This is a genomic window from Acaryochloris sp. CCMEE 5410, from assembly GCF_000238775.2.
Taxonomy (GTDB): Bacteria; Cyanobacteriota; Cyanobacteriia; order Thermosynechococcales; family Thermosynechococcaceae; genus Acaryochloris.
Genome location: NZ_AFEJ02000001.1, coordinates 2,938,769 through 3,861,514 on the forward strand (window position 1 = coordinate 2,938,769; position 922,746 = coordinate 3,861,514).

Below are 922,746 nucleotides of genomic sequence, written 5' to 3' on the forward strand. Positions count from 1 at the left end.
CGATCGGGAATATGTTGTTGGGCTGCAATTTGGCGGATGCGTAGCGGCTCCCCTTGCGGGTAGTGATCCACCAGTGACAGCAATGCCAGCACCGCATATTCACATTTACATGACAATTCCACAGGGCAAGCCCCCCTGAGGCAACAACAGCCTTGGACCTAGTATACTCCGGTTCTCCATCGGAGTTTAGGGATTATCCTGCCTAGCCTTCTGAGTGCTCCTTTCAGCCAGACCTTACCCCAATTCAATCCCCATCCAGCGATACAGCCACAAAATTCCCTGCTGATATCCCGTCCAAATATGAACCCCTGACATCATGCACAGCAATGCTCCCAGCACGAGAAACGGGCCAAAAGGAATCACTTGAAACTTGCCCAGTTTGCCAAATACCCGGCCTCCTATCCCCACCACTGACCCTACCAAACAGGCGAGAAACAGAGTCAGTAAAACATATCGCCACCCTAACCAAGCCCCAATCATCGCCATTAGTTTGCTATCGCCACCGCCCATGGCAACACGGCCAAACGCTAGGCTCGCCAGAAAGCCGATTACATCAATCAGCCAGATCCCCGCAATCACCCCCAAAGCACCAAAGGTAAAACCTTGGGCTGCCCCCGTTAGGCCATTTTGATGCCAGCCCACTAGGGTCTGAAAGGTGATGCCCGAAATTACCCCCAATTGGGTTAAGGGGTTGGGCAATAACATCACATCTAAGTCAATCAGAGCAAGGGCAATCAGGACGCTGGCAAATAGCCAATAGCCCAAGGTTTGCAGTTGATAACCAAATAGCAGAAAAATCCCCAGAAACATACAGGCCGTAGCCGCTTCAACCAAGGGATACCGACTGGCAATCGGGGTCTTACAATAGCGACATTTGCCTTGGAGCCACAGCCAACCTAGCACAGGGACATTGTCATAGGGTTTTAGGGGGGTGTGACATTTGGGACAACGAGAGGGGGGATGAAGAAGAGATAAGCCTTCGGGTAGCCGATAAATCACGACGTTCAAGAAGCTACCCACTGAAGCCCCCAGGCTTACCACCAGTCCATAGATAAAGATTTCTGCCCAACTCATAGCTTTGTACGCATAGATATCCAGATCGCCGAGGGGATCAGGGCTATCTTTTGAGTGCTTCTCCTGAATGTTTGAAGGGAGATAACCTCTACTAGTGAAGGGCCACTCCTATAGGCAGGATACCCACTCTCTAATTGAGTTCGATATCTTCAGGTTGGGAGGACTCGTCGTTCTCCATATCCTCGACAGAAATAAAACATTCATGGGGGAGCAATATCGGATGCTCAGAGAAAATGAGTTGCCCACGCCCAGTGTTTCGATCCATCGCCACCCCAGTCGGAGATTGTGCGTCCACATGAATTTGGCAATAGGCTTGATAGGTTGCGCGAGCAGAGGCCAACATCACATCTGGGGAGGGTAATTGCACAGACTCAGAATGCCGATTCGGGTCAGGGGGATTATGAACGTATGTCACTCGAATATCCCTGTTTTACTAGGTTTAATTACCTGTAATTTGTAGCAAGAAACCCCTATTTCAGCAAGAGCAAAGCCTATATTTATCGACAAAAATTTGTACTTATTCTCAATTTTTTAGACCCATAAACAGCAAAAACGATGACAATTTTTGCGAAAAAATCTCTTGCATTAGCCTGACCATAACCCCGCCGCCAGATATTCATATCCGCAGCGCTCACTGATTTTAAGGGCAATAAAACGAAATTATTCTAAAATGCGATGGACATATTATGGTTGTTTCCGTCTGCATAGACAAAAGAATGGCCAATCATGGGGACACCTAGGGATTCGGCTTTATCCCTAATCGCGATCGCACGCTTTACCTAAGTTAGTGAAGTTGTGCATACTGACCTCTACACCTTGGATTTAACTCAACCATGAGCGAACGACCCACTCGACCGACCCGACCCAACCCATCTAAGCTGGCTAAGCGCAAGCCGAAGAAAGCTCAGTCCCGGACTTTGCTGTTGACGTTAGGTGGTGCGGCATTGCTGGTCGTGGGCGGGGCGCTTGCCTTCTTTTTTCTCCGAGGGAATGACGATAAAGCGGGGCCGTTACCCCTAGGGGCCAAAGTGGTGCCTAGAGACGTCATGCTCAGCGTCACCCTCAACACTGAGGGCGGTAAATGGCAACAAGTCGCCCAGTTCGGGACCACCGATACTCAGAAAACGTTGCAAGACCAGCTCCAGCAGCTAGAGAAAGACGTATTGGAACCCAATGGCCTGTCCTATAAAGCCAATATCCAACCCTGGGCAACCAATCAACTGACCATGGCGCTCTTGCCTCCCACGGTGGACTCCGTTGAGGAGCAAAGCCAGCAGGCCACAATTTGGGTGGTGCCCATCCGCGATCAAGGCCAGTTCGAAAAAGTATTTCAAAACAAGCTCACGTCGGCTAATTCAGCAGATACGCGCACCTATAAAAACACGGAGGTGTACGAATTTGAAGCAGATGATGGCAATCGCTATGGCTTTGCCACTTTAGATAATCGCTGGTTAGTATTTACCGCTGCCGATGCTCCTATTAATGCCGTCATTGATACCTATAAAGGGAAGCCAGCCTTAGCCGATGTGCCCCGGTATCAAGAAGCCCTCAAAGAGATCGAAAACGACGCTGCGATCGCAAAGGTCTATATTAATGTCCCCATCGCCGCCGCTCAGATGAGTCGTGTGCCCTTATCTCCAGCCAGCCAAGAACGTATTCAGAGTGTTCAGGGCATTGGCTCCACCCTGATGGTGGTTAAGGATGGCATCCAATTTAAGGCGATCTCCTGGCTCAAGCCCGATGCCAAGGACACCCTAAAGGCCAAAAATGAGGCCAAAGATATTGCCAAGCATTTACCCGACGATACGTTATTGATGACCTCGGGGGGGAATTTCCAGCAAGTCTGGCGGGACTATGCCCAGGGAAACTTAGCCAAGCTGGTGTTTCCCCTGAATCCTAAAGCTTGGAATGATGACCTCAGCAAACGAACGGGCATTGACTTTAATAACCAGTTTGTCAGCTGGATGGATGGAGAATTCTCTAGTGCCATCATTCCTGCCCAAACTGACGATAAAAAAGGGGTCGGGATCGTCTTCTTAGCCAAAGCCAAAGACCGGACCACCGCCAACCAGGCCTTTCGGGACCTAGATAATGCCATGCGCGAGCGCTTTGATTTTCTCGTGACTGAATCCAAAGTGGGGAATAAAACCGTTACGAACTGGAAGGTTCCCCCTGGACTCCCCATTGCCAGCCATGGCTGGTTGGATAATGACGTGGCCTTTTTTACCCTGGGAGCACCGATTGCCAACCGCTTACTGCCAGCTCCGAAGAAAAATTTAACCCAAGCAGAGAGTTTTCAGGGGGCCACCACTTCAGATTTAGATCCGAATAACGGCCATTTCTATATTGATATGCCGCGTATGTTGGGGTTGCTCGATACCAATCCCCTGCTGCCCAAACTGACGCCCGACACCACAAAATTTATGAAAGGGATCGAAACGATTGGTGTAACGACCGCTATCAACAATGAGTGGAGTACGCGCTACGACATTCATGTCAAACTAAAGAAAGAATCATAGTCGCGCAGGTGCGGCAAACCCACAAGCTTAAGATTGGAGGTTCCCCGATGGCTGCGAAGTTAGATGATGCGACCATTCGTGAACGGGCACAGACGCTCACGGGTTGGACAACAGATGGTCAATCCCTGAAGATTACCCGCAAGTTCAAAGATTTTTTGGCAGCTATGGCTTTTGTAAATAGCTTGGTAGATCCTGCCGAGGCTGCTGGCCATCACCCTGATATTTACATCAGCTACAACCGGGTCGATATTACCCTCACCACCCATGATGCGGGGGGCTTGACGGAGATGGATTTCCGCATGGCCCAAACCATTTCTAATCTGTAGGTCTGGCCCCGAACAGACCACCCATGAGCAACGGCACCCTACCGAATCGATCTGATGTGTGGTTGCAATCTTTGGGCTGGCAGCCTACCCCTGAGCAGGAGCAGCAGTTTGAACGGCTATTTCAGCAAATCGTCCAGGCCAATCAGCAGCTTAATTTAACCCGAATTACGGATCCGCCAGACTTCTGGGAAAAACATTTGTGGGATTCTCTCGTCGGTATTGCGCCTTGGCTACTGACAGAATCTCCTCCGCAAGGGCAGGTTGGCTTCTCGGTAGACAACAGCCGCCCCTTGAAGGTGATTGATATTGGGACGGGAGGTGGGTTTCCAGGGCTACCCATCGCCATTATTAAACCCACCTGGTCCATCACCCTCCTCGACGCCACCCAAAAGAAGCTGACTTTTTTGCAACAGGTGACGGCAGAGCTGGGCTTAGAGAATGTGGGGATGTGTTGCGATCGCGCCGAAAATCTAGGCCAACAGTCTCCCTATCGAGAATCCTTTGATCTCGCCGTTATTCGGGCCGTAGGTCCAGCTTCTGTCTGTGCTGAATACGCCCTCCCTCTATTGGCATTGCAGGGCTATGCTGTCCTGTATCGCGGCCAATGGACCACAGAAGAGCAGGAGGGCTTAATGACAGCCCTCTCAAAACTGGGAGGCGAACTAGTTACCGTATCACCTGTAAAAATGCCCCATTCTCAAGGCATTCGCCACTGTATCTATCTGCGTAAGATTAAGACCACAGATCCTAAATTCCCTCGGCGTGTGGGTGTACCTGCCCGAAAGCCCCTGTAATTTCACACCTATTCATGGCTGGTTTATACACCTAAAAATTCAGGTTATCGATAGGCTTCTAAGCCGCCAATCCAGGTAACGAGAGCCCGGCGGGTGCCTTCAGTCATAGCGGTGACGCGATGTAGGGTATAGCTAGGAAAAATAACCAGGGTGCCCCGAGAACGAGGCATCAGCACAGGCTTTTGAGTGGCATGAAGTTCCAGCCCACCGCCCACATAGGTCTCTGGATCGGAAAGCTGCACAGAGACAGACAACTTTCGCAAACCACTGCGCCGAGACCCAATATCCTGATGCCAGGTGTAATGTCCGCCGGGTTCATATTCCGTAAGCTGAATGGAGCTTTCAAATCCATCCAGCCGAAACTGCCAGTTCTCAGCATTCACCTGAGCAACGTGATGCATAATCTTCTCGTAGATCCAAACGCTGTCAGGGTGGTCGTTTAACCGCAACCACCGCAGGGTGCTATCTCGGGTGGCTTTATGAACAGATTTACCCCCCACTTCTCCGGTCATAGCTTTGACTTGGGAGAAATAGGTTTCAATGGTGTCGCATTCGCGATCGCTAAAGCAATGCTCTAGGGCGACGTATTTGCTGATGGTGGCTTGGTTGGGATTGTCGGAAACAAATTGAATTTTGGTCTCCACCTGCCGATCCATCAGCTGAATGTTATAGACCTGTTGGTTGATGACTTTATATTCAACGTTTGATTGGGCGAGGTCTGGCATAAGAACTTAGACAAGGAGAAATCGGCTGTTGATTGAAATTCTACCTGCATTCCCCGCTTTAGCCTTGAGAGTGCAGCCTTTCTTCAGCTTGCATCAAAGAACGGGTAACGATTGCTAAAAAGAGAATCGATGGCTCTTTTGCACGCGCCCTCTATGGGGTGCGATCTCACCCCGTATCTTTCCCTCACCCCCTACCCCTGAAGCACAGACAAATATGACTGCTCACCATACTCCAACAACTTTAGATCCTGGGTAACCAGCGTCCCATTCAAGATACGAGCTGTAGCTGCCAAGATCCGATCCGCTGGATCACCATGAATTCGTCCTGGTAATCGGGAGCTTTCAATCGCGATTTCTGGTGTTAAAGGCAATAATCTAAGTCCAGGGGCAGCCAAAGCCTCCCGCACCCAGTCCAGACACCCTTTCGATAATCGCAACCGTCCCTTCGACTCCAACATGCCAACTTCCCAAACTGAGATAGCACATACCCCTAACTGCGCCGATTGACTAGCTTGCTCAATGGCAGATAGCCCCTCAGTGGATAAACGTTCCACATTCCCATTGAGTAACCAAATCCAAATATGAGTATCCAATACCAGTAAGTCTTGGGTCACTCAGCATCAGCCTCCCAAACCTCATCCACAGGTGAGATAATATCGCCCGTTACCTGCACCGTGTCCTTCATATAGCCCACAATTGAGGTTTTGCAATCATCATCAACGGGCACTAACTTAGCCACGGGTTGTCCATGTTTGGTAATCACAATTTCTTCATGGGTCTGTTGCACTTGATCCATCAGCTTCAAACATCGGGCTTTGAATTGCCCAGCTCCGATCTGTTGCATATTCAAGCCTTTGCAAAACAGCTTACTCTAGTATAAACACAACCATGGTCATACTAAATAGGTCATATTTAAACTTACATCAATATGTCGCTATTAAAATAAATTCAAACACAAGGTACTGCATGAACTTGAATATCAACATTTAGTGTCTTCCGAAGAACCGTAAATATTGCATTTAAGCTATCCATCGTTGGATTCCCCTTGGCTGAAAGCATCCGATAAAGACTCTTGATGGGCTTATTGGCTTCAATGGCAAGTTGTTCAAAACCAACCGTTGCATTAACCAAATCCCTAAGTATCAATCGAGCCATATCTGGCTCACCATTGAGCAGCAAGTATGCAGCCTCATCCAGTAAAGCAGTTGCAAACTCCGGCTCCGATTGTACTCGGGCATAAATCGTTTCTTTAAAATCTTTGGTTAGTGCCATGGTGATGACTTCTAGCGATTTACCACTCGGTTATAAATCTGCTCATTCACCTTCGCCGATTGCCACAAATCCACCATCGGCTCTGGATAATCCTTTCCCACCGTCAAGCCAAACATCTCCTGCTCCAATGCCGTTAACTGCCAAGGCGTCTGCACCTGTCCCCCCGGTACATTCTGCAACTCCGGTAACCAATGGCGTACATAATCCCCTTGCGGGTCACAGTCCTTCGCCTGTTTAACAATATTGAAAAACCGAAAACCACGGGCATCATTCCCCACTCCCGCCGCATAATTCCAATTGCCCCAATTGCTACAGACATCGTAATCAATCAGGCAAGATTCAAACCATTCCGCCCCCATCTGCCAATTCAGACCCAAATTCTTGGTTAAAAAGCTGGCCACATTCTGCCGTCCCCGATTCGACATAAACCCCGTCGCCGCTAACTCCCGCATATTGGCATCAATCAGCGGAAACCCCGTCTGGCCCGTTTGCCATTTCTCAAAGGTTTCGCGGTTGTCCTGCCAGGGCAATGCCAGCCCCTGCAACCCCGACAACCGAAAGACCCGCTTGCCATGCTTGGCACAAATAAACCGAAAATAATCCCGCCAGATCAGCTCAAAAATCAGCCAGTACGTAGAGTTATTCTTCACCCGCTCCTGCTCATAGGCTTTCACCTGCTGGTGAATATAGCGCGGCGATACACAGCCCAAGGCAAACCACGGCGAAAACTTGGTGGAATTATTCGGCTGCAGCATCCCATTGCGGGTTTCCTTATACTGCTTGAGGCAATCCTGCTCCCAGATATAGTCTTGCAATCGCGCCAGTGCGGCCGTTTCTCCCCCAGAAAACTGCATCATTGCCCTGGGGTCTAGCTTAGGAGACGATAATCCCCAGTCCTCCAGTTGGGGCAACTCGCCTGGGTCAATATCTGGCAGTGCCGATAAAGACTGGGGAGCGGGAAAGGGGGCTTTAGGTTTGGCAGATTTCTCCACCTGCTTGCGGAACTGGGTGAATACTTCCGGCAGCTCTCGAATCGGGAAAGGCAGTTGTTCTGGGTGAAAGAGGGTACTGCTCCAAAATCGTAGGCACTCAATGCCTAGATCCGCTAAAGCGGTGCGCAGACGAGTCTCGACGTTTATCTCTTCAGCGGTGACTTCTCGGTTAAAATATACCACTTCTACATTCAAGGCTTGGGCCAACTCCGGTACAACCGTTTCGGGATAGCCCTGGCGCAGGATCAGATCGCTCTGCTTGCCCCGCAGAGATTGACGCAAATCTGCCACACTCTCCAATAAAAACTGGGCTCTAAACGGTCCCGTTTTGGGAAAGCCAAAGGGAGTTAGGCCGAACTGACGGGGGTCAAAGCAGTAGCAAGGAATCACATCCGCATTGGAACGCACCGCTTGATGGAGCGGTGCATGGTCATGGAGCCGCAAGTCATTGCGAAACCAAATGAGGACTCGCACCCTTATCCCCCTAGAGGCGTTACACCACTAACGGGTTGAGCAAAGCTCGTGGCTCTCTGGAGGGCGATTAAAGCTCGGTTATAGTTCAAAATGGCGGAAATCAAGTTGCCCTTGGCTTGGGTTAGGGAGTTTTCAGCACTGGTCACATCTAACTGAGTACCAATCCCAGCACTAGATCGCAACCGCGCCAAGGCTAGACTTTCTTCTGCCAGCTGGACACTGCTTTGGGCCGTATTGATATTGCGTAAATTCGATTGCAGATCGGCATAGGCTTGCTCCACCTCAAACCGCAGATCATTTTTGGTATCGGCAAATTGAGTTTCTGCGATCGCAATATTCTCTTCCTGCTGCGCCGCATTGGACTTCGCTGCTCCGCCATCAAAAAAGTTGATGGAGACCTGCAGCCCCACTGAGTAGCCAAAGGCACCAGACACATCATCATCCAGCTCATCCACTACTTCCGCGCTAGCAAAAGCCTGCAGTTGGGGTTTATTGGCCGCTAGGGCAACACGGCGCTGCTGCTGAGCCAAACGGCGTTGACTGAGAAGTTGCGCCAGCTCTACCCGATTTTGAAGAGCCAACACAATACTGTCTTCTAAGTTCAACAGCCAGCCACCCGCAATATTAACCTGATCTGCCGCCGACAGGTTGACCGTTTCCTTGATATTGAGCCGCTGGGCCAGTTGCCGTTGGGCAATTTTCTGGAGGTTTTCGGCCTGGGTGGCATTTTGGATCGTATCCGCTAGCTGAACTTCCGCCTGCAGCACATCAAACTTGGTGCCAATCCCAGCCTGCTCCCGTACCCTGGCCACCTCTAGGCTGGCCTCCGCATTGCGGACGGCATCTTTCGAAACGGTAATCAGGGCTGAGGACTGCTGCAGATTGTAGTAGTCATTCGCCACATCTAACCGCAATTGCTCAAGCTGTCGCTTTAGCTCTAACTCAGAAATTTTGACCTGGGCCTTGGCGGCCTCAATTTGCCCGGACCGGAACCCTGACGTGTAGATATTGTAGGTAGCCGAGATCGTCCCCTGAATACGATTCGAAATCCCCCCTTGGTTCCCTTGGCTAATCGGTACCGCTGCAATGGGCTGCAACGGGGTTACATTCGTAATGGCAAAGGAGGTTGCACTGGTATTGGCCCGCAATTGCAGCTGCTGAATTTGCTGATCAAAAATTTGTTGTTGACTCTGGTTTTGATCCTGCTGTAACCGCAACTGTAGTTGCTGAATATCGATAGACAGTTCTTGCTGGGATTGAAACTGTTGGGTTTGCAAACTGAGCAACGTTCGCTGCTGGGCTTGGAGTTGTGCCGCTGCATCTACCTGAATCGGCGTTTGGTTGAGAAGAAAATTAGCGGAATCCGTCCGGGTCAAAGCCGACTGCACACTCAGGGTGGGCCAATTAGCTGCTTTCGCCTGGGATAAAAAACTCTGGTTTTGCTGCAGCTGCAACTCCGTAACTTGTAGGGTCAGATTATTGCGCAGAGCCAGCTCATAGGCCTGCTGGAGGGTGAGGGGCTGATCGAGGTTAATCTCTACATCTGAGGCTTGCGTGGGTACACTCAACAAGGAGGAGTCTCGGTTCAGCTTAGATTCTGGTGCAGTTGCCTCAGGGGTCTGCCCTAAAGACGGCTGTATCCCAAGGCCAATCAGGGCTATTCCTAAACCCGCCGCCAGATAAAGTCGGATCACCATATTGTTGGACCTATCAATTCTCTGCTCATACGCTATGGGGATCGGCTTAATTCCACCTTAAAACCACTTAGAGTCGCAAATCTCAGTGTAAACCATTGTCTGTGATCGCCTCTGTTACATAGAGATGGCATACAGAGATTAGTAAGGTTCTAGGTCGCCGCTAGTCCCCAAGGCGCAGCGTCCAAGGGTTGAGACATTGCTTCTTCTGCAATCCATGCTGTCTGCCAAGGACCACCGCCCACTTCTAGACCACAGAGGTGACTATGAGCTTTAAGGAGCAGGGTGGTTCCTTGCTGATGATAGCGTTTTAAAGTGAGGGTGACACAGCCATGCATGGTGTCCTTACAGATAAAAATCAGGCCGTTCTGAGTGGGGGCACGGAGGGGAGTGCCGTTGCGATCGCAACTCGCCCAAATTTCCACCGCATATTCCGAATTCCTGGCCGTCATCGTCCACTCCCCCCAAGGCGTTACCGACCAAGAGATCTCAGAATTCCAGGGGGCAAACTCATAAAACTGCCCCTGATGATGAATGCCAATCAAACCCACAGATTCCATCCACCACAATACCCCTCGACGTCCAGCTGCCGCCGTTAACGCTAAATTCGGCTGATTTTCAAAACAATTGCAATTAATCCAAAACCATTTCTGGGGAAAGGCTCCTCCCCAATTTTTCTCAGCATAGGCAGGGGCATTTTCAAAAACAAATCGCTGGCCTTGCCAGTCCACCCACCCCGTCGCCCATCCATGGGCCATCATCACCTGCCATCCAGGTTCAAAAATGGGCAAAAACGATAGCAGTCCTGCGGTGGCTCGTTGCGTCTTCCCCGCCTCTCCCCAAGCATAAATCGGTTGAATTCGATAAGCCCAATGAGCGGTTTGCCCCGTTCCCGGATCTTGCAGATGGCCTTGATGCCAAGTATGGGTTCCCTGATATCCCTGGATGATTTGCCGATCAAACTCATCAGGCGCTAGCCACTGGGGTTGTAAGCCTGGAATTCCACAACTCCAATGGCCCAGGCCTAATGGCCCCATGCCTGCAGGAGCCCCCCAAGACCAAAACTGACGAACATCTGCAAAGGTTCGGCAAAAATAAGTATCTTCAGGACCTAAAATCTGGGCAGCCCCACCGCTATGGGGTTGCCCCCCGATGGGATCTTCAATGGAATACATAAAAGCGAAGGTCTGATCCAGCTCTGGCAAGGTGACCCGGTAATACCAGCCTTCAAAAAATCGCCGCTGACTACCATCCCAGTGATAACCACTGTGAGGCGTAATCAGGGTGGAGGGCAGCGTATCCATAACCCAGTTCTGCAGAACCATTCCTGGATCTACATGGCTCTGAGGCTTTTCGTCCATAACATCTCTTCTTTCATCATAGGATCTGGCCGGGAAGAAGAGCGGATACGACGCCATACAAAAAGTTAGCCTCAGGAGGGCTCACGAGGAGCCAGGGAGCAGAACCCCTGAGGCAAATGCTATCCTAACAAGGCCAGCCAGTCAGCCACCTGAGTGGATTTACGGAAACTATTTTTTCTCAGAGAACCAATATTTGTAAGGTGCGCAGCCATTGATGCCCCATCAGATATTCGAGCTCTCCTGAACCAGACACGATGCCTGCGAAAAAATGGCTCAGCCCTTGGGAAAGACTGAGCCATTTTGATGTCTTCTCCTTGAATACAGGACGCTACGACGGCGGCATAGCCATATTAGTAGAGGCGGCATCCAGGATCGTGAATAAGAGTCCTAGGGCTTAGGAACAGATGGCATCGGTACCGTTGGAGCAATATTAGACTCCGAAGGAGGCGTTGTTGGCGCATCCGGCGCGGCAGGGGTGGTCGGTACTGATGGCTGGGGAACAGACGGTAACGGCACGGTTGGTGCAACAGCAGGATCCGATGTTGCTCCAGCCGGAGCAGGCGATGCACCGGTTGATGCATCTGCTTTCACACAGTTGAGGGTACGCAAGGTGGCTGCTGCCGCATAATTACGCTGAGCCGATTGGTTGGGCGTAAAGGCCAAACCCTTTTCATTCAAGGGAGAGGCCACACCACAATAGCTGGACATTTCGGTAATCACAGTAGATGCCCAGTGACCACTGGTATCGGTGAAATTGAGAGCCGGTTGCTTCTCAGCCAGTTGAGTCTCTAGTCCTCCCAAAGATTTGGCATACAGGGCCGCTTTCTTGAGCACTGCCATCATTTCTGCTCGAGTGACTTTACGAGTGGGCTGAAAGGTCCCATCTGGATAGCCTTTAACGATATCGTTTTGCTGGGCAAAGGCAATCTTAGCTGCACTCCAACGACTGGCCGCCACATCTGGGTAGGGATTACCGCTGGCTTGGCTGGGAACCGTAAAGTTAACACCAGGGATATTCTTCAGAGACTCTAGAATCATGGAGACCAATTGCTCACGGGTCAAAGACTCCAACGGACGGAAGGTATTATCTTCAAACCCAGCAATAAACTTAAGAGCAACGGCTTGACTAATATCTTTGAGATAAATGTCATTTTCGACATCTGGAAACGGTACTGCGCTAATCCCTTTAGAGAGATAAACATGACCTAACGTTTTCTTCTTAAAGCTTCGTTTCGTCAGTCGCCATTCAGGATTCAAAATAATTTTGGCAAATCCAGGCGTTTTACCATTAGTGCGACCCAATTCAATAACCTGATCCCCCCCTGCCTTGGAGTCAGGAATACCCATCAAAACCATATCTGTATCCGTTTTCTGAATTTGGACGAGATAACGTCCGCCCAAATCTTCGCCGTCCACGCGAATTGAGTAGCCATTTTGATCCACACTGCGGCCACACAAACCAGTGAAGTCAAAGTTCAGTAAGAGAGGGTCGACGACAACCGGATTACTGCCACTTTCACTCCAGCATTCTTTTTCCGAGGAAATTTGTTCCAGGATCAAGAGTTGGTGAATATTGCCATTGCCGATCGGGGCTGCTACCAACACAAACTTAGACTGATCGATTTCTCTTTCACTAAAGGTCGCGGCTCGGGCTGCTGGCATAGTGGCCCCTACTGCAAACGTGGCAGAGGCCGCAAAAGCGAGGAGTTGAACAATGGGGCGTAAGGATAATTTCATGGGTTTGGCTCTACAACGGGTTGGTGAATTCTGTTGAGCGATATGGATCAGCCTTTGTGACGATATGCATCATCTGGCTTGTTCCGGGGGTTCGTTTTAAGTCGAGAGTGTATCACGCCAAACCGTTTATTTTTCTTTATCCTCCCAAAATATAACTAATTTTTAAGCCCTGATTTTGGTAGTGAAGGTGGCCTATACCAACGCCACAAACGATGAGGACTCACCCCCAAGGTATACAGCCCCAACAACGCCCAATTCCGCAAGGTACAGCGGAGAATGCCTTCCTGTTCCCAACGCCGAGGCGAGACTAAAACGCGATCGCAGACAAACTGAATCGGAATTTGCTTCTGTTTAAGCTGCCGCATGAGCGCCACGTCTTCCATGATCGGGATATTGGGAAAGCCGCCCACCTGATCAAACGTGGCCCGATCGACAAATATGGCTTGGTCGCCATAGGGAATGCGCGTTAAACGCGATCGCACCGAGGCGACGCGGCTAACCCACTTCAGGCCCGCTCTAGGACTATCAATGCCCAGATCAAAGGCCCCGGCAGCAGCTTGCTCCATCGTCAACTTGATTTGCAGTAGTGCCGTTGACGGCAGTCTGGTATCCGCATGTAAAAACAACAGGGTGGGCGCTTGGGCCAGTTTAGCCCCGGCATTCATCTGAGATCCGCGTCCCACCGGAGCAGTGATTCCTTGGATGTCAGGGGGCAGATATTTCAGCGTTGAACCCTCTGGATCACCGTCCACCACAAGGACTTCATAAACCATATCCCCGGCAATGGCCTGGAGATGGTCAACCAAGCGCAAAATATTCGCCCCTTCATACAGCACAGGAATAACAATGGAAAGTTCAGGGTGCATCGTGGCCCAAGAGGTCAAGATGTTGCTGCAGAAAAGTCATACTTTCGGTTTGGGCACCCGCCTGGGATAGTCGTTGGTGGAAGTGACGTAAATCGTCTAATGTATCGACATCATACCAAGTCGGTAGTTGGTGCACAGAACAGGATTGGAGGCGCTGCAGAGTTTGCTCGAACACCGTCTCTGTACTCCAGGGCATATCGGCAAAAACCCCAGGTGTAAAGGTCTCAGGTGTAAATCCGAGGGTATAGTACCCACCATCATCACTTGGACCAATCACGACTTGCTGCTGCTCTAGAGCCTTCAGTCCATGTTGCAAATAGGCCAGGGGCAAATCAGGACTATCGCTACCTGTAATTAAAGCACCGCCATATCCCTTCTCAAAACAGGTGGTAAAGGCATGGGCCATGCGATCACCCAAATCATCTCCTTGCTGGGGCAGGTAGGTATATTGAGGACCTAACCAATCCTGCACCGCAGTTTCTGCTGCCGCCGGAGCATAGAAAATTAGGTGGTCTATCCCCAATTGTTGGGTGGTGAAGAGTAAATCTCTAGCAAAGCAGCCGTAGAGCGCCGCAGCTGCTTCAAACCCAATACTTCGTCCTAATCGAGATTTAACCGTGCCAGGGATAGGGTTTTTGACAAAGAGCAGGAGGCAAAAGGGCGTATTGGAGGACCTATCCTGGTCGTTCATAAAAACGATGGCAAACCGAACGTCCCTATCATATCGGCTCTAAGCCGCTTTCAGATTCAGAGAACGGGCGCGACGATGTCCCAAGGCATAGCATAGACGGCGCTCTAGGGTGCGATGGGTGCAGCGCACCACCCGGTTCTGATCGGCATTGGCAAAGAACCAATCACAACGCCATAAATAACGCTGACAAGTTAACACCCACTGTTGCCCCTCAAATTCAAATTGAGCCATGAAATGAGCTTGGTGTTTCGATTGCTCACTCAGACGAATTTTTAACCCTAAGCCTTTTTGCAGTCTGGCACTCATCGCTCGATCCAGTTCTTGCTGAAATGCAGCCCGCAAGAATACTAACCGCCGCCGATACCGAATTGCCATACGGAGCTTGCGCTGTTGATAGCGCTGGCGTTGGTTGCAATAGGCTTGATCCACTTGGGTTGCCACAAAAGCTTGCGTAGGCGTGGTTAGACCGATGGACATTGCTTGCGTCTCCAGAGGGGCTAAATTAGTACAAATGTACTTTATCTGTATTTTTTGCCTCTGTCAATCCCTAAACAAGTGCAGGGTGGATTGGAACAACATGTAACCAATACACCATATGTAGCTAATCTATTTAGTTTAAATACTACATGTAGTGCTTTGAGTTCATCGCAATCAAAAAAGAGGCTCTGCAAGCAGAGCCTCTTAAGGTAGTCAATGATTAATGCAGGATGTGAAATCACCCAAACTTGATAGTGGGTGATGCAGCGTTATGCGATCGCAGCCATCTTCACATCATTGGTATTTAGAATTTCTTGAAGCTCATCCGAATCCATCGTTTCATTCTCAACTAGACGGCGAGTAATTTCATCAAGAATTGCACGGTTGCCCACCAACACATCTTTGGCACGCCGGTAGGCTTGATCCACTAGGTTACGAACCTCATCATCAATCGTGGCGGCTGTCTCTTCTGAGAAGTCTCGCTCGCTCATGATGTCGCGTCCCATGAAAGGATTGCCTTGCTGACGACCTAAAGCCACAGGACCTAAACGATCGCTCATGCCATATCGCGTAATCATGTCTCGCGCCGTGCGAGCAACCACTTGAAGATCGCTAGAAGCTCCTACAGTAACTTCTTCTTCACCATAAACAATTTCCTCAGCAATTCGACCGCCAAGTGCAACAGCCATTTCGTTTTGCATACGACTTCGGCTTTTGAGCATTTGATCTTCACTAGGGGTAAACCACGTCAATCCCTCAGCTCGTCCTCGAGGAATGATGCTGATTTTCTGAACTGGGTCGTAGTCTGGCATCAACGCACCCACAAGAGCATGGCCTGCTTCATGATAGGCAACTAAACGCTTACGGTGCTCGCTCATCACACGATCTTTCTTCTCAGGACCAGCCAAGACACGGTCAACGGCATCGTTGATTTCATCCATAGAAATCTCAGTCAGATTTCGACGAGCCGCTAGAATCGCAGCTTCATTTAAGAGGTTAGACAAGTCAGCACCGGTAAATCCAGGGGTCCGACGAGCCATTTTCTCTAAGTCAACATCCTTAGAAAGGGTTTTGCCGCGAGCATGGACATTAAGAATTTCACGACGTCCTTTGTAATCGGGGCGATCCACCACCACTTGGCGGTCAAAACGACCGGGACGCATAAGGGCTGCATCCAGTACATCAGGACGGTTAGTCGCTGCAATAATAATGATGCCAGTGTTACCTTCAAAGCCATCCATTTCTGTTAGGAGCTGGTTGAGGGTCTGTTCCCGCTCATCATTACCGCCACCTAAACCAGCACCCCGCTGACGGCCAACGGCATCGATTTCATCGATAAAGACGATACAAGGAGCGTTGGTTTTAGCTTGCTCAAACAAGTCTCTGACTCGAGATGCACCCACACCCACAAACATTTCCACAAACTCTGAACCAGAGATGGAGAAAAAGGGCACACCAGCTTCTCCAGCCACAGCCTTCGCTAAAAGGGTTTTACCGGTTCCAGGAGGACCCACCAGCAGTACGCCCTTAGGAATCTTGGCACCGACTGCGGTAAAGCGGTCTGCATTCTTTAGAAAGTCAACGACTTCTGTCAGCTCTAATTTGGCCTGCTCAATACCCGCCACATCATTAAAAGTGACTTGGGTTTGAGGCTCCATCTGCACACGAGCCTTGGACTTACCAAAGTTCATGGCTTGGTTACCCGGTCCAGACTGCGCCCGACGGAACAAAAAGAATAGTCCCACGAGTAAAAGGACAGGGACCAAAAATGTACTCAATGCCTTAAACCAAACCCCTTCTTCTCTTTGAGGAAGGACAGCAATATCAACATCTTGCTTCGTCAAGATATCGATAAAGTCTGGATCTGGGGGCAAGTTAACGGTAATCGTGCCCTCGCCAGATTTCACTTCAGCCATCGTTCGGTCGGCGCTGATGCGAATTTTTTCAACGTTGTTATTTTCAACTTCTTCGATCAGCTTGCTGTAACGCCAAGTTGGGTTATCAGCAGGCTGGCGCTCTAGCAAAGCTGTCCCTAATGCCAAGACAACAATGGCTAACAGCGCATACAATCCTGCATTTCTCCACCGCTTATTCACGGACTTTAATCCTCCAGGTTCAGAATGGGGCGATGCGATCGCTACATTAACTAATGTTAACCCATTCTTTCAGAGGTGGGGCTAGCTGCTGGTAATTACGCTGTTTTCTGGATTCACCAAACGTAAGAGCTTCTGCTTAATTTGGGTATCGTAGACGCTCCACTTCAGCTTGGCGTAATCCGAGTTCTCATTCAGCCCCGACAAAAAGCCCATAGGAATTTCAAATCCACCCGCCAGGGAGCGGCCACCCCCAAAAAATCGGCCCTGGGTATCTTGACCAAAGGCTTCTTTAATAAATTCATCAGGGTCTAGGGTTAGCTTCGTGGTGCGCAAGGACCCGACCACCAATTCCAGATCTTCATCTTCATCATGGACAATGCCATACACCACTGCCGTATGCACATTGTCTTCAGTCACTAAAAAATCTGCCGCTTGAGGGATGGCATCGCGGTTGTCATAGCGGAGAAAACCGACACCAGCAATCGTCACATTGTTGTAGACGCTGCGATTTTTGAGAGCGCTCTCAATCACATCCATGACCTGCTTCGACCGAGAAGATTGCAGCACCGTATTCAGGAGCTGACTATCGTAGAAGCGGCTTAAGTAGGCCGCTGCCAGAAAATCTTCTTCTTGGGCTTGCTTGAGAAAGTTGGTGTCAGAACGCAGGCCATGCATGAGCGCCGTTGCACAATTCACATGTTCACTGACATTGCTATCAAACTCTAGTAAACCAGCCTGGAGATACTGGGTCAGGATCGTCGCTGTCGCCCGAGTATTGGGCCGTACATCCGTAAATTCAGCTTCTACCCCTTCTTGCAAACTGTGGTGATCGATAACGACGGTGATCGGAATATCCGCCGCCTGTAAAATCGGTAGTAATTGGCTGGTCGTGCCCTGATTATCAATCAAGACACAGCCCTGATAAGCTGATAAATCTTTTCCTTTGGTTTTTGGAGACTGACAAGCCCATCGTTGCACGGGCAGATTGGTCAGTTTCACTAGGGCAATATTCTCTTGATGGCTCAGGGTGCCAGCGTAGAGAATTTCGCATTGAATATCATACTGCTCTGCAATCAGCTTGTAGGCCCAAGCGGAAGACAAGGCATCTGGATCAGGAAAGTCTTGCAAAATCACAAGTTGCGAATCGCCGCGATGACTTTCGAGTACCTTAGCAAAAGCGTCAGCACGTTGTTCCTGGGCTCGCCCATTCAGACTCGTAAGATTACTAGAAGATCGAGCACCCAGTTTTTCAGACGAGTTGAGATTGGCTGAACGAGTCTCTGATTTAGGGTCAACTGACTTCAAAGAAGTTGAAACCATAGTAAAAACCTAATGTTAGGTAGGAGTAATATTCAGATGGAACATAGACACGGACAGAACCGCTTAATTTAAGGCAAAGCAGATTCTGAAGATTATCACGAATCGCTGGGATTGGGATCGGTGCTAGCTATCCTGCAGGCGCTTACTCCACTGATTCCCTTATGCTTATTTTCTTCGATCCTAATTGAAAATACCAGCCCCTTAATGTGAGGATACCCCTAAAGTTATGGGGAAGAATACTCGCCTTTATGCGTTTAAGGCAGAGTAACAAGCCACAAATTACATACCAATGACATATTTACGCCATTCTTGATGAACCCCATTGCGTAGATGCTTGGTGACCTCAAAATACAGGCTACTGTAAGGACGACGCGGCGTTTGCTTCAGGATCATCCGGGCTTCTTTAGGCGTCCGATTGCCTTTTTTGACGTTACAGCGGACACAGGCCGTCACCATATTTTCCCAGGTATCTCCCCCTCCTCGTGATCGGGGCATCACATGATCTAGGGTTAAATCATCACCAGCATGTCCGCAATATTGACATGTATGGCTATCGCGATGTAGTAGGTTTCGGCGAGTTAAGGGAATTTCTTTGTAAGGCACCCGCACATATTGGCGCAATCGAATGACCGTCGGCAAGGGAAAGTCTCGATACACAAACTTACCGTTGTGTTCTACTTGCTCAGCTTTTTCTTTGAGGACTAAAACAACCGCTCGACGCCAACTGGTGATATTGAGCGGCTCATAGGAGGCATTCAGAACGAGAACTTTGCCCATGAATCCTTGCCCAGGCAGATCTGATACAGATAGTAGCACATACCCCATGAAACCTATGATTGGGCAATACTTAGGCCCATTTACTGAGGGCTGACGGTAAATACCCCCCAAACGTTACGGTTGTCCCAACGACAGTCTAGAGTGGCGCTGCTTATAGTGATGAATGTATGAATTCAGCAAACCAAGTCCTGGAAATCGTCAGGGGGTAACCCTAACGATTTGCGACTGACGGCTCCCCCTGGTGCTGCCCTACTGCAAAGTCATTTGATGACCGCTTGGTAATCCCCACAGCACTAAAACCGTCTACACCAGGTTCGGTAAATACGCCTTCAAGATCTGGCTAGGAAAGCCAAGTATAGAGGTAAGTTAACCCTCCCACGGCGCTTGCTATTAGTACAAATGAACTAATAGCTCGTCTATGGGTGTTCTAGAACCCGGTCAGTGACCTGTTTGCTTAACAGACAATTTTTTAGAAGGAGCCTGTAAAAACCTATGGCAAAAGTTGTTGGAATAGATTTAGGAACCACTAACTCTTGCGTAGCAGTGATGGAAGGGGGCAAACCCACGGTCATTGCCAACGCAGAAGGATTCCGGACAACCCCCTCCGTTGTCGCTTATGCCAAGAATGGTGATCGCCTGGTCGGTCAAATTGCCAAGCGCCAATCGGTCATGAACCCTGAGAATACGTTCTACTCAGTGAAGCGATTCATTGGCCGCCGTCAAGACGAAGTCACCCATGAAACGACTGAAGTCTCCTATCAAGTCCTCACTGAAGGAGGCAGCATTAAAGTGGACTGCCCTGCAGCAGGCAAGAAGTTTGCCCCTGAAGAGATTTCAGCTCAGGTCCTCCGCAAATTAGTCGATGATGCCAGTAAATATCTCGGCGAAAAAGTCACTCAGGCGGTGATTACCGTTCCCGCCTATTTCAACGATTCCCAGCGCCAAGCCACAAAGGATGCCGGCAAGATTGCCGGTGTGGAAGTCCTGCGGATTATTAACGAGCCCACCGCTGCTTCTCTCGCCTACGGTTTAGATAAAAAAAGCAACGAAACCATTTTGGTATTTGACCTTGGGGGAGGAACCTTCGACGTCTCCGTACTTGAAGTGGGTGACGGGGTGTTTGAAGTACTCTCCACTTCAGGTGATACCCACTTGGGCGGGGATGACTTCGACAAACAGATTGTGGATTACTTGGCAGCCGAGTTCCAGAAAGCCGAAGGCATTGATCTACGCAAAGATAAGCAAGCCCTACAGCGTCTGACTGAAGCGGCAGAAAAAGCGAAAATTGAGCTTTCCAATGTCACCCAAGCGGATGTCAACCTTCCCTTTATCACAGCGACTCAAGATGGTCCTAAGCATTTAGACACCACCCTTACTCGCGCTAAGTTTGAAGAGCTCTGTTCTGATTTGATCGACCGCTGTCGGATTCCCGTTGAGAATGCCGTCCGTGATGCCAAAATCGATAAGAGCGCTCTTGATGAAGTGGTGATGGTTGGGGGTTCCACCCGCATTCCCGCGATTTTAGAAGTCGTTAAGAAAGTCCTTGGTAAAGAACCCAACCAATCTGTTAACCCGGATGAAGTGGTTGCCGTCGGTGCTGCCATTCAAGGGGGTGTGCTGGCCGGTGAAGTTAAAGATATTCTCTTACTAGACGTCACACCACTGTCCTTGGGAGTTGAAACTCTCGGTGGCGTCATGACCAAGCTGATTCCCAGAAACACCACGATTCCCACCAAGAAATCAGAAGTGTTCTCAACGGCGGTGGATGGCCAAACCAATGTGGAGATTCATGTACTCCAGGGTGAGCGGGAAATGTCCACAGACAACAAGAGTCTGGGAACCTTCCGCTTAGACGGGATTCCTCCCGCCCCTCGAGGCGTGCCTCAAATTGAAGTCACCTTCGATATTGATGCCAACGGTATTCTCAATGTCACCGCTAAAGAAAAAGGCACTGGCAAAGAACAATCCATTAGCATTACGGGGGCTTCCACCCTGTCCGATGCCGAAGTCGACAAGATGGTTCAAGATGCAGAGCAAAATGCCTCTGTAGACAAAGAACGTCGCGAGAAAATCGAGACCAAGAACCAGGCCGATACGCTGGTGTACCAATCCGAGAAGCAATTGTCTGAATTAGGCGATAAGGTTTCCAGTGAGGATAAAGAGAAGGCTGAAGGGCTAATCAAAGATCTTAAAGAAGCCATCTCCAGTGAAAACCATGAGCAAATGCAGTCTCTAACCACTGAGTTGCAGCAAGCCCTATACAGCATCAGCACACAGCTCTATCAGCAAGGTGATGCTGCAGCGGCAGGAGCACCCGAAGGGGCTGCACCGGATGAGCCTAGTGACACTACTGGTGGCGACGATGATGTCATCGATGCTGATTTCACTGAAACGAAATAGAGTTCGCGATCTATCGGTTCGCTAGAGTCGATAGATCCGTCTTAAGACTTAGGTTTCTATTACTCCTTCTAAACTCTGCTCTTAATCAAAGAGCAGAGTTTTTTTCATGAGTGAAATCTGAGGCCTTCTGCAGACGTAATCCAGAGACAAATTATATTGCGACTGATTCAGCTCATTCGCTAGTTATGCAAATGCTAGCAATAAGGTCTCCGCTGGCAATTGCGCGACATCAAGGGCCAGGTCAGTAGCGATGGGTTATGAAATTCACTACAGTTGCGCGATCGCAATCACCGCATCCAACCCATGGATGGCTTCCAATAAAACATAGATAGCTTTTACATCCCATAGAGGCAATGCACAAAACCAGGCGCATTCTCAGCCGCAAGGTGGGCAGGGAAGACGTCGGCGTTTCGCCTAACCAAGCTGTCTATTGATGATGTGGAGCAGGTTGAATGTTAGGGGCAGTTGCCTTCATACCGATTACCGAAATAGCAGCTGTTATTCTCAGCATATTTATCGGGTTGCGAACCCGCCCCAACGCTTATCCAGTAGCAGGAGCCCTGGCCCTGGGTATTGTGTCTGGCCTGGGCCTTCTCTCGTTCTTGCTTCAGATCGGCTTTTTGCTAGGACGACCTGAGTGGCTACCCTTTGTGGAACTGGCTGTTTTACTGCCTTTAGTGGGACTGCAATGGCGACGATGGCCCATCATCAGGGATATTCCCCACCGCATCATGATGATAGGTCGAGAGGCTCCAGTCACACTGACAGTCTTGGCCGTTGCCCTACTCTACCTGTTGCTTCAAGCCGTGCTCCTACCACCGAGTAGTTGGGATGCCCTGACCTACCACTTACCGAGAGTCCTACTCTGGGAGCAAAATCGCAGCCTGTTCCTCCGAGATTTCATCATTACGCCCCAAGCCGCCTTCCCAGTGGGGTCAGATATTCTCTCGCACTTATTCTTACGATTCGGGACGGACTATGGGTTGGGGCTATTTAGTTGGCTATCGTATCTGACGATATTGCTGGCTACCTATGGACTCGCACGTCCGCGAGTGAATCGCCACATCGCTTTAACCACAGCCCTTATCATCGCTTCACTCCCCGAAGTGGTCTATCAGGCCACGGGCACCAAAAATGACATTATCCTAGCGGCAGTGGCGATTGCCTGTGTAGTTTGGGCGGATCGCTGGTTGCAGTCTCCTTCCTTTGAAGCACTGTTGGGGTTGGGCTTGACTCTCTGTTTTGGCGTAGCGGTAAAAACAACCTTCGTTCTATTTGCCTTTTTCTTTGGGCTGACTTGGCTGAGTTTAGTGGTTCAGCAAGGACGGTTGGGCTTGCTGGTGCAGTCATCCATGCGACATTGGCGCTGGATTGGGGTCAGCTTAGTCCCGGCTGTAATTCTGTCCCAGGCCTGGTTGTTTTGGGATAACTATCGCCAGTTTGGTGGATTTCTGGGACCTGCTAAGTTTGCGATCGCAAACCGCAACAATGATGGTTTAGTCGGCGGCATTGCCAACTTGATTCGCTATAGCTTCCAAAGTATTCACCTACTTCAGCCTGTGGATATCCTGTGGAAAAAGGGGATGGGTTGGTCCCTGACAGATGGCTTACAAAATCTCTACAACACAATTTTTGAACCGATCTTAGGGATGGCGGGCCGCAGTCAATTAGCCTTATCCACGCCTTTTGTTATCCTCTGGGATATGAAAGAAGATACATCCTGGTTTGGGCCATTGGGAATTTTGCTGGTGGTCCCAGCGGTGGTTTGGTGTGCTGTTAAAGGCCAACGACTCCCTAGAATCATGGCATTTGTGTCCATCGCCTTGGTATTGGCCCTCTGCTATGCCATGGGCTGGTCACCCTGGAAAAGTCGGTTCTTTATTTTGGTGGCGGCAACGAGTGGCCTGTGTGTAGCCATGCTGTTACAGCGACTTCAACCAAGACCCTGGATGCTCAATGGTTTACGGATGCTGAGTTTGGTGATCCTTTGCTATGCCTGTGCATTTAATTTCGCCAAACCGCTCTGGTATATGCCCTCGCCTCAGCCCTTAGACAATATTTGGGTCTTGAGTGACTGGACCCGCAACCGTTTGATTTATGAGCAAGCTAATGGGGGAGATCGAGTAGAACAGATTGGACAACATATTCTACCAGGGCAAAAAGTGGCTGTTGTGGGCTATGACCATTACTTTCCGATGATGTTTCATAATCCAGGACGTGAGTTTGTTTTACTCCCGGCGGACAAGACCCCTAATAAGCAATACGATTTGGCGACAATCGAATCCCGCTTAGCAGAGGCAGATTATTTGTTGTGTTTGGAACAAGCGTGCGATCTCAACAACTTAGATCTCCAACTCAATTTACTCTGGCAAACTGCCCCTCACTTCCGTTTTACGCAACTATACGAAATTACCTCTCCTGCCCGGCTTAACCAGAGGTAAAGCCCTATCAGCCCATTGCCATATCTTTTCTGGTGCTGTCAGGAATGGCCATCGCAAAGCCCCGTCCAGCCACCAACTTTACTCCAGTCTTGATCCATCCTCTTAAAGCAAGCCATGGATTCTAGACAGAGGCCAATGATTGCACCATTCTTGATGCAATCATTGGCCTCTGTCTAGAATCCTGGTACGAGTCTTGGTGAGGTTTTTCTTCAATCCAAGGCTTTAGTCGGCAATCAATCTAATCGTCAGAAATTCAGTGGTTCCCAACGACTACGGGCTTGGGAACCATCACCTCGACGCGCCATCGCCAGTAGAAAGTCACTGGTTCCAATCAGCAAGGTGTAAATTAAATCCACAGTGAAGTCTTCTTCATCGACCGCACTAGGGGGTAAACGGGTCGCATTGGAGTCATCAAACACATCAAACCGATAAACCGGTCCCGACAGCGATCGACCTGATTCACTTTGAGCCTCTCTCAAACTGATATTCGTGGATTCAAGCTTTTGAAAGGAAAGGATATGGAGTGATGCTTTATTCCCAACAGATTCCAGTGTCCGATACATCCGTAGAGTCGCTAAAATTCTGCTGGTATACTCCTGAAAATCAATATCCTTGGTGGCCGCGATGGAAAAGCGTCCTTCCAAAGCATTAAAGGTATAGTCCGCATATTCATAGATGGGATAACGGACAGTTGTGCGGCTGCTATTTTCTGCAATCACCCGTGGCCCTCGCAGACCGTCCCAGGAAACACTGCCATCTGTGGCACCATTTTCTTGATCAGTGAGTGGGCAAACGGTTCCAGTGCCTTGCGGACTACTAGATTGATCCCCAAAGAAAGTTCGTTCAGTATCGGGAGCAACTGCTGGCCAGAACGTACTCAAGGCGGCACAGAGCTTTGCATCTTCGGGAAACGGACTTCCCAATCCATAGGCAGAGAGATGAGTCGCTCCTCCAGGAATGCGATCACCGCTCGTATCCCAGCCTGGAGCAAATACTCCGGCAGCAGCATCAGGGAGCGCTGCATGGCGTGCTGTCGTGGGTACAACGGGCTTAGGCTGGAGTAAATTGATATCTTGGAGTGCCGTCACAATCGCTGTAACCGTATTATCATCTTCACGAAATTCAGCATTAGCCAAGGTGATATTGGGGGCCGATCGCTCATCCGACAACGGAATAGGTCCAGCTCGCCAAAAATCCCAGTACCCTCCCAGAACAAGCTGACGGAGCCAAGGAGGTTGAGCCGATAATGTGCTTTGGTCTTGAATCTCACTCCACCATTCATAGACTTCCCGTTGGTCTACCGCTGGAAAGAAGTCCGGAGCCGCGATTAGAGAGTAAGCAGGTATAGAATCCAAGGAATCCAGTGCAGGCACAGTAGCCTTGATCCAGCCATCCCCCGTAAAGTCAGCAATATTGAGGGCTCGATATCCCCCTTGCGTGGCCTTGCCAACTACATCTGGACGATTGCCAAAGTAGACGGTTCTGCCATTGTCTACCTCAAATCGGACATGAGCATATTCCGGCCAGGGACGGACAGGAGGCCCTTCAGGTTCATTAAAACTGAGGGTCGGAGAAAAAGCATCATAAAAAGCACCCTGCATGGGAGGAGACTGAAACGTCAGCGGTGCATTGTTAAAGCTAGCCCGTGCCACCAGCGGCTGAGGTTGTGGACTGAGAAGACAAGCCCCTCCTTGAAAAATAGCCAATCCTTCTATGAGCCCTTGTGCGTTGATAAAAGGCGATTGCTGCCTCTCAGCAGCACTAAATCCTGACGGGAAACCAGCATCTTCCATACGTTGATGCAATCGCTCCAACTTTTTATTCTCATGGTGGATGGAAAAGTCAATATCAATGGTTTCATCCTTCAGGCATTCATCGCCATTGAAGAGTTTATGAACAGGTACCCAAAAGTCCCGAGTCTCGTCTCCAGGACGGGCCCGCGCTGGACCGAAGCGGCTTTCTTGAGCCCGAGAACGAACGGCGATCCAAGTACTGTAATAGCAAGGTAAAACTCGGATCATATTTTGGCTATCCCTCTCCCGAAATGGGATATAACCCCGGAGTTCTCCATCATAAATAGCGTTGGCTGTTCCGACTCGAGCCGTTCCTGTACGGGAATGGCATAAATCTGCATAACGCTGATGGGGGGTTTCAGGTGCGGGGCGATACTCTGAGGCAAAAACAGCGACAGCCAGCTCTATGGTGCCAATATCAGTTGCTAAAAGTTCGGCTGCATGTTGACGGACGTCGGCCAGACTACGATTAGTCGTGACATAAATGTAGTTAGCAATGGTGTCGAGTTCCTCCAGCGTGGGAAACTCAGTAATAGCCTGGCTCAAAGCGCCTAACGGGGTGGACTGACCTGGTACCCGGCTGACGTTTGGTGAAGCAAAGGCATGATACAGCAAGCTCGCCGCTGGATTTCCAGGCTCAATGCCTTTGGCCCGATTGGCAACAAAGTCTTCAAACCCTGGAATAGTTTTGTCGACATCGACTGCCTCGTTTAATGCACTGGCAAGGGCACTCTCACTCATGTGCTTGATGCTGAGACCATGCTTGAGCATGAGCGTCTGCCACCCTGCATCGGCAAGGCGATCGCAGATTCGTTTCACATCTGTAATTAATGCCATCGTTTTGATCTCTCCTTAATGGGAAAATGGGACGAATGGGGAAAGATTGAATATTTAATTTCAGAGCACAACTAGGCTGAACCCCTTAACTTGTAGAAGTGCGTGATATTTCAGAAAAATGACTCTGGTTGCTAGCGTTAATAAACCAGCTTTTAGAATGTTGCTCGATGGAGCTAAAGCAGGGACCAATCGTTCCAATCAGATAGTTTTGAATCAGCCCTAAGTGCACACAAACAAGGTCTAAACTATCCTTCATAATTTGTGAGAGTGAATTAACAGGCCTCACATATAGTAGAGATTAAAAAGCACCTGAAATGCGTAAATTCTGATTAATCTGGCCTATAAATTGTCCACAACTTATCAAGCTAAAGTCTTAGGCAGAAATATCTCATAAATTCTTTTATTAGAAAATAATTCAAGCACAAAAAATTCTCCACCTTAAACGAATACACTTTACTCTTGTGCAAGCTATCAGTCTGTTGAGCAGTATTTATGCAACTCAGTTTAGATAAAGGCTTCTATGTTCAGAACTACGCCCACAGCTTTTAGGCAGAAAGTAACGTAAACACTCTAAAAACCTCAACAATGAGTCTACCTTCCCGAAAATCCATAAGGCTTAATAAAATTTATAAACATTAATATCAATAGAGAAAGGATGAGATTTATTTTAGGTTGCACTGATTATACTGATTAAAAATCCATAGACATAAAAAATTCACAGCTCTAGCACAACCATTTCTAACAATGCTATTCACTTCTTAAAGTGTCTATATTTTCTTGTTGAAACTAAGCTTACTCAACTTGACTTTATGCCTTTACTTTCTCTGTCTAGAACAGCAAATTATTCCTATTCATTAGCAATAGGGATGACCATCTTATGCAGTTGTAAGTTCATCTCGCCTCCCGTGCCTTCAGCAGCAGAACAGAGTCGTCTGACTGGACAGCAGGCCACGCAAGATTTTTGGCTTGACGATGAAGTTCGCCCATTACCTGGGAAGCTTGATCAAATTCCCATGTTCAATAGCAATAGTCCGGAATGGATTAAGCAACCTGGCATTCTACTCTCAACCTTTCCTTCATCAGGCAAAGCTACTCCTGAAGCTCATCTCAACTTCGGCTTTAAGAACAACTTCACGTTATTTAGTCATCATTTTTCGCACACTCCCATTGATCTAAAAACGCTCTATTTAGGCATCATCGTTCATAACCCCAATACAGAAACGGTCACGTTAGCACTCAATACGGCTGCTAGTTACCAACTCGCTGAAGCCCCTTTCGACAAGAAGCCCTCCATTGCAGAAAATCCTGAGGGAACAGTTTTCTCCGGCCCCGGAGTCCGAACGGTGGATCAGATCCTTCGACAACTCAAGACCAATCAGCAACCTCAAAATCAAGCTGATTTCCCCAAAGTCCTGATCATTCCACCAGGGGAGTATCGTCTTCTATTGAACCACCCAATTCCTGTGAAGGGTCTTGAGAAGCCTATCAATGGACGATCCACCTTCATGCAACTCCACAGCAATCAAACCGTGAATCTTGCTGAACTTGCGATGTATGCGCCAACTACAAAATCGGGAGATGAACGAAAGCCGACCCTTGAAGAGTGGAAAAAACTACTGCTGACCGGAGGGCTTGCAGGTCCAAGGGACAAAAGGCCAACGCCACCAGGTCAGGGAGGCGTTTTAATATACAGTCGAGTATCTGGAGTGCAGGCAGGTTCCAACTGGCAAGCCCTATTGACGGATCCAGGATCAAAACACTTATCTATTCCTGCTTCAGGCAAAGGCATTTCCTATGGAATTAGCACCTTGAGAGCCGGTCGTTTAGGTACAGCACAGACTCAGGCTGCTAAACTCCTAGCCCGATACACTGATACAGCTTACGAAGCTCATGGGAATTATTGTGTGTACTACGATTTATCTTTGCCATTACATAACCCCACGTCTAGCCCCAAACAGGTGACACTGACCCTTGCAACGCCCATCAAGGTAGACAAACTCAATCCAAAAGGATTGCAGTTTACAATCCCGCCTCGCACACACCCCTATTTCCGAGGAACAGTTAGGTTGAGAATATCTGAGGACGATGGCGCTATCACGACTCAGTACGTTCATCTATGGCAAAGAACGGGAGAGCTGACCAAGCCAATGAGTACCCTAACTATCCCTCCAAAGACCACTAAAACGGTTTCAGTTGATTTCCTCTATCCACCTGACTCAACACCTCCACAAATCCTGAGGATTGCAACATCACCTGTTAAATAAGACCGCATAAAAAGTGCAAGGGGTATGCGCTTTCTGCGAATTGCTAGCTGCAAACCCTCGTGTTTCGGCCACGGCAATTCAAACTATAGGATGTAAAGGCTATGACGGATTTGCGATCGCACAACTGACCCACGAATATTCAGACCAATGAACGAGATAGAAGCCTTTGCCTTTGCTTTGAATCAGTTAGATCCAGAGTCCTATTCCTTCGACTTAGAGATTGACCAGCTACTAGACACAACAGACTCAAAGATATATCCAGATCTATATCGGCCTATTTTTGACTACTTTGTTCAACATGCAACGTCATCAGTGGGTGGACCAGGCGCATTAGTCCATCACATCGAAACGTATTATCCCAACTATCTAGATACTCTCAAATACGATTTGGCCCAACGACCGTCTTGTACTACCGCCTTATTAGCCAATCGTATCCTTAACTCTAAGATCTCAGCACAAGAACGAAGCGAGTGGCTTGGACTCCTATCAGCAATCTGCAGCAATCCATTTGCAGCCCCTGAAATTCGAGCTGATGCAGAAGAGTATCTAGAGTATCAGCGACAAAAAGACTAGTTGTCACCTGACAACAAGACGCTATACGCTGGAGCCATAGAGCGTTGTTATGGCAAGACGATCACATCCCAAACCGGAGATTGAAGCAGCTCCACAATACGCTGAGCAAAATCAGTGGCGGATTGAAGTGGGTGGGTCCCATGCTTGGGGGAAAATGTACTGCCCCTACAACGATAAAGACTGTAGATGCGGCACTGCCAGTATTTGGAGTACTCCCAAAAACCCAGGGAATCATACTAAACAGATCCAGCGCATTGTTGATAACGGTAGTCGGCACAACCCATTGAGTAAACCTAGTCATGCAGAGGAATAAGTCATGAATGCATATGACTTTACGCTGAAATTTGCACTGCAGCCCCCAAATGCTGAAACCAAAACTGTTCAACTCGATCCCAATCATTATGTTGAGCAACTTTACGAAAGTGGTTGTGATGATGCCTTAGTCGGTGTCGGTAAACAAGGATTGATTTCACTCAACTTTAATCGTGAAGCACAATCTGCCTACGCTGCCATTGCGAGTGCAATCTCAGATGTCAAACAAGCCATCCCTACCGCAAAACTCATCGAAGCAAGCCCTGATTTTGTGGGACTTACAGATGTGGCTAAGGTTTTAGGCTGCACTCGACAAAATATGCGGAATCTCATTATCAATGGTGTCCCCCAGTCTCCACCTCCGATCTATGAGGGAACGCCTTCACTGTGGCACTTAGCAGACCTATTATTTTGGTTACAGACGGATAAAACCTATGAGATTGATGATGTTTTACTGGAAACAGCCCAAATGACGATGAAATTGAATGCTGCTAAGAGTTGGCAAAAAGTCGGGGCAGAGCTGCAAGAAGATATCAAGTATTTAGTGGCTTAGGCGATGGGCAGATATTGATCTTCCACAGCATCAACGGACTATTGCCAGCCCTTTTGGTCTGTCTTTAATTTTTACTTTTAGGCGTTCATCTCATAATAAATGGTTGCAAATCAAATGATACCTGTTGCTCTAACGATTGCAGGTTCCGATAGCGGTGGCGGAGCAGGAATTCAAGCCGATCTACGCACCTTTGCCTTTCATAAAGTTCACGGTACCAGCGCTCTGACCTGTGTGACAGCCCAAAATACCGTGGGCGTCAATCGGGTCGATGCCTTACCTCCAGCAGCAGTGGTGGCTCAAATCGATGCGGTTGCCTCCGACATCGGTGTGCAAGCGGCCAAAACGGGGATGCTGCTCAATGCAGAGATTATGGAAGCGGTGGCTACGGAACTTCAGCGACAGCAGATTCACCAGCTAGTCGTCGATCCGGTGATGGTATCACGGGCTGGGGTCGTGCTGATTGATGGGGTTGCGATCGCAACCCTCAAAACTCACCTACTCCCCCAAGCCTTAATCCTCACCCCCAATCGCTATGAAGCCCAAATCCTCAGTGGGCTAGAGATTCAAACCCTTACAGATATGCAGAATGCTGCCCGCAAAATCTTCGATTTGGGACCTAAAAATGTCTTAGTCAAAGGCGGAGGCATGAGCGATACGCTTTTAGGTATCGATGTTTGGTTTGATGGCCAACAGATGGAGACCCTAAAGACAGAAACCGTTGCTACGAGGAATACCCACGGCACGGGCTGTACGTTATCGGCTGCGATCGCAGCCAATCTCGCCCTAGGCAAACCACCTTTAGTTGCTGCCAGAGCCGCAAAAACCTACGTCACTCAAGCCTTGAAATATGCCTTAGATATTGGTCAAGGCCAGGGACCCGTAGGTCATTGGTTTCCACTGGCATCAAAAGCACCGGAAACCTTAGACTTTTCTCGCCTCTGGAATTAATACTTATACGTATCATGTATCTCTTAGCTGTTCCATTCCATATATCTTTGCTATAAATTCTGCAAGAGTAAAGATTGAAATTATGAAGCCAAGAAAATTGAAATATAGTTTGGCGTTGGGGTATAAACTGTTTGAAGCTTAAAATTTTGTTTAGTATATGTATCTATCAAAATACTTTGTAACGCATAAGCTGCCTCTCTCTCAGTTTTAGCATAATATCGAATTTGGCTGTTTGACGCTTCATATTTTTTAGGTTTTATTTGAATATCAGATTTAATATCAGCTGTCATTAAGGCTTTTTTTATCTCAGCAGCAACGGATTTTTGACTAGGCTTATTTTGATTGTAAAAAATGACGATTTTATAATCATTTATAATACTAGATAGTGCATTCAGCTGTGATTCTCTTACATCAGGGTTTAGAATAGGTGTATTAGATTCTAGAGTCGTTTGTATCTCTGAATTTACAGTCTCTGCAATCTTTGTAGATGATTCATTTCTTATAATTTGCTCTTTAGACTTTTGTGATTGGCTTTGAGGATTCTCTTCACTTATCTTTGAAATTATAGAGTTTGACTCTTGTAGCCTTTGTTTTAGATCGTCAATTTGCTTGGCAGCTTCTACAAGTTTTGCGTCAGTTTCTTTGAGTTGTTTTTTCCATTTAAACCCAGCTACACTACCTTCCTCAAATCCAGCCTTAATAAGTCTTTCATTCAAAAACTTAGGAGCTATTAACAATGCAATAAATAGAGTAGATAGAGATGCATCTCTCAAAAGCTTGAAAAAGCTTTGGCCAATTTCTATAACCTCTTTAGGTTGGTTTTTTTTAGATTCAATTTGGGTGTCTTGAGTTGACCTATTTATTGCTGTTTTCATATTTAATTTTTTCTGGAGTTTGCAGGGATAAATTCATATCAACGTTTTAATGGAATCAGAGAATAATAATCGCAGTTTTTTAAAGTGCATTATTTTGTAGCTATCAAGATTTCACATAACGATTCTGCTAAAGTTTACAATTCTTTATTCCATTTGAACTCTGAACGATATTGGTAGTCCACTAGCTGTAAAAAAATGTGGTTTCATCCATCACAACCTTCAATGCTGGCGTTAACTTGCTATAGCTGAAGTAAGCAATTATATCGAGGCAATGATCAAAATTTTAGAAGAATGCCCTAGACATAGGTCAAGGGCAAGATCCCATCGGCCATTGGTTTCCCCTGGTCTCTAAAGCACCAGAAGCCTTAGACTTTTCTCGCCTCTGGAACTAGAGGCCGGTTACACTGCAACAGTCGCCAGATACACTAAACCTGATAGCTTCTGTTCACCGCAAAACGTTTGCTAGTCAGCCGTCCAAACTATGCCGCTTCAACTTCAAGCTTTGCTGCTAGCCATCACTACGATTTACCAAATCATTGCTTGCCTAATCGAAAACCGAACCTCACCGCCAGGGCAGCGCATTGATATCGGTGGCTATGCTCTGCACCTTCAGACAATGGGTACGGGCCAGCAAACTATTGTGTTAGACCACAGCTTAGGGGGCCTGGAAGGTTATCTGTTATTAAACAAACTGGCCCCTTTAGGCCGAGTCTATATCTATGATCGAGCGGGATATGGATGGAGCGATCATAGCCCTCATCCTAGAACCAGCGACCAAGTGATTAAGGAGCTAGACCTGCTATTAACCCAGGCCAAGGTGGAACTGCCCTATCTCTTAGTTGGAGATTCATTTGGCAGCTACAACATGCGGCTCTATGCCCATCGTTATCCTGAAAAAGTGTCGGGATTAGTGCTAACTGATGGTCTTCATGAGCGAGCCATGCTGAAAATGCCATTTCAGCTCAAGGCCCTGAAGCTTTTCTTTATCTCCGGTTTTTTGATGTCCATTGTGGGGTCAGCCTTTGGCGTTATTCGTTTGTTGCGGCTTTGCCAAGTGTTTAAGCTAGTGAAGCCAGCGTTGAGAAAGTATCCTCCAACTGAGCTAACGCCTGTCACCCATTCCTTTTGTCGTCCCAAACATTGGATTACCATGTGTCGAGAGTTGTGGAATTTAGACCAGAGTGGACGCCAGCTCCGAGTAGCGGAGAACTTAGGCACTTTACCCCTCGCCAGTATCAAGTCCCAGTCATTTTTCAAACCGTCGCTGCTAACGAGGTTAACGCCGCTGCGGAGTGCCAACCGTTTACGAGACAAAATCCATATCGATTTGATGCAGCTTTCATCTGTTAGCAAACAGCTCTCCGCCAGCCATAGCAGTCATTTTGTATGGGTAGATGAGCCAGAGGTAATGGTAGAAGCAGTGAAGTGGGTGCTGGCAAATCAGTCTAAAAATTCAAAGGAGCAGGATGACTGAACTTGCCCCTTGGCGATCGGCTTTGAGTCGAGCCTTACATCGGAATCGGTCGTTGGTTTATGCCCGCTATGCCCAGTTAGCGACGGTACAAGGAAATCGCCCCGCCAATCGAACGGTGGTATTTCGCGGTTTTTTAGACGGCAGCAATACGCTGAAGTTTGTGACGGATCGGCGCAGCAAAAAGGTCGAGCAAATTGCGGAGAATCCTTGGGGGGCGTTGTGTTGGTATTTTCCCAAAACCCGTGAGCAGTTTCGTATCTCTGGGGAATTGATGGTGGTGACGGCAACAGAGGAGGATGCAGATCTTCTGCGTTTGCGTGAGACAGCTTGGTTAGCATTATCAGAAGGAGCGCGATCGCAATTTGCATGGCCTCATCCAGGACAACTTAAAAGCGAGTCTGAAGGAGCATCACAGGAATCGATTACCTGCTCGACCCCTTTGGAAGCGTTTTGCTTGCTATTATTGGCCCCCCAAGAAGTCGATCATCTAGAACTCAAAGGACAACCTCATCAGCGGTGTGGTTATACCTTAGAAGCCAACGATACTTGGAAACAACAAGCGCTGAATCCTTAAGCGGATACTGCAGCATGTCTCAAGACTTCCAATACCTGTATAGGGTCACAGCCATAGATTCCAGCTCCCCAGGCTGCGTTTTGTTCGACCACTGCCCAACTGCGATCGCAAATCACACCCACATCAACCACAGCTGCTTGGGGCAGGTCAATCGTCTCATCCGCTAAAATCTCGCTAACAAATTCAACCAGAGCTGCTTCTTCCTCAGGAGAATGGGCAAAGTGATTATCCCGCTGCAACACTCCCTCGCGGAGGTACACCGAGAAAGTTTTCAACGTCCGATTCAGAATAAAACAGCGAAATTCCTTTTCCCACTGCACAATCTCAGAGATCAAAACAGGGGTTTCATCAGGGTATCCATTCGGTAGTTCAGGCCCTATATACACCCGTGCAGGGAAACTTTTATCATTTGGTGGTTTGATAAAAGCAGCCGTCTCGATTTGCCTAGCCTGCTCCAAAGTGCTCAAACGAATCGAACGCTGGCGATATGGCTCCGGTAGTTTTGGCAACCAGTCGATGGGTGGCTCTAGCAGACGGCGTTGAAATTGCTCAGCCAGAAGTGGCGCCATCAAAGCCTCCAAATAGAACACAGGCTCTTCAACTTCCAGCAGATGCGCAGGTACATCCCAACGAGTAATTCGCTCCACATCCCAACCCAGTTCAATCGCAGCACGCCATAAAGCTTGGGCATCGTCTGTATAGCGGGGTGTCAGCAGGAGTGTTGGCATTGGAGTAACTATTCAACTCGTTCGAGGCTGGGTGGTTTCTGTCATCCTATTCCAACCCAAGCTGATGCAGGAAGTATCCCCTGACGAACATGCTATGAACCCAGGCAGACTCATTCATAAGTCGTTCGGCATTGCTTTGATCAGCTGTTAAGGCAGACTCAAAAACTGCTCGTACTATGGTTCAGCAAGCATAAACCATTTTTTCCCAGGGGACGACAGTGACTAATGGATGCAGAGATATCTTGATAATGTTATTCGAAGGCAGGGTCTACAACATTAAGCTAACTCTAAGAGGCTCGCAACGGACATATCACCAGATAGCTTTTTTGCTCCAAAATACTCCAGATCTATTCTGTTGAAATTATCTCAGCAGGATCGCGAAAAGACTCTTATGCAATCAACATTATCAAATAAATAAGCCAAGACAAGTTAACTACGGTTAAATAAAAAATAAATATTAATCTTTATTAAAAATCTTCCTATCTTGCGCATTTTTTCTCGATTTTCTCGATATCAATACATCTAGAATTTTCAATAAATATTTTAGTAAGGATCTTCAATAAGATCTTAATTCTTGCCTTAAAATCTCATGAAATTATTCGCTTTAAACTCAAGGTAGCCAAAATGGGTAATAAAAATAATAATCAAGAGCTTATTGACTTTTTAAATAGCCATGAAAATTTATCTATTAGAGATTTATTAGTAGTTTTAGTAAATATAAGGATTTCCGTAATTATAACTATTGCATCAATAATGACAGGATGCTCATTAGCTATATATGATTTCTCTGCAAAAAGACAAATAAATTCTCTTGGCCTACCTTTAAAACAGCCATTTAATATGGCTATTAAAAGCCTCAATCTTGAAAATATGCAATCGGATGAAACTGATGGAAAATCCATTCCAAATATAGAAAACCAGATCGTACTAAAAGATGTATATTTAGTTGAAGATGATAATAAAACTGGTCTATCTAAAGATGAAATAAGACTATATATTCAAAAAACAATTGATCCAGGATTGTTTAAAGATTCAAAAATAATAGGAAAAATACTAGCAAGAAAAGTAGATAAAGTTACAAAACCTTGGCATTTCAGTAAGCTAAGCTTTGAAGAGCCTGCATATGCACAAGAGAGATTTAGATGGTATGGAAGAGAAAAAAATCGGAACTTTTATGAAAAAAGAATAAATCTCAAAACAATCAGAAGATATTATCATGACTGTTGGATATTGGAGTATAAAATTGATCGCAGTGGTCGATCTATTCAAAGTAGTTTCAACTGGATTAGAAAAGGCCATTCATTTTTTGGACACTGCTTCTAGAATAAGTCTTTCAAAAGGGTAATATATCAGAATTAATTTATTTTTAAAACAGAGTATGAGCCCAAGATTTTGACATTTCAAGACTTCTCATAATACTAAGACTTATCACAGATTCCCAAGGCTTTTGAATTACTTCTGGTAAACGTAAACTAGATCTAGTCACTGTGTTAATCGGCGCGTAATTTCTTGCTATACCGCTGGGTTGTCCACAATTCATTGTCCCAAAACTCTTCAACCGTGAGTTGATAATCCGTCCCTCGCTTGATGGCCCAATGGTAGTGTCGAACAGGTTTGCTACTGTCATCAAACCCAATATGCACACAACGCCCCACCAACTTCCACTCACAACAAGCCACAAAATATTCCCTGGCATGTTTTGACGTGGGCTCTGGCAATGATTCATTAAACAGCTGATTGAAAGTGCGAACAAATTTCGTTGCCCGTTGTTCAATTAACGGGTCTACTTGCCAAAGGTACTCCGGTTCTTCAGATATATGGGCACTACCAGCTACTGCAAAGGCATACAGCACTACTGATTCACGACAAGCAGCTAGTACAACCGGGTCTTTTGACAGAGCAGCAATAGCCACTAAAGAATAGTCGTCGGAATCGATGGCAATATGAAATGTTTCAGCCGTTAAATTAGCAATTGTCCAAGCTGGGAAGGTTTGCTTCATGGCGATGGACAATGCATCTTTACCTGTAGGCAATAAATAGCGTTGGTCCGCTGGAGTTCCAAATATAAGTGACCCAGTCACCTGTTTTAGACGTTGGAAACTCTTTACATCAGAAACTTCCGCTTCCCTTTCCTGTGGGACATTTTGCAGTGTTCGGACCAATTGAAAATACCGAGTCAGCTCTGGTGATTCTGTATAGTACCCCTCAACTGGAACATTGCCTGGTGCAAGAGACAATACCGAGGCCACCTCTTCTGCACACTGGAGTAACTCAGTACGCTCATGGCATTTCATCGCCTCGCGGTAGAGTTCATCTAAACCCAGGACAAAGACTCGGTTAGTGACAATTCGTTGTTCTGGCATCAGCTCACGGTAGGGTTGCGGACTGTGCTGACGGAACACTCAACTCTGAGTTTTCAATCAACAAGCAGCGTATTCTCTTATTTTCCCCATCCTGATCAGGTGATCGGACATCTTTAGTCCTATTAGGCGGGTATAGTTCCTCTAGCAGTATCAACAAGTTTCCAGAGAGCAGGATCTGACGAATCGCTAGATCATGAGTAAAGATAGAAAGAGTCAACTCACACCGCTCCCAACCAAGGAAAACGATAGTGGCCGAACAGATAGACATCCTGGCGAGTTACGTCCCAGATATTGTCGTGCGTCGGTTACTCCAAGATCCGACCCCCATCGCTAAACCCCAAATTGATCGGTTTCCCGCCGCCGTTATTTTTATCGATATCTCGGGATTTACCATCCTTACTGAAACCCTGGTGAAATCTGGACCGGATGGTTTAGAAACCCTGACCGCTATTTTGAACGCCTATTTTGGCCAGATCGTAGATTTGATTTTGAAGTATGGCGGTGACGTCCTCAAATTTGCGGGAGACGCACTTCTAGCAGTTTGGCCCGTCCAGGAAGCTGACGAGACTCTCCAAGCGCAAACTCTCCAAGCCTGCCAATGCGCCCTCGTTATTCAACAGTTTTCCCAGTCCTATACTGCGACGAGTGATGTTTCCCTCGCTCTACGGATTGGCATTGGGGCAGGCGATGTTGCGATCGCACATGTGGGCGGTGTCTATAAACGTTGGGAACACGCGATCACAGGTGCCCCCTTAGGGCAAATTCGCTTAACCCAAAGTTTGGCCCAACCCGGACAAGTCATCCTCTCTGCTGAAGTCATTACCTTAATTCAGTATCAGTGTATTGGCACTACTATCGACAGCGATTGTTGGCATCTGACTGCGTTATCAAAAGTAGACCCACCCCCAAAGATCAGTCCTAAAGAACTGCCGATTGATTTAGCAGCAGGTCTCAAAGCCTACATTCCCGGCGCCATTCTAGATCGACTAGAAGCCGGTCAACGGGAATGGTTAGCAGAATACCGACTGCTGACCTTACTCTTTATTAATCTGCCCGACTTCAACGCCAAAACGCCCCTAGAGCAAGCTCAGCGCATTATGCAGGCACTCCAAAGTAGCCTCTATCGGTTTGAGGGCAGCATCAACAAAATTAGTGTCGATGACAAAGGAGCCACCCTGGTCGCTGCCTTAGGCATGCCTCCTTTTGCCCATGAAGATGACGCCGACCGAGGGGTGCGAGCCGCCCTAGAGATGCAGACCAAATTGAAGGGTTTGGGCTGGCGCTGTAGTATCGGCATCACCACGGGCAACGTCTTCTGCGGCATCGTTGGCAGTACCCGTCGTCGGGAATACACCGTGATTGGCGACATCGTCAATTTAGCCGCCCGGTTGATGCAAGCGGCTCAAGACAATATTCTGTGCGACCCCACCACCTATCGGGCTGCCCGCCGTCGTCTTGCCTTTACCGCTTTACCCCCTTTAAGCCTCAAAGGCATTGAACAGCCCATCGTCGTTTATCAACCCTTGGGGGCTCTCAAGCAGCAGCAGCATGCCACACGCACCCTGGTGGGTTGTCAACGCGAACGTCAGCACTTGCTAGAGTTAGCCCAGATTTTGCAGTTTGACCAACAGGGGGGCACCGCTATCCTGGAGGGAGAAGCTGGCATTGGTAAGTCTCAGGTTGTTCTCAACTTCCTAGAATGGTGCCAAACCCAAGATCTACCGTTTATCGTCGGTGCTGGTGATGCCATTGAGAAATTCACCCCTTATTTTGCGTGGCGGCCCATCTTCACCCAAATTCTCCAGCTTGAGCAATTGCTGAATGCTGCGGATCGACGCCAACGCATTCTAGATCTGCTAGGTGCTCGGGAAGATCTGATTGCCCTCACACCACTTCTAAATTTCATTTCTGGTCTCGATTTCCCAGAAACCCCGATCACCCAGCAAATGCAAGGCCAAGTTCGTGCCGACAATACCCGCAATATATTGCTATATTTACTGCAAACAGGACTGGATCAAGATTCCCACATTATCATTCTCGAAGATGCCCACTGGCTAGATTCGGCTTCGTGGGCTTTGGCTTTGGCCGTTCATCAACAGGCATTGCCAATTCTCTGTGTCATTGCCACCCGCCCCTTGGCCGAACCCTGGCCGGAAGACTATACCCAACTCTTAGAGTCGGAGCAAACCAAGTATCTGCGACTTCGAGGCCTAACTCACCGCGAAACTCAGCAGTTTGTCAGTCAGCAGCTAGAAGTCGCTCACTTACCTCAGCCTGTCTCAGACTTTGTCTATGCCAAAGCCGAAGGCCATCCCCTCTTTAGTGAAGAATTGGCCTATAGTCTGCGAGATAATGGCTTTATCCACATCGAGCAGGAACAGTGTCAACTTACAGTTCCCGATCAACACCTAGAAGATCTGGATCTACCGAACACCCTGCAAGGATTGATCACCAGCCGAATTGATCGCCTCCTCCCCCCTCAACAGCTGATGCTCAAAGTGGCCAGCGTCATTGGTCGTAATTTTCGCGGCGACCTACTGGAAGCCATTTATCCCCTAGCTGCCGATAAGGACCACTTGCCCGAACATCTGGACAGTTTGCAGCGATTAGAGCTCATTGTCCTCGATACGCCCCCTCCCAACTTGGGATATCTCTTTCGCCACATCATGACCCAAGAAGTGGCCTATCATCTGCTGGTGTTTTCTCAACGGCGGGAATTACATCGTGCGATCGCAACTTGGTATGAACAAAACTACACCCATGATTTAGCCACCGTTTATGCTCTCCTGGCCTACCATTGGCAGCAAGCCGAAACCACAGACAAGGCTACCTACTACCTAGAGCAAGCCGGGGAGCAAGCCTTCCAAGGGGGCGCCTACCAAGAAGCCGTCGCTTTCTTCTCCCAAGTCCTGGCATTACATACCCCCAAGGCCCATGTCTCGCGCCTGCAGTTGGCCCGATGGCATCGCCAATTAGGAGAGGCCCATTACGGTCTAGGCCAATTGCAAGAGAGTCAACACCAGCTGCTCCAAGCCATCACCATCCTCGGTCATCCGATTCCGCAGAATGAACAGATTCTGGGGATTAAACTGGCTTTCCAGGGGGTGAAGCAGCTCTGGCACCGCTTACAGCCCCGCCGCCGCATTACCTCTTCTCCCACTCGCCAAGCCCATATTTTGGAGCTAACCCGATCTCAAATTTGCCTAGGGGAAGTCTGCTACTACACCAACGCCAAAACTCTCGGCACCTATGCCACCCTCGTCGGTCTCAACCTGGCAGAAACGGTCCCGCCGTCTTCTGAACTATCCCGCATCTACGCCAATATGTGCTTTGCCACAGGCGTTTATCAAGTCCATTTTTTAGCCCGCCAGTATGGAGAATTAGCAGAGCAAATCATCCAAAAAATAAAAGTGCAGTTACCCTGCATTAGCTGGATTTGCCTGGTTGTGGGAGTCTATAAAAGCGGCGTGGGCCAGTGGCTCCCCGCTCGGAACACTATTCAACGCTCCATTGACGCCTGTCGCCAACTGCAAGATTGGCATGTCCTCGCCCAAGCTGTAGCAGGCATTGCCCTAATCGATCATTTTCAGGGTCGTTTCCAAGATGCGATCTCATTGTGGGAAGAAACCCAGGAGTTAGGAGCCCAGCATGACGATATTCAGTCCTATGCCTGGGGACTGATGGGACAGGCAGAAGAATGGGCCTGTCTCGGAAACTGGGCTACCGCCACCACCTGCGTTGAGGAAGTCCAAGCCATCTTCGCCGAACAACCGGGCCTGATCGCCGACCAAATTCGGTTTTCAGGTATTGCCAGTCGCGTCTATCTCCACAACCGAGATTTACACCAAGCCCAGCAGGTGATCGAAACAGCCATTCAGCTGCTCCGAGACTCCGATCCCATTGCCGTCCATACCCACGAAGGCTATGTCGGCATTGCTGAAAGCTGTATGGAGCTATGGATTCATGATTTGCAAGATGCCAAGCAGGTGCGTCAAGCCTGCCAATCACTCCAGAAATTTGCCCAGTCTTTTCCCATTGCTCAACCGCGAGCCTTGCTTTGGCAAGGGGTATGGTTCTGGCATCAGGGCAAAACCACCCAAGCCCAAAAGCAATGGCACCAAGCTCTGCAGCTCGCGACAGCCTTGGCCATGCCCTACGAACAAGCCCGCATTCACCAACAATGGGGACAGTGTCTCGACCCTCAAGATCCGGGACATCGACAGCATCTGGATCAGGCCCAACAGTTGCGAGAGCAGCTGGGCCAATCTCCTGTGAGTGATACGGCTCATGCGATCGCATAGCCCCTATTCCTGATCAAATACCATCCGGTAATAGGCTCCCTCTGGGGAGTGGCCTGAGGAGACAATCCGCCATCCTTGGGATACATAGAATGCGATCGCAGCCGTATTCCGCTGCACACATTTCAAAGATACGGGTCTACCCACCTGGGTCAGACAACGGTGTAATAAAGCACTGCCGATGCCCCTGCGGGTGAAATGCGGATCAACAAACAGATGGTAGACAAAATTGTCCGGTTCCCACCAGGAAATGTAGCCCACAGGTCGGTCTCCCACCGCTGCCACCCAAATCACTTTATCCTCAGTCGCCTGATCAAAGTCTTCTAACTGGTATCCCTGGGGAGACTCCCAGGTAAAGGCAACGGTTCGAGAAGCCAGGTAAATTTCCCGAAGATACCGCAGATCACCCAACTGATAGGGACGCGTATCAAAGTTCATCTAGATGCTGACTGACCATCGACCCTTCACAAACCACATACAGCCTAGATGCGAAAGTCATGATGTCACCCATGGGCCGCTACGATCTTCACAACATCATAGATCTCCGGCAGTTCCAATCTTTACGATTTAAGCCCAACCTCGTAGTCGGTACATCGAGAATCCAATCCATTCCTTGAGTGCTTTGGTGGTGTAGTTTAATGCCTCAACATCTGGCAGTAGCCGCAAAACAAATCCCAAAAAACCAGCATTCTCATTCACTTCCGTCACCTGATAATCCGTGGGAGCCGCAATCACGGACAGCCCTTGTTTTTCAAAGATCGCCATCGACCGGGGCATATGAAAAGCAGAGGTCACCAGCAATAATGGGCCATCAATATCATTTTGCTCCAGCACTCGCTTTACATTGGTGGCATTTTCAAACGTATTCAGGGAATCAGGCTCAAGCAATAGGGCAGATTCCGGCACCCCCATAATCTTCAACAACTCCGCCATATCCAACGCTTCTGCCTGGCCGCCTCCTTTCCAATAAATCCGCCCCCCAGCCAAGACCACTTTCGGGGCTTTGCCCTCTCGATACAGCTTGGCCGCGTACAACACCCGATCGCCCGCTTCAGACACTTCCACCCAGGGTCGGGGAGGATGGGCCGAACGCGTACATCCCCCCAGCACCACAATTGCTTCTGCAGTGGCATCCTGTTTTAACGGCGGATACTGATGTTCTAAGGAATATAGCAAGCCATCTCCTACCCAACCATTCGCGGAAAAGAAGAGGACACCTAAGGCCAGTCCAACCGAAGTAGCAGCGACTTTGGGGCGTTTCCAAAAGGTTGCGATCGCAACCAATAACAGCACCGTACTCAACCCCACTGGATAGATCAGTTGAGGGATCAACTTAGATAGAAATAGAAACATACACCTCTAACTCAAACCATCATCAGCGTCTCATACCCTTCCAACTCGACGGATCTCTGAACGTAAACCCAGCATCCTTCAAGTCTTTCCCAGTATTACGCTTTTGAATTAGAAATTGAGAAAGATACCCTCTCAGTTATGCAGACATCGGCGTTATTGAGATATCCCTGACAGACTAGGAGCTGGATTGACCTTGGTCGATGCTGGAGGAGTACTCATCGTCTTACCTGGGAAAAAGCGACGATAATACACACCTGGATCAAACACTCTGGGCTCTGACTTCTGTACCTGAGTTTTGGGTGGCGCAGTATCTGCCTTCTTGGTGCTCTGGCTAGCTTGGGAAGAACCCGGTGATGGTGCAGGAGGAGCCGTTTCTTTAGGACTCAATGTCTTGGGCTGACTAGTCGGTCTTTTAGTAGAAGTTGGTGCCTTAGGACTAGATGGCTTTTGTACCTTTTTGGTAGGAGACTTGGCCTTTACAGTCGCAGGCGAAATGGTCTTAGGTTGCGTTGGTTGTGAAGCTGAAGGAACCGTTTTTGGCGCAGTCTGTGACCGAGGCTGTTCTTGCTGCCACCGACTTCGTAGGGACGAAAAGATTGAGTCTTGCTGGCCCGACTGAGGTGCAGCGGGCTTGGACTCGACTGGCTGCTTAGGTTCCTTAGGAGATTGCGACACCTTCTGAGTAGATTGAGCGGTTGTGCTGGGAGAAACGGGTTGCTTCTGTTCGGCTTTCAGAGGTGCAGACGGTGTCGCAGGAGAAACCTTATTTTGGCTAAGGGACTTCGGCGCAACTGTTGTTTGTTTGGGAGCAGTTTTTGCCGGGGCGGGGTTAATCTTCTCGGCAGGAGACATCAGCTGCTTCTGCTGCTGCCATTTATCTCGCAAAGATGAAAACACTGAATCTGTTGACTTCGGTTGAGTGGACTGAGCTGTAGCTGGTTTAGACTCAGCAGGTTTAGCTTTTACGGGCGCTTTAGCCGCAGATTTCACCGACTTCTGGCTTGAACCTGGAGCAGTAGGTTTCTTCTGTATAGCTGGTGTTGAAGACGGACTCGGAGGCTTAGATGTAGTACTGGTCGTACTAGATGGCTTGGGAGAAGCAGGCTTCACGGGTGCTGGCTGAGCCTTCTCTGCAGGAGACATCAGTTGCTTCTGCTGCTGCCATTTACCTCGCAAAGATGAAAATATAGAGTCTGTTTGCTTCGGTTTAGATGGCTGAGGAGCGACTGGCTTGGGTTCCACGACCTTATCTTTTAAGGGGGCCTTGGCTGTCGGTTGGACAACTGATGGTTTAGATGTTGTACTTTGGGGCGCGGGTTTCTTAGGCTCGGACTTCACAGGTGAAGACGACTTCGTAGGAGAGACCTTATTGGGGCTGGAAGGAGTTGGCACAGCCCCGGTTGTCGGTGCTGTTGTAGGCGCTTTCTGAGGAGCAGACTTCACAGAAGACTGAGCTTTGTCACTAGGAGACATCATCTGTTTCTGTTGCTGCCATCGATCTCGAAAAGTAGATAAAGCCGAAGGTTGAGACTTCTCCTGAGACTCTACAGAAGGTTGAGGCTTCTCTTTCTGGGTCAGATTTTCATTCTTTGGACTGGTTGTCGACTTGGCCGTTGATGACTTAGCTGGGGTTGGTGCCTTTTCTGGTGTTGTGCTGGGCTTGACTGACCTAGGAGGAGTTACAGATTTAGAGGAAGAACTCGATGAACTCGGTTTTTGAACCTCTGATGCAGCATTTTGTTGCAGCTGTTTTAACCGGTCCCGGAACCCAGAAAACACAGAATTATTCTGATCTCCAGGCTTTTGAGCTGGAGATTTGGGTTGGAGCTGTAGTTTCTCTGAACTGCTAGCGGGAGGTTTAGAACTCGGTTCAGCTGTCTTGGGCTTTACAGCAGATGATTTTGGCTGCTGGGTAGGTTTGGGCTGGGCAGCAGGCAACTTGGGTGGAGTTGCAGTTTGAGGCTTAGCAGGTGTTTTTTGAGCTGGAGGAGAGGCCGAATTCTTGTCTATACCAGCTTTCCCTTGAGTCGTTGAGCGAGGCTGCACAGGTTTAGGGGATGGAGTAGGCCGCTGACTAGACGGCGAATTGAATTTAGGAGTCGGCTTGGGCTCTACTGATGACTTGGGAGCGGCAGGTTTAGGTGTTGACCCAGATTCTTCTTGTTTAGGCTTGATGGGGCTGGGGGCTGGCTTCGACTCTATCCTTTGGGGAGGCGCCTTTTTTTCAGCAGTTGATGTTGAGGGTTTAGCAGGTTCCTGAGCAGGTCGAACCTGTTGCCAAAACTTACTAAAGGTCGTTTGCAGAGGCGACTCTTCATCCTTCTGAGGAGCTTTAGGTTGCTCAGGTTGGTTCGAAGGTGCGACTTCTTTATTTTTGTTAGGTTCCGACACTGGCGTTTTTGCTGCTGGTGCTGGAGACACTTTAGACGCTTCTGGTTTGGGAACTACAGTTTTAGCAGTTGATGTTTTAGCAGTTGATTTAGAAGCATCATCTACCTTCGACGGTACAGGTTTCTCTAGGGATTTCGGCGCTGTTTTCTCGCTACTAGAAGGCTTGTCAGCAGGCTTCGGTTGAGACTGCTTTGGAGTAGAGGGTGGTGCAGCTTTCTGAGTCGGCTCTGGTGGTAAAGGCGGCTTCTCAATTTTGGTAGCAGAGGCCGGTGGCTTCGTCGAAGCAGGTAAAGATGATTTATCAGGAATTGTTTCTTTCGTTTTAGCCGGAGCAGCTTGTTTCCCAGGTGCATTGGTAGAGGGTGTTGAGGCCCTTCCCTTGTCTGGAGTTTGCTCGGCAGGCTTCTGATCCTTCTGAGCTGGAGCCGTTGATTTCGCTGGTTTATCGGGCTGCTTCCGAATCTCTGGTGACTTTGTCTCCGTTGGCTTAGGTGGTGGAGCAACTGATTTCGTCGGAGCAGGCTTCGGTGCAGGTGCGGTCGGTGCTTTCGGCTTTGGCGTTGCAACAGGCTGCTTCAACACTGGTGCTGGAACAGGTTCAGCTTTGGGTGTCTCTGCTGGCTCAGGGGCTTCAGGAGCAGGGGTGACAACTGGAGCCGGGCTGGGTTGTGCTGGTTTAACAGGAGGTTGAGGCCGCTTGTAGTTTTTATCAACTATCCCACCTGCATCTAGAGCCGATAAATCACCTCTAATAATCTGAGAGAGCGTATCGTTACCATTTTCTTTGAGCTCAACAATTCGAATGGTGTCATTAAAGGCATTGTCTATTTTGCGACCTTGCCGATCTGTTAACTGCATCTGTACCCAGTTCTTACCCGCTTTTAGACCTTGAACATAAAGCGGTTGCCATTCGTCAATTCGAAATTGAGAACCATTGACAGAGACTTGAGCTTGCCAATTTTCTGCATTAGGCCCTGCTTCAGATACATTGCTCAAGAAAAAATCAATCAGTACCGTATCTGTTCCAAAGACGCCTTGCGGTTGTCCATAAGTAAGTAACGGCTTATCGGCAGATGGATTATTCTCTTCAGTCTTGGTAAACACATGAAACGTTGTTTGGGCAAAAGCACCAGAATTCTTGAAGCTTTCCGACCAAGGACGAGTAGCCACGGCCCGAATCGTATGAGTTCCTGGTGCCAAGTCCTTAAAAACGATAGGTTGGGACAGATCATAAACCTCTTGAGCAGGCTGATTATCCAAGAGCACACTGAGGTGAGGTCCCAGACCTAACTTTGCATCTTTAAATATAGGTAAATCTTTGACATCGAAACGCACCGAAACTGAATCATCTTTAAGTAGCTGATCATCAGCAGGGCTCAGAATCTTTACCTGAGGCTGATACCGATCCATCTTTAATCGCAACTTTTGAATCGTTTCAGGAGGTGAAACTTCAACAATATCGGTGACTTGTGAGAATTGGCGGGACGGTGCTGACAAAGCAGGGGGCGTAATGGATAAGCTGATCCCCGCAACTAAGCATATAAGCGTGAAACTACCCAGCCACCCGACTATTGTCTGCCGACATCGCATACTAAATACCTAAAAATACTTATTTATAGTGATTGTGAAAATCTTTCTCTAGGGGAACTATACCGGAAAAGCCTCGCACTATTTGATGAAATATGAAGCTTGCCCCCTGTCAACGATTCATGAGAATCCATAAACAAAATCATAAGAATTTCTTATGGTTCATTCTTGGTAAATTCCAAGGATAGATATCTTTTGGGTCCATGTATCGACTTCTTTCAATGGCGTGCATTGGCCAGCGAAAAAGCTCAGAAAACACCTAAAACATTAGAATTCAGAGTTCTGAGAAGGCTGCAGTACGACCCACCAATCAAAGATTTTCCAGCAAATAAGGGTGAATAAGTAAATATTTATTACGCATTTTGAATATTTATAACCATATAAGTCTTTTTACTCATCTTTGATCATGCGATCCCTGCCAATTCTAGGCACCTTAATTATTGTTAATTACCGGAAAAAGTACGGTCAGGCTTCTATAATTCACTATTGAGAACTCCATTCCAGATGGCTTTCTACTGCTGCTTCAGCACTCTGTCATTTAAAGAGATTTGTCTGTTGCTAGCGAAATGTAAACCTAAGGTGGCGGTTTTATTAAAAAGCTTTGAAGTCTTTATGCTTTAAGCGATTTTGCTGATTTATATGTATTTTTTGCATAGCATCAGCACCATTCTCTTAGGAATGACACTGCTATCTGGTGAGGATGCTCATTCCTTGCTTGTCCAAAGAGAGGAGAGTCTCAATGACAACTAGCCCAGGTGGGCCAGAGACGAAAGGCAGAACAGCTGAAGTTGACATCAATCCCGTCAAAGCTTCCTTGGAAGTTGCGGGTAAACCAGGTCACTTTAACAAGAGTCTGTCGAAGGGACCCCAAACCACCACTTGGATTTGGAACCTTCATGCTCTAGCTCATGATTTTGATACACAAACTAACGACCTGGAAGAAATTTCCCGCAAAATCTTTAGTGCCCATTTCGGACACTTAGCAATTGTTTTTGTGTGGATCAGCGGGATGATCTTCCATGCTGCTCGTTTTTCTAACTACTACGCTTGGTTGGCCGATCCACTCGGCAATAAGCCCAGTGCTCACGTAGTTTGGCCCATTGTTGGCCAAGATATTTTAAATGCAGATGTAGGTAACGGATTCCACGGAATCCAGATTACCTCTGGCCTTTTTCATATATTGCGTGGAGCTGGAATGACAGCTCCTATTGAACTTTACTCCACTTCTATTGGTGCCTTAGTAGCAGCTGCAGTAACCATGTATGCCGGTTACTTCCACTACCACAAGAAGGCTCCAAAGTTGGAGTGGTTCCAAAACGCTGAAGCAACGATTGGTGGTCATCTCATCAACTTGCTTGGCTTGGGTAACTTAGCGTGGACCGGTCACTTGATCCACGTTTCTTTGCCTATTAACAAAATGCTGGATTCTGGCATGGCTCCAGAAGATATTCCAATTCCACATGAATATCTTTTGGATAAAGCCTTTATGGCCGATTTATATCCGAGTTTTGCTCAAGGGCTAGCGCCTTATTTCACACTGAATTGGGGTGTTTACTCTGATTTCCTAACCTTCAAAGGTGGACTAGATCCACAGACTGGTGGGTTATGGATGACAGATATTGCGCACCACCACTTGGCTCTAGCTGTGATGTACATCATTGCTGGTCACATGTACCGGACAAACTGGGGCATTGGCCATCACATGAGAGAAATCATGGATGCCCATAAAGGACCGTTCACTGGTGAAGGTCATAAGGGTCTCTATGATGTCTTAACCACTTCTTGGCATGCTCAGCTCGCCATTAACCTTGCTTGTTGGGGTTCTTTCAGCATTGTTTGTGCCCATCACATGTATGCAATGCCACCCTATCCATATCTGGCAACAGATTATGCAACTCAGCTGAATCTGTTCGTTCACCATATGTGGTTAGGTGGTTTCTACATTGTGGGTGGTGCAGCTCACGCTGCTATCTTCATGGTTCGAGACTATGATCCCGCCATGAACCAGAACAATGTTCTCGATCGGATGCTTCGTCATAGAGACACCATCATTGCTCATCTGAACTGGGTTTGTTTGTTCCTAGGATTCCATTCCTTCGACCTATATATCCACAATGATGAAATGCGGTCTTTGGGACGTCCTCAGGACATGTTCTCTGATACTGCGATTCAGCTTCAGCCTATCTTTGCCCAGTGGGTTCAGAACCTGCAAGCAAACGTAGCTGGAACGATTCGGGCTCCCCTTGCTGAAGGTGCAACTAGCTTAGCTTGGGGTGGTGATCCATTGTTTGTCGGTGGCAAAGTTGCCATGCAACATGTTTCCTTGGGAACAGCCGACTTCATGATCCACCATATTCACGCATTCCAGATTCACGTTACTGTCCTCATCCTGCTTAAAGGTGTTCTTTATGCCCGTAGCTCTCGTCTAATTCCAGACAAAGCTAACTTGGGCTTCAGATTCCCTTGCGATGGACCTGGTCGGGGTGGTACTTGCCAATCTTCAGGTTGGGACCATGTGTTCTTAGGTCTGTTCTGGATGTACAACTGTATTTCGATTGTTAACTTCCACTTTTTCTGGAAAATGCAATCGGATGTCTGGGGTTCCGCCAACGCAAGCGGTGGAATAAATTATCTGACAGCAGGTAATTGGGCACAGTCTTCAATCACCATTAACGGTTGGTTGCGAGATTTCTTATGGGCCCAATCCGTGCAGGTGATTAACTCCTATGGTTCTGCCCTATCTGCCTACGGAATTCTATTCCTAGGTGCCCACTTTATCTGGGCTTTCAGCCTGATGTTCTTGTTCAGTGGTCGTGGCTATTGGCAAGAGCTGATTGAGTCTATTGTTTGGGCTCACAGCAAACTAAAGATTGCTCCAGCTATCCAACCTCGCGCCATGAGTATTACTCAAGGTCGTGCAGTTGGGCTTGGCCATTACCTCTTAGGTGGAATTGTGACCTCTTGGTCATTCTATCTAGCTCGAATTCTCGCATTAGGATAGGCAAGGAGGACTCTGAAAACTTATGGCTACTAAATTTCCAAGTTTTAGCCAAGACCTTGCCCAAGATCCAACCACTCGTCGGATCTGGTACGGAATCGCCACAGTTCATGACTTTGAGACTCATGACGGAATGACGGAGGAAAATCTTTATCAAAAGATTTTCGCAACTCACTTCGGCCATCTCTCAATTATTTTCCTCTGGACTGCAGGCCTGCTTTTCCACGTCGCCTGGCAAGGCAACTTTGAACAGTGGATCCAAGATCCACTCACCGTTCGTCCCATCGCCCACGCGATTTGGGACCCTCATCTGGGTGATGCTGCAACTCAGGCATTCACTCAAGCTGGTGCTTCTGGCCCAGTTGATCTTTGTTACTCCGGCGTATATCAGTGGTGGTACACCATCGGTATGCGTACCAATGGAGATCTCTATAGTGGCTCCATCTTCTTGATGGTTGTCGCTGCAGTCATGCTGTTTGCAGGTTGGCTTCACCTACAACCCAAATTTCGACCCAGCCTAGCCTGGTTTAGAGATGCTGAATCCCAAATGAACCACCACTTAGCGGTTCTTTTTGGTGCTAGCTCTTTGGGTTGGACAGGTCACTTGATTCACGTTGCCATCCCCGAAGCTCGGGGTCAGCATGTGGGTTGGGATAACTTCCTGTCAACCATGCCTCACCCTGCTGGTTTAGCACCTTTCTTCACGGGTCGTTGGGCAGTTTATGCTCAAAACCCTGATACTGCTGGCCATATCTTTGGTACTAGCGAAGGGGCAGGAACCGCCATTCTGACCTTCATGGGTGGCTTCCATCCTCAAACTGAAGCCTTGTGGTTAACAGATATTGCTCACCATCATTTGGCAATTGCTGTTCTCTACATCGTCGCAGGCCACATGTACCGCACTCAGTTTGGTATTGGCCACAGCATGAAAGAAATCATGGATGCTCATAGAGATCCATGGTACGGAGCTACATTGCAAGGTCTGTATGACACTTATAACGAGTCTTTACACTTCCAACTCGCCTTCCACTTGGCTGCGTTAGGGGTAATCACTGAGGTTGTTGCTCAGCACATGTACTCGTTACCGTCTTATGCGTTTATCTCGCAGGACTATGTGACTCAGGCTGCGCTCTATACCCATCACCAGTACATCGGTGGCTTCCTAGCTCTGGGTGCTTATGCTCACGGCGGCATCTTCTTCGTTCGGGATTATGATCCTGAGCGCAACAAAGGAAATGCGCTTTCCAGATTGCTTGAGCACAAAGAAGCCATTATCTCCCACTTGTCTTGGGTGTCAATGTTCTTGGGCTTCCATACCCTAGACTTGTATGTCCATAACGATGTTGTGGTTGCTTTTGGCACACCTGAAAAGCAAATTCTACCTGAGCCAATTTTCGCTGAGTGGGTACAAGCAGCTCACGGCAAATTACTCTTAGGTCTCGACAGTTTATTGTCTAATCCTCAAAGTATTGCTTCTACTGCCTGGCCTAATTACGGTGATGTTTGGCTACCTGGTTGGCTGGATGCAGTCAATGGTGCAAATACTCCATTCTTGAATATTGGCCCCGGAGACTTCTTAGTCCACCATGGTATTGCTTTCAGTATCCACGTCACGGTCTTGATTTGTGTTAAAGGCTGCTTAGATGCTCGTGGTTCTAAGCTTATGCCCGACAAGAAAGACTTTGGCTACAGCTTCCCTTGTGATGGTCCTGGTAGAGGCGGTACTTGCGATATTTCCGCTTGGGACTCCTTCTACTTGGCTACATTCTGGATGCTCAACACCATTGGTTGGGTCACCTTCTACTTCAACTGGAAACAGTTAAGTGTTTGGTCTGGCAACTTAGCTCAGTTCAATAATGACTCAACGTACCTTATGGGATGGCTGAGAGATTATCTCTGGGGTTATTCAGCTCAATTGATTAATGGTTATACACCTTTCGGTGTAAATAGCCTGTCAGTTTGGGCCTGGATCTTCCTCTTAGGTCACCTCTGCTGGGCGACTGGCTTCTTGTTCTTGATCTCCTGGAGAGGTTATTGGCAAGAGCTGATTGAGACTCTCGTTTGGGCTCACCAGCGTACTCCCCTCGCCAATTTGGTGATGTGGAAAGACAAGCCTGTTGCTCTATCTATCGTTCAAGGTCGCTTAGTTGGCTTAGTTCACTTTGCGGTCGGCTACTTTGTTACCTACGGTGCTTTTGTGATTGGTGCGACAGCTCCACTCGGTTAAAGACCGGCTAGCATATAGCGACGATAAATAGATTAATCCCCCCTCAACATAGTGTTGAGGGGGGATTTCGATTGAAGGGAAAATGCTTATGGATTCATGACAGGCCAGTTGAAGGCTACTGCTTGAATTGTGAATAGCAACTGACGCAAACTACAATTCTTGATAGACCAGCAAGCTATCAGATCTACCAATCCCATAGCATTAAAAATGCTAAGTGGATTGAGTTGAATCTTCTGATACACCAAAACTAGCAAGGGCTAGCCCAGCGATTAGAAAGTCGAGAGCTGCTGAACCCAATAACCCAACAATGGATTGCAAGGCTGAATATTTTTCGGTGTAAATATAGAGGCCGATGTTGGCGACGCCAAATAGGAACCAAGTCAGCCAACTAACCCCTTGGGTTGATCGATCTTTGAAGATGGTGGCCAGCTGAATAATCGTAGCAGCGGGAATAATAACGGCGGGTAGCCATCCGGCTAATTTAATTAAGGTGGGTGACATAACGGTTATCCCTGGCTTTGCGGATCGGTTAATGGGGCATAGCCAAACGTAACATTAAACTTCTTACACCAAATCGCAACCGACCGATACTTGGCAAGATCTGCATCTGCAGGGATCTCATACTGTTGCACCCCCTGAATCTCTTTAAGTTTACTAACCACCTTATAGTCGTCTGGCTCATAAGTTTCTGGCTTTGCATCCTGGTGTAACAAGACAAATAAATCAGGGCCTTGATCGGTTTGAAAGGCTTGATCTAATTCTAGGAAAGTCTTACCCTCACTGAAGATTAAGGTAGCGCTTCCCTGGGTATTGTAGTTACCTGAGACAAAAGCGCCTTGAGTCAGGATATTGCTGTTTTCGGCTTGGCTCACAGCAGGCTGTGGAGATCCTTGGCCTGTAGGAGTCTCAGAATCTGGGCTACCTGAACATGACATCAGCAGTAAACCGACCCAGAATACCTGACCCAAGTATTTCAAGTTCATCACCGACTTCCCTTCAAAATTGTTTTGTGCCCATAATCCCATAAGGGGTAGAGAAAACACAGACCTTAAGCCGTAGCTTCAGTAAGACATATTACTCATCAAAGGATTGAGATCCATTGTTTTTGCTCTCTGCAGCCCGAGGGATGGGGACGTCATTTGACTCATACGGCTTGGACACGACAGATAGTTTCGGTTTACTCCGGGTCGGTTGCCGACGACGGGCTGTATTTTCTTCACTGGTATTTTCGGCAATCACCTCATACAGTAACGCCAATTTATCGGGATCTTTGCCTTTGCGAAGCACTCTTCCTAAGCGCTGTACATATTCTCGGGTGGAGCCGGTTCCTGACAAGACAATGGCAATACTCGCTTCTGGCACATCAACGCCTTCATTCAGAACTCGCGAGGCCACTAAGGTGGGATACTCACCAGAGCGAAACCGCTGCAAAATATCATGGCGCTCTTTGACGGGTGTTTTATGGGTAATAGCTGGGATTAGAAAATCTTGGGAAATGCGATAGACGGTGGCGTTGTCGTCGGTAAAAATTAGGGTCTGTTCAGGGTGGTGTTGAGCTAAGAGATCGGCAAGGATGCGAAGTTTGCCTTCCGTACCGAATGCGATCGCACGGGCCTGACGATGGGCTAACATGGCTCTTCGTCCTGCTTTGGAGCGAGCACTTTCACGCACAAACTGCTGCCAACCCTTTAAGCTTCCCAGAAAAATACGGGCAGATTGGAGAAACTGGTTACGGGTTTGAATCAGCTCGTCATATCGCTCTCGCTCTTGGGCTGAGAGCTTGACCTGGATTTGGACTGTTTTATGTTTAGCTAAGGCGACGCCAGACAGCTCTTCAGCCGTTCGGCGATAAACAGTCGGACCAATCAGATTGTCTAACTCTTCATGCTTACCGTCACTTCGCTCTGGCGTTGCGGTTAATCCCAACCGATAGGGAGCAATGGCATATTCAGCAATCACCCGATTAAAGCTGCTGGGTAAATGGTGGCATTCGTCGAACACCAGTAGACCATAGCGATTGCCCAGGTTTTCGGCCTGGATAGCGGCACTGTCGTAAGTGGAAATCAGGATTGGGGTGCGATCTCGAGACCCACCGCCTAGCAACCCAATCTCCGCATCAGGGAAAGCAGCCACCAAATGGGCATACCACTGGTGCATTAAATCCAGCGTTGGGACGGCGATTAACGTACTGCGTTGGGTCGCCTGAATCACCAATTGAGCCAAATAGGTTTTACCGGCGGCAGTCGGCAAAACCACAACCCCTCGACGGTTCTGCTGCCAAGCCTCTAGCGCCTCTTGCTGATGAAGATAGGGCTCCATTTGCAAACTGGGAGTCAGCTCTAAAGCTTCATAGGATTTGGCCTGATCCACCAAACGCGGATCAGTGATTTGCGTTGCTGTTAGGAGGGAGCGGTATGCGATCGCAGGCACCCGAAATCGCTCTACCCGATCATCCCAGGTGGCATAGTCCAGCCAATCTTTTCCCTTGGGCGGAGGGTGCAAAATCAGCGTGCCGCGATCGTAGGTTAAGGTAGGCTTGCGCGCCATTGAAAAAAGCCCAAGTGTGCTGTCGGTTGAGTGCCCTTCTTCCAACTTACCAGGAGAGTATCGGCAACAGCGAGCATCCTTGGTTCGCAGAGGTTACAATCAGTGAGCAGCGGCACTTAGCAATGAATCCTTTGGTGACCTACTTCTGAGAAACGTTATGACAACTAGCTCACAATCTACTTTCACAGCGGATCAGACCTCCACTTGGCTCCGAGGTTTAATGACCATTGCTTGGTCTGACGGCAAATTTGATCCTCAGGAACAGTCCCTGATTGAAGAAGTGGTGGCGAATGAGCTAACCCCTGACCTAGATAACGATTCCTTTAAACCCATCTCCCCAGAAGAGCTGGCCGATGGCTTAGGTGACAATCCCAAAGTAGCCGAAAACTTTTTGCGGACTGCGGTGATGGTGGCGTTGGCTGATGGGGTCTATTCTAGTTCCGAAGATCAAGTCCTAGAGACCTTTGCCAAGGCGCTGCGAGTACAACTAACTGCCGTTGACTCTCTCCGACTCACTCTAGACGGAGAAGCCTTAGATGGTGCACCGAAACCCACTGAAAAACAGCCTCGCGATCCCCTAAAACCCGTTCGCCAGTGGCTGGATGGATTGGATATTCAAGACCCTGAAGTCGCCCGATTCTTGTGCAAAATGATTCCCTCCCAATGTCCGTTTGAGCGGGATATCACCTTATTTGGCAAAAAGGTCGTGCATATTCCTCCCATGTGTAAGCTCAACCCCCTCTATGAGCAGCTTGTCGGCCTTCGATTTAAGGCCCTGTCCTATCTTGCCGATGAATGTAAAGAGGATGTCTCCTCCTACATCTAACGGTTGGTAAAACTTGTAAACCTGTTGATCGACTGCATCTGAGAGCGCGTATAGTGAAAAACGCGTACCCCTTAGGAGATCTGAGATGAAGGTCAAAGCAGCGGTGGCCCAAGCAGCCGGACAGCCCCTCAGCATTGAGACCGTGGATTTAGAAGGCCCTCAAGCTGGGGAAGTCCTAGTAGAGATAAAGGCGACGGGGGTTTGCCATACCGATGCTTATACCTTGTCGGGTGCGGATCCAGAAGGATTGTTCCCTGCCATCCTGGGGCATGAAGGCGCAGGTGTGGTCGTTGAGGTGGGGCCTGAGGTTAAATCCCTTAAGCCTGGCGATCATGTGATTCCGCTCTATGTACCCGAGTGCCGAACCTGTGAATATTGCTTGAGTGGCAAAACCAACTTATGTCAGGCGATTCGCTCTACCCAGGGCAAAGGGGTGATGCCCAATGGCTCTAGCCGCTTTTCTTTGGGCAATGATTCGTTATTTCACTATATGGGTACCTCCACTTTTGCCAACTACACCGTGGTACCTGAAATTTCACTCGCCAAAATTCGCAAAGATGCTCCCTTTGATAAGGTCTGTTTGATTGGCTGTGGAGTCACTACAGGCATCGGAGCTGTGATCAATACAGCCAAAGTAGAGCCGGGGGCCAATGTGGTCGTCTTTGGCTTAGGGGGTATTGGTCTCAACGTAATTCAAGCGGCCCGCTTAGTGGGAGCCAATATGATTGTTGGGGTTGATCTCAATCCCGCCAAGCGGCCTCTAGCCGAGAAATTGGGCATGACTCACTTCGTAAACCCCAAAGAGGTAGAAGGAGATTTAGTCCCCTATTTGGTCGATCTAACCAAAGGCGGTGCTGATTATAGCTTTGAGTGTATTGGCAATGTCGAGGTGATGCGCCAAGCCCTAGAATGCTGCCACAAAGGCTGGGGGGAAAGCATCATTATTGGGGTTGCTGGTGCGGGCCAAGAAATTAGTACCCGCCCCTTCCAGTTAGTCACCGGACGAGTTTGGAAAGGTACAGCATTTGGTGGGGCTAAGGGACGCACGGATGTGCCTAAGATTGTCGATTGGTATATGGATGGCAAGATCGATATCGATTCTTTAGTCACCCACACCATGCCCCTAGAAAAAATCAACGATGCCTTTGACTTAATGCATAAAGGCGAATCTATTCGGAGCGTCATCAATTTCTAAGGTGCTGTTGAGCATTGGAATCTTCTGTTTATAAAGCATGACTTGATTAAAGCTGCTGATACATCGCTCTTAGCGGAGGTAATAGGGGATGAGGCTGCACTTAAGGATGTACCCTCAGTGAACAGTAAGGTGGCTGACGGTGCTGTTCACTTAGGATGACGGACATTCCATGCATAATCACATTAAATGTGAATGCAGCCTCAGCGTCGACAGCGGCAATCGATTAACAAAATTCTTTTCGCTCTTCAGTCACGATACCAGCTTCACGACAGTTGGTTTTCTCTATCAATCTTGAGAGGGCGTAAGCACAGAATCGGGGATGTATGGCTCAAAGAAAAACGGGTCAAGGACAATAGATCCTGTACCCGAATCAAAAACTTGTCATGAGCCTAACATCGCAATTGCCAACCGTACTAGAGCATCACGAATTTCTAGAACAGGTCGAAGCACTCAAAGAATCACCCAGCCTGAGTCAGATGGTTTATATCGTTCTGCAAATGGGTTTGTATTTGGCTCGATGGCTTCTGGAGGATGAACTCTCACGGCGAGCAAAACAGTATTTGAATGGCCTAGGTGTAGCACCTGCGGAACCCGCTTGCACTCGAAGGGATGGGAATCTCGTCAGATGCAGACACTGGTGGGAAATATTTACTGAAAGCGACGGGTGGGTCGTTGTCCAAAAGGGTGTCCAGGTAGTCTATCAGCTCCTCTGGACCAATCCATTGGGATTACCTCTTACCAGCACAGCAGTAAAGAACTGGTGCGTCTAGGCTGCTTGTTAAGTCTATTTATGCCCTATGAACTGGCCAGTTGGATGCTGAGTCAGTGGAGTGGTTTATCCGTCAGTTCATCAAGCTTGTGGAATTGGGTGCAAGTCATGGGCAACAAAGCTTATCAGGAGCTAGAGGCTCAACTCAAAGCTCAAGCATCAGGTGAACAGGCTCCTAGTGAAGCGATTTCAGAGGTGTTGTCTGCTCTGCCTTTGGCCATTGCTGCTGACGGTGTGATGGTGCCCTTTCGCCCCACTCCGAAAACCCCCAAGGGAAAAATCCAGTGGCGAGAAGTTAAAGTCGCTATCTTAGCCCGCCTGGGAACACGGCTCACCCGAGCTAAAAGAGTGTCCCCCAACTACTGCGTCGAAGACTGGTAGCAGTATTGGGCGATATCGACCAGTTCATCCCCTTACTGCAACTCGAAGCCCGCAAACAAGACTTTGAATCGGCCCCAAGCGTCATCTGGTTGAGTGATGGGGGGCGAGGCTTCTGGCGAGTCTACCGCACCTTGTTCTCTCACTGTGCTGTGGCAGTTCTCGATTTTTTCATGCAGCAGGCCATCTTGCACGAGCAACAAAAGTGATGTTTGGGGATGTTCGCTCTGCTCAAGCCCAAGCCTGGTTTCGGCGCTGGCGACACCAATTGCGACATGGGCAACACCTATTAGTATTGCGGTCCTTGACGATGTTGATTCACTCACAATTGTTTACGGGCAAATCTTTTACGACGTTGCTCCAGGTACAGGCTTATTTCCAGCGCCATCTGCGACACATCCAATATCGCCACTTTGAACAACTACAGATACCGCTGGGGTCAGGAATGGTCGAAAGTGCTTGTAAGTGGCTGATTCAACAGCGCTTTAAGGGGGTTGGTATGCGCTGGAGTGAGGATGGTTTCAATCATCTACTCATGCTGCGGCTTGCCTGGGTCAATCAACGGTTTGACTCCCTATTCCCAGGGGTAACCATTCCGAAGTCTAAGGCATCCCCGATCCATTAGCTACGCCCATCTTGAGATAGAGATAGGAAACTTTTGACAACTTTTACTTCAGATTAGAAGTCTTATGTATAGCCAACCAAGCCCTTGTTTCTCAGGAATTTCTCAAGTATAGGCTTACGAAATCTGGGGTAAAAATGGTTGAAGTAGAGTGAAAGACTTGGGTTACGAGGGAAGTGGAGAGATAGAAATTTTGATCTTATTAAATTGAAAAAAAGTTCCAAGAGTTCGTATATCCGGAATCATTATCTCTTCAAAAATAACTCTTGAGCATGCTACAGGAAAACAATCAGAACAGTTGTCAGATGAAAGCATATTTCTCTAAATTTATATCAGAAGATAATAAGAATATTTTATTGTCAGATGTTTTATATATTTGCAAATTAAATAATTTGCATAAAATTTACTTCAAGACAAGATAAATATATGTTTTTTGATTAGATAAACTCCTGAAAGCTTGAGTAAATCCTGTCAAAGCCTGACATTCTTTGACAGCAATAGTTTATGTGCAAGTGAAAGAATCGTGCTGAATTAAACAGCCATTGCCTCATATCCAATATGTCAATTATCAGGATGGAAGGGTGAGCCAGCATTCAAAGCTGGTCAACCAAGTATAAAACGAGTCTGTCGAAATAAGCTTATCTCGGCCAAATGGATAGCCTAAAACAAGATAGAAGGTAGGAAGGAGCTTTATTCTTTCATAGGCGGTAACTTCCGTGTAAAAGCCTTTCCTTTACTATCTCAACTCAACCTCAGATTAACTCCATTATTTCATTCCATCTCAATTCATATTTTGAACCTATAGCGATAATTTACAAGCCATGCTCAATGCATCCGCTCAACTTAAAGTCATAAAAGAGGGGAATGATATCAATCTTGTATTTAGACTTACAGAGGCCCCATTCAGTATTGGTAAAGATGCTAAGAATTCACTGGTTCTTTGGGGAGATACTATCCTCCCGTACCATGCCAGAATCATTTGGCACGTCGACCATTATGAAATTTACAAATCATCTTCGAGTGTAAAACTATTAATTAACGGTCATTCTTCACTTTCAAATCCTCAAAAATTACAGATTGGAGATGAAATTCAGATTGGCAATAACAGAATACTATTTGATGATGTACCGTCCACTTCTCTGATTGAACCAGAAGCAATTTTACCCGGTACGGTTGTTAACCAGACGACCTGCGATCGCATTCTCCAAGTCACCACACCCCAAGGAACCAAAAACTTTCCCCTCAGAAAAGAAACCATCACCGTTGGTCGCCATTCGAACTGCGATATTTTTATTGACTGTCCAGTCATCGCTCCACTCCATGCCCATTTAAAGTGGGGCAAGGATGAGACCTATACTATTACGACGCTAGACCAGACGAACAAGCTCTTTTTTGCCGGGCAATCCATACAAGAAAAAGTCTTAAAAAATGGTGATTGCTTTTCGATCAGTAATCAGGTCATCCTTTCCTTTCACCAAGTACTGCCCGAAACGGAAGCTATCGAGAAATTTGAAACTCTAGAACTGCGAGATCTCAAACAGTTGACCTTTGGACGAGATCCAGAGAATACTCACGTGCTTGATCACCCTGTTGTGTCACGGTTTCACACTCAAATTATTTCCCAAGACGGCTCCTGGTTTGTGGAAGACCTGCATTCTTCCAATGGCACATTTGTGGATGGCCAACAAATTCGGAGTCAACAACCGCTACACCCCGGTAGCACGATCCGCATTGGCCCCTATCAATTTGTCTTTAACTTTGATGAAATCCTGGTTCAGCAGAATGAGTCCGGCAACCTTAGACTGGATGCCGTTCATCTAACGAAAGTAGCGGGTAAGCACAAAAATAACGTTCTTTTGAACGATATATCCCTATCCATCCTGCCCCAAGAGTTTGTTGCCATTGTGGGGGTGAGTGGTGCGGGTAAATCGACCCTAATGGACGCCTTAAATGGTCTGCGACCGGCCACCAGTGGCTCAGTGCTCGTCAATGAACAAGACCTCTATAAAAACTTCAATCTTTACCGCACAGAATTGGGCTACGTTCCCCAAGATGACATTATTCACCGGGAATTAACGGTCAATCAAGCCTTAGATTATGCGGCCCGTTTGCGTCTGCCGGCTGATGTGAATCGAGCCGAACGCAAGCAACAAATTCAGTCGGTCATTACAGACTTAGAACTGATCGGGAAAGAAAAGTTACGGGTGCGGTCCTTAAGCGGTGGCCAGCGCAAAAGAGTGTCAATGGGCGTGGAGTTGCTCACAAAGCCCAGCTTATTCTTTCTGGATGAAGCAACATCAGGACTGGATCCGGGTACGGAAACATCCATGATGAAACTGCTCCGACGTCTAGCCGATCAAGGCCGCACCATTCTATTAATTACCCATGCCACCAAAAACGTCATGTTCTGCGACTTAGTGGTTTTTCTGGCGAAAGGGGGGCGTATTGCCTATCTGGGACCACCTGCAGATGCACTATCCTACTTTGGGGTTCAAGACTTTGATGAAATCTATGCCAAGGTCGAAAACGAACAAACACCCGAAGCATGGGAACATCACTTCCGCCAGTCAAAGCACTACCAAAAATACATCAGAAAACGACAGGCTGGACTCCCTGCCATGGCCAAAACACCCAAAACATTGAAGGCCAAACCATCAAAACCTAAGTCCAACCATATTTCAGCTTGGCGACAGTTTTCGATTTTGTTACAGCGAAATCTGACGATTCTACGGCAAGATCGGGCCAGTTTAATCTTGATGCTGGCCTTATCTCCCCTTTTAGGGCTGCTTGACTTTGTGATGTGGAAACGCACCATGTTTGACACCACAGAGGGAGAGCCTGGCCAAGTCTTTACGCTCCTGTTTGTCACGGTGTTGACGGCTGTCATGGTGGGTAGCTTAGCCATGATGCGGGAAATCGTCAAAGAACGAGAAATATACCGACGCGAGCGGATGATTGGGTTGCAAATTTTGCCCTATGTTTTCTCAAAAGTGTGGCTCAGTATTTTAATTGCCCTCTATCAAGCGGCCATTTTCCTGCTGACCAAAATGATCGCTGTCAGTATCCCCGTTGATGGGAACAGCTTTGTGCAGATGTTTTTCACGCTGTTCTTGGCCACGTTGGGGGGCATGATCATGGGTTTATTTGTATCAGCACTGGCTCCAAATCAAAGCGTCGCGCCCTTACTGACGATTTTATTTCTACTCCCTCAAATCACCTTCTCTGGGGCAATTATGCCCCTAGAAGCGCTAGGAGCACCGGGTCAGGTTTTAAGTCAAATTACACTAACGCGCTGGTCTTACGAAAGCTTGATTTCTTTATCAGGTGTTGGTCAAGATATCGCTGATGATCCCTGTTGGCAACTGTCTGAAGCGGAACGCCAAGACTTAAGTGACTCGAACAAAGAGCAGTGTAAATGTCTTGGTCCAGCCATGTTTGAAAGTTGTACCTTTCCAGCATTACGGCGAGAATATGATCCGGCGGTTGACCAACCGCAACCCGCCAAGCCCGTTGATCCAGGCTCTCCCCCCAAGTTGACGGCAGAAAACCAACTGACCTATGACGATTTAATTCAGGATTACAACAAGAAAGTTGATACGTACCGCCAGGACTTAGATGATTGGCAAGATCAGTTTAGCGACTGGCGGAAGAAACGCGGCACCGCTATTTCTTCTGCAGAGCTACTAGTGGGCCGCTTCCATGAAGAAGTGGGATCCGCCTTTGCCATTGATGTTGGCAAACATTGGCTCAAGCTAGGCGGAATTATGGTGGGGATGCTGAGCTTTATCCTCGTGATCCTGAAACAGCAAGATGTCATCTAATCGCTGAAGGAATAGTCATCCTAGCTGCCATTTGGGTGGTGGTATCAAGCGATCACTATTCACCCGTAATGGATAACTCATCCACCCAGATTCTGGGACAGATGCCACCGGGGGTAAGCTCTGCCTCAGATTCAACATAGATAATTGATTTGAGCAGATCTCGAAAATCACCGGCAACGGTGGCAGATTCGATACTGATTTTCTCCCCTTTATTGACGAGCCAACCATCAAAAGGCAAAGAGAAAGACCCCTGCAGCGCTTTCACCCCAGCATGAAGGGCTTGAACATCATCAATAAAGATGACATTTTCGGCGGTCTCTAAGCTGTAGGTTTGCTCAGGCGTGCTAGCAGCAAATACATGATAGAAATGAGGGCCTACGGTAACCTTGGCCCCGAGATTGGCATGACCCGTGGGTTGAGCATCAAGACGCTTAGCCGTTCCTGAACTATGAAGGAAATGAGTGAGGACTCCTTTATCAATAATTGGAATGCGTCGTGTAGGGGTTCCTTCATCATCGAAAGTGGTTTTGCCCACATTGTCAGCATGAAGGGCATCATCGGCAACGGAAAGTAGGGGGGATGCAATTTCCGTTCCTAGAGACTCAACCGTAGATAGGCTGCGATTATCAAGTACGCTTCGGGCATTGAATAGGTTAGAGAAGGCACCTAACAAACTCAGAAACGCTTCGGCAGATAGGACCACGCGATATTTGCCAGAGGTAACCGGCTGGTAGTTAAGGTGGCTGATAGTTTTCTCTGCCGTCTCTTGCAAGCACCCCTCAATGTCGAGCTGATCTAGACCTTGGCTAACTCGATATGCGCCAGCACTACGGGGACGTTTACCTTCCTGCTCTGTCACGCTGTAGAGATACACCGAACTCGATGACCGAGCTTCTTGGCGCATGGCCCCTTCGCTGTTGAGGTAGAACCGCTGGGCATCCCGTTGGGCGAGGCCATTATAAGGAACGCCTGAAATGGCATCATGGGCGTCCATTAACTTCGCTTCGGTCTGCACCAAGTTATCAATCAGGGTGGCAATCTCCGCCTGGGGCACCAGTTCAGATTGAGTGGTTTCTAATGTAGCAGTGGCTTCTGGACTAAAGTCCGGCACATGCTCTTTGGCCCCAAAAGCACTGGCTTCCTGAGCCGTTTTAAGGGCGAGTTCTAAGCCCAACTCATCGACTTCGCTGGTGGTGGTGACGCCGACGGTATTGGCTTCATTCCAGACACGGACCATCACGCTAGAGCGCTTGGAGGCTTTCACCTGTTTGGGTTCACCTTGATCGACTTGGACGCTGGCTTCATCGACGGTAGACCCACAGACATCAAACTTTTGAATGCCTAAGGCTTGGGCTTTTTCTTTTGCGATCGCAGCGATGGTAGCAACATCAGACACGCTAACGGGTTCTCCTATTTTTTAGGTGTATTCTCTGGAATTTATAGGTGTAATATCTTGAGGCGGTGCCGATTTAACGACCACCCACGGTAATCTCGTCCACCTTGATATGGGGTTGTCCCACTGTGACGTAGATACTGCCACTAATGGATCCACAGAAGCCTGCCGCTAGGCCCAAATCTTGGGACGACATGGAAATTCGCTTCATAATCTCCTTGGCTTCCCCAATTAACGTTGCACCCTTGAGGGGTTTGGTGATTTTGCCATTCTCAATCAGATAGGCTTCATCCACACCAAAGTTAAATTCGCCTGTCGGGCCAACACTGCCGCCCCCCATCTTCTTGCAATAGATGCCCTTTTCTACCGAGTTAAATAAATCATCATTGGTGAAATTACCGGGGGCAATATAGGTATTGCGCATCCGACTCGCGGCAGCATGGGTATAGCTTTGGCGACGACCACTCCCTGTTCGAGGGTGCCCGGTGCGGATACAGCCGGCTCGGTCAGATAGGAAATTCTTAAGGATGCCGTTTTCAATCAAGAGGGTGCGCTGCACGGGCATGCCTTCGTCGTCCATATCAATGGAGCCAAAGGCATTGGGAGATAATCCTTCATCCCAAGCCGTTAGATTCTCATGGGCAATTTTTTGACCTTTCATGTCTGAGAACGGACTGGTCTGGCGCTCAATCTGAGTCGTTTCTAATAGATGACCACAGGCTTCATGGAAAATCACGCCGCCAAACTCATTGGCCATAATGATCGGATAATTACCAGATTCCACATAGTCCGCATGAAGCATTTGTCCGGCGGATTCTGAGACTTCTGCAGAATCGTCGGCATACTGCCAGGAGCGCAGGAAATTAGGATTATTCGTAGCACCGACTCGCTTGTTGATGGAGGCGCGATCGCTGCCTTCTGCACAGAGCAAGCTGTAGCCGACGGATTGAGTCAAACGGATATCGCGAGCAAACACCCCATCGCTAGCTGCCACTAAAACTTCCTGCCAATCGCGGAAGTAGGTAGCGCGACGAGACTGTACATGAGCGGCATCTTTATCCAGTTGGGCATTGGCGGTTAGCAAAATATCGCCCATTTCTTGCATAGAGCTACAGCTAGCAAGCCAAGATTCTTTGCCATTCACTGAGGCGTAGTCTCGCAGCAGCTCCAGGTTAATTTCAGGGATAAAAGCTTGAGGTCCCGGTAGATTCAATCCCAGAATCGAGAGGGCTTTTTCTAAGGCTGCTTTCAGCCCCTTAAAGCTCATGTCATTGGTGCTGACATAGCAATCCCCTTTGCCCAAGAATACGCGTACACCCGCGCCCGCAACCAGTCGGGGAGAGATGCTGGTGATGGCATCTTCTTCGGCGAGGCAACTGATGTAGTTAACCCGCTCTAGGAAAAATTCGACAAAATCGGCTCCAGCTGCTCGGCCTAATCCCAATAGCGTCGACAAGGGCGAACGCCAAGTATCATCAAAGCGATCGCGCGTTGCAGAATACTCTAGGGTCGGCAGTTCTTGGGAAAGCAGCGCTATTGGAGACATAAATGGAGTGATCCAAATTGATTGCAGATGAACAAAAAGGAATCAGCAAATCTGATAGGAAGGGCTGATGTAGTTAAGTGTAACAAAATCAGCTAATGCCTTCAGACTCCACTCCAATCCTTGGAGATTTATGCTCCTAACTCAAAAATTATTCGTTGAATCAGACTGAGTTGGAACAAAGATAAAATCTGTCCATGCCAACAAAAAACACCAAAATTTTGTAAACTCTGCTGATTTACCCCATAACAGTGCGAGCAGAGGTATTGATTGTTATGGAAGCAAAATTTCTACGATTGTTTCGGCAAGGATATATGTGGTATTGATAGGTCACGACTGATTCAGTCTGCATTAGCCTTGGATTTCCCCCATAACCCAAAGTATTTGGGAATACACAGTTTTTTTATCTGTACATTTATCTAACTTTATTTCTTTTTTATAGTCATGGAGAATAACTCATCCAAGCGGGAACTGCTCGTTAGAAACAATTTTTCTCCTTCAAATGAAAAATTAATTAAGAGTGGCTATGTAGATCAAGCACGCTTGCGAGAAGCGATTTATGAAAGTCGGCGGAAGGGACGTTCGCTGCTAGCGATCCTGCAGAAGATGACGGGGAAACCTTTACCCCCCCGACTTCTCCGGCAAATCAAGCGTCAGCAGCTATTCGAGTTAAAAATTCTCTATGGACTGGATTGTCTCGATCCTGAGCTGACCCAGGTTGACTTTGACGAAATTGACCGTTTGATTCGCACGGTCATTCCTCTCGACTACTGTCGTCGCTACCAGATTTTGCCCCTCGCTCTCAATGCCGACGTCGATCCACCGGTTGTCCGTGTGGGCATGGTCAATCCGGACCACCTCAGTGCCATTGATGATGTTGACTATTTGCTGCGCTCCAATGGGATGACCTTCCAGCGGGTTGTTCTAGATTTGGATACTTTCCAAATGCTGATCGCCAAGTTCTTGGACGCTCAAGCCAAGCGTCAGGCCACCATCCAAGCAAACCTGCCCGTTGAATACGGCCTAGAAGATGATCTCGATCGCCTCGGAGGCATTGAAGATCTCTCCACCAATGATGCAGATATCAATCTGGATGAAGCATTACTCGATGAAAATGCAGCGCCAGTCATTTCTCTAGTGAATAAAATATTGGCAAAAGCATTACAAAACGGCATTTCTGATATTCATATTGAGCCGCAGGAAGACAATTTGCGCGTTCGTTTTCGCAAAGATGGCTTATTGCATAATGCGTTTCAGCCCCTACCTCGGCGCATTGCCCCTGCCCTCGTCTCCCGTTTCAAAATCATCGCCAACTTAGATATCGCCGAACGGCGTTTACCTCAAGATGGTCGGATTCTCCGGCTATTTCAGGGCCGCAAAGTTGACTTTCGTGTCAGTACCTTGCCGAGTCGCTATGGCGAAAAGGTCGTTTTGCGGATCTTAGACAATTCTTCCATGCAGCTCGGCCTCAACCATCTGATTGATGACCCTGCCAGCCTTGAGATTGTCCGAGAAATGGTGGATCGCCCCTTTGGATTGATTTTGGTGACCGGCCCTACGGGTTCTGGTAAAACGACGACTCTTTACTCCGCCCTGACGGAGCGCAATACCCCTGAAGTCAATATCAGCACTGTTGAGGATCCCATTGAATATACCCTACAGGGGATTACCCAGGTACAGGTCCTGCGGGAAAAAGGCATGGACTTTGCCTCCATTCTGCGGGCCTTTCTGCGACAAGACCCGGATGTCCTACTCGTGGGTGAGACGCGGGACAAGGAAACGGCTAAAACGGCCATTGAGGCCGCGTTAACGGGACACTTGGTGTTAACGACCCTACATACCAACGACGCAGCCAGCGCCATTGTGCGTTTGGCGGAGATGGATGTTGAACCGTTTATGGTTTCAGCGTCCTTATTGGGTGTGGTGGCTCAACGACTCGTCCGCCGCCTCTGTCCAGACTGTCGGATTCCCTATCGTCCGTCCCCAGAAAAGCTGGCTCAGTTTGGGTTAATGGCTTCGGCCAAAACAGAAATCACCTTTTACAAGGCTAATACCTCTACGTCTGACGATATTTTGGCAACGGCAAATACAGAGGATGCCTGTCCCACCTGTTCCGGTATCGGCTATTCCGGGCGATGCGGGGTCTATGAAGTTATGCAGGTGACCGAAAAGTTAAAGGGACTGATTACCGAAGGTGCGCCAACAGAGCATATCAAGGAAGTGGCTGTCGAAGAAGGGATGCAAACCTTGTTGGCTTATAGTTTGAAGCTGGTTGAGCAAGGCGCTACATCCTTAGAAGAAGTAGAACGGGTGACCTTCTCCGATAGCGGCTTGAAAACGGAGCTTAAGGCAAAGCGAAAAACAGCCCTCAACTGTCATGTTTGCAATGCAGGGCTCTTACCGGAATGGTTGGATTGTCCCTACTGCCTAACGCCCAGGTTTGCCGAGCATCATCCAGCCAATCAACTCTAAAGGGTGTTGTCCCAAAAGAGATCGGGCTATGGCAAGCTGTGAACTGTGAGCTTGCCCCGTTTGCTATTCCTAACTGAACGTTTTCCCCCAGATATGGGCGGCGTATCCCGCAGCGCGGGGCGGATTGTCACATCCCTACACAGCCTGGGCATTGATGTAGATGTGGTGACCTGGAGCCGGTATCTGCAGCCGGGGGAGATGAGTACTGAGCAGGGCAGTTCAGGCCGAGTTTATCGGCTGGGGTTATATCGCCATTGGGATGCAACGATGCCCCATACTTTAAATATTTTAGATGGGCTGCACCAAGCATCTCCCTTTAAGGCCGTTTGGGGGCATTATTTATTTCCTGCCGGTTTTTTAGGGGTGTGGTTTGGCCGACAACATCACATACCAACACTGGTAAGTGCACGGGGAAACGATATCGATCGAGAACTATTTCCCCCTGGAGACTTTGCCCGCTTGCAGTGGACACTCACCCATGCCTCAACCCTCACGGCAGTCAGTCACGATATGGCCCGTAAAATGCAGATGGTTGGGGACCGCACCCCTATCACTGTTCTTCCCAATACCCTCGATTGTGAGATTTTTCATCCTCTCCCACCCAATGACCTGCAAGACCTACGCCACAATTTAGGTATTGCCGATCAAGAAGTCGTGTTGGGATTTTCAGGAGAGCTGCGAGAAAAGAAAGGTCAGGGATTTTTATTACAAGCCCTCGCTCAGCTCCGAGCCCAGCGTCCAGCCTGTCTGTTGATTATCGGCGAGCTGCGTTCTGCGGCTCAGTCATTGCTGCAAACGTTTGCGATTGACCATCCTGATCATGCGGCTCGGGTGATTGTCACTGGCCCGTTGTCAGACCCTGAGGTGATCGTTCAGCACTTAAATCTCTGTGATATCTATCTGCAGCCGTCTTTGTGGGAAGGTATGCCCAATGCACTGCTAGAAGCCATGGCCTGTGAACGTTGCTGTATTGCCAGTGATGCGGGCGGCATCCCAGAGGTGCTGGAGTCAGGACAAACGGGATGGGTCATACCGAGATCGCAACTGCATCACTTAGGCGATGCCATTCTAGACTGTCTTTCTCTCTCGGTGGAGGAACGACACCAGATGGGACAACGTGCCCGACAATTTGTCCAAACCCACCATGCCCCTGCCCAAGAGAAAGCGCAGCTCCAAAAATTGCTAGAGCATTTAATCAATGGATGACGTTTGCAGAAGGTCTTGATAGCAAGCAATCAGCCGATCCGTGGCCTGTTGCCAGGTGAACTGTTGCGTGATCTGCAATCGCGCATTCTGAGACAACTGCATACGTAGCTCTGGATCAGCTCTGAGTCGAAGCACCCCATCTTTAATCGCTTTGGCAGAGCCGGGACGAACCGACAAAAAATGGGTGTCCGGCATCCCTAATTCACGAACCACTGGCAGATCACTAGTAATGACAGGCGTGCCAGATGCCATCCCCTCTAGCACTTTCAAGGGACAACAGCCTTGGGTACAGTTGCGATCATTGGGTTTTAATGGGGCGAGAATCACATCTGCGGTATGCATTTGGTGGCAGAGATCGGTCTGGGACAGCGGTTCCAGAATATTCAGTTGCTTGTCTACACCTAATTTAGTAGCCAGTTTAGTTAGCGATCTCACTTGGTTAGGTTTTGCGGGACCCACAATCGTCAGAGTGGCGGGGAAGTCCCGACAGTAAAGTCCCAACGCTTCAACGGCTAAATCCACCCCTTGCCAAGCGGATAAGGTTCCAAAGTACAGCAAATGCAAGCTTTCAGGATCTGGCTGCGGAGCTTGGTGCGGAAAGAAGTCGAGATTAACGCCATTGGCAATCACCTGAATTTTGGTTGGAGAGACACCCCGCTGAATTAAATAGTCGCGAGTCACCTTGCTAACGGTGAGCACTACATCGGCTTGCTCTAAACATAAATCTTCCTGAGCGATCAGCTTATGCATCAGTTCTCGATCATCTGCCACTCGCGGATAGCGGTATTTCAGCTCAATGGACGGTAAGCCATTCACCTCCAGAATCAAAGTTTGGCAATACTTTGACTTTTGTTGTGCAATCGGGAATCCTTCATACATCGACCGTACATGGATGACATCAAACCATTGGCCTGCCAACCATTGTTCAAGCCGCTGGCGAAATGTAATTACCCGGTCAATTAAGGTCTTACCACTGGTGGGAAGAGCAGTATGCATCACGCCTGGCCATCGCTCTACGGTCGGAGATATCTCCAGCGTAGGGGCAACACTGACGAACTGGACTGAACCACACCATTGAGCAAGGGCTTGGGTAAAGGCAGCAATATGAATCGCAGCACCTTTAGGGGCGGGAACCATATCGAAACAAACGTAAGCCAACTTGGGCATAACTGAGGAATTAGGGATAAATGCAGCTATATCTTATGCTAGGGCTTGATTAGGAGCCATCCAGTCTGGGGGAAGGTGTTATATGTCTCTCAATCTTGCAAGATTTAGGCTAAAGCCGAAGTACAAACACATTGGTTTTGCGAGCGAGATCCAGACTGACTTAGCGAAATTGGAGGATCGAGTTCAACAAGCACAAGCTCGACATCGTCTTTACAACTACATTACCCGTTTTGCTTGGATCGGATTAATTGGCTCGTTTGTGATCGGGGTGTTTGGCTCGGTACTACTGGAGCAGCCATTGTCACCATTATTTTGGCTATTTCTTTTCTCTTTGGGGGTGCTGTTGGTTCTAGGGATGTTGAAATTATTCGAACGTCCTTGGTTGATCCCTCAAGAACGGTATGTGCTCCCTGTGGGATTAATCAAAAAAGTTATCCGTGATATGGAGCTAGAACCTTCGCTCCATTTGTCCCTCAATTGCTCTCCTGTCAACGCAAAGCGTAAACGAATTGACACGATACCCGATCCGAAGCGAGACAGGTGGAAAATCGACCGTTATGCAGATCCTTGGTTATTGCTAGAAGGTCAGTTTTTGGATCAAACCGACTTCACCTTGACGTTGACAGAACTCTACATTGAAAAATATGGCTGGAAACGGAGTCGTAGTGGCAAGACCAAACACAAACGTAAGAGCAAGCCTAAAGGGTTATCCCTCACTTTAACGTTACGGTTTCAACGCAAGAAGTATGGTGCGGTTACAGTCTTAAAAGACTCCCTGAAAGAGGCCCTAAAACTCACCCCGACCGCGCGAGTCAAACGGATAAAAGTCAGCGATCGCACCCTATCTCTCACGGTGAAGGTGCCTCCCTATCCGCCTCCAAAACGTTTTGAGGTTGATCGAAACGTTGATGTTAAACAAGTTGAAGAGTTGATCACACAGATGTTTTTGAGTCTGTACCATGTGCTCAATTTGGCCCAAAAGTTATCAAAAGTGACATTATGAGAAGCTCTTCTCTGAAAGCCGTTTTGCTGATGAATGTCTGACTTATTGACGGGAAATAAGCTCACAATGTTGAGAATGCCTTGACTATAGCGTTGAGCGAATCTGATCGACCGCCTGTTGGAATGGTTTGAAGTCAATTGCTTTGCCAATGGCTTCAGCCTGGGCCAACGATGCTTCTAGACCATCTAAGTCGCCTAGCTGTTGTTGGGCAGAAACAATAAACATTAACAAGTTACGACCTTGACTATATTGATCACCAATTTGCTGAAAAATGGTTTGAGCAGACTGATAGTAATCCATCGCTTGTGCTGGACGATCCTGTAAACTTCCTAACCCCAGTAACGTATTGGCTTCCCCCAGCCGAGCACCCACCTCGCGATATATCCTCAAGGCTTGGTCATAGCGATCTAAGGCCTCTTGACGTTGATCCAGAAATTGGAGGACATCACCCAGGGCTTTTAACGTATTGGCTTCCCCCAGCCGAGCACCCACCTCGCGATATATCCTCAAGGCTTGGTCATAGCGATCTAAGGCCTCTTGACTTTGCTTGAGAAATTGGAGGACATCGCCAATCGCTTTTAACGTATTGGCTTCCCCCAGCCGATCACCCACCTCGCGATATATCCTCAAGGCTTGGTCATAGCGATCTAAGGCCTCTTGACGTTGATCCAGAAATTGGAGGACATCACCCAGGGCTTTTAACGTATTGGCTTCCCCAGCCGAGCACCCACCTCGCGATATATCCTCAAGGCTTGGTCATAGCGATCTAAGGCCTCTTGACGTTGATCCAGAAATTGGAGGACATCACCCAGGGCTTTTAACGTATTGGCTTCCCCCAGCCGAGCACCCACCTCGCGATATATCCTCAAGGCTTGGTCATAGCGATCTAAGGCCTCTTGACGTTGATCCAGAAATTGGAGGACATCACCCAGGGCTTTTAACGTATTGGCTTCCCCCAGCCGAGCACCCACCTCGCGATATATCCTCAAGGCTTGGTCATAGCGATCTAAGGCCTCTTGACTTTGCTGAGAAATTGGAGGACATCGCCAATCGCTTTTAACGTATTGGCTTCCCCCAGCCGATCACCCACCTCGCGATATATCCTCAAGGCTTGGTCATAGCGATCTAAGGCCTCTTGACGTTGATCCAGAAATTGGAGGACATCACCCAGGGCTTTTAACGTATTGGCTTCCCCCAGCCGAGCACCCACCTCGCGATATATCCTCAAGGCTTGGTCATAGCGATCTAAGGCCTCTTGACGTTGATCCAGAAATTGGAGGACATCACCCAGGGCTTTTAACGTATTGGCTTCCCCCAGCCGAGCACCCACCTCGCGATATATCCTCAAGGCTTGGTCATAGCGATCTAAGGCCTCTTGACGTTGATCCAGAAATTGGAGGACATCACCCAGGGCTTTTAACGTATTGGCTTCCCCAGCCGAGCACCCACCTCGCGATATATCCTCAAGGCTTGGTCATAGCGATCTAAGGCCTCTTGACTTTGCTTGAGAAATTGGAGGACATCGCCAATCGCTTTTAACGTATTGGCTTCCCCCAGCCGATCACCCACCTCGCGATATATCCTCAAGGCTTGGTCATAGCGATCTAAGGCCTCTTGACTTTGCTTGAGAAATTGGAGGACATCGCCAATCGCTTTTAACGTATTGGCTTCCCCCAGCCGATCACCCACCTCGCGATATATCCTCAAGGCTTGGTCATAGCGATCTAAGGCCTCTTGACTTTGCTTGAGAAATTGGAGGACATCGCCAATCGCTTTTAACGTATTGGCTTCCCCCAGCCGAGCACCCACCTCGCGATATATCCTCAAGGCTTGGTCATAGCGATCTAAGGCCTCTTGACTTTGCTTGAGAAATTGGAGGACATCGCCAATCGCTTTTAACGTATTGGCTTCCCCCAGCCGATCACCCACCTCGCGATATATCCTCAAGGCTTGGTCATAGCGATCTAAGGCCTCTTGACGTTGATCCAGAAATTGGAGGACATCACCCAGGGCTTTAACGTATTGGCTTCCCCCAGCCGAGCACCCACCTCGCGATATATCCTCAAGGCTTGGTCATAGCGATCTAAGGCCTCTTGACTTTGCTTGAGAAATTGGAGGACATCGCCAATCGCTTTTAACGTATTGGCTTCCCCCAGCCGATCACCCACCTCGCGATATATCCTCAAGGCTTGGTCATAGCGATCTAAGGCCTCTTGACGTTGATCCAGAAATTGGAGGACATCACCCAGGGCTTTTAACGTATTGGCTTCCCCCAGCCGAGCACCCACCTCGCGATACAGACGCAACGCTTCGTCATAGCGCTCTAAAGCCGCTTGGCGTTGGTCAAGAAATTGGAGGACATCACCCAGGGCTTTTAACGTATTGGCTTCCCCCAGCCGAGCACCCACCTCGCGATACAGACGCAACGCTTCGTCATAGCGCTCTAAAGCCGCTTGGCGTTGGTCAAGAAATTGGAGGACATCACCCAGGGCTTTTAACGTATTGGCTTCCCCCAGCCGATCACCCACCTCGCGATACAGACGCAACGCTTCGTCATAGCAAACATTTGCCTCGTGAGCATTGTCTTTGAGTTCAAAATAGAGATTCCCTAGCTGTTCTAAACTGGTCGCCAATTCTGCAGGCAAATCCAGATTGTCCAATAATTGCACAGCTCGTTTATAGACCTGGATAGCAAACTCACGATTTTGTCTGCTTTGACTTCGCTTCGTATAAACTTGCCCCAATTGAGTATACAGATCTGCTAATTGGGCTGGATCTTTATCGGCCTGCTGCTCCAGCGCTTCAATCAGACCCATCAACGCTTCGATAGAAGGATCTAACCCCCTAGTTGCCGCTTTTTCCGTCGTCTTGGAAGCTGTAAATGGTAAGAGAGCCACATCACTGGGGTCAACGCCAAACCAAAAAACGCCACTGCGCCAGCTCCAGAAATCTGGCGATTGCTCTGCTAATAAACGCACCACCTTGCGATTGACCCAGAGCACAACCGGAAACCGAAATTGCCGCAAAGCTTCTCGGGTCCATTGTAAGTACCCTAAAAATCGAGCTTGCTGAGACTCTGGCATCGCCAACATTGACGGCAGTAAATCCCCAATCCCCAGCACCGTGACCACCGCAGGCTGATGCTCCTGTAAAACAGGCTGTTGAGCGACCAACTGCTCTAATCCTGTCCGCAAACTGGGGTCTTGACGGTTAATAAACAACCGATAGGCATGGACTCCCTGCTCCCGCAGCGATTGCTCGTAGTCCTCAATAACGGCAGTTTGCAAGTTACGGTTTTCTGTCACGGCAATCAGTAATCCCAATTGCCCCTGATTCGCCTCTAGGGCAACTAGCAGCCGCAGGTATTGGCGCTGTTCTTCCGCAGAGCGCTCAATGGTGGGCATCCTCAGCACTCCCAGAGTCCATCGTCGGCAGCAATTGCTCTAGCTGGAGATGTTTTTTGACAATCGGATGCACATCGTACCAGACCTGATTGTTGCGATATTCCAAGATATATAACCCGTGCAACAGTAGGGCAAAATCTTCATCATCCACTTCTTCTGGCTTAGCATCTTCATAGGTTGTGACTAAAATCTCAGACCGCCGCTTGCCCAAAGACAGAGAAAATTCATTCCGAAGTTCCCGCACAGCCAGTTCCAGCACCTGATCATCAATCTTCATCTCAGTTCGTTCTGGCTCCAGCCGCAGTAGCAGCGAACATTGACTGCAACATTCCCGAGCAATCCGCACCATTTCCCGCAATACTCCTCCACTCAGCAACACAATCTGCCGAGCGGTTTGTGGCGACATGACTTCCGCCCAGTGCTCACCAAAGCGACGTTCTAATACTTTGAGGAAAATATCCACCTTGCGCTGATCCGGCTGCTGCTGGCGGTGACGATCGGCCTTAGTAAAAAATTTAGCAACTCCCATTTGCAAAATCGGACGACCACAAGCCGACTGCAAAATCGTGCGGAGTTCAATATCTCTGACCACGGCTATCGGAATAGTAAACACCATCCGCATTTGGGGCTGAAAAAGCGCCAGGATATTGTTCTTGTAAATTTCTTCTACTAATTTCCAATCCAATTTATCCAAATCATCAATAATCACTAACAGGGGACGGATTGTATGATGCTGGATCAGAGCAGCGATTTCTTCTATTTTGGCTACGAGTTCAGAAATACGCCGTTCATAAGTACGTTTGATTTCTTCCCTAAAGGTGGATTCTGTTTGTAGCTTAGCGGTCAAGATCTTCAGAACATCGCCACCAATCCCAATCTGGGATTTGAGATCCTTGGTTTCCGTCGTTGAGTGAGTAGTAATAAACCAATTTAAAATTTCTTCTTGAGTGGTCGTAGGAATATCCACCTCGGAGTCCCTCGCCTTACTCAAAAGCTGTAAAGCAATAGCATAGAGAATATTGACATGGTCCACCGCCGACATCTCTACCATGTCCGAGATGGAAAAGCGGACGACAAAATAGCGGGGTTCTCGCTCTGGATCACTCATCAAGCGGCCAAACTGGGCGAGTAGCGTTGACTTCCCACACCCCCGATGTCCTGCAAAGATAATCTTGCCATCCTCGGGTGCATCGTCCACAGCCTGCTCTAGCCGCACCAATGCATCCCGACCGTAATCGACGCGAAACGCCTCGACTTCCTCGTCAGACAACAAGGGAAATAAATCTAAATCCCGATAAGCCTGCCGAAAGGTTGCGAGAAGGGGGTGACTCATAGGTAATGGATCGTGCTGGCCTTCATCATACCCAACCTCAGCAATTCAAATGCAAAAAATGCTAACCAATACACGGTTCACGCCGTTCAATGCCCATTCCCTGACATTCTGATATGAATTCATTTCTCCAGTGGCGAAATCATAATCATGGTTTATCTTAGGTGAGGCCGCCTATTCAACCTCCTGGTGCCAACGGTGCAAATTCAACTCGTTTGGACTGATCCAACTTCTGGTAAAACCTATCAGCCCCATTTGCAGCCTCCGGTTGCTTTGGGACAAAGCTTTAATCTGATGCCTGCCACCCATCAAGGGCAAGCAGTGAGTCGAATTGTGCTCCATGATGACGCAGTACAGGCATTTCATGCTTTGTTGGAAGTGCGACAGAGTAGCGTTTGGTTATGCAGCCAGGCAGACAGCCAAATTAACGGGGTCACTGTTACTGAGGGAGTTTTAACCCATGGTGACCGAATTCAGATCGGTCCCTTTGAACTCACATTCACGCTTGTCCCAAAGCCAACCACCACCGAGGAACCCCTCCAAGATCAAGCATCGGCCATCAGTGGAGACTCTCGTTCTACCTCACTTTTGGGTATGGCCCAGATCCCTACAGAGCGCCCCGCACAAACAGCACAGGCGAATCGTTCTTCTGGGGAATGGGTTTGCGATCGCAAAGTCGGTTTCTTGTTCAAACGAACGTGCGATCGCACCACAGCATTGGGATGTCCTTACTGTCGTGATGGTCAAAGCAAACTCGACCAAGACCCTTACTGGTTAGACTATGATCTCTATCCTGGTTATGGCATCTATCGCCCCGGCAGTTGGGGCTATGAATACTATCGCGATCGCGCTTACTACTGCTACAACCGCGAGTCCCGAAACGTTGACTTTACAGAAGCGGATGCCGCCAGCTTTGAAGAGGAATTGGATACAGATTACGAGATGAATTTTGGGGCCAGTTAATGGCCACTTGGCTGATTTATGCCTTAGGCGGAGGCTGGGGACATCTCAATCGGGCCATTGCCTTAGGCCGACAAGCCGCCCCTCAGCATCACGTTCGCATCCTCACTAATTCTCCCTATGCCCCTTGGGTTGAGACTCAACTGCATCGAATAGATCTCAGTGCATCTGGTTTACAGAATCTATCACTCCAGATTTTACCCGTTGCTTCTGCTGCAGAAACGCGACATCAGGTACAAGCTATCGTCCAAAACCAAAACTATGATTGCCTGATCGTCGATACTTTTCCCCGTGGCCTTGGCGGCGAGCTAGTGGATTGCTTTCCTCAAATGTCTACTGTTCCCAAAGTTCTTATTCATCGAGATATCGATCCAGCTTATGTGAAAGCCAAGCAGGTGGGGCGATTTGCTGAGCACTACTACAAGACAATTCTCGTTCCAGGTGAAGGGGATACTCTACCCTTTGCAAATTTTCCCCAGGCTGTGCAAACCCTACCCTGGCTGATGTTCAATTCGCAGGAGCTGCCTTCGGTCATCCCAAAAGGTCAGCCCACGATCTTGGTAGTCGCCGCAGGTCATCTGCCAGAAATGGCCTTTTGGGGCCAGTTCATGATGGCGTTATCCACCACATTTCCCAACGTTAACTGCCGCTGCCTGGCCTATACTTGCCCTCCCCAGTGCCCACCCAACCTGTGGATTCAAGTATGGCCAGGGATGCTGATATTGAACCAGGCTGATGTCGTCATCGGTGGGGCAGGCTACAATACCGTGTTTGAATGTCAGGCATTGGGCAAACCATTGATTGCCTTTGCCTGGCCCCGGCAATATGATCGACAACAGTACCGCGGCCAGCGGTGGGCCAAACTCGTGAAAACGTCTCAGGAAGCTATAGATGCGGTACAAGCGCTCTTGCAATCTCCCCGGAATCCTAACCCGATCCAGCCTTATAGGAATGGAATTGGGGATGCGATCGCAATCATAGACAAGACATACTCAGCCCCATAGAGCCACAGGCAGCTCAATCCAAAGTTTCAGCCTCAACGTTTTGTGAGCAAGGCCCTATTGCTTCCAACCAAATATTGTTGATCTTGCGCTTCCGCAACAGCGAATCCTGAGCACTGAATTCCAGTCTATCTTCCAAGATCTTGATAGCGCGTCACAGCATAACCAGAGGGGTTAATTAAGATCTTTTGAGGTTTTAACCGTTGACGAATGATGGGTAAAGCGCAGGGCTACAGTACTAGTAAGCCATTCCTAAAGACCCATGTATTTGCCATCTCCATCGCAACACAAATATCGCCAGCTTTTAGGGGTGCTAATTGCCAATTATTTAGTCACGCCCTTTTTACAGGGTGGACTAGGCAGTCTCATCTCGGCCTTGCTACTGCTGTACGTGATGGTTGTGATTGTTAAAAGCTTTTCGCTCCCCCCGAAACTGTTTTGGGCATATGTCTTTATTGCGGTCTTAGCGTTCTCTCTGCAATTAGGCCCCAGAGTGGGATGGACTTCAACTGCAACCTTACCGTTTTCTCTGCTTGCTCAATCCATTTATGTCCTCTATTTGGGGGTAGCCGCGTTGTTAATTATGCGGGAAATTATTACAGTCACCACCATCACTATGGATACGATTAGGGGAGGCATTTGCGCCTACTTTCTGCTTGCTTTTATCTGGGCATTATTCTATGGCATGGTTGCAACCCTCAATCCCCATGCTTTTTCGGCAACTTTAATCCAGCCCGGTTCCTATTTACAACCCATTCACTTTAGCGTTACGACATTAACAACCCTCGGGTTTGGCGATATTGTCCCCGTGAGTACGTTAGCCATTGTGCTCACGGATACAGAAGCTATCATTGGTCAGCTCTACCCTACAGTATTCATCGCCATTCTGGTGGGTGGGTACTTGTCTCAGAAAGTAGATCAACCCTGACGTCTCCCTTACTGATTGAATCATCTTTATTGCGATATCTGTATACGGTTTGTAATGCTATAGAAATCCCGTAAAGTAATAGCTATAAGCTTTATCACATCAGCCTTATGGGTTCAACCAGCGGAATAATCCTATCAACATGGAACGAAACACATGAAGACGGATGAACGTACGCCCAAGGATATAGGAGATCTGGCTAATACTGACACTCCTTCTCAATTGGAACTAGATATTCAAGTTCCTGGAGATAAGCAGCCCCCCCACTCCAGACCTTCAGTATTTAGTAAAAAGTCTCCCTGGCCCATTGCCATTCTCGTCATGTTGGTGATTGCAGGGCTGTTCGGATGGCGGCTCTACAACAACAGTCAGTCTCCGACCGTATCGGAACCTGAAACTGCGTCTACAGCCAAATTACCCGTGCGGGCAGTGCGGGCTCAACTTGCACCGATTCGCCGTTGGGTCACCAGTCCGGATGGCGATGTGAGAGCAGAACGATACAAACAACTGATTTTTGAATCCAGTGGGGAAGTCACCCAGCTCGCCAAAATCAATGGCCGCTTCCTGCGAGAAGGCGATCGCGTGGGTAAAGGTCAATTGCTGGCAACCCTTGATGATCGCAAATATCAATCCGATATTCGAGCCGCTGCCGCCGATCGCGAAGTTGCCAAGCGTACAGAAGAGCAGGCGGTGGCCAGCTTACGTCAGACAGAAGCCAATCTCAGGCAAGCCAAAGCTGACCTAGAACTCGCAAAAACAGAAGCCAAACGACGACAAACCCTATACAAACAAGGGGTGATTCCCGCAACGGAACGGGATACCTACAATAACCGCGTTATTCAGGCCCAAGTTGGGGTCAAGGTAGCCCAAGAGAATGTCAAAACGGCTCAAGATCAAATTGCCGTATCCAAGGCAGGAGTGGTCTCCAACCAAGCGCGATTATTAAACACGGTGATTGCCAGGGAAGATACGCAGCTCGTGTCTCCCATCAATGGCATTGTCGCCTATATGAATATTCGGGAAGGAGAATATTGGAGTCCTTCCAGAGTGCAATCCGCCACCAGTTATCAATCGGCCATCGAATCCGTGCCCATTGTGGTGGTTGACCCCAATAGTTTCGAGGTTGCCTTTGAACTTCCTGCCTCAGAAGGGAGTTTGCTGCGCCCCAATCAACCCGCCTATATTGCCTTAGATGACGATATTAGCCAAGCCTTCGTCCAAGGGCTCAATCAAAGCAATCTCGTCAGCGTGGCTAAAGCCCGAGGCAAGGTGTTTTCCGTCACTCCAGCGGTCACCCCTGGGGGTAGAGCCGTCCAAGTGCGGGTTCGGATCACAGAAGGGCGAGAGAACTTACGCCTGGGTGCCCGTGTACAAACCTGGATTGCCGCTCAATCCAGAAGCCAAGCCATTACGTTGCCCTTTGGGTCCGTTATCACCCGCGATCGTAAATCCTATGTATTTGTTGTCGACGAGGAAACAGGCCGAGTGGAGCAGCGTCCTGTGGTTTTAGATATTGAAGGGTTAGATCGGATCTCGATTGCTCAGGGACTACAGCCCGGTGAATTGGTGGTCACCGAAGGCAGTAATCGACTGGTCAATGATTCTCCCGTCGATGTTGTCGATATTGAAGATCCGGCCTAAGTCAGCAGATTGCATTACCGCCCTACACCGCAAGGATAGAACCCATGCAAACAGAGGATCGGCCAACCACCCTGGACGTTCGGGATGACCCCATGCATGGAGCCTCCGAGTTAGAGAACGCTTCTCCACTGGCTCAGTTTTTCTTTACCCGTCAGGTATTTGGGATTCTGCTGTGTTTTTTGCTGGTAATGGGTGGCTTGATGGGGTATGTCTCCATGGTCAAAGAATCCGACCCCGACATCAAAATTGCCCGAGCCAATATCACCACTGCTTGGCCCGGCACCGATGCCGAGACCATTGAAAACCGAGTCACGGACAAACTAGAAAAGGAAATTAAGTCCCTACAAGGCTTGAAGGATGTTAAAAGTGCCACCTTCAATTCCTATTCCATTATCGATGTTGAGTTTCGAGCGGAAGCCCCGGTGGCCTCATCGATTCAAGAGCTGCGGGGCAAAGTCGATGATGCAGCGCCAGAACTTCCCGCTGAGTCCGAAGGGCGCGAACAGTCTGATTTTGTCCAAGTGTCTCAACAAGATGCGCCGGTTTTAACGATTGGTCTATTTGGCCCTAACCTAGATGCTGCCACCTTAAGTCAAACCGCAGAAGATCTCAAAGACATCTTAGAGTCGGTCAAAAACCTGCGAGAAGTCAATCTATCGGGTAATCGGGATGAGGTTATTCATGTCCAGCTGATTCCCAGCCGTCTGACCAGCTTAGGTATTTCCTCTACACAGGTGCGAAACGCCATTCAAGGGGGCAATCAAGATGCGTCTTGGGATCGGGTTCGAGATGATGCCATTGGGGCTCAGGTTCGAATGTTCGGACGATTTCGCAGCATTCAGGATCTAAAATCTCTGCCCGTGGCTCGACTAACGGACAACCGAATTGTCCGCTTAGAAGAAGTGGCGGATGTGCGGCGAGATTTAGAACGGGAGACCAATCGAGCCTTTCTCAGTTGGGAAAATCAGCCGTTCCAATCCACCATTACCTTAGACATCGTTAAGGTTGCCGGTAGTGACACCATTCAAGTGATTACTGATGCCCTACAAACCCTAGACGAAGCCAGCCAAAACCCCAAGGTTTGGCCAGCCGGGATGGAATATCGGATTCTCAACAACGATGCGATCACCATTAATGATGAACTCGCCAATTTGCTCAGTAATGTCGGTCAAGCCTCCTTTTTTGTTTTTATTATTCTTCTGGTGGCCCTAACCTGGCGAGAAGCGTTGATTGCCGGATTAGCCATTCCCCTCACCTTTATTGGTGCCATCTTCTTCCTCTGGTTAGGGGGACAAACCCTCAACTCCATGGTGTTAATTGGCATGATCCTGGCCCTCGGGTTGCTGGTGGATGTGTTTATTCTCATGTTGGAAGGCATGCACGACGGCATTTTTGTCGAGGGGTTGGGATTTGGGGAATCGGCGTTGCGGACCGTTAAAGCCTATGCTGGACCCGCCTTTGCAGGCCAGCTCACCACCATCTTGGCCCTCGCCCCCTTGATGGCGATTTCCGGCACCATGGGCAAATTTATTCGCCTGATTCCCATTAGCGCCATTACCTGTTTGGTGATCAGCTATTTCCTGTCCCTACTGGTGGTGATTCCCCTATCCAAGTTTTTGCTAGGGAATGTCAAAGGTGGATCGAACAAAACCTTGGTGGATCGGATGACTGAAGTGGCCTCAGCCCGCTTCGCAGACTGGAGTCTGGCCATGACCGTTCCTAATAAAGCCGTGGCTCGGCTCTGGTCCTTGGGGGCGGTCGGGCTCTTTGTGTTTGCCTGTGTCTTGTTTACCTCCTTGCCATCCAATCTATTCCCCCAAAATGACGGCACTAAGCTCAGTCTGAATGTAGAACTAGCCCCCAGTACAACTCTCGAAAGCTCCCAAACCGTCGCCGATCAAATGGGAGACTTGCTGCTGGCCTATCGCGATCCAGAGGGTCAGCCCGTCTTCAAAAGTGTGGTCAAGCTAGTGGGCAAACGCAGCAGTTTAGTCTCTTCCGGGGAATTGAAGCCCGGCAATGCCGACTATTTTGTGGGCTTCTCCGTCATCTTTGTCGAGTCCAACCAACGGCAACGTCAGTCTTTTGAATATGCGCGGGAGTTGCGATCTCAACTCCAAACCCAAATCCTCCGCAACTATCCTGGCTCCACCCTAGCCGTCCAATATGAGCGAGCCGGCGGGGGCGAAGACCCGATTCAAGTGGCCATTAGTGGCGAAGACATGCAGGTACTGAGAGAAATTTCAGTGCAAGTGCAGCAGGTCTTGCGGGAGATTCCAGGAACGATGGATGTGCGAGATGACCTGGGCAACTTGCGAGAAGACTACAAACTGATTCCGAAGCGAGAAGCCCTGGACTTCTATGGTCTGAGCCAAAGCGAGCTGGCCTCTCAAGGCCGCTATTTAATGATTGATAACGATATTGGTGACTTTCCGGTTGGCAGTGGGGAAGAAGATCTAGAGATCCATATGAGTACGCTTTGGCCCTCCCGCCAGGGAGAAGTCGGTGGCCCTTCCCGCCAAGACGAATTTCAGACCATTCGGTTTGTCACCGCTGACGGCAAAACCATTCCGGCTGAAGCAGTGTTAGAACCCGCCCCTGGAGCCGTGCCTTTATCCATTACCCATCGCAAGAGCCAACGCACAGTCACGGTTTTAGCCAAAAACATTCCGGGCATTGGGGTCTACGATGCCGATATTTTGGCCAAGCTAACGCCGAAACTCCAGGAAATGCAAAAAACCTGGCCCCAAGGCTATCAATATAGTTTCGGCGGCGATGCCGAGACTAGCGGTGAAACCTTTGGATCCGCAGGTCAGATGTTGGTGGTCGCCATCTTCTTGGTCTTTGCTGTGTTAGTGCTGCAATTTGGCTCTTATTCTCAGCCCTTGATTATTATTCTCACGATTCCGTTTGCCTTAACCGGAACCTTTATTGGCTTTTATTTCCTTAATTTACCCTTCTCGTTTCCAGCCGCCATTGGCGTCATTTCCTTAACGGGGATTGTGGTCAATGATGCCATTGTGATGGTAGAGACCATGAATGAACGACGTAAACAGGGGTTAGAGGTCCGCCAAGCTGCAGCCTTAGGAGCGAGCGATCGCCTTCGTCCCATTTTGACTACCTCTATTACCACAGTAATTGGGCTACTCCCTTTGGCCTTTAGTGAAGCAGAATGGTTCCCCCTCTGTATGGCCATCATCTTTGGTCTGATCGCCGCCACGTTGATTGCCCTATTAGTGGTGCCAGGACTCTACTTACAGCTCACCCCCAATAAGGTGCGAGTAGAACATTAAGGATTCAATCGTAGTCAAGACAGCACATCACCTAGCCCAGTCCTAAAGCAGGTAAGAAAATTCGGGGATCAAATAGCACTTTTGGAGGCTTCACCATGTGCATCACTTCCCAAAACGTTTGACTGACGTAAGAACGACTTAAAGAAGCCCGAACGACTAAATCAAGGTATTGATGCATCAGGCGAGTTTGCCAATTGGTTGTGGATCCTACCGTAGTACACCATCGCAAGTCCTCACTCGTGGCCAGCAGCCATGGTACTGCTAACATTTTGGCCAACTGTTTATGAAATTTTGAGGGAAAACCTTGCAACGAGGTTTTTTGCTTTTGAACCATTAGACTCAAACATTGGTCCAACGTTTGAGCACCCAATGCTGCTACCGTCATCCCCTGAGCATAAACTGGATTAAAAGCACACACCGCATCTCCTATCGCGACTAGATGGCCTGGGAAACGCTGCAAGTCTTCATAATGTTGCCAGCAGTTGTCAGTCCGTCGGTAGCTATAAATGGGGCTTAAGGGTTGAGCTTGTTGGATGGCATTATAGATTTCATGACTCCGAAGACTTTGGGCAAAGTGGAGGAAGTCTGTTTCATCGATGGGGGGATAGTCATGGCCCACGCCCGCAAGGGTCACAACCCACCGATTTTCTTCAACGGGATACAGCACAGCACTTCGACGATGATCGGGGGGTTTCGTGTGAATGAGCATCACCTTCCAAGGGGCTTCCCAACCCTCAGGGATCTGATACCAACGACTGCTATACCCTAAAAAGGAGTTGATCATCGTTTGAGTCGGTGCAGCATATCCTAACTGAGTTAACCATTTCGGTAAGGCAGAATTCCGTCCACTCGCATCGACCACTAGGTCTGCCTTCAGGGTGTCGAGTCCCTGCTCAGTTTGAATTTGAACACCCGTAACTATGGTGTTTTGGGCATTCATCACCAGACCAATCGCTTGAGTCGAGGTTAGAAATTTTAGATGGTCATATTGCTCTAGTCGTCGATGAATCAGCCACTCAAGTAATATACGGCTACAAGGATGAGTATTCAGATCAGAAGACGTCTGATAAGACCAACCCCAGATGCTAAACCACCGTAAATCATAAGTCCAGTTGACCTGAGGAGCTCCTGCGGCTTCTAGTTCTGCTTCCAAGCCTGGAAACAGTTGTTCTAAAATGCGTTGACCTTGAGTAAGCAGAATATGAACATGATGGGATTGGGGTACGCCTGATCGAGGTCTGGGCTGATCAGGGATACGATCGCGTTCCAATACCGTGACTCGGCCAAAGTGGTTCAGCAACACCCGAGCAGCCAACAGCCCGGCCATACTGCCACCAATCACCACAGCATGTTGTTCTGAGAGGGATGTGGAAGCAACCATGAATCGTGTTTAATCCACTGCTACAAACCCTGAATGGAATCAGCATAGCACTGGAATTTCTTGGCGTAGGCTAGATATTAGCCCCCTGAGATTTTAACCCTTCATGGACAAGCAACGTTGGCAAACCTTAATGCATAACTTGGCAGGTCAGCCCTCTCTGGACACCTATCAGCAGTTAGTTTGCGCCTATAGTGAGCCCCACCGTTACTATCACACAGCCACTCATATAGATGCTTGCTTAGTTCATTTGGATCGGGTGAAAGCATTAGCCCAAGCCCCTGCCATCTTAGAAATGGCCCTCTGGTTTCACGATGCCGTTTATCAAACCCAGTCCAACCACAACGAGCAAGATAGCGCCGACTGGGCCGTCCATTTTTTACAGAACGCAGGGGCCGCAGTGAACGTAAGCCATCAAGTTCATCATTTGATTATGGCCACTGCAACTCATACAACCCATGACCATCCAGATACTGCATGGATGGTCGATATTGATTTGGCGATCCTCGGCCAAAATACCCAGACGTTTGCCGATTTTGAAACTCAGATTCGCAAAGAATATGCCTGGGTGCCAATTGCCGAATACTGTCAGCGACGGAGTCAGATATTCGAAACTTTTGTGCAACGCCCCCATCTTTATCAAACCGCTTATTTTCAAGAACGGTATGAGGCCATGGCCCGTTCCAATCTTCAAACCGCTATCCGGCGTCTACAAGCTGGGGCACTGGTCTGTTAGCAGGATCTAGCTATAATGCTTCCGACGCAACCTAATGTAGATCAATGGAATGCCCATATTGTCTAAGCGAGAAGATCCTAAAGCGCGGCTTTGATAGCCTGCAAGATGGGACATTAGTCCAGCGATATCAGTGTAAGGATTGCAATCGGCGTTTCAACGAACGCACGGGTACCCCAATGGCTCGCTTACGCACCGCTAGTTCAGTAGTGAGCTATGCCATCAAAGCTCGCACCGAAGGGATGGGTATTCGTGCTGCAGGTCGAACTTTCGGTAAATCTCATACCACCATTATGCGTTGGGAAAAACGCCTAGCAGACCAAGCACAGAACTGGTCACCTCCCGCACCAGCAGCCTCTGATGTGACGGTAGAAGGGATGAAGTTTACACGCGTGTAGGCAAAATCTTCCCCCCAGCCAATCCCAGGGCTGGACCATCCATTTCCTTGAACGCGAAAGCCGCTATTGGTTGACAGCACAAGCTGGCCTCAAGGATGCACAACTTTTTGCAAATGGCGTTTACTCAGCTTGGGAGTGGGTCAAAGCCTGTGATGGGATTCGATGGTTTACCGATGGTGAGAGGCGTTATGGACAAGAACTTTGGAAGCTCGCCAATGTCTATCTCAATGGTGAGGAGTGTCATCCTGACTATGGGCATCGCAAGGTTTGGCGAGAGGGGTTAGAAGTCGCGATGAAAGTTAAAGGGTCTCAGGGGAATCGGCGAGTAGAGTGGGTGAAAGCAGAGCATCCCTTTACCGCTATCAGTCTAGGGTCTGAGGTCCATGCCAATCATAATGAGGCTCACAATGCTGCCTTGAGGAGACGATGTAGTGCTTATCGAAGACGGCAGAATCTCTACGCTAAGAAGCGGTCGGGGTTACAGCGAGTGCTAGATGTACAACGCCTGATTCATAACTGGGTTAGACCCCATTGGGGGCTCAGTAAGCAGACCACACCAGCAATGGAGATGGGATTTTGTTCTCGTCCGTTGAGCACACTAGAACTCCTCACCAATAAAGGGTTTAGGTATGTGCCCTGTTAGTAGACCAGTGCCCAAGCTGGCATTCTGCCCAACAATGGGGATAATAAATAAATTCAAGCAGAGGACGTCTGTGTGACCATTCACCTACATTGCGATAGTTCAGACGCTTGGCTGCAAACGGTTCTGGCAGACTTTGATACCTTCCTGCTCGATCATGCCGCCAATGAGAAAAAAGCCTCTGGGGTCGCCCTCAATCTTGCTGCCCACTATCCCGACAAGCCAGACTTAGTGGCGGCCATGATTGACTTAGCCATTGAGGAGTTGAGCCATTATCGCGATGTCTTCAAATTAATCCGAGAGCGCCACTTAACTATTCCTCCCGATGCCAAAGACCCCTACGTTAATCAACTACGAGGTCTGATTCGTAAAGGCTCCGAAAACTACTTTCTCGATCGCCTCCTAGTCGCCGGAATTATTGAGGCTCGGGGCCTAGAACGCTTCACTAAAATTTCTCTAGCTTTGCCGAGTGGACCGTTACAAGGCTTTTACCAAGCCATTGCCCATTCAGAAGCCAGACATGCAAACTTATTTTTCAAACTCGCAGAACAATATTGTCCAAATGCAGCCCTACAGGCTCGTCTAGATGAACTCTTAGCGACTGAAATGAAGATTTTGAATCAATTACCCCATCGGGCCATGCTGCATTAGAGGTTGACGCGCATCCACCCAATCACTTCGCCATCTGGATTGAGATGCCTGATTTATCGACTCTTGACTAGATAATGCCACTACCCCGCTAGATCGTCTCCACAGGTATTTTTTTGAACCATTCGTCCCACGGCTCTTTGACGAATCACTAGTGCACTGGCCACATCTCTCGGCATTGAAGCCTCACGGTTAGGGAAATCATGACAACGTCTACCAGTTGCTTTTTGACTGCATGCTTACAAGCTGGACATTCCTGGCTAGTGCAGCGTCAAGCTAAAAAATTAGGGTGGACGATTTTCAGGATGCTTTCTTTATAAGGCTTACCAGAGGTGCTTACCCTAAAATTAAGTCTTGACGATGCACTAGTAGGGGTTTAGGATACATCGGAGTAGACAGCAGTGCTAAAGCTGTAATGCTCTTATAGTATGGGCTTCAGACTATAAATCGCGCACTTTTAAAGCCGCCAAAATCGATGTAATCTTTTCTCGGTATAGGTTTCAAAGAAATAACTTTTTCATTATTGATCTTTTCAGCAGCTAAAAGCCTTTGTGACAGGTGCTTATAAGCTTTTAGCATGCATCTAAACTGCGTTTAGGGAGATGGCAACGAGCACTCGCACTTGCTGGTGAAAGTGATACATCATTTGCTGCCGCCGTAACACCGCCAAGCTCTGCAATTCTCAGAAACAAGCGGAGCCACAGAATCTCCATTATAAAAAATATCCAAATTATGATTTCGCAAAAAGCCTATTTATCATTCTTTTACGAACAATTATGATGCGGACAAGGTTTCTCACGGATTGAAAGGAGGCATCGCAATGAAAACGATTGGTTATTCGGATGCAGGGCTAATTTCAGCGAAAAATTCTCTTGTCGAATTTAGGGTAGATGCGCCTTAGCTCGGTCCCACTGATCGATTTGTGTAAAAAAGCACTATGGACGAAATCATAACCAATTGGAGACTTAAACATGAAAGCAATGCTCATAAAATCGTACGGCGAAGATGCGACGTTTGAACCTGCAGAAATCGAAAAACCTCAAGTCAAAGCGGGACATGTCCTCGTGAAGATCGCGGCGTCAAGCGTGAACACGGTCGATATGATGATCCGTACGATGGGAAAGGAGCTGCCACTTTCGCCCGATACGCCCGCGATTCTGGGCATGGACTTCGCTGGGACGGTCGAGGCTGTTGGCGAGAATGTATCAACCTATTCTATTGGCGACGAAGTATACGGCTGTGCGGGTGGGCTGGCAGACTTACCAGGCACGCTGGCTGACTATATGGTGGCGGATGCCAACCTGATTGCCCATAAACCCAAAAACTTGTCGATGCGTGAAGCGGCTGCTTTGCCGCTGGTTGCCATTACTGCTTACGAAGGGCTAACCCGTGCGGGCATCAAGCAAGGTCAAAAAGTTCTCGTGCATGGAGGTTCTGGTGGCGTCGGCCATGTTGCTCTGCAACTAGCGAAACACTTTGGTGCCGACGTCTATTCCACAGGAGGTGGTGACAAACAGTTGGCCCTAATCGAACAACTGGGTGCAACCGGCATCAACTACAAGACGGAATCGGTTGAACAGTACGTTGCCAAACACACGAATGGGAACGGTTTTGATTTGGTATTCGATTCTGTTGGGGGCGCCAACATGCTTAATTCATTTGAAGCAGCAGCACTGAATGGTCAAGTGGCATCAACCGTTTCGCTGTGTGAGCTGGATTTGACGTTGGCTCACTTCAAAGGGTTATCACTGCATGTTGTGTTCATGCTCATTCCGATGCTGCACAACTACAAACGAGAACAACACGGGGAAATCCTTCGGAGCATAGCTCAGATTGTCGAGTCAGGCGGGTTAAAGCCCGTACTTGATGAGAAACGATATGCGCTCGAACAAGCAGGACAGGCCCATGCTCGTTTGGAAAGCCGACAAGCAATGGGCAAAGTTGTCATTGAAAACTAACGGGGGAAACTACTGACACAACTGAATTCTCGCCAATTTATTGAAAAAACAGGAGATACAGAATGAACTACGACAATTTCACTACTCTCAACGTTAAAACTGAAAATGCGATCGCTTGGGTCACCTTCGACTATCCCCCGGTGAATGTTCAAGGTCTGCCCATGCTGGCCGATCTAAATAGCCTTGCGATATTGCTGGAACGAGATCGCGAAGTCAAAGTCGTTGTTTTTCAGTCAGCCCATCCAGAAATCTGGGTTTGCCACTACGACACAAACCTATTAAAAGATATGTCGACGGAAGCCGTCTCCCGCGAAGAAGCTAAGTTGCTGGATCTACAATCTGTTTGTGAACGCATCAGCAAGTTACCCCAAGCCACCATTGCCAAACTCGAAGGCTTCGCACGCGGTGGCGGTCATGAATTTGCACTCGCTTGTGATATGCGTTTCGCAGCACGGGGGAAATTTAAGTTTATGCAGATGGAAGTCGGCATGGGTATCTTGCCCTGCGGTGGTGGTGCATCCCGTATGGCGCGTCAGGTCGGTCTGGGTCGGGCATTGGAAATTATCCTCAGTGCCCGTGACTTTGATGCGGACGAAGCCGAAGCCTACGGCACAATCAACAAAGCACTCGAACCAGATGAAATAGGCCCCTATGTTGACCAGCTAGCCAAGCGTATTGCTAAATTCCCAGCAGAGTCCATCAATGCCTGTAAGCAGGCGGTTTATGAGTCCATTGACAAGCCAATTGATGAAGCCCTCAAGGCAGAAGCTTACTGGCTCTATCAAGCAACCAGCAAGACCCCTGCCATTAAGCGTTTTACCATTGCTGATGAGAAAGGCATGGAGCATGACATGGAAAACCAGCGCAACTGGAATGATTTGGTTATGCAAGTTCAGGAAATAAACTAGTGAGCACTGAGCAAAATAAACAAATTGTCGACAAGTTTTTTGAGAAATTTTCTGCGGCAGATGTTGCAGGTGCCCTGGAATTGCTTGATGATGCGGCCATTTGGCGAGCGATGGGGCGTGAAGGCGGCTTGCCCATGTCTGGTGAAATGGACAAGCCAATGATCGGTGAGTTGATTGAAAATGTTAAGTCAGCCTTTCCGGACGGAATGCGGTTAACGCCAACCGGTTGGACTGCCGAAGGCGATCGCGTCGCGCTCGAAATGGAGTCTTATGCCGTGAAGAGTAATGGAATTGTTTATAACAATTTCCATCACTTTCTAGTGGCTCTCTCCAACGGCAAAATTACTTCTCTTCGAGAGTATCTAGATACTCTTCATGTGAAGCAAGTATTTATTGACAACTAACCGTATTAGGGTAATCATAAACCGCTCTAATCTTGAAAGCCATGTTTTTTCTCGAAGAGCCACTTGACTGTAGTCATCGAACAGAGAGGCTTTCAGACAGTTTTCTAAAACTACAGGTTTCTATCTGAGAGCGGTTTATCCCTGATCACCAAAGCACTTGTGAAGGGAGTCTACCATGCTCAAATCTATCGAAAAAAACCAGTTCAAACCGATTAATCGGGGATACAATTCCGTATTTCATTCTAATCGATTAAGCCTTGGCCTGGTAGTGCCTATCGAGACTTATGGAATGGGGGCTGTGCCAACAATGAAAGATCATATTGAACGGGTGCAGCTGGTGGAAAAACTTGGGTTCTCTGCGGTCTGGTTACGGGACGTTCCTTTTAACGTACCCTCATTTGGAGATGCTGGTCAGACTTACGATCCGTTTGTTTATTTAGGCTTACTAGCTGGTCAGACTGAAAAAATTGCCCTGGGGGTTGCTAGCGTTATCTTACCGTTGAGACATCCCGCTCATGTTGCTAAAGCTGCTGCCACTGCCGATGTGCTATCTGGAGGGAGGGTGATTCTTGGGGTGGCTTCAGGCGATCGCCCTGAGGAATATCCCGCTCTTAATTTATCCTATAGCGATCGCGGTAAACGGTTTCGCGAGAGTTTTGAGTATATCCAGCGCATGAGCGAGAATACACCAGTTTTCGAGAATAGTTATGGCAAGCCTTACGGTGGCATGGATATGTTACCCAAACCAGCATCTGGGAAACTACCACTGTTAATTACAGGAGGCAGCCAACAAGAGACTAACTGGATCGCCCAAAATGGAGACGGTTGGATGCTCTTTCCCCGCAATACGGCAATGCAAGCCCAAATAATTGCTGATTGGCGATCGCAAATCACCGCAGCAGGGAGACTCAATCAACCTGTGATGGAACCGCTGTATGTAGATCTGGTAGAAGATCCCGATACTCCTCCTTTACCAATTCATCTAGGGCTAAGGTTGGGAGTTAAACACCTGAAAAGTTATCTCAAGTCCCGCCAGGCAATCGGCATTAATCACGTCGCCCTCAACCTGCGCTTTAACAAGGCCGATGTGACCACAACTCTAAAAAAACTGGCAGATGATATATTGCCAGACTTTAGTAATTGGAAATAATTGACGCGGCTAAAACCATGTCAAAAACAATTTTGATTACAGGGACTTATACCAAATCCGACTCATTAACTCCCGAAATATCTTATCTGTCAAGCTGGCCACCAATGGTAGTGAGTGAGAGCTTTAATGTCTGATTGCATGGTCATTAAAGTTCGACAGCGCTGCTCGAGCACATCTTCCAACTCATCCAGGGTCTCAAAGCATCGATTGGCCAGTGGTTCGTCCGCTAGCCGCCACAACCGTTCAGCGGGCTGTAGCTCTGGAGAATAGGGGGGTAAAACCTTCAGATGAATGCCAGGTGGCACCACCCGATTCTTACAGGTATGCCATCCGGCTCCATCGAGAACGAGAAGAATCTGTTTGTGCTTTCCCGCTCCAACTTGCTGAGCAAAGCTTTGTAGGGCTTGATTAAACCATTCTCCATTGACCCGAGGCAGAATGAACCATTCGGTATTGCCAGTTGCGGGATGAACGAATCCGTATAGATAGGTCCATTCATAGCGATGGTCCACCTCAGCAATTGGACGCTGACCCACAGGCGCCCAAATCTTTCGAATAATGGGTTTAAGGCCTAAACGATGTTCATCAAAAGACCAAACTTCGACCTGAGCATTAGGGTAGCGTCGCTCCAATTCTGCTTTGTACTCAGGCAGTTTTTTAAAAGCGGCTTGGGCCTCTGGTTCACCTTTACGGTGGTGAGGACGTGGGCATTGCAGGGACTGCTCCAATCGCTTGAGATAGTCCCAACCTCGTTGGGGCCAAACCTTATCGACTCCTGTCATCTGAGCAATGACCTGGGCTACTTTAGGTCCGTTCCATAGACCACCGTCGGCGGGTGGGGTTTGTAGACGAGTCAACAATTGTGCACATTGGTCTTGAGTCAGAAGACTGCGAGATTGATGAGGTCGCTTATCTTTGCGTCGGTTGCGTAACCCATGGGCGCCATTGTGGTTATACTCCCTGACGATTTCTCGAGCGTAATCGTAGTTGAGACCGACCACTTGGGCTGCTTGAGTTAGCGTTGTTTGCTCACTGACGAGCCATAGTAGATGCCAGCGGCGCGATTCTACTGGGTCTTGGCTGGCTCGATAATGAGACTTCAGCTCCTCGGGCGAAAAATGAGGTTCGAGATATAGTTTTCTTGGCATTCTCTAATTATGTATTATATCGGAGTTATATAAATCGGATTTGGTATTAGGTATTCTACCTGTTTAAATATTTGCGCCATAACTGTTAAACTTTATGCCTTTACCCAAGAAAAACTATTTCTCTTCTCTTGTAGCTCGGGATCCCCATGAACCTTATCGCGCTGCTACTCAACTAGAACTACTTTTTGATTTAGTAGTAGTAATTGCGATCGCAACTTCAGCCCATGGATTGACTCATGAGTTAAGTGAAGGTCATTTTGTGATGGGGATTATCAAATTTCTCCTAGCCTTTTTTATTTTGTGGTGGCCTTGGAATTTATTTACCTGGTTTGCCAGTGGCTTTGATAACGATGATGCTGCTTATCGTATCAATGTGATGGTGATGATGATTGGCATTATGTTGGTGGCAGCCAGTATTCCTACTATTTTTCAAGGTGGAGAAATCGTCTATGGATTTATTGGCTATCTGATTTTGCGAAGTGCCGCTGCTGTTTTATGGCTAAGAATTAAAGACAAGAGTCCTCAACTAAAAGTTACGGTGCAAAGGAATGTCATAGGACAAATAATAATTCAGAGTTTTTGGGCATACATCGTCTTTATGACAGAGCCTTGGAGCATGATATTTTTTATTTTAGTAGCAATTGCTATTGCTGCAGAACTCTTTCTGGGAGCGTGTCACTTCTTTGAGAGGAAAATGATAATTGATCTTAGATGATCCCTCTTATTGACTATGACACCAGAAGAAGAACAAGAATTCAATGCTTGCGTCACACGCATTTCAGAACTGCTGTATCAAGACTCCCAATCCCAGTCTCTGCCCATGAAGACTTTGGCAGAGATTGAATGCACCGTTCGGACTCAACTGCAAACTCATGTGTCGCCTCAAATGGGTCTTTTTTATCGACCAAGTTAGCCCGCCAGATGTCGGAGAATATCGACGGACCTTAAAAAGCATTCTGGGCAAACTCAACCTCACTCGGACCCAAGCAACAGCCCTCAAGGTCAAGCCCAACAGTCAGTTAAGCCCCTACTTAGAGATGTGCGCCCTGCGTATTAGTGCCAATGTTTCCTATGCCCATGCATCAGAGGATCTAGCAGTTTAACGGGTATCACAGTCAGCTCCAAAACGCAGCAGCGTCTCGTTCATCGTCAAACCTTCAGTCCACCCTCTTTGACGCAAGGAGTCACTCAGCTCAGCTTAGATGGGGGCAATATTCGGTTGATTACTCCAAAAGGGGAACCCTGCCACTGGCGTGGTTATAAAGCAGTTCGCATCAATGGCGATAGGGTTGGCTTGGCCTACTATCAAGACCATACTTCCCTCTGCCTGGCGGTGAACCGCTTCAGATTTGCTGCAAGGGTTTACTGTCTTGGGGATGGTCATGTTGGGATTTGGAAGCTTTACCGACAGATGAGACTGCCAACTCAACAGGAGCAGATCCTAGACTGGTTCCACTTGATGGAGAATTTACATAAAGTCGGTGGGTCACTCAAACGGCTGCAGCAAGCTGAAACCTTTTTGTGGAGAGGGAAGATTGATGAGGCCATCGATTTGTTCTGTGGTTTGAGCAAACCTCAGGCTAAACGGTTCTGTCAGTATTTGCGAGACCACCGAGAGCGGATTCCCAACTATGGTTACTATCAAGCTGAGGGAATACCCATTGGCTCTGGTGCCGTTGAGTCGCTTGTTAAGCAAATTGACCGAAGGACAAAGATTTCAGGTGCGCAATGGCAAGAAAAACATATCCCCAAAGTCCTAGCTCATCGCTGTGCCTATCTCAATCGACAACTTGACTCTATTTTTCTCCTGAAAAAGTGACACGCTCCCACTCTTTCTTCCATGGTATGCAGGACAAGCAAAAAATACTCCCTGGCATCGTCACCATGTTATTGAACGTTTTGGTTTACTGAATATTATTGTTTTAGGAGAGATTTTACTGAGTAGCGTTCATGCTATTGAAACATCCACTAGTAGTAGCTTTAATTTTTCTCTGATGATTCTAGCAATCAGCAGTGCAGCGATCTCTTTCACTATGTGGTGGCTTTATTTTTGTGAAGAAGAGCATTTAGAAAGTATAGAAAATAAACGTACTTTTGTTTGGGCATATGGTCATTTCATCGTTTTTGCCTCTGGAGCAGCCACTGGGGCGGGCTTAAGCTTAATGGCAGAACTTATGAGCGCGACACATCATGAAGGAAAACATCTTTCACCAGAAACTGCAGCTTGGGCAGTTACAATTCCTCTAGCTTTATACGTAATCGGTTTATGGTTAGTACGAGATCGCTATCAATTAAATAATTTTAATGGCTCCTGCTTACTCTTTTTTGCTTTATTGATTTGCTTAAGTGCATTGTTACCCTATCAGCCAATTTTTTCATTAGTCTTATTAATTGCTTGTCTATTCTTTAGGTTAAACGTTGCTAATAATTCTGAAGCGAAACTAAAAATCCAAGAATAACCCTAAACCATAGAAAGTGAAAAAAAGTTGGTGTAACTTTCAGGATTAAGTGGGGTTAGTCGAAAATTATGTTGTACTGAATATGCGCTTTAATAAAGCTGATAGTGAGACAACGTTAAAACGTCTGGAGAATAACATACTGTTAACCCTCACTAAATAAAAGATACAAGGCTATCTGAACAAAGAGCATGTCACCTTTGCAAGCTAGTATTTATACTCATCTCAGAAATCTTTGCTGGCCTTGCTTTCAGACACCAAATTTTTAATTCTCAACTTTGTACATCTGCAAAGGTGACATGCTCCCTATCTGAACATCAATCATCCTCCCGTTCTAGTTCCATATGCTGCGAGAAATACATCCACGGCTTCACGACATTGGGTCTTAAGTGCAGATTTTTCAGGTGGTTTCTTGCCGATCTGAGTTTGTAGCAAATCCACCCCCAGCATTAAACCAATGAGTTGTTCTGCGGCGCGACGTGGATTCTCAACCTCAAGCAGCTCCGCTTTCGCCTGACTCGCAACGTACTCGGTTAAATGCTGGATGGCGCGAGCGGGTCCAGCCTGATAAAACGCCTCGCCCACTTCCGGATGTGCAATCGCTTCAGCCGTAGCCAGGCGGTTCCAATAAGTCTGGTCTGGAGATAGAACGAACGACAGAAATACATCTCCGAAGCGGATCAGATCGTCTTCAGGGTCATTGGTTGGAATCAGCAGTTTTTTGAAAACAACACTTCCCTGTTCAGCATGTTGATTGATCACAGCCTCGAACAGCCCCGCTTTTGATTTGAAATGGCTGTAGACCGTCGGTTTCGTGGTTTGTGCTTCTGTGGCGACCTTTTCCAAGCTCGTTTGTGAGTATCCCATCGCGAGAAAAAGTTCAGTTGCAACGTCGAGAATCCGCTGCCTTGTAGAGCGGGCTTTCTGAGTACGGAGTGGAAATTTTGTAGTGTCATTCATACCAAAATTTTACATGTTGCACTTGACTTTACTAAACGGCATAGTAAAGTCAAGTTGAGACGAAGACTTTATCACATGGAGTCCAACTACCCACTGGGTTATTCAATCTCTTACCTGGAGAATCCTATGCTGACTGGTATGAATCGTAGCCTGACTAAAGAACACGACTGGACCCCACTTCGCGTTGAGGGGGACCTTCCTAGAGACCTTAGCGGCACGCTGTATCGCTGTGGGCCATTGTCTCGTGAGTCCCAAGGGGCTTTTATTCCCGACATTATTCAGGGCAATGGAGGCCTCGCAGGGGTGAGGTTTGCCAACGGCACCGTCTCTGGCGCGGCTAAGATCCTGCAAACTCGCGAGATGCTTGAAGAAGAAACTGCGGGAAAAGCGCTGTATAGTCCTGCAGCTTCAAAAGTTGCCAATTTCATGAGTGGCCTGCAGGGCAAGCTTAAGAATGTCGCTAACACACACGTTATTCCACAGAATGGAGAATTGTGGGCTCTCTACGAATTGAGTCGCCCAGTCAGAGTTGATCCGGACACTCTAGATGTCCGTGAAGAGACCACACTCAATGGCGTGATTGCGAACACGTTCTCTGCTCATCCTCATCGGGTGGAGGTTCGGAAGGCGCTCTACAATTTTGGGGTGGTTAATGGGCGAGAACCACGAGTTGACCTATTCGAGCTGCCCGACCGGGGTTTACCTCGCAAGCTTGGCGAGGTTCCACTGAGTTACAGCACCTTTGTGCATGACTTTATGGCTACGCCGAACTATCTAGTTCTATTCATCTCTCCCATTCGTCTAGACGGTTTGCGGTTACGCCTCGGTCTTGGAGACTTCAAAGATCTCGCTCATTGGGAGCCTGAAAGAGGTAGTGAGGTCATCGTCATTCCGATCGATACACCAGAGAAGGTGACGCGCTTTAAGGTCTCTCCCTTCCATGTATTCCACTTTGCCAACGGGTTCGAGAGCGATCAGATGATCTATATTGATTTCTGTTACTACGACAATTTCTGGATGGAGTTCGAGGCGGCTGTAGGCGCAGAAACTGCATCTCCAGGAGGCCCACTGACGCGGGCTAGGATTGATGTGGCACGCGAAACCTTCGACCTAGAGCACCTTACCGATCTCAAATCCGAGTTTCCGATTGTTCATCCCAGAATTGGAGGAGATGAACATAACGTGGTGTTTTCCGTCACCCAAACTCCTGACAACGGTGCTTTACGCCATAGCATTGTCCGTTACGAGGCAAGTGGAGAAACATCCACGTTGATGGAGCTTGGCCATATAGCATCGGAAGCGGTATTCGCACCTCGCTCAGACCACGAAACCGAGGGATGGCTACTCCCCCTTGTCTATGACCCCAAGGCTGATCAAAGCTACATCAGTGTCATCGAGACTAAATCGATGACGGAACAGGCTCGGTGTTGGTTCGACCACCATATTCCCCTCACCTTCCACGGCAGTTGGGTGGCGGCATAAAGATGGTGGGGGCACTGACAAGCGAGAGACTTAGACCTTCTGAATGTATTCATCTTGAAGCCCTAATAGATAAGGAGCTTGTACTAACAGACTCAGATCCTGTTTAGAGAACAGTTGTACACGCCAAAATTAAATGTCAGTTCTCCCAGAATACTTTTAGGACTTCCCAGCATTAGGTGTCGTTCCCTACATGCCTCAAGCACCAAATCTACAAATATTATTGATGACATGCTTGGAGAAATCAAAATGCTCAACATCAAGAACATCAAAATATTTCTCATCCTTGCGCTTGCCTTCGTTGTCACCATCCTGGGTAACACGATGGTTGCATCCCAAAGCATTGATCCAAACCCCAAGGCTGCATCTGCCACCGAGATCATCTTGAAGTCTGACGTTCCGTGGGGGCCGCTCAACCCCGCCCGTGGCGACCAAAGCCCGAAGGCGGGTCAGCTTTGGGGCGACCGCACTGGCTCAGGGCCGTCCGGATTTCTTGTTGAGTTTGTGGACGGCTTCTCGTCGCCCCCTCATATTCACAATGTCACCTATAAGGGCATGGTTATTCAGGGCCTCCTTCACAATGATGATCCGGATGCGAATAAAATGTGGTTGCCAGCAGGCTCTTTCTGGACACAACCCGCCGGAGAAGTGCACGTTACCGCTGCCGACGATAGTAATAACCTGGCATATATAGAGATTGAGGAAGGCCCCTATCTTGTCCGCCCACCGGAAGCGGCGTTTGATAATGGTGAACGGCCTGTTAACGTCGATAAATCGAATCTGGTTTGGCTAAATGCATCGAATATTACCTGGGTCGATCAGCCTGCAATGCCAGCTTCGATTAATGGAGCCAAGGTCGCCTTTCTCTGGGGTAATCCCCAGGATGACCAGTTAAACGGCACTCTGGTCAAGCTACCCTCTGGATTTACGGGAGAAATACAGAGCCACAGCTCAACCTTCCGTGCGGTTGTGATTCAGGGTCAACCCAACCTCTACTCGGGTCAGACCAACACCCTGGAGCCAGGCAGCTATTTTGGCTCGCAAGGCAAGACGATGCATAAAGTCTCGTGTGAAACCAAAGAGGAGTGCGTCATCTACGTGCGCGCTCAAGGCAAATATAACGTCGTTTCGTCATAGCCCAAGCAGTAACACGACCTGACCTTTACTCGAAATAGGTTGAGCGCTGCGCAGTTCTTTCGGTAGGTGGCAGCCAATCCTGCTTGTGATGGCGAAAGCAGAAACGGTATCGTGCGGTGGTCTACGATCCTTCTCTGCGCTCCTGCCCCCTCATGATCTCTCAGGCCATCAGCCGCTATTTAGACCACTATGCCGAACCTATTGCTCGTATGATTCAAGCCGAGTGGCTCTCAACCCTTGACCAGATCTATCAATCTGTTCTTGTCCTTCCCCTTTTTGATGAAGCCCTCAACTGCCTAGAGAGCATCTTGCCCAACAGCACTCACCATACTCTGGTGATTGCTGTGGTCAATGCTTCAGAGGATGCAAATAGAGCGGCAATCCAGCGAACCCAGACGTTTCTCACCCAATTTCAACCTCACCCCCAGCTCCCCTTTACGGTGGTGGACCAACCCTCGGGGAATACCTTGCTGCTCGTCGATTGCTGCACCTCTCCTCGACAACTGCCTCCTAAACAGGGGGTGGGGCTAGCCCGCAAAATTGGCGGTGATATTGCCCTGGCCTGTATTGCCGCCCAGACCATCCAAACCCCTTGGATTTACTGTAGCGATGGTGATGTGCAGTTACCGGAAGATTACTTTGCCACCCCCAACTTTGGCCCAGACGTGGCGGTCGCCATTTATCCTTTCCGCCACCATCCCCACCATCCCGATATTCTGGAATATGAAATTTCTCTGCGATATTACGTTTTAGGATTAGCTCAAGCCGGTTCGCACTATGCTTTTCAAACCATTGGTAGTTTGTTAAAAATCAATGCGGAGCACTATGCCAAAGTCCGAGGTTTCCCCAAACGGCAAGCGGCGGAAGACTTCTACATGCTCAATAAACTGGCCAAAACAGGACAGGTAATCCGCTTAAAACAACCAACGGTCGTCCTGTCTTCCCGGTTATCCCATCGGGTTCCTTTTGGCACAGGAGCGGCAATGGTTAAATTGTCCCAAGATCCAGGTCTTCACCTTTATCACCCTCAAATTTTTGGAGAACTACAGCGTTGGCTGGCCTTAGACCAATGCTTATGGCAAGGGCTGCGCCCCCATGCATTCCCTGACGTCATGATGAGTTTCCAAGCTTGGTGGCAGCAACAACATCTAGCGCCTTCGCTCTTAGAAACCTTGCTGCATCTCAAAGTGGATCAAGCCCTCCAACAAGCTTTCCAGCAATGTCAGGATTTTCCGCATTTTCAGTTTTACCTAAGGGTTTGGTTTGATGCCTTTCGAACGCTCAAATTTGTGCATTATCAAAGAGATAACTATTGGCCTTCTCTACCGATTCCAGAAGCGATCACTTTGTTCAAGGGTTCCAACCTATGCAACTTCTCTCAGAGGCCACCACACTCATTGCCCGTAAGCCACCAGGAGCTACAGCCGTCTTCTCTAAAAATTCTCGATATTATGCAAGAATTATGCACGCTAGAATTACAATTGCCAACTTATGTAGGTCCGACTCAAAGTCTCACCCCATAAGCAGGCAAATCTCACTGATACCAACACCTATCTAATCAATAGCTGTTGCTGAAATTGATTCAAAACCTACCGATTCTTCATCAGTCAGTGTGATATAAATTCAAACCAAGTTGTCTCTCAGACACACACAAGTCTGCGAAATGCTAGCAACAAAATACAGACACTCACCCATCATATCTATGCCTAGTGAGTTGCTTAGTACCACTCAAATGATCCTGTCAAAGGAATTAACCGCGTAAACCAATATGTGCAAGTGATTAGGTCTGTTAAATACTAAAGGGGGATTTCAATAATGAAAGATCAGGAATATACACTTAGCATTCTCAAGATGGTCATCAATAATGATTTAGAGAATCATCATGTAGAAACTAGCCAAGATTTAGAACATCTGGAATCCAAGCGAGATCAGTTAGTTTGGGAGATCGCGACTAAAATCTATACCTACAGCGGCCATAAAGTTGAGCTATCCATGGTTCGTGATTTGGTTACGATTCATCTGAAACGGAAAAGACGCCAGTTTTCTACCGCTAAACTTCTAGAAAGACAAGAACGGCAACCTCAACCTAAACCCCCCATCCGTTCTAATGTAGACTCTGTGAGATGGATATTCCTGAAGACTTGCTCCATCATTTGCAACTATACAGATGTCAATGCCCATCGAGTCAGTATGGCGAGTCGAATTGCAGATTTCGCTGATGAGAAGGAATTGACTCAGATTTTGCGAGATCTAGAAGAAGTTTTTGAGATTAAATTCCCCCATCAAGCCACAACCCAGATTAAAACCGTTAAACATCTGGTAGACGTCATTGGCTACCAAATCAAACTTCATTCTGACTATCAACCGGCTGCTAACTATGAATCAGCTATAGCCATATAAAACAACTGCATTCTATAAAACAATGCAGAAATTACATCAAAGTCATGCAAAAAACGGGTTTAGGGCGATAGATCCGTCCCCCTAATAGGGCATAACTAGGATCAGATGTCTTTCTGCCAAGGAAACATCACCACAATTTCAGAAAGCCCCACGACTAGAGTTGCGGGGCTTTTTATCTTAGTATTAACGCTTTGAAACAGGCTGCGAGGCACCAGAAGGCTGAGACAGTTGGTGCTGGGCCAGCCAGTATCCCACCAAAATTCCCAGCACGCTACATACTAGATCTAGCGCATCTAAGGAGCGGGTCGGAGCAAAAAACTGAGCTCCTTCTTCGGCTAAGGTCCATCCACTAAAAGCGAGTACCCATAGGGGTAAACGATAACGGCCTAATCGTAGGGTAAAGGGATGTAATAAACGATGGCCTAGATAGGCAGCCAAGCCATAGAGAATGACATGCCCCAACTTGTCATAGTAGGGAATGACAGCCAGTTGAGACGGTAAATTTCCGGTATAGGCTAAAACCAATATCCAGCCAAATAAGGCGGCATAGAGAAAGGCTAGCCACTTTAATCGTGAGTGCGATCGCAGTTTCGAGGACATCAGCAAGCGGAAGTGGATTTAGAGGAGACTCCAATCTAGCCTCCGCTCCTATTCAATGCCCAATATGGGATAAAGTGCAGCCAACTTAAACGTCGTAAACGCGGCACTCTTCTGCATTAGGGTTATCATCACAAAAGTCTTCAAACTGAGAAGGCTGCTCTTGTACTTTCTTGTGAGAATATTCAGCTTGGAGCTCTTCGACGATATCCCAGGCAACTGCACAGGCTTTGGAAGTCGCGCCTTCGCTCGCACACGTTTCACGAGCTTGGCTTAAAGCATCTTCCATACGGGTTTCCATGGCTACAGATTGCTCAAGGGTCGGTGCAGCTGTCTCTAAAGTAAGGGGCATTGTTAATCACATTCCTATCATTGTGGTCAGAGTTGAGTCTTAATGAAGTAAAACCATCACTCTGAAGACTTCTCCTCTAACCTAGCTAGGGCATCCTTCCACCGACAGCGGTAGAAACCCGTAACTCCTCGATCGGTTTATTCGGCAAACACAAACTTAACTCAGTAATAGTACCGACCGAATTTGCTCTAGCGCATTGTTAACACTTGCTCAATCATTCCCTGGGCTTGTGATGCATATCCGCCACCAAACAAATTGAAGTGATTCAGGATGTGATACAGATTGTAGAGAGTTTTACGCTGTTGATAGCCTTCGGCTAGGGGCCAAGTCGCTTGATATCCCCGATAAAATGCCGACGGAAATCCCCCAAAAAGCTCAGTCATGGCAAGATCGACTTCTCGATCGCCATAGTAGGTTGCAGGGTCTAGAATAATCGGTTCTCCGGCCTGACTAAAGGCTGCATTGCCTGACCACAGATCGCCGTGAACTAAAGAGGACGCGACAGGGTGAGTCAATAGTGCAGGGATTTTATCCACAAGCACATCCCCCTGGCGAAAATGCCCGCCATGCCGTTGAGCCAGCTGGAGCTGATAGCCAATGCGATGCTCGGCAAAAAATTCTCCCCAATTCTCAGTCCAAGGATTGCGCTGAGGGGTATCGCCAATCGTGTTGTTTTGGTGCCAGCCAAAACCTTGATCATGAGCCTGGCGATGCATCGCGGCCAGTTGTTGCCCCATCGCAAACCACGCTTGGGAATCGCCATGGCCTAAGGGAATCCATTCCAGGATGATATAGCTTTGTCCTTCGGCAGCGCCCCATCCTATCAGCTTCGGCACCCGAATACTGCGGGACGCCTGCATGTCTTTGAGACCCTCTGCTTCTGCTTCAAACATCGCCACTTTGCTGGCCTGATTGAGTTTGACGAAATAGTGTTCCTGACCGTCACTCACCTGATAGGCCTGATTGATACTGCCACCGCCTACAGAATTGCGAGTTGCGATCGCAAAATCTTTCCCTTGTATTTGACTAATCTGGCGCTGAATCTCAGTCCATACAGACATATCCACCTCCTAAGCCCTGACAGAAAAAAGACAACCTCAGTGAGGTTGTCTTTTCGAAGAAGCTAATGAATCAATACCTGACAATCGGCGCAATTAGTCATCGTAAATCCGACACTCAGCAGCATCAGGATTATCATCACAATATTGCTCAAGGGAGTTTTTATCTTCGTTATTGCTTTTACGCTGATGGGATGCTTCGGCTTGCAGCTCTTCCACTGCATCCCAGGCTGCTGCACACTCACCAGAAGTGGCACCGCTAGTATCACAAGTTTCTCGGGCTTGCTCTAGCTCTTTTTCAATTTTTTCTTGAATGTTGGACATAGGTCAATTTTCAACCACTCTTATCTATGTGTTTATCTGAGCAAACGACAGCATTTTGATACTGCTGTTAAATCATCCAAAGGCGTTTCTGGTTCATGCATTTAGTGTAACCATATCTCACAGTAATTGACTGGCTAGAGAAATAGGGTGCCCTTTAACACTGTTTTAGGAATGTCTTAGCAAAGCGCTAGATAAGTTTTTCAGAAGCAAAAACTAGTCATTAATCGAACGATTGTAAATAGGATTACACAATTTTTCATGAAGCTGTAGCACAGCCTACAACCGATTTATAGCAAGCATAGATATACTTCATGGGTATCGAAGCTAACGGAGTCTGACATGATGACTATCTGCGACAATACCAACCAAACAGAACTGCTGCGATTCTGGGTGCAAGAACTGACTCACTTATCTCCCCATGAAGTAGACGAAGTGGTAACGGCCCTCAGTCAAGAGAAGGCTACTCTCAATCCTGCTGCATAAGGTTGGATCATCCCATATTATGCCCTTCAATATACCGATGGTTTGAGCCTCTCATCCATCGGTTAATTTTTTCTCAAATCCCCATTCCCGTGGTGGTTTAACTCTGTTAGACTGCTGAAGTCATACAATCGGTCTTTCTCGTTGGTTGCTGCGGGTCAATCCTATCGATTACTATTTGTCTCTACTCCTCTAGGACCTTTAGGATCTGGGGTTGGGGGAGGAGTCGAACTAACGCTCCTGAATATGCTGGATGCCTTAACCCAGCAGGGCCACCACATCCAGGTAGTTGCACCTCAGCAATCTCAGTTGCCCCAAACTGAGGTGATCACCGTAGCCGGAACACCCCAGATTCCAGCCCAAACCCAAACTCGACAGACCCCGATTCATCTTCCTGAAAACTCAGTTCTCGCCAATATGTGGCTGCAGGTTTTGGCCCTGCAATCTGAGTTTGACCTGATTATCAACTTTGCCTATGATTGGCTGCCCCTCTACTTAACGCCCTTCTTAGACACACCTGTTGCCCATCTGATCAGCATGGGGTCGCTTTCAGACGCCATGGATCAAATCATTGGTCAAATGGCAGAGCAGTTCCCCCATACGATTGGTGTCCATACTCAAGCCCAGGCCAATACCTTTCCCTTTGCCCAGCACTGCTATCCCGTCGGTAATGGCTTTAATTTAGACCTTTACCAATTTACCCCTGAGCCAGAGGACTACTTATGCTGGCTGGGGCGGATTGCCCCCGAGAAAGCCTTGGAAGATGCGGTCGCTGCGGTCGATCAAACGGGGCAAGCTCTCAAAATTATGGGCCATATTCAAGATCAGACCTATTTTGATCAAATTCAGGCTCAGTTTCCCAACGCCAACATCGACTATCTAGGGTTTCTGGAGACCACGGCTATGCAAGAGGTCTTACGCCATAGCCGGGGGTTGCTCGTGACGCCTCGCTGGGTGGAAGCCTTTGGCAATGTTGTGATTGAAGCCCTAGCCTGCGGTGTTCCTGTAATTGCTTACCATCGGGGCGGTCCCGCAGAAATTATCCAGCCAGGAAAAACAGGCTGGCTCGTCGAGCCCGATAGCATCGATGGCCTAGTGGAGGCCATTCACAAGCTGCCCGAGATCGACCGACAGACCTGTCGCCAGCAGGCTGAGCAGGAGTATTCTCTGACGGCCTTTGCCCAGCGCCTGGAGCAATGGTTTGCTAAAATCCTGTCTCAACCCAGTACATAAAACCATGCAAGCCTGTCAGCTCCCTCCTTTTTTGCAACCGGGTGATGATCTTTGGGTAACAATGCCCAGCGGCACCCTCCGAGAGCGGCAGAATTTTGATCAAGGGGTTGTGGTGTTGCGATCGCACCCCTACTCCATCCACCTATCCCCGAACATCACCGCTCAGTGGGGCTATCTTGCTGGCACCGATACTCAGCGCAGACAAGCCCTGATCGAGGGGCTCAAAGGCGACTATTCCGGCATCTTTTGTGGACGAGGCGGTTATGGCGGCGCTCGACTTTTAGAAGACTGGCAATGGCCTCCTACCTCTGCCAAATGGCTGGTGGGGTTTTCCGATGTGACGACTCTTCTCTGGGGACTCGCTACTCAGGGAATCGCTAGTGTTCATGGTCCGGTGATGACCACCTTGGCCCATGAACCCGACTGGTCCCAGCAGCGACTGTTTGATTGGCTCGCCGGTCGTCCCATACCCGCCCTCACAGGCAAAGGGTGGGGTCAGGGCAAAGCAACCGGTATCTTATTACCCGGCAATTTAACGGTGGCAACCCATATCTTAGGAACGTCTCTCTGCCCCAACCTAGACCAGGTGATCTTAGCCCTAGAAGATGTGGGAGAAGCCCCTTATCGGCTGGATCGGATGCTAACCCAATGGCGTATGACTGGGGTATTTAAGCAGGTAAAAGGTATTGCCCTCGGGCGCTTTAGTGATTGTGAAGCCCCTACCGGGATTCCTAGCTTAACGGTGGAAGAAGTTCTCCGCGATCGCTTGGAGGATTTAGGTATCCCCATTGTGTCGGGGTTACCCTTTGGCCATGGCGCTCCCAACGCAGCTTTACCCGTGGGTGTCCCTGCCCATTTAGATGGCGATCAGGGGACATTAAGCGTTGAGGCTCCTTAGGGATCAGCTCTCAAATCTGTACGCTATCGTAAAAAGTAGAGACCATCAGGACCCTAGGCATGAACGAGCTGAGGCAGGTACTAGAATTAGCAACCGAAGAAGAATTACAAGACCTGACGGATTTGTTGTTTCGACGCCGATATAATCCCCTCGATTACCTGCGAGAACCCACCCCGGATCAGGTCCAAGCGTCCAGTCGCCAAAAGTGGCTAGAAACCATCGAGAACCGTTTCCGCTTTGTAGCCGCCGACGGGTTTACAGTCCTGAAAGGGCAAACAGAAACCTTAAGCTATCGCCAAGTCCTGGTTCAAGTCAGCCGCCATTTGAAGATTAAGTATTCCCCGACCCTATCCACCACCGATTTAGAAGCTGAGATCTATTTGCATTTGATCAAGGAAGCTTGGCAAAAGTTACCGGAGAATCAGCAAGAGCAACTGCAACAGCGGATCCAAAAGGCCTTGGCTGAGGCTCCTGGGATGCCCTTGCCCGTCAATTGCCAAATGGATCCCCGACGATGGCTGCTGGAAGGAAGCAGCGCTTTAGCCGTATCATCAGTGTTGCGCCCCTTGCTGTTAAAGCATTTGGCGCGGCAATTTGCGGCTCAGATGGCAGTGTATCAAGTGGCTCGACAAGCAGCCCCCCAAATCGAAGGACAAATCGCTGTGCAAGCAGCACGACGCGGTATGGCTTGGAATGCGGCTCGATATGGCGTGATGCGTGGGGCGTTGACCGTAGTGAGTTCAGCCCTGTGGATTGGCTTGTTTGCAGACCTGGGTTGGCGTGCGATCTCAACCAACTACGGGCGCGTCATTCCGGTAATCTTTACTCTGGCCCAAATTCGTCTGATTCGGGGGGACGCATCTTGGCAGTCTGTTTGAGTATGATTCGAAATGTCCACTGATCCCCATTCTTGGTTTGCTCCCTCTCACTTCATCATGTTGGCCTTACTGGGCGGCTTTGGGTTAACCCATAGCGGCTTGGCCTCCCTGCGAATGACCGCAGAGAAAAAATTAGGGGCGCGACTGTATCGCGTAATTTTTGCCCTAGCGAGTATCACTGCAGCCGTGATTGTGATCGGCTATTTTCTCAAGCATCGTTACGATGGGGTGCTGCTCTGGCAACTACAGGGCACCCCCGGTTTAAAGAGCTTCGTTTGGGCCTTGTCAGCCATTTCCTTTATTTTTCTCTATCCCGCTACGTTTAACCTGCTGGAAATTGCGGCCATCCAAAAGCCCCAGGTGCATCTCTACGAAACGGGTATTATTCGCATCTGTCGCCATCCCCAAATGGTAGGCCAGGTGATTTGGTGTATTGCCCATTTACTTTGGGTGGGCACATCCTTTACCCTGGCCACCTGTTTGGGACTGATTGGTTATCACTTGTTTGGGGTTTGGCATGGTGATCAGCGTTTGGCTAAACGCTATGGAGAGGCCTTTGCAGCGGTCAAAGAGCGCACCTCCATTGTTCCCTTTCTAGCTATTGCCCAGGGCAAACAAACCTTCCAGTTGAAAGAGTTTTTGAAGCCTGCCTATGTCGGGGTGGCTGGCTTTGTTTGGCTATTTTGGATTGCCCATCCCTTAATGATGCGTGCAGCATTCAACGTTCGCTGGTAGCATGATCCCAGCGTATAAAATCTCTTGTTTAAAACACCGTTGAGCATGCTGCCTGCGACTAATACCCAGACTTTTAACCCAGACGTTTTACAATCTGAGACGCCCGTTCTAGTTAGCTTTTGGGCACCTTGGTGTGGGGTCTGTCGTTGGGTGGAGCCGATGCTGATCCAGGTACAAGCAGATTACGGTTCGGCACTCAAAATTGTTACCGTCAATGCCGACGAAAATTTTCCCATTGCCAGCCAATATCGGCTCACGAATATTCCGAGTTTGCTGCTATTCCACCAGGGTCGCTTGATCCATCGCATGGACCACTTTTGCGATGGCCGAAGGCCGGCCTTCGGCCATCGCACCGAAGCATTGCACTTACTAGAGAAAGCCCTCGGCAAGATTGTTCCATCCCTAATGTCTGCCGGGTAACCTAACTTTACATACCTTAGTGCTCACAACCAAAATTTTTCAGAGTATCCCAAATAGTCTTTGGGACTCGTATTCGATGGGTTAATCTTAAGATTTCCAAGTCGAAAAAGGGCCTGACAATATGTAACAATGTAAAATGTTTTACAAACTGTAAAGTTTCTTATCGAAAACAGCGTCAACGATGGATTCGTTATATCAATTTGCTTGGCTTATCCCTGTATTGCCACTTGGCGGTGCATTTCTCGTCGGTTTGGGGTTAATTTCCTATAACAAACAAACCAACGCTCTCCGTCAACTCAATGCGGCCTTTATTGTGTCCCTGATGGGAGCGGCAATGGTCCTCTCCTTCTCCATCTTGTGGAGTCAGATTCAAGGTCACGATCCCTATCTGATGACCTTTGAATGGGCCTCAGCAGGAGCGTTTCACCTGACGATGGGCTATACCATCGATCACCTGACCTCTCTGATGCTAGTGGTGGTCACCACGGTTGCCTTCCTGGTGATGATTTATACCGATGGGTATATGGCCCATGACCCCGGTTATGTAAGGTTTTATGCATATTTAAGTCTATTTAGCTTCTCCATGTTGGGGCTCGTCGTTAGCCCCAACTTGGTGCAAATTTATATTTTTTGGGAATTGGTAGGGATGTGTTCCTACCTGCTGGTGGGATTCTGGTATGACCGCAAGCCTGCTGCCAATGCCTGCCAAAAAGCATTTGTAACGAACCGAGTCGGTGACTTTGGGTTACTGCTCGGCATTTTGGGCCTATATTGGGCCACCAATAGTTTTGAATTCGACATTATGGGAGAGCGATTGCAATCCCTCGTGTCGACCGGTGAACTCAGCGGAGTTGTGGCTGCCATCTTCGCCATCTTGGTGTTTATGGGACCCATGGCCAAGTCAGCCCAGTTCCCCCTCCATGTCTGGCTACCGGAAGCCATGGAAGGTCCGACCCCCATTTCTGCCCTAATTCACGCGGCAACGATGGTGGCTGCTGGTGTTTTCCTCGTGGCTCGGATGTTTCCCGTGTTCTCGGGCATCCCCACCGCCATGCAGTTTATTGCCTGGACGGGCGCGATTACCGCCTTCTTAGGCGCAACGATTGCAGTCACACAAAACGATATTAAGAAGGGTCTGGCCTACTCCACCATTTCCCAATTGGGCTATATGGTAATGGCCATGGGCATCGGAGCCTATTCTGCAGGTCTATTTCACCTGATGACCCATGCCTACTTTAAGGCCATGCTGTTTCTCGGCTCTGGCTCTGTCATCCACGGCATGGAAGCCGTCGTCGGACATAATCCAGCCCTGGCCCAAGATATGCGTCTGATGGGTGGCTTGCGCAAGTACATGCCCTATACCGGCATTACCTTTTTAATCGGTTGCTTAGCGATCTGCGGTATTCCACCTTTTGCAGGTTTTTGGTCCAAGGATGAGATTCTCAGTTCCGCCTTTGAAGCCAATCCAGCCTTGTGGTTGGTAGGCTGGCTGACTGCAGGCCTGACAGCCTTCTATATGTTCCGGATGTATTTTTCCACCTTTGAAGGGGACTTCCGAGGCAATATCAATGCCCTGCGGGAGCAGATTGATGGCAAATCTCCTGCCCTCAACTTCGGCCCTGGCGCGATGGATCCTCGAGAGTTGACCATGGTAGCTGAGCAAGAGGCTCATCATCATGACGATCATCACCATGCGGATGAACCCCATGAATCTCCAATTACCATGACCTTGCCGTTAATGGTGTTGGCACTGCCCTCCATTGCTATCGGTCTATTGGGCATGCCGTTTAACAATCGGTTTGAAGCTTTTATCTACGCTCCTGGCGAAGCCAATGCAGCTCTAGAAGCAGCGGCTGAGTTTGAATGGTCTGAGTTTCTGCTGATGGCCGGAAATTCCGTCGGTATTGCCCTAATCGGGATTACCCTGGCGTCTTTGATGTACCGAACTCGAAAAGTGGATCCGGCTGCGATCGCAAATCGCTTCCCCTCCTTGTATGAGTTCTCCCTCAACAAGTGGTTTATTGATGACCTCTATGAGCGCACCATCATCAAGGGCTGTCGACGGATTGCTCGTCAGGTTCTAGAGGTTGACTTCAAAGTCGTCGATGGCATCGTTAACTTCGCTGGATTCCTCGCAGTATTAACTGGCGAAGGGCTTAAGTACTTGGAAAGTGGCCGTATCCAGTTCTACCTGTTCATCATCTTTATGGCAGTCTTGGGGATCTCGATTGCCACGGTCATCTAACGTCTTTTCATTTTTTCCTCGTCGTTGCTCAATCCGTTGAATAGAGATAGCGGTTCATGAATCCAGATACATTTCCTTGGCTGTCAACTCTGATTTTCTTCCCAATTGTGGCCACCGTCGCCCTGCCCTTTATTCCAGACCCAAAAGGTAAAGGTGATCCCATTCGCTGGTATGCACTGGTGATTGGCCTGATTGATTTTGTCTTATTGATCTACGCCTTTTACACCCAGTACGACTTTGCGGAGTCAGGGCTGCAAATGGTGGAACACTACGACTGGCTCCCCCAATTAGGGGTGCAATGGTCTGTAGGGGCCGATGGCTTATCCATGCCCTTGATCTTGCTCACAGGATTTATCACTTCTTTGGCGATCCTGGCCTCTTGGCCCGTTACCTATAAGCCCAGACTTTTCTATTTCTTGATCTTGGCCATGTACGGTGGTCAGATTGCAGTGTTCGCCGTTCAAGATCTGCTGGTCTTTTTCTTGGTCTGGGAATTGGAATTAGTGCCCGTGTATCTGTTGCTCTCGATTTGGGGCGGCTACAAACGGCTTTATGCAGCGACGAAATTTATTCTCTATACCGCCATCAGCTCTCTATTTATCTTGGTAGCAGCTCTGGCGATGGCCTTCTTTGGCCCCGATCTCACCTTTGACCTGCAGTCCCTGGCAGCAAAAGATTATCCGTTAACCTTCCAACTGCTGTGTTACACAGGCTTTTTGGTGGCCTTTGCGGTCAAATTACCCATCGTGCCTCTGCATACCTGGTTACCGGATGCCCACGGCGAAGCCACAGCTCCAGTCCATATGCTGTTGGCCGGAATTCTTTTGAAGATGGGGGGCTATGCTCTAATTCGCATGAATGTAGAGCTGCTTCCTGACGCCCATGCCTATTTTGCCCCTGCACTGATTATTCTGGGTGTCGTCAATATTATTTACGCGGCCCTCACCTCCTTTGCCCAGCGCAATCTCAAACGCAAAATCGCCTATTCTTCTATTTCCCATATGGGATTTGTTCTCATTGGGATTGCCTCCTTTACGGACCTGGGGATGAGTGGTGCCGTTTTACAAATGGTCTCTCATGGCCTGATTGGCGCTAGTCTTTTCTTCTTAGTGGGAGCGACTTACGATCGCACCCACACTTTGATTCTGGAAGAGATGGGAGGCGTGGCCCAGAACATGCCTAAAATCTTTGCCATGTTCACCACCTGTTCCATGGCTTCTTTGGCACTACCCGGAATGAGCGGTTTTGTCGCGGAACTCATGGTGTTTGTGGGTCTAGCCACCAGCGATGCCTATAGCCTCACCTTCCGCGTGCCGGTGGTGATTTTGGCAGGTATTGGCGTGATTCTGACGCCGATTTATCTGCTGTCCATGCTGCGGGAAATCTTCTACGGACCAGAGAACAAGGAACTCACGTCCCACGAGAAGCTAGTCGATGCCGAACCTCGGGAGATCTTCGTGATTGCCTGTTTGCTCGTTCCCATTATTGGTATTGGTCTTTATCCCAAAATCATTACCCAGATTTACGATGCTAAGACGACTCAGTTAGTCGCCTATATCCGGCCCTCTGTTCCGTCCATTGCGATGCGAGAAGCCGCGACAGTCGCTTCTGTATCCGACGTTGAGCTAGACAGCCCTTACCAGGCTCCTGCGATCAAGTAGGTCTCTGACCAAATCACACCTAAAATTAATTGATTTAATAGGTACAATATCCCCCACATTGGAATTCAGTGTGGGGGATTTATCGTCACTATCCACTCTGGAGAATCAGACAAAAACCTGTCAACGTATTATTTGATACTGAATGACCTCTGGATCAGACTGCGGCTCATAATCAGCCAGATATCCAACGCCTTTCAGTTGATGAACAATACTCCACACCAAGTTGTGGACATCATCTTGATCAAGACCAGTCTTACCTAGGTCAGGGCTGATACGTAAACAATCACACAGCAAGGCAATGAGGTAGTTAGACTCACAGGGTAGGTCGCGCTGGTGGCAATCGCAGCAGAAAAGGCACGCTACCACGTCATACCAATAATGCATCAGGGAAACGTCGAGCAGAATCGTGATCAATACGCGCACTATAGGGTTCCAGCCTACTGTTTCAGCGAGAGCGATAATCGCATCGGAGATTACATCCTCCGTTGTTTCATCCTGAAATTTTGGATCTGAAAGGATCTTGAGAATCTGCGGTTGAAGCTGCAAATACTTTAATCTCTAGCGATTCACAATTATTTTGGAGGCTAACTTCCAGTAAATCAACCCTTACATCCAATCATTTAGGCCAGGGAAGAGCCACGGTAGCCAAAATACCTGATAATTGCCAGTGTCTCTGATCTTTTGCAATACGCTATGGCTGCTAAGACAAAAAAACAGTCCTCGAAAACAGTTGAGCCACAAACTGCGATCCTGCGACAACATGCCGAGCAACAGTTTGCAGCCGAACTTGAAGAACTTCGCAAAGCGGACACGCGTCAACGTCCCGCAAACTGGCAGCTTTCTCCTTGGGCCGTCTCCACCTATTTATTAGGTGGTACCTTAGAAAACGGCTTTGAAGTCTCCGCTAAATATATTGGCAATCGGCGACTGATGGAAATCGCCATTGCCACCCTGACCACGGATCGCGCCTTACTACTGTATGGAGTTCCGGGGACAGCCAAGTCTTGGGTATCGGAACATTTAGCTGCTGCGATCGCAGGAGATTCCACCCTACTGATCCAAGGCACCGCTGGTACCAGCGAAGACGCCATCCGATATGGCTGGAACTACGCCAAGCTCTTAGCAGAAGGTCCCTCCCTAGATGCGATCGTACCGAGTCCACTCATGCAGTCCATGGGCCAGGGCAAAATCACCCGTATTGAAGAATTGACAAGAATTCCTGCAGACGTTCAAGACACCTTAATTACTGTCCTATCCGAGAAAACGTTGCCCATTCCCGAACTCGGGGAAGAAATTCAAGCCACCCAAGGCTTTAATGTGATTGCCACCGCTAACAACCGAGACAAAGGAGTTAATGACCTGTCTAGCGCCCTCAAACGTCGCTTTAACACCGTCGTTCTGCCCTTACCCGATGATGCTGACTCTGAAGTCAAAATTGTCCAAGAGCGGGTGAAAAGCTTAAAGACAGCCCTTGATCTGCCAGTCGAAGCACCAGCCCTCGCCGAAATTCGGCGGGTCGTCACTATTTTTCGGGAATTACGGAGCGGCAAGACAGAAGACGGTAAAACCAAACTCAAATCTCCCAGCGGAACCCTCAGCACGGCAGAGGCCATTTCCGTCGTCAATAGTGGTTTATCCTTGGCTGCTCATTTTGGGGATGGCTCCCTCCAGGCCCATGATCTCGTGTCTAGCTTGGTAGGAGCCGTCGTCAAAGATCCCGTTCAAGATCAAGTGGTTTGGAAAGAATATCTAGAAACTGTGGTGAAGGAACGAGACAACTGGAGCGACTTGTACCGAGCCAGCCGCGAAATTCTTTAGGATTCAGGTTGGCATTGAGGACAAAAATGGGTGGAACGACCGACGAGTTTGACTCGCTCAATGGTTTGACCACAAGTTCGACAGGGCTGACCGTGACGTCCATAGACCCAGGCCATACCACCATAATTCCCATTCACCCCTTTGAGATCTCGAAAATCACTGAAAGTGGTCCCACCTGCACCAATACTGGTCGATAAAACCTCAACAATTGCTGTTCGCAGCCGCTGCACCTGTTCTGTCTGCAGCTGATGGCACGCTGTCGTCGGACGAATCCCACTCATAAACAAGGCTTCATCCGCATAGATATTGCCGACCCCTGCCACCAAAGCCTGATTTAACAGGGCACTTTTAATGGAACGCTTGCGACCCTGTAACGATTCCCCAAAATAGTCTACAGAAAACTCTTCAGAGAATGGCTCAGGCCCCAGCTTCTGCAGACCACTAATTACTCGCTTTGGATCTTCCGTCGGAGCCACCCACCATATTTGGCCAAAGGTCCGCTGATCCACAAATCGAAGTTCGCGGTTATTCGCAAAAAATAGACGCACCCGAGTATGCTTTTGGACGGGCTCATCTTGAGCTACCCAGAGCAATTGTCCTGTCATACGCAGGTGAACACCCAGCCAACTCGGCGGCTTCTGAGCAGCTAAAGATAACTGACTCAGTAAATATTTTCCACGTCGCATCCACGACAGAAAGGTTGCATCTTGTAACCCTTGAATAAATGCTTGTGGAGATTGAGGATGAGCAATCGTTCGTGGGTAGAGAACCTCGCCACCCACAATTTGCATCCCAACAGTCACCTTTTCTAAGCCCAGGCGAACTGTTTCTACTTCAGGTAGCTCAGGCATTAAAACAGACTGTTGGGACGAAGAGTAGACACGAAGGTAAGTTAGTCTTCTGCCTTAGGCGCTGCAGCAGGCTTAGCAGCAGGTTTCTTACCCCCTTTGGGTGCCTCAACTTCTTCAAGTTCGTGAACCCCGAAGTTATTGGTGTTGATACCAGCAGCAGTACCACTGATCCCGTTGTAATTACAGGTATCAAAACGAACAATTACAGGATATTTAATACCGCTTTGATCAACGGAGGCAACGGTACCGATTTCACGAAACCAGTAAGACTCCGGGCGGAGAATTCTAACCTTAGAACCGCGTTGAACCATGAATCTTTTACCTTAATTGAAATTGCAAACGAAGCATTGATCTCAGACTACTATGGTCTTGGTGCAGTCCTATGCCAAAATCTATAAAATTTTATAACTGTTATCAAAATTGATAACTTTATCGTTCATCTAGTGACATTTTGGGATCCATATCAACGATAAACGGGCAGCGTAAAGTGGAAAGAGCTGCCGTGATTAGGTGCAGAATCCACCCAAATCTCACCGTAGTGGTTGCCCACAATCCGTTTGCAGTGGGCTAACCCCATGCCATATCCTGACTCATCTTGATCCCGATCTAGGCGATACTGGTTATCAAAAATATATTGCTGCTTTTCCTGAGGGATCCCTAGGCCATTATCGCAAATACTGACTTGCACCTTTTGCGTCGTACGATGCAGAACCAAGAGCTTAATTTCTCCACCCTCTGGCGTATACTTCATCGCATTATCCAGCAAGTTGAGAATCACCTGCTGCACTTGATCGGCATCCGCATGCACATTGGGGATATCGGGTGGGATATCACTTTTCAAAGTTTGTGATTTAGCTTTAAGAGCATTCTGGACCCTCAAAGCAATTTCTTGGCAAAGTCCACCCAAATCTAGCTGCTTAGGATGAGTTTTTAGATCGGGTTCACTCCCTTGAGAAGCTTCCAGCAAATTGGTGATCATGCGCTCAATAATTTGGGTTTGGGCATGAGCATGTTTCGTTAAGCGTTGCAGCAGAGCTGAAGATAAATTTCGAATGACCTCATTGTCCTCATCCCATTGTCCCGCTAAAGTCTCTAACGCAATGGTCGCCGCCGTTAATGGATTGCGAAGATCATGGGCCAACATGGTAATCATGCGATCCTTGAATTTGAGCTGATCCTGCAAGGCTTCGTTCTCTTGTCGCAGGCGAAACATTTGATCCGACAGCTGCATCAGTTGCGCGGCGTCAGCAAAGGATGTTGTATCCTCCTCTAAGCTCATTTGATCATCCAACAGGTCATTCGCTGAGAGGGCATGCTGCCAATAAGGCCAGGACTCTTCCAACTGAGAGACCAAGTTGCTGCCTGCCAAAATATGTCGTGGCTCGGGCCGAATTTTAACTAACGCTGGCGTCGCCACCAGTTTGTAGTATTCCACCAGATAGGGCTGTTCAGAGACTTCAACTACATGCAGATCAAAGTCACAGTCTGGTTTTAAGGTATCTAAATATTTCGATATTTGGAGAATCTGTTCTTTAGCCGTTGTGCGTTTATCCACAAACAACAGCAGCTGTAGTGAAGCATCCGACTTAACTACAGATTGTAGATGGTCAGTGGGGGTCTCGGAAGATGATCTCATTCCGGTGGTCAGATCAGAACAGAATAGGCATGGGAGTTAGTCAGAAGATACCAATGAGTAACTCACACATACTGATTTAACTTCATATTAGTTGACAATGCCCCATAGAGGATCAGGCTAACTATAGATATCGAGCCATGAAATCCCAATTGCCCTTTACAATGACCCCATCCGCCCATTCTAGCGCCGAGTACAAGGATTTGTGGCATCAGGGTGTCGCTGTTGATAAGTCTGTAACCATCGACATCCTTGCTGCAAGAGTTGCGGGAGAGTGCCGGTTTGCCAGATCCGAATGGCATCGTCTTTACCCACTGTCATCAAAGACTGACCATCCGCTGCAAATTGCAGACTATACACTGCACCTTGATGTCCCATCAATTCTGCTAACTGTTGCCCTTTAGACGTCCAAATTTTAACAATCCCGTCTTGGCCAGATGTTGCCAGTCGTTGTCCATCCGCACTGAGCACCAGGCGTAGAATATCATTAGGATGACTCTGAAACTCTTGCTGCAACTGGCCCTTAGTCGACCAAAATTTAACAGAGCCATCTTTGCCCACCGTCACCATCTGCTGGCCATCCGGGGTAAAGCGGACATCACTAAGCCACCCTTGCTGAGCATCAAATTGCTGTAGTTTTTTACCAGAGGGTGTCCAGACTTTGATTTGTCCCTCTTTGCCCGCTGTCACAAGTTGCTTACCATCAGGGCTAAATCGGATTGCCCACAGGGGCTGGGTAGAGGCCTCAAATTGTTGATGATCTTTGGTCTTAAAATCCCATAGGTGGACGGTCCCATCATTGGCCGCCGCCGCTAACATCTCACCCTTGGGACCATAGCTCAGGGAATACACGCCTTCTTTATCAACGAGATGGTCTTCTAGCTTACGGCCCTGTAAATTCCACATGCGGACATAGCCATCTTCACCCGCTGTCGCTAATTGCTTTTGATCGGGACTGAAGACGACATCGTTCCCTTTATTGTGGGCTTGTTGTTCCCACAGCAGGGTTCCATCTTTTTGCCATAGCCGCAACATGCCATCTTTCCCCGTTGTCGCCACGGTGTCTTCCTGGGGATGCAGAGCAATACTCCAAATACTTTTATGTTGGCCTGCCCATTGACGCTGACCCGCTAGGTTCCATAGGTGGAGACTGCCATCTCTACCTGTGGTCAACAGACTTTGACCATCTGGACTAAAGCTAGCGCTACTCACCAAACCAGAATGTCCTTTCAGCTCCGCCAGTTTTCTGCCGGCAAAGTCCCAAATTCGAATCGTGCTGTCTTCCCCCAGGGTCACTAATTTTTGGCCCGTGGGGCTGGCATCAATCAAATACAAAGACGTTTGACTGCCTCGCCATACATTTAAAGGCTGAGTACTCGATGCACTCCAAAGACGAATCAGGCCATCCGTACCCACCATGGCAAATCGTTGATTCTGCTGGCTTGAGGAAGAGGTCCTAGGGACTATATCCGGGAGAAAGCTCACACTATTGAGCTTGAGGTTAGGATTAATGCGGCTTTTCCATTCCCTCAGTTTTTGTCCCGATAGTTCCCAAACCTGCATCGTACCGTCTGTCCCGACGGTAATCACGGTCTGCCCATCGGGATTGAAACTCAAACTACTGACGGAGCCATTGTTGGCCGTGAACTGCGCCAGCAGCTGCCCCGTTTGATTCCAAAGATACACCTGGCCATCAGTAGATGCCGTGGCAAATTGATCTTGATTCGGGCTAAACCGAATGCTTCTGAGTTTGCCAATCTTCTGTTGCGCCGTTGACTGGAGATCACCTTCAGTATTCCAGAACTGGAGTTGTCCCATCGGAGTGAGGGTCAAGACCTGACCATTTTGGAGGAACGCTGCAAACCGAATGCCTTCAGGATTGGCTTGAAACCCTTGCAGCTGTTCACCGGTTAGAGACCAGATTCGGACATAGCCATCTTTTCCGGCGGTGATTAACTGCTCACCCTCCGGGCTAAAGGATCCACTATAAATCCGTCCCTTATGCCCCTGCCAAGTATTGGTTTCATAAATATTGTCCAGAATGCTCTGTAGGACAAACAGGGGTTTGACGGTGGGATAGTCCTGCAACTGACGTTTGGCAGGCACCAAGTCTTGTAGTTTTTGGCCTAGCTCAATGGCAGATTGCAACGCTTGCAGCTGGTTAGTGGGAAACTGGCGGAGGGTCAGCACCCCTTCCTGTTCTAAAGCAAGGCTCTGCTGGGATTCTTGTAGGTCTCGACCTGTGCGAATGCCGACTGCTATGGCTAGCACGGAAATTCCAGAGACTAAGGCTAAGGCTGCGATCGCAACTCGTACGATGCGACGGGCCTTACCATGGGCCTCCGTCAAAATATGGTTGGCTTCTTCAACTGCTTTTTTGGATTGACGCTCAGTGGCGAGGCTAACTTCAACCTCTTGCTTATCGGCATCCTGGCTCGCACTTAAAAATTGATAGTCCTGATCGCTCAGACTTTTCGCATTTGACCAAGCTAGTGCTTCCCTTAACGCTTGTCCCCGGAGCAACCGCGAGGTATCTTGTCCCCCTGTTTTCAACCAAGATTGCATGACATCGGCATAGGGTCGCAATTGCCCTAACTGCCGTTCAACCCAGGCCAAATCAAAAATTTTGGCATAAATGCGATTGTGAATATGGAGCTGTCCCTGTCGCTGAATCACCAATCCTGACAACAGGAGTTCCATTTGTTCCGAACTGTTATCCGTAGGGATGCCTCCTTGCCAATCGGGTTGGTCGAGCAGCTTCTGATAGCTGCCGAGCAGTCGGCCTGCCCGCTTTTCGTTTTGCAGCAGGCGATTGCGGATCGTTCTCAGATGCTCTGGTTCATCTTGGGCTTCCCAACTGTGGAGAATTTTCGCTTGCACCAGCTCCGTAACCGTTTGCGCTTCTTCTCCAGGCAGGATGGTGGGTCCGGTGGCTAAGAACTTACATAGCTTCTGAGTCAAAAAAGGTTGACCATTAGTCCACTCTAAAACCGCTTTCACCAGCCGTTCTGGGTATTCGGAGACTTCATTCAATCCCAAGGTAAGGGGGCGGATTTCTGAGGTTTGAAAGCCGCGTAGATGAATGGCTCGACCGATATTAAAGGGGGTGCGCTGTTGGTCTTGAATCAGTTGCGAAGGGGTGGCGACGCCGAATAAGGCAAAGGTGAGACGCTTAAAGTCATCCCGATCTACCCGGCTGTTGTAATGGGCCCGCAGCAGGGCAAAGAAATCATCGGCAGAAAAGCTAAGGCTGAGCAGACTATCGACTTCATCAATAAAGATCACCATGTTCTGGGGGACATGGGCAAACAGCACCTGCTCGATAAAGTCTGTAAGACGTTGAGCGGGGGATAACAGGGTGCGATCGCGCCACCAAGACCGCAACTGAAATTTGTCTCCCAGCTTAAATTCGCTGACCAAGGCCCCAATTAGACTGGCGTACCATTGCTCAGCAGTAATATTCTGGCTACCAATTTTGGTGACATCAATGGATGCACAGGCAAACCCTTCTACGGTTAACCGCTTCATGGTGTGGACCCGCAAGCTGGACTTACCCATTTGGCGCGCCGTGAGCACATAGCAGAACTCACCCGCTTTTAGGGCTTGATACAAGTCGCGATCTGCTTGGCGAACCACATAGGTGCGAGCATCGACCGGTAAGCTACCCCCAACCTGATAGGGATTAATGGGGGAAGTGTCTGGCGTCCAGCCTGTAACAGAGGTATCCATAGGCAAACCATAACCAGCAATGGGCCGTCCCTAGAAGACAAGCCAATAGTCCCAAAATATCACCCTGATTTGCTGGCCCCTTTGTCAGCGGCCACCGTTGCAAAATATTGACGATACAGATCGCAGCGGGGTTGCGCCCCATTACCGACCAACCGAATCAGTCCTAAGCTATGTAGCTTAAACAGCATAGACGGTTCTAGGGAAATCGCTTGTTCAGACGTGACGACAGAGATAAAGGCTTCAGCCAATTGAGCATGTTGTTGTAAATTCCACCAATGGCCGCGTAAGTGATCGCGGAATAGTCCTGCTTCAGTCGGTGCCTTTTCGAGCAGTTGTTCTACACTCATATCCCCCTTGGCCACGTGATACAAAGCCAGCCGAATCAGATAGGGATGACCACCGATCAGGGTTTGAAGCTGGGAAATTTGGGCTTCATCCCAATCGAGGTTGTGCAGTTCCGCCAGTTGGCTAATCTGGGCCAAAGAAAATTCGGGTAAGTCAATGGGCAAGCCGACATTAAAGGGGGACTGATTGGTATTGAGGGGGATATAGACCTCCGTAGCATGGACCACAATCAACCGTAGCCTTTGCCAGATCTCTTGGTTTTTGGCTTCTTCATGCCAGGCTCGCAACAGGCCAAAGAAGTCGCTAGCAATTTCAGGATATTCAAAGACTCGATCAACTTCATCTAGGGCTAGCGTCAGTGGACCATCTAACTCCGGCAGAATATATTCTTCAAAATAAGCGGTGCAATTATATTTACTGCCAAAAATATCGTCCCAGGTCTCAGAAATCCGATTGGGTAAGCGCAATCGGCGGCTGACGCTCGCACAGAGCCACTGCAACAGCTTATCTAGATCCGTAAACACCTTGCCATCTGCTAATTGCAGGTTCAACGACACCGTGTTCAACCCTTGGCTAGAGGCCTCATGCAGAATGCGGGCCATCAGCGAGGTTTTGCCCATTTGCCGAGGCGCTTTGATCCGAATTAGGGAACCCGGTTGCACCACCGTTTCCGCACAGCGCAGTTCTATCGGTGGCCGCTCAATATAAAATGCGGACGCTATATTAACCTGCCCTTCCGGTAATTCTGGCTCCGCAACGGGCAAAGGCGGTGCATCCGATCCCTGTTTAGGTGGCGGTACGGTCGGGAACGATCCAGAACTGCCTTGATCCGCCGTTTTGGTTAAAGAGTCACTGGCATCTAAGGCGGATAAAATATCTTGGACGAGGTTCGGGGTATCACTGGCAGACCGCCAAATGCGCTGCTGCAAGCGATGGAGATAACCTCGGAGTTCATAATTCAAGGAGCCATCCATGGGCAAATCCACCCGAATGGGCACAATTTGCGGTCGCTGCTCTGCTCGACTCTGATGGAGTGCTTTGACGGCTCGCACTTCCTGCAGCATCAGCTCGCTATGGGCTGAGGCCCGCGACAACAGCAAGATATAAAAGTCACAGGCTTTGAGAGCATGGTCAATATGTTGCGCCCAATTCTCCTTCAGTTCCAAGCTTTGGGTGGACATAAAGGGCTGATAGCCCGCTTCTTTAATCGCTTCAAATAGGTCCTTGGCCACCTGCAACTCTGGTTCCCGGTTCAATGCACTGATAAAGACCTGGCTGGTCACCTTTGCCAACGGCTGGGTTGCACTCTCAGGATCAGCAGGGGGAGCACCCGACCCCAAGGAGTTCCTGGAAAAATCAGCCGGACGAGCCACTTGAGGGGTGGTTTGGTAGCTGCGTTTTGGGGTGGGATCCGGTTCATCGGCCCACAGGTTTTGCACGGGCGATCGCAACATCCTACCGACTTTTTTAAACCATCCTGACGAGGGTTGCCCTTGCAGCTCCTTGAGCACGTCTTCTGCCGATTGATACCGATATTGGAAGTGGTAGCGGACCATTTGTTGCAGCACATCCCCTAATGCTGGGCTGACAGGCACATCTTCCTGCCAGTCAATTTCGCCCTGGGCCGTTTGGGTAAATTGGGTTGGGTTTTTGCCAATAAAAGCCTCGATGCCAATCATCCCTAATGCATAGAGATCGCTATTGGCTCGGGGGCGACCTTGGGCCTGTTCAGGAGCCATATAGCCTGGGGTGCCAATGGCAATCGTTCCTCCCACGGGTAAGGGCTGATGGGGATCGCTGCTTAGTTCTTTGCGCAGCTGCTTGACGGCCCCAAAGTCGATGAGGACGAGCCGACCATCTTGCTGCCGACGAATAATATTTTCGGGTTTGATATCCCGGTGAATGACGTTGAACTGGTTAATAAAGGCCAGGATGGACAAGATGTCCTGCAACAGTTGGGTGACCTGTTCTTCTGACCATCGACAGCCCTGGGGTAATTCTTTACGCAGGAGGTCACCAGGGATATACTCCTGAACCAGATAAAACTCTTGCTTCTCTTCGAAGTAGGCTAATAAACGCGGAATCTGATCGTGACTTCCCAGTTTCTCTAGCATGACGGCTTCCCGCTCAAACAGAGACCGGGCTTTTGGCAGAAAATCAGGATCCCGTTTTGCGGGCTTCAGATGTTTGACCACACACTGAGGACGCTCAGGTCGGTGAACATCCACGGCCAAATAAGTCTGACCAAAACTACCACCACCAAGGGTTTCCTGAACTTGATATCGTCCACCGAGGGTTCGACCGAGCATAATCTCTAATGCTTGTGTGAGGAGTTGACTGTCTCTACGCAGCGACTAACGCGATTAGACCTATTGTCTCGCGTTGGGTGGGCAAAGAGGAGGTGGGATGGTTGGCAAATACCAAAACCCAACCGTATCCTAACTGCTTGTGGATACGGTTGTAGTGATTTTGATGTTGTTACTGTTTGATAAAACTCATAGGGGTGCGCAGGCACCCTCTGGCCAAGGCTTTACTGACGTCTCAATAGGGGTCGCACGGTTTTGATGCGACGCAAGGGTCGCTTTCTAGCCGGGGAACGTCGGAGGTTGAGACGGAGGCGCTTAGACTTGATCCGCCGCTGATTCTTGCGCAAGCGCTTTCCTAGGGACTTGATTTGGCGACGATTCGATTTGATTTGTTTACGCAGCAGCTTGCGGCGAGCTCTGGGCTTGACTCGCTTCACCCGTCGAGAACCCGACTTCAGCCGAACCCGCTTCTTTTGGGAAGCCTTACTTTTCTGGAGTCTCGTTCTACGAATCAAGCCTTTGGGGGCCTTGGAAGGGGGCTTAACAGCTGGAGTCGGCCCTAAGGCCTTGGGGCCTGGTGTTTTTTCGGGAATGACGGGTAATCCTTTCTCTACGGGTTCGTCTAGATCAGGGTCCGGGACTGCGTCAAAATCATTCTCTGGGGGAAAGCCTCCCTCATTGCTGGAGGCCCCAATCCCGATCAAGGGGCCTTCAGAGCCAATATTGATATTGATATTAATGGCGGGACCACTAGAGCCTTGCGTCTCTTCTTCAGCCAGCGCTGTGTCAGCATCATCTGCATCAGCAAATTCATCCTCTGCAAGGGCTTCAGCGGTGGCGCAGGGGGCAGTCACTTCTCCCCCTTCCTCTACTTGAGCCGCTTCACTCGTAGGTTCAACTTCAGGCTGCTCACTTTCGCTAGCCGTTGGCAGACAATCCTCCGTCAGGGATGTTTCGGTTAACTCAGTGGGTTCTGTCTCTAGGGAAATGGCAGCGTCTTCGGTTGGATTGGGATTGATCTCTGAGGCGAGACTAGCGAGAGGCGTGATCCCGACCACCAAGCACGCCAAGAGAAAGACCTGCAGTTTTTGAGGGGCACGGTGGATTGCAGCAGTTTGTTTCAGCATCATTAAAGTTCCTTGTATTCGTCAGCGTTGGGAAGAATTAGCTTGTACTGTTCTCTTAGGGCCAACCTGGTTGGTTTATGCACGCTGCTGAATATTGAGATCCATGCAACCTCGAACTGCACTGCTGGCAATCTTTTCCACTTTTCTGCAATTTGAGACGGATCATGTCCACACCTGGGCCAGTGATCCAAAGCTGCGGCGCAGTATGCAGATCCACCTCGAGCAATCCCAGCAGGCGAATCTATCGGCAAAGTTTTGGTCCCTGCACTGGCATAAGCGATGGCGTGCAGACGCTGACCTGCAGAAGGTTGCGGCAGGCCACTTATCGGCTTATTTACAGGAAGCCTGTTATTGGACAGCCCAGAAAACATCGACGCGATTTAGCAACAGCCGCTATGGGGTAAGCGACTATTTTCAAATTGCGATGGCGCAGGTGGAGAAGATCCTCAAAGGATTCAACTCCGATCAGGGCTTTAATCTGCAAAATTATGCCAGCGCCACCTTTGCCAGCCTGATGCGGGAGACCCTACGGCAACGCCGCGAAATTGATATTTGCAGTGATTGGGCATTGCTGCGGAAGCTGAGCCAGAAGCGACTGGTCGAAGCCTTGAAAAATAATGGTCTACCGCAAGAAAACATTGATCGTTACGTTTTAGCCTGGACGAGCTTTAAGGCGATTTATGTGCCGCAACAGGCAACGGGGACGCAGAAACTGGAGAAACCCGCAGATGAGGTTTGGAGTGCGATCGCAACCCAATACAACCAGGAACGCACCACTCAACTACCCCCCAACACGGCTGCCATCACCGCTGAAGAACTGGAAACGATTCTGATGACCTGTGCTAAAGCCGCCAGAGCCTACCTTTATCCTGCTCAAATTTCCATCAATACGCCTAGGCCAGGACAAGATGCGGGGGAATTCCTTGATCAGTTACCCAATACCGAGCAAGCGTCTTTACTAGAGGAAATGATTGCCACAGAAGACGTGCAAGCCCGGCAAGCTCAGCATCAACAAATCGGTGAAGTCTTAGCCGCCGCCATTCAGGCTCTGGATCCACCTTCTCAATCCCTCTTGCAGCTCTATTACTCCCAAGCCTATACCCAACAGCAAATTGCCGAGAAATTAGAGATGAAGCAGTACACCATCTCGCGACGATTAACCAAACTCCGCAAAACGCTGTTGACGGCTTTAGCCACCTGGAGCCAAGCAACCCTGCATATTTCACCCGACTCGGACGTACTCAAAGCCATGAGTTCTTCCCTGGAAGAATGGCTGACGGGACACTACGGTGAGCCCCCCACTGCCCCTGCACTAGAGTGATGATCATGACGTCTGATTTAGCCTTATTTGATGCCACCTATTTAGAAATTGATCCGAACCTTCAGGCTCAGGCTTGGCAACAAAACGACGGCCCTAGTCGCTGGCAAGCCTATTTGAATCAGCTCTGTTTGGACACGGTGATTCCCTGGCTACGGGAAGATCATGATCTGCAAGCGATACCTGCGCTGAAACCTCCCTCATTGCAAAGTATTTGGGCCGTGGTGACGGGGACACCGATTCAGGTAGGGGCACAAAAGATAGTCCTGATTCCCACGGAAACGATTGATTTAGATGAACTGCGGGTTCCCCAAGAATGGGTCGATATTCCCAACTGGATTGCCGATTATTATGTGGTGGCTCAGGTGAATCCTGATGAAGGCTGGGTAAGGATCGGTGGGTTTACCAAACACTCACAGCTGAAGGAACAGGGGGCGTATGATTGGTGCGATCGCACCTACACTCTCAACGATACGGATCTCACGTCGGACCTGAATGTGCTCTGGCTCACCCAGCAATTCAATCCCCAAGAGACGACCCAAGCAGTGGTCAATCCCTTACTGACACTCTCCAAAGCCCAAGCCGATCAACTGATTCAACGACTCGGCAATGCAGACCTCGTTACCCCTCGCTTGGCTATTCCTTTTGAACAATGGGGCAGCTTAATAGCCCACGGTGGTTGGCGACAGCGGTTAGCGGCACAACGACGCGGTATCACTGCCCAGCCTTCAGTCGGGCAATGGTTGCAAACGGGGATAACCAATCTGGCCCAACAGATGGACTGGCAATCGATTACATTACAACCCCAACTCTCTACTGCCCGAGGTGATCAATCCTCAACACCAATTGCAGCGATTTCACGACAGTTACAGATTGATGGTCAGCCCTATGAGTTGAATATCTATGCAGTGGAAACTGAGTCAACGTGGCGGTTTGAACTGCGACCGGTGACTCCTGGTGCCATGATTCCAGCAGGGTTTGTACTGCGATTGCTAACGGAAGACCTTGACTCTTTTGAGGGGAATGAGGATCAAGCCTCTGAGCCTGTGGATCTGCTCTATATTGATGTCGCTCTGGAGTCTGGGGAAGGTATAGTCTGGACAATTGAACCGCAGCCAGACCAATACGATCAAGAAATTCTACGTTTTTAGGCTACTGAGTTTGCGCCTTCCACTTTAGCGCTTGCATATACTGGCGAAGATCTTGCTACTGGAAGTTTTGTATGGCACTGAATGTTATCGAGACGCTCCATCAACTTATTAGACGCCAGAAAACTGAAAGAGATATTGGCGAATTCGATGTTGAACTTGTCTCACTTGGTCCTTGGGCAAGCGAGATAGACTATGTCACCAATGAGCAAGAGCTACATCTGATCTTTGAATCACTTCAAGCAGAGCTATGTTCGGTACTGGGTCAGCCTATTTATAGTGGTTTAAGGTCTGCACAAGAGACAGATCTTAGCCCTCAAAAATACTTTTTTGAATACCAGAGCGCGCTGCGCTTTGTGTGGTGGGAACATGGCAATCTGGAAGTCTTGCTGATGATCACTGGACATGATGCAGATACCTTACAACTGCTGCGCATCGCTATATCCAGCATTTCTTTATCTAAGTCTCTTGATTGAGAAATTTGCGTTATTAGTCCAGTCTAAGGCCAAATATTACGTTGAGGTTTTGAATTTAAAATATAAGATAATATTGTCATATATTTAGGTATGACAGATGAAAGAAAAAGTCACTATCACCCTGGATACAGAACTGATTGCGTTCGTAGACGACCGGGCGCAAGGTAACCGTAGTGATTATTTCAATTCTTTAGTGCAGCAGCATCGCCAGGCAGTGTTCAAGCAACAAATGATTCAAGCGTTGCAAGAGGATGCGAAAGATGCAAACTTTCAGGCTGACATCGTTGCTTGGGATGGTGTTGTTGGGGATGGGTTAGATGCCGAAGGGTAAGTTGTCTTATCAACGCGGGGAAATTCGTTGGGTTCAGCTTGATCCGACCATCGGTGCTGAAGCCAGGAAAACTCGCTCTTGTCTGATTGTCCAGAATGACACGATGAATCAGTATGGTCAGTTGACGGTGATTATTCCCTTTCGACCAGGGTTTAAGCAGGCGCCCTATGCCGTCAATGTAAAGGCATCTGCTACTAATGGCTTGGACCAGGATCGGTTTCTAGATGTAGGCCAGATTCGTGCATTGGATGGCCGCAGAATTCTGGAGTGCCAAGGAAGGCTAGAAGAAAAATATTGGCAACCTATCCACACAGCCCTCAATATTGTGCTGGGATTTGATCAATAGCTCGACAGATTGATTCTCAGTTTTTAACCCTGTCTATCACTTTAAGCATGTGCTAGTTACCACCTTTTCATCCACATTTCCCCAATTAGTGAATCATTTGTTTACTTCCACAAATCTTATCTAGCACGAACTTTGAAAGAACGAATCTAGGCAAACACTATGAACGCACTATCTATAAACATCAATTGATATGGGATGGTCAATAATGCCAACTTTCAAGTTCTGTCCGAATATCTTCTCTATGAGCATCTGATTCATATTGATCTGCAACTCTGCGAAGCATAGACGCTGTCCTTGGATAGACATCCTCAAGTGCAGATGCATTATGCCTATACTGCTCTGCTAGCTGTCTTTCCTGACAACCACCCTCATCGATTGTCTTAATCCAAGCACCACGCTTATTAAAGAGACCTACTTCAATCCCTTGTTCAAGTTCTTTACTCTTAAGCTGTTCAACGATTTTTCGAACAGCAATATCAGGCCAGATCTCATCTAAACCTTTTGGGGCATATGCTAAAACTTGACCTATATTAATATCTCCAACTTTACCCCTGCCACTTTCATGGCAAGCATTTCTTGCTTTAATGATCCAATCTTCTAATTGATAAAAGTCAAGCTTTCCTTCTTCTGTACTACCAGGAATTTGATGCCATAGCTTTAGTATTTTGTAGCTAGCTATATACCTTGTTTCATCTTTATAATTATCAACCACTTCTTCTCGTCCATCCTCGGGACGATAGATGAATTTGACAAGTGCAGCAAAGAAATCAGGATTGGTAGAGATCTCCTGATATAGAAGCTTAGGCTGTCTATTACAGTGGCGAAGCATGTCAAAGTAAATAACTTCTAGTTCAGCAATTTTGTTTAGATCAACAAAATCTGATGCATCCAAAGAAACAAAAACTTTCTCAATATAGTAATTAGTTATCGCTATATCTGGCTGGGGAAATTCAGAGTTTGGATTCAAACACGCTATTTTCTCAAGAATCTTGATAAGAGTATTAGGATGTATTTGAGCATGGCCAGCTTCCTGATCCAAAGATATTCCAGCAAGATTTAGGGCTGCGTAAGGACGATCAATATTGAGCAGTGCATGAATTGCAGTTTCACAATCTTTTATGCTTACCCAATGTGTAGGCACCTTTTTCCAATAAAGTGCTTTCAGCTCTTCACTAAATTGAGATATGATATCCCAGGCTTCACTCTCAAAAGGGAATTGGGATAAAAGTATAAACAGCTGTTCATTAGAAAAATTATCTAATCTCAATTGGTTTATTATATCTATTGCCCAATCCATACCTAATATCTCAAGTCGCTTTCCGAAAAAACCTTCTATACAATAATTTAGCTTGCTTTTTCCCTCATTTAATACATTTTTTATGATGACCAAATCATCTTCATTAAGTTGACTATTTTTAGCAAAAGCTTCACCTAGCAAATGAGGTTTAGGAGCATTAATAGCAATATCCAATACGGCCTTAAGTCCATGTTCAGAATAAACTTTTTTAGCAGTTTCATACTGCAATTGTTGAGCCTCAGAAGATCTTGATTGCCAGTCCAAATCTAAGTATTTTATAGGATAGGGATTATAATCAAAGACATAAGCATATTTATAGGATATGCTTTGAGGCTCAAACCTATGATGAACTAAATCAATAGCATTTATTACTTCTGTGGATAGTCTCGGCTTTAAATCATTAAACTTCTTCTGCCTACTAACTATATTTCGTAAGTTAATCCATATTTCTACAAGTTCAGAATCTTGAATTTCGGAAGTGTCAATTGAATGTAAGAATTCAACGATTTTGTTGACAATATTAGGTGGCTGTAATTCAAGGAGTTTGACTATATCACGCAATCTTCGACCATCAGATTCTACACAGCCCAGCATTGTCTTCACTAAATCATCAATATTGCACCAATATTGATTCCAATTAACCTCTTGGTTTTGCTCACCCCAATCTTTCCATCGAGGTTTATAAGTTGGATGTGATATTTCACCTGTATTCCTTGGCATTAGGTTGCAAAGTAAACGCCAAGTAACATCCGGCTCAACTGACAACAGAGTGTTAAGAACACGTAAGCGTTTATCAAAAGGAGCTGAAGTCTGGGGATTCCAACATTTAAAAATTTCGCACAGGCTATTGAAAGGTCTATTAGTTATATTACCGCCAGGATCAAGAATAGATAACCTAACTAGAATAATGCTGACTCTTGCAAGGTAAATTGGTTCCCAAGCAAGTGTTTCTAGTGCCCAAAGTAAGTATATATGCTGAGAGTTTCCCAACAAATTCACTTGAAATAAATCTAGTGATATTGGCTTTTCTTTTTCTAGATCTTGTTCTATGAATTCTAGAAATTCTTCTGGTGCTGCTTCTGCCAACTTGGGCAACAAGCTTGAGAGAGACATCAGTCGTTGATGACTGGATTCTATGTTGAGTAGCTTACGTACAATACGACTCACTCTACGTTGTGGAGTCACTGCATCTTGTAGCCCTGAAGGTAAACCTAGAGCCGATAAGATCATCATTGTTTCAGCTATACCTTGCCGAATAAAAGATGAATGAGGTAGCTCTTTACCACTTAAACTGTCACTAAACGGTTGCTCTAAGGAGAGTTCTTTTTGTGAGTCTAAAGTTCCTAAGACTGAACATACTAAATTTTCAAATCGATCTAGATCGTCACTCACTATAAAATGTGATAGGTAGTGCCAGAGAATTTCATGTGATACTATCTGCCATACATCTCCAGTTTTCTGAATAGGGGAATCAGAAGTATTGAGCCAGCGGGCCAGATCATTGATAACATCTCCATAAGGCTTGTTAGCAAGACTTTCTACAGCCCTACGATCAGCTTCTTTTGTTTCATCCCAAGCCCCGATAATCAAGGCAGGAAGAAACTGACGTGCTTCTTCAGCTTTTGCCCATTGAGGAGTATGCGTTTCAGAGTTCGATGAAATTAGACGGCGTAATAACAATACACTTCGCTTAGATTCCTTGGATAGGACGCTAGCTCGTTCCCGTGAGAAATTCATATTCATCAAATTATTGATGAAGCCTTCTCTAGACAAACGTGAGAGTTTAATAGTGTCTTGATTGGGGCTTCCCTCTCTTCCTATAGGAATTAGGACATGATGGTTCTGAGGTATGGATGTAATTGAGCTAAATATAGGGATAAGAATTAGCGACTGCTGAGAACTATTAAAGTTTCTCCATAATGAGTCCTTCTTCACAAGAACGCACCGAGATAGATATTGAACTCGATCCTGTTCTGATAACTCATATATTATTGCTGCGAAAAAAGCTAAAGCTTCCTCATAGGAGTCTCCTTGGATAGTCAGTTTTGATGGTGAGTTATTTAGCCAGTCTCTAACATTCTCTGATTGCTGTTCTCGTCCTAATAAATGTAATGAAGGGGTTAGTCTTGGAGCAGTTGTTTTACTCCATTCATCCCACCAACTACTCAAATCTTGAAAATTTTCTGACCATTTGCCAAGTATTTGGGCTAGCCAAGCATGAACTGCTGGAGCAAGCTCAAGCCATTGCTCCAAATCATCCGCATCATATGCCCTGACCTCAGCCCAAATACCTTCAGAATTTTTCTTCTGAACCCATCTCTCTTTGCCTGCCCATCGCCGTGGAGTGACGAATACAAAGGTTATTTCAGGAGGAGATAATCCTAAAGAATCATCGCATCGTTTCTTATAATCAGCATCCGCTTTTGTTTTAATTCTTGTATTTACACCTAGCTCCCATACAGAACAGCCGCTGGGAACGAAAGCATTACCTTCTTCAGTTTCAATGACTCCATCCCATCCTCCCATCTGTACACTCTCACCAGCTGGAAACCCAACTCTCTGAAGATGTGTGACAGTAGCATGTACTAAAAGCCGTAGTAAATGAGGCAATCTTTCTTGGCTTTCCCTGCTATTTGCCCATGAATTTAAATCAGCGGCATTGATCCATTTAGTCGGAATCATAGTGTTTTATTCTAACTATTTTTTGTTTATAATGAGATTTCAATCTCATTCAATAAATATTCCCTAAACACTATAGGAAGAAACAAAAAAGGCTGTTTTATGATTTGCGATAACCTTGAGAAATATAAGTACTTTCTTAGTTGTTTTACCTGAAAGATTCCAATCCGAACTGCCACCAAAGATAACAGTATTCCTTTGAGCAACATAGAGAACTACATTACCCCGTCAGGCTTCGCCAAATAGTCTGATTTAACTAACTTGCGGCAACCCTAACTGCCAAGGCAATGGCAATTGCTTCAAACTCAACCCTTCCTCAAAAATCTGCTGAATCGGGTACATCTGACCATCCGTCGTCATAAACTGATGTTCCGCCGTTGCTTGAATCGTCGAGCCATCCGTCAAGGTATATTCAAACACCTCTTGCTGACCCCGATGATGCCACTGGGCAATCGGTTGCGTATATAGATGCCCTCGCTCATTAATCGAAAAGACCTGACACTCAATCTGCTCCTGCACCACCTGACCAATGGGCAGCCAACCATACTCCAACGTCAATACAGGCGTGTCATAACTCAGGCAATATTCCGCAAATAACAGCATTTGGTCAAAGAGATTTTCAGAGACCTTCTTATCGACCCCTTTTTCGGCAGCGCCATCGATAAAGATTTCGCGGTGCTTCTCCATCTCCGCCATCTTCTTCTTACCCATGGCCCGCCGCAGCAAATCAGCTTGTCCCAAGGAATAGCCCGCCATATCCTGAGCAATCTTCATGATTTGCTCTTGATAGACCATAATGCCGTAGGTTTCTTCCAGAATCGGCTTAATCAGATCATGGGGATAGTCAATACTTTCGCGACCATGCTTACGGTTAATAAACTTGGGAATCAGCCCTGCATCCAACGGACCCGGTCGATAGAGGGCCAGAATCGAAGAAATATCCTCAATATTGGAGGGCTTTAGGTCTTTGACCACCTGCCGCATCCCCGAGGACTCTAGCTGGAACACCCCTTCTAGTTCCCCTCGCGCTAGGAGCTGGAAGGCTTCTGGATCATCCATCGGCACCCGATCCACATCCAGATCGAGCTGGCGGTTTTGCTTCAGCAAATCCGTGGTCTTTTGGATCATCGTCAGGTTCTTTAGACCCAAAAAGTCCATTTTCAGCAGGCCCAGGGATTCCAGATCCTCCATAAAATATTGGGTAATCACCGCCCCATCGTTATTGCGCTGCAGGGGCACAATCTGGTCCAAGGGTTCCGAGGCAATCACCACCCCCGCTGCATGGACCCCAAAGGTTTTGTTGGTGCCCTCAATTCGAATCGCCATATCTAGCCAGCGACGCACAATTGGGTCTTTATCGTATTTTTCCTTAAATTCTGGGGCGGGCGTCTCATCGGAGATCATCACCTTCAGCTTCGTGGGTTTACCCCGAGCCACCGGAATCAACTTCGCCATCCGATCTGCTTCCCCATAGGGAATATCCAGCACCCGCGCCACATCCTTGAGCACCGCCTTGGAGGTCATGCGGTTAAAGGTAATAATCTGGGCCACCCGATCTTCGCCATATTTGCGGGTCACATAGTCAATCATGGCGTCCCGCTTTTCGATACAGAAGTCCGTATCAATATCAGGCATAGACTTCCGTTCTGGATTGAGGAACCGCTCAAACAGCAGACCGTGATGCACCGGGTCAATATTGGTAATCCCTAAAGCATAGGCAACCAGAGAACCTGCCGCACTGCCCCGCCCCGGTCCCACGGGAATATTGTTGTCGCGGGCATATTTGATGTAATCCCACACCACTAAGAAATAGGTGGAAAAGCCCATCTGTTGGAGCATTTCCAGCTCATATTCCAGACGTTCTTTATAGGTATCCGTGACTTCGGATCGTTCTTTGCAGTTGCAGCGCTCCAGCAGGCCATCCCAGGTCACTTCCTCTAGATAGGTTTCTGCCGTATAGCCCTCTGGTACTTCGTAGTCAGGACTTTGGGGGTCCCGGAAGATATCGTAGGTTTCGATCTTGTCTGCAACTTCCAGAGTGGTTGCGATCGCATCCGAAATCACATCATCCGTTAGATGGTCCCGAAACATCAGGGCCATCTCATCAGCGGTTTTCAGGTACTCCGTACCGCTGTAGCGCAGTCGCTTGTCTTCCGTAATCAGCTTGCCTGTCTGGATACAGAGCAGGGCATCATGGGACTCCACGTCATAGCAAGAAATAAAGTGGGAGTCATTGGTGGCAATCACCTTAATATCTAGTTCCTGGGCGATCCGCACCAATTCCACATTCACGACCCGATCTTCCTGGGAGCCGTGGTCTTGAATTTCTAAGTAATAGTCATCGCCAAATAGGTCCTTGTACCACTTGGCAATCCGCCGGGCGATATCCGGCTTTTCCTTCATAATCGCCTGGGGAATCTCCCCTCCTAAGCAGGCACTAGTGACAATCAGACCTTCATGGTGCTCTTCTAGCAGGTCTTTATTAATGCAGGGTCGAGAAAAAATACCGCGCCCTTGGACCCCATGCAGGCTGGAGATAGTCGTTAATTTAACGAGGTTTTGGTAGCCCTTCTTGTTCTTCGCCAAAACCACCTGGTGATAGCGAGGCCGACGCTCCTGCTTAGTGATATCGCCATTGATCACGTACATCTCGTTGCCGACGATGGGCTTAATCCCTTGCTTTTTGCAGGTCTTAATTAAGCCAATGGCCCCATACATCACCCCGTGATCCGTCAAGGCAATGGCAGGCATATTCAGTTCCACGGCGCGGGCCACCAAATCTGGGAGCTGACTGGCTCCATCCAAGAGACTATAGTCGCTGTGAATATGCAAACCCACAAAAGACATTGGCCACATCCTTGCTAAACCTGGCTATAGGGTAACGGATTGCGATCGCAACGACTACCGCCCCAACATTATTTGTGATGGCTGACTGTATAAGGATTTCCCGACTGTCTGCAGTAGCGGTCTCGGAGTTGGGTAAAATAGAATTTATACAAATGAATTAAGATTGCACTTTTACAAAAGCTAATCCATAGGGGACAAGCCTCTGTTAAGATTTGTTTAAACTGTCTTCTCCGTACCCCGATGTAGCATGAATTTGAAAGCTACAGTCTCACCGACCGATCTCGAACTGCCCGTTTGGCTACAGGAATGTATGCTGGAGGTCGATGGTGCTGAAGACAAGGATGGCATTGCCGAACAAACCCTGATCTGTCGCGCCTTTAACTTTGGGTATCAACTCCATGAAGGCCAACGTCGGGCCTCGGGCGAACCCTACATTGCCCACCCCGTATCCGTTGCCGAGCTGCTTCGCGACTTAGGCGGTAGCGCGGCCATGATCGCCGCTGGCTTCCTCCATGATGTCGTCGAAGATACAGACGTCACCCCCGAAACCATCGAAGCGGAATTTGGCTTAGAAGTTCGCCAGCTAGTAGAAGGCGTCACCAAACTTTCTAAATTTAATTTCTCTACCAAAACCGAGCGGGAAGCCGAAAACTTTCGCCGCATGTTCTTGGCCATGGCCCAAGACATCCGGGTGATTGTGGTTAAACTCGCCGATCGCCTCCACAATATGCGGACCTTAGAGCATCTGCCCCCGGCCAAACAGCGACGCATTGCCCAAGAGACACGAGATGTCTTTGCCCCCCTAGCCAATCGCCTGGGAATTTGGCGATTCAAGTGGGAATTGGAAGATCTCGCCTTTAAGTATCTAGAGCCCGACACCTATCGCAAAATGCAGCAGCTCGTTGCTGATAAGCGGACCGACCGGGAAGAACATATTGAGCAAGCGATCACTATTCTGCATGATCGCCTGGAACCCATTTGTTCGAATCACCTGGAAATTTCTGGCCGCCCTAAACATCTGTTCAGCATTAGCCAGAAAATGGAGCGGCAACAGAAGGAATTTCATGAAATTTATGATGTCGCCGCCGTTCGGGTGATCGTTAAAACCAACGAAGAATGTTACCGCGCTTTAGCGGTGGTCCATGACTGTTTTCGTCCCATCCCCGGACGATTCAAAGATTATATTGGCTTGCCTAAATCTAACCGCTACCAATCTCTCCATACCGTCGTCATTGGCTTAGGGGGGCGGCCTCTGGAAGTGCAAATCCGCACCGAAGCCATGCACCATATCGCCGAGTATGGAATTGCCGCCCACTGGAAATATAAAGAGTCTTCCAACCAGCCGGGGAAAACCGCTTGGAGCCCAGACGACGAAAAATTTACTTGGCTGCGTCAACTCCTAGAGTGGCAAAGCGATCTCAAAGACGCTCAAGAATACCTAGACAACGTTAAAGACAATTTATTTGACAGCGAAGTCTATGTGTTTACCCCCAAAGGTGATCTAATCGATCTCACCCAAGGGGCCACCCCCGTCGATTTCGCCTACCGCATTCATACAGAAGTCGGAAACCACTGCTTTGGAGCACGGGTCAATGGCCGCATGGTCACCCTCGACACGCCCCTGGATAATGGCGACATTGTCGAAATTATGACCCAGAACAGTGCTCATCCCAGTTTGGATTGGCTCAATTTTGCTGCTAGTAATGCAGCTCGCAACCGGATTCGACAATGGTATAAACGCTCCCACCGAGAAGAAAATATCCTGCGTGGCCGCGAGATGCTGGAAAAAGCCTTGGGCAAAAAAGGCTTTGATGCCTTATTGAAATCAGAGCCCATGCAAATTGTTGCCAATCGATGCAACTACCAAACCCCGGAGGATCTCTTGGCCGCCTTGGGCTACGGTGAAGTCACCCTCAATTCCGTCGCTAACCGGCTGCGAGAAACCATTCGGAGTCAGCAAGCTGAAGCCGAACCTGCGACCTCAGACCTAACAGACGTTAATTTACCCACCCAAGCCAGCCCCAGGCCCCTCCCCAGCTCCGGAGATTCCCCAATTACCGGGGTTGAAGGATTGGTCTACCATATGGCAGGGTGCTGTCATCCCGTGCCGGGTGAACCGATTATTGGGGCGGTCACCCTCAGTAACCGGGGAATTTCCATTCACCGCCAAGGCTGTAAGAATATCGGCAATATCCCAGGCGATCGGCTGATTCCCGTCAGTTGGAACCCGACCCACCCCTCTCAACAAAGTCGCCGCTATACCTACCCCATTGAAGTTCAAATTGAAGTCATCGATCGGGTCGGCATTCTCAAAGATATTTTGACCCGTTTAACCGACAGTAAAGTCAATGTCCATAATGCCCAAGTCAAAACCTTCCCAGGGCAAACTGCGGTGATCAATCTGGGTTTAGACATCGAACATTGCAATCAATTAGACCAAATTTGCGCACAAATTCGAAAAATGAGTGATGTTCTCAAACTAAGGCGTCTCAGCCAGGTTGAAGACTGAAATACAGCCATGGACGCTTCCATAATCAATGGGGTGGCGAAATCAGCAGTGCCATGGGTTATGATGGAGCGAAAATCGTTAATTTTTACTAAACCTTTGCTGAGTCACCTCACAAGGATTTTAGTAAGCATTAGTACTTAGCAAGACTATGCTAACCTACTGGAAACGTGGGTATAGCCTGTTGGAAATCGCTAAGGAATATGGACCTGCACTCAGGTTCTATGGTCGGGGGGTTTATAAAAATGCAATTTATCACTCCTAATTTCGAGAAAATCTAAATGATTGGACAACCAGAATTCGTTGAAAACCCTGAGAATCGTTGCCCCGTTATTTTATTGGTGGATACTTCTAGCTCCATGAGCGGTGCGCCCATGGATGCGTTGAATAGTGGCCTAGATGCCTTCAAAGAAGCGGTCATTCAGGATGAACAAGCCGCCTTACGGGTGGACGTGGCAATTGTCAGTTTTGGACCAGTAGAACTCGTCCAAGATTTTGTCACCATTGACCAATTTGTACCACTGCAGCTAGAGGCCCACGGCCTGACGCCCATGGGTGAAGCCCTCAGTTATGCCTTGGATTTGCTAGAAACGCGCAAAGCCACCTATCGCAACAATGGCATTCAATATTATCGGCCTTGGGTTTTCTTGATTACGGATGGTGCCCCCAATCCTGATTCCCCTTGGCAGCAAGCTGCTGAACGCCTCAAGAATGCTGAAGCTCAGCGGAAGTTGTCCTTTTTCGCCGTGGGTGTCCAGGGTGCCGATATGGCCATCTTGAACCAAATCACCCCTCCTGAGCGTCCCCCTCTTATGCTGAACGGGTTAGATTTTCGGTCCATGTTCCTCTGGTTGAGTGACTCGATGGTGCGCGTGTCTAGCAGCACCGTCGGCGGAGATATGGTTGCTTTACCCCCCGTCGGTTGGGGACAAATCGCCACTTAGACATTAGAGACGGAGACTTGTGAGGGGGCTGCAAACATTGATGTTTGTTGCCTCTCCAGCTTCCGCATCCTACCTATCGTTATTTTTCGCCCCCAAAAGGAGAGGTTGTGGCCTGGAGAGCAATCGTTCATTCTGCAATTGGAACTCGTCATCAACAGAAGCAATTGCCTTGCCAAGATTATGGCAATTATCTGGTGCAAGCAGATACCATCATTGGTGCCGTTTCTGATGGTGCCGGCAGTGCCAAATTCTCAGATGTTGGGTCTAAGCTCGCCGTTAAAACAGCGTTGGCCATCCTGGAGAGCAGACAAGAAAACTGGTCAGCGGTTGACTTAGAAACCATTCATGCCGAGGCCCCCAGCCTCTTCACTGAGATGGTTGAAGCGGTGGTTACGGCTTTGCGATCGCAAGCCGAGAGTGGTGAGTATCCTTTACGAGAGCTAGGATGTACATTATTAGGTTTTATTTCAACCCCCCATTGGCTAGCCTGCATGCAGATTGGCGATGGCTTTATTGTCACCCAAGCTCAGCAAACAGAACCCGAACCCTCTGAAACAGAACCCGTACCGTCCTTTGACCTGCTATTTGAGCCGGTTAAAGGCGAATACATTAACGAAACAGTGTTTGTCACTAGCGATAATGCAGTAGAGCATATGCAAATTGCTGTGCGTGCGGATCATCATCCTTTCGTCTGTGCAGCCACGGATGGCCTTGAGAAGGTTGCCATTCGGTTCCAGGATTGGCAAGCCTTCCCGCCTTTTTTCAAGCCCTTTTTAGAATGTTTACGCTCCATTTCCGATCCTGAGGAACGCCAAGCCTATTTAGAAACCTTCTTAGAATCAGATCGGTTAAACGCCAAGACGGACGACGACAAAACCTTGCTGCTTTGTCTATTTAGGCCAGAGGCTGACGAATGACCGTTCTCAAATGCCAAGTTTCGGGTCGCACACTATCCCTGACGAAGCAGATCGCCAGTAGTGGGGAGGGTACGGTTTGGAAAACTAGCTATCGGGGTTTTCTCGCCAAGCTCTATCACGAACGCACCCCCGAGCGGTTTCAAAAATTACGGGTGATGATTGCCCATCCCCCTCAAGATCCGACCCTAGGGCAAAATCATATTTCCTTGGCTTGGCCCAAGGATTTGCTGGAAAACCAGCAGGGCCAGCCCATGGGATTTTTAATGCCGGAAGTGGGGGAAAGCGTCAAGTTATCTACGATCTACAACCCCCGGCTTCGCAGTCGCAAAGCGCCTCGGTTTAACTGGTATTACCTTCATACCGCAGCCCTCAATATTGCCTCTAGCATGAATGCGGTGCATAAAGAAGGGTACGTGGTTGGGGATGTCAAACCGCAAAATATCTTGGTGAATAACCAAGCCCTAATTTCGATTATTGATACGGACTCGTTTCAGGTCCAAGATCCCCACACTCGGGAAGTATTCCGATGTTTAGTGGGCTCAGAAGGATTTACCCCCTCCGAATTATTAGGCAAGGATTTAGCCTCCGTTGACCAGACCGAACTCCATGATCGGTTCCGGTTAGGGGTGATTGTTTTTCTCCTCCTTTTCGGCGATCAGCCCTTCAAAGGGAAGTGGATTGGCCGGGGAGAGTCCCCCCAACCCACCACTCTGATTGAAAAAGGATTCTGGCCCTACGCCCCTCAAAGCTTGATTCGTCCGGGTCCCAACACCATACCTCTGTCAATTTTGCACCCACAGCTACAGTCCTGTTTCCATCAGTGCTTTACCCAGGGCCATGGCCAACCCCATTTGCGCCCCGCTGCCAATCAATGGATGACCGCTTTACAGAAAGCCATTGAGAACCTCAAGACTTGTAATTTGGAGTCCAATCACCATTACAGTCAAAGCTATGGCCATTGTTACTGGTGCGATCGCAACTCTCGCTTAGGGGTAGATATCTTCAGTCCTAACCCGGTGATTCCCAAGCCTGCTCCCAAACGTCGCCAGCAAAAGAAAAAGAGTCCTTGGGCCACCCAACCCCCAAGCCAAGCCAACCCAGCCCTAGCAGCGGCCTATGCCCAACGGATGCAGCAGCTTCAGAATATGCAAATTCCGAATTCTGGCATCACCCGCTCTATTCTACAAATGCCTTTAGTCCAGCGGACGAGTTGGCCCCCCTCCATTTCCAATTCAGTCCTAGGGCTGATTTTATGTGGCTTTAGTTTTTTGGGATTAGGGTTACTCCTAGCCCCGGAACTGAATCCTCAAACCTTTAGCTATTGGTCCAAATCCCTGGAACGCGCCGTCGATCAGTGGCTCGTGTCGAAGCTCGGCACAACCTTGACAGGGCCCCCTGTTGCTCAACTCCCCCCTCCCGGCCAAGCAACTACTGGTCAAAGCATTGCTGCCCCGGTAAACGGCCAGAAAGGCCACTGGGACACCATCACAACCTTATCTATTAGTCCCGATAGCGGCACCCTCGTTAGCGGTAGTCGAGACTTTACCCTCAAAATCTGGGATTTAAAGACGGGGAAATTGCTCAATACCTTATCTGAACATTATGAGCCCGTGGTCTCTAGCCATATTATTGACGATGGCCAGTCCCTGATTAGCAGCAGCATTAGCGGTAAAGTCTTGCAGTGGGACTTATCCACTGCCACCTTACGCCGCAGCTTTGTCAATTACACCGCCATGCGTCCTGAAGGTGGCATTCGGGCCACCGTTATTGATCCGAAAAAGCGGGTTATGGCCAGCAGTGCTTGGGGCGGCTCAATTCTACTCTATAACCTCACAACGGATAAAGTCACCCGCATTCCCTCGCAATTAATGGCCTCTGAACAAACGATGGTGCTGAGTCCAGATGCGAAAAGTCTGGTGACCAGCAACAGCGACGGCCAAATTCAACAGTGGAATGTTCAGACGGGTAAATTAGTCAGACGCTTGCCCAATACCCAGGGGTGGCAGTCTTCTGAACTCACCAGTGCCATCGCCTTAAGTCCCCAAGGCAATACTCTAATTACGGGGAGTTGGGGCGGGAATCTTGGGTTATGGAATTTTCAAACCGGTAAGCTGATTAAAAACTTTAAGGCCCATGAGAAACGGGTAGCTTCGTTGGCCGTGAGTACCGACAACAAATTTCTAATCAGCGGTGGCGAGGATCAGACCATCAAGATTTGGAGCCTCAAAACCGGCCAGCTCATCCAAACCCTGACGGCTCACCAAGGCAGTATTTCGACCTTAGCCATTAGTCCCGATAACCGCTGGTTGGTGAGTGGGAGCAGCGATCGCAGTATCAAAGTCTGGAATTTAAAGACCGGAAAGCTTTTACGTACCCTGCTCAACTCCTAGCCCGGAAGGTATCTGACAACTATCTGCCCTGGAGGTAATTGACAATGCCTTGGGCAATGGCTTCTGCCAACCGTTGGCGATGGGCTGCTGTTCGTAATTTTGCTGCATCAGTGCTGCCCGTTACGAACCCAAGTTCTACGAGAGCAGCAGGCATGGAGGATTTTCTTAAAACATAAAAGCGGGCTTGGCGAATGCCGCGATCGCCCACGGGAACGGTCCGACGAATGCTGGTATGAATGGCACGGGCCAAACGATATCCCGTCACATAGTAGTAGGTTTCTAAGCCGTTGACTTCAGGACGGCTCAAGCTAATAGCATTGGCGTGAATACTAACAAACACGTCGGCGCGGGCCCCTTCGGCTTTAGCCACTCGCGGCGGTAAGTCAACTTCGAGATCGCCTGTCCGTGTCAACACCGCATTAATGCCCCGCTTTCGTAGGAGGTTATGGACTTGCGTCGACACATCCAAGACGACTCGTTTCTCCTGGAGACCCCCAATCCCCACGGCACCTGGATCTGCGCCCCCATGGCCCGGATCAATGACGACGACTTTTGCCCCAGATTTAACGGGTTTAGAAACGATAGGTCCCGGTGAAGAAATAGAAGGCTTAGGGATTTTGGGGGGCGGCACTCGCACGGCAATGGTTCGCCGAGACGACTTTTTAGCATCCTTGAGGGGGAAAAATTTAGGCAGTTGCACGTACCAGCGGTTCGGGGCAATCCCCCGAACCAGCACTCGCCGAGGGCTGAGGGTATATTTTTTGCTCAGCTCAACCACGACGCGCGTGGTCTTGCGATTATGCTGAGCAACCCGCACCTCTCGAACATATTTGCTAATTTTGCGACGGGCCTTGAGTTTACGGAAGGTGGTGTTGGGGAGGTCAATCACCAGCCGGGTCGGGTTCATGACGACTTTCGCCCGCGGCTTTGTCGCTGAGTCCGTAATCAGGTCAATGCGACTTTGCTTCGAATTAAACTTCCAGTAGGTGAGTTGTCCCGCTGATGCACTGTCCGCCCAGCAGCATAGACTTAAAGCGAGGGGCAATACCCAACTGGCTTTTTTGATCTGGCGATTCCACAGTCGTCTCTGAGCAGGCAAATCTTTAATCTCGAGTAGGTGGGGGAGATAGATCCCTCTTGACTGGTCGGAGGGCGATCAAGTTTCCGGGACAGATATTTTGCTCCGGGAAAGATGATGCGTATCGCCCGCCATCATCATGGATCATTGCTAAAGACGCAAGTCTTATGGATCAATTGCGCTGATGAGATGGGCTAAAACCTTTGACTAGCAAGCATTGATACCCAATTGAGTGTTTTCTAGTTGCTTTGCGTTTCTTAAATGTTTCCCTCCTGGTTGCTAGGCGTCCCCCGCCCCTTGGGGAAGGCGAATCGGTGCGAGGGGATAGTGATACCACTGGCGTTGAAAGCGTTCTGCAATCAAGGGACGCAGAATAAATTTAGGGGGCGTTCCGGCCTGGACATCAATCCGGAGACCGGAATAGGGGCGATGTTTATGGGCCCCCTGTCCATGGCGACCCATAAAGAGTTGAGATCGCGCCACGCATCGCTCGGATCCACCATCCACCGACTCCCACAAGTCAGGGCCTTCGGGGCGTTGTCGCCGTAGACTAAATCCACTGCCGCCACACACCACACAATTGATATGGGAATCGGCATGGCCCGTATCGCCCGTTTTCAAAACCTCTAAACAATGGGCATGGCCATTGAGGATCAAATCCACCAGGGGACGACCAGCCGTTTGCTCTCCCACGGCCTGCTGGACCTGATCTAAAACCTGGCGCAAATGACGGCGGATGGCCAGGGTTTGGCCCTGATACCATTTACTGGCCTCGGTGACATAGGGGGGGTGATGAAAAAATAAAATGCGTCCTCTCACCTCGGGGGTGGACCAGGACTCAATTAACCGCTGTTTTAGCCACACCAATTGTTCGATATCTAAGCGAAGGTCAGGGTCATCCGCCAATTGCTTATCAATATCTAAAATTTGCTCGTCTAATTGCTCAACTTTAGTGTAGGTATCGCTGTCATCATCCTCTGAGCGAGACTCATACTGGCGCAACGCTGCTGCCAATGCCCGACTTCTAGCATTGATCAGGGCTTGGCGATCGGCTTTGAGTTGTCGTCGTCGCAATCGGCCCGTTTTATCTTTAGGAATGGGTAATGGGGTATTTAAGGTATTCGAGTCCAGGGCAAAGAAATCAATCCCACCCTGACGAAACTGATAGTAACGGTTGGGTAACCGCGTAAACACCCCAGGTTGATAGCGTAAGCAACGCTGGCCATGGAAATCAGCGGTGTAATGGGCCTCGATATGCTGGCGGAGTTCAGTCGTTGTCAACCGCTGGAGATAATCTAAAAACGCTTGGGCATAGGCATCCCCTTTATTGGACCCGTGCCAGCCTAGATCGAGGTCGAGCTGGCGCTGAAACAGGTTACGGATCGGTAAAGTGGCCTGCGCAATCAGCCCCACACACCAGGGCAAATCATAGTAATCATGGTTGCCCGGTACGGCAAACAGAGGCACCTTAAAGATCATTTGATCGTAGGTAATGTGTTGGGGCCGTTCCCCCTTAACCAGCCACTCTCGATACGGGCGAATAAAATTATCAAAGTATTGCTCCTTCGACCCCACCAGGTACACCACATCCCCCGTATGGAGCACAAAGCTGCTGCCCTGCCCATGGGCTAAGAGTTGCTCCATCACGCGCCGCTGAGGACTATCGCCACGATATTGTCCGGTGCCACTATCCCCAATCACCAAAAAGGAAAAATCGGGACTATCCGACGAAGCATCATCCACCACTAATCGGGTTTGATCAATCCTTCTAGTCTGTAGAACGGGATGCTGCCAGCACACCCGCTCCTGCATTTTGGCAATCTTGACGGCGACGGCAGGATCCGCAATTAACTTCATGGAGAGCCTAATCTTCAGCAGAAAGTACAGCGCTATCTGCTTTGCTGAATAACCCAAGCAGCGGCCCCAGAATTGCGCCAAATACAAATCCACCGGCATGAGCCCAATAGGCAATCCCGCCCGCTTCCATACCGACGGTGACAGGAGCATCTAAGCTGGCAACACCGTAAAAGGCTTGCTGCAAAAACCAAAATCCCAGGTAGAGGATCGCAGGAATTCTAAAGGTAGTCAGATAGATGCCCAAGGGGACTAGGGTTAGGATTCTGACTTGGGGAAAGCGGAAGATATAAGCCCCCATTACCCCTGCGATCGCACCGCTGGCTCCTAAGGATGGCACCACCGACAGGGGATTGAAAAACCATTGGGTCAGAACCGCCAAAGCCCCGCAGGCTAAGTAAAAGAGCAAAAAACGGCCCCGCCCTAGCTGCTCTTCCACATTATTGCCAAAGATCCACAGGTAGAGCATATTGCCCGCCACATGCAAAAAACCCCCATGAAGAAATTGGGAGGTGATTAAGGTGCCCCACTCTCCGGCATCCACCGCAGAGAAACCGCCAAAACTTGCGGTCAGTTCGATGGGGACCACCGCCCAGCGCTGCATAAAAAGGCTGAGCTGTCCCGGAGACAAGCTCAACTCATAGCCAAATATCAATACATTGAGAACAATCAGGCCATAGGTCACATAGGGCGTGATTTGAGTTGGATTTTCATCGCGAAGAGGAACCACTTGTACAACCTCGCTGGAGGGACTACTATGCAGCTTAGTTTATTTATCCCGTGAACGGGTGTTATCCCTGAGTCTTAGCGGGTTCAATGCGTAGATTGATAAAGAACACAACCAAGGAAATAAGATAAAGTCCCACAACAACCGCAAATCCGGCGACTGGCGGCGTACAGTCAGCGCCCTGCTTAAAACCGTAGCAATTTCGGGGACTCGCGAGCAAAACCAAACACTGGCAAGTCAGGCCCACCCACAGCCATAGCTCGCGATACCGAAGCTGACCATGAGGATGCTTAATCGCGCGGAAGATCAGGTACAAGAGGCCCACACCATATACAGGCAGTACCAGCATAAAGAATGCGATCGCAACCGGAATGGTAAAGGCCAGCAGATTATGGATGATAAAACTGCCAATTGCATATAGCCCAAACCAAAGGGCAAACGTCTTGATAGAGATGGTTGAAGACATCCTTCATCTCCCACGGTGGCAATGGTGGCAAGCTGCCCAACTGGATCAACAGCAGGCATAGCTCAATCATAGAAGCGGCTTAAGGAGATGCCAACTGTATCTCTACAGGACGAATCACCCATCGGGAAGATGAGCTACCAACCGTGTTCGCCTCAACCGTTCCCTCCACCCTGACGGTCTGCTGATCAAACTGGTCGGCTTCTTCAGGAGAGCGCAAAGATTGCTTATGGGTCGGAGGATAAAGGGAGACAGAGGTTCCATCTTTCAAGACTATCGTGGCTCGGATATGGGGAATAGGCGGTTGCTCAGGATTCCAGATGCCTGCGCTCGTGATATCTGGTATTTGTTTTTGGGCAACGTAGCGCCCTTGCAAGGTCACCGTTTGGCCCCCATATTGTTGCAGCGTTTTTTGATCCTGAATGAGAGGCATATGGTTAAAGGCTGGGTCATTTCCAACGATGGATTGTTGAGGCAGCTCACAAGCCATCAATGGATATCCTGACAGAGTTAACCCCAAAATTCCTAAGCTATACCCTACGACTTGTCCCAGTTGCGGCATTGGATTAGATGACCTAATTGTCTTTCAGTTTAAAAATGCCCACCGACGATCCACCCATTTCTTTCTAGAGAAAAATAGCAATGTTGAACGTTGCGGCAACTTGAGGGTTGCTGTTCTTCTTACATCATTTTTGTCTTTAATCAACACCTCAAAACGCTCAGGATACTTTAAATCAAAAAAAGCAGGCCATAGTCAGCCATCTTTGGATATCTGACCTGCGATTAAAATTGCTACATTGATTTTTCAGCAACCTTTCTAGACTCCAAACCCTTTAAAAATCCTATTAAGAAAGAAAGATATTTTCATACCTAAAAATCAATTAAAGTCTAAATTCTTTTAATTTCATAGACTACTTTCGGCAAAATATTTTTCTCTATGATGTGTTTATTTGAGTCAAGGGCAATCTAGGGCATGGCCCATAATGCCCTAGCAATCAGATAGAAAGCGACCGCATGACCCTCTGAGAATCCAATGCAATATTTCGATCAGTTACTAGTTCTCTATACACAAACTATTTGATATGAAAGCAATGATTTTGGCGGCTGGTAAAGGTACCCGCGTTCGCCCAATAACGTTCACCATTCCTAAGCCCATGATTCCGATCATGCAGAAACCTGTAATGGAGTTTCTAGTCGATCTACTTCGGCAACATAGTTTTGATGAAATCATGGTGAACGTGAGTCATTTAGCAGATGAAATCGAAAACTATTTTAGAGATGGCCAAGGGTTTGGCGTAGATATTGCTTACTCCTTTGAAGGGCGCATTGAAGACGGCATGCTGATCGGAGATGCCGTTGGCTCCGCAGGCGGGATGAAGCGGATTCAGGACTTTTCGCCATTTTTTGACGATACCTTTATTGTGCTCTGTGGCGATGCTCTGATTGATCTGGATTTAACAGCTGCCGTGGAATGGCATCGGCAAAAAGGCTCCATGGCCACCATCATTATGAAAACCGTCGATCCAAATGATGTTTCTAGCTATGGGGTTGTCGTCACGGATGAAGAAGGCCGAATCAAATCTTTCCAGGAAAAACCTACAGTTGATGAGGCCCTTAGCAACACCATCAACACAGGTATTTATATTTTTGAGCCTGAGATTTTAGATTTGATTCCATCTGGAGAAGAGTTTGATATTGGGGGGGATCTTTTTCCCAAACTGGTATCAATGAATTTACCTTTTTATGGCGTTGCCATGGATTTCCAATGGGTGGATATTGGCAAGGTTCCCGATTATTGGCATGCCATTCGTAGCGTATTGAAAGGCGAGGTCAAGAATGTAGCAATTCCAGGTCGTGAAGTAGCACCGGGTATCTATACTGGCCTGAACGTTGATGTCAACTGGGATAAGGTCGATATTCAAGGTCCGGTGTACATTGGCGGCATGACTCGTATTGATGACGGAGTAAAAATTATTGGCCCAACCATGATTGGACCGAACTGTCATATTTGTAAGGGCGCAACGGTAGACAACAGCGTGATCTTCGAGTACTCTCGCCTGGGTCCTGAAGCAAATCTAGTCGATAAGTTGGTGTTTGGACGCTACTGCGTGGATAAAACAGGTGTATCTTTGGATGTTCGCACAGCCGCTTTGGATTGGCTGATTACGGATGTTCGCCAAGATGCTCATGTGCCCGCACCTGTGATGATCTAAGTCCACCCTTCGAGTACATCAAGTTGCAAAACTGGATAGACCCACAAGCAAGAGGTATGGATTGAACCATCCATAAAGATTTCTTGACTCCATCAATCAGAAAGAACCATATTCCATACCTTGTACTTTTATTTTCAACCGCCACAAGGCCCAAAGTCTTGAAAACAGATTTTGGGCCTTTTTTAGCTATTTACTTTTTTGGCTATTTAGTAGTTACACATCTGAGGGATTACACATAGCTCACGTAGGACGCATCGAGGTCTAGAGCTTCCACCGTTGTATTTTCAACAATGGCAATCAAATCATTGCCACGATAGATACCAGCACCAGAGACATCGCCCTCAGTGGCTACGCCCAAGCTGTACTTGGAAGCATTCCCGCTGAGCTGAATCATATCTTCAGCCGCATTAAAGTCAGTCAAGATAGCATATCCATCATAGAAAGGAGAGTCATACGCAGAACCACTGGCATCACCTAAGACAAACAGGTCATTACCGATTCCACCGGTGAAGGTGTCATACCCTTGTAAATCAATTAGGGTATCGTTCCCTGTTCCACCGACTAAGCGGTTAGAGCCAGTACCACCAATCAAGATGTCATCTCCCCCACGCCCTTCTAGGAAACCTTCACCCACACGGGAAAGAGTGTCATTGGCTGAGCCGCCCGTCAAACCACTTTCAACAGAGGTTGAATCTTGGTAAACCCGAATATAGTCAATATCAAAGCTGCTAGGGAACGCAGTGGTGTCATCGGGAGATCCGGGCCAGTTTCCACCCACAGCCAAGTTCGCCAACATATACATAGGCTGGTCAGGAACGTTCTCGGTGGTATTGAACACTTCCATGCCATCGATGTACCAAGTCAATTCACCGGGCTGCCAGTCCACGGCAAAAGTGTGCATGCCATCGGCAAAGTCAATGCCACTGAACCAGCTGCCTTCCATGCCGTGGTTACCGGGCTGACTAGGATCTTGATAGTGAACGGTGGTGTAGGCCGTGCTGGTGTCGTCGCCTAAGATTTCCATGATGTCAATTTCAGGGGGCCACTCACCGGATTCAGGTAGCATCCAGAACGCAGGCCATAGTCCTTGTCCAGTGGGAGATTGACCACTAATTTCAAAGTAGCCATAGGTGAAAGACAGGCTGTCATGGCCGGAAATCATGCCCGAGGTATAGTCAAAGGTCTTGCCGGAGTCAAACCAAGTTTCTCCTTCGACGGTTTCTTCTTTGGCAATGATGGACATGACACCGTTATTGAATTCGAAGTTGCCGCCATCGGTGTAGTATTGCAGTTCGTTGTTGAAGGAGTTGGTGCGGCTGCCGTAGTAGTACTCGGTGTCCCACTTGGTTCGATCTAGCTCGGTGCCATTAAATTCATCACTAAAGACCATGCTCCAGTTGGCTTTGGAGTTAGGATGAATGCCGGTATCGAGATCATCATCAACGGTGACGCCATCCCCAAAGTTCTTTTCCCAACCTTGGCCTTTGATGCTGTGGCCTCGCTGCCAGTTTTCAGGCTTGGGCTTGTCTAATCCTGGGGGAGTGGAGCCATTGCCTAGGCCTAAGCCTAAGCCCTTCCCTTTGCCAGGAAATAGGGTGGTTGGTGTGGAGTTTGAGGTATCGATGCCTGTATCGCTGGATGAGGAGACTGGATTAGAGGTCAAGCCCAAGTTTCCTTGGTTCGAGGTGAGGTCTAAAGCATCGGGTTGTCCCATGCCGAGTTTAGCTTGACCTTTGTTTCCTTTAGTTGTGGACTTAGGCATGATGGCACTCCTGTGTGTTAGTAAAATTGATGAACGGTGAAGCCCGTGATCATACATCTGAGCTGATGGCTGGTCTGGACCTAAAAATTAATGTTTTTGGCAAAGAGTCAAAGTGGTTGTCAAATGTGTACCAATAGTCTTTTGAAAACTGTCGTTATGATGATTGATGTAAACTTCATGCTCAATGAATGAGCATTTAATATCTGACTTAATTCATCTAGCTAGTGTGCAAAAGAGTTATTAGTTTTTAACTTGAACTTAAATACAGATTAATCTTTGCAGCCAGCTTTAATGTCAAGAAAAAACTTAATAAGAAAAACTTATAATCCGAAAATGCTCTCAACACCAGCATTTCAGAAGTTCAATTTTTAATCGCTTCATTGCTCAAGAGTTAAGGACATCTTGTTAGCCATAAAATTGAGCATCATTTTCAGCTATATTTTTCCTGAATCTACTTAACAGACTATCCACCTGACATATATTTTTAATCTTTAAAATATCGATTTTTCTAGTCCTGCAAAACGACAAGATGTCTTTCAAACAAAGATTACAGGCAAAGACAGCCTCTATTTATCTGCAGATTACTATCAATGCCATATGCACACAGAAAAACAGCCAAAAAAATACCTCAATACTATAAGTATTGAGGTCAAACCAGGTACACAAGATAGATATAGGCTTTATTATTATTTTAATTCAAACAGGTAGGCTTATAAGCATATAGAAACAGACTTATTCATGCAACTATAGAGGATAGAAATACACAACATAAATCTTCCAATAAATCACATAAGTTGGGATCAAAATAGAGCCATTTTTGCCTAATATACTAAATATATCGCTTGAATATATACACTATATTTCTTCCATGTATCGATTATGAGATAGCAATGTTCAATGTCATGTCTTTGTAAAAGCTTCTTATGTATAAGAAATGTAGAACAAGTATTTTTCACTACATTTGAGTTGTTCTTTCCTCGGGCTAACGACGGGCATACGACATCATAACTGCTTCGATCCACTACGTATGACCCACATTTATTCGTCAGGGTCCGATAACACTCGATATTCCTCGAAAACCTGTGCTACTCTTTTTATAGTACATATGCACTATAAAAATGCTCATTTGCTCAGTTCATGCTGTCTCTTGGGCAGATTCTCTGTGTCTGCCTTGTCTATCTGTCCCCGTCTCTGCCGGATTCCCTTCCCCAGCTGATGACCATTTACAGAACAATTTGAATCTGCAAGAAGCGCTCATTCCTCGCCCTGCTGCGACGTTTTTGATGCGTGTCAAAGGAAATTCGATGGAAGGCTGTGGAATCTTCTCGGGGGATTTATTGATTGTGGATCGCTCCCTGACCCCCGTCGATGGAGCAGTGGTGATTGCTGTCTTAAACGGCGAGTTTACGGTGAAGCAACTGCGATTATCGCAAAAAACAATTTTATTAGCTGCAGCCAATGCAGACTATACCCCCATCGTCGTTAAAGCTGGGATGGAATTTCAGGTGTGGGGTGTGGTCACCTATGTGGTGCATGGGTTGCAGGTTTGAAACAACGTCTAATCGGGCTGTGTGACTGCAACTCTTTCTATGCCTCCTGTGAAATGGCGCTCAATCCCCGCTTGCAACATAAGCCGGTTGTGATCGCTTCCAATAATGATGGGGTCGTTGTGACCGGCAATGCTGCAGCGAAAGCCTTAGGTTTAGGCATGGGGGTGCCGCTGTTCAAGGTCCAAGATCTGATTAAAAAACATGACGTACGAGTCTTTAGCTCCAACTACGCGTTGTATGGTGACCTCTCCCAACGGGTGATGGCGGTCTTGGAGCAGCATACCCCTGAACAAGAAATCTACTCCATTGATGAGTGCTTTATCCGGATGCCGGAATTTGCTGAAGCGACGACCTACGCTCGCAACATTAAAGAGACGGTGAAACAATGGACGGGGATTCCGGTCTCAATGGGGGTGGCCACGTCCAAAACGTTAGCGAAGATTGCCAACCACGTTGCTAAAAAGCAGAAGCAGTATGATGGCGTCTTTGATCTATCCACGGCCCGCAATGCAGAAGGGATTCTGGCCACCTTTCCTGTGAAAGAGATTTGGGGCATCGGACGCCAATACAATAAGTGGCTGCTCAGCCAGGGGATTGAAACGGCGAAGGAACTGCGAGATGCCAATGAAGGGATGATCCGTCAGAAAATGGGGGTGGTTGGTGTGCGGATGATTCATGAGCTGCGAGGAATTTCTTGTCTGCCCCTGGAGTTGGTCGCCAAGCCCAAAAAAGAAATTTGTGTGTCTCGCTCCTTCGGTCAGCCTGTAACAGAATTGACGGATTTGCAAGATGCGATCGCAGCCTATGCATCAAGAGCGGCAGAGAAGCTGCGCCAGGAACAGCAAGTGGCAGAGGCCATGATCGTATTCGCCCGCACCAGCCCTTTTAAGTCAGGATATTTTCGCCAATCCGCAACGGTACAGTTCCCTATTGCCACCAGCTATACGCCCGCCATCGTCGAAGCAGCCCGCAAAGCCATGGCGCGAATTTATGAACCGGGCCGGGAATTTCAGAAGGCAGGTGTGCTGATGGTGGGTCTCTGTTCTGAAACGACTATCCAAGGGCATCTCTGGGAGAAAGATGAGGGTTGGGAGAAACGAAAACGCCTGATGTTGATTATGGATGAAGTAAATCATCGGTTTGGCCGAGGCACGATCGGCATTGCAGCTTCGGGGGCGAAGCAGACCTGGAAAATGCAGTCAAAGTGGCGATCGCCCAGGTATACGACCTGTTGGGCAGAGTTGCCTGTGGTGAGTTGTTGAGAGGGCTAATGAAGATCAGGTCATTTAGCAGCCATCATTCAAGTATGTCTTACTACTCATCATTGTTTATCTGCTAACACTGTTGCTTTCTTGAAAAAAATGGGAATTCTTGTGTAAGTTCTGTCACATGAAAAACTTTATGGCACTCATTAATTGTCCTGAATGCAACCAGAAAATTAGTGAACATGCCCGCAATTGTCCAAGTTGTGGATTTCTAATTAAATCTAATAATTCAAAACAACTTCTCAATTCAGTTGTTATGGTTGTGACATTTCTTGGGTTGTTAATATTTGGCCTATATTCATACAAATATATATTTGAGACAATTGACGATCATACTGAAACTACTCAGAATCAGAAAAGAACACAAGCGTCTCAATCAACTCCTCACCAAGAAATTCACATCTACCAAAAAGCTCTCGATAAAAACCCAAATGATCACGAAGCTTTGTTGAAGTTGTCTCGACTCTATAGCGAATTAACTGAGTTTGATAAAGCCTTACCGCTGATGGAAAAACTGGTTAACAAGCAGCCAGATAATACCCATTTACTCGCTGATTTAGCGGGACTGTATGCCTTAAATGGATACAGAGCTAAAGAAGAAGCGGTCTATGACAGAATACTGAAGCTTGATCCGAAGAGTATTTTGGCATTAGCTAGCAAGGCCAGCCTTAGAAAAGAGGAAGGAGATATCGAAGCAGCGAAAAACTTGTTTGCCAGAGCCGAGAAATTGGCACCTACGGATGAAATAAAACAGAAAATAAAAGAGATGAACGTGATTCAAAAAAAGAATTAATATGGCGTTGCTCAATGGCGAGATTACTCATACAGGGATAGGTGCTTTACCAAAATTTAGATAGTGAATTAATAGTTGCATTGAATGTTTGAGCATGCCCACCGACTTTGAACAACATAAAGTCTTGCGATGGAGCTGTGCCAAGTAATGTCGAAAACGAGTAATTTCTCATTAGACTTCTTGCATAATTCAATTAACGATATGGTAGAGGACTTAAAAATCGAGTCAGATCGCGACATTTTTTGCGTAAGTAGCACATCATGAAACGAATATTGCAAGAGTTCTATTGTTGTGACCAATAATTCTCATATTTTTTATCTATTGAGCTTGTCTTAAAGTGTTGCTACAAAGTTTGTAGCAACACTTTAAGACGGATACTTCTGTCGATTTTAGATGTAAGTCATGCTTCATGGTTACCTCTACAAGCACAATCTAACCCACCCCATTGATAAAACAACGTACACTCATTGGTAACACGCATTTGCGTTTGGCCATTAACTCTCCGTGATCAATGACTCAAAGCTCAGGGTTCTTTAATCAACGCTATGTAAACAACTTTGTGCCCTTGCCCGGTAAAGGGGAGCCTGCTGTCGGACGTCTTGCGCCAGACTTTGAGCTGCCTCGGGTAGGAGGAGCCCCGGTCAAACTATCCGACTATCGCGGACAGCAGCCCGTCTTTCTCGCCTTTACCCGCATCTTTACCGAAAAACTCTTTTGCCCCTTTTGCTATCCCCATATTCAAGACTTAAAACAGCGCTACTCCGAGATTGTGGAGCGAGGGGCAGAGCTACTGATGATTTCCAGTACGGATCAAGTGCAAAGTGAGCAAATCGTCTCTGACTTAGACCTGCCTTATCCCTTTTTATACGATCCGAAATGTGAAAGCTTCCGCAACTATGGGGCAGGACAAGCCCTTGGTGCCCCGCTTCCTGCGCAATATATTGTGGATGTAGACGGCACCATCCGCTTTCGGCATATGTTTTCTTTTGTCGATCACAATGCAGGAATTGATGAAGTATTCGCCATTCTGGAAAGTTTACAGTAGACACCTGGCTTTCTCACACACGCTAACGAGAGGCTAAATCAGGCTGCATGGGCCAGTGCAAGCTGGAAGTATATTTTCAGATGGGTTGAATCCAGTGTGCTGTGATGCTTCAGTCCAATGCATTGTTATTCAGCAATTGGTACAAGACGAGTACGGTCAACTGTTCCACTCCATGATTGAGTAAACAGTATGTCCATTCGGACAGGCTAGTCGATGACCACCCGATGCAACTAAACCTTCACCAAACACCCATTTATGTTTGGTCATATGTTCAGGTGTATATGGCTTAGAACAACCTGGACAGCACACATCTCGATAGTTGCCGCCATATACCAACGGTTGGCTCATTGACCAATACAGATCACGCACTGAGTTATCCCATTCGACAATTGTATTTCCATTGCAATCATTCATTTGGAGCCATTTCAGCACATCTTGGCAGTCAAGATATTCTTTGTACATTCCACTCTCTTGCGACCAGTTGTGAGCATATTTAGCGTCTCTCTCGATGCGTTTTTGGAAAACGGCAATCATATCCGTCATGGAGAAAAGGAACGTTCCTGGAAACATTGGGAAATCCCAGTCTGTGTAACAGGGCAAATTGGATGGCATTGTGTATTTGAGAAAGGCCATTTTGCCCCCAGTCGGATAACGTTCTGATGGTATGACTTGCAGTCACATTAATCTATATTGAACTCCAGAGATTGAACCGATAGTGGTCATGGCTGGATCATAAAAAAATGATTGTGAGAAATCCAAATTCTAAATGGTTGAATATTCCTAACCATTAAATGATCAGCCAAGCCACCAAGCCCCAAAAAGGCACAAATCGAAGCCACCGTTTCTGAGGATTCGATTCTACTGCACCTAGCAGCACAATCTGAAAGAACGTAAAGAAGACAAAGTCCACACAGAAGGCAGCGGAGACCCGGTTTGTCGTTACCTGAGTCCCGAAATAGTTAAGTCGCTCTGCCACAGTGCCAAATTCTGGTCCGACAAACCCAAACCAGAACAGTGCCATCCCACTCACCAAAAGCCCTGTCCAACCAAAAACCCGAGTCAAGAGCCCTTTCGAAGGCGAGGGCACTTCTGCGGGAATTGGCATGGCAGCTCTCATGGCCATATACGGAATCATAAAAGCATTCGTCAGAAAGAGCGCCATACTCCAAATCGGCACTTTGGGTAACTTTTGGCTACGCACATCAGCCAGCAATAGAGGCAAGAAAATAAAGATCCAAGCAATGGCAAAGTTAAAAAAGGCTTGGTCTACCGGATGGACCAAGGGAGCTTCCAGGTAGTGAATGCCTAGCATGTTAGCTAAGGGCAAGATAAAGAAGAAGTTGAGGGACTCATTCAGCACTTCCTGCCAGGTTTCCGCTTGAATCGCCCATACGGGCTCTCCGGGCATTAACTGTCCTGGTGGAGAGAGAAACAGGATATAAATATAGGCTCCTGCTAAAAGCCAGAGCAGTCTGGAGATCCACGGCTGAGACGAATCTGGCGGGCTGGCTGAAGACTGAAGTGATGTTTCCCCAGACTCAGCGGGTTTCAGTAGCAGCCGCACTAAGGGGGCAATCAAGCGCAGAATCAAAAATGCGCCTTTCCCAGGCTTGATCACAGGTTCAACCAAATCCCGGGCAAAGATCAGTTTTCCAGTTTTCTCAGACAGTCGACAAAAGCTAACCCCTCGGCCATTGGGCAGGGGAATACCACCCAGCTCGACATGCCAGAGAATGCCCACCGCAAGCGCGTCACCTTCCGTGATATCGTCCACCACAAACAACAAGTCTGCAGGCATTCCTTTACAAGATTCGGTGAATAGCTCCTCCACCGCTGCTTTTCCTTGAAAAGGGGTCGGAAAATTTAGGTCTTGATAACAACAGTCTGGATCAACATATTCCAGAGCTTTGGCAACATTGCGCTCATTAATGGCCTCATACATGGCCTGAATGAGGAGATGGGCTGGGAGGGGCATGGGGTTCAGGACATAGAGGAGAACATCGGTCATCTGGACAGTTGAGCAGTAGACACATTGGCAACACAGACAACCTTCTGATACTGATGCCTACCCAAACGCTCGCCCAAGAGCGACCGACAGCTTCATTTTACTCAAGGTTAGCGGGTCCCCTCATGCTTCATACCCTCCCTCTCAGATTTCTTGAGGAACTCGTATGTCTGGGAAGGGAAACGACGAATATCGGGCAGCAATCAATTTGCCTTCTGAGTTAAAACTGATGAAGATTGCATCACAGTCCAGAAGCACGTTATAGGGGTCAACTAGATAGAGCTTTTTGGAAATACCAACTTTCTTTTCCTCCTGATTCGGCCTCCAATTCTCTTCACTGGGTAATCGGAAAGACGTACCCGCATAATTTTGTGTAACGGCAGCTCTCACTTCTGGGAGGGTCATATCTGGATGCAGAGAAAAGTAAAAGCTCACAAAAGGCCTAATCGGTGACCAGAAGAAGAAGGCAACTAGGACTGCCAGGGGCTGAATCAGAAAAAGATAACGCCACCTTTGCCATCTAAAGGCAAGCACTGTCGTCACAGAGAAGAGAAGTGAAGTTAACCATAGTAAGAACCAAAACCCGAGAGCAATTGAATCACTCACGAGGTATATCAAGCAGCTGTAACAGATGGAGATGAGCAAAAGCCAGGTAAAAAAAATTGGTGTCATCTTCGAACTCATCTCTTCAGGCTCTGATAGAGTGCCATACAAATGCTATGAAACTATCGTGCGATCGCAGCTTGTATATGCATCAGGATCAGCGTCTGATGACCTTTCACTCAGCTTTTTGCTAACCGCTAATTTTTATAAAAGAGACTGAGCAAGCTGCTCACGGGTGGGAATATCAGCAGGCAGAAACGTCCTTAAATCGTTCTTAGTAGGCTTGGCTAAAGCAGCCAAACGGCTACATTGCATGGCAACACAACGATCAAAAAGGTTCCTAACAAATCGGCCATTGCCCAATTCGCCGATTTGGGTTTCATATTGTCCAATTAAATGGCGCATGGACTTCAAGGTTTGCTCAGAGAGAAGATAGCCATGCTGTTCACAAATCACTTTAAAAATATCAGCTAACTCAGATGGGGCATAATCTTCAAAATGGATCACTCTAGAAAACCTGGACTTTAAACCAGGGTTGGAGTCAATAAAACGAGACATCTCTTCTTTATAGCCTGCAACCACCACCACCAAGTTGTTTCTGTGGTCTTCCATCATCTTGAGGAGTGTATTGATTGCCTCTTGTCCAAAGGCATCTCCACGGCCATCTGCAACCAGTGCATAGGCCTCATCAATAAACAGCACCCCTCCTAGCGCTGATTCGATCACTTGGGTGGTTTTAGGCGCTGTTTGGCCCACATATTCAGCGACTAAACGACTTCGATCGACTTCGACAAAATGTCCTTTTGACACCACACCCAAATGTTTATAAATCTTTCCTAGCAGCCTCGCGACCGTGGTTTTGCCCGTTCCAGGATTGCCCGTGAATACTAGATGTCTTGTGATTCCAGGAGACTTGATACCCACTTTCGCCTGCATCTGAGATACCTTGGCGATGTTGACTAACTCTTGCACTGTAGATTTAACCGTATTTAAACCAGTTAGGGCATAAAGCTCATTGAGAGCGTGTTGCAATTCCTCTTGATTACTAATTTTTTTCGTCTGATCAGGCGAAGTCTCAGCATGCTTGCTTTTTTGATTGAGTGGATTGCGATTTGTGCACTTGGGTGGTTTAGGGACTAAAGATTTTCTCCGAATTCTCTCCAAAGTCCGAACGGTTTCTTGATCCTTAGACCATTGGTATTCCAGTAAGTCTTTCAGACCAGGATTCCAACCTTTCCGAAATCCCAAGCGTCTGGCAAGTTCTTCCAATTCATCCTGCTCAAGTGCAAACTCTTGCTGCAATTGTCCATAAACCCAGCCTTCGGAAAGACATAAGTGGAGTTTTTGACGAATAAGAACAGAAAGATATTGATCGACATCTTGACGCATTGGAACGAATTTCCCATAAATTGGATATTTCATCACTTGGGAGATGGCTGATTAATCCCAAATTCATGAAAAAGATAATTAGTCTATGCTGAACGATAGATAACACCCGAGAAATTGAGATCAGAGATTGACCAAAGAAATAGCATAATTGCTCTATAAACTCTCAATAGACCTTATCGAAAATAGCTGAAAGCCTTACTGGGAAAGCGTTTTATTTTTGGAGAAAAATCGGCCTCAAAGACTTACGACATAGACGTTTGAAGTTATTCTCACCCATTTTATTTCCGATAAGGTCTAATATTTGAATCAATCAAAGAATTCAAGCTGATTTTTTCAAATTGGATGTAATTACTATGCTATTCACCCTCAGAAGGCTGTTTTCACCCTTGAGGTAGCAGCCCAATGCCAACAAGATAAAATCGTAAAGCGAATATTCTGGCCCACGAAATAGACGTTAGGTGTTCGCCATTTCTAACCCATTGATTTACATATTCAATCTCTTTCTTAATGGCCTGAGCCTAGAGTTCATTTCTAGATTGCCCAATACGAGATGGAAGCGTATCAGTGTAATTTTTCAGGATTATCGAATGGATGGAGTCGCAAAATTTTAGGTCGTACAAATCTACGGCGACGGATTCTGCATCATGACCTTGACATTGTTATCTACTTTATCTCCAGCGCCACTGAAGATCACATCCAAGGCCATTGGATCTTCAAGAACTGTCGCCCTGAGGAATAATGCTGTCCAAGTTCCAATCGTTTTGATCGCCAACGATTGAGGAATATCTTGCACCTTAGGATCCTGGATAATAGCTGGAACCACAGCAGGCGTATTGCCTGGGTTATTAGGTGCATTGCTATTCGTGAGGCCAAAATGGTTGGCTCCCGTGATAGATATCAGCATCTTCGTCGGACTCCCCAACTGCTGATAGGTTTCTTTCGTTTTCTCAGGAAACGATCGCCCATCTTTTTCACCAAAGATTAAAGCTGTGGGTATCGTGTCGTTATTAATGGGGGGAACAGGGCCACCTGTATAGGGTTTAAGGTGAGTGCCATAGAAAACAGCAGCAACCAATGCTTCTGGCTGCTTGAATTCACCATAAAGGCATTTGGGAATGGAACATCCTCCCTGAACAGCGTTTAATCCTGCAGCCCCTCCTAAAGAATGGCCTAGCAGTACCAATTGGTCTGGGTTGATGACCTCTGCCACAGGAGAGACAGCCGGATCTTTGATGAAATTCCAGACCTCATTAATTAGTTTCAACTCAGGGTAATACCCTGTCGTGGTTGGCGCAGGAGGTGGTAAAGGCCAAAGTCTTAAGTTATTAGGAATGACAACTACAAAGCCATAGCTCGCAACCACTTTGGCATATTCGGAGTAGTGAGATTTGTCTACATTAGCTCCCTGCAGCATCAGCGCCACCGGAAAAGGCTTGGCAACCGGATTAGATTTGGCACTTCGAGGAACAAAAATATCTGCGGCATCTCCACTAGACGTAATCACCGTCTCTAACTTCTGAATCTCAGAGAAGAGGGGGGCAGGTAAGGAGGAAATTTCCAGCAACCTATCTTGCTTAGAACTCTCTATCCAAATATCAGCTCTGATGTCATCTTTACTCTTATTTCCGCCAGGATTTTCTCTATTCATTGTTGCCATTACATGGCTAGTATCATTGCTTTCAAAAGTGAATTTATGCCTATAAAACGACCCATCACTTTTACTACCAAAGTTAAATTTTTCAATAATCTTTGTATTGGCATAAATATTGTCCTGAGTGACATTAGAAGCATCAAACTGTTTAGAATAGGCTTTCTGATGACAGAAGCCTACTGCGAAAAGTGTTGATAAACCTATGGCTATGGTTCCAGGCTGAATGGCAGTTAACATGATATTTTTATGCACAACAAGATGCTTCAATCAAGTGAATTAAATAATTGATATAGAAATAAAAATCACAAAAATGATGATTCACTTTCTTTCAATATTGCATTTTATGGCAAGAGAAGAAAGAAGACTGGATTGCCATAGACTTAATCAAGAAAGACTAGGGCATCTGTTGCCTAAAACAAGATCATTCCCCTTTGCCTTGCCCTTGTTTATGGGACGATAGCTTTAGGGCTGAGGATATCCAGTTTGGAGTTACAACAATGAGTCAATTCGATGTTGTTAATAAAGAGTTTTATGCGATTTACGAGCGAGACAGTGGTAAACCCCTGGTTCGCCGGATCAAAGCAGAAGATCACGATAATGCATGGGATGTGGCTGAGACTTTGGGGCAAAATCTTGTGGATGTTGTTGATATCCCCCCAACAGGTGATGTCGAATTTGCGGAGGACGATATTGCCCCTAAAACCTGGCAAATGGATCGGCAGGAATTAAGCGTTGAGTGGAACGAACGGATTGCTAAAAAGATTGATGGAGAATAGTTGGCGAAAAGAAATTTCTTTTTAATCCACCTTTAAACTTCGTTGATAAGTGGGCAAAAAAAGGCTCCCCGATCACACGATTGTGAGGGGAGCGGTAACTACTCATTCCTGGATTATAGGAGGAATTGAGGAAGGAGAGACAGTCTGATGAAGACTGCTCAGAGTTTTGTGTCCACAATTTATTAATCCAACAGCATAGCGAGGCAGACAAAAGCCCCTCATAGGAAAGATACTGTTTTCTAGCGAACCTCATTGGATACGGTTACTCAAAGATTGGAGTTCCTCTCGACATTCTCAGAGCCCTCAGTGTCATTCACTCCTAAGCTGAGATCGCAATTACTGACTCAGCTTGATGTTGACGAGATTTTCTATGAATGAGCAGAAAAATACAGGGCACAAAATACAAAGCAAGAATCGTGGCCCCCAATAAGCCCCCCGCAATCGTAATCGCTAACGGTGGCCAAAATCCCGTCTCATCAATCATCAGGGGCACTAAGCCCACGATGGTCGTTAACGTCGTCGCCACCACATGTCGAGCAGAGGACAATACTACCCGCTCAATCGCCCGTCGCGATCCCTGACAGGCCCGTTCATCCTCTCGCAGGGCCGCTAACACCACAATCGAATCATTGATCGCTAAACCAATTAAGCCCAACATACCCAAAATCGCGGTGAAGCCAAAGATAGACTGAAATGCCCATAGGGCAAAGGCTCCTAAACCAATACTGAGCAGGGCAATCAGAGCAATTAGCCCTGCTAGCAAAAATGAATTAAAAGACAAAACCAGGGTCGCGGTCATCAAAATCACCAATAAGCCGACGGTGGCTAATAAATTCCCCACCGCACTGCCGCGGGCATCCGCTTCACCGCCATAGGTCATGGAATAGCCCGGTGGCAGTTGAAACTCACTTTGATCCAGTCGAGTCTGGAACTGCTTGAGCACCGTATCGGGTAGGGCTCCTGCTTGCAAATAACCTTCCACCGTATTGAATCGCTGACCATCCCGGCGGGTAATGGTGGCAAGGTTGGGCACTAGATTTATGTCTGCGATCGCACTCAACGGTACCTGCCCATCTTGACTCCCCAGCAACTCTAGAGACGTCACTGAAGATAAATTCGCCCGATCCGTATCGGACAGGCGCACCCGCACGGGCAAATCTTCCGTGGATTCTAAAAGTGAACCGCCTGTATTGCCATCCAAATAGGCATTAAGCTGACGGGCAATGGCTTCATTACTCAAGCCCACTCGTCGAGCCTGGGTTTCATCCACATTTAAGGCCAGCTTCGGCAAGGCTTCATTAATCACCGCCCGCGTTTGCACCACCTCGGGTTCCTGGGCCAAGAGGGTACGGAGTTCATTACCCAACTGCCGCAGGGTCTCCATATCAGGACCAAACACTTCAATCTCAATAGGCGCGCCAAAGGGGGGACCTTGTTCCAACTGTTTGACCAAAATTTGAGCTTGAGGAAAAGCGGCATCCAGTTCAACTTGTAAGGACTGAATGGTCTGGCTCAGATTTTTAGTGGAGGCCAACTGGACGATGCCCTGGGCAAAATCCGGGACATTGGTACGGATGCTATTGATGTTGTAGAAAAAGCGCGGCGCACTTTCGCCAATAAACCACTGAACTTCCGCCACTTCAGCATGGGCTACCATCCGGTCCCGCAGGTCACGCACGGTTTCCGTAGTTTGGGTAATGGTGGACGAGGTGGGCATTTCCACCTGAATTTGGATCTGGTCCCGATTAGTCGGTGGGAAAAACTGCTGGGGTAGGGAGGCAAATTGACTAAAGCCCACCACAGGCAACAGCAAGGATAGGCCAATCCCCAGAATCGGCTTGGCTAAGGTGAGCCGCAGCAGATGTCGAAAGCCCCTGGACAAGGCTGGACTGGAAACGCCTTTGCGCAACCAGCGAGGCCCTTTCGTTGCAGGCTGACCAACGCCAATAATTGCGGTTAGAGCTGCAATGATAGTCAGGGAAACAGCTAGAGAACTTAAGAGAGCCAGGATAACCGTTAAACCAATCGTGCCGATAAATTCTCCAGTGCCGCCTTTGGACGTGGCAATGGGGACAAAGGCAAACACGGTGGTCAGGGTCGAGGCCAGCAGTGGAATGCCCAGATGTTGAACGGTTTCTTGAACTGCTATAGTCCCCCGTAACCCCTCCCGCAATCGATGCTGGACTTCATCCACAACGATAATGGCGTTATCAATCAGCAATCCCAGGGCAATAATCAAGCCCGTAATCGACATCTGATGGAGGGGAATCCCCAGTCCCTGCATCCAGCCAAACACCGCCAATGTCACTAGGGGTAAGGCCGTGCCCACAATCAGAGCCGCCCGCCAACCCAGCATCACCACGGAAATACCAATTACCAAGACCGAACTCACCACCAGATTGGTAATCACGCCGTTCAGCCGCTGGCGAACATACTGGCTCTGTTCTTGGATTACCTCGACGCTCATGCCGTCCGATAGATTGGCCTGAAAGTCTTGGATCTGCTGACGAGCAAGCTGCGCCCACTGATCGACTCGCTCTTGAGATTCCACCGTAGCGGAGAGGGTAATGCCTGGCTTGCCGTTGATCAGGGTAAGGCTATCGAGGGGGGTGCGGATGCCTTTGGTGACCTGGGCAATATCCTGCAGTTGGGTCACTTGCCCTGCATCGCCCAATTGAATGGGAATCGTCTTAATGCGAGCCAGGGTTTCCAGTTGAGTATCCACTTCCAGCAAAAACTCATCTGCCTCACCCCGTAAGGTCCCCGCTGAAACCTTGGCATCACTCGCCTGCAACTGCCGTGCCACCTCAGCCGGAGTTAACCCCAAATTGGCCAGCTCAGCCTGATTAATCTCCACCAGAATTTCTTCCTGGGGGTCACCAAACACCTCTATCTTGTCAGTCCCTGGAATGCCGCGCAGTCGGTCTTCCAGCCCTGCCGCCACCCGCGTCAAAATCGTGTAGTTGGGGTCACCCTCCAAATCCCAGGTCAAAGCCACAATCAAGGCCGAAGCTTTGAGGTCACTCTGGTCAAACTCTGGCTTTAGGCTATCGGGGGGAAGGTCTGGAATCGTATCTTCCACCTTGCTGCGTACCTGAGCCCAGATCGGATTGACATCTGGAACCGCATCACTCAGTTCCACCACCACCACGGACACCCCCAAACTGGAGGTGGAATCAATTTCTTCAATCTCCTCAATTTCCTGTAGCTCTGTCTCAATCCGTTCTGAGACTAACGACTCTACCCGTTCGGCGCTGGCTCCTGGCCAGAAGGTGGTTACCGTGGCAAATCGAGGCGTAATTTCTGGGTCTTCCAACCGAGGCAAGGTCAGAAAAGAGGACAAGCCCCAAACTACAATCAGGGCAATCGATAGAATCAGTAACTGGCGGTTGCGGTAGAACAGGTTCAACATGGTGGCCCCGGTATCGTTTCGGTATCGCGCTAGTTTTTGGCGTTGGCAACTGTGACCAATTGGCCAGGAGCCAGACGGTGGGTGCCTTTAGCAATCACTTGCTCTTGAGGATTGAGCATGCCGCGAACATAGATGAGATCGCCCGCCGTATGCAGCACTTCTAGATCGCGCCGAGCCACACTAAACACCTGATCTTGGTCCGTTGACTTCAACACATAGGCCGACCATAGGCCCCGTTCTCCCGCAATCACCGCCGTTGAGGGCAGCCAAAATCCCGGCTGAGTTTGCCGTTGAGCCAACACCAGCTTGGCCGTTTGTCCCATCGATACCGCAGCATCCTTGGGTAACGTCAACACTGCCATCACCGTTCGACTTTGGTTATCCACCTCCGGCAGCAGGGTTTTCACCTGCCCCTGATAGCGCTGATTGCCTACTTGCACTGGGTAGGTCTGACCGGGCTGCATCCGACTCGCCATCGTCTGGGGAATGCCAATTCGGGCCTCGATCTTCGAGGTTTCCACCAGCCGCAAAATTGGTTGGCCTCCGTTTAAGACCACCCCTTCATCCATAAGGCGCTGCGCCACCTGTCCCGTAAAGGGCGCTCGCAACACACTTTTAGAGCGCTGAATATCTAAGGCTTTTAGACGGGCATCAATTTCGGCCAGCTGGGCGGACTGGGACTCCACCTGTTCCACCCGCGTTCCCGCCAAGAGTTCTTCTAACCGCTTCCGGGCTTGGTCCTGGCGTTTTTTCAAGGCTTGGGCGGCAAAATATCGTTCTTCAAACGACTCACGGGAAATAGCCCCTTGCTCATACAGGTCTTGACGACGCTTACTCTGCTTCTCAGCAAGCAACCGCTGTTGGCCTAAATCCTCCACTGCCGCCCGCGCAGCGCCGATCTCTTCCGTTCTCGGTCCCGTCTTTAGCTCTCGGAACTGGGCTTGGGCCTGAGCTTTTTGGGCCAAAAGCTGCTGACGCTGGGCAGCAAAGCTGCGTGTATCTAAACGAGCCAGGAGCATCCCTTGCTGCACCCAATCCCCTTCATCCACAGCAATTTCGATCAAGGTTCCGGTTAGTTCAAACCCCAGTTCACTGGTGCGGTTGGCTTGCACTTCCCCGGCATAGGTGCGCTGAATGTCATAGGAGGTTGAAGGCTGCAGGGACAGGGTGGTGACGGGCAAGATGGCTTGTTTGGGAGCGGGGCCAGTCTGAGACGTCCCCCACGTTTTGATACCAAAAGTGACTGCTCCAACAGCCAACACGGCTAAACCCAGCATCCGTAGGGATTTACAAGCAGGCAGTTTAAAGGCCGGTTTAGGCAACAGAGGAGTAGATTGAGCCATCGTTTATATCCAACTTGTTGATATAAAACTTGTTGAGTATTACTTCGATAGCTTATACTCAACTTGTTGGATATGTCAACGCCACCTCATCATCAATTCATGACCCTTTCCCACACGATTCTGACAGTTCTATCTGAGGCTCCCCACAGCGGCTATGACCTCAGTAAACGCTTTGAGGAATCGGTGAGCTGTTTTTGGAAAGCCAGTCAGCAGCAGATTTATCGAGAGTTATCCAAGATCGAAACCCAAGGCTGGGTAACCCATGAGCTGGTTCCCCAACAGGGCAAGCCCGATAAAAAGGTCTACCAAATTACCGAGATGGGTAAACAAGAGCTACTGGACTGGTATGCAGAGCCTTCCACGCCGACCCCTATCCGAGAAGATTTATTAGTAAAGGTTTTAGCAGGCCCTTACGTTCCCCGTCCACTTTTGATTCAGCAGGTCAAAGCTCGTCAAGCGCTGCATCAGCAACAGTTGGAACGCTATCTAGAAAAGGAAGCCTGTTTTCAACAGTTAGAAACTGTAGAGCCAGCGATGCAATTCCGGTATTTGACTCTCAGACGAGGCATTCGATACGAGCAAGAATGGATTGATTGGTGCCAAGAAGTGATTGATACCTTACAGTCAGATATCAACTTGAGCGGATTACTCAAACGGCGTTAAAGATGGAGGACGGTTCCAGAAAGCATCAATAATGATGACAATCGCTGTTGGAAAACCGCCCAAAATAATCACCATAGCGAAAAATAGAAACATGGCAAACGGTAAACCATCAGCCCCCTCGATACCTGCGACCTCATAAAAGAAACGCTGACCCTCCAGATATCGAACAGTCTTACCATTCTGCTCAATGGTAAAAATCGCTTCATAAAAGGGGTAATGATCATTCTCAACTTGGCCCCCTCTAATACTCAAAAATGCATGTTGTTGGCCGGACGCAGTTCTACCAATCAAAATTGTTCCCCGTAGGTATTGATTGGTGTAACCCTCAGTAGGAGTGGCAATAATCGGAGATTGCATCATCGCACCATACAAATCCAGACCTTCTGGTAATGCTTGATCAAACGATGAAGGTAGCTTTCCCGCAGTCTGTAAATGGCGTAGCAGGCGCTCATCAAGGCTATCGTAGTACGGATCATAATAAGGGTCCTGCTCAGATTTATTGAGGATTTCTGAGATCGTCTGAGATGTGTCCAAGACAAACTTGCACTCTGCAGGCACATCGCATGTGGATGTGTCGACTGGAACCAAATGTTCCACTTTTGTAATCGTTTTGGCAGCTTCGAGTAAACCTGGACGCTCCAACAGAAAGCCCCAATATTCATAGGTCATCCACAGAGAACCCACAAAGCTTAAAGGCACAACACCCAGAAAATAGCACAGCGCAATACGAACGGGCTTACTAATAGAGCTGAATAGTGGTTCTTTCATCTGTCTTTCTCGTTAATAGCACACGCATAACAATGAGCCTGTCATCCCTTCGCATCGACTTAATCTCTTCTGAATCCTCTTTGAAGAAGGAAAGCATCATTAGACCTTATCGGAAATAGCTGAAAGCCTTACTGGGAAAGCGTTTTATTTTTGGAGAAAAATCGGCCTCAAAGACTTACGACATAGACGTTTGAAGTTATTCTCACCCATTTTATTTCCGATAAGGTCTATTGCCTAATTCAAGGGTGTTTTCGAGTTGGTTCTTGCGTCGAGCACCACATCTTTATCAAGGCAACAACGGATCTTCATTCAAGCGTCGATCAACGATTTCTTGATCGACGCCAGTACTGAATACCCTTGCTGATAGCCAAGATTATTACAAAGATAATTCCAAAGACCACCATCAGCAGAATGAAATAGACAATAGGCAACACAGTTTCGTCGAAATCCAAAGAGAAAAATCGCTGGCCGTCTAAATATTGAACCGTTTGGCTACGCGGCTCTATCTTGAACATTGCTTCATAGTACGGATAGTAGTCTTCAGCAATCTGGCTCCCTGAGATACTAAGGAAGGCACGTTTTTCTCCAGAGGCTGTTTCACCAATTAAAATAACCCCCCCTAAGTACTTGTTGCTGAACCCAGGCGAAGGCATAGCAATGATAGGAGACTGCATTAGAGGTGTATGCAAATCTGCAATTCCTTGCAAATTTTGGTCAAAGGAAGAGGGCAGCTTCCCCATAGCTTGTAGATAAAGTAGAAGACGTTCTTCTTCCCTATGGGGCTGTGGATCGTAGTGAGCCGCGATAGTTTGAGATGTATCAACGATAAACTTACATTGTTCGCGCCTATCGCAATCTGATGTCTTGACTGGAATCAATCGATCCAACTTGACAATGGTCTTGGCTGCATCGAGTACGGCAGGACGCTCAAACAAATACCCTAAAGTTTCATAGCTCAACCACAGTGAGCCTAAACAGGCCAGAAGAAACGTTCCCAGGAAGTAAAATGGGGCAACCTTAACCCTATTTTTCTTGGATTTGAAGAACTGTTTAGTCATGAATTTTACATTGCACTAGTCTGAGTAAACGTGCCAAGGCCATCTGTAAAAAGGCTATGCAGTAGTCATACATCCCTTGCATGTGCCTAAGCAGTGACACGGATAAAACGTAAATGTGATCTGGTGATGCCCAAACGATGGATGTAGAGCGGACGTTTAGGTGATAGTAGTTCTTTCATCTGTCTTGCTCATCAATAGCAAACGCAATTAAGAGTGAACGTTTCATCGCCCAGTCCCCACCCAGAATTTTCCCTATATCTCATTGGGGATAAAGAGTCATGGCTCAAATCAAGGCTAATTTCAAGTTGATATATCAGTCGAATCATCCAACTCTTGAGGCCAAGAGACCCGGCAAAGGACTATTTAAAGGGCAATGATGTCGATCTTCCATGCTGCATATCCTCACAAATAGCTAGGATGATGGCAGGAAAACTGCCAAAAACCAGGAGTATAAAAGTGAAATAGAACACCGTCATCCCTATTTCGTCAAAATCTGCATCAAAGCGAAAACTCTGACCCTCCAGATATTGAACTAATTCATCTTTCGCCCCTATCTTGAAAATCGCTTGATAGTAAGGTACGCCTCTATCCGTAACGGGGTAACTGTAAGCACTGATAAAGGCTCGTTGCTCTCCACTGGAGGTTTCACCTATCAAGAGAATCCCCTGCAGATACCGATTGGTTGCTCCTTCATCCAGAGTGTCGACCATCGAAGACTGCATCATCGGCGTATATAAATCTGCAATCCCTTGCAAATCACGATCAAAGAAGACCGGTAGCTTTCCTATATGGTGCAAATGCCGCAGGAGGCGTTCCTTCAGACTGCCATCTTGTAGATCGTGATAAGCGGCAATCGTCTGAGTGGGATCAACAGTAAATTTACAGTTTTCTAGCTGATCGCAATCTACTGTTGTGACTGGAACTAATCGATCAACTTTGGTAATGGTCTTCGCCGCATCGAGTAGATCTGGATGCTTAATTAAAACGTTCCAGCCTAGGTATGACAGAATCGTCACCCCCACGAAGTAAGCCAGGACAATCTTCTTCTTACCCATAACTTTGAAAAACTTGTTGGTCATGAGTTGTACATCACACTGGCCTGATGCAGAGCGGAGCAACGAGGCCAGGTCCATGATTGAAAACGACTATTCAGTAGTCATACATTGATTGAATGATTCCATGCAGTGATATGGATAAACCGCCACTGTGATTGGTCAGCATTCTCTCAGTGATATCCATCACTAGGTGACAATTTAAGCGAATGGGTATGGTTACCAGGGATGGACACTCAACATCCATGATTACAGTACGAAAAGTGAATAGCGAACACCTAGACGACTGCCAATCAAAAATGGTTACTGCCCAGGCTGAAGCACTGGTCTAACAGGATTGTCAGCAAAAATACTTTTGAGTGCATCCAGTACAGGGATATCTTGCTTTCTCAAAGTTGAAATATAACCGCGAATGCGGCAGAACTGCTGGGCACCTGCCAAGGAGCGAAAACATCCCGATATCTTCTGCTTCAACTTCATCATGCGGATATCGCGCTCAGCCTGATTGTCAGGGTTGTTTTACGTTACTCCTAGAAAAAATAGGATGGTTCTACTGACCAACAGTAGAGAGACCGATGAGCCATCTAATCGATACTTTGAAGCAAGTCCCGGATTTCCGCAGTGCCCATGGCCGTATTCATCCGTTATGGCTGCTGTTGCTATTGATGGTGATGGGCATGCTTGCTGGATATCAAGGGTACCGTCCGTTAGAAACCTTTGTGAGCGATTATCGCCAGCCTTTAAGTGAGCTATTGGGGCTTGAGAGCCTCGAAGTTCCGTCTCACTGTACCTTTCGTCGAGTGATGAAGGGTCTTGACTTCCAAGCGTTGAGCCACCAATTTGAAGCATGGATGCTCTCGAAAGCCCAGACTCACTCTCCCGATAATTATGCAGCCTCCATTGATGGCAAACGGATTCGTCAGGGGCTGACAGATGCCAAGGGGAAGCAGCGTTTTGTAGGGTTGGTGAGTTTATTTGCGGTGGAAGCAGGCATCACCCTCAAGCTCGAAGCCCTCACTCAGGAGGATAATAGCGAAATCAAAGTCGTCCAGGCTTTGTTGGAAACCCTTCAACTCGATGGCTTGCTGATTACCATGGATGCCTTACACGCCCAAAAAACACTTGAGAAGATTGTGGCCTCGGGTAACGACTATCTTGTGGCGGTCAAATCCAATCAGGGAAGACTTTACGACCACCTCCAGACTTACTTTGAGTGTCTTAAACCCATGGCTGAGCACATCCACTCCGCCCAAAGTAGAGGACGAGATGAACATCGGTGTATACAGGTTTATGAGCCTGTCGGCATAGCCTTACAGGAATGGGAGGCAATTCGCTCTGTGCTTTGTGTCCAACGATGGGGCACAAAGCAAAGGAAAGGAGTATCACAATACGGCCTATTACATCAGTTCAGCTGCCACCTCACCCCAGCATTGGCAATCTCTGGTCCGAGAACATTGGGGCATTGAAAATCGGTTGCATTGGCCGAAGGATGTTGTTTTTGGCGAAGATGATTATCGACTCGAAGATGAACAAGCACTGCTCAATTGGTCAGTGCTTAGAACTATTGGGATTAATATCCTGCGGCTAAACGACTATCAATCCCTCAAAACCGCGATGACTAAGCTTGCTAATCGGGTCGATATTATTTTTTCGCTGCTAACTTAAAACAGCCCTGGCCTGATTGTTATCAAAAGGCACCTGAAAATCATACATAAACGCCAAGACAGCAGCTTGGTGCTTTCGAAGTCGGTCGAGCAAGTTTTTGGGTGTACTCTGCTTCTGCTTGCCTCGTTTCTTGGGTGCATTTTCATCGACGGTTGGCATTGGATTATGCTTGAATCCATCGGCTAACACTTGGCGATACCGCTGCTCAAACGCCTCGACTTGTCTCGCATCGAGAACGCTTAAGTGTTCAGCTTTTGCCCGCTCTACCTCAGCTTTGATATCTAGCAGCAGTGAGATCATCTCCTCAGCCCAAGGTTGTTTGTAGCGTTCAACAATAAATCGGAGTTCGCGCAAATGATGGGCATTGCATAAGCTATGCGTACAACCATAGCGGGCATAGCTCTTCCAACCATCATGAATACTCGTGCCCGTAAAGTTTGGCAGAATATCCATTTCGTCCATCGCTGCTGTGCCGCGTTTGGCATGGACAAAGTAGTAGGTTAATCCACTCGTACAAGCGACATGCAGCCACCACAACTTGCTGTTGACTCGCAACCCCGTCTCGTCAAAATGTCCCACAGCTGCTTGCTCAATAGCGTCTTTGATCTGGGCTTCAATCGGTTCTAATTGCTGGGCACAGGTTGTACGGGTGTTGCACAGGGTTCCTTCAGAAACCTGACAACCCAAGAGGTCTTTAAGCAGTTCACGGGTGCGCTCAAACGGCAACAGTTGAGCCTCCATCAAATACACCATCAAGCCTTTGAGATTACTGCCATACTGAACCACATTGGTGACATCGCTGGGGAATTTACCCCGGTTCAAGGTTTGACAGTGCTCACAATATTTGACTTCTGCTTGATGCTCGATGACCTGTAATGACAAGGAGGGCAGCTCATGAACCTGGCGCAGTTCATACTCAAGGACGGCGACCTCTGTTAACGAGGCACCACAGCCTTGACATTGAGTGACTGGATGTAACACTACGGCATCGACGGTTTCACGCCATTCCAAGGTACTACCGGGATGGCCTTTTTGACCCCCACTTTTACGCTTACTCTTACCCCGTAGACTTTTGGTCCGCTTCCCAAAGCCATCGCTTGAGGGTGGTTTACTACTGTTCCGACTATCTTTGCCAAGATGCTCTTCTAGTCGCTCTATCCGTTTAATAAGAAGGGTGACCAGCTCAACAACTGCATCCTCTCCTTGATGGTAGATTGCTCGAATATCAGATTCACTAATTTTCTGGTCAGAGACTTTCTTGTTCAACGAATGAGTACGGATTGACTGCTGGTGTGCTTAAAACATAGTCTCAGATAGAGTTATACCTTCATTCTCAACACAATGATTTAAGCCTGGGCAGTAACCAAAAATGTTGTAGGAAATGAACAACATCTAAATGCTGATTTTCTAACGCATAATCTATTGCCGTCTTCTGTTCCGCATCTTCATGTTTTGGATCTGCACCAGATTCCAGCAAAAGTTTTACAACAGAGAGCGATCCAGATTTAGCAGCTTCCAGTAAAGCAGTTGTCTTGTTATGAGTCATCGCATTGACATCCGCACCAAAACTGATTAACGTCGCAACAATTTCGGGCTGCTTCGTTCGCATAATAGGGGTCATATCGTCATAGTCATCCGCTAAATTAGGATCAGCTCCAGACTCCAGTAAAGCAAGAGTCACTGGTAGTCGAAACCCTTCAAATCGCTTAATAACGGCAAGGTTTAATAGTGTTGATCCACACTGACAAAAATCATTGATGGGGATATCTGCCATTAAGAGTTTTTTGACTCCATCAACATCCCCCTCAAACACCACATCATAAGCAGTTTCCATCACAGGATTGATATGTTCATCTCTATACTTCTGTCGAATCCCTTTCTGCAAGAAATACGCTGCATCACCTAATAATTCTGGTTGCGTCATGGGAAGTAAGAGGTCGTAAATATCCTGATGCCCCGACAAGGCAGCATAAATAATGGGCGGTTCTCCCAATACAGTTTGATTGACATTCGCCCCAGCACTGACCAAGAGCCGAACAAGATCTAAATATCCATTATCAGCCGCAATAAATAATGGAGGATCAACCTCACGATGGATTGGCAGCGAAGGATTCGCACCAGCATTTAGCAGAGTAGAAACAATTTCATAATGATTGGCATATACTGCAGCAGTAAGTGCCGTTTCTTCCCCTACCGTAAGGTTTATATCTGCACCATACTTGATCAATATCTTTAATATTTTTAGCCTTCCAGCTTGAGAGGCATGCTGCGCAGCACTGGCCAATTTCAAATCGCTCCATTGGTTATCAGCCAATATAATCTTGAACTGATCTAGATGATTATTTTGAATGGCATCTGTTAATTTAAGCCACTCATAATTGATGCTTTCGTACATGGCAAATCATTATGTTTTTAGCCAGCTAACTTTTTGAATACCCCATAGCCTGACAAACAATAATTATGAGGCCGCTTAATAAGCCAGACCATTCCCCTTGGAGATCAAACCCTGAAGAATCGATCGCAAAGCTATCTCTGTAGAGGTATCAGTAATTTCCCCCTCTGCATTGATCTTTGCCGATATTGCTGAAATACAGAGAATTGATTCCTCTTGGATATCCGCCATCATCACCCGTAAGGTCTGCACCAAAGATGCATTGGCTTTCTCTCCACCATCTGGTGATGGAGAAGCACTGATCACTGCGGTAGGTTTATTCATAAACTCACCTGAAGACACAATCCAATCCAGGGCATTTTTCAAGGTTCCCGGCACGCCATGAGCATATTCGGGCGTGCAAAACAGGACGCCATCTGCAGCTTGTAATTGTGTACGCCACCCCTCTACAGCCACCAGATCGCCAGCACCTTCCAACTCAGGATTAAAGTGTGGCAGTCGAGCAATACCGTTATAGATTTCGATCGTGATACCTGGAGGCGCTAATCCAACAATGGCTTGGACTAAACGTGTGTTTGAGGATTGCGATCGCAAACTCCCTGAAATTGCCAATATCGTTTTCATAACGGTTGCAGCTTCTGGAGCAGATGACTCCCCTCCAACTTAATACACACCAATCGTTTTAATCGTCAGGCGAAACTCCCCCGGACTAAACCGAGGATTCAACGCCCCATCATATTCAAACTTACTCAACATAATCTGCATCGCTCGAATTTGATGTGACTCAATTAAAGGGGCATCATTCACCGTTTTGGCCCGAAATACAGGGGTCAACTGATTAAAGGGAATCCGAACCGTGATCCATTGTTGGGCCACCGTATCAAACGAATAGGCATAGGCAATACTGTCCCACCGATCTTGATCACGCAGCAAAAACTTATAGCGTTGACCATCCCCTTTCACCTGCAACTCAATTCCTTGGTGGGCCGATAGATTGAGGGGCGGATCGAAATTGCGCGTCCGTACCGAGGCAAACCCACCCGAATTCGCCGTCGAGACCTTGCCCGTAAATAGAGCAACGCCTGACTCTTGACGCAAGCCACTATTGCTTACCCCTCCCATCACCACATCATCGACCGCTCCCCAGAGCTGGCTAATATCATTGGCCTGGCTAAAGTCAAAGATGAGATTGGCTTGCACAGGGGGTGGAGCAGGGGGCGTAAATCCAGGCATCATTTTTTGAAACCAGTTGAGAACAGGAATTTCTTCAAAGTAGGACAGGGTTTGCAGAAAACGGCCTGCATCCCAGGATTGGCGGGTCGGTTCAGCCATAGAATTGCTACTCAGCCAAAGAGAGGTCCGCCTTAATTGTAAGCATGAACTCCCCTTAGCCTTCTATTTGAGTCACCAATTTTTTCCCTGCCCATTCCGACAAAATTGGCCCTAATAGGCAAGTGACGACAATATAGGCAATCACCGCATTAAAGATATTGTCATCAACTAAGTTGGCTTCTTTGCCAAATAACGTAATCACCAAAACTAGGGCTGCACGGGGAATCGTCAAGCTGAACAGAGTCAACACTTCCATCGGTTCATAGTTAAACCAGCGACCAACCATCCAGGCCGACAGCCATTTAGAGGCGACAGCGCCCCCCACAATCACCCCAGCAATGCCTAAACTACCGGGTGCAGACACAAACACGGTCGGATTAGCCAACACGCCCACCGACACCATAAACGCTGGAATAAAGAGACTATTACCAACAAAATCAATCCGGTTCATCAGATCGCTCTCCATGGGAATCGAACGATTCAAGGCCAAACCGGCAATAAAAGCCCCCACAATCGAATCCACCCCTAATCCCTGAGTGGCAGAGGCAATCACAAATAATGTGGCCACCACAAAAATAAACTGTAGTCCCAAGGGGACCTCTGCTTTGGGATTAAAAAACCAGCGCCCTAGTTGCGGAACGCCCCAAAAACAGAGGGTCGTTAACAGCGGTAAGCCCACCAGTAATTTTAGCCATAGGACTAACCCGATTTGCCCCTCGGCCATCGCCTGGATCAAGGCAAAGCCGACTAACGTGAGCATTGCCGTCAGTACCGTTCCTCCCACCGCCACCCCAATGGATTCTCGCTGGGCCAACCCTAATCGGGTCATACTCGGATAGGCCAACAGGGTATGAGGTGAATACAAAATTCCCAGCAATGCAGAGGCCAACCCACTCGATCCAGCCACTGCGATGATGCCCATACTGATCATCACCTGACCGGACACGACGCCCACTGCGAAAGGCAGGCCAAAGGTGAGCAACCCAAAAATAAGCGCTCGTACCCCCAACCGCTGTAAGTCGCTCAGATCCATTTGCAGACCTGCCAGCAACATAATATAGAGCAGACCCACTTTTTCTAAAAAAATCAGTTGGGTATCTCGGGTAATAATGCCTAGGCCATTACTGCCTAACAAACAGCCTAAAAGGATGAGCACCACCAAAGCCGGCAGCTTTAAAGGCTTGGCAATCAGAGGTGCCAGCAGCAAAATGACCAGCAGCACACTAAAGGCATAGACCGGATCTTGTAAAGGTAGAATCAACGTCGCCATGGACATGCAAGCAATCTTCCTGAACAGGGTTTAAATTATTCTGAACTTCTTAACCTACCCGAATTCTTTTGGGTTAAATCAGCCCGTTCGTTCTACGTTGTCGCCAATTTTACCGAGTTTTGGTAGGCAGGGAGTTTGGGCTTAAATCCCAGAATTTATGCCAATCTGTCGAACTGTGATCAGTGACATGCTAAGGCTGGGTTGTGCAGTGTATCTTGGATGAAGTGATGACAAGGTTTGGAGATCTATGATTACCTGCACCAACTGCGGCCACGCTAACCCAGAAGGGGCCATTACTTGTGAAGCTTGCTATGTAGAGCTACCCAAAATGACGTCTTGCCCCAGTTGCCATGCTCAGGTACCCGAAGACGCCGTTTTTTGCTCCCAATGTGGCGCCTCATTACAGCCAGGGGTTGCAGCCCCCGGTCTAGATATGGCGACTGCCCCCACTCAAGTCAATGCAGGTAAAGGTATTCCCGCCACCGATGTGGTCAACTTTGAGACCCCATCCGGAATCCCTGCCACTGATGTCGTGGTGCCCTTACCCGATCCTCCCGCCATGGCGCCTCCTGACCCAGTCGAAATGACAGAATTTCCAGATATGGACTTGGGATACGCCCCCACAGAAGTGACCCCTCCGGGCAGCCTTCCCCCTCCTTTGGCCGTCGAAATGAGTGAGCAACCTACGGAGAATGTGATACCACCGTCCTCTCTACCTACTCCACCAGAACTCGATTTTGAAGAGCCGACTCCACCCATGCCGCCTGCTGCATCCCAACCACCCATGCCGCCAGTATCGGAGCCGCCCATGCCGCCTGCTGCATCCCAACCCCCGATGCCGCCCATGGAATTTACTCCTCCTTCTCCTGCACCAGAGGCCCCTCCGACTCCTCCAGAACCAGTTGTTTCTGCCGCACCACAGCCCACCACCACTCCGATTCCTGAACAGCCCAAACCCATGCCTGTCGGTGCCACGCAACTGCAATTACCCGTGGCACGACTGCTGCATGAACGGTCTAACTCGAATCTAGATTTACCGACCAATCTCAACTTGGTCCATATTGGCAAGCCCAATGATCGGATCCCTCCTGACATTGATGTATCGGGCTTTCCCGATAGTGATGTGGTGTCCAGAGTCCATGCCGATATCCGGGTTGAACCGGACGGCTATTACATCGAAGACACGGGCAGCGCCAACGGTACCTACGTCAATAATCAGCCGTTACGCCCTGGCGATCGCTATCGGTTACGGGCGGGCGATCGCATTTCCCTGGGCAAAGAAGATAAGGTCAGTTTTATCTTCCATCCCGGCTAAATGTCAACGCATCATATCAAGACAAAATATGCCCCCAACTCAACTGGGGGCATATTTTGTGCGGGTCTGAATCGCCAACAAGAGCACCCCAAACGTACAGGCACCCGCTAAATAGAGGGGATAGCCATAGCTGGCCAGGTTGGACTGACGAATCAATACACCAGCAATGACGGGGCCAATACCATTAGAAATGCTGAGATACGAGGAATTTAGGCCCATCGCCATCCCCTGCTGCTGAGCATTCACATTCAAGGAAATCAGGGTATTGATAATGGGTTGAACCAGGGAGTTAAAGACGGAAAAGAAGATGGTAATCAAGACAAAATAGGTCACATTGGGCCAGATGGGCATCGCCAAGAAGGCCACACTCCGAATCAGTAAGGCCACAAATAAGATCAACAGCAAATTAAATCTTTTGGTCAGGTTAGGCACCCCGAAGGTCTGCATTAACACCCCGAGTACCCCGTAAACGATAAATATCAGGGCCAAAGACTGGGGGGTTTGGTTAAGGACGTTGAGGAAATAGGGCTGAAATGCATAAGTGAAAATTGTAAAGGTCGTACCAACCAAAAAGTTGATCAACAAGAGAATGCCGACTTTGGGAATCGTCAATCCTGTGACTAATTTGGCCAACCCTAACTCAAATCGCCGCGGTTGCGATCGCTCTTCTAAGGTTTCCGGTAAGAAGAAGTAGGTCACCCCTAATGCTATCCCAGCGATCCAGGCAGATACTAAAAAACTAGCCCCCAGGGAAATCTCTTGGGCACCCAAACTAATAAGGGGGCCGAGGACAAAGCCGACGCCAAAGGCAGCCCCAAACAGACTAAAGCCCCGCGCCCGATTCTCAGCATCCGTGACATCTGCAATCACGGCCTGAATGACGGAATTGTTGCCTCCGGTAATCCCGTCTAAAAACCGGGCCAAGAATAACACCCAAGCCGCCGTTGCCAGACCTGCCATTAGGTTGGCAAACATTGTCCCCGCCAAACTCACCAGTAATAAAGGTCGTCGCCCCCAACGGTCCGAGAACTGTCCAATCACAGGGGTGGCGATAAATTGAGCAATCGAAAATATCGAAAACAGGAAGCTGGTCTCAAAATCATTGAGGCCAAACTGCCGACCGTAGGGATACAGGGTTGGCAGCAGAACCGTAAAACTAAGGGAGTTGACTAAGGCAATGGCAGAGACGATCCAAACTTCACGCTTCATGCCTAGCGGCGCCGCTCTTGCAGTTTGCGGTAGACGTCCTTGATATCGACATCATGATGGGCCAGGGCCACGAGACTGTGGTAAATCAGATCGGCCACTTCTCCCGCAATTTCATCAGCGTTGTCGTCCTTACAGGCCATCACCACTTCTGCGGATTCTTCGCCAATCTTTTTGAGAATTTTGTTGTCACCCGCAGCAAATAGCTTACAGGTATAGGAGTCCGGAGAGGGATTGTGTTTGCGATCGCAAATCACCTCAAACACCTGAGACAAAGTATCGGCAGGGGGAGCCGCAATCTGCCCTTCAATCTGATGGAAACAGCTACGCTCTCCTGTATGGCAGGCAATATCGCCAATTTGCTCCACCCCCACCAGCAAGGCATCACTGTCACAGTCGTACCGTAAGGACTTCACCTCTTGCACATGACCCGAGGTTTCGCCCTTGGGCCACAACTCCTGCCGCGACCGGCTCCAAAACCAAGTCCGGCCCGTATCCATGGTCTTCTGCAAAGATTCACGATTCATCCAGGCCATCATCAACACCGTGCCATCTAAATAGTCTTGAACGATGGCTGGTACTAACCCTTGAGCGTCATACCGAATTTTGTCTACTGGAATTGCAGAAGAAGACATCAATGTGAGCAGCAGAAAACGACTCTTTAGATTATCACCTGGGACTGAACGATACGGATATATTAATTGAGATTGGCTTTTTTGATAAGAAATACTAATGTTTACTTTTGCAAAACCCTCCACATTTAATTTAAAAATGTTATATTTGATACAGAAATTAAATCGTTCATCCCTTAACTCGCCTTTAACTCTGTTCTTAGTAGTCAAGGGACGGAAGTAGAGCCTTCGCTCGAAGGAACGCGCCTCAAATCTATACCCATCATTATGATCGGAGGCGAATCATGAAACTTACTTATCGCGGTGTTAGCTACGACTACAATCCCCCTGCAGTAGACATGACTTCTAGTGAAGAAGTCGGTCAATATCGTGGATTGGAGTGGAGATTTAGAAACGCTCAAAAACCCCCGGTGATGCAACCCAGTCTTAACTTGGTTTACCGAGGCGTTGCCTATGAAACAGGCACCCCAGAGCCAGAAGTTGCACCCACCTATACCCCAGCACCCACCACACCTGTGGCTGCTCCTGCTGTCTTGACCGTTCAAAATATGGCTCGGTCACTCATGACATCCCACCACCGCTGGATCAAAAACCGTCAGCAAGCCCTGCTCAGCCGCTCTGCCGCTGAAGTTGGCTTAAGTGCGGATGCGGCCCATTACTGGAATCATATTCAAGGTAAGGTCCATCCCAGCTTTCGCGGTAGCTATGATCGCTCCCATGCAGCCCTGAGCTAAGCTCCAAAGCTTGTCCCGTTAGGGATCCATTTTTACAACAATCACTTATCTCTTCACCTCCTCTAGGGAGGTGATTTTTTTTGACCATTTTGTGCGACACTACCCGATCAAAATGGAGCATGGCATAATTAATTCTCACCCATAAAAAAATGACCGCTTTTCCCCTTAGAGCAGTTAAAACTTCTTCGTATTACTGTGTTCCCGATATGTAATCTTCTATTGCAATAATTGCGTTACCATCGTGTCTTCAGCTCCAAAGCCCCAACTGTTTATCCCAGCAACTTCCTGCCTATCTCATCAAGCCCTAACCGAGGGTGGCTTTTGGACTCCATCTGTGTCGATGGCACGGTTTTCCCCTTATCCTCCCCAAGGATACTACCGGACCTTAGTCGGGCAAGCGTTATGGACATTGGGACGAGAAAAGGCTTGTTCTATCGCCTTTGACGATGTCACCCTATCGCGCCAACATGCCCTAATTTTTACGACCCCTTTGCAAGAGTATTACTTATCAGACCTGGGCAGCTTGAACGGCTCTTTTATCAATGAGCAACGGGTGCTTCACCCCACCTGCCTACAGCATGGCGATCAGGTGAAATTAGGGCGGCTGAGCATGGAATTTCAGTTGGCCTCAGGATTGGAACCATTCCAACCGCATCGCAACCAAAAGCTCGTCCTCATGATCCAGCCGTCTGCCACCCAAGGCAAACTCTGGCAAGAGCTGCTGATCTATCAGGGCGTAACCGTCATCTGGGAAAAGCTATCCACTAGCGAAGAGCTGAAAACCTGTTTAGACAACTATGCCCTAAATGAAAGTCGATTACCGGATCTCTTACTCATTGAGGCTGAGACCCTAGACCCCAATCCCTATGAGTTCTGTCGCTGGAGCCATGAAGCCTATCCATCGGTGAAAGTAGTTCTCACCTGTCGAGGACGCACTGAGGTTCTGCCCTCTGAATTGCGATGGGCCAAAGAGCAAGGGGCCACGGATTTACTCCCAGCTTTTCGAGAAGACAATATGCTGACTCGGGTGGTGGATATGGTGGCCCAAGTCAACATTGTTCTCAAGCTTCTCGGTAGCCAAGAACTTGAACAACAGACTGTAGCGACAGACTTTTTCTCGCTCCTCAAGGATCTCTAAACACCGCAAATGACTAGAGTAAAGGCTGTACACGACTGACAATATCTTCCGGCGGTAAGACCCCTTCAATCCGTTCCACGGGTTGACCATCCTTGAATAACACGAGGGTCGGCAAGGCATGGATATGGTATTCCGTTGCCAGCTCTGGGTAACGCTCGGTATCAATTTTGACCACTTGGACCTTATCTTTCAACAAGGTGCTGACCTGCTCCAGGATGGGGACCAACATCCGACAAGGCCCACACCAAATTGCATAGAAATCGACTAGGACGGGTTTATCAGATCCAGCTAAAAGTTCGGCAAAATTTTTGTATTGCTTTTTTGTGGCCATAGGGAGAGTCTAGATAGGAATCTTTTCAATCCTAGACCCAGAATTTCGTCATCGGCAGGGATGTCGTTATTCATTTCAGGTTTAGGTGTAACCCTAAGATTTAGAGTTGCATCAGACCTCACATCTCCCCCCTTCAGTTCAAATTGAGCTGGGGATTTTCCATCAATTCGCTGAAATCATTGAGATCAACACAGCGCTGCTGATCTAGCTGTTGCAAGTAGCGCTTTTCTTGGTAATAGAGCCGTTTAATTTCATCCAGCTCTTGCAGACAATAGGATTCTTCCTCTAGTAAACTCTGGGCTTGCTCCGATTCATCCATCAACATCTGTTGCAGATAAGTGTTGAGGATTTGCCGCTGACCCAGTTCTTTTTTCGCGGATTTCATCGCCGATTCCCACATTTGCAGCAGATGCCGACAGCGCTTCTCACATGCAATCCGCTCTAGACTGGCTGCTGCTGCTCGAATGGAGAGGTTGGGGCGGAGGATATCCAGTTCTGTTTTTTCGTTCAGCTGAATCAGGTGGTAAACCTGCTGCATTTCCTGCGAATACTCGGTACAAAGATCCTGGACCACAGCGATTAGATCAAAGGCAGGGGTGTCCAGTTCAGGATGTAAGGGCTCTAACTTGGCCTGATCATCTTCAATGGCTAAAATTTGCCGCCATAGAAACCGATGGTGGGAAAAACTGAATTCTATATCCCGCTGTTTCATGGCGTTGTGAATATCTTGCCGAAACTGGGGTCGATGCAGATAAATACGAAGGATTTGGGCTTCCGCTGCTTCCCGGAGGGTGTAGTCAGCCGGGCGCTGCCATTTTTGCGATCGTCCATGCCAGCGCTGACCGCGCACTTGCTGACGCAGGGCTTCTTCCAGCTGCAGGGCCAGGCGAGAATCCCCCTGGCTAAGGAGACCCGCACAGCGATGGGTATAGTGGGTGCGCAGGGTGGCGTTGGGCAACTTGCCTAAAATAGCCGCAATGGCTTCCGTGGCTGCTTGGAACTGTTCAGCCTGCTGCAAATCCCGATCTTGCAAAGCCCGGTGAATTTGCCAGTCTAGCCACAGGGGGGACTCATCGAGCAAATCTAAATAGTCTTCTGCCGTATAGTCCTGGAGATATTCATCGGCATCTTTGCCATTGGGCAGATTCAGAACTCGGAGCTGAACTTCCCCTCGATAGGCCTGGTCTTCGACTTCAGAAATCGCTCGCTCTGCGGCTTTACCCCCAGCAGCATCCGCATCAAAATTAAGGATGACCTGTTTGGATTCGGTATAGCGCAACAGCTGCCGCATTTGGTCCAAGCTCAGGGCCGTGCCCATGGAGGCAACGGCGTTGGTGATGCCCACGGAATGGAGGGCAATCACGTCAAAATAACCTTCAACCACCACCGCCCGGTCGGCCTTGACGATGGTTTGACGGGCTTTATCTAGGCCGAATAAGAGCTTGCCCTTGTTAAACAGTTCCGTCTCTGGGGAGTTGAGGTACTTGGGTTCCTCTCCCGTCAGAGTACGGCTGCCAAATCCCACCACCCGACTCTGGGCATCATGGATCGGTATCATTAAGCGATCGCGAAACCGATCGTAAAATCCATCTCCAGACTTGCGGGGCAAAATCAATCCTGCCTGCTGGACTAAGTCAGGCGTAAACCCTTTCTCCTGCACCAACACATCATGGAGGGTACTCCAGCCCCCCGGAGCATAGCCCAGCTGAAAGGTTTGAATGGTTTCATTACTGAGTCCCCGCTGGTTACGAGCATAGCGGAGGGCATTGTGGCCCTGGGGCTGGCGGAGGGCATGTTCGTAATACCGACTTGCGATCGCCAAAATTTCATAGAGCTGCTCCCGCAGAGACAGCTTGCGGGCTAGCTTTTTCTCTTCATCCTTGGCCAGGGTCTGGATAGGGACTTGGCTGCGCTGGGCCAAATCGAGAACAACTTCTGCAAAGGACCGCTGGCCAATTTCCATTAAAAACTTAATGGCATTACCGCCTGCCCCACAGCCAAAGCAGTAATAGAACTGCTTCTCAGGACTGACGCTAAAGCTGGGGGTTTTCTCGTCGTGAAACGGGCAGCAGCCCACCAAATTCCGCCCCTGCTTACGCAAGCTGACATGCTCGGAAACCACATCGACAATGTCGGTGGCTTGGCGAACCTGCTCAATCGTATCGGGGTGGAGGCGGGGCGTAGTCATCCAGGTTGAGAGGGCAATTTGACACCCATTCCGTGGGAGAAGCGGGAGGCTAAGGCAGTGAGGATTTTAAAAGCTGAACACCAATAGGGACGATATCTCTACCGCAGGATCAACAGGGATCAACACGACAGGCTGATAGAGATTTCAATAGTGCAAGCATACTACTTTATGGTTCCCTATTTGATCGTTTCGGTTTAGATTTTAGCAGTTTAATTTCGATGAGCTGAGGATCATTGCAAAGGTTTATTGGCAGATGGGTGTCGAAGAGGGCCAGAAATCCCCGTAGCAAGACTGTTTTCATTTCGCCAGTTAATTTTCACATCCTGAAACCTCGTGAGTAGCACAAGGATCTATTGATTGATAGACACTCCAGATTTTCTCTCAGAGGTTGACCTTGCTCCTCTTAAGACACTCGGCAATCATCACGACTCATCAGTGGATTGCAAGTATGGATCCCTATATATTGCTACAGCAGGAACCAAAGGAAGCTTGATTTATCCTACACAATGTTCTGGTTTGTTTTGACCCTTTCTATCTAGATCTATTCAGAAGAAAAACAAGATTATTATTTATTGAATGAATAATTTAGTAGATTGAATGAGTTAGTAAAATTAATGAATTTTTGTAAGAATCTGCATAATTTAGCTCAATTGATCAGAAGTTATTATGTGCCTAACCCTCAAAATCTTTAAGGATAGTTATCTATTACAGACGATCTGTTTTTTAGCGTGTATATTTGAATGAGATACAGCTCATCACGTCTAGATACTCATCTCTTGTGGTAGCTAACTAGCCTTGTATTGAAAGCTTAATGAACCATCGAGTCTTGAGGCGAAACGACTCAAGAACGTTAAGCCCATTGACCCACTAAAGCGATATAAACCTCTTACAATATTCGTCTCATGATGTGTTATCACTCAATTGATGCTGCGAACTAACTTAGATTTTTGAGTCCTCTACCATACCGTTAGCTGACGGATATCAGACGTCTAATCTAAAGATTCTCCACTTTTTAGATAGCCCAGACAATTAGCTATTCTGAACATCCATAAAATAAAGGTTTCTTCGTGAAGCACAATAGTGTCTTCAGCAAGATTTCAGCACTTGTGCTGGATATTTATATCGCTTTAATTAGCCTCTTTATTAAATATTTAAAACAGGTATCAGGCTTATGATTATCATTGTTTCAAATCGTCGGGTGAACGAGGATCAAACCGATCACCGCTTGTTTGGAGAACGGGCGAATGTGAATGGTCTCGATGAAATTCGTTTAGCAACCGCTGACTACGATGAACCCTCACAACGGTGGCATCTGTCCCTCGTTCCCGAAGGCGATCTAGAGGATGAAGACAGCCGCCCTAGCCACCAATTATTTCAGCGCGTTATGGCCGGGATTCAGACCGGTCAGCATCAGAAAAACTGGGTGTTTTATATTCACGGATTTAATCAATCCATGTTAGACAATCTCAATGCTTGTCGTGAAATCCAAACCCTCTATGACGTGGATGTCATTACCTTTGCATGGCCCTCGAATCCAGGAGGGTTTGTACTTGGGGAATATCAGCGCGCGCGACAAGCCGCTAGAGCATCCAGTAATGCCCTCGATCGCACCTTAGAACTGCTCGGGCGCTACCTAGCTAGCCGTTCCCTGGTAGAGATGCGGAACTGCCAGATTAGCCTAAATCTCCTCGTGCATAGCTTAGGCAATTATTTATTTGAGGATTTTGTCCGGGATCCGGTCTTTAGTGATGAAACTCGCATCTTCGACAACATTATCTTTCACCAAGCAGATGCCGATAATCGCAACCATGCTCAATGGGTTGATCGGGTTGAGCATGGTCGCCGTATCTACATCACCCTCCATGAGGATGATTCGACCCTCAAAGCGTCCGATATTATCAATCCGGGCCGTTTGGGCAATACCCTGGCCGGTTTAAATGCCCAACGAGCGATCTATCTCGACTTTACGAATGGTGAGAATGTCGGTCGGTCCCATAACTTTTTTGATGGCCAGATTGAGAATGCCACCATCCAAACAATTTTTATCCGTCTGCTCAATGGTCAGCGGGGAGAAACCGTTGCTGGCTTAAGCTTCGATCCCACCCTGAATGCTTTTCGGCTATAACCCCATGATGTCGGTTTAGCCTCAGTGGGCTCATGACTCTGAACATTGCTGTGTGAGACCTGCATCGTTTTTGTCTTCTAGAGGAGGAATATATGTCTCGTAAACCATGGCACCAGCTCAAAACCCCCCTAGCCCTGATTAAGCTACTCCAATTCCGGAATCGACTGCGGGAAAATAATCTGCATGATACGGCTGCGATCGCACCCACAGATCACCTCCCCAAACCCAAGCCCAGTCCCGATGGTCGCCATTTTCGTGCCCGGACCGATGATGGTAGCTTTAACGACCTAGACCATCCTGAGATGGGAATGGCTGGCACTCGGTTTGGTCGGAATGTGCCCTTACAGGATGCCTATCCCGATGAGAAGGCCCTCTTGACGCCCAATCCGCGGGAGATTAGCCGTAAGGTGATGACCCGGGATGAGTTTATTCCCGCCACGATTTTGAATGTGCTGGCTGCCGCCTGGATCCAGTTTGAAAATCACGATTGGTTTTCCCATGGCGACAATCAAACCAAACAGAAATTTCAGCTGCCCTTGGCGGATGATGATGACTGGCCTGCAGAGCATCATCCCTTAGAAGTGGGTAAAACCGCCATTGATGAGACCCGCAAAGGGGATGAAAGCAGTGGTCCTCCCACCTTTATTAACACTGTCACCCACTGGTGGGATGGGTCTCAAATCTACGGTAGTGACAGCGAAACCGTTGCCAAACTCCGCTCCCATAAAGATGGCAAACTCACCATGGGAGACGATGGCCTATTGCCATTAGATGATGGCGGCGTGGATTCCACCGGCTTTAACGATAATTGGTGGGTGGGGCTGTCCTTACTGCATACATTATTTGCCAAAGAGCATAATTTTATTTGCGATCGCCTCAAAGCGGAGTATCCATCCTGGTCCGATGATCAACTGTTTGACCAAGCCCGCCTGATCAATGCTGCCTTAACCGCAAAAATCCACACGGCAGAATGGACCCCCGCTATTTTGCCCCTACCTGCCACCGATATCGCCCTCAACGTCAACTGGGCGGGCTTCCTCGGGGAAGATTTTAGATATCTCTTTGGACATATCGGCGAAGGTGAACTGCTGAGCGGCATCCCAGGCTCCTCGACAGACCACCATACGGCTCCTTACTACCTAACGGAAGAATTTGTGTCCGTGTATCGGATGCATCCCTTAATTCCAGATGACTACCAATACTATGACCTGCAGGGAAAACTGCTGCAGGAGAACGACTTTATGGCCTCTTCCGGCAAGCGGACCCGAGCCTTGGTGGAGGAGGTGGGGATGGACAATCTGTTCTACTCTTTGGGCATTACCCATCCAGGGGCCGTAACCCTCCATAACTTCCCTCGGTTTTTGCAGCTTCACAAGCGGGATAACGGTGAAGTCTTCGATCTAGCCGCCGTCGATATCCTCCGAGATCGCGAACGGGGAGTGCCTCGGTATAACCGCTTCCGAGAGTTAATCGGACGTAGCCGGGTTAAAAGTTTTGAGGAAATTACCAGCAATCCTGTCTGGGCCAAGGAACTACGGGAGGTCTATAACAACGACATCAACGCGGTTGATCTGATGGTGGGCATGTTTGCCGAAGATCTACCTGACGGCTTTGGCTTTAGCGACACCGCCTTTCGCGTCTTTATCCTGATGGCTTCTCGCCGTCTGAAAAGCGATCGCTTCCTAAGTAAAGACTACCGAGCTGAAATTTATACCCCCTTCGGCTTGGAATGGATCTATCGCAACAATTTCATTACCCTCCTCAAGCGTCACTACCCCAAACTGGCTCCTGCCCTAGTCGGCGTCAGCAATGGCTTTGCCCCTTGGCGCAATCTTAGTCATTAGGGCCTGTTCGATGAAACACCAAACCGAAATCCAACAATACTGGCCAGCGGCCCAGGACTTTGAGCCGTTGCCCACAGACTATCCCACGTGGTCAGCACAACAGAAGCAAGCCTTTCTCTGGGATGAACGCATCCTCCAATCTATCTATGACCAAAATCCACCCATTCCTCGGATCAATATTGTCGGGTTAATCTTGACCCCGCTCATGATCAAAATGGATCGCCTGGAAGATGAAGCCCCCACCCGTTGGCGCAAAGCCATCCACCCCCACGGCGCCGTGGCCAAAATCAAGTTTGTCCCAGCGGGCGACAGTCCCTATACCGGACTATTTAAAGGCGCAGACTACGGATTGCTGAGGGCTTCTCTCACGGGCGATCCGGAAGATCGGGGATTTGCCCCTGGTCTAGCGATTAAATTGCTGGCAGATGGCCAACCTTCCGGTAACTTTTCTGCCCTCGTGTCCTTATCCGGTCAAGGCCAAAACTATAATTTCCTGGCCCACCGGTTCTCCAATATTGTGCCTGTGGCTCAAGAATTTGGTCCCCAATTCACGAACCTGATTTTTCGCCGGGTCACCAAACACCCTACCCGTATTGACCTTCAACACTTAGGTTCTGCTACCCAGCAGGGTCAGGCCGAAGCACAGCCCCATACCCCCACCCAAGTCTTTCTAGTCCCCAATCCAGACCTGCAGTTTGCCGAAAGTCCCCATGACTTTCGAGCAGATCTGGCCCACATTCCCCCAGGTACCCAGTTGTTTTCTATCTATGCAACAGATGCGGTCGATCCAGACGGGGAAACGATGACGGCTGGCCATCAACCTCAAGCCCAACTAATCGGACATTTGGAGACCACCTCCGAGTTTGTGGCTTCCTTCTACGGCGATAGTCAGCTCTTCTTTCGGCATCAGCGCTTCCGTAACCAGTAGTTCGTCACTCTGCCACAAGGAAATCCTATGACCTCAGACATTATCTTTCAGCCCTTAGAGTGGCGCAATCTAACGGTTAAAAATCGCATTTTTCGGTCCAGCATCTCAGGGCGTTGGGATAACTACGATGGTTCGGGCACCCAAGCCCGGATCAATTGGGAAGAGCAGTTTGCCCAGGGTGGCGTCGGTGCCATTATCTCGTCCTATACCCCCATTCATATTGAAGGGCGGATTGTACCAAATGCCGCCATGATTGACTCGGACGACCGCATTCCCTTCTGGAGAAAGGTCGGCGAGACGGTTCATCAGCACGACTGCAAGTTTATCCTCCAGCTCAGTCATTCGGGACGTCAGCGCGATATTGATGGGGTCGAAAATACGGTTCCCGATTCCTTTAAGCCCACACCTGCCCTGAGTGCAACGACCCTCTCAGAACAGATTCATGGGTTTCGCTGTCGCCAAATGACCCGGACAGAAATCAAGGAGACGGTGCAACGGTTTGCGGATGGGGCTCGGCGGGCTCGGGAGGCCGGGCTAGATGGCGTGGAGTTACATAGCTCCCATGGCTATCTGATTACCCAATTCCTCAGTTCTGGCATCAATATTCGCAATGATGACTATGGGGGGTCCCTCGAAAATCGCTATCGGTTCCTGCAAGAAATTGTCCAGGCCATTCGCCAAACCGTCGGTGACGATTTTCATCTTCAGGCCAAGATTAGTGCCGTGGACTATAACAATGTCTTGCCCTGGGAACGGAGGGGCAACACCTTGTCTGAGTCGATTCAAGTCTGTCAATGGCTGGAGCGGGATAGCGTGGATGCTCTCCATATTTCTCGGGGCAGCACCTTTCCCCATCCCCTATTACCCGCAGGTCCGTTTCCCTTTAAGATTGCCACCTCCACTTACGACACGATGATTTCTAGTGCCCCGTGGCGGACCCTTCTCAATTACTTTCTGTTTCGCAGTCCCTTACTTCAGCCCTTCTTTAAATGCATTTGGAATCGCTTGGAGCGGCATTGGCAGGCTCCGGTTAAAGGCGATCGTCTCTCGTCAGATTCTCTGTCCCAATTGATGCAAGAGCATATCTCGGCCCATGAGTTCCAAGCCCTATTGGCTCGCTACCAAGGCACGGTTATGGAAGATGCCCAGGCCATTAAGGAACAGGTCAATATTCCCGTCATTTGTACCGGCGGCTTCCAGCAGGCCTCTTTTATTCGGCAAGCGATTGAGCAGGGTTTCTGTGATGGTGTCACCCTTGCCCGCCCCCTGGTCGCCAATAAGGATCTGGCCCACCAGTTGCAGGCAGGAAACGATATTCCCGAGCGCCCTTGTACCTATTGCAATCAATGTTTAGGAAGTTATCTGGAATATCCCTTGGGCTGCTACGAACGCCGTCGATATTACCAGCGCTCTATCACTGGCGCAGATCAAACGGAGCAGGATAAAGCAGCGCGCGAAGCCCATGACGCCATGATTCAAGATGCTATGCGGGTGTATAGCCCACCGCCCTTTAGCCCGTCCAAGCCAACGGCATAACCTCGGATGCAAATTGCAAGCGTGATATCCCAATGAGCAGTACACCCTTTTTCCCAAAAGTCTGTCGTAACTTCAAGCGGTTAGCCCTAGGGCTGGTTAGCCTAGTTTTAGTGATCGTTTTATGTCTGGCATGGCCCCTGTTGACGGCGCGGTCCCCTCAATACACGGACATTACCGACCATTTTAAATATGGCTCGATTGGCGGTGCCTCCACCATGGGAATTCCCTATTGGATTTGGCAAGTGATGCCGGTGATGTTCCCGGAGTACCTACCCACGGAGGACTACGTCACCCCTGGAACTGGCTATACCCAGCTCGGCTTTATTCAAGAACCGGGGCAAGATCTGCCCATTGGGTTTGCCAAGGATACCCAATTAGGGTTGGAAGTGGTGACCAACAATTGTGCCCTTTGCCATGTGGGTAGTGTTCGCAACACCTCTGATGGCCTACCCCAAGCCATTCCGACGATGCCGTCTAACACTGTTAATTTGTCGGCCTATTTTCGCTTTATCACCGGCGTTGCCAATGATCCTCGGTTTAATGCTCGGGAAATGATGCCCTATATCAAGGATTTGGGAGCCGATCTGAATCCCTTGCAGTCTCTGCTCTATCGCTATATTGCTATTCCCCAAACTCGGGCCTTGCTCAGTATCCAAGCCGAAAAGCTCAGTTTTTTATCGGATCAGCCCCAGTACGGACCGGGGCGAGTAGACACCTTTACCCCCTATAAAACCCGTACCTTTAATATCAATCTAGACGACCTCCCTCCTGAAGAAATTGAGGGAGCGGCCAGCGACTTCCCTAGTGTTTGGCAGCAGCGCCCCCGGGAGGGTATGCAGCTCCATTGGGATGGTGATAATACCTCTGTAGCAGAACGGAATAAGAGTGCTGCCTTAGCCCTGGTCTCCCCCACCAATATTAATTTGGATGCCATTACCCGAGTGGCTGACTGGTTGTTGGATCTCCCGGCCCCGCCTTATCCCTATCCGGTAAATGAAGAGCTGGCTGCCCAGGGGCAATCTATCTTTGCCAACACCTGTGCCAGCTGCCATGCTTTTGACGGTCCAAGGGTAGGGACCGTGACACCCATTGCAGAAATTGGCACCGATCCAGGCCGCTTAAATTCTTATACCTATGAATTTGCCTCGAATCAGTACACGCTGTTTGCTGGGATTACCTATAAAGGCGAAGATCAGCGGTTTACCCACTTCCGCAAAACCCACGGCTATGCCAACCATCCCCTCGACGGATTGTGGTTGCGATCGCCTTATCTCCACAACGGCTCAGTCCCGACCCTAGAGGATCTGCTCGATCCTCCCGAACAGCGCCCAGCTAAGTTTTATCGGGGCAATGATGTCTATGATCCAGACAAAGTGGGGTTTGTGGCGGACGTCGCTACAGCTAACGGCAGCAAATTTTTCGAATATGATACGTCGCTGCCGGGGAATGGCAAGGAAGGCCATCTCTATGGAACCACTCTATCTCAGTCAGACAAAACAGCTCTGATCGAGTATTTAAAGACCCTTTAAGGTCCGTATCATACCTATCTATTTTTACCTACCTGAAGTTGGAGCCAGTCAAGTGAGCACACAAAATCCCTATGCAAAATGGTTTGGCTACGTCGTTTGGCTGGGCATCGCCGTCAATCTTCTATTTATTATTCCTACCTGCTTTTTCCCGGAATGGCTGCTCTCTCTCCTCAGGATGACTATCCCTATCCCAATTATTTGGGTGCGAGCAGCAGGGTTATTGCTCTTGGAAATTAGCATTCTATATATTCCGGGAGCGCTGGATCCGTATCGATATCGAGCGACGGCATGGATGTCAGTTCTGGTCACTCGGGGTGGTGGAGCCTCGTTTTTCCTAATTGCCGTGTTGTTTTTTGGTCAAGAACTGGGTTTTCTGTCTATTGCCATTGTGGATCTGATTTTTGGGGTCACAGAGGGCATTTTGCTGTATTTGGCGATGCAAGACAAAGCGGCTCTTGCAAACCAATCCTATTCTGAGTCGGTCTAGTTGGCCGACAAACGGGGCCAAATTGGGGCCTTAAAAGCCGAGTTCAAGCAGATTAGCAAGAGGGTCGAATGCCCGATCGTTGCTGACGTTATCAAGGAATGAAGACTATGGGTGCGCTAACCTCAAATCTGGGCAAAAAGATCGCCACCACCTTACTGATTCTGGGCCTGCTCGTGGGCACGGTGGTCTATATTGGCTGGTACAATCTGCTGCGCGAAGTGGACACCTATATCGAATCGCCAGCCGAACATTTTAAGTATGGATCAATCGGGACAGAGAATGACCAAGGTGTTCCTTACTGGATTTGGATGGTGCTCCCCCGCCTCTTTCCGGAATATTTACCCGGACCCAATGGCTATACCTCCTTAGGCTTCACCTGGGAACCCGGTCAGGAAACCCCGGTAGGTGTCTCTAAAAAGACGATTGGCTTTCCTCGCCAAGGGATTACCTGTGCCGTCTGCCATTCAGCAACCTATCGCAAAGTACCGGAGGACAATCCCATCATTGTGCCAGCTGGCCCCTCGGTAAAATTTAATTCCTTGGGCTATGTGCGTTTTCTTCAAGCTTGTGCCCAAGATCCCAGATTTACAGCGGACTACATTCTGCCTGAGATTGAATATAACCATTCCTTATCAGCTTTTGAGAAGTTACTCTACCGATTTCTGATTATTCCCACGACCCGCAAGGAAATGCTGGAGCAGGGCGAATCCTTTGCCTGGAGCAATTCTCGACCCAATTGGGGACCGGGGCGTATCGATCCCTTTAACCCCGTGAAATTTAATATGCTAGACATCCCTATAGATGACACCATTGGCAACTCCGATATGATGTCGCTTTGGAATCAAAAGCAACATCAAGGATTTGCTCTGCACTGGGATGGTTTGGAAACCTCCCTCACAGAAACGGTGAATACCGGTGCCCTGGGAGATGGAGCCACTCGTAAATCCATCAATATTGAAGGGCTACAACGGGTCGAAAAATATATCACGGAGCTGGATCCACCCAAATTTCCCTTTGCCATTGATCAAGCTGCCGCCGATAAGGGCAAAAAGGTATTTGACCAGCACTGCGCCACTTGCCATGCCTTTGGCGGTGAGCGCACGGGCACCGTTATCTCCCAGCAGGAAGTCGGCACCGATCGCCACCGACTGGACATGTGGACCCAAGAAGCAGCGGATAAATACAACGCCTTTGCGGAAGGGTACGACTACGACTTTGATCAGTTACGAAAAACCGATGGCTATCTCTCCGTGAGTCTAGATGGGTTGTGGTTACGAGCTCCCTATCTGCACAATGGGTCAGTACCTAGCCTGCAAGATTTACTCAAAACCTCAGATGCCCGGACGCCAGTGTTTTATCGAGGCTACGATGTCTATGACCCCGACGCCGTTGGCTTTATTTCGCAAGGTGCGGAAGCTGAAAAGGTTGGATTTAAGTACGACACGTCCTTAGTAGCAAATAGTAATCAGGGTCATTTGTACGGAACCAATTTACCTGAAAAAGATAAGGCGACATTAATTGAATATCTCAAAACCCTGTAAGTGATGAAAAGAGTTCATGCTGATGCTTGCTTGGCTTAACTGACTAGCACATGAAGTCCCTCTGCTGAAGTAGTTTGGCACCAACGTTGGGGACACGCTTACATCGTGTCGACTCAAAACAAACCCTGCAATATTTCCTGATGCAAGTTAGTCGCTTTGGCAGAGGCGAGACAAGCGCAGAGCAATGTGCAGCCATAGTAATAGTGACTGAGGGCCGTTACTGCTTCAGCATCATCATAGGCCAGGGTTGGAAATCGATATTGTTTAGACCCCAGAAACGGATGCTGTTCTTGATCTGGCTGAGAGATCTCGGCCACAAGTTTGCTTTTTCCGAGAATCGCCTGGATGGGCGATAACTGGGCGATCTGGTCCAGTCGGCTCACTTCACCTTTAAAGTGCTGCTGACAAGCTTGAGAAAATCGGTCTGGATATTGGAGAACATAGTCAAAAAATAAAGCTCGGACCTGATCAATCGTCTCAAGTTGCTGATTGGTTTGGTGCAGATCGGGTTGATGCCAAACATGAACGAGGGCATCGGCAAAATCAAAGTGCTGACCCGCTTTGAGATTTTTTTTCTGGGTTGGATTGAGATTGCATTTGAAGCAGTGGGCTAAAACTAAGTCATGGTTGAACTGATAGCCCATCTCAAACACACGACTAATTCGACGAGCAGGATCAAATCGGTAATAGTAGTCTGAGCAAAAGGCACTGATGGTGAGCGCCGATTCCAATGGATGCTGGTCTAAAATGTCGCGAGCGAGAGGGGGACTATCTGCATGGGTCTGATAGAGATAGATGATACGGGTTGCGATCGCACCTCCCGCTTCCACCTGGGCCAACGCCCTGTCATTCTGCTCTTGCAAGTAACCCATCAGTTTGGCTTTGAACCTCTGTAAAAAAGCCTCACCTTGCTCAGATCGGAGCATCTGAGCCACAAACAAAAACACCTCATACCAATCCGAATTAAACAGATGATGGTCGCGAAACAGAAGGGCAAAGGCTGACTCAGCATCCGCTTCAATCTCGTCTAAGAGCGCTAACGCCACAAAATACTCATGAAAAGACAGATGGGAGAATCGATAATGGTTCCAAGAATCTTGGGTAATCAGTCCGTAGCTTGCCTCCAGCTCTCGGAAAAACCCAGTCGGCGATAAGCCACCGTGATCTTGTAGATCAATTCCAGCCCGACGGATAAAATCTCTAGACGCTGGAAAAACCTTGCCCTCATCGGTAAATGCTGTTCTAGCAATAGCCTTGAAGAGGGACAATTTCTCTTGATAGGTTTTGCTGGGGATGACTGCCACCTCTGGCAAAATATGGCTATGGTTCAAATCTCCCAGGATATGCTCAAAAGCCATTTCATAGATTTGATGGCGCTGCTGGGGGTGTTCTCGGGCGGTTTCAAAAGCAATACAGAGCAGGGTGAGCAGTAAAGGCGTACTGGCTAAATCAAACTCATGTCTAAAGTTGGCTTCGTGGGTGGTTAGCCATGTGATAAAAGATTCAGCTTGAGTCGGGTTATCGTGAAACCAGTTCCGAGAAAATATTCGAATCTGATGATCGGTAAATTGCTGAATCGTGGCTTGGGTGAACTGTTCATAGACCTGACGACTGGCTGCGGTCCGGCAAGTGATCACCACTCGATTTTGATAGAACAGGTCAAATTCTTTTAAAGCCAAGGCTTGAGCTTGAGAAAGGGGAATTTCATCTTCGCCATCTAACAACAGCAAAACGGAACCCTGATCAAAGAGCCGCCGGAGCAAAGCCGGATCCAGCCCACAGGTTTGCTGATACATTTCACTGATGCAGGCAAAGAGGCTCTGCTGTTTCAACAATTGAGCAATATCTCGCAGGGCGACAAAAATGGGCACCCATTGCGGCAGCAAATATCCCTGTATACATTGCAGAGCCAAGTACTTTAAAAACGTCGTTTTTCCTGATCCGGGCAGCCCTAAGAGATGGAGGTGGGGATATTTTGCAACTGCCTCTTCCCCGGTCAGCGACTCGGACAAGGGGATACTACTCTGCCCCTGACCTCCGGCTAAAGGATAAACATTATTTCCCTGTGACACCCGCACTTGGGTATAGATGGCGTCTACGGGCCGCGCCTTAACCATACCTAGGATGCGTAATGTTCCACATCGCTGCTCAATATAACGCTGCAATTGTTGTCGCGCTTTGTGTATATCTGATCCTTTCGCAACGCTGTGGGGGACAGGAGTAACCCCTTCCGCAATCTCCTGCCAAGGAATCTCCAAAAAATCACAGATCTCTTCAAACTTCTGAGACCAGATTTTTTCCCCTCGCAGAAACTTACCCACCACAGACCGATCAGTTCCTAAGATTTGAGCTAATTCCTGCCGAGTCAGTCCACGCTGTTTAAAGGTCTGCTGAGCTTGTACTAAGCCTTTTTCAGAAGTTTGCAAAGAGGGTTTCCCCCGATTGGATGGTGCCATGATGATATTTTAGGCTTGACTTGTGGATATTATGATGATTTTATGAGTATATTCAGATCAAAAGTTCGGTTAAAAGCTCATTATTTAAGCATTTACAAGGCTTAATGCTGATTTTTTGCTGAGATATAGCGGTTGACTTCTATCTTACTGAATCCAGGGTCGTACTGGCCCTTTTGGTACTGGCCCTTTTGGTACTGGCCCTTTTGATAGTTGAGCGTTGCCAAGAGCTAATTTCCCATAACAGCCCAGAGCGGTTCTTGCCGCACAGTCCACACTACTTTCCTGAAACATCGACTAATGAGGCAGTCATCGATGAGACCCATTGCAAAATTTTGGCGATCTACCTCCAAGAGCAGAGGTGCCTTGCTGCTGCTTAGCGCTGCACAGGTGATCAGCGCTACTCTAACGGTGCAAGCCTTCCCTACAACTGGCACGCGAGTGTCCAGCAGGGCAGATCCACAAAATGTCCACATTGCCCAAGTCACTCCTCTGATAGGGCGATGGAAACTACAGTTCAGTGCTGGGGGCATCGTCCATGAGAGCACATTGCTCATGCGGGGATACTCAGGCTGGATGCGGACTCGATTCTTTAATCTCGCCACTAGAAAAACCAATACCGTTGTGCAGAGGATGCGGGTGCGTCCATCAGCAAATGGGTTACTGATTGTGGGATATAACCCTGTTTACGCAGGGACAACCATTAGGCATCCCAGTTATTTACCGGATGCACTCGTGTTTCGAATTAGCCCAGATGGTTCGACGCTTGCCTTCACCTGCGACACTGCTGGACGCGGTCAGTGTTCTCCCATCACGGTCAAGGCATTGAATTCGAGGTAAGCGTTCATGTTTGTAATGATCGGTCTTTCGATTGCGATTGGCATCAGTTGCGGGGTTGGGGTGATCGGGCTGATTTGGCTTCACCGAGGGAACCAGGGGGTCAATAGTTTCTTACCCGCAGAACATTTGATTGGTTCCTATGGAGTCGTAGACATTCCGTTTGCAGATCGCCACCCTGGTAAGGTCCGAGTCAATATCGGCGATTCCGTCCTCAATCTTCGGGCGTTTGCCTATACATCAGAGCAGTTTGAACTGGGTGATGGGGCGTTTGTTGTCGCTGTTGAAGATAACTGTGTTTTCGTCGTTTCCAGGGATAGTTTACAGAGCTTGGCCCCAATAGATTGCAATGGAGATGACATTGACCCTCTTCTAAGAGACCTTATTTAGTCTGCTCCACACAATTTCCCCATCAAATTTAGCGTTGTTCGATACAGGCAATGAGAGGTATTTTGCGATGACTCAGAAACTCATTCATACCCGCAAATTAGAGACCAGCTTGGCTCAGTTAGTGGAACCGACACCTTCTCCCTGGACCATCGAGCGTCCACTCAAAGACGCCTTGCCCCCAATTCTATGGGGTTTAGGATTACCTCTGACTGTCGCTGTTTTGGGTAGTTTAGTTAGCATCTGGTTTCTAAAGTCTTTTCTGGTCATTTGTAAACCCAACGAGGTCGTGATTCTGGCAGGCCGCAAATGGCAGACGCAGGGAGGACAGCGCCTAGGCTATCGAGTGCTCACGGGGGGACGGGCGATTCGGATCCCGATTGTAGAAACGGTCAAACGGATGGATGTGACAACGATGGCAGTCCCCGTAGAAGTCCATAATGCTTACTCTAAGGGCGGTATTCCTCTCCATATTCAGGCGATCGCCAATATCAAAATTTCCAGCGATTCACGGGTGGTGGGTAATGCGATTGAACGGTTCCTTGGCCACAAGCGGACCGAAATTATTCGAGTCGCCCAAGAAACTTTGGCTGGATATTTGCGGGGGGTGGTGGCAACCCTGACCCCCGAACAGGTGAACGAAGATCGGCTTCAGTTTGCTGAGCGAATCGCCTCAGATGTGAGCCGAGAGCTGCGAACCCTAGGACTTCATCTCGATATTCTCAAAATCCAGAGCGTAGCAGATGATGTGGACTATCTCAGCTCCATCGGACGGCAGCGAATTGCCATGATTCTACGGGATGCCGAGGTGGCTGAGTCCAATGCCCTCTCCATGGCAGAGCAAATAGAGGCTGAGTGCCAAGAACAGGCAGAAGTAGCTCAGACTCAGGATCGCACCGTAATTCTAGAGCAAGAAAACCAACTCCGCAAAATCAAAGCCAAGCTAGAGCGACAGGCTCGTTCGGAAGAAGAAATTACTGTGGCCGCCACCCATGAGCGACGGGCTAAAGTAGAGCAAATTTTACAGAAACTGCGCGCTGAAGTAGAGCGGCTGCGGTTACAGGCTGATCAGATCTTGCCAGCCCAAGCCCAACAGCAGGCAGCAGAACTCCGACGGCACGGAGACGCTGCAATTCTGGCGGAAAATGCCCAGGCGGCGGCACAGGTCAACGACATGTTGGCGGCGGTGTGGCAAGAAATTGGCACCGACGCCTCGCAAGTGTTCTTGATCCAGCAAATTGAAACCGTGTTGCGGGAAGCAGTCCAGATCCCTGAGCGGCTCCATTTGCATCAGGTCAACGTAGTGGACAACGGCGATGGGGAGGCCGTTGCTAGCTTACTAAAGGTTTACCCCCAGGTGGTGCGCCAGTTTCTAGATAGTCTTCACCACACCTTGGGGATTGATGTTGTGGGCACCTTGACGCAAGCCCATGAGCCAACGTCTTTTCCCCAACAGTCCTTGACTCACCATTTATCTGAAAAAGGAGCGTAATCGTGGAACTGATCACTTTACTACTCGGCCTCAGTGGACTTAGCCTCGTGGCTGGGTGGAGTGTAACGAAGAACTTCTACTGCATTTGCCAACCCAGTGAAGTGCTGATCTTTGCGGGGCCACGCACGCGGCTAACCAACGGCCAAACGATGGGCTATCGCCTGGTGAAAGGGGGCAGTAGTTTGCAGATGCCGCTGTTAGAGCAAACCTTTCGCATGGACTTAACTAATATGATTATTGATCTCCAGGTGACGGGAGCCTATTCCAAAGGTGGTATTCCGCTGACGGTCACGGGAGTTGCCAATATTAAAATTGCAGGCACCGAACCGACTATTCATAATGCCATTGAGCGCCTCTTAGGTAAAAAACGGGCAGAGGTGGAACAGCTTGCCAAAGAAACCTTGGAAGGGAATTTACGAGGTGTTTTAGCGAGTTTGACCCCTGAACAAGCCAATTCCGATCAGATTGCCTTTGCTAAAAGCCTCCTGGAGGAAGCCGAAGCGGATCTAGAAAAGTTGGGGCTGCTCCTCGATAGTTTACAGATCCAAACCATTTCCGACGAGGTGAGCTACTTAGACTCTTTGGGGCGTCAACAACAGGCCGAGTTGATCCGGGATGCCCGCATTGCAGAAGCGAAGGCAAAAGCCGAGTCGCAGATTCAAGATTCTGCCAATCTGCGTCGTACCGCTCTCCGCCAACTTCGACGGGATGAGGAAATTGCGAAGGCTGATGCGGATAAGCGGGTTAGAGATGCGTTAACTCGGCGAGTGGCCGCCATTGAGGAGGTGGAATCTGTGGTGGGGGTGCAGGTGGCTCGCGTCCAGGCCGAGGCCGCAGTAGAAACAGAGCGGATTCGTCAGGTGGAACAGCAGCTCCAGGCGGATGTGATTGCCCCAGCAGAAGCAGACTGTCAGGCTGCGATCGCAACCGCCAAAGGCAAAGCCGCCCAGATTATCGAAGAGGGCAAAGCTCAAGCTACTGGTACGCGCCAGTTGGGTCAATCCTGGCAAGCGGCGGGCGCAGCAGCGCAGGACATTTTCATGTTTCAGCAGCTTCATATTTTGACCAAGCTGATGGCGGCAAGCGTCCCGGATGTGAGTGTTCAGAATGTTACGGTGATTGATGCCCAACGAGGAGCCACTGCCACCAAACTGGCTGCTTTTCTAGAACAATTCCAGCAGGCCACGGGCATGGACATGCAACAGGTGCTAGGGAAATTGACGTCCCCAGAGACCTCTACAGAACCGTCATGGCCCAAGGTTGAGCCGGGATCTGATCTCTTGGAGGCCGCCTCATGAGTAATCAGATCGTACGTGATGGTCTCCGACCGGGCTACGTCCTACAGACAGTAAGCAACGGCCATCGCTACCAAATCCAACAAAAACTCAGTGACAAAGCAGGTCGACAAACCTATTTGGCACAAGATTCTGAGCAAAACGAGCAGGTGATCATCAAAATACTCAACTTTGACGATGCTCTGACCTGGGACCATTTCAAATTATTTGAACGGGAAGCCAAAACCTTACAAAATCTCTCTCATCCAGCTATCCCAAAATACCGAGACTATCTTGACCTGGATTCAGGGGATTTTAAAGGGTTTGCACTAGTCCAAACCTATATCAAAGCCCAATCATTGGAGTCTTATCTCCAGGCAGGATGCACCTTCAGTGAAGCAGAAATTAAACAGCTCGCTGAATCCTTGCTAGAAATTTTGACCTATTTGCACAGCCAAAATTCCCCTGTCATCCACCGAGATCTGAAACCGAGTAATATTCTCCTGGGTGACCGTTCAGGCAACCACCTCGGTCAAGTCTACCTCGTTGATTTTGGGTCAGTGCAGACCGTTGCCAGCAAAGAAAGCGGCACTATCACCATTGTTGGCAGTTATGGCTATATTCCCTTCGAGCAATTTTGCGGACAAGCGGTTCCTGCCTCTGATTTGTACAGCTTGGGGATGACCCTACTCTATCTGGCAACGGGGGTTCATCCGGCTGATTTACCTCAAAAGCAAGGTGAAATTCAAATCAACAATACAGGTTTAAGTCGCCCGTTAGAACAATGGCTCAAGCAGATGACGAGTCCTCGGTTGGATCGTCGCTTCCCTGATGCCCAGTCTGCATTGAAGGCACTGATTCACCATCAAGCCTACCATCAAACTCAATTACAACCTTTATATACTAGAGTGCAATTGCGGCGTATCCATGAAACCTTTGAGGCTGACTGCCTGACAGAAGTATCTCAAAGCCTTTATTTTCATAGTCTTTGAGAAAAGAGTGGAGCGACATGTGAAGCTAGATTTAAGCACAAATCAGCGTTACTCAAATGTCAGGCTCCACCCAAATTTATCGTCAACTGTTCTCCTTTTTACGTCAACACAGCCATTATCGAGATTTGCGTCATCTCATGACCCTGGGATGGATGGTGAGCGCCTTAATCTGCAGTGAACGATTATGCTTATCTGCTTGGGAATCCTATGTCCCCTGCCGAGCAAAAAAGCCCAAAGTGTCGAGCGTCGCTGGCAACGCTTTCTGTGCAATCCGCTCATTGATGTCCACAAACTGTATGTCCCTTTGGTCCTTCTAGCGCTTAAGAACTGGCGAACCCATCGCCTTTACCTAGCGATGGATACCACGGTTTTATGGAATGAATACTGCATGATTCATGTATCCGTTGTCTGCTGTGGCAGAGCAGTACCGTTGTTATGGAAAGTATTAGAGCACAAGAGTGCGGCGGTTGCTTTTGAGGAATATCAACCGCTATTGCGTCAGGCCCGTTGGTTATTACGGCAGCATCCAGATGTCATGTTGTTAGCAGATCGTGGGTTCGCGAACCATCAACTGATGAGCTGGTTACAGCAGAGCCGTTGGCATTACTGTCTGCGTATCCCATGTGATGTCCTTCTCCATGGCCCCCGTCAATGTCCAAGAGAAGTCCGTAGGTTATGGCCATCCAAAGGAGAAGCTCTCCTCTACCGTAATGTCGGGCTTTGGGATGATGGCCTCTATCGGTGCAATTTGGTACTGGCGAATATCCGAGGCGTAAAAGAACCATGGGCAGTGATTACAGATGAATCACCCTCGTTACAAACCTTGTGGCAATACGCCTTGAGGTTTCGGGTGGAAGAATTATTCCTCGATAGTAAATCTGGTGTGTTTGAGCTTGAAGAGTCGAAAATTCGCTGTGCTGATGCTCTGGAGAGGCTGTACCTGATTGCTGCTGTGGCACTGCTATACAGCACGGCTCAGGGGATGGCTGTTCATATTAAAGGGCTACGCCAACAGGTTGATCCCCATTGGCACAGAGGCATTAGCTATCTCAAGATTGGATTGCGGTGGCTCAAGGGGGTGGTCCATAAAGGACGGGAGTTGTTGATGCCAGTCCCCTTATTCACCAAGGATCCGCAACCGTGTTTTGCCTCTAAAAAAGCTCAAAAGAAACACTACAACAAAATCTGGTTCTCTCGTATCCGCTCTCTACAGTGCAAAGCTTTATGAGCTATGGAATACAAAGATCTGTCAGGCAGTCAGCCTTTGAGGTCATCATTCCCAATACTCTGTCTGTAAAGAATGTCATGGGATGGCTTCTTACTAGTTTTATATTATTTTTTTTCCTGTGGTTCATAGTTCCTGTAGGCATACTTTACCTTCTTGCTTGTGCATTTACTGGTACATCTCCATTTGCGGGCCATAGTAAATCTGAAAAAATTAAAAAGTTGGTCATTGATGACAAAAAAATTGTCTGCTATTCCAATCTTGGTAAGAGAACAAATCTTCGATCCCAAATAAAACGCTTGTGTTATGCCCGGAGTTACGAATTCGATCATTTTTATGACGAAAGCAACAGAAAAATTCGCCGAGGCAAAGTTAGTGTTGAACCCCAACTCATGATTTATATAGGATCAAATGTAAGGGACGAATATATTATCGAAGGTCTAACCAATGCTGAGTGTTGGTGGATAGGCCAAGAACTGAGCGACTTTTTGGATTTAGAACTGCAAGTTATTTATCCCACACCAAAAGTGCCACCGGAACCATCCTGTGGAGGAGGGTGTTGATGGTGAGTACCGCGTACCAAAAAGCTATGACGGCGGCAGAGCATCACCTGTTTCAAAAGATCTTGGACTTCCCGCTTGATCCGCCCGGTGCGGTTTTTCCGTTCTCCTACAAGTTGGCTTGGGAATATCAGTGGACTAATTTGTATACATTGCGTGCCATTGATGAGTATAAAAAATTCGTCTTTCTCGCCGTGACAGCCAACCATATGGTTTCCCCCGCTACTCCTGTTGATCGAGTTTGGCACTTACATCTGCTGTATACCCACTCTTACTGGGAGGACTTTTGCGGGCAAATATTAGGTAAACCTCTCCACCACATCCCCAGTTTGGGCGGTCGACGAGAAGGCAAAAAGTATCAGCGTGTCTATGAGCAGACCTTGTTTACGTATCGTCAGTACTTTGGCGATCCACCTACCGATATTTGGCACCCACCCCGACTGAGAAGTGAAAGCGTCAATTTTCAGTGGGTCAACAAACGTCAATACTGGCTGATTCCTCGCCCTCTGCAATTTTGCAAGAACCTACTGTTTTCCTAGGCAGAGCAACAGGTCTCCATAAAGTTTTCAACCATTTTCATGAGTAAACTCAATCTTCAAGCGAAACAACGCTTTGAGAATCTCAGTCTACAATTGAAAAGCTAGCTGATGCTTCATTGACTCAGAGGTATGCATGACGGTCCCAGGAGCAAAGCGACAAGACGGCAAATGGTTGATAGTCATTCTGGGATCCTCGTTACTGATGAGTGCCTGTGGACTGTTGCAAGCTCAGCCCACTCCTACTCCCACTCCTATAGCCGTCAAGTCTAACCGAGTAGTGGCTCGGGGCAAAATTATTCCTGAATTTGATGTGATCAAGTTATCGGTCTCGAATGCCGAAGACAGCCGAGTCAATCGGATTTTGGTCAAAGTAGGCGATCGCGTGCGCGCCAATCAGGTGATTGCAACCCTCCAAGGTGCTGATCGTCGGCTCGCGGATCTGAAGGCAGCACAAGCTAATGTCAAACTCTTACAAGCGCGCCTGATCAAGGCCAAACAAGGAGATGCCAAACCGGGAGGTATTGCGGCCCAGCAAGCCGTTGTGGTCCGGTTGGAAACCCAGCTTCCCGTTGAGATTAAGCAAAAAGAGGCCGAAATTGTCAGTGCTCAAGCCTCGTTGCGAGAGGCTGCACTCACTTATCAGCGTCGTCAACAACTTTTTAAACAGGGCGCGATTAGTCGGGCAGAAGTGGATACTGCTCGCGAAGAATTTGAGACCACTCGCGCCACCTTAGCGACCCAAATCGCATCTTTAGAACAAACCGTTACTACTTTAAAAGCACAAATTCTAGAGGAAAAGGCTCGGTTAGCTGAACTTCAACAGGTCCGCCCCATTGACGTTACCATTGCCCAAGCCGAGCTAGAACAAGCGTTGATTGAAGTGGAACAACGACGGGCTGACTATGATGATACGCAAGTTCGAGCGCCCATCCCTGGCCAGATTTTGCGAATCAATACCAAGGTGGGAGAGCAGGTGAATACGCAGCTTGGCATTGTCGATTTGGGACGAACCGAGCAAATGTTTGTCCAGGCGGAAGTCTATGAAACGGATGTGAGTAAGGTTCGGAAAGGCCAACGAGCCAAGATTCTCAGTGAATATGGTGGATTTGAAGGGGAGATCCAGGGGGTGGTGGATGATGTCGGCCTCCAGATTGACCCTCGGACCTTATCAACCGGAAATAACAACCCCACGACCGACGAAAATGCTCGGGTCGTCAATGTTTCCATTCGCATCGACAAAGACGATAGTCCCATTGTCGCTGGTCTGACGAATATGCAAGTCAGAGTCACCATTGACTTACAGGAGAAGGCCGGATGAAATGGGGCCGCCTGCGCAATTTAACGGCTGAACGCCCCTTGGCTTGGGCGCAGCTTTCCCATCAAAAAGCTCGCTTGGCCGTTGCTCTGACAGGGGTAGCCTTTGCCAATATCCTTATGTTTGCCCAACTGGGAATTCGGGCGGTGTTGTTTGATGGCATTACCTTAATTCATGAGCATCTCCAAGGTGAGCTGTTCCTGATATCGTCTTACTCTCGGGCCTTGGGATTTCAGTCTTTTGCGCGGGTGTATCTGTATCAAGCAAATGCCGTCCCTGGAGTAGATACAGCGAGTCCTCTCTATATCCTGGGACAAGTGGACTGGATCAACCCGGAGCAACTCCCCGCCGAACATCCGATTCCCCCCGAGTTATTGTCTCCTCCAGGGCAAGATCAGTCGGGCGATCAAGAGATTCAAATTTTTCCAGATCGGGTTAAAATTCTGGCCTTTAACCTCACCCAGCCTGCCTTTACCCTGCCCGAGATCAATCAGCAACTGGACAAGTTGAAAGAACCCGATTCGATTCTCTACGACCGCCTGTCTCAGGACGGGTTGGGACCGATTCCCGATTTAATCACGCAGAAACCGCAGTTAACGACGGTGATGGGAAACCGCCGCACTCAAATTGCCGGGTTGTTTACCTTAGGGAGCACCCTGTTCACCAAAGGGCATGTGATTATGAGTGACTTGAACTATGCCGCCCGCAATGGACCCGAGAGTTTAGAGAGTGTCAGTGTGGGATTGGTGAGTTTGGATGCAGGCGCTGACCCCCTGCAAGTTAAAGCGCAAATCCAACAGGCCTTACCGCCTTCGATTCAGGTGTTAACCCGAGAAGAACTGATCCAAAAAGAAGTGGCGTTTTGGGAAACGGATCCAAGTGGCACGGTCCTTAATTTCGGGGCGATGATGGGTTTTGTGGTGGGAGTGATTGTGGTGTATCAGGTCCTCTACTCGGATGTGCTAGAACATTTGCCAGAATATGCCACCTTGAAAGCGATGGGGTTTGCAGATAATGCTTTGCTACGGGTTGTCCTACAGGAAGCCATGATTTTGGCGGTGTTGGGTTTTGTGCCTGGATGTGTGGCCTCCGTCGGGGTCTATAGCCTGCTCAGTTCTTTGACCAAAATTCCTTTGAGCTTGCGACCCGATGTGATGGTCCAAGTGTTTATCTTAACCATTGTTATGTGTATGGGAGCAGGTGGAATTGCGACTCAGAAGCTACGCCAAGCCGACCCTGCGGATGTGTTTTAACCGATGGAACCCGTTGTTTCGATCCGTCATCTCAATCATGCTTTTGGCAAGGGGCAGTTACGTAAGCCTGTGCTGAAGGATATTAGCCTAGATCTCAATCCTGGTGAAATTGTGATTCTGATGGGGCCGTCGGGAAGTGGAAAAACGACGTTATTGACGCTGATCGGGGCGTTGCGATCGCAACAGGAAGGCAGCCTTAAATTCCTCAACCAAGAACTCCTAGGTGCCCCCAAGAAAAAGCTGGTCAAGCTCCGCCAGCAAATTGGTTTTATTTTCCAGTCTCATAATTTGCTGGACTGTCTAACGGCCCAAGAGAATGTGCGCATGTCTCTGAAGCTGCATACGCACTTGACGTTGGAGGAACGGACTAGGCGTGCGATCGCAATCCTGGAATCCGTTGGTTTAGGCGAACATATCCATTACTATCCGGCCAATCTATCGGGGGGACAAAAGCAAAGAGTCGCCATTGCTCGCGCCCTCGTCAGCTACCCTAAACTCGTCCTCGCCGATGAGCCTACTGCTGCCCTCGATAGCAAAACGGGTCGAGATGCAGTTGAAATCATGCGAAAATTGGCTCAAGAAGAAGGCTGTACAGTAATGTTAGTAACGCACGACAATCGGATTCTGGATATGGCTGATCGGATCTTGCAAATGGAAGATGGTCAGCTATTACCGACTTCCTGACGCCCGATTTTAATATTGCTCCAACTGGCACAGAAAACGTTATCAGTTGTTGAACGGATAAAGCAATGCGATCATAGTGCTATGACTTGTGCTGAAACATCATGACAGTAGAGCAAATTCTAGAACTGGCTAGTGAACTATCTCCCTCAGAACAGCAACAGCTTCTCGAGGAGTTGCAATCGCGAGCGATGAATCAGGATACAACATCAGTCAAGAGTCCCTACGATACGCTCTTGAACCTGGCAGGTTCTGCCCACTCCGATTACCAAGATGTCTCTATGAATAAGCATCAACATCTAGGAGAGACATATACAGCTCAGTGAAGCCAGTATTTTTAGACAGTGGAGCTTTCTTTGCCTTATTAGTGGTCGAGGATGCTTTTCATCAACGCGCTGCCGACCTATTTCAACAGGCAAATTCTGAAGGCTGGCATCTTATCACTACCAATTTAGTAGTGGTTGAAACCTACGCTCTTATCCTTGCGCGAACTAGAAAAGGCCGAGATCATGCTGTTGCGTTTCTCAATGGTCTTGATACTTCTGCTTGTCATATAGAAAGGATTACTGAGCAGGATGAAGCGCTTGGTGCAGAGATTGTCCGTACTCATCGGGATAAAACTTATTCACTATGTGATGCCATCAGTTTTGCCGTTATGCAGCGTCTGGGTATTGCGGAAACAATCTCGTTTGATAAGCACTTTCGTGAATTTGGTCAATTTATCGTGTTGTAAATCCAATGGTAGGGTGCGCATATCTCTGAAGTGATTCACTCATTTATTAGTGACAAAATTGAAGTGGTAGCTTGCAAGTCTAGCATCCATAATGAACATCTCAAGTTTAGTGAAGTACCGATTTCTGCATGCTTCATTCCGTCATTGAGAAATCTTGGAAGAGTCGCTCTACCGATCTTGTGGTATTTCGGGCAACTCTGGATTATATATTTCGTGGTACTTCGGGTGGACCCAGAGAAACTGTCGTCGTCTATCTTGAACTCGCTTCAGTCCCCCAAAATAGGGGTCTTCTTGTCTAATACGTTCCTGCAGTAACCTTAAAGGAATGCCTTCTAACTGTTTAGATTCACCATACAAATTCGACAAACCCCCTTGGTTTGATAATCCTTTCTCACCTTGCATTAGCATATTTCCAGCGTCACCACTAGCTTGAAGCAAAGCATTAAATGATTTCTGTCCAAGATCGAGATTTTCTTCGATAGCTTTGTAAGATGGGTCATCCAAAGACCACTGAGCAACTGAACGTGCAACGGGGAGGATTAATGAAAGGATTCTAGCAGTAAATTTAGCATAAGGAGCGACTCGCAAAAGCCATTCACGAGGCTGCTCAAGAAGATATGAACCACATTTGGAGTTGTTAGCTAGCTGAGGTACAGGAAGGCGCGAATGTGCGCACCAGAGGGTAACTCTAACTTTAATTTTCGCCCAGCCCATTTCAGCCCACTGCTCTGCATTATTAGGGATAATGCTATAAAGTCGAGGGGCATCTCTAGCATCATCTGCTAATTCAGCCATCAACTTAGAGAATTGCTCATCTGCTTGGCTCATTAGTATTTTCAGATCAGTGTGCAATTCTTGGTAATTATTCTGAACAGCGCGATATATAAGTACTTGACCTCGCCTCATTTCAGCTGATTGAGAAGCAAGTTTCTCATCAAGCAGGATTGAAAAATCTTGACTAGTAGAGGAAGGCGCTTGAGACAAGAGAGTATCAATGTTCTGCCATTCGTCACAATCAGGAATTGGGCAGGGGTATTCAGGACGCCCACGATTGCGACTTTCAATCAACTTACTAATTTCAAACAGACCTAAGCCTGGTTCATTTTTCCCACAAGGTTGCTGGCACGGCACAGTAATCTGACAGCGCAGTCCTTTCCAAAAGTTCTCGACTAGCCATTTTACTTCTTCACTGAGATGCTGCAAGAAGTATTGAGGATATGTAGCACGAACAGTAATACGTATATCGTTACCTATAAGTTCGAGAAAGGCCCTACCGTTATAAGTATCGTCAAGTATGAGACCTCTCTGCCAGTGGCAGTTTCTAGTATTATCTTTGCGACCAAGAGAGTAGCGATGCAAACGGACAATCAGTTGATATAAAATGCCTTCAGCCATCCCGGGTAATCCAGTATTCGCATCAACAATGCGGCAAACTTGGGCACGTTGGATTTCATTAGAATTAGGCTCTACTTTCCAATATTCCGAGAGCTGCTGAGGACGATTTCCAGGAACAAGTTGGGCAATTAAACTCGTTGGTTCTGCATGAGTCCCAGATTCGATGACACGATAAGTAAGATCAAATCTTTCCATTAATCGTAGAAAGATTGGATGAATAGATGGATCGTACTGTTCAGTCTGCGGACGAGCCAAATCATTCCAAAGCTGCCCAAGATGACGGTGTGTGACAAGACCACTTTGTTTTTTTACCTGCTCATCTTCAAAGGCAAAGCTGATAGCCTTACTCAACCAGTCAGCTTTGAGAATAACGATATCTTTTAAACTCTCATCATTACCATAATGTATAAAATGTCCCAACTCATGTGACATGGAAGCGAAAAGTTTAGTCTGGCTTTGATCCAAGCCACGATCTAGACAGAATCTGGCAAAATTGCTGTAGGAAAGGTATGGTTCTCGAATATTAGATAAGGCTTCGCGAGTGCGCTTATAACTCGCGGCAACTTTACGTCCCATACCTGGAAGAGTTGAAGCAACTCGTGCGATTTCAGCTTTTAATTCATCTATGCCAGCACCCGTCTTACTATCCACATGATGAAAGCTGACAAGTACCTCACTAAACTGATCACCTAGAGCTATTTCATCAATGTATGCTTGGCGTTCTTTTGGACCACCGTGAGTAGCAACAACTAAAATACGGGGACGTTCATCTGGTCGATTAATATCATAAGCACGATGTTTAATTAACCGAGACCAATATTCCACAAAACCTTGCTCTGGTCCCTCACGGGGCTTCCAAACTATGAGATATATAGCAGGGGAACTGAAGAAGAGCTGGTGAGTAGGGCGATATATGGGTTGTCCACCAAAATCCCAGGCGTTGAGGGTGATTTCTACGTTTGTCACTGAAGGGTGTTCTAGACAAACAGCACGAGTTTCGATGCCATGGGTTGTATCTCGATTCTCAATCCATGCATCACCACGTAATGCACCAAGTAGACTACTTTTTCCTACCGCTCCTTCGCCAACAAGAATGAGTTTAGCTTCATATAGTGCTAATGATTCTTTGGCTCGTTCACGAAGATATTGCAAAATAGCATTCTTACCCTGTGCTTCAAGAGCAGACAGTTCAACGTTAAGAGGATTATCTTGAAGATTAAGAGAATTAAGATTAACCAATCCATCAAAGAAATCAGGTAGGCTAGTCAGTCGATTACCGGAGAGGTCAAGCCAAGTAAGATTGGTCAGTTGGCCAAATTCTTCAGGTAGGCTAGTCAGTTGATTACCGGAGAGGTCAAGCCTAGTAAGATTGGTCAGTTGGCCAAATTCCTCAGGTAGGCTAGTCAGTTGATTACCGGAGAGGTCAAGCCTAGTAAGATTGGTCAGTTGGCCAAATTCCTCAGGTAGGCTAGTAAACCTATTGCGTTCAGAAAAAGTTGAACCAAGTCCTAATTCAGTGAGGTTGATAAGTTGGGAAATGCCCTTTGGCAAGCTGGTCAACCCATTACCAGCACAGTTCAGTGAATTAAGCTTAGTTAGTTGAACAAGAATTTCAGGCAGACAAACTAGTTGATTTCCAGCAACATTCAACGAATTAAGATTAACCAGTTGCCCCAACTCTTTGGGTAGTCTAGTGAGCTTATTAGAATTGAGGTTTAAGTGTGTAAGGTTGATCAGCTGACCGAGTGTCTTAGGTAAGCTGACAAAGTGATTGCTTGTTAGATCAAGATAAGTGAGTTTTTTTAGCTGACCAAAATTTTTTGGCAGACTTTTTAGTTCATTTTGCGATAGATAAAGCTGGTTGAGACTGCTTAATTGACCAAATCTTTTTGTTAATTCAGTCAAGCTATTGTCACTAAGATCTAAGTAAGTTAGATAGGTTAATTGATCAAGTTCTGCCGGAAGAGTTCCAAGATTGTTATTGCTGAGATCGAGATAGGTCAGTTTGGTCAACTGACCCAAAGATTTAGGTAAACTTTCCAAATGAGTTCTTCGGAGGTCTAAAGAACTAAGGCTGGTTAGTTGACCAAATTCTTCAGGTAGACTATCTAGACGTTCTCCCCCAAGATCGAGTTCTGTATCTCCCCTCTGAGCGGCTTCCCAAATAATTTTCAGCAACTGATCTTTTGTCATTATCCTTAATGATCATATTCTGTCAAGAATACATTAGTGAATTCAATCATGCTACTAGTGCTGTTCAAAGAACCATTCAAAAATCACTGACCTCTTTAAAAACCACTAGTCCTTGATTATTAGTAATACATGTATTTGAGTGGAGGGTAGAAGACATACTAGCTATGGTTATATAACAAACTGACTTATAACTTTTTTCACAGAATACTGACTATCAATTATCATATAGTATTCCTTTAAATGGAATTTCCAGTCAAGTATCCTTGAATACCCTATTTTTAGATAGAAATTCGACACATTGTGGAGTGATACGCCAATTCCCAAATCTTCTTTTACAATAAATCTCTAAGCAACTGCAATGCCCACTATTACTGAGAATCAACTTCCACATCCTCTTGAACAAGTTCATTCACCAGAAAGACTCAGGTATTTTAGCCATAAATACCCAGGGTTGTTTTACGTTCCTCCTAGAAAAAATAGGATGGTTCTACTGACCAACAGTAGAGAGACCGATGAGCCATCTAATTGATACATTGAAGCAAGTCCCGGATTTCCGCAGTACCCATGGCCGTATTCATCCGTTATGGCTGCTGTTGCTATTGATGGTGATGGGCATGCTTGCTGGATACCAGGGATATCGCCCCTTAGAAACCTTTACGAGCGATTATCGCCAGCCTTTAAGTGAGCTATTGGGACTTGAGAGCCTCGAAGTTCCGTCTCACTGTACCTTTCGTCGAGTGATGAAGGGTCTTGACTTCCAAGCGTTGAGCCACCAATTTGAAGCATGGATGCTCTCGAAAGCCCAGACTCACTCTCCCGATAATTATGCAGCCTCCATTGATGGCAAACGGATTCGTCAGGGGCTGACAGATGCCAAGGGGAAGCAGCGTTTTGTGGGCTTGGTGAGTTTATTTGCGGTGGAAGCAGGCATCACCCTCAAGCTCGAAGCCCTCACTCAGGAGGATAATAGCGAATCAAAGTCGTGCAGGCACTGTTGGAAACCCTTCAACTCGATGGCTTACTGATTACCATGGATGCCTTACACGCCCAAAAAACACTTGAGAAGATTGTGGCCTCGGGTAATGACTATCTCGTGGCGGTCAAATCCAACCAGGGAAGACTTTACGACCACCTCCAGACTTACTTTGAGTGTCTTAAACCCATGGCTGAGCACATCCACTCCGCCCAAAGTAGAGGACGAGATGAACATCGGTGTATACAGGTTTATGAGCCTGTCGGCATAGCCCTACAAGAATGGACAGCAATTCGCTCTGTACTTTGTGTCCAACGATGGGGTACTCGCAAAGGAAAGGAGTATCACAATACCGCCTATTACATCAGTTCAGCTGCCACCTCACCCCAGCATTGGCAATCTCTGGTCCGAGAACATTGGGGCATTGAAAATCGGTTGCATTGGCCGAAGGATGTTGTTTTTGGCGAAGATGATTATCGACTCGAAGATGAACAAGCACTGCTCAATTGGTCAGTGCTTAGAACTATTGGGATTAATATCCTGCGGCTAAACGACTATCAATCCCTCAAAACCGCGATGACTAAGCTTGCTAATCGGGTCGATATTATTTTTTCGCTGCTAACTTAAAACAGCCCTGCATAAATACCTATCCAACATTAACAACATAATTCTCATCCAAAGCCTTTTAAAAATTTATCAATGTACAGACTTAGGCTGGGAAACATGTCGTTTTTGCAAACCAATTAAGCCTAAGATAAGCATACCGATGAGCCAGCCCTTGTAAGACTTTGACCTCATTCCGCTACACCCCTGAAATTAGTATGTTGGGAGCATATCACCTTAGCAGATTTATAAATTTTGGCACTGAAAAATTGATGTTTAAAAGCAAGGCTAACAAGTCTTTAGATATGAGTATAAATACTAAATCATAAAGGTGACATGTTCCCGATTTCCTAGATAAAAAGTCCTGCATCAACGCCAAAGTAATCAGCCAAAGATTTAGCTTGAGCGATACTAATACCTCGCTTACCGTTCACCACTTCAGACACAACCCCTCGCGATCCAATAACACCTACCAAATCCTCTTGAATACATTCTTTGGCCTCCATCAAGTGCAGCAAAACTTCACGGGGACTACTGACAGGAATCGGATAAGCGGTATCTTCATACTTTTCAATCAGCATCACCAGTAGATCAAGAAGCGCTTCCTGTTCTGAGGTTTGATTTGGGAGATGTTCTAACTTTTGTGCAAGTGAGATCGCAGCCTCGTTTTCCTGTTCAGACGTGATCACTTTGGGACGATACTCCGCCAACAATTGACTGTAGATATCTGCATTAAAAGTAAGGGTCATTTTTCCAGAGGTTTTTATCGTAATCAGCGTGGGTCAAAATATATTTGATGTAGATTCGCTGCTTAACATAGTTGATATCCACAATTAAACGATAGGTATTGCCTTTGATATTGAAAACGGTGAAATTACCGACTGCTTCTGCTTGGGGGTAAACAACTTGAATTTGAGTAAGGTTTTGCCAGTGAGCCTTGGTTGCTACCCTATACCAAGCAAATAGCGCTTCACAAGAATCAGCATGCTTTTGACAAAAGTCTCGGAGAATCTTGCGACTAATAACATGCACAGAGACAACATCAAACTAGATCAACAACACTATGTTCTCGTATCGAGAATATGATGTCAATGATGGTCTACCGTTTCATAACTCTTTCAGCCCCTCAGAACTGCCCACCTAACGCCAATAAGGCTCTTGCTCGGGTGTCGAAATTAGGATCTATCGCTAACGCCTTTTGAGAATAGGTCTTGGCTTGAGCCTTATTGCCTAGGGCAGCTTCTACTAAACTGGCTCGATAGAACAAACTGGCATCTTGTATGCCGAGTGCGATCGCATCTTGCAACACACCCTGAGCCTCACGATATCGGTTCAACCGCGACAGCGCCCAAGCCAAAGTCTTCAAGGTCTCAGGATCCTGGCGAAGGCTGGCTTCTGTCTGCATTAGGGTCAACGCTTCCGGTAAATCTGCTTGGTGACCTCTCGCCAACAGTAACTTTGCTAAATCCCGACGATGACCAAAATGATCCAGATCCTGGTGATCGCGAAACTCATGTTCGGCTTTAGCCCAGAGCTGCTTGGCTTCCGTCAACTTTCCTTGGAGGACTTTCAGTTGGGCAAGTCCCTGCAAAGCTACATGATCCAGACCATGAGAGGTTTCAGGGTACTGGAGCAGTTGTTGATAGAGGGTTGCGGCAGCGCCATAATTGCCCTGACGGGTTTCCAGTTCCGCCAGTTTGACTTGGGCAAAAGAAGAATGGGGCTGTAGCTGTAGGGCTTCTTGATAGTACTGTTTTGCTAATGGTAGTTGGCCCCGATGGGCATAATAGCGGCCTAGCAATGTTCGCGCCCAGGCAGATTGAGACAGTTGATCGGGTTGTTCTAGGGCCAGGGCCTGCTGGAAATCTTGGAGGGCAGCTTGATCCTCGCCTTGGGCTACAAGGACCAAAGCCCGAAGAGTATAGCTAACCAAGGTCGGAGCCTGCTCCACCAGTTGATCGGCCACGGGTCGGGCCTGATCAAGCTGCCCTTGAGCTAGCTTGCTGGTCACAACAATTGAGAGGGCTTGCTGATTTGTGGGATTCTCTTGCAAGACTGTCTCAGCGAACTGTAGGGCTTCCGTAAACTGATGTTCCGCTTGAGCCACTTTTGCCAGGGCCAGCTGAGCTTCGGGGTTATTGAAGGGTAAGTTGACCAAAGACTGACGGGCGGTTTCTTCGGCCTCGTGATACCAGTGAGTGTTGCCAGTTGAGGAGGCCAGTTGCAGATAAAGGGTCGCGAGAGCGGCTCGGTCTAAACCATCTGTGGGATTGGCCTGAATTCGATTTTGGTAGAAGGCAATCTCGTGTTGCAGGGCATCTGTTACCGAATGTTCGACCGCATGGGAATGGGATTCCTCCTTATGAGAATGAGTTTCCCCCCCATGGGAATGAGCTCGGGCTGGCTGCCCCAGGTCAACGCTAATCCCCAACACTAGGGTGAGCGTAATGCCTGAGAGCAAAGAAGTGCGGGACCATTTCCAGATATTCAAAATCATTGCAAAACCTCATGGTGAATCAGTAAAGCTTTCATCCTCTGCAAGCCAGGGCAGGGAGATCCGCAAAGGATGAAAGCAAGCGGCTTTAGAACAGTTAGAACAGGGAGACTTAGTTGGGGAGCGCCAGGTAAGGAAACTGGGTTTGGAGTGGACTGTGGCCCTGAGAGGGATTACCAGGAGTGCCCTCATAGGAGACGTTATCCGTGGTGATCGCTCCGTTGGTCAAAACGCTCAGGGTAATATCCACCACATCGTCTTTGAGCAAGCGACCGCGAATGGGGCTGCCTTTGCTATTCAGGGCATTGCCATAACCGCTGGCATCCGTGGTATCAATTCGCATCACGTCAGGCAAGAAGGCTTGCAGTAAGGTATTGGTACGCTGGTCATCGTTGCCAATGGCTTTGAGGGTTTGAGCAGCTTCATTAACGATGGGACCCGCAATTTTGGCCGCAGGCTTTTGCCCGGCTAGGGCAGCGGCTTCAAAGTCAGGACCGACGCTGTTAAGGGCATTAAGGAAATCATTGGAAACAATCAGCCCTTCATTGACTGCCGGACGGGCCAAACGTTCCACTTGTCGATACTTACCGCCTTTGCCTCGGACGGAAATGGTTTGCCAAACATCAAAGGTCGTAGCACCAGAATCATTCTGGAGAAATTTGATGGGAACACGAACTGCGATCGCATTAACGTTATAGCCCGTTGTAAAGTCTACGGCTTTGTCAGGGTCCCGGAATCCCACGGCTGGTCCTTTGCCTAATGCCCCGGCTCGGACTCGGAAAAACTGCTCCACATCAAAGAAGAAGGGATCTTCTCGGAGTCCGGCAAAAACGGAGAGGGTCTGGCCGCCCATGGGCACTTGGGTGGTTTTGGGGTCGCTATTGAGGGGAGTGGTGATCGCTTTGCCCACATGACTACTGCCGTCGCGAATCGTGGTGATTTTGACGGTCTGAGTCTGATTGGGCTTGGGTTTACTAAATTCAAATCGCAACGTCACATCCGGCTTACCCGTGGAGGTGGCATCGTTATCGGGGGTGCGAGCAATATGAAATTCGTAGCGGGCCTTGTTATTGAAATAGTATTGCTGCCGTGCCACCGACCGAGGATTGGTATTCATAATCAACACCAAGTCATCGGTGGAGGCGTTGGGATTTTGATCGCCTTCCCGGAACACATATAAGTCCGTCAGGTTGAGATTACGGCTCTTGGTATTGGTTTCACCATCATCATGATCCGAAGCCAAGGTAGCGGGGGCAATGCTGCCCAACGAGAGGCCAAGTCCTAAAACCACGCCGCTCAATTTCAACAAAGATTTAGCAGAGAATCGGCGGGTAGCCTGATTTTGACGAGGGTTCGATAGCATGTCTATCTCCTGCGAGTACATCAATGCGTTGACAGCAACCGGAAAAGGCTGCAAATTAACTGATAATGGGCAGCAGAAGCTTGTCCGCCCTCGGGCAGACTTCGCCATTAACTTCCTTTCATTCAGCAATCTGTAGGGGTATACGCTAGGGGTTGGTGATTGGATCTGTTTCTCGAAAAATTTGTTGGAATCACGTGAGTTTAAATCGGGAATGACCGTCCAAAACACCAGTGAGGACTTGGTTTTAATCCACCAAGTGGCTGAACAGAATCAAGCCGCACTATCGACGTTGTATGACCGATATGCAGGCATCATTTATGCGATCGCATACAAAATGCTGGGGTCCGCCGAAGAAGCCGAAGAAGTGGTCTTGGATGTGTTTGATCAAGTCTGGCGCACCGCCGCTAAATATGATCGCAGTCGCAGTCGAGTCGATTCTTGGCTATTTATGCAGGCCCGCAGCCGCACCTTAGACCGCCTTCGTAAACGTCAGCGCCAAGCCAAAGTCGTCGAAGCTTCCACGGTGAATGCACCTATCGAGTCCGATACCAAAATGGCCTTGCCCGAAGAACATGCCCTGATTCAAGAACGGCGTGATCTCGTCCAAGTTGCTATGGCCCAAATTCCACCGGAGCAACAGCAGGTGATTGAGTTAGCCTATTTTCAAGGGTTATCCCAATCAGAAATTGCCAAGCAAACCGGCCTATCTCTCGGCACTGTTAAAACTCGAATTCGGCTGGGCCTCAGTAAGTTGCGAGGCATTCTCGATCATCCTTAAGGAGTAAATAAATGCGAGAAATCTACCCATAGACAGATCCAAAGTCATTTTGAGGACGTAATACTGGTATAGGCTTTTTCATCAACTCATCTCAGCATAACCAGGGTCAGAGATGAACCTGCTTCAGTCTTTCGATTAAACATCCCCACAACCCACAGGCTAAGATGTAGCTATGAATCACTCAGCCCCACAACCCAAATCTGAAGAGCTTTCCAACTGGGCGGCCTTATCGGCGCTGGGGGCTTTGGATGATGCGGATCAGCCAGTTGAAACCTTGTCAGCGGAGGAACTGGATGCAGAAATCGCTGGGTTTGAAGATGCGGTTTCTGCGATCGCATATAGCGTTCCCGCCATGCCTATATCTCCCAAGCTGAAGGAGCGGCTGTTTCAACGGATTGACTCAACAGCCCTCAAAGCACCTGAGTTATATGCCCTGATGTCTACACCGATTAATGAGTTAATTGAATGGTCTAAGTTGATGGATTGGCAAGCGGTGCCTGATTCTGACGAATTTAGCTACGCCATCTACGAAACTAATGAGCTACACCGCGAATTTGCGATATTCGTCAAGTCTGATCAGGCTGGGCTATTTCCCCGACACCATCATGCTGCGGGAGAGGAAATCTTGGTTCTTGCGGGGGATGTTGTGGTGGATGACCAGGTGTATCAGAAGGGCGATCGCATTGTGTCTGCAACAGATACCATTCATCAACCTGCCACCCGCAACGGCTGTCTTCTGTTCTGCGTTGCCTCAATGGACAATCAATTTGTGTCTTAGATGTCAAAGTAGACATCAGTCTTTGCGACCATAGACCGTCATCTATTGATTGACTGCTTTGGGTATCTTCTGATTCGACCATCCCTGCATAGTTCATCCAAGGTTGTGAACCATCAACTGGCGGAACATTCCGCAAAGAGCTTTTCCAAAGCTCTGCTAGGGAAATACCTAACAGTTCAGCTTCTTGCTTTGCAGCCTGATATTTTTCTTCAGATAAGCTACTCTGGGTGCGAAGCATCATAACGGTAAGGCTCACTGGCGTGAGCAAATTGAGAAAAGCACAAAATAGTAGCGTTTGCCGAACGTCCAGTGCAGCCAATGGTTAGGTGAAAGAAAATTGCCAAATGACTAGCCATCAAATACTGAATATAACCATATCAGGGCTGTTTTAAGTTAGCAGCGAAAAAATAATATCGACCCGATTAGCAAGCTTAGTCATCGCGGTTTTGAGGGATTGATAGTCGTTTAGCCGCAGGATATTAATCCCAATAGTTCTAAGCACTGACCAATTGAGCAGTGCTTGTTCATCTTCGAGTCGATAATCATCTTCGCCAAAACAACATCCTTCGGCCAATGCAACCGATTTTCAATGCCCCAATGTTCTCGGACCAGAGATTGCCAATGCTGGGGTGAGGTGGCAGCTGAACTGATGTAATAGGCCGTATTGTGATACTCCTTTCCTTTGCTTTGTGCCCCATCGTTGGACACAAAGCACAGAGCGAATTGCCTCCCATTCCTGTAAGGCTATGCCGACAGGCTCATAAACCTGTATACACCGATGTTCATCTCGTCCTCTACTTTGGGCGGAGTGGATGTGCTCAGCCATGGGTTTAAGACACTCAAAGTAAGTCTGGAGGTGGTCGTAAAGTCTTCCCTGATTGGATTTGACCGCCACAAGATAGTCGTTACCCGAGGCCACAATCTTCTCAAGTGTTTTTTTGGGCGTGTAAGGCATCCATGGTAATCAGCAAGCCATCGAGTTGAAGGGTTTCCAACAAAGCCTGGACGACTTTGATTTCGCTATTATCCTCCTGAGTGAGGGCTTCGAGCTTGAGGGTGATGCCTGCTTCCACCGCAAATAAACTCACCAACCCTACAAAACGCTGCTTCCCTTGGCATCTGTCAGCCCCTGACGAATCCGTTTGCCATCAATGGAGGCTGCATAATTATCGGGAGAGTGAGTCTGGGCTTTCGAGAGCATCCATGCTTCAAATTGGTGGCTCAACGCTTGGAAGTCAAGACCCTTCATCACTCGACGAAAGGTACAGTGAGACGGAACTTCGAGGCTCTCAAGCCCCAATAGCTCACTTAAAGGCTGGCGATAATCGCTCACAAAGGTTTCTAACGGACGGTACCCTTGATATCCAGCAAGCATGCCCATCACCATCAATAGCAACAGCAGCCATAACGGATGAATACGGCCATGGGCACTGCGGAAATCCGGGACTTGCTTCAAAGTATCGATTAGATGGCTCATCGGTCTCTCTACTGTTGGTCAGTAGAACCATCCTATTTTTTCTAGGAGGAACGTAAAACAACCCTGAGTCTAACAGCAGCCCAAGCCAGTAGAGCAGTAAAGGGCATTTTATTTACAGTTCTAATAATGTCATAAAACAACTTATCTGCTAGGTGTCTTTGGATCTTACAAAATTCAAGCTTCCCAGAGTGATCACGATATACAAGACCGCCATGTTTAAAGGCGAAATCATGGACAATGGACGCAATTAACATTACTCCCAGTGGTCGTAAGACACCAAAACTAAGAAAGCTGACAAGCCAAGGAAATGGGACAGATGCGCCATCAAGATGAGTTTCTGCTTCGCTGAGAGGAACTGATTGGCTTTCATAAGATCTCGGGATAACAACAGTACCACCTATCTCTTTAGGATATCTGTCGTTAAGTATCCCTATATGTATTTCCCAATCATGTTCTAATCTAAAGTATCGTTTTGCACTAGCACCTCGAAGAGATGCAAGAGGTTCACCGATGCTAGTTTTGAGCCTTAAAGGAACGAGACTGGGCCACTCTCCAAACTTAATCTCAACAGATCCAGTGTATTGCATCAACTCGCACCCATTTATATAGCCTAACTATGGTTATACGACAGACTGACGTATAACTCTCCTATATAGAATATTAGATGCCAAGTGTCGTATAACAACTTTCCAACGGGAATTATATATCAAGTGTCGCCTAATACCCCTGATTTGGATAGTATTGCGACATATTGTCGGATAAAACCCCTATTCTCACCCCTATTGAATCAAGCTTCCCATAACTGTAATGTCTCCTGGTGTCCAGAAACAGCCTCCACGCCTGCTAGATCAAGTTCGTCAATCAGCCAGACTTAGGCATTTTAGTCACAAGACTGAAAAGTCATACATCTACTACATTCGATCATTCATCCTGTTCCATCAGAAACGCCACCCTCGTGAAATGGGAATTGACGAGATTCATATCTTTCTCTCTCACCTAGCCATTGATAAACAGATAGCAGCCTCAACTCAAAATGTGGCATTGAGCGCTTTACTGTTTCTCTATCAGCACGTTCTGTCAATTGATTTACCTTACATTGACAATATTGAACGCGCTCTCAAGCCAGCACGGTTACCCACAGTCTTTTCACACTCTGAAGTCGCGAAGATTCTAGACAATATGAGTAGGGGCCACTTGTTGACAGCCAGCTTTTTAGGCTTTGGCGTTCTCCTGCTTTGTATCTCTAGCCACTGATAATCGTTCTTGAGCTTCAGCCACCCATTGATTCACTTCTGGTTGAGTCTCCAGAACAATCGGATTTTGCTGGGCTTTGGTCAGACACTTCTTCCAATCGGGTAGTGCTTGCTGTTTCTCATTCTTCGCTTCAGAGACTTTAGCCAGCATACAAAACGGATCAGGGGCATTCGGTTCAATCTGGGCTGCCTGCTGAAGATGGTGTTCAGCCTTCGTGAAAAACTCTTGATTTAGCCGTGCCCACCCTAAATTCTTGAGGAGGTTGTATTTCAACTGTTTGCCTTCAAGAGTCTTTGTATTGCCCTGTTGTTCTAGCTTCCGTAACCCTGCCTGCAATAGCGGAGCCGCTTTGCCATACTCTTCATCGACAATATCCAGCTCAGCTAGATTGTTATGAGCCTGGAGCCAAATCATCAGATCATCACAATGGTCAGCATTAGCAGCATTACAGTTCACAAGATCTTTCTGAGTCACCACCAGCTGATACTGTGCTTTCGCTTTTTCAAGCTGCTGCAAATCTTCATGGACCAAGGCCAGATTGAAATGGGCCTTAGGAAAATCTTGCTTCAGGGCAATTGCTCGATTAAAGTCCTTACGAGCACTGTCTAACTTGCCATTCTGGTAATGAGCTTCGCCATTCTGGTTGGCCGTTTCCGCAAATCCAGGCAATGCAGCATGGATACCTGCTAAACATATAACTAGAATCAGGGCGAAGGTAAAACTTGCCTCCTGCCAATAGCGCTTATTGATCCGTATCCGACTGAGAATACGCTCATAGGCTTGTCGGCCAGCTTGAGTTAAAGCACCTCCACCCGCGAGCAATGCCAATAGGCTTTGGCCGGAGATCATTAATGTTGAACCCAAGTCGATCCCCCCCGAGAAGAGACGGGTAGCGGTATCGGTAATTAAACTGGCCGAGATGGTCAAAATAACCAGGGTTCCGGCATTAAACAGCCAATCATATTCGTTCCACCAATGCCTCGGTTCTGGGGCCCTGAGAAACCACCACCAAGAAGTTTGGGGCGGATTAACCAACTGCTGCCAAGCCTCTAAGTCAAGGTGAGTGGCAATCAAGACCTCATATTTTTTGAGGTAGCAATCTAAATCCGCTAGCCGCAATAACTGCTGAGAACTCAACAATGATCGCTCCGTCATAAAGACCTGGATTTGATCCCGACAGGTCAAAAGATTGAGAATTTCTTCGGGCTTAAATTTTGCCTTTGGGCGATCAAAGATTTGCAAGCTAACACGATACTGATTCAGCAGCTTGTTGAACTCAGGTGACTGAGCAGGCTCATCAACCGTCAAAGAATGGGTATGCATCTTTACAAGCAGAATTGAATAACAGCAGTCAAGATTCAGGCGCAACCAATTTATCTAGCAAAAGCTAAAAATTATGCCATCAGCTCTTGAGAGAAAGATTATTTTTATCATAAAAATAAGCAAAAATATCTACAGTGAGTCTGGCTGACTGCCTGACAGAAGTATCTCAAAGCCTTTATTTTCATAGTCTTTGAGAAAAGAGTGGAGCGACATGTGAAGCTAGATTTAAGCACAAATCAGCGTTACTCAAATGTCAGGCTCCACCCAAATTTATCGTCAACTGTTCTCCTTTTACGTCAACACAGCCATTATCGAGATTTGCGTCATCTCATGACCCTGGGATGGATGGTGAGCGCCTTAATCTGCAGTGAACGATTATGCTTATCTGCTTGGGAATCCTATGTCCCCTGCCGAGCAAAAAAGCCCAAAGTGTCGAGCGTCGCTGGCAACGCTTTCTGTGCAATCCGCTCATTGATGTCCACAAACTGTATGTCCCTTTGGTCCTTCTAGCGCTTAAGAACTGGCGAACCCATCGCCTTTACCTAGCGATGGATACCACGGTTTTATGGAATGAATACTGCATGATTCATGTATCCGTTGTCTGCTGTGGCAGAGCAGTACCGTTGTTATGGAAAGTATTAGAGCACAAGAGTGCGGCGGTTGCTTTGAGGAATATCAACCGCTATTGCGTCAGGCCCGTTGGTTATTACGGCAGCATCCAGATGTCATGTTGTTAGCAGATCGTGGGTTCGCGAACCATCAACTGATGAGCTGGTTACAGCAGAGCCGTTGGCATTACTGTCTGCGTATCCCATGTGATGTCCTTCTCCATGGCCCCGTCAATGTCCAAGAGAAGTCCGTAGGTTATGGCCATCCAAAGGAGAAGCTCTCCTCTACCGTAATGTCGGGCTTTGGGATGATGGCCTCTATCGGTGCAATTTGGTACTGGCGAATATCCGAGGCGTAAAAGAACCATGGGCAGTGATTACAGATGAATCACCCTCGTTACAAACCTTGTGGCAATACGCCTTGAGGTTTCGGGTGGAAGAATTATTCCTCGATAGTAAATCTGGTGTGTTTGAGCTTGAAGAGTCGAAAATTCGCTGTGCTGATGCTCTGGAGAGGCTGTACCTGATTGCTGCTGTGGCACTGCTATACAGCACGACTCAGGGGATGGCTGTTCATATTAAAGGGCTACGCCAACAGGTTGATCCCCATTGGCACAGAGGCATTAGCTATCTCAAGATTGGAGCTATCTCAAGATTGGATTGCGGTGGCTCAAGGGGGTGGTCCATAAAGGACGGGAGTTGTTGATGCCAGTCCCCTTATTCACCAAGGATCCGCAACCGTATTTTGCCTCTAAAAAAGCTCAAAAGAAACACTACAACAAAATCTGGTTCTCTCGTATCCGCTCTCTACAGTGCAAAGCTTTATGAGCTATGGAATACAAAGATCTGTCAGGCAGTCAGGTGAGTCTGGTCACTATCACTAATAGTTCTAAATAATCTATTGAAAGCTATCAGGCTAGTCACTAAAAGTTATGGGATTTATTAGTGCTAGCTCTATTTTTGCATTTAGGCTAAACCAGTCAAAAAAGTAAAAATTCTTCGATTTTACCCATCAATTCATTGATATACAGGTCTTTTAGCCTTCAGTGTATCTCAAATAGAAAGAGAGATAGTTACGTTGAGTGAGCATCCTAAATATGCTTTATTGGCTCTCGACAAGAAAGACTTCAAGAGACATTCTTGGATTTCTAGACAGTGAGCGATCTTAAGATTCTATAAAAAAGGTAAGACTAAAAAATCTGAGTACAAAATAAACAAAATTAAAGAATGGCGTAAAAATGGCCATTTGAAATGATGTTAGATATTAGAGCCTTGCATGAATTAGACAGCTCAGTTTTAGAACAATCATCTTTTTTATTTCCCATTTGTGGAACCTGGAGATCTAGACAATGCCAACTGTAGATTCACTTCCCATCGAACAAAAAGTTGCTTTCCGCCGAAAGTCCGTTCAAGTTATGCGAGATCTGTTCGATCTCTCTGCATTGATGGTTTCAGTAGAAGACTATCAAAAAGCAAAAGATAATTTCTTTTCCCCTGCTCAAAAAATCTGGTTTATGTTCGGTGGTACTATCAAGCGCTTGGAGCCAGGCTTAGGCAACCAAATCGAATCCCACATCAATGCCATCAACCCTCTGTTGGATCAAGCTGCTCCCAATCGTGCTTTGACCGCTAGTCTAGATGAGCTGAATCGATTGATGGCATCAGCTGTAACGATTAGCGATGCCAAGCTTTAGTACTGCTGTCAAACTAGACTGAAATTCTTTTCAATCCTAGAGATTAGGAGCAATTTCAGCAGGTGAGGCAATCGATCAGATTTCAAAACTGAATTTCGTATCAACCTATCTCAAATTTATCTTTCTGGCGGTAGATAGGTTGTTTTGTGCTCTTTAATGATCAAACCATCAAACCCTTAAGGTAATTAACCATGGATAGTCGTGATCCGCGAACTGAACATGTTGATGATGAATTTAAAAAACTAATTTCAAATATTGCCCGAGCCTTTGGACGTACCGCACAAATTAAAGGACGGCGAGCGACCCACTCCTACGGCACCGTCGCCAAAGGGGTTTTGAAAGTTCTAGATACCCTGGATATCCCTCAACATCAAACATTTAGCGCAGGCAAACAATACCCAGTCTTACTACGCCACGCCAATATCAAAGGGTTCCGCGATGACGCCATCCTCGATGGGCGCGGTGCGACAGTCAGGATCCTAGCGGGCGATGCCCAAGCGCCGCTATCAGATTTAAACCTAGATGAAGGCATTGTCGATATCCTGATGAGCACTGGACGCTCCTTTATTTTGGCAGAGGCGCTTTCCTTTGCTCGCTGGGCAGCAGGGCCCATGAAATCGCGAGCCGCCATGCTGCAGGAATTTCCCAAGATTGCACCCATCTTCCATGAAATTATCCGCGACCCAGACTCCTACACTCAACTCCACTACTATTCTGAGACAACCTACAGTTTTACTAGCCTCGATCAGCAGTCATTTTTTCTCCGATATCGCTTGGTTAACCGCCAAAACCCATCTGCAGACACGGGATGGCTGAAGCCTGAAGAGGTGAAACTACCTTTAGATTACTTACCTCGCGTCGCCAGCGATACCCGGCCCGAGACTTATCTACAGGACGATTTTCGCCAACAGGTTCGCAGTACAGGGGTCAGCTATCTGCTACAGATTCAGCTGCAGCCCGTTTCTGATGATGCTGCAGTGAATGAAACAGCCAAAGACTGCACAATTCCCTGGGAAGAAGAAGACCATCCGTTCCATGATGTTGCGGTGTTGGACTTGGATAGCATTTTGCCCGATGAACTCGCGGAAGCCCTGGAATTTAATCCCTATAATGCACCACCAGAATTGAGCTTAATTTTGGCGAAGACAGCGCGTGAAACAGCTTCTGTCAACCATCTTCGCTCTGTTGTCTATCAGATCTCTGCCAATATGCGTAAATATCAAACTCCTAGCTCCAGCCTAGTGGATTGGGGCAGCGGTCACCAGCCGTCCCTCCATGAACAATACCCTTACGGCACGGGCAAAACTCCGAGCTTTGATAATACAAAGCCGTTGCCCGCGAGAGTAAAGCCAAAACCACGCTACTGGGCTAACTTTGGCCTCAAGCTGATTCCCAATCAACAGCTAGATCCGGCTTTACCTGAATTAGGCATTACAGGGGCCTTAGATCTGATGGGTACCAGTGTGGTTTCCTATATGCCGCCCAACCTAACCCGCAACCGATTGGATAAATTTAGCGATGATTTCTTTGTAGAGCGCCGTCTGAATGGATTTAATCCAGGCAAACTCAACCGAGTGACGGGACATGCCTGGCAATATCAGGTGTGCTACGACTGCAGCAGACACCAGGTGGAACCTGCGGGCCTTCTCCCGTCAAAGATTACAGCCCGGTTTCATTTCTGTGGACAATACCTGCATCCCCATTCCATTCAATTTACTCTGAACGGCCAAACAGAGACTCAGCAACCCGGTGATGAAAATTGGGAATGGAGTAAGCGCCTGTTCCGCTGCGCAGAATTCGTCTTCCAGGAGGCTCAATCTCATCTAGGACGAACCCACATGAACCTGGATCAATATGCCATGGCGTATTACCGGAATGTGGTGAATAATCCCATTCATTTACTGCTAGAACCCCATCTAGAAGGTCTCTTAAGTATCAATAAATTAGGAGCCAACCTCATTAGTGGACCGACAGGCTTTATTCCAGAAGCCTCCTCTCTAACGCCAGAGGGCGTGGATGATGTCCTTAGAGATGAAATCAGTCACCTCAGCTATCATTGGACGCCCCACCGTCAGGCCCTGCCCGATCGGGTACTGAATAACCATTATGATCCGGCTGCGATCGCAATGTGGAATCTCTTGACGCAGTATGTCAGGGAGTTCTTCGAAGACCATCAGGCAGGTATTGAGGAATACTGGTCTGAGATCCAAGCCATGTCCCACGATCTGGTCACTCACTCGATTCTCAAACCAGAATTAGGAACACTCGCCGTTCAAAACAATGCTGACTTACAACAGCTTTGTGTATACGTTATCTTTCTTAGCTCTTTTTTCCATTCATGGGTTAATAACAAGCAGTACGAAGACGGTGGCGATGTCAGCTATAGCACCATTGGCATTTGGGACACCCATCATCCAGAGTATAACCCTGAACATGTTGCTAAACGGGAAGAACAGCAGGTTAAACTTCTCTGGACACTATCCCATGTTCGCTACAACCCCATCATGGATGTGGGGCCAACAGCCCTTAAAAACTTACTTTGGCAACAGCGGCAGCACATTGAACCAGGCATTCCCCTAGCCAATCTTATGATGAGCACCAATATCTAATGTTAGCTGCATGGTGAAGGCTGCGATAGTTTAACAGTAGCGAGAAAATCAAATTCATAGCCAACCAGGATTAGTATTCAATCCTGGTTGGAGTTATCTAGTCTTAACCTAAATTACCCAACGGGTTTAGATCGTCCACTGCAGCCAGCAGTTCAGGCATAGAGAAGCGTAAATCTTGGTTCTCTTTGAGAACCGAGATAGGGCTATTGGCAATCAACCCAACAAATACTTCTGCAATAATCCGACTCCCTACTGGTCCTAGCTTATTGCCATTATTGCGGATTTTAGCTTCCCGCAAGATGTAGTACCACAGCGGAGTTTGCTGATCTAAACCGTGTTTCAACAGAATGTCACTATGAGGACCATTAGCAATTTCAGCAGCGGTAATTGGCGTAAATTTTAAACCCGCATTTTGCATCGCTTGAGCTACAGCTTGCCCTGACGGTAACTTCATCAAGCGTCCTCGCAATAAGTTACGAGTCGCCAAAGAAATCATAAAATCGGGTAAATTCATGCGCTGAAATTCAGGTAGTGTCTTCAGGGCAAAGGAGAGTCTCGCATCAATCTGTCGAGCAAAGTTGAGAGTCGGATCGCTATCGATATCTGGAATGCCTGAGAAATCATATAGACGAGTCCAATCCACAATCCAGTTAGTCGGTACAGTGGGTTTATCAAAGAAAGGAGTATCCTCTGGATTAGCAGATCGAACACCACTACCACCAGAAAACTCAAATAATAGGTCTAAGGTTGCCTGTCGCTCTTGATCCGAGTTGAAAACTCTATTCCATTCATACACCGTACGGATCATGCTGTGCCCCAAACGATAAGCAGCTACAGAAAATTCAATCGGCATACATTCTGCCAAATCATCCGTATAGAACTTACGGCCATACGTCAGAACATCTTTAAGAACATCTACCTCGATTAAACGAGGCAAGAAATCCTTGAGAACAATTGATTGATACAAAAAGACCACCTGCCGTCTAGCTTTCTCATACAATGCCTCCCCTTGTAAGGTAGAACCTTCTGCTACTAACCGATCTACCACCGCATTGTGAAATTTAATAAATGCGAGGTGGGTTTGAGCAACAGCTAGATTTTCATCATTGCGCGAATCACCAATAATGGCCGACATATCTTCTCTACGGGGCAGATCATTGGGCAGCGATTGATCAATGCCAGGAATCTCGCCACCTGGTTCACCATCAACGGTGGGACTGGTCATGCCCACTCGGAGATGTACACCATCTGATTCAAATAACTCAGCGCTTAGTTTGGGACCACTCCCATACAGGCAATCCAAATCTAAAGCCGGGGTACGCACATTCATAATGTCCGTCGGATCCACGCTGTCATCCATCAAATCAGAGGAATCATCCCGGGTAATATCGTGATCAATAAATTGGCCTAAGTAGGTATAGCCCGCCGGAATATTGGAATCACCTTCTGAAATAATATCTTGCATCTCTGATTCCATAGCTAAGCCAAGCTCGATCAAAGCCTCGGTACTAGGTTGTGCTCCCTCGCCGAAGAGACGACAAAATATTCGCCGCGGCTTGGTCGGCGGATCTCCTGGGCTAGGATCGATTGGATCAGGAACTGGAACAGGGAATTTATCCGCAAATTTTTTAAAGACATTTGTAATGTCCGGTAGAGGGATAAGAGATCCTGATACCCAACCAAAATTTTTAAGAAAGTAACTTTCTCGTCCATGTTTCATGGTTTTAAACCTATAAGAATATTCACTTGGCACATAAGCTAATTGCGCCATCAAGCGTTTAGAAGCACTCACGCCAGACAAAGCACATAGCTGTACCTATACATCATTTAGGTCAAGAATTTTTACGTCTTTCTTATTACAACTTATATAATCCAAGCAGTATTTTTAAATACAAAATCCTACTAATAAATCGACTTTGTTAAGTAAAATATATATATTTTTATTCATAGCTAAAACTACAGTTATCAGCTCTAACCCTCTATCTAATCTGCGGTCAAAAGGTTATAGATTTAGGCATTAGAGCTGAGACACATCTAAAATCTAAATATTGATCCGCGATCTTAAATCCCGCAAATCATACCCCAGTGCTTCAAAGTTTTGCCATTCTCTCTTTAGGATTGAAATAAATTCTCTTGGAATATCATTCTCTTCATTCTTGGTTAAATATCCATGTTTGACATCAACTAGAATATTGACGATAAACAACTGAAATGCGGCATCTTCAACAGAATAATCAATTGCTAGACGAGCATAATCAATTTCTCCACCATAGTTGGCTTGATTATCATTGCGCCAATCATGCCAAATCGTTGCATGATAGATCGCATAGGCACAGGCTTGTTTGAGATTCTGGATATCCTGTTCACCAGGATGAGTCATCGTTTCTGTGATTAGACTAATTGCCTTTTGATTCGCTGGTCTTTCGACACTGACTTCATTATTATCAACATACTGTTCTCCATCTGCGATGGATGGAGGAACCAATGGAACGCTATGGTTTTCTAAATCTTTGGAGAAGTAATAAATTTCTTTCCAGTCTAATTTGATTTTGTCTTCATAAAGCGAAAAGAATTTATCAACGTATTCATTCAGAATATTCCAATATAAATTCTGAATTTTCGAATAGGAATGCTGGCCAGTAGAATTCACCTCACTTCTGGGCGACCAGTTCTTCCAATTACATTGACCCAGATCATCTCTCATCACATCGATTAAAGAAGCTGAGTTGAGGGGGGAAAGCGCAAGGACTCCTTGATCTCCAAAAATAATATCTTTCCCAAATGTATTAATTGCAGAAACACTCTTTAAATGGGGATGAAGAAGTTTAAGGATGGGACTTTTTTGAATATTTCGATAGAGGGCAATAGCATACTGCCCCACATTCAAATGCCCTCTGCCTAAATGTCCCTTGACCTGTCCATCAATAAACTCAGCAATACGGAAATACAGCTTCGCTTGCTCCCACTTTGCCCCATCTCCAGGCTCAGCCGAACCATCATCGACAAATTCAGGAGGGAAAGACGCAATTTTCCTTAGTTTCCATTCAATTTTTTGGGGAATCAGCTGATCGTTCCCATCTTTCACCATTGTTAAATGAACACTAGGTGCTTGATGAATTTCATCCCATCTATATTGATCTAAGTTGTAGCGAACATGAAATTGTCCATTGCTATCTCGGGTCATTAGCGCTGGCGCAAAACCATTTAAAGTGGCATCAATAAAGAACTTATCGTCTCTAGATTTACCATTCTCGATGGTGAGGTTTTCTGGGAAAACAGTTTGCGCTGCTTCAATCGAATCCTGTTGTCCAGCATTCCGTCTTTTTATGCCCCATGGGACTGATTTAAGCAGTATTTTACGAGTCTGTGGTGCGACAAAATTCTGGGGAGAGGCAAAGATTCCTGCTCCTTCCGAACGTATCAGTGGGACTGCATAATCGGGATCATATTCCCAATCAGCAATCAAAATAGTACCGAAATCATAGTTTCCTTTTACATTCCTAGGACCATCTTCCTCGTAGATCACATGAGGCTGACTTTGATAGTCCAATCGGATGACCTTAACGGTTAGATCGGGGGTGTCACCAGCATCATCCGTATCATATTCAATGTTGAACTCGCCCTTGTCGTTCGTTCTATCTGAACCGACTAGGTCGTCTAGCCCAAAATCTCGGTCCCAAATTTCAATTAATGTATCTCTAAAGGGCGATTGATCAAATTGTCGAGAAATTTTGCCGGAAACCGTTTGCTTAACCATGACATTAGGCAGTAGTTCTACATATTACTCATCATTTATATCCATGGTTTTTATGCATCATTATCAAGAGTTAATACGTTAGAGTTGCTCGAATATTTCACAGGAGAACGTTATTTTTTAGGCATAAGCCTGACAGCATACTTGGCACAATCGGGTGGGCAAATTAGGCATCTTTACATCAACTTATGGAGTTGTGAGGCTTAGGCTCCAGCGGTGACACGTCGTCATCAAAACTCGCTTAATCAAATGTGGATAGGTTAGGTTTTGGGCTTGGGCGATTTGGGCGAGCGATCGCAAAGGATGTAACGTCGCATCGGCATTCACATCCACCAGATAGGCTTGCCTCTGTTGGTCTAATCGAAAATCAAAAGTTGCATAATCCAAAGGTTGCAGCAGATTCATCAATTTCCAAGCCGCACTCCGCAGGGGCTGTAAGTCTGAATCGGCCAAGCTAACATTGACTTTCTGAAACCCACCCTGACGCTTTGCTTGCAAATCCAAAACCTGCTCCTGCAGTGCCTGACCTGAAGGGGTCAAAGTTTCCACGGCACCTAGTAAACTCGGTTCGAGATTGCCAACCACCCCGACCGTGATTTCTCGCCCCACAATCAACGGTTCACAAATTACTGCAGTTTGGAACTGGGATTGAAGCTGCTGCACCTGTTTCTGCAATACCGCCAGCCCATCCTGGGTCTCGAACCTTTGAAGTCCTAAAGAATAACCTTCACAGGTGGGTTTCAGTAGCGATACGGGCCAAGGAGGTAATTCTGTAATCGACTCCCCCAAACCAAAGCGACGCCAAGGTGGCGTGGCAATGTTGCACCAGTCCAGAACTGGCTTAAGCCAGTCTTTGTTTAAGGTCAAACTTTTGGTGGCTGCATCACCCCCGGTATAGGGAATGCCTAGGTGTTCTAACAGTGCGGGGGCTAGGGCTGTGCGATTGCGGGACAGAGCCCCAACGGATAGATTCCACACTAGATCAGGCAGATCTTGCTGCTGCCAACGGTGCAGTAAATTATCCAGAGACCCAATAGCATCGACGGTATGACCTAAATCCGTGAGGGCTTGGGTCACCGCAGCTACTTCTTCCGGTTCGCGCCAATGGTAGTGAGTGTTAACTTGGGCCTCTGGTGCAGCCATCAGCTCCACTTGGGAGTCAAACAAGAGGCCAATCTTCATGATGGCAGGGCATCTGGTAGCCACATCGTTTGTGAATCAATCGGCAAAAACAGAATGTCAGGATAATCATTGCCCCGCCGCCGCTGGTGCCAGCGCCCGATCAGCTGTGGCTCAGGGCCAGGGGTGAGCCCAACAAGTTCTAGCTTGCCGTCTTCATGGGTGAGGATATAACGAAATCGCTTAACGGAGCCATTGCAGCGTTGGCGCAGTCCTTCGACTAGCTTAAGTCCCTCCAGAATTGGCAGTTGAAAATGGAGGGCATGTTTAACCGGGCGAGGATGGAATAGATATTGAGGCAGGACGCTGAGGCGATGCAGTCGTTTAAATAAGGTTTCCATCACATCAACGGAACTGTTGACCCCCTGCATCAAAGGGATTTGAGCCGTGAGCAGACAGCCTGCTTCTTGCAAGACGGCGAGGGCCTGCTCTGCCGCTGGGGTAATTTCACGGGGATGATCGAAGTGGCACTGAAAAATGATTTGAAATCGCTCTTGATACTGAGCTAATACCTGAAGCAACTCTGGATCGGAAGTAAAGCGGCTGGGGAGGAAGGCGGGCAGTTTGGTGCTAATGCGAATTTGCCAGAGATGGGGAATCTCGGCCAGGGCTGCGAGTAAATTAGCCAGACGGCGGGTACTGGACACCATGGGGTCCCCCCCGGACATCAGCACATTGTCGATTTCAGGATGGGTTTGGATATATGCGATCGCAACCTGCAAATCCTCAATGGTTTCCTTAGTCATCACATCCTTGCTCATTAGGCGGCGACGAAAGCAATAGCGGCAATGTCCCGCACAGGCTTGGGTGACGATCAAGACGGCAGTCTGTTCGTACTTATGCTGTAATCCAGGCACCACCGTTGATAAGGCTTCACCACTGGTATCGAGAGAGCCGTGGTCATCCTGTTCATACACCGACGGTAAGAGCAGCTGCCGCAGCGGATCGGTGGGGTCTTGCCAGTCGATCAGTTGGGCATAGCCCTCCGGCACCATAAAGGGGAAATGGGTTTGGGCAGCGGTGATGCGATCGCAATCCTCCTCCCCCAGAGGTAAAGTCGTTGCCGCCGTTTGCGAAAAATGCAGACTCGCTTTGAGTTCATCCCGCCAGGCCAGGCGCTTAGGCGTCGATAATGTCATCCCCTCACATTCCCCAGATAAATCTTTGAGAATCAGCCACACCTCAGATCCTCGGTTTACAATAATGCCCTAACAACGGATGCCCTAACAACAATGGAGCTGAACGATTGACGGCCTCCTTTTGGCGAACCCCACTACGACTGCTGAAGTGCCGACTGCGTCAATCCCTCAAAGAGATGCGGCGGGGCTATGGCCAGCCGTATGCGCAGCAGCAAACGCCGATAAACTCCTCCAGATTTAACCATCTCTGGAGCCAATGTCAAACCCCCATCAAGCAACGGTCTACCGCTAATAACCTCCACCAGAATCGGCTGATCAATATGAGCTTAGCCGCTCAATTCGTAGATGGCCTGATTCTTCAACCCCAGCAAATCTTCGGCTTTTGGCGATGCATCCCTCAACCGACCATTCAAAATGGCTTTCAAGCTGGCCCCATGCTGATCCGAGGACAACTAACAACGGATGCTGGCGGGGGGCTGTGCCAAATTTCTACCACCTTGTTTGGCGCTTTTCTGGCGGGCAATTTGGAGATTTTAGAACGGTCCAATCACAGTGTTGATACCTATGGCGACGATCGCTTTTTTACCCTGGGCCAAGATGCAGCCGTTGTGTATGGCTATAAGGATCTGGTCGTTCGCAATCTCCATCCCGTTCCCCTCCAGCTGCGCCTGCAAGTGGATCAAGCTCAATTGACCGCCACTGCCAGTCTTTGGGGACCAACCCCCATTTCTGACGCTATCTCGCTAAACTCTGAGGTGATCCAATCTTTACCGGCTCCCCCAGATGGCATTCCAGGCTGGCGGGTGCGCACCCAACGATGGGTCCAACCTCCTGAATCACCCAAAATCCTCACCTACCAAACCGAAGATACCTACCAGCCCTCCCCCCTATGAACCCACCGATTCAGGTTTCTGCCGCTCAGCTTCGCGCCTTTCTTACCGCTGTTTTAGCAAACTATCCCCTGCAGCCTGACGCTGCCACTGCCATCACCGATCATTTAGTCCAAGCCAATTTATGGGGCATGGATTCCCACGGGTTGCAGCAAATTATGGGGTATGACAAAAGTCTGCGGAGCGGTCGGATTAATCCTCAGCCCAAGTTACACATCCAAACAGATCGCCCCACCATGAGCCGGATTGAAGCCGATCGTGCGCCTGGACAGTATGCCGGTCAGATCGCCATGCAACAGGCGATTACAAAGGCTCAGGAGATGGGCATGGCCGTGGTGGGCGTCACTAACAGTAATCACTTTGGCATGGCGGGCTACTATACGCGGATGGCCGCTGCTGCCGGGATGATCGGTTTCGCTACCAGCGACACCAATGTCGTAGACTTAGCTCCCTATGGCGGCAAAGAAGCCCGACTCGGCAATGATCCTTTTTCCTGGGGCATCCCTAACGGGGACATGCCCATCGTCTTGGATATGGCGGCAGGAACCGTGAGTGGCGGCAAAATTAAACATTTCGGTTATCAAGGACGGCCCATTCCACCCGAGTGGGGCTTAACGGCGGCAGGAGACACCACCTCTGAAGCGCAAGCAGTGGCGGTCAATCAAGCCGCTTCGCCCAAAGGAGCGGGGATGGCCCTAGTTGCGGATCTGCTCTGTGGTCCGCTTTTGGGAACGGCGGCAGCTCTATTTAAAACCAAATCCAGGCACGATCACATGAACGGTACGGGGCATTTTTTCTGGGTGATGGATCTGGCGGTCTGGTCTGATCCAGAGGAATTTGCGGAGCGGGTGGGGGATGCGATCGCAACTCTAAAACAAACCCCACGCCTTGACCCCCAACAGCCCATCTATTTCCCCGGCGAGTTGGAAGTTTTAACAGAGCAAACTCGCACCCAACAGGGAATTCCTGTACCCTATGCTCTAATCCAGGATTTGGCCCGTCACTTCGGCCCTGACTTGGTCACTCAACACCTAACGCCTGATCTGTCTCTCTCCCTGAACGCTTGAATCAATCCACCCCAACGAACCAGAGCCGTTTAACGGCGGCAGGCTTTCTCGGTCTCTACCTCCACGGCATTGTAGTCGCCATGCCCGGTGCGTTCCTTCAGCAGTGGACCGACACCTTTGGCGCAGGCGTCAATATTGGTCTGTTTTATACTCTCTTTTTGATCAGCAGCCTAGGGGGATTAATCTGGGTCTCTCGCCAAAAATATCGCCATCCCGTCTTTGCCTTCGCCTTTGCTGCCATTGGCATTGCCTTTATCGCCGCCGCTTGTGCCCCTCAGTTTGCATGGATTGGGGGTGCTGCCCTTCTACTGGGTTGGGGAGATGGCATTCTCAACTTCCACTGCAATAACTTGGTGGGAGAGCTACATCCTCGTCGCAAAATCACCATCTTAAATTGGGCCAATGCCACCTTTGGGGTCGGGGCTCTGAGTGCTCCTCTGATCAATGCCGCATTACCGTGGCGCTGGGCCTTTGGCTTCGTGGCAATGGGAGCCATGTTAGCCATTGGCCTGGCATGGCAAGCCCCCCCAGTTCAAAATTTTCAGCCTCGCCATGATCGCGTTCAGTGGAATATTGCTTGGCCATTTCTGCTGGTAATTTTGCTTTATGTGGGTTTGGAAAGCTCGATTGGGACTTGGAGTGGGTCTTACCTCAGCAGTCTGGGCTGGAGTAAGGGATGGCAAAATGCTTTGCTCTCGGCTTACTGGGGTGGTTTGACCCTAGGTCGCCTAACATTGGGCGTTTGGGTCGGCCCTCGCCCAGTACAACGGTTGCAGATGTTATTTCTGGTGGGTGTGGGTGCCATTGCACTGACGTTTTTTCCCAGCTTTGGCTTTCTGTTTCCAGTGGCTGCCATTCTCTATGGCCCTACGTTTGCAACCATCTTTGCCCTTTTGCAAGGGCGTTGCGGTCATGTGGCTTTGGGCTATATGTTCTACGCTGCCTATCTGGGCAAAACCCTATTCCCTACGGTCTTAGATCAAATCCCTGATCCGATTAACCTCCGCTTTGGGTTTCTCAGTCTTGCCCTACTTCTTGTGCTGAGCAGTCAGTTTTTACCAAGCACATCAGCAAAAGATCATGGTTAAGCCTTAAGAAGCTGTCGTCATTCCAAACAGCTATACAGAGTCTTTAGGCTTCGATGATGGTCATGATAGCTCCATTGCGATCTCTATCATGACTACAAAAAAATCTTGTACATGCCAGAAATAATGTCGCCTAACACTGCACTTTGCAGCTGGGTTGAGAATCACTAAGAAAACACAGTTTTAAGGCCTACATGGCCTTATTCAAATCTACGTTTAAACCTGCGACTTTTAGTTCTTTAGCCAAAGTAAATCGCCAAGCACCTGCTGAATCAATATCAATATACAGAACACCGAGAAAGTCAGAAGGTATTTCTACATTTCCTTTTCTTAAGACACAGACTCGCTTTCGTCCTATCTTCGCAGCCATATAACCAAGTTCAACTAGAAGGGAGCATGTCACCTTTGCAGATTGTTTTGAAATCGTTCAGGATACAAGTGTTGCCCAGAAGTCTTCATCAATGAACTCCGAAAAAGCAGCTCAACTCAAAGTCCATCTTGATGCGATAGCCCAATTACTGTACGAAGAAAGCGATCCAGAGAACCTGAAGACGCTAGAAGGTATTGAGATGACGGTGCGTCAGCAAATTCAGACCCATGTCAGTCCCGAACTCGGTCATTTTTTATCCGCACAGCTACTGGCACAGCAGCAGGCCGCAACCGACGCCTGAAAAGCACCTTGGGCGTTCTAAGCATTACAACTCAACAGGCACAGCATCTAGCCGTTTCCCCCTATCGTCAAATCAGTCCTCATTTAGAGAATTGTTGCTTGCGCATCAGTGCCAATGTCTCCTATGCTCAAACTGCTAAAGATGTGGCTTATTTAACTGGGATTCAGGTACCAGCCAAAACCCAGCAGCGATTGGTGCATCAACAACGGTTTCCTACCCCCAGGCTCATGAAGCTTTAACCGAAGTGAGTGTAGATGGTGGCAAAGTGCGCATCCGCACCCCTTTAGGACACCCTTGTCAGTGGAAAGACTATAAAACCCTGGCAACGCATGTGGGACTCATCGCGGATTATCACAATAATGCCCGGCTCATTGACTGGACTCACCAGCAACCGTTAGCCTCTCCACTGACTTGTTTAGGGGATGGTCATGATGGCATTTGGAATATCATTCGTCAGCTGAGCATACCTGAGCAACGGCGAGAGATTCTGGACTGGTACCATCTGGTGGAAAATCTTCATAAGGTCGGTGGGTCCCTCAAACGTCTGCACCAGGCTGAGCAGCTCTTATGGCAGGGGAAGGTTGATGAAACCTTGGCTCTATTTGAGTCATTGAAGAAAAGCAGGCCCAAGTCTTTGCAACTATGTTCGCAAACATCGGCATCGGATCGTCAATTATGACTATTACCAGAGTGAGCAAATCTGCTCTATTGGGTCTGGGGCTGTTGAATCTGCTATCAAGCAGATTAGTCGCAGAGTCAAAATTTCAGGGGCGCAGTGGAATGAAAGTAATGTCCCGCAAGTGCTGGCACATCGGTGTGCTTACCTCAATGGCTTAATTGGAATGCAAAGGTGACATGCTCCCAACTAGAACGTTTTGTCGAGCACGAGGCATGAGGTCTTCTGGTGATGCAGAGCTTGCTCCAACATCATCTGGAGTAAATAGAACGACAGCATATGCAGCATCTGTATGTTTTTCAAGCTTTTCGATTATAGTTTGACCTTCATTGGCTTGCTCATGGAGGATGACAGCATTCAAGCCTAATTTTTCAATGAATCTTGCAGACGACTCTTTGGCTTGTTCATCATGACCATGAATAATAAATACATTATTACTATTTGCAGAAATTACGTTTCCTTTAGTGTTTATTACCTCTTGTTCTTTAAACAACAGGTCATGTGTATAGTCTTTCCCTTCTGATAAAGGTAATAATCTACGATCTGTTCCCAAATCAGATATACCCAAGTGCTTCATGCTGTTGTTGTATTGGTCAGCGTAATAAGATTTTGGCTGCGGAGTATTTGTAATTTTTATTTTTTGGAAATTCTCAATATTTTTGACAATCATTCCATCAACAGTAAAAACTCTGCCAGAATGCCAAGGTGTTATGATCTGTTGGTTAAGTTCATCAAATGTCAGGTCATTAAATACAGCAGATCTATCTCTTTTCTTGATATCTCCTACCAACTCAACATAGCAGTGCCAATATTTATCAGGAAAAATATTTCCTTTTTCCATTTCTCAATTTACCTTTTTGCTGAGTTGCCCTAACTATGCTTCATGATAGGCATATTATTTATCAAGCTATTTTTTGCTTTTGGAGAGAAAACCTAGCTCTCCAAATTTCTCGGCCCTCGCTTAGCAGCCCTCATCAGACGTTTTCATAGACTTATCTTAAAATGTACTGTAATACCGTACATTTTAGCTTGAGTTCCAATGGAAAGTATCAGTGTCAACCAATTCAGAGCAGCGCTAAAAGAATGCGTGGAGAAAGTGATTAGCCAACACAATCCGCTAAAAGTGACTCGGCGCAATGGAGCAGACTTTGTAGTGGTCAGCGCTGAAGACTGGGAGCGAGAGCAAGAAACACTACATATCCTGCAAAGTAGTGACTTGATGCAACAGATTTCTGCCTCCTTTGCCACTCATCTAAACCAGCAAGGTTACAAACCATCCACCGAGGAAATGGATGAGATCTTTAGTCTTTGAAGGTAATACCTGGAGCGCCTATGAAAAGTTGCGAGAGAAAGATAAAAAACTGCATAAAAATCTCTGTAAAATCCTCAAAGAGATGCTGCGAGGCGATCCTAGCTCAGGACTCGGCAAGCCAGAACCTCTGAAACATAATCTCTCCGGTCTGTGGTCCCGCAGACTATCGCAAAAAGATAGGCTAGTCTATCGATTTGATGATAACTACATCTACATCTTTGCCATCGGTGGTCATTATGACCAAATCACCTAGAACTAGCACATTCCGCAATCGGACTGCCATGTACGATAAAAAACGCACTACCAATGGCTTTCTTGATACTGTGAGACTCGATCAACAATCCGTTTCACATCAGACAAGTAAAAGCGACTCCAGTTAAAACAGTTGCATTCAATAATCCGCCACTGTCGATCAACCCGCCCAACATCAAGAACAAAGACATCAGCCGGAGTCCAGCTAGCAATACACTGAGCTGCAAAATCTAGAAGCTCTTGCGGTAGAAAAGCTTCTGCAGTAGGGCGATACATTGACCCTGTAATTACCTCACCATTGACGATAAAAAGTCGCCATTCTGCATCCACTTCATACCGTTGTCCGACCACAACCTTATCTGATTGGCGATGAGGAACATCTAGCAATTTTCGATACATTCGCCGAATGTCTTCATAGCGAGCAACACAGCCCGTAAAAGCCTTGAGATCATCAGGGGGTTTGATAAAGAAAGCAGCAGATGCATCAGCCGCCATTTTCAATAAGGACGACCAGTCCATCACCTGGGCATCGTAATTGAGATAGGCATGACCAAAGCCTTGGGTATAGGCATCATGCGTAAAATTCTGAGAATCGTAGAAGACGCCTTTTTGAACCTGCGCATCTTCCCTGGCACGGAGAATCAGCGTTGTGACACCGTGAAAGACAAGGGGTGGATCAACCTCAGACATCTTTGGTAAATGCTTCTGTCCTGGTTGGACCGTGACTGGGTAAAAAGGCTGCTCCAATTGTTCGCAAGCCGCTTGCAAGAGCAATGCAGAATTAGATTTAGGAATATTGGATTGTACAACCCAAGTTGTTTTCTCCATAACTCCAGTGCTAATAGGCAAGATAAGGCATGAAATGATCTAGGAGCACCCTGTGTAAATCCACAAACTGTCCTTAGCTTAGCCATATTGCCACAGTTAAACTACTGTTTCTGAGCAACAACGCTTACCGTCGCATAGTAAATGGCCCAGGTATTTGGATCTTCTGCGAATCGGCCATAATGATCGATATCCGCCTGGGTAACTACACCCGTTGCCAGATATTTCTCTGCCAATTGCACCGTAGACATTTTCATCATGGTCGCCATGCCCGACCCACCCTGAGAGAGATGAGTATCCACCTCTACAACAAATGACTGTAAATCATAGGCTTGTATTAGAGCAGGCAACTTCGCACCGAGGCTATAATCCATTCCCCGCGCTGTAAACATCTGCTCAATCGCCCGGTTCACATTATTCACAGCCTGACAAGTAGCATCCTCACCTGCAATCGCCCGAGCAGCCGCAAAATCAGGTTCTTCTAGGACGATCCATCCCCCCGGTTTCACCAACTCCAATACCTTCGAGAGGACTGCATGAGCATCAGGATTATGGATCAAAACATAGCGGGCATGGACTAAATCAAAGGATTGTTTATCTAAAGGGAGCTGCTGGATATTGCCTTCCAAAACCTCCACATTACTGGCCGCCAGATTAGCTACAAATCGCGTGTCAAGATCAACCGCAACCACCTGACCGTTCTCTCCCACTGCGCTTGCCATCCATTGTGTAATGGACCCCGCGCCTGCCCCCACTTCCAAACATCTCCAGTTCGTCGTCATGCCCGTTGACTCCAGTCGTTGACGACTCGTTGGATCAAAGATTTTTTCAATGGCCTGGAGCCGCTCTAGTTCTTGAGCATATTGAGTCTCAGTAAAAATGTATTTAGCAGTCGACATTTCTTCCTCCCCTCAGCCATCGAGTCCTGGACAAATCCATATATCCAATGGGGGCAATCCCATAAGCCGTTATCCCTTACCCCCATCAGTACATAGCTAAAGATCTAGCTCAGCACAATACCTCAATATATCTATTGCTACATCTCAACGGCTTACCCCCAAATAGCCTAACCGACCTCTAGCCTGAGCAGCAGAGGCTAACCACAAGCTCAAGCATTCACAACAGCGCAGGCTATTGCAAAAAGCCAACCCCTTGACCAATTAATAGTAATTATGTACTATAAACCTCAGATCTATTTGTAGCTCATTACCTTCACTCAGATCTGATATCACTCAACAAAGCACCCACTTTTCACTCCTATTAGGTGGGTTTAGAATCATCCCATCATCACTCCGTTTGCAAAATCCACCTCCTGTTTTCCTGCCCAATCCGTTGATTAGGTCATCGATATTTAAGGAACTTCTATGCTGACGCTTTACCAGTTTGAGCCTGCCTGGGGTCTGCCCAATGCCAGCCCATTTTGCATGAAGCTAGAAACCTATTTTCGGATGACGGGCCTGGAATATCAGGTCGATACCAGCGCTGATGTGCGTAAAGCGCCTAAAGGCAAGCTCCCTTATATCGAAGATAAGGGCCAGATTATTGCTGACTCTAATTTGATCATCGAATACCTAAAAACTACCTATGGTGATCCGCTGGATAGTCATTTAAGTCCTGCTGATACTGCCATTGCCCTCGCCATGCGAAGGCTAATTGAAGAAAATCTTTATTGGGCACTAGTGCTTCACCACAGTGATTATGACAGGGTAGTTTGGGGATAGAGTCGGCTGAGTTTAGTTCGTGCATCATCCACTGTAAATAACCAATTAACCGTCGTTTTATCTCGGTTACGCCTTTGTTCCCATGCAGTGACCTCATGCCGGAGTTTTTCAATATCAGGAATTCGTCGATTTAAGCACTGCCTAGAAAGAGCCGAAAACTCAAACTCAACCATATTGAGCCAACTGCCATGTTTTGGAGTGTAGTGAAACTGGATGCGACTGAGAATCCTCAAAGCTTCATCAGGTTTGAAGGTTTTGTAGAGTGCAGCGGGAGTATGGGTGTTGAGATTGTCTAAGACAACGTGCACTTGTTGAGCATCAGGAAACAGACCATCTACTAGATACTGCATGCACACCCCAAAGTCCTCACTTTTTCGATGCTCAGTCACCTTCAAATGTCGCCAACTTTTAAGCGGTTGAAAAAGCCAAATATATTACAAGTGCCCTTGCGCTCATATTCATGGTCGTAGCGTTGGGGACGACCGGGCTTTGGTGGACGGGGCACCCGGGTTTCGCCAATCAGTTGGCAAGGCCGTTCATCAAAACAAACAACAGGCTCCTCAGGATGGTAGGGTTGGGCATACAAATCTAGAACGTTCTCCATCCGCCAAACAAAGTCTGCGCCTACAGTAGAAAAACACCACTGCTCTTTTAGCCACGGCTTAAGCTGTTTTTTCGAGCGTGCGTCGCACCGTTTCATCCGATAGGCTTTCGACGACGTTGAGTTCAACTAGCCGTTCTGCCAATAGCTGCATGGTCCACCGGCAACAACCGGTAGGTGGGTCGCTACAAGCTGTCGCAATGAGCAAGGCCTCTGCTTTGCTATCGAGCTTCTTTTGCCCCCCTGGCCTGGGACGCTCATTGAGGGCGAACTCCACACCACCTTCCACAAATTTCTGGCGAGTACGATGCACGGTAGAGATGCCTGCATTGAGCATTTGAGTAATGGTGTCGTCTTTGTGTCCCTTATCTGCCAACATCAAAATCTGGGCTCGTTTCATTTTTCGCGCTGACAAGGTTCCACGTCGGGTGAGTTGCATCAGCTCACTGCGTTCTTCAGGCGTTAGCGTCACAATATATTTATCAGGCATGATTGGTTGGCTAAAAACAGCTAGATTGTTTCTAGCTTACCTATCTAATTCAGTGTGGTCGAGCACTAGTTTATACCCGCTGGATTGATGAAGAGAATTGGCAGAAGACTAAAGCCGTCTATTTCTCCGATTTGCCCTTTCCCCTCCGCCTTTTAGTGCCCAAGATTGCCCGCAATACTGTGACCCAGAATTTACAAGGGCATGGCATGAGGCGGCATGCCGAAGCAGAAATTTACCAGATCGCGGCTTTGGACATTCAAGCCCTTTCAGACTTCTTGCAAGACAAACCTTATTTTATGGGTGAGCAACCCACGACGTTAGATGCCTCCGCCTATAGCTGTCTCGCTAATATTTTGAATGAAACTCTAATATCCCCTTTAAGGGATAAAGCGGCTCAATTGGAGAACTTGGTAATGTATTGCGATCGCATGCATCAAACCTATTACGCTTAAAATTTCCAGAACACACCTCTTCACTCAAAAACTAAACCCAAACATGTAGCAATATTCAGGCATTAAAGACTATGGCCCGGTCCCGTCAATTAGAAGAGAACCAACTTCTCCTAGCTGAATTGCGAGAGTCTCCCCTAACCCCCGAAACTGTTGAACAATGGCGTCAGATCCTACACGATACCCATGCCTCAACCATTACCCAAGCCGCTAAAATTTTGGGCCAACGGGGACTCACTGACCTCAACTCAGACCTAGCAGAGACCTTCACCCGGTTAATGCAAAAACCCGTTAAACGCGACCCCAACTGTCTAGCCAAAGCTGCTATTGCCGACACCCTCTACCGCCTAGAATCCCATAATCACACCCTATTCCTCCAAGGGATTCGGCATGTTCAGATGGAGCCCGTTTGGGGTGGATCTGTGGATACTGCCGCTACCTTACGGGGCAACTGCGCCCTAGGGTTAGTGCGCATGCATTATCCCAATGTAATGACCGAACTAGCCGATTTACTCGCCGATCCAGAAGGGCCAGCCCGGATGGTCGCGGCCAGAGCCATTGCCTATACCGAAGATCCTCAAGGGATTCCTCTACTGCGGCTACGAGCCAAGATAGGCGATGAACCACAAGTTTTATCAGAATATTTAGCAGCTCTATTAAAGTTAGCGCCTCAGCAATCAATGCCTTTCGTATCCGAATTCTTAAGGGATACGAATCAGCAGATTCAAGAATTAGTAGCCCTGGTTTTAGGCGAGTCCAGACAGCCAGCAGCACTAGACCCTCTACAACATTGGTGGCAAGGAATCCAAGATCCTGAACTGCGCATCACCGGACTTCTGGCAATTGCCATGCTTAGAACCGACGAAGCGTTTCAGTTTTTGCTAGGGCTGGTGGCAGATGGCAGTGACAAAACAGCCCAAGAAGCAATCCAAGCCCTAGAAATTTATCGACAAGATTATGACCTCTGGCAACGGGTCTGTGAGGTACGAGACAATCGCCATCAGAGTTAAGAAAGACACAGCTGTGCTTGCACAACATTCCGGCAATATTTCAAACACCAAAATCATCAAGCCTGATATCGCAGCAAACCACGCCATTCTCAGCCGTGAAACCGATCTTCATCTAACGCTTTTACGGCAATGGGCTTGCATGAAATACACAAGCCCATTGCCTCAATCACAACTCTAAGCAGTTACCTAGCTAGCACAGAGGGGAAGCTTGAACTTCTCAACACCCTTCAGATCAAAGTGAATTGAGTAGCAATAGAGAATCTTAAAGCAATAATCTCCTTCCTTAGCGCCACAGCTAACTAAAACAAGTTCCCGTGATAGGCAAGATTGCTTGTCCGGTTTATGAGGATCGCAAGGGGGCAAATCACCAAAACAAACAAACTTAGCGGGCTTAATGTAAACAGAAGGTGTGCCATCAGGTAACTCCGGTACTGGTGTTCCATCTGCTTTAGTCACAACAGAAATAACGACCGTTAAATCTTTGAAGGTCACATTTGAATACGGATTACAAGCAGTAATACATAGACACTCCGTATCTGTGGTTTCAATCATGTCCTTGGGTCCATCACCCCAGTGAATTTGGAAACAGGGTTCCAACTCTGGGATGTCTGCAGGTTTGCAAACTTTCGCTTTGGGATCTTTAGCGTGTGGATGGGGATGGCCCGCGTCAATAATGCACTCTTTTGCTTCACACTCTTTATCGAGTAGCCGATCAGCAAAGTCCTCAGCAAGTTTGCAGATTTTGGGATCTTTACTTTGCGGAAAGTCTGCAACAAAGTCTGAAAGGCTAGTTATTTTGGTAGTTGTGGGGTTGGTGGCTGGATTAACCATCTTTTGTGTCTCCTGATTAGTGAATTCATGAGTCACTGGCTTGTCAATAAACCAGGACTTAAGTTGTTGACATAATTGGCTAAGAAAATTGTTCATTTCTGCAGTAGCCTCTGTTCCGAATGACTATAAAAATCTGCTTCGGTAGAGAAAATGCCTGAAGATTTTTCTGAACTACTCAATGGTCATAGCAGTCCAAATCTCAAGCAATATTGACTAACTGAGAACACACTAGTAAGTGTGCTAATCCATTCTTTACTATGTCTATAGCAGCGAGTGGATTGCACCTTGATATCGAGACAAAAACCGATCAATCATCAGTACTAAGTTTCTCTCGAATCATCCATTTCTTCGGCTGAGACTCTTGATAAAAGAGAGTCTCTACATTTTTAAAAAATCAACACAAACCCATACTGATCAGTAGTTTTAGAGATAGTTCTTAAACAGCTTGACCTCTATCAACCAGTGCAAGAGAGTCGCTAAATCAACCTAGCCTTGTTGAAAAAGGCTAACGTCATGCAATACTTTGGTTATTTTTTGAGAATCTAGTATTTCAACTGGAGTCATCTTTTCTCAATTAACCAAACTGGTTAGAAAGCTGCATTAGCGCTAAATTTTTTAGAACTATGTTTATTTATCATTTTTTATATTTAACTTTACGCAAACGCAACATATCCTTAACATTTTTTCGAAGTATTTTTTATGCAGATGCAATGATAATGAGCCAAAAAATTAATAGATATTTTTATGCTTAAATCAAAATTTTCCATCAAAAATTCAGTCAATCTTTTCTGGCTTTGACTTTGCATAGAACACTTAACATGCATGCTGTAAGTAGCTTTTCTAAAGCTACTGAATATAAATTTTGAGCATTCCTGAATATCTGATTCGGGCGTAAGCACAGAATCGGGGATGTATGGCTCAAAGAAAAACGGGTCAAGGACAATAGATCCTGTACCCGAATCAAAAACTTGTCATGAGCCTAACATCGCAATTGCCAACCGTACTAGAGCATCACGAATTTCTAGAACAGGTCGAAGCACTCAAAGAAGCACCCAGCCTGAGTCAGATGGTTTATATCGTTCTGCAAATGGGTTTGTTTTTGGCTCGCTGGCTTCTGGAGGATGAACTCTCACGGCGAGCAAAACAGTATTGGAATGGCCGAGGTGTCCCACTTGCGGAACCCGCTTGCACTCGAAGGGATGGGAATCTCGTCAGATGCAGACACTGGTGGGAAATATTGCCTGAAAGCGACGGGTGGGTCGTTGTCCCCACAGGTGTCCAGGTAGTCTATCCGCTCCTTTGGATCAATCCATTGGGATTACCTCCTATCAGCACAGCAGTGAAGAATTGGTTCGTCTAGGCTGCTTGTTAAGTCTATTTATGCCCTATGAACTGGCCAGTTGGATGCTGAGTCAGTGGAGTGGTTTATCCGTCAGCTCATCAAGCTTGTGGAGTTGGGTGCAAGTCATGGGCAACAAAGCTTATCAGGAGCTAGAGACTCAACTCAAAGCTCAAGCCTCAGGTGACCAGACTCCTTGTGAAGCGATTTCAGAGGTGTTGTCTGTTCTACCTTTGGCCATTGCTGCTGACGGTGTGATGGTGCCCTTTCGCCCCACCCCGAAAACCCCCAAGGGAAAAATCCAGTGGCGAGAAGTCAAAGTTGCTATCTTAGCCCGCCTAGGAACACGGGGCACCCGAGCACAAAAGCGTGTCCCCCAACTACTACGTCGAAGACTGGTGGCAGTATTGGGCGATATCGACCAGTTCATCCCCTTACTGCACCTCGAAGCCCGCAAACAAGACTTTGAATCAGCCCCAAGCGTCATCTGGTTGAGTGATGGGGGGCGAGGCTTCTGGCGAGTCTACCGCACCTTGTTCTCTCACTGTGCTGTGGCAGTTCTCGATTTCTTTCATGCAGCAGGCCATCTTGCACGAGCAACAAAAGCGATGTTTGGGGATGCTCGCTCTGCTCAAGCCCAAGCCTGGTTCCGGCGCTGGCGACACCAATTGCGACATGGGCAACACCTATTAGTATTGCGGTCCTTGACGATGTTGATTCACTCACAATTGTTTACGGGCAAATCTTTTACGACGTTGCTCCAGGTACAGGCTTATTTCCAGCGCCATCTGCGACACATCCAATATCGCCACTTTGAACAACTACAGATACCGCTGGGGTCAGGAATGGTCGAAAGTGCTTGTAAGTGGCTGATTCAACAGCGCTTTAAGGGGGTTGGTATGCGCTGGAGTGAGGATGGTTTCAATCATCTACTCATGCTGCGGCTTGCCTGGGTCAATCAACGGTTTGACTCCCTATTCCCAGGGGTAACCATTCCGAAGTCTAAGGCATCCCCGATCCATTAGCTACGCCCTCTGATTCAGCCTGCATCGATACTCTAGATCAACCTGTACAATAGGGACTTGTGCGATTGGTATAGAGTACATGGCAAGCCCTGGATCTTCTCCCTTTTCCCCTGAAGAAATTGCTGCTGAAGGGCTAAAGCCCGAAGAATACGACGATATCGTTCAACGATTGGGTCGCCATCCCAATCGAGCCGAGCTGGGCATGTTTGGCGTCATGTGGTCCGAGCATTGCTGCTACAAGAATTCCCGGCCTTTACTCTCGCAATTTCCCACGGAAGGCAAGCATGTATTAGTCGGTCCTGGAGAGAATGCTGGAGTTGTCGATTTAGGCAATGGCCTCCAGCTCGCCTTCAAAGTTGAGTCCCATAACCATCCTTCTGCCGTTGAACCGTTTCAGGGTGCGGCAACGGGAGTCGGCGGCATCTTACGAGATATTTTCACCATGGGCGCCCGCCCTATTGCCGTCCTCAATTCCCTGCGATTTGGTGATCTAGACGATGCTCGCACCCGCCGTTTATTTAGTGGGGTGGTGGCCGGAATTGCCCACTATGGCAACTGTGTGGGCGTGCCGACCGTGGGTGGTGAAGTTTATTTTGATCCTGCCTACACGGGCAATCCCCTCGTCAACGCCATGGCTATGGGCCTGATGGAGACCGCTGAGATTGTCAAAGCTGGGGCATCAGGCGTGGGTAATCCGGTGCTTTATGTGGGATCTACCACCGGGCGAGACGGTATGGGAGGGGCGAGCTTTGCCAGTGCTGAACTGGATGCCACCTCTGAAGTAGAAGATCGACCCGCTGTTCAAGTCGGTGACCCATTTTTAGAAAAATCTTTAATTGAAGCCTGTCTAGAAGCCTTCCAAACCGGAGCGGTGGTTGCTGCTCAAGATATGGGGGCAGCTGGCCTGACCTGCTCCACTGCCGAAATGGCAGAGAAAGGCGGCGTGGGGATTGATCTGGATTTAGATCTAATTCCCAACCGAGAAACGGGGATGGTGCCCTACGAATATTTGCTCTCCGAATCCCAAGAGCGGATGTTGTTTGTGGCCGAAAAAGGTCGGGAACAGGAGCTGATTGATATCTTCCACCGTTGGGGTCTACAGGCCGTCGTTGCCGGTTCAGTCATTGCTGAACCCATTGTCAAGATTCGGTTCCAAGGAGAAGTAGCGGCAGAAATTCCCGCGACCGCCTTATCCGACAATACGCCAATCTATAAGCGTGAGGTGTTAGCTGAACCCCCTGAGTATGTCCAGAAAGCACGGGAGTGGAGTTGCGATCGCATCCCCCCTTGCACCGCTGAAGGCATCGAAATCCAAGGCCAGCAAAACTCTTGGTCAGATATCCTCCTCCAGCTTTTACAAGTCCCCACGATTGCCAGCAAACGCTGGGTGTATCGCCAGTACGATCACCAAGTCCAAAACAACACCGTCGTCTTGCCCGGTGATGCCGATGCCACCATCGTTCGCCTTCGTCCCGTCGCCCACCAAGAAACCCCTGACCCAGGCGTAGAGTCTAAAACCGCCGTCGCCGCCACCATCGACTGCAACGCTCGCTATGTCTATTTAGATCCCTATGAAGGGGCCAAGATGACTGTCGCCGAAGCCGCTCGCAACTTGAGTTGTGTGGGCGCTGAGCCGATTGCTGTGACCGATAACCTCAACTTTGGCAGCCCCGAAAAACCTATTGGCTATTGGCAGCTAGCAGAAGCCTGCCGAGGACTCTCAGAAGCCTGTCGCCATTTACAAACTCCTGTCACTGGCGGTAATGTTTCCCTCTACAACGAAACCTTTGATGCCGATGGTCAGCCCCAGCCCATCTATCCCACCCCTGTGATTGGCATGGTGGGATTAGTGCCCGATCTCACCAAGACCTGTGTCCAGGGCTGGCAAGCAGACGGCGATCTGATTTATCTACTCGGAATTCCCCTCGACGCCCAAAGTGACCTCGTTACCCTCGGAGCCACGGAATATTTAGCCAGCATTCATCATCAGGTAGCGGGTGAACCACCCCATGCCGATTTAAATCTAGAAGCCCAAGTCCAAGCTGCCTGCCGCCACGGTATTCAACAGGGCTGGCTCCACTCGGCCCATGACTGTGCAGAAGGGGGAATAGCCGTCGCCCTAGCCGAGTCCTGCATCAGTGGTCAACGAGGGGCTGACATTCAAGTTCCTACCGGTTCAAACCGTTGGGACCAGGTCTTATTTGGTGAAGGGGGGGCCAGGATTGTCGTTTCTGTCAGCGCAACTCATCAAGCAGCCTGGGAATCCTATTTACAAGAACATCTACCTCAATATTGGCAACAGATAGGAACCGTCACCACCCCCAATTCAGAGCTCACCCTCACAACAAATGTTCATCAAACCTTAATCAAGGTTAGGATTGAAGAGGCCACTCAACGATGGTCTCAAGCCATTGAGTCCAAGCTGGCGTAAATCCAGGCTGCTTGAGGCTGAATAAGGACAAATGTTTGTAATGTGTCAGTTTTTCTGGTTTATTCAGTTTACTTAACGACTTAAATATGTTTCCTGCTGCTTCTGCTCCATCGATTCCCACTGGCAACGATCCCGTTGATCCCCACCTTTCCACCGAATCGTGGTCCGAAGACAAACCAGAAGAAGCCTGTGGCGTGTTTGGCGTGTTTGCGCCCGGTTTAGAAGCCGCCAAGCTAGCTTACTTTGGTCTCTATGCCCTCCAACATCGAGGTCAAGAATCGGCAGGGATTACCACTTACACCCCAGAGGGGAAAACCCACACCTACAAAAACATGGGTTTGGTCTCTCAAGTCTTCTCAGAACCGATTTTGAATGACTTACCCGGCCATATTGCCGTTGGTCATACCCGCTACTCCACGACTGGTTCAAGCCGAGTCGCTAACGCTCAACCCGTCGTCGTTGAAACCCCTAAAGGCTCAATCGCCCTGGCCCATAACGGCAATTTAGTGAATACCGTCGAGTTTCGCAAAACGTTACTGGTCAAAAACTGTCCCCTGGAAACCACTACAGATTCTGAAGTGATTGCCTATGCCATTGGCGAAGCAGTCAAAGCGGGCAAGGACTGGTACTCCAGTGTGATTGAAGCTTGTCAGCAATGCGAAGGGGCCTTCAGTCTAGTGATTGGCACACCGACCGGCATCCTCGGCGTTCGCGACCCCCAGGGAATTCGCCCTTTGGTTCTCGGCACCATTGACACGGATAATCCCGATAAACCCCATTACGTCCTCGCCTCCGAAACCTGTGCCCTCGACATCATCGGGGCAACCCACGTTCGTGAAATCGAGCCAGGGGAAATTGTTCATATCACGGCTGACGGCATTACCTCCGATACCTGGGCTCCTAAGCCTGAGCGGAAATTGTGCATCTTTGAGATGATTTACTTTGCTCGCCCCGATAGCCATATGAAAGGCGAAAGTCTCTATAGCTACCGCTTGCGTCTGGGTCACCATCTCGGCAAGGAATCTCCCATCGATGCAGATATGGTGATTGCAGTCCCCGATTCTGGTGTGCCTGCCGCCATTGGCTATTCCCAAACCAGTGGCATTCCCTATGCCGAAGGCTTGATTAAAAATCGCTATGTGGGCCGAACCTTTATTCAACCCACCCAAGCCATGCGCGAAATCGGGATTCGCATGAAGCTCAATCCACTCCGGGATGTCTTGGAAGGAAAGCGGATTATCATTGTCGATGATTCGATTGTTCGAGGCACCACCAGCTACAAAATTGTCCGTGCCCTCCGAGAGGCAGGCGCCACAGAAGTCCATATGCGAGTTTCTTCACCACCTGTGACGCATCCCTGCTTTTATGGCATTGACACGGATGATCAAGATCAGCTGATCGCAGCCACCACCTCGACCTCAGATATTGCTCAAAAAATTGGGGTTGACTCCCTTCACTATCTCAGTTGGGAAGGCATGTTAGCGGCAACCGGACGTAACCCTGAAAATTACTGTTCAGCCTGCTTTACAGGAGATTATCCCATCTCCATTCCTGAACCCCTGAAACGTACAAAGCTAATGCTGGAAAAGGCCTGATTAAACTTCAGCAGGAAGAATAATCAATGGGATAATCTCCCTACGGTTTTTGCGATAAATATGGAAGTCACTATCCAGGGTAAAGATAGACCGATAAAGGTATAGTTTTGCCATTCTCACTAATTCTGCAAACGTTGCAATAACGTATTGCGATCATTGTTCACTGCAAAAGGAGCCAATTTTTAGAAAGCACAGCCTCACAGATCACTAATGGAACTGAAATGTGGCGCAACTGCTCTGCACATCAAAAATGATAAACATCACGGCGGTTAACGAGGGTAAATTAGTAAACATATACCAATAATGACCTGATTCAGTATTGTTGGTAGCAATTATAAAGCGGGAATGGGCTAACCCCATGCCAGACATTTTTACCCTTCAAAAGAACGTACTTAGCTAGAATTAGAAGACCAGGGTCCAGCCTCTAAAAATTTTGGGTTTGCAATTATTGTATTGTTAGCCATAACATCCAATTGGTCATTGGCCAAGCAAAGGAGTACATTGACAAGGGCGTAAGCACAGAATCGGGGATGTATGGCTCAAAGAAAAACGGGTCAAGGACAATAGATCCTGTACCCGAATCAAAAACTTGTCATGAGCCTAACATCGCAATTGCCAACCGTACTAGAGCATCACGAATTTCTAGAACAGGTCGAAGCACTCAAAGAATCACCCAGCCTGAGTCAGATGGTTTATATCGTTCTGCAAATGGGTTTGTATTTGGCTCGATGGCTTCTGGAGGATGAACTCTCACGGCGAGCAAAACAGTATTTGAATGGCCTAGGTGTAGCACCTGCGGAACCCGCTTGCACTCGAAGGGATGGGAATCTCGTCAGATGCAGACACTGGTGGGAAATATTTACTGAAAGCGACGGGTGGGTCGTTGTCCAAAAGGGTGTCCAGGTAGTCTATCAGCTCCTCTGGACCAATCCATTGGGATTACCTCTTACCAGCACAGCAGTAAAGAACTGGTGCGTCTAGGCTGCTTGTTAAGTCTATTTATGCCCTATGAACTGGCCAGTTGGATGCTGAGTCAGTGGAGTGGTTTATCCGTCAGTTCATCAAGCTTGTGGAATTGGGTGCAAGTCATGGGCAACAAAGCTTATCAGGAGCTAGAGGCTCAACTCAAAGCTCAAGCATCAGGTGAACAGGCTCCTAGTGAAGCGATTTCAGAGGTGTTGTCTGCTCTGCCTTTGGCCATTGCTGCTGACGGTGTGATGGTGCCCTTTCGCCCCACTCCGAAAACCCCAAGGGAAAATCCAGTGGCGAGAAGTTAAAGTCGCTATCTTAGCCCGCCTGGGAACACGGCTCACCCGAGCTAAAAGAGTGTCCCCAACTACTGCGTCGAAGACTGGTAGCAGTATTGGGCGATATCGACCAGTTCATCCCTTACTGCAACTCGAAGCCCGCAAACAAGACTTTGAATCGGCCCCAAGCGTCATCTGGTTGAGTGATGGGGGGCGAGGCTTCTGGCGAGTCTACCGCACCTTGTTCTCTCACTGTGCTGTGGCAGTTCTCGATTTTTTCATGCAGCAGGCCATCTTGCACGAGCAACAAAAGTGATGTTTGGGGATGTTCGCTCTGCTCAAGCCCAAGCCTGGTTTCGGCGCTGGCGACACCAATTGCGACATGGGCAACACCTATTAGTATTGCGGTCCTTGACGATGTTGATTCACTCACAATTGTTTACGGGCAAATCTTTTACGACGTTGCTCCAGGTACAGGCTTATTTCCAGCGCCATCTGCGACACATCCAATATCGCCACTTTGAACAACTACAGATACCGCTGGGGTCAGGAATGGTCGAAAGTGCTTGTAAGTGGCTGATTCAACAGCGCTTTAAGGGGGTTGGTATGCGCTGGAGTGAGGATGGTTTCAATCATCTACTCATGCTGCGGCTTGCCTGGGTCAATCAACGGTTTGACTCCCTATTCCCAGGGGTAACCATTCCGAAGTCTAAGGCATCCCCGATCCATTAGCTACGCCCCATTGACAAGACTATTAGCACAAAAACTACTAGACTTTGCTGAAGCAAGCGGCAAAGGGCATCTATGTGCTGTTAGAGCCTTCGTTATCTAGGCGAGCAGTCATGCCGATTAACTACCTATGATGGGAACGATAAAGAGAGGTTTGAGGAGTCGTGGACCCATATTACTGGGCGAGGGATGACCTACAAACAGTTGGCAGAGAAGGTTTATCAACGTATTTTCTGCGAAATCACGGCCCCTTGCATTAGAATTGAAGATTGTGTGTATATAGTTTGATGGCAATAAATGAATGTCTAGTGGGATACCTTCAGAACACATTAAAGCAATAGATACATTGATCAGAATTAGTGATGCTGATTTTGATCAATTATTGACAATATTTCAAGAAACAAATTTGGGAGTAGATCTTGAAGATTTCATTCAAAATGCGTCCTTAAATATAAATAATCTAGATATTAGTGAGTCAAGAACTGAAGAGATTATAAGCTTTCTATCCTCGTTATATATAGCCAGCGAAATCTATTCATTGCCTTTATCAGAAATAATTGAATCACTTCAAGAAAAAATTATTGAATCACAAGATTTCACCAACATTCCTTTAAGTGAGAAAGAAAATACAAAAAATAGAATTCAGCAACTTTTAACCCAATGTCCTTCTTTGCAAGTTGCATCAAAACGAAATAACCTTAAATATGAATATGAAAATATTTTTTCAAATTCAAGGGTTTTCACAGATATTAGACCTATTTTTTTCGAAAAAATATCAGAAGGAGTAATTTCAGAGGTTGTTGTAAATGTACTTAAAATAACGTATTTTAAAAACAGAAAACAAGAGGAAATTTATCTCAGTATTGACGAAAATGATATAGAGCAGTTGAGTGAGCAGCTAGAAAGAGCAAAACGCAAAATCAAGGCAATTAAAGATAGATAGCATAGATATTATGGCGCAAGCGAGTAATGCAACATATCCAGATCCTACAGGTGTAAAATGGGTGTTCGAAGGTAGAAATAGCACAGGAAAAAGACTCTTTGGTAATTCATTATCATTTAATGAAACTCTATCAAATAATCCGAAAAATAAAACACTACCAATTCTTGATGATAATTCTTTGCTTAAGGCTAAGAAGAAAATATTATTGTCCACTTCAAAAGTAATTAATGCTCTCAATAACCCTGAATGGGATTTCAGAACTATCCAAGGGCTGAGTAAAGAGCTGAATTTAGAAGCAAGCGAAGTTCAAAAAATTCTTGAAAATAATTTACATCTTGTAAGAGAGGCATTAGTTCCTGACAGCAAAGGTCGGATTTTATATACAGCAAGAAATAGGCCAAAAAAGCTCAAAGAATACTGTGCTTTTGCATGGGTTCTGATTACAAGAACCTTTAAATAGACGCTGCTTTAGAAACTAGCTTACTCATGAAGCAAGAAATAGGCGCTATAGAGATATTTGCATGGGGTTTCTTTGGTGGAGCTGCAAGTTATTTATTAGGATTTATAAAGCTAGATTCACAAACTTCATCTGGGATTAGTGAATGGATGTTTGATGCCCAAAGAAGAATAAGCGTAATTGTTGTAACTATTTTGATTGGAGTGATAGGCGGATTTCTAGATTTTGCTTATATGAGGGCCGGGCAAGAACTTAGCCCTCCGCTCGCAATATACTTTGGTTTCTCCGCTCCAGCAATAATTGGATCTATGTTTGACAAACTACTGCTTCACCACAGTGATTATGACAGGGTAGTTTGGGGATAGAGTCGGCTGAGTTTAGTTCGTGCATCATCCACTGTAAATAACCAATTAACCGTCGTTTTATCTCGGTTACGCCTTTGTTCCCATGCGGTGACCTCATGCCGGAGTTTTTCAATATCAGGAATTCGTCGATTTAAGCACTGCCTAGAAAGAGCCGAAAACTCAAACTCAACCATATTGAGCCAACTGCCATGTTTTGGAGTGTAGTGAAACTGGATGCGACTGAGAATCCTCAAGCTTCATCAGGTTTGAAGGTTTTGTAGAGTGCAGCGGGAGTATGGGTGTTGAGATTGTCTAAGACAACGTGCACTTGTTGAGCATCAGGAAACAGACCATCTACTAGATACTGCATGCACACCCCAAAGTCCTCACTTTTTCGATGCTCAGTCACCTTCAAATGTCGCCAACTTTTAAGCGGTTGAAAAAAGCCAAATATATTACAAGTGCCCTTGCGCTCATATTCATGGTCGTAGCGTTGGGGACGACCGGGCTTTGGTGGACGGGGCACCCGGGTTTCGCCAATCAGTTGGCAAGGCCGTTCATCAAAACAAACAACAGGCTCCTCAGGATGGTAGGGTTGGGCATACAAATCTAGAACGTTCTCCATCCGCCAAACAAAGTCTGCGCCTACAGTAGAAAAACACCACTGCTCTTTTAGCCACGGCTTAAGCTGTTTTTTCGAGCGTGCGTCGCACCGTTTCATCCGATAGGCTTTCGACGACGTTGAGTTCAACTAGCCGTTCTGCCAATAGCTGCATGGTCCACCGGCAACAACCGGTAGGTGGGTCGCTACAAGCTGTCGCAATGAGCAAGGCCTCTGCTTTGCTATCGAGCTTCTTTTGCCCCCCTGGCCTGGGACGCTCATTGAGGGCGAACTCCACACCACCTTCCACAAATTTCTGGCGAGTACGATGCACGGTAGAGATGCCTGCATTGAGCATTTGAGTAATGGTGTCGTCTTTGTGTCCCTTATCTGCCAACATCAAAATCTGGGCTCGTTTCATTTTTCGCGCTGACAAGGTTCCACGTCGGGTGAGTTGCATCAGCTCACTGCGTTCTTCAGGCGTTAGCGTCACAATATATTTATCAGGCATGATTGGTTGGCTAAAAACAGCTAGATTGTTTCTAGCTTACCTATCTAATTCAGTGTGGTCGAGCACTACCCTTTAAATCGGTATTTCGAGAACCAGGGGACAAGATAGATTAGCTAGACTAGTGTCTTGTATCCAATGTCTATTCCTCGCTTACACCCTCTCAGGTAGCTCTCTAATTCAGACTTTTTGAAAAAGGCACCCTTACGAATTCATGGAATTTTGCAGCTATACGAACAATATAGAGCAAGTTAAAGTCGCTTCAAATGCTGCAAAATTCCATGAATTGGCCTTGTATAGCAGTCGCCATATTGAGAAGGACTTAAACTAGAGAAGTTATGTATTCCTTCTCCTGTGTGATGCCCAAAATTTACAGTTACGATCTCCGTTGCAAAGTGATAGATGCGATTGAGCTAGATGGGATGCGCCCTTCAGAAGCGAGTGAGCTGTTCCATATCAGTCGTAACACGATTAACCAATGGCAACACCTCAAGGCGGAAACGGGTGATTTGCATCCCAAGCCAGTCCATCATCCTGGCCATAGTCATAAAATTACAGACTGGGATAAGTTTCGAGCGTTTGCCCACAAGCATCGGCATAAAACCCAAGCTCAGATGGCTCAACTATGGGATGGAGAGATTAGTGATCGAACCATCTCAAGAGCCCTCCAGAAAATCGGATTTACTCGAAAAAAAAACATATGGGTACCGAGAACGAGATGAGCATAAACGGGCAGAGTTCATCGAACGGGTAAGTACCGTGGACCCAGAGGATATCGTCTATGCGGATGAGTCGGGCATGGATCATCGAGACGAGTATGACTACGCTTATGGTCCCAAAGGTGAGCGGGTTTATGCTTTGAAGACTGGGCGTAGAAGTGGTCGAGTCAATATGATTGCAGCATTGAGGGCCAAGCAGTTGATGGCGCCGTTCACTATCGAAGGGGCTTGCAATCGGACCATATTTGAAATTTGGCTAGAGCGTTGCTTGATACCCGTTCTCAAACCTGGGCAGAAGTTGGTGATTGATAATGCCACATTTCACAAGGGAGGACGAATACAGGAATTAGTGGAAAAAGCAGGTTGTGAGGTTTGGTATTTACCCCCTTATTCCCCTGATTTGAATAAGATTGAGCGGTCTTGGTCTTGGATTAAAAGTCGCATCCGCCACCAATTAGAACATTTTGGGTCTCTAAGAGAAACGATGGAGTATGTATTACACTGCGCGTCCTGAATAAATTGGCGACTGCTATATATATAAATAAAGTTATTGGCTATAACAGCCCTATATCAATACTTTCAACTTTCTCGGCAAGCCCTAATTCACCCATACAGCGAAAAAATAAGCGATTGTTGCTGATAAAGATGTATGAATGTTGAGTTATAGGGAGGCGAAATAGCGCTCCTTTGCTAAGAAAGTGGCACTTCCAACGTCACTTTCCCCAATAGACCTTTGCGAAAATCATTGAGGACTTGCTGGGCCATCCGCTCTAAATCCCCTTGATGTCGTTGTTCTGCTGCGGTAGCTAAATAATCTGCGGCGGTTATAGACGTAGGATCGAGCTGGTAGCGAGTTTGCAAAACTTGGTTGGGCAAGAATCCAGGCTTCGGCTCAGAAGACTCTAACCCTTGGATCAGCTCAATTAAGGCCGTCGCTACCAACTGATTCTCATAGGCAGCAGTGCCGATATCATCACAAATGGCCAATTTATAAGCGGCTTCTTGATTATTTAATTTGGCCGGTAATACACCGGGGGTATCTAATAGTTCTAAATCTTGAGAGACCCGTACCCAGCGGAGTTGGCGAGTCACCCCTGGACGGCGAGCACTTTCAACAATGCGACGCTTCAACAGACGATTGATTAAAGCAGATTTACCCACATTCGGGAACCCCAACACCACCGCACGCACAGGGCGAGGTCGCATACCACGACTGCGCCGTCGTTGATTGATACTAACGCCCACTTTTTCGGCTGCTTTGATCACCGCTTTAATGCCCTTACCATGCTGAGCATCTGTACAGTAGGGTACCTGGCCTTCGGCCTTAAAAGCATCGAGCCAGAGCTGATGAGAGACCGGGGTAACCAAGTCAATGCGATTCAGGACCAGCACATGGGGCTTATCTCCAATCCATTTCTGGATCTGCGGGTGATGACTGGAGTGGGGAATGCGAGCATCCCGAACTTCCAGCACCACATCTACCTTTTTGAGCTGCTCAATTAAGGCTTTTTCAGCCTTGGCGATATGACCGGGATACCATTGAATCGGGGGAGTGGACATAAACCTAGAGTCGCTCTAGGCGATCGCGCAAGATCTCAGCTTGTTTCTCAGCTTCAGCTAGGGTATCGCGTGCCCCCTGAACAACTGCAGGTGGGGCTTGGTCTACAAAATTGGCATTGTTCAAGCGACCGCTACAGGACCGAATTTCAGCTTCTGCCTTTTTCAGATCTTTGTCTAGCTTAGCTTTGAGAATTTCCACATCTACGACACCGCTGAGGGGAAGGAGGACTTGAACCGTACCTACTACACCGATAATGGTCTGTTTGACTTCCCCTTCAACGGTTGGAGTAATGCTCAAGGACTCGACTCTAGCCAAATCTTGGAGATAGGTTTGACCCGCTGTGAGGATTTGCCGTTCGAGATCGCTTTCGCTTTGCAAAATAACTTTAATCGGTTGCTTAGGCTTAATACTGGCTTCTGCCCGCAGGTTACGAATGGTGCGAATGGTCTCAATCACCAGCTCAAACTGCTCTTCTAGTCCCGGATCGACCCAGGCTGTGAACTGTTCTGACATTGCACCTAAAATTTCTGTGGGCTCGGGCGGTGAATTTTTAGGTGCACTATCATCTACAGCATCGATATCGACATGGGTCTCTGGATCATCATGGGCCTCTGGCGTTGTCGGTTCCGCCAAGGCCAAATCTCCGCCTAGGGCTTCAGCAGTCGTCTCCAACGTCTTGGCATCATTCAGCAGCGGTAAAATTTCTTCTGTTTTCTTTTGCAAGGATTCAACCCAGGCTTTGCGATCGTCGTACCAAAGCAGGCGACGATAAGCAAAGTTAAGGGAATATCCCAACCCCACCAATTCAAAGAAACTGCCCAAGAAGGGAACGTGATTAATGGCCCCTAACACGGCTGCAACAACCGCCAAACTGACGATGCCCAAGAAGAACGCACTGCTCCAGAGGAAAATCGTTTGATTCGCGTTCAGAAAACGCCCGACGCTAGCAGGCAATTCTCCAAAGGCCAGGAAGGCATCCCGCCAACTGAAATCACGAATTTCGGGTTCAGGCTCTGACGCCTCGTCAGCTTGAGCAGTCGGCTCTGGCTCCGGTATCGTTTCAGGTTCAGGCGCTGCTGCTTTAGCAGGTGCATTTGCACTATCTGCAGTCAGTGGTACCGTTTCAGTCACCAACTGGATATCAGCAGCTTCTGGGTAAGGCTGGCTGGCTAAATACTGCTCTGACGTCGGTTGAGTCAGGGTCTGCCAAATCTCTTCCGTAATATGAGGCATAAACGGATGAAATAGCTTCAGGGTTCCTTCCAAGACATAGGCCAGGGTTTGCTGGGCCACTCGCTGGGAGGTTGTGCCTTCCTGACGGAGGCGAGGCTTGACCAGTTCGATATACCAGTCACAGAAATCACCCCAAATAAACTCATACAGACCTTTGGCCGCTTCACCCAAACCATAGGCATCCACTTGATTGCGGGTCTGTTGCACCAAGCGATGATATCGAGACAAAATCCAGCGATCGGCCAGTTCTAGATCGGCGATCGCAGATTGCCCCAGCTGCTCAGGCGTTTGTCCATTCAGGTTCATCAACACAAACCGCGAGGCATTCCACAACTTATTGGCAAAGTTACGAGAGGCTTCTACAGAGGTGGATTCATCGGTTTTGCGGTTGTATTCCAGGCGAATATCTTGTCCTGCACCGGCCACTTCTCGAATCAGGGTATAGCGAAGAGCGTCCGTGCCATATTTGTCGATCAAGATCAGCGGATCGATGCCGTTATTAGACGACTTGGACATTTTCTTATTGTTCTCGTCCCGCACCAAGCCGTGGATATAGACATCTTTAAAAGGCATCTCTCCCGTGAAATGCCCTGCCATCAGCGTCATACGGGCGACCCAGAAGAAAATAATGTCAAAGCCGGTTACCAAGGTGGCGGTGGGGTAATAGGTGGATAAATCCGCCGTTTCCTCTGGCCAGCCCAAGGTGGAAAAGGGCCACAAGCCAGATGAGAACCAGGTATCTAAAACATCTGGATCTTGAAGCAGCTGTACATCAGGTCCAAACTGTTCCACCGCTTTTTGCTGTGCCGATGCCGCATTTTCCGCCACCACAAACGGCGTATCTTCGCGAATTTCGCCCTCAGTTTCACTAATAGCGTACCAGGCCGGGATTTGATGTCCCCACCACAGTTGGCGAGAAATACACCAGTCTCGCAGATTCACTAGCCAATCTCGGTAGACCTTCGTCCAACGTTCAGGAATAAATTCGGGTGAATTCTGGTCATCTAGGAACGCCAAGGTGCGTTTGGCGAGGGGCTCTGTTTTGACAAACCACTGGGTGGAGATTAAGGGTTCAACAGGTACCTTGCCGCGATCGCTATAGGGAACGCTATGGCGATACGCTTCTGTTTTCACCAGACAGCCGTCTTCTTCCAGACGAGCCACCACGCGTTTACGGGCTTCAAACCGATCTAAGCCGGCAAAAACGTTGCCGTTTTCATTGAGAGAGCCGTCCTTATTAAGGATGTTAATGAAGGGCAGATGATGTCGCTGACCCATGGCAAAGTCATTCGGGTCATGGGCAGGCGTGACCTTAACACAGCCCGTGCCAAATTCTGGGTCGACCAACTCATCGGCAATCACCGGAATTTCCCGTTCTGTAATTGGCAGCTTGATGGTTTTACCAATCAGATCTTGGTAGCGTTCATCTTTCGGATTTACCGCTACCGCCGTATCTCCCAGCATCGTTTCTGGGCGCGTGGTAGCAACTTCTACAGCACCAGAACCATCACTGAGGGGATAGCGGAAATGCCAGAGATGACCATCTACCTCTTTATTCTCGACTTCTTGATCAGAGACGGCGGATTGGCTGGCAGGACACCAATTAACCATATAGTTGCCCCGATAGATCAGTCCCTCTTCATGCATCTGGACAAAGGCTTTATTCACCGCTTTGGACAAGCCTTCATCCATGGTGAACCGCTCGCGGGTCCAGTCCACCGAAACGCCTAATCGCCGCTGCTGATGGACAATTTTGCCCCCCGATTCAGCTTTCCAGCGCTTCGCCCGTTCTAAAAATTCATCCCGGCCAATGTCATAGCGGGTTTTACCTTCTGCCTGCAGCTGCTTCTCCAGAATGGTATGCACGGCAATGCTGGCATGGTCCGTTCCCGGTAACCACAGGGTATTATCACCAATCATGCGATGGTAACGAATCAGCACATCAATTAACGCCGCCTCAAAGGCATGACCCATATGCAAGCTGCCCGTCACATTCGGCGGAGGAATGACGATGCAATAGGGAGCACCCTCATGATTTGGATCTGCTTTAAAGACGTTGTTCGCTTCCCAAGTCTCTTGCCATTTGGCTTCGGTGGCCGCGGGATCATATTGGCTAGATAGGGACGGAGCGGTGGCAATCATAAACTTAAAATACTCTGAAGAGGAGAATACGAGCCTGTAAACTAAGGCAGCATTAGATTAAATTCTGCCATATTTACCTGTGCCTGTCGGTCTTTCCTTACAAGGATCGATCAATTGCCTCTTTGAACTTGGCGGCAGTAACGCTAGAATAACCGGAGAGACCAAACGTCGGTAGGCCAAGTTTTGGCTAGATTCAAGAAGATTTATCCTTTCGTCCTGAGTTAGTTGACTTACCTCCGCATCCCAATCTCGATACATTGTTCATTTGATTTTTGAAGGTAAGGTATGACAGTTTACATCGGTAACCTATCTTATGAGGTTACAGAGGACGATCTAAGCGCAGTTTTTGCGGAATATGGAGAAGTCAAGCAGGTCAAGCTTCCTGTGGATCGTGAGTCAGGTCGCAAACGTGGATTTGGATTTGTAGAAATGCAAGACGAATCTAACGAAGAGAAAGCCATCGAAGAATTGGATGGGGCTGAGTGGATGGGCCGGACCTTGAAGGTCAACAAAGCCAAGCCTCGTACCCCCAGACCCACTAGCAGTGGATGGGGCGGCAACCAAAGATATTAATCCAAATATCATTTATGGGGTTGAGGCAAACTCAATCCTAGCAACGGTAACTGTTGCAAGCCTTATCAGGTAAGGGTAGCGACCCCATCCTCCCTTACCTGCTTTTGATGTCTAGGTATACAGTATTGTCTGGCATCTAAACGTTCAACCATATTAGTTGGAGAATCTTGAATGACCCAAGTGGTCCTCGGAGACGATGAGCAATTAGAATCCGCGCTGCGTCGATTTAAACGGAAAGTATCTAGAGCCGGCATCTTTGCCGACATGAAAAAAAACCGCCATTTTGAGACTCCCGCTCAAAAGCGACAGCGAAAAATGACTGCCAGACATCGAGAACGACGTAGAATGCGTGGCCGTAGGTAAATAAAGGTGTTCATTGCACTTGTGACCCAGTGGGCAAATAATGCGTTAGTCCACTGGTGCCGTTCATTCATCTCAGGAGCAGAATCATGGCAGCAGCCAAAGTCGGAGATACCGTATCAATTCACTATACGGGCAAACTGGATGATGGTTCCGTCTTCGACTCTTCCTTAGAGCGCGAGCCTTTAAAATTCTCCATTGGGGGGCAACAAGTTATTCCAGGATTTGAACAAGCCGTCATTGGCATGAATCCAGGTGAGTCCAAAACTGAGACGATTGTCTGCGATCAAGCCTATGGTCCCCGCCATGAAGATATGGTGGTTACCGTCCTCCGGGAGCAAATTCCCAGCGATTTTGAATTAGAAGTGGGGCAACAATTGCAGATCAGAAACCCCGAAGGACAGGTCATTCCGGTGATGGTCAGCGAGATTATTGAAGATCAAGTCACCCTAGATGGTAATCATCCTCTCGCTGGTGAAGATCTAACCTTTGACATTGAGCTAGTCAGCATTGCTGAATCCGCATAACCTCTTAAGGAGATGGCGCTGAGGGGGCAAGGGGCACCAGGAGCAAACTGCCTGTCTGTGAAGCTGAATTAAACCGCCAATATTGCTGATAATGGCGCAGAAAATTTTGCCCCAGAATACCGTCCACTTTCAGTACTTTGAGAATGCTGGAAGATAAGACAATCACGTCTAAATTTCGCTGCTGATAACGATGCAGGGTAACGGAGTCCAGTTGAGATCGCATCGCGTCTTCCAAACCACAAAATCCCCGGATTTGAATCGGGCTCAGCGTCGCTGCATCCAAGTTGAGCTTTGCTGCCACTTGCTTAGAAATAAAGGTGCTGTCCGCCGCCGTATCTAGCAACACCCGAAATGGACCTTTCCCGTTCATGTAGAGCTGGGCCACCATCACCCCTAGTTTTTCCTGGAGGGGTACTGCAGTTGCGATCGCATCAACAGGCAATGGCGTTGGCGGTAATAAGCTCAGGGTTGCTTTGCCGGGGTGCAAATGTAAATCAAACTGCCTGAGTACATCCATTCCTAAGACCCCAGACAATTCTGCCGGAATGACCGTATTGGCAAACTGCAGACTATGCAGTCCTTTGACCTGGAGCTGGCCCAACGCTAGTGGGGGGAGCTGCTGGAGCGTCGCATTCATATTGGGACAGTCATTCCCCGCCACGGCAAAGGACAGCCGTCGGTTGGGGATAGGCTTGCCTTGTAAACCCAGTGCCTCAACAACAGGTGTGGCCACCATTGAGGTAGACGCTCCAGTATCCACTAACCACCGGGTTGACAGCCCCCGCAATTGAGCATTCACGGTATAAACGGACGTGCCCGGCAACGCAAACAGGGGCAGCCGAGCGCCTCCCTGCACCTGAGGCTCAGGCACCTTCAGTCCTTGCAACTGGACTATGGCCGATACTAAAGCAGGATCCATCGGAGTCATCGCTTTCTCTTCCGACCGAACCCCCATCTGATCCGCCATCTCTCCTGGGAGAATCGGCTGGGCTAACGCCCCGCCCATGGCATTCCCCCATAGGCACAAGGCCATGCAACTTTGCCAAACCCATCTTGTTTTCAGACTCATAGCTCCCTGATTATCGATACCCTAATGAGCTACCTCCAGCCTGCCCAAATCGTTTAACTTCTCTTGCAAAATGGGCATACAAGATTATGAAGCCTAGGTCGTTTTAGCGCTTCATCTGCAGAAAAAGTGATATTGTTGACTTTTTTATAGTTTCTTGACGTATATGATCTTTATAAGTAGATATTAGTGTCTACACCTTGACGTCATTCTCAAGGGATTTGTACCCATCCATATGGCTGCTGGACCCTTAATTCTGCAAATTCAGTTGGGAAGACCTATCAACCATGACTAAAAGCAACGTTTTCCTAACCCTTGTTTTATCCATTGCTGCTGGCCTCATTACCAGTGCGTTCGGGTTTTGGAGTGTGACTGAAAAAGAATCTGCTTCCACATCAGCCGCCCCCAAAGGCCCCACTCCCTCAACTCTCTCCGCTCCCACACCGGAGAACTTGCCTGACGTGCAGTCAGATATTGTCTTGGCTGATCCAGAGGTTGTCCCCCGACCGCCCCTCTTACCCCTGAACCAGCCCCCAGTAATCCAGCGCCCATTACGCCCCAGCCTCCTGTTCCTCAGCGTCCTCTGACTAGTGTTTCTTCTGCCTTTGCGCAACCTAGAGAGGTGAAAGCAACCGTTCATCCCACGAACTACGGAGAACGATTCGCCAAAAACGTTCAAGGCCAATCGGTACAAAATAACTGGCTGATTGTTCTACATGAGACGGTGGGTTCTGGCATGAGCGCCATCCGTCACTTTCAAACGCCTCATCCTCGGGATGAAGACCAAGCCAGTTACCATGCCTTAATTTTTCTCGATGGGACTATCGTCTATCTTGTCCCCCCAGAGCATCGAGCCTTTGGTGCGGGCAACTCCGTATTTGTCGGTGCTAATGGTCCTGAAGCCGTCAAAACCAATCCAGACCTACCGGCCTCCGTCAATAACTTCGCCTATCACATTGCCTTGGAAACCCCGCCGGACGGTAATCACAATGGCCCTAGCCACGGAGGCTATTCAGAAGCTCAGTACCAATCCCTGGCCTGGCTCATTGCTCGCACAGGGGTTCCCAGTCAGCGCGTCACCACCCATGCAAAAGTGGACCGTTCTGGCGAGCGATCTGATCCCCGGAGCTTTGATTTTGCCAAATTCAACACGATGCTTCAGCAGTTCTATGCTCGATCCTAATCTTTTAATTTAACCCAGCGTTAATTACCTAAAACCTTATATAGCATGGCTTTTAGTATTTCTACTCTTTTCATCTTCCCCACCCTAGGCTGACAACACCATCAACCGCCAGACGATACACTAGCTTAGAGACCAGTCATCCCGATCGCTTTGCCAAAGCACCTCATCAAGGAACTGGCCCTGTCGTCTGCCTTTTTTTCTAACTGTCATGGACAATGTGCCGATTATTCGAACGGTGTCAGGACTGCGTCATTTCTTGCGCTGTTTGCCTGGCAACCTTAATACAGGCGCCAGCCCTTCCAGTACAGTCATTGGTCAGATTGGGTTGGTGCCGACCATGGGAGCATTGCATGCAGGGCATCTCAGCTTGATTCAGCGGGCTCGTCAAGAAAATCAATGTGTGATTGTTAGCATTTTCGTCAACCCGCTTCAGTTTGCCGCCCATGAAGACCTGGCCGAATATCCGCAAACTTTAAATCAAGATCAAGCCTTGTGCCAAGCGCAGGGGGTCAATGCTATTTTCGCCCCATCTACAGACACCCTCCTCTCCGATGCTCCCTTCACCCAGGTGATTCCGCCTGCGTCTCTTACAGAATATCTCTGTGGGCCCCATCGCCCCGATCATTTCACCGGGGTAGCAACCATTGTCTTGAAGTTGCTGAATATCGTCCAGCCGACTCGGGCCTACTTTGGCCAAAAAGATGCTCAACAGCTGGCAATTATTCAACGTCTGGTTCAGGACTTCAATCTAGATGTCACAATTGTCCCCTGCAAGCTGATTCGGGATGCGGCAGGCTTAGCTTTAAGTTCTCGTAATCAGTACTTAAATCCCCAAGAAGCACAACAAGCCACCATTTTGCACCATAGTTTGCAAGCTGCTAGGCACACCTTTCAGGGGGGAAGTTGCGATCGCAACGCTGTCCTTACCACCGTGGCCCAAACCTTAGCCAAAGAACCCCAGGTGGAGGTGGAGTATATCGATCTGGTCGATCCTGCAACGTTGCAGCCCCTAGAACAGATCACCACCCAAGGTCTAGTTGCCATTGCCGCCCGCGTCGGCTCGGCCCGACTGATCGACAATCTGATTTTGGATGCCCGCTTACCCATCCTGGCCATTGATGGGCCTGCTGGGGCGGGCAAATCAACGGTCACCCGTCGCTGTGCCCAAGCCTTGGGATTGCAATATCTAGACACGGGAGCCATGTATCGAGCCGTCGCTTGGCTGGCCCTAGACCAGCAGGTTGAGGTATCAGACCCATTTGCGATCGCAGATCTCGTCGAAGATTGTCAGATCGAACTCAAGCCCCATTCAGACCCTCAACAACCGCCCCAAGTCTGGGTCAATCAACAGGAAGTCACCCAAGCCATTCGGACCCCAGACGTGACTGCCCTGGTGTCCGCCGTTGCTGCACAACCCCCAGTGCGAGAAGCCCTCGTTAAACAACAGCAACGATTAGGGCGTCAGGGGGGCCTGATTGCCGAAGGGCGAGATATTGGCACCCATGTCTTTCCTGAAGCAGGCCTCAAAATCTTCTTAACGGCTTCCATAGAAGAACGGGCTCGCCGTCGGCATCAGGATCAAAAAAATCAGAACTTACCCCCCCAGACACAAGCTGAATTAGAAGACCTAATTGCCAGTCGCGATCAGCAGGACAGTCAACGAGAATTTGCTCCCCTGCGAAAAGCGTACGATGCCGTAGAAATCAATACGGATGGCATGACCATCGAGCAGGTGATCCATCACATCACGGCCCTTTACCAAGAGCGATTTTCAGACAGATCATAATCTTGGGTTTGCCTGGATAGCGTCGGTCTTGCCCTATCGTTTACCCCCCTCTCAAAAGAAGATTCAATTCTTAAGAGGGAATTCTGATTTGCTCCTTCAGAGGGTGCGGTATGCTATTCCAAATAGCCCCCCATCCTCAATCTCGGAGTCAGCATGAAACTGGCAGACCGCATTGGTCAGGTGTCTGCATCTTTGACCTTAGCCATCTCAGCAAAAGCAAAAGCAATGCGGGCTGACGGTATTGATGTTTTAAGTTTTAGTGCTGGCGAACCCGATTTTGATACCCCTGATCACATCAAAGCTGCCGCGAAACAAGCGTTAGATCAAGGAAAAACCAAGTATGGCCCTGCCCCAGGCGAGCCCCAATTGCGAGCAGCCATTGCCCATAAATTACAGCAAGAGAATCGCTTAAATTTCCAAGCAGAGAACGTGCTGGTGACGAACGGGGGCAAGCAATCTCTCTATAACTTAATGCAGGTTCTCCTCAATCCTGGTGATGAGGTGCTTATTCCCGCCCCCTACTGGCTCAGTTATCCCGAAATGGTGAAATTGGCTGGAGGCGTCCCGGTCACCTTGGCCACCGATGCCCATTCCGGCTTTAAAATCACGCCTTCGCAGCTACAAGCAGCCATTACTCCCCACACACGCCTCGTCATCCTCAATTCTCCGTCTAATCCCACGGGGATGGTCTATACCCCTGCCGAAATTGCAGCCCTAGCAGAGATTATCGTTACAGCCAACCTTTGGGTCGTATCAGACGAAATCTACGAGAGAATTTTATATGATGGCGCTGAACAGCTGAGTATAGGCGCAGTGAGTGAGGCCGCCTTTCAACACACGATTATCAGCAATGGATTTGCCAAAGCGTATTCGATGACGGGATGGCGGATTGGGTATCTCGCGGGTCCATTAGAGCTGATTCAAGCAGTGGGGCGCTTGCAAAGCCACAGCACATCTAATGTTTGCACCTTTGCGCAATACGGTGCCATCGCTGCCCTTGAAGGGCCTCAAGATTGCGTAGAAACCATGCGCCAAGCCTTTGATCAACGGCGTCAGCTGATGTTTCAGCTCTTGACGGCTATTCCCGGTGTTACCTGTCCCCAACCGCAAGGGGCATTTTATATGTTTCCGGATATTAGCTTTACGGGGTTAGGATCGATTGCTTTTTGCGAAGCCTTGCTGGAACAGTGTCATGTGGCGGCTGTTCCCGGCATCGCCTTCGGGGCCGACCAATGCATTCGGCTTTCCTACGCCACTGACCAAACGAGTATCGAACAAGGCATCGAACGTCTGGCCCAGTTTATCACCACCGTTAGCCGCTAAATTCTATCTCTTGAGGCATTCTATCTACCTGAAAGTGGTGCGCACATAGCTCTCAAGCCCCAGCAAATGTGTCAAAGCTTAGCAATCTCCGCCGTTGTTTCCGATGAAACGGTATGCTTTGCATAAGATTCACTGATTAATGGATAACTGCTTTGCCCCTCCACTCCTTTGGGTCAGATGCTCGTATTTTATGGGCGTCGCGAGACACCCCAAAGCCGTGCTGTTTAGTGGCTTGCCCAACTCATGAAACAACTTCTTTACCTGGAAATTCCCACGCCGGATCTGGCAGTCGTTCAAACGTGGTTGCATCAGCAAACCGCGAACACGCTGGGCTTAGGCACGAGCGTTGTCACACCCACCACTTCAGGGATCCACATCACAGCAGGTTCAGCACAATTAGTTGTATTTCTGTGGCGGCATCTAAACACCACCTATTTAAAGGTGATGCAATGGTCAGATCAGCCCTTATCTGGACAACAAGAGTGGATCCGTTCCTTTGAAGCCACCCTCAAATCCGCTTTTCCCTACGCACCTAAACCTTTTCCAGAGATTGATCTCGCCCAAACAGATATTTTTTCTGCTTTAGCCCCGCATTATCCACTGACCGCTAAGTACTTCCAGAATATTCCCAATGGTGAGGCAGACTTGCAGCGCGCCTATTGGTGGGAAAAACGCTGGCGAGATACGGTCAAACTCGGTCCTCAACCCCCTACCGTTCAACCCATCGTCCATACTGCCCCCCCTGCTGAACCAGATTCAACCTGGGACATGGTGATTGTGGGCGGTGCCCTAGGGGCTTTAACCGCAGCGATGATGGCTCGCTTGGGCTACAAAGTGGCCTTAGTGGAACGCATCAAATTTGGCCGCATGAACCGGGAGTGGAATATTTCTCGTAGCGAACTACAAACCCTAGTGGATGTCGGTTTATTAACCGCAGACGAGCTAGAAACGTTAATTGCTCGCGAATATCAAGATAATTTCAATCTATTTTTTAGCGGCAATAATCCACCAGCCGCTCGATCTTCCGTTCTCTATACGCCGACCGTCCTCAATGTCGCGATGGATTGTGATCGGCTGCTGCAGCTTTGTGGAGAAAAGCTGCAGGCCGCTGGTGGACAAATCTTTGAATGCACAGAGTTTGAACAAGCCTTTTTAGAGTCAGACTCGGTTACCGTTCAGGTCCGTGAACTCAACACCGATCAAGTGTCTTATATGCAGTCTCGACTGTTGATCGATGCTATGGGGACTGCCTCGCAAATTGCCCAGCAAATTAATGGCGGACAGGCTTTTGATAGTGTTTGTCCGACGATTGGTGGCGTGGTTAAAAATGGCTTTGCCCCGGGTGTCTGGGATCAAAATTATGGTGAGCCTTTATTCACCAATGGCGATACCAGTCGCGGTCGCCAACTGATTTGGGAAATGTTTCCTGGCGAAGGCAACGATATCACCATTTATTTGTTCTATTACCATCAAATTTCCAAAGAGAATCCAGGGTCCCTACTAGAGCTATTTGAAGATTTCTTTGCCTGTTTACCAGACTATCGTCGCTGCGATTTAGACCAGTTGGAATGGCGTAAGGCTGCCTTTGGCTATATTCCAGGACGGTTTAGTCGCAATGCTCAAGATCGGTTACCGGGGTGCGATCGCATCCTCTCCATTGGCGATGCCGCTTCCCTCAATTCTCCCCTCATCTTTACCGGGTTTGGCTCATTAGTCCGCAACCTCCCTCGAGTCACCCATTTATTGCACACCGCTCTACAAAATAATCTCTTGTCCGGCAAAGATCTCGGACTGGTCAATGCCTACCAAGACAATCTGGCCGCCACCTGGATTTTCTCGCGCGGGATGATGGCTAAGCCCCAAAGCACCCTACCCCCCTATTGGATTAACGCCATCCTCAATGCCTTTTTTGGCGTTCTCAGCACCGAACCTCCCGATCAAGTTGACGACTTCATCAAAGATCGTGGGGGCTGGCTCTTTATGACCCGCACCATTCTCAAAGCGGGCATACGCATGCCCAAAATCCCCTGGTGGGTCGCCCGTGCCATTGGCCTGAAAGAATTACTCAGCTGGGTCCCCACTTACCTCACCTTCACCTGGACCGCCATTCTCGCCTTTCTTTTTAGCGGCTGGTTACCCCAACTTTTACAGCGTTGGCAAGAACCTTTATCTCGGCATTGGCCCCATCTATGGCTACAGCTTTTGAGCTGGTGTTACCGTTTAACCTACGGCATGGGTAAGCCCCACCTTCTCTTACGGCTGCCGCCCCTCAAAGATCCACCCGTCAATGCTGGGGGAACCGAGCTTACCAGTGAAACCGTCTCCAGCCTCTCGGGTTAAATCAGCTAAATATTCGCCACCGAAGATTTGGAATTGTCGGTATCCACGCCGTATAGTAAGGCTAATTCCCACGACTATCACAACATCACTGTAGATATCCTAGGTGAGGAGTTGGTATGGGTTTTCAGCCAATGAGCTTCGCAATTAATCCTGTCCAAACTGCCTTAGACAGGTGGTTTCAAAGCTTATCCACCAGCTACCCAGCCCTCTCTTGGATGGTGGGTCACCCTATCCTGGCCGTTATCAGCCTTTTAGTCTTATTAGCAATTATCCAAATTCTCTTGGGATGGATTAGCAGCGGTATCAAGCATCTCCTGTTTACTATCTTCAAATCGCCCTATTCTTTGGTGCGATGGCTCTTAGGGAAAACGGCAGCCCCCTTAAGTCCTGCCAAGCCCAACAAATGGCCTAAAGGTAAAAGCTCTGAACACGTCTCAACCCTCTTAAAGCGCCTAGACCACCACCACCGAGAACAAGAAAAATTAATCTCAGAACTCAAGACCCTGATTGCCCATACCAGTTCTGACCTCCGCCACATTGAAGGGTCACGAGACAATTCCGCTTCTGCTGCTGATATCCCACCTTCCAAAATTTCATCTCCATAACCCGCAAGCTGCAGGTCCAAGCCTATGAGGCAATTTAGAAAGTGTTCTATAGGGTCCTCAATTTAGGGAAGATTTCGATCTAGAATGGTGGCCCAAAGCAGCAGGTAGATGAGTATAAATGACTAGCCAAACCATCATTTCTAAACCAGCCGCAACTCAGCAGTCTGATCCAACCAGTTCTATCAACAGCAACGACGCTCGCCTGTTTGAGACTGTCAAGCATGTCTATAAATCAGATCACCAAGCTGAGTACTTAGAAATTAAAGCTCAAATCGAGTCCTTACTTCAGCAACTCCAGACGGAAACTTAAGCTTAATCCTCAAAAATAGAGAAAAGCTGATTCAACTCTAGCCTTGGTGAGACAGGTAACTCCAGGCAGGCCTTTCACCTATTGTTTAAGCTAAGCGACCAGCTGTTAAGTCAGGTTGGATTCCGTATCTGATGGAACGGCTATTACTCAACGATAGGTGTAATATTGGTGATGGCCTCTTACCGGCATCCTCACCATGGCTCAAATCTTCCCTGCAAAGTTGGATTATGAACAGAGCTATCCTTGTCCGGTCTGTCGTAAGGGAAAATTAGACCGCCTAGTTTTAATGGATGCCTTTGCTTGTAGCACCTGCCATCACATTTTTTCAGCCAACCTCAACCAGCAATCCATTTGTTTAGCCGATCAGACCCCAGCCCTTGGCTGGCGCTGGGCTCACCAACACTGGCGTCCTCTTCATCACCCCGATATTGATTTTCCGTTGGGAATCTGGATTCTTTGTGGCGGTCTTACGGTACTTCCCCCAACGGTCTTATGGCTGATGCACCATACGTTTCCACCGTTAGACAGCTCTGCTCAGACATTTCCACTCCTCTGGATTGGCATTGTAGGCTTAATCCATGGCTTCATCGCCTTATGGGTTTTGGCAGAGTTCTACCAATTGCCTCTCTATTTATCCTGGAAGTTTCGCTGGCAATCTTGAGTCACATCGCATAGCTAAGCGAGCCTAACATCTCTAAATCTAACCCAGAGGCTACCTCAGCCAGTGCTGTTCGATTCGTTGGATCAGACAAATGAGGCACCTGTCCAATCACTGGCACCTGGGTTAAGGTTTGTATCATATCGGCCGGTGCCCATTGCTGAATTTCTTCCGTGGATAATACCCCCGTAGCATTCAAAACAATGCCCTTGATATCCAGCCCAAACTGTCGTGCTAAAGTCACATGGGCAACCGCTTGTCCCACACACCCCAATCGAATTGGCACCACTAAGACAATGGGCAATTGCCAATCTCGGGCAATATCCGCCACAATCAACTCATCTGTCACTGGAGAGCCTAAACTACCAACCCCTTCAACTAACACCCAGTCAAACTGAGACTGCAACTGTTGAACCGCTTGCCAAGCAGGTAATAAATCCACAACCTGTCCAGCTCGTTTTGCCGCCAAGGGAGGCGCTAGCGGTTGCTCAAAATAAAGAGGGTTCAAGGTTTCCGGGGGCTGGTTCAGATCAAAGACCTCGATATACCATTCCCGATCTCCCAATCCAGATTGCACTGGCTTACAGACTGCAATCTTCTCATTTGGTCGATAGATCTGCCAATAGGCCAATAAGGCAGATGTAACAATGGTTTTGCCAATTTCTGTATCTGAACCACTAATTAAAAGAGTTTGTGCCACAGCAATAATATCCTTAGATTGACTATTTTTTAAGTTGACACACTAACCAATAACTGACCGATAGGGAGAAGATGGCTGCTGCCAACCCTAACAGATCGAAACCGGACGATTTCGCAAAGTCGAAAATAATCAATTTGCGCGCTACAGCGATTAAAGCAGTCGCAACCACCAACTGAACCTGAACGCCCTGATGATCGAGATAGGCTTGAACATTTTCTAACAGCTCTAAAGCAATCAGGATATTAAGGAATAAGCCAAAAATCTCTAGTAGGGTTGACTGAAAGAAGCCAACAGGTTCCGTCCATAATTCCTGAATAACCTTAAATCCAAGATCGAAAAGCGCGAAAAAAATAACAATGATCAGCGCTAGGGACAAAATCTTAGCAACAGTCCCTTGAAACCAATGCAACACCTGGAGAAAAGACGCATCGCTAAAAACCTTAGCCATACGGTTCGATGTTCGATGATTTCGCTTCATAGGAGATGTTGCGGACCTACTTACGGTAATAAAGGTAACGATGAATCATATTACAGAAACTTGATTCGGTCGCCCTCGCACCAGATAATAAAAAAGCTGGAGTAGTACAGTAAATTTATGCTTAGACTCTTAGCCTTTTTTTGCTAAGTTTGCTAGATGATCTGTATTATCGTTTTGCCCATTTTCATAGGACTTTGATTATGATCAGCGACATTTTACCTGCAATTATGACGCCTCTAGTTGTTTTAATCGGTGGCGGAGCTGCTATGACGGCCTTCTTTTATTATGTTGAGCGTGAAGGATAATGGACGGGGCTTAATCCATCAACTCATGCCATGTATTTCATATAGCCGACCTTGCTTACTGGACGGCTACGTATAGCAAGAAGCCATAACAAGCATCTTAACTAAAAAGGGGAGTCAGTTAACTGACTCCCCTTTTAGATATCGCAAAAATGCTAGCTTACAGGGAAGAACCCAAGCCTGCATATGCTCCATAGAAAAAGAGACCTACAATTGCAATGAGGGCGGTCCCTGCGACTGTCCCTACTAGCCATAATGGAACTTTTCCATCTGCCACAGACTTTTCCTCCTAAAATTACCAGCAAAGTTTATGCATAGAATAGTTTGTTCTCAAAAACGCTTATCAAATGGATAAACGGAATTTTATGTTAGTTAAAAAAGTAGCTTGAGAACAATAAAGCTAAAACAAGAACAAGCAGCAAGCCAATAAAGAGCGATGCACGATTCAACTCTACGGGTTGCTTATTCGGATTGGGTGTTGCCATTAACGTCTCCTATCTCTGAATGAACTGCATAGCTGCGATTGCACCCAGGAAGAAGGTAACCGGGACACCTAGGGTATGAACAGCCAACCAACGCACTGTAAAAACTGGATATGTTACCGGTTCTTTTGAAAGTCTACTGGTCATTGTTATAACTATAATCCTTTTGTAAATTCATCAATTTGTTGCTTACCTTCATAACGGTCAGTAACCAAAGGTAGCCCTTGTCGAGCTTGGTCAAAGTACTCGTTAGGTCTTGGCGTTCCAAACACGTCATAAGCCAGACCTGTGCTTACGAATAGCCATCCTGCTAAAAACAGCATAGGTACCGTAATGGTATGGATAATCCAATAACGAATGCTTGTAACGATATCACCAAAGGGTCGTTCACCAGTTCTACCAGACAATTCAAACACCTCCTATGAACACAGTCATGATACTTAATCATACGAAACCATCGGACGTCCCACAAGTAAAACCTGAAGTTTACTTCCGCCAACTATCAAAATAAGAAGAAAGCGGAGGACTTTTACCCTCTAAGCAGATGCTTTAGGGGGAGCAATGAAACGCAATAGCGTTCCAGATTGCCCAATAATGAACCCTTGATCAGATGAAACAAAAATAATCTTGTAGAGGTTGGATGGCACATCCTCTACCGTCGAATCTTTCTGCCAAGTTTGGCCACCGTCTAGGCTACACAGTAATGTGCCACTCCCCCCTGAAATCCAAACTTCATCAGGAGTCCGATAAGCCAAATCTAAGAGTCCAATTTTGTTAGTGCCAGGGGTAAAGGCTTCATCCCAGGCATAATCTCCATTCTCAAGAAAACCAGTACTAAATTGAACCTGTCCGCCTTTGTTCAAAATCCAGGGGTTACCATTGGGATCAAATCCCATGGTTTGAATCCGCCTAGCACCATTTCGATCATGGCTTTGCCAAGAGGTCTCACTAGGATCAAAGGTGGTATAAAAACTTCCCCGAGAAGAAATGGCGACATATTTACCGTCTTCAGATCGGTTAATATTGCGCGTTGCCCCTGTAGCCTCTTCAACTAAGGCTGTCCAATGCTGAGCCTCATCTTGAGTACGGTAAATAGCACCGAGGTCGGTGATCATCTCGACCGATTTTGGACCTAAGGCAGTCACTTGATAGGGAGTCCCAGGAAGTTGAGTACTTAGAGATACCCGTGACCAAGACTTTCCACCATCCGTTGTATGGAGCAAAATAGAGGGTTCACCCACAATCCAACCTTCATCACCAGAAAAGCTGATGGATGAAAAGCGATAATCTAAGTCTCCTAGGGCAAGAGGACGCTGCTCCCAAGATTTACCCCCATCAAAGGTTTCTAACAGAGCAGAGTTGGTTCCCACGAGCCAGCCATGGTCTGGGGACGCAAAACTGACGTCTAAGACAGTAGAGTCAGTCGGCAATGCGACGGTTTCCCAAGAGAGGGAATCCAAAACTGGCAGGCTATTGCAGGCAGTTAAGAAAAATAGAGCGGCAAAGATAGATATCCATTGCCTTGAAGTCTTTAGAATTGCTTTTATCATCTTGTTTTTGAACGGGCGATAGCGTACTAGCCAATTGATTACTTAGGATTTCTGCAATCGGCACAAAGCATCTCTTCGCGGATGGGTAAGGGAACGAATCGTTACAACTTAGCCTGAAGAATAGAAGCTGAGTAAAAATAGGAATATCAGCAGCAACGTGCCAAAAATTAGCAAGTTTTTCTTGCCTGGAGTCATTGCATTAACCCCAAAGCCATAACCTAGATTTTCAGGAAACCCCGAGGGGGCACCTACCGGCCCAATATTGACAAATTGCTCCATAGGAGTTCGGCATACAGGGCATTTCCAATCGTTAGGAAGTTGATCAAACAACGTTCCTGGCGGAATTTTACGGCGTTTGTCACCTTCATCAGGCTCATAAATGTACCCGCAGGATCGGCATTCAAACCGATCAACAGGTACTACTTCTTCATTTGAATCCGTCTCAGTAGACATGACCTAAATTCGTGGAATTTCCACAATCCTAGAAATCTTTGTGAATTATTATGACATGGAACTTAATCACCTTGTGCAGGCTTCTCTGTCTAAACCCAAAATTTAACCCTCATTGATCAGTCCAGACCCAAGAACATGACACCCGAGTATGCTTAACTGAATATTGAGCAATGATTTTGGAATAAGTTTTAGGATCGATTAATTATGGCCGGAGAAATTTTCACTACAGCATTTCTTTGTTTTTCGCTGATCTTAGTGGGTATTGGTCTGGGATATTTGCTATTAAAGGTAGCTCCCGACTAAATCCTAAGCACTTGTTGGGGCTTTGAGATGCCATTCCTTCTAGATCTGAGCGAAGAGCCCAAGGAATGGAACGCACGGTTAAACGTTAAACCGAAAGAGCATCACATCTCCTTCTTGCACAAGATAATCTTTACCCTCACTGCGGACTAATCCTTTTTCCTTAGCAGCAGTGAGGGAGCCGTTTTCGACTAAGTCTTGATAACCAACTGTTTCCGCCCGAATAAATCCCCGCTCAAAATCGGTATGAATCACCCCAGCAGCCTGAGGAGCTTTTGTGCCGATGGGTATGGTCCATGCTCGGCTTTCTTGAGGACCAGACGTGAAGTAGGTTCGTAGTCCCAAGAGTTTATAGGTAGCATGGATAAGGGATGTTAAGCCCCCCTCCCCAACCCCTAAGGCTTCCAGAAAATCATGACGCTCTTCATCCGTTAGCTCCACTAATTCAGATTCAACTTGAGCTGACATAATCACGGTTTCCGCTGACTCAGCCGTTGCAATCCCTCGCACCTGTTCTACCCATTTATTTCCTGTTGCCAAATCATCTTCAGACACATTGGTTGCATAAATAATTGGCTTCAGAGTCAGCAAGCCCAAGTACTTAATCACCTCTTTCTCTTCAGGACTTAAATCAGCCTGACGGGCTGGCTGTCCTGCATCCAGCGTGGCTCTGAGCTTTTCTAAGATTTCTAGTTCGGCTTGAGCCTCTTTGTTATTACGAGCAGTCTTTTTAGTTCGCTCCATTCGTCGCTCAATTTGAGCTAAATCTGCCAAGCTCAGCTCCAAGTTAATCACTTCTATATCGCGCACGGGGTCTACTGACCCTGCAACATGAATAATGTCATCACTATCAAAACAACGCACCACATGCACAATGGCATCAACTTCACGGATATTGGCCAAGAACTGATTTCCTAAACCTTCTCCTTGGCTAGCTCCCTGCACCAGCCCAGCAATATCCACAAACTCGATCCGGGTGGGCACCGTTTTGGCCGAATTCGACAATTCAGATAAAATTTGTAAGCGCTGATCAGGAACAGAGACCACGCCCACATTGGGCTCAATCGTACAAAAAGGGAAATTAGCAGCTTCAGCTTTGGCATTCGCGACTAAGGCATTAAACAGGGTTGATTTACCAACGTTGGGTAGCCCAACAATACCAGCTCTTAACATGGGAAGGGATGACTCAAATCATGGGCTCAAACACATTATGAAGACAGCATATGCAGAGCATCTCTAAAAGTGATGCAAATGTGACTCATAATCCTTTGCCATTAAAACATGCATGAACCCTTTACATGAGCGTAAATCAACAGCAAGCTCCTTTATGGCAAGCGCTACAGGACAGTGCCCACTCCAATCAAATTGCGTTTCACACTCCTGGCCATAAACGAGGACGGGGGCTGCCCGGTGCTATTCTTCAGCATTTTGGATCTGCTCTAGGTTCAGCCGATCTGCCAGAACTACCCGAATTAGACAATCTCTTTGCCCCTGAAGCAGCGATTCAAGAGGCTCAGGTCCTCGCTGCCCAACTCTTTGGAGCCGAGCAGACCTGGTTTTTAACCAACGGTTCGACCTGTGGCATTCTGGCAGCATTGCTTACTGTCTGTCGCTCGGGTGAACAGATTATCGTACCGAGAAATCTTCATACATCCGTTATTTCCGGGCTAGTGTTGTCTGGCGCAGTCCCCATTTTTGTGCAACCGACATTGGATAGTCAGCTCAACTTAGCCTATAGTTTATCGGTTCAGGATATTCAGCTGGCGTTCGAGACCTATCCTCAGGCCAAGGCTATCCTCTTAGTCCATCCGACCTATGAGGGAATTTGTGGAGATGTTGCAGCTATCGCCACGTTTGCCCATGATCATGGCATCCCGTTAATTGTCGATGAAGCCCATGGCCCCCATTTTGCTTTTCATCCTCAATTCCCTCAATCTGCTCTCGCTGCCGGTGCAGACCTGGCCGTACAATCCACCCACAAAATGTTAGGAGCCCTGACACAAGCGGCTATGCTTCATGTTCAGGGTCCTCTTATCGATCGACCTCGGCTGAGTCAAACCCTACAGCTCGTGCAGTCTACCAGTCCCAATTATCTGCTGTTGGCCTCTTTGGATGCGGCCCGCCACCAATTAGCCCATGCTGGCCTGAACGTCATGGAGCAGGTCTTAACTCTCGCCAATAAAGCTCATACTCAACTGAACGATTTGCCAAACTATCGTCCATGGGATCCAATAGACACTACCCCCGGCTGTATTGCTCTCGATCAAACGCGCCTCACCATTCCTGTTGATCCATTTGGTGCTCAAGCCTATAATCTCGATCAAACCCTCATCGATACCTATCGCATCTCAGCAGAGCTGATCACGCCAGACCATCTCACCTTCTTGATTACGTTGGGAAATACCGAGGATGATATTAATCGATTACTCTTAGCATTACGAGAGTTATACCAACCTCCTTTACAGCTCAGCTCTCTGACCTACTCCACACACAAAACGCCTATTTCTGTACCTGCGCTTTCACCCAGGGAGGCCTATTGGCATCCTGCTGACGCCGTTCCAATCCTAGAGGCTGTCGACCGGATCAGTACTGAAAGTATTTGTCCCTATCCACCGGGCATCCCTATTCTGCTCCCTGGAGAAAAAATTCAGAAGCAAGATTTAGACTGGCTCTTACAACTCAAACAACAAGGGGGCATCATTACGGGGTGTAGCGATCCGCGCTTTCAGACCTTAAAGGTTGTGAGAGAGTAGTAGCGTGAGCACACAGGGACAACCTATGCCTTCTCCTCCTTGGCCCTATACCAGTCCTGGCATCCCAGATGAACTGTTTGAGCGTTTACCTGGAATCCCCATGACTCAGCGAGATACACGCTTATTATTAATCTCACAATTGCGACTCACGACGGATACAGTCCTGTGGGACATTGGAGCAGGAACTGGCACCATTCCTGTCGAAGCAGGTTTACTTTGTCCCCAGGGACAAATTATTGCCATCGAACGGGATGAAGAAGTGGTTAATCTGATCCAAGCGAATTGTGATCGATTTGCAGTCAAAAATGTCGATATTATTCAAGGCAATGCGCCCGGCTGTTTGGATGACCTCCAACCTCAACCCACCCGAATTTGTATAGAAGGAGGGCACCCCATGCAAGACCTGCTGAAAACAGCATGGAGTCATCTACAAACCAATGGCCGCTTGGTAGCGTCTGCATCTAGTCTAGAAACGCTGTATGTCGTTTCTGAAACCTTTTCTTCCCTGCATGCTCGCAACATTGAAGTCGTTCAGTCCGTCATCAATCGTTTAGAGACCCGTGGCACACGTCAATTGTTTGCCGCTGTCGATCCAATGTTTATCTTAAGCGGCGAGAAACTTTGAATCTGGACATGGCTAAGGCATCATTTTTTCTGGACTAACTGGAAACTTAAAATAATTTCCTTTTAATATATAGAAAAACAACTCAATCCAGATCAAACTCAAACTTTATCTTCCAAGAAGATATTATTTAATCTAATTCTTTTAGCACTTTTGTTTATTAATAAGCTGCAATTATGTATAGCGATATATAAAATCTCTATGGTGTGAAGTCAAGCTATAATGGCAGCTCCATATCAGACATAATCTGAGTTCGGGATAAGCTAAAACTCTTAATCTTACGCAGCCTAAAATTTATATTTTTTCCTAGAAGAGGCCCCAAAATGTCACAATAACCTTTGATAGCTCTGAAGAGCTGAAGAGCTTAATATCTAAAAATCACTCGAAATAATTATTCACAAGACTGTTTAGCATTCTTAACCATTAGTATCTCATTGAACTACTGGTTTGCTTCAGAATTCCACTTCAAACTGACAGTGTAAGGATTGACTAGAGTTTTTTCACAAGCACAAATAGAGATGACTATAGAATCCTCTCTATCTCCATCGAAATCTATAAATGTAGAGATGCATTCTTCCTATCAATATTTTAAAAATTGCTAGGATTTATAAGTAGTGAACTATTCAAAACAGATGCTGCTGAAAATTATTCTGAGCTATACTTGTCAAGGCAATTAAAGCTTCTATGGGTACATAGAAAGAATGCCTGGATTGATGTTTCTGAGATCGTTGACGGAATGCTGCCTCTGTTTGCAACTTTATGGATCCAACAGCCCAACTTATCTTTAGAGACCCCTCAACCTTTATCCCAGGCAAATATCCAACCCCAACTCTCTTCAGATCGGGATGGGTGGGTTGCCCAAGCGTCTCGCCCTTCTTTGAAGCGCCAAACGAATCGGCAAGCATCACGGCAAGGGATTGAGTTTCGCACCTTGCCTGGCCGGCTCGATACAGTCCCTGTTTTCAACAGCAATAGTCCTGAAGTAGTCAGACGGTCCGGGATTTTGCTGTCCACATTTCCACCCCGAGGTAAGCACCAAGCCAAGGCCCATCTCAATTTTGCCTTTAACGGTCGATTTGATATTTTTGCCCATCATGTTGCCAAGACCAATCGCCCGGATGATACCCCTACTCTTTATAAAGGCATCTTGTTATTTAACCCCAGCCGCACCCGCAGTATTACGATTAAGGTCTTGCATTCAGCAACCTTTCTAGGCAATCCTGATGCGCCTTATATTGCCCTACCACCTCAGGTCAGCAATGATTTGGGCAAGGTTTTTTCTGGACCAGGTGGACGAGTCGTCGATCAAATCCTAAGAGGACGCCGCCAAACCCATTGGCCACCAGTCATTTACTTACGCCCTGGCCAAAGTAAAATGCTGATGAACTTACCTATTCCCGTGCCCAGCTTATCGGCCAAAAAGCCAGTCCGGGGTCCAAAAGCCCAAAAATTACTGAAGCTAAATGCGGCGAAATCTCCTCTCAAAAATATTGCGCCGTCTTCCAATACTCGCTCAACCCTGGCTCATTTACAAAGCAGTGGCCCTGTATATGCCGCCAGTATGGCCATGTTAGCGCCCCTAAATCAAAATGGAACTGAAAAAATTCCGACCAAGAAAGATTGGGAAAAACTGTTAATTAATGGTGAGCTCCTCTCTCCTCGGGACAAGCCCCCTTCCCCTTTGAGTCAAAGAACCGATCCATTTTTTTATGGTCGCGTTGCGGGTGTCAGTAGAGGTTCTCTCTGGAAAGCACAAATCACAGATGATTTCACCAGCAAGCAGTTAACCATACCTAGGCCCGGTCGTACGTTTGCCTATGGATTGAGCACGCTACAGCGAGGAACGTTTGGGACTGGGCAGGTTCAAAGTGCACCGATGCTTGTGAGATACCCTGATACTGCTTACTTAGCCCATGGGAATTATGGCGTCCACTACGATTTAACCCTACCGTTCCATAACCCCAGTAAAAAGCCTCAGCAGGTTGATATTGCAATTCAAACGCCCCTTAAACATGACCGCAAAGGGGTGGGTCTTAATTTTTGGCGATCAAAAACTGCTCCTGTCTTTTTCCGGGGTACCGTACGGGTACGGTACAAAGACGATGACGGCAACTCTCAAGTGCGTTATTTTCATCTTGTTCAAAAACAAGGTGAAAAAAGTCAGCCTCTTGTGACGTTAAAGCTCAAACCAGACGAACGGCGGTTGGTCCAGGTGGACTATGTTTATCCACCGGATGCTACTCCACCTCAAGTGCTAACGGTTAAAACGGATCTTTTCTTTGGCAGTCGGAGCTAATTGAATGAAACCTAATATTGAAGTTTTTGCTGATCAATCCCAGTTAATTGAACGTGCCTTGGAACTAACTCTCGCTGAAATCAAAGATGCGATCGCACAACGAGGACGCTGCACAATGGCTTTAGCCGGAGGCAATACGCCCAAACCTTTGTATGAGCAACTCGCCCAACAGGATTTACCGTGGCAAAATATCCACATTTTTTGGGGAGACGAGCGGTATGTGCCGATTTCTGATCCGCAAAGTAACGCCGGAATGGCCACTAAAGCCTGGCTCAACCATGTGGCCATTCCTCCCACCAACATCTATCCCATGCCAACTCAAGCCGCCGATCCAGCGGAGGCGGCTCAAACCTATGACCAACAACTACAGACGTTTTTTGGCACAGGCCCCAAGGAATTCCCCAGCTTTGATCTTGTCTTGCTAGGCTTGGGGCCTGATGGACATACCGCCAGTTTATTTCCCCATACTGATGCATTACAGGTGTGCGATCGCAACGTTACCGTTGGCAATAAAGACGGTCAACCTCGATTAACGTTAACCGTTCCCGTTCTCAACCAAGCTCGACGCATTTTCTTTTTAGCAACCGGCGCAAATAAACAAGACGCATTAACGGAAATTTTTGCGGAGACAGCTGATGCAACCCACTATCCCGCTCGTTTAATCCAACCAATTCACGGTAAACTCTCATGGCTACTGGACACTGCGGCAGGAGAACCTCTACAGAAGTATCTATAGCTGATTCCTGATACAGACCGCCTTGGCCCTAGAAACCCTATCAAATCTGAGGATCAGATTAAGCACTACAAATGGGTACACTCAATGAGGCAAGATCAAAACGTCTGAAGACAGAGTTGCTGAGTGGCTGTAGGGTTTAACAACCCAGGCTGCAGACCATAGTTGCCATGAATATCTCGTGTACTATGTGAAAAGCAGTCTTTTTTGTATCTCAAAAAGCCTCTCTTGTACAGACATTGCTGGGACGTTTTATCGCCTATTGAGCTAACGATTCGATAAGTCTTATCGGCCGCCTAAATTTGACTATGATCGGGGAATTTTTTGACGGGGGAAATAACTACAACCTATGATTATTTGTCCCAATTGTCTCCACCAAAATCCCGATGGCGCAGCGACCTGTGAGGCCTGTCATACTGCCTTACCTGCCACCAGCAGCTGTCCCAACTGTGGTGCATCCATACAGGTAGGCGCACAATTCTGCGGCCAATGTGGTTTTAATCTACAAGACGATCCCAACGACTTAGATGAAATTATCGCTCTCACCACCGAAACAGCAAAATCCGAACCCGTCTCTCCAGAGAACCCGTTCATTTTTCCCGATCCTCAACCCCCTGATCCGCTCGTCATGCCGGATTTAGTATCGCAGGAACCCTCATTAGCCACAGATTTACCTGTCCTGGACAACAATTTGTCTCCGTTTGAAGAAACGCCACCTCCTTCTTCAGCCTATGGGGATAACGAGTCGCCGGGTACGCCCAGAACTCAACTCCAACAGCAAACCATTCAGCTAGTCCATGTTCAGACCAACACAGTGATTGATCTGCCTTTGACACTGGATAAAATTCATATGGGAAAGCCGAACGATCGAGTGCCGCCCGACATCGACGTGTCAGGGTTCCCAAATGCTGAAGTTGTTTCTCGCGTTCATGCGGATATTCGGGTTGAAGGGGGTCATTATTTTATTGAAGATGTCGGCAGCTCAAATGGGACCTACATCAACAGTATTCCTTTGTTACCTGGTAATCGGCATCGTCTACGCGTCGGTGATCGAATCGCCCTGGGTAAAGGCAATCTAGTCACTTTTCTATTCCAACTTAACTGATAACGTGATTACTCTAACGCTCTTACATCCTGTCCAATCCACTCCCGTTCAAAGTTGGAGCTTTGAGCAAGATCCCGTCATCCGAATTGGTCGAGCGGTAGACAACCATGTTGTCTTGTATAGCGCCGTTGTCTCCCGCTATCATGTCGAACTGCGACAAACCGGAGCCCAATGGGAAGTCGTGAATATTGGCACCAACGGTACCTATCTAGATGGCAAACGGGTCCATCAAGCTCCTCTGGCTGATGGCAACATCATGCGACTCGCACGATCGGGACCTAATATTCAAATTCACATTGATGGAAGTGGTGCGGTAAGCGAACAGTACAATCACCCTGAAGTAACTGCAGCTCCTAGTTCAGTGAAGATACAATCTCAAGTTTCAGTAGAGGAGTCTGCCGAAGCTGTTGCCGTATCACCCAGCTCGGAGCCACACGCTCAAAGCGCCGATCAAAAATTTCAAGTGACGGGGCAAACCTCTTTTCCTAAACATCCTCAAGATGAACAGCGTCGCTTTCAGTATCCCTGCACGAATGACGGATCACAACCTGCTGCCAGCTGTCAAAACTCACCTGCGAACAAAGGATCGTTAGTTTGCACCGATTGTGGTTTACCCCTCAAAGTCTGGCGGCAAATCGGCCAGTACCATATTCTTAAACCGCTAGGGACCGGGGATAATACTTTTATTGCCTGGCGAGATGGTCACATGGTGGTTCTCAAAACCCTCCAGCAAGAGTGGCTTGACCATGAAGATGCGTTGATCGCCTTCCAAGACCAGGCAGCCCAGCTCTGTCAGATCAGTCACCCAGGAATTCCCAAAATCTACGAAGCCTTTGAAGTAGACGGACACCCCTATCTCGTCAGCGAGATGATTTATGGGCAAAATCTCAAGCAATGGGTGGCAGAGCGAGGCCCCCTCTCTCAGGAACAGACCATTTTATGGATTTCAGATATTTGTGAGGTTTTAGACTATCTGCATCAACAGACCCCAGCGATTATTCACCGCAATCTTAAGCCTGCCAATCTTTTACGTCCTACCATTCCCCATGGTTTCAAAGAAGTGGTCTTAGTAAATTTTGGCGAGATGCAGCTGCTCAGCCCCGAAGCCGGCACATTTATTGGCTCGGTGGGCTACACAGCACCCGAGTTACAGGCTGGCAAAGCTGCCCCAGCCTCAGATCTCTATGCCCTGGGGGCAACTTTGGTCTATATTTTGACCGGGCAAGAACCCGATGCCTTTTATCGATTGGGAGATGAAGAATTCCGCCTGCATGTCGAAGATGTGCCTCGCCTCAGCCCTGAAATGGCAGACGTGATTCAACGCCTGACCCATCCGCAACCCCAAAAGCGATATTCCTCGGCGTCCCAAGTCGCTGAAGCGATGAGAGAATTGCTACCCGCATCCATTTGATTTAGAGCCAGCTGTCCCTTTACGATATCAGCAGGAATGTGACATCAGCTTCTAGGGTTGTACTCCAGCGCCTAGGAGTAATGATGGTTGTTTTAAACTCTCCCTGCGGACATTGCTACTCCCCTCCAACAATCCCTGGACCTCTCGATTACGACAGCTCAGCATTCGGCTGGCCCAAGGTTTAGTAGCTAGCACCCTCTTGGTCTATTCAGGGATCTGTATCTTCTTTTTTGTGCGGCAAGAAGCACTACTCTACGATTCCGAACTAACCCTTGAAACGGTACCCAGCGATCAACCCTTTCAATTACCGTTCCAAACCGTCAAAATTCCGGTGGGGTCAACCTCTGAGCACTTGAATAGTTGGTGGGTACCTGCCCCTCACCCCTTAGAAGACACCATTGCTCTACCCGAAGAACCTCACGATATCCTGGCCGAACCGAAAGTGATTCTGTATTTCAACGGACGGGCAGGCAACAAGGGGTCTCGCAGTCACTTAGAACGCGTCAAAGGTTTCCGTCAGCTGGGCTTTTCTGTCTTGCTCGTTGATTATCGGGGCTATGGGAATAGCTCGCCTCGCCAACCTAGTGAGGCCAGCTTGTACGAAGATAGCCAAGCCGCCTGGCGCTATCTGACTCAAACCCGGGGCATGGCTGCCCATCAAATTGTGATTTATGGCGAATCCTTGGGCGGAGCCGTCGCCATCGACTTAGCGGTTAAGCAGCCCAATGCAGCTGGCGTTATTGTCCAAAGTTCTTTTACGACGCTACCCGCAGCAGCGAGGGAGATGGACTGGTTTCGGTTTCTCCCTGTCGATTGGATCCTCACCCAACGGTTTAATTCCCTAGCTAAGGTGCGGTCTTTGAAAACCCCTGTCCTTTTCCTCCATGGCACCGCAGATCAGATTGTGCCGGTATGGATGAGTCATAGGCTGTATCAGGCAGTGCCTTCAGAGACCCCTAAAGAATTAGTGGTAGTGCCCGATGCTAACCATTTCCGTATTTATCGTCCGGGTCAGCATTCTTATCTGAAAGCCATACAGCGATTGGTAACCAAGATGCAATAACGCTGCTTCCCTCTCCATTGATGGGCCTTGAGCTGACATTTGTGCTGAACTTCATGCTAACTCATCAAGACTGAGAGAGCTGTCTGACAGTGATTTGCACCTTCATACTGATTTGTAAGGCTTCTTGAATCAGATCTTGATAGTCCTGGGCTTGATCCTGTAACTCTAAAGCTTGCAGGTTGATCAAGGCTTGATCCAAATCCAGCAGAGCTTGATGCCGGTGAATCAGTTGTTGATGCTGGCGAATCAGCCTTTCTAGATTTAATGCCGTGACTAAACTGGTGCGACTAGCGTGTAAGGCATCCAAGATGAGCGTGTGATCGGACGTCAGGGCTGAGGGATTCACGTGGGTCAGACCGTCCAACAGGATGACCGTCTCCACTAGCTGATTATATTGGTCAATATCATCCAGTAACTGCAACAGAGGTCGTAAATTGCGAGTTCGATGCCAGAGATAGAGATGCCAGCTGGCAAACATCAGCCCCGTTGCTGTTCCTGTAACCTGAAGAAATCGGTGGGGGTGGGCCGTATCCCGTAATGGGATCAGACCAACGGGCACCGACAACATACCGAGCAAGGCCAAAGCAATCATTTCTACCCCCAATACTCGCAGCCAATGTTGGGGTTGACGCCAAACCGATAGGCGGTAAACGCCTCCCCATAAGCTGCCGACCCAAAAGGAAGTGGTGGTAAAACCCGTTTGGGCTTCAAGATCATCGGTGGTCAAGCGTAGGGCTTGTAGGTTATCTAAGTTGCGGGTACCGGTCATGCGCTTTAGCCCTGCATCAGATTTGCGATCGCATCTAGAACCCCTGTCCAAAAATTCCCTTCCCGAGGGCGAAACAGCTCAAAGGCTCCCGGTGAACCAAAGAAGGGACGAAGGGTCCAGCCCAACTGACTGCCAACAAACCCATAGAGCCCCAACCAAAAGCGAAGCACCGTAGACCGAAGTTGGACGTTAGTATCCGTCTCTGATTGGGCGACGGGACGCATAGCCTGATAGAGGAACGACACCCCAAACATGCCCGTCATCGCAAAAATCACCACGTTGAGTAGCAGGTAAAAGGAATAGTCTTGAACAGGGGAAATGGTGATCACAAAAAACAAAGTAATCGGAGCAAATCCTACTAGCAGCAGGGCAATGACAGCAGCTGCACTCAAGACATAAGTGAAATGCTGCGCGATGGTTTGACGAGAACCAAACAGGGCATTAAACACGTATAGGGCAGGTAGGCAGACCAGTAAGGTAATTAGATAGAGGGTGGGCAGTTTGAGGCCCGAGGACAGGGCCTGCAGCGGACTATGAAAGGAGCCGACAATCGCGCCATAGGTAGCGAAACTGCAAAAGCTACAGATTAGTAGAGCAGAAATTTTGACCGATAATCGCTTTCCCTCGTGAATTTCTTGGAGAAAGGTTTGTCGGTCTTTGAGGAGAGCAATAAAAATAGCAACAGCGTTCATAAACAAGGATGGCAGCGAAAAATTAAGCACAGCCTAGCTTTGCCCATCTGGTCCTGTCAGTCGGCTGAAGTCGGGAGTTCTGAGGAAAAAGTCGGGTCAGGTCGGTTTGAGGACTCAGGCCAGATTTACCTCATATGGTCTTCCAGGTTCAGAATTACTGTTTCTAGGTACCACTCCTCTGAACGCCCAGGATAATGAGCTTTTGTACTCCGAACCATCCCTTTCGCTAATTCTTGGTTCCCTCCCAATAAGTCCAATAACCGCTGCCACAAGCGCTCGTGGGTGGTTTGTGGGGGTGGCGGTGGCGGAGCTTGATTGGCAGCCTGGGCAGGGGGTTGAAGCTGATTGAGTTGGGCGAGCACCTGCTGATAGTTAAACCATTCTTCCTGGGCACAAAACAGGCTAATGGCCCGCTGGTAATCGGCAATGGCTTGGGGATTTTCCTTCATTCCCGCATAGGTGAGGCCGCGCTGATAAAAAGCATCGGCATTATTGCCATTTAAACGTAAGGCTTCTGCATAGTCTTCGATGGCTCCCAAATGATGACCAATGGCCCGGTAGGCATTGCCTCGTGCAACATAGGCATCACTATCTTCAGGAGATAGGAATAAGGCTTGGTTACAGTCTGCAATCGCCCCCTGGGGATCCTTGAGGTTTAAGCGAGCTTTGCTCCGCCCGCGAAAGGTGATCGGATCTTCAAATTTAAGGGTAAGGGCTTGATTAAAATCAGCCATGGCAGCCTGATAATTGCCCTGCTTGCAATAGACTAATCCCCGGCAGCAATAGGCTTTGCCATCTTGAGGATCGGCCTGTAAGACCCAATTAATATCCGAGAGGGCCTGACTGAGCTGGCCGATTTTGGCCCGATCGAGGATTTGCGTAAAGTAATCTTTTTCTGACAGGGCAGGGGGCGGTGCGTTGGGTGACTTTGTGATTGGAGCGTTAGCATTGGGCGTTTTGGGTCGGATTTCCTCAATCTTGTCAATGCATTGGCGTGCTCCCTCTGCATCTTTTTGATCCAGGTAAAGTCCTGAAGCCACCTTAAAGTCGGCGATTGCCGCTGGGATTTCTCCTTGCTTGCGATGGACAATGGCTCGCAATTTATAGGCAGCAGCATAGGTGCGATCGCACCCAATCGCCAGTTCCACATCAGCCATCGTTCCTGGGATATTTTTTAAGGAGAGTCGGGCTAAGGCTCGACAGTAATAGGCTTTGGCCGATTTAGAATCAATCTCTAGGGCTTTGCCATAGTCCTCAATGGCGGCATAGACGTTACCAGAATCGTAGTAGGCCAACCCCCGCTGACAATAGGCATCGATGGAGAACGGATCGGCGTCCAGAACTTGGGTAAAGGTTGCGATCGCATCTGCATATTGCTTTTGTCGCAGTTGCGCTTGGCCTTGTTGAAATAACGGGGCACTCATGGGCACTCTGATGGTGGTGCAGATTTCAAGCCAACAGGCTTGCTGAATAAGACTAATATCCTAACCAATACTCCACTGGGCTGAGAAGGACCTATTGATGCTGACCAATTCTTAATTGGTGAGAAATATACCAGTTCGCTGACAGAGAATGCTTCAATCTACCCTGAGTTCGGTTTTTACTTCCAGAGATCCTTACAACTTTACGTCAAGATACTTTACAATCAGCAATACTGCCCTGGGCATAATTAACAAAGACTTTAGAATTTAAATTACGACGTTTTAAAGCGCCCATCCCTGCTACACGGGCAATCTAACAGTCTTACGTCCACCCCTTGGTGGTTTGTCAACGTTTGTAGCACTATCCCTTAGAGAAGAAAGATGAAAGACCTCACCCGCTATCGCAACATTGGTATCTTTGCCCACGTAGATGCCGGTAAAACTACAACAACCGAAAGAATTTTGAAGTTAACCGGTAAAATCCACAAGATTGGTGAAGTGCACGAAGGTGAGGCCACCACTGACTTCATGGAGCAGGAACAAGAGCGGGGTATCACCATTCAGTCTGCTGCCACCTCCTGTGAGTGGAAAGACCATCAACTCAATATTATTGACACGCCAGGGCACGTTGACTTCACGATTGAGGTGTATCGTTCTCTCAAAGTTTTGGACGGCGGCGTTGGCGTTTTCTGTGGGTCTGGTGGTGTTGAACCTCAATCCGAAACCAACTGGCGCTATGCCAACGACTCTAAAGTCGCTCGGATTATCTACGTTAATAAACTAGACCGCATGGGCGCTGACTTCTATCGCGTCGTCGACCAGGTCGAGAATATCCTGGCGGCCAAACCTTTGGTCATGACCCTGCCCATCGGTACCGAAAACGACTTCATCGGTGTCGTTGATGTATTAACCGAGAAAGCATGGGTTTGGGACGATTCCGGCGATCCTATGAACTACGAGATCAAAGATGTGCCCGACGACATGAAAGATGATCTGGCCACCTATCGAGAGCAGCTGATCGAGACCGCTGTTGAGCAAGACGATGACTTGATGGAGCGGTATCTAGAAGGTGAAGAGATCAGTATTGAGAACCTGAAGCGCTGTATCCGCAAGGGAACTCGTGACTTGGCTTTCTTCCCCACCTATTGTGGTTCTTCCTTTAAGAACAAAGGGGTTCAGCTCGTTCTGGATGCTGTGGTGGACTATCTACCGAACCCGAAAGAAGTCAATCCTCAACCTGAAATTGACTTAGAAGGGAATGAGACTGGCAACTTTGCCGTAGTTGATCCCAGCAATCCCATGCGGGCATTGGCCTTTAAAATTATGGATGACCGCTTTGGTGCTCTCACCTTTACCCGAATCTACTCCGGTACGATTTCCAAAGGTGATACGGTCCTCAATACTGCCACGGGCAAAACTGAGCGGATTGGTCGCTTGGTGGAAATGCATGCCGACTCTCGGGAAGAAATCAACTCGGCTCAAGCCGGAGATATCGTAGCTATCGTCGGTCTGAAGAATGTGCAGACGGGACATACCCTCTGTGATCCGAAAGAGCCTGCCACTTTAGAACCGATGGTCTTCCCTGATCCGGTGATCTCGGTTGCGATCGCACCCAAGAAAAAAGGTGCTGACGAGAAGTTGGGGATGGCCCTGAGCAAAATGGTGCAAGAGGATCCCTCTTTCCGTGTCGAGACCGACCAAGATAGTGGTGAAACCATCATCAAAGGGATGGGTGAATTGCACCTCGACATTAAGGTCGATATTCTCAAGCGCACCCACGGCATTGAAGTCGAAGTGGGTAAACCTCAAGTGGCTTACCGAGAGTCGATTACCAAGCGTCTCGAAGATAGCTATACCCACAAGAAGCAGTCCGGTGGTTCCGGTCAGTACGGCAAGATTGATTACGTCATCGAACCCGGTGAACCCGGAACAGGATTCGAATTCGAATCTAAGGTCACGGGTGGTAACGTGCCTCGTGAATTCTGGCCTGCAGTGGAGAAAGGCTTTGGCAATAGCCTAGAGAAAGGCGTGCTGGCAGGCTTCCCCTGCGTTGACATGAAAGTCACTCTGACAGATGGGGCCTACCACCCGGTTGACTCCTCTGCGATCGCCTTTGAAATCGCAGCGAAGGCGGCCTATCGTCAGTCGGTTCCTAAGGCGGGTCCTCAGTTGCTAGAGCCGATCATGAAGGTTGATGCCTTTACCCCTGATGATCACGTGGGTGATGTGATTGGAGATCTGAACCGTCGTCGAGGCATGATCAAATCTCAAGATGCCAACCCCATGGGAGCCAGAATTAAAGCTGACGTGCCCTTGAGTGAAATGTTTGGCTATATTGGTGACCTGCGCACCATGACCTCCGGTCGAGGCCAGTTCTCCATGGAGTTTTCTCACTATGCTGCTTGTCCAACCAATGTGGCAGAAGAGGTGATTAAGGAAGCCAAGGAACGCCAAGAAGCAAAGGCATAATCATAGCCTAGCCTTAATAAACAGTAAGCAAACGGCGCATTCTCCACTAGGGTGTGCCGTTTGTTGATTTAGCGATCGGGTTTAGACAATACTTTATGTTCTCCTTCTCACCGATGTAGAGACTGATGATTGGAGAACTTCAGTTGGATTTGGAGCTAGTTTTAAGAGTAGGATAACAACCTATTCCTGGTGATCGCCAACATTAGATAATGAGCAAAGAAAGCAACGGTCAGGCTTTGATTGCCGCAATTCAGCAAAGGGATTGCAATCAGGTTTGTAGTTTGTTAGATGCTGGATTCTCTCCTGATACCTGGGATGACTGCAATATTCCTGGCTTAGTGATTGCAGCTCAGAAGGGTTACACCGACATTGTAGAGATCTTATTGGTTGCTGGAGCCAATTTCGCTTCCCCAGGGATCGCAGAACCCCAGGGAAGCAAGGGTGAGTTTGGAGATTTTCGCGCATCAGGACCGATGGCTATTTGGGCCGCTGCGGTAGCGGGTCATCAGGATATTCTCCAAATCTTGAAATCTGCGATGCCAGAAATGCTTGGCCAAGTTTTGGTTGGTATTTGTGAAAGAGGCAGTCTTGCAGCGCTGCACACTCTGCTTGCTGTTATCGATGTGCATCAGTACTACAGCTACGGCCCCTTACAGGCCGCCAGCCAAGCAGGACGACCGGATGTGGTTCAGATCCTTGTCCAGTCAGGGATTGATGTAAATCGACCTAGCATCACTAAAGAAACACCATTAGTCGTGGCAGCTGACCAGGGTTATGTGGAAGTTGTTAAGACATTAGTGGAAGCAGGTGCCCTAGTGGATTCATGGACAAGTGATGAGGATTCTCCTTTATTCGGTGCTGCCTATTGTGGACATTTGGAGGTTTATAACTATCTTTTTCCTCTTGTCTCTGAAGAAACTCAAAGATATGCAGAATACACCCTACATAAAGCTTTAAAGCGAAAAGCACGAGAACAAAACACAGATGTAGAAGCTTTTATCAAAGGTGCCATGTTAGGACAGATGGACGTTATTCAGTGGGGCCTTCGACGTGGAATAGATATCAATGCAATCGGTGCTAGCAACCAAACTGCGTTAATGTATGCAGCCTCTTCTGGCTTGCAACAGATAGTTCAGATATTGCTGGAGGCAGGCGCAGATCCCAATATTCAAAGTGATGATGATGGTCCAGATGCAGGCACGACAGCCTTGATGAAAGTAGCAAGTCATTATGCCTGCCATTTTGCAGAAAACGTTCAAGAGATTATTAAGCTGTTGGTAGCAGCAGGAGCAGATCCAAATCTTCAAGACAAAGCAGGCCGTACAGCCTTGATACATAGCGTAACTTGGGGGTATTCAAAGCCTGCTATTGAGGCTCTCAAAACACTCATTTCGGTGGGTGCTGATCTCAATATTCACGATAATGCGGGTAAAACAGCTTTGATATATGCACAGGATCGTTGTCAGGAGCAGGCCGGCTTTTCTGTAGTTGTAGAGTTACTTGAACGATCAGGTTTGTCAGAGTAAAGAACAATAAACTACTCAACCGTCCATTCCCCATTAGCAGAAAAGTTAATTTTGAGTGTCTTACTTTGAGACTGTAGCCAGCCTTGACGATGCCAAGTGATCAACAATGAACGCTGTTCAATCGCCGCTTCAGATGTACCAATATTGACGGGATTGCTAGCATCACCCATCGTAATGCTGAGATTTGGATCAGCTTTGACCACCTCAATCGCTGCAGAGGAGAGATAAGCATGATTCTTGGGTTTTATACTCTTCCACGCTAAACGCAGCTCGGCTTGGGACTCACCCAAACGAAAGGTCGCTTGGTGCGGCGTTGCTTCAGGCTCCTGCACACTAGATTGATCGGACTCCTGTTCATACTCAGAGAAGGTGAAAGGTTCACCCAACGGCCCAACGGGTGTACTAGGAGGGCCACAGCCCACCAGTAAGGTTCCGACTAACACAAGGGAGCTCAACGTCACTCCAGAACAAGAGGTAGAACGTGGGTCCCGAAACAGCCCAGCGCGCATCAACAAACCTCCTAATCTTTGGTGAGTGTTCTGATGGTCAGCACTTGGGGAGGCGTAGAATCTGGCGGATAAAGGAACTCAACATTGACCAGCTTCTGCTGTTTGGGATCGATGGGAAGTGTCAGCAGAGCCTTGCCGCGTTGACCCCGTCGCTGCACCAAGTGAAAGAAGCGTCTTTGGGCCTTGCCAAAGGTGTCAGTATAGCTGAGCTTGACCGTTCCTCGAAAAAAGGCTGACCCTGTTGGCCGCTTGAAGAAGCGCAAGCCTTTTTGGGTAAGCTCATCTTCTTTGATGGGGGTTTGCAAGGACAGAGAAATTTTCTGGGGGTCTTTCGTTGTATTTTTTAGGGGCAGATCCAGGCTATATCGCAATCCATAATTGCCATGGGATTTATAGGCCGTATCACCATAGCGCACCAGCATCGGCGCACTTTGAATCTGCCCGGTGCCTAATGTGCCGCGATCTAAGGAATTGATCACATAGGAAAAGGCCTTGCCGGGCTTCGGGATATCTAGCTCGTCATCCCCCGGTTTATTGGTCACTTTGGCTTTCCATTCCGAGCCTTGAGACACTCCCGCGACTCGGCCATAGAAAAACTTCTCGGCCTTAGAGTCGGGGGGTGTGGGTGGTTGATCTCTCGGCGATACCAAGCTGCCCTTGGTCAGCGTTTGCTTCCAATCATCCAACAAAGGGGCCTGAAACTTCCATTTCGAAGGAGAGCGAGCATATCGGGTCATGCTGGCAGCGTAGAGCTTACCGTTGGTCCAGAGGCGTAGCCAGGTGGTGCGGCTATTGCTGGGGGGCAACTGCAAATTCACCAGCATTTTGCTTTCACCGGGCGGAATCACCAGATTGGTGTCCCAACCGGCTTGCCGTTGCCGACGCAGCACATCACCCGCCGTCCGACTTCCCGGACCCGAATAGACGTTACCCCCTGGATCAGCGGTCTGAGATGGAAGATCCACAAAAGGGGCCTGGGACTGACTTAGATAGCTATTGGCCTGCAGTACCAACACCTTGACAGGCTTGCTGGTGGGATTATGCAATAGCACCCCTAAATAAAGAGGGCGCTTACCTTTTTTGGAGTCAATTCGGGTGACATGATGGGCAAACACATCAAATCGACCGGATAAGGCATAGTTCAAATGAGCGTCAGGAGACTGTTTACCTGTTTCAGGAAAGGTCGATAAAAGAATACCTTCCGATTTAACAATTTCTGGACTATTGCTATTAAAAACAGGGAATTTATCCAGTTCTCCCGGTAAGGCCCTGACTTCCTGGGGAATGACCACTTCGGAGGCGGCGGCAATCGTACTTGCTTGAGCGAGAAGTAGGGCAGGCAGGAAAAATGACATGAATACATCAATACAATTGAGCGAATAAATTCTACCAGCCCATGATCCCCACCTTGAAGCTTAATGGGCCGCTTTGACAGATGACCTATTCCTAGGGAGTGGTTTGTGCAAGTAGGTTCTCAAAGGCATGGCGCTCGTGGGGGCTGCCCACTAACAGCAATCGATCACCGACTTCCAGTAAAGTCTGGGCATGGGGATATCGAAAGATACGTTGGCCCCGCCGCACCGCCATAATGGTGGCTCCCGTTCGACTCCGGATCTGGGTTTGGGCAATGGTTTGATTGATAAAGGGAGAGTTAGGCTTTAGGGCATACCAGCGACCTTCGAGTCCTTCCACCGCACTGCCTAATTCGGGGGGCATCCGATCCCCCAACTGTTTCGGCACAATTTCCCGGTAGTGGCCGGCCCGATAGGTATTGGCAATGGTTTGCACCTGTTGAATCGGGTCCCCCAAGTTGAGTAGGACATGAGCTCCCATTTCTAGGGATGCTTCAAATTCTGGCTGGACTACCTCTTTGGCTCCCAGTTGGTAGAGCACGTCAATTTCTTGGATTGCATGGGCACGGACCGTGACATCTAAACCAGGAACCATGCTTAGGGCTCGCTTAAGGGTTAACCGAGTGGCTAAAGGATCAGGCAAGGCAATAGCTAAGACGCGGGCTCGATCAAGTTTAGATTTACGTAAGACCAGTTCACTAGAGGCATCCCCAAATAGATAGGGAAGTTTTTGATCTCGCAAGGTCTGGAGGGTCGCTTCGTTATTTTCAATCACTAGGACGGGATGACGTTGCGATCGCAACATCCGTACCAAGGTTTGCCCAACCCGACCATAGCCAGCCACAACACAATGCCCTGTTAACCCCTCGGGAATCACCACTTCTCGGGGCCGTTGGGCATAGATAAACCAGCGACCAATCCCCGGAATACGCTGAAGATACCTGGGAAGACGCGTTGACAGCTTAAACACAAAGGGGGTAATCAGCAGAGTAATGGCCGTCGTCCCCACCATCAATCCATAGAGTCGAGGAGAGAACAGATCCAGCTCCACAGCGACCCCCGCCAGCACAAAAGAAAATTCCCCAATTTGATTAATGCCCAAACCCACCTTTAGGGCCGTGCTGAAACCATAGCCAAAGATCACCACTAAAGTCGTCACGATCAGGGCCTTGCCGACCATCACAATCGCCACCAAACTCAGCAGAGTCCCCAAATTTTGAACTAAAAATAAGGGGTCAATCAGCATGCCAATCGAGGCAAAAAACAAGGTGGCAAAGACATCTCGCATGGGCAAAATACTTTGCAGGGCATGGTCTGCATATTCCACCTGGGAAATCATTAATCCGGCGACAAATGCCCCCATCTCAATCCCTAAGCCCATGGACGCTGTGGCCAACGCCACTCCCATACACAGAGCAACCACGCTCAGCACAAACAGCTCTTGCGAACCGGTCTGAGCCACTTTTTTCATCAGGGTCGGGACAATTTTTAGTCCTGCAACAATGGCTAAGAGAAAAAACAAGGCGGTTTTGAGCACCGCAATCAGCAAGGCTTGGCCGATGGTGGCAGCCGGTTGAGTCAAGATGGGCAATACCGCCAGCATCAATCCCAAACTCAAATCCTGAATAATCAGAATTCCCAACATGACTTGGCCATGAACCGTCTGCATCTCATTGCGCTCAATCAAACTTTTGAGCACCACAGCCGTTGAGGAGAGGGAGAGCACTGCTCCCAAAAAAATCGCTTGGGGGAACGTCTCGACCCACTGGGTGAAGTAGGCCAAGCCACCGCCCAACAGGGTGGTGAGCAGAACTTGCAAGGTACCGCCGCCCAAGGCAATTTTGCGGACTTTTAAGAGATTGCTGAAAGAGAACTCAACCCCCAGGGCAAAGAGCAGCAAGACGACGCCCATTTCCGCAAAAAAGTTAATGGCTCCTTCGGCTTTAACAATCTCTAAGCCAGACGGCCCCACGGCCAAGCCTGCGAGTAAATAGCCCAATAAGGCAGGCTGTCCCAGACGGGTCGTGAGATAACCACCCACAGCAGCAGTCCCTAAAACCGCTACCATATCGACAATAAGAGAAAGTTCTGCAGCCATACCTTACTCTAGGAGCAATTTTTGAAGACAGGCTACTCTAACATCAATTCAGCAGTCTTCATCTGTAAGATGCAAGCAGCATCGATAATATACAATCCTGCACAAATAATCGAGCTGTCTTTGTCTGGATCGGAGGTCCATGAAAATCTTAGTTGGCAATGATGATGGTATTTTTGCCCCCGGTGTCAGGGCCTTAGCCAATACGCTGGCCCTAGACCATGAGGTCACCGTCGTTTGCCCGGATCGAGAACGCTCTGCCACCGGGCACGGGCTCACCATCCATCAGCCCATACGCGCCGAACAAGTGCAGTCCATGTTTGTCGATCAGGTCACCGCCTGGGCCTGTTCTGGCACGCCTGCAGACTGTATCAAGTTAGCCCTAGGCGCACTCCTAGACAGTCCACCAGATTTCGTCTTGTCGGGGATTAATCAAGGTCCCAATTTAGGCACAGACGTCCTGTACTCAGGGACGGTCTCAGCAGCCATGGAAGGAGTCATTGAAGGAATTACGAGTATTGCCTTTAGTTATGGCAGCTTTACAGACCAACAGTTCCAGCCAGCGGCTAATTTTGGCCAACAGTTATTAGAACATCTGATTCAGCATCCTTTATCAGAGCCTATGTTGCTAAATGTGAATGTCCCTGCTGTACCTGCCGATCAGATTCAAGGGGTGGCCCTCACTCGTCAGGGGATCCGTCGTTACCATGACCTATTCGAAAAACGAATCGATCCGAGAGGAAAAACGTATTATTGGCTGGCAGGAGAGGTGATGGAAGATTTAGAAGACGATAGGATAGCCGATCCGTTTATCCTCACAGATGTTCAGGCGATTCGTCAACGATGCATTGCAATCACGCCTTTGCAATATAATCTGACTGCGAACAATAGTCTAAATCCTTTATTGGCCTGGCTTACACCCCTCCAGAACCGACAATCCGTAATTTGATCACACGAATTGTTCTTATTTGGGCTAAAATTCACAGAAACCCGCAGAAGTTTCATTGCTTCGATATGATTGGACTAACGGCCGATTCGGTCCAGGCCATCCACAAGCCATTTATGCAAGAAAAGCTTACGGTTCGCTTTTGGGGCGTCAGGGGCAGTATTGCTTGTCCAGGGCTACACACCGTTCGTTACGGTGGCAATACCCCCTGTGTGGAAGTGCAAGCCGGACACCAAAAGTTCATCTTTGACGGTGGGACAGGCCTTAGAGTTCTGGGACAAGAGCTTCTTAAGCATCTACCGGTCGAAGCTCATATTTTCTTTTCCCATACCCACTGGGATCATATTCAAGGATTTCCCTTTTTCGCCCCTGCATTTATGCCGGGTAACCGTTTCCATATCTACGGCACCAGAGGATCCGATGGTAAGACCATTGAGAAACGCCTAACGGATCAGATGCTGCACCCCAACTTCCCTGTGCCTCTACAGATTATGGGGGGAAGTCTGGATTTTTATGATTTGGAAGCGGGCCAAACCGTCGAAGTTGAAGATATTACGATTCGCAATGCCATCCTCAATCATCCCGGCGGGTCTATCGGCTATCGGTTGGAATGGCAGGGATTGACGGTCAGCTATATCACCGATACTGAGCATTTCCCAGACGCCCTAGACCCTAATGTGTTGGCCTTGGCCGATCAAGCCCATGTATTGATCTACGATGCCACCTATACTGACGCTGAATATCATGAAGCGGGCAATAGCAAGGTGGGCTGGGGACATTCCACCTGGCAAGAAGCGATTAAAATTGCGGAAGCGGCGAAGGTCGATCAGCTCGTTCTTTTCCATCATGATCCCCTCCACAATGATGTTTTCTTAGATGATATCGGGCGCAAAGCAGGTCATCGATTTACGAACTCAATCATTGCCCAAGAAGGCCTAAGCATTACCCTCACCCCGAATGGCCAATCTTCTTTACAGTATGCCGAACTTGGCCGCGCCATTTCTTCCGTGCCTGATCGTGCATGATTAAGCTGACGGGCCTAAACTGTGTCAGAATTTGAGTTGTGTGGGTTACTTCATCATTAGAGACGGTTCGAACACCAACGGTGATTGCCCTTGGTAACTTTGATGGCATCCATCAAGGGCATTGCCAGGTCATTCAGTCTCTGCTGTCTAACCGCTCAGATACCACCCAGGTCACGGTGGTTGCCTTTAATCCACACCCTCAGGCTTTTTTTTCGGGTGAGCATCAGCCCCTACTCACGCCACTTCCTGAAAAAACAGCATTATTGGAACAGTTAGGGGTCAATCAGCTGGTGCTGATTCCCTTTGACCAAGCCTTGGCCAATCTCAGTCCCCAAGACTTTGTCCAGGATATTTTGGTGGCCAAGCTGCAGGCGCAGTTTATTAGCGTGGGCTTTAATTTTTGTTTTGGCTATCAGCGGGCAGGAACAGCAGAAGACTTGGTTGCGATCGCAGGTCAGTACCAAATCCCCGTCTCCATTACTGCCCCCCAAACAAACGGTTCAGAACCCATTAGCAGCTCTGCCATTCGTGAAGCTTTACTGGTAGGGAACCTGGAGAAAGCCCAGCAAATGTTGGGACGAGCCTATGACCTCACAGGAACCGTGGTTAAAGGGCAGCAGTTAGGCCGTACCCTAGGCTTTCCGACCGCAAATTTGCAGGTGCCTACGGATAAATTTTGCCCTCGGACGGGCGTTTATAGCGTTAGCGTTACCAGCAACCTTTGGTCTCAACCCCAACCTGGCGTCATGAACTGGGGCTGCCGCCCTACAGTAGACGGTCAGCAACCCACCTTAGAAGTTCATCTACTCGATTGGTCTGGGGATCTGTATGGGCATACTGTGACTGTGCATTTGCAGCAATTTCTGCGATCGGAACAAAAATTTGCCTCTTTAGCGGATCTCAAAGCCCAAATCCAGGCAGATTGTGAGATCGCTCGGGCATCCCTCGCAGCGGTTGTATAACCCATCTTTTTAGGTAGCTATGGTGAATACTCTGACCAGTGTCCGGCCTCCAGTGCAGCGCCTGCAAGATAATCTCGGGACCGTTATCGTCGGCAAACATGAGGCCATTCAGTTAGTCCTGGTTGCCTTGCTGTCAGGCGGCCATGCCCTCCTGGAAGATGTGCCTGGTGTCGGTAAAACCCTCCTAGCGAAATCCTTGGCCCGCTCCATTGATGGTCAATTTCACCGGATTCAATGCACTCCCGATTTACTTCCCAGTGACTTAACCGGGACCAATATTTGGAATCCCCAAGAAGGCAAATTTGAGTTTTTAGCCGGACCTATTTTTGCCAATGTCTTGCTCACGGATGAAATTAACCGCGCCACACCCCGAACCCAGTCTGCCCTGCTGGAGGTGATGGAAGAAGCCCAAGTCACCATTGATGGGGTCTCTCATCCCGTTCTCGACCCATTTTTTGTAATTGCCACCCAAAACCCTGTTGAATATCAGGGTACGTTTCCCTTACCGGAAGCCCAACTGGATCGGTTTGCCTTATCTTTGAGTCTGGGGTATCCCTCAGAAACCGAAGAACTGCAAATGCTGGAGCGTCTGCAATCCGGCCAATCTTTTCAGACCTTACAGCCCTGCATTACCTTGGCAGAGGTCAAGCAGCTGCAGCAAGACTGTAGGGCCATTCATGTGGAATCTTCCGTCCAGCGCTATATTTTGGCGTTGGTCCGCGCGACACGGGAGCACGATGATATTACGTTGGGTATCAGCCCTAGGGGAACGGTGACCCTCCAACGTACCAGCCAAGCCTTAGCGCTGCTGAACGGGAGAGATTACGTTTTACCCGATGATGTCAAATTTTTAGCACCCTACGTCCTCCGCCATCGCCTGATTCCTGCGGCTGGCCATTCTGCCCAAGGGATTGTGGAGCAGTTACTGGGTGCGATCGCAATTCCCTAGCGGTTTTCGACCTCAACACCAACCTATCAGTCCCAACCTTGGAACCGCCTCGAATAACCTTGCGTCAGAGGGAATAGCATCTCGATATGTGCAGAGCGACGATTCCCTGCTGATCTGGGCTATCTAAGCTTGATTCATCCTTAAGTCAGCACATAATCGATCCCCTCGTATTTTATAAGTGGGGATGGATGCCTTTGCCAGCGGCTACCAATCTATGAGATTGCAAAGCGGTTGGCGTTGAGATCAGGTGAACCTCTACTTTCTGCACTCCTCTGCTGCCCCTATGACAAAGACATTTTCTTGGTTGCCTCTGGCACTTTGTTCTCTGGCCTTGCCCGCTAGCATCAGCATGGCGCCCGTCCAGGCGCAAGTGCCAGGCTTCTGTCATTCCCCAGCCGGTGAAGCCAAAGCCAAACTCAGCCTCCTACGCGCAGCCATTGCTGGAGATACTGAAGCTCAGCGGGCCTATGACCGACAAGTCGCTGAAGATGCTCGTGAACTACAGCAATGTCGAGCCCGCAATTGGCCCCAAAATCAGGCTATTTGGCTGCGGTTGCATGAATGTGACTTAGAACCCGGTGTCCTCGATACACTGCTGGATCGGATCGTCAGTCGGGGCTATAACCAAGTTTATGTAGAGGTGTTTTACAACGGTCGTGTCTTGCTGCCCTCCAGCAATAATCCAACTGCTTGGCCCTCAGAGATTCGCAATCCCAAGTATGCCAATCGGGATTTACTGGCAGAGGCGATTCAAAAAGGGCGAGCCAGAGGTCTGAAGGTCTATGCTTGGATGTTTAGCCTCAATTATGGTCACCCCTATACTCAACGTCCCGATCGGCAATCGGCCATGGCCCGCAATGGCTACGGTCAAACGAGTTTGACCCTCAATGATCACACGGATGCCAGTATTAGCTTAGATGGTGACATTGATAACGCCTTTGTGGACCCCTACAGCCCCCAGGCCCGCCAAGATTATGCTCAGATGCTGCAAGCAATATTACAGCGTCGCCCGGATGGTGTCCTGTTTGACTATATTCGCTACCCCAGGCAAAAGGGGGCAGCTTCCGTGAGCAGTAAGCTTAATGATCTATGGATTTTTGGTAATGCAGCCCAACAAGCCTTGATTAACCGAGCCACGAATCAAAAGGGGCGGACCGTCATCCAACGCTATCTGCAGCAGGGACGGATTTCGGCTGGAGAACTCAAAAGCATCGATGCCCAATACCCCCAGGAGAAAGCTGCCCTCTGGCAAGGCCGCAACCTCCCTAGCAGTCAGTTACCACCGATTGACATTCGCACCACACGCCTTAATTGGGATTTATGGCTGCTCAGTGTCGCCCATGCCTATCAAGGGATTGTGGACTATCTATCGATTTTTGCCACCACCTCCATGCGCCAAGGGATTCCCGCCGGGGCAGCCTTTTTCCCCGATGCTAATCGTCGGATCGGGAAAGGCTATGACTCCAGAATGCAGCCCTGGCATCGGTTCCCCAAAAATATTGAATGGCATGCCATGTCCTATGGCACCTGTGGTGATACAAGCTGTATTGTTCAGCAAGTAGAGCAGGTCTTGCAGCGAACTAGCGCTGCCCAAGTCAAACCTGTGATTGCAGGCCAATGGGGACGGGCATTTCGCAGTCGCCCCTCCTTAGAAGTTCAAATGGCAGCCATTCGTCGGGTTGCTCCCCAAATTCGGACGGTCAGCCATTTTGACTTTTCCTGGCAAGATCCACAGTTTGCCAATGCCCGCCGCTCTTGTCGCGTTACCCTGCTGCCAGGAGAGGATAATGTGCAATCTTCTATTGTTCCTGAGTGACTGAGATAACAAAGGGAAATCTGGGTGCCGCAAATCAACAGCCTGACTGCTCTACCACACTCTATATAAAGCTTGTGCGTCCGCTGCAAACCCTTGAGAAACATTTGAACCGAAGCTCGTTTACTCTGACCGTACGCATCACATCAACGAACGGATTGAGAGGATTTGAACGGTAAACTGCATCTTTATAAGAAGAATTCCTAATGTATCTTAGGGACTCCTTCATGAAAGTCAAAATACTATTCAGATCAACGGCTTGCATTATTAAGCAAGGTTAGGAGATTACCCAATGTTGCATTTAGGCCGAATGAAGGAATACAGGGTGTACAGTGCTTAGTGGAACATGATATGGAATGACTATCTAAAGCATTTTTACCTGTGTTTTGACAACTTATCCAATCTGCACTTAGCTCTATCTAGGTTCATATTGGAGCATCCTTTGAAGAGAACCCCATGAGCCACTCGGGACAACCCCCTGATCAAGCGAATAACGTTTCTGAAGAAAGCGTACAGGAGCGTGTTGATCAAGCCAAAACCATCGCCCGCAAGGAAGAGGTCATTGAAATTTATGAGGATCTCTTAAAAACGATTTGGAACCGGATTATGCCCACCCTCGGTCGAGTCACGGTGACCGCCATCATGGAGCGGGCATTAGTACTGACTGCAGAGAAATATCCGGTGATTCATCACTTGGAAGTCAGGGCAGAGGGGGTTTCATTTGACGTATTGCGCCAACGTCTTGGGGAAGAAGAGAAGCTAGCAATGCGGGACGCTCTTAAGGAGTTGATTGCCAATTTGATTGATATTCTAGCCATGCTCACAGGAGATATTTTGGTGCAACAACTGCTTAAGGAAATTGAGGGACGACAGCTCATATGACAACGCCACGTGCTCGCAAATCCTTAGGCAAGTTACCCACCCATATTCCCGGTTTAGACCCTATCCTTTCAGGCGGTATTCCCGAACTATCCATCAATATTGTCACGGGCCCCCCTGGGGCGGGGAAGACGATTTTTACCCAGCAAATTCTCTATAGCAATGCCAGCCCCGATCGCAAGGCCCTCTATCTCGTCACCCTCTCGGAACCGTCCGTCAAGCTGCTCCATTACTTGCAGCGATTTAGTTTTTTTGATGCCGAAAAAGTCGGCAGTGATGTCAATTATCTCGATATTGGTGAAGTGATCCGGGAAAAGGGTCTGGAAGATGCCACCAATGTGATTGTCAAGCATGTGCAGGAGCACAAGCCGTCAATCGTGGCGATTGATAGTTTTAAGGCCATTCATGATATGGCTAAAGATCCGGTTGAAGTCCGTAAGTTTGGTTATGATCTGTCGGTCCAGCTCACCACTTGGGGCGTGACGGCATTACTGATTGGTGAGTACACGCCAGAAGAAATTGAGAGTGAACCGATTTTTGCGATCGCAGACGGTATCATCCAACTCCACAATATGCATCAAGGACTGCATTACCAGCGCTACGTGAACGTCCTTAAGCTCAGGGGGGAAAGCTACTCAACCGGGCTTCATCCTTTCGACATCGACAATACCGGTCTCACCGTTTATCCCCGGATTAAAACGGTGGAAGAATCGGGTGAAATTATCCTCAGTCAACGGCAGCGAGTGTCCACAGGGGTGGATGAGCTAGATACGATGCTCGAAGGGGGCGTTCCTCAAGGGTCAGCCACGATGGTAGCGGGAGGCGCTGGCACGGGTAAGACACTCTTGGGACTCCATTTAATTACGGCAGGGGTCAAAGCTGGAGAACCCGGCGTCATTGTCACCTTTCAAGAGAATCCTCAACAGCTGCGGGAGATTGCCTATTCCTTCGGTTGGGATTTGGAAGAGATGGAAAAGCAGGGGCTACTGGTGCATCTTTACAGCTCTCCCGTGGAACTGCAGCCCGATATCCATGCTGCCCGCGTCAAGGAAGCCGTCAAAAAGGTGGGGGCCAAACGCGTGCTGCTCGATTCTCTGAAAGATATTGAAATTGCCACCCCGGATAAGGTGCGCTTCAAAGACTATATTTACTCCCTCGTCAACCAATTCAAGTTGCAAGGGGTCACCACCCTACTCACCAATGAAATTCCCGAAATGTTTGGACCATTTCAATTGAGTGAATACGGCGTCTCATTTGTCGTCGATAATGTGATTTTGCTGCGTTATCTGGAACTAACCGGACGCATGGGACGGGCGATCAGCATTATGAAGGTGCGGGGGTCCCAACATAGTAAGGAAATTCGCTCCTTTGAAATCACCAATCAGGGCATTCGGATTGACCAGATGGTCAAAGCTCAGACGGGCGTATTAACGGGAATTCCTGTATTTAGAGAGCGCAATAAAGATCTGCTCTATTTACCAACCAAGGCTCGCTATGTGGTTGAGGTGTTGCAGGAGAAAGGACTGTCCAGTGCCAATGCCCTGTCTCAACTCACAGGCTTAGGGCTTGAAGATCTCTCCCAGGAGCTAGAAACCCTGAGGGAACAGGGCATGGTGGTGGTTACGCAAACAGACGATCAGGACCTCTATAAGGCAACGCTATAGGGCTATGCCAGAGATTAAACTACTGCCCACGAGTGTTCCCAACCTAGATGCAGTGTTGGGAGGTGGAATTCCTGCCTATTCCCTCAATGTGATTGCCGGATCACCGGGGAGTGGTAAAACCATTCTGGCCCAGCAGATTCTCTTTAGCTATATCCAAAATCAGTCCGAAGCCAAAGCCCTGTACTTAAGCACCCTGTCTGAACCTTCCATGAAAGTGGTGCGCTATATGCAGTACTTCAGCTTTTTTGATGGAGCAGTGTTTGGCGAACGGGTGATTTATCAGGATGTGGGGTCTTTTTTGATTGAACATCCCCTAACCGCCGTTGCCGACCAGATTATGGCATTGGTGAATGATCACCGCGCCGAAGTCTTGGTAATCGACTCCTTTAAAGCCATCCATGATTTGGCTAAAGATGAAGGAGATTTCCGCCGTTTTTGCTTTGATGTCTCGATTCGTCTGGCCAGTTCTCGCTGTACGTCGTTTCTGGTGAATGAATGTGACCAAACCCTGATTACGAAGAGTACGGAGTTTGCGATCGCAGACGGTATCTTCTATCTCTCGATTTCAGAAAGAGCGGGCACCCCTAGCCGTTTCCTCCAGGTTTATAAAATGCGAGGGCGAGATTCCCAGATGGAGCCCTTTCCATTTTTAATTTCTGATGATGGCATTAAAGTACTGAGTCCGGCTCTAACCCTACGCCGCCGAGAACATAACCTGGAGGTTGAAGAAGACACCCTTTCCACGGGGATTAGCGGCCTAGACAATCTGCTCAAAGGGGGCATTCCCTTAGGACGATCACTGATTCTCTCTGGCGTGTCGGGAACGGGCAAAACCACCTTTGCTCTCCAATTTCTAATTGAAGGAGCCAGTCAGCAAGAACGAGGATTATTACTCTCTTTTGAAGAAACCCGCGATCGCCTCTACCGCAGCGCTATTGGCTTTGGGTGGGATATAGATCGCTATGAGCAGGAAGGACTCCTTCGAGTCCTGTTTATCCCGCAAACCGATATTCGCATTGAAGAACAGCTAGAACAGCTGATTCAAGAAGTCGAGAGCTTCCAACCCCGTCGTTTAGTGGTAGACTCCCTCTCTGTGTTTCTGTATCGGGTTCAGGATCCGGCGATTCAACGAGAAAAAACCTTTCAGCTAGCAACGCTAATGCAGCGGGTTGGTGGCGTTGGTATCCTGATTTCAGATATCCCCGCCAACGATACCCGTCGTTTATCTCGGTTTGGCGTTGAAGAAACCATCGCCGATGGCACCCTGGTTTTATCCACTGAAATGGTGGGGAAACGACGGGAACGATATCTAGAAATTTTTAAGATGCGGGCCGCGGATTATGTAGCCGGTCGTCATCGGATGGAGATTACGGATACAGGCATCCAAGTCTTTTATATTAACGATCGTGAACCACCAGAGACCGTTCCTAATATTGCCAGCACTCCCTTCAGTTTTCAGCCCGTCCAGCCCTTATTTCAGGGTGATTTATCCTTTGAGACCACTTGGCTCGTGCGGGGTGAATCTGGTTTAGGCAAAACGACCCTTGCCTATCAATTCTTAATGGAAGGGTTAAAGAGCCAAGACTCCGTTTTATATATTGGCGCTGATGTCCCCACCCCTCGGACCCTGAAAGCCCTTGAAGAGCTGAGTTTTCTTCCTCAACCCTATATAGAATCTGGCCAGCTGCGTCTATTGGATATCTTTGGCTACTCCTCCCATTCCCTCAACATTGAGGATACTGAGGTGTTTCTCTACAAGCTGGCCCAGCATCTGGATGAGATGCCAAAGCCCTGTCGTGTCATTACGGATTCCCTGACGCCGCTAGCTATCGCTCATTCTCATAGCGATTTTGTCAGTCTCATCTACCGAAAAAACCGTCTTTTACATCAACCCAGTGTCGTTTTATTTGATATTTTCCTCAAAGGCATCCTAGAACCAGAGTTGAGATCCAGTCTGGTGAATGCCTACGATATTTCGATTGAACTGTACCGACCCGATTGGGGTGAAATGCACCAGCTGGGCAATTCAGGCTATCCGTCTCTGCGGATCACGAAGGCCCGGGGGGTCAAAGCGGATACGCGCCCCTATCCCTATCGGATCCGGGATGGCGAAGGTGTTGTGGTTCAAACCGACTATTACTAAACAATGGGGCATGATACACCATTGGAAAGCGTTTAGAGGCGTCGGGAATCCCTGTGATGCTTTCTCTTATCAGTTAAGCAATATTTCTTATCCCCAAGATGCCAGTTAGGTCTCGTAGAATATAAAGCAATAATAAAGAAAATTTCAATCTTTTGTTGAATCTGGAACTCTAAACTGTCTGGAGTATTTCACAAAAGCATGTTTGTGAATCCTCTAACAGCATTAAGGAATTTCAAGTATCGTCAGTCAATCTCTCTGACTCTATTGCCAGCGACATCGGGTTGATACCTGCAAAGGTCTACATGATGGAACATTCAAGGGAAATAGAGCAATTATCGACGCGGAATGCTGAGCTGGAATTGTTATTGCTCCAGCGAACCTTTGAGCTAGAGATATTGTCTGAGTTGTCACACCAGGTGAGTTATCTTCTGGGCGATAAAGATTTACTCAGTTTGCTGATCAATAGTCTTGATCGTGTATTACCCATTGATGTTGCCGCTGGACTGATATCTGTACCGGGTGATCTGCAATTAGTCTTCAATTCCACCCATCCGCTCAGCGATCAGGCTCAAGCTGACATTCGAGAGCGACTGCTGGCTGGATTTAGTTTGATGAATGGGGTATCCTCAGCCGAGACGAATGTCTCCTTGCAAAGAAGTAAACCCCATGCAGATTGTCCACCGCTGTATCGCCTGGCATCGATGGTTATGGTACCGATGCTGGTGGAAACAACAGGGCAACCCGATCGTCCTGAGACCGTTGGTATGTTGCTGATAGGGGCTACGGCCCCAAATGCCTTTACCCAAAGTCATCTTCGTTTTCTGTTCACTGTCGCCAATCAAGGAGCCGTATCTTTAGGGCGGTTACGATCGCATCTCTCCGCTGAGAAACATCGCCTAGCGCAATTCACCACCTATTTTTCTGAGGGGGTCGTTATTGTTAGTCGAGAGGGCCATATTCTCTTCACCAATGAAGTTGCTCAACAACTGTTGCCACAATTAGCTGATATTGACTACCAACAGCGCCTGCAAAACTTTGCCCAAAAGCCCCTCGAAGAATGGCTTTTGGGGGATGAACCTCGACTGTGGCAGGATATCCCCCGTCTGGATCTGACTCAGCCGCCATTAGAAGTCATGGTGCAGCAATCGACCCCACTCTCCACCACCGATTGTTATACCCTGATTATTCGAGAGGTTCGGGCGACCGCAAACCTGGAACAACTGAAAGATCAGCTGATTGCCACCATTAGCCATGAACTCCGTACTCCTTTGACCCTGATTTACGCCCCTTTAGAAATGCTGGCCAGTGGGTGTATCGGGAACTTAACGGATGAAGGGTTGCAATTGTTAGACATTGCAATTCAAAGTGCCAACCAGCTCAAGCTTCTGATCGAAAATATCTTGGAGTTGAGCCAGCTAGAATCTGGCTTGATTACCATGCAGTTTGAACCTTGCAATGCCAAGGTGTTGGTGGAGAAAGCGATCGCTTTGATGGCTAATACAGCAGAACAGGCAGAGATCAGGATAGAACAGCAAGCCTCCCAATCTGAGGTAAGAAGCAACTTAGCCATTGAGCCTTTTACTTGCTGGGTAGATCCCGATTATATTTTGCAAGCCTTTAAACATTTACTGGATAATGCCATCAAATTTTCTGCCCCAGAAAGTCGAGTGACCCTTGAAGTGGTGGATCAAGCCTCCTGCATTTTGTTCAGGGTGATCGATGAAGGGATGGGAATCTCCGCTGAACAGCTCTCCTATATTTTTGCTCGCTTCCAGCAAGGAGATAGCTCCAGATGTCGCACTTACGATGGGATGGGGATTGGTCTTGCTATTTGCGATCGCATTATCCATCTGCATGGAGGCGAAATTTGGGCTGAAAGTGTCCTGCAACAAGGCAGTACATTTTCCTTCACCCTACCCAAAGCCCGCCAAAGCCTTTAAGGGGTCTGCACGTTGATGGGGAAGCGAATCGTCACGGTCGTGCCTTGGTTCACTTGCGACTCAATCTGAATCTGACCTCCGTGGAGTTCCACGAACTTTTTGGCAATACTCAAGCCCAACCCCGACCCCTGAATCACATCGACATTCTCCGCCCGAAAGAAGGCTTCAAATACCTCAGCTTGAGCCTTGGATGGAATACCAATGCCTTCGTCTACAACACAAAGGACAGCCTCTTCTGCGCCATAGGTGAGCTGAACCTTGATCGAACCGCCATCGGGAGAGTACTTAATCGCATTCGTGAGGAGATTGGTGAGAATCTGGCGCAACAGCTTGGGATCCGCTGACAGAGGGATACCATCGTCCTCACAGATAAACAGTAGCGTATGGTTATGGTTGCTCAACAATTGGTGCTCATCTATCAGCCGCTGACAAAACCCTTTTAAGTCCAATTCAATGGGTGTAAAGTCCACCCCCCCGGATTCTGCCTGCTCGATTAAGAGCATATCGTCCACCAGCTCAGTCATATAACGAGTGGCCTGCTGAATGCGTCCTAAAAAATGCTTTCTTTGATCAGGATTCAGCTGTTCTCTCTTCGTTTCCAAAAGTTCAGCCGCCATGTGAATCACGGCCAGCGGACTGCGATACTCATGGGAGACGGTACGCACCACACGAGATTTAAGGGCAACTAACTCACGAGCATTGTTCAGGGCCTGTTGAATTTTGGCTTCAAAGCGTTTGCGATCGCTAATGTCTCGAATGACCACCACCCAGTAGTCTAAGTGTGGATCCAGGGAAATCGGTTTAATGGTTGCCTCAAAGACCCGATCAGGATGGTCCAGTAATGTTACTTCTCGGCAATCTGGATCATCCAGTGCGCAGTTCATCAACTCTTCTAAGGTCTTATTACCCAATTGCCGTAAGCATTTATCCGTCCCCATTTCCGACAAGAGGGCGAGATAGTTCTGGGCTTTGCCGTTTGCTAGCACCACGCGACGTTTTTGATCCAGCAACAAGACGCCATCCGTCAGATTCTTGATCACCTGAGCCAATTGGTCGATGGCGAGTCGCGATCGTAGCCTTTGGATCAACATAGCCGCATGGCTCGCTGCAAAATAAAGCAGACGAACATGCTCTTCATTAAACTGCGCCGCTTGCTCAGCACCAACAAACAACAGCCCAATCACCTGGGGTTCTTGCTCAGTGGGCACAATGAGCGGCACAAACAATTGGGATTGGATCGCGCCCAAGGGGGACGCTTGGCCATCAATCACCTGGGGATCTAAAATATCAACGTTGAATTGGGCTGCCTGCAAATCCACGTTGAATTGGGCTGCCTGCAAATCCACCCCACTCAGATAGGCCAGATTTTTGAGGATGGTGTTCCGAATACTTTGTCCAATGGCGCGGGGAAGAGGACGATTGGTTTTAATAAAAAACTTACACTGAGGACGATGTTGATGCTGTCGTTTGGCAAAATGGCCTCGCAACACATCATCCATCCGGGTCAAAAAGACGCCCCCAGAAATATCGTAGGGAATCGTCGAGCAGACATCTTCTAAAATCGATTGGAGTAACGCTTCATCATCATGGGCAAGTTTACCTTGCAGGGAAATATCGTACAGAATTTGGGATGAAACCGTGGTCTCCAACTTCTGGCTTTCTAAATCAGCCTGCAGGGTTTGGAGGGCCAACAGTTGCTGACTTAAAAAGGAGTCGGCCTGAGGGAGTGGAGGGTCAAGGATCGTCTCGGCAGCGAGGATCTCTTGCTCCATGGCTGTTGCTGGCGAACCATCTTGGTCCAGGAGGGTGCCGATGCCATAGGTTAATTGTTGTTCGTCTTGCCACACCTGCCACGCCACACCACGAGACCCACCGTCTTTATGCAAATGGCAATTCTGAAACTGAACGGTTTGCCCTGCCTTGACCGTTTGATAGGCAGCGATGGTGGCTGGTTGAGTCTGAGGATCTACGGAATTCAGAAAGGAGTCAGCCATTAGCTCTGACAGAGACCATCCCAAGGACTGGGTCCAAGCCTGATTCAATTGCACAAACGAAAAGTCGGGACAGATAATGCAACATAAATGAGGAGACAGCTCAAAAAAGGCTTGGAAAGCATTAGCTGCCATTGCCTGATCGTTGCGTATCGTGTGGGCTTGAGAAACGGACATCTTAGCGCTGACTGATACCCTAAGCTCTTCACACTAAGAACCAACAAGTGACATGGGAAGGCAAAAAAATGGATTCAGAACTCTGACTTGTTTGCGTCTTAATGCGCTGTGAGCTGATTGTAACAAGTTGGGAGTTGTTCGCAATTCAGACTGTTCACTGTATCGTTTTATTCACCCTGGAATTCTGTGCTACCGCTTTCCCTGCCAGGTCCACACCACCTCCCCCTCAGTTGTAAGATATGTTTCACTTTGCCCCTTCGAGATGTGGTGGGTAGGCGGGATTCAAGGAGGAATGGGATAGAACAATCGCAAGCTTATTGACTACCCTGGTAAAGGAGATATTTCCAGACGAACAGTATGGACGACAAACAACCTATTCAAGTGATTGGGGGAGGACTCGCAGGAACGGAGGCAGCTTGGCAAATTGCCCAGGCGGGATGGCCCGTGATTTTGCATGAAATGCGCTCGGTGGACGAAGAACGGCTGACGCCCGCTCACCATACCGATCATCTAGCTGAGTTGGTCTGCAGTAATTCTTTTGGTGCACAAGCTAGCGATCGCGCTGCCGGATTGCTCCATGCGGAACTGCGCCAGCTCGGCTCCATCATTATTCGCAAAGCCGATGAGCATCAAGTTCCTGCCGGAGGAGCCTTAGCCGTCGATCGAGGCGTTTTTAGCCGCAATTTGACAGAAACTTTGGCTGAGCATCCTAATGTCGAATTGCGCCGAGGTGAAGTGCCTACTTTGCCCCCAGATGGCATTGTCGTATTGACCTCTGGGCCGTTGACCAGTGCCGCTTTAACGGAGAGCCTACACCAATTTACTGGACAAGATTATCTCAGCTTTTTTGATGCTGCCAGTCCGATCATCGTCGGTGAATCCATTAACCGAGACGTAGCATTTCTGGCCTCACGCTATGACCGGGGCGAAGCAGCCTATCTAAACTGCCCCATGAATCGGGAGCAATATTTAGCCTTTTGGCAAGCCCTCTGCGCAGCGGAACAGGCTGAACTCAAAGACTTTGAAAAAGAAACCGCTAAATTCTTCGAGGGTTGCTTACCCATTGAAGAAATGGCCCGCCGGGGCGAAGACACAATGCGCTACGGCCCCCTCAAGCCTGTAGGTCTATTCGATGCCCGCTACGGCGACTTTAAAGCACCGGAAAACCAGAAATATCGTCCCTATGCCGTGGCTCAACTGCGCCAGGAAGATAAGGCAGGCAAGCTCTGGAATCTAGTCGGTTTCCAGACTAATCTACGCTGGGGTGAACAAAAGCGGGTGTTCCAAATGATTCCAGGGTTGGAGTCAGCAGAATTTGTGCGCATGGGGGTGATGCATCGCAATACGTTTATCAATGCGCCGGAATTGCTTTATCCCACCTTGCAGTTTAAGCAGCGGCCTACGTTACTGGCAGCAGGACAGTTGATCGGTACGGAAGGCTATACAGCGGCGACGGCAGGAGGGTGGCTAGCAGGAACGAACGCAGTGCGATTGGCTCAAGGGCTGGAGCCTGTGGTCCTACCGACAACAACTATGAGTGGTTCGCTGTTTGAATTTATCAGTTCGGCAACACCAAAGCATTTTCAGCCCATGCCACCCAACTTTGGCATTATTCCTGATCTGCCGCAGCGAGTTCGGAATAAGCGCGAGCGTTATGGAGTCTATCGCGATCGCGCCTTAGCCGATCTAACCGCCTGGATTGCGGAACCTTCCCTCTTTCGGCAAACAGTTACTGCTAACTCGGCCAGTATGTAATTCAGCCAGGTGCTAAATCAAAAGTTATGGCGCGCAGCTCCCGCGTTTAGCTAAAACTTTACTTTCTTGAGCGAAAGACGTTTATGAACTTCTGAACAACTGCTTTAGGTAGGACTCGCTCATATTGCTCCAGGGTATGCATATTCCCCCCCGGATCATGTACTGGCATCTCACACACCCCTTGGTCTGATTCAGCAATAATAGTTTCAACATTCTTAAATCTTGGATAGTCTGAACCTAGGGAAATCCAATGGTAACGAACACCCTGATGTTCTACCTGAGCTTCGATTTCTCTAACTCGATAACCAATGTCAGCCAACTCACCCTGCAAAAATTTATTCAGACATGTATCTACATCCGCCCTCACTGGAAGCACTACCAATGAAACGGTCAGAAATGAAATAGTCGATAAGCACATTTGTATTTTCATGGCTACTTTTCCATAACAAGTCAATATACTTACGAGGATTAAGGCCAATAGCGATGGGTAAGTTGTAGTCAACCACTAGATGTGACTGCCCAGACTAAAGCACTGGTCTAATAGAATTTACAGCATTAATATACTTCTGAGTGCATCCAGTACAGGGATATTTGATTGTGCGTCAACGAAGAAATTTTTGCCAATTGTTCCTTCTAAATATTCTCTCAAAAAAGGCATAGCAGCCTCACTTGATAGAAGCAGGCAGAAATGAGGGAATCTTATCATTAGCGATCTGTTTGTTCAGCATCCCTAGCACTGCATCACCCTATACCAACTTACAAAGGAAACAAAATGAGCCTTTATGACATCCGCCAAAATCAGCGCATTTCAAAGGCTCAGACCGAGAACAAACGCACCGCTCGCACTGTTCAAGAAAGCCAAGAATCGATTGAAGAACTGCGTCAATCCGTTCAAAAACTGTCTTTAGCTTGTCAAGCCATGTGGCAGTTATTACAGACCACTTCAGGACTGTCAGAGAAGGACCTGCTAGAAGCATTGCAAAACATAGAAGAAAAGAATGCCGCTCAGAACTGTGCCAAATGTGGACGGGTTCAGCAAAGCAAAAAGCCCAATTGTCTCTACTGCGGCACTCCATTTCCTGAAGAAGCCACTACCATGAGCTGTTTTCAAGTTTGAGTGAGCCGTTCTGAGAGCAAAATATGGTCAGCCTGATAGCACCGACTATGGCCCATCCACCTCGTAGGACTTGAGTAATTGCTTCACGGTCTGATCAAAATAGGTCAGGTCCTTTAAACAGACCGCCATCATCATGGCACCCTGCAGTCCTGCCACCAACGTAGCTGCCTGACTCTGGCGCTCCGCAAGGGGTACCTCAGCAGACATCGCTTCAGCAACCCAATCAACATTCGCCTGCAGAAACTGCTGCACCGCTTTAACCACCGGTTCAGGCAATCCCCCGCTTTCAACCCCCAACATGCCACACAGACAAAGCGTGTCGTTAGCCATTAGAGAAGCCCGATAGAGACCACAAAACGCCTGCAATTTTTGGCCAACAGAACCATTAGGGATAGCTGCCAGTCCCCTTTCAAACTGCTCCGAATAGCGACGGACCAGGGCAACGCCTAAATCTTCTTTCTGCGGGAAATAGTAATGCACACTTGAACTCTTGATGCCCAGCGCATCCGCTAGTTCTCGGAAGCTGACGGCGTGATAACCATAGGCACGAATCCGTTGCTCAGCAGCATCTAACAGAAGATTGAGGGTATCAGCCATCGCCTTATCACATCCTATTGGCCCAATATAACCTGCAGACCCAAAAGTCTTGACAAACATAATTCGGATAAGCCATTATCTATCTATCGATAGATAGATGAGTTTTCGCCCCTATGAAAGTGTATGAATTCAAAGGTTTTCCAAATCCCGCTCGGGTTCGCATCGCCTTGGCAGAGAAGGGATTGACCGAGACCGTAGAGTTTGTCTCTGTTGACGTGCCCAATGGAGAACACAAACAGTCTGAATTTCTGGCTAAAAATCCCTCTGGAACCGTTCCTGTCCTTGAGTTAGACGACGGCACTACCATTGCTGAGTGCACAGCCATTACAGAATATCTGGACCACACCTCGGGTGAAACCACGCTAACCGGTCGGACTCCCAAAGAACGGGCTGTGATTCATATGATGCAGCGCCGGGCTGAAGCAGGTTTGCTGGATGCGGTTGGCCTATATTTTCATCATGCAACCCCTGGCTTAGGGCCAGATGTCGAGGCTTATCAGTGTTCAGAATGGGGAGAACATCAACGCCAAAAGGCCATTGCAGGCATGCACTATCTAAATGACGTGCTAGCCGAAAACACGTATTTAGCGGGTGAGCAATTTTCGATGGCCGATATCACGGCTTTTGCAGGCTTAGTATTTGCAGATTTTGCCAAGATTGAGATTCCAGCGGAGTGTGGTCATTTGAAAGCCTGGCGTGAACGCGTCAGTCAACGTCCCAGCATCGCAGGCTAACTCAAACGAAGGTACAAAGGAGAGCAGCATGGAGTTAAATGCAGATTTTAACCAGCGAGCAGTGGTCCATGCTGCTCAGCTCGATTGGATTCCTTCACCCATGCCAGGTGTCGAGCGGCGGATGCTGGATCGCGTGGGTGATGAAGTGGCCCGTGCGACCTCAATTGTGCGCTATGCCCCGAATAGTTCTTTTTCACCCCACGTACATACGGGTGGAGAAGAATTCCTGGTTCTGGAAGGGGTGTTCCAGGACGAACAGGGTGATTTCCTAGCAGGGAGCTATATTCGCAACCCACCCGAGTCGAAGCATCAGCCTGGATCTGAGTTAGGCTGCACCATTTTTGTAAAACTGTGGCAGTTTGATCTGCAGGATCGAACCCATGTGCACATAGATGCTTACAACAGGCCACAACAGAACAGTTCAGAGCGATCAGGTATTTTACAAACGCCTTTGTTTCAGGATGATCGGGAGTCTGTTCGCCTAGAGCGTTGGCAACCGGGAGCTATGATCGACTATCAACCGAGCGGTGGTTTAGAGCTTCTGGTGTTAGAAGGAGAATTCATAGAACAAGAAGAGACCTTTACTCAGTACTCTTGGCTCAGGCTACCGATAGGAGCAACGCTATCGGCACAAGCGGGGCCTGCAGGATGTTACTACTGGGTCAAGGAGGGACATCTACGGTACGTTGACTTAGATCAATTACCGGGGAGTGTCCCAAAATCAAAGACCCATTAGTCATCGATAGTTTGGGGCTATCTTGAGGGCACACTTTCGGGATTTAAAAGAGTTGAAAAACGGTTCATCAAGGTTGGATTTCAGGTTTTACCAACTCAGGCTGAGCTGTATCATCAAGTTTTTGTGATGATTGGCCTTGTTGAATCGTACGGATCACATGGTGAGCTGCCTGCTCGATCTCTTCTTGAGTCGTGAATCGGCCTAACCCAAATCTCAGCGTCGCTTTAGAGAGTTGAGCAGACCTCCCTAACGCCGTTAACACATGCGAGGGAGTGGGCTTACTAGACGCACATGCAGATCCTGAAGATAACGCCACATAGGGCTGCAAGCCTAATAACAATGCTGCACCATCCACCCCTTCAAAACTGACCGACAAACACCCTGGTAATCGCTGTTGCGGATGACCATTCAAGTGAATGCCATCCAACACCTGCAGCTCTTGCCAGAGCTGATTTCTGAGCACCGTTAGCCGTTCTGCTTCTGCTGCTTGCTCTGATAGACCTAACTCAATTGCTTTTCCCAAACCGACAATTTGAGGCGTTGGTAACGTCCCCGATCGCACATTTCGTTCTTGCCCACCCCCCTGCATTTGAGCCGCAACCTGCACATGGGGATTGCGATTGCGAATATACAACGCCCCAATCCCTTTAGGACCATAGAGCTTATGCCCCGTCATCGACAACAAATCGATCTGCAACGCTTCCACATCTAAAGGGATTTTGCCAATCGCTTGAGCCGCATCCGTATGAAAAAGAACACTGTGCTGGCGGCATATCTGACCGATTTCAGACAACGGCTGCAATACCCCTAGTTCATTATTCGCCGCCATCACCGATACCAAAATCGTATCGCCCCGAATGGCCTGTTCTAGACGCTCCAGATCCAATAGCCCATCCGCTTGAGGCGGTAGATACGTCACCTCAAATCCCAGCTTTTCGAGATATTTACAGGGTTCTAAAACAGCATTATGCTCCGTCTGCATCGTAATCAGATGCCGCCCTTTACTGAAATAGGCTTCCGCTATCCCTTTAATGGCTAAATTATTGGCCTCCGTTGCGCCACTGGTAAAGATAATCTCTTGTGGATCTGCGCCGATGGCCTGAGCAATGGTCTCCCGCGCCAGATCAACTGCTGCTTTTGCTTCCCAACCGTAGAGATGAGAGCTGCTAGAAGGATTTCCCGGACAGTCCGTAAAGTAGGGCAGCATCGCCTCGACGACCCTGGGGTCAACGGGCGTCGTGGCTTGGCAATCTAAATAAATCGGACGCTCAGGCAAGGGAGGCATCATTTAAATTTCATCAGAGAAGACCACAAACTGTTTCTGCGGATGTATCAAGTTAGGTATAAACAGTGGGAATTAATAGGTGTGATATCCAAGGTTATCTGTGGGGCTTGCGATCGCACCTCTTTACTGTGCCATACTCATCGTCTTTAACCCCTGAGACTGAACGGTCAGTGGGAACTCTTGCGGTGACCCTGCGGACCATTCCCACATTGAACCTGCATAATTTTGCACCTGATATCCCAAGTCTGCTAGAACCACCGTCAGCCATCCAGAGCGAATCCCTCCAGTGCAGTAAGCCACCACCATTGTCTCTGGCATAATCCCTAGATCGGCGAGTTTGGCCACAATTTTTTCTCGGGGTAGCAGCTTGCCTTGGGGCGTTAATAGATCCTGGAAATGGAGCGAAATGGCCCCCGGCACATGACCTTGGCGTTGCTCACCATAAGGGGTTGCACCGGCATACTCTTTGGGAGTTCGCGTATCGATTAACACTAAATCGGGTTGATCCAGGGCCGCTTTTAAGGCTGTTTTCTGAATTTGCCAAGTGGGATTTCTGTGAATCTCAAAATCTCCTGACTGAGATATTTCTGGGGCCTGCAGATTTAATGAAGCTAAGGCTGAATATCCACCGTCCACCATCACCGCTTGGGGATGACCCAGGGTTCGCAACATCCAGACGATGCGTCCTTCCTCTCCCCAACCCTGGGGCGGATTTGCAAAAACCACGACGGGCCGCCCTTGGGAGACTCCTAGCTTCTTAAGTTTTTGGTTCAAAACGGCATCGCTCTCTAGCAGCGTTCCTTTACGGACTTTATTAGAAGGAGAAAAATCTTGCCAGCGTATCGACACACTACCCGGCAACCGATTGAGCCCAAACCACTGATTCCCTCGGGCATCCAGGAGAGTAGCACCTTGGTCGATAAGAACCTTCGCTTCTAAGGCGCTAACTACCCAGGTTTGTTCAAGTTTAGGAGGTTGAGACCGAAGCGTGTAAGCAGCCTGGGGCGAATGGGTATGAGGAGTAGTGATGGTCGTCTGGGTGAATGCGATCGCACCCAACAACAGCACAATTCCCAGAACTGCAGCTCGTCTCAACTTGGCAGGAAGGGGGTTAAGCATCATCCTATCGATAGGATAAAAATCAAAAAGCTGGTGACAAGACTCGCACTTAAGATCGGCGGATTACAAATCAGCTAGACCAAAGTTTTCACCAGCCTCCTAGATACACTTCCTAGCTTATCTAAATTTTTACTGTAAACCGTTTTATCTCAAGACATTTTCAGCCCTCTAATGGATTCCAGTAGGTACAACTGAAGTACCTTTGAGAAATAGATGAGCCGACGGTCTTTTGATAGCAATCCGTGTAATTTTGCAGGACAGTATTTCCAAGACTTCCTGCATTGGCTGCTGGGCAATAACTGAAGCGAACCCCAGACTTAGGTTCAAAATCGAACTTGATGTTTTTCACCTTTAGGCTTCGCCCCAGCTAGATATCGCACTACGGATATACGTTATTTCAAGGGTGGGAAAAAAACGATCTTGTGCATTGGCAAGTACAACCTGTGATATCAGGTAATGTTGTAGACCTGTTGATCACAATTTAAACTCCATGACCAACCTTATATCAATGAAGGAATAAACCAATCACGATATCTAGCATCTTTTCAATCCTAAAGAAGCAGCAAGTCTGGGGCGCATAGGCTGCATGATTGATTTTAAGGTAGAAGATACTTCATTTGTTATACTGCGGACGACTAGTGGCTTAACATTGTAGCGGAGAGATTTGGCACACTGGGAGTATCCCCCAACCGACTCTCCTACTCGCATGATTAAAATTGATTTCACCGCAGAGGAAATCCAACACCTCAACTACGAGCGCTATCATCATCCTCACCCACGGGTGCAGCGACGGATGGAAGTCCTCTACTTAAAGAGTCAAGGTCTTGCCCATGCCCAGATCTGCCAGCTTTGTCAGATTAGCCGTCCGACCTTAGCCAAAACCCTTCGTTTGTATCAACAAGGAGGAATTGAAGGACTGAAGACCCTGGAATATAAAGGTCAACCCAGTTCACTCAACGCTCATAGCGATAGTGTGAGAGCCTATTTGAGCAACACCCGCCCCGCACCAGTGCAGAAGCTCAAGCAGTCATTGAACAATTGACGGGCATTAAACGTAGTCCAACCCAGATCAAAGCTTTCCTCAAACGCATCGGTTGTCGCTATCGAAAAGTGGGGTATGTGCCGGGAAAGTCGAGTCTACCCGAGAAATTGAGGAGCAAGAGCAGTTCCGAAAAACTTGCCTTGAACCCTTATTAGAGGGAGCTCAACGCCAAGAGCGTCTTGTCTTTTTGTAGATGCTGCTCATTTGTTCATCAGGCTTATCTGGGGTTTCTCTGGTGCATCCGTCGGATCTTCATCCCCTCTCCTTCCGGTCGTCAACGATTCAATGTTCTCGGGGCGCTCAACGCCGTCACTAAAGATATCATCAGCATCACCAACCACACCTACATCAACTCTCATAGCATGTGTTTGTTGCTAGCCAAGCTTGCTCTACTCGACCCTGTCATACCCATCAGCGTGATTTTAGACAATGCTCGATATCAAAATGCCAGCTTGTGACAGACTTTGCTGAGATCGTCGATATTGAGTTAGTCTACTTGCCCTCTTATTCACCCCATTTGAATTTAATTGAGCGGCTCTGGCGCTTTGTGCGCAAAGAATGTCTCTACTCAAAGTATTATGCTGATTTCCCCGCCTTTAAGGGAGCCATTCAACAGTGCCTCGACCAGTGCAATGGTGAGCATAAGGCGAAACTCACAAGCCTGCTATCACTCAAGTTTCAGTCTTTTAAAAAAGTTAATATCTTAGCCGTCTAGAGTATAACTGCCCGAAGACGATCGCAAGAAATTCGATCACATAGTAATGAACTAACAGGGCAACCTGAATAAACGTCGAGTTGAGCACCAAATGGCGCTTGAAAGATAAGGGGCTGATCAGGAATGGCAACCCGCTCAAAATACCAGTTTGGAATATTTTCAATTCTCAGAACTTGAACATGAGCGGTTTGATTGATGTAATAACAGCATCCCTGTGACGAGGTCGCTGGAGCGCTTATACTTGCAGCTATCATACTTCTTCCCTGGGTGAGGAAGTCTCGAATGTTGGCATGTTGATGCTGTTTTGCCCCTTAGTTTTCTCACGGGTACTCAGAATGGCTCTTTGAGATTTCATCACCGTTTCACATGGATATTCAGTAATTACTTTATTAAGCCCATATATACCTAGAGGGCTAAAGCCAAATCTCATTAAGGTATTTAATGTTTGTTTTGGAGATATAAAAGGATTCATGGCAAAGACACAACACAGCCGTAGTCGTAGAATAGCGACTACATTTGTCAAGGTTGTGACGGCAAGATGCCAAGGTTGCGAAATTCACCTCAGTCAAATTGATATTGCCTTGTGGCAGTCTCGACATAGAGTTGTCACACCAAATCGTTAGGCTTGAGTTGTTCCTAGATTAGGATTGGCGTTCACTATGCTGACGATTATGTCACTCATATCCAACATGGCCACCATTGGCTTGTGTGTGGGAGCGAGCCTCAAGATTATTATGCTGTTATTTCCTGAAACTTCCACCCGTAAACCAGATCAGGAGACACCTAAGTCATAAAGCCTTTTACGCGTGAGAAAAGGTTTATTGTTCGTTTGCCCGGCATCAAGAATTAGCTGTAGATGGCGGGTATTTTGCATCATGGTGAACAGTTGTGATCAGACGGTGGGTCGGGTAAGCAAAGGCAATCTTTTCCTCTTGGTCAACTGTTCGCAGAATATCTTCCCAAATTGCTTCTTCAGTAGAGCGTCGCTGTCGTGGTTCACATAAATAGCGAATCGTCAGTAGGATACCGCTTTCTTTGACAGAGGTATAGACCGTAGGCGTTAGTTTAGAGTAGACGATCATATAATTTTGAGCTGCCTCCTGCAGACGAGCTTGGGCTGCAGCACTCAACCGTTCAGAATCTTGATTGGCGATGGTGAGAAAAATTTGTTTCGCTCGCTCCCAATCACTATCAAAGGTGATCAATACGGGTATTTCATGCCAAAGATATTGGAATCCACGGGAGTAGTTGGCGACGGTTTCATGAAAGATTCTGCCATTAGGGATATGGATGACGCGCCCCGTACTTTGATCCGCATCGACCCAGTTCCCGACTTCCATCAGCGTAAAATGAAAAATCCGGATATCGATGACATCCCCTGTATGGGAGCCAATTTGAATCCGATCTCCCACTTGCATCGGCTTTCTTGAGAGGATAAACACCCACCCCACTAAATCCACTAAAGGCTCTTTTAACGCCACAGCTAAACCCGCTGTTACGATTCCAAGAAAGGTGGAGATATCTTGGAGTTCAGGAATCCAAGGACGCCCCAACGCAAAGATGGCAATCCCATAGCTAATGTAGCCGACCCACTTTCGCCATGCATATAAAATACGGGGATCTTGAATCCGTCGATTGAGGATACGAAGGGCAAACCAACGGAAGCTAATGGCAAACAGTATGCCTATCAGAGATGCGATCAGCTTCTTTTGAAACTCAGGGTCTATACCCAGCAAAGTTTCGATGATATTCATATCAACTCACGGTGGGTAGAGAAAAGCGAAAGACACTCCCCGTTCCCAGCTGACTTTCAGCCTCAATACGTCCACCTTGCAACTCCACGAGACGACGGGCGATCGCAAGCCCAATCCCCGTCCCTTGGGTAGAGTGTGAACGCGACGATTTAGATCGCCAAAATCGCTCGAAGACATGAGGTAAATCCTCAGCAGAAATCCCTGAACCTGTGTCCTGAACCGCAATCCAAACCTCTTGGGTTCTAACAGAAGCTTGAACAGTAATCGTTCCTGATTGTGTATGTCGGAGGGCATTACTCAGCAAGTTCATCAAGACCTGCTCAGTCCGGGCCGAGTCAGCTAACACCATGGGTGTATCTTCAGGGTAATCTACCTCCAATACTGGCCCCTGCTCATCCAGTTGAGCAGAGAGGGTTTGGATTAGCTTGTCAATCAGTGGTTTGATCGCTAATGGCTTTAGATTAAGGGATAGATGTCCAGCTTCAGCGATGGATAGCTCTTGGACATCATTCGTCAGCCGCTCTAGCCGCCGAGTCTCTTTCACTAAAAGCTGATAAGCCTCTGGATTGGGTGTCAATTTTTCTGCTGTCCAGGCTTCTAAATAGCCCCGAATAATCGTTAAAGGGGTTCTCAATTCATGGGTTAAATCGGTGATCAACTCTCTCCTTCGGTGCTCGACATCTTCAAGTTGAATGGCCATACGGTTGAAACTACGGCTGAGGCGGTTGAGTTCAGGAATTTCGCTGGGGGGAACCCGCTCATGAAGATCACCCAAAGCCACCTGATGAATAATATGCTCCATCTGAGTTAGAGAATGCGTAATTCGGCGGGCAACCCAGAAACTCAGCAATGTCGCAGCGAGGCCCCCGACCAGAACCGCCCATCCGGTGCTGTGGCTCCAGGCAGCGTCATAGCTTTCAAGTAATACGTCACGAGCTGTGCGAATCGTAAACCCCTTTCCTTCTAACTGGGCTAGGCGATAGGCAAATACATTGGCCGAGAAGGCTTTACTAATCAAAATAAAGCTCAAAAGAGGAATTCCCATCACCAGCAGATGGGATATCAACAAGCGCGATCTCAGCCCTATTCTGTTCATTCTGCAATTCTAGGTGCATCTTCAAACCGATACCCTACCCCCATCACCGTTTTGATAAACCTCGGCTGGGAGGAATCGGGCTCAATTTTCTTCCGCAACCGAGCGATCTGAGTATCGACAACTCTTTCCTCACCAAAGAAGTCATCCCCCCAAAGTTTGTCAATTAACTGGGAGCGATTCCAGACTCGATTGGGCGCACTAATAAACGTCTCCATAAGCTTAAATTCCAACACCGTTAAATCTAGGAGATCATCAGAAGACGAAGAATGCTTGTACACCCGATGCTGATCGAGATCAACGCTAAAGTGTTGAGTACGGTAGGTTTGAGGTGTGTCAGCCTGTCTAAGGCTGCGCCGCAGTAATGCACGGACCCTTGCCACTAATTCTATGGGACTGAAGGGTTTGACGAGGTAGTCATCTGCCCCCGTTGAGAGTCCTATAACGCGATCAATTTCTTCACCCTTAGCCGTTAGCATCAAAATGTAAGGATCTTTGGCACTAGCCTGCTTTCGAATACGAGTACAGACTTCGAGACCATCCAAGCCAGGAAGCTTCAGATCGAGGATAATCAGGTCGGGCTGTAGCTGATGTTGAAGGCGCAGGGCTTCCAATCCATCGTGGCAACTATGGCAAGAAAAATCTTCTTGCTCAAGGAGTTGCTGGATGAATCGGGCAATCTCGACTTCATCTTCAACGATCAAAATAGAGGGCTTCATTACTTATTAAAGGTTTAATGCAGCGCCACTGTTCTCAACATATGGATTGGGTGGCACTTTCAGTCTAATCCTGATCACAACATTGACATCAAATCTGCATATTCCTGACAAACGCCTTTGAATAGTGGAAATTTTTGGAGATGAGACGATGTCTAGCACTAGCACATTGAGACATGCTGGAATCGGCTATTGTCAACCCAGCACAGGCAATCACCCCAAACTGGCATTTGAATGACATGTCCCTGAAATTGCTTTGACACAACCTTTCTTTAGAGTGAGCTGTATAAACGAAAGTGTCATCACTTGAGCATTGATCATGACTGACACTTTCTCTTGAAGAGTTCCAAAGAGAGTCATGATTACTTACACCGATCAACCCATAAACGGCACCCCCCTCAAATATAAGCCTCTAGGTATAACCCAATGCGATATATCAAGTGCCACTTTTGCACAGCACCGCCTCACTGGGAAATGGTATGACTTGACGGCTCAAAAGAGGACGATTGACCTGTCCCATAACTTGGCCTTCTATAAAACACAGCCTCAAACACAAATCACTCATCCGCTACCGAATTAGCTATCACAATTTAGCTTTCTTTAATGGAATTCCCATGGGTAATTACAACCCAATCAAAGCATTAACACCAAACTGGTATTCGACTGACATTTCCCTGAAATTCCTTTGACACAACCTTTCATTAGAGTGAGCTGTATAAATGCCACTGCTAAATAGGAGAACAGTGATGGCACCGATTGAAGCTAAACCGACCCTCCAGCACAATACTTTTCTCGGTCGTCAAGTGTTTGCAACCCAATCAGATCATCCCCTGGGTCAAGTGACTGATTTGTGGATTGATCTACGCCAACATCGGGTTCTAGGTTTCAGTTGTCGGGCAGGATTTTGGGACCTTTGTCTCCAGACTTATGCCTGGAAACAGATTGAGACTTTAGATGAACAACGAATTGAAGTGCAATCATCCCCAGTAGTCCACCCCACTTTGATATTGAGTCTGAATGCAGAAACAGGAATGGCCGTCCGAGAACGACTGGATCTGGGGGTATGGACTCAGCAAGGAGACCGGCTCGGTGAGATTACCGATTTTAGCTTTAATGCCTCTACTGGAACCATTGACTATTACTTCTTGGCACCACATACCAAGCGGGATCAGACTCCAGAGCTGATTTATCTTGCATCCTCAATGATTGTGGATGGGGGGCAAGGCTGGCTTCAGGTGCCCGATCAGTACAAGCAGCAATTGGAGCCGGAAGCAAAAAACTTGAATTTGCTTCCTTGGCAAGTTGCCTTTGCCAGCTAACCACAGAATTCTTTCAATCAACTTACCAAGAAAGAGCCATGAGCAATAAGACTTCCTTACAGCAATCAGATTACAATGCTGACCATGGGTTAGAGCAGTTCGAACCCCCTTCTTCGCAAGCTGAGTTCACGCACACGATACAAGCCCTACAACAGGAGACCACCAGACTCAATAAGGATGTGAACCGTCTGCAAGGACGATCAAACGGGTTAATGGGCATACTTATCGGTGTTGTATTGCTGTTTGGTGGGACACTCGGCTGGTCCATTTTGCGGATGCAGACCATTGAAAATACGGTTATAACGCCTGCCCGTGAACGCATTGAGCAGCTTGAGAAGCAAATCACTGACCTTAACCGCCAAGTGACCGACAACGTTTCCGCAGTCCGGGAAAAGGGCCAGGCAATGGCGACCAAGCTGGAGGATGAAATTGAGCAGCTCAAAGCTCAACTACAGAGGAGAGGATTATCCGCTCCTACCCCGGCACAAACGAACCCAGAAGGTTCAACTCAAACTAATTCCCCTGGACCTTCTTCTGCTCAACCTGAACCCGTTACTTCCCAGACTGAGACACCGTAAGGAAAGCTGTCGAATAGCAAAAGAACACTGCGATCTTTTAGACCAAGTAATTCTACTTCTTGAGCCAACAATAAAAATTCCTGAAGTTAAAGCTTTCGCTCAGACTGTATCACCAGTTCTCTGCAATATTGGTACTACAAAAGACTGAGTAAAGCTATGTTGGAATCGGTGAAGCAACTGCCGAGATGGGTGACGATCACTCTAGCCTTGCCGCTGGTGACGTTGAATCTTTGGGTGCTCTCCTGGATTTTTGAGCAGGCGCAACCGCTGGTTAATGTACTTATCGTCGCCAATGTTCTAGCATTTATTTTGGATTATCCCGTTCAGTTGCTCCAAAATCGAGGGATTCAGCGGAGTTACGGTATCTTATTGATTTTGCTCATCGTTTTTATCGCGGTGGGCACATTCACCATTACCTTGGCTCCTGATCTGTTCAAACAATTTATTGAACTGACGAACCGCCTACCCAGCTGGATTGACTCAGGAAGGGAGCAGCTGCAAAATTTTGACGCTTGGTACGTCACTCATAATCTACCTGGGAACTACAACGGTTTAGCCCAACAATTGAGCCGTTTATTTCCTACAGAGCTAAAGGTTCTGCCTAACCAGCTGATGGGATTGGTGGTCGGCCTAACGGATCGGGTTATTGATTTGCTGGTAACCGCAGTCTTTACCCTCTACCTACTCATCCATGGCCGGACATTCTGGGATGGGGTTTTTTTGCGATTCCCAACCATTCAGCATGTTCGTCCCGTTATTCGGCAGCAATTTCGCAACTATTTTTTAGGGCAAGTATCGATAGCGACGTTGATGGGTATATCGCTAACCATCGCCTTTCACCTGCTTAAAATTCCCTACTGGTTGGTCTTTGGGGTTGGGATCGGAGCTACGGTATTGATTCCCTTCGGTGACATCTTGGGGATTGCAGTGGTAAGCGGGTTGGTGGCTCTCAAGAGTATTGGGCTGGGCACGGAAGTACTCATCGTTAGCATTTTGATCGATCAGTTGATTGATAATGCGATCGCACCCCGTATTCTGGGTCGGCTTGTGGGTCTTAATCCAGTGTGGGTATTAATTTCCCTCGTTATTGGAGCACAAATCGGCGGGTTAATTGGCATCCTGATCGCCGTTCCCTTTGCAGGCGCTATTAAGGTGGTTTTAGATAGTGTGTGGCCACCCCCACGGCAAGCGGAAAAAGAACTTTCTCTCAAACATCCCTCTGTCACGCCTTTGCCATCAGAATGACAAATGCATTCATTAACATGAGGTGACACCGACCGTTGAGAATGAGTGGAGCTGCCTTCAGGCAGACCGGGGATTATGACCAATACGATGGAATCAGGCATCCAGTACTCTCAATTTATTGGCCGTGAGGTGGTTGATCATAGTACGGGGCATTTTCTGGGTCATATCTCAGGCATTTGGATTGATCTCAACCACCATGAAGTCATGGGGTTCAATTGCCGTGCAGGTTTTTGGGACTTCTTTCCCTGCTCCTATCCATTAGGTCAGGTTTGTTTAATCGATGACCAGCAAATTGCGGTAGACCCTACCACAGAGTTAAATCTACCTCTATTGTCCAATCTTCTGTCAAGCAATTCATTTGTTTCAGGAGACCATATTGATCTCCACGTATGGACAGAGAGTGGACAGTGGATTGGAGAAGTGACGGACTACAGTTTTGACCTTGGATCAGGGGAAATCATTGATTATTTGTGTACGAAAAAAAGCGGAGCCGGACTGATTCAGGAACAGTTTAATATCCCCATGTACAGCATTGTAAACGCTTGTTTCGGAGGACTTTTAGTCAGTGATTCAGTGATGCCCCTGGTTGATGAAGAGGTTGTGGATATACTGATTCCAAGATACTTATCTACTGCTTTTGAGCAGGGTTGATGACCTCTATGTAATGCCTGGAATCTTGCTTCGTTTGGTCTTGCGGCGTGCTCATTGAAGCGTGTTTAGATTGATGAGTAACACTACTTTTAGTCTGATTTCGATTTACACAATCGCCGTGTTAACCTTTAGCAGCTGCAACAAGCTGAAGCATTGTGAATCCCACCCCATGGGATTTCTCCCTCCAATTAGTCTGCTATACCTCGCCCCAATTAGGGGGACCTCAATAGAGGAGATCAGCATAATTTAAGCGTATTGTTCCATGTCTTTTGGAGATTTCTATTTCTGCTATCTATGCCAACTCTACAGGAAGCAAGTTAACTCCCGACATTTTGCTGGACACAGGTTCACTCTCCTGCATAAAATCATCTATCACTGTCATCCATCCTCGGCTAACAGCCATAATCGAGTTCGGAGACAAATAAAATTGTTGGAGAGTCAGTTTTCTCAGACTCCTAACCGTGAGAATGTAGTCCTTGACGATTCCTGAATGAGGATAAATACGGCAGTCAGTAATTTTACCAACATAATTACCTGTACTCGTCCAGACCTCATGACTGATGTGATTATCTACTGCGATCTGCATTTGAAACTCCAAATTCGTAACAGCATTTAGGTGAGGCGTGGGAATGGTTTTCACCAGAATTCTTTGAGCTTCAAGAATTGCAATCTGGCTCCATGGAAAGGTACAAGAATTGTGTTTTAATACTCCCAAACGGCAAGTAAATCCTATCACTTGGTGATCTTTGTAATGTAGCCATACTTGGATAACACGACCCAATCTTTCGGAAGCAGTTTCATTTGTGACCTGCCTGTTGAGCAAACTACTGTAATAGATCAATTCACCTGTTTGAGTTGACATTGGGCTTCTCCAGTTTCAGAAGAGAGAGATTGTGTGATTTCAGATGTCATCTCAAACTTTAAATTATCTATGTGCCATTCTAGTGTCAGGGTATTGTCTCTCTACAGACTTCCCCTTGTGCAAGGGATTCATTGTAAAAATCTTTACCTTGCTTGTCATGACACCTCCCATTCACACATTTGTGGGGAAAAGTGCATTTTCACGGTTGGATATTGATAGAAGTCGCCAATGTTTAATTTCAAATCATCATATTGAACCCAAGATAGCTCTTCGTGTTCTCCTTTTCGGCTCTGGACAACATAGCCATTTTGAAGGGTTAAGTATTGATCTAATCGCCAAGTATATTCAGATGTCAAGACAGAGGACCAAGCTAAGAATAAACCGTAACCAGACACCTGATTTCCTTCTACACGACCACGGACACAAACATACACTTCTGAGTGGGGATAACCATAATACCCATCTACCCGATCGCCGAGTTTAGCAAAGACAAAACACACTCCATCTCCATCTCTTCCATCATCAGGCTCGGGTTTACTGCAAAATTGATAGTTACCATTCGCCAGGGATTCCAAGTTGCTTGGAGTTGAATTAGCCCTTGCAGAACTGACTGTTCGGGTGTTTCCCCCGAAGATTGGTAAAACCAGGGTGATGATAAAAACACCCACTTTAAAACTGTTAAGCAGTTCTCTCGATACCGACATCCCTTAACCTCCAAAATCTGGAGTCAAGTCGAAAGATATTGATTTGGCCCGATCTCTATATGAATCTGAATCCCCTATGTTTTGAGGTGATGAGAAGTACGAGCCTGTATTGCCTTCTCATTCGCTGTGTCTGAAGTACGAAGGTAAGACTCTGTATTTAATGGTTCGGCATGGTGGGAAGACCGAGGATATTCCTGGGGCCTTGTGACCGGTTCACTGACTAGTATCACTGACCCCAAAAGCTGTTGCAGGATAGGTGTAGTTCTAGCCCCAAAGCTGAGTTGGTTGTTGATATGGCGGTATTGCGATCGCAACACTACCAGATCGTAATTTCCTGCAATTTTTGAGATCGCAGTGGTTGGTGAATCGGCTGAAACAATTTGGGTCTTAATCCGACCGTCCGTTTGAGGCAAGCGACCAATAAGATGGTCTAGCTGCTTTTGGATACGAGTTTGCTCAAGGGCCGAAGTCCGAGGGCTGCAAACGTGTAATAGCGTCATCTGTCCCCCATTTACCGCTAACAAGACCTGGGCAAATCTCAGCGCTCTGAGCATAGATGGGCTAGGGGTCTCAATGGGGACCAAGATATTGTGGATCTGGGTGGGAGATGCCAACAACCGAGCCACAACTACTAGAGATTGCGTCTTAGCCAATACCTTGTCTTGAATGCTACCGAGCAAGTGCTTCCCCAACGACGGTCGAGCCCCCATGCCCAGCACAATCACATTGGCGTCTTCTTCCCGGCTCACGTAGCTAATGGCTTGGGCAATATCATTGGCAATCCGCAACCGAGGTGCGAGGGGGATATCGAAGGTTTCCTTAATCTGCTCCGCTGCCGCTAATCGCCGTCGGCAGTGGCGTAAGGCCCGATCCAGTTTGGGAGAGTCCATTTGAGGTTGTGCCAGGGCGATGGCCAGCGGAATCACACGTCCTTGCTCAAATTGCGCGATCAACGCCGCCAGTTCAATCAGATGTTGTTCCGTTTTAGGGTTGTATACGGGGACCACCACCGAAAAAGTGTCAGGAACCTCAGGGGGGAGCCAATTAAACGCAATATCTTGATCGAGGGTTGATTGAGTCGCTAACTGACGAGCAAATCGATTAGTCACCAGTGGTCCTAGGATGGAGGTCACCAGCATCATCAAAATAACGCTGTTAAAGACCTGGATATTAATAATTTGAGCCTCATATCCCACGAGGGCCGCTGCCAGGGTCGCTGCCACTTGCGGAATGGATAGGGACCACATGCACCAAAACTGGGGCCAGCTATAGCCAAACAAAAGTTTAGTTCCCAAGGAGGCCAGCAATTTAGAAAGTAGCAAGGTCCCCACCACCAATAGCGGTAGCTCAATGAAAAGCATGATGCTACCAAAAGCTTTGAGGTCAAGCAGCAGTCCCATATTGATAAAAAACATGGGGATAAACAGGACACTGCCTAGGAACTCTGTTTTTTCTTTGACCGGACCATCCCCCACAACGCTGTTAATAGCAAGTCCCGCCAAGAATGCACCAATGATATTTTCAACGCCAATCAGCTGAGCAACCACGGCACATAGGAAGACGGACAAAAGCACAAATAAGAATTGGTTGCCTTCATCCTGACCGGTTTTACGGAAAAAGTAGCGCCCAAATCGCTTAAGACCAGACAACACTGCAATGGTATAGAGGAGGAGAGAACCAAGCAGGATACAGAGCTTGAGAATGGTGAAGTTGCCTTGATTAATTCCCAAGCAAATGGCCAAAACCAGCAATGCCCCAATATCTGTAAAGATAGTGGCCCCTACGGTAATCGTGATGGCTTCATCCCCGACGACCCCCAAACGCTGAATAATCGGATATGCCAACAGAGTGTGAGAGGCGAGGAGTGATCCGATTAGCACCGCTGCTAACCATCCGAAGTTAAACAGCAAGCCCATGGCAATTCCCCCCAGCATTGGTATGGCGAACGTGAGAAAGCCAAAACTGAGGGAACGATGACGGGTGCGCTGAAATTGCACTAAGTCAATCTCTAAACCAGCAACGAACATCAGATAAATCTTGCCGATTTCTGAGAACAGTTTTAGGGTCTCAGAATCAGGCTTTAACCAGCCCAAGCCACTGCTGCCAAAAATAACCCCTGCGACCAGAAGCCCCACCAAGCCCGGTAATTTCAAACGCTCAAATAGGGGCGGTGTGATTAAGGCGATCGCCAACAGTAATACAAAGGTTGTTACAGGTTCACGCAAAGTTTGAGTCGTAGACTCAACGAGCAGTAAATACATCGGTGATATCTCTGTTAAACAGCCTTAGTGTGGTCTAGAAAATTTACTTGGAATGTTCCAGGCAAAATGGGCACATTAAAATCTGCATGTTGAAAAGCAAACCTACTTCATACAGATAAACAGGTTATTTCCAATAGGGCAAAAATGGGGTAGAGGATTGATTGGATAGTGTATAAAGTACTATATACCTTCAGCCCAAAAGGACTAGTGGCTAGAGTAGGCATTAAGAGGATGGATTATAAAGGGTTTATGGTCATACCCCCTATAACTCAAGTCTTATTTATCATAGGGATCGAAATCAATAATTTCTCTTCGCACCCATTGATGAAATGACTGTTTGGCATTTGTAACCCAGCATGAAGAGAACCATTTTTTTACAGCTATCATGCTACTAGATCCGCCAGTGCAATACTTTCGATTATGAACGGAGGATGTGTCATCGGTGTGACGGGCAATCTTCAATTTGCAATGAGATAAACATAAACTTGGGCACCATTTTTGAATCTTTCTAATGAACTGGGTGGAGTCTGACAGGTGAGTACACCGATATACACCGATGCTAAAAGTCACGGGCCAGTTTTTCTCTTCCATCTTGGATCAACATCAATGATGACTCTATTGAAAGACTAAAACCAACCAGGAGTCTAAATCTTTAACTACGCTACATAAAGCCGCGAACCGAGAGATAGCTTGGGCCTGCCGATACAAAGGGCAATCAGCAATACATCCGGGGGAATGGGAAAAAAGGAAGATTCAGCAACAGCAATCAGAAACAGAGCAATACCGCCATAAGGCGTTTTACTCCAGTGAATCACCCAGTTATAAGCGCGTCGTAGCATCCCTACCTCTAAACTGAGAAAAATCCCGAAACCAGCCTCGTTGCCAGAAAAACAAAATCAAGGTAAGGGCGAGCGCCCCCATCCCCCCCAAAACCAACGGATAGCCCCAGTACCAATTCAGCTCCGGCATATTCCAGGGTGAGGCTTGGGGATTAAAGTTCATGCCGTAGATGCCCGCGATAAAGGTGAGGGGAATAAAAATAGTGGAAATCACTGTTAGGGTTTTCATCACCTCATTCATGCGGTTGCTCACTGCCGACAGATAAACATCCATTAAACTGGCGGCCAACTCCCGATAAGTCTCCACCATGTCCAGGATTTGCACCGTATGGTCATAGCAGTCCCGCAGATAGATTTGCACATCGTCCCCAATCAACGGACAGTCATCCCGGACTAGCGTTGCCAGCAATTCCCGCTGGGGCCAGATGGCACGGCGCAGGGTGAGCAGATCGCGCTTGAGCTGATGGATTTGGGCCAGGGTCTGGGGGGTGGGATGGGCAATGACTTCATCTTCGAGGGTTTCAATCACTTCACCATAGGTTTCTAGAATTGGGAAAAAGCCGTCAATCATGGCATCCAGGAGCGCGTAGAAAAGATAGTCTGCCTTCTGTTGGCGGATGATGCCCTTGGCATGGTGGATGCGGTCGCGCACCGGGCCAAAACAATCATGCAGGGGTTCTTCCTGAATCGTCAGCAGGTCGTTTTTCTGGAGGATAAAGCTGACCTGCTCAATCATCAGTTGCGGCAGAGGGGACACGGTTGCTCCAGAGTTACCAGCCGTTCGACTGGGGTTCGACACCAGCGTACTCATCTGGGTCACCACCAAAAGCTGATTGCCATAGTCTTCTACCTTGGGGCGCTGGGGTACATTGACTACGGTTTCTAGTACCAGAGCATGGAGCTTAAAGATCTGTCCCAACTGCCGTAGGGTCTCCTCACTGCCCAGCCCCTGCACATCGAGCCAAGAGACCGATTCACTGTCAAGATAGGGCACACAATCCTGGGGTTGATGCAGCGGGAGGCGCGTCGCTTGAGTTGGACTGTAGTCAATTAAAATTAGGCGCGGAGAAGCTGCATCGGCCTTGATATTCAGAGTACCGGGGATGCTGCCAGGAGGGAGGGTTGCCAAGGGTTGCGATCGCACTTCGCGACTGTGAGAAGAGAAGGTCATTCAAAATCCTTTTTACTCAGGTATGGATGGGCAATGCAGCATCTTGGCGATCATCTTCCTTCTGGCCTTGCACTCAGCTCGATTGGCCTTTGTTTTGACGTCTCAATTCCTTCAGGGAAACAATAATAATAGTGATCACAGTTAACGGCCCGACGAAATACAGCATCACCCTATTAAATTGCGGTAGCGCGTCGTGGTGCGTCGCCGCTAGTATCAGGTACAGCATATAGGCGATGTAGTACCCAAACAATAAAGCCCCTTCCTGACGACTGATCGTTCCCCCCGTAAAAAAAATCGGCAAGCAGGCAAAGGCAACAGCGATCATGACTGGAAGATCAAACCGTAAAACGGATGGTGATACTTCAATCCCAGCGGTGGCTACGATACTGGCACTCCCCAGCACCGCCATCAGATTGAAAATGTTGCTACCAACGACATTACCAACGGCGATATCGCGCTCGCCCCGGATAGCGGCGACAACAGAGGTGACCAACTCCGGTAGAGAGGTGCCAGCCGCAACGATAGTTAACCCGATGATCAGTTCGCTCACCCCCAGATATTGGGCAAACGAAACGGCACTTTTAACCAGCCATTGCGAGCCGACAACGAGAAGACCTAGACCCACAAGCACTAAGATCCCATTCGTCACCCAGCGCCTGGAACTCGGTCGGGCAGCATTGGATCTCTGATCAGATTCACCCTTGGCCCGAGCTTTTCGACTTTGGAGAATTAAAAAACTGGTATACATCACAATACCAGCGACTAAGAAAAATCCATCCATCCGACTGATCTGTCCATCCCGCGATATAACGAGGATGATAACCGACAGCGCGATCATCAAAGGGACATCCAGCCGGATCAGTTGTTGGGATACATAAAGCGGGACGATCAGCGCTGACAGGCCAAGAATAAAAAGGACGTTAAAGATATTGCTGCCAATCACATTACCCATGGCAATGTTAGCTTGTCCCGATAGGGCAGCTTGAATACTCACCACCAGTTCGGGCGCACTGGTGCCAAAGGCCACCACCGTTAGTCCGATAATCAGCGGTGAGATACCCATGGTTGCAGCTAATCGGGAAGCTCCCTTGACTAAGAACTCCGCGCCTACAACGAGGAAGACTAGCCCAGCAACAAATTGGAAAACGACCATATAACCTCATATTTAGATAAAAAAATGGTGGTGAGGTGAGACAGTCCTATCCCCCTACCGAGCACCATTGATCTGCAAAATAACTTGATAAAAGTTACCAGTCCCAGGCTATTGGATAGTTCTACTCCTCATCGGTTGTTACCCATGACCAATAACTGCATTGGTTCTACCTTCTCTAGTGCAGACTGGTCATTAGAGGCTGGCTACACCAGCAGCAACGCTATCAATGTGATCAAAATCACTACGATAATGACAGCATTCCGAGACTGGCTCAGGACAACAATCGGAGGAGCAATTTCCTGCCACTCAGATTGTGCTAGAGGTGCCTGTCCCTACTGATCTGAGGTCAGCTGTAAGCAACACCGTTTCAGTCGCGGCCTTGAGGGCTTCAGCGCGATTCGTATGCAGATGATGGGCTGGCAGCAAATGCAGAACTTTCATCTTTTCTAGACGTCGCTTGGTCTGCCCTGCAGCCCCAACAATAAAAACATGACGACTGGCTTCTACTGCTTCTTTAACAGCATTTTCCAGCGCCAGGGAGGAAGTCACCCCCATATGGGGCACATCACTGAGGTCAAACACGATCGCATCACATGCCTTCATAGCATTGTGTTCTCGCGAGATCGCTTTGGCCACGCCGAAAATCATTGGACCACTGAGCTGAAACAGCAGCACACGACCATTGGCTTCATCCAGCCAGCGCTTTTCGGTTCCATCGAGCTGAACACTATCGTCGGCATCACTGATCACCTTGACGGATTTTGATTGCAACGTAATCATGCGATCAATGGTGAGAATATTGGCCACAAACACACCAATACCGACCGCTACCATCAGGTCTACCAACACCGTGAGCACAATGACACCGTACATGATCAGGGCACCCTTGATCGAAATCTGGTGGGCTCGCTTCAAGAAAGCCCAGTCAATAATGTCAATACCGACCTTAAGGGCAATCCCCGCCAGCACTGCCAAAGGAATCGTCGCAGCCAGTTTAGCAGCCCCTAAAATTACCACCAGGAGCACACCTGCCCGCGTTAACCCCGACAGCGCCGTTTTACCCCCTGTCTGAATATTGACCACCGTTCCCATCGTGGCTCCAGCGCCAGCGATGCCACCAAACATCCCCGAGAATAGGTTTCCTAAGCCTTGACCAATCAGTTCCTTATTGGAATCATGCTCAGTGCGAGTTAAGCTATCGGCAATCACCGCCGTCAGCAGGGCATCAATACAGCCCAACATCCCTAAAACCGCTGCATTAATCAACATCAACTGCAGTTGGTCTAGCCTAAAAGCTGGAAGTTGTAGAGTCGGCAACGTTGCTGAAATCTCACCTATGCGACGAATCTCAACGCCTTGAAACAGCACTAGTGACAACACCGTACCTGCAATCAAAGCTACCAACTGCGGGGGGATAACCCGCTTCAACTTAGCAGGCATCAACCAAATAATGGCCACAGTCAACACTGCTAGCAGTGTCTCGATGGGCTGGACATTAGCCAGGAGTGTAGGAATAGCCTGTAAGGTACCCACTACCCCCCCGGCTGGGCTTTCCTGTCCGAGGAAAGGGGCAATCTGTAAGATCACGAGGATAATGCCAATCCCAGACATAAAGCCTGAAATCACGGTATAGGGCATCATCGTGATGTACTTTCCCAACTTCAGCATTCCAAATAGAATCTGGAACAGTCCCGCTAGCATCACCACCGTAAAAGCCATTGCCAAGCCGTTTTCTGGATCAACAGCAATGAAGTGAGCAATGACGGCGGTCATGACTACCGTCATCGGGCCAGTGGGCTCAGAAATCAGAGTAGGGGTGCCTCCGAAGAGGGCCGCGAAAAAGCCGACGATGACCGCGCCCCAAAGACCAGCAGCAGCACCTGCACCGGAGGCAACACCGAAGGTCAGGGCCATTGGCAAGCTCACAACGGCGGTGGTCACGCCTCCCAGGAGATCGCCGCGCAAATGATCAAAATTGATGCGATTAGTAATTTGCATAGAACGATTTCCAACCAAGGGATGCAAAGAAAGTGACATGTCATCAACCCGTTCAGGCATCTCCATATCCAGAACAATTCAATATTTTGAGCGAACGTTAGGAATGGATGATACGGAGTGGCTTTACAGTTTTTATGTTGATGTTGCTAACAATAGAATGTGGTTGTGCCACACCGATGGCAAAGCCTTAGCAGTTCTGTGACTGAGCGGCAGGAAACATACGCACTCCAGGTCTTCACTACAATTCCCTAGAGAGAATGAAGTGGAACTCAGGGTAGGAGATAGCGTTAGATGTAGCGATAGGGCCACATTATAATCTCCATCAATGCCGACGAGGTTAGCTGATGGTCTTGGCTTGAAAGATAGCCTCTTTACTTGTGCAAAGTACGCCCCAAAGTTGGGTTCCTCGTTGCGATCGCAATGTTCGGAGGAGGCTGATTGTCAGTACCTAGGGGTTCAAGGTGGCATCGCTGGCGTCTCTTCAACCATGCGTCCTACAATCCATAGAACTGAACGATTAATAATGGGGTGACGATCGCCATCAAAATATTCAAGGGCAACCCAATGCGCATAAAATCCAAAAACTTATAGCCGCCGGGACCGTAGACCATGGTGTTGGTTTGATAACCGATAGGGGTCATATAGCTGTTAGAGGCCGCAAAGGTAATCGCAAAGATAAAGGCTAAGGGATTGAGGCTCAGGGTTGTAGCCACCTGCACTGCGAGGGGAATCACAAGAACGACAGCAGCATTATTCGAGATGATCTCAGTCAGCAGCGATGTGAAAATATAGAGCGCTACCAACACCCCATAGCCTGACAAATGCTGACCTACGGCCACAACGGGTTGTGCTAACCACTCAGTTGCGCCAGATTTATCCATCGCAATCCCCAATGGCAGCAGACCCGCCAACAGAAAAATCACATCCCAGCGCACAGCGCCATAGAGTTCACCTGGTTTAAGGCAACCGGTGAGAATCATCAGCAAAACACCCACTAGGGCTGTGACAAGAATGGGGGCCAAATCCAACGCTGCTGCGCCAATCACACCTAAGATGATTGCGATCGCAACCCAAGCTTTTTCAGGCCGCAGAGTTTCAATATCACGGGGTTCCATCACCAGTAGCTCACGGGTGGATTGCAAACCCGCTAAGCTATTCCGTGGCCCCTGCACCAAGAGCAGATCTCCAAATTGGAGCCGGACTTGACCCAAACGATCCCGCACCAGGGCTTCGCCTCGACGAATCGCCAAGACGGTCACGTTGTAACGCTGTCGGAATTTGAGATCCTTGAGGGTGGAACCAATTAAACGGGCATTCGAGAGCACCAAAACCTCAGTAATCATCTCAGCTCCCGTGCTCAGGTCCGCTTCAAGTTCAGCGCCGCTGAACTTAGCGGCGGGCATAATCTCTACATCCCGCTGATCACGCAAACTCAGTAACTCAGTACGGCTGCCTCGCACCAAGAGTAGATCATCTACCTGGAGTGGCAGATCTGCGAGAGGTTGACTAAAGCGCTCGGCTCCCCGAATCAGCTCCAACACATCCAGATCAAACTTACGCTGCAGCCCTGTGGTACGGAGCGTTTGGCCCACCAAGCTGGAGCCGTTAGGGATAGTGATTTCACTGACATAATCCTTGAGGTCAAAGTCATCAAGCGATAGCGTGGCTGCTTTGCGTTTGGGCAATAGCCGAGGCGCTGCGACTGCTAGAAACACGAGTCCAACCACGAAGGTGACCAGCCCCATCCCTGTGAATTGAAACAAAGAAAACTCGCCGTAGCCCAAATCCTTCGATACGCCACTGGCCAGGATATTGGTAGAGGTGCCCACCACCGTAATCATGCCGCCCATAATGGTGACATAGGAGAGGGGAATCAATAGCTTGGATGGTGAGATATTTTGCTTCCGGCACCAGTCTTCAATGATGGGTAGGAAGACCGCCACGACCGCCGTGTTGTTAATAAAGGCGGTAATGGGACCGACCAAAAGCCCCATCACTACGATCTGCTGCGATGGATGGCGACCACCCCATCGAATCAGCCAGTCCCGCATCATTTGGATAATGCCTGTTCTGGCAATTCCAGCACTAAGAATAAACATCAGCAGTACAGTAATCGTGGCCGAGTTGCCAAATCCTGAAATGCCTTCATCGGGTGATACGAGTCCTAGCAATATCAGCGCTGCCGTCACCATTAATGCCGTGATATCCACTGGAAGCCACTCTGCAACAAAGGCGATTAAGGCTAAGGTTAAGACACCTAAGGTTAAGAATTTGGGATCTTGAAGTATTTCCATCGATCTATGGTTAGTCCACTCATTCGCTCTAGACCCGACTGGGTTGCTTAAATTGCATCTGGTGGAATTGCCACAACTGGCCTCGTTGATCCAGTAGCGCTTGATAAGTGCCTTGCTCAACTATCTGCCCTTGATCTAACACAACAACCTGATCCGCATTAGCGATAGTCGATAAGCGGTGAGCAATGGCAATGACTGTTCTTCCTTCAACCAACGTCATTAACGATTCTTGAATCAATTGTTCTGTAATCGAATCAAGGGCACTGGTTGCTTCATCTAAGATCAAAATTTCAGGATTTCGTAAGAGTGCGCGGGCAATTGCAATCCGCTGACGTTGACCACCCGACAAGCGAATTCCACGTTCCCCTAACGGTGTGTTCAATCCCTCCGGCATCTCTTGGATAAAGGATAGGGCATTGGCCTGTTCAGCAGCCTGCCACACTCGTTCCTCAGTTATATTTGATAAACCGTAGGCAATGTTATCTCGGACAGAAGCATTAAAAATATATGTGTCTTGACTCACAATTGCCATGCGGTCCCGTAGGGTATCGAGCTGAAGCTGCCTTAGATCCATACCATCTACCAAGATCTGACCCACCATAGGGTCAAAAAATCGCGGTATTAAATCCACTATTGTAGATTTACCTGCGCCAGATGCTCCGACCAATGCAGTCATTTGGTTCTTCCGTAATGACAAATTAATGTCTTTAAGCACCCAATGCCCAGAGGTGTAACCAAAGCTCACATGGACGAATTCTATAGAAAGTTGCAGTCCAGCAAATGGAAAAGTTCCATCGCTGAGATAGGGTTTATGGTTCCTGGTTAGCAGCTCACTCACATTTTCTAACGACCCCTGTAGGCTAATTAAGTTGACTCGGGAGTCACTTAGCTGGCTAACCAGTGGCAAAGTGCGATAGACCACGAATAAGAAAGCCAGTAGCGTTGAAGCTTGTAACGTCCCTCCCGCAATCAAAATCGAGTAGGACACTGTAATGATTAGGATTAGCAAGCTGCTAGCGATTCCTCGGGCGATAGGTTGTACCCTAAGCATGCTCCGAGTCATCTGTTGGGAAATGCTCAAAGCTTGATCTGCAGCCTGGTTATATCGTTGCTGTTCATAGGCTTGAGAATTATGGGCATGAACAGTACGAATCCCGTAAATAAACTCTAAGGCGATTTCAGTCAATCGTTTATTGGCCTCGGGGACGCCAAAACTAGCAGCCCGAACTTGGCGCTGAAGATTTTGTAACCCCCAAGATAATGTGCACGTAATTAAGAGCATGGCCAGTGACAGTTGCCACGACAGCACAAACATTGAAATGCCATAGCCCAAGATCAGTGATAGTTGTGTGATCATCTGGGCAACAGTCATTAAAGCCTGCTGTATTTGATTGACTTCACTGGTCAGTGTAGTAGTGAGTGCTCCAGCACTTGAAGATAGGTAGTAGCTCAGACTCAGTCGTTTAAGCTGATCAAACAATTTTTTTCGGAGGCGATTGACTAACCCCAATGCAGTTAGCCGAAAGGATAGTTGTCCCCAATAGGCACTAGCTATCTGGAGCCAAGATATGACTAAAGTCAAAGCTGCTAGTCGGTAAATTCTCTGGTTGGCTGAAGTTTGTATTCCCAAGAGATGAATATCAATCCAGCCTATCCCCGTTTGCAAGGGTGAATTGTATGGTGATGTAAGTCCTTGGAGCAAAGCGCTAATCAAACCGATGCTTAAGGCAGCAGAAATTGCTGACACAAAGGAGAAAAATAGGGCAGCAATCAATAATAGACGATAGTGCCTCAACTCCTTAAGAATCAAGCCATGGGATTGCCAAAGGTGGGTGGCCTTTAGGACGTTTCGAATCATGATTGGCAATTTCAAAATGTGTCCAATCCTTGATAATTTGAGTGATTGAGTTGAGTCTAAATGAGCATTGTCCATTGACAACTAGAGGGGAATCGACAAGCTGGGTCAAAGGCGTTTTTTCGTCGATGGTTTCAGCCATAACAACCCTGGAACTTGATGAGGGTGTATCCCCCAAGCCGTCAGAAAGACTGCTGTGATCAACAAGATCGCTACTTTCACGGCTAGAATGCAGCCTGCAACCACAGCAACAGCGCTCATGGGCAACTCAAGTTGAAGGCCGATGACCATAAAAGCGCCACTCATGACAAGTAACGCTACCACAGGAAACCCCACTATTAGCCAAGAAGCCGTTAAGACAAGAATCCATACAACAAAACATTTGATCACTTCTCCTAGCGACCATTGAGGAAAGGGAGAAGATGGCAATACGACCATAGCGTCTCCATCAGAAATAAATAGTTAAATAGCCCGATTCATGTACGTTTTTAAAGAATGCCACGGTTGGATTTTTCAAACTGCTGGAGCACTCTCTGAACTGTGAATCAACCTTTTCAATGTAATCGATTGATGTTTCAAAGCTATGTGAAATATTTGTCAAATCTCCAAGCTTCAAAGCTTTGACAAATATGAGGTAAATATCAACTTCATTACTAGGAAGCCAGATTCCAATTATTTACAGCTAATCGAGATAATGAATAAAGACTGATAAAGTTTTTTGCTGGAGTCTCTATCTTTTTCGAGGACGATACCACCAACCCATCCATACTTTTTCAAGTTCAATCCAGGTGAACATCAGCATACTAAACCCAAGACAAATCAGTAACTCTATCCCACTTAAAGGTTGGACATCGAAAAACGTTTGGAGGATAGGAACATAAAGTAACAGCAGTTGCAACACCGTAGTCAAGGTGACCGCGCCTAGTAGGTAAGGATTAGAGAAGGGATCGAGACGATACGTGAGTTGAGTATCAGATCGCACGGCCAGTGCGTGTCCCATCTGAGCCAGACAAAGGGTCGTAAAAACCATTGTTTTCCATGTATCGGGATGGCCTGAATAGGTTGGGGTTTGGGTGTAGTGATAGGACCACCCCATCAGACCAATGGTCAATAATGCAAGAATTAAGCCAATCCGCACCATGTAAAACCCCAGACCTCTGGCAAAAATACTCTCACGGGGATTGTAAGGAGGTCGATCCATAACCCCTGACTCTGCAGGTTCCATGGCCAATGCCAACGCGGGTAAGCCATCAGTGACCAAATTCATCCACAGAATTTGCAGTGGGGAGAGAGGAACGCCCCCTAATCCCAGTAAAGGCGCTGAGGCAATGGTAATCACCTCACCAATGTTGCTACCCAAAATGTATTTAATAAAGCGGCGAATATTACCGTAAATCACTCGTCCTTCTTCTGTAGCAGCGACGATGGTGGCAAAGTTATCATCCAAAAGCACCATATCACTGGCTTCTTTACTGACATCGGTGCCCGAAATCCCCATGGCAATCCCAATATCCGCTTGCTTGAGGGCGGGGGCATCATTCACGCCATCTCCAGTCATGGCCACAAAGGCCCCTCGGTGTTGCAGGGCTTGGACAATCTGTAATTTGTGTTCAGGAGCGACCCGAGCGTAAACATTGACTCGCTCAACCTGTTGCTCCAGCTCCTGAGGCGACAGTTGGGCCAATTGTTGACCACTCAAGACGGCATCACTCGCCTGAGCGATACCGATTTTACGGGCGATAGCCATCGCTGTCAGTTGATGATCTCCCGTAATCATCACCGGGCGGATCCCTGCCTGTCGGCAACGAGCCACGGCAGCCTTGGCTTCAGGACGCGCCGCATCTACAATACCCACCAACCCTAACCAAATCAGGTCATGCTCAACATTTTCCAGAGTTTCAGGTTCAGGGCATACCGATAGAGGTTTATACGCAAGACCCATCACCCGTAGTCCTTGACTGGCTATCTTGTTGTTTTGCATGAGAATGCGATCGCGATCTGCATCGGTTATTCCCCGAATAACGACCTGGTTCATGACCTGGTGACATTGCTCCAACACCAACTCAGGGGACCCCTTCATAAAGAGGGTGTAGGGTTGAGTGAATCCTAGGCGACGGGCTTGTGACGGAGCTGTTTTACAAATCACACTCATGCGTTTCCGCTCGGAGGTAAAGGGCACCTCCATCAAGCGGGGAAAGGCATTTTGTAGCTCAATGGGGCCTAGCCCCGCTTTGCTGGCCAAGACCAAGAGTGCGCCCTCCGTGGGGTCTCCCATAATGGCCCATTGTCCTTTCTCCTTTTGTAAAGCGGCATCATTGCAGAGCGCACTGGTCACCAGCAGCATCTCCAGGGCAGGGTTTTGAGCGGGTAATATGACTTGGCCCTGGGCTACGAAGTCACCGACAGGCTCGTATCCCATGCCGCTGATGCTCAAGTGGTCCCCAAGGAGGTGAATCTGCTGGGCCACCATTTTGTTTTGAGTCAGGGTCCCCGTTTTGTCGGAACAGATCGTTGTGACAGACCCCAAGGTCTCTACAGCGGGAAGCTTTCGAATCAATGCTTGACGGCGCACCATTCGTTGGGTGCCCAAGGCCAAGGTAACCGTAATGACGGCGGGTAGTCCCTCGGGAACGACGGCAACAGCCATGCTCAGGGAGATCTCTAGCAAGTCATCCACCATGCTGAGGTTGCCTTCCCGCACGATACCGCCAAGGACGACAAGTCCTACCAACACCATGGATCCAGTAACCAAGACATTTCCCAACTGGCCCATTCGCTGTTGCAGAGGGGTGGGTTCTGTTTCCACCGATTGCAGCATGGCCGCAATTTTCCCCAGTTCCGTCTCCATGCCTGTGGCAGTGACGATGGCTGTTCCGCGTCCTTGAATGACCTCGGTCCCGCGAAAGATGAGATTCTGTCGATCCCCCAAAGCGGTGTCTTCGGCCAAGATCAACTCAGGTTGTTTGGTGACTGCCTCCGCTTCTCCCGTTAGGGCTGATTCACGGATCGAAAGGCTAGCTGACTTTAATAACCGGCCATCAGCAGGTACCTGCACCCCAGCTTCCAAAGAGATAACATCTCCTGGCACCAACTCTTTAGCATCAACTTCCCTCTCTTGGCCTTGGCGAATCACGCGAACCCGTGAAGAGGTCATAGATTTTAAGGCCGTTAGCGCCTGCTCTGCCCGGCTTTCCTGTATAAAGCCTAGCCAACCATTGAGTAACACAATGGCAGATATGGCGACGGCATCCTTGGGAAATTGTCGATCCTGTAAATCCAAAACAGCCGAGACAATGGCGACGACAATCAACATCAACAACATGATGTTTTTGAATTGATCGATCAGGATAATCCAGGTTGAGCGACCGGAAACTTCTTGTAATTCATTGTGGCCATACAGCTGTTGTCTTTGATTGACCTGATCTATTGTGAGGCCATGGATTGGGTCACTCTCTAAACGGCGAAGAACAACATTGGTATCCAAGGTATGCCATTGAGATCTTGGAGAGTGCTCTGGCCCTTCTATGGCCATGATGATTTCCTTTTGACCAGAAGTATCTTGATTAGTTTCATGCAGTAATGTTGAGTGATATTTCTCAACTCACAAGATAATCTGCGATTTCTGGCTTACGCTTTTGCAGTTGACTCAGGGCTGCATTTTGCAATTGGCGGACTCGTTCCCGACTGATGTCCATGCGGCGGCCTACGGCTGCGAGGGTGAGTTCACGACCATCGATCAAACCGTAGCGAAGGGTGAGCACTTCTCGCTGCTGAGGGGTGAGAGTGGCTAACAACATCTGGAGCGACTCACTCAGAGTTTTGTCAGATACAAATTTTTCAGGGGAGGAATCGGGAGCCTCAATAAAGTCAACGATAGAGCTATCTTGGTCGTCACCAATTTTCAGATCGATAGATAAAGTGTGGTGTGCGCAGTGAAGGTATTGTTGGACTTTTTCTGGGGTCAAAGACAGAGCTTGAGCAACCTCTGCTGTTGTTGGACTACGACCTAGAGATTGAGAGAGTTCGCGCTGGGTTCGCTTGATTTTATTTAAGGCTTCTGTGAGATGAATGGGTAGTCGGATGGTGCGTCCCTGCTCTGCGATCGCACGAGTGATACCCTGCCGAATCCACCAATAGGCATAGGTTGAAAACCGAAAGCCTCGCTGTGGATCATATTTTTCCGCTGCTCTTTCCAGTCCCAAAGTCCCCTCTTGGATCAGATCTAGTAATTCTAAATTACGATCCCTATATTTTTTAGCAATGGTAACAACGAGACGTAAGTTTGCAGTAATCATTTTTTGTTTGGCTTTATGGCCCTTCTCAAGGAGCGTTTGGAGCTCCGCTATCTCCAGATCCGCAGCCTTGGTCCAGGTCTCCATTGAAGGCTCCTCCCCACAGCTTTGAGCTAATTGATCTTTTACGGCTTCCAACCGAACCATCGTCTGTACTTCTCTACCCAGCTGTAGTTCCTGCTCTGGCGTCAGCAAGGGCGATCGGCCAATATCTCGTAGATACAAACGCACGTTATCTGAAGAGGCTTTCAGTTTTGCAGCGCACAATGGATATCCAGAAGACGTTATTGATGTTGCCATAGATAGTTTTCTCTCTACCCCTTGAACTAAAGGTGTTTGAGTTTTCACAGGATCAAACGAGTTGTCTTCCAAATTTAGAAAAATCTGATGACGATTTGATGCGTTTTATATGTCGTATCTGTGTCAATTGCATCGAAATAACTGCAGGCAAGCACTCAACGGCACAGTAGAGAATCTATGTTGCGTAAGAGAATCTATGTTGCGTATCACAATACAAGATAAAGCCACCATAATGAGCAAAGCTTACAGAACATCCTTAGACTTACAAAGACCGAGTCATTTATCCAACACGTTGTTGAAGCACAATCTTGGTAGATACCCTCCTTCTCTCAACTACTCTGAGTATCTGCAATCATAAAGTTTGCAAATTTCTCTAGAAATAATTAATTGAGTGGGGACTAGAGATATATCAATGACACACGTTTTACATACACATGACACATACCTCGATTATTCTGAGAAAAAATCTAAATTCCAGAGGTAGTTGCAAAGGGAAAGCACCAAGAATAAGTTCTCGAAGACGAGATGACTACAACATTGTTTGTCAATAGATATTCTACCAAAATCGAGGAAAAAACTATGGTCTCAACGCAAACTTTGCCCTTCCCTAATTGGACTCTGGGAGAGACAGTGAAATGCTTTTTTATCTGGATTTTTACACTTACCGTTTGTTCGTTAGTGGTAGGTTTTCCCGTAGTAGCACTCGTTTTTATTAGCGGTACGTTGCTAGCATTGAGTTTACAGATTGTGTTGCCCATGAGTGCCATTGCACTAGTTGCAGGATGCATTCTGGCTGTAAACATGATCCTCTTAATGATCACAGCACTATCGCTTACAGCTTGGGGTATACACCCACATCAGGCACCTGGTTTACTCTGGCTCAATCCAAATACAAAACCACAGACTCCTGTTCTTTTTGCTGCTTGTCCTTTAACCTGCGACAGCGAAATAGCTTGAAAAGCAACGTTTAAATAGTCGGGAACATATCATCTTTATAGACACATGTATTTCAGGCCTAGTTCTTGATGCCTAACAAAAAATTAGCAAACACCTAAAGAACAAGTATCAATGCCAAAAAAACAAGATGATATGCTCTCTGAAAATCCTATTTAAGGATGCGTTTCAAAACATCCAAAACACATCAATTAGCGATCACAACCATCAACTCTTTTTGTCATTTTCAGCAAAGCTTAGATTACCTCTCATTAATTAATAGCAATTGAGACTGGGATAAATAATAGTTCTTTTTTAACAGAAAAAAATTAAATTATGGTTTTTGAAAATAGAGGTAGCGTTGCCTTAATCTCTGTTCATGGAGATCCTGCCGTTGAATTTGGCTGCGAAGAAGCTGGTGGCCAAAACGTCTATGTTCGACGAGTTGGTGAGGAGCTTGCAGATCGAGGATGGACGGTCGATATGTTTACCCGTCAATCAAGTCCTGATCAACCAGAGATCGTAGAACATCAGCCAGGTTGTCGGACGATTCGCCTGACTGCCGGACCCAAAGCATTTATCAATCGAAATCAATTATTTGGGTATTTACCGGAATTTTTGACCGCCTTCCGTCAGTATCAAGCCGATAACAGCATCATCTATCCCTTAGTTCATACTAATTATTGGTTGTCTGCCTGGATCGGATTGCAATTAAAGCAGTCTCAGGTAACCCGACTAGTACATAACAATCATTCTTTGGGAGCTGTAAAATACCAATCCAGCAAGACCATTCCGTTGATCGCTAGAACCCGACTGGAGATTGAGAAAAAATGTGTAGAAACTTCTGACTGTATAATCGCTACAAGTCCGCAAGAAGTAGAGCATATAAGGTCGTTAGTATCCACCAACGGTAACATTGAAATCATTCCCTGCGGAACAGACACTCAGCGGTTTCAAGCCACCGACCAACAATCAGCTCGACAGAAGTTAGAGATTTCTCAAGCGTCCCACCTCATTTTGTATGTGGGTCGATTTGATCCCCGAAAAGGTATTGAAACCTTAGTTAGAGCAGTTGCAAATCCCCAAGTTCAGCGCCATCAAAATGTGAATCTGATGATTGTGGGGGGAAGTCGTTCGGAGCGTAAAGATAATCAAGAAAAAAATAGAATTGAAGCCATTGTCAAACAGCTAGGTTTGCAAGACCGAGTGACCTTTGCAGGTCAAATTAGCCATGAATTCTTACCTGATTACTATGCTGCTTCAGATATTTGCGTCGTACCTAGCCTTTATGAACCTTTTGGGCTAGTACCCATTGAGGCGATGGCTTGTGGTACTCCAGTCATTGCCAGTGCAGTTGGAGGACTGAAATATACAGTCATTGATGGAGAAACCGGGCTTTTAGTACCGCCCCAACAAGATGAAAAATTAGCCTCAGCAATTGACCACCTCATATCCAATCCTGCGAGGCGGCAAACTATGGGCAGAGCGGGACATCAGCGAGTTCTGGCTCACTTTAGTTGGAAGGGGGTAGCGAATCAACTCGACCAACTATACACCACTCAGCTCAACCATCTCTACCGAGAGTTTTTCCCAGAAAATTCCGCAAGCTAAAAGGGCATTTCTCAGGTAAATCTGAAGGTTCAGAAAAACACTGTTTAAACCCTGTTTAGAATTTTCAAAACTCGAGGCTTTTGTCTTGAATCAACCCACTGTTTTATTTTGCTTGGAGAGCATTGAATTGACACAGTGGGTCAATTCCTTATCGGAGATTTTAAGGAATGGCTATATGAACAATGCCATCCCCTTGGTTAACTAGAGGGTTTTGAGTATATCCAATGATGATGCCTCCACAGGGAGCCTGAATCCTGCGATTTGTATCTCCAAAAGCATCGGCGATGTAACCCAGTTTTTGACGTTGGATGACTGTTTGCCCCAGTTCAATTTGTAGATGCAAGATGCCACTACGAGACGCTCTGACCCATTTTGTACTTCTGTACATTTGAGTGGTTGGAGTGTTAGAGGTTGGGGTTGTTAGAGGCAACATCTCTAAGGCTGCCATCACCTGCAATACACCGTTAACACCAATAGCAATCGCCTCTGAATCAAATCGCAAGGCTTCTCCTGCCTCATAGAGCAAGACAGAAATCCCTTGTTTTGCAGCCGCTTGCCGAAGAGATCCGTCACGGGTTGTGGCATGAATCATAGCTGGGGCAGCAAATGCTTGGGCACATCGATAAGTTTCGGAGTTATCCAGATTAGCCCGAATTTGGGGTAAATTGACGCGGTGATGGGAGGCCGTATGGAGGTCAATGCCATAACTACAGTGACTGACCACTTCTTTCATAAACAGATGAGCTAAACGTGCAGCCAAAGACCCTCGGACTGATCCAGGAAAGGAACGATTCAGATCACGTCGGTCTGGGAGATAGCGAGATTGTTCAATAAAGCCAAAAAGATTAACGATAGGGACTGCGATTAATACACCTCTGAGTGATTTTGGCTTGACCTGTTCCAGTACCTGACGAATGATTTCCACCCCATTCAGTTCATCCCCGTGAATAGCTGCGCTTAGCCACAAGGTTGGACCTTCACTTTGGCCGTTAACCACATGAATAGGGAGCGACAGCATGGTCTGTGTAGGTAGGCAAGCAACGGGTAGTTCGATATGCTGTTCAGTACCAGGAGCAACCGTAGTGCCTCCAATCGTAATCGGCGTCATATCCATTCAATACCCTAATACTTGATGCGATCGCGGTTCTTACCCGGCCCAGCATTCTTCTCTAAAAATTCAATGATTTTACCCGCAACATCCACGCCCGTTGCTGATTCAATTCCCTCCAAGCCGGGAGTAGAATTGACTTCCATCACCACAGGACCATGATTGGAGCGTAACAAATCCACCCCCGCAACCCGCAACCCCATCGCTTTAGCTGCCCTTACAGCAGTACTCCGCTCCTCAGGAGTCAGCTTAATCTTGGAGGCGTTACCCCCTCGATGAATGTTCGAGCGGAACTCACCGGGAGCCCCCTGACGCTTCATAGACGCCACGATCCGATCTCCAATGACGAAACAACGGATATCCATGCCCCCCGCTTCTTTGATAAATTCTTGAACCAGGATATTGGCATCGAGTCCCCGAAACGCTTCAATCACAGATTTTGCAGCCTGATAGGTTTCTGTAAGGACTACACCAATCCCCTGAGTCCCTTCCAGGAGCTTAATCACTAGGGGTGCTCCACCCACACTCTTAATCAACCCATCAATATCTTTGGAAGAGTGGGCAAATCCCGTTACAGGAAGGCCAATTCCTTTCTGAGACAAAATTTGCAGGCAGCGGAGCTTATCACGGGACCGTGAAATCGCTTGGGACTCATTAGCTGAAAATACTCCCATCACCTCAAATTGGCGGACAACAGCCGTCCCATAAAAGGTTTTAGAAGCACCGATACGAGGAATAATCGCATCGTATCCTTCTAGGGCTTCCTCCTGGTAAATCACTTTGGGTTTATGAGCCGTGATATTCATGTAACAGCGTAGATAGTCAATCACATGCATCTCATGCCCTCGCTCAGTACCCGCTTCATTCAACCGCTGAGTTGAATAGAGAGATTTTTGCCGGGAGAGAATTGCAATTTTCATAATTTCAATAACAGATTAGGGAGCGATGGCTTTACTTTGAAGATAGGAATTACCTGCATCAATCATGAAGCGTTGGCGCAGTGCCTCCCGACCCAGTAGCATTCTAAATCCCATAGCACTTCGATTCGTGAGGGTCATTTCTATCGCCCATTGGTGGGGACCAAGTTCAATCTTCGTTTGAATAACAGGACGCAACTCAGTATGCCCGCCTGAATCTCGGATCTGGCGCTCCTCTAGCAGTTCAGCCTCAGCCGTCAAGGTGGTGAGTTCATCTTTTTGGTTCGGGTGAACCTTAAACCGTACCATGGCTTTTCCTTGGTGCTGAAATCGTTCAACATCAAAGGCATGGAGGGCAGAAGTACGTGCCCCAGTATCAATTTTGGCTTTGACATGGGTGATACTTAAATCGGGGAACGATACCCATTCGCGCCAGCCAATAATTGGTAAGTTAGGCAAAGATAAAGGGCCTCATTAGTAACGCCCTTTATCTTACGATGCATTCTTCGCATCTTGAAACGAACAAGAGAGCGCCGTTATTTAACTAAACCAGATCTCAGGGCACGAACCGCAGCTTCCGTCCGATCGCTCGCACAAAGCTTACTCAAAATATTGCGGACGTGGGTTTTTACCGTACCCATACTCAAAAATAGAGACTCAGAAATAGGGAGCGTGTCACTTCTTTGAGAGGAAAATGATAATTGATCTTAGATGATCCCTCTTATTGACTATGACACCAGAAGAAGAACAAGAATTCAATGCTTGCGTCACACGCATTTCAGAACTGCTGTATCAAGACTCCCAATCCCAGTCTCTGCCCATGAAGACTTTGGCAGAGATTGAATGCACCGTTCGGACTCAACTGCAAACTCATGTGTCGCCTCAAATGGGTCTTTTTTATCGACCAAGTTAGCCCGCCAGATGTCGGAGAATATCGACGGACCTTAAAAAGCATTCTGGGCAAACTCAACCTCACTCGGACCCAAGCAACAGCCCTCAAGGTCAAGCCCAACAGTCAGTTAAGCCCCTACTTAGAGATGTGCGCCCTGCGTATTAGTGCCAATGTTTCCTATGCCCATGCATCAGAGGATCTAGCAGTTTTAACGGGTATCACAGTCAGCTCCAAAACGCAGCAGCGTCTCGTTCATCGTCAAACCTTCAGTCCACCCTCTTTGACGCAAGGAGTCACTCAGCTCAGCTTAGATGGGGGCAATATTCGGTTGATTACTCCAAAAGGGGAACCCTGCCACTGGCGTGGTTATAAAGCAGTTCGCATCAATGGCGATAGGGTTGGCTTGGCCTACTATCAAGACCATACTTCCCTCTGCCTGGCGGTGAACCGCTTCAGATTTGCTGCAAGGGTTTACTGTCTTGGGATGGTCATGTTGGGATTTGGAAGCTTTACCGACAGATGAGACTGCCAACTCAACAGGAGCAGATCCTAGACTGGTTCCACTTGATGGAGAATTTACATAAAGTCGGTGGGTCACTCAAACGGCTGCAGCAAGCTGAAACCTTTTGTGGAGAGGGAAGATTGATGAGGCCATCGATTTGTTCTGTGGTTTGAGCAAACCTCAGGCTAAACGGTTCTGTCAGTATTTGCGAGACCACCGAGAGCGGATTCCCAACTATGGTTACTATCAAGCTGAGGGAATACCCATTGGCTCTGGTGCCGTTGAGTCGCTTGTTAAGCAAATTGACCGAAGGACAAAGATTTCAGGTGCGCAATGGCAAGAAAAACATATCCCCAAAGTCCTAGCTCATCGCTGTGCCTATCTCAATCGACAACTTGACTCTATTTTTCTCCTGAAAAAGTGACACGCTCCCTCAGAAATATCAGCGTTACTGTATCCGCCAACGATGAGTCCTAAGACCTCTAATTCTTGTTCCGTTAACGGAGATGTTTGCAGCACGTCCGCGGCATCGGGTTCAAGGCCCTGAATTGACACCTTGTCACCGGCAGGCTTTTCAGAAGCAGACAGCGAGCCATTGCGGATCTGCTCCAAAACAATACTGGCAACCGTTGGGTCAATCCAAGAATGGTTTTCCGCTGTAGTTCTTACCGCTTCAATCAACTGATCAATATCCGTCAGGACTTACGCATTGACACGGGTTTTATTTTGTGGGTTGAAAGATAAAGGCCGTTAATGTTCTCCCTCTGTTGCGAATACCCAGCAAGCCTTCAACTGCTCAGTGCACCCAAGACCTTTATGTCCGCTATCTCCTAGCTCAACCCCAAGGAGATGGATGCAGCCATATGGCAGAAATCCTCAAAGATGTTTCTCACGACAGCATCAACCGCTTTTTGCTTCGAGAACGCTATGAGCCCAAAGATCTATTTGATTTACTTGCAGACAATGAATGGATTGAGCTGACCGGAGGCGTTTTGAGTGCTGATGATACTGTTCTTGAGAAACTCTACAGCAACCCCAAGAAAATGGACCTGTTGGGATATTACTGGAGTAGCAAACATAGCAAACCGATTTGGGAATCCCCTTAATCACCCTGTACTACACCAGTCCCAATGGCTTGAGAGTCCCCATTAACTATCGTATTTATGACAAACAGGAGGGCAAAACCAAGAATCAATATCTCCAGGAAATGCTCCAAGAGGTTTTAGCTTGGGGGCTTCGACCGACGACCTTCACCAGCGATGCTTGGTATGCATCCAAGGCCAATCTCAATTTACTCAAAGACGTGCAATTGGGATTCCTGGTTGGTGTTGCCAAAAATCGACAGGTGCGATTGGGCCAGAGCCAGTATCAACGCGTGGATACCCTTGTCATCCCTGAACAAGGATTACATGTTTACCTCAAAGGGGTGGGCATCGTGAAGGTTTTTGCCAGCGATTCAAAACGAATCGTGTCGCTATTACCTTCTGTATGCGCCAGACCCGAAGGAGCTTGCTATTGCAGGTAAAGCTGAGTTTGAGCATTTACACACACTCCACTGGGGCATTGAATGCTTTCATCGTGCAGGCAAACAATTGTGTGGACTTCAGCGGTTTCGTGTGCGTTTAACTGAGACTGTTCATACCCATGTGTTTTGTGCGCTGAGGGCTTTTGTAGAGCTGGAATTACAAGTTTGGCATCAACAGATAGACAACTGGTATGCCCTACAACGCAAGTTATATCAAGAGGTTGCTCGACAATTCATTCTTGAACAACCACTGCTGGGATGGCTCTCTTGAACATTGGGGGTAATTTCTGTCAATGCGTTAGTCCTGTCCGTATCTTTCACGCAGTAGGAGTCTGTCCCCGCTGCAAACGCAGCCAGAACTTCTGTCGCATGATGGTGCATCGTTAAGATCAAAATCTTCGTATTTTGGGGGTTTGTCTGGGTGCTTGACTTCTTAAACCGCTGCACTAGTTCAATACCATCCATATCTGGCAAGCCTAAATCGACAATAGCCACATCAGGCAGTTGATCCTATAACAGCCGCAATCCCTCCGTTGCCGTCGCGGCTTCACCTACAATCTCAATATCTGCTTGCTCTTCTAATACCAAATCTGACTCATTAACCCCCGAAATATCTCATCTGTCAAGCTGGCCACCAATGGTACTGCGTTAGAGCTTTAATGTCCGATTGCATGGTCATTAAAGTTCGACAGCGCTGCTCGAGAACATCTTCGAGGTCATCCAGGGTCTCAAACACCGATTGGCCAGTGGTTCGTCCGCTAGCCGCCACAACCGTTCAGCGGCTGTAGCTCTGGAGAATAGGGGGTAAAACCTTCAGATGAATGCCAGGTGGCACCACCCGATTCTTACAGGTATGCCATCCGGCTCCATCCAGAACGAGAAGAATCTGTTTGTGCTTTCCCGCTCCAACTTGCTGAGCAAAGCTTTGTAGGGCTTGATTAAACCATTCTCCATTGACCCGAGGCAGAATGAACCATTCGGTATCGCCAGTTGCGGGATGAACGAATCCGTACAGATAAGTCCATTCATAGCGATGGTCCACCTCAGCAATTGGACGCTGACCCACAGGCGCCCAAATCTTTCGAATAATGGGTTTAAGGCCTAAACGATGTTCATCCAAGGACCAAACTTCGACCTGAGCATTAGGGTAGCGTCGCTCCAATTCTGCTTTGTACTCAGGCAGTTTTTTTAAAAGCGGCTTGGGCCTCTGGTTCACCTTTACGGTGGTGAGGACGTGGGCATTGCAGGGACTGCTCCAATCGCTTGAGATAGTCCCAACCGCGTTGGGGCCAAACCTTATCGACTCCTGTCATCTGAGCGATGACCTGGGCTACTTTGGGGCCGTTCCATAGACCACCGTCGGCGGGTGGGGTTTGTAGACGAGTCAACAATTGTGCACATTGGTCTTGAGTCAGAAGACTGCGAGATTGATGAGGTCGCTTATCTTTGCGTCGGTTGCGTAACCCATGGGCGCCATTGTGGTTATACTCCCTGACGATTTCTCGAGCGTAATCGTAGTTGAGACCGACCACTTGGGCTGCTTGAGTTAGCGTTGTTTGCTCACTGACGAGCCACAGCAGATGCCAGCGGCGCGATTCTACTGGGTCTTGGCTGGCTCGATAATGAGACTTCAGCTCGTCAGGCGAAAAATGAGGTTCTAGATACAGTTTTCTTGGCATTCTTTAATTATGCATTATATCGGGCCTATATGAATCGGATTTGGTATTAGATCAGGTGGTGGGCTTTTTCCCTCGCTTAGGCGGAGCCCTGATCTTATCTCCTAGTGGCCTAGGGGATTGCCACCGTGGCTAAATTAATCACCACTCGGGGACTCAGAGCCTTCAACCTCGATAATCAACTCCAACAGCAAGCGGGGTTGGAGATGGAGGCCGATACGATTTCTATAAGTGCCACCCTCGGTAACGTGGTCTATTGGTTCACGTTTCTCTTGTTTTTGCCAGCCATCTTGGAGACGCTGCAACTGCAAGGGATGACTCAACCGATTGAGAAGCTACTGAACGATATCTTTGTTATCTTCCCCAATATTTTGGCAGCCCTCTTGATTGGAGGAGCCGGTTGGCTGCTGGCCCAAGTGATTCGGCGCGTGGTCACCAACTTGCTCGTCGCCATGGGCACGGATCAACTCAGTCAGCGTTTAGGACTGCCTCAAGCCTCACCCCACCAGTCTCTATCTCGCTTAATTGGGACGATTGTGTATGTTTTGGTGCTAATTCCCATCGCCATTGCGGCCCTGACGGCACTGAAAGTGGAGGCCATCTCCACCCCCGCAATTTCAGCTTTGACGGAGGTAATGACCACCCTGCCCCAAATCTTTACCGCTGGCTTTATCCTGGTAATTGCTTATTTTATCGGTCGCTTCCTCTCCGAATTAACCGGCCAGTTTTTAGCTGGGATTGGGTTTGACAATCTCTTACAGTGGCTAGGGATATCGGAACCCACCGATGCTCCCCCTGCCCCCTCTGACTCTGACGCCTCCCTTTCTGTATCGACTCCCCAACCCTCGGCAATAGCGGGCTTGATTGTCTGGGTAGCGGTGATGCTATTTGCGGCGGTTGCAGCGACGGATTTACTGGCCCTGCCCAGCTTAACCGTAATTGTTCAGGATTTTATCGTCTTGTTGGGGCGGGTTCTCGGTGGTTTAGCGGTGTGGATCGTGGGGGTCTATCTGGCGAATTGGTCCTACCGCTTAGCCTGGATTATTCATGACATTTTTCAGGAATCTCTGAAAGTCTTTCCTCATAGTGCTTTTGGCGATCTAAAGAGTGTAACGCTTTGATCTTTTTTAAGAATTTCTGAACTTCCTACCCATTAAGGGTTTGAGAAGATTTTTGTTGATCATCATGAATAATCCAGGTTAGTGGCAAGTTCCGGCAATCGGCAAGCTAAAATCCTGGGCCAAACAGCGAGAATTGCCATTTTAGCTTTAGTGTCGGCCATGTCCCTCCAACAAATGGGCATTGCCACCAATATTGTCAATCTGGCCTTTGGGCTGATCTTGGGTGCGATCGCAGTGGCCTTTGCTTTCGCCTTTGTTTTCTGCAGTCAGTCCCTCGTGGGTGAATTCATGCGAGATTGGCTGACATCGTTTCGCAATCCAACATGACCCCTCTGAATCCCCCCTCCCCAAATACCCATCCTGCTCTGTTAGCGGTAAAATCATCCCTATGGACGATACGCGACTCATCCATAGGAATGATTCAACATTGTAAAATTACGTCCACTTTGCCGATTTTAACTCACCAAAGACAAACCATAATAAGGATTGGCAATGGGAGCCGACCTATTGTTCCTCAGTGACGGACCTGTTCCACCTCAGCGTTTTCCCAAAAAATAGAATTGAACCGAAAGGAGTATTCCATGAAACGTTATCTTCAGACCTTTATCCCCTGGGGACTCGCGAGTGCGGTGGTCATGGTTGCCCCCCTATTTGGGACTGAGGCTCAAGCTGCTGAGAGCATCTTTGTGCGATATAAGGAGACAGAAGTTAAGGTGACTCGTGGAGAGCTAAATACCTTTACGGAGACTGGCAATATCCCTGCTTCGCTGCAAACCTTACTTAATACTGAAGCAGAACTCCCGGCTGCCGTTCGGACTATCCTATCTGACCAGATCACGGTTCCCACATTTCTCAAAAATTTCCTGGAAGGTTCCAACGGTGAATTTCTCCTCTTTAAGCTCGACCAAGTCATTTCCAGCACAGAGGGTAGAACAGAACGAGGCTTAAATGCCCTTAAAACAGCCGTCTTAAATTCCATCGAAGATGATCGGGTTTCATTTATCGAAATTATCGACAAACACCCTCAAAACACCATTCGAGTTGATATAACCAGCTTAGAAGGGACCTACAACGATGTCAGTGGTTTTGTTGAGCGGATCTTGCCAGCCTTAGAAGTCGCCAAAGGCGTGTTGTCAGACTTTATTTGTGATTGCAATACGGCTGAGGCCGCTCCCAAGAACGGTGCTCAGAAGGTCAACCATTCCCTCCATGCAGCGGAAAATTGTGAGGAAGAAGGGACCACGACGGCTAAAGGTGAGACCTCTCAACCTTCCCCGACCACAGGACAAAGCCTACCCTCCCCTGAAGATGCTACTCAACCATCGACAACGGCAACTTCACAAGCTGCGCAACCCCAGTTCACTTCTGCTCAAGGCCAATAGAAGCTTGGGGTGAGGTTCCAACTGAGACAGTAACCCATTCTTACTGGCACCCTAGCTGGTTGGTCTCACCCCTTTTCTCTTTAGTCGTAATGAATCATGATTTTATGGAGTTGTTCTATGGCCTTTTTCCCCTCAAGATTTCCAAAGACTGGAGGAGGTTGGGGTGTGCTTAAAGGGCTATCCTTAACCACCCTGACTTTGACCTCAGTGATAGGACTGAACTGGACCGCGCCAGCCCATGCGGCTGAGAAAGTTGTTTTCACCTTCAAACAGTTTGGTCAATCCCTCACCGTTGATGAATTAGAAACCTTTGCCCAAACGGGTAAAGCATCTTCCAAGCTCAAATTCTTTTTGAATGTGTCAGGACAGGACCCTGAAGCGGCCCGGAAGTTTATGACGAAGGAAGTCAAAGTCAAACTGCGCACTGCGGATCGTTTACTACATATTCTTCCCGGCGAGTATGCCCTCTTTCAGGCCGGTCAACTGTTTCATACCCCCAGCAAAAAAGCGAATTTACAAGCCTTTCGCTCAGCCATTATCCTGTCCCTCAGCGATGACAATCGAATCTCGTTCTTGGAATTCTTAAAGCGGTATCCAACCCAAGACTTGGTTGTGGATGGCTTTAAGCTCTCCAAAGTAGCGGGTACCATTGATGGTCTCATTGGTAGTGGCGAAGAAGCCGTAGAGGGTACGGGACCCCTTGCTGTGGCAAAAGATGTACTGAGCAGTTTTATCTGTGATTGCTCACCGGGAGCTAACTAGAGCGGACTTGACGAAAAAGTAAGAGGGAACTGGACTAAATCATCCGAAAGGACTAGTCCGCAAGGAGGATGAAGATCTTAGATCTTCATCCTCCTTGCTGATGGCGATTTTGAGCAGTCTTGATTGAATAAAAGTATGGGTAAAAACAGAGACTTGATGCGTTTTATCCAGCCCCACTTCACCTTACTTCAACCAGGATCCAGCCATGCTCCGCCAGCGTCTTCCCAAATCCCTGCTTGCCTCCATTGTGGTTAGTAGCCTTGCCTTGATCAGTATTCAATCCACTATCGCTCGTCCGAATAGTTACCCATCCAAGACCCATCCAACGGCAATCATTTTTTCTAAGGAGAACCAATCTCAAAAATATTTATTGGATGGGATTCAAAAGGCCCTATCTGGGGATTATCCAGGCGCGATTGAAGCCTACGATTTAGCACTCCAGTTCGCGCCTGCCAATGCTGAAGCTTACTACAACCGAGGCGTGGCTTATTTCTCAATCGGTCATTCTGATAATGCTCTACAGGATTTTGAGCGGGCGATCTCAATCACCCCTTCCATGGCTGAAGCCTATGGGAATCGCGGCACGATTCGCTTACAGATGGGGGAATATAAAAGCGCGCTCTCTGATTTTCAAACTGCCGCTGACTTATTTGAGCAGGAAGACGATCATATATCTGCTGAAGCCATGCGAAGTTTGATTCACCAAAATACTGCGCAGCCTTAAGCTTGAGCTTAACCTGTTTTAAAGTTCTCGTTACATCACCAACAAAGCAATCTTAACTGTCGCCTTGCTTTCCATTCGGATGGAATCATCACTCTGATTGTTCCCTTCGTTACCCCCTCGCACCTCAGCCCCTCGGGGGCCTGCTCCAGCAGTGCGCTGCGCGCGGCTACCAACAACAGCGCCGATAATAGGTACCACACAGCGGCTTTCTTGCAACCCCTCCGGTACTCCTGCTCTCCGCTTCGCTAAGTCGTGGATCTGCGATGGTCTTCGACCGGCCTTCGGCCATCGCATGACAATACCTGGCTCCGCTACGGTTAGTCCGTATCCTCGCAAGCGGTTGGGGGCTGATATCGATGTGCGCTGCACTTCTCCCTTGGGGAGCACCCCACACCCCCGACCCAACCCAATACTGTTCGGTTTAACATGAATGAGCTAGCAAATTATGGCCGAAACCCTCATGGCTTTGTCGCAAAAAAAGCAGCTTAATTTTTAACCAAACGGTATTGGGAACTGCCTAATCACAAATGTGAGAGTAAAAAGCGCTTCTGCGAGGTGTCCACGTTATTTCCGATAAAGTCTATTAGCACATCACGCAGCGTTGCTGAATAGAGCGGGCAGAGACAGACTCAGTCAGCGTCAATACCATCCTACATCTGGGAGAGAGGGATAGTTTGACCGGTGAGCACTTCGTGTAGCCCCTGCCGGAGACCTTCAATGATGACTGAGCTAGGTGTGTCATCAGGATCTGGCCTGTTGATGTCCGTAGTGGTTGCGAGCTCTTTCATGACTATCACGCTCGGGGTAAAACATCATCTAGACAAAGCTGCAGGTTGGGCAACAGGGGTGAGTGAATAACTTGCCCTAGACGGTATTGCTGCTGAGTATACTCTTCACCTGCAAGCTGACAAACCGTGAAGGTGGGTTGCTTTGGCTTACCGATGAAAGCCACGCCCTCTAGACCCCGATAATCGATAAGCCAATATTCAGGGATGCCAAGTAAGGCATATTCTTCAACTTTGAGGGCATAATCGTCTTGCCAGTTAGTGTTAATCACTTCCACCATCAGTTTGACTGTGCTGCCCTTGGTAATAATGGGTTCTCTTTGCCAGAGGGGTTCACGGTCTAGTTGGGCTTCATCTAGGACAATGACGTCGGGCCTAAGGGCTGTTGCTTCAGCAGCGGGTGGTTTAATCAAGCAGTTCTTGGGAATTAACCAATCCAAGTTGGCCTGGGCGATCGCCGTGAACAGGTGACCCGAAATTTTACCGGCAACTGCCTCGTGCGGGCCGGTGGGTTTCATATCACGCAGTTCTCCATCAATTAATTCATATCGAGGATTATCACCGTAAGCTGATAAATTCCTCAAATGTCAGCGTTTTAGGAGCAGTGTAGATCATAAAGGATCGCTCAGGTCAGATATTTTCTAGTATCTCCTCTTGCAGAGATTTTGGCTGGGCTATTACAACTCAATTTCCCATACCCATTAAAATCGCTTCCCACCCCAAATCACCCGGCCAATAATCTGAAACTCCTCCGTCAACTGAGATAAATTCACCTCAATTGGCTGATAGATGGGGTTATCAAGCAGATAGGTTTTGCGTTGGGCATTTATTAAAGACAAGCTGTAGACGGTTGTTGCTACTCCTAATCCTTACACTGCCAGTCTTTGACTTCTTTCGTTTGCATGCATACATGGAACTCAAAAATTAGTTCATTTGTTCTATATTTTATCTCAATCGCAGGTCCAACAAGGCCCAATAAGACCCAACGGCTTGATTAGAATCCGCTACAGATAAGCACTGAAAAGCCCTGTGCGACTTACACAGGGCTTAGTATAGAAGAAAGCTGGTGACAAGACTCGAACTTGCGACCGGCTGATTACAAATCAGCTGCTCTACCAACTGAGCTACACCAGCGTGCCTAGACATTATATAAGCGTTATAGCCAAAACGCCCATACACATCAAACTAGCTCATTTATGATAATTCAGATATTCCCCATTTTTCATAAATGGTGGCAAATTCTCTGTAGATTGTAGAGAAGCACCCATTAGGCAATTGCCATTGCTAAGTGCTTAGCAGGCCGCACAGCTGCCATAATCCCTGATTTTGCCTTGACCATGACGATGACTTGGACGGTTGAGCAAGTGATTGCTCTATCACCGGACGATAAATCCACCAAAAACGGTAAAAGTTTAGCCACTGCCAGTAAATGGCAGACTTTAGGCACCAATCAACAGGCCATTTGGGGTGAATGTCGCGGCAGTGGTAAGAAACCCTACCGAACCCAAATCGATCTGAGCGAACCAGCCTTTCGCTGTAGTTGCCCCAGTCGCAAGTTTCCCTGCAAACATTCCCTAGCCCTGTTCCTATTGCTTGTTAACCAAGTGGAATTATTTACCGCCGCCGATCCCCCCGACTGGGTTCAGGAATGGTTAGAGAAGCGATCGCAAACCGCATCCCGTAAGCAGGCCAAGGCCGCTACTGCCGACCCAGAGGCCCAATCCAAACGCATCGCCCAGCGGGAAGCCAAAATCCTGGCTGGTCTAGCCGATTTGGACCAGTGGCTCCAGGATTTAATGCGTCAGGGCTTAGCCACGGCCCAAATCCAACCCTATAGCTTTTGGGAACAGGCTGCTGCCCGCATGGTCGATGCCCAAGCGCCTAGTCTAGCCCGCCGCCTGCGAGAAATGGCCAGTATTCCCCACACGGGTGGCAATTGGCCATCTCGCCTATTGGCTGAATTAGGCAAGCTCTATTTACTCGTGCAAGGGTATCAGCGACTGGCCACTTTACCAGAAGATGCACAAGCGGAATTGCGATCGCAAATCGGTTGGACCCAAAAACAAGAGGATCTGCTCACTAGCCCCTCCGCGCTGGCAGTCAAGGATACCTGGTCAGTCCTGGGCAAACGGATCACCACCGAAGACAACTTAAATGTTCAGCGCGTCTGGCTATGGGGCATCACCCATCAACGCCCCGCCCTCATTCTGAGTTTTGGGTATCAAAATCAGCCCCTCGACACCAGTTTGAGACCAGGCACTCAAGTTTCAGCAGAGCTGGTTTTCTATCCAGGGCTCTATCCCCTACGAGCGTTAGTCAAAGCGCGACAGCCTGGCGTTGACCTTATCCCTCCACAGGGAGGTGCAGCCAATATTGCGGACGCCATCGCCCATTACGGAACGGCAATGGCGACCAATCCTTGGCTCGTGCAGTTTCCGTTGCTGTTAACCACCATTATCCCTCACCGGACGGATCAACAATGGCACATCGCTGATACCCATGGGCATCAACTGCCCCTCCAGTCAGGATTTGATCCATGGCCCCTGCTAGCCTTAAGTGGGGGTCATCCAGTGATACTCTTTGGAGAATGGAATGGCCACAGCCTTTTCCCCCTCAGCCTTTGGGCTGGCGACCGATTTATCTCTTGCTAGGAGTTCATGATGCCAACCCCTTGGGAAACATTAGTCGCCCATGCCTTAATCGGTACCGATCGCCAAACGCCACAGATACCAGCGGGGGAAGGGCAACTCAAAGCACTGCTCAGCCAAGTGCCGACAGAACCAGAATCCCTACTCTTACACGCTGCAGGGATTGTGGCCAGCTATCAACAGGCCGGACAAGGGGCATTCTCTCAGGACGGACCACTGCCCACTCGCTGTCCAAAAGAAACCTTATTCCCCTGCAGTGACCGTACCCATCAGCATCTACAAACCATTCTCAATGGTGAACACAAAGACGTCTTATGTGAACTCTTGGATCTGATGGCCCAAGCGCACCAATACGTTCCGGCAGAAACATTACCTGCCCTTTTAGATCAGGGACGTGGGCACACCTCGTTACGATCTCATATCCAAGCCGTCATCGGTAAACGGGGGCGCTGGTTAGCACAACATAACCCAGTATGGGCATATGCCACCGGTCAAACTTTGCCTTATACACAGGCTGGGGAAATCGACCAAGAGGCTGTGGAAAACTTGTGGAAAACTTCTGATTACGCCCTCCGAGTCAATCTGTTGAAAACTTTCAGAAGTCTTAAGCCTCAAGCTGCTCGGGAGATGTTAGCTACCACATGGAAGCAAGAAAAGGCCAACGATCGAGCAACATTTCTCGCCATTCTCAACAACCATCTCAGCTTAAAAGATGAACCCTTTCTAGAAGCAGCATTACACGATCGCGCCCAGGATGTCCGAACGGGTGCCCGTGATCTGCTAGCCCACTTACCCCAGTCACACTATTGTCAGCGCATGGCTGTCCAGGTACAAACCTATGTTCAGTTCGAGAACAATACTCTCTCTATTACCCTCCCTCAAGATGATGGCTCCTGGAAACATGAACGTTCTTACTCCCAATCCAGTCAGTTAGGACGGCGAGGGAGTCTGCTGATGCAAATCGTAGCAGCCGTTCCCTTAAAGGTTTGGCCAGAGGATGTAGATGGTCTGATCCAAACCGCCCAGACGCATCAACAGGGTGCTGCTTTATTACAGGGATGGACCATCGCAGCCCAGAGACAAGCCAATCCATCGTGGATCCAACGAATGATGGGCTATTGGCTCAGCAATCTTGCCGAGCAGCAAACCGATGACTCCATTGATTTTCTGATTAAACGATTGCCCGCTGAACAGATTGAGCCGCTATTTCTACAATGTCTAGCCGCATCTAGCTCTCCTGCGGAGAAAGCCCAAAAATGTATCAGATTGGCCCAGTGGGGGGCATTCCTCAGTCCCCATTTCAGTCAGGTTTGGTGGGAAACCCTTAAACCCAGCCTCAGCCCATTACTGGCACACACTTCAACTGCTTCACAGGCACGATCACAGTTTGCAACGTTGCGATCGCTGTTCGATACAGGGTCTCTCAATCTGCATCCCATCATTGCCGATAATGTCATTACTTACCTTAACCACTTGAATAGCGAGGCATTCTCGACCTATCAACAAAACAGCTTGATGCTATGGCGAAGTACCTTCGAATTCCGCAAAGCTATCTGGTCAGAATTTTAAAATTGCTCAGTATCTGGATCCGTTCAGACTCAGTACTTTTTACATTAGCTCTATAAAAACCTTTAGAATACAACCCTTAATCTACATTTATAGCTACGCTTAAACCTCGCTCCACCAAGACTCACGCGAAGCCAAGAAACCACGGCATGGCTTGAAAAATAGAGATTATGAGAGACTGACAGTCAACCCAATCATAATTTTCTTAAAAAAGCCCAAATCAAGTTTTTTAGATTGCTAAATTGGAGGCTAAATCAGCAGTCAGAACAACTCAGATTTATCTCTTTTCACAAGAAAATAGAAGTTATTGTTATTTGTAAAATATTTGGCTTTACACCAAAAAACTGTTCTCAATTCCTCAAAATAAATTAATAATTAGTATCTATTTTGATGCTATAAAAGAGTAAATCTTGCATCAAAGAATACTAATATTCTTTGAAGGCACTCAATAATATAGAAGCATTTCACTCCATGAAGATTTGGCACTCTATCCAAATCCATAGAGATAGTTTTAGCTGTTTATACAGTTTGGGAGAGGGGCAAAACGATATCAACTGTCTAGGGAATGCTTTTTAATGTCATCGTTTCACAGACTAGCTGATAGCACTAAAAATATTACGTAATAACACGCAAGCACCCTGATATTTAGATAGCTAGAATAATTGCTAGTGAGGGAAAATCATTAACCGAACTCAAGGTTAATGTTCGGAGTGCTGGGGAAATTTTCGATCATCCTTTGTTACTGACCAATGATTGTTAGCCGTTTGTTCATGTTTCGATAGCTTATCTCTCTCTACAACCTATGCTGGCTAAGCCTCAAACCATTCTGCCTTCTCCACAACTTGCAATTAATCCCCGTGGGTTTGAGTTGTGGTATCAACCGGTGTATGACGTTTCTTCAGGGAACGTTCTTCAAAATGAAGTGCTTTTACGATGGCGGGATACCCAAGGGCTGATCCATCGGCCGAAAGAGTTTATGCCAATGGTTCAAAATGCGGATGCTGAGCCATGGTTAGATCGCTATGTGACGGGACAGGCCATTGCCCAATTAAAGCAACACGCTCACCTCAAGCTTTCTATTAATTTATCAAAGCGCATTGTCGAAGATCGCTTTATCGCCGAAGATATTTACGATCTGTTGGTCAACCACAGCGTTCAACCGCACCAACTTCACTTTGAAGTATCAGAAGCGAGTCTGGCCAAAAATTTTCAGGATTCAGTTGCTTTAATCCGAGATCTTAAAGAGCTCGGATGCTCCGTCACCTTAGACAATTTTGCTAATCAACATCTCACCTTTCTGCAGTGGGAAAAACTAGGAGTTGATGCCGTTAAAATCGACCCGTCTTTGATTCGCGACCTAAGACAAGATTCGCCCCAAACGCGATTGGCCAAAGCCATCATAGAAACCAGTACCGCCTTGGGACAACCTGCGATCGCAACTTCCGTAGACGCTTACGCCACCTCTCGTCACTTGGTGAATCTCAGCTTTAAGTCCGCCCAGGGGTATCACTTCAAGCCTCCTAGCGATCACCCTTGGCTCACAAACACAGTTGATATTTTAGGGGTTCCCATTGATAACGTGACCCAAGACGAGTTGCTCCAGGAACTGAAATCGGGCATCGTTTTTACTCCTAATGTTGACCATCTCATGAATCTGAAGCAGGATGAAGAGTTTCGAGCTGCCTACAACATCGCCGACTACAAAATTTGCGACAGCCAGATTCTTTACTTTTCCTCTCATTTCCTTGGCTCACCGATCAAAGAAAAGATTTCAGGGTCAGATTTATTCCCCGCCTTTTACACCTATCACAAAGATAATCCAGACATCACCATTTTTCTGTTAGGTGCTGCGCCAGGCGTAGCCGCTCAAGCGCAACAAAACATCAATGCCCGTGTGGGCCGTGATATCGTTGTTGGTTCTTACTCTCCCTCCTATGGTTTTGAAAACAACCCCGAGGAATGTGCAGAGATTATCGAACGGATTCATCACTCTGGAGCAACGGTTCTTGCCATTGGGGTCGGATCGCCCAAGCAAGAGCGATGGATTTATCGGTATCGTCAACAGCTAGCAGAGTCTGTAAATATTATTTTTGCCATTGGTGGCACTTTAGATTTTGAGGCTGGTACTCAAAAACGGGCTCCAAAACTCATCAGCACCATGGGCGTTGAGTGGCTCTTTCGCCTGATGGGTGAACCGAAACGCCTCTGGAAGCGTTATTTAATTAACGACCTGCCATTCTTGAAATTAATGCTGCATCAAAAATTTGATCGCTAATGCGTTCTACCAGCTGCTTCTAACAGCGATTTAATCTATAACTCCCATTCTTACCGCTGAGTGAACAGTGGGTTGTCTTGTTCGACTGCACAAGCCATGATGAAAACAGTTGTTATGCAGCCCCTATGGATACAGAACACCAACGCTTAACTCTACAAATTTTGATCGGTTCAGCCTGGGTAGACCATACGCTTAGTGAACCCGAAGTCACCTATCTCAAACAGGTACTGGATCGTTACCATCTGACGCAGGATAACGAGTTACAGGCCCTTCTCCAAGAGCCGGTTTCCGCTCAACAAACTGAACGCTGGATCGTTGAGTTTTTAAGACAAACCAACCAAGAAGAACGACTGAAACTCTTGGTAGCCATCGGTAATCTATTAATTGCCGATGATGTGGTGTCAGAGATAGAGCATGACCTACTCGATGAATACCATGCCCTGATGGCTCAGATCCCTGATGATCCACACCACATTACCAACTTAGTCAGAAATATTGGCTCTTACGTTAACAAAGCCCTGCAAACCCTAGCCCACTTGTCCTAAGGTGCAGCAGCAAAGCCCTGGTCTCGCAGCTGCTTAGACACCATATAGGGTTTTGGATCGACTGCATTTTCATTACGATAAATCGAGTAATGCAAATGAGTCCCTGTCGATCGCCCCGTACTGCCCATAAAGCCCAACAACTGTCCTCGCTTAACAGACGTATTGGGTTTAACCGTTAGCTTAGAAAGATGAGCATACAGGGTTTGGTATCCATACCCATGCTGAATCACCACATGATACCCATAGCCACCGGAATAACCGGCTCGCTCAATCTTGCCGTTGGCTGTTGCATAGATGGGAGACCCATAATCTCCCAATAAATCTATGCCGTCATGGATTTCAGCACGCCCCCCAAAAGGACCGGGGCGTAAACCAAAATCAGATGAAATAGGACTGTGACCTTTCGTCGGCTTACCTTGAGGCAGAGCCGCATTACGAGCTTCTTCTGCCTGTAACGTCTTTTCTAGCGCCGGTTGAACCTGCTGCTTCAGGCGAGAAGCTAATGCAGGCAAGCGGGTTTTGGCAAATTGGAGCTGCTGTTCCGTATCCAACACGACGGCAACTCCACCTTTACCACCCTTATCTTCTAGTTTGATTTGTTGGCGTCCTACCTGGGATAATCCAGTTCGCTGGCGGAGTTTTTCGACTTCTTCGTCTAAGACTTCCAGCTTGACTTGCTGGCGCTCTGCTTTGGATAATCCAGCTCGCTGACGAAGTTTTTCGACTTCTCCGTCTAGAACTTCTAGTTCTTCTAACACTTCAGCAGCTGATTCTGATAGCTGATCATGCCTTTGCTGCAATGCGTAAAACGTTTTACCAGCCCAGACTGCAGGAACAGCAGCCATTGATAAGCCCAAAATGATGAGGATAGGACTAACCGAGAATTTGACGGAACGTTGTCCTGTTAGAGTAATCAAGATCCGAAAGCGTTTCGGGATCGGAAGGAGAGAACGCATAGAGGCCCAACACAAAGGATTCGTGAAGAATCATATCAAATTATGAGGCCAATATTAAATTTTTCTTAAAAACCAAGGCAAATACTAGACTTGGGGGTGCAGAAAAATTGTTTGCAGACCACTCTGTTGAACCTATCGATAGGTTTGGCCCCAATTTCAGTCAATATGATCGCTGCTTGCCAAAATTTTCTCTAGGCAAATATTCTTACATGCTCCTGCTTCTATAGAACAGGGCCAGTTGTGAATGGGTATGATGAGAATAGGGAGAATGCAACATCCATACCTTAAACCTATCACCCTGATTCAATTCCCTTATCCACAGTAAGTAGTGGATTGATATATTCTAAGAACAGCTTTGCATAGCTCAATACATTTTTAGACTTATGGATCTCAAAACCATCCTTGTTGGATTAACACCCATTTTCATCGTTCTATGCCTATTTTTTGGGACCAAAAATGGGTTCTATGATTCTGATGATTATCATGGCAATGGCTCTGCCCATTAGTCTTCACTAATCCCTGTCCCTGGTTTCACGAATGACTCAAAAGCCTTCCAAGGAAACAGCAGTGACCACTGCCCATCCTCAAGAGTCTGCATTACAAAAAACAGTGAAGGCGCTGGGTTTAGCAAAGATCCAGCGTCACATTTTTATCTGTGCCGATCAAACGGTGGATAAATGTTGTGATAAGGCAGCCAGTATAGAAGCTTGGACTTACCTCAAAAAGCGATTGAGGGAGCTAGGCTTAGACCAACCAACGGACAACTGCGTTTTCCGCACTAAAGCCAATTGTCTGCGTGTCTGCCAGCAAGGTCCAATTATCGTAATTTATCCGGATGGCGTTTGGTATCATTCCGCTACGCCACCCGTGCTTGAAAGGATTATCCAAGAACATTTACTGAAGAACCAAATCATTTCAGAATTTCTGTTCCTTCAGCATCCTTTACCTGAACACCTGGTAAAGACTGAATAGCACTTTATTCACTTTGAGTGGTAGGCGTAGGAGAAAGTTGAGGCTCTTGTTGGCTCACCCAATACCATCCTCCCAGTCCAGCCAAGATAATGAGCACAATGGGCACACTCAACATCCATAGCCGCGGTTGTTGGCGAACAATCAAGGTTTGTTTTTGTCGCCTATCATCCGCTTTCCGAGGGTTAGAGCTCACTGCCGTGGACTCCGGCATGGTATCCAGAGCAGCAGGACCTGAATTCGCCTGGGAAAGGATAGCAGCAGGATCTCGAGCAAGACGGGTTTTGGCCGTCGGCGATGCAGCCAATTCTGCTTCGGCAGCGACCACTGTTGCTTTAGGATTCACGGCATCAGATTTGAGACGCTGAAAATCCGTGGATTCCAAATACCGGATAAATTCTGCTTCTCCCATCGACACTACCAGGTAGGACGCTTTAATCTTGCGTCCTAGACCAATGCGATCGCCATCCGCTAGTTCTTGAGAACTACACCGCTTGTCATTGACGAAGACCCCATTAGCACTGCGGTTGCCTTCAGAGTCTCCATCAATAAGTCGGTAACGATAGGTGCTTTTTCCAGGAGTCGGCAAGCGCAGAAGAATGGCATGCTTACGAGAAATCGTGGGAGAATCCAGCACGATAGCGTTAGACTCATCTCGCCCAATAGAATAGGCTGCTGAGTCAAGGGCAATCGCACGACGTTTACCATCGTTAATAACCAGAACGTGCCGTTCAGAAGAATCGTTTTTAGGGTCGTGCATGTTAGGGAAATTCCTGAGGAAACCGTAAAATCAGCCTACATAAGACATCAACGCTAACTTCCCTCATCTAAAAGGGCTGGACAGCCATCTCGCTAGAGGCATCGCAACAACCGTCAGCAGACGTTGTGCGGATGAGGGCGCCAGGGTTAAAATCTTGCAGCAAGGGAGTTCCCTGACTCAGGAACCGCAAGTCAAGATTTTACCTGTTCTCAAAATTGAAGTTGTCTATACCTAGGATTCCCAACCTCCACACCTTTTCAAGCGTCACCCCCTTGGTTTTGGGAAAGAATATGAAACAATAGAGGCTAATCCCTCATAAGCCCATCAAAGGTTACAGTTGTTGATTCCATGTCACAGACTTATTCCGTAGAGATTCACCATCAAGGCGCCGTCCATATGGTGAGCGTCCCTGAAGACACCACAATTTTGCAAGCTGCTCAGGATGCTGGAGTTGATTTACCTAGCTCTTGCTGTGCTGGCGTATGTACGACTTGTGCCTCGTTAATCTTGGAAGGTGAAGTAGAACAAGAAGATGCAATGGGGTTAGGACCCGATTTATTGGACCAGGGATATGCACTATTATGTGTCGCCTACCCCCGGTCAGATATCAAGCTTGAATCTGACAAAGAAGAGCTGGTATACAAATTACAATTTGGGCAATCTCAGTAACTGGGTCAACCCCATTGCCACTGCATTGCCGTCAACATTGGAGATAAACATCATGACCACTCATTTTATTGAGGCTGAAATTGAGCTAGATACTTCAACTACAGAGTTGCAAGCTAATATCGAAGCCAAGCTCCGGGAACAAGGTGAGCCTTTGCGCTGGGCTGTTACGGATGTTCAGTCGGAGACGGCGACCGTTGAAGCAGTGGTGCTCAAGCCAGAGGAAACCGTCTCATCTCGCTAACTGCTCGGCCTTTTACCGTTGTCTTATTAATACCAACAGGCATTGGGGCAGCAATTGGTGGTTATGCAGGAGATGCAATTCCGGTCATTCGAACCTTGTCCGTAGTTTGCGATCGCATCATCACCCATCCCAATGTTCTCAATGGAGCCCAACTCTACTGGCCCATCCCCAATGCTTGGTATGTCGAAGGCTATGGGTTAGATCAATTTGCTGCTGGACGATGGGGGCTACGACCGGTCCACCAGAACCGAATCGGCGTCGTTCTCGACCAAGCCATTGAACCTGAGTTACGCCTGCGGCACTTGCAGGCTATTGATGCTGCCCGCGCGACATTAGGGATAAGCATCACAGATGTCTGTGTGACGGATACGCCTTTAGGAGTCACCCTTAAAACCGCTGATTCTGGGGCCACCTGGGGCACGCTGGATCAACCTGATAGCTTGCTGCGGGCCGTCGAACATCTGCTCAATGACCGGGCCACGAGTGCGATCGCACTCGTGGCCCGGTTCCCTGATGACTTAGACAGCGACATGCTTCAAGCCTATCGCCAAGGCCAAGGGGTCGATGCTTTAGCCGGTGCTGAGGCAGTCATTAGCCATCTAGTCGTCCAGCAGTTTCAAATCCCCTGTGCCCATGCTCCTGCCCTCTCCCCCTTACCGCTAGATCCACACTTAAATCCACGGGCCGCAGCCGAAGAACTGGGCTATACCTTTTTACCCTCCGTTTTAGTCGGTTTATCGCGAGCCCCTCAGTTTATTCAAGACTCCGCTCAGCCTACCGATCTCTGGCAGGATCAAGTCGATGCGGTAGTTGTCCCAGCCAGCGCCTGCGGTAGCGGTGCCATCCTCAGTTTAAACGCTACCCCAGCTCACATCATTACGGTGATGGACAATACCACCACCATGCATGCAACAGCTCAGAGCTTAGGTATTGAGAGTATTCCCGTACAGTCCTATGCCGAAGCCGTGGGTGTGCTTGCAGCTTCTAAAGCAGGGGTTGATGTAAAAGCATTACGTCCAGATATTCCCTCCTTGATCCCTCGGGACATGGTTTAATCTGCGACTCCCCCCACACGATGCGGTCTTTCGCATTAACTGATAGGTTATAGAGGTATTTGAAACTTATGATATCTCTGTGGTTGATCGCCCTAATCAGCAGCCTGAACTAGAGTCCCTAACCCGCACACAAGTCTTGATTGCCATGGGGGTAACAGCATTGCTGTTACTATTCCTGGCTAAGGTTTTCCAATATTTTGGTAATTTTGCAACCTTGCCCATGACGTGGCAATCGCAACAGGCTGTTTTGGGTATCGGCATTGGCTTCGGGATTACAGCTGCGAGTGCTATTATCTATCAGTTATGGCCCCAGTATCGGCTCTCTGCATCCTTATATTTGCAGCTCGTTATTCAGCCCCTCGTCTGGACTGACTTAATCTGGTTAGGGCTGTTACCGGGCTTGAGTGAAGAATTATTATTTCGAGGTGTGATCTTCCCAATGGTAGGTCTGAATTGGGTGGGTCTCATTTTATCGAGCATCGTTTTTGGGGTCCTGCATCTGAATAGTCCCCAACAATGGTCTTATGTGGTTTGGGTAACCGTCGTTGGCTTTGTGCTCGGTTATAGCGCTTGGAGCACAGGCAATTTACTAGTGCCTGTCATTGCCCATATCACCACCAATATCATTACGGGAGTGTCATGGAAAATCACTCACCCTCCCCAGCATCCCTTGGGCAAAACCTAGCCTAAGACGAGAACAAAGATGTTTGTGACGATGCCCTGAAATAAATGTCTTGAATATCCTGAGGCAATGCAGCTTGCAATGCTTGATAGGCTTCCTGTCGATATTGGTTGATATCCTCAGGCGTAATATCTTGCCCTTCTGCCTGCAAAACCGCCTCAATCCGAGGGTCTTGCCAACGAAAGGTTTGGGACAGAACTAGAATCAACCTCGGTAAAGGCGGCACGTGATCCAAAGCGATTTGGATATAGCACCATAAGGGTGGGGGAGCGGTTGACAAGGTGTATTGAATCGTTTCAACCGCAGGGAGCTGATCTTCCGTAATACAGGCAGCAACCTTATTGGTAATCCATGCCTGCAATGAAAAACTGGGTCCCCCTGTCTCCATCACCAAATGATTGAGCTCATAGAAGATATTGCGCCACACTCTGGCATATAGATAATCAACTTGGAGATGCGATCTCGCCATATTGCGCAGGAGAGCATAAGACATCGCGCCAAACCGACAAAAAAGAGCGATGAAGTATTTGCCCTCATCAGGATATTGCTGAAACCCTTGCACTAGCTCTTGGTCGCTGTAATTTTGCAACGACAGCACCAACGGATGATTGGATTCTGGGAAGTCTGGCAGTTTCATCATGGATATTCCATATTTCCTCAGTCTGGCGTGAGAAATTGAATCTCAAAATTATAAAGCTCAACTGATACCCAAGTGATTTAAATGGTGGAGGAAGCTAGCTCATTGATAAACTTCGACAAAAATATCACAATCTAGACCCGAGAACCCTGCTGTCATCAATGAGATCTGTTATGATCAGTTTTGCTCACCCGGAGAGGTGGCTGAGTGGTCGAAAGCGGCAGATTGCTAATCTGTTGTACGGTGAACTCCGTACCGAGGGTTCGAATCCCTCCCTCTCCGTTTTTTACAGCCTTTTGTTGGAGTCAATTTCATGGGCAAAAAATGCCAATTAACGGGAAAAAAAGCAAATAATGCGTTTGCAGTTTCCCATTCCCACCGCCGAACCCACAAGTTGCAAGAAGCCAATTTGCAATGGAAGAGGGTTTGGTGGCCCCAAGAAAAGCGCTGGGTCAAGCTCCGACTATCCACTAAAGCGATTAAGACTCTTGAGAAAAAAGGTCTAGCTGCTTTTGCTCGCGAAGCTGGGATTAACCTTAACCAGGTCTAGTGGATCGATATTTTTTAGCTCTCTTTCCTCCTGAATATCTTCAGGAGGAAGTTTGCTGTATACAACAAAAATTTGCAGAACAGTATCACAGTTGCAAAGCACTCAATTCTCCACCTCACATCACGCTGCAACCTCCGTTTGACTGGCCACCCGATGCGAGCACTGCTCATCCACCCATTACAGCGTTAATCCAAGGGCTAACGGCATGGGCTAACTCTCTCCAACCATTGCCCGTTCAACTCTCGGGGTTTGATGTTTTTGAGCCCCGCGTTATTTATATCCATGTGCAGCCCACACCAGCTTTACTCGCCTTACAGACCCAGCTGCAACACTATTGTGCAACGGTTTGGGATATCAGAGACACTCGATTGCAGTCTCGTTCGTTCATTCCTCATATGACCGTGGCTTTTCGCGATTTAACACGGGCTAATTTCTATGCATCATGGCCTCACTTCCAAGATCGCCCGTTTGAGCATCACTTTATCGCTTCTTGCTTAACCCTCCTTAAACACAATGGTCAACGCTGGGAGACATTTTCTCAAGCCATTTTTGGCGCTTAGTGTTCTCCCCCTCCGACTAAAATCCCTTGGTATCCTTAAGACATCTAGATCTTCCTGGGAAGGGTGACTGCATGACTGAACATCAGCCAACAATTTGTATTTTAGGAGGTGGCTTTGGCGGTCTCTATACAGCTCTTCGCTTAAGTCAACTGCCGTGGGATGAACAACAACCACTCATATATCTAGTGGATCAAAATGATCATTTTTTGTTTTCGCCATTACTTTATGAACTGGTTACAGGAGAACTACAGTCTTGGGAAATTGCTCCACCTTACAGCGAGCTTTTAGCCAATACTGAGGTGCGTTTTATTCAAAGTGCTGTTAAAGAGATTGATGTTGCCCAACAGCAAGTTATCCTATCTGATCAGTCCATCTCTTACGATCGCTTGGTACTAGCCTTGGGTGGGGAAACACCCCTGCACCAAGTCCCTGGATCGGCGGAATATGCGTTGCCGTTTCGGACTGTGCAAGACGCTTATTGTCTCGAAGATCGATTACGAGCCTTAGAAACCTCCGACGCGCCAAAAATTCGTGTGGCGGTTGTGGGAGCAGGCCCTAGTGGGGTAGAACTCGCCTGTAAGCTGGCGGATCGCTTAGGCGATCGCGGTCGGATACGGCTAATCGAACGCAATAATCAAATTCTCAAATCGGCTCCTGAATTTAATCAAACCGCCGCCCAGAAAGCCTTAGAGAAACGGCAAGTGTGGACTGATCTAGAGACAAGTATTGAGTCCCTAGCAGCCCATGAAATGACTTTGAGCTATAAGGATAAGACCGATACGCTGCCCGTAGACTTGGTATTGTGGACAGTGGGAACTGCGATCGCACCGCCGATTCAAGCCTTACCCCTTCCTCAGAATGATCTCGGTCAACTCCTGACTGACCCAACCCTGCAGGTCCAAGACTCACCCCATATTTTTGCTTTGGGCGACTTGGCAGATTGTCGAGATCCGCAAGGCAATCCCAATCCTAAAACCGCTCAAGTGGCTATCCAGCAAGCAGATTGTGTAGGGTGGAACCTTTGGGCTTCCTTAACCCAACGGCCATTGCTGTCGTTTCATTACACCCATCTGGGAGAAATGCTGACCTTAGGAGAAGACTCAGCTGCTATGTCTGGACTGGGATTACAGCTTGATGGTCCTCTAGCCTTTATGGCTCGGCGTTTGATCTATCTCTACCGCATGCCCACCCTCGATCATCAGCTTAAAATTGGGTTTAATTGGATGTTCAAACCTGTTTTATCCGCACTCAACACAGCTAAATAGAAGCCATCCAGTGGGTCTCTACAAGCAAGACCGGGAAGCAAATAAGAACCGTTCTTAGTTTGCGGTATAGTGATTGGGGTGTAACTGGATTTATACCGTAGATACACTCATTTTTTTGCACGCAGTCGATTGATCTTTGCAAATTCTGATATCTACAAAGATCAACATCCTATAGGAGTAATTTGGTTATGTCGCAACACGAAGTCCATGAATGTTTAAGAGTCGGCCAAGCCGCACCTGACTTTACAGCAACGGCTGTTTACGACCAAGAATTTAGTGAAGTCAAACTCTCCAATTATCGGGGCAAGTACGTCGTCATCTTTTTCTATCCGCTTGATTTCACCTTCGTGTGTCCTACTGAAATTACGGCGTTTAGCGATCGCTATAATGCTTTCAAGGACTTAAATACTGAAGTTCTCGGTATTTCTGTAGACAGCGAATTCTCCCACCTAGCTTGGACCCAGACCGATCGCAAATCTGGAGGAGTCGGCGATCTCAACTACCCCTTAGTTTCGGACATTAAAAAAGAAATTAGCACCGCCTATAACGTTCTCGATCCAGATGCTGGTGTTGCCTTAAGAGGTCTCTTTATCATCGATAAAGAAGGCGTTGTCCAACATGCCACCATTAACAACCTTGCCTTTGGCCGCAATGTTGATGAAACCCTGCGCACCTTACAGGCAATTCAACATGTTCAGTCTCATCCCGATGAGGTTTGTCCCGCAGGCTGGCAGCCAGGAGACAAGACCATGAACCCTGATCCAGTCAAATCCAAGGTTTACTTCGAATCTGTCTAAAGATTTAGACAGAATTCATCGTGTTGCCTGATCGCCCTCAAATACTCATGGAGCTTGTGTATTTGGGGGCTATGTTATTGGCACTCCCCAGATCATGTACACTCTGGCTTTGGCACGATTATTCATCCGTTTCAACCGCTAGATATGAGGGTTAACCGACACTTCAATTTTCAGAATTGGATGCTTGGACAACTTCTCTAACCCGGTAGATGGGACGACTTTGGGACTCATGGTAGGTTCGCATCAGCAGTTCAGCCAGGAGCCCGATGGAAAAAAGTTGAATTCCAGTCAATAGCAACACAGCAGATAAGATCAGCAAGGGACGATCTGCAATTCCTTCGTTGAGGCCGTACTTTAAAAATACTAAGTAGCCGCCTGTTAACACTCCTAACCCCGTAAAGGTAATCCCCAACAGTCCAAAGACATGCATAGGACGGGTTAAAAAGGTTTTCATAAAAGAGACGGTTAGCAAATCCATGACGACCCGAAAGGTCCGATCCAGGCCATACTTACTTTGGCCAAATTGACGAGCATGATGGCGCACAGGCAGCTCTGCAATTCTGGCACCTTCAATAAAAGCTAATGCTGGTAAAAATCGGTGTAATTCTCCATACAGGTTCATATCAGCAATCAGCTCTGCTCGATAAGCCTTCAGAGAACAACCATAGTCGTTCAGCTTAACCCCTGTAATCCACCCAATCACCAAGTTAGCAATCTTAGATGGGAGCAGGCGCGTCAATGCGGCATCTTGTCGCTCTTTCCGCCAACCACTGACTAAATCAAAGCCTTCATTCATTTTGGCCAGCAGTAGCGGAATATCGGCTGGCTCATTTTGCAAGTCACCATCCAGGGTGACAAAAATCTTACCTTGGGCATGGTTGAACCCTGCAGACATAGCTGCCGTTTGTCCATAATTTCGGCGCAACACAACTCCCCGTAGCTGGGGGTATAGATCCACCTGTTTCCTTAACAACTCGGTCGTACCATCCACCGAGCCATCATCGACACAAATGATTTCGTAGGATACATGGGTTTCATCCAGGGTATCTGAAATCCTACGAATGAGATGCTCCAGGCTTTCGACCTCATTATAGATGGGTATAATGACCGAGATTTCGGGCTGAGTGATCTTGGCTTTTTGGTCTTGCATTAGCATGGGTAATTTCATCTCACTCGCTATTCATTAACTCACTTCAGAGGATTTCATTCAAGAAAACTGCCAAGAACAGTATTTAAAGCATTTTTTGCAACTCACCGACAAAGGTAAAGCTCAAATACCTTCTATAACTAACATTATTTAGGACCAATACTCGCCTCTTCTAGAAGGTAAACTTGGAAAGAATACTTGGGCACTCAATTTTTAATATCGCCAAAGAACATTGATTAAGGCCTTTTTACCTGACGGCTTAACACCTTTCATCTTCGAGAACCGCATGAGGATCCTACTCTTAGCTCCACATCCATTTTTCCAGACCCGTGGTACACCGATCGCAGTTGACCTGATGCTCAGAGTGCTATCAGAGCGGGGAGATCAGATTGACATGCTGACTTTTCCAGAAGGAGATGATGTCGTTTATGACAACGTGCGGATCTACCGGACTCCCAAATTACCATTTATTAAAAATATCAGTCCAGGTTTTTCTGGGAAAAAACTGGTCTGTGATGGTTTTATGCTGATTCAGGCTATTAACCTTTGCTGGAAGTATAAATATGATATCGTTCATTCGGTTGAAGAATCAGCTTTTATTGCGTTAGTGCTGAAAGTCATGTTTAGAACACCCTATATCTATGATATGGACTCATCCTTGGCTCAGCAAATGATTGAGAAGTTTGCATTTCTCTCCTCTTTACGGTTTCTCTTCAATGCGTTTGAAAGACTGGCCGTTCAACAAGCCAAAGTGGTGATCCCCGTTTGCGAAACCTTATCTGAAGATATTCAAGTCTATCAACCAAAGAGAGTGGTTGTTTTACCAGACATTTCGCTTTTAGATTATTCTGCCCCAAATAACAAGGCATAACTGATGAACAGAATCATCTGCAGTGAGGAAATATCACTCGGCCAATATGAATAATATCCCTGAAAATATCAGAGCGCACTGCCAGTCTGATGAACTTATTCTGATGTACGTTGGCAATTTAGAACTTTACCAGGGGATTGATTTGCTGCTGGATAGTTTTAAATCAGCTCAAAATCTCGCCCTGAAGGTTGCTTTAAAACTTGTCATTATTGGCGGCAAAGATGGCGACATTGCAAAATATAAGTTAAAAACGAAAAATATTGGTATTGACCACCAAGTTTTATTTTTAGGGCAGCGCTCGGTCGAGAATCTCGGCCACTATCTTGCTCAAGCAGACATTCTGCTCTCCCCTCGTATTAAAGGGAGAAACACCCCAATGAAATTGTATTCTTATCTTGATAGCGGCAAGCCCGTCTTAGCAACAGATTTGCCAACACACAATTGGGTTCTGGATAACGAGGTTGCGGTGTTAAGCGCGCCTAATCCAGACGCGTTTGCTCAAGGAATTCTATACCTCGCCAACAACCCTCAAGTCCGGCACACTCTCGCCGTTGCCGCCAAGCAAATGGTGCAACAGCGGCACTCATTTACGGCTTATAAGCAGAAATTGAATAGCTTATATGATTCATTACAGTTAGAGTTTAACAATGCTGCCTCACCTCGCTAACATGCCCTACTTCCAGCCCCAGCGCTAGGATGCCACTGATTTTATGAAACGAAATTTAGAGGAATTATCCAACACTCAATTTGACGTCCTCGTCATCGGTGGCGGCATTTATGGAGCTTGTGTCGCCTATGAAGCAACCTTAAGAGGCCTGTCCGTTGCATTAGTGGAAAAACAAGATTTTTGTGGGGCGACCTCCGCGAATAGTTTAAAAACCATCCACGGTGGCTTACGCTATCTACAGCATGCTGACTTTAAACGGATGCGCGAGTCTATCTACGAGCGGCGCACCTTAATGAAAATTGCCCCTCACCTCGTACATCCCTTGCCTGTATTGGTGCCCACCTACGGCCATGGACTAAAAGGCATAGAAGCGATGACAGTGGCTCTGAAAATTAATGATTTAGTGAGTTGCGATCGCAACCTCGGCTTGCCCGATCCTCAAAAGCACATTCCGACGGGTCGAACCCTATCTCCAACAGAATGTCTCAACACCTTACCCGGTATCTCCGCCGATGGCTTAACAGGTGGTGCTATCTTTCACGATGCCCAAGTCTACAATTCTGAACGTTTGGTGCTTGCCTATTTACAATCGGCTACTCAGCTTGGCTTACGAGTCGCCAACTATTTGGAAGTCACTGGTTTTTTACAAACTGGCTCTAACATTTGTGGCGTGCAAGTGACAGATGCCTTAACAGCAAACACTTTTGATATTCAAGCTAAAGCGATCATTAATACCAGCGGCCCCTGGATTAATCAAGTCCTTGGACTCCTCAAGTCGCCTCCTACAACTTATCAGCCCTTTGCATTAGCCATGAACTTGGTCACTCGAGCGCTCTTTGATCATGACTACGCCGTCGGCCTCTACAGCAAGGCTGACTACACAGATAAAGATGCCATTCTCAAGCGCAAGAACCGGTTACTCTTCATCGCACCTTGGCAAGGGTGTTCTCTCATAGGTACAACCTACTCCCACTACCCTGGAGCTCACGATCAATTATCGGTGCCCCAAAACGAAGTGCAACACTTGTTGGATGACATCAATAATGCCTATCCACCCGCAAACCTAACCCCTCAGGATGTGTATTGGGTACATCAAGGTCTACTGCCCAGTAGCCACTCCCAAGAGACAACTAATGTCCAATTAACCAAGCATTACCACGTTCAGGATTATCAAAAAGAAGGCTTCAACGGCCTTATCTCCGTTACCGGAGTTAAGTATACAACTGCTAGAAACGTCGCCATCCATGCCGTTGATACTGCAGTAGCTATGTTACAAAAGCCAGTCCCCCCCTCCCAATCGGCTCAACATCCCTTACAGGGTGGGGGGATTGAAAACCTAAGCGAATTCTTGCAACACGGACAAAAGCAACTCGACCACATCACTGATCGTCAGTCCGTCCAGCATTTTCTCTACAATTACGGCACAACCTATGCATCCGTTCTCAAACAGGTTCAGCACGGTCAACGGGCCACCTCACAACTAGATCTACTACAAGCACAAGTCACCTATGCAATTGAAGAAGAAATGGCGCACACTCTAAGCGACGTTATCTTTAGGCGCACGGGTATCGGTGCTGCCCAAATGCCAACCCCTGCAGAGTTGCAAACTTGCGCAGATGTTATGTCAAATACCCTGCTGTGGAGTCAGTCTAGAGTAGAACAAGAAATCTCAGACGTGACATCTAGGTGGTCTTGGTCTATTCCTAAACCACCCTCAGTGGGAGAACAAACAGCAACTATTCAGGGAATATAGCTATGCCTTCTCCCATTGCTCACTCAGCAACTGCATATTTCCTATACAAAATCACACCTCAGAAAAATCGCTCTATAAAATCAGACCGACATCATTTTATTGATCTTGCCTACGTCATCGTCATTGGAAATATCGCTGATTTAGACTTTATTCCGCATCTAATCTTAGAAGGCAGTTTTCACCGAGGTCCTTCCCATAGTCTCTGCATTGCCTTACTGATCAGTCTAGGCTGTACGCTTGTTTTCAAATGGTTCCATCAATCAACCTTCCAACGATGGTTTTTACTCACGATTGGAATCTATATCTCTCATCTTATTCTAGATTTCTGGACAGCCGGAGGCTCTGGGATGCAATTACTCTGGCCTTTTACAGATGCTTTTATCAAATCGCCAATTGCTTTTTTCCCTAGTGTTAGGCATTCTGAAGGACTATTCTATCCAGGTCATATCTTCTTTATCACCTTTGAGACAATTTACAGTATCGTTCTACTGCTATTCATTAATCGATACCAAAAATATAAACGACCAAATCAAAATACTTAAACCCTCAAAACAATATTGAAATCCAGATAGTCTCTAGTGAATATGCACGACTCACAACCATCCCTGATCTTTGTCGACGCCCATGTGCACCTGCATCACTGTTTTGCCTTACAAACAGTGCTCGATTCAGCATTGCGGAATTTCCAAGATAATGTCTCAAACATGACGACCGACTTACAGCATCAACTTGGGGTTCTAGTCATCAATGAGATAGGACAACAGAATTCATTTGCACAATTACGAGCAGACGTATCTCACCAACAAGCGATCACCCTTGATGACTGGACCTTACAAGTCACACCTGAACAAGAGTCACTCGTCGCTCAACATTCCACTGGTCAGCAAATTCTGCTCATTGTGGGCCGTCAAATTGTCACCAGCGAAAAGATCGAAGTCTTATCACTCTTTTCAAGTACGACCATCCCTGAGCAGCAACCCTTAGCAAAAACACTACTCAATGTACGTACGGCCGGGGGGTTAGCAGTCCTGCCTTGGGGATTTGGTAAATGGTTTGGGAAACGAGGAAAGTTAGTCAATCAAGTGATCCAAGACAGGAATCCAACTGAGATTTTGATCGGCGACAACGGCAATCGGCCCGGTTTTTGGATTAATCCCGTGTATCTGAATAAAGCGAAAAAAAAGGGCATCAAGGTATTACCAGGGACAGATCCCTTACCTTTAGCAACAGAAGTACACCGTCCTGGAAGTTTCGGATTCTATACTCAAGGGATAATTGAGGCCAACCGTCCTGCAGCTTGTCTCAAGCAAATACTGATAGATCCAAACGCCAGTATTCACCCCTATGGATCGCTGGAAACACCATTTCGCTTTATTAATAATCAAATTAAATTTAGACTGCAAAAGAAAAAAAGTAAAGCAGTTGAATAATGGGGGCAAGCCCAAAAATTGTTGTACCTATAACGCCTGGAATAGCTGGACTGAATCCTTTCGTTTAATCTCAAATGGCAACACACTAGATTGAACGTTAGCCCAAGAAAATATCACGCTCTTTTACTCATTAATTAAGATGCAACCGGAGAACAACTTTTTAGAAACAGCAGATATAGAAACATCTTCAGATGACTATGCTTCTCGTTTTCAAGGGCCAACTGGTGAGTGGCTACTACACATCCAAGAGCAAGCAACCCTTTCTATGCTGGCACAACATCCCAACGCCAGCATTTTAGATGTGGGTGGGGGACATGGACAGCTCACCGAAGCTTTGATCAATAAAGGGTTTGCACTCACCGTTTTGGGTAGTAGCCTATCTTGCCAAAACCGTATCAAACCTTATATAGACGGTGGACAATGCGAGTTCAAGGTTGGAGATGTTTTAAGCTTGCCGTATCCAGACAACACCTTCGACATTGTCATTAGTTATCGATTTCTAGCACATGTGAACCAATGGCAAGCGTTCCTATCTGAGCTAGGGCGTGTTGCCAAAACAGCCGTGATTGTCGATTACCCCACGACTCGCAGCATCAACTATTTATCACCGCTATTATTCAAATTCAAAAAAGGTGTAGAGGGCAATACTCGGCAATTCATTTGTTATCAAGAGAAAGAGCTATTAGACTTTTGCAGCAGCATTGGGTTAGAGAAAGACAATCGTCATCCACAATTTTTTTGGCCGATGGTGCTACATCGAATGTTGAAGCAACCTAAAGTTTCAGAACTTTTAGAGAATCCTGTGAAGAAGCTCGGTTTAACTTACATATGGGGCTCGCCAGTGATTACCAGATTTCATAAAGTGCATTAATCTCTTGATGACTCAATTCCATCATTAATCTAACTATCAACATCTATATCACTACTGTATGTCTTCAACAACAGCTACCGAGAACACCATCAGCCCTGGTCAACGTGTTTTAGTGACTGGCGCAACTGGCTATACAGGCAGCACCTTAGTCCAAAAACTGCTAAACCAGAATGTCGAGGTTGTTGCAATAGCTCGTCCATCCTCTGATTTAAGCCGTTGGCAAGATGCGCCCATTCGATGGATTCAAGGAGATGTTTTTGATCCAGAGCTCATTCAAGAGGCGATGGAAGGCGTGAACTATATATTTCATATGGTCACCCCATTTCGGGAAGCAAAGTCATCTGATGATGTTTATTACAATGTCCATGTTAAAAGTACACAGTTACTAGCGAGCGAAGCCTTAAAGCAACCCGACTTCAAGCGCTTTGTTCATATCTCGACGATCGGTGTGCATGGACATATCGAAAATCCTCCTGCTGATGAGACCTATAGAACTTCTCCTGGAGATTTATACCAATCCACCAAATTAGAAGGTGAAATATGGATCAAGCAATTTGGTGCGGAAACTGGGCTCCCCATAACCATCATTAGACCGGCAGGCATTATCGGTCCTGGCGAAAAGAGACTGCTAAAAATCTACAAGATGGTTTGTTCTGGTTTAGTACCTGCCATTGGTAATGGAGGCAACCTGCTACATTTAATTCACGTTGATGATTTGACCAACTGTTTTTTACTAGCATCCCAACATCCAAATGCAGTGAATGAAGTCTTCATCTGTGGAAATCAAGACTCGATTTCTTTCAAAGAAATGGTCAATCTCATCTCCAAGTACTACCAGAAAAAAGCCACACTTCTACAACTTCCTGCAGCCCCCTTATTTCTTCTGGGAGATATTCTTGAGTTTGTTTGTAAACCTTTAAATATTGAGCCTCCCATATACCGGAGAAGACTTGCCTTTTACACCAAAGATCGGTCATTCAATGTTAACAAGCTTAAATCAAAGCTAGGGTTTGTTCCCCAGCATTCAAACGAGCAATGTATTACTGAACTAGCACAATGGTATTTACAAGAAGGATGGACAACTGTTAACTAAGTTCACATCAACAGACAAAAATCAAAAATCGAAGCCAAAGATACTCAAACATCATTCTCTGAAATTAGTTCAACAACCGTAACACAATATATTTTTAGTGATGCTAGATGCTGACATAAAGTCTCAACTGAGAGAAGCTCAAACTCAAACAGAGATTTTTACTATCTTGAGTGATATTCGCTCCACAGACTTGTCCAGCTCAGATTACTTTTTTATTAGTCGATCGCTGAACAAAGCAAGTTCAGAATCTTGCTTAAACATCGCATATTTTTCTAATTACACTGTTGCTCCTCTACCTTCTTTCATTGAAGTACAGAGCGCTTTTCATAAAATTGGGGTTAGGAGCTATATAGGAGAGTACAACCAGCACTATCAGGAAATACTAAACCCCAGTTCGTCAGCTCTCAGCTTTAGCCCTGATATTGCATTTTTACTATTATCCCTACACGAACTCTGCCCTACCATCCTCAACAGTTTTACAGACCTTACGGATCAGCACAAACTAGATCAAAAAGAAATTATATTAGAGCATGTATTGGACTGGGTCAATCTAACTCTAGAGAGAACAACCGCTACAGTTTTTATCAGTAACTTTTTACAACCTACTTTTCCATCTTTCGGGATTGCAGATAGCCAGCAAGGCTATAGTGAAAATGAATTCTATGTTGAGCTAAATCTCGCTTTAAAAAAGAAATTCCAAGCGAATCCTAGGGTTTATATTGTTGATATAGATAAGTTAGCATCCAGGTATGGCAAAGATCAGGCCATCAACTCAAAAATGTTTTTTATGGCCAAAGTTCTTTGGCATGAAAAGTTTTTGCCTACAATTGCTCAAGAGTTCATTCGATACCTCATCAGTTTTTTAGGTCAGACTAAAAAATGTTTGGTTTTAGATCTCGATAACACATTATGGGGTGGTGTGATTGGTGAAGATGGGATAGAGGGCTTAAAGATTGGGAATGGCGATCCCATTAGCGAAGCCTATCTTTCGTTTCAATATAAAATTGCCACGTTGAAAAACCGAGGCGTGATTCTTGGTATTTGCAGTAAAAACAATCAGGCGGATGCTTTAGAGGTCTTTGACACAAAAGTCGAAATGCCACTAAACATCGAAGATTTTTCAGCCATCGAAATCAACTGGAATCCCAAATATATCAATATAAAGAACATTGCCAAGAAGTTGAATATTGGGACTGACAGCATCGTCTTTATTGACGATAATCCTGTAGAGTGCAGTCTTGTTTCTCAAGCACTCCCTGAAGTAACGACTGTTCAATTACCGGCAGACCCAGCTCTTTACGCTGATGTTCTCGACAAAATTCTTGTATTTGAAAAATTTAATATCCTAAGCGATGATCTCAACAAAGCAAAGCAGTATTCCCAGAATGAACAGCGTAAAGAAGAGAAAGAACGAATTGGAGATCTCAATTCATATCTACATAGCTTAGAGACGCAAGTTAAAATCTGCTTGGCTACTGATCAAGATTTACCCAGAGTTCATCAGCTCTTTTCTAAAACGAACCAATTCAACCTAACCACTATCCGCTACTCGATGTCTGACATTGAGGCATTCCATAAGCATGGACATGATTCGATTATAATTGTCTCTGTTCAAGATAAATTTGGTGACTTGGGTACTGTAGGATTAAGCTTACTCAAAAAACGAGAGCATCAACTCCTGATTGACAGCTTCATACTGAGCTGTCGGGCCATGGGACGTGGTATTGAGACAGCATTGATCAATTACATCAAGCGAGAATATCTGTTAAGCCAAAAGTCGCTGAAACTCATGGGGGCCTATATTCCCACTAAAAAGAACATACCCACTAAAGACTTTTTTGAATCTCAAGGATTTGTTCTGGTATCAGAGGGCACTAATGGGGAAAAATATTATGAGGTGCTATCTGAAGATGCATCAGAAGTTCCTTGCCCCTGGATAAATGTTACAGATTAGGATAAATAAGTTATGGCTGAAAATGGTGTCCAAGATAGAGTGAAGCTCGTTTTTTCCGACGTTCTAGACATCGATCTTCAAGCGATTTCAGATGATCTTGGCCCTGAAAACTGTGATAGTTGGGATTCTATGAACAATCTACGACTCATTACAGCCTTAGAAGAAGAGTTCGGCATTAGTTTTTCGATGGAAGAAATTTCTTCCATGGTTGATATTAGCCGCGTATTTGAGCTCATTGAACGCAAAGGCTAGGTAGCTCTCATTTCATCACCAAGATTGGCCAATATGCTAAATATTTCAAGGACTATGCTGTAATGGATGCGAGTAAAATTGTTCGTAGATTTTTAGTTCCATCACCTGCTATCACGCTGTATTATCTGGCTAAATCTGGCGCACAAATCAGTCCAAAAGCTGAGGTTGAACTTAGTCCACACTTTGCCATTGGTCGCCAATCTGTTGTCAGCTCGTTTACAAAGATTAAATCATCTGACGGTCCTTTAAAGATAGGTTCTAATGTCTCTATCTCAACTGGATGTTTTATTAGTTCTCAATATGGCGGACTTGAAATCGGTGATCATTGTTTGATTGGTCCAAACGTGTCGATTATTGGGAACAATTACAAATATACAGAGCTCGATACTCCATTGGAAAACCAAGGGATTACATCCAAAGGGATTGCGATAGGTAGAAATGTTTGGATTGGGGCAGGATGCGTCATTTTAGATGGTGCCACTATTGGCAATAATGTCATCATCACGCCTAATTCTGTCGTGTCTTCTAAGCTGCCTGATAACACAATAGCCAGTGGTACACCGGCTAAAGTTATTTTTAAACGCAGATAATTATGAGTACAGACTCAGTATCTGATTTAGATCATTGACGACATGTCTTTCAGTCAAATATGGTTAATATACTATTTGTTGCCGATAAATTAGCGTTAGGGAATGCCACTATTCATGGGGTAACACAATTATTTTCATGGTGGATTCCTAATTTTGATCCTGAAAAATATCAAATCACTCTTTGCACATTTAGAGAAAAAGACAAAGCTGGAGAATACTTAGAAGACTGTGGCATCAAGGTAATTTATTTTAACCGCTCTAAATTCAGCCCAGCCATTTTTTTTGATCTGATTCAAACCATAAAATCTCATAATATTGATATTCTCCATTTACATGGCTATGGTGCATGGACTTATGGAAGAGTTGCTAGTATGCTCACTCGCATTCCAGCAGTTGTTCATGAGCATATGGTCGATGAAGATATGCCACCATACTTTCAGTTCTTAGATTACCTATTGTCTAGATGGACGGAACGAGGAATCGCGATCTCCGATGCTGTTGCTAAATTTATGGAGGCCTCCAGGCATGTCCCATCCCACTTAATTGATGTCATTCCCAACGGTGTACCTTTAGAAAAATTTAGAGAGATAGAGCCACATACAAACAATTCATGGAAAGACCAATTTTCTATCTCAAATAAGCATCATCTGGTAGGCATTGTTGGCAGATTACATCCAATTAAAGGGCATAAATTTTTTTTGGATGCAGCCTCTATTGTTTTGAAATCCTACCCAAATGTTAGTTTTCTGATCGTCGGTGATGGAGATTTACGGACTGAGCTACAGGAGCAGGCGCAAAGCTTAGGCATTGCAGACTCAGTAATTTTCACTGGTTTTCGCTCTGATGCATTTTCCATTATCTCAGAAATGGATATTTTAGTGATTTCTTCTTTATCTGAAGGTGGCCCACTGACGCTGTTTGAGGCAATGGCAGCCGGGACAGCTGTGATTGCTACTAATGTGATTGGGCTCAGCCATTTCGTCAAACCTGGAGAATCAGGTTATCTCATTCCTTCTAAAGATGCTGAGGCTTTAGCTAATAAGATTTTAGAGCTGTTACTAGATCCAGAACTATGTAACAAGATGGGCCACAATGCTAAAGCTATCATTAGTCAGCATGACAATAACAGAACTGTAAGATTAATAGAGAAGTGCTATGAGGCAGTGCTTCAACACTCATAGAAATCAGTTCCAATAGGTAGAACAGCGCAATTTTTCTCAAAAAATTTCTTGATTTTTTAAATCATCTAGAAAATTTTTATTAGTTTCAGATTTAAAGTTAACATGTGTCCCCACAGTGGCTAGTGTTTTATAAATCTAGTGCGAAATTTATCGACAAATAGTTGATGAAACTTCTTGCATTTATGACCCGGCAATAAAAAGATGAAGTCATCATTCAGCCTCACAATTTGATGAGGATCATCTCCTACCCGATTAGTAGGCTTGCCGTCAATAAAGCCCCAGTAGCTACATTTATATCCAGCTTCTTTAGAAAGTTTAACAGCTAACGGACTACCAACATAATAGGGATAGCATAACTGATCAACTTCGTTATTAGGAAGCTTTTCTTGTATCAACTGTTTTGACGAAAGTAAATCATTGAATATTTCTTTTTCTAGATCTTCTGTGGTTTCATAATGACCTTGATTATCATGTTGATTCTTAAAGTCTTTTACCACTTTATATAAGGACTTTCTCCAATTCTTTTGGAGAAAGAAATCTTTTCCTCCACTATTACGAACAAATGTAGTGCAGTGTAATCGGAGATTTTCATCATCAACATAACGTTTTTTACCACCCATTCTTGGTGAATATTCATATATGGGTGTTCCAAATTCTAATTGCCTATCCCATCTCTCATGGCCATTACTTTTAACAATCGGTACATTATGATTCCCAATAGCATAGTCAAAGGATGGATTCAAAAAGTCAATAATTTTGGATGATGTATGAACTTGAGAATGGTATAGGGTGTGAGACTGAAAGTCGAATACACCAGATTGATACATGATAGAAATTTCTTCCCATGTACAATATGGCTCAGAAGAGCGTTCACGCTGTATCAATAAGTCATGATCAACTTGTCCAGACCAAACATCTTCCAAATTATGATAGTTACGGCTTGATGACTGAATCAAGCCAGGAATTAAGAAGCATGTAGCATACATGCCATATTTCTTGAGCAGTGGATAAGCAAAGGTCCATAAACTGCCCCAACCATCATCAAAGGTCAATAGAACTGAACGTCTAGGTATCGGCTTATTAGCCAAGATAATCTCTAAAAACTCAGCTGCTTTAAGCGTTTGATAATGATTTTCCTTTAAATATTTGAGTCTTTGCTCAAAAACCTCAGGCGCTACCGCATGAAAGGTAAAAACCGGTATTTCATCAATAACTTCTGAGGTACTATCAAAAATAAAGCTTGGATATGAACCTTGAAAATAAGCTTTGACCTCTGGAATATTTTTTCTATATATATTTTTTAATTTAAGAGATGTTGAACGGATATTCATTGTTAATCCAAAAGAAAAATTAATTTTTTAAATCCAAAAATATCAAAACAAGTTAACAAACATTCCTTCTCTCAATATCATCTTATTTCGATTATGCTAAATAAGAAATCTGGACAATCACAGATATCAATTTATAGCTTTTATCTACTACTACAAGCGACCACGATGGTTAATAGCTATTGAGCATTAAATATTACTTTAGTCATTTAATATTGATATATATACTTTTTGATTTAGACCAGTCTTGAGAACAGTCGGACGACTGCGTTATATCTTTTAGTCGAATTAGCGCAAGTAAACTACACCTAGCACGATACAGTAAGTAGCTGTATCCATTTACTCATTTCAACGCTGCAGAGGTAGGACAAAGTCATATATATCCCACATTAAACGTATACATTGTCTTTTTACCCATAAACGATCTCAAACGTCAGGCTAGTATATTATCTTAGCAAACTGCTTATTTTATCAGCTTCAAGGAAAATTGCCCTATTTCGTAAAACCCTTAGCTGCAAAACCTAATCTTACTCAACCACCAGAGCCTTAACCTAAAGCCTGCTAAACATTCATATGACCGTCGAATATCTTATTCTTATATAGCTTAGAGAGCTACTACAATAGCAATGGAACACGAACGGTGATCATCGACTCTCTCCTATTTTGAGAGAATGCTAAAGAATTCTCTCTCATTACTTAATTTTACATCATCGTCCAATTTTTTGAGATTACATGTCATCTATAGTCTTGAAGATCGCTTTCATTTCTGAGTTTGTCGCGCATGTCTAACGAGTCGGTTCTTGTCAAGATATGGAAGCGATAGCCTTAGCCATAGCAGAAAGTAGCACAAATAATCGTACAGTATGTATGGCTTATTGATATCTAATAGTCCAATTCTTGGTTTTTAAGGGTCAGAGGCAAATTCTTTGAAATTTATAAGAAAGATAATTAATGCTATCGATTTCTCATATTTTTTCACTTTTCTCAGTGAAGCAACTCTAGGAGTTACATTTTTACTTTACATTTTTATTGCGCGTGTTGTTGGCCCAGGGCAATATGGTATTTTCTCAGCAGCAGCTTCCCTAGGCGGGATATTAGCTTTTTTCACACAGTTTGGCTTTTCGGCTTTAATCAATCGTGAGGTTGCTAATAATCCTAAAGAAGGGGCAAAAAACACCTATTTATATTTATTTATTGAATCACTTAATTCCTTATTTATCTTACTACTGCTTTTACCGTTATCGATTGTTCTTGGGTTTCAAGACAAAGGTATACTAATTTGTTTTTGCCTCACTATTTCTGAAATTTGTAGGGGTGCAAAACAGACTGTCAGAGGTGTATATCGTGGCAACTCTCAATATAAATCTGAGACTATCTTGCTTGCATCTGAGAGAATCATTTTAGGAATAATTGCTAGTCTAGTATTAGTAATCTCTAAAGATTTATTTTTCGTCACTGCTGCCTTTGCTGGCGTACGCATTATTGATTTACTCGTAGTAATATTTATTTTAAGTCGACAATTTACTTTATTTTCAGCCATAAACTCGCAAACCGTTTGGAATGCTGTCAAAAAAGCTTATCCTTTTGCGCTTACAGGGATTCTATGGGTCGTATACTATCAAATCGATCTATTAATGCTCAATACTTTATCAACGTCTGAGCAAGTAGGTTTCTATAGTGCATCATATAGAATTTTTGAAATCTTCTTAACTCTACCCAGAATTATTTTCCTGGTATCTTTTACAAAACTGGCTCGTCATAACTTCAATGACAAGCCAAAACTCTCTACAGAGTTATTCAATTCAGTTATCTTACTAATTTTATTCGTTTTACCTTTTATTATTGCAGCTGGTTTACTATCTGTTCCATTAGTCAATACAATTTATGGCAGCAGTTTCTATGCAGCAATTCCATCTTTAATTATCCTTCTACCTAGCTTAGGGATAAAGATGTTTGGAACGTTAATTCAATATTTTTTTGAAGCAACTAATCGGGAAAAAATTTTACCGCCGCTTCTTTTGACAACTGTTATCTTCAACATTAGTGCGAATGCTATTCTTATTCCACTATGGGGTGCTCTTGGTGCAGCCTTAGCAACATTAATCAGTGAATTTATTTTCACTATATTTGGATCAACGATGCTGATTCGAATCAAATTTCATAGAATTGGTTTCACCATACTCTACATCGCACTTTTATGTCTATTAGTCTCATTAATCCCTTCCCTAATTTTTTATAAAGTCAATATTTATCTTTGTCTTGCAAGTTTTGTTATATGTGTATTGCTTATCGCTGTGATCACCAGAAAATACAAGAAATCATCCATTAAACCAAGAACACTTTGAATGTATTAGAGAAATTGCTATCACTCTTATACGTGTTCAGTAAAAACAAGAAGACTTTCCACATCATGATGAGTCAGATCATTGCTGTACTCAATCATCTGACTCATTCTTAGAACTACGGGCTATAGTAATTCCAAGTCAACTTACTACGCCGATAATATTCTTTTTCCCAAAGGGATGGGCGATCTGGGCGAGGGTTAGGTGCAGGATTTTGGTAAATTTTGAGCTCTTGGTGATTCAGGACTACTAACTCTTCTCGCCAATCTCCTGTCACATCTGCAATATATAAACGATCTGCTACTGTCTGAAACTTATCAACAAACTCTCCAGTCAAAGGCTTAAATAAACCGACATCTCCCGGTTCATGTCTTTCTTTCGCTGCTGCTAATTGCTTAGGCTCCCCTGTCCAGTGAATAGGGACAATCACTTCTACACCTTTTGTTGTCCAACCATTCGGTGCTACGTTTTCAATTTTATAAATGTCGATTAGTTTGCCCGTTGAATCAAAAACAAATGGTCTTTGGTCTTTGTAGCGACTACGACACCAAATCTCTAAACCAGGCTTCTCCAGATCAAAATCCCCAACAGCTGCATTTTGTGGTTCTTGATTTTTATAATCGGCTTGCCAAAATAATTCTTTAGTATTGTATAGAAAGATACGATTATCTCCACCCTCCTCCAATGCAACGACTTCTAAGCCAGATGAGTCAGGTTTAACATCTGCTATAAATACTGAGTCTATATGGGGAGCATTTTGCAATTTTATTGGCAGTTGAAATACAATCTCTCCTAATGAATTGACGATATTACCGCCAATCACTTCATCCTTTCCATCACCATCTAAATCGACAACTCTCGCACCATTATGGGCAGGGCTATGGAAATCATCTTGGACCCAAAGTGGCTTGGGTTTCTCAGTCTTGATTAATTCTTCTATTGAATAAGCTGCTAGGTGCTTACCCAAACGATAGTTGGTATTAGTAGTAGCTTGCAGTAGGAGATCTTTATCTCCCTCACCTCTAAAATTTACTACAACTAAATGCTCCCAGCGCTGTACCTTTTTGGGCACATTTAATTGGACAATCTTTTTTGAATTTCCATTTTCACCATCGACAATATGGAGTTTATTGTCTGATGACAAAAATAATACTTCTATTTTTTGATCTGAATCAACATCAGCGACTTGAAGTCCTGGAGCATGAAGGCCTGGTAGACCTTGAGCCTCTGCTTTTTCTGTAACATGTATATCGACTTTCTTATCCCACAGTTTTTTACCTGTGCTATCAAAAACAGAAATCTGATTCTTTTGAGTAATAATATAATCTCGCTGATCATCATTATTTAAATCATAAGCAATTAACCCACCAGAACCATCTTCAAATTCAGGCAAGTCTAATTGAATACGGATAGGCTCTATATTTGAGTATGGTATATTTTTGCTCTTTAAATTTTCAGATTCACATCCTTGTAAAATAACCATAAAGAAAATCAGAGATAAAAGTTTATCAGTATGCTTTATCAATATTTTTACCTCTTTCTTTAAAGATATTTTGCACATGCATATGCATAACTATGCTTGCCAGACTTGAAACTGTTTAGTATCAAAAAACTCTCAAGTATTTGCACTATATGATACACCTCAGTACAGGATAAACGCTTGAGAGAGGCGATAGAGATAGGGTTTCACTAGTATCACCACTGTTCAAATGAACTCTATAATTCAATATAACGACCTCAAAAGTAGCTTCTACCCCCACCCGAATTTGTCCGCATATCCTGTTTAATCTTATGCTGGGTGGCTTGGTTCAACGTCAAAATCGTTAATCAGGGAGAATTAGCACGGTTTCTTGAAGGAAATGCCCACTCTGGCTCCAAGAATCTGCCTCCCAGTGAAAACGTTAGCAACTTTCTTTTAAGGATTATCGCCAAGCTCGTCATCAATGGAATGCCCATGCCACAGCCACGGGTGCTGAGGATTGAGCACATGATCTGGACGTTTAGCACGTACTTCCTACAAAATTCAGAGCATTGAAGAAGTTGCTTTTTCTCTGCTGCTGTGGGTATCCAAAAAGCAAGACAATTCTAATCCTGACGGAGTAATGCGGTTGGTTGAGTATTGGTAGGGTAGCTTCTGCATATCTGGCCATGCCTGTAATGATGACCGCAAATTCATTGGTCAAATATAAATACGACATGGGATGCGCAAGACCTGAACTCGTAATCACCACAAGTTCTTGCAAGCCCTTCGATTTGTATCTTGTACCTCATCGAACCATACATTCATAAACGTTCTATTGATCTAACCTGTTCACTTTATATCTTCTGTAGATATCAGCTCTAATGAGTCTAGGACATGGATCAGAAATATTATCAACGCAGTAAAATAGCCTAAAATTACTCCAGTCTCTGATCAAAGATCAAAGTTTATACCTATCCACAACTCACTATTTTTAAGGTATTGAAGTGCAAAATAAGATTTATTTTTATCTTTCAGAAGCTTATCAATCTAGTATTTAATAGGGATAAAGCTTCTTAAACTCCTATTAATAACTGAAGTGTATGAGGGATAGCGACGGATCTAATCCAAGCTTAGGCTCTAAAAGATCTACTGAGGAACTTTTGAAGATTTATGGCGTCTAACTGTTTGTATTTTTGCTGAAGAAGATAAATATGGCTCACTGTTTTTAGCCTTTTTAGGATGAAGTTCGATAACGGATAAATTCTCATCTAAACTTCACGGAGTTTTCACAGAAGCTTACTACTATCGTACTCATGTTGGTATTTGGTACTATCCCTAAATCTCATTTTTAGTGATTAGTATCATGTATCCTACATAACTTCTTGCCTCACCCTATTGTCCTCATTGCTAACTGGCATAGGCAATATTCCTCGGTGAGTCTGACGCAAAGTTTCATTCAGTTTTTCGCAGGTACGCAGCTAATGGCAGTATCAACCCCCGTCACTCCGCACTCTCTTTCAAATAACGTTACGTCCCTCTATGAAGCTCGCAGTCTATGCTTAAGACCGGGCCAAGTTGTCCCACAGCAGTCTGATCATCTCTGGCACATTGAGTCAGGATTGGTACGCACCCTTACGTGGAATGAGGAAGGTGATTTAGTCACTCTTGGACTATGGGGGGCCGGCGATTCTGTGGGTCGCTTGTTGTCTGAAGTCGCTCCTTTCCAGATGGAGTGCTTAAGCGCGGTAGAGGTGAAACCTTTGCCTTTGGCAGGGCAAGATTTGGGGGTGGTGATGCGATCGCACCTCCGCTACATGGAAGAACTCTTCAGCATCATTAGCTATAAGCGGGCACCTCAAAGGTTATTGCGCTTTTTGGATTGGCTGGGCGATCGGTTTGGCCGCCAGGTTGATCAGGGGCGAATCCTAGATTTGGGATTAACCCATCAGCTCTTGGCTGAGATTACAGGCATCACCCGAGTCACCGCCACTCGTCTGCTCAATGAATTCGAGCGGGAAGGTAAGCTGTTGCGCCTGCCCAAGCAACAAATGCTGCTGCAGTTCAACTCAGGGCATCCCGATCGAGTGACCAGCATGGCCCGACATCGCGCTAGAGGGAAACGCAACACCTAATTGAGTAGGGCGGTTAGCTGGCTGACTTGTTCAGCCATGCCTTGATCTAGCCGTTGCAGACGATCGGTCTCTTGCTCTAGCTGAATGTCTTGAGTCTCTTTTTGGGTGACCAAATAGGTGAGTTCCGTTTGGCGAGCCAGAATATCATCGTTCAAGCGCTGAATAATCTCGGTTTCGTAGGTATTAAAGCAAGACTCGACGGCTTCATACACCGCCTGCTGCTGCTCTTGGGCAATTTGGGGCAGACATTTGGCAAATTCTTGGCGAGTGGTGGTCAGGAAGGTCTGACGAACGTATTCAGCTTGCCCTGCCACTAGACCTGCGCCCGCAACAATCACTAGAAACACATTCAAAGCCATGGCTGAAAACAAAAAGCCAACCATTTGAATCACCAGGGTGACGCAGAGGGAGGTAAACACCGCCTGCATCACCCGCCGCCAAAAGGGGCTTAAACGACCCACCACCCCATTCAGGGAGTTGGGAATGGCATCTAAGACTTCAAAGACGGTGTCGGTCCAGGTTTCAGCATCATTATAGGTATGGCCTGAGGCTCCATAGGACTGGCCCAACAGTTTGGCATTAATCACCTCTACCACTTGGGTATAGGTGGCCTGATATTGGTCGGCAACGGCTTGCACCTGGGCAAAAGCGGTTTCTAGTTGCTGAGTCGCCTGGATTTCCCACTCGGCCAATTTATCCGTGAGGTAGCGTTCAAAGGCTCTCTTAAAGGACTCATGGAACTTGGCCCGGTTCTGCTTGTTGAGGAAGTCTAAAAACTCTAGATCCGGCTGGGAGACGACAAAGTCCGTTTCAAAGGTTTTTTCCAGCTGCAGCATATAGGCCCGAAATGAATCGGCAATGGATTGGGCTTCGCGATCGCGGATTTGGCGAATTTCGGTTTGAAAGTCTGTAGAGACGGCTGCGAGCTGATCGAACTCACTCTGGACGGAAGCAACTTTGACCTTCAGATTACCGATATCCTCGTCTAATAAGGGAATCCGCCGTTCAACCGCTTCATGAACATGGGCCGCCACGACCCGAGCCTGGTGCACCGCATGATTTAACTCAGCATTGGTGCGCTCGCGGGTTAAAAATTGGGTGAGGGCATCGAGAAATGCGGGGATACCCGTATCGTCTAGGGAGGCTTTGGGGTCGTGGAGTTGAGACCTTAGCGCGGGCAGCGCTGAAATTTCAAACACCCGCTGGGAATAGCGATCTTCGCCATTGACTGAACAGTAGGGGGAAAGGTGGGTTTGAAAAACTTGTCGCAGCTTGGCTTCTGCTTCGGCCAAGGCACTTTTATCCTCTGGATCGAGGAGGCTGGTTTTCACCTTATCCCAGGCATTGAGGAGGAAGAAAATGGTGAGTCCCCGATTCTGGAGAAAGTTTCGTAGATAGCGCCGCTCATCGAGGGTGCAGGGCTGGGTAGTATTGAGGACAAATAACACAGCATGACAGTCGTTGAGATAGTTGAGGACTAGCTCGTTACGGGCTTCTGTATCATTCAGGCCAGGGGTATCGACGATTTCAATCCCCTTGGCTAAGAGAGGTAGAGGATACTCGATCACCGCATGACTGACATTGGGAAAGGCTTGCTCATCCTTATCCTGTAGGGCTTTGGATTCAGACGGGTCAATGGTGTATTTCCATTTGAAGGTGGCGACATCAATCTGCTGGGGCGGGGTGTCATCGCGAAAGTGAATAGTGACTTGCTTCTGCGGACCATATTTGAGAACGCTCAAAATAGCGGTACAAGGGTTGACATCGCTGGGCAGCAGTCGTTCTCCCAAAATGGCATTGATTAGGGTACTTTTGCCGCGTTTGAGATCGCCCAATACCACTAGCCGAAAGACACCTTTCCGCAGATAGTCACTAGCGGTTTTGACAAGGGTAATCTGGCGGTCAAACCCCAATGGTCCTGAAGCCTTGGCACCATCCAGTTCTGATTGAATCAGCCCCTGAGACATTTGTTCTAAATGATCGGCAACCTGCTCGCGAACACGGCGGACTTGGTCAAAATCATCTAAATATCCCGCAGGTTGGGAGGCGTTGACAGGATTGCTCATGGATTGGCGGTTGAAAGGACTGAAGTCGGAGATAGCGAGCGCTGACCGTACCATCATAGCGATAGCCAATGGCTGATGGCGCTAACGACTCTCAGTATTCCCAGGTGGGGAGGGATGCTAGACCGCAGTGAGGGAGAACACTCATAGGATCGGATCGCGAGGCTAGACTAACGCCAGTTGTATCCATCCATTGAGGACCCATGAAGCAGTCTCTGTTTTTTGTTGGTTTTTGCTTGCTGATGACTTGTGCAGGGTGTGTCGGCTCGAAAGATCCTCAGGTCAATGTGACTGCAGCGATTGCTGACCATCTCCAAAACCAGCCCGGTCAACCCCTCGATTTAGCGACCCTTGGCTCGGATGAGTGGCAGAAGATTTGTGTGTTGAATCCCTATACGGTCAATACAGAAGGGGCAAAGATTTTAGGGTTCAACTGGGATTTTGAAAGTCAATCGTCGATTAAAGAAAATGATGGGATTGCTTTGTTGGTGTTTGTAAAGGATCAATCGGTGGTGGCGTTTGCCGAACATCCTAGGCACAAAGGAGATTTCACGAGTTTAAAACCAGCTTGCCTCAATCGAGATGATGCAGTGGTTATGCCCAAAAAAGGGACTAAGGATTGGATCTCTTTTGTGAAGGAGGAATAATTAACTGCAAAGCAGGGCAAATCAGTACCGCTTGGACTGCATCAGCCCATATGATAGAGACCTCAACTTTCCCTAAAAAACGCCATTCTAAACGGGAAAGTTTAATGTGTTGCTTGACATATTCTTATATCGGAATATATTGTGAATATGGCACGAACCAAAACTACGTTTGACCCTTTTAATGCAATTGCAGAACCGAAACGGCGAGCCCTAATTGAAGCGCTGGTCGGTCAGGAACTGACGGTGAATCAGATTGTGGAGCGGATGGGATGGAGCCAGCCGATGGTTTCAAAGCACTTGGGTGTTTTGAAACAGGTGGGGTTGGTCTCAGAACGGAAGGAGGGCCGATATCGGGTCTATAGGGTCAATGCCGATCAGTTGAAACCGATACAAGCGTGGGTAATCCAGTTTGAACGGTTTTGGAGTGACAGTCTGGATCACCTGGAAACCTATTTAGACGAAATCCAAGCAAACGAGGTGAATGATGAGTAATTCCTGCGCTGAATCGCTGCGACTCACTCGCGAGTTCAAGGCACCGAGGCAGTTGGTGTTTGAGGCTTGGACACAACCGGAGCATTTACAAAACTGGATGTTTCCAAAGCAGGGGTTTGCTTGTGAGTATGTGTCTGCGGATATTCGGGCGGGAGGGTCTTCGCTGCATAAGATGACAACGCCGAGTGGATATGAGATGTGGTTGCTGACTCAATATGAGGTGGTTAGTCCACCAGACCGTCTGGTGTTTAGGCAGTACAGTTCCAATGCGGCGGGTGAGATTGTGCCGAATACTCAAATCCCTAACTGGCCGCCAGAAATCAGGGCAACGGTGACGTTGGAGGAGGTAGGTGACAAGACGAAGTTGGCGTTTATCTGGGAACCAATTAATCCGACGGCAGAGGAAGCTGAGGCGTTTGAAGCGGCGCGTGATCAACATGGCCAAGGCTGGGGGGGTGGTCTGAACCAGCTCGAACTGTATCTTGGCAACGTATCCAAACAGTAGGTTCATGTTCACCTGCGATCTGAAACATGATGCGTCAAATTTTCGATTTGATCCGACACTCTGAGATAAACATCATCAAACAAAAGGAGTATCAGATCAAGTCGAAAGTTTGACAGCTAAATAGAGAGATGAAACTTACAATTCACGGGACTGCCTTGTGCTGCAATCTACAAGTCTTTGTGCAAGGAAAGTAGCCCAGCCAACGAGCCAATGCCCTCCGCCCCGGCCGACTGACAACACAACAGCCGGAAATTCTCCAGGAAGAGTCTTACTTATATCGAAGGTCAAGTCTGGGTATGCTCGCCAATTGCCATTACTTCTCCAACCAACACGATCACCAAACTTTTCCCACTTATCATTGTAAATTGTAGGGCTTCCACATTCTTCCCAAATTTTTTTTTGCACACTGAAACCCCATTTACCTTTGCTGTATTGCACCCACAATTGATCAACCATTTGCAGGTCTTCACAGGGAAAAGTTTTAAGGTCATTTTCACTCAACAATTGTCCATCTTCTTTCCCCACCGTGGTAATCATCAAGCGATAGGTTTCTTGATCGGCTTCATACCACTGTTGATTTTTTAGAAGTTGTTCTAAGGTTGCATAACGAGAATTTTCTACTTGGGGGGTGAGTTGTTGGAAAGCAGCTAACTCATCTGCGGTTAAATCCAGCCGCTTCGTCGTGTCTTGCTGAATGGTATAGGCCAAATCAATAGCTTCTTGATGCAAGGCTTCTCGAATGAGTGGTGTGGGATTGACCTGCGAGGCATAGAGCAAAATGGTCTGTTTCCACCAGTCATTTTTGAGGTGTTCATATAGCAATGCTTCTTGCTTGCCCTCAGCAATTTGCTTTGCTGCTAAGTACTCTTGCAAACTGAGATGAGCAAATTCGAATTCACCTGGCTCCCGCTCCACTAGAAGTTCACTAATCTGTACTACTTGCGCCAAAAAATCCTTAGATTGAACTGTTTCTTGTTGTTGTGCCAAATAAGTATCGATACAATCCACTAAGACAGAGCGATCCAAACGCTCTTCATGGGCTTCCATCATCGATAAAGCCAACCGTTGCAATATAAGCTGGGCTCCGCAATTGATTAAGCAAGTCTCCAGTTTCCGCGCTCCCGGTCGGTCTCGAAGCTGCAATGTACAAATTTCTCGATAGAGTTCAACCCGGCGTTTGGGTAACTCCACACCTGGGAATCGCCGATGAAACGTCACAATCATATTCAGCAAGAGTGGATTTTTGGCTAAATCTTTCAGCTCTTGCCGCGCTTCAATTTGGGTTAGCAGCTCCTCGGCAGCAGCTTGGGCATCATGCTCAACGTCGGGAGTTGTATCCCCGCCCCTGGCATATCGCTCTTGGCACCAATACCAATGCTCCACAAAATCGCGGCGTTGAGCTTCATTAAAATCTTGTACCCATAGACGGGTCGAGAGTTCAAGGCGATCGGCTGGGTCCTGCTCGTTATAGGCTTTAGGACGGGAAGTGACGATAAAGACTGATTTACTATAATGGCGCATCTGGTCATTAATCCATCGAGCCACTGCCGGACGTTGCCCGAAGGTAACCTCATCAAAGCCATCCAGCATTACCACTGCTTCACCTCGATTGAGCTTCTTGTGAACCCAATCCTTCGGTAAATCAGCTAACTTGTCAGAATCTGGTAAATCTGGAATATGGTGATTTTTGATCAACTCTGGTAAACTCGGCGGTTGCCCCTGAGCGAGTCGGTCCCGATGTTTCCGCAACACTAGCAAAAAAGGGACTCGTCGCGATACGCCATACTTATCTCCTTGTTGATTCATTCCATAGGTATGGGCAATATGTTTGAGCAACGTCGTTTTACCATACCCGCCCCAGGCCAGCACCACAATTTGTCGAAAGGTCACTTCTCGCTCGGTTTTTCCCAGTAAGTCCCAAATTTTGTGCCCACTAACTACATCACGAGCAGACTTTTCAAGGTGCTGATCAGGAAACTGTCGCCAACCTGCTGGTAAAGAGCTAGCATCCAACTCTAAAGGGACATAAATCTCCTCCAACAGGGGCATAAAAATACCATCATGTTGCACCACCCCTTCAGATTTCTGACGACGGCAAGCCCAAGCTTGACATCGATAATACTGTTCTTCTACGCCACTAACTTTAGCAATGCCATGATCAATCGCTTTATTGGCGGCTTCTCCTGCTTTTGTTAGGCGATCTTGATTGCCCTTATGAACTGGGTTAAGCAGACTAGCTCCATAGGAAATTCCCAAACCAATCACTCCAGACGCCAAGGCTTTGGGAATATCACTATCTTTGAACAGGGACCAAAACGCACCTGCTCCACCTACCGTCACCCCACCTGTCCGCACAGCTTTAACCACAACATCCGCAATCTGGTCACTGAGAGAAACCTTAGCTTTAGATTTTGAAGTAGGTTTGTCAGTCTTGGTCATGGCTCTAGAAATATAGCGCTGTCTTTAGTACAGGACAAAACTTTATATCAGCTAGCTAGGGATATTTTTTTAAGGAGAGTACGACCTCTCACAACTAGATCCGATATTTTTCTAGTCAACAGCCTCAATTATGCCGCATTAGCCCCCTAAATCCCCCATTCTGGGGGACTTTGATTGTCCATCAATGCTTTGCTCGCTCGCATATCGAATTTGCTGAAGCACATGATCTAGGTGGTGCATAACGTCTGAGTTATGGAATCGGATCACTCGGAAACCAAGCTGGTTGAGCTGCTCAGTACGGGCTTTATCGTATTCCACCTGCTGATTGTGGATATCGCCGTCTAGTTCAATCACTAATCGGCATTGGGGACAGTAAAAATCGACAATAAACGAACCAATGGCGTGTTGACAGCGGAATTTAAGGCCGCTGAGTTGACGTTTTTGCAGTGCTTTCCACAGCCTTTGTTCTGCAGTCGTCAGATTGAGTCTCAGTCGTCGTGCGGCGGCAACGACGGCTGGGGTCGTGCCGCGAATGCGGTGGTGTTGCATTTACTTCTCTCGCATTTTGTTACCCCCAACCCTGTCTCCCATCTAAAATCATCATAAATCTCAAAGTCCCCCAGAATGGGGGATTTAGGGTGCCAATGCAGAGTTTAACTGGGCTTCCAAAACAACTTCTCAACCCAGCTCATGATGACGACAGAGGGTGATGGCTTTCGTTTTTGTCCTGGCACTGCCTTATTGTGTTCTAGTCATCTCCTGAAGGTCTCCCATCTAGGATAATCATACATCTCAAAGTCCCCCAGAATGGGGGATTTAGGGGGCGTATGCAGGGTTTGACGAGGCTTATAAAACCATTCCTCAACATGGCTAAGGATAACGGCAGAGAGTGATGGATTCAGTGATTGTCCTGCACTGAAGACACTTCTCAATCGTATTGCACAACCAACTCCAACCCTTTCGCCCCCCTCAACCGAAACGCATTTAACACAATCGGATCCTTCAACTCCAAATCCGCAGTTGGATCATAATCCTCAAAATAAGCTGCAGCAGGCGCATCCCCATCCAAAAACTGAATCACCGCATCTTCCCCAAACTTTTGCTTCGCTACCGCCAAACAATCCTTCATCAGCAAAGACGGCGTAATCATCGAGCCCACATACGCCTTCGTTTCCTCATCAAACACCCGAATTCCCCGCGCCACCGACTGAGTCTCATGCAGCATAAACGGGCCACCCCGCTTATACTCCCCCCGCTCCAACACCACCTCAATATCCTCCGGCTTGCGAATGACCCCATGGGTATCAATCGTCACCATCGCCACATCCGGTTGGGCCTCCAGCTGCTCTAGCTCCTGGCGAATTTGTCCCTTGATATCATCCAGCCGCTCATTACTCGTCTTCCCCTCCCCCTCCAAATCGCTAAAATCCAGATAAGCCGACCGCCCATCTGCATAGGTCACCAACCCCGATAACAGAATATTGGGGGCAGATTGTCCCGAAATCTTAGACGAACGATAGATCGGCAAATCCGTTTGCCCCGCATTCTTCGGTAACCGATTGGGATTGAAATAGACATAGCTGAGGGGAATCGCTTCCTTCTTTTTAGTAAAGCCTTTGAAGGTCGTGCCAAAAATTCCCAGCACCTTGCCCCCCGTGCGCTCAATTTCCGCTTTTACCGTCTTATAGCTGTGATCCGGCAAGAGGGGCAAAATCACCGTGCCCGGTTTACGCTCAAATACAATCGCCGGACCCTGGCCATACCAATTCAACGGCGTATCCGTCAGCACCGATTTACCGTTCACCTGGGTTCGACCGGGAACGGGATAGGTTAAATATTCTCGACCGTTATTATCAAGGGCAAACTGGGGTTCATTGCCGCGATACTGGAGGGGCGCAACATCAACGGTTTTAATCACCTTTTTCCAGTTGAAATCATAGTCGTAAAAGGAAAGCTGAAACACCTTGCTCATGGGCACCGCAGGCTTCGAGGCTAAAGACTCATACTCGATGGGCATTGCTTCTAACCGAAAGGCATCGGGTTCGGAAGCTGTCTTACGCAACAGGGTGCAGTTCACCAACAGAGACGAGCAACCGATCAGCCCCATCAGTTTCACGGATTGAGCAATATTCACCATACAAGCAGCTTCACACTCACACGTTAACGGCGGGACTGATCGTCATCAAACAGTCCCATCAGGGGACCGAGCAAGGCCCCAAATACAAATCCCCCAGCATGAGCCCAATAGGCCACCCCGCCCATATTCATGGGTGCATTGAGGCTAGCGACGCTATTAAAGGCTTGCTGGGCAAACCAGAACCCTAAAAAGAATACGGCAGGCAGGTTAACCGTCCACCAGAAAAATCCTAGGGGAATCAGGGTTAAGACCTCCGCTTTGGGAAATCGAATAATATAGGCCCCCATCACCCCTGCAATCGCACCACTGGCACCCAACGACGGAATCTCAGAATTGACGCTAAAAAACCATTGACTGAGGGCCGCTAAAGCTCCACAGCTCAGGTAAAACACCAGATATTTGACATGGCCCAGTTTGTCCTCAATATTATTCCCGAACACCCACAGGAACAGCATATTCCCAGCAATATGCAAAATTCCCCCGTGCAGAAACTGGGAGGTAAACAGGGTAATCCAGGCGGGATGAGGCAAGGTCGTGGGTTCTCCCTGAAAACTCGCGGTCAATTCTCGGGGAACCACCGCCCACAAGCGGAAAAAGGCATCTAGCTCTGGACCCAAGCGCAATTCATGCAGGAAGACAACGACATTGAGGGCAATCAGAACATAGGTAACAAAGGGCGTGATTCGAGTGGGGTTATTATCGCGTAGGGGTACCACAGTTTTTTTTGATCGATTCCACTAAAAGTGCACTATTCTCTACATGGGGCCAAGTCGCTCTCCTGAGCTAAGCGATGGGTCTGACCAGGATTAGCGATTTCAGGAGCATAGGCTCTAAAAACCGGACAGGGCATGACAGAGCAGGCAGCAGCACAGACACAACCCCTTCAGTTCATGTTAGCGGATACCGATCCGATCTTTCGGGTCGGGTTAAAAGCCTGCCTAGACGCCGTCGCCGATATTCAGGTCGTCGCTGAAGCCGACAATCCAGCCCAAGTGTTACAGCTGTTCTCAAGGCCATCTGCAGAAGAGGCCAGCCCAGAGGTCGATCCACAATCCCTAGATTTGCTGATTCTCGATATCAGTCGGGTCGGGGATACCGAAGCAAATGGCCTCCTCTGTCAACAGCTAAAGGGGCGCTATCCCAATCTGGCTCTGTTTGTTCTATCGGCAACCCTCGACCCCGATCAGCTCACCAAACTGTGGCAAGTCGGCGTTGAAGGCTTTTGTCGGAAAGGCAGTGTCGATACCCCCACCTTAATCCAGCAATTTCGGCGAGCCAGTCAAGGCCAGCGGGTTTGGGACGCCGCTCAGAAGGCCCAGGCTCAGATCGTGCCGCAGCCCGATGCCCCGCCGCCGATGGTTACTCGAAATGTGACGGCCTTTACCCTGTTGCGGCAGGTGTTTATGCAAACGGGGTTAAAGCAAATTGAGCAAACCCTAGAGCAACTGCAAGCTCGCCGCCAAGGGGAAGCCTTAACCCAATGGCAACGCGCTGTAAATGAAGGGCGAGAGCGGGAATTACAATCCGTGCGCTGGCTGGTGCGGCAGTATATGGAACGCCAGAGTGGTACCGCTGAGGAAGAAGCCGTCTCAGACCCCGAAGAACCTGCTTTTTCTTGGGCCAATGTCGATCCCTGGGAAACCGATGAGTTAGCGGTCCCCTCGCGGATTACGGAAGTAAGTGACGGGGGGAACCTCGCTGCTCAGCCAGACATCACCACCGTGCTGATGGATGGATTGCTGGCTAAGCTCCCCACTAGCCTCACCAATCGCACCCAAGATCCATTAGAGATTGATATTCTCAAGGCCCAAAAACGCCAGGATTTATTTCTGATCGTGTTGAAGCAATTTGAAACCGTGGTGGAAGAGTTGCGCTATGCCCAAGTGACGCGATCGCAACTCGTTACCAAGCGTTCTAAACTTCTGCAAGACCTATGGCTTGGGTCTACCGCCGACTTTTTTGGCAAGTATTTGACTATCCCCTTATCTGCAGCGGTGAACACCCAGGGCTTAGAAGATATCGAAATTGTTAGTGTGCTCCAGCAAGATCAGGCCATTGTCAAAGCAGATATTCTCAACAAAATTCCTTTGGTAACGGAACTGTTGGATCACCTCCTGTTTAAAGCCCCCTTACTGGTTGACAATACCCTGTCCGCCGTTGGTTCTCCTGAAGCCATGCTCCAGGCCGAAGCCCTGCTGAGTAACTTAGTCGTCAGTGTCGCCAATGGCGTGCTGCAGCCATTGCTGAATCGCTTTGCCACCAATGAAGCGATTAAACAAAGTTTCTACGACCGTTCTTTAATTTCTACCCGAGATATTGAGCGGTTTCGCAACGCCCTCTCTAATCACTACCGGTCTCGACGCTTGTTCAAAGAGCCGACCGAAATCTTTGAAAGTCAGTATGGGCTCATCGTCTTTAGTGAGGCGGGGCTGCAGAAAATTTCCGTCTATGGCTCCCGCGATCAGGAACTCAAGCAGCTCCAGGGCATTCGATTTTTTGTGACCTTGGCTTTAGAGGGGAGAGATGCGATCGCACCGCCACTACAGGCCACCTTCACCTTTCTCGGTCGAGGAGTGGTTTATATCCTCACTCAAGTGATTGGCCGGGGCTTAGGTTTAATTGGGCGCGGCATCTTACAAGGGGTGGGTGGCACCTGGCAAGACATTTTCGTTAGCCGCAAAAGCCAGGAAAAATAGCCTCCAGTCCGTAGATTCACGATCGCAATCCCTGAATATTCTCTTGGAATCGGTATATTCACTCTTCTCACTCCCAGAGGCCAGTGACTAAGATCGAAGCTCAGGATTTGAATAGGTTGAGCCCCATGATGCAAGTAGCCGAGTTGCTGGAGCGCTACGCTGCCGGAGAAAGAGATTTTTGCGAAATAGAGTTAAAAAATGCGGACTTAAGCCAGCAGAATTTATCTGGCGTCACATTTATTAAGTCCAAATTAAGCCATATGAATTTGGAGAATGCCTACTTATATGGGGTGAACTTCAAACACAGTTACATCGAAGATACCAACCTTGCGGGTGCCCAGCTTTGTGGAGCCAACCTATGGGGCGTTAATTTTCAGGGCAGTGTGCTGGCTGAGGCGAACCTCAGTGATGCCTATATCCGAGGGACCTATCTCCTCAAAGCAGATTTGAGTAAGGTGAATCTCCAGCGAGCCAATTTGCAGCGATCTTATCTATGGGGTGCAACCCTGAATCATGCCGATATGCGGGACGCCAATTTAACTGGAGCAAACTTAGATTCGGCGACCTTAATGTTTGCCGATCTGAGCGAAGCCAACTGCCAAGATAGCTCTATGAAAGGGGCGAATTTAAGTGGGGCTTGCCTGATTGGCGCTTGTCTCGATCGCGTTAACCTGAGCCACGCCAACCTGAGTATGGCCGAACTCAGCGAAGCACGAATGAAGTTTGCCCAACTGACGGACGCTATTTTTCAGCAAGCGAACTTGAGCAGCACCAATTTGGCCTATGCCCAAGTGCAGCTCCAGAGACTGCGAGACGCCATCTTATCTCGTACTATTTTGCCGGATCAGCGGGTGGTCAATAGCCTGGCCCCAGCGATGGTCGCTAGCGTCACACACTAATCGCCCCGGTTTGAATCAACTGGCGAATCTCTTGGCGAACTTGCATTAAGATTTTTCCCAGCTGGTTCTGCCCCTGACCATCGGCACCGCATCCCCAATAGGGATCTAAAGGCGAATTTTCCACAATCAATTCATCCCCTGTGGATAATAGTTCCGCCTGAATCGTCGGATGGGTCAAGAATTTAGTGCGCACGGCAGCATACATAATCTCAGGCTTGATCACATCCCAATCGGCCTGCTCGGTATAAAGGGGATTACGACCCAGGGCTGCTGCAGCTTCAGGGGTCGATGCCTGTCGAATCTTGTCGCATAAGGCTTGGTGGGGCGTACCTTGGTATTTTTGGGCTTGATAGTAATGTTCTGAGGTCGGCCAGGTCTGTCCTTGCAGGTCAATACTATGAAGTGAAAAATTGGAAAAACATCCGTAAGGATCCTGGACTTTGTAGAAGAAAATGGTCATCCTCAGCTAACTTACCCGACTATCTCTTTCTATGATGACAGCAAACCTGACTTAGGAAGGACGTTCTTTTCCCTGGGGTAGACCTGGGGTAGACAAAATCAATGCTGGTGAAGGGTCGCTTCCCACCCCTAAATGGCAGCCACCCCACTCACTATGCCCAAGGATAGGTAGCGAAGCAGCACATCCAAACTATCTCCCCTTTTGCAGAAGGATCAGCATCCATTTTGCTACAACGGCTCATCAGCCTCTTCAAGACCATGGTTCTTTTTCCCGAAGATTACCTCATACTCAAATAATGGCTCTGGGCATCTTATACCAGCGGCTGGTGATGCCAGACTTGCTATCGCTTTACTCAACACCAGACACTTCAATTCCTACACATCACCATACCTGTAAATTTTTGAAAGATTTAGGTTAAAGCTCCCAAAAAAAGATATTTTTCTGAGTGGTTATACATCATTTAAGCCCACTATTTTTCACGTTAGATAATCCTTCAAACATCAGACCTCACCTATGGAAAAGATCGACATGTTAGTGACCACAACGGATGTCATTCAAGGCGCTGTAATCGATAGCTATTGCGGCATTGTTACTGCTGAAGTTGTGTATGGCAGTAATGCCCTGCGCGATTTTTTTGCTGGCATTCGCGATATTATCGGCGGTCGCACCGCCAGCTACGAGCGCGTGTTTGAAAAGGGACAGCAGGATGCCATCTCTGAGCTGGAAAAACGGGCAGATCGGTTAGGGGCAAATGCGGTGATCGGTGTGCGGGTCAGTACGGACACCATTAATATTGATGAAACTGGAGTTTTACTGTTAATCACCGCCACTGGGACAGCCGTGAAAATGGCTCGCTAAAATTCCTTCCCTTTAGCTGAATCTGCTACAGTACGGTTTGGAGCTGTCGCGACGGAATTAAAAGAAAAACGCATGAGATTTGGTGTTTTTGCGATTGCACTCACCCTCGGGGTGACTTTAGGTAGCTCAGCTCTTGCTGCCGATCCTAAACATGTTGCTCAGCTCAAACAGGTCAACTCCTGTGAAGGCTGCGATCTCAGTGGCGCTGATTTAAGTGGACTCATTCTAATCCGTGCTAATCTCCGCAATGCCAACTTGAAAGGGGCAAACCTTCGCAATACCTCGTTACTCCTCAGTAATTTAGAAAACGCCAACCTAGAAAACGCGAATTTCACCGCCGCCTACCTATACGGCAGCAACTTAGAAAACACCCAGCTCACCAGCACTGACTTTACCCAAGCTGTTTTACGGAGTGCTAAATTACAAGGCGCTGACGTGTGTACGGCCACCCTTGCCGGAGCGGACTTGACAGATGCTGACGTCGATTTAGACGACTGTCCCCTTGCCTCACCCTCCAGCGCTACAGAGCCAGAGACTCCAGAAGAAGAATCCTTGATCAAAGATACGCTACCAGAGACTCCTTAATCTGAATCGGGTTGGTGACTGTCCATCTGTTCACCTACGGCACCCTTACCCTTCCCGAAGTGATGCAAGCGGTCACCGGTCAAATTTTCCCAGCCACAGACGCTCTGTTGCCTGGGTACGAGCGCTTTTGTGTAGTGGATCAACTCTACCCAGGCATGATCAGAACGGGGCACCAGTCTACCCTGGGCAGAATTTATTTCAATATCGATCCCGTGTCCCTAGACCGCCTCGATTATTTCGAAGGGGATCTGTATATCCGACAAGCGGTAACGGTCGTTCTTCCCGAATACTCTACGCTATATGCTGATACCTATGTTATCCCGCCTAGCCACAGGAACCAGTTATCTCACAACTCTTGGAGCGCAGACCAGTTTCGCAGCTTGCATCTGCCTCAGTTTTTAGTTCAAGTCCATCATTGGATGGATGAATACGCTGGGAACTCATCCCCTGCACCGGACGAATCCGATACTTGGTATCCAGAGCCATAAAAAAATCAGTCCTCTTCACTCGGGGAGCCATCTAGAGGACTGAAGTTAGACATGAGGATCTCTAAAAAAACGCCAACTTAAGGTTTTTGATAGGTCGCTACCACCTCTGGTTGAGCCTTTTGGTCCGCCGCTATCGGCTGGGTTTCTTGCACTTCGGGAGCCGAGGCTTTAAAGGTAAAGCCTAAGCGTGACTCTTCTACCGGATTGTCAGGAGAATGCTTGGGAGCAGATGTGGCGGACAGATGGCGGCACCCAGCAGGCACAACTTTGACAATGGACGCCGCACCATTGGGACCACAGGTCACTAAAGTCCCTGCATGAGCGGTTTGTGCTAAGGCCGATGCACTGGCTAAAGAGCCAAAAATCAAAGCAGTATGAAGCAAGGCTTTTGTATTCATCTTACTGACCTACTTATTGTCTCATTTGCTATGAGAGTAGTATGCACGTCCTAACTGAGGTCAGCCTGAAAAATGTATTAGATTATACTGATTTACTTTATCTAAGTTAACGATTGTCCCCCATATCCAGCCCTTGAAGCGCACGTTCAGATGACATTTTGTGTGGGTAAAATTTTGAATCTTACCTATCCTCTTCAAGATTCAGCATACTGCCCCAGCAGCTCATTGTCTGACCTTCAAACTCAGCTCTGAAGCGTCGAAAGCTCGCTTCAGAGTGGGAATCCTAACTAGTAGCAGGCTAGATCACCGCCGACCCATAGCTGGGGACCACACTTCTCTTCAAACCATCCACCAGTTGGGAGGACGAAGGATCAGCCTATCCATCCTCTATCTTGTCTAGACCTTAATGAAAACATCGGTAGAACTCTCCCAGTCTGTCTCAGATCGTCTATCTGCCTTAATGGACCAAGGGTTCTATCTCCAGGCCTATGACTTATGCCAGTCCGTTGATCTGCGGTCGACGGGGCCAGACACTACCACCCAACTGTTGGTAGGTCGCCTCACAGGGGCTCTAGGCGCGCCCCGACAACGAGCAGCGATATTACTTCGAGCTTGGCGGCGGAATCCAGCGGATCCAGATGCATTGTATTACTACATCAGTACGATGCTTTGGCGGCAGGGTCCCTTAGCAGCCTATCGTCTGATTCAAAAGCATCAATCGCAATTTGATCACTTCACTCCATATCAACAAGCCCAGTGGCTGGGGTTACAAGCCCAGGTGGTTTTAGAATTCCGAGACTTTGATCGAACGGACGCCTACCTCCAAGAAGCAGAGACCCTAGCCCCAGAGGATCCTTGGATCACCCTTTTACAGTCCCGTTTATGGGAGCAAGAAGATCGATATCCAGACGCCTTAGCCATGGCCCAAAAAGCCTTAGCACAGCATCTATGGTATCGTCCTGCCGTATTGGCAACAGCCCATTTATATACCCTCTTAAACCAAGATGACCAAGCGCTGGAACTCCTCCAGCAGGCCACCACGCAGCTAGAGAGTGGTGATATCTGGGCCCAACTCGCTGCGCTCCAACTGGAGCTGGGGCAGTATACACAAGCTCAGCACAGTTATCAGCAATACGAACAAGCCTGTCCTCTCCTGGACAAGGCCGGGCAATCTCGACTATGGTCTGCCCAAGCTGACATTGCCTACCAGAGGGGGGATTTTAATCAAGCCCATCACTTGGCTCAGAAATTAACGGAGTACCCCTACTATCAGTCTTTAGCCCAACGCCTGCTGGAGCTACCCGAGGGAGAACGGGTGATTTTACCCGTCGGTTTTGTCCGTCAGCACCACATGACTTGTGCCCCCGCCACTTTGACCACCCTTTGTGCCTATTGGGGCACCACGGTGGATCACCAGCAACTCGCGGACAGCATCTGCTACAACGGCACATCTAGCTACAGTGAGCGGGATTGGGCCAGTCAGCAAGGATGGGCGGTTTGCGAATTTACGGTGACCTGGGACAGCATTATCCAGCTGATTGATGCTGGTATCCCGTTTACCCTCAGTACCGTTGAAGCCACGTCAGCCCACTTACAAGCCGTGATTGGCTATGACAGTCGCTTGCAGACCCTGATTATTCGTGACCCTTACCATCGGGGTATCGTTGAACCCTGGGCCAAGGAATTTCTGGAACGATATCAGGCGTCTGGTCCCCGAGGTATGGTGCTCTTGCCACCAGAGAAAGCGGGCTTGTTAGAAACCCTAGACCTTCCCGATAGCCGCCTTTACGATCAGCTCCATGCACTACAAGCAGCCCTAACCCACCATGATCGCGCCACCGCCGGTGACTGGAGCCAACGGCTGAATGGAGCCGCCCCTCACCATCGCCTTGCCCTCCAGGCTCAGTTCGAGCTGGCTTATTATGATGCTGACCACACCAGTGCCTTGGCCGTGATCGAACAAATGCTGGAGCAGTTTCCCGCTGCACCCCATCTGATGTTGCAGAAACTCCAATACTTACAGGAATTGGCCAGCCGCCAGGATTGTGTTGATTGGCTCATGTATGTGATCGAGCAAGAACAGTTCCATCCCATTTTTTGGACTCGACTCGCCAAGCTCTTAAGTGACGATGCTAGGGCTGATGAATCCGCCATTCACTTACTGCGACGATCTATCCGGGCAATGCCGACGGAAGCCTATAACTACTTTTTACTGGCGAATCTGTATTGGTCACAACGCCAGTTTGACGTTGCACTGGACCTATATCGATTTGCAGCCTGCCTCGAAGATAAGGAGCAAACCTATGCCCATAGCTATTTCCTAGCGGCTCGGGGGTGTCGACAAACCTCTGTCGCCTTACAGCTCTTGAAACAACGGTGGAACCGGGACCAAAAGCAGTCGGCCCATCCTGTTTATGCGTTGGCGACTGCCTATGACCATTTAGACCGCCCTTCCGAGGCCATTGAGGTATTGGCGCAAACCCAATCCTGGCATCCAGGCGATGGAGAGTTGCTGTTATATCGGGCCAAGTACCTGGGAGAGCATGGCCAGTTTGATCAAGCCCATGCCCTACTGAAGGAGGCCAAAGCCAAGACGGCCCATAGCCGTTGGTTAAGTACGGCGGCCACCCTGGCACAGTATGAATACAAACCTGACAAAGCCCTCGACCTATGGCAACAGCTCGTCACCGCTGACCCCTTAGATATCAAGGCAAATCGCGCCATTAGTCAACTGTTAGCGGAACAGGAAGGCGTCACTGCCGCCCGTGAGTTTATAGCCGCTACCTGCAGCACCTTCCCGGACCATGCAGGGTTACATCACCTCTGGTATCAACAGGTGCAAGAGGGGGATCCGGTCGTCGCAGAACAGGTACTACGGCGACTGGTAGACATTAACCCTAAAGACGCTTGGTCTTGGCGACAAATTGCCTGGCAACTCGGTCGACAACAGCAGCTAGAGGCAGGGTTTGACGCCTGCGAAACAGCTCAGCACTTAGATCCGCACAACCCAGCCTATTTCACCATCTATGGGTATCTCTGCGTTTTAAACAAAGACATTCCCATGGCTAAGGCCGCGTTCAAATCGGCCCTTCAGCGATCTGTCGATTCTAACCGAGCTATTTCCGAACTGATCGATATTTGCCAGTCCACAGAAGAACAAAAAGACGTTATCGACTTTATCTTTCATGAGTTTCAGAAACAGGTGATTACGGGGGATGGACTGTTCACCTTTTACCAATATGCTCGCACTGTCTTGACGCCTGAAGACTTTGATCAACGCATCCAGGAAGTGCATGCCGCTCGGCCCGATTTATGGCAGGTCTGGACCGTCAGAAGTCGGCAGCTCCTCAGTAGGGACAGAACAACGGAAGCCTTGGCGATTGCAGTGGAAGCATCGGAGCGCTTTCCCCTTTTACCCCGAGTTTGGGTGGATTTAGCGATCGTGCATCGCACCCTCAAGGATGATGAAGCCGAAGAACAAGCCCTGCAAACCGCTTTGCGAATTAATCCAGGGTGGGATAGTGCTATTCAACAGTTGGCGGATCTCTATGACCGCACTCATGCGCTAGACCAATGCAAAGCTCTGCTAGAAACGGCTCTGATGCATTCACCCCTGGAGGCCTATCTTCACGGCTATCTTGCAGATGTACGGTGGAAACTGGATAACCGTGAGACCGCTCTACAACAGTTGCAGAAAGCCCTTCGTCTTGATCCTAACTATGACTGGGGATGGAACCGGCTCCAAGAATGGGCTCAGGCCTTGGAACGTCCCCACCTTACTGCAGACATCGCTCGGGAGCTAACGGTCACTCGATCAGGAGAGACTCAGTCCTGGTTACGGCTAGCTGAATATCTGACTGGAGACGACACGCTAGATGAACGGCTGGCTGCTGTAGACCAGGCTATTGCACTCAATCCTCGCTGTTGGGATGCCTATGATTTAAAGGCTAAGGTATTGGCAGCAGCGGAGCGATACGAAGATGCGATCGCAACCTGCTCCCCCACTCAAGGGGAGGAAGACGTCCCCTCATTTTTGGCCGCTCGGGCCGCTTGGATCCAATACCAGCAAGGCCAATTTGACGAGGCCATCCAAGCCATGAAGGCTATTCTGTCCCAAGATCCTGACTATTTCGCAGGATGGCGTATTCTGGCAGATTGGTATCGACAACTCGACAACCTAGACGCATATCTACCAACCGCACAACAGCTGGTGCGACTGGCTCCAACAGAGTGTATTGCTTGGGGCTATCAGGGAGAAGCCAAACAAAAAACAGGAGACCGATTAGGCGCAAAAGCAGATTTTCGCAAGGCTTTTGAGCTAGATCCTGAATACAGTTTTGCAGGGTTGAGTCTCTTTGATCTCGAATTAGAGGGGCTTGAGACTGAGGCAGCCGCCAACACCTTAGCTCGATTAAAAGAGCATTGTAATGATGAATTTGTTTTGGCTCGTGCCGTTCAGCTTGCAGTCAGACAGAATGACCTGAATACGGCGGCTCAAACCTTAGCACAACTCTGTATCTATCCCAGTGACCAGGAATGGCCCTTGCAGGCTGCGGTGGAGTCCATGATTGCCGCCAATTGGACCACTGAAGCTCAAACCATTCTCTTTGACGCTTTTCCCCAACCCGATGCCCATCCGAAGGTGGGATATCACTGGGTCTACTGTTGTGAGAAGCTGAAACAACGGAAATTTTGTCAGAAACAATTACAGAAGTTTCATCCTGACCATCCAGTCCAAAGACAGGCCCTGATTACTTATATCCGTCTTTTGTCTTATCGCGATTCGTCCGTTTATCTGATGCAATTTATCAGGATGAATCGCAAAGTTTTGCGAGCCAACTCAGAAACTTGGGGCATTGTGGGCTACGCTTTGTCCCGACAGAAAGAGCATAAACAGAACTTAAAATGGCTATCCGACTGGCAACGACGCAATGATGCGAAGCCTTGGATGCTTCTCAATCTCGTGACATCTCTACAAGCTTTAAAGAAAGGCTCCCAAGCGGTGGTTGTGAGTCAACATGCGTTGACTCTCGCCAGCACCAATGGTGCTTCAATACATCAACTTTGGCTCGCTTATGCCGCTAGCAAAGACGAGAATGCTACGCAAGCCAGAAGCTTTTTAGAAAAGATTGATTCAACTAGATTAGAGCAAGAATACCAATTCCTCTATTTTATTACTGAAGCGAATCTGGATATAGCCCTCAAGAAACTTCCCAGCTATCAGTGTTTTAAGCAAGCACAATTGCATATTCAGCAAGCTATCACAGCTTATCCACAATTTCGATCATGCGTGAGTTGGCAGCATATATTGTCGAGTAGTGTGTGGCGTATCGCCAAGAAGCGCCGAAATATTAGTAGCTATATTTGGGCCATTCGTCTATTAGTCATGAAGGACTTGTTGTGGTCAATCTTTTATGTTGCAAGTACGATTATTCTCATCATCTTCAAAAGCATGCAGCCATAATCATCTCCGACCCTTGTATCCGTATGGACTAGAGCCAAACACTGCAATCCCTGCGTTATTTCAAGACAGGCTAGTCACATTAATTGGAATTTGAAGCTGAGATTGTAAAGGTTGATCGGATTCGATCACTAACCCTTGGCCTCGATGTTGAGAAGCATCATCACGACGAGATGTATCAAGATTCGGCCAAAATAGCCAACAGCTCCCCCGTGGCAAAGTCGATATACCACTCGGATCAGACGTCAGCCATATCACGGATTGCTGGGGAAACGGCGCTACGGTCACTTCTCCAGCCTGCACTTGAGCTAGCGTTTCCAGGATAGCTTGCCGCCCCGTCTGTAGCCCTATCTGGGCAGTCCAGAGTTCCACCTGATCTTGATACTTTTGACCGTAAGCATACAGCGACGCCGCCGCAATCACCGCTTGCTCAAACTGATCAGGCTGCCAATCCCCAGAACTATCCAAAGCAATAACCAGGGTTTGGCCCCCTGCAAACATTTCCAGTTCGCGAATGCGAAGTTCGTTGTGACGGGCACTCGTTCGCCAATGGACGAGTCGTAACGGGTCACCCCAACGATAGGGGCGCACTGACCGAGTTACTCCTTCATTATTATTTTGGGGGCCAATTTGTTGCGCTTGCCGCTGTCGATCCTGTTCATGGCCCGAATGATCCAACAGAGGGCATTGCTGTAAGGGCAAGATTTGGGGATAGACAATTGCTTTAGCCTTGACCGGACGACTCCGACGACACCAAAACAGTCCTAAAGGGGCCGCGCTCCGTAATTGCACGTTTTGCCAACGGTAGACTCCCCGTTGCTGAGGTTGCAGCGTATAGGTCCAGGTATGGGTTGCCTGAGCAGGAATCTCATCAATGCTATGAGCAGTAGCCACGCCTAGATGTTTAGGGGGATGGTCATAGACTTGCAACAGGGACTTTGCCATCTTCGTTGAGTTCGACAGCTTTAAGCCTAAATTCAAAGATTCGCCCACACTAACGGGCAATAAGGGTAGCCGCTCCACCTGTATCCCTTGCAAAGACTTTATCGGCAAGACAGCCGAGACCAGCAGCAGTCCCAACCCCAGTCCCCCTAAAACGTATAACCAGCCTGCGAGGGTGTTCGCAGCAGCCAGCAGAAAAAAGGTGGTGAGGCCCAGAATCACCCAGCCCGCATAGGCTGGCACAGCCCAATGGGTTTCTAACCAAGATGCGAGTTTGTGGATGAGATGCATAGAAAAGAGGCCAGCCACCACAGCTTATAGGGGTCTGTCTTGAGCATTCCCTACAGCCGTTGACCAAGAAACACCCCGAATAGAGCAATCTAACAGCTGCATGGGATGGAGCACAGGAGTTGTATGGTCTTGTTCCTCTAAATGTTTGCGAATTTGCATGGTACAGCCCACATTTGCCGAGGCAATTAAGGTCGCCCCTGTCTGGGTGAGATTCTGCACTTTTTGCTGTCCCAACTCTTCCGCAATGTCGGGTTGGAGAATGTTGTATACCCCAACACTACCACAACAAAGAAAGGCATCACGGGGTTCGCGTAGTTCTAAACCCGGAATTTGCTGCAAGAGGCGACGGGGTTGAGCCTGGATTTTTTGGCCATGGAGCATATGGCAGGCATCTTGATAGACGACGGCCAATGGCTCTGGCTGTAGAGGAGCCAAGGGAGTCGTTAAGCCCACTTCGTCCAGAAATTCTTGGACGTCTTTGACCTGGTGAGCAAAGGTTTGGGCACGATCTCTGTAGGATGGATCATCCTGCAAGATGTGGCCATATTCCTTGAGGGTATGACCACAGCCGGAAGCATTGACGATCACAGCATCTAAGTCCTGATCGGCAAAACTATCCATCATCTGCCGAGCTAAATCTTGGGCTTGATCGACTTGGCCTTGGTGATGGGGCAAGGCAGCGCAGCACCCCTGACTTTTGGGAATCACCACTTCACAGCCATTGGCCGTCAACACCCGAATGGTGGCTTGATTGACTTCAGACAAAAAGAGACGCTGGATACAACCCAAAATCAAGCCCACCCGATAGCGGCGTTTTCCCTGAGCGGGAAAGATCTCCGATGCTGGATCAACAAACGCTTGGGATTCAATGGGGGGCAGCAGCGACTCCATAGCGACGAGGGATTTGGGCAAGACGCGTGCCAACAGCCCCGACTGGCGCACCATCGTTTGCAACCCTAGTTTTTGGTAGAGCTGTAGGGGGCCAAGCAATCGTCGCAACCGCTGAGGATAGGGCAGTAACGAAAACAGCATTTTCCGCAGGAGTCGCTGCGGCAAGCTGCGTTGATAATTCTGTTCAATCTGGGCTCGGGTTGAGGTAATCAACTGGTCATACTCGACCCCAGACGGACACGTACTGACACAGGCCAAACAGCCTAAGCAGGTATCAAAATGGCCCACAGCAGCATCTGTCAGGGTAAAGTCGCCCTGGTTGAGGCCATTCATTAAATAGACCCGGCCCCGAGGAGAATCGGTTTCTTTGCCAATCACACGGTAGCTAGGACAGGTGGATAGACAAAATCCACAATGGACACAGCTATCAATCAAGGACTGTTCAGGGGATGCTGAGGGCTTCGCTGGCAGCTCAGGCGGCTCAGTCCAATCCACTGTCGCAGCCGTCACCTGCAGAGAACGGGGTGATTCAGAAGTAGTCATTAAATTCCACCAACGAAACGATCAGGATTCAAAATATTGTGAGGGTCAAATTGCTGTTTGAGCTGTTTCATACTGGCGAGGGCGTTGCCAGGATATCCCCACACATCCAGGCTGCGCTTCAGCACTGGCGGAGCATCTAAAACGGTTAAAAATCCGTGGGCGTTTTGACAGTGGGCTCGCAACTCCCGTATCCATTCAACCCCAGGAGAGGGGTTCTTGCCTATCCCTTCCTGCTCTAATCGCAAGACACCCGTGCCGCTACCGGCGTAGATCCGTCCCCAACCAGCAATTTGCTGTTGTTGGCAGTAGCGATCAAATTGAGCCAAAAACGGAGTCGATTGGGCAGGCAGCACCCCAAATTTACAGACCAGAGCCGAGGGCTGAGGCGCTTGCCAGAACTGCTGGGTGAGCTGCTGCCAAAACTCCGTATCTGCATCGCCGGAGAGAGTGCAACTCGAACAACCTTGGGATAGTTGAAACATGCGATCGCACTGGGCAACCACACTCTCTTCTACGCTCTGAAAGCGCACGGCCAAGGCCAACTCTCCCTCTACCGTGCCAGAGGGGATGGCTGCAGCCGAGAGCAAATCCACCGCCATCGGGGTCAAGGTACTTTTGAGCAATGTACGGGTTAAGGCTGTGATATCGGCTTCCGTTCCACCTATCACCACCGTGGTTGATACTTCAGGTAGGGGATAGAGACGCAGGGTCACTTCAGCAATGACTCCCAAGGTGCCGAAGGCCCCCGTCATTAACTTCATTAAGTCGTAACCCGCCACATTTTTAACGACTCTGCCCCCAGCTTTAGCAGATTGCCCGTCTGCCCGAATAAAGGTGATACCAATGCACATATCCCTTAAGCTGCCATAGCGATGTCGCAAGCTCCCGCCATCACGGGTGGCAATCAGACCGCCCAAAGTGGCCGTTTCGGCATAGGCTGGATCTAGGGCAACCGATTGGCGGAAGGGCGCTAGTTTAGCTTGCAGGGCAGCCAGAGACAGTCCAGCTTCTACGGTGACGGTTAAGTCCCCCGTCGCATGGGCTACCACACGCTGAAGGCCCTGGGTACAAACCACCAAATCAATCTGCTGCGTCAGGCCGCCCCAGTGGAGTTTACTGGCGTGACCACATACCAAGAGTCGCCAGCGCTGTTGATGGGCAACCGCCATCACCGCCGCTAATTCAGCTTGGGTCCGCGGATAAACAATATAAGTCGGCAGGGGCGCTTGATCGAAAATCTGCTCTGGAGCGGAAAGCAGGGAGGTCTCAGATAACAGCAAGACCTGCTCAGGACCAACAATAGGGATCAGTTGTTGGGAAATCGCAGCAGTTGATAGAACCACAATAAACCGGCGGGATAAGTCAGGGAGAGTCGAGCAGTTTAATCAAACTGTTTATCCACCATAAACGGTATCCCAGACTGCAGACAAATTCATTCACCAGCCCTCTGCGATCAGCCCCGATCTCTAGAGACTCGCGATCGCCCAGACCTTTCCGATTGAGAGAGCCTGATCGGCCACCCCAACGTCATTCCCTTAGGCTAGAGAGCTTTAATTCCCAGGTCCTTTATTCATATTGGAAGTTGCCCACGATGGGGAATTCATACTGCAGATCGCCACTTAACGTATATTCATAGTTCGGGTTATAGGATTCATCGCTCAGCAGTAAGTAGTGGTGATAAAAGCCTGGGTAGGGATAGCTATTGTTAAAGAAACCCGCCGACGGAATAAAGAAAGGAACTGGTGCGACTGGATTAGCAGGGAAACCAAAAACGACCTGGGTTTGAGCCGCTGCCGCAGTGGGTAAGAACACGAGGGCTAGACTAGCCAGGGCAAGCATCGTGAATTTCATGACAGGTCCCTTCTCAGTAGGAAGTAACAATAAGCAATGAGGCCCAACACCTCAACTGAGATAATAAGGACTCATAAACCTTAATTTCTTTCTCTGATCAAAAATCTTAAGGATCTAGCCATTTCATACATTCAAGTTGATAAGAAATAGCACAGGATACTTCAGTCTTGATCGCCCCTAAAGCTTATCGTTAACTGAGTTAGCCGTGTAACCTAGGTAACAAATATCAGCATGGATGTAACGGGACGTAAACCTAGCACAAGACATGTAACGCTAGCGGGTAGCGCCGACAACGCTTATTCCATAAAGCCCTAGGATTTAGAACTCAGCATTGGGCTGGGCTACCGTCTCTTCAGGCAGGGCTTGAGACAAGGCTGCAATGTCATCGTCTTCGGCAGGCAGGCAAACCTTGGTTGCCCAAGTCCCCTCGTACTGGGTGACCCGCAAGGTGCGGCCCGGTTCAATTTTCATGCGGTTGATCTTGTCTTTGGATAAGCTAGTCACCAATTGTTCGCCTGTGGGAGATACCAGGCCCAGCTTATTCTCTTCCACCACAATCACTGTTCCTTCAAAGACCCGACGGACACGGGCTGAGTTTAATTTAACGATCTGATTATTGCCATTGACATCAAACCCGACTAAGCTGCCTCGACGAAAGGTTTGCGTCGCGTTGTTGGCAGCCACTTTATAGGTTCGAGCGGTGCCATCAATTAATCGCACCGACAGCTGATCGCCTTTTAAGGAACGGACTAATCCGTATTGGCTCAAAATCTCGGTTGGTCGAACGGAAGGCGTTGTTAACGCAGTTTGAGACGTGTCGGGAGCTGGGGCGGGTGGATTGACGGGTATCGTCACGGACTCAAACGGCCCCAAAACCTCGGCATCGCGAGTGAAATGATTGGCCATAGATGCTGAGTCTTCTGTCACCAGATCGCTGGCTTGGGCATGGCTGGCAACGGTTGCACTGATCAGTGCCAGACCAATAATGGATGATGAAGCGATAAATTTTACCAGCATTTCTTTTCCGCCGTGACCAATTTAAAGGTTTACTTAAAAATTGCGATAAAACTGAATTTTGGGAGGGAGAAATTGTTAATAATTCCTCAATTTTTCGAATTTGAAGCAATTTTTTATAACCAAAGAATACCCTATTCAACATCGGAGCAGCAAGGGATTAATGGGGGCTTCAGGATACAGAATTGGGGGCGAAATTCATTTTTTACAGGTATATCCCGAAATTTCGGGGTTCCTTAGGTGTTTGACTCTTGTACAAACTGATCACAAAAGCTTAAAGAATTGCGATCGCATTTTATGGGACCTTAATTAGCAACACGGCAGATCGAGTTTGTCTCACCTCTGCTAGATTGCTCTAGACACTGGTTAACAAGGGCTATGTCACAACCCACGATTGAATCCATCCTCCAAGAACAACGCCTGTTTCCACCGCCTGCAGACCTGGCGGCCCAGGCCGAGATCAAAAGTGCCGAGGAATACGAGCAGCTGTATGCCAAAGCAGAAGCCGATCCTCAAGCCTTTTGGGCTGAACTGGCAGAAAAGGAACTGGACTGGTTTGAGAAATGGGATACGGTGCTGGACTGGCAGCCCCCCTTTGCCAAGTGGTTTGTCGGCGGCAAGCTCAACATCACCTATAACTGTCTAGATCGTCACCTGAAAACCTGGCGACGCAACAAAGCCGCTCTGATTTGGGAAGGGGAACCAGGCGACTCGCGCACCCTCACCTATGCCCAACTCCATCGAGAAGTCTGTCAAACCGCCAACGTGCTCAAGCAATTGGGCGTGGGCAAAGGCGACCGGGTGGGCATTTATATGCCGATGGTACCGGAAGCTGCGATCGCAATGTTAGCCTGCGCCCGCATTGGTGCCCCCCATACCGTTGTCTTTGGCGGGTTTAGTGCCGAAGCCCTCAAGGATCGCCTCAACGATGCCGAAGCCAAATTAGTGATTACCGCTGATGGCGGCTTCCGCAAAGATAAAGCCGTTCCTCTCAAAACCGCCGTTGACAAAGCCTTAGCCGATAATGGTGTCCCTAGCGTTAACAACGTTTTAGTGGTGCAGCGCACTAAAGCCGATGTCACCATGGCCTCCAATCGCGACCATTGGTGGCATGAGTTAGTCCCAGCCGCTTCCGCTGACTGTCCGCCTGAACCCATGGACAGCGAAGATATGCTGTTTATTCTCTATACCAGCGGCACCACCGGACGGCCCAAAGGGGTAGTCCATACCACCGGAGGCTACAACCTCTACACCCATATGACCTGCAAGTGGGCCTTTGACCTTAAAGATAATGATGTCTACTGGTGTACCGCAGACGTGGGTTGGATTACAGGCCATAGCTATATTGTCTACGGTCCTTTATCTAATGGGGCCACCTCCCTAATGTATGAAGGCGCACCCCGCGCTTCCAATCCCGGCTGTTTTTGGGACGTTGTGGAAAAATATGGCGTCAATATCTTCTATACGGCTCCCACTGCCATTCGGGCCTTTATTAAACTGGGCGATCAACATCCCCAAGCCCGCGACTTATCTTCGCTGCGGATTTTAGGCACCGTCGGTGAACCCATTAACCCAGAAGCCTGGATCTGGTATCAGCAGGTGATTGGCGGCGGCAAATGCCCGATTATCGATACTTGGTGGCAAACGGAAACGGGAGGCTTTATGATTACGCCCCTGCCGGGTGCCACATCCACTAAGCCTGGATCTGCCACTCGACCCTTCCCAGGGATTTTGGCGGATGTGGTCGATTTAGACGGCAACCCCGTCGCAGACAATGAAGGGGGCTATCTGGTCATCCGTCACCCCTGGCCCAGCATGATGCGTACAGTGTATGGCGATGATGATCGGTTCCGCCGGACTTACTGGGAGCATATCCCTCCCAAAGATGGTAAATATGTGTACTTCGCTGGGGATGGCGTCCGCCGAGATGAAGATGGTTATTTCTGGATTATGGGCCGCGTCGATGACGTGATTAATGTATCCGGGCACCGCCTGGGGACGATGGAGATTGAGTCTGCACTGGTGTCCCATCCCGCCGTGGCGGAAGCTGCCGTGGTTGGTCGTCCTGATGATCTCAAGGGTGAAGATGTGTTTGCCTTTGTCACCTTGGAAAATACCCATCCTCCGAGTGATGAACTGAATGCTGAGCTGAAGCAGCATGTGGTCAATGAGATTGGGGTGATTGCTCGGCCGGGCGAGATTCGCTTTGCCGATGCGTTACCTAAAACCCGCTCTGGCAAGATTATTCGGCGATTCTTGCGCAACCTAGCCAGTGGCGAAGAGATCGCTGGGGATGCGTCCACCATGGAAGACCAAAGTGTTCTAGATAAACTGCGTCAAGGTTCTTAAACACTCACGATAGCTGATGAGGTTGAGTTTATAAGGTCCAATAGACTCAACCTCAAACTTCTCTTGCTTACAGGCCAAAATATTGAACATTTCAAATACCTTGCCCTATTTGCAGGGCCTCTAGATTCTCAGTGCAGATCGGCTGCAATTGTCCCTCACTGAATGGCGAAGCACAGAGTCAACCCATCACCCAAACCTCGTAGGAAAACCTGAGAGTAGGTATTACTGAGCACACATTAAGAACCAAACTTTATCACCGAAATCAACGATATCGTTCCTTCTCTACCCACTGTTCAGCTTCTTTCAAAGTCACAAAACTATTGGGGAAGCGATTATGAAAAATCGTTGCCAGCCCATCCCAATCTCGATTGGCATCAATATCGATACCTGGGGGCATAAATGTACCGCAAATGAGTGGTGGATCCACACCTTCCAGTTGATCACTTGTGAGATTGTGAGCATCACTCAAAACCGTTCGTATTAAAAGAGTTTTGCGGAGATCGGCGTTGATGAGGTCGGCTCCGCGGAGATCGGTGCTTCGGAGATCGGCGCTGCGGAGATCGGTACTGCTAAGGTTAGCTCCGCGGAGATCGGCGCTACGCAGGTAGGCGCTGCGGAGGCAGGATCTACTGAGGTTGGCGCTGCTGAGGTCGGCGCTGCTGAGGTTGGTGTCGATGAGGTTGGCGCTGCTGAGATCGACGTTGATGAGGTAGGCGCTGATAAGGTTGGCGCTACTGAGATCGGCGCTGCGGAGATCGGCGTTGATGAGGTCGGCTTTGCGGAGGTTGGCGCTGATGAGGTTGGCGCTGCTGAGGTCGGTGCTGCGGAGGTTGGTGCTGATGAGGTTGGCGCTGATGAGGTTGGCATTGCTGAGGTTGGCATTGCTGAGGTTGGCATTGCTGAGGTTGGCGCTGATGAGGTTGCATTGATGAGGTTGGCATTGATGAGGTTAGCGCTACGGAGGTCGGTGCTGCTGAGGTTGGCGTTGATGAGGTTGGCGCTGCGAAGATCGGCACTGCGGAGATCGGCGTTGCTGAGGTTGGCGTTGCTGAGGTTGGCGCTGCGAAGATCGGCACTGCGGAGATCGGCATTGCTGAGGTTGGCACTGCTGAGGTCAGCGCTGCTGAGGTTGGCTCTACGGAGATTGGCGTTGATGAGGTTGGCGCTGAAGAAATAAGGCCCTAGTGTAGTGGTAAAAGTCCCTGTTTCCAGGGTATCTGCGTAATGAATAATATCGAGGAGACGTTCGGCTTGCGCACCTTCTGTATCAGGTTCACCACAGGGATAAAAATAGATATCGGGTTGAGTGGTATCGCCTCTACAATAAGGATAGTCCTCTGGTTGCGCAGATGCATGTAGCCTAAACAGAAAAATCATCACGTTTAGCCCCGTAAATACATCTACTTGCTTTAATCCGGTAGGGATCTCTTGGTCTAGCAACTGTATCAGTTTCTTCTGGGGAAGATTCTCATTGGGGGGAGCATCCAAAAATTCGTTTTGGCACCAGCGATCATAGAAATTATTGAGGCGATTAAACAGCCGTACACGGTCAATATCGCTCTCATCCAGTAGCTCCCACAAATAGGCGACAATTTCTTGACTCAGGCCGCCATAACCCAATACGTCATAAATTTGTTCATTCAGTGCTCGTTCATCCAACCGGTACCGTTCACGTTTATCTAACTCCGTCCACGTTTCAAAGGCGATTAGTAATCGCTCTGCAAATAAATACTCACCAAAGCTCTTGTGGGCAAATTCCACTGAACCCCGTTTATCGATTTCTCCAGGTTTTAGATAAAAGGTGGTCAGTAAATTATTTAGCGCTTTGTCCTCGGATTGCCCAGTGGTTTCCTGGGCTTGCTTCAGCAATTCAGCGATGGGATTGCTGCTGTCCTTAAACCGCTGCTTTACCATTTCTAGTCGGGCTGTTTCATTCCCCGATTGCACCACACACAACGCTGCTTCTTGCAGTATCTCCCGTAAATCTTCTATGGTGTCTAACCCTGATAGCCGCAAGTTCTCATCCTGCCGCTGTTTTTCCAATACCCAATTCACCGCTTCTCGATAAATTCGCAGCTTGGCCTGAGTATCCTGATGGCGACCCGTTTGAGTATCGGCAAACATCCCTTGAGTGAGATGTCCCTCTCGATTGAGCCTCGCCAGCAAATACAGTAGCAAAGGCTCACGGGCTAGAGTATCTGTAATATCTTGAGGACAGGCCGCCAAAAACTCCTTGAACTGATTGACCGTATCTTCTCCAAATAGGGCTTGCCATTTGATCAGCCAGCGTTCTCTCAACTGATCTCCCATGGGTTCTAGCCGCACCCGCTCCAAGTCTTTAATTTGAGTGATCAGCCGATCAATGCCCTGCAGTGCTAACGGTCGTCCAGTGACCAATAGCTGATGATGGCTACGCCGCTGAAAATCCGTTACTTGCTGCAAAAACTCCTTTAAACCACCCGTAGCCCGCCCTTCTAACAAGAGTTCATCAAAGCCATCCAAAATAATCAAAAATCGAGTGTTTTTATCGGCTAGCCAGTTCGATTCCCCACGCACGAAATTCTCCTGCTCTAAATCGGGGCAGTCTTCTAGAGTTTCTGTTAGATTGTTTGCCAGTTTCCGTAGGTCTCGTAACCGAATCCGCAAGGGAATAAAAGCATCTCCAAATTCCGAGCACACCCAATTTGCAATCATGCGACAAAATACAGATTTCCCTCGGCCTGCCTCGCCTTCCATAAACATCACCCTGCGGGTCTGGTTGGCTGGCTGGTCTAAAATTTGCCTTGTCCATTCATGGCTACAGATGGGACTAACATCACGTTTTACCTCTCCTTCTTGGGTTAAGGGCTGCACCTCTAGCCGTACATAGATGTCTTGAAAGCTTACTCTGGGGCTACTTTCATCAAAGACCTGCTCCTGGGGAGTGGGTTTTATCCGCGTTTCTAAATACTCGTCAATAGCCGTATAACGTTCTAGCTCTTGCTGTCCACCAGTACGGTAAAACTCAGCCAAGGGTTCCACGCTTTCCCCAGCCGCTGCAATGGCCTCATGGAAATACCGATGACTTCCCCACAAGACTTGATCTGCCAATCGTTGAGCTTGGCTGTTGTCCAGTCCACACTGTTTCAACTGTTCTATCAAAGCTGTTCCAAACTTCTCAGCGAATACAGACTCTCGAAATTGGGTAGTAGCTGTCTTTGCTTCATTGAGGGTCAGTTCAGTTCTATAAAATTTGGAAAGCTGTTTCTCGACAACATCCTTAAGCGATAGCTGCACTAGCTGCGCTTTAATCGTCTCATCCTGTTTTTCCAACACTATTTCTAAACTCTGGAGATAGGCGAGTTGGGCGACAATTGTGACTGAACTCTCGAAAGTTGGCTCCACTTTTGCCAGTTCAATCCCAATTTTCAGCAAGTTAATGCCAACAGATACAAATGGCAACCCAGAAATAGCCAACTTTGTCACTGGCGTATCCAGGGCTTTAATCAGTGGTTCTGCCTTTTGCAAATAGGGGGCAAGCTGTTGAATCTGATCGGCATTGTCCTGCCAAGCTTTTGAAGCATCCGGCAACGCCTTCATGGCTTCAATGCCTTGTTGGGCCACATCTCCCCAAGGAATATCTCGTACATCCGTATTGAGAAAATCCCAAAATCCTCTGAGAGCTTTCATTACTGACCTTTATGATCCTGAGTTCTTCAAGATAATAGCTGTACTTCGCTGAAAAGTCCTAAATCTATTAGGTAGGGCATAGCCAACTTGACGACTGAGTACAAAAACTAAGCGCTCTTTATCAACATCCATCAATATCCCCTAGTTGACTGACCAAACTTCAATCGGTCCTATAGCCAATCGGTTTGTACCTTGAACTCAATCTGCTGTCTTCTTTGCTGCGCTTGTCCATCGCATCTCAACCGGTATCTTTTACCCCTAAAGCACAGATAAGCCTGCTCTCCATACGCCATTCATCACTAGCCCTATCAGATCTGCTAGACTTGACTTGTACGCAAATCTTGTACAACTATGCTGAGTAAATCTCATTCGGCCTCTCACGTGCGCCAAAATTTCTTCAAAGTTCTGGATGAGGTCACCCAAGATCGCAACGTTATCTTGATCGAAAGACGAGATGCCCCAGACGTCGCCATCATCTCCGCCGATGAGCTAACCAACATGATGGAAAGCCTCTACCTGCTGAGATCGCCCCAGAATGCCCAAAGACTGTTTGATGGACTGGCCTGGTCACAAACCCAAGATCAGAATCCACCTGGCGAAGAAGCTGCCGAACAAGCCATCGCCCAGTTGAGAGCAGAGATTGAGCAAGCGTAAATCCAAAATATCGGATCAGCCCCTCACCGTCTTTCGACGATACGCCAATCTATCGCCTCAATTTCGAGAAGATCTCAAAGCTCTCGCTCAAACCGACCCCAAACTCTACGATCGCACCTGGGTGATCATTGATAATACCCTCGAAGATCCGTTTAAGGGCATTGGCAAGCCTGAACCCTTGAAACATATCGGGAGTGATATTTGGTCTCGCCGCTTATCCCATGAGCATCGCATCGTCTATGTGGTCAGGGATGAGCGTATTGACTTTATCCAAGCCAAATATCATTACTGATGAATAGGGTCATATTGATGTGAGCACGATTTGAACATTCAGCCAATGCTAATGGATGGTGATGGACTCAACCGCAATGCGGCTCTGGCTTATCGGCCAAAATATATACCGTCGTTAGATCATTCCAGAGGCCCTGCTCCGTTTGCAGGGCTTCCAGTTCTGCATATAGTTCAGCTTTAATTTTCGCTAGCTCTATTGCGGAAAACCGGGATAGGCCATCACCAACAACCTTTGGAGCAGTAATAGAAGGATTCACCGCAACGCTCTCCCAAATGGCTTTGGCTTGATCTAGCGTTTTATAACTGCCATGTTGTTCGGTATGAATCTCAACCGTTTCAAAACCAGCCTTTTCAAACAACTGCCGACATTGCTCAATCGAACCCAACCGATTGCTAGGCTCTAATTCAAGACCATACTCAGCCAGTACTCTGCGTAACACCACAGCCCCAATATAGGCGGTATCAGCAGGGGTATGGACGGCGATGCGCCCCTTGGGCTTGAGCAACTGATACCACAAACGCAATGTCGAGGCTTTATCCGTCATCCAAGGAAACGTATGGGCACAGAGGATAGCGTCAAAATGATGACTGGGATAGTCAAGGGCTTCAGCATCAGCCCGTTGAACCACGACGTTGCTCAGTCCTAACCGCTGAATTTTGCGCTGTGCTTGCTTCAACATACCTGAAGAAATGTCTACGCCAGTCACATGACCTTGCTCGCCTACAAGTCGGGCAGATGCGATCGCAAGATAGCCTGTTCCCGTACCAATATCTAAAACCGTCTGACCAGCACCAATCCGCGCATATTCCAGCAGGCGGTCACAAATTTGAGGGTGCCACTGCCCCTGGTCATAGCTTCGACTCCTACAATTATAAAAGTCTGCAACCCCTTGTTTAAATTCATCTAATGCAAGTGGTTTCACGTTCAGTCATGATCTACAACTGCTTTCTAGCCTAACGGGAAGTCGAATCCTCAGCACCGCTTTTGATGCGAAAAGCTCTGCGCTGCAACATCTCACTTTGAAACATGAGAAGCCAATCAAATCACAAAGAGGCATACCCGCATCTTTCTAGTTGCTAGTCCATCGTCAGAGAATCATTTCGAGGTATCGTCCAATCATCATCACGTGCAATACATCCTACTTGCGGTAAACCGTATACGGTCTATTCGGTGTAGTTTTACCCCATCTCTGCGGGTAATCTGCACCAGATTTTTTGAGGCAGGTCTGTGAGAATGAAATCACTGAAGTACAGGACCTTCGATGAAACAACCCTCCTTGTTTAAGCTGTTTCAAGACGCCTTTCGCCAAGGCCTTCGTCATCCAAAATATCGTTGGGCTCTGATCGCTGGCACCTTGTTTTATCTGGTCAGCCCGCTAGATCTTGCCCCTGATGTATTGCCTATCGCAGGCTGGATTGATGACGGTGTACTCGTAACCTTCCTGATTTCTGAAGTCTGTCAGCTGATGTTGGAAAACAAGAAAAACAGCACCTCAGAAGAAACTGTTGCAGCCACGATTGATATTGAAGCCAACCCCGTTGTTTAGTCGCCCCACCCTTCCCAACTTGCAGCACCGGAGATTTTTACAGATGGAAATGAACAACAAAACCCCCATGAATGCTACATTCTCTCAAATTAAAACTGAAAGCGGAACCCGCAGCCAGCGGATTGCCAAGATTCTCAAAGAGGCCTTTACGCAAACGTCAGCAGAATTGAAAGAAGGGTACACCATTGTTCGTCCTCTCGCTGCTGAAATGTCGGCCACGGTCGCTGCAGACTTGAAAGAGAAACGCCATCAAGCCTCTAGTAATTTCCAAGAGGCTTGGGGTAAAGAAACGGACTCAAAATCAACCTGGGAACGTCTGCAAAGCGTCTTCCAAATGATGGCCAAGGCGATTCAAAAGACCCTCACCCCTCCCCTACAAAAACAGGCCACTCGCGTCGACACCAAATTCACTGACCAGTATGGTGACTCCTACACATCCATGAAGCGCGGACTCCAGTCTCTTAAAAACTGGTACGTCAATGCCACGGATGCTGCCGACCCTGCTGATTCATCCACCCAGCCCGTTCCTCATGACACCGTGACGGTGGATGTGGTCGCCTCCCCTGTAGAGGCTCCAGTTCAGTAAAGCTGTGGGCATGGATTCAGCCCCAAGTCGCTCACTACACTTCCCCCTCCAGATCTTGAACGACCTAACTCTGCCGCTAGGATAGAGTTAAGACTCCCCTCAAGTCTGGAGGGATTTTCTTTGGTTTACCGCTGCAAGTTATGACTTCCCAGACGCAAGCCCATTCTTTAGAAGAGTTATTGGATATGGCGATTGCGATGGTTTCCAACCGGCCTGTGGCCATCGCAACCCAATCCCACACTGACCAAGTCGATAAAGCAGGCCAGCCCTACATTGATCATCCCCTGCGCGTGATGGAAGCGGGCAATACTCTACCTGAGAAAATCGTGGGCGTTCTCCATGATGCTGTGGAAGACTCGGACTTAACCCTAGAAGACCTGGCTGAGGCTGGATTCCCTGAGGAGATTTTGGCCGCCATTGATGCGATGACCAAGCGGGAGCATGAATCTTATGACACCTATTTAGAACGCGTGATGGGGAATGCGATCGCATTGCGAGTCAAAATCGCCGATATGACGGACAACATGGATATTAGCCGCATTTCCCATCCCACGGAGAAAGACTGGACTCGACTGGAAAAGTATCAAGCCATCCTGCCGCGCTTACAGCAGCGATTAAAAGAAAGCACTCATCCCAGGGATTAAAACGGCGTAAAGATTGGCAAAGCCAGTTGCTTCCCCTTCCATCGCGCCCAACAATGGAGTGGAACCTTGCAGAGAGCTGTGTCTTGTTAAAGTTACTCCGTACCTCGATAGCGTTTAGTCGAAAAGCTGGCTTATGGGTCGGCCTTATAGTGGTGTGGTTGGGGGTGAATCTTGCCCCGGCCTGGGCTGCCTCGTCTGGGGACGGTGCTGTGCTGTTTGAAACTTACTGTGCAGGCTGTCACCCTAAAGGCGGCAATATCATTCGGCGGCGCAAAACTTTAAAACTGAAATCTTTACAGCGAGACAGCTACGATACTCTAGCTCCCGTTATCAATCTAATTACCCAGGGACAAAACAATATGCCGGGGTTTGCAGACCAGCTCAATGATACGCAAATCGAAACGGTAGCCCAGTTCGTTCTAGAACAAGCGAGCAACAATTGGAAATAACCCCCTAGAATCAGGAGCAGACGCTTGGACACCATCAAAATAGCCACTCCAGCAGATGCCGAAAATTGTCTGGCGACCCTTACCTTGGCATTCTGCAATGATCCAGCGATTCGGTGGATGTTTCTACAGCCCTCGCAATATGCGCAAGGCTTACCCTTATTTGCTCAAGCCTTTGGCGGTGCGGCCTTTCAGCAGGCCACCGCGTTTTATACAGACAGGTTTGAGGCAATTGCCCTGTGGCTACCCCCCAACACTCAGCCCGATGAAGCAGCCCTGATGGCATTAATTCAGCAAGGCGTTGAGGAAAGCAAACAGCCCGCCCTTGCGTCTATTCTGGAGCAGCTCAGCGGGCACCATCCTCAAGAGCCTCATTGGCATTTAGCGATGATCGGCACCGATCCGATATATCAGGGACATGGCTATGGTTCTGCATTGCTGGCTCACACTCTCGCGACCTGCGATCAGCAACGAAATTCAGTGTATCTAGAAGCCACCAATGCCCGTAATGTCGCTCTTTATCAAAACCATGGCTTTGAAGTTTTGGGTACTGTTCAGGCTGAGAACTCACCCACGCTTTATCCCATGCTTCGGCACCCACAATAACCTCTATAATTAATCTTCCCCCTAGCCAGGAGTGTTATTATGCCTACCCTTGGTGTCAATATCGATCATGTGGCGACGATTCGCCAAGCCCGTCGCACCGTCGAACCAGATCCAGTTGCGGCAGCCGTTTTAGCTGAATTAGCGGGAGCGGATGGTATAACTGTACATCTACGAGAAGATCGGCGGCATATTCAGGATCGAGATGTCGAGGTATTACGCAAAACCGTTCGTACCCACTTGAACTTAGAAATGGCGGCGACGGCAGAAATGGTTGAAATCGCACTTCGTATCCAACCGGATTATGTCACCCTAGTGCCGGAAAAGCGGGAGGAGGTGACCACAGAAGGGGGACTGGATGTCATCGGTCAGCAAACCCATATGGCGGATGTCGTCCAGACCTTACAATCGGCTCATATTCCCGTCAGCTTGTTTATCGATGCCGATGCGGCCCAAATTGAAGCAGCAGCTCAGGTGCAGGCCAAGTTTATTGAACTGCACACGGGGACTTACGCCGAAGCCAAAGGTGAGACCCAGCAGGCCCAAGAGTTAGACGTGTTGAAACAGGGTTGCGATCGCGCTCTTGCTTTAGGACTGCGAGTCAATGCAGGGCATGGTTTGACCTATTGGAATACCTATCCCGTGGCCCGTCTACCGGGGATGGAAGAGCTGAATATTGGCCATACAATCATCAGTCGGTCAGTGTTGGTGGGTTTGGACCGAGCCGTGAGGGAAATGAAGGACGTCATTGCAGGTCGAGGCTAGGTTTATAGGGCCTACCCAGCGTTGGGGCATAAATGACATCGTCAAAAATGAAATACTGAGCTTAACAGGCTTGGTAGAATGACTGGCAAATGACACCTGTCCCTTTCCCCAAGCACCAGAAATTGGTTCATTGCCATAGAGCGATTCTCGATCACGGTGTTTGTCCTGAACCAAACCGCTAACCCCACTCATGAGACATTAGCACTGTGCAAAATACATCCATGCAACAGCATTATTATCATCTCAGGCAACCTGGAACTTTTATGGTGATAGCATCTCAGCAGAAACCCCATAGATTATGCCCCATATCCCTTCCCTAACCCAGGTGCAATTAGAAATTCTCCGTCTTGCGAAAGAGAATAATGGTGAAATGCTTCAACTAGCCTTTGAGTCCCCCGTCATGGGTCAAGGGGAACCCCCCAGCCATCACCCTCCATTAATGCAGGAGATGATTGATCTAGGTCTGCTCGAAGTGCAATCCAGTCGGGTCTATTGCGATACGTCTCGCTTTCAAAGAGATTGCTGGTTTGAATACTGCGCCAATTTAGAGCTGCCATCCATCTATGCTTGGGAATTATGGCGAAAAGAATTTATTGAGAACCAGGAAGGTTCAACCACACGGATCACACCTGGAGAAGAATTTGAAGATTTCAGCTATGTATGGGTACAAGAAATGATATTTCGGGCCATTCAACCCAGCTAACACTGGGATGAAAATGTAGTGTTCGATAGTACGCTAAGTAAAGAGTGAGCATCTGCCACTAAATATTGGAATTGCAGGCTAGAGGCTGTCACTCACCCTTAACGATTCTTGAATGACCTGTAGTGAGATTAATGTGATGGGCAAAAAGCTCTTTAGTCCTGGTGAGATTGTTGAAGAAAGCGGCCAATATCCTGTGGTTGGTCCTAGAGGTGGAGACAAAGGCTACGAAGTAGCGGCTGTCAAAGGCGAACCCTTTCCATCTCTGCCTGAGAAGGGATGGGGATTTGATGCACCTCGTTTAACCCAACCCAGCGAGAGCACTTCCAGCACAGCGATTGTTGAATATACCCCCCCCGAACTCCCGAATCATCGTCCTATTGTTGCCGGGAATCTGGCTTTAGTCCCCTCCGAGACCTTGCCAGGTGGTCGTCCTATTTTGGTCGGTACCCGTCAGGTGAGTAGCTTCGAACATCTACCACATCATCGTCCTGTTTTTCAAAGCGAGTTGAACATAGTAGCGATGTATGGCAACCGTCCTGTGATTAGCTTAGACTCATCCCTCACCCCGTCAGCTTCTTTACCCGGCAATCGCCCCATTGCCGAAAACAACTCTTCTCCCAGCGGGAAGTTGATGGGTTACTTAGATTGATGGTGGATCTGATTGAAAGTTCGCAGTCACGCTAGCAGACTCGACTCAATCATAAGGCCACTTCAGTCTGGCTACAGCAGATCCTCGCCAGCCTGCAGGCCTTTACTATCGCAATTCTCTCAGCGTGGTATAAGCCAGCTTCGGTGGGGTGCCTGGTCGTCTTGTCTGAACACATCACCCATGCTAACGAGAGAGGCCGTCTTAACATCTGGCATCGCTCTGAAATTAAGTCACACTCTATAAAAAGGCATTTGAAATCAGTTATTAATTGTCGCCTTCCCTTTCAGATACCCTGCAGATCAGTAAGATAGATAGGATCTGAGTTAGCCGTTCCTGTATGTTGCTGTCCCTGCGCATCGAAAATTTTGCCCTGATCGACACCTTAGATCTGGCCTTTACGGATGGATTGAACGTGCTGACGGGAGAAACCGGAGCCGGAAAGTCGATCTTGCTGGATGCCATCGACTTGATCTTAGGGGGCAAAGCCCTCAACTCCATGCTCCGCACAGGGGAATCTCGCACCTTACTAGAAGCCAGCTTTAGCCTAACCCCCAGCCTCAATACTTGGCTTGCAGACACCGATATCGATCCCTTAGATGACTTGCTGGTGTGCAGTCGCGAAATTTCGACTCAAACGACCTTACGCAGCCGCTTTCGGGTGAACGGCGTTGTCGTTAACAAACAGCAAATTGCTCAACTCCGCGAGCAACTGATCGAAGTTACCGCCCAAGGGCAAGCTGTGCAGCTAGGCCGGGCCGATCGCCAGCGACAGTGCTTAGATGGCTTTGGGGGAGAGCCGCTTCTCAAACAGCGACAGCAAGTAACGAAGGCTTTTACCCGCTGGCAAAAAATCACTACAGAACTCAATACCTTCCGCCAAAACGAGCAGCAGCGCCTTCAGAATATTGATCTGCTCCGGTATCAGCTGCAAGAGCTAGATGCAGCCAATCTGTCTGACCCCAACGAGCAAACGAATCTAGAACAAGAACTGCAACGCCTAAGCCATAGCGTTGAACTCGAACAACAAAGCTATCAGGTCTACCAGCTCCTCTACGAAAAGGACCAAGGAGATGCTTGTGGCGATCTGTTAGGTCAGGCCGAAGCCATCTTGGTGGATATGAGTCAGTATGATTCGCAATTGCAGCCTATCCTAGAACTGGTACAGCAGGCCCTGACCCAGGTGCAAGAAGCTGGCTCACTCATCAATGCCTACGGTAATACGGTTGAAACGGATCCTGAACAGCTGCAATCCGTCGAAACTCGGCTGATGGAGCTAAAGCAGATTTGTCGCAAGTATGGACCGAGTTTAGAAGATGCGATCGCACATCACCAAACCATTCAATCCCAATATGCAGACCTGACAGGCGAAGGCCAATCCTTAGAAGCGCTAGAGCAGACAGCAGCCGAGTATAAAGCTAAGCTCCAGCAAGCCTGTGCCAAGTTAACCGCCCTGCGCCAGAAAGCAGCCCAACAGTTAGAAGCCCGCATCTTGCAAGAACTCAAGCCCCTCGCCTTAGATAAGGTGCAATTTCAGGTGGGATTACAGCCCATCGATCCCACCCAACATGGCGCGGACCAAATCCAGTTTCTCTTTAGCGCCAACCCCGGTGAAGCCCTACAGCCCCTATCTGAATCCGCCTCAGGGGGTGAAATGAGTCGATTCTTATTGGCCCTCAAAGCCTGCTTCTCCCAAGGAGAGGGCGTGGGCACCCTAATTTTTGATGAAATTGACGCTGGGGTCTCAGGGCATGTGGCCCAAGCCATTGCCACCAAGCTATACCACCTCAGCCAGAACCATCAGGTGCTCTGCGTTACTCACCAACCCATGATTGCTGCCATAGCCGATGCCCATTTTCAGGTGCAAAAACAGGTGGTCACTCAGGGTGCAACATCAGCCCGCACCAAAACTGCTGAGCGGACAGTCGTACAGGTCACTTCCTTAGATGACCAACAGCGACGACAAGAATTAGCAGAAATAGCTGGGGGCCAAACTACTCAGCAGGCCCTTACTTTCGTGGATTCACTCTTGCAGCAGGCGGGACAAGTACGCCAAAGCTATGCCAACGGCAAAACCGCAACCCAGTCGAAAAAAGCCAAAAAACGGGCTGTTAACTCTGCTTAGTTCTGTATCAGGGGCCTAGACGCACGTAACGAAAGTGCACCATCTGTAACGGCTATGCGTCCTTATGCTTGCATTCAGGGCACTTTAAAGATACGAACCCGCTGCCAATTTTTACGTGTAACTTTCCCCCGCTAAGCCCAAAGAAAACACTCTTTTGGGTTTACAAATCGACCGATGTTTTCACTATCTTCTGTCGCTGAATCTTCATGGTCTCTGAACGATTGTCACAAGCCATACAGGCTTTGGAGCATCATCCTCAACACCTTCGTATTCGCAAGTTACTGTATTTTGTTGGTCATCAGCATTGGCCTAGCGATCGCATCTCGCAAGACCTGATGCAGCTCGATGTCTTAGTCCCTATCTTGCTAGATCAGGTAACCACCGCTCAAGATTTAGGCCATTTGTTATCTGAGAGAGCCGCCAAGCTCAATAAATCCAAAACCTATCTACCCATTGCTGACACAATTAGCCAAATTTTGGCTCCCCTCTGTCAGTCCACTCCCGTCCTGCCAGACTATGGGGTACCCGACGCACTCAACCCATCTCCCATCGGGGCAGGAGCCATCTACAGCCTCTTTGACCTAAAAGCAGCCTTAATGCAGTCCACCAACCCGCTGAAAGCAAAAATTCTGATCTTTTCGGCCCTCTACCATCCCTTTAGTTTCAAGCGTCAAGATTGGTTGAACTTAAAGCAGCGCTCTTTAGATAAATTACTGCAAACCCTATTCACCACCTATCCCAGCTTTGCGGCCCTTGAACAGAAGTTGATGCAAACCGCCGATCAGCTAGAAGCCCTCGATCAGAGTCAACAAGTGGTTCATGCCTTACTGCGGGCAGTCCTCCCCCAATACCGGGGTCAATCCCTAGCCACGTTGGAGAAACCAGAGCCAAACGTCATCGACGACTTAGAGATAGAAGATGATATGCTCACTTGCCAATTAGTGCCCCAGGTCTCCTAAGGGATATGAAAGCGAAAGCACTACTTCAACAATATGCCAACAATGTCTTTGACTTTAGTGGTCAAACTCTAGCAGGGTTAGATCTAGCTGGGGCCGACTTAATTGGCATTAATCTGTCGGCAGCAGACCTACGCAATACAAATTTGAGTTTGGCCTACTTGAATCGCGTGGATCTGCAAACAAGCAATCTAACTCAGAGCAATTTAAGCGGGGCTACCTTAACTCAAGCAAACTTAAGCCAAGCGAACCTCACGGATGCAGCCTTGCATGGGGCGAATCTACAACGAGCGGTTCTTTTCAAAGCAGATCTGACCTTGGCGGATCTAACGGATGCCAATCTGATGGAAGCCGATCTGCGGGAAGTAACCCTCCGCAGTACCAACCTGACAGGGGCTTGTCTGCGCAGTGCCAACCTGCGAGAAGAGAATCGCAACTGTGCGGACCTGAGAGGAGCCATACTCGATGGGGTCGATCTGCAAGGGGCTAATTTGCGTGGCGCCGATCTAAGCAAAGTCAGCTTGCAAGGGGCGAATCTCCGCAATGCAAATTTACGAGCAGCGAATTTAGCCGGGGCCGATCTACAGGGCGCAAATCTGGAGCAAGCCTTACTGATTGAGGCCAATCTCCAACAAGCTAATCTCAGTCACGCCACCTTAGCCGATGCCAAGCTGGAACGAGTCAATCTGCAAATGGCTCAGCTCGTCAATAGTGATTTAAGCGATTGCACGTTGGTAGAAAGTGAACTGAGTCAAGCCAATTTGCAGGGCGCAACCCTTTATCGCAGTCGGCTGAATCGGGCCAATCTCAGTCGGGCAAACTTGACAGCAGCCAACCTACAAGAAGCATTTCTGATTCAAGCCTTTCTAGCCAGAACCGATCTAACGGATGCCCATCTCCAAGGGGCGAATCTAACCCGTTCAGATTGGAGTAGTGCAATTTTAACCAGAACAGTTTTAACGGGAGCGACACTACCGGACGGAACAGTTTGCATGAGTCAAACTTGACCCTCATCTCATCTCAATTGCTAGCCCATGCTATGCCACTTCCAAGCTTGCGTTCTTAACATCGGCAGGGGAAAACTGTCTTTGGGATGATAGTCTGCTCACACAGTATTCCATTCATCAACCATGTCCCCCGAAAAACAAGACAAAGTACGAGAGCAGCGGATCACCACGGAGATTGTGGTCGATGCCTATACTGCTGAAGAACAGGCCCTAGGCTGGTACTACTACCTGGAGAGAACCTTACAATTTCCGTTTATGGCAACCTACATGATGCAGCGACGTGGCGCGGCGGAAAAAGAAGCGAAGCCTGTGAAGGTTATTGGTATGGCTGATGAAGAAGAGTGTGAGAATGAGATGTTTGTGGAGGTGGAGTGGGACGGTGATGTCTTGCCTATCCTGCTCGAAGAACTGACTTTCAAAAGTGGAGACGGTGAGCAAAGTGAAAAGATGGCTGCCAAAACTCAAGAAGCGATTGACGATTGGCATTATTGGGTAAACCGAGGTTATGAGTTGTGATCAGAGCTGGTCTGAGTCAAGTTTCAATAGGCTTTATCCATTATGACCAAGATATACGTAAATCCGTTTCAGGCTTAGGAAAGTTGGTCTTAAAGAAATACAGCAAGCAGAGTGTCGTCACAACTGCGACGCCCACTCGCAAGCCAAACCAAGGTTGTACTAGATCTCGATACTCGCTCGCTGTAATTTGTACATTCTTGGCGACAAAATCTTTGGCAACGAAATCAACCATCCATATGATTAAAACACAGAAGTTATTGAGGGAATGGCATACAACTGGGACTAGAATATTTTGAAATTTGTAATATATGAATGAATAAATCATCCCCGCGATAAACAATGTCACTAAGTCATAACGCATGTGATAAACGCTAAATAGCAGAGAAGAAGTCCATAAACCAGATATCATTCCCCATTTGCTTGACCATTTACACAAGACAAATCAGGGTTGTTTTACGTTCCTCCTAGAAAAAATAGGATGGTTCTACTGACCAACAGTAGAGAGACCGATGAGCCATCTAATCGATACTTTGAAGCAAGTCCCGGATTTCCGCAGTGCCCATGGCCGTATTCATCCGTTATGGCTGCTGTTGCTATTGATGGTGATGGGCATGCTTGCTGGATATCAAGGGTACCGTCCGTTAGAAACCTTTGTGAGCGATTATCGCCAGCCTTTAAGTGAGCTATTGGGGCTTGAGAGCCTCGAAGTTCCGTCTCACTGTACCTTTCGTCGAGTGATGAAGGGGCTTGACTTCCAAGCGTTGAGCCACCAATTTGAAGCATGGATGCTCTCGAAAGCCCAGACTCACTCTCCCGATAATTATGCAGCCTCCATTGATGGCAAACGGATTCGTCAGGGGCTTACAGATGCCAAGGGGAAGCAGCGTTTTGTGGGCTTGGTGAGTTTATTTGCGGTGGAAGCAGGCATCACCCTCAAGCTCGAAGCCCTCACTCAGGAGGATAATAGCGAAATCAAAGTCGTGCAGGCACTGTTGGAAACCCTTCAACTCGATGGCTTGCTGATTACCATGGATGCCTTACACGCCCAAAAAAACACTTGAGAAGATTGTGGCCTCGGGTAACGACTATCTTGTGGCGGTCAAATCCAATCAGGGAAGACTTTACGACCACCTCCAGACTTACTTTGAGTGTCTTAAACCCATGGCTGAGCACATCCACTCCGCCCAAAGTAGAGGACGAGATGAACATCGGTGTATACAGGTTTATGAGCCTGTCGGCATAGCCTTACAGGAATGGGAGGCAATTCGCTCTGTGCTTTGTGTCCAACGATGGGGCACTCGCAAAGGAAAGGAGTATCACAATACGGCCTATTACATCAGTTCAGCTGCCACCTCACCCCAGCATTGGCAATCTCTGGTCCGAGAACATTGGGGCATTGAAAATCGGTTGCATTGGCCGAAGGATGTTGTTTTTGGCGAAGATGATTATCGACTCGAAGATGAACAAGCACTGCTCAATTGGTCAGTGCTTAGAACTATTGGGATTAATATCCTGCGGCTAAACGACTATCAATCCCTCAAAACCGCGATGACTAAGCTGGCTAATCGGGTCGATATTATTTTTTCGCTGCTAACTTAAAACAGCCCTGCAAGACAAATGCTCGAAAAAATAATTCTTCAACTATAGGTGCAAGAATAACAGCTAAGACAAAGAATAACGGCATTTCCCAAAAACCATTAAATCCACTACTGTCAACATAATTTTCTACATAGTTGGGAAAGATAAATGAAAGATAGTATAGCGTTATTGAATTAAAGCTCCAGGCAAAAGCCAACTTAACACCTAGTACCCATAATAAATATTTCCAAATACGCTTCCAATTTGTTTTTTTGCTGTTCTGAATCAACCTCATAGGATTTAATCCAGATCTAGTAAATCGCCTAAGAAGCATCACAGTCCAACTAGTCAACCAGATAATATTGATGGCTTCTGAAACCACTAAATTATCCATAGTTTCCTTAGGGTTTAAGCCCATAGCCAGACAGAGCCACCAAAAACTTACATACATTAGACCTGAAAGTGCTAACCATTGGATCAATAGCTGTTCTGGTATATCTATTGTCTTAAGTGCTTGAGAGATGCTACTTTTATCTTCAATCTCATAGTTCACAGACGCTTGAGATTTACTGGGCATCAATAGAAGAATCGAGACACCAAAAATGCTGGCTATCACTAACATTCTCCAATGAAGAGAATAGCCTTTATCTCTTATATAGCTACCACAGCCAATAAATAATATTAGATAACCAATCAATACTAATATTGCAAAAGTCCAATTTAGTGCAGAGGATATCGTATTAGCAGCCTGGCTATCATTGGAAGTCATTGCTCCTAATATTGCTAGGGGAGGGATTTGTATAATCAACCCTAGAATAATCAGTAGAATAGATTTTTCTTTTTTTGTTCTCATACTCTATCTATAAACTCTTTGACTACAACGAGATCATTTCATGCTATTACTAATAACTATTTGTTTCATCAAAGATCACATAATCTATTAACTATCACTAGAAATAGTTCAGTTTACATGCAACACTTATTGATTAATCTCTCGATTAATCTGATCATATAAGTCGGTAAGATTTCCATCATTATTTATGACCAAATTGGCTTGGTTAGCTTTTTCAATTAAAGGCATTTGGCTAGCAATTCTAGCTTCCGCTTGAGATCTAGATATAGAGTCTCGCCGCATTAACCGCTGACACTGCTGCTCGTCGTCACAAACCACCACCCAAATTTCTGAGGCTAAATCCGTCATCTTCGCTTCAAACAGCAATGGCACCACCGCCACCACAATCGGATCCGTGAGTTGTCGTTGAGCAGACAAGATTCGCTTTCGCACATAAGGATGAATTTGGCCTTCCAGCCAAGCACGTTCAGACTCATCATTAAAGACAATATTGCCCAGTTGCTTTCGATCTAGAGTGCCATCTGCCAGCAGCATCTCTGGTCCATAACGTTGGGTAATATTGGCTAACGCCACCGAACCTGGCTGCACAGCATCGCGGGCATAGATGTCGGCATCCAAAATGGGTAGCTTGTATTTCGACTCTAGATAAGCAGCCACGCTGGACTTGCCCGTCGCAATGCCTCCCGTCAACCCAATAATTCGTCGAGCCATTTCCTGTGCTTTGTCAACAGACTGCTTGCTAGATTTTAGCCCTTCCCTTCAGGCATTGATTGGGTCCTGGTACAAACCCAGATCTCATTGAAAAATTTATCACTCGGTTTGCTCACTACAACACATTGAGGGTGGAGATAATTGCAGGTGCGATCGCACGTACCGATGCCAGTATTTTTATGGGTGGAATGGATTCAGGTGCAGCCATTGAAACCGTCGATGTGGTGACTACGGCAAATACACCGACTAAAGTGGCAGAAGCTATCCAAATTGCCCATAGAGCCCGCTGCATTTAGAGTTGCCTTATGGGTCAAGGGTAAAAGGTCTATTTCTTCTCCTAGGGACAATGGGTATCGCGACGCTATGGGAAGCTATATTTGCCGATGTCGGCGTTGCTTTATTGATAATTCTCGATGCAGGTCGAGCCTTGAAGTAGCTATAGATATATTTGGCCATAGATAAGAGTTGAATAGAAAGCCATTTAACCATCGAGCACATAGATCATAGTTCTGCAGTTCACCCCCAATCAGTCGCTGCTTACCTACTCACTTCACCATATCGATAGACAATGGACATCAGAAAATACACACCAATGACACCAACGAGGCCTTGCCAATATTGCCTAAGTCTCCAACAGGGCAGCGTATTTGCCGACTTCGATATTGATGATAACGGGTATGTATTTCTTGTTCGAATATCTTTTGATGGTTACGGTTGCTGCGGCATTGAAGACGAGACGCGAAAAATGGATGCAGAATCTTCCCAAAAAATGATCGAATGGGTTGAGTCAAACAATGTCAGCCAAGATGCCATGCGTGCAGTGCTCAAAAAATACTTCAATGAGAACAAAGACGTAATTTGGGAGGATGCTTTAGCAGATTATGCATTGTTGTAAGCTTGTTCATCACTGAATAGAATGATTGTTGAAAAGCTAGCCAATTTCTGTTCGGCTACCCCCAATATCGAGAACACTACTTAAGAAACTGATGAATCCAAACCAAGAGATGGGCTAGATCGATTGCCTCATCTAACCTGGCAGGGTTGTTTTACGTTCCTCCTAGAAAAAATAGGATGGTTCTACTGACCAACAGTAGAGAGACCGATGAGCCATCTAATTGATACTTTGAAGCAAGTCCCGGATTTCCGCAGTGCCCATGGCCGTACTCATCCGTTATGGCTTCTGTTGCTGTTGATGGTGATGGGTATGCTTGCTGGATACCAGGGATATCGCCCCTTAGAAACCTTTACGAGCGATTATCGCCAGCCTTTAAGTGAGCTATTGGGACTTGAGAGCCTTGAAGTTCCGTCTCACTGTACCTTTCGTCGAGTGATGATGGGGCTTGACTTCCAAGCGTTGAGCCACCAATTTGAAGCATGGATGCTCTCGAAAGCCCAGACTCACTCTCCCGATAATTATGCAGCCTCCATTGATGGCAAACGGATTCGTCAGGGGCTGACAGATGCCAAGGGGAAGCAGCGTTTTGTGGGCTTGGTGAGTTTATTTGCGGTGGAAGCAGGCATCACCCTCAAGCTCGAAGCCCTCACTCAGGAGGATAATAGCGAAATCAAAGTCGTGCAGGCACTGTTGGAAACCCTTCAACTCGATGGCTTGCTGATTACCATGGATGCCTTACACGCCCAAAAAACACTTGAGAAGATTGTGGCCTCGGGTAACGACTATCTTGTGGCGGTCAAATCCAATCAGGGAAGACTTTACGACCACCTCCAGACTTACTTTGAGTGTCTTAAACCCATGGCTGAGCACATCCACTCCGCCCAAAGTAGAGGACGAGATGAACATCGGTGTATACAGGTTTATGAGCCTGTCGGCATAGCCTTACAGGAATGGGAGGCAATTCGCTCTGTGCTTTGTGTCCAACGATGGGGCACAAAGCAAAGGAAAGGAGTATCACAATACGGCCTATTACATCAGTTCAGCTGCCACCTCACCCCAGCATTGGCAATCTCTGGTCCGAGAACATTGGGGCATTGAAAATCGGTTGCATTGGCCGAAGGATGTTGTTTTTGGCGAAGATGATTATCGACTCGAAGATGAACAAGCACTGCTCAATTGGTCAGTGCTTAGAACTATTGGGATTAATATCCTGCGGCTAAACGACTATCAATCCCTCAAAACCGCGATGACTAAGCTTGCTAATCGGGTCGATATTATTTTTTCGCTGCTAACTTAAAACAGCCCTGTCTAACCTGGTAGAAGGATACAGACTATACAAAACATACTCTCTCTATGTTGCAACGGATCTCTCCATTTCTAAACTGGAGCATAGAAAGTGACCTTACCCTACTTGATAGAGATGCAGTTCCACTCGCCCTATGAACTGGTGAATCATGACCACTTTGACGCCGAAAACCCACCTAGCCCTACTCCTTATGAGCTTTCTTACATGGGGATTTTTCGTTCTCTTAGGCTTACCTGACTATTACCAAAGCTGGCCTTTCTCCGCCAAAGTTGCCGCCTGTATCGCAGTCACACTTCTCTACATTCCATTGGCCCCCTTCATCTTGAAGCGAATGGACAACAAGCAGTATGTCAAGAACTCCCTCTGGCTAGCCCTCTATTTAACCGTGCCACTGTTTATCTATGACTATTTGTTTATCGTCTTACTTGGCGGCGACAATATGACTTTTGTCTTTCGGTATTGGTATCTCTCTTTCTTTTACTTCTCTTTCTGGGTTCAGTTTCCATTGACAGCTCGGTTCCTCATGAATGAGTCAACAGAAAGCCCTTGAAAGAAATGGGGAAATATCGGTGTCATTCTGTAGAACAAACTGGTGAAGTGTTTCACTTCAGTCCTATGAATTGCATAGACCTACGTACACCTGACAGAACATCTTTATGACTCACGACTTAAGTAAGATCACTCGTCATGGGGAGGATGGCATCATCACCATCGAATATGAAGGACATGCCATTGACATCAGACTCATATCCGATGGTCAACCTTTCGGCATGGCTTTGCAACTGGCTACCGAGATTATCGAACAACTGCCTGAATATGATGTTGTCGCCAAGAACATTATCGTCAACGACCTTTGTGACATCTACAACAACGGTTGGAATGAATACGACGAAGTACAAGCAGATGGCTCTCTGAAGCTAGTGACTCATCCACCATTAACTACAACCGAGTTTGAGCAGAAATTCTTTTTGACGGGAGTCAATATTACTGGCAATACTGTAGTCGAACTGTTTTATGACAATTCGGGGCTATTCTGGGGGCATGCTGTATTGGTGAAGTCTTTGAACGGTAGTGACTTCAACACGGCACGCGCCGAATTACTCGGATAACAGGGACATTTCAGTATTGTGAAGTGCTGCAACCCTAAACACTACAGCGAGTTACTTGTGGTGTAAGTGAGTTGAGATAGCAGTCTCAACCCACGTATTCAAACTCACACCATCCACCTGAGCTCGAATGACAGCTTGACGATGGAGTTCAGGGGAAATTCTTAAATTGAAGCGGCCAGAGCAAGGTTTATCTGGATCTTTGCCCATCAGTTGGCAATCCGCCAAATAATCTTCAATGACATTGTGGAACGAGGCTTCTAGTTCATCCACTGTTTGTCCATCAAAAGCGATCACATCCTGAGTCCCAACCACGCGGCCAAAGAAGATTCGATCTTCAGGATCAAACTGAATAACAGCTTCATATCCTTTATATTTCATCAGTTATTCCCGCTTTGAGTAGAAAATCACGCACCGCCTGAACCTGGTAGCGCTTTAACTCATTCCCTGGATGTGGGGAATGAATATTTAAGGACATTTGGTTGAGTTCAAAGCGAACCCGAGAACCACTTCCACTAGTAACCTTTCCCTCCAATCCTCGAATTAGACTAACTACATCAGCCCACAATATATTTTTACGAATAGGTGTAGAGAATAAGGCGCTTAGAATTTTTTTCTGTTTATTGTTCATATCCATACAAAACCATTGAAATTTCGGATCCACCAACTTCGATAGACCAGTAATTTGTGGGGCTATGTACAGACCAGCAGTCGATACTTATAGTACTTTTTTTTAGTACTATAAGTCAAGTTAAGCAGATGGACAAAATTAATTACATAGAATTTCCAGGTTGTAAACTACCTGAGTCCTCTTTTTTACATCCATTGATTTGATGTCATTAGTCCGTCCTATCTCCACCGAAAGCTTACGCTTATTGCATCGGATTTATCACTGTAGTCGCCATCATCAGGTCAGACAACGCGCCCATTGCCTCATTTTGTCTGCCCAGGGTTGGAGTCCCTACACCTTAGCCTCCCTTTTTAGTGTGAGTCCTAAACCGTGTACAACTGGCTTAAGGCTTGGAATAACCGTGGTTTTGCAGGACTCTATAATCGCCCAGGCCGAGGTCGAAAACCGATGTTTAATCCCGACCAACAACAGCAGATTTATGAGTGGACTCAGGCATCTCCCATCCAACTCAATCGGGTGCTAGCTCAGATTGAACAGCAGTGGTCAGTACGCGTGTCAAAGGCCACCGTTAAACGCGTCTTGAAGCAGATGGACATGAGCTGGCATCGCTTTCGCCAAGGGACATCAGGCCAGCCTTTATATGCCGACTACCTCGAAAAAACAGCAGTTAGAACATCTCAAGAAACAAGAAGAGAAGGGAGACATCCACCTATTCTTTATGGATGAGAGTGGTTTTTCGTTAGTCCCCTGTATTCCCTATGGATGGCAACCCATAGGGACTTATCTGGAAATCCCGACTCGTTCAAGTAAACGCTTGAATGTTCTGGGGTTTTTGAGTCGACGACAAGGGCTATATGCTTATACATCAGAACAGACCATCACCAGTGAGGTTGTCAGTCATTGCATTGATACCTTCTTTGCTGACGTGGAGGTGCCCACCGTCATTGTGATGGATCAAGCCCCTATCCATACGAGCCAAGCAATCTATGAGATGAAGGCAGAGTGGGCCGAACGGGGAATTACCTTGTTTGAGTTGCCAAGCTATTCTCCCCATCTAAATTTGATTGAGCGTCTGTGGCAATTCATGAAATATCAGTGGATTGAAATGAGTGCCTACTGGGGGTGGTCATCTTTGGTCGAATATGTGGAAAGAGTTTTGAAAACCTACAGCGATGATTATGTAATTAATTTTAGCTAAGTGCTTAATAACCTAACGATCTATCGACTGAGTGGTAGTCCAAGCAGCAAATAAGCAGGCAGCCTGTAACCCACTTCACCATTCTTTTACGAGTAAAGGAGTATTCTAAGTGTAGGTGAGGCCGTTTGCTGGAAAAATCGACTGATGAGAAAGCAATATCGCCATGAACCCTTTTTATTCAGGCTATTACACCGAAAATGAGCTGAGAGGCTTTGGTTTCAAATCCGTTGGCCAGAACGTCAAAATAGCCAAAAACTGTACTATCGTTGGCATTGAAAATATCGCGATCGGTGACAATGTCCGCATTGATGCCTATTGTTCCATCTTTGCCCATCAGGAAGGCTGGGTTACCTTAGGCTCCTTTATTCATATTGGCGGCTATTGTCTACTATCTGCTGGAGACGGTATTCGCATGGATGACTTTAGCGGACTCTCTCAAGGGGTTCATCTTTATAGCAGAACCGATGACTATACAGGCAAATTCTTAACCAATCCCACCGTCCCCAAGAAATACACCGGCATTATAGGAGGAACCGTCGCCCTGGGCCGACATGCCATTATTGGTTCCAGTTCCGTTATTCTGCCCAATGTTCAGATTGGCGATGGCACCGCCGTGGGAGCCCTGTCTTTAGTCACCAAAAGCTTAGATCCTTGGGGCGTGTATTTTGGTAGCCCTGCCAAAAAACTGAAAAACAGATCGAAACGGCTACTGACCTTAGAAACAAAGTTAACGGCAGAACTGGCAAAGCCCACCAATAGCTTACCCATCTCCCTCTCGGCCATTGGCTAAAGGATGCAGCCGCAGAAACTCAATAACAGCGGGGTTAAAAAGCTCCGCCTCGACCAAGAACGGCCAATGGTTTCCGGGTAGCCGTTCGACTTGAAGCTGGTTGAGATAGGTCTGATAGGTTTTTAAGTTGCTGGCTCGGCGATTAATCCCTTGCTCTGGTTGTACCAACAGAGTGGGAATATCGATAGGCGCGGTTAAACCAGAGACAGCAACGGATTCCTGAAAGATCTCATTCCGGGCAGGCACCGTAAACTTACTGCCCCAACTGCCATCGGCTTTTTGTTCAATTCCCTCAGCAAACACTTGTTGCTGCAAAGGACTCCAGCCTTGAAACTGGTTGAGGGTTTGCGCTTTTGCTTCCGCCACTGCGTAGCTCGGGAACGGCCCCATGCCTTGTAAAAAGGGCAACACCTTATAGAGCAACGGAAATGTAAAATTCACGAATCCCGGCATTTTGTTGATGTAAAACGGATCCACCAACACCATGCTGGCTAACCGTTGCGGTGCAGCAGTGGCCCAAATCGGTAGGAGTTTAGCGGTCCAGGAATGAGCAATTCCGTGAACCTGAGACCAGCCCAAGTGATCTAACAGCGCTTCCAGGTCACCGATTAAGTCGGTAAACGTATATCCTTGCGTCGGTTTGTCACTCTCTCCATGGCCCCGCATATCTAAGGCCACCAGATGATAGCGATGGCCTAATGCGATCGCAAGATCAGACCACACCCGGGCATGATCTCCCAAACCATGGAGCAGCAGCACAGGCTCAGGGCCTGTAAACCATTCCAAGTAGGAGAGTTGAATATGGGGGAGGGTTAAAGTCTTCCGAATGGGTTCCATAGCCTCAATCATCCCTAAGAATGGGGGGCTTTGTCTATCGGTCAAAGAGGACGAACCTCCTACGCTACACTAAAAAGCGTAAGCGGAATATTGAGGAGCCAATGGCTGACGCTGCCAAGATTATGCGCCATAGCCAATTGTTAAATCGATTGGTGATTGACCGCGACACGACGGAAGAATTGGGCCGGATCGATGTGGTCTGGATGCATCCCCCAGCCCATCGGGTCATGGGGTTTATCTGCAAACCTGGTTTTATGACCAAGCAGCGCTATGCCTTTAACCTCAAGCAGCTCTATCGGATTGGCCCGGAAAGTATTTTGGTCTCTTCTGGTGCTGCCGAAACCAATGTCAAAGAAGTGGCCTTGCTAGAAACCCTGATTGGCCTGGAGCTATGGACCGATGCCGGGGAACGGTTAGGCCGGATTATTGATTGTCTTTTTGATCGGCAAACGGGCAATATCACCCACTATTTATTTAAATCTGGGGGTTGGCGAGGCTTCACCAGCGGGGTGTATCAACTCCCCCCTCGGGCGGTGATGAGCTTTGGCCGCAAAAAAGTTCTGGTTACGGCTAAGGTCAGTGCAAACTTGAAGGTATTCCAAGAAGGATTAGAAGATCGACTGGTACAGGTCAGCGATCTCATTAAGTCGGGCTACACCCAAGAACTTGATTCCCTCACCTCCCGCGCCCAAAAGCTGACCCAACAGGCAGAAGAACGACTCCAGAAACTAGCTGAACAAGCCAATGAACAGGTGGAAGCCTTTGGCCAAGCCGAGGAGGAAGAAGACTTCGGCCAACAGCTCCAGGAAAAATCCCAGAAGCTGATGCAGCAGGCTAAACAAAAAGGTCGAGCCCTATGGGAGCGAGTTGAAGATGGTGCTTTTAACCTGACGGAAGAGCTGGCTAACCCGGAAGAATCCCGTCCTGCATCCCGTCCAAATGTGGAAGCGATTACCCAGGAAGATGTCATTAAAAATATTCCCATCGAGGACTTAGAAGATGACGAACCCTGGATCTGAGGCCAGTGCCCTGCTCACCCGGATACCCGAACCGGAGTTAATGGATGATGATGACCAGGCTCGGGCCTATGCAGAAGCAGACTTCGCAGAGCCGCACAATCATTTTGTTCAGCTCCTGCAAGAGACCTTGCCTGAATTACCAGAGACGGGCACGGCTCTAGACTTAGGCTGCGGTCCTGGGGATATTACCCTACGCTTTGCCCGCGCTTTTCCAGCCTGGTTGGTGGAGGGATGGGATGCGTCAGAGGCGATGCTGAACTATGGTTATCAGGCCATAGCCGCCGCCAAACTCCAAGACCGCATCACCCTGAAAAAAGTATACGTACCTCAAAGCGATACGGCTAGCGATACCAAAAGTGATACGGTATCGTTCCCCCTGATTTTTTCCAATAGTTTGCTCCACCATTTAGCTGATCCAATGGCCCTTTGGACGGAGGTCAAACAGCAATCTGGGCCGGGAACTGCGGTCTTTATTATGGATTTAATGCGCCCCGTAAAGCGAGAAACCGCAAGGGATTTCGTCGATCTCTATGCCCAGGGCGAACCCGAGGTGCTACGACGAGATTTCTTTAATTCACTGTTAGCAGCCTATCGGGTGGATGAGGTACAAGATCAGCTGGCTCAAGCCGGGTTAGAACAATTACAGGTGCGTTCGGTTAGCGATCGCCATCTTATTATTTGGGGACACATTGCCGAGTAAACGTGAGATGCTTGGCATTGATTACCTCCCAGCCCCCTCAACTCAAACCTCGATGTGACCTACATTCTGCATCTTGAGAGGAACACTAGGCCCAGCATAATCAAGACTTATTTCAAAGCGTAAATACAGTGAATATTGGTACCGATTAACTCCACCTCTTGCTCCACATGGACTTGCTTAAAGCCATGGCTGTAGAGAATTTGAGTCAATACAGAGATGCGATCGCTAATATCGTGCACCTCAATAATGATCTGCTTAATTTTTTCCCAATCCCTATCTTCAATGCCATGAATAACATCAAGCTCCGATTTCTCTACATCAATTTTCAATAAATCAATGGCAGATATATTTAACTCAGCCATGAGTTCAGAGACCGTCTTCAACTGACAAGTCACCTGCTTAAAATCGAATGCTTTTTTAGCCATGTGAGACAAGACAAAATTCAAGACTTGGCCTGGCATTTTGTTCAGAAGTTTCAAGAACAATGGAGCATTCTTAGGTAAATAATTGAGGGTACGGATAAAAGCACGCTTAATCATCCTCTGTTCTGCACCATCATAAGGATAGATAGAAGAGAGAGCAGAGCCACCAGAAGAGTAAGAAAATTCCGCTACTTTATTGGCATCCGATAAGCCGAATGGCAGAGTATAGATCTTCTGAGTACTCAAACTTTGAACATTGAGGTCTAAAATTTCATAGGTCTCTGGAATAGGTTCAAAAGCATAAACACTAATATCTTCCCCCAATAAATCATGAAGCATGATCGTAAGGGATCTACAAATAAATAAGGTACCCATCAATTGGGCACAATCTTGATATCCCATTTGGGTAACGCTTCAGAACATAGCCATTGTTGTTTGTAGGCTTCTAGCTCATCTGAGGGCACAGTAATGTTCTTTTCATAGGTGCCCTCAATCAAATGAACCAAAGGCTTCAATCCATTCCAGGTCATATTCGATGCCCACTGGACAGCCGTATCAATGGAGTTGAGGATAGTGCCATTCCAATATTGTTCCAAGGCTGCCCAACATCGCTCAATCGGATTGTATTTGCTGTGATAGGGCGGATAGTAAATCAGATGAACCGATAATCGTGTCATTTGGACAAACTCAACCATACGCTTGATAAATTGTGTGCGGTTACTGCGCACTGCAGAGCCGCCATCAAGGTTAATTTCTAATCCCTCTATCTGAGGATAGTTATCGTGATGTTCGCGCCACCAAGCCTCTAAACAATCAACAATAAAATCAGTAGTTTCAGCAGACTGACCAAAGTAAATTGACAGTTGCCCTGCGAGCACATCGAGAATCCCGAAGGGTACCAAAATAGCGTCCCAATGGTCATCATGGTCATTGGCTTTTGTCGCGTCTAGGGTACGAGCTTTGCCGCCACGAGAGAGGTTGCCAATTTTAACTTTGGCTTTGCTATCAATCGAGATGCGCAATAGGTTGGGGGCCGCATCGGCAGCATAATTGGCTTGAGCGATATTTGCGAAAATCGCATCGGTTTGCGGCAGTTTTTCAGGGGTTTAACTTTTTGGGTTTTTAAGCGATAACCCATTCGATTCAATAGATTGCCGATGGTTTGACGGGTTGGTAATGCCTCATCGCTGTAGCCTTTCTCCTCAATCAATGCCTCACGCACGGCCCTGGCACTGATACGGGTGTAGTACAACGTTGATTTGAACTTCGGATCAGCTTGGGCTTCACCATCAACTAAATCCCGAATGTCAGTTGCTAAATGGGGTAGTTTCGTTTCGCTAAGCTGACGACCTCGGGCTTGATAGTTGTCAACGCATCTAATGCCAGTCCGTCGTTCATCAAGGCCCAGTTGAACACTGGTACGTCTCCAACCTAAATGACGCTCAGCTTTGCGGGCAGAGCCGTCCAGGTAGTCTTCAGCCACTTTTGCCATGAATGCTCGCTTGTGTGGGCCTGTCAGTTTCTTGGCGGCATCTCGAAACGTCTCTTTTATAGGGGCATCTAGCATCAGATATCCTCAAAACAATCGGTCAATCATGTATTGACTTGTTTCTTAGATTCGCAGGTACTTTATTTCTTGGCAAGTCCCTAAATAGGCCAATATTTGCACCCACATCAAATATCAGATCACCTTCCTTCACGGTAATACCATGCTTTAAATACTCAGAAACATGAAGGTATAGGATATAGGCTTCATTTTTATCAAAACAATAGACCTGGCGATTGTTGGGAAGTGTTGTAGATTTCATTTTGCTGAATCTTTGAGTCAGGGCACAAATATGCGGGTGCCCCCTTCGCACTTTATTAGTTTACGAAGACAAGGGCATATAGCGAGAAGATAGCTGAACCACCATAAAATGCCATAGCAATCCAGTAACAGGTTGGCTCTTGATGACGGTGTTTTTTATGAGCCCACTTACCAAACTCGAACGTCCGCCGTCCACCGCGCACCCAAACAGAACCCGAAGTAAATCCATCCCACAGTAAATAGCTTGTCGAAAGCAGCAACACGGCAAATAGAATTTTCTCCACTATGACTTCTTGCTCCTCAACAACCAAGAATGCCGTTGCATAGTGCAACGGCATTCCTATATTGCCCAATCAACCTGGGCACTGATTTAGTTTTCAGGCATCAAACATCTGCTGTTAAGCAACACACAGATAAACACCCAAGCTGGTAACAAATCCGCCCATAAACAATTGCGCAAGACGAGCATGGCGCTGAAACATTTGCTGGCAAAACAGACCTAGCCCAATACCGCTCAAATGGAGCAGGGCAGTAGCCACCACAAACCCCAACCCATAGGACAGACCTGACGCCGAGGCTGGCATCTCTGCACCGTGAGCATAACCATGGAGCAGTGCAAATAACGCCACAATGGCAGCACTCTGGCCTATGGGTAGACGAATGGCAGCTGTAATCAATACCCCTAGCATCAGCACAGAAGAAGCAATGCCTTGTTCAGCAAAGGGAATGGCTAATCCGGTGGTGCCAATAAAGCCACCCACAATCATGACCGACACAAACGTTAACGGAACAGCCCATAAAGCTCGGCGCTCCATCTGAGTCGCCCATAGCCCCACGGCGACCATCGCCGCAAAGTGATCTAACCCCCCAATGGGATGGGTAAAACCATGTACAAATCCCGCACCATGACTGCCATCAAAATGGGCTTGGGCGCTGACAGGCACCAGCACAATTGCTAGTAACAGCGCTGGCAGCAGGAGTTGCGATAATCGAATGCTTTTACTCGTCCATCGCAGCGAACGAACCATCTTATTCACAATCTGTACCTCGCAGATATGTTGTAGAAAAGAATGCAATCAAGGGTATTCTGGCTTGTGGTTGAGCAGTATCCTTGGCCAGGGCATTTGGCACTTTTATATGGCTAAACACCTTGCAACAGACCTGCACAAACAACTTACAGTTGCGGGACAGCGTCGGGATTACACCGAACTTTCCCCAGTTGTTTGTCAGCCTGCAATGACAGATTTATGCCAGGCTTGACAACAACCTGATGGGTTGCAAATAGCCCTCCAATTCATTGATTGTGAGGTGAGTATATCACTATTACAAAACCCTGTAGCTAAGGATTCATAAAGAATATGTGCGATAGATTTGGAACGTATTCGAAGCTGTAAAGAAACTGCCATGTTAGAGCATGATGTTGTAATCGTTGGGGGTGGTTTAGCAGGGTGCCGTGCTGCCCTAGAAATTGCTCGAAAAGCCCCCGAACTCAATGTGGCAATGATTGCCAAAACCCATCCGATCCGCTCCCACTCCGTTGCGGCCCAAGGGGGCATTGCCGCCACCCTCAAAAATGTGGATGACCAAGATAGTTGGGAAGCCCATGCCTTCGATACCGTCAAAGGCTCCGATTACCTAGCCGATCAAGACGCCGTCGCTCTCCTCACCCAAGAAGCCCCAGATGTTGTGATTGATCTAGAACATCTAGGGGTTTTGTTTTCTCGCCTAGACGATGGCCGCATCGCCCAGCGGGCCTTTGGCGGTCACAGCCACAATCGCACCTGTTACGCCGCTGACAAAACCGGCCATGCCATTCTGCACGAGCTGTACAACAATATTCGTCGCTACGGCATCACCATTTACGACGAATGGTACGTGATGCGGCTGATCCTCGAAGACAACCGGGCTAAAGGCGTGGTGATGTATCACCTCCTAGACGGCGAGCTACAGGTTCTACGGGCCAAGGCTGTCATGTTTGCCACGGGCGGCTATGGTCGGGTCTTTAACACCACTTCCAATGACTTTGCGTCTACGGGGGATGGGTTATCGATGACCGCCCTGGCGGGGTTGCCCCTGGAGGATATGGAGTTTGTTCAGTTCCATCCCACCGGCTTATACCCCGCAGGCGTTTTAATTTCCGAAGCCGTGCGAGGAGAAGGCGCTTATCTGATCAATAGTGAAGGGGATCGGTTTATGGCCACTTATGCCCCTAACAAAATGGAGCTGGCCCCCCGCGATATTACCTCTAGGGCCATCACCACAGAAATCCGTCAGGGGCGGGGTCTCAATCTCGATGGCAGTGCAGGTGGCCCCTTTGTCTACTTAGATTTGCGACATATGGGACGGGAGAAAATTATGAGCCGCGTCCCTTTTTGTTGGGAAGAATCTCACCGTCTAGCAGGGGTTGATGCGGTTACTGAGCCGATCCCCGTACGGCCAACTGCCCACTATTCCATGGGGGGGATTCCCGTGAATACGGATGGGCGGGTTCGCAATAGTGCCGATGGCTTGGTGGATAACTTTTTTGCAGCCGGGGAATGTGCCTGTGTGTCGGTGCATGGTGCGAATCGGTTAGGCAGCAATTCTTTATTGGAATGCGTGGTGTATGGTCGACGCACTGGGAGTGCGATCGCAACCTATGTCCAAGATCAATCTCTACCTAGGGTGGATGAAAAGCAGTATCTTCAAGAAGCCCAACAGCAGATCAAAGCATTGTTAGCTCAATCTGGAGATATCCGCATTCACGATATTCGCCAGCAGGTCCAAGATTGCTTAAGTCAACATTGTGGTGTTTTTCGCACCGCCGATATCATCCAAGCAGGCTTAGAACAGCTCCAAACCTATAAACAGCAGTATCCAAACATTCGCCTCGATGACAAAGACACCCTTTGGAATACTGAAATTATCGAGGCCCTGGAATTACGCAACTTAATGGTCGTCGGGGAAGTGATTATGACCGGTGCCCTACAACGTAAAGAAAGCCGGGGTGCCCATTCTCGTGAAGATTTCCCTACCCGCAACGATGATCAATTTTTGCAACATACCCTAGCCTATTTTTCTACAGCCGGGATTGAGCTAAAATACATGCCCGTCAATTTAAACCAATTTGAGCCTCAAGAGAGAAAATACTGATTTATATCCGCAAAAGTATCTTGTTATTCGCTTCGATATTACCCATCATCATTTTTACTTGCGAATTGTTCTTCTCAATAGCTTTATCTTTAATCTCTTTTAGCTGATCTTTGGCCACAGAAAAATGGGTCACAAATTGTTGTGTTCTTGTCCGTATATTTACGGACAGCTCGCCCGAATCTCAATGTTAGGTTGAGCACAGTAACACTGTTATTTAGAGGGTTTGAAGCTTGCGTTATCTCTTTTCTCGCCCGCCAACATAGTTGTATCGTTGTCCAGATTGTTAACAACTGATGGTGTATCCATGTTGTTGACAGTAGCTGCCAGCAGCCATTTTTTATCCCCATGAAGTTTGTGATTAGCAAACTATATGGGGCTTAGTTTTTATGCGACTTAACTCAAAGCGTTGCATGACCCATTTCTTGGACTATGTTGCCCCGCCTTGAGTTGCGTCTGATCATCCCTTTCTACCAGCACCATGTTTTCGCTTATCCCTAGCTATTACAGACTCCGGCAATACCCCGAGAACGGTTTGACCCTTTTAGAGCTACTGGTCAGTGTTGTGATTGTGGGTATTCTGTCTGCTGTAGCTGTGCCATCCATGTTTCAGCAATCCCTGAAAGCACGACAAGCTGCTGCTAAAAGCTATATTGGCTCAGTCAATCGAGCCCAGCAAACCTACCGGTTAGAATTTCCAGTGTTTGCGAATAGTATGGCCAATCTCGAAATTGATTTGCCCCTTGCATCGGATCAATATACCTTTCAATTTGGCATTACAAACTCTACGCTGGGAGAATTTCAAGCCATCCCCAATAACAATGATTTAGATGCGATCACAGGCTGTGTATTTGCGACGATTGTTGTGGGATCTTCTGCAACCACTACTAGCTCGATGCTAGAACAGTCTGGGGTAGGGGGAGCACCTGCAGTCCCACCGTCCTGTTGAGATCTAGCGTTTCAATATTGTAATCATCTCGGATGGTCAGGATCGGTTGTTCAAGGAGTTCCGAGAAAGACCAATCGGGACTGAATAAGTCCTGACGAACAGCCGTTCCTTGTACAAATGCTTGGATGACTAAGCTAGGGATGAAATTGTTTTGGCTCGGGTCTAAAATGCCAAGGGTTGTGAATTCTAAACCCAGGTGGAAATCCAACACGACTTCTAGCAACAGCTCAAACCCAAATTGACTACCACTCATACCCGCCTCAAAACCGGCCACCACAATTTCACCCACGGGGCTAGTATCAATACCGGATAACACATGAATCAGATCATGAGGCACCAAGATATCGCTAAAGCTTTTCTTTTCGCCAGGTAAGGGAAAGTTGAGATCGCGATAGTACTGATACAGAGCTTTTCCCAACGTGCCTGCGGGTAACTCCCCTAAAGCTTGATACTGCTGGGCCGTCTTCGGATCACCGATGTATTGATGCATGGCACTAACAATACATCCCAGTTTTTGCCACCACCTGCCGGGTAAAAGTTTGACAAGCGATCGCACAGAGTAATCCCACAGCAACCCTCGCAACTGTCCTTTATGCACCTGTTTTAGACTTTTCAATGTGTGGGGCTGATGTGAACAAGCCTGGGCAAACTGCTGCACTAACTCCACTTCAGCCGTTTCCACCTGCATCGATAGGTAGGGCATCAGAATTAGAAATTGCAGAGCCAGTTCTTGATGTCTACCTATTAATTCACGGCCCATTACCTCTGGACTAATAATAGGTAGGTTCTCAATCGACCCTTGCCATTGGAGCAGATGATCTTGAATTGCCTGCATCATGTCTTTAGCTAAAGGATGCATTGGCCGTTGACCCTGAAGCGTGGCAACGGTTTTTAGACTGGATAGCAGTGTGACGGACTGGTGCTCATTCCAAGCCATTCCCTGAAAGTAAGGTTGACTGGGCACTGGAGTAGTCTCAGTAATAGGGCTGACGGGCGTAGCGATGGTCGACATAGTTGAAACCCTAGTGACGATATATTTATATTGACCGACTGGTCGGTCAAATGTCAAGTAGAAAGATGAAAGCCCTACAGTAAACGACGCAGGAACCGCTATGATGACGCCATGAGCCCTAAAATTGTTGACCGAGAAGCTAAACGCCAAGCGATTCTGGCCGCTGCGATCGCAGTCTTCGCCGAGAAAGGGTATCACGCTACCAAAATGGCCGACATTGCCCACAAAGCTGAGATGGGCAAAGGCACCCTTTATGAGTATTTCCGCACCAAGGAAGAACTTCCCAAAAGCATTTTTGGCCTGATGCTCGAAGCATTCGATCAGGAAATTGCGCAACTAGAGCAAGCTCATACTGATCCTGTGGAAGCAATCATGGCCGGAATTCAACTCTGTTTTCAGGATCTAGATGAATTTGCTTATGTCACTCCCTTAGTCTTCGAAATTCTAGGCAATAAAGATCTGGATCGGTCGATTGGGTTAAGTGAGGACTTTAAACAATGGCTGGAGAGCATCAATCAGTTCTTTATTGCTCAGATTCAAGCCGGTCAAGCCCAAGGGCAAATCTCGTCAAAGCTCTCTGCCCCCATTTTTGCCCGCATGCTGGTCAGCATCTTAGATGGGATGGCAACCCATTATTGTATGTTTCACTTTCAACCCGACTTTTTTTCCGCTCAAGTCAACGTCCTAGAGGATATGGTTCGTTCTTACATTAAAAACTTGAGAACTGACACCAGCACAAAGGTGTCTACCTAGCGTTTGTCCAAGCCCCAACTGAATACCTCTGTTCCGTTGACGCTATGGTCCCAATTCAAGTCTTCACACCGAGCTTATTCCCAATTGCAGCTAGAAGACTGGCTGAGAGAACCTTCTGTTGATTAGTACCTGGCTAGGCTATCGATTTGTTTACACGCCTAATTTTTATTGTGTCAGAGTCAAACCCCAGTCAACTTATCAATATGATAAGATAGTCTGTGACTGACCACAAAAAATAAATAGCCACCATGCACAACTACAATCCCATCAACATTGATGCGTATAATTTCCGACTCTCGCCTCCGAGCAGCCTCTGCAAAATACCCTAATGCCCAGCCCAGTGTCAGAGCATGGATCAAGATTACAAAATTTGCTAATTGGCACAGCCTTGACGATACTCGTCAGACTTTTCCGAGTGCGGATCTAGTCGGTAACTTGACCGTCTTTAACATCGCCGGGAATAACTATCGACTCATCACTCTCATTGACTATCGACAACGCAAAGTATTTATCCGTCACTTTTTAACTCATGCCGAATACGACAAAGGCAGATGGCAAGATGATTCTTGGAACCAATAATGCCGCTACCTACGAAAGCTTGATACAAGAATTTATACCCCGACCTATTCACAACGACCAACAGCTTGAAGCTGTTCAAATGAGAATTGACGCCCTAATAGATTTAGAACGTGAACTCACCCCCGATGAAACGGACTATCTAGATCTTTTAGGCACCCTCGTCTGGGAATATGAGCAATCTTTAGAAGCGCTTCCCGATATCTACGGGGTGGAGTTACTGAAAGTTCTAGTTGAGGACAGAGGACTCAGACAAAAAGATCTAGTGCCTATCTTTAAAGCTGAATCGATCATCTCAGATATTTTTAAGGGACGTAGACAGCTAACAACAAGACATATACAAGAATTAGCAGCCTATTTTTCCGTGTCTCCCGCAGTATTTTTCCCTCTAACTCCTTAAAGCAAATGCTATGGCAGCTAGGGATGATCTGGAAAAAACGAAACCTTGAGTGGATGAATTCTATAAAACAAGAACACCACTGACCAAAGAACAGCTTATTATGAAGGAACATTAAGACAACCGTTTTCATTAGTTTGCCATGACCACTCAGGTACCCATCAGTCCACCCCTTGACATCAAAACTTGGATTTGGCAAGGTCATCAGATCAAATACACCGTCAAAGGCACCGGACAGCCGATGGTTTTGATTCATGGCTTTGGTGCTTGTATTGGTCACTGGCGCAAAAATATTCCGGAGCTCGCCGAAGCCGGATATCAGGTCTGGAGCTTAGATCTACTGGGGTTTGGCGACTCTGATATGCCCGCCATCGATTACTCCCTAGAAGTCTGGCAAGACCTATTCAAAGACTTTTGGGAAGAATTTATCCAACAGCCCGCCGTTTGGGTGGGAAACTCCATTGGCGGGTTGTTGGTATTGATGATGTTGGCCGACCATCCCCAAATGTGCACCAGTGGTGTATTGCTCAACTCCGCTGGCAGTATGAATATTCGGCGAGAAGAGGCGATTCTGCCCCTACGAGTTGTAATGGGGCCGATGCGGATGATGATGCGCTCCAAACTGTTCGGGCCATTCTTCTTCAATCAAGTCCGAGGTAAGCGAGCGATTCGCAACTCCCTGTCCCAGATCTATGGCAACAAAGAAGCCATTACGGATGAATTGGTAGAGATGCTGCATAATCCATCCTGTCGAGAAGAAGCCTGCCATGTCTTTCTGTCTGTTTTAACTGGGCCTCCCGGACCTCGTCCAACTGAGTTACTGCCTCGAATTAAGCAACCTCTCCTCTTGCTGTGGGGTGAAGATGATCCTTGGGCTGCCCTGCGCACAGCGAAGGTCTATCGGGATTTGAGTGCCGATCCCAATGCCGAGCCTAAAGTCACCTTTGAAATTATTGCCAAAACTGGCCATTGCCCCCATGACGAGCGTCCAGAAATCATCAATCCGATGATTATTAAGTGGCTAAAGAATCTGCAGGCAACTTAGGACTGAAAAGTAATTAATACCGAGATTTCCGCCGTCTCTTTCAGCGATCTGCGTTTGCATCCGCCCCCTAAATCCCCCATTCTGGGGGACTTTGAGGCCATATCTAGGCTGAATATAGAAATTGGAATCTCTGGGGTTGTTGAGGTTCAACTCTGTTGCAGAACTTGTGGGGGATAATCAGGCAAGTCCCCCACTGGTGGGGGATTTAGGGGGCCATCAGTGGCTTTAAGGCTATGGAAGATAGGGGATGGAGCTGCATTCAGCAATAATTTCCGGTGTTCTTTAGTTCGTTACCCTTAGAGCATCTGGCCATTACTGGCAATCACATCTTTGTACCAATACGCAGAGTCTTTGAGCGTTCGTTGTTGAGTCTCATAGTCCACGTAAATCAGGCCAAATCGCTTGTCATAGCCAAAGGCCCACTCGAAGTTATCCATAATCGACCAGAGGAAATAGCCTCGGGCTTCAATACCATCTTTGATGGCTCGACTATAGGCTTGCAGGTATCGAGCCAGGAAATCGATGCGTTGGGGATCATGGACTTGGCCATCTTGATGAACCCAGTCGCAGTTCGCCATGCCATTTTCTGTAATCACAATAGGCAGTTGATACCGCTCATAGATAAACCGAGGTCCCCAATAGAGAGCCTCTGGAGTGACTGGCCAATCCATGGTGGTTCGGGGTCCGCCGGGTGGATGAGCGATAGTGGTTACACGGCCATCTGACTCCGCTCGAACCGTCTGACCTTGGTAAATATTCAGGCCATAGAAATCTAGAGGTTGGCAAATCGTCTCCAGATCACCGGGTTGAATGTTGGGCATAATCTGATGAAACCGAGCCATGCCATCTTCGGGATAATGCCCCAGGATCAACGGATCGGCAAACCAAGTATTGTTCCAGCAGTGCTTACCGCTGACGGCCAAGGTGCTGGCTCGGGCCGCAGCAATATCGTCTGGATGGTCGGTGGCGGGTATGGAGACAATCCCTACTAACGCCGTGCCAATTTGGGGCGGACGTTTGGCCTGGGTTCGAATCACCTGAACGGCTTTCCCATGGGCCAGCAAGGAATGATGAATGGCCGTCAAAACTTCCCTAAAACTGAGTTTGAGCCCAGGGGCATGCTCTCCCGTTTGATGCCCCAAGCCAATAAAACATTGGGGTTCATTGTGGGGCATCCAGTGAGTGACGCGGTCCGACAGCCGATCCACCACCACTTGGGTATATTCTGCAAACCAATCCGCACTGTCCCGATTCAGCCAACCGCCCTGCTCGAACAAGGCTTGAGGATAGTCCCAGTGAAAGAGGGTCACCCAGGGTTCGATCTGGTGTTCGAGTAGGGTATCAATGATGCGATCGCAATACTCCAATCCCTTCTCATTCACCTGCCCAATCCCATCAGGCAAAATGCGTGGCCATGGCAAAGACAGCCGATAAGCCTGCAGACCGATATCCGCCATCAACTGAATATCTTCTGCATAGCGATGGTAATGATCACAAGCAACCTCTCCCGTATGCCCCCCAGCCACTTTATGGGGTTGGCGACACATCACATCCCAAACTGAAAGGCCCTTGCCATCGGCCTCAGCGCCTCCCTCAATTTGATAACTTGCAGCCGCAGCCCCCCAGACAAACCGATCAGGAAATGGCATCTTTATCGCTTCCTATTGCAACGGACCAGATTCAGCATAGACCACTCTTGTTTGCGGTATGTTGCAGCCCCACGGCCAGAGCGATCCCGTGAAACTCTTTATCCTGAAAGCATTAGAGGCATCTTTGTGATTAGATTCAGGTGATTTCTGTGAGATGTGTCACTGAGTAACCCCAATGGAACTGGCATTGTCTAGTCATAGATGTTCTGGGGAATACCCAAGATGGTTAGCACTTGTATCGCACCAACACCAACTTTACTCAATAATCGCTACCAGATTGTTCGCATCCTTGAGGACGGGCCCTGGAGTATTGCCTGGTTGGCTGAGGATACACAGCTTCCTTCTCGTCGGCAATGCGTTATCCGCCAGGTCAAGCCCCTGACCGCAGATGCAGACATTCAAAAACAGCTTTGCGATCGCATTCAAGCAGAAATCGAAACCTGGCAAAAGCTAGGCGGCATCCATGACCAAATTCCTTGGTTATCCAGTTTTGCCGATAGCACTGGCCAAGTCTATCTCATGGAAGAATGGGTACCAGGCCTCACCCTCACCCAAACCGTGCAAGCACAAGGCGCATTAGACGAAGCGACTGTTCAACAGATCATGACCAAGCTTCTGTCTTTGGTCGATTATCTACACCAAAATCAAATCGTCCACTGTACCTTGGAACCCAACAATATTGTGTTGCGACAAGACGACAACAAGCCTGTCCTGCAGTATGGCGGCATGTTAAATCAGGTCATTGCCAACACATTTCTGGACAATAACATTCGGCCCACCCCTTGGATAGCCACGTCTGGCTTCTTACCCCATGAGCAGGTCATCCTCGACCAGCACTACTACTCCAGCAACCTTTACAGTTTGGGTCTGATTGGCATTTATTTGTTGACCGGGCAAGATCCCTACGATCTGTTTAACCTCAACACCGGGTCCTGTGATTGGAATACCCAAACCTTAGACCCAGATTCAGCCTTTGCCGCCATTTTGAACAAGGCCATTGCTCGATTCCCAGGAGAGCGCTTCCTCACCGCTCGACAAATGATGCAGGCTTTGGCAGCACCCGGGCAATTCGTCCAACAATCTCTCTCGGTTCACTCCACGCTAGTGGAGCAAATGGGAGCCTATTTAGATTCATGCCTCCTGAGTCTAAATCCCTCTGAGCCACCCCTTAATTCCTATTCGGGATAGTCAAGTCTCTCCTCCGAACATCTTAAGTTTGCTTTGGGTGATACCCATCACGTTAACAGCGTGATAGCTCTCAGTCGTGGTCAGTGATGATTCTCATCGCTGACCTTTTGTATATCTGGGATTCTAAACATATCCCCCAAGAGGAAGAGCCAAGGGTTTGCGACTAGGGTTCACTTCCCAAATGAGGGTATTGATGACTGAGAGAAAATGAAATGGTTAGCAATTTCCTAAACAAAAACACTCCCGCCGCTAAAATCGCTTGGCAACTCCAACAAAGCGGCGAAGCCCTGAGATCAACATGGGTAAACTCAACCCAAACAGTGCCAGCAGCCTCCCCCAATCGCAATCAGGCCAAAGTTGCACCAGATGTTCGTTCTTCACTCTTCCAAACCTTAAGCACCCCTGCCGATACGCCTTCTTTAGGAGAGCTGATCGCCCTTTCTTGCCACCGTCTAGTCTCCTATATTCAGCTGTCTCGCTTTCTGCCCATCTATGTTAAGCAAGCTTGGATTCGGCAAATTAGAGTGATTGATTTACACCGCTGGCAAGCCGGATTAGCCATTGTCGAAGAACTGTATTTCGATCACCGCTGTGCCCAGACCGACTACCGTCCTGGCCATGACATCTTTGGTGACAACCTCAACCAAGACCAGGATTTCAATGCCGAGATGACTTGCATTGAGCACGAACTCAACACGATTGAAATGATCCTTAAATATGCTGAAGCCTCGGCGGAGGATCTCTAATACTTCAATGACTACAAACGGAATCTACCACTCAAGATTGCTGTGAAAGAAAAGCCCACAGATCGGTATGAATTCCTCTTTTTATTCAGTCTAGCGATCTTGTTCGGAGCGGTTGCCTTGCCGACCATGGGTGGGATCTGGACCTTGCCTGAGTGACTAACCCTGGCACTGGCTCCAGTGGGTTGAGTCCTCTACATTGCCATAGACGCAACATTGACCACCCTCTACCAAAAGAAAGGGACCGTCCTCCCTTTCCCCAGATTTGTTTTGGGTAGCATCGATGCTGAGATGGCTCCAGTTGCTATTGAGCTAGAAGATTGATTGGGTTGAAATTCTTGCTCAACAGTCGTCTCTGTCTTGTATGCACCACCATAACGAAAGAGTACAACCTTAGACTCCAACCATCTCCATAAACTGCACTAGCCCCCAGCCATCAACCACTTGCTGCAAGTTTGATCAGTTAATTATGCATCCAAGGTTCACACAACACCCAAATCACCCTTCTTCCTAGTCAAGAAACACTCCCATTAACAGCTCACAGCTCTACTGATATGGACTATATATTAGCTTTAGATTTTACAGGAAAAAATATAAGCAAGATATAAGACACTAAGTTGTCTATTTTGATTATTCTTGGGGAATTATAGTCAAACATCCGAATTATTGTCTAAAATTGCGATTATTTTCTACACTAACGCCGACAATGATTCATTAACAACACCCGGCAATTATGGCTGTACCCCATGCAATATCCCTCTATTAAAGGACTAGGGAGCTAGTGAATGCGAGCCGTAGCCAACTACCTACGATCGCGACCAACAGACTATAGAGTTACTTGTAGTAAATATTTTCTAGTATTCCTTACGTTAGGGTTCATTGCCTACGATTTCACGCAAATTGTCCCCAAGATTGGATCCCTATCTCGCACAATTTTACCCGCTTTACCGATCTGTTCTTCACTATTGATTTTAGGGGCCTTAAGAATTTTTCTACCCCAACGTCCACCCAAATGGATTCAAGGGTTATTAGTTGTTGTATTATTTTTTGTGCAAGCCAGGTACCTTCTATGGCGAGCAACTCATACTCTTGTTTTGAGGGGGCTAGAGGGTGTTTTGTGCATTGGCCTCTTTGCTTATGAGCTGCTCAGCATTCTGAATAGCTGGACGAATAATACTTTAATCTTGCGGTCACCCAACCGCAGTAGCGAAGCCGATCAATATAGTCAGTGGGTGCAAAAAACCTATAAGCCCAGCGTCGATATTTTAATCCCCACTTATAACGAATCTTCCAAAATGTTGGAGCGCACGCTGATTGGTTGTAAATCTCTAAAATATCCTAAACAACAGAAACACATTTGGTTATTGGATGATGGCCAGCGGCCCGATATTCAAGCCCTCGCTCAAAAATGGGACTGCAATTACCTGACTCGGCCGATTAACGACCATGCTAAGGCAGGCAACCTCAATCATGCGTTACAGCATGTCACTAGTGACATTGTGGTTGTTTTTGATGCTGACTTTGTCCCCCTCAATCACTTTTTAGAACGAACCATTGGTTTTTTCAAAGCAGACGATAATTTGTCCATGGTCGTCACCCCCCAAAAGTTCTACAATCCAGACCCACCTCAAAAGAATCTAGGCGGTCAGTTTATTACGGATGAACAAACTGATTTTTACCAAGTGATTCAGCCTGCACGTGATTCTGTCAACGCCGTGGTGTGTTCAGGTAGCTCCGTGCTATATCGACGTCAACATTTAGATGCCATTGGCGGTATTCCTCTGGATACCATTGTTGAGGACTATGCAACAGGCATTTTAATGCAGGCTCAGGGCTATAAAACCGTCTATTTAAACGAACTACTGAGTGTCGGGTGTGCCGCCAACAATATTAATGAATATCTCAAACAACGGATGCGTTGGGCTGAAGGCACCTTAAGGATGGTGATTAGCCAACATAATCCGCTGCGGTTGCCGGGTCTCACCTTTATGCAGCGGTTTACCTATGCTTTCGGCACATTGTATTGGCTAGAAGAGACGCTGAAAACTTTAAGCTTTTTGGCCCCTCTTTTCTACCTGTTCTTTGGGTTCAAAAGCATTGACATCACCTTAGGGGAAGCCAGTACCTATACCTTTTATAACTATTCCCTATCTATTATTGTGATGAGCTGGATGCGAAGCAGTGTCCTGTTATTGATTATCTATAACCTATTGCAAGGGTTCCATATTTTCAAAGTGGTATTGAAAATATTTTTATATTCTCAAATCTCCGATCCCTTCCACGTCACCAATAAACAATTAGATGGTTTTGGTATCAGGTTCAATTTTCATAGTTTGGCGCATCTTTTTGTCCTCTTCGGACTAACGCTCTTAGCGATGATAACTGGCTTATTCCACCACACGAGCGATGACCTGTACATTATCAATCTTATTTGGGCCCAAGTGAATCTGATCTTTTTGGCAACAGCGCTGATTGCTGGCGTCAGTGCCGATCATGATCGGGGCCATCCTCGCGTCTTTTCGGATGAGGTTTGCCAGATCACTACTCCAACCGGACAGACCGTGATGGGACAATTTATAGATATTTCGGAAGCAGGATGTCGCTTTAAGACCAACCACCCGACGGCCCTAAGCCTCTTTGAAACAGTTGAATTAGCCGTTCCCCGGACAAGCTTACGCATGATGGCTGAGATCCGTAACCAACAGAAAAACGGCATGGTGTACGGCTGCATGTTTAAAGAGGTCGATGCAGTCACCCTCTGGAAAATTGTTAACTTTACCTATTGCAATCCCCAGAACTGGAAACTACCTCGACTTCCAACTGAGTGGGATACGATCCGTGCGATCTCATCGGGCTTATATGGCCTTTATCCTTTTCGTAACCTTAAGCGATCCTGTAAAGTCAAGCCACGCTAAAAGCCATCACCACAGTTACCGAGTCAACAGTCCTGACCCATAAAATTAAATGCACCTAAACCGTCATTCGGGAGCGACACCTGTGTACTATTGAGATCGGACGGATCAATTACGATCTAAGTGTTTCCCCTGATTTGCTTGAGACACATCATGAATTATGCTTGTGCCTAGGTAAGCAGGAGTCTTGTTCTTACTTCGTTTAAGATAAAGATTGCACCTAAAAAAGGTGGATTTAGACTATTTGAATAACTCACGTTGTCTATAGATCTAGTCCAATCAAGGTAAAGATACTCTTGATCAATTTCCTGGTACCCATTTTAGTTTTGGCCCGCTCAACTCAGAGCCCAAGATAATGGCACCTTGTTGATTTAAAGCGAAATTCTCGTAAAAATACGGAGTATTCAAAGTTAGCTAGAGCGTCTTAACAGGGAATCCTTGAATGAAGAGCTGTGGGTCTCATGGAGGTAAAAGGGAAGAGAGACATGACAACAGTAATGGTAGTTGATGACAGCCCCACCATGCGTGCCATGCTAACGGATATGTTACAGCGCAATGGTTTAGAGGTCATTGAAGCTGAAGATGGTCTAGCAGCTAAAACAATGCTGCAAGACAGTAGCTATCCAGACTTGGTAATCACAGATATCGTGATGCCTCGCATGAACGGCTATGAATTGTGCCGCTGGGTCAAAAATGACCTGTCAGACCGAAACTTACCCGTCATTATGTGCTCTACCAAGGGTGAAGCATTTGATCGACATTGGGGGATGAAGCAAGGGGGAGATGCTTACATCACCAAACCCTTTAACCCCTCAGAAATGCTCGATTTGATTCGTAAGCTGCTCAAGACCCGGGCCGAGTCCTAGGGGTTGAGTTAGCCACTATGGGCATTGAGATCGAGCGTAAGTTTCTCGTTGCAGGAGAAGCATGGCGATTCATGGGACAGAGTATCCCTCTTGTTCAAGGATATTTAGCCGGAAGTGATCAGGCCACCGTCAGGGTTCGTATTGCTGGAGACACCGCTTTTCTCACCGTTAAAGGAAGAGTCAAAAACCTAACGAGACAAGAGTTTGAATATGAGATCCCAGTGGCTGATGCTGAAGCCATGATGGATCTCTGCCAGCCAAGAGTTGTTGAAAAAACTCGCTACAAGATTCCGATAGAAAACCTCATTTGGGAGGTTGATGAGTTTGCTGGCACTAATCAAGGATTAGTCCTGGCTGAAGTAGAGCTAACCTCTCCTGAACAGTTTGTGAACTTACCCAGTTGGATCGGCCTAGAAGTATCGGATGATCCACGATATTTCAATTCATACCTAGCTGCCCATCCCTATTCAACTTGGCCTCATGGATCAAGCGCTCATCCAGAATAAGACGACTGGCATTATTGATGACATCAGCCCTCATGTCTAAGGCATGAGGGCTGATTGCTGTACATGTGTCTAAAGGCTGGGTTTTATCCCTTACTATCCCCATTGAGGTTCAAGAGAAATGGCATCTGCCCACCATCTTTGCCACTGCCACTAATCAAAACACGAGGCATTTGGGATCCGCCCTGTCTCCAGGCTTCAATCGCTTCTTTTTCTAGCACCAACTTACCCCCTTGATCTTTCAAGGTTTCAGCTAATAACCGTTGGGCTTCGGCCTTTCCCTTAGCACGGTTCACTTCAGCCAGGGCTTCTTGCTCAGCCTCCCGAGCTACATAAACCGCTCGCTGTGCGCGTTGCTCAGCAATTTGTTTCTCTTCAACGGCCTGAGCAAATTCTGGGGAAAAGTCTAGATCTACAACGCTAGTATCCAAAACGATAATGCCGTATTTTTCCAGTCGCTTACTCAAAGCGTCATCAAAATCAGATTTCAGGACTTCCCGTTGGGTAATCGCTTCTTCGACGGTGCGACGAGAGGCAGCAATCTTAAAAGACTCCTGAGTCTGGGGTGCAATGATTTTAGAAACAATATTTTGGAGCGACCCCTGCTTCCGTCTGACTTCTACCACTTCCGTTGCATCGAGTCGGAAGTTAATGGCAAAGCGGGCGGTAAGGTCTTGTAGGTCTTTAGTCGAACTCTGGGCGGGAACTTCAAATTTTTGAACCGTTAAATCATAAACATCAACTCTGGAAATAAAGGGAGCTTTGACATGGATCCCTTCCAAGAGCGCTCCATCCCGTGCTTTTCCCAAAATACTGAGCACGCCAGCTTGACCGGGATTGATAATCACAACAGAACTGAGGCCCAACAGAACCAACAACGCAATGATAATTCCGAGATTTGCTGGATTCCAATCCTTCATGCTTAAGCCTTTTTGGTAATCTTGCCTTTCTCAGGGTAGCTGATTTATCTCTTCCGAGGGCGCGGATTTAACGTCAATCTTTCTAGAGAGCTGCTGGGGTAGGGTCACTGTGAAGAGAGTCCCCTGCTGCAATCTACTGCTAACGCTCATTTGGCCTTGGTGATTGTGGCAAATCGCTTGTGCGATCGCAAGCCCCAATCCCGTCCCCATCACTTTGCCAGAAGAAACAGGTTGCTGAGTCGCCGATATTAACGACCGCTGTCGAGCCGGATCCGCTCGGTAAAACCGATCAAACACATGGGGAATTGCCTCCGCCGGGATGCCTAGCCCCTCATCTTCAACCATCGCTTTTAGGTAAGGTATGCCTTGTCGAAGAGACTGTTTGAGCGTCACCCTAACTCTGCCCTCTGCAGGGGTGTATTGAATTCCATTACTCACCAAATTGGTAAACAACCGGACCAACTGATCGTAATCTCCAATTACCGAAAAGGGCTCTTCACTAGGGACCATTTCTGCCCCTGTCTCTTCTAAATGCAAATGTAGATGAACCCCCTTACTCGTCGCTAAAGCCCGTTGGTCTTCTACCACTTCCATCAACACAGCATCTAACGGACAAGGTTGATAGTCAATCTCGAGCATGCCACTGTCTTGGCGGGCTAAAAACAACAAGTCATCCACCAAGCGCCCCAGGCGCTGAGTCAGCCGCTCAATCACTTCCAGCTGCTGCCGTTGCTCAGGCATCTCCAGTTCCGGATCCGCTAAAGCCACTTGCACATTCGTTTGGATCAATGCGATCGGATTTCGCAACTCATGGGAGGCATCCGCTGTAAACTGCTTCAGATGCTGGTAAGAGTCTTGAATCGGTTCAATAGCTAACCCTGAGAGGAACCAACCTGTCGTCGCCACTAACCCGACTAACAAACTCGTCCCTAAGCTCAGGTCAATAAACAATTGACGAGCAGGTTTTGTCACTTCAAACCAGGGATGGCTCACCCTCAAATAGCCCAGCACATTACCATTCAACATGACCCGCTGGGTGAGCTGCCGCAACAAGTAATCGTCTGCGATTTCAACCGTTTCGCCACGGTAGCCCAAACGAATGGGAACCTCTAATACTTCAGATAGAGTTGACCATAGCAAATCACCCTCCGCACTAAACCATTCCAAGTCAATTCGGTCATCATCCACCGCATCCGGTGGATCGCCAAAGCTCGCTTCTAAATTGACAATAAACGGAGAGTCTAGAGGGGAAAGATCAGCATTACTCGCTTCAACGACGAGCGAACGCTGGACCACCTCAACCACATGGCTCAACGTATCATCCACCCGCTCAATCAGGGTGCCTCGCACATACAGATAAAAGCCGCTAGCAAAAACCAGCAGCAAAATTGCAGTGACTCCTGTATACCAGAGTGCTAATCGCCGTCGAGTTGTTTGGAACATGCCGTCGAGACTATTCTGATGCCGTTTCTAAAGCCAGCTTTTCCTTATCTCGTTTGCGTTTCTTGGCATAGAGCTGAATTGTCACCACCATGGCAATCACCATGGCAAAAATCACCCATACTGTTGTATCCGTTGGCAGACTATTTTTGAAGACCGCCAACAGCACAATGGCGACTAGCATCAATGTTGGCGCTTCATTTAACGCCCTCAACTGCTGCCCTGACCAACCACAAGTCCCTTCTTCTAGCTTTTTCATCAACCGACGACAGTAGAAGTGGTACATCAGCAGCAAGGCGACAAATGCTAATTTAACCTGCAGCCATCCTTGCTTCAGCAAATCCGGTTGGGTGACAAGCATGCCAATCGCCATCGTCACCGTCACCATCATGCCAGGACTAGTAATGATGCTATAAAGACGCTTTTCCATCAGCGTATACTGCTGCTTGAGAATAGCAGGAGCAGGCTCTGGCTCTTCGTTGGCTTCTACGTGATAGATAAATAAGCGAACTAAATAAAAAAGTCCTGCGAACCAAACAACAACGCCAATAATATGAAATGCTTTGAACCAAAAGTAAGCCATAAACCTGCCAACACTTCAAAGAACCTAAAACCCATCCTAAACTAACCCTTGCCATAGCAAGAGCGTGACGAGGAGTTGCGTTATCTTCCTTAAAGATTGGAGGTCAAACGCAGATTCTCATAGAGTTGAGGCAGTCATCAAAAACTACCTGTCCACATCAACGTCGATCTACCCTGAATAGCAAAATCTTCAGTGCAATCTCTTTATCAGGCCATCACTGCAAATAGTAGAAGTTAATCACGAGAGATTGCACTGAAGATTTATACTTCTACTAAAGGAGGGCATGTCACGCTAGTCCCTCCTAATCCACAATAGCCACCCGGATTTTTTGCCAAGTATTGCTGGTGATAATCTTCCGCATAGTAGAATTCGGGAGCATCCAACACTTCAGTCGTAATTTCGCTGAGGCCAGCTCTTTTTAAGGCGTCCTGATAAATCTTCTTGGAAGATAACGCTAGCGCTTTTTGCTGATCAGAATAGGTGTAAACCCCAGAGCGATATTGCGTGCCCACATCATTCCCTTGCTGCATCCCTTGGGTTGGATTATGGCTTTCCCAAAACACCTGTAGCAAGCTTTTATAGCTAATTTTTGAGGGGTCAAAAATGACCATCACCACTTCGTTATGCCCAGTCATACCTGAACAGACTTCTTGATATGTTGGGTTAGGCGTTACACCACTGGCATAGCCCACAGCAGTCACATACACCCCTTCTTGCTGCCAAAACCGTCGCTCAGCTCCCCAAAAGCAACCCAAACCAAACATGGCTTGTTCCATTCCTTCAGGAAAAGGAGGTTTGAGAGCATGACCGTTGACAAAGTGCTTGTCAGCAACAGGCATTGGCGTTGTTCGACCTGCTAATGCCTCCTCTGCAGTAGGTAACGTGAGCTTTTTCCCAAATAATCCAAAAAGAGCCATAGTGCCAAAAATTAATTGATGAAGAACAGAGAGATATTATCTTCAGGGTAACGAATTCATGGATAGGCACGTTTCCCCTGACATGTCATAGATCGACATCTCCAATAGCCACAAGCGTGAAAGATTAGAAGGCAAATCTATCGCTATTGCATCGTTCAATCTCTCAACGCTGAATCTACAACGCTATTTTACAGACCATTATATAGATAAAAACACTGAGGATAACTTTAGAAGTTAGTTTGAGCAGAAAATACAGATATTAAAATTTTTCCGATTCCATAGATACAATACTTTATTTGATCGGAAAACACCGAGGAAATCTAGCATTATTTTATTTTCAGAGTATAAATATCAGAGTATTTACTGAGGTAGCCATATTTCTGAAGTAGCTACGCTAGTTATAGAATTCCCTGCAAAATAAATATTCCGTATTTTCTCGCAATAAAAATCTAAACACTCAATGATAAATCAATAAATCAGATATCAATCGATGGACTAAGCTAACCGTCAAAGCTTTTCCATAGCCAGAGCTCACTTTTATCACTATTTTATTTTTAATCAGACTAAAAACAAAAGCAAAAGAAATTAAATCAGAACAAATCAAGCTTCATTATCTCTCTTCTAATCAAGTTATACATTAGACGAAGTTTAATGACGTTAATTCATACACGGCAATGCCAGTATTGATATATGGCCTTCTATATCAATAGAAATTCGTATGTCAACACCACTCATATTTATGGGAGTCTCATCATCAAATACACAACATCTGGAAGAGATTTATTAATTCATTTATTCATAAACCAATCCATCAATACGACATATTTAACTTAAAAAAATCCAATTATTGCAAGCAGCAAACCCATAAGATATCTTCACTAGTTTTTAATATCTCATACAACATCCAGTGCAATGACCAATCCAGCCAACCTCCAACAATCTAGTGATGTTATAAGTCCAGATCTGGATCACAATAAAAACTCTGAGATTAAATTTTCATCTAGCAATACAGCGGTTGTTTCAAACAACAGAAAAGAAGATGAGCATCTCTCTAAAGATGGCATAAAACCATCACAATTTTCTATTGAAGCATTAGAATCTTTATCAACTGAAGGAGTCAGCTTTCAGCAAGACGATAGCGTTGAACAATATCGTTTTGAACAGTATTTGAGCAGTAAGACATTTTCTCTATCTTCAAATCTGACCTCTCTCCTGACCCCTGCCAAGCAACAAGCAAGCTGTTCCAAATGTGGTCAAGTCGGATGCGCATGTTCTTCAAACCAGGCCCAGCCAAACCAGCAAGACAACAATCCTGTATTCAGTGGACACAACCACTATCATGGCAGTACTTCACATACCCATGGATTAGAGGGAGATTTCCCTGTATGGAATACGGCTGGCACTTCAGCTAGTATCGCTCCATCTTCTTCTTTAGCTGTTGGCAACACGTTTCGGCTTCACAGCAATCCTAATGCACAACACACCATTTATTTAGACTTTGACGGACATACGACATCCGGTACATGGTGGAATAATGGAGGTACCATCCGATCCTCAGCGTATGATCGAGATGGAAATAGTTCGTCCTTTAGTACGAGTGAATTATTAGAAATTCAGTCTATTTGGCAGCAAGTTGCTGAAGATTTTGCCCCTTTCAATGTCAACGTCACGACCCAAGATCCAGGTGCTGCAGCCTTAAGCAAAACCAGTAGCAGCGACCGTCAATGGGGCGTTCGCGTTCTATTCACTAACAATCGTAACGATCTAGATGGCAGTGCCATAGCCGCCGGAGCCGGAGGAGTAGCCTATATCGGAAGTTTCAACCGGAATGTAGACCAGCCTGTTTTTGTGTTCAACAAAGGAGCTAGAGCGGCTGCCGTCACTGCCAGTCATGAGGTAGGGCATAGTTTATACCTCAGACATGATGGTATCAGCGGTCAGACTGACTACCACCCTGGCCATGGGAGTGGTGCCACCAGCTGGGGAAGCATTATGGGTGCGCCTTTTCAGGAAAGCCTCACGCAATGGAGTAAAGGAGATTACTACAACGCCAGTAATAAGGAAGACGATCTTGCCCTGATCACCACAAGAAATGGTTTTGGTTATCGCTCAGATGACCATGGCAATAGCCAAGCCAGTGCATCATCTCTCGTTTGGAACGAGACAGGTAAGGTTAGCACTTTTGGCATTATTGAAAGAAACACAGACATCGACTATTTTTCTTTCACGACAGGAAGCGGCAATGTTTCCTTCGACATTACCCCCGCATCGCGAGCTTTCGTTGCCAATGGTGGTGGCAGTTATGCTACAGAATATTTAGAGTCTCAAGGCGCTAATCTCGATATCTGGGCAGGGTTATACAATACCGGTGGCACCTTATTAGCATCGTCTAACCCCAGCACGCTATTAAGCGCCAGTTTTGACTTATCTCTGACGGCTGGAACATACTTTATTCGGATTGATGGAGTCGGTAAAGATAATCCTCTCATCAATGGCTCACAAGGTTATTCGGATTATGGCAGTCTAGGGCAATATTCGATTGAAGGTGAAATTTCGTCATTTGCTGCGACAAAACTTGAAACAGCTGGCACCGCTGCGTTGTTGACGACCAGTTTGGGCTACCAAGTTCAAGGCAATGGGGCAGAGCCACAGTTTGTCCGATTCAATGGCGAGATTGTCAGCAACACTTCTTTTGGAGGATGGTCAGCTATTGGGGTCGAAAAACTCGGGCAGGGCTATCAACTCCTATGGAAAAACACTAATGGGCAATATTCTGACTGGCGATTGGGTGCAAATGGGACCTACCAAAGCTCTCAAAGTATCACTGCAGCAGACATCTCTAATTTAGAGTCGTCATTTCAGCAAGATCTTAATGGTGATCAACGAGTTGGAGCAACGATTGAAGCAGCCGGAACGGCAACGCTGATGACAACCAGTTTGGGCTATCAAGTTCAAGAAAATGGCGCCAATCCACAGTTTGTTCGGCTCAATGGTGAGATCGTCGGCAGTAATTCCTTTGGAGGGTGGTCGGCTATTGGGGTCGAAAAACTCGGGCAGGGCTATCAACTCCTATGGAAAAACACCAATGGGCGATATTCTGACTGGCGACTGGATGCCAATGGGACCTACCAAAATTCTCAAAGTATCACTGAAGCTGACATCATCAGTTTGGAGCCGTCATTTCAGCAGGACCTGAATGGCGATCAGCAAGCTGGCGCAACGATTGAAACAGCTGGAACGGCAACGCTGATGACAACCAGTTTGGGCTATCAAGTTCAAGAAAATGGTGCCAATCCACAGTTTGTTCGGCTCAATGGTGAGATCGTCGGCAGTAATTCCTTTGGAGGGTGGTCGGCTATTGGGGTCGAAAAACTCGGGCAGGGCTACCGACTCCTATGGAAAAACACCAATGGGCGATATTCTGACTGGCGACTGGATGCCAATGGGACCTACCAAAGCTCTCAAAGTATCACTGAAGCTGACATCATCAGTTTGGAGCCGTCATTTCAGCAGGACCTGAATGGCGATCAGCAAGCTGGCGCAACGATTGAAACAGCTGGAACGGCAACGCTGATGACAACCAGTTTGGGCTATCAAGTTCAAGAAAATGGTGCCAATCCACAGTTTGTTCGGCTCAATGGTGAGATCGTCGGCAGTAATTCCTTTGGAGGGTGGTCGGCTATTGGGGTCGAAAAACTCGGGCAGGGCTACCGACTCCTATGGAAAAACACCAATGGGCGATATTCTGACTGGCGACTGGATGCCAATGGGACCTACCAAAGCTCTCAAAGTATCACTGAAGCTGACATCATCAGTTTGGAGCCGTCATTTCAGCAGGACCTGAATGGCGATCAGCAAGCTGGCGCAACGATTGAAACAGCTGGAACGGCAACGCTGATGACAACCAGTTTGGGCTATCAAGTTCAAGAAAATGGTGCCAATCCACAGTTTGTTCGGCTCAATGGTGAGATCGTCGGCAGTAATTCCTTTGGAGGGTGGTCGGCTATTGGGGTCGAAAAACTCGGGCAGGGCTACCGACTCCTATGGAAAAACACCAATGGGCGATATTCTGACTGGCGACTGGATGCCAATGGGACCTACCAAAGCTCTCAAAGTATCACTGAAGCTGACATCATCAGTTTGGAACCATCATTTCAGCAAGACCTGAATGGTGATCAGAACATTGAGCAAGCTCCGGTCTCAAAACAGTTCATTCATGATGATATGTTAATCGGAAAATCTGCTAATGCGATCTTAGTAGGTGTAGATAGTCATCAGATATCCGTAGATAGTGATCAGAGTAGACAAGTCATCTCTCTAGATCCGAATGACGCAATTGATATAATTACCGATTTTGCAACCGGGATAGATGTCATTCAGTTGTCCGCATCCGGATTCGGTGGGAACTTAGTCGGCAACCAATACTTAGAGGCTACAGATTTTGGCTTAGGTGCTAGCGCCACAACCTCTCAGCAACGTTTCTTATACGATCAGGTGTCAGGACACTTGAGTTACGATATCGACGGCAATGGGTCCATCAATCCTATCCATATTGCGACCTTCAGCTCTATGCCAGACTTGTCTCATCGCGATATCTACATCACGATTTAGGCTATAGATTGGAGTGTTATCGCAATCCTAAGTACTAAGAAACGCAAATTTCTGAAGAGCTAGTCTGCCAACTCAGAACAGTCATGCTACCCTGTTGGCAATTCTGAATCACGCTGGTCTTGAATCAGATACTCTTTGATGTTCGCCACATTGGTTCGACTGAATTAATTTGTGTTCGTAAAACAACTAGAACTTTCCCATTTCAAATCCTTTGGTAGTACCACTGCCATTCCCCTATTGCCAGGATTTACAGTCGTCAGTGGGCCAAATGGATCGGGTAAGTCCAATTTACTGGATGCCTTGTTATTTGCTTTGGGATTGGCGGGCTCGAGGGGTATGCGGGCGGAGCGTCTGCCCGATTTGGTCAATCATGCTCAAATTAAGCGGGGACATGCGATCGCAGAAACCCGAGTCACAGTCACGTTTGAACTCTCCCCCCAAGAGCTGGAAGAGTTAGCAGCAGCAGAAGCCGCTGAGGCAGAAGAAGCGGAACGACACACCAATACCAGCAACGTATCAACGATACCAAAACCGGATACGGCAACCAATCTTGCCCCCAATGAATGGCAGGTAACCCGCAAGCTAAGGGTGACCAAACAAGGCACTTATACTTCCTCCTATGCCATCAATGGTGAGTCCTGTACCCTCACCCAGCTCCACGAGCAGCTCAATCGCCGTCGGATTTATCCAGAGGGGTATAACGTCGTCCTCCAGGGGGACGTTACCAGCATCATTTCCATGAATGCCCGCCAGCGGCGAGAAATTATTGATGAGCTAGCCGGGGTAGCTAACTTTGATCGCCGCATCAACCAGGCCAAAGACAAACTAGATGCGGTTAAGGAGCAGGAAGAGCGCTCTCGCATCGTTGAGCAGGAACTGAATGATCAGTGCGAAAGACTCGCCCGCGATCGTATCAAAGCCGAAAAGTATCAGAAACTGCGCGCGGAACTGCAATCGAAAGCGGCTTGGGAAGGGGTATTGGCCTGGCGCGACCTACAAGCCCAGATTGACAAGAAGCAAAAACAGCTAGCCACAGAACAACAAACCCAAGCCAAGCTAGAGATCGAAGCAACCGCCCTCGCCACAGAATTAGCAGAGATCTCCCAGAAGCTGGAAACCCTTAATGCCCAAGTCAAAGCGTTAGGGGAAGAAGAACATCTCGCCCTCCAAGCTCAAATTGCCACCCAGGAAGCCGAACTCAAGCAGCTCCAACGCCAGCAGGCTGAACTTGAACAGTCCCAAGAGCAAATTGCCCAATCCATCGTCAATAGACAACAGCAACTGCAAACACTCCAGGCCGAGATTCAGCAGGTTGGGGAACAGCGACAAACCTTAGAAACAACAGAAATTCCCCGATTAACCCAAGCTCGTAATCAGGCCCAGGAAGCTCTGGATACCACACGACAGCAGGCTCAAGCCATTGCCCAATCCGCCGATGCTTGGATTGAGCAGCAGTCCCACCTGAATCAGCAAATTAAAACGGTGTTACAAGCTTTGGAACCCCAGCGGGCTGAACAAGCTCAACTGCAAGAGCGAGTTCAGCAGTTAGACCGCCAAAGCGATCTGCAGCAGCAATCGGTGGAGCAAATTGCTCAAGAAGTGACAGAGACCCAAACACAGCTAGAAGCAGCAGAAGCTGAGGTCTTGAAACGCCAAGAGCAGGTGCAAGATTGTGCCGGTGAGATCGCAGAAATCGATCACGACATCAATACCCAACAAGAAACCCAAAATCGGCTGCTGCGGGAACAACAAGAGAAGCAGCGTCAGCTTGATAAGCTAGAAGCCCAAGAACAGGCTCAGCAAGAAGTCCAGGGCACCCATGCCACCCATATTATTCGCAAGGCTAAGCTAGCAGGAGTCCACGGTTTAGTCGCTCAACTGGGGCAGGTCGATGCCCACTATCAGACTGCTTTAGAAATCGCAGCAGGGGGTCGCCTCGGCTGCTTAGTGGTTGATGATGATGCGGTTGCCTCAGCCGGAATTGAACTGTTAAAGCGAGAGCGGGGCGGGCGAGCCACCTTCTTACCCTTGAATAAAATGCGCCCTCCGAAGGGATTGCCGTCTTTAACCGCCTCGGGCGCTATCGATTTTGCCATTGAACTGATCGATTTTGACCCCATCTATGAGCCGATTTTTGCCTATGTATTTGGCAATACCGTCGTCTTCAAAACCCTGAGTGACGCCCGTCGCCATATCGGCAAATACCGAATGGTCACCTTAGATGGCGAACTGCTCGAACCGACGGGAGCCATGACTGGCGGGAGCCGCAACCGCCATAACACCCTCCATTTTGGGACCGGCGAAGCGGGAGAATCAGCGGCGATTATGGCCTTAAAGCAGCGCTTGTCGGAAATTGCCACCCTGCTCCAGCCCATAGAAAACAAAATTGAACAGACTCAAGCTAAGTTAGCCAGCAAACATCAAGAGCTGAGTGGCTTACGCCAACAGCATCGTGAAGCTCAACTCAAAACCGAGCAGTTGCAAAAAGAACTCAAGGTATTGGCGGATCGCCAAGCCCATCTGGAAAAACAGCGACAAACCTACGGCTCGGATCTCAAAGGTGCGCAGGATCGTCTCCAGACCCTACAAACCGATCTGCCCCAAAAAGAAACTGAATTAGAACAGCTGCGGGACGCTTTAGAAGAGCTGGAGCAGTCCCAAACCCATGGCGAATGGAAAACCCTGCAAAACCAGATTCAGGGCCAAGAATCCATAGTGGCTGGACGTGAACAGGCCCTGCGCGAGGTCCAACAACAAATTCAAGAGCTGACCAGCCAGCAAGAGCGTCTGCAAGAGAAACAAGAGCAGGCGGAAGTAACGTTGCAAACCCTGCAGACCCAAACCGAAACCCAGGCCACCCAAAAAGCCGAAAATCAGGACCAGCAGAAGCAAATTGAAGCCACCATCGCCACTTTGCGCACCGAGTTAGCCAAATTAGAAGAGCGCTTAGGGAGTGAGAAACAAGAACGCGATCGCGTCGAAAAACACTTGCAAGAACGCACCGCTGCCCATCAACAACTCCTCTGGCAAATTCAAAAAACCCAGGATAAACAGCAAGAGCACCAGGAACTGATTCAGCAGCTACAAACCCAGCTGCAAGCCAAAGCAGCAGAACTCCCCGATCCCTTACCTGAAATTCCCGAGGATCTGACCCTAGAGCAGCTACGCGAGGAATTGCAAAAGCTGCAAAAGCGCCTCCAGGCCATGGAGCCTGTGAATATGCTCGCCATCGAAGAGTATGAGAGGACTCAAGAGCGCCTGGTTGAGTTAACCGAAAAACTGACCACCCTGGAATCTGAGCGCACGGAACTTCTCCTGCGCATCGAGAACTTCCGCACCTTACGCTATCAATCCTTTCGCGAAGCCTACGATGCCATTGACGTCAATTTCCAGAGTATCTTCGCTGAACTCTCTGATGGGGATGGGCATTTACAGCTAGACAATCCCGAAGACCCCTTCCAGGGCGGCCTCAATCTCGTGGCCCACCCCAAAGGCAAGCCCGTCCAGCGCTTAGCCTCCATGTCCGGGGGCGAGAAATCTCTGACCGCTCTGAGCTTTATTTTTGCCCTGCAGCGCTATCGGCCGTCTCCCTTTTATGCCTTTGATGAAGTCGATATGTTTCTAGATGGGGCCAACGTAGAGCGCCTGTCCAAAATGATTCAAAAACAGGCCAAGCAAGCCCAGTTTATTGTGGTCAGCCTCCGTCGTCCCATGATTGAAGCCTCCGATCGCACCATTGGCGTCACCCAGGCTCGCGGCACCCATACTCAAGTCATTGGTATGCAGTTGCGCCCGACAGTGACCGAACCTGCTACCCCTGTAGAAGCCTCATAAACTAGCATTCATTCTAGATGCCTATTGCTTCGATGCTTCTGGTTCAATATCTCGTTCCGTTTTCAGCCATCGCGTTTGCGGCTGGACAAAAAACTTGAAGTAAATTGGCACTTTCCACAAGAGATAGACCGGAATAGAAAAGAGAGTCGAGACGGGTAAATCTTGTCGCCCAACACTGAACCAGGCTGAACCCAAGGCAAGACTGAGACAAGTACCCAACAAGATCAACACCATGAGAGGAAGCCACGAGACGAAGCCTAGGCCCCAAAACAGGCCAGATAGACTGAACGCGAGCAACCACAACAACACTAGCAGGGATAACGGCGGGACCGATAAGTCCAAAGCCAACATTACAAGATCCAGGCGTTTTTGTTGCCATGCTTCCCTTAGCAGGTGAGGGACCTGGGTCAGAATCACTTCTAGATGGCCATGTTCCCAGCGAGATCGCTGACTTTGAGCCGCCTGATTTTGCATCAACCGTCCGATGACTCTGCCAGTAGTGATGTAGGTGGGAGTATGACCTGCGATCGCAAGATCGATCGTCAGCTGCATATCATCCACACACTTACTGCCCGCCAACGGGGCCTGCTGCAAAATAGTCCAGGGAAAAGCCATCCCCGACCCTGCTAAAACACAGGGATAGCCCAGCTGAGTAATCCCCACTGACCGCACCCAATTCCGTACTTTAATCGCAAAGATAGAGATGCGATCTGTGATACCACGTTCTGCCCCCACATCCATCAGATAGGTGGCCTGAATTGGGCGTTGTTGCTCCACAACTTGCTGAGCTAATCGAGCAATCGTTCCTGGCCTCAACTGACAATCCGCATCAACAATAACTACCACCTCTGGGGGAGTCTCTTGCATATGCTTCACCGCAAAATCCAAGGCATACCCTTTGCCTCGATAGCGTACATCCTCCCGCTCCAACACGGTCACTCCACAAGAGCGTGCAATCGTCGCTGTCTGATCTGAACAATTATCCGCAATAACTATAATCTGAGAGGCCTCTGCAACTTGCCCTAACAATCCATCCAGAGTTGACCGAATCTTGTCCGCCTCATTATGAGCTGGCACAAGAATATTGAGACTGAGGGGTAACGGAACCTCCTCCTCATCCATCTCCCGAAGCTGAATCGCTGCAGCCCCAACTAGACATTCAACACAGAACACAAGACTGGGAATGCCAAGGAGTACCACACTACCCCACAGCAGGAGATGACTAAAAAGCGAGACCAGCCTGCTCAACAGCACAGTAATTTTGCCTTACGAATGAGAAACAAACAGCCTCTGAGACGAGACTTCTCCTTAGTGTTCCCGTCCTGCCCAACTGAGCCATCTCTTGTTCAGATAGGAGGCATTAAACACCCACCAAACAACGGTTTACCTTACTGCCGAGGACTGACTCGAAAAATATCAAACTCATCTTCCAGTTCTTCCGCATCAAAATAGTCATCATCAACATATTCTTCATGGGAGCCACCACTCGCATCTTCTCCAGAAAAATTAGACACCAACCCCAGAATTGGCAATCGCGAAGCCTGTAGATCTTTCAACATTTTGAGCAGGCTCGATTGCTGCGTTTTACCAATCCCGACCACCATCAGCAAACCATCCGCATTGATCGACAAGAAATTAGCATCGGCATGCCCCTGAAGATAGGGCGTGTCATAAATGACTAAATCAAACGTACTCTGGAGTTGTTCCATTAAATACTTCATTTGATTAGAGGCCGAAGACTTATTAGCCTTTGACCCCGTTTGTCCCGCAGTCAGCAACGACAGATTCTTCTGATAGGGCACCCGTTGAATCAACTCATTCGGATCCAGGTTGCGGTCTATCACATCACTCAATCCCTCTGCGTTGGGCACACCTAAGCGGGTATGGAGTTGTGGAAACGCCATATTGGCATCTACTAGCAATACGCGTTGTCCCATGCGGGCAGCAGACTGGGCCAGATAGAGAGCCACGGTGGTTTTTCCATCCCGAGCCGCCACAGAGCTGATCACCAAGGACCTTACAGGGGGTTCGATCGGCAAAAACCGAATCTTGGTATACAGGGCCTCTGCTGCTTGCAAAAAGGCCTGGTTTTGATGATTCGCCACAGAGGCTTCCCCAAACTCGCTACCATTGGGGTTCTTATCAATGGCTTCAATGGCTTGATTGAACGGTAGACTCCCCAATAAGGGCAGCCGAGTTTGATCCGTTAAATCATCAATACTAAAAAAGGCATCTCGGTGTTTCTCTCGCAAGAGTGCAGCCCCTAACCCTAGCAAAAAGCCACCAATCACACCCAAGGCAATTTTTTTGGTCCGGCTCTGCTCCGGTAAAACCAAGTTACCTTCATCGTCGGTTCTGAGCTGTGGTTCCGTCGGAATTTGCCAAGGGATTTCTCTTTGTGCCGCTTCAACCTTTAAAGCTTCTCGTTTTAATAACAGCTGATTGAGGGTAGTGGTATCAATTTCTAGCTGACGACTCAGTTGCTCGTACTTTCGCTTTACGGCAGGGAATCGGCGCAGTTGAGCATCCACCGTAGCTGCCGCTTGAACCGATGCCTGATTGCGTATTTCTAAGACTTGAATTTCATTCAACGTGTCGATCATTTGCTGACTTAACGAGCGTTGAATAGAATTTTGAAACTGAGGTAAAGTGTTCGCACCAGAGGAGCCAGCGCGACTTTGGCTAACCAGCTTACGCGTCTCCTGGTTCAATAAAGCCTGCAGATTTCTTTGGCGTTCTCGTAATTCTTGAACCACCGGGTTGGCATCCGTAAAACGGGCTCTTTCTTGCGCCAACTGAGTCTCAATTTGCTTCAACTGATTCAGTAGCTCTTGATAACGCGGATCTTCACTAAGAGACGATGCAGCAATCACTTGATTGGGTGCTAGCCCTAGCTGTTTCTGCAAATTGGCATATAGTTTTTGCTGGGCTCGTAAATTCCGTTGGGTTTCTAACCGCTGAGTTTCGAGTTCCCTCGCCTGCTTTGCTAATTCAACCCCTTCACTATCCAAATCGCTGATGCGCTCTTGCTGTTGGAGGGTTTGCAACTGCCCTTCCAAACTATTGACCCGCTGCCTCAGTTCTGGCAGTTGTTGCTCAATAAAAGCCACCCCACCTCCAATCCGGCTTTTACGATCTTCAAGACTGTATTTGAGGTAGCCGTTGGCCAATTGTTCCAGCACATAGATAATTTTGACGCGATCGGCTGATTCATAACTAACTCGAATCAGCTTGGTTTTCTCAAACTCGTCCTGACCGATGCGCTCAACCTTCATATCTTTCAGCAATTCGTTGTAGCTGACTGGATATTTCGATTCAATTTGCTTCAAAATCCCCGCCAAGACTTTAGGACTCCTGAGCACTCGAATGAGCGTTGAGTAGTCTAGCCCTTCTTGATTGGGAATATTGCCATCACGAGACAAAACAGACGGATCGGTCAATCGACCCGTTTCTGTCACGGGCTCCACTAACAGCTGAAACTCTCCTTCATAGGTTAAGGGGCGACTCAGAACTAAATAAATCGTCAACCCAGCCACTAAGATGTTAATCCCACCAATCAGCAATATATTGCGACGAATCAACCGCCACAAAGGCCGAACGTTGAGTCCTTGCTTACCAGCAGACTGATGATTCTCTGGACTTCCTAAAGGCGTATACTCTGACTGCTCATAAGCCTGCATCAAAGATAAGGATTGTTCATCAAGTTCAGATTTCATCGTGACCTCAAAGGAGAAGGCTCAGGACCCTACATACATCAAAATACTAACTTGCAAATCGATAGGAGAATGAATTCACGAGCCTGAGTCGGTTCTTGCACACCATATTTTAAGATTTATCTGCTGTTTCCACGCCAAATTACATCAACAATTAGAGTCTTTCTGGAGAGAATATTTTTTTGATGAGTTCGAAAGTACTGTTCTCTCCCGTGGTCTCTTGCGTTTGAGAGACAGAACTGTCTTTGCTGCTTGATAAATAGTATAACGAGGTATTTTCAAGAGCGTAAAATAGCTACAATTGCTAAAAGCCTTATGGCTCAAGACTTTACACCTTACCTTAAGTCAAATAGCCCATCATGAAAAATTTTAATTCTCACAGAAAATATTTTATTTAAACTTCTATAATTTATCCCACCCTATACCTCATAAGTCCCTCACACTCTGAGAGTAGTTTTGTGACAAGATATTTTATTGAGTATGGCAGCAGGGTATAAATTATTCAGTGAATCTAACTTCTTTTTCCCTAAGATTCATATTAAAATTGCCCTATTCAAAAGAATCTTTTCATTTAATTTCTCTTGTGTTGCCACTTTTATTTTCTTTGGCTATCCTTATGGAGTGTAATTTAGATCACAGCATTTCTTGTTTCACAAAACGGACTTGCAGGGGCATCCTAAAACCTATATTTTCAAAAGCGAGAGCACTCATGGATAAATTAATGAGAGTGGCCAGATTATCGGTTTTGGTTGGTGTTGTCTCCTTTTGCCCAACAATTATTATCACCCCAGCAGCTTCTGCAGAGTCTATTTCACCTACTACTGCAGTAGGACAAGCTCCTCAAAATTACGGTATCGTTCGGTCAGCAGGCCTCAACACTCTTGAAATTAGACATTTAAGTGGGGGTTATCGGACATACTCGGTTTCCAGTGATTTAACCGCTTCCATGGCTTTAGGCCCAGGAGACTTTGTAGCCTTTAATGCGGATGCCAACGGCACACTCACCGAACTCCGTCCCCCTCAAATTGCTCGCATTTTTGAAGGAACAATTTCTAACATTCAAGGCAATCAGATTACGATTGTTGCACCGGACGGTTCATCTTTGACAACAACCGTTGCCGCCAATTCCATTAATCGGCTAAAGCTATCTCTTGGGACAGGCTTAAGCGTGACTCAATACGAAGGCATTAGTGCCACGAAAGTATGCTGCATTTCTAAGTTTACACAACAGCCTCCCGTGGTCGTACCTCCGGAACCCGCGGCTGAACCTCCTCAACCTATCCCAGCCTTATGGTAGACTCACTCCTTCTCAAGACCTCAAACAACAGCTGGCTCCTTCGAGGTCCGTCCCTTGATCCAGCTATAACTCTTTTTCAGATTGATCCTGGGGAAATAGGGAGTAAACGCAAATGAACAACATTAATAAACATCCATCTCAAACGATTGGCCTCGCCATCACCCTAGCGGGTATTATCCACACACTGCCCCTACACGCAGCGCAACTCAACTTTGATCAATCAGAAACCGAGGGCAGTCTAACAACCCCCAACGCTATTAGTAATTGTGCCCAAGAGTCTGATCCAAATTTGACATCCCAGTCTAATCCAGAGGTCTCCAATCTATCCCAAACCTTGACACTGGGCTCCACTCTTATTGCTGATAATCGTGCCACGGCAAATGATGCTGGTTTGTTCACATCCGAGTCATCCTTAGTCGCTCAATCGGTCATAGATGATTGCTGTGTTGTTGGAGACACAGCTATTGGTGGCCCTTCTGCTTTTGAAGATGCTGCATTATGCGGTCTGGGTGGCGTACCTCCAACCGGGGGAGCTGCGCCGGGTGGCTTTCCTTTTCCTGTACTAGCCGCTTTAGCGCCAGCAGCAGCTGTTCCTTTAATCGCAACAGGTGGAGATCCAGAACCCACTCCAACGCCTACCCCAACACCAACACCTACTCCGACACCGACACCAACACCCACTCCTACTCCAACGCCTACCCCGACACCAACACCTACTCCAACGCCGACACCCACTCCAACACCGCCTCCCACCAAGCCTCCAGAAAAAGTACCTGAGCCATCTACAATGGCTGGACTGCTGATTGGCGGTGCTATCTTCGGCATCTACAAACGGAGAAAGAAATCAAAAGACTAGCGACGCCAGCTTTACTTCTTAAGCAAATAGCGACGGCCTAAAAAGACCGTCGCTATTTGCTCCAATTTCAGCTAGGTAGTCGTGAATCTGCCTATTTACGCCACTTAGACGTACATAGGATTTTGGAGTGATCGCACCGATCTTTATACTTCGCTGCAATTTCAGTTACTTCTTTCATCAGGCCAACATCTAACTTCGTCGGTTGCAGACCTAAATCCATAAAGCACTTATTCTCAACAAATAATTCGTTTTCTGCTGCCTCTGTTCTGGGATTTTCTAAGTAGTCAATCTTAGCGCCAGTAATATCTGCAATAATCTTAGCCAAATCCCTCACCCGGTGGGTTTCAGTCATTTGGTTAAAGATTTTGACGCGCTCCCCTGATTCAGGAGGATTCTCAACGGCTAGTTGAATACATTTAACGGTGTCTTGGATATGAATAAATGCTCGGGTCTGACCACCCGTGCCATGCACTGTTAAGGGGTGGCCAATGGCGGCCTGCATCAGAAATCGGTTCAGGACAGTCCCATAATCACCATCATAATCAAAGCGATTAATCAGGCGTTCATCCTGCTTTGTATCTTCTGTATTCGTTCCCCAGACCACACCTTGGTGCAAGTCGGTGACTCGAATCTTATCATTCTTGTTGTAGTAATAGAAGAAGAGCTGATCCTGGGTTTTAGTCATGTGATAAACACTGCCCGGATCCGCAGGATAGAGGATTTGCTTTTCAACCACCTCACCGGTATCAATCACCACCTGAACATCGAGATAGCCTTCAGGAATCTTCATGCCAGCAGTACCATAGCCATAAACGCCCATGGTGCCCAGGTGAACCACGTGGATATCCAGGCCAGATTCAACGATGGCAGCTAAAACGTTATTGGTCGCATTGAGATTGTTATTAACCGTATAGCGCTTTTGCCGGGATGACTTCATGGAATACGGTGCAGCCCGTTGCTCAGCGAAATGCACAACCACATCAGGGCGATAGGTGCAAAACAGATTTAAGAGCCGATCATATTCCGCCGCGATATCGAAGTTGTAGAACTGAATATGCTTGCCTGTTATGTCTTGCCAGGTCTTCAGGCGAATCGAAATCGGACTAATGGGGGTTAACGAGTTGGTCTCCAACTCATTATCAATGTTGCGCCTGGATAAATTATCTACAATGACAACATCATGGCCAAGTTTGGATAGATGTAGCGCAGTTGGCCAGCCGCAGAACCCATCACCGCCCAATATTACAATGTTCATGCTTTGTCCCTAAACCGAATGTCTCAATTACAGACGAGAATTTGAATCTTCAGAATTGCTGGTCAGTCAACGACACACCCTTTTCAGCAACCGTTAGATACGCTACCCGTTTATAACAGCTTCATAGTCTTTAAGAATATCTCAAATCGGGGACCATCACGATTTGGGGTTGTGACAATGCTCAGATCGTATTTTGGTCAACCGCTGGGATACGGTGAGTCTTAAAAATGATAAGGTTCAGCGTCTAGACCTCACATGGACTTTAGGCTTTAGACATGACGAAATTGGCAAAGCTTAGCTCGTTGACCTTATTCCATTTGTAAACCTTTTCGCGAAAGGCTTTCCAGGGTTCATAGATCTCTTTAAAGCTAGCCTCTTTTGCCGCGTTCTCCTCATAGATCTCAAAGGAGATTTTTTGGGCGGCTTGCAGGATATCGTCGCTATAGCGAGTGAGTTGCGTCCCCCCTGCCACTAACTGAGAGATAACATCACGGTTTAAGGCATCATAGGCAGCCAACATATTGATATTGGCTTCGTAGGCCGCCGTTTTGAAGATTTCTTGGTATTCCTTGGGCAATTTATCCCAAGCTTGGCGATTGACTAGGACATCGAGGGTCGGACCGGGTTCCCACCAGCCGGGATAGTAATAGTATTTGGCGGCTTTTTGTAAACCGAGTTTCTGGTCATCATAGGGTCCCACCCATTCTGCGGCGTCGATGGTGTTTCGTTCTAAGGCCAGAAAAATATCGCCACCGGGCAGGACTTGCACATTGACTCCTAGCTGCCGCATCACTTCACCCCCTAACCCAGGGATCCGCATTTTGAGTCCTTTTAGATCGCTAGCCGTTTTGATCTGGCGTTTGAACCAGCCGCCCATTTGCGCTCCCGTGTTACCCGCCGGGAAGTTAATGACGCCAAAATCTGCATAAATTTTTTGCATGGCTTCCAGACCACCGCCATGATAGAGCCAGGCATTTTGCTGCTGGGCAGTCAAGCCAAAGGGAACGGCAGTGGCAAAACCCAGAGCGGGGTTTTTACCAATGTAGTAGTAACTAGCGGTATGACCACATTGGACACTACCGGAGCGAACCGTGTCTAAGACTTCTAAGGGTGGGGCAATTTCGCCCCCCGGTGAGACCTGAATTTGAAACCGACCATCGGTCATGGCACTGACGCGATCGCTAATGGTTTTGGCACCGCCATAGATGGTATCTAAGGATTCTTGCCAACTAGTGGCCATGCGCCAGCGCACCTTGGGTAAGGCACCAGAACTGCTGGTGGAGGAGCGCCGACAGGCGGCAAGAGTGGTGGTTGCGATCGCACCCACTGCCGAATTTCGTAATAACTTGCGTCGTTTCAACTGTTCGCTCCTCAACCCTACAGGGGCCATCTCGCTAAGCCTGCTATCAGAGGACTTTCGGCAAATCTTCCGAGAGATAACCGCCTCCAATCCTACCGATAAATGAATCCCCTACCGGAAAACGCAACAGAATGTTGCCATTCCTGCCCAATTCCCCCGATTTTTTAGGCAGAGGAGTAAATCAAGACTGTCGCTTCATGCAGTAGTAGGGGAACGCTAGGGCCATAAATTAACTTGTCTCTAGTAGCAAGATGTCGAAAAGGCGACGATACCGACCGTTTTTAATTCTATTTGCGATTGGAATGTTCCTAGGATGCTTAACTGCCACGCATCCTAGACTGATCGCCAATCCTCACTTATTCCATGCCCAGGCTTACTGGACTCCGACGGTTACCCAGACGGTCAATCAAACCTCCTTGGCGGGAACCTGGGAGTTTCAAGCTGATCCGCAGCCCCCAGCAGATAAGCTCTTGCTACAGCCGAGCGGACCGGATATTCCACCGGTCCCCCAGGGCCAATGGCAGGAGATTACCGTGCCTTCCAACTGGTATTTGCAAGGGCAAGATGTATCGGGGGTGGTTTGGTATCGCCATCAATTTCGCGCCAATAGCCAATGGCGGGGGAAGATCACCCGCCTCGTTTTTTCGGGGGTGGACTACACCGCCGATGTTTGGCTAAACGGACAATATCTAGGGTTTCACGAGGGCTATTTTCAGCCTTTTTCCTTTGATGTATCCAAGGCTCTGATGTTTTCGGGGCAGAATGAATTATTGGTGCGGGTCAACAGTCCCCTAGAGCCTGAAGGGCAAGATTGGTCCCTGCGTAAACGGTTAATTAAAGGCATTTTTAGCCACCACGATACCCGTCCGGGTGGCGCATGGACCGATCGCGGTCAGGAGAAAAATACGGGAGGTATTTGGGCACCCGTATTTTTGCAAGTCTCTGATCAAATCGCCATTGAGACGATTCAAATTACCCCGAAGTTCGATGACGACTATCAACGGGCCACGGCCAAGGTGGATCTGATGGTCAACTCTCCAGGGCTGGGCAAAATCACTCTAGATGCCCATGTGCAGCTAGTACCCGAGAACTTTGAGGGAGTACCCATTGGCCCCATTCAAGTGCAGCGCACCCTGCACCAGGGAGCCAATCACCTCAAGCTAGAGGTTCCCGTAGACGACCCCAAACTCTGGTGGTCTTGGGAACATGGAGATCCCAATCTATATCGCCTCACGGTACAGTTGGCCGATGGCAAACGGCTACTGGATAAGGCCTCTGATGTGTTTGGCTTTCGCACCATTCAGTTTGACCCGATAGAAAAAATCTGGCGTTTGAATGGTCGCCGCCTCTTTTTACGAGGCACTAATTACATTGCCACCCAATGGCTAAGCGAAATGACGCCGGACAAGTACCAAGCGGATATTGACCTGATGAAGGAGGCCAATATCAATACGGTGCGGGTTCATGCCCATGTGATCGGCAAGGAGTTTTATGAACTGTGCGATCGCAACGGCGTATTTGTCTGGCAAGACTTCCCCTTGCAGTGGGGCTATGAAGATACGCCCCAATTTCTCAAGGAAGCCACCCGCCAAGCCCAGGATATGATTGGTTACCTTTATAACCATCCCTCGATTCTGGCCTGGAGTCTGCATAATGAGCCGCCCTGGGATGCGGACTGGATGAAGTATAAGTACGAGTCCTATGATCCAGAGCAAAATCGCGAGCTAGATGCCAAGCTATTTGCCAATCTCCAAGGAGAAGACCCGACCCGTCTACTCCATCCCGTATCTACCGTGGGGGAGCACCCCTGGTGGGGCTGGTATTCCCACACGATGTATAAATATGCAGAACCGACCACGGAAGCAATTATTTCCGAATTTGGCGCCCAAGCCTTACCCCACCTAGCGTCCCTGCGGCGCATCTTTACGGAGGACGAGCTATGGCCGGATACGGAAGCGGAATGGGACAAGTGGCTTTACCACAACTTTCAGCGCCATGAAACCTTCAATATTGCCAAGGTGCCCATGGGCAATACCACCCAGGAGTTTATTGATAACACCCAGCAGTACCAATCCCAACTGATTCAGTTTGCCGCCGAAGCCTATCGCCGCCAGCGCTATCAGCCCGTTTCATCCATTTTTCAATTTATGTTTGTAGAGGATTGGCCGTCCATCAACTGGGGCATTGTCGATTACTGGCGACAGCCTAAGCCCGGCCATGAAGCCCTGAAATGGGCCTATCAGCCCGTCTTACCCAGTATTGCGTGGCCGCAACTCACCTGGACCTTGGGAGAAACGGTAGAGCTAGAACTCTGGGCCATCAACGATTTGTGGAAAGACTATCCAGAGGCCATCTTTACCTATTCTTTGCACCAGAATCAACAACGCCTCAAATCCGGTCAAAGTCGGATTAATTTGGCTGCCGATAGTAGTCAGCCCGTAGATAAGATCTTTTTCCAGCCCCAGAACTTGGGTAGCTACACCGTCACCGCCACCCTCAAGGATCGGTTAGGGACGGTCTTAGGAGAAAACCAGTTTGTATTTGATGTGATGGATCGGGGGGAGCCAACCAATGAGTCGACGTCGTAAGTTAAGAGCGCTCTTAATCTGTTTTATCGCCTCAGTCGCTTTAACGATTGGGGTCGCTACGTGGGTCTGTAGCCAGCAGCTCGCCGAGGACTTTGCACCTAAAATTGTGCTCAACCAAGTTGGGTATCGCTCTAACTGGGACAAGGTGGCCTTTTTACTCAATGCAGAAGACAATGCACCTATTAAAACCAAAGTTGTTGATCAGCAATCGGGGAAGACAGTAGCTACGATCCAGCCTGGGCCTGCTGAATTGGATGAACAGAGTCGCGATCGCATCCAAACCCTAGACTTTTCCGACTTCAAAAGATCCGGTGAATACTACCTGCAAGCGGGTGACTTAAAATCAGTCCCTTTCCAAATTGGCCAGGATATCTATCAGGACACCTTTACCAAGCTCTTGCGCACCTATTATTTACAGCGCTGCGGTGTCGCCATCTTTGATCCAATCACCGGGATTTACCACCCTCCCTGTCATCTCAAAGATGCCGTAATCGCCCATGATGACGCCTTTCACAAAGCGGGAGATACGGTGCAAAGCCAAGGGGGTTGGCACGATGCCGGGGACTACGGCAAATATGTGGCAACCACAACGGTCACCATCGGCAGCTTATTTAGTCTGTACGAGCAATATCCCCAAAACTTTACTGACGACCAGTTAAATATTCCCGAAAGTGGCAACCAGGCTCCCGATTTACTAGATGAGATGAAAGTCGGTCTAGACTGGTTACTCTCCACTCAGCGCCAAGATGGTGGAGTTTATCGCAAGCTCTCCGGCAAAGAATGGCCAATTGGCAAAGCCCCCGATGAAGATAAGCAAACTCGCTATCTGTATGGCGTTTCCACCCCTGAAACCGGGAAATTTGCCGCAGTAATGGCTATGGCGGGTCGGATCTACAAAGACCCCCAACAGGCCAAAACCTATCTAGATGCCGCTCAGCTAGCCTGGGACTACTTACAGACTCAGAACCAAATACAAGAAGGCTGGATTGATGGCGATGACAGCGGTTCCGGGAAGTATCTCTTATCTGAAATTGACGTTGAGGACAGCCTGAAAACGGATATTGACGATCGGTACTGGGCCGCCGCCGAGCTATTCCTAACCACTGGAGACTCAAAGTTTGAGCAATATCTGGTGGACCATTTCGATCAGATGCCCTTTAACCTCTACGAGTGGAAGGATGCCTCCACCCTAGGCATGGTCGATTATTTACTTTATGCCAAAGCAGACTCCAACCAGCTCAAACCCCAAATTCAGCAAAAACTCTTAGGCCGTGCCGATCAAATTATGGAGCGGGTCGAAGGGAGTGGCTATCGGTTGGCCAACCATCGCTTTATTTGGGGTTCCAACAAAATGACAGTCGAAGAAGGCATTACTTTAGTTCATGCCTATCACCTCACCCAAGCGCAGAAATATAAAGAAGCCGCCCTCGATCAGCTCCACTACATGATGGGTCGCAATCACTTTGACCAAACCTTTGTCACGGGTGTGGGCACCCATCCCGTGGCCAAGGTGAACCACCTCTTTGCCAGAGCGAAGCAAATCAACATTCCGGGGTTAGTCGTAGGGGGTCCCAATGATGGAGCCCAGGATAATATTGCTCCCAAAGGGTTAGGCATTCGCAGCTATCTCGACAGCGAAAAGTCCTATGCAACCAATGAATATGCCATTGACTACAACGCGCCCCTCATCACTCTTTTGGGGATGTTGTTAGAAACGTCTTAACGAACCTCTTACACCCACGCGCTTTTTCATCAGGGGCTGTGAAGCGTCAACTCACCGAGTGTTATCTTGAGTCATACTGAATTGCCTGAATAAAGCCCGTGAACACGCCTAGCCACGCGATTATCAACCTTGCCCTCCTGATGAATGTGACGGAGCAGCCAGCGGTGTTGGCGGTAACGGCGGGAGCCATTGCTCCAGATCTGCCCATGTTTGTGTTTTATGCCTGGGTGAAAGGGGTACGGAAATTACCGGAAGGTCAAATCTGGACGGAAGCTTACTATCATCCCTTTTGGCAAACCTGCATCGATCTATGCCATTCCATTCCATTGGCGGGGCTGGCGGCTTGGGGCTGCTGGCAACTGGGGTTGATGCCTGCGGCCTTGTTTTTTATCAGTATGATTTTGCATTCTTTGGGGGATTTGCCAGTTCATAATGACGATGCCCACAAGCACTTTCTACCGCTCAGTCAGTATCGGCTGATTAGTCCCCTGTCTTATTGGGACCCGAAACATTATGGTCGGCAAGTGGCGTTTGTGGAGATGCTGCTGGTGTTGGGGACTTCTGTGTTGACGTTTCCGATTTTGGGTAATATTTGGGGCCAAGGGTTGGTGGTGTTGGTCAATATTTTTTACTGGTTTACCTTTGGCTATACGTTTTTGCGGCGACAGTTGCCTAATTTGTTTTGTCGAGCGCGGAATGCTTGAGGGTTAGGTTTCGTCGAAGGAGAGGTTGGCGAAATGTTCTTGGAGGTAGCGGTGAACCCTACCGTTGAAGATAGGCATATAGAGTGTTTAATTCGGGAATCCTAAATATAAAGCGATGTAAAGTTAGAGCTTTTTATTCGATAGGCAAGACCATTTAGCTCAGGTTCTACCCCATAGTTTCTGCCTCTATCCCCATCTTCCATGCTTCATTGCCCAAACCCCACTTGCACCCATCCCCAAAATCTGGATGGTCGTGCAACCTGTCAGAATTGTGGACAACCCCTGATCGGAATATTGCGCCATCGATATCACATCATCAAACCTATAGGTCAAGGTGGATTTGGCATTACCTATCTCGCCGAAGATATTGAGCGTTTTAATGAAACTTGTGTCGTCAAACAATTAATCTATCAAAGCCCGGATAGCCCAGGAGCCCAGCAAAAAGTCCAAGCTCTATTTACCCAAGAAGCCCAACAACTCTTTCAACTGGGCACCCATCCGCAAATTCCCAACCTGCTCGCCTACTTCCACGAAGAAGGCCGTCAATATCTCGTCCAAGAATTTATCGAGGGCCATAATCTCTCGCAAGTTTTGAAACGTGAAGGGGTATTTAACGAAGCGAAGTTAAGACACTTTCTTGCCAGTATTCTGCCCGTCTTAGGCTATATCCATTCCCAAGGCGTTATTCATCGCGATCTAAAACCGCACAATATTATGCATCGCCCCGCCGATGATCGCTATTTCCTGATTGATTTTGGAGTGACCAAGCAAGTTAATGGTCAAGAAACCGTAGGCACTGTTTTAGGCAGCGAAGGTTATGCAGCCTTCGAGCAATTACGAGATGGTCGAGCCTATCCCGCCAGTGATCTCTACAGTTTGGGGGTTACGTGTTTTCAGTTCTTGACGGGCCACGATCCACGCTCACTCCAGCTCCAAATTGGCTATTCTTGGACCCAAACCTGGCAAAAGCATCTCTGCCAGCCCCTGAGTCCCCAATTAGTCGATATCATCCATAAACTGCTACAAATTAATCTTGAACATCGCTATGCCTCCGTTGAAGACGTTCTCAAGGACTTGAAAAATCCCCAACCTCTGTCAACAGAAGTACAAAATGCATCCCATCGCCAACCTACTGTTGATCGTCAGTCTTACAAGCTTGAATTAGCTCAAGCAACTGACCGTACTGCAATCATTTGTGAGCCAAGAAGCGCAATCCCAGCAGTATCAGCATCTCAACTGGAGTACCCTCCTTTACAAGCGACCCAGTTTGAGGTGGCAACGCTCAATGTTATGGGCCAAATTCAGTCTGTTCAAACCCAAACAGCACAATACTTTATCGAAGCGCTAGGGGATGACCTTTCTCTCTCAATGATCGCGATTCCAGCAGGGAGCATACTGATGGGGTCACCCTCAACAGAAACAGCCCGACGGAATTCCGAAGGACCGCAGCACCACGTCTCTGTTCCCAACTTCTATATGGGACAGTTCCCCATCACGCAAGCACAGTGGCAGACCGTCGCAGCCTTACCGACCATCAACCAAGCTCTCTCGCTAGATCCGTCTCAGTTCAAAGGACCAGACCACCCCGTAGAAAACATTTCTTGGCTGGATGCAGTGGAGTTTTGTGGCCGACTGACTCAAAAATTCAAGCGACTATACCGTCTTCCCAGCGAAGCAGAATGGGAGTACGCCTGCCGAGCTAATACAACAACCCCATTTCACTGGGGCGAAACCCTCACTGCTGACCATGCTAACTTTCATGGCATGAAAACTTATCGGTTGGCTCCCAAAGGGCAGTATCGCAATCAGACGACTCCTGTCGGAAGTTTTCGCCCTAATGCCTTTGGTCTCTACGATATGCACGGCAATGTCTGGGAATGGTGTGCCGATCATTGGCATCCCAACTATCAAGACGCTCCTGTAGATGGCAGCATCTGGTTCGCCCAAGACGATGACAGAGCAGCCCAGACCACCCATCCCTGGCGAGGGGGATCCTGGTATGATGCGCCCGCCAGCTGTCGTGCTGCCTATCGAACCTTTGCAGATGCCGACTTTAAGAGCAGTAATTTAGGCTTTCGTGTCGTCAGTCCAGTTCTGTCCCCCTAAGCACCAAATTTACGGAGGGTTTGTGCTGGGAAAAAATCGCCAGAGCGACAGTTATCAACCCTCGCTCAATGGGTTTATGCCAATACTCACTATCGATACAGTAAGGTATTAGTAACAGAAATAGGGGGTTTAATTGAGTTCTGTGAGTGCCTCAATTTCTCTAGCAGACTAATGTTTCAAAACATGGTAGCTTCAATATTTCAAGTGATTATTGGATAACACTATCAAAGTAAGACTTGAACAATAAGCTATTCCAGTGTGCTGAGTGATTCTTTTCAATTGATTCCTATGAATATCTAAGCAATGGTTTGTTGTCTCAATCCCAAGTGTGAGAAACCCCTCAACCCGGACACCAGTAAATATTGTCAACAGTGTGGTGCTAAACTAACGCTGTTAAGACGGCGATTCAAGATGGTTCGTCTGCTGGGTAAAGGTATGTTTGGCAATACGTATCTTGCAGAAGATCGAGATAATTTGCAAGAGCCCTGCATTGTCAAACAGCTCATTTGTCAAGCCCAGGGAACGGATGCCAGCCAGACGGTTGTTGAACCATTTTTACAAGAGGCAGAACAACTTAGACGGCTGAAAAAAAACCAGCATATCCCCAGCATTTTAGCTTACTTCGAAGAAAATTATATTCCCTATTTGGTCCAGGAATTTATCGACGGCCAAGACCTGCAACAAGTCATTGAAAATCAGGGTCCCTTCAGTGAAAATCAAGTTCGGGCCTTGTTGCTAGAGCTATTACCCGTCTTACAGACCATCCATGATCAAGGGGTGATTCATCGGGATCTGAAACCCGCTCACATCATGCGTCAGCATTCGGACAACAAGCTGATTTTGGTGGGGTTTTGTGTCTCCAAACAAATCAATTTATCTCGGTTACAACAAACCGATAACGTTCGCGAGAATACCAGCTACGCACCACCTGAAGTCTTTGCTGTCGACAAAGCCCGTCCCGGCAGCGATCTCTATAGCCTCGGGGCAACCTGCGTCCATCTGCTCACAGGCGTTGCACCCCACGCTTTACCGATTCAGGGCGGGGCCGTATGGGTCGAACATTGGCAACAGCATCTTCCCCAGCCGTTAAGTGCTGAATTAAAGCCAGTGCTAGAGAAGTTATTAAAGACAGACCTAGCGGAGCGATATACATCCGCGTTAGAAGTGCTCAGAGAAGTACGGGGCTTAGCCAAAGGAACCACTCGCCCCCTCCCTCAAGCCCCAGCCGTTCGAGTCGCCCAGGCCGCTGGCCAGACAGCCCCGCAGGTCAGATCCCAGCCCAAGGTCCCCGCCCAGCAAACCACACTGCAGTCTAAACCTAAGTCTTCTACCCCTTCCTTCCAGGCGGAAGTCGCCCAGGTCGATGCCAATGGCCAAGTGGTGAGTCGCCAATTTCGTCCGATTGGCTACATAACTGAAGATATCGGTAAGGATGTCAAGCTGGAGATGGTGCATATTCCGGCAGGCCGCTTTTCCATGGGCTCGCCCCCTAGCGAGCAGCATAGACAACAGACCGAGAGTCCCCAGCATATTGTGTCCATTCCGGAGTTTTATTTAAGCCGCTATCCAATCACTCAAGCGCAATGGCGGTTAGTCGCCGCCTTACCCGCTGTCAAGCGCGAACTGGATGATTCTCCATCCCACTTTACGGGAGATAATCGCCCCGTCGAAAGCGTCTCTTGGTTCGATGTCGTCGAATTCTGTAACCGACTGTCCCAGCTCACTGGCAAGGACTATCATCTCCCTAGTGAATCTGCCTGGGAATATGCCTGTCGCGCCGCCAGCAACACACCGTTTGCTTTTGGCGAAACCCTGAACACAGAACTGGCCAATTATGATGGCACGGCAACCTATGGGGCTGGATCAACGGGGAGTTTTCGCCAACAAACCACCCAAGTAGACAAGTTTCCGGCGAATCCGTATGGGTTATCGGATATGCATGGCAATGTCTGGGAATGGTGTGCAGACCACTGGCATGGCAACTATGGCAATGCTCCAGTTGACGGCAGCGTTTGGCAAGATCAATACTTTTTTGCCTGCGTGCTCCGGGGAGGAGCCTGGAACACTCAAGCGGCCAGCTGTCGTTCTGCCTCCCGCATTTGGGAAGCGGCCTCTGAACAAAGCAATCACATTGGGTTTCGGGTGGCCTGCACCTTAACCAAACCAGCTAGCCCATAAGTCCTGCCAGCCCGTCTTCAAGTCAGAGCGTAAAAAAACCGCAATAATGATGGGAATGCTCATTTTCATGAGGTGCAACATCCTGCCGGATGGAAGTTCTCTCCGTTACGCTGAAAAACTTTAAGGCCCATCGCGATCGCTACTATGAATTCCGACCGGGGGCCAATGCCATTTGTGGTGAAAATGGGTCAGGGAAGACCAGCATCCTGGAAGCCATTGCCTGGGTTCTATTCGATCACAGTGAATATAAACGAGCCGAACTGATTAGCGTCGGGGCCAAAAGTGCCCAGGCCATGGTCAGCTTTATCTCCCACTTGGATGGGCGGGTCTATGAGGTGCGTCGCTGTACCAGTCGCGGCTATGAGGTTCACGACCCGCAGCTCAACCGCAAGCTAGAGCTGAAAAAACTGGATGATGTTCGCTGCTGGCTCTGTGAACATTTGGGGGTAGGGGTCCATACGGAACTGGCCAAACTCTTTGCGGAAACTATTGGCATTCCCCAGGGCACCTTTACAGTAGATTTTCTCAAATCGGCGGGCGATCGCAAAAAGGTATTCGACCCCATCCTCAAGGTGGAAGAGTATAAACAGGCCTACGATCAGGCCCAAAAATTAACCAGCTATGCCCAGGCCCAAGTCCAACAGCTAGAGCAAAAACTACAGGGCTACGACCAGCAACTCGAAGGCTGGGAAACCCTTAAGCAACAGAAGCTAGAGCTGGCCAACACCTTGACTCAACAGCAGGCCCAGATGCAAACCCTGGCCCAGCAGTTGGCCGAGATGCAGACGGAACTCCAGGATTTAAAGGCCAAAGACCAGGCCATCCAAACCTTAGAAAAACAGGTACAGCAGCTCCAAACCCAATGGACCAGTAAACAGGAAATTCTCCAGCTCTTAGAAGAGAATTGGCAGCAGGCCGACAAAGCTGTCCAGATTTGTCGTCAGCATCGCCCCCAATTTCAAGCCTATCAAAGCGCCCAAGAAGCCCTCAAAGCCCTCGCTCAACAACAGAAACAACGACAACAACTGTTGCAAGAACGCGATCGCATCCAAAATACCCTGCGCGATCAGCAAGTCCTGCTTTCCCAAAACCAAGGCCAGCTTTCCACCTTCGCCAAAATGGAAACAGAACTCCAAGACTGGCAAACCAAAGTCCCCCAGCAACAACAGCTCGAACAAGAAAAGACCACTTGCCAGCAAGCCCTACAAACCCTGGTCTCGGAACAACAGCAGCTGCAACGACTGCAAGAACAGCGCCACAAACAGCAGCAGAATCGAGAAACCCTCAACCAGACCATTGGTCAACTGGTCGCTCTAGAACCCCAAGTTCAAGCTATTCCGAACTTTGAAACCCAGCAGCAAAAGATTCAAGAACGACTGGGACGGATTGCCGCCGCCCAGCAATTTGCCACAGAATTACAAACTTTACTGACCGAAGCTGAACCCCAACAACAGCAATATCAGCAACAAGTCGGCAAAGCCAAAGCTCTCCTCAAGAGCCTATCTCTGACTAAAGCCCAAACCACCCAACTCGCCACCCTCTTAGATCAAGGAGCTGCCCTCACTAACCAGATTATTCAGCAGCTGCAAGCGGCGTTTGCCGACATTATTGATCCGCAGGCGGTTACCAAACTCCAGCACCAGCTCCAGCAGATTAAAACCCAACTCAAAGCCGCCCAAAAAGCCCAGACCCAGTGGCTGATGTTAGAAGCCAAGCAGCAGCAGCTCACGGAACTGGATCAAGGGATGGCGTCCCTGCAACAGGAGTGCGATCGCATCCAAGTCTCCCTCAACCAAGAACCCCAACTCCAAAGCCAGCTCGCACAACTCAACACCCAGCTCACGGAGCTGAATAACCCCCAGGGCCATGTCAGCATCCTGACAAAACAGCTGCAAGAGGCTACCCAACTAGAAGCCGAAATTGCCCGTCTCCACCAGGCGTGCCAACGGCATGAACAGTCCCTCACCACCGTTGACACTCAGATCCAAGCCTTGGGAGATCTGGAGGCCCAAGTCGATGCCCAACAGCAGATCCAGCAGAAGCATCAGGAGGTCTATCAGCTCTATTTACGCCATCGAAATCAGGCTAATACGTTTAAAGAGCTGGATCAGCAACGCCGAGAGGCCATGGCAACCCAAACTCAGCTGCAAACCCAGCTTACAGAAGCTCAAGCCCAATGGCAGGAGCAACTGCAAGCCCATAACCCGGAGCGTTTAGCAGAATTAAGTCAAACCTATGAGCAACTGCAGCGCCAGCATGATCAGCTTCAGGGGGGGCTGGCACCGCAACAGGCACAGCTCCAATATTTAGACCAACAACTGCAAACCAAGCAAGCCCTTGCCCAAGAGCGTGATCAGGTCCTAATCACCCTCGATGACAAGCGCCAAATCTCACAGTTTGTCACCGATGCTCGCAATATCTATAAACAAAGCGGCCCCCGGATCACCAAATTCTATCTCACGGAAATTTCTTGGGAAGCCGATCGGTTGTATCGAGAACTGCTGGATCGACCAGACGTGGCCTTACAGTGGACCGAAGATTATGAGATTCAGGTTCAAGAACAGGGCCACTGGCGCACCTTCAAGAGTCTGTCTGGCGGTGAGCAAATGTGTGCAGCGTTAGCAGTGCGATTAGCCTTACTGAAAGTCTTAGTGGATATCAATATTGCGTTTTTTGACGAGCCCACCACGAACATGGATGAACTGCGTCGTCGGCAGCTGGCCGAAGCCTTGGGGCATCTCAAATCCTTTCATCAGCTATTTGTAATTAGCCATGATGACACCTTTGAGAGCGTTACAGAAAATATTATTCGGGTCGAACGAGCCAGTTAAAGCGTTCAGGCTCAGAGGACCTCACTCTCTTAAGGGGTCGTCCATTGGGTCACAGGGGCCGCAATTTGCTGCTGTTTTTGGTAGGCCGCTACTTCCTGCTGACACATGCTCAGACTGTTCTGTTCGGTGTCACCCACGGATTGAATATGATGCATTTTAGTCAGGGGGACTTCAACTTCTAGGGCATTTTCATGGGGTGCCCCCAAGGACAACACGTCCAAGCGCTGATTCTTAGCCGTGCCCGTAAAACAACTGAACTCGGATTGGGGATAGAAAAATGCTCCCGTGACGTTCTGGCCCTGCTTCTTAAACACAACATAGCCTTGGCCGATTTGATTGGCTTGATCCGTATCGCCATAAAGATACGTGCCATCAGCAAGGGGCGCTGCGGGACCGGAGGCCGCGATATTTGTAGGTTCTGCAACCGCGATACCAGTGCTTCCTAATACCAAGGCACTGCTGACCGCCAATACAGTTTTCAGAGAACCAGAGAGGATTGAAGCTTGGAGAAATCTTTTCATTTTTAAAGTCTCACTACCACTTGTTTAATCTTCAGTTAAAAACCTAGGAAAAACCGTGATCTTGTTGTGTCTAAACCGTGCTTTAAATCAATCATATGTGTGATCAAAATCACTCTTAATCTGCGTCTTTTTATCCCTCATTTTTTGGTTGCTAAATAAAATCTGAGAGTCTGGATAAGGGAAGAGAATCGATAGCGCAGTCAACTCCGTGTAATTGCTTATCTATACTGTGACAGTTTCTTCATAGACCTCACAATGGTGGATACACTGAGTCTATCGAGACCAGATGAGCAGAACCTGTGAGGGATACAAAAATCTGATGAGACTTCCGTATATATACGGTTGTTCTACTTTTTGTCCTCGCTTCAACGCCCCATTAAAAAGCGGAAGGGCCAGCCAAATGTATCAGGTTGTAAACTCAAATTTTGGCCTATTTTATAGCAGCTCATCTGCGAGGAAATCCGCTTGTCATCAGGCAGATTGCCGCTTTGAGAACCGCTTGATTCAGAATGGATTGCCCTTGTGATCCGGATCATCAGAAGACTTGATGTACGTTACAGCATAGAGATGGGCAAAAGAAGAATATAACCTTGTGAGTTAGATTCTTCGTGGATTTAACCTTCAGTCAGGTGGTATCGACAACAGTAAGTCCGCTGTAATTCTGCTTACATCCGTTTCATTCTCTATCTTTTGAGGAGGGTACACCCCATGACTCCAGAAGCCAAACAAATCCTGGTTCAACTTCGAGAAACCTTCTACGCCCAGTTTGCAACGGCTATGAAACGGGACGTGTCTGTTACCAAAGACAACTCCCTCATTTTTAGCCCGTCTCTCGCTGCGATCGCATCTTGGGTCGATGATCACCAACGCTTTAACTATCTCAGCGTTCAGGCCCACACCGCTCCTGATGCCCTCTTCCCGGATCGCCCCTTAACCCTGCGGGTGAACATTAATCCCCCCAGTGGTGTTGTCACCAATACCAAGAGCGTTCATAAGAAAACGGGCTTAAGCCTCAACGCATCCTGGAGCCTCAACCTCACGGTACTACCGGAAGAGATTGTAGAGATGGCCCATTGGGTCGCCAGCTGGATTCATTCCCAAGATAATGACAGCATTGCCATTGCTGCTCCTTATCGCCTCAAAGTCACGCCCACTGAAAACAGCGACGACTATCAAGTTTGGACGCAAACTGCTTGGTATAGCCTCCATCCAGAAGAGCAGCCTGCTGCTCCCGTGGACCAGCCCCAAGCGGCTTAATGACAGTTGCTATATCAGATCGCCCAGGGCTAGTCCTCTGCTGCACTCCATCAGACCTCCTGGGCGATCACCTCCAGCTCAGCAACGTCCACCGCGCTAAAGTGAGGACGATGCTTTCTGGCAAAAAGCGCTTGTGAAACCGTCGAATTCTGCTCCTACTCAACCTTGGAATGCCCGAGAAACCGTAGGATTAACGATCTTGGTTTTGGTCGTTTTTTTCAGTATCAGTACTGCGATCGCACTCTTCTTCGTCATTTTACAGTTGGCGACAGACCCTAACCTCACCCCAGATATCGCTCTAGCGGCCATCGAAACCAATGGCTTGGCCCTATCCTTAGCTACCCTAATTTCAGGGATTGTGGCTAGCGGCCTGATTGTCGCCCTGTTGAAAATCCGTCCGGCCTTCACCGTTAAGCAGTACCTTGCCCTGCACAAACCCCGCTGGACCGACTGGTTGATCTGGCATGGACTCTTACTGGCCCTGATGGTGCTGTCCGAATCAGTCCTAAGGGCCTTGGAATATCAAGAAACCTTTACTGCCGAGATCTATCAAACCGCTCAATTCCCTATGCTGCTCTACATTGCCATTGTGGGAATTGCCCCTGTGTTTGAGGAACTGCTCTTTCGAGGGTTTCTCTTTCAGGGGCTGCAAAGGTCTCGACTCGGGCCAGTCGGTGCCGTTTTGATTACAGCGGTGGGCTGGGCCATTTTACATGTGCAGTATGGCCCTCTCATCATCTGCCAAATCGTTTGCTTTGGCCTGCTGTTTGGGGTGGCCCGCTGGAAAAGCCAATCTTTGTTTGTGCCTCTCTCCATGCATTGTCTCAACAATTTGTTAGCCCTTTTGATCACTAGCCTGCAACAGCCTTAGCATCAGGGCTCGAGAGTCCCGTCGTATCAAGCTTTTCTCAGGGACTAGACGGGACTCGATTCATCCCAAAGACTACTGCTAAACTAAAATACAAACGCTTTAATAACGCGATATTCACGTACGCCTGATTTACGTCTTACAACGGTTGAAGTCATTATGCCTAGCGACAATTTTATAGATAAAGCTTTTTCAGCAATGTCCGATGTCGTCATGAAAGTGATTCCTACGGATCAAAAGTCCAAAGATGCTTTCAAATACTATCGGTCCGGGATGGCTGCTCAGGTAGATGGCAACTATGCAAAAGCACTGGGTAACTATACCGAAGCACTGGCTTTAGAAGAAGATCCCTTTGACAAAAGTTACATCCTCTACAATATGGGCTTGATCTTTGCCAATAACGGCGATCATGAAAAAGCCTTGGATTACTACCATCAATCGTTAGAGTTAAATCCAAATTTAGTCCAAGCGTTGTATAACACTGGGGTCATCCTCCATTACAAGGGCGAACAGGCAGAAGAAGCCGCTGAATTGGATGAAGCCGAACGCTTTTTTGACCTAGCGGCCGACTTCTGGAAGCGGGCTATTAAAATTGCCCCTAACAACTATAGTGAAGTGCAAAACTGGCTGAAGACCACGGGACGCGTCGGCGTCGGCTAGCCCTAGGAAAGAGGTCAGTCCTTTAAACCGCTTTCCTCTTTTCCTCACCCTGACCTCCAAAGACAAGCATCCGTTATCGTTCCCCTAGAAATTTCTAGGGGGACTTGCAATATATATCGAAATGCTTATCCAGTCAGGGCCAATAATAGTCCGACCCCAATCACCGCCACAAAGGCCCCCAGCCATGCCCGGGAACTAATGCGCTCTCCCATCAGCACGGCCATAGGCAAGACAAATAAAGGACTCGTGGCATTCAAGGTTTGAGAAATCCCGGTTACCGTGTACTTGAGGGAGAGCTGCTGCAGCCAAATCCCCAAATAGGTCCCCGCAAACGAGGCCGCCAAAAGTCGGAGCAGCAGATCGGTAGTATTCATGGCTTGCCACCAGGTCTGAAGCTGCCGCCGCACCACTCCCCACACCACCACCACCACCACACCAGCCGCCAACCGCAACAAAGCGCCCCATTGAGGACTCACGGTTGTATTGTCTAAAGCCGTCCGCGATAAAATCGCACCAATGGCCTGAGCCAAAGATGCTAAGACGGCATAGAACAAACCCAGACCTTGATGTTTCACCGCATGGGTTTCAGCAGCCCGCTCACTAATCACCCAGACAATGCCCATAATGGTGACGGCAATCCCCACCCAGGCAAACGGAGAGAGCTGCTCCCGCAAAAACCACAGAGCTAGACAGGCGGATAGGGGAGGCGCTAGGGTGCCGAGTAGCAGCGTTCGCCTAGCCCCCAAATACCGTAAGGCTTCCAGATACACCGTATCGCCAAACCCAATCCCAATCGCCCCACTGAGAAGCAACAACAGGCTGCTTCTTCCGGCCAAAGCTGGCGCATCCAGTCTCTGGACAACAATAGTCATTCCCAAGAGGGCAATCGCGATCACCCCTTTGCCTAGATTCAAGGCCAGGGCAGGGGCTCGCCGGCCTAAGGTAGCATAAATCATCGAAGCCACGGCCCATAGGAACGCTGCACTGACAGCGGCAATTTCTCCGATCATGGTGTCGACGCGATGGAATGGCTGATTTGAAGGCTCGTCATCTTAGCGGGTCATGGCTCATCGGGGTATGGAGGCTCATATTGGCATTTCAGGTATGTTTAAGCATCAAACTGGGAAGACTGGCAAATATTATGCTCTTGCGAATCTATTTTGGCGCAACAAGGGCTTAGGCTTAACAATGGTATGTCCTGGGGAGTGATTTGTGGCAATACACCTTCGTAACTGGCTAGCCGATCATTTAGAGATCAGTCCTCGCCGTAAAGCAGAAATCTATCACAGCCTCCTGGATTCCGTCAGCTTAGGGGATATCAGTTACTGGCTGCAGGTGCTGTTCTCGGCTGGCATTGCCACTCTCGGGCTGGTCTTAAATAGTCCAGCCGTCATTATTGGGGCGATGCTGATTTCCCCCCTTATGGGCGGCATTTTGGCTAATGGCTTAGCCTTTGCCGTCGGTGATTTGGTCTTAGGCACTCGAGCGATCGTTAATTTAGCTGTGAGCTGTCTAGCAGCCATTGTCTTTGCCATCCTCATTATTGCCCCTATCCCTTTTAAGGAATTGACGCCCGAAATTGCCGCTCGGACACAGCCCAATGCCCTCGATCTCTTTATTGCCCTATTCTCCGGGGCGCTAGGGTCGATTGCCACAGCCAAAGAACCCAAAGGGGTTGTCACCTCTATTCCCGGAGTGGCCATCGCAGTGGCCCTGATGCCGCCCCTCTGCGTGGTCGGCTACGGTATAGGCATTCGCCTCAGCTCTGATGTCGTTGGCATTAGTGGGTTTCAAATTGCCCGGGGGGGTGGGTTACTGTTTTTAACCAATTTGGCCGCCATCACCTTAATGTCCATGTTGGTGTTTTTGGCCCTCAATATCGGTATGCCCGAAGTCAAATCTCAAGCCATCGAATGGCATGAAGAAGATCCCGAAAGTCGGTGGGTGCAAAATTTATTGACGCGACTGCCCGTTACCAATCAGCTCCAGAAAATCGGCAGTTTACCCAGCCGTCTCGTGGTGATTTTGCTGCCTATTCTGGCCTTACTCATTCCCCTCAATCAGGCTTTTTTACGCTTGCAGACAGAGTTAGCCCAAAAACAGGAAGACAATGCTCTACGCCGATTGGCGACCACGATCTGGCAGCGCAATTTTGCCAATACGGCCACCGGAGAACCTCGGTCCTATATCAGCCAATTGAATACCGCCGCTATCGAGGACAAACTCACCGTTCAGTTAACGGTCTTTACTAGCGAGCCTTATACCCTGGACGATCGGCAGCAGTTTAGGGAGACCCTGGCTCGCCAATTAAACCGACCTGTTAATTCTCTGGATCTTCAGTTGATTGAGATTTTAACGGCGTCCAATGAGCTGCTGGCTCGGCTCGCCGATGACCCGGTAGCCCCCGAGCCCATTACGCCAGATACCCCACCCATCAGTGTCTCTCAGGCTCAAGTCAATTTGCTGCAAACCGTCGATAAAGCTTTGGGCACGATGGTATTACCGACACCTGCTCTCCCCCTTCGCCACGAAGTTAGCACCAGTGCCATTAATCCCCTCACTCTCAAAATTATCTATCTGAGCGATCGTGACATCGGCAAAGATGCCCAAACCTTACTGCGAGAAGATCTACGCAATCGCCTCCAATCACCCATGACTCAAGTCATTTTGGAGCGAGTCCCGACGTTTCCTACCCCCTTAAATTTTGAATTGGATCTGTCAGCGATTTCCCCCGCAAGTCAACAAACCTTGAAGCAGGTGGGCACCATTCTGCAACAGCAGCCCAATTTGTCCGTGGACATTGTGGCGCGAGCCGAAACCTTGGAGAACCCCGTGATGAACGAGAATCGGATCAAAGCGGTCCAAACAGTCTTGACGAAAACTTGGGGCATCAATCCTCAGCGCATCCAGAGCCGATCTGGTCCCATCTTAAAACGGGGAGAGCGTCCGACGGTTCTGCTCAAAATTAACCTGAAGTAATAGTTTCTTCGGGTGCAGATAGAACCATCCAGGGCTTAATTACTATTGCCATAACTCTTTGGACAAGGGAATTAAGGCGTCTTAACAACCTAAAGCATGCTCAAAAAAGACGGTATAGTTGAAAAATTGTTGATATCCCAACTTCATCACTCTAGATTCAAGCCTATCTAAGCTTGGCTCATTTTTTCTTCAATCGATGAAATAAATAGCCTGAGTTTGGGAATGATAAGACTAGAGATACGTGATCCAGATCACAAATACAAGCCGCTATAGTCACTGCTCGCAGGGGATATTGCTGACATGCTGGATGGCAACCCTGTGCAACGATCCCGCAGAGATAGTCACAGTTGGGTGTCAATCCTGAATCACACCGTAGGGGGAAATGAGTCATGTCTGTTGTTCTAGCAGAACGATTTGCACATAATCCAGATTGGTCTAAAATTCAGCCGCATGATTGCGATCGCGCCCAAGAATTGGTGACTTTAATCAAAACTCAAATTCATCAGGACCGCCAAACTCTGGCAGATGACTACTACGGTTGGATTTACGAATTAACCAAGCTTTTAAGTAGCCTGTAACCCCTTTTTTACTCTGCGCGTCGCATTCAGGTCATATGCGAGTAACGTTAGAGTGATATGACATGTCAGTTAAGATTTGTCAACAATCTAGATCACAAAGATCGAAAAAAGTTGGACGATATTTAGCCTTGAGCCTGGGACTAGTGCTGCTATGGCCGCTTCAACAGGCTCAAGCCGATAGTCCCTTAACCTCCACTGATCTGGCAACGGCCTATCAAGAGATGCCGGAAGTCCAGTTAGCTCAACGCACGAAAGTTGCCGAGGGTCAGGTCTTAACGTTCCTGTTAAGCGATGCCCCCACAGACCAAAAAGCAGCGGTCATTAATGCCCTAGGCTGGAATTTTAACGGCCAACGAAATGGCTATCGTTTCCTAGCCGGTTTAGCCCAAGCCCAAGGACTGACCCTACAAGAGATCCAACTTCACCATTTGCGGCCTACCGACCGCTTTGTCCTAGGCTATCTGCTGGCCATGGATGATTATTTTGAACTGTCTTCTTTATCTAAAACGGCGACTGAAGATCTGTGGAAAGCCCGTCCTCTTCAACTGATCAGTCAAGCGGCCTATGCCTTACCCGATGATTTTACGGTGCAGTTTGTTCGCGCCATTGTCCAGGGACAGAACGACTTTTCCCGCTCTTGGTGCTCGATCTACCTAGAGCCACAGCAGGTGTTAAACCAATTTTCGATGGCGAAACGGAATTTGCGACCGCAAGCCGTTACCCAGGCCATGCAGTATCTAAACCGCTATGAGTCCCACTGCCAGCACCCTGCTTTCTTGACGAACCAACCGTCCGTTAACTCTGAACTCAACCAAATCTACAAAATTGCCGAATTTCAGAATCAGATGGTCACAGCCACTCAGGGCGGGATTGTCTTTTGGGATCCACAATCCCAGACGGCAACCGCAACCCGAGCGGAGAAGCTCTGCACATCCCTGATGGTCTGGTCCAATGCGCTATGGGTGGGCTGTCAACATCGCCTGTTGCGTTTTGACGGTACCCACTGGAAACTCTATCGCTACAGCCCTCAATCCACTGAAAGCGGTTTTCAGCTCGTCCAAGGTCCTCAAAAAACCTTACTCGCCCGCCATGACGGCCAGCTTTGGCAGTTTGATGCCAAACAGAATCGCTTTGTCGCCACCGATCCCCAATGGGGATCAGGACAAGGCTATGACCTGATCTATCTCCAGAATGGAGAGCAATGGCGCATCGACTTCCTTAAGGCCATCTGGCGGGATCAGCAGCGCTTTTCACTCCAGTCTGACGCCTATCCCGGTAACGACCCACGTTCGTTCTATGAAGATGCCAAGGGGCAACTGTGGGTGGTGGACTTTAACCAGGGCTTTTTCCGCTTCAATGATCAGACCCAAACCTTTCAAGCCATGCCCCATGTTGCCGGTAAGGGATCTGCGATCGCAACCGATCAACAGCACACCTACTTCTTGCACTACACCTCAGGATTGTATGTTCAGACGAAAGGTCAAGCCGACCCCACGTTCATTGACCTCTCAGCATTAGGCTATATGCGAGACCTCTTCGTCGATCAGAAGGGTGATATTTGGATCGGGGGCTGGAATCAATTGGTGCGATTACGTCGCCAAGGAAATCAGTGGAGCCGAGACCGTTATCGCCTGTTTAACTAAGAATTAATCTCTTCTTAAGTCGGATAATTCTTATTTGTTAAGCCCCTCACTTTCCGGATGTCACTTTTTTGTATCCTAAAATACAATTATTCATATCTAGACTTGATATTTCTTGTATAGAGACCCCATTAATCAATAAGTCATAATTCTTCAAAAAAATACTTGTTTCTAGGGTTCCGATTTGAGAGCAATTTCGCCTTAAATGACTGGTCCAAGAGAAACAGCTAGCTTTTTACATATCTATTACCCACAGACATGTAGCTAGTGACACGGAGGGACAAAAGCCCGGGAGAATCAACGTTCACCGTACATTCGGTAATGATTGGCTCCGCGGGTTTTGTATTTTAAATGGACACGTCTCATCTTCCTCTAAAATGGCTGAGAAACAACATGAAGAAAGAAATTAACGTGACGAAGTAAAAACCCTAAATTTTCCGATATTATGGCTGAAAACTCGACCTTTGGTCCTCCCAATTCTGATCCTAATTTTTCGTCCACTGAGGCTAATCGTGCTTTAGAGAAAGAAGCACAATTGCCCCTCACGGGCTGGCAACAAGAAGTTGACCGAGGATTAGAACTGGGGTTAGAAGCGGCGGCTAGTATTCGCGATCGGAGCATCCCCACCTTTTCGCGAGGCGAGCTGCCCCACTATGCGGGCATCAACACCTTCCTCAAAGCGCCTTACCTAGAAGATGTGCGTAAAGTCGGCGAATACGATATTGCTGTAGTAGGCGTTCCCCATGACTCCGGCACCACTTATCGTCCCGGCACCCGCTTCGGCCCCCAGGGTATTCGTCGGATTTCAGCCCTGTATACCCCCTACAATTTCGAGCTGGGTATCGATTTACGAGAGCAGATCACTCTCTGCGATGTGGGTGATATCTTCACCATCCCCGCCAACAATGAGAAATCCTTTGACCAAATTTCCAAAGGGGTCGCCCATATCTTCAGTTCTGGCGCCTTCCCCATTATCTTAGGGGGCGATCACTCCATTGGCTTCCCCACCGTTCGCGGCGTCTGTCGCCATCTAGGCGATAAGAAAGTCGGTATTATCCATTTCGATCGCCATGTGGATACCCAAGAAACGGACCTCGACGAGCGCATGCATACCTGCCCTTGGTTTCATGCCACCAATATGATCAATGCTCCGGCTAAAAACCTAGTGCAATTAGGCATTGGCGGTTGGCAAGTGCCTCGACAAGGGGTCAAGGTCTGCCGAGAGCGAGCCACGAATATTTTGACCGTCACAGATATTACCGAAATTGGTCTAGATGCTGCCGTTGACTTCGCCTTAGAACGAGCCTTAGACGGCACAGACTGCGTTTATATCAGCTTTGATATTGACTGTATTGATGCCGGGTTTGTCCCCGGTACGGGCTGGCCAGAACCCGGCGGTCTGATGCCCCGAGAAGCCCTCTATATGCTGGGCAAGATTATTCAAAAAGCCCCCGTCTGCGGCTTGGAAATCGTTGAAGTGTCACCCCCTTACGACATCAGCGATATGACCTCGCTGATGGCCACTCGGGTCATTTGCGATACCATGGCCCATCTTGTGCTGTCGGGACAACTTCCTCGGCAACAAGCACCAGACTATATTCATCCTGAAGCCAATATGGACGTTGGTTCTGAGTGGGTTTAGGTCATGCATGAAACAGACATGACCAAAGCCCTAATCATGACGGTCAAGGACTGGTACGATTCCCAGCCTGAAGATCCACAAATCACCAAAATTCATTTGGTCGTGGGTCGGTTTACCTGTGTGGAACCTGTCAGCTTGCAGTTTGCCTATGAAGTCCAAACCCGAGACACCTTCCTAGCGGGGACAGAGCTGGTGATTCGAGAGACGCCTTTAATCGCCTTTTGCCACCCCTGTCAGCAGGAATATTCTCCTGAAATGGGCTTGCAATATGCCTGTCCCACGTGTGGAGTCCCCATGGAAGACATCCGGTCCGGCCGCGAGCTCAAAATTGACCATATCGAATATTGTTCTGATTCAGCCCAAACCTATGCACCAAACTGTTGACGCCGCCCTCGGCATTAACCTCTTACATGCCAATCAAGAAGGGGCCGATCACAACCAGGCTCACTTTAACGAATGGGGAGTGACCTGCTTTAACGTCATGAGCAGTCCAGGCGCAGGCAAAACAGTGCTGTTAGAGAAAACCCTGGCAGCTCTCAGCCCAGACGTCAATCTGGCCGTCATCGAAGGGGACATGACCACCGAACTGGATGCTGATCGCTTGCGAGCTTACGATGTCCCCGTGGTGGCAATTAACACGGGGCGGTCCTGCCATCTGGATGCCAAGATGGTCGCGGGCGGTATCCACCAATTGGAGCATTGCACCAATCCTAGAGAACTGGATTTAGTGCTAGTAGAAAATGTCGGAAATCTTGTATGTCCGGCAGAATTTGAAGTAGGGGAACATGCCAAAGTTGCCCTACTCAGCGTGACAGAGGGGGAAGATAAGCCGCTGAAATATCCAGTGATGTTTCAAGCAGCCGATTGTCTGTTGGTGACCAAGATAGATTTAGTTCCTTATCTAAATATTGACATTGAGCAGATTGTCCAAAATGTCCGTCAGCTCAATCCCCATGCCACGATTTTGCCAGTGTCTGCCCAAACAGGGACAGGGCTTGCTGAATGGTTTGAGTGGGTGCGTCAACAGGTCGCCCAACCGAGTCGGACTGCAGTCGGTAGTCACTAGTTGTTTGTAAGCAGGTAAAAGATATCTATGAAGCGACGCAATTTTTTATCCTTATGTTTGGTTTTTCTCTGCAGCTTACTGCTGACCATCAGCTGTAGCTCCTCCCCCGAGACAACGACTGATTCTTCGGCTGGTGCTGGAGAGCCAGTCGTGATTGGTTACAGTAACTGGGCAGGCTGGTGGCCCTGGGCCATTGCCGAACAAGAAGGGCTATTTGAAAAAAATAACGCTAATGTCAAGCTCAAATGGTTTGATAATTACACCACTTCGATGGAAGCCTTGGCAGCGGGCCAATTGGATGGAAATTGTCAAACCCTCAACGACACAATTTCTTTTGCGGGCAGTGCCACCAAAGGTGAGGTCGCGGTTTTAGTTAATGACAACTCCGCCGGAAACGACAAGATTATCGTTACTGCCGAGATTAATAGCATTCAAGACTTAAAGGGCAAGAAAGTGGCCGTTGAAGAAGGGGTAGTGGATGACTTTTTGTTGACCTTGGCCCTGGAAGAAAACGGCATGAAGCGGGACGATGTGGAGATCGTCGGCTTGGAAACAGGTAAAGCCGTGACGGCTTTCGTCGCAGGCAAAGCCGATGCTGTCGGCGCGTTCCCACCATTCTGGGCAACAGCGTTAAAGCGGGAAGGCAGTAAAGAGCTGATTTCGTCCAAAGAATTTCCAGGGGCCATTCCAGACTTACTCGTGGTAACCCAAGATTTAGTGGATAATCGCCCCGATCAAGTGCAGGCCTTGGTCGATACCTGGTTTGATATCCTAGCCTTCATGGATGAGAATCCCCAAAAAGCCGATGAAATCATGGCCAAGCGAGCCGGGGTCTCCTTGGAAGAAATGCAACAATTCAAAGAAGGAACACGCTTCTTTAGCCTCGAAGATAATCTTGAAGCCTTCTCGGATGGGGAAGGCATGAAGCATATGCCGTTTGCCGCCAAACGAATGGCCAAGTTTATGGTGGATGTCGGTTTCATTGAGGAGGCACCTGACTTAACCAAAGTGCTGGATGATCAATTTGTAAGGGCATACAAAGAAAAGCAAGCATAGTATCTCTCTATTTCTGGGGCTGGTCAGCCCCAGAAATACTAGATTATTGATGTGTCCCCTGAGCGCTTATGACCTCTAATGGATCAGCTCCCCCACCACAACCCCACCATCAGTCGGGTGGCCTAAAGCCAACTACTTTCTGGCGCATTGCTGAGGATATTCCAGCCAATCTTAAGTGGGCGTTAACAGCAATTTCCATCGCTCTGCCCTTGGGGCTGTGGTGGGGAGTTTCCAGTACCGGAGTTGTGAATCCTGACTTTTTACCTTCTCCTATCAAGGTGGGGCAGGCCTTAGTCGATCTGCACTCGGATGGCTTTTTGGTCAAAGATACGTTGATGAGCTGTTTTAGGGTTGGTATTGGCTTTTTTCTCGCAGCCCTCATTTCTGCTCCGATTGGCGTTGCTATGGGAACGTTTACCAGTATTCGGTCTCTATTAGAACCGATTATTGGCATTGTTCGCTATATGCCAGCACCTGCTTTTATCCCATTGCTGTTGATCTATTTAGGGATAGAAGAACTCCCTAAAATTACGCTTATTTTCATCGGGACGGTGTTCTTCAACATCTTGATGATTATGGACGCCGTCAAGTTTATCCCCAAAGAGTTGCTGGAAACAACCTATACCCTAGGCGGAAGACGTCACCAAGTGCTCTTTCAGGTGATTACCCCCTATGTGATTCCCAATATTTTGGATGCCTTTCGGGTCAATATGGCCGCCTCTTGGAATTTAGTGGTGGTTGCCGAATTAATTGCTGCCAACGAAGGCTTAGGAAAACGCATTGAACTGGCTGAAAAATTCTTTAGGACTGATGATATTTTTGCCTGCCTCATTGTGCTGGGACTGATTGGATTTTTTATTGATTTATTGTTCCGCTGGCTACTCCGCTTTTCCTGCCCTTGGGCCATTGACTAACGAACCACCATGCACTTAGAAGTTTCCCATCTGTATAAGCATTTCTCGACCCGTCAAGGGAAGCTGCTCGTGCTGAAAGATATTAATCTGCATGTGGAGACGGGGGAGTTTGTTTGTGCGGTGGGAGCCTCAGGATCTGGCAAAACCACACTCCTGCGCATGGTGGCCGGGCTAGACACCGCGACTTCAGGCAAAATCACCGTCGACGGACAGCCAGTCATTGGTCCGGGGGCCGATCGCGGCATGGTCTTTCAAAGCTATACCCTTTATCCCTGGCTGACCGTCGCCAAAAATGTGGGATTTGGCTTAAAACTCCAAGGGGTTGCCAAGCCTTTGCGTACTCAGCGAGTCGCTGAGTATCTAGACGTGGTGGGATTGTCTCAGTTTGCCGATGCATATCCCCGAGAATTGTCAGGAGGGATGAAACAGCGGGTTGCCATTGCCCGCGCCCTGGCTTCACAACCCAAAGTATTACTGATGGACGAGCCGTTCGGGGCATTGGATGTGCAAACGAAAGAAACGATGCAGCAATTTTTGCTCGATTTATGGCGACGAACCGGCACCAGCATTTTAATGATTACCCATGACGTGGAAGAAGCTATTTTCCTGTCACAGCGCATTTATGTGCTCACGGCTCGCCCTGGTTCGGTCCAACGAGAGATCGTGGTTAACTTACCCGCAGAGCGGACCTACACGATCAAACGTCAGTCCCTGTTTCAAGACTATCGAGATGAAATCATGGATCTGTTGCGGGAAACTCCAGACCTGAATCCAGTCATAGAGTAAAGCGCCGCTATCCTGGCTGCCGCTCTAGGGTGGCTTCCATCGTATTCAGAAGATAATGCTCGCTCATCATGCCGCTCGATAAGCGATAGCTATTCTCAGCAATGCGATGAAGCGTCTCAAAGCCGCTGCGGCGATCGCGATCGCCTAAAACCCAAAACCGCTGAACAATGGACTCGGGGCCAATCCAGCCTTCCCCTTCCACTTGGCCCAATTGGCTATGTTTAAGGACATAGGTATACCGCTGGTCGTTACTGCCTAAACGGCCCCGATATTGCATGATAATTTCTGAAGTGCCTTGACGAGCTACCGCTGATTCTTCCGGGAACAACAGCTTGGTTGCCATGGTAAACCAGCTGTCACAGTTCCAAGCCACGAGGGTGCGACCATGAATGGCAACGGGGTCTTGGTTCCGTTCCATCCAAGTCCCTTTAAAAGTCCATCGGCCCGCATCCAATAAAAAGGTATGGGTCGCAGTGCCCCTATTGTCTGGCATTTCGTTAATGTAGGTGAGTCTTTGTCCTTCCCTTAGGATGCCCACGGGGTCAAGCCTCTGGATCAAACAAGGTGTAATTCTCCCAGGAGAACCGGGCCAGCGGCACCAGTCACCGTCGGCACGTTGCCAGGAATTTGCAGCTGTCGCCAATAGGCCAATACGGCAAATGCGATCGCTTCCTTCGCATCAGAATTCAACCCCAAATTATCCGTCGTTAAGACAGTGCTACCGCCTAAGCGCTGCTGCAAACACTGCCGTAAATAACCATTGCGACTCCCACCTCCACAAAGGACGACCTGATCGGGCGGATGGGGTAAAAACTGGTCATAGTTGTAGACAATAGTGGCAGCAGTAAAGTCTGTCAGCGTCGCCAGCATATCTGCTGGACTAAGCTGATAAGGCGCTGCCGTTTGCAAACAGGTCTGTAAATAATCGGGACTAAATAACTCCCGTCCTGTGGACTTAGGGGGTGGCGCTTGGAAAAAAGGATGCTTCAGCCATTCTTCAATCAACGGCTGACAAGGACTGCCTTGAGCCGCCCAGGCTCCGTCGGCATCGTAGGTGAGTTCGCCCTGAGAAAAGTGCGCCACGGCCAAATCCATTAAGACATTGCCGGGGCCGGTGTCCCAACCTTTGACGCCAACGCCCAATTGGCTCGCATCAGTTAAAGGCGGTAGGTAGGTGACATTGCCAATCCCGCCAATATTTTGCACACAGCGATAGAACTCAGGATGGCTGAGCAAACAAATATCCAATTTGGAGACCAAGGGAGCACCCTGCCCCCCTGCCGCCATATCCGCTACCCGAAAATTGCTGACAGTATTGATGCCCGTTTGGTGGGCAATCACAGCACCGCGACCAATTTGGAGGGTATAGCCTAGGTTGCCCTGGGGAGGCCGATGAAAAACGGTTTGACCGTGGGAGCCAATCAGATCAGCTGCAGCCCCCTCGGCCTGAATCGACTGGGCCGCTCGAGCAAATTGCATTGCGATCGCATCATCCAATCCCGCCAATGCCTCGATACTGAGGGGCTCTCCCCCACAGACCGCGAGAATTTGATTTCGGAGGGCATCGGGATAGGGATAGGTTTGCGATGCAATCAAATCGACCTGTAAATCCAGTTCTCGGCCAGAAATATTCACCAGGGCGGCATCAATCCCATCCACGGAGGTCCCACTCATCAAGCCAATCACATACATGGTTACCCTTCTCCCAAAGAACGTAAAACACTCAGTACGTTGTTGTAATCATCGGTGCGGCCTTGCTTGGCATACAGATCAGCCGCTTTCTTTAGATCGGTAATGGCGTCTTGTCGCTTGTTTTGCACGGAATAGAGTAAGCCCCGCTTATAGTAATCTTCAGCCGCATCTGGCTTAATCCGCAGGGCATCATTGAGATCCTTTAAGGCTCCATCCAAATCTTTGAGCTGGATTCTAGCGCTAGCACGGTTAGAATAGGCCGCTTGACTACGCACCTCACTCTTGCGGGTGTCATTAATTTGGATCGTACGTCCATAGTCTTGGATCGCTTTTTCATACTGCTTCAACCGCAAATAAATATTGCCGCGCACCGTATACAAAGCAGCACTGCTAGGATTAATTTCCAAACCTTTGTTGCAGTCTGCCAGGGCACGCTGCAGTTCATTCAGGGAAAATAAAGCCCCACAGCGATTGTTGAGGACAAAGGGATCCTTGGGGTTAATGGCAATCGCCCGATCATAATCTTGAAGAGCGCCTTCAAAATCCGCCTGCTGGCCTTGATAAGCCCGCAGTTCCCCCCTGAGCAGATAGGCACTGGTCGAGTTGGGATTACTCTGGAGCGCCTGATCAAAGGATTTACGGGCCTGCTCGATTTCTCCCTGCTCATAGAAGACCCCGCCCAGATTGGTATGGGCACGGGTGAGCTGGGGGTTAATAGTCAGGGCCTGATTGTAGTCTGCGATCGCATCTTGTTTTCGGTCCAGTCTAGATTTGGCATAGCCCCGACTTGTATATTCTTTCGCCGTGCGCACGGGCAGTTCCAGAGCCCGTTCCCAGTCTTGTTCTGCCCCATCTGAGTCCCCCAGAGCCGAACGATAGCTCCCTCGATTGACATGGGCTGACAAATGATTCGACTCGGCTTGGATGGCCTTATCTAGCTCTTTGACCGCCGCTTCTAGCTTTCCCTGGACAAAAAATACAGACCCTAAATTGAGATAGCCTTGGGCCTGGTTGGGCTGCAACCGGATCGCTTTCCGATAATCGGCAATGGCCTTTTCATACTTACCCAGTTCCACCTGGGCATCTCCCCGATGGTTATAGGTTTCCGCATCTTTAGGGTCAAGGGTTAGGGCTTCGTTATAGTCTGAGATCGCAGCTTGGTATTCTCCAATGGCAAAGCGAATTGCACCTCGCTCGCGAAAGGCTGCTGCCGTTTTCGGCTGCTGTTCTAATAACGTATCGAACTGGGTAATGGCGTCCGGATATTTGCCAATTTCGGCATAGGTCTCCCCCAACTTCAGAGCCGCTTCCGTATAGTCCGCTTTGAGTTCTAATGCCTGTTCAAAATTTTCAGTGGCCGACTGCCAGTTGCCTGATTGGGCTGCCTGTTGCCCCCAAAAATAATGCCATTGGGGACGAAAGAGAAAAAAGAGACTTGCGGATGCGATCGCAGCTCCCCCTACTCCTAAACCAATCCACTGCCACTTAGGCTTCTGGATCTTCGATGTGGGCTGGCGAGCAGTTGATATCCCTGGTTCCGTGGCAGCAGGCTCAGAACTGGCAGGCACAACCTCATCCTCCGCCGAGGGATGGGACAAGACCGTACTGGCTTGGGCCACAGACTGTAATGCCGTTCGCATGGCTGCAACGGTGGCAAATCGGTGCTTCGGATGGGGCTTCACCAGTTGATCGAGCAAGCTTCGAAAGGGAGGGCTGAGATGTTCACAATCTTGTTTCCACTGCAAACGCCCCGTGGCACTATCGGTCTCAAACTGATCGGGAAACTTGCCTGTCAGCAAATAAATCGCCGTTAACCCCAAGCTATATAAATCGCTGGCAAACGTTGGTCGCCCTGCTGCCTGCTCTCGGGGCATAAAACCGAGAGTACCAATCACAATCGAGCGGCTGGGCTGGCCCTGGGCATTTATTTGGGTCGCCATTACTTCCTTAACGGCCCCAAAGTCAATCAGACACGGCTGCTGGTCAGCATTACGAACAATAATATTGTCGGGTTTAATATCGCGATGAATAATGTTGTGACCATGAATGTAATTGAGCACATTCAAAATCTGATAAAGCAGTTTGATCACCTCTGCTTCATTCAGGGAACCTTGGGCCGTGACAATTTCGGTCAGGGTCTGGCCTTCAATCCATTCCTGTACCAAATTGAACTGCCCCTCTTCTTCAAAGTAAGCAAAGAGGTCCGGAATTTGCGGATGCCCTTGGCCAATCCGTTCCAAGATGGCCGCTTCCCGCTGAAATCGTTCCAGCACAATTTTCTGCACCCGATCATTATTGAGTACAGGTTTGAGCTGTTTAATCACACAAAATCGCCGGGATGGCATCTGCACATCTTCAGCTAAGAAGGTTTTACCGAATCCACCCTCATTTAAAGCTTTGAGAATCTGATATCGGCCATTAACAAGTCCTACCATTTATTCTGTGATCTGCTGTATTCCCTTCAACAAGCAAGACAAACCCTGAATCCTCATGCCGCTAGGGTAACCTGCATTCGCTTTTGTTGCCGTAAATAGCCATGCAAAATTTCAGCATCCATACCGTGGAGCATCAGCCGAAAGCCAGCATGGAGGGTAATCAGCGGGATACAGGGATGACGGTTGTTCACTAATCCTAAAGCCAGGGGATCTTGTAACAATTTGCTGATGTAAATAGCGATGGTTTCATCTAACTGCAATGAATTGGTGGCCCGCCAGAAATCATGATCCGACAGAAATAAGGCATAAACTGGCGTATATACCTCAATGGCAGACTGCAAATCCACAAAATTCAGCCAGCCTTGGCGTCCAGGATTAATCTCAAACTCTCCATCCGTAATGGCGTCAAAATTAAGCCGTTGCGGTGCTTCTAAGGTTCGATTCTCCGCCTTCAGCTTTTGATTCAGCTCAATAATAAAGTTGTAAATATTCAAGTCATGAATCAGAAAGGTATTGTCTTTTAAATCTTCTAGACAGGTGGGACGTAAAGATTGGGTAGACGTGATCTCAACCCCAGCATTATCCGCAATAAATTTTAGAATCTCCGTCCCAATCACAAAGTGCCGCAAAATTAGATAGTTACTATCGGGCGTCACAAAATACTTCAATCCCCAATAGATCAGCTGATGCAACAGCCTCGATGAGCTTAACCATTCAGGAATCACAATCCGCAGCAGCTTCACCACCACAATCATCAATTTGGCAAAGGGGCGCACTAGGGGTAAAAAGATTCGGCGTGAACGGCTATTATGTCCCCTGAGCAAAGCTCGCTTCGATTCATCATGGAGGGGCAGACTCGCATCGATATAAAGGGCCAACCAAGGATTGGGGTCTTTAATATTAACGATTTGTTGATCAAACTCGGTCTGCCAACTCATCAATACTGTCCTAGTTCTTCTAGCTGGAGGAGGTATAGCCGAGCCGTAACTTTGGCGGTGCGGACAATCGCCTCATCCATTCCTGTTATATCCAAAATTGAGCTAGACAGCAGGTCTTCCAGTTCCTGGAGATGATCTTCGTCATGGGCCGCATGGTAGCGATAAAACTCCAGCTGATCAGGATCCGTGATTAAAGGATTCTCGTCTAAGGCATTGGCAAAAGTTTGGGCGAACCGCTTGCCTAAACCCTCAATAATAAACATGGCCCCTAATAAATCGAAGGGGTTAGGCTGCGAAGCCCGCTGATACATCCAGGCCGACAACGCTTCCGAGCCAATATTTTTACGGGCGCTGATCAACGCTTCTTTTTGGGCCCCAGAAGCCAGATAGCTTTTCTCCAACATTTGATAGTCAAGATGTTCCGTGGCCGCATGGCGGATAAAGACGGAGCGCTGATCTAAGTAAGGAGCTGTAATTGAAGAGGCTGCTCGACTAATCCAACCGCTCCCTTCCACCACTTGCTGGTAATGGTCGCTAATTAAAGTCAGATAATCCGCCAACCGGAGCTGCTGCTGCATCGCCCGAGCAACAATCGGTACTGTTAATAATCGACTCTCGAAATCTGCCCACACTATAGTGAGCTGGCGTAGCACCCGCTGGGCCTGGGTTACGTTACTTTGAAGTCGGGGTTGGGTTTGCATGGGATTACACCACGGTTAAATGCATAAAGGCAGCAATACAGCGCCCGCTCTCGGGCACAAAGCAGAGGATCCGCTGTCCAGCCTGCAGTGGATGTTTTTGGACCAGCTCCTCTAGCATGATAAAGATGGAGGCCGTCCCGGTATTGCCATAGCGTTCTAGGTTATTGCACCATTTCTCTTCTGCAATCATGGCTCCTGTGCGGCGCAGCAGCCGCTTCATTTCTTCGCCTAAAGAGTGGGAAGAGTAGTGAGGTAAAAAATAATCGATGGCGTTGGGATCGAGATCGTACTTTTCTAGCAGCTCTAGATAGTAGCCCACCCAAACCGGGAACATGGCATAGAGAATCTCAAAATCTTGCTTGAGGGCAATGGCACCGGCTTCATAGGCAGCCTGAGGAGACTCATATAAGCCCCATCCCTGGTCCTCAGCCCCAGTATTGCTTTTGGCTCCCGCATACATACAGGGCGGAAAGCGATCGGCAAAGGACTTAAACTGAATCCAATCAATCCGCAAAGAGACGCCATCAGGTTTAGGGCCGGGCTCTAGCACCACGGCTCCTGCCCCATCCGACAGGGTCCACCGCAAAAACTCAATTTGCGGATCCGGTCTAGCCGCTTCGTCGTAAAAAGGCCGATAAACCGAAGGACGAAACCAACGGCTGGCAAATTCGCTGCCACTCGCAACGGCTAGCTGAGACTCCCCCACTTTGACATTGAGCCAGGCATTTTTGACCGCCATCAGGCTACTAGCACAAACACTCTGAAAGGAAAAAATGGCTAAGGGTGGAATGCCCAATTCACCATGGACTGCACTGGCAAATCCTGGCACCAGATAATCCCCTTGGGTCGTACTAGTGGCCAGCAAATCCACCTGCTCGGGCTGGCAACGGGCCTGCTTGAGGGCGTCGTGAATGGCATTCGCTGCCATCGCTGCGTTGGTATATCGATAGCCCCCTTCCATATTGAGGGCATAATAGCGATGCTTAATCCCATTTTTGCGCAGAATGGCGGATCCTAGGGTGGAGCTACGCTGACTAATATGGCCGATGTATGCCGCCATATCCCCATTGGCAACTGCCTCTCCGGGCAAAAATTTGCCGACTCCAGTAATGTAAACGTCTTGACCAGGAGACATAGGCAAAGCTGACTCAGTGGTCAGTAACGGGCGACCTGTCTATATTCGATGCTATCGCAGCATCTACTGCCGAATCATAGCTCGTCTCGGGTTGACTAGGGCCAAAGAGTTGCCTACATTGATCGAAAGCCTAATATTGATTGGCAAAAAGGAAATCACAACTCTTAAATAACGCCTCTACCAGACTTGAGGTCAGTCATTAGTACGCCTCGCTACATTTGCAGCTTCATCGGCTGTTGTATTGTCAAAAGATGGTGAAACATAGGCATGCGATTAAATCCTCTGATAAACGGCCAAATCCATACTTGTTAATAGATTTAACGATTGAGACCTATAAGTTTGACATCGAAATGGGCACACTACAGTCATCGGTGTTGATGGAGATTTGATATCCAGGCTATCGCCAACAATAGTTTGTCTTAGTCGTGTCCTAGCACACAAGTAGCAAGTTTAGCTTGCGGTCTCAGCGGTCGGGGGAGTCTGCATTGAGTTGCAGTAGGCCATCGCTTTTTCAGCAATAGTGTCACGTCCTCTTTCGAGATGTAAGTTTTGCAGTGGTGTTTTTTCAAAGATTATTTCGTCAGCCTCAGCCGCCTAACCATGCCACACCGTCTGAAAGCCTAGAAGCGCGTTTAGCCGAGTATGATCAGGCGATCGCCCATGGAACAGATAATAACGATGTGTGGTTTGGGCGAGGGTGCGTCCAAGTTGAACTAAAGCGGTATCAAGAAGCCATTCGTAGCTTCGATAAGGCCTTGGCCCATCGCCCAAACCATTTAGACAGTTGGCACAATCAGTCTTTAGCCTATTGTCAATTGGGTCTATACGAAGAAGCTGTCAATAGCTATGAGCAGGCGCTTCATTTTGGCAGCGTCCCTTCTCAAGATTGGTATTTCTATGGCACATTACTCGCTCAGCTCGATCGCTACGAAGAAGCCATCGATAGTTACGAGGAAGCACTCAAGAAAGATCCCGATCGAGCGTTGATTTGGTATGACCGGGGGATTGCTCTGTCCTGGTTAGGGCAGTTCGAAGATGCGATCGCAAGTTACGATCAAGCCCTCAATCTAGATACCACCCTTCATCAAGCCTGGTTCCGGCGCGGCTTAGCCTTTAATCAATGTCACAACTATGCCCAAGCCCTAAAATCCTTTGATAAAGCCCTATCAATAGACACCAAAGGTTCCGAAGTATGGGCTGCCAAGGGATTAGCACTCCTCCAACTGCAGCAATATGAAGACGCCATTACCGCCCATGATCAAGCGATCAAACTCAATGCCAAGGATGATCAAGTTTGGTACAACCAAGCCTGCTGCCATGCCCATTGTCAACAGTTAGATCAAGCTATATTCAGTCTTGAACAAGCCATTCACCTCAATCCAGAGGCCATTCGTGAATTGGCTAGTACAGATCCTGACTTACAGGTTTTGCATCAACACCCCACTTTTCAAAAGCTGATTTCGATTTAAGTGTCAGTTCTCAGGATTCTTATAAAACGTTCATGGACGTTTCAGTCAATCCAATGACTTTACCCAGATAGTCATCATTCCAGCTTCAGATACCCCTCTTACATTGGAATCAATGAAGTTGGATCACAGACATGAAACGCACGACTCGAACTGCCTTATCGCTCTTAACCAGCCTGACGCTCCACAGCATCGGATTTACATCACCCACCCTGGCTGAAACCACCCTCACCCGTGGTCCCAATTTTGCTACCCATCCGGTCAACATAGGCAACGGTTCTGTACCTGCGATCGCTCAAGGTTCCTCAAGAACAACCCAGAGTCTGAATGATACAGCCCCTCTTACCCAGACTGAATCAGGACGCGACACTACGACCCAGTCTTCAGAACCTCTTAAAATCATCACCCGTAGTCCCAATGGTGCAGCCCATATTTTGAACTAGTCCCATCATATTGAGGATGACCAGTTGATACACCCCACGACGCAGGGCCGTTTGCTGATAGCAATCGACCCATGTTGAAGTGCAAGTGATTTTCCCCTGGAAAGTCACTGAATCCATCTTCATTTGCCCCCTACTACTAAGACATGTCTTGGTAGTAGGCTTTATTCTTCTAAATCAGTGCCTTTCTCGTGAGATCTCACCCACAACATCCCTCTCTATAGGTCGTAAAACCGCGACTCACCCAGCATTTGAGGCTGCGGATTTCTTCAGGTAGTTCAAAAACCAGTTCACGGCAGTGGCCCGGCGAGTCCGGCGCGGATTAAGCTCATCGACCGTGTAACCCCCAAAGCCTAATTCTGATTTCAGCAGCTGTTTGTTTTCTTTGGGAATGGAGCGGGTGAGCTTGATAGTGGCAGGACGACTGCCAATAAAGTCTGGCGGATCTGGGTAGACTTCTGTCCAGGTTTCATCCACTTGCGAAACATCCCATGCCTGCGAGACCGGATCATAGCGATAGCCCAAGTGATACCAGAGCATCCGATTAACTGTTTCATCAGGAATTTTGTCGTCCAAGATGGCCCAAAAAGTTTCTGATATTAATTCCGGTAAGTCAGATTCTGGCACAGACATAGATCATCCCGTTGGACGCTGTTGAGTGGTGCGCTGGAGCAGCCATAACGACGCAACCACACCGGCAAACTGCCCCGCAATCGTATTAATACAGGCTTGAATCACAAATAGATCAATCGGTTCTACCAGTTGATTGGGGTTCAGGCTAAATACCGCTACCCCTTGAGAAATGGCCTTACCGATGATCGCCCCTACAAACCATTCTCCCCCAATCACGGTCACCAAAATACCTACGAGATCCGTGAGCAAGACCATTTTCAGCAATCTCAGAGTGGCGGCTTTGGAAGGGGCATTGGCGCTAGACGGCGCTAAAAAACGACGTCCCCAGCGGGTATAGCGAAAACTCCAGAAAACGCTCACCCCCAAGAGCAAAATGCCGGCCACTGTGAATAACAGCCCTAAGCCGCTAATCGTATTGCCCGCCTGATTTGGATTACTGGCACGGCTGAAAAAGGCGAATAGAACCGTTACTCCCGAGATGATGCCTAGCACCGCCTTGATCCAGAAACTGATCCAACCGACAATGCGGAATGCACCACCCAAATTTTTCAAATTGGGCGACCGGGATAGAGCGTCAGACGGTCGGGTCATGCAGGTTTAGTCCGGTAAGTCATATTGACTGACAATGCGCTTGGCGTACTCAGGTACATGGGCATCTACCTTATCAGGATAGTTGCGCTTCACATACAGGTAGTTCCGGGTAAAGTGGGAATCAATGGAGAACCGCGCATATTCTAAACCTCGGGGACCAATCTTGTCGATCACCACACCCATCAGCTTCGCTGCCCACATGGGTAGGGTGACACCTTTGTCATAAGCAGGGATGCTGTTTTGCACCGCTGCATGGCGATCGCCCTCAGAAATAACGGGCTGGGTTTCCAGCTGATCCATCACCAGATCCAGCATTTCTTGCCCCGTTTCATTGCGGACCACAAGCCACTGCCAGCCATAGGGCGACCCCATATAACCCACCACAAGATCCGCCAGGGAATTCGTGTAGTCAAAGCAGCTCATGCAGGACGGGGCAAAAATATCCTTGAGCTTATTGGTCTTCAGGCCAAAGAAAGGCACCGTCTCAATCGAGCCGTCTTCATGCTTAAAGTGGATGCGGAAGTCCTGCATAAATTCGTAATGGACGACCGTATCTGGAGATCGGCTCGTGGTTTCTAAAAAGGTCTGCAACCCAGCTCGATTCACATTGTCTACACAAGGGGTTCCCAGAACATACAGCTTTTCTAGTCCTAAGCTATCCTGAACAGACCGCAAAGCCTGAGTTTGACATCCCACTCCAATTACACAGAGGCGCTTCAGCCCCGACTGCTCAATCTGCTCCAACACCGAGAGATTGGGAGAGAGGGTGGGCTTATTCACCCGAGCCGCCAACACCTCTTCCGGGGTACGGGCAATAATCGGCTTGGGTTGGAACCGATCTTCATCGGTATTTTGGATACAGACGACGCCGTCCACTTTGCCCTGCTTCAGCATTTCCATACCGATGGTGCTGACAATGCCCGTCCATTGCGCCCCCGGAATGGGATCGACCTTGCGGGCCGTCATCATTTGGTTGCTGACCCCGAAATACCAATCATCTTCGTTATCCAAGTCACGACTACGACCGTGGGCCTTTTCTTCTAATTCAGCCACCTGCTGATTTAAAAAGGCACAGGCTTCTTTTACATAGTGAATGTAGTAGGTATCGCACAGACCACATTCACTACAGAGTTCTTTAGCCGGTCGGCGACTCGTAGACTTGAGGGCTTTGGCTTTTTTATGGGGTTGTACCGCAGTCATAGTTAAATTAGGGTTCAGTCCTGCGAAGCAAAGGCAGGAGACCGAACTAAATGGTGATATCGCATTCCGATTGTAAACAGTTTCGGGGCCGCGACCCAAGCCTCCTCTTTTTTTCCTTCGCCGGATGAGTTTAGGAGCCGCTAATCATTATGGGCATGATCAAACGTATACACATAAAACATGCGGCTAAATCGCTGGAGTAAATAGCCCCCCGTCACGAAAACCACGCTACAGAGCACTAACTCCCAAAACTCAGGCGGAGGAGCCATCAAGAGCAACGTAGTATCAGGATGAGTGATGGCGTATAGGGCTTGCGATCGCGCATCCAGCATCACCCCCAATCCAAAACAAACCACCGCACTGACCCACATCACGACTTTTAGCTGCTGAATCCGATTTAAGGCCCCACGGCAAGCTTGGCAATCTTTAGTATGGGTGTTCCAAATATCAAAGAGCTGTTCCTTATCGCGCTGAGGGGGTGGGAGTTGGGGATCACATTGCCACGGAATCCCTCCGCCTGCACGGGTTTTGATCCATTGCCGTAGGGCAATCACCATCTTGTCTTGGGGATTAGGGGTATAGACCGTTTCCAGCCAATCTCCCGGTTCTTGATGCCCAATGCGCTTTTCCTGATAGTGGAGAAACACTAAATCTTGATGGAGAAAGAGGGGGGCCAAAACATGGCCGAGCCATTTCGGCATGGGCCAAGCAAAAAAGCCCAAACCGGGAGGGGTTTTTCCATCCTTATCTTTAATTAACACCTGGCAACCGATATGGCGGCACCAGCCTGGGCGAGTGGGGCTCGCATAAAGCGCCAAAATCATCTGCCCATCCCTAGCAAAGGTGGTTTCAATCCGCATATGACAAGGGGGCTGAAAATTATGGACGGCCTTTCTGAGAATCGTATTGGCAAGGGGGGTGATATCAAAGGCAAAGCCTTCTTGGGTCGACACCTCCCGAACCGGACTCATATCGTAATAATTGGCATCTCGATAGCGATTGCCCATAATGCCATGATGAGACACCGGTACATGGGCTGGATCCGCAATATTCTCCATAAAAAAGTCCCAGCCGTAGGGCAAATCTCGCACATACCAGAACAATTGAATCGCTCGATCGGGCAACTCTTCTAACTCCGGGATAATCCGAGGAGAGCGCTCCTGGCGGAGAGACTGGGAATTCTCACTGGGATCGGGCCACACCCAAATAAGCCCCTGCTGCACCTGAGTTGGATAGGAAATCGCACAAGATCGTGGGTTGGCTCGATTCTGTTTGGCCGTTTCTAAATCACGACTTTGAGGAATATCTAAGCACTGCCCTGAACCGTCAAATCGCCAGGCATGATAGGCACACATTAAGGTACCATCGACTTCGATTCGTCCTTCCGATAGGGGTGCAAGGCGATGGGGACAGCGATCTTCAAAACAATGCCATTTTCCCTGCTGATCATGCCAAATCACCAGCTCTTTTCCCAACAACTGAATGGCATGAGGGCTTTTCGGATCCAAGAACTCAGCCACTGCCACTGGATACCATTGTTGTGTCCATTGAAATTGTTCAGGTGTGGCGAGGGACGTTTCAGCGTCTGCAATGGAGGATGAGGTCTCAACCTGCTGAGAGGCATCATGGGTTGGATCAAGGGACAAGCGGTTTTGAGTCGTCACTGTCTTAACAATTGCGCTCGCAGCTAGGGTTCATCTTCCCCAATATAATCCTCAACGTTCCACGGGTTAATCGATTCCAGGCCACTTCGCCATCAAACCGATGCATTTTGGCACTGTCCCTCTCACCGATCCGCTTAAAATCGAGGAACCGCTGACCTCGCTTCACCATCACTAACTCAAAGATGATGGAGATGAAAGGCCTCGGTTTGACAAAAGGCCAAAGAATAAGAATCATAATCCCCAGAAGCTTTGACAAGCATCCGAGGAATACTGAACTCGATTTGTCTCCGGCTTGTTTAGACTCGCTTATTCTCTATTTCGCTGTCCACCCTCAACCTAAAGTGACTCATGACCGTCTCTGAGAACCGCCCTAACTTGCCGCCCTCATCCCGGGTTCTGACCTTGGTGGGTCTGATTCTAATCCTGACCTTCTTTCTAGATTTTCTGGTCCGCTTGACCTCGCCCCAGCTTGGCAATGCCGAAGTCCAATTGACCCTACTCAATGACTTAATCGATCGCGGCGTTATTCCCCTGATCGGTTTATCCCTGATTTATGCGGGTTTCTGGTTTCATCTATATACCAAGCCACCCCTGGTTACTGATGCTCAAGACGATAAGGAACTGCGGGCAGCCTGGCAAGATCCCAAATTCTGGACCTTTGTCTTCGCCAGTGTTCTAGGACTGATGTTCTTACTGATTATTCCGTTTCACTATGCCAAAACCGGAGATGTGATTCAGAAAGCCCTCGATCAAGTTGAAGCAGAATGGACTCGTAACAAAGCCACCATTGATCAGCAGCTCAATCAGGTCAAAGTCGAAGAGCAGCAATGGCAAGCCATCGGTAAAGACCCCACCCAGCTCGATCAGCTACTCAATAATCCCCAAATGCCGCCCCAACAAAAGGCCGCCCTTACCCAACTCAAGAAAGATCCCCAGGTACTGAAACAAAATGTAGACGCTCGGGTCAAGCAGCTCCAACAGCAACAAACCCAAGTTGCAGGTCAGTTAGCGGATGCGGAAAAGCGTAAAGCTGAGGTGGTCAAACGGGCAGAAGGAGAACGATCCATGACTCGTCTGCGGGCAGGAATTCGAAGTATATTACTTGCGATCGCATTTGCCAGCATTGGCTGGACCGGACTACGAGACTCTTCCAACTAGGGCCATCAGCAGACGGCCAGCAAGGTTTAGGGGATAATGACTAGCAGTCTTTAGAACATCCTCTCCCATGACCTTGCAGGCTCCCCTTACCCAACTAATTGAGATTCTGGCCGCAAAGCCCCTTCATATCCCTGATGCTTTAACCTCCCAGCAGGTTCAAGGCGTTAATACGGACACCCGCAGCCTGAAACCCCAGGAAATTTTTCTAGCCTTCTCGGGAGAGAACTTTGATGGTCATCGGTTTGCAGAGTCGGCAGTGCAGCAGGGCGCAATAGCTGCGATTGTCGATCACCCCATCGATGCAGCCATTCCTCAACTAGTGGTTCCAGATACCTTATTGGCCTATCAGCGTTTGGGCCAATGGTGGCGACAGCAGTTTCAAATCCCGATTATTGCCATTACAGGCTCTGTCGGTAAAACCACCACTAAAGAGCTGATTTCAGCGGTCCTTGGTACGGCTGGATCCGTTCTCAAAACCGAGGCCAACTACAACAACGAAATTGGCGTCCCCAAAACCTTGTTAGGGTTAACCGCCGATCATGACTATGCAGTTGTGGAAATGGGGATGCGGGGGCCAGGAGAAATCGCGGAACTGTCTCAGATTGCCCAACCCACCATTGGCGTGATCACCAATGTCGGCACTGCTCATATTGGTCGTCTAGGATCTAGAGAAGCCATTGCCCAAGCCAAATGTGAGCTACTAGCCCATATGCCTGCAAATAGTCTGGCAGTTCTCAATGCCGATAATTCCTTACTGATTGAAACGGCTCAAACCGTGTGGTCGGGGGCTCAAGTCACCTATGGCCTAGACTCTGGCGATTTACGAGGACAGCTAGCGGATCAAACACTACAGGTAGCGGGCCATTCTTTTCCCTTACCTCTGCCAGGGGCTCATAATGCCTTGAACTATTTAGCCGCCCTGACCATCGCCCAGCATCTCCATTTGGATCTCGCACCCCTACAGCAAGGTATTTTCCTGGAACTTCCTTCCGGTCGCGCTCGTAAACTCACCCTGCCTAACGATGTGGTGGTTCTAGATGAGACCTATAACGCGGGCCTGGAATCCATGCAGGCAGCCCTCCATTTACTCGCCCAAACACCCGGCCAACGGCGAATTGCGGTACTGGGTCCCATGAAAGAATTGGGCGATTATGCCCCCGAACTCCATCGCCAAGTGGGCAATCTTGTCCAAACACTGAACATTGATCAGCTTTTGATCCTAGATCAAGGACCGGAAGGGAGTGCCTTAGCAGAGGGAACAACCACAGTCCCCACAGAGCAGTTTGCTAAGCATCAAGCCCTGATGGACTATCTCGATCAGCATATTCAGCCAGGCGATCGTCTCCTCTGCAAAGCGTCCCACTCCGTGGGGCTAGACCGCATTGTCGACCATCTCACCCAAGTCAAGGCTTAGGCGCTTACGAGGCTAACGCCTGACGCTGGGCCTCGATTAACTGTTGAATGCCAATTTCTGCCAGGTCTAACATTTGATTGAGCTGGGGACGAGGTAGGGTGCCTTCTTCAGCCGTCCCCTGGACTTCTAGCAGCTCTAACTGTTCCGTTGCCACGACATTCAAATCCACCGCCGCACCGACATCTTCTGGGTAGTTGAGATCTAGAAAGGGCTGACCTTCTAGCAACCCCACCGATACGGCGGCGACATGATGACGAATGGGGGATTGGGAGATTTCTCCCTTGCTCACTAGCTGATTCACCGCATCCACAAGGGCCACAAATCCACCCGTAATGGATGTCGTGCGCGTTCCTGCATCGGCTTGTAGGACATCGGCATCCACCACGAGGGTACGCTCTCCCAAAGCCTGTAAATCGAGGGCTGCCCGCAAACTCCGACCGATTAACCGCTGAATCTCTTGGGTGCGTCCCGATAATTTCATCAGTTCTCGGCGCTGCCGTTCTGGAGTCGCTCCAGGTAGCATGCGATATTCTGCCGTTAACCACCCCTGACCCGTGTCTTCTAAAAATCGGGGGACACCGGGCTGCACAGAAACCGTACACAGAACTTTCGTCTGTCCACATTCTGCCAGTACCGATCCAGCGGCAAAGTGGGTATACTCTCGGTGAAACCGAATCGGTCGAAGCTGATCCGGTTGACGGCCATCAGGACGTTGCCAAGTCATGTATGCTTATTCTCAACTACACAGGGGTTGGCATCCACCACTGACCTAAGTATTGTGGGTGAGCCAATTTAAATCCCAACCAGCATACTCTAGATCACCCACTCGAAATCCGGGCTTTAGTAAAAGATTCTTTCAAAACTTAATACTTCCCATAAAAATGTTGACGGATCCAATAGATATGGTGTTGACTATGGGGGAAAGTTACAGGTGAACGCTACATCTGTTGTTAGCATCTAAACTATGGTAGCCCAGCTAGATACTCCTCCCCGCGCAGTTGATTCTCCATCACGCCATATTGTCGAAGGCTTGGTCAAAATCTTCACTGCACCGCATCGCAGTTTTTTCACCTCAGTAATGGCGCAAGCACTTCGGGAGGCTGGGCAAGGAACGCGGGTACTCGTCGTCCAATTTTTGAAAGGGGGCATCAATATGGGCCACCACCACCCCATGCACCTCTGTCAAAATTTGGACTGGTATCGCTGCAATTTACCGCGCTGTATTGATACACCAGAGTTAGAGACCGATGAAATGCAAGCCATGGAAGATCTTTGGCAGCATACGAAAACTGCGATCGCAGATGGGGATTACTCCCTTGTGATTTTGGATGAACTCAGTTTGGCCCTCCATCTCAATCTCATTCCCGAATCAGAAGTCTTAGGGTTGATTCAGCAGCGTCCTCAGCATATTGATATGATTTTGACGGGGCCGAATATGCCCTCGTCCCTGATGGATGTCGCCGACCAAATTACTGAGATGCGACGCAGCGTTTGCCCTTAGTCCTGAAGAGGTTTCTGTGATCAAAAATGATGCTTGGATCACCAGGATGGCTAATCAAGGCATGATTAGCCCTTTTGAGCCCCAGCTCGTACGGGAAGTGGAAGGCGATCCAGGGGTCTCTCAGCGCGTGATTAGCTATGGTCTATCGTCCTATGGCTATGATTTGCGATTGAGTGCCAACGAATTTCGTGTCTTTCGCCACATCCCTGGCACCATCGTTGATCCCAAGCATTTCAACCCTGCAAATTTAGAACCCGCAGCCCTGCATACGGATGAGAATGGCAGCTATTTTATCTTGCCAGCCCACTCCTATGGTTTGGGAGTCGCCCTTGAGCGTTTAGCGGTGCCGGAAAATGTCACGGTCATCTGTATTGGCAAAAGCACCTATGCCCGTATTGGCCTCATCGCCAATTTGACCCCCGCAGAAGCCGGCTGGCGGGGGCATTTAACCCTGGAATTTTCGAATTCATCCAGTGCCGACTGCCGGATTTACGCCAATGAAGGCATTGTCCAACTGCTCTTTTTTGAAGGCGAGCCCTGCACCGTCAGTTACGAAACCCGGCAAGGGAAATATCAAGACCAAGATGAACAGGTCACCCTGGCCCGGTTGTGATCCCCGATGTATTAACGCCGAATCCAACCATTGATGGTAAAGCGACTGTCGGCAAACTGCTTCGAGGGACAGGTCACTGGTAACACTTCATGCATATAACGGCTGAGAAAAAAGACGATGCTGTTATTGCGGGGATCAACGGTTTGAAACGTGTCTGCCTGGACGTAAAAGTTATTTTCGATTTTGCTGTCATACACCCGCAACTCTCCCCCTGAGAAGGGCTTGGGTTCTTTATAGAAGTAGTAAACGTAAGTCAGCTCACGGGTCGCTGTATCGGGACTGCCGTTATCGTTATGCAACTTGTAAAAGTTGCCATCATTGTGGGACGTGAGCTGAGTTTCAATTTCCGAGGCTTGAAAAGCAGGTAGCTTCAGCTGTGTCAACACGGCAGGCAAGACCTGCTCAATGCGTTCCATCACCCGCTGGGCCAAGCCATCTACATTCGGCAGAATCATGGACTGACGATAATCAGGGGTATCCGTTGTGGTTTGGGTAGGTACAAACGCAGATGCTTGTTGAATGGTGGTTTGGAGTAAAGCCTGATGTTCAGCAGCCGTCAAAAACTGATCCATCTGCACATAGGGAGAGAGGAGCACCTCTAAGGGCGCTGGATTGAACGTAGGCTGAATATACATGGGAGGTTCCGTCACCAAACCTACTAAATGTTGGCTGGAAAAGCACAGCCCCGCATGGCCCGCCTGTAACGGGATTTGAAACAATTCTGGCGGCTGAGACGTAACCGAAACCGCTTGAAACAAACGCTGTAGCAGCGGATCTGTAGCCTGCAAATAAACAGTTTGATGATGTCCGCCCTGGAGGAGCAAGTCGACTTTAACGATAGAAGGTGGGGTCATAGCTGAATAGATTTCAAATCGTGGCAGCCCACATCAGCTGTCTGGTCTCCCACATCTTAGACCGGTTTCTGGTGGAGGGCAGCTTGGCAAAATTGCACAGCGGTTTCTATATCGCTCGTTTGGTGGGGATAGGGCACTATAGGTCGCTTGATGATGATCAAGGTAACGCCCAAGGCCTGAGCCACACGACGCTTAATATCTTCCCCCCCAGGCTGGCCAGACGCTTTCGTAACGACAACGGAGATTTGCCACTGCTGCCAAAGGGCTTTTTCCAGATCGAAGGAAATAGGAGGGCGCAAAGCAATAATGCGATCGCAACTCAATCCCGCATCCACTGCCGCCCGAAATGCCTGAGCACGAGGCAAAATTCTCGCAAATAATGTGCTTTTGGATTGGCATTCTCGAAACAGCGGTAGCCATTTGCTGCCAATCGTCAATAAAACCCGCTGCCCCTCTAGGTATTGCCCATGCACGAGTTGCGCAACGGTATCAACCTCCACGACCCAAGGATTAGCCGCTAAGTCATCAGCCCTAGAAGACCGCTCAAATCGTAAGTAAGGAATCTGAAGCTGAGTGGATACTTGTATGGCCAATTTCGAAATCTCTGTGGCATAGGGATGAGACGCATCCAAAATCGCGCCAATTTGTTGGTCTCGACAAAATGTTGGCCAGGTTTGATCAGTCAAAGCGCCTGTACAAACTCTTAAGCCCAATGACTGAAGATACAGATCCTGAGCCGAGTCAGTCAGGACTGTAATCACGCCAGGGAGACCCGCACCATCTAATGCAGAAGCTAACTGAACACTTTCCGTTGTCCCTCCAACTAGCCAAATTCGAGCAGGCATCTTCAGTCAATTGCGAGTAATTAGCTTTAACATAAATGAACACTGAGTCTATGACCAGACAGCTAAATCAACACTTAAAGAAAAATGCTCTCTAACTAGACTTTTTTGGGCATCCTAGGGATTAAGAACCAATTCGTTCTACCTCAAGGGGGGAAACCTAGCAATAGGTTGTGAGGTTGTCGATATCAACGCAGGTACCTAACCAAAAGGCACTGCTGTTATAAGCCTTTTAACAACTCTCAATAGACTTGAGTACGACTTGGTTGTGGAAATCAATCAGAAAAAACAGGCCCGACATTTACTCATTTTTGAGGACAAAGAAGGATTAAGGTTGGTGCCTCTAGAGGCCTCCTCACACTCTTTGGGGCGTGATCCAACCAATTCCATAGTGCTGCATTCAAAAGCAGTTTCCCGTCAGCATGCGTTATTACTGCGGGTGACCAGCTCTGATCCCAATAACTATGGCTTCTTACTGATTGATGGCGATTTACAAGGCCAACGCAGCACCAATGGCATTAAGGTCAATGGCGTTAAATGTCGGTCACGTCGCCTGCAAGATCAAGATCTGCTCACCTTTGGCAACCACATCAAAGCCCGATACATTGCCGTTGTTCCTCAATCTGATGCCGAATTTGAGGAATATTGTCGTACCGCCGATTATGAAGCCCTCTTCACCCCTCCTGCGTCTCAATCGACCGTCGTCCCCGAACAACCTTCAGCCCTAGAAGAGGAAGGTTTGGATGAGGCCCCTCTCATTCGACTGGCCTCTTTCCCCGAAATTTCTCCCAGCCCCATGCTGGAAATTAATCTCGAAGGAGAACTGACGTATCTCAATCCAGCCGCAGTCAGTGCCTTTCCAGAACTCCCTTTATTGGGAATGCAGCATCCAGCTTTAAACGGCCTCCTTAATTTCATCCACACCTCTGATACCAACATTTTGGTCCGGGAAATTACTGTTGCCGACAAGATGTATGAGCAATCGATTCACTTTATTTCTGAGAGCGATCTAATTCGCTGCTGCGTCTTTGATATTACCGAGCGCAAGCTAGCCGAAGCTGAGCTCCGCAAACGCGATCGCTTACTACAGAGCGTGGCTCAAGCCACTACACATCTCCTAGAAAATGTTGGATACGACGCCATTGACACTGCTTTGGCAATTTTAGGTGAAGCAGCTGGAGTTGATCGCATTTGTATTTGCAAAAATCACACGCTACCGGATACCGGCGAAAGCGGAACTAGCATGCGGTTTGAGTGGGTTCGCTCCTCCATTGAATCCGTGCGCCACCGCCCTCATAGACAAGAGCAAAGCTATCACTCCCCCCATCTCAGACGCTGGTATCACGCCTTAACCGACGAGGTCACCATTCGCAGCCTGGTTCAGGACTTGCCCGAAATCGAACAACAGGTCTTAGCCCAAGACAGTATTCTGTCGATTTTAGTGGTTCCCATTATTGTCAATCACCGATTTTGGGGATTTATTGAACTTCATAACTGCACCCGCGAATATCACTGGTCCCTGCAAGAAGAATCCATTCTATTTGCCATGTCAGCCAGTATTAGCGCGGCACTACAGCGGCAAGACAAAGAAGAAATTATCCGCCATCAAGCCTTTCATGACGCCCTCACCGATCTGCCCAACCGTGTCCTCTTCAACGATCGGCTGAATATCGCCTTAGCTTCTGCCCAGCGCAACAATGGCAGCGTTGCCGTCATGTTTATGGACTTAGACCGCTTCAAGTTGATCAACGATACCTTAGGACACTCCATCGGTGATGAGCTTCTTAAAGAAGTAGCCCTTCGTCTCCAGGATTGTTTGCGAGATGGAGACACGGTTGCCCGATGGGGTGGTGATGAATTTACGGTTCTCCTTCCCAAAATTGAGTCTGTCAACGACGCTATCAATACGGCCTATCGCATTTTGGATGCACTCAAAGCGGCGTTTGTCATTCGCAGACATGAATTATTTGTCACCACCAGCATTGGCATTGCCATTTATCCCGAAGATGGTCAAGAAGCAGAAATCTTATTGCAAAATGCAGACGTTGCCCTATATCGCAGCAAAGAACAGGGTCGAGGCACATGCCAGCTATATAACCCCACGATGAATGCCAAAGAGCAATTCATTCTGGAAAACAGCTTGCGCCATGCCCTAGATCGCGATGAATTTATTTTGCACTATCAGCCTAAGGTCAATATCTGCACCGGCGAAATTGTCGGTCTAGAAGCCCTTGTGCGCTGGGAGCATCCAGAAATGGGTTTAGTCTCACCAGCCACCTTTATTCCCATCGCAGAAGAAACCGGCTTAATTGTTGAATTGGGAGAATGGGTGTTAAGAACCGCCTGTCAACAGGCCGTACTCTGGCACAAACTGGGATTAGCGCCTTTATCCGTTGCCATTAATCTATCCGCTCGCCAGTTCTATCAACCGAATTTAGTTGAAATTGTGGCCCAGGTCATAGAAAGTACCGGCCTCAATCCGCAACAACTCGAACTGGAAATTACAGAAACCATTGCGGTTAAAAATATGGAATTTGCGAAATCCATTCTCTGTAATTTGCAGGCCCTAGGGGTTCATATCGCCATGGATGACTTTGGCACCGGCTACTCTTCCCTCAATTATCTGAAGCAGCTCCCTTTCAATACCCTCAAGATTGATCAGTCTTTTATTCAAGATTTAAAGCCCGCCTCTAAGGATGTGGAAATTATCAATGCAGTGATTGCCTTAGGCAAAGGCCTCGACCTAAAAGTGGTGGCCGAAGGTGTGGATAATGAAGAACAGCTAGAACTCCTCAGATCCCTCAATTGTGAAATTGTTCAAGGTTATTTATTTAGCCGTCCCTTGAGCGTCGATAGTACAACGGATATCCTGCAAGCCAACTGGCTCCAACGGAACCAATCCCAATCTCTCTTGCGAACCCTAGTCTCTAGTCCAGAATTAAGTCAATCCACCTCTGTACAAACCTAGACTCATTTCATCCTGAGCTCACCTTCACTCTTGATTTCAAAAGCCATCATGAATGATGGACGATTGGTAAGGAAATATAGTATCCTTAGATCTTGTGACTTTTTGTGAAAAATTATGCACGCTGAGGAGATCATTCGCTCAATTGAAGCGGAGCATTTCAAAGAAACATTACCAACAATCTATGTTGGCGATACTGTCCGAGTCGGAGTTCAAATCCGAGAAGGCAATAAAGAGCGCACCCAGCCTTATGAAGGGACTGTCATTGCTAAGCGTCATGGTGGAATCAATGAGACCATCACCGTTCGGCGGATTTTCCAAGGTGTCGGTGTAGAACGGGTTTTTCTGATTCACTCTCCTCGCATCACCAATATTAAGGTGGTTCGCCGAGGTAAAGTGCGCCGAGCGAAGCTGTATTACTTACGCGATCGCGTCGGCAAGGCAACTCGTGTCAAGCAACGGTTTGATCGAGAGCTGTAGAGAGAGTTTGGTGTGGTTCGCCCATTATCCAACCAGCCTCAATCATCTATCAGTGCTACCGTAGCAAGGTAAACTTGAGAAAGTAGAGAGGTCCTTGAGACCCTAAACCTACTCAGTCCATCTAGGTAGCCCTATGCGCCTTTAGTTCAGTTGGTAGAACGCAGGTCTCCAAAACCTGATGTCGGGGGTTCGAGTCCTCCAGGGCGCGCTCAATTCAGATCAGTTTAGATGGACTGTGTCATGGGCTGAGTCAACCAGATTGATTTTCAACTCATGCCCTAGGTTTGCTTAAACGCAATTGCCTTATCTATAGCCAATTTAGTTGGCAAGCTCGATTTATAGTCGGTCGTGGGCAAGCTCGGGGTATAAATACCCAGCAGTTGGTATCCAAGGATTAGCAAAAGTGGCTAAAAGAAGAAAGAAAAAAAACAACGCAGCAAACAGTCAGCCGTCACCTCCATCCAACATTGATGCGACGTCTGAGCCATTGGCTGCCACTACTGCTAGTGCTGGGGATTCTGCAGAAAGTCCTAGTCCTGCTCCAGAGCGAGCGGCTATAGCAGCCACTAGCTCCAATGCCGCTAGCTCAACCGGTTTTTTTCAAGGCACAAAAGAAGAGCTCGAAAAAGTGGTATGGCCTGATCGGCAACAGCTGATTAGTGAGTCAATTGCAGTCTTTTTGATGGTTTCCCTCTCTGCCTTCATCTTTTCTTTCATCGATAACTTGTTTAGGTGGGTTTCCACACTCGTATTTGGATAAGTGCCCATGACTGATGACCCCCTAAGTACCACTCCGGCTGTTAGTTCAGTCCCTGAAGGCCCCCTTGAGATCCGGCATTGGTATGCCGTTCAAGTGGCGTCTGGGTGTGAGAAAAAAGTCAAGCACAATCTTGAACAGCGTTTGCAAACACTAGATGTTGCAGACCGTATTGTTCAGATTGAAATTCCACAAACCCCGACTATTAAGGTTCGGAAAGATGGTAGCCGTCTAACAGGCGAAGAGAAAGTCTTCCCCGGCTATGTACTAGTCCGCATGATTTTAGATGACGAAACCTGGCAGGTGGTCAAAAACACCCCCAACGTCATCAACTTTGTCGGTGCCGAACAGCAACGCCGATACGGGCGTGGCCGCGGCCATGTTAAACCGATGCCCCTCAGCCCTTCAGAAGTCGAGCGGATTTTCCGCCAGGCTCAAGAGCAAGAGCCTGTGGTCAAAGTCGATATGTCTGTTGGCGATAAGATTCAAGTCCTCAATGGTCCATTTAAAGACTTTGAGGGTGAAGTAATTGAAGTTAGCCTTGAGCGTAACAAGCTCAAAGCGCTACTTTCGATTTTTGGGCGGGATACCCCCGTAGAATTGGAATTTAATCAGGTGCGAAAAGAGTAATTCATCCATGGCAAAAAAAGTAGTAGCAATTATTAAATTGGCAATCGCAGCTGGCAAAGCCAACCCTGCTCCCCCCATTGGACCCGCCTTAGGACAACATGGTGTCAACATCATGATGTTCTGTAAGGAATACAACGCCAAAACGTCTGATCAAGCTGGTCTCGTCGTGCCGGTTGAGATTTCAGTTTACGAAGACCGCAGTTTTACCTTTATTCTCAAAACGCCACCCGCTTCTGTCCTTATCAAGAAGGCTGCTGGCATTGAGAAGGGATCAGGAGAACCCAATGCAGTCCAAGTAGGGCAAATTACCAAGGCCCAACTGCAAGAAATTGCCCAGACTAAAATGCCTGACCTCAATGCCAATGACATTGAAGCAGCCATGAACATTGTGGCTGGAACGGCCCGCAACATGGGCGTTGCTGTCGTTGATTAAGCCCAGTGATCAGGGTATGCTTTAAGACCCGTCTTTGTTCACCTATTTGGGGAAGAGGCCATGGCTTCGTTAGTACCCCAGGAGTAAATTATGACTAAGAAAGTTTCTCGCCGGATGCGCGAGTTAAAACAGCAGGTTGAAGACCGTGCCTATGAACCCCTAGAAGCACTAGAGCTGTTGTGCAAAACCGCCACAGCTAAGTTTCCAGAATCGGCTGAAGCGCACATTCGTCTTGGCATTGACCCCAAATATACCGATCAACAACTGCGGACAACGGTGGCCTTACCCAAAGGCACCGGTCAAGAAGTGCGTATTGCTGTAGTCGCCCGGGGTGAGAAAGTTAAAGAAGCGACAGATGCCGGTGCTGATGTAGTGGGTTCAGAAGAGCTGATCACTGAAATTCAGCAAGGTCGGATGGATTTTGACCTGTTAATCGCCACTCCAGATATGATGCCTCAGGTGGCCAAAGTGGGTCGAATTCTGGGTCCTCGGGGTTTAATGCCGTCGCCAAAGGCAGGAACTGTAACGTTCGATCTGCCCCAAGCGATTGAAGAATTCAAAGCGGGTAAACTTGAATTTCGAGCAGACCGCACTGGAATTGTGCACGTGATGTTTGGTAAGGCTAAATTCTCTGCGCAAGATCTATTAGAGAATCTGAAGGCCCTGCAAGACACCATCGATCGCAATCGTCCATCAGGTGCCAAGGGACGGTACTGGCGTAGTCTTTATGTGTCAGCCACCATGGGACCGTCTATCGAAGTTAATATTTCGTCTCTACGAGACCTAAACCTATCTGACTAGCTTGGAAACAGTCCAATTTTTTAGGATCTAGCCTTTGCATTAATTCCTCATGCAACTGAATAGCAAAGACCGTAGACGGTAGGGGCTCAACGCTTAATGGCCTACTGAGGTTTTGAATGATAGCTCTTAAAACGTTAAAGCGTTCTAAGTCAGCGTTATCAAAAGACCTTGGATCTACCTGTACCCAAGGTCTTTTGTTGTGGGGACCGACCAGTTTCGTTTTTATGTACCGATTAAGGAGGTGAACAGAAGAATGGGTAGAACCCTAGAAGATAAAAAGCAAATTGTGGCAGGGCTGCAAGAAAACCTAAGCGATACTGTCATGACGATTGTCATTGACTATCAAGGATTAACAGTGGCAGAAATTACGGAGCTGCGTAATAAGCTACGTCCTGCAGGTGCTCAGTGCAAAATCACCAAAAATACTTTGATGCGTCGAGCCATCAAAGGAGATGAAAAGTGGGAGCCTTTATCAGACTGGTTATCCGATTCCTCTGCTTTTTTGCTGATTAAGGATGACTTAGGTGGCGCTATTAAGGCCTACCAAGCCTTTCAAAAAGCAACGAAGAAAACGGAGCTCCGGGGCGGCGTCATGGACGGTCAGCCCCTCTCTAAAGAGGATATCAAGGCCATCGGTGACCTCCCATCACAAGAAGTCTTGATGGCTCAAATTGCTGGTGCTATCAACTCTGTGACTGCCAAGGTTGCTGTGGGTATCAATGAGGTTCCCGCTTCACTGGCCCGAGCCTTACAAGCACATTCAGACTCTGATAAGGCTGCTTAGCCGCATTCTCCATCCAATCATTGAATACAAAAAAGGAAGTGACCCATGTCTGCAACTGAAGAAATTCTAGAAAAGTTAAAATCCTTAACCCTTCTCGAGGCTGCTGATTTAGTCAAGCAAATTGAGGAAACCTTTGGTGTGAGTGCTGCTCCTGCCACAGGTATGATGATGGCTGCCCCTGGTGCCACAGGAGGTGCCGCAGAGGAAGCCGAAGAGAAGACTGAATTTGATGTCGTCTTGGAAGAAGTGCCTTCAGACAAGAAGATTGCCGTTCTCAAGGTTGTCCGCACCTTGACTGGTTTAGGTCTGAAAGAAGCCAAAGAAATGGTGGAATCTACCCCCAAGTCCATCAAGGAAGGGGTTTCCAAAGAGGACGCCGAAGAAGCCAAAAAGAGCCTGGAAGATGCAGGTGGAAAGGCTTCTCTCAAGTAGTGCCTAGAGCTGCCGTTTAGCCGGTTACACCCGGCTGAATCAGCTATATTCTCTACTTTCACATTAAAATCAAAGGCTTGTTGGGAAATCTTCTCTTAGCAAGCCTTTAATTGTGTGATGATGTCGACGGTGGGAGGCGTAAACAGATAAAGTTGATGCCCCAGTTGTTGTTGATGTCCTGAGATCGCACACGTACTGCCAGAGGCAAAATCGGCAAATCGTTGAGCCAGTTCAGTCCCCAAGCTGGCAAAATTTAAGAGGATAACGGTTCCCGCTTTGAGGGCATCGACAGCCTGGGCGGTTTCGTCAAAGGTCTGGGGGGTAAGAACAGCAATTGTATAATTGGATATCCCAGGAAGTGGCAGTAAGTTAGCCATACTTGCTCACCTGAATCCATTGATCGTTACCGTCTAAACTAGCGCAACTTGTCAATATGCAGAAGCCTTTACTGCCAAAAGATTGCCAATTGCGTCCTGCCATCGCTACAGATATTGGCTCTATTCGGCGATTAGTGTGGTCTGCCCGGCTAGATCCAACTCAGATCCGATGGTCTCAATTCTGGGTGATTGAACAACATCAAACTGTTATCGCTTGTGGACAACTGCGGGTCTTTCCAGATGCTCAAGAACTGGGTAGTTTAGTCGTGAAGCTCACCCATCAAGGTCAAGGGCTAGGCACTCTATTGGCTCAACACTTGATTGAACAGGCATCCCAACCCCTCTATCTTGAATGTCTAGGGCAACGATTATGCCAGTATTATCAGCGCATGGGGTTTCAGATTGTTGAATGGCAGGCGCTTCCTCAAGGATTGAAACGAAAATTTGGACTGTCTAGAATCGCTAAGACCTTATTCCGCGTTCCCGTCGAGTTTATGTACTACGCATAACTCCTCATTAACGGTGTAGAGGATCGTAATGAATACATCGCTAAAACGTCACTAAAATCGATAGTTCTATCAAGCTAATGAACGAAATGCGGAAGTTCTGGCTGTGGGGAAGACAAATGGGATGATTTGCTCTCCACATCTACCGTTGGCGGTGACTGCTTTTCTACGGAAGGTTGAGGGGTAGGTAACACCACCGTCTGAGGGCTAGTCTGCCGACTGTCTGTATTCTGTAGACCTAAGGCGGCTAACTTCCGACAGCAAATCGCAAAGGCATCGGAAACACTGCCTGGATCCGTGGCAGACCAAGGTGAGACGGCGGAAGAAGAGGTCAGCAGTGAATCCTCTACAGCCACGGTGGCATAGCCAAACGAAACCATTTGCCGAGGGGTAACTTTGGCATTTGGTACAAAGGTGTTGGAGTTATTTTTCAACACTGTTTTGTATTCACAAATGCGGGCTTGCTGGCGACGAAGTTGCGATCGCAAGTCCTGACAAATCGATTGAAATTCCTGCAGCTTTTCCGCTTCCCGATGAGCATCACGCTCAGCATTCTCTAAATCTTGCTCAAGCTGTGCCTGATGGGATTCATGCCCCACTAGTTGCTCCGTTAGAGAATCGATCAAACTTTGCTGATATTGCAGCAGATTATGGGCTGTTTCTAATTCTTGCCGCAAGACTGCCACATCTTCTTCCCCCAACACCGTGTCGAAAGGCAATAGCTTATCCTGCCATCGATGGCGATTCAATTCAGAACCTACAAGGGTTTTGAGCCTGGGAACAGAAGATGGAATGATGCTTTCGTCGTGCATGGGAGTGCCCTATGAATTGAGCTATGGTGGCGGTTGACTCAAAGCAAATCGTCTATGCGCGCTTTGAATCGCATAGCATTCCATATCTGCAGGCCTAGGATTAGAGAAAAATCTTTAAGCTAAAACTGAAGCCTAAAATTGATAGCTGATCGAACGGTTCACAACCGACAGATGTAGAACGCGACTTTTTAAAGTTGTCAGTATGGGACCACCTCATATAAGATAGCTTCTTCTTCAAGGGAAGCAGAGCAATATCAGTGGTTTGAAACCTAAATTTACATATATTTATCAAAATTAGATGACATCTTGACGATGTTGGATAAAAACCACCAGACTCAGCATTCCCACCATGATTAGTCCTAATTTCAGCCAATGTTTACCAACATTGACGGCAAATGCAGTGCCAGCCTTATCATGAAATCGCCCCACTAGGAGTTCTGCAGCTGCGATCGCAGTTCCGCGTTTTTCCCGCCAATCACTAAACTGATCTTGCCAAGTGTCCAATTGATCACGATAGTCCTTGACCTGGTCGTTATAATCTTCGATCTCATCTTCATAAGTCGACTGATTGTCAGCCGCTAATTTGGGCGGATCGCCTGGATCTTCCGGTTTAGCAGGCTGAGGCTGATCTACAGCTGGATCATATTCTTGGCGTAGGGCAGGGAAAGTACATTGGGTAAATATTTGCGGTCCCAAACATTGGCATTTCTCTTTGCCCTCATCACTCAACTGTTCTCGCTCGTCTGTCGATAGCTGCCAGCAAGAATCCCCTGCAATATCCTTGCCCACCTCAGATAGGGTAATTAAACTTTCATAGGGCCAACGAGTAACCGTCAGCTGACTCAGGACTTGTCCTGGCGCACCCAGGGAATCCAGAGAGATAATGGCCCCAGAAAAAGTGATTTGAGGGAGTAAGAACAGAATCGTCAGCAAAGGTGCCACGCTCTGGTTAGGAGCTAAGGCAGAGACAAACAGACCCATCACCATACCCCCCAAGGTAGCCAAGAAAAGGGTGATATACATGCCTAGGAGGCCATGCCAGTCGATGGGCAAGTTCACGGCCAAAACCTTTGTCAGCAGGAAGATAGCGGCTTGGTACAGAGCTAACAGTAGGCTCAGCCAGACCTTGGAAAATACATAGGGCAAAATCTTGAGCCCAATCATCCGTTCGCGTCGATAGATCTCCCGTTCTTTGACGATCTCCCGCATCATCGCCAAGCTGCCAACCATCACAGCCGTCAAAACCGTAATAAAGAGGAGCGTGAACACCTGCCCCGGATCACCCTTGGTGGCATCAAACATGGGGCGCTGCCACATCACGAAATCTAGCAGGCCCAAAATGGGGGCTAATGCCAGCATTAAAATCAAGCTAGCCCGATCTTGGCGCAGAATGGTCCAATTGCGCTGGGCCAAAATCGCAAACTGCCGCCAGCCTGAAATGGCGGTTGTTCGAGGCTGAGGGGGCTTAGATTTTGCTTTTTGGGGCGTGGTGGGAACGGATAAACTGGCCTGACGCTGAGTGATATAGGTCTGATAGAGGGTGGACTGGCGGTATTGCTGTTCCCAGATTTCTGGCGTTTGCTCTCCTTCTATTTTGAGGTAGATTTCATCAAAATCCTCTACTCCAAAATAAGTCAAGGCTTCAGCCGGGGGCCCAAAATAGGCAATCCGCCCTCCCTTCGCCAAAAACACAACGAGATCACAAACCATGACATTTTTGGTGGCATGGGTGATCAGAAGAATGGTCCGCCCTTGATCCGCAAGCCGCCGCAGTAACCGCATCATCAAGGTTTCAGTACCCGGGTCTAGCCCCGAAGTGGCTTCATCCAAGAAAAATAAACTGGGTTGAGTTAATAGCTCCACCCCAATCGAGACTCGTTTGCGTTGACCACCACTTAAGGAGCGCACGCGCAGATGCTCCCGTTCCCGCAGCTCTAAATCTTGAAGCACAGATTGAATCTGCTGTTTACGCTCAGCTCGCGTTACATCAGCTGGAAGCCGCAGACGCGCTGCATAATCTAGGGCCTGGCTCACGGTCAGCTCCCGATGGATAATATCGTCTTGGGGAACATAGCCTAGCTCTGTGCGAAAGAGGTTGAAGTTCTTATATAAATCCTGGTCATTGACCAAGACCGAGCCACTCGTAGCAGGGCGAAGTCCATTTAAAGCATCAAGAAGGGTCGACTTGCCCGCTCCACTCACCCCCACGACTGCGACAAACTCCTGGGGCAAGATTGATAGGGAAATATCGTTTAAGAGAATATTTTTCTTGCTGGTCACCTTACTCAGGTGCACCGCATCGAGACGGAGATTGCCTGAATCATTCTGCTGAATCAGGGTTTCATCAAAGTTAAAGACAAAGTGATAAGGGCCAATGCGAATCGTATCGCCTGGGCGGAGGGGTTGGGGATTACGGAGCTGGCGACCGTTCACGTAGGTTCCATTCGATGAATGGAGGTCTTCGATCACCCAGGTGCCGCTTTTGAGGTCAATTTGGGCATGAAACCGGGAGACCACAGGATGATCAATCACGGTAGTATTACGTGGATCGCGACCAAAGCTCAGACTTTTCAGTTCCCGCAAGACGAGGGTTTCGACCTGCTCAATGACATCCGTTTGCGGAATCACCTGATAGGTCAACGTCACCTGATCTTCAATGGAGAAAAAATCGCCATCTTGCAGCGCTTTCTCTTGAATTCGATCGCCCGCAAAGATGAGACCATGAAGACTGTCTAAATCTCGAATGGTGTACGTCTCATTCTCCCAGTTCAATTGGGCATGGCGGTCAGACACCACAGGTAAGTCAATGACAATATCACACTGAGGATGTCGGCCCAGGGTCAAGGTTTCTTGGTTGAGGGGAAAGTCCTGGGTCCATTTAGAAGTGGTGACTTGCAAAACGCGATCGCAATGGGTTTGACTCACGACGGTTCCCGGTAAGGCTGACTCGCTAGCCAAGACACCCGTGCTGAAGGTTTCCCGAAAGTGAATCGCCGTATCGCCCATCTGAATTTCATCGCCAGGATGGAGTTTGAGCGGTTCTGGCGAGACAAGGGGCTTGTCGTTCACTCGGAGTGTGTCATGAGTACCCAACAACGTCAGGACATAATGATCGATTTGCCACACAATTTCTGCATGATGCGGCAAAATAGACGCCCCTTCTAAAACAAGGGAATTATCTGGATCAGACCCAATACTAAAGGTGGCTTGCGTTAACCGAAATTCTCGATGGTTCTCTTCGCCAGCAGTAATGACATGAAGCTGAGCAGATGCAGTAGGCATGATGGGACGAGGATAGGGGTGTTGTTAAGAGTTTAAAGGCCGTCATAGAAAAGCCTAGGCTATTTTTCGCCTGAGATGGAGATCATCTTCACGACTGTTGGGAGTATCTAGGCTATAGTATTCGCCCTTCACGGATCACAGTCATAACATTGCAGGCAAGACATGGTTTACAACGAAACGAGCAACTTCATGTTTCAGATGGTCAGAAAACGCCTTGCCCACCAAAGTCTTCCCAACCCTTGAAATCGATGAGCCAACCTGCCTCTTTGGCTTGTAGCATTACACTCCATTCGCCATCATGACTAATCGGCTGCTCAGGGAGTTGCAGTTCAAACCAATCGACATTAATGCAGAGGGGAACATTGGCATACCCGGATGCTATTTTTATTTCTTCAGTTCGTTGCAAAATACGGGGCCAAATATCTGGCCAACGCCCTCTAATTGCCGTGAAATTTGCTTGAACAATTGTATTATCTGGATCATCAAATTGAACTCGAACTAGAATATGAGTCCCGTCAGGCAGCATGCCATTGAACTCGAAATTCCAACATTCGAAGCCGTCAATTCGTAAAATATGCCCCCAGAACTGATGTTGTCTTGTTTCTAGGATGTTGCTCATCACCAGTGTCAGAATTATAGTGGACTCAAGCTATATCTATGATTGGGTCAGCCTTAACTTCTCTGGTCCATATCCCCAAGAAATGAATGGAAGCATGGCTGAAGTCGCAGAATATAAAGGTATTCTGTAGTTCACCTAAAGACTCAGGCCATTTTCAGAATGCCTTCTTAAGATGGGAGGTATCAAGACAGAGCCACCCGCAACAGGGCCGTCTGTCACCCATTATGGGAACCTCAAATGAATAGTTCTGACAGCACTTCCCTTGAACTAAGTTACGATTTTGCGCTTGACCGGGACTGCACGACCTTGTCTCGTCATGTTCTAGAACATCTCCAAAGTTTTGGCCCAGAAGCCCAAGATATGAGTGCTCTGATGACTCGAATTGGGTTGGCCGGAAAACTGATTGCTCGCCGCCTCAGTCGAGCGGGGTTGGTGGAAGGCGCTTTAGGCTTCACTGGTGACATCAATGTCCAGGGCGAAGAAGTCAAAAAAATGGACATCTATGCCAATGAGGTGTTTATTGCCGCCTTTAAGCAGAGTGGTCTGGTATGTCGGCTCGCCTCTGAAGAAATGGAGAAGCCTTACTACATCCCTGAAAACTGCCCCATTGGTCGGTATACCCTGCTATATGACCCCATTGATGGGTCTTCCAACGTGGATGTGAACTTGAACGTTGGCTCTATTTTTTCGATTCGCCAGCAAGTCGGTAACGATCCCGACCATACGGGTCAGGATCTCTTACAAGATGGCCATCAGCAAATTGCCGCAGGCTATATTCTATACGGTCCCAGTACCGTCTTGGTGTATTCCATTGGCAAAGGGGTCCATGTTTTTATTCTCGATCCGAGCCTGGGAGAATTTATTCTGGCTGCTGAAAACCTGACGATCCCTAAACATGGTCCAGTCTATAGCGTCAATGAGGGTAACTTCTGGCAATGGGAAGATGCCCTCCGAGACTTTACTCGCTATGTTCATCGCCATGAAGGCCATACGGCCCGCTACAGCGGAGCTTTGGTAGGAGATTTCCATCGCATCTTATTTCAAGGGGGTGTGTTTATCTACCCCGGAACCCTGAAAAATCCTGATGGTAAGCTGCGACTGCTCTATGAATCGGCACCCTTGGCGTATTTGATGGAACAAGCGGGCGGACGAGCGAGTATTGGCCAATCCGCATTGCTTGATGTTGTTCCTGATCATCTCCATGCCCGCACACCTTTGATTATTGGCAGCACAGAGGATGTAGCCTTAGTTGAATCTTTTATTGAAGACAGAGAAAGACAGGCGGAAGAAGAACTTGCGCTGAAGTCCTAACGGCAGAACCTGCCCTTATTACTCGATCGATTACGGAGTTTCCTATGACAAACCATCTCCTCGAAATCAGCACCTTTGGTCAAAGCATTTGGATGGACAATCTCAGCCGCGATTTAATTGAATCGGGAGAGCTGAAGCAGATGACCCAAGATCAAGGCATTCGCGGGATCACCTCTAATCCGGCTATTTTTGAAAAGGCGATTTCAGGCAATGCCACCTATGATGCCGACATCGAAGCCGGGATCAAAGCGGGCAAGTCGGTTCTGGATATCTATGAGTCTTTGACCTTTGATGATATTCGCAATGCCTGCGATATTTTCAAGCCTATTTATGACCAAACCCAAGGTCTAGATGGCTATGTCAGCATCGAAGTTCCGCCGAATATTGCCAACGATACTCAAGCCACGATTGAGCAAGCTCGCCGGTATCACCGGGAGATCGGTCGTGACAACGTCATGATCAAAATTCCGGGGACACCCGCCGGATTACCTGCAGTGGAGCAGGTGATTGCCGATGGCATTAATGTGAATGTCACCTTGCTGTTCTCAGTCCAAAGCTATATTGATACGGCCTGGGCCTATATTCGCGGTTTAGAAGCACGCGCTGCAAAGGGTGAGGATATTAGCCAGATCGCGTCTGTCGCCAGCTTCTTTCTCAGCCGGATTGACTCTAAAATCGATGGGTTGGTCGATGCCAAGCTCAAGGCTCTTAGCCCGGATCAGTCTCATCTGGCGACCCAAATTGCTCAGGTAAAAGGCAAAGTTGCGATCGCAAATGCCAAGATCGCGTATCAAGAATACAAAAAGATCATTCAAACCGACCGTTGGAAAGCCTTATCAGCCCAAGGGGCCAATATTCAACGCCTCCTGTGGGCCAGCACCAGCACCAAAAATCCAGAATACAGCGACGTCATGTATGTAGACGAGCTGGTCGGGCCTGATACCGTCAACACCTTGCCTCCCAATACGATTCAAGCCTGTGCCGATCACTGCGATGTTGACAATCGGGTGGAGCAGGATATGGAGAATGCCTATGAGACAATCTCAAACCTCTCCAACCCTGCCATCCATATCGACCTCGACCAAGTGATGAATGAATTGTTAGCGGAAGGCATTGATAAATTTGTGCAGCCCTTCAGTTCATTACTGAATTCCTTAGAAGAAAAGGTCAAGCAGTTGACCACCGTTTAGGCCAGACGACTCGCCCTTAGCCTAGGGGATTGGGCGTTACCCAAACGTCGAAGTGCGCTAGTGCAAAGGGCTGACTTTCACCGCTTCCAAGTTCACCTATTTCCCTTTGTTTGCCCAGCCTATGGTTACGCTTGCTGAAAATCCGCTCCGCGTCGGTCTACGCCAAGAACGCACGCCAGAGCCTCTGATTATGGTGATCTTTGGCGCCTCAGGCGACCTCACCCAACGGAAACTGGTCCCTGCCCTCTACCATCTCAAACAACAGCGCCGCCTGCCAGCGGAACTAACCATCGTCGGTGTTGCCCGACGGGAGTGGAGTGATGATTACTTCCGGCAACAGATGCGCGAAGGCATCGAAGAATTTTCGGATGGGATTCAGTCGGAAGAGGTCTGGAATAGCTTTGCCGAAGGGTTATTTTATTGCCCTGGCAATATGGACGATCCCCAAGCCTATCAAAAGCTGAAAGCTCGTTTAGAAGAACTGGATGGCCGTCGCGGCACCATGGGCAACCGGGTGTTTTATCTGGCCGTCTCTCCCAAGTTTTTTGCCGAAGCGATTCAACAACTGGGAGCCGCCCAGATGTTGGCGGATCCTGTTAAAACACGGCTAGTGATTGAAAAACCCTTTGGTCGGGATTTGGGATCCGCCCAGTCCCTTAACAAGGTTGTACAGGAAGTCTGCGCCGAAAACCAGGTCTATCGCATTGACCATTACCTGGGTAAGGAAACCGTTCAGAACTTGCTGATCTTTCGGTTTGCCAACGCCATTTTCGAACCCTTATGGAATCGACAGTTTGTTGACCATGTTCAAATTACCGTGGCGGAAACCGTGGGGGTAGAAGAGCGAGCAGGCTATTACGAAACCTCCGGTGCCCTGCGGGATATGGTCCAAAACCATATTATGCAGCTGCTTTGCCTAACGGCGATGGAACCCCCTAACTCTCTGGATGCTGATGCAATTCGCACGGAGAAAGTCAAAGTGGTCCAAGCCATGCGCTTGGCCGATATCCATAACCTTGAAAACTCAGCCATTCGCGGCCAATATACCCAAGGCTGGATGAAAGGCGAGCAGGTGCCTGGCTATCACCAAGAACCTGGTGTGAGTCCTAAGTCCACAACGCCCACCTATGTAGCCTTGAAGCTGCTGATTGACAACTGGCGCTGGCAAGGGGTGCCTTTTTATCTGCGCACTGGCAAACGGTTGCCCAAAAAGGTGTCAGAAATTTCTATCCACTTTCGCCAAGTGCCATTTTTAATCTTTCAATCCGCTGCCCAGCAGGCAAATCCCAATGTATTAGCCATGCGTATTCAGCCTAATGAGGGAATCTCCCTACGATTTGAAGCCAAAATGCCAGGGCCAGACCTACGGACTCGTTCTGTGGATATGAACTTTAGCTATGGTTCCTTTTTTGGCCAGTCTACGGGGGATGCCTATGATCGCTTACTCTTAGACGCCATGCTCGGCGATCAAACCCTGTTTACCCGTGGGGATGAAGTCGAAGAGTCTTGGCGGGTGTTAACGCCTGCCTTAACGGCTTGGGAAGAGCCTACCGATCCTGCCCTAGTACCCACTTATGAGGCTGGGACTTGGGAACCGGAAGCTGCTGAGCTATTGCTTAACCGCGATGGTCGGCGCTGGCGACGACTCTAGACCTTTGAATATGCGCACTTAAGTTCTCCATTTTCTTCGCCCTATGACTACAAAATCTGCTCCCATCGTCTCTTTGCAAGCCCCAAAAGACGTTTCGCTCAATGATATTAATGCTGAATTAAGCAAAATTTGGACCAGCTACAATTCTTCAGGCAATGGCGGCATGTTCCCCACGGCGACTCGGGCCGCCACTTTTAGCTTGGTTGTCTATGAACCGGAAGAAACTCAGCAGCTTTTGGCCGCATTAGGGTTCTACACTGGCCCGGTAGACGGCATTTATGGTCCACGGATGGAAGCCGCCTTGCGATCAGCCCAAACAAAGTTTGGATTAGCAGAAACCGGCAAGCCAAATTCTGAAACCCTGGCTAAACTACGCCAGGCTATGACCGAGCAGCAGATCAGTCAGACTCAGGATGATGGCTATGTTTTGGATGCTGGGGGAGCGGGTATTGCGGATGCGATCGCAAGCCAAAGTCCTTGTCGAGTCATTTCCCTATTCCCCATGGGTGGAGAAGACGAAGGAGTATCCGCCCAGCTGTCCGCCTACTGTCCGGTCAAAAAGCAGAATCGCAGCTCTCTGATTTGCTGTGAGTATATTTCTCTTAAAGGCACAGAAGTGGCCCTAGATCGCGTAGGAGGTCTGGTTCAGTCTTTAATGATCGGTGGACTTCCCAAATTTTTGTGGTGGAAAGCCGTGCCCGCCGCCAATATGGAGCTGTTTCAGCGGTTAGCCACATCAAGTACGGCTGTGATTGTTGATTCCAGCCAATATCAAGAGGCTCAATCAGAACTGATTAATCTGCAAGCATTAATGTCTCAAGGGACCAATATTGTTGACCTCAACTGGCGGCGGTTAGCGGCTTGGCAAGAACTAACCGCCGAAGCCTTTGATCCCCCTGCTAGACGAGCAGCGCTCGGTGAAGTCGATCGCGTCACCTTAGATTATGAGAAAGGTAATCCTGCCCAAGCGCTGATGTTTTTAGGTTGGTTAGCAAGTCGCCTGCAATGGCAACCGGTTGCCTTCACGTCGGAAGGCGGCGACTATGATCTCAAGCGAATTCAATTCGTCAATTCAGAGCAGCGCACGATTCAAGCAGAATTGGCAGCGATACCGACCCAACCTGGAGAAGTAGCCGGAGACTTGATTGATTTAAAACTGGCGTCTACCAATTTACAGGCCGATTGTTGTACGGTTCTGTGCTCTGAGACCCGAGGCTGCATGCGCATGGAAGCTGGGGGCGGAGCCCAATCCTGCCGCATTCAGCATGTCACACCTTTACAAGATCAATCTTCTGAGACTTTGCTCAGCCAGCAATTACAGCGCTGGGACCAAGACGTTCTATATTCAGAAAGTCTTGCCGTAACAGCACAGATGATCAAGCTTGCATCGAGCTAACCCTCTCTCAAGGATCTCATCCAACACTGCTAAGAACACTTCTTAACCCAACATCATGCTGTTAAGGGGTAAAGCTGAGCCATCCACATATCTGCTGGATCACTGTAATACTCAATTTCATCAACCTGAAATTTGAGGGGTCCGTCGGGACTGGCAATCTCAATGTAATCGCCTGGACGAACCGCAGGACTTTGAGCCGTCATATAGCTCACTGACGTATCGGCACTCGTTTCGAGAAAAAATTCGGTTCCTAGCTGCCCCTGATGGTATCGGTGAGTTCTGTGCCTGAATGCTGGCCGTTTTTGATCAACAAACCATTGGCCGAGTTGCCCATCCGGATAAATGGATATTCCCATAGTTCCCCCATTGGAAATAAATGCCTACGTAACGATGGCTCCCAGGGAATTGCCAATGACCAGAAACGGAGCCTTAACAGTGATAAAAATTTCAAACTCTAAGCTTGACAATAGTCGGTTGACTCAGGGGCCAAAACCGTAGGATTACTGAACTCTTGATTCGGTCTCAGAATTAATCAACCGTAAAACTACGGATATTCAACGGAGAACTCGATGATGAGTGGTGTTGAGAGAGTTCACTTTCAGAGCAAAGATGTTGTACGCTGGCACAGCATCTTTGCAGATGCAGCGTAACCGTTTTGAAGAGGACCCTGAATGTCACTAGTGATTGCAGCCGATCGAAGTGGTGTGGGCAAAACCACTGTGACCGCTGCCATCCTAGCGAGCTTGCAAGCTCGACCAGGTGTCGTGCAATCCTTCAAAGTTGGACCAGACTATATTGATCCGATGTTTCACACGGTAGTCACCCAGCGACCTTGCCGAAATTTAGATCCCATTCTCACGTCTGAACCCTATACCCAGCAAATTTTTCACACCCATACCCAGCAGGCCAACTATGCCCTAATTGAAGGGGTGATGGGCTTATTTGATGGCGCTATTGGGCAACAAGGGAGAGGCAGCACCGCGCATATTGCCCGGCTTTTAGAGGTACCCATCGCTCTCGTTTTAGACTGTAGTCGTTTATCAGACTCTATCGCCGCCCTAGTCCATGGCTACCGATCCTTTGATCCACACCTCCAGATTGCCGGATTGATCCTCAATCGGGTAGGTAGCGATCGCCACCTTCAAAGTTTAAAGTCAGCATTACAGCCTCTTTCCATTAAAATTTTGGGTGTCTTGCAGCGACAGCCGTCCATCCATATTCCCGATCGTCACTTAGGTTTAGTCCCTATCAACGAATTAGAGGGGGCTGACGGGCTGTTACAGCAGTTAGCAGCCGTAGGGAATCGTTGTTTTGACTGGTCAGCTTTATTGCCTTTATTAGCTACAACCCAAGCCACTTCAACACCTCCAGCAACGCCTGTTCGGCCTCAAATCCATGCTTTAACCTCTCCTACACCGTCTAGCAATATCCGCATTGCGATCGCAAAAGACGTCGCCTTTAGTTTTTACTATGCCGACAATCTCGATCAGCTCCGGCAGCTCGGTGCAGAGCTGGTATTTTGGAGCCCGATTCACGATCAAGCCTTACCCGACCCTATCCACGGACTCTATCTCGGTGGTGGCTTTCCTGAAATGTTTGCCGTTGAATTATCTGAAAATGTCGCCGTTCGGCAGGATCTTAAAACCGCGATTCAAGCTGGGTTACCCACCTATGCCGAATGTGGCGGGCTGATGTATTTGTGTGAATCCTTGCAAACCTTGCAGGGAAAAAGGTTTCCGATGGTGGGCATACTGCCAGCAAACGTCAAGATGGCGAAGCGATTAACGCTGGGGTATCGATGTGCGATCGCAACCCAAAACACTCCCCTACTCACGGCAGGAACGACGGTTTGGGGCCATGAATTTCACCACTCCGAACTGGATCAGGACGGAGATAACCCCACGTATACGTTCTCACGACAGACCGTTGCTCACCCCTCAAAGATTTCAGAAGGCTGGCATCGGTATAACGTTCACGCCTCGTACCTACATCTTCACTGGGGAAACCAGCCTGAGATACCGAAACGTTTTATCCAACAATGCCGAGACTTTAAAGCAACCCGCTGAAGCTCTAGCAGGCTTTTGGTCTCGCCAATGCATTCTTAGACATGGCACAACGTCGCAACCGCGGCAAACATTCTTGTTGATAAAAACCGCTGATCACCGGCACCGAAAGTCCTAAATCAGCTGCAATCTCTTCCCAACTTTGCTCAGGCGGTAAACGCCTCTCAATCAAGGTTTGGCAATTAGCAGCCGGATAATTGGCCAGATGAGTTGCCCTTAACTCGCCCTTAATGTCACTTTTAACCCATTCGTAGATCTGCATAGTTAAGGACGACACGACTTTCATTGAGTCTTTCCCGGAGGAAAAATCTTCTCGATCCAGCCGATTTAAGTCTTGAGCTGCCTGCAAACGCCGGAGCTGCTGTTGCAAATCTCGATTAAAAGATTGGATGAGCTGGGACCACTCTCCATACGCTTGAACATCCAAGCTCGATGTATTGAAATCTTGACAGAATTGGCTCAAAGTTTGCTGCAATGCCTGGTCATACAAAGGACTATCGTCTGACCAAAGCTGATCAGACTGAGTCAGAACAGACAGTATTCGTGTTAAGTAAATTTGGCGTTCTTTATCTTCTAGATAGCTTTGAAAAGCTTTTGTTATCCATTGATTAACAAGATGATTGGGTATCATTTTTCATTATTGAAGAAATAGAGATAAGCATAAATATCTATATTCCACTCAATAAAATAATTTAGTGACCTTGTCAGTATCCAAAGGTGACAAAAAGTGACCTCATTCGTCGTCAGCCTGTTAAGAATTATGTTGTTTTATCCTGCCAAAACTGCTCTAGTTGACATAAGATATGTCTCCAGAACACTCCAGAGAAACATCCCAAGCCATACCAGTGTCTAAGCTATTGACTTAGCCACGCAATAGCTTCTCGAATCCAGGCTTCAGTATCTGAATTTTTGGCCAACGCTGTATTTTGCCCTACGGCCTGTAACGCCCGCATCACTTCTTGGCTGGTATACCCCAAAGCCAAGAGCGTCATCTCCACATCTTCTTGCACACTATCAATCGGCCCGGCACTAGGTAAAGTTTTTAAACCGGCCTGATCACGCCATTCGGCCAACTTTGACCGCAGCTCTAAGGCAATACGTTCAGCCGTCTTAGCTCCCACACCAGGGGTCTTAGCCAACATCTTCGTGTTGCTATTCACAATAGCTTGCACCAGATCCTGTAATCCCAAAGTATCGATTAAGGCCAATGCCAACTGGGGACCAATTCCACTCACTGCAATCAGTTGGCGAAACAGATCGCGCTCCGCTACAACCCCAAAGCCAAACAATACCATTTGATCTTCACGGACTTGCAAATGAGTAAACACCCGCATCAATTCCTGGTCTGGGGGCAAATGTTGGCGGATACGACCGGGAACATAGAGGTCATATCCGACCTGGTTCACATCCAAAGTCAACAAGGTTCGATGGGTACTGGTTTGCTGAAGACTAACGACATATCCCTGCAGAAAACCAATCATTGGACATAACTAAAATGACGGAGCCCTTCTAAAATACCGCCCGCACAATTCGCTTTAGCAAGGTATATATCATCCTGATTATGTTCTTGATACCATTGCAGCAGCTCGGAGCGAGCATTCCCCACAATAATGCCTCGTTCTGGCCCCGTACTAAATAAAGCCTGATCATTGCCCGAATCACCACAGGCCACGGTTTGCTCGGCAGAAATGCCAAATTGCCCCCGCAGGTATTGCATGGCTTGTCCTTTATCTCCATGGAGCGGCAGGATATCGAGGTCTTTGCCGCCACTATACACAAGCTTGACATCTAAGCCACGAATATGGAGGGCCACATCTAAACGCGGTAATAAATCCGCAGCCAAGGTGGGTTCTAGAAAAAAGCTGACTTTATAGGGACCTTGGTCCGTCTCAGGCTGCAACACTAAATCATTAAAGTGGGCAGTAATCGACAAGACATCTTGACGCTGCCATCCTTGATTGAGTTTTTCCGACCAATCTGGATCCGGAGTGGTGCTACCGCCATAGTAAATTTCGGTACCGACAGATGTCACTAGGGCATCTGGAGCCAACATTGGCTCTTGGGACCGCAATTGATTGAATGAGGTGAGGGAACGTCCTGTGGAATAGACTAGCAACAGTCCTTGCTCTTGCCGGACTTGCATGAGGGTCTGGTTGAGCTGTTCGAGGGCGGATCGATCGCCAACGAGCGTATTGTCTAAATCAGTTATCAAGAGAAATTTCGCCACAATAGTTCCTAAAACGCTCCCTATGTTCAGTCTATTATTCTGAGAAAGCTTAACATAATGAAATTTTTCCGTTGGCAGCGGTGGACCCGTTGGATCCCCAGCCTAGACCCACAGGTATGGATTTTAGCGGCAGGACGGTTGCTCTCACAAATGGGAACGGGCTTCACGCTGTATTTCTTGCAGATTTTCTTTGTGAATAAAGTCGGACTCACCGCCACCTCGGTCGGGTTTGCCATTGGAAGTGCCTCGATTTCAGGAATTGTGGGCAGGGTTTTAAGTGGATCGATGACGGATTCTCGATGGTGGGGACGACGGCGAACCTTATTGTTATCGTTGTTTATTTCTGCGATCGCAGCCGGTATCATCGCGATTGCCCAGTCCTTGGGGATGCTAGTCCTCGGGAACATCATAATGGGATTCGGCGTGGGCCTCTATTGGCCCGCCACAGAAGCCATCATTGCAGACCTCAGCGAAGGCGTACAACGTCAAGAAGCCTTTACCATTACTCGATTTGCCGACAACGCGGGCTTAGGATTAGGGGTCATCCTAGGGGGAAGCTGGATTGCCCTGACTCAGGCCTATCGAACCCTTTTTATGATTGATGCCATCTCCTTTGTCATCTTTTTGGGGGTCGTTTATTTCACCATTACTGAAACCTCCCATCCCCAAACCCGGGGAAATTATGGATGGCAAGGCTGGGTGGTGGCCCTTCAGGATCGACGATTACGCACCTATATTATTGCCAATATTCTCATAACCACCTATCTCTCCCAAATTCATAGCACCCTACCGTTATATTTCAAAAACTTTGCTCAGCAAGGCATGGGACTATCAGAAATCGTGATTACGGGATTATTCTCCTGGCATTTAGGGGCCAGTGTCGCTAGTCAACTGCCGGTTGCCCGCTTTCTGCGGCGATGGCCCTACCCTCAGGGGCTGATGGCCTCTGCGGGGTTCTGGGGTATCGGTTTTTTGTATATCGGGATAACTGGCTTCGTGGGTCAAGGCGTACTGATATGGGCCAGTTTGGGGTTGGGGATTCTTGCGATCGCAACCGTTGCCTATATGCCCATTGCATCCTCTTTGGTTGCGGATTTAGCCCCTATCGAGAGTCGCGGGGTTTATCTGTCCATCAATTCTCTATGCTGGGCAGTGGGTTATTTTATTGGCCCCGCATTAGGGGGACTGGCCCTCGATCAAAACCAGCCATTCATCGATATTTATTGGGGATTGCTTACTCTCAGTATTGGTTTAGTCATCATCGTTTTGAAGCGTTTGAGTCATCTGATCAAGACATCACCCACGGCAGCGTTGACATCCAGCAATGCACCTTGACCGTATTCCGACCTGTCTGCACAAGTTAAGCCACAAGCAATGGCTGTTGAATGTTGAAAAACCGCTGAACTTCAGTCTCGATACCTGAAATTTGCAAGATTACGCTCCCTTCAGCTTTTTTGTCAGACTATGGAAGAGTAATATTCTCTCAGCAGCCAAGATCACATCCTTGCTATGACTCTCTGTATCGCCCCTCAATGTTCCAAGCCAGACAATTCTGACAACAGTGTATTTTGCCAAACCTGTGGGTCAGAATTGCTCCTAGAAGGTCGATATCGCGTCACTAAATTGATCGGCCAAGGTGGATTTGGCAAAACCTACGAAGTGCGTGAAGTCGTCAGAGCTACAGGCACCAGCAATAGCGGCATTCCTAAAGTGCTCAAAGTCTTAACCGATCAACAGCCCAAAGCCGTTGAACTCTTTACGCGCGAGGCACAAGTCCTCAGCCAGCTCCGCCATCCTGGAATTCCCCAGGTCGATACAGATGGTCACTTTATCTTCTGGCCACGAGACAGCCAAACTGCCCTGCACTGCTTGATCATGGAAAAAATCGAGGGGCTAGATCTCTGTGGTTATATGAAGCAGCGACAGTTTCGACCCATTAGCGAACAGCTGGCCCTGGAATGGCTGACACAAATCATGACCATTCTTAATGAAGTGCATTCCCAGCAGTTTTTCCATCGCGACATTAAACCCTCCAACATCATGCTGCGTCCAGATGGTCAACTGGTGCTGATTGACTTTGGTGCCGTCAGAGCGGTCACCCAAACCTACATGGCCAAGCAAGGGGCTCAAGGGGTAACCGGCATTCATTCTATGGGGTTTACACCTCCAGAGCAGATGAATGGACAGGCTGTGATGCAGTCTGACTTTTACGCCCTGGGCCGAACATGGGTCTATCTGCTAACCGGTAAAGAGCCCACGGATAGCAGTATCTACGATCCCTATAGCGACCAATGCCAATGGCGAGAATCAGCGACCCATATTTCACCCCCCTTCGCCAATTTAGTGGATGACTTGATGGCTCGATTACCCAAAGATCGGCCTGCCAATACCCAAATTATTTTGCAGCGCCTACGAACACTAGATCGAGAGTTCGAGCAATCTCGCCAGCAAACTGAAGTCAGCCAAGGGTCTAATCCACCCCCTTTTCCCCAGCCATCAGCCACACCCAGCTCTCCAGCTCAGCCGCCTCCTGTCCCTCCATCAACCGTGCCTCCTACAGATATTCAGGCACCACCTGAACCATTACCTGTCTATACACCGCCTCCATCTGCTCCTTTCTCCACCTCACAACCACCTGCAGGTGTACCGCCTACGGATATTCAGGCACCAGGGTATTCCACACCATCCCATCCCCCCAACCAACCCAGTCAACCCCAACAAAGTCCACCACCGTTGCAATCTTCAGCTCATGAACTAGAAGAGGCCAATCGGCAGATCAAAACAGCCTGGATTGCAGGTATAGTTCTGGCTGTCCTAACTTTCTTGATAGGAATTTTGTCTGGCTCAGATACGTCTTTTTGGTTAATCGACGTTGTAATAAGCGCAGGTTTGACCTTCGGAATTTATAAAAAGGTGCGAGCTTGTGCCGTTTTGATGCTGATTTACTATATCTTAGGCAGACTCTTATGGGTGAGTGCTGCTCTTGAATCAGGGGAAGGAGTCAATCCTGCAGCCATAGGGTTGGGAGGTGCATTTATTTACTTTTATGTTCAAGGTGTAAAAGGGACCTATACCCATCACAGATTGACAACAACCCAACAAATCTGAAAGGTCGATAGTCCAAAGATCATCTGGTCGCAATCCAGTTGCTCACTATCTGGTTCACTTGATGCGGATCTTCATCCTGAGGACAGTGCCCCACCCCATCCAGCACAATAAAATCTTCAACCCTTGAGAACTGAGTTAACTCGCGCGCTAGGTCTACGGGTTCCCAAGGATCATCAGCCCCCCAGATACACAATACGGGGCAAGCAATTTCAGCCAATAAATCTTCGGGCAGCGGTCCCTGGGCATAATTAATAAAGGCCAAAAACACATCGGCTGCCCCTGGATCTAAAGCAGGCTGAATTAGCAAATCCACCAGTTCATCGGTCACAGCCTCCGTTCTACCATAGGCTTGCTCTAAAATCTGGCGCACTGTCTTCGGGCGGGCCAACCGATGAAAAAAGAAATGGCCAATGGACTTCACTGAGAGAACAGATTGAAACAGAGGCGCTGAGAACTTTCGGTACCAGGGCAGACCTGCCCGTTTGCGATCGTGCAGCAACCGTAACGAGCAGTCCAGCATCACTACGCTGGTCGTGAGTTGAGGGGCTAATACGGCTGCCTGTAAGGCCACAATACTGCCAATCGAATTACCCACCAGGCATGCAGCTTCACCCACAACCTCCTGGCAAAAATCAACAATTTGTTGGCCCCAAGTCTCAAATTCATAAGCAATACTCTGACCGGGTACCAGAGTGCCCGGTGTTGGCTTCGATGATTGCCCAAAGCCAATTAGATCTACAGCATAAACGCGATGGTTTTGAGCCAATTCAGCAATATTCTTACGCCAATGACCACTAGACGCCCCAAATCCATGAATGAGGATGACTGCTGGGCCGGTTGTCCCTGCATATTGATACCGAATTGAAAAACCTTGCCACTGCCAGTTAGCCGCTTGAGGTTGATTCGCCAGCGAAGTGACCATATTTGTTGCTCGATGCTTCTCAAATAATTTTAAACATTTGCTAGGATAGCGGGTGAAGTTTTCACCCATTCCTATAGACCACCATGAGAATGAAATCTTGGGAGTCTCCCCGCCGCGGTCGGCGACGTAATGACAAATCTAAACGGTCTGCCGCCCGCCTCAGACAACTGAAAAAACAACGCAAACAACTCCGTAAACGACTCCAAAACAACAAGCCAGCTAAAACCCCCTCAGGTATAACACCTGAGGGGGTTTTAGTAGAGATCCGGTTTAATCCAGATCTGGAAAATTCCCAAAAGCAAGCGGTGTAGCCCCGAAGGTTACACCGCTTACAAATTAGCCTAAATGATTAGGAACTCTAACCAAATTAGCCGTTGATGACAGGAGCAGTAAGCGCAACAGGAGCAGACTCACCAGCAGCCAAGTCTAAGGGGAAGTTATGAGCGTTACGCTCGTGCATAACTTCGAAACCCAAGTTGGCGCGGTTTAATACGTCAGCCCATGTGTTCACAACGTTACCTTGTGAATCAACGATGGAGTGGTTGAAGTTGAAACCATTCAAGTTGAAGGCCATGGTGCTGATGCCCATTGCAGTCAACCAGATGCAGACAACGGGCCAGGCACCCAAGAAGAAGTGCAAGGAACGGCTGTTGCTGAAAGATGCATATTGGAAGATCAAACGACCGAAGTAGCCGTGGGCTGCAACGATGTTGTAGGTCTCTTCCTCTTGGCCGAACTTGTAACCGTAGTTGGCGGACTCACCTTCGGTGGTCTCACGAACTAGGGTGGAGCTAACCAAGGAACCGTGCATGGCGGCGAATAAGGAACCACCCAATACACCAGCTACTCCAAACATGTGGAAGGGGTGCATCAAGATGTTGTGCTCAGCTTGGAACACGAACATGAAGTTGAAGGTTCCGCTGATGCCTAGAGGCATTCCGTCGGAGAAGCTGCCCTGACCTAGAGGATAGATCAAGAAGACAGAGTAGGTAGCGGCCAAAGGTGCTGAGTAGGCTACGCAAATCCAAGGACGCATCCCTAGACGGTAGCTGTACTCCCACTGACGACCGAGGTAGCAAATACAACCAATCATGTAATGGAAGATGATTAGCTGGTAAGGGCCACCGTTGTACAACCACTCGTCAAGAGAAGCTGCTTCCCAGATGGGATACAGGTGTAGGCCAATGGCGTTGGAGGAAGGAACAACTGCACCAGTGATGATGTTGTTGCCATAAAGTAGTGAACCAGCGACGGGCTCACGGATTCCATCGATGTCGACGGGAGGGGCGCCGATGAAGGCGATTACGAAACAGGTTACAGCGGTGAGAAGTGTAGGAATCATCAATACGCCGAACCAACCGATGTATAAACGGTTGTTGGTGCTGGTGATGAAGCTACAGAATCTTTCCCATGCGCTGGCGCTTTCGCGTCTTTGCAAGACTGTTGTCATGGTTATGATTGCTGTTAACTAACATTAACTACGGAACAAAACTTAAAAGTTATGTCCACGTTACTAATGATAATGATTTTATTTTTTTTTGTAAACTTGGATTCAGTTTTTTTGAAGTGACTGTCCAATCTATAGGGGTCTAATGATTAACAGATAAGGGATTCAGAGATTCTAATGAGGTTAAATCATTATTTTTCTGCGCGTTAATTGAGGTCTCAATCCTTTACAACTGTATCAATTCTGAGAGCCCAAACTTAACCTGCAAATTTGTGAATTACAACTGCAGCGGCAAACCCGAGGCCAAAGTATCGAATAAATTGCCAGAACGGCTCTTTCAAATCATGCCACTTCCAGAGTTGGCTTTCAAGGGTCATGCCGAGGGTCTGAATCTGATCTTGAATTTGCTCTAGCTCTGTTTGCAAAGCTGCTAGATCTTGCTCTGTTTGCGCTTTGGCGGACCTATCCGTCTGAACAGCGGCTAGCTTTTTTTCCAATTGAGCTTTTTCAGCCTGGGCCGTTGTGATCTCAAGATAACGATCTCTAATTTGTTGAAGCGTATTTTCAGCCTCAGTTAAGGCTGCAGGGAATTCTGTATCGAAGTTTGTAGCAGTCTGCTCTGACTGTCCTGCCATATTCTCTAGAGTTGGTTGTTCCGATGATTCCATTCTGGTTCGTCAAATTTAGGGATTATTAATTTATTGATCTCGAATCAGGGGGTGGAGCCCCACTATGACCGATGGTGGAAGTGGTCTAACGCAATTTTTCCCTGTGCCTAAACCATCTTTTCCACAGCAACGTTGGCAAATTGCTGATCCAGAGCGCACTCTAGTAGACAAGATTGCGATCGCAACCCGATTATCTCCTCTTTTGGCCGCAGTATTAGCCAACCAAGGGATAGGGTCTGTCGAAGCCGCTCAACAGTTTTTGGCACCAGAGTCCCAGAGCTTACCCTCTCCTCTTGAAGCATTCCCGGATTTGGCTGCTAGCTTAACGTTGTTACAAGATGCGATCGCATCTCGACACAAAATTGCCATCTGTGGCGACTATGATGCGGACGGTATGACCAGCACGGCTCTACTCCTGCGCGTCCTAAAGGCGCTGAATGCTGACGTAGACTATGCGATACCGAGCCGCATGCAGGAAGGCTACGGCATTAACCAACGGATCGTCGAGGAATTTGCGGCAGATAACGTGAAGCTGGTGTTAACCGTAGATAACGGTATTGCCGCCTATGACCCTATTGTGAGAGCCCGTGAGCTGGGATTAGCCGTCATCGTTACAGATCACCATGATCTGCCGCCTCAGCTCCCCCCAGCCAACGCCATTCTCAATCCCAAATTAGTGCCAGAAGACTCCCCTTATCGAGGGTTAGCCGGGGTGGGGGTTGCTTATGTCTTAGCCACCCTACTCGCCCAAGAGCAGGGTAATACCACCCTGATTACCCCCCTACTAGAACTGTTTACCCTGGGAACCATTGCTGACTTGGCTCCCTTAGTGGGGGTCAATCGCCGCTGGCTACAGCGAGGTTTAGCCCTATTGCCCCACTCTCGATTAGCGGGGGTACAGTCTTTGATGCAAGTGTCAGGCTGTGTCTCTGCCGATCAAGCTCTCAAACCGGATGCCATTGGCTTTCGCCTCGGTCCCCGCATCAATGCCGTGGGCCGGATTGCCGATCCACAAACGGTCATTGAGCTATTAACCACCGATGATCCAGGCATCGCCTTTGCCCGAGCCATGCAGTGTGAACAGGCCAACCAGCATCGGCGTCAGCTCTGTTCCGATATTGAAATAGAGGCGATCGAATTAGTGGAAACCTTAGTCCGACAGGGGAAAGCGCCGTGGCAGCCGGAAGGCGATTGGGTGATTGTGCTGGTTCATCCGGGTTGGCATCATGGCGTGATTGGGATTGTGGCCTCTCGACTAGTGGAACGCTACGGACTCCCGGTTTTTATTGCCACCTATGAAGCAGAAGACCATACCCATATCCGTGGATCAGCCCGAGGGATTCCTGAATTTGATGTGTTTGCAGCCCTACAGGCCTGTGATGATGTCTTAGGTCGCTATGGGGGCCACCGAGCAGCAGGTGGATTTTCTTTAGCAACTGACCAGTTGGAGAAGATGCGATCGCACCTGCGTACCTACGCCCACCAAACCTTACAGATCGATCAGCTCAAGCCCTTGGTAACGGTCGATGCCCAAGCCAGCTTCACTCAAATCGATTGGGATCTTTACGAGCAAATTAATCAGCTGCATCCCTGCGGTATTGGCAATCCAGAACCGATTTTTTGGACCGCCAATGTTGAAGTGGTAGAGCAGCGACCCGTGGGCAAAGACAAAAGCCATTTAAAGCTCACCCTAGCTCACTCCGAATCAGACGATCAGCCGCATTTGATTAAAGGGATGGCATGGCGGTGGGGCACCTATTATCCTTTACCCCAGCGGATCGACGTTGCCTATCGCCTTCGAGAAAATACTTGGAACCAGCAAACCAATCTGGAGCTGGAAATTTTAGGGATTCGGGAACCGGTTGTAGACTCACCCCACTCAACGTCTCGTACACCGATTGTGGTTGCCCAAGCCGATAAAGGGGCACCCGTTGTTCGCCAGCAAGTAGCCTTACACTGTCCAGAACCCGACGTATCACCCACACTACTACAAGCCATAGAGTGGTCGAGCTTGGGGGATTGGCCTCAAGTTCTACAAGGCATTAGCGGTCATATCCTCATGTACGGTTATCAGCGTCCCTATGTATCGACGACAACCCTGCCCGGAACGGTGGAATACGACCGACCTAGCCGTCCCTGTGACTGTCTAATTCTATGGTCTTTGCCGCCTTCATGGACCCATTTACGCTGGTTGTTAGCCTTGGCTCGGCCCCAGCAAATTTATATTCGCAACCATAGTCCAGCAATTTTGCCAGCAGAGGAATTAAAGGCAAAACTAAAGTTTGAAATAGCAAAAAACGGTGACGAACCCCTTAATCTGCTGAATTTAGGCCAGCAATGGTGGGTTGCACCGAGTACGATTGTTTCTGCTTTTAGAGAAATAGGTTACCCCTGCTCTGATTTCCCAGAGACGGGTGTGTTAGAGCAGGAGTTAAAACGCTTGCAACGTTGGTATCATTGTTCAGCCAATCGATTGGCAGGGTTAACCTAGGTTGCGTTACTCCGAAGAGCAACCAATAGTACGACAACTGGGCCAGCAATGACGACAGCGCCAAGCATAGTTAGTTGAAGCACAACTTGTAAATTAAGTGCAGCTAGTAAGTCCATCCTTCCTCCCAGATTAACTCAAGTATTGCGAGCGAACGCGCCCTCTATTCTACCTGGTTACGGGATCGCTTGCGAGGGGGATTTTGATAGGATTATCTTATTAGCTCTGATCAGGGTGAAAATTGTTAGCGATTCAATCCCGATCCTGCAATTGATATCAGCCGTTTAGGATAAGGTCGCCAAGGTATGGCAAATTGGTGTTGCATCGAGCAATGTGGGGCCTGTTGCCATCTCGATCCAGCGGAGCGCCCTGATGTTCAAGAGTATTTAACCCCAGAAGAATGGGAGCATTACCTCAGCTTGGTAGGTTCCAATGGCTGGTGCATTCATTTCGATGCAGATCATCGGCGATGCAAAATCTATGCCGATCGACCTCAGTTTTGTCAAGTCAAGCCAGAGGTCTTTCAGCGCATGTACGGTGTGGCTCCTGAAGATTTGAATGATTTTGCGATCGCATGTTGTCGCCAACAAATCGATGCCGTATACGGTGACCGCAGCTTAGAAAGCCTCCGGTTTGAACGAGAGATCGGTTTCTAACTCCCTCCTCCAGGCATAATGGGGCTAGTCAACTGCGATGTGAAAGCAGTTTCAGATCCATTTTTGTTTAGGCTTACCGTGAGTGATACCAATCCAGTCTCTGCCAATCTTCAAGCTGCCACCCCCAACAACAATCAACCTCCCACCCCCACGAAAGGATTTAGCAAGGAATTTGGGTTAGCTTTTGTCACGGTATTCCTGGCAGAGTTAGGGGATAAAACTCAATTAAGCACCCTCTTGATGACCGCAGAGTCCCAATCGCCCTGGATTATTTTTTTGGGTGCGGCGGCGGCCTTGATCACAACCAGCCTGTTCGGGGTAATCATTGGCCAGTGGCTCGCTCGTCGGGTGTCGGCAGAGACACTTAATACCGCGACAGGCGCAAGTTTATTGTTCATTGCGGTCTTGCTGATTTGGGATACGGTACACCTCTAGAACTCAGGAGCCAGAGCACATGGATTGGAAGTTATTAGGGATCACGTTTATCATCGTCTTTCTAGCAGAACTGGGAGATAAAAGTCAGTTGGCCGCCATCACCCTCAGCGGCAATTGCCAACATCCTCGGGCCATTTTTCTCGGAACCTCTTCTGCACTGATTTTTGCCAGTTTGTTGGGGGTTTTGCTGGGAGAAGGCGTGGGACAGTTATTGCCTACACAACTGATGAAGGCCATAGCAGCCATTGGGTTTGCACTTTTGGGTATCTCTTTCCTCTGGGCTCCTGCGGAAGCTGATGTGGAGTGATCCAATCCTCCGGGTCTCGACAGCAAATATTAATATTGAAATAGCTAGTCTGACTGGCATTAGCAGATGGCTGACAAGACTACATCAGGTCTTTTGATCCAAAGCACATTCATAGGTTCTTCACCCCTATGGCCGCATCCAAAATCAACCTCACCACACTTAAGAAACATCTCCAACAAGCCTCGAAAGAAGACCTGATTGAGGAAATTAGTGAGTTGTTTAAAACCTTTCCAGCAGTCAAGGAATATTACCAACTCAAACTCAATCCAGAAACTGAACAGTATGTCGGGGAAAGCTATAAGCAAAAAATTGAAAACGAGTTTTTCCCTGCGCGGGGCTTTGGTAAAGCCCGACTTTCGGTGGCCCGCAAAGCGGTGAATGATTACAAGAAAGTCTGCCGTGATCCTGCGGCATTAGTAGACATGATGCTGTTCTACGTTGAGCAGGGGGTTAAATTTACCGATGACTACGGCGATATTGATGAGCCCTTTTATAACAGCATGGAGAGCATGTTTGAGTCAGCCACGAAAGCCATTGCTAAATATGGTTTGCATGGTGTGGCAGAACGCCGATGTCGCAATATCGTACAAAATACTTCACACATGGGTTGGGGGTTTCACGACACGCTCCTGGAAATTTATCAGGAAACTTTCGGTAAGTAAGCACCTAAGAGCGATGCATCGATTATATTTGCGGGTGCTAAATCCTAGGCCGTTTGATCCAAGCATTCTTCTGTGGTGTCTACTTGCAGCAGCTCGCAGGCAATTTTATCAACCAGTAAGGCTGTCGAGAACTCACTAGAATAGATCTCTAAAACGGCCTGAGTATGACATTCAAATAGAATTCGCTGCTGCTGAAAAACCACCTTTTCAAAATACCAATTCTGAATATTGGAAATACGAATAATTTCCAGAAAAGGAGTTTGGTTGACATAGCTACACAGCATTGAATCAACAGCCTTACTTTAAGTAGATTTGAACGACTATCGAGATAAGCGCTAGGGAATCATTCCTCAACGATTCAGCATCAGCAAAAGTAAGTCTATGGAAAGTAGGGCAGGCTAGCACCTCTTATGCCAGCCTTGTTTGCAGGCAGACTTTGATACGGCCAGCGAGTTGCCTGAGTGTTTGTCATTTTTAAGCCCCCCACACCTCAATTAACCGCTAAAGGTATTTTTGTAGATTCCTTTAAGCTGCTCGTAATCTTGATTGAAGCCTGATTTTCGAAGAACGGCTAATCGTTTTTCTAGCGCCACCCTGGCATTATCTCGGCTGATGTTATTTATCTCTAGGCCAGCATTGGATGCAGTCACCAGAAAAAAGAGCCTTTTGGCATATAGACTCGCGTATAGAGCACTCTGCATATCAATAATGCATAGATTAACGAGCAGTCCAAAGACTGGATGCGATAAATAGGTCTCGCTAACAGCAGAGCTCGTCTTTCCAGGAGTCTCTTTTTGAGAACGCTCTCGACTCAAATCATTTAAATGGTCCGAATAGCTAGACATGACGGTGTACCTAATCAGAGGTAAATGCCTAAGGCTTTTGGCCCATTGACACTGTGTACGTTGAGATCGAGAAGTTCAAAAGTTCGATCCACACCTTTAGTGTGGTGGCATATTAAGACACTGTCCCCCAGACTTTTGCATCCAAAGTTACGGATATTGGATGAGCAACATCAGAAAAATAATGATACCGTGACAAACTCACTCTAGCTCCAAGAGAGCTGCGCTTAACTAACGGCCTGGTAAGGGCAGAATCCTTGCTTGCCAAACCCACAATAAGATTCAAAGCGTTTGTTCTGCCCTAGACGTTGCTCAATCCACTCACCTTTTTGGTGGGCTGACATCCAGTCTTGAGCAGCAGCTTCCGAATCACACACCTTAAGCGCAGATTTACGACCTTTTTTCATCACGGCATAGGTTGTGGGGGTGGCCCAGCGCTCTTCGGGTGAACACATCGGAGGGGGCGTATCACCTTGTGCTGCTTTGTGAAGCTGGATGCGATCGCAAACATATTCCATCACCTCAGCTTCAGACCATAAGGGCACCTCAATCACCTCTACAGGCTTCAGACCATCCCGCTCATGGCGTGGACCCCAGTCTCGAAGTAGAGCCACAATTTGCAGCTTCTGGATTTTAGGAAAATGGGGAATACCGGATCCTTCAACTGCATTTTCTAACAAGAACCGATAAACATTGAGCTGTCGATCCCATTCCACCTTGCCCTCAGTCTTAGCCGACTTCACGGTCCAGGAACTGGTGAATTTATAATCCTGTAGCAGGCCATCAGCAGTCACCACCAAATCTATATGGCCGGAAACTCGAAAGCCCTCCACCTCAGCAATGGCCTCCGTTTCCACATGCTCTCCGTCAACTGCAAACTCTTCCAAGATCGAATGCATTAAGGTGCCATACAGAGGCCACAGCCGTTCAGAAACGTCTTCTTCAAGCTGATTACTGTATTGTCGTCGCAACCAAGCAATAAGTGGGGCATCAATCAACTGGGTACAAGATAGATCTGCCTTCCCGACGGAATGATGAGCATTTTGCCATTCCACAGCCCGATACAAAGGCATGGGCAAATTCAGCTTGTTGGTGAGTTTCATTTAATAGGTATGGATAAGAATATTTAGGTGCATTATCGGCAAGATAGGACCCTGACTGCCTGACAGATCTTTGTATTCCATAGCTCATAAAGCTTTGCACTGTAGAGAGCGGATACGAGAGAACCAGATTTTGTTGTAGTGTTTCTTTTGAGCTTTTTAGAGGCAAAACACGGTTGCGGATCCTTGGTGAATAAGGGGACTGGCATCAACAACTCCCGTCCTTTATGGACCACCCCCTTGAGCCACCGCAATCCAATCTTGAGATAGCTAATGCCTCTGTGCCAATGGGGATCAACCTGTTGGCGTAGCCCTTTAATATGAACAGCCATCCCTGAGCCGTGCTGTATAGCAGTGCCACAGCAGCAATCAGGTACAGCCTCTCCAGAGCATCAGCACAGCGAATTTTCGACTCTTCAAGCTCAAACACACCAGATTTACTATCGAGGAATAATTCTTCCACCCGAAACCTCAAGGCGTATTGCCACAAGGTTTGTAACGAGGGTGATTCATCTGTAATCACTGCCCATGGTTCTTTTACGCCTCGGATATTCGCCAGTACCAATTGCACCGATAGAGGCCATCATCCCAAAGCCCGACATTACGGTAGAGGAGAGCTTCTCCTTTGGATGGCCATAACCTACGGACTTCTCTTGGACATTGACGGGGGCCATGGAGAAGGACATCACATGGGATACGCAGACAGTAATGCCAACGGCTCTGCTGTAACCAGCTCATCAGTTGATGGTTCGCGAACCCACGATCTGCTAACAACATGACATCTGGATGCTGCCGTAATAACCAACGGGCCTGACGCAATAGCGGTTGATATTCCTCAAAGCAACCGCCGCACTCTTGTGCTCTAATACTTTCCATAACAACGGTACTGCTCTGCCACAGCAGACAACGGATACATGAATCATGCAGTATTCATTCCATAAACCGTGGTATCCATCGCTAGGTAAAGGCGATGGGTTCGCCAGTTCTTAAGCGCTAGAAGGACCAAAGGGACATACAGTTTGTGGACATCAATGAGCGGATTGCACAGAAAGCGTTGCCAGCGACGCTCGACACTTTGGGCTTTTTTGCTCGGCAGGGGACATAGGATTCCCAAGCAGATAAGCATAATCGTTCACTGCAGATTAAGGCGCTCACCATCCATCCCAGGGTCATGAGATGACGCAAATCTCGATAATGGCTGTGTTGACGTAAAAAGGAGAACAGTTGACGATAAATTTGGGTGGAGCCTGACATTTGAGTAACGCTGATTTGTGCTTAAATCTAGCTTCACATGTCGCTCCACTCTTTTCTCAAAGACTATGAAAATAAAGGCTTTGAGATACTTCTGTCAGGCAGTCAGGATAGGACCATTCTCCCCAAGGTAGAACACTGCCATATCTCCTCTAGGGAAGGGGATGTAAGCTAGACTTTTTATTGCTTGATTAGATCCTAGAAGGCTGAAACTCTGATCGCATGTCCGATAACGCATCAGGATGGTAATCCACCGATGAAAATTAGCGAATTGATTGAGTGGTTTGAAGGCTGGGCTAACCCCTCCTGGCAGGAGAAGTGGGATAACTGTGGTTGGCAGATTGAACCGGGCGTTTTGGATCAACCCGCTCGGGTACTAGTTTGTTTAACACCGACTTTAGCAGTGATGGAAGAAGCGATCGCACTTCGGCAGCAGGGCAACCCTGTTAATTTGATTTTTGCCCACCATCCGTTGATTTTTGGCCCCCTGAAATCGGTGCAGAAAGGTGATGCCATTAGCGATATGGTCCGCCTCTCCATCACCCATCAAATTGGAGTTTACAGTGCCCACACTAATTTCGATCAGGTTACAGATGGTACGGCAGATGTGTTATCTCAGCTGTTAGAGCTACAGGATGCAGCGCCTGTGGAACCCACCCAAGATGGTCTCGGGTATGGTCGTGTGGGCAATCTTAAGCCTGCCCTGACCCTACAGCAGCTTCTAGCCAAGATTCAGTCTGCCCTAAACCCAGCCGATTTGCTGGTCTCACCCACCGCCGATCGCCAACAGGAAATTGAGCGGGTCGCGGTACTAGGCGGGTCTGGCGCGAGCTATATTTCAGCTGTGAGCCAAACAGGTGCCCAAGCTTATTTGACCTCGGACTGTAAGTTTCATCAGTTTCAAGAGAGTCGCGATCGCAACCTGATTCTGATTGATGCTGGGCACTATGCAACAGAACGGCCTGCCTGTGAACGCTTAGCCCAGAAATTTACCGACAAGGGAGTTGAATGGGCACAACTAAGCCAATCAGACGAAGATTTCCGCAATTTTTGGGCTGCCCACTAGAAAGACCAACAATGCAACTGCCACAGTTTTGAGATGAAACAGGTTTGCCAAATTTATAGGCAACTCTCTACAAAACTCACCAACAGTATTGAGATAGTCGGTATCGTCATTGGGCTGTTGATGATGGTGATACTGGCAAACATAGCTGCAGATGGTTCGGTATTGGCCTTGATCATTTTTACTCTCGTTACCCTGGCCCTTATCAGCGCTCAGCCTCTCCAGCAATGGCAGCAGCGTCGCCACACCAAGCAGCAGTTCCAGCTTCGTCAGCAAAGAGTAGATCAGCTACTAGCAGGACGGTCCCGAGCAGACATTTTGAAGACTTCACCCTTCAGTTATGGTCGTTGGCCCGATGGTGATGACAATTATATGATTGATGATCGGAGGCTAGGTAAGATTATTCACCAAGTCTGGAGTCCAGAAGAAGCAGAGTTATGGATCTTAGAGCAAACGTTACATGAAGAGGAAAACGGCGACGAAAGAGAATAAGCACACCACGCCTATACAGTTGATCCAACGTTGCTAACACCAACCTTGATGGATTCAACCTTAGTTCCATCAATTGAGATATCACGGCCATACCGTTATCAGAAATAGGCTAAATCGACCTTACCCATACATTCAATTTTGTTGACCCCGCTTCTGAGCTAAGCTAGTAATGCTTATACACCGCTCGACGACATGTATCGGTCGTCGATTATTGATTTAAAGGAGACAGCACGTGGTCAGGATTCTCCGGTTGTCAGAAATGACATCTGAAGAACTCGCTTCCATCAAACGACGGGCCGAGTTAGATATTGAACAGGCGCTAGCTGTCGCCAAAGAAGTCATTGACGAGATTCGCGCTGACGGTGATCAGGGTGTGATCAAATACGTGCGCAAATTTGATTTTCCCGGTGCCACTGCCGAAAATCTGAAAGTGACCGAAGCCGAATTTGCCACTGCCCGCGAGCAAGTCGAGTCTGAAATCAAAGCCGCGATTGAGCAAGCCTATCGCAACATCAAAGAAGTGCACGAACGGCAAATGCCAGAAGAAGTGCAGCTTGCCGAAATCGATGGCGGCGTCTTTGCTGGGGAGAAAGTCACCCCCATTGCCAGCGCTGGACTATACGTGCCTCGGGGTAAAGGCTCCTTCCCTTCTGTCATGCTGATGCTCAGTGTGCCTGCGGTGGTAGCCGGGGTAGAGAAAATTGTTGTTTGTACTCCACCCGACAAAAACGGCACCGTAGAACCTGCTTCTCTGGTTGCTGCTGAATTAGCAGGTGTAAAAGACGTTTATAAGTTAGGTGGCATCCAAGCGATCGCAGGGATGGCGATTGGCACGGAGACCGTTCCTAAAGTCGATAAAATTACTGGACCTTGCAACGTCTATGGCTCCGCCGCTAAGCGGCTGCTCTACGGTACCGTTGATGTCGGCTTACCCGCTGGCCCTAGTGAATCCATTATTCTCACCGATGAAACCACCGATCCTCGGATTGCTGCCCTAGATCTTTTAGTAGAAGCAGAGCATGGACCTGATTCCGCGGGCTTACTAGTCACCCACAGCGAAGACCTTGCCAAAGCTGCCTCCAAACATGCCGACGATTATATGGAGCAGCTACCGGACTGGCGCAAGGAGTTTTGTCAAAAGGGTCTGTCTTCCTATGGCGGCATTATTCTTACCTCCAGCCTGGAAGAATCCATCGACTTCCTGAATGAGTATGCACCTGAGCATTTGGAAGTCCTCGTCCAAGACCCCCTCAGCGTTCTCGGCAAAATCAAGAATGCTGGTGAAATTTTGCTTGGTCCTTATACGCCGATTCCAACCGCCAACTACTGCATTGGTGTGAACGCGATTCTGCCGACGGGCGGCTTTGCTCGTTCCTACTCGGCGGTGTCGGTATACGACTTCCTCAAGCGCACCGGGATTGGTTATTTAACCCAGGAAGGCTTTGCTCGCTTAGGTCATACGGCTCAGACATTGGCAGAGCATGAAGACTTCCCGGCCCATGCCATGGCCATTCGTGAGCGCAAGAACCTGCTTCCGTAAGGGGCATACCGAGGGTTACCGTGTCCGATCAACTCCTGTATCAGATTCAGACGTTACAGTTTTCTGATCAGGCAGCGGCGAATGCCCTGCTGAAGGACTTCGTCAATGACAATTTTCCCTTCAATGTGGAGCAAGTACAGGTGCGGCCCTCAGCGGTCTCCCTTAACTCCATTAATGGGTTCCTGCATACCGTAGAAGGGGACAAGCTGTTTTTCAAGACTCACGTTGAACCCCAAAGCCTGATTCATGAGTACTACAACTCTACGATTATGGCGGAGGCGGGTTACCCGATTATTCAGCCGATTTTTAGCTCGACGGAATGGGGTAAACAACTGCTGGTCTATGAGTTTTTTGAATTCCCTTCTCTATTTGACGTAGCTCGTCAGATTGAAACGGGACAGCGAGGTGGGGCTGACCGGATTGTGGCCCTGCAAGAACAAGCCGACCAAGCCCTGTGGAACATTTATCAGCAAACCCTGGAACCCTTATCCGCTGAAGACCATGCTGATGTGCCGATCCATCAACTCTTTATCCATCGCCTGGTTGGGGGACGCTATCACGAGTTTTATGCAGGCAAAGAAGTCAAGCTACCGGGGCAAACCCTCAATTTTGATCGGCTGGCTCAACTGACTTGGCAGATTAATGGCATCACTTACCAAGACACCCTAGCAGACATTATCCAAACGGCTAGTCAAAAACTAGAGCCGACCGCGACCCCCTCTGTTGTCGGTCATGGGGATGCCCATAACGGCAATGTGTTTGTGGATGAAGCTACAGAAACCCTTATTTACTTTGATCCGGCCTTTGCAGGGCGGCATTCCCCCTTTTTAGATCTAACGAAGCCCATATTCCACAACGTATTTGCGATTTGGCTATATTTTCCCCAAGAGATAGCTCAAGACCTATCTATTAATGTGGAGATTTCAGCAGATCGCATCCACGTGGATCATGATTTTCAACCGTCAGCCATACGCCTAGAATTCCTGCAATCAAAGATTAAGCATGTCCTTCAACCTTTGATTGACCATCTCAAAGCTGCAGGACAACTCCCAGATACCTGGCGGCAAGAACTCAAGCTAGCGCTTTTTTGCTGTCCCTTTTTAACCATGAATCTCTGTGATACCCAGCGTTTCCCTCCTGAAATTACGCTACTAGGGTTATCTCTAGCGGTTGAAATGGGCAGTACATGCACCTCCCAGGACCAAAGCATTTTGGATGCGGCCCTAGACCAACTGAGCGCCTGAGCGAGACTTCAAGGTGTGCCGTCCATGTGGAATTCAACTACGCCGACGTTTCCTAAATTGCAGTGTAAGCGCGGCATTCTGCGAATGGCGACAGAGGATGATATCGATGCTATTCTCAGATATTTCATCGTTAATCGTGATCATTTAGAACCCTTTGAGCCGATCAAACCCGTGGAGTTTTATACACCGGAGTTTTGGCGAGTCTTGATTTGCGATCGCAACCAAGCATTTCTCAACGACCAAGGTATCAAATTCTTCCTCTTCGATCAGCACCATCCCCAACAGATTATTGCAGCGATCAACTTCTCGAATGTCGTTCGAGGCGCTTTTCAGTCCTGCACCCTAGGGTTTAGTATTTCCGCCCAGTATCAAGGGCAAGGCTATATGACCGAGTCGATACCTGTTGCTATTTCATACCTATTCTCTGACTTCAGCTTTCATCGAATTATGGCAGCCTATATGCCCCATAACCAACGTAGCGGCAGACTTCTCCGACGATTAGGCTTTCAAATGGAAGGGTATGCCTCTAGATATCTCTGTATTAACGGAATCTGGCAAGACCACATACTCACCAGCCTCATTAAAACTAATGTTTAGATTTTATTTAGATATACCCATCACCAAATCGAAAAAGACTTGGGCACAATAGGGGTAGCTATTGTCATGGAAGTTCGACGGGGGGCGCAAGCCCCTTTTTTTTAGAGAATGAAACAAAAAAACAACAACTTAAAATCTTGTAAATTGTTTCAAATCTTCCACTTCTTTACAACAATTTTTATTCTTTTGATAACTTAAAATACCTTTAACTATTTCTCACTGAATTGAGAGATAAAGCTTTGCAAAATCTGAGTATCTTTTCTATCGCACTGCTACGAACGCGATAGAAGCGGCAGTCAAGAACTTTAATCCCCAAAGATCTCAAAATTCAAAAAATAATCATTTAATATTTTCTACAGAGATGTGTTTGTTTCTGTAGAAAATAGGGCATGATGTAATCAATTAGTCTCCAAATAAAAACCCAGCACGGGGGGTGCTGGGTCGATATGGGAGGTATTGGAACCCTCTGGATGAGTGAATGCATCGCATCCGAGGGTTTTTTATGGCATGAATTAACTAGTTGTTTACACTCTAACCATTCTTCCAAATCCACACCTGAGAAGAACTACGGAATTATTATTTCTCTTGCTATAAAACCTCCAGTAAATACACCCACATCTATGTTCCCTCTATAGACGCTATAGAATGGAAGCCATCACACCACTAATAGAAATAGAAACCGAGCTAGATATTTTTATTCGCAACACCTTTGGCTCGCTGAAATGAATCCATTCATAGTTTCTATAGGAGAGCAGATATGGAAACTCAAATCGGTTCCAATCCAAGCAACTTAGATTTTCAATTCAATTTTTGGCAACAGTGGTATCCTGTCGCTCCCTTAGAAGATTTAGATCCGCAGCGTCCCACTCCCATCACGTTATTAGGGCAGCATTTTGTCATTTGGCAACCTAAAGATTCTGACCAATATCTGGTGTTCCAAGATCTGTGCCCCCACCGCTTAGCTCCCCTGAGTGAAGGTCGCATTGACGAGCAAACGGGGCAGCTCATGTGTAGCTATCACGGTTGGCAATTTGACCAACAGGGTCTTTGCACCCACATTCCTCAAGCTGAAGCCATTACCCCTCAACAATCACAGCTATACTGCGTCACTTCTGTTCCCACACAATCACAAAGTGGGCTGTTGTGGGTCTGGCCAGATCCAGACACCCAAGATATTGCTGCGACTCAACCGTTGCCTCTCTCTCCCTTCGTTAATGCTGACCAAAACTTTGTCTGGTCTTCTGTCATGAGGGATTTGGCCTATGATTGGCAGACATTAGTCGAAAACGTCTCTGACCCGAGTCACGTGCCCTTTGCCCATCACGGTGTCCAAGGCAATCGCAACCAAGCTGCTCCTATTCCTATGGAGGTTCTGACCTCCACCCCAGAATTAATTGAAGTCCAGACCACAGGGAAGTTCTCTACCAACATTACCTTTCAACCTCCCTGCCGAGTGGAGTATCAATTTTCTATCGGCGATGGGAAACAAGCGACCATGGTCACCTACTGTATTCCCATTGCTCCAGGTCGATCTCGCATCGTAGCCTTGTTTGCACGAAATTTTGCCACAGGTTTAATGAAAGTGATTCCTCGCTGGGTAGAGCATATGAAAAACCGCAATCCAGTGCTGGATGGTGACATGATTTTGTTACGCTCCCAAGAAAAACAGCTGCTTCAGCACACCCAAACCCAAAGTTGGCAAACCATCTACAAACTCCCCACCAGTGCGGATCGTCTCGTGATTGAATATCGGCGATGGTTCGAAAAGTATAGTCATGGACAAATTCCTTGGGGATCTGCCCATCAGCAGATCCCCGTTGCTTCCAACAACTATGACTATTTACAGCCCCAAGGGGAGCAGCGACCTCAGCTTCTGGATCGATATCATCAACACACCTTGATCTGTAGTAGCTGCCGAGGAGCATTGAGCAGAATCAAGCTATTGCAAAAGATGTTGGTCGCTGTCTTTGCAATCGCCATCAGTGGAGCTGCAATTTTGCCCGACGATTTAAGAGCAACGTGGGGAATTCCTTTAGTGATTACAGCCCTTCTAGGATTAGGGGGTTGCTACTGGTTGAAATATTGGCTGGAACCCAAATTTTATTTTGTTGACTATATTCATGCTGATCACTGAGCAGTCAGGATATCGATACAGCCCTTAACAATCGACATGATTGCTGTGATTCAAGCTCAAGGTATTTGATCAAGCGTTATAGCTGGATAATCATCATCTGTAGCAAGAAGGCTATGCTTCACTCCCAGACTCAACAGGTGGGTTTCAAGGTTAATCCATCAAGCATCGCTGGAGATAATAGTTAGTACCACAATAATTTGTAGAAAATAAAAATCTACATGGTTATTTTATGAATTTTTGTTACTTTATATAAAATATTTCTCGCACCTGAAATGAATTCCTAATTCGTCAGTCTCTTGACCAGAGTAGCGATCTAAACTAGCGATCTTAAAAATCTTCCAAACCCTTCGTAGGAAATGCATTACAAGATATTTCAAGTTTTACATAAACGATCCAAACAAGGTGTCTATCGGGGATAGAGCGTAGAGTATTACAACTGCGATCGCATCTACAGCCTCATCATCACAACGGGGATCAAAATCAACACAATCCTTGTTCTGCATAGCTTTCAAGAATCAACCTTGTTTTTGTTACCCATATGTAAAGAACTGTATTGAGTCCTGGCTATGTAAACCATGAGTATTAAGTATTTTTTCTTAGCCTGTTTGGGCCTAGCGGGAGGATATACTTCTAGAACAGAAACGCTTGATGTTGTTGAGGTCGCGTATGGATTCGCCCCCTCCTATGTTGTTTGCGTCGATCACAGCCTTTTCTATGACGCTAGCTGTGTTCCTTTACATAGGACTTGGTGTACTAGGGATTGCCCTACGAAGATTGCGACTCCGTCACGGTGAAGCTTCTTGGGGATGGTTACGTTATATCCACTATGGTTTGGGTATTACGCTAGTACTAACCATTTTAGAATTAATGACCATCGGTATTTTAGGTGCCTCCACTTATGAAGGGACCTCCGGTCATTCATCTCATTTGCCTGCTGGCCTATTGGTGGCCGGTTTAACCCTGGCTTCTGCTTGGGCAGCCAGTCGTGTTCATCCCAAACGCCCTTGGGCTCGTCCACTCCACGTCAGCATTAACGGCATGCTTTTTCTAGCCTTAACCGCTGTGTCTTGGACAGGCTGGTCAGTACTACAAAATTATCTGCCCCAGTAACGCCTAATCAATATTCAACTTACAAGTACGTGGCGTTTGCTACGTACTCTGTTGTCTTATGCAAAAACTCAGTGGCCGCTGTCTCTGCGAAGGAATCGCTTATGAGATTTCAGGCGAGCTAGGTCCCATCTTTAACTGCCATTGCTCAAAATGCCGTCGCTGGCATGGGGCTGCTTTTCGCACCCGAGCCACTATCAATGCCCAGCAATTTCGGTGGACTAGGGGTGAAGAGCTGCTGTCTCGTTACCATTCGTCTGAGTTTGTCGTGAAGCATTTTTGCTCTGTCTGTGGCTCCAATCTGATCAGCACCTATGACAATGACCCTGATAAAATCGGCGTTCCTTTAGGGGGACTAGATCAAGCGCCCCACAATACCCCAGAGGGCCATATTTATGTGGGGTCCAAATCACCTTGGTTCACCATTACAGATGACCTCCCCCAGCACGATACCTGGCCAGGTAGCCATGCCAAAGTTCGCGAGACCCGCTAAACACTATGCAGTCGGTTCAGTCCCTTGCCAGCGCTGCAGAGGGACACAATCGATTCCGAGCTGATCTAAAGCCCGAGCAACCACAAAGTCTGCCAAATCTTCGATGGTTTGGGGGTTATGGTACCAGGCAGGAATCGCAGGTACAATCCGGGCTCCAGCCTCAGCTAAGGTGGTCAAATTCCGCAGGTGAATCAGGCTAAAAGGAGTTTCTCTAGGCACGATTACTAAAGGTCGTCGTTCCTTCAGGTGAACATCAGCTGTTCGCTCTAATAGGCTAGAACTGAGACCCGCAGCAATTTTAGCCACTGTACTCATACTGCAAGGAATCACCAGCATCCCTAAAGTACGAAAGGAACCGCTGGCAATGCCTGCACCAACGTTAGTCGCAGCATGGCAAGTTAATTTCCCACCCCATTCATCGGCTTGCTGACGCCAAAATTGCTCTTGCTTAACAGGATCAGCGGGCATCCGAATATTTTGTTCGGCTTGCCAAACCTGAAAAGTGGCCTTAGACGCCACCAGCTCTATCGAATAATTTGCTCGCAGCAAGAACTTAATGGTGCGCACGGCATAGAGTAATCCGGATGCACCAGACACGCCGATAGTAACGGGTAAAGGTGAGTTAGAGTGAGACACAAGCGTAGGCCATAAAAGAGGGGTATTTCGCCTCAGCGGAACGTTCTATTATAACGTTGTACCTCTGTATTCCTCACAGAGAGAGCGATCCCCAACTGAGGCATTATCTCTATAGTGCTTGCAGAATCAGTGCCATCAGAAAACAAGAGGGCAGCGCAATCTCTCCAGAAACATCAGTTTGACACCAAGGAACCCTGATTGAATCGAACTTTCTTTTCATCCAAAGGTTTTACACTGCTCTGTTGGGCAGTGTGGATGGGGGTCATGGTCCAATTTTCCACTCAGCGATGGGGCGGCGAGCAGACCCAATCCATTCTGACAACCCTCTTAGATTGGAGTGTTCCAGCCCTGCTCAATACCCTCAGCCCAGAGCAGCTACACACCCTGAACTTTATCGTTCGGAAGGGGGCGCACCTAACGGAATATGCCATTCTCACCACTCTTTGCTTCACAATGGGGACATGGGGGTTCCAAAAACCTTGGCAATCCGTATTACCTTTTGCAGTTCTGGGTTCAGCCATCTTTGCGGTCACCGATGAGTTTCATCAGAGTTTTGTCCCCAATCGCGGTGCATCTCCGGTCGATGTGATGATCGATATTACGGGTGCCTTGATGGCAGTGGGCTTGATCAGTATTTGGAAAACCCGATTTCAGCCGGAGACGGAACAAGATCGATGACGGTAACTCAGTTTTTACATGCAGCCTTGCTCGTGCAAGATTTAGAGCGTTCTCGGCAGTTTTATGGCGAGGTGCTGGGATTAACGGAATGTCCTCGTCCCTTTGATTTTCCAGGGGCTTGGTACCAAATCGGTCCTCAACAGCTTCATATCATGGTGTCTCCTGAGTATTCCGCCAGACAAGCCGATCCAGAACGATGGGGACGTAATCGCCATGTGGCTTTGGCGGTGTCTAATCTAGAGGACTGTCAAACCCAGCTCAAAGCAGCTGGCGTCACCTACCAGTTAAGCCACTCAGGCCGAGCTGCATTATTTGTACACGATCCAGATGGCAACATTATTGAGCTAAGCCAAGTCGATGCCCCACCTAGCCAGAATTGCTCTGTATCCCTTTAAGTCTTTAGATGGCGTTATGGTCCAATCCGCCAATATTTTGGCGAGCGGTGCCCTGGAGCATGACCGGGAATATGCTTGCTTTGATCGCCAGGGAAAAGTGGTGAATGGTAAACGATTTGCCCAGATTCATCAGTTGCGATCGCAATGCTCCAACGACTACCAAACCTTAACCCTACAAGCGCCCCACACCGAACCTCAAACCTTCCATATCGAGCAAGAACGCAGCGATTTAGAAGCATGGCTGAGTGACTTCTTTCAGTTTGATATCCAGGTTCAACAAAATTCAGCATTAGGCTTTCCCGACGATACCGACTCCCCCGGCCCCACCCTAATTAGCACAGCCACCCTAGAAGCAGTTGCCGCTTGGTACCCCGATTTGACGGTTACAGAGCTGCGCCGACGCCTACGCACCAACTTAGAGATAGGCGGTGTACCCGCCTTTTGGGAAGATCAGCTTTTTGCCGATGCCAAGCATCTTGTGCAATTTCAAATTGGGTCCGTGGTTCTAGAAGGCGTTAATCCCTGCCAACGATGCATCGTCCCCACCCGTGATTCCCAATCGGGTGTCGCTACTCCCAAATTCCAAAAAACGTTTCTCCACAATCGCAAGCAGACATTACCAGACTGGGTTAATCTCGCACGCTTCAATCATTTCTACCGTTTGGCGGTAAATACGCGCATTCCCAAGGATCAAGATTCTGTCTTAACTCAAGGAGATATCATTCGCATCAACGGTATTGTTAGCAATACTGAGCTAACACCGTGAGCTTAAGTCTTTAGCCGTCGAACTACCAACCAATCGAACAGATCACCAACTGTCACGCTAATCTCCTTGGCAAAACTCGGCGCAGGTAATACTTGCTGCGGCTGATCAAACACCTTGACTTGCTCAGGGGGTAAATACACCAAAACCGTCTGCTCCTCTGGATCAATCAGCCAACCCATCTGAGAGCCATGCTGGAGACAATGCAGAATATTTTTAGTGACCCGAGTTTGATTTTGGTCAGGCGATAAAATTTCTATGGTCCAATCTGGCGCATCAGTAAATGTATCAGCAATCTCTCCGTTGTCATCACAGGGCAACCGTTCCCAGACAAAAACTGCAATATCTGGCACCGTTGAACGTCCACCAAATGTACAGCGAAGTTCGGAAAACGCCCAAGCCACCTGAACCGACTGCAACGCAGAATTAATGGTAGTAGAAAGTTGCGTTTGCAATACGCTGTGTTTGCCTTGAGGCATGGGCTTTTGAAAAATTCGGCCGTTGATATACTCACTTGCAGGCTGTGTCTCTGACAATTGCAGAAAGTCTTTCAAGGTAAGGGCTGGAGTTAAAGTTTGTGCCATACAAATACCCTGCAATATAACCAGGTCAGCATCTCACAATAATTTGGGAAGTATTGCTGTTAGGATGTGGCTCTATCTTAGACTAGTGACGTTTTGACATTTGTTGACCCTCTACCTTGGTTAAACCTTTAACTACAACCTGCATATGTCAGCGTCCAGTCTACGCATAGCCTCATATTCTGTGACTAAGCTCTTGTGCCCAGCTTTACCGTAGATCTGAATAACGGAATCGCGAAAATCTTCCGGATTTGCACCGTATATCACACCAAGTGTCAGGTCAGTTTCATACTGAGTAATTACAGACTTAAGTTGCTCAAAACAACTATTTCGCAGTAGAAGATCATCGCCATTATGTATGTCCAAATATCTTTGTACCGCTGCGTTACCGCCAAAATCTCCATAGTGCCAACCATCATCAGGATTGGCCCACTTCAACCAGGTTCGTATCGCCTCTTCATCGGACATTTTTTGCACTCCCTGATAGCGATACCCCAACTCAATGTAATTCTCGACCGTTTTTGCCAACGAGTCAGAAGTTGCTATTGCATAACCCAGGTAGTTGCACTGCTGTCCCAGAAGTAGCGCAAAAGCGTACGGTCTTTCATGGCAGTAGGTGAGTTCTGTCTTACATAGCTCATCAACGATTATTGAGGCAATCATCTTGGTGTGGGGCAAAACTATTTTTTCGACACCTGACATCTGACAAGGCTTAAACGACATTAATGAAGATCAGACTTGATTAATACAATCAAACGACTGTATTTTAGGTTTTTAGCCTTAATTCTGGTCAATTTTAATTTAATTCTGAATTTAAAGCAGTGGTTAAGCTTACAAGACAATTACGTCGTCATGCTGATTCAAGGAAGTAGCGGTATACACCAGCCGATAAAGACTAGTAACGTAATTCAGATCTGAACTTCAGAGCGTAGTGAGCTAAATAAAACCAATCTATACAAGAACCTATGTCAAAATAGGTCGGATAGAGACAAGGACGTAAGGCAAACCATGACAAAGTTCGTATTTGTGACCGGTGGAGTGGTTTCCAGTATTGGCAAAGGAATTGTGGCGGCTAGCTTAGGGAGGCTGCTCAAATCCCGCAACTACTCCGTCTCCATTTTGAAGCTTGACCCCTATATCAACGTCGATCCAGGGACCATGAGCCCGTTCCAGCATGGTGAAGTCTTTGTCACCGATGATGGTGCTGAAACCGATTTAGACTTAGGTCACTATGAGCGCTTTACCGATACAGCCATGTCCCGACTGAATAGCGTCACCACGGGGTCGATTTACCAGTCCGTCTTAAATAAAGAGCGGCGGGGTGATTATGAAGGGGGCACGGTACAAGTGATCCCACATATCACAACTGAGATCAAAGAACGGATTATGCGGGTGGCGAAACAAGCGACTCCCGATGTTCTAATTACAGAGATTGGTGGCACGGTAGGGGATATTGAGTCCTTACCGTTTCTAGAAGCCATTCGTCAATTCCGCAAAGATGTGGGCCGGGACAATATCCTCTATACCCACGTCACCTTGATGCCGTGGATCCCTTCAGCAGGGGAAATGAAAACCAAACCTACCCAGCACTCCGTTAAAGAACTGCGCTCCATCGGTATTCAGCCCGATATTCTCGTCTGTCGCTGCGATCGCCCCCTCTCTGCAGGCATCAAAGAAAAAGTATCAGAATTTTGTGACGTTCCTGTTGAGGCAGTGATCACCTCTCAAGATGCCAGCAGTATTTACGCTGTCCCCCTCATTCTGGAACAAGAAGGCCTAGCCCAGCAGGTTCTCAAGTTTATGCACTTAGAACAACGGCGGCCTGATTTAACGCAATGGCAAGCCCTGGTTCACCAGCTCGATCATCCTTCACAAACCATTGAAGTTGCGTTAGTCGGGAAGTACGTGCAGCTCAGTGATGCCTATTTATCAGTTGTAGAATCCCTGCAACATGCTGCCGTTGCTCAAGGGATTGCCGTTCAGATTCGTTGGGTCAATTCAGAAGACATCGAAGCCCATGGCCCAGATCGATATCTAGCAGGCGCGGCGGGCATTATTGTTCCGGGTGGTTTTGGCATTCGGGGTGTCGATGGCAAAATTGCTGCGATTCAATATGCTCGGGACCATCAAGTTCCCTTTCTAGGACTCTGTTTGGGCATGCAGTGCGCGGTCATTGAATGGGCCCGTCATGTTTCTGGCTTAAGTGATGCGAACAGTGCTGAATTTAATCCAGACACGCGCAACCCTGTTATTAACCTCCTACCTGAGCAGCAAGATGTGGTGGATCTGGGAGGAACCATGCGGTTGGGCTTATATCCTTGCCGTCTCGTCCCCGATACCCTAGCCGCTCGCCTGTATCCCCAAGAGACGATCGTGTATGAGCGCCATCGGCATCGCTATGAATTTAACAATGCTTATCGGCCCTTATTTTTAGAATCCGGCTATGTGGTTAGCGGAACCTCTCCCGATGGTCGCCTAGTCGAGATGATTGAACTCCCCTCCCATCCCTTCTTTATTGCCACTCAATTCCATCCTGAGTTTCGGTCTCGCCCCAATGACCCCCATCCCCTTTTTGCCGGATTAGTGGGTGCCTGTCTAGCAGCCAATGGCAACAATGCGAATCATCAGGAGAGCGCACCTGCAGAACCCTTAGTATCCGAACCGCTGTCGAGCTAGTTGAGCCGCGCCAATCATGCCTGCCTGGTTGCCCAAAGCAGCAGGCAGAATCACTAAATTTTCCCGAGACGTTGGCATCACCCGACGCTCAATTTCAGCTTGTACCCACGGTAGAAATAACTCAGTACTCGCCGCAATTCCACCCCCTAAAATCACCGCTTCAGGGGTAAGTACATAAATCAGGCTAGCCAAGCCTGCACCCAGATTGCGGCCATAGTCTTGCCAAAATGCGATCGCAGTTTCGTCTTCTCTTACCGCAAGCTCATGAGGCTCACACTGGTGGTCTCGACGAATAGCGCGCACTGACGAAAATTGCTCCAATGAACCATTATTACCGCTATTACAGGGGGGACCATCGGGCCAAAGGGTAATCAGTCCTAGTTCTCCGGCCGCTCCATCTCGCCCGGTATACAGCTCGCCATTCATAATGATGGCACCACCCACCCCTGTGCCCAAGGTGAGCATAATCAAATTCTGAAAGGACTGTCCGGCCCCATAGAGGGCTTCGCCGAGTCCTGCGCAATTGGCATCATTCGCAATGGTGGTGGGTCGTCCCGTTTTATCCTCTATCCATTCAGCTAAGGGCACATCCAACCAATCATCCAAATTGATGGAGACCCTAGCAATCCGTCCTGTATTATCAGCAGGTCCGGGCATGCCAATTCCAATGACTGGCAAGGTTTTATCAGGATCTAAGGTGTGAACTGCCGTTGCGATCGCATCCACCACAGGCTCCGGTGTAGAGGGTTGGGGCGTCGGCACTGTAATCGAGCGCACACAAGTGCCTTGGGGGCTACAACAGCCCAGCTTAATTGCGGTTCCTCCTAAGTCAATCCCCAATACCAGGTTGTCGGCCATCGCAGATCTTACCCAAATCTCATCTATGAATCTGAGGTCAATAGTGCGACCGCATAGGAGCAAATACCCTGCTCTTGTCCTACAGGTCCGAGCTTCTCATTGGTGGTGGCTTTTATACCTATTAATTCCGGGTTGAGATTTAAGACTTGGCTAATGCGATCGCGCATCGCTTCAATATGAGGTTTGAGCTTGGGCCGCTCTGCTACCACCACCGAGTCAATATTCCCAATCTGCCAGCCTCGATCCAGAATCAACTGGTGAACTTTCTCCAATAACTTCAAACTATCGGCTCCTGCCCATTTTGGATCAGTCGGTGGAAAATAATGACCAATATCGCCTAAACTCAAAGCGCCTAATAGGGCATCCATAATCGCATGGGTCAACACATCTGCATCACTATGGCCTTTCAATCCTAGAGAATGCTCGATTTGAACCCCCCCAAGAATCAATGGGCGACCTTCAACCAGTTGATGGATATCGTAACCATTACCAATACGGATGGATGTCATAGTTTTACTACAGGGATCAATTGAAAAACGGCTCAGTGCTCTCGTACCATACTATGACGGTACCTCTCTATTTACAGCAATAGTCGTTAGGCTGCTAAGACACCATTGGTTGAGAGCAGCGCCATCGATGATCCACATCCTGTCAGCGTTACACTAGCAGCCACCCTTGAAGATTGGAACAGGTTCCCGGCGGCACCGTCTAAACAGTCAATGCTTTATGCCCAAGAAGCATACCCATTCAGTTCCCCTACAGTTACTGTTATTGTTTTCCAAATCACAACTTATGAAAAAATTTCTACTGTTTTCATCCGTACTTCTAGCCCCCTTAGCGATAACTCCTGCACTGAGTGCTCAGGAAACCGTTGAGTCCCCCCGCTATTCCCAACCACTAGTCATCGCACAAGATGCAGTGAAAGCCGACCCTTTCTTTTTAACCCGAGCCAAAAATTTGGCTCGGCAAGCAGCCGAGCGAGAAAATGGTGGCCTCAGTCAGTATCGGGCTGAAACGTCGATGTATGGCCCGGCCATCGACTCCCCTCACGTCGAGAATGAGGATGGCAGTGTCACTTTCTCTTTTAAAGGAGGTGCTCCTGGATTTGTGTCCCCCACGTTAGAGACAGTAGCCACCGTGTCTCCTGCAGGCATCGTGACGATCGGTTACAACGGTCCCATTCGTCCCGCCGCCGCTCAGCCCCCTCAACCCGAACCTACCCCTGCAGCCACAGATCCTATTCCGCAGGTACCCTCTCAAATTATTGACCAGATCAAAGATTTAGTTGAATAGCCACCCAACGAATCTGGCAGGAAAAATCAGTAGTAAGCCTAATTACTGCTATCCGTCGTCTGCACTTATCCAACACAGATAGGCATCCTAACGATAGCCTATAGATGTTTTGTGCCTCTACTATGGGCAGATGGTTTTGTTTATCTCTCTTTAGGGTTGTGTCTATGCGCCAGTTTGTTGCTTTCTCGCAGGTTTTGTTACTTCCCATGTGTTTGGGGATTGGGCAGGTATCAGTCCATGCCCAATCCTCCCCATCCATCACACCTCCTCCTAAAGCCGCAGATCCCTTTTTCCTAACCCGGGCCAAGAACCTGGCAAGACAAGCCGCCGAACGTCAGAATGGCGGACTCAGACTCTATCGTGCAGAAGCTGCCATGTATGGACCTGCCATAGATGCCCCCAGTAGACAGAATTCTGACGGTAGCGTCACCTTCACCTTCAAAGGTGGAGCCCCGGGATTCGTCACACCTACCGTAGAAACTATCGCCACCGTGACCCCCCAGGGACAGGTCAGCCTTCAATACAACGGTCCTTTACGATCCGCAGCCCTTGCCCAGGTCAAACCCACTCCATCCCAGACTCAAATACCAACACAGCCCCCAACCACATTAACCAATTCATTAGAAAAGCCTGTTTTAATCCCCAGCTCTCAACCCTTACTGCCCAAGTCTCCTCCATCATTAACCCCTACCCTTCAACCCAAAGCACCACAAACACGTCTTCCCACCTCTGAACTACCGCCCCTGCAACCAGCACCAACAATCACCCCAACGCAACCATTGCCACCTCTCGCAACACAGCCAACGCCTGCTATTACCCCTCAGAGTACTCCCAGTCGCCCCGCTCAGACCTCATCTACATCCCTCCCAAATAATAGTATTGCGGCTGATTTCTTTCTCTCTCGCGCCAAAAACTTAGCTCGGCAAGCTGCGATTAACGCAAACGGTGGTTTAGCTCAGTATCGACCTGAACCTTCCATGTTCGGTCCTGCTGCTGGCACACCACATCAAAAAAATCCAGATGGCAGTATTACCTTTAGATTCCAAGGTGGAGCCCCTGGGTATCGCAATCCCACCACAGAATCCGTAGTCACCGTGACCCAAAATAGCATTGTCACCGTGACTTACAATGGCCCCATCCGACCATAACAGCAGTTAAGTGAATACTGCCCTGCTGACAAACCCATGGCAAGCAGCTTCACAAACCATAAACCATAGAGTAAGTTCCTCTAGTAAATGGGTAAACTAAGACATATCAGACAAAAAATTAATTGTTAAGGACAAGTAGCATGGGTTTGAGCTTCAAGCACTGGAGTGGGGGTATAGCACTAGCCACCTTGATTCTGACTGGAAATGGCGTTGCACTAGCTCAAGAAGTTGATCCGCTCGATCAGCCATTACGTCAACCCACCATCTCGGAAACACTCGATCGGGAATCCAACCTCGATAGTTACTGGGAAGATGAGTCCTTAGGGGGGGATGCTAATTTTCTCTTTAGCGTTGAGACGCCTGAAGGAGTTATCAAAAATGCTGCTGAGCGTATTGAAGTGATCTACAAAGATCTACTCCAGCAGCAAGATGATGATTTTCCCACGGTTCGTACCCGCGATTTGGCGAATCCTTACGCAACCTCATTGTTAGAACTGCAAAGTCTATCAGGCATTGGTAACTCTGAATCCGAGCCTGCTCCTCAATATATTCCTCCTGTAGCGCCTGCTGTTCCTGCTCTTTGGTAACCAATAGAGCTTAACAAAATCATCAAATCCAGAACAGCGAAAGCGCCCAACTGTATTTCACACGTTGGGCGCTTTCGCTATTGAAGTCTATCCAGGGTGCAGGAGTTGAACCTGCCTAAGGCGAATTATGAGTTCGCTGCCTCAACCGCTCGGCCAACCCTGGCAAAAAAGCAGTTCTTACGCTGGGGATCTTACTGTGTAACGCAGTCGGTTAGTTAGCGTACTGTCAACCGCAGAATCTAGTAAAAATACCAGAATGACTATAGCACTATCCCCTAAGTTATATTATTACTGAATCTGGAAGTCATTTTTTATGCACGTCCTGGTATTGCGCCTAAATACAGAGTCTCAAGGCATCACTCAGCTCTGACATTTTTAACTTGATTCAAACGTGTAATCTTGGCTAAAGCGAATAAGTCCCCAACCAACAAAACTCGAAATCGATTCAGGATTGATCCGTCTATCAAACGCACAGTATTACTGTTACTGCTGATGTTGATCGTCGGATCTATTTGCGGTACCGTCGGGTATGTATTCGCCCGCCAATCATTAAAAGGCATTACACAACCTGCCACCAACCCATTCCTAAAAGAATCTGATGATTTGGATCGACGTCCTCGCCAAGGAGCCGATTTTCTCAATGAGAAAGACCTCATTGCCAAAGTAAAGTCCCAAACCAGCGGTGCCAATATCGCCAAAGAGAAACAAAAAACAGCCCCTAAACCCAAGAAACCCAAATCTTCTGACAGCAAAGAAGATAAAAAGTCACAGCCAAAGTCTCTCCCCATCAAAGTTAACAATCAGGGCATGAACTTTGAAGTCAAGTCCTTATCGCGTGAAGATGATACGCTCTTGCTTAACGTTGCCTTACAGAACAGTAGCGATAAAACGATTCAGTTTGTCTATACTTTTTTAGATATCACCGACGAGCAAGGGCAAGCCTTATTCTCTGAGATTCGGGGGTTGCCAACTGAATTTAAGCCCAAAGGAGAAATATTCTTTGGCACAATCAAGATTTTAGATGTTCCGCCAGAAACAGTGGAAAAAATCTCGATTTCCTTGAACGACTATCCAGACCAAAAGGTCAAATTCGATATTCAAAATATCCCGGTCGCCGATGAGTAAGCACCGATGTCACACATCTTATAGGGGGCTGGCAAAATTGCAGCTGGTATGACTCCACTCCCACTGCTTTTCTACTGGGCCCAGCTCAGTCTTTCCCAGTTTTCGGATCAAGTTCCAGTGCTGAGTGTGCCTGATATTGGATCACGGTTGTTAGCTATTGCAGCCTTGATTATCATTAATGGTTTTTTCGTTACGGCTGAGTTTTCAATCGTTGCCGTTCGTCGCTCCCGCATTAATCAGCTCGTCCAAGAGGGGGATGCTCAAGCTAAGTTAGTGCAGAAACTCCAGCAGGATATTGCGCGGTTACTCTCAACAACTCAAATTGGGATTACCTTGTCTAGCTTAGCCCTCGGCTGGATAGGAGAACATACCGTAGCAGTGTTGATTATCTCGTGGTTACGGCAGAGTGCTCTCTCTGACTCCACTCAAGTCTTTATCGCCCATACCCTAGCGGTCCCTATCGCTTTTTTGGTCATTGCTTATCTGCAAATCGTTCTAGGAGAGTTATGCCCCAAAGCGCTCGCTCTACTGTACTCCGAACAACTCGCTCGATTTTTAGGTCCGACTAGCCTAACGATCGCAAGGCTGTTTAACCCACTCATCTGGATTCTCAACCAATCCACCCGATGCTTACTAGGACTGGTGGGTATTGAATATTCAGATCAAGATTGGTATCACCAAGTCACCCCGGAAGAGCTGCAGCTCATGATTGCAACCTCTACAGAATCCACTGGCTTAGAAGCGGACGAAAGAGAGTTACTCACTAATGTCTTTGAATTTGCGGATGTCTTGGTGGAAGAAGTGATGATCCCTCGCACGCGCATTGATGCGTTAGAAGAATCTGCAACCTTTCAAATGCTGCTAGAAGAAGTCGCTCGGTCTGGGCATAACTACTACCCTGTCATTGGTGAATCCTTGGACGATATTCGCGGCATTGTCCGATTCAAAGAGTTAGCGGTTGTTTTTGCCAAAGGAGACCTCCAAAATGACACTCCTATCAAAGCGTGGGTGCAAACAGCCTGGTTCGTTCCTGAAGGCACCTTAATCAATGAGGTGTTGCAGCTGATGCAGAAATATCACCTAGACATTGTCATGGTAAGGGAAGAAGAGGTCAATGGGACTGCCGGTTTGGTCACTCTGAATGATCTCGTCCATGAAATCATCGGAGGCGATGATGCAACTGGCAACGATGCTACACCTCCCATTCAAGAACTCGATAATCATACGTTCATCGTCCAAGCTCAAACCGACTTAGATGAAGTGAATGAGCAGTTAGGGATAGCGTTACCTATTGTGGATGATTATCAAACCTTGGGAGGGTTTTTACTATTTCAGCTGCAAAAGCTCCCTCTCCCAGGAGAAGTGCACCACTTGTATGATTTAGAGTTCACTATCATCTCAACCGATGGTCCCCGTCTGGATCAGATCCAAATCCATCAGTTAGAGTTTGGCATTCGCCCAGATTTGCCTACCCATTTGGGTCATCAAACGGATAGCACTCCTAACCATTAGAGAAATATTAAAGCCTATCGCCCGATAATAATGGCTAGGAAAAAATGCTCGATAACGGTGTGTTTACAAGTCGTTATCGAGGACATGAATCTGTCTTGAATTAGGCCTTATAACGGTATGACTAAGCGGTGCCAGTAAAGACCACTTCAGGAAAGCGCGCTTTTGCCTCAGTCAGAGGACGTCGCCGTCCTTCTTCTTGCCAATAGTTAATCACCTCTGTTGCTTTGTTGAGGATAGAGATACGCTCAACTTCATCAATCCAGGTTTTTTTCTCTAATTCAGTTTTGAGATTTTCCCAGGCGTCGTTTCGAGGCCAAAAGAAGTAAGAGGTTAGGGGACTACTCCCGTTGCCAACCACTTGATCCACTGCTAAGGCAACGTTTTCATCAAGCCAGAGCACTTTAAGAATAAACTTTGACAATCTGCCTCCTAAAACTGAAAAAAATTTATCACTACAGCCCCCCATTATAGTTGATAAATCTTCATCTTCATTAAAGACTTTATGATGAGCTTCCTAGATAAAACTTAAGACCTTTCCAGTCCACCTGCTGGCATGCCGCCATGACTGCGTGGATCGTCTTGACTCCCCCTAACTGCAGGTTGAAAGATAGATGTTTGTCCCATGGCTTGCGACCTGGGCACGGTTTCTTCCGCCACTAGGGCCGCTAAATTATCTGCCAAAATCTGTCGGGGTTGCTGCCCCACTGAGCTAGCTAAGGCTTCACCATCGCCATCTAGAAAGACAAAATGCGGAATACCATCAACATCAAACTTCAGCACTTCAGGAAGCCACTTGCTGTTGTCAACGTTCAACATCACAAAATTCACTTGATCAGAAAATTCTTGTTTGAGGCTATGCATGTCGTCAGCCATGGCCTGGCAACTCGTGCACCAATTCGCATAAAACTCCATCAAAGTTGGCTTTTGATTGGTTAAGGCGACTTCTAGAGGGGTTGAATCAGCGGCTAGGGTGGATAAAGAGGGTTGTTCAGTTTGCTGACGAGAGCCGAGAAAGAGAGCGATGCTGAGTGCGATCGCAACCATAGCAACCAAAAAATTTCTCAATCGTTGACTGGAGGTTGCTGCATTAACCTCAGGATCGGACGGCATATCTGATGGATCTAAAGTCATGAGGTATCCAAAAACTTGACTAATCATTCCCATTCTCAGTTTAGTCATCCACCGGCTCAGTACACACATCTTTACCCCACAAAATTGCACCTTTGGCACTTTGGGCTACATTTCACTAGGTATCAGAGGTTGAGACGGATCGAATACATTTTTCCGTACCCTCGCCAGTGATTTACCTCACAACTACCCGTCTTCCAATCTTGTAATCTGCAAGGTAATTTCCACAGCAACCTTTTCATCAGTGTGAAATTGACAGTATCCACTCACTGCAACAACTGCTCAAAACGTCTAGACACTCTCAGCCAACATTTATAAGGGGATTTAGGTGGGGGGCCTATGAAACTTAAAAATCAGCAGATGCTACCTCTCGACGAGCAACTCCGTCAACTGGTTATAGAAGCCCGCCAATACCCCTCTGGCCATTTGAAGCGCAAGCAATGTTTGACGCAGATTGTGAGGCTGATTGAGCAATCCCGTAAGCTCTGGCATGAGCATACGCCTTACTATGAAGATGCTTTACAGCAAACCTGGGTTTATTTTTGTCAAAATATTTGTGAAGCCGGTACTGGGGAACAATATGATCCGGATCGGAGTAGCGTCATTACCTGGCTCAACCGATATCTGAAATGGCGATTACAAGACTTTCGGATTAACAAACAAAAGCACCTCGCGAGATATACCTCTTCAGTACCTAGCGCCATTAACAAAAACCAAGATGCAACGGATAATCTCGCCGCTCCGCCCGATACTCCCCCTATTTTGGAAACAACCCGTCATTGGGTGGAAACTGATCCCTCCGGCGAATTAAGAAGCGTTCATATCCAAAACCGACCAGATGTCACTTGCCAAGCTTTACTCTTAAGACGTCTTCCACCAGAACAAGGCTGGGAGAAGGTTTCCGAAGAATTTAGCTTGCCAATTTCGACGTTGAGTAGTTTTTACCAACGACAATGTATGCCTCGCTTGCGTAATTTTGGGCAGTCACAAGGATATCTATAATAGAAGTTCCTGATTTTGACTCCATGCTTCCCTTGATGAGCGATTCGTTAGCCTTACCAATTACCCAAGCCGCAAGACAAACAGCCCAAGACTTTGGGCAGCAACAGTCCACACCCGAGAAATACCAGCAAGTCTATCTCAATACCTTAGCGGTCTTAGCTGTTAAAGAGTATCTGGCATTGATGGAAATTCCTTACAATCTGGAAGCTAGCGATAGCTGGAATCCCGTAGTACGATTATGTGCAGACGTTGCCGACCTCGTCGTTCCAGGCATGGGAAGTTTGGAATGTCGCCCGATTTTACCGGACACGCCCACTTGTCTGTTACCCCCTGAAGTTTGGTCAGATCGCATTGGTTATCTGGTTGTCATCATCGATGATCAGCAGCGGAGAGCCCGCATCCTAGGATTCACACCCACGGTTCAAGCCGGTCAAATTGCAATAGATCAATTACAGCCCCTCGAATCCTTATTAGCTCATATCAGTGAATTTATGTTGGTAGACACAAAATCACCGACATTCGTGCAGACCGATCTAGGCCAATGGCTACAAGGTATCTTTAATCAAAGTTGGCAAGTGGTTGAAGACCTCTTACAACCTTCTACCCTAGAGCCAGCCTTTCACTTTAGGAGTGCAGCCACAACATCAACTGTGGAGCTGGATGATGATGCCGTCCAAATCAAACGGGCCAAATTAGTCAAGTTCAAAAATGATGCAGAAGAAATTCCTCTCGTCTTGATCATGAATCTTCTGCAAACTGAATCAGATAGCCAGCGTATGCTCTGTGTTCAACTTCGACCTGCAGGTCAACATGCCTCATTACCCGCTAATTTAGTGCTTAGGGTACTGGATAACCAGCACAACACATTTTTAGAAGCTCAATCGCGGCAAGCAGACAACTACTTACAGCTGGAATTCAGCGGATTACCAGGAGAACAGTTTCATCTCGATCTAGAGCAAGGAAACCACATCCTCACAGAAACATTTATTATTTAAAATTTTTGCCCTGGCTGCATAGAAAGGAGATGCCTCTATAAAGAGAACAAGCCGTGGATAAATTAGTTGTATTGCGCATGGGAGAAGGTAGCTTTACACAGGGTTTCCCTGTGACCCTTCAAGTTGGCCAAGAAAACGACAGACCCTCTACTGAAATTATCGGTTCTCTTCCTCCCAATCCTAATATTCCCGAATATTATCAAGGGTGGCAAACCGCTTATCTCAACTTGGGATTAACCACCCGCTTAGATGCTCCCACAGAACAATTAACCAACATCGACTGGCAAGAACTCCAAGTCAACTGCGAACAGGCCGCCCAAACCCTTCATCATGCATTGGACCAATGGCTTCTAGCAGACACCTTTCGCCCCGTCCGCGATAAATGGCTAGAGCAACTGTCTCTCCAAGATCACATTCGCATTATTCTGCAAACGGATAATCCGCAGCTCCAGCGCTTACCTTGGCACCAGTGGGAACTTTTAAATCGCTACCCTTTTGCAGAACTGGTCTTGAGCGCTCCCACCTATGAAGGCATTCAACGCCAATCCAGCTCTACTGCTGGCATCAAGATTCTTGCCATTTTGGGAAGTAGCCACGGTATCAATACTCAAGCAGATCAAAGGTTACTCAATCAGCTTCCTCACGCAAATGTGACTTTTCTCGTAGAACCACAGCGGCAAGAACTCACAGATCAGCTCTGGGACCAAAACTGGGATATTTTATTTTTTGCAGGCCACAGCCATAGTTCCAATCCCTGTGACACGGGCCATATTTGCCTCAATGCCCATGAAACACTAAACATCAAACAACTGAAGTATTCTTTGCAGCAAGCCATTAGCAAAGGGTTACAGCTTGCCATTTTCAATTCTTGTGATGGTTTAGGGCTCGCCCATCACCTGGCCGATCTCCATTTGCCAGCCATGGTGGTCATGCGCGAGCCTGTGCCTGACCAAGTGGCTCAGTATTTTCTCAAGTACTTCTTAACTGCTTTTTCTAAGGGCAAACCCTTTCATTTAGCCGTCCGCGAAGCCCGGGAACGACTCCATGACCTAGAGCCTCATTTTCCCTGTGCCACATGGTTGCCGATTATTTGCCAAAATCCAGCCGAACCGCCTCCAACATGGCAACAGCTCCATCAAAACGGTGGGGACGACTATTCTTTATGGCGCCATGATAATGATGCGGCGGCTCAAATTGTCACCATTGTCTTCACTGATCTAGTCAGCTCTACTGCCATTAAACAGGCGATGCCTGGCCTGGATGTCACCACTCGGAACCAACAGTACTACGACACAATCCTCCAACCTCACCGCCAACGCGTCACTGATAGTTTAAAAACCTTTGGCGGTCGTCTGGTTAAAACCGAAGGGGATGGCTTTTTGATGAGCTTTCCAGGAGCCATGCAGGCTGCGCAGTGGTCCATTGCCCTGCAACAGCACCATGAACAAGATCCCATTGAGACACCGTTTGGCCCCTTGCAGGTCAGGATTGGCATGCATACAGGCAGCCCCTTATTGAATGCTGAAGATCATGACTATATTGGTCAAGAAGTCGACTATGCCTATCGCATTTCTGACCTAGCTGAAGGTGGACAAATCTTACTATCAGAAGTCTCAGCGGTGTTACTGCGCAATGCTGGTCTAACAGATATTACCGTATATGACCATGACCATTGCCCCCTCAAAGGCATCGGCTCTGTCCCTATTTTCGAAATTCTTTGGGATAATCGGCAACCGCGCCCACTGCGGGGGAGTAAACCATCCACAGTCTCTAACGCTCTCAATACAGATCAGCAGCCTGCGAACAAAACACTCTCTGAGCCCATTGCTATACCGCCAAACGATGCAGAACCGCCTCCTGAAAAAGTCTCTCTGTTTTCTAAAGTTCATCGTTTTTGTCGCCGTCCTCTATGGTCCGTTTTGCCCACCAGTCTGTGTTTGACGGCAGCCATGTTAGGTATGCGAGGACTAGGCTTGTTACAACCCATGGAGTTTTGGGCGTTTGATCAGTTACTACGCCTTAGACCTAACGAAGGACCAGATCCCAGGCTCCTAATTGTATTGGTCACGGATAAAGATATTCAGGTCCAAGGAGATCAGGCCCGGCGCAGTTCTTTAAACGATCCAACTCTGACGCAACTTCTCACCAAATTAGACGAGGCCAAGCCAAAAGCCATTGGCCTAGACATTTACCGAGATTTTGCCGTTGATCCTAACTACCCCAAGCTAACGACCCAACTCAAAGACAATGAGCGCTTAGTGGTTCCTTGTAAAGGGAGTGACTCATCCGGTGATAGCGATCCAGTCGGCATCGCCCCTCCATCTGAAGTTAAAGCACCTAATCGCATCGGCTTTACAGATTTTATCGAAGATGGAGATGGGGTGTTACGTCGACATATTCTTCATATGAACCATGAGCCCGCTTCTCCCTGTCGAGCGTCTTTTTCCTTCGGGGCTTTATTAGCCTTTCACTACTTGGAACAGCAGTCAAAACAGGCGTTTTCATTAAAGTTTGCGGAACCCAATGGTCAACCTTTGCAATTGCAGGTTCAAACGGCTCAACCAGGCACTGACGCGACTCGAACCACAATCTTTAAACAACTACAACCCCATGGCGGCTATCAAGGGATTAATGATGACCGCATGAAGGGCTTGCAATTACTGCTGAATTATCGAGCATTGCAGAAACCGACCGACATCGCCAAAACGGTAACTTTGGAGCAAGTTCTAACAGGTCAAGTTAATGCCAATGCTATTAAGGACAAGGTTGTTTTAGTAGGGGTCCAATCTAGTGGTTCTGGAGATTTTTGGTCCACGCCCTATGGTGCCGGCCCCACGCAGAAAGTTGCCGGTGTCTTTGTCCAGGCCCATATGGCTAGCCAAATCATGAGTGCCGTTGAAGATCAACGCTCTTGCTTCAAAATATGGCCTCAATGGGCGGATGGCCTGTGGATATGGGGTTGGGCAATGATGGGCGGCATCGTCGCCATTGTCTTCAAATTCACCACTCGTGCTGGTATGGTCAGCGCGGTTCTAGTGGGTGGATTGTTCAGCCTCTGTTTATGGGGCATCGTCCAGGCCATCTGGATGCCGTTCATTCCAGCTCTAATGGCTTTTATCATCACGACGCTTGCGGTGCTCTTAGTGCGTACGCAACAAATTGACCCTGATCATAAAGCTTCTTAAAATCCTCAAAATCCTCATCCCCAGTAAAGGAGATTTCGTTTATGCTGACTGACCAACCTTTTTCTCGATCAATGCTGCTCACCCTAGCGGTTGTTACTGTGGCAAGTGCAGGACTTTCTGGGCGCACCCCTCATGTCATAGCTATGCATCAGCACAACCCTATGACCTTTTCCATGCCAACTCCCCCCAGCGATCCTGGAGCGCCAACAGGTCGGCGTGAAGGTGGAAGTAGCCGTGGCGATAAAATTTACACGCTATGTAAAACGGTAGAAGAAGCTGCGAACAAACAATGTGCAACGTCTCGTTTAACCGCTCTAGTCCCTGAAGTTGATGCTGAAAAACAGATATGGGGCCTGACTGGAGCGGATCATCCAGAATTTCTGTTCTATTTATCGAAGTTCAGAACCCCCGAGCAACCCAAAACCACACGCCTAAACATTGAATTCGTTTTGCAAGATGAGGATGATAAATACGTCCACAAAACCAGTTTTGTCTTACCGTTAACGGAAGGCGGTATCATTCGTATTCCTATTCCTGAGAATCGAGATCCTTTACAGGTCGGCAAGCGATATACCTGGACGCTGTTGACAAAATTTGGACCAAACGAGACCAATTATGTTCACGGCAGAATTTACCGTAAGCAGATGGACAGCCAACGCCAGCAAGAACTGAAAACCGCCTCTCCCTTGAAGCGATTGGAAATCTCTTTAAAAGAGGGGTTATGGTTTGATGCGATTGCGATGCTCGTTGATTTAAAACAGGATGCCCCTCAAGATCTAACCATTCTCTCAAGATGGAACAGTTTATTAGACGACATTAATCTTAAAGAGCTGGCCACGGAACCCATGCTGTCTTGCTGTACCCCAGACCCCCACTTATCGCTCAAGTAATCTACGGCTGTATGTCTAGCTGGGGCGTGGTTTCAAGATGGCCATTTTATCAATGGCTAGGCATAAGAAAGCGTTTGAGTGGTTTGATTCCATTGCCAGCAGGGCTGATCGGGCCGAATTAATACGCCGCCTAACCAGCGATCGCAAGTTTGTAGCGATCGCCAATGTTGCGTTTGAGCAAGGAGCGCTAGCCCGAGAGGTGTAATGTCGAAGTGGCGTTGCGACCACGGTAACGCCATGGTTTCTGGCTGAACGGTAAGCAGTGGATGCGGGCCATTCAGGAGCTGTTGCAACACAAACCAATACATGGTGTCTCCCAAATAGGGGAGTGGCTCTCGCTCATTGACTAGCGTCTGAAACAGATCCTGACCCAAGCATGGCCCTTCAGCCAAAATCGTCAATGTCAGACGCTCCGTTAGGCTAAGACCATCTTCCGCCCAAGGGAGCTCTTGTAAGTGACGTAGGAGTGCAGGGCCAAGAGCAGGTAATTGAGAGGTATCCTCCGTGGCGATGGACCACAGATCTTCTGGAGAGGGAGCCGTCAAGGCTTGCCAGGTGCGATCGCATAAGTGCATCTGCTCAGCAGTCACAGGCTGACGTTGGGACCAAAGCAGCGGCAAGGCTTCCAAGGGCAACTGCCCCAAACCTCGAAAACCTCGAAAACCCGGAAAGGAATCAATGCAGATCAAGTCTAGTTTTTGGGAATCCCCTAATTCATACCTAAAATAATGTAATAGGTAGGATAGGCTAAGCTGGTCATAACTATCGGCCTCAAACCACAACAGAATTCGAGGGTAGCAGTGGCTGGCTTGCAGCTGATGGTATTCGTCACGAAGGCGATCGTGGATGACCTCTAGTTCCATTTCATAGGCTGTGGCCATAAACTCAGCCCGTCGTTGAATGTACTCTGACCGATGGGTCAGCGACTGCACCGGCCCTTGGCAAAACGGATCAGTAAACGCTAAATAATCCCCCACAAACCCGGCTTGTTGTAGACGCTGTTCCAGATCAGAACCACAGCGGATATGCAGCGTGGAACAATCGGCATCTGGTGGCGGGAGTTGCTGGGCTTTCAGTTGAGACCGAATCAATTCCATTTGGTCAATGTGAGCTTTCATTTGCGACCAGCTGGAAAACTGATTTTCTCGAGCAATGACCAACTGCGCATCTGCTAATTGCAGCAGACTCATAAACATGACCTGTCCAGGTTGACAGTCCGGATGATATTTCTGAAAGCGATCAATGGATACAGGATCCCCAGCTTTTGCCTTTTTCAAAATATCTTTAGCGCGCTTGCGTTGTTGCTCAAGATTTAAGCGGCCATCATTTTTTGAATCAGGGTGTTGGAACATGCAGCTCAGAAAATCACCTGCGTTCGCTCCTCAGGAAAAGGTTTTTAGCGTAACTAATGATGGGCGCAGCCCTTTCCGCGAACGTGGTGGTGCTCACAACACTCTATTGAGTAAATATACCAGCAATATTTTTATTTGCACAAGATTTTTTTATGTTGAGCCATAGTAAGAAACTAGCGTTAATCCGATGCCCGAAAATATCTTAGATGCATCATTTTTCGGAAAAAAGCAAATATTTGCTCTTCTCATAAAGATTATGAGGTATGAGTTATGGAAATATTTAGGCGATACTGAGAACAACCAATTTGAGTACTTAAATTATCAACCAATCAGGCGAACTTCCACATGGTTTTTCAACCTAAAAGACAATGTTTTCTATAGGAAATATGGAAAACATTGTCTACAAAAAAGAAAACTATAACTACTCAATTAAGGTAAACAACCAATACAACATTCACCTACACATCCAAAATTTCAAGGATTCACTATGCTTAAAATTGCTTGAACGGTTGACAATACCTCAGCACCTCCGTCTGATCAGCCACTCAACCATCCTTGGCGAAAGACGCTATACAAAATGGCGTCTCTGCCAATACAGCGGAGAACACTCTTATACTTTGTTTCTTGATTCAAGGCGGCACCCAGATTCGAACTAGGGATAAAGGCTTTGCAGGCTCTTGCTCTTCAGATCCAAACTCTTTTCAGACAACAGTTTCAAAATCAGAATCTCAAAGTGTCCTTAAAAATGTCCTTAATTTTTTGCAGTCGATAAACCCCTGTAGTGCAAGACCATTACTCGATACATCAATATTTGTGACATTGTGATGTTGTCAGCTGGTATGTTCTTGCAGCCATGTCGTCAGATCCGCAGTGCTGGAGAAATCTAAACAGGCATCTGCTAGTGTTTCAAGCTGATCACTAGAGAGATCCTGGATCTGGGCCTCAATCTCAGGGGAAATAGGCCCAAGCTTACGAGCTAATAGTCTTAACAGGATCGAGGCTTCCCCTTCCTGTAACGCTTCTTGGTAGACCTTGGTTTGTTTGAGTTCGCTGAGGCCCAGCATCATTTCCATCTCCCGTCTCGTTAACTCTGGAGACTTATAAATAAAAACGGTCTTTACTAATTGTAGGAACTTCTCTTGGGTCCTCGCATCCGTGATCTCTGTGCGGACCCGATCGATAAACTGTCTTCCTCGTTCTGGTGCAATTGTGTTTTTCATACCAATTAGCTGAATGATTGTGCGTCAACAAAGTGTGGGATAGGTGGCTAAGTCTCGCCATTCCCACGCATGCTCTGTCAGCCCAGCACGTTGGGCAGCTGTATTCTTGAATCGAGAGTGGCACCAGATCCAGTTGAAATAGGTCAGTATCAGTCTTAACGTCACTGCACTCTGTTGCCAGACTTTACCAAATTTATTCTGCCGCCGATGCCAGCGCCCGGTCTGTTGGCGTAGTATGCCATTGGTCCGCTCTAAGCGCTGTGTCAGAGCTTTACTCACTTGATGGATCACCTCATCGGCTAATTGTCGTGAATACCCTTCCCAGCCATCGGTTTGCCAATGGTGACAGGCAGTTTTGCCTTCGGTATTCTCAATTAATTCTTGAGCGAGTTCGTCGGTATGTTTGCCAATACGGCCACTGAGCACCAAGCCACTGTCTTTGGCGAGACTCAACGCTATCCAGCAATCACCGACGCTCAACTCTTCCGGGTCACAGGGCTTTTGCTTTTTTGACAAAGGACCACAACTCATCTGCATTGATGACGTCAGTCGAAACGGCCTGAACGTCTTGGTTGTGAATCATTTGGGCTTTATGGCTCGCTGAACGAATCACACTCACACAAGGGTTGTAAGCCACACCTGTGATGCGGGATAGGCCTCTGAGGTTACTGCCTTCAGCATGAGATTGAAGGATGGTCTGGATGGTTTCAGAAGAAATCTGACGGCGATAATAAAGGGTATCAAAGGTCTCACTGAAGGTTTGGTGACAGTGGGGGCAACGGTAACGTTGGCTGCCTTTACTGGTTTTACCGTCAGAAGATAGGATAACTCAACTCCCTATAGGTTTAACAAACCCACACTTTTTTGATGCACGACCAAATTGAGCTATGTCCACTGTTTATAATCGATATCCCACACCGCTCAAAAAAAGAGATGAGGGAACTCAAGATTTTCAGCAAGAACAAACTTAGGACACTACGGGAGCATCTTCAGTGGTCAATGCGGGGGGAGTATGTGGACTGAGAAGGGCTTGCTGGGCTTCAGGTTGCTGGCAGGCCACCATTGTTTTGACATGTTCCATCTCATCATCGCGGATGGCCACAAATACGTCATATAGTGTATCAACCTGAGGACGGCGTTCTGCTGCTTGATGTGCAGTTTGGAATTCATCAAACATGTAGAGATCACCATCTCGGTAATACTGAATCGCGATGTCTGGGGCTGGTAGGGTTTTGAGGTGTTCAGCTTCTGCCTGCAAGAACTTGTCGTAGGAGGCATAGGCATGCTCTTCCACTAGCTCCATAAAATGGTAGGCCGAGCGGGGAGAAACTACGTATAACGCCGCAATCACCCAGTAGTAAATCAAGGCGGTGGTTTTGGCCAAGAGGCGATCACCCCAAAATTCGGCACCCCCTAGAGATTCCATAATCAGGAGGTGATGAAGCTCATTCCAAGATTCGGCAAAGTGAATTTTGAGCCAGTCCGCCTTACGCCAGAGGCCTAGCGTTTCGTACAAGTGGAGAACGGATAGATAGGAAAAGTAGGGGACACGGGCAACAGTTTCAAGTACGTAAAACCGGGGATAGGGACGATTGGCATAGATCTTATTGATGACAAACACCAAAATGCCAACTAAAACACGAGTCATTGGTTGTTCTCCTGGTACGGTAGATGATTCCTAGATTTAGACCATTGCAATACTTCAGAATGAGCCGAATGGGCATTGCACATTGATTTTTACTGGTTCAAGACATCTTTTTGATGTTGAGGGGCTGCTGCTACCGCTGCGACTTCTGCCATCAGCTCCTCAGGAACTCCCATGTCTTTAAGAGTTACCATGAGATTCTCCGCTACGGCGTCAAAATGCTCTCCCTTTAAGCCTTGTTTCTCTACTAGCTCTTTATGGGCTGCTCGCATATGGCGACCATCATATTTATCGGTGCCGCCAAAAGCGTAGGTCAGAAAGGCTTTTTGATGTGCTCGCTGTCTCACCATATCGGTGTTAGCAAAAAAGTGATTGATGCGCTCATCTTGTAAGACGCGCTCATAAAACTTGTCCACTGCTAAGTCAACGGCGGCTGAACCACCAAGTTTGTCAAATAAAGTTGGCATATTGCTCCTGCTTCGATTGAGTTTAAGTGTGATTCAACTCGTGTTTATTGGGTGGAGTTCTTCAGGTTTCTAGGGATCTCTTAAAGGTTGTGTTTGAGTGGGCTGTTGCCAAATGGCAATCACAGCTCGGCCAACGCTCATCACCAGTACCAAAGCACCCACCGCAAAGACCATATCGCCAGGAATTCTCAGCCAGACAGTCCAGTGCATCCAGGGGGAGTTGATTACCTCTGCGCTGCGGGCATACCAAGTGCCATGATTGATGGACTGTACCAGTTGATAGAAGCCATTGGGAATCAAGCCAAAGACCATCATGATCCCTAGTCCTCCGTTAATCCACCAGAAAGAGAAGTTGAAGTTTTTCTCATCCCAGGCATGATCTGGCGTGATTTCTCGCAGGGCAAATAGCATTAGGGCAATCGCTAGAGAACCATACACCCCATACAGGGCAGAGTGGGCATGAATAGGGGTGGTGTTTAGTCCTTGGGAATAATAGAGAACAATTGGCGGATTGATCAGAAATCCAAACACACCCGCTCCCACTAGATTCCAGAAACAAGTAGCGATAAAAAACTTGAGGGGCAGCCGATAAAACCCTTGGGCCTCTTTCGAGAGCTTCAGGGACTTAACGACTTCAAACCCGATTAAGGTAAGGGGAACCACCTCTAGAGCCGAAGCTACGGACCCCATGGCCGTAATAAAGACCGGGGTGCCCGCAAAGTAGAGATGGTGAAGGGTGCCAATCACACCGCTCCCTAGATAGAGAATCGTGGTTAAATAGGTGGCTCTCAGAGCAGTCGATCGTTTCAAAAAGCCCAGTTCGCTACAGAGGTAGGCGATGGCCACTGTTGCAAACACTTCAAAGAATCCCTCAACCCAAAGGTGAACCACCCACCAGCGCCAATATTCGGCAATACTCAGGGGCGTATGGTTGGAATACATGAGGCCGGATGCATAGAACAGGGGAATAGTGATGGCGCTATAGAGAAAGAAATGATTGAGTCCCGTTTTGTTGCCTTCTGCTTTGAGGGCGGGTTTCAGGGCTCGGAACATTAGCCATAGCCAAAACACCATGCCGCCAATTAACAGTAATTGCCAGAGCCGACCCAGCTCTACATACTCATAGCCTTGGTGACCGAACCAGAAACTTTTGTCTCCTAGCCAGCCCTGGACGCCAGCCCAAGTACCCAACAAGGAACCAACAACCACCACGGTGAGGGCGGCCAATAGTCCGCCATTGCCCCAGGCTTGAAACTTGGGTTCATGCTTACCAAAGCGAGGGCCAAAGTACAGCCCTGCAGCCAGCCAGCAGGTGGCAATCCAAAAGACAGCAAGCTGCAAGTGCCAGGTGCGGGAGGCAGCGTAGGGCAGATATTGCTGAATGGGAATGCCATAGAACCCCTCTCCCTCGACAGCATAGTGAGCCGTCACCATGCCCATCAGGATTTGAACCAAACAAAGGATCATCGCCACGCCAAAAAAGAGGGTTGTGACTTTCTGGCTGGGGGTGGCGAGGCGGATGGCGGGGCAGGTAGTGACGGGCTGCACGTCTTCTGCATCTTCTTGGGTAATGTAGACGAACAAGAAAAAAGCAATGGCTGCAATTAAGACCACCACTGACACGATCGACCAGATCAGAAATTGCCCTGGGGCTTGATTGCCAATCAGATCATCGTGGGGAAAGTTAGCGGTGTAAGAGAAGGGCGCATTGGGACGGTTGGCCGAGGCCGCCCAGGCTGTCCAGCTAAAAAAGGCCGTAACCGAGCGAATTTGTCCCTTATCAGTGAACCAGCCACTGGGAATGGAATGAATCGAAGATCCTTGGGAAAGCAGGGTTTGATAGTCTTCAAAAACCTGTTGTAGCCCTTGGGTTTGGGCCGAGGTGAGGGCCAGGGTGTCCGAGTTGGCATCGTAACGATTAGCCTTAAAATCCTGCTGGACTTGGACGCTCAGGGTGGCGCGGTCGATATCTGATAATTGCTCGAAATCCGCTTGACTGAAGTCAGAATCACCGTCATACAGGACGCCCGCAGTGGCTAGTCCCCAGCGATGGAGGACATCTGCGGTCCAGTCTGGGGCTAGATAGCTGCCATGTCCCCAAATACTGCCAATATGCTGGCCGCCTCGGGCGAGGTAGGTTTCTTGGCCCGCTTGAATATCGGCCTGGGTGAGGATCGTTTCCTGTTGAGGCGAAACGATTCTGGCAGGAATAGGCGGTGCATTTTTATAAATGGCTGCCCCCGCCGTGAGTAGAACGGTAAAGGTGACGATACAAATCAGAGCTAACCATGCGGGTAAGCCCATAGAGGGGCGACGCGATCGCAAGTTCGTCGCTACAGTGGTATCTAAAGCTGGGTTGGCCATCGTTGCTATCCCCAAAATAGTTTTGCTCCTAACAGCCCATCTTTTGAGTGGAGAGGAGTCGAACCCTAAGAGCTAGGTTCGTCCAATACTGAGCTGTTCTGGAGGAGATGCCTCCCACTGTAGGAGACTCGACTCGATTCATTCTTTGACTTAAGTCAAGCGGCCAATTAAAAGATGCTTAAATCTAAGTCCTGGCTATTAAAAGTTGCAGCGTCTAAGCCAGGGGCTAATGTGGTGTGGAGGTTGCTAATAGATCGTAGTCTTCATATTTTTTGGATTCCTGGCAGAGTATAGGTTGATGATAGACACCGCTAACGTGGCAGATTGGTTGGAGACAACCGTGATTTTTCGCGGCTTATCCGCAGAACAACGCCAGGCCCTGACCCAAATTGCTCAAATTCAATCCTTTAAAAAGAGTGAGCAAATCTTCCGCCAAGACCAAGAGGCGACGGGATTTTATGTGGTGAAGTCGGGGCGAGTCAAAGTCTTTCAGATGTCTGCCAATGGCAAAGAACAGATCCTCAATATTTTTACCGAGGGTGATAACTTTGCAGATGTCCCTGCTTTAGATGGCCAAGCCTTTCCGGCTTCTGCTGCAGCCCTGGAACCTGCCGACCTAATTTTTTTCCCGCGCTACCCGTTTCTGGAGTTTCTCCACCACAACCCCGATGTGGCGGTGCAAATGTTGATTAGCCTCTCTAGCCACCTGCGCCATCTGGCCCAACTGGTTGAGCAATTGTCATTTAAAAGTGTGCCGCAGCGTTTGGCAACCTACCTGTTAAGTTTGGGTGATACGGCCAGCGATACGGTCTATCTGGACTTAACCAAAAGCCAACTGGCAGCAAGGCTGGGAACTATTCCAGCAACCCTGTCTCGGGCGTTTTATCAACTCGGTAGTGATGGCATGATTGCGATCGCAGGCCCCAAAGTGACAATACTGGATCGCGATCGCCTCACAGCTTTAAGTCAATCCCCAGAATCCTCCGAATAGATGCCTTAGACTTTTGGAGGCAAGGTACCAAAACTCATCTACGCTGATGAAATAGCCGAAGGTATTTACGCTTTTTTGCTCAACTCAAAAGCTGCATTGGGCAGAAGGCGGCGAATAAAATTACCCTCATGTTCTTCGCCTTTAAGCATCCGATTCCAGTAAACCCAGGGCAAGACATAGCGTTTTAATAACCACATACTCGTGCGTTCTTTGGTCGCGTCCAGGGGGAAACTGGGATAAGGTTGAGCCTCATAATCAAACTCTGCCAGAATCGTTTTGTCATATCCGGTGATGAGGGGGCAACAACTATAGCCATTGTATTGACCCATCAATGGGGTTTGATTCATATGGGCTAGCAAATTCTGCACGAGCACAGGGGCTTCTCTGCGAATAGCGGCTGCCGTTTTAGAGGTGGGCAACGAGGATGCATCCCCTAGGCTAAAAACATTTGGATACCGATTATGTTGGGTTGTGAATTTATCCACATCAACCCAGCCTCCCGGTCCTTCCACCGCAAGTGGACTGTGCTTGAGTACATCAGGGGCACTCATGGGTGGCGTCACATGAATCATGTCATAGGGCAAAGAGATCGTTTCTGTTTCGTTGCCGTTACTAACTTCAAAGAGGGCAACTTTTTGATCTGGATGAATTTCAGTCAAATTATGCTGAGTTCTTAGATCAATGCCTTTACGCTCTACAACCTGCATCAACGCTGGAACAAACGCATCAACGCCAAAGATTTTTCCGGTTGCTGTGCAATAGCTAATTTGGGTTTGCTGTCGAACGCCGCTTTTCCCAAAGGCTTCATCAGCAAGATACATAATTTTTTGGGGAGCCCCTGCACACTTGATGGGGGTTTCAGGATACGTGAAAATGGCGTTTCCGCCCTGGAACTGTTTAATCGTTTCCCAGGTGTGAGTTGCGCCACCGATAGCATAGTTACTACATACTCCTCCTTTGCCTAGCGCCTCTTGGAGCCCTTTGATCTGACTCCAATTGATCTGAATACCAGGGCAAACCACTAGATAGTCATAGGTCACCTGAGTACCATTTTGGGTGTGGAGGCAATTTTGATCAGGATCAAACTGCACGACCTTATCTTGAAGCCAGGTTGCATCCTGAGGAATAAGTGTTTGCTGAGGTTGAACGGTGGCCTCAAAGGGAATACAGCCACCCCCAACTAGCGTCCATCCGGGTTGATAATAATGCTGCTCAGAGGGCTCAATAATTAGAATATCGAGGGACCGCATTTGCTTTAGTAACTGAGCTGCGACGGTAATTCCCGCAGATCCACCCCCAACAATGACGATTTGATGAGATATGGAGTGTTGATCAGTCGTATCTGCAGCAGGTTGAGTTGCAGTCATTACATTAGGTCTCTTGGATTGTTCTCCCATGCATTATCTGGGAAAAATTTTCCCAAGTTATGAGAGCTAATTAATTTTTAAAAAATCTAATTTTACTCAGGCTCTAGTTTTGAGGGATTTCTCTACTATGTATTGCTAGGCCTAGTAAGAGACCACCAAAGACGAGATGATTGGTAATCTCTGCACTTGCTACTTTTCCATAGAAGAATGGTTCCACTTCTCGATCAGTATCATTAGCGTTGAGGCTATTTGAACAATTCAAATAATTGTCGGGAGTAACGAATGATGAAATATTCACCTGATGAGATCCGTAAAGCAGCTATAGCAATCCAGCCATATATAGCAAAACTTCTTGATGCTCCAAACGCTCAGCGACTAGAGAGACAGCTAGAAGGGTTACTGTCCCAGTCTTCACTAAAACAAGGAAGCCATACTCAACTTTCCCAGCTTTTATCAGAGCATGAATCGACCCGGGATTGGATCAGGTTATATCTGGAGGAACAATATCCTGCTGAAGATATTCTCAAGGCTCTCAGAGTTTATTATCCCCTTCCAGGAATCGAGAATTCCGTTGAAAGTCCTCGATATATCTGTCCGGTCGAAAAATGCAACCAGGATTGGTATCGCAAGAATCGGGAAGATGAAATTCCTGTTTGCCCAGTCCATGGCTTAAAACTCATTATCGATAGCTAGGGCTGTGTCGCAACGCTGTCTCAGAGGGGGATCAATATTGATGGCCTGATTTCGATCGCCTTATAGCCTTAAGTCAATCCCCAAACTCTTCGGATTAGACGCCTTGTTCTGTGGCAGGCACTTCACCAAAACTAATTTGTTCGGAGGAATAAGACCGGGGCTCAATGTGAATGGTGGCCCGGACAGGGGCATATTTTTGCTCCAGAATGGCTTCCACCTCTTCCGTGATGTTATGGGCCACTTCAACACTGTCTGAGTCAACCACCAGATGCATCTCGATAAAAGCTTGTCGTCCCAACAACCCCCGAGAAGCAATATCGTGACAGTTGAGGACCCCTGGCACATTAATGACGGCGTCATGGATGGCTCGGCCATTTCATCTACCAACCAGAGCAAATTGCGTTGCAATACTGACTAGCCACTGGCAAACACCAAAACACAAACGGGAAAGGCCAGCAACACATCAACCCACTGATAGCCAAACCCCACGCCGACTAAGCCAAGCATGACCATGGCGGTTACCCAAATATCGCTCATCGTCTGTTGCGCATCCGATAGCAGAATACTGCTGCCAACCCGCTCACCCACGCGGCGTTCGTACACCGCCACCACAATATTGATGCCCAACACCACCAGCAATAGCTCTAAGACTTGGGGAGACATCTGCACGGGAGACTCATGGTTGAAGAGGTGCCCCACCACCCCTTCTAAAATTTCAAAGCAGGCAATTCCTAAAAATGCAGCAATACCTAAAGCGCCGATAGCATCAAATTTCTGATGTCCATAAGGATGTTCTCGATCTGGTTCGGGGGATGCCAATCAATTCATCGTCAATCCCAGGACATTATTGGCACTATCTGTAATGCTATGGAGGGCACCGGCAAATAAGCTAAGGGACCCAGTCCACCATCCGCATCCGAGTCCAGCCTTAATTAACATCACCGTCACATTTAAAAACAAGACTGTGACGAGCACATTGCGCACATCTTGGCGAGGGAGCGTGTCACTTTTTCAGGAGAAAAATAGAGTCAAGTTGTCGATTGAGATAGGCACAGCGATGAGCTAGGACTTTGGGGATATGTTTTTCTTGCCATTGCGCACCTGAAATCTTTGTCCTTCGGTCAATTTGCTTAACAAGCGACTCAACGGCACCAGAGCCAATGGGTATTCCCTCAGCTTGATAGTAACCATAGTTGGGAATCCGCTCTCGGTGGTCTCGCAAATACTGACAGAACCGTTTAGCCTGAGGTTTGCTCAAACCACAGAACAAATCGATGGCCTCATCAATCTTCCCTCTCCACAAAAAGGTTTCAGCTTGCTGCAGCCGTTTGAGTGACCCACCGACTTTATGTAAATTCTCCATCAAGTGGAACCAGTCTAGGATCTGCTCCTGTTGAGTTGGCAGTCTCATCTGTCGGTAAAGCTTCCAAATCCCAACATGACCATCCCCAAGACAGTAAACCCTTGCAGCAAATCTGAAGCGGTTCACCGCCAGGCAGAGGGAAGTATGGTCTTGATAGTAGGCCAAGCCAACCCTATCGCCATTGATGCGAACTGCTTTATAACCACGCCAGTGGCAGGGTTCCCCTTTTGGAGTAATCAACCGAATATTGCCCCCATCTAAGCTGAGCTGAGTGACTCCTTGCGTCAAAGAGGGTGGACTGAAGGTTTGACGATGAACGAGACGCTGCTGCGTTTTGGAGCTGACTGTGATACCCGTTAAAACTGCTAGATCCTCTGATGCATGGGCATAGGAAACATTGGCACTAATACGCAGGGCGCACATCTCTAAGTAGGGGCTTAACTGACTGTTGGGCTTGACCTTGAGGGCTGTTGCTTGGGTCCGAGTGAGGTTGAGTTTGCCCAGAATGCTTTTTAAGGTCCGTCGATATTCTCCGACATCTGGCGGGCTAACTTGGTCGATAAAAAAGACCCATTTGAGGCGACACATGAGTTTGCAGTTGAGTCCGAACGGTGCATTCAATCTCTGCCAAAGTCTTCATGGGCAGAGACTGGGATTGGGAGTCTTGATACAGCAGTTCTGAAATGCGTGTGACGCAAGCATTGAATTCTTGTTCTTCTTCTGGTGTCATAGTCAATAAGAGGGATCATCTAAGATCAATTATCATTTTCCTCTCAAAGAAGTGACACGCTCCCCTTGGCGATTATCGATGGTCATGGAGCTACTGAGGCTGCTTTTATTTACGAACTGCTATTGAGATCAATCATCAGTCATCAATATGGCTTACTGCAACTTTGGAATTAAGTAGAACGAGTATTTTTTGATTTAAATCAAAAAAATTATTTGTTGTTATAGAACCCCAAAAACTCCCTTTCCGAGATGAATTGATTGTGGTGAAAGCATTTCTACGGTCTTAACGAGCAATAACTTTGTTAAATCAGTCTTAAAGGGGTAGACACAAAAAAGCAGCTTATTGATAATTTCTATTAATTGAATAAGCCGTAAATCTAACGTTTCACCATACAGCTTGTGAGTTAGTTAGAAATAGCTATCAAATTTCACATAGCTTGCTGCTGTGATCAGCAGTAATTCTTTGATCTTTTCAAAATTATATTTTTTCTGCTGATACGAATGGTCAGCAGACCGTTTCTGATTCGCTTGTTGAGGAAATTCTGGTTGTGACGATTAATCTATATGGCCCCACCGATTCTTGTCAGAGCTTGGCAAATATGCAACCGCCACAACAACTGTGGATTGTGGGCTATCGAAACAGTGCCAAGACGAATCAACTAATCGGCATGGGGTTAGCACCTGGGACTGCCATTGAAGTCTTACAGATGGTCGCTGGAAATTTGGTGGTTCGCATTGGCGAAACCCGCATTGGCCTAAATCAGAATATTGCTGAGCAAATTTTAGTGTCGGATCAGCCGTTAACAGCTCCAGAAAACGTCATGGGAGACCCTGCCAACATGGAACAAACCGCCCCCATAACCCTTAAAGATTTCCAGCTTCACCAAACAGGCAAGGTCAAAGGTTTTGCCGCTACGGATACCCCAGACCTTAGAGCCTATAAAAAAAAGCTATTGGCCATGGGCCTTACCCCGGGCACTGAATTTACCGTCACCCATATTGCTCCCCTCGGTGATCCCGTAGAAATCAAAGTTCGAGGGTTTCGGCTTAGCCTTCGTCAAGCGGAAGCCGCCTTATTGCTTGTTCAAGAGGTGCAGGAATAGTCATGTCAACACCGACCATTGCCTTAATTGGCAACCCAAACTGTGGTAAAATCACTCTTTTTAACGATTTAACGGGAACAAACCAGCGAACGGGTAATTGGCCAGGGGTGACCGTTGATCAGAAAACGGGACACTATCACTACAATGGCACCAAAACGACGGTGGTGGACTTGCCCGGAGTGTATTCCCTAGATGGCGAAGATGACAGTACGGGTTTAGACGAAGTGATTGCCCGCGACTATCTACTGTCCACCGAGGCCGATTTAATTTTGAATATTGTCGATGCCTCTAACTTGGAGCGAAATCTCTACCTCACCACCCAAATCATGGAAATGGGACTGCCCATGGTGGTTGCCCTAAACATGATGGACATTGCTCAAGATCACGACTTGGACATTGATGCGCAGGTGCTATCCCAACGTATGGGCTGCCCCGTAAGTACCATGAGTGCGTTTCTAGGAGAGGGCATCCACGAAATCAAAGATATTATTAACAGCTATGTTGATGATCCGAAAAATCATCCTACCTTTGTCACTTACCCTGCAGTGATTGAGGATGCCATCCATCAGCTAGAGCCGATCGTCCAGCAGCAGGGGCATAATTCCAAAATTGCGCCTCGCTGGACTGCCTTGAAGTTGCTGGAATATGAAAATCGGGTGGCCCCAGAGTTGCAGGGGCAGCAGATTGAGCAAATCATTGCCAAACATCGCCGCCAAGTTCACCAGTTGTTGCATGAAGATATCGATATTTTGGTGGCGGATACCCGCTATGGTTATATCCGTAGTCTGATGCAAGCGGCGGTTCAACAAACCCATCAAGTCAGCCACTCCAAATCAGATCAGATTGATCAGGTCGTCCTCAATCGCTGGATTGGCATTCCCCTATTTTTGGTGGTGATGTATTTGATGTTTTTCATTGCCATCAATATGGGTGGAGCCTTTATTGACTTTTTCGATATTGCCGTGGGGACATTGTTTGTTGATGCGCCTCAAACCTGGCTTGAGTCCGTCGGTACACCGGGCTGGCTTACAGGTATCGTCACGGCAGCGGGGAGTGGCATCCAAACTGTCGCGACGTTTATCCCCCAAATTGGCCTGCTATTTCTAATTCTGGCGTTGCTGGAAGATTCAGGCTATATGGCTAGAGCCGCGTTTGTGATGGATAAGCTGATGCGATTTGTCGGCTTGCCGGGTAAATCGTTTATTCCCATGCTGGTGGGATTTGGCTGTAATGTACCGGCAATTATGGCGACTCGAACTTTGGAAAACCGCCGCGATCGCCTGATGACGATCATGATGAATCCGTTTATGTCCTGTGGGGCCAGACTGCCCGTTTATGCTCTGTTTGCAGCGGCCTTTTTCCCCCGCAATGGTCAGAATTTGGTGTTTGGTCTCTATCTGATTGGGATTACCGCCGCCGTATTTACCGGGTTTGTGATGAAAAACACGATTATGCAGGGGGAGACCTCCCCGCTGGTGATGGAATTACCCCCGTACCATATTCCTAAAATCAAAGGGGTTTTTCTACGGGCTGGAGACCGACTCAAGACCTTTTTGCTGAAGGCCGGAAAGATGATTGTGCTGATGGTGATGGTTCTGGCCTTCTTAAATTCTGTCGGCACTGATGGCTCCTTTGGTCAGCAAGATAGCCAAAACTCGGTATTGTCAGCTAGCAGCCGAACCATTACGCCTGTGTTTGCTCCCATGGGCGTTCAAGCGGAGAATTGGCCAGCAACGGTGGGCATTTTTACAGGTGTCTTTGCCAAGGAAGCCATGGTGGGATCGTTAGATTCTCTCTACGGTCAACTGGCTGAAGAAGCGACACCCAGCGAGGCAGATCCTCCCTTTAATTTGGGTGAGAATATTCGAGCTGCCTTGGTTAGCATTCCAATCAATATGGTCAGTTTGGGAAATCAATTGCTCGATCCATTGGGGTTGAATATTGGCGATGTCCAAGATCAGAGTGCAGTGGCTGAGGAACAAGAACTGTCTACGAGTACCTTTGGTCAAATGGCTCAGCGGTTTGGTACTTCAACGGCGGCTTTTGCTTATCTCTTGTTCGTGTTAATGTATTTCCCTTGTGTCGCAGCAACTGGAGCGGTTTACCGAGAAACCAATTTAGGGTGGACAGCCTTGGTCGCGGCTTGGACGACTGGATTGGCCTATTGGGTGGCGACCATGTTTTACCAAATGGCTACATTCGCCCAGCATCCTGGATTCTCGACTGTTTGGATTGGAAGCGGAGTAGTGGTGATGGTTGCAGTGATTGGTCTTTTGAAAAGCTTCGGTACTCGGCGAAATACCGTCTCCATGAGTCCAATCAAAAGCACTAATAGACCAAAAGTAACCGCAGGTAGGCGTTAAAGCCCAGCTCGTATCACACATTGCAGGATGACCGTTATGATTTTGCAGGACGTTCAAGACTTTATCCATAACGGTCATCTGGTGTCTTTGGCTGAGATGGAGCAACATTTCCATATTGAAGGCCAAGCCCTACAGGCGATGATCCATAAACTGATTCGTAAGGGGCGGGTGCGGCAAGCCCCTGTTCCTACAAAATGTCATGGCTGTACCTTTTGTGATGGTCATGCCCTGACGTTTTATGAATGGGTAGATGAGCAAAACCGACCTGAACCGCATCATGGGTCCCGATGCTCTATTCCCTGCTGCCAAGATCAAATCTAGACTTCCACTACGGCAATGTTTGCTCACAAAGCAGCTTAACTTCTGCTGTTATGGGTCGGTGAGACTGATCAGGATTCCGACACTCACCGTAATACAGGAGTGGAATCACCACTAAAGTCAACAGGGATGACGCTAACATGCCACTGAGCAGTGTCCAGGCCAGACCCGACCAAACCGGATCACCGAGGATGGAGAGGGTACCCAACATCGTGGTGACGCTGGTGAGGAGGATGGGACGGAAACGGGTTGCCCCGGCTTCGAGAATAGCCAGCTTCAAGTCAGCCCCTTCCCGTAATTTGTCGCCCACGAACTCTAGCAAGACGATGGCATTGCGAACCACAATTCCCGCTAAGGCAATCACCCCAATCATGGCTGTGGCACTGAAGTAGACGCCATTGAGGGAAAAACCAATCAAAATTCCAATTAAGGCGAGAGGAATGCTGCCCAGAATAATCAAGGGCACCTTAAAGCTGCGAAACTGACCGACGAGAATCAGATAAATCAGCAGGACTGCCACCAGCATGGCTAAGCCTAAATCTCGAAACACATCGAGGGTAAGCTTCCATTCTCCATCCCATTGGATCGAATAGCCCTGGGGTAACGGATGCTGCCAAAAATAGATCAACTGATCGAGAACTGCATATACAGACGATCGATCGCCCATTTCCCCCATCACGTAGGTCACAGGTCGCTGATCTTTATGAAAAATAGGTTGATCGACCGTAGTGGGTTGAAACTGAACCAGTTCTGAGAGGGACACTAAAGAGCCGTTGGCAGTGGGCAGTTGAATCCGACGCAGGTCATCCATACTCTGGCGATTAGCATCTGCAAAGCGGACTTGGATGCCGACGGGACTCAGTTCATCGGCAACCTTGAGGGTAGACACTCGGGCACCTGCGATCGCAACCCGTAGCGTTTGGGCAATGTCTTGGGTCGCCAAGCCTGCGCGCTGGGCTTTTTCTCGATCCACGACCAGCCGCATCTGGGGCATTTGATTTTTGACTGAATCGTCAATATCCACCACGGTATCGGTTTGGGCAAAGACCTGTCGTACTTGCTTGGCTAAGGCTCGCAGTTGCCCATAGTCAGGACCATACACTTCCGCCAACATCGTCGAACGGACTGGGGGACCGGGGGGATCTTCGACAAGTTTTACTAGAGCATTATGGCGGGTCGCCGCCTGCTCCAATTGGGGACGCAGGGCAAAGACAATGGCTTCCGATTGCCGAGACCGAACGTCTTTATTCGTGAGATGGACCCGAATATCGGCAAAATGCTCCGCTTGGCGATCCGTAGCCCCTCGCAACATGCCATTGAAGTCAATCGGTGACCCTGTACCCACATAGGTTTCGAAGTGAGTAATGTCAGTCTCTTGTTGGAGGACGGCCTCCAAATCTTCGACGATGCGATTGGTGGTTGCCAACTCCGTGCCCAAGGGGGCATCCACTTGCACCAGAAAGGTATCTTTATCCGCTTTCGGTAGCATCCGAAACCGCACCGCCTGAGTGAGGGGCAAGATCATCGTTGCCAAGAGTAATCCCGTTACCCCCAGTAGGACAAATCGTCGTCGTGAGGCGGAGTCGAGGAGGGGAGCCATTACCCACTGATAGCCGCGATAAATGCGGGTCTGCTGGATACTGGGCAATGTCTCTGAGTGAGGCTGCAGCTTAATCAAACGCAGCGCCAGAAAAGGCGTTACCGTCAGGGCCAGGGTTGTACTAATCAGCATCGCCACGGGCACATTGAAGGGAATCGGTCCCATATACGGTCCCATCATCCCGGTTACAAACCGCATGGGTAAGAACGCCAAGATAACGGTGATCGTCGATAAAAGGATTGGGGTACCGAGTTCATTGACAGCGCTGATGGCGGCAGCCGTTTTCTGTCGTCGGTCAGATGGCGGCACGGATTCAAAGTGGCGATGAATATTCTCGGTGACTGCGATCGCATCATCCACCAACGTCCCTAAGGCCAAGATCAGGGCAAATAGAGTAATGCGATTAATCGTCTGTCCCGCCATCCAGCCCACCGCCAGCGTCCCCGCTAAGGTCAGGGGAATCACAAAGGCAACAATGGCTGCTTCTCGCCATCCCAAAAACATCACCAGCAGCCCGACCACAGTGGCAATTGCCATCAGCAAACTTTGGTAGAGATCACCGACGGCTCTGGCAGCGGTCTGACCATCGTTACGAGTGACGGCAATTTGCACCCCCGGAGGCAGTTGGGATTGGAGGGTATCCACCCGGTCAAAAATCTGTTGGGCGACGGCAACCGCATTTGTTCCTTTTTTCTTGGCAATGCCAATCGTCATGGCAGGTTGGGTGACAAATTCTCCTTGGGCCTGACGGCTAGGGTCTGGATAGGGATTGGCAATGTCCCAATCTGGTCGATAGTGAATGCGCGATACCGTGGTGCGATCGCCAAAATCATCCACCACCATCGCCACATCCTTTAGGTAGATAGGACGGGGATGGCCCTGCGCTGTGGCAGTACCAAAGCCCACCATAATCTCCCCCACATCTGCAGCAGACTGAAACAGATTGCCCCCCTCTAAAAATAGGCGGGTTTCTCCAACAGATACATCCCCCGTGGGCAGTTGGACATTCTCCACCTGGAGTTGCTGACTAATCTGAGCAGGGGAGAGGCGATAACTAGCCAGTTTATCGGGGTCCAAGTCCACCCGAATGGCACGGGGTTTCCCACCCACCATCGTCAAATTGGCGGTGTCTGGAATACTACGTAAATCATTGAGGAGTCGCTCTCCCACTCGACGAAGCTGGTTATCGGTATAGCCTTTCCCTGTCAACGTCAGGGTCACAATAGGAACATCATCGATAATCACGGGTTTGACAAGATAGGACGCGCCTTGGGGCAGTAAATCTTGATGATTGTAGAGATGATTTTGCAGTTTGAAGAGGGAATCTTCCCAGTCTTCCCCCACAAAATACTGCACGGTAATTTTGGCCCCTGAGTTTTGGGAGACGGAATAGAGATGTTCCACTCCTGTAAGTTCTCGCAACTTCGCCTCTATCGGGTTAGTGACAATATTCTCGACCACTTCTGCAGGTGCCCCCGGATAGGGCAGGATGACCTCAGCCGCAGGAACGACAATTTGAGGATTTTCTTCTTGCGGGGTGAAGACGGCTGCCCCAACCCCAAACAGAACAAGGGCCGCAATCAGCAAAACCGTCACTTGAGAGTTGATAAAGTAAGCCGTAATCCGACCCACAAGGCTCAATTTAGGAGACAGAGCAACAACAGAGAAGTTAGCCATAACGAAGAGGAATTGCAATTCAGTCTAATTAAATTATATAACCATATAACTATGTAGTTATGTAAAGAGCGTTATGCACACAGACTGATAGCGAGTTGGCTGCAGGTAGGATAATTCAAAGCACCGTCGGCTTGAAGACAATGATCAGCTGCTCAATATTTACAGAGCAATCAGGTGCTCAACGTTTTAGGAATAAACCAGACAGCGTGATCCTAGAACGTGACAACGCCTGACAAATGCATGAAATCTCAAAGGCTGATACTTCGTTAGCCACCAGATCTTGAAATTTCACTCACTGTAATTATCAATAACGATAAATTCGGATAAACCGAAAAAACCCGTTTTCTGGCTTTGATCAGTATTTTGATGATTATTCAATGTAATTCAAGCCCTTTTTAAGACCTTATTTGGCGTTTATTGCACCTGCAAAAAGTAGGTTGCAGATGCAAGTGGATGTCGTCAGCATCCAAACAGCAATCTTCATTGGAGCTGTGGCTGGATCTCGTGCCATATCCAAAAGCAGATCCATCATAATTATGTCTAAAACGGACATTGAGGAAAGTCTCAACGTTTTACCAGGCCGCTAGGATATTCGGGTTCACTCAGTGTTGGGTATTCTGTGCATTCTATATTCTGACACCCAGAACAGCTCAGCAATGCTCACAGATTTTCCCATTGTTAGATTTTGTTGACCCGCGTAGTCCCTGACCCAAGGTTGGCACGTCGTTAACTATCTCAAAACCGCTTGAGCCTTCTCCATAATGACGTCATATTGATAAGTGGCCATTAGATACTCCAAAGAAGATTTAAGGGAGTGCTGGTCATCAGGAATGTCTCTAAGCAAGAGATCAAGCATATCTTCATCCAACATAATGGCCGCATCATACAGAAGCTGTATCCAGGAAGGGGGCATGTTGGCTAACTCATCTGCCGAGAGAGAAATCGGATCTGCTGAAGCATGCGATGGATTGGAAATTTTATAACGATAGGTGATATCTAAATGCTGAGCCATTTTCTCAAAAACTTGAGCGGCTTGATAGGGTTTACGAAGATAGTCATCGCACCCAGCTTTGAGCGCTTTCACTTCGTCAGATTCCAGCGCCTGGGCGGTGATGGCAATGATGACAGGTGGATTTGGATCCTGGGATTTGATTAATTGAGTAGCCTCCAGGCCATTTAATAAAGGCAGTTGTAAATCCATCCAAATTAAATGGGGTTGCCATGTTCGGTTAAGGTCCACAGCCTCTTGGCCGTTCTCTGCCTCTTTGACCTCAAACCCCACTGCTTCAAGCATCATGAGCAAAATTTCGCGGTTATCAGGATAATCTTCTACGACTAAGACGCGATAGGGGGGAGTATTCTCTGCAAGACCCTCAACGGTTGCCTCGGACGTTGAAGGTTCTAGTACAGGCTCGCCAACTTCAACTTGAATATAAAAACTAACGGTTGTTCCCTGACCCTCAACACTCTCAATGGAAATGTCCCCCTTCATCAGATGGACAAATCTTTGGCAAATGGTTAGCCCCAAGCCAATGCCACCAAATGTCTCACGATTCAAAGGGTCTTGAGCAAAGGGTTCAAAGAGTTGAGGCAGTAAATGCCCAGGAATCCCTGGACCTGTATCTTGAATGATGAAATGTAATTCATTGAAGGAGCGCTCCGGTGCTGGGGGCTGCCACTGCACCTGACACACGACACTGCCTCGTTTCGTAAACTTCAGGGCATTACCCAGTAAGTTAATCAAGATTTGCCGCAGTTTTTTAGCATCTGTTCTCACGTATTGAGGAACGTCAGGAGCGATATGAATTTGAAACTGAATGTCTTTGGAGCTAGCCTGTAGGGATAATAAGTCTTCCACCCCCTCACAAAGATGGTGCAGATTTACATCTTTGGACTCATAGGCAAGCATTCCTGCTTCAATCTTGGAGAGGGTAATGACTTCGTTGACCAGCGAGAGTAAGTGCTCACCACTGCGATGGATGACATTGAGACTAGATTGCTGATCTGACGTAATGCGACGATCTTGAAGCAAGAGTTGACTAAAGCCCATGATGCCGTTGAGGGGAGTGCGAAACTCATGGCTCATATTGGCGATAAATCGGCTTTTGGCTTGATTGGCAATTTCAGTTGTTTCAATCGCTTCTCTGAGTTGGCAAGTCCGTTCCTCAACCAGTTGTTCCAGATTAGTGTTGAGGCGCTGGAGTTGTGCTTCTGCTTGTTTGCGCTTGGTAATATCTTGCACTTGGACAATGCAGTAGGGAGGGTAAACCTCTTGGCCATTGACCAGAGATACATTCATCAAAACCCATACCTCATTCCCCTGCTGATGCAGACAGCGTAGCTCTAAGCAGTAGTTGCCAATCTCTCTTGCAACAAGTCGTTGTCGGTTCGTTTCTTCTATGGATCGATCCTTGGGATGGATCATCTCAGTGAGGGTGAGATCAATCAGTTGGGTTTTGGGATATCCGAGTAAATGAGCTAGGGCATTATTTCCTCTCAGACACTGACCACTGGGAGACACTAAAGCCATGCCAATAGGAGCATTTTGAAACGCGGCTGAGAATCGAGCTTCGCTTTCGACTAGAGAGGCTTCAGCAGCTTGTTGCGCAGTAATATCTTTGCCAATCCCGAGAAACCCTGTTAAATGGCCTAAATCATTCCTGAGTGCAGTAACAGATAAGCGAACGGGGAACCGACTTTGATCTTTGCGAATCAAAGTCCAGACATTTTCATCAACCATCCCCATTCGTGCTTTGACGATAAGGGTCTCCATGTCTGGTTCAATGGCACGGCCCAACTCATGGGAGAGGACTTGCGCTCGCTGCTCGACTTCTACTGGGTCATGAAAGATGATTGGGGTGACTCTATCAATGATTTCCTCAGGTGAATAGCCAAATTGTTTTAATGCCCCTGCATTTAGGGTTTGAATTACCCCATTAATATCTGTTGAGACAATAACGAAATCGGCACTATCTAGAATGGCTTGCTGCCAGGACTGTGAATGCTGAGGTGATGAGGTTACAAAGTCTTCAGTCATATCTTCAACCTTGCCCTTCTCTAAAGATGCGAATGGACAGTCATTGAGCTATTCCTATGCCTTATGATTTTCCAAACTTTTGTGAGGTTGAGGCAGCTGAAATTGATATCTCAATAGGCTGCAAGCACAAAATAGGTAGATTTATTGACAGGCCGCTATCTATCTATTATGCAAAAGTTCTACATATTAGATCTTTCAAATATTTTTGGAATAGGTGTAATCTCACATATTTAAAAATTTTATTTTTTTTGATGAAATAGATGATTTATATGGCAGCTATTTTAGGAGGGCAAGGCATAGGTCAGTATAGTGTCCTGCATTAAGTTAATTCCTTCCAACTATCCAAGAGCATTCAATGGTTTATTCCAGTTTTTGTGGATTCTTATATCGGCTGATACAAGGACCACTCTAGGAGAATAGCCCGACATTGGAGGCAAAGCAGAACATCTAGCAACGATTGCAGACCTGCACGAGAAACATCATAAGTGGCCCCCACATACTCAGGATCCAGCTGAGTTTGGGGATGCAGTTCAGCCACAACCCCATAGAGATATTGATTCGAGAAAGAACTATTGATTGCCCATCCCTGGTGATTCACAGGCGTGATAGACCTTAAATCGTGGGCATCAATTCCCAACTCTCGTTGGAGAATAACCATCGCTGCATCCTTCGGCGACTGTCCCTCAGCAACCCGTCCTCCAGGAAAATCTAGGGTCTGAGTGTGCACTCCTGGGCGATACATCGGCGATGCCAAAATCAGCTGCTGATTCAGCAAGGGCAACACAATGACTGAATCTGCTTTTTCAATCCGCCAATATTCGAGCCGTTGTCCCTGGTCAGTTTGCCATCGTTCGCTGATCAGGGTGAGCCATTTAGATCGCAATTCCAAGGTGAGATCGCAAACCTGCCAATCGTGAGATGCCATTTATGAGGGTCCATCAACTGGATCAGCCTATATTAGCGCCATATCTCCTGAAAGCACCAGCCGCTCTGAAATCCCATCGGGATGGTTCACTAAATCGATTGTGAGAAACGTTGATCAGCGTGAGATTGTAAATAGGTATCGAATACCGCTGCAATATTGCGAATTAGTAAGCGTCCAGTGGGTGTCACCTGAATCTGATTGGGGGATAACGCCACAAGACCATCCGCTGCCAAAGCTTGTAGAGCAGTCTTTTCGGATGCGAAATATTGATCAAACTCTGGGTCAAATTTCAAATGGTACTTCTCTTCAAGCGCTGCCTGCGAAAGCTGAAACTGGCACATCAACTCCATAATCACGGCTCGGCGCACTTGATCGTCATCACTTAACCCCACCCCTTTGGCAATGGGGAATGGGGTGGTGTCTAGGGCTTGGTAATAATCCTTGAGGCGTTTATGGTTTTGGGTATAAACATCCTGGAGCATGCTGATGGCCGAGAGCCCAAACCCCAGTAAATCCGACTCCGGTTTAGTCGTATATCCCTGGAAATTTCGGTGTAGCTGTCCTGCTTTTTGGGCTAAAGCCAATTCATCATTGGGTTTAGCAAAGTGATCCATCCCAATAAAGCGATATCCATTGCCCTCCAACTGGGCGATGGTCTGCTGCAACATCGCTAGCTTCTCCGCTTTGGGGGGAAGGGCATGGGCAGGCAATTGTCGCTGGACGGGAATTAACTGGGGCATATAGGCAAAGTTAAACACAGCAATTCGGTCAGGATTAAGCTGAATCGTTTTTTGTACTGTGTTGGCAAAGGTGGTCACCGTCTGATGGGGCAAGCCGTAGATTAAGTCCACATTTACACTGTCAAAGTCCGATTCTTGAATCCAGCTGATCACGTTAAACAGCAGTTCCTCAGACTGAATCCGGTTGACGGCAATCTGAACCTGCGGATCAAAATCTTGAATGCCAAAGCTAATCCGGTTGAACCCCAACTCCCGCAGGAAAAATACCGTGTTGCGATCGATATAGCCAGGATTCACCTCAATAGATATTTCTGCCGCCGGATCGAAAGAGAAGGCATCCTGCAAGGCATTCCAGAGCAGCTCAATTTGGGGCCAACTTAAATAGTTAGGTGTTCCTCCCCCCCAGTGGAGTTGGTGAACGTTGCGATCGCCCCCTACTTGTTCAGCCACTTGCCGAATATTCCGAATCAGGTATTGCAGATAGGGATCCGCCACCTGTTTACGCTGAGTGATCACCGTATTACACCCACAAAAAAAGCAAGGGGTTTCGCAAAAAGGAATATGGCAATAAAGGGATAGGGGAATTTGCTGATCATTGCCCTTTACCAGGGCTTGCCGAAACCGCTCAGGGGTCAATTCGGAGCTAAATTCTGTGGCGGGTGGATAGCTGGTATAGCGAGGCAAGGATTGATCATACTTATTCAGTAATCCGAGATCGCAGCGAACAGAAGACAGTAATTCCATAGGGGACTGACCTTATTCAGTAATAGTGGAGGACGGTAGCCCACCCCTCCCAACAATGGGCGGCGGGTCTGGTATGTCGCGGTTTGCTTCCTGTCAATCAAGCCACGGAGGGGCGGGCAGGATGGAGGGGAGGACGATTCCCTTGAAGAATGGACTGGAACGCTTCTTCTCCCAGAGCTGCTTGCAAATCGACTTCCAGGGACTGCATCAGGTCGCAATTCAGCCGAAAGGCGAGATTCGCTTCCTCCACAATCTGCTGAACTGTCTCTGGTCCAATGGGTAAATGATTTAAAACATCCCGATAGCGCTGTTTAAATCGCCTTTTGGCCTCTACGGAAGGCAAATCCTCAAAATCGTATAATCGTGTCCCTTGTTTGAGGGGTAACGATAAGGCGGTTCGAGCAATTCTTTGAAGCTGTTGTCCTCCCGATAAATCTCCCATATAGCGAACATAGGCATGAGCAACCAACCGTTCTGGGGCCGTGAGACCTACAACGCCAATGCGAGCCGCATATTGCAAACCCGCTGTCCGAGGACGGATATGCTGCTGCCAATCCTGGCCGTAAAAATACACCAAGTCCTGACGCAGATTATCCTGACGATTCAGAGAAGGCCAGTAAATCTGACCCAAGACTGGATGAGTTTGATGGGAATAGAGCTGCTGCTCCAAACTGCCATAGACAAAATAGAGGTTCACCAGTAGCTCTCGAAACGCGTCTAAGGCGACCATGCCCTTCATCCAGGCCTTCATCAGGACTGTGTTCTCAGCAAGAACGTGGGCATGCTGGGTTCCTTGGCGGAGGGCAAAGGCTAAATTACAGCTCATAACGAATTTGACCTCCTGGGCAAATGAGTGTGCACTAGGCACCCCTGTCATCACAAGGGTTTGAAACCTAAATTACTCAAGGAATAGTTCAACAAGAGCAATTCAATAATAACTATATGGTTATTTAATTAAAATAGCAAAAACTTTTACTAAAATATTATGCATCCACACTATGAGTTTTTACTGAAAGACTTTTAAACCATGTCTCTTTTCATTAAAAAACCGCAATGTAAGGTGTTTATTGTATTCACCCTTATAAACTACTCCATAGCTATAAAATTATTTAGCACCCCACTTTAAAGCATAAGAGAGCAGATTCCCATGGTTCAAACCGCCCCTCAGCCCAGCTCACCGTCTGTTGTCAAGCAGGATGTTCAAGAGAATATTTTGACTCCTCGCTTCTACGTCACTGATTTTGAAAAGGCCGCAGCGTTAGATTTATCCGCCCAAGCAGACGGTTTAGAAGCAATGTTAGCGGAGATGAAGGCCGACTATAACCGTTTCCACTTTGTTCGGGATGACGCCTTTGAGCAATCTTGGGATCACATCACAGGTGAAGAGCGAGAAGCATTTTTAGACTATCTGGAGCGATCCTGCGTCTCTGAATTTTCAGGGTTTTTGCTTTTTAAGGAACTATCCCGGCGATTAAAAGGGAAAAGCCCGTTGCTAGCAGAGATTTTTAGCTTAATGGCACGGGATGAAGCCCGTCATGCTGGATTTCTCAATAAGTCCATGGGGGATTTTAAGCTCTCACTGGATTTAGGCAAGCTCACAAAACAGCGGACTTACACCTTTTTCCCCATTGAATGGGTGCTCTATACGGTTTATCTCTCTGAGAAAATTGGTTACTGGCGCTACATTATTATTTATCGACATTTAGAACAGCACCCCGAACATCACTTTTATCCCCTGTTCAACTACTTCGAAAGCTGGTGTCAGGACGAAAATCGTCATGGCGATATCTTTAAGGCATTGGTGCGATCGCAACCTCAACTGTGGAATACCTGGAAATCGAGATTGTGGAGTCGCTTCTTTCTTCTCACGGTATTTGTCACCCATTCATTGACCGTGCAGGAGCGTCATACCTTCTATGAAATGTTGGGCCTCGATCCCACGGACTTTGATACGGAAGTGATTCGAAAAACCAATGAAACCGCCGCGCGTGCCTTCCCGGTGTACCTCAACGTGGACCATCCTCAGTTTTTTCCTCGACTGCATCGTTGTAGCGATCGCAACCTTCAACTCAAAGCCATTGACGCAACGAATCCCCCCAAACTACTCAAGTGGTTCCGTAAAGCTCCCCACCTATTGGGCATCATTGGGGATTTTCTAAGTCTCTATCTGATAGCACCCCTCAATGCGGAACAACTGCGTGACGAAATTCACTAAACCTCAAACGTTCCAGCGCTTAGGTATAAGTCCGCCCATCTGGCATAATGGCCCCTGTCAATTGGGCACCCCCTAAATCGGTCCCCGTTAAATCAGCCTGACGGAGGTTGGCCTCTTGTAGCCAAGCACCACGCAAGTCTGCATAGCTCAAATCGGCCTGTTGGAGGTCAGCCCCCCTTAAATCCGTTGGCACCTGTCCCCCCCATCCTTGCTGGCTCAAGTTTGCTCGGCAAAGTCGAGCACCCACTAAGATGGCATGGGCCAACGTGGCTCCACTCAGATGGGCATAATTCAACGCTGCATTAGTCAGATCGGCCTCCCCCAAATCGGTTCCCTGATCCAAGGAAGGTCTTAAATCCACCTCATACAAAATGGCCTCCGTGAGATTAGCCTGCCTTAGATTAGTCCCACACAGGCTGGCTTTGTAGAGGTTGGCCTTGGCCAGATTAACCTGGACTAATTTAGCCCCACTCAAATCGGCTTCTCGTAAAATTGCGCTGCTAAGATCGGCTCCGCTTAAATCCGCCCCCCATAGCAGGGCTTCACTTAAATCTGCCTCCCTAAACGTTCCATGACTGAAATTGGTACGTCCAAGCCGAGCTTGCCGTAGATCCGCCCGACTCAGATCAATACCTGACAAATCAGCCTTGACAATTTCTGCTTCTATCAGTTGGCTGTGGGCAAAATCTCGCTGTCCGGCGGCATAAGACTCTATCAGCTGGTTAAGGGACTGCATAAATTACGGTTCTCCTGAGCTTCACGAATAGGTCAACAAGAGAAAGCCCTCACAGTTTAAACCGTGAGGGTTGGACGCAGTTAATCCCTTGCGTGTTCAGTACTATGACGATTTGCTGAAGGATTTAAATTGATTAAATTTCTGTGCCTGCTGCAATAAGCGATCGCTAATGGAATCACACACCGATTCACATAGTTCAAACACCAACGGATCAACAATCTCATAATAAGCACTGACGCCACTGGGGGTGCGGGAGAGAAGACCCGCCTGAGTCAACACCTTTAAATGCTTGGAAAGATTGGCCTGTCCAAGCCCTGTCGCATCCACTAGATCATTAACCGTCATGGGGCCTGATCTAAGGTTGCTGAGGATCTGCAAGCGGCTGACCTCTGAAAGAACCTTAAAATAGTCAGCCACAGCCACGAGTACTTCTGGCGAAACTTGTTTATCAACAATGTCGGACATGAGGAAATTAAACTAAAAGAAGGCTATCAGTACAATTATATAACTATATAACCTTTTATGTATAAATCTTCCTCTCAGGTGATGAACAGTATTTTGATCTTTTGTCGATTCTCGATCCGCCCCTACTCCTTTCGCATCTTAGGAAGATGCAGGGCCATCTGAGGAAATCTCATCCGCATTCTGGTCATCAATTGTGAGCACTTGAAATTGTCATCCTTGCCCATTCAAATAACTCACAATCTGAGAATGCTGGTTCATTTCAGCACAGCTTAATGCCGTTTCTTCATCTTCTGTTTCAAACTGCACATCAGCTCCAGACTCAACTAGCAGCCTAACCACATCCAAGTGCCCCCCAGCGGCGGCAGACATAAGTGGAGTCAGTCCATCAGAACTTCTGATATTGACATCAGCGCCTGCTTCAATCAGCAATTGTACAATTCCCAAGAAACCCTCTCCTGCTGCGCAATAGAGTGGCGGATCTGTATTCCCTGCATCTGGCGAAAACCCTGCAGAGAGAAGGATAGGAACAATTTTATCTCTCCCTTTCTCTGCAGCAATCTCTAAAGGGGTTTCACTGTTAGGCCAGATCGTTTTATTGATATCAATTTCTCCTCTGACCAGGTAGTCGCTGACTTGGGTTAAGCTCCCTACTCTAACGAAGTCTTGGAATGTTTCATACCGATCATCTGTATCTGACATGATAGGGACTTGCCAAGAAATAAAGTACCTGCGAATCTAAGAAACAAGTCAATACATGATTGACCGATTGTTTTGAGGATATCTGATGCTAGATGCCCCTATAAAAGAGACGTTTCGAGATGCCGCCAAGAAACTGACAGGCCCACACAAGCGAGCATTCATGGCAAAAGTGGCTGAAGACTACCTGGACGGCTCTGCCCGCAAAGCTGAGCGTCATTTAGGTTGGAGACGTACCAGTGTTCAACTGGGCCTTGATGAACGACGGACTGGCATTAGATGCGTTGACAACTATCAAGCCCGAGGTCGTCAGCTTAGCGAAACGAAACTACCCCATTTAGCAACTGACATTCGGGATTTAGTTGATGGTGAAGCCCAAGCTGATCCGAAGTTCAAATCAACGTTGTACTACACCCGTATCAGTGCCAGGGCCGTGCGTGAGGCATTGATTGAGGAGAAAGGCTACAGCGATGAGGCATTACCAACCCGTCAAACCATCGGCAATCTATTGAATCGAATGGGTTATCGCTTAAAAAACCCAAAAAGTTAAACCCCTGAAAAACTGCCGCAAACCGATGCGATTTTCGCAAATGTCGCTCAAGCCAATTATGCTGCCGATGCGGCCCCCAACCTATTGCGCATCTCGATTGATAGCAAAGCCAAAGTTAAAATTGGCAACCTCTCTCGTGGCGGCAAAGCTCGTACCCTAGACGCGACAAAAGCCAATGACCATGATGACCATTGGGACGCTATTTTGGTACCCTTCGGGATTCTCGATGTGCTCGCAGGGCAACTGTCAATTTACTTTGGTCAGTCTGCTGAAACTACTGATTTTATTGTTGATTGTTTAGAGGCTTGGTGGCGCGAACATCACGATAACTATCCTCAGATAGAGGGATTAGAAATTAACCTTGATGGCGGCTCTGCAGTGCGCAGTAACCGCACACAATTTATCAAGCGTATGGTTGAGTTTGTCCAAATGACACGATTATCGGTTCATCTGATTTACTATCCGCCCTATCACAGCAAATACAATCCGATTGAGCGATGTTGGGCAGCCTTGGAACAATATTGGAATGGCACTATCCTCAACTCCATTGATACGGCTGTCCAGTGGGCATCGAATATGACCTGGAATGGATTGAAGCCTTTGGTTCATTTGATTGAGGGCACCTATGAAAAGAACATTACTGTGCCCTCAGATGAGCTAGAAGCCTACAAACAACAATGGCTATGTTCTGAAGCGTTACCCAAATGGGATATCAAGATTGTGCCCAATTGATGGGTACCTTATTTATTTGTAGATCCCATAGCTCTCAGCCTTGATCTCAATAATAAAGGCATGATGAACAAGGCGATCTACAGCAACTACCATCATCATTGAGTCACGGAAGATAATGTCCCACTCCGAGAAAGGATAGTTAGCGATGATCAACAATGAGCGCCGCTTATACTGATGAGCAATCTACTCAAACAGCACTGATGATGAAACATCAGTGCTGTTTGACATCGCCAACATTATCAAGAAAAAGTAAATCAAAGCGATCAATTTTGGCCAGCGTCACTGGGAGTTGCAGCTGTTGCTTTGCTGCCTGGAGCTGCTGCACCAAGGTGATAGCACTGAAGAATTTCACTCGTTTATTCAGACCAATCATTGCTCACCTGTCGAAATCGATAAATGAGTCTTGGTTCAACCAGTAGGGCCTTAACCTATACATTGAGACGACAATTTATTCAAGCCATCTATACCGAAAGCTTGAGATTCTCCAGCCATTTTCTAGGACCAATATCTTTACGAATCTCTCGCCAAATCTGAGTAGCGGCCAGAGCACCATCCCCTGCTGCGACTACCACTTGATTCAAACCAACTTTTAAATCTCCGATCGCAAAAATCCGAGGATGGGAGGTGCGACCCAATTTATCAGTGACTAAGTTACCGCCTTTCATCTCTAAGCTCAATTCCTGAAGATAGGTGTTGTGATAGCGAGCCCCCATTGAGATTAGCCCCGTTTCCAATTCAATGACTGAACCGTTCACCAACTCTACACCTGTCATTTGGTGGTTCTCACCTAAAAACTTCTGGATGGGGGTTTCTACCAAACGATATCCATACTCTTGTAATTGGCTGCGCATCTGGCCGCTCACTTCAAATAGGCCGTGGGTAAAGATGGTGATTTTGGGCGTAAACCAACTGAGGTTGAACACCATTTCTTCAATGCTGGCTTCACTACCTGCAAAGAAGCCACAAAGTTTGTCGGTCATTTCATAGCCATCACAAATCATACAGACATGGAGGTTGTACCCTGCGTAGTCATAAACATTTTGCATATTTTCCAAGGGCAACAGATGATCAATAATGCCGCTGGCGACGATCAGATATTTAGAATAGAACTTGACGTTGCGACTGTTTTGACGACCCACCTTAACTTGGATCTCAAAGATGTTCTCTGCGTCAGTGACCTCTTCAACATAACCATCGAGGAAATCTCCCGCCAAGGAGTCATAGTGTTTTTTCCCCTGTTGCAGCAGTTTTCGTCCGGACGTATCCGGTGGCAGTCCCAAATAGTTGTGTAATGACTGCATCCAAGATGAACGAGCCTTACCTTTGTCAATAATCAGACTGGAGAGGCGAAATCGCTGTAGATAGATTCCTGCAGATAGGCCGCCTGCCCCACCCCCCACGACAATGACATCATAGAGATGGTCTAAACGTTGTTCAAGGTTGGTTCTATTGAGCTTCATCGATCTCTTTAGTTATGAGTGCAATCGGACTAAGGATAAGGAACGGAGTTAAAGGGATGCTGTTAGCTCTTGCATCAACTCAGCGATGGGAATGATCTGCTGAGCACGTCCGGCATTGGATCCAGCAAAAATTAAGCCATTTTCGACATCACCCTGAGAAGCCCTATCTAATGCCCTCACAATGCAGTAGGTCTCTTGGGTATCTCGACAGCGGCAAACATGCAAACAACTGGTCAGACAACGCTTCTCTAAATCAGGAGAATTGGCTATTGCTCGTTCAGCAAAAGAATTTCGCAACGCTCGTCCCGGCATTCCTACGGGACTAGGCACTAAGACTACATCTTCAGGGTGAGCGTGAAGGTGAAACTCTTTGTAGCGGCGATCGGCATCGCATTCATTAGTGGTAATAAACCGCGTTCCCATCTGAACGCCACTGGCTCCCAACGCCAGCATCCAGTCAATATCCGTTCGGTCCCAGACACCGCCCGCAGCAATTACGGGAATCTCTTCACTAATTTCCGCTTGGAGATAATTTGTAAGTTCAGGAATCACCTGTTTCGCGGCTAAGCGAGGGCTATTGAGATCTTCTAGTTTGGCCCCGAGGTGCCCCCCTGCCGTCTGGGGATTTTCGACAATGAAAGCATCGGGTAGGCGGTGATGTTGGCGCTGCCACTTTTGACAGATCAGTCTAGCGGCTCGTGTAGTGGACACAATTGGCACCAGCGCTACTTCGGGATGAGCCTGGGTATAGGCAGGCAATCCGAGGGGCAAGCCTGCGCCCGCAATAATTAAATTGGCTCCATGTTCAATGGCGGTACGAACCAGGGTCTCGTAATCCTGGGCAGCGACCATGATGTTGATGCCAATGATGCCCGCTGGGCTGAGGGAGCGGGCAAGGTTTAATTCGTCAATAAGGGCCAATCGATTAGCTTCGAAAAATTGTTCCCTTCTGTTGCGTCCCGCTTTCTGGCTGGGGTCAAAGTAGGGGGAGTTTAGTCCTAAACCCACTGCGGAGATAATGCCGATACCACCTGCATTGGCAACAGCAGCGGCCAGTTTAGCCCCAGAGATACGGATTCCCATCCCTCCTTGAATAATGGGATAGCGAGCTGTATATTGACCAATACGAAGGGGGGGAAGTGTATTCATGTCTTTTTCCAAATCAGTTTAGAAGTAAGTGCGTCGTTTCTAGGGTTGGAACCTGCATTTGAACGAATCGAGAGTGAGATTCCCGTTACCAGAGATTCTGTCAGGATATTAATTAAGGTCCGAGTAACTGGCCGTGGTACCCCGTAAAGGTTCGGCTCCCGTCTGGTTGAATATGAATCTCAAGTTGGTCACTCGCCCAAGTGATTTTGTCTTGGAAAGATGGATTGAAGATATGGACCTGCTGATTGCTGGAAGCAACAGGAGAATTAGGAGAGTGAATTTTTAGGGCTTCTACATATGGGCCATCAATGAGGATATCCAACTGGTCCAGCAGATTTTGGGCACCAACGGGTGCAGAGTCTGCTCGCAACTGAGCCAGCGTAAATCCTGTAAATGACATCACATTTAACCCAGCAGCTTTAACCTGATGAGCCAATTCAGTGAGGGCAGGAGCTTGCCAGAAAGGCTCTCCACCAGAAAAAGTGACGCCTTCATGGCGCGGATTGCTGAGAATCTTCTGGGCCAAAGTTTTCACATCAATTAACTGGTTAATTTCAAACGACCATGAGTCAGGGTTGAAACAACCAGGACAGGCCCGATGGCACCCTTGCATCCAGACAACAGCTCGACAGCCGGGACCATTCACTTCCGATTCATCAACATATCCCATGATGTTCAGATATCCGGGAGGAATATCCAAGAGATCTAATGATGGCAGGTTATTCAGAGTATTCATTGGCATTGATCTTGAGTAGATGATTACTAATGAGAATTGAGAAACAGCTTTAGGCGTAGCTCAATACCCGCCCCATAACGGCAAAAGATTTGAGAAAGGGACCAACCATGCGAGGATCTTTGATCATTGAGGCATAATCGCCCACCTCAAACTTGAGCTTGCCGCTCATATAGACCATGCTCAGCCCTATCATGTTTAAACCCTTGGCTTGCCATTTTTGCCAGTCCGCTGGGTTGGCCCGCAAGTCCCAGTTCAGAGTTTGATCGGTATAGGAACCAGCTGCGATCGCTCGTCCATTTTCAATGGTCAACACCCCTTTGGGTGTGGGCGCATCCTTAAATCCATAAGCGATTGTGGAATTAAAATAGACCTTATCGGAAATAAAATGGGTGAGAATAACTTCAAACGTCTATGTCGTAAGTCTTTGAGGTCGATTTTTATTCAAAAATAAAACGCTTTCCCAGTAAGGTTTTCAGCTATTTCCGATAAGGTCTCATGAATGGTTGCTAAGGCATCCGCCAATTCGGGTTCAGCATTCCACTGATTGAGATAAGTTTGCATCCACGCAGGAGAAAAAAGTTCAATCATGGGTCAACCTCTCTTTCAAAACAGTTTCAAAAGTTCAGTTCAGTACTTGCGCCCCTTTAGCTTTGGGTCGCAACAGTGTGCCATTCTTGAATCGCCTCCGGCGAGATATCAAGGGCTACAACAGAGCCATCGGTAGTCGGCAAAGAGAGCTGTACCGGAACTACGTCAGAGAGCTGAGGCAAAATCGGCTGCAAGTTATACTGACCGATATTGGGACTGGTAGGGGTACCGGTATCGATCTCTTGGGAAACATCTACGGCGGTGAACGTTTGGCCCATAGAGGTTGCGATCGCCAGCAGATGAGGATGTTCTAGTTCCACCTCACCGGGGAACCCCACCAGCCGCAGGTTTAGGGTGACTGCGCCGTTGGGACGGATGCGCTTGAATGCGATCGCCTGCCAGCTCATCCCATTCCGATCTTTGAGAGTCTGGCGAGACTGGTAGAGCATTTGGTTTGTGCTCTCTTCCTGCTGTGTAATCATAGCCGCAGCGGGTGGGGTTGCAAATCGTCCCATACCAAACAGGAACAATAGGACCAAAGCTCCTAATAGTAGAAGCCAAGAAAATGATTGACGAATATGGCACCAAATCATCGTGATTCTCCTTAAGCAATACTGGTCTAGCTCAACGACGATGAAGTCGGGCTAGGCATCTTGAGAACATATCGAACGCTATGTCATTTGAAGACTAACTTTGACGCCAAGTCTGTTGATATCTTTAAAAAACTGCTTGGGTTCAACGAGGTTCGCCTGAAACCATAAGCCAGGATGTCGAACACTTCCGTTTAAATACTGCAGCAGACAGGCCACCACAGGAATTGCGGTTAACACATACGCATCATCATGGGCTAGCCTCATCTGGATGCTTCTATTCTGTCCAGCTTGCAAGCCTTGCCCCTCTAACTGAATGACCGCGCCAAAAGGAGGCTTGCTGAAATTTCTAAGACTCCAGACAAACAATGTCTTCATCAGTGTCTTCGCCTTTTCTTTGAATACTCTCAAGACAGCCAAGTTTATCGGGATAATGATGTAGTCTGTCATCCAGTTGAATCCTGAGATGTAAAATCCAGTTTCGCTCAAAGACGGAATAGAATCTGGCAGAGACTTTAGTTCTTCTAAATACATGGGGAGGCAATATCGTTCACCGAAGCGCTCACCAAAATTGAATTTCGGAAATTTATTCATCTTCATTTCCACCCACTCCCTATTTTTCAAGATCGTCGAATTGAAGTTCATCATTTCATCCACCAATTCAAAGGTCGTGGACTCTGAGAATAATAATGTTTGCCAATCTAATTGAAAGGCGGCACTGACGTTCGCGACCTCTAGGGCATCCAATTGTGTAGCTGCATACCGCACCATCGCAGCCGGAACACCCGGATGAAAGCCACCATCGGTCATAAAGCATCTGCCTTTTTTAGCTATTTCTTCGCGGGAAGCGTTAAGTACAGCTAACTTTGTCGGGGAAGAAAGCTGTAAATCTAGATAGTCGATGACTGTATCAAGCGCTGTCCTCACAAGATTGTGGGTATACGCCATCGTGCTGGATGCGACAACCACTAGGTTTACACCAGCGAATGCTACTGCTAAGCTCTTCGGGTCAGCCGCATCAACTTGTTGACTGGAAACACGATCTGTATGGAATTCGTGATTTAAGTCAGCGGCTGATCGCTGCGCTCGACTTAGATCTCTGCCCGCCAGGATCAGTTTTAAATTGCTCTCTTGTAACAGCAATCTAGCGATTAAGAGGCCAGTGTTTCCATAGCCTCCCAGAATGATTATTTTTGTTTCCATCTTCAAATCCGATTGTGATGCCAAAGGAACGGATTCACGCCATACCATTAATAGTTAAATAGCTGACCCAGCTTTACATAAGTTGCTTGAGAATCTAGGGACCGATCTTTACTGTGATCGTGCATGAACTGCTCTATTGGAAACGGCTGTCCATGTCCGGGGTAAACCGTATTAATCGGTAAGCTGTCTAGCTTTTTGACACTGGTATGGGCCGCTCCAGGATCATCAACAATGGTCCAAAGCTCAGGTTTGTCTGTATTGCCGAGTAAATCACCGCAAAACAGGTCGCCAGTCGACATTAAGACACCGATAGATCCCTTTGAATGGCCGGGAAGATGAATGGCTTCAGCATCTAGCCCATATTCAGATAGAGTGGATCGATCTTCTAGGTATAGATCGGGCGTGAATTGATCTGCTTTGTGTAGACCGAAAAACAATCTAAATAGAACTTTAATGAGTAGATTAGGATTTTTACGATTCCAGAACATATCGCCGCGTTCGACCATACCGACATCGTCAGCGTGCATAGTGATTGGTGCATCAAATTTCTGACGGAGATATGCCGCATTACCGCAGTGGTCAATGTCACCATGAGTGAGAATAATCAGCTTTAGGCTGCCAATCTGACAATTTGCCTGTTCGAGAGCATCTTCAATAGCTTGCCGCTGATTTGGCATTCCCGTATCGATCAAAATATACCCATCATCAGTTTCAATTAGATAGCAGTTGACAGTGATGTTAAACGCAAAGGATGTTGCAATGGTTTGAATGGGTGCAGTCATCTTTTTCTCCCGCTTTTGAGTGATTTAGACTCTCGTTCTCATTGGGTAGACCGAGTAAAAATTGAGTTGCGAATTGCCCCCATTAGCTCACTTGCAGGGCTGTACCGTTTTGCAGTGACGGACTGGGATTGATGATGACGCTATCCTTCCTCTCCAATCCTGAATAGACTTCCACTGTTTTGCCCTGAATCTGACCCGTGGTAATGGGCTGAAACTGAGCCTGCTGGTCTACAACTTTGAACACTCCCGTGACTCCAAATTGTTTGACTAGCGCATCTTCAGGAATCATGAGGCCCTGGCGTGAAGCCGTATCTTGACTAGCAATGGACCCCATCTGCAACCGACCAAACATCCCTGGCAGCAAGTCTTGGGTCGTCTTCAAGGCAACCTTAACGGTAAAATTCCGAGATCTCGGATCGGCAGCAGGGATGATTTGGCTAATGCGACCTGCGATCTGGCGATTGAGTGCATCGATTTGGACTGAGACGGATTGGCCCCGTTGAATCTGGCCTACTAGAGATTCAGGGACATCAACGCTCAACCTCAAGTTTCCACTCCGTTCCAACTTCACAATCGATTCGCCGGGACCCGCCATTGCCCCCACCTCGGTGTACTTATGCGTGATTACACCCGCGAAGGGAGCTATCACCGTGCCATAGTCAAGGTTGGCTTGAGTTTGCTTAACTTCGGCCTGGGCTTGTTCAACTTGGGCTTGAGCCTGACGGATTTGAGCTTGGGCCTGAACCACTGCAGCTTGGGCTTGCTTCACCGTCGTGCTAGATTGAGTCAGTCCTGCTTTTGCTTGACTGATGCGGGCCCGAATCATTGACAAGCGGGTATTCGCTTCATCTAGACGAGACTGACTGACGGCTCCCTCGCGTCGCAGCATAGCCATCCTTTTTTGATGGAGTTGGGCATCCGCGAGTTCGGCTTGCGCTTCGGTCAGCTGGGCTTGAGCCTCTTGAACACGGGCCTGGGCCTGATTTTTTTGAGCTAGGGTAGCCAGTTTCGCTGAGTGGGCAATACTGACGGCTGATTGAGCTTGAGGAATCGCGGCAATGGCTTGCTGCTGTTGGGCTTGAATATCGCGGACGTCGATTTCAGCGATCCGTTGTCCCGCTTGAACGACATCACCTTCACGTACCGTCAGTTGACGAATTTGGCCCATCACTCGACTGGTGAGGGTGACGGCTTCAGCCGATTCAACGGTGCCCGTGAGGGTCCGATCTGTAGCTATCGGTTGCCGAGTTGCGATCGCAGTCTTCACGACCATCGGCGAAGGCGCAGCAACCGTCGGCGTCTCTCGGGATAGACGTAGATTAAAAACCCACCAGGCTGCCCCACTGGATACCGCTAATAGCAATGCTAAAGCGCTCCAGCGTGGAAGTCTCGGCCACGCCCCTATTCTTTGAGTCAAAACATCGATCACAATGACTCCATACCCTCCATATCAGCAGTATTGGTAAAAAATCCGCCTTTCTTAGATTCTGAGATAGCGCCAGAAATCAAAAGCATAAAGCGCTAGCTCGCTGAGTAAGTTGATCCATCCCAGGGGAATCAACATGCATGCCTGTTGAAAGAGCGCGCCAGCCCTCAGTGGCTCAGGACGTCCTCGCGTACCGGGTCAGGTTCCGTCGAAGGAACGGCCTCTAACAAAGACAAACCCGCGGCCCGAAGCCCCAAGCGTTCAAACCAAGGGACGGCAGCTCCCCAACGCATTTTGGCTAGAAAATAGCGTTCAAATGCTGTTTTCAACCAACCCACCCAACGCCCCCCTAGGGTAATGGCGCGGCGTCGCTGGCCTGTTTCTGGATCGGGCAACACGGGGTCGGCCAAAAAGAGTAATCCTGTATCTCCAAAGTCTGCAAAGCAGATGGCTTCCAAGGTGGGGGTAACAGGCTGATCTGAGATGGCCCCTAAGGCCAGGGCAATATTGTGAGCCACTGCCATCCCCATTGCTTCAACCATTTGTCCAGTTTTTGGCACTCCGATTGCAATCGGAGTGACCTCTGGTGGAGCCAATTGAGTGACGACACCTGCACTAAACACTGAGGGAAAAACAGGATGCTGATAGGTGGGCAATACGGGCAGAAACCCCTTGGCATCCCCTAACCCCACTGTCTCACGAACAAAGCCAGGTCCTCGAAACGAAGGCAGCAACATAGCGTACTGGAAGGGCACCGCATCGCCATTGGCCAGAATAATCTTCTTGGGTGTGACGGAGTCGATAGCGGTATTCTCCAAAACTGCCACGTCTCTGGCCGCCATCAACTCCGTCACGAGCTGGCTAGAATTTGCCATGCCGCCAATCCCCAAATGCCCCGCATAGGGTTCCGGCGTCACAAATGTAAGGGAAACTTGATCCCGCAACCCTTGCTGGCGAAGGGTGTAATCGGCCAATAAGGCAAACTCATAGGCAGGACCAAAACAGCTTGCCCCCGGCACTGCCCCCACCACTAAAGGACCCGGATTCTGTAAAAAATTTTGCCAAGCACTGTTGGCCATTAAAGCATGGTGAGGATTGCAAACCGACTGGGTAAAGCCCTGCTCTGGTCCCAGGCCGGATACCGTATCCAAGGCTAACTCAGCTCCGGTGGCAATGACGACGTAGTCATAGACCAAAGACTGAGAATCTGTATAAACAGTTTGAGTCCGAGGATTCAGGTTAACCACCGCTTCAGGGAGCCATCTTATTCCCTGTTGAATCACCAACTCTTCCAGTTCTAACTGAATCTTGGCCAGGGGAGTCAACCCCAGCGCGACCCAAGGGAGGGATGGAATAAATGTGAATTTAGAGGTATTGGAGATCAGGGTAATTTGGTGCTGGCTAGGTAACAGGTACCTCAACTCATAGGCAGTCGGTAATCCTGCCAATCCTGCTCCAATGACAACAATATGAGCCATATATAAGCCTCTCAAAGGTCAGTCTGAAAAGGATTTCAATTAATTAAGTTGCACAGGTTGAAGGGGGCTAGCCTCCTTCTAAATCTCCATAGGCTTGCAGCAAGCTGGTTGTACTAGATAGGTCACTGCAAGCAGCACTTGAGATAAAACAAGACCTGAGCTTTGATATTAAGCATTCGATTTAAGCTGATCTTCAATATATAACTAAATAACAATATAGTCAAATTTACTTTCATCAAGCCATTCCTACTTGCAGCATCAACTCCGCTTTCACCAGAGGATGCTGTTGATGACCCTACAGAAGACTGATCTAGATTTAGAGAGGTCTTGAAGGTCATAAAAGATACGCTTAGAGAATTTTCTTTGGTCCAAACAGCCGCCAAATACAACGTCTAAACCGCTCAATAAAGAATAGAGCTAGTAAGACTTACAGGATGTTATTCAAAAAATATATTGCCTTAATTACTGTATAGTTATATATTGATTAATATCATCTTACTTCTCACTCTACAAATCTAGGAGGCAAAAAAGATGACCAAAAATCAGGGTCTAATGGATCGCCTGTTTCGAATAGGTTTGGGTGGATTACTACTTTATTTAGGATTAGGCACCTATAGCGGCTTAACCCTCGGTATGGGGTTAGCGATCGCAGCCGCAATTCCAACCTTTACCGCCCTACTGGGGTTCTGTCCGATTTATCGATTGTTGGGGATTCACACTAATGCTCGTCAACTTTTCCGATAACTCTGCCCACCCTCAGCTCGGAGAATCTCTATGAACGAGAGTTTATCTATTGCTCAGCCCTCTCTCTCCCGGCGACGGTTTCTCAATTTCTTGACCGGGTCGGCGGTAGCCATCACGGCAGGTGCAACCCTCTATCCCATCAGTCGTGTTTTTGTACCCCCAAACTCCAGCAGAGGGGATGGTCGGGTTCTAGCAAAGGATGCCCTAGGCACCCCCATCCCCACTAGTCAACTCTTGGCAGAACCGCCTGGTACTCGTGCCCTCGTGGCAGGACTAGATAGTGAACCGACCTATTTAACCCTGACGACCACAGGTCAAATTGAGGAGCGGGGCATTGTCGATAACTGCACCCATTTAGGCTGCACATTTCCCTGGAATGGTGCTGCCGATCAATTCCAATGCCCTTGCCACGGATCTCGCTTTGCAGCCGATGGTGCTGTGGTGCGCGGTCCTGCCGATCGGCCCCTCAAGTTGGTGCATGTCCAAGTTGAAGGTGAACAAATCTGGATTCTGCCTTGGACCGAGCTTGACCCACGCACCGGCATCCGCCCCTGGTGGGTCAAGGCGGATACCTTCGATGACCACCCTACACCGGAAAATCTCATGCAATATACCCTTCAAATCAGTGAGCAGCTCACCGTCGCTATGATTCAGCCAACCCCGGACCAGATTCAAGATGCGGCCCAACTGGGGTTTAAGGCTGTATTGAATTTGCGATCGCCCCAGGAAGACGGCTTTCTCATCAATGAGTCCCAACTCGTGCAAAGCGCAGGTATGAACTATGCCAATCTACCCATTCATCCAGCAGACCTCTCAGAGGCCACGGCTGAGCAAGTGTTGATGATCATGGATCAGCTATCCAAACCCATTCTCTTGCATTGCAAAGGAGGGTTGCGCTCTGGTGCGATGGCATTACTCTATGAAGCTGTTCATCAGCGATGGACCACAGACCAGCTATTGGCCCAAGTCCACAAACTGGACCTGCCCCTAGCCGCACACCCCCAACTGCTGCACTTTATCCAAGACTACGTTGACGCCCAACCCCTTGGCACCGTGGCCTAGATCCATCACCACTGACCATTCATTTCTCACCCCAATTCTATTCCTACGATTATGAATAACTATCATCCACGCCGCGCTTCAGTGACTCAGATTTCGCCCTTAGCCTACACCAAACTCACGCCAACCCCACTTCTACTGGATGTTCGCAGTGCCGGAGAATACCGAGCAGAACATATCCCTAATGCCATTAATCTCAGTTTATTACGCCTGCTCATCGGCCAACTCCCCATCATCAGCCGCTGGGTCCTTCCTAATTGGTTTCAAGCCTTATCTAAGGACCAGCCCATAGGGGTGGTGTGTCTAACATCCCATCGTAGTCCCCTGGCAGCAGCCCAATTGCTCAGGGCTGGGTTCACTCAGGTATTCAATTTATCGGGTGGCATGCAGCGTTGGCGTCAGTGCAGTTTAAACACGATTTCGGGTTATCCATCTGGCTTTACAGTTACGACTCAAGGACATTTAGGGCCAAAACCCAATACTTAATCTCAACTCCATCACGCTAACAGGAGCAATAACTATGTCTACTACGTTTCAGACTCCATCGAGATTACCCACTATTTCAGCCTGGGACCAATTTTGTGAGTGGATTACCAGTACCCACAATCGACTCTATGTTGGTTGGTTTGGCCTACTGATGATTCCATCCTTATTCGTCTCAGCCATAACCTTTATGCTCGCCTGGGTGGCAGCCCCTTCTGTTGATATGGAAGGTATTCGTGAACCTATTATCGGTTCACTTCTGGGTGGGAGTAATGTGATTACTGCTGCGGTGATACCTACTTCAGCCGCAATTGGTTTACACTTATACCCTTTATGGGAAGCTACATCAATTGATGAGTGGCTCTACAACGGAGGGCCTTATCAACTGATTATCTTGCATTTTTTGATCGCTATTTGGACCTACCTGGGGCGACAGTGGGAGTTGAGCTATCGTCTGGGTATGCGGCCCTGGATCGCGATGGCTTTTTCTGCCCCAGTTGCTGCTGCCACGGCAGTGCTATTGGTGTACCCAATGGGACAAGGAAGCTTCTCCGAAGGGTTACCCCTAGGCATTTCCGGCACCTTCCACTTTATGATGGCAGTTCAAGCGGAACATAATATCTTGATGCATCCGTTTCATATGTTGGGAGTAGTCGGTGTCTTTGGTGGAGCCTTCCTCAGTGCCATGCATGGCTCTTTAGTCACCTCCAGTTTGGTTCAGGAAACCTCTAGCCTGGAATCTGTAAATACAGGGTATAAATTTGGCCAACAGGAAGCCACCTATAATCTACTCGCAGGACATACTGGGTATCTAGGACGCCTGTTTATCCCTGATATCGCCTTTCGCAATAGCCGTTCCATTCATTTTCTATTGGCGGTACTGCCCACGATCGGTATCTGGTTTACCGCTTTAGGCATCGGCACGATGGCATTCAATTTGAATGGGTTTAATTTCAATCACTCTCTGCTCGATAGCAGTGGACGACCCATTCGCACCGAAGCTGATCTCCTGAATCGGGCCACGATGGGACTACAGGTGATGCATTCTATCAATGCCCATAACTTCCCCTTAATGCTAGCTTCAACTGAGTCTATGGAAATTCCTACGATTCCGACAATGAAGAGCTAAGAGCACGTTGAGAAGGAGATTGCTTCAGTCTCAATCTGCTGATCAATCTCCCTCTGTGCTTCAGAATATAGTCAATCTGTCTAACGATGCCAGGGGACACTTTCTAGCAGCCGAAAGAATCTTAAACCCTTGCCTAAAAGTGGCTCTCAACACTTGTCCTCCCAGAAAAGTGTCGCCCTTGTTTGGACTGTGACATATTTCATGGATGACCTACAGCGAGAACTACAAGCTGGCAAGGTTTACACGAATTCAAAAAATCAAACGCGCAACTTTCTGTTCAAATGCGACTGCTGGTCTATGATCAAAGTAGAGATCACTTTGCCTTGAAATCGATCCATCTAGATAGGGGTGAAGCCATGATGACAGTGATGAATCGAGAGGATTTTGTTGCTCAATACGCTTCAGGAAAACGAGATTTTACAGGAGTCAATTTGCGCGGTATTTCCCTCAGCGAGATGAATTTGAGTGCAGTGAACTTCCAGGATGTCTACTTAGCAGGGGCAGATCTAGAGTCTGTAGATCTGGGCGAAGCTAATTTGCAAGGATCTAACCTTAGAGGTGCAGACTTAAGCGGAGCTTTTTTGCAAAATGCCAATCTCAAAGGAGCGGATCTACGAGGGGCTAATCTGATGGGGGCAGACCTCAGGGAAGCTGATATAGGCGATGCCCGTTTAGCTGCTGCCGATTACGATCACAATACCCATTTCCCCACAGGATTTCACCCCGAAACGGCAAAGATGCATTTAGTTTCTTAGGGGTGAATGCCTAGAAGCCCTGATTTAGATTGGGCTCAGGATTCAGTTAGTTTGACTAGGGGATGGTATTGCAGGTGCGATACTCAAAGAGTGGCCTTCAGCCATCGCATACCCCTCAGCCTGCTCCCTAGCATCAGCAACATCTCCCTGTAGACTCAACTACAATGTTCATAGCAAGACTGAGCAATGGCCCAATCTTCCTGGGTCGTAATCACCAATACCCTCACTTTTGAGTCAACCGTCGCAATATCTTGATCTTCTGAAGAATTTTGATTCAGGCTCAGATTTAGCTTTAGCCCCAAAAAATCGAGCGCTTCACAGGTTTCAGCTCGTACTGAAGCAGAATGCTCTCCAATCCCCCCCGTAAACACTAAGGCATCAACTCCACCTAAGCTCATCAGCATGGACCCCAAACAAGCTTTCAAGCGATGGAGATATAAGTCTCGCGCTAGCTTAGCTTGGGCATTGCCTTGAGCAATAGCCTGCTCAATCTCCCGCAGGTCATGGGAAATCCCGGATATTCCCTTTAAACCAGAGGCTTTATTAAGCATGTGATCGAGCTGATCGGCATCATATCCTTGCCGCATCAGATGAATCAAAATTCCTGGATCAATCGACCCCGATCGCGTGCCCATCATCAATCCTTCTAGGGGGGTGAAGCCCATCGAGGTGTCGATACTCTGACCCTGCTTGACTGCCGTTAAGGACGCCCCATTTCCTAAATGGCAAATAATCAGGCGGTCCACCCCTCGGCCCAGAATTTCAGCCGTTCGCTGCGTGCAGTATTGATGACTAATGCCATGAAACCCATACCGACGAATGCCTTGTTGTCGCCAATCATAGGGACCGGGATAGATGGCCGCAACCTCGGGAAGATGACTGTGAAAGGCAGTATCGAAAACGGCTACTTGTCGAACATTGCCCAACAACTGATCGATTAGTTCAATGCCTTCTAAATTGGCTGGATTATGGTTGGGGGCTAACGGAATCAGATCTGCGATCGCAGTTTTAACCTCCGATGTCACCACCACACTGGACTGATAGTCTTGCCCCCCATGCACCACACGATGACCGACGATATTAATGTCCTGTGCCGTTTGGACGACTTGGGTAGGTCCATGCCATAGGGTGGTTAATAGATGGAAGAGCGCGTCGGAACGTGACACATCAGATAGGTCTTGCTCCAGTTTTTCTCGTTTGGTGTTGACTTTTAACGCGGCATGATGGGGGTCATGCCAATCCAGCTGCGCTTCCCAAAGGGAAGGCGGTGGATGGTCGGGGAGAGACCCTTCAATCGCGTACAGGCAACATTTGTGGCTGCTAGAACCGGCATTGAGAACTAAAATCTTCATGATCTGGCCCACAGATGGCTGGTAACGAGCAAACTGGGCGTGAGGACGAGACTACTCCGCTTCAATCTCGGAAACCCGGAGTTTGCGAAGGGTGGCCATATTCTTTGCCACATTTCCCTGCATCCGCTGAAGAATATTGTTGAGAAATTCCATCGCCCGCTCAATATAGGGGCCTTTGTTAAGCATGACGCATTCGGCTCGACTGCCCATCGCTGCATCCGTAACCTCTGCCCGTGACGGTAGGCCTCCCTTCGCCAGAGACTCTAGGACCTGGGTTGCCCAGATGACGGGAACATGGGCTGCTTGGCACAACAGCAAAATTTGCTCCTGCACTTCCGACATCCGCTCAAAGCCTACCTCAACCCCCAAATCGCCCCGCGCAATCATCACGACTACAGACCGACGCTGCATGGCAGCCAGCAATAGCTTGGGTAAATTCTCAAATCCGAGTCGGGTTTCAATTTTGAGAATAATGCCTAAGTCTGTTGCCCCCAATTGATCGAGCTTTTGCACCAGCTGTTCTACATCCTCTGGAGACTGGACAAAGGAGAGGGCCACTAAGTCTCCCTGTTGGGCCACAAAGCTGAGATCGTTGATATCCTTGGGGGTAAGGGCTGGCAGGTTAAGCTGGGTGTCAGGCAGGTTGATGCCCTTTTCTCCCTTGAGCTTGGCGATTCCTTTGGCCGCCGAGACAATTTCCACCCTTAGTTCAGTCTCACTAACCGTTTGAATCAGCCCCTCAATCTTGCCATCATCAAAAAAGATCCGTTCTCCCGGCTTCACATCCTGGAACACTTGGGGTAGGGTGCAGCCCACCTGGGCAGGCTGCATGATCTGTCCGGTGGCATCTAAGATAGCGGGCTGGCCTAGAATGTCACCCCTTAGAATGCGCAGGACATCTCCGGGTTGGAGGGTGAGGGTGTTTTCAAGGGCAGGAAGCTGATCAATCTTGCCCGTTCCTACTACGGTCTGATGACGTTGAATGTCAAAGGGCAGTCCTGAAGTGATATAGCCGGTGCGATCGCATTCACAGAGACAGCCATTATCCCTCACCTCCACCACCAATAAGCGGCGGCGACGGTGACGGGCATCCGTAAGCTGAATCATATCTCCCACTTGGACAGAGAGAGGGGACTGAATCGGAATGGTAGTGGCATCTAAGTCAACGGTCTGGGAGGGCGTTGAGGTCAACCAGAGGCGTGCCGGTTGCACTATACGCCCCAGTCGATCTCGCTGGGGCTGCCATTTGATCACCTCCACATCAGGGGCCAAGGCCTCAGTTCTCAGTTTGGGACCGGCCAAATCAAAAGAGACCTTGCAGGATAGTCCCAATTCCGCTTCCGCTTGTCGCAGATACTGAATCATTCGCAGCCAAGCCTCAGGAGCATCATGGGCGCAGTTAATCCGCATAATATCCATCCCCGCAGCCAAAAACCGACGAATCAGAGCTGGGTCCTCTGCTGCTGCCGTGGGCATCGTCACCATAATTCGAGTGGCCCGCTGTTCGGGTTTAGGCCCTAGGGCCGTGAGGGTATGTTCCACCAGGAGAGCCTGACCATTGGCAAAGGTCACAGGGGTCGGGGCTTGAAGTTGAGGAGGCACCGCTCGTTCCACTAGTCGATGCAAAGCAATCAGAACGGCATTGAGAGAGGCCATCACATGAAGTTCGGTCAGCCCTAGGGAACTAAGGCCCAGGTGGCTGAGTTCAAGCTGTAACTCGCGGATATCATGGCGGCGCAGTGCTAGATAGTGGAGAAGGTTACGAGCACTGTTGCGATGAGAGGGAGCGGTGCGCTGGAGGGGAATTTTGAAATCCTGCTCGATAGCTAGGGCAAGCGTTTTGAGCTGCTCCAGTGCCCGAATAGCCCCATCAATGCGCGGAGCATCGATATTATTCGCAGACGCCAACATAGGGCCAGGTCCAGTTAACAATCTCATCTTGATCCTTACCATGCTCATGGGCATAGGCTAAGCATTCGATGATCTTATTGCGCATGCGTTCCTTGGCATGACCCGCTGCCGACCCCAGCTTTGGCACCCGATCAATCACATCAATCACTAGGTTAAAGCGATCCACCTCATTGTTAATCGCTAACTCCAGGGGGGTATTGATATTGCCCTGCTCCTTATAGCCCCGAACATGAATCCGTTCTTGGTGAGAGCGGCGATAGACCAGCTTATGAATCAGCCAGGGATAGCCATGAAAGTTAAAGATGATCGGTTTGTCAGGTGTGAACAGGGAGTCAAAGTCCCGATCAGATAACCCGTGGGGATGTTCGCCTTCAGACACTAACTTAAACAGGTCCACCACGTTAACAAAGCGAACTTTGAGCCAAGGAAATTCTTCCCGCAGGATGGCCGTTGCCGCTAGGGCCTCCATGGTGGGAATATCGCCACAGGAAGCCATTACCACATCTGGCTCATCGGGTTCAGTGCCACAGTCATCATTGCTGGCCCAGTCCCAAATGCCAATGCCCTTCGTGCAGTGAGCCACTGCTTCATCGATGGACAGATACTGTAAATGTTTTTGTTTATCCGAGATGATCACATTGATATAGTCCACACTCCGAAAGCAATGATCGGCGACCGACAGCAAACAGTTAGCATCCGGTGGAAAGTAAAGCCGCACCACATCTGGACTTTTGTTGGTGACCAAGTCCACATAGCCTGGATCCTGGTGACTAAAGCCATTATGGTCCTGACGCCAAACCAGGGAGGACAGCAAAATATTTAATGACGACACCGACCGTCGCCACGGGACATGATTACGGCAGATATCTAACCACTTGGCATGTTGGTTAAACATGGAGTCCACAACATGGGCAAAGGCTTCATAGGTATGAAATAGGCCATGGCGTCCGGTTAATAAATAGGTTTCCAGCCAGCCCTGTAGCGTATGCTCACTGAGCATTTCCATCACCCGACCATCCCGAGACAGTTCAGTCCCATCTTCGTCTTCAGGATATAGATCGGCCATCCAAACTTTCTTCGTGACTTGATATACATCTTGAAGGCGATTGGAGGCCGTTTCATCGGGCCCCATTAACCGAAAGTTATCAGGATTCTTGCGGATAATTTCCCGCATAAAAATCCCCAAGGCCTTGGTATTCTCAAAGGTGACGGTACCATGCTGCTCCCCAATATCAATTGCTAGATCGTAAAAACTGGGGAGCTTTAGGGCCTTCCGCAATAAGCCCCCGTTGGCATGGGGATTCGATCCCATGCGCCGATCACCGATCGGAGCCAAGGCTTTTAGCTCGGGAATTAAGGTTCCGTTTTCGTCAAATAACTCCTCCGGTTTGTAGCTGCGCATCCATGCTTCCAGCTTTTGCAGGTGGTCGGGGTTGTCCTGCATACCCCCCATGGGAACTTGGTGCGATCGCCAAAAATCCTCGACTTTTTTACCATCTACTTCTTTGGGACCGGTCCAGCCCTTGGGGGTGCGTAGGACAATCATCGGCCAGCGGGGGCGCTCCAGGGTGCCGTTGATACGGGCCTCTCTCTGCACCTTTTTAATCGTGAGAATGCATTCCTCCATCACGGCGGCCATCTTTTGATGCATTTCCGCTGGATTCTTGCCTTCGACAAAATAAGGAGTGTAGCCGTAGCCTCGGAATAAATATTCCAACTCTTCATGGGAGATGCGGGCCAAAAGGGTGGGGTTGGCAATCTTGTAGCCATTGAGGTTGAGTACAGGCAACACTGCCCCATCCCGAGCAGGATTGATAAATTTATTAGAATGCCAAGACGTTGCTAGGGGGCCGGTCTCGGCTTCACCATCCCCCACTACACAAGTCACAATGAGATCGGGATTATCTAAGACAGCACCATAGGCATGGGAAACACTATAGCCCAGCTCTCCCCCCTCATGGATGGAACCAGGGGTTTCAGGGGTGACATGACTGCCGATAAAGCCAGGGAAAGAAAATTGCTTAAAGAACCGCCGCATCCCTTCTAAATCTTCACTTTTATCGGGATAAATTTCGGAATAGGTCCCTTCCAAGTAGACAGGCCCCAGGACACCCGGTGCACCGTGGCCTGGACCCGCCATAAAGATCATATCCAGAGCATATTTTTTAATCAGTCGATTGCAGTGAATATAGGTAAAGCTCAGGGCTGGAGAGGCACCCCAGTGTCCCAGTAAGCGATGCTTGACATGGGCAGATTGGAGCGGTTCTTTCAACAAGGGGTTATCGCGTAGGTAGATCATGCCCACGGCCAGATAGTTGCAGGCTCGCCAGTAGGCATCAATATTGTGCAGCTCTAATTCGCTGAGGGGTCTGGATGTGGGGGCAACAGGAGTGTGAACCATCTTCTTGGAATCCTCCGAGAAATACGTTAGGGGTTGGCCCAGATTGAGCAGGGGCATCAGTGCGGGACACCCCTCGATGGCTCAACTGTTCTCTATAGATGTGAAGTTAATGTTTTTACCGAGCAGGGCCTGATTGTGTGCTGCCGCTTCTAGGGCAATTTCGGTAGCTAAAGTCGTCGCCTGCGAAGAATTCTGGTAAGCCTCAAGGTAGAGGGCTTTTAAATCGCGAATCAATGGATAGCGAGGATTGGCCCCTGTGCACTGATCGTCAAAGGCTTGTTCCGACATCAGATCTAGGTGCTCAAAAAAGGTCTGCTCATCGACGGATAAGACTTCACGAATCGAGGATGGAATATCCAACTCTAGCTTCAGGTTTTCGATGGCTGTTATCAAGCGCTCTACTTTTTCATCGGCGGTGGTTCCCCCTAAGTTGAGGGAATCTGCGATCGCAGCGTAGCGACCCTTAGCCTGGGGATATTCGTACTGGGGAAAAATAGCCTGCTTAAAGGGGGCATCCGTGGCGTTATAGCGAATTACATGGGAAATCATCAACGCATTCGCCAACCCATGGGGGACATGGAACGTAGATCCCAATTTGTGGGCCAGAGAGTGGCAAATTCCTAAGAAGGCGTTGGCAAAGGCCAAACCAGCAATCGTTGCCGCGTAGTGGACCTTTTCTCGGGCTTCTGGATCAGCACTGCCCTGATGATAGGCTCTGGGCAAGTAAGTCATTAATAAACTAATGGCTTCTAAGGCCAGTCCATCCGTGAACTCCGTTGCCAAGACCGATACATAGGCTTCCAGAGCATGGGTCAGGGCATCAACCCCACCATAGGCCGTCAGCTTTTTGGGCATATTGAGGACCAGCTCTGGATCAACGATGGCCATCGTCGGAGTCAGGGCATAGTCGGCCAAGGGATATTTAATGCCCACCCGATCATCCGTGACCACGGCAAAGGGGGTGACCTCCGACCCGGTGCCTGAGGTGGTGGGGACAGCCACCAGGATGGCTTTATTTCCCAAGGGAGGCAGTTCATAGACGCGCTTGCGGATATCCATAAACCGCATGGCTAGACCGTCAAACTCGACTTCGGGATGTTCATACATCAGCCACATCACCTTAGCTGCATCCATGGGTGAGCCACCGCCTAAAGCAATAATCACGTCCGGTTGGAAAGTATTAATTACGTCTAACCCCCGTTTCACCGTGGACAGGTCTGGATCAGGTTCGACATCGAAAAACAGATGATGCTCGATGCCCAGTTGATCTAAAGTCTCGGTGATTTCCTTGGTTAGCCCCAAATCAAATAGAGGGCGATCGGTGATGATAAAGGCCCGCTTTTTCTCGGCTAAATCTCTCAAAGCCACGGGAATACAGCCATATTTAAAGTAGATTTTAGGGGGCACCCGGAACCACAGCATATTTTCCCGGCGCTCGGTCACAGTTTTGATATTGAGCAGATGCTGAACGTTGACATTACCGGAGATGGAGTTACCACCCCAAGTGCCACAGCCTAGGGTCAGAGACGGATCCAGCTTGAAGTTATAGAGGTCGCCGATGGCCCCTTGGGAAGAGGGAGTATTGATCAAGACTCGGGCCGTGGCGAGTTCAGTTTCGAAAATGCGGATGCGATCGCAATTGGATGCCGCCGTGTATAACACGGAGGTATGGCCGCGCCCCCCAAAGTTGACCAACTGTTTGGCTTGGTCCACAGCATCCGTAAAATCCGTGGCCCGATACATGGCCAAAATCGGTGACAACTTCTCATAGGCAAAGGGTTCGCTACTGCCAATAATGGAGACTTCACCAATTAAGACCTTATGGCCCTGGGGACCTTCAATCCCCGCTAAGTTAGCCAGTTCTGAAATAGGCTGACCCACAATAGCCGGGTTTAACTTGCCGTTCTTGAGGATGGTCTGAGCGACTTTATCCTTGTCTTCAGGGGTGAGGAAGTAAGCCCCTCGCTTACAAAACTCCTGTTTAACCTGCTCGTAGACGGCTTCTGTCACCACCACCGACTGCTCGGAAGCGCAGATCATGCCGTTGTCAAAGGTTTTACTCAGCAAGATGGAGCTAACGGCGACTTGGATATCCGCCGTTTCATCAATCACAGCAGGGGTATTCCCGGCACCGACCCCTAAGGAGGGATGCCCTGACGAGTAGGCCGCTTTGACCATACCGGGACCACCCGTGGCCAGAATCAGCTTAATATCGGCATGTTGCATTAGGGCTTGGGAAAGGTCCAAGGTGGGTTCGTCAATCCAACCGACGATATCTGGGGGAGCCCCAGCTTTTAGAGCAGCATCACGAATAATTTCAGCGGCTCGCACCGTACAGTGCTTGGCCCGAGGATGGGGAGAAAAAATAATGGCGTTGCGGGTCTTGAGACAGAGCAACGCCTTAAAAATAGCGGTTGAAGTGGGGTTGGTGGTGGGGATAATCCCCGCCACAATGCCCAAGGGTTCCGCCACTTTTTGGATACCGTAATGGGCATCCGCTGATACGACGCCGCAGGTTTTTTCCTGTTTGTACTTGTTATAGATATATTCGGACGCAAAGTGGTTTTTGATCACCTTGTCCTCAATCACTCCCATGCCCGTCTCAGCCACGGCTTGTTTAGCTAGGGGAATGCGCTCGGCATTGGCTGCGATCGCAACTTGCTTAAAGATATGGTCCACCTGCTCCTGGGTATAGGTGGCATAGGCCTCCTGGGCTTGCTTCACTCGGGCAATCAGATCTTCTAGGGAAGGAATATCGGTGACTTGAGGCTGGGTTTGAGTCGTCATCATGTGTGCTCCTTAGGTAAAGGCAATCCTGTTCAAATAGCGGGGTCAGCGGACCGATACCCCATACTCACGAAACTGTAGGCGAACCCGCTCAACTAGCTCAGGTGAGGGGGACTGAGTCTCCTTTAAAAGATAGTCATAGCCCAGTTCTTCCCATTTGTAGGCCCCCATTTGGTGGAACGGCAGAACCTCCACCCGTTCAATATTGGTGAGATGGGCTACGAACTGGGCGAGCGCAGCCACATTCTCAACGTCATCTGTTAAGCCCGGCACCAACACAAACCGAATCCAGGTGGGTTTGCCTATTTGATGCAAATAACGGGCAAGGCAAAGCGTAGGTTCCCGTGAAACTTGGGTCACTTGGATAAATCGTTTAGGGTCGTAGGATTTGATATCTAATAGCACCAAATCGGTATATTGCAGTACCCGCTGAGCGCTGGTGAGATCAGAAAAGCCTGAGGTATCTAAGGCGGTATGAATGCCTAGGGCCTGACATTGGCGCATGAGTTCCGCAACAAATTCGGGCTGAAGTAAGGGCTCACCCCCACTCACAGTGATGCCGCCACCAGATGCCTGCATATAGGATCGATAGCGTTGAATCTCTGCTATCAATGCCTCGACGGTCGTCACCTGTCCACCTGTTACATCTCGGCAGTCTGGGTTATGGCAGTAGAGACAGCGCAAGGGACAGCCTTGCATAAACACTACAAATCGCAGCCCTGGGCCATCGACACTACCACAAGTTTCTACAGAATGGATGCGACCTGTCAGACCAGAATTGGGAGAGGAAACCGCAAGGAGAGAGGCAGGAGCTGAGATTGTTTCACCAGACGGTGACCGTTGATCTCGATGGGGCACAGAGTGATATTGCATCTGGTCTCTCCTTACAGTTTTGTGACGTCCGGTCCATAGACTAGCCGTCAGTTCTGAACGACACCCGTCGATTGGTCTTCAACTTGGGCAATGGCCAACCGAGTTTTGAGCACCGTATCTGGATTAAGGCTGATGGAGTCAATCCCTTCCTCCACCAAGAACTGGGCAAACTCAGGATAGTCACTGGGGGCCTGACCACAGATGCCAATTTTGCGCTCCTTAGCCTTGGCAACAGCAATTACTTGGCGCACCAACTTCTTCACGGCAGCATTACGTTCATCAAAAATATGGGCAACGAGGGCAGAGTCTCGGTCTAGTCCTAGGGTGAGTTGGGTTAAGTCATTGGAGCCGATGGAGAAGCCATCGAACACCTCAGCAAATTCCTCTGCCAGCACCACATTGCTGGGTACTTCGCACATCACATAAACCTGCAAGCCGTTTTCACCCCGTTTCAGACCATGCTGGGACATTTCCTTGAGGACCTGCTGGCCTTCTTCAGGAGTACGACAGAAGGGAATCATGGGAATGAGATTCCGCAGTCCCATCTCATCGCGAACCCGCTTCAGGGCCTGACATTCCAGGGCATAGGCTTGGCGATAGTTGGGGTCGTAATAGCGAGAAGCTCCCCGCCAGCCAATCATCGGGTTTTCTTCTGTGGGCTCAAACTGGCGTCCGCCGATTAAGTTGGCATATTCATTACTCTTAAAGTCAGACATGCGAACGATCACGGGATTCGGATAAAAGGCCGCCGCAATCATGCCTACCCCTTGGGCCAGCTTATCCACAAAGAAATCTGGCTTGTAGGCGTAATTAGCGGTCAGTTGAGCAATGGCCAACTTGGCTTCTACATCCGTCAACTCGTCATACTTCAGCAGCGCCAAAGGATGGGTCTTAATCTGATTGGCGATAATAAACTCCAATCGCGCTAGCCCCACCCCATCACAGGGGATGGCTGCCAACCCAAAGGCTTCATCGGGGTTGCCCACATTCATGAGAATTTGGGTTCGGGTGGGAGGCAGTTCATCTAAGGCGGTTTCTTCCACCACAAAGGGGATTAAACCGGGATAGACCTGTCCCGTTTCACCTTCAGCACAGGAGACGGTGATATTCTGACCTGTTTTCAGGACTTCGGTAGCGGTGCTGCAACCAACAATGGCGGGAATACCCATTTCCCGAGCGATAATCGCGGCATGGCAGGTGCGTCCCCCTTGATTGGTGACAATGGCACTGGCCTTTTTCATAATTGGTTCCCAGTCGGGGTCCGTGCGGTTGGTCACCAAGACCTCTCCCGCCTGGAATTCCTTAATCCCTTGCACCGAAGCAATCACCCGAGCTGCCCCCTGGCCAATGCGATCACCCACAGCTCGACCCTCAATAAACGGGGTAGGCAAAGTATCCACCGTCATTCGATAGGCAGAGAGTCGATTGGCGACCTTCTGGGACTGGACCGTTTCTGGTCGGGCTTGGACAATAAATAAGACTCCCGTTTGGCCGTCCTTGGCCCATTCGATATCCATGGGGGTGTCCATCCCCCGGACCTGGGAATAATGGTCTTCAATAATGCAGGCCCAGCTGGCTAAGGTGAGGATTTCATCGTCGTTGACGGCAAACTTGGTCCGGTCTGCTTCTGGAACGGCAATATTTTTGGTAAGTTTGCTACCCCCCAAATCGTAGACCATTTTGATCTCTTTACTGCCCAGATGTTTGCTCAAAATGGGACGAAAGCCGTCAAGTAAGGTCGGTTTAAAGACTAGAAATTCATCGGGGTTGACTGCGCCTTGAACCACATTTTCTCCCAGACCGTAGGCGGCGGTGACCAAGGCTGCATTCTTAAACCCCGTTTCCGTATCGATGGAGAACATCACTCCAGAAGCGGCTAGATCCGATCGCACCATTTTCTGCACGCCCACGGATAGGGCCACCTGGAAATGGTCAAAGCCTTTAAGGGTGCGATAGGAAATCGCCCGATCTGTAAAGATGGAGGCAAAGCATTTGTGGCAGGATTCCAAAACCTGTTTAACACCATGGACATTGAGGTAGGTTTCCTGTTGTCCCGCAAAGCTCGCATCGGGTAGGTCTTCTGCTGTGGCACTGGAGCGGACGGCGACGTCAACGTTGTAGTGATAGGCCTGCAGGCGTTCTTGCTCTTTGGAAGCTTGCCCTTCGGAAGCGGCATTGCCTACGCCATATTGTTCGCACAGTTGGCAATAGGCAGTGGAAATCGCTAACTCCAGATCCTTGGGAAAGGGGGTGTGGAGAATGAGCGATCGCGCTTGCCGACCTCGCTGGCGTAAATTATCAACATCCTCAACATCTAGATCGGCAAAAATCTGCCGCAGTTGGGCTTCAATCCCTGCCTGCTGAACAAAATACCGATAGGCATAGGCGGTGGTAGCAAAGCCATTAGGGACATTCACGCCTAGAGGAACTAAATGCTGAATCATTTCCCCTAGGGAGGCATTTTTGCCACCGACTAGGGGAATATCGGCAATGCCGACTTCATCAAAACCTAAGATTAATGCCTGGTCACGACTGGTTTCAGGGGTGGGACGGGGAGCAATACGAATATTCATCTCAAACCTCCAGAGAACTCGAAAGGGAGGGAAGCTTCCCCTTAGTCAGGTAAGGGGAAGCAGGGGTAGCTAGAACCGACTGTGAAAGGTGCGGCTGACCACGTCTCGCTGTTGTTCGCGAGTCAGCTTGATAAAGTTGACGGCATAGCCAGAAACCCGAATGGTCAGTTGAGGATACTTCTCGGGATGTTCCATGGCATCCAGTAGGGTGTCACGGTTGAGCACATTGATATTGATATGCTGGCCCGTATTGTGGAAGTAGCCATCCAGTAAGCCGACGAGATTGCGGTCTTGGTCAGCATCCCCTTTACCCAAGGCCTGGGGCACGATGGAAAAGGTATAGGAAATGCCGTCTTGGGCATGCTCATAGGGGAGCTGGGCGACGGATTCGCAGGCTGCGATCGCACCCTTGGTATCACGACCATGCATGGGGTTCGCCCCTGGCCCGAAGGGTTCGCCCGCCTTGCGGCCATCGGGGGTACTGCCCGTCTTTTTGCCATAGACCACGTTGGACGTAATCGTCAGAATGGATTGGGTGGGTACTGCATCCCGATAGGTTTGATGCTGACGAACATGATTCATAAACCGCCGCACCACATCCTGGGCAATCGAATCCACCCGTTCGTCATTATTGCCAAAGGCCGGGTAGTTGCTCTGCAGCTCGTAATCTACAGCGAGTCCCGCGTCATCGCGAATCACCTTGACTTGGGTATGTTTGATCGCGGAGAGAGAATCCGCCACCACAGATAACCCGGCAATGCCGCAGGCCATAGTGCGATACACATCCCGATCATGGAGGGCCATTTCCAAGCGTTCATAGCAGTACTTGTCATGCATATAGTGAATGACATTGAGGGTGTTGACGTAGAGCTTGGCTAACCAACCCATCAACACGTCAAACTTAGCCATCACCTCGTCGTAGTCCAGGATGTCTGCGGTAATCGGTGCATAGGCGGGGGCAATTTGCTCCCCAGATTTTTCATCCTTGCCACCGTTAATGGCATAGAGCAGTGCTTTCGCCAGATTCACCCGAGCCCCAAAGAACTGCATTTGTTTACCAATGCGCATGGCGGACACGCAGCAGGCAATACCATAGTCATCTCCATACTCGGTTCGCATCAAGTCATCGTTTTCATACTGGATGGAGCTGGTATCGATGGACACTTGAGCACAGAAGCGCTTAAAGTTGTCGGGCAGTTGTTCTGACCACAGCACGGTGAGGTTGGGCTCTGGTGCAGGGCCGAGATTGTAGAGGGTATGGAGGAAGCGGAAACTGGTGCGGGTGACCAAGGTCCGTCCGTCCAGCCCCATGCCTCCAATGGATTCTGTGACCCATACGGGATCACCGGAAAACAGTTCGTTATAGGCCGGGGTGCGCAGAAACCGGACCATCCGCAACTTCATCACAAAATGGTCAATCAGTTCTTGGGCCTCCGCTTCCGTTAAGGTGCCTTGGTTCAGATCCCGCTGAATATAGATATCCAAAAAAGTGGAGACCCGGCCTAGGGACATGGCCGCCCCATTTTGCTCTTTGATTGCCCCGAGGTAGCCAAAGTAGGTCCACTGCAAGGCTTCTTGGGCGGTGGTAGCGGGCTGCCCCATATCAAACCCATATTGCTCCGCCATCTCTTTGAGCTCTTGCAGGGCGCGGATCTGCTCCGAGAGTTCCTCCCGCTGCCGAATCACCGTTTCGTTGATCGCGTCGACTTCCAGAGACTGCAGCTGTTGCTGCTTATCCTTTATCAGAAAATCAACCCCATACAGGGCTACCCGGCGATAGTCACCAATAATTCGGCCCCGGCCATAGGCGTCAGGCAAGCCTGTGATAATGCCAGAGTGACGGGCTAACCGCATCTCGCGGGTATAGGCATCAAATACCCCATCATTATGGGTTTTGCGATATTGGGTAAACGTTTTCAGGGTGTCTGGATTGAGCTGATAGCCATAGGCTTCTAAAGATTTCTGCACCACCCGAATTCCCCCCAGGGGCATAATGGCTCGCTTAAGAGGCTGATCCGTTTGTAAACCTACAATTTGTTCAAGGTCGGGAGCAATATAGCCCGGTGCATGAGCCGTAATCCCCGCCGGAACTTGAGTATCGGCATCCAGAATGCCTTGTTGCCGCTCCACATCCATCGAAAAAGAGACTTTGTCCCAGAGTAACGAGGTGCGATCGCTCGCTGCTGCTAAAAAAGTCTCATCCCCGACATAAGGGGTGTAGTTACTTTGAATAAAGGCACGGACGTTTACTTCTTTCATCCACTGCCCGGCCTGAAAACCTGTCCACTGTTTAAACATCGTGCAGGCACCTCCAGTTATCACACCTAAGTGATCGTAAATAGTGAATTATTGTTGCTCACGACTTTTCGCAAATCGTGCATTTATCCTTGCTTTTAATATACAAAATTCAACTCTAAAAATCCGTGATCTGAGCAACAAAACCCTACTTTAAACTATTTCTTAATTAACAACTTTATTGTTTGAAAATGATCGATTAAAACAATCGTTTTGTTGTTTTTATAGCCAGATTTTCATGTGAGAAAGAGAATATAATCATTTTGTCGAGCCATATTTCAGAACGAGAGGAAACCCTTCTATCTCTTACATAGAGATATCTGAGGAGATGGCATCTCACAAGTATTGAGAAAGAGCAGCTTAAATAGATTTGATTATGATATGGCGATACAACTTCTATTAAGGACCTATGAATGATAGATCTTAACCTCTTTTTTTAAAAGGTTGATCTATATGTAAATTAGTGACTTAATTGACTTAAGTCAAAAGTGCTTTCGTCTAATATTTACTTATTCTTTGAAATCGCAGGAGCGATTGTATTTTTGTTGACACTCAATCTGACTAGCAGCGATTATAATTCGGCCCATCTGTAGCAATCGCCATGAAATAGACTCTAGACTCACTGATGCTCCACAACGTTTTCACCCAGTATCCATTGAGGTAGCCATCACCTCTATAAGTTGCCTATCCCTAGCTCCTGAAGTCGATCCAATCAAAGCTTCAGTCCAGGCCACACTCAGCCCATCATTCCTTTAACTAACCTCACCGACCTCTTCATTTCGTGACATAAGCCCATGATGACAACGCCCTCCGTTGATCCGGCCCATGATATTCTTCGCTATGACTACACCCCCCTACAGCCTTTTTTTGCCCCCCGACGGGTTGCTGTGATTGGCGCCACAGAAAAACCCAATAGTGTCGGACGCACCCTTCTGTGGAATCTAATTAGTAGTCCCTTTGGCGGCACTGTATTCCCTGTTAATCCCAAGCGCTCTAGTGTGCTTGGGATTAAGGCTTATACAGATATTCTCTCGATCCCTGAGCAAATTGATCTGGCTGTTATTGCCATCCCTGCCCCCCGAGTACTGTCTGCAGTCCAGCAATGTATCCATGCTGACGTCAGAGGAGCGATCATCATTTCTGCGGGTTTTAAGGAAACTGGTGAAGCGGGACAGCAATTAGAGCAGGAAATTTTGCAAACGGCTCGTCAGGGCAATTTACGAATTATTGGACCAAATTGTCTGGGTCTCATGTGTCCACCCTATGGTTTGAATGCCACCTTTGCCAGTACGATGGCGCGTCCAGGAAACGTTGGGTTTTTGAGTCAGAGTGGCGCATTATGCACCTCAATTCTGGACTGGAGCCTGCGGGAAAATGTGGGGTTTAGTGCCTTTGTCTCCATTGGCTCCATGCTAGATATCAGTTGGGGAGACTTAATCTACCATCTGGGTGACGACCCTCACACCCACAGCATTGTTATCTATATGGAAGCGATTGGGGATGCCCGATCTTTCCTCTCGGCAGCACGGGAAGTTGCCCTCAGTAAGCCCATTATTGTGATCAAAGGGGGGCGAACCCAAGAAGCTGCTAAAGCAGCTGCCTCCCATACAGGAGCGCTGATGGGCAGTGACGATGTTTTAGACGCTGCCTTCCGTCGATGTGGGGTGTTGCGGGTGAATACCATTGATGAACTCTTTAATATGGCCGAGGTGTTGGCGAAGCAGCCGCGACCTCAAGGCAATCGCTTGACCATCGTCACCAATGCAGGGGGACCCGGTGTCCTAGCGACAGATTCCTTAATTCGCGGAGGTGGGCATCTCACCCCCCTGTCACCCGAAACCCACCAGGCTTTAGATCGCTTTTTACCCGCTGAATGGAGTCACCATAATCCCATTGATATTTTGGGAGATGCTACCCCCGAACGCTATGCCCAAGCCCTTGAAGTTGCCGCCCAAGACCCAGGCAGTGATGGCCTGTTGGTGATTCTCACACCTCAAGCCATGACCGATCCCCAGCAAACTGCCCAAACCTTAATCCAAACTGCCCAAGGTATTACCCATAAGCCCCTCTTGGCAAGCTGGATGGGCGGTGAAGATGTCGCGGCAGGGGAAGCCCTGCTCAATCAAGCGGGTCTGTTTACGCTGCCCTATCCCGATACAGCGGCTCAGGTCTTTAACTTAATGAGTCAATATAGCTATCGGCTGCGGTCCCTTTATGAAACCCCTGTCATTGAAGACGCGGAGGAGCTGGATCGGCAGCACATGGAGCAGATATTAGGGGATGCTACGGCATGTGATCGCACCCTCCTGAGCGAATGGGAATCCAAGCAATTCCTCCAGTCCTACGGCATTCCGACTGTGCCCAGCCATTTGGCCCAAACCCCAGAACAAGCCGTCGCGTTTGCGGAGACCCTCGGTTATCCCGTTGTCCTCAAACTCCACTCCCACACCATTACCCATAAAACGGATGTGGGGGGTGTCCATCTCAATCTCCCTAATGCTGCCGCAGTGCAAGGGGCCTTTGCTTTGATTCAGCAGAATATGCAGTCCTATGGTGAGCAAGCCTTTTTAGGCGTAACCGTCCAACCGATGTTAGACCACAATGGCTATGAACTGATTCTCGGCAGTAGTCCCGATCCTCAATTTGGCCCCGTCATCCTCTTTGGGTTGGGTGGACAGTTAGTAGAAGTCTTCCAAGACCGGGCCTTAGGATTACCGCCTCTTAATTCCACACTAGCTCGTCGCCTGATGGAACAGACTAAAATCTATCAAGCACTACAAGGAGTGAGGGGACACCAATCCGTTAATTTGGATCAGCTGGAGCAGATTTTAATTAAGTTTAGTCATCTTATCGTTGAGTATCCCCAGATCAAGGAAATTGATATTAATCCTCTGCTTGTCTCAGAGCATCACATCGTAGCCTTAGATGCCCGGATTATTCTCTATCCCCAAGCCGAAAAGCAGCCCATTCGCACTGCCATTCGACCCTACCCTTCTCAATATGTCCACCAGTGGACCATGGGTAATGGCTGGCCAGTGACGATTCGGCCTATCCGTCCTGAAGATGAACCTCTGATCGTTCAATTCCATCAAAATTTGTCAGAAGAGAGTATATACTTTCGCTACTTTCATCTGATGAAATTACAAACTCGGGTCTCCCATGAACGGCTCACTCGCATTTGTTTTGTTGATTATGACTGTGAAATCGCTTTGGTCGCTGAGTATGCAAATCCCCAATCCCTAGATCATCAGATCTTAGGCGTCGCCCGATTGAGTAAACTGCATGGTACTCAATCGGCGGAGTTTGGGATGCTGGTTCAGGATCAATTTCAAGGGCAAGGATTAGGGACAGAGCTGCTCAAATCACTGCTACAGGTTGGAGAAGTGGAAGGTTTGGAAGCCATCAAGGCTGATATTCTCCCGGACAACAGAGCGATGCAGTCTCTTTGCAAAAAGATGGGATTTCAGCTCAAGTACCAAGGAGATTCGATTGAAGCTATCCACCAGAAGCTGCCAACCTCAGTGAATCTATCAGGGTTGAATTGCTAAACAATCCTTCTACTCGTTCCATTCATGTGTTTGACCGAGAAGGAGACATCGCCGAAGTGTTTGAGTAGTTCAACCATCTCAACAACACAGAGGTTGTGGTTAGAGCCTCACATAATCGTCGGCTTGAGCAAGCCCCCCATCGGCTGTGGGAAAAATTGGAAGCCCAAAGGGTTCAATTCGAGTATGAAATTGACTTACCCACAACGAAAGACCGGAGTGCACGTACAGCCCGCTGTTGTCTCGTTCAACTGCAGCGACCCACCCGTCTAGCTGATAAGGTCTACACCGTCTATGCCGCAGAAGTAGATCCCCCAGAGGACGAAGACCCAGTGTCCTGGATGTTGCTCACGAGTGAAGCGGTCACCACTGTGGAGATGGCCCAGACCATTTTGCGCTGGTACACGTACAGATGGAGAGTGGAGGAATATCACAAAATTCTCAAATCGGGAACTCAAGTGGAGCGGTATCGTTTGGCTGCTGAGGGGATGAAAACCTTATTAGGATTCCTGTGTGTCACTGCTGTAGAACTGTTACGCTTGACCTACTTAGAACGCACATCCCCTCAACGGCCTGCTCAAGATGTCGTCACACCTTTACAGATTAAAGTTCTCAGTGCGAAGACACCGAAGGTTCCCAAAACCCTCACTGTTTCATGGGCCGTGAAAGCGGTTGCACGCCTTGGAGGATACCTGGAGCATCGTCGCAACACACCGATTGGGATTCAAGTGCCATGGAAAGGATGGGCTAAGTTAAATCTCCTAGTCGAGGGCTGGCAGTTAGCGACCCAGGAGGCTTCGCGGGAAAAGTCAGGACGAGCACGAGAGTCCGGTTCGATCTTGTGGATACACTCCAACAATAAATCTAGAGTCAAAGAGCGCTCTGAAGGTAACTTGTTAAAAACCTGGCGTTATACCTTCCAAGTATTCTGGCTACTGACTGTCTTTTTCCGCCGCTTCCAGTAGCCATCTTCAAACTGAGCAATCCAATCTTTCACTATCTTGGGTTGCTCATCCTTATCTTGAACAGCAAGATAAGGCTCCCAAGTAAACTGTCCCAAACTGAGTTCGGCTCCAATCAGCTTGGCTTGCCGTTCTGCTTGCTGCAGTCCTACTGTATTGACTGGCAGCCTGAGTGAAAATCGCTGTTGATAGGGCTTGGTTTTGTGGGTGATGTGAGGCTTAGGCGGAAAAGTGCCTTGCAACCAAAACGTATTGCCACGGCGATAGATGGAAACCCGCAGTTTAGCTTGTTTCAAACGCGCATTCGCTTGAGTCAGACTGTCTTCAATATCCAAAGCAAGGTGTACTTAGAAGTGTACTTAAAATCTTGAATCAACCTGACCTATTCTGAGTCAACCAGACATCATCTGAAACAATCCCAGATCGCCCTGCAACTTGCTTCTAGCGGTTATTTTGTCAAAGGCGGCACCCAGATTCGAACTGGGGATAAAGGCTTTGCAGGCCCCTGCCTTACCACTTGGCTATGCCGCCGTTGGAGAACTTTAAGCTACTACCCTTTAGGTTAGCAAGATTACGAAAAGCTCAGCAACCACCAACCATATCATGGTTTAGAGAAGAATGGCTGCCTAGAAGCCAGTGCTTAAGGATGACTCAAGCAGACTCAACTCAGCAGCCTATGATGTCATGCCTTATAAGCCTTCTTTGGGAACCAATTCCCACCACCCAAAGGACGGTCCAACAAACCGCACCACTAACCAGGAGGCCAGCACAATGAATACACCAACCCAACTCCCTTTCATTACCAAGTTATAAATTTTTTCCAGCTGGCTCTTGGTCAAAGGGAACCAAGACACCATTTTGGATTCTTTACCGTAGTCGCTTCCTAATGCTTCTTGACGACGTTTTGCTTCACCCATTTCTTTTCCCTAATCTAGACCACTAAAGTCGCAAACAGTACTGCCTAAATCTTATCGACAAAATGGGGATGGATAACAGAGGGATCATCCTGATTTAAGATACGGTCCCGTTCACTAGAGCCGCTGCTGACCAGACGACGTCGCGAACAAGCTGTCATCCAAATAGTTAATGCGCGAATAGGGACTCATGGCTGTTAAGACTTGTTGGCCATAACTGCGATGTAAGACCCGATTATCGAAGAGCGCCACGATACCTTGATGACGTCTGATGGGTGCGATCGCAGCCTGTAGCGTTCTTAAGGCAGTGGGTAATAGGTATAGTCGGAACCAATCTTGGCGATGGTGCTTATAGTAAGCCACTCGACCCGCTACCCGCGGATCTTCCAAGGAGGGGATGGGCAGAGTAGCCACAACCAGCAGGGCAGGAATTGGCAGGGTAGCCTGATGCTGTAACCAATAGTCCCAGCCGGTAATCAGAATCGTTTCTGCATCCAGATCCGACGTTTCCAGTTGGACCCGGGAGCCAAATTCCGAGGCCATCGCTGTCGCCATTTGGCGCTGCATCGGTGTGTCTTCGATAATAATGACCGTCGGTCCCCCAGGCTGGGCATTGGCGACCATCAGGAGATGCAGCTGCTTCAGTAAGGCCCCTTGAAAGGAAGGGGTATTGGGCATAGGTAAGCCATCAGGGAGGTACAGCTGCACCGCTTCCGCCTCTCGATGGGCTCCAAATTGAACATAGGTCATGTCTTCAAGGCCCAGTTGCTGTCGAAACAGCTTCGCCTCAGGTTCAAGGTCAAAGCCACTACCCATCAGCACAACCGGCTGTCGCGACCATAGCCCCTGCAAGCTGAGATTGACTTCATTGGGAGCACAGTACAACGTAAAAGCACCATTGTCGCGGTTCAGGCCACTCCACAATAGATGATGATCCGATTGATAGGCCTGCCAAAACTGCTGCCAATTCGACGGACTAAGGGCCATACCATGAGCCAGAATCGCTTGATGTAGCTGGGCTAGAATTTGACGTTCTTTCTGCTCAATCAGGGTGTGGCCATAGGGATTCTCAGGGTGCTGGAAAAGCGCACGAGTTAGCTTAACCCGAGTTTCCCGAATCAACTCTAGCAGCGGCGGGTAACACCAAATCAGTTGCTCCCAGTCCGGTGGGTGGAGCGACAGGGTGAGCTGTTGCTGAGCCCAACCTTCAAGCTGGTCAGCATTATCAATCAGGGTAGGAATATCAGTGGGAAATTGATAGGCCTGGGTCAGGTAGTCTCGTAACCATACCTCTGGAGTGACCAGTAAAACGCCTTTAAAGTGACTTCCGGGCCAATGGTCAGCAGCCAAAATTGGCTTTTTGATCTGCATCCATTCGTGAAGGTGGGGCATCTCAGCCCGGAGCAATTGCTGTTGTGCAGCCAGAGGGGCAACTAAGATCACCGCCTCTCGCCAAATCATCAGGGGAGCTAAATAGCTCAGCCGATGGAGTCCCTGGTGTTTGGCGGCAGCACTAATTTGAATCAGGGCACTCCGTCGCAGCCGAAACGCCCGAGCGACGAGGCGAGCAATGGTGAGGTGATGAGGCCATTGGTCAGATCCTTGCTCTCGCAAGAAAGCATGGAGTTGGCGGTGGACTTCGACCTCAATCACAATCAAAAACGCAATGACAATGCATGACCTTCATTCTGGCACAGTCTCTAGATTGTTCCGAAAACGGAACTTAAGCCTGCTGTAAAAAGGCCACTAACGCTTGTAGCTTCTGCCAAGCAGCACCGCTAGCCAGAATGGCTTTGGCTTGGGTTACTCCCTCACCATAGGTCTCTACAGCATGACCGACAAATAAGGCCAATGCTGTATTCAGGGCCACAACATCCGTTTGGGCGGCTGTGCCTTTGCCTTGGAGCACTGCTTGCAAAATAGCGGCATTTTCGTCCACGTCACCCCCTTGTAAGGCCGTCAGAGGCGCTGCAGTCAACCCTAATTCTGCAGGCTCTAAAATATCCTGGCTGACCTGTTGATGATCAACCACTGCGATATCCGTCAGATCGCCTAATCCGGCTTCATCTAAGTTTTCTCGCCCATGCAAAACGACCGCTCTTTGCACACCCAGAGTCTTAAGTGCCGAGGCGAGGGGATACAGCAATGCTGGATCGTAAACCCCTAGGACCTGCCCCGTGGGTCGGAGAGGATTCACTAAAGGCCCCAATAGATTGAAGATGGTGCGTACTTTTAGGGTTTTACGCAGGGGCACCACTGCTTTCATGGCCGGGTGCCAGCCCGGAGCGAACAAAAATGTAATCCCGACTTCTGCCACAGCAGCCTGAATTTTTTCCGGTGGAGCAGCCAGATTGATGCCCAAGGCTTCCAGCACGTCAGCAGAACCAACCCGACTAGAAGCAGAGCGGTTGCCATGCTTGGCCACTGGGAGCCCAGCAGCGGCAGCCGTAAAGGCAACGGCAGTGGAGATATTAAAAGTTGAAGCGCCATCGCCTCCAGTCCCACAGGTATCAATCAAGGGGCTGGGCATTGCTACCCCTGACTCCACCGATTGCTGCAAGAGCACGGTGGCCATCCCTGATAGCTCGTCTGCTGACACGCCTTTGGCTTGCAGGGCGGCCAAGATCGCTCCCGACAGGACAGGAGGCACAGCGTCTTGAAGCCAGCCTTCCATTAATTGCGAGGCTTCTGCTTGGGTCAAGGACTGACCGTCTAGGAGTTGTTGGAGGAGTTGAGACCCGTCTAGGGTATCTGGTGCTAACGTCATAACACTATCCTGAGGCTAGAGTGGTGAGAGCAGCCCCCGTAACTCGGCAAGTTCGCCAGTCGGGGAGAACGGTTGCTCCTAGTGTTTCATAGAATGCGATCGCAGATTCGTTCCAATCCAAAACACTCCATTCCAAGCGGCCATAATTCCGCTCTGCCACTAGCTTTGCCACGTGTTTTAACAAAGCCTTACCCACCCCTTGGCCTCGATGGTGCGCTTGCACATACAAATCCTCCAAGTACAACCCCGGCCGCGTTAAAAAGGTCGAGTAGCTGGTAAAGAACAGCGCATAGCCCACAATCTGCTGATCGATTTCAGCCACCAGAGCTTCCACATAGCATTGATCTCCAAACAAATGCTCTCTTAAGGCATCTGCATTCCCGGTGACTGCATCTTCTAAATGCTCATACTGGGCCAGTTCAATAATCAACGCAAACAATGCAGAGACATCGCCCTGTTCGGCAGCTCGAATTGAAACCATTGTCTTCGCCATTTCTATTCCTCAGCCGCTACTGTCTCAGCAGATGAGAAACGCTCCGAGATCGCCGCCGTCATAATATGGGACAGCAGACCAATGGGACCCACTAACAGACAGAGCACCAAGGAGTGGCTGGTCCAGATACCTGTGCGCTGACCTTCCCAGTAGATCCAGCGTCCTACAAACAAATCCATCACCAAAAAATGCACCCAAGCTGCCGCTGCGATCTGCTCTTGACCAAACAACTGAGCAATATCAGCAAGGGTGGGATTCGCTAAGACCTTGGCAGACTCAGGTGTCAGCGCTACAGCAAATAGGGAGGTGTACACAATGGCCAAGCCCACAAAGGGCAAATAGGACGTGAGCATGCGACGGGTCCAATCCCATTGGGGCAAAATAATCATTAATGCCCAGAAGGGCAGCACAAACACGTTGGCAATCGTAAACCACTGAGAGATCGTCATTATCAAGACTGTTACAACGACTATTGTCCCTATTGTCAACGGATCAGGGATCTTCTGCTCAAAAAGTTCTCAGGGTTATGGTCTAAGATAAATGAGTCTTGCGTCTATCAATATTCAACTTAGGGAACACCTATGCCACGCCGTCGTACAAAGACTTCTGGGTTACATCGTTGGTCACGACCACTGATTGGAGCCCTTGCTGTTTTGGGGGCTACGAATACAGGATATTTGACGGCCACCAAACTGGCAGGTGGAGAAGCAGCCTGTCCTACAGAGGGATGCGATCTGGTTCTGTCTAGTCCCTATGCCACCGTCTTAGGTCAACCCCTAGCATTGTTTGGCCTGCTGGCTTATATTGCCATGGCTATTTTTGCCTTGGCCCCCCTGGCCATCGGTAGTGACAATAAAGAGTTGCGAGCAACCGCTGAGAACACCACCTGGTTCCTGTTATTTATGGGATCCACTGCCATGATGTTCTTCAGTTGGTACCTGATGTACATCATGTACGCTAAGTTTGTGGTGCCCTTTGGCGCTGGCGCTATTTGCATCTATTGCATTGCCTCAGCGACTCTGGCCACCTTGATGTTCCTCCTCACCATTCTGGGACGGTCATGGGAGGATGTCGGTCAGATTGTCTTTACAGGCATTATTGTTTCAGTGGTGACGTTAGTTGGCACTTTAGGTATCTACTCACATATCGATAAGCCTGCAACAGCCAATTCAGACACAGAGTACAAGATCACATCTGCAACGGGCCAGGTATTCTTTACCATCACCGATTCCTCTGGAGAAGCTGAGCTGGAGCTAGCTAAACATCTCAAACAAACGGATGTCAAAATGTTTGGTGCCTTTTGGTGTCAACATTGTGCAGCTCAGAAACAGCTGTTTGGGGTCCAAGCCATTTCTGAAATGCCTTATGTTGAATGTGCACCGGAAGGTCCTAGTCCACAAGTGGATTTATGTACAGCAGAATTAGGCAAAGCCAGCGAAAAACTACGACCTATCATTGGCCGAGATGCCGGATTCCCAACGTGGAAGATTGGCGATAACTACTATTCGGGTCAGCAATCTTTAATCGATTTAGCAGAATATTCCGGTTATCAGGGTCCCAAAAACTTCAAGAATGCACTGCAATAATTTTCAGCGACTGCTGTAGCGTTCTTCTGCCCATGGCTCTCCTCGGCGATGATAGCCATTTTCTTCCCAAAACCCGAGCTGTTCGTGATCCAAAAATTCTAAACCGTTCAGCCACTTTCCACTCTTCCAGGCATAGAGGTGGGGCACGACCAACCGTAAAGGCCCACCATGATCAACGGGGAGTGGTTGTCCATCTAAGGTATGGGCAAAAAAGGTTTGCTCATGTAGGAAATCGTCGAGGGTGAGATTCGTGGTGTAACCCCCATAACAATGCTGCATCACATGGGTAACACCTGGCTGCAGCTCGAGAAGCTGCATCAGTTCAGACACAGCAAAACCGGCCCAGCTTACATCTAGCTTGGACCAGTGAGTCACACAATGAAAATCAGCGGTGAAATTCGATTGAGGTAAGGCTAAGATATCAGACCAGGCAAAGGTTTGTTCCTTAACTAAGCCCCAAACCTTCAATTGCCAATCTTGGGGGGTAATGTGCGGCGTTTCACCATAGGTCAGCACTGGAAACCGATTCGCCAGATGCTGCCCTGGAGGAACACGCTGCTTTTCGCTCATGTTGGGTTTGCGAAAATACTTACCCACACTCCTTACTCATCATCGTCTTCGTCGTCATCCTTAGTCGGATATTCAAAGCCTTTGGCTCGGCCTGTGAGAATAGATTTGCCAGTAGACAGCGCTCTTTGAGCAGCTAAATTTGCTTTGCGGTTCCAATGGGCTCGACGAGAATCGCGCTTAGAATTGGATGTCTTTTTCTTTGGGACAGCCATGGGTATCGATTAGGAAATAAAAATACAGCTTTGCCATCTTAACATTGAACTCTTGAGCAAGCCTCAATCATGCTAGGAGACATGGAATAGCGATCGTCTCAAGCAGGCACCAGAGTCAAATTTAGCGCCTAGAGGTCAACAAATCCTCATTTTTCACTGGATATCCTCTCACTACTACAAAAGAATGCCGCTCTCTTCCGATAAAATTGCTGAAGTTTCTAAAGATACACGCCGTTGACTCGCCACTCCCCCCAGCAGGCTCACGATTTTTTACATCAATCATCCCTAGGTCTAGCGATTGTCGGCATTGTGCTGATGACACCGTTTTCCATCAACAATTTTCTACAAGGGCGGTATTTACTCGGCGTAGGTGGACTATTAATCAATGGGATTTTTGCCTTCAATACCTGGACCATCACGAAGCGCAATTATTACTCTGATACCCTCACCCTGTGGGTACTGGTGCCCATCGTCATCTTCTTTCTCAACCTGGCATTTATTCAACAGGGGATAATTGGAGTTTTTTGGTGTTATCCCTCTGTTATTGCCTGCTACTTTATGCTGCCAGAGCGAAAAGCCTGGCTTGCCAACCTCACGCTATTGTCAATCACGTTTCCCATTGCCTGGCACATTATTGAGCCCGCCTTGGCCTTGCGGATGATCTCGACGGTAGTGATGGTGAGCATTTTTTCCGCGATTTTTGTTCGAGTGATCAATGCTCAACAACAGAAACTCAAGCTTCAAGCCATCACAGATCCACTGACTGGGTTACTGAACCGAACGTCTCTCCATGAGACCCTTGAGCAAGCTATCGCCCAAAGTAAGCGGATGGGCATTTCTATGACGCTTGCTTCCCTAGATATCGACCATTTTAAGGCCATTAATGATGCCTTTGGCCATGCTACTGGCGACCAAGTGCTGCGGGATATCAGCGGCTTGCTCAAAGAACGATTGCGCCGTGTCGATCAGGTCTTTAGAATTGGAGGCGAAGAATTTCTGTTGCTCTTTTATGGGTCAGATACCGAGAGTGGATATCTGGTCGCGGAAGAACTACGCCATTTAATTGGAAGCCAACCATTTCTCCCGGATCATTCCGTAACGGTCAGCATTGGTGTAGCCACCCTACATCCTAAAGAAGACTGGACGACCTGGATGCAGCGAAGCGATGATTATCTCTATCGGGCCAAATCGGCAGGGCGCAATCAAGTGATGTGCATGTGATCTCTTTTTCCAGGTATAACCAAAATATGAAACCGCTACGTCATCATTTAACCCGTATCTGTCTTGTTCTGGGGCTAATTGTTTCCCTAGTTGTGGCTGCCCCTGCAGCTTTTGCCATGGGGGGTGACCCACCGCCTCTGGATCAACCTGCACCCACATTCACATTGCCTAGCAATACAGGGGATGGGGAGGTGTCATTATCGGACTATCGAGGTCAGTGGGTGGTTTTATACTTCTACCCCCAAGACTTTACGCCAGGATGTACTGTCGAAGCCCAACGGTTCCAGCAGGACCTACCGAAATATATCGAGCGCAACACCCAAGTCATTGGCGTTAGCGTTGACTCTGTAGACAGTCATGCTGAGTTTTGTGATTCTGAAGGCTTGAAATTTCCCTTGTTAGCCGATGAAGATGGCAGTGTGAGTAAAGCCTATGGATCTTGGATGAGCTACTTTTCCCTACGGCACACTTATTTGATCGATCCAGAGGGAATTCTGCGACAACAGTACGTCAAGGTGCGTCCTGTGATTCATAGCGAAGAAGTGTTAGCCCGCTTAGACGAACTCCAAGCCGCGAGTTAAACCAAAACCCTAATGCACAAAAAAAACGCCCCCTTTCGGGGGCATATTTGTTGGAATGCACGTATTGGGTTGATGACGACCCAACGCGCTAATGAGGTTTAAAGGGTTTGCTTATCTCTGGAATTAAAGATATCAGTCAAAAGTGAAGATATCGCGAATGCCAAAGAAATGATTAATTGACCTCACTTTAATAAGTCTCAACATGCCATCGTCCGGCTTTCTTGAGAGCTTTGCGATATTCGATCCAATCGACACCATGCTTTTGGGCCGCAACGGACATGCCGTCATCAATACCCCCTTCCATACCTTTCAAACCACAGATATAGGTATGGGTCTTGTCGTTCTGCATCAATTCCCAAAGAACATCTGCCTGCTCCGCAATGCGATGTTGAATATACATCTTGCCGCCCTGGGGATTTTGCTGCTCCCGGCTAATGGCATAGGTGAGTTGGAACTGATCTGAGAATTGGCTGGCTAAGGCTTCTAGCTGCTCTTTATAGAGGATATTGGCTGTGTAGGGCACCCCAAAGAATAGCCATGCATTACCTTGGAATTGATAGTCAGGATGCTTTTCCTGGAACAACCGCCACAGATAAGCCCGAAACGGGGCAATGCCTGTGCCTGTGGCAATCATAATCACATTGGCTTCTGGATCATCAGGCAAAAGCATTTCTTTGCCCACCGGACCTGTGATCTTAACAGGAGCACCGGGCTGGAGCTGGTTTAAATAGCTAGAGCAAACGCCATATACGCGCTCGCCTGTTTCGGGGTGATTGTATTCCAACTGCCGAACGCATAAGGAGACGGTTTTATCGTCACCCTGATCGCCATGGCGAGTGGAGGCAATTGAATACAGCCGCAGCTTATGAGGGCGACCGTTTTCATCGGTCCCTTCTGGAATAATCCCTAAGCTTTGCCCTTCAAGATAATGAAAATCGCTCCCTGCTAAATCAAAGGTGATATGGCGAACTGTTCCTTCTCCACCGGGCTGAACTAACTCTTCATTGGTCAGGCACTGACTCGTTAAGGGTTCTTTGGGACGATAAATATTGACTGGGATTTTTTCTTTTAGCTGCATAGAGATTGAATTTGAGATGAGCGAACCACCACCATAACTGGCAGTGGAGGAGATATTAAGACTCCAACCAGCCTAGGAGTATTCATTGGATCCCATTGTCGCTATCGGTACAATTTCCAAGAGTCTTTAGATTTCTGGTCGAAGTGATCAATCATTCAGTTTGGGTGATCTGGCGTTGGAAAACTGAGTGTTTCAAATTTTCCAAGGACCTGATCACTGATCTCGAATACTGCCTTTTTGCAGGTAAAGCTGTGTAAAAAACAGTATTCCTTATGCACAATGGGCAAAGGGTTAGCACATATTCAACTAGAGCAGGCTTACACTATGAAACTCCAGCACAAAAAGTATTGGCTACAACCTGGACTGTTGTGCTTGATTCTCTCCATATCTAGTGCGTATCATTGGATGACCAGTCAAGGTGCAGAACTAGATGTTTCCCCTTCTCTGACTGCACCAGCACCGCTTACGGCTTCACAACAAAAAGGCTATCTCAAAGCTCAGAAACGGATTCAAGCTGCCCACGAGACAAAAGCGACAACCCTAGATCTTCAGGGGTTAGGTTTGGCTGAACTCCCACCAGACATTGGTCAATTGCGACATGTTCAAATCATCTACCTTGTGGGCAATAGCTTACAAACGCTACCACCCGAGATCGGGCAGCTCAAACAACTCAAAACCCTCAATCTGTCTGGCGGCAACCTCAATCGCCTGCCTCCAGAAATAGGTCAGTTGTCGAATTTGCAGTCGCTAAACCTCTATAAGAATCAGCTCAGAACCCTTCCACCCGAAATCGGGCAGCTTAAACAACTCCAAAGGCTGGATATTCGCAATAATCGGTTGAGCGCTCTACCCCCAGAGATTGGAGGCTTACAGAACCTAAAACGACTCACTCTGCACCACAACCAACTCAAGACTCTTCCACCAGAGATCGGTGAACTCAAAAACTTACAAAAATTAGCGGTTGATTACAATCAACTACACCGTCTGCCTGTGGAAATCGGTCAACTTGAGAATTTAGTGTCCTTAGGCCTGCCATACAATAAACTCAAGCATCTGCCGGTCAGCATCGGTCAACTGAACAACCTTCAAGTGTTGGGGCTCAATTTCAATCAGTTAACACATCTGCCACCAGAAATTTCACAACTGCACCGCTTAGAAGTACTGAGTCTAACGAGCAATAAACTGCAGCGTTTCCCCACTGAGATTATCCACCTGACCAATCTGGAAGTCCTTCACCTGGGTGCTTCACCAGAAAGCTTGGCATTTAGTGTGCAATTTCACCTCAAGGAAGAATATGCAACTACCTTCAACCAAGTCAGTTCACTCCCTCCCGAGATTGGCCAACTCACTCAGTTGCAGGATCTTAACCTTGGATCTTGTACGTTGCTTAATCTACCCCCCGAAATCGGCCAACTCGTTAACCTACAAATGCTAGGCCTCAGTAATAACGGACTGATGAGCGTACCTCACGAGATCGGCAGACTCGCTAACTTACAGGGACTAGAGCTAAGTTATAACCAACTGAAAAGCTTACCTCCCGAGCTGAAAGCACTCACACGCCTAGAGTATCTAAATTTGTCCAATAATCCTTTACCCGCTGAAGTGATGAAACAACATCAGCAATAACTACTCTTGGCGTTATAAGAATTTAGGTCGTTCTGCCTGAGTTTGATTCAAAAGATCTTCTAAAGCTGACCAGTCTGACCGTTCAATAACATCTGTAAGCTGATCGAGACTGTGGCGGTATTGGTGGAGCGATCGCAACAGTTCTTCCCGGTTGTACTGAGCCATCATGCAGCCCAGTTCCGGGTTGCCACCCCCCACGCGACTGGTATCTCGAAAGCCAGAGCTGGCAAAAGATTGGGCGAGTTGTAGAATCTCTGAATCTGCTTCACTTAAGCAAGCGGTAATTAAAGCTGCACTAGTCATTTTAGGCAGGTGGGAAATCCACGCCACCGCCCGATCATGAACCGTAGGCGAGCATTCATGGAGGTTGCAATCTAGCTGGCTGACTAGCTCTTTCATCGTCTCGATCACATCGGCTGGCGTTTCAGCCGTCGGCGTCAGGATATAGGGATTTCCTGCAAAAAGTCGGGACTGGGCTGCATGAATACCCGTTTCTTCGCTGCCCGCCATGGGGTGGCCGCCAATAAAGCAGGGCCATAAGGGGGTTAAGCGTTTCACCACGGATCCTTTGACAGAGCCGACATCTGTGAGAATCGCATTTTGAGACAAATGAGGAATTAAACGGGCTGCGATCGCATCTATCACACTCACCGGGGTACAGATAAACACGACATCCACGGGAGCCAGAGAAGTGAGATCGCCACTGGCAACATCGACAGCTCCCAGTTTGACGGCATCCTCACAGGTTTGGGGCTGGCGACTCACGCCTAGCACTTTATATCCCAAGGCCCGGAAATCATAGGCCAAGGAACCACCAATTAAACCGAGGCCAACGATGCCAATGTTCATCCTGCCAAACTCATAAACTCTATGCGGGGAATCAGAGGATCTTTTACCATACCGATGCCTTGAAATTGCCAACGGTCCATAATTCCTCGTAGTTGGCTTTTACCAATCGATTCGACACTAAACTTAGAGGCGGCGGCTTGAGCATGGGTATTGAGATAGCTGAGGGCATCATAATGCTCAGGGAACAGCAGCAAATAGCACTGGGTCGTGTCTGGGTCAGGCCGAGCAGCTAAATAATTGCCATCGGCCCGAGAGCGGAGCGTGTAGTAGAGGGCAGTGTTCATGGGCTTAATTCAGATTACTGAGCTTAATGCGCGGATCGACGACGGCTAAGAGGATATCTGCCAGTAGGTTGCCCACAATCAGCATCACCGCTCCCATCATCAACCCCGCCATCACCAAATACAGGTCTTGGGCTTGGACGGCCTTGAGCAAGAGCTGCCCCAAGCCGGGCCAGTTGAAAAAGAACTCAGCAATAAAGGCACCCCCCAGTAAACTGGAAAATTCAAACCCCAACAGGGTAATCAGGGGATTGACGGCATTGCGCAGGGCATGGGTATAGATCACCTTATTTTCTGGTAAGCCTTTGGCCCGGGCCGTTTGAATATAGTTTTGGCGGAGGACATCCAGCATATTGCCGCGCGTGATTCGTTGTAGACCCGCAAATCCCGTGACGCTGAGGGCCAACGTCGGCAGAATCATATGCCAGCCCACATCCAAAATTTTGCCGAACCAGTTGAGATCCGCATGATCGATGCTGGTCATATCACCTACGGGAAACAGGGGCGTACTCTGAGCCAAAAATAGCAGCAGTAAGGCGGTGATAAAGCTGGGAAAGCCCTGGCCGATATAGCTGAAGATACGGAGAATGCGATCGCTCCACTGATTCTGATTCACTGCCCCAACAATCCCCAAGGGAATGGCAATGCTCCAGTTAATCACTAGAGAGGCAATGGCCAACAGCAGGGTATTGGGAATCCGCTCCCAAATTAAAGCGGTAACGGGGCGCTGATAGCTAAAGCTTTCGCCAAAATTCCCTTGATAAACCTGTCCCCAGTGGCCTTTCCAGATCTGAGATAAATCAAAGGTAAAAATATTTTTGAGCCAGAGGCCATACTGCTTAATTAAAGACCGATCCTTTTGCCACACCTGCACAGACTGATCGGCATTGATCAGGACCAATCGTTCCCCATTATCGGCAAACTGGAGCCCTTTGAGAGGGCCTTGCTTACCTTCGAAATTTCCCAAAGGCTGATTCTCGTTTTGGGACCATAGGCGCACCGTTTTGCCAGCGCTGGTGGCAAAGGTGGTTCGATCCGGACTAAAGGCAGCTTCAGTGATGGGTTGAGAATGGAGTTGATTTAAATCCTCCGTTTTCAGAGATTTACCCTCTAAATTCCATTGCTGCCAGGTCTGATGATTGGCAATGGTATTGAGCACCAGCCCGTCTGAATTTTGATTAAATTGTAGGGCCGTAATCGCCCCTTTATGGGTCAAGGTTTGCTGGAGGGTGCCAGAAGTTTTCCACAGGCGCACCGTTTTATCCCCACCGCCAGAGGCTAAAAGACTACCGTCTGGACTATAGGCCAGAAAAGAGATTGAGCCTGCATGCCCTGTCAAAGTTTGAAGGAGACCCCCTTCAGTTTTCCACAGGCGCACCGTTTTATCCTCACTCCCGGAGGCCAAGGTTTTCCCATCACTACTAAAGGCTAAACTTGTGACCGTCCCTTGATGACCTTCTAGGGTATTTACCAGGGTGCCATCGGCTTTCCAGAGCTTGATGGTTTGATCCGCACTACCGGACGCGATCACCTCGCCATCGGCACTAAACGCGAGGGTGGTAATCGCCCCTTGATGACCTTTTAGGGTCTTGAGAACAGTACCCTGGTCATCCCAAAGGGCAACGGTATTCGCCTCCCCGGTCAGGATCTGGCTGCCATCGGGCTTGATGGCTACGGCGGTAATGTCTTTGGCGGCAAATGTGGTTACGGCACTGCGATCGCCCCAGGTATTGCCCAACCCAAATTCTTGGCGCAGCTCTTCTAGACGCTCTTGCGACATCTGGGGATTATTTTTGAATTGATCGAGGTAGTCCCCAGGGGCTAGATCGACAATATAAAAAGTCAATAGCGACGCCAAAAATAGGGTGATCAGACCTTGAAACACCCGCTTAATGGTGTACCCGAGGAGTTCGCTACCGATAACTAGTACTCCACCAACACATTAACGGAACAATCGGGCAGCTTTTGTCGCCCTGCTAAGCCCGTCAGCTCGATAATAAACCCAAATCCGACCAGCGTGCAGCCTAGGGGTTCGAGAAGCTGAGCCGTTGCCGCAGCCGTCCCTCCGGTGGCGAGGAGGTCATCCACAACCAGCACGCGACTACCTGCAGGACAAGCATCTTGGTGAATTTCCAGGCGATCAGTGCCGTACTCCAGTTCATATTCTTGGGCATGGATGGCGGCAGGGAGCTTGCCGGGTTTGCGAACCGGGACAAAGCCAGCCCCAAGTTGATAGGCCAACGGGGCACCAAAAATAAACCCCCGCGACTCTATCCCCACCACATAATCAATGGATTGATCACTATAATCATCCGTAAATTGATCGATGACATAACGAAGACCATCAGGATTTTGCAACAAGGTCGTAATGTCCCGAAACAAAATGCCAGGCTTGGGAAAATCGGGAATATCGCGAATCAGTGATTTGAGATCCATAGGGGTTGTGATTTTACGCAAGGTGAACAGATGGGATGACCTTTTATCCTGATTAAAGGACAGGGGACGGTACGTCAGAAATCGTACACTAATGTGGTTGACAATCTGGATGGCTCCCGCTGATTCCCTCTAATACCCTGCCAAATCAGGCCGGGTTGGGTGTGAACTTTTAGAGCAACGCATCGTCGAGGGGCTTTTTCGGGCAGTCTAGATCTGGATGCCAATGCTAAGGTTTCTTCAGCCGTTGATTCAAAATCTCTTCCGTATTCTTGTCGTAATGGATTCGTAATGCAAGCCGATAGCCCCACTGAACAATTTACTTCCCCTATTCTGAAGGCGTTGCCAGACCCAGATGTCCCTGCCCAGGTCTGTCCGCGACGAACCCGAATTCAGCTCGATTTTGTGTTGCTGGCCATCGAAGCATTAGACCTCTATGCCTCGGAATTAATGTTGATGAGCTTGGAAGAACTGCAGCTCCAAGATGTGATCGAAAATCGGGTGGACTTTTGGCAGTCTCGCAATACCAATCCCCTACGGCGCTCTCATCAGCGCGACTCCCTGAGCTTAGATAAAGCCAAAGCCTTGGTGGCCGTAGGATGTCACATCGCTCGTCGCCAAACCGCCCAGGTCCGACAGCTTTTAAATGTACAGCGGCAACTCGCTGAGAAACAGCTGACGCCCGATCACAGTGTGCCGTTAGCCAATTATTTAGAACGATTTCGCCGTCATTTCCGCAGTCGGATGAATCCCAATCGTACGGCTATTGCGGCTTACAAAGACAATGACCGGCTGGATGAGCTGGCTTTGAGTCTGCTGGAACAAGTGCTATTTTGTACCGGAACAGCCGGAATGGAACGATTTTGGTCTAGTCTGTTTGATGGAGAAGTGGCCTAACCCCAATGACCATCCAACGCCCATTTATTCTGCCCAACTGCACCCTCAACCTCGAAGGCATTAGTAACTCAATCACAGATGCCGCCCTCGGAGAATCCTTAGATGTGCTCCTACGTCTAGAGTGCCAATTTGGGGATTTAAAAAAACCCCTGATCGGCGGTCTGGATCTGCTCAATAGCCTGATTCAAGCCACGAATCAATGTACTCAATCCTGGATGAGTGGTGTCCCCCATCGTCGCTTGGCAAAGCTGAACCAAGATCAGTCTGCGGTTCACCTGTTACCCAAGGAAGAAGATGGGTTTGAACTGACCATTCCCTTAGAACTCCTCAACGAAGCCCCCAGCGATACCGACGATCCAGTGCGAGTGGGCTTAACCACGATCCAGCTGTTTGATCTCGTGGAAGCCTTAGATCAACTCTTGGCCGATCAACAAACCCTGCCCAATCTATCCCTGGCTGTACGACCCTTGTCTCGCTCAGAAGCAGTGTCGGGCCAAGCCCTGCAAAAATCCACGTCTGCCGTATTGGGTGCAGCCAGTGTTGCGATCGCAGCCTCGATCTTCTACCTCCTACCCGTTCCCAAAGCCAGCCCACCGCCGAAGGATCCTCCTAAAACCGCACCCACCAGCACAGAAAGCCCCGCACCAGGGACCGCACCTCCTGGCGTTCCACCAATACAGGTCTCCCCCTCTCCAGGTGAATCCCCTGCCGCCTCTCCCAGTCCGGAGAATACGGAGGCATCGCCAAGTCCAGAGGCTTCGCCCGAACCAGAAGCATCTCCTTAACTTCTTTTCCTACCTATTAAAGCTGCACCTATAAATTCGCGAGCGTCATGAATCGATCTGTCTGGGCAATCGTTACGGCTCTCTGGAGTCTGGGAGGCGTCTCTGCTCTAGCAGCACCTCGCCCGATTGATCGCATGGTGAACTGCGACATTCTAGTCGTGGGGGGTGGCCTGGCAGGGGTGGCCACTACCTATGAAGCCTTACTAGCTGGCCGTGAAGTGTGCATGACGGAGCTAACCGACTGGTGGGGCGGCCAGATTTCTTCCCAGGGCACTTCAGCCTTAGATGAAACTGTAGGACAACGCACTCGCGGGATTTTCCCCAGGGGCTATGCCCAATTTCGCCAGCAATTAATTGAGGTATCAGGACGCGATCGCCCCGGTGATTGCTGGGTGAGTCTAGTTTGCTTTTTACCCCAGCAGGGACATACCCTGCTTTTGGACATGCTGAAAACAGCGGAGGCCGACGGGAAGGGTAAGCTCCATTTATTTCCCAATACGGTGGTTAAGTCCCTAGAAACCAATCCTGAGGGTGATTCAATCACTTCAGTCCGAGGTATTCAACATCAGCCTGCCCCCGGAGCCCCCCCTCTCAATACCTATCCCCTTTCCCAAACCCTAGTCGACAGCTACACCGAAGAAGATTCAGACCGCTTTACCAAAACGATTCTGCAATTTCAGCCACCCACTACCGGACAATGGATCGTGGTAGAGGCAACAGAGACGGGGGAATTGCTGGCGCTAGCCGACCTCCCCTATCGCCTGGGCATCGACCCCCGCTCCCATCTAGAACCGTCTTCCTCCAGTGACCAGGCTGACCCTTACTGCACCCAGGCCAGCACCTATACCTTTGCTATGCAGGCCACTGCAACGCCGCCAGTGCATCAGCCGCCTGCGTTCTACCCTGAATACGAGCCGTTCTATAGTTTTGACAAACCTCGCTATGCCCAAACGCCCAACTTAGTCTTTAGCTATCGCCGTATTTTTAGCGTTAAACCGGGTACTGCTGATGAGGAGGTAAATGTAGGCGATATTTCCATGCAGAACTGGGGGGGAGGCAATGACTACGGACCTGGCACCGCCCAAGACAACCTGATTTTGACCCGAGACCAGCTACTGGCGGAAGGGCAACTACAAGATTGGCAGGGGGGCTTACGGATTGCCAGTTTGCAGGGAGGCGAAGAATTGGCCCAGGGCTATTTCTATTGGCTGGTAGCCGGGACCACAGATTCTAAGGTGGCAGATCCTCCCAAGCAGCCTTGGCCCAATCTCAAGTACTTAAAAGGGCTAGAGTCACCGATGGGCACCGCCCACGGTTTGTCCAAGTTTCCCTATATGCGAGAGAGTCGGCGCTTAATTGGCCGCTATAGCTATGGCTATCCTCAAGGCTTTGTGATTACGGAAACAGATGTCTCTAAGCAGAACTTTCGGTTGCCTTATTACCGCAACACTTTATCGGGACCGGATTATCGAAATTTGATCACCCGGATGGCGGGGTTAAAAACCCTGGATGTGATTTTAGATCGCGTGCCGCTAGCAGAGGTGGAGTTGCGAACCAGATCTCGTATCTACCCGGACAGTGTGGGCATTGGTCACTATCCAATTGATTTTCATCCCTGTATGCAGCTTAGTCCTCCCCAAGCGCCGGGCAATCAAGAACGGCCTGGAGAACGCCAGGGGGCGACGCAAACCTATCCTTATCAAATTCCTCTGCGGGCGATGATTCCACCTCGGATTAATAATTTGCTGGTGACGGGGAAGAGTATTGCCACGAGTCACATTAGTGCGGCGACCTATCGGGTCCATAGTTTTGAATGGTCGTCGGGGGCGGCAGCGGGAACAACGGCGGCGTTTGTGCTGGATCAGGGGGTATTGCCCTATCAGTTGGTGGAGAATTTGCCAAGACGAAGCCCGAAGTTGGAGAAACTGCAGGCGATTTTGAATCGAAATCAAAATCCAACGGCGTTTCCAGATATGTCGATTTTTAATCTGAACTGGAAGAATTGGTGAGGGAGCGAACGATGAAACACAAATATCGCGTCAACATCGTTTGGTCCGAGCCAGATGAATGTTACTTGGTAGAACTCCCAGAATTTGCCCATGAGCTGCAACGCTATTGCACCCATGGCGATACTTACACAGAAGCAGTTACCAACGCCCAAGAGGTCTTAGAACTATTAATCGAAGATTATACGGCTGTAGGCAAACCCTTACCTGAACCACACATTTTGAAAGTTACTTAACGGATGACCCTCGCCAAAAAAGGTTCTAGAAAAATCGTTGTGGATGGTGTGGCATATCGATGGTCCATTCGCCACAAACCAACCTATCCCCAAGCCTTATGTCAAAGCAATCTAACCACTGCCGTAGAACTATATGATCAACCTGGTACGACGTTAATCATCACTTGGTCAGAACCCAGACCTGATAACTGGTTGATGGCAACCAGTACCAGCATTACACCTCAACACATTACAAATGCTATTCGCCAGGCTCTTCGACAAGGTTGGGAACCTGCTTTATCCGGTGCAACTTATCCCTTGCGTCTAGATGTGTTGCCTGGATGATAAGAATCGATTGAACCCACATAAACTTATTCCGAATTGATAATGCTGTGAATTGCTGCTCATCTGGCTAAGATCAGGGTAGCTATCGAGAGACTGTCATGACCACTTTCATACCATCACCAGCTGCTACGGAAGATCAGCGTGTGATTCTCCCAAGTGTGTCTTGGCAGCAGTATGAGGGGTTGTTATCGGCGCTGGGGGACTATCCTGGGCTGCGCTTGTTGTACTTGCAGGGAAATTTAGAGATTTTTATGCCTTCGCCGGAACAGGAAATGCTGAAGAAGGTGATTGCTCGCTTGCTGGAGCGATATGCGGAGGAGGTGGATATTCCGCTGCATGGATATGGTTCGACGACGTTTCGACTGGAGGCGAAGGCACGAGGGTTGGAGCCGGATGAGTGTTATTGTGTGCAGGCGTTAAAAGATTTGCCTGATTTTGCGATTGAGGTGAATTTGACGAGTGGTGGGGTGGATAAGCTGGCGATTTATCAGGGGTTGGGAGTACCGGAAGTTTTGATTTGGCAGGATGATCGGCTGCAACTTTTTGATTTGCATGATGGGATAGAAGTTGTGACTCGCAGTCAGTTTTTTCCTGAGCTGGATTTTGCGTTGTTGGCCCAGTTTGTGCGACCTCAGGATCAACCGCAGGCCGTGAAAGATTTTCTGGCTACTCTTCGTGATTTAAGCCGTTAAATAGGGTGTTTATCTTCAGTGAACCTGGCTAAAATCTAGTCATAAACATGAGTAAAAAGCCTAATTTAAGGACCCATGCCATAGAATTGCAGCAAGGTATGGTTTGCCGGGAGTCAGGACGTGGCTGACGATTTCGAAATTTTACGGGGAATTTACAACTCCTTTGATCCTTTTCGGCCTTTGCCCGCGAAAGACCCAGTATATGTGGATTGCCAGGAAGTAAGGGGGGATGGAGACATCTTGGTGGAACTGGGCAACCAGATTCTCCTAGCGGAGCGCTTTACCCACCAACTGTATACCGGACATCGCGGGGCAGGGAAATCAACAGAGCTACTGCGATTAGCCAAGTTTTTGGAAGAGCATGGCTTTCAGGTGGTTTATTTTGCCGCGGATGATGAGGATATTGATGCGGAGGATGCTCAATATACAGATATTTTGCTGGCCTGTACCCGCCATTTGCTGCAAGTCTTGAAAGGACCGCAAGAAAACCCGGTTTGGCGTTGGGTGCAGTCGCGGATGCAAGCTTTAAAGGAGCTGCTGCAAAGCGAAATTACCTTGGACAATATTTCCATTGAGTCTCAAATTACTCAGTTTGCCAAACTGACGGCAACGCTGAAGGCTAGCCCCGATACCCGCGCCAAAATTCGCCAGATTGTCGAACCTCATACAGTGTCTTTGATTGAGGCGCTTAATCAGTTTATTGAGGAGGCAATGACCAACTCGCCGCAACAATCGACTCAAAAGCTGGTGGTGATTGCTGATAACTTAGACCGAATCACGCCTGTAATTGCTAGGGAAGGGGCACGTAGCAACCATGAGCAGATCTTTATTGACCGCAATGAACAGCTCAAGGCGCTTAATTGCCATGTGATTTATACGGTGCCGATATCTTTGGTTTATTCAGGTCGAGTCACAGACCTGCGGGATATTTACGATACCGATCCGCAGGTGCTACCCATGATTATGGTGCGTGAGTCTGATGGGGACGTGTACCAGCCAGGTTTAGACACCATGAAAGAAGTCATTGCTAAGCGGGTCTATCAGACCGAAGCTGTGAGTCCTAGTTTAGGATTAGACTCGAAGATTTTTGATGCTCCAGAAACCTTAGATCAACTTTGTTTGATGAGTGGAGGACATGTCCGCAATTTGATGTTGTTGGCCCAGTCTTCAGTGCGGCGAACTCAAGCATTGCCGATCACAGCCCGAACGGTAAAACGAGCGATTACAGAAGCTCGCAACACCTATCGGAATGCAGTCTATGAACGCCAATGGTCAGTTTTAGCCCAGGTTGCCCGAACGAAGAAAGTCTTGAATGATGAGGTTCATCGAGAGCTATTGTTTAACCGCTGTATTCTGGAATATCGGTTTCTAGATGAGGACGAGGAATTGCGATGCTGGTATGATGTGCATCCTTTAATTCGTGGGATTCAAGAGTTTAGAACTGCTTTGGCTGAGGGCGAGACATCATGACTCAATCACTGACAGATTGGGATGAAGATGTAGTTGTCGATCCAGAGGCAGAGTATCAAGCACTGCTAAGGACTATACGCTGGACTAATGGCTTTGGCCTATCGTTTGTGCGGTGCTCACCCGCAGAAGCAGATCGCTTAATTGAGCGAATACAACAAGATTTAGGGAGTCAAAAACCACCGTCTGAATCACAAAAAAAGATCGATGTTTTAAGGCTCGAACAACCTATTGATAACCTGTATGAAATTGTGGTGGCACTGCCCAATAAAGACCAAATAGATGTTCTATTTATTACGGGCATTGATAAGTCTCTGATTGCTGATATCAAGCCTGGTTATCAAGGGGAAGGTGAATATTACAACCTCAACACACTGCCTCGGATCTTAGGTCACCTGAATTTACAGCGGGAAAGATTCCGGGATGATTTTGATATTTGTTTCATCTTTTTGGTGCCGCTGTTTGCCCTGAAATACTTTACGCGACGGGCACCGGACTTTTTTGATTGGCGATCGGGGGTGTGGGAATTTAGAACTGACGCTAAATTACTTCAGCAGGAAGCGTCAAAGCTTCTTCTGGAAGGTAGTTTTCAGGAATATGTAACTCTCTCCTCACAAGAACGCACTCACAAAATCTTAGAGATTCGAGAGTTGCTTGATGAGATTCCATCTAGTTCTAATCAACGGTCTGGTTTGTTTTTTGAGTTGGGAACCCTTTTTGCTGCGGAGGCTGATTATCAATCGGCAATTCGAGCTTATGATCAAGCTTTAAACTTCAAGCCTAACTATCACCAAGCTTGGTACAACCGAGGTATTGCTTACAATCATTTAGAGATGCATCAAGAGGCAGTTGCGAGTTGTGATAAAGCTTTAGAGCTTCAGCCAAGCAAATATGAAGCTTGGAATAACCGGGGGGTTGCCCTAGTAGATTTAGGGCGATATACAGAGGCAGTTGAAAGTTTTGACAAAGCCCTAAAATATAGACCAGATTACCCTGAACTTTGGAATAACCGGGGAGTTGCCTTTGAGAATTTAGGTCAGTATGCAGAGGCAATCTCAAGTTTTGACAGAGCCTTGGCAATCAACTCGAATGACATACAGGCTCATTACAACCGGGGCATTGCTTTTGGGAAATTAGATCAACATGAAAAAGCAATCTCTAGTTGGAACAAAGTTATAGAAATTAAACCAGATGAACATAAAGCCTGGTACAACAAAGGAGTTGCCCTTTTTAATTTAGGAATGTATGAGGAGGCACTAGAAAGCTGGGAGCAAACTATTGAAATTGAACCTAATTTCCATGAAGCTTGGACCCACCGAGGTAGCGTCTTAGGTCATTTAGGCCTATATGAAGAGGCAATCACTAGTTATAACAAAGCCTTAAAGATCAAACCAGATCTATACGAAACCTGGAATAAGCGGGGCATTGCTCTAGGACATTTGGATCAGAATAAAGAGGCGATTTCTAGCTTTGATAAGACCTTAGAAATCAAACCTGATTTTTATGAAGCTTGGAATAATAGAGGGGCTGCTCTAGATAATATAGGTCGGCATAAAGAAGCAGTCTCAAATTATAACAAGGCTCTAGAGCTGAAACCTAATGATCCAATGATTTTTTATAACAAAGCCTGCTGCTATGCATTGCAATCTAATACTGAAGATGCAATTGAATACCTCAGTCTTGCCATTGCCCTAGCACCAGATGAATATCGAGAAATGGCAAAAACTAACTCCGATTTTGATTCGATTCGAGACAACGAAGCCTTTGAAGCTTTATTAACGTCCTAACCTCAACTGCTCAACCCACCCTGAACTCTTGTCTATGATTGAGGCAGGTCATTCAGCAGGGCTACCATGCAAACCGCAGCAGCCAAAATCCGATATACCCCAGAAGAATACCTGGCTTTAGAAGAACAAGCTGAGTTTAAAAGTGAATATCATAATGGCGAGATTATCCCCATGACGGGAGTGTCCTTTAGCCGCGATCGCATCATCACCCGCCTATGTGCCTACCTCTTGCAAGCCCTTCAAGACAAAAACTACGAACCCTTTAGTAGCGATGTGCGCCTGTGGATCGCCAAATATCATAAATTTACCTACCCCGACTTGATGGTAATTCAGGGCCAACCCCAACCCTATCAAGATCGCACCGACACCCTTACCAACCCCAAACTCATCATTGAAGTTCTGTCCAAATCAACCCAAGATTATGACCAAGGCGATAAATTCAAGTACTATCGCTCCATCCCAGACCTACAAGAATATCTGCTGATTAATCAATACGAGCTAGACGTCCAGCAATACACCAAAACCGACAGTGACTTCTGGATGTTTCGTGCTTATGAAACCGCTGCAGATACCCTCTCCCTAACTTCCATTAACGTCGAACTCACAGTTGCCACCCTCTACGAAGGCATCACCTTTGAACCCGCAAAGTCTTAGCCCCAGAAACACCAGCGAAACCTCACCCAAACATCCCAGCAACCCATCCCCTCTCGGGAGGGGTGCCCAACGGGCGGGGTGGGTCAGAAAAACAGCGCCAACCGCCAACCCACCCCTAACCCCTCCCAGGAGGGGAAAGTATCGCCCATTATTCGGTGACTCGCCTCACTAATCTGGCCGCAAAACCTTCGAGTAAATCAAATCGCAGCGCTCTGTCTCAATACCTGTCGCTGGCAAATACCCACTACTCTCATATAGTTTCACCGCCTCCTTCAACACCGAAGCCGTCTCAATCCAAACCTCTCGAAACCCTTGAGCCACAATTTCCTGCTCCAACCGCTGCAATAACCAACGCCCTAAACCCTGCCCTCGCACCTGGGGCAACAAATACATCTTGCGAATCTCTACCGTGCTGACCCCACGCTTGACCGGGTAAAACGCCGCCGTTCCCACCACCTGGCCCTGGTACTCTACCACCCAGAACGCACCCCCCACCTGAACATAGGCCGTCTCCACTTCATAAACATCACGATCCGCCCCATCTGGCTCCCAGCCAATTCCATACTCCGCCAGCACCGATCGAATCACCTCTGCCGCCACCTGACGATCTTTAAGCTGCCAGGCGCGAATCACAAAATCACGAAATTGGTCCTGCATTAGCTATGAATCCGGGGGTGAGGGTGGAGGGTCGCTAACAGCTCACTTTCAACCGTGGCTAACTCCTGCAGGCGAGCCGTCACCACATCTACTTCAAAATAAGTCGTTGCCAAGACCCAATAGGCCCCATAGTGCCGGGCTTCCGACGCCATTAAACTGCGATAAAACTTCGCCAACTCTGGATCTGGCAAATGCTGGGCCAGCAGCCCCAACCGCTCATGGCTGCGGGCTTCAATCAGGCCTGAGACCAGCAGCATATCCAGCAAGCGCTCCGGTTCATCTCGGCGAACTTGGGCACTGAGCTTCGAGCCATAGGGCGGGGCCGGGAGAGGTGCTAAAGCAATCCCCCGGAGATCGAGCCACTGATTCACCAGCTCAAAATGCTCCAGCTCCTCCCTGGCAATCGCCGTTAGCGTCCGCACCAGCTTGGTATAAGACGGATAGCGAAACATCATATTGACCGCCACCCCCGCCGCCTTACGCTCGCAGTGGGAGTGATCCAGCAAAATCGTATCTAGATTCTGCAGGGCCTGGTCAATCCAGTCTGGGCGCGTGGGTTGCTGCAAAAACTTGATTTTGGGTTGCGCCCGCTCAAGCGTATCAGTGGGCAGCGTTGAATCAATCATCGTGTTGGCATTGAATTTACCCTTCTTTACCTTAATCGCTGGCAGACAGCTTGCCTACCATCGGATTTTGATTTTTACCCACGGGGGATCTAGAGTGTTGGGAACGCCTGCTAAGGGACTCATCAACATGAACATGCGATCACCACAACTCTGGCGCACCCTGAATCCGTTCCATCGCCTGTCGAGACGACAACGCTTTATAGTGCTGAGTCTGCTGGTTTGCTTGAGCGTCATCGGCAGCTATTGGGTGTGGGCCCAACAGCCCGTTCGCCTATCCATGATGCTCCAGGGTCAGGAAATTCCCAACTGGCAGCTGATTGTTGATGACTTTGAAGCCCAAAACCCTGATATCAAAATTGACCTGATTGAAGGCCCCAACGCCACCAATCTTCGAGAAGACCTCTACACCACGTCTTTTCTACTCGGCGATTCCCCCTACGACTTGATCTATATGGATATTGTCTGGGCCCCCAAATTCGCTGCTGCAGGATGGCTACTAGACATTTCTAATCGCATTTCTGATGAAGAACTCGCTGAATTCATGACCGGCGACGTAGATGGAGGACGTTACGAGGAAGGGCTTTATCGGATGCCCTTCCGTTCCGATGGCGGCATGCTCTACTATCGCCAGGATTTGCTGTCTGAGGCTGGCTTTGACCCACCTGAAACCACGGCTGAACTGATCAAAATCTCCAAAGCTCTGCAATCCCAAGGCAAGGCTCAGTGGGGATATGTCTGGCAGGGCAAGCAGTACGAAGGGGCTGCTGCCATGTTTGTGGAAATGTTAGAAGGCTTTGGTGGCTATTGGGTCAATCCTGAAACCAAAGAGGTGGGACTCGATAGTCCAGAAGCTATTGAATCCCTCAAATTCCTGCAAACCACTGTTGCCGATAAGATTTCTCCCCCAGGAACAACCGCCACGGATGAAGAAGTGGCTCGCCTGCAGTTCCAAAGTGGCAACACGGTGTTTATGCGCAACTGGCCCTATGCTTGGAAGCTCGGCAACACCGAACCCAGCTCCACAATCCAAGGCAAGTTTGGGATTAAGCCTATGGTCCATGCTGCAGGGCTAGGGAGTGGTGCTTGTCAGGGGGGCTGGGGCGTCGGCATTGCCAAAACCACACGCCATGCCGATGAAGCCTGGCGAGCCGTCCAATACTTCAGCAGCACGGAAGCCCAGCGTAAGTTTATTCTGGCCTCCGGGTTTGTGCCCAGCCGCAAAGCGCTGTTTACCGACCCCACCCTAGTCAAGGAATATGAGTATTTACCTGACTTACAGAAGGTGATTGAGAGTTCAGTCCTACGACCTCCGATTGCCCAGTACGCCCAGGCTTCCGATATTTTGCAGCGCTATCTCAGCGCAGCCTTAACAGGACGGCAAACTCCCGAGGAAGCTATGCAGGCTGCGGCACAGGAAACCCGACAGCTGTTGAAAACCTAATTACCCCACCTTTTACAGGGTCAAGGCAACCCGAAATCCAATATCATTGACGCGGTTATTGGGGGTATAACGGCTGCGATTGGCGGCGCGACAATACCGAGGTTTGTTATACCAAGATCCACCCCGAAGAACCCTGGGATCGCCCTCTCTTGTGGTCATCCAGGGACTGCCGTCGACTGGGGCCCCATCATAGTTTTTATGCCAGCAGTCTAAGCACCATTCATAGACATTGCCATGCATGTCATAGAGGCCAAAGTTATTGGGCGAGAACCGTCCTACGGGGGTTGTCGATTCTCGATAGACTCCTTTGGGGCCATTGCCATACACAAATTGCCCCTGATAATTGGCCTGTTGAGAAGAGAGAGTCGGTCCATAGGAGAAAGGGGTCGCTGTGCCTGCCCGACAGGCATATTCCCACTCGGCTTCACTAGGTAACCGATATTCGCGACCTGCCTTTTGCGATAGGCGAGCGCAAAACTCGATGGCTTCTCGCCATGAAATTTGCTCGACAGGGTAGGTGGCTCCCTTAAATTTGGAGGGGTCGTAATGGAGGTCCTGAGATACTTTCGGCAGAGATGCAATCGCCCGCCACTGCAGTTGGGTAATCACAAACTTACCCATAAAAAACGGGGCAATCTTGACGGAATGGTAAGGGCCTTCATTGGCATCCCGATTCAGTTCATGGCTGGGGGAGCCCATCATAAACTGTCCTCCAGGAATCGCCACCATGTCTAACTTGACGCCATTGCCCAAACTTTCTTGAAAGAACTCGGCATTTTGCTGCCGACGCTGGGCCACCTCGCCTTTACTGTTAACGGTCACCACCTCAAACTGAAACGTTTTCAGCAACGGATGTTCGGCAGTGAGAATCGTTTGGGGCGGAATGGGGACGGGTTTAGGAGTGGGAACAGGTTTGTTATGGGGCTGGCTGGTCACCAGCTTAGTGGGGGCGATCGAAAGCTGGGAGACGGTTTTGGCAGGCGTTGGCGTTGACAATTGGACCACATGCTGAGCTTGCAAGTCTGCGAGAACAGCAGCAGCAGAGCCATAGCGCTGGCGCAAATCGTTTTGCAAGAGTTTATCCAGAATCGTCCGAAATCTCGAACTCAAAGGAATCTGAACATACTGCTGCCACTGACTGATCCAGCTATAGCCGTACTGCAAAAAGAAGGTATAGGGGACCTTGTTCGTCATTAACTGAAAGCAAGACACTCCCAGACTAAAGAGATCGCTCGCGGGGATAGACTTGCCTTCCTGCATTTGTTCTAAGGCAGCATACCCCTGGGATCCTAAAGTCGTGCCCGTTTTCATCAGCATCGACTCTGTAAAGCGTCGGGACACCCCAAAATCAATCAAGACCAGTTTGCCGTCATCATCTCGTCGCATGATGTTTTCGGGCTTCAGATCCCGGTGAATCACCCCCTGAACATGAATATCTCGCAAGACGGGCAGAATATTCAGGAGTAATTCACGAATTTTAGGCTCGCCAAATACGCCCGTGGTTTGAAGTTCTTTGAGGAGGGTATGGCCTTTGACAAATTCTTGGGCCAGGTAGAGATTGGCTCCTTCCGTAAAGTAGGCATATAACGTCGGAATCTGAGGATTTTGGCCCAGTTGCTGAAGTTGTTGGGCTTCTTGGGCAAATAGCTCTTCTGCTCGCTGAATGGCCCAGGTTCCCTGGGACTGATAGGCCAGCTGCTTTACCACACAGCGTTGATGGTGGTTATGGGTATCTTCTGCGAGGTAGATTTTGCCAAATCCGCCCCGGTCCAAGGGGTTCAGGATCTTAAATCGATCGCTTAATAACGGAACTAAGCGCAGACCACATTGCTGACAATGCTTGTGATTGTCAGGGTTTAGGGGCTTTTCACAATCTGGATTCAGGCAGCAGAGCATTGTGGGATCAGTGAGGAGGGAGAAAAATCTTTCTCTAGCCCACTTTAGCCTTGAATCATAAAAATTGAGAGGAGGATCTTAATGTTTTTTATCTGACGACAAAAACAAGGGCCAAGGCCAGATAACGGAGGCAGGTAATGCTGACTCGCAGTGGGTGGGACATTGTCTACTATTCTAGAGGGAAGTCTGACCCACTCATTTAGTGCCGAGTATGCCTATGTCCAACCTCAAAACGGTTCGAGATCGGGAGAAATTGACGGGTTGGTTACTGATTACCCCCGCTTTGCTCCTCTTACTGCTGGTCTTTGCCTATCCCATTGGTCGGGCCATTTGGTTGAGCTTGTTTACCAAAAACTTAGGCACTAACTTACAGCCTGTTTTCACAGGCATCGGCAACTATAGCCGCATGATGGGCGATGGACGATTTTGGCAAAGTATTGGCAATACCACGATTTTTACTGCGATCGCAGTCAGTATTGAACTGATCCTGGGCATGGGCGTGGCCCTGGTTCTTAACCAGAGTTTTCGCGGTCGAGGACTGGCCAGAACCATTGCCATTTTGCCCTGGGCCTTACCCACCGCCCTGATTGGCTTGACCTGGACCTGGATTTTTAACGACCAGTACGGGGTATTGAACGATATCCTGCTGCGACTGCATTTGATCCCAGAAGCCATTAACTGGTTAGGGGATCCAACCTTGGCTCTGTTGGCCACCATCGCCGCTGATATTTGGAAAACCACCTCTTTCGTCGCCATCTTGCTATTGGCAGGATTACAGTCCATCTCAGAAGATCTGTACGAAGCCCATGCCATTGATGGGGCAACGCCCTGGCAGAGCTTTCGTCAAATCACCTTGCCCCTGTTGATGCCGCAAATATTAATTGCCGTCTTGTTCCGGTTTGCTCAATCCTTTGGTGTCTTTGACCTGATTAAGGTGATGACGGAAGGGGGACCTGCTGGGGCGACGGAAATGGTGTCGATTTATATCTATGCCACGGTGATGCGTTACCTCGACTTTGGCTATGGGGCAGCGTTAGTGGTGGTTACATTTCTAGTCTTGATTGTCGCCGTTGCCATCTCAACCTTTATCCTTTCTAAACTCCGCACCAATATCTCGGGAGCCCAGTAAACCATGACCACCGATTCACCGTCCAAGCCCTCCGGGTCGCTCAAAGGGCTGCTGTTAACCGGCTCAGTTATTCTGGTGGTTTTGTTCAGTTTGGCCCCAGTGCTGTGGCAGCTTTTAACCTCTTTAAAAGTAAACGAAGATATTTCCCAGGTTCCCAATATCTACATTCCCCTGCGGTATACCCTGGAGCACTATACCGAACTGCTCAGTCGTCGCCCCTTTGCCAGCTATCTCTTCAACAGCAGTTTAGTGGCGATCACCTCAACCCTTTTGTGTTTAGGCATTGGCTCCCCCGCTGCCTATGCCTTAGCCCGATTGCGACTACCGGGAGAGCAGATTATCCTCTCTGCCGTATTAATTGTCACCTTATTTCCCTATATTTTGCTGTTTCTCGGGCTCTTAGAAATTGTTCAAGTCTTACACTTGGCGAATAACTATTTAGCCCTGATTATTCCGTATACCGCTATCAATTTGCCTTTAACCATTCTAGTCATGCGCAGCTTCTTTCAACAGTTACCTAGAGACTTAGAGGATGCTGCCAAAGTCGACGGCTACAACACGGTGCAAATGCTCTGGCAAATCGTCCTACCCACCACATTACCGGCCCTCGTAACGACTGGCATTCTGGCTTTTATTTTTGCCTGGAATGAGTTTATTTTCGCCCTCACTTTTATTACCCGAGAAAGCATGAAAACTATTCCCGTGGCAGCAGCTCAAATTGGTGGATCATCCATCTTTGAGATTCCCTATGGCCCGATTGCTGCCGCTACAGTGCTAGGTACGATTCCCCTTGTACTGCTGGTTCTATTTTTCCAACGCAAGATTATTCAAGGGCTTACTGCTGGAGCCGTCAAAGGGTAACAATCTCACTCAATTCACACCCCACCATGACGGCTATCTTTTTTCATTAAGCATAAGAAAATTGGAGAAAACTTATTTCTTGAATACTACGAAAAAAAGGAGTAGTCCCAGGCGACCGCTATCTGATTTAATGCAAGAACTGAGGACTTTTTCGGGTGTAAGTTATGCGGTTTCGATTCTCCAATACGCTTCTAGTGATCGTTATGTTCGTCAGCGTGGTGACCTGGAATGCCATGCAGCCTGCTGCATGGTCTCAAGCATTGACGGACTCTCCAGATAGCAATCTGATTGCCCAGGCCGATGAAGGCTTTACAGTGCCTCCCCTTCCCTATAGCTACTTTGCCCTGGAAAAATACATCGACACCAAAACCATGAAAATCCATCATGATAAGCATCATGCTGGGTATGTCAATAATTTGAATGCTGCCATCGCCAAGCACCCCAACTTAGCGGGTAAATCCGTTGAAGATCTCCTGACAGATTTGAATGCCGTGCCCGAGGATATTCGCACCGCAGTCCGCAATAATGGGGGCGGCCATGCCAATCACACCCTATTTTGGGCCAGCATGACCCCGAAGGCCGAAGGCAAACCGACGGGCAAACTCGCCGACGCGATTGAGGAAAGCTTTGGCAGTTTTGTGGCCTTCCAATCCGAATTCAAAAAAGCGGGTTTAACGCGATTCGGGAGCGGTTGGGCTTGGCTTGTGCTCACCAAAGATGGCGAACTAGCCGTCACCAGCACTCCCAACCAAGACAGCCCTCTTCTAGACGGAAATATTCCGCTACTGGGCAATGACGTCTGGGAACATGCCTATTATCTGAAATATCAAAATCGACGAGGCGACTATTTGGATGCCTGGTGGAATGTCGTTAACTGGGCCGAAGTAGAATCCCGCTATCAGGCTGCAACCTAATCCATTCTCCGACCCCTCAATGGGTCAGTTATTCCAGCTCGTTGGGGTCCGTCGAAAAATGAATATGTCGGATTTTCCAGGCGTGTTGATCGCGCTCTAGGAAAAAGGTAGACCGCACGCCGGGTCGGGGCTGGTTGCTATATCTCACCTTGGCAATCACACAAGCGGCCTCTCCAACTTGAAAAACATGCATCCCTTCAGTTACAAGTTCAACAATGGTACCCGTCGCAAAAAACTGGCTGACTTGCTGGAGGTGATGGTCTAAATCCGTTGCGTCGCAACCTGCATGGTTATCGAAATAGGTGATCTGACCATCATCAACATACAGATTTCGCAGTGCTGCCAGGTTGCGATCGTAAAAGCACTGATTATATTGCCGTAGGAACTGCTCAAATTCTTCTAAGGTGGGGAGAGTCATGGAAGCGTTTTAGAGTGGCGGGCTTATAAAGTCTCACTGGATATCCTGTGGGGACACAGCTTTGCCGAGAACTCTGGGCAGGCCCCAATCCTTAAGATGCTTTGGCCATCATTTGATTGAAGATGGCGATCGCATCCTGAGGCGGCACTTCTTTCACTTGAGTCGCCAGGGTCCAGGTATAGCCAAAGGGATCAGCGACAGTGGCTGTGCGATCGCCCCAAAACATGTCCTCTGGTTCACTTACACTGGTCAGCCCAGCGTCTATCGCTTGCTGATAGCTAGCATCTACATCAGGCAAGTAAAGGTAAAAGGCCACGGGTGATTGAGGATCAGGAGCTTGTCGGGGTGAGCCTTCAAATTCATCACTCATAAACAAATGGGAATCCCCAATCATTGCGGATACATGCATCACTGTGCCATCTGGCGTTTCCAACAAAGTATCCACGGCTAACCCAAAAGCCTGTTTATACAATTCAATGGCTGCTTTGGTATCGCGATACGTCGCGTTCGGTGTCATCGTATGAAAACCAGCAGGCCTGTAATCCATAGGACATTGCTCCAGTAGTGAGGCGAATTTTTATAGTACGTTTGTACTTTTATGATATCAGGTCTAGTGCAGAGTGCATGTCATCTGCACAACAATCCAAGAGCAATGAGACTGTCAATCCTGCTGCATAACTTGCAACACTGCTCAGGTCAAGTGATCCAGATAAGGTCTTTGGGAGCGGTTAACTACATCCATATACCGACCGCCAGTAACCTTGGATGGTCCAGCAATGACAGCCACTAAGCACAAACAGCTAACAGCCCGCAATCGGTTTAGATTATCTGTAGTAGGGGTCCGTTTGAGTCTGGTAGTCCTAGCAATGTTTGTAGTGTCCAGGCTGTTCAGCTTTTTCCCATCGCTGCAGTCATTGTGCCGTTTACACTGCTCATTTTAGGGAGTTAGATGTCTATCAACACGCTCATCCCTTAACAATCAAATCAGCAATTATGAAAATTAAATAGGTGGTCTGAAAACGATTAATTTTACCAATTAAATTATTTTCTGAAGGAATATTTTTAAGCCTTTATTTGACATAACATCACTCGAAAATGGGCAAGCTGAATACATTACCAGGACTGTTACTCAACGAGCAATTATGTCTCGAACGCTGATCTAAATACCAACAACCAATTAACGCCCCACATAGAACCACATAGCTGATTAAAGCCAGACTGAGAAACAGGTTTGGGAAGAAAGGATAAACATACAGTGAGTCAAGATTCTATTGCAGTTCATGATCAAAAAGCTTTAACAGCTTTACGAGCAGCAATTAAGTCAATTCCCCCAGAAGGGAATGAGAGTATAGTCATAAACAATTTTCTGATACCCTTTATTGATTTTTTAGGGTATGGACCTGAAGAACGTTATCCCAACTTCCCAACGGGAAGAGGTAGACAATCAGTAGATTTTGCATTACGAAAAAACTTCACTTCAAATGATCTATTTCAACAGACAAAAAGCAATCCAGAAATTTTAGTTGAGGTTAAACGCCCCAATATAAATATAGACTGTGGAGCGGGATATCGTAATACTTGCAGTCAGCTCAAAAATTATCTCCTTTCAAGAAACTGCAAGTCAGCTGCTTGGGGAATAATGCTGAATGGTAAAAATATACAAGTCTTTAGAAAGCATGGAAAAGCCATTTATCCTGCCACTCCTCTACTAAAAACTGATGAAGATACTATAGAAAAATTATCTGCTCAGATAAAAATCATGCTTGCTAGTCCTCGAAGAGGAATTATCGCTGCAGTTTATAATAATAAAGGTGGAGTCGGCAAAACTACAACAACTATTAATCTTGCTGCAGCTTTAGCTATGGAAGGAAAAAGAGTTTTAGCTGTAGACTTTGATCCTCACCAGAGAGATTTAAGCACTTCTCTTAATCTCTTAGAAAACATTGATTCTCTGAGTTTATATGACTTCTTAATAAACCCAAAAGAAAACAGTATAAAAGACACGATTAGAACCGTTGACTATAAGATAAAAGCTTGGAGAGAGAAGAATTATTCTTTTGATGTAATTCCATGTAATAATCAATTCGTTGATTCAAATATAAATTCTCATTCCTCTACAACGGGAGCGTGTCACTTCTTTGAGAGGAAAATGATAATTGATCTTAGATGATCCCTCTTATTGACTATGACACCAGAAGAAGAACAAGAATTCAATGCTTGCGTCACACGCATTTCAGAACTGCTGTATCAAGACTCCCAATCCCAGTCTCTGCCCATGAAGACTTTGGCAGAGATTGAATGCACCGTTCGGACTCAACTGCAAACTCATGTGTCGCCTCAAATGGGTCTTTTTTATCGACCAAGTTAGCCCGCCAGATGTCGGAGAATATCGACGGACCTTAAAAAGCATTCTGGGCAAACTCAACCTCACTCGGACCCAAGCAACAGCCCTCAAGGTCAAGCCCAACAGTCAGTTAAGCCCCTACTTAGAGATGTGCGCCCTGCGTATTAGTGCCAATGTTTCCTATGCCCATGCATCAGAGGATCTAGCAGTTTTAACGGGTATCACAGTCAGCTCCAAAACGCAGCAGCGTCTCGTTCATCGTCAAACCTTCAGTCCACCCTCTTTGACGCAAGGAGTCACTCAGCTCAGCTTAGATGGGGGCAATATTCGGTTGATTACTCCAAAAGGGGAACCCTGCCACTGGCGTGGTTATAAAGCAGTTCGCATCAATGGCGATAGGGTTGGCTTGGCCTACTATCAAGACCATACTTCCCTCTGCCTGGCGGTGAACCGCTTCAGATTTGCTGCAAGGGTTTACTGTCTTGGGGATGGTCATGTTGGGATTTGGAAGCTTTACCGACAGATGAGACTGCCAACTCAACAGGAGCAGATCCTAGACTGGTTCCACTTGATGGAGAATTTACATAAAGTCGGTGGGTCACTCAAACGGCTGCAGCAAGCTGAAACCTTTTTGTGGAGAGGGAAGATTGATGAGGCCATCGATTTGTTCTGTGGTTTGAGCAAACCTCAGGCTAAACGGTTCTGTCAGTATTTGCGAGACCACCGAGAGCGGATTCCCACTATGGTTACTATCAAGCTGAGGGAATACCCATTGGCTCTGGTGCCGTTGAGTCGCTTGTTAAGCAAATTGACCGAAGGACAAAGATTTCAGGTGCGCAATGGCAAGAAAAACATATCCCCAAAGTCCTAGCTCATCGCTGTGCCTATCTCAATCGACAACTTGACTCTATTTTTCTCCTGAAAAAGTGACACGCTCCCCTCTACAACAAACACATTAGAGCAATTTGTTTTTTTAGATTCTTTAAGAAAAAATCTACTTCCTTTAGCTGATGATTATGATTACATTCTGATTGATACCCCACCTAACTGGAATTTTTTTGCTCAACGGGTAATCTATGCAACTGATGTAGTTCTTATTCCTACAAAACATAACAATATCTATTCTCTAAAAAATGCCGTAGATGTTGTTCACAAATTTATTCCTGAAATTCAAACCTACAGAAAAGAACGAGCGAAAGGCAAAAAGATCTTAGACAATGGTCCTATTGCTTTACCTATCTTCTGGAATGGAGAAAGAAGATCTAATGCACGAGAAGACGAAGCAAATGCAAAGATCAAAGAACTGATAAGCCATGACAGTGAAAGTTTAAGACCTTACTTTTTCCCAGATAAAGCAGATAAAGTGATGCACGAAATTCCTGAATACGCCAACATAGCTAATGCCGCTTTCTCATCAACACCTGCTGTCTTTATTAATAGACAAGCCAGACAGCATTATGCCAATTTAGCTAGAGACTATTTTTTACAGTAACAACCATGAAAGAATCTATTGGGTCGCTGAAATATATTTATCTTGACGAAATTGAGATGAAGGAGACTTCTACAGTACATTCCTTCATAGTTAATGCAATAGCTGAAGAGTTAGCTAAATCTAATGAACATAACTATATCCCAATCATCATTAAAGAAACCAGTGCCGACTCATATGAAGTTATCGGCAACTCATTTATCTATGAGGTAGCTCAAGAAGCAGGTCTGGAGAGAGTTTGGTGCATTGTAACTGACGGTTTAGAAAAGACTATCTCAACTACAAAGTTATTAGCACGAGAAAAATCTCCAAAAATAAACCTTTCAATCGCAGAAAGAGACGACATTATTCAGGCACTAGATTATGTGATTAATCTGTCTAGTAGCCCATTAAAGAAATTAGATAAATCAAAAGCTACTACCAAGATTAGTAATTCTCCTACAAGAAAGTATTGGAAAAATCTAGATGAAATTTCTAAATTAAAGTGTGGTATTACCAAGGGCAAAAAATTAAAAATATTTGAAGAGATCTTTTATTTAACCCCAGAACCATTTCCTGCAGTGATAAAAGACCCAGCGATACGGGCGTAGCTAATGGATCGGGGATGCCTTAGACTTCGGAATGGTTACCCCTGGGAATAGGGAGTCAAACCGTTGATTGACCCAGGCAAGCCGCAGCATGAGTAGATGATTGAAACCATCCTCACTCCAGCGCATACCAACCCCCTTAAAGCGCTGTTGAATCAGCCACTTACAAGCACTTTCGACCATTCCTGACCCCAGCGGTATCTGTAGTTGTTCAAAGTGGCGATATTGGATGTGTCGCAGATGGCGCTGGAAATAAGCCTGTACCTGGAGCAACGTCGTAAAAGATTTGCCCGTAAACAATTGTGAGTGAATCAACATCGTCAAGGACCGCAATACTAATAGGTGTTGCCCATGTCGCAATTGGTGTCGCCAGCGCCGAAACCAGGCTTGGGCTTGAGCAGAGCGAGCATCCCCAAACATCACTTTTGTTGCTCGTGCAAGATGGCCTGCTGCATGAAAAAATCGAGAACTGCCACAGCACAGTGAGAGAACAAGGTGCGGTAGACTCGCCAGAAGCCTCGCCCCCATCACTCAACCAGATGACGCTTGGGGCCGATTCAAAGTCTTGTTTGCGGGCTTCGAGTTGCAGTAAGGGGATGAACTGGTCGATATCGCCCAATACTGCTACCAGTCTTCGACGCAGTAGTTGGGGGACACTCTTTTTAGCTCGGGTGAGCCGTGTTCCCAGGCGGGCTAAGATAGCGACTTTAACTTCTCGCCACTGGATTTTCCCTTGGGGGTTTTCGGAGTGGGGCGAAAGGGCACCATCACACCGTCAGCAGCAATGGCCAAAGGCAGAGCAGACAACACCTCTGAAATCGCTTCACTAGGAGCCTGTTCACCTGATGCTTGAGCTTTGAGTTGAGCCTCTAGCTCCTGATAAGCTTTGTTGCCCATGACTTGCACCCAATTCCACAAGCTTGATGAACTGACGGATAAACCACTCCACTGACTCAGCATCCAACTGGCCAGTTCATAGGGCATAAATAGACTTAACAAGCAGCCTAGACGCACCAGTTCTTTACTGCTGTGCTGGTAAGAGGTAATCCCAATGGATTGGTCCAGAGGAGCTGATAGACTACCTGGACACCCTTTTGGACAACGACCCACCCGTCGCTTTCAGTAAATATTTCCCACCAGTGTCTGCATCTGACGAGATTCCCATCCCTTCGAGTGCAAGCGGGTTCCGCAGGTGCTACACCTAGGCCATTCAAATACTGTTTTGCTCGCCGTGAGAGTTCATCCTCCAGAAGCCATCGAGCCAAATACAAACCCATTTGCAGAACGATATAAACCATCTGACTCAGGCTGGGTGATTCTTTGAGTGCTTCGACCTGTTCTAGAAATTCGTGATGCTCTAGTACGGTTGGCAATTGCGATGTTAGGCTCATGACAAGTTTTTGATTCGGGTACAGGATCTATTGTCCTTGACCCGTTTTTCTTTGAGCCATACATCCCCGATTCTGTGCTTACGCCCCAGCGATACTAGATAGTATGACAACATCAGATCTTAAAGCTTTAGCTAAGACACGAGAGTTATCAGGATACTCGAAGCTAAAAAAAGCTCAACTGGTTGAACTCTTAAGTCAGTAGTTGTAGATAATCTTTCCCTAAGAATATTGATTGGCCTCAAAAAGCAATATTCCCCACAGCACCAAAATATCTACTGAGGTACTTGAGGCGGCGGTAGGGGAATTGAGGGGCCAGGATCAATAGATGGGGTGGGAGGCACGGCGGGAGCTGCGGGCTGCTCCGTTTTAGTTGGGGCCTGCCATTCTGTTAAGGGTCGGTCGATGGCACTCACAAAAGACGTCGGCACAAGAACCACTTGCAGATTTTGACCAGAATCGACGTCAGGATCGACCTGAGCATAGATAAAACTTTCCGTTGGATCTTGGCCACCCAACACTAGCGTATGAGTTTGCTTATTTTTGAGAACGACCTTGACATTGCCTGGAGACTTCTCAAAGCCAAATTCTTTTTGGCGCGTCGGTTCTACCGATAACGTTCTAGGGCTCTTCGTTGTTGCTAGAAGGTTGAGCAAAAAGGCAATCGCCGCTTCATCAGCAGGCTTATCTTGCGGCTTCTTCATCCGCCACGTATGGGGAAAACTCTGTTTCGAACGCTCAAACACTAGCGCCAGTTGAGGCGTCCTTACCGTTAGGGTAGCCACCTGATCTTCATCGAACTGGAATAGCTTGAGGACTTGCTCTTGCTGCTCTGTAATTTCTTCTGGGGTATCTTGAGAGCTGATCCACAGAAAGACACCCACCCCACCGATGATAGCCGTACAGAGCAAGATCATCGTTGTCGATTTAAGCTTCATCCCTTTATTGACAGTCAAAATTAGTTCGTTTTCCTCTTCTTTCTTATCGTCGTTGCCACCATAGAGCAGCTGCCGTCGCAAACGCGGTTAACGGCAATAGCACAATCCCAAACACGCTCAGCAGCATATTCACTTGGTCAGAAATGGCTAGGGTTCTTTGAATCACTCGCTTAGGACGAATAGACAGGGTCGGATCATCGCCATCCATAATCAGCCAAGACACCGCATTGACGAAAATATCGCGATTCACCGTCTGCTCAAAGTAGGGGTCATCTTTGGCAAAATCAGAGTCGCCAATAATCACCACTCGAGCGGCCTCACCTTTAATTTCAGGTTGGAGAGACTCCGCCGTCGGGGGGGATACCGATTCTGTGGTTAGGGGAGGCGTAGGAGCCAAGGAAGGGCTAGGAGCCGCCTCCGTATTAGGCGTAACACTAGGGCTAGGAGCTGCCTCAGCAGCTGGAGAGGCTGTCGGGGTTGGTGATGAACTCGAAGGGGACGGAGAAGAAGAGGGTTTCGGTGCAGGCTTTGTTTTGGCAGGGGGAGCAGAGATAGACCGTTTAATCGCAACCCCAATGGTTAATGGACCTTTGCGATCGCGTCCTTGATCCAGCTGAATTTGCTGGCCCGTCAGATCCGTCTCCGCCCATGACGCTTCACTTGTTTGTAAGAGAGGCGTCACTTGTTGACCGGGCTGTTCTTGCACATCCACGGCTTGGGCAAAGGGAAAGAAAGACAGCTTTTGACTAAAGCTCTCCGTAATGGGATGTTCACCATAGGTCAAGGCAGCGGGCCAAGCCAAGCGGGCATGTTTGGGATCAACAATCAGCCGACCATCTAATGTGGCACCCATGACTTCGAGAATAGGCTTTAAGCCGACATCCACCTCGGGATCCAGCATCAAGAATAAATTGCCACCCTCTTTGAGGAAATCCCGAATTAGGGTCACTTCTGCTTCTAGCAATGGTAATTTCGGCCCCGCAATCACCAACACATCTGCATCATCAGGAATTTGTTGCTGGAGGGATAGATTCAGAGGTTCGACGGTAATCCCTTCCATCTTCAATTGATTAATTGCCCCTGCCAAGCTCTCTGTAAACCCCGATAAGGGCACTTCATTATGCCCCTGAATCACGTAAGCTGTAGCTTGTCGCTCATTCGTTAACAATGCGATCGCAGGAGTTAACGTGACCTCGGACAGCCCCGAAGACAGCAACTTCATACGCTGGTCATACACCAAGCTAATATCACCCAAATTTCGAATATTATGCTTGCGGGCTAAGCCGGGTTCCGCTTGGGGATCGATAAACCGGAACTTGAACTTATCGGGCTGCTGTCGTTGGTATTCCTTCAGCAGTAACTGATTCTGCAACACAATCTGACTTTGAGAATCGGAAGCAGATGGATCATTGCCGATAAAGACCAACACTTCCACAGGTTTAGGGAGTGCGGACAACACATTCCGAGTTTGGGGCGCGAGGGAGTAGGTTTTCTGTTCTGTAAAATCTGCTCGATAGGGATAACGCACAACAATAAAGTTCACCAAGCCCAAAATCACCAACACCGCCAGGGTTGCCACCAAGGCATTGGTACCGGATTGGGTGGATCGCCACTGCCACCATTGATTGGAGGGCGATAGTCTTTGCCATCGCCACATTAAAGAGATGCCCAACAGCGCCACCCCACTCAACATCACCCCCAGGGGTAGCGAAAACCACTGACCAGAGACAAACCCAGCGGAGAAGCCTGCAACCATTAAGGCCACACTAAACCAGCTCAGCAAATTGATGACTTTAGAGCCCACCCTTGTCACGTCTGCACTTCCATTCTGAAACTTCAACCCCCCTGTATCGCATCCTAGCGTCGCTGGAACCGTAATAAATCAATGGATTGGGCTGTGAGAAATAAACCCAAAATAATGTAACTCACAAATAAGATCACACTGCTCATATCCAAAACGCCTTGGGTTAAGGTGACGTAGTGTTTCACCAGCGACAGCTGATCAAAAATAGCCACCCAAGGCTCTCCCCAGCGTTCTCCCAGCAAAAAAAGCAGCGATAAGATCAAAATCAAAGCATAGGTGAGGATAATAGCCAAAATAGAGCTATCGGCCAGGGATGAAATAAACAGTCCCAGGGATAAAATGGCCGCCGCCAACAAAAAGAGTCCCAGATGACCCACGATAAAAACTCCGGTGGTAATCGGTGGATCCGCATGACTCAAGAACAAAATCTCGAGGACACCCACTGGCACCATCAAAGTCACAAATAGGGTCCACACCGCTAGGAGTTTCCCCAACGCTACGGCCCAATTGGTAATCGGGGAGGTAGCCAGCAACTCTAACGTTCGATGGCGGCGTTCTTCGGCATAGAGCCCCATGGATAAGCTGGGCATGATAAACATTACCAACCACCACATGCCGGATAAAAAGGATTTCAGGCTTTCTTGGGGCACATCTACCACCTGTCCAGCGGTTTTTTGTGCCGTCCAGAGCTGAACTTCACTCACAAATAAGCTACAGGCCAATAGCCAAAAGACACCAGCAATCACATAGGCCAACGAAGATTTAAAGTAACCCTGTAGTTCTTTGCGAAAGATGGCCACGATATTGTTAAAAATCAAAATCATGACAGGTCCTCGGCATTGAGTGGATCGGCCTCTTCCGAAGATGGAGTGGGATGTCTGTTAGCGTCAGAAACAGGTAGTTCAGCTGGGTCGATCTCTGACTCCGTAGACGTATCCACATCTTCTTTCGTGGTTAACTCTAAATAAATTTCTTCCAAACTCGTTCCTAACCGCCGCATCTCATACATGGCCACTCCGGCATGCACTAGAGTATGGGTCAGTTGTTGTCCCACTTGAGGATCGGGGTTACAGGTGACTCGAACTTTACGACGTTCAGAGGGCTGGGCTGATAACCATTGCCAAGTCAGGACACCTTCTAGAGATTGTAAGGAGTGTTCAACGCTATCGAGATCCCCCTGCACATCCAGCTCATAGATCAGCTGCTCTGTTTGCTGGGCTTTTAGATCGGCCAGGGTATTGGTAGCCACTACTTTGCCATTGTTGATAATAGCTACTCGCTGGCAGGTCATATTCACTTCTGGCAGAATATGGGTCGATAAAATAACGGTTTTATCGGCGGCCAAGGATTTAATCAAATTGCGCACATCAATAATTTGGCGAGGATCCAGGCCAATGGTAGGCTCATCCAAAATAATCGCTGGGGGATTATGGACAATCGCTTGGGCAATCCCGACCCGTTGGCGAAAGCCTTTGGAGAGTTTATGAATGAGCGTTTTTTGCACATCCTGCAAATTGCACTGCTCCATGGCCCATTGCACTCGCTGGGGGCGATCGCCTGCGGACAGTCCTTTCAAACGTCCCACAAAATGTAGATAGCCCTCTACCGTCATATTGGGATAAAGGGGTGGCACTTCTGGCAAGTAGCCAATCCGCTGGCGGACAGCCATAGGATTCTCATGAACTTCAAACCCTGCAACGGAGGCGGTGCCCTTGGTTGCGGGTAAATAACCGGCCAGAATACGCATGGTGGTGGTTTTACCTGCACCATTAGGTCCCAGCAGCCCTAGAATCTCTCCAGGCTGGGCCGCGAAGCTGACATCTTGCAGGGCTGTGGTTGAGCCGTACACTTTACTGAGGTGTTCAACCTCAATCATGGCATTTTTGCACTGAGTTACGATAATCGAAATTCCCCCACCAACCTAGCTTATCGCCCGTTTGCATTCCCTGACACTCCTCAGTGTGACCCAGTCAATATTCTTTCGTTCCCAGATTATGCAAAATATCCATCAGCCCATCTGGCAACTCTCCCAAGGTCATCTCAATCTGTTGGAATCTTGCCCTCGCAAGTTTCAGCATCGTTACTTGGACCGCCTTGACACATCCGTGGGGATCGATGCCCATCCCCATCAACAGCTCGGCTCTCAATTTCACCAGCTGATGCAGCAGCAGTCTTTGGGACTCCCCATCACTCCCTTGCTAGAAACAGATGATCGATTACAAGCGTGGTTCGATGCCTTTCTGCAGTACCCACCCCAGATGATCGAAGGAGAACAGGAGAGTGAACACCAGCGCCTGTACTGGCAAGATGGGTTTGTGCTGGTGGCCATCTACGATCTCTTGATTCAAAATTCTCACCAGGCCCAGATTGTGGATTGGAAAACCTATCCGCTCCCCAAACAGGCTGATCGTCTGCGGACCCATTGGCAAACTCAGCTCTACCTATACGTGTTAGCCGAAACCAGCGAGTATCCGCCTGACCAACTTTCTATGACCTACTGGTTTGCTGAAGCCTCGGCCCAATCCGGTGGCAAGGCCAGCTTTCTCACCTTCCCCTACTCCAAAGCCCAGCATCAAAAAAACCAGCAATCTTTGGCTGATCTACTCGCTAAATTACGGCAGGAATTGACGGATTACGAAACGGGTGGAGCAATGCCACAAGTAGCCTTAAACGATGGCAAATGCGTTTCTCCTAACCATCAATGTGAATTTGCAGAGCGATGCCAAAGACGCCTGGAAGAAGAGGCTGCGATCGCATTGCAAGATACATTAGCCGATATTGAAGCGATGCCAGAGATTCCTTTAGCGGAAACTGAACCTCTCTCAGATTAAAGTTCTAAACGTTTTGACGACATGTACTCTGATCTACACCAATTTAGGAAGCGTCGTTTGCAGCCAGTCCTGAATTTGGGGCAGGTAGTAGGCACAAAGTCCCCCAGTGAGCACTCCAAATAAATGGCCTTGCCAAGACACCCCTCGTTGTAGCGGCAGAATACTCCAGAGAGTGCTGCCGTAAAGGAGGCCGACTAGAGTTGCCGTTGCGATCGCAACCCCGCTTTGCTCTACATAACCATTCATCAGCAGAAATCCCAGATAGCCAAACACCAAGCCACTCGCTCCAATATGGTTGGATTTAGATCCCGCAAACAGCCAAATCCCTAACCCGCCAATCAGCCAAACAGCAGCAGTAACCACCACAAATACTTGGGTCGAGCGCACCAGAATTAACCAGCCCAGCACCACCAGCGGCACTGTATTCATGGACAGATGCCGGAGATTGCCATGGAGCAGCGGAGCCAACACAATGCCTCGCAAGCCAATCCATCGCCGTGGCAAAATGCCAAATCGATTCAGCCAGCCTTTCAATATCAACGTATCTGCAATCTCTAGAACCCAGAGCACGCTGATAAAACCACCCAAAATCCGAACATGCAGTGCCCAGTCTGGATACGTCACAAAGGCATCGAAGTGCATAAACGTTTTAACCCAACCCTATTGATTCAGTGAGGAGGTTCAACAGCCCCTTCCACAACCTAGCAATCCTTAGGAGAAACATCATGAAAAAGCAACTTCTACTCGCCTTAGCCCTGAGCGGTACCGTCACCGGAGCCATCACCATCCTTCAAACCCCCGCTCAAGCCCAATCCCTCAATTGTGCGCAAGTCCAGAACCTGGGTACTCGGTACAACGATCAATTACTGAATGCTGTCAATCACAAAGTGGCCGGTAAAACCCACCGCATTAATAAACGCAAAAAGCTACGGATTAATCGCGTAGACGCTGTGCAATTTAATGGCTGTCGCATGAAAGTCAGAGCCAATGTTACCCTCAAACGCAAAGTCCGCCGGGATGCCCATGGCACCGTCAAAATGCAGGCTAGAGTGTCTTCTTTAGATTTAGCCCAACGGAAAATCTGCTATGACAGCGCCCGCGTCACCGATGTCAACCTCAGTCGCACCCTAGGAATTGGCGAGCGCGTTTACAAGTGGGTCGCTAATATCGTTCTTCCCAACCGTGGCTGTTACACCCTCCGTTAGTGAGAAAATCATGCTGCATCGAGACTCTCAAGAGTGGACTCGTTACCACACAGAGCGAACTCTTGAGAGAATAAAGATCCTGCGACTTCACAACCCACATCAGACCATCCTTGAAGATGATAAACCCGTCTTCACCGATACAAACATTCTTTGGATTACTCCTGGCGCTGGGTAGCTTGCCCTGTTTGGCTCTTCTACAAAGATCACCGCCAGATACTTGGATCGCTTATATTGTCGGACCTTTATGTCTGATACTTGCAGGCAGCTCTCTCCTGGCGCTCGTTCTCATGTGGGAACGTCTACCTTTAACCAGTATTGGTTTGAAATCGCCTAAGCTTGAAACCCTCGTTTGGGGTTTAGTCATGGTAGGTCTTCAACTGTATATCGTTACGCCTATCGGGACTGATCTCATCACCCTCCTCAATTTACCCAGTTTGAATACAGGCATTGATAAACTTCAGGCTTTTCCAAAGGGGTACTTATTACTCTTGGGCATCGTCTCTGGCTGTGTAGAAGAGTTATTCTACCGGGGATATGCCACCGAACGCCTCGGAGCATTAACTGGCAAGATAGAACTAGGCGGATGCTTGGCCTTAATCGCTTTTGCCTTATCTCACCTACCGTTTTGGGGTTTGGGTGGCGTCTTTTTTACGCTGTTTGGGGGAAGCATTTTCACGGTTTTTTATCTTTGGCGACGTGATTTGTTAGCCAATATGATGGCCCATGCAGCCGTTGCCAGTATTCAACTCCTATCTATTAGTGGTTAGGATAAGCAACCAGCGACCGCTTAACCGAACCTTCCATTGAGCCATTCTGGGCACAAGGCCACCGTCCACACTCTGGTCATCTACGGCAACAGAAACTCAGGAATGTCTAGAATATGCCAATGGACAAGGCCAACAATAACGATGGTATAGAGGGTTGAACTGCCCAGTCCTATCCAGAGTTCTCGCTGCCAGGATCGAGGTTGATCGGCCATCACCATATCCAACGCGCCGGACTGCATCATCAAGATGCCTAAAACATTAGAGAGCCAATATCCGGCAACAGTTGCTGGCAAAAAGGCATCAGGATAAGCCCAACTCACGGCATACCCAAAGACATAGGCAATGGGCAAATTGAAAAATAGATCGTTCCACCAAGATAGGGGCGAAAGCATATAGCCCACCCCAATCAACAGAGTATTTTTGATCGTCTTGCCATTGAACAGTTGCGTTAGAAAAGGCATTAAACAGATAAAACACTGCTCACACACGATATCAAATCAGCTCAGATTGAACGCAAGTGCCACAGCAGCCTCTCTCATGGTCTGGCCCGAGATCCTGTAACAAGGTTGCTTGGGTGATAGTCGAGATCTATGTCAGCCGACGCTTGAACGATGACAGCTTCTCTAGCAAAGGACGTTAGATAACATGCAAAATCTGCACCATATCGATGGCTAAAGCGGATATTGATGCGCGGAATGTTTATATAGAACAACTACCGTAAGGCTTGGCATGAGACTTTAACCCTTGCACACCGCCATTTTGGTTTAGCATTCCGCCCCAATGTCTTATCTAGTGCTGATGACGCCGACGCGATTTTCATACTGCACTAGGGCGTTGAGTTCAGTTCATCTAGCGGGTCTCAGAACAACTTATGAGCTATATCCAGGTTCTATGAGAGTATTTAATTAGCCAGTTCCCCTGCTTGCAAGGGTGCCAATTACAATACGACCCTGGCCCCAAAACCCTCTATGTAGACTGCCAACATCTCACCATTCAAGAATTTATCGTCAAGGAAATAGAAACCATTTCTCTCCTAGATATTGGGGTAGCCCATTTCATCATCACAGTCCCTCATGCCACCGATATTGTCCGAGACTAACATTTCAGCATCTTCACAAAGACGCTTGAATCTAGCTAGCGCAAATTCTTAGGAGACAAGCTTAGGTACTGCAAAAGATATCCCTGACAGGCTCGTTTAGATTGAAGCATTATGCGAGGGATTCTGTGTTGTGCTCTGCCAGAAAGCATAAGGCTTGAAATCTTAAGCATATAAGCTGCTCATAGAACGGATTCAGCTTACATAACGGCGGAATGCGCATCACTGGATGTCCAAATACGGCAATGGTCCGCGCAAACGGACACTGGGCAGGTATGAATCGACACAATAGATTGGCTTGGCGGCGATCATTAACATGAATGGCTTCCAGCCAGTGGCGTATGCCATCTAGGGGATTGATATTGAGTTTTATCACGTCTGTAGGCTCCTAATCACAGAACACAATGGTTACGTCTGTGAAAATTGAGAATAAATGATGAGGCTGAGTCTAAACCTGTAGCATTTAGCTTGGAAAGTAGCGTGACTGACTAATCGCTATCGTCACGTTCGTGGGTTACCACAGGAAAAATAGCCACCCCTCATCCTATAATTAAGCCCAAAAAATTCAGTAGTTTTTACTACAGAGTGCAAAAGAATTTCTTGACATGTAGATCTCGCATTCAGTGTATGTAGCTCTTGCTTACAGGCTGCTGTCTCGGTGTTTATGGATACGAAAGTCAAGGAATATCCTCCGTAATCTGCCTAAATACGCTTTCAAAGCAAAGCACTTGTATTGGCAGTTATCCACTGCCAATCGGTAGATGGAGATTCAGCATTAATGACACAAACGCTAGCCAGTGGTCCAGAAGAACAGCATGCGCTGTCGGCACCATTCGAGATAGGAAAACGTGAGCTGACCTACTCACAATTGGTTATGTGTGCCGCACTGATTGGCGTATTCGGGGGATTGGTGGCCACAGCATACTACTTTGTTCTCGAAACCTTGATGCATGGTGTCTGGCACACCGTGCCCAATCGGGTTGTGCCCTATTTTCCCAGTTGGCTCCCTCAACAACATTACGTCTGGATTGCCTCGACCATTGGTGGTTTCTGTGTCGGGTTGGTCCTATTCTTAATGGGCTTGCCAGGAGAAATGGCCCAGGTTGTCGATAAAATCCACAGCCCCGGCAAAATTGATATTCGCAAAACCCCAGCCATGATTATTGCGTCCTTAGTAGCGATTACCTCCGGGGGGAGTGCTGGCCCCGAAGCGCCTTTGGTGCAGGTCAATGGTAGCTTTGGCAGTTGGCTAGGAGAAAAATTGCAGCTCACCACCACTTCGGTTCGGGTGCTGACCTTTTGTGGCATGAGTGCCGCTTTGGGTGCCTTTTTTGGTGCACCGATTGGGGCTGCTCTATTCGCTTTAGAGATTCCCCATCGCAAAGGTTTGGAATACTACGAAGCCATTGCTCCTGCCGTCGTTTCTGCAATTTTTTCCTTTGCAGTTTTTCGCATCAATACTGGCATGACCATTGGCGGTTTCTATCATTTCGAAACGGTGCCGCCTTTAACCCCCACTAACTTACTGGAAGGATTAGTACTAGGCGGGATTGGGGCAGGCGTTGCGGTGATGTTCATTGGCGTATTTCGTTTGGTGGGCCATTTACTCGCTCCCCTAGAGCATTATCGAATTCTTTTAGCCACTTTGGGGGGACTCACCATTGGCTTGATTGCCTTAGCCTTTCCCCAAACGCTGTTTTTTAGCGAAGAGCAAATTCATACGGTGATCGAAACGGGGGCAACCCTGGGCATTAGCTTTTTGCTGATGATTGCAGTGGCTAAAATGTTTGCCATTAGCGTGACGCTTCACTCTGGCTTTTTAGGTGGATTTATTTTTCCCCTCTTTTTTATTGGCGCCAATGTGGGTCTCGCCATTTCCCTGATGGTGCCTCAGGTCCATCCCACGCTAGGCATGGTCTGCTTAATGGCTGCCGTTAATGTGGCAGTGACTAAGACTCCTGTAAGCACCAGCATTATTCTGAGTGGGGCGTAGCTAATGGATCGGGGATGCCTTAGACTTCGGAATGGTTACCCCTGGGAATAGGGAGTCAAACCGTTGATTGACCCAGGCAAGCCGCAGCATGAGTAGATGATTGAAACCATCCTCACTCCAGCGCATACCAACCCCCTTAAAGCGCTGTTGAATCAGCCACTTACAAGCACTTTCGACCATTCCTGACCCCAGCGGTATCTGTAGTTGTTCAAAGTGGCGATATTGGATGTGTCGCAGATGGCGCTGGAAATAAGCCTGTACCTGGAGCAACGTCGTAAAAGATTTGCCCGTAAACAATTGTGAGTGAATCAACATCGTCAAGGACCGCAATACTAATAGGTGTTGCCCATGTCGCAATTGGTGTCGCCAGCGCCGAAACCAGGCTTGGGCTTGAGCAGAGCGAGCATCCCCAAACATCGCTTTTGTTGCTCGTGCAAGATGGCCTGCTGCATGAAAGAAATCGAGAACTGCCACAGCACAGTGAGAGAACAAGGTGCGGTAGACTCGCCAGAAGCCTCGCCCCCCATCACTCAACCAGATGACGCTTGGGGCCGATTCAAAGTCTTGTTTGCGGGCTTCGAGGTGCAGTAAGGGGATGAACTGGTCGATATCGCCCAATACTGCCACCAGTCTTCGACGTAGTAGTTGGGGGACACGCTTTTGTGCTCGGGTGCCCCGTGTTCCTAGGCGGGCTAAGATAGCAACTTTGACTTCTCGCCACTGGATTTTTCCCTTGGGGGTTTTCGGGGTGGGGCGAAAGGGCACCATCACACCGTCAGCAGCAATGGCCAAAGGTAGAGCAGACAACACCTCTGAAATCGCTTCACAAGGAGTCTGGTCACCTGAGGCTTGAGCTTTGAGTTGAGTCTCTAGCTCCTGATAAGCTTTGTTGCCCATGACTTGCACCCAACTCCACAAGCTTGATGAGCTGACGGATAAACCACTCCACTGACTCAGCATCCAACTGGCCAGTTCATAGGGCATAAATAGACTTAACAAGCAGCCTAGACGAACCAATTCTTCACTGCTGTGCTGATAGGAGGTAATCCCAATGGATTGATCCAAAGGAGCGGATAGACTACCTGGACACCTGTGGGACAACGACCCACCCGTCGCTTTCAGGCAATATTTCCCACCAGTGTCTGCATCTGACGAGATTCCCATCCCTTCGAGTGCAAGCGGGTTCCGCAAGTGGGACACCTCGGCCATTCCAATACTGTTTTTGCTCGCCGTGAGAGTTCATCCTCCAGAAGCCAGCGAGCCAAAAACAAACCCATTTGCAGAACGATATAAACCATCTGACTCAGGCTGGGTGCTTCTTTGAGTGCTTCGACCTGTTCTAGAAATTCGTGATGCTCTAGTACGGTTGGCAATTGCGATGTTAGGCTCATGACAAGTTTTTGATTCGGGTACAGGATCTATTGTCCTTGACCCGTTTTTCTTTGAGCCATACATCCCCGATTCTGTGCTTACGCCCTTCTGAGTGTGTTGTCTGGGACGGCGATGTTGCCAGTGATTGTGATTTCAAGCTTTGTGAGCTTTCTACTCACCAGTCAAATTGCCATGATTAAAACTCAACGGTCCCGAGAGTTAGAAGGCTTTCCCACGTCTGCTCCTCAAACTTCTGAGGCTTCTCCTAGATTAGTATCGAGCCCTGCCTCGTTGGCCATTGAATAAGATCGCTCACTTCTCATATCCACTATGCTGGAATTCGACATTGCAAACTTTCATGTTGATAGACAGTCATTGCTGAACGACTCGATCTAGCTTGACGATAATAGCTGTATCCTCTCAAGTGGTCGGCAGCTCACCATTCAATGCGTCATGTCAGATTCCATTTTTGCGCTATTTCTAGGATTTGGATTCATCTGGATCCTCATGGGTCTGGGGGGTATGGCTTTGCTGATGAAGTCTCAAAACCAACCCCTCCGCTTTAATCGGGATGGTATTCTCGTCTTCCTGCCCATTGTTTTAGTGTTTTTGATTGCCCTCAGCTTTGGGGCAGTGGTGTTAGCCAAAAGTGGTTAGCTGCTGAGAGTGCGTCATATGGATGCTGTAATCTTTGATCTTGATCAGACGCTGCTAGATCGTGACCGGTCTTTACGAGACTTTATCCATTGGCAATGTCACGGCATGCTAAGACCATATCTATCGAATAAAGCAGATTTCATCGCCCGCTTTATGGAGCTGGATGCGAATGGCACCCTTTGGAAAGATAAAGTCTATGCAGCACTAATCGAGGAATTCTCGTTGACAGAGTGGTCTGTTCAAGAGTTACTGAACGTCTATGAAAGCTGTTTTTGTGCGTTTGCTATACCTAGATCGGGGGTTATTGAGGCGATCACCCACCTCTCTCCACACTACAAACTGGGTTTAATCTCTAATGGCAAGTCCCCTTTTCAGGAACGCAATTTCACCGCGTTGGGAATCGCTCCATTATTTAAGAGTGTGATCGTGTCTCAGGCTGTTGGCCTTCGTAAACCAGACCCTAAGATTTTTCTACTTGGGTGTCAGGAACTCGGGGTATCGCCGCAACAAGCGATTTATGTTGGAGACAATCCAATTGCAGATATCAATGGGGCAATCAATGCGGGATTGCATACCATTTTTGTGACAACTTCCTTATACGCTGAGTGTAACAATGCTCATGCGGCTTGTTCGGATCTCAAAAGCCTGCCATCTATTGTGGAATCACTTGCCGTTTGGAACGGGTATCCACCTTAGATTAACTCACCATTCTTGTAGTGCGATCGCAACTCCGTCTCGCACATTTTGATCCACAGTATCGTTGTCCGCTAAAGCCTGAAGCTGAGTGTAGGCAAGCTCTGGAGAGATTTGCTTCAGGGCTGCGATCGCATGCAGTCTCACCCCCATATCCGGTATTCCTAAAAGCTGAATCAGCTCCGGTATCGCTTGTGGCTGACCGGACTGTCCCAAGGCACTCGCAAGGGTTTTCTGCAGAGCTGGATCAGACACCGGCTGGTGGTGCAGGCAATAAATCAATGCCTCTGTCGATCGATCCACTTGCCGATTCAGGGCTAATGCTTTAACAATCACTGCTGCAAGGGTCTGATCCTCATCATCTACCACCTGCAGCGAAGACCTGGGATGAGGCCATAGTTTTTGTAACATCTGCACAGACTGATCATTACCAATCTGTCCTAGGGCTTGGACAATCGTTAGCTTCAAGGGGAGAGGGACCGTCTCAGCCCCAGCAGTTATGCTTAAGGCCTCAACCGCTTCCTTCGTTCCTAGACGTCCTAGGGCCAACGCTGCCGTCTGACAAACTTGCACATCAAAATCATTCAGGCACGGCACAATCAAGGCCACCGGGTCATGATCATGCATTTGGAAGAGAGGGGCACGATAGCTGATCCCAGCGATGGCAACCTGGCGAACCTTGCCATTCAGATCAGACAATCCTTGCAGTAACGCCGAGATGACCCTGACATCATGGAATCGGCTCAGGGTTTCCACCGCCATCACACGAACAGATACATCTGTATCCGCTACGACCTTGAGCAAGATAGGCACAATGATCGGATCTTGCATTTGAGCTAACGCCGAGACCACCCGAAGACGTGATGGGGATGATTCAAGCAATGCAGCTAATGCATCCACAGACTGGGGCCCAATTTGGGCCAACATTTGGGCTGCAATTTCAGCAACATCATCTTCTTCGGCATTTTGCATCAGCTGAGCCAAGGCGATGACCGCATCTGCATGATTGAACTCACCCAACACCCGAGCCACAAACCATTGCAGTTCTGGATCATCAGACTTGTTGTGGAGTAAATCCACCAAAAATTCAATGGCGGGTTCACCAAAATCAGGAATCTGCTTAGCAGTTTCCCAGCGAGATTGAAAATCTCCTGTCTCTAGCTCAGATAAGACGGATACAAGTTCACTCACGATCATTAGCAGTTACATGCCACTGCCATTCTCTCCAAACAATTCAAAAACTTTGTAGGGTTCTATGCAGCTTTAGCATGAATCAATTGCAAGAACTACATTTAGCCTATCACTTTGTAACGACTGATACGAACGATCCCAATGGGAGTCGCTAAGTTAGTATCCCAATCGCAGAAATTGAATTTAATCAATTCTCTATTGGTAAGACGCGAGCTCAAGAGGAATCTAAGTGACTAACACCGCACCAGCTGCGCCCAAAATGAATAAGTTTGAGCGCTTTAAAGCGGAAAAAGATGGTTTGGCCGTTTTACCAGAGCTTTCCCACTTTGCTCAGATTGGTTGGGAAGCCATGGACGAAACTGACCTGACGCAACGTCTCAAATGGTTAGGGTTATTCTTCAGACCCGTTACACCTGGCAAATTTATGCTGCGGATGCGGATGCCCAACGGCATTCTCAGTGGTGGACAGATGCGCGTCCTGGCTGAAGTGATTCAACGATACGGCGAAGATGGCTATGCCGATATCACCACTCGTCAAAATATTCAGTTGCGCGGGATTCGCATCGAAGATATTCCCGATATTTTTAATCGGTTTCAGCAAGCCGGTCTAACCAGTGTGCAATCTGGGATGGATAACGTCCGCAATATTACCGGATCCCCTGTTGCGGGTCTGGATGCTGATGAGCTGATCGATACCCGAGGTCTAGTCCGCAAAGTCCAGGACATGATTACCAACAACAGTCAGGGTAATCCAGCGTTTACGAATCTGCCTCGGAAATTCAATATTGCGATCGCAGGGGGTCGTGATAACTCCGTCCATGCTGAAATCAACGACATTGCCTTTGTCCCAGCATACAAAGATGGCAAGCTTGGCTTTAACGTTCTGGTTGGCGGTTTCTTCTCTGCTAAGCGCTGCGCTCCTGCCATTTCCATGAACGTTTGGGTAGACCATACCCAAGTCGTGGATATCAGCGAAGCCATTCTCATTGTCTATCGGGACAACGGTTCCCGGGCCAATCGCCACCAATCTCGGATGATGTGGCTGATCGACGACTGGGGAGTCGAACGCTTCCGGGCCGCCGTCGAAGCTCAGATGGGGGTTACGCTCCAAACCGCTGCCGACAAGGATGAATTTGACTGGGACAAACGAGACCATCTCGGTGTCCATGCTCAAAAGCAGCCTGGCTTGAACTTTGTAGGCATTCACGTTCCCGTTGGTCGGTTTTATGCCAACGATATGTTGGAATTAGCCCGCATGGCCGAGGTTTACGGTAGTGGCGAAATTCGTCTGACTGTCGAACAAAACGTCATTATTCCGAATATTCCTGACTCCCGCTTAGAATCTTTCTTGGCAGAGCCTTTACTAGAAGTGTTCTCCATCAATCCTGACCCATTGGCCCGTGCCTTAGTCTCCTGTACTGGCAATCAGTTCTGTAAGTTTGCACTGATTGAAACTAAAAATCGAGCCGTGGCGTTGATCGATGAACTAGAAGACGAATTAGAGGTACCGAAACCAGTTCGCTTTCACTGGACCGGATGTCCCAATTCCTGCGGTCAGCCCCAAGTCGCTGATATCGGCCTGATGGGCACTAAAACTCGCAAGGATGGCAAAACCGTCGAAGCGGTGGACTTATTTATGGGCGGCAAAGTCGGTAAAGATGCTGTCCTCGGTGAAAAAGTCCAAAAAGCCATCCCTTGTGATGACCTCAAAGACGTCTTAAAAGATATTCTCATTCAGCAGTTTGACGCTCAACCCCGATCCACTCCGCGTTCACCCAAAGGAACCACCAGACTCGCCCGTCAACGCACTGTGCAAGACACTGTGAGTCCAAACGGTTTTGCGCCTCCTGCGCCAGTTACTCCGGCAGCCCCGCCTGCCCCCACCCCGGCAGCCGCGGCCCAGCCGGCTGTGGTGACCTTTGCAGCGTCTGGCAAGGAAGTCAATTGCGATGACAGCCAATCCTTATTGGAAATTGCGGAGGCTGCAGGCGTTGAGATTGAAAGCAGTTGCCAATCTGGAAGCTGTGGCACCTGCATGGTCAAGCTGATTGAAGGTGAATTTCGATACGAAGCCGATCCAGACGGCCTAGAAGATGCAGATGCAGCATCAGGGCATATCTTGACCTGCATTGCCTATCCAGTCGGAAAAGTGGTGCTGGATGCCTAGTTTAAGTTTGCTCTTGGCTTATCGCGTTGTTTTTGGCTGATTTAGTTTTTTTATTTCTGTTTTGGAGAAGAATGCATGTTAACGGAAATGTGGTCCTTTAAGGGCCGCTACAAAATTCTACACATGACTTGGTTTGCGTTTTTCTTGACCTTTGTGGTCTGGTTTAACTTTCCACCCTTTGCTACCACAATCGCTCAAGATTTAGGGCTTTCCAAGCCGCAAATGGGAACCATTGGTCTTTGTAACGTCGCCCTCACGGTCCCTGCCCGGATCATTATTGGCATGGTCTTGGACCGTTATGGCCCCCGCTTGACCTATTCCTTACTGTTAATGTATGCAGCGATTCCTTGCTTAATTTTTGCCACGGCTCAAGGCTTTACCCAGCTCGTGATTGCTCGTTTGCTGATGGGGATTGTCGGTGCAGGATTCGTAATTGGTATCCGCATGACCGCTGAGTGGTTTCCTCCCAAAGAAGTCGGAACAGCCGAAGGCATCTATGGTGGATGGGGCAACTTTGGTTCTGCCTTCTCTGCCTTCACCATGGTTTTGTTTGCCACTGCATTAAGTTTCATTCCTGGTGCTTTCAACTTTGGTGAAGCTCAAACCTTTACCGTTTTGGGTCTATCATTTTCCAGTGCTGTTTTGAACTGGAGAGCGGCCATTGCGGGTTCAGGTATTATTGCTGCCATTTATGGCTTTATCTACTACGCCAATGTTCGCAATACTCCGCCAGGAAAAGTCTATCAACGGCCTAATAGCGCTCGGGGTTTAGAAGTCACATCAGTTCGAGACTTTTACTTCCTGATGTTGATGAATATTCCTTTAACTGCAATCTTGATGGTGTTGGCTTGGCGCTTAAATAAGGTCAATTTCTTGACACCGTCCGCCATGTATATCACATGGGTTGCTCTCCTGGGTCTATACGCTTTCCAGTCTTACAACTGCTGGAGTGCCAACAAAGAGCTCCTCTCTGGTCGCAAGCGCTATGCTCCTGAAGATCGTTATAAGTTCAAGCAAGTTGCCATTCTGGAACTGACTTATATTGTTAATTTCGGTTCTGAGCTCGCGGTGGTCACCATGCTCCCTGCTTTCTTCGAAGGGACCTTCGGTTTAGACAAAGCCATGGCCGGTATTATCGCTTCTAGCTATGCCTTTATGAACTTGGTCTCTCGTCCAGGTGGTGGCATTATCTCCGACAAGATGGGCAGCCGGAAATGGACAATGGTTATTCTCACTGCCGGTATGGGAATTGGCTATCTGTTGATGAGCCAAGTCACCAGTAACTGGTGGTTGCCTGGTGCCGTTCTATTGACCATGGCCTGCTCTTTCTTCGTGCAAGCCTCTGAAGGATCGACCTTTGCGATTGTGCCCTTAGTGAAGCGCAGAGTCACGGGTCAGATTGCTGGTAACGTCGGTGCTTACGGTAATGTTGGCGCTGTTGCATATTTGACCACTCGCCTTCTATTTGTAGATGGCGCTGGTGCAGAACCTAACATGGCTGCCGTTAACGCTAGCTTTTTCCAAGTCCTGGGTACAACCGGTTTGATTGTTGCTTTCCTATGTATCTTTTTCCTAGAAGAACCCCAAGGCTCTTTTGCCGAACACCATGAAGGTGAGACAGAAGCATCATCAACCAATAGTCCAATCGGTGCCAAGTATCCTACAACTCTTTAGGCCTAAATCAGTCCATTACGGACTAAAAAATTAGGTTTTCACTCACAAAAGACCGCAGATTCATCGACTGAATGAACCTGCGGTCTTTTTTATATCAAGCCAAATTATTTTTGGATTTATGGCGTGAGAAGCCACACATTGGACGCCGATTATTAGAGGATTCATTTAGACCTAATCAAAGATTATTATCTTTACCTCAAGATTTCTAAAATGGACAGATAATTCATGCGATTCATGCATATAATCCATGTGAATTATTCATAATTCTCGTCCTTATTGTACGAAGAGATACAAATCTAGGAACAGGTATTCATTAAACTGAGCGGACGTTGAACGGAGGTTCTCCCTACATGTTCAGCTCATTAATCGGTGTGAGGTTACTGAAACAATATGTCCAAATTTTTATCCTGGTACCGGCTGCTTTTAAGTACCAGTATGTTGGGAATTGCAATGGTGAATTGCATCCCTGCTCAGGCAGTTACGGAGACATCCAGCGCTGATGTCACTGCAGAAGAATTAGAGATCACTCCCAGTGATGATGCCCCTTCAGCAGTAGAACTACCGTCTACAGACGGCGAACTGGAACTTGCCCAGGCAGTGGAACCATCCACCTTGACAACACCCCCGACTTCGATTACAGACCTTGCAGGGACTCAAAGCGACCCCTATTTCCCTGCAGACCCCAGTTTGCATACCTCTGAGGCATCCTTAGGTCAGGTCACTTCTGTTTCCCAACTATCAGATGTTCAGCCGGATGACTGGGCCTTCCAAGCGATCCAATCCTTGGTGGAACGCTATGGTTGTGTCGCCGGTTACCCCAATGGCACCTTCCGTCCAAGCCGAGCCATGTCCCGTCGAGAAGCTGCAGCTCTCGTCAACGCTTGTTTAGATAACCTCAGCAATCGATTTGCAACTAAAGAGGACCTGGATGCTCTCAAGGCTCTGCAAGATGAGTTTGCCGCCGAACTGGCCACCCTCCGGGGTCGGGTAGACGGTTTAGAAGCAAGAGTCGCAACTGTAGAAGCTCAGCAGTTCTCAACCACCACTAAATTAAACGGGGAAGCTATTTTTGCGTTTAGCGGTGTTGCTGGCGACAATGCCACCACCGGTGCTGACATTAGTGGGCGCGTCTCCCTGAACCAAAGAACTCGTCTCAACTTCATTACCAGTTTTACCGGTAAGGATCGGTTATACACCCGACTACAAACCTCTAATCGTCCTGTCAACTTTAGTGATGGTGCCATCCCTGGAATTATTGATAATACAGGGACTTTGCAAACTCGGATTGCCTTTGACACGGGCAATACCAACAACAATGTTATCCTCGATCGCTTAGACTACAAATTTCCCATTGGTGACAAATTAAATGTCACGGTCTTTGCGAATGCAGCCTTCCATCACTACTATGCCACCACTGTTAACCCTTACTTTGAAGGATTCGGTGGCGGTAAAGGCGCGCTTTCCTTCTTTGGTGAGCGTAACCCTATCTATCGGATTGGTACGGTTGCTATTCCCAGTGTTGCGGGCGTCGGCACCTCCTATATGTTCAATAAGGAAAATGATTTCCGGCTGGACTTAGGCTACTTAGCGGGTCGTGCTAACCAAGCAACAACCACAGCTTTGGCCAATGGCGAAAATGAAGGTGGGTTATTTGGGGGAACCTATAGCGCGTTAGCCCAACTCAGCATCAAACCGTCAGAAGGGTCTCAAATCGGCTTAACCTATATCCGTAATGAAGCCCCAGATGGCTTAATGAGATTTGGCACTGGAACGGTCTTTTCTAATAATCCCTTTGGCGGTGCCAACAATATTACCGGTGATTCCTTCGGCTTTGAAGGAACGCTCAAAGTAACAGATTGGCTAGCGGTAGGCGGTTGGTTTGGCTACACGATTGCTCGTGAAGACAATACCAATAACAAAGCAGATATCATCAATGCTGCCATTAACTTTGCCTTTCCAGACCTAGGTATTGAAGGCGCCACGGGTGGCCTGATCTTCGGTGTCCCACCCACAGTGATTGATAACGATGTCGCTGCTCGGGAAAACCCAGATCAAACGTTTCATTTAGAAGCACTGTATTCTTTCCCAGTTAACGATTTCATCACCATTACACCGGGTGTTATTTACCTCATTGATCCGGAAGGTAACTCTGCCAACAGTGACATCTTAGTGGGAGTCATTCGAACTACATTCAAGTTCTAAGCACCTCCACAGAATAGATAGAAGTTGATGACCTAGGGAGCAAAATCACACTTGTTCCCTAGTTTTTTTTGTACAAGAGATAGCGCTTTTTCAGTCCTCACCTCAACCAATTGAGGATTTGAAATCTGCCCCTTCTTTAGGGGAATGATTAAATTGCATACACACTATGTTGAGATTGCATCAGATAGATCCACAACCGTAGCCAATCTTACAATTCTTGCTGGAAATATTGATAATTATATTGTTGGACAATTATTTCGATTTTTTTCTCTGCTCCTTTTTTATTCAAAACGTTTATGACAAACCCCGTCAAAACTTTGTGTCCTTATTGCGGTGTGGGCTGCGGATTAGAAGTCTTACCTCCGGCTTTGCCAGGTAAGCCTGTCAATCGCGATAGTGCAGGAACACCCATCTGGCGGGTACGAGGCGATCAAGCTCACCCCTCCAGCAAAGGACAAGTTTGTGTCAAAGGAGCAACAGTCGCTGGTGCATTAGATAAAGACCGATTGCGCTATCCGATGATGCGAGATTCCCTCGACCAACCGTTTCGCCAGGTCACATGGGAGGAAGCGTTACAACGGATGGTGAGGGAACTTAAGACAGTACATGCCAATCAAGGGCCAGATGCCATTTGTATGTATGGATCTGGGCAGTTTCAGACGGAAGATTATTACATTGCTCAAAAATTACTGAAAGGGTGCCTAGGCACTAATAATTTTGATGCCAATTCTCGTCTGTGCATGTCTTCAGCCGTGGCTGGGTATATCCAAAGTTTTGGCTCTGATGGTCCACCGGCTTGCTACGACGACTTAGAGCTGACGGACTGTGCCTTTTTAATTGGAACGAATACAGCAGAATGTCATCCGATCGTTTTTAATCGGTTGCTCAAGCATCACAAGAAAAATCGCCACGTCAAAATGATTGTGGTTGACCCGAGGCGCACTAAAACTGCAGAAAAGGCCGATTTACATCTGGCGATTAAACCCGGTACCGATATTAATTTGCTCAATGGCATTGCCCATTTGCTGATGCGGTGGGGCAAGTTTGACTCTTTATTTATTGATGAGTGTACGTCGGGCTTCGCCAGTTTTGCTGGCGTTATTAGCCAATATCCACCGGAATTAGTTGCCCGAGACTGTGGCATTCGCGTTGATGAACTGGAAAAAGCAGCGCGTTACTGGAGCGAATCCCAGCGAGTTCTCTCCTTATGGTCCATGGGCATTAATCAATCTTCAGAAGGAACGGCCAAATGTCGCACCATCATCAATTTGCATTTGATGACGGGCACTATCGGTAAACCTGGCTGTGGACCGTTTTCTTTAACCGGGCAACCCAATGCCATGGGAGGCCGAGAAGCGGGGGGCTTGGCTCATATTCTGCCCGGATACCGGGTCGTTAAAAATCCCCAACATCGACAAGAAGTGGAGCAAGCTTGGCAACGCCCCCCAGGCAGTATCTCTTCTCAGCCCGGTTTAGCCGCTTGGGATATGATTTTGGGACTAGAAAATCAAAATGTGGGCTTTTTCTGGGTGGCAGCCACCAATCCTGCCGTTAGTATGCCGGATATTAAGCGCACTAAAGCTGCTTTACTCAAATCCCGGTTTACGATCTGTCAGGATGCTTACTATCCAACCGAAATGGCCGACTATGCCCATGTTCTTCTCCCCGCAGCTCAGTGGGGTGAAAAAACAGGGATTATGACCAATTCTGAGCGGGTGGTGAACTACTGCCCGGCCTTTCGAGATCCAGTAGGAGAAGCCCGAGCGGACTGGGAAATTTTTGCCGAAGTCGGGCGACGCTTAGGATTTGAAAAGGAGTTTGCCTTTGCCAATTCCGCTGAGGTCTATGCCGAATTTGTGCAACTAACCCGCGATCGCATCTGCGATATGAGCGGCCTCAGCCATGATCTGCTGAAAAACGGCCCTATTCAATGGCCCTTCCCCGCTTGTGCCCTAGGGGATACCATCGATGCCACCGCAACGGGTAAACGCCTCTATACCAATCACCGATTTCCCACCGAAGATGGCCGGGCTAAGTTCGCAGCGTTTCATGCTAAAGGATTAGCCGAAGCCCCCGATCCGAACTATCCGTTTGTGCTGACCACAGGTCGACTCTATGGCCATTGGCACACCCAAAGCCGTACGGGACGGATTGAGAAAGTGGCGGGGCTGCATCCCAATCCCTTTGTCGAGATCCATCCTCGGGATGCAGCCCGCATTGGTATTCAGGACGGGGAAGTATTGGAGGTGCGATCGCGCCGAGGTTTCGCCCGCGTCCCCACCAAAATTACGAAAGCGATTGCGCCTGGCACCGTCTTTATCCCTATGCATTGGGGAGCCTTATGGGCAAAACATGCTGAGGTGAATGCACTAACCCATCCAGAAGTCTGCCCCATTTCCTTAGAACCTGAGTTAAAAGCCTGTGCCGTACAGCTGATCCCGACTAAAAATTTATCTATCGACTCTGACAAAGATACTTCTGATCAACTGGCTTCCTCTCTAGTCACTCCTTCTCATTCTTAGAACAATACATCTAAGATATTTGCAGAAATTTTTTGCATCTGAGGGCTTGAGCATCCATCAGGAAAGAGCCAACCATCATCCTACCCAGACAGCTTGTGTCGTTCCCTAGATAGCGGCTGTTCAATTACCCTCGTTGACCCTGTGTTCTCAACGGAACTGATTGCTATGATCAGAACGACGGTTTGGCTTTTGGGAGGAAAAACTCGCAAAGTCAGCGACTTACGGTTTGAACATTCAGCGTTGAAGGATATGGGTTGAGGATGAAGATTCAGGCAATTGAGACAGTGGCGACCGGCTGGTCAGGCGATTATTTAGGCATTGGTTTTTTCGAAGATTCCGCAGCAATAGACGCTGGTTTAACCCAGCTAGACTCATCCCTCCGAGACATTCTCCAAGATCTGGTGAGCGAAACTGAATTTCAAGGCAAAGTGGGAGAACAGCCCTGGACTCGAATCGCAGGACTCGGCTCTATCCGTAAAGTTATGCTGATCGGCCTTGGCTCTCAAGAAGCATTCACATTAGACAGTCTTCGCCAAGCTGCCGCCGCCTTTGCCAAAGCTGCTCAAAAACAGAAAGCTGCCTCTGCAGGTCTGCAGTTGCCCTTATGGCACGATGATGCCCCAGCTTCCACTCAAGCTATGGCCGAAGGGGTTGAACTTGCCTTACATCAAGACATTCGCTTTAAGTCTGATCCTGATGCGAAAAAGCCTGGCGAATTCCCGCAAGAGGTTCATGTGTTAGGTCTTGCCAATCAAGCTGCCGCTATTGAAAAAGCCCAACAGATTTGTGCAGGGGTTATTCTCACCCGTGAACTTGTGGCAGCCCCAGCCAACGTGGTCACTCCCAGTGCTTTAGCAGAAACTGCAGCCCAAATTGCTGAGGACCACGGTTTGACCCTAGAAGTTCTAGAGCGAGAAGAATGCGAAGCCCAAGGCATGGGTGCTTTTCTGGGCGTTTCACTCGCATCTGAGCTGCCTCCCAAATTTATCCACCTGACCTACAAGCCCAGCGGCACCCCTCGTCGCAAACTCGCCATTGTAGGTAAAGGGGTTACGTTTGACTCCGGTGGCCTCAACCTCAAAGTTGGGGGCAGCGGCATCGAAACCATGAAAATGGATATGGCAGGGTCTGGTGCGACGTTAGGAGCTGCCAAAGCCATTGGTCAACTCAAGCCTGATGTGGAAGTTCATTTCATCGTCGCAGCAGCCGAGAATATGATTAGCGGCCATGCCCTCCATCCTGGCGATATCCTGACTGCATCCAATGGCAAAACCATCGAGATCAACAATACTGATGCGGAAGGGCGGCTCACCCTTGCCGATGCTTTAGTCTTTGCGGAAAAGCAAGGCGTCGATGCCATTGTTGACTTGGCTACCTTAACCGGAGCCTGCATCGTCGCCTTAGGCAATGATATTGCGGGCATGTGGACCCCAGAAGATAGCTTGGCAGAAGAATTGAATCAAGCGTCTGAACAGGCGGGAGAAAAGTTTTGGCGGATGCCCTTAGAAGAGAAATATTTTGAAGGACTGAAATCTCCCATCGCCGATATGAAAAACACTGGACCTCGTCCTGGAGGTTCCATTACCGCCGCTTTATTTCTCAAACAATATATTGAGAACACACCCTGGGCTCACTTAGATGTGGCAGGCCCCGTCTGGACAGAAAAAGAGAACGGTTATCTCAATGTGGGTGCAACAGGGTTTGCAGTCCGAACTCTAGTCAATTGGGTAATGGGTTGATGGCCTTCCTCTATCGATAGAAGCCACTTCGGCAAAATCCAAATCCACCTCACGCCACACCTCGAACAGGTCTTAGCGGCCTATTGCACACTGCTCATCTCGACCATTTAGCCGTTGAGCCCTGTCCAGGAAACTCCACTTACTTCTGGCTGAAACACCAACACGCAGTAGCTTTACCATGCAGAGCTACCTGATATGCAGCTACTTTCTTAATCTGAACGGGCTGCTCTCTGCTTTTCATAGGTGATCCGCTAACTGTTCTCAGCGTCCAAATATGTGATGCTTTTACCATCTACCCTCTTCTAGCCTATATCTGTTATGAGTGATTCCACCCTGACCCCTGAACAACTTCTGCACCAACTCCAATGGCGCTACGCCACCAAAAAATTTGACCCCACCCAAAAAATTCCCACAGCCACTTGGGAGGCCCTGGAACAAAGTTTAGTGCTCACCCCGTCCTCTTTTGGACTCCAACCCTGGAAATTTTTGGTCGTTCAAAACTCACAAATTCGCCAGCAACTCCTGGAATATTCTTTCGGCCAAACTCAAGTCGTGGACGCCTCTCATCTAGTCGTCTTAACCATTAAAAAAGCAACCAATGCCGACGATGTCGATCGCTATATGCAGCGCACTGCAGAAGTCCGTCAAGTCGACATCGACTCTTTAACGGGCTTTGCCAATGTCATTAAAAACTTTTTAGCCAATCCCCATAACCCTGACTTTGATCCAGATGAATGGGCAACCCGGCAGGTTTATATTGCCTTAGGCCAACTCATGACCAGTGCTGCAGTCCTTGGCATTGATGCTTGCCCTATGGAAGGCATTATCCCTGCCAAATATGATGAAGTCTTAGGCCTGACAGACACGGAATACAAAGCAGTCCTAGCCTGTCCTGTAGGATATCGTCATCCCGAAGATAAATATGCCGCTCTTCCTAAAATCAGATATGAGCAACAAGAGATCGTGACTCATATTGCCTAAGGCATAAATCATTACGGCGTAGGGTTCGATTTAGATATCTCACCCCTCTAGGTTATTAACCCCCTAGAAATGTCTAGACTAAGATGAGAAAAACATCTATAGGGGTTTCCGCCATGGCTTTAGAACCCTGCCGAGTCTGCGGTACGTTGAATAGTACGGAAACAGAAATTTGCCTCAGCTGTGAATTTCCCACCAAAGGTCGTCGCCGCCCTGCTATTTTCCAATGGGCTGCGATTGGCTTGTTTGTGCTATTCACCATTCCCGTCATCATGACGGTGATGAATCAGTTTAAACCCAAGCCCCAGACTCCAGCTCCCCAGCCTGTCTCCCTTCGCCACCCTCGATAACGTTTGATGATGACCAACCTGAAATTACCCCGTCGCCGCCTGTTACAAATGGCAGGGGGCTTAGCATTAACATTACTATGGCCGCACCAAGCCTATGGTCAAACCGGACGACAAATACGAGATCTGGCCAAAGCTGTCACGGTTTTGGTCTCTCCCCAAAGCAGTTCTGGGTCAGGGGTCCTGATCAAGCGGGAAGGGAATAGCTATTACGTGCTCACTGCCAAGCATGTTATTGAGTCTACCCGTGCGGGGGAAGAGGCAGATGTGATTACAGCGGATGGCCAGTCTCACGCCATCAATACCCAAGCCATCCTATATCTTTCTGGGGTAGATTTAGCCTTGATTCGCTTCGATAGCGATCGCAACTATCCGGTCGCCACCCTGGGTAACTCAGAATCCATCTCCGAAACTGATACCGTTTACATCGCTGGATTTCCCCTACCGGGCCAAGCCATCACTTCATCCACCTTTACGATTACAAAGGGTGCCATTACTGGCAAAGGTCAGTACCAACGGGGATACGGTTTAATTTATGACAACGTCACCCAACCGGGGATGAGTGGTGGCCCCATTCTCACTGCAACGGGTCAAGTGATTGGCATTCACGGATTAGCAGAGGGTGAACGGGTGCAAGGGGTAGCCATCAAAGCAGGCTTGAACTTAGGCGTACCTATCAATACGATTTTAGATCTCACCCCGCTAGCCCTTAAACAAACGCCTAAGGCTGATTCATCGCCAACACCTATTACCTCTACTAGTGATGCAGAACAAACCTTTCGTGCCTTTCTAGATCAGCATTATGCGGCAATGGCTCCCTTGGTTGAAACGCGGGATGCCGCTCGGCTCTTTAACTACCTGCCCATCGATAAAGAACGCTTTCGCTACACCCAACATACAGGGGTGGTCCAAAACTACAACGATCGAGTGGCTGGGGCCTCTAAGTTCTTTGCAAAAAAATCGACTCGAGAAAAATGGAAGCTCTCTTACGAAATTACTGATTTGCAAATGCCCACGGCTGATCAGGCCATTGTGTCTCATATTGAAACGGTGAAATGGTCTTTCTGGCCAGGAATACCCCGAGGAGTGTTTCGTCGCCGTGAAATAATTTCCTGGGAGCGCATCAATGGTCAATGGAAAATTGTCTCAGTGGAAGAAGGGGAAAGGCTATAGCGTTGGCATCACTGGACATTAACGCTCACAACTCACGGATTTTGGTGCAAGAAACCCCATATATTGCCCTCCATGTGATGAAAGTCCTAGCCATCGCCTAGCCAAAATAGCCAAAATGGATAAGATGATTTGATGGCAATGATCGCCAGACTTACACTGTTGTAGCTGGGCATTCAGTCATTGTTGTCGCTAAAGATTGAGCCATTTTTCAAACTTTCCCAACATCTTCCGTAGCGACTTCATCTCGACCAATTTATATGCTTTGGCCACAGAAACCACCCGTCTTTCCCGCTCATGATCCTCTTGCCACTCTCGATGCAGCTGGGTGACCACCAAGGGAAACACTTGCACCGTACAGGTACTCCCCCATTTTTGATGAGCATAGGTGCCTAAGGGTTCAGTCGCAATCAAGCCTTCAATCCCCGCTTCTTCCCAGGCTTCTTTCGCTGCAGAATCCCAAGCCGTCAGATCCGGTTCAATTTCTCCTTTAGGGATAATCCACCGACTTCGCTTACGGGATGTAATTAAGATCACCTTCAAACCATCCGGCTGAATCAGGTAAGGCAAGGCAGCAGAGTGCTGATAGCGCCCCTCGACTGGTGTCATAACAGGTTATTTACAAGGTATAAGATGATCGACCGTTGTCTAAGAGCGTAGCGAGAACTATCCTCTTTGCCAACTTTTTCACCAATCTTTGAGACCGTTCGTCATCTTTTCCTGCAGCAGCGCCACCGCCATTTGTCCATCGACCGGTTTCGAGAACAAATGACCTTGCGCTTCTTGGCAGCCCATATCTAGCAGAAAGCGCCGCTGTACCGGAGTTTCAACGCCTTCAGCCGTCACACTGAGCCCCAAATCATGGGCTAACTCAATGATAGAGCGCACTAGATCGAGATTCTCCACATCCATCCGTTTAATAAAAGACCGATCAATCTTTAACGTATCCACCGGTAATTGCTGCAAATATTGCAAAGATGCATAGCCTGTCCCAAAATCATCGATACAGAGGCTAACCCCCATATTTTTGAGCTGATGAAGTGTATCGATCGCCGCTTGGTCTCGACTAAACAACACACTCTCCGTAATTTCAATCATGAGCTGCTGCGGAGAAATGCGGGTTTCCAGCAACACTTGTCGGACTTGCGACACTAAATCGGGTTGATCGAATTGCTTCGCCGAAAAATTGACGCTCACCGCAAGAGGTTCTTCCGTAAATCGGCGCCACTGCTGAATGCGAAAACAGGCCTCTTTCAACATCCACTGATCGATCTCAAAAATCAGCCCCGTTTCTTCAGCAATTGGAATGAACTCCATGGGAGACACCATGCCCAGTTTGGGATGCATCCATCGAACTAAGGCTTCAAATCCAATAATTCTTTGATCGGCTAAACAAACAATCGGCTGAAAAAATAAATTGAGTTCCTGCTCGCGCAGCGCTCGCTTCAGATCATTTTCAAGCTGCAGCAGTCGTACAGCTCGTGCATGCATGGTGGGATCAAACACCACGTAATTGGCCCGCCCCAACCCTTTGGCATAACTGACCGCTGTATTGGCATCCCGGAGTAAATCTTCAGCTCGGTCATACTCCATCAGGGTCAAAGCAATCCCCACACTAGCCGTTATGTACAATTCTTGGCCACTCAACCGAAATGGGGTTTGGAACTCTGCCGAAATTTGGTTGGCAGCCAAGATTGCAGTACTCGTCGCATCAATTTCATCTAACAGAATGATGAACTCATCACCACTCAAACGGGCAAAAATATCAAATTCATCCAAGCAATTTTTTAAGCGCCAAGCAATGGCGATCAGCAGTTGATCCCCAGCCAAACGGCCAAAACTATCATTAATACTTTGAAAACGGTCAATATTGACGATCAAAATGGCAAAGTGATAGCTCTTTTTGCGCTTAAACCGTTCAAAGGCATGGGCAAGCTGAATCAGAAAATAGGTTTGATTGGGCAGCCCCGTCAAGGCATCATAAAACGTCGTTTTGAGAATGCTTTCGCTCGTTTGTTTCCGCTCTTCAATAAAATCTAATGTGCTTTCCCGCGCTTTTTGAATAAAGGAGAGGAGTTCAATATATTCCCCCTCTGAGGCTTTAATCAGGAGGATTTTCTGAGATCCTAAATTGAGGGCTGCCGCCTCCAAATGAATCTCTTGGTCTCGATGATCGGTTTCACACCACATGCCCGACTTATACTGACCCGGCTGATTGTCATGCCAAAACTCCATCGCATCCACCAGAAAGTTAGCCAGAAAAGGCAATTTTCTTTCGATCCAAGCCACATCTAAGGTGAGTTGGACCTGGGGATAGAGTTTAGTGAACCAGGATGGCGTTGTTCCTACAATCGTTAAGGAATGCTCATTAACCCGCTCTAAAATCAAAATATCTAAAGCAGAGAGTACATTTGCAGGGAGCGATACCGTCATTGCATTGGGTGATAAGAATATAAGCTCGGGCTGTTCGTTAGAGAATGTTCAGAATGAGACATCGGTCGAAAAGACTTCTGCCTTTTATCTAGCCCATCAAAGGTCAGTTTGTCGATGATCAAGGTCCCACCTTCAGAATTCTCATTTAAATTCACCGCCATATCCATCGGCTGGCCCATCACCGTTAAGGTTTTGCCGAATCCCACCTGTAGGAGTCCGATAGTAACGATTCCCGTTGTCGCCACTAGGGCGCATTGAGCCGTTGGGCCAATGGGGGGCTGACGTTCCTCAAATAGTTGGAGAATACGTACACTCGCATCTATCGCTTGCATCGAGGGGCTACGAGTGGAGGGCAATACGCCAAATACCGCCACAATAGAGTTGCCAATACTTTGATGAATCAAACCGCCTTCATCCAAGATGGAAGGGGAAATGGCGGATAGGTATGCATCTAAGATTTTAAGGGGATTAGAGGTAACCGTGTTATCGTCTAGGCCCTCGATGTTACAACATTTTACGACTAAAATACTGAGGGATTTTTGCTCGCCGGCCGGCCGAATATCGAGAAAGTTTTCTGCCACAATCTCTGATTGCATCAAATGCCCGATGGAGCGAGCCTGTTTCCGCCGCAGCAGACTGAGATCATTCACTTTTTGTTGAATCAGAACATGCTCTTCATTTTCAGAGGTGGCATCAAAGAGAATGACCCAATCATGCTGGTCTTCTACAAAAAGATGCACTTCGGCAATAATATCTTGGTCTAGCTGCAGGAAGGGAATGTGCATCGCCGCTTCTTGCAAAGGCAATAAACCCGCTAAGAAGAAAATTTGCTCATCAATCGACTGGTGTAGCTTTAAAGGAGCTAAACCATACCGCTCACAAGCCCCACCAAAAGCCAGTAAATCACCTGTTTTAGTGACTTGTAAATAGGCCGGAAAGCGATCTCGAACGATTGTAGAACAAAGGAATGTCACAATCGGTTGTGGGAGATTTAACATGGGTAACTAAATCATCATTTGCGCCAATTTTATAAAGCACTCTTCTACCCCTAATCCAGTCCTTGCACTCCCAAGACAGTAAGTCCATTGCCGTTGGGATAATTCTTCGAGATCGTCCTCTCCGATTTCCCAATCTTGGCTTAGATCATACTTATTGAAAATTGTAATAAATGGCACTTTGCCAATAGTGTCTTCCACTTTAGTTTGTAATTGGAAGACTGTTCCTAATGTATCTCGTCGAGTACCATCTACCACCAAAATATAGGCGGCTGATCCTCGCAAATACGACATTCGAATTTTTTGAAATTCATCTTCACCATGAATATCCCATAGAATTAAATTTAATTCTTGCCCAGCAACCGCCACACTTTTTTTATCAATTTTGACGCCAACTGTCGTTTGATATTTATCAGAATAAATACCTTGAACATATCGAGCGACAAGGCTCGTTTTCCCAGTCGCAAATGCACCGATCATACAAATCTTTTTCTGGAGCATAAGCTATCAATCAGCGTCCGATGGTTGAACAAAAATAACTTTAAAAGTAACCTTGCGATTGGATTTAGAGATTTTAGCTGAATCTAACTTTTCTACTGCAGGAGGCTCAACACTCACTACCTGAAAAAGGTTTTTATCAATGCCCTGTTTGGATAGCAGGGAAATAATCGCCTTAGCACGAGTTTCCCGGACATAGAGATTGATCAACTCAGATCCACTAGTATCGGTATGCCCTTCAACGAGAACAGCAACGGTTTGGTTGATGGTTTTAGCTGTTTTAGCCAGTTTTTTAATGTCTTCAGCCACGGTTTTAAGCTTGACATCTTGTTGAGGGACCAACTGAGCATTTTGGGTAAAGAAGATGGTGTGAGCCTCAAGTTTGGCCTTAATGTCGGCAAGAGCACCTGCTTCGACAGGCACAATTTGTTGAGTGTTGAATTGGGTCACATTAGGCAATCGCAAGGCTAGCTGTTTTGCTTCCGTGATCCAGGATTGCGGAGCAGTCCCTGAGGCTTGAATCGCCCCATTAGCATCAACTTTCAGCTCAACTGTTTCTGGGGGCTGCAACAGCGATATCACTCTGGATTCAATAAATTCAGTATCGAAGGATAGATAAGGTTCCCAACTAAAAGCAACCTTGTTTGGATCTAGATCTGTCTTTGATATCAAATCAGTGGGCTTAGACGCCAGGGGATCTTTCAGGCCAGATATCACATATTTACCGTTCTGTTTTTTGGTTTGCAAGACGACGATACCGGATTCCCGATTCAGTTGATCGACAAAGCTTTGAACTTGGTTTCGCTCATAGTTAGACAAAAAGCCCCAGACCCCTAATCCTAAAATGAGAATTCCAGCTGCTCCGCCAATCCATTTCAACGGAGAAGAGCGCTTCTTTTTCGTTTGATATTGGGACTGTAAACATTCTTCTAGATAAGGCTGGCTCGGTTCAAAGGCACTGCTATCCCCCTGAAATTCGTGAAGCTGACGCTCTTGGACTAGGTGAATTCGCTCCAGAGCATTTTCCATCATTTGCCGCAGTTTGCCAGGTGGGTTACCCCGTATAACACAAGCAATAATGGCTTGGGGACCTTCATTCACCCAAATGGTTAATTCTCCGACTTGCAAACTCCCTAAGGCTTCGTCACTGACGCTAAATGAGTCGCGAACAAAATCTTGAATCGCGGTGAACATGGCAGAGACTAAATCTGCATCCTGAGCAGCAGCCGTTGCGGCGGCAAGATGCTGTAAAACTAAGCCTGAGGATTTATGGATAAGAAAAACTTGTTCGACCTGATAGACAAGGGTACGCAACAACAAGACTTCAGCAAAAGATTTCCCTGTACGCCAGGCTTCAAAGCGCCAACTTAAACTTTGAGGAGAGAGGCTATGTTCTAGACTCTGGTTCAGGGAGTCGGTTAGATTCTGGATTGCCGCTGCGATCGCTTTCCGTATCGCTGGTCCCATAATCGGGAACAGGGCTTCAGAGAGAATATTTTGATCGGTATTCACAGACGATTTAATCGCATGCTCCACCGTTGGCATCACAGCTTCAGATACAGTCTCATCACTCGTTTTAAGGGTGAGTTGGATCGCTTCGGGTAAAACCCGACTCACGTCTTCCGATCGCAACTGGGCATTCTCGAATCGTCCTTTCAGATCTGGCCCAATTAGCAAACTTCGCAGCTCATTCAATTCGTTAGCTTGACCAGGTTCTTCTGGATAAGCAGCATCCCGATTGGCATTAGTAGGTAAATTACTCATTGAATATAGAACTGCAAAGATTAGATGGGCTGACAGAGCATTCGCATCAGATCTGCCACCATTATTGATATTGCTATAGTAAAGGCCACAACGATAAACAACTTGAAGATTTATTGCATAGCATCCAGGCTCGCCTGCTAATACGTCCGACAAACCCCGCAAGATGCACGGACCATCATCCTATAACCTATGAATTTGAGCGAATATTCAGGGCTAATTGGCTAAAGAGATCCGCTAATTGATCACGGTCTTGAGCATCAACCGACTGAAGAGACTGAACTTCACGTTCTAATAAAGCTTTCAGTTCAGCATGCCTATGGTTAAAGTCTGTCCCCAAAGAGGTGACTTTTTCCTCCAAAGTAGACAGGATACTCAGTCGTTGCCGCTCAACTTCTTCACCCAGTTCTCTAACCTGACCATTGACCGTTGATATCCCACTTTGATAAGTCGCTTCTAGATCCGATACAGACGTAGTTTGAGACGCATGATTGGATTGCACAATCTGGGCCAAGGTTTGCAAATCATTGCGAATCGCTGTTTCTAGGGCTTGCAGCTGTTGATCCATTTGTTCTCGGATGTCAGCACATTCTTGATTCAGTCGATTTTCGAGCTGGTCAAGCTTTTGTTCCTGGCTATGTACCTGCTGTCCAAATAACAAATCCCTAATCTTATTGAGGGTATTCAGATCAACCTCTTCATTGGGAGAAGCATTGACCAATACAGCCTCATTTGCATGCTGATCACCCTCCACTGGCTGCTCAGAAGATGATGTTGCTAAAGCTGAAGTTATCTGATCATTAGAGATGGTCATGGCCACATTGCGGTAGTTTACGACTTGATTGAGCCAGTCATGTTCACGGCTTGAGTGGCATTACTGCACTATGCACTAGCCATAGATTTCCCTACGTTAGCCTAGATCTTAGCATTGCTTTACAGAACATGACTGGATCCACATGCCATCTCCCGCGACTAGCGTTCATCCAGGGTCAATTTAACCCATGCAATGCAGTTAAGTCACTCGGCGACCAGCACTAGATGATAGCGATAGAGGGCCACCGGTTGATTCAGGGCTTGAAAATAGTTGGGATCTTGAGGGGATAAGTAGATCGCCGTCACTTGATCCGCATCGATTTGGGCCGGACTGGTGTTGATATAGCGATACGACGTCGTATTTTCGACTTGGTTGAGATAAATTTGGGAGCTGCTGCGGAACTCTTGCTGAAACAGTTCACTCGCAATCCAGGTATCGTTCTTAGTATCAAGCTCAGTGGTGCGATCGCTAATGGTCGATACGAGCTGTCGCCCCTGATCGAGCACCGTCGTTTGGCGATTGGGAAAGCGAGGATCAACCTTCACCGTTTGCACAGCCTCCTCACCAAGGTAAGCAGCAGCTAAACTCCGGCCATTGAATGCTAAGTCAGCAATCACCGAAGGTTTACGAGATAACAACTCCCAAGGGGATGCATTGGCCAGCACTTTTGCCTTTAAAGGCGTCCGTTCTTCAACAAAGCGCACCGCAAAGGTCACCGGCTGATCCAGCAAACGCTCATTATCAGCATAGCCGGGGGTCACTAAGTCAGGCGCTAAGGGAGCCGCTAGATCCACGAGGGTACTGGTGACCTGCCAATCTCCTAAAAACCAGTCTGGATAGATCAAGTCTCCAGACGCCGGTTTCAGCACCGGTTTTCCTTGCCAATCGGGAAAGGCCGCTAGGCGTTCCGTTAAGGGGCTAGCCAACCCTGGTAGAGACCAGCCGCAGAGCAAAAGTGCCAGACAAATACCCCACCCTTTCACTCTGTAAGGCGGCCAATCTTTACCGTTCACATCTTTTTCTCCTAACGCGCAGAACCCACTTGATCCTTAGCTAAGAACTTCTCCAGCTCGGTTAAAGCGTCAGCATCGACTTTCGTTTGCATGGGGCAGAACTTCGGTCCACACATGGAGCAGAACTCAGCCGTCTTGTAGATATCTGCGGGTAGCGTTTCATCGTGGTATTCACGAGCCCGCTCCGGATCGAGGGACAGTTCAAACTGACGATTCCAGTCGAAGTTATAGCGGGCTTCTGAAAGCTGATCATCTCGATCGCGAGCCCCCGGACGATGGCGAGCAATATCCGCGGCATGGGCAGCGATCTTATAGGCAATGAGGCCATTGCGCACATCCTCTGCATCCGGCAGACCTAGATGTTCTTTAGGAGTCACATAACAAAGCATGGCGGTGCCATACCAACCCGCCATCGCGGCCCCAATCGCAGACGTAATGTGGTCATACCCCGGCGCAATATCAGTGACCAACGGTCCGAGCACATAGAAAGGTGCTTCCGAGCATTCCTCCATTTGCTTGCGGACATTGAATTCAATTTGGTCCATGGGCACATGGCCTGGACCTTCCACCATCACCTGGACATCATGTTCCCAGGCTCGGCGGGTGAGTTGTCCTAAGGTCTTCAGCTCTGCCAGTTGGGCATCATCAGAGGCATCGTGGGTACAGCCAGGACGCAGGGAATCGCCTAAGCTAAAGGACACATCATGTTTTTTGAAGATTTCGATGATGTCATTGAAGCGGGTATACAGTGGATTTTGCTTATGATGATGCAGCATCCAGCGGGCCAGAATACCTCCGCCCCGAGAGACGATACCGGTGATGCGATCGCGCACCAAGGGCAAATGCTCAATCAAGATGCCAGCATGAATGGTTTGGTAGTCCACTCCTTGCTGGGCATGCTTGTCAATGATGTGCAAAAAGTCATCAGCCGTTAGATTTTCAATGTTGCCATGCACACTTTCTAGGGCTTGATAAATAGGCACTGTGCCAATTGGTACTGAAGATTCATTGATAATGGCAGTGCGAATTTCATCTAAGTTACCGCCGCCTGTAGACAAATCCATCACCGTATCGGCCCCGTACTTGACCGCTAGACGAAGCTTGTCGAGTTCTTCTTCGATATTGGACGAGTTAGGAGAAGCACCAATATTGGCATTCACCTTACATTTGGAGGCAATGCCAATGGCCATCGGTTCCAAATTAATGTGATTCACGTTGGCTGGAATAATCATCCGCCCCCGAGCCACTTCTTCTCGAATCAAATCAGCTGGAAGATTCTCCCGTTTGGCAACATAGTCCATTTCTTCCGTGACTTGGCCCTGTCGCGCATAGTGCATCTGACTGACATTGCTCTGTCCGCGACGGTTAGCAACCCATTGATGACGCATATTAAGTTCCTCGGATGAACAGCTTCCCTCCGCCGGTGCTAGCCGGTCTCAGGTTCTAAGGGTTTGATCTCAGCCGTAATACGGCACCCCTAGCTGACACAGATCCTAGCATTGACGGGCAAGGCCAACCTCTGCAATTTTGTTTAAGTTTTACAAGAATTTGTGGAGTTTTGTCCGTTTTCTAAAACAAGTCGGTCAGGGATCTCATATTAACGCTGCCATCAGTCATTTTTTGAGATAAGCACCCCCGGCCAAAAAAAGAGTGGCAACTCTTCGAAGAAACACAGTAGGCTGGCAAACGTAGGGCTATGCTGCCATTGCTGCGCTTCCCTTTAGTAATGGGTGACCGTTGCCGACCGATCTAGTCTAGCCAATCTTCAAACCGTCCGGAAAACAGTGATGAGACGACCGTACTTTAATTTGCGTCGATATAGCCGCTTGCTGAGTGTCGCTTTGGCTGTAGCTTTGCTGCAAGCCGGGCCCATGCTAGCGGCTGAGCGTATCTTTTTATCCTTTCTATTTCTAGAGCGTTCCATTCCGATTCGCGACTTAGAACTCTATGCCAAGGAAGGTCGCAAGAGCAAAGCTTTGGCACCTTATTTGGGCTACTTTACCCCGGAGCAACAAACTCAACTGCGAGCCAGCTTACAAGAGCGTCTCCCCCTCAACTCTGTCGCTATTGCCCAATTTCTCTACACCCCTGTGGGGGAAGCCTTGCTCAATCGGGTCCAACAGGTCGTGCGGACCAAGTCTGGACAAGGTAGTTTCTTCGCCCTCCGTTCTGCCTTGATTCTGGCGGCAAAAGATCCAGAAGGCTTAACGGCCCTGAGCGTTTTGCGCAATTTCCCCAATGCTGGCGTCCAAGTTGATGTTGATACTGCTCTGGAATTACTCAATCAAGTGCAAACAGCCGTCAAAACGACGAACACCACCGTTAACGCAGTCATTCAGCAATCTAAAGCAGAGCCCCAAGCCGATAGTCTAGCGGGCTGGTCTTTATCCCAGTCGGGTCTTTACGATTGGGAGCACATCACCTTAGACAACCTAAAGGATGAGAGTGAAAAGCGCATGAAATACACGGGCAAAGCCCGGGACTTTGCCGCCGATATATATTTCCCGACCACGGCTTCAGAGACGGCCTATCCGGTGCTCGTGATTTCCCACGGATTTAACTCGGATCGCACCACCTACGCCTACTTAGCCAAGCATTTAGCTTCTCATGGTTATGTCGTGATCATGCCTGAACATCCTGGCAGTAACGGTCAGCAAATTTTCGATCTATTGCAAGGGCGGGCTCAAGACGTCACGGATCCGACCGAATTTATCGATCGCCCCTTAGATGTCAGTTATCTCCTCGATCAACTGGCTCAGACATCTATTCCCGATCCACGCTTCAAAGGCAGTCTCAATTTAGAGCAGGTCGGTATCTTAGGCCATTCCTATGGGGGATATACCGCTTTTGCCTTAGCGGGGGCGACCCCTAACTACCCGCAGTTACAGAAGGCTTGCCAAACTGGCTTAGAGTCATCCCTCAACATTTCCCTCGCCTTACAGTGTCAAGCCCTACAAACGGCGGATAAAACCGTGGATTTGAAGGATTCAAGAATTCAATCCGTCGTGGCCATTAGCCCCATTGGCAGTAATTTATTTGGAGAATCGGGTTATCAAGCGGTTCAGGTTCCGGTGATGATCGTGGGTGGCAGTGCCGATACGATCGCACCCGTGCTACCGGAACAAATCCAGCCCTTTCAATGGTTAACAACCCCTGAAAAACGGCTCGTCCTCATTAACAATGGAAACCATAACTCTACGATCAATACCTCTGCCAGTTCTCCCGATGTTTTTTCTGCCTTAGGGACAGGCGACGGTCCAAGCCCATTAGGCCGTTACTATACCAAGGCCCTGAGTACAGCCTTCTTTGGTCGTTATGTTCAAGGTCAAGAACAGTTCACCTCGTTTCTCACCTCTAGCTATGCCGCCAATCTCAGTCGAGAACCCTTAACCTTGCATCTCACCCCCACTCTGACCTTCCCTGCAGCTCAAACCTCGCAGGACTCTTGAATGCTTGGTTTTTTGAATTTGCATAAGCCTACTGGCATGACCTCTCATGATTGTGTCGGCAAGGTCCGGCGGATCTGTGGCCTCAAGCGAGTCGGTCATGGGGGCACCCTGGATCCCTTGGCGACTGGCGTCTTGCCCATTGCCTTGGGACCCGCAACCCGCCTCCTACCCTATTTACCAGAACAGAAGGCGTATCAAGCCACGATTCGGTTTGGTCTGACCACCACCACGGATGATTTAGCTGGAGACATTCTGTCAGAACAGTCGGCTAACCATCTCGCTCAAGAGGTAGTTGAAAAAGCGCTACCGCAATTCCTCGGTTCCATCGAACAAAGACCACCTGCCTATAGTGCAATCCAGGTTCAAGGTCAGCGCTTATATGATTTAGCTCGCCAAGGCAAAAACGTAACGGCTCCCCTGCGCCGAGTGGAGGTGTTCGATATTCAGATCTTGGACTGGCAGGGAGGAGAAAAATCGGAATTGGAGGTTGCGATCGCATGTGGTCCTGGCACTTATATTCGCTCTATCGCCAGGGATTTAGGTGAGGTTTTGGGGACTGGGGCCACCTTGGCCCAACTCACGCGCACCCTAAGTTGTGGCTTTGCCCTCGCCGACAGTTTGACCTTTGAAACATTAGCAGAGCAGGTTCAAGCCGGAACATTTTCACCCCTGGAGCCATCTTTTTCCCTACAACAACCGATTCTTCATTTGCCTCCGGCAGAGGCCCAGCGTTTTTGCTGGGGGCAAAAGCTTCCTCAAGATTGTGCAGATGGCATGATGCAGGTGCATGACACTAGCAATCGCTTTTTAGGGATGGGGGAAATCATCGATGGGCTGCTCAAACCCAAGGTCGTATTGCCCGCACAATAAAAATTGTGCCGATGACACCACTCCTAAAAGCAGCAATGCTATACTCTGAGCCAAAATTATCGTTTCCTCCTCTCCAAACTTCACTATGCGCCGGTTCACGTCGAATTCCCCTCTTTTTAAAGGTCTAGTCTTATTCATCGGAGCATTGGTCTGCATCCTTGCCCTTCATACCAATGCCGTTAGCCAAACGGCTCGCTCGGAGCTAGCTAACTTTCGACCGATCACCGTCTGGCGACCCGCCCATGAGACGAATTTTGGTAAACGGTATCCCAAAGACATTTACGGTCGGCCTGTAAACAATGAGCCGATTGTGGTGCTTCATGAAACGGTCAGTTCTGGAGCCAGTACTATCCGCTTCTTTCAGACGCCTCATTACAATGAAGCCGAACAAGCCAGCTACCACGATCTAATTATCCGCAACGGCACGATTGTCCACATCGTATCTAGGGAGAATCGGGCATTTGGTGCAGGGAATTCAGTTTTTAATGGCCCTAACGGCCCTGAGAGCGTCAAAACTCATAAGATCTATTCCGCTTCGGTCAATAATTTTGCTTATCATATTTCCCTAGAAACCCCCCCTGATGGCCGGCATAATGGCAATCGTCACAGCGGTTATACCCAAGCCCAATACAAATCCCTTGCCTATTTGGTGGCGAATAGTCAGATTCCCATGTCCCGAGTCACCACCCACAAAGGCGTCGATCGGTCTGGCAGCCGCAGAGATCCTCGGAGTTTTAACAATCGCTACTTTACCAGTCTGGTTCAACGGTTTAGTCAGGTGAATAACGCTAAAGCAATCAGTCAAACTCCCCCAGCTTTTGTGGAAGCCGAGCCGCCGAACCTCAACATCCCATAAACCCTACTTTGAACAAGGCCGCCTGCATCAATATTGGTGCAGGCCTATTTGCTGTAAAGGATTATCTCTTAGCGCCTAGGATTTTGCCTCCTTCTCAGGATTCTCATCAATCCCTTAGGGTCTCTTCAGCAAATTACTGGGACTCACCCAGATCGCCATCATTCCAGCTTCAGATACCCCACGTACATTAAAGACATTGAAGTTGGAGAACAAACATGACCCGCATTCATCAAGTCGCTTTTTCAGTCGTCACAAGCTTCACCGTCCTCAGCATTGGTATTGCATCCTCGGCACTTGCTGAAACGATTACCGTCACCCGTGGTCCTAATGGCGCTTCCCATCAAGTCAAAGTAGACCGTATCCCTCAAGATGCTCAGGTTCAGCCCGATACACCTGCAACCTCAGTACCAGCAGTCACCACAAAAGGACCCAATGGTGCTCCTCAGATTGTTCAATCCGAGGCTCGCTCAGTCGCTGCACAACCGTCAGGTAACCTACAAGTCGTTAAGCGCGGTCCGAATGGTGCAGCCCATATTGCCAATTAGGCCCATTGATCCAAGCTGATACTCAAGTTGTCACCACATACCAGAGCTGATTTTACCCCCCAATAATCAGCTCTTTTCTCCATATCAACTTTGCGTTTTTCTCCAACAGATCCCTTACGACTGAGGGGTATGCCCCTTGGTCGTAGGCTTTTCTTCTGGCGTCGCTTTTGCAAGACCTCCTTCGCAACCTGGAAATGCATCGACGTTAACGCTGTTATGCTCAGCAACCTTTCACATGATGTTTTGAGGTTCGTGAGCATCATTCGCTACCTTTAAGGCAACCAGAGGGGTTGAACACCTGGGAGCAATTTCTGGGGTTTTGTCTTCTTAAAGAACACAGCGTTAGTCTCCTGTAATGGATATAGCCATACTTGACTTTCACTGACCGTTTGCCCTACTGAATTCAGAACAACGCTCTGGCTGGGCTTATCGGTAACGGTCACCTCTTCATAGAGTAGGGCTGAACCATCGGGAGCAAGGCTAAGGGTTCCGCTGGACTGTTTAGGAATCGTCATCAAACGCTGTTGTTTGCCAGTCTCTAGTTCAATTGCACTGATGTGCAGATCAAAATTGGCTGTTTGACTGCGATTAAAGGTCGTATATAAACAGTAAACGGTTTGTGTACTGGGATTAATCTCTGCATCTAAGAGATACCCCCCAATCTTTAGTAATTCTTGTTCTTGACCTTGATTGGATAACAGGTAGAGAGACCGAGTGGAGTCAGGATTATTTTGGGCCATCAAGGCTGCAGAACCATCCCTGGCAAAATTGAGAATTTGGTCAAACTTGGGCCAAAAATCGACGGGTTTACTTTTTGCATCCCCATTTAGCGACACCATCGCTACACCTTGATTTTGAGAAATAACCAAGGTTTGACCATCGGGCGTAATTAAAAATTGGCCATCCGCATTATGTTTCAATCGACGCGGGGGTGCTGCATCTGTTAACACCCAAAGACTGATGGGTTCATTTTCCCGGCGACTAAACTGTTGGACGATCAGAACTTCTCCATTGGGGGTGATATCAAAGTCTAGGAGTTGATAGTCTTGATTTTCTAATAAGAGCTGATATTGCGGTTGGGCCTCTTGAGAGGCTAAGGAAACAGCATAGAGTTTTTGCTCAAATAAATCTTGATTGGCATTTCCGCGATCGATGGCGGTAAATAGAATGCGATTTCGGGTGGGATCTGCTTTAAAATCCAGCACGGTCAACGTTGCTGGCGTTAGGATCTGATGGGTGTTTTGAGTGAGATTATGCAGGACTAAACGGCCATTTTCTTCCCCATCGATACCAAGCAAGACTAAGGTGCGATCTCGGCTACGAAACTGTCCCGTAAACGGCTGCATTTTAACCGCCTCCTCAGGATCACCACGAGTAGCAGCCGTCGCCTGGTCAAGGGTGACTTGAAACGACTGACCATAGGGAATGGGTTGGTTAAGGGTATAGGCTAAGCGACGACCAGACCAGCTAAACTTGCCCGGAATGGGGGGCTGAATCTTTAAATTCTCCGTCGCCGATTGCCAATCCATGGCTCGATTGAAGGTGAGAATAAACGCCGAGTCTTCCACCCCAATCTGCTGATCTTGCCAGCTAAACTCGCGGACCTTGGGAAAAGTATGGTCCCCGCTCCAGATAATTCCTCCAATCACCAGACTCAACACCACAATCATGGCAATGGCCATGCGATCTAAAGGGTGCGAATTAGACCAACGGTTTACCCCAATCCACGGGTGCTTCCAATTATCCTTACCCAATGTCATTCGTTTCTATGATTTTGATGTACCCATCTACACTCTCCGTTCCTGGCTGATCAATCAGAAGGTTGTATCAGATTGGGTCTGTCATAACATTGGCATCTTTGCTTCGGCAAGGGATTTAACATCATTTCCATCTTGTTTCTGATAAGCTGAATGCAACTTTTGGGATATTACCGTCGTCGTGCAGTTGTAAAGCCATTAGTACAAACATTATTGCCTAATCAAGGGGATAGATTATGTGTGTTGGATGCTACGCCATGCCAATTATGACGTTGGTATCGCCAGGGCCAGAAGCGCCACCTGCAACAGCGGTTCCCTTGATTGACTCGCCCGAAGCCAAGGTTATGCAGGTTCAACCCCAAGTTAGCGCAACCCAGGTCAGAGCTGACATTTCCACAATGATTGCGCGGTTGCCCGATTCTGCGGACTCGGTCATTCTACGAGAAGAATTTACAGCGGTTTATCAACGCTTAGAAGGCGTCACCAATGTAGATGAAGCCAATACGATTGTGGGCGAGGGTATGCTGAATATTGCCGATCGTTTGGGAACGAATCCCAATGCAGATCGGGTGATCAAGATTTTGTATGAAATCCAAGAACCTGAAGCTCAAAAACAAGCAACCCATCCTTTACTCAAACAATCCGCTTGGGGCTGGATTTCCTAAAGAACGGTTTGAATATTCAAGGCTGAAAAGCCGTGCAGTCCTTAGGGCATATTAGTTTCAATGCCTCTCAGCATGTTTTGGCATCGCCAACACGCCAGGGTTAAGCCATTGGCAAACTGGCTATACTGGATTAAACCTTCATCACAAGGCTTTAGGAATGATCGATCAAAAAAATATTCTGACGACGTTAGGATGCTCAGGCTCTCTATTGCTGGCTTTAGCGATACCCCAGTCGGCCTCGGCAACGGCCAATATCCAGAATCAGATCGAGGCTGAGCAGGGTTTCCCCGCTGCGGAAATGTCTCAAAGCGATCGCATCGAGGATGCCATTGGTTGTGGCTGTGCCATCTGCCAAAGAGCTCCCATCGAAACCGGTCTGTAAATCCGGTCATACTCTAGACTTTAGCTTTTAGTCATCATTAGATTGGTGTAGTGTTTCCCTGTAAAAAGGGGAGAATCACAGGTGCAATTGCATCACCAAACTCTTCCGCCATACCCAGACTCCCAGGTAAGTAAGCAGCTTGAATATTCGGCAACTTAGCCATCGCTTCCATTTCAGCTTTGGATCTAGGCGGGGCTTGCTCTCCCACGATTACCATGACTGGCTCAGGTTGTTGCGCCAAGCCAGCTAAGAATTCTTCTCGCTCATCCACTGGATCTAAGCCCCCTGTGACAAAGGCTGCTGGTGCATACCGAGCACCGGGTTGCTGAGTATTTTGATAGCGCTTAGCGATATAGTCAGAGGTCAATTGGGTTTCATCCACAAAGACATGACGGCGATACATCCATTTCAAAAACCCAGGACGAGTATTCAGCCCATATAGTGCTGAACCGACTACAGGTGCGCTCACTAACTGGCGAATCCCTCGACGCATTGCTACGGGTGCACCCATGACCGCCAGTGGACCTCGCCAGGTCGGCGCAATCAAGACCATTCGCGACCAAGACTGGAGGGTAAGCGCATACCCAGCAGCATGGCCTGCTGCCACAACAGCCACCTCTTGGGGAAAGGTGTCCTTAACAAAAGCCTTCAGAAATTGACGATAGACATCCGGCTGGTAGGGAAGTGCAGGACGGTCGGAATCACCAAATCCCGGCCAGTCTAAAAGCGTAACCTGAAAATGAGAGGCTAAGGCCTGGGCTAAGGTTGCCAGTTCTGCCCGAGTAGACACCGTACTAAAGGCGGGCAATAGTAATACTGAAGGACCGGATCCAAAGGTTTCAGTGGCAATGTTTAGGGTGTGATTTTGCCATTGCCAGGTGTAGATGTCCAGTTGCATAAGTGTTAGGGAGACTGGAAGTCCTACTCTACTTGATTTCTTCAGGCTGTGATCACTCTTTCTAGTATCGATAGCATCCAGCCCCAAAGTGATAAGCCGCAACTTATTCTGAAAGCAGGCTTGACCACGACAACAGTAGTTGAGGTTGTCTAATTTTTGAGCAGCCCATCCGAGCTTAAAAGCCGTCTATACGTCTTTGGCAGTGCTCAAGGATATGTTCATGTCAGGGGTTTAAGAGCGGTGGCGACAATTAATTCTCGTTACCTATCGCTCAATAACGATAACAACTTTATTGAGCCTATAAGAATAGATTGACCTTAATTTTTAATCAATCAAACTTTTAAGATTTGGGGAGCAAAAAAGCATGTGAATTGCCTTGCTTTTTTTGCCAAGTCGATTATTGCTCGGGGGAGATGGCCCGAATAACCGATATTGAGAGTCAATTCTTTCTCTTTATTGCTAACAAAAACTGGTGAAGTGATAACTAAACCTGGGTATTACAAAGGAACAGGATACCTTCTAACCTTTAACCCAGGCGAATCTTAGTTCACAATCAATTTTTATCCAATTTGGAGATTAATCCAAATTGAAGCTGCTACTCCTATACCCGCCCAAACTAACAATAACTTAGGCCAAGGACTTGGATTTGTGTTACTCATAATATAAAAATTTTAAACATTACTAAAAGACTTAACAAAACCCAACTAAGTTGTCAAGGATGACGTTCTAATGAGGATCTTTGGAAAATCGGGGCAAGCTTGTCAGTACGTCAATAACAGTATTACAAGCAGATTGACCCACGTTAACCGACCTTAACGCAATGCTATGGATCCACCGTCCTTTGGCAGGTAGGATGCAGTCGTTAGGAGAGTGATTAAAATCGGGGAAAGCGCTGATATACCGTCTTTTTAACAACACTTTTTAGGTAAAGATTGAGTCAATTGGTGGAAACCCCAAAACCTCGGCTATGACTGGAGGTTACCTATCACAGCAATCTCTCTTTGAAGTAAGGGTTAGGGAAGCTGGAAGTCTTACTCGACATTGATTTTCCCTAGTTTTAAGAACTGTCTTGCAAAAGTCCTCCAATCCTCTAGCCCATCAAGTTTTTATAAGCTGGGCAGGTTTGAAACTCATATTGTAAAATGATAATCATTATCACAACGACAAACCTCACCTCTTCCATTGCTTGTGAATCATCGGATTGATATTGCCATTATTGGGGCAGGTCCTCAGGCGCTTACACTCGTTACCCATTTACTTCAGAAAAAGCCTGCTCTTAAGAGTCGCCTCCAGATTTTTGACCCCAGCGGCACCTGGATGGTCCAGTGGCGACAACAATTTGCAGCTCAGGAGATTCCCTATTTACGCTCGCCTGGCGTTCATCACCCGGATGTGAAGCAAACCCTGTTTAACTTTGCTGAACATCGCCAAGAGGAGTTGTATTACCCTTACAATCGCCCTGGGACCCAACTGTTTCAGGATTTTTGTGAGACGGTTATTGATCGGTGGAAATTACGGGATCAGGTGACTGCCGCTCAGGTGGTTCAACTAACGCCGTTGGCAAAGGGATTTCAGCTGCAGCTGGATACGGGGGAACAGGTTGAGGCCCGGCGAGTGGTGTTGGCAACGGGTGGGGGAGCCGCCCAGGTCCCCGGTTGGACCGCCGAAGTGAATCCACATCCACCCGGACGGTTGTGCCATAGCCAGGATATTAATCTGCCCAAGCTACCCGATCTAAGGGGTGAGACGATTCTGATGATTGGCAGTGGTCAATCCAGCGCTCATTTGGCCGTGGGGGCAATTAAGCGCGGAGCCAAGGTTTTGATGATGGCTCGACGAACCCTGAACGAAAAACTGTTTGATGCAGAACCGGGATGGCTGGGACCAAAGTATCTCAAGGGATTTCAGGCAGAACCTGACTGGCAGGTGCGCTGGCAAATGATCCAAGACGCTCGCAATGGTGGATCTATCGCCCCTGAATTACTAACCCAGTTACGGCGGTTGTCCCAGTCCGGCCAAATCACCTTTTATGAACAGTGCCAGGTGTCTCGTGCCCTTTGGCAACATGAAGCCTGGCAGGTGCAGTGTAATGTGACCAATACTCATGATTGTCTGGCCCATCAGCAGATCAAGCGGATCTGGTTAGCCACGGGCACCGCCACGGATATCACGGCTCATCCTTTGATGGGTGAGGTACTGGTGCGATACCCCAACCAGATTGTTAACGGATTGCCAGTGCTAGATGAACATTTGCGCTGGCCCGGATGCGATCTGTTTTTGATGGGACCCTGGGCCGCATTGCACGTGGGTCCTGTCGCTCGAAATTTGCATGGTGGACGGATGGCTTGTGAACGTATTGTTCCAGCACTCACCAAAGCCAGTGTTGCCCGAAGCGTGATTCATTCCCCCAGATAAGCATCTCCGCTTATTCTGATGGTATGTTTCGCCCTTTCCCGGTCTTCCATTATGTCTGTTGATCCGTCTCTACCCCCTGCCCTTGCCAAAATCGTGAAGCGCTTCCAATCCATTACAGATACCAAGCGTCGGTATGAGTATTTACTGTGGTTTGCCAAGCAACTCCCGCCTTTTCCAGAGGCTGATAAGCAGCCTGACAATAAAGTCGTGGGTTGTGTATCTCAGGTGTATGTCACGGCAACGATAGAGAATGGTCTCGTTCATTTCCAAGGTGACTCGGACGCCCAAATGACCAAAGGGTTAGTGGGGTTACTGATTAAAGGGTTGGATGGGCTACCCCCAGAACAAATCGCTCGGGTCACGCCTGACTTTATCCAACAAACCGGACTCAATGTGAGCTTGACGCCGTCTCGGGCCAATGGGTTCTACAACATCTTCACGACTCTACAGCGGCTCGCCCTGACGCTCTCAGCTGCATCATCAGATTCTTTCCCCACTCAGCAATCGGAGGATACCATTGACTAATTCTTCTACAAGCATCCAACCATCCCCATCCCTCGACATCAAGCTGCCCAAAAAAGGCATGCCTGTTACGATTATTACGGGGTTTTTGGGGAGCGGCAAAACCACGCTCCTTAACCATATTCTCAATACCAGCCAAGACCTGAAGGTGGCTGTACTGGTCAATGAGTTTGGCGATATTGATATTGACAGTCAGTTGTTGACCACCATTGATCAAGATATGGTTCAGCTGACCAATGGCTGTATCTGCTGCACCATCAATGACGACCTGGTGGAGGCGGTCTATTCCGTCCTAGAACGTGAGGAAAAAATTGATCATGTCGTTATCGAAACCACGGGGGTAGCGGATCCGCTACCGATTATTCTCACCTTTGTCAGTTCCCAACTGAAAGACGTCACGACGTTAGATTCCATTATTACCTTGGTGGATTCAGAAACCTTTACCCCAGAATGTTTTCAGAGTGAAGCGGCTTTGAATCAAATCACCTTTGGCGATATTGTCGTTCTCAACAAAACTGACCTGACCACCGAGCAAAAGGTGGAAGAACTAGAGGAGTGGATTCGTGAACGCAAATGGGGTGCACGATTATTGCGATCGCAACAGGGCCAAGTTCCCCTACCCCTAATTCTGGATACCGCTCTCTTTGATCCAAAGGCGTATGAAGCGGAAGCCAAAGCCTTTGCAGAGCAAGAGGCGCACCACGATCATGACCATCATGGTCACGATCATGACCATCACCATCACCACGATCATGACCACCACCATCATTCGGATCACCTCACCGTCGACGGCTTCTCATCGATGGTCTTTGAAAGCGATCGGCCTTTTATCCTAGAAAAAATGCAGGCTTTCGTCACCGATCAGCTACCAGAAGAAGTCTTTCGTGCCAAGGGTTTTATGTGGTTTGAGAAAAATACATCCCGCTATATTTTTCAGCTCAGCGGCAAACGCTATACGATGGATGCCGATCAGTGGCCTAATGCCCCAAAAAATCAGTTGGTCTTTATCGGGCGCAATATTGACACCGCACAGCTAAAACAGCTGCTAACGGATTGTTTGGCTTCCTAGTAAAAGATCTTTTGTACGCTAACTTCCACAGTTTTATGTCGTAGTAAATAGTGGAACAGTGAAATGCTGGGTCAGCAGCATTGAGAATTGCAAAACTAACGAATTATTTGACCTTGTACACTTATGAGAGCCATTAAGTATAGGCATTAATCTTGCCTGCTTCAAAACGTTGATTCACATAGGCTAAATCTTTGTATTTGGCGCTCTCTCCCGGGTTTAACACCGATCGCAGCGATGCACATCCATTTCGACCAGCCAGTACCATAGTCAAACGATCGCACGGCCTCCAGTCTTGCTGTTTCCAGGAAAACGTTTAGCTGCTGTAAGATCCTCGGTTTTGCCACCGCAGGAACAGGAGGACTTGCCCCATTCCTTTGCGAGTCACGGAGCATATCAAAGGGGCACCCGGTTTCAGGACCCGGACCATCTCACATAGCGTTGCGACAGGGTCGGCCATGTGTTCTAAAGCATGGGCAAAGATGACCGCATCGAAGGATTCATCGGCAAAGGGCAAGTGCCTGATATCCCCTTGCCTCAATTCGAGAGTCCTGCAGCGATGTTCCAGGAGCTTATGAGCTTGGGCCAACATGGAATTGGAAATATCAACGCCGGAGACATGAGCGGGCTGATCAACACTTTCCAAAAGCGCCAGACTGAAGGCTCCTGTTCCGATTCCACAGTCGAGGATATGGAATGTCGGGTCAAGATGACGTAAGCGGTTGCGCACCGACGGGCTTGCAAACAAAAGCTGATAGTTATAAACGGGCCAAGTTGTCTTGCCATTGATGGGCCGATGAGTCTTAGATCGATCGCAGGGTGTCGGTACTGGGAGCAGTCCTCCAGCGTTCTGATATGGGGATTGTTGTGTTTAATTGCATGGTCAAGTTGACCCCCTGTTTATAGAGGGCGAAATGTTGCGTGGATTTGATTGTTAGAAAGCTATGGCCAGCCGAGAGCACGGAGTGGAATGCTCAAGCAATACAGAGTCGCGCAATTAAAAACGGAGCTAACCACAATATTCCTGGGTATTCCAAGCTATCGAACCAGTTAAGAGCGACGCACCGCCATGAACCAGACCCACCACAATAAGAAAAGTTGTAGGGGTACACGAAAGAACAGGTAGCGAGGGCCGTTAATATTTCCACCAAAGTCAACGGAATTTAAAGCCGCATAGATATTAGATGGAAGTACAGCAATCAAGAAGGTAAGTGTCAATAGACCACTCATACGTCGGACTGATGGCCATAAAAAGCCAAGTCCCAGAATAATTTCCATGATTCCGGTGATGTAAATGATTGGATAGCGCCCCGGAACCCATTCAGGCAGCATCTGCACCATGCCTGCGGCCAAAGAAAAATGGCTGATCCCTGTGAAGATAAACAAAGCCGCAAAGGCAATACAGCCAGCAGTCCGAATCTGGCGGGGACGTTGGGTGATCGCTAATAGTCCCCAAGTCACAGCAAATACGCTGAGTAGTACAACTAAAACAACCATGTCGCTTCCTTATTGAGAGTTTTCCTGCCTCGTGGCGTTCGAGAAAAAGTCCTGTTCAAGCAGCAGATCAGCCACCTTAGCTTCCGGCTCCACCAATATAAAGACGTGATCCAGTGTCATCTTCATGGTCGTTTATGCAGGCTTTTGGGCGACAATGAACACTGCTTTACCCTTGCTCGGTTGCCACTGGTAGTCCAGCTCAAATCCGGCCTGGGTTAAGCTGTCTGCTAACGCTTGGGTGGTTAAGACCGCAACGAAAGGGAAAAACCCGAGGAATCGGCCAATGGGCGCGATCAGCTTAAACCAGCCCATGGTGTCTCCGATGCAGACGGTACTGGTTACAAAAATGCCTCCCGGTTTGAGCATTTGGTAGACCCATGAGATTACCGAAGGTAGGCCGGAGGCCATCGTACCCTCTTTGTCTTCCAACAAATGCAAAATGCTAAGGCCCAGCACCGCATCCAGACTCTGATCAGGAATAGCGAGGTCTTCAATGGTGGCCTGTTCAAAAGTGACGTTATGGATATTTTCAGCCTCGGCCTTGCCCTGGGCAATAGCAATCATGTTGGTCGAGAAATCAATAGCGCGGATGTGCTTCACGTAAGGGGCATGGAGAATGGCTGTTGACCCCGTATCGCAGCCGATTTCTAGCACTTCCATATCGGGGCGAAAGTAATCGCGAGCGACCGCTAGTTTCTTCTGATAGGCGGCCTCATCGGCAATGGGCTGCTTGGAATACTTGTCGGCAATCTTGTCCCAAAATTTAGTTGATTGAGCCATGGTTCAGCTCCTATATAGTGTTGGTGTGTGTGGCTATAGTCTTGTAAAACTGGACGATATCTGGATGCGATCGCAAATGGTAAACCTGCTTTGTTGCCTTCGCCTGATCTACATAGTCCCGATATCTGGGTGTCAGCTTGGTATGGCATAACCGGACAATGGCGTAGGAATTCAGCGTTCCTTTCAATAACGGACTCTGCTCGGGCCAACCTGCGGGTTTTACCCAGGCCCCTTCGAAGAATCGCTTCGTGACCCACCAGTAGTGCCGCAGCACAGGCATATCGAGATACACCAAGGTGTCGGCCACCGCCAAACGATTCCATACGGTATCTGGTGAGCCAAAGCCATCGATGATCCACTGGTCTTGCTTCAAAAGCGCATCATGGGCAGCTTTGAACTCGGCATGGGGGACTTCGCCGCCACCGGGCTGATACTTCAGCGAATCCAGCGGCACCCAGGGCAAGCCAGTCATGTAAGCCAGCCGTTTGCTTAAGGTGGATTTACCACCGCCCGCATTCCCAAATACAGCAACTTTGTTCATCGGTTTGCTCTCTCATAATTACTGGTATAACGACACTCCCTGACTGATTACACGCTGATTGGGAGAAGGATTGTGCCACCGGAGGTACCATTAATCAACACCCTTTGCCCCGTACGAATCTACCCACATTCCCGCAGCGCCCGTAGGGCGGTAATCACCGATGTAGGGACAGCAGCAGCCTCAAACGTGAGGTTGGAGGGTTTAGCGACATCGGCCAATTGCAAAACGTCGGGGGCCATACTGAAGTTGTGTAATCGCTTTCATGGTGCAGACACCTGGAGCTGGAGTAACAGAACGGGTCGATGGCATAACACGAGATTCCATACGAAGGGAACATGCAGGGAAATCAAGCTGAGATATTGCTGTATGGGCGTTGTGGGTTAGTTGATCAGAACAATAAGTTCACCCTTTCGGCAAAACAGCACAACCATTATTCATGGGAGTTCATCGTCCATTGTTCGCACCAAAGACACAACAAGCAGAGCAGTCCTAGGCCAAGTTCAATCCCTGCAGACCAGACTAAGGATGAACTGGGAACACCATCAATGGCCATTCCTGCGAATCGAGAGCAACCATAGGATAGGTAAATCAACGTCGCCAGGATAGTAGACGTGAAGGTGAGTGAAGTCATAAACACACCGAGCAGCATCACCAGACCGCTGGCAAACAAGGCTCCAGCAGGCGCACGGATTTCGCTGAGAAGGTTTATGTTGCCCCCGAGATCGATGTGGTTCAGGGCATAGAAATCAGAGGGAGAGTAGAGCACAAGCCCACCAATTGTGATCGCAATTCCTCCAGTAAGGCACAACAGAATTCGTGAAAAGTTAGACACTCGCATGATCGTTAGCCTCCTTCTCGTTACAACTAGCCATAAACTCTGAGGCTGAGTAACAGTGCCGCTGCTAAGCAAGCAACCGTTCGTACATGGTTCCATCCCGTCCATTGGGCTAGATAATGGCTCCATAATGCTGCGCCTTGGGATGATTCGGGATCAACTCGGGCAAGCTTTTCATTGAGGGGCACATTCCCGAATATAGTGACCACAAGACAACCCATCAGATAGACAAGACCACTGCTCAGCAGGTAGACAGAATCCGGTGAATTCCACTGCCAGAGGCCATAGAGTCCTAAGCTGATGAACGTTAATGGCAATCCCAAAAATAAAAGCGTAAATGACCAGCAAAAGACATCAATATTGATGCGCTGCATTGCTCGAATCCCTTCAGAAGGCTGGAGGTTGCCAAAGGCCGTCATTATGAATGAAGAAAAGGCTAAGAAGATGCCTCCCATTGCGGCGGCGGCAATTGCAATTGCCAAGGTCAGTGTTTCCATTGTTCTTTCTCCTAAATTCTCTGTCAGTTTTGCTTGAAAGAGTAAAGCTTGCAGACATTGCCCCTTGTTTTGAGCTGGATTTTGATAGCGCATTATTGATTCACAAGGTTCCATGCGCCATGAGAACCACGCTGTTCAAGATGAGCCTCCTTTACAAGCGTCGATACCCCGTGGGTTTTCCTAAGTTGTAGATGGGGAAAAGGTGTGGCGCTAGCTGGTGTTGTAAAGGAGAGCGGGCTGCTTAATAACATGAGGCAACGCACAACTAGGAATGTATGACTGATTAAGTTAGCAGTGTTGGGTTGTTGGGTTGCAAACGTGTTAGTCATGATCTTTCTCCTGCGGTCGACAAGGTAAATCTGTGTGTTTGGAGGGGTAAAGTTTGCAGGCATTACCCCTCAGTTGATTGGGGAACGCTTTACCCCGAGATAGTGACTGATTGGCCCACGTACGCTTCCTCGTGGGCGGCTAAGGCTAAGAACTTCGCGACCGTCTGACGAGCAACCTGCATCAATCGGGTTTCCCCTTGGGTTGAGAGAAAAGGCTTAGTGGCTTCGTCATCCTTCAGATGGACAGGCTGGGCCAACACCCAATCAAGTCCGCTGGCACGCACATACTGCTCTTGGATTTCGGTATCTGCGATTTGAGGTTTCAGCAGCAAGCTGAAAAGGAGTTGATCCGTGAAGCCAAGGAATCCCTGAGTCTCGCCGACACCGTAGGAACTCTGCACGATCAGTCGTCGCGCCCCATGCTTTTTCATCGCAGAGATCACATGCTTCGTCCCTTGGGAGCGCACATTAATTGGGGTTCGGGCTGGTCCCAGAAAGCGCACGCGGAGCGGATTTTCTGTAATCCCCAGCGTGACAATCACAACATCCTGACCTGCGACAGCTTGCTCAACAGCATGTGGATCGGTGACGTCACCATTGACAGTGGTGATGCCATCGATTTCGTTAGCGAGGCGATCTGCACTACGAGAGAAGGCGGTAACGCGGTGCCCCTCAGCGGCAAGCCGTTCGACGGTCGCACGTCCTGTACCGCCAGTGGCACCAACAACGAGAACGTTCAGTAATTCAGACATCTTGGATCTCCTTTGCGGGATTGAGTTGATGTCTACGAAGATATCCGGGGGCACCCCTGGATGTATTGACCGTCTCTGCCAAGTCATTGGCTTTTGCAGTCAATTGGTTGAAATCCTTTGAGGGACTATAGACTGGCCTTCCGAAACGCGGCTGGTGTTTGCTCGAACCAGCGCTTAAAGGCCCGCTGAAATGAACTTTGCTCAGCAAAGCCGCTCAAAAAGGCAACATCTGCCAACGAGTAGTCAGTATGCATCAGCAGTGACTGCGCCACATCCTGGCGGGTTTCATCTACTAAGGTCTGAAATGTGCTGTTTAGATCGGCCAGACGACGATGGAGTGTGCGTTCACTCATCCCTAATCGGCGAGCAACCTGGGCGATCTTGGGCACCCCATCACTGAGAGCATCTGCTACGGTCTGCTTGACCTGTATTTCTAACGATCTCGACTGCTGGGCTTGTTGCAGATTCTGATCTAAGTGAGCTAGCAGAAATCGAGAAAGCCCTTCATCACCGAGCGCAGATTTTGTGTCAAGTAGCTCATGGCTGAGCAGTATAGCGTTATGTTCGGCCTCAAAACTGATCGAACAGTCAAAGTAGCGGTGATGTACGTCTGTGTTAGCCGGACGTTGATGGGTAAATGAGACAGAGAGCGGTGCAACTGGCAATTTCGAGACCTGGCGTAGGAGTGACACAATGGCAGCCAAGGCACATTCGTTAGCAATTCGCACAGCGGAGCGATCCGGCACGGGCCTATAGAAAATGAACCAGGCACCCTCGGCATGGTCCTGAAATTCATAGTTGGCAGTGTCTGTTAACAGTAGAAAATAGCGAATGAGTCGCTCCAGCGTTCCGCGCAATGTTTCAGCCGTCTTGAGGGCTAACCCCAGCGCCCCAAAGTCATCAGGGGTTGCCCCCAATGCATAGCGGAAAGGAAACTCAGCATCGTTGTCCACACCAAGGTGGTCGATTAGGTCATAAAAAGCATTTGCCGCGACCATTTGTTGAGTTGCTGTTTCGGAATCAGCCTCGGCAGGTAATCCGACGCTAGCAAGCACACTGATCGGGTCTTCGAGATTCTCCGCAGCCGCCACCAGCTTGCGAATAAACTGAGAAGAGACTGCACCAATTTGGCCTTTCATGAAGACTGTTTTCTTCCAACATTTTTGGACACTAGCATGGTGTCAGCCCACTAAACTGCTCAGTCAATCTCCATCTTCCTCACAACATAGAAGCGACACCGCATGGAATCCTAGCTAGTTCATGGTTCAGTATTAAACCTTATCGGAAATAAAATGGGTGAGAATAACTTCAAACGTCTATGTCGTAAGTTTTTGAGGTCGATTTTTCTCCAAAAATAAAACGCTTTCCCAGTAAGGCTTTCAGCTATTTCCGATAAGGTCTATTGAAATCTTGACTTGAGATAGAGACACCAAAGTCACTCAAGACTTGAAGAACGCTATCAGTTTGGGGCGCTGTATCTGGATAAACAATGCCGGGAGCAGGTGGTGGAGTCCCATCCAAACCCAGCAAACGTTCTAGTTGTGTAAGGGCACCTAACGCTGTCAAGTGAGTTTGACCCTTTGGATCTGAGATCATGGCATTGGCTGCTATTGGATGACCGTCTCTATCAACCCCAGAGACCGTAATCACAATCTCGTGACTGGCTCCGCTGCCAGGATTGTAGAGTAGCGATCGCCGCAATGGTGTAAAGCAGTCGCCACTGATTAGTTTCCAAATTCCAGAACGGGTCAGGAAACGGAGAAGGTTCATGGAGGATGCATCATCAAAGGCGATCCGAGCTGACACAGTTTTTGCCCCTATCGTACTGGGCAGCGTCAGGAGATCCGGCGTATCAAAACGGTAAACTTTTGTGGTGTAACCACCAGGAAACGTGGTAGTGCGAGGATCTGTGTAGGGGAAAACATGACGGTGTTCACCATCGATCATGACTTCGAATGGTGTCGCTAACCGATCCATATACTCAACGGAATTGGGGCCTGATTTATCTTTGGTTGAGAACAGAACACTAATGTCAATGCTATTCACCTGATGCTGAGACTGGGCTAACGCCACAGCGATCACGGCTGCAAGACCACCCATCCATCCTGACGAGAGGAGAACCGGGGCCTTTAATTTTTCGACTGAGAGCCATGCGATCGCATCTTTGAATCGCTCTGACCAACGGGTGATATCTACATAGGGAATGCCATTTTTGACGGCATCCCTCAACAGGTAATCATGGGGGTCATTCACCACTGCGATAATCGCTCGGGGCTTTAAACCTTCTAAAGGATTGGGTTGCTCAACATCCAAGCTGATACTGCTGGCATTACCTAATTGGTGGGCTACCGACTCGGCTTTATCGAGAGTTCGTCCAGCGATAATCAGCGGTAGATCAGAGTGGCGCTGTCGGATGAGACTTGTAATTTGATGTCCAACGACACCATAGCCACCCGCAATTAAAATTCCATCCTCAGTCCTCATGTCTATTAAGCCTCCAACATCGACTGGGCTTCAAGTTTTTTCATTAGCCTTAGAAGGATCGAACCCAACCCATCTTGAGATCGAGAATGATCCTTCCAAACAGCTAGAGTACCTGGTCTATAGCCCCATTGCAGAGCGCGTAGCGAAGGTGATAATACCAAGCCCAAGCAGTGCGATGACAAGTGCAGCGGTAAACTGCTTGACCCGAGTAAAGGAGTGGTTGCCAACCTGAGGGCTAGGAAGCGACAGCTCTCTACTAAGCCATAACCCTTGCACTGAAACGATCATTAAAGGCAACGAAACAATGGTTCCGAGGACTTCAATCACGAATAGAGCTGAAGACATTGCGTCAGGGGACACCGGGAACAGGCGACCTAAATCAAGTACATACACCAGAAAATAAGACAGGCCAGTAATCGCTGATGCTGCATAAGCCCAGCGCTGACGTTGCCAGACAAAATAAATCAACAACAAGCTCAACAGACTTAGAGAGGTTAGAAAGGTATTAAAGCTCCCTAAAACAATGGGATTAATGTGGGCAAAACTGCGGGTCTCAATGAGTCCTCCTGGCACCAAGCTAGTAAGTAAACCCGATGAAAGAGCAAGTAGAGCAGGAGCACCATACTGGATTGCTTTTAAGAATTGAGCAGGCTGGTGGTTAGACGAAATGATAGTAGTCATGATGATATCCTCATCCTTTAGGAAAAAAGAACTCGAAATCGACAAAAAGCAAGTGGCCTACAGCTTTTCCCCAGGGCGATAGGGTGTTTCATGAAGTAGGTGGCTAACCAATAGCTTCAGAAAAAGCAGGGGCAAAAACCACTCCAAACCAGGAGTAGCTGCGAAACAGTAGCGATCACCCAGTAGCGCTATAGCATAAAGCCCCAGAGCAATAGGCCGCTGGAGATAAAGCGGGCAGCCCAAGATCAACGCCGATGCCCCCAGCAGATAGCCAGATACACCGACAAAGAAAGGCCAATCCCCCCCCCGAAACAGCAGCGCAACAAGACCAATATGGACCAAGTGCAGAGCCACAAAATCCATATGCTGTTGCCATCCCTGGCTAGGTCGGTGATACCAACGCTTAGCAGCAGCAGTCGCGTTCGTCAGAACACCTCCAACAAAGTCGACACCTAAGACCGAAATGAGTCCCAGTTGTAGTGGTGTCCATGCAATCGGCAATGCCATTGCGTAAGCCGGAGCCGCGATCGCTGCTAAAAAGGCAGGTACAAACTGAAGAATCATCTCAGCAGCAGTCGCACCGGGACCAATGAAGCGATCCAATGGCCCCCTGAGACCAGGGCGGGGCATTGGACTAGACCAGCATTCTTGTGGCTCGAATTGTATTGAGGCTTGAATTGGATCTTTCATATTCGCAGCATCATAACAGTTGTTATGTAATTAACATAATGACTGTTATGATATTTGTCAATCGAGTTTGTACTGCGTTGTAGTTAACGTTTATGTCTCAGCAAGACCGGCGTCTTGAAGTCTCTGAAGCCGCCTGGCGTGTCATCGTCAGGGAGGGGTTAGACCGTGCCAGTATGCGTGCGATCGCACAGGAAATGAATTGCACAACAGGGGTCGTTACCCATTATTTCCGCAATAAGCAGGAGCTAATTCTGTTTGCCTTGCATCAAGTCACAGAACGCTTGCAAGTGAGTATGCAGTCGGCGATCGAGAATGTCGAGGGGATTGATCGATTGGCAACAATGCTATTGTCCTTTCTGCCACTAGACCAAGAACGGCAAGAAATCCTCCGGGTATGGGTTGCTTTTTTAGGCTACGCCGTTGGCCGTGATGGTTTGATGGAAGAGCATCGACAGAGTGCCGCAGAACTGCGGGCGGTCATTATTCAGGAGTTGCAAGCTCTCCAATCCAAGGGGCTTATTCAGGCAGATCTCGTGCCTCAAGTGGAGGCCAATGCCCTACTTGCCCTTGTCAACGGCATTGGTATAGATACCTTGATTCAGGCTAACTATCTAGGTCCTAATCAGCAAGAGGCAATCATTCATCGGTACATCGCAGGTATGGTGCCAGGTAAGTGTTGAAGATGATTTAAATTGAACGGACAGAGATCCCTCAATTAATCTTCGATATCTCAGCAAGCCAAGCGAATGAAATCCTGAAAGCATAGATACACCGCCTATATGACGGCAATTAGACTTGTTGCATCTGTCGCCAGGATTGGGACAATACTTTTGCCGCTGACTGGGTAAAAACAACTGTTAGCAGCAACCCCACCGCTAAATCCGGCAGGATAGATCGAGTCAGGGAGACTAATCCTGCTGCCGCCAATACAGATGTGTTGGCGATAATGTCGTTACGAGAACATAACCACACCGAAGACATATTCAAATTATCTTGCCGATGTCGGGTCAGGAGTAGGAGACAGAACAAATTTGCGAGTAAAGCAATAATGCCCACTAGGCCCATGGTTGAGGCTTCTGGACTCGCGCCGGTAAACAGTTGATAGCTGGCTCTTGCAAAAACACCAATCGCCAACAAGAACATAATCAAACCCTTAAGAAAAGCGGCTCCTGCCTGGGCTTTAACGCTCTTATTGAGGACATACAAACTGCTGGCATAGACCAAGGCATCCCCCAGCATATCCAACGAATCCCCAGTGAGGGAGAGAGATTCTGCCCGAATCCCTGCCCCAAATTCAACGAAAAACATTAGAAGGTTGATCAGCAGAACAGCCCAAAGGATTTTTGCCTGCTGCTGTCTCAGCTTTGACAATTCCTTGGCTTTGGCTTGGCAGCAATGATCGCCCATAGCGATTCTCCACATTCAAACATTCAAAGCAGTATTAGAATGTTACTGCACCCAAATCAAACATTCAAGTCAACATTAGAATGACTTATTCGACCAGTTGGTTCAGGGTATAGTGGAGAATCTCAGCGACACGCTGATCCTTGAGAGAGTAGTACGCTAATTTGCCATCATTGCGATACTTCAGAATTTGGAGATCTCGCAGCTTTCGCAGATGATGGGACGCCGTTGCAATCTTCATCCCCAGCAAAGACGCCACATCACAAACACAGAGTTCAGTCCCCTCACTCAGGGTATACAAAATTTTTAACCGGGACCGATCGGCTAACGCACTGAACAGCACTTGAATCTCCGCCAGTAGATCTTCTCCCGGCAGTGCTTCATTCGCTTGGGTGACCAATTCCTCATTAAAACAACGGACTTGGCAAATATCCTTGGGTTTAGACTGGGTCACAAATTTTAAGGGGTCACGCCTTACCTGCCCTTAGATTTTAACGGTCAACTGTTGAGGCGTTGTAACTCATGCTGCGATCTAAAGGAATAAAATTGCAGAGGTATCTATCCAGGACATAAAGGTTGAAGTTGAGGCACAATCACTTAGGAGCAGATTGTGCGAATTCAGGAGATAAAACAGCCTCACCGAAGGTCTGGAGTGTTGTGATCCAGATCTATCCTCAATGAAAAAGTTCAATGTGTCAGATTAGTGATGTAACCAAAGTTTTGGTGACGATATGACCAGCACCCGACTGCCTAGCTCTGCAAAACCTGGTGAGCGCGATCATCGATCTAACGAATCTCTCTATGAAACGGATTTCGTTGAATGGATCGATAAAACGGCTGAACTACTGAAGCAAGGTAAATTTAGTGAGCTAGATCTTGAGAATTTGATTGAAGAGGTTGAGAGCTTGGGACGCCACGAAAAGAATGCATTGAGAAGTAATCTCCGTATTCTTTTAATGCATTTACTCAAGTGGCAGTACCAACCCGGTAAACGGAGTAATAGCTGGCGCGGGACTATCATTGAACATCGTATTCGCATACAGGACACCCTAGAAGACAGTCCCAGCCTAAAGAATTTCTACCCACAGATTTTTGATAAAACCTACCAACAGGCCCGTCAAAAAGCAGCAGAAGAAACAGGGCTTCCTCTAGAAACCTTTCCTGTAGAGTCTCCCTATGCGTCAGAGCAGATGATGGATGCTGAGTTTCTACCAGACGAATAACAACTGCCACCTAACAAAACAAATTGGTCTCAGGGGCGCGAGCGTCCCTTGCAGACCCTTGCTAGGGTACAACACGACGCACAATCTGCGGCTTTGTGGTTGAAATAACATCAACGCAATGATTTAGACAACAAAAACCATAGTGGCTGAATGGACCTGGGTAGTCAGAAGTGGCGAACGTGCTAACCTCCATAAACCCTATATAAGCTGAACTTTTATAGAGACGAGCCAACTTGCCCACATATGTGTCTTGAGGTGCATTATCGGCATAAGACTCGTTCGTGACGTTGTAACAAATGTACTCAGTAAAAAATATTTCATAAATAGCACAGCCTTCGGTGGTTTCAATGTTACGAAGCCCAGATATTGTTGTGCCAGCTATTTCCATGTCATGCTCTGGGCCATTCGCTTTAACTTCGGCTAAGACTAGACGTAGAGTATTATCTTCTGGTTCGGTAATTGATTCGAGGTACAGATACTTACTTCTGTTGATTTGATCGAAAGCTTCCATGGGAACCTAACTATTCTCAAACAGCCTCTTCATCTTTCAAAGATAGATCGTAGTTATGAGGACCACAATCAAGTTACACATGGAAGACTTTCAAGAATCATGTAAAAAATTTCCAATGGGTACCTGTTAATTTTTTCTTGGATTGTAATGCGAGACCTAAGGGTGAAGCTAAAAAGAAAGAACTGATCAAATATTCATAATTTGATGGATCAATTATGTTTATTACATCATCAAAAAAACAATGTGATGTATCCATGCCACTAACTTGAAGCATGTATATTTATATTATTAGCCATACATCCAAAATGGTGTTCAATCATCTACTACTCCAAAATTATTAGGAAGATTAGATAATGGTCATTGATTCAATATCACACAGGATATTTGAGTATATCAAAATAAATGACTTAGATAGCATAAAGTCGATTTCTGATAATGGAGATTATCTTAGAGCAATTAATGACCTTGATTATCCTGGGTACTCCCCTTTAGATTTGGCAGTAGAATTTGGTTTTACCAACATAGGTTCTTATCTTATACAACAAGGAGCAGATGTAAATTTCAGTAACATTTCATCTCCGCTACATTTTGCAGTTTGTTCAGGAAATACAGAAATTGCGAAGTACTTACTTGATGCAGGTGCTGACTCAGAATTTGAAATTGACGATGGAAGAACACCATTGATGGGAGCTATATGTTCAGATTCTTTTGATATGGTTCTGTTGTTGGTTGAGTCAGGTGCAAATATCTTGGCTGAAGATAGAAATGGCTGTTCTATTCTCCATCTAGCTTGGGAGCGTGTCACTTCTTTGAGAGGAAAATGATAATTGATCTTAGATGATCCCTCTTATTGACTATGACACCAGAAGAAGAACAAGAATTCAATGCTTGCGTCACACGCATTTCAGAACTGCTGTATCAAGACTCCCAATCCCAGTCTCTGCCCATGAATACTTTGGCAGAGATTGAATGCACCGTTCGGACTCAACTGCAAACTCATGTGTCGCCTCAAATGGGTCTTTTTTATCGACCAAGTTAGCCCGCCAGATGTCGGAGAATATCGACGGACCTTAAAAGCATTCTGGGCAAACTCAACCTCACTCGGACCCAAGCAACAGCCCTCAAGGTCAAGCCCAACAGTCAGTTAAGCCCCTACTTAGAGATGTGCGCCCTGCGTATTAGTGCCAATGTTTCCTATGCCCATGCATCAGAGGATCTAGCAGTTTTAACGGGTATCACAGTCAGCTCCAAAACGCAGCAGCGTCTCGTTCATCGTCAAACCTTCAGTCCACCCTCTTTGACGCAAGGAGTCACTCAGCTCAGCTTAGATGGGGGCAATATTCGGTTGATTACTCCAAAAGGGGAACCCTGCCACTGGCGTGGTTATAAAGCAGTTCGCATCAATGGCGATAGGGTTGGCTTGGCCTACTATCAAGACCATACTTCCCTCTGCCTGGCGGTGAACCGCTTCAGATTTGCTGCAAGGGTTTACTGTCTTGGGGATGGTCATGTTGGGATTTGGAAGCTTTACCGACAGATGAGACTGCCAACTCAACAGGAGCAGATCCTAGACTGGTTCCACTTGATGGAGAATTTACATAAAGTCGGTGGGTCACTCAAACGGCTGCAGCAAGCTGAAACCTTTTTGTGGAGAGGGAAGATTGATGAGGCCATCGATTTGTTCTGTGGTTTGAGCAAACCTCAGGCTAAACGGTTCTGTCAGTATTTGCGAGACCACCGAGAGCGGATTCCCAACTATGGTTACTATCAAGCTGAGGGAATACCCATTGGCTCTGGTGCCGTTGAGTCGCTTGTTAAGCAAATTGACCGAAGGACAAAGATTTCAGGTGCGCAATGGCAAGAAAAACATATCCCCAAAGTCCTAGCTCATCGCTGTGCCTATCTCAATCGACAACTTGACTCTATTTTTCTCCTGAAAAAGTGACACGCTCCCATCTAGCTTTCATGTCTACCAATGAAGAAATCACTAAATATATAACTAGTTTTTATATTAATAATGGTCGGAAAATATACTGCGGACGACTAGTGGCTTAACATTGTAGCGGAGAGATTTGGCACACTGGGAGTATCCCCCAACCGACTCTCCTACTCGCATGATTAAAATTGATTTCACCGCAGAGGAAATCCAACACCTCAACTACGAGCGCTATCATCATCCTCACCCACGGGTGCAGCGACGGATGGAAGTCCTCTACTTAAAGAGTCAAGGTCTTGCCCATGCCCAGATCTGCCAGCTTTGTCAGATTAGCCGTCCGACCTTAGCCAAAACCCTTCGTTTGTATCAACAAGGAGGAATTGAAGGACTGAAGACCCTGGAATATAAAGGTCAACCCAGTTCACTCAACGCTCATAGCGATAGTGTGAGAGCCTATTTTGAGCAACACCCGCCCCGCACCAGTGCAGAAGCTCAAGCAGTCATTGAACAATTGACGGGCATTAAACGTAGTCCAACCCAGATCAAAGCTTTCCTCAAACGCATCGGTTGTCGCTATCGAAAAGTGGGGTATGTGCCGGGAAAGTCGAGTCTACCCGAGAAAATTGAGGAGCAAGAGCAGTTCCGAAAACTTGCCTTGAACCCTTATTAGAGGGAGCTCAACGCCAAGAGCGTCTTGTCTTTTTTGTAGATGCTGCTCATTTTGTTCATCAGGCTTATCTGGGGTTTCTCTGGTGCATCCGTCGGATCTTCATCCCCTCTCCTTCCGGTCGTCAACGATTCAATGTTCTCGGGGCGCTCAACGCCGTCACTAAAGATATCATCAGCATCACCAACCACACCTACATCAACTCTCATAGCATGTGTTTGTTGCTAGCCAAGCTTGCTCTACTCGACCCTGTCATACCCATCAGCGTGATTTTAGACAATGCTCGATATCAAAATGCCAGCTTGTGACAGACTTTGCTGAGATCGTCGATATTGAGTTAGTCTACTTGCCCTCTTATTCACCCCATTTGAATTTAATTGAGCGGCTCTGGCGCTTTGTGCGCAAAGAATGTCTCTACTCAAAGTATTATGCTGATTTCCCCGCCTTTAAGGGAGCCATTCAACAGTGCCTCGACCAGTGCAATGGTGAGCATAAGGCGAAACTCACAAGCCTGCTATCACTCAAGTTTCAGTCTTTTAAAAAAGTTAATATCTTAGCCGTCTAGAGTATAGATTATTTATTTGAATGTGTCCAAGCAATACGTCATGGCAATCTAAAAATCGCTAAGCGACTTATTGAAAATAATGGTGTACAAGTTAATTCTATAGATAATGAAGGTTGGCCTTTATTAAGTATTGCTGCTTTCTATGCACAGCAAAATATCGTAAAGTTACTCATTGAACTAGGGGCAAATAAAGAACAACACACTGAATCTGGAAAAACAGCCCTAATGATTGCAGCAAAAGAACAACATGCCGAAATTGTAAAGGTTCTTGTAGAGTCTCAATGCAACATTCATGCTCAAGAACCAGTCCACGGCTATACCCCACTCATGTTCGCGATTAGTAGTTCTGCTTATACTCACTCTGCACAAGTTAACCGTCTAGCAACAGTGGAACAGTTATTGAAATTGGGAGCTAACCCTTCAATGTTTAATTTCAAGGGCAAATCTGCGATCGATATTGCTCAACAAAAAGGGGATCCTGAGTTAATAGACCTCTTGCGATATTTTGTTACATGATGTGCTAGCCACGCAAACAATGCCGCGATCTGACCTAGGTTTTTAGTCTTCTACCCTATTGTTAGTTGAATTATGCAAGAGGTCTAATAAGGGTATTCCCTGAGCCATATAGCATAGCCTTCTCTAACCCATGTTATTCGCATCTAAACCGAGCATAAATCTGGATATCCACCCTCGCTGCACCCAGATCGGAAGCAGGGCAGTCACATCAACCTCATCATTATGCTCAAACTGGGCGCAAATCTCTCCAAACGGAGCACCGGAGGCAAACGCTTGTAGAAGCTGCCACTCAGCAGCATTGGGCAAGTCAATGCGGGTTTCATACTGGTCTCGCCAAAGAAACAGATTCACGTCGCCCTCGTTCAGATCGATGGTTTCGGTACTGGCGGCATCGGCCTGATTCACTTGCCAAATTCGGTGAACAGGGTAGGGGGAGGTCATTAACACAGCATTATCAGGAAGCTGGAGCACCAGTTCAGGCCAACGCTCAGGTGGCACTTGACCCAAGGCAGCCAAATCTAAACCCGGTTGGTCTGCACTATTAAAAATGCGGTGCCAATGCCACTCTAAACGAGCCACATCCGGCAGGTAGGGTAACGAGGCCGCCGGTTCAAACTGGGCGATAAAGGCCGGGAGCTGTTCCCCATAATCCCCGAGGTCAGGGGATTGGGATGGATGGCGGCAGATATATTGCCGGGCCATAGCTGTAAAAAACTGGACCCCCACCAACCGACAACAGACCGGATAAATATCTTCAAGGGCACGGATTAATTTACCGACAACGCTGCCCTGGTAGGCGGATAAACCTCGTTCAAAGGAGAGGTGTTCGGTGCTGCGTATTTGGGGTTGGAGCTGCTGGATGCTGTCGGCGTCTTTGGTTGCGATCGCATCATAAAACAACCGCTGTAACTCCCTTAATTCTGGGGGTGGTGTTGACATAGGTAGGTGTCGGCCTGTTGGGCTTCGGCCATCAAAACATCAAAGCTGGGAATATCCGTATCCCATTCAATCAGTGTTGGCACCGGACCAAACCGCCGGAGTGCTTGTTGATAAAGCTCCCAAACCCCAGGCTGGACCGGATAGCCGTGGGTATCAAATAAAAAGTGGTCCTGCTCTTCGTAACCCGCCAAATGGATCTCTTTAATCCGATCGACGGGCAACGCATCCAGATAATCCAAGGGGTCAAAGCCATGATTGGTGGCATTGACATAGACATTGTTGACATCCAAAAGCAGATGACAATCGGCCTCAACTAAAAGGGCGGCTAAGAACTGCCATTCGGTCAGGCTGTTGTGGCGAAACTGAAGATAGGGCGATAGATTCTCAATCAAAATCCGGCGACCGAGAAATTCCTGTACCTGCGAAATCCGATCAGCCACGTATTGGAGCACCGATTCCGTATAGGGCAACGGCGCTAAGTCATTAAAGTAATGGCCGTTGACGGAGACCCAGGCCAGATGATCGGAGACATGAAATGGCTCGATCCGATCGGCCAGCTGTTTGAGCTGAGTCAGATAGTCCATATTCAGCGGATCCGCCGACCCCAGGGACAAACTAACGCCATGCAGCGTGATCGGATACTGGGCTCGGATTTGTTCCAGGTGATACAGGGGCAAACCACCCCCCAGATAGTTGTCGGAGAGGGCTTCTAGCCAGGGTATGTCGGGTTGATGGGTGAGGATATGGGCGTAATGTTGCGATCGCAACCCAATCCCAGCACCCTGAATTGCAGTCATGGCAACCATAAAATACTCCAAAACGTAAGGTGCCTGCTTTTCACAAGCAGGCACTCAAACTTTGCATGATTGAAACGACCTAACCTTCTTTCTTGCCTTCTTCAACTGCCTCAGCAGGAGGCGCAGCCTCTTTCAAGGTTGATCCAACAATCTTTTCGCAGGTGCCAGCAGGGACATAAATCCACTCTTCTAGATCGTTATCAACGGTGGCTTTACCAGAGCAGTCATGCTTGCTAGTACCACAGTCATTGAGACCAGCCTTGACGATACCCGCACATTTTTCATAACCGGGCTTACCGGCAACCGCATCATCCGATTGAGTTGCCACTAGGCCGAGGGCCAGCACACCTGATAAAGCGGTGGTAACAGCAACGGCTTTAGTCGTCGTTTTCATAATGGAGAATTCCTTTTAGGGGTTTGCATTCGTTGAGTAGCGTAAGCTGGCGCTTGGCTATTGCTCATATTAAAAATACGAATGAATCCTGCCTTTGGATGTAGATTTCTCGATGTTGTTGTCGTTTGCAACCAGATTCGTTTCCTCAAGAGCGTTTGGAGCATTGCAATTTTCGCCGACCGACCTGCCTCCAGAAGAAGAGCTAAGTCCTGCGGACGACCTAAAGGTACGCTAACGGTCATCGCAACTCCACTGCCCGGAACGACGGCAGTTTCGAGAATATTACTGCACTTTCTTCTCGATTACATCGCAAATTAAATATAAATTTTTTCTTAAATCTTATAAAATTGACACAGTTCATATTCTTAAAGTCTAGCTAAAAAATCAGCATAGACTTTAATTTTTTATTTATTTGGAGATAAAAGTGAAGAAACAAGCATTAACTCTTGCATTAGCTAGTGTTCTCATTCCTGCAAGCGCTTACGCTTCCGATATCACCACTGAAGAAGTCGAAGCAGCACAAGCCGCGTGGGGTAATGGCATTGTAGAAATCGGCAAAGCTGCAGACCCTAAACAAGCAGCCATCGCCCATATTGATAAGTTTTACGGGTTTGATATGGGTTCCGTTTTGTTCAAACCCACCTTAGCGTCTGAGGATCAATTCCGAGGGACCAAACAAGAAGCCTTATCCTATTTCATTGGTCAAGATTTGAAAGAAGATAAGGGGTTTGCTCTTGCACCTTACACTAAAGTTCGCTGGGAAAACGAAGGCATCATTGTTGACGAGGACTCAGCTGTAGCAATGGGAAATTACTTCTTCACCAAAACAGATGGTGAAGAAGTAAAAGTGGAGTTTACCCTTGGTTACGTTAAGGATAAAAACGGCAATTTAAAGATTAATCTGCATCATTCATCCCTACCCTATAGCGCCAACTAATTTAGCTCAGCCTGCATGAAGCATAACGCCCCGCTCGCTTAGGCTACAGGGCGTTATATCACTGGACACTCAGTACAGAAAAAAATTGAAGCCATCATGCCAAATCCGACTAGCAAAACCCCGAAATGATTATATCTACAATACTTTCTATCAATGCTATTGAGATTTTTTGGCTTTCTTTTATATCGGGGGTATATAAATCGGATTTGGTATCATATTCTATTTCTATCGTTATTGTGAGCTACGTTTAGAGGCTGTTTTGAAAGCCCAGTGCATGCTTCATTGGCCCCCTAAATCCCCCATTCTGGGGGACTTTGAGGTCTCTAAAGGTGAGACAGGGTTAGGGGTCACAAGATGCGAGAGAGGAGAACGCAACACCACTGCATTCACGGCTCGACCCCAGCAGTCGTTGCTGCCGCACGACGACTAAGACTAAATCTGACGACCGCAGAACAAAAGCTGTGGAAAGCACAGCAAAAACGTCAACTCAGCGGCCTGAAATTCCGTTGTCAACACGCCATCGGTTCGTTCATCATCGATTTCTACTGTCCCCAATACCGATGAGTGATTGAACTAGATGGCGACATCCACGATCGGCAAGTGGAGTACGACGAAGCTCATACCAAGCAACTTAACCAGCGTGGTTACCGAGTGATCCGATTCCGCAACCCAGATGTTATCCACCCCCTAAACAATGTGCTGAAGCACATCCGACAGGCGAGTGAGCAAAGCATTGAACGACAGTCAAAGTCCCCCAGAATGGGGGATTTAGGGGGCTAATGCAGAATAATTTAGGCTGTTGACTAACAAAGCATCGGATGGGAGCGTGTCACTTCTTTGAGAGGAAAATGATAATTGATCTTAGATGATCCCTCTTATTGACTATGACACCAGAAGAAGAACAAGAATTCAATGCTTGCGTCACACGCATTTCAGAACTGCTGTATCAAGACTCCCAATCCCAGTCTCTGCCCATGAAGACTTTGGCAGAGATTGAATGCACCGTTCGGACTCAACTGCAAACTCATGTGTCGCCTCAAATGGGTCTTTTTTTATCGACCAAGTTAGCCCGCCAGATGTCGGAGAATATCGACGGACCTTAAAAAGCATTCTGGGCAAACTCAACCTCACTCGGACCCAAGCAACAGCCCTCAAGGTCAAGCCCAACAGTCAGTTAAGCCCCTACTTAGAGATGTGCGCCCTGCGTATTAGTGCCAATGTTTCCTATGCCCATGCATCAGAGGATCTAGCAGTTTTAACGGGTATCACAGTCAGCTCCAAAACGCAGCAGCGTCTCGTTCATCGTCAAACCTTCAGTCCACCCTCTTTGACGCAAGGAGTCACTCAGCTCAGCTTAGATGGGGGCAATATTCGGTTGATTACTCCAAAAGGGGAACCCTGCCACTGGCGTGGTTATAAAGCAGTTCGCATCAATGGCGATAGGGTTGGCTTGGCCTACTATCAAGACCATACTTCCCTCTGCCTGGCGGTGAACCGCTTCAGATTTGCTGCAAGGGTTTACTGTCTTGGGGATGGTCATGTTGGGATTTGGAAGCTTTACCGACAGATGAGACTGCCAACTCAACAGGAGCAGATCCTAGACTGGTTCCACTTGATGGAGAATTTACATAAAGTCGGTGGGTCACTCAAACGGCTGCAGCAAGCTGAAACCTTTTTGTGGAGAGGGAAGATTGATGAGGCCATCGATTTGTTCTGTGGTTTGAGCAAACCTCAGGCTAAACGGTTCTGTCAGTATTTGCGAGACCACCGAGAGCGGATTCCCAACTATGGTTACTATCAAGCTGAGGGAATACCCATTGGCTCTGGTGCCGTTGAGTCGCTTGTTAAGCAAATTGACCGAAGGACAAAGATTTCAGGTGCGCAATGGCAAGAAAAACATATCCCCAAAGTCCTAGCTCATCGCTGTGCCTATCTCAATCGACAACTTGACTCTATTTTTCTCCTGAAAAAGTGACACGCTCCCCATCGGATCTAGTTGTGAGGAGTCGTTTTTTCTTTAAAACCCTATCTCTGTATAGCTTAAAGAGTTTTATCCTGTACTAAACACTGAAAAACCCTAACCCAAAGATTTGCTGAGAGCATCAACATCTTGCTGAGCAATCTCATGGACAGCCTGATGGAGCTTATATTGCTGAGGGGGATGGGTCATGATCGCAATCACCGTTTCTATGGGTGGGCAACCCGGCTTATGACAGGCCAACTGACTAATAGATACTGGTATATCCGCAGGAATGGCAAAGGCTTCATACACCCAGGCTTTCAGTCGTTCAATCTGTTCTAGATCCGCTTTAGGCGTGGATGCTTTAAACAAATCCATTGGCAATACTCCCCATTCAACAACTAGAGAAATCCTTGACCTCGTGCACTTTGGGTCCAAAGCTGCCATTCTCCTTGCTGGCCCCCTAAGGCTAGGGTCTGACCATCTGGACTCCAAGCCAGCGCTGAACCACTGATGCTTTTTTGTGCTTGGACTAGCTTGGCCCCACCTTGCCACAGACAGAGAAAGTCATCCGCTGCCGCGGATACTAAAAGAGTGGTATTGGGCTGAAAGGCAATGGCATTGACGGCTTGCGTGTGCTCTTCTAACAGCTCTGCTTCCCAGCCACTTCCTAGGCGGTGCCAAGTGGTAATGCAGCTACCACTGGCTGCGGACAGCAGGGGTTCAGCATCAGGGGATTCAGCATCCGCTGACCAGGCTATTTGCCGAACTTTGCCTGGGAAACCCGTCATCCGCCAGGGTACGTCTTCTTCTGAAGGCCACACCACCATGGTGCGATCTAAATTTCCTGACGCTAAATATTGCCCGTCTGGTGACCAAGAGACACAAATACTCGACCCTGGAAGCTCTCGAATGGCGGGATCTTGATCCCAATCCTGCCAAATTTTGACCCCTTGATGGCCCCCGACCGCCAGCCAATCCTGTTGAGGGTGCCAGGCTAAATCTAAAACGGAAGAGTTTTCAAAGGCGAGAGTCGTCAGGACTTGCTGGGTCTCAACCTCCCAGACCTGGGCATAGCGCCCCAAGCTAAACACCAATTCTTGACGCCGAGGATGCCAGGCCAGCTGATCCACCCAGGTTCGAGGATTCTCTAGACAGGTGAACAGCGTCGGTGCGTCTCCGCTCATCTCCCAAATTGAAACACGGCCATCTTGCCCTCCTGCTGCGAGAAAACGGCCATCAGCGGAGTAAGCCAAGGCATCCACTGACTGTCCAGTGCCCGTTTGCAGACAATGGGTTTGTTGGGTGATTCGATTGAGACATTGAACGTTACCCGCTCCATCGCAGGCGGCCACCTGCTGGCTATCGGGTGACCAGGCAATGGCCGTCACATAATCATCTAAACGCCCACGCCATTTGCGCCCAAGTCGTGGCTGAGTTACACGAGGCAAGCTTGGAACCCCTTTCTTAACTGATCTTCATCTAAATTGCGGCCAATAAACACCAGCTCATTCTTGCGGGTTTCGCTGGCTTTCCAAGGGCGATCCGCACGGCCATCAAACAGCATATGAACCCCCTGAAACACAAATCGCTGATCTTCTCCGGCAATATTCAAAATTCCCTTCATCCGAAAGATATCAGGTCCTTTGGTTTGTAACAGATTGCCTAGCCAACCGTTGAGCCGTTCGCCATCGATCTCTCCCGATTCTGTTAAGGCCACCGACCCTACGGTTTCGTCATGCTCATGGGCATCTTCTCCCAAAAACTCAGGGTCGATCTCTAAGGCCCGGTCTAGATCAAAGGCACTCACGCCTAAAATGGACTCCATCTCCACCGCCGCATCCTGTGTGCGGTAAATTTTGGTCATGGCGTTCATGGACCGGATTCGATTTTCCAGATCCGCCAAATCCGCTTCACTGACTAAATCGGTTTTATTGAGTAACACCACATCCGCAAAAGCAATTTGCTCCTGGGCTTCATCCGCATCCCAATGTTGATGAATATGCTTGGCATCCACGACCGTCACCACTGCATCCAGATTGAGCTGGGTTTGCATATCCTCATCTACAAAGAAAGTCTGGATCACGGGAGCTGGATCCGCTAGCCCTGTGGTCTCAATCACCATATGGTCGAACTTATCGCGCCGTCGCATTAGGTTGCCAATAATCCGAATCAGATCACCCCGTACGGTGCAACAGATACAGCCATTGTTCATTTCAAAGATTTCTTCATCAGCATCGATCACCAGCTGATTATCAATGCCTACCTCACCAAATTCATTGACAATCACGGCTACTTTTTTGCCATGTTCATGGGTGAGAATGCGGTTGAGTAAGGTTGTTTTTCCGGCTCCCAGATAGCCCGTTAGGACGGTGACAGGGACGGTATCTATTGCAGCGGTAACCATGACGATGGCCTCATCGGAGAATGGTTGAGATAACGATTATCATTCTACAAATATTTCGGCGTCAGTTTGACGGCTTTACCTTAGCTTTAGCTTTTCAAGGCGATGGGGTTGATCCTAGATTTCTCACCAGCTGATGCCAACGCGCTGACTGAGTGAGCAACATCGGTTAATTTAATCGCAGATCGGTAGCCGTTTTTGACTCACCCACTCAAGCTGGTCTGTATTGATAATCTTCTACCTTGAGTCAGAGATTTGTCACAATTGGGGCAGAAACCAGGGTGTTATGCGATAGGTGGTGTCTAAATATTGATTTATAGGTGTGCTATGCGACAGCCTGACGTATAGCCATAGTTCAGTTAGTTAATGCTCGATGGTGATCACTGGTTAGGAACTTTCTTTAGACAACTGCAGTTGATAATTCTTCTATGGCCAGGAGATTCGGAACGGATGCCGCTGAGTGTACCGTTAGACCTTCAACTCCAGTTACATAATTCATCAATAAATGTCTACTTCACTGAAGACGCTGAGATAGAGCTACTGTACACATACTCAGAGTTGTGTACAAGCTATAAGAATTTGAAACTAATCGCTACATAGATCTCAAGCAAGACCTTGTATAATGAGGCGCCATATTTACGTTGTTTTTGTAAGAGTTTTAGAGAATGAAAAAGCGTGCTCCTCGGAATCGAACACTTACATGCTCAGAACACGAGCTGGCAAAATTCAGTGAATCTTTATTATCTCTTAATTCTCATGTGTGTATTGAACAGATAGCAGGAAGAGTTATCAATCAAGACTTTTTTAGTGCAGCGCAATATCTACCAAAAGAGTCTGTTGATCTCCTAGTTATGGACCCTCCTTACAATCTCTCAAAAAACTATAATGGACATCTATTTAGGGAAAAAGAAAAAGGGGAATATAATGACTGGTTTTTATCTGTCTTAAAACTTCTTAAACCCCTACTCAAGCCTACTGCAACGCTTTATATTTGTTCTGACTGGAAGACATCTGTAATTATTGCACCACTTCTTGAAAGAGAATTCTATATTCATAGTCGTATCACATGGGAACGTGAAAAAGGTCGAGGTGCAAAAACGAACTGGAAAAATAATACAGAAGATATCTGGTTCTGTAGCGTTACAGATCAATATACTTTTAATGTTGATTCAGTTAAACAGAAGCGGAAAGTAATTGCTCCTTATAGGCATAAAAATGGAAAGCCAAAAGATTGGAATGAAGAGGATAATGGAAATTTTCGACTGACACATCCTTCCAATATATGGACAGATATCAGTATTCCATTTTGGTCAATGCCTGAAAATACAGATCATCCAACACAAAAGCCAGAAAAATTGATTGCCAAGTTAATTCTTGCAAGCTCTAATCCTGGTGATGTAGTGCTTGATCCGTTTCTTGGTAGTGGGACTACAGCAGTAGTAGCAAAAAAGCTTGAACGTAATTTTACTGGCATTGAGTTGAATCAGGAATATTGTTGCTGGGCACTAAAGCGTCTTCAATTAGCAGACGATGACTTGTCAATTCAAGGATATGCTGATGGCGTTTTTTGGGAAAGAAACACTTTGAATGAGCAACAAAAGGAAGGGAAGCTTTTGAGCATGAAGAAATCAGCTCAGAGTAATCAGAAGGAACTATTTGGATGAGATCTAGCTTTTTCTATGATGGTCATTATTTAGAGGTAGCCGAGCAAATTAAAACTTATATCAACTCAGTACCTGACTTTCTCTCGAACCAAACTGCAAGAAGTACGAGAGCAGCCGGAGATGCAATTGAGGGGTTGATTTCTGAACGCTTTGAAGGCTTTCTAGGAGAATGGTGTCGAGACTACTCTTCAAATTTTGCTCGTCGTGCTATGGCTGATCTTGCATTCAGAGACAGAGAAGATTTCTACTGTGTTGTAGACGTCAAAACTCATCGAGAGGATACCAAGTTCAACATGCCAAACCTGACATCAGTGGAAAGGCTGTCCAGATTCTACGAAGACGATATGAATGTGTTTTCACTGATTATGGTGAAGTACGCAGTTAATGAAAATAGAGTTAGAGCAACTGAAGTTAGTTTTGGGCCAATTGAATTTCTGGATTGGGATTGCCTAACTGTAGGGGCACTTGGATGGGGACAAATACAAATTGCCAACTCTAATTTCATTCGAATGAATCATGGATATTCCAGAAAGGCATGGATGTTGACTCTCTGCGAAACCATGTTTGAGTTCTACCCTAAAGAAATACAGAAAATTCAAGAGCGAATTGGACGTTTTCAAGAAGTTCAAAATCATTGGGATCATAAAAATGATATTTGGGCCTAAGAATTCAAATGCAGCGAACTACGAGTTTTCAAGCTTTATATGATGCTTATTTTCTACAAGTTGCTCAAACGTTATCTAGTCCATTGCTAACTTTAGATACGCGCCTGAAAGCAGTCGCTCAGAATATGAGCATAAAGACATTGGAGTAAATGATGAAAGTTTATACTTATTCTGAGGCAAGGCAAAATCTGTCAGAGCTTTTAAATCAAGCGCAGGCAGAAGAAGTAATCATTAAAGGAAGAGATGGAGCCGTTTTCTCTGTCAAAGCCAAGAAGCCAAAAAAATCTCCCTTGGATGTTGAAGGTATTGAATCCACTGTGTCAAAGAAGCAAATTTTAGCAGCCGTGCGAGAGTCAAGAAAGTCATAAACGGCGCTGGTGATTTTCCGCATTGATACAGTCTCTTATGCAGCTTTTATGTACTACCAACACATCATCACGATTGAACCTGGACAGCGCAGTGGTAAACCCTGTATTCGGGGAATGCGAATCACAGTGTATGACATCCTAGAATACTTGGCTGGTGGAATGGCCGAGGCAGAAATTTTAGAGGATTTTTCTGAACTCACTCTGGAAGATATTAAAGCGTGTCTTAGAGGCTGTTTGAAAAGTCCTGTCTTTTACGAGAAACATGTATTTCAGGCTCTGTCTGTCAACGAGAGATCAAGGGTTTTAGACTACTGACTGACCTTTTCAAACAGCCTCTTACTTTTGCTGCTGAGCTTGAGAAAAAATGATTCATAGCATCAGTGTGAAACTGCTTTTAGATGAATCTGCTCACATGGCATGAGTCAAACCGTTAGCCTTACGAGTCTGAAGTCTGTCTTTGCATCAAAAGTGGGTAACGATGGGTAATGAATTGATAAGCTTTAGAATCAACTCGAATTAGCAATCTCGCAATGTCAACCCCAGAAGCGCTTGAAGCTCTTGTTACACAGCTGACCCAGGAGCTTGGCCAAGTTCAGAAAACTGCCCAGTATGGCCTTGATATAACCCGACAAAAACTTTCAACCTCCCCAGATAACCCTGAACTCACTCAATTGTTTGCAATTTTCAACAATGTCTCATTCTTTACCGAAAACTATAAGGCACGCATTCAGACAACGGTAAGAGCAGCTTCCGAGACAAATCTACAATCCGAACAACTCCAAGACGCTGGTCAGGGTCTAGCTACCTTACTTGGAGTCGTTGTAGAAGCTAAACTGTTAGTAGAGAATTCTGTCCGTCGCTTGGATAAGCTACCATGACACAGGCTGAACAAAGTACTACCAAGCAATCTGAGCTAAAAGAGATTGTTGCCTTAGCTGAGGCTGCTGAAGCAAAAATGCAGCTATTTGCCCATCAGGCTGAAGAATTTATAGGCAAGTGGGAGCAGACAGTGAGTCAGCACGATAGCTAAACCAGATCCACCTATAAAACGAATGCATCGCACACCATGAGACTCAGGCCATTCGTCGAGACTGCCAGAAAACAATGTCTCTGAGCATCAGCCACAATCGATAAACGATGTACGATTGTGACTTTTGCCACGACAAAATCATGACTGAACTCCTTCAACAAGCGATCTCCCAAATCCAAAAACTCCCACCCCACCAGCAAGATGCGATCGCGGCTCGATTTTTGGCAGAGTTGCAAAACGAGCAAAAATGGGCAACCCGTTTTGCTGCTACAACAGACGATCAATGGGATCAGATGGCAGCAATGGTACGGCAGGAGATCGCGGCAGGAGGAACGGTTCCACTTGGTGAAGTATTCCCAACACAAAAGTGAAATCAAGGGTCACCAAGTCATTTCGCCAGCGGTTAGACGATTGGTACTCGTTTTACCTAAACTTGAGATCGCATTTAGAGGGCTTCATCTTAACTGCAACTTTTCAATGCAATGGAGGGATAAGTTACTTTGCTCACGAGGCACAGTCGCGATCGCAAACACTTCTCAACTAGAATCAGACCATAGGCAACATGTGAGACACACTAAGTAGGCTGTCTATGGAAACGCTGACAATCAATGCCTCAAAAGCAGCATTAACTGAAGCGCAGTTTTACAATATTTGTCGTCAAAATGAAGGATTGCGCTTTGAGATGACCGCACAGGGAGATCTAATCGTTATGCCTCCAGTTGGCGGTTTAAGTGGAAGTCGTGAATCTGATTTAAATGCAGATGTGCAGATTTGGAATCGACGCACTGGCTTAGGTCAGGTGTTTAGTTCTTCAACGGTATTTCAATTGCCCAATGGTGCGAAACGATCACCAGATGTTGCCTGGGTCGAACAAAGTCGCTGGGATACCCTGTCACGAGAAGCGCAAGAAAAATTTCCACCCCTGGCCCCCGACTTTGTGATTGAGTTGCGGTCCCGGACTGATGACCTAGCTGTGCTGCAAGCGAAAATGCAGGAATATGTAGAAAATGGTGTGCGGCTCGGTTGGCTAATCAATCCCCAGGATCAGCAAGTGGAGATTTATCAACCAGGGAAAGATAAAGAGATGACATCGCTGCCAACTCAACTGTCAGGAGAAGAGATATTGCCAGGTTTTACCCTGGATCTACCGCAGTTTTAGGGGTTAGGATCCTCACCCAGTACTTTTAGTACCTATTAAATGCCCTTACCGCTATTCAGGCGGAAACCCCCACTTCAGCGCAGTTCTGGCATAGACCAAAGAATTCTAGGGTGTGGTAAAAGACTTGAAATTTCTGAGTTTGGGCAAGTTCCTGTTCTAACTCGTGGACTGGACAGTTCAGCAATGGCATGGAAATGCCACAGTGGACACAAGTCAGATGATGCCGATGAGCAGAGGCAATACTATAGACTGCTTCACCATTCGTCAAAGTACGCGTTTGCACCTTGCCATGCTGTTGGAGAACCTTGAGGGCACGGTAAATGGTTGCCAACCCCACTCTTTGTTGCTGCTTTTTTAATTCTTGGTGCAAATCTTGAGCAGAGAATTCTTGGAGAGTGGAAAAAAGGACTTCCAACACGCGCCGCTGATGAGGGGTTAGTTTCTCTGGCATGCTCAACTCCTTACTGCACCTGGAATGAGAACAGTTTTTTGGCAAATCACAAGACTATCAAACATGATTATCATTCTCATTTTATGATAACAGCCGTTCTTAAGAGACCGTCAATATTACGATTTAGCCCTAAGTCTTTTTGGGTTAACGACCAGAGGAATGCAGCTACTTCAGGTAATTGCAGAAGAGTAATTGTGGCCCTCACGGTAACCATTGTGGATCGATACCTGAGCCAACGGAATAAGGCTGCTGATTACTACTGTCTAAGGGCAAAATCCAAAGATTACTGGTGGTCACTGAACCACCTTGATTCGTCTGAGCAATCTCTGGATTATCGGGACTCGCTTCAATCGCTTGGTCGAATAGCAACGCTGAACCATCTGGAGCAAGGGCCATAGTTGTATCACGCTGATTGGGTAGATTTAAGAGCCGAGTTTCTTTTTGGGTAGCTAAGTCAATTGTGGCCAGATACGGGATTTCTACATACTCTTCGCCAGAGCTAACCTGAGTAAGCAAGCAATAAAGTAACTGTTTTTTGGGGTCAAAGGTCGCTCTGAGAATTGAGCCGGTTGTCTTGAGCAGTTCGTTTTGCTGGCCCTGAGTCGTGACTAAGAACAAAGACTTGGTGAAATCGGGGTTGAACTTAAGCATCGTAGCGGCTGATCCGTCTCTTGCGAAGCTTAAAACCATTCCAAATTTGGGCAGAAACTCTAAGGGCTGATCATTCTCACTGCCTTCTAGGGGTAAGATGGCCAGTCCCTGTCCTTGGGCAATCACAAGCGATCGACTATCTGGGGCAATCAAGAAATTGCCTCCTTCGACCTTCTCTAATAGTTGGATCGATTTGCCTATGGGGAGTTGCCAAAGACTGACCTGGCCTAAGCCTGCCCCTTCTTTCAGTGCCCGCTGGACAACAATTCGACTGCCGTCTGCAGCTAAGTCGAATTTGAGAATTTGATATCTCTGGTTATCCAAGACCTCTTCGATCTCGCCTGGGGGTTTTTGAGAACTGTTATTTAGATCAGGTGGATTGGTCTGTAACCCTGTCGTAACGGTGTAGAGCTTGGGGTTAAACTCTCCTTCCGAGACAAGACGCTTAGCCGTAGCAGCGAATAAAATACGATCGCCGTAGGGATACGGCTTAAATTCTGTGACGACTAAGTCGGCAGGGGTCAGAATCGTTTTTTGGTCTTGGGTTAAATTCTGAAGAATTAACCGACCTGACTCTTCCCCATTCACACCGATATAGACATAGGCGCGATCGCGACTCCGAAACGTCCCCGAAAACGGCTGCATCACCTTGGGCTGGACATTGGGACTCAAGCCAACTTCCTCTACTTGGCTCAGCTGAACTTTGAATTCAGTCCCGTAAGGCATGGGCTCAGTTAGCGTATAGGCCAGTCGTCGGCCTGACCAGCTTAATTTTCCCGGCAACTCCGGGGTTAAGGTGAGGTTTTCTTCCACCTTAGGCCAATCCATCGTCCGATTAAACGACAAGATAAAAGCGGTATCTTCCATGCCAACCTGTTTCTCTTGCCAACTAAAGTCTCGAACAATGGGTACTGAATGGTCACCCCCCATGATGATCAAGCCGATCAAGATGGTGAGAACGACCATCACGGTAATGGCAATACGATCTAGGGGGTAAATCCGGTACTTCATAGGGCTGTATATGGAAACGCTGACAATCAAGCATCTGCTGTGGGTTGTTTAGGGAATCTTCAGCCCAGGCGGAAACGACAAAGGCTCGCCGAATCACCTTTCTTCAGGCTGAAGCCCCTACTTCAATCCGTTTTGGCACAGTCCCAAGAAGTCTAGGATGTGGCAAAAAACTTGAAATTTCTGTGTTTGCGCAAGTTTCCGTTCTGACTCGTAGACTAGGCAGTTCAGTCATGGCATGGAGTTGACACAGGTCAGATGATGCCGATGAGGGGTGTGCCTCGTTGGCTAATGCACCTAAGCACCAGTACCCGCCCCAGGCCAAGATCAAGGAGAAGCAAGTTGCCGCGATTGCCTGGCGACCCATTAACGCCAAGGCAAATTGGAGAGACTGTTCTCGGGCGATCGTCAGGGCCGTGACTAAACAAGGCAACAAGACACCTGCCAAGTAGACCCCTGTGAGAATTTGCAGCGGTGTGAGAACGGAGAGGGTTTCAGGTTCAGCAAAGAGCAGCAGACCATCTTTACGAATAGAGGCCAGAATCATGGGCAAGGCTGCTTCTGGAGGGAGGCGAAAGATCTGCATTAGGGGATGAATTATAGATGCAGCAGCAGTCAGAAGACTCAGCTGATCTAACATCGATGCGATCAAGGTAATGGCCACAAAAATGGGAATGGCACTGGTAAAAAACTGATGGAGGGTGCCCTGGGTTTCTCGCCAGATGGTGGCCCAGCGCGGTCTTTCCAAAAACGTGCGGTGTTCAATCATCAGCCGGTTGTGAGGTGAACGAGCCGACTTGGGAGCAATCAAGCGAGTGTAGATCAGCGTTGTCACAGTGAGATAACCCAGGTAGGGAATCACCAAACTAGGCCGATGGGCTGCACTAAACACCGCCAGGGTGGCACCAAATTGGTAAGAACAGGCAGAACCAAAGGCAATTGCCGACATACATGTTTTTCGAGCGCAACTCGAACAGGCACGGGTACTGATCACCGCTGGCACATTACAGCCAAATCCCATCACGACCCGCACCAGATCACGTCCAGATAAACCCAAGGGGTGCAGCAGTGGATGGAGAGCCACCGTAATCCGCTCTACCAAGCCACTAGCCTTGTAAGTGCCTAGACATAAGGCATAGAGAATGACGGTCGGCACAGCCCAGATCCATAGCAACGGTCCCATGGTCAGCAAGCCATAACGCCCAATCAGCATTTCCCTGGGCAAAGCCAGAGGTATATTAGCCAGAACATCTACTAGAGGTTGGAGCAGCGCTTGCATCAGAGGCTCGACCACTGCCGCAAAGCTATTGGCAAACCACACCGCAAGTAGGGTCGGTAGTAGTAGAAGACTGATCGCCACCAGCCAACCAAACTGTGGATGTTCTAACACCGTTGGTCGCGGTTCAATTCGCCATCCCGTGGGAATGGGTTGCCATTCTGGGGAAAATATAGTCGGCTCTTGCAAGGTTGCCCGAATGTCGTGGTGCTGGGCTGGGGTTAGATGTCTTGCATCAACGGGGATAAACGCCAGGTTAGAGTTCTGTTCCCAGCATTGAACACTCTGCTGGGTCAATCCAGCCTGCGACACTTTGTCCCAAAACGTGATCACCACAATGCCCCGCTTCCCCACCACCAAGGGCCATAAATCCGCTAGGTCTTCATCAATATGGGTGGCTTTGATCACCAGCAACACGGTGTCATGGGTGTCTAATTGTGCCAGTGCAGCTTGGGTGGTGACCCGATCAGAACGGTACATAATACCGGGGGTATCCACAACAGTTAGTCCGCCTCCGACATAGGTGTCACAGGCAATCGTAGAGCCACGGAAGTTAATGCTGTAGGGCAAACATCCCGTAAGGGAGGCAACCAGTTGAGATTTGCCTGTATTCTCTTTACCAATCACGACGATAGAGCGCTGGGCGGGTGGGGTAAGTAGGGGCATGGCAGATCATTAAACAGAATCGGACAAGATAACGCTGCTCTCTCCCCAGTAGTAGAGCCACTGGCGAAATCAGCATTTGTTTACATAGCAAAGCCTTTTTCAGCCCCCTAAATCCCCCATTCTGAGGGACTTTGAACCTATAGCTAAGCTGAATAATAGGACCGAAGATCTCAAGCATTGTTCTCTCAAATCCGATTTTGCATATCTGTGCGGAGAAATAGGTAAAGTCCCCCACTGGTGGGGGATTTAGGGGGCGAGTGCAAGGGTGAAAGCCATCGATATAATCGCCCCATATAACTGGACGTGAATTTTGCCAGTAGTATCAGAATTGGGGGGCTGGAGGGTCTAGTGCAATCCATAAAGGGTAAGAGCAGCTTCAGGTAGGATTTATGCAAGAGGTCTAGTGATTAGCAGATACAGTCGTTGTCGCAACAAGACAGGTCATCTAGAAACATGCCTTGCTGGCGGTAAGTTTCTAACGGTGCAGGGTCCAGGTCTAAACGACGTGCGATCGCATCAGCCACTACCGCAAACCGCTGACGAAATTTATAGATAAAGCAAAAAATAACATCGTGATGACGGACTGAAGGGCCAACCACAAATAGACCTGGCGTCAGCGTCGACTCATCTTCATCATTCAAAATGGCATGCCCCCCTGACCACAGAAACAGCGATGCAATCTGCTGCAAGCTGGTCTCAAAACCAGTACAGAGAATCGGGGGATGAACCGTCAGCCATTTCTGGTATTCGCTGAAGACGGCATAGCCCTCTGACACTTTTTTGACTTCCTCAATGGAGGCATTGCCGATCAAGTCGAGACGACCCGTTTGATGGGCCAACATCACGCGCTGCAGCGTATAGGGTGACAAGGAAATACTCGGATCCGTCTCCTGGTTCCCCCACACCCCAGTCCGATCTAAAACCCTGACGCTCTTTCCTAAGGCAACTAAGTGGGTCGCGGCATCCATACCACTTTCATAGCCACCGATGATCGTAAATTCATCCCCTGGCAAATTTTTCCAAGAGCGAATCTGAGAATTGTGAATGCAATGGTCTGCTCCCAAAAATGGATTTAACTTTGGGTATTGGAATTCTCCAGCAGCCCAGATCACAAACTGGGTTTTGACGTCTCCGCCAGAAGTTTTGAGGATAAAGCCACGACACTGAGAAAGGGGCTCAATGTCCAAAACATCCGTTCCCGTCTTCACAGGCAACTGGAAGTGATCGACCACCGTTTGCAAGTAGAGGGCATACTGCTGGCCATTGATATGTTCTCGGCGAAAGGCGATCGCTGGCGATGTTTTCAAGGTAATGGCATTGAGATCGAGTAGGCCAAAACCATGACTCGGAAACGAGGGGGTGATTAAATTCATCTCCGCTGGCCAGCGACTAAAGGAGGCTCCCACCTGCTGCCGTTCCAACAGGATAAAGTTTTTCAGGCCCAGATCCTGAAGCGCGACCGCACAACCCACCCCGGCTGGCCCTGCACCGACTATCACCACATCATAGGAAGAAGTTGTCTGTTTCATGGATAGACTTGCTGCCAGCAGGATTTAAATATAATGATTATCATTATCATAGTTTTTTAGAATCAGCCAACGCTGCCTCAACGTAAGCAATGCCAGTCCTAACGGCCCTTGGACTTGCCAACGCCCTCATCCCATCGGGTACAGAACGGGTAAGCATAAGCCGGCGGGCCAAATTCTGTAGAAAATTCAAAATTGATCACCTGCCAGCGGGAATCAGCATCGATGGCAGGGCTAAATTCTAAAGGCAGCCCATAGAGCCGGGGTTTCGCATAGTAAATCTGTCGCCACCAATCAGATTGGAATTCTAAATGGGGCTGGACTAGTGCTTCATATCGGCGAGCAAGGGTCAGTTTAACCGCCCGAAAACCCTGGTAATGCAGGTGATCAAGCACTTGGAAAACTTCTATCTTTAGCCCTTCTGGGTTGCGGTGCTGCTGATACCAGTTGCCCTGCCAGGGATACCAACATCGCTCCGTATCGAGGTGAACGAGACTGCCCGTTACCGGATCGGCTTCAAAGACCCCATGACTCGGGCAAAGATACGCCTCGGTTAGCATCAGGGCTGGACTCTGTCGGCGGCAAATCGGACAGCTAATATGGATACCAAAAATGGGCCAATCTAACAGGGTCATGCTCAGTCCAGCCCCCATTCGTCGTTTTCATAACCCAAACCTTCATAACCCAAGTCAACGGACCAAACTAACACTTCACCCCGTTGCCCCCCTGCGGCGAGACACTGTCCAGTGGGGTGCCAAGCCAAACATGAAAATCCGTCCATCGCGCCATCGAGCATCTGAGCAGCTTCAACCGCTGCTTTCCACAAAATGACCCAACCATCTTCAGATAGAGAGGCAAGCAGACCTGTTTGGGGCTGAAACGCAATATCTAAGACGTTCGCAGTGTGGCTATCTAATATCCAACTTTGCCAGCCTTCGTCGGGTACTAGCATCGACATCGCTACCAGTTCACGGGTTGCAGCCGCTAAAATAGGGGAGCGATCTGCATCGGGTACATCGGCCCAAGCCAGTTGGCGGATCTTACCAGGGAAGCCCCGAATGAGGGTTGGTAAATCATCTTCTGCGGTGGAAGCCTGATTGATAAAGGACACCTTGGCCCACGTTAGAATACTGACACTTAGATCTTGATTTGCTGTTGCGAGATAAGCCCCTTCAGCAGACCAGGATAGAGACATTGCTGGAGCCATCAGTTCCCATTGATGGAGAGGGTGATCCCACTGTGGAATCCGCCAAATGTTGACTAGGGTATTGGCTGCCACCGCAAGATGTTGCCCATCGGGCGACCAGCCAATGTCTTGAACTTGGGAAGCGAGTTCAAGAGTAGTCAGCATTTCAGCCCGATCAGCATCCCAAATTTGCACCGTCTTCCCTCGATTGAAGGCGAGTAAGTTGTGGTGAGGATGCCACTGGAGCCGATCAATCCAGGCAGAGTTGCCCATTAGGATCTCTGAGGCTGGGGCTGTCTCTGTCGCCATCTCTATCGTCATGGGCCAAAGGTGAATCTGCCCTGCTTGGCCACCAGCTGCTAACCACTGGCCATCAGCGGAGAAGGCGATGTCATCGATGGATAAACCACTGGCATCTTGAAGCAATAGTGCACTATCGTTGTGCAGCAAAAAAACCTCTCCTGCCCCCGACGTCACCGCCAGGGTATTGCCAACGGGCGACCATGCGATCGCAGTAATGTAATCCGATAGTTGATGATGGCGACTCAGTTCTGCTAGGGGCTTAAGTAGGGGCATCGAAGATGGCGAAGGAGTGAGGGTGAACATCTTGTCAAGCGGTTACTTCATACATCATTCCGCCATTAGTAACGACAACGTTTGAAGGGATACTCAACAGGCTTTGTTTGGGGACCAGAATGATGACGCAAGACGCAGCCTTTTTTTGACCAGGACAGGGTATCTTCTCTCTCAAACTCCCCGATTAATCGCGTCACCGTGACTCGGCTGGAGCCAATCACTTCAGCAATATCTTGATGAGTGAAGGGAAGCGGGATAAAGCATTCATCTCCAGATCGCTGGCCAAATCGGTCAGCTAACCAATTGAGAAACCGACTAAAGCGCGTTTGAACTGAACCATGCTGCATGGTGAGCAAGGCTTGACTTTGTTGAATGTGACACCACATAGCCTCCTCTAGTGCCTGGTAGTCATTGATCAATAGTCGATGGACTCGAACAGTGCCCAGACATTCAGCTTGGTAAGGTTCAATGCCAGCGAACAGATGCCCAATGATATCTCCCGCTCCCCAGAGTCCTAGAGTAGTAATATCACCCTCTTCGTGAAGAGTAATGCTGCGAACCATACCCGTATCAATTTTCCAGAGAAGGTTCTGAATCATGGGTAAACATTCCCGCCGCTTAAACGTCCGAACGACAGGGCTAGTCTCTGGTGGATGAGTCGTGGCGTATGTGGGGGTAATCAGTGTCATGCATAAAGACCTAGATTTAGGGATGTGCCGAAGACGCAACTGAGAGCCGAGCGGATCTGGTGTCCTCAGCTAGCAATGCACTACATATGTATAAATCTCCAGATAGGTGTCTGGATTGGGTCTACATATTTAGACAATCGCCCGGAAACAGCGCTTTCTCAATGTCATTTCCAGCATGATGAGTTCAGACGAGGGATCTGCGCAGAGCAAGTCGAATCGAAATATCTGCATAAAATAGTCTCCTGTGGGATGCAAGGTAGAGGGTCAACCCATTGAGTCATGGAACAGAGTTCGGATGCGATTACAGACTGGGGTAGGGAATTCTCGCTAGAATCCCTTTTTGCAGCGACTCTGGACGATGCTGACGGGGAACGATGCCCTCTGAACTGGAATAATATTGGCGGGCCAGTTGCAAAACTGCCGCGGCACTGTCTAGGGGCAGTAGGTCACCAAACATTAAGGAGTTTTTCCCTGCTGCTGCTAGGGCAATGGTGCAGGGACGATTGCAGGCACTTAGGCAGTCCACCGCTTCGATCTTGAATTCAGGCGGTAGAGGTGATTGCTCCTGAAGCTGCCGTAAGCTGCTAAGCAGGTAATAACCACCGCGTTGTCCTCTGTAATCCCGTTGGGTCGGCGAGAAGGCACAGGACCGACAGACGAATAGAGCATGTTGAGTCATGATGGGCAATGCCATACTTAAACGTCATGGGTAGTCGCTAGCGAGATGAGCCACCCGGAATAGATTGAACCGCTTGCACAAGATATTCTAAAAATGATAATGATTATCATTCTTTTTTGCAACCCGACGTTCTGGCTCTTGCAACCTGGCGGTAAAGTGATGTGTCTCTGAGTTTGACAAGCGACGAGATTACCCAGCTTTTACCCTCGTGAAGGATGAAATGAACTGAGATCGGCTATTGCGCATAGCTTAGCTCTTCTACTGAGAAACGCACTAAGACAGAATAGGCCTTTGCAAGAGCCACTCCATCACCCGTTGTTTATGGGAGTCGATGCTGAAGACTCGCACTGCGTTACCTTGATATTCCGTCATTCTGCGATTGAGACTGTCCAGAACTTGCTGTGGATAGGTCCCCTCAAGGGGTGGACAACTTTGCCAAGATCCAACCTTAAAGTGTCTAGCATCGGCCTGTTCAATGCCAATTTGATTCCCTAACCGAAGTTGACCCAGAATCTGTTCCAGCACTTCAGCGCTCAGCTGTTCTTGGAGCCTGTCAGTCTGAGGTCGAGCTGTCTCAGAGCGATGGCCATTGTTCAGCGGTGTAGTACAGGCAACATCGTCTGCACATCGGTAGCCTGCCAGTAAGGCTCGATTGATCTCCACCACATGATGAGAAAAACGATGATCGGTGGTCTTAGCATCCGGTAGTCGGTCAGCCTCGCTTTGGTTGGTAATTACAACTCCTGATCCAACATATTTTCCAGGTGGAATTTCCACATCCTGGATCAGCGCATGCATCATCACAATACAGCGGTGCCCGACCTTGGCATTAAACACCGTTGATCGAAAGCCGATAAAACAATCATCGCCAATATAGGCAGGTCCGTGAATCAAAGCCATATGGGTAATGCAGGTATGTTCACCAATCCAGACCGAGTAGGACTCACCATCATCTCCGGTGACTCGCCCTCGCTCTAAACCGTGGATGACCACACCATCCTGAATATTGGTGTTCCCACCGATGTAAAAGGGCATCCCCTCATCTGCTCGAATGGATGTGCCGGGGGCAATTAAGACCTGATGCCCTAGACGAACATCTCCGATCAAGCTCGTTGAGGGATGCACATAGGCTGACTCATGGATTTGAGGCTGATCCAACCCTCGATCCCAAGGAGTTGGAGGCGAAGGTTGCTGACGTAGAGGCATCTTTAATACTCCATTGATTCAAAGTCGGCTGAACCCATCAAAGCTGAGTTGGATTAGGGGCATCTCCATAGACCTGTTTAGGGTCAAAGGTTTTAGCAGCTTCGGTGAAGGTCAAGGCAATGGGAGAGGAGCTATCCACTGCTTCTGTCCCTACGGGAATTTGACGATAAAAACAGGATCGATAGCCCACATGGCAACTGGCTCCAGAACCCGCAACAGTCACCCGCATCCATAGGCAGTCTTGATCATCATCAATCAGTAACTGCTGGACGTATTGAACTAAGCCACTGGTCGCCCCTTTGTGCCAGAGGGTCTGGCGACTGCGGCTGTAGTAATGGGCCTCTCCCGTTTCAATCGTTTTCATCAGTGCAGTCTGATTCATATAGGCATGCATGAGCAGTTCACCCGTCTGGGCATCTGTGGTCACCACAGGAATTAAACCGTCTGCATCAAATTTGGGGGAAAGCAGCGTTCCTTCTTCAACTTCTTCGACAGAGGTACGTTGAGCAAATAGGAGAGTCATAATAGGCCTCAGAGAAAAGGATGGGTAAAGCAGTAAGCATCTTTAAGACATTTTTTCCGGCATGCTTGAAGAGTGGTGATCAACGATTAGCAAGCGATCGCCCATTTTGCGATAGACAAAGGTAAATCTCGCCATCAGATCGGACGGTTGGCCTTCTTTGACCACTGCAAAGGCATAGAGACCAGAATTAACAGCCAGATCACAAAAAACCTGGATATTTTGCTCCACGATCCGACCATTCGGCTTAAGGGCCAGAAAGCCTTGGAAGTAATCTTCAATTTCAGCAGGGGTATGTCGGACGCGATTGGACACCGTGGGCACCAGAATGGCATCAGGGGCATAGGTTTTGACCACTTCACTCGGTCGTCCCGTTTTCAGAGACTGATCCCACTGCTCAAACAAATCAGCAATTTCCGATGGGGCCACGGTTGGGCAGCCAGTTTCAGCTAAAACAGGTGTACAAAAAAGACTCAATAGTACACAGCAGCCCAGTAGCATTCCGATCGCATTCTTGATTCTGAGAAATGTTCTCTGCTGGGGATGATCTGAGCTGCAGGGCTGATAGGCAACGTTCATCATTTTTCCTACTCTAAATGTGTTGTTTGGCATCAATGGCGGCCTGCATTTTTTCGCACAGTTCGGGGAGCTTCAATAGCTCCTGCTCTTCTGAATGCCGAGTTCGAATATTGAGGGCCTGGGCTTCGACTTCTTTTTGACCCACCACGGCGACCACCGGAATTTTTTCCAGGGCTGATTGGCGAATTTGTTTTCCTAAACGCTCTCCCGTCTGATCGATTTCAGCCCGAAACCCCTGCTGCTGAAGCTGCGCTAAGACTTCAAGGGCATAGGGACGTTGGGCATCACTGACGACGAGTAGCCGAATTTGTACAGGAGCTAGCCATAGGGGGAAATCTCCCGCATAATTCTCGATTAAAATGCCAAAGAATCGTTCTAAAGACCCGAAAATGGCCCGATGAATCATAATCGGGCGCTGCCGCGTTCCGTCTGCGGCGACATATTCCATCTTGAAGCGCTCGGGTAAGTTAAAGTCCACCTGAATCGTGGAGCATTGCCACAGCCGCCCGATCGCATCCCGTATCTTTAGATCGATCTTCGGTCCATAAAAGGCACCCCCGCCTTCATCCGTCAGGTAATCCCAGCCTTTACGCTCTAGGGCTGTACGCAAGGCCTGAGTAGCCAAGTCCCAAATATCATCACTGCCCACCGATTTATCAGGCCGGGTTGAGAGATTAACCTCATAATCCCGAAAGCCAAAGTCCGATAAAACCGTTTCGGTGAGATCCAGAACCGCCAAAATCTCGTCGGCCACCTGATCCGGTAGACAAAAAATATGGGCATCGTCTTGGGTAAAGCCTCGGACCCGCATCAGTCCATGTAGGGTCCCAGAGCGTTCGTACCGATAGACCGTCCCCAACTCCGCCCACCGCAGGGGAAACTCTCGGTAGGAATGGAGATCGTGCTGATAGGTGAGCACATGAAAAGGACAGTTCATGGGTTTGATCTGATAGGCCTGGGTCTCCACTTCCATTTGATCAAACATGCTGTCCCGGTAGAAGTCGAAATGACCCGAGGTCTTCCACAGATCTAGATTGGCCATATGGGGGGTATAGAGCAACTCATATCCCCCCTGTGTATGCGCTTGTCGCCAGTAGGTTTCAATGACCTGGCGAATTCGAGCCCCTCGGGGATGCCAAAAGACCAGTCCTCCGCCAGCGTTGTCTTCAATACTAAAAAGCTTCAGATTTTTGCCCAACAGGCGATGGTCTCGACGCTGGGCTTCTTCTTTTTGGTGCAGGTAAGCTTTTAACTGCTTCGGTGTTTCCCAGGCGGTTCCATAAATCCGCTGCAGCTGCGCTTGGGTTTCATCGCCACGCCAGTAGGCTCCGGCGACGCTTTCAAGCATAAAGGCCTTAGAGTGCAGTTCCCCCGTACTGTTGAGATGGGGACCTGAGCACAGATCCCACCAAAATTCATTGGGGGCCACTGGTAGAGGCTCAATTAGTGAGGCTTCCGCCTCGGGATGCTGGGTCCGTCCGGTATCAGGACTGCCAATAAAATAGCGGGTAATGGTTTCCCCCGCCGGAATCTGGGCCAATATTTCTAATTTGTAGGGTTCTTGCAACTGTTCCAGTTCGGCCTGCATCTGATCGCGATCCACTTGTTCGCGGATGATCGGCAAATTGGCTTTGATAATCCGCCGCATCTGAGTTGCGATCGCATCTAAATCCTCTGGCGTAAATGCCTGGGCACGGTCAAAGTCATAGTAGAAACCGTTCTCAGTCGTTGGACCAATCGTCACCTTCGTCTCAGGAAACAGATGCTGCACCGCCATGGCCATCACATGGGCGCAGGTGTGGCGGAGTCGCTGCAATTTTTCGGTGGAATTGGGCGCTGACAGGGTCGAAGAAGCAGTAGACATGGAGGCTTGAAGGGAAGGGTGAAGGGTTGCTTAAGCATATGATAATGATTATCATTATATCTGTATAATGCCAGTTTGCTTTTAGAGCCGACTGGATCTTGAAGTGTCCCCTTATCCCTTTCCACGTTAGGAGTTTCTATGACCGTGCCTTCCATCCCTTCATTTGTTCCTGAGACGATTACCACTGAAGCTCAGCCCATCGTCTCGGAGGCCGAAATGGAGGCCGCCGTCCGTACGTTATTGCTGGGTATGGGTGAAGATCCTGATCGAGAAGGTCTGCGAGATACCCCTAAGCGAGTGGTTAAATCTTTAAAATTTCTGTCTTCGGGTTATCAGCAATCCCTGGATGAATTGCTGAATGGGGCCGTCTTTTCTGAAGACCTGGATGAAATGGTCCTAGTGCGCGATATTGATCTCTTTAGTTCCTGCGAACATCACATTTTGCCTATCATTGGTAAAGCCCATGTAGCCTATATTCCCAACGGCAAAGTGATTGGCCTGTCGAAAATCGCCCGCATCTGTGAAATGTATGCTCGGCGGCTTCAGGTACAAGAACGGTTAACCGCCCAAATTGCGGATGCCTTGCAGGGCCTCCTAAAGCCCCAAGGGGTGGCTGTGGTGGTAGAAGCCAGTCATATGTGTATGGTGATGCGAGGGGTGCAAAAACCCGGATCTTGGACCTCCACCAGCGCCATGCGAGGCGTCTTTTCTAGCGATGCCCGCACTCGCCAAGAGTTCTTTAACCTGATCGCCCACGCACCAGCTATTCGCTAGTACCCACAGCTTGGACCGAACAGCACTATGCTTCCTGTCCCTGGACTCTTTGAATATCGGTTGCCCGTCACCCTGATCACAGGCTTTTTGGGGAGTGGTAAAACCACTCTCTTAAACCATTTAATGCGCCATTTGGGGGATCGACGTGCGGCAGTGTTTGTCAATGAATTTGGAGCTATTGACATTGATAGCCAAATTCTGGTGACCGTGGATGAAGATCTGGTGACCTTGTCTAACGGCTGCATCTGCTGCCAGATCAAGGATGATTTTCTGATGGCCTTCCGACGGGTCTTGGCCTATAACCAAATGCAAACGTCCGCCGGGAAACGGGGGCTAGATGCCATTTTTTTGGAAACCTCCGGGATGGCCGATCCCTATCCGCTGATGCTCACCTTTAGAGCGACTGAACTCTGGAGCCTGACCCGTTTGGATGCAATCTTGACCGTTGTGGATGCTGAGACCTTTACGGCTGAACATTTCCAAAGTCAGACGGCCCTTGCTCAAATTCAACATGGTGACATCATCCTGTTGAATAAAACTGATCTAGTCGATCAAGAGCAGCTTAAGTCTGTAGAGACTGAGATTCGGCACCTAAAGCCCCAGGCCAGGATACTGCCGATGACCTATGGCCAAGTGCCCCTTTCCAGCGTTTTAGATGTGGATCTCTATTCCGAGGATATGGAAACAGGCTCACCCTCAGGAGTCCAGCATCTGCAGAATGACGGGTTTGTCGCTGTCCCCTTTGAAAGCGATCGCCCCTTTAGCTTAAGAAAATTCCAGAAATTTCTGGACTATCAGCTCCCCTCAGAAGTCTTTCGAGCGAAAGGGGTTCTCTGGTTTGACGAAAGTCCCCACAGACATCTATTTCAACTCAGTGGTAAACGGAGCCAGCTTCAGGACGAAGCTTGGCATGATCCCCCCAGAAACCAACTGGTGTGCATTGGCCGTAACCTAGATGAAAAACAATTACAATATCAGCTCCATCAGTGTCTTGCCCCATGAGTAGTCCTTCTGTTATTGCCGTCGCTGGCCCCTTTGGCAGCGGTAAAACCACCTGGATTAACCAGTTTTTAAAGAATGAAACGGCTCTCTCCTATTATTTCTATCCGGGACTAGACCGAAGCCCCGTTGACCTGATTCGAATTGGCTATTGTTTCCCTTGGGTTCAGGTCATGTCTGATCTGCAAGCGCCCCAGGTGTTCTCCTCTCTGCCCGACGGAGCAGTCATTTATCTAGAGCTAGACTTTCTTGAGCCCATAGAACCTCTTCTACCGAAGGCACTTCCCTGTCATCACGTGGCTGTCTTGCCGCCTGATCTGCAAGAGTCTGCCTGGCACGAATGGGCAGATGAGATTGTGACCGGGAACGATATTGCGATTCCAAATGCAACCCAGCCACCGGAGCGATGGCACGCCCCCTTACAGGGGCAAGTCTTTGATCCTGCCAGCTTAGAGGTGGTACTGACGGAACTAATAGAGGGGGCCTATGGTGAGGTGCATCGCATCAAAGGTATCTTTGAGATGCCCGATGGCCAAGCCCTTTACATTGATTTTGTGGCCGGGCTGGAGGGAGTTGAATATACCGAACTCAATATTCCCCGTTGGCTAGAAGGACGCCCCGATCGCTGGAGTGGGATTGAAGTCATAGGCAACAACCTCCAGCCCAAAATCATCTCCGAAACCCTCTTGGATGGAGGCCTTACTGATCAAATCATTGCCTATTATCAACAGCAATACCAAGCCTTAAGCCCTGTATAAAAGGTTCAGCATGAAACTTGCGGTAATTTCCTGTATTCATGGCAATTATGAGGCCCTGAATACCGTGCTCTCTGATATTGATCACCATCAAGCCGACCAAATTTACTGTCTGGGTGATTTAGTCGGTTACGGTCCCTACCCCAATGCCGTGGTGGAGATGATTCGTTCCCTCGATATTCCCACCTGCCAGGGCTGCTGGGATGAAGATGTGGTCGAAGGTCTGAATGCCTGTGAATGTAGCTATCCTTCCCTGATCGCAGAGAAGCGGGGAAGGCAAGCCCATGAATGGACCAACCAAGTCATCCATCCAGAGGTGAGGGACTATCTGGCCCAACTGCCCCTGACCCTACAGACTGAGAACCTAGCCTTTGTCCACGGGAGTCCCAACAGTCAGCATGAATATTTACTGCCCAGCATGGATGGATTTGCGGCCCTAGAGCGGGTGGTCTCCACCGACGCAGATGTCTTGTTCTGTGGCCATACCCATGTTCCCTATGTGCGGGAGCTAGAGGATGGCAAGCTCTCCGTGCGCGTTCACCAACCGGGACAAGACGACCAGCAGCATCAGTTCACGGCGTCTTTGAAGCGAATTATCAATGCCGGATCCGTGGGAGAACCCCGCCATGGACGTCCCAATGCCACCTACGTTCTCTATGACACGGATACGGCCCAGGTCACCCTTCAGGAGGTGCCCTATGACTATGAGAAGACCTGTGCAGCCATTATTGACAAGGGTTTGCCGCCCATTTTTGCCTGGCGCTTAGCGCGGGGGATGGAGTTTGCCGAACGAGCCGACGATCCTAGTCATGTATGTCAGCGGTAGCTGGCCCCAATTCAGGAGGTAGAAAATGGAACAGTGGGCAATTTTAAGTGGGATAGAAGGTAATCTCGGCGCCTATGAGGCGGTACTGGCAGATATCCGTCGACAGCGCTTTCCGGTGTCGGATGTATATGTTTTAGGCGATTTTGTGGGCTTCAAGGGAGATAACGAGGCCGTAATCCGACGACTTCAGTCTCCGGGTGCTGGGGAATTAGAGCCCCAAATTTGTATCGGTTGGTGGGAAGAGCAGTGCTTTAATTTATACGGGTTGGGCAGCTTACCCGATGCCCCAGAGCTGGTAGACCAAGAGGGGGCCGATGCAGTTCAGCGTCTCTGGGAATCGGTCTCCCGGCAGTCCGTACAGTGGATGCGATCGCTCCACTTTGGATTTCACGAATTAGACTGCCTGCTGATACATGGCAGTACAGTGGGTTATGCAGATGAACTCACACCGGATACACCGGCGATGCAATTGTGCGATCGCTTAATTAGAGCCGATGCCAATCACCTCTTCTGTGGCCGCTCAGGACTCGCGTTTGAATGTTGGATTGAGCCAGAGGATCTACGCTCCACGGTCATGACCCTAGAGGGCACGCAGACGACCCCAGCCCAAAAATACACATCTCGACGCATCATCGGTGTAGGCAACGTTGGACGCCAGCCTGGACAGGCAACCTATACTCTTTATAATCCTGCCAACAATCAAATCACCTTTAAAACCGTGAAATACAGTAAGGCCAAAGGCTTTGCTGTTCAGCACTCCTAGAGGTGTTTTGGGCAATTGATGCATATGCGATCGATCGCTTATTGCTTTGAAGGCTCACTCCCTAAGGCAACCACTTCTTTATTGAGTTGCTCCCCTACTTCATCCTCAGCCACATCCAAGTCGTAATCCATTTGCAATCCCAACCAAAATCGTGGCGACATATTGAAATAACGAGCTAAACGAAGGGCTGTATCCGCTGTAATACGTCGCTTTCCATGAACAATTTCGTTAATCCGTCGTGCAGGAACTCGAAGTGCCAAAGCCATCTGATTTTGACTAAGATTCATTGGCTTTAGAAACTCTTCTAAAAGTACCTCACCAGGATGTACTGGCATCAGCTTCTCTTCATTCATACTTCCACCTCAATGATAATCAACGATCTCTACGTCTAAAGCATCACCGTCTTGCCACAAAAAGCAAATTCGCCATTGATCATTAATCCGAATGCTGTGCTGACCTTTTCTATCACCAACAAGGCGCTCCAATCGATTAGCCGGTGGGACGCGAAGATCTTGAAGGGTTTCTGCTCGATTTAGCATCCGCAGTTTCCGCAATGCCACTTGCTGAATGTCCGAGGGTAATTTGCGAGAACGCTGACGCTCAAAGACTTTCTGAGTCTCTTTATCTTTAAAGGTTCGGATCATCCACTAATGGTGCTGTGCTGTGTATCCATTCTATAACGCATCACGTTAAACGGTCAGGGATATATTACTGGACTACACGAGATTAAGTTTTCAGTATTTGTGGGAGGCCCAATTGGTTGCAGTCACAGGCACGAGTAGAGATAAAAATGATTACGCCGCAGTATTGGCCGAGAATCTGAGTGCATCGCTTAATTCGAGCCGATGCCAACCATCTCTTCTGTGGCCGCTCAGGACTAGCCTTTGAATGTTGGATTGAGCCAGGGGATCTACGCTCTACGGTCATGACCCTAGATGGCACTCAGTCGACCCCACCACAAAATTACACGCCTCGACGCATCATCGGTGTGGGCAATGTTGGACGCCAGCCCGGACAGGCAACCTATACCCTTTATAATCCCGCCAGCAATCAAATCACCTTCAAGACCGTGACATACAAACAGGCCAAAGGCTTTGCCTTGCAGCACTCAATTGGTGTCAATCAAGTAAGCCACTAGCACCAACCTTCACGGGTACTCGCTAAGTAGTCGTCAATGGCTTGCTTGGGCTAGTGGGTAACTCCGAAAAATAGTTGTGGATTAAAAGGGGCAGCAGACTGTTGTATTTCCTCGACTTCAACATCATTTTCCTGCGCCAGTTGCGCTAACACCAACTGAACTAACCGGAACTTGTCAGCATGGGATAAGGCTGAGATCGAGGGTAATAATTCTGCTATTGATGTTGACATGGTAATTGATCCCTAAATGCAGACTTCTTCAAGTTCATTGGGCTGCTCAAAGTTTGATTGAGCTTTTGTAATGTCCTTGGCAGCATTCAAATCTATTTTTCGAAGTGCCCAGTTAACGTTAGAGCTATCCGTCATCTCTATAACTTTCAGAGGAAAAATCCTTAAAAGAATAATTTGCATATTTGTTATAGTTTTTAAATGGAAAACTAGCGGGACCTACTATTAGTTTATTATAAATAATTTCCCTAGTTCTCTTCTCAAGCTTAATGTATTTCTTGAGACTTTTAGGCTTATAGCCATGATGGATTTTTTCGTAGTGAGTATCTCTAAATAAAACCCATTCATGTGGATGTGTATCATATTTACAGATGAGCACTATGAATAACTCATCATATCCACCACAAATCCAAGATGAATGCATGAAATCATTCCATTTTCTCCCAATTACTAAGCTAAATGATATGCCTTTAGAAAACTGGTAACAATAAATATAAACATTAAGATCTTGAAAGATGCCCCATTTAGCCTGTGGATCTCTATGTACTAGAAAAGGTAGGAAATTACACTGATATTTTTGAGATTTCGACATCTTTCATAATTAGGCAAAAAATTTTATCAACTAAGAATGTTCATGGATAGACGGACATCTAACTAAAATTATACGGATGGCGGCTGATAACTCCGGCTGGAGAGTTATTATCCGCCAACTACCATATGAATCCGAGATAAGGGCATTATCAAGCAAGAGGTAAGATAACTCCGAGGTGCCCCTCAACACTTGGAGACATGGGTGCGACAGCAAAAATGGGGGGTATGGATTTTGCGATCGCGCGTATCCCGAGGTTGGGGGAGTTGACTTTGAAAACTTCTGAAAGCCTTCACCCCTAACTGCTAAATATGCTAGTTTGCGATGGCCGAAGGCCGGTTGGAGACCATCGCAAACTAGCAACATCCCACTCCCACTGATAAGAACATTCTGGCCGTGTATGCCAAACGTCCGATGCAGCCAGTTTATATATCATCAGGCCCAAGCCCAGTTTTCTTTGAAATCCGCGCTAGCATACGAGGCCCAATTTCTTCCCTGTCATGGAAAGCAAATACGAAATCTGGCCAGCCATCACGGGACAAGATGCAGTGCGAGCCAGACTGCCGTTTCACCATCCAGCCAATTTTGAGTAGCGCTGCTAAAACCCGCTTGGACTTGGTACTTCCCCACTTGCTCATGCAGCATTAAATGTAACGCTGACCAATTCAGGTTGAGTTTCACCATTCTCAATGCGTTCTGCAAGCACTCGTAGGGCTAGAGCTTGTACTTTGGTTCTAGCTTCCTCTTGTGTTTGGCCATAGAGCATGACCCCAGATAGTTCTGGAATCTCTGCAATCCAGCGTCCATCTTCTTCTTGCTCCAGTTCAATTTTTAAAATCATGGCTATAACTACTGTTTCTACTCTACGACCCCAACTATGGTAGCCAGTGCAGCTTTTATGAAGGCTAACGGCACTCAGTCAAGGGCGCAAGCATTAATTTCAAAGAGTCAAATCATAAGCGTGATTCGATCGTACCGCTGCACTGGTTAGTTAGCTTGATGCATTCTAAAATTATGGCTTGCTTTCTGGACGCCAACCACAATTAGCACAGAATGAGGCTTTTGGTGTGCGCAATAGGTGACCACAACTGGGACATTCTTCCCCCCAATCACACAAGCGGTGATGGTAAATAACATCAAAGTGGAAACCTGGCAAACCTGTCATTAATTCAAAGATTTGAGTTGCCTGGGAATAACAATTTCTCTTTGCAGTCGTCAAATCACAATTATGAGCAATGCGATAGTCGATTAGTTCTTGCTTGGCGAGAGGAAGTAAAGGTTCTATTTGCTGCCATTCCTGCTCATCCAGAAATGGCATTTCTCGCTCACATTTCCAGCAATAATAGCTCTTCATGGATGAAGTGATCTAACTACAATTAGATACATAGCGGCTGATAACTCCGACTTTGGAGTATTATCTGCCAAGTACCGTATAAATCTGAAATTAGGTCTTACTGTGGAGCTTGACAAATCCGCTAATAGATAGCGAAGTAACACAATGTCAGGCTTAGAGTAGCTGGGCATACACATCATCCTCAGTGTTATCCCACACAGCATCTAATGACGTTTGACTTGCTGCTGGTAGCCAAAAACCAGTTTCATCATCAGGCAGCAGCGTAACTAGCACCTTGGTTCCTTCGGGAAGCTCTGCTGATTCCAGAAGTTCAATTTTTCCTTGGCGAATCGTAGCCCAAAGTGTTTGCAGCATATCTCTTTGTAAAGAATAACTAGTCTTACTTTGATTTGATGCCTCAATCACTGATTTTGGCGAGCACTCTACAGAGCCGAGATTTCCGATACATACTTTCAGGAACCTCCAACTTCAATCACTTCACCTAACGTAATCGTATTCAACGCGTCACGAGTATCTGGTACCAGAGGAAGTAAGTCAGAAAGCTTGTTGCTGGTTGCTACAAGAACAACGACTGCCACTCCAGCTTGTACCAAATTCTGCTGATAACGCAAATTTTGATCTGTAGTGAGGAGAACCGTGAAGCCCTCTTGTCTCATAAGCTGCAGCAATTCACCATTCTTTTTCCCTGACCATCCCATCTCAACAACTGTGCGTATATCGTAATCGGCGAACTCACGCTTCAAAGGGCGCGGGGCACACTCATCAAGCAGGATTCGCATAGGCCATCAACATTTCCTTTGCTAATTCAAGGGCTGCAATCGCCTGTTGTCGATTAACGCTAGGAAAATGGTCTAGAAAAATTTCTAGTGAATCGCCTGCTTCGAGATAATCAAGTAAATTCTTTATGGGTACGCGTGTCCCCACAAAAACAGGAGTTCCTCCCAAAATATCGGGGTCGCTATGAACAATATGTGATGTTAAGGGCATAACCAATATAGTCGCCAGCACTTAGAACCATTATATCTTGGTGCCTCTTAGACATAACTAAAATTCCATGGACTTAGACTGCGCCTCAACTTGTAGACGTCTTGGAGGCATGGGGTCGAGAGCAGAAATGGGGGGTATGGATTTTGCGATCGCGCGTATCCCAAGGTTAGGGGAGTTGACTTTGAAAACCTCTGAAAGCCCTCACCCCCAACTGTTAAATACGCCCTTTTGAGATCGCAAAACCGCTATCTCACAAATTACTCACCCTGCATAAGGTATCGATATAGTTCCACCGCTTGATGTGGTCAATGATAATGATTATCATTTTTAAAAGCCCCCCTTTACTCTATATGCCCTGATGTCTATGGTGATGCCTGATCTTTCCCCCACCCTCGCCACAAGTGCGCGGCGCTTTGAATAGCTCTCTACTCCCAAGCGACGGTAAGACTATCTGCTGCAGTGATTCGTTCTTCAGCTTATTCATCCAGAGCCAACTCACCTCAACCGGAGTTCACTCATGATTCAACTTCCCACTCAACAAGCCTCACCCCAAACCGATCTGAAACTTCCCAAACGAGGGTTGCCCGTGACAATCATTACGGGCTTTCTCGGCAGCGGTAAGACCACACTGCTCAATCATATTCTCCAAGACTGCCAGGATCTAAAAGTCGCGGTGTTGGTCAATGAGTTTGGTGATATCGATATTGATAGCCAGCTCTTGGTTTCTGTTGAGGAAGATATGGTGCAGCTTAGCAATGGCTGTATCTGCTGCACCATCAACGACGACTTGGTGGAAGCGGTCTACAGCATTTTAGAGCGGAACGAGAAGGTGGATCACTTGGTGATCGAAACAACGGGAATAGCCGATCCATTGCCCATAGCACTCACGTTTGCGATGCCGCCCCTGCGGAATTTAACCCAACTAGATTCCATCGTCACCCTAGTGGATGCAGAAGCCTTCTCCCCCCAGCATTTTGAGAGTGAAGCCGCCCTTAACCAAGTGTCCTATGCTGACATTATTGTGCTCAATAAAACGGACTTAGCTGCCCCTCAACAGGTCGATACCTTGGAGGCATGGGTTCGAGAGCAGAAAGGAGAGGCACGGATTTTGCGATGGTCTCTGACCGGCCTTCGGCCATCGCAAAACAGCAACATCCCCCTGCCATTGATTTTAGATACGAATCTCTTTCAGCCAGAGCACTATACCGCAGAAGCAAAAGCAATGGCTGAGACGACGCATGATCACCATGACCCTCACTGCCACGACCACCACCATCACTCCAACCACCTCGTCAATGATGGGTTGGTCTCGATGGCGTTTGAGAGCGATCAACCATTTGATTTGGACAAATTCCAAGATTGGCTCGCCGATGACCTTTCAGAAAATGTCTTTCGAGCTAAGGGATTCCTATGGTTTGGCACCATTACCCCCCGCTATATCTTCCAGCTCAGCGGCAAACGCTACACCTTAGACGCGGACAAGTGGCCTGCAACCCCCAAGACACAGCTCGTCCTGATTGGTCGCGAGTTAGATACCCCAAAACTACAGCATCAGCTTCGAGACTGTTTAACCTCTTAGCCGATCTCATCCACATCAATGACCCACAGAAAGTCTCAACTAGATCTCCCAGTTACTTCTGGGGGATCTGAGGCTCTAACCCACTGCAGCAGCCTATACAGGTGCTATAGCATCGTTAGAACCTAAGAATGAAAAAGCTCTCAGTACCGAGATATTCCCACGAAAGAAAAAGATTTTCTGAAGCCTCTGCTTAGTCCAATTTCCTAAGATATGATAACGATTATCATTCTTCTCAATCCCTATGGTCATTTCCCAACCTAAGCCCCAAGAATCTGAGGTCAATCCGTCCGTTAGCACCCCTGCTATCCGCCATCGACCTCGGCGGTTACGACGCACTGACGCCTTGCGGCGATTGGTGCGGGAAACTCAGCTAACCCTCGATGATCTGATCTATCCCGTGTTTATGCGAGAGGGGACGGAGATTGAGGAGGCCATTCCATCCATGCCAGGGATTTATCGCTACTCCCTGGACGTATTGCTCAAGGAATTGGCAGTCGTGACACGACTAGGGATTAAAGCCATTGCCCTGTTTCCCCTTATCCCTCCTAAGCAAAAAGATAATGCGGGCACCGAAAGTTATAACCCCGAGGGTTTAGTGCCTCGCACCGTTAAAGCGATCAAGGCGGAATTTCCTGAACTGCTGGTGATGACGGATGTGGCCCTAGACCCCTACAGCAGCGCAGGCCATGACGGGATTGTGGAAGACGGCGTCATTCTCAATGATGAAACCGTAGACGTGTTAGTGAAGCAGGCCCTATGTCAGGCCGAAGCAGGCGCTGATTTTGTCTGCCCTTCAGACATGATGGATGGTCGGGTGGGCGCCATGCGCCAAGCCTTGGATGCTGCTGGGTGGACCCAAGTGGGAATTCTCGCCTATTCCGCCAAATATGCCTCCGCCTACTATGGTCCCTTTCGCGATGCTCTGGACTCTGCCCCCCAGTTTGGGGATAAGAAAACCTATCAAATGGATCCTGCTAATACCCGCGAAGCCCTGAAGGAAGTGGCTTTAGACGTGAGTGAGGGTGCAGATCTAGTGATGGTGAAACCCGCCCTCGCCTACCTGGATATTATTAGCCGGATTAAGCAAGCCACCACCCTGCCTGTGGTCGCCTACAACGTCAGCGGTGAGTACGCCATGATTAAAGCCGCTGCTGAACGAGGCTGGATTGATGAACCGTCCGTGGTGCTGGAAACGTTGACCAGCATGAAACGGGCGGGAGCCGATTTAATTTTGACCTATTTTGCCAAGCAGGTTGCACTGACCTGGCTTCCATAATTGCCCTGCGTTTGCCCTTTTCTCAACCATTAGGAATGTTGCCATGACCCCTCATCCTTCTCGTCCCTCTCGACTGCAAAAATATCAACTCTCCATTGCTTTGCTGTCGGCACTGGCCCTGGGTAGCTGTGCCTCGTCTCCCTCGAGGGACCCCAGTTCTACTCAAGGGGGCTCGAAGCTCCACGTGATCACGACCTTTGTACCGATCACCAACTTTACGAAAGCGGTAGCAGGCGATCGCGCCCAGATCACGCAATTGATGCCCGACAATGTTGGTCCCCATGACTACCAGGCCAAACCCGAGGATATCCAGAGCCTGGCCAAGGCCGATGTTTTAGTCATAAACGGTCTAGAAATGGAAGCCTTTCTAGAGGACATGATCAAAAATGCAGACAATAGCGAGTTAGCCATGGTTGACTCCAGTGAAGGCATTGCCGTTATCCCCAACGAAGAAGAGCATGAAGAGCACGGGGATGAGCATAAAGGCGAAAAGGACGAGCATGACCACGAAGACCATAAAGACGAGGGCCATGCTGAAGGCAAAGACCATGATCATGACGAGGACCATGCTGAAGGTGAAGACCATAAAGACGACGACCATGCTGAAGGCAAGGATCATGACGAGGAGAAAGACCATGCCAAAGGCGGCCATGACCATGACCATGGTGAAAATAATCCCCATATTTGGCTAGATCCGAAGCGAGCCATTCAGCAGGTTGAAAATATTCGGGATGGTTTGATTAAAGCGGACCCGGACGGAAAGTCTACCTATGAAGCCAATGCCGCTGCCTACATCGATGAGTTGAAAAAACTCGATACGGAATTTACCGAGCAACTCAAGCCTTTTGCCGGTAAAACCTTCGTCACCTATCATGATTTTGCGGACTACTTTGCCCGTAGCTATGACTTAAAGGTGGAGTATCTAGTGGGCATTCCCGACGAGAATGCCTCCCCTGAAGATGTCAAGCGGGTGATTAATGCAGCGAAATCCTCGAACTTAAAGACCCTATTGTCTGAGCCCCAGGCTGCAGGCAACCCGTTTACAGCCCTGGCCCAGGATTTAAAGGTTCAGGTGGGCACGTTTGATCCCTTAGAAACGGGCGGAACGGATGCCCTTGAGGCAGATTATTACTTGACGACCATGCGAGACAATCTTAAAAATCTGACCACCGCTTTTGGCAGTCAGCCTCAGTCTTGGATGCCAGCACAGCCCAAACAAAAGACTATCGCGACCTTACCCCAGTGGGTTCAGGTGAAATTCTAGGAGGTTCAAACTTGCAAGAGGCCATTCTAAGGGTTTCAGGACTAACGGTTGTTCGCGACAAACATGTTGCAGTGGAACAAGTGTCGTTTGTCGTGCAGGCAGGGACCAATGTAGCCATCGTTGGCCCCAATGGCGCGGGAAAGAGTAGTCTGATTCAAGCCGTTCTGGGGGTACTGCCGCGTCGGGTGGGCCAAGTGGAGGTGCTCGGTCATCCCCTGAGTCCCCAAGGCCGACTGCCAGGGAAGATTCGGGATGCGATCGCATATCTCCCGCAAAACTTTAATTTCGATCGCCGGATTCCCATGACCGTCGAAGAAGTGGTGGGTTTAGGCTGGCATACCCTCGGTCTCCAATGGCCCTGGACGGGGCACAGAGCAAGACAGATTGCGGTGCATCAAGCCCTAGGCCAGGTGGAAGCGCTCCATCTGAAACGGAAAAGAATTAGCGATCTATCGGGGGGCGAAACCAAGCGGGTCCTACTGGCCTATTGTCTGGTTAGGCCGCGTCGTTTGTTGATATTAGACGAGGCCCCTGCAGGTCTAGATCTGCGGGCAGAAGCAGAATTCTACCAATTGCTAAACCAGCTCAAACAACAGCATGGATGGGCCATTTTGCAAGTCTCTCATGATCTGAATATGGTGCAGCGCCAGTGTGATCATGTCTTGTGTATTAACCGCACTTTGCTTTGTGAGGGAGTTCCTGAAGTGGCTCTCTCTAGGGAAAGCTTGAGTACGGTTTATGGCCCCGAATTTGCCCGCTATCATCATTCCTGTTCGTTGTAGTTCGTCACCCCATTCCATGTCTCTTGCCAGCGAAATCACTCGAATTATCGACCTGTTCCAGTTTCCGTTTATGCAGCGGGCGGTAATCAGCGGCGTCCTCACTGGACTAGCAGGCGGGATGCTCGGCAGCTTCACGATTCTGCGACAACTCTCGTTTTTTAGCGATGCATTGGGGCACTCTACCCTGCTAGGTCTCAGTTTCGGGATACTGTTGGGCTGGAACCCCACGGCAATTGTCCTCCCGTTTGCGGTCTTGTTTGCCTTAGGCGTGACCTATCTGCTGGAACGTACGCGGCTATGGACCGATGCGCTGCTGAATATTGTCTATTCATCTTCCTTGGCCCTCGCGGTTATTGTTCTGAGTTTCACAGGCACCTACAAAGGAGGGATTCACCAACTTTTATTTGGCGATATTTTAGCGGTGCACACGGCTGATTTGTTTATTTGTGGGGGGTTGCTGCTAGCTTGTGCTCTGTATATGGGACTGACGTTTCGGACGCAGATGCTAATCACCCTGAATGAACCCCTTGCAGTTGCACGCGGTGTATCCGTCTCATTCCATCGAACCACTTTTATTGTGCTCCTGGCTCTGGTCGTGGGAATTTCAATCAAAGCTGTTGGGGTACTCTTGATTAGCGCCTTTATCGTAATTCCAGCCTGTGCATCGCGATTACTGTGTCGCCAATTCAAACATCATATCGTCCTCTCAGCCAGCTTAGGGGCAATCAGTGCAGTTGTGGGGATGCTGTTGTCAGCAGGACTGAACCTACCATCCGGTCCAAGCATCGTGATCGCTCAACTTGGGATTTTTGTAGGTGCAATGATTTACCCTCAACTTTATAAAGCCTTTGCTTAGTGCGGTTTCGCTTTCCCGCTGGCCCAGATTGAAGGCACTGGTTCCGCTACATGGGACTCTGAAAGCCTTTTTGATTAAGGGGTTTAGAAATTAAGCCTCAAGAGAGGCTTAGATATCCTGAAATGAGCTATCAAGGGTTTGCGAGTTTTGACGGCCAAATTGTCTTGCATTGTCTCTAGTGGTATATGAGGTTGTATCCCTTTCTCTGTAAGCTTTATAGCTTTCCCACGCAACGGAACCAGTGCCAGATTTTGGGGGCAGGGAACCACTCCTGAATGGTCTGAGTGAATTAAAAACTCCAATAAAGAGTAATAAAACTGATTATCCTGAAGATGGATGCTTTCCCTGGAGACCCCATCAATGACTGCCCAACTCACCACTTCTCCAATTCAGAAATTGGTTGCTGCTCAAAGAACGTATTTTGAGACTGGGCAGACAAAATCCTATGAATTTCGGTTAGCCCAACTCCAAAAGTTGCGGCAAGTGATTATTGAGCGTCAAGATAACATTGTTGCTGCTGCGAAAGCTGATTTAGGACGTCCAGCCTTTGAGGCTTACTTTGAAATTGCGGCCTTAGGAGAAATCAAGGTCGCTATCAAACAGCTCAAGACCTGGATGAAGCCCCAGCGCGTCGCTACGGGAGTCGATGTCTTTCCTGCATCGGCCTGGATTCAACCGGATCCGCTAGGTGTGGTCCTGGTGATTGCTCCCTGGAACTATCCCTTTTCTCTGCTGATTAATCCGTTAGTGGGTGCGATCGCAGCTGGGAACTGCTCGATTCTCAAACCCTCAGAACATGCTCCACATACCGCTCAAGTCGTGTCTAAGCTGATTGGTGATACCTTTCCTGAAAACTATATTGCGGTGGTTGAAGGGGAAGCAGACACCAGCAAACAGTTGTTGGCCGAGAAATTTGACCATATTTTCTTCACCGGAGGCACTGCCATTGGTCGAGAAGTGATGAAGGCAGCGGCGGAAAACCTCACCCCGGTCACCTTAGAACTAGGGGGTAAAAGCCCTTGCATTGTTGATTCAGAGATTCACTTTGAGCATGCAGCAAAGCGGATCATTTGGGGCAAATTTATTAACGCAGGTCAGACCTGTGTAGCCCCTGATTATTTGCTGATTGACCGCACCATCAAAGATGAGTTTGTTACCTATCTCAAGCAAGCCGTTCACAACTTCTATGGTGAAAATCCTGCCAATAGTCCTGACTTTGGTCGACTCATCAACCAGCGTCATTTCAATCGACTGACCCAGTTTCTAGACAATGGTGAAGTGATTGTTGGCGGTCAAACCGATCCAGAAGCCCGCTATATTTCACCGACGTTGATCGATCAGGTCACTTGGGACGATCCAATTATGCAGGAAGAAATCTTCGGTCCCATTTTGCCGATTTTGACTTACAGCACTTTAGATGAAGCGATTGCTCAGGTAAATGCCCGTCCTAAACCCTTGGCTCTTTATTTCTTCTCCAAAAATGAAGACAAACAGCAACAAGTGTTGACCTCAACGTCATCGGGAGGGGCTTGTATCAATGAAACGGTTTTGCATGTCGGGGTCGGTACCTTACCATTTGGAGGAGTCGGTCCTAGTGGTATGGGCAGCTACCATGGCAAAGCCAGTTTTGATACGTTTTCCCATCAAAAAAGTGTTTTAAAACGAGCCTTCTGGCTAGATCTGGGCTGGCGATATGCGCCCTATACGGTCAAAGGCTTAAATCAAGTGAAGCGGATTGTGACGGGTTAGAACGCACATTAACCTCCCCCAGCGTCTCACTGTGTATGAAAAAGCTAAATCCCTCAAACTTAATCAGTGGGTTACTCGCACTCCTCGCGCTTGCCTGGTTTATCACTGGTGTTTATGGAGAGCTGAGGTCAGTCTCATCAACACTCCCTTATCGTCCTGACCAAGTGGGGCAGATGGAACTGGCGGGAAAGGCATCTGCGATTGATGCTCAACGAGTTGAGATTTCTCCCGTTAGCGAAATCCCCTGCATTGCCTATGAATTCCTAGTCAAAAAGTACAACCAAGGCAGTCATCATTCTCACTCCTACCATACCGTTCTCAAAGAACGGCAGGGACTAGAAAATTTAAGTATTCAAACCCCTACCGGTCCAGTACAGATCAAACTCAAAACATTTGATTTGACTCACCCCTACTTTGAAGATCAGCAGTATTTGAATACAGAGTTTGAACAGCCCCACACATTGTTAGCCCTCAAAGAAAGAAATATCGGCACTAGCTTCATTGGCTTAAAAGAGGGAATTAAAGTACAAGAATCGCTGATTCAAGCGGGTGATGACATCATCGTTATTGGGCAGCACAACAGTACTAATGATCCACCTATGTTAGAGGAAGTGATTGTCCGCGATAAGTCCGTAAAACACAGGGTCACAAACTTAAAAATTAGTCTGGGTTCTGGATTGTTTTTGCTTCTACTCATTGGTGGGTTCTTGATTAGAGCGATTGAAGTCCAATAGTTTATACCTCATAAATTTATATTCCAGCGGTTAGGAGGGGAAGCCGCTAGATTGTTACTCTAATCCCCTCCAGCACCAATTGCATTTTGACGGGTAATGGCAAAGGGCCAGCTAATCATCTCTGGGGAATGCCAGAAATTTTTATAAGCCAGCGCCATTTGTTTAGCCGCTCGCTCAAAGGGCATTTGACCCGTCGCCGTTCCTAAACCTGGACAAGCAACACTGCGAATTGGTTTTGCATGGGATTGGTTGTGATGCCAGATCGCTAACAGCATGGCCCACATGGCTTGGTAGACATTATCGGTCGTGGCAATTGACATGGGCACGCGCATTGTTGGCGTATGGGCGAGAAAGGGATGTTGGGGATGCTGAGTCTCGATAATAAATGAGGTGCCTACGGGTTGTTCGCCCCGAAAGTGCTGAAGGATATGGGTTTGGACTCGATCCATGAGATCCAGCCCAAAGAAGCGGGTAATGGCTCCATCGACGCCACCATCCATCAGGCCAAACGAGTTGCCAGCACTCACCATACAGTCATATTGGGAGAGATCCTCAAACCGACCGTTGATGATGTCAACCTGAGATTGCCCTTCAAATTTGAGCTGCCATTGCTCGCAGAGTTCGGGAATAGGATCGACCAGTATAAGTTTTAACTCCGTTGACTGCATATATTGCTCCTGCCGATTTAGCATCTTCTGGGTGGCTTGTAGACTGTGGGGCCAATTTCTTTAGACCACCACTGAATCCAGCCTTCATGGAACTGGAATGTCTCATCAGTGCTACAAAAATCACGAGGAATACTTAACCTAACTCGCATCCAGTTTCCCTTGATTTCTAGCGGTTCTATGCCATAGTCATGACCCGATAAATCCGAATCCAATGCGAAAATGGTGGGACTAGAGGCGATCGGGTTGGGCCTCAGCAGAATAGAAGGAGAAAGCTGTTCGCGCTTGTACAAATACCCTCTGTTGCGGGTCTGTGTCTGATCTACAGGTTGAAACACATTGCGCCAGTACTGCACCATTAAAGAAGGTTGCTGTTGCAAATGATCTGGATTCACCCAAGCTGTTCCATCGAGATCGCCTTCAGGGTGGCCGTATTGAATTTGAAACCACCCCTTGGAAGCTGCTTGCAGAACGATAAAAGCGTAAGTGTCGTTTGATATTTGCACGAGATTGGGCTCAAACTCTGAAAATTGAGCTTTCGAGTCTGATAAATCGACGACCCATTTCCCTGTTAGAACTCCCCACGGTTTACCCTGCGCAGAATCATATAACGGTAAGCAAAGACGATTTAGCCACTCATCTCCAAGATTAAGAACAGCTATATTTCTTGCAGAAGGATCTGATTGTGAGCGACGTTCAACTAAAAAACCGATCCCCCAATTGGGCTGGGCAGGTTTCCGATTGAAGCTTTCTCTATTAGAGATTGGCAATTGACTGCTATCCCATGAACATTGCAGTAAGTCAGTCTCCTCAGCGATGGATCGAGGGAATTGACGCTGCTCTGCTTGCTCATCATCAGAGACAGGAACCGCATTTTGGCTAGGAACCTGTTCACAGGCGATGGAAAGTAGTGCCGTGCCCAGGAATATCCACACGAAACGGTATTCGTAACCGTGTTGTTTCGTTACGGGCTTTAGCATCTATGGATTAGGAGCTGCACTAAGGAAAAGGTTCCTAGATGTCATTGTTTCCACTGAATTACTCTAATTCAGTTTCACCTTCCTCATCAGAGAGATCTTCGGGGGGCACTAGAGCAACTGCCGCAATATAGTCATCTTCATCCAATCGTTGGACTCGGACGCCAGTGGCTGCGCGAGACTGGGACGAAATATCTGTTACCGCTTGTCGAATCACAATGCCTCGGCTCGTGACCAACATCAGCTCGTCTTCAGCATTGACGATGCGCAGGGCAGCCATTTGATCAGGGGTCTTTAGCTTTTTGAATTTAGTCGCAGTGACCCCTTTGCCGGCCCGATTTTGCAGTCTAAATTGGGCCACGGGCACCCGCTTACCAAAGCCATTAGTGGTGATCACTAATACCCAAGGCCCTGGCTGTTCAATGGTTTCGGATTCTTCTTCGTTGGCATCATCTTCAACAACAATATCTGGATCATCCGCCTCCTCCTCTTCTGCATCCGTCGCGTTTCCTAAGGTTGCCACAACGCTGCTGGGTAAAATGTCCATACCGATAAATTCATCGCCTTCTCGCAGACGCATGGCCCGTACTCCCCGGGTAGCTCGTCCCAAAGGCCGTAGCTGTTGATGATCCGCTCGGAAATGGATGGACATGCCTCGGCGAGAGCCAATGACGATACTGTCTTCTGCTCGGGTTAACCGCACCCAGCGCAGCAAATCTCCTTCTTCTAGGGAAATCGCGATTAAGCCATTGGCTCGAATATTGCTGAAAGCCGCTAGGGCAGTTTTCTTGATAAAGCCGCCAGCGGTCATCATCACCAAATATTCGTCTTCGCTAAATTCGCTGACGGGGATAACGGAGGTGATTTTTTCCTCTCGTGGAATGGGTAAGAGCTGCACTAAAGGCACACCCCTAGCCGTACGGGAACTAACGGGAATTTGGTAGGCACGCAGGCAGTATACGACGCCGCGATCGCTAAAAAATAACACGCTGTCATGGTCACAACAGCCAAAGAAATGCTCTACTGCATCATCTTCTTTAATTTTTGCCCCGGCTCGGCCTCGTGTAGCTCGGCTTTGAGCATTAAAAGTATCGACAGGCATCCGCTTGACGTAACCCTGCTCTGTTACCAAAATCACGGCCTGATCGTTGGCAATCAGGTCAATATCGTCTAGATCGGCCAGATTGGCCTCAATTAAAGTGCGGCGGGGACTGGCAAATTTGGCTTTAAGTTCAGTGACTTCTGTTTCGATAATCTCTAGCACCCGTTCGCGACGGGCCAGAATATCTTCAAGATCAGCAATGCGCTCTTGTAGATCTTGGTGTTCTCGCTCGATTTTTTCAGCTTCTAAGGCCGTTAGTCGGCGGAGCTGCATCTGCAGAATGGCATCAGCTTGGGTTTCCGACAGTCCAAATCTGTCCATCAGTTCCTGACGAGCAACGGCAGAATCAGCCGCTTGTCGGATCAGCTGAATGACAGCGTCTAAGTTACCCAGAGCAATCAGCAATCCCTGCAAGAGATGATCGCGCTCTTGGGCTTTACGCAACTGATAACGAGTTCGCCGCAGAACCGCATCTTCCCGGAATTCCAAAAAGACACTGAGGAACTGCTTTAAACTGAGAAGTTGGGGGTCACCGCCCACCAAGGCCAACATGTTGGCCCCAAAATTCGTTTGGATGGGGGTTTGTTTGTAGAGATTGTTAAGAACCACTTGGGGATAAGCATCCCGCTTCAGTTCGATCACAATTCGCATCCCGTCGCGATCGCTCTCATCGCGAATATCCGAAATGCCTTCTAGGCGCTTGTCGTTAACGTTTTCAGCAATTCGTTCAATCAGAGCTGCTTTATTGGTCTGGAACGGCAATTCTGTGATGATAATGGCTTCCCGATCAGGACGCCCGGATTGTTCTAGGGTTTCAATCTCAGCCACTCCACGCATGGTGATGGAGCCACGACCGGTGGTATAGGCTTCACGAATGCCAGCTGTTCCTAAAATCCGGCCCCCTGTAGGGAAATCAGGGCCTGGAATGAGTTTCATCAACTCCAGATCGGTAATCTCAGGATTATGAATGAGGGCCACTAGACCATCAATGACTTCTCCCAGGTTATGGGGAGGAATATTGGTTGCCATCCCCACCGCAATTCCTGAAGATCCGTTGATCAATAGCTGGGGGATGCGAGCAGGCAGGACAAGGGGTTCTTGCTGTGACCCATCAAAGTTATCGCCAAAGTCAACGGTTTCTTGCTCAATATCGGGTAGAAGCGAGTCCGTACTGAGGGCTTGTAAGCGACATTCTGTATATCGCATGGCCGCAGGTGGATCGTTATCAATCGATCCAAAGTTTCCATGGCCATTAATCAGAGGCATACGCATGGAGAAGTCCTGCGCCATGCGCACTAAGGCGTCATATACTGCCGTATCACCATGGGGATGATATTTACCCAATACTTCCCCAACCACACGAGCGCATTTCCGGAAGGGGCGATCAGGGGTTAAACCCAACTCATACATGGCGTATAAGATACGTCGATGCACGGGTTTGAGGCCATCTCTAGCATCTGGCAAGGCCCGACCAACAATGACGCTCATGGCGTATTCCAGGTAGGAGCGCGACATTTCATCCCGTAGATCTGTGAGAATAATGCGGTCCTGCGCTGGATCAGAGGAGAAGGTCATATGGTTTGAAAAACTCCTAAAAAGATGCTTAGTTGAGAAATAGCTTGATCAATAACGACTTACCATTAATATCATTAAAAAATTAAGCTATTTACCCCCAATTACAGCAGTTATTCTATCATGTTTTGATGCTTGACGGCTGCATTTGCAGCGTTGCTAATAGCTCACAAAGCTTGCTCCTAGTCTTGCTTTCAAAGATTGCCACCATAATCAATTCTGACCCGTAAAGTAATTCACTAGAAATCTGTAAATATTAAATGGCCTTGCCTGTAGATTTTGCTAACTACAACGGTTTTTTAAAGTGACGTAGAGTAAGGACATCTTTGCAGAAAAATAATCTTTTTTCAGAATTTGCGGCGGATTATGACCCGTATTGCGTGATGGGCTCTACTCTCGTTATTGATCAGTGATTTTCAGTGTTGCTTCTATGTTCATTAGTGAATGTTGGGCTGATTACAAAATGGGCTTTGAAGCAGCGCATCCGCGAAGAGTTTAGGGCAAGGAGTAAGGCACTTCAAGCTGAAAAGAGGTGGATGATAGAGATTGGGTTTGGAGTTAGTTCTTGGATTAGCTATGCTCTAACTTTGATCACATCCAGAGAATGACCGATACACTGATGAATTTAGGAATTCGCATATGCAAAGTCTGGTTTGATGTTGATCTCCTGGAGTTAAAAATTGAGGTTTCCAACGGAATCTCAGTATTTTCCAATCAAGTTTATGTTCAGCATGAGACCTTGAAGACTTTGATTTCTGATTTGAATGTCTTCAAGACTCAGGTCTATGGGGGGATTCTGGATGTCTGTCTGGGAGCGTTTGGCCCAGAGTATGCTGGCGGAGCATTTGATGCTCGATTTCACTTTCAGAAATTAGGACAGCTCTACATTACTGTCAGGCAGCAGTCTCAGTTTGCAGACTTTCCGCTCCGGCTGGTTGCTGATGAGGCTACAATCCACTTAAAAACCGAACCTGTGCTGTTAGATCATTTCATTGGTGGTCTCACAGCGTTGTATATGGAAAATTCTGCTGAAGCTTATTTGGAGGCTATATCTTGAGGGCTGGTCTTTTCAGAGGCTAACGGATGCTTCACTTCACCCTTGCTTATGTTTGAATATCTTGTCTGGTTGTGGCTATGAGGGATGGTCACGTAAGGATTTCTACAGGGATTGCACCCTTGTTAAGAATACTGCTGGATCTTTGCAAAGCTCTCTACCGCTCGGTCAGAAAAATTTTGATAGTCCTTAAGACTTCAAAAGATATTGATCTCTAAACAGCTGCAGGTTGTAATAGCTTCACGTTGGAAAACTGGATATCGGTAAGAGATGTTTCGCCTTGTTCGTGAGTACGGACAACCTGACGGGTCATCACGTAGTAGCTACCTACGGGTTCATAGGTATCCTCGAATTCCATTTGCCGAATAATCTCATTGGTTTTGGGATTACGGAAAACAGCAGAATAATCAGAAGAAATATAACCTGCTCCAGTCTCTAAGCTTTTTTTGTGATGAATGATGAAAGCCATGCGTCCCATCACCCGGCTAACGAGAGAGATCTGCTTTTCGCGAACGCAGTAATTTGACCCCATTGCATCCCCTTCAACAATAATCTCTTGGGAACCAGAGGAATCGAGTTTTCCGAGGGTAAAGGTGCTAGAGCCGTGAGCTTTGTCGAACGGAGTGTGTTTTCGGTGGGTAATCACATCTCGCATTTGGGTATATAGCGATTCTTGGATTGTTTCGTCTGCGATATCCATAATCTCGACTGTTAGGTCGGAAGCTACGCGGATTTTACCGGTGTGAACTTCATCCCCTTGTCTAAGTTCAACGTCAGCGACATAGCCGGGGAAATCACTATCCCAGGTATAGCGATTCTCATAAGCTGCACGAAATAAATCACGAGCTTGGGTCTGAGCGGCCATTACATGCAGTCTCCTTAACTTGTTTCGCGCGTTAGACTTTTTTCCAGTCTAGACTAATTTTTGGCTCAACCATCGTCATTATGGCATTTGGGGTGGTCATCTCTCTAGGGTCTAAGGGCTCTTTATCTGCATACATCAATTGAGAACCCATGAAAATCTAGAATTTCTGATATTAAAGCTGCAGAAAATCTTGAATAGCGGTGATGATCCGTTGGGACGCTTGTCCATCTCCAAAGGGATTAATGGCTTTGGCCATATCGTTGTAAGCCTCTTCATTCTCTAATAGCAGGCTAGCTTCGGCCAAGATTTTTTGGGTACTGGTGCCGATGAGTTTGGCGGTACCGGCTGTCACGGCTTCAGGTCTTTCGGTGGTTTCTCTTAAGACCAATACAGGTTTACCAAGACTGGGGGCTTCTTCTTGCAGCCCTCCAGAGTCTGTCAGTAACAAATGACATCGCTGAATAGCACCGACTAAATCGGTATAGTCCAGAGGCTCAGTCAAGAAAATGCGAGGATGGTTCCCCAAGATTGCCGTTAAGGGTTCTCTAACGGTTGGGTTGCGGTGGAGCGGCAGAATTAGTGCAGTATCAGGAAATTTGTCTAAAACTTGGAGGAACCCCTGGGCAATTTCCTGTAAGGGGTCGCCCCAGTTTTCTCGGCGATGAACGGTTGCCAGAATGGTTCGATATTGGCTCCAGTCTAAATTGGGAATATTGCAGGAGGGGTGTTTGTCCGCGACGGTCAGTAGGGCATCAATAACGGTGTTGCCAGTGTGGTGAATCGTTCCTGTAACTCCGGAAGCTTTTAAGTTTTCTACAGCTTTAGTAGTAGGTGCAAAGTGGAGTTGGGTGATTTGGGAGATTAAGCGCCGGTTAGCTTCTTCTGGATAAGGGTTGTAGATATTATCGGTGCGTAAGCCTGCTTCAACATGGCCAACAGGAATTTGTTGATAAAAGGCGGCTAGGCCTGCAGCAAAGGCAGTTGTTGTGTCTCCCTGTACTAGAACTGCTTTGGGGTGTAGTTCTTGTAAAAGGGTCTGTAGTCCTTGCAAACTCCGACAAGTGATGTCAGCTAGGGTTTGTTTCGCCTGCATAATGTCTAAGTTATGGTCAGCTTCGATCTCGAAGATCTGCATCACTTGGTCGACCATTTCTTTATGTTGTCCCGTTAATAAGACTTGAGTGGCGAATCGAGCATCAGCCCGAAAGGCTTGAATGACGGGGGCAAGTTTAATGGCTTCTGGACGCGTCCCTAAGACGATACAGATCGGAAGGGGAGAATTTGGCATGCTGACGCTAGAAATGCATAAAGACCATACTACTGAAAAACCCGGTTTAACCGGGCTCAAGCTTTAAGATAACTCATGTTTATCGTAAAAGAGAGGCGCAGTGTAATTGATCACTGCGCCTCTCTTTTGAATTTTTTATTTTTTAGTAGATGTCGAAATTAGTTGCGATCGCAAGTCAACGGACAAGCAGCATAGATAGTGCTACTGATGGGATTGGCCTTGCCATTGAGCCAGCGTAACCAGCGAACTTCATGGGGGTGAATGCCTTTGAAGGTTAGCATTGCAGCACCTACCATAATCGCCAAAGCGTTAGCAGCTAAAATTCCACCTGCTACTAAGGCAACAGCGCTCATCGGTAGCACTGCCTGAAGTGCAACAGCGGCTAATGCTCCGCCAGTAGCCATCAAGACAACGAGTGGAAAACCCACCACGAGCCAACAAACGGTCAATGTGAATGTCCAGATCAAAAAACTCTTAGCAATAAACACAAAGCTATGTTGCTTTAAGTGAGAAGCTTCAGCCAATGTCATTTTTAATTCCTCCCGCCAACCAACAGCGACTAAAAAATATATGTCGTCAAAGTCTTAATTCAAGTTTTTTTAGTATAAAGAATGAAAGTATCAAAATCGGTTGATTGTTCAACATTATTTACATTAGGGCAAAAATGTTAAGACAATATTAATCTCTAATATTCTGAAATCTTACGCTAATCGACATATTTTTAAATCCTTAAAATCCTTTCTGGGTATGGATTTTAGATAAATTTATAGGTTTGAATTAAGACAAGATAAGTTGATGTATGCAGGCTGCTCTGTTGATCCCCATCATTAACTTAGTTTATATATCCCCCTCTTTCTCTCAGGTTTATCCTATGAATTCCTGGTATTACTGGCTTTAAGCAACAAGATTTTTAGCCTTTTGAATCCCGCTCGACGTCTAGGTGCACCCTCAAAGACCGAAAACTCGTGGGAATGGAGGATGTTTATATTTAGGCCGAAAAAAGATAGCGTGAGTATTAATACATGGGTATAAATGACTACTAATCCATCAAGAATTTTTGAATATTATGACTGGTTGTCTAAATGACTATCTTTGATTAGCTAGCGTTATGAATCCTTGGTAACGGGGTAACACGGTTATGTTCCTATACAGAACGTGTGAGAAAGCCACCTCGCTGTCGATCCTGTGTTGGCTGTATGATAATTAGCCACTTTTATACAGAAGAAGGGGAGTTATAGGCGCTGTTTTATGATGATGGAGTCTTCTCTGGCCTCACGATATTCAGTCAGTGATTGAGACGTACGTCTTGGTAATTCCAGGCAAAACGTTAAATTTTTAGCGTTGATGGTGAACACTCTTTAACAAACCATCAGTTGCAAATTAAGTAAGATCGCCCCTTTTGGCTTCATCGTTGAGCACTGAAGAGTATTTAAACCCGTATGTCCATCGCTTGAGATAAGTATTGCTATGACAGATTACCAGCGTCCACCCTTTCCACCCCCACCCGCACCTCTACCAGCAGTTCCCCCTCCTCCTCATCGTGATCAACGCTCGGAAGGAGACGCGATGGAAACCGAAATGATTGCCACCCCTACGAAAGTGGTGCCGACAAAAGTGGTGAGCGCACCTCCCCCTCAAGCACCTGAGGAACCCACTGCTTTTCCTCAAACTCAACCCTATGCTGGATATGGGCAAACTGAGGTTGATAATGGTGAGCCGACTCAATCGACATTACAGATGCGAGGTCGACCTCCGGGAACTGGCGTGACCTTGGAACAATTGGTTCGTGAAGCCTTTGAGAATAACTTTTCGGATATTCACCTAGGCGTGGGTGAAGTCCCTCGCTTTCGAGATCGCGGTCGCCTAGAAATTTCTCGTCACCCTGTTACAGATGACACGACCTTCGAATATTGGTTGGAAGAAATTTTAACGCCTGAAGAAATTCAGCGGTTTCATGCTGATCAGGAATATGATGGTGCCACTCAATACGATGGCATGGCTCGGGTTCGAATCAATATTTTTGTCAGTCTCAAAGGGCCATCCATGGTTATGCGACTGATTCCCTTAAAGATTTTGACCTTAGAAGATCTCAATCTCCCCCTCGTGTTTCAGGATTTATGTCACTACCACAAGGGTTTAATTCTGGTAACGGGACCCACCGGATCGGGTAAATCCACGACGATGGCAGCCATGGTTGATTACATCAACACAGAAATGCCGAAACATATTATCTCCATTGAAGATCCGATTGAATTTGTCCATCAAAGTCGCAAAGCGATGATTCGTCAGCGGGAAGTGGGAATTCACACCAAGAAATTTGATAACGCCCTAAAAGCGTCTTTGCGTGAAGACCCGGATGTCATTCTGATTGGGGAAATGCGAGATCGGGAAACGGTGAATACAGCCCTAAAAGCAGCCCAGACCGGTCACTTGGTGTTTGGAACCCTACACACCAACAGTGCAGTGAAAACGATTGAGAGAATTCTCAACCTGTATAAGCCAGAAGAGCAAGAACCCATGCGGGTCCAGGTGGCTGAATCCTTGGTGGCGGTGATTGCCCAATCTCTGGTACGAACCACCGATGGCAAACGAGCGGCGATTCATGAAATCATGATTAACACCGATGCCATTAAGGACTACATCCTGCGCGGTGATGTGGAAGAAGTCGAGGCGATGATTCCGCAATGTAGTTATGATGGCATGATTACGATGAATCAGTGTCTGCATAATCTCTACGAGGAAGGCCGCATTGATGAAGAAACGGCTCTGGAAATGTCTCCCAAGCCGAATGAAATGGCTCAAATCCTAAGAGGACGTATCTAGCCAGCATTGGAGAGGTTTGTTATAAGGTATCTGATAGGTCTCTGGTCTAATATGGACTGCTTGTGACTACTTTGCGATCGCAGCCTCTCCCCTTTCTATATAAAGGTCTCGCCCTGTTTACACCGGGGGGAGACCTCATTTATTGTGTCGATCCCAGCAAGCAAGGCCATTGGCATTTCCAGCTTTGTCAGGCCTTGCAAACGTTGCTGCATTTGCCAGAACTGCCCCTCTTTCTTGTCCCTTGCTATACGGCAACCTTAGATCGGTGGTTACATCCTCATACCCAACAGCTGCAAATTTCAGCCGAAGCCTATCCTCGTGTGTGGCGGTATCGCAGTTTGCTCAATGTGCTCTTTGGCTTGTCGGCAGAGCATTGGCATATGATATCGACCCCCGTGGAAACCTGTGATGCAGCCGTTCTCAATAGCTATAAACAGCAGTTTCCACAGCTGTGGAAAAATCATAATTTAGTGATTCGGCTAGATCAAGTTTCGATGGGTGCTAGTCCTAACATTGATGCTCTGGATCCTGTACAGATAGATCCAGTTAAACCAATGAATCCTGTGGAGACTTTACAGGTTAGCGCATCGGAGGCGGATGTGTCTCAAGGCTATGTTTTGCGCCTATTTGTCGCTAGTCAGAATACCCGCACGAAAAGTATTTTAGAAAATCTACATCAGCTCCTCGACCAAGTGTTAGATGTCCCCTACACATTGAAAGTGATTGATGTAGTGAAACACCCTGAGCGCGCAGAAGCGGATCAAATTTCAGCGACTCCTACTTTGGTTAAAGTTTGGCCGCAGCCAGTACGACGACTGGTGGGTGATCAATTAGAAACGGATAATGTGTTGCAATTGCTGGATGCTATAGAAACCCGCTAGAAAAACTGAGTTGTGGATGGTGTTTCAAGAAGATTAAATCCCTGAAATCTAGAGATAAGTCATTCCCTACAAATATAGGGATTTTTGAAGAATTCAAATTTGTAGATTTATTGGATTCAAATAGTCTACAAATAGGCTTTATTCGCAATGGGTCTTCTGATACACTGGCTCGGCAGGGATAGGGATTCGCGTAGCTGTGACCTTTGATTGGATCTTTTTTGATTGCTTTAATACCCTCATTGATGATTTTGATCAAACGGGGGAAGAACTAGCACTTCTTCCTGTGTATTCACTGCCTGCCGAAGTCGGTTTATATACGTCTGCAGCTGAATTTCGACAACATTATCATGCGTGGCGAAATCGCCAATGGCAGTCTGAACATCGTGAAATTGAGATGGGCGATCGTTACCAGGCTGTACTAAAAGAAAAAGTACCATCCATGCCTTTAGCAGAGCTGGAAAAAATCACGAGGGAAATGGTTGATCGGTTTCAAGCTTGTTATCAGCAGTCGTTGCGTTTACCAGATGGTGTTAAAGACATGCTGGAATTTTGGCATGGGCGGGTACGGCTGGGTGTGGTTTCCAACTTTTATATTCAAGGTTGGCCCACGGAGCTGCTGGAGAGTTTTGGATTACGGTCTTATTTCGATTTTGTGGTGGATAGTGCAGCCTGTGGTTGGCGTAAACCGGGACCACAGATCTATGAACTGGCCTGCAATGTCGCAAAAGTTCCTCAGGCAGATAGTCACAAGATTTTGTTTGTGGGTGATCATCTCCTGAATGATGTGTTGGCGCCGCAAGAGTTAGGGATGCAGGGTCTCTTTTTTGATCGTTCCCAGGTCCGCCCGACCTATGCGCCATCGACTGAAGGCGTGAACTGTATTACTGAGTGGAATCAATTTCGGGCTGATTTCTGCATAAATTAAGAAAGTTAGATTTGAGTCTAGTTGAAGAATTCTTCTGATTTTGTTAGGTCAGCTTTAGCTTTGTCCGGATGCCCCATATCAAAGTAAATCTCTGCTCGTGATTCATAGGCCCACGCATTGTTTGGATCGATGGAAAGGACTAAGTTTAGGGATCTACAAATAAATAAGGTACCCATCAATTGGGCACAATCTTGATATCCCATTTGGGTAACGCTTCAGAACATAGCCATTGTTGTTTGTAGGCTTCTAGCTCATCTGAGGGCACAGTAATGTTCTTTTCATAGGTGCCCTCAATCAAATGAACCAAAGGCTTCAATCCATTCCAGGTCATATTCGATGCCCACTGGACAGCCGTATCAATGGAGTTGAGGATAGTGCCATTCCAATATTGTTCCAAGGCTGCCCAACATCGCTCAATCGGATTGTATTTGCTGTGATAGGGCGGATAGTAAATCAGATGAACCGATAATCGTGTCATTTGGACAAACTCAACCATACGCTTGATAAATTGTGTGCGGTTACTGCGCACTGCAGAGCCGCCATCAAGGTTAATTTCTAATCCCTCTATCTGAGGATAGTTATCGTGATGTTCGCGCCACCAAGCCTCTAAACAATCAACAATAAAATCAGTAGTTTCAGCAGACTGACCAAAGTAAATTGACAGTTGCCCTGCGAGCACATCGAGAATCCCGAAGGGTACCAAAATAGCGTCCCAATGGTCATCATGGTCATTGGCTTTTGTCGCGTCTAGGGTACGAGCTTTGCCGCCACGAGAGAGGTTGCCAATTTTAACTTTGGCTTTGCTATCAATCGAGATGCGCAATAGGTTGGGGGCCGCATCGGCAGCATAATTGGCTTGAGCGACATTTGCGAAAATCGCATCGGTTTGCGGCAGTTTTTTCAGGGGTTTAACTTTTTGGGTTTTTTAAGCGATAACCCATTCGATTCAATAGATTGCCGATGGTTTGACGGGTTGGTAATGCCTCATCGCTGTAGCCTTTCTCCTCAATCAATGCCTCACGCACGGCCCTGGCACTGATACGGGTGTAGTACAACGTTGATTTGAACTTCGGATCAGCTTGGGCTTCACCATCAACTAAATCCCGAATGTCAGTTGCTAAATGGGGTAGTTTCGTTTCGCTAAGCTGACGACCTCGGGCTTGATAGTTGTCAACGCATCTAATGCCAGTCCGTCGTTCATCAAGGCCCAGTTGAACACTGGTACGTCTCCAACCTAAATGACGCTCAGCTTTGCGGGCAGAGCCGTCCAGGTAGTCTTCAGCCACTTTTGCCATGAATGCTCGCTTGTGTGGGCCTGTCAGTTTCTTGGCGGCATCTCGAAACGTCTCTTTTATAGGGGCATCTAGCATCAGATATCCTCAAAACAATCGGTCAATCATGTATTGACTTGTTTCTTAGATTCGCAGGTACTTTATTTCTTGGCAAGTCCCTTAAGTCTTTAAGTGCTTCTGGGTAACGTTCTTGCTGCTGGTATAGCAGCGCTCTCTTCATTAAAGTGTCAGTATTCTGAGGCTTGATTTTTAAAGCTGTGTTGTAGTCCTGAAGTGCACCATTGTGGTCACCCATATTTTGTTTTGCGTTGCTTCTTCTCATCAAAGCTTCAATATTTTCTGGATTTTGCTTGATTTCTTGCGTGGCTTTAGCAATTTTGGGCAACCACCGTATCTCGTTTCCTTTTTGGTGATCTGCTTTAGCTTGATTGAGGTTTCCCGCTAATTGATGAGCTTGGCTGCGAAGATAGTATGACTCAAAGGTGTCAGGGAATTGATTTATAACCAAGTTTGCATCTGCAATACTGCCCTCTATGTCTTGGAGAGCTAATCTTGCGTACCCTCGCCTCAGATAAGCTGTTGAATCTTGTGGATTGTTCTGAATTTTTTGGGTTTCTGTCTTGATTTCCTGACGCAAAGATGCTTTATTTTGCTGAGATGCATATTGTTTGAAGTTTTCTACAGACCGGCGAAATTGTGCCTCACGTTTCTGAGATTCTGATTTTCCTAGGTCTTGAACAATCGCTTCCAGTTGACGTGGCGAGAATAATGAGTAAATTCCTCCACCAATTCCGACCACTAAACACAAAAGATAAATGATCGATAATCCTATGCGTGATAGCCAAGGTGCAGTCTCAGTCCGTTGCAGTTCAAGGATGCCAGATGCGATCACTTTTTTCTGAGCATAGGAAAGTTCGGGTGCGTCCTTCAATTTGGTAAAAATAAGCTGGGCTGCAGCTGCTTCATCTGGCTCAGGTATCTCTCGTAAGTCTTGCCGTAATTCAGACCTCCAGCGAGCTATCTTAAAACTTGCTGGAATAGATGCTGCAATGACGATACTGAAGATCAACATCAGTGGATTTGATAATCCCAGTAAACAGAGCACTAATGCGCCAAAGCTTTTGTACATGCAACCCAGATAAGGATTGCGTGAAAAGACCAATAAGTCTGCAATTTGACCACCATCTAAGGGATAAATAGGCAAGAGATTAAATAGATTTAAAATAATTAATATAATGCTTGTTTCTTTCCAAATACTTTCATTCCAATTGCTGAAAAAACTGGTAGATTCCTGACCAAAATTACCGACGATCGCGATACCGATTCCTAGAATAAGTCCTGGTAATGGACCTGCTAGAGAAATCCAAAACTTTTCTGTGAGCGAAGCATTCTCTTTGCGGGCTGTAACTAATGCCCCTAAGAAAGGGATAAATAAAACGGAGGGCGCGCTATAACAAAATAGCAGCATTGCTAGTAGGTGCCCTCCCTCATGTAGGATAATTGCACCAATAAAAATAAGTAACGCTATGGGTTCAAATTGAGTTGCAAAACTTGCTGTAAATGCAGCGAGCGATGCCAAAACTATCCATTTTGATTGCCCTTTAGTCTCAGCAGTTTTTGATGCTCTTGACTCTAGAAATGCCTGGACTTCATACTCGATCTGAGTATTTTGATTAATTGTAGGAGTCGTTCTGGTATCTTTTGGTGAAAACCAATTTTTCAATGCAACTTTGATAGCAAGTCGGCCAGCATTTTTGAAAGAGTAACGATAGGTTTTTCCTTCTTCTATCCAATGGAAGTTGCCACTATTCACGGAAAAGGTGATATGAGCCTTGTTATGTTCAATTAGCCTGGTATGAAAAGCATCAGGTTCTAAAGCTATCGGAGGAACGATACGCTTGCTAAGCTGAGAATCATGGGTCTGTAACAAATCAGGTATGGAAGCATGGACCAGATTCTGCTTTATTTCACTGGGAAAAGGCTTAAAAGAACCATAATCCTGGACATTGGTTGTAATTAAAACAGTACTATCCTGCAAGAAAGTAACCATCTCAATAATGCTAATTTGTTGCATCTCACAAAAGGGTTGTAGAGCAAATAAACTGCAATATTTTGAAGAAGTTAGGTCTTGAAAGAGTAATTCCCATGCAGGTGGTTTATTTTGAGTGCTAAAAACATGATAGTAACTAACAAGTTTAAAATTTAAGCTCTGTAACTCGTGTACGTAGTCCTGGAGTGCCTCACGGATGATTGGAGGTAATTCTGCTGGATCTGCCAGCTCAATTTTAGGGCAGGTCTGAATGCTCTGTGTCACTTTATAACTGGCATAAGCGATCCAGGGGCAGCGCAAGAAAAATAAAGCTGTAATATGCTATGGAACTCCATTCTGTTAAAAGGGTTTCCCCATGGCTACAGGATTCAGCAAGCCTCCTTCCTCACCAGCTTCCACTGACTCATCCTCGTCACTACTGCCAACCACGGATTGCGATCAGGCTTATCAACAACTGTCCGAGTGTTTTCAGGAGTTGACTGATCCGCGGGGTGGTCAAGGTGTCCAGCATCCGTTTGTCAGCATCGTCGTGATTGGACTGTTAGCCAGTTTAGGTGGCGCACAGGGGTGGGAAGATATTGAAACCTATGGTCTGAGCCATGAAGATTGGTTGTCGAATTTTCTGAGCCTACCGTCCGGGATACCGACAGCAGACACCTATCGACGAGTGTTTGAGCGTATTTGCCCCACGGCCTTTGAGCGGAGTTTCAATCACTGGTTAGATCAGGTAGTGACGGCCCTCGGCGCTCAAGTGATTCCGATTGATGGCAAACAACTCAGGGGTTCCTATGACCGCAATCAAGACCAATCCGCCTTGCATCTGGTCAGTGCTTGGGCCAGTGAGTATCGGCTATTTCTTGGACAGGTCAAAGTTGCAGACAAGAGTAACGAAATTACCGCTATTCCAGCACTGCTAGAGCTATTAGACATTGCCGGGTGCATTATCACCATTGATGCAATGGGAACTCAGCACGAGATTGCCCATCGCATTCAAGCTAAAGGCGCTGACTATGTGCTGGCCCTCAAAGAGAATCATCCCACGCTGTTTGAGCAGGTTGAGCAATGGTTTGAAACGGCTGAAGCGAATGAGTTTAAGGGCATTGAGTACAGCTATGATGTGCGGGTGGAAGCCGGACACCATCGTCGCGAGAAACGACAAGTTTGGGCGGTGTCCCTTCAACAAATGGGTCCTCTGTACAAGCAGGCGCAGTGGAAGGGCTTGCAAAGCATCGTCAAGGTCGCTCGGACCCGCCACTTGTGGAACAAAACCACCTATGAGGTGATGTTTTACATCAGTTCTCTACCGCCCATTGCTCAGCAGTTGGGCAAAGCCATCCGCCAGCATTGGTCGATTGAGAACCAACTCCACTGGGTCTTAGATGTGACCTTTGGCGAAGATGCCAGCCGCATTCGCACAGGACATGCGCCGGAAAACATGGCCATCCTGAAGCGCTGGAGCATCAACCTCCTGAATCAAGAAACGTCCTTTAAGAAAAGTACCCGTCAAAAACTAAAACGGGCGAGCATGGATGAAGCGTATATGCTCAAAGTTCTAGGTGCTTCTATTCCTTTACAGTCTAGCCTTTCAGAGGCTTGATTTTCTTGCGCTGCCCCTGATAAGCGATCCAAGCTATAAAAAAGATACAAACAACGACTAGTGCTAAAGCTAAAGCGGACAGCATATCAATAACAGAGAAAACTGAAGAAGGATAAAATTCTCTAGAGAGACCTAACTTAGTTTTCCCAGCTATTCTTTTGAGAAAGCATTTATTTATAGCTTGCTTTTTAGCTCATACCAGATTAATCATTCTTGATGCTAATACTAGCAATTGGTTATGCTCTCAAATTTGTTAGCTATTTTATTATTGATTGATCCTCATGATTATAGAGTGAGTCGTACTGTTCTATAGACCTCTTGCATAATTCAACTAACGATATGGTAGAGGACTTAAAAATCGAGTCAGATCGCGACATTTTTTCCGTAAGTAGCACATCATGAAACGAATATTGCAAGAAGTCTTATCGGGAGCATGTCACCTTTGCAGATGCACAAAATTTAGAATTAAAAATTTGGTGTCTAAAAGCAAGGCTAGCAAGGATTTCTGAGATGAGTATAAATACTAGCTTGCAAAGGTGACATGCTCCCGGTCTTATCTTGAGTAGTTGGCATTTAGAAAGGTTTCAAAATAAGGTTAGATGCTCTATATCCCTAAGTTATTTTTAGCGTTGTTCTATGGAGAGAACGATAGATTTTGAATGGTGCGGGCTTTCTCGGATCACCAGGGTTCTTATCCTAGATTCATAAGTTGTTGTGATAGTCTATCTGGATTGACGTGTGCCTGGGAGTTAACTGTGGAGAAATTGCGAGTCGGTTTAGTGTTTGGGGGATGTTCGGGAGAGCATGAAGTATCCATTACCTCAGCGAAAGCCGTTCGCGGTGCACTCCAAACAGCGCCTAACCCTGACAAATATGAGGTGATTCCCTTCTATATCCATAAGAATGGGTGTTGGCAAGCGGGGGAAGTGGCGAATCAAGTGTTAGCAACGGGCAAACCTCAAGATCAAGTGGAAGACGGCAGTCGATGGCATTTCCCCGACTCGGCAGCTTCTATCGATGTCTGGTTTCCGATTTTGCATGGCCCCAATGGAGAAGATGGCACGATTCAAGGGCTGTTGCAGCTGATGCAAGTTCCCTATGTCGGTTCTGGAGTGTTGGGCTCGGCAGCGGGGATGGACAAGATTGCTATGAAAACTGTGTTTGCAGCAGCTGGGTTACCTCAGGTGAAGTATCAGCCTGTGACCCGAGAACAGGTGTGGTCCGATCCTTGTGTGTTTAAGCAGGTGTGCGATCGCATCGATGAAACCATTGGCTATCCCAACTTTGTGAAACCCGCCAACCTCGGATCGTCCGTGGGCATTTCTAAGGTCCGATCTCGGCTGGAACTAGAGGCGGCTTTAGATAGTGCCGCTTCCTTTGATCGCCGCATTGTTGTAGAAGCAGGCGTTGTGGCTCGGGAAGTGGAATGTGCTGTTCTGGGCAATGGCCGACCGCGCGCATCGGTCATCGGAGAAATTAGCTTTGATAGTGATTTCTACGACTACGAAACGAAATATACGGAAGGACGGGCGAGTCTGCAAATTCCGGCCCCCTTGCCAGCGGACATCACTCAAAAAATTCAGGAAATGGCGATCGATGCCTTTGTTGCTGTGGATGCGGCAGGTTTATCGCGGGTAGATTTCTTCTATGTGGAATCTACCGGGGAAGTGTTGATCAATGAAATCAATACCTTGCCTGGGTTTACATCAACCAGTATGTACCCTATGCTCTGGGGTGCTTCAGGGGTAGATTTTCCCGAATTAGTGGATCGGCTGATTCAATTGGCTGTGGAATATCATGCCCCTGCCGATTAGCCTGGTCTGTAACAAAGATGGTCTAAGAAAAACAGGCTTTGGGTGATGAATGAGAGGTGGGTTAATCCGTCAACTTCTTGCTGGCGCTCAATTAGATCGTAATCCAGCAGCCTGGGAATAATAGGTATGATTTCCTCGGGGTGGGATACAATCACTCATGAGTATGACATCTTCATTATCGGATCTTCTGGTGTTTCTTATTCTCTTAGGAGTGCCCATTGGATTTATGGTTTGGACCTATACATGGGTGTCTAAGGCAGATATTGTTGAAGGCCATGTTCTTGGGGTAGAGGAAGCGACTGATAAACGTGGTCGGAAGCGGTATAGCTCTCAGGTTGTTTATGAAATTGATGGTGAACGTCTAGAGTTTATCTCTAGATCTTCGACCGATACTCCCGAATATAGAGTAGGCGAGCGAGTGAAAGTGTTCGTTAGCCAAGATCGCAAGCGTATAGCCACTGTTACTGATCTGGCAAAACGATACATCATGCCGATATTGATGGTGGTGTGTCTATTGCTTATCCAGGGGTTGAGCATCATTTATCAGCATCAGAAGATGATTATTTCGCTTTTGCATCCTCAGTTGGTTTAGTCGAAGAATTGCTTTTCATATTTAGCGAGTCTCACAACATGAGTCGTATAAAAGCTCAGTCTATTGCCGCAATAGGTATCCTCTTAATGGTTGGGGCGGTAATGTTTGCTCACTGGACCTATGCATGGGTGTCTACTGCTACTGTTGTTGATGGGCAAGTGATTGAAGTCATAAGAAGAACGTCTACGACGAGAACATCTCCTAAAGTGACCTATTCACCGAGAGTGACTTATGACCTAGATAATCAAGTTCATGAATTTGTACCTCTGATGTCTGCTAATCCTCCTGAATTTGAGGTCGGTGAGTTTGTAAAAGTGGTGATCAGCAGCAATCATGAGCGAGAAGCCATCGGTTCTTTTTGGCAACTTTATGCAGTTCCAACACTTCTGTTTTTAATTGGACTGGTGTTAGCTTTACCGATGGTAGTGCTTCAGGCTGGTGAGTGGTTGCTTTATTTCCTGCATCCCACATTGAAGGACGATTAATGCCAATCAAGGTTGGGATAGTTGTAAGGCAATGCTGTTCGGCCCTGTTACTGTGATGTCAACTCAGTTCGAGGGCACGATTTGACTGATGGCAGTCAAGCTTTGACGGCTTGGATTAGCCGTTATCAAGTCAAACGTCTTAGTGGTGGTTCCCCAGGACTGCATCAAGGTCTGAAGCAAAGTTTCTTGTTGGGCTCTAAATTGGTCTACATCGCCTTCCCCGTTAATGACTGCGAACCAGACGACCCCTTGATTTTCGGTGGGTAAGGCTCCAGCGATAGAACTGACCCGATTTAAAGTGCCCGACTTCATCACGAACTTTTGGGGGAGGGATCTTTCATTATGGACCCCTGGATCGGTGCCGATGACAGCAAAAATATCGGCAATCGTCATTTTCTGAGGGTGTAATAGGCGAGCAATGGCCTGAAACATGCCACAGGTTGCTCGGGGTGAAATACGATTATCGACCCCTAAACCCGAACCATTGATCAATTGAATTTCTTGAGTAGGAACGCCAGCTTCTTGGGCGGCAATTTGGGCTACCTGGGCAGCACCACCCACATATTCTGCCAGCATTTCGGACATGGTGTTGTTGCTGTACTGGTTCATTTTTTTGAGCAGCTCAGCCACGGGAAGAGAGCGGTGTTGAATAAGGGGTTTGACTTGTGTTGGGGGTGTAGTGGTGGGTTGGATACTGCCTGCGATCGCAACTTCAGGTTTAGCCGTATCACCTGGCAAGGTTTGGTACTGTGTTTGGGCTTCTGCAGGCCAGCGAGTGTGATCGAGTCCCTGCTGTAACAACGTTCCTGACGTAACGGGGTCGGGTTCATAGTTCATGTAAAACGGACCGACCACGATTAAATTGCCGCTGACGTTGCGAATCCCGTTTTGATTGAGGAGGTTACCAAGTGCGATCGCATCTTCCCAGACAAAAAATGGATCAGCGCCTCCCTCAATCACCAAATCTCCGTTTAGTTCTCCATTCTGAAGGGTGCCGATATAGCCAATTTTGGTTTCAAATCGGTGATCGGGGCCTAACTTCTTCAATACGGCTAAGGAGGTAGCGACTTTAGTGATGGAGGCAGCTGGTAAGGGCATCGTGCCTTGATGGTTGGCGAGTAAAGTGTCTTGAGTTTGAATCCAGACGCCTTGACTCACCGTTGGTGCGCCTAACTGGGATAGGTATGCTTCGATCTGAGGATTAGCAACGGTTGCAGGATCAGCTAGTCCTAGCTGGAGTGGTGGTGGGGGTTCAGGAACACTAGAAGTTGGCTCGGGTGAAGGAGAAGAAGAGGGCTGGATATCTGAGTTAGAGCACCCACTGATGATCAGGCTGAGGGCGATGAATATACGAGCAAGACGCGGGGAGCAGATCATAACGAGACAAAACTAGCAGTCGGCAATATTCCACATCTTATGATCTGGTTATCTCTTTTAGATTGAATGGATCAATCTATATTGGGGCTGATACGGCTTTGGGGAATGCAGCAGGAAACGGTTATCGCTACTCATTGAGTTTGGCGACCTATCCAACACTCAATATGGAGACCTTAAATGGACCAAGCTTTAGTCTTTGGTAATACCTATAGGATTCTTGTGGAGGAACTGTTTGGTACCGAGCTAACCTCAGACTATGGTTTCGTGGATGAGGAAATCGTGGCTATAGAGCAACGTTTGCGAGCAAAATTACCTTTAGCGCTTAGAGAATACTATCAAGTCCTTGGGCGATTTGATCGATTGAATACTGCTCACAATCACCTACTGACGTTGGATGAAATGCTGTTTTCAGGGTCAATGCTGCGGTTTATGGATAAGAATCAATCCGTCTGTACATGGGCCATACATCAAGCAGATTTAAATAAGCCCAATCCTCCTGTTTATCAAGGAAATCCTATTAGTAATCCTTGCTGGTACGATGAAAAGCTCCAGCTTTCAGAGTTTCTGACTCTCATGATTTACCAACAAGCTGTATGGGGTGGTCTTGGTTTCATTGGCGACCACTGCAATTCATCACTACTCCTGCCTAATCTTGACTCTTCTTGGGTAAAAGTTGTTGACCATGCTGGACTCAGAATATGGAGACATGAAGGAATGCTGATATCGAATTTACAAGATGATGATTGTTGCATCTGTGCCACTGAGCATCCATCAAGCTTTGAATACCTTTTACAAGAGTTAGGTTTTGAGCAGCAATAGAGGGGGGCACTTCACCCCTTGGATGGATAAATTTTTAGAGCCATACGATTTCGTTAAAAAGTAGTCACCTGATAGGCCGACCCTGAAGAGAGAAGTAGACTGCCACTTCTCCCTTCGGGATTTCAGAATCAACGATTAGCGATGGAGTGGTTCCCTGCGATGCTTTAACAGCGTATCGATCGCAACCACACTACTTGCACCGGTTAATGGCACACCAAAGAGCGGAATCAGAACAATGGGAAACGTGGCAATGTTCTCCATCAGTGGGACTTGTAGTACCGTAAAGGTCAATCCTGTCCCAACTGCGATCGCAAAATCGAGCTGTCCCAATAGGTGAAATATGAGGTATTTCCGCATACTGGGCTGGCTGATCAAAATCAGTGGAACCAATAAACCAACCGCCAAATCGCCATACCCTGCATTGATCACAAATTGTGGGGGAAGCAAGGATTGACTACCGTAATACAAGAAAGTGAGACCAGCCCCAATCCGCCATAGGTGAAACAGGATCAAACGGCGAGGATCAAAAGAGGCCAGGTAGGTATAAACGGCTGGAATGCTGTAATACAGAAGCAGCAACATAGCCAGACTAACGACTACCAAAATGGATAAGCTAGGCAACGGTAGAAGGGTAAACAGATTAAGGGAACCAGCGATGGTGACAGTGCTGGCCCAAATCCCTAGCCCTATTAGAATGTATTGTTCTGTCGACTTGATGGTGTTTAACATAAACATCTCCAGTAATGTTGAGTGGTCAGCCAGTTCCGACTGGCTGACTGCAAAGACTTATTCTTCGGTCATCGTGACTTCGACCACGTTTTTCGCAAAGCTTTGATAAGCGCCCCCAATTTGTTGGGCCATCGTGTCTGGAAAGACGTGAAATTCCCCGGTTTTGAGCGCTGCAATGATGCCATCGGCCACTAAAGTGGGAGATTCGGCAATGTCTCCCAGGCCAGCCGCACTGCTCATCTCCGTTGCAATTGGACCTGGATGAATGCTGAGTACCCTTGTGTCTTGCTCGCTGAGTAGCTCACGCAACGCTTGAGTCATCGCATATGAAGCTGCTTTGGACGCAGAATAGGTGGCAAAGTTGGCAAAGGTCTTGATGGAGACAACGGAATTGAGTTGGACAAAGGCTCCCCCACCGTTAGCTTTGAGGATCGGGGCAAAAGCTTGGGCCATTCGTACTAGGCCATACACATTGATATCCATCTCCAGTTGCAAAGATGCGATCGCATCTTCAGCCAAAGGCGTGGTGCCCTGGAAAGCCCCGGCATTGTTCACCACCATCTGCACATCGGATGCGATTTGAGCAGCAGCAGCAATGGAATCAACGTCGCCTAAATCAATTTGAATCGGGACAACTTTGTCACCATAGGTTTCCACCAGGGCGGTGGCGCTATCGAGATTGCGAACGGCGGCATAGACTTTGGCTGCACCCTGTTTTATCAAAGAGGTCACTAAGGTTTTGCCAATGCCGCGATTAGCACCTGTAACCAGAATGGTTTTGTGAGCGATATCGAACGTCATGGGATTGTCTCCTGTAGGTATGATTAAACTTTGAATGATTGGTCTAAGTTAAGCCAAAAAAAATTAACCGCTCTCCAGCAAGGACATTGCCGCTTCCACCGTTCCGTCTAGTAAGGTGTCATCTTCCATAACGCGGCCTAGCAAGGCCATCCCCTGGGTTGTACAGAGAAGAAGCTGAGCTAGGTGACGAGGATGAACGGTAGAGCTGATTTCTCCCTGGTCTTGGGCATGGGTTAGTGCGGTGGTGAACACATCTTCTAGTTGGCGTAAATAGGTCCGCATCACTTTTGCGATCGCTTCGTCGTGGGTATTAAAGTCAGCAATATTCGTGCCAAGCATACAGCCACAACTCCCCGATTGACTGTGCATGATCTGCCAGTCTTTCAGTAAGTGCTTGAGGTTGCCTAGAGGTGACCCCTCTGCATTCAGGCGATCGCGTATATCCCGTAGGGTGGTTCGAGCGTAGTAATCAAGTGCCTTTAGAAAGAGCGATTGCTTATTGCCAAAAGTGTCATACAAACTTTTCTTACCAATCCCCATATTTTTCAGCAATTCTGAGAGGCTAGCGGCTTCATAACCGTGCGCCCAAAATACTTCCATCGCCTTACTAAGGGCGACTTCAGTATCGAATTGCTTATCGGGACCCCGTGTCATTGCGAACCTATGGGTGACTTGACCATGTATCAAAACTAACACAACTTAAACCAATTGGTCAAGGTTTTTTTAAAGTCATAACTTCGATATGTTATTAATTTTTTTTTGAGAATAAAAATGTTATTCTCAAAAGCGGTCTAGAATAATCACGCAAATACTCTTGTGATGTTTAGGGTTGACGTTACGCTTCTCTCTTTAGCCCATCTTTTCTCAACAGCTTATGAAGCCTAAACCGAACCTGCTCTCGCTTTTTGCAAATACAACTGTGCTGATGATGGCACTTTGTGGGGCAGCCTCGCTCATGATCCCTGAGTGGATGAGATTAGCCGCAGCGAATCCCGATACTCGTTCGACGGCTTCCTCAACTCCTATTTTTGTGAACAATGGTGCGGCCATTCGAGGTACGGATCCAGTGGCATATTTTACAGAAGGCGAGCCAGTACAGGGACTCCGAGAGTTTGCTTATGAGTGGGAAGGGGTAACTTGGTTATTTGCCAGTGCGGAGCATCGAGACCGATTTGCTGATAATCCACGAGCTTATGCACCCCAATATGGAGGGTTCTGTGCCTATGGCTTGAGTTATGGTGCGTTGGTGTCGACGATGCCAGACGCTTGGGCTATTGTCGATGGCAAGCTGTATTTGAATTACAGTATCGCTATTCAAAATCAGTGGAAAAAAGATACCACCGGTAATATTGACCGAGCCAATCTCAATTGGCTGGATTTAAGTGCTAAATAGTTTTATCAGCTGGAATAAGACCTGTTTTGGCCATTTGCCCGTACCTTGTTAGCAAGTCCAATTGCTGTAATAACTGGATCAGTCACTGCGAGAGTTCAGCATGATTGATACAGGTACACAGTATCTCAACTACTTCGTCAAGATTAGCGACATCATAGGTTTTCTGCTCAACGTCCAAAGCTTCGATTGCATCAAATAATTGTTTGAGTCGCTAGGTTGATTCTTGAGTCTTACCCAGCTTTGCAGCACAGAGGGCTAATTGCTCATCTCGTTTGAGCTTTCGCCATAACCATGCGGGGTATTGTGACAAGAGGCTGTCCATATCAACGGCGAGATAGGACTGATAGGTCGATAGCCAAACACCAAGGTCATGATAGCAATGGGCTTGATATAGAATTGCCATCTGATGATCGGGTTGTAGGGCATGGGCATGCTCAAAGCAACTTAAAGCTTTCCTTTGGTATGAAGATTGAGGCTCATGACTAGCAGGGTGATTGTAGTACAGTAGCCCTTGCCTGAAGAAAATGTCTGCATCATCAGGGGCTATTGCTGCTGCCCGGTTCAAAGCATATTCTGCATCAAGTGCAATCTGAAGCCATGTTTGATGTTTGGGAATGTGCCATTCTTCCATCCAATCCAAGGCAGATACGGCTAAGGATATCAAGACCTCAATGTTGTTAGGATCTGCTTTTTCAGCAGCGGTATAAATTCGTTTTAATCCTGACCAGCCATCTTCAAACCTCTCGTGTTCGAGAGAGATTGCTAGACGTCGAAGTAATTCGGAACCGACAGTCATTGACCCTCAATCTCCCCCGTTTACGCCCCGTCAAGCCGCCTACCTCATCGTGCAGAGAGGAGAGAATCGAGAGTCTGAAGACCAGGAGTTGCTTGAACCTCTCGTCCAACAACACCCAGACTTGGCAACTCTCGTTGACTTAGCTCATACGTTCCTCGAATTACTGAGGCAACGGCAGGCCAAGGATTTTGATGACTGGTTGATGAAGGCTTTAACATGTCCAATCCAACCCTTAAAGAAGTTCGCTGCTGGGCTAATGGACGACTATGCAGCAGTAAAAGCCAGCATGATGATGGAGGTTAGTCATGGCCTCGTTGAGGGACTTAACAACAAACTAAAGATGCTCAAACGTCAGATGTTTGGCAGGGCTGGGTTAACACTACTGGCCAAGCGGTTCATTATGGCTGCATAAGAAGCAGTGGAATCTTTCCTGAGGAAGAATTTGAGCCGTATCACCAAAAGCTGGGAAGAGCCTCATTTCCGCAGTGATTCTGTCAATTCGTTCAGAATCAGTTGTTGTGTCAAAGGCATTTGCCCATAACTAAACCCATAAGGAATCTCATCCGCAAGCTGGACTTGAAATTGAGCCAATGCATAGGGACTGCCATAAACAGCCAAAGCCTGTAACTGTCCAGATGTCAGCAAAAACTCAAACCAAGCTTCGGCCTTACGACTGAGCTGGGCACTCCCTCTAAACGGATTACCGCGAATAAACAACTGCAAAAATGTCGGCTGACCGACTTGATCCAGCGGTATCTCAGGCGTATTACTATCCACAATTTGCACCTGATAACCCAACTTACGAGGCAAATCAATCGCTGGGGCCTTGCGACTGAGAAACTCACAATCCACTAAATCATCCACAATAATCAGCGTGCGGGCATTATCAGGAACAGCAGTGATCTGTCCATGCACCACATTTGACCCTTTCAGAACCGTGGCAGTCGCGTCTATCGCCTCTGGTGTTCCTAACCGATCTAAGTCGATCTGCAAAGGCGTATGGGTTTCCCATGCATGTTGATAACTTGTATCCTCCACTTTATAGCGGGTAATTTTTTGCTTTGCCCGCCAAATTCGCTCCACCGACGCTTCAATTTGTTCTAACGGAATCCGTCCTCGTTCCACCGCTTCACACACCGCAGAAATCGCTCCAGGTGGATCCGCAGGCATCATCAGGATATCGGCTCCAGCCGCCACCGCTAGCACCGCCGCCTCATTGGCACCATATTGATTAGCAATCGCCCCCATCACCAAGGCATCCGTGACAATCAGGCCTTCAAACCCCAACTTTTGGCGAAGCTCTCCGGTCAGAATTTTGGGAGAGAGGGTGGCGGGATAGTCTGGGTCTAACGCCGGTATCAATAAATGGGCGCTCATCACCCCATCTACCTGGGCTGCAATCGCCGCCTGAAAAGGAGGGTACTCGGTATTGTAGATGCGATCAAGATCATGGGGAATCACCGGTAAATCCAAGTGAGAATCCGTGGCCGTATCGCCATGCCCAGGGAAATGCTTCGCCGTTGTCAGGACTGGGTAGGGCTGGGCGCCTTGAATAAAAGCTGTGGCTAATTTCCTGACTAGCTCCGGGGTTTCCCCAAACGCCCTCACATTAATCACCGGATTTTGGGGATTGTTATTCACATCCACCACTGGGGCCAACACCCAGTTCAAACCAATGGCTAAAGCTTCTTGAGCGGTCCAAGCCCCCATGGCTTGGGCAGATTGTTGAGCTTGGGCGATGGTACTTCCTGATTGAACCATGCCTGCTAGGGCCAATGGCGGTGGAAACCAGGTTGCCCCTGAAAAGCGTTGACCCACGCCTTCCTCAATATCGGCTGCCATAAACAGAGGAATCGCAGCCCACTCTTGGAGTTGTTGACAGCGACAGGCAATCTCTCCAGCGCTACCGCCTAGCAGAATCACCCCACCGACCCCTAAATCGGTGAGCCAGTGGCGCAGCACTTCAGCGTTGGGTTCCCAACTGGGATATTGAATTTGATGATCGAACAGATAGCCGGAGGCTCGGACGACCAACATTTGAGCAACTTTTTCTGGCAAAGACAGGGAATCTGGCTCTGGCAATAAATGAGTCAAGAGTTCATCCAACTAGAGATCAGCGTCTAAAGATCCGACAGGGGGCTTTTCGGTGGAGGTAGCAGGCTTATTCTGGCGCTCATGATCGAGTTTATGGAGCAACGACAGCACCTGATTGCCTTCTTCAAAAGAGCGATCTTCACAAAAAATGACTTCTGGAGTGCGACGAAGATGGATGCGATGCCCCAATTGTTTGCGAACGTAGCCTGTCGCTGATTCTAGACCGGCCATTGTTTCTGCTCTGGCTTCATCAGTGCCATATATGCTGACAAAAATCTTGGCATGTTGGAGATCACCCGATAGATCCACAGCCGTAACGCTAATCATCCCAGATCCGACTCGATCATCTTTGATGCTATGCAATAACATTTGGCTGACTTCGCGTTTAATTAATTCGGCAACGCGAGAAACCCGTCGTCCTGTAGCCATTCGTTTCTACTCCTCCATCTCCCCTGAGATGAAACCGCTAACAGATTATGTTGTCTCCCCAAGGCTTAGTTTAATGGAGTCATCCCCATCATGGCACTGAGGGTGAAGCTAAGAAAGGCAAAGCCGCCCACGATAACGCCCAGGGCAGCCAAGCCAGTCACTGGATTTTTAGCAAACCCCTGCAGAGGCTTGAGTAAAGTCCAAAATACTCCAACCACAATTGCCAAGAAGAACTTGGGATACGAGGAGAGTTTCTTAAAAAAGTCACCCATAGTGATTTAGTCGATATATATTATTGATTTCTCTTATTCACAGGATTGATCTTAACCCAAAGCTTTGACCTTAAACATTATGGGGTTTCCCGTTAATGACTAGCCCATTGCCGACTCAAGTGCGATTTCCCGCCCGTCCGTTTCTGAAATGGGCAGGGGGAAAAAGTCGATTAATCGCTCAATATGGTCCGCATTTCCCTCAGCACTTTGGTGCTTACTATGAGCCTTTTTTGGGCGGTGGCGCTATCTTTTTCCATTTGCAGCCGGAGCAGGCGGTTTTGTCTGATGTCAATCCTGAGCTGGTCAATGTTTATGCCTGTGTTCGCGATCAGATAGATGACGTCTTGCAATATCTGGAGATACATGCCTGCCAGCATGGTCATGACTACTACTACCAAATTCGAGCTCTCAATCCATCCTTACCCGCTGAACGTGCCGCTCGATTTATTTATCTCAATCGCACCTGTTTCAATGGTCTGTATCGAGAGAATTCTAAGGGACAGTTCAATGTGCCGATGGGACGGTACAAGAAACCCAAAATTTGTGATGCAGTGCTCCTGAAAGCGGTTTCTGAAGTTCTCCAAGCCGTTCAAATCCACCAGCAGCCGTTTGAAACGATTTTGGAGGTGGCCCAATCTGCCCAGGATTTTGTCTATTTCGATCCGCCCTATCATCCCATCAGCGCTACGAGCGATTTTACAGCCTATTCAAAAGGTGCGTTTACGGCGGAAGATCAAACGAAATTGGCTCAGGTGTTTGCTGAATTAGCGAGTCGAGGCGTACAGGTGATGCTGTCTAACTCAGATTGCTCGTTTATCCGCGACCTTTACCAGTCGTTCAACATTTACTCGATTCAAGCGGCTCGGGCCATCAACTCTAACCCCCAAAAGCGCGGCAAGATTACGGAGGTATTGGTCACATCCTGGTAATCATCGTGGGTTGAGTGAACCACTCAGAATTCTCATTAATCCCTTATCGTCTGTTCAGCCAATTACAGGGACTCACCCAGATCGCCATCATTCCAGCTTCAGATACCCCTCGTACATTGAAGTCATTGAAGTTGGAGCGCAAAAATGAAACGCAACAATCAAGTCGCTGTCTTAGCTGGTTTAACGGTCCTTAGCCTGGGCTTTATTTCCCCCGCTACTGCTGAAACTGTTACGATCACCCGTGGCCCCCATGGAGCAGCCCGCCAAGTCAAGGTCGACCGCATTCCCCATGATGCTCAAGTCCGGCCTAACTCTCCTGCAAAAGGTTTTCCCAATATTGTCACCCGTGGTTCTCATGGTGCGGCGCAGATCGCTCAACCTCGTGAGATTCGCCAAAACGCTGCTCAATCATCAAAAACTCTACAGGTGATTCAGCGTGGCCCTAATGGTGCATCCCATATTCGCTAACTGAGATCACAAAACGCTAAACACACATACCTCACACACTTTAGAGCTGATTGCTAATTTCTCTGCGATCGGCTCTTTTTCTTATGTACTGCAGGAATTCAGTTACAAGATTTAAAGGCTATTGAGAGGCTTTTGAAGATGCGATGGCCACAGGCTGCTCAAAGGCCATGCCACACAGAACCCCTACCCTTCGACCAGCGTTGAGGTGGACGAAGGCACCTCGCAAAGTAAAAAAACGAGAGGTGGTTCGAAACAGAATTCACCTCTCGTTGCTGATTCAGTCGTTTATCAGGAAAGTTAACGCTGTAAATTTGGACTAGACGACGAATGTTTCAAAGGCTGAGTCAGTGAGGGTAGTCGCTTGGACTCCACTTAAAACAGCCAAGAGTTCATCAGTCTCTACCACGGAGATCAGAGTGTCTGCGGTTTGCGCTCCAGTTCCTTGAACAATTTCTAATTGCTCGAAGGACAAGCCACCGATTAGACCAATGACATCTTCGCCAATAAGGAAATCTGTGATGGTGTCGGTGCCGTCACCTGCAGCGAGGGCGAATAGGTCTTCACCTGAGCCTCCCGTCAGTAGGTCATCTCCTCGACCACCCACTAGGATATCGCTACCCTCGTTACCGTTCAGCGTATCTAGACCCCGTCCTCCAAACAGATCGTCGTCACCTTGACCGCCTTCTAGGAGATCGTTACCCCGACCTCCCATGAGGTTGTCATCACCGAGACCACCTGTGATAGTGTCATCGCCACGACCACCGCTGAGATCATCATCAGTGGGACCACCCGAAAGGGCGTCTATTCCGCGACCGCCTTGGCTATCATCACCGGAAGAATCGCCGCTGCCTTCGCCATCAGAATTACCATCGCCTTCACCTTCAGAATCGCTATCATTGCCATCAAGACCAGCTAAGCCAACCCGTGGATCCAGGTCGAGCGGTTCGTTGAGCTTGATCTGAATGATTTCGTTGTTGTCGATGTCAGGTCCGCGACCAATAGAGAAAGGATAGTTGTTGTCATTGGCAACCAATAGAGTATCTTCGTCAATGACCAGGACATCTTCGATGGTGACGAAGGGAAAGTTGAAAGTTGTCTCTCCATCTCCATTCAAATCATTCGGATCATTGATGCTTAGAAGATCAACCAGTTCTTCCTTCATCACAAACCCTTCGTCATCCAATTGAGACAAATCCACCTTGAAGATTTTCTTGAAGGCAGCTTCATCTCCTTGATTCCCATCCCGCTCAATCACCAGATATTCGTTCTCGTTAATGACTGTGAAATCACCAATGGCATGGCTGGGGTCATCTAGCTGATAGCGACCGACCAGACCTTGATATTCGCTGGATTCTACGTCGAATTCATAAATTCTGAGGGAACCTTCTGGATCGCCTTCGACGGTGCCCTCCAACATGGGATAGAGGGTCATCCGATCGGGGCTGATGGCCATTCCTTCGAATCCGCGTGAGCGAGGTAGGTTAGAGACTTCATCCCCTGTCAACACATCAGGATTATCGGGTGAGCGTACCACGTCGGCTACGATTTGATCTCGAACTGCGTCTCCGGTCCCTGGAAAATCGGTGAAGAACCCATCTACCCCAATGTCAATCAGCTGCTTAATTTCCTCCTCAGGGGTTTGCGGTGTGCCATCGGCATTGAGGGTTAAAAACTGCTCTTCGTTCCGCAAGGTATAGGGATGAACCTGTAATCCAGCGGCATGGGCATCATCCACAAAAGAGGTCACTTCCCCGGTCAGTTGGGTAGTGATTTCAGCATTGCCGTCGCCATCCCCATCTACAGGGGTATCAAGGGCTTCTCGCAGTAAGAAATTATTTTTCCAAGGGCCAGCACCTTCGGCATATTTCTCACTAATAACTTGGAGAATTTCAGAATTGTCTAAATCACTGTAGATGGTGTTTTCAGACAGCGCGTTTTCTGCGGCATCTAAGAAGTCTTGCCCGTAAATGGCTGCTAAGTCGTTGCCTTGTTCAACGTTGTAGCGAATATCGTAGGGCACAGAAAATCCAGAATCAGGACTGGCACTCGCAGTGGTATTGCCATAGAGCTGGACTAGGGGAATATCGCCTAAACCTTCTGCATCTAACATGCCTTGGAGTTCAATTAAGTTCTGAAACTCGAAGGACTGGATAAATAGACGGCTAGGATCCGTAAAGCCTGTTTCCTGGAGGGTCGCAATAAGTGGCTCTTCCAGGGACAGATCCTGTAAATCAAAGAAGGTGGGGTGCTTGGTTTCGGGATAAATGCCAACCACTGTTCCAGTGTCGGCTTCGACTTCCTGGACCAGCTCAATCACTTCTTTGAGGGTGGGAATCTCGAAAGCGCCGTTGAAATCCTGCGATCTAAAATCACGAGACTGCACGGCCCGTAGCATTTTGATTTCTTCTAAGGTGAAATCTTCGGCGAAGTAGCCAGTGGTTTCCACCCCATCCAGCATTTTGGTCGACATCCGCGCAGGACCGAAGACATCGGCGACGTTGGTGGTGTCATCCAGCAATGGCTCATGGCGAGCAATCAGTACACCATCTTTGGTGATCACCAAGTCAGGCTCAATAAAGTCAGCTCCTTGGGCGATGGCTGTGGCATAGGCCTCTAAGGTATGTTCTGGCAAAATACCGCTGGCACCCCGATGTCCAATCACGATGGGATCTTGACCGTTGAGGGTATTCAGTTCCACGGGGTTAGGGGTAGCTGTGGGGGCTTCGATTAACTCACCATCACTATTGAAGTGGAGAAGGTAAGGTCCAAATTCTTCACCCACCCAAATATCGCCATTGCCATCAATAACGAAAGATTCAATATCAAAATCAGACCCGGTGAGCTGACGCTTAGGGGTGCCTTCATTTTGAATCTCAAAAGGAATCAGGTTATTGGGATCTGAGAGTTGAATAAAGTCTTCTACTTCTACGGATCCATCGCCATCTTCTGAGCCTGCAAAGTTGGGGTCAACTTTGTAGAGTCGCAGTAAATAATCAGAGCTATTGGTTTTCGCTCCAAAGCCATTGTCAGACAAGAACCAGAAACTACCATCGCTGTCTGCAAACTGAACACCGCTAAAGCCCTGTACGGGTTGGCCATCGAAAGGACCTGTACGACCATTGGCATCAATGGGTTCTCCTTCTCCGTTATCACCCCCTGCTGGAGGACCCTCGGCAAAGGTATCAGCGGGGAGAGAGGCAAATCCTTCTAACTCACTACTGCCTACTTCTTCAGGTGCAACACCAAACAGGGTCTGATACATGACGCGATAGATATCAGTATTGTCTGTTGTGGCAGGTAATAGGTCAGCATTTAGACCATAGGTTTTGGAGACGATGCCTCCATTGACATCAGAGCGAGTGGCCCAGGCAACACCGAAGTCAAACATATCACCATCGGCATCAGGAGCACCTGTGGTAAAAGCGTCGAAAACATCGGTGCTGAAGCCAGGTACGTCATTGCTGCCGTCAATATCATCAACCTGAACAAGCGTTCCGTCAGCATCATCGCCAAAAGCGGCCAATTCAGCTTGAGTTCGAAGGGTAAACCCTGCGGCTGGATCGGCTGGATCTAAGCCAAAGCCACTAATCGGGACATCGTCGACTTCTAAGCCACCTGCATCAGAATCTGCAGCTGTGATGACTAATGTGTTGGGATCAACATTGTCGACAAAATCAAGGGCAACACCGATAGCTTCATCTGCCCGGAGAGCAGCTTCGATAGTGCCAGCAGCATTGTTATCATTACCGAAATTGTCTGTTCCTTCCTCTTCCAAGGCCAAGAAGAAACCATCTGGGTCACGGTTGAGAATGGGCAGTGCCACCTCCAGCATCTCAGCCACAGTCGGTGGATTGGGGTTGAGAGGGGGCTGACCATACAGAATTAGATCGCCATTTTCGTCGACAAAACCATCTCGACGCAGCTCATCTTCGAAAAAGTCATTATAGGTGTCTTCTGCTGCAAAAATACCCAGCAAGCGATCCGTATTGGCAGTGTCAACTGCTAACAGTTCGTCGCGAGTGAAAACCACTTCATACCCTGCTGCTTCAGCTTCTTAAATCAGGTTGCGGCCATCCGTTCGGGTTCCTTCTTCCCCGAAAAAACCGACTGTACCAACGGGCAAATAATCCGTTTCACCCGCCCCGAGAATCACATCTGGTCGCTGATCCAGAATTTCAGCTGTAATTGCCTCTGTCTCACCCCGGTTGTCTACATCAGCTAGAAAAACGCCAGTGCCTGGCTCGGCAATAAATCCAGAGTTGATGATGCCGACGGCTTTACCAGCCGCCTGGGCCTCTTGGGCAATGGTGGCATTCTGACCGGAAAGGGCAACGATTTCTTGGCCCCCTTCGTCAACAGGTGCATCCAACCCATAGCTACCTGCAAATGGTTTTACACCGTAAGCATGAACAACCGCTCCTGCATTAGAAGTGGAAACGAGACGATCATCAATATGGCCTAAATAGACCCCTGCATTGCTCATCTGGTCCCAATTCAGACGGCCATCGGTCCCCAAGGATGAGAACCGTGCTGCTGCGTAGTGGGAAGGGCTGGTCCCGTCCGGGTGAATAAAAATGACGTTGCCAGTATCGGCAGTGGGTTCAGGGGCTTCACGAGGAGCCAGATCATCGGGCACACCCTCTGGTGCATCTAGACGAACATCAAAGAGACTCTCGTAGATTAGCCGATAAATTGTTGTGTTATCGAGGGTTGCAGGTAAACGGTCTGCCCCTTCGCCGTAGGCTTTTGAAACAATGCTCCCCGCAAAGTCTGGTAAACCGGCCCAAGCAACACCGAATTCATAGCTGTTACCATTTCTATCTGGTGCGCTCACAAATGGTGCCGTGTCGCTGCCCGTTGTGCCATCTAAAGGTACTGTAATGCCACTGTCTTCTCCGGCTGCATTCAACTGGCGCTGTGTGGTTGTGGTTCCTACTGTGGGACCCGAAACATCATCAATTTCTAAAGCCCCACCTGCACTGTCTGCAGCGGTGACAACAAAGGTATTGGAGTTGACGTTATCAATAAAATCGCGTGCTACCCCAATGGCAGTATCAGCTCTGAGAGTGGCATCAATCGCCCCCCGAGCATTGTTGTTGTTGCCGAAGTTATCGGTTCCTTCTTCTTCAAGAACGATAAAGAATCCATCTTCTTCTTGGCGAAATAAATCGAGCTTGAGCGTTGCTTCCAGCATCTCAGCCACAGTAGGCGGATTTGGATTGAGAGGTGGCTGCCCATATGTAATCAGTTCACCATTTTCATCCACAAAACCGTCTTGAATCAGCTGTCCTTCAGGAACGTCGTTATAGGTATCATCAGCAGCAAAAACACCCAACACGCGCTCGGTGTCTGCTGGCAAACTTTCCAATTGCTCACGGGTATACACAACGGTATAGCCCATGGCTTCGGCTTCCTCAATCAGGTTACGGCCATCTGTTCGGGTTCCTTCTTCACCGAAGAATCCAACAGTGCCAACAGGAAGATAATCAATTTCACCCGCAGCCATGATCACGTTGACACCGGATTCAACAATCTGAGCAGTAATACCTTCGCGATCGCGTCGACTTTCTGCATCAGCTAGGAATACGCCTGTACCGGGTTCGGCAATGAAACCTGAGTTAATCACAGCCGTTGGACGACCTGCTGCAATCGCTTCTTGTAAAACCGTTGCGTCTGGAGCAGAACCCGCAACATTCTGGCCTTGAAGAGCAGCAAGGGATTGATATGCAGCCCCGTTTTCATCAAAGCCATAGCTGGGGGCAACAGATTTGATTCCATAAGCGTGGACGACCGCACCTCCATTAGATGTGGCGACAACGCTATCGTCCAAGTGTCCTAGATACACCCCTGCTGCAGGTGCTGAATCCCAGTTCAAGCGACCATCAGGCCCAACGGATTCGAACCTGGCAGCAGCAAAATGTGATGGATCTGCTCCATCAGGATGAATAAAAATGACGTTACTTGTCATGAACTAGACCTCAGTAATAAATTCATTCGCTGCTGTATCAGCTCTAGACATGAAACTCGTCGTCCAGAAGAGAAGGTCAACAGCGTATATAAATGAGATAGTTTCTTATTAAGGTTAAGGAGGAGCCATCGGAAAGTTAATAAATGAATAATTTTTTTTACAACAATATTTATGAATAAAAATGTGAAATTACAATCATCATGAAATTGCTCAGTAGTTAAATGGTGTAGCTCACTACTGGCTGGTTTACATGCTTTAAAAAGCTGGAAATTTCACAATATACAAATATTGTGAATCAGAAAGCTTGATTAAGGCTCTTTTGAATTGACGATGCTGAAGTCATTCACTAAAAATCTTGACAGATACAATTTAAGATGGTCAACCCAGAACATCAATAGGTATGGTGAAAGTTTTTAAAGTATTGACATAATAACTAAGCACGAGAAAAGAGAATGCTTCTTCAGATAGAGCTTCAGTGTTCTCGATAAGATTTACAGGCATCGCAAAAGATAATCAACTTGAAAATCTTTCCCAAACTTAGGGTTTCATTCTAACTTTAAGAATAGAGAAAATTGAGTTTAAGAAAAAAATAATTTTGGATTAAAGGAATGAATCTTGATATAGGATAAAAATGAATAATAAATAATGTCGAGTTCGGCAAGTGTTTTCGAATTAATTTTTAGGAATTATACACATGTCTTGGAATTTTGCATCGTGAAGAGTTGCCCAATGTGCATGATTTTCTAATAGATAAGAATTTAATTGAGAGTAATATATTAGTGATTTAAAAGACATAGATTTCTGAAGGTTTTATGGGGGAGTCTACTCACCACTGGATTTGTTTGTGATTTGGCTCGCCATGAGTTCTGGATGTTGCTAATTTTCATCTCCGCATGATCTCTGACTGTAAACAATGAATCTGCTCTACACTTCTGCAGTGGTTTGCTGAGAATAGGTGCTACGAGCGTAAAATCAACACTTTGAAGATCTTGATCTGATTGGCCTATCAGTGCTGAGCATTACCTATGGATAGAATTTTTTGAGGGGCTCAAGGACTCTATCCAGAAGTATTTATCTGCAATTGACAACTTGCCCTTCCCTGCCTATTTTGAAGTGGAATGAGTATCATTATCGTTACTGCCCAGGCTTAAATCATTGTGTTGAGAATGAAGGTATAACTCTATCTGAGACTATGTTTTAAGCACACCAGCAGTCAATCCGTACTCATTCGTTGAACAAGAAAGTCTCTGACCAGAAAATTAGTGAATCTGATATTCGAGCAATCTACCATCAAGGAGAGGATGCAGTTGTTGAGCTGGTCACCCTTCTTATTAAACGGATAGAGCGACTAGAAGAGCATCTTGGCAAAGATAGTCGGAACAGTAGTAAACCACCCTCAAGCGATGGCTTTGGGAAGCGGACCAAAAGTCTACGGGGTAAGAGTAAGCGTAAAAGTGGGGGTCAAAAAGGCCATCCCGGTAGTACCTTGGAATGGCGTGAAACCGTCGATGCCGTAGTGTTACATCCAGTCACTCAATGTCAAGGCTGTGGTGCCTCGTTAACAGAGGTCGCCGTCCTTGAGTATGAACTGCGCCAGGTTCATGAGCTGCCCTCCTTGTCATTACAGGTCATCGAGCATCAAGCAGAAGTCAAATATTGTGAGCACTGTCAAACCTTGAACCGGGGTAAATTCCCCAGCGATGTCACCAATGTGGTTCAGTATGGCAGTAATCTCAAAGGCTTGATGGTGTATTTGATGGAGGCTCAACTGTTGCCGTTTGAGCGCACCCGTGAACTGCTTAAAGACCTCTTGGGTTGTCAGGTTTCTGAAGGAACCCTGTGCAACACCCGTACAACCTGTGCCCAGCAATTAGAACCGATTGAAGCCCAGATCAAAGACGCTATTGAGCAAGCAGCTGTGGGACATTTTGACGAGACGGGGTTGCGAGTCAACAGCAAGTTGTGGTGGCTGCATGTCGCTTGTACGAGTGGATTAACCTACTACTTTGTCCATGCCAAACGCGGCACAGCAGCGATGGACGAAATGGATATTCTGCCAAACTTTACGGGCACGAGTATTCATGATGGTTGGAAGAGCTATGCCCGCTATGGTTGTACGCATAGCTTATGCAATGCCCATCATTTGCGCGAACTCCGATTTATTGTTGAACGCTACAAACAACCTTGGGCTGAGGAGATGATCTCACTGCTGCTAGATATCAAAGCTGAGGTAGAGCGGGCAAAAGCTGAACACTTAAGCGTTCTCGATGCGAGACAAGTCGAGGCGTTTGAGCAGCGGTATCGCCAAGTGTTAGCCGATGGATTCAAGCATAATCCAATGCCAACCGTCGATGAAAATGCACCCAAGAAACGAGGCAAGCAGAAGCAGAGTACACCCAAAAACTTGCTCGACCGACTTCGAAAGCACCAAGCTGCTGTCTTGGCGTTTATGTATGATTTTCAGGTGCCTTTTGATAACAATCAGGCTGAGCGCGATATCCGCATGATGAAGTTGAAGCAGAAGATATCGGGATGTTTTCGCTCCTTGGCAGGTGCCCAGCAGTTCTGCCGCATTCGCGGTTATATTTCAACTTTGAGAAAGCAAGATATCCCTGTACTGGATGCACTCAAAAGTATTTTTGCTGACAATCCTGTTAGACCAGTGCTTCAGCCTGGGCAGTAACTCATTATCATTTTAATCTCATGGTTCAATTGAAGATCACCTGCTCCAAATGGTCCATATGCTTAGTGGCCACTACTTTATTAAGCACTGGTTGCAGTTCCTCTGCCCCTGACTCCAAAGGTTCCTCGAACCTTCCTAAGGTTGTAGCTACTAGTACCGTGCTATGTGATCTAACCCAACAAATTGCTGGGCAAACGATTGACCTTACCTGTCTGGTCAAACCAGGAGTTGACCCCCATGCCTATGCGCTTTCACCCCGCGATCGCAAAGCCATCGAACAAGCTCAACTTGTTCTTTATAACGGCTATGGTCTGGAGCCTAACTTTGAAACAGCAATTCAAGCCGCTGCAGGAGACATTGCTAAGGTTGCAGTGGCTGAGGAAGCCGTGCCGAAACCGCTATTAGGGGCTGTCCATGATCATGGAGCCGAAGCAGAGGATCACAAGGACGAAGAGAATCATGCAGATAAACATGATCATGGACATTCCGAAGACGATCATGCGGATGAAAAACAGGAAGCCCATGCCCAAGAAGCAGATCAAACACCGGACCCCCATGTGTGGCATAGCCCCAAACAGGGGGCTGAGATGGTGACTGTATTAGCAGGGAGCCTAGCCAAGCTCGTCCCCGACCAAGCGGAGACCTATGCTCAAAACTCAAAAGAAGTGGTTACAGAACTAGACAAAATAGACGGTTGGATTCAGGCACAAATTCAGACGATTCCTGCACCACAGCGCAAGCTGTTTACCACCCATGAATCCTTGGCCTACTTTGCCAACGCCTATGGTCTCACAGTAGAAGGGACGTTACAGGGATTCAGCACGGAAGAAAAACCGTCCGCTGCCCGAGTTAAAGATGTAGTAGAAGATATCAAGGCGGCTAAAGTCCCGGCGATTTTTTTAGAATCCGGTGAAACCCCAAAACTGATGCGAACGGTTGCTAAAGAAGCGGGCGTTCAAATTGCGTCAACTGAGTTATTTGCTGATGCGTTGGGAGAAGAGAACAGCCGGGGAAGCACCTATCAAACAATGTTGATCGCCAATACTGAAACCATCGTCAAGGGCTTGGGAGGACAATACACTGCCTATCGTAATTGACCCGTCCCTGTAAAAAGGTAGGAAGCCGAGGTCAAATCTCCTACGAATATCTCGTTGTCCTTCTCCTCCCATTGCTCTGATCTAAAATAAGCGAGATAAGAAACATCGTCGCTGTGTAGAAACCATCTTAGATTTATAACAACCCTTGCTAACCATATTGCCTTGTTTGTTTTACTGCAGCCATATACTTACTTGGAAAACGGGATGGCTGGCATGGCCAAGGATGGCGACGTTGCCTTATTAGTTTCCGCCGAAACCTTCAACATTTTCACAACTCACAATCTAAATTCTGTGAGGCGCAAGCGAGCGCTGTATAACTCCCTCCTATCACCCCATCTCGCAGGGGCATCCAGTTGGGTTGTAAAATTCAGGAATACTGGCTGGTAAAGTCCTCAACTCAAGGATTTAGAGATTCAATGCACATTCAAACCCTTGATCATTGGCAACATTCTCACGACTTCTCGGTTGATCAGAATCAAGCGGAGAAAAATACCAAGATTGTGATGCTCATTACCGCAGCCACGATGATTGCTGAGATTACAGCGGGTACTATTTTGGGGTCGATGGCCCTGTTGGCGGATGGCTGGCACATGGCCACTCACGTCGCAGCATTCGGCATCACCGTGTTTGCATATCGCTATGCTCGTCGACATGCTACCGATGCGAGATACACCTTTGGTACGGGCAAAGTCAGTGTACTGGGCGGGTTTGCCAGTGCTGTTGCGCTGGCGGTTATCGCGTTTGTAATGGCATTTGAATCAGTCGGTCGGTTTTTCCAACCCCAGGCGATTCAGTTTAACGAGGCCATTGGAGTCGCCATGCTTGGATTAATGGTCAATTTAGTGAGTGCCTGGTTACTCCACGATGATCGTGGCTGTGGCCATGATCATCATGGCAGTCATAGTCACGACCATCATGCGGATCACAATCTTCGGGCTGCCTATGTACACGTTTTAGCGGATGCCCTCACCTCAGTTTTGGCCATCATTGCCTTATTTGCAGGGAAGTTCCTAGGTTGGATCTGGCTGGATGCCGCAATGGGAATAGTGGGTGCCGGAGTCATCACTAAATGGGCCTCCGACTTGGTGAGAGAAACGGGTTCAATCTTGCTGGATGGCGGAATTGATAAGCGCATCAAGCAGGATATTTTAAACGCCATTGAAGACGATGCGGATAATCGTGTGGTCTGGCGTGTTAGCCAAAAGCATCTCTCTACAACTGTTTCGCTAGTAACCCACTATCCGCAAGCGCCAGAGTATTACAAGCGCCTCCTCAGCCAGATTCCATCTCTTGCTCATGTTCTTATTGAGGTCAATCCCTGTCATGGTGAACCTTGTTTGGAAATCGACCACAGCCTCAACCAAGCCTCGGCCCCGCTAGGGTGATAAATGGCACTGGTTCCGTTGCGTGGGAAATCTATAAAGCTTACAGAGAAAGGGATACAACCTCATATACCACTAGAGACAATGCAAGACAATTTGGCCGTCAAAACTCGCAAACCCTTGATATACTGCCAACGGCTGAGGGCTTAACATTTCAGATTGAGCTATAACTCTCTCTACCAAGGAATTTGAAGCTCATCTAAAAAGTAAACTTTCAACTCGTTCGGAGTATAGCTCATTTCAGGATATCTAAGCCTCTCTTGAGGCTTAATTTCTAAACCCCTTAATCAAAAAGGCTTTCAGAGTCCCATGTAGCGGAACCAGTGCCCAAAATCTATCAAATGCCGATATCACTGATGCATCAATCATTAAATGATGAGCTGATATCGCCAAACTCAGTCATGATTGATTAGAATCAAGGCCAAAAGCAATGTTTAGTCAATTGATGCTGGTGTCTATTTAAGGAGATAGTGATGGAACTCATACCAAATCCGATTTATATAACTCCGATATAATGCATAATTAGAGAATGCCAAGAAAACTATATCTCGAACCCCATTTTTCGCCTGACGAGCTGAAGTCTCATTATCGAGCCAGCCAAGACCCAGTAGAATCGCGCCGCTGGCATCTGCTGTGGCTCGTCAGTGAGCAAACAACGCTAACTCAAGCAGCCCAAGTGGTCGGTCTCAACTACGATTACGCTCGAGAAATCGTCAGGGAGTATAACCACAATGGCGCCCATGGGTTACGCAACCGACGCAAAGATAAGCGACCTCATCAATCTCGCAGTCTTCTGACTCAAGACCAATGTGCACAATTGTTGACTCGTCTACAACCCCACCCGCCGACGGTGGTCTATGGAACGGCCCCAAAGTAGCCCAGGTCATCGCTCAGATGACAGGAGTCGATAAGGTTTGGCCCCAACGCGGTTGGGACTATCTCAAGCGATTGGAGCAGTCCCTGCAATGCCCACGTCCTCACCACCGTAAAGGTGAACCAGAGGCCCAAGCCGCTTTTAAAAAAACTGCCTGAGTACAAAGCAGAATTGGAGCGACGCTACCCTAAGGCTCAGGTCGAAGTTTGGTCCTTGGATGAACATCGTTTAGGCCTTAAACCCATTATTCGAAAGATTTGGGCGCCTGTGGGTCAGCGTCCAATTGCTGAGGTGGACCATCGCTATGAATGGACCTATCTGTATGGATTCGTTCATCCCGCAACTGGCAATACCGAATGGTTCATTCTGCCTCGGGTCAATGGAGAATGGTTTAATCAAGCCCTACAAAGCTTTGCTCAGCAAGTTGGAGCGGGAAAGCACAAACAGATTCTTCTCGTTCTCGATGGAGCCGGATGGCATACCTGTAAGAATCGGGTGGTGCCACCTGGCATTCATCTGAAGGTTTTACCCCCCTATTCTCCAGAGCTACAGCCCGCTGAACGGTTGTGGCGGCTAGCGGATGAACCACTGGCCAATCGGTGTTTTGAGACCCTGGAAGACCTCGAAGATGTTCTCGAACAGCGCTGTCGAACTTTAATGACAATGCAATCAGACATTCAAGCTCTCACTCACTACCATTGGTGGCCAGTTTGACAGATGAGATATTTCGGGGTTTAATGAGTCGGATTTGGTATCAATACTTCTTTAGAAGAACGACTAGCTGTAGTAGAAGCCACAATCACTGAGTTACAGAACCAAATTGCCCTTTCTCGGCAGGACAGTTGGCTACAAAATATCACAGGGTCTTTCAAAAATGAGCCTGCTTTTGAAGAAGTGCTTGCGTATGGACGAGCCGTTCGACAGGGTGATGAGTCGGTACTTGAAACTCCAGATGAGTGATGCGATATCTGCTAGATACAGACCACTTGAGTATTCTCCAACGCCAGACAGGTGATAGTTACGTTAATCTTTCAAGACGCATGGCCCAACACTCATTATCAGACTTTGCGGTATCCATCGTGACGTTTCATGAACAAATGCTGGGTTGCCACGCCTAGGTCGTGCATCAAATAAAGTGTGGGTTTGCTAAACCTATAAGGAGTTGAGTTTTTCTATTCCCTGATGCAATGTCCTCTATGTGGTCATCCCAAGACCCACAAACACGGTACAACTAGTAAAGGCAGTAAAGGCAGCCAACGTTACCGTTGCCCACACTGCCACCAAACCTTCAGTGAAACCTTTGATACCCTCTATTATCGCCGTCAGGTTTCTCCTCAAATCATTCAGACCATCCTTCAATCGCATGCCGAGGGCAGCAGCCTCAGAGGTCTATCTCGCATCACAGGTGTAGCTTACAACACCTGTGTGAGTGTGATTCGTTCAGCGAGTCATAAAGCCCAACTGATTCACAATCATAAAGTTCAGGCCGTTTCGACTGACGTCATCAATGCAGATGAGTTGTGGTCCTTTGTCAAAAAAAGCAAAAGCACTGTGAACCGGAAGAATTGAGTGTAGGTGACTGCTGGGTAGCATTAAGCCTAGCCAAAGACAGTGGCTTGGTGCTCAGTAGCCGTATTGGCAAACATACTGACTAATTAGCTCAAGAATGGATTGAGAATACTGAAGGTAAAACCGCCTGTCACCATTGGCAAACGGATGGGTGGGAAGGGTATTCACGACAATTACCCGATGAGGTGATCCATCAAGTGAGTAAAACCCTGACCCAACGGTTAGAGCGGACCAATGGAATTCTGCGTCAACAGACTGGGCGATGGCATCGACGACAGAATAAATTTGGCAAAGTCTGGCAACAGAGTGCAGTGACCTTAAGACTGGTGCTGAGCTATTTCAACTGGATCTGGAGTCACTCGCGATTCAAGAACACGGCTGCCCAACGAGCTGGACTGACGGAGCATTCCTGGGGATGGCAAGACTTAGTCACCTATCCCACACTTTGTTGAGGCACAATCCACGCCTATACTAATCGTGCTCGTTCCCTGAGTGAGGTGGTGAAAGGCTACGGAATGATGGCGCGACTTATAAGGGTTACCAATGCTTGCTTTTGATGAAAATGCAGCTTCAGCCTATTCTGCCCTGGAACCACAACGCCAGCAATTAGCAAAAATGGATGCTCGGATTGCTGCAATTGCCTTGTCTCAGCAATTAATTTTGTTGACTCGAAATTATCGAGACTTTAGCAAAGTTGTAGGCTTAACGATTGAAGACTGGACAGTTTCTTCTTAGAAACGATTGAATGCTGTTTGAACAAGAGGCAGATCGCGTCGATTCATCTCTGGCTAACACCATGACAGTAAATCAGCCGTGATTGACCGTTGTAGTTTGAATTCACTCAGGCCATTCAGAGTTAGTGCCTTGCCCCCAAAATCCATCAAATTTAGTGACGGTAATATCGCCTAACACTTTTGTTTGGCAAGCCAGTCGCAGATCGCGTTGCGAATCATGGGGCGGTAAGGAACGGCGGATGCGATCGCGTCGATTCACCTCAGATACTTCACCCGTAATCGCCACAGCACAAGTCCCACAGGTGCCAATGCCATGGCAGTTAATCAACCGAGCTTGACCGTTGTAGATCTCTACTTGGTTTTCCAGTAAAACTTGACGTAAATTAGCGCCAACGGGGCAAGAAAACGTTTTCCCTTGAGCTATAACTTGGGGCATAGTCAGACATGATTTTTTGAGACGCCATTCTTAACTGTACTGAGAAGTCAAATTCTGTACTTTTTGCAGAGCAATACCCATAAGAGCTGTGATAGAACGGACTTCTTTAGGCAGAGCACCCCAATATTCTAAAAATTCATCCCTATGAGTACCGACTATTCTTGGCTGATATGCCATCCTTCTGAACAAGATGAGCAAATTTTGCAACCCCTATTTAAGGAAGCTTTGCAGTCAGCTACGTTACCTACTCAATCTAAAGCTGTTCTCCATAAGTGGCAGCAGAATCCCGACCACTTATTTCAAGACTGGACAACCGGAACCGGTGACATTTATAACCACTTCGTCTTAGCCTTTATGATCGAGAGTTTCCAAACATTATGGAACGCTCTGGCGACCCCAGAAGGTAAAAATGGCTTTTATTTTAGCCCTGACAACTGTATTGATATTCTCAGCATTAACAGATGCTCAATTGGTGCAATTCTCGCTTATGGCTTAGGTCCCCAACGCTTTGCCCAACTGCCAGGCTTTATGGGAAACATGTTGTGAACCCATGATCAGATACCTGCCAGTCTCCAGACCATCCATCGAACGTTTGAGACGCTTGATCTGCCACCCCTATATCAACGGCTGCAACAACTTTGCCTGAGTAACTATACATACAGCCACGCCTTAGACATTTTCCAAGTTTTACCCAGGGAATTACAGCGAGCACAGGAATCGCACAGAGGTTTTATGACGATTGGCATGTTGATGTCTCAGGAAAAAATCAGACGTTAATTTTCGGTACTTCCATACCATTCAGCACATCCATACCGTGTCGAAAAACACTTAGCTGATACGTCAGCAGCAATGACATAAGAAGAATCAAAAGTCAGTATCTGAAAGTCTTTTTTCTCCTCAACCCATCCTCGATTACTGTCGTACCATGACGGTAAGTCAGAGACATAAGCAGAATAGTCAATCTCCATTTCATCCAGAACTGTTTGATAGTCCAAGATCAGGGTTTCTGGAGCTTGGGCAATGACATAACCACCTCGCAACAACTTATATTTACTGATCTTGAAAGGTATCCAAATCCCCACTCGTTCTTGATGGATACAATACCAACGACCAAGCAGGTAGTTTACTTGACAGGGTTGTTTTACGTTCCTCCTAGAAAAAATAGGATGGTTCTACTGACCAACAGTAGAGAGACCGATGAGCCATCTAATCGATACTTTGAAGCAAGTCCCGGATTTCCGCAGTGCCCATGGCCGTACTCATCCGTTATGGCTTCTGTTGCTGTTGATGGTGATGGGTATGCTTGCTGGATACCAGGGATATCGCCCCTTAGAAACCTTTACGAGCGATTATCGCCAGCCTTTAAGTGAGCTATTGGGACTTGAGAGCCTTGAAGTTCCGTCTCACTGTACCTTTCGTCGAGTGATGAAGGGGCTTGACTTCCAAGCGTTGAGCCACCAATTTGAAGCATGGATGCTCTCGAAAGCCCAGACTCACTCTCCCGATAATTATGCAGCCTCCATTGATGGCAAACGGATTCGTCAGGGGCTGACAGATGCCAAGGGGAAGCAGCGTTTTGTGGGCTTGGTGAGTTTATTTGCGGTGGAAGCAGGCATCACCCTCAAGCTCGAAGCCCTCACTCAGGAGGATAATAGCGAAATCAAAGTCGTGCAGGCACTGTTGGAAACCCTTCAACTCGATGGCTTACTGATTACCATGGATGCCTTACACGCCCAAAAAACACTTGAGAAGATTGTGGCCTCGGGTAATGACTATCTCGTGGCGGTCAAATCCAACCAGGGAAGACTTTACGACCACCTCCAGACTTACTTTGAGTGTCTTAAACCCATGGCTGAGCACATCCACTCCGCCCAAAGTAGAGGACGAGATGAACATCGGTGTATACAGGTTTATGAGCCTGTCGGCATAGCCCTACAAGAATGGACAGCAATTCGCTCTGTACTTTGTGTCCAACGATGGGGTACTCGCAAAGGAAAGGAGTATCACAATACGGCCTATTACATCAGTTCAGCTGCCACCTCACCCCATCATTGGCAATCTCTGGTCCGAGAACATTGGGGCATTGAAAATCGGTTGCATTGGCCGAAGGATGTTGTTTTTGGCGAAGATGATTATCGACTCGAAGATGAACAAGCACTGCTCAATTGGTCAGTGCTTAGAACTATTGGGATTAATATCCTGCGGCTAAACGACTATCAATCCCTCAAAACCGCGATGACTAAGCTTGCTAATCGGGTCGATATTATTTTTTCGCTGCTAACTTAAAACAGCCCTGGTTTACTTGAGCCTCTTCTATAGGATTAGGAATCACCACAGACTTTATGGGTTGCTGATAACACCATAAAAGACAATGCTCTGGCGACAGATGGCTGTGTCGTGAATACCCCAATGAGATTGAATTTGCTTGAACTTGTTCTAAATCCAAACGCCAATACTCCGTCATTTCTACCCCAGGCTCTGACAAAATAGCCATTTGTAGCATCAGCGCTATATTTAGATGCCCCATATTTTTTCTCTGTTGAACAGACAAAATCTCTATAAATCCCGTTTCACAAAAGTCTTGCGTATTGATGGTGTCGATAAAAGTATCTAGCATATCCACTCAAATTGCAGGTTAATTCTGACTTGCATGAGAAATTTCATTCAACCTGAAAGATAGAATTCCCCAGGGAATGGCAGTCCTCTCTAACTAACTGTTCCACTTTGTTGATTCAGAACTATCCTTTAGCTCGTGAAGCTTGTAACTTTGATATCAAATGCTTTTTAACAAGATTTCTCATCCATCTCAAAAGATATAGGCTGCAACGATATGCGAAATAGGCAAGTATTAATCACAGGCGGAACAGGCGGATTAGGACTAGGTGTGACGCCAAAAGTCTTAGCCACAGGGGCAGAAGTAACGCTGCCTTACATCGCTGAATCAGAAGTTGAGCGACTGAAGCATATCCTCTCCCCCGCAGAATTAGTCAGAACTCATTTTGTACCCACCGATCTGGGCAAAGAAGCCTCGGTCGCAGAACTCGTAGAAGACATGGATCGAGTGGATGCCTTGATTCACTTAGTCGGTGGGTTCTCCATGGGCAAAACCCATGAATATGCCTTTGAAGACTGGCAGCGAGATTTGAATTTGAATCTGAACACTACCTTTTTGGTTTGCAAATATAGTCTTAAACGAATGTTGCAGCATCACTATGGCCGGATCGTTACAGTCGGCTCTAGAGGGGCCGTTGATCCAGGAGGGCAGTTGGCAGCTTACTGTGCTGCCAAGGCAGGTGTGGTGGCATTGACGCAAGCGATCGCAGATGAAACCAAAGGCACCAACATCACTGCCAACTCCGTATTGCCCAGCATTATTGATACCCCCACGAATCGAGAAGCCATGGGTGCAGCCAACGCCGACCAATGGGTTAAACCTGAATCTTTAGCAGACGTCATCTGCTTTCTAGCCTCTGATGCCGCCCAGGATGTTAGAGGTGCCGCTATTCCTGTATACGGGAATGCTTAATCTGTTTACCAGCCATCAAAAACGTTTTCACACCTATAAATTCTCTTTTCACACCTATTAAAGGTGAAGCGTATTGCTAATCGCGCTATTGATATCTCGCTGCGGCAATGGTCCTCAAACAATCTACATCTCGTCATAGCAGCTCAACTGAACTCACTTACAACACTCCCAGATTGCTTCTTCAAAATCATGACAATTCAAGCTGTCACTTGCCACGAAGATGACCTTTAGTGCTCGCCCAAGATATTAGTCATGAGTCACGCAGGTCCATTGCTCATTCACTTTTCGAAAACCATAGAACATCGTAGATTTTTGATCTGCTTGAGAGGGTTTACCCGGCACCCATAAGGTATGCACTGCAGCTTGTAAGTGTCTTTTGGTCCGAGTAGGCAGAGCAGCCCTAAATAGCAATCTTCGCTTTTCGTGAAATTTGTCTACAGGGAGCCAAGTCCGCTGACCGGCATCCCAAATCCTCAAAATAGACCAATCAAACTCTGGTAGCCCTAACCGTGAATATCCACTTCCTCCATAGCCGGTTGGCCAAGCAAATCCTCCAGCAGCTTTCCAGCGGGTTTGGTGAGGCCGCAACCAATGAGAACAAGCACCCAGCTGAGCATAAATCGGTCTCTTAGTCGGAAAAGCATCTAACTCTGCTTCCACGTCTTGAAATAGGGTTGCAATTGCAACATTCCAAAACTCAGGATCATCATCTGACTCCAAACAACTCAGGAACTGCTCTGGATAACCCACGATTGCTGCCATTGATTTCAACAACAAAGAAGAATCTATCCTCAATCTGGCATATCGAACCAACATAACGCTCTACAAAATTGAAGCCAGACTTTTACTCGACTTAATTCAATATCATTGGGAATAATCCAAGGTCCTGACATAGGAACCAACCTAGGAAATCAGGGTATGATACAAACATTGATATTTGTAAACTATTATCAATGTTTGTATCTCAGTCGAGACTCGACTCAGTGCGCGATTTCCTAAAAGAAAACGTCTTTTATGGCCAAGATCCCACACCTGAGCTGCTGGCCATATTGATGGTCTACTTTGTCCAGGGAATTTTGGGATTAGCGCGGTTAGCCGTCAGTTTCTTTTTAAAAGACGACCTCGGTTTAACCCCCGCTCAAGTGGCCGCCATGATGGGAATTGCTGCACTCCCTTGGGTAATCAAGCCCATCTTTGGGTTTGTGTCCGATAGCGTCCCCATCTTTGGATATCGTCGTCGGTCTTATCTCGTCTTGTCCGGGATACTGGGCTGCCTAGCCTGGGCAGGCATGGCTAGCATCGTTCATACCTCTCTAGCCGCCACCATTGCCATCGTTCTCAGTTCCCTGTCCGTCGCCATCAGCGATGTGATTGTCGATTCTCTTGTGGTTGAGCGGGTTCGCCAAGAATCTCAGAGCGATGCTGGCTCCCTACAATCCCTTTGCTGGTCTGCCACCGCATTGGGCGGAATTCTGACCGCCTACTTTAGCGGCTGGCTACTTGCCCATATGAGTACCCAAAGCGTTTTTTGGATCACGGCCACTTTTCCTCTGCTGGTTTCTGCCATTGCTGGACTAATTGCAGACCCCAAGGTTGAGACTCAGATCAATTTAGACACGACCAAGCAGCAAGTCAGCCAGCTTTGGCAAGCCATTACCCAAAAACAGATTTTGTTGCCGGTGATCTTTGTCTTTCTCTGGCAAGCCACCCCCAGTTCGGAAGCCGCCTTTTTCTTTTTCACCACTAATGATTTAGGCTTTGAACCGGAATTTCTCGGTCGAGTCCGACTAGTAACCAGTCTGGCAGCCTTGCTGGGCATCTGGGTATTTCAGCGTTATCTCAAAGCCGTTCCCGTACGCCGCATCTTTCTATGGAGCACGTTAATTGCTGCAGCCCTCGGCATGACTACGCTCTTGTTGGTCACCCATACCAACCGGACCTTAGGCATTAGTGACGAATGGTTTAGCCTGGGCGACAGCCTGATTTTGACGGTGATGGGGCAAATTGCCTATATGCCTGTCTTAGTGTTGGCCGCTCGCCTCTGTCCCCCTGGCATCGAAGCCACGATGTTTGCCCTATTGATGTCTGTGAGCAACCTAGCGGGCCTACTGTCTCATGAATCTGGCGCTCTGATTATGCATGGGCTGGGCATTACAGAAACTAATTTCCAGCAGTTGTGGCTGCTAGTGATTATTGCCAATCTCAGCACCCTTTTACCGTTGCCCCTGCTGAATTGGCTACCCAACCAAGGGACGGATGTCCTGGATCAAGACCTCGCTTTAGACCCCTCTCCCTCTCTAGAACCCCTGGTGTCTGAAGCCCTCGCTGTTGAACTTGTTACTGAACCTCGTAATTAAATCCCCTATGACCGTTTCCGCTCCCTCCCATAACACTTACCTTGACCACAACTGGCAAGGCGGCCACCAATCTCTAAAAGATGAATACGACTATGCGATCGCAGACATCGACGGTGAAATTCCTGCCGAGTTGAGCGGCACGCTATTTCGCAATGGTCCAGGGCTATTGGATGTCAACGGTACCCCACTCCAGCATCCCTTTGATGGGGACGGCATGATTTGTTCGATCCAGTTCGATCAGGGCAAGGCTCATTTTCGCAACCGCTTTGTCCGTACAGAAGGCTATCTAGCAGAGCAGGAAGCGGGCAAGATTCTGTATCGTGGCGTATTTGGTACCCCTAAACCCGGCGGTTTTCTGGCCAACGCCTTTGATATTAACTTCAAAAATATTGCCAACACTCATATCATCTACTGGGCAGGCAAGCTACTAGCCCTTTGGGAAGCCGATCAGCCCTATCGTCTCGATCCATCCACCTTAGACACGTTGGGATTGGAAGACTTTTCCGGTCTCCTCAACCCCGGTGATCCATTTTCTGCCCATCCTCGCATCTTGCCCCATGGAGAGGGCGATCGCCTCGTCAACTTTGCCATCAAACCTGGCCTCTCTAGCAAGGTAAAACTGTTCGAGTTTGATCAGTCGGGTGAGGTGGTTCATCAGCAGCAATTCGTGATTCCGGGATTTGCCTTTATCCACGATTTTGCCGTTACCCCCAATTACTACATCTTTTTCCAAAATCCCGTCATTCTGAATCCCATTCCCTTTCTATTGGGGTTCAAGGGAGCAGGGGAATGCATCTCTTTTAAGTCTGGCAGTCCCACCAAAATCTGGCTGGTCCGACGCGGCGAGCATAAACCCCAGCAGCTAGACACCGATGCCTGCTTTGTCTTCCATCATGCCAATGCCTATGAAGCAGACGGTCAAGTAATAGTAGACTCCATCTGCTACGACACCTTCCCAGGCTTAGAATCAGGGATTGATTTCCGCACGATTGATTTTGACGGGGTTCCTCCCGGTTCCTTATGGCGATTCCACCTCAATCCTGAGACCAACACTGTTGAGAAAACACCGCTGATCCAGCGCAGCTGTGAGTTTCCGACCCTCAATCCTGCTAATGTGGGCCACGATTATCGCTACGTTTATATTGGTGCCACGGATGCCAGCACTGGCAATGCGCCTTTACAAGCCATCCTTAAGCAAGACGTTAAAACGGGAGAAGAACAAGTCTGGAGTGCAGCTCCTCAAGGGTTTATGGGAGAACCCGTGTTTATTCCTAAACCCAAAGCTACCCAAGAAGACCAAGGCTGGTTGATCGCTCTGGTTTACGATGGCGATCACAATCGATCCGATGTGGTCATTCTCGATGCCGAGCGAATCGAACAGGGACCGCTAGCCCGCTTGCACTTAAAGCACCATATCCCCTACGGTTTACATGGCAGTTTTACGCCGACACTGTTTTAACCCGTCTTAACCCGATGCCCCAAAAGCTTTTATTTGTTTGTCTAGGCAATATCTGCCGCTCTCCCTCTGCCGAAGGGATTATGAATCACCTGCTGCAGCAAGAGCAGCTCACCCATCAATACCAATGTGATTCAGCAGGCACTAGCAGCTATCATATCGGTGCTTCTCCAGACCGGAGAATGGCAGCCGCTGGCTTACGGCAAGACATCGTCCTCACTGGCAACAGCCGCCAGGTCCAGCCAGAAGATTTTGCAGACTTCGATCTAATTCTGGCCATGGATCGCCAAAATTATCGCGATTTAGTGGCGATGAATCCTGATGAGCAATACGCCGACAAAATCCAGATGATGTGCGATTTTTGCTCCAACTTCGCCGATAAAGAGGTGCCCGATCCTTATTACGGAGGACCTTCAGGGTTTGATTATGTGATTGATCTTCTGCTGGATGCTTGCAGTGGCTTATTGGATCATTTGCAACAAGCCTAGGGATCGTTCTCTATCACCCCTAATAAATGATGTTCCATGGCAAACCGGACGATTTCGGCTCGATTACTAGTTTCTGTTTTTTGCAAGAGCTTACTCACATACTTTTCCACCGTCCGGGAGCTGAGATGGAGTTGTTCACCAATTTGGGCATTGGATAGCCCTTCCATCAACAATCGCAACACTTGCTGTTCTCGCTGGGTCAGATCGAGCGCGTTGATTAATGCAGTATCCACTGGTTCACGGCTAGGAGTCGCTTGAGAGACTGCCTGAATTTCCGTTTGCACAATTTGCACTCGGTCTAATAGGTTACGGATGACGGCCGCCAATTCTTCCAAGTTGAATGGCTTAGCCAAGTAAGCATCACACCCTAATTTGTATCCTCGAATTCGCTCTTGGGTTTGGGAGCATTCCGTTAAATAGATGACGGGAAGCAATCGAAAAGCCGGTTGTTGTCTCACCAGCTTCACTAACTCATAGCCATCCATCTGTGGCATTCTAATATCAGTCACGAGCAGATGAGGACGATACTGTTGGACCAGCTGCCACGCTTGTTTGCCCGTTGCGGCTGAAATCACTGTATATCCCACTGCTTCCAGATAGTCGGTGACCGCTAACCGAATGCCCGGTTCATCATCCACGATCAACACGGTTAAAGGCATAAAATATCGCGTGCGCTTTGCAGGTATCGTCTCCTTTGTTTAGTTATAACAATCCCTTGACATCATTCAGTTCCCCTTCATCAATTGCAAGCAATTCGGATCAAACAGGTAATGTAACGTATTCTTTCGTTATTCCGATTTACAACGAAGAAGAGAATATTGCTGAACTGTACCAACGCCTGCAGGCCTTAATCAAAACCTTGGATGGTCCTGCAGAACTGATTTTGGTGGATGACGGTAGTTGCGATCGCACCCTCCCTCTCATTCGCCAACTGCACCAAGATGACCCTACGGTTCGATACGTCAGTCTAGCCCGTAACTTTGGCCATCAAATCGCCTTAACCGCTGGTCTCCAGTTTGCCACTGGCCAAGCCATTATCGTCATGGATGCTGACCTCCAAGATCCACCCGAAGTCGTTCCTGATCTAATTCAGCAATGGCAGCAGGGATACCAGGTCGTTTACGCTCAAAGAATTTCGCGACAGCGAGAAGGCATCATTAAACGCTTGACCGCTTATCTGTTTTACCGATTTCTCCAGCAGCTCTCTGATATTCACATTCCCACGGACACCGGTGACTTTTGCCTAATGGATCGGCAAGTGGTAGATTTGCTGAACCAAATGCCCGAGCGCAACCGCTATATCCGGGGTCTCCGGGCTTGGGTGGGCTTTCGACAAACGGCCATTACCCTTCATCGTCCCCCTCGATTTGCGGGAGACGTCAAATACACCTTTCACAAATCCCTGACCTTGGCTCTCAGCAGCATTATGGCCTTCTCCAAAGTACCCTTACGCTTGGCCACGTATCTGGGGTTATTTGCGTCAGCTTTAGCGGTCTTTATGATGTTCTTGACCCTCTACTGGCGATTTTTCAATCCTTCCAGCCAGTTAATCGGCTACACCATGATTACCATGGCCATCTTTTTCCTGGGGGCTGTACAGCTGATTTGTCTCGGCATTTTAGGAGAATATGTCGGCCAAATTTACGAAGAAATTAAAGGCCGTCCCCTCTATACGGTCAAAGAGATTGGGAAATTCCCTAGCCCACCCCCCCCTATTCTCAGGCATCATCCCTGCCTCGTACCCACTAGGTTCAACCCCATGCGTTCCGACCCTACGCGCACCTCATAACCCTGCAAGCCCCCCAAAAGCCCATTTCTTGAATTTGATAGGCTTGGACAAGAAGACCAATCGTATTCCTTCGTTGGGAGCCGAGCCATATGTCTGTCCAATCATCCTCTAAGGTTCAAAAAATCTGGTTATGGGGGAAAAACTTTTTTTTCCATCGATTTCGACCGTTTTTAGGCTTGATGTGCTTATCTTTTCTGCTTTCCTTAGCCTGCACACCGGCAGCATCTAATCGATCGGCACCACCAAACCCTCCCCATGTAGCCACCAACCCGACCTTAGCGGCCGTTCCCATTAATCGGCCAGCCATTGTCTTTCCCAGGGATGCAGGCATCATTGATGTCACCCAATTCGGAGCGATTCCGGACGATGGTCAAGATGATACCGCTGCCATCCAAGCTGCCATTTCAGCTCATCCTACGAAAAACCATATCTTTTACTTTCCCAACGGCACCTACGATATCAGCGACATGCTGACCTTAGCAGGTAGCCAAAAGCGCAATATCTTCCAAGGGCAAAGTCAGCAAGGAACCATTCTTCGCCTCATGGATAGTGTGCCCTCTACCTATACCAAAGCCATTCTCAATTTTGGCCCTGCCCCCGCTCAGCGCTTTCGTAACGCCATCCGCGATATGACTATCAATGTGGGTCGTAATCATCCTCAAAGTATTGGTGTTCAATTTAATGCCAGTAATCAGGGCACAGCCCAGAATGTAACCATCCTGTCTGAAGATAGAAAAGGCAATATCGGCCTCGATATGAGCTACACAGACGAGATTGGCCCGTTATTGGTCAAAGCCATCACCGTCAACGGCTTTGACTATGGCATCAAAACCCGTTGGCCCACTGCCAGCCAAACCTTTGAAAATATTACTCTGCTCAACCAAAACGTCTGTGGATGGTGGAACACCAATTCCCAGAAAGTGTTTGCCCGACAGGTGCGCAGCCAGAATACTGTGCCCGCCATTATCAACGATGGCGAAGCAGGCTTTGTGTTGCTGGATTCTACCTTAACAGGCTCTGGTGCTGCAGCCTCTGAACCGGCCATCAGCAATCAAAAATCCATGTATATTGACCGGACCCAGACCACAGGCTATAAGCTAGCGGTCAAAAGTAACGTGAATTGGGGCCGTGGCAATGGCAATGTACCCAGCGGCAACATCAGCCACTATTTAGCCAATGGCTTTGGTGAAAATAGAAAAGGCGGGCCAGTCACCCTCTTTCCCTCCGCCAACCAAATGTTAGGGTTGCCGATCAAGGAAACCCCTGAAATGCCTTGGGAACAAGACTTGAGTAAGTGGGATGGTCCCCATAAGCATCTGCTCGGTACCAGTGGTCTTCCGGATGATGACCTAGATGACACACCATCGATTCAGGCCGCTATCGATTCTGGAGCCACGACCGTTTACTTACCGAGGGGGACATGGACCATCAATCAGCCTCTAGAACTCCGGAAGAATGTCCGGCGGTTGATGGGCACAGAAGCCAAAGTCAAAATGGCGAAGAATGCTGTGATTCGAGTCGGTCCGGGTCAGTCTCCCACGGTCACCATTGAGCGATTGGAGAAGGTAGAAACCATTGAACATACCTCTCAGCGAACCTTGGTACTGAACAACTTACTGGGATTCCACTATGTCCCTAAAGCCTCAAAGCCTGGAGATGTGTTTATTAATGACTGTGTCGGTTCTTCCGTTATCTTTAAAAATCAAAATGTCTGGGCTCGACAGCTGAATCTTGAAAGTAATACCCAATCTCAACCCAACATTACCGCCAAAGTACTGAATGATAACGCCCAGGTGTGGATTCTCGGCTACAAAACCGAAGATGAAGGAACCACAATTAAAACCATCAATGGCGGCAAAACGGAATTGTTTGGCGCAGCCCATGTCGGCAGTGGTGTCTCCAATGCCGATAATCCCCGATTTATCACGGAAGACTCTTCTTTTTCAGTAGCAGGCATTTACGGTAAAGGCTTCTCTATTGTTGCCAAGGAAACCCGCAAGGGGAAAACTCAAACCACTGATACCTTTCAAAATGCTGATGCCTATATTGCCTATCCCCAGTAAGCATCTATAAAAATATCCCCCCGGAACCCAACTGTTCCGGGGGGATATTTTTATTCAGGAATTTAGATTAGTAATTGTTGAAATTAATCGCGGCAACCTGGCCAATGTTCTTCATCTTCAGGAGGTTGGTCAGCGACGATGGGGGTCAACGCACAATCGTTTTCTGAATCGACAAAAGCAGGCTCAGCCGTTTCTGTCACAGTGAGAAATGAACGCATAGCGTTAGCAGTGCTGGCAAAGACACTCACCAAGCTCACGGATAACACCAAAATCACGATTTCTTTCATTCTCATAACCCTTTAGACAGTTGGCTGAAGGATGGACTGATATGCATTGGAGGATCAAATTCTAGAAGATCTTCTCTTCAAATTTCAATCTATCCGTCAAACTTAACTCAGTTTATCCGTCAGCAATATAAATAGTCTACTCACTCATACTTTAGACCATGGGTCAATTTAAATAGTTCCCCATATTACTTAAGATACCCATAATTTATGGGCTAGGCTAACTGCGAATTTGAATCGGCATGATCAAATAGGTAATTTGACGACCCGACAAAGGCGATAAAACCGCTGGCATAGTCGCCGAATTCATTTGCAGTTGTACTTCTTGGCTATCCAGTGCCTTTAAGCCATCACTCAAATATTTCACATTAAAGGCGATGTCTAAATCTTCTCCTGAGATTTGAGCTGGCAAACGTTCCTCTCCCATACCCAACTCAGGCGCCTCTGCTGATAGAGCCACATTCTGTTTAGCACTATCGATCTTTAAACGAATAATATTATTTTTGCGGGCAGCTAATACCGCAATCCGTTCCACACTACTGAGCAACAGCTGCCGCTCCACTGTCACTTGCCGCTCAAACTGCTTCGGTACGAGTTGAGGATAGGCTGGATATTGCCCTTCCAATAATCGACAGCTCAGGCGCTCCGTTCCTTGTTCGCCAATCAGTTCAAAAATGGCCTGATTGGTATCAAATCGTAGGGCTACATCGGCATTGACTCTTCCCAGCATCCGCTCTAGCTCTCGTAAGGCTTTCGCAGGTATGGTCATGGTCATGGGCTCTGGAGTGACGAGGTCAGGAAAGTTTGCGATCGCAAGTCGATGCCCATCCGTTGTTGCAAATTCAAACCCTGACTCTGAAGTATTCAGATGCAGCCCCGTCAGAATTTGTTTGCTTTCATCGGTGCTCGCGGCGAACAAAGTGGCCTGCAAACCCTCAAGAAACACGTCTATGGGAAGATCTAGGGCAGGTATTTCATCTAAACTCGGCAGTTCTGGAAATTCTTCCGCCACTAACCCCTGCATTTGGTAGTGGCCCGAATCGCAGGTCAACGTTATAGCTGTGTCATCAGTTTCGACTTCGATATCGCAGTTGGGTAAACGCGAGACAATATCGTTGAGAAACCGGGCTGGCAACGTTAAAGCGCCAGTTTCTTCGACGTCTGCAGCAATCCAAACTTGAATTCCTAAACTCAAATCAAACACAGTCAAACCGAGGCGTTCGGCTTGAGCCGTCAATAAAACATTCGCCAGAACCGGGTGGGTAGGATTCGAAGGGACCACTCGACTAAGGAGTGACAGCTTGGAATTTAGATCACTTTGCTGACAGACCAACTTCATAAGGCTTCTAGGGACTTCAACACTTTCTAAACTCTGGGAGCAACATCGTAACATCATTGCCCTGTCCCTCAAAGTTGCAAGAAATGCTGGTCAAAAATCAGGTCTATCTATATTCTCCTCTTTTTAAATTTAAAATAATAGTAGTAATAGTAGGGGCTGTGGAAAATGTGGAAAAAGTAGAAAACCTCATTAAGAACAAGGCTTTAGCCGATCGCTCACCTGTGGAAAACCTGTGGAAAAGATCGGGGGGTTTTCCACAGGTTGTGAATTAATATTTTTTTCTCCACAAGACCCCTTGGTTTTCCACAAAGTTTCACCCATGTTTTCCACAGAAAAATGGCGGTTTTCCACAGGGGTAAATAGGACGTTTAAAATTCTTGATGAAAGATTTAAGATTGTGTTTATAATTGCCTGTAATCATTGCCAAACAAAGGTTTCAAAGAATTATAGTCTTTCCTAAAGAAAATTTGCAGCCCGTCGTTCGGAACGCCTAATCATCCACAGGTTTTGCACAATATCCACAGTGTTCCTCTGGTATAGCAATGACTACCAGAGTTCAATATCACTGGATTGCAGCACTTCGCCCTCTTCCCATTCGGGAGAGATAAATAACAAGCTGGCTTCCCCTTAGGGTTGGTTGGCCAGCTTAATCCGGTCACCTAACTGTCGTAGAGATTGGGCGAGTTCAGGATTTTTCTTTTGTAAGTCTGAGACTTTGTCACAGCTATACATAACCGTGGTGTGGTCTTTGCCACCGAATTCCTCGCCAATTTTTGGCAGGCTGAGGTCAGTATGCTGACGCATAAGATACATGCCAATTTGGCGGGCCATGCTAATTTCCCGGCGTCGAGAATTGCCTTTGAGATCATCAATCGAGATGCCATAGGTATCTGCGACGGCGTTAATGATGCTTTCGGGGGAAGCCGATATTTTGGCAGTCGGTGGATTGAGTACTGGAGCGATATTTTCCACATTCATGGGCAGTCCAGAAATGGAAATATAGGCCACTGCTCGAATGAGAGCGCCTTCGAGTTCTCGAATGTTGGAGGTATAGCTAGACGCAATATATTCAATGACTTCTCTAGGGAGGCGAATATTTTCGTATTCTGCTTTCTTTTGTAGAATGGCCATCCGTGTTTCTAAATCAGGGGGCTGAATATCTGCAATCAATCCCATGGAAAAGCGGGAACAGAGACGCTCCTGTAGCCGTGGAATTTGGCTGGGTGGACGGTCAGACGCGAGTACAACCTGCTTGCCTGCCTCATGCAGGGTATTGAAGGTATGAAAAAATTCTTCTTGGGTATATTCTTTGCCTTCAATAAATTGGATGTCATCGACCAACATCACATCTACAGCTCGGTAATGTTCGCGAAACTTTTGCATACCATCCTTGCGAATGGCGGCAATGAGATCATTGGTGAATTGTTCCGTAGAAATGTAGAAAATACGTGAGTTCGGCGAAATCTCTAGTCGGTAATGGCCGATGGCCTGCATTAGGTGGGTTTTTCCCAATCCAACACCGCCACAGAGAAATAATGGATTAAATTCGCGCCCTGGAGATTCTGCAACGGCTAAACAAGCGGCATGGGCCATGCGATTATTGGGGCCGACCACATAGCGAGAAAACACATATTTAGGATTGAGGCTGGCTTGTTGGCGTTGGCTAGTGTTGGTATTTTCCACTGGGCTAGAGGTGGGCGGTGGTGAGGCAACCTCCGGAGCTGAAATCGTAGCGTTGGAATCCCCTTGGGCAATTTCAATTTGAATTTCGACGGGATGTCCCAAAATCTCATGGACGACATCTCGAATGGTTTTGACATAGTATTTCTGCAACCAATTCCGGGCAAACGGATTAGGCGTGCGAATCACCAGGCGATTCTCATCTAGCTGTTCAGCATTGGCGGTTTTAATCCAAGTTTCGAAAGTGGGGCGGCTGAGCTGAAGCTGCAAGCGCTCTAAAACTTGGCTCCAAAGAGTTTCAAGAGAAGTTTCCATGGATTACCTCGACAGCAAGCTGAGCAACATTGAGCGTAAGGGGTTTCATCCGGTCTGGCAAGAGTGGGTGATAAGATTGTAAACTATGGGTTCTGGGTCAAACGCTCGACCTAAATGCCTTGACCTTGTGAAATCTTTTGACTGAATAAATTATGACTAAACGAACCTTGGGCGGAACCTGCCGCAAGCGCAAAAGAACGTCTGGATTTAGAGCCCGGATGCGTTCTCAGAGTGGCCAAAATGTGATTAGCTCTCGCCGACGTAAAGGTCGTAAGCGTTTATCCGTATAGCGAAGAGTGAGTGAGCCGAAGGCTGCTGAACGTTTTGAATCCATGGGCATAACGCAGGCTAAATGTTAGCAACCTCCCATCGACTCAAAAAAAACCGAGAATTTAGTGTTGTGTACCGTAAAGGTAAACGCCAAAGCACAAAATATTTGGTACTAAGAACCTATCGATCGGGTGTAAATTCACAAAAAAAACCAATACGAATTGGTTTTTCGATTAGCCAAAAAGTAAGCAAGCGAGCCGTCGTTCGTAATCGAATTAAGCGGCAGTTAAGAGCGGCATGTCGCCAGCTTCTGCCTGAATTACAGCCAGGTTGGGATGTCGTGATCGTTGTTCGGACAGCTGCCGTTCAGTGCGATTACTTTCAATTTCTGCAACAATTAAGGAAGTTATTTGCAGACGCGGAGATTCTAAATGGGTATTAAGGAGGAGGTCTACTTTGAAGGAGGACCTCATATTGGTGATTTAATCTTAAATTCTTTCTTAGCTTTAACTATATTTTTTATTCCTCTGACGATTGGTGCATTGGTCAGAGCCATTTGGCTACGGTTTCGGATTACCAGCCGACGTGTAACAGTGAATGGGGGCTGGTTTGGACGTAGCCGGACTGACTTGGTCTATTCTGAAATTTCTGAAGTATCTGTGATTCCCAGAGGATTAGGCTTTTGGGGAGATATGCTGATTATTTTAAAAGATGGCAGTCGGATTGAATTGAAATCTTTGCCGAAATTTAGGGAAATTGCTGCCTATATAGAAGAGAGAGTGGAAGCAAAATCTCAGGCAAAATCCACCGTTGCGAGTGGGTCTGCATCTTAAAAATTTGGGTTGGGCGATCCGCTCAGATTTCAACATTTGTTGCTCAGATGAGTATGATGGAAAAGATTGTCTCAGTTTGTGCTCAATCTTAAAATAGTATTGGGATTGGCTGGCTATTTGCCCACAGTATGTATTACCAGTAAAATCATGCTTGTAAAGGCTAGAAGCTTTTATATTTCCTGGACACAGTGAAAAGCTCAGTCAACTCAGTATTTTGCTAATTTCCGCACTTAGGTCGGCTATACACGAATGAACTTTATTGGATTTATCTCGGACAACATTATGTTGCCGATCCTGGATTTTTTCTACGGGATCGTACCTAGTTATGGATTGGCCATCGTTGCCCTAACGCTGGTGATTCGCTCTGTTTTGTATCCGGTGAGTGCAGGCCAAATTCGCAATATGCGGCGAATGAAAGTCTCACAGCCGGTGATGCAAAAGCGCCAAAAGGAGCTGCAAGAGCGCTACAAAGATGATCCAGCGAAGCTGCAAGAGGAGCAAACCAAGCTATTTAAAGAGTTTGGTAATCCTCTTGCCGGATGTTTTCCGCTGTTAATCCAAATGCCGATTCTATTTGCGTTGTTTGCAACGTTGAGAGGATCGCCCTTCGCCAACGTTAACTATTCGGTGAACTTAAAAATTCTGCCCCAGGATAAGATTGCGGAAGTTCAGCCTGAGCCATTTACGACTAAATCACAGAATATTTTTGTGGCGGAGAAAACCCACTACCCTGTAGTGGGTATTGTGCCTTCTGGTAAAGAGTTAGGGGTGGGTCAATCTACTGACTTCCAGTTTCAAACGATTGGTGGGAAACCGCTCCAAGATATTATTCCTGAGTCTGAAGCTAACGATATCGTTCCTACTTGGAAGGTGATGAAGGGTGAAGATCGGGTCAGCATTGATGACAACGGTCATATTGTTGCCCTTCAACCCGGTGATGTCACGATTCAAGGGACGTTGACTGGAATTGCCGCTGAAAAAGGGTTCTTATTTATTAAAGCCTTAGGTCGTGTGGGTGCTGTTGAGGGTGAAATCTTTACCACGACAGATGATGGCGCTCAGTTCAACTCGGATGCCATCCATTGGGATATTTTGTTTATGGTGATTGGGTTTGGCGTATCTTTATACGTCAACCAGTTACTGTCAGGACAAAGCGGTGGTGACTCTGGGTCGCAGCAGCAAGCAATGAATAAGTATATGCCGGTGATGTTTTCCGGCATGTTTTTATTCTTCCCTTTGCCTGCGGGGGTGCTGTTGTATATGCTGCTAGCCAACATCTTCCAAACGGTTCAAAGCTATTTCTTGTCGAAGGAGCCTCTACCTGAGAATCTACAAAAAATTGTGGATGAACAAGAGCGTAAGAAAGCCAAAGAAGAACGGGCATCAAAAGTGGTGGCTGAAGATGGTGAGCGGGGTGCGCTACCCTTTGAACCTGAATACTCTAAAAAGAAAGCATCGAGTTGACGCCCATGAGTGAGTCGAATGTTCAACGGGGACAAGAATGGTTGTCCAATTTGTTAGGCCATTTGGGAGTGGAGACTCCGGTCAGTATCGATAAGCCGGATATTGCCCAAACTAAGTTTAGAGATTTTGGTGGGTTCTGGTTGACCATTGATGATAGTGGCTTGTCCCCAGAGCAAGTTGACTTACTCATTGGCAACAATGGCCGCATGCTGGATGCGATTCAATATTTGATTAATTCAACTTTGAATTTGGGCAAGGATAAAGAAGCCCGAACGGCCTATACGATTGAGATGTCTGATGTTCGCGTCAACCGCTATGAAGAGTTGACGCAGCTCGCAGATAAAGCGGCTCAATCGGTTCGAGAAACCGGGCAAGAATATGTGATGCCTCCGATTAATTCAGCGGAACGGCGGTTAGTCCATACGATTTTGTTTGATGAGTCGGATTTAGAGACGGTCAGCCGTGGTCAAGAACCCGATCGCCGTTTGGTGGTGATGCTGGCAGCGCATGAGGATGCTCAGGACGATTAGACGATTAAGTAGACAAGGGATGGAGAAAGGTGCCCCGCGATGGACAAGGTTTACATCCCAGACATTGAAAATGCGCCTAAGCAGACCCTGGTTTTGGATGTTGATGAGTTTTTAACTGAACTTTCTTCCCTAACGACAGTGCAAGGGCAAGTTACCCTGATGCACCAGGGTAATTATCTTCAGGTGAGCAGCCAAGCAAAAACGATTGTGACTCTGAATTGCGATCGCTGTTTGCAGCAATATAATCATCGGCTGACAGTAGATGCCTCAGAGATGATTTGGTTATCGGCAGATGTCCCGGCAGATGAGCCTGGATTGGAAATTGAAGTCACCCTTGATGACCCGGTAGAAACATTATCTCCCCGAGGGTACTTTAGTCCTGAAGATTGGCTGTATCAGCAATTGAGTTTGCAATTGCCCCATCGCCAGCTTTGCGATCAAAACTGTGAAGGCTTATTGAAAGAGGCAGAGAAGATTGAGCAACCCGTTGATCGACGTTGGGCTGCATTGGAGTCTTTAAAAGAACAAATGCAGGGAAACTAAGCGTTTTCCTGTTCACAGTCCCCAATATTGACCCAGCTACTAGAACCGTCGGCCCAGTGTTCTTTCTTCCAGATCGGGGCATTGTGCTTGAGGGTGTCGATGGCGTATTGACAGGCGGCAAAGGCTTCGGCTCGGTGGGGACAGCCCACGGCGACGAGAACACTAATCTCGCTAATTTTGAGGTGGCCGGTGCGGTGATGGATGGCAATTTGGTTAACGTCGGGCCAGCGTTGACGAATGTCTTGAGCAATGCCCTGGAAGACTTTTAGGGCCATGGGTTCGTAGGCTTGATATTCGAGGGAGAGCACTGCTTTACCGTCCGTTTGGTCACGAACAGTGCCACTCATGACGACCACAGCGCCGTTATGGGGATGATCGGCTTGATGATATAGCTCCTCTACGTTCAGTGGAGCAAAGGTAATCAGAAAGTGATCGTCTGTAGAAGCAACAGAGGAAGTCATGGCGGGAGAAGGGCACTGCTTCTCTATCATGACGGATTATCGTAATGACTTAATCAAGGGATGAAGGATAACGGGTAAAAGGCGCAGGACCATCTCGTCTTAGATTCAGATCAAACACCTGGGAAAACTGATGCAGCAGTGTGGTGGTGACCTTAGCACTGTCTAGATTGGGAATAAATTGCTCTAAGCTGCCGACGGCCCGATTCTGGATACCGCAAGGAACAATTTGGTCAAAGCCAGATAGATCGGGGTTGAGATTGAGGGAAAAGCCATGCATGGTAATCCAGCGGCTGACTTTAATACCGATGGCTGCAACTTTGCGATTGTTTAGCCATACTCCTGTGAGTCCAGGAATACGGTCTGCTTTTAAGTCATAGATGCTTAACGTGCGGATAATCACTTCTTCTAGCTGCCGTAGATACCAGTGCAAATCCGTTTGATGGTGCTTGAGATTGAGAATGGGATAGCCGACGAGCTGACCCGGACAGTGATAGGTGACTTCTCCGCCCCGCTCAATCCGGTGCAGGGCATAGTCTGATTGGTCGGGATTGAATTTAAGAAAGTCTAAACTGGCACCCTGCCCCAGGGTATAAACAGGAGGATGCTCTAGCAGGAGTAATGTATCGGGAAGTTGAGGATTGTGAATGCGATCACACACCAGTTGCCGCTGCCAATCCCACGCTTTTTGGTAGTCCACCAGACCCAGTTGGTACAGCCAACAGGGACGTTTAGGGAGAGATGAGTCCGAATCCTTAACCGATTGGTGAGATGAAATCAAGGGTATTTCCGAGTAATCCTATGACGATAGCATTTAAGAATTATCACGGGATGCAAAGCAAGTTGAAGACACGGTAGAACAGCACCCCCTTGCAGAAAACAAAGTGTTAGGGTGAGGTTAACACTGACCATTAGGGGAGGCAACCCTATGAAGCTTGTTATTCACGGCAAGAATATTGAGATCACCGATGCCATTCGTGAATATGTCCACCAAAAGATAGAGAAGGCTGCCAATCATTATCAGAATTTAACGACCGAAATCGATGTGCATCTATCGGTTGCTCGTAATCCTAGAATAACGACGAAACAAACTGCGGAAGTAACCCTATTTGTAAATGGTTCTGTCATTCGAGCAGAAGAAAGTTCAGAAAACCTATATGCCAGCATTGATCTGGTCGCCGATAAAATTGCTCGCCAGCTACGGAAGTATAAAGAGAAGCGGCAAACGAAAGGGCCAAACAAAGGCTCTAATCGGTCGAAAGCTGTTGCTCTCCAAACTCCAGAAGAGCAGCCACTTATTGGGGATCTAACGAGAGATCGTGCCCCTGAATTGCCCGAGGAAGTGGTGCGGTGTAAGTACTTTGCCATTTCTCCCATGTCCGTTCATGATGCCCTTGAGCAATTAGATCTGGTTGACCATGATTTTTATGTGTTTGAAAATGCTGACACGGGTCAACTGAATGTGATTTACGAGCGCAATCATGGGGGGTATGGAGTGATTCAGCCTCGCCAAGGTAATCCCAGTAGCAATGGCCACGTGAAACAAGCTGATTTTCAAACTGCATAGCTTTTTCTCAACCTAACGATATCAACCCCTGCTTTGTCAGGGGTTTAATGCTATGTATGGACTATCTTTATGGTTGATATAGAGAGGCCAATTTCGGCAAAGCCCCCTATTTGAGTACAATATTGCGGTTGCTTGAGTTGTGTCTTGCCCTGGGACTGGGCAGTCTATGAGTACACTTCCTCGCTTTCCAACCGATGACATCATGATGCGGATTTATGCAGACTCCTGAACCCCAACCCTCTAACGGTGGATTTCGTTCCCTGATGGATAATCGGGCCTTTGTGGTGCTGTGGGCAGGACAGATTATTTCACAGTTAGCGGACAAATTTTTTTTTGTACTGCTCATTACCTTGGTGGGAGACTATCAACCCCCAGAAAATATTGAGAATTCCATGCGGTCATCGGTGATGATTGCCAATACGCTGCCTGCCGTTTTCTTTGGGTCCGCAGCTGGAATTTTTGTGGATCGGTGGTCTAAGAAGCAGATCTTGTGGACCACGACTCTGATGCGGGGCTTGCTGACCTTAGTCATTATTGTGTTGCCCAAGTCCCTGCCCTTCTTTCCGCTCCTGTTGACGGTGGCATTCTTGGAGTCGATCTTGACCCAGTTCTTTGCTCCAGCTGAACAAGCGGCTATCCCGGTATTGGTGAAACCGAATAATCTGATGCCTGCCAATGCCTTATTTACGACGACGATGATGGGTTCTTTAGTAGTGGGATTTGCTGTGGGTGATCCGTTGCTGAGCTGGTCGCAGAACTGGGGCGGTGTGAATGGGCGAGAATTTTTGGTCGGTGGGCTGTATGTTTTGTCAGCCATTGTTCTGGGGATTATGCTGCCCTTGCGGGAGAAAAAGCATAACGAAGCAGTGGCCTTGCATCCCTTTAGCGACCTCAAATTGGGATTTGCTTACCTGCGTAAAAATCGTTTGATTAGTAATGCCATGGTGCAGCTGACGATGCTGTACTGCGTTTTTGCGGCCCTGTCGGTTTTATCCATCGGCTTGGCTGAAAAAGTGGGCTTTGAGAAACCCAGTCAGTTTGGCTTTTTGCTGGCGGCGGCTGGAGTAGGTCTAGTCATCGGGGCTGGCGTGCTCGGTCAATGGGGTGACCGCTTTCATCATTTACCCCTCCCCCTGTTTGGCTTTTTCAGCATGGGCATTGTGCTGGTATTGTTCTCGTTTATTCATAAAGATTGGTTGGGAATTGACCTCAGTATTGCCTTGAGCCTGAGCTTAAGTATGTTCCTGGGCATGGGGGCAGCCATGATTGGGGTACCGATGCAAACCCTGATTCAAGTGAAAACGCCGCCAGATATGCGCGGTAAAGTGTTTGGATTTCAAAACAATGTGGTCAATATTGCCTTGAGCGTGCCGTTGGCTATTGCGGGTATTTTGGCAGACGTTTTAGGGCTACGGCGCGTGCTGATTGCTATGGGGATCACCGTTGTGGTGGCGGGTTTCCTGGTTTGGCGCAGTACTCGGAAGGTGCTCCAGGATGTGATCTAGATGGTTGGGTTGTAAACTCTTCTGCAATTTCTCTCGACAGGTTGAAGTCACTCCGCTTAAACTATATAGATCTACCCGATTGTCACTTCTCAACGGACGATAAACACCCTTTTTGCCATTGGATCTGAATGTGAGGTTCTCCTGTGCGTGCGACCGGAGCTTTTGCTTTAATCGATAGTCTGAAAAATCACGGCGTCAAACATATTTTTGGCTATCCCGGTGGTGCGATTTTGCCGATTTATGATGAGGTTTATAAGGCAGAACAGCGGGGTGATCTAAAACATATTTTGGTCCGCCATGAACAAGGTGCCTCCCATGCTGCTGATGGCTATGCCAGAGCCACGGGGCAAGTGGGCGTTTGCTTTGGCACCTCTGGTCCTGGGGCGACTAATTTAGTCACCGGAATTGCTACGGCCCACATGGATTCGATTCCGATGGTGGTGATTACGGGACAGGTGCCTCGACCCGCTATTGGCAGTGATGCGTTTCAGGAAACGGATATTTTTGGGATTACCCTGCCGTTGGTAAAGCATTCCTATGTGGTTCGTGATCCGGCGGATATGGCTCGGGTGGTGGCGGAAGCTTTTCATATTGCCGGAACCGGACGACCTGGACCCGTCTTAATTGATGTGCCCAAGGATGTTGGTAATGAAGAATTTGACTATGTGCCTGTGCAGCCTGGTACTGTCAGCTTGAAGGGCTATCGCCCCACGGTCAAAGGCAATCCTCGCCAGATTAAACAAGCCCTAGATCTCATCAGACGGGCTAAATCTCCTCTCTTATATGTAGGAGGTGGAGCCATTTCGTCGGGAGCCCATGCTGAACTGAAAGAGCTGGCTGAGTGGTTCCATATTCCGGTGACCACAACGCTGATGGGGAAAGGCTCCTTTGATGAGGCGCACCCATTATCCGTTGGCATGTTAGGCATGCATGGCACGGCCTATGCAAATTTTGCCGTGAGTGAATGCGATTTGCTGATTGCAGTGGGTGCCCGCTTTGATGATCGGGTAACGGGTAAGTTGGATGAATTCGCTTCTAGAGCGAAGGTGGTTCATATCGATATTGACCCAGCAGAGGTGGGTAAAAATCGGGCTCCTACCGTTCCGATTGTCGGGAGCGTTAAGCCTGTCTTAGTAGAGCTGTTGAAGCTGGCAAAACAGTCTTCGCCGGCGGATCCAGCCCAAACTCAAGAGTGGCGCTCGCGAGTGGAGCGCTGGCAGCGAGATTATCCTCTAACTGTACCGAGACCGGCAGAGAAGTTATCGCCACAAGAAGTAATTTTTGAGCTGCGTAAGCAGGCCCCCCATGCCTACTACACGACGGATGTCGGTCAACATCAGATGTGGGCCGCTCAGTTTTTGCAAAATGGTCCTCGGCAGTGGGCTACCAGTGGTGGCTTAGGAACGATGGGCTATGGTTTGCCTGCGGCGATGGGGGTGCAGGTGGCCTTACCGAATGATCAGGTGATTTGTATTAGCGGTGATGCCAGCTTCCAGATGAATTTGCAAGAATTGGCAACGCTGGCCCAGTATGGCATCAAGGTAAAAACGGTTATCATCAACAATTTCTGGCAGGGTATGGTGCGTCAGTGGCAGCAAGCCTTTTTTGGTGAGCGCTATTCTAATTCCAATATGGAAGCGGGGATGCCTAATTTTGAGAAATTGGCGGAGGCATTTGGGGTCAAAGGTGGCATCCTGCGAGAACGCGATGACTTAGAAAGTGCGGTTGCGGAGATGTTGGCCTTCGATGGTCCCTATCTTTTAGATGCCCAGGTGACGCGGGATGAAAACTGCTATCCGATGGTGGCACCGGGTAAGAGCAATGCTCAAATGTTGGGATTGCCAGATCACAAAACCTTAGAAAAGGCAGCGGAGCTGATTTATTGCAGTAACTGCGGGGCTAAAAATACCTCAACGAATCACTTTTGTCCTGAGTGCGGAACAAAGTTGTAAGCATGGATTTGCAGCCCCAGGTGCAAGCACTGATTGACGAAGCGCCGCAAGACGGTGGGATGCCTGCTGCAATTCGGATTATTGCGCCGTTGTTGCAAGGGTTGGCGGAGCAGCGTTTGAAGTTTGAGCAGTACTATATTCTGCAAAATTTGCAGGGAAATTGGCAGTTAACGACCTTGCAGCATCGGCAAAAGCCAGGGTTGGAGAAGACGGTGGTCTATGGGTTTGCCAATTTACAGGATGCAACTCGGTCCAGTCGGTCATCGGATTTAGTGGCGTTGCCAGTGCCAGTGATTCCGCTATTGTTTCAGCTGTTAGCGTTGGAACCTGTAGATAGCATTCTCTTTTTGGAGACGATGGGTGATTTGGATAAAGGGGAAGAAATTACTCGCTATGAGCTGCAACAGTTAATTCAGACAGCCCTGAGACAAAATCAACCTTCTCCGCCCATGGATATAGCTTAGCTGTGCTCTAAGGTTTCAATATCAAGCCAACTAAGTTTTTCTTTATTGACGCACAATCCAACGGTATGCAGAATGATGGATCGAATTGCAATTTTTTCGACTGAACGTGGGCATGGCTCTCCCACCTGCTCCTTAAAGGGAACGGTTGCTTCGATGCATACGCCATGAGCTTGAGTCCATTCTATGGTGGTAGTCATGATGCGAATGATGGGGGCGGTTTACCTCTTGGCGAGTCCTTAACTGTCTTGATTTGGGTAAGGTCTGCCATCCTTATGGGTAAATTGCCACGTTTCCTCAACCCATTGAGCCACTAAGTCATCATCGGGATATTCCACCCGATCATCAGGGGTGCGATCGCCAATTTCTAGATACACTGCATCCGCATCAGACTCATTGCATAAATGGTGGCCATCCGCTTCTCCAGCAGGAAAACCAGCCGCCATCCCTGCCGTCAGATTTTCCTTGCCTGCATTGGTTTTCAGAACCAATTCACCTTCCACCACATAGATCAATTCGTCCTGTCGGCTATGCCAATGACGGAGTGCAGAACAACTGCCTGGTGCTAACCGGACTAGGTTAACGCCAAAGTTTTTGAGACCGGCTGCATCCCCAAGCCGTTGTTTACTGCGACCCGCCACTTGAGCCTTAAAAATCGAAGGGTAGTTGGAGCCAGTGCGGATGGGAATTTGAGAGAGATTGAGTCGCATGGGGGGTCCTAGTGAAGGAGGCTATGATGATTGTGGTGGGTTTCCTCGCCATGTAAAGATTTTGTGGTGAGGATTTTAAGGTATGAAGTGGGTTCGCGCTATTGGCGGTATTGCCGTAGCTGTGGGGCTGGTTGTGGGTTGGAAGTTTTATAACCGGTTCAATACGGCGGCAAATGTCAGACAAATATTTCTAGCAGCCTGTGCTGAAGAGAGTCAATGCACAGGTGCAGTTGAACAGCATTTCCAGTCTTGTTTTGATGCTAACTATCATTGGGGAGGGCGTCGCCAAGCGGGTCATTTAAATGGGAATAAATTTACAGATTGTCTAAGGGAGAAGGCTGGCGCACCGGTCCTCCCAGATCCATCAAAATAAATGGATCCGTCCTACCCTGTTTTCTTGTGGCTGTCTACAATGCTTATGGGCGGTCTTAAAGGACGGGCTCATCCCTTTTCAAGTTTTGAGGAACATCCTAGAAAATATGCTGCATCGATTGACTGCCTTAGCTTGGGCAAGCTTGGTCTCTATTGTCCTTCTCATGAGTCCTTCGGCTTCTGCCGCCACCTTAGGGGCATTGCCTGGAGCTGCGAGCTTGTTTGCCGGTAACGCCCCTGAGTTGGGTGTGCAGGAAGGTCAGCTCTCCCCCTGTCCTGATTCGCCGAATTGTGTGGTCAGCCAAAACGCAGATGCAGATCATGGGATCGCACCCCTGTCTTACAGCAGTGATCGCGACACTGCCCGAGCAACGCTGTTAAAAGTATTAACCGTTGTGCCTCGCACCCGAGTGGTGGAGCAGACCAACGATTACATCCGTTTTGAATCCAGTAGTCGATTGTTGGGTTTTGTCGATGATGGTGAATTTTATTTTCCCGCCGAAGACAATATTATCCAGATGCGTTCCGCCTCCCGTGTTGGAGAGTCCGATCTCAGCGTTAATCGCCGACGGATGGAGCAAATTCGCCTCGCGCTCCAGGACTTAGGTGTGTAGACGTGACCAAATTACTGCGGTATTGCTTGCCGCTGTTGTGCTGTGTACTGTTACTGACGGGCTGTGATCTGCCCCAAGTGACAGCAGAGGCCCGCATCTTTCTCAATCTATCTATGGATTATTTGGGAGGATATCAGCTCTATGAAACGGAGTTTGACGGGACGCGTTTCGGTGGGATTTCTGCGATTACCTATGATCGGAATCGCGATCGCTTCTATGCCTTGTCCGATGATCGGGCGCAACCTCGCTTTTACACCTTGAATCTGAAATTGGATCAAGAGAAACCCAATCGCCCCCAGATTAAAACCCTGGAAATTGAAAATGTCACTTTCTTCCAAAACGAAGAAGCACAGCCTTATAAGACCGATCGAATTGATCCAGAAGGCATCGCCCTGACCCCTCAAGACAAGTTGTGGGTGAGCAGTGAAGGCGTCTCCCGTTTACAGAGTCCCCCTGCTCTAATCGAATTTGATCTGAAAGGTCAGTGGCAACAACAGCTCACCTTGCCCAAGCAATTTTTGCCGATTCCTGCCACTGACGAGAATCCTAACCCACCGCCCCACGGCATTGACGATAATCGCGGTTTTGAAGCGTTGACTCTGAATCCAGAAGGCGATCGCATCTTCGTAGCCATCGAAGCCCCCTTACAGCAAGATTACCCAGATGCCGAGGTGGAAGGAGAAACCCAGCATTACAACCGCTTTCTTCACTATTGGATTGGCGAACCTCAGCCCCAATTGTTAGCCAACTACCTTTATCCTCTCAAGTCAGCCGATCTACTCAAAGGGCTAAACGGCCTGACCGAACTGTTGACCGTGGACAGTGCCGGACATTTCCTCAGCCTTGAGCGGTCCTACAGTCCATTTACAGGGTTCAGTGCTGAAATCTTTCAAATGACGACGGCCCTTGCCCGAGATACCTCCAAAATTGATCCCTTACCCAGCGACCTCACCGGTATTACACCCATTCAAAAACAGCCCCTGCTGGATCTGAAGCAGCTCAAAATTCCCGGCAGCAATTTGGAAGGCATGATGTGGGGACCTCAGTTAGCCGATGGCAGCCAGTCTCTAGTCCTGGTCAGCGACAACAACTTTGAGCCGAATGAACCGACTCAGTTCTTGCTATTTCGTCTCCGCCAAGATAGTCAGCTGGTGTCTTAATTTCTATTCGCCGATGGTCACTTCCGCGGGTGGTAAAGTGCCAATGCGATCAAAGGGGAGAAAACGAAAGACCGCTCGTCCTACTAGATCGGCATGGGCAACTAATCCCCAACAGCGGCCATCATAGCTATTGCCTCGGTTATCGCCTAACACAAGGTAATGCTTGTCTGGAATCGTTTGAGGCTTTTCTAAAAAGATAGGAACGGGCGGTTCAATGGGCTGGCTATCGACATCTGAAGTGACATAATTGTTACGACAGTGGTCTTCGCTAGGTCCAACCGTGACGCCTTCAGCGGTGTAATTTTCTTTAGTGGGCTGATTGTTGACCCAAACCACCCCATTTTTGATTTCAACTTGATCACCAGGGACGCCCACGACCCGTTTAATAAACGCTTCTTTAAAATTGGCTCGCTTTAAGGATTCGGTGGGATTGAACACCACTACATCACCCCGTTCAGGATCCCGAAAACGATAGGTGACTTTATCAATGATCAAACGATCATGAATTTGCAAAGTGGGTTCCATCGACCCAGATGGAATAAAGCGGGCTTCTGCGACAAAAGTGCGAATTCCAAATGCCAAAAGTAGACTTAACCCGACCGTCTTGGCTGCTTCCACCCACCAAGATTCTTCTGGTTGTTCCGTTGGTTTCAGATCAGGGGGTTGGGATTGCGTCATAAAGATAGGTACAGGCCTTGAAGGATTAGGGATGGGTTACGTCTTACAAATCAGTTTTCCCAGTAAGTTGATTTATAACACAATCCTGTCTGGTCAGCGTTTGTGCTTGATCACAGCCGTCCTACTCTAAATTTCCGATTCGGTGAACCGGCCAATAGCGAAAGACTGCTCGACCCAATAAATCTGAACGAGATACTAATCCCCAACAGCGGCCATCGTAGCTGTTGAGACGATTATCACCCAGAACGAGATAGTGGTCTGCAGGTACCACTTGGGGCAAAGCCAGGAAGGATTGAGATAGAGAGGGTGGACAGACTTGAACAGATGTTTTGGCCTTGTGAGCCACATATTGTTCTCGAATCTTGACCTGATTGCGATAGACAGCGCCATCTTTAAGCTCTAATTGATCTCCCGGGATGCCAATCACGCGTTTAATAATCGTGTCCATGGAGAGTGGAGCACCCTGTCGATCGGTATCCTGTCGTAAAGCCTGGGGTGGACGGAAAACAATAATATCTCCCCGTTGAGGGGCATTAAATTGGTAAGTGACTTTATCGATAATCAAGCGATCGTGAATTTGCAGCGTTGGCTCCATGGACCCTGAAGGGATAAAGCGAGCCTCGGCGACAAAAGACCGAATACCAAAGGCCAACAACAAGCTGAGTCCCATCGCTTTGGCCGCTTCCCGCCATCCCACTTTTGTAGAGAATAAAAATGACTTTTTCGGCATAGCTGGAAGAAAAGTGAGTCTTGGCTGTATTGGGGGTTAGCGCTTGCCCTATCGTTCCCAAGGAGGAATGAGAATAGATAAGTCAGCACCCGTTGAGAAAAGCGCCAGTGAGTTGCTGTTCAGATTCCCACTCGGTCATCGATTCTGGGACAATAGACAGTTGAGTAAGGCCATTGGTTCCAAACTGAGTTCTGCCACTCACGGGTCGTAATCCTAGCCTTCTCTTGCTTTTGCGTCGTGAATAGAAAGAAGTCGTATGTCTGACAATCGAAATAGCCAAGTCGTCACTCAAGGGGTGCAACGAGCCCCCAACCGGGCCATGCTAAGGGCTGTGGGGTTTGGAGATGATGATTTCGCCAAGCCGATTGTCGGGTTAGCCAATGGTTTCAGTACGATTACCCCTTGCAATATGGGCATCGACTCTCTGGCTACACGGGCAGAGGCCAGTATCAGAACGGCTGGAGCCATGCCCCAAAAGTTTGGCACCATCACCATTAGTGATGGAATTTCCATGGGCACGGAAGGGATGAAATATTCCTTGGTCTCCCGGGAAGTGATTGCAGATTCCATTGAGACGGTCTGTATGGGCCAAAGCATGGATGGAGTACTCGCCATTGGCGGCTGTGATAAAAATATGCCAGGGGCTATGCTTGCCATGGCTCGGATGAATATTCCAGCCATCTTTGTTTACGGCGGAACCATTAAACCCGGCCATCTGAATGGTCAAGATCTCACTGTTGTCAGTGCCTTTGAAGCTGTTGGCCAGCATAGTGCCGGGCGGATTAGTGAAGCCGAGTTAACGGCGGTGGAGAAACATGCTTGTCCGGGGGCTGGATCCTGTGGCGGTATGTATACGGCCAACACCATGTCCTCAGCGTTTGAGGCGATGGGCATGAGCTTGATGTATTCTTCCACCATGGCAGCGGAAGATGAAGAAAAAGCTGTCAGTGCAGAACAGTCTGCTGCTGTTTTAGTAGAAGCGATCCGCCAGCAAATTCTGCCCCGCGATATCTTAACCCGCAAAGCCTTTGAAAATGCTATTTCTGTGATTATGGCGGTCGGCGGATCCACCAATGCCGTTCTCCACCTGTTGGCTATTTCCCGTGCCGCTGGAGATCCCCTTACCCTAGATGACTTTGAAACCATCCGGGCCAAAGTTCCAGTGATTTGCGATCTCAAACCGTCGGGGCGCTATGTCGCCACAGATCTCCATAAAGCCGGTGGAATCCCATTGGTGATGAAAATGCTGTTAGAGCATGGTCTTCTCCATGGTGATGCTCTGACCATTACGGGTAAAACCATTGCTGAACAGTTGGCGGATGTGCCATCAAAGCCTTCCCCCGATCAGGATGTGATTCGGCCTTGGGACAATCCCATGTATAAACAAGGCCACCTCGCGATTCTCCGGGGTAACCTGGCTACGGAAGGAGCGGTTGCCAAAATCACGGGCATTAAAAATCCCCAAATTACGGGTCCAGCTCGGGTGTTTGAATCGGAAGAAGCTTGCTTGGCAGCGATTTTGGCAGGCAAAATTCAGCCTAATGATGTGATTGTGGTTCGCTATGAAGGGCCGAAAGGTGGACCTGGAATGCGAGAAATGTTAGCGCCCACGTCTGCGATTATTGGGGCAGGTTTGGGTGACTCGGTGGGATTGATTACGGATGGTCGCTTTTCCGGGGGGACTTACGGTATGGTTGTCGGGCATGTAGCCCCGGAAGCTGCTGTGGGTGGCACGATTGCTCTAGTGCAGGAAGGCGATCAGATCACGATTGATGCCCATGCTCGGAAGTTGGAGGTGCATGTGCCTGACCAGGAGTTAGAAGGGCGAAGGGCGAAGTGGCAGCGACCTCAGCCTCGATATACCAAAGGGGTGTTGGCGAAATATGCCAAATTAGTCTCTTCTAGTAGTGTTGGTGCCGTAACCGATCTGAATTTAGTATGACTCTAAATGTACTATCGATGCTGTAAATAGAAGAACTCTAATCAATTAAGTCTTCTCAAAAATTCTGAATTTTCAGCTATCTTTGCTAATCAATAAGATTAGCGATTGGTAATGGCTAAAAAGAACTACAAGGTCAAAGCCCTTTTTCTACAAGGGTTTCTAATCGATAGTCACGAAGAATCCTCTAACGCTTATGAAAGAAGGGCTATGGAGTAATAGATTCTGATAAGAGACCAGTGCCAGGTTGTAAAGCATTCCCTGGCACTGGATTAGGCGATAGAGAATGTGGTGCTTTCGCTTCAGCCTTTTTTAGATTTTTCACTTCTAAAAGATATGTCAGAATCGCATTCCAAAATCCTGAACCTCCACTAGCTAACAGTCCAAGCACAACAAAAGACAAATTATCTATATCTACTGGCAAAGTATCTTTTGAAAGGAAGGCTGTAAGTACACCAGAAAAAACTGCAAGTATTTGAAGAAGTGATCTTCGAATTCCTTCTTTCTTAGGAGTACTTTTTTCTTCATTAAGCCAAGGTAAAATACCTTTGATAATTTCAACGAGGCGTTCTGACGCAATGCTCAGTGCCAATATGAAACCAATAACTTCAACAATCCTATCAATCATAAAACATACTCACAAAAGAGTTAATAACTTTTTAGTCAAAAATCAAGTAGCAAAAAGCTTGTGTTTGCACAAATAGTAACCTCTGCATCTTCTGAAATAGGAAATGGACCATCAGTCTCTGGAGCACTACCCATTTGGTACTTATAAATGCCTCGAGGTACGAATCGATATCCTGTATCTGTGTTAAAAAATAATTGTGCTTTATTTTTATTGTCAATATCTTGACGTGAACAATCTTTTTCCATTATCAAAGAAATAGGATTAATAGAAGAATTGTTCCATTTTATAAATGCAAGATTTGATGAAATTTCATCACTCACTTTTCCCCAGTCACCACCAGTCTCATTATTATCAACTATCAAAGACTTAATTTGTTTTTTCCCGCCAATAAGTTGTGATAAATCTAAAGAAATTAAGCCAGCAGGATCAATAGAAGTACTCTCATTTTGTTCAGAGATTCTAGCACCAGCTGAAAAGGTTAATACAGAGTATTGAAGGCTAGGACCAATATAGAGAGGAGTTGTACCTATTGTACCTACACCAAATATGACACCTCCTTTTGCTCGACCGATGTCAAACACTTCTAAGTTGACACCTGAAATAGGTTCTACAAATCCATCCCCAATTAAGCCGCCAGTTATGATACTTGCTTCTGTATTGCTTCCGAATAAATTACTACTGTCTGTTGGATTGAAACCCCCCAAAAAAGATATAGCTGTTTCTAATTCACTAGGTGCTGTACTATCTAAAAGGGATTGCACATTTGGTGGTAAATCAATAGAAAATTGTGGTGGCAAGAATGTTAGGTTTGGCTGTAGTATGCCGACGGTACCTTCTCCAGGAGTAAACTGCATATTGACTGTTATTGTTTTTTCTTTGGTATCACCTGCGTTAGGGTAAGTCAGTTTTAATGGTTTAGCAATTGCTTTAGCTGAGAATCGATAGTAGGATGTATCTTTTGAAATTTTGTATTTGTAAACTTTGATTTTCCATTCAATACCCTCTGATATATATTTGGGGAAATCTCCTTGTGCTCCTTCAGCCTCAATGGCATAAGTAATTCCACTACTAGCTAATAAAGCAGTTAATTGTAGATGATCTCTCAGTAAACTAAAATATTGTGGTGTTGGTATTGATGTAAGTGCTAGATTAAATCCCTTACCTTGTTCATCCACCCAGAAACCTTGAAATTTTTTTAATTCTTTACTCCATATTTCAAGAAATTTAATTTGAGATGAATCGTTAATATTTTCAGTTGGATTCAGTCTTTGGCTCTCTGATGCTTCAACTGAGTGAAAGTTACTCAGATTTGATAAGTCGATCATCAGGGCTTCTTGTAGCTCATTCTTACATTCCTTAGATAAAGAGTTTATCCATTTTTCGGAAACACTGAGATCTGTATTTTTAATTGAACAGGTAATGACCTTTCCATTTGTTGGGAAAGGCGTTTTTGAAATATTAGGTGGTGGTAGTAGTTCCCACTCCAGTTGAATAGTTGCTTGTTTTGCATTCTTGACATAGTTAACAATTCCGTTTTTAATCGATGCAGTAATAGCGCTTGGAGCATTGCTAATATCAAATCCAGAAGTAGAATTATCTGACGAATCAGCACTACCTTCTTGTGAAAATGCAGCAGATCCTGTAAACATGCTGATGCATACTGTTAATGCAATAAGCTTATATTTCATTTTATAAATACTTCCTATTGAGTTAACCAATTAGATGTGATGGAAAAACCATTGCATCACAAGTACCATCTAGTAGATTTTGTGTAGCAATAAGCATTCCTAATAAAGTACTTGAAGAATCTATAAAAACTCTTCCGCCGTGTAATGAAGGAAGAATATGGCGGCTAAAATTTATTTGGTAGTGCTGTACGCGACTACTAAAACTGGGATAGGGGAGAGTAAGAATATTACTTGACACAACGGTACCAGGAACACTCCCTACTGTTCCCTGAAATGTAACTGGGCTACCTACAGAGATGGGTGGTGCAGAATCTACTTTGGTATCGGGTATTGCACCTAGAGTTACTCCATCTGCAGGCTCAATTTTTACAAATGGTTTTATATTAAATGGATCTGCAGGGGGAAAGTCATAACTCTGGATTGTTCCAACATTTCCGCCAACAGGAGTCCTAATGGCAAAACCGTTGAGTGTACCTGGCGAGGTTGGCGGTCTAAAACTTGGACTACCATCCAGTTGTATCAAGACAAGATCTAGTGGAGCAATAATAACTCCATCTTGTCTGCCATACATTTCAAAAACAGGTGATTGAAGAATAGTAGGTGAATCTACTCGAAAAACTTGCATAATTTATCTCACTAATATTTTTTTCAGAAACTACAAAACCGAAACTAGCGCTAATTCTAATTATCAAAACATCCTTAAACCTTATAGAAATAAGCAGAGAATATTTAAATCTTATTAATTAAATTACAGTTATAATAATCCTGCATGATTTAAAAGAGAGAGTATCAAGCTATATAAAACCTCTATTTTATTCTGATTTTACTGATGGAATCAGATTGCTATATTACTGAAAAATATAATAAAAATCTGAAAGATTTACTAATCAAAAAGTATACGGTAGTGAACTGCAGATTTTACTCTTTTACAGGTTTAGGAACATACAATATTTTGCTTTCAAGAAATCTGCGATTATCTGTCAGCTTTAAAAGCACGATTCTAAACTTATTTGTGCTTGTTTTTTTATTTAGTTAATATTCAAAGAATGCTTACCACGCTCAAATTAACTGCAGCAATCGTTTTATATTATCTAGTGAAAGTATTTTTTTGAATTTAGTTCAATAAACTAAACTCTATACCTCTAGCAGGAAAAGCAACCTTATCACGGGGGTTAATAAAACTACCATTTTGTAAAATCTCAAAGTGAAGATGCGGTCCTGTCACTCCACCTGTTTGACCTACACGACCGATCAAATCACCTTGATTGACAGTGTCACCAACGTTAACGAAAAAATTTTCCATATGCGCATAAGCACTTGAGAATATATTGTTATGCTGAATTTCAATAAAGTTTCCATAACCTGAAACGAATCCAGCTATGCTAACAGTTCCTCCTGATGCAGCAAAAATTGGCTTTCGATTATTTCCACCAATATCGATTCCCGCATGTAGCCTATTGAGACCAGTCAGCGGATGTATTCTATATCCGAACTCACTTGTAACAACACCTTGTTCTACTGGACGAATAAAAAAATTATCTTGACCAGGCCCAGCAGAAAAGCTTGGTGGAGGAGCATCAAGTAGTTTTTGTGCAAAGGTTGGACCAATAAGTTGAGTTTGCATATTATCTAAGAACACAGCATTACAAAATTTATTTAGAGCTATTTCCGTTCTTGGTCCATACAAGCCATCTAATATAAAAGTATATGCTCCAATATCTTTTAATTTAGACTGAATATTTTCTAACAGAATAGTCTTCCCTTCTCGAAATGTTTCTAAACTAATGACAGCTTGTTTATCAATTATCTGCTGAAGTGTTTCTATTGTTGCCATAATAAATTCCTCAAAAGCTTATAATTTGAATCTTAAGTCTTGAAATCAGCTAGATCTGTAGTGTTCCTCCAGCTTGAACAAAAGCATTTTTCACTTGTTGTAATGTTTTTATAGGCTGACCATATTGGCCAGGAGGAAGTGAAGCCCACTCAAAACTCACACCATTATCAGTAGCAGGATCATACAGTGCTTTCTCAATATTACCTGCATCCACTTCATCTAAAGAACCTCTATTTTTTATTAAAAATAATGCAGCCCTTTCCTGGCTAGAAGGTGAGAAATCAGGAAGGTTGAGTGAGAGTTGGCAAAAATCCCATGTGGTTGATAAAAATTGGTAACGCCCTGCAGCATCTGAGCATAAATTGCCCGAACAACGGATACGCCGCGGATGGTCAGAAAAATTTGTAAAACGGTCAAAGGTAAAGATTATGTCATATCCAGTTCGAGCACTATTCAAGTTTTGATCAGTACCTTCTGCAAACGCAACCATATCTAAAAATGCTTGACGCTGATCTGATAGATTTGATTCTGTAGGAATACCAAAAACTGTGACGTGATCTTTGAAGGCAAACCAATTAAAGAAACCTAATTTTGGAGATTTTAGTTCAAACTCCCAATGATTATTGGATGCATTACGAATCCAATTTACTCCAATACTGTTGCTTAAAGATAATGAAAATTTCTGTGAATTGGGAAGTTCAGTACTATTAACTGGTAGTCGCTTGATAACGGTAGGGACTTTAGCTCTTACACTTATTTCTGACATATATAATACCTTAATAATGTGCTAAAAATATAGGCATGGAAATAATAATAGAATATGAATCTTCAAAAAATATTTATTTTGACTCAAACACTAGAGTAATTTTTATGTGATTATTACTTATATATTGAGTCTCATGCTGGAGCTTCAGTAAAAGCGATAAATCAAGACATTCATATAGAACAAACTAGTTAATCAATAAAGCTATTTAATTAAATTATTTAAGAATTTAGCTTAATTAATAGATTACAGCTCATCACGGGGAATCAATAGTATAAAAAAGTGTCAAAAAGTGACTAATTTAATATGAAGAACTATTTAGAGTTTTTGCTTTGAGCAAGGCATTCAAGGATTGCGAGTTGAGCTTTCTACTGTGAGCTTGGAATATCAATAGCCTCTATAGAGCTATCGAAAAACCGTTAAGTTTGCATAAATATCACATCAAGAACTGACAGTTAGTACATAAGGATGTGATCTAAGTTACATCTAGTTTTGTTGGAATACCCTATTCGGTGTGGACAATTACGATGACTATTGAGGATGCCTTAGCCCTAATTGATACAGCTCTTGATCCCTCTTGCTTCAAAAATCTCCATCAAGATATCTTTCGCTTATCCTGGCAGGGCAAATCCTATCAAGAAATAGCCGAAACCTGTGGCTATGATACTGATTATGTCCGCCATGTCGGCTATCAACTTTGGCAAAACCTCTCTCAAGCTTTGGCACAAAAAGTGACTAAAAGGAACTTGCAAGTTGTGTTCCGTCGCTTAGAACAACAAAGCCGAATCGCAAGTAATGAAGTAGAAGAGATTGCTAGTCTTATTCTCACGCCTCAACATGCCAAAAGCAATATCAACCCTTACCCCAATAAAGTTGAACTCATCTCAGATCAAACCACCTACCCACTCCTATGGCCTGATTCACCCAACCATCTCTATACCAAACATAGTCAGCATTTTGTCGGTCGCCAACAGGAACAGCAAACTCTGTGTCAGTGGCTAACTCGCACAGGACAAGACCAAACACTTCCTGTTCAACTCATTAGTCTTCTAGGCATGGCAGGAATTGGCAAAACCTCCCTAGTTCAACAAGTGATTCATCAGATACAAGGCCACTTTCAAAAGGTGATTTGGTGCTCCCTTCGTAATGCTTCAACCTTTACTGAAACCTTTGCCAACATAGTCAATACGGATGACCAAGAAGCCCTACAATGGCCTACTTATATTGATGCCCAAATTGAAATTCTGATGCGCTATTTCTGTCAGCATCGGTGCTTATTGGTGTTAGATAACTTTGAAACCATCTTGCAACCAGGGCAATTGGGAGGACGCTATCAATCGAATTATCAAGCCTACGGTCAACTCCTCAGGCATCTGATGGATTCCCCTCACCAAAGTTGTGTTCTACTCACCAGTAGAGAACAACCCATTGGCATTAACTTGCGCAATCAACCCACCGTTCAAACCCTGTATTTAAAAGGACTTTCATCCTCGGAAACCCACCTCTTCTTGAACCATCAGGAGGTAAAGACAACCCAAACCGGCGCTGAAACCTTATACGCCTACTATGGTGGCAACCCCTATGCACTTAAAGTCGCAGCAACCAATGTGACATCTTTATTTCACCGCCAAGTTGCTGAATGGATCAAACAAGGCAACTTTGTATTTGGAACCATTCAGCAACTCTTAAAACAGCAGCTCCAAAGACTAGCACCTCCCGAGCAGCAGATTGTTAACTTTATTGCTGCAGAAACAGGCAACGTCACCCTGGATCAACTTCATGCAGCATTAGTCCTCAAAGATCTCGTTTCAACTACCGATCTTTTACCTGCATTGCAATCTCTTCAGAGTCGTTCTTTACTCTGCAACCAGGAAGATGGTCTACAACTATTGCCGTATCTCCGTGAATATTTGCGTTGTTACCAGACCCTGATTGGTGCAAAACATAGAGCCAGTACACCCGCAGTATTGACGAGTTTTCAGCCTGCAGCACTTCTCTCTACTTCTCTGCCCTTAGCTCATGGCTAGACTCCACCGCTGAATCCAAGTCACCAATTCTTTAGGTAGGGGCTGGCGTTGCCGATTAATAGGATTAATACACACATGCCGAATCGTCGCTTTGGCGATTAGCCGTTCCCCTTTATTCACCGCCGTAATGTTGTAGCGAACTTCAAATTCATCCTCAGCGAGTTGGTGAGTACTCAGTTGAAGGGTTAGCTGATCGCCACAAAAACTGGGCTTGAGAAAATCTATATCGGCATGGATGATTGGTGTTGCTGTATCTGGGTTGCTAAAGAATGTACGAATATCAATCCCCGCCCCCATCAGTGAATCTTCAAAAGCTTCATGGCAGATATCAAGCGCGCTGGTGAAATAGACTACCCCCGCAGCATCAGTATCTTGGAGACGAACGGTACGTGTGTACATGGGCCACTGTATAAAACTGAATATTAAGAGGATAGACACAGATGGTCCCCTCTTGATCAGTGCATATTTTCTGGCAGAGAAAGAGAATTTAGATATTAGCCTTCTTTCAGCAAATAGGCGCACCCTGCACCCATCATCTCAGCCCCAACATTGATAAACCGATAAATGGCGACTGCTGCTAACAACAGCCCAGGAGACAAGTATGGATGCAAGATATCAATAGCGGATGCTTCAAATACGCCCATACCTGCTGGTGTAGGAATGACTAAGCTCAGTAGCCAAGCCATGCTAAAACCACTCATCAATGGACTGAGAGCTGACCAATTAATCGGTGTAAAAGCCAAGACAATTAGGATAAAAATTAGCCCTCGTAAAACCATAAAAAAGATTGCTCCTAGTAGGACTCGCAGCGGGTAGTATTGCATCTTGACACTACTCACTTGCTTGCCCTTGAGCTTACGAACCTGTTGCCACAAAAAATTGAGAACTCGGGGATGAAGAATCAGCAAAATCACTCCCAGTAATGCGCCGAGCCAAAGACCATAGGACGTATTCCATAACGCCAATCCGATGGCAGCAGCAATGACGAAGAGTGGCTCCAGTAAAACACTTAAAGTCGCTAACTCTAGCCCTAAGCCTTTTTTCTGAGCAGCTTTGACCTGACCATATAAATGCCACACACTACCTGGAATATATTTAGCGAGGGTATGTCGTAAGAATGTGATGATGGCCCATCGTTTAGGGAGTGGATGTTTAAAGGCGGCTAAAATCCAGCACCATAATATACCTAACCAGAGTTGTGCGAAGAGTGCGATCGCAAATGCAGCACCCCCATATAACCAGGCCTGTTGCTGTAGTTCCAGGGCTTTGACATCCTGCCAATGACTGAGCAACGTCTTGATCAGGAAAATAAGGGTTGCCCCCAATATTCCCCAGCGAACAAAAAAATTGAAGTACCGATGCATGAACCTAATTCCTAACTGCCCCCGGCTCTGCCCTTAAAGTACCCAGGTCAACCACAGGTCCATAATGCAGATAAAAGACTTAACCCTTGGAATGTGCCTATCATGCGCGATCTGTCTCAGATGATGTTGTATGGTGGGTCACATGAGCATTTCAAGGAAAAGGTTGCACTCCACTGAAGTTTTAGCAGCAGCCCTAATCGAACTATTCGCCTGCGGACATCATGAGAGATATCGGACTAACCCATATTGCCCTCCCGGTGGCAGACATTCATCGCAGTATTGAGTTTTATGCCACCTATGCTCAGATGCAGGTTGTTCACAAACGTCTCGATGGGGCATCCGGTATCCCTGTCGTGTGGTTATCGGATGGCATCCGACCTTTTGTGATCGTGTTGATTCAAAAAGAAGTGGTACAACCCGTGTTAACCCCATTAGCCCACTTAGGAGTTGGGTGTCCCAGCCGGGAAGCATTGGATCGCCTCTGTGATCAAGCGAAACAACAGGGAATTCTGTTAGATGGGCCTCAAGATTCTGGCTATCCCGTTGGTTATTGGGCCTTTCTACGAGATCCAGATGGTCACACCTTAGAGTTATCCTATGGCCAAGAAGTGGGCCTGACTGTTGAGCAAGCTATCCAACAAGACTAGACATCTCTCACCCCATCATTTGACGAGCACAATCCACATCAGCCTTGGGCAGTCGCCACCATCCCTCAGCAAGATCGGTATACTGATAAACGGTTGAACAAGCATTAGGGCAAAACTTCAATATGCAGGATAGTCGCAGTAATAGTTTGATCACAGTTTTCAGTGTTGCCTTAATTGTATTAGTGGTCGTCTTCAGTAGTTTTTTTGTGATTAACCCTGGTCAAGCAGGTGTCGTCAGCATCTTAGGAAAAGCCAGAGATACTCCATTCTTAGAAGGCATTCACCTCAAGCCTCCTGTGATTTCGGCTGTCGATGTCTATGACCTCACAGTGCAAAAGTTTGAAGTCCCCGCCCAGAGTTCGACCAAAGATCTTCAAGATCTCAATGCTCGATTTGCCATTAACTTCCGACTTGACCCGATGCAAGTCGTAGAAATTCGCCGTACCCAAGGGACCTTAGCGAACATTGTCTCCAAAATTATTGCCCCTCAAACGCAAGAATCCTTTAAAATCGCAGCTGCAAGAAGGACAGTCGAAGAAGCCATTACCCAACGGGCAGAACTCAAGCAGGATTTTGATGATGTCTTAGAGAACCGTTTAGAGAAATACGGCATCCTTGTCTTGGATACCAGCGTGATTGACTTAGAATTTTCGCCTGAGTTTGCTAAATCTGTAGAAGATAAACAAGTCGCAGAACAACGGTCTAAACGCGCTGTTTTTGTTGCCCAAGAAGCTGAGCAACAAGCCCAAGCAGATATTAATCGTGCTAAAGGAAAGGCGGAAGCCCAAAGATTATTGGCAGAAACCCTCAAAGCCCAAGGCGGCAACTTAGTATTGCAAAAAGAAGCCATCTCGGCATGGCGCGAAGGGGGATCTCAAATGCCGGAAGTACTAGTCACCAGCGGTTCTGAACAAGCGAATGCTCCATTCCTGTTCAATTTCAATGACTTGCCGAAATAAGCGACTTTGATCGGTCGGTAGCTACCAGTATTCTGAAATATTAGCCCAAGCGCCATCCTAGAAATTCTCTTTTCGGTAAGAAAATTGATGTTGATAGCATAGGCGTCTTAACGTGCTAGATAACCCTCTAGGACCACAATAGTAAACGTCGACGGGCTCTGTTGGATATTGCTTCTTTAATTGGGTAAAAATCGTATTCCAATCGGGCCGACCAGCCTGAATTTGGTTCTTTAAACCTGTAATTAAATCAACCTGATGCTCTTGATGGAGTAGGTCAAAGGCAGCATATGTAGTTAAAAACTGCAGATTACTCCCTTTGGGGGCACCGGTTAAATACAAATTAAGATCAAATAAATCAAAACTATCTTCTGCTTCTAGTCGTTGGAACATCTCCAATAACCATTCAAATGAGTCTTGACTGCGATTAAACCAATAGAAATGGACTTTCTGAAGCTGAAGGAGAGTTGACTCGGCTTGACGCTGATGCAAAATACTTTGTAGTAATGAGGCATAGGGGGTTACGCCAATGCCTCCAGCAATTAAAACGGCATATGTGGATTGATAGATATGGCTGCTGGGGCTGTGATAAGGGCCATCTAAATACACTGGAATTTTGGGCAAAGCAGTCTGACCATTCCGTTTTTCTGTGAAGTCTCGAAATTGACTATAGAGAGTGCCCGTCCAGCTCCCTAGTGCTCGTATATGTAAAGACAAAGTGTCCTCTCGTTCAGGGGGACTGCTAATCGTAAAAGGATGCCATTCATAGGTGGCAATATGGGGACATCGTAAATAGAGATAGTCAGATGCTTTGAACGTGAAGTCGTGGGGACGAGCAATTTCTAATGCTAGGACATTACTGGGTAAAACTTGGGCATTGACGATATGGGTTTGTTGCGTGCTACGACGATATCGAACAACTTGCTCAATTAGAAAAGCGCCAATGGATACAGCTGCCCACTTATAAAAATGAGGACCATGTAAAAGCATGAGTCCGATCCAAGGGATATACGCTAAATGCATGGTGAAAAAGAGATTAAAATTCCCCTGCTCTCGAATAAAAGGTAGGGCAGTAAACCACATTAACAACAGCAAGAGCATCAGCAATAAGCCGGTCCATCCTGAGCCGTAAAGTAAGAAAAGACGTACAGGATAATCAATTTGAAAAGCTGCTGTTTCTGCAAGGTGGTTATTCAGATGAGCCACGGTATGGACAAGGCCTAACCCAAAAATCACTTGGCCAACTAGTTTATGGAATGCAAGATGTTCATCAATGGGTAAATAGTCATTCAGCTTGGTTTTTCTCAGCCATGTCATCCAACGCCGCATGATGGGGACTAAAATCAATGCGCCATTAAAATTAAGGGCTAACCCACAGCCTCGAGCTATTCGATACCAAACAGTATGGAGCCTATACTGCGGTAAACGATAGGCGTAACAAAATAAAGCAATATTGATTCCAAAATACAGCGCTAGAAATAGAAGCTTAATCCAATTGTTTTGGACATAATGCCATCGCTGTAGCCAATATTCTGGCTGGCTCTGTTGATCTGATCTGTCAGACGTTGGCTGCAACCATTGCGCTGGACTGACAGATAATATGTCTTTCAATCGAGGAGATTGGCTTAGTAGATCTTTAAATTCTGATAAGGATATTTCTTCGTTTTGATTAGTATCTGCTTTCTCAAATAGAATATCTCTGACTTGCTGTAGTTGAGCAGTTGAGAGATCAAAGTTACCCTCTCTCAAGCTACTTCGAATAAATTTTGCGAGTTCTTGCTTATCAATACAGCCATCATCATTGCCATCATGGAGTTGAAAAGCAAATTCGAGCGGATTCTCTTGCGCTTGATGAATGCCGCTGTGAAACTCTTCAAAACTAATCCCTTTCGTTTGATCAGCATCAAAAATATGAAATAGACGTTTGCACAAATATTTGTTCGTCAACTCCAAAGCGATTTGGAATTCTTCAATCGTGAGTCTTAGATCATCGCCAGCATAGTCTTGGAATTTTTGTTCTAATTTTTTTAGGTTATTCATGGCTTGGCTACATGATAAAGAAGATTTTGGAGTCTCTAGCTATTGATTAAATCTAGAATTTTAAGATTGATTATTAAAGAAATAAAACGGGATAAATTCTTGAGATTTCATGTATAAAATACTATTTATTCTAAATGATATTTAAGCTATATTTAGCTAAAATTTAGAGGGATACTGAGATGTCACTCTTGGGTATGACTGTGACTTAGATTAGGCTAAAAATAAATAACTTGAACCTATATAATGCTCTATAAGGTTTGAAAATATAAAAATCTCAAAAAATATAAAGATAATGACGATAGTCTATATTTTTTGAGATTCTGTGTCTAGTAATACATAAAGTCGCTATACTAACGCTGAATAAGAAGAAAATTTTTATTTTCTAGATGTAAAAATATCTTCATATTTTGAATATCATGCTTGACCAATCGTCTAAACATACCTACAACCCTGCAATTAATGATGAAGTAGCTTGGATAGAAACAGTCTTATACCAAGGTAGTGAGAAAAGCTTAAATGATGTTCAAGTCTTGGTATTAGAACAATCTTGGCAAGGACTAACCTATCAACAAATTGCTGATGAATCGGGTTATGAACATGACTATATTAAGCAGATCGGGGCTCAGTTATGGTCACAGTTATCAGAAGTATTACAAACCAAAATCACAAAAAGCAATCTCAAGACGGTTCTTCAGCGTCATTACCACTTACAGACGCAAAGCCAAGTATCTAGTTGCACTATAGATTGGGGTACTGCTGCCGATATTCCCCACTTCTATGGTCGTGACTTAGAAGTATCGACTTTGAAGCAGTGGATTTTAGCGGATCATTGTCGTCTGATCACTGTCCTAGGCGGTGGTGGAATTGGTAAAAGTGCCCTGATCATCCACTTGGCACAATTACTCCATGATCAGTTTGATGTCTTGATTTGGAGATCACTGAAAACTGAACCCCCCTTTAGTGACTTACTAGTTGATATTCTGAGTCAGCTAGCTCGTTCACCCTCGGAACTCTTAAAAATTGATACCGATGCCTTACGGATTGAGCAGCTAATGCACTACCTGCAGAATCAGCGATGCTTAATGATTCTCGACAACTTGGATGCCCTCTTTGAATTGGGGGGAAGTTGTGGAGAATTCAACCCAGACCAACAATCGTATGCTCTTTGTTTGCAAGCATTAGGTAGTGTGTCTCATCAAAGCTGTGTTGTGGTGACGAGTCGTGAACAGCCACAATCTATTGATGAATTAGAAGGTATATCATCCCCAGTCCGTAGTTTAGTACTGGGTGGCCTTGATTTATCGTCTTGTCAGAAAATATTGGCTTTTAAGGGATTACTAGGTTCTGAAGAAGAAATCAGTAAGCTCAATGACTTTTATCGAGGTAATCCTTTAGCCCTAAAAATTATCTCTACGACCATCAAAGACTTATTTCATGGCAATATTTCATTCTTTTTGCGCGAGGGATACGGGGTTTATAAAGGCCTCCGATCACTCTTAGATGAACAGTTTGCCCGATTATCTGAGATTGAAAAAACGATTTTGTATTGGCTAACGATCAATAGTCAACCCGTATCGATTGATCAACTTTTAGATGATTTACTTCCTCGGCCCTACCATAAATCGATTCTAGAAGCCTTAGACTCTCTCCGAAAAAGATCATTGATTGAGACGACTACTATAAGTGAATTTAATACGTCATCTACCCATGAATTAGCCTACCAATCACTTGAGCAATCTTGTTCAGTAGAGTCTTCTTTAGTAGCAGATGAAGCCCATGATATATCGTATATTAGTTTAAATCTAGATCTGGATAGTCAGCATGTAATTGTTTGTGCATATACGCTTCAGCCAGTCTTAGCAGAATACTTAATTGAGCACTTTACTGATTCAATTTTGATAGAAATACTGTCTTTATCTGTTCAAGATTTTTTGAATCATCCTTTAATTAAAGCTCAGTCTTCAAATAATATTCGTGATATACAATCTCGCTTAATTGTAGGTCCGCTGGTGACGCAGCTTATTTCAGAATTAGGCTCTGAAGCAGAAGTTATTCGTCACTTGCATGTCTTATTGGAGCGCTTGTTTGAGCTGCCGAGCCATCAAGTGAAATATGCGGGCGGCAATGTGATGAATCTATTTAGATATCTCAAGGCTGATCTAATCGGCTATTCCTTTGCTAAGCTGCCTATTCGTCAGGCAATTCTACAAGATCTCACCTTACAAAATACTGATTTTTCCGAGGTTGAATTTAGTAAATGCTTATTTGCAAATACATTTGGTGGGATCCTCTGTATTGCTTTTAGTCAAGATGGTTCTTGCTTTGCGACCAGTGACACGAATGGTAATGTCATTGTTTGGTCCGTGGCTGAGATGAAACCGATTGTCCAGTGCAAAGGACATGATACATGGACATGGTCTGTTGCTTTTCACCCACATAAGCCGATGCTTGCAAGTTGTGGAGATGATCTAACTATCCGTCTTTGGGATACGAATAATGGTCATTGCTTAACCATTTATCATGGCGGACATACAAGTGTCATTCTAGATTTGGCTTTTAGTCCTGATGGTCAATATCTAGTGTCAACGAGTAATGATACACGGATTAAGATTTGGGATCTGGCGACTCATACATGTCATCAAACTGTCCACAACAATCAATGTGCTCAGTGCTTGGTGTATGCCTCAGATGGCAACAGTATCTACAGTGGTGGAGAAGATTGTTGTGTCCGCAAATGGGATGTTTTGAAAGGCGAGTTTATTCAGACCTTTGAAGGACATGCCCATTGGGTGATGGATGTTGCTGTTTCTCAAGATAGTCAGTATCTGGCTAGTGCCAGTCTCGATGGTACTGTGAAAGTTTGGGACACTTCGACGGGCCAGTGTTTGCAAACGTTACAAGGGCACCAAGCCTCAGTTGTTGGAGTTGCATTCAGCCCAGATGCTAAAACCGTCGTTTCCGGGAGTTATGACCAGACTGTAAGGCTTTGGGATTGGGAGTCGGGTCACTGCACTCAGATTTTGAAGGGACATACGAATCTTATTTGGTCTGTAGATTTTCATCCTTCTAGTCAACTGATAGCCAGCGGTGGTGAAGACTATACAACTCGGTTCTGGCACACCCGATCAGGTCATTCTGTCGCTACGCTGCAAGGATATAGCAATGCTATTTATGAAATCGCTCTTCATCCTGATAGCGCTGTGCTGGCAAGTGGTCATGAAGATCAATTGGTGCATCTGTGGGATGTCTCAACGGTGGAAGATGAGACGAATTCATCTCATGGGATTGAACCGTATCAGAGTCTTCGAGGACATCATGGACGAGTCATTACAGTGGGCTTTAGTCCTGATGGTGCAATCCTGGCGAGTGGTAGTTTCGATCGCACGATTAAGCTGTGGAACCCAACAACGTTTGAATGCATAATGACGCTTCAAGGCCACAAGAGTTGGGTGTGGCACATTGCATTTCATCCCAATAGTCAAATTTTAGCGAGTGCGAGTTATGACAAGACGATTCGCTTTTGGGATGTGGATACAGGGAAATGCTTAGAAATTCTAGAATGTGGTGATAAATCTCCTTATCGTTTAGCGTTTAGCCCGAACGGGCAGTGGCTGGTGAGCGGTGGTTACAAACAATGCCTAAAATTATGGGATGTGAGTTCATGTTCATGTGTGCACACCTGGTCCGTTCATGAAAATAGAATTTGGGCAGTGACCTTCAGTGACAACAACCGTTACTTTGCAAGTGCTGGTGAAGACCACAATATTGCAGTGTGGGATGTAGATAGCAAGCAGCAGATCCTAGTTCTGCAAGGTCATCGGAAATCGGTGCTCAGTCTGCAATTTAGTACAGATGATCGATACCTGTTTAGCAGTAGTGCCGACCATACGATTAAACAATGGGATTTAGCGACGGGACATTGTCTGCAAACATTTTCAGGACATGAACATTGGGTGAGTTCAATTGTGACCACGGCTGATCATCAGCTATTCAGTGGTAGTAGAGATGGAACGGTAAGGGTATGGGATTTGAATACTCAGCAGCTGTGGCGTAAGTTAGCGATTCCTCGCCCCTATGCAGGGATGAATATTACGGGGGTTCAGGGAATAACCGATGGTCAGCAAAAAGCGCTGATGGCACTTGGGGCTGTGGTCGACGATTGAAATGCAGTGTCAATATTTTTCCAACTGCTCATATCGTATGTGAGAGTAATTCAATCTGTGAATATTAGACCTCTTGCAATATTCGTTTCATGATGTACTACTTACGCAAAAAATGTCGTGATCTAACTCGAATTTTAAGTCCTCTACCATATCGTTAGTTTAATTATGCAAGAGGTCTATTGATAATAGTTAATCAATGCCAATAAAATCATTGATCATTCTAACTGAATTGATTGAGCTATTGATAGTACTTAAAGTCAAATCTTTGCCTTAAAAATTGATTAGCTTTTTGAGCTTGTATTGCTTGACAGTAGATGCTTTTACTTCAAATATTAAGGATAATTTTTTGGATCAATAATATGATTTTTTGGAAAATTAAAGAGAGATATGAGGGATTGTAATGCAATTTTACTCACCTTTTCTTACAAAAACTCACTGATTTTAAAAAAGTGCATACAGTATAGTGAAACCCGCAAATTGCCCAACGAAGACTGAAGAACAATAGCCTTCGTCTGAGCATGTTTGTTCATTGATATCGCATGTAGAGGAAGTGTGCATGTAATGGCGCACTACATTTTTATGACATCTAATGAACTGATGAGGGAAATATGACAGTTGGTAATTTTAATGAGGTTAACGGTACTAATGGAGTTGACAACCTAACAGGACAAGATCTCCAAATTCTTTATGGGCTGAATGGTGATGATAGTCTGACGGCAAACACTGGTGTTGCAGGTGCTGATCAGGTGGTTTGGGCTGTAGGTGGAGATGGTAATGACACTTATACGGTGAACAATAACACTACGCTCATTGTCCAAGAAGATGGGAATTCAGGGGCTGATTCAATTATTGCTCGAGGCATATCACTGAACGGTGCCAATACGGAAGCAGTCACGATTGAGGGAAGACACTTGCTTGTGCGAGACCTGGTGACTGACCAGCAAGTTCTTATCGTCGATGGTGAAGTTCAAGCGAACAGATTGGAATCATTTGAGTTAGCAGATGGGACCTTTACATTTCAGCAAGTCTTAGCCGCTGTTAATGCTGCTAGTATGGGAGACTTTACGTTTCAGGAACTAGCAGCGATGGGGGTGTTAGATTTTAATCGCATTGGCATTAATCCTAGTGATGTTGATGCTGCTCTTGCAGCTGTTGACAGTCGTCAAAATGATTTAGTGCAGGCCCATTCAATTGGTGATCCACACATCACGACTTTTGACGGGTTATATTATGACTTCCAAGCGGTTGGAGAATTTAAGCTGGTTGAGTCTTTGGATACGGGACTTGAAATTCAGGTTCGTCAAGATAATCCAGAAGGCTATGACCATGTGACTGTCAATACTGCACTAGCAACACAGCTAGGAGATCATCGAATTGAGTTGTATGCAGGTGAAACTCCTCAACTGGAAGTTGATGATGTTTTAGTTAATTTGGCACCTGGTGAGGTTCAGCTGGTTGGTCCTGGCCGTATTTCCTTAGATAGCTCAGAACATGAAAGTGGATCAACTATTCTGACTTACAGTATCAACTTCGGCAATGGAGAAAAAGTTGTTACTCATGTCTATGATTCCTTGGGAGGCTATCTAGACCCTTATGTCTCGCTGTATGACAATCAACAAACAGAAGGATTGTTAGGAAATTTCGACGGTATTGCAGATAACGATTTGCAATTAGCGAATGGTTCTGTGATTTCAAGACCAGATGATCCCCTGGATTTAAATGGTGCCTATGCTGAGACTTGGCAAATCGATAGTAATGATTTGCTGTTCAATGATGTTATGGTTGCCTAATCTTTTCTAACCGCCATCGTTTGTAGGCATAGTAAGGCAGTTTTTCAGGAGCTTTGCTATGCCTCTCTCATATTTAGAAGTTTTTGCTGTCGAATGCTGCTTGGGGTATCCAGCAGATAGTCCACGATCTTAGGGCTAGGTATTGAGGCGATATGGAGCGAGTCAGCATGATTTACGGTAACCATTGTGGATTTAAGCCAGAGCCAATGGAATAAGGCTGCTGATTATCGCTGTCTAAGGGCAAAATCCAGAGATTGCTGGTGGTCACTGCCCCCCCCTGATTGGTCTGAATTATCTCTGCATTGCTCGGACTAGCCTCAACTTTTTCAGGACTAGCTTCAATGGCTTGGTCAAATAGCAACGCTGAACCATCTGGAGCGAGGGCCATAGTGGTATCGCGCTGATTGGGTAAATTCAAAAGCCTCGTTTCTTTTTGAGTGGCTATATCAATCGTTGCCAGATAAGGGATTTCGACATACTCTTCGCCAGAGCCTACCTCGGTCAGCAAGCAGTAAAGCAACTTTTTTTGAGAGTCAAATGTGGCCCTCAGAATTGAGCCCGTGGTTTTAAGCAGTTCAGTTTGCTGGCCCTGATTCGTCACTAAAAACAAAGACTTCGTGAAATCAGGATTGAACTTGATCATTGTAGCGGCTGATCCGTCCCTCGCAAAGCTTAAAACCATCCCAAATTTGGGTAGAAACTCTAAGGGCTGATCATTTACACTGCTATCCAGGGGTAGGATCGCGAGTCCTTGGCCTTGGGCAATCACTAACGAGCGACTATCAGGGGCAATCAAGAAATCGCCTCCTTGTACATTTTCTAAGAGCTGGAGAGATTGGCCTTCGGGAATTTGCCAAAGGCTGACTTGCCCTAGGGCAGCACCGTCTTTGGGCGCTCGCTGGATCACAATTCGACTGCCGTCTAAGGCGAGGTCGAATTTGAGGATTTGATATTGCCGATTGTCCAAGACCTGTTCAATTTCGCCAGCCGGTTTTTGAGGACCGCTATCGAGATCAGGCGGATTGGCCTGTAACCCTGTCGTGACGGTGTAGAGTTCGGGATTAAACTCTCCTGCAGATGCAATACTTTTGGCGGTGGCGGCGAATAAAATGCGGTCGCCATAGGGATACGGCTTAAATTCGGTGACGACTAGGTCGGCCGGTGTCAGAATCGTTTTTTGGTCTTGGGTTAAATTCCGGAGAATTAACCGCCCAGATTCTTCCCCATTGACCCCGATGTAGACATAGGCGCGATCGCGGCTCCGAAACGTCCCCGAAAACGGTTGCATCATCTTGGGCCGAGCAGTAGGACTCCGGCGAGCTTCCTTCACTTGGCTCAGCTGAACTTTGAAGTCCGTTCCGTAGGGGATGGGCTCCGTTAACGTATAGGCCAGTCGTCGGCCTGACCAGCTCAACTTCCCCAACAACTCAGGGGTTAAGGTCAGATTTTCTTCCACCTTGGGCCAATCCATCGTCCGATTAAACGACAAGATAAAGGCCGTATCCTCAATCCCCACCTGTTTCTCTAGCCAATTAAAGTCTCGAACAAGCGGCATTGTATGGTCACCCCCCATGATGATAAAGCTGATCAGAAGCGTAAGAACGACCATCATGGAAATGGCAGCACGATCGAGGGGGTAAGGCCGATGCTTCATAAGGTGGAAATCAGACGGCTAGTCATCTCAAGATAGAGTTCTAGTCTAGTTCAGGCCTGTTAAAAGTGACCGATTCAACAGATGATCTAGGTCTTACATGCCCATAATCGAATAGCCGGAATCGACATAGAGAATTTGTCCGGTAATGCCCGTCGATAAATCACTACAGAGGAAGGCTGCAGTGTTGCCGACTTCGGTTTGGGTGACGGTTCGCTTCAGGGGAGCCACTTCTTCGACATGGTGAATCATATCTAAAATGCCGCCCACAGCAGAGGAAGCCAAGGTTCGGATCGGTCCAGCCGAAATGCCATTGACGCGAACGTTCTGGGGACCCATTTCTGCCGCTAAATAGCGAACATTCATTTCTAAGGCTGCTTTGGCAATACCCATCACGTTGTAATTGGGCACGACTCGGGCACCACCTAAGTAAGTCAAGGTCACAATGCTGCCCCCTTCCGTCATCAGTGGTTTGGCGGCAGCACTCAATTGCACCAAGGAGTAGGCGCTGACATCCAGAGCCAGGTTGAAGTTGTCTTGTTGGACCGCACTAAAATCACCGCCCAAATCCTCTCGGTTGGCAAACGCCAAGCAATGAATCAAGATATCTAACTTGCCCCACTGCTGCTGAATCGAACTGAAGGTAGCGTCTACTTGAGCTTGATCTTGAACATTACAGGGTAAAAACAAGCTGGGCGCTAAGGGTTCAACCAGCTTTTTAACTTTGGACTCGTTCCGTCCTTTCTCATCGGGTAGATATGTAATTCCCAGATTGGCCCCGGCGCTGTGGAGTTGTTGGGCAATACCCCAGGCAATGGATCGGTTATTGGCAATTCCAGTGACCAGGGCGTTTTTTCCAGTTAAATCAAGCATGAAAATCAGTTGAATAGAAGTATGACAAGCCAGGGGAAGGATGCGGTCAACAAAAGCCTGAACCTTGACTCCAGATCTAGCTTAGAACGAGATGTGAGCAAAACTGATATCTTTGCAGTTGAGGGCTGATTCAAAGGGGAGTTTGTATATATGTATATTTTGATACATAAAGGAACCCATCAGTCCGCTTAATTTATGTAAACCACACTTTTTGATAAATCTGACTTTGATATAAACCCTAAGATTGCAGAAGCGACTGTAATTTCATTGTTTTACCTCAGAAATAAACACTAATTTTTTTTGCTTGTCTCTTCCTACACATCTTCCGTATCGAGTCAGGGTATGAGTATGTTAATGGCCTCGCCTCAAGCTAATCGATTAACCCCCGAAAGTCCTCTTGCAGCCGTTTTTCGGCAGATGGGGAGCGGACTATTTCCCCCCGTCACCGAAACCTTTGATCGAGGAAAAACAATTTTTTTTCCAGGTGATCCAGCAGAACGCGTTTACTTTTTAATCAAAGGAGCGGTGAAGCTGTCCCGCGTTTACGAAGCAGGTGAAGAAATTACCGTTGCCCTGCTTCGGGAAAATAGCGTCTTTGGCGTTTTATCTCTACTGACGAAGCAGCGCTCTGATCGCTTCTACCATGCGGTGGCCTTTACCCCCGTTGAACTTCTCTCTGTGCCCATTGAGCAGGTGGAAAAAGCCCTGCTAAGTGATCCTGACTTACCGATGGTGCTGCTGCGGGGCTTGTCTTCTCGGATTATTCAAACCGAGATGATGATTGAAACATTGGCTCATCGGGATATGGAATCTCGTTTGATCAGTTTTCTCCTCATTCTCTGCCGTGATTTTGGAATCCCCAATGGCAGCGGCATTACAGTGGACCTAAAATTGTCTCACCAAGCGATCGCAGAAGCGATTGGCTCCACCCGAGTGACTGTGACTCGCTTACTCGGGGATCTACGGGATCAGGAAAAAATTTCCATTCACAAGAAAAAGATCACGGTTCACGATCCGGTAATGCTCGGGCAGAGCTTTGCTTAGGGCTATATCCTTAGGGTTTGTAAGGACGGTTGGATAAACCGAGCATTTGTCGCTCCTTTTGGGCCGCTACGGCAGTAGTTTGGGCCGGGTTGAAGGTAAGGGTTGGTGATTGACCCCTGGCTTCTAGCAAGGCGGTTTCTGACTGTAGCGCTTTGAGAATGGCAGCTTGATGCTCTTTCAGCCATTTATATTGTTTCCACTCCTTGTCGTCCGTGGCGGCGGCAATGGCATCAGCGTAATGAAATAGATCGGCGAGCTGTTGAACTTTGGGTTTGGCGGTTTGCCAGCGCTTGAGATACTCGGCGATCACGTCCTGATAGTCTTCGGTCTGCTGGTATCGTTTTTTCCACCCCTCGAAGCTTGGGGTGGTCTTTTTGAGATCGGTGGTGTCTTCGAGATCGGTTGATTCTTTGGGAGAGGTTTGAGCGATTAAAAAAGGCTGGCTGGCCATCTGCGTAGGTTGGGTGGGCAGTGAGAGACTTTGACTGCTGGCCTTCTGCATTAATGTCCAGCCTATGTTGGCGAGGGTCACTTTTTCTGGAGGGGCTGTTTTGGAGGTTGTTCGAATAAAGCGAATTTCTGAAAAAGCATAACCGACAAGATTGGGATCATCGGGAATGGCTAACGGGGTTGCGGTATCGTCGTAGTCTGTTTCAATTCGGTTACCTGCGGTATCTGCGATCGCAACAATACGACCCATGGTATCGCGCTGAACCTGATACTTTTCCGGTACAGCAATTTGGATCTCAGTGCGGTTATAGTCCGCGGGTAAATACCGGATAAAAAATCCATTCGGGTGATAAGACCATCGCCCTTGGGGCACGGTTCGATCCTTGGCGTCAACCTTGGGGTTGCCGGATTGGACTGCAATCTTGGCTAGATCACCATAGCTTTTCTTTTGGGCGAGAGCGGCTCTCATGCTGGCTTCTGCCTTGACTGTAGTTAGAGCAGCTGCAGGCACATTGGTAAAAATCGCTTCTTGTTGATCGGCAGGAATTAGCCCCAAGGCTTGCTGATTCAGAGTCTTAATCTCTTTAGATGTCAGGAGTTGTTTTGCCGTGGCCTGCAATTCTTTAGATAAGCCTTTCATCTCGGCCCGAGAGAGAATGGCCCAAATTAGCGTTTGGATTTGAGCTTGAGGGATATCGGGCAGCTTTGCAGCTTGTTGTAGCATACGACCAATCAGCGCTTGATTATTCTCCACTAGAGAGGCCGGTAGATACCCACTTCGTTGACTAGGACCATAAAAACCTACTTGGAGACTGTAACTTTCGACCTCTAGGGTATAAAGACCAGGCTTAAGCTGGAAACTACCCTCAGCATCTTGAGGAAGATCCGTCAGGGGCTGCATGTCTTGGGGTTGCCAATCATCGAACAGTATAACTTCAGGATAGGCTTTTGCTAAGGATGTTGTAATGGGGGGAGATGGGTTAACTAGATCGGTCGCAGTAGGAACGGGCAGGCCTCTCGGTTTAATCTGGGTGGCTTCCGGTGCCTTGGGCACTTCCACAGGTAAGCCAAACTGAGCAATTGCCCCCGCTGGAATTAACGCCAGTGCTGGTAAGGCGAAAAGTCCGAATGTTAACAGTGCTTTCATCAATCTTGCATCCCCCAACAACCTCATTCGCTAACATAAGAAATAACCTCATGCAACTTGCATGAGGTTGTCATAACTAACTATTTAGATTAGTTTGCCCATCTATTGAAGAGATTGAGCAGCTTAAGTAAAAGAATTTGCTGATTTTTTCGTGAATAAAGTCTAATACAGCTGATTTTACCCTGTTTGGAGAATTAAAGGGTTTTCCTGAGCTTGCCAATAACCTAAGTAAAACAGGCCAGGAGTGCCTCTCGCATAATGTCTACCGGTGCCGGTTGATCGATCCATAAAGATAAGGCTGCAGCCCCCTGCTGAACCAGCATCTCTACTCCAGTGATGGCGATGCGGCCACTGGCTTGGGTTTGCTTTAGCAATACCGTGGGATTGGGGGTGTAAATCAAGTCATAGACAATGGCCTCTTGGGGCAACTGATCAATCTCTGCTCCTGAAAGGGGCGAGGCTTGGATATGAGGAGACATACCGACCGGCGTGGTATTGATCAGCAAAGCAGCTTGGGGTAATAGAGGGGCAAGATCCTCCCACAGATGAATTTGAATATCAATGGATAGGGCAGTGGCACAAGTTGATTTGAGGTGTTCTAACTTGGCGGGTTGACGGCCAATCATATGGACTTGGGGACAGCCGAGCTGAGCACAACCAGCTAACACCGCTCGGGCAGCGCCACCACACCCTAAGATGCAGGGGGTGATGGTCGACCAATCACGATTCAGGGGCTGTAAAGGGGATAAAAATCCTTCCACATCCGTATTGGTCCCTGCCCAGCCATCATCCGTGGGCCAAACGGTATTGACGGCACCCACTGCTTTGGCGATGGCGGTCGTTTCCGTTAGCAAAGGCATAATCGCTTGCTTGTGGGGGATGGTGATATTAAAACCACAGCACCCCAGCTCCCTTAAGCTGGAGACCACAGCCGGGAGGGCATTGGCGGTTACCGGAAAAGGGATATAAACATACTCCAAAAAACGATGTTGCTGGGTCGCTAACGCTTGGAGGGCGGCATTGTGCATCACTGGGGATAGAGAATGTTCCACGGGATGACCCATGACGCCCAACAACTTTGTGGCACCCGTAATCTGAACCATCTTTTGGCAATCGCTACTTTTGAATTTTGACTTAAAGGTGCATTAAAGGCACGTCTATCAGGCTAGACGGCTTCAAAATCCTTTTCGCCAGTCCGAATGCGGACAATCTGATCTACGGGACTGATAAAGATTTTGCCGTCGCCAATTTCTCCTGTACGGGCAGCATTGACGATCTTATCGACGACCATATCAGCTTGGTGATCTTCGACCACGATTTCGACTTTTAGCTTTTGCAGAAATTCAACGGTGTATTCAGAACCCCGATAACGCTCAGTTTGGCCTTTCTGTCGGCCAAAGCCCCGGACTTCAGAGACAGTCATGCCGACTACGCCTGCATTGACTAATGCAATTTTGACTTCATCCAATTTAAAGGGACGAATGATGGCTTCAACTTTTTTCAACGTCTTTGCTCCAAACGGTTAGCACAAGATCAATGTAATGAATAATCAGAGATTAACGAATGAACTTTATGGAAATATCATCATTTTCTTAACGGAAAGACTGTGCGCCAGGCTACCTCAAGCAGAGCACAGCTAAAAATATGGGTAGACCATTGGGATCTTGGCATACGTCAAGATCGTTGAACGTTTAGCACCTCGGCGACCGCTCCGGCAAACATTTTGCAGCCGTCAGGGGCCAAGTTTTGGCACATAGGTTAGGAACATCGCATCACAATTAAGTGCAATACGGCCAAACAGGTGACTATCGGTCGAAAACTGGCTAGCTTCAGCGAGTATCCGTCTATCTAGAAAGCGCTTCCATCCTCAAAACCCCAGACTTCGTAAGGGACTTAATAAGAATTAGTTGCAAAAACTAGCCGACTACAGAGAGAATGAGAATAATTACTCTAACTCAGTTTGATCAAATGTGAGTGATCTCAATGCTCTATGCAGCCATAGATAGCCCTTTTTTAACTAAGGGTTGGTATGCTCCATCGACATTGGACAACATCGCCAGTGATTTGGGTTGATATTTTTTCTTCAGTAGCTTGAGTCTTTCATGATTGATTCTGTTATTTTGCAGCTAGACAACCTGACAAAGCGTTATAACGCCCATATGCCAGCCGCAGTCAATCGCGTTTCTCTACAGCTAAAGCAAGGAGAAATCTTGGGGTTATTAGGACCGTCCGGTTGTGGCAAAACAACGTTATTGCGTTTAATTGCTGGTTTTGAGCAGGCCGATGCTGGGCAATTGCTATTGAATGGTCAAGTGATTGCTGGTGTCCGGCAATGGACGTCTCCTGAACAGCGCATGATTGGCATGGTATTTCAAGATTTTGCCTTGTTCCCCCATCTCACGGTTGCGGATAATGTCACCTTTGGTTTGAAGCAAACGAAAAAGATTTCGACTGAGGTGCAACAGCAACGCCAAACAGAGGTCTTGCGATTAGTGGGATTGCTAGGTATGGAAAACCGTTATCCCCATGAACTGTCTGGTGGTCAGCAGCAACGCGTGGCCTTGGCACGAGCTCTGGCCCCCCAGCCCCAGTTGGTGCTCTTAGACGAACCCCTTAGTAATTTAGATGTGCAAGTTAGGCTGCGCTTGAGACAGGAGCTGAGAGATATTCTCAAAACGGCTGGGACGACGGCAGTGTTTGTGACCCATGACCAAGAAGAAGCTCTTGCGATCGCAGATCAAGTAGCAGTGATGCGTCAGGGCTGTTTGGAGCAAATCGGTACCCCAGAAGAGATTTATCAGCGTCCTCAATCGCAATTTGTGGCAGAATTTGTCACCCAGGCCAACTTTTTGGAAGCTCAGCGATACGGTAATGCTTGGCAAACAGAAGTCGGGGCGTTTACTCCCAGTGAAGGGGGGGACCTCTCGGCTGAGGATAGCCAAGCCGTGGTTATGATTCGTCAAGAAGATTTAATCCTCCAGCCCGATCAGACCGCCTCCACCATCATTCGCGATCGCCAATTTTTAGGTCGGGAATATCGATATTGCCTAAAAACTCAGTCGGGCCGAGAGTTACATGCCCGCTCAACGTCTGCAGAGGCGTTACCCATTGGCACCTCTGTCAGCTTATCAGTCGTGCCTCAAAACCTTAGAATTTTTCTTCAGAGCTCGAGTCAGCCTGCCCAAATAGCTGCTTGATCAAGGTATTTGCACTGGGGAACAGCCATTTTTGGGTAAAGGCACCATAGGCCAACCCAACTCCCAGCATACCTGCACCCCAAGATGCAGCGGTTTGCAGCATCTGACGCCGTTCAATGGACGGCACTTCTGTAATTAGCTCATTGACATCTGCCAAAGCTTCAATGGCCGAAGGATATCGCTGGCGGAAATCATAGCGGACCATCTTATCAATAATGTCTCCCAGAACAGGGTTAACGGAGATATAGCGTCGCCAGGCAATCTCACCCGTCTTCAAATCAAAGGAAATTTTGCCTTTGGTCGGATCCATGCCTGTTAACGCTTGAATGGCAATAATACCGACAGCATAAACATCACTACTAAAGTTGGGGCGGCCAATAGACTGTTCGCTTGGCATATAGCCATCAGTGCCGATCACAACAGTCTGGGCAATCCGGCGCTTGTTTTTAACAGAGCCAAAATCAATTAAAACAATTTTCTTGTCTTTCTTGCGTCGAATCAGATTGGCTGGCTTGATATCTCGATGAATAACTCGGCGCTGGTGAACGTAGGACAGGGTGGTTAAGACATCCTGGAGAAAATTAATCACTTTTGCTTCAGACCAGCGTCGCCAGCCAAATTCCTGCTTCAGATTTTTGCCTTCGACATATTGCTCGATTAGAAAAAAGTCTTCATTTTCTTCGAAGTCATCAAAAAACTGGGGGATTTGATCATAGTTACCCAGGCGCTTCAAAACTTTGACTTCCGTCGCGAATAAACGGCGAGAGGTTTTCACCGTGAATAAGTCATCGGACTCAGGCTGTAGTTTTTTGACGATACAGCGGCGTTTTTCGGGGTGCTGTGTATCCGTTGCTAAATACGTTTTGCTAAATCCACCACTTCCGAGCGCTTTGGTAATTTTGTAGCGGTCGGCTAATGTGGTTCCCAACATGAATGTACTCGGCCCTGCAGTAAATCATCATACTGTAGAGCCGAGCACGGTCGCATAAAATCGTGAAAAAGCCGGTTTTTGAAATAGAAATATTACAATTCGTGATCCCCAGTCTGGGAACTGTACCTTAGACGCGAATCGCTAAGAGACCAGAAAACCTCTTAAAATTCATCTTCATAGGTATTGACGGCGTTGGGGTCACTATCCCGTTTTGATCCCAATAAATCCAACCGATCAACACGAATGACGGGGCGGGAGCGATTGGCACCCGTGTTGCGATCCTGCCAACAGTCGAACTTGAGCGCTCCAGAGACTCCAATCAAACTGCCTTTGCGGACATAACTGGCAGCAATCTCTGCTGTTTTGCCCCAAATTTCTAAACTAAACCAGTCGGGCTGATCATCCCGAGAGCGGCGATTGACGGCTAGGGTGACATTGCAAACGACGCTGCCAGACTCAAAATATTTAACGTCTGGGTCCATGCCTGCACGACCCACTAGGCTTACTACATTTAAACTCATGGTTGGATTTCCTAGACGTAACTTAGCCAAGATGGCCATAATGCTGATCGATTCTAGCTGGATTCTTCCTCATCCGGCGTTACAGTTGGTAAATCAGTGGACAATTGAGTAGGGCCATCGGCTAAGGCAACGATATCTGGCGCAAAGGTGGGATAAGGATCGGAGCGCTCGTCTTCGCCCCAGCGATCCAAAATATCTTTGACCAGCACTTCTTTCACCCAAATTTGGCCGATTACCATCAGTGGTAGGGCTAACAGAAGTCCCAAAAAGCCAAAGAAAATGGCGAACACAATTTGCGAGAGTAAGGTAACAGCGGGGGCCAGAGAGAGCTGTTTGGCCATCACAGCAGGCACTAACAAATACTGCTCTAACTGCTGAATCAGAATGTACAGGATCAGCACGGCAACGGCTTTCCAGGGCGCATCCAGCAGAGCAATAGCCATGGGAGGCATCAAGCTAAGGGTCGGGCCTATGTTGGGAATGGCTTCTAGCAGACCAGCAATCAAGGCATTGGCAAGTACCAGATCAACCCCTAACACCCACAGTCCCAAGCCGCTAAAGACGGCAATCACCGTCATATTGAACAAAATGCCCACAATCCAGTTATCTAGGGCAGCATCACATAACCCCAAGATGTAATCGACTCGTCGCCGATAAAAGGACGGAAACAGGCGAATAAAAATGCGGCGATATTGGTCGGGATCGACCAAGAACATAATGGTTAGCACCAGAATCAGGAGGATATTCAGGGCCACCAAAAGGGAGTTGGAAAATAAGGCAAAAAAGTTATTAACGACGCTTTCGGCAAACGTAGGAATCTTTTCTCGCAGGTTGTCGATCAGGGAATCAACCGGAATTTCGATACCAGCGCTGGGCATGCCAAAGGCTAAGCCAGTTTCTTGAGCTTCATTGATGAGTTCTTCAATGCGAGTCAAACTATCGGGCACGCGATCCAGCAACTCTTGGGCTTGAGTGACAAAAGGCGGGATCACCAAGAGTCCGATCAAACAGGCCACACCCACAATGGAAAAGATGGCTGAGGCAACGGCTAGTCCGCGACTCAGGCCCCGCTTCGTCAGTTGGCGAACCAGGCCATTGAGGGCAGAGGCGAGTACGACCGCCGTAAATCCTAACAGCAAGACTTGGCGAATTTCCCACAAAATGTAGAGAGAAACCAAGAAGACAACTAAGCCAATCCATTTCCCTAGACTCAAAATCTGCCTCCAATATCGATATCACTAATTGGAAGGGAAGATTCCCCTCGTGCTTACCGAATTTTAGGAGACGGATTGCGTTTTCAGTAAAGGGAATCCTAATTCTTCACGTTGCTGGAGATAGAGTTGGGCCACTTGGCGGGCCATTTGGCGAATACGGCTAATATAGCGAGTCCGCTCGGTCACCGAAATAACGCCTCTAGCATCTAAGAGGTTAAAGGTGTGGGAGCATTTGAGCACATAGTCTAACCCAGGTAAGACCAGTTTTTTCTCGATCAGTTGCAGGGCTTCTTGCTCGTACAAACTAAAGAGCTGAAACAGCAGTTCGGGGTTAGAGGCTTCGAAATTATAGGTAGATTGCTCAATTTCCCCTTGCAGATGAACATCACCATAGGTGAGGGTACCATTCCAGTCGATTTTGGCGATGGCATCGGTTTCCTGGAGGTACATGGTCAATCGTTCTAGACCATAGGTGAGTTCGATGGAGACGGGGCGGCAATCTAAACCACCGCACTGTTGAAAGTAGGTAAACTGAGTGACTTCCATGCCGTCTAGCCATACTTCCCAGCCGACGCCCCATGCGCCCACAGCGGCATCTTCCCAATTGTCTTCGACGAAGCGAATATCATGATCTTCAGGCTGAATGCCAAGGACGCGTAGAGAGTCGAGATAAATGTCTTGGATATCATCGGGGGAGGGTTTGACCAAGACTTGGTATTGATAGTAATACTGATATCGATTAGGGTTTTCGCCGTAGCGACCATCAGCGGGGCGACGGCAGGGTTCGACGTAGGCTACGGCCCAAGGTTCTGGCCCTAGGGATCTCAAAAAGGTATGGGGGCTTTTGGTGCCTGCCCCTTTTTCAATGTCATAGGGCTGAACAATTAGACAACCGCGATCGCTCCAAAATTCGTGGAGTTTGGCAATAACGGATTGAAAATTCACAGCGCTTGACCTGTTTGTAGATGGGTGTCAGTTACCTAGTCTACGGGGCTCGTTTACATTTTGGTCGCTTTTTTTAGAACTCCTCCCCTGGAATAAGAAGCGTGGAAGAGCAGTGGAGGACCAAAACGGTTTCAACTCCAGCGCAATTGTTCTAATTTACGTTTGGCTTCTGGATCGAGCGAGTGGGCCAATAAACGGCTGGGCGACCGTTTCTTCGTATTTTGCTTAGAGCGAATTTTGGTAGTCGTGGTTGCCATTTCTTTAACCAGTTGAAGAGCTGACATCCACTCCGCACCATAGCCCATCACCGTCAGCTGTTGGGCGCGATCAGATGTTGCTACAATCAGTCGAGACTGTCGAGCACGAGCTTTGGCACAGTACATCTCAATGTAGGTATCCGCAGTTTGGCCATAGTCGGTGTAGTAGAGATCCAGAGAATCCGTAAAGGGCTCGCAGACGCCTTTCTCTTGTCGATTCTGGGCATCAAAAACTAGCTGGGCCTGATATCCTTGAAACGCACTGTAGCTGGCAAGGGCATCTGCAAGATGAAGTCTGGCTGTCTCTAGTTCTTGGATATTTTCAAAGATCTCAGCAGGGGCATGACCATTCTGGTGCTGTGACCAAACACCAAGGATGTTGTAACCGTCTACTAATAAGATCGGTTGCTCAGAGAACGCCGCCATGCCAATTCGTAAAATTTTTTAATATTGCTTAATCATTTCTTTATTGTGACATTTCTGCTGCAATTCCGCAGGTTTATCTGATGGCCGAAGCTTTGGCCGATCTCGTGATTCTCAGCAATGGCCCTGGTGAACTCTCCACTTGGGTCCGCCCTGTACTGCAAGTGTTGAGCAGGCGACCACAGTTTAGTCGAGTCTCCATCCTTCTCTCCCCTTGTCCCCATGCTGGGGGAAAGGAGCAGGCCGTTGCGGAAACCTTCCCTAGCGTGGATCGAGTGTTAGGGCCACAGCAGTTTTTCCAGTTTCTGCTCTGGGGTCAAACCCCTGATGCCTGGCACTGGCATCCCCAAGGCGTGGTGGTTTTCTTGGGCGGCGATCAGTTCTATGCGGTGGCGATTGGTCAGCGGCTAGGCTATCGCATCGTTACCTATGCTGAATGGACGCCCCGTTGGTTACCTTGGATAGACTACTGCGGAGTGGCTCAGCCCCAAACGCTACAACAAGTCCCACGTCGATATCGCTCCAAGGTAACGGTAGTGGGTAATTTGATGACTGATATAACAGTGAGGGCTGATTCTGCCTCATTTTTCGATCGGTTAGGGTGGATGCCAGATACCGAAACGGTTGGGCTATTGCCAGGATCGAAACCGGCTAAATTACGCGTGGGAGTGCCTTTTTGCCTAGGAGTTGCAGATCAACTCCAACAATATCGACCCCAAACGCAACTAATCATTGCCGTTGCCCCCGGTTTGTCTTGCGCTACATTATCGCGCTATGCCGACGCCAGCTATAACCCGCTGATTTCAACGTATTTAGGGAATTCTGCTACTTTAGTGCAATCTGATCAGGGACTTCCTTATCTCTGCACCCCGCGGGGCACAAAAGTCTGGCTTTGGCTGCCCAGTCCTGCCTATGATTTGCTGGTGCATTGCCAAATTTGCCTGACCACTGTGGGGGCCAATACGGCCGAACTGGCGGCTTTAACGGTGCCGATGATGGTGATTCTGCCGACCCAACATCTGGCTGGAGCACCAATTGGAGAAGGTGTGTTAGGCTTACTGGCTCGCCTACCGTTTGTCGGCGCAGCCGTGAACCGCTTCACTCTGCCCCAAGGCTTTAAAGCTTGGCCGAATATTTGGGCCGACCAAGAAATTGTGCCGGAATGGGTAGGACCTTTATCTTCTGAATTAGTGGCTCACTATGTGCAGGTCTTATTAGCCTCTCCATCCAGGCTGCAAGCTATCAAAGCAGCTCTGAGAGAGGTCCGAGGTGAAGTGGGTGCCGTAGCTCGATTTGCTCAGCTAGTGTCAGAAACGCTAACAAAAGAGAGGGTTGCTGAAGCGCTTGTGATTCGGGATGTCCCCTAAGAATCTTGGGATTGGCCATCGCGACGGCCTAATTCGTAGACGCCACCGATCAGCAAACAAATCATGCCTAGGCTGACTCCCCAGCTACGGCCTCCAAAGCCCCAGGTACTGGCACAATAGCAGAGGCTGCCCACGATTAAAAATGGCAAAATACTAATCAGAGATGCACAGACTAAATTACGAGCCTCACGAGCAGGGCGAGATTTCTCAAATTCTTCGACCGATAGGTATAAAGAGCGGTCAACGTAGTTTAGCCATCGGCAAAGCTGGTTCGTCAGCCACTGGCTTAGGGGATTTAATCCGATGTATAGACCAGTCGCCCATAGACTCCCCCCGGCAATGGGTAGAGCTTCGATCTGAAACTGAAATGGAAGAAAGTCAATGACCATAAGTGATAGCGAGGCCGAAGCTGCAGGTCTGAGGTCTGCAAGCTTCGAAGGCAGCAGTAATTGTGAAGGTTTATATCACTATGACACCAAATCCTTAATAAACCCACAAAAATCTTAACTTTTATATCGTCGGATGGGGCAAAAATCCTATTCCATGTCGCGCATAAGTCGCTTTAGGTATCTAAGACTTAGAGTGCGACTGTTCGAGTTGGCATGGCGTGCAAAGGCCGAAAAACTCTAGTGTATGGTAGAAAATTTCGAACTTTGAGGATTGTTTGAGCTGATCTTCCAATTCATGAACGGGACATTCTTCTTCCTGGATGGGAATTGAAACACCGCATTGTAGACAAGTAACATGGTGTCTATCTTGTTGAGCAGCGGTATAAAGGGTTTCACCATTGCTCAGTAGCCTTGCTTGGACGATACCGCTGAGCTTGAGAGTATCTAATGCTCGATAAACCGTGGCTAGCCCCAAGGTTAGTTGGGCTTTGCGCAACTCAAGATAAAGTTCTTGAGCTGAAATCTCTCGATTCAACTTCTTTAAAAGTTTGAGAACGGTATTTTGACTACGAGTAAGGTGCGATTTCATGAAAAAGGCATCAATAGCTGATGATGCAATGGTCAAGGGGTGAGAATGGGGTGCTTAAAACTTTCGATTGCAGATCGATAGACATGATTGAGAGCGCTCCGATCCTAGAATAGACCAACATATCTAACTTGAGTTTGTTACCTTAGGGACGATGTTGGCAGTTCATACCCATTACATTGGATATCACTCAGATAGAGCATGATCAATGTTCAACCCACAACATACTAGGATATGGGGGGGAAACGCTTCTCCATTATTTCTTCCTCATAGTGTTGATGACCTCGCCCTAGAACCAATTTTATGACGCGTAGCAAGCTCTCAGATTCCGATAAGCAAACGATTACTCAACTCTTCCGAGAGTCTGAAGAGACCATTGCCCAACTGGCAACTCGCTTTGGGGTCAGTAGTTCAACGATTCGACGCATTATTAAAAATCAACTGCCGGATCAAGAATATGATGCCCTCATTGCCACTAAGCAAGAGAAGCGCGGCCCTAAATCTTCCCGCAAGCAGACGGCCGTCCCTAAGGCGGAAGTATCGGAAGAACCGAAGCCTGTGAAAGTCATTGATGCGCCAGTTCGACCGGCGCCGATCAAAAAACGTAAACGGATCGAGGAACCCGCTGTTGCGGCAAAAGACGAAACACCGTCGCTGGCGGTTGCCCAACTAGATGACCAGGAAGATTTAGCCGAAATCATTGCTGAAATTGAGCATGATTTGCATGATCTACCAGCAGATGATGCAGAGGAAGATAGCGAGATCGATGATTTTGACTCAGATGATTCTGAAGATTCTGATCTAGAAGATGGTACAGATGCGGATGATGGGTTGGGGATGAACCTAGAAGCCGTTGAATTAATTCAAGTGTTACCCTTCTCGGAAGCTAAGTTTCCCAAGACCTGTTATTTGGTGGTAGATCGGTCGTCAGAATTGATCACGCGTCCTCTACAAGCTTTTGGAGAATTAGGCACGATTCCAGAACAGGAAGTGGATGCCAAAACCTTACCCATTTTTGACAATCATCGGATTGCCCGCCGTTTTTCCCATCGCACCCAAAGAATTGTGAAAGTTCCCAATAGTAATGTCTTGAAAAAGACTTGCCCTCAATTACTAGCCAAAGGAATCACGCGATTGCTGATCAATGGTCATGTTTATTCTCTATGATGCTTTTTTTAAGGCCTAGGGCAATCTAAGTTATGAGCTATGATGCCTAGACAGGTAGAGTGATATACGACTACATAAACTACGAGAGTCAGGATATAAGTATTACGGTTAGTTGCTAATTCTTTATAAGCAAGAAAGTTGATATGAAAGCGATGATTTTGGCGGCTGGTAAAGGTACCCGCGTTCGCCCAATAACATTTACTATCCCTAAGCCCATGATTCCGATCATGCAGAAGCCTGTCATGGAGTTCTTGGTGGAGCTACTTCGTCAGCATGGCTTTGATGAAATTATGGTGAATGTCAGTCATTTAGCCGACGAGATTGAGAACTACTTTAGAGATGGGCAACGGTTTGGCGTTGATATTGCTTATTCCTTTGAAGGCCGGATTGAAGATGGCAATTTGATTGGAGATGCCGTCGGATCTGCTGGTGGTATGCGTCGCATTCAAGATTTTTCGCCCTTCTTTGACGACACGTTTATTGTCTTATGTGGAGATGCTCTGATTGACCTGGACCTGACGGCAGCGGTGGAATGGCATCGGCAAAAAGGCTCGATTGCTACTATCGTCATGAAAACCGTCGATCCGAATGATGTCTCTAGCTATGGTGTCGTCGTGACGGATGAGGATGGGCAAGTCAAGTCGTTTCAGGAGAAACCCAGTGTAGATGAAGCCCTCAGCAACACCATCAACACGGGTATCTATATTTTTGAACCAGAAGTTCTTGATCTGATCCCTTCGGGGCAAGAGTTTGATATTGGGGGGGATCTCTTTCCCAAGCTGGTGTCGATGAATATGCCGTTTTATGGCATTGCGATGGATTTCCAATGGGTAGATATTGGTAAAGTGCCGGATTATTGGCATGCCATTCGTAGTGTGTTGATGGGGGATGTCAAAAATGTGGCGATTCCAGGCCATGAAGTGAAGCCTGGTGTCTATACGGGGCTGAATGTGGATATTGACTGGGATAAGGTTGATATTCAAGGTCCTGTTTATATTGGCGGCATGACGCGCATTGATGAAGGGGTTAAGATTATCGGCCCTACGATGATTGGTCCTAACTGCCATATTTGTACGGGGGCAACGGTGGATAACAGCGTTATTTTTGAATATTCACGCTTGGGGTCAGAAGTGCGCCTTGTCGATAAGCTGGTGTTTGGACGCTATTGTGTGGATAAAACCGGCGCTTCGTTAGATGTTCGAGCTGCATCTTTGGATTGGCTGATTACCGATGCTCGTCAAGATGCTCAGGTTCCGTCACCGATGGTAGGCTAAATTTGCAGCGACAATGCTGATGGGATTGCTCCTATGCTCGGGATGTAGGTATGAGGGTAGTGGAGTCATTGTCCTCAAAAAATTAATGATGTTGGTTTGACCCAACTCGGCAGTTAGCTCTCAGAACGGCTGCGCATTATTTGCTATAGCGATAGTGAATGAGGCAGAAAGTTTTAGGGTATCAATTGTGCGATCGCAACAGGCAGATCAGAGCATCCTCCATGCCTGGATCTGGAATCTCTAATCCTACAGCCTTGCCAAAATCTAGAAGCAGAGCAAAGGGTATTCAAATAAGCTAATTCCAAGGAATAACTGGGGTGAGATGAATATCCATGATCAGGCTGGCTGTGAGAACAGTGAATGAATCGGTAAGTCGAGATTAAAGTGAAGACGAACCGCAATAATGAGTGATAAACATCCTAGTAATAGAAACGTTGCTAGCAAATCCTGCATCATGCCATTTAGCCCTTCTCTCAGTAGACCGTAATTGACAGAAAGATAGTAAAAAAAATCATTTAGGGCCACTCCCATAATTGCCCCTGCATTGCCAAAATACCGAAAGCCAATCCAGATACCCATAACAGTGCAGGAAAGACGCAAGATGTTGCCGCAGGTGGTGTATTGAAATTTGCCGATGGCGAATAAGTAGGATTCATTGGTTTGGGAGAGCAGACGAGGCCAAATCCCTAAAGCTAGGATAGGAAGCATCCAGGAAGCATCAAGATAGCGCGTGTCATAGAGGGTCGTAATCAGCAGATCCCCAAACCCTGCTAAAACCACCACTAAAAAAATAGAGGCGAATAGAAAAGGACGTCGACTCTTAAGGATCTTGGGAAATAGAATGTCCCGGGGTTCATCAATACTTTTACTGATGGCGGGAAAAATTACTTTATTGCTGATGCTCATCACCACCTTATAGGGCATATCGCTAAGGGTGAATGCAATTCCGTAAATACCTAATAATCGTAGGGAAAATAGATCACCCAGCATCAATCGGTCAGCTTGCTCAGCTAGAAACGTGAGGGCTGTATTGAGAAATATCCATCGACCCAAGTTGAGCAGATCTTTAAGAGCTGCTTTGTCCCAGGCAAATTGGTTGCTGGAGCCAGGGAAAAGAAAGTGACTCCAAACCATTTTCAGACCTGCAGAGGCCAGTCCCCCCATCACGAGCGCCCAAATACTCGGGGCAATGGCTGCCCACACAATCATGATGATGATGCCGACGGCTTGGGTTGTGAGTTCAAATACCACTTGTTTCTGGACATCAAGATTCCGTTCGAGCTGAGCAACTGCAGTCGATTCAAAGCCGGAGAAAATGGTGGTGATGCCGACAATGGGAATCAGCCATAGCAATTCTGGATGTTTGTATAGGGTGGCAATGGGCCAGGCAATCACTAAGCAGCCGAACCAGAGAATGAACCCACGAATAACATCAACGGTCCAGGCTGTATTGAGAAAGACCGGATCGTCGCCCCGCTTATTTTGGACCACACTCCAGCCGGTTCCCAGATCTGAAAAGAGTTGGAGGCCAATAATAAAAATATTGGTGAGAGCCATCAACCCGAATAGTTCTGGGTATAGAAGTCGAGTCAAAATAAGATTGCCACCGAATCGCAGACCTTGACTGCCGCCATACCCGATCAGAGTCCACAGGGTGCCACGAATAACCAACTTTTTGAGGGATGCCATAGATTGGGGTTGAATGGAGGCAATACATGGGTCGCCCTTGTTCCTGTCCATGATGCTGGCCATAGAGAGGGCGACGGTTTTGTGATTAAAACAGCACCCACAGCATCATGGATGGAGAGAGAGGAGACCTATGTCAAGATGACGGGTAAAGCTGGAAAACTAAAAGTTGTAGAAAGTTTAAACCAATTATGGATGGACAGCGGTGGCTAGCACGTCAGGAACCCCAGTGGCGGCGGTATGAAAGCTTGCTACAAAAGGCTGAAAAAAGAGGCCTGAAGACATTGACCGGTCGAGAAGTGCAAGAGCTCAGTGGTCTCTATCGGATGGTGGCTGCGGATTTAGCACGAGCACGGGCTCGACAATTAGGAACAGGGGTAACAGATCAGCTCAAGCAACTGACCTTGCGGGGGTATTCCCAAATTTATCAGGGGGGACGTCGACCGGCTTGGCGTTCCGTTTGGGAGTTCGTGTGCTGGGGCTTTCCCGCCGTGGTGCAAGAGACCTGGGTGTTTACGGTGCTGGCTACGGCCGTGTTTCTGGTCGGAGGCTTGATTGGCTGGTGGTTTACCTGGCGTGATCCAGTGTTTATGCATTTGATCATTCCTCCACGAATTATCGATATTGTCCAAGAGGATGGGCAACTCTGGATGGGATCTATTGTGGGGAGTGAACCCTTAGCGTCGAGCGATATTATGCAAAACAATATCAGCGTCACCTTCTCGACCTTTGCGGGAGGGATGTTGGCGGGGGTGGGCACCCTCTATATTCTGTGGATTAATGGACTCAGCATTGCTGCGATCGCAACCCTCGTCGGCCAAAATAAATTAGCTTATCCCTTCTGGGCCTTTGTTTTTCCCCATGGTGCTTTGGAACTGCCCGCGATTTTTCTGGCCGGGGGAGCTGGATTGTTACTCGCTAGGGCAGTGGTTTTTCCAGGACGATACAAACGGCTGGCAGCCTTAAAGCTGTATGGTGCACAAGCGATACAGCTCATGTTTGGTGTTGTGCCGATGCTGATGATTGCAGGGGGGATTGAAGGATTTTTCTCACCGTCGCCTGGAATCCCTGCACCAATTAAGTATGTTGCAGGTCTGAGTTTGTTGTGGGGGTTACTGCTGTATTTACGTCGTCGGCCAGGGTGAAGGCGGCTGATGTCAAGGCCCTGAGATAGAATAAACGGTAGAAGCAGTTGTTTATATTGATTTGCAGAAGGAATAGGTGAACCCATGGCAGAAGCAACTCAGTCTCAACAACGCGGCATTATGATGACTGACAACGCCCTGAAGCATGTTCTGGAATTGCGAGAGAAGCAGGGAACCGATCTATGCTTACGCGTCGGTGTTCGGGGAGGTGGCTGTTCTGGTATGTCTTACACCATGGACTTTGAAGATCCGAAAAATATTCAGGAATCGGATGAAGTATTTGATTATGACAGCTTTAAAGTCGTATCCGATCCCAAGAGTATGCTGTATATTTATGGTTTGGTTCTCGACTACAGTGATGCCTTGATTGGCGGTGGGTTTCAATTCACTAATCCCAATGCGACGCAGACCTGCGGTTGTGGAACGTCTTTCTCTGCCTAGGATTATTTGGGAATGACTGACACCACCCTTGACGATGTCTTTAAGGAAGCTTTAGATCGCTATCAAGCAGGAGAACCTGCTGAAGATTTAATTCCTGTATTTAAAGACATTTGCGATCGCGCCCGTAAGAGTAGTCCTGCATGGACCTGTCTAGCCTGGCTGTATCTGCTAGCGGGAAAGCATAATTCAGCCTATAAAGCAGCCCAAAAAGCCGTAAAGCTAAATCCGCAAGACCCGCAAGCGCGGGTTAACCTCGTGGTTGCCATGCTGGAAACAGGGCAAAAAGGGGTTCGCAAGCATATTGAAATTGTTCAGCAAATTGCGATGGCTGTGCCTGAATTGCGAGATGAGCTGAAAGAGAGTTTTGATGATGGCTTGAAGCGAAAGCCGGATTGGGCGAGTTTAGAGCGCGTTCAGACTTGGGTCTTTGAAGCTTAGTTGCTCTCGGTATGAAAAAATGAAAAAGACATCAGTGGGTAAACTGGTGTCTTTTGTAGTTGAGGCCAGACAAGTAAGTAAGAGAGAGTTATGTTTGAAAAACTCATCAATGGCATTAATACTGTCCTGATGATCGACGTATTTTTCGTGATCTTCTGTTTTATCTGGTTTTTAGTGGGACTTTTAGGCCGACAGCTCGGGATCCCTCTAGGGTTTGACGTGTGGTATTCTCTATGGCCCAATGTGATCCAACCTGCAATTGGTTTGGTGATGGCAGGTTCTATATTGACCGGCGTTGTTGGCCAGATTCGCAAACGGATGCCGTCTTCTCAAGAGTGGTGATGGGTTGTTGTCAGCTGACTAGAGACGCTCGAACTGGTCTGGTGACAGTTCGTCTAGATCGTCTTCATCATCCCAGTCATCGTATTCGATCACAGGATCTGTAAGAACAGCTTGTTGGGCTTCATATAAGGTTAACCATTTTCCCGGCTCACGGATCCGTTGGGGAGGATCTTGGTAGCGGGCAAAGAACCAAGGAGGTGATGTGGGTTGAGTCAGTTCAGCTTGAACACGATAGGGATCAAGATCAGGATAATCGGGATCCCGCTCAACCTTCACCCATACTTTTTGGCCAATTAATTCATCTGGAGACAGCATGATGACGGTTTGAACTTGAGCGCTAACATTCTCTTAAACACTTTTATTGTACAAAAATGAGGTATCTCAACGTTGTACTTAAATGGATTCTCAAGGATTGGTTTTTAATAATCTAATCATTCCCAGCTGAAATGACAACTTGACGTTCAGTATGGGATCAGTTCGGGGATCAAAGATGCAGTCTCTGATACCCAGCATGAGCGTCTTTCTTTGGTAGGTCTATAAAACCACAAGACTTGAAATTTAGTGTATTCATAAAAAAGGGGGACTCATCTCAATATTGCTACGAACATGGACCGCTATGTCCAAAATGTTCGGTCTACTTGGGCAATAGTGAAGACCCTATTCACTCAACATTTTTCAAGGACCTAATCGTGACAGCTGCATTAGAACAGACGCCAACAGCCCAGTATTGGCAGTGGCAGGGATGGCGGATTCATTACGTACAACAAGGAGAGCAAGGACCCTGTGTGGTTCTGCTCCACGGCTTTGGTGCCTCTACAGACCACTGGCGCAAAAATATTGAAGTGCTCTCCCGCTACTACCGAGTGTGGGCCGTTGACATGTTGGGATTTGGCCGCTCTGAAAAACCGGATATGGATTACACCGGGGATTTATGGCGGACTCAGATGCAGGCCTTTTGTGAAGAGGTTATTCAAGAGCCGGTGTTTATTGCTGGAAATTCCTTAGGGGGCTATGCCAGTCTCTGTTTTGCGGTCGATTGCCCAAAATGGACCCGAGGGGTCGTGTTACTCAACTGTGCTGGATCGTTTACAGAAGTAGAGCCTAAACCTGAATTGCCAGCTTGGCGACAACAGCTGCAAGAGCGACGCAAAACCGTGATGCGATCGCGTCCGGTAATCAACGTCATGAGCTATTTCTTGTTTAACCGGATGCGTAAGCCAGACAATATCCGCAAAGCCTTGTCCCAAGTGTATAAGGATCAATCGGCAGTCACGGATCGCCTGGTCGAAGAAATCTATCAACCCTCCCTAGACAAAGGAGCCCGGGGCGTTTTTGCCGGTGTATTTAAATCACCACCCGGCCGCAAGCTTGATGAATTGCTACAAAGCTTGGACCGCCCCCTGTTTCTATTGTGGGGAGCAGCCGATCCATGGATGACGCCTCAAAAAGCAGAAAAATTCCAGCAGTTTTACCCTGCAGCTGACTTAGTTTTAGTCGATGCAGGGCATTGTCCCCATGATGAGCGTCCCGAAGTCATCAATGCTGAACTGCATCAGTGGATTCAGAAACAGCTATAAGTGGCTCGATTATTTGACCCCAGCAATGGTGATTGTCCTGAAAATCAGAGACTTTTCAGCGCAGGTGCGTCTTAGAGGAAAGGGGAGGAGTCCTACTCCCTTTTCGAGGGCCAAGATGACTAAAGAGATCGGAAACATCACCGGTAGAGACAGCACCCGATTTTTAAAAACCTTATAAATCCGAATTTTGGAGAACCCGGCTCGTTGAAAAAGCTGGGCGAGTTCAACAATCGAATATTCTTTGAGATGGAACCCTGTAGCCACTTCATCAAAATACTTAGAGATGTCGTGGGGACCCGATAGGTGATGAGGGGTCACGCAGACATAAGTGCCGCCTGTTTTTAGGGCAGTGTAAATATTCTTGAGTTGGTCATAGGCATCCTCGGGATGCAAGTGCTCCATCAGCTGGTGGCTATAGGCTAAATCAATACTACTAGGATCGGTAGGAATGCTACAGCCGTCAGAAATAATTAAGTCAACGTTTTTAGGTAGGGCTAAGTCTTTGGTTATTTCTGTGGCGACATCAACGGCATAGACTTGCTGAACATGGGGAGCGATTTCGCGGCAGAGATGACAGTTGCCTGGCCCGATTTCCAGAAAGATGGCGTCGTTGGCCATAAAGTGCTGCAAAAAGTCGATGCGTTGCTGAATGAGTGTGTTGGCGCTGGCATCGGTGGGACGAGAATGATGAGAATGATGGGTAACTTTCGAGAATAGAGCATCGTAGAGTTTGGTGTAGAGGGACCCCTCTAGGCGCTCAGATTTATTGGAGTGCCGAAGCTGATTAGCGAGCTGTTTTTCGATGTGATAATGCTCGGTAATTTGCTCAACGGTTCTATCATCTGAAGCTTTTATTTTTAGCTGTGTGCTCATAATTTTATTTATAGGTGTAAAACATTAGCTTGGAACAGCGCAGGCCGGGCTCGACGACTATGATGAAGCGCGTTGTTCAGGACAGAGAACACATGCCTACTACTATAGCCTTGCCTTTAGTGACTGACGAATAAAGGTAGACTTGGCAAGGGTAAAGATGATTGAAAAGTCTGTAAACCTTTCAGAGTAAGACTTTTAGGCGAATGTGTTGCTGATATGCAATAGGTGATTCAATTTCTGGAACAACTGGAGCAAAAAGTGAGGCATTTTTTCTGGGAGTCTGGAGTAAAACCATCAGCTAGGCGTCATCTGAAAATTTAATTTATAAAAAAAAAATTCTAGCTGATCCATTTCTGAATCGATCTGAGTCGAACTTAAGGATGGTATGAAAGAAATCTGAGAAATCTGAAAGTTATATGAGAAGAATTTTACAGGTTATTGACGTTTGAATAGCCTGAAAAAAAGTGAAGCAAAAAGTGAGGTTTTTTTGCTGTCCAGATCTTTTATTGTCAAAACAGTAAGGTCATTGAAATCAATTGGATTTGAATAGCGCTCCAAGTTTGCCTGAGTAACTTGTGAGTTGCCATTTCCTCAAATCTAGGGAGTGCGCCTCAGATGTGATAAGCGCTCCTCAATCATTTTGATACGTACCACAGACATCCCTTGCATTGTGGCTGGTGGATTGTGCTGCCTGTGCGTCTGTTGATCTTGCTTCCCCTATTGATGATGGGCGATAGCCCGAGTTCTGACCACAAGCACACTATCTGTCTAAAAAATTTTGGAGATGCAACCATGCCTAATTTCAACTCAATCAATGATGGTGATCTAGAAAATGGTAACGGTCCCATTGTGCTGGATAAATTTCGTGAATCTCTGCGTGTCCGCTCGGGTCAAAATCTACAAACAGGCGATCAAAATAGCGTTGTAACAGAAGGTG

823 protein-coding genes, 5 tRNA genes, 41 pseudogenes and 5 riboswitches (2 of these 874 only partly in view) are annotated in these 922,746 nt (G+C 47.9%); of the genes and pseudogenes, 460 read left to right on the plus strand and 409 right to left on the minus strand.

Features of this window, described 5'->3' with window-relative positions; translation table 11 throughout:
- From ON05_RS13485 to ON05_RS13495, 3 genes are all read right to left on the minus strand, one after another.
- Positions 1-122, minus strand: the 5' portion of a protein-coding gene (locus ON05_RS13485) for an Rrf2 family transcriptional regulator (RefSeq protein ID WP_010468967.1). 316 nt of this gene lie to the left of the window's left edge; the window shows 122 of its 438 coding nt (coding positions 1-122); it begins with the start codon at positions 120-122; the stop codon falls past the left edge of the window.
- A gap of 112 nt (positions 123-234) precedes the next feature.
- Complete coding sequence (locus tag ON05_RS13490) at positions 235-1,074, minus strand: A24 family peptidase (RefSeq protein ID WP_010468966.1); 840 nt, start codon at positions 1,072-1,074, stop codon at positions 235-237.
- Positions 1,075-1,204: 130 nt separating this feature from the next.
- Positions 1,205-1,489: a hypothetical protein gene (locus ON05_RS13495; RefSeq protein WP_010468964.1), complete on the minus strand. Its 285-nt coding sequence runs from the start codon at positions 1,487-1,489 to the stop codon at positions 1,205-1,207.
- 418 nt (positions 1,490-1,907) lie between these two features.
- On the opposite strand from ON05_RS13495, the gene ON05_RS13500 reads away from it, so the two are divergent.
- The 3 genes from ON05_RS13500 to rsmG are packed head-to-tail and all read left to right on the plus strand — an operon-like array spanning position 1,908 to position 4,713.
- The gene (locus ON05_RS13500) at positions 1,908-3,593 is read left to right on the plus strand and encodes a DUF3352 domain-containing protein (protein ID WP_010468963.1); all 1,686 of its coding nucleotides are present in this window, start codon (positions 1,908-1,910) and stop codon (positions 3,591-3,593) included.
- A gap of 47 nt (positions 3,594-3,640) precedes the next feature.
- A complete protein-coding gene (locus ON05_RS13505) occupies positions 3,641-3,919 on the plus strand; it encodes a 4a-hydroxytetrahydrobiopterin dehydratase (RefSeq protein ID WP_010468960.1) in 279 nt (92 codons plus the stop codon).
- 23 nt (positions 3,920-3,942) lie between these two features.
- A complete protein-coding gene (gene rsmG, locus ON05_RS13510; RefSeq protein WP_010468958.1) occupies positions 3,943-4,713 on the plus strand; it encodes a 16S rRNA (guanine(527)-N(7))-methyltransferase RsmG in 771 nt (256 codons plus the stop codon).
- Positions 4,714-4,757: 44 nt separating this feature from the next.
- Here rsmG and ON05_RS13515 read toward each other — a convergent pair whose 3' ends face one another.
- The 14 genes from ON05_RS13515 to ON05_RS13580 form a co-directional block, all read right to left on the minus strand.
- Positions 4,758-5,438 (minus strand): 2OG-Fe(II) oxygenase, encoded by a 681-nt coding sequence (locus tag ON05_RS13515; protein WP_010468956.1) that lies wholly within the window; start codon positions 5,436-5,438, stop codon positions 4,758-4,760.
- A gap of 191 nt (positions 5,439-5,629) precedes the next feature.
- Positions 5,630-6,052: a type II toxin-antitoxin system VapC family toxin gene (locus tag ON05_RS13520; protein ID WP_010468953.1), complete on the minus strand. Its 423-nt coding sequence runs from the start codon at positions 6,050-6,052 to the stop codon at positions 5,630-5,632.
- Entirely contained in the window at positions 6,049-6,282 is a 234-nt protein-coding gene (locus tag ON05_RS13525; RefSeq protein WP_010468951.1) for a type II toxin-antitoxin system Phd/YefM family antitoxin, read from the minus strand. The genes ON05_RS13520 and ON05_RS13525 overlap by 4 nt, the downstream gene beginning before the upstream one ends.
- A gap of 104 nt (positions 6,283-6,386) precedes the next feature.
- A complete protein-coding gene (locus ON05_RS13530; RefSeq protein ID WP_010468949.1) occupies positions 6,387-6,710 on the minus strand; it encodes a DNA-binding protein in 324 nt (107 codons plus the stop codon).
- Positions 6,711-6,721: 11 nt separating this feature from the next.
- Complete coding sequence (locus ON05_RS13535) at positions 6,722-8,176, minus strand: DASH family cryptochrome (RefSeq protein WP_010468947.1); 1,455 nt, start codon at positions 8,174-8,176, stop codon at positions 6,722-6,724.
- Positions 8,177-8,178: 2 nt separating this feature from the next.
- Positions 8,179-9,873: a TolC family protein gene (locus tag ON05_RS13540; RefSeq protein ID WP_010468946.1), complete on the minus strand. Its 1,695-nt coding sequence runs from the start codon at positions 9,871-9,873 to the stop codon at positions 8,179-8,181.
- Between the two features lie 149 nt (positions 9,874-10,022).
- Positions 10,023-11,195: a tocopherol cyclase family protein gene (locus ON05_RS13545; protein WP_175307177.1), complete on the minus strand. Its 1,173-nt coding sequence runs from the start codon at positions 11,193-11,195 to the stop codon at positions 10,023-10,025.
- Positions 11,196-11,618: 423 nt separating this feature from the next.
- The gene (locus ON05_RS13550; protein ID WP_010468942.1) at positions 11,619-12,968 is read right to left on the minus strand and encodes a DUF3747 domain-containing protein; all 1,350 of its coding nucleotides are present in this window, start codon (positions 12,966-12,968) and stop codon (positions 11,619-11,621) included.
- A 155-nt stretch (positions 12,969-13,123) separates the two neighbouring features.
- Complete coding sequence (locus ON05_RS13555) at positions 13,124-13,852, minus strand: TIGR04283 family arsenosugar biosynthesis glycosyltransferase (RefSeq protein WP_029314970.1); 729 nt, start codon at positions 13,850-13,852, stop codon at positions 13,124-13,126.
- The gene (locus tag ON05_RS13560) at positions 13,824-14,525 is read right to left on the minus strand and encodes a TIGR04282 family arsenosugar biosynthesis glycosyltransferase (protein ID WP_010468937.1); all 702 of its coding nucleotides are present in this window, start codon (positions 14,523-14,525) and stop codon (positions 13,824-13,826) included. The genes ON05_RS13555 and ON05_RS13560 overlap by 29 nt, the downstream gene beginning before the upstream one ends.
- Positions 14,526-14,564: 39 nt before the next feature.
- Positions 14,565-15,002 (minus strand): hypothetical protein, encoded by a 438-nt coding sequence (locus ON05_RS13565; RefSeq protein WP_010468936.1) that lies wholly within the window; start codon positions 15,000-15,002, stop codon positions 14,565-14,567.
- A 269-nt stretch (positions 15,003-15,271) separates the two neighbouring features.
- A complete protein-coding gene (gene ftsH3, locus ON05_RS13570; RefSeq protein ID WP_010468934.1) occupies positions 15,272-17,098 on the minus strand; it encodes an ATP-dependent zinc metalloprotease FtsH3 in 1,827 nt (608 codons plus the stop codon).
- A gap of 81 nt (positions 17,099-17,179) precedes the next feature.
- Entirely contained in the window at positions 17,180-18,418 is a 1,239-nt protein-coding gene (locus ON05_RS13575; RefSeq protein ID WP_010468932.1) for a bifunctional oligoribonuclease/PAP phosphatase NrnA, read from the minus strand.
- Positions 18,419-18,697: 279 nt separating this feature from the next.
- The gene (locus ON05_RS13580) at positions 18,698-19,195 is read right to left on the minus strand and encodes an HNH endonuclease (RefSeq protein ID WP_010468930.1); all 498 of its coding nucleotides are present in this window, start codon (positions 19,193-19,195) and stop codon (positions 18,698-18,700) included.
- 492 nt (positions 19,196-19,687) lie between these two features.
- Here ON05_RS13580 and dnaK point away from each other — a divergent pair, with 492 nt between their 5' ends.
- Together dnaK and ON05_RS13590 are read left to right on the plus strand one after the other, a co-directional pair.
- Positions 19,688-21,595, plus strand: a complete 1,908-nt coding sequence (gene dnaK, locus ON05_RS13585; protein WP_010468928.1) for a molecular chaperone DnaK — start codon at positions 19,688-19,690, stop codon at positions 21,593-21,595.
- Between the two features lie 452 nt (positions 21,596-22,047).
- A complete protein-coding gene (locus ON05_RS13590; protein WP_010468926.1) occupies positions 22,048-24,036 on the plus strand; it encodes a glycosyltransferase family 39 protein in 1,989 nt (662 codons plus the stop codon).
- A gap of 245 nt (positions 24,037-24,281) precedes the next feature.
- Here ON05_RS13590 and ON05_RS13595 read toward each other — a convergent pair whose 3' ends face one another.
- On the minus strand, positions 24,282-26,666 hold the full coding sequence (locus ON05_RS13595; protein ID WP_010468924.1) for a hypothetical protein: 2,385 nt from the start codon (positions 26,664-26,666) through the stop codon (positions 24,282-24,284).
- An 866-nt stretch (positions 26,667-27,532) separates the two neighbouring features.
- On the opposite strand from ON05_RS13595, the gene ON05_RS13600 reads away from it, so the two are divergent.
- The 6 genes and pseudogenes from ON05_RS13600 to thiD all read left to right on the plus strand — a co-directional run bounded on the left by ON05_RS13600 (position 27,533) and on the right by thiD (position 31,316).
- Positions 27,533-28,930: a DUF3370 domain-containing protein gene (locus ON05_RS13600; protein WP_010468922.1), complete on the plus strand. Its 1,398-nt coding sequence runs from the start codon at positions 27,533-27,535 to the stop codon at positions 28,928-28,930.
- A gap of 10 nt (positions 28,931-28,940) precedes the next feature.
- A pseudogene (locus ON05_RS38535) lies at positions 28,941-29,081 on the plus strand (methyltransferase); the annotation flags it as partial.
- Positions 29,078-29,503: a hypothetical protein gene (locus ON05_RS13605; protein WP_010468919.1), complete on the plus strand. Its 426-nt coding sequence runs from the start codon at positions 29,078-29,080 to the stop codon at positions 29,501-29,503. The pseudogene ON05_RS38535 and the gene ON05_RS13605, both read left to right, overlap by 4 nt.
- Before the next feature lie 49 nt (positions 29,504-29,552).
- Entirely contained in the window at positions 29,553-29,816 is a 264-nt protein-coding gene (locus tag ON05_RS13610) for a hypothetical protein (RefSeq protein WP_010468917.1), read from the plus strand.
- A 3-nt stretch (positions 29,817-29,819) separates the two neighbouring features.
- Complete coding sequence (locus ON05_RS13615) at positions 29,820-30,368, plus strand: AlpA family transcriptional regulator (RefSeq protein ID WP_010468915.1); 549 nt, start codon at positions 29,820-29,822, stop codon at positions 30,366-30,368.
- A 99-nt stretch (positions 30,369-30,467) separates the two neighbouring features.
- Positions 30,468-31,316 carry a bifunctional hydroxymethylpyrimidine kinase/phosphomethylpyrimidine kinase gene (gene thiD / locus ON05_RS13620; protein WP_010468912.1) on the plus strand — a complete coding sequence of 283 codons (849 nt, stop codon included), beginning with the start codon at positions 30,468-30,470 and terminating at the stop codon, positions 31,314-31,316.
- An 80-nt stretch (positions 31,317-31,396) separates the two neighbouring features.
- Here thiD and ON05_RS13625 read toward each other — a convergent pair whose 3' ends face one another.
- Positions 31,397-32,191, minus strand: coding sequence for a hypothetical protein (locus ON05_RS13625; RefSeq protein WP_010468909.1), 795 nt, complete (start codon positions 32,189-32,191; stop codon positions 31,397-31,399).
- 481 nt (positions 32,192-32,672) lie between these two features.
- Here ON05_RS13625 and ON05_RS13630 point away from each other — a divergent pair, with 481 nt between their 5' ends.
- Positions 32,673-33,665: an alpha/beta fold hydrolase gene (locus ON05_RS13630; protein WP_010468908.1), complete on the plus strand. Its 993-nt coding sequence runs from the start codon at positions 32,673-32,675 to the stop codon at positions 33,663-33,665.
- On the plus strand, positions 33,658-34,239 hold the full coding sequence (locus ON05_RS13635) for an Npun_F5749 family FMN-dependent PPOX-type flavoprotein (RefSeq protein WP_010468906.1): 582 nt from the start codon (positions 33,658-33,660) through the stop codon (positions 34,237-34,239). The genes ON05_RS13630 and ON05_RS13635 overlap by 8 nt, the downstream gene beginning before the upstream one ends.
- Here the strand turns inward: ON05_RS13635 and ON05_RS13640 are convergent.
- Positions 34,236-34,967: an ATP-grasp domain-containing protein gene (locus ON05_RS13640; RefSeq protein ID WP_010468904.1), complete on the minus strand. Its 732-nt coding sequence runs from the start codon at positions 34,965-34,967 to the stop codon at positions 34,236-34,238. The two genes, ON05_RS13635 and ON05_RS13640, sit on opposite strands and share 4 nt — an antisense overlap.
- 624 nt (positions 34,968-35,591) lie before the next feature.
- On the opposite strand from ON05_RS13640, the gene ON05_RS13645 reads away from it, so the two are divergent.
- Positions 35,592-36,290: a hypothetical protein gene (locus ON05_RS13645; protein WP_010468901.1), complete on the plus strand. Its 699-nt coding sequence runs from the start codon at positions 35,592-35,594 to the stop codon at positions 36,288-36,290.
- A gap of 167 nt (positions 36,291-36,457) precedes the next feature.
- Here the strand turns inward: ON05_RS13645 and ON05_RS13650 are convergent, their stop codons facing one another.
- Positions 36,458-37,369 carry a hypothetical protein gene (locus ON05_RS13650; RefSeq protein WP_010468899.1) on the minus strand — a complete coding sequence of 304 codons (912 nt, stop codon included), beginning with the start codon at positions 37,367-37,369 and terminating at the stop codon, positions 36,458-36,460.
- Between the two features lie 209 nt (positions 37,370-37,578).
- On the opposite strand from ON05_RS13650, the gene ON05_RS13655 reads away from it, so the two are divergent.
- Positions 37,579-41,631, plus strand: coding sequence for an adenylate/guanylate cyclase domain-containing protein (locus ON05_RS13655; RefSeq protein WP_010468897.1), 4,053 nt, complete (start codon positions 37,579-37,581; stop codon positions 41,629-41,631).
- A 3-nt stretch (positions 41,632-41,634) separates the two neighbouring features.
- On the opposite strand, the gene ON05_RS13660 is transcribed toward ON05_RS13655, so the two are convergent.
- The 3 genes from ON05_RS13660 to ON05_RS13670 all read right to left on the minus strand — a co-directional run bounded on the left by ON05_RS13660 (position 41,635) and on the right by ON05_RS13670 (position 46,962).
- The gene (locus ON05_RS13660) at positions 41,635-42,066 is read right to left on the minus strand and encodes a GNAT family N-acetyltransferase (protein ID WP_010468895.1); all 432 of its coding nucleotides are present in this window, start codon (positions 42,064-42,066) and stop codon (positions 41,635-41,637) included.
- A 129-nt stretch (positions 42,067-42,195) separates the two neighbouring features.
- A complete protein-coding gene (locus ON05_RS13665; protein ID WP_010468893.1) occupies positions 42,196-42,981 on the minus strand; it encodes a YdcF family protein in 786 nt (261 codons plus the stop codon).
- Between the two features lie 153 nt (positions 42,982-43,134).
- On the minus strand, positions 43,135-46,962 hold the full coding sequence (locus tag ON05_RS13670) for a hypothetical protein (RefSeq protein ID WP_010468891.1): 3,828 nt from the start codon (positions 46,960-46,962) through the stop codon (positions 43,135-43,137).
- 736 nt (positions 46,963-47,698) lie between these two features.
- Here ON05_RS13670 and psaA point away from each other — a divergent pair.
- Both psaA and psaB read left to right on the plus strand, forming a co-directional pair.
- Positions 47,699-49,960 carry a photosystem I core protein PsaA gene (gene psaA, locus ON05_RS13675; protein ID WP_010468887.1) on the plus strand — a complete coding sequence of 754 codons (2,262 nt, stop codon included), beginning with the start codon at positions 47,699-47,701 and terminating at the stop codon, positions 49,958-49,960.
- A gap of 22 nt (positions 49,961-49,982) precedes the next feature.
- Positions 49,983-52,184, plus strand: coding sequence for a photosystem I core protein PsaB (gene psaB, locus ON05_RS13680; RefSeq protein ID WP_010468885.1), 2,202 nt, complete (start codon positions 49,983-49,985; stop codon positions 52,182-52,184).
- Positions 52,185-52,394: 210 nt separating this feature from the next.
- Here the strand turns inward: psaB and ON05_RS13685 are convergent, their stop codons facing one another.
- The 3 genes from ON05_RS13685 to ON05_RS13695 form a co-directional block, all read right to left on the minus strand.
- A complete protein-coding gene (locus tag ON05_RS13685; RefSeq protein ID WP_010468883.1) occupies positions 52,395-52,685 on the minus strand; it encodes a hypothetical protein in 291 nt (96 codons plus the stop codon).
- A gap of 5 nt (positions 52,686-52,690) precedes the next feature.
- Positions 52,691-53,167, minus strand: a complete 477-nt coding sequence (locus tag ON05_RS13690) for a DM13 domain-containing protein (RefSeq protein WP_236618823.1) — start codon at positions 53,165-53,167, stop codon at positions 52,691-52,693.
- 91 nt (positions 53,168-53,258) lie between these two features.
- Positions 53,259-54,731, minus strand: coding sequence for a DEAD/DEAH box helicase (locus ON05_RS13695; protein WP_010468877.1), 1,473 nt, complete (start codon positions 54,729-54,731; stop codon positions 53,259-53,261).
- 157 nt (positions 54,732-54,888) lie between these two features.
- Between ON05_RS13695 and ON05_RS13700 the strand changes: the two genes are divergently transcribed.
- From ON05_RS13700 to ON05_RS13715, 4 genes and pseudogenes are all read left to right on the plus strand, one after another.
- The gene (locus ON05_RS13700; RefSeq protein ID WP_029314967.1) at positions 54,889-55,557 is read left to right on the plus strand and encodes a Mo-dependent nitrogenase C-terminal domain-containing protein; all 669 of its coding nucleotides are present in this window, start codon (positions 54,889-54,891) and stop codon (positions 55,555-55,557) included.
- An 85-nt stretch (positions 55,558-55,642) separates the two neighbouring features.
- The gene (locus tag ON05_RS13705; protein WP_010468874.1) at positions 55,643-56,752 is read left to right on the plus strand and encodes an S-(hydroxymethyl)glutathione dehydrogenase/class III alcohol dehydrogenase; all 1,110 of its coding nucleotides are present in this window, start codon (positions 55,643-55,645) and stop codon (positions 56,750-56,752) included.
- A gap of 383 nt (positions 56,753-57,135) precedes the next feature.
- A pseudogene (locus tag ON05_RS13710) lies at positions 57,136-58,524 on the plus strand (ISKra4 family transposase).
- Positions 58,525-59,342: 818 nt separating this feature from the next.
- A complete protein-coding gene (locus ON05_RS13715; protein ID WP_010481219.1) occupies positions 59,343-62,342 on the plus strand; it encodes an FHA domain-containing protein in 3,000 nt (999 codons plus the stop codon).
- A 55-nt stretch (positions 62,343-62,397) separates the two neighbouring features.
- Here the strand turns inward: ON05_RS13715 and ON05_RS13720 are convergent, their stop codons facing one another.
- On the minus strand, positions 62,398-63,738 hold the full coding sequence (locus ON05_RS13720; protein WP_010481217.1) for a TldD/PmbA family protein: 1,341 nt from the start codon (positions 63,736-63,738) through the stop codon (positions 62,398-62,400).
- Between the two features lie 73 nt (positions 63,739-63,811).
- Complete coding sequence (locus ON05_RS13725; RefSeq protein WP_010481216.1) at positions 63,812-65,281, minus strand: TldD/PmbA family protein; 1,470 nt, start codon at positions 65,279-65,281, stop codon at positions 63,812-63,814.
- 441 nt (positions 65,282-65,722) lie between these two features.
- On the opposite strand from ON05_RS13725, the gene ON05_RS13730 reads away from it, so the two are divergent.
- A complete protein-coding gene (locus ON05_RS13730; RefSeq protein ID WP_010481214.1) occupies positions 65,723-67,750 on the plus strand; it encodes a GspE/PulE family protein in 2,028 nt (675 codons plus the stop codon).
- Positions 67,751-67,795: 45 nt separating this feature from the next.
- Positions 67,796-68,956, plus strand: coding sequence for a glycosyltransferase family 4 protein (locus tag ON05_RS13735; protein WP_010481211.1), 1,161 nt, complete (start codon positions 67,796-67,798; stop codon positions 68,954-68,956).
- Here the strand turns inward: ON05_RS13735 and ON05_RS13740 are convergent.
- Complete coding sequence (locus ON05_RS13740) at positions 68,942-70,123, minus strand: glycosyltransferase family 4 protein (RefSeq protein ID WP_010481210.1); 1,182 nt, start codon at positions 70,121-70,123, stop codon at positions 68,942-68,944. The two genes, ON05_RS13735 and ON05_RS13740, sit on opposite strands and share 15 nt — an antisense overlap.
- Positions 70,124-70,205: 82 nt before the next feature.
- Here ON05_RS13740 and ON05_RS13745 point away from each other — a divergent pair, with 82 nt between their 5' ends.
- The gene (locus ON05_RS13745) at positions 70,206-71,126 is read left to right on the plus strand and encodes a hypothetical protein (protein WP_010481208.1); all 921 of its coding nucleotides are present in this window, start codon (positions 70,206-70,208) and stop codon (positions 71,124-71,126) included.
- 84 nt (positions 71,127-71,210) lie between these two features.
- Here ON05_RS13745 and ON05_RS13750 read toward each other — a convergent pair whose 3' ends face one another.
- From ON05_RS13750 to ON05_RS13775, 6 genes are read right to left on the minus strand one after another with little or no spacing between them, the layout of a single operon-like run.
- On the minus strand, positions 71,211-71,867 hold the full coding sequence (locus ON05_RS13750) for a tetratricopeptide repeat protein (protein WP_316964595.1): 657 nt from the start codon (positions 71,865-71,867) through the stop codon (positions 71,211-71,213).
- Entirely contained in the window at positions 71,825-72,097 is a 273-nt protein-coding gene (locus ON05_RS13755; RefSeq protein ID WP_262561723.1) for a tetratricopeptide repeat protein, read from the minus strand. Before ON05_RS13755 ends, ON05_RS13750 begins: the two co-directional genes overlap by 43 nt.
- 35 nt (positions 72,098-72,132) lie before the next feature.
- Entirely contained in the window at positions 72,133-72,585 is a 453-nt protein-coding gene (locus ON05_RS13760; protein ID WP_316964596.1) for a tetratricopeptide repeat protein, read from the minus strand.
- Positions 72,543-73,184, minus strand: a complete 642-nt coding sequence (locus ON05_RS13765) for a tetratricopeptide repeat protein (RefSeq protein ID WP_316964597.1) — start codon at positions 73,182-73,184, stop codon at positions 72,543-72,545. The genes ON05_RS13760 and ON05_RS13765 overlap by 43 nt, the downstream gene beginning before the upstream one ends.
- Entirely contained in the window at positions 73,091-74,530 is a 1,440-nt protein-coding gene (locus ON05_RS13770) for a tetratricopeptide repeat protein (RefSeq protein WP_262561724.1), read from the minus strand. The genes ON05_RS13765 and ON05_RS13770 overlap by 94 nt, the downstream gene beginning before the upstream one ends.
- Positions 74,517-75,863: an AAA family ATPase gene (locus tag ON05_RS13775; protein WP_010481296.1), complete on the minus strand. Its 1,347-nt coding sequence runs from the start codon at positions 75,861-75,863 to the stop codon at positions 74,517-74,519. The genes ON05_RS13770 and ON05_RS13775 overlap by 14 nt, the downstream gene beginning before the upstream one ends.
- Before the next feature lie 195 nt (positions 75,864-76,058).
- On the opposite strand from ON05_RS13775, the gene ON05_RS13780 reads away from it, so the two are divergent.
- The 5 genes from ON05_RS13780 (at position 76,059) to ON05_RS13800 (ending at position 83,680) form a co-directional block, all read left to right on the plus strand.
- Complete coding sequence (locus ON05_RS13780; protein ID WP_139026198.1) at positions 76,059-76,823, plus strand: FHA domain-containing protein; 765 nt, start codon at positions 76,059-76,061, stop codon at positions 76,821-76,823.
- Positions 76,823-77,824, plus strand: a complete 1,002-nt coding sequence (locus ON05_RS13785) for a glycosyltransferase (protein ID WP_010481300.1) — start codon at positions 76,823-76,825, stop codon at positions 77,822-77,824. The genes ON05_RS13780 and ON05_RS13785 overlap by 1 nt, the downstream gene beginning before the upstream one ends.
- Before the next feature lie 259 nt (positions 77,825-78,083).
- Positions 78,084-78,749: an ion channel gene (locus tag ON05_RS13790; protein WP_010481301.1), complete on the plus strand. Its 666-nt coding sequence runs from the start codon at positions 78,084-78,086 to the stop codon at positions 78,747-78,749.
- Positions 78,750-78,902: 153 nt separating this feature from the next.
- A complete protein-coding gene (locus ON05_RS13795; RefSeq protein WP_010481304.1) occupies positions 78,903-80,387 on the plus strand; it encodes an efflux RND transporter periplasmic adaptor subunit in 1,485 nt (494 codons plus the stop codon).
- Positions 80,388-80,431: 44 nt separating this feature from the next.
- A complete protein-coding gene (locus ON05_RS13800) occupies positions 80,432-83,680 on the plus strand; it encodes an efflux RND transporter permease subunit (protein ID WP_010481305.1) in 3,249 nt (1,082 codons plus the stop codon).
- Positions 83,681-83,711: 31 nt separating this feature from the next.
- On the opposite strand, the gene ON05_RS13805 is transcribed toward ON05_RS13800, so the two are convergent.
- A complete protein-coding gene (locus ON05_RS13805) occupies positions 83,712-85,061 on the minus strand; it encodes an NAD(P)/FAD-dependent oxidoreductase (protein WP_010481307.1) in 1,350 nt (449 codons plus the stop codon).
- Between the two features lie 103 nt (positions 85,062-85,164).
- Here ON05_RS13805 and ON05_RS13810 point away from each other — a divergent pair, with 103 nt between their 5' ends.
- The 7 genes and pseudogenes from ON05_RS13810 (at position 85,165) to ON05_RS13840 (ending at position 91,897) form a co-directional block, all read left to right on the plus strand.
- Positions 85,165-85,794 (plus strand): hypothetical protein, encoded by a 630-nt coding sequence (locus ON05_RS13810; RefSeq protein ID WP_010481309.1) that lies wholly within the window; start codon positions 85,165-85,167, stop codon positions 85,792-85,794.
- Between the two features lie 44 nt (positions 85,795-85,838).
- Positions 85,839-86,832, plus strand: a pseudogene (locus tag ON05_RS13815) (IS1 family transposase).
- Between the two features lie 72 nt (positions 86,833-86,904).
- On the plus strand, positions 86,905-87,480 hold the full coding sequence (locus ON05_RS13820) for a tRNA-(ms[2]io[6]A)-hydroxylase (RefSeq protein WP_010472291.1): 576 nt from the start codon (positions 86,905-86,907) through the stop codon (positions 87,478-87,480).
- Between the two features lie 968 nt (positions 87,481-88,448).
- A complete protein-coding gene (locus ON05_RS13825) occupies positions 88,449-89,435 on the plus strand; it encodes a zinc-dependent alcohol dehydrogenase family protein (RefSeq protein WP_010472292.1) in 987 nt (328 codons plus the stop codon).
- A gap of 62 nt (positions 89,436-89,497) precedes the next feature.
- Positions 89,498-90,343 carry an enoyl-CoA hydratase/isomerase family protein gene (locus ON05_RS13830; protein ID WP_010472293.1) on the plus strand — a complete coding sequence of 282 codons (846 nt, stop codon included), beginning with the start codon at positions 89,498-89,500 and terminating at the stop codon, positions 90,341-90,343.
- Entirely contained in the window at positions 90,343-90,747 is a 405-nt protein-coding gene (locus ON05_RS13835; protein WP_010472294.1) for a nuclear transport factor 2 family protein, read from the plus strand. The genes ON05_RS13830 and ON05_RS13835 overlap by 1 nt, the downstream gene beginning before the upstream one ends.
- A 175-nt stretch (positions 90,748-90,922) precedes the next feature.
- A complete protein-coding gene (locus tag ON05_RS13840) occupies positions 90,923-91,897 on the plus strand; it encodes an LLM class oxidoreductase (RefSeq protein WP_010472295.1) in 975 nt (324 codons plus the stop codon).
- A gap of 89 nt (positions 91,898-91,986) precedes the next feature.
- Here the strand turns inward: ON05_RS13840 and ON05_RS13845 are convergent, their stop codons facing one another.
- Positions 91,987-93,045, minus strand: coding sequence for an IS630 family transposase (locus ON05_RS13845; RefSeq protein ID WP_262561728.1), 1,059 nt, complete (start codon positions 93,043-93,045; stop codon positions 91,987-91,989).
- 94 nt (positions 93,046-93,139) lie between these two features.
- Here ON05_RS13845 and ON05_RS13850 point away from each other — a divergent pair, with 94 nt between their 5' ends.
- From ON05_RS13850 to ON05_RS13860, 3 genes and pseudogenes are all read left to right on the plus strand, one after another.
- Positions 93,140-93,760 carry a low temperature requirement protein A gene (locus ON05_RS13850; RefSeq protein WP_262561729.1) on the plus strand — a complete coding sequence of 207 codons (621 nt, stop codon included), beginning with the start codon at positions 93,140-93,142 and terminating at the stop codon, positions 93,758-93,760.
- 15 nt (positions 93,761-93,775) lie between these two features.
- Positions 93,776-94,864: pseudogene (locus ON05_RS13855) on the plus strand (ISKra4-like element ISAcas2 family transposase).
- A gap of 25 nt (positions 94,865-94,889) precedes the next feature.
- Positions 94,890-95,504 (plus strand): annotated as a pseudogene (locus tag ON05_RS13860) (low temperature requirement protein A); the annotation flags it as partial.
- A gap of 318 nt (positions 95,505-95,822) precedes the next feature.
- Here ON05_RS13860 and ON05_RS13865 read toward each other — a convergent pair.
- Positions 95,823-96,461 carry a TetR/AcrR family transcriptional regulator gene (locus ON05_RS13865; RefSeq protein ID WP_010475680.1) on the minus strand — a complete coding sequence of 213 codons (639 nt, stop codon included), beginning with the start codon at positions 96,459-96,461 and terminating at the stop codon, positions 95,823-95,825.
- 126 nt (positions 96,462-96,587) lie between these two features.
- On the opposite strand from ON05_RS13865, the gene ON05_RS13870 reads away from it, so the two are divergent.
- From ON05_RS13870 to ON05_RS13885, 4 genes are all read left to right on the plus strand, one after another.
- Entirely contained in the window at positions 96,588-97,943 is a 1,356-nt protein-coding gene (locus ON05_RS13870) for a carotenoid oxygenase family protein (protein WP_010475683.1), read from the plus strand.
- 246 nt (positions 97,944-98,189) lie between these two features.
- The gene (locus tag ON05_RS13875; protein WP_010475685.1) at positions 98,190-99,077 is read left to right on the plus strand and encodes a DUF4437 domain-containing protein; all 888 of its coding nucleotides are present in this window, start codon (positions 98,190-98,192) and stop codon (positions 99,075-99,077) included.
- Positions 99,078-99,193: 116 nt separating this feature from the next.
- Positions 99,194-100,600 (plus strand): hypothetical protein, encoded by a 1,407-nt coding sequence (locus ON05_RS13880; RefSeq protein WP_010475687.1) that lies wholly within the window; start codon positions 99,194-99,196, stop codon positions 100,598-100,600.
- Between the two features lie 292 nt (positions 100,601-100,892).
- Positions 100,893-101,477, plus strand: coding sequence for a hypothetical protein (locus ON05_RS13885; protein ID WP_010475689.1), 585 nt, complete (start codon positions 100,893-100,895; stop codon positions 101,475-101,477).
- Positions 101,478-101,660: 183 nt separating this feature from the next.
- Here ON05_RS13885 and ON05_RS13890 read toward each other — a convergent pair whose 3' ends face one another.
- The 4 genes from ON05_RS13890 to ON05_RS13905 all read right to left on the minus strand — a co-directional run bounded on the left by ON05_RS13890 (position 101,661) and on the right by ON05_RS13905 (position 103,808).
- Positions 101,661-102,077: a hypothetical protein gene (locus ON05_RS13890; protein WP_039780814.1), complete on the minus strand. Its 417-nt coding sequence runs from the start codon at positions 102,075-102,077 to the stop codon at positions 101,661-101,663.
- Positions 102,078-102,162: 85 nt separating this feature from the next.
- Positions 102,163-102,426, minus strand: a complete 264-nt coding sequence (locus ON05_RS13895; protein ID WP_010475692.1) for a Calvin cycle protein CP12 — start codon at positions 102,424-102,426, stop codon at positions 102,163-102,165.
- 188 nt (positions 102,427-102,614) lie between these two features.
- A complete protein-coding gene (locus ON05_RS13900; RefSeq protein ID WP_010475693.1) occupies positions 102,615-103,487 on the minus strand; it encodes a fructosamine kinase family protein in 873 nt (290 codons plus the stop codon).
- Positions 103,488-103,580: 93 nt separating this feature from the next.
- Positions 103,581-103,808: a Calvin cycle protein CP12 gene (locus ON05_RS13905; RefSeq protein WP_010475694.1), complete on the minus strand. Its 228-nt coding sequence runs from the start codon at positions 103,806-103,808 to the stop codon at positions 103,581-103,583.
- A 339-nt stretch (positions 103,809-104,147) separates the two neighbouring features.
- Between ON05_RS13905 and ON05_RS13910 the strand changes: the two genes are divergently transcribed.
- The 8 genes from ON05_RS13910 to ndhD1 all read left to right on the plus strand — a co-directional run bounded on the left by ON05_RS13910 (position 104,148) and on the right by ndhD1 (position 112,358).
- Positions 104,148-104,291, plus strand: coding sequence for a hypothetical protein (locus ON05_RS13910; RefSeq protein ID WP_262561734.1), 144 nt, complete (start codon positions 104,148-104,150; stop codon positions 104,289-104,291).
- Positions 104,292-104,432: 141 nt separating this feature from the next.
- On the plus strand, positions 104,433-105,521 hold the full coding sequence (locus tag ON05_RS13915) for a glycosyltransferase family 4 protein (protein ID WP_010475696.1): 1,089 nt from the start codon (positions 104,433-104,435) through the stop codon (positions 105,519-105,521).
- A gap of 4 nt (positions 105,522-105,525) precedes the next feature.
- Complete coding sequence (locus ON05_RS13920) at positions 105,526-106,419, plus strand: LD-carboxypeptidase (protein ID WP_010475697.1); 894 nt, start codon at positions 105,526-105,528, stop codon at positions 106,417-106,419.
- A 59-nt stretch (positions 106,420-106,478) separates the two neighbouring features.
- Positions 106,479-107,297 (plus strand): hypothetical protein, encoded by an 819-nt coding sequence (locus tag ON05_RS13925; RefSeq protein WP_010475698.1) that lies wholly within the window; start codon positions 106,479-106,481, stop codon positions 107,295-107,297.
- Positions 107,298-107,309: 12 nt separating this feature from the next.
- Complete coding sequence (locus ON05_RS13930) at positions 107,310-108,032, plus strand: NnrU family protein (RefSeq protein WP_010475699.1); 723 nt, start codon at positions 107,310-107,312, stop codon at positions 108,030-108,032.
- A gap of 45 nt (positions 108,033-108,077) precedes the next feature.
- Positions 108,078-108,452 (plus strand): co-chaperone YbbN, encoded by a 375-nt coding sequence (locus tag ON05_RS13935; RefSeq protein WP_010475700.1) that lies wholly within the window; start codon positions 108,078-108,080, stop codon positions 108,450-108,452.
- A 181-nt stretch (positions 108,453-108,633) separates the two neighbouring features.
- Positions 108,634-110,697 (plus strand): NAD(P)H-quinone oxidoreductase subunit 5, encoded by a 2,064-nt coding sequence (locus tag ON05_RS13940; RefSeq protein ID WP_010475702.1) that lies wholly within the window; start codon positions 108,634-108,636, stop codon positions 110,695-110,697.
- 56 nt (positions 110,698-110,753) lie between these two features.
- Positions 110,754-112,358, plus strand: coding sequence for a photosynthetic/respiratory NAD(P)H-quinone oxidoreductase subunit D1 (ndhD1, locus tag ON05_RS13945; protein WP_010475703.1), 1,605 nt, complete (start codon positions 110,754-110,756; stop codon positions 112,356-112,358).
- 120 nt (positions 112,359-112,478) lie between these two features.
- On the opposite strand, the gene ON05_RS13950 is transcribed toward ndhD1, so the two are convergent.
- A complete protein-coding gene (locus ON05_RS13950; protein ID WP_010475705.1) occupies positions 112,479-112,904 on the minus strand; it encodes a hypothetical protein in 426 nt (141 codons plus the stop codon).
- Positions 112,905-113,051: 147 nt separating this feature from the next.
- Between ON05_RS13950 and ON05_RS13955 the strand changes: the two genes are divergently transcribed.
- Positions 113,052-114,176 (plus strand): AAA family ATPase, encoded by a 1,125-nt coding sequence (locus ON05_RS13955; RefSeq protein WP_010475707.1) that lies wholly within the window; start codon positions 113,052-113,054, stop codon positions 114,174-114,176.
- Here the strand turns inward: ON05_RS13955 and ON05_RS13960 are convergent.
- From ON05_RS13960 to ON05_RS13985, 6 genes are all read right to left on the minus strand, one after another.
- The gene (locus ON05_RS13960) at positions 114,173-115,027 is read right to left on the minus strand and encodes a DNA-formamidopyrimidine glycosylase (protein ID WP_010475709.1); all 855 of its coding nucleotides are present in this window, start codon (positions 115,025-115,027) and stop codon (positions 114,173-114,175) included. The genes ON05_RS13955 and ON05_RS13960 overlap by 4 nt on opposite strands.
- A gap of 41 nt (positions 115,028-115,068) precedes the next feature.
- Positions 115,069-115,338, minus strand: coding sequence for a photosystem I reaction center subunit IV (locus tag ON05_RS13965; RefSeq protein WP_010475711.1), 270 nt, complete (start codon positions 115,336-115,338; stop codon positions 115,069-115,071).
- A gap of 152 nt (positions 115,339-115,490) precedes the next feature.
- The gene (locus tag ON05_RS13970; RefSeq protein ID WP_010475713.1) at positions 115,491-116,663 is read right to left on the minus strand and encodes a histidine kinase; all 1,173 of its coding nucleotides are present in this window, start codon (positions 116,661-116,663) and stop codon (positions 115,491-115,493) included.
- A 180-nt stretch (positions 116,664-116,843) separates the two neighbouring features.
- Positions 116,844-120,389, minus strand: a complete 3,546-nt coding sequence (locus ON05_RS13975) for an AAA-like domain-containing protein (RefSeq protein ID WP_010475715.1) — start codon at positions 120,387-120,389, stop codon at positions 116,844-116,846.
- 59 nt (positions 120,390-120,448) lie between these two features.
- Entirely contained in the window at positions 120,449-123,043 is a 2,595-nt protein-coding gene (locus ON05_RS13980; protein WP_010475717.1) for an AAA-like domain-containing protein, read from the minus strand.
- A 221-nt stretch (positions 123,044-123,264) separates the two neighbouring features.
- The gene (locus tag ON05_RS13985) at positions 123,265-124,170 is read right to left on the minus strand and encodes a hypothetical protein (protein WP_139025890.1); all 906 of its coding nucleotides are present in this window, start codon (positions 124,168-124,170) and stop codon (positions 123,265-123,267) included.
- 100 nt (positions 124,171-124,270) lie between these two features.
- Here ON05_RS13985 and ON05_RS13990 point away from each other — a divergent pair, with 100 nt between their 5' ends.
- From ON05_RS13990 to ON05_RS14010, 5 genes are all read left to right on the plus strand, one after another.
- Positions 124,271-125,488 carry a sigma-70 family RNA polymerase sigma factor gene (locus tag ON05_RS13990; RefSeq protein ID WP_010475720.1) on the plus strand — a complete coding sequence of 406 codons (1,218 nt, stop codon included), beginning with the start codon at positions 124,271-124,273 and terminating at the stop codon, positions 125,486-125,488.
- Positions 125,488-126,636: a DUF1822 family protein gene (locus ON05_RS13995; RefSeq protein ID WP_010475721.1), complete on the plus strand. Its 1,149-nt coding sequence runs from the start codon at positions 125,488-125,490 to the stop codon at positions 126,634-126,636. The genes ON05_RS13990 and ON05_RS13995 overlap by 1 nt, the downstream gene beginning before the upstream one ends.
- A gap of 71 nt (positions 126,637-126,707) precedes the next feature.
- Entirely contained in the window at positions 126,708-127,109 is a 402-nt protein-coding gene (locus tag ON05_RS14000; RefSeq protein ID WP_010475722.1) for a hypothetical protein, read from the plus strand.
- A gap of 97 nt (positions 127,110-127,206) precedes the next feature.
- Positions 127,207-127,440: a hypothetical protein gene (locus tag ON05_RS14005; RefSeq protein WP_010475723.1), complete on the plus strand. Its 234-nt coding sequence runs from the start codon at positions 127,207-127,209 to the stop codon at positions 127,438-127,440.
- Positions 127,427-127,786 carry a type II toxin-antitoxin system PemK/MazF family toxin gene (locus ON05_RS14010; protein WP_010475724.1) on the plus strand — a complete coding sequence of 120 codons (360 nt, stop codon included), beginning with the start codon at positions 127,427-127,429 and terminating at the stop codon, positions 127,784-127,786. The genes ON05_RS14005 and ON05_RS14010 overlap by 14 nt, the downstream gene beginning before the upstream one ends.
- A 199-nt stretch (positions 127,787-127,985) precedes the next feature.
- Here ON05_RS14010 and ON05_RS14015 read toward each other — a convergent pair whose 3' ends face one another.
- Together ON05_RS14015 and ON05_RS14020 are read right to left on the minus strand one after the other, a co-directional pair.
- On the minus strand, positions 127,986-131,765 hold the full coding sequence (locus ON05_RS14015; protein WP_010475725.1) for a hypothetical protein: 3,780 nt from the start codon (positions 131,763-131,765) through the stop codon (positions 127,986-127,988).
- Between the two features lie 249 nt (positions 131,766-132,014).
- The gene (locus ON05_RS14020; RefSeq protein WP_010475726.1) at positions 132,015-134,609 is read right to left on the minus strand and encodes a trans-splicing intein-formed DNA polymerase III subunit alpha N-terminal partner DnaE-N; all 2,595 of its coding nucleotides are present in this window, start codon (positions 134,607-134,609) and stop codon (positions 132,015-132,017) included.
- A gap of 247 nt (positions 134,610-134,856) precedes the next feature.
- On the opposite strand from ON05_RS14020, the gene ON05_RS14025 reads away from it, so the two are divergent.
- From ON05_RS14025 to ON05_RS14040, 4 genes are all read left to right on the plus strand, one after another.
- Positions 134,857-137,118 (plus strand): bifunctional (p)ppGpp synthetase/guanosine-3',5'-bis(diphosphate) 3'-pyrophosphohydrolase, encoded by a 2,262-nt coding sequence (locus ON05_RS14025; RefSeq protein ID WP_029315319.1) that lies wholly within the window; start codon positions 134,857-134,859, stop codon positions 137,116-137,118.
- Between the two features lie 278 nt (positions 137,119-137,396).
- The gene (locus ON05_RS14030) at positions 137,397-138,059 is read left to right on the plus strand and encodes a VWA domain-containing protein (RefSeq protein WP_010475730.1); all 663 of its coding nucleotides are present in this window, start codon (positions 137,397-137,399) and stop codon (positions 138,057-138,059) included.
- Positions 138,060-138,166: 107 nt separating this feature from the next.
- A complete protein-coding gene (locus ON05_RS14035; RefSeq protein ID WP_010475732.1) occupies positions 138,167-138,976 on the plus strand; it encodes a PP2C family serine/threonine-protein phosphatase in 810 nt (269 codons plus the stop codon).
- Positions 138,973-141,366: a protein kinase domain-containing protein gene (locus ON05_RS14040; RefSeq protein WP_010475733.1), complete on the plus strand. Its 2,394-nt coding sequence runs from the start codon at positions 138,973-138,975 to the stop codon at positions 141,364-141,366. Before ON05_RS14035 ends, ON05_RS14040 begins: the two co-directional genes overlap by 4 nt.
- A gap of 19 nt (positions 141,367-141,385) precedes the next feature.
- On the opposite strand, the gene ON05_RS14045 is transcribed toward ON05_RS14040, so the two are convergent.
- From ON05_RS14045 to ON05_RS14065, 5 genes are all read right to left on the minus strand, one after another.
- Entirely contained in the window at positions 141,386-142,465 is a 1,080-nt protein-coding gene (locus ON05_RS14045; RefSeq protein WP_010475735.1) for an N-acetylmuramoyl-L-alanine amidase, read from the minus strand.
- Between the two features lie 258 nt (positions 142,466-142,723).
- Entirely contained in the window at positions 142,724-144,301 is a 1,578-nt protein-coding gene (locus tag ON05_RS14050) for a metallophosphoesterase (protein WP_010475736.1), read from the minus strand.
- A 7-nt stretch (positions 144,302-144,308) separates the two neighbouring features.
- On the minus strand, positions 144,309-145,028 hold the full coding sequence (locus ON05_RS14055) for a rhomboid family intramembrane serine protease (RefSeq protein ID WP_010475738.1): 720 nt from the start codon (positions 145,026-145,028) through the stop codon (positions 144,309-144,311).
- A 61-nt stretch (positions 145,029-145,089) separates the two neighbouring features.
- A complete protein-coding gene (locus ON05_RS14060; protein ID WP_050857498.1) occupies positions 145,090-145,491 on the minus strand; it encodes a hypothetical protein in 402 nt (133 codons plus the stop codon).
- Positions 145,492-145,570: 79 nt separating this feature from the next.
- A complete protein-coding gene (locus ON05_RS14065) occupies positions 145,571-146,050 on the minus strand; it encodes a hypothetical protein (RefSeq protein ID WP_010475741.1) in 480 nt (159 codons plus the stop codon).
- 520 nt (positions 146,051-146,570) lie between these two features.
- Between ON05_RS14065 and ON05_RS14070 the strand changes: the two genes are divergently transcribed.
- Positions 146,571-147,701 (plus strand): sugar phosphate nucleotidyltransferase, encoded by a 1,131-nt coding sequence (locus ON05_RS14070; RefSeq protein ID WP_010475742.1) that lies wholly within the window; start codon positions 146,571-146,573, stop codon positions 147,699-147,701.
- A gap of 229 nt (positions 147,702-147,930) precedes the next feature.
- Here the strand turns inward: ON05_RS14070 and ON05_RS14075 are convergent, their stop codons facing one another.
- Positions 147,931-149,463: a family 16 glycosylhydrolase gene (locus tag ON05_RS14075; RefSeq protein WP_010475743.1), complete on the minus strand. Its 1,533-nt coding sequence runs from the start codon at positions 149,461-149,463 to the stop codon at positions 147,931-147,933.
- A 1,118-nt stretch (positions 149,464-150,581) separates the two neighbouring features.
- Between ON05_RS14075 and ON05_RS14080 the strand changes: the two genes are divergently transcribed.
- The 3 genes from ON05_RS14080 to ON05_RS14090 all read left to right on the plus strand — a co-directional run bounded on the left by ON05_RS14080 (position 150,582) and on the right by ON05_RS14090 (position 153,071).
- The gene (locus ON05_RS14080) at positions 150,582-151,013 is read left to right on the plus strand and encodes a LexA family transcriptional regulator (RefSeq protein ID WP_010475744.1); all 432 of its coding nucleotides are present in this window, start codon (positions 150,582-150,584) and stop codon (positions 151,011-151,013) included.
- Positions 151,010-152,275 (plus strand): Y-family DNA polymerase, encoded by a 1,266-nt coding sequence (locus ON05_RS14085; RefSeq protein WP_029315320.1) that lies wholly within the window; start codon positions 151,010-151,012, stop codon positions 152,273-152,275. The genes ON05_RS14080 and ON05_RS14085 overlap by 4 nt, the downstream gene beginning before the upstream one ends.
- Positions 152,276-152,414: 139 nt before the next feature.
- Positions 152,415-153,071: a tetratricopeptide repeat protein gene (locus ON05_RS14090; RefSeq protein WP_236619014.1), complete on the plus strand. Its 657-nt coding sequence runs from the start codon at positions 152,415-152,417 to the stop codon at positions 153,069-153,071.
- Positions 153,072-153,098: 27 nt separating this feature from the next.
- Here ON05_RS14090 and ON05_RS14095 read toward each other — a convergent pair.
- Positions 153,099-153,239, minus strand: a pseudogene (locus tag ON05_RS14095) (IS1 family transposase); the annotation flags it as partial.
- A gap of 343 nt (positions 153,240-153,582) precedes the next feature.
- Between ON05_RS14095 and ON05_RS14100 the strand changes: the two are divergent.
- Positions 153,583-154,116, plus strand: coding sequence for a peroxiredoxin family protein (locus ON05_RS14100; RefSeq protein WP_010475747.1), 534 nt, complete (start codon positions 153,583-153,585; stop codon positions 154,114-154,116).
- 156 nt (positions 154,117-154,272) lie between these two features.
- Here the strand turns inward: ON05_RS14100 and ON05_RS14105 are convergent, their stop codons facing one another.
- The 5 genes from ON05_RS14105 to ON05_RS14125 all read right to left on the minus strand — a co-directional run bounded on the left by ON05_RS14105 (position 154,273) and on the right by ON05_RS14125 (position 160,001).
- Complete coding sequence (locus ON05_RS14105; RefSeq protein ID WP_010475748.1) at positions 154,273-154,686, minus strand: hypothetical protein; 414 nt, start codon at positions 154,684-154,686, stop codon at positions 154,273-154,275.
- Positions 154,687-154,903: 217 nt separating this feature from the next.
- Complete coding sequence (locus ON05_RS14110) at positions 154,904-156,124, minus strand: nuclear transport factor 2 family protein (RefSeq protein ID WP_010475750.1); 1,221 nt, start codon at positions 156,122-156,124, stop codon at positions 154,904-154,906.
- 141 nt (positions 156,125-156,265) lie between these two features.
- On the minus strand, positions 156,266-156,526 hold the full coding sequence (locus tag ON05_RS14115; protein WP_236619015.1) for a hypothetical protein: 261 nt from the start codon (positions 156,524-156,526) through the stop codon (positions 156,266-156,268).
- Positions 156,527-156,928: 402 nt separating this feature from the next.
- On the minus strand, positions 156,929-158,113 hold the full coding sequence (locus ON05_RS14120) for an AAA family ATPase (RefSeq protein ID WP_010475752.1): 1,185 nt from the start codon (positions 158,111-158,113) through the stop codon (positions 156,929-156,931).
- Between the two features lie 622 nt (positions 158,114-158,735).
- Positions 158,736-160,001 (minus strand): chlorophyllase/cutinase-like alpha/beta fold protein, encoded by a 1,266-nt coding sequence (locus tag ON05_RS14125; protein ID WP_010475755.1) that lies wholly within the window; start codon positions 159,999-160,001, stop codon positions 158,736-158,738.
- A gap of 260 nt (positions 160,002-160,261) precedes the next feature.
- Between ON05_RS14125 and ON05_RS14130 the strand changes: the two genes are divergently transcribed.
- Positions 160,262-160,540: a hypothetical protein gene (locus ON05_RS14130; protein ID WP_010475756.1), complete on the plus strand. Its 279-nt coding sequence runs from the start codon at positions 160,262-160,264 to the stop codon at positions 160,538-160,540.
- Between the two features lie 319 nt (positions 160,541-160,859).
- Here the strand turns inward: ON05_RS14130 and ON05_RS14135 are convergent, their stop codons facing one another.
- Together ON05_RS14135 and ON05_RS14140 are read right to left on the minus strand one after the other, a co-directional pair.
- Entirely contained in the window at positions 160,860-163,952 is a 3,093-nt protein-coding gene (locus ON05_RS14135; RefSeq protein ID WP_010475758.1) for an efflux RND transporter permease subunit, read from the minus strand.
- A gap of 29 nt (positions 163,953-163,981) precedes the next feature.
- The gene (locus tag ON05_RS14140) at positions 163,982-165,295 is read right to left on the minus strand and encodes an efflux RND transporter periplasmic adaptor subunit (protein ID WP_010475760.1); all 1,314 of its coding nucleotides are present in this window, start codon (positions 165,293-165,295) and stop codon (positions 163,982-163,984) included.
- A gap of 99 nt (positions 165,296-165,394) precedes the next feature.
- Here ON05_RS14140 and ON05_RS14145 point away from each other — a divergent pair, with 99 nt between their 5' ends.
- Positions 165,395-165,958 (plus strand): PadR family transcriptional regulator, encoded by a 564-nt coding sequence (locus tag ON05_RS14145; protein ID WP_039780820.1) that lies wholly within the window; start codon positions 165,395-165,397, stop codon positions 165,956-165,958.
- On the opposite strand, the gene ON05_RS14150 is transcribed toward ON05_RS14145, so the two are convergent.
- The 4 genes and pseudogenes from ON05_RS14150 to ON05_RS14165 form a co-directional block, all read right to left on the minus strand.
- Positions 165,941-166,726, minus strand: coding sequence for a hypothetical protein (locus ON05_RS14150; protein WP_010475764.1), 786 nt, complete (start codon positions 166,724-166,726; stop codon positions 165,941-165,943). The two genes, ON05_RS14145 and ON05_RS14150, sit on opposite strands and share 18 nt — an antisense overlap.
- Positions 166,727-167,046: 320 nt before the next feature.
- The gene (locus tag ON05_RS14155; RefSeq protein ID WP_010475766.1) at positions 167,047-167,784 is read right to left on the minus strand and encodes a hypothetical protein; all 738 of its coding nucleotides are present in this window, start codon (positions 167,782-167,784) and stop codon (positions 167,047-167,049) included.
- 359 nt (positions 167,785-168,143) lie between these two features.
- Positions 168,144-168,863, minus strand: coding sequence for a hypothetical protein (locus ON05_RS14160; RefSeq protein ID WP_039780831.1), 720 nt, complete (start codon positions 168,861-168,863; stop codon positions 168,144-168,146).
- A gap of 276 nt (positions 168,864-169,139) precedes the next feature.
- Positions 169,140-169,346, minus strand: a pseudogene (locus ON05_RS14165) (transposase); the annotation flags it as partial.
- Positions 169,347-169,411: 65 nt separating this feature from the next.
- Between ON05_RS14165 and ON05_RS14170 the strand changes: the two are divergent.
- Positions 169,412-170,501, plus strand: a protein-coding gene (locus ON05_RS14170) for an ISAs1 family transposase (protein ID WP_262561744.1) whose coding sequence is annotated in 2 segments (ribosomal slippage) — positions 169,412-170,206 and positions 170,208-170,501 — 1,089 coding nt in all. Because the reading frame shifts where the segments join, the coding sequence is not laid out codon by codon here.
- Here the strand turns inward: ON05_RS14170 and tnpC (ON05_RS14175) are convergent.
- The 5 genes from tnpC (ON05_RS14175) to ON05_RS14195 all read right to left on the minus strand — a co-directional run bounded on the left by tnpC (ON05_RS14175) (position 170,493) and on the right by ON05_RS14195 (position 175,501).
- Positions 170,493-171,767 (minus strand): IS66 family transposase, encoded by a 1,275-nt coding sequence (gene tnpC / locus ON05_RS14175; protein WP_262561745.1) that lies wholly within the window; start codon positions 171,765-171,767, stop codon positions 170,493-170,495. The two genes, ON05_RS14170 and tnpC (ON05_RS14175), sit on opposite strands and share 9 nt — an antisense overlap.
- 67 nt (positions 171,768-171,834) lie before the next feature.
- A complete protein-coding gene (locus tag ON05_RS14180) occupies positions 171,835-172,896 on the minus strand; it encodes an ankyrin repeat domain-containing protein (RefSeq protein WP_010478993.1) in 1,062 nt (353 codons plus the stop codon).
- A 75-nt stretch (positions 172,897-172,971) separates the two neighbouring features.
- A complete protein-coding gene (locus ON05_RS14185) occupies positions 172,972-173,517 on the minus strand; it encodes an NADPH-dependent FMN reductase (protein ID WP_010478995.1) in 546 nt (181 codons plus the stop codon).
- Positions 173,518-173,556: 39 nt separating this feature from the next.
- A complete protein-coding gene (locus ON05_RS14190) occupies positions 173,557-174,225 on the minus strand; it encodes a CIA30 family protein (RefSeq protein WP_010478996.1) in 669 nt (222 codons plus the stop codon).
- 55 nt (positions 174,226-174,280) lie between these two features.
- Positions 174,281-175,501: a cation:proton antiporter gene (locus ON05_RS14195; RefSeq protein ID WP_010478998.1), complete on the minus strand. Its 1,221-nt coding sequence runs from the start codon at positions 175,499-175,501 to the stop codon at positions 174,281-174,283.
- Positions 175,502-175,742: 241 nt separating this feature from the next.
- Between ON05_RS14195 and ON05_RS14200 the strand changes: the two genes are divergently transcribed.
- Positions 175,743-176,810, plus strand: a complete 1,068-nt coding sequence (locus tag ON05_RS14200; protein WP_010479000.1) for an FHA domain-containing protein — start codon at positions 175,743-175,745, stop codon at positions 176,808-176,810.
- Positions 176,811-176,849: 39 nt separating this feature from the next.
- Here the strand turns inward: ON05_RS14200 and ON05_RS14205 are convergent, their stop codons facing one another.
- The gene (locus ON05_RS14205) at positions 176,850-178,019 is read right to left on the minus strand and encodes a tetracycline resistance MFS efflux pump (protein WP_010479002.1); all 1,170 of its coding nucleotides are present in this window, start codon (positions 178,017-178,019) and stop codon (positions 176,850-176,852) included.
- 2 nt (positions 178,020-178,021) lie between these two features.
- Complete coding sequence (gene hisIE / locus ON05_RS14210; protein WP_010479004.1) at positions 178,022-178,651, minus strand: bifunctional phosphoribosyl-AMP cyclohydrolase/phosphoribosyl-ATP diphosphatase HisIE; 630 nt, start codon at positions 178,649-178,651, stop codon at positions 178,022-178,024.
- Positions 178,652-178,812: 161 nt separating this feature from the next.
- Positions 178,813-178,895, plus strand: a riboswitch (Glutamine riboswitch).
- Between the two features lie 37 nt (positions 178,896-178,932).
- On the opposite strand from hisIE, the gene ON05_RS14215 reads away from it, so the two are divergent.
- Both ON05_RS14215 and ON05_RS14220 read left to right on the plus strand, forming a co-directional pair.
- Positions 178,933-179,382 carry a DUF4278 domain-containing protein gene (locus ON05_RS14215; RefSeq protein WP_010479006.1) on the plus strand — a complete coding sequence of 150 codons (450 nt, stop codon included), beginning with the start codon at positions 178,933-178,935 and terminating at the stop codon, positions 179,380-179,382.
- 241 nt (positions 179,383-179,623) lie between these two features.
- Complete coding sequence (locus ON05_RS14220; protein ID WP_010479008.1) at positions 179,624-180,520, plus strand: FHA domain-containing protein; 897 nt, start codon at positions 179,624-179,626, stop codon at positions 180,518-180,520.
- Positions 180,521-180,533: 13 nt separating this feature from the next.
- On the opposite strand, the gene trxA is transcribed toward ON05_RS14220, so the two are convergent.
- Both trxA and dnaG read right to left on the minus strand, forming a co-directional pair.
- Positions 180,534-180,851 (minus strand): thioredoxin, encoded by a 318-nt coding sequence (gene trxA / locus ON05_RS14225; protein ID WP_010479009.1) that lies wholly within the window; start codon positions 180,849-180,851, stop codon positions 180,534-180,536.
- A 133-nt stretch (positions 180,852-180,984) separates the two neighbouring features.
- Positions 180,985-183,039, minus strand: a complete 2,055-nt coding sequence (dnaG, locus tag ON05_RS14230; protein WP_010479010.1) for a DNA primase — start codon at positions 183,037-183,039, stop codon at positions 180,985-180,987.
- A gap of 1,171 nt (positions 183,040-184,210) precedes the next feature.
- Between dnaG and ON05_RS14235 the strand changes: the two genes are divergently transcribed.
- The 7 genes from ON05_RS14235 (at position 184,211) to ON05_RS14265 (ending at position 193,029) form a co-directional block, all read left to right on the plus strand.
- Positions 184,211-185,164, plus strand: coding sequence for an alpha/beta hydrolase (locus tag ON05_RS14235; RefSeq protein ID WP_010479013.1), 954 nt, complete (start codon positions 184,211-184,213; stop codon positions 185,162-185,164).
- A 92-nt stretch (positions 185,165-185,256) separates the two neighbouring features.
- Positions 185,257-187,008 carry a peroxidase family protein gene (locus tag ON05_RS14240; RefSeq protein ID WP_010479014.1) on the plus strand — a complete coding sequence of 584 codons (1,752 nt, stop codon included), beginning with the start codon at positions 185,257-185,259 and terminating at the stop codon, positions 187,006-187,008.
- Positions 187,009-187,018: 10 nt separating this feature from the next.
- On the plus strand, positions 187,019-187,936 hold the full coding sequence (locus ON05_RS14245; RefSeq protein WP_010479015.1) for a hypothetical protein: 918 nt from the start codon (positions 187,019-187,021) through the stop codon (positions 187,934-187,936).
- 27 nt (positions 187,937-187,963) lie between these two features.
- A complete protein-coding gene (locus ON05_RS14250) occupies positions 187,964-189,472 on the plus strand; it encodes an NADH:flavin oxidoreductase (RefSeq protein ID WP_010479017.1) in 1,509 nt (502 codons plus the stop codon).
- A 32-nt stretch (positions 189,473-189,504) separates the two neighbouring features.
- The gene (locus ON05_RS14255) at positions 189,505-191,001 is read left to right on the plus strand and encodes a membrane protein (RefSeq protein WP_010479019.1); all 1,497 of its coding nucleotides are present in this window, start codon (positions 189,505-189,507) and stop codon (positions 190,999-191,001) included.
- A gap of 52 nt (positions 191,002-191,053) precedes the next feature.
- A complete protein-coding gene (locus ON05_RS14260; protein ID WP_010479021.1) occupies positions 191,054-191,488 on the plus strand; it encodes a hypothetical protein in 435 nt (144 codons plus the stop codon).
- Positions 191,489-191,595: 107 nt separating this feature from the next.
- Positions 191,596-193,029, plus strand: coding sequence for a c-type cytochrome (locus ON05_RS14265; RefSeq protein ID WP_010479022.1), 1,434 nt, complete (start codon positions 191,596-191,598; stop codon positions 193,027-193,029).
- A 113-nt stretch (positions 193,030-193,142) separates the two neighbouring features.
- Here the strand turns inward: ON05_RS14265 and ON05_RS14270 are convergent, their stop codons facing one another.
- The gene (locus ON05_RS14270) at positions 193,143-195,485 is read right to left on the minus strand and encodes an NACHT domain-containing protein (RefSeq protein WP_010479024.1); all 2,343 of its coding nucleotides are present in this window, start codon (positions 195,483-195,485) and stop codon (positions 193,143-193,145) included.
- Positions 195,486-195,797: 312 nt separating this feature from the next.
- Here ON05_RS14270 and ON05_RS14275 point away from each other — a divergent pair, with 312 nt between their 5' ends.
- The 13 genes from ON05_RS14275 to ON05_RS14335 all read left to right on the plus strand — a co-directional run bounded on the left by ON05_RS14275 (position 195,798) and on the right by ON05_RS14335 (position 206,770).
- A complete protein-coding gene (locus ON05_RS14275) occupies positions 195,798-196,322 on the plus strand; it encodes a hypothetical protein (RefSeq protein WP_029315562.1) in 525 nt (174 codons plus the stop codon).
- Positions 196,323-196,328: 6 nt separating this feature from the next.
- Entirely contained in the window at positions 196,329-196,709 is a 381-nt protein-coding gene (locus ON05_RS14280; RefSeq protein WP_010479028.1) for a hypothetical protein, read from the plus strand.
- Positions 196,710-196,776: 67 nt separating this feature from the next.
- Positions 196,777-198,198 (plus strand): flotillin family protein, encoded by a 1,422-nt coding sequence (locus ON05_RS14285; RefSeq protein ID WP_010479030.1) that lies wholly within the window; start codon positions 196,777-196,779, stop codon positions 198,196-198,198.
- Between the two features lie 2 nt (positions 198,199-198,200).
- Complete coding sequence (locus tag ON05_RS14290) at positions 198,201-199,496, plus strand: flotillin family protein (protein WP_010479032.1); 1,296 nt, start codon at positions 198,201-198,203, stop codon at positions 199,494-199,496.
- A complete protein-coding gene (locus tag ON05_RS14295; RefSeq protein ID WP_010479034.1) occupies positions 199,493-200,464 on the plus strand; it encodes a serine/threonine-protein kinase in 972 nt (323 codons plus the stop codon). The genes ON05_RS14290 and ON05_RS14295 overlap by 4 nt, the downstream gene beginning before the upstream one ends.
- A gap of 184 nt (positions 200,465-200,648) precedes the next feature.
- The gene (locus ON05_RS14300) at positions 200,649-201,692 is read left to right on the plus strand and encodes a transposase (protein WP_262561514.1); all 1,044 of its coding nucleotides are present in this window, start codon (positions 200,649-200,651) and stop codon (positions 201,690-201,692) included.
- Positions 201,689-202,252: a hypothetical protein gene (locus ON05_RS14305; protein WP_010481724.1), complete on the plus strand. Its 564-nt coding sequence runs from the start codon at positions 201,689-201,691 to the stop codon at positions 202,250-202,252. Before ON05_RS14300 ends, ON05_RS14305 begins: the two co-directional genes overlap by 4 nt.
- Entirely contained in the window at positions 202,252-202,788 is a 537-nt protein-coding gene (locus ON05_RS14310) for a hypothetical protein (RefSeq protein ID WP_010481723.1), read from the plus strand. Before ON05_RS14305 ends, ON05_RS14310 begins: the two co-directional genes overlap by 1 nt.
- A 133-nt stretch (positions 202,789-202,921) precedes the next feature.
- Positions 202,922-204,106, plus strand: coding sequence for an HlyD family efflux transporter periplasmic adaptor subunit (locus ON05_RS14315; protein WP_010481721.1), 1,185 nt, complete (start codon positions 202,922-202,924; stop codon positions 204,104-204,106).
- On the plus strand, positions 204,103-205,356 hold the full coding sequence (locus tag ON05_RS14320; protein WP_010481719.1) for an FtsX-like permease family protein: 1,254 nt from the start codon (positions 204,103-204,105) through the stop codon (positions 205,354-205,356). The genes ON05_RS14315 and ON05_RS14320 overlap by 4 nt, the downstream gene beginning before the upstream one ends.
- A 3-nt stretch (positions 205,357-205,359) precedes the next feature.
- Positions 205,360-206,040, plus strand: a complete 681-nt coding sequence (locus ON05_RS14325; protein WP_010481717.1) for a DevA family ABC transporter ATP-binding protein — start codon at positions 205,360-205,362, stop codon at positions 206,038-206,040.
- Positions 206,041-206,141: 101 nt separating this feature from the next.
- Complete coding sequence (locus tag ON05_RS14330; RefSeq protein WP_010481715.1) at positions 206,142-206,363, plus strand: hypothetical protein; 222 nt, start codon at positions 206,142-206,144, stop codon at positions 206,361-206,363.
- Positions 206,360-206,770: a type II toxin-antitoxin system VapC family toxin gene (locus ON05_RS14335; RefSeq protein ID WP_010481713.1), complete on the plus strand. Its 411-nt coding sequence runs from the start codon at positions 206,360-206,362 to the stop codon at positions 206,768-206,770. Before ON05_RS14330 ends, ON05_RS14335 begins: the two co-directional genes overlap by 4 nt.
- A gap of 168 nt (positions 206,771-206,938) precedes the next feature.
- On the opposite strand, the gene ON05_RS14340 is transcribed toward ON05_RS14335, so the two are convergent.
- Entirely contained in the window at positions 206,939-210,358 is a 3,420-nt protein-coding gene (locus ON05_RS14340; protein ID WP_262561750.1) for a COR domain-containing protein, read from the minus strand.
- A gap of 512 nt (positions 210,359-210,870) precedes the next feature.
- On the opposite strand from ON05_RS14340, the gene ON05_RS14345 reads away from it, so the two are divergent.
- Positions 210,871-211,958 (plus strand): ISAs1 family transposase gene (locus tag ON05_RS14345; protein ID WP_262561752.1). Its coding sequence is split into 2 segments (ribosomal slippage): positions 210,871-211,333 and positions 211,333-211,958, totalling 1,089 coding nucleotides; the frame shifts between segments, so codons are not numbered across the junction.
- Positions 211,959-212,284: 326 nt separating this feature from the next.
- Here ON05_RS14345 and ON05_RS14350 read toward each other — a convergent pair.
- From ON05_RS14350 to ON05_RS14365, 4 genes are all read right to left on the minus strand, one after another.
- The gene (locus ON05_RS14350) at positions 212,285-212,683 is read right to left on the minus strand and encodes a type II toxin-antitoxin system HigA family antitoxin (RefSeq protein ID WP_010467564.1); all 399 of its coding nucleotides are present in this window, start codon (positions 212,681-212,683) and stop codon (positions 212,285-212,287) included.
- The gene (locus ON05_RS14355; protein WP_010467562.1) at positions 212,667-212,966 is read right to left on the minus strand and encodes a type II toxin-antitoxin system HigB family toxin; all 300 of its coding nucleotides are present in this window, start codon (positions 212,964-212,966) and stop codon (positions 212,667-212,669) included. Before ON05_RS14355 ends, ON05_RS14350 begins: the two co-directional genes overlap by 17 nt.
- 94 nt (positions 212,967-213,060) lie before the next feature.
- A complete protein-coding gene (locus tag ON05_RS14360) occupies positions 213,061-214,431 on the minus strand; it encodes a lipopolysaccharide assembly protein LapB (protein WP_010467560.1) in 1,371 nt (456 codons plus the stop codon).
- A 109-nt stretch (positions 214,432-214,540) separates the two neighbouring features.
- On the minus strand, positions 214,541-215,791 hold the full coding sequence (locus ON05_RS14365) for a DUF4331 domain-containing protein (RefSeq protein WP_010467558.1): 1,251 nt from the start codon (positions 215,789-215,791) through the stop codon (positions 214,541-214,543).
- A gap of 211 nt (positions 215,792-216,002) precedes the next feature.
- Between ON05_RS14365 and ON05_RS14370 the strand changes: the two genes are divergently transcribed.
- The gene (locus ON05_RS14370; protein ID WP_010467557.1) at positions 216,003-216,569 is read left to right on the plus strand and encodes a sigma-70 family RNA polymerase sigma factor; all 567 of its coding nucleotides are present in this window, start codon (positions 216,003-216,005) and stop codon (positions 216,567-216,569) included.
- A gap of 172 nt (positions 216,570-216,741) precedes the next feature.
- Positions 216,742-217,347, plus strand: a complete 606-nt coding sequence (locus ON05_RS14375; RefSeq protein WP_010467555.1) for a cupin domain-containing protein — start codon at positions 216,742-216,744, stop codon at positions 217,345-217,347.
- A gap of 388 nt (positions 217,348-217,735) precedes the next feature.
- Here ON05_RS14375 and ON05_RS14380 read toward each other — a convergent pair.
- Positions 217,736-218,824 (minus strand): annotated as a pseudogene (locus tag ON05_RS14380) (ISAs1 family transposase).
- A 41-nt stretch (positions 218,825-218,865) separates the two neighbouring features.
- Complete coding sequence (locus tag ON05_RS14385) at positions 218,866-219,411, minus strand: DUF1353 domain-containing protein (protein WP_262561756.1); 546 nt, start codon at positions 219,409-219,411, stop codon at positions 218,866-218,868.
- A gap of 220 nt (positions 219,412-219,631) precedes the next feature.
- Here ON05_RS14385 and ON05_RS38540 point away from each other — a divergent pair, with 220 nt between their 5' ends.
- Positions 219,632-220,078 carry a phage integrase N-terminal SAM-like domain-containing protein gene (locus ON05_RS38540; RefSeq protein WP_029315135.1) on the plus strand — a complete coding sequence of 149 codons (447 nt, stop codon included), beginning with the start codon at positions 219,632-219,634 and terminating at the stop codon, positions 220,076-220,078.
- On the opposite strand, the gene ON05_RS14395 is transcribed toward ON05_RS38540, so the two are convergent.
- The gene (locus tag ON05_RS14395) at positions 220,037-221,401 is read right to left on the minus strand and encodes a tetratricopeptide repeat protein (protein ID WP_010472352.1); all 1,365 of its coding nucleotides are present in this window, start codon (positions 221,399-221,401) and stop codon (positions 220,037-220,039) included. The genes ON05_RS38540 and ON05_RS14395 overlap by 42 nt on opposite strands.
- Positions 221,402-221,778: 377 nt before the next feature.
- Here ON05_RS14395 and ON05_RS14400 point away from each other — a divergent pair, with 377 nt between their 5' ends.
- The 5 genes from ON05_RS14400 (at position 221,779) to ON05_RS14420 (ending at position 226,312) form a co-directional block, all read left to right on the plus strand.
- The gene (locus ON05_RS14400; RefSeq protein ID WP_262561758.1) at positions 221,779-222,138 is read left to right on the plus strand and encodes a hypothetical protein; all 360 of its coding nucleotides are present in this window, start codon (positions 221,779-221,781) and stop codon (positions 222,136-222,138) included.
- Positions 222,129-222,368 (plus strand): hypothetical protein, encoded by a 240-nt coding sequence (locus ON05_RS14405; protein ID WP_262561149.1) that lies wholly within the window; start codon positions 222,129-222,131, stop codon positions 222,366-222,368. The genes ON05_RS14400 and ON05_RS14405 overlap by 10 nt, the downstream gene beginning before the upstream one ends.
- Before the next feature lie 14 nt (positions 222,369-222,382).
- Positions 222,383-222,715 carry a hypothetical protein gene (locus ON05_RS14410; protein WP_262561151.1) on the plus strand — a complete coding sequence of 111 codons (333 nt, stop codon included), beginning with the start codon at positions 222,383-222,385 and terminating at the stop codon, positions 222,713-222,715.
- 643 nt (positions 222,716-223,358) lie between these two features.
- Positions 223,359-223,703, plus strand: a complete 345-nt coding sequence (locus tag ON05_RS14415; protein WP_010481196.1) for a hypothetical protein — start codon at positions 223,359-223,361, stop codon at positions 223,701-223,703.
- Positions 223,704-223,894: 191 nt separating this feature from the next.
- A complete protein-coding gene (locus ON05_RS14420; protein ID WP_010481193.1) occupies positions 223,895-226,312 on the plus strand; it encodes a hypothetical protein in 2,418 nt (805 codons plus the stop codon).
- A 103-nt stretch (positions 226,313-226,415) separates the two neighbouring features.
- Here ON05_RS14420 and ON05_RS14425 read toward each other — a convergent pair whose 3' ends face one another.
- The 4 genes from ON05_RS14425 to ON05_RS14440 form a co-directional block, all read right to left on the minus strand.
- The gene (locus ON05_RS14425; protein WP_262561759.1) at positions 226,416-227,777 is read right to left on the minus strand and encodes a heme peroxidase family protein; all 1,362 of its coding nucleotides are present in this window, start codon (positions 227,775-227,777) and stop codon (positions 226,416-226,418) included.
- Between the two features lie 576 nt (positions 227,778-228,353).
- Positions 228,354-230,069 (minus strand): lipoxygenase family protein, encoded by a 1,716-nt coding sequence (locus tag ON05_RS14430; RefSeq protein ID WP_010481190.1) that lies wholly within the window; start codon positions 230,067-230,069, stop codon positions 228,354-228,356.
- Positions 230,070-230,252: 183 nt separating this feature from the next.
- Positions 230,253-231,233, minus strand: a complete 981-nt coding sequence (locus tag ON05_RS14435) for a D-alanine--D-alanine ligase (RefSeq protein WP_262561760.1) — start codon at positions 231,231-231,233, stop codon at positions 230,253-230,255.
- Between the two features lie 11 nt (positions 231,234-231,244).
- Positions 231,245-232,384, minus strand: a complete 1,140-nt coding sequence (locus tag ON05_RS14440; protein ID WP_039782133.1) for a KamA family radical SAM protein — start codon at positions 232,382-232,384, stop codon at positions 231,245-231,247.
- A 107-nt stretch (positions 232,385-232,491) separates the two neighbouring features.
- Between ON05_RS14440 and ON05_RS14445 the strand changes: the two genes are divergently transcribed.
- From ON05_RS14445 to ON05_RS14455, 3 genes are read left to right on the plus strand one after another with little or no spacing between them, the layout of a single operon-like run.
- Positions 232,492-233,277: a VanW family protein gene (locus ON05_RS14445; RefSeq protein ID WP_010481185.1), complete on the plus strand. Its 786-nt coding sequence runs from the start codon at positions 232,492-232,494 to the stop codon at positions 233,275-233,277.
- Positions 233,274-234,341 carry an Ldh family oxidoreductase gene (locus tag ON05_RS14450; protein WP_010481183.1) on the plus strand — a complete coding sequence of 356 codons (1,068 nt, stop codon included), beginning with the start codon at positions 233,274-233,276 and terminating at the stop codon, positions 234,339-234,341. The genes ON05_RS14445 and ON05_RS14450 overlap by 4 nt, the downstream gene beginning before the upstream one ends.
- Positions 234,338-235,429, plus strand: a complete 1,092-nt coding sequence (locus ON05_RS14455; RefSeq protein ID WP_010481180.1) for a sugar MFS transporter — start codon at positions 234,338-234,340, stop codon at positions 235,427-235,429. Before ON05_RS14450 ends, ON05_RS14455 begins: the two co-directional genes overlap by 4 nt.
- Positions 235,430-235,616: 187 nt before the next feature.
- Here the strand turns inward: ON05_RS14455 and ON05_RS14460 are convergent, their stop codons facing one another.
- Positions 235,617-235,829 (minus strand): TIR domain-containing protein, encoded by a 213-nt coding sequence (locus tag ON05_RS14460; RefSeq protein ID WP_255345123.1) that lies wholly within the window; start codon positions 235,827-235,829, stop codon positions 235,617-235,619.
- Between the two features lie 58 nt (positions 235,830-235,887).
- Between ON05_RS14460 and ON05_RS14465 the strand changes: the two are divergent.
- A pseudogene (locus ON05_RS14465) lies at positions 235,888-236,951 on the plus strand (ISKra4 family transposase).
- Here the strand turns inward: ON05_RS14465 and ON05_RS14470 are convergent.
- The gene (locus ON05_RS14470) at positions 236,931-237,614 is read right to left on the minus strand and encodes a TIR domain-containing protein (RefSeq protein ID WP_010482283.1); all 684 of its coding nucleotides are present in this window, start codon (positions 237,612-237,614) and stop codon (positions 236,931-236,933) included. The pseudogene ON05_RS14465 and the gene ON05_RS14470 sit on opposite strands and share 21 nt — an antisense overlap.
- A 198-nt stretch (positions 237,615-237,812) precedes the next feature.
- Here ON05_RS14470 and ON05_RS14475 point away from each other — a divergent pair, with 198 nt between their 5' ends.
- Both ON05_RS14475 and ON05_RS14480 read left to right on the plus strand, forming a co-directional pair.
- On the plus strand, positions 237,813-238,085 hold the full coding sequence (locus ON05_RS14475; protein ID WP_010482281.1) for a type II toxin-antitoxin system Phd/YefM family antitoxin: 273 nt from the start codon (positions 237,813-237,815) through the stop codon (positions 238,083-238,085).
- Complete coding sequence (locus ON05_RS14480) at positions 238,066-238,338, plus strand: Txe/YoeB family addiction module toxin (RefSeq protein WP_010482279.1); 273 nt, start codon at positions 238,066-238,068, stop codon at positions 238,336-238,338. Before ON05_RS14475 ends, ON05_RS14480 begins: the two co-directional genes overlap by 20 nt.
- A 47-nt stretch (positions 238,339-238,385) precedes the next feature.
- On the opposite strand, the gene ON05_RS14485 is transcribed toward ON05_RS14480, so the two are convergent.
- Positions 238,386-239,165 carry an ATP-grasp domain-containing protein gene (locus ON05_RS14485; RefSeq protein WP_010482276.1) on the minus strand — a complete coding sequence of 260 codons (780 nt, stop codon included), beginning with the start codon at positions 239,163-239,165 and terminating at the stop codon, positions 238,386-238,388.
- A 101-nt stretch (positions 239,166-239,266) separates the two neighbouring features.
- Complete coding sequence (locus tag ON05_RS14490) at positions 239,267-240,061, minus strand: class I SAM-dependent methyltransferase (protein ID WP_010482274.1); 795 nt, start codon at positions 240,059-240,061, stop codon at positions 239,267-239,269.
- A 465-nt stretch (positions 240,062-240,526) separates the two neighbouring features.
- On the opposite strand from ON05_RS14490, the gene ON05_RS14495 reads away from it, so the two are divergent.
- Positions 240,527-240,883 (plus strand): Tom37 metaxin N-terminal-like domain-containing protein, encoded by a 357-nt coding sequence (locus tag ON05_RS14495; protein WP_010482272.1) that lies wholly within the window; start codon positions 240,527-240,529, stop codon positions 240,881-240,883.
- Here the strand turns inward: ON05_RS14495 and ON05_RS14500 are convergent.
- Positions 240,859-241,974, minus strand: a pseudogene (locus tag ON05_RS14500) (IS630 family transposase). The gene ON05_RS14495 and the pseudogene ON05_RS14500 overlap by 25 nt on opposite strands.
- A 131-nt stretch (positions 241,975-242,105) precedes the next feature.
- Between ON05_RS14500 and ON05_RS14505 the strand changes: the two are divergent.
- Together ON05_RS14505 and ON05_RS14510 are read left to right on the plus strand one after the other, a co-directional pair.
- The gene (locus ON05_RS14505) at positions 242,106-242,426 is read left to right on the plus strand and encodes a glutathione S-transferase C-terminal domain-containing protein (protein ID WP_010470610.1); all 321 of its coding nucleotides are present in this window, start codon (positions 242,106-242,108) and stop codon (positions 242,424-242,426) included.
- A gap of 71 nt (positions 242,427-242,497) precedes the next feature.
- On the plus strand, positions 242,498-243,433 hold the full coding sequence (locus tag ON05_RS14510; RefSeq protein ID WP_010470608.1) for a HEAT repeat domain-containing protein: 936 nt from the start codon (positions 242,498-242,500) through the stop codon (positions 243,431-243,433).
- 186 nt (positions 243,434-243,619) lie between these two features.
- On the opposite strand, the gene ON05_RS14515 is transcribed toward ON05_RS14510, so the two are convergent.
- Complete coding sequence (locus ON05_RS14515) at positions 243,620-244,264, minus strand: hypothetical protein (protein WP_139025628.1); 645 nt, start codon at positions 244,262-244,264, stop codon at positions 243,620-243,622.
- Positions 244,265-245,237: 973 nt separating this feature from the next.
- On the opposite strand from ON05_RS14515, the pseudogene ON05_RS14525 reads away from it, so the two are divergent.
- The 7 genes and pseudogenes from ON05_RS14525 (at position 245,238) to ON05_RS14570 (ending at position 254,395) form a co-directional block, all read left to right on the plus strand.
- A pseudogene (locus tag ON05_RS14525) lies at positions 245,238-246,628 on the plus strand (ISKra4 family transposase).
- A gap of 79 nt (positions 246,629-246,707) precedes the next feature.
- Complete coding sequence (gene purL, locus ON05_RS14530) at positions 246,708-249,059, plus strand: phosphoribosylformylglycinamidine synthase subunit PurL (protein WP_010467857.1); 2,352 nt, start codon at positions 246,708-246,710, stop codon at positions 249,057-249,059.
- A gap of 86 nt (positions 249,060-249,145) precedes the next feature.
- The gene (gene purF, locus ON05_RS14535) at positions 249,146-250,654 is read left to right on the plus strand and encodes an amidophosphoribosyltransferase (protein WP_010467855.1); all 1,509 of its coding nucleotides are present in this window, start codon (positions 249,146-249,148) and stop codon (positions 250,652-250,654) included.
- A 594-nt stretch (positions 250,655-251,248) separates the two neighbouring features.
- Positions 251,249-252,633: pseudogene (locus ON05_RS38545) on the plus strand (ISKra4 family transposase).
- Between the two features lie 298 nt (positions 252,634-252,931).
- Positions 252,932-253,573, plus strand: coding sequence for a hypothetical protein (locus ON05_RS14560; protein WP_010473952.1), 642 nt, complete (start codon positions 252,932-252,934; stop codon positions 253,571-253,573).
- 10 nt (positions 253,574-253,583) lie between these two features.
- On the plus strand, positions 253,584-254,033 hold the full coding sequence (locus ON05_RS14565) for a hypothetical protein (protein ID WP_010473954.1): 450 nt from the start codon (positions 253,584-253,586) through the stop codon (positions 254,031-254,033).
- A gap of 26 nt (positions 254,034-254,059) precedes the next feature.
- Entirely contained in the window at positions 254,060-254,395 is a 336-nt protein-coding gene (locus tag ON05_RS14570) for a hypothetical protein (RefSeq protein ID WP_010473955.1), read from the plus strand.
- Here the strand turns inward: ON05_RS14570 and ON05_RS14575 are convergent.
- Positions 254,371-255,486 (minus strand): annotated as a pseudogene (locus tag ON05_RS14575) (IS630 family transposase). The gene ON05_RS14570 and the pseudogene ON05_RS14575 sit on opposite strands and share 25 nt — an antisense overlap.
- A 356-nt stretch (positions 255,487-255,842) precedes the next feature.
- Here ON05_RS14575 and ON05_RS14580 point away from each other — a divergent pair.
- Positions 255,843-256,716 (plus strand): IS630 family transposase gene (locus ON05_RS14580; protein ID WP_085945211.1). Its coding sequence is split into 2 segments (ribosomal slippage): positions 255,843-256,172 and positions 256,174-256,716, totalling 873 coding nucleotides; the frame shifts between segments, so codons are not numbered across the junction.
- Positions 256,717-256,892: 176 nt separating this feature from the next.
- Here the strand turns inward: ON05_RS14580 and ylqF are convergent.
- Together ylqF and ON05_RS14595 are read right to left on the minus strand one after the other, a co-directional pair.
- Positions 256,893-257,762 (minus strand): ribosome biogenesis GTPase YlqF, encoded by an 870-nt coding sequence (gene ylqF, locus ON05_RS14585; RefSeq protein WP_010476168.1) that lies wholly within the window; start codon positions 257,760-257,762, stop codon positions 256,893-256,895.
- 4 nt (positions 257,763-257,766) lie between these two features.
- Entirely contained in the window at positions 257,767-261,138 is a 3,372-nt protein-coding gene (locus tag ON05_RS14595) for a valine--tRNA ligase (protein ID WP_010476169.1), read from the minus strand.
- Positions 261,139-261,423: 285 nt separating this feature from the next.
- Here ON05_RS14595 and ON05_RS14600 point away from each other — a divergent pair, with 285 nt between their 5' ends.
- The 3 genes from ON05_RS14600 (at position 261,424) to ON05_RS14610 (ending at position 262,598) form a co-directional block, all read left to right on the plus strand.
- The gene (locus ON05_RS14600) at positions 261,424-261,711 is read left to right on the plus strand and encodes an RNA-binding protein (protein WP_010476170.1); all 288 of its coding nucleotides are present in this window, start codon (positions 261,424-261,426) and stop codon (positions 261,709-261,711) included.
- Positions 261,712-261,882: 171 nt separating this feature from the next.
- Positions 261,883-262,074: a 30S ribosomal protein S21 gene (gene rpsU, locus ON05_RS14605; RefSeq protein ID WP_010476171.1), complete on the plus strand. Its 192-nt coding sequence runs from the start codon at positions 261,883-261,885 to the stop codon at positions 262,072-262,074.
- Positions 262,075-262,160: 86 nt separating this feature from the next.
- The gene (locus ON05_RS14610) at positions 262,161-262,598 is read left to right on the plus strand and encodes a peptidylprolyl isomerase (RefSeq protein WP_010476172.1); all 438 of its coding nucleotides are present in this window, start codon (positions 262,161-262,163) and stop codon (positions 262,596-262,598) included.
- Positions 262,599-262,602: 4 nt separating this feature from the next.
- Here ON05_RS14610 and ON05_RS14615 read toward each other — a convergent pair whose 3' ends face one another.
- Complete coding sequence (locus tag ON05_RS14615; protein WP_010476173.1) at positions 262,603-263,631, minus strand: retropepsin-like aspartic protease; 1,029 nt, start codon at positions 263,629-263,631, stop codon at positions 262,603-262,605.
- A 320-nt stretch (positions 263,632-263,951) separates the two neighbouring features.
- On the opposite strand from ON05_RS14615, the gene ON05_RS14620 reads away from it, so the two are divergent.
- The 8 genes from ON05_RS14620 (at position 263,952) to ON05_RS14655 (ending at position 271,872) form a co-directional block, all read left to right on the plus strand.
- The gene (locus ON05_RS14620; protein ID WP_262561774.1) at positions 263,952-264,251 is read left to right on the plus strand and encodes a hypothetical protein; all 300 of its coding nucleotides are present in this window, start codon (positions 263,952-263,954) and stop codon (positions 264,249-264,251) included.
- 35 nt (positions 264,252-264,286) lie between these two features.
- A complete protein-coding gene (locus ON05_RS14625; protein ID WP_262561776.1) occupies positions 264,287-264,847 on the plus strand; it encodes an N-acetylmuramoyl-L-alanine amidase in 561 nt (186 codons plus the stop codon).
- Positions 264,848-265,064: 217 nt separating this feature from the next.
- Positions 265,065-266,633: a bifunctional pantoate--beta-alanine ligase/(d)CMP kinase gene (locus ON05_RS14630; protein ID WP_396149333.1), complete on the plus strand. Its 1,569-nt coding sequence runs from the start codon at positions 265,065-265,067 to the stop codon at positions 266,631-266,633.
- A 153-nt stretch (positions 266,634-266,786) separates the two neighbouring features.
- The gene (locus ON05_RS14635; RefSeq protein ID WP_010476176.1) at positions 266,787-267,956 is read left to right on the plus strand and encodes a pyridoxal phosphate-dependent aminotransferase; all 1,170 of its coding nucleotides are present in this window, start codon (positions 266,787-266,789) and stop codon (positions 267,954-267,956) included.
- Positions 267,957-268,199: 243 nt separating this feature from the next.
- Positions 268,200-270,296, plus strand: coding sequence for an FAD-dependent monooxygenase (locus tag ON05_RS14640; RefSeq protein WP_010476177.1), 2,097 nt, complete (start codon positions 268,200-268,202; stop codon positions 270,294-270,296).
- 116 nt (positions 270,297-270,412) lie between these two features.
- A complete protein-coding gene (locus ON05_RS14645; protein WP_010476178.1) occupies positions 270,413-270,901 on the plus strand; it encodes a hypothetical protein in 489 nt (162 codons plus the stop codon).
- Between the two features lie 118 nt (positions 270,902-271,019).
- Positions 271,020-271,211 carry a hypothetical protein gene (locus ON05_RS14650; protein ID WP_010476180.1) on the plus strand — a complete coding sequence of 64 codons (192 nt, stop codon included), beginning with the start codon at positions 271,020-271,022 and terminating at the stop codon, positions 271,209-271,211.
- Between the two features lie 196 nt (positions 271,212-271,407).
- On the plus strand, positions 271,408-271,872 hold the full coding sequence (locus ON05_RS14655) for a hypothetical protein (RefSeq protein ID WP_010476182.1): 465 nt from the start codon (positions 271,408-271,410) through the stop codon (positions 271,870-271,872).
- Position 271,873: 1 nt separating this feature from the next.
- Here the strand turns inward: ON05_RS14655 and bioD are convergent, their stop codons facing one another.
- From bioD to ON05_RS14695, 8 genes are all read right to left on the minus strand, one after another.
- Complete coding sequence (bioD, locus tag ON05_RS14660) at positions 271,874-272,569, minus strand: dethiobiotin synthase (RefSeq protein ID WP_010476183.1); 696 nt, start codon at positions 272,567-272,569, stop codon at positions 271,874-271,876.
- 22 nt (positions 272,570-272,591) lie between these two features.
- Positions 272,592-273,047 (minus strand): phosphate-starvation-inducible PsiE family protein, encoded by a 456-nt coding sequence (locus ON05_RS14665; protein WP_029315360.1) that lies wholly within the window; start codon positions 273,045-273,047, stop codon positions 272,592-272,594.
- Between the two features lie 462 nt (positions 273,048-273,509).
- A complete protein-coding gene (locus ON05_RS14670; RefSeq protein WP_010476185.1) occupies positions 273,510-273,626 on the minus strand; it encodes a photosystem II reaction center protein J in 117 nt (38 codons plus the stop codon).
- A 91-nt stretch (positions 273,627-273,717) separates the two neighbouring features.
- Complete coding sequence (locus tag ON05_RS14675; protein WP_010476186.1) at positions 273,718-273,834, minus strand: photosystem II reaction center protein L; 117 nt, start codon at positions 273,832-273,834, stop codon at positions 273,718-273,720.
- A gap of 9 nt (positions 273,835-273,843) precedes the next feature.
- Positions 273,844-273,978, minus strand: coding sequence for a cytochrome b559 subunit beta (gene psbF / locus ON05_RS14680; RefSeq protein ID WP_010476187.1), 135 nt, complete (start codon positions 273,976-273,978; stop codon positions 273,844-273,846).
- A gap of 8 nt (positions 273,979-273,986) precedes the next feature.
- On the minus strand, positions 273,987-274,238 hold the full coding sequence (gene psbE / locus ON05_RS14685; RefSeq protein WP_010476188.1) for a cytochrome b559 subunit alpha: 252 nt from the start codon (positions 274,236-274,238) through the stop codon (positions 273,987-273,989).
- Positions 274,239-274,367: 129 nt separating this feature from the next.
- Positions 274,368-275,381 carry a photosynthesis system II assembly factor Ycf48 gene (locus tag ON05_RS14690; RefSeq protein ID WP_029315361.1) on the minus strand — a complete coding sequence of 338 codons (1,014 nt, stop codon included), beginning with the start codon at positions 275,379-275,381 and terminating at the stop codon, positions 274,368-274,370.
- 108 nt (positions 275,382-275,489) lie between these two features.
- Positions 275,490-275,834: a rubredoxin gene (locus ON05_RS14695; RefSeq protein ID WP_010476193.1), complete on the minus strand. Its 345-nt coding sequence runs from the start codon at positions 275,832-275,834 to the stop codon at positions 275,490-275,492.
- 204 nt (positions 275,835-276,038) lie between these two features.
- On the opposite strand from ON05_RS14695, the gene ON05_RS14700 reads away from it, so the two are divergent.
- Positions 276,039-276,137, plus strand: coding sequence for a PetM family cytochrome b6-f complex subunit 7 (locus ON05_RS14700; protein ID WP_010476195.1), 99 nt, complete (start codon positions 276,039-276,041; stop codon positions 276,135-276,137).
- 78 nt (positions 276,138-276,215) lie between these two features.
- Here ON05_RS14700 and ychF read toward each other — a convergent pair whose 3' ends face one another.
- Entirely contained in the window at positions 276,216-277,307 is a 1,092-nt protein-coding gene (gene ychF / locus ON05_RS14705; RefSeq protein WP_010476197.1) for a redox-regulated ATPase YchF, read from the minus strand.
- A 125-nt stretch (positions 277,308-277,432) separates the two neighbouring features.
- Here ychF and ON05_RS14710 point away from each other — a divergent pair, with 125 nt between their 5' ends.
- The 7 genes from ON05_RS14710 to ON05_RS14740 all read left to right on the plus strand — a co-directional run bounded on the left by ON05_RS14710 (position 277,433) and on the right by ON05_RS14740 (position 286,117).
- Complete coding sequence (locus ON05_RS14710; protein ID WP_010476198.1) at positions 277,433-278,887, plus strand: aminotransferase class I/II-fold pyridoxal phosphate-dependent enzyme; 1,455 nt, start codon at positions 277,433-277,435, stop codon at positions 278,885-278,887.
- A gap of 25 nt (positions 278,888-278,912) precedes the next feature.
- Positions 278,913-279,512: a precorrin-6Y C5,15-methyltransferase subunit CbiT gene (cbiT, locus tag ON05_RS14715; RefSeq protein WP_010476199.1), complete on the plus strand. Its 600-nt coding sequence runs from the start codon at positions 278,913-278,915 to the stop codon at positions 279,510-279,512.
- A 733-nt stretch (positions 279,513-280,245) separates the two neighbouring features.
- A complete protein-coding gene (locus ON05_RS14720) occupies positions 280,246-281,805 on the plus strand; it encodes a DUF3370 domain-containing protein (protein WP_010476200.1) in 1,560 nt (519 codons plus the stop codon).
- A 4-nt stretch (positions 281,806-281,809) separates the two neighbouring features.
- Complete coding sequence (gene pgl / locus ON05_RS14725; RefSeq protein ID WP_010476201.1) at positions 281,810-282,541, plus strand: 6-phosphogluconolactonase; 732 nt, start codon at positions 281,810-281,812, stop codon at positions 282,539-282,541.
- 346 nt (positions 282,542-282,887) lie between these two features.
- Complete coding sequence (locus ON05_RS14730) at positions 282,888-283,643, plus strand: FHA domain-containing protein (RefSeq protein ID WP_010476202.1); 756 nt, start codon at positions 282,888-282,890, stop codon at positions 283,641-283,643.
- Between the two features lie 4 nt (positions 283,644-283,647).
- Positions 283,648-285,054, plus strand: a complete 1,407-nt coding sequence (locus ON05_RS14735) for a protein kinase domain-containing protein (protein WP_010476203.1) — start codon at positions 283,648-283,650, stop codon at positions 285,052-285,054.
- A gap of 112 nt (positions 285,055-285,166) precedes the next feature.
- Entirely contained in the window at positions 285,167-286,117 is a 951-nt protein-coding gene (locus tag ON05_RS14740; protein WP_010476204.1) for an alpha/beta hydrolase, read from the plus strand.
- 64 nt (positions 286,118-286,181) lie between these two features.
- Here the strand turns inward: ON05_RS14740 and ON05_RS14745 are convergent, their stop codons facing one another.
- The 3 genes from ON05_RS14745 to ON05_RS14755 form a co-directional block, all read right to left on the minus strand.
- Entirely contained in the window at positions 286,182-286,937 is a 756-nt protein-coding gene (locus ON05_RS14745) for a hypothetical protein (RefSeq protein ID WP_236619028.1), read from the minus strand.
- The gene (locus ON05_RS14750) at positions 286,892-287,578 is read right to left on the minus strand and encodes a hypothetical protein (protein ID WP_010476207.1); all 687 of its coding nucleotides are present in this window, start codon (positions 287,576-287,578) and stop codon (positions 286,892-286,894) included. The genes ON05_RS14745 and ON05_RS14750 overlap by 46 nt, the downstream gene beginning before the upstream one ends.
- Positions 287,579-287,703: 125 nt before the next feature.
- Positions 287,704-289,002 (minus strand): tetratricopeptide repeat protein, encoded by a 1,299-nt coding sequence (locus ON05_RS14755; RefSeq protein ID WP_010476209.1) that lies wholly within the window; start codon positions 289,000-289,002, stop codon positions 287,704-287,706.
- Between the two features lie 378 nt (positions 289,003-289,380).
- Here ON05_RS14755 and fusA point away from each other — a divergent pair, with 378 nt between their 5' ends.
- Both fusA and ON05_RS14765 read left to right on the plus strand, forming a co-directional pair.
- Complete coding sequence (fusA, locus tag ON05_RS14760; RefSeq protein WP_010476211.1) at positions 289,381-291,468, plus strand: elongation factor G; 2,088 nt, start codon at positions 289,381-289,383, stop codon at positions 291,466-291,468.
- A 209-nt stretch (positions 291,469-291,677) separates the two neighbouring features.
- Positions 291,678-292,994, plus strand: a complete 1,317-nt coding sequence (locus ON05_RS14765; protein ID WP_010476213.1) for an ankyrin repeat domain-containing protein — start codon at positions 291,678-291,680, stop codon at positions 292,992-292,994.
- An 11-nt stretch (positions 292,995-293,005) separates the two neighbouring features.
- On the opposite strand, the gene ON05_RS14770 is transcribed toward ON05_RS14765, so the two are convergent.
- From ON05_RS14770 to ON05_RS14780, 3 genes are all read right to left on the minus strand, one after another.
- On the minus strand, positions 293,006-293,503 hold the full coding sequence (locus ON05_RS14770) for a hypothetical protein (RefSeq protein WP_010476215.1): 498 nt from the start codon (positions 293,501-293,503) through the stop codon (positions 293,006-293,008).
- An 11-nt stretch (positions 293,504-293,514) separates the two neighbouring features.
- Positions 293,515-294,858 (minus strand): DUF3370 domain-containing protein, encoded by a 1,344-nt coding sequence (locus tag ON05_RS14775; protein WP_010476216.1) that lies wholly within the window; start codon positions 294,856-294,858, stop codon positions 293,515-293,517.
- Between the two features lie 91 nt (positions 294,859-294,949).
- Positions 294,950-296,953, minus strand: coding sequence for a cation:proton antiporter (locus ON05_RS14780; protein WP_010476217.1), 2,004 nt, complete (start codon positions 296,951-296,953; stop codon positions 294,950-294,952).
- A 139-nt stretch (positions 296,954-297,092) separates the two neighbouring features.
- Here ON05_RS14780 and surE point away from each other — a divergent pair, with 139 nt between their 5' ends.
- The 9 genes from surE (at position 297,093) to ON05_RS14825 (ending at position 309,271) form a co-directional block, all read left to right on the plus strand.
- Positions 297,093-297,899, plus strand: a complete 807-nt coding sequence (gene surE / locus ON05_RS14785; RefSeq protein ID WP_010476218.1) for a 5'/3'-nucleotidase SurE — start codon at positions 297,093-297,095, stop codon at positions 297,897-297,899.
- Between the two features lie 65 nt (positions 297,900-297,964).
- Entirely contained in the window at positions 297,965-298,921 is a 957-nt protein-coding gene (locus ON05_RS14790) for an MBL fold metallo-hydrolase (RefSeq protein ID WP_010476219.1), read from the plus strand.
- A 38-nt stretch (positions 298,922-298,959) separates the two neighbouring features.
- Positions 298,960-299,883 carry a bifunctional riboflavin kinase/FAD synthetase gene (locus tag ON05_RS14795; protein ID WP_010476220.1) on the plus strand — a complete coding sequence of 308 codons (924 nt, stop codon included), beginning with the start codon at positions 298,960-298,962 and terminating at the stop codon, positions 299,881-299,883.
- A gap of 19 nt (positions 299,884-299,902) precedes the next feature.
- Complete coding sequence (locus ON05_RS14800; protein WP_010476221.1) at positions 299,903-300,832, plus strand: MoxR family ATPase; 930 nt, start codon at positions 299,903-299,905, stop codon at positions 300,830-300,832.
- A gap of 283 nt (positions 300,833-301,115) precedes the next feature.
- The gene (locus ON05_RS14805) at positions 301,116-302,648 is read left to right on the plus strand and encodes a family 10 glycosylhydrolase (RefSeq protein ID WP_236619029.1); all 1,533 of its coding nucleotides are present in this window, start codon (positions 301,116-301,118) and stop codon (positions 302,646-302,648) included.
- A 453-nt stretch (positions 302,649-303,101) separates the two neighbouring features.
- Positions 303,102-303,527: a hypothetical protein gene (locus tag ON05_RS14810; RefSeq protein WP_010476223.1), complete on the plus strand. Its 426-nt coding sequence runs from the start codon at positions 303,102-303,104 to the stop codon at positions 303,525-303,527.
- Positions 303,524-305,188, plus strand: a complete 1,665-nt coding sequence (locus tag ON05_RS14815) for an ATPase domain-containing protein (protein WP_010476224.1) — start codon at positions 303,524-303,526, stop codon at positions 305,186-305,188. The genes ON05_RS14810 and ON05_RS14815 overlap by 4 nt, the downstream gene beginning before the upstream one ends.
- Before the next feature lie 4 nt (positions 305,189-305,192).
- Positions 305,193-307,331: an ATPase domain-containing protein gene (locus ON05_RS14820; RefSeq protein ID WP_010476227.1), complete on the plus strand. Its 2,139-nt coding sequence runs from the start codon at positions 305,193-305,195 to the stop codon at positions 307,329-307,331.
- 302 nt (positions 307,332-307,633) lie between these two features.
- Positions 307,634-309,271, plus strand: coding sequence for a cell wall metabolism sensor histidine kinase WalK (locus ON05_RS14825; RefSeq protein WP_029315363.1), 1,638 nt, complete (start codon positions 307,634-307,636; stop codon positions 309,269-309,271).
- Here ON05_RS14825 and ON05_RS14830 read toward each other — a convergent pair.
- Positions 309,268-311,439, minus strand: coding sequence for an ATP-binding protein (locus ON05_RS14830; RefSeq protein WP_010476231.1), 2,172 nt, complete (start codon positions 311,437-311,439; stop codon positions 309,268-309,270). The genes ON05_RS14825 and ON05_RS14830 overlap by 4 nt on opposite strands.
- 357 nt (positions 311,440-311,796) lie before the next feature.
- Here ON05_RS14830 and trmFO point away from each other — a divergent pair, with 357 nt between their 5' ends.
- Positions 311,797-313,194, plus strand: coding sequence for an FADH(2)-oxidizing methylenetetrahydrofolate--tRNA-(uracil(54)-C(5))-methyltransferase TrmFO (gene trmFO / locus ON05_RS14835; protein ID WP_010476233.1), 1,398 nt, complete (start codon positions 311,797-311,799; stop codon positions 313,192-313,194).
- A 58-nt stretch (positions 313,195-313,252) separates the two neighbouring features.
- Here trmFO and ON05_RS14840 read toward each other — a convergent pair whose 3' ends face one another.
- Positions 313,253-313,513, minus strand: a complete 261-nt coding sequence (locus ON05_RS14840; protein ID WP_262561789.1) for a hypothetical protein — start codon at positions 313,511-313,513, stop codon at positions 313,253-313,255.
- 453 nt (positions 313,514-313,966) lie between these two features.
- Here ON05_RS14840 and ON05_RS14845 point away from each other — a divergent pair, with 453 nt between their 5' ends.
- The gene (locus ON05_RS14845) at positions 313,967-314,311 is read left to right on the plus strand and encodes a hypothetical protein (RefSeq protein WP_010476235.1); all 345 of its coding nucleotides are present in this window, start codon (positions 313,967-313,969) and stop codon (positions 314,309-314,311) included.
- A gap of 45 nt (positions 314,312-314,356) precedes the next feature.
- Here ON05_RS14845 and ON05_RS14850 read toward each other — a convergent pair whose 3' ends face one another.
- Complete coding sequence (locus tag ON05_RS14850) at positions 314,357-314,908, minus strand: TetR/AcrR family transcriptional regulator (protein ID WP_039780984.1); 552 nt, start codon at positions 314,906-314,908, stop codon at positions 314,357-314,359.
- Between the two features lie 113 nt (positions 314,909-315,021).
- On the opposite strand from ON05_RS14850, the gene ON05_RS14855 reads away from it, so the two are divergent.
- Entirely contained in the window at positions 315,022-315,642 is a 621-nt protein-coding gene (locus ON05_RS14855) for a glutathione S-transferase family protein (protein ID WP_010476237.1), read from the plus strand.
- A 28-nt stretch (positions 315,643-315,670) separates the two neighbouring features.
- A complete protein-coding gene (locus ON05_RS14860) occupies positions 315,671-316,378 on the plus strand; it encodes a cupin domain-containing protein (RefSeq protein WP_010476238.1) in 708 nt (235 codons plus the stop codon).
- A 67-nt stretch (positions 316,379-316,445) separates the two neighbouring features.
- On the opposite strand, the gene ON05_RS14865 is transcribed toward ON05_RS14860, so the two are convergent.
- Together ON05_RS14865 and ON05_RS14870 are read right to left on the minus strand one after the other, a co-directional pair.
- On the minus strand, positions 316,446-317,666 hold the full coding sequence (locus ON05_RS14865) for a cysteine desulfurase family protein (protein ID WP_029315364.1): 1,221 nt from the start codon (positions 317,664-317,666) through the stop codon (positions 316,446-316,448).
- A gap of 120 nt (positions 317,667-317,786) precedes the next feature.
- Positions 317,787-318,785 (minus strand): sulfurtransferase, encoded by a 999-nt coding sequence (locus ON05_RS14870; RefSeq protein WP_262561793.1) that lies wholly within the window; start codon positions 318,783-318,785, stop codon positions 317,787-317,789.
- A gap of 661 nt (positions 318,786-319,446) precedes the next feature.
- Here ON05_RS14870 and ON05_RS14875 point away from each other — a divergent pair.
- Positions 319,447-320,539: pseudogene (locus ON05_RS14875) on the plus strand (IS630 family transposase).
- On the opposite strand, the gene ON05_RS14880 reads toward ON05_RS14875, so the two are convergent.
- The 4 genes from ON05_RS14880 to ON05_RS14895 form a co-directional block, all read right to left on the minus strand.
- Positions 320,536-320,793, minus strand: coding sequence for a DUF1830 domain-containing protein (locus ON05_RS14880; protein WP_010478734.1), 258 nt, complete (start codon positions 320,791-320,793; stop codon positions 320,536-320,538). The pseudogene ON05_RS14875 and the gene ON05_RS14880 overlap by 4 nt on opposite strands.
- Before the next feature lie 585 nt (positions 320,794-321,378).
- Positions 321,379-322,293: a mechanosensitive ion channel family protein gene (locus ON05_RS14885; protein WP_010478736.1), complete on the minus strand. Its 915-nt coding sequence runs from the start codon at positions 322,291-322,293 to the stop codon at positions 321,379-321,381.
- A 1-nt stretch (position 322,294) separates the two neighbouring features.
- Positions 322,295-323,389, minus strand: coding sequence for a cell wall metabolism sensor histidine kinase WalK (locus tag ON05_RS14890; RefSeq protein WP_029315544.1), 1,095 nt, complete (start codon positions 323,387-323,389; stop codon positions 322,295-322,297).
- A complete protein-coding gene (locus tag ON05_RS14895) occupies positions 323,386-324,105 on the minus strand; it encodes a response regulator (RefSeq protein ID WP_010478740.1) in 720 nt (239 codons plus the stop codon). The genes ON05_RS14890 and ON05_RS14895 overlap by 4 nt, the downstream gene beginning before the upstream one ends.
- A gap of 355 nt (positions 324,106-324,460) precedes the next feature.
- Here ON05_RS14895 and ON05_RS14900 point away from each other — a divergent pair, with 355 nt between their 5' ends.
- The 5 genes from ON05_RS14900 to ON05_RS14920 all read left to right on the plus strand — a co-directional run bounded on the left by ON05_RS14900 (position 324,461) and on the right by ON05_RS14920 (position 327,895).
- Positions 324,461-324,682 carry a hypothetical protein gene (locus tag ON05_RS14900; RefSeq protein ID WP_039781602.1) on the plus strand — a complete coding sequence of 74 codons (222 nt, stop codon included), beginning with the start codon at positions 324,461-324,463 and terminating at the stop codon, positions 324,680-324,682.
- A gap of 166 nt (positions 324,683-324,848) precedes the next feature.
- Positions 324,849-325,421, plus strand: coding sequence for a PRC-barrel domain-containing protein (locus tag ON05_RS14905; protein ID WP_010478743.1), 573 nt, complete (start codon positions 324,849-324,851; stop codon positions 325,419-325,421).
- 38 nt (positions 325,422-325,459) lie between these two features.
- A complete protein-coding gene (locus ON05_RS14910; protein ID WP_010478744.1) occupies positions 325,460-325,999 on the plus strand; it encodes a hypothetical protein in 540 nt (179 codons plus the stop codon).
- 189 nt (positions 326,000-326,188) lie between these two features.
- Positions 326,189-327,244 carry an AI-2E family transporter gene (locus tag ON05_RS14915; RefSeq protein ID WP_175307271.1) on the plus strand — a complete coding sequence of 352 codons (1,056 nt, stop codon included), beginning with the start codon at positions 326,189-326,191 and terminating at the stop codon, positions 327,242-327,244.
- Between the two features lie 75 nt (positions 327,245-327,319).
- Positions 327,320-327,895, plus strand: coding sequence for a PRC-barrel domain-containing protein (locus ON05_RS14920; protein WP_029315545.1), 576 nt, complete (start codon positions 327,320-327,322; stop codon positions 327,893-327,895).
- A gap of 292 nt (positions 327,896-328,187) precedes the next feature.
- Here ON05_RS14920 and ON05_RS14925 read toward each other — a convergent pair whose 3' ends face one another.
- The 12 genes from ON05_RS14925 to ON05_RS14980 form a co-directional block, all read right to left on the minus strand.
- Complete coding sequence (locus ON05_RS14925; protein ID WP_010478752.1) at positions 328,188-328,757, minus strand: PRC-barrel domain-containing protein; 570 nt, start codon at positions 328,755-328,757, stop codon at positions 328,188-328,190.
- 155 nt (positions 328,758-328,912) lie between these two features.
- On the minus strand, positions 328,913-329,461 hold the full coding sequence (locus tag ON05_RS14930; RefSeq protein WP_010478753.1) for a hypothetical protein: 549 nt from the start codon (positions 329,459-329,461) through the stop codon (positions 328,913-328,915).
- 74 nt (positions 329,462-329,535) lie between these two features.
- Positions 329,536-331,722 (minus strand): cation:proton antiporter, encoded by a 2,187-nt coding sequence (locus tag ON05_RS14935; RefSeq protein WP_010478755.1) that lies wholly within the window; start codon positions 331,720-331,722, stop codon positions 329,536-329,538.
- A gap of 656 nt (positions 331,723-332,378) precedes the next feature.
- Positions 332,379-332,561 (minus strand): hypothetical protein, encoded by a 183-nt coding sequence (locus ON05_RS14940; protein ID WP_010478758.1) that lies wholly within the window; start codon positions 332,559-332,561, stop codon positions 332,379-332,381.
- Positions 332,542-333,732, minus strand: a complete 1,191-nt coding sequence (gene corA, locus ON05_RS14945) for a magnesium/cobalt transporter CorA (protein WP_010478760.1) — start codon at positions 333,730-333,732, stop codon at positions 332,542-332,544. Before corA ends, ON05_RS14940 begins: the two co-directional genes overlap by 20 nt.
- A gap of 73 nt (positions 333,733-333,805) precedes the next feature.
- Positions 333,806-334,885: a calcium/sodium antiporter gene (locus tag ON05_RS14950; protein WP_010478761.1), complete on the minus strand. Its 1,080-nt coding sequence runs from the start codon at positions 334,883-334,885 to the stop codon at positions 333,806-333,808.
- A gap of 306 nt (positions 334,886-335,191) precedes the next feature.
- Positions 335,192-336,883, minus strand: coding sequence for a SulP family inorganic anion transporter (locus ON05_RS14955; protein ID WP_029315546.1), 1,692 nt, complete (start codon positions 336,881-336,883; stop codon positions 335,192-335,194).
- Positions 336,884-337,193: 310 nt separating this feature from the next.
- Positions 337,194-337,329: riboswitch (cyclic di-AMP (ydaO/yuaA leader) on the minus strand.
- A 48-nt stretch (positions 337,330-337,377) separates the two neighbouring features.
- A complete protein-coding gene (locus tag ON05_RS14960; protein WP_010478765.1) occupies positions 337,378-339,177 on the minus strand; it encodes an SLC13 family permease in 1,800 nt (599 codons plus the stop codon).
- A 28-nt stretch (positions 339,178-339,205) separates the two neighbouring features.
- On the minus strand, positions 339,206-341,035 hold the full coding sequence (gene hepA / locus ON05_RS14965) for a heterocyst formation ABC transporter subunit HepA (RefSeq protein ID WP_039781605.1): 1,830 nt from the start codon (positions 341,033-341,035) through the stop codon (positions 339,206-339,208).
- 105 nt (positions 341,036-341,140) lie between these two features.
- Positions 341,141-341,470, minus strand: coding sequence for a hypothetical protein (locus tag ON05_RS14970; protein WP_010478769.1), 330 nt, complete (start codon positions 341,468-341,470; stop codon positions 341,141-341,143).
- A gap of 292 nt (positions 341,471-341,762) precedes the next feature.
- Positions 341,763-344,564 (minus strand): cation-translocating P-type ATPase, encoded by a 2,802-nt coding sequence (locus tag ON05_RS14975; protein WP_010478771.1) that lies wholly within the window; start codon positions 344,562-344,564, stop codon positions 341,763-341,765.
- A gap of 64 nt (positions 344,565-344,628) precedes the next feature.
- Complete coding sequence (locus ON05_RS14980; RefSeq protein ID WP_010478773.1) at positions 344,629-345,624, minus strand: RNA polymerase sigma factor, RpoD/SigA family; 996 nt, start codon at positions 345,622-345,624, stop codon at positions 344,629-344,631.
- Between the two features lie 525 nt (positions 345,625-346,149).
- On the opposite strand from ON05_RS14980, the gene ON05_RS14985 reads away from it, so the two are divergent.
- Entirely contained in the window at positions 346,150-346,581 is a 432-nt protein-coding gene (locus tag ON05_RS14985) for a hypothetical protein (RefSeq protein WP_262561799.1), read from the plus strand.
- A gap of 312 nt (positions 346,582-346,893) precedes the next feature.
- Positions 346,894-348,168: a glycosyltransferase family 1 protein gene (locus tag ON05_RS14990; protein WP_010478777.1), complete on the plus strand. Its 1,275-nt coding sequence runs from the start codon at positions 346,894-346,896 to the stop codon at positions 348,166-348,168.
- A 160-nt stretch (positions 348,169-348,328) separates the two neighbouring features.
- Here the strand turns inward: ON05_RS14990 and ON05_RS14995 are convergent, their stop codons facing one another.
- The 4 genes and pseudogenes from ON05_RS14995 to ON05_RS15010 form a co-directional block, all read right to left on the minus strand.
- Positions 348,329-349,282: a succinylglutamate desuccinylase/aspartoacylase family protein gene (locus tag ON05_RS14995; protein ID WP_010478779.1), complete on the minus strand. Its 954-nt coding sequence runs from the start codon at positions 349,280-349,282 to the stop codon at positions 348,329-348,331.
- 8 nt (positions 349,283-349,290) lie between these two features.
- A complete protein-coding gene (gene rimK / locus ON05_RS15000) occupies positions 349,291-350,196 on the minus strand; it encodes a 30S ribosomal protein S6--L-glutamate ligase (RefSeq protein ID WP_010478782.1) in 906 nt (301 codons plus the stop codon).
- Positions 350,197-350,211: 15 nt separating this feature from the next.
- Positions 350,212-350,652, minus strand: a complete 441-nt coding sequence (locus tag ON05_RS15005; protein ID WP_010478784.1) for an ATP-dependent zinc protease — start codon at positions 350,650-350,652, stop codon at positions 350,212-350,214.
- Between the two features lie 77 nt (positions 350,653-350,729).
- A pseudogene (locus tag ON05_RS15010) lies at positions 350,730-350,858 on the minus strand (response regulator transcription factor); the annotation flags it as partial.
- Between the two features lie 65 nt (positions 350,859-350,923).
- On the opposite strand from ON05_RS15010, the pseudogene ON05_RS15015 reads away from it, so the two are divergent.
- Positions 350,924-352,011 (plus strand): annotated as a pseudogene (locus ON05_RS15015) (ISKra4-like element ISAcas2 family transposase).
- Positions 352,012-352,354: 343 nt separating this feature from the next.
- Positions 352,355-353,383, plus strand: a pseudogene (locus tag ON05_RS15020) (transposase).
- Here ON05_RS15020 and ON05_RS38550 read toward each other — a convergent pair.
- From ON05_RS38550 to ON05_RS15035, 4 genes are all read right to left on the minus strand, one after another.
- Positions 353,326-353,607: a response regulator gene (locus ON05_RS38550; RefSeq protein WP_396149365.1), complete on the minus strand. Its 282-nt coding sequence runs from the start codon at positions 353,605-353,607 to the stop codon at positions 353,326-353,328. The pseudogene ON05_RS15020 and the gene ON05_RS38550 sit on opposite strands and share 58 nt — an antisense overlap.
- Before the next feature lie 127 nt (positions 353,608-353,734).
- Positions 353,735-353,881, minus strand: coding sequence for a hypothetical protein (locus tag ON05_RS15025; protein ID WP_262561801.1), 147 nt, complete (start codon positions 353,879-353,881; stop codon positions 353,735-353,737).
- Between the two features lie 6 nt (positions 353,882-353,887).
- A complete protein-coding gene (locus tag ON05_RS15030) occupies positions 353,888-354,274 on the minus strand; it encodes a transposase (RefSeq protein ID WP_262561803.1) in 387 nt (128 codons plus the stop codon).
- A 13-nt stretch (positions 354,275-354,287) separates the two neighbouring features.
- Positions 354,288-354,791: a winged helix-turn-helix domain-containing protein gene (locus ON05_RS15035; protein ID WP_010482719.1), complete on the minus strand. Its 504-nt coding sequence runs from the start codon at positions 354,789-354,791 to the stop codon at positions 354,288-354,290.
- Positions 354,792-354,916: 125 nt separating this feature from the next.
- Here ON05_RS15035 and ON05_RS15040 point away from each other — a divergent pair, with 125 nt between their 5' ends.
- The 5 genes from ON05_RS15040 (at position 354,917) to ON05_RS15060 (ending at position 358,777) form a co-directional block, all read left to right on the plus strand.
- On the plus strand, positions 354,917-355,909 hold the full coding sequence (locus tag ON05_RS15040; protein ID WP_050857464.1) for a mechanosensitive ion channel: 993 nt from the start codon (positions 354,917-354,919) through the stop codon (positions 355,907-355,909).
- An 81-nt stretch (positions 355,910-355,990) separates the two neighbouring features.
- Positions 355,991-356,236, plus strand: coding sequence for a hypothetical protein (locus tag ON05_RS15045; protein WP_050857463.1), 246 nt, complete (start codon positions 355,991-355,993; stop codon positions 356,234-356,236).
- A gap of 254 nt (positions 356,237-356,490) precedes the next feature.
- Positions 356,491-357,291: an alpha/beta hydrolase gene (locus ON05_RS15050; protein ID WP_010473301.1), complete on the plus strand. Its 801-nt coding sequence runs from the start codon at positions 356,491-356,493 to the stop codon at positions 357,289-357,291.
- 165 nt (positions 357,292-357,456) lie between these two features.
- A complete protein-coding gene (locus ON05_RS15055) occupies positions 357,457-358,053 on the plus strand; it encodes an alpha/beta hydrolase (RefSeq protein WP_236618953.1) in 597 nt (198 codons plus the stop codon).
- A 205-nt stretch (positions 358,054-358,258) separates the two neighbouring features.
- Positions 358,259-358,777, plus strand: coding sequence for a tetratricopeptide repeat protein (locus ON05_RS15060; RefSeq protein ID WP_010473299.1), 519 nt, complete (start codon positions 358,259-358,261; stop codon positions 358,775-358,777).
- Positions 358,778-358,807: 30 nt separating this feature from the next.
- On the opposite strand, the gene ON05_RS15065 is transcribed toward ON05_RS15060, so the two are convergent.
- From ON05_RS15065 to ON05_RS15085, 5 genes and pseudogenes are all read right to left on the minus strand, one after another.
- Positions 358,808-359,146, minus strand: coding sequence for a hypothetical protein (locus tag ON05_RS15065; protein ID WP_262561807.1), 339 nt, complete (start codon positions 359,144-359,146; stop codon positions 358,808-358,810).
- Positions 359,147-359,427: 281 nt separating this feature from the next.
- On the minus strand, positions 359,428-359,565 hold the full coding sequence (locus tag ON05_RS15070) for a hypothetical protein (protein WP_175307213.1): 138 nt from the start codon (positions 359,563-359,565) through the stop codon (positions 359,428-359,430).
- Positions 359,566-359,570: 5 nt separating this feature from the next.
- A pseudogene (locus ON05_RS15075) lies at positions 359,571-360,177 on the minus strand (Uma2 family endonuclease).
- 86 nt (positions 360,178-360,263) lie between these two features.
- The gene (locus tag ON05_RS15080) at positions 360,264-360,401 is read right to left on the minus strand and encodes a hypothetical protein (protein ID WP_010473296.1); all 138 of its coding nucleotides are present in this window, start codon (positions 360,399-360,401) and stop codon (positions 360,264-360,266) included.
- Positions 360,402-360,623: 222 nt separating this feature from the next.
- Positions 360,624-360,696: transfer RNA gene (locus ON05_RS15085), tRNA-Thr, on the minus strand.
- Between the two features lie 203 nt (positions 360,697-360,899).
- Here ON05_RS15085 and ON05_RS15090 point away from each other — a divergent pair.
- From ON05_RS15090 to ON05_RS15105, 4 genes are all read left to right on the plus strand, one after another.
- A complete protein-coding gene (locus tag ON05_RS15090; protein ID WP_010473295.1) occupies positions 360,900-362,213 on the plus strand; it encodes an SWIM zinc finger domain-containing protein in 1,314 nt (437 codons plus the stop codon).
- Positions 362,214-362,219: 6 nt separating this feature from the next.
- The gene (locus tag ON05_RS15095) at positions 362,220-363,779 is read left to right on the plus strand and encodes a DUF5691 domain-containing protein (RefSeq protein ID WP_262561810.1); all 1,560 of its coding nucleotides are present in this window, start codon (positions 362,220-362,222) and stop codon (positions 363,777-363,779) included.
- Between the two features lie 799 nt (positions 363,780-364,578).
- Positions 364,579-366,051, plus strand: coding sequence for a WecB/TagA/CpsF family glycosyltransferase (locus tag ON05_RS15100; RefSeq protein ID WP_010473291.1), 1,473 nt, complete (start codon positions 364,579-364,581; stop codon positions 366,049-366,051).
- Positions 366,052-366,176: 125 nt separating this feature from the next.
- Positions 366,177-366,596, plus strand: a complete 420-nt coding sequence (locus tag ON05_RS15105) for a TerB family tellurite resistance protein (protein ID WP_010473290.1) — start codon at positions 366,177-366,179, stop codon at positions 366,594-366,596.
- On the opposite strand, the gene ON05_RS15110 is transcribed toward ON05_RS15105, so the two are convergent.
- Positions 366,593-367,552, minus strand: a complete 960-nt coding sequence (locus ON05_RS15110) for a M23 family metallopeptidase (protein ID WP_010473288.1) — start codon at positions 367,550-367,552, stop codon at positions 366,593-366,595. The two genes, ON05_RS15105 and ON05_RS15110, sit on opposite strands and share 4 nt — an antisense overlap.
- A 537-nt stretch (positions 367,553-368,089) precedes the next feature.
- Between ON05_RS15110 and ON05_RS15115 the strand changes: the two genes are divergently transcribed.
- Entirely contained in the window at positions 368,090-368,524 is a 435-nt protein-coding gene (locus ON05_RS15115; protein WP_010473284.1) for a ferredoxin, read from the plus strand.
- 4 nt (positions 368,525-368,528) lie between these two features.
- Here the strand turns inward: ON05_RS15115 and ON05_RS15120 are convergent, their stop codons facing one another.
- The gene (locus tag ON05_RS15120; protein WP_010473281.1) at positions 368,529-369,281 is read right to left on the minus strand and encodes an FHA domain-containing protein; all 753 of its coding nucleotides are present in this window, start codon (positions 369,279-369,281) and stop codon (positions 368,529-368,531) included.
- Between the two features lie 348 nt (positions 369,282-369,629).
- Here ON05_RS15120 and ON05_RS15125 point away from each other — a divergent pair, with 348 nt between their 5' ends.
- The 4 genes from ON05_RS15125 (at position 369,630) to ON05_RS15140 (ending at position 371,931) form a co-directional block, all read left to right on the plus strand.
- Positions 369,630-369,950, plus strand: coding sequence for a 2Fe-2S iron-sulfur cluster-binding protein (locus ON05_RS15125; protein ID WP_010473280.1), 321 nt, complete (start codon positions 369,630-369,632; stop codon positions 369,948-369,950).
- Between the two features lie 52 nt (positions 369,951-370,002).
- Entirely contained in the window at positions 370,003-370,191 is a 189-nt protein-coding gene (locus tag ON05_RS15130) for a hypothetical protein (protein ID WP_010473278.1), read from the plus strand.
- A complete protein-coding gene (locus ON05_RS15135) occupies positions 370,182-371,246 on the plus strand; it encodes a DUF3326 domain-containing protein (protein ID WP_029315190.1) in 1,065 nt (354 codons plus the stop codon). The genes ON05_RS15130 and ON05_RS15135 overlap by 10 nt, the downstream gene beginning before the upstream one ends.
- Before the next feature lie 79 nt (positions 371,247-371,325).
- Positions 371,326-371,931 (plus strand): CPBP family intramembrane glutamic endopeptidase, encoded by a 606-nt coding sequence (locus ON05_RS15140; RefSeq protein ID WP_010473274.1) that lies wholly within the window; start codon positions 371,326-371,328, stop codon positions 371,929-371,931.
- A 1-nt stretch (position 371,932) separates the two neighbouring features.
- Here ON05_RS15140 and ON05_RS15145 read toward each other — a convergent pair whose 3' ends face one another.
- Positions 371,933-372,568, minus strand: coding sequence for a sigma-70 family RNA polymerase sigma factor (locus ON05_RS15145; protein WP_262561813.1), 636 nt, complete (start codon positions 372,566-372,568; stop codon positions 371,933-371,935).
- 190 nt (positions 372,569-372,758) lie between these two features.
- Here ON05_RS15145 and ON05_RS15150 point away from each other — a divergent pair.
- From ON05_RS15150 to ON05_RS15170, 5 genes are all read left to right on the plus strand, one after another.
- Positions 372,759-372,847, plus strand: a tRNA-Ser gene (locus ON05_RS15150).
- A 31-nt stretch (positions 372,848-372,878) separates the two neighbouring features.
- A complete protein-coding gene (gene rpmB / locus ON05_RS15155; protein WP_010473270.1) occupies positions 372,879-373,115 on the plus strand; it encodes a 50S ribosomal protein L28 in 237 nt (78 codons plus the stop codon).
- Positions 373,115-373,675 (plus strand): 2'-5' RNA ligase family protein, encoded by a 561-nt coding sequence (locus tag ON05_RS15160; RefSeq protein ID WP_010473268.1) that lies wholly within the window; start codon positions 373,115-373,117, stop codon positions 373,673-373,675. The genes rpmB and ON05_RS15160 overlap by 1 nt, the downstream gene beginning before the upstream one ends.
- Before the next feature lie 71 nt (positions 373,676-373,746).
- On the plus strand, positions 373,747-374,940 hold the full coding sequence (locus tag ON05_RS15165; RefSeq protein WP_010473266.1) for an NAD(P)/FAD-dependent oxidoreductase: 1,194 nt from the start codon (positions 373,747-373,749) through the stop codon (positions 374,938-374,940).
- Between the two features lie 188 nt (positions 374,941-375,128).
- On the plus strand, positions 375,129-375,737 hold the full coding sequence (locus ON05_RS15170) for a peroxiredoxin (RefSeq protein WP_010473264.1): 609 nt from the start codon (positions 375,129-375,131) through the stop codon (positions 375,735-375,737).
- Between the two features lie 163 nt (positions 375,738-375,900).
- Here the strand turns inward: ON05_RS15170 and ON05_RS15175 are convergent, their stop codons facing one another.
- Entirely contained in the window at positions 375,901-376,893 is a 993-nt protein-coding gene (locus ON05_RS15175) for a glycosyltransferase family 2 protein (RefSeq protein WP_010473262.1), read from the minus strand.
- A gap of 346 nt (positions 376,894-377,239) precedes the next feature.
- Between ON05_RS15175 and ON05_RS15180 the strand changes: the two genes are divergently transcribed.
- The 11 genes from ON05_RS15180 to ON05_RS15230 all read left to right on the plus strand — a co-directional run bounded on the left by ON05_RS15180 (position 377,240) and on the right by ON05_RS15230 (position 387,546).
- Complete coding sequence (locus ON05_RS15180) at positions 377,240-377,755, plus strand: glycosyltransferase (protein ID WP_010473260.1); 516 nt, start codon at positions 377,240-377,242, stop codon at positions 377,753-377,755.
- A 46-nt stretch (positions 377,756-377,801) separates the two neighbouring features.
- Positions 377,802-378,422 carry a glycosyltransferase family 4 protein gene (locus ON05_RS15185; protein ID WP_010473258.1) on the plus strand — a complete coding sequence of 207 codons (621 nt, stop codon included), beginning with the start codon at positions 377,802-377,804 and terminating at the stop codon, positions 378,420-378,422.
- A 43-nt stretch (positions 378,423-378,465) separates the two neighbouring features.
- Complete coding sequence (locus ON05_RS15190) at positions 378,466-380,175, plus strand: glycerol-3-phosphate dehydrogenase/oxidase (protein WP_010473256.1); 1,710 nt, start codon at positions 378,466-378,468, stop codon at positions 380,173-380,175.
- Positions 380,176-380,177: 2 nt separating this feature from the next.
- Positions 380,178-380,717: a metal-dependent hydrolase gene (locus ON05_RS15195; protein WP_010473254.1), complete on the plus strand. Its 540-nt coding sequence runs from the start codon at positions 380,178-380,180 to the stop codon at positions 380,715-380,717.
- 42 nt (positions 380,718-380,759) lie between these two features.
- Entirely contained in the window at positions 380,760-381,605 is an 846-nt protein-coding gene (locus ON05_RS15200; RefSeq protein ID WP_010473252.1) for a hypothetical protein, read from the plus strand.
- 139 nt (positions 381,606-381,744) lie between these two features.
- On the plus strand, positions 381,745-382,476 hold the full coding sequence (locus ON05_RS15205) for a class I SAM-dependent methyltransferase (protein ID WP_010473250.1): 732 nt from the start codon (positions 381,745-381,747) through the stop codon (positions 382,474-382,476).
- A 58-nt stretch (positions 382,477-382,534) separates the two neighbouring features.
- A complete protein-coding gene (locus ON05_RS15210; protein ID WP_010473248.1) occupies positions 382,535-383,569 on the plus strand; it encodes an NAD(P)-dependent oxidoreductase in 1,035 nt (344 codons plus the stop codon).
- Positions 383,570-383,669: 100 nt separating this feature from the next.
- On the plus strand, positions 383,670-385,523 hold the full coding sequence (locus tag ON05_RS15215; protein ID WP_010473247.1) for an HAD family hydrolase: 1,854 nt from the start codon (positions 383,670-383,672) through the stop codon (positions 385,521-385,523).
- A gap of 12 nt (positions 385,524-385,535) precedes the next feature.
- A complete protein-coding gene (locus ON05_RS15220) occupies positions 385,536-385,775 on the plus strand; it encodes an acyl carrier protein (protein ID WP_010473246.1) in 240 nt (79 codons plus the stop codon).
- A gap of 62 nt (positions 385,776-385,837) precedes the next feature.
- Complete coding sequence (locus tag ON05_RS15225) at positions 385,838-386,365, plus strand: acyltransferase (protein ID WP_010473245.1); 528 nt, start codon at positions 385,838-385,840, stop codon at positions 386,363-386,365.
- 59 nt (positions 386,366-386,424) lie between these two features.
- Positions 386,425-387,546 carry a glycosyltransferase gene (locus ON05_RS15230; protein ID WP_010473244.1) on the plus strand — a complete coding sequence of 374 codons (1,122 nt, stop codon included), beginning with the start codon at positions 386,425-386,427 and terminating at the stop codon, positions 387,544-387,546.
- Between the two features lie 119 nt (positions 387,547-387,665).
- Here ON05_RS15230 and ON05_RS15235 read toward each other — a convergent pair whose 3' ends face one another.
- Positions 387,666-388,877 (minus strand): polysaccharide deacetylase family protein, encoded by a 1,212-nt coding sequence (locus tag ON05_RS15235; RefSeq protein ID WP_010473243.1) that lies wholly within the window; start codon positions 388,875-388,877, stop codon positions 387,666-387,668.
- Between the two features lie 923 nt (positions 388,878-389,800).
- Here ON05_RS15235 and ON05_RS15240 point away from each other — a divergent pair.
- On the plus strand, positions 389,801-391,219 hold the full coding sequence (locus ON05_RS15240; protein ID WP_010473242.1) for an oligosaccharide flippase family protein: 1,419 nt from the start codon (positions 389,801-389,803) through the stop codon (positions 391,217-391,219).
- 115 nt (positions 391,220-391,334) lie between these two features.
- On the opposite strand, the gene ON05_RS15245 is transcribed toward ON05_RS15240, so the two are convergent.
- A complete protein-coding gene (locus ON05_RS15245) occupies positions 391,335-392,777 on the minus strand; it encodes a hypothetical protein (protein ID WP_050857461.1) in 1,443 nt (480 codons plus the stop codon).
- 1,382 nt (positions 392,778-394,159) lie between these two features.
- Between ON05_RS15245 and ON05_RS15250 the strand changes: the two genes are divergently transcribed.
- On the plus strand, positions 394,160-394,810 hold the full coding sequence (locus ON05_RS15250; RefSeq protein ID WP_050857467.1) for a Crp/Fnr family transcriptional regulator: 651 nt from the start codon (positions 394,160-394,162) through the stop codon (positions 394,808-394,810).
- Here ON05_RS15250 and ON05_RS15255 read toward each other — a convergent pair.
- Complete coding sequence (locus ON05_RS15255) at positions 394,807-396,876, minus strand: dynamin family protein (RefSeq protein WP_029315187.1); 2,070 nt, start codon at positions 396,874-396,876, stop codon at positions 394,807-394,809. The genes ON05_RS15250 and ON05_RS15255 overlap by 4 nt on opposite strands.
- A 200-nt stretch (positions 396,877-397,076) precedes the next feature.
- Between ON05_RS15255 and ON05_RS15260 the strand changes: the two genes are divergently transcribed.
- The 3 genes from ON05_RS15260 (at position 397,077) to ON05_RS15270 (ending at position 398,517) form a co-directional block, all read left to right on the plus strand.
- A complete protein-coding gene (locus ON05_RS15260; protein WP_010473236.1) occupies positions 397,077-397,520 on the plus strand; it encodes a hypothetical protein in 444 nt (147 codons plus the stop codon).
- A gap of 147 nt (positions 397,521-397,667) precedes the next feature.
- Positions 397,668-398,012, plus strand: a complete 345-nt coding sequence (locus ON05_RS15265; protein ID WP_010473234.1) for a helix-turn-helix transcriptional regulator — start codon at positions 397,668-397,670, stop codon at positions 398,010-398,012.
- A complete protein-coding gene (locus ON05_RS15270) occupies positions 398,002-398,517 on the plus strand; it encodes an SRPBCC domain-containing protein (RefSeq protein WP_010473232.1) in 516 nt (171 codons plus the stop codon). The genes ON05_RS15265 and ON05_RS15270 overlap by 11 nt, the downstream gene beginning before the upstream one ends.
- A gap of 135 nt (positions 398,518-398,652) precedes the next feature.
- Here ON05_RS15270 and ON05_RS15275 read toward each other — a convergent pair whose 3' ends face one another.
- The 4 genes from ON05_RS15275 to ON05_RS15290 form a co-directional block, all read right to left on the minus strand.
- Positions 398,653-400,956 carry a GUN4 domain-containing protein gene (locus ON05_RS15275; protein WP_010473230.1) on the minus strand — a complete coding sequence of 768 codons (2,304 nt, stop codon included), beginning with the start codon at positions 400,954-400,956 and terminating at the stop codon, positions 398,653-398,655.
- Positions 400,957-401,094: 138 nt separating this feature from the next.
- Entirely contained in the window at positions 401,095-401,505 is a 411-nt protein-coding gene (locus tag ON05_RS15280; protein WP_010473228.1) for an endonuclease domain-containing protein, read from the minus strand.
- A gap of 379 nt (positions 401,506-401,884) precedes the next feature.
- The gene (locus ON05_RS15285; protein WP_010473226.1) at positions 401,885-403,093 is read right to left on the minus strand and encodes a hypothetical protein; all 1,209 of its coding nucleotides are present in this window, start codon (positions 403,091-403,093) and stop codon (positions 401,885-401,887) included.
- Positions 403,094-403,116: 23 nt separating this feature from the next.
- Positions 403,117-403,809: a rhomboid family intramembrane serine protease gene (locus tag ON05_RS15290; RefSeq protein ID WP_010473224.1), complete on the minus strand. Its 693-nt coding sequence runs from the start codon at positions 403,807-403,809 to the stop codon at positions 403,117-403,119.
- A gap of 132 nt (positions 403,810-403,941) precedes the next feature.
- Here ON05_RS15290 and ON05_RS15295 point away from each other — a divergent pair, with 132 nt between their 5' ends.
- Positions 403,942-405,789, plus strand: a complete 1,848-nt coding sequence (locus ON05_RS15295; RefSeq protein WP_010473221.1) for a DUF3685 domain-containing protein — start codon at positions 403,942-403,944, stop codon at positions 405,787-405,789.
- Positions 405,790-405,914: 125 nt separating this feature from the next.
- Positions 405,915-406,688 (plus strand): pentapeptide repeat-containing protein, encoded by a 774-nt coding sequence (locus ON05_RS15300; RefSeq protein WP_029315186.1) that lies wholly within the window; start codon positions 405,915-405,917, stop codon positions 406,686-406,688.
- Here ON05_RS15300 and ON05_RS15305 read toward each other — a convergent pair.
- Positions 406,678-407,148: an NADAR family protein gene (locus ON05_RS15305; protein ID WP_010473219.1), complete on the minus strand. Its 471-nt coding sequence runs from the start codon at positions 407,146-407,148 to the stop codon at positions 406,678-406,680. The genes ON05_RS15300 and ON05_RS15305 overlap by 11 nt on opposite strands.
- A 528-nt stretch (positions 407,149-407,676) precedes the next feature.
- Between ON05_RS15305 and ON05_RS15310 the strand changes: the two genes are divergently transcribed.
- The 3 genes from ON05_RS15310 to ON05_RS15320 all read left to right on the plus strand — a co-directional run bounded on the left by ON05_RS15310 (position 407,677) and on the right by ON05_RS15320 (position 409,079).
- Complete coding sequence (locus ON05_RS15310) at positions 407,677-408,006, plus strand: YbjQ family protein (protein ID WP_010473217.1); 330 nt, start codon at positions 407,677-407,679, stop codon at positions 408,004-408,006.
- A 72-nt stretch (positions 408,007-408,078) separates the two neighbouring features.
- A complete protein-coding gene (locus ON05_RS15315; protein ID WP_010473215.1) occupies positions 408,079-408,591 on the plus strand; it encodes a pentapeptide repeat-containing protein in 513 nt (170 codons plus the stop codon).
- A gap of 14 nt (positions 408,592-408,605) precedes the next feature.
- Complete coding sequence (locus ON05_RS15320; RefSeq protein ID WP_010473212.1) at positions 408,606-409,079, plus strand: gamma-glutamylcyclotransferase family protein; 474 nt, start codon at positions 408,606-408,608, stop codon at positions 409,077-409,079.
- Positions 409,080-409,156: 77 nt separating this feature from the next.
- Here the strand turns inward: ON05_RS15320 and ON05_RS15325 are convergent, their stop codons facing one another.
- A complete protein-coding gene (locus ON05_RS15325; protein ID WP_010473210.1) occupies positions 409,157-409,477 on the minus strand; it encodes a hypothetical protein in 321 nt (106 codons plus the stop codon).
- 406 nt (positions 409,478-409,883) lie between these two features.
- Between ON05_RS15325 and ON05_RS15330 the strand changes: the two genes are divergently transcribed.
- Entirely contained in the window at positions 409,884-414,941 is a 5,058-nt protein-coding gene (locus ON05_RS15330; RefSeq protein ID WP_010473208.1) for a C39 family peptidase, read from the plus strand.
- A 60-nt stretch (positions 414,942-415,001) separates the two neighbouring features.
- Here ON05_RS15330 and ON05_RS15335 read toward each other — a convergent pair whose 3' ends face one another.
- The 5 genes from ON05_RS15335 to ON05_RS15355 all read right to left on the minus strand — a co-directional run bounded on the left by ON05_RS15335 (position 415,002) and on the right by ON05_RS15355 (position 420,473).
- Positions 415,002-416,171, minus strand: coding sequence for a DUF58 domain-containing protein (locus ON05_RS15335; RefSeq protein WP_010473207.1), 1,170 nt, complete (start codon positions 416,169-416,171; stop codon positions 415,002-415,004).
- A 24-nt stretch (positions 416,172-416,195) separates the two neighbouring features.
- The gene (locus ON05_RS15340; protein ID WP_262561818.1) at positions 416,196-417,605 is read right to left on the minus strand and encodes a (Fe-S)-binding protein; all 1,410 of its coding nucleotides are present in this window, start codon (positions 417,603-417,605) and stop codon (positions 416,196-416,198) included.
- Positions 417,605-418,948, minus strand: coding sequence for an FAD-binding oxidoreductase (locus ON05_RS15345; protein ID WP_010473205.1), 1,344 nt, complete (start codon positions 418,946-418,948; stop codon positions 417,605-417,607). The genes ON05_RS15340 and ON05_RS15345 overlap by 1 nt, the downstream gene beginning before the upstream one ends.
- A gap of 223 nt (positions 418,949-419,171) precedes the next feature.
- Positions 419,172-419,456, minus strand: a complete 285-nt coding sequence (locus tag ON05_RS15350; protein ID WP_010473204.1) for a hypothetical protein — start codon at positions 419,454-419,456, stop codon at positions 419,172-419,174.
- A 318-nt stretch (positions 419,457-419,774) separates the two neighbouring features.
- On the minus strand, positions 419,775-420,473 hold the full coding sequence (locus ON05_RS15355; RefSeq protein ID WP_010473203.1) for a hypothetical protein: 699 nt from the start codon (positions 420,471-420,473) through the stop codon (positions 419,775-419,777).
- Between the two features lie 375 nt (positions 420,474-420,848).
- Between ON05_RS15355 and acs the strand changes: the two genes are divergently transcribed.
- Entirely contained in the window at positions 420,849-422,819 is a 1,971-nt protein-coding gene (gene acs / locus ON05_RS15360; RefSeq protein WP_010473202.1) for an acetate--CoA ligase, read from the plus strand.
- A 262-nt stretch (positions 422,820-423,081) separates the two neighbouring features.
- On the opposite strand, the gene ON05_RS15365 is transcribed toward acs, so the two are convergent.
- From ON05_RS15365 to ON05_RS38105, 3 genes and pseudogenes are all read right to left on the minus strand, one after another.
- Complete coding sequence (locus tag ON05_RS15365) at positions 423,082-423,216, minus strand: hypothetical protein (protein ID WP_010473201.1); 135 nt, start codon at positions 423,214-423,216, stop codon at positions 423,082-423,084.
- Positions 423,217-423,309: 93 nt separating this feature from the next.
- A pseudogene (locus ON05_RS38555) lies at positions 423,310-423,735 on the minus strand (pentapeptide repeat-containing protein); the annotation flags it as partial.
- A 56-nt stretch (positions 423,736-423,791) separates the two neighbouring features.
- Positions 423,792-426,488: pseudogene (locus ON05_RS38105) on the minus strand (NACHT domain-containing protein); the annotation flags it as partial.
- A gap of 351 nt (positions 426,489-426,839) precedes the next feature.
- On the opposite strand from ON05_RS38105, the gene ON05_RS15380 reads away from it, so the two are divergent.
- Both ON05_RS15380 and ON05_RS15385 read left to right on the plus strand, forming a co-directional pair.
- Positions 426,840-427,142, plus strand: a complete 303-nt coding sequence (locus ON05_RS15380; RefSeq protein WP_029315184.1) for a type II toxin-antitoxin system Phd/YefM family antitoxin — start codon at positions 426,840-426,842, stop codon at positions 427,140-427,142.
- Positions 427,129-427,434: a Txe/YoeB family addiction module toxin gene (locus tag ON05_RS15385; protein WP_010473196.1), complete on the plus strand. Its 306-nt coding sequence runs from the start codon at positions 427,129-427,131 to the stop codon at positions 427,432-427,434. Before ON05_RS15380 ends, ON05_RS15385 begins: the two co-directional genes overlap by 14 nt.
- A 67-nt stretch (positions 427,435-427,501) precedes the next feature.
- Here ON05_RS15385 and ON05_RS15390 read toward each other — a convergent pair whose 3' ends face one another.
- On the minus strand, positions 427,502-428,356 hold the full coding sequence (locus ON05_RS15390; protein WP_010473195.1) for a class I SAM-dependent methyltransferase: 855 nt from the start codon (positions 428,354-428,356) through the stop codon (positions 427,502-427,504).
- Positions 428,357-428,695: 339 nt separating this feature from the next.
- On the opposite strand from ON05_RS15390, the gene ON05_RS15395 reads away from it, so the two are divergent.
- The 12 genes from ON05_RS15395 (at position 428,696) to ON05_RS15450 (ending at position 437,977) form a co-directional block, all read left to right on the plus strand.
- Positions 428,696-428,980: a YkvA family protein gene (locus ON05_RS15395; protein WP_010473193.1), complete on the plus strand. Its 285-nt coding sequence runs from the start codon at positions 428,696-428,698 to the stop codon at positions 428,978-428,980.
- A gap of 49 nt (positions 428,981-429,029) precedes the next feature.
- Entirely contained in the window at positions 429,030-429,566 is a 537-nt protein-coding gene (locus ON05_RS15400; protein WP_262561823.1) for a hypothetical protein, read from the plus strand.
- 140 nt (positions 429,567-429,706) lie between these two features.
- Entirely contained in the window at positions 429,707-430,210 is a 504-nt protein-coding gene (locus tag ON05_RS15405) for a hypothetical protein (RefSeq protein ID WP_010473189.1), read from the plus strand.
- 83 nt (positions 430,211-430,293) lie between these two features.
- Positions 430,294-430,659 carry a c-type cytochrome gene (locus ON05_RS15410; RefSeq protein ID WP_029315183.1) on the plus strand — a complete coding sequence of 122 codons (366 nt, stop codon included), beginning with the start codon at positions 430,294-430,296 and terminating at the stop codon, positions 430,657-430,659.
- 24 nt (positions 430,660-430,683) lie between these two features.
- Positions 430,684-431,262 (plus strand): N-acetyltransferase, encoded by a 579-nt coding sequence (locus ON05_RS15415; protein WP_010473185.1) that lies wholly within the window; start codon positions 430,684-430,686, stop codon positions 431,260-431,262.
- 39 nt (positions 431,263-431,301) lie between these two features.
- Entirely contained in the window at positions 431,302-432,024 is a 723-nt protein-coding gene (locus ON05_RS15420; protein ID WP_010473183.1) for a pyridoxine 5'-phosphate synthase, read from the plus strand.
- 298 nt (positions 432,025-432,322) lie between these two features.
- Entirely contained in the window at positions 432,323-432,727 is a 405-nt protein-coding gene (locus ON05_RS15425; protein WP_010473181.1) for a hypothetical protein, read from the plus strand.
- Between the two features lie 112 nt (positions 432,728-432,839).
- A complete protein-coding gene (locus tag ON05_RS15430; RefSeq protein WP_010473178.1) occupies positions 432,840-433,376 on the plus strand; it encodes a hypothetical protein in 537 nt (178 codons plus the stop codon).
- Between the two features lie 337 nt (positions 433,377-433,713).
- Entirely contained in the window at positions 433,714-435,498 is a 1,785-nt protein-coding gene (gene recN / locus ON05_RS15435; protein WP_010473176.1) for a DNA repair protein RecN, read from the plus strand.
- 206 nt (positions 435,499-435,704) lie between these two features.
- A complete protein-coding gene (locus ON05_RS15440; RefSeq protein ID WP_010473174.1) occupies positions 435,705-436,457 on the plus strand; it encodes a hypothetical protein in 753 nt (250 codons plus the stop codon).
- A gap of 5 nt (positions 436,458-436,462) precedes the next feature.
- Positions 436,463-437,461 carry a pentapeptide repeat-containing protein gene (locus ON05_RS15445; RefSeq protein WP_010473172.1) on the plus strand — a complete coding sequence of 333 codons (999 nt, stop codon included), beginning with the start codon at positions 436,463-436,465 and terminating at the stop codon, positions 437,459-437,461.
- 123 nt (positions 437,462-437,584) lie between these two features.
- On the plus strand, positions 437,585-437,977 hold the full coding sequence (locus ON05_RS15450) for a calcium-binding protein (RefSeq protein WP_010473170.1): 393 nt from the start codon (positions 437,585-437,587) through the stop codon (positions 437,975-437,977).
- Positions 437,978-438,017: 40 nt separating this feature from the next.
- Here the strand turns inward: ON05_RS15450 and ON05_RS15455 are convergent, their stop codons facing one another.
- Both ON05_RS15455 and ON05_RS38560 read right to left on the minus strand, forming a co-directional pair.
- Entirely contained in the window at positions 438,018-438,209 is a 192-nt protein-coding gene (locus ON05_RS15455; RefSeq protein WP_236618948.1) for a hypothetical protein, read from the minus strand.
- 30 nt (positions 438,210-438,239) lie between these two features.
- Positions 438,240-438,386, minus strand: a pseudogene (locus tag ON05_RS38560) (type II CAAX prenyl endopeptidase Rce1 family protein); the annotation flags it as partial.
- Positions 438,387-438,486: 100 nt separating this feature from the next.
- Here ON05_RS38560 and ON05_RS15460 point away from each other — a divergent pair.
- Positions 438,487-439,576 (plus strand): ISAs1 family transposase gene (locus ON05_RS15460; RefSeq protein WP_262561039.1). Its coding sequence is split into 2 segments (ribosomal slippage): positions 438,487-439,026 and positions 439,028-439,576, totalling 1,089 coding nucleotides; the frame shifts between segments, so codons are not numbered across the junction.
- Here the strand turns inward: ON05_RS15460 and ON05_RS15465 are convergent.
- Both ON05_RS15465 and coaE read right to left on the minus strand, forming a co-directional pair.
- On the minus strand, positions 439,554-440,408 hold the full coding sequence (locus tag ON05_RS15465; protein ID WP_262561828.1) for a hypothetical protein: 855 nt from the start codon (positions 440,406-440,408) through the stop codon (positions 439,554-439,556). The genes ON05_RS15460 and ON05_RS15465 overlap by 23 nt on opposite strands.
- Before the next feature lie 126 nt (positions 440,409-440,534).
- Entirely contained in the window at positions 440,535-441,119 is a 585-nt protein-coding gene (gene coaE, locus ON05_RS15470; protein WP_010469121.1) for a dephospho-CoA kinase, read from the minus strand.
- 59 nt (positions 441,120-441,178) lie between these two features.
- Here coaE and ON05_RS15475 point away from each other — a divergent pair, with 59 nt between their 5' ends.
- From ON05_RS15475 to ON05_RS15495, 5 genes are all read left to right on the plus strand, one after another.
- Positions 441,179-441,415, plus strand: a complete 237-nt coding sequence (locus ON05_RS15475; RefSeq protein WP_010469123.1) for a hypothetical protein — start codon at positions 441,179-441,181, stop codon at positions 441,413-441,415.
- Between the two features lie 272 nt (positions 441,416-441,687).
- A complete protein-coding gene (locus ON05_RS15480) occupies positions 441,688-442,014 on the plus strand; it encodes a hypothetical protein (protein ID WP_139025600.1) in 327 nt (108 codons plus the stop codon).
- A gap of 207 nt (positions 442,015-442,221) precedes the next feature.
- Positions 442,222-443,311, plus strand: a protein-coding gene (locus ON05_RS15485; RefSeq protein WP_262561829.1) for an ISAs1 family transposase whose coding sequence is annotated in 2 segments (ribosomal slippage) — positions 442,222-443,016 and positions 443,018-443,311 — 1,089 coding nt in all. Because the reading frame shifts where the segments join, the coding sequence is not laid out codon by codon here.
- A gap of 157 nt (positions 443,312-443,468) precedes the next feature.
- Positions 443,469-443,870, plus strand: a complete 402-nt coding sequence (locus ON05_RS15490) for a hypothetical protein (RefSeq protein ID WP_010472713.1) — start codon at positions 443,469-443,471, stop codon at positions 443,868-443,870.
- Positions 443,871-443,976: 106 nt separating this feature from the next.
- A complete protein-coding gene (locus tag ON05_RS15495; protein ID WP_010472715.1) occupies positions 443,977-444,429 on the plus strand; it encodes a DUF2262 domain-containing protein in 453 nt (150 codons plus the stop codon).
- Positions 444,430-444,480: 51 nt separating this feature from the next.
- Here ON05_RS15495 and ON05_RS15500 read toward each other — a convergent pair whose 3' ends face one another.
- Together ON05_RS15500 and ON05_RS15505 are read right to left on the minus strand one after the other, a co-directional pair.
- Positions 444,481-444,807, minus strand: a complete 327-nt coding sequence (locus ON05_RS15500) for a type II toxin-antitoxin system HicB family antitoxin (RefSeq protein ID WP_010472719.1) — start codon at positions 444,805-444,807, stop codon at positions 444,481-444,483.
- Positions 444,797-445,057 (minus strand): type II toxin-antitoxin system HicA family toxin, encoded by a 261-nt coding sequence (locus tag ON05_RS15505; RefSeq protein WP_029315160.1) that lies wholly within the window; start codon positions 445,055-445,057, stop codon positions 444,797-444,799. Before ON05_RS15505 ends, ON05_RS15500 begins: the two co-directional genes overlap by 11 nt.
- Before the next feature lie 202 nt (positions 445,058-445,259).
- Between ON05_RS15505 and ON05_RS15510 the strand changes: the two are divergent.
- Both ON05_RS15510 and ON05_RS15515 read left to right on the plus strand, forming a co-directional pair.
- Positions 445,260-446,255, plus strand: a pseudogene (locus tag ON05_RS15510) (IS630 family transposase).
- 163 nt (positions 446,256-446,418) lie between these two features.
- A complete protein-coding gene (locus tag ON05_RS15515) occupies positions 446,419-447,045 on the plus strand; it encodes an acyltransferase (RefSeq protein WP_010469406.1) in 627 nt (208 codons plus the stop codon).
- Here the strand turns inward: ON05_RS15515 and ON05_RS15520 are convergent.
- Positions 447,016-447,882 (minus strand): alpha/beta fold hydrolase, encoded by an 867-nt coding sequence (locus ON05_RS15520; RefSeq protein WP_010469407.1) that lies wholly within the window; start codon positions 447,880-447,882, stop codon positions 447,016-447,018. The two genes, ON05_RS15515 and ON05_RS15520, sit on opposite strands and share 30 nt — an antisense overlap.
- A gap of 101 nt (positions 447,883-447,983) precedes the next feature.
- Here ON05_RS15520 and ON05_RS15525 point away from each other — a divergent pair, with 101 nt between their 5' ends.
- Positions 447,984-448,901, plus strand: a complete 918-nt coding sequence (locus tag ON05_RS15525) for a PRC-barrel domain-containing protein (RefSeq protein WP_010469409.1) — start codon at positions 447,984-447,986, stop codon at positions 448,899-448,901.
- Complete coding sequence (locus tag ON05_RS15530) at positions 448,882-449,601, plus strand: trans-aconitate 2-methyltransferase (RefSeq protein WP_010469410.1); 720 nt, start codon at positions 448,882-448,884, stop codon at positions 449,599-449,601. Before ON05_RS15525 ends, ON05_RS15530 begins: the two co-directional genes overlap by 20 nt.
- A gap of 107 nt (positions 449,602-449,708) precedes the next feature.
- Here ON05_RS15530 and ON05_RS15535 read toward each other — a convergent pair whose 3' ends face one another.
- The 4 genes and pseudogenes from ON05_RS15535 to ON05_RS15550 form a co-directional block, all read right to left on the minus strand.
- Positions 449,709-450,362: an FkbM family methyltransferase gene (locus ON05_RS15535; protein WP_262561832.1), complete on the minus strand. Its 654-nt coding sequence runs from the start codon at positions 450,360-450,362 to the stop codon at positions 449,709-449,711.
- 35 nt (positions 450,363-450,397) lie between these two features.
- A pseudogene (locus ON05_RS15540) lies at positions 450,398-451,590 on the minus strand (ISAzo13 family transposase).
- 296 nt (positions 451,591-451,886) lie between these two features.
- Complete coding sequence (locus ON05_RS15545) at positions 451,887-452,168, minus strand: hypothetical protein (RefSeq protein WP_010471765.1); 282 nt, start codon at positions 452,166-452,168, stop codon at positions 451,887-451,889.
- Positions 452,169-452,228: 60 nt separating this feature from the next.
- The gene (locus tag ON05_RS15550; protein ID WP_010471764.1) at positions 452,229-452,858 is read right to left on the minus strand and encodes a HupE/UreJ family protein; all 630 of its coding nucleotides are present in this window, start codon (positions 452,856-452,858) and stop codon (positions 452,229-452,231) included.
- 31 nt (positions 452,859-452,889) lie between these two features.
- A riboswitch (cobalamin riboswitch) is annotated at positions 452,890-453,091 on the minus strand.
- A gap of 143 nt (positions 453,092-453,234) precedes the next feature.
- On the opposite strand from ON05_RS15550, the gene ON05_RS15555 reads away from it, so the two are divergent.
- Together ON05_RS15555 and ON05_RS15560 are read left to right on the plus strand one after the other, a co-directional pair.
- Positions 453,235-454,962 (plus strand): succinate dehydrogenase/fumarate reductase flavoprotein subunit, encoded by a 1,728-nt coding sequence (locus ON05_RS15555; protein ID WP_010471762.1) that lies wholly within the window; start codon positions 453,235-453,237, stop codon positions 454,960-454,962.
- A gap of 478 nt (positions 454,963-455,440) precedes the next feature.
- The gene (locus ON05_RS15560) at positions 455,441-455,908 is read left to right on the plus strand and encodes a type IV pilin-like G/H family protein (RefSeq protein WP_029315106.1); all 468 of its coding nucleotides are present in this window, start codon (positions 455,441-455,443) and stop codon (positions 455,906-455,908) included.
- Here ON05_RS15560 and ON05_RS15565 read toward each other — a convergent pair.
- Positions 455,847-456,920: a hypothetical protein gene (locus tag ON05_RS15565; RefSeq protein WP_010471756.1), complete on the minus strand. Its 1,074-nt coding sequence runs from the start codon at positions 456,918-456,920 to the stop codon at positions 455,847-455,849. The genes ON05_RS15560 and ON05_RS15565 overlap by 62 nt on opposite strands.
- A gap of 111 nt (positions 456,921-457,031) precedes the next feature.
- On the opposite strand from ON05_RS15565, the gene ON05_RS15570 reads away from it, so the two are divergent.
- The 4 genes from ON05_RS15570 to ON05_RS15585 all read left to right on the plus strand — a co-directional run bounded on the left by ON05_RS15570 (position 457,032) and on the right by ON05_RS15585 (position 459,691).
- A complete protein-coding gene (locus tag ON05_RS15570) occupies positions 457,032-457,673 on the plus strand; it encodes a TetR/AcrR family transcriptional regulator (RefSeq protein WP_010471755.1) in 642 nt (213 codons plus the stop codon).
- A 276-nt stretch (positions 457,674-457,949) separates the two neighbouring features.
- Entirely contained in the window at positions 457,950-458,252 is a 303-nt protein-coding gene (locus ON05_RS15575) for a type II toxin-antitoxin system HigB family toxin (protein WP_010471754.1), read from the plus strand.
- The gene (locus ON05_RS15580) at positions 458,233-458,649 is read left to right on the plus strand and encodes a type II toxin-antitoxin system HigA family antitoxin (RefSeq protein WP_010471751.1); all 417 of its coding nucleotides are present in this window, start codon (positions 458,233-458,235) and stop codon (positions 458,647-458,649) included. Before ON05_RS15575 ends, ON05_RS15580 begins: the two co-directional genes overlap by 20 nt.
- 139 nt (positions 458,650-458,788) lie before the next feature.
- On the plus strand, positions 458,789-459,691 hold the full coding sequence (locus ON05_RS15585; RefSeq protein WP_010471749.1) for an alpha/beta fold hydrolase: 903 nt from the start codon (positions 458,789-458,791) through the stop codon (positions 459,689-459,691).
- Positions 459,692-459,987: 296 nt separating this feature from the next.
- Here the strand turns inward: ON05_RS15585 and ON05_RS15590 are convergent, their stop codons facing one another.
- A complete protein-coding gene (locus tag ON05_RS15590; protein ID WP_010471747.1) occupies positions 459,988-461,340 on the minus strand; it encodes a GH1 family beta-glucosidase in 1,353 nt (450 codons plus the stop codon).
- A 222-nt stretch (positions 461,341-461,562) separates the two neighbouring features.
- Between ON05_RS15590 and ON05_RS15595 the strand changes: the two genes are divergently transcribed.
- From ON05_RS15595 to ON05_RS15615, 5 genes are all read left to right on the plus strand, one after another.
- Positions 461,563-462,528 (plus strand): protein kinase domain-containing protein, encoded by a 966-nt coding sequence (locus tag ON05_RS15595; RefSeq protein WP_010471745.1) that lies wholly within the window; start codon positions 461,563-461,565, stop codon positions 462,526-462,528.
- Between the two features lie 212 nt (positions 462,529-462,740).
- A complete protein-coding gene (locus tag ON05_RS15600) occupies positions 462,741-463,274 on the plus strand; it encodes a hypothetical protein (RefSeq protein WP_010471743.1) in 534 nt (177 codons plus the stop codon).
- A 782-nt stretch (positions 463,275-464,056) separates the two neighbouring features.
- Positions 464,057-466,186, plus strand: coding sequence for a glycosyltransferase (locus tag ON05_RS15605; RefSeq protein WP_010471741.1), 2,130 nt, complete (start codon positions 464,057-464,059; stop codon positions 466,184-466,186).
- Between the two features lie 482 nt (positions 466,187-466,668).
- Positions 466,669-467,049, plus strand: coding sequence for a response regulator transcription factor (locus ON05_RS15610; RefSeq protein ID WP_029315105.1), 381 nt, complete (start codon positions 466,669-466,671; stop codon positions 467,047-467,049).
- Positions 467,050-467,066: 17 nt separating this feature from the next.
- Positions 467,067-467,555, plus strand: coding sequence for a CYTH domain-containing protein (locus tag ON05_RS15615; RefSeq protein ID WP_010471736.1), 489 nt, complete (start codon positions 467,067-467,069; stop codon positions 467,553-467,555).
- Between the two features lie 83 nt (positions 467,556-467,638).
- Here the strand turns inward: ON05_RS15615 and ON05_RS15620 are convergent, their stop codons facing one another.
- The 4 genes from ON05_RS15620 to msrA all read right to left on the minus strand — a co-directional run bounded on the left by ON05_RS15620 (position 467,639) and on the right by msrA (position 471,412).
- Positions 467,639-468,472, minus strand: a complete 834-nt coding sequence (locus ON05_RS15620; RefSeq protein WP_010471733.1) for a prohibitin family protein — start codon at positions 468,470-468,472, stop codon at positions 467,639-467,641.
- Positions 468,473-468,502: 30 nt separating this feature from the next.
- Positions 468,503-469,915 carry a cell wall metabolism sensor histidine kinase WalK gene (locus ON05_RS15625; RefSeq protein WP_010471729.1) on the minus strand — a complete coding sequence of 471 codons (1,413 nt, stop codon included), beginning with the start codon at positions 469,913-469,915 and terminating at the stop codon, positions 468,503-468,505.
- Between the two features lie 10 nt (positions 469,916-469,925).
- Positions 469,926-470,495, minus strand: coding sequence for a protoporphyrinogen oxidase HemJ (gene hemJ, locus ON05_RS15630; RefSeq protein ID WP_010471727.1), 570 nt, complete (start codon positions 470,493-470,495; stop codon positions 469,926-469,928).
- A gap of 260 nt (positions 470,496-470,755) precedes the next feature.
- Positions 470,756-471,412, minus strand: a complete 657-nt coding sequence (msrA, locus tag ON05_RS15635) for a peptide-methionine (S)-S-oxide reductase MsrA (protein WP_010471725.1) — start codon at positions 471,410-471,412, stop codon at positions 470,756-470,758.
- Between the two features lie 912 nt (positions 471,413-472,324).
- On the opposite strand from msrA, the gene ON05_RS15640 reads away from it, so the two are divergent.
- Together ON05_RS15640 and smc are read left to right on the plus strand one after the other, a co-directional pair.
- Positions 472,325-476,023: a zinc-dependent metalloprotease family protein gene (locus tag ON05_RS15640; protein ID WP_262561837.1), complete on the plus strand. Its 3,699-nt coding sequence runs from the start codon at positions 472,325-472,327 to the stop codon at positions 476,021-476,023.
- A 171-nt stretch (positions 476,024-476,194) separates the two neighbouring features.
- Positions 476,195-479,857, plus strand: coding sequence for a chromosome segregation protein SMC (gene smc / locus ON05_RS15645; RefSeq protein ID WP_010475439.1), 3,663 nt, complete (start codon positions 476,195-476,197; stop codon positions 479,855-479,857).
- A 21-nt stretch (positions 479,858-479,878) separates the two neighbouring features.
- On the opposite strand, the gene ON05_RS15650 is transcribed toward smc, so the two are convergent.
- Both ON05_RS15650 and ON05_RS15655 read right to left on the minus strand, forming a co-directional pair.
- Entirely contained in the window at positions 479,879-481,057 is a 1,179-nt protein-coding gene (locus ON05_RS15650; protein ID WP_262561838.1) for a glycosyltransferase family 2 protein, read from the minus strand.
- A gap of 188 nt (positions 481,058-481,245) precedes the next feature.
- Entirely contained in the window at positions 481,246-483,573 is a 2,328-nt protein-coding gene (locus ON05_RS15655) for a tyrosine-protein kinase domain-containing protein (protein WP_010475442.1), read from the minus strand.
- Positions 483,574-484,279: 706 nt separating this feature from the next.
- Between ON05_RS15655 and ON05_RS15660 the strand changes: the two genes are divergently transcribed.
- Together ON05_RS15660 and ON05_RS15665 are read left to right on the plus strand one after the other, a co-directional pair.
- Complete coding sequence (locus tag ON05_RS15660; protein WP_010475444.1) at positions 484,280-484,867, plus strand: hypothetical protein; 588 nt, start codon at positions 484,280-484,282, stop codon at positions 484,865-484,867.
- A gap of 112 nt (positions 484,868-484,979) precedes the next feature.
- A complete protein-coding gene (locus ON05_RS15665; protein ID WP_010475446.1) occupies positions 484,980-485,723 on the plus strand; it encodes a PEP-CTERM sorting domain-containing protein in 744 nt (247 codons plus the stop codon).
- 91 nt (positions 485,724-485,814) lie between these two features.
- On the opposite strand, the gene ON05_RS15670 is transcribed toward ON05_RS15665, so the two are convergent.
- Positions 485,815-486,978: an NAD-dependent epimerase/dehydratase family protein gene (locus ON05_RS15670; protein WP_010475447.1), complete on the minus strand. Its 1,164-nt coding sequence runs from the start codon at positions 486,976-486,978 to the stop codon at positions 485,815-485,817.
- Positions 486,979-487,240: 262 nt separating this feature from the next.
- On the minus strand, positions 487,241-488,338 hold the full coding sequence (locus ON05_RS15675) for a TRAP transporter substrate-binding protein (protein ID WP_029315300.1): 1,098 nt from the start codon (positions 488,336-488,338) through the stop codon (positions 487,241-487,243).
- A gap of 251 nt (positions 488,339-488,589) precedes the next feature.
- On the opposite strand from ON05_RS15675, the gene ON05_RS15680 reads away from it, so the two are divergent.
- The 6 genes from ON05_RS15680 to ON05_RS15705 all read left to right on the plus strand — a co-directional run bounded on the left by ON05_RS15680 (position 488,590) and on the right by ON05_RS15705 (position 500,468).
- Complete coding sequence (locus ON05_RS15680) at positions 488,590-490,926, plus strand: glycoside hydrolase family 2 protein (protein ID WP_236619008.1); 2,337 nt, start codon at positions 488,590-488,592, stop codon at positions 490,924-490,926.
- A complete protein-coding gene (locus tag ON05_RS15685; protein WP_010475450.1) occupies positions 490,910-492,649 on the plus strand; it encodes a glycoside hydrolase family 9 protein in 1,740 nt (579 codons plus the stop codon). The genes ON05_RS15680 and ON05_RS15685 overlap by 17 nt, the downstream gene beginning before the upstream one ends.
- Before the next feature lie 98 nt (positions 492,650-492,747).
- Complete coding sequence (locus tag ON05_RS15690; protein WP_010475451.1) at positions 492,748-493,353, plus strand: hypothetical protein; 606 nt, start codon at positions 492,748-492,750, stop codon at positions 493,351-493,353.
- A 201-nt stretch (positions 493,354-493,554) separates the two neighbouring features.
- On the plus strand, positions 493,555-495,459 hold the full coding sequence (locus ON05_RS15695) for a bifunctional serine/threonine-protein kinase/formylglycine-generating enzyme family protein (protein ID WP_010475452.1): 1,905 nt from the start codon (positions 493,555-493,557) through the stop codon (positions 495,457-495,459).
- A 303-nt stretch (positions 495,460-495,762) separates the two neighbouring features.
- Positions 495,763-497,637 carry a bifunctional serine/threonine-protein kinase/formylglycine-generating enzyme family protein gene (locus tag ON05_RS15700; protein ID WP_029315301.1) on the plus strand — a complete coding sequence of 625 codons (1,875 nt, stop codon included), beginning with the start codon at positions 495,763-495,765 and terminating at the stop codon, positions 497,635-497,637.
- Between the two features lie 89 nt (positions 497,638-497,726).
- Entirely contained in the window at positions 497,727-500,468 is a 2,742-nt protein-coding gene (locus tag ON05_RS15705) for an AAA family ATPase (protein WP_010475459.1), read from the plus strand.
- Positions 500,469-500,497: 29 nt separating this feature from the next.
- Here the strand turns inward: ON05_RS15705 and ON05_RS15710 are convergent, their stop codons facing one another.
- Positions 500,498-500,989 carry a hypothetical protein gene (locus ON05_RS15710; protein ID WP_010475461.1) on the minus strand — a complete coding sequence of 164 codons (492 nt, stop codon included), beginning with the start codon at positions 500,987-500,989 and terminating at the stop codon, positions 500,498-500,500.
- A 708-nt stretch (positions 500,990-501,697) separates the two neighbouring features.
- Between ON05_RS15710 and ON05_RS15715 the strand changes: the two genes are divergently transcribed.
- From ON05_RS15715 to ON05_RS15725, 3 genes are all read left to right on the plus strand, one after another.
- A complete protein-coding gene (locus ON05_RS15715) occupies positions 501,698-502,246 on the plus strand; it encodes a hypothetical protein (protein ID WP_010475463.1) in 549 nt (182 codons plus the stop codon).
- Positions 502,247-502,379: 133 nt separating this feature from the next.
- Positions 502,380-503,117, plus strand: coding sequence for a CPBP family intramembrane glutamic endopeptidase (locus tag ON05_RS15720; protein WP_010475464.1), 738 nt, complete (start codon positions 502,380-502,382; stop codon positions 503,115-503,117).
- 156 nt (positions 503,118-503,273) lie between these two features.
- Positions 503,274-503,774, plus strand: a complete 501-nt coding sequence (locus tag ON05_RS15725) for a photosystem I assembly protein Ycf3 (RefSeq protein WP_012163272.1) — start codon at positions 503,274-503,276, stop codon at positions 503,772-503,774.
- A gap of 125 nt (positions 503,775-503,899) precedes the next feature.
- Here ON05_RS15725 and ON05_RS15730 read toward each other — a convergent pair whose 3' ends face one another.
- Positions 503,900-504,784, minus strand: coding sequence for a DMT family transporter (locus tag ON05_RS15730; protein WP_010475467.1), 885 nt, complete (start codon positions 504,782-504,784; stop codon positions 503,900-503,902).
- Between the two features lie 202 nt (positions 504,785-504,986).
- Here ON05_RS15730 and ON05_RS15735 point away from each other — a divergent pair, with 202 nt between their 5' ends.
- From ON05_RS15735 to ON05_RS15775, 9 genes are all read left to right on the plus strand, one after another.
- Positions 504,987-506,753, plus strand: coding sequence for a DUF389 domain-containing protein (locus tag ON05_RS15735; RefSeq protein WP_010475472.1), 1,767 nt, complete (start codon positions 504,987-504,989; stop codon positions 506,751-506,753).
- Positions 506,754-507,142: 389 nt separating this feature from the next.
- Positions 507,143-507,331, plus strand: coding sequence for a hypothetical protein (locus ON05_RS15740; RefSeq protein WP_010475474.1), 189 nt, complete (start codon positions 507,143-507,145; stop codon positions 507,329-507,331).
- 128 nt (positions 507,332-507,459) lie between these two features.
- Entirely contained in the window at positions 507,460-508,974 is a 1,515-nt protein-coding gene (locus ON05_RS15745; protein ID WP_139025878.1) for a hypothetical protein, read from the plus strand.
- 157 nt (positions 508,975-509,131) lie between these two features.
- Positions 509,132-509,268, plus strand: a riboswitch (guanidine-I (ykkC/yxkD leader).
- 148 nt (positions 509,269-509,416) lie between these two features.
- Positions 509,417-510,613 carry an agmatinase family protein gene (locus tag ON05_RS15750; protein ID WP_010475478.1) on the plus strand — a complete coding sequence of 399 codons (1,197 nt, stop codon included), beginning with the start codon at positions 509,417-509,419 and terminating at the stop codon, positions 510,611-510,613.
- A gap of 3 nt (positions 510,614-510,616) precedes the next feature.
- Positions 510,617-510,997 carry a hydrogenase maturation nickel metallochaperone HypA gene (gene hypA / locus ON05_RS15755; protein ID WP_029315303.1) on the plus strand — a complete coding sequence of 127 codons (381 nt, stop codon included), beginning with the start codon at positions 510,617-510,619 and terminating at the stop codon, positions 510,995-510,997.
- Positions 510,981-511,679: a hydrogenase nickel incorporation protein HypB gene (hypB, locus tag ON05_RS15760; protein ID WP_010475482.1), complete on the plus strand. Its 699-nt coding sequence runs from the start codon at positions 510,981-510,983 to the stop codon at positions 511,677-511,679. The genes hypA and hypB overlap by 17 nt, the downstream gene beginning before the upstream one ends.
- 27 nt (positions 511,680-511,706) lie before the next feature.
- Positions 511,707-512,735, plus strand: a complete 1,029-nt coding sequence (locus tag ON05_RS15765) for an ABC transporter substrate-binding protein (RefSeq protein WP_010475484.1) — start codon at positions 511,707-511,709, stop codon at positions 512,733-512,735.
- A 68-nt stretch (positions 512,736-512,803) separates the two neighbouring features.
- A complete protein-coding gene (locus ON05_RS15770; protein ID WP_010475485.1) occupies positions 512,804-513,649 on the plus strand; it encodes an ABC transporter permease in 846 nt (281 codons plus the stop codon).
- A gap of 9 nt (positions 513,650-513,658) precedes the next feature.
- Positions 513,659-514,435 carry an ABC transporter ATP-binding protein gene (locus tag ON05_RS15775; protein WP_010475486.1) on the plus strand — a complete coding sequence of 259 codons (777 nt, stop codon included), beginning with the start codon at positions 513,659-513,661 and terminating at the stop codon, positions 514,433-514,435.
- Positions 514,436-514,442: 7 nt separating this feature from the next.
- Here ON05_RS15775 and ON05_RS15780 read toward each other — a convergent pair whose 3' ends face one another.
- From ON05_RS15780 to ON05_RS15805, 6 genes are all read right to left on the minus strand, one after another.
- Positions 514,443-514,928 (minus strand): hypothetical protein, encoded by a 486-nt coding sequence (locus tag ON05_RS15780; RefSeq protein ID WP_010475487.1) that lies wholly within the window; start codon positions 514,926-514,928, stop codon positions 514,443-514,445.
- A 62-nt stretch (positions 514,929-514,990) separates the two neighbouring features.
- Positions 514,991-516,127, minus strand: coding sequence for an anhydro-N-acetylmuramic acid kinase (locus tag ON05_RS15785; protein WP_010475488.1), 1,137 nt, complete (start codon positions 516,125-516,127; stop codon positions 514,991-514,993).
- Between the two features lie 2 nt (positions 516,128-516,129).
- Positions 516,130-518,562, minus strand: a complete 2,433-nt coding sequence (locus ON05_RS15790) for a serine/threonine-protein kinase (protein ID WP_010475489.1) — start codon at positions 518,560-518,562, stop codon at positions 516,130-516,132.
- Between the two features lie 53 nt (positions 518,563-518,615).
- Entirely contained in the window at positions 518,616-519,500 is an 885-nt protein-coding gene (locus tag ON05_RS15795) for a DUF6999 family protein (protein WP_010475490.1), read from the minus strand.
- Positions 519,500-520,201: an iron-containing redox enzyme family protein gene (locus ON05_RS15800; RefSeq protein ID WP_262561850.1), complete on the minus strand. Its 702-nt coding sequence runs from the start codon at positions 520,199-520,201 to the stop codon at positions 519,500-519,502. Before ON05_RS15800 ends, ON05_RS15795 begins: the two co-directional genes overlap by 1 nt.
- 4 nt (positions 520,202-520,205) lie before the next feature.
- On the minus strand, positions 520,206-521,336 hold the full coding sequence (locus tag ON05_RS15805) for a beta-ketoacyl-ACP synthase III (RefSeq protein ID WP_010475492.1): 1,131 nt from the start codon (positions 521,334-521,336) through the stop codon (positions 520,206-520,208).
- A gap of 557 nt (positions 521,337-521,893) precedes the next feature.
- On the opposite strand from ON05_RS15805, the gene ON05_RS15810 reads away from it, so the two are divergent.
- Both ON05_RS15810 and ON05_RS15815 read left to right on the plus strand, forming a co-directional pair.
- On the plus strand, positions 521,894-522,805 hold the full coding sequence (locus ON05_RS15810) for a tetratricopeptide repeat protein (RefSeq protein WP_010475493.1): 912 nt from the start codon (positions 521,894-521,896) through the stop codon (positions 522,803-522,805).
- 131 nt (positions 522,806-522,936) lie between these two features.
- On the plus strand, positions 522,937-523,245 hold the full coding sequence (locus ON05_RS15815) for a hypothetical protein (RefSeq protein ID WP_010475495.1): 309 nt from the start codon (positions 522,937-522,939) through the stop codon (positions 523,243-523,245).
- A gap of 237 nt (positions 523,246-523,482) precedes the next feature.
- On the opposite strand, the gene ON05_RS15820 is transcribed toward ON05_RS15815, so the two are convergent.
- From ON05_RS15820 to ON05_RS15840, 5 genes are all read right to left on the minus strand, one after another.
- Positions 523,483-523,875 (minus strand): DUF1823 family protein, encoded by a 393-nt coding sequence (locus ON05_RS15820; protein WP_010475497.1) that lies wholly within the window; start codon positions 523,873-523,875, stop codon positions 523,483-523,485.
- A 3-nt stretch (positions 523,876-523,878) separates the two neighbouring features.
- The gene (locus ON05_RS15825) at positions 523,879-524,466 is read right to left on the minus strand and encodes a DUF3611 family protein (RefSeq protein ID WP_010475499.1); all 588 of its coding nucleotides are present in this window, start codon (positions 524,464-524,466) and stop codon (positions 523,879-523,881) included.
- 6 nt (positions 524,467-524,472) lie between these two features.
- A complete protein-coding gene (locus ON05_RS15830) occupies positions 524,473-525,666 on the minus strand; it encodes a Coenzyme F420 hydrogenase/dehydrogenase, beta subunit C-terminal domain (protein ID WP_010475501.1) in 1,194 nt (397 codons plus the stop codon).
- A 140-nt stretch (positions 525,667-525,806) separates the two neighbouring features.
- Positions 525,807-527,330 carry a Rieske 2Fe-2S domain-containing protein gene (locus tag ON05_RS15835; RefSeq protein WP_010475505.1) on the minus strand — a complete coding sequence of 508 codons (1,524 nt, stop codon included), beginning with the start codon at positions 527,328-527,330 and terminating at the stop codon, positions 525,807-525,809.
- A gap of 4 nt (positions 527,331-527,334) precedes the next feature.
- A complete protein-coding gene (locus ON05_RS15840) occupies positions 527,335-527,565 on the minus strand; it encodes a hypothetical protein (protein ID WP_010475506.1) in 231 nt (76 codons plus the stop codon).
- A gap of 113 nt (positions 527,566-527,678) precedes the next feature.
- Here ON05_RS15840 and ON05_RS15845 point away from each other — a divergent pair, with 113 nt between their 5' ends.
- Positions 527,679-528,488: an HpsJ family protein gene (locus tag ON05_RS15845; protein WP_010475507.1), complete on the plus strand. Its 810-nt coding sequence runs from the start codon at positions 527,679-527,681 to the stop codon at positions 528,486-528,488.
- A 67-nt stretch (positions 528,489-528,555) separates the two neighbouring features.
- Positions 528,556-529,902, plus strand: a complete 1,347-nt coding sequence (gene murF / locus ON05_RS15850) for a UDP-N-acetylmuramoyl-tripeptide--D-alanyl-D-alanine ligase (protein WP_010475508.1) — start codon at positions 528,556-528,558, stop codon at positions 529,900-529,902.
- A 4-nt stretch (positions 529,903-529,906) separates the two neighbouring features.
- Here the strand turns inward: murF and rph are convergent, their stop codons facing one another.
- Positions 529,907-530,626, minus strand: a complete 720-nt coding sequence (rph, locus tag ON05_RS15855; RefSeq protein ID WP_010475509.1) for a ribonuclease PH — start codon at positions 530,624-530,626, stop codon at positions 529,907-529,909.
- Between the two features lie 240 nt (positions 530,627-530,866).
- Here rph and ON05_RS15860 point away from each other — a divergent pair, with 240 nt between their 5' ends.
- Positions 530,867-531,403 carry a P-loop NTPase family protein gene (locus tag ON05_RS15860; protein ID WP_010475510.1) on the plus strand — a complete coding sequence of 179 codons (537 nt, stop codon included), beginning with the start codon at positions 530,867-530,869 and terminating at the stop codon, positions 531,401-531,403.
- Positions 531,404-531,419: 16 nt separating this feature from the next.
- The gene (dcd, locus tag ON05_RS15865; protein ID WP_010475512.1) at positions 531,420-532,016 is read left to right on the plus strand and encodes a dCTP deaminase; all 597 of its coding nucleotides are present in this window, start codon (positions 531,420-531,422) and stop codon (positions 532,014-532,016) included.
- Positions 532,017-532,027: 11 nt separating this feature from the next.
- Here the strand turns inward: dcd and ON05_RS15870 are convergent, their stop codons facing one another.
- A complete protein-coding gene (locus tag ON05_RS15870) occupies positions 532,028-532,870 on the minus strand; it encodes a 2OG-Fe(II) oxygenase (RefSeq protein WP_010475514.1) in 843 nt (280 codons plus the stop codon).
- A 56-nt stretch (positions 532,871-532,926) separates the two neighbouring features.
- Positions 532,927-533,715 carry a cobalt-precorrin-6A reductase gene (locus ON05_RS15875; protein ID WP_010475516.1) on the minus strand — a complete coding sequence of 263 codons (789 nt, stop codon included), beginning with the start codon at positions 533,713-533,715 and terminating at the stop codon, positions 532,927-532,929.
- A gap of 259 nt (positions 533,716-533,974) precedes the next feature.
- On the opposite strand from ON05_RS15875, the gene ON05_RS15880 reads away from it, so the two are divergent.
- The 9 genes from ON05_RS15880 (at position 533,975) to rplL (ending at position 540,994) form a co-directional block, all read left to right on the plus strand.
- On the plus strand, positions 533,975-536,680 hold the full coding sequence (locus ON05_RS15880) for an EAL domain-containing protein (protein ID WP_010475518.1): 2,706 nt from the start codon (positions 533,975-533,977) through the stop codon (positions 536,678-536,680).
- Between the two features lie 114 nt (positions 536,681-536,794).
- Positions 536,795-537,157 carry a 50S ribosomal protein L19 gene (gene rplS, locus ON05_RS15885; RefSeq protein WP_010475520.1) on the plus strand — a complete coding sequence of 121 codons (363 nt, stop codon included), beginning with the start codon at positions 536,795-536,797 and terminating at the stop codon, positions 537,155-537,157.
- Positions 537,158-537,292: 135 nt separating this feature from the next.
- A tRNA-Trp gene (locus ON05_RS15890) sits at positions 537,293-537,365 on the plus strand.
- A 114-nt stretch (positions 537,366-537,479) separates the two neighbouring features.
- Entirely contained in the window at positions 537,480-537,917 is a 438-nt protein-coding gene (gene secE, locus ON05_RS15895; RefSeq protein ID WP_262561853.1) for a preprotein translocase subunit SecE, read from the plus strand.
- Positions 537,918-537,923: 6 nt separating this feature from the next.
- Complete coding sequence (nusG, locus tag ON05_RS15900; protein ID WP_010475524.1) at positions 537,924-538,544, plus strand: transcription termination/antitermination protein NusG; 621 nt, start codon at positions 537,924-537,926, stop codon at positions 538,542-538,544.
- A 7-nt stretch (positions 538,545-538,551) separates the two neighbouring features.
- On the plus strand, positions 538,552-538,977 hold the full coding sequence (gene rplK, locus ON05_RS15905; RefSeq protein ID WP_010475526.1) for a 50S ribosomal protein L11: 426 nt from the start codon (positions 538,552-538,554) through the stop codon (positions 538,975-538,977).
- A gap of 90 nt (positions 538,978-539,067) precedes the next feature.
- Complete coding sequence (gene rplA, locus ON05_RS15910) at positions 539,068-539,778, plus strand: 50S ribosomal protein L1 (protein WP_010475528.1); 711 nt, start codon at positions 539,068-539,070, stop codon at positions 539,776-539,778.
- A gap of 253 nt (positions 539,779-540,031) precedes the next feature.
- Positions 540,032-540,562: a 50S ribosomal protein L10 gene (gene rplJ / locus ON05_RS15915; protein WP_010475529.1), complete on the plus strand. Its 531-nt coding sequence runs from the start codon at positions 540,032-540,034 to the stop codon at positions 540,560-540,562.
- A gap of 45 nt (positions 540,563-540,607) precedes the next feature.
- Positions 540,608-540,994 carry a 50S ribosomal protein L7/L12 gene (gene rplL, locus ON05_RS15920; RefSeq protein WP_010475532.1) on the plus strand — a complete coding sequence of 129 codons (387 nt, stop codon included), beginning with the start codon at positions 540,608-540,610 and terminating at the stop codon, positions 540,992-540,994.
- Positions 540,995-541,089: 95 nt separating this feature from the next.
- Here rplL and ON05_RS15925 read toward each other — a convergent pair whose 3' ends face one another.
- Positions 541,090-541,371, minus strand: a complete 282-nt coding sequence (locus ON05_RS15925; protein ID WP_010475533.1) for a cell division protein SepF — start codon at positions 541,369-541,371, stop codon at positions 541,090-541,092.
- Positions 541,372-541,427: 56 nt separating this feature from the next.
- On the opposite strand from ON05_RS15925, the gene ON05_RS15930 reads away from it, so the two are divergent.
- Positions 541,428-541,880, plus strand: a complete 453-nt coding sequence (locus tag ON05_RS15930) for a GNAT family N-acetyltransferase (RefSeq protein ID WP_010475535.1) — start codon at positions 541,428-541,430, stop codon at positions 541,878-541,880.
- 74 nt (positions 541,881-541,954) lie between these two features.
- On the opposite strand, the gene ON05_RS15935 is transcribed toward ON05_RS15930, so the two are convergent.
- The 3 genes from ON05_RS15935 to ON05_RS15945 all read right to left on the minus strand — a co-directional run bounded on the left by ON05_RS15935 (position 541,955) and on the right by ON05_RS15945 (position 546,590).
- Positions 541,955-542,689 carry a hypothetical protein gene (locus ON05_RS15935; protein ID WP_010475536.1) on the minus strand — a complete coding sequence of 245 codons (735 nt, stop codon included), beginning with the start codon at positions 542,687-542,689 and terminating at the stop codon, positions 541,955-541,957.
- A 294-nt stretch (positions 542,690-542,983) separates the two neighbouring features.
- Positions 542,984-545,971, minus strand: a complete 2,988-nt coding sequence (locus ON05_RS15940; protein ID WP_010475537.1) for an FHA domain-containing protein — start codon at positions 545,969-545,971, stop codon at positions 542,984-542,986.
- A gap of 202 nt (positions 545,972-546,173) precedes the next feature.
- Positions 546,174-546,590 (minus strand): hypothetical protein, encoded by a 417-nt coding sequence (locus ON05_RS15945; RefSeq protein WP_029315306.1) that lies wholly within the window; start codon positions 546,588-546,590, stop codon positions 546,174-546,176.
- 237 nt (positions 546,591-546,827) lie between these two features.
- Between ON05_RS15945 and fbp the strand changes: the two genes are divergently transcribed.
- The 4 genes from fbp (at position 546,828) to opcA (ending at position 552,138) form a co-directional block, all read left to right on the plus strand.
- Positions 546,828-547,901, plus strand: a complete 1,074-nt coding sequence (gene fbp / locus ON05_RS15950) for a class 1 fructose-bisphosphatase (RefSeq protein ID WP_010475539.1) — start codon at positions 546,828-546,830, stop codon at positions 547,899-547,901.
- A 44-nt stretch (positions 547,902-547,945) separates the two neighbouring features.
- Positions 547,946-549,091 carry a transaldolase gene (tal, locus tag ON05_RS15955; RefSeq protein ID WP_010475540.1) on the plus strand — a complete coding sequence of 382 codons (1,146 nt, stop codon included), beginning with the start codon at positions 547,946-547,948 and terminating at the stop codon, positions 549,089-549,091.
- A 121-nt stretch (positions 549,092-549,212) separates the two neighbouring features.
- Positions 549,213-550,742 carry a glucose-6-phosphate dehydrogenase gene (gene zwf / locus ON05_RS15960; protein ID WP_010475541.1) on the plus strand — a complete coding sequence of 510 codons (1,530 nt, stop codon included), beginning with the start codon at positions 549,213-549,215 and terminating at the stop codon, positions 550,740-550,742.
- 43 nt (positions 550,743-550,785) lie between these two features.
- Positions 550,786-552,138, plus strand: a complete 1,353-nt coding sequence (gene opcA, locus ON05_RS15965; RefSeq protein ID WP_010475542.1) for a glucose-6-phosphate dehydrogenase assembly protein OpcA — start codon at positions 550,786-550,788, stop codon at positions 552,136-552,138.
- Between the two features lie 53 nt (positions 552,139-552,191).
- Here the strand turns inward: opcA and ON05_RS15970 are convergent, their stop codons facing one another.
- Positions 552,192-552,494 (minus strand): hypothetical protein, encoded by a 303-nt coding sequence (locus ON05_RS15970; protein WP_010475543.1) that lies wholly within the window; start codon positions 552,492-552,494, stop codon positions 552,192-552,194.
- Between the two features lie 315 nt (positions 552,495-552,809).
- On the opposite strand from ON05_RS15970, the gene ON05_RS15975 reads away from it, so the two are divergent.
- Entirely contained in the window at positions 552,810-554,204 is a 1,395-nt protein-coding gene (locus ON05_RS15975; RefSeq protein WP_010475544.1) for a cobyrinate a,c-diamide synthase, read from the plus strand.
- Positions 554,205-554,208: 4 nt separating this feature from the next.
- Here the strand turns inward: ON05_RS15975 and ON05_RS15980 are convergent, their stop codons facing one another.
- From ON05_RS15980 to ON05_RS15990, 3 genes are all read right to left on the minus strand, one after another.
- Positions 554,209-554,832: a hypothetical protein gene (locus tag ON05_RS15980; protein ID WP_010475545.1), complete on the minus strand. Its 624-nt coding sequence runs from the start codon at positions 554,830-554,832 to the stop codon at positions 554,209-554,211.
- 223 nt (positions 554,833-555,055) lie between these two features.
- Complete coding sequence (gene ruvA / locus ON05_RS15985) at positions 555,056-555,682, minus strand: Holliday junction branch migration protein RuvA (protein WP_010475546.1); 627 nt, start codon at positions 555,680-555,682, stop codon at positions 555,056-555,058.
- Positions 555,679-556,428: a sucrose-phosphate phosphatase gene (locus ON05_RS15990; protein WP_010475547.1), complete on the minus strand. Its 750-nt coding sequence runs from the start codon at positions 556,426-556,428 to the stop codon at positions 555,679-555,681. Before ON05_RS15990 ends, ruvA begins: the two co-directional genes overlap by 4 nt.
- 57 nt (positions 556,429-556,485) lie before the next feature.
- On the opposite strand from ON05_RS15990, the gene ON05_RS15995 reads away from it, so the two are divergent.
- Both ON05_RS15995 and ON05_RS16000 read left to right on the plus strand, forming a co-directional pair.
- A complete protein-coding gene (locus ON05_RS15995) occupies positions 556,486-557,763 on the plus strand; it encodes an MFS transporter (RefSeq protein WP_010475548.1) in 1,278 nt (425 codons plus the stop codon).
- Between the two features lie 174 nt (positions 557,764-557,937).
- On the plus strand, positions 557,938-559,536 hold the full coding sequence (locus ON05_RS16000; protein WP_010475549.1) for a serine/threonine-protein kinase: 1,599 nt from the start codon (positions 557,938-557,940) through the stop codon (positions 559,534-559,536).
- Between the two features lie 19 nt (positions 559,537-559,555).
- Here the strand turns inward: ON05_RS16000 and ON05_RS16005 are convergent, their stop codons facing one another.
- Entirely contained in the window at positions 559,556-560,458 is a 903-nt protein-coding gene (locus ON05_RS16005) for an alpha/beta fold hydrolase (RefSeq protein ID WP_039780779.1), read from the minus strand.
- 89 nt (positions 560,459-560,547) lie between these two features.
- On the opposite strand from ON05_RS16005, the gene ON05_RS16010 reads away from it, so the two are divergent.
- On the plus strand, positions 560,548-560,769 hold the full coding sequence (locus ON05_RS16010; RefSeq protein WP_010475551.1) for a hypothetical protein: 222 nt from the start codon (positions 560,548-560,550) through the stop codon (positions 560,767-560,769).
- 56 nt (positions 560,770-560,825) lie between these two features.
- Here ON05_RS16010 and psbA read toward each other — a convergent pair whose 3' ends face one another.
- Both psbA and ON05_RS16020 read right to left on the minus strand, forming a co-directional pair.
- On the minus strand, positions 560,826-561,908 hold the full coding sequence (psbA, locus tag ON05_RS16015; RefSeq protein ID WP_010482631.1) for a photosystem II q(b) protein: 1,083 nt from the start codon (positions 561,906-561,908) through the stop codon (positions 560,826-560,828).
- A gap of 254 nt (positions 561,909-562,162) precedes the next feature.
- Positions 562,163-562,573, minus strand: a complete 411-nt coding sequence (locus ON05_RS16020; protein WP_010481849.1) for a hypothetical protein — start codon at positions 562,571-562,573, stop codon at positions 562,163-562,165.
- Positions 562,574-562,637: 64 nt separating this feature from the next.
- On the opposite strand from ON05_RS16020, the gene recJ reads away from it, so the two are divergent.
- Positions 562,638-565,064 (plus strand): single-stranded-DNA-specific exonuclease RecJ, encoded by a 2,427-nt coding sequence (gene recJ / locus ON05_RS16025; RefSeq protein WP_010481846.1) that lies wholly within the window; start codon positions 562,638-562,640, stop codon positions 565,062-565,064.
- On the opposite strand, the gene psb30 is transcribed toward recJ, so the two are convergent.
- A complete protein-coding gene (gene psb30 / locus ON05_RS16030) occupies positions 565,061-565,180 on the minus strand; it encodes a photosystem II reaction center protein Ycf12/Psb30 (protein WP_071826411.1) in 120 nt (39 codons plus the stop codon). The two genes, recJ and psb30, sit on opposite strands and share 4 nt — an antisense overlap.
- 186 nt (positions 565,181-565,366) lie before the next feature.
- On the opposite strand from psb30, the gene ON05_RS16035 reads away from it, so the two are divergent.
- The 4 genes from ON05_RS16035 to ON05_RS16050 all read left to right on the plus strand — a co-directional run bounded on the left by ON05_RS16035 (position 565,367) and on the right by ON05_RS16050 (position 567,121).
- Positions 565,367-565,717 carry a YkgJ family cysteine cluster protein gene (locus tag ON05_RS16035; protein ID WP_010481845.1) on the plus strand — a complete coding sequence of 117 codons (351 nt, stop codon included), beginning with the start codon at positions 565,367-565,369 and terminating at the stop codon, positions 565,715-565,717.
- Between the two features lie 18 nt (positions 565,718-565,735).
- Positions 565,736-566,152: a TMEM165/GDT1 family protein gene (locus ON05_RS16040; protein WP_010481843.1), complete on the plus strand. Its 417-nt coding sequence runs from the start codon at positions 565,736-565,738 to the stop codon at positions 566,150-566,152.
- 19 nt (positions 566,153-566,171) lie between these two features.
- Positions 566,172-566,459: a TMEM165/GDT1 family protein gene (locus ON05_RS16045; RefSeq protein WP_010481840.1), complete on the plus strand. Its 288-nt coding sequence runs from the start codon at positions 566,172-566,174 to the stop codon at positions 566,457-566,459.
- A gap of 128 nt (positions 566,460-566,587) precedes the next feature.
- A complete protein-coding gene (locus tag ON05_RS16050) occupies positions 566,588-567,121 on the plus strand; it encodes a DUF6155 family protein (protein ID WP_010481839.1) in 534 nt (177 codons plus the stop codon).
- A gap of 44 nt (positions 567,122-567,165) precedes the next feature.
- Here the strand turns inward: ON05_RS16050 and ON05_RS16055 are convergent, their stop codons facing one another.
- The 6 genes from ON05_RS16055 to ON05_RS16080 form a co-directional block, all read right to left on the minus strand.
- Positions 567,166-567,405, minus strand: coding sequence for a DUF1830 domain-containing protein (locus ON05_RS16055; protein WP_010481837.1), 240 nt, complete (start codon positions 567,403-567,405; stop codon positions 567,166-567,168).
- Positions 567,406-567,615: 210 nt separating this feature from the next.
- On the minus strand, positions 567,616-567,966 hold the full coding sequence (locus tag ON05_RS16060; protein WP_010481835.1) for a PipX family protein: 351 nt from the start codon (positions 567,964-567,966) through the stop codon (positions 567,616-567,618).
- A 224-nt stretch (positions 567,967-568,190) separates the two neighbouring features.
- A complete protein-coding gene (locus ON05_RS16065; RefSeq protein ID WP_039782309.1) occupies positions 568,191-569,066 on the minus strand; it encodes a hypothetical protein in 876 nt (291 codons plus the stop codon).
- A gap of 205 nt (positions 569,067-569,271) precedes the next feature.
- On the minus strand, positions 569,272-569,634 hold the full coding sequence (locus ON05_RS16070) for a hypothetical protein (protein ID WP_262561860.1): 363 nt from the start codon (positions 569,632-569,634) through the stop codon (positions 569,272-569,274).
- Complete coding sequence (locus tag ON05_RS16075; RefSeq protein WP_262561862.1) at positions 569,601-569,939, minus strand: transposase; 339 nt, start codon at positions 569,937-569,939, stop codon at positions 569,601-569,603. The genes ON05_RS16070 and ON05_RS16075 overlap by 34 nt, the downstream gene beginning before the upstream one ends.
- Positions 569,940-569,982: 43 nt before the next feature.
- Positions 569,983-570,189: a hypothetical protein gene (locus tag ON05_RS16080; RefSeq protein WP_262561864.1), complete on the minus strand. Its 207-nt coding sequence runs from the start codon at positions 570,187-570,189 to the stop codon at positions 569,983-569,985.
- A gap of 381 nt (positions 570,190-570,570) precedes the next feature.
- Here ON05_RS16080 and ON05_RS16085 point away from each other — a divergent pair, with 381 nt between their 5' ends.
- From ON05_RS16085 to ON05_RS16120, 8 genes are all read left to right on the plus strand, one after another.
- A complete protein-coding gene (locus tag ON05_RS16085; protein WP_010478610.1) occupies positions 570,571-571,380 on the plus strand; it encodes a Nif3-like dinuclear metal center hexameric protein in 810 nt (269 codons plus the stop codon).
- A 33-nt stretch (positions 571,381-571,413) separates the two neighbouring features.
- Positions 571,414-571,869 carry a hypothetical protein gene (locus tag ON05_RS16090; RefSeq protein ID WP_010478612.1) on the plus strand — a complete coding sequence of 152 codons (456 nt, stop codon included), beginning with the start codon at positions 571,414-571,416 and terminating at the stop codon, positions 571,867-571,869.
- A gap of 232 nt (positions 571,870-572,101) precedes the next feature.
- Positions 572,102-573,409, plus strand: a complete 1,308-nt coding sequence (gene hisD / locus ON05_RS16095) for a histidinol dehydrogenase (RefSeq protein ID WP_010478614.1) — start codon at positions 572,102-572,104, stop codon at positions 573,407-573,409.
- Between the two features lie 20 nt (positions 573,410-573,429).
- Positions 573,430-574,653 (plus strand): hypothetical protein, encoded by a 1,224-nt coding sequence (locus ON05_RS16100; protein WP_010478616.1) that lies wholly within the window; start codon positions 573,430-573,432, stop codon positions 574,651-574,653.
- Positions 574,654-574,677: 24 nt separating this feature from the next.
- Complete coding sequence (locus ON05_RS16105; RefSeq protein WP_010478618.1) at positions 574,678-575,250, plus strand: GNAT family N-acetyltransferase; 573 nt, start codon at positions 574,678-574,680, stop codon at positions 575,248-575,250.
- A gap of 757 nt (positions 575,251-576,007) precedes the next feature.
- A complete protein-coding gene (locus ON05_RS16110) occupies positions 576,008-577,384 on the plus strand; it encodes a Rieske 2Fe-2S domain-containing protein (protein WP_010478620.1) in 1,377 nt (458 codons plus the stop codon).
- A 666-nt stretch (positions 577,385-578,050) separates the two neighbouring features.
- Positions 578,051-578,494 (plus strand): DUF4079 domain-containing protein, encoded by a 444-nt coding sequence (locus ON05_RS16115; RefSeq protein WP_012163341.1) that lies wholly within the window; start codon positions 578,051-578,053, stop codon positions 578,492-578,494.
- A gap of 58 nt (positions 578,495-578,552) precedes the next feature.
- Complete coding sequence (locus tag ON05_RS16120) at positions 578,553-578,984, plus strand: GFA family protein (protein ID WP_010478624.1); 432 nt, start codon at positions 578,553-578,555, stop codon at positions 578,982-578,984.
- Positions 578,985-578,987: 3 nt separating this feature from the next.
- On the opposite strand, the gene ON05_RS16125 is transcribed toward ON05_RS16120, so the two are convergent.
- Positions 578,988-579,620, minus strand: a complete 633-nt coding sequence (locus ON05_RS16125; protein WP_201767995.1) for a flavin prenyltransferase UbiX — start codon at positions 579,618-579,620, stop codon at positions 578,988-578,990.
- Between the two features lie 249 nt (positions 579,621-579,869).
- Here ON05_RS16125 and ON05_RS16130 point away from each other — a divergent pair, with 249 nt between their 5' ends.
- Genes ON05_RS16130 through ON05_RS16140 form a run of 3 tightly spaced genes read left to right on the plus strand, consistent with a single transcriptional unit; the run spans position 579,870 to position 581,459 of the window.
- Positions 579,870-580,298, plus strand: a complete 429-nt coding sequence (locus tag ON05_RS16130; protein ID WP_029315534.1) for a VanZ family protein — start codon at positions 579,870-579,872, stop codon at positions 580,296-580,298.
- On the plus strand, positions 580,295-580,693 hold the full coding sequence (locus tag ON05_RS16135) for a VOC family protein (protein ID WP_010478629.1): 399 nt from the start codon (positions 580,295-580,297) through the stop codon (positions 580,691-580,693). Before ON05_RS16130 ends, ON05_RS16135 begins: the two co-directional genes overlap by 4 nt.
- Entirely contained in the window at positions 580,656-581,459 is an 804-nt protein-coding gene (locus tag ON05_RS16140) for an MOSC domain-containing protein (protein ID WP_010478631.1), read from the plus strand. Before ON05_RS16135 ends, ON05_RS16140 begins: the two co-directional genes overlap by 38 nt.
- A 2-nt stretch (positions 581,460-581,461) precedes the next feature.
- On the opposite strand, the gene ON05_RS16145 is transcribed toward ON05_RS16140, so the two are convergent.
- A complete protein-coding gene (locus ON05_RS16145; RefSeq protein ID WP_010478633.1) occupies positions 581,462-582,040 on the minus strand; it encodes a Uma2 family endonuclease in 579 nt (192 codons plus the stop codon).
- Between the two features lie 132 nt (positions 582,041-582,172).
- A complete protein-coding gene (locus tag ON05_RS16150; protein ID WP_010478635.1) occupies positions 582,173-582,739 on the minus strand; it encodes a hypothetical protein in 567 nt (188 codons plus the stop codon).
- Between the two features lie 306 nt (positions 582,740-583,045).
- Here ON05_RS16150 and ON05_RS16155 point away from each other — a divergent pair, with 306 nt between their 5' ends.
- Positions 583,046-584,713 (plus strand): CTP synthase, encoded by a 1,668-nt coding sequence (locus ON05_RS16155; protein ID WP_010478637.1) that lies wholly within the window; start codon positions 583,046-583,048, stop codon positions 584,711-584,713.
- On the opposite strand, the gene ON05_RS16160 is transcribed toward ON05_RS16155, so the two are convergent.
- Both ON05_RS16160 and ispF read right to left on the minus strand, forming a co-directional pair.
- Positions 584,687-585,571 (minus strand): ROK family protein, encoded by an 885-nt coding sequence (locus ON05_RS16160; protein WP_010478638.1) that lies wholly within the window; start codon positions 585,569-585,571, stop codon positions 584,687-584,689. The two genes, ON05_RS16155 and ON05_RS16160, sit on opposite strands and share 27 nt — an antisense overlap.
- Positions 585,572-585,594: 23 nt before the next feature.
- Positions 585,595-586,080: a 2-C-methyl-D-erythritol 2,4-cyclodiphosphate synthase gene (ispF, locus tag ON05_RS16165; RefSeq protein ID WP_010478640.1), complete on the minus strand. Its 486-nt coding sequence runs from the start codon at positions 586,078-586,080 to the stop codon at positions 585,595-585,597.
- Positions 586,081-586,363: 283 nt separating this feature from the next.
- Here ispF and ON05_RS16170 point away from each other — a divergent pair, with 283 nt between their 5' ends.
- The 3 genes from ON05_RS16170 to ON05_RS16180 all read left to right on the plus strand — a co-directional run bounded on the left by ON05_RS16170 (position 586,364) and on the right by ON05_RS16180 (position 588,599).
- Complete coding sequence (locus ON05_RS16170) at positions 586,364-586,864, plus strand: hypothetical protein (protein WP_236619108.1); 501 nt, start codon at positions 586,364-586,366, stop codon at positions 586,862-586,864.
- Between the two features lie 164 nt (positions 586,865-587,028).
- Positions 587,029-588,012, plus strand: a complete 984-nt coding sequence (locus ON05_RS16175; RefSeq protein ID WP_010478644.1) for a hypothetical protein — start codon at positions 587,029-587,031, stop codon at positions 588,010-588,012.
- A gap of 140 nt (positions 588,013-588,152) precedes the next feature.
- Positions 588,153-588,599, plus strand: coding sequence for a hypothetical protein (locus ON05_RS16180; protein ID WP_010478647.1), 447 nt, complete (start codon positions 588,153-588,155; stop codon positions 588,597-588,599).
- Between the two features lie 90 nt (positions 588,600-588,689).
- On the opposite strand, the gene ON05_RS16185 is transcribed toward ON05_RS16180, so the two are convergent.
- A tRNA-Ile gene (locus ON05_RS16185) sits at positions 588,690-588,762 on the minus strand.
- 236 nt (positions 588,763-588,998) lie between these two features.
- On the opposite strand from ON05_RS16185, the gene ON05_RS16190 reads away from it, so the two are divergent.
- Together ON05_RS16190 and ON05_RS16195 are read left to right on the plus strand one after the other, a co-directional pair.
- Positions 588,999-589,724, plus strand: coding sequence for a hypothetical protein (locus ON05_RS16190; RefSeq protein WP_236619109.1), 726 nt, complete (start codon positions 588,999-589,001; stop codon positions 589,722-589,724).
- 48 nt (positions 589,725-589,772) lie between these two features.
- Complete coding sequence (locus ON05_RS16195; RefSeq protein ID WP_010478651.1) at positions 589,773-591,236, plus strand: hemolysin family protein; 1,464 nt, start codon at positions 589,773-589,775, stop codon at positions 591,234-591,236.
- Positions 591,237-591,357: 121 nt separating this feature from the next.
- Here ON05_RS16195 and ON05_RS16200 read toward each other — a convergent pair whose 3' ends face one another.
- Both ON05_RS16200 and ON05_RS16205 read right to left on the minus strand, forming a co-directional pair.
- Positions 591,358-591,657 (minus strand): 30S ribosomal protein PSRP-3, encoded by a 300-nt coding sequence (locus ON05_RS16200; protein WP_010478653.1) that lies wholly within the window; start codon positions 591,655-591,657, stop codon positions 591,358-591,360.
- Positions 591,658-591,761: 104 nt separating this feature from the next.
- Positions 591,762-592,367 carry a thioredoxin family protein gene (locus tag ON05_RS16205; protein ID WP_029315536.1) on the minus strand — a complete coding sequence of 202 codons (606 nt, stop codon included), beginning with the start codon at positions 592,365-592,367 and terminating at the stop codon, positions 591,762-591,764.
- A 336-nt stretch (positions 592,368-592,703) separates the two neighbouring features.
- Between ON05_RS16205 and ON05_RS16210 the strand changes: the two genes are divergently transcribed.
- The 4 genes from ON05_RS16210 to ON05_RS16225 are packed head-to-tail and all read left to right on the plus strand — an operon-like array spanning position 592,704 to position 598,436.
- Positions 592,704-593,366 carry a hypothetical protein gene (locus ON05_RS16210; RefSeq protein ID WP_010478657.1) on the plus strand — a complete coding sequence of 221 codons (663 nt, stop codon included), beginning with the start codon at positions 592,704-592,706 and terminating at the stop codon, positions 593,364-593,366.
- 35 nt (positions 593,367-593,401) lie between these two features.
- On the plus strand, positions 593,402-594,361 hold the full coding sequence (locus tag ON05_RS16215; protein WP_139026052.1) for a DUF1822 family protein: 960 nt from the start codon (positions 593,402-593,404) through the stop codon (positions 594,359-594,361).
- Positions 594,362-594,414: 53 nt separating this feature from the next.
- Positions 594,415-597,546: a CHASE2 domain-containing protein gene (locus ON05_RS16220; protein ID WP_039781572.1), complete on the plus strand. Its 3,132-nt coding sequence runs from the start codon at positions 594,415-594,417 to the stop codon at positions 597,544-597,546.
- Positions 597,547-597,587: 41 nt separating this feature from the next.
- On the plus strand, positions 597,588-598,436 hold the full coding sequence (locus ON05_RS16225) for a DUF928 domain-containing protein (RefSeq protein ID WP_010478663.1): 849 nt from the start codon (positions 597,588-597,590) through the stop codon (positions 598,434-598,436).
- A 56-nt stretch (positions 598,437-598,492) separates the two neighbouring features.
- Here the strand turns inward: ON05_RS16225 and ON05_RS16230 are convergent, their stop codons facing one another.
- The 6 genes from ON05_RS16230 to ON05_RS16255 form a co-directional block, all read right to left on the minus strand.
- On the minus strand, positions 598,493-599,788 hold the full coding sequence (locus ON05_RS16230) for a DUF1835 domain-containing protein (protein ID WP_010478665.1): 1,296 nt from the start codon (positions 599,786-599,788) through the stop codon (positions 598,493-598,495).
- Between the two features lie 830 nt (positions 599,789-600,618).
- A complete protein-coding gene (locus ON05_RS16235; RefSeq protein WP_010478669.1) occupies positions 600,619-601,008 on the minus strand; it encodes a DUF4351 domain-containing protein in 390 nt (129 codons plus the stop codon).
- 24 nt (positions 601,009-601,032) lie between these two features.
- Positions 601,033-601,834 (minus strand): IS1 family transposase gene (locus tag ON05_RS16240; protein WP_262562169.1). Its coding sequence is split into 2 segments (ribosomal slippage): positions 601,033-601,518 and positions 601,520-601,834, totalling 801 coding nucleotides; the frame shifts between segments, so codons are not numbered across the junction.
- A gap of 141 nt (positions 601,835-601,975) precedes the next feature.
- On the minus strand, positions 601,976-602,656 hold the full coding sequence (locus tag ON05_RS16245) for an alternative oxidase (RefSeq protein ID WP_010481729.1): 681 nt from the start codon (positions 602,654-602,656) through the stop codon (positions 601,976-601,978).
- Positions 602,657-602,745: 89 nt separating this feature from the next.
- Positions 602,746-603,120: a group 1 truncated hemoglobin gene (locus ON05_RS16250; RefSeq protein ID WP_010481730.1), complete on the minus strand. Its 375-nt coding sequence runs from the start codon at positions 603,118-603,120 to the stop codon at positions 602,746-602,748.
- Positions 603,121-603,189: 69 nt separating this feature from the next.
- On the minus strand, positions 603,190-605,484 hold the full coding sequence (locus ON05_RS16255) for a nitric-oxide reductase large subunit (protein ID WP_010481731.1): 2,295 nt from the start codon (positions 605,482-605,484) through the stop codon (positions 603,190-603,192).
- Between the two features lie 298 nt (positions 605,485-605,782).
- Here ON05_RS16255 and ON05_RS16260 point away from each other — a divergent pair, with 298 nt between their 5' ends.
- Positions 605,783-606,475 (plus strand): Crp/Fnr family transcriptional regulator, encoded by a 693-nt coding sequence (locus ON05_RS16260; RefSeq protein ID WP_010481732.1) that lies wholly within the window; start codon positions 605,783-605,785, stop codon positions 606,473-606,475.
- Positions 606,476-606,540: 65 nt separating this feature from the next.
- On the opposite strand, the gene ON05_RS16265 is transcribed toward ON05_RS16260, so the two are convergent.
- On the minus strand, positions 606,541-607,842 hold the full coding sequence (locus ON05_RS16265) for an FAD/NAD(P)-binding oxidoreductase (RefSeq protein WP_010481733.1): 1,302 nt from the start codon (positions 607,840-607,842) through the stop codon (positions 606,541-606,543).
- Between the two features lie 282 nt (positions 607,843-608,124).
- Here ON05_RS16265 and ON05_RS16270 point away from each other — a divergent pair, with 282 nt between their 5' ends.
- On the plus strand, positions 608,125-608,535 hold the full coding sequence (locus ON05_RS16270; RefSeq protein WP_262561872.1) for a hypothetical protein: 411 nt from the start codon (positions 608,125-608,127) through the stop codon (positions 608,533-608,535).
- Positions 608,536-608,629: 94 nt separating this feature from the next.
- Here the strand turns inward: ON05_RS16270 and ON05_RS38565 are convergent.
- Positions 608,630-609,474: pseudogene (locus tag ON05_RS38565) on the minus strand (cation diffusion facilitator family transporter).
- Between the two features lie 64 nt (positions 609,475-609,538).
- Positions 609,539-610,628 (minus strand): ISKra4-like element ISAcas2 family transposase gene (locus tag ON05_RS16280; RefSeq protein WP_076612124.1). Its coding sequence is split into 2 segments (ribosomal slippage): positions 609,539-610,466 and positions 610,465-610,628, totalling 1,092 coding nucleotides; the frame shifts between segments, so codons are not numbered across the junction.
- 547 nt (positions 610,629-611,175) lie between these two features.
- Here ON05_RS16280 and ON05_RS16285 point away from each other — a divergent pair.
- Genes ON05_RS16285 through ON05_RS16295 form a run of 3 tightly spaced genes read left to right on the plus strand, consistent with a single transcriptional unit; the run spans position 611,176 to position 614,414 of the window.
- The gene (locus ON05_RS16285; RefSeq protein WP_010482026.1) at positions 611,176-611,730 is read left to right on the plus strand and encodes a FeoA family protein; all 555 of its coding nucleotides are present in this window, start codon (positions 611,176-611,178) and stop codon (positions 611,728-611,730) included.
- A gap of 2 nt (positions 611,731-611,732) precedes the next feature.
- Entirely contained in the window at positions 611,733-614,093 is a 2,361-nt protein-coding gene (gene feoB, locus ON05_RS16290; RefSeq protein WP_010482029.1) for a Fe(2+) transporter permease subunit FeoB, read from the plus strand.
- 36 nt (positions 614,094-614,129) lie between these two features.
- Positions 614,130-614,414, plus strand: coding sequence for a FeoC-like transcriptional regulator (locus ON05_RS16295; RefSeq protein WP_010482030.1), 285 nt, complete (start codon positions 614,130-614,132; stop codon positions 614,412-614,414).
- 7 nt (positions 614,415-614,421) lie between these two features.
- Here ON05_RS16295 and ON05_RS16300 read toward each other — a convergent pair whose 3' ends face one another.
- The 5 genes from ON05_RS16300 to ON05_RS16320 all read right to left on the minus strand — a co-directional run bounded on the left by ON05_RS16300 (position 614,422) and on the right by ON05_RS16320 (position 623,960).
- Positions 614,422-617,688: an efflux RND transporter permease subunit gene (locus ON05_RS16300; protein WP_262561874.1), complete on the minus strand. Its 3,267-nt coding sequence runs from the start codon at positions 617,686-617,688 to the stop codon at positions 614,422-614,424.
- A gap of 730 nt (positions 617,689-618,418) precedes the next feature.
- Positions 618,419-620,725: a PAS domain S-box protein gene (locus tag ON05_RS16305; RefSeq protein ID WP_010481433.1), complete on the minus strand. Its 2,307-nt coding sequence runs from the start codon at positions 620,723-620,725 to the stop codon at positions 618,419-618,421.
- A gap of 382 nt (positions 620,726-621,107) precedes the next feature.
- Entirely contained in the window at positions 621,108-621,650 is a 543-nt protein-coding gene (locus ON05_RS16310; RefSeq protein ID WP_010481435.1) for an NUDIX domain-containing protein, read from the minus strand.
- An 89-nt stretch (positions 621,651-621,739) separates the two neighbouring features.
- A complete protein-coding gene (hemN, locus tag ON05_RS16315) occupies positions 621,740-623,134 on the minus strand; it encodes an oxygen-independent coproporphyrinogen III oxidase (RefSeq protein WP_010481437.1) in 1,395 nt (464 codons plus the stop codon).
- A gap of 97 nt (positions 623,135-623,231) precedes the next feature.
- Complete coding sequence (locus ON05_RS16320) at positions 623,232-623,960, minus strand: heme oxygenase (biliverdin-producing) (protein ID WP_010481438.1); 729 nt, start codon at positions 623,958-623,960, stop codon at positions 623,232-623,234.
- 321 nt (positions 623,961-624,281) lie between these two features.
- On the opposite strand from ON05_RS16320, the gene acsF reads away from it, so the two are divergent.
- Positions 624,282-625,349, plus strand: coding sequence for a magnesium-protoporphyrin IX monomethyl ester (oxidative) cyclase (acsF, locus tag ON05_RS16325; RefSeq protein ID WP_010481440.1), 1,068 nt, complete (start codon positions 624,282-624,284; stop codon positions 625,347-625,349).
- Between the two features lie 19 nt (positions 625,350-625,368).
- Here acsF and hetL read toward each other — a convergent pair whose 3' ends face one another.
- From hetL to ON05_RS16340, 3 genes are all read right to left on the minus strand, one after another.
- Positions 625,369-626,085, minus strand: coding sequence for a heterocyst differentiation pentapeptide repeat protein HetL (gene hetL, locus ON05_RS16330; protein ID WP_010481442.1), 717 nt, complete (start codon positions 626,083-626,085; stop codon positions 625,369-625,371).
- 102 nt (positions 626,086-626,187) lie between these two features.
- Positions 626,188-626,550, minus strand: coding sequence for a helix-turn-helix transcriptional regulator (locus ON05_RS16335; protein ID WP_010481444.1), 363 nt, complete (start codon positions 626,548-626,550; stop codon positions 626,188-626,190).
- 210 nt (positions 626,551-626,760) lie between these two features.
- Positions 626,761-627,249, minus strand: a complete 489-nt coding sequence (locus ON05_RS16340) for an ankyrin repeat domain-containing protein (RefSeq protein ID WP_010481446.1) — start codon at positions 627,247-627,249, stop codon at positions 626,761-626,763.
- A gap of 160 nt (positions 627,250-627,409) precedes the next feature.
- On the opposite strand from ON05_RS16340, the pseudogene ON05_RS16345 reads away from it, so the two are divergent.
- Positions 627,410-628,528, plus strand: a pseudogene (locus ON05_RS16345) (ISAzo13 family transposase).
- Positions 628,529-628,540: 12 nt separating this feature from the next.
- Here the strand turns inward: ON05_RS16345 and ON05_RS38570 are convergent.
- From ON05_RS38570 to ON05_RS16400, 11 genes and pseudogenes are all read right to left on the minus strand, one after another.
- Positions 628,541-628,933 (minus strand): annotated as a pseudogene (locus ON05_RS38570) (ATP-binding protein); the annotation flags it as partial.
- Between the two features lie 56 nt (positions 628,934-628,989).
- Positions 628,990-629,988, minus strand: coding sequence for an NAD(P)/FAD-dependent oxidoreductase (locus tag ON05_RS16355; RefSeq protein ID WP_010476067.1), 999 nt, complete (start codon positions 629,986-629,988; stop codon positions 628,990-628,992).
- 48 nt (positions 629,989-630,036) lie between these two features.
- Positions 630,037-631,137 carry a nitronate monooxygenase family protein gene (locus ON05_RS16360; RefSeq protein ID WP_010476065.1) on the minus strand — a complete coding sequence of 367 codons (1,101 nt, stop codon included), beginning with the start codon at positions 631,135-631,137 and terminating at the stop codon, positions 630,037-630,039.
- A 112-nt stretch (positions 631,138-631,249) separates the two neighbouring features.
- Complete coding sequence (locus ON05_RS16365) at positions 631,250-631,873, minus strand: 4Fe-4S single cluster domain-containing protein (RefSeq protein ID WP_010476063.1); 624 nt, start codon at positions 631,871-631,873, stop codon at positions 631,250-631,252.
- A gap of 49 nt (positions 631,874-631,922) precedes the next feature.
- Positions 631,923-632,183: a hypothetical protein gene (locus ON05_RS16370; protein ID WP_010476061.1), complete on the minus strand. Its 261-nt coding sequence runs from the start codon at positions 632,181-632,183 to the stop codon at positions 631,923-631,925.
- 131 nt (positions 632,184-632,314) lie between these two features.
- Entirely contained in the window at positions 632,315-632,461 is a 147-nt protein-coding gene (locus ON05_RS16375) for a hypothetical protein (RefSeq protein WP_010476059.1), read from the minus strand.
- A gap of 56 nt (positions 632,462-632,517) precedes the next feature.
- The gene (locus tag ON05_RS16380) at positions 632,518-633,054 is read right to left on the minus strand and encodes a DUF3122 domain-containing protein (RefSeq protein ID WP_010476058.1); all 537 of its coding nucleotides are present in this window, start codon (positions 633,052-633,054) and stop codon (positions 632,518-632,520) included.
- 78 nt (positions 633,055-633,132) lie between these two features.
- Positions 633,133-634,254, minus strand: coding sequence for a saccharopine dehydrogenase NADP-binding domain-containing protein (locus ON05_RS16385; RefSeq protein WP_262561879.1), 1,122 nt, complete (start codon positions 634,252-634,254; stop codon positions 633,133-633,135).
- A 47-nt stretch (positions 634,255-634,301) separates the two neighbouring features.
- Positions 634,302-635,036, minus strand: a complete 735-nt coding sequence (locus ON05_RS16390) for an MBL fold metallo-hydrolase (RefSeq protein WP_010476055.1) — start codon at positions 635,034-635,036, stop codon at positions 634,302-634,304.
- Positions 635,037-635,118: 82 nt separating this feature from the next.
- Positions 635,119-636,399 (minus strand): efflux RND transporter periplasmic adaptor subunit, encoded by a 1,281-nt coding sequence (locus ON05_RS16395; RefSeq protein WP_010476054.1) that lies wholly within the window; start codon positions 636,397-636,399, stop codon positions 635,119-635,121.
- A gap of 230 nt (positions 636,400-636,629) precedes the next feature.
- A complete protein-coding gene (locus ON05_RS16400) occupies positions 636,630-637,940 on the minus strand; it encodes an NAD(P)/FAD-dependent oxidoreductase (protein ID WP_010476053.1) in 1,311 nt (436 codons plus the stop codon).
- 531 nt (positions 637,941-638,471) lie between these two features.
- Between ON05_RS16400 and ON05_RS16405 the strand changes: the two genes are divergently transcribed.
- The 5 genes from ON05_RS16405 to ON05_RS16425 all read left to right on the plus strand — a co-directional run bounded on the left by ON05_RS16405 (position 638,472) and on the right by ON05_RS16425 (position 642,110).
- Positions 638,472-638,684 carry a DUF2892 domain-containing protein gene (locus ON05_RS16405; protein WP_010476052.1) on the plus strand — a complete coding sequence of 71 codons (213 nt, stop codon included), beginning with the start codon at positions 638,472-638,474 and terminating at the stop codon, positions 638,682-638,684.
- Positions 638,685-638,714: 30 nt separating this feature from the next.
- Positions 638,715-639,746 carry a cytochrome b6-f complex iron-sulfur subunit gene (gene petC, locus ON05_RS16410; RefSeq protein WP_010476051.1) on the plus strand — a complete coding sequence of 344 codons (1,032 nt, stop codon included), beginning with the start codon at positions 638,715-638,717 and terminating at the stop codon, positions 639,744-639,746.
- A 51-nt stretch (positions 639,747-639,797) separates the two neighbouring features.
- Positions 639,798-640,229 (plus strand): rhodanese-like domain-containing protein, encoded by a 432-nt coding sequence (locus tag ON05_RS16415; protein WP_010476050.1) that lies wholly within the window; start codon positions 639,798-639,800, stop codon positions 640,227-640,229.
- 34 nt (positions 640,230-640,263) lie between these two features.
- A complete protein-coding gene (locus ON05_RS16420; protein ID WP_010476048.1) occupies positions 640,264-641,355 on the plus strand; it encodes a photosystem I reaction center subunit IX in 1,092 nt (363 codons plus the stop codon).
- Between the two features lie 323 nt (positions 641,356-641,678).
- Positions 641,679-642,110, plus strand: coding sequence for a pentapeptide repeat-containing protein (locus ON05_RS16425; RefSeq protein WP_236619026.1), 432 nt, complete (start codon positions 641,679-641,681; stop codon positions 642,108-642,110).
- A gap of 155 nt (positions 642,111-642,265) precedes the next feature.
- Here the strand turns inward: ON05_RS16425 and ON05_RS16430 are convergent, their stop codons facing one another.
- The 7 genes from ON05_RS16430 to pflB form a co-directional block, all read right to left on the minus strand.
- Positions 642,266-643,462 carry an acetate kinase gene (locus ON05_RS16430; RefSeq protein ID WP_010476044.1) on the minus strand — a complete coding sequence of 399 codons (1,197 nt, stop codon included), beginning with the start codon at positions 643,460-643,462 and terminating at the stop codon, positions 642,266-642,268.
- A 51-nt stretch (positions 643,463-643,513) separates the two neighbouring features.
- Complete coding sequence (locus ON05_RS16435) at positions 643,514-645,373, minus strand: pyruvate kinase (protein WP_010476043.1); 1,860 nt, start codon at positions 645,371-645,373, stop codon at positions 643,514-643,516.
- Positions 645,354-647,774 (minus strand): phosphoketolase, encoded by a 2,421-nt coding sequence (locus ON05_RS16440; protein ID WP_029315343.1) that lies wholly within the window; start codon positions 647,772-647,774, stop codon positions 645,354-645,356. Before ON05_RS16440 ends, ON05_RS16435 begins: the two co-directional genes overlap by 20 nt.
- An 81-nt stretch (positions 647,775-647,855) precedes the next feature.
- On the minus strand, positions 647,856-650,564 hold the full coding sequence (gene adhE, locus ON05_RS16445; protein ID WP_029315342.1) for a bifunctional acetaldehyde-CoA/alcohol dehydrogenase: 2,709 nt from the start codon (positions 650,562-650,564) through the stop codon (positions 647,856-647,858).
- 42 nt (positions 650,565-650,606) lie between these two features.
- Entirely contained in the window at positions 650,607-651,434 is an 828-nt protein-coding gene (gene pflA / locus ON05_RS16450) for a pyruvate formate-lyase-activating protein (protein WP_010476036.1), read from the minus strand.
- A gap of 47 nt (positions 651,435-651,481) precedes the next feature.
- The gene (gene ppsA, locus ON05_RS16455; protein WP_010476035.1) at positions 651,482-654,007 is read right to left on the minus strand and encodes a phosphoenolpyruvate synthase; all 2,526 of its coding nucleotides are present in this window, start codon (positions 654,005-654,007) and stop codon (positions 651,482-651,484) included.
- A gap of 69 nt (positions 654,008-654,076) precedes the next feature.
- Complete coding sequence (gene pflB, locus ON05_RS16460) at positions 654,077-656,305, minus strand: formate C-acetyltransferase (protein WP_010476034.1); 2,229 nt, start codon at positions 656,303-656,305, stop codon at positions 654,077-654,079.
- A 791-nt stretch (positions 656,306-657,096) separates the two neighbouring features.
- Here pflB and ON05_RS16465 point away from each other — a divergent pair.
- Positions 657,097-659,850 carry a bifunctional acetate--CoA ligase family protein/GNAT family N-acetyltransferase gene (locus ON05_RS16465; protein WP_029315339.1) on the plus strand — a complete coding sequence of 918 codons (2,754 nt, stop codon included), beginning with the start codon at positions 657,097-657,099 and terminating at the stop codon, positions 659,848-659,850.
- Positions 659,838-660,812: pseudogene (locus ON05_RS16470) on the plus strand (IS4 family transposase); the annotation flags it as partial. The gene ON05_RS16465 and the pseudogene ON05_RS16470, both read left to right, overlap by 13 nt.
- Here ON05_RS16470 and ON05_RS16475 read toward each other — a convergent pair.
- The 7 genes from ON05_RS16475 to ON05_RS16505 form a co-directional block, all read right to left on the minus strand.
- Entirely contained in the window at positions 660,758-661,144 is a 387-nt protein-coding gene (locus ON05_RS16475) for a hypothetical protein (protein ID WP_010476031.1), read from the minus strand. The pseudogene ON05_RS16470 and the gene ON05_RS16475 sit on opposite strands and share 55 nt — an antisense overlap.
- A 125-nt stretch (positions 661,145-661,269) precedes the next feature.
- Positions 661,270-661,340: transfer RNA gene (locus ON05_RS16480), tRNA-Cys, on the minus strand.
- A gap of 158 nt (positions 661,341-661,498) precedes the next feature.
- A complete protein-coding gene (locus ON05_RS16485) occupies positions 661,499-661,726 on the minus strand; it encodes a DUF2839 domain-containing protein (RefSeq protein WP_010476030.1) in 228 nt (75 codons plus the stop codon).
- Positions 661,727-661,840: 114 nt separating this feature from the next.
- Complete coding sequence (locus tag ON05_RS16490; protein ID WP_010476029.1) at positions 661,841-663,382, minus strand: helicase C-terminal domain-containing protein; 1,542 nt, start codon at positions 663,380-663,382, stop codon at positions 661,841-661,843.
- Positions 663,383-663,446: 64 nt separating this feature from the next.
- Positions 663,447-664,490 carry an anthranilate phosphoribosyltransferase gene (gene trpD / locus ON05_RS16495; RefSeq protein ID WP_010476028.1) on the minus strand — a complete coding sequence of 348 codons (1,044 nt, stop codon included), beginning with the start codon at positions 664,488-664,490 and terminating at the stop codon, positions 663,447-663,449.
- 4 nt (positions 664,491-664,494) lie between these two features.
- Positions 664,495-664,971, minus strand: coding sequence for a GNAT family N-acetyltransferase (locus ON05_RS16500; protein WP_010476026.1), 477 nt, complete (start codon positions 664,969-664,971; stop codon positions 664,495-664,497).
- A gap of 14 nt (positions 664,972-664,985) precedes the next feature.
- A complete protein-coding gene (locus ON05_RS16505) occupies positions 664,986-665,432 on the minus strand; it encodes an ABA4-like family protein (protein ID WP_010476025.1) in 447 nt (148 codons plus the stop codon).
- Between the two features lie 132 nt (positions 665,433-665,564).
- On the opposite strand from ON05_RS16505, the gene ON05_RS16510 reads away from it, so the two are divergent.
- Positions 665,565-666,569, plus strand: coding sequence for a vitamin K epoxide reductase family protein (locus tag ON05_RS16510; RefSeq protein WP_010476024.1), 1,005 nt, complete (start codon positions 665,565-665,567; stop codon positions 666,567-666,569).
- 3 nt (positions 666,570-666,572) lie between these two features.
- On the opposite strand, the gene ON05_RS16515 is transcribed toward ON05_RS16510, so the two are convergent.
- Both ON05_RS16515 and rpmF read right to left on the minus strand, forming a co-directional pair.
- Entirely contained in the window at positions 666,573-667,166 is a 594-nt protein-coding gene (locus ON05_RS16515) for a sulfite oxidase-like oxidoreductase (RefSeq protein WP_010476023.1), read from the minus strand.
- Between the two features lie 5 nt (positions 667,167-667,171).
- Entirely contained in the window at positions 667,172-667,351 is a 180-nt protein-coding gene (gene rpmF / locus ON05_RS16520) for a 50S ribosomal protein L32 (protein WP_010476021.1), read from the minus strand.
- Between the two features lie 234 nt (positions 667,352-667,585).
- Here rpmF and ON05_RS16525 point away from each other — a divergent pair, with 234 nt between their 5' ends.
- Together ON05_RS16525 and ON05_RS16530 are read left to right on the plus strand one after the other, a co-directional pair.
- A complete protein-coding gene (locus tag ON05_RS16525) occupies positions 667,586-668,572 on the plus strand; it encodes a GGDEF domain-containing protein (protein WP_010476019.1) in 987 nt (328 codons plus the stop codon).
- Between the two features lie 26 nt (positions 668,573-668,598).
- Positions 668,599-669,153 carry a peroxiredoxin gene (locus ON05_RS16530; RefSeq protein WP_010476016.1) on the plus strand — a complete coding sequence of 185 codons (555 nt, stop codon included), beginning with the start codon at positions 668,599-668,601 and terminating at the stop codon, positions 669,151-669,153.
- 187 nt (positions 669,154-669,340) lie between these two features.
- Here the strand turns inward: ON05_RS16530 and ON05_RS16535 are convergent.
- A pseudogene (locus ON05_RS16535) lies at positions 669,341-670,222 on the minus strand (FAD-binding oxidoreductase); the annotation flags it as partial.
- A gap of 333 nt (positions 670,223-670,555) precedes the next feature.
- Between ON05_RS16535 and ON05_RS16540 the strand changes: the two are divergent.
- Entirely contained in the window at positions 670,556-671,857 is a 1,302-nt protein-coding gene (locus ON05_RS16540; RefSeq protein WP_175307239.1) for a leucine-rich repeat domain-containing protein, read from the plus strand.
- A 12-nt stretch (positions 671,858-671,869) separates the two neighbouring features.
- On the opposite strand, the gene ON05_RS16545 is transcribed toward ON05_RS16540, so the two are convergent.
- From ON05_RS16545 to ON05_RS16565, 5 genes and pseudogenes are all read right to left on the minus strand, one after another.
- On the minus strand, positions 671,870-672,706 hold the full coding sequence (locus ON05_RS16545) for a prephenate/arogenate dehydrogenase (protein ID WP_010476011.1): 837 nt from the start codon (positions 672,704-672,706) through the stop codon (positions 671,870-671,872).
- On the minus strand, positions 672,703-672,990 hold the full coding sequence (locus tag ON05_RS16550; protein WP_010476009.1) for a hypothetical protein: 288 nt from the start codon (positions 672,988-672,990) through the stop codon (positions 672,703-672,705). The genes ON05_RS16545 and ON05_RS16550 overlap by 4 nt, the downstream gene beginning before the upstream one ends.
- 4 nt (positions 672,991-672,994) lie before the next feature.
- Positions 672,995-673,843: pseudogene (locus tag ON05_RS38575) on the minus strand (ABC transporter permease); the annotation flags it as partial.
- A 141-nt stretch (positions 673,844-673,984) separates the two neighbouring features.
- Positions 673,985-674,767 (minus strand): annotated as a pseudogene (locus ON05_RS38580) (WD40 repeat domain-containing protein); the annotation flags it as partial.
- Between the two features lie 143 nt (positions 674,768-674,910).
- The gene (locus tag ON05_RS16565) at positions 674,911-675,423 is read right to left on the minus strand and encodes an adenine phosphoribosyltransferase (RefSeq protein WP_010476007.1); all 513 of its coding nucleotides are present in this window, start codon (positions 675,421-675,423) and stop codon (positions 674,911-674,913) included.
- Between the two features lie 288 nt (positions 675,424-675,711).
- Here ON05_RS16565 and ON05_RS16570 point away from each other — a divergent pair, with 288 nt between their 5' ends.
- From ON05_RS16570 to ON05_RS16610, 9 genes are all read left to right on the plus strand, one after another.
- Positions 675,712-676,317, plus strand: coding sequence for a DUF3038 domain-containing protein (locus ON05_RS16570; RefSeq protein ID WP_010476006.1), 606 nt, complete (start codon positions 675,712-675,714; stop codon positions 676,315-676,317).
- Between the two features lie 5 nt (positions 676,318-676,322).
- Complete coding sequence (locus tag ON05_RS16575) at positions 676,323-677,102, plus strand: DUF4335 domain-containing protein (RefSeq protein WP_010476005.1); 780 nt, start codon at positions 676,323-676,325, stop codon at positions 677,100-677,102.
- A gap of 47 nt (positions 677,103-677,149) precedes the next feature.
- The gene (locus tag ON05_RS16580) at positions 677,150-679,111 is read left to right on the plus strand and encodes an FAD-dependent oxidoreductase (protein WP_010476004.1); all 1,962 of its coding nucleotides are present in this window, start codon (positions 677,150-677,152) and stop codon (positions 679,109-679,111) included.
- Between the two features lie 11 nt (positions 679,112-679,122).
- Positions 679,123-679,344, plus strand: coding sequence for a type II toxin-antitoxin system HicB family antitoxin (locus ON05_RS16585; RefSeq protein WP_010476002.1), 222 nt, complete (start codon positions 679,123-679,125; stop codon positions 679,342-679,344).
- Between the two features lie 3 nt (positions 679,345-679,347).
- A complete protein-coding gene (locus ON05_RS16590) occupies positions 679,348-679,668 on the plus strand; it encodes a hypothetical protein (protein ID WP_010476000.1) in 321 nt (106 codons plus the stop codon).
- 98 nt (positions 679,669-679,766) lie between these two features.
- Positions 679,767-680,360, plus strand: a complete 594-nt coding sequence (locus ON05_RS16595) for a Uma2 family endonuclease (protein ID WP_010475999.1) — start codon at positions 679,767-679,769, stop codon at positions 680,358-680,360.
- A 120-nt stretch (positions 680,361-680,480) separates the two neighbouring features.
- A complete protein-coding gene (locus ON05_RS16600) occupies positions 680,481-681,830 on the plus strand; it encodes an AAA family ATPase (RefSeq protein WP_010475997.1) in 1,350 nt (449 codons plus the stop codon).
- Complete coding sequence (locus ON05_RS16605) at positions 681,827-683,614, plus strand: tetratricopeptide repeat protein (protein ID WP_010475995.1); 1,788 nt, start codon at positions 681,827-681,829, stop codon at positions 683,612-683,614. The genes ON05_RS16600 and ON05_RS16605 overlap by 4 nt, the downstream gene beginning before the upstream one ends.
- A 66-nt stretch (positions 683,615-683,680) precedes the next feature.
- The gene (locus ON05_RS16610) at positions 683,681-684,268 is read left to right on the plus strand and encodes a Uma2 family endonuclease (RefSeq protein ID WP_010475993.1); all 588 of its coding nucleotides are present in this window, start codon (positions 683,681-683,683) and stop codon (positions 684,266-684,268) included.
- 168 nt (positions 684,269-684,436) lie between these two features.
- On the opposite strand, the gene ON05_RS16615 is transcribed toward ON05_RS16610, so the two are convergent.
- Both ON05_RS16615 and ON05_RS16620 read right to left on the minus strand, forming a co-directional pair.
- On the minus strand, positions 684,437-684,925 hold the full coding sequence (locus ON05_RS16615) for a GNAT family N-acetyltransferase (protein WP_010475992.1): 489 nt from the start codon (positions 684,923-684,925) through the stop codon (positions 684,437-684,439).
- The gene (locus tag ON05_RS16620; RefSeq protein ID WP_010475991.1) at positions 684,925-685,551 is read right to left on the minus strand and encodes a tRNA-(ms[2]io[6]A)-hydroxylase; all 627 of its coding nucleotides are present in this window, start codon (positions 685,549-685,551) and stop codon (positions 684,925-684,927) included. Before ON05_RS16620 ends, ON05_RS16615 begins: the two co-directional genes overlap by 1 nt.
- A gap of 4 nt (positions 685,552-685,555) precedes the next feature.
- Between ON05_RS16620 and ON05_RS16625 the strand changes: the two genes are divergently transcribed.
- Complete coding sequence (locus ON05_RS16625) at positions 685,556-686,992, plus strand: ABC transporter substrate-binding protein (protein ID WP_175307241.1); 1,437 nt, start codon at positions 685,556-685,558, stop codon at positions 686,990-686,992.
- A 12-nt stretch (positions 686,993-687,004) separates the two neighbouring features.
- Here the strand turns inward: ON05_RS16625 and ON05_RS16630 are convergent, their stop codons facing one another.
- Positions 687,005-688,888: a bifunctional serine/threonine-protein kinase/formylglycine-generating enzyme family protein gene (locus tag ON05_RS16630; RefSeq protein WP_010475989.1), complete on the minus strand. Its 1,884-nt coding sequence runs from the start codon at positions 688,886-688,888 to the stop codon at positions 687,005-687,007.
- A gap of 217 nt (positions 688,889-689,105) precedes the next feature.
- Here ON05_RS16630 and ON05_RS16635 point away from each other — a divergent pair, with 217 nt between their 5' ends.
- The 3 genes from ON05_RS16635 (at position 689,106) to ON05_RS16645 (ending at position 691,792) form a co-directional block, all read left to right on the plus strand.
- Positions 689,106-690,017 carry a carbohydrate ABC transporter permease gene (locus ON05_RS16635; RefSeq protein ID WP_010475987.1) on the plus strand — a complete coding sequence of 304 codons (912 nt, stop codon included), beginning with the start codon at positions 689,106-689,108 and terminating at the stop codon, positions 690,015-690,017.
- A gap of 3 nt (positions 690,018-690,020) precedes the next feature.
- On the plus strand, positions 690,021-690,878 hold the full coding sequence (locus ON05_RS16640; RefSeq protein ID WP_010475985.1) for a carbohydrate ABC transporter permease: 858 nt from the start codon (positions 690,021-690,023) through the stop codon (positions 690,876-690,878).
- Positions 690,879-691,042: 164 nt separating this feature from the next.
- Complete coding sequence (locus ON05_RS16645) at positions 691,043-691,792, plus strand: superoxide dismutase (protein WP_010475983.1); 750 nt, start codon at positions 691,043-691,045, stop codon at positions 691,790-691,792.
- Between the two features lie 28 nt (positions 691,793-691,820).
- Here ON05_RS16645 and ON05_RS16650 read toward each other — a convergent pair whose 3' ends face one another.
- A complete protein-coding gene (locus ON05_RS16650) occupies positions 691,821-692,210 on the minus strand; it encodes a nuclear transport factor 2 family protein (RefSeq protein WP_010475981.1) in 390 nt (129 codons plus the stop codon).
- 91 nt (positions 692,211-692,301) lie between these two features.
- Complete coding sequence (locus tag ON05_RS16655) at positions 692,302-692,757, minus strand: glyoxalase/bleomycin resistance/extradiol dioxygenase family protein (protein ID WP_010475980.1); 456 nt, start codon at positions 692,755-692,757, stop codon at positions 692,302-692,304.
- 708 nt (positions 692,758-693,465) lie between these two features.
- Here ON05_RS16655 and ON05_RS38125 point away from each other — a divergent pair.
- The 4 genes and pseudogenes from ON05_RS38125 to ON05_RS16670 all read left to right on the plus strand — a co-directional run bounded on the left by ON05_RS38125 (position 693,466) and on the right by ON05_RS16670 (position 696,633).
- Entirely contained in the window at positions 693,466-694,380 is a 915-nt protein-coding gene (locus ON05_RS38125; RefSeq protein ID WP_010475978.1) for an AAA family ATPase, read from the plus strand.
- A gap of 15 nt (positions 694,381-694,395) precedes the next feature.
- A pseudogene (locus ON05_RS16665) lies at positions 694,396-695,484 on the plus strand (ISKra4-like element ISAcas2 family transposase).
- Positions 695,485-695,548: 64 nt separating this feature from the next.
- Positions 695,549-696,046, plus strand: a pseudogene (locus ON05_RS38585) (ParA family protein); the annotation flags it as partial.
- Between the two features lie 5 nt (positions 696,047-696,051).
- Positions 696,052-696,633 carry a hypothetical protein gene (locus ON05_RS16670; RefSeq protein ID WP_262561881.1) on the plus strand — a complete coding sequence of 194 codons (582 nt, stop codon included), beginning with the start codon at positions 696,052-696,054 and terminating at the stop codon, positions 696,631-696,633.
- Here ON05_RS16670 and ON05_RS38590 read toward each other — a convergent pair.
- Positions 696,634-698,021, minus strand: a pseudogene (locus ON05_RS38590) (ISKra4 family transposase).
- Between the two features lie 103 nt (positions 698,022-698,124).
- Between ON05_RS38590 and ON05_RS38595 the strand changes: the two are divergent.
- Positions 698,125-698,223, plus strand: coding sequence for a Rho termination factor N-terminal domain-containing protein (locus ON05_RS38595; protein ID WP_085945154.1), 99 nt, complete (start codon positions 698,125-698,127; stop codon positions 698,221-698,223).
- 70 nt (positions 698,224-698,293) lie between these two features.
- Here ON05_RS38595 and ON05_RS16690 read toward each other — a convergent pair whose 3' ends face one another.
- The 4 genes from ON05_RS16690 to ON05_RS16705 are packed head-to-tail and all read right to left on the minus strand — an operon-like array spanning position 698,294 to position 702,636.
- Positions 698,294-699,037, minus strand: coding sequence for a DUF4340 domain-containing protein (locus ON05_RS16690; RefSeq protein ID WP_010471346.1), 744 nt, complete (start codon positions 699,035-699,037; stop codon positions 698,294-698,296).
- Positions 699,000-700,760, minus strand: a complete 1,761-nt coding sequence (locus ON05_RS16695; protein ID WP_010471348.1) for a Gldg family protein — start codon at positions 700,758-700,760, stop codon at positions 699,000-699,002. Before ON05_RS16695 ends, ON05_RS16690 begins: the two co-directional genes overlap by 38 nt.
- Positions 700,761-700,813: 53 nt before the next feature.
- Positions 700,814-701,584: an ABC transporter permease gene (locus ON05_RS16700; RefSeq protein ID WP_010471350.1), complete on the minus strand. Its 771-nt coding sequence runs from the start codon at positions 701,582-701,584 to the stop codon at positions 700,814-700,816.
- Positions 701,581-702,636 carry an ABC transporter ATP-binding protein gene (locus ON05_RS16705; RefSeq protein ID WP_010471352.1) on the minus strand — a complete coding sequence of 352 codons (1,056 nt, stop codon included), beginning with the start codon at positions 702,634-702,636 and terminating at the stop codon, positions 701,581-701,583. Before ON05_RS16705 ends, ON05_RS16700 begins: the two co-directional genes overlap by 4 nt.
- A 118-nt stretch (positions 702,637-702,754) precedes the next feature.
- On the opposite strand from ON05_RS16705, the gene ON05_RS16710 reads away from it, so the two are divergent.
- Entirely contained in the window at positions 702,755-703,591 is an 837-nt protein-coding gene (locus tag ON05_RS16710) for a PD-(D/E)XK nuclease family protein (RefSeq protein WP_039779491.1), read from the plus strand.
- A gap of 33 nt (positions 703,592-703,624) precedes the next feature.
- On the opposite strand, the gene ON05_RS16715 is transcribed toward ON05_RS16710, so the two are convergent.
- The gene (locus tag ON05_RS16715; protein ID WP_010471356.1) at positions 703,625-704,233 is read right to left on the minus strand and encodes a rhomboid family intramembrane serine protease; all 609 of its coding nucleotides are present in this window, start codon (positions 704,231-704,233) and stop codon (positions 703,625-703,627) included.
- 83 nt (positions 704,234-704,316) lie between these two features.
- Here ON05_RS16715 and ON05_RS16720 point away from each other — a divergent pair, with 83 nt between their 5' ends.
- Positions 704,317-704,796, plus strand: coding sequence for a hypothetical protein (locus ON05_RS16720; RefSeq protein WP_010471358.1), 480 nt, complete (start codon positions 704,317-704,319; stop codon positions 704,794-704,796).
- A gap of 287 nt (positions 704,797-705,083) precedes the next feature.
- Positions 705,084-705,563, plus strand: a complete 480-nt coding sequence (locus tag ON05_RS16725; protein WP_010471360.1) for a CPBP family intramembrane glutamic endopeptidase — start codon at positions 705,084-705,086, stop codon at positions 705,561-705,563.
- A gap of 80 nt (positions 705,564-705,643) precedes the next feature.
- Here ON05_RS16725 and ON05_RS16730 read toward each other — a convergent pair whose 3' ends face one another.
- On the minus strand, positions 705,644-706,024 hold the full coding sequence (locus ON05_RS16730; protein ID WP_010471362.1) for a hypothetical protein: 381 nt from the start codon (positions 706,022-706,024) through the stop codon (positions 705,644-705,646).
- A gap of 461 nt (positions 706,025-706,485) precedes the next feature.
- Between ON05_RS16730 and ON05_RS16735 the strand changes: the two genes are divergently transcribed.
- The gene (locus ON05_RS16735) at positions 706,486-706,662 is read left to right on the plus strand and encodes a hypothetical protein (RefSeq protein WP_010471364.1); all 177 of its coding nucleotides are present in this window, start codon (positions 706,486-706,488) and stop codon (positions 706,660-706,662) included.
- A 109-nt stretch (positions 706,663-706,771) separates the two neighbouring features.
- Here ON05_RS16735 and ON05_RS16740 read toward each other — a convergent pair whose 3' ends face one another.
- Complete coding sequence (locus tag ON05_RS16740; protein ID WP_010471365.1) at positions 706,772-707,035, minus strand: Mo-dependent nitrogenase C-terminal domain-containing protein; 264 nt, start codon at positions 707,033-707,035, stop codon at positions 706,772-706,774.
- 402 nt (positions 707,036-707,437) lie between these two features.
- Between ON05_RS16740 and ON05_RS16745 the strand changes: the two genes are divergently transcribed.
- Complete coding sequence (locus ON05_RS16745) at positions 707,438-708,652, plus strand: chloride channel protein (RefSeq protein WP_010471368.1); 1,215 nt, start codon at positions 707,438-707,440, stop codon at positions 708,650-708,652.
- Here the strand turns inward: ON05_RS16745 and ON05_RS16750 are convergent.
- A pseudogene (locus tag ON05_RS16750) lies at positions 708,653-710,043 on the minus strand (ISKra4 family transposase).
- Positions 710,044-710,128: 85 nt separating this feature from the next.
- On the opposite strand from ON05_RS16750, the pseudogene ON05_RS16755 reads away from it, so the two are divergent.
- The 3 genes and pseudogenes from ON05_RS16755 to ON05_RS16765 form a co-directional block, all read left to right on the plus strand.
- Positions 710,129-710,329, plus strand: a pseudogene (locus tag ON05_RS16755) (chloride channel protein); the annotation flags it as partial.
- Positions 710,330-710,476: 147 nt separating this feature from the next.
- Entirely contained in the window at positions 710,477-710,680 is a 204-nt protein-coding gene (locus tag ON05_RS16760) for a hypothetical protein (RefSeq protein WP_010469517.1), read from the plus strand.
- Between the two features lie 18 nt (positions 710,681-710,698).
- A complete protein-coding gene (locus ON05_RS16765; RefSeq protein WP_010469514.1) occupies positions 710,699-711,376 on the plus strand; it encodes an HAD family hydrolase in 678 nt (225 codons plus the stop codon).
- A 6-nt stretch (positions 711,377-711,382) separates the two neighbouring features.
- Here the strand turns inward: ON05_RS16765 and ON05_RS16770 are convergent, their stop codons facing one another.
- Positions 711,383-712,570, minus strand: coding sequence for a HEAT repeat domain-containing protein (locus tag ON05_RS16770; RefSeq protein WP_010469512.1), 1,188 nt, complete (start codon positions 712,568-712,570; stop codon positions 711,383-711,385).
- Between the two features lie 253 nt (positions 712,571-712,823).
- Here ON05_RS16770 and ON05_RS16775 point away from each other — a divergent pair, with 253 nt between their 5' ends.
- The 8 genes from ON05_RS16775 (at position 712,824) to ON05_RS16815 (ending at position 725,366) form a co-directional block, all read left to right on the plus strand.
- Positions 712,824-714,731, plus strand: a complete 1,908-nt coding sequence (locus ON05_RS16775) for a ferredoxin--nitrite reductase (RefSeq protein WP_010469510.1) — start codon at positions 712,824-712,826, stop codon at positions 714,729-714,731.
- A 75-nt stretch (positions 714,732-714,806) separates the two neighbouring features.
- Positions 714,807-716,405 (plus strand): MFS transporter, encoded by a 1,599-nt coding sequence (locus tag ON05_RS16785; protein ID WP_010469508.1) that lies wholly within the window; start codon positions 714,807-714,809, stop codon positions 716,403-716,405.
- Positions 716,406-716,855: 450 nt separating this feature from the next.
- Positions 716,856-718,607 carry an iron uptake porin gene (locus tag ON05_RS16790; RefSeq protein ID WP_236618839.1) on the plus strand — a complete coding sequence of 584 codons (1,752 nt, stop codon included), beginning with the start codon at positions 716,856-716,858 and terminating at the stop codon, positions 718,605-718,607.
- A gap of 296 nt (positions 718,608-718,903) precedes the next feature.
- Positions 718,904-721,129, plus strand: coding sequence for a molybdopterin oxidoreductase family protein (locus ON05_RS16795; protein WP_029315005.1), 2,226 nt, complete (start codon positions 718,904-718,906; stop codon positions 721,127-721,129).
- A 260-nt stretch (positions 721,130-721,389) separates the two neighbouring features.
- A complete protein-coding gene (locus ON05_RS16800) occupies positions 721,390-722,868 on the plus strand; it encodes a leucyl aminopeptidase (RefSeq protein ID WP_010469501.1) in 1,479 nt (492 codons plus the stop codon).
- Positions 722,869-723,186: 318 nt separating this feature from the next.
- Positions 723,187-723,849 (plus strand): NAD(P)H-dependent oxidoreductase, encoded by a 663-nt coding sequence (locus ON05_RS16805; RefSeq protein ID WP_010469499.1) that lies wholly within the window; start codon positions 723,187-723,189, stop codon positions 723,847-723,849.
- A gap of 113 nt (positions 723,850-723,962) precedes the next feature.
- Positions 723,963-724,196: a hypothetical protein gene (locus ON05_RS16810; protein ID WP_010469497.1), complete on the plus strand. Its 234-nt coding sequence runs from the start codon at positions 723,963-723,965 to the stop codon at positions 724,194-724,196.
- Between the two features lie 6 nt (positions 724,197-724,202).
- A complete protein-coding gene (locus tag ON05_RS16815; protein ID WP_029315004.1) occupies positions 724,203-725,366 on the plus strand; it encodes a trypsin-like peptidase domain-containing protein in 1,164 nt (387 codons plus the stop codon).
- Positions 725,367-725,555: 189 nt separating this feature from the next.
- Here the strand turns inward: ON05_RS16815 and ON05_RS16820 are convergent, their stop codons facing one another.
- The 8 genes from ON05_RS16820 to thiC form a co-directional block, all read right to left on the minus strand.
- A complete protein-coding gene (locus ON05_RS16820; protein WP_010469493.1) occupies positions 725,556-725,972 on the minus strand; it encodes an NUDIX hydrolase in 417 nt (138 codons plus the stop codon).
- Positions 725,973-726,050: 78 nt separating this feature from the next.
- The gene (locus ON05_RS16825) at positions 726,051-727,796 is read right to left on the minus strand and encodes a bifunctional diguanylate cyclase/phosphodiesterase (protein ID WP_010469491.1); all 1,746 of its coding nucleotides are present in this window, start codon (positions 727,794-727,796) and stop codon (positions 726,051-726,053) included.
- On the minus strand, positions 727,793-728,794 hold the full coding sequence (locus ON05_RS16830) for a hypothetical protein (protein ID WP_010469489.1): 1,002 nt from the start codon (positions 728,792-728,794) through the stop codon (positions 727,793-727,795). The genes ON05_RS16825 and ON05_RS16830 overlap by 4 nt, the downstream gene beginning before the upstream one ends.
- Positions 728,795-728,800: 6 nt before the next feature.
- On the minus strand, positions 728,801-729,292 hold the full coding sequence (locus ON05_RS16835; protein ID WP_029315003.1) for a Rab family GTPase: 492 nt from the start codon (positions 729,290-729,292) through the stop codon (positions 728,801-728,803).
- Between the two features lie 6 nt (positions 729,293-729,298).
- Positions 729,299-731,053: an OmpA family protein gene (locus ON05_RS16840; protein ID WP_010469484.1), complete on the minus strand. Its 1,755-nt coding sequence runs from the start codon at positions 731,051-731,053 to the stop codon at positions 729,299-729,301.
- 187 nt (positions 731,054-731,240) lie between these two features.
- Positions 731,241-731,864 (minus strand): hypothetical protein, encoded by a 624-nt coding sequence (locus ON05_RS16845; RefSeq protein WP_010469483.1) that lies wholly within the window; start codon positions 731,862-731,864, stop codon positions 731,241-731,243.
- 203 nt (positions 731,865-732,067) lie between these two features.
- Entirely contained in the window at positions 732,068-732,877 is an 810-nt protein-coding gene (locus ON05_RS16850; RefSeq protein WP_010469481.1) for a DUF6816 family protein, read from the minus strand.
- Positions 732,878-732,888: 11 nt separating this feature from the next.
- Positions 732,889-734,265: a phosphomethylpyrimidine synthase ThiC gene (gene thiC / locus ON05_RS16855; RefSeq protein WP_010469479.1), complete on the minus strand. Its 1,377-nt coding sequence runs from the start codon at positions 734,263-734,265 to the stop codon at positions 732,889-732,891.
- Positions 734,266-734,272: 7 nt separating this feature from the next.
- Positions 734,273-734,366, minus strand: a riboswitch (TPP riboswitch).
- Between the two features lie 241 nt (positions 734,367-734,607).
- Between thiC and ON05_RS16860 the strand changes: the two genes are divergently transcribed.
- The 4 genes from ON05_RS16860 to ON05_RS16875 all read left to right on the plus strand — a co-directional run bounded on the left by ON05_RS16860 (position 734,608) and on the right by ON05_RS16875 (position 738,597).
- Complete coding sequence (locus tag ON05_RS16860; protein WP_010469477.1) at positions 734,608-736,326, plus strand: alpha/beta hydrolase; 1,719 nt, start codon at positions 734,608-734,610, stop codon at positions 736,324-736,326.
- Positions 736,327-737,196 (plus strand): tRNA pseudouridine(55) synthase TruB, encoded by an 870-nt coding sequence (truB, locus tag ON05_RS16865; protein WP_010469476.1) that lies wholly within the window; start codon positions 736,327-736,329, stop codon positions 737,194-737,196.
- An 85-nt stretch (positions 737,197-737,281) separates the two neighbouring features.
- Entirely contained in the window at positions 737,282-738,052 is a 771-nt protein-coding gene (locus tag ON05_RS16870; protein ID WP_236618837.1) for a peptidoglycan recognition family protein, read from the plus strand.
- A gap of 215 nt (positions 738,053-738,267) precedes the next feature.
- Complete coding sequence (locus tag ON05_RS16875; RefSeq protein WP_010469473.1) at positions 738,268-738,597, plus strand: hypothetical protein; 330 nt, start codon at positions 738,268-738,270, stop codon at positions 738,595-738,597.
- Between the two features lie 272 nt (positions 738,598-738,869).
- Here the strand turns inward: ON05_RS16875 and ON05_RS16880 are convergent, their stop codons facing one another.
- Positions 738,870-740,357 carry an Ig-like domain-containing protein gene (locus tag ON05_RS16880; protein WP_236618836.1) on the minus strand — a complete coding sequence of 496 codons (1,488 nt, stop codon included), beginning with the start codon at positions 740,355-740,357 and terminating at the stop codon, positions 738,870-738,872.
- Positions 740,358-740,611: 254 nt separating this feature from the next.
- On the opposite strand from ON05_RS16880, the gene ON05_RS16885 reads away from it, so the two are divergent.
- The gene (locus ON05_RS16885) at positions 740,612-741,019 is read left to right on the plus strand and encodes a hypothetical protein (protein WP_139025606.1); all 408 of its coding nucleotides are present in this window, start codon (positions 740,612-740,614) and stop codon (positions 741,017-741,019) included.
- A gap of 157 nt (positions 741,020-741,176) precedes the next feature.
- Entirely contained in the window at positions 741,177-741,401 is a 225-nt protein-coding gene (locus tag ON05_RS16890; protein WP_010469465.1) for a hypothetical protein, read from the plus strand.
- A gap of 37 nt (positions 741,402-741,438) precedes the next feature.
- Here the strand turns inward: ON05_RS16890 and ON05_RS16895 are convergent, their stop codons facing one another.
- Positions 741,439-742,299, minus strand: a complete 861-nt coding sequence (locus ON05_RS16895; protein ID WP_010469462.1) for an alpha/beta fold hydrolase — start codon at positions 742,297-742,299, stop codon at positions 741,439-741,441.
- A gap of 1,188 nt (positions 742,300-743,487) precedes the next feature.
- Between ON05_RS16895 and ON05_RS16900 the strand changes: the two genes are divergently transcribed.
- Genes ON05_RS16900 through ON05_RS16910 form a run of 3 tightly spaced genes read left to right on the plus strand, consistent with a single transcriptional unit; the run spans position 743,488 to position 746,305 of the window.
- Complete coding sequence (locus ON05_RS16900) at positions 743,488-744,714, plus strand: FAD/NAD(P)-binding protein (RefSeq protein ID WP_029315000.1); 1,227 nt, start codon at positions 743,488-743,490, stop codon at positions 744,712-744,714.
- Between the two features lie 51 nt (positions 744,715-744,765).
- Entirely contained in the window at positions 744,766-745,239 is a 474-nt protein-coding gene (locus tag ON05_RS16905) for a SufE family protein (RefSeq protein ID WP_010469458.1), read from the plus strand.
- Positions 745,232-746,305, plus strand: coding sequence for a GTP-binding protein (locus ON05_RS16910; RefSeq protein ID WP_010469457.1), 1,074 nt, complete (start codon positions 745,232-745,234; stop codon positions 746,303-746,305). The genes ON05_RS16905 and ON05_RS16910 overlap by 8 nt, the downstream gene beginning before the upstream one ends.
- Positions 746,306-746,618: 313 nt before the next feature.
- Here the strand turns inward: ON05_RS16910 and ON05_RS16915 are convergent, their stop codons facing one another.
- The 11 genes from ON05_RS16915 to ON05_RS16965 form a co-directional block, all read right to left on the minus strand.
- Positions 746,619-747,032 (minus strand): class I SAM-dependent methyltransferase, encoded by a 414-nt coding sequence (locus tag ON05_RS16915; RefSeq protein WP_010469455.1) that lies wholly within the window; start codon positions 747,030-747,032, stop codon positions 746,619-746,621.
- 320 nt (positions 747,033-747,352) lie between these two features.
- Complete coding sequence (locus tag ON05_RS16920; RefSeq protein WP_010469454.1) at positions 747,353-747,799, minus strand: hypothetical protein; 447 nt, start codon at positions 747,797-747,799, stop codon at positions 747,353-747,355.
- Positions 747,800-747,931: 132 nt separating this feature from the next.
- Positions 747,932-748,579, minus strand: coding sequence for a class I SAM-dependent methyltransferase (locus tag ON05_RS16925; RefSeq protein ID WP_010469453.1), 648 nt, complete (start codon positions 748,577-748,579; stop codon positions 747,932-747,934).
- 10 nt (positions 748,580-748,589) lie between these two features.
- Positions 748,590-749,120: a hypothetical protein gene (locus ON05_RS16930; RefSeq protein ID WP_010469451.1), complete on the minus strand. Its 531-nt coding sequence runs from the start codon at positions 749,118-749,120 to the stop codon at positions 748,590-748,592.
- A 430-nt stretch (positions 749,121-749,550) separates the two neighbouring features.
- On the minus strand, positions 749,551-749,958 hold the full coding sequence (locus ON05_RS16935; protein WP_010469449.1) for a DUF4345 domain-containing protein: 408 nt from the start codon (positions 749,956-749,958) through the stop codon (positions 749,551-749,553).
- 26 nt (positions 749,959-749,984) lie between these two features.
- Positions 749,985-750,452 (minus strand): DUF1772 domain-containing protein, encoded by a 468-nt coding sequence (locus ON05_RS16940; protein WP_050857425.1) that lies wholly within the window; start codon positions 750,450-750,452, stop codon positions 749,985-749,987.
- Between the two features lie 418 nt (positions 750,453-750,870).
- Positions 750,871-751,533 (minus strand): NAD(P)-dependent oxidoreductase, encoded by a 663-nt coding sequence (locus ON05_RS16945; RefSeq protein ID WP_010469447.1) that lies wholly within the window; start codon positions 751,531-751,533, stop codon positions 750,871-750,873.
- A 125-nt stretch (positions 751,534-751,658) separates the two neighbouring features.
- Positions 751,659-752,672, minus strand: a complete 1,014-nt coding sequence (locus ON05_RS16950) for an AraC family transcriptional regulator (RefSeq protein WP_010469446.1) — start codon at positions 752,670-752,672, stop codon at positions 751,659-751,661.
- A gap of 244 nt (positions 752,673-752,916) precedes the next feature.
- Positions 752,917-754,017 (minus strand): saccharopine dehydrogenase family protein, encoded by a 1,101-nt coding sequence (locus ON05_RS16955; protein WP_010469445.1) that lies wholly within the window; start codon positions 754,015-754,017, stop codon positions 752,917-752,919.
- 117 nt (positions 754,018-754,134) lie between these two features.
- Entirely contained in the window at positions 754,135-754,698 is a 564-nt protein-coding gene (locus tag ON05_RS16960; protein ID WP_010469444.1) for a hypothetical protein, read from the minus strand.
- A 57-nt stretch (positions 754,699-754,755) separates the two neighbouring features.
- Positions 754,756-755,328, minus strand: coding sequence for a hypothetical protein (locus tag ON05_RS16965; protein WP_010469443.1), 573 nt, complete (start codon positions 755,326-755,328; stop codon positions 754,756-754,758).
- Between the two features lie 152 nt (positions 755,329-755,480).
- Here ON05_RS16965 and ON05_RS16970 point away from each other — a divergent pair, with 152 nt between their 5' ends.
- Positions 755,481-756,068, plus strand: a complete 588-nt coding sequence (locus ON05_RS16970; protein ID WP_010469441.1) for a TetR/AcrR family transcriptional regulator — start codon at positions 755,481-755,483, stop codon at positions 756,066-756,068.
- A gap of 109 nt (positions 756,069-756,177) precedes the next feature.
- Here ON05_RS16970 and ON05_RS16975 read toward each other — a convergent pair whose 3' ends face one another.
- A complete protein-coding gene (locus ON05_RS16975; RefSeq protein ID WP_010469438.1) occupies positions 756,178-756,795 on the minus strand; it encodes a cation transporter in 618 nt (205 codons plus the stop codon).
- A gap of 85 nt (positions 756,796-756,880) precedes the next feature.
- Positions 756,881-757,246, minus strand: coding sequence for a metalloregulator ArsR/SmtB family transcription factor (locus ON05_RS16980; protein WP_010469437.1), 366 nt, complete (start codon positions 757,244-757,246; stop codon positions 756,881-756,883).
- Positions 757,247-757,523: 277 nt separating this feature from the next.
- On the opposite strand from ON05_RS16980, the gene ON05_RS16985 reads away from it, so the two are divergent.
- On the plus strand, positions 757,524-758,015 hold the full coding sequence (locus ON05_RS16985; RefSeq protein WP_010469435.1) for a DUF29 domain-containing protein: 492 nt from the start codon (positions 757,524-757,526) through the stop codon (positions 758,013-758,015).
- A 61-nt stretch (positions 758,016-758,076) separates the two neighbouring features.
- Here the strand turns inward: ON05_RS16985 and ON05_RS16990 are convergent, their stop codons facing one another.
- The gene (locus ON05_RS16990) at positions 758,077-758,526 is read right to left on the minus strand and encodes a hypothetical protein (protein WP_010469434.1); all 450 of its coding nucleotides are present in this window, start codon (positions 758,524-758,526) and stop codon (positions 758,077-758,079) included.
- A gap of 353 nt (positions 758,527-758,879) precedes the next feature.
- Here ON05_RS16990 and ON05_RS16995 point away from each other — a divergent pair, with 353 nt between their 5' ends.
- The 4 genes and pseudogenes from ON05_RS16995 to ON05_RS17010 all read left to right on the plus strand — a co-directional run bounded on the left by ON05_RS16995 (position 758,880) and on the right by ON05_RS17010 (position 762,210).
- Entirely contained in the window at positions 758,880-759,350 is a 471-nt protein-coding gene (locus tag ON05_RS16995) for an ankyrin repeat domain-containing protein (protein ID WP_010469431.1), read from the plus strand.
- Positions 759,351-759,382: 32 nt separating this feature from the next.
- Positions 759,383-760,471, plus strand: a pseudogene (locus ON05_RS17000) (ISKra4-like element ISAcas2 family transposase).
- Between the two features lie 127 nt (positions 760,472-760,598).
- Positions 760,599-761,694, plus strand: a pseudogene (locus ON05_RS17005) (IS630 family transposase).
- A gap of 33 nt (positions 761,695-761,727) precedes the next feature.
- A complete protein-coding gene (locus tag ON05_RS17010; protein WP_396149768.1) occupies positions 761,728-762,210 on the plus strand; it encodes an ankyrin repeat domain-containing protein in 483 nt (160 codons plus the stop codon).
- A gap of 123 nt (positions 762,211-762,333) precedes the next feature.
- Here the strand turns inward: ON05_RS17010 and ON05_RS17015 are convergent, their stop codons facing one another.
- The 3 genes from ON05_RS17015 to ON05_RS17025 all read right to left on the minus strand — a co-directional run bounded on the left by ON05_RS17015 (position 762,334) and on the right by ON05_RS17025 (position 764,340).
- Positions 762,334-763,149: a DUF2063 domain-containing protein gene (locus tag ON05_RS17015; protein WP_029315890.1), complete on the minus strand. Its 816-nt coding sequence runs from the start codon at positions 763,147-763,149 to the stop codon at positions 762,334-762,336.
- Positions 763,125-763,955, minus strand: a complete 831-nt coding sequence (locus ON05_RS17020; RefSeq protein ID WP_010482221.1) for a DUF692 domain-containing protein — start codon at positions 763,953-763,955, stop codon at positions 763,125-763,127. The genes ON05_RS17015 and ON05_RS17020 overlap by 25 nt, the downstream gene beginning before the upstream one ends.
- A gap of 70 nt (positions 763,956-764,025) precedes the next feature.
- Positions 764,026-764,340 (minus strand): DUF2282 domain-containing protein, encoded by a 315-nt coding sequence (locus tag ON05_RS17025; protein WP_010482220.1) that lies wholly within the window; start codon positions 764,338-764,340, stop codon positions 764,026-764,028.
- Between the two features lie 424 nt (positions 764,341-764,764).
- Between ON05_RS17025 and ON05_RS17030 the strand changes: the two genes are divergently transcribed.
- The 3 genes and pseudogenes from ON05_RS17030 to ON05_RS17040 all read left to right on the plus strand — a co-directional run bounded on the left by ON05_RS17030 (position 764,765) and on the right by ON05_RS17040 (position 767,252).
- On the plus strand, positions 764,765-765,277 hold the full coding sequence (locus ON05_RS17030; RefSeq protein WP_010482218.1) for a hypothetical protein: 513 nt from the start codon (positions 764,765-764,767) through the stop codon (positions 765,275-765,277).
- Between the two features lie 354 nt (positions 765,278-765,631).
- A pseudogene (locus tag ON05_RS17035) lies at positions 765,632-766,057 on the plus strand (endonuclease domain-containing protein).
- Positions 766,058-766,161: 104 nt separating this feature from the next.
- Positions 766,162-767,252 (plus strand): ISKra4-like element ISAcas2 family transposase gene (locus ON05_RS17040; RefSeq protein WP_085945282.1). Its coding sequence is split into 2 segments (ribosomal slippage): positions 766,162-766,324 and positions 766,324-767,252, totalling 1,092 coding nucleotides; the frame shifts between segments, so codons are not numbered across the junction.
- Positions 767,253-767,354: 102 nt separating this feature from the next.
- Here ON05_RS17040 and ON05_RS17045 read toward each other — a convergent pair.
- Genes ON05_RS17045 through ON05_RS17055 form a run of 3 tightly spaced genes read right to left on the minus strand, consistent with a single transcriptional unit; the run spans position 767,355 to position 769,644 of the window.
- Positions 767,355-767,615, minus strand: a complete 261-nt coding sequence (locus ON05_RS17045; protein WP_010474116.1) for a hypothetical protein — start codon at positions 767,613-767,615, stop codon at positions 767,355-767,357.
- 23 nt (positions 767,616-767,638) lie between these two features.
- The gene (locus ON05_RS17050; RefSeq protein WP_010474114.1) at positions 767,639-768,688 is read right to left on the minus strand and encodes a WD40 repeat domain-containing protein; all 1,050 of its coding nucleotides are present in this window, start codon (positions 768,686-768,688) and stop codon (positions 767,639-767,641) included.
- On the minus strand, positions 768,676-769,644 hold the full coding sequence (locus ON05_RS17055; protein WP_010474111.1) for a GTP-binding protein: 969 nt from the start codon (positions 769,642-769,644) through the stop codon (positions 768,676-768,678). Before ON05_RS17055 ends, ON05_RS17050 begins: the two co-directional genes overlap by 13 nt.
- A 662-nt stretch (positions 769,645-770,306) precedes the next feature.
- On the opposite strand from ON05_RS17055, the gene ON05_RS17060 reads away from it, so the two are divergent.
- The 8 genes from ON05_RS17060 to ON05_RS17095 all read left to right on the plus strand — a co-directional run bounded on the left by ON05_RS17060 (position 770,307) and on the right by ON05_RS17095 (position 774,527).
- Entirely contained in the window at positions 770,307-771,305 is a 999-nt protein-coding gene (locus tag ON05_RS17060; protein ID WP_010474105.1) for a DNA methyltransferase, read from the plus strand.
- Entirely contained in the window at positions 771,302-771,970 is a 669-nt protein-coding gene (locus ON05_RS17065; protein ID WP_262561890.1) for a hypothetical protein, read from the plus strand. Before ON05_RS17060 ends, ON05_RS17065 begins: the two co-directional genes overlap by 4 nt.
- Before the next feature lie 149 nt (positions 771,971-772,119).
- The gene (locus tag ON05_RS17070) at positions 772,120-772,338 is read left to right on the plus strand and encodes a type II toxin-antitoxin system Phd/YefM family antitoxin (protein WP_262561891.1); all 219 of its coding nucleotides are present in this window, start codon (positions 772,120-772,122) and stop codon (positions 772,336-772,338) included.
- Between the two features lie 48 nt (positions 772,339-772,386).
- Positions 772,387-772,653, plus strand: a complete 267-nt coding sequence (locus tag ON05_RS17075; protein ID WP_029315230.1) for a DUF433 domain-containing protein — start codon at positions 772,387-772,389, stop codon at positions 772,651-772,653.
- 215 nt (positions 772,654-772,868) lie between these two features.
- Complete coding sequence (locus ON05_RS17080) at positions 772,869-773,216, plus strand: hypothetical protein (protein WP_010474101.1); 348 nt, start codon at positions 772,869-772,871, stop codon at positions 773,214-773,216.
- Positions 773,213-773,368: a hypothetical protein gene (locus ON05_RS17085; protein ID WP_010474100.1), complete on the plus strand. Its 156-nt coding sequence runs from the start codon at positions 773,213-773,215 to the stop codon at positions 773,366-773,368. The genes ON05_RS17080 and ON05_RS17085 overlap by 4 nt, the downstream gene beginning before the upstream one ends.
- A gap of 140 nt (positions 773,369-773,508) precedes the next feature.
- Positions 773,509-773,739 (plus strand): hypothetical protein, encoded by a 231-nt coding sequence (locus tag ON05_RS17090; RefSeq protein ID WP_010474099.1) that lies wholly within the window; start codon positions 773,509-773,511, stop codon positions 773,737-773,739.
- 218 nt (positions 773,740-773,957) lie between these two features.
- Positions 773,958-774,527 (plus strand): Uma2 family endonuclease, encoded by a 570-nt coding sequence (locus ON05_RS17095; RefSeq protein WP_010474098.1) that lies wholly within the window; start codon positions 773,958-773,960, stop codon positions 774,525-774,527.
- A gap of 55 nt (positions 774,528-774,582) precedes the next feature.
- On the opposite strand, the gene ON05_RS17100 is transcribed toward ON05_RS17095, so the two are convergent.
- The 12 genes from ON05_RS17100 to thrS form a co-directional block, all read right to left on the minus strand.
- On the minus strand, positions 774,583-774,978 hold the full coding sequence (locus ON05_RS17100; RefSeq protein WP_010474096.1) for a Fur family transcriptional regulator: 396 nt from the start codon (positions 774,976-774,978) through the stop codon (positions 774,583-774,585).
- Between the two features lie 201 nt (positions 774,979-775,179).
- Entirely contained in the window at positions 775,180-776,640 is a 1,461-nt protein-coding gene (locus ON05_RS17105; RefSeq protein ID WP_010474094.1) for a hypothetical protein, read from the minus strand.
- Between the two features lie 103 nt (positions 776,641-776,743).
- Positions 776,744-778,579 (minus strand): nucleoside recognition domain-containing protein, encoded by a 1,836-nt coding sequence (locus ON05_RS17110; protein WP_010474092.1) that lies wholly within the window; start codon positions 778,577-778,579, stop codon positions 776,744-776,746.
- 407 nt (positions 778,580-778,986) lie between these two features.
- Positions 778,987-780,108 (minus strand): NAD(P)/FAD-dependent oxidoreductase, encoded by a 1,122-nt coding sequence (locus tag ON05_RS17115; RefSeq protein ID WP_010474090.1) that lies wholly within the window; start codon positions 780,106-780,108, stop codon positions 778,987-778,989.
- A 98-nt stretch (positions 780,109-780,206) separates the two neighbouring features.
- Entirely contained in the window at positions 780,207-780,740 is a 534-nt protein-coding gene (locus tag ON05_RS17120; protein WP_039780308.1) for a TIGR02652 family protein, read from the minus strand.
- A gap of 2 nt (positions 780,741-780,742) precedes the next feature.
- Positions 780,743-781,897 (minus strand): WD40 repeat domain-containing protein, encoded by a 1,155-nt coding sequence (locus ON05_RS17125; protein WP_010474086.1) that lies wholly within the window; start codon positions 781,895-781,897, stop codon positions 780,743-780,745.
- 35 nt (positions 781,898-781,932) lie between these two features.
- Positions 781,933-782,556, minus strand: coding sequence for a Crp/Fnr family transcriptional regulator (locus ON05_RS17130; protein WP_010474084.1), 624 nt, complete (start codon positions 782,554-782,556; stop codon positions 781,933-781,935).
- Between the two features lie 301 nt (positions 782,557-782,857).
- A complete protein-coding gene (locus ON05_RS17135; RefSeq protein WP_010474082.1) occupies positions 782,858-783,250 on the minus strand; it encodes a DUF1636 domain-containing protein in 393 nt (130 codons plus the stop codon).
- A gap of 258 nt (positions 783,251-783,508) precedes the next feature.
- Complete coding sequence (locus ON05_RS17140) at positions 783,509-784,441, minus strand: ribulose bisphosphate carboxylase small subunit (RefSeq protein WP_010474080.1); 933 nt, start codon at positions 784,439-784,441, stop codon at positions 783,509-783,511.
- Positions 784,442-784,478: 37 nt separating this feature from the next.
- Positions 784,479-784,964: a phosphoribosyl-AMP cyclohydrolase gene (gene hisI / locus ON05_RS17145; RefSeq protein ID WP_010474077.1), complete on the minus strand. Its 486-nt coding sequence runs from the start codon at positions 784,962-784,964 to the stop codon at positions 784,479-784,481.
- Between the two features lie 42 nt (positions 784,965-785,006).
- Positions 785,007-785,543 carry an SgcJ/EcaC family oxidoreductase gene (locus ON05_RS17150; RefSeq protein WP_262561893.1) on the minus strand — a complete coding sequence of 179 codons (537 nt, stop codon included), beginning with the start codon at positions 785,541-785,543 and terminating at the stop codon, positions 785,007-785,009.
- Positions 785,544-785,553: 10 nt separating this feature from the next.
- Positions 785,554-787,404 (minus strand): threonine--tRNA ligase, encoded by a 1,851-nt coding sequence (thrS, locus tag ON05_RS17155; RefSeq protein ID WP_010474073.1) that lies wholly within the window; start codon positions 787,402-787,404, stop codon positions 785,554-785,556.
- A gap of 138 nt (positions 787,405-787,542) precedes the next feature.
- Here thrS and folE point away from each other — a divergent pair, with 138 nt between their 5' ends.
- The 5 genes from folE to ON05_RS17180 are packed head-to-tail and all read left to right on the plus strand — an operon-like array spanning position 787,543 to position 791,521.
- Positions 787,543-788,178, plus strand: a complete 636-nt coding sequence (gene folE / locus ON05_RS17160; protein ID WP_010474072.1) for a GTP cyclohydrolase I FolE — start codon at positions 787,543-787,545, stop codon at positions 788,176-788,178.
- A gap of 27 nt (positions 788,179-788,205) precedes the next feature.
- On the plus strand, positions 788,206-789,180 hold the full coding sequence (locus tag ON05_RS17165) for a GTP-binding protein (RefSeq protein WP_010474071.1): 975 nt from the start codon (positions 788,206-788,208) through the stop codon (positions 789,178-789,180).
- On the plus strand, positions 789,177-789,935 hold the full coding sequence (locus ON05_RS17170) for a GTP-binding protein (protein WP_010474070.1): 759 nt from the start codon (positions 789,177-789,179) through the stop codon (positions 789,933-789,935). Before ON05_RS17165 ends, ON05_RS17170 begins: the two co-directional genes overlap by 4 nt.
- Before the next feature lie 10 nt (positions 789,936-789,945).
- Entirely contained in the window at positions 789,946-790,758 is an 813-nt protein-coding gene (locus ON05_RS17175; RefSeq protein WP_010474069.1) for a metallophosphoesterase, read from the plus strand.
- A 25-nt stretch (positions 790,759-790,783) separates the two neighbouring features.
- Positions 790,784-791,521 carry a metallophosphoesterase gene (locus ON05_RS17180; RefSeq protein WP_010474068.1) on the plus strand — a complete coding sequence of 246 codons (738 nt, stop codon included), beginning with the start codon at positions 790,784-790,786 and terminating at the stop codon, positions 791,519-791,521.
- 38 nt (positions 791,522-791,559) lie between these two features.
- Here the strand turns inward: ON05_RS17180 and ON05_RS17185 are convergent, their stop codons facing one another.
- The gene (locus ON05_RS17185) at positions 791,560-791,874 is read right to left on the minus strand and encodes a HigA family addiction module antitoxin (RefSeq protein WP_010474067.1); all 315 of its coding nucleotides are present in this window, start codon (positions 791,872-791,874) and stop codon (positions 791,560-791,562) included.
- A gap of 9 nt (positions 791,875-791,883) precedes the next feature.
- Positions 791,884-792,165, minus strand: a complete 282-nt coding sequence (locus ON05_RS17190) for a type II toxin-antitoxin system RelE/ParE family toxin (protein WP_010474066.1) — start codon at positions 792,163-792,165, stop codon at positions 791,884-791,886.
- Positions 792,166-792,344: 179 nt separating this feature from the next.
- On the opposite strand from ON05_RS17190, the gene ON05_RS17195 reads away from it, so the two are divergent.
- On the plus strand, positions 792,345-792,659 hold the full coding sequence (locus ON05_RS17195) for a hypothetical protein (protein ID WP_010474065.1): 315 nt from the start codon (positions 792,345-792,347) through the stop codon (positions 792,657-792,659).
- A gap of 50 nt (positions 792,660-792,709) precedes the next feature.
- Here the strand turns inward: ON05_RS17195 and ON05_RS17200 are convergent, their stop codons facing one another.
- From ON05_RS17200 to ON05_RS17230, 7 genes are all read right to left on the minus strand, one after another.
- Positions 792,710-792,889, minus strand: coding sequence for a hypothetical protein (locus ON05_RS17200; protein ID WP_010474063.1), 180 nt, complete (start codon positions 792,887-792,889; stop codon positions 792,710-792,712).
- Between the two features lie 1,011 nt (positions 792,890-793,900).
- Entirely contained in the window at positions 793,901-794,113 is a 213-nt protein-coding gene (locus tag ON05_RS17205) for a type II toxin-antitoxin system HicA family toxin (protein WP_010474058.1), read from the minus strand.
- Positions 794,110-794,316 (minus strand): type II toxin-antitoxin system HicB family antitoxin, encoded by a 207-nt coding sequence (locus ON05_RS17210; RefSeq protein WP_010474056.1) that lies wholly within the window; start codon positions 794,314-794,316, stop codon positions 794,110-794,112. Before ON05_RS17210 ends, ON05_RS17205 begins: the two co-directional genes overlap by 4 nt.
- Positions 794,317-794,487: 171 nt before the next feature.
- A complete protein-coding gene (locus ON05_RS17215) occupies positions 794,488-794,829 on the minus strand; it encodes a hypothetical protein (protein WP_139025792.1) in 342 nt (113 codons plus the stop codon).
- 153 nt (positions 794,830-794,982) lie between these two features.
- On the minus strand, positions 794,983-795,183 hold the full coding sequence (locus ON05_RS17220) for a hypothetical protein (RefSeq protein WP_010474052.1): 201 nt from the start codon (positions 795,181-795,183) through the stop codon (positions 794,983-794,985).
- A gap of 98 nt (positions 795,184-795,281) precedes the next feature.
- A complete protein-coding gene (locus tag ON05_RS17225) occupies positions 795,282-795,608 on the minus strand; it encodes a DUF5615 family PIN-like protein (RefSeq protein ID WP_010474050.1) in 327 nt (108 codons plus the stop codon).
- Positions 795,592-795,816, minus strand: a complete 225-nt coding sequence (locus tag ON05_RS17230; RefSeq protein ID WP_010474048.1) for a DUF433 domain-containing protein — start codon at positions 795,814-795,816, stop codon at positions 795,592-795,594. Before ON05_RS17230 ends, ON05_RS17225 begins: the two co-directional genes overlap by 17 nt.
- A gap of 517 nt (positions 795,817-796,333) precedes the next feature.
- Here ON05_RS17230 and ON05_RS17235 point away from each other — a divergent pair.
- From ON05_RS17235 to ON05_RS17265, 7 genes are all read left to right on the plus strand, one after another.
- Complete coding sequence (locus ON05_RS17235; RefSeq protein ID WP_010474046.1) at positions 796,334-797,395, plus strand: GTP-binding protein; 1,062 nt, start codon at positions 796,334-796,336, stop codon at positions 797,393-797,395.
- A 241-nt stretch (positions 797,396-797,636) separates the two neighbouring features.
- Positions 797,637-798,671, plus strand: coding sequence for a porphobilinogen synthase (gene hemB, locus ON05_RS17240; protein ID WP_010474045.1), 1,035 nt, complete (start codon positions 797,637-797,639; stop codon positions 798,669-798,671).
- A gap of 43 nt (positions 798,672-798,714) precedes the next feature.
- Positions 798,715-799,935 carry a metal ABC transporter solute-binding protein, Zn/Mn family gene (locus tag ON05_RS17245; protein WP_010474042.1) on the plus strand — a complete coding sequence of 407 codons (1,221 nt, stop codon included), beginning with the start codon at positions 798,715-798,717 and terminating at the stop codon, positions 799,933-799,935.
- An 11-nt stretch (positions 799,936-799,946) separates the two neighbouring features.
- Positions 799,947-800,717, plus strand: a complete 771-nt coding sequence (locus ON05_RS17250; RefSeq protein WP_010474041.1) for a metal ABC transporter ATP-binding protein — start codon at positions 799,947-799,949, stop codon at positions 800,715-800,717.
- A 16-nt stretch (positions 800,718-800,733) separates the two neighbouring features.
- Entirely contained in the window at positions 800,734-801,573 is an 840-nt protein-coding gene (locus ON05_RS17255) for a metal ABC transporter permease (protein WP_010474039.1), read from the plus strand.
- Positions 801,574-801,933: 360 nt separating this feature from the next.
- Positions 801,934-803,322, plus strand: coding sequence for an aldehyde dehydrogenase (locus tag ON05_RS17260; protein WP_010474036.1), 1,389 nt, complete (start codon positions 801,934-801,936; stop codon positions 803,320-803,322).
- Between the two features lie 35 nt (positions 803,323-803,357).
- Positions 803,358-804,056: a hypothetical protein gene (locus ON05_RS17265; RefSeq protein WP_010474034.1), complete on the plus strand. Its 699-nt coding sequence runs from the start codon at positions 803,358-803,360 to the stop codon at positions 804,054-804,056.
- Positions 804,057-804,115: 59 nt separating this feature from the next.
- Here the strand turns inward: ON05_RS17265 and ON05_RS17270 are convergent, their stop codons facing one another.
- Genes ON05_RS17270 through gyrA form a run of 3 tightly spaced genes read right to left on the minus strand, consistent with a single transcriptional unit; the run spans position 804,116 to position 808,375 of the window.
- A complete protein-coding gene (locus ON05_RS17270) occupies positions 804,116-804,724 on the minus strand; it encodes a macro domain-containing protein (protein ID WP_039780302.1) in 609 nt (202 codons plus the stop codon).
- Between the two features lie 17 nt (positions 804,725-804,741).
- Positions 804,742-805,701, minus strand: coding sequence for a hypothetical protein (locus ON05_RS17275; protein ID WP_236618969.1), 960 nt, complete (start codon positions 805,699-805,701; stop codon positions 804,742-804,744).
- Between the two features lie 58 nt (positions 805,702-805,759).
- Positions 805,760-808,375, minus strand: a complete 2,616-nt coding sequence (gene gyrA / locus ON05_RS17280) for a DNA gyrase subunit A (protein WP_010474028.1) — start codon at positions 808,373-808,375, stop codon at positions 805,760-805,762.
- Between the two features lie 601 nt (positions 808,376-808,976).
- On the opposite strand from gyrA, the gene ON05_RS17285 reads away from it, so the two are divergent.
- Positions 808,977-809,429, plus strand: coding sequence for a hypothetical protein (locus ON05_RS17285; RefSeq protein WP_236618968.1), 453 nt, complete (start codon positions 808,977-808,979; stop codon positions 809,427-809,429).
- A gap of 211 nt (positions 809,430-809,640) precedes the next feature.
- On the opposite strand, the gene ON05_RS17290 is transcribed toward ON05_RS17285, so the two are convergent.
- From ON05_RS17290 to ON05_RS17300, 3 genes are all read right to left on the minus strand, one after another.
- Positions 809,641-810,291 carry a DUF3386 domain-containing protein gene (locus ON05_RS17290; RefSeq protein ID WP_010474024.1) on the minus strand — a complete coding sequence of 217 codons (651 nt, stop codon included), beginning with the start codon at positions 810,289-810,291 and terminating at the stop codon, positions 809,641-809,643.
- A 172-nt stretch (positions 810,292-810,463) separates the two neighbouring features.
- Positions 810,464-811,579 (minus strand): non-hydrolyzing UDP-N-acetylglucosamine 2-epimerase, encoded by a 1,116-nt coding sequence (gene wecB, locus ON05_RS17295; protein ID WP_010474023.1) that lies wholly within the window; start codon positions 811,577-811,579, stop codon positions 810,464-810,466.
- Positions 811,580-811,737: 158 nt separating this feature from the next.
- A complete protein-coding gene (locus ON05_RS17300) occupies positions 811,738-812,109 on the minus strand; it encodes a hypothetical protein (protein ID WP_010474022.1) in 372 nt (123 codons plus the stop codon).
- 937 nt (positions 812,110-813,046) lie between these two features.
- Between ON05_RS17300 and ON05_RS17305 the strand changes: the two genes are divergently transcribed.
- The 3 genes from ON05_RS17305 to ON05_RS17315 all read left to right on the plus strand — a co-directional run bounded on the left by ON05_RS17305 (position 813,047) and on the right by ON05_RS17315 (position 816,208).
- Positions 813,047-814,402 carry a type IV pilus twitching motility protein PilT gene (locus tag ON05_RS17305; protein ID WP_010474021.1) on the plus strand — a complete coding sequence of 452 codons (1,356 nt, stop codon included), beginning with the start codon at positions 813,047-813,049 and terminating at the stop codon, positions 814,400-814,402.
- Positions 814,403-814,464: 62 nt separating this feature from the next.
- A complete protein-coding gene (locus ON05_RS17310) occupies positions 814,465-815,283 on the plus strand; it encodes a circadian clock KaiB family protein (protein ID WP_010474020.1) in 819 nt (272 codons plus the stop codon).
- 196 nt (positions 815,284-815,479) lie between these two features.
- Positions 815,480-816,208, plus strand: coding sequence for an HAD family hydrolase (locus ON05_RS17315; protein ID WP_010474019.1), 729 nt, complete (start codon positions 815,480-815,482; stop codon positions 816,206-816,208).
- Between the two features lie 17 nt (positions 816,209-816,225).
- Here the strand turns inward: ON05_RS17315 and ON05_RS38600 are convergent, their stop codons facing one another.
- From ON05_RS38600 to ON05_RS17330, 4 genes are read right to left on the minus strand one after another with little or no spacing between them, the layout of a single operon-like run.
- Positions 816,226-816,411 carry a tetratricopeptide repeat protein gene (locus ON05_RS38600; protein ID WP_396149521.1) on the minus strand — a complete coding sequence of 62 codons (186 nt, stop codon included), beginning with the start codon at positions 816,409-816,411 and terminating at the stop codon, positions 816,226-816,228.
- Positions 816,384-817,112 carry an ISAzo13-like element transposase-related protein gene (locus tag ON05_RS38605; RefSeq protein ID WP_139026231.1) on the minus strand — a complete coding sequence of 243 codons (729 nt, stop codon included), beginning with the start codon at positions 817,110-817,112 and terminating at the stop codon, positions 816,384-816,386. The genes ON05_RS38600 and ON05_RS38605 overlap by 28 nt, the downstream gene beginning before the upstream one ends.
- A gap of 4 nt (positions 817,113-817,116) precedes the next feature.
- Entirely contained in the window at positions 817,117-817,578 is a 462-nt protein-coding gene (locus ON05_RS38610) for an ISAzo13-like element transposase-related protein (protein ID WP_010482546.1), read from the minus strand.
- Between the two features lie 22 nt (positions 817,579-817,600).
- Entirely contained in the window at positions 817,601-819,850 is a 2,250-nt protein-coding gene (locus tag ON05_RS17330; RefSeq protein ID WP_010482432.1) for a hypothetical protein, read from the minus strand.
- A gap of 55 nt (positions 819,851-819,905) precedes the next feature.
- On the opposite strand from ON05_RS17330, the gene ON05_RS17335 reads away from it, so the two are divergent.
- The 4 genes from ON05_RS17335 (at position 819,906) to ON05_RS17350 (ending at position 824,038) form a co-directional block, all read left to right on the plus strand.
- Entirely contained in the window at positions 819,906-821,147 is a 1,242-nt protein-coding gene (locus ON05_RS17335; RefSeq protein WP_262561900.1) for an ISAs1 family transposase, read from the plus strand.
- A gap of 755 nt (positions 821,148-821,902) precedes the next feature.
- The gene (locus ON05_RS17340; RefSeq protein ID WP_010480099.1) at positions 821,903-822,961 is read left to right on the plus strand and encodes a D-alanine--D-alanine ligase family protein; all 1,059 of its coding nucleotides are present in this window, start codon (positions 821,903-821,905) and stop codon (positions 822,959-822,961) included.
- A gap of 163 nt (positions 822,962-823,124) precedes the next feature.
- Positions 823,125-823,553, plus strand: coding sequence for a DUF3592 domain-containing protein (locus tag ON05_RS17345; protein WP_029315686.1), 429 nt, complete (start codon positions 823,125-823,127; stop codon positions 823,551-823,553).
- Positions 823,469-824,038, plus strand: coding sequence for a DUF3592 domain-containing protein (locus ON05_RS17350; protein WP_236619142.1), 570 nt, complete (start codon positions 823,469-823,471; stop codon positions 824,036-824,038). Before ON05_RS17345 ends, ON05_RS17350 begins: the two co-directional genes overlap by 85 nt.
- A gap of 63 nt (positions 824,039-824,101) precedes the next feature.
- On the opposite strand, the gene ON05_RS17355 is transcribed toward ON05_RS17350, so the two are convergent.
- Positions 824,102-825,415, minus strand: coding sequence for a D-alanyl-D-alanine carboxypeptidase (locus ON05_RS17355; protein ID WP_010480105.1), 1,314 nt, complete (start codon positions 825,413-825,415; stop codon positions 824,102-824,104).
- 177 nt (positions 825,416-825,592) lie between these two features.
- Between ON05_RS17355 and ON05_RS17360 the strand changes: the two genes are divergently transcribed.
- Complete coding sequence (locus tag ON05_RS17360; RefSeq protein WP_010480107.1) at positions 825,593-826,234, plus strand: SMI1/KNR4 family protein; 642 nt, start codon at positions 825,593-825,595, stop codon at positions 826,232-826,234.
- Between the two features lie 135 nt (positions 826,235-826,369).
- Here ON05_RS17360 and ON05_RS17365 read toward each other — a convergent pair whose 3' ends face one another.
- From ON05_RS17365 to ON05_RS17375, 3 genes are all read right to left on the minus strand, one after another.
- The gene (locus ON05_RS17365) at positions 826,370-826,963 is read right to left on the minus strand and encodes a hypothetical protein (RefSeq protein ID WP_010480109.1); all 594 of its coding nucleotides are present in this window, start codon (positions 826,961-826,963) and stop codon (positions 826,370-826,372) included.
- A 57-nt stretch (positions 826,964-827,020) separates the two neighbouring features.
- A complete protein-coding gene (locus ON05_RS17370; RefSeq protein WP_010480110.1) occupies positions 827,021-827,764 on the minus strand; it encodes an SDR family oxidoreductase in 744 nt (247 codons plus the stop codon).
- 63 nt (positions 827,765-827,827) lie between these two features.
- Positions 827,828-828,418, minus strand: coding sequence for a TetR/AcrR family transcriptional regulator (locus ON05_RS17375; RefSeq protein WP_010480112.1), 591 nt, complete (start codon positions 828,416-828,418; stop codon positions 827,828-827,830).
- A gap of 220 nt (positions 828,419-828,638) precedes the next feature.
- Here ON05_RS17375 and ON05_RS17380 point away from each other — a divergent pair, with 220 nt between their 5' ends.
- On the plus strand, positions 828,639-829,157 hold the full coding sequence (locus ON05_RS17380; RefSeq protein ID WP_010480114.1) for a YHS domain-containing (seleno)protein: 519 nt from the start codon (positions 828,639-828,641) through the stop codon (positions 829,155-829,157).
- Positions 829,158-829,368: 211 nt separating this feature from the next.
- On the opposite strand, the gene ON05_RS17385 is transcribed toward ON05_RS17380, so the two are convergent.
- Complete coding sequence (locus ON05_RS17385; RefSeq protein WP_010480115.1) at positions 829,369-829,953, minus strand: hypothetical protein; 585 nt, start codon at positions 829,951-829,953, stop codon at positions 829,369-829,371.
- On the opposite strand from ON05_RS17385, the gene ON05_RS17390 reads away from it, so the two are divergent.
- Complete coding sequence (locus tag ON05_RS17390) at positions 829,952-830,365, plus strand: transposase (protein ID WP_255345117.1); 414 nt, start codon at positions 829,952-829,954, stop codon at positions 830,363-830,365. The two genes, ON05_RS17385 and ON05_RS17390, sit on opposite strands and share 2 nt — an antisense overlap.
- Before the next feature lie 62 nt (positions 830,366-830,427).
- Here the strand turns inward: ON05_RS17390 and ON05_RS17395 are convergent, their stop codons facing one another.
- The 3 genes from ON05_RS17395 to ON05_RS17405 form a co-directional block, all read right to left on the minus strand.
- Complete coding sequence (locus ON05_RS17395; protein ID WP_039781887.1) at positions 830,428-832,047, minus strand: glycoside hydrolase family 3 N-terminal domain-containing protein; 1,620 nt, start codon at positions 832,045-832,047, stop codon at positions 830,428-830,430.
- 12 nt (positions 832,048-832,059) lie between these two features.
- The gene (gene rbfA / locus ON05_RS17400) at positions 832,060-832,476 is read right to left on the minus strand and encodes a 30S ribosome-binding factor RbfA (RefSeq protein WP_010480122.1); all 417 of its coding nucleotides are present in this window, start codon (positions 832,474-832,476) and stop codon (positions 832,060-832,062) included.
- Positions 832,477-832,541: 65 nt separating this feature from the next.
- Positions 832,542-832,748, minus strand: coding sequence for a DUF751 family protein (locus tag ON05_RS17405; protein ID WP_010480124.1), 207 nt, complete (start codon positions 832,746-832,748; stop codon positions 832,542-832,544).
- Positions 832,749-832,843: 95 nt separating this feature from the next.
- Between ON05_RS17405 and ON05_RS17410 the strand changes: the two genes are divergently transcribed.
- A complete protein-coding gene (locus ON05_RS17410) occupies positions 832,844-833,677 on the plus strand; it encodes a DNA adenine methylase (RefSeq protein WP_010480126.1) in 834 nt (277 codons plus the stop codon).
- 144 nt (positions 833,678-833,821) lie between these two features.
- On the plus strand, positions 833,822-834,145 hold the full coding sequence (locus ON05_RS17415) for a hypothetical protein (protein WP_010480128.1): 324 nt from the start codon (positions 833,822-833,824) through the stop codon (positions 834,143-834,145).
- A gap of 316 nt (positions 834,146-834,461) precedes the next feature.
- Here the strand turns inward: ON05_RS17415 and ON05_RS17420 are convergent, their stop codons facing one another.
- Positions 834,462-837,407, minus strand: coding sequence for an esterase-like activity of phytase family protein (locus tag ON05_RS17420; RefSeq protein ID WP_050857540.1), 2,946 nt, complete (start codon positions 837,405-837,407; stop codon positions 834,462-834,464).
- Positions 837,408-837,740: 333 nt separating this feature from the next.
- Positions 837,741-840,113, minus strand: a pseudogene (locus tag ON05_RS17425) (alkaline phosphatase); the annotation flags it as partial.
- 1,258 nt (positions 840,114-841,371) lie between these two features.
- Between ON05_RS17425 and tnpC (ON05_RS17430) the strand changes: the two are divergent.
- From tnpC (ON05_RS17430) to ON05_RS17465, 7 genes and pseudogenes are all read left to right on the plus strand, one after another.
- Positions 841,372-842,796 carry an IS66 family transposase gene (gene tnpC, locus ON05_RS17430; protein WP_262562131.1) on the plus strand — a complete coding sequence of 475 codons (1,425 nt, stop codon included), beginning with the start codon at positions 841,372-841,374 and terminating at the stop codon, positions 842,794-842,796.
- Positions 842,797-842,816: 20 nt separating this feature from the next.
- Complete coding sequence (locus tag ON05_RS17435; RefSeq protein ID WP_029315899.1) at positions 842,817-843,893, plus strand: metal ABC transporter solute-binding protein, Zn/Mn family; 1,077 nt, start codon at positions 842,817-842,819, stop codon at positions 843,891-843,893.
- A gap of 416 nt (positions 843,894-844,309) precedes the next feature.
- On the plus strand, positions 844,310-845,278 hold the full coding sequence (gene dmeF, locus ON05_RS17440) for a CDF family Co(II)/Ni(II) efflux transporter DmeF (RefSeq protein ID WP_010482362.1): 969 nt from the start codon (positions 844,310-844,312) through the stop codon (positions 845,276-845,278).
- Positions 845,279-845,804: 526 nt separating this feature from the next.
- Positions 845,805-846,307: pseudogene (locus ON05_RS17445) on the plus strand (transposase).
- Positions 846,308-846,320: 13 nt separating this feature from the next.
- Complete coding sequence (locus ON05_RS17455) at positions 846,321-846,863, plus strand: IS630 family transposase (protein ID WP_262561906.1); 543 nt, start codon at positions 846,321-846,323, stop codon at positions 846,861-846,863.
- A 468-nt stretch (positions 846,864-847,331) separates the two neighbouring features.
- Positions 847,332-848,170 (plus strand): annotated as a pseudogene (locus ON05_RS17460) (IS1 family transposase).
- Positions 848,171-848,261: 91 nt separating this feature from the next.
- Positions 848,262-848,453, plus strand: coding sequence for a type II toxin-antitoxin system VapC family toxin (locus ON05_RS17465; RefSeq protein WP_010471202.1), 192 nt, complete (start codon positions 848,262-848,264; stop codon positions 848,451-848,453).
- A 102-nt stretch (positions 848,454-848,555) separates the two neighbouring features.
- Here ON05_RS17465 and ON05_RS17470 read toward each other — a convergent pair whose 3' ends face one another.
- The gene (locus ON05_RS17470) at positions 848,556-848,888 is read right to left on the minus strand and encodes a 2Fe-2S iron-sulfur cluster-binding protein (RefSeq protein ID WP_010471203.1); all 333 of its coding nucleotides are present in this window, start codon (positions 848,886-848,888) and stop codon (positions 848,556-848,558) included.
- Between the two features lie 144 nt (positions 848,889-849,032).
- Here ON05_RS17470 and ON05_RS17475 point away from each other — a divergent pair, with 144 nt between their 5' ends.
- A complete protein-coding gene (locus ON05_RS17475; RefSeq protein WP_010471204.1) occupies positions 849,033-849,434 on the plus strand; it encodes a hypothetical protein in 402 nt (133 codons plus the stop codon).
- A 227-nt stretch (positions 849,435-849,661) separates the two neighbouring features.
- On the opposite strand, the gene ON05_RS17480 is transcribed toward ON05_RS17475, so the two are convergent.
- Complete coding sequence (locus ON05_RS17480; RefSeq protein ID WP_262561909.1) at positions 849,662-849,931, minus strand: hypothetical protein; 270 nt, start codon at positions 849,929-849,931, stop codon at positions 849,662-849,664.
- Positions 849,932-850,085: 154 nt separating this feature from the next.
- Here ON05_RS17480 and ON05_RS17485 point away from each other — a divergent pair, with 154 nt between their 5' ends.
- Positions 850,086-851,174: an ISAs1 family transposase gene (locus ON05_RS17485; protein ID WP_262560960.1), complete on the plus strand. Its 1,089-nt coding sequence runs from the start codon at positions 850,086-850,088 to the stop codon at positions 851,172-851,174.
- Here ON05_RS17485 and ON05_RS17490 read toward each other — a convergent pair.
- On the minus strand, positions 851,152-851,505 hold the full coding sequence (locus ON05_RS17490) for a hypothetical protein (protein WP_262561911.1): 354 nt from the start codon (positions 851,503-851,505) through the stop codon (positions 851,152-851,154). The two genes, ON05_RS17485 and ON05_RS17490, sit on opposite strands and share 23 nt — an antisense overlap.
- A 213-nt stretch (positions 851,506-851,718) precedes the next feature.
- Here ON05_RS17490 and fabG point away from each other — a divergent pair, with 213 nt between their 5' ends.
- A complete protein-coding gene (fabG, locus tag ON05_RS17495) occupies positions 851,719-852,414 on the plus strand; it encodes a 3-oxoacyl-ACP reductase FabG (protein WP_029314965.1) in 696 nt (231 codons plus the stop codon).
- A 246-nt stretch (positions 852,415-852,660) separates the two neighbouring features.
- On the opposite strand, the gene ON05_RS17500 is transcribed toward fabG, so the two are convergent.
- On the minus strand, positions 852,661-853,176 hold the full coding sequence (locus tag ON05_RS17500) for a hypothetical protein (protein WP_039778719.1): 516 nt from the start codon (positions 853,174-853,176) through the stop codon (positions 852,661-852,663).
- A gap of 191 nt (positions 853,177-853,367) precedes the next feature.
- Between ON05_RS17500 and ON05_RS17505 the strand changes: the two genes are divergently transcribed.
- Genes ON05_RS17505 through ON05_RS17515 form a run of 3 tightly spaced genes read left to right on the plus strand, consistent with a single transcriptional unit; the run spans position 853,368 to position 856,715 of the window.
- Positions 853,368-854,771 carry a folate/biopterin family MFS transporter gene (locus tag ON05_RS17505; RefSeq protein WP_010468817.1) on the plus strand — a complete coding sequence of 468 codons (1,404 nt, stop codon included), beginning with the start codon at positions 853,368-853,370 and terminating at the stop codon, positions 854,769-854,771.
- A gap of 7 nt (positions 854,772-854,778) precedes the next feature.
- Entirely contained in the window at positions 854,779-856,230 is a 1,452-nt protein-coding gene (locus ON05_RS17510) for a carotenoid oxygenase family protein (RefSeq protein WP_029314964.1), read from the plus strand.
- Positions 856,231-856,244: 14 nt separating this feature from the next.
- Complete coding sequence (locus ON05_RS17515; RefSeq protein ID WP_010468813.1) at positions 856,245-856,715, plus strand: low molecular weight protein-tyrosine-phosphatase; 471 nt, start codon at positions 856,245-856,247, stop codon at positions 856,713-856,715.
- Here the strand turns inward: ON05_RS17515 and ON05_RS17520 are convergent.
- Complete coding sequence (locus ON05_RS17520) at positions 856,712-857,374, minus strand: response regulator transcription factor (RefSeq protein WP_010468811.1); 663 nt, start codon at positions 857,372-857,374, stop codon at positions 856,712-856,714. The genes ON05_RS17515 and ON05_RS17520 overlap by 4 nt on opposite strands.
- Positions 857,375-857,457: 83 nt before the next feature.
- Here ON05_RS17520 and ON05_RS17525 point away from each other — a divergent pair, with 83 nt between their 5' ends.
- Together ON05_RS17525 and ON05_RS17530 are read left to right on the plus strand one after the other, a co-directional pair.
- Positions 857,458-858,504: a glycosyltransferase family 2 protein gene (locus ON05_RS17525; protein WP_396149771.1), complete on the plus strand. Its 1,047-nt coding sequence runs from the start codon at positions 857,458-857,460 to the stop codon at positions 858,502-858,504.
- Between the two features lie 89 nt (positions 858,505-858,593).
- Complete coding sequence (locus tag ON05_RS17530) at positions 858,594-860,567, plus strand: glycosyl hydrolase family 28-related protein (RefSeq protein ID WP_010468807.1); 1,974 nt, start codon at positions 858,594-858,596, stop codon at positions 860,565-860,567.
- Positions 860,568-860,650: 83 nt separating this feature from the next.
- Here the strand turns inward: ON05_RS17530 and ON05_RS17535 are convergent, their stop codons facing one another.
- The 3 genes from ON05_RS17535 to dnaA form a co-directional block, all read right to left on the minus strand.
- Positions 860,651-860,854, minus strand: coding sequence for a hypothetical protein (locus ON05_RS17535; RefSeq protein ID WP_010468805.1), 204 nt, complete (start codon positions 860,852-860,854; stop codon positions 860,651-860,653).
- A gap of 217 nt (positions 860,855-861,071) precedes the next feature.
- Positions 861,072-862,190, minus strand: coding sequence for a DNA polymerase III subunit beta (dnaN, locus tag ON05_RS17540; protein WP_010468803.1), 1,119 nt, complete (start codon positions 862,188-862,190; stop codon positions 861,072-861,074).
- A gap of 627 nt (positions 862,191-862,817) precedes the next feature.
- On the minus strand, positions 862,818-864,185 hold the full coding sequence (gene dnaA, locus ON05_RS17545) for a chromosomal replication initiator protein DnaA (RefSeq protein WP_010468799.1): 1,368 nt from the start codon (positions 864,183-864,185) through the stop codon (positions 862,818-862,820).
- A 152-nt stretch (positions 864,186-864,337) separates the two neighbouring features.
- On the opposite strand from dnaA, the gene rpmH reads away from it, so the two are divergent.
- The 6 genes from rpmH to ON05_RS17575 all read left to right on the plus strand — a co-directional run bounded on the left by rpmH (position 864,338) and on the right by ON05_RS17575 (position 867,825).
- Positions 864,338-864,475: a 50S ribosomal protein L34 gene (rpmH, locus tag ON05_RS17550; protein WP_010468797.1), complete on the plus strand. Its 138-nt coding sequence runs from the start codon at positions 864,338-864,340 to the stop codon at positions 864,473-864,475.
- 62 nt (positions 864,476-864,537) lie between these two features.
- Positions 864,538-864,897: a ribonuclease P protein component gene (gene rnpA / locus ON05_RS17555; RefSeq protein ID WP_010468794.1), complete on the plus strand. Its 360-nt coding sequence runs from the start codon at positions 864,538-864,540 to the stop codon at positions 864,895-864,897.
- A complete protein-coding gene (locus ON05_RS17560) occupies positions 864,887-865,288 on the plus strand; it encodes a PH domain-containing protein (RefSeq protein ID WP_010468792.1) in 402 nt (133 codons plus the stop codon). The genes rnpA and ON05_RS17560 overlap by 11 nt, the downstream gene beginning before the upstream one ends.
- A 249-nt stretch (positions 865,289-865,537) precedes the next feature.
- Positions 865,538-866,752, plus strand: a complete 1,215-nt coding sequence (yidC, locus tag ON05_RS17565) for a membrane protein insertase YidC (protein WP_010468790.1) — start codon at positions 865,538-865,540, stop codon at positions 866,750-866,752.
- Positions 866,753-866,757: 5 nt separating this feature from the next.
- The gene (locus ON05_RS17570) at positions 866,758-867,282 is read left to right on the plus strand and encodes a R3H domain-containing nucleic acid-binding protein (RefSeq protein ID WP_010468788.1); all 525 of its coding nucleotides are present in this window, start codon (positions 866,758-866,760) and stop codon (positions 867,280-867,282) included.
- 39 nt (positions 867,283-867,321) lie between these two features.
- Positions 867,322-867,825: a DUF177 domain-containing protein gene (locus ON05_RS17575; protein ID WP_010468786.1), complete on the plus strand. Its 504-nt coding sequence runs from the start codon at positions 867,322-867,324 to the stop codon at positions 867,823-867,825.
- On the opposite strand, the gene ON05_RS17580 is transcribed toward ON05_RS17575, so the two are convergent.
- Together ON05_RS17580 and lipB are read right to left on the minus strand one after the other, a co-directional pair.
- On the minus strand, positions 867,822-868,286 hold the full coding sequence (locus ON05_RS17580; protein WP_010468783.1) for a molybdenum cofactor biosynthesis protein MoaE: 465 nt from the start codon (positions 868,284-868,286) through the stop codon (positions 867,822-867,824). The genes ON05_RS17575 and ON05_RS17580 overlap by 4 nt on opposite strands.
- Before the next feature lie 49 nt (positions 868,287-868,335).
- A complete protein-coding gene (gene lipB / locus ON05_RS17585; RefSeq protein ID WP_010468781.1) occupies positions 868,336-869,064 on the minus strand; it encodes a lipoyl(octanoyl) transferase LipB in 729 nt (242 codons plus the stop codon).
- A gap of 147 nt (positions 869,065-869,211) precedes the next feature.
- Between lipB and hpf the strand changes: the two genes are divergently transcribed.
- The 4 genes from hpf (at position 869,212) to ON05_RS17605 (ending at position 873,771) form a co-directional block, all read left to right on the plus strand.
- Entirely contained in the window at positions 869,212-869,850 is a 639-nt protein-coding gene (hpf, locus tag ON05_RS17590) for a ribosome hibernation-promoting factor, HPF/YfiA family (protein ID WP_010468779.1), read from the plus strand.
- Positions 869,851-870,065: 215 nt separating this feature from the next.
- Positions 870,066-871,355, plus strand: coding sequence for an MFS transporter (locus ON05_RS17595; RefSeq protein WP_010468777.1), 1,290 nt, complete (start codon positions 870,066-870,068; stop codon positions 871,353-871,355).
- A gap of 143 nt (positions 871,356-871,498) precedes the next feature.
- Positions 871,499-873,307 carry a biosynthetic-type acetolactate synthase large subunit gene (gene ilvB, locus ON05_RS17600; protein ID WP_010468775.1) on the plus strand — a complete coding sequence of 603 codons (1,809 nt, stop codon included), beginning with the start codon at positions 871,499-871,501 and terminating at the stop codon, positions 873,305-873,307.
- Between the two features lie 2 nt (positions 873,308-873,309).
- Positions 873,310-873,771 (plus strand): hypothetical protein, encoded by a 462-nt coding sequence (locus ON05_RS17605; RefSeq protein ID WP_010468773.1) that lies wholly within the window; start codon positions 873,310-873,312, stop codon positions 873,769-873,771.
- Here ON05_RS17605 and ON05_RS17610 read toward each other — a convergent pair.
- Together ON05_RS17610 and ON05_RS17615 are read right to left on the minus strand one after the other, a co-directional pair.
- Positions 873,768-873,968 carry a hypothetical protein gene (locus ON05_RS17610; RefSeq protein ID WP_010468771.1) on the minus strand — a complete coding sequence of 67 codons (201 nt, stop codon included), beginning with the start codon at positions 873,966-873,968 and terminating at the stop codon, positions 873,768-873,770. The genes ON05_RS17605 and ON05_RS17610 overlap by 4 nt on opposite strands.
- Positions 873,969-874,007: 39 nt before the next feature.
- Positions 874,008-874,478 carry a cupin domain-containing protein gene (locus ON05_RS17615; RefSeq protein ID WP_010468768.1) on the minus strand — a complete coding sequence of 157 codons (471 nt, stop codon included), beginning with the start codon at positions 874,476-874,478 and terminating at the stop codon, positions 874,008-874,010.
- An 82-nt stretch (positions 874,479-874,560) separates the two neighbouring features.
- Between ON05_RS17615 and ON05_RS17620 the strand changes: the two genes are divergently transcribed.
- The 3 genes from ON05_RS17620 (at position 874,561) to ON05_RS17630 (ending at position 876,624) form a co-directional block, all read left to right on the plus strand.
- On the plus strand, positions 874,561-874,851 hold the full coding sequence (locus ON05_RS17620) for a hypothetical protein (RefSeq protein ID WP_010468766.1): 291 nt from the start codon (positions 874,561-874,563) through the stop codon (positions 874,849-874,851).
- A 106-nt stretch (positions 874,852-874,957) separates the two neighbouring features.
- The gene (locus ON05_RS17625) at positions 874,958-875,464 is read left to right on the plus strand and encodes a DUF1499 domain-containing protein (protein ID WP_010468764.1); all 507 of its coding nucleotides are present in this window, start codon (positions 874,958-874,960) and stop codon (positions 875,462-875,464) included.
- Between the two features lie 2 nt (positions 875,465-875,466).
- Complete coding sequence (locus ON05_RS17630; RefSeq protein ID WP_010468762.1) at positions 875,467-876,624, plus strand: esterase-like activity of phytase family protein; 1,158 nt, start codon at positions 875,467-875,469, stop codon at positions 876,622-876,624.
- Positions 876,625-876,627: 3 nt separating this feature from the next.
- Here ON05_RS17630 and lepB (ON05_RS17635) read toward each other — a convergent pair whose 3' ends face one another.
- Together lepB (ON05_RS17635) and lepB (ON05_RS17640) are read right to left on the minus strand one after the other, a co-directional pair.
- On the minus strand, positions 876,628-877,302 hold the full coding sequence (gene lepB / locus ON05_RS17635) for a signal peptidase I (RefSeq protein WP_010468760.1): 675 nt from the start codon (positions 877,300-877,302) through the stop codon (positions 876,628-876,630).
- Positions 877,303-877,423: 121 nt separating this feature from the next.
- A complete protein-coding gene (gene lepB, locus ON05_RS17640) occupies positions 877,424-878,032 on the minus strand; it encodes a signal peptidase I (protein WP_010468758.1) in 609 nt (202 codons plus the stop codon).
- 256 nt (positions 878,033-878,288) lie between these two features.
- On the opposite strand from lepB (ON05_RS17640), the gene ilvD reads away from it, so the two are divergent.
- A complete protein-coding gene (gene ilvD / locus ON05_RS17645; RefSeq protein WP_010468756.1) occupies positions 878,289-879,974 on the plus strand; it encodes a dihydroxy-acid dehydratase in 1,686 nt (561 codons plus the stop codon).
- A gap of 205 nt (positions 879,975-880,179) precedes the next feature.
- On the opposite strand, the gene ON05_RS17650 is transcribed toward ilvD, so the two are convergent.
- The 5 genes from ON05_RS17650 to ON05_RS17670 all read right to left on the minus strand — a co-directional run bounded on the left by ON05_RS17650 (position 880,180) and on the right by ON05_RS17670 (position 884,887).
- The gene (locus tag ON05_RS17650; protein ID WP_010468755.1) at positions 880,180-880,599 is read right to left on the minus strand and encodes a hypothetical protein; all 420 of its coding nucleotides are present in this window, start codon (positions 880,597-880,599) and stop codon (positions 880,180-880,182) included.
- A 35-nt stretch (positions 880,600-880,634) separates the two neighbouring features.
- The gene (locus ON05_RS17655; protein WP_010468752.1) at positions 880,635-882,287 is read right to left on the minus strand and encodes a hypothetical protein; all 1,653 of its coding nucleotides are present in this window, start codon (positions 882,285-882,287) and stop codon (positions 880,635-880,637) included.
- A gap of 22 nt (positions 882,288-882,309) precedes the next feature.
- On the minus strand, positions 882,310-882,912 hold the full coding sequence (locus tag ON05_RS17660; protein ID WP_029314963.1) for a hypothetical protein: 603 nt from the start codon (positions 882,910-882,912) through the stop codon (positions 882,310-882,312).
- A 489-nt stretch (positions 882,913-883,401) separates the two neighbouring features.
- Entirely contained in the window at positions 883,402-884,121 is a 720-nt protein-coding gene (locus ON05_RS17665; protein WP_010468750.1) for a M23 family metallopeptidase, read from the minus strand.
- A gap of 49 nt (positions 884,122-884,170) precedes the next feature.
- Positions 884,171-884,887, minus strand: a complete 717-nt coding sequence (locus tag ON05_RS17670; RefSeq protein ID WP_010468749.1) for a glycoside hydrolase family 104 protein — start codon at positions 884,885-884,887, stop codon at positions 884,171-884,173.
- Between the two features lie 524 nt (positions 884,888-885,411).
- Between ON05_RS17670 and ON05_RS17675 the strand changes: the two genes are divergently transcribed.
- Positions 885,412-886,911, plus strand: coding sequence for an NB-ARC domain-containing protein (locus ON05_RS17675; RefSeq protein ID WP_010468747.1), 1,500 nt, complete (start codon positions 885,412-885,414; stop codon positions 886,909-886,911).
- Here ON05_RS17675 and ON05_RS17680 read toward each other — a convergent pair.
- A complete protein-coding gene (locus ON05_RS17680; RefSeq protein WP_010468745.1) occupies positions 886,897-887,310 on the minus strand; it encodes a thioesterase family protein in 414 nt (137 codons plus the stop codon). The two genes, ON05_RS17675 and ON05_RS17680, sit on opposite strands and share 15 nt — an antisense overlap.
- 95 nt (positions 887,311-887,405) lie before the next feature.
- Entirely contained in the window at positions 887,406-888,275 is an 870-nt protein-coding gene (locus tag ON05_RS17685) for a lysylphosphatidylglycerol synthase domain-containing protein (RefSeq protein ID WP_010468742.1), read from the minus strand.
- Between the two features lie 221 nt (positions 888,276-888,496).
- On the opposite strand from ON05_RS17685, the gene ON05_RS17690 reads away from it, so the two are divergent.
- Positions 888,497-888,922 carry a VOC family protein gene (locus tag ON05_RS17690; protein WP_010468740.1) on the plus strand — a complete coding sequence of 142 codons (426 nt, stop codon included), beginning with the start codon at positions 888,497-888,499 and terminating at the stop codon, positions 888,920-888,922.
- Positions 888,923-889,044: 122 nt separating this feature from the next.
- Complete coding sequence (locus tag ON05_RS17695; protein ID WP_010468738.1) at positions 889,045-889,881, plus strand: prohibitin family protein; 837 nt, start codon at positions 889,045-889,047, stop codon at positions 889,879-889,881.
- Between the two features lie 57 nt (positions 889,882-889,938).
- On the opposite strand, the gene ON05_RS17700 is transcribed toward ON05_RS17695, so the two are convergent.
- Positions 889,939-891,918, minus strand: coding sequence for an EF-hand domain-containing protein (locus tag ON05_RS17700; protein ID WP_010468736.1), 1,980 nt, complete (start codon positions 891,916-891,918; stop codon positions 889,939-889,941).
- A gap of 416 nt (positions 891,919-892,334) precedes the next feature.
- Between ON05_RS17700 and ON05_RS17705 the strand changes: the two genes are divergently transcribed.
- On the plus strand, positions 892,335-896,081 hold the full coding sequence (locus tag ON05_RS17705) for an NB-ARC domain-containing protein (RefSeq protein ID WP_010468734.1): 3,747 nt from the start codon (positions 892,335-892,337) through the stop codon (positions 896,079-896,081).
- A 608-nt stretch (positions 896,082-896,689) separates the two neighbouring features.
- Positions 896,690-897,871 (plus strand): VWD domain-containing protein, encoded by a 1,182-nt coding sequence (locus ON05_RS17710; RefSeq protein WP_010468733.1) that lies wholly within the window; start codon positions 896,690-896,692, stop codon positions 897,869-897,871.
- 172 nt (positions 897,872-898,043) lie between these two features.
- On the opposite strand, the gene ON05_RS17715 is transcribed toward ON05_RS17710, so the two are convergent.
- Complete coding sequence (locus tag ON05_RS17715; RefSeq protein ID WP_010468730.1) at positions 898,044-899,525, minus strand: hypothetical protein; 1,482 nt, start codon at positions 899,523-899,525, stop codon at positions 898,044-898,046.
- Positions 899,526-899,618: 93 nt separating this feature from the next.
- Positions 899,619-900,395, minus strand: coding sequence for an enoyl-ACP reductase FabI (fabI, locus tag ON05_RS17720; RefSeq protein ID WP_010468727.1), 777 nt, complete (start codon positions 900,393-900,395; stop codon positions 899,619-899,621).
- A gap of 354 nt (positions 900,396-900,749) precedes the next feature.
- Here fabI and ntcA point away from each other — a divergent pair, with 354 nt between their 5' ends.
- Positions 900,750-901,439, plus strand: a complete 690-nt coding sequence (ntcA, locus tag ON05_RS17725; RefSeq protein ID WP_029314959.1) for a global nitrogen regulator NtcA — start codon at positions 900,750-900,752, stop codon at positions 901,437-901,439.
- Positions 901,440-901,449: 10 nt separating this feature from the next.
- On the opposite strand, the gene ON05_RS17730 is transcribed toward ntcA, so the two are convergent.
- From ON05_RS17730 to ON05_RS17740, 3 genes are all read right to left on the minus strand, one after another.
- Positions 901,450-903,036, minus strand: a complete 1,587-nt coding sequence (locus ON05_RS17730; RefSeq protein WP_139025587.1) for a hypothetical protein — start codon at positions 903,034-903,036, stop codon at positions 901,450-901,452.
- Between the two features lie 224 nt (positions 903,037-903,260).
- Positions 903,261-904,139, minus strand: coding sequence for a shikimate dehydrogenase (locus tag ON05_RS17735; protein ID WP_010468721.1), 879 nt, complete (start codon positions 904,137-904,139; stop codon positions 903,261-903,263).
- Positions 904,140-904,201: 62 nt separating this feature from the next.
- Complete coding sequence (locus ON05_RS17740) at positions 904,202-904,540, minus strand: P-II family nitrogen regulator (protein ID WP_010468720.1); 339 nt, start codon at positions 904,538-904,540, stop codon at positions 904,202-904,204.
- Between the two features lie 598 nt (positions 904,541-905,138).
- On the opposite strand from ON05_RS17740, the gene ON05_RS17745 reads away from it, so the two are divergent.
- On the plus strand, positions 905,139-906,233 hold the full coding sequence (locus ON05_RS17745; RefSeq protein ID WP_010468719.1) for an ABC transporter ATP-binding protein: 1,095 nt from the start codon (positions 905,139-905,141) through the stop codon (positions 906,231-906,233).
- Here ON05_RS17745 and ON05_RS17750 read toward each other — a convergent pair.
- The 5 genes from ON05_RS17750 to ON05_RS17770 form a co-directional block, all read right to left on the minus strand.
- A complete protein-coding gene (locus tag ON05_RS17750) occupies positions 906,184-907,164 on the minus strand; it encodes a serine/threonine-protein kinase (protein ID WP_010468718.1) in 981 nt (326 codons plus the stop codon). The genes ON05_RS17745 and ON05_RS17750 overlap by 50 nt on opposite strands.
- A 161-nt stretch (positions 907,165-907,325) precedes the next feature.
- Positions 907,326-907,685, minus strand: coding sequence for a single-stranded DNA-binding protein (locus tag ON05_RS17755; RefSeq protein WP_010468717.1), 360 nt, complete (start codon positions 907,683-907,685; stop codon positions 907,326-907,328).
- A gap of 53 nt (positions 907,686-907,738) precedes the next feature.
- Positions 907,739-908,899, minus strand: a complete 1,161-nt coding sequence (locus ON05_RS17760) for an AI-2E family transporter (protein WP_010468716.1) — start codon at positions 908,897-908,899, stop codon at positions 907,739-907,741.
- Between the two features lie 63 nt (positions 908,900-908,962).
- Positions 908,963-909,844, minus strand: coding sequence for a glycine--tRNA ligase subunit alpha (gene glyQ, locus ON05_RS17765; RefSeq protein ID WP_010468715.1), 882 nt, complete (start codon positions 909,842-909,844; stop codon positions 908,963-908,965).
- Between the two features lie 131 nt (positions 909,845-909,975).
- A complete protein-coding gene (locus tag ON05_RS17770) occupies positions 909,976-910,527 on the minus strand; it encodes an NYN domain-containing protein (protein WP_010468714.1) in 552 nt (183 codons plus the stop codon).
- A gap of 80 nt (positions 910,528-910,607) precedes the next feature.
- On the opposite strand from ON05_RS17770, the gene ON05_RS17775 reads away from it, so the two are divergent.
- Positions 910,608-911,891: a hypothetical protein gene (locus tag ON05_RS17775; RefSeq protein WP_010468713.1), complete on the plus strand. Its 1,284-nt coding sequence runs from the start codon at positions 910,608-910,610 to the stop codon at positions 911,889-911,891.
- On the opposite strand, the gene ON05_RS17780 is transcribed toward ON05_RS17775, so the two are convergent.
- Together ON05_RS17780 and ON05_RS17785 are read right to left on the minus strand one after the other, a co-directional pair.
- A complete protein-coding gene (locus tag ON05_RS17780; protein ID WP_010468711.1) occupies positions 911,888-912,280 on the minus strand; it encodes a hypothetical protein in 393 nt (130 codons plus the stop codon). The genes ON05_RS17775 and ON05_RS17780 overlap by 4 nt on opposite strands.
- Positions 912,281-912,461: 181 nt before the next feature.
- Complete coding sequence (locus ON05_RS17785) at positions 912,462-912,869, minus strand: transcriptional repressor (protein ID WP_029314958.1); 408 nt, start codon at positions 912,867-912,869, stop codon at positions 912,462-912,464.
- Positions 912,870-913,169: 300 nt separating this feature from the next.
- Between ON05_RS17785 and ON05_RS17790 the strand changes: the two genes are divergently transcribed.
- Together ON05_RS17790 and ON05_RS17795 are read left to right on the plus strand one after the other, a co-directional pair.
- A complete protein-coding gene (locus ON05_RS17790; RefSeq protein WP_010468707.1) occupies positions 913,170-914,033 on the plus strand; it encodes a helix-turn-helix domain-containing protein in 864 nt (287 codons plus the stop codon).
- Between the two features lie 143 nt (positions 914,034-914,176).
- Entirely contained in the window at positions 914,177-915,307 is a 1,131-nt protein-coding gene (locus ON05_RS17795; RefSeq protein ID WP_010468705.1) for a sugar phosphate nucleotidyltransferase, read from the plus strand.
- Between the two features lie 336 nt (positions 915,308-915,643).
- Here ON05_RS17795 and ON05_RS17800 read toward each other — a convergent pair whose 3' ends face one another.
- Positions 915,644-917,047 (minus strand): oligosaccharide flippase family protein, encoded by a 1,404-nt coding sequence (locus ON05_RS17800; RefSeq protein ID WP_201767937.1) that lies wholly within the window; start codon positions 917,045-917,047, stop codon positions 915,644-915,646.
- Positions 917,048-917,184: 137 nt separating this feature from the next.
- Here ON05_RS17800 and ON05_RS17805 point away from each other — a divergent pair, with 137 nt between their 5' ends.
- From ON05_RS17805 to ON05_RS17820, 4 genes are all read left to right on the plus strand, one after another.
- A complete protein-coding gene (locus tag ON05_RS17805) occupies positions 917,185-918,138 on the plus strand; it encodes a stage II sporulation protein M (protein ID WP_010468700.1) in 954 nt (317 codons plus the stop codon).
- A gap of 84 nt (positions 918,139-918,222) precedes the next feature.
- Positions 918,223-918,579 (plus strand): iron-sulfur cluster assembly accessory protein, encoded by a 357-nt coding sequence (locus ON05_RS17810; RefSeq protein ID WP_010468699.1) that lies wholly within the window; start codon positions 918,223-918,225, stop codon positions 918,577-918,579.
- A gap of 12 nt (positions 918,580-918,591) precedes the next feature.
- The gene (locus ON05_RS17815) at positions 918,592-919,017 is read left to right on the plus strand and encodes a M48 family metallopeptidase (RefSeq protein ID WP_010468697.1); all 426 of its coding nucleotides are present in this window, start codon (positions 918,592-918,594) and stop codon (positions 919,015-919,017) included.
- 90 nt (positions 919,018-919,107) lie between these two features.
- Positions 919,108-919,359: a hypothetical protein gene (locus tag ON05_RS17820; protein ID WP_010468695.1), complete on the plus strand. Its 252-nt coding sequence runs from the start codon at positions 919,108-919,110 to the stop codon at positions 919,357-919,359.
- Between the two features lie 18 nt (positions 919,360-919,377).
- Here ON05_RS17820 and ON05_RS17825 read toward each other — a convergent pair whose 3' ends face one another.
- Entirely contained in the window at positions 919,378-919,674 is a 297-nt protein-coding gene (locus ON05_RS17825) for a hypothetical protein (protein WP_010468693.1), read from the minus strand.
- A gap of 374 nt (positions 919,675-920,048) precedes the next feature.
- Here ON05_RS17825 and ON05_RS17830 point away from each other — a divergent pair, with 374 nt between their 5' ends.
- Positions 920,049-920,936 (plus strand): alpha/beta fold hydrolase, encoded by an 888-nt coding sequence (locus tag ON05_RS17830; protein WP_010468690.1) that lies wholly within the window; start codon positions 920,049-920,051, stop codon positions 920,934-920,936.
- A 9-nt stretch (positions 920,937-920,945) separates the two neighbouring features.
- Here ON05_RS17830 and ON05_RS17835 read toward each other — a convergent pair whose 3' ends face one another.
- Positions 920,946-921,809, minus strand: coding sequence for a bifunctional 2-polyprenyl-6-hydroxyphenol methylase/3-demethylubiquinol 3-O-methyltransferase UbiG (locus ON05_RS17835; protein ID WP_010468688.1), 864 nt, complete (start codon positions 921,807-921,809; stop codon positions 920,946-920,948).
- A 792-nt stretch (positions 921,810-922,601) separates the two neighbouring features.
- On the opposite strand from ON05_RS17835, the gene ON05_RS17840 reads away from it, so the two are divergent.
- On the plus strand, positions 922,602-922,746 hold the beginning of the coding sequence (locus ON05_RS17840) for a calcium-binding protein (protein ID WP_010468686.1). The gene runs 2,255 nt beyond the window's last position; 145 of the gene's 2,400 nt are visible here — the first part of the coding sequence; its start codon is at positions 922,602-922,604; its stop codon lies off the right edge, out of view.

Coding starts and splice junctions, on each gene's coding strand:
- ON05_RS13490 (WP_010468966.1), bottom strand. CDS start 1,074: ATGAGTTGGGCAGAAATCTTTATCTATGGACTGGTGGTAAGCCTGGGG.
- ON05_RS13500 (WP_010468963.1), top strand. CDS start 1,908: ATGAGCGAACGACCCACTCGACCGACCCGACCCAACCCATCTAAGCTG.
- ON05_RS13505 (WP_010468960.1), top strand. CDS start 3,641: ATGGCTGCGAAGTTAGATGATGCGACCATTCGTGAACGGGCACAGACG.
- rsmG (WP_010468958.1), top strand. CDS start 3,943: ATGAGCAACGGCACCCTACCGAATCGATCTGATGTGTGGTTGCAATCT.
- ON05_RS13515 (WP_010468956.1), bottom strand. CDS start 5,438: ATGCCAGACCTCGCCCAATCAAACGTTGAATATAAAGTCATCAACCAA.
- ON05_RS13525 (WP_010468951.1), bottom strand. CDS start 6,282: ATGCAACAGATCGGAGCTGGGCAATTCAAAGCCCGATGTTTGAAGCTG.
- ON05_RS13530 (WP_010468949.1), bottom strand. CDS start 6,710: ATGGCACTAACCAAAGATTTTAAAGAAACGATTTATGCCCGAGTACAA.
- ON05_RS13540 (WP_010468946.1), bottom strand. CDS start 9,873: ATGGTGATCCGACTTTATCTGGCGGCGGGTTTAGGAATAGCCCTGATT.
- ON05_RS13545 (WP_175307177.1), bottom strand. CDS start 11,195: ATGGTTCTGCAGAACTGGGTTATGGATACGCTGCCCTCCACCCTGATT.
- ON05_RS13550 (WP_010468942.1), bottom strand. CDS start 12,968: ATGAAATTATCCTTACGCCCCATTGTTCAACTCCTCGCTTTTGCGGCC.
- ON05_RS13560 (WP_010468937.1), bottom strand. CDS start 14,525: ATGAACGACCAGGATAGGTCCTCCAATACGCCCTTTTGCCTCCTGCTC.
- ON05_RS13565 (WP_010468936.1), bottom strand. CDS start 15,002: ATGTCCATCGGTCTAACCACGCCTACGCAAGCTTTTGTGGCAACCCAA.
- ON05_RS13575 (WP_010468932.1), bottom strand. CDS start 18,418: ATGGTTTCAACTTCTTTGAAGTCAGTTGACCCTAAATCAGAGACTCGT.
- ON05_RS13580 (WP_010468930.1), bottom strand. CDS start 19,195: ATGGGCAAAGTTCTCGTTCTGAATGCCTCCTATGAGCCGCTCAATATC.
- dnaK (WP_010468928.1), top strand. CDS start 19,688: ATGGCAAAAGTTGTTGGAATAGATTTAGGAACCACTAACTCTTGCGTA.
- ON05_RS13590 (WP_010468926.1), top strand. CDS start 22,048: ATGTTAGGGGCAGTTGCCTTCATACCGATTACCGAAATAGCAGCTGTT.
- ON05_RS13595 (WP_010468924.1), bottom strand. CDS start 26,666: ATGGCATTAATTACAGATGTGAAACGAATCTGCGATCGCCTTGCCGAT.
- ON05_RS13600 (WP_010468922.1), top strand. CDS start 27,533: ATGACCATCTTATGCAGTTGTAAGTTCATCTCGCCTCCCGTGCCTTCA.
- ON05_RS13605 (WP_010468919.1), top strand. CDS start 29,078: ATGAACGAGATAGAAGCCTTTGCCTTTGCTTTGAATCAGTTAGATCCA.
- ON05_RS13610 (WP_010468917.1), top strand. CDS start 29,553: ATGGCAAGACGATCACATCCCAAACCGGAGATTGAAGCAGCTCCACAA.
- ON05_RS13615 (WP_010468915.1), top strand. CDS start 29,820: ATGAATGCATATGACTTTACGCTGAAATTTGCACTGCAGCCCCCAAAT.
- thiD (WP_010468912.1), top strand. CDS start 30,468: ATGGTTGCAAATCAAATGATACCTGTTGCTCTAACGATTGCAGGTTCC.
- ON05_RS13625 (WP_010468909.1), bottom strand. CDS start 32,191: ATGAAAACAGCAATAAATAGGTCAACTCAAGACACCCAAATTGAATCT.
- ON05_RS13630 (WP_010468908.1), top strand. CDS start 32,673: ATGCCGCTTCAACTTCAAGCTTTGCTGCTAGCCATCACTACGATTTAC.
- ON05_RS13635 (WP_010468906.1), top strand. CDS start 33,658: ATGACTGAACTTGCCCCTTGGCGATCGGCTTTGAGTCGAGCCTTACAT.
- ON05_RS13640 (WP_010468904.1), bottom strand. CDS start 34,967: ATGCCAACACTCCTGCTGACACCCCGCTATACAGACGATGCCCAAGCT.
- ON05_RS13645 (WP_010468901.1), top strand. CDS start 35,592: ATGGGTAATAAAAATAATAATCAAGAGCTTATTGACTTTTTAAATAGC.
- ON05_RS13660 (WP_010468895.1), bottom strand. CDS start 42,066: ATGAACTTTGATACGCGTCCCTATCAGTTGGGTGATCTGCGGTATCTT.
- ON05_RS13665 (WP_010468893.1), bottom strand. CDS start 42,981: ATGTTTCTATTTCTATCTAAGTTGATCCCTCAACTGATCTATCCAGTG.
- ON05_RS13670 (WP_010468891.1), bottom strand. CDS start 46,962: ATGCGATGTCGGCAGACAATAGTCGGGTGGCTGGGTAGTTTCACGCTT.
- psaA (WP_010468887.1), top strand. CDS start 47,699: ATGACAACTAGCCCAGGTGGGCCAGAGACGAAAGGCAGAACAGCTGAA.
- psaB (WP_010468885.1), top strand. CDS start 49,983: ATGGCTACTAAATTTCCAAGTTTTAGCCAAGACCTTGCCCAAGATCCA.
- ON05_RS13685 (WP_010468883.1), bottom strand. CDS start 52,685: ATGTCACCCACCTTAATTAAATTAGCCGGATGGCTACCCGCCGTTATT.
- ON05_RS13690 (WP_236618823.1), bottom strand. CDS start 53,167: ATGAACTTGAAATACTTGGGTCAGGTATTCTGGGTCGGTTTACTGCTG.
- ON05_RS13695 (WP_010468877.1), bottom strand. CDS start 54,731: ATGGCGCGCAAGCCTACCTTAACCTACGATCGCGGCACGCTGATTTTG.
- ON05_RS13700 (WP_029314967.1), top strand. CDS start 54,889: ATGACAACTAGCTCACAATCTACTTTCACAGCGGATCAGACCTCCACT.
- ON05_RS13705 (WP_010468874.1), top strand. CDS start 55,643: ATGAAGGTCAAAGCAGCGGTGGCCCAAGCAGCCGGACAGCCCCTCAGC.
- ON05_RS13715 (WP_010481219.1), top strand. CDS start 59,343: ATGCTCAATGCATCCGCTCAACTTAAAGTCATAAAAGAGGGGAATGAT.
- ON05_RS13725 (WP_010481216.1), bottom strand. CDS start 65,281: ATGTCTCCAATAGCGCTGCTTTCCCAAGAACTGCCGACCCTAGAGTAT.
- ON05_RS13730 (WP_010481214.1), top strand. CDS start 65,723: ATGGAGAATAACTCATCCAAGCGGGAACTGCTCGTTAGAAACAATTTT.
- ON05_RS13740 (WP_010481210.1), bottom strand. CDS start 70,123: ATGCCCAAGTTGGCTTACGTTTGTTTCGATATGGTTCCCGCCCCTAAA.
- ON05_RS13745 (WP_010481208.1), top strand. CDS start 70,206: ATGTCTCTCAATCTTGCAAGATTTAGGCTAAAGCCGAAGTACAAACAC.
- ON05_RS13770 (WP_262561724.1), bottom strand. CDS start 74,530: ATGCCCACCATTGAGCGCTCTGCGGAAGAACAGCGCCAATACCTGCGG.
- ON05_RS13775 (WP_010481296.1), bottom strand. CDS start 75,863: ATGAGTCACCCCCTTCTCGCAACCTTTCGGCAGGCTTATCGGGATTTA.
- ON05_RS13785 (WP_010481300.1), top strand. CDS start 76,823: ATGGCCACTTGGCTGATTTATGCCTTAGGCGGAGGCTGGGGACATCTC.
- ON05_RS13790 (WP_010481301.1), top strand. CDS start 78,084: ATGTATTTGCCATCTCCATCGCAACACAAATATCGCCAGCTTTTAGGG.
- ON05_RS13795 (WP_010481304.1), top strand. CDS start 78,903: ATGAAGACGGATGAACGTACGCCCAAGGATATAGGAGATCTGGCTAAT.
- ON05_RS13800 (WP_010481305.1), top strand. CDS start 80,432: ATGCAAACAGAGGATCGGCCAACCACCCTGGACGTTCGGGATGACCCC.
- ON05_RS13805 (WP_010481307.1), bottom strand. CDS start 85,061: ATGGTTGCTTCCACATCCCTCTCAGAACAACATGCTGTGGTGATTGGT.
- ON05_RS13810 (WP_010481309.1), top strand. CDS start 85,165: ATGGACAAGCAACGTTGGCAAACCTTAATGCATAACTTGGCAGGTCAG.
- ON05_RS13825 (WP_010472292.1), top strand. CDS start 88,449: ATGAAAGCAATGCTCATAAAATCGTACGGCGAAGATGCGACGTTTGAA.
- ON05_RS13830 (WP_010472293.1), top strand. CDS start 89,498: ATGAACTACGACAATTTCACTACTCTCAACGTTAAAACTGAAAATGCG.
- ON05_RS13840 (WP_010472295.1), top strand. CDS start 90,923: ATGCTCAAATCTATCGAAAAAAACCAGTTCAAACCGATTAATCGGGGA.
- ON05_RS13845 (WP_262561728.1), bottom strand. CDS start 93,045: ATGCCAAGAAAACTATATCTCGAACCTCATTTTTCGCCCGAGGAGCTG.
- ON05_RS13850 (WP_262561729.1), top strand. CDS start 93,140: ATGCCTTTACCCAAGAAAAACTATTTCTCTTCTCTTGTAGCTCGGGAT.
- ON05_RS13865 (WP_010475680.1), bottom strand. CDS start 96,461: ATGAATGACACTACAAAATTTCCACTCCGTACTCAGAAAGCCCGCTCT.
- ON05_RS13870 (WP_010475683.1), top strand. CDS start 96,588: ATGCTGACTGGTATGAATCGTAGCCTGACTAAAGAACACGACTGGACC.
- ON05_RS13875 (WP_010475685.1), top strand. CDS start 98,190: ATGCTCAACATCAAGAACATCAAAATATTTCTCATCCTTGCGCTTGCC.
- ON05_RS13885 (WP_010475689.1), top strand. CDS start 100,893: ATGAAAGATCAGGAATATACACTTAGCATTCTCAAGATGGTCATCAAT.
- ON05_RS13890 (WP_039780814.1), bottom strand. CDS start 102,077: ATGTCCTCGAAACTGCGATCGCACTCACGATTAAAGTGGCTAGCCTTT.
- ON05_RS13895 (WP_010475692.1), bottom strand. CDS start 102,426: ATGCCCCTTACTTTAGAGACAGCTGCACCGACCCTTGAGCAATCTGTA.
- ON05_RS13900 (WP_010475693.1), bottom strand. CDS start 103,487: ATGTCTGTATGGACTGAGATTCAGCGCCAGATTAGTCAAATACAAGGG.
- ON05_RS13905 (WP_010475694.1), bottom strand. CDS start 103,808: ATGTCCAACATTCAAGAAAAAATTGAAAAAGAGCTAGAGCAAGCCCGA.
- ON05_RS13910 (WP_262561734.1), top strand. CDS start 104,148: ATGATGACTATCTGCGACAATACCAACCAAACAGAACTGCTGCGATTC.
- ON05_RS13920 (WP_010475697.1), top strand. CDS start 105,526: ATGCAAGCCTGTCAGCTCCCTCCTTTTTTGCAACCGGGTGATGATCTT.
- ON05_RS13925 (WP_010475698.1), top strand. CDS start 106,479: ATGAACGAGCTGAGGCAGGTACTAGAATTAGCAACCGAAGAAGAATTA.
- ON05_RS13930 (WP_010475699.1), top strand. CDS start 107,310: ATGTCCACTGATCCCCATTCTTGGTTTGCTCCCTCTCACTTCATCATG.
- ON05_RS13935 (WP_010475700.1), top strand. CDS start 108,078: ATGCTGCCTGCGACTAATACCCAGACTTTTAACCCAGACGTTTTACAA.
- ON05_RS13940 (WP_010475702.1), top strand. CDS start 108,634: ATGGATTCGTTATATCAATTTGCTTGGCTTATCCCTGTATTGCCACTT.
- ndhD1 (WP_010475703.1), top strand. CDS start 110,754: ATGAATCCAGATACATTTCCTTGGCTGTCAACTCTGATTTTCTTCCCA.
- ON05_RS13955 (WP_010475707.1), top strand. CDS start 113,052: ATGGCTGCTAAGACAAAAAAACAGTCCTCGAAAACAGTTGAGCCACAA.
- ON05_RS13960 (WP_010475709.1), bottom strand. CDS start 115,027: ATGCCTGAGCTACCTGAAGTAGAAACAGTTCGCCTGGGCTTAGAAAAG.
- ON05_RS13965 (WP_010475711.1), bottom strand. CDS start 115,338: ATGGTTCAACGCGGTTCTAAGGTTAGAATTCTCCGCCCGGAGTCTTAC.
- ON05_RS13970 (WP_010475713.1), bottom strand. CDS start 116,663: ATGAGATCATCTTCCGAGACCCCCACTGACCATCTACAATCTGTAGTT.
- ON05_RS13975 (WP_010475715.1), bottom strand. CDS start 120,389: ATGGATACCTCTGTTACAGGCTGGACGCCAGACACTTCCCCCATTAAT.
- ON05_RS13980 (WP_010475717.1), bottom strand. CDS start 123,043: ATGCTCGGTCGAACCCTCGGTGGACGATATCAAGTTCAGGAAACCCTT.
- ON05_RS13985 (WP_139025890.1), bottom strand. CDS start 124,170: ATGATGCTGAAACAAACTGCTGCAATCCACCGTGCCCCTCAAAAACTG.
- ON05_RS13990 (WP_010475720.1), top strand. CDS start 124,271: ATGCAACCTCGAACTGCACTGCTGGCAATCTTTTCCACTTTTCTGCAA.
- ON05_RS13995 (WP_010475721.1), top strand. CDS start 125,488: ATGATCATGACGTCTGATTTAGCCTTATTTGATGCCACCTATTTAGAA.
- ON05_RS14000 (WP_010475722.1), top strand. CDS start 126,708: ATGGCACTGAATGTTATCGAGACGCTCCATCAACTTATTAGACGCCAG.
- ON05_RS14005 (WP_010475723.1), top strand. CDS start 127,207: ATGAAAGAAAAAGTCACTATCACCCTGGATACAGAACTGATTGCGTTC.
- ON05_RS14010 (WP_010475724.1), top strand. CDS start 127,427: ATGCCGAAGGGTAAGTTGTCTTATCAACGCGGGGAAATTCGTTGGGTT.
- ON05_RS14015 (WP_010475725.1), bottom strand. CDS start 131,765: ATGATTCCGACTAAATGGATCAATGCCGCTGATTTAAATTCATGGGCA.
- ON05_RS14020 (WP_010475726.1), bottom strand. CDS start 134,609: ATGTCTTTTGTGGGTTTGCATATTCACAGCGACTATAGTCTCTTGGAT.
- ON05_RS14025 (WP_029315319.1), top strand. CDS start 134,857: ATGAATTTGAAAGCTACAGTCTCACCGACCGATCTCGAACTGCCCGTT.
- ON05_RS14030 (WP_010475730.1), top strand. CDS start 137,397: ATGATTGGACAACCAGAATTCGTTGAAAACCCTGAGAATCGTTGCCCC.
- ON05_RS14040 (WP_010475733.1), top strand. CDS start 138,973: ATGACCGTTCTCAAATGCCAAGTTTCGGGTCGCACACTATCCCTGACG.
- ON05_RS14050 (WP_010475736.1), bottom strand. CDS start 144,301: ATGAAGTTAATTGCGGATCCTGCCGTCGCCGTCAAGATTGCCAAAATG.
- ON05_RS14060 (WP_050857498.1), bottom strand. CDS start 145,491: ATGTCTTCAACCATCTCTATCAAGACGTTTGCCCTTTGGTTTGGGCTA.
- ON05_RS14065 (WP_010475741.1), bottom strand. CDS start 146,050: ATGCCGCAACTGGGACAAGTCGTAGGGTATAGCTTAGGAATTTTGGGG.
- ON05_RS14070 (WP_010475742.1), top strand. CDS start 146,571: ATGAAAGCAATGATTTTGGCGGCTGGTAAAGGTACCCGCGTTCGCCCA.
- ON05_RS14075 (WP_010475743.1), bottom strand. CDS start 149,463: ATGCCTAAGTCCACAACTAAAGGAAACAAAGGTCAAGCTAAACTCGGC.
- ON05_RS14080 (WP_010475744.1), top strand. CDS start 150,582: ATGCTCATTTGCTCAGTTCATGCTGTCTCTTGGGCAGATTCTCTGTGT.
- ON05_RS14090 (WP_236619014.1), top strand. CDS start 152,415: ATGGCACTCATTAATTGTCCTGAATGCAACCAGAAAATTAGTGAACAT.
- ON05_RS14100 (WP_010475747.1), top strand. CDS start 153,583: ATGACTCAAAGCTCAGGGTTCTTTAATCAACGCTATGTAAACAACTTT.
- ON05_RS14105 (WP_010475748.1), bottom strand. CDS start 154,686: ATGTTTCCAGGAACGTTCCTTTTCTCCATGACGGATATGATTGCCGTT.
- ON05_RS14110 (WP_010475750.1), bottom strand. CDS start 156,124: ATGACCGATGTTCTCCTCTATGTCCTGAACCCCATGCCCCTCCCAGCC.
- ON05_RS14115 (WP_236619015.1), bottom strand. CDS start 156,526: ATGACCCTCCCAGAAGTGAGAGCTGCCGTTACACAAAATTATGCGGGT.
- ON05_RS14120 (WP_010475752.1), bottom strand. CDS start 158,113: ATGCGTCAAGATGTCGATCAATATCTTTCTGTTCTTATTCGTCAAAAA.
- ON05_RS14125 (WP_010475755.1), bottom strand. CDS start 160,001: ATGTTAACTGCCATTCAGCCTGGAACCATAGCCATAGGTTTATCAACA.
- ON05_RS14130 (WP_010475756.1), top strand. CDS start 160,262: ATGAGTCAATTCGATGTTGTTAATAAAGAGTTTTATGCGATTTACGAG.
- ON05_RS14135 (WP_010475758.1), bottom strand. CDS start 163,952: ATGTTGAACCTGTTCTACCGCAACCGCCAGTTACTGATTCTATCGATT.
- ON05_RS14140 (WP_010475760.1), bottom strand. CDS start 165,295: ATGGCTCAATCTACTCCTCTGTTGCCTAAACCGGCCTTTAAACTGCCT.
- ON05_RS14145 (WP_039780820.1), top strand. CDS start 165,395: ATGACCCTTTCCCACACGATTCTGACAGTTCTATCTGAGGCTCCCCAC.
- ON05_RS14150 (WP_010475764.1), bottom strand. CDS start 166,726: ATGAAAGAACCACTATTCAGCTCTATTAGTAAGCCCGTTCGTATTGCG.
- ON05_RS14155 (WP_010475766.1), bottom strand. CDS start 167,784: ATGACTAAACAGTTCTTCAAATCCAAGAAAAATAGGGTTAAGGTTGCC.
- ON05_RS14160 (WP_039780831.1), bottom strand. CDS start 168,863: ATGACCAACAAGTTTTTCAAAGTTATGGGTAAGAAGAAGATTGTCCTG.
- ON05_RS14180 (WP_010478993.1), bottom strand. CDS start 172,896: ATGTACGAAAGCATCAATTATGAGTGGCTTAAATTAACAGATGCCATT.
- ON05_RS14185 (WP_010478995.1), bottom strand. CDS start 173,517: ATGAAAACGATATTGGCAATTTCAGGGAGTTTGCGATCGCAATCCTCA.
- ON05_RS14190 (WP_010478996.1), bottom strand. CDS start 174,225: ATGGCTGAACCGACCCGCCAATCCTGGGATGCAGGCCGTTTTCTGCAA.
- ON05_RS14195 (WP_010478998.1), bottom strand. CDS start 175,501: ATGTCCATGGCGACGTTGATTCTACCTTTACAAGATCCGGTCTATGCC.
- ON05_RS14200 (WP_010479000.1), top strand. CDS start 175,743: ATGATTACCTGCACCAACTGCGGCCACGCTAACCCAGAAGGGGCCATT.
- ON05_RS14205 (WP_010479002.1), bottom strand. CDS start 178,019: ATGAAGCGTGAAGTTTGGATCGTCTCTGCCATTGCCTTAGTCAACTCC.
- hisIE (WP_010479004.1), bottom strand. CDS start 178,651: ATGTCTTCTTCTGCAATTCCAGTAGACAAAATTCGGTATGACGCTCAA.
- ON05_RS14215 (WP_010479006.1), top strand. CDS start 178,933: ATGAAACTTACTTATCGCGGTGTTAGCTACGACTACAATCCCCCTGCA.
- trxA (WP_010479009.1), bottom strand. CDS start 180,851: ATGGCCACAAAAAAGCAATACAAAAATTTTGCCGAACTTTTAGCTGGA.
- dnaG (WP_010479010.1), bottom strand. CDS start 183,039: ATGACTACGCCCCGCCTCCACCCCGATACGATTGAGCAGGTTCGCCAA.
- ON05_RS14235 (WP_010479013.1), top strand. CDS start 184,211: ATGATTATCATTGTTTCAAATCGTCGGGTGAACGAGGATCAAACCGAT.
- ON05_RS14240 (WP_010479014.1), top strand. CDS start 185,257: ATGTCTCGTAAACCATGGCACCAGCTCAAAACCCCCCTAGCCCTGATT.
- ON05_RS14245 (WP_010479015.1), top strand. CDS start 187,019: ATGAAACACCAAACCGAAATCCAACAATACTGGCCAGCGGCCCAGGAC.
- ON05_RS14250 (WP_010479017.1), top strand. CDS start 187,964: ATGACCTCAGACATTATCTTTCAGCCCTTAGAGTGGCGCAATCTAACG.
- ON05_RS14255 (WP_010479019.1), top strand. CDS start 189,505: ATGAGCAGTACACCCTTTTTCCCAAAAGTCTGTCGTAACTTCAAGCGG.
- ON05_RS14265 (WP_010479022.1), top strand. CDS start 191,596: ATGGGTGCGCTAACCTCAAATCTGGGCAAAAAGATCGCCACCACCTTA.
- ON05_RS14270 (WP_010479024.1), bottom strand. CDS start 195,485: ATGGCACCATCCAATCGGGGGAAACCCTCTTTGCAAACTTCTGAAAAA.
- ON05_RS14275 (WP_029315562.1), top strand. CDS start 195,798: ATGAGACCCATTGCAAAATTTTGGCGATCTACCTCCAAGAGCAGAGGT.
- ON05_RS14280 (WP_010479028.1), top strand. CDS start 196,329: ATGTTTGTAATGATCGGTCTTTCGATTGCGATTGGCATCAGTTGCGGG.
- ON05_RS14285 (WP_010479030.1), top strand. CDS start 196,777: ATGACTCAGAAACTCATTCATACCCGCAAATTAGAGACCAGCTTGGCT.
- ON05_RS14295 (WP_010479034.1), top strand. CDS start 199,493: ATGAGTAATCAGATCGTACGTGATGGTCTCCGACCGGGCTACGTCCTA.
- ON05_RS14300 (WP_262561514.1), top strand. CDS start 200,649: ATGCTTATCTGCTTGGGAATCCTATGTCCCCTGCCGAGCAAAAAAGCC.
- ON05_RS14305 (WP_010481724.1), top strand. CDS start 201,689: ATGAGCTATGGAATACAAAGATCTGTCAGGCAGTCAGCCTTTGAGGTC.
- ON05_RS14310 (WP_010481723.1), top strand. CDS start 202,252: ATGGTGAGTACCGCGTACCAAAAAGCTATGACGGCGGCAGAGCATCAC.
- ON05_RS14315 (WP_010481721.1), top strand. CDS start 202,922: ATGACGGTCCCAGGAGCAAAGCGACAAGACGGCAAATGGTTGATAGTC.
- ON05_RS14320 (WP_010481719.1), top strand. CDS start 204,103: ATGAAATGGGGCCGCCTGCGCAATTTAACGGCTGAACGCCCCTTGGCT.
- ON05_RS14325 (WP_010481717.1), top strand. CDS start 205,360: ATGGAACCCGTTGTTTCGATCCGTCATCTCAATCATGCTTTTGGCAAG.
- ON05_RS14330 (WP_010481715.1), top strand. CDS start 206,142: ATGACAGTAGAGCAAATTCTAGAACTGGCTAGTGAACTATCTCCCTCA.
- ON05_RS14340 (WP_262561750.1), bottom strand. CDS start 210,358: ATGACAAAAGATCAGTTGCTGAAAATTATTTGGGAAGCCGCTCAGAGG.
- ON05_RS14350 (WP_010467564.1), bottom strand. CDS start 212,683: ATGACCCTTACTTTTAATGCAGATATCTACAGTCAATTGTTGGCGGAG.
- ON05_RS14360 (WP_010467560.1), bottom strand. CDS start 214,431: ATGATTTTGAATATCTGGAAATGGTCCCGCACTTCTTTGCTCTCAGGC.
- ON05_RS14365 (WP_010467558.1), bottom strand. CDS start 215,791: ATGCTATCGAACCCTCGTCAAAATCAGGCTACCCGCCGATTCTCTGCT.
- ON05_RS14370 (WP_010467557.1), top strand. CDS start 216,003: ATGACCGTCCAAAACACCAGTGAGGACTTGGTTTTAATCCACCAAGTG.
- ON05_RS14375 (WP_010467555.1), top strand. CDS start 216,742: ATGAATCACTCAGCCCCACAACCCAAATCTGAAGAGCTTTCCAACTGG.
- ON05_RS14385 (WP_262561756.1), bottom strand. CDS start 219,411: ATGCAATACACTGGATCTGTTGAGATTAAGTTTGGAGAGTGGCCCAGT.
- ON05_RS38540 (WP_029315135.1), top strand. CDS start 219,632: ATGTCTCCTGGTGTCCAGAAACAGCCTCCACGCCTGCTAGATCAAGTT.
- ON05_RS14395 (WP_010472352.1), bottom strand. CDS start 221,401: ATGCATACCCATTCTTTGACGGTTGATGAGCCTGCTCAGTCACCTGAG.
- ON05_RS14400 (WP_262561758.1), top strand. CDS start 221,779: ATGCTTATCTGCTTGGGAATCCTATGTCCCCTGCCGAGCAAAAAAGCC.
- ON05_RS14405 (WP_262561149.1), top strand. CDS start 222,129: ATGTTGTTAGCAGATCGTGGGTTCGCGAACCATCAACTGATGAGCTGG.
- ON05_RS14415 (WP_010481196.1), top strand. CDS start 223,359: ATGCCAACTGTAGATTCACTTCCCATCGAACAAAAAGTTGCTTTCCGC.
- ON05_RS14420 (WP_010481193.1), top strand. CDS start 223,895: ATGGATAGTCGTGATCCGCGAACTGAACATGTTGATGATGAATTTAAA.
- ON05_RS14425 (WP_262561759.1), bottom strand. CDS start 227,777: ATGCAAGATATTATTTCAGAAGGTGATTCCAATATTCCGGCGGGCTAT.
- ON05_RS14430 (WP_010481190.1), bottom strand. CDS start 230,069: ATGGTTAAGCAAACGGTTTCCGGCAAAATTTCTCGACAATTTGATCAA.
- ON05_RS14440 (WP_039782133.1), bottom strand. CDS start 232,384: ATGACATTATCGACGCCTAAGCGCCTGGCCTGGCGGGATGAACTCAAA.
- ON05_RS14450 (WP_010481183.1), top strand. CDS start 233,274: ATGAACCCACCGATTCAGGTTTCTGCCGCTCAGCTTCGCGCCTTTCTT.
- ON05_RS14470 (WP_010482283.1), bottom strand. CDS start 237,614: ATGGAAAAAGGAAATATTTTTCCTGATAAATATTGGCACTGCTATGTT.
- ON05_RS14475 (WP_010482281.1), top strand. CDS start 237,813: ATGGAAAGTATCAGTGTCAACCAATTCAGAGCAGCGCTAAAAGAATGC.
- ON05_RS14480 (WP_010482279.1), top strand. CDS start 238,066: ATGAGATCTTTAGTCTTTGAAGGTAATACCTGGAGCGCCTATGAAAAG.
- ON05_RS14485 (WP_010482276.1), bottom strand. CDS start 239,165: ATGGAGAAAACAACTTGGGTTGTACAATCCAATATTCCTAAATCTAAT.
- ON05_RS14490 (WP_010482274.1), bottom strand. CDS start 240,061: ATGTCGACTGCTAAATACATTTTTACTGAGACTCAATATGCTCAAGAA.
- ON05_RS14495 (WP_010482272.1), top strand. CDS start 240,527: ATGCTGACGCTTTACCAGTTTGAGCCTGCCTGGGGTCTGCCCAATGCC.
- ON05_RS14510 (WP_010470608.1), top strand. CDS start 242,498: ATGGCCCGGTCCCGTCAATTAGAAGAGAACCAACTTCTCCTAGCTGAA.
- ON05_RS14515 (WP_139025628.1), bottom strand. CDS start 244,264: ATGGTTAATCCAGCCACCAACCCCACAACTACCAAAATAACTAGCCTT.
- purL (WP_010467857.1), top strand. CDS start 246,708: ATGGCAAGCCCTGGATCTTCTCCCTTTTCCCCTGAAGAAATTGCTGCT.
- purF (WP_010467855.1), top strand. CDS start 249,146: ATGTTTCCTGCTGCTTCTGCTCCATCGATTCCCACTGGCAACGATCCC.
- ON05_RS14560 (WP_010473952.1), top strand. CDS start 252,932: ATGTCTAGTGGGATACCTTCAGAACACATTAAAGCAATAGATACATTG.
- ON05_RS14565 (WP_010473954.1), top strand. CDS start 253,584: ATGGCGCAAGCGAGTAATGCAACATATCCAGATCCTACAGGTGTAAAA.
- ON05_RS14570 (WP_010473955.1), top strand. CDS start 254,060: ATGAAGCAAGAAATAGGCGCTATAGAGATATTTGCATGGGGTTTCTTT.
- ylqF (WP_010476168.1), bottom strand. CDS start 257,762: ATGTCCACTCCCCCGATTCAATGGTATCCCGGTCATATCGCCAAGGCT.
- ON05_RS14595 (WP_010476169.1), bottom strand. CDS start 261,138: ATGATTGCCACCGCTCCGTCCCTATCTAGCCAATATGATCCCGCGGCC.
- ON05_RS14600 (WP_010476170.1), top strand. CDS start 261,424: ATGACAGTTTACATCGGTAACCTATCTTATGAGGTTACAGAGGACGAT.
- rpsU (WP_010476171.1), top strand. CDS start 261,883: ATGACCCAAGTGGTCCTCGGAGACGATGAGCAATTAGAATCCGCGCTG.
- ON05_RS14610 (WP_010476172.1), top strand. CDS start 262,161: ATGGCAGCAGCCAAAGTCGGAGATACCGTATCAATTCACTATACGGGC.
- ON05_RS14615 (WP_010476173.1), bottom strand. CDS start 263,631: ATGGCCTTGTGCCTATGGGGGAATGCCATGGGCGGGGCGTTAGCCCAG.
- ON05_RS14620 (WP_262561774.1), top strand. CDS start 263,952: ATGACTAAAAGCAACGTTTTCCTAACCCTTGTTTTATCCATTGCTGCT.
- ON05_RS14635 (WP_010476176.1), top strand. CDS start 266,787: ATGAAACTGGCAGACCGCATTGGTCAGGTGTCTGCATCTTTGACCTTA.
- ON05_RS14640 (WP_010476177.1), top strand. CDS start 268,200: ATGAAACAACTTCTTTACCTGGAAATTCCCACGCCGGATCTGGCAGTC.
- ON05_RS14645 (WP_010476178.1), top strand. CDS start 270,413: ATGGGTTTTCAGCCAATGAGCTTCGCAATTAATCCTGTCCAAACTGCC.
- ON05_RS14650 (WP_010476180.1), top strand. CDS start 271,020: ATGACTAGCCAAACCATCATTTCTAAACCAGCCGCAACTCAGCAGTCT.
- ON05_RS14655 (WP_010476182.1), top strand. CDS start 271,408: ATGGCTCAAATCTTCCCTGCAAAGTTGGATTATGAACAGAGCTATCCT.
- ON05_RS14665 (WP_029315360.1), bottom strand. CDS start 273,047: ATGAAGCGAAATCATCGAACATCGAACCGTATGGCTAAGGTTTTTAGC.
- ON05_RS14675 (WP_010476186.1), bottom strand. CDS start 273,834: ATGGCAACACCCAATCCGAATAAGCAACCCGTAGAGTTGAATCGTGCA.
- psbF (WP_010476187.1), bottom strand. CDS start 273,978: ATGACCAGTAGACTTTCAAAAGAACCGGTAACATATCCAGTTTTTACA.
- ON05_RS14690 (WP_029315361.1), bottom strand. CDS start 275,381: ATGATAAAAGCAATTCTAAAGACTTCAAGGCAATGGATATCTATCTTT.
- ON05_RS14695 (WP_010476193.1), bottom strand. CDS start 275,834: ATGTCTACTGAGACGGATTCAAATGAAGAAGTAGTACCTGTTGATCGG.
- ON05_RS14700 (WP_010476195.1), top strand. CDS start 276,039: ATGGCCGGAGAAATTTTCACTACAGCATTTCTTTGTTTTTCGCTGATC.
- ychF (WP_010476197.1), bottom strand. CDS start 277,307: ATGTTAAGAGCTGGTATTGTTGGGCTACCCAACGTTGGTAAATCAACC.
- ON05_RS14710 (WP_010476198.1), top strand. CDS start 277,433: ATGAGCGTAAATCAACAGCAAGCTCCTTTATGGCAAGCGCTACAGGAC.
- cbiT (WP_010476199.1), top strand. CDS start 278,913: ATGCCTTCTCCTCCTTGGCCCTATACCAGTCCTGGCATCCCAGATGAA.
- ON05_RS14720 (WP_010476200.1), top strand. CDS start 280,246: ATGCTGCCTCTGTTTGCAACTTTATGGATCCAACAGCCCAACTTATCT.
- pgl (WP_010476201.1), top strand. CDS start 281,810: ATGAAACCTAATATTGAAGTTTTTGCTGATCAATCCCAGTTAATTGAA.
- ON05_RS14730 (WP_010476202.1), top strand. CDS start 282,888: ATGATTATTTGTCCCAATTGTCTCCACCAAAATCCCGATGGCGCAGCG.
- ON05_RS14750 (WP_010476207.1), bottom strand. CDS start 287,578: ATGAACGCTGTTGCTATTTTTATTGCTCTCCTCAAAGACCGACAAACC.
- ON05_RS14755 (WP_010476209.1), bottom strand. CDS start 289,002: ATGAGTGCCCCGTTATTTCAACAAGGCCAAGCGCAACTGCGACAAAAG.
- fusA (WP_010476211.1), top strand. CDS start 289,381: ATGAAAGACCTCACCCGCTATCGCAACATTGGTATCTTTGCCCACGTA.
- ON05_RS14765 (WP_010476213.1), top strand. CDS start 291,678: ATGAGCAAAGAAAGCAACGGTCAGGCTTTGATTGCCGCAATTCAGCAA.
- ON05_RS14770 (WP_010476215.1), bottom strand. CDS start 293,503: ATGCGCGCTGGGCTGTTTCGGGACCCACGTTCTACCTCTTGTTCTGGA.
- ON05_RS14775 (WP_010476216.1), bottom strand. CDS start 294,858: ATGTCATTTTTCCTGCCTGCCCTACTTCTCGCTCAAGCAAGTACGATT.
- ON05_RS14780 (WP_010476217.1), bottom strand. CDS start 296,953: ATGGCTGCAGAACTTTCTCTTATTGTCGATATGGTAGCGGTTTTAGGG.
- surE (WP_010476218.1), top strand. CDS start 297,093: ATGAAAATCTTAGTTGGCAATGATGATGGTATTTTTGCCCCCGGTGTC.
- ON05_RS14790 (WP_010476219.1), top strand. CDS start 297,965: ATGATTGGACTAACGGCCGATTCGGTCCAGGCCATCCACAAGCCATTT.
- ON05_RS14800 (WP_010476221.1), top strand. CDS start 299,903: ATGGTGAATACTCTGACCAGTGTCCGGCCTCCAGTGCAGCGCCTGCAA.
- ON05_RS14805 (WP_236619029.1), top strand. CDS start 301,116: ATGACAAAGACATTTTCTTGGTTGCCTCTGGCACTTTGTTCTCTGGCC.
- ON05_RS14810 (WP_010476223.1), top strand. CDS start 303,102: ATGAGCCACTCGGGACAACCCCCTGATCAAGCGAATAACGTTTCTGAA.
- ON05_RS14815 (WP_010476224.1), top strand. CDS start 303,524: ATGACAACGCCACGTGCTCGCAAATCCTTAGGCAAGTTACCCACCCAT.
- ON05_RS14820 (WP_010476227.1), top strand. CDS start 305,193: ATGCCAGAGATTAAACTACTGCCCACGAGTGTTCCCAACCTAGATGCA.
- ON05_RS14825 (WP_029315363.1), top strand. CDS start 307,634: ATGATGGAACATTCAAGGGAAATAGAGCAATTATCGACGCGGAATGCT.
- ON05_RS14830 (WP_010476231.1), bottom strand. CDS start 311,439: ATGTCCGTTTCTCAAGCCCACACGATACGCAACGATCAGGCAATGGCA.
- trmFO (WP_010476233.1), top strand. CDS start 311,797: ATGGACGACAAACAACCTATTCAAGTGATTGGGGGAGGACTCGCAGGA.
- ON05_RS14845 (WP_010476235.1), top strand. CDS start 313,967: ATGAGCCTTTATGACATCCGCCAAAATCAGCGCATTTCAAAGGCTCAG.
- ON05_RS14850 (WP_039780984.1), bottom strand. CDS start 314,908: ATGGCTGATACCCTCAATCTTCTGTTAGATGCTGCTGAGCAACGGATT.
- ON05_RS14855 (WP_010476237.1), top strand. CDS start 315,022: ATGAAAGTGTATGAATTCAAAGGTTTTCCAAATCCCGCTCGGGTTCGC.
- ON05_RS14860 (WP_010476238.1), top strand. CDS start 315,671: ATGGAGTTAAATGCAGATTTTAACCAGCGAGCAGTGGTCCATGCTGCT.
- ON05_RS14865 (WP_029315364.1), bottom strand. CDS start 317,666: ATGATGCCTCCCTTGCCTGAGCGTCCGATTTATTTAGATTGCCAAGCC.
- ON05_RS14870 (WP_262561793.1), bottom strand. CDS start 318,785: ATGATGCTTAACCCCCTTCCTGCCAAGTTGAGACGAGCTGCAGTTCTG.
- ON05_RS14880 (WP_010478734.1), bottom strand. CDS start 320,793: ATGATAGCTGCAAGTATAAGCGCTCCAGCGACCTCGTCACAGGGATGC.
- ON05_RS14885 (WP_010478736.1), bottom strand. CDS start 322,293: ATGAATATCATCGAAACTTTGCTGGGTATAGACCCTGAGTTTCAAAAG.
- ON05_RS14890 (WP_029315544.1), bottom strand. CDS start 323,389: ATGAACAGAATAGGGCTGAGATCGCGCTTGTTGATATCCCATCTGCTG.
- ON05_RS14895 (WP_010478740.1), bottom strand. CDS start 324,105: ATGAAGCCCTCTATTTTGATCGTTGAAGATGAAGTCGAGATTGCCCGA.
- ON05_RS14900 (WP_039781602.1), top strand. CDS start 324,461: ATGATTACTTACACCGATCAACCCATAAACGGCACCCCCCTCAAATAT.
- ON05_RS14905 (WP_010478743.1), top strand. CDS start 324,849: ATGGCACCGATTGAAGCTAAACCGACCCTCCAGCACAATACTTTTCTC.
- ON05_RS14910 (WP_010478744.1), top strand. CDS start 325,460: ATGAGCAATAAGACTTCCTTACAGCAATCAGATTACAATGCTGACCAT.
- ON05_RS14920 (WP_029315545.1), top strand. CDS start 327,320: ATGACCAATACGATGGAATCAGGCATCCAGTACTCTCAATTTATTGGC.
- ON05_RS14925 (WP_010478752.1), bottom strand. CDS start 328,757: ATGTCAACTCAAACAGGTGAATTGATCTATTACAGTAGTTTGCTCAAC.
- ON05_RS14930 (WP_010478753.1), bottom strand. CDS start 329,461: ATGTCGGTATCGAGAGAACTGCTTAACAGTTTTAAAGTGGGTGTTTTT.
- ON05_RS14935 (WP_010478755.1), bottom strand. CDS start 331,722: ATGTATTTACTGCTCGTTGAGTCTACGACTCAAACTTTGCGTGAACCT.
- ON05_RS14940 (WP_010478758.1), bottom strand. CDS start 332,561: ATGCTACGACGCGCTTATAACTGGGTGATTCACTGGAGTAAAACGCCT.
- corA (WP_010478760.1), bottom strand. CDS start 333,732: ATGACCTTCTCTTCTCACAGTCGCGAAGTGCGATCGCAACCCTTGGCA.
- ON05_RS14950 (WP_010478761.1), bottom strand. CDS start 334,885: ATGGTCGTTTTCCAATTTGTTGCTGGGCTAGTCTTCCTCGTTGTAGGC.
- ON05_RS14955 (WP_029315546.1), bottom strand. CDS start 336,883: ATGCAAATTACTAATCGCATCAATTTTGATCATTTGCGCGGCGATCTC.
- ON05_RS14960 (WP_010478765.1), bottom strand. CDS start 339,177: ATGGAAATACTTCAAGATCCCAAATTCTTAACCTTAGGTGTCTTAACC.
- hepA (WP_039781605.1), bottom strand. CDS start 341,035: ATGATTCGAAACGTCCTAAAGGCCACCCACCTTTGGCAATCCCATGGC.
- ON05_RS14970 (WP_010478769.1), bottom strand. CDS start 341,470: ATGGTCGTATTGCCATCTTCTCCCTTTCCTCAATGGTCGCTAGGAGAA.
- ON05_RS14975 (WP_010478771.1), bottom strand. CDS start 344,564: ATGGCCATAGAAGGGCCAGAGCACTCTCCAAGATCTCAATGGCATACC.
- ON05_RS14980 (WP_010478773.1), bottom strand. CDS start 345,624: ATGGCAACATCAATAACGTCTTCTGGATATCCATTGTGCGCTGCAAAA.
- ON05_RS14985 (WP_262561799.1), top strand. CDS start 346,150: ATGACTACAACATTGTTTGTCAATAGATATTCTACCAAAATCGAGGAA.
- ON05_RS14990 (WP_010478777.1), top strand. CDS start 346,894: ATGGTTTTTGAAAATAGAGGTAGCGTTGCCTTAATCTCTGTTCATGGA.
- ON05_RS14995 (WP_010478779.1), bottom strand. CDS start 349,282: ATGGATATGACGCCGATTACGATTGGAGGCACTACGGTTGCTCCTGGT.
- rimK (WP_010478782.1), bottom strand. CDS start 350,196: ATGAAAATTGCAATTCTCTCCCGGCAAAAATCTCTCTATTCAACTCAG.
- ON05_RS15035 (WP_010482719.1), bottom strand. CDS start 354,791: ATGCCAAGAAAACTGTATCTAGAACCTCATTTTTCGCCTGACGAGCTG.
- ON05_RS15050 (WP_010473301.1), top strand. CDS start 356,491: ATGAAACGTTATCTTCAGACCTTTATCCCCTGGGGACTCGCGAGTGCG.
- ON05_RS15060 (WP_010473299.1), top strand. CDS start 358,259: ATGCTCCGCCAGCGTCTTCCCAAATCCCTGCTTGCCTCCATTGTGGTT.
- ON05_RS15070 (WP_175307213.1), bottom strand. CDS start 359,565: ATGAAAGAGCTCGCAACCACTACGGACATCAACAGGCCAGATCCTGAT.
- ON05_RS15090 (WP_010473295.1), top strand. CDS start 360,900: ATGACGATGACTTGGACGGTTGAGCAAGTGATTGCTCTATCACCGGAC.
- ON05_RS15095 (WP_262561810.1), top strand. CDS start 362,220: ATGATGCCAACCCCTTGGGAAACATTAGTCGCCCATGCCTTAATCGGT.
- ON05_RS15100 (WP_010473291.1), top strand. CDS start 364,579: ATGCTGGCTAAGCCTCAAACCATTCTGCCTTCTCCACAACTTGCAATT.
- ON05_RS15105 (WP_010473290.1), top strand. CDS start 366,177: ATGGATACAGAACACCAACGCTTAACTCTACAAATTTTGATCGGTTCA.
- ON05_RS15110 (WP_010473288.1), bottom strand. CDS start 367,552: ATGCGTTCTCTCCTTCCGATCCCGAAACGCTTTCGGATCTTGATTACT.
- ON05_RS15115 (WP_010473284.1), top strand. CDS start 368,090: ATGACTCAAAAGCCTTCCAAGGAAACAGCAGTGACCACTGCCCATCCT.
- ON05_RS15120 (WP_010473281.1), bottom strand. CDS start 369,281: ATGCACGACCCTAAAAACGATTCTTCTGAACGGCACGTTCTGGTTATT.
- ON05_RS15125 (WP_010473280.1), top strand. CDS start 369,630: ATGTCACAGACTTATTCCGTAGAGATTCACCATCAAGGCGCCGTCCAT.
- ON05_RS15130 (WP_010473278.1), top strand. CDS start 370,003: ATGACCACTCATTTTATTGAGGCTGAAATTGAGCTAGATACTTCAACT.
- ON05_RS15145 (WP_262561813.1), bottom strand. CDS start 372,568: ATGATGAAACTGCCAGACTTCCCAGAATCCAATCATCCGTTGGTGCTG.
- rpmB (WP_010473270.1), top strand. CDS start 372,879: ATGGGCAAAAAATGCCAATTAACGGGAAAAAAAGCAAATAATGCGTTT.
- ON05_RS15165 (WP_010473266.1), top strand. CDS start 373,747: ATGACTGAACATCAGCCAACAATTTGTATTTTAGGAGGTGGCTTTGGC.
- ON05_RS15170 (WP_010473264.1), top strand. CDS start 375,129: ATGTCGCAACACGAAGTCCATGAATGTTTAAGAGTCGGCCAAGCCGCA.
- ON05_RS15175 (WP_010473262.1), bottom strand. CDS start 376,893: ATGCTAATGCAAGACCAAAAAGCCAAGATCACTCAGCCCGAAATCTCG.
- ON05_RS15180 (WP_010473260.1), top strand. CDS start 377,240: ATGCTCAGAGTGCTATCAGAGCGGGGAGATCAGATTGACATGCTGACT.
- ON05_RS15185 (WP_010473258.1), top strand. CDS start 377,802: ATGAATAATATCCCTGAAAATATCAGAGCGCACTGCCAGTCTGATGAA.
- ON05_RS15190 (WP_010473256.1), top strand. CDS start 378,466: ATGAAACGAAATTTAGAGGAATTATCCAACACTCAATTTGACGTCCTC.
- ON05_RS15195 (WP_010473254.1), top strand. CDS start 380,178: ATGCCTTCTCCCATTGCTCACTCAGCAACTGCATATTTCCTATACAAA.
- ON05_RS15200 (WP_010473252.1), top strand. CDS start 380,760: ATGCACGACTCACAACCATCCCTGATCTTTGTCGACGCCCATGTGCAC.
- ON05_RS15205 (WP_010473250.1), top strand. CDS start 381,745: ATGCAACCGGAGAACAACTTTTTAGAAACAGCAGATATAGAAACATCT.
- ON05_RS15210 (WP_010473248.1), top strand. CDS start 382,535: ATGTCTTCAACAACAGCTACCGAGAACACCATCAGCCCTGGTCAACGT.
- ON05_RS15215 (WP_010473247.1), top strand. CDS start 383,670: ATGCTAGATGCTGACATAAAGTCTCAACTGAGAGAAGCTCAAACTCAA.
- ON05_RS15220 (WP_010473246.1), top strand. CDS start 385,536: ATGGCTGAAAATGGTGTCCAAGATAGAGTGAAGCTCGTTTTTTCCGAC.
- ON05_RS15225 (WP_010473245.1), top strand. CDS start 385,838: ATGGATGCGAGTAAAATTGTTCGTAGATTTTTAGTTCCATCACCTGCT.
- ON05_RS15230 (WP_010473244.1), top strand. CDS start 386,425: ATGGTTAATATACTATTTGTTGCCGATAAATTAGCGTTAGGGAATGCC.
- ON05_RS15235 (WP_010473243.1), bottom strand. CDS start 388,877: ATGAATATCCGTTCAACATCTCTTAAATTAAAAAATATATATAGAAAA.
- ON05_RS15245 (WP_050857461.1), bottom strand. CDS start 392,777: ATGTGCAAAATATCTTTAAAGAAAGAGGTAAAAATATTGATAAAGCAT.
- ON05_RS15250 (WP_050857467.1), top strand. CDS start 394,160: ATGGCAGTATCAACCCCCGTCACTCCGCACTCTCTTTCAAATAACGTT.
- ON05_RS15255 (WP_029315187.1), bottom strand. CDS start 396,876: ATGAGCAATCCTGTCAACGCCTCCCAACCTGCGGGATATTTAGATGAT.
- ON05_RS15260 (WP_010473236.1), top strand. CDS start 397,077: ATGAAGCAGTCTCTGTTTTTTGTTGGTTTTTGCTTGCTGATGACTTGT.
- ON05_RS15265 (WP_010473234.1), top strand. CDS start 397,668: ATGGCACGAACCAAAACTACGTTTGACCCTTTTAATGCAATTGCAGAA.
- ON05_RS15270 (WP_010473232.1), top strand. CDS start 398,002: ATGATGAGTAATTCCTGCGCTGAATCGCTGCGACTCACTCGCGAGTTC.
- ON05_RS15275 (WP_010473230.1), bottom strand. CDS start 400,956: ATGACCAAGACTGACAAACCTACTTCAAAATCTAAAGCTAAGGTTTCT.
- ON05_RS15280 (WP_010473228.1), bottom strand. CDS start 401,505: ATGCAACACCACCGCATTCGCGGCACGACCCCAGCCGTCGTTGCCGCC.
- ON05_RS15285 (WP_010473226.1), bottom strand. CDS start 403,093: ATGGTGAATATTGCTCAATCCGTGAAACTGATGGGGCTGATCGGTTGC.
- ON05_RS15295 (WP_010473221.1), top strand. CDS start 403,942: ATGACAGAGCAGGCAGCAGCACAGACACAACCCCTTCAGTTCATGTTA.
- ON05_RS15300 (WP_029315186.1), top strand. CDS start 405,915: ATGATGCAAGTAGCCGAGTTGCTGGAGCGCTACGCTGCCGGAGAAAGA.
- ON05_RS15305 (WP_010473219.1), bottom strand. CDS start 407,148: ATGACCATTTTCTTCTACAAAGTCCAGGATCCTTACGGATGTTTTTCC.
- ON05_RS15310 (WP_010473217.1), top strand. CDS start 407,677: ATGTTAGTGACCACAACGGATGTCATTCAAGGCGCTGTAATCGATAGC.
- ON05_RS15315 (WP_010473215.1), top strand. CDS start 408,079: ATGAGATTTGGTGTTTTTGCGATTGCACTCACCCTCGGGGTGACTTTA.
- ON05_RS15325 (WP_010473210.1), bottom strand. CDS start 409,477: ATGAATACAAAAGCCTTGCTTCATACTGCTTTGATTTTTGGCTCTTTA.
- ON05_RS15330 (WP_010473208.1), top strand. CDS start 409,884: ATGAAAACATCGGTAGAACTCTCCCAGTCTGTCTCAGATCGTCTATCT.
- ON05_RS15335 (WP_010473207.1), bottom strand. CDS start 416,171: ATGCATCTCATCCACAAACTCGCATCTTGGTTAGAAACCCATTGGGCT.
- ON05_RS15340 (WP_262561818.1), bottom strand. CDS start 417,605: ATGACTACTTCTGAATCACCCCGTTCTCTGCAGGTGACGGCTGCGACA.
- ON05_RS15350 (WP_010473204.1), bottom strand. CDS start 419,456: ATGAAATTCACGATGCTTGCCCTGGCTAGTCTAGCCCTCGTGTTCTTA.
- ON05_RS15355 (WP_010473203.1), bottom strand. CDS start 420,473: ATGCTGGTAAAATTTATCGCTTCATCATCCATTATTGGTCTGGCACTG.
- acs (WP_010473202.1), top strand. CDS start 420,849: ATGTCACAACCCACGATTGAATCCATCCTCCAAGAACAACGCCTGTTT.
- ON05_RS15365 (WP_010473201.1), bottom strand. CDS start 423,216: ATGCCCCCAGGTATCGATATTGATGCCAATCGAGATTGGGATGGGCTG.
- ON05_RS15380 (WP_029315184.1), top strand. CDS start 426,840: ATGCTGAGTAAATCTCATTCGGCCTCTCACGTGCGCCAAAATTTCTTC.
- ON05_RS15395 (WP_010473193.1), top strand. CDS start 428,696: ATGAAACAACCCTCCTTGTTTAAGCTGTTTCAAGACGCCTTTCGCCAA.
- ON05_RS15400 (WP_262561823.1), top strand. CDS start 429,030: ATGAACAACAAAACCCCCATGAATGCTACATTCTCTCAAATTAAAACT.
- ON05_RS15405 (WP_010473189.1), top strand. CDS start 429,707: ATGACTTCCCAGACGCAAGCCCATTCTTTAGAAGAGTTATTGGATATG.
- ON05_RS15420 (WP_010473183.1), top strand. CDS start 431,302: ATGCCTACCCTTGGTGTCAATATCGATCATGTGGCGACGATTCGCCAA.
- ON05_RS15425 (WP_010473181.1), top strand. CDS start 432,323: ATGCCCCATATCCCTTCCCTAACCCAGGTGCAATTAGAAATTCTCCGT.
- ON05_RS15430 (WP_010473178.1), top strand. CDS start 432,840: ATGACCTGTAGTGAGATTAATGTGATGGGCAAAAAGCTCTTTAGTCCT.
- recN (WP_010473176.1), top strand. CDS start 433,714: ATGTTGCTGTCCCTGCGCATCGAAAATTTTGCCCTGATCGACACCTTA.
- ON05_RS15440 (WP_010473174.1), top strand. CDS start 435,705: ATGGTCTCTGAACGATTGTCACAAGCCATACAGGCTTTGGAGCATCAT.
- ON05_RS15445 (WP_010473172.1), top strand. CDS start 436,463: ATGAAAGCGAAAGCACTACTTCAACAATATGCCAACAATGTCTTTGAC.
- ON05_RS15450 (WP_010473170.1), top strand. CDS start 437,585: ATGTCCCCCGAAAAACAAGACAAAGTACGAGAGCAGCGGATCACCACG.
- ON05_RS15455 (WP_236618948.1), bottom strand. CDS start 438,209: ATGGTTGATTTCGTTGCCAAAGATTTTGTCGCCAAGAATGTACAAATT.
- ON05_RS15465 (WP_262561828.1), bottom strand. CDS start 440,408: ATGAGAACAAAAAAAGAAAAATCTATTCTACTGATTATTCTAGGGTTG.
- coaE (WP_010469121.1), bottom strand. CDS start 441,119: ATGGCTCGACGAATTATTGGGTTGACGGGAGGCATTGCGACGGGCAAG.
- ON05_RS15480 (WP_139025600.1), top strand. CDS start 441,688: ATGGACATCAGAAAATACACACCAATGACACCAACGAGGCCTTGCCAA.
- ON05_RS15490 (WP_010472713.1), top strand. CDS start 443,469: ATGACCACTTTGACGCCGAAAACCCACCTAGCCCTACTCCTTATGAGC.
- ON05_RS15495 (WP_010472715.1), top strand. CDS start 443,977: ATGACTCACGACTTAAGTAAGATCACTCGTCATGGGGAGGATGGCATC.
- ON05_RS15500 (WP_010472719.1), bottom strand. CDS start 444,807: ATGAAATATAAAGGATATGAAGCTGTTATTCAGTTTGATCCTGAAGAT.
- ON05_RS15505 (WP_029315160.1), bottom strand. CDS start 445,057: ATGAACAATAAACAGAAAAAAATTCTAAGCGCCTTATTCTCTACACCT.
- ON05_RS15515 (WP_010469406.1), top strand. CDS start 446,419: ATGAACCCTTTTTATTCAGGCTATTACACCGAAAATGAGCTGAGAGGC.
- ON05_RS15520 (WP_010469407.1), bottom strand. CDS start 447,882: ATGGAACCCATTCGGAAGACTTTAACCCTCCCCCATATTCAACTCTCC.
- ON05_RS15525 (WP_010469409.1), top strand. CDS start 447,984: ATGGCTGACGCTGCCAAGATTATGCGCCATAGCCAATTGTTAAATCGA.
- ON05_RS15530 (WP_010469410.1), top strand. CDS start 448,882: ATGACGAACCCTGGATCTGAGGCCAGTGCCCTGCTCACCCGGATACCC.
- ON05_RS15535 (WP_262561832.1), bottom strand. CDS start 450,362: ATGCTTCATGATTTATTGGGGGAAGATATTAGTGTTTATGCTTTTGAA.
- ON05_RS15545 (WP_010471765.1), bottom strand. CDS start 452,168: ATGCCGTTGCACTATGCAACGGCATTCTTGGTTGTTGAGGAGCAAGAA.
- ON05_RS15550 (WP_010471764.1), bottom strand. CDS start 452,858: ATGGTTCGTTCGCTGCGATGGACGAGTAAAAGCATTCGATTATCGCAA.
- ON05_RS15555 (WP_010471762.1), top strand. CDS start 453,235: ATGTTAGAGCATGATGTTGTAATCGTTGGGGGTGGTTTAGCAGGGTGC.
- ON05_RS15560 (WP_029315106.1), top strand. CDS start 455,441: ATGTTTTCGCTTATCCCTAGCTATTACAGACTCCGGCAATACCCCGAG.
- ON05_RS15565 (WP_010471756.1), bottom strand. CDS start 456,920: ATGTCGACCATCGCTACGCCCGTCAGCCCTATTACTGAGACTACTCCA.
- ON05_RS15570 (WP_010471755.1), top strand. CDS start 457,032: ATGAGCCCTAAAATTGTTGACCGAGAAGCTAAACGCCAAGCGATTCTG.
- ON05_RS15575 (WP_010471754.1), top strand. CDS start 457,950: ATGCGTATAATTTCCGACTCTCGCCTCCGAGCAGCCTCTGCAAAATAC.
- ON05_RS15580 (WP_010471751.1), top strand. CDS start 458,233: ATGATTCTTGGAACCAATAATGCCGCTACCTACGAAAGCTTGATACAA.
- ON05_RS15585 (WP_010471749.1), top strand. CDS start 458,789: ATGACCACTCAGGTACCCATCAGTCCACCCCTTGACATCAAAACTTGG.
- ON05_RS15590 (WP_010471747.1), bottom strand. CDS start 461,340: ATGCCATTTCCTGATCGGTTTGTCTGGGGGGCTGCGGCTGCAAGTTAT.
- ON05_RS15595 (WP_010471745.1), top strand. CDS start 461,563: ATGGTTAGCACTTGTATCGCACCAACACCAACTTTACTCAATAATCGC.
- ON05_RS15600 (WP_010471743.1), top strand. CDS start 462,741: ATGGTTAGCAATTTCCTAAACAAAAACACTCCCGCCGCTAAAATCGCT.
- ON05_RS15605 (WP_010471741.1), top strand. CDS start 464,057: ATGCGAGCCGTAGCCAACTACCTACGATCGCGACCAACAGACTATAGA.
- ON05_RS15610 (WP_029315105.1), top strand. CDS start 466,669: ATGACAACAGTAATGGTAGTTGATGACAGCCCCACCATGCGTGCCATG.
- ON05_RS15615 (WP_010471736.1), top strand. CDS start 467,067: ATGGGCATTGAGATCGAGCGTAAGTTTCTCGTTGCAGGAGAAGCATGG.
- ON05_RS15620 (WP_010471733.1), bottom strand. CDS start 468,472: ATGAAGGATTGGAATCCAGCAAATCTCGGAATTATCATTGCGTTGTTG.
- ON05_RS15625 (WP_010471729.1), bottom strand. CDS start 469,915: ATGTTCCAAACAACTCGACGGCGATTAGCACTCTGGTATACAGGAGTC.
- hemJ (WP_010471727.1), bottom strand. CDS start 470,495: ATGGCTTACTTTTGGTTCAAAGCATTTCATATTATTGGCGTTGTTGTT.
- msrA (WP_010471725.1), bottom strand. CDS start 471,412: ATGGCTCTTTTTGGATTATTTGGGAAAAAGCTCACGTTACCTACTGCA.
- ON05_RS15640 (WP_262561837.1), top strand. CDS start 472,325: ATGACCAATCCAGCCAACCTCCAACAATCTAGTGATGTTATAAGTCCA.
- ON05_RS15655 (WP_010475442.1), bottom strand. CDS start 483,573: ATGAAATCTGAACTTGATGAACAATCCTTATCTTTGATGCAGGCTTAT.
- ON05_RS15660 (WP_010475444.1), top strand. CDS start 484,280: ATGGATAAATTAATGAGAGTGGCCAGATTATCGGTTTTGGTTGGTGTT.
- ON05_RS15665 (WP_010475446.1), top strand. CDS start 484,980: ATGAACAACATTAATAAACATCCATCTCAAACGATTGGCCTCGCCATC.
- ON05_RS15670 (WP_010475447.1), bottom strand. CDS start 486,978: ATGAACATTGTAATATTGGGCGGTGATGGGTTCTGCGGCTGGCCAACT.
- ON05_RS15680 (WP_236619008.1), top strand. CDS start 488,590: ATGTCGAAAAGGCGACGATACCGACCGTTTTTAATTCTATTTGCGATT.
- ON05_RS15685 (WP_010475450.1), top strand. CDS start 490,910: ATGAGTCGACGTCGTAAGTTAAGAGCGCTCTTAATCTGTTTTATCGCC.
- ON05_RS15695 (WP_010475452.1), top strand. CDS start 493,555: ATGCTTCATTGCCCAAACCCCACTTGCACCCATCCCCAAAATCTGGAT.
- ON05_RS15700 (WP_029315301.1), top strand. CDS start 495,763: ATGGTTTGTTGTCTCAATCCCAAGTGTGAGAAACCCCTCAACCCGGAC.
- ON05_RS15705 (WP_010475459.1), top strand. CDS start 497,727: ATGGAAGTTCTCTCCGTTACGCTGAAAAACTTTAAGGCCCATCGCGAT.
- ON05_RS15710 (WP_010475461.1), bottom strand. CDS start 500,989: ATGAAAAGATTTCTCCAAGCTTCAATCCTCTCTGGTTCTCTGAAAACT.
- ON05_RS15715 (WP_010475463.1), top strand. CDS start 501,698: ATGACTCCAGAAGCCAAACAAATCCTGGTTCAACTTCGAGAAACCTTC.
- ON05_RS15725 (WP_012163272.1), top strand. CDS start 503,274: ATGCCTAGCGACAATTTTATAGATAAAGCTTTTTCAGCAATGTCCGAT.
- ON05_RS15730 (WP_010475467.1), bottom strand. CDS start 504,784: ATGATCGGAGAAATTGCCGCTGTCAGTGCAGCGTTCCTATGGGCCGTG.
- ON05_RS15740 (WP_010475474.1), top strand. CDS start 507,143: ATGTCTGTTGTTCTAGCAGAACGATTTGCACATAATCCAGATTGGTCT.
- ON05_RS15750 (WP_010475478.1), top strand. CDS start 509,417: ATGGCTGAAAACTCGACCTTTGGTCCTCCCAATTCTGATCCTAATTTT.
- hypA (WP_029315303.1), top strand. CDS start 510,617: ATGCATGAAACAGACATGACCAAAGCCCTAATCATGACGGTCAAGGAC.
- hypB (WP_010475482.1), top strand. CDS start 510,981: ATGCACCAAACTGTTGACGCCGCCCTCGGCATTAACCTCTTACATGCC.
- ON05_RS15765 (WP_010475484.1), top strand. CDS start 511,707: ATGAAGCGACGCAATTTTTTATCCTTATGTTTGGTTTTTCTCTGCAGC.
- ON05_RS15770 (WP_010475485.1), top strand. CDS start 512,804: ATGACCTCTAATGGATCAGCTCCCCCACCACAACCCCACCATCAGTCG.
- ON05_RS15775 (WP_010475486.1), top strand. CDS start 513,659: ATGCACTTAGAAGTTTCCCATCTGTATAAGCATTTCTCGACCCGTCAA.
- ON05_RS15780 (WP_010475487.1), bottom strand. CDS start 514,928: ATGCCAGACAATAGGGGCACTGCGACCCATACCTTTTTATTGGATGCG.
- ON05_RS15785 (WP_010475488.1), bottom strand. CDS start 516,127: ATGTATGTGATTGGCTTGATGAGTGGGACCTCCGTGGATGGGATTGAT.
- ON05_RS15790 (WP_010475489.1), bottom strand. CDS start 518,562: ATGGTAGGACTTGTTAATGGCCGATATCAGATTCTCAAAGCTTTAAAT.
- ON05_RS15795 (WP_010475490.1), bottom strand. CDS start 519,500: ATGAGTTGGCAGACCGAGTTTGATCAACAAATCGTTAATATTAAAGAC.
- ON05_RS15800 (WP_262561850.1), bottom strand. CDS start 520,201: ATGCAAACCCAACCCCGACTTCAAAGTAACGTAACCCAGGCCCAGCGG.
- ON05_RS15805 (WP_010475492.1), bottom strand. CDS start 521,336: ATGTCTCCTGGTCAAGACGTTTACATTACTGGAGTCGGCAAATTTTTG.
- ON05_RS15815 (WP_010475495.1), top strand. CDS start 522,937: ATGAAACGCACGACTCGAACTGCCTTATCGCTCTTAACCAGCCTGACG.
- ON05_RS15820 (WP_010475497.1), bottom strand. CDS start 523,875: ATGTCTGTGCCAGAATCTGACTTACCGGAATTAATATCAGAAACTTTT.
- ON05_RS15825 (WP_010475499.1), bottom strand. CDS start 524,466: ATGACCCGACCGTCTGACGCTCTATCCCGGTCGCCCAATTTGAAAAAT.
- ON05_RS15830 (WP_010475501.1), bottom strand. CDS start 525,666: ATGACTGCGGTACAACCCCATAAAAAAGCCAAAGCCCTCAAGTCTACG.
- ON05_RS15840 (WP_010475506.1), bottom strand. CDS start 527,565: ATGATTCTTATTCTTTGGCCTTTTGTCAAACCGAGGCCTTTCATCTCC.
- ON05_RS15845 (WP_010475507.1), top strand. CDS start 527,679: ATGACCGTCTCTGAGAACCGCCCTAACTTGCCGCCCTCATCCCGGGTT.
- murF (WP_010475508.1), top strand. CDS start 528,556: ATGACCTTGCAGGCTCCCCTTACCCAACTAATTGAGATTCTGGCCGCA.
- rph (WP_010475509.1), bottom strand. CDS start 530,626: ATGACTTGGCAACGTCCTGATGGCCGTCAACCGGATCAGCTTCGACCG.
- ON05_RS15860 (WP_010475510.1), top strand. CDS start 530,867: ATGGTAGCCCAGCTAGATACTCCTCCCCGCGCAGTTGATTCTCCATCA.
- ON05_RS15870 (WP_010475514.1), bottom strand. CDS start 532,870: ATGACCCCACCTTCTATCGTTAAAGTCGACTTGCTCCTCCAGGGCGGA.
- ON05_RS15875 (WP_010475516.1), bottom strand. CDS start 533,715: ATGCCTGCTCGAATTTGGCTAGTTGGAGGGACAACGGAAAGTGTTCAG.
- rplS (WP_010475520.1), top strand. CDS start 536,795: ATGCACGCTGAGGAGATCATTCGCTCAATTGAAGCGGAGCATTTCAAA.
- nusG (WP_010475524.1), top strand. CDS start 537,924: ATGACTGATGACCCCCTAAGTACCACTCCGGCTGTTAGTTCAGTCCCT.
- rplK (WP_010475526.1), top strand. CDS start 538,552: ATGGCAAAAAAAGTAGTAGCAATTATTAAATTGGCAATCGCAGCTGGC.
- rplA (WP_010475528.1), top strand. CDS start 539,068: ATGACTAAGAAAGTTTCTCGCCGGATGCGCGAGTTAAAACAGCAGGTT.
- rplJ (WP_010475529.1), top strand. CDS start 540,032: ATGGGTAGAACCCTAGAAGATAAAAAGCAAATTGTGGCAGGGCTGCAA.
- rplL (WP_010475532.1), top strand. CDS start 540,608: ATGTCTGCAACTGAAGAAATTCTAGAAAAGTTAAAATCCTTAACCCTT.
- ON05_RS15925 (WP_010475533.1), bottom strand. CDS start 541,371: ATGGCTAACTTACTGCCACTTCCTGGGATATCCAATTATACAATTGCT.
- ON05_RS15930 (WP_010475535.1), top strand. CDS start 541,428: ATGCAGAAGCCTTTACTGCCAAAAGATTGCCAATTGCGTCCTGCCATC.
- ON05_RS15935 (WP_010475536.1), bottom strand. CDS start 542,689: ATGCACGACGAAAGCATCATTCCATCTTCTGTTCCCAGGCTCAAAACC.
- ON05_RS15940 (WP_010475537.1), bottom strand. CDS start 545,971: ATGCCTACTGCATCTGCTCAGCTTCATGTCATTACTGCTGGCGAAGAG.
- ON05_RS15945 (WP_029315306.1), bottom strand. CDS start 546,590: ATGAGCAACATCCTAGAAACAAGACAACATCAGTTCTGGGGGCATATT.
- fbp (WP_010475539.1), top strand. CDS start 546,828: ATGAATAGTTCTGACAGCACTTCCCTTGAACTAAGTTACGATTTTGCG.
- tal (WP_010475540.1), top strand. CDS start 547,946: ATGACAAACCATCTCCTCGAAATCAGCACCTTTGGTCAAAGCATTTGG.
- zwf (WP_010475541.1), top strand. CDS start 549,213: ATGGTTACGCTTGCTGAAAATCCGCTCCGCGTCGGTCTACGCCAAGAA.
- opcA (WP_010475542.1), top strand. CDS start 550,786: ATGACTACAAAATCTGCTCCCATCGTCTCTTTGCAAGCCCCAAAAGAC.
- ON05_RS15970 (WP_010475543.1), bottom strand. CDS start 552,494: ATGGGAATATCCATTTATCCGGATGGGCAACTCGGCCAATGGTTTGTT.
- ON05_RS15975 (WP_010475544.1), top strand. CDS start 552,810: ATGTCACTAGTGATTGCAGCCGATCGAAGTGGTGTGGGCAAAACCACT.
- ON05_RS15980 (WP_010475545.1), bottom strand. CDS start 554,832: ATGATACCCAATCATCTTGTTAATCAATGGATAACAAAAGCTTTTCAA.
- ruvA (WP_010475546.1), bottom strand. CDS start 555,682: ATGATTGGTTTTCTGCAGGGATATGTCGTTAGTCTTCAGCAAACCAGT.
- ON05_RS15995 (WP_010475548.1), top strand. CDS start 556,486: ATGAAATTTTTCCGTTGGCAGCGGTGGACCCGTTGGATCCCCAGCCTA.
- ON05_RS16000 (WP_010475549.1), top strand. CDS start 557,938: ATGACTCTCTGTATCGCCCCTCAATGTTCCAAGCCAGACAATTCTGAC.
- ON05_RS16005 (WP_039780779.1), bottom strand. CDS start 560,458: ATGGTCACTTCGCTGGCGAATCAACCTCAAGCGGCTAACTGGCAGTGG.
- ON05_RS16010 (WP_010475551.1), top strand. CDS start 560,548: ATGAAATCTTGGGAGTCTCCCCGCCGCGGTCGGCGACGTAATGACAAA.
- psbA (WP_010482631.1), bottom strand. CDS start 561,908: ATGACAACAGTCTTGCAAAGACGCGAAAGCGCCAGCGCATGGGAAAGA.
- ON05_RS16020 (WP_010481849.1), bottom strand. CDS start 562,573: ATGGAATCATCGGAACAACCAACTCTAGAGAATATGGCAGGACAGTCA.
- recJ (WP_010481846.1), top strand. CDS start 562,638: ATGACCGATGGTGGAAGTGGTCTAACGCAATTTTTCCCTGTGCCTAAA.
- psb30 (WP_071826411.1), bottom strand. CDS start 565,180: ATGGACTTACTAGCTGCACTTAATTTACAAGTTGTGCTTCAACTAACT.
- ON05_RS16035 (WP_010481845.1), top strand. CDS start 565,367: ATGGCAAATTGGTGTTGCATCGAGCAATGTGGGGCCTGTTGCCATCTC.
- ON05_RS16040 (WP_010481843.1), top strand. CDS start 565,736: ATGGGGCTAGTCAACTGCGATGTGAAAGCAGTTTCAGATCCATTTTTG.
- ON05_RS16045 (WP_010481840.1), top strand. CDS start 566,172: ATGGATTGGAAGTTATTAGGGATCACGTTTATCATCGTCTTTCTAGCA.
- ON05_RS16050 (WP_010481839.1), top strand. CDS start 566,588: ATGGCCGCATCCAAAATCAACCTCACCACACTTAAGAAACATCTCCAA.
- ON05_RS16055 (WP_010481837.1), bottom strand. CDS start 567,405: ATGCTGTGTAGCTATGTCAACCAAACTCCTTTTCTGGAAATTATTCGT.
- ON05_RS16060 (WP_010481835.1), bottom strand. CDS start 567,966: ATGTCTAGCTATTCGGACCATTTAAATGATTTGAGTCGAGAGCGTTCT.
- ON05_RS16065 (WP_039782309.1), bottom strand. CDS start 569,066: ATGAAACTCACCAACAAGCTGAATTTGCCCATGCCTTTGTATCGGGCT.
- ON05_RS16075 (WP_262561862.1), bottom strand. CDS start 569,939: ATGGAAAGTATTAGAGCACAAGAGTGCGGCGGTTGCTTTGAGGAATAT.
- ON05_RS16080 (WP_262561864.1), bottom strand. CDS start 570,189: ATGCTTATCTGCTTGGGAATCCTATGTCCCCTGCCGAGCAAAAAAGCC.
- ON05_RS16085 (WP_010478610.1), top strand. CDS start 570,571: ATGAAAATTAGCGAATTGATTGAGTGGTTTGAAGGCTGGGCTAACCCC.
- ON05_RS16090 (WP_010478612.1), top strand. CDS start 571,414: ATGAAACAGGTTTGCCAAATTTATAGGCAACTCTCTACAAAACTCACC.
- ON05_RS16105 (WP_010478618.1), top strand. CDS start 574,678: ATGTGGAATTCAACTACGCCGACGTTTCCTAAATTGCAGTGTAAGCGC.
- ON05_RS16110 (WP_010478620.1), top strand. CDS start 576,008: ATGGAAACTCAAATCGGTTCCAATCCAAGCAACTTAGATTTTCAATTC.
- ON05_RS16115 (WP_012163341.1), top strand. CDS start 578,051: ATGGATTCGCCCCCTCCTATGTTGTTTGCGTCGATCACAGCCTTTTCT.
- ON05_RS16120 (WP_010478624.1), top strand. CDS start 578,553: ATGCAAAAACTCAGTGGCCGCTGTCTCTGCGAAGGAATCGCTTATGAG.
- ON05_RS16135 (WP_010478629.1), top strand. CDS start 580,295: ATGACGGTAACTCAGTTTTTACATGCAGCCTTGCTCGTGCAAGATTTA.
- ON05_RS16140 (WP_010478631.1), top strand. CDS start 580,656: ATGCCCCACCTAGCCAGAATTGCTCTGTATCCCTTTAAGTCTTTAGAT.
- ON05_RS16145 (WP_010478633.1), bottom strand. CDS start 582,040: ATGGCACAAACTTTAACTCCAGCCCTTACCTTGAAAGACTTTCTGCAA.
- ON05_RS16150 (WP_010478635.1), bottom strand. CDS start 582,739: ATGTCAGGTGTCGAAAAAATAGTTTTGCCCCACACCAAGATGATTGCC.
- ON05_RS16155 (WP_010478637.1), top strand. CDS start 583,046: ATGACAAAGTTCGTATTTGTGACCGGTGGAGTGGTTTCCAGTATTGGC.
- ON05_RS16160 (WP_010478638.1), bottom strand. CDS start 585,571: ATGGCCGACAACCTGGTATTGGGGATTGACTTAGGAGGAACCGCAATT.
- ispF (WP_010478640.1), bottom strand. CDS start 586,080: ATGACATCCATCCGTATTGGTAATGGTTACGATATCCATCAACTGGTT.
- ON05_RS16170 (WP_236619108.1), top strand. CDS start 586,364: ATGAAAAAATTTCTACTGTTTTCATCCGTACTTCTAGCCCCCTTAGCG.
- ON05_RS16175 (WP_010478644.1), top strand. CDS start 587,029: ATGCGCCAGTTTGTTGCTTTCTCGCAGGTTTTGTTACTTCCCATGTGT.
- ON05_RS16180 (WP_010478647.1), top strand. CDS start 588,153: ATGGGTTTGAGCTTCAAGCACTGGAGTGGGGGTATAGCACTAGCCACC.
- ON05_RS16195 (WP_010478651.1), top strand. CDS start 589,773: ATGACTCCACTCCCACTGCTTTTCTACTGGGCCCAGCTCAGTCTTTCC.
- ON05_RS16205 (WP_029315536.1), bottom strand. CDS start 592,367: ATGACTTTAGATCCATCAGATATGCCGTCCGATCCTGAGGTTAATGCA.
- ON05_RS16210 (WP_010478657.1), top strand. CDS start 592,704: ATGAAACTTAAAAATCAGCAGATGCTACCTCTCGACGAGCAACTCCGT.
- ON05_RS16215 (WP_139026052.1), top strand. CDS start 593,402: ATGAGCGATTCGTTAGCCTTACCAATTACCCAAGCCGCAAGACAAACA.
- ON05_RS16225 (WP_010478663.1), top strand. CDS start 597,588: ATGCTGACTGACCAACCTTTTTCTCGATCAATGCTGCTCACCCTAGCG.
- ON05_RS16230 (WP_010478665.1), bottom strand. CDS start 599,788: ATGTTCCAACACCCTGATTCAAAAAATGATGGCCGCTTAAATCTTGAG.
- ON05_RS16235 (WP_010478669.1), bottom strand. CDS start 601,008: ATGAAAAACACAATTGCACCAGAACGAGGAAGACAGTTTATCGATCGG.
- ON05_RS16245 (WP_010481729.1), bottom strand. CDS start 602,656: ATGACTCGTGTTTTAGTTGGCATTTTGGTGTTTGTCATCAATAAGATC.
- ON05_RS16250 (WP_010481730.1), bottom strand. CDS start 603,120: ATGCCAACTTTATTTGACAAACTTGGTGGTTCAGCCGCCGTTGACTTA.
- ON05_RS16255 (WP_010481731.1), bottom strand. CDS start 605,484: ATGGCCAACCCAGCTTTAGATACCACTGTAGCGACGAACTTGCGATCG.
- ON05_RS16260 (WP_010481732.1), top strand. CDS start 605,783: ATGATAGACACCGCTAACGTGGCAGATTGGTTGGAGACAACCGTGATT.
- ON05_RS16265 (WP_010481733.1), bottom strand. CDS start 607,842: ATGACTGCAACTCAACCTGCTGCAGATACGACTGATCAACACTCCATA.
- ON05_RS16270 (WP_262561872.1), top strand. CDS start 608,125: ATGATGAAATATTCACCTGATGAGATCCGTAAAGCAGCTATAGCAATC.
- feoB (WP_010482029.1), top strand. CDS start 611,733: ATGTCAACACCGACCATTGCCTTAATTGGCAACCCAAACTGTGGTAAA.
- ON05_RS16295 (WP_010482030.1), top strand. CDS start 614,130: ATGATTTTGCAGGACGTTCAAGACTTTATCCATAACGGTCATCTGGTG.
- ON05_RS16300 (WP_262561874.1), bottom strand. CDS start 617,688: ATGGCTAACTTCTCTGTTGTTGCTCTGTCTCCTAAATTGAGCCTTGTG.
- ON05_RS16305 (WP_010481433.1), bottom strand. CDS start 620,725: ATGACTGAAGACTTTGTAACCTCATCACCTCAGCATTCACAGTCCTGG.
- ON05_RS16310 (WP_010481435.1), bottom strand. CDS start 621,650: ATGGCATCTCACGATTGGCAGGTTTGCGATCTCACCTTGGAATTGCGA.
- hemN (WP_010481437.1), bottom strand. CDS start 623,134: ATGGAATTACTGTCTTCTGTTCGCTGCGATCTCGGATTACTGAATAAG.
- ON05_RS16320 (WP_010481438.1), bottom strand. CDS start 623,960: ATGAGCTGTAATTTAGCCTTTGCCCTCCGCCAAGGAACCCAGCATGCC.
- acsF (WP_010481440.1), top strand. CDS start 624,282: ATGGTTCAAACCGCCCCTCAGCCCAGCTCACCGTCTGTTGTCAAGCAG.
- hetL (WP_010481442.1), bottom strand. CDS start 626,085: ATGCAGTCCCTTAACCAGCTGATAGAGTCTTATGCCGCCGGACAGCGA.
- ON05_RS16335 (WP_010481444.1), bottom strand. CDS start 626,550: ATGTCCGACATTGTTGATAAACAAGTTTCGCCAGAAGTACTCGTGGCT.
- ON05_RS16340 (WP_010481446.1), bottom strand. CDS start 627,249: ATGTCAGATACAGATGATCGGTATGAAACATTCCAAGACTTCGTTAGA.
- ON05_RS16355 (WP_010476067.1), bottom strand. CDS start 629,988: ATGAAGCTCAATAGAACCAACCTTGAACAACGTTTAGACCATCTCTAT.
- ON05_RS16360 (WP_010476065.1), bottom strand. CDS start 631,137: ATGAATACACTTCCCCCCCTTCGTATTGGTCAATATACAGCTCGCTAT.
- ON05_RS16365 (WP_010476063.1), bottom strand. CDS start 631,873: ATGAATACTCTGAATAACCTGCCATCATTAGATCTCTTGGATATTCCT.
- ON05_RS16375 (WP_010476059.1), bottom strand. CDS start 632,461: ATGATTGAACTTTTTTCTCCTGCGTGGATGCAAACTTATCTCAATCAG.
- ON05_RS16380 (WP_010476058.1), bottom strand. CDS start 633,054: ATGATTTGGTGCCATATTCGTCAATCATTTTCTTGGCTTCTACTATTA.
- ON05_RS16385 (WP_262561879.1), bottom strand. CDS start 634,254: ATGGAAACAAAAATAATCATTCTGGGAGGCTATGGAAACACTGGCCTC.
- ON05_RS16390 (WP_010476055.1), bottom strand. CDS start 635,036: ATGACTGCACCCATTCAAACCATTGCAACATCCTTTGCGTTTAACATC.
- ON05_RS16400 (WP_010476053.1), bottom strand. CDS start 637,940: ATGGCTCATATTGTTGTCATTGGAGCAGGATTGGCAGGATTACCGACT.
- ON05_RS16405 (WP_010476052.1), top strand. CDS start 638,472: ATGACCAAAAATCAGGGTCTAATGGATCGCCTGTTTCGAATAGGTTTG.
- petC (WP_010476051.1), top strand. CDS start 638,715: ATGAACGAGAGTTTATCTATTGCTCAGCCCTCTCTCTCCCGGCGACGG.
- ON05_RS16415 (WP_010476050.1), top strand. CDS start 639,798: ATGAATAACTATCATCCACGCCGCGCTTCAGTGACTCAGATTTCGCCC.
- ON05_RS16420 (WP_010476048.1), top strand. CDS start 640,264: ATGTCTACTACGTTTCAGACTCCATCGAGATTACCCACTATTTCAGCC.
- ON05_RS16430 (WP_010476044.1), bottom strand. CDS start 643,462: ATGAAGATTTTAGTTCTCAATGCCGGTTCTAGCAGCCACAAATGTTGC.
- ON05_RS16435 (WP_010476043.1), bottom strand. CDS start 645,373: ATGTTGGCGTCTGCGAATAATATCGATGCTCCGCGCATTGATGGGGCT.
- ON05_RS16440 (WP_029315343.1), bottom strand. CDS start 647,774: ATGGTTCACACTCCTGTTGCCCCCACATCCAGACCCCTCAGCGAATTA.
- adhE (WP_029315342.1), bottom strand. CDS start 650,564: ATGATGACGACTCAAACCCAGCCTCAAGTCACCGATATTCCTTCCCTA.
- pflA (WP_010476036.1), bottom strand. CDS start 651,434: ATGCAATATCACTCTGTGCCCCATCGAGATCAACGGTCACCGTCTGGT.
- ppsA (WP_010476035.1), bottom strand. CDS start 654,007: ATGAATATTCGTATTGCTCCCCGTCCCACCCCTGAAACCAGTCGTGAC.
- pflB (WP_010476034.1), bottom strand. CDS start 656,305: ATGTTTAAACAGTGGACAGGTTTTCAGGCCGGGCAGTGGATGAAAGAA.
- ON05_RS16465 (WP_029315339.1), top strand. CDS start 657,097: ATGATGACAACGCCCTCCGTTGATCCGGCCCATGATATTCTTCGCTAT.
- ON05_RS16485 (WP_010476030.1), bottom strand. CDS start 661,726: ATGGGTGAAGCAAAACGTCGTCAAGAAGCATTAGGAAGCGACTACGGT.
- trpD (WP_010476028.1), bottom strand. CDS start 664,490: ATGACGTTAGCACCAGATACCCTAGACGGGTCTCAACTCCTCCAACAA.
- ON05_RS16500 (WP_010476026.1), bottom strand. CDS start 664,971: ATGGTTTCAATTCGAGCTGCCGAACAGGGCGATGTCTCTGCATTGTTT.
- ON05_RS16505 (WP_010476025.1), bottom strand. CDS start 665,432: ATGACGATCTCTCAGTGGTTTACGATTGCCAACGTGTTTGTGCTGCCC.
- ON05_RS16510 (WP_010476024.1), top strand. CDS start 665,565: ATGCCACGCCGTCGTACAAAGACTTCTGGGTTACATCGTTGGTCACGA.
- rpmF (WP_010476021.1), bottom strand. CDS start 667,351: ATGGCTGTCCCAAAGAAAAAGACATCCAATTCTAAGCGCGATTCTCGT.
- ON05_RS16530 (WP_010476016.1), top strand. CDS start 668,599: ATGAAACCGCTACGTCATCATTTAACCCGTATCTGTCTTGTTCTGGGG.
- ON05_RS16540 (WP_175307239.1), top strand. CDS start 670,556: ATGAAACTCCAGCACAAAAAGTATTGGCTACAACCTGGACTGTTGTGC.
- ON05_RS16545 (WP_010476011.1), bottom strand. CDS start 672,706: ATGAACATTGGCATCGTTGGCCTCGGTTTAATTGGTGGTTCCTTGGCC.
- ON05_RS16550 (WP_010476009.1), bottom strand. CDS start 672,990: ATGAACACTGCCCTCTACTACACGCTCCGCTCTCGGGCCGATGGCAAT.
- ON05_RS16565 (WP_010476007.1), bottom strand. CDS start 675,423: ATGGATCTCAAATCACTGATTCGCGATATTCCCGATTTTCCCAAGCCT.
- ON05_RS16570 (WP_010476006.1), top strand. CDS start 675,712: ATGCAAGCCGATAGCCCCACTGAACAATTTACTTCCCCTATTCTGAAG.
- ON05_RS16575 (WP_010476005.1), top strand. CDS start 676,323: ATGACCATCCAACGCCCATTTATTCTGCCCAACTGCACCCTCAACCTC.
- ON05_RS16580 (WP_010476004.1), top strand. CDS start 677,150: ATGAATCGATCTGTCTGGGCAATCGTTACGGCTCTCTGGAGTCTGGGA.
- ON05_RS16585 (WP_010476002.1), top strand. CDS start 679,123: ATGAAACACAAATATCGCGTCAACATCGTTTGGTCCGAGCCAGATGAA.
- ON05_RS16590 (WP_010476000.1), top strand. CDS start 679,348: ATGACCCTCGCCAAAAAAGGTTCTAGAAAAATCGTTGTGGATGGTGTG.
- ON05_RS16595 (WP_010475999.1), top strand. CDS start 679,767: ATGACCACTTTCATACCATCACCAGCTGCTACGGAAGATCAGCGTGTG.
- ON05_RS16605 (WP_010475995.1), top strand. CDS start 681,827: ATGACTCAATCACTGACAGATTGGGATGAAGATGTAGTTGTCGATCCA.
- ON05_RS16610 (WP_010475993.1), top strand. CDS start 683,681: ATGCAAACCGCAGCAGCCAAAATCCGATATACCCCAGAAGAATACCTG.
- ON05_RS16615 (WP_010475992.1), bottom strand. CDS start 684,925: ATGCAGGACCAATTTCGTGATTTTGTGATTCGCGCCTGGCAGCTTAAA.
- ON05_RS16620 (WP_010475991.1), bottom strand. CDS start 685,551: ATGATTGATTCAACGCTGCCCACTGATACGCTTGAGCGGGCGCAACCC.
- ON05_RS16630 (WP_010475989.1), bottom strand. CDS start 688,888: ATGCTCTGCTGCCTGAATCCAGATTGTGAAAAGCCCCTAAACCCTGAC.
- ON05_RS16635 (WP_010475987.1), top strand. CDS start 689,106: ATGTCCAACCTCAAAACGGTTCGAGATCGGGAGAAATTGACGGGTTGG.
- ON05_RS16640 (WP_010475985.1), top strand. CDS start 690,021: ATGACCACCGATTCACCGTCCAAGCCCTCCGGGTCGCTCAAAGGGCTG.
- ON05_RS16645 (WP_010475983.1), top strand. CDS start 691,043: ATGCGGTTTCGATTCTCCAATACGCTTCTAGTGATCGTTATGTTCGTC.
- ON05_RS16650 (WP_010475981.1), bottom strand. CDS start 692,210: ATGACTCTCCCCACCTTAGAAGAATTTGAGCAGTTCCTACGGCAATAT.
- ON05_RS16655 (WP_010475980.1), bottom strand. CDS start 692,757: ATGGATTACAGGCCTGCTGGTTTTCATACGATGACACCGAACGCGACG.
- ON05_RS16670 (WP_262561881.1), top strand. CDS start 696,052: ATGAAAGAATCTATTGGGTCGCTGAAATATATTTATCTTGACGAAATT.
- ON05_RS38595 (WP_085945154.1), top strand. CDS start 698,125: ATGACAACATCAGATCTTAAAGCTTTAGCTAAGACACGAGAGTTATCA.
- ON05_RS16700 (WP_010471350.1), bottom strand. CDS start 701,584: ATGATTTTGATTTTTAACAATATCGTGGCCATCTTTCGCAAAGAACTA.
- ON05_RS16705 (WP_010471352.1), bottom strand. CDS start 702,636: ATGATTGAGGTTGAACACCTCAGTAAAGTGTACGGCTCAACCACAGCC.
- ON05_RS16710 (WP_039779491.1), top strand. CDS start 702,755: ATGCAAAATATCCATCAGCCCATCTGGCAACTCTCCCAAGGTCATCTC.
- ON05_RS16715 (WP_010471356.1), bottom strand. CDS start 704,233: ATGCACTTCGATGCCTTTGTGACGTATCCAGACTGGGCACTGCATGTT.
- ON05_RS16720 (WP_010471358.1), top strand. CDS start 704,317: ATGAAAAAGCAACTTCTACTCGCCTTAGCCCTGAGCGGTACCGTCACC.
- ON05_RS16725 (WP_010471360.1), top strand. CDS start 705,084: ATGTGGGAACGTCTACCTTTAACCAGTATTGGTTTGAAATCGCCTAAG.
- ON05_RS16730 (WP_010471362.1), bottom strand. CDS start 706,024: ATGCCTTTTCTAACGCAACTGTTCAATGGCAAGACGATCAAAAATACT.
- ON05_RS16745 (WP_010471368.1), top strand. CDS start 707,438: ATGACACAAACGCTAGCCAGTGGTCCAGAAGAACAGCATGCGCTGTCG.
- ON05_RS16760 (WP_010469517.1), top strand. CDS start 710,477: ATGTCAGATTCCATTTTTGCGCTATTTCTAGGATTTGGATTCATCTGG.
- ON05_RS16765 (WP_010469514.1), top strand. CDS start 710,699: ATGGATGCTGTAATCTTTGATCTTGATCAGACGCTGCTAGATCGTGAC.
- ON05_RS16770 (WP_010469512.1), bottom strand. CDS start 712,570: ATGATCGTGAGTGAACTTGTATCCGTCTTATCTGAGCTAGAGACAGGA.
- ON05_RS16775 (WP_010469510.1), top strand. CDS start 712,824: ATGAATAAGTTTGAGCGCTTTAAAGCGGAAAAAGATGGTTTGGCCGTT.
- ON05_RS16785 (WP_010469508.1), top strand. CDS start 714,807: ATGTTAACGGAAATGTGGTCCTTTAAGGGCCGCTACAAAATTCTACAC.
- ON05_RS16790 (WP_236618839.1), top strand. CDS start 716,856: ATGGTGAATTGCATCCCTGCTCAGGCAGTTACGGAGACATCCAGCGCT.
- ON05_RS16795 (WP_029315005.1), top strand. CDS start 718,904: ATGACAAACCCCGTCAAAACTTTGTGTCCTTATTGCGGTGTGGGCTGC.
- ON05_RS16800 (WP_010469501.1), top strand. CDS start 721,390: ATGAAGATTCAGGCAATTGAGACAGTGGCGACCGGCTGGTCAGGCGAT.
- ON05_RS16805 (WP_010469499.1), top strand. CDS start 723,187: ATGAGTGATTCCACCCTGACCCCTGAACAACTTCTGCACCAACTCCAA.
- ON05_RS16810 (WP_010469497.1), top strand. CDS start 723,963: ATGGCTTTAGAACCCTGCCGAGTCTGCGGTACGTTGAATAGTACGGAA.
- ON05_RS16815 (WP_029315004.1), top strand. CDS start 724,203: ATGATGACCAACCTGAAATTACCCCGTCGCCGCCTGTTACAAATGGCA.
- ON05_RS16820 (WP_010469493.1), bottom strand. CDS start 725,972: ATGACACCAGTCGAGGGGCGCTATCAGCACTCTGCTGCCTTGCCTTAC.
- ON05_RS16825 (WP_010469491.1), bottom strand. CDS start 727,796: ATGACGGTATCGCTCCCTGCAAATGTACTCTCTGCTTTAGATATTTTG.
- ON05_RS16830 (WP_010469489.1), bottom strand. CDS start 728,794: ATGTTAAATCTCCCACAACCGATTGTGACATTCCTTTGTTCTACAATC.
- ON05_RS16835 (WP_029315003.1), bottom strand. CDS start 729,292: ATGCTCCAGAAAAAGATTTGTATGATCGGTGCATTTGCGACTGGGAAA.
- ON05_RS16840 (WP_010469484.1), bottom strand. CDS start 731,053: ATGAGTAATTTACCTACTAATGCCAATCGGGATGCTGCTTATCCAGAA.
- ON05_RS16845 (WP_010469483.1), bottom strand. CDS start 731,864: ATGACCATCTCTAATGATCAGATAACTTCAGCTTTAGCAACATCATCT.
- thiC (WP_010469479.1), bottom strand. CDS start 734,265: ATGCGTCATCAATGGGTTGCTAACCGTCGCGGACAGAGCAATGTCAGT.
- truB (WP_010469476.1), top strand. CDS start 736,327: ATGCTTGGTTTTTTGAATTTGCATAAGCCTACTGGCATGACCTCTCAT.
- ON05_RS16870 (WP_236618837.1), top strand. CDS start 737,282: ATGCGCCGGTTCACGTCGAATTCCCCTCTTTTTAAAGGTCTAGTCTTA.
- ON05_RS16875 (WP_010469473.1), top strand. CDS start 738,268: ATGACCCGCATTCATCAAGTCGCTTTTTCAGTCGTCACAAGCTTCACC.
- ON05_RS16880 (WP_236618836.1), bottom strand. CDS start 740,357: ATGACATTGGGTAAGGATAATTGGAAGCACCCGTGGATTGGGGTAAAC.
- ON05_RS16885 (WP_139025606.1), top strand. CDS start 740,612: ATGCCAATTATGACGTTGGTATCGCCAGGGCCAGAAGCGCCACCTGCA.
- ON05_RS16890 (WP_010469465.1), top strand. CDS start 741,177: ATGATCGATCAAAAAAATATTCTGACGACGTTAGGATGCTCAGGCTCT.
- ON05_RS16895 (WP_010469462.1), bottom strand. CDS start 742,299: ATGCAACTGGACATCTACACCTGGCAATGGCAAAATCACACCCTAAAC.
- ON05_RS16905 (WP_010469458.1), top strand. CDS start 744,766: ATGTCTGTTGATCCGTCTCTACCCCCTGCCCTTGCCAAAATCGTGAAG.
- ON05_RS16920 (WP_010469454.1), bottom strand. CDS start 747,799: ATGGTTGTTTTAGTTGTACTACTCAGCGTATTTGCTGTGACTTGGGGA.
- ON05_RS16925 (WP_010469453.1), bottom strand. CDS start 748,579: ATGGCTCAATCAACTAAATTTTGGGACAAGATTGCCGACAAGTATTCC.
- ON05_RS16930 (WP_010469451.1), bottom strand. CDS start 749,120: ATGAACAAAGTTGCTGTATTTGGGAATGCGGGCGGTGGTAAATCCACC.
- ON05_RS16935 (WP_010469449.1), bottom strand. CDS start 749,958: ATGCGAGTGTCTAACTTTTCACGAATTCTGTTGTGCCTTACTGGAGGA.
- ON05_RS16940 (WP_050857425.1), bottom strand. CDS start 750,452: ATGGAAACACTGACCTTGGCAATTGCAATTGCCGCCGCCGCAATGGGA.
- ON05_RS16945 (WP_010469447.1), bottom strand. CDS start 751,533: ATGTCTGAATTACTGAACGTTCTCGTTGTTGGTGCCACTGGCGGTACA.
- ON05_RS16950 (WP_010469446.1), bottom strand. CDS start 752,672: ATGAAAGGCCAAATTGGTGCAGTCTCTTCTCAGTTTATTCGCAAGCTG.
- ON05_RS16955 (WP_010469445.1), bottom strand. CDS start 754,017: ATGAGGACTGAGGATGGAATTTTAATTGCGGGTGGCTATGGTGTCGTT.
- ON05_RS16960 (WP_010469444.1), bottom strand. CDS start 754,698: ATGACTACTATCATTTCGTCTAACCACCAGCCTGCTCAATTCTTAAAA.
- ON05_RS16965 (WP_010469443.1), bottom strand. CDS start 755,328: ATGCCCCGCCCTGGTCTCAGGGGGCCATTGGATCGCTTCATTGGTCCC.
- ON05_RS16970 (WP_010469441.1), top strand. CDS start 755,481: ATGTCTCAGCAAGACCGGCGTCTTGAAGTCTCTGAAGCCGCCTGGCGT.
- ON05_RS16975 (WP_010469438.1), bottom strand. CDS start 756,795: ATGGGCGATCATTGCTGCCAAGCCAAAGCCAAGGAATTGTCAAAGCTG.
- ON05_RS16985 (WP_010469435.1), top strand. CDS start 757,524: ATGACCAGCACCCGACTGCCTAGCTCTGCAAAACCTGGTGAGCGCGAT.
- ON05_RS16990 (WP_010469434.1), bottom strand. CDS start 758,526: ATGGAAGCTTTCGATCAAATCAACAGAAGTAAGTATCTGTACCTCGAA.
- ON05_RS16995 (WP_010469431.1), top strand. CDS start 758,880: ATGGTCATTGATTCAATATCACACAGGATATTTGAGTATATCAAAATA.
- ON05_RS17015 (WP_029315890.1), bottom strand. CDS start 763,149: ATGTCAACACCACCCCCAGAATTAAGGGAGTTACAGCGGTTGTTTTAT.
- ON05_RS17020 (WP_010482221.1), bottom strand. CDS start 763,955: ATGGTTGCCATGACTGCAATTCAGGGTGCTGGGATTGGGTTGCGATCG.
- ON05_RS17025 (WP_010482220.1), bottom strand. CDS start 764,340: ATGAAAACGACGACTAAAGCCGTTGCTGTTACCACCGCTTTATCAGGT.
- ON05_RS17045 (WP_010474116.1), bottom strand. CDS start 767,615: ATGGATTTGTTTAAAGCATCCACGCCTAAAGCGGATCTAGAACAGATT.
- ON05_RS17055 (WP_010474111.1), bottom strand. CDS start 769,644: ATGGTTACCGCTGCAATAGATACCGTCCCTGTCACCGTCCTAACGGGC.
- ON05_RS17060 (WP_010474105.1), top strand. CDS start 770,307: ATGAAAAAGCGTGCTCCTCGGAATCGAACACTTACATGCTCAGAACAC.
- ON05_RS17065 (WP_262561890.1), top strand. CDS start 771,302: ATGAGATCTAGCTTTTTCTATGATGGTCATTATTTAGAGGTAGCCGAG.
- ON05_RS17070 (WP_262561891.1), top strand. CDS start 772,120: ATGATGAAAGTTTATACTTATTCTGAGGCAAGGCAAAATCTGTCAGAG.
- ON05_RS17075 (WP_029315230.1), top strand. CDS start 772,387: ATGTACTACCAACACATCATCACGATTGAACCTGGACAGCGCAGTGGT.
- ON05_RS17080 (WP_010474101.1), top strand. CDS start 772,869: ATGTCAACCCCAGAAGCGCTTGAAGCTCTTGTTACACAGCTGACCCAG.
- ON05_RS17085 (WP_010474100.1), top strand. CDS start 773,213: ATGACACAGGCTGAACAAAGTACTACCAAGCAATCTGAGCTAAAAGAG.
- ON05_RS17090 (WP_010474099.1), top strand. CDS start 773,509: ATGACTGAACTCCTTCAACAAGCGATCTCCCAAATCCAAAAACTCCCA.
- ON05_RS17095 (WP_010474098.1), top strand. CDS start 773,958: ATGGAAACGCTGACAATCAATGCCTCAAAAGCAGCATTAACTGAAGCG.
- ON05_RS17100 (WP_010474096.1), bottom strand. CDS start 774,978: ATGCCAGAGAAACTAACCCCTCATCAGCGGCGCGTGTTGGAAGTCCTT.
- ON05_RS17105 (WP_010474094.1), bottom strand. CDS start 776,640: ATGAAGTACCGGATTTACCCCCTAGATCGTATTGCCATTACCGTGATG.
- ON05_RS17110 (WP_010474092.1), bottom strand. CDS start 778,579: ATGCCCCTACTTACCCCACCCGCCCAGCGCTCTATCGTCGTGATTGGT.
- ON05_RS17115 (WP_010474090.1), bottom strand. CDS start 780,108: ATGAAACAGACAACTTCTTCCTATGATGTGGTGATAGTCGGTGCAGGG.
- ON05_RS17120 (WP_039780308.1), bottom strand. CDS start 780,740: ATGACCCTGTTAGATTGGCCCATTTTTGGTATCCATATTAGCTGTCCG.
- ON05_RS17125 (WP_010474086.1), bottom strand. CDS start 781,897: ATGTTCACCCTCACTCCTTCGCCATCTTCGATGCCCCTACTTAAGCCC.
- ON05_RS17130 (WP_010474084.1), bottom strand. CDS start 782,556: ATGACACTGATTACCCCCACATACGCCACGACTCATCCACCAGAGACT.
- ON05_RS17135 (WP_010474082.1), bottom strand. CDS start 783,250: ATGGCATTGCCCATCATGACTCAACATGCTCTATTCGTCTGTCGGTCC.
- ON05_RS17140 (WP_010474080.1), bottom strand. CDS start 784,441: ATGCCTCTACGTCAGCAACCTTCGCCTCCAACTCCTTGGGATCGAGGG.
- hisI (WP_010474077.1), bottom strand. CDS start 784,964: ATGACTCTCCTATTTGCTCAACGTACCTCTGTCGAAGAAGTTGAAGAA.
- ON05_RS17150 (WP_262561893.1), bottom strand. CDS start 785,543: ATGATGAACGTTGCCTATCAGCCCTGCAGCTCAGATCATCCCCAGCAG.
- thrS (WP_010474073.1), bottom strand. CDS start 787,404: ATGTCTACTGCTTCTTCGACCCTGTCAGCGCCCAATTCCACCGAAAAA.
- folE (WP_010474072.1), top strand. CDS start 787,543: ATGACCGTGCCTTCCATCCCTTCATTTGTTCCTGAGACGATTACCACT.
- ON05_RS17165 (WP_010474071.1), top strand. CDS start 788,206: ATGCTTCCTGTCCCTGGACTCTTTGAATATCGGTTGCCCGTCACCCTG.
- ON05_RS17170 (WP_010474070.1), top strand. CDS start 789,177: ATGAGTAGTCCTTCTGTTATTGCCGTCGCTGGCCCCTTTGGCAGCGGT.
- ON05_RS17175 (WP_010474069.1), top strand. CDS start 789,946: ATGAAACTTGCGGTAATTTCCTGTATTCATGGCAATTATGAGGCCCTG.
- ON05_RS17180 (WP_010474068.1), top strand. CDS start 790,784: ATGGAACAGTGGGCAATTTTAAGTGGGATAGAAGGTAATCTCGGCGCC.
- ON05_RS17185 (WP_010474067.1), bottom strand. CDS start 791,874: ATGAATGAAGAGAAGCTGATGCCAGTACATCCTGGTGAGGTACTTTTA.
- ON05_RS17190 (WP_010474066.1), bottom strand. CDS start 792,165: ATGATCCGAACCTTTAAAGATAAAGAGACTCAGAAAGTCTTTGAGCGT.
- ON05_RS17200 (WP_010474063.1), bottom strand. CDS start 792,889: ATGTCAACATCAATAGCAGAATTATTACCCTCGATCTCAGCCTTATCC.
- ON05_RS17205 (WP_010474058.1), bottom strand. CDS start 794,113: ATGAGCAAGTGGGGAAGTACCAAGTCCAAGCGGGTTTTAGCAGCGCTA.
- ON05_RS17210 (WP_010474056.1), bottom strand. CDS start 794,316: ATGATTTTAAAAATTGAACTGGAGCAAGAAGAAGATGGACGCTGGATT.
- ON05_RS17215 (WP_139025792.1), bottom strand. CDS start 794,829: ATGAAGAGCTATTATTGCTGGAAATGTGAGCGAGAAATGCCATTTCTG.
- ON05_RS17220 (WP_010474052.1), bottom strand. CDS start 795,183: ATGCTGCAAACACTTTGGGCTACGATTCGCCAAGGAAAAATTGAACTT.
- ON05_RS17225 (WP_010474050.1), bottom strand. CDS start 795,608: ATGCGAATCCTGCTTGATGAGTGTGCCCCGCGCCCTTTGAAGCGTGAG.
- ON05_RS17230 (WP_010474048.1), bottom strand. CDS start 795,816: ATGCCCTTAACATCACATATTGTTCATAGCGACCCCGATATTTTGGGA.
- ON05_RS17235 (WP_010474046.1), top strand. CDS start 796,334: ATGATTCAACTTCCCACTCAACAAGCCTCACCCCAAACCGATCTGAAA.
- hemB (WP_010474045.1), top strand. CDS start 797,637: ATGGTCATTTCCCAACCTAAGCCCCAAGAATCTGAGGTCAATCCGTCC.
- ON05_RS17245 (WP_010474042.1), top strand. CDS start 798,715: ATGACCCCTCATCCTTCTCGTCCCTCTCGACTGCAAAAATATCAACTC.
- ON05_RS17255 (WP_010474039.1), top strand. CDS start 800,734: ATGTCTCTTGCCAGCGAAATCACTCGAATTATCGACCTGTTCCAGTTT.
- ON05_RS17260 (WP_010474036.1), top strand. CDS start 801,934: ATGACTGCCCAACTCACCACTTCTCCAATTCAGAAATTGGTTGCTGCT.
- ON05_RS17265 (WP_010474034.1), top strand. CDS start 803,358: ATGAAAAAGCTAAATCCCTCAAACTTAATCAGTGGGTTACTCGCACTC.
- ON05_RS17270 (WP_039780302.1), bottom strand. CDS start 804,724: ATGCAGTCAACGGAGTTAAAACTTATACTGGTCGATCCTATTCCCGAA.
- ON05_RS17275 (WP_236618969.1), bottom strand. CDS start 805,701: ATGCTAAAGCCCGTAACGAAACAACACGGTTACGAATACCGTTTCGTG.
- gyrA (WP_010474028.1), bottom strand. CDS start 808,375: ATGACCTTCTCCTCTGATCCAGCGCAGGACCGCATTATTCTCACAGAT.
- ON05_RS17285 (WP_236618968.1), top strand. CDS start 808,977: ATGACCGATACACTGATGAATTTAGGAATTCGCATATGCAAAGTCTGG.
- ON05_RS17290 (WP_010474024.1), bottom strand. CDS start 810,291: ATGGCCGCTCAGACCCAAGCTCGTGATTTATTTCGTGCAGCTTATGAG.
- wecB (WP_010474023.1), bottom strand. CDS start 811,579: ATGCCAAATTCTCCCCTTCCGATCTGTATCGTCTTAGGGACGCGTCCA.
- ON05_RS17300 (WP_010474022.1), bottom strand. CDS start 812,109: ATGACATTGGCTGAAGCTTCTCACTTAAAGCAACATAGCTTTGTGTTT.
- ON05_RS17305 (WP_010474021.1), top strand. CDS start 813,047: ATGACAGATTACCAGCGTCCACCCTTTCCACCCCCACCCGCACCTCTA.
- ON05_RS38600 (WP_396149521.1), bottom strand. CDS start 816,411: ATGGGATATCAAGATTGTGCCCAATTGATGGGTACCTTATTTATTTGT.
- ON05_RS38610 (WP_010482546.1), bottom strand. CDS start 817,578: ATGCTAGATGCCCCTATAAAAGAGACGTTTCGAGATGCCGCCAAGAAA.
- ON05_RS17335 (WP_262561900.1), top strand. CDS start 819,906: ATGGCTACAGGATTCAGCAAGCCTCCTTCCTCACCAGCTTCCACTGAC.
- ON05_RS17345 (WP_029315686.1), top strand. CDS start 823,125: ATGACATCTTCATTATCGGATCTTCTGGTGTTTCTTATTCTCTTAGGA.
- ON05_RS17355 (WP_010480105.1), bottom strand. CDS start 825,415: ATGATCTGCTCCCCGCGTCTTGCTCGTATATTCATCGCCCTCAGCCTG.
- ON05_RS17360 (WP_010480107.1), top strand. CDS start 825,593: ATGGACCAAGCTTTAGTCTTTGGTAATACCTATAGGATTCTTGTGGAG.
- ON05_RS17365 (WP_010480109.1), bottom strand. CDS start 826,963: ATGTTAAACACCATCAAGTCGACAGAACAATACATTCTAATAGGGCTA.
- ON05_RS17370 (WP_010480110.1), bottom strand. CDS start 827,764: ATGACGTTCGATATCGCTCACAAAACCATTCTGGTTACAGGTGCTAAT.
- ON05_RS17375 (WP_010480112.1), bottom strand. CDS start 828,418: ATGACACGGGGTCCCGATAAGCAATTCGATACTGAAGTCGCCCTTAGT.
- ON05_RS17380 (WP_010480114.1), top strand. CDS start 828,639: ATGAAGCCTAAACCGAACCTGCTCTCGCTTTTTGCAAATACAACTGTG.
- ON05_RS17385 (WP_010480115.1), bottom strand. CDS start 829,953: ATGACTGTCGGTTCCGAATTACTTCGACGTCTAGCAATCTCTCTCGAA.
- rbfA (WP_010480122.1), bottom strand. CDS start 832,476: ATGGCTACAGGACGACGGGTTTCTCGCGTTGCCGAATTAATTAAACGC.
- ON05_RS17405 (WP_010480124.1), bottom strand. CDS start 832,748: ATGGGTGACTTTTTTAAGAAACTCTCCTCGTATCCCAAGTTCTTCTTG.
- ON05_RS17410 (WP_010480126.1), top strand. CDS start 832,844: ATGACTAGCCCATTGCCGACTCAAGTGCGATTTCCCGCCCGTCCGTTT.
- ON05_RS17415 (WP_010480128.1), top strand. CDS start 833,822: ATGAAACGCAACAATCAAGTCGCTGTCTTAGCTGGTTTAACGGTCCTT.
- ON05_RS17420 (WP_050857540.1), bottom strand. CDS start 837,407: ATGTATCAGACCCTGTTTGGTGTTGCACCTGAAGAAGTAGGCAGTAGT.
- ON05_RS17435 (WP_029315899.1), top strand. CDS start 842,817: ATGGTTCAATTGAAGATCACCTGCTCCAAATGGTCCATATGCTTAGTG.
- dmeF (WP_010482362.1), top strand. CDS start 844,310: ATGCACATTCAAACCCTTGATCATTGGCAACATTCTCACGACTTCTCG.
- ON05_RS17465 (WP_010471202.1), top strand. CDS start 848,262: ATGCTTGCTTTTGATGAAAATGCAGCTTCAGCCTATTCTGCCCTGGAA.
- ON05_RS17470 (WP_010471203.1), bottom strand. CDS start 848,888: ATGCCCCAAGTTATAGCTCAAGGGAAAACGTTTTCTTGCCCCGTTGGC.
- ON05_RS17475 (WP_010471204.1), top strand. CDS start 849,033: ATGAGTACCGACTATTCTTGGCTGATATGCCATCCTTCTGAACAAGAT.
- ON05_RS17485 (WP_262560960.1), top strand. CDS start 850,086: ATGAGCCATCTAATCGATACTTTGAAGCAAGTCCCGGATTTCCGCAGT.
- ON05_RS17490 (WP_262561911.1), bottom strand. CDS start 851,505: ATGCTAGATACTTTTATCGACACCATCAATACGCAAGACTTTTGTGAA.
- fabG (WP_029314965.1), top strand. CDS start 851,719: ATGCGAAATAGGCAAGTATTAATCACAGGCGGAACAGGCGGATTAGGA.
- ON05_RS17500 (WP_039778719.1), bottom strand. CDS start 853,176: ATGGCAGCAATCGTGGGTTATCCAGAGCAGTTCCTGAGTTGTTTGGAG.
- ON05_RS17505 (WP_010468817.1), top strand. CDS start 853,368: ATGTTTGTATCTCAGTCGAGACTCGACTCAGTGCGCGATTTCCTAAAA.
- ON05_RS17510 (WP_029314964.1), top strand. CDS start 854,779: ATGACCGTTTCCGCTCCCTCCCATAACACTTACCTTGACCACAACTGG.
- ON05_RS17515 (WP_010468813.1), top strand. CDS start 856,245: ATGCCCCAAAAGCTTTTATTTGTTTGTCTAGGCAATATCTGCCGCTCT.
- ON05_RS17520 (WP_010468811.1), bottom strand. CDS start 857,374: ATGCCTTTAACCGTGTTGATCGTGGATGATGAACCGGGCATTCGGTTA.
- ON05_RS17530 (WP_010468807.1), top strand. CDS start 858,594: ATGTCTGTCCAATCATCCTCTAAGGTTCAAAAAATCTGGTTATGGGGG.
- ON05_RS17535 (WP_010468805.1), bottom strand. CDS start 860,854: ATGAAAGAAATCGTGATTTTGGTGTTATCCGTGAGCTTGGTGAGTGTC.
- dnaN (WP_010468803.1), bottom strand. CDS start 862,190: ATGAAGTTGGTCTGTCAGCAAAGTGATCTAAATTCCAAGCTGTCACTC.
- dnaA (WP_010468799.1), bottom strand. CDS start 864,185: ATGGAAACTTCTCTTGAAACTCTTTGGAGCCAAGTTTTAGAGCGCTTG.
- rpmH (WP_010468797.1), top strand. CDS start 864,338: ATGACTAAACGAACCTTGGGCGGAACCTGCCGCAAGCGCAAAAGAACG.
- rnpA (WP_010468794.1), top strand. CDS start 864,538: ATGTTAGCAACCTCCCATCGACTCAAAAAAAACCGAGAATTTAGTGTT.
- ON05_RS17560 (WP_010468792.1), top strand. CDS start 864,887: ATGGGTATTAAGGAGGAGGTCTACTTTGAAGGAGGACCTCATATTGGT.
- yidC (WP_010468790.1), top strand. CDS start 865,538: ATGAACTTTATTGGATTTATCTCGGACAACATTATGTTGCCGATCCTG.
- ON05_RS17570 (WP_010468788.1), top strand. CDS start 866,758: ATGAGTGAGTCGAATGTTCAACGGGGACAAGAATGGTTGTCCAATTTG.
- ON05_RS17575 (WP_010468786.1), top strand. CDS start 867,322: ATGGACAAGGTTTACATCCCAGACATTGAAAATGCGCCTAAGCAGACC.
- ON05_RS17580 (WP_010468783.1), bottom strand. CDS start 868,286: ATGACTTCCTCTGTTGCTTCTACAGACGATCACTTTCTGATTACCTTT.
- hpf (WP_010468779.1), top strand. CDS start 869,212: ATGAAGCTTGTTATTCACGGCAAGAATATTGAGATCACCGATGCCATT.
- ON05_RS17595 (WP_010468777.1), top strand. CDS start 870,066: ATGCAGACTCCTGAACCCCAACCCTCTAACGGTGGATTTCGTTCCCTG.
- ON05_RS17605 (WP_010468773.1), top strand. CDS start 873,310: ATGGATTTGCAGCCCCAGGTGCAAGCACTGATTGACGAAGCGCCGCAA.
- ON05_RS17610 (WP_010468771.1), bottom strand. CDS start 873,968: ATGACTACCACCATAGAATGGACTCAAGCTCATGGCGTATGCATCGAA.
- ON05_RS17615 (WP_010468768.1), bottom strand. CDS start 874,478: ATGCGACTCAATCTCTCTCAAATTCCCATCCGCACTGGCTCCAACTAC.
- ON05_RS17620 (WP_010468766.1), top strand. CDS start 874,561: ATGAAGTGGGTTCGCGCTATTGGCGGTATTGCCGTAGCTGTGGGGCTG.
- ON05_RS17625 (WP_010468764.1), top strand. CDS start 874,958: ATGCTGCATCGATTGACTGCCTTAGCTTGGGCAAGCTTGGTCTCTATT.
- lepB (WP_010468760.1), bottom strand. CDS start 877,302: ATGACGCAATCCCAACCCCCTGATCTGAAACCAACGGAACAACCAGAA.
- lepB (WP_010468758.1), bottom strand. CDS start 878,032: ATGCCGAAAAAGTCATTTTTATTCTCTACAAAAGTGGGATGGCGGGAA.
- ilvD (WP_010468756.1), top strand. CDS start 878,289: ATGTCTGACAATCGAAATAGCCAAGTCGTCACTCAAGGGGTGCAACGA.
- ON05_RS17650 (WP_010468755.1), bottom strand. CDS start 880,599: ATGATTGATAGGATTGTTGAAGTTATTGGTTTCATATTGGCACTGAGC.
- ON05_RS17655 (WP_010468752.1), bottom strand. CDS start 882,287: ATGAAATATAAGCTTATTGCATTAACAGTATGCATCAGCATGTTTACA.
- ON05_RS17660 (WP_029314963.1), bottom strand. CDS start 882,912: ATGCAAGTTTTTCGAGTAGATTCACCTACTATTCTTCAATCACCTGTT.
- ON05_RS17665 (WP_010468750.1), bottom strand. CDS start 884,121: ATGGCAACAATAGAAACACTTCAGCAGATAATTGATAAACAAGCTGTC.
- ON05_RS17670 (WP_010468749.1), bottom strand. CDS start 884,887: ATGTCAGAAATAAGTGTAAGAGCTAAAGTCCCTACCGTTATCAAGCGA.
- ON05_RS17675 (WP_010468747.1), top strand. CDS start 885,412: ATGACTATTGAGGATGCCTTAGCCCTAATTGATACAGCTCTTGATCCC.
- ON05_RS17680 (WP_010468745.1), bottom strand. CDS start 887,310: ATGTACACACGTACCGTTCGTCTCCAAGATACTGATGCTGCGGGGGTA.
- ON05_RS17685 (WP_010468742.1), bottom strand. CDS start 888,275: ATGCATCGGTACTTCAATTTTTTTGTTCGCTGGGGAATATTGGGGGCA.
- ON05_RS17690 (WP_010468740.1), top strand. CDS start 888,497: ATGAGAGATATCGGACTAACCCATATTGCCCTCCCGGTGGCAGACATT.
- ON05_RS17695 (WP_010468738.1), top strand. CDS start 889,045: ATGCAGGATAGTCGCAGTAATAGTTTGATCACAGTTTTCAGTGTTGCC.
- ON05_RS17700 (WP_010468736.1), bottom strand. CDS start 891,918: ATGAATAACCTAAAAAAATTAGAACAAAAATTCCAAGACTATGCTGGC.
- ON05_RS17705 (WP_010468734.1), top strand. CDS start 892,335: ATGCTTGACCAATCGTCTAAACATACCTACAACCCTGCAATTAATGAT.
- ON05_RS17710 (WP_010468733.1), top strand. CDS start 896,690: ATGACAGTTGGTAATTTTAATGAGGTTAACGGTACTAATGGAGTTGAC.
- ON05_RS17715 (WP_010468730.1), bottom strand. CDS start 899,525: ATGAAGCATCGGCCTTACCCCCTCGATCGTGCTGCCATTTCCATGATG.
- fabI (WP_010468727.1), bottom strand. CDS start 900,395: ATGCTTGATTTAACTGGAAAAAACGCCCTGGTCACTGGAATTGCCAAT.
- ntcA (WP_029314959.1), top strand. CDS start 900,750: ATGGCCTCGCCTCAAGCTAATCGATTAACCCCCGAAAGTCCTCTTGCA.
- ON05_RS17730 (WP_139025587.1), bottom strand. CDS start 903,036: ATGAAAGCACTGTTAACATTCGGACTTTTCGCCTTACCAGCACTGGCG.
- ON05_RS17735 (WP_010468721.1), bottom strand. CDS start 904,139: ATGGTTCAGATTACGGGTGCCACAAAGTTGTTGGGCGTCATGGGTCAT.
- ON05_RS17745 (WP_010468719.1), top strand. CDS start 905,139: ATGATTGATTCTGTTATTTTGCAGCTAGACAACCTGACAAAGCGTTAT.
- ON05_RS17750 (WP_010468718.1), bottom strand. CDS start 907,164: ATGTTGGGAACCACATTAGCCGACCGCTACAAAATTACCAAAGCGCTC.
- ON05_RS17755 (WP_010468717.1), bottom strand. CDS start 907,685: ATGAGTTTAAATGTAGTAAGCCTAGTGGGTCGTGCAGGCATGGACCCA.
- ON05_RS17770 (WP_010468714.1), bottom strand. CDS start 910,527: ATGGCGGCGTTCTCTGAGCAACCGATCTTATTAGTAGACGGTTACAAC.
- ON05_RS17775 (WP_010468713.1), top strand. CDS start 910,608: ATGGCCGAAGCTTTGGCCGATCTCGTGATTCTCAGCAATGGCCCTGGT.
- ON05_RS17780 (WP_010468711.1), bottom strand. CDS start 912,280: ATGGTCATTGACTTTCTTCCATTTCAGTTTCAGATCGAAGCTCTACCC.
- ON05_RS17785 (WP_029314958.1), bottom strand. CDS start 912,869: ATGAAATCGCACCTTACTCGTAGTCAAAATACCGTTCTCAAACTTTTA.
- ON05_RS17790 (WP_010468707.1), top strand. CDS start 913,170: ATGACGCGTAGCAAGCTCTCAGATTCCGATAAGCAAACGATTACTCAA.
- ON05_RS17795 (WP_010468705.1), top strand. CDS start 914,177: ATGAAAGCGATGATTTTGGCGGCTGGTAAAGGTACCCGCGTTCGCCCA.
- ON05_RS17800 (WP_201767937.1), bottom strand. CDS start 917,047: ATGGACAGGAACAAGGGCGACCCATGTATTGCCTCCATTCAACCCCAA.
- ON05_RS17805 (WP_010468700.1), top strand. CDS start 917,185: ATGGATGGACAGCGGTGGCTAGCACGTCAGGAACCCCAGTGGCGGCGG.
- ON05_RS17810 (WP_010468699.1), top strand. CDS start 918,223: ATGGCAGAAGCAACTCAGTCTCAACAACGCGGCATTATGATGACTGAC.
- ON05_RS17815 (WP_010468697.1), top strand. CDS start 918,592: ATGACTGACACCACCCTTGACGATGTCTTTAAGGAAGCTTTAGATCGC.
- ON05_RS17820 (WP_010468695.1), top strand. CDS start 919,108: ATGTTTGAAAAACTCATCAATGGCATTAATACTGTCCTGATGATCGAC.
- ON05_RS17825 (WP_010468693.1), bottom strand. CDS start 919,674: ATGCTGTCTCCAGATGAATTAATTGGCCAAAAAGTATGGGTGAAGGTT.
- ON05_RS17835 (WP_010468688.1), bottom strand. CDS start 921,809: ATGAGCACACAGCTAAAAATAAAAGCTTCAGATGATAGAACCGTTGAG.